Origin of the sequence: Kolteria novifilia (assembly GCA_007748055.1) — a bacterium.
Classification (GTDB): Bacteria; Planctomycetota; Planctomycetia; order Kolteriales; family Kolteriaceae; genus Kolteria; species Kolteria novifilia.
In genome coordinates this window covers 3921661-4844406 of sequence record CP036279.1, presented here as the reverse complement: position 1 = coordinate 4844406, position 922746 = coordinate 3921661, and the positions used below count along the sequence as shown (strand labels likewise).

General features: G+C 61.9%; 704 protein-coding genes, 2 tRNA genes, 1 rRNA gene, 4 pseudogenes and 1 CRISPR repeat array (2 of these 712 cut by a window edge). Of the genes and pseudogenes, 344 read left to right on the top strand and 367 right to left on the bottom strand.

The features are described 5' to 3' along the window. From Pan216_RS17785 to Pan216_RS17740, 10 genes are all read left to right on the top strand, one after another. Positions 1–385, top strand: the 3' portion of a protein-coding gene (locus Pan216_RS17785; protein WP_145259910.1) for a hypothetical protein. The gene continues 62 nt to the left of window position 1, outside the view; the window shows 385 of its 447 coding nt (coding positions 63–447); the start codon falls outside the window, past its left edge; the stop codon is at positions 383–385. 257 nt (positions 386–642) lie between these two features. After that, a complete protein-coding gene (speA, locus tag Pan216_RS17780; RefSeq protein ID WP_145259908.1) occupies positions 643–2562 on the top strand; it encodes a biosynthetic arginine decarboxylase in 1920 nt (639 codons plus the stop codon). Positions 2563–2692: 130 nt separating this feature from the next. Further along, complete coding sequence (locus Pan216_RS17775; protein WP_145259906.1) at positions 2693–4300, top strand: tetratricopeptide repeat protein; 1608 nt, start codon at positions 2693–2695, stop codon at positions 4298–4300. Between the two features lie 286 nt (positions 4301–4586). Then, positions 4587–5165 carry a sigma-70 family RNA polymerase sigma factor gene (locus tag Pan216_RS17770; protein WP_419192672.1) on the top strand — a complete coding sequence of 193 codons (579 nt, stop codon included), beginning with the start codon at positions 4587–4589 and terminating at the stop codon, positions 5163–5165. Next, the gene (locus Pan216_RS17765) at positions 5162–6994 is read left to right on the top strand and encodes a FecR family protein (RefSeq protein ID WP_145259903.1); all 1833 of its coding nucleotides are present in this window, start codon (positions 5162–5164) and stop codon (positions 6992–6994) included. Before Pan216_RS17770 ends, Pan216_RS17765 begins: the two co-directional genes overlap by 4 nt. Before the next feature lie 17 nt (positions 6995–7011). Further along, positions 7012–9669, top strand: coding sequence for a DUF1549 and DUF1553 domain-containing protein (locus Pan216_RS17760; protein ID WP_145259901.1), 2658 nt, complete (start codon positions 7012–7014; stop codon positions 9667–9669). Positions 9670–9723: 54 nt separating this feature from the next. Beyond that, the gene (locus Pan216_RS17755; protein WP_145259899.1) at positions 9724–11022 is read left to right on the top strand and encodes a DUF1501 domain-containing protein; all 1299 of its coding nucleotides are present in this window, start codon (positions 9724–9726) and stop codon (positions 11020–11022) included. A gap of 296 nt (positions 11023–11318) precedes the next feature. Further along, positions 11319–12302 (top strand): DUF1559 domain-containing protein, encoded by a 984-nt coding sequence (locus tag Pan216_RS17750; RefSeq protein ID WP_145259897.1) that lies wholly within the window; start codon positions 11319–11321, stop codon positions 12300–12302. Between the two features lie 211 nt (positions 12303–12513). After that, complete coding sequence (locus tag Pan216_RS17745) at positions 12514–13497, top strand: DUF1559 domain-containing protein (RefSeq protein ID WP_145259895.1); 984 nt, start codon at positions 12514–12516, stop codon at positions 13495–13497. A gap of 42 nt (positions 13498–13539) precedes the next feature. Continuing rightward, entirely contained in the window at positions 13540–14013 is a 474-nt protein-coding gene (locus Pan216_RS17740; protein WP_145259893.1) for a hypothetical protein, read from the top strand. Positions 14014–14155: 142 nt separating this feature from the next. Here Pan216_RS17740 and Pan216_RS28490 read toward each other — a convergent pair whose 3' ends face one another. Both Pan216_RS28490 and Pan216_RS17730 read right to left on the bottom strand, forming a co-directional pair. Further along, the gene (locus tag Pan216_RS28490) at positions 14156–15100 is read right to left on the bottom strand and encodes a peroxiredoxin-like family protein (protein ID WP_419192671.1); all 945 of its coding nucleotides are present in this window, start codon (positions 15098–15100) and stop codon (positions 14156–14158) included. Positions 15101–15445: 345 nt separating this feature from the next. Then, positions 15446–15772 (bottom strand): VOC family protein, encoded by a 327-nt coding sequence (locus tag Pan216_RS17730; RefSeq protein WP_145259891.1) that lies wholly within the window; start codon positions 15770–15772, stop codon positions 15446–15448. A 1160-nt stretch (positions 15773–16932) separates the two neighbouring features. Here Pan216_RS17730 and Pan216_RS17725 point away from each other — a divergent pair. Both Pan216_RS17725 and Pan216_RS17720 read left to right on the top strand, forming a co-directional pair. Beyond that, positions 16933–21477 (top strand): Lhr family ATP-dependent helicase, encoded by a 4545-nt coding sequence (locus Pan216_RS17725; RefSeq protein ID WP_145259889.1) that lies wholly within the window; start codon positions 16933–16935, stop codon positions 21475–21477. After that, the gene (locus tag Pan216_RS17720) at positions 21470–22273 is read left to right on the top strand and encodes an Fpg/Nei family DNA glycosylase (protein ID WP_145259887.1); all 804 of its coding nucleotides are present in this window, start codon (positions 21470–21472) and stop codon (positions 22271–22273) included. The genes Pan216_RS17725 and Pan216_RS17720 overlap by 8 nt, the downstream gene beginning before the upstream one ends. Before the next feature lie 374 nt (positions 22274–22647). On the opposite strand, the gene Pan216_RS17715 is transcribed toward Pan216_RS17720, so the two are convergent. Both Pan216_RS17715 and Pan216_RS17710 read right to left on the bottom strand, forming a co-directional pair. Continuing rightward, complete coding sequence (locus tag Pan216_RS17715) at positions 22648–24393, bottom strand: mechanosensitive ion channel family protein (RefSeq protein WP_419192670.1); 1746 nt, start codon at positions 24391–24393, stop codon at positions 22648–22650. A gap of 543 nt (positions 24394–24936) precedes the next feature. After that, positions 24937–25854: an alpha/beta hydrolase fold domain-containing protein gene (locus Pan216_RS17710; RefSeq protein WP_419192669.1), complete on the bottom strand. Its 918-nt coding sequence runs from the start codon at positions 25852–25854 to the stop codon at positions 24937–24939. A gap of 357 nt (positions 25855–26211) precedes the next feature. Here Pan216_RS17710 and Pan216_RS17705 point away from each other — a divergent pair, with 357 nt between their 5' ends. Beyond that, entirely contained in the window at positions 26212–28239 is a 2028-nt protein-coding gene (locus tag Pan216_RS17705) for a SpoIIE family protein phosphatase (RefSeq protein ID WP_419192668.1), read from the top strand. 16 nt (positions 28240–28255) lie between these two features. Here the strand turns inward: Pan216_RS17705 and Pan216_RS17700 are convergent, their stop codons facing one another. After that, on the bottom strand, positions 28256–28564 hold the full coding sequence (locus Pan216_RS17700; protein WP_145259882.1) for a hypothetical protein: 309 nt from the start codon (positions 28562–28564) through the stop codon (positions 28256–28258). A 646-nt stretch (positions 28565–29210) separates the two neighbouring features. Between Pan216_RS17700 and Pan216_RS17695 the strand changes: the two genes are divergently transcribed. The 15 genes and pseudogenes from Pan216_RS17695 to Pan216_RS17635 form a co-directional block, all read left to right on the top strand. Then, a complete protein-coding gene (locus Pan216_RS17695; protein ID WP_145259880.1) occupies positions 29211–29933 on the top strand; it encodes a hypothetical protein in 723 nt (240 codons plus the stop codon). A gap of 457 nt (positions 29934–30390) precedes the next feature. Beyond that, positions 30391–31233 (top strand): helix-turn-helix domain-containing protein, encoded by an 843-nt coding sequence (locus tag Pan216_RS28485; RefSeq protein WP_419192667.1) that lies wholly within the window; start codon positions 30391–30393, stop codon positions 31231–31233. After that, on the top strand, positions 31214–32578 hold the full coding sequence (dnaB, locus tag Pan216_RS17690) for a replicative DNA helicase (RefSeq protein WP_419192666.1): 1365 nt from the start codon (positions 31214–31216) through the stop codon (positions 32576–32578). The genes Pan216_RS28485 and dnaB overlap by 20 nt, the downstream gene beginning before the upstream one ends. A gap of 11 nt (positions 32579–32589) precedes the next feature. Beyond that, entirely contained in the window at positions 32590–32901 is a 312-nt protein-coding gene (locus Pan216_RS17685) for a hypothetical protein (RefSeq protein ID WP_145259876.1), read from the top strand. Positions 32902–33237: 336 nt separating this feature from the next. Continuing rightward, positions 33238–34080 carry a hypothetical protein gene (locus Pan216_RS17680; protein WP_145259874.1) on the top strand — a complete coding sequence of 281 codons (843 nt, stop codon included), beginning with the start codon at positions 33238–33240 and terminating at the stop codon, positions 34078–34080. A gap of 11 nt (positions 34081–34091) precedes the next feature. After that, entirely contained in the window at positions 34092–34454 is a 363-nt protein-coding gene (locus Pan216_RS17675) for a hypothetical protein (RefSeq protein ID WP_145259872.1), read from the top strand. Next, positions 34454–34732 carry a hypothetical protein gene (locus Pan216_RS17670; protein ID WP_145259870.1) on the top strand — a complete coding sequence of 93 codons (279 nt, stop codon included), beginning with the start codon at positions 34454–34456 and terminating at the stop codon, positions 34730–34732. The genes Pan216_RS17675 and Pan216_RS17670 overlap by 1 nt, the downstream gene beginning before the upstream one ends. Positions 34733–34781: 49 nt before the next feature. Then, the gene (locus Pan216_RS17665) at positions 34782–36212 is read left to right on the top strand and encodes a terminase large subunit domain-containing protein (protein ID WP_145259868.1); all 1431 of its coding nucleotides are present in this window, start codon (positions 34782–34784) and stop codon (positions 36210–36212) included. A 51-nt stretch (positions 36213–36263) separates the two neighbouring features. Further along, positions 36264–36959, top strand: a complete 696-nt coding sequence (locus Pan216_RS17660) for a hypothetical protein (protein WP_145259866.1) — start codon at positions 36264–36266, stop codon at positions 36957–36959. Positions 36960–37011: 52 nt separating this feature from the next. After that, a complete protein-coding gene (locus tag Pan216_RS17655; RefSeq protein WP_145259864.1) occupies positions 37012–37608 on the top strand; it encodes a hypothetical protein in 597 nt (198 codons plus the stop codon). A 2-nt stretch (positions 37609–37610) separates the two neighbouring features. Beyond that, positions 37611–37769: a hypothetical protein gene (locus tag Pan216_RS28480; protein ID WP_419192665.1), complete on the top strand. Its 159-nt coding sequence runs from the start codon at positions 37611–37613 to the stop codon at positions 37767–37769. Then, a complete protein-coding gene (locus Pan216_RS17650; protein ID WP_145259862.1) occupies positions 37754–40612 on the top strand; it encodes a hypothetical protein in 2859 nt (952 codons plus the stop codon). The genes Pan216_RS28480 and Pan216_RS17650 overlap by 16 nt, the downstream gene beginning before the upstream one ends. A gap of 114 nt (positions 40613–40726) precedes the next feature. Next, positions 40727–41896, top strand: a complete 1170-nt coding sequence (locus tag Pan216_RS17645; protein ID WP_145259860.1) for a hypothetical protein — start codon at positions 40727–40729, stop codon at positions 41894–41896. Positions 41897–42507: 611 nt separating this feature from the next. Continuing rightward, the gene (locus Pan216_RS17640; protein WP_145259858.1) at positions 42508–42891 is read left to right on the top strand and encodes a hypothetical protein; all 384 of its coding nucleotides are present in this window, start codon (positions 42508–42510) and stop codon (positions 42889–42891) included. 67 nt (positions 42892–42958) lie between these two features. Beyond that, a pseudogene (locus Pan216_RS17635) lies at positions 42959–43360 on the top strand (FRG domain-containing protein); the annotation flags it as partial. A gap of 162 nt (positions 43361–43522) precedes the next feature. Here the strand turns inward: Pan216_RS17635 and Pan216_RS17630 are convergent. Beyond that, complete coding sequence (locus Pan216_RS17630) at positions 43523–44767, bottom strand: ISL3 family transposase (protein WP_145254871.1); 1245 nt, start codon at positions 44765–44767, stop codon at positions 43523–43525. 601 nt (positions 44768–45368) lie between these two features. Between Pan216_RS17630 and Pan216_RS17625 the strand changes: the two genes are divergently transcribed. The 6 genes and pseudogenes from Pan216_RS17625 to Pan216_RS28475 all read left to right on the top strand — a co-directional run. Further along, the gene (locus Pan216_RS17625; RefSeq protein WP_145259856.1) at positions 45369–46307 is read left to right on the top strand and encodes a tyrosine-type recombinase/integrase; all 939 of its coding nucleotides are present in this window, start codon (positions 45369–45371) and stop codon (positions 46305–46307) included. 39 nt (positions 46308–46346) lie between these two features. Continuing rightward, a complete protein-coding gene (tnpA, locus tag Pan216_RS17620) occupies positions 46347–46700 on the top strand; it encodes an IS66 family insertion sequence element accessory protein TnpA (protein ID WP_145259854.1) in 354 nt (117 codons plus the stop codon). 2 nt (positions 46701–46702) lie between these two features. Further along, positions 46703–47095, top strand: a complete 393-nt coding sequence (gene tnpB / locus Pan216_RS17615; protein WP_145259852.1) for an IS66 family insertion sequence element accessory protein TnpB — start codon at positions 46703–46705, stop codon at positions 47093–47095. 315 nt (positions 47096–47410) lie between these two features. Further along, positions 47411–49096 (top strand): IS66 family transposase, encoded by a 1686-nt coding sequence (gene tnpC, locus Pan216_RS17610; protein ID WP_145259850.1) that lies wholly within the window; start codon positions 47411–47413, stop codon positions 49094–49096. Positions 49097–49186: 90 nt separating this feature from the next. Then, entirely contained in the window at positions 49187–50725 is a 1539-nt protein-coding gene (tnpC, locus tag Pan216_RS17605; RefSeq protein ID WP_419192664.1) for an IS66 family transposase, read from the top strand. A gap of 77 nt (positions 50726–50802) precedes the next feature. After that, positions 50803–50928 (top strand): annotated as a pseudogene (locus tag Pan216_RS28475) (tyrosine-type recombinase/integrase); the annotation flags it as partial. Here Pan216_RS28475 and Pan216_RS28470 read toward each other — a convergent pair. Both Pan216_RS28470 and Pan216_RS17595 read right to left on the bottom strand, forming a co-directional pair. Continuing rightward, a complete protein-coding gene (locus Pan216_RS28470; RefSeq protein ID WP_419192663.1) occupies positions 50902–51141 on the bottom strand; it encodes a hypothetical protein in 240 nt (79 codons plus the stop codon). The pseudogene Pan216_RS28475 and the gene Pan216_RS28470 sit on opposite strands and share 27 nt — an antisense overlap. A 125-nt stretch (positions 51142–51266) precedes the next feature. Then, positions 51267–51350 (bottom strand) — tRNA-Leu (locus Pan216_RS17595). Positions 51351–51743: 393 nt separating this feature from the next. Here Pan216_RS17595 and Pan216_RS17590 point away from each other — a divergent pair. The 4 genes from Pan216_RS17590 to Pan216_RS17575 all read left to right on the top strand — a co-directional run bounded on the left by Pan216_RS17590 (position 51744) and on the right by Pan216_RS17575 (position 56427). After that, the gene (locus tag Pan216_RS17590) at positions 51744–52967 is read left to right on the top strand and encodes a molybdopterin-dependent oxidoreductase (RefSeq protein ID WP_145259846.1); all 1224 of its coding nucleotides are present in this window, start codon (positions 51744–51746) and stop codon (positions 52965–52967) included. Between the two features lie 84 nt (positions 52968–53051). Next, positions 53052–53453, top strand: coding sequence for a hypothetical protein (locus tag Pan216_RS17585; RefSeq protein WP_145259844.1), 402 nt, complete (start codon positions 53052–53054; stop codon positions 53451–53453). Then, a complete protein-coding gene (locus Pan216_RS17580) occupies positions 53450–56074 on the top strand; it encodes a cbb3-type cytochrome c oxidase subunit I (protein WP_145259842.1) in 2625 nt (874 codons plus the stop codon). Before Pan216_RS17585 ends, Pan216_RS17580 begins: the two co-directional genes overlap by 4 nt. A gap of 152 nt (positions 56075–56226) precedes the next feature. After that, positions 56227–56427: a hypothetical protein gene (locus tag Pan216_RS17575; RefSeq protein ID WP_145259840.1), complete on the top strand. Its 201-nt coding sequence runs from the start codon at positions 56227–56229 to the stop codon at positions 56425–56427. 21 nt (positions 56428–56448) lie between these two features. Here Pan216_RS17575 and Pan216_RS17570 read toward each other — a convergent pair whose 3' ends face one another. The 3 genes from Pan216_RS17570 to Pan216_RS17560 all read right to left on the bottom strand — a co-directional run bounded on the left by Pan216_RS17570 (position 56449) and on the right by Pan216_RS17560 (position 61503). Continuing rightward, complete coding sequence (locus tag Pan216_RS17570) at positions 56449–58938, bottom strand: DUF1588 domain-containing protein (RefSeq protein WP_419193689.1); 2490 nt, start codon at positions 58936–58938, stop codon at positions 56449–56451. 203 nt (positions 58939–59141) lie between these two features. Further along, on the bottom strand, positions 59142–60461 hold the full coding sequence (locus Pan216_RS17565) for a DUF1552 domain-containing protein (RefSeq protein WP_145259836.1): 1320 nt from the start codon (positions 60459–60461) through the stop codon (positions 59142–59144). Between the two features lie 259 nt (positions 60462–60720). Further along, positions 60721–61503: a tetratricopeptide repeat protein gene (locus tag Pan216_RS17560; RefSeq protein ID WP_145259835.1), complete on the bottom strand. Its 783-nt coding sequence runs from the start codon at positions 61501–61503 to the stop codon at positions 60721–60723. Between the two features lie 227 nt (positions 61504–61730). Here Pan216_RS17560 and Pan216_RS17555 point away from each other — a divergent pair, with 227 nt between their 5' ends. From Pan216_RS17555 to Pan216_RS17545, 3 genes are all read left to right on the top strand, one after another. Then, positions 61731–63602, top strand: a complete 1872-nt coding sequence (locus Pan216_RS17555; RefSeq protein ID WP_145259833.1) for a gliding motility protein — start codon at positions 61731–61733, stop codon at positions 63600–63602. Beyond that, on the top strand, positions 63599–65230 hold the full coding sequence (locus Pan216_RS17550) for a hypothetical protein (RefSeq protein WP_145259831.1): 1632 nt from the start codon (positions 63599–63601) through the stop codon (positions 65228–65230). The genes Pan216_RS17555 and Pan216_RS17550 overlap by 4 nt, the downstream gene beginning before the upstream one ends. 184 nt (positions 65231–65414) lie before the next feature. Then, positions 65415–66674, top strand: a complete 1260-nt coding sequence (locus Pan216_RS17545; protein ID WP_145259829.1) for a reverse transcriptase family protein — start codon at positions 65415–65417, stop codon at positions 66672–66674. Positions 66675–66825: 151 nt separating this feature from the next. On the opposite strand, the gene csrA is transcribed toward Pan216_RS17545, so the two are convergent. The 7 genes from csrA to Pan216_RS17510 form a co-directional block, all read right to left on the bottom strand. Next, positions 66826–67017 carry a carbon storage regulator CsrA gene (gene csrA, locus Pan216_RS17540; RefSeq protein ID WP_145259827.1) on the bottom strand — a complete coding sequence of 64 codons (192 nt, stop codon included), beginning with the start codon at positions 67015–67017 and terminating at the stop codon, positions 66826–66828. A gap of 229 nt (positions 67018–67246) precedes the next feature. Continuing rightward, positions 67247–68089, bottom strand: coding sequence for a sigma-70 family RNA polymerase sigma factor (locus Pan216_RS17535; RefSeq protein WP_145259825.1), 843 nt, complete (start codon positions 68087–68089; stop codon positions 67247–67249). Positions 68090–68775: 686 nt separating this feature from the next. Then, entirely contained in the window at positions 68776–70077 is a 1302-nt protein-coding gene (eno, locus tag Pan216_RS17530; protein WP_145259823.1) for a phosphopyruvate hydratase, read from the bottom strand. A gap of 333 nt (positions 70078–70410) precedes the next feature. Then, complete coding sequence (gcvPA, locus tag Pan216_RS17525) at positions 70411–71754, bottom strand: aminomethyl-transferring glycine dehydrogenase subunit GcvPA (protein WP_419192662.1); 1344 nt, start codon at positions 71752–71754, stop codon at positions 70411–70413. Positions 71755–72362: 608 nt separating this feature from the next. Continuing rightward, positions 72363–72791, bottom strand: coding sequence for a carboxypeptidase regulatory-like domain-containing protein (locus tag Pan216_RS17520; RefSeq protein ID WP_145259821.1), 429 nt, complete (start codon positions 72789–72791; stop codon positions 72363–72365). Positions 72792–72865: 74 nt separating this feature from the next. Continuing rightward, positions 72866–73873, bottom strand: a complete 1008-nt coding sequence (locus tag Pan216_RS17515; protein WP_145259819.1) for a DUF1559 domain-containing protein — start codon at positions 73871–73873, stop codon at positions 72866–72868. Between the two features lie 233 nt (positions 73874–74106). Further along, positions 74107–75120 carry a DUF1559 domain-containing protein gene (locus Pan216_RS17510; protein ID WP_145259818.1) on the bottom strand — a complete coding sequence of 338 codons (1014 nt, stop codon included), beginning with the start codon at positions 75118–75120 and terminating at the stop codon, positions 74107–74109. Between the two features lie 270 nt (positions 75121–75390). Between Pan216_RS17510 and proB the strand changes: the two genes are divergently transcribed. Beyond that, positions 75391–76521, top strand: coding sequence for a glutamate 5-kinase (gene proB, locus Pan216_RS17505; RefSeq protein WP_145259816.1), 1131 nt, complete (start codon positions 75391–75393; stop codon positions 76519–76521). A 20-nt stretch (positions 76522–76541) separates the two neighbouring features. Beyond that, positions 76542–77132 carry a YoaK family protein gene (locus Pan216_RS17500; protein ID WP_145259813.1) on the top strand — a complete coding sequence of 197 codons (591 nt, stop codon included), beginning with the start codon at positions 76542–76544 and terminating at the stop codon, positions 77130–77132. Between the two features lie 1068 nt (positions 77133–78200). Here Pan216_RS17500 and Pan216_RS17495 read toward each other — a convergent pair. The 5 genes from Pan216_RS17495 to Pan216_RS17475 form a co-directional block, all read right to left on the bottom strand. After that, positions 78201–78632: a hypothetical protein gene (locus Pan216_RS17495; RefSeq protein WP_145259811.1), complete on the bottom strand. Its 432-nt coding sequence runs from the start codon at positions 78630–78632 to the stop codon at positions 78201–78203. Positions 78633–78647: 15 nt separating this feature from the next. Beyond that, on the bottom strand, positions 78648–79679 hold the full coding sequence (locus Pan216_RS17490) for a DUF1559 domain-containing protein (protein WP_145259809.1): 1032 nt from the start codon (positions 79677–79679) through the stop codon (positions 78648–78650). 148 nt (positions 79680–79827) lie between these two features. Next, a complete protein-coding gene (locus Pan216_RS17485; RefSeq protein ID WP_419192661.1) occupies positions 79828–80859 on the bottom strand; it encodes a DUF1559 domain-containing protein in 1032 nt (343 codons plus the stop codon). Between the two features lie 127 nt (positions 80860–80986). Continuing rightward, positions 80987–82012, bottom strand: coding sequence for a DUF1559 family PulG-like putative transporter (locus Pan216_RS17480; protein ID WP_145264081.1), 1026 nt, complete (start codon positions 82010–82012; stop codon positions 80987–80989). 399 nt (positions 82013–82411) lie between these two features. Further along, positions 82412–83437, bottom strand: coding sequence for a DUF1559 domain-containing protein (locus Pan216_RS17475; protein ID WP_145259807.1), 1026 nt, complete (start codon positions 83435–83437; stop codon positions 82412–82414). 379 nt (positions 83438–83816) lie between these two features. Between Pan216_RS17475 and Pan216_RS17470 the strand changes: the two genes are divergently transcribed. Further along, positions 83817–84917, top strand: coding sequence for a class I SAM-dependent methyltransferase (locus Pan216_RS17470; protein ID WP_419192660.1), 1101 nt, complete (start codon positions 83817–83819; stop codon positions 84915–84917). A gap of 143 nt (positions 84918–85060) precedes the next feature. Here Pan216_RS17470 and Pan216_RS17465 read toward each other — a convergent pair whose 3' ends face one another. Together Pan216_RS17465 and Pan216_RS17460 are read right to left on the bottom strand one after the other, a co-directional pair. Continuing rightward, the gene (locus Pan216_RS17465) at positions 85061–85552 is read right to left on the bottom strand and encodes a nucleoside deaminase (RefSeq protein ID WP_419192659.1); all 492 of its coding nucleotides are present in this window, start codon (positions 85550–85552) and stop codon (positions 85061–85063) included. Between the two features lie 158 nt (positions 85553–85710). Further along, positions 85711–87235 (bottom strand): 16S ribosomal RNA (locus Pan216_RS17460). Between the two features lie 513 nt (positions 87236–87748). On the opposite strand from Pan216_RS17460, the gene Pan216_RS17455 reads away from it, so the two are divergent. The 3 genes from Pan216_RS17455 (at position 87749) to Pan216_RS17445 (ending at position 93998) form a co-directional block, all read left to right on the top strand. Further along, positions 87749–88492 (top strand): hypothetical protein, encoded by a 744-nt coding sequence (locus Pan216_RS17455; RefSeq protein ID WP_145259804.1) that lies wholly within the window; start codon positions 87749–87751, stop codon positions 88490–88492. A gap of 110 nt (positions 88493–88602) precedes the next feature. Beyond that, positions 88603–91791: a M48 family metalloprotease gene (locus Pan216_RS17450; RefSeq protein WP_145259802.1), complete on the top strand. Its 3189-nt coding sequence runs from the start codon at positions 88603–88605 to the stop codon at positions 91789–91791. A gap of 161 nt (positions 91792–91952) precedes the next feature. Then, positions 91953–93998, top strand: a complete 2046-nt coding sequence (locus Pan216_RS17445) for a M48 family metalloprotease (protein ID WP_145259800.1) — start codon at positions 91953–91955, stop codon at positions 93996–93998. A 12-nt stretch (positions 93999–94010) separates the two neighbouring features. Here Pan216_RS17445 and Pan216_RS17440 read toward each other — a convergent pair whose 3' ends face one another. Then, entirely contained in the window at positions 94011–94469 is a 459-nt protein-coding gene (locus Pan216_RS17440) for a ComEA family DNA-binding protein (RefSeq protein ID WP_145259798.1), read from the bottom strand. A 67-nt stretch (positions 94470–94536) separates the two neighbouring features. Further along, positions 94537–94893, bottom strand: a complete 357-nt coding sequence (locus tag Pan216_RS17435) for a PilZ domain-containing protein (RefSeq protein WP_145259796.1) — start codon at positions 94891–94893, stop codon at positions 94537–94539. Positions 94894–95259: 366 nt separating this feature from the next. Between Pan216_RS17435 and Pan216_RS17430 the strand changes: the two genes are divergently transcribed. From Pan216_RS17430 to Pan216_RS17410, 5 genes are all read left to right on the top strand, one after another. Then, positions 95260–95997 carry an HAD family hydrolase gene (locus Pan216_RS17430; protein ID WP_419192658.1) on the top strand — a complete coding sequence of 246 codons (738 nt, stop codon included), beginning with the start codon at positions 95260–95262 and terminating at the stop codon, positions 95995–95997. A 205-nt stretch (positions 95998–96202) separates the two neighbouring features. Next, complete coding sequence (locus Pan216_RS17425) at positions 96203–96811, top strand: superoxide dismutase (RefSeq protein ID WP_145259792.1); 609 nt, start codon at positions 96203–96205, stop codon at positions 96809–96811. 343 nt (positions 96812–97154) lie between these two features. After that, entirely contained in the window at positions 97155–97532 is a 378-nt protein-coding gene (locus Pan216_RS17420) for a ribbon-helix-helix domain-containing protein (RefSeq protein WP_145259790.1), read from the top strand. Positions 97533–97837: 305 nt separating this feature from the next. Further along, a complete protein-coding gene (locus Pan216_RS17415; protein ID WP_145259788.1) occupies positions 97838–100225 on the top strand; it encodes a tetratricopeptide repeat protein in 2388 nt (795 codons plus the stop codon). Between the two features lie 354 nt (positions 100226–100579). Then, the gene (locus Pan216_RS17410; RefSeq protein WP_145259787.1) at positions 100580–100915 is read left to right on the top strand and encodes a hypothetical protein; all 336 of its coding nucleotides are present in this window, start codon (positions 100580–100582) and stop codon (positions 100913–100915) included. Between the two features lie 332 nt (positions 100916–101247). Here Pan216_RS17410 and Pan216_RS17405 read toward each other — a convergent pair whose 3' ends face one another. From Pan216_RS17405 to Pan216_RS17370, 8 genes are all read right to left on the bottom strand, one after another. After that, complete coding sequence (locus Pan216_RS17405) at positions 101248–102582, bottom strand: DNA-directed RNA polymerase subunit alpha C-terminal domain-containing protein (RefSeq protein WP_145259785.1); 1335 nt, start codon at positions 102580–102582, stop codon at positions 101248–101250. A 421-nt stretch (positions 102583–103003) separates the two neighbouring features. Next, a complete protein-coding gene (locus Pan216_RS17400) occupies positions 103004–105403 on the bottom strand; it encodes a serine/threonine-protein kinase (protein WP_145259783.1) in 2400 nt (799 codons plus the stop codon). Further along, complete coding sequence (locus tag Pan216_RS17395; RefSeq protein ID WP_145259781.1) at positions 105400–106119, bottom strand: hypothetical protein; 720 nt, start codon at positions 106117–106119, stop codon at positions 105400–105402. Before Pan216_RS17395 ends, Pan216_RS17400 begins: the two co-directional genes overlap by 4 nt. Positions 106120–106135: 16 nt before the next feature. Then, positions 106136–106627: a DUF6931 family protein gene (locus tag Pan216_RS17390; RefSeq protein WP_145259779.1), complete on the bottom strand. Its 492-nt coding sequence runs from the start codon at positions 106625–106627 to the stop codon at positions 106136–106138. A 74-nt stretch (positions 106628–106701) separates the two neighbouring features. Beyond that, complete coding sequence (locus Pan216_RS17385) at positions 106702–109842, bottom strand: type VI secretion system Vgr family protein (RefSeq protein WP_145259777.1); 3141 nt, start codon at positions 109840–109842, stop codon at positions 106702–106704. Positions 109843–110121: 279 nt separating this feature from the next. Continuing rightward, the gene (locus Pan216_RS17380) at positions 110122–110409 is read right to left on the bottom strand and encodes a co-chaperone GroES (protein WP_145259775.1); all 288 of its coding nucleotides are present in this window, start codon (positions 110407–110409) and stop codon (positions 110122–110124) included. A gap of 59 nt (positions 110410–110468) precedes the next feature. After that, positions 110469–110861 carry a response regulator gene (locus Pan216_RS28465; protein WP_419192657.1) on the bottom strand — a complete coding sequence of 131 codons (393 nt, stop codon included), beginning with the start codon at positions 110859–110861 and terminating at the stop codon, positions 110469–110471. Positions 110862–111614: 753 nt separating this feature from the next. Beyond that, on the bottom strand, positions 111615–112643 hold the full coding sequence (locus Pan216_RS17370; RefSeq protein WP_145259772.1) for a DUF1571 domain-containing protein: 1029 nt from the start codon (positions 112641–112643) through the stop codon (positions 111615–111617). A 176-nt stretch (positions 112644–112819) separates the two neighbouring features. Here Pan216_RS17370 and Pan216_RS17365 point away from each other — a divergent pair, with 176 nt between their 5' ends. Together Pan216_RS17365 and Pan216_RS17360 are read left to right on the top strand one after the other, a co-directional pair. Further along, complete coding sequence (locus tag Pan216_RS17365) at positions 112820–113746, top strand: dihydrodipicolinate synthase family protein (RefSeq protein WP_419192656.1); 927 nt, start codon at positions 112820–112822, stop codon at positions 113744–113746. Positions 113747–113850: 104 nt separating this feature from the next. Then, on the top strand, positions 113851–115029 hold the full coding sequence (locus tag Pan216_RS17360) for a 3-keto-disaccharide hydrolase (protein WP_145259768.1): 1179 nt from the start codon (positions 113851–113853) through the stop codon (positions 115027–115029). 987 nt (positions 115030–116016) lie between these two features. On the opposite strand, the gene Pan216_RS17355 is transcribed toward Pan216_RS17360, so the two are convergent. The 7 genes from Pan216_RS17355 to lnt form a co-directional block, all read right to left on the bottom strand. Then, positions 116017–117606 (bottom strand): hybrid sensor histidine kinase/response regulator, encoded by a 1590-nt coding sequence (locus Pan216_RS17355; RefSeq protein WP_145259766.1) that lies wholly within the window; start codon positions 117604–117606, stop codon positions 116017–116019. 36 nt (positions 117607–117642) lie between these two features. Continuing rightward, on the bottom strand, positions 117643–118032 hold the full coding sequence (locus Pan216_RS17350) for a response regulator (RefSeq protein ID WP_145259764.1): 390 nt from the start codon (positions 118030–118032) through the stop codon (positions 117643–117645). After that, on the bottom strand, positions 118032–120308 hold the full coding sequence (locus Pan216_RS17345; protein WP_145259762.1) for an ATP-binding protein: 2277 nt from the start codon (positions 120306–120308) through the stop codon (positions 118032–118034). Before Pan216_RS17345 ends, Pan216_RS17350 begins: the two co-directional genes overlap by 1 nt. A gap of 521 nt (positions 120309–120829) precedes the next feature. Further along, on the bottom strand, positions 120830–121747 hold the full coding sequence (locus Pan216_RS17340) for a diguanylate cyclase (protein ID WP_145259760.1): 918 nt from the start codon (positions 121745–121747) through the stop codon (positions 120830–120832). Next, on the bottom strand, positions 121725–124901 hold the full coding sequence (locus Pan216_RS17335; RefSeq protein WP_419192655.1) for a hybrid sensor histidine kinase/response regulator: 3177 nt from the start codon (positions 124899–124901) through the stop codon (positions 121725–121727). The genes Pan216_RS17340 and Pan216_RS17335 overlap by 23 nt, the downstream gene beginning before the upstream one ends. Positions 124902–125010: 109 nt before the next feature. Then, positions 125011–125994 carry a hypothetical protein gene (locus tag Pan216_RS17330; protein ID WP_145259756.1) on the bottom strand — a complete coding sequence of 328 codons (984 nt, stop codon included), beginning with the start codon at positions 125992–125994 and terminating at the stop codon, positions 125011–125013. A gap of 407 nt (positions 125995–126401) precedes the next feature. Next, the gene (gene lnt / locus Pan216_RS17325) at positions 126402–128210 is read right to left on the bottom strand and encodes an apolipoprotein N-acyltransferase (RefSeq protein ID WP_145259755.1); all 1809 of its coding nucleotides are present in this window, start codon (positions 128208–128210) and stop codon (positions 126402–126404) included. 281 nt (positions 128211–128491) lie between these two features. On the opposite strand from lnt, the gene Pan216_RS17320 reads away from it, so the two are divergent. Then, complete coding sequence (locus Pan216_RS17320) at positions 128492–129520, top strand: zinc-dependent alcohol dehydrogenase (RefSeq protein WP_145259753.1); 1029 nt, start codon at positions 128492–128494, stop codon at positions 129518–129520. Positions 129521–129734: 214 nt separating this feature from the next. On the opposite strand, the gene Pan216_RS17315 is transcribed toward Pan216_RS17320, so the two are convergent. The 5 genes from Pan216_RS17315 to coaD form a co-directional block, all read right to left on the bottom strand. Beyond that, a complete protein-coding gene (locus Pan216_RS17315; RefSeq protein ID WP_145259751.1) occupies positions 129735–131258 on the bottom strand; it encodes a pyridoxal phosphate-dependent decarboxylase family protein in 1524 nt (507 codons plus the stop codon). A gap of 423 nt (positions 131259–131681) precedes the next feature. Then, positions 131682–132461, bottom strand: a complete 780-nt coding sequence (locus tag Pan216_RS17310) for a glycosyltransferase family 2 protein (RefSeq protein ID WP_145264075.1) — start codon at positions 132459–132461, stop codon at positions 131682–131684. Between the two features lie 292 nt (positions 132462–132753). Further along, a complete protein-coding gene (locus Pan216_RS17305) occupies positions 132754–133878 on the bottom strand; it encodes an aminotransferase class V-fold PLP-dependent enzyme (RefSeq protein ID WP_145259748.1) in 1125 nt (374 codons plus the stop codon). A 63-nt stretch (positions 133879–133941) separates the two neighbouring features. Continuing rightward, complete coding sequence (nadD, locus tag Pan216_RS17300; protein WP_145259746.1) at positions 133942–134556, bottom strand: nicotinate-nucleotide adenylyltransferase; 615 nt, start codon at positions 134554–134556, stop codon at positions 133942–133944. Positions 134557–134851: 295 nt separating this feature from the next. Next, positions 134852–135358, bottom strand: a complete 507-nt coding sequence (coaD, locus tag Pan216_RS17295) for a pantetheine-phosphate adenylyltransferase (RefSeq protein WP_145259744.1) — start codon at positions 135356–135358, stop codon at positions 134852–134854. A 342-nt stretch (positions 135359–135700) separates the two neighbouring features. Between coaD and Pan216_RS17290 the strand changes: the two genes are divergently transcribed. Both Pan216_RS17290 and Pan216_RS17285 read left to right on the top strand, forming a co-directional pair. Continuing rightward, positions 135701–138481, top strand: a complete 2781-nt coding sequence (locus Pan216_RS17290) for a PSD1 and planctomycete cytochrome C domain-containing protein (protein ID WP_419192654.1) — start codon at positions 135701–135703, stop codon at positions 138479–138481. Positions 138482–138495: 14 nt separating this feature from the next. Continuing rightward, on the top strand, positions 138496–139902 hold the full coding sequence (locus Pan216_RS17285) for a DUF1501 domain-containing protein (RefSeq protein ID WP_145259741.1): 1407 nt from the start codon (positions 138496–138498) through the stop codon (positions 139900–139902). A gap of 24 nt (positions 139903–139926) precedes the next feature. Here Pan216_RS17285 and Pan216_RS17280 read toward each other — a convergent pair whose 3' ends face one another. The 5 genes from Pan216_RS17280 to Pan216_RS17260 all read right to left on the bottom strand — a co-directional run bounded on the left by Pan216_RS17280 (position 139927) and on the right by Pan216_RS17260 (position 147955). Next, positions 139927–140349 (bottom strand): dual specificity protein phosphatase family protein, encoded by a 423-nt coding sequence (locus Pan216_RS17280; RefSeq protein ID WP_145259739.1) that lies wholly within the window; start codon positions 140347–140349, stop codon positions 139927–139929. Positions 140350–140698: 349 nt separating this feature from the next. After that, complete coding sequence (locus Pan216_RS17275; protein WP_145259737.1) at positions 140699–142888, bottom strand: outer membrane protein assembly factor BamB family protein; 2190 nt, start codon at positions 142886–142888, stop codon at positions 140699–140701. A 258-nt stretch (positions 142889–143146) separates the two neighbouring features. Further along, positions 143147–143845 (bottom strand): hypothetical protein, encoded by a 699-nt coding sequence (locus Pan216_RS17270; RefSeq protein WP_145259735.1) that lies wholly within the window; start codon positions 143843–143845, stop codon positions 143147–143149. Positions 143846–143852: 7 nt separating this feature from the next. Continuing rightward, on the bottom strand, positions 143853–147230 hold the full coding sequence (locus Pan216_RS17265) for an ABC transporter permease (RefSeq protein ID WP_145259733.1): 3378 nt from the start codon (positions 147228–147230) through the stop codon (positions 143853–143855). Then, on the bottom strand, positions 147230–147955 hold the full coding sequence (locus Pan216_RS17260) for an ABC transporter ATP-binding protein (RefSeq protein WP_145259731.1): 726 nt from the start codon (positions 147953–147955) through the stop codon (positions 147230–147232). Before Pan216_RS17260 ends, Pan216_RS17265 begins: the two co-directional genes overlap by 1 nt. Positions 147956–148149: 194 nt before the next feature. Here Pan216_RS17260 and htpG point away from each other — a divergent pair, with 194 nt between their 5' ends. Both htpG and Pan216_RS17250 read left to right on the top strand, forming a co-directional pair. After that, on the top strand, positions 148150–150060 hold the full coding sequence (gene htpG, locus Pan216_RS17255; RefSeq protein ID WP_145259729.1) for a molecular chaperone HtpG: 1911 nt from the start codon (positions 148150–148152) through the stop codon (positions 150058–150060). A 252-nt stretch (positions 150061–150312) separates the two neighbouring features. Further along, positions 150313–150645: a hypothetical protein gene (locus Pan216_RS17250; RefSeq protein WP_145259727.1), complete on the top strand. Its 333-nt coding sequence runs from the start codon at positions 150313–150315 to the stop codon at positions 150643–150645. A 221-nt stretch (positions 150646–150866) separates the two neighbouring features. Here Pan216_RS17250 and Pan216_RS17245 read toward each other — a convergent pair whose 3' ends face one another. Beyond that, a complete protein-coding gene (locus Pan216_RS17245) occupies positions 150867–151202 on the bottom strand; it encodes a BTAD domain-containing putative transcriptional regulator (protein ID WP_145259725.1) in 336 nt (111 codons plus the stop codon). Positions 151203–151520: 318 nt separating this feature from the next. Here Pan216_RS17245 and ndk point away from each other — a divergent pair, with 318 nt between their 5' ends. The 3 genes from ndk (at position 151521) to ilvC (ending at position 153804) form a co-directional block, all read left to right on the top strand. Next, positions 151521–151979, top strand: a complete 459-nt coding sequence (gene ndk, locus Pan216_RS17240) for a nucleoside-diphosphate kinase (protein ID WP_145259724.1) — start codon at positions 151521–151523, stop codon at positions 151977–151979. 175 nt (positions 151980–152154) lie between these two features. Continuing rightward, the gene (gene ilvN, locus Pan216_RS17235) at positions 152155–152679 is read left to right on the top strand and encodes an acetolactate synthase small subunit (protein ID WP_145259722.1); all 525 of its coding nucleotides are present in this window, start codon (positions 152155–152157) and stop codon (positions 152677–152679) included. A 120-nt stretch (positions 152680–152799) separates the two neighbouring features. Beyond that, entirely contained in the window at positions 152800–153804 is a 1005-nt protein-coding gene (ilvC, locus tag Pan216_RS17230) for a ketol-acid reductoisomerase (RefSeq protein WP_145259720.1), read from the top strand. Positions 153805–154214: 410 nt separating this feature from the next. On the opposite strand, the gene Pan216_RS17225 is transcribed toward ilvC, so the two are convergent. From Pan216_RS17225 to hisG, 5 genes are all read right to left on the bottom strand, one after another. Then, positions 154215–156254, bottom strand: coding sequence for a carboxy terminal-processing peptidase (locus Pan216_RS17225; RefSeq protein ID WP_145259718.1), 2040 nt, complete (start codon positions 156252–156254; stop codon positions 154215–154217). 595 nt (positions 156255–156849) lie between these two features. Beyond that, positions 156850–158466: a hypothetical protein gene (locus Pan216_RS17220; RefSeq protein WP_145259716.1), complete on the bottom strand. Its 1617-nt coding sequence runs from the start codon at positions 158464–158466 to the stop codon at positions 156850–156852. Between the two features lie 327 nt (positions 158467–158793). After that, positions 158794–159684, bottom strand: a complete 891-nt coding sequence (speE, locus tag Pan216_RS17215) for a polyamine aminopropyltransferase (protein WP_419192653.1) — start codon at positions 159682–159684, stop codon at positions 158794–158796. Positions 159685–159746: 62 nt separating this feature from the next. Next, the gene (gene speD, locus Pan216_RS28460) at positions 159747–160145 is read right to left on the bottom strand and encodes an adenosylmethionine decarboxylase (RefSeq protein WP_419193688.1); all 399 of its coding nucleotides are present in this window, start codon (positions 160143–160145) and stop codon (positions 159747–159749) included. A gap of 494 nt (positions 160146–160639) precedes the next feature. Continuing rightward, the gene (gene hisG, locus Pan216_RS17205; RefSeq protein WP_145259711.1) at positions 160640–161521 is read right to left on the bottom strand and encodes an ATP phosphoribosyltransferase; all 882 of its coding nucleotides are present in this window, start codon (positions 161519–161521) and stop codon (positions 160640–160642) included. A 259-nt stretch (positions 161522–161780) separates the two neighbouring features. On the opposite strand from hisG, the gene Pan216_RS17200 reads away from it, so the two are divergent. Continuing rightward, on the top strand, positions 161781–162332 hold the full coding sequence (locus Pan216_RS17200; protein ID WP_145259709.1) for a hypothetical protein: 552 nt from the start codon (positions 161781–161783) through the stop codon (positions 162330–162332). A gap of 318 nt (positions 162333–162650) precedes the next feature. Here Pan216_RS17200 and Pan216_RS17195 read toward each other — a convergent pair whose 3' ends face one another. From Pan216_RS17195 to Pan216_RS17185, 3 genes are all read right to left on the bottom strand, one after another. Beyond that, positions 162651–163826 (bottom strand): ACP S-malonyltransferase, encoded by a 1176-nt coding sequence (locus Pan216_RS17195; protein WP_145259707.1) that lies wholly within the window; start codon positions 163824–163826, stop codon positions 162651–162653. A gap of 199 nt (positions 163827–164025) precedes the next feature. Next, complete coding sequence (locus Pan216_RS17190; protein WP_145259705.1) at positions 164026–165990, bottom strand: acyl-CoA dehydrogenase family protein; 1965 nt, start codon at positions 165988–165990, stop codon at positions 164026–164028. 524 nt (positions 165991–166514) lie between these two features. Further along, the gene (locus tag Pan216_RS17185; RefSeq protein ID WP_145259703.1) at positions 166515–167771 is read right to left on the bottom strand and encodes a sulfate adenylyltransferase; all 1257 of its coding nucleotides are present in this window, start codon (positions 167769–167771) and stop codon (positions 166515–166517) included. 250 nt (positions 167772–168021) lie between these two features. On the opposite strand from Pan216_RS17185, the gene Pan216_RS17180 reads away from it, so the two are divergent. Then, positions 168022–168792: a PIG-L family deacetylase gene (locus Pan216_RS17180; protein ID WP_145259701.1), complete on the top strand. Its 771-nt coding sequence runs from the start codon at positions 168022–168024 to the stop codon at positions 168790–168792. A 165-nt stretch (positions 168793–168957) separates the two neighbouring features. On the opposite strand, the gene Pan216_RS17175 is transcribed toward Pan216_RS17180, so the two are convergent. Continuing rightward, positions 168958–169314 (bottom strand): Hsp20/alpha crystallin family protein, encoded by a 357-nt coding sequence (locus Pan216_RS17175; protein WP_145259699.1) that lies wholly within the window; start codon positions 169312–169314, stop codon positions 168958–168960. Beyond that, positions 169295–169780 carry an Hsp20/alpha crystallin family protein gene (locus Pan216_RS17170; protein WP_145259698.1) on the bottom strand — a complete coding sequence of 162 codons (486 nt, stop codon included), beginning with the start codon at positions 169778–169780 and terminating at the stop codon, positions 169295–169297. The genes Pan216_RS17175 and Pan216_RS17170 overlap by 20 nt, the downstream gene beginning before the upstream one ends. 473 nt (positions 169781–170253) lie before the next feature. Here Pan216_RS17170 and Pan216_RS17165 point away from each other — a divergent pair, with 473 nt between their 5' ends. The 10 genes from Pan216_RS17165 to Pan216_RS17120 all read left to right on the top strand — a co-directional run bounded on the left by Pan216_RS17165 (position 170254) and on the right by Pan216_RS17120 (position 187067). Continuing rightward, positions 170254–171660: a class II fumarate hydratase gene (locus Pan216_RS17165; RefSeq protein ID WP_145259696.1), complete on the top strand. Its 1407-nt coding sequence runs from the start codon at positions 170254–170256 to the stop codon at positions 171658–171660. A gap of 303 nt (positions 171661–171963) precedes the next feature. Then, positions 171964–172992: a twin-arginine translocase subunit TatC gene (gene tatC, locus Pan216_RS17160; protein ID WP_145259694.1), complete on the top strand. Its 1029-nt coding sequence runs from the start codon at positions 171964–171966 to the stop codon at positions 172990–172992. 419 nt (positions 172993–173411) lie between these two features. Continuing rightward, positions 173412–176258 (top strand): cytochrome P460 family protein, encoded by a 2847-nt coding sequence (locus Pan216_RS17155; protein ID WP_145259692.1) that lies wholly within the window; start codon positions 173412–173414, stop codon positions 176256–176258. 211 nt (positions 176259–176469) lie between these two features. After that, entirely contained in the window at positions 176470–177309 is an 840-nt protein-coding gene (locus tag Pan216_RS17150; protein WP_145259690.1) for a hypothetical protein, read from the top strand. Between the two features lie 418 nt (positions 177310–177727). Continuing rightward, positions 177728–178222, top strand: a complete 495-nt coding sequence (locus Pan216_RS17145; protein ID WP_145259688.1) for a 3-hydroxyacyl-ACP dehydratase FabZ family protein — start codon at positions 177728–177730, stop codon at positions 178220–178222. 17 nt (positions 178223–178239) lie between these two features. Beyond that, complete coding sequence (trmB, locus tag Pan216_RS17140; RefSeq protein WP_419192652.1) at positions 178240–178869, top strand: tRNA (guanosine(46)-N7)-methyltransferase TrmB; 630 nt, start codon at positions 178240–178242, stop codon at positions 178867–178869. 471 nt (positions 178870–179340) lie between these two features. Further along, on the top strand, positions 179341–180309 hold the full coding sequence (locus tag Pan216_RS17135; protein ID WP_145259684.1) for a DUF1573 domain-containing protein: 969 nt from the start codon (positions 179341–179343) through the stop codon (positions 180307–180309). A 101-nt stretch (positions 180310–180410) separates the two neighbouring features. Beyond that, positions 180411–181046 carry an SMC-Scp complex subunit ScpB gene (gene scpB / locus Pan216_RS17130; protein ID WP_145259682.1) on the top strand — a complete coding sequence of 212 codons (636 nt, stop codon included), beginning with the start codon at positions 180411–180413 and terminating at the stop codon, positions 181044–181046. 575 nt (positions 181047–181621) lie between these two features. Further along, positions 181622–184801 (top strand): hypothetical protein, encoded by a 3180-nt coding sequence (locus Pan216_RS17125; RefSeq protein ID WP_145259679.1) that lies wholly within the window; start codon positions 181622–181624, stop codon positions 184799–184801. Positions 184802–184997: 196 nt separating this feature from the next. Beyond that, the gene (locus Pan216_RS17120; protein ID WP_419192651.1) at positions 184998–187067 is read left to right on the top strand and encodes a 3-hydroxyacyl-CoA dehydrogenase NAD-binding domain-containing protein; all 2070 of its coding nucleotides are present in this window, start codon (positions 184998–185000) and stop codon (positions 187065–187067) included. Positions 187068–187153: 86 nt separating this feature from the next. Here Pan216_RS17120 and Pan216_RS17115 read toward each other — a convergent pair whose 3' ends face one another. Further along, on the bottom strand, positions 187154–188137 hold the full coding sequence (locus Pan216_RS17115; RefSeq protein WP_419192650.1) for a hypothetical protein: 984 nt from the start codon (positions 188135–188137) through the stop codon (positions 187154–187156). 278 nt (positions 188138–188415) lie between these two features. Continuing rightward, positions 188416–189585, bottom strand: coding sequence for an 8-amino-7-oxononanoate synthase (gene bioF / locus Pan216_RS17110; protein WP_419192649.1), 1170 nt, complete (start codon positions 189583–189585; stop codon positions 188416–188418). A gap of 819 nt (positions 189586–190404) precedes the next feature. Between bioF and Pan216_RS17105 the strand changes: the two genes are divergently transcribed. The 7 genes from Pan216_RS17105 (at position 190405) to Pan216_RS17080 (ending at position 197694) form a co-directional block, all read left to right on the top strand. Then, on the top strand, positions 190405–191187 hold the full coding sequence (locus tag Pan216_RS17105) for an N-formylglutamate amidohydrolase (RefSeq protein WP_145259671.1): 783 nt from the start codon (positions 190405–190407) through the stop codon (positions 191185–191187). Beyond that, on the top strand, positions 191184–193115 hold the full coding sequence (locus Pan216_RS17100; RefSeq protein WP_145259668.1) for a flavohemoglobin expression-modulating QEGLA motif protein: 1932 nt from the start codon (positions 191184–191186) through the stop codon (positions 193113–193115). The genes Pan216_RS17105 and Pan216_RS17100 overlap by 4 nt, the downstream gene beginning before the upstream one ends. Next, positions 193112–193507 carry a hypothetical protein gene (locus tag Pan216_RS28455; protein WP_419192648.1) on the top strand — a complete coding sequence of 132 codons (396 nt, stop codon included), beginning with the start codon at positions 193112–193114 and terminating at the stop codon, positions 193505–193507. The genes Pan216_RS17100 and Pan216_RS28455 overlap by 4 nt, the downstream gene beginning before the upstream one ends. 12 nt (positions 193508–193519) lie before the next feature. Further along, entirely contained in the window at positions 193520–194158 is a 639-nt protein-coding gene (locus tag Pan216_RS28450; RefSeq protein WP_419192647.1) for an ATP-grasp domain-containing protein, read from the top strand. A gap of 81 nt (positions 194159–194239) precedes the next feature. Beyond that, positions 194240–194689, top strand: coding sequence for an MgtC/SapB family protein (locus tag Pan216_RS17090; protein ID WP_419192646.1), 450 nt, complete (start codon positions 194240–194242; stop codon positions 194687–194689). Between the two features lie 239 nt (positions 194690–194928). Beyond that, on the top strand, positions 194929–195894 hold the full coding sequence (locus Pan216_RS17085) for a hypothetical protein (protein WP_145259664.1): 966 nt from the start codon (positions 194929–194931) through the stop codon (positions 195892–195894). Between the two features lie 372 nt (positions 195895–196266). Then, the gene (locus Pan216_RS17080; protein WP_145259662.1) at positions 196267–197694 is read left to right on the top strand and encodes a mechanosensitive ion channel family protein; all 1428 of its coding nucleotides are present in this window, start codon (positions 196267–196269) and stop codon (positions 197692–197694) included. Positions 197695–197963: 269 nt separating this feature from the next. Here Pan216_RS17080 and Pan216_RS17075 read toward each other — a convergent pair whose 3' ends face one another. From Pan216_RS17075 to Pan216_RS17005, 16 genes and pseudogenes are all read right to left on the bottom strand, one after another. Further along, complete coding sequence (locus Pan216_RS17075; RefSeq protein ID WP_419192645.1) at positions 197964–198884, bottom strand: formate/nitrite transporter family protein; 921 nt, start codon at positions 198882–198884, stop codon at positions 197964–197966. A gap of 354 nt (positions 198885–199238) precedes the next feature. Beyond that, a complete protein-coding gene (locus tag Pan216_RS17070; protein WP_419192644.1) occupies positions 199239–199814 on the bottom strand; it encodes a DUF2179 domain-containing protein in 576 nt (191 codons plus the stop codon). A gap of 127 nt (positions 199815–199941) precedes the next feature. Then, a complete protein-coding gene (locus Pan216_RS17065; protein WP_145264072.1) occupies positions 199942–201591 on the bottom strand; it encodes an ammonia-forming cytochrome c nitrite reductase subunit c552 in 1650 nt (549 codons plus the stop codon). A gap of 85 nt (positions 201592–201676) precedes the next feature. Continuing rightward, a complete protein-coding gene (gene nrfH, locus Pan216_RS17060; RefSeq protein WP_145259656.1) occupies positions 201677–202207 on the bottom strand; it encodes a cytochrome c nitrite reductase small subunit in 531 nt (176 codons plus the stop codon). A 128-nt stretch (positions 202208–202335) separates the two neighbouring features. Beyond that, the gene (locus Pan216_RS17055; protein WP_145259654.1) at positions 202336–203067 is read right to left on the bottom strand and encodes a dioxygenase family protein; all 732 of its coding nucleotides are present in this window, start codon (positions 203065–203067) and stop codon (positions 202336–202338) included. Positions 203068–203287: 220 nt separating this feature from the next. After that, a complete protein-coding gene (locus Pan216_RS17050) occupies positions 203288–203470 on the bottom strand; it encodes a hypothetical protein (RefSeq protein ID WP_145259652.1) in 183 nt (60 codons plus the stop codon). A gap of 893 nt (positions 203471–204363) precedes the next feature. Beyond that, on the bottom strand, positions 204364–205716 hold the full coding sequence (gene tnpC / locus Pan216_RS17045; RefSeq protein WP_145259650.1) for an IS66 family transposase: 1353 nt from the start codon (positions 205714–205716) through the stop codon (positions 204364–204366). Positions 205717–205747: 31 nt separating this feature from the next. Beyond that, positions 205748–205981 carry a transposase domain-containing protein gene (locus tag Pan216_RS28445; protein WP_419193687.1) on the bottom strand — a complete coding sequence of 78 codons (234 nt, stop codon included), beginning with the start codon at positions 205979–205981 and terminating at the stop codon, positions 205748–205750. Positions 205982–206014: 33 nt separating this feature from the next. Continuing rightward, positions 206015–206380: pseudogene (locus Pan216_RS28440) on the bottom strand (IS66 family transposase); the annotation flags it as partial. Positions 206381–206392: 12 nt separating this feature from the next. Continuing rightward, the gene (locus tag Pan216_RS17035) at positions 206393–206698 is read right to left on the bottom strand and encodes an IS66 family transposase (RefSeq protein ID WP_419192643.1); all 306 of its coding nucleotides are present in this window, start codon (positions 206696–206698) and stop codon (positions 206393–206395) included. Beyond that, the gene (locus Pan216_RS17030) at positions 206671–207351 is read right to left on the bottom strand and encodes an IS66 family transposase (protein WP_145259645.1); all 681 of its coding nucleotides are present in this window, start codon (positions 207349–207351) and stop codon (positions 206671–206673) included. Before Pan216_RS17030 ends, Pan216_RS17035 begins: the two co-directional genes overlap by 28 nt. A gap of 359 nt (positions 207352–207710) precedes the next feature. Further along, entirely contained in the window at positions 207711–208103 is a 393-nt protein-coding gene (tnpB, locus tag Pan216_RS17025; RefSeq protein ID WP_145259643.1) for an IS66 family insertion sequence element accessory protein TnpB, read from the bottom strand. A 2-nt stretch (positions 208104–208105) separates the two neighbouring features. After that, the gene (gene tnpA, locus Pan216_RS17020) at positions 208106–208459 is read right to left on the bottom strand and encodes an IS66 family insertion sequence element accessory protein TnpA (RefSeq protein ID WP_145259641.1); all 354 of its coding nucleotides are present in this window, start codon (positions 208457–208459) and stop codon (positions 208106–208108) included. 423 nt (positions 208460–208882) lie between these two features. Continuing rightward, a complete protein-coding gene (gene tnpB / locus Pan216_RS17015) occupies positions 208883–209275 on the bottom strand; it encodes an IS66 family insertion sequence element accessory protein TnpB (protein ID WP_145259639.1) in 393 nt (130 codons plus the stop codon). 2 nt (positions 209276–209277) lie between these two features. After that, positions 209278–209631, bottom strand: a complete 354-nt coding sequence (gene tnpA / locus Pan216_RS17010) for an IS66 family insertion sequence element accessory protein TnpA (RefSeq protein ID WP_145259637.1) — start codon at positions 209629–209631, stop codon at positions 209278–209280. 267 nt (positions 209632–209898) lie between these two features. Further along, positions 209899–210051 carry a DUF3732 domain-containing protein gene (locus Pan216_RS17005; RefSeq protein WP_145259635.1) on the bottom strand — a complete coding sequence of 51 codons (153 nt, stop codon included), beginning with the start codon at positions 210049–210051 and terminating at the stop codon, positions 209899–209901. 323 nt (positions 210052–210374) lie between these two features. On the opposite strand from Pan216_RS17005, the gene Pan216_RS17000 reads away from it, so the two are divergent. From Pan216_RS17000 to tnpC (Pan216_RS16975), 6 genes are all read left to right on the top strand, one after another. Continuing rightward, complete coding sequence (locus tag Pan216_RS17000) at positions 210375–211619, top strand: ISL3 family transposase (RefSeq protein ID WP_145259633.1); 1245 nt, start codon at positions 210375–210377, stop codon at positions 211617–211619. Between the two features lie 11 nt (positions 211620–211630). After that, positions 211631–212734 (top strand): carbohydrate kinase family protein, encoded by a 1104-nt coding sequence (locus tag Pan216_RS16995; RefSeq protein ID WP_145259630.1) that lies wholly within the window; start codon positions 211631–211633, stop codon positions 212732–212734. A gap of 714 nt (positions 212735–213448) precedes the next feature. After that, positions 213449–220051 carry an Ig-like domain-containing protein gene (locus tag Pan216_RS16990; RefSeq protein WP_419192642.1) on the top strand — a complete coding sequence of 2201 codons (6603 nt, stop codon included), beginning with the start codon at positions 213449–213451 and terminating at the stop codon, positions 220049–220051. A 74-nt stretch (positions 220052–220125) separates the two neighbouring features. Further along, complete coding sequence (tnpA, locus tag Pan216_RS16985; protein WP_145259626.1) at positions 220126–220479, top strand: IS66 family insertion sequence element accessory protein TnpA; 354 nt, start codon at positions 220126–220128, stop codon at positions 220477–220479. A gap of 2 nt (positions 220480–220481) precedes the next feature. Then, positions 220482–220874 (top strand): IS66 family insertion sequence element accessory protein TnpB, encoded by a 393-nt coding sequence (tnpB, locus tag Pan216_RS16980; RefSeq protein WP_145255890.1) that lies wholly within the window; start codon positions 220482–220484, stop codon positions 220872–220874. A 358-nt stretch (positions 220875–221232) separates the two neighbouring features. After that, positions 221233–222900 carry an IS66 family transposase gene (gene tnpC / locus Pan216_RS16975; protein ID WP_145259624.1) on the top strand — a complete coding sequence of 556 codons (1668 nt, stop codon included), beginning with the start codon at positions 221233–221235 and terminating at the stop codon, positions 222898–222900. Between the two features lie 223 nt (positions 222901–223123). On the opposite strand, the gene Pan216_RS16970 is transcribed toward tnpC (Pan216_RS16975), so the two are convergent. Both Pan216_RS16970 and Pan216_RS16965 read right to left on the bottom strand, forming a co-directional pair. Further along, positions 223124–224368 carry an ISL3 family transposase gene (locus Pan216_RS16970; RefSeq protein WP_145254871.1) on the bottom strand — a complete coding sequence of 415 codons (1245 nt, stop codon included), beginning with the start codon at positions 224366–224368 and terminating at the stop codon, positions 223124–223126. Between the two features lie 409 nt (positions 224369–224777). Then, entirely contained in the window at positions 224778–225062 is a 285-nt protein-coding gene (locus Pan216_RS16965; RefSeq protein WP_145259622.1) for a hypothetical protein, read from the bottom strand. Positions 225063–225206: 144 nt separating this feature from the next. Here Pan216_RS16965 and tnpA (Pan216_RS16960) point away from each other — a divergent pair, with 144 nt between their 5' ends. From tnpA (Pan216_RS16960) to tnpC (Pan216_RS16950), 3 genes are all read left to right on the top strand, one after another. After that, complete coding sequence (tnpA, locus tag Pan216_RS16960) at positions 225207–225560, top strand: IS66 family insertion sequence element accessory protein TnpA (RefSeq protein WP_145259620.1); 354 nt, start codon at positions 225207–225209, stop codon at positions 225558–225560. A 2-nt stretch (positions 225561–225562) separates the two neighbouring features. Next, positions 225563–225955 (top strand): IS66 family insertion sequence element accessory protein TnpB, encoded by a 393-nt coding sequence (gene tnpB / locus Pan216_RS16955; protein WP_145259618.1) that lies wholly within the window; start codon positions 225563–225565, stop codon positions 225953–225955. Between the two features lie 358 nt (positions 225956–226313). After that, positions 226314–228041, top strand: a complete 1728-nt coding sequence (tnpC, locus tag Pan216_RS16950) for an IS66 family transposase (RefSeq protein WP_145259615.1) — start codon at positions 226314–226316, stop codon at positions 228039–228041. Between the two features lie 65 nt (positions 228042–228106). Here tnpC (Pan216_RS16950) and tnpA (Pan216_RS16945) read toward each other — a convergent pair whose 3' ends face one another. Together tnpA (Pan216_RS16945) and Pan216_RS16940 are read right to left on the bottom strand one after the other, a co-directional pair. Continuing rightward, the gene (tnpA, locus tag Pan216_RS16945) at positions 228107–228298 is read right to left on the bottom strand and encodes an IS66 family insertion sequence element accessory protein TnpA (RefSeq protein WP_145259614.1); all 192 of its coding nucleotides are present in this window, start codon (positions 228296–228298) and stop codon (positions 228107–228109) included. A gap of 305 nt (positions 228299–228603) precedes the next feature. Next, positions 228604–228678 (bottom strand) — tRNA-Pro (locus tag Pan216_RS16940). A gap of 285 nt (positions 228679–228963) precedes the next feature. Here Pan216_RS16940 and prpC point away from each other — a divergent pair. From prpC to Pan216_RS16915, 5 genes are all read left to right on the top strand, one after another. Further along, entirely contained in the window at positions 228964–230100 is a 1137-nt protein-coding gene (prpC, locus tag Pan216_RS16935) for a bifunctional 2-methylcitrate synthase/citrate synthase (protein ID WP_145259612.1), read from the top strand. Continuing rightward, positions 230097–231545: a bifunctional 2-methylcitrate dehydratase/aconitate hydratase gene (locus Pan216_RS16930; RefSeq protein ID WP_145259610.1), complete on the top strand. Its 1449-nt coding sequence runs from the start codon at positions 230097–230099 to the stop codon at positions 231543–231545. Before prpC ends, Pan216_RS16930 begins: the two co-directional genes overlap by 4 nt. 51 nt (positions 231546–231596) lie before the next feature. Next, positions 231597–233105 (top strand): mercuric reductase, encoded by a 1509-nt coding sequence (locus Pan216_RS16925; protein ID WP_145259608.1) that lies wholly within the window; start codon positions 231597–231599, stop codon positions 233103–233105. Between the two features lie 209 nt (positions 233106–233314). Continuing rightward, a complete protein-coding gene (locus Pan216_RS16920) occupies positions 233315–234100 on the top strand; it encodes a TVP38/TMEM64 family protein (RefSeq protein ID WP_145259606.1) in 786 nt (261 codons plus the stop codon). Between the two features lie 9 nt (positions 234101–234109). Then, positions 234110–235051 carry a hypothetical protein gene (locus Pan216_RS16915; protein ID WP_145259604.1) on the top strand — a complete coding sequence of 314 codons (942 nt, stop codon included), beginning with the start codon at positions 234110–234112 and terminating at the stop codon, positions 235049–235051. A gap of 328 nt (positions 235052–235379) precedes the next feature. On the opposite strand, the gene Pan216_RS16910 is transcribed toward Pan216_RS16915, so the two are convergent. The 3 genes from Pan216_RS16910 to Pan216_RS16900 form a co-directional block, all read right to left on the bottom strand. Next, complete coding sequence (locus Pan216_RS16910) at positions 235380–236018, bottom strand: IS66 family transposase (RefSeq protein ID WP_419192641.1); 639 nt, start codon at positions 236016–236018, stop codon at positions 235380–235382. Further along, positions 235949–236254, bottom strand: a complete 306-nt coding sequence (locus Pan216_RS28435; protein ID WP_419192640.1) for a hypothetical protein — start codon at positions 236252–236254, stop codon at positions 235949–235951. The genes Pan216_RS16910 and Pan216_RS28435 overlap by 70 nt, the downstream gene beginning before the upstream one ends. A 1020-nt stretch (positions 236255–237274) precedes the next feature. After that, entirely contained in the window at positions 237275–238519 is a 1245-nt protein-coding gene (locus Pan216_RS16900) for an ISL3 family transposase (RefSeq protein WP_145259599.1), read from the bottom strand. An 884-nt stretch (positions 238520–239403) separates the two neighbouring features. Between Pan216_RS16900 and Pan216_RS16890 the strand changes: the two genes are divergently transcribed. Continuing rightward, positions 239404–240006: a hypothetical protein gene (locus Pan216_RS16890; RefSeq protein ID WP_145259595.1), complete on the top strand. Its 603-nt coding sequence runs from the start codon at positions 239404–239406 to the stop codon at positions 240004–240006. 201 nt (positions 240007–240207) lie between these two features. Here the strand turns inward: Pan216_RS16890 and Pan216_RS16885 are convergent, their stop codons facing one another. Next, complete coding sequence (locus Pan216_RS16885) at positions 240208–241473, bottom strand: competence/damage-inducible protein A (protein WP_145259594.1); 1266 nt, start codon at positions 241471–241473, stop codon at positions 240208–240210. Positions 241474–241886: 413 nt separating this feature from the next. On the opposite strand from Pan216_RS16885, the gene typA reads away from it, so the two are divergent. Continuing rightward, complete coding sequence (gene typA / locus Pan216_RS16880) at positions 241887–243710, top strand: translational GTPase TypA (protein ID WP_145259592.1); 1824 nt, start codon at positions 241887–241889, stop codon at positions 243708–243710. A gap of 87 nt (positions 243711–243797) precedes the next feature. Beyond that, positions 243798–244040 carry a hypothetical protein gene (locus tag Pan216_RS16875; RefSeq protein WP_145259590.1) on the top strand — a complete coding sequence of 81 codons (243 nt, stop codon included), beginning with the start codon at positions 243798–243800 and terminating at the stop codon, positions 244038–244040. 6 nt (positions 244041–244046) lie between these two features. Here Pan216_RS16875 and Pan216_RS16870 read toward each other — a convergent pair. After that, positions 244047–244634: pseudogene (locus Pan216_RS16870) on the bottom strand (IS256 family transposase); the annotation flags it as partial. 507 nt (positions 244635–245141) lie between these two features. On the opposite strand from Pan216_RS16870, the gene tnpA (Pan216_RS16865) reads away from it, so the two are divergent. The 6 genes from tnpA (Pan216_RS16865) to Pan216_RS16840 all read left to right on the top strand — a co-directional run bounded on the left by tnpA (Pan216_RS16865) (position 245142) and on the right by Pan216_RS16840 (position 252090). Continuing rightward, a complete protein-coding gene (tnpA, locus tag Pan216_RS16865) occupies positions 245142–245495 on the top strand; it encodes an IS66 family insertion sequence element accessory protein TnpA (RefSeq protein WP_145259588.1) in 354 nt (117 codons plus the stop codon). 2 nt (positions 245496–245497) lie between these two features. Further along, positions 245498–245890: an IS66 family insertion sequence element accessory protein TnpB gene (gene tnpB / locus Pan216_RS16860; protein ID WP_145259586.1), complete on the top strand. Its 393-nt coding sequence runs from the start codon at positions 245498–245500 to the stop codon at positions 245888–245890. A 358-nt stretch (positions 245891–246248) separates the two neighbouring features. After that, positions 246249–246755 (top strand): IS66 family transposase, encoded by a 507-nt coding sequence (locus Pan216_RS16855; protein WP_145259584.1) that lies wholly within the window; start codon positions 246249–246251, stop codon positions 246753–246755. 721 nt (positions 246756–247476) lie between these two features. Further along, entirely contained in the window at positions 247477–248079 is a 603-nt protein-coding gene (locus Pan216_RS16850; protein WP_145259582.1) for a LemA family protein, read from the top strand. A 217-nt stretch (positions 248080–248296) separates the two neighbouring features. Beyond that, positions 248297–250270 carry a M48 family metallopeptidase gene (locus tag Pan216_RS16845; protein WP_145259580.1) on the top strand — a complete coding sequence of 658 codons (1974 nt, stop codon included), beginning with the start codon at positions 248297–248299 and terminating at the stop codon, positions 250268–250270. Between the two features lie 173 nt (positions 250271–250443). Continuing rightward, positions 250444–252090: a cation:proton antiporter gene (locus Pan216_RS16840; protein ID WP_419192639.1), complete on the top strand. Its 1647-nt coding sequence runs from the start codon at positions 250444–250446 to the stop codon at positions 252088–252090. Positions 252091–252157: 67 nt separating this feature from the next. On the opposite strand, the gene Pan216_RS16835 is transcribed toward Pan216_RS16840, so the two are convergent. The 9 genes from Pan216_RS16835 to Pan216_RS16800 all read right to left on the bottom strand — a co-directional run bounded on the left by Pan216_RS16835 (position 252158) and on the right by Pan216_RS16800 (position 265829). Beyond that, the gene (locus tag Pan216_RS16835) at positions 252158–255508 is read right to left on the bottom strand and encodes a PVC-type heme-binding CxxCH protein (protein WP_145259576.1); all 3351 of its coding nucleotides are present in this window, start codon (positions 255506–255508) and stop codon (positions 252158–252160) included. 864 nt (positions 255509–256372) lie between these two features. After that, positions 256373–256747, bottom strand: coding sequence for a hypothetical protein (locus Pan216_RS16830; RefSeq protein ID WP_145259575.1), 375 nt, complete (start codon positions 256745–256747; stop codon positions 256373–256375). An 874-nt stretch (positions 256748–257621) separates the two neighbouring features. Continuing rightward, a complete protein-coding gene (locus Pan216_RS16825) occupies positions 257622–258182 on the bottom strand; it encodes a DUF309 domain-containing protein (RefSeq protein ID WP_145259573.1) in 561 nt (186 codons plus the stop codon). Between the two features lie 297 nt (positions 258183–258479). Next, the gene (locus tag Pan216_RS16820) at positions 258480–259064 is read right to left on the bottom strand and encodes a phosphatase domain-containing protein (protein WP_419192638.1); all 585 of its coding nucleotides are present in this window, start codon (positions 259062–259064) and stop codon (positions 258480–258482) included. A 77-nt stretch (positions 259065–259141) separates the two neighbouring features. Beyond that, entirely contained in the window at positions 259142–259300 is a 159-nt protein-coding gene (locus Pan216_RS28430; protein WP_419192637.1) for a hypothetical protein, read from the bottom strand. A gap of 44 nt (positions 259301–259344) precedes the next feature. After that, positions 259345–260295 (bottom strand): DUF1573 domain-containing protein, encoded by a 951-nt coding sequence (locus Pan216_RS16815; RefSeq protein ID WP_419192636.1) that lies wholly within the window; start codon positions 260293–260295, stop codon positions 259345–259347. A 104-nt stretch (positions 260296–260399) separates the two neighbouring features. Continuing rightward, positions 260400–263603: a hypothetical protein gene (locus tag Pan216_RS16810; RefSeq protein WP_145259567.1), complete on the bottom strand. Its 3204-nt coding sequence runs from the start codon at positions 263601–263603 to the stop codon at positions 260400–260402. A 615-nt stretch (positions 263604–264218) separates the two neighbouring features. Beyond that, positions 264219–264785, bottom strand: a complete 567-nt coding sequence (locus Pan216_RS16805) for a KdsC family phosphatase (RefSeq protein WP_145259565.1) — start codon at positions 264783–264785, stop codon at positions 264219–264221. Positions 264786–264818: 33 nt separating this feature from the next. Next, the gene (locus tag Pan216_RS16800; RefSeq protein WP_145259563.1) at positions 264819–265829 is read right to left on the bottom strand and encodes a KpsF/GutQ family sugar-phosphate isomerase; all 1011 of its coding nucleotides are present in this window, start codon (positions 265827–265829) and stop codon (positions 264819–264821) included. A gap of 521 nt (positions 265830–266350) precedes the next feature. On the opposite strand from Pan216_RS16800, the gene Pan216_RS16795 reads away from it, so the two are divergent. The 5 genes from Pan216_RS16795 to Pan216_RS16775 all read left to right on the top strand — a co-directional run bounded on the left by Pan216_RS16795 (position 266351) and on the right by Pan216_RS16775 (position 271050). After that, positions 266351–267562, top strand: a complete 1212-nt coding sequence (locus tag Pan216_RS16795; protein ID WP_145259562.1) for an ATP-binding protein — start codon at positions 266351–266353, stop codon at positions 267560–267562. A gap of 160 nt (positions 267563–267722) precedes the next feature. Next, on the top strand, positions 267723–268397 hold the full coding sequence (mtnB, locus tag Pan216_RS16790; RefSeq protein ID WP_419192635.1) for a methylthioribulose 1-phosphate dehydratase: 675 nt from the start codon (positions 267723–267725) through the stop codon (positions 268395–268397). A 13-nt stretch (positions 268398–268410) separates the two neighbouring features. Next, a complete protein-coding gene (locus Pan216_RS16785) occupies positions 268411–268995 on the top strand; it encodes a 1,2-dihydroxy-3-keto-5-methylthiopentene dioxygenase (RefSeq protein WP_145259560.1) in 585 nt (194 codons plus the stop codon). After that, positions 268992–269732, top strand: a complete 741-nt coding sequence (gene mtnC, locus Pan216_RS16780) for an acireductone synthase (protein ID WP_145259558.1) — start codon at positions 268992–268994, stop codon at positions 269730–269732. The genes Pan216_RS16785 and mtnC overlap by 4 nt, the downstream gene beginning before the upstream one ends. Positions 269733–270027: 295 nt before the next feature. After that, on the top strand, positions 270028–271050 hold the full coding sequence (locus Pan216_RS16775) for a DUF1559 domain-containing protein (protein ID WP_145259556.1): 1023 nt from the start codon (positions 270028–270030) through the stop codon (positions 271048–271050). Positions 271051–271203: 153 nt separating this feature from the next. Here the strand turns inward: Pan216_RS16775 and Pan216_RS16770 are convergent, their stop codons facing one another. Continuing rightward, positions 271204–271983: a DUF5610 domain-containing protein gene (locus Pan216_RS16770; RefSeq protein ID WP_145259555.1), complete on the bottom strand. Its 780-nt coding sequence runs from the start codon at positions 271981–271983 to the stop codon at positions 271204–271206. Between the two features lie 262 nt (positions 271984–272245). On the opposite strand from Pan216_RS16770, the gene Pan216_RS16765 reads away from it, so the two are divergent. After that, a complete protein-coding gene (locus tag Pan216_RS16765; RefSeq protein ID WP_145259553.1) occupies positions 272246–273010 on the top strand; it encodes a glycosyltransferase in 765 nt (254 codons plus the stop codon). Between the two features lie 565 nt (positions 273011–273575). On the opposite strand, the gene Pan216_RS16760 is transcribed toward Pan216_RS16765, so the two are convergent. The 3 genes from Pan216_RS16760 to Pan216_RS16750 all read right to left on the bottom strand — a co-directional run bounded on the left by Pan216_RS16760 (position 273576) and on the right by Pan216_RS16750 (position 278053). Further along, positions 273576–274616, bottom strand: a complete 1041-nt coding sequence (locus tag Pan216_RS16760) for a hypothetical protein (RefSeq protein WP_419192634.1) — start codon at positions 274614–274616, stop codon at positions 273576–273578. A gap of 1359 nt (positions 274617–275975) precedes the next feature. After that, positions 275976–277157 (bottom strand): hypothetical protein, encoded by a 1182-nt coding sequence (locus Pan216_RS16755; protein WP_145259549.1) that lies wholly within the window; start codon positions 277155–277157, stop codon positions 275976–275978. 38 nt (positions 277158–277195) lie between these two features. Beyond that, entirely contained in the window at positions 277196–278053 is an 858-nt protein-coding gene (locus Pan216_RS16750) for a DUF1559 family PulG-like putative transporter (RefSeq protein ID WP_419193686.1), read from the bottom strand. 423 nt (positions 278054–278476) lie between these two features. Between Pan216_RS16750 and Pan216_RS16745 the strand changes: the two genes are divergently transcribed. From Pan216_RS16745 to Pan216_RS16725, 5 genes are all read left to right on the top strand, one after another. Beyond that, positions 278477–278707, top strand: coding sequence for a hypothetical protein (locus Pan216_RS16745; RefSeq protein WP_145259545.1), 231 nt, complete (start codon positions 278477–278479; stop codon positions 278705–278707). 380 nt (positions 278708–279087) lie between these two features. After that, positions 279088–280575: a carbohydrate porin gene (locus Pan216_RS16740; protein WP_145259543.1), complete on the top strand. Its 1488-nt coding sequence runs from the start codon at positions 279088–279090 to the stop codon at positions 280573–280575. 594 nt (positions 280576–281169) lie between these two features. Then, the gene (locus Pan216_RS16735; protein WP_145259541.1) at positions 281170–281838 is read left to right on the top strand and encodes a cysteine hydrolase family protein; all 669 of its coding nucleotides are present in this window, start codon (positions 281170–281172) and stop codon (positions 281836–281838) included. A gap of 14 nt (positions 281839–281852) precedes the next feature. After that, positions 281853–282800 carry an urea transporter gene (locus Pan216_RS16730; RefSeq protein WP_145259540.1) on the top strand — a complete coding sequence of 316 codons (948 nt, stop codon included), beginning with the start codon at positions 281853–281855 and terminating at the stop codon, positions 282798–282800. A gap of 49 nt (positions 282801–282849) precedes the next feature. Beyond that, entirely contained in the window at positions 282850–283206 is a 357-nt protein-coding gene (locus Pan216_RS16725) for a cupin domain-containing protein (RefSeq protein WP_145259538.1), read from the top strand. A 7-nt stretch (positions 283207–283213) separates the two neighbouring features. Here Pan216_RS16725 and Pan216_RS16720 read toward each other — a convergent pair whose 3' ends face one another. The 3 genes from Pan216_RS16720 to Pan216_RS16710 all read right to left on the bottom strand — a co-directional run bounded on the left by Pan216_RS16720 (position 283214) and on the right by Pan216_RS16710 (position 289852). Continuing rightward, positions 283214–283450, bottom strand: a complete 237-nt coding sequence (locus Pan216_RS16720) for a hypothetical protein (RefSeq protein ID WP_145259536.1) — start codon at positions 283448–283450, stop codon at positions 283214–283216. Between the two features lie 1735 nt (positions 283451–285185). Then, a complete protein-coding gene (locus Pan216_RS16715) occupies positions 285186–285983 on the bottom strand; it encodes a M90 family metallopeptidase (RefSeq protein ID WP_145259534.1) in 798 nt (265 codons plus the stop codon). 191 nt (positions 285984–286174) lie between these two features. Beyond that, a complete protein-coding gene (locus Pan216_RS16710; protein ID WP_145259532.1) occupies positions 286175–289852 on the bottom strand; it encodes a PVC-type heme-binding CxxCH protein in 3678 nt (1225 codons plus the stop codon). A 735-nt stretch (positions 289853–290587) separates the two neighbouring features. On the opposite strand from Pan216_RS16710, the gene Pan216_RS16705 reads away from it, so the two are divergent. Next, on the top strand, positions 290588–290947 hold the full coding sequence (locus Pan216_RS16705) for a hypothetical protein (RefSeq protein ID WP_145259530.1): 360 nt from the start codon (positions 290588–290590) through the stop codon (positions 290945–290947). Between the two features lie 195 nt (positions 290948–291142). Here the strand turns inward: Pan216_RS16705 and Pan216_RS16700 are convergent, their stop codons facing one another. Beyond that, a complete protein-coding gene (locus tag Pan216_RS16700) occupies positions 291143–292819 on the bottom strand; it encodes an arylsulfatase (RefSeq protein WP_419192633.1) in 1677 nt (558 codons plus the stop codon). 278 nt (positions 292820–293097) lie between these two features. Next, the gene (locus Pan216_RS16695) at positions 293098–296541 is read right to left on the bottom strand and encodes a pyruvate carboxylase (RefSeq protein ID WP_145259528.1); all 3444 of its coding nucleotides are present in this window, start codon (positions 296539–296541) and stop codon (positions 293098–293100) included. Between the two features lie 352 nt (positions 296542–296893). Between Pan216_RS16695 and Pan216_RS16690 the strand changes: the two genes are divergently transcribed. From Pan216_RS16690 to Pan216_RS16675, 4 genes are all read left to right on the top strand, one after another. After that, a complete protein-coding gene (locus Pan216_RS16690; RefSeq protein ID WP_145259526.1) occupies positions 296894–297256 on the top strand; it encodes a hypothetical protein in 363 nt (120 codons plus the stop codon). A gap of 79 nt (positions 297257–297335) precedes the next feature. Continuing rightward, positions 297336–297956 carry a hypothetical protein gene (locus tag Pan216_RS16685; RefSeq protein WP_145259524.1) on the top strand — a complete coding sequence of 207 codons (621 nt, stop codon included), beginning with the start codon at positions 297336–297338 and terminating at the stop codon, positions 297954–297956. 283 nt (positions 297957–298239) lie between these two features. Then, positions 298240–298464, top strand: coding sequence for a hypothetical protein (locus tag Pan216_RS16680; RefSeq protein ID WP_419192632.1), 225 nt, complete (start codon positions 298240–298242; stop codon positions 298462–298464). Positions 298465–298867: 403 nt separating this feature from the next. After that, positions 298868–299296 carry a hypothetical protein gene (locus Pan216_RS16675; protein ID WP_419192631.1) on the top strand — a complete coding sequence of 143 codons (429 nt, stop codon included), beginning with the start codon at positions 298868–298870 and terminating at the stop codon, positions 299294–299296. A gap of 96 nt (positions 299297–299392) precedes the next feature. Here Pan216_RS16675 and Pan216_RS16670 read toward each other — a convergent pair whose 3' ends face one another. From Pan216_RS16670 to Pan216_RS16660, 3 genes are all read right to left on the bottom strand, one after another. Further along, on the bottom strand, positions 299393–299629 hold the full coding sequence (locus tag Pan216_RS16670; RefSeq protein WP_145259522.1) for a hypothetical protein: 237 nt from the start codon (positions 299627–299629) through the stop codon (positions 299393–299395). Between the two features lie 508 nt (positions 299630–300137). After that, positions 300138–300887 carry an MBL fold metallo-hydrolase gene (locus tag Pan216_RS16665; RefSeq protein ID WP_145259520.1) on the bottom strand — a complete coding sequence of 250 codons (750 nt, stop codon included), beginning with the start codon at positions 300885–300887 and terminating at the stop codon, positions 300138–300140. Beyond that, on the bottom strand, positions 300887–302017 hold the full coding sequence (locus tag Pan216_RS16660; RefSeq protein ID WP_145259518.1) for an alpha/beta hydrolase family protein: 1131 nt from the start codon (positions 302015–302017) through the stop codon (positions 300887–300889). The genes Pan216_RS16665 and Pan216_RS16660 overlap by 1 nt, the downstream gene beginning before the upstream one ends. A gap of 538 nt (positions 302018–302555) precedes the next feature. Between Pan216_RS16660 and Pan216_RS16655 the strand changes: the two genes are divergently transcribed. Both Pan216_RS16655 and Pan216_RS16650 read left to right on the top strand, forming a co-directional pair. Next, on the top strand, positions 302556–302963 hold the full coding sequence (locus Pan216_RS16655; protein WP_145259516.1) for a thioesterase family protein: 408 nt from the start codon (positions 302556–302558) through the stop codon (positions 302961–302963). 315 nt (positions 302964–303278) lie between these two features. Then, positions 303279–303587, top strand: coding sequence for a Nif11-like leader peptide family natural product precursor (locus tag Pan216_RS16650; RefSeq protein ID WP_145259515.1), 309 nt, complete (start codon positions 303279–303281; stop codon positions 303585–303587). Between the two features lie 165 nt (positions 303588–303752). On the opposite strand, the gene Pan216_RS16645 is transcribed toward Pan216_RS16650, so the two are convergent. From Pan216_RS16645 to Pan216_RS16630, 4 genes are all read right to left on the bottom strand, one after another. Next, positions 303753–305456, bottom strand: a complete 1704-nt coding sequence (locus Pan216_RS16645) for a lipopolysaccharide kinase InaA family protein (protein ID WP_145259513.1) — start codon at positions 305454–305456, stop codon at positions 303753–303755. Next, a complete protein-coding gene (locus tag Pan216_RS16640) occupies positions 305453–306415 on the bottom strand; it encodes a glycosyltransferase family 4 protein (protein WP_419192630.1) in 963 nt (320 codons plus the stop codon). Before Pan216_RS16640 ends, Pan216_RS16645 begins: the two co-directional genes overlap by 4 nt. Positions 306416–306734: 319 nt before the next feature. Beyond that, the gene (locus Pan216_RS16635) at positions 306735–307946 is read right to left on the bottom strand and encodes an EF-hand domain-containing protein (protein WP_419192629.1); all 1212 of its coding nucleotides are present in this window, start codon (positions 307944–307946) and stop codon (positions 306735–306737) included. A 157-nt stretch (positions 307947–308103) separates the two neighbouring features. Further along, complete coding sequence (locus Pan216_RS16630) at positions 308104–308529, bottom strand: outer membrane protein assembly factor BamE (protein WP_145259507.1); 426 nt, start codon at positions 308527–308529, stop codon at positions 308104–308106. Positions 308530–308731: 202 nt separating this feature from the next. Between Pan216_RS16630 and Pan216_RS16625 the strand changes: the two genes are divergently transcribed. Both Pan216_RS16625 and Pan216_RS16620 read left to right on the top strand, forming a co-directional pair. Beyond that, positions 308732–309853 carry an HD domain-containing protein gene (locus Pan216_RS16625; protein ID WP_145259505.1) on the top strand — a complete coding sequence of 374 codons (1122 nt, stop codon included), beginning with the start codon at positions 308732–308734 and terminating at the stop codon, positions 309851–309853. Positions 309854–310111: 258 nt separating this feature from the next. Next, positions 310112–310690: a glutathione peroxidase gene (locus tag Pan216_RS16620; protein ID WP_419192628.1), complete on the top strand. Its 579-nt coding sequence runs from the start codon at positions 310112–310114 to the stop codon at positions 310688–310690. A gap of 185 nt (positions 310691–310875) precedes the next feature. Here Pan216_RS16620 and Pan216_RS16615 read toward each other — a convergent pair whose 3' ends face one another. After that, positions 310876–311370 carry an FKBP-type peptidyl-prolyl cis-trans isomerase gene (locus Pan216_RS16615; RefSeq protein ID WP_419192627.1) on the bottom strand — a complete coding sequence of 165 codons (495 nt, stop codon included), beginning with the start codon at positions 311368–311370 and terminating at the stop codon, positions 310876–310878. Between the two features lie 306 nt (positions 311371–311676). Between Pan216_RS16615 and Pan216_RS16610 the strand changes: the two genes are divergently transcribed. Beyond that, positions 311677–312945, top strand: a complete 1269-nt coding sequence (locus Pan216_RS16610; protein ID WP_419192626.1) for an aspartate aminotransferase family protein — start codon at positions 311677–311679, stop codon at positions 312943–312945. Between the two features lie 187 nt (positions 312946–313132). On the opposite strand, the gene Pan216_RS16605 is transcribed toward Pan216_RS16610, so the two are convergent. The 3 genes from Pan216_RS16605 to Pan216_RS16595 form a co-directional block, all read right to left on the bottom strand. Continuing rightward, positions 313133–313954, bottom strand: a complete 822-nt coding sequence (locus Pan216_RS16605) for a class I SAM-dependent methyltransferase (RefSeq protein WP_419192625.1) — start codon at positions 313952–313954, stop codon at positions 313133–313135. Positions 313955–314071: 117 nt separating this feature from the next. Next, positions 314072–314797, bottom strand: coding sequence for a LamG domain-containing protein (locus tag Pan216_RS16600; protein ID WP_419192624.1), 726 nt, complete (start codon positions 314795–314797; stop codon positions 314072–314074). Between the two features lie 328 nt (positions 314798–315125). Next, the gene (locus Pan216_RS16595; protein ID WP_145259501.1) at positions 315126–316832 is read right to left on the bottom strand and encodes an ABC1 kinase family protein; all 1707 of its coding nucleotides are present in this window, start codon (positions 316830–316832) and stop codon (positions 315126–315128) included. 378 nt (positions 316833–317210) lie between these two features. Between Pan216_RS16595 and Pan216_RS16590 the strand changes: the two genes are divergently transcribed. The 7 genes from Pan216_RS16590 to Pan216_RS16560 all read left to right on the top strand — a co-directional run bounded on the left by Pan216_RS16590 (position 317211) and on the right by Pan216_RS16560 (position 326110). Further along, positions 317211–318863, top strand: coding sequence for an efflux RND transporter periplasmic adaptor subunit (locus Pan216_RS16590; protein ID WP_145259499.1), 1653 nt, complete (start codon positions 317211–317213; stop codon positions 318861–318863). Positions 318864–318938: 75 nt separating this feature from the next. After that, positions 318939–320147 carry a prenyltransferase/squalene oxidase repeat-containing protein gene (locus Pan216_RS16585; protein WP_145259497.1) on the top strand — a complete coding sequence of 403 codons (1209 nt, stop codon included), beginning with the start codon at positions 318939–318941 and terminating at the stop codon, positions 320145–320147. Positions 320148–321192: 1045 nt separating this feature from the next. Beyond that, a complete protein-coding gene (locus Pan216_RS16580) occupies positions 321193–322134 on the top strand; it encodes a DUF1559 domain-containing protein (RefSeq protein ID WP_145259495.1) in 942 nt (313 codons plus the stop codon). Positions 322135–322216: 82 nt separating this feature from the next. Then, positions 322217–323155 carry a DUF1559 domain-containing protein gene (locus Pan216_RS16575; protein WP_145259493.1) on the top strand — a complete coding sequence of 313 codons (939 nt, stop codon included), beginning with the start codon at positions 322217–322219 and terminating at the stop codon, positions 323153–323155. Positions 323156–323248: 93 nt separating this feature from the next. Beyond that, positions 323249–324196: a DUF1559 domain-containing protein gene (locus Pan216_RS16570; RefSeq protein WP_145259491.1), complete on the top strand. Its 948-nt coding sequence runs from the start codon at positions 323249–323251 to the stop codon at positions 324194–324196. Between the two features lie 80 nt (positions 324197–324276). After that, positions 324277–325224, top strand: a complete 948-nt coding sequence (locus tag Pan216_RS16565; RefSeq protein WP_145259489.1) for a DUF1559 domain-containing protein — start codon at positions 324277–324279, stop codon at positions 325222–325224. 487 nt (positions 325225–325711) lie between these two features. Further along, on the top strand, positions 325712–326110 hold the full coding sequence (locus Pan216_RS16560) for a carboxypeptidase-like regulatory domain-containing protein (RefSeq protein ID WP_419192623.1): 399 nt from the start codon (positions 325712–325714) through the stop codon (positions 326108–326110). A 14-nt stretch (positions 326111–326124) separates the two neighbouring features. Here Pan216_RS16560 and Pan216_RS16555 read toward each other — a convergent pair whose 3' ends face one another. After that, positions 326125–326502: a hypothetical protein gene (locus Pan216_RS16555; protein WP_419192622.1), complete on the bottom strand. Its 378-nt coding sequence runs from the start codon at positions 326500–326502 to the stop codon at positions 326125–326127. A gap of 202 nt (positions 326503–326704) precedes the next feature. On the opposite strand from Pan216_RS16555, the gene Pan216_RS28425 reads away from it, so the two are divergent. Further along, on the top strand, positions 326705–327028 hold the full coding sequence (locus Pan216_RS28425) for a Nif11-like leader peptide family natural product precursor (protein WP_419192621.1): 324 nt from the start codon (positions 326705–326707) through the stop codon (positions 327026–327028). A gap of 19 nt (positions 327029–327047) precedes the next feature. Here the strand turns inward: Pan216_RS28425 and Pan216_RS16545 are convergent, their stop codons facing one another. The 6 genes from Pan216_RS16545 to Pan216_RS16520 all read right to left on the bottom strand — a co-directional run bounded on the left by Pan216_RS16545 (position 327048) and on the right by Pan216_RS16520 (position 333018). After that, entirely contained in the window at positions 327048–328469 is a 1422-nt protein-coding gene (locus tag Pan216_RS16545) for a polysaccharide biosynthesis/export family protein (protein ID WP_145259481.1), read from the bottom strand. After that, positions 328466–329224 (bottom strand): hypothetical protein, encoded by a 759-nt coding sequence (locus tag Pan216_RS16540; protein WP_145259479.1) that lies wholly within the window; start codon positions 329222–329224, stop codon positions 328466–328468. Before Pan216_RS16540 ends, Pan216_RS16545 begins: the two co-directional genes overlap by 4 nt. Before the next feature lie 194 nt (positions 329225–329418). Further along, a complete protein-coding gene (locus tag Pan216_RS16535) occupies positions 329419–329907 on the bottom strand; it encodes a cyclic nucleotide-binding domain-containing protein (protein WP_419192620.1) in 489 nt (162 codons plus the stop codon). A 121-nt stretch (positions 329908–330028) separates the two neighbouring features. Continuing rightward, entirely contained in the window at positions 330029–330307 is a 279-nt protein-coding gene (locus Pan216_RS16530; protein ID WP_145259476.1) for a MoaD/ThiS family protein, read from the bottom strand. 5 nt (positions 330308–330312) lie between these two features. Next, positions 330313–331368, bottom strand: a complete 1056-nt coding sequence (locus Pan216_RS16525) for a WD40/YVTN/BNR-like repeat-containing protein (RefSeq protein ID WP_145259474.1) — start codon at positions 331366–331368, stop codon at positions 330313–330315. Between the two features lie 591 nt (positions 331369–331959). Then, positions 331960–333018 (bottom strand): acyl-CoA dehydrogenase family protein, encoded by a 1059-nt coding sequence (locus Pan216_RS16520; protein WP_419192619.1) that lies wholly within the window; start codon positions 333016–333018, stop codon positions 331960–331962. A gap of 180 nt (positions 333019–333198) precedes the next feature. Between Pan216_RS16520 and Pan216_RS16515 the strand changes: the two genes are divergently transcribed. The 4 genes from Pan216_RS16515 (at position 333199) to queC (ending at position 337583) form a co-directional block, all read left to right on the top strand. Then, on the top strand, positions 333199–334251 hold the full coding sequence (locus Pan216_RS16515; RefSeq protein ID WP_419192618.1) for an SDR family oxidoreductase: 1053 nt from the start codon (positions 333199–333201) through the stop codon (positions 334249–334251). Positions 334252–334816: 565 nt separating this feature from the next. Beyond that, the gene (locus tag Pan216_RS16510) at positions 334817–336001 is read left to right on the top strand and encodes an aminotransferase class V-fold PLP-dependent enzyme (protein ID WP_145259472.1); all 1185 of its coding nucleotides are present in this window, start codon (positions 334817–334819) and stop codon (positions 335999–336001) included. Between the two features lie 13 nt (positions 336002–336014). Beyond that, complete coding sequence (locus Pan216_RS16505) at positions 336015–336755, top strand: sulfite exporter TauE/SafE family protein (protein ID WP_145259470.1); 741 nt, start codon at positions 336015–336017, stop codon at positions 336753–336755. Positions 336756–336890: 135 nt separating this feature from the next. Further along, positions 336891–337583, top strand: coding sequence for a 7-cyano-7-deazaguanine synthase QueC (gene queC / locus Pan216_RS16500; RefSeq protein WP_145259469.1), 693 nt, complete (start codon positions 336891–336893; stop codon positions 337581–337583). 35 nt (positions 337584–337618) lie between these two features. Here the strand turns inward: queC and Pan216_RS16495 are convergent, their stop codons facing one another. The 6 genes from Pan216_RS16495 to Pan216_RS16470 form a co-directional block, all read right to left on the bottom strand. Continuing rightward, positions 337619–338875, bottom strand: coding sequence for a sialidase family protein (locus tag Pan216_RS16495; protein ID WP_419192617.1), 1257 nt, complete (start codon positions 338873–338875; stop codon positions 337619–337621). 66 nt (positions 338876–338941) lie between these two features. Next, positions 338942–339679 carry a 3-keto-disaccharide hydrolase gene (locus Pan216_RS16490; RefSeq protein ID WP_145259465.1) on the bottom strand — a complete coding sequence of 246 codons (738 nt, stop codon included), beginning with the start codon at positions 339677–339679 and terminating at the stop codon, positions 338942–338944. 351 nt (positions 339680–340030) lie between these two features. Beyond that, positions 340031–340729 carry an IS630 family transposase gene (locus Pan216_RS16485; RefSeq protein ID WP_145254028.1) on the bottom strand — a complete coding sequence of 233 codons (699 nt, stop codon included), beginning with the start codon at positions 340727–340729 and terminating at the stop codon, positions 340031–340033. Continuing rightward, positions 340726–341169 (bottom strand): helix-turn-helix domain-containing protein, encoded by a 444-nt coding sequence (locus Pan216_RS16480; protein WP_145254025.1) that lies wholly within the window; start codon positions 341167–341169, stop codon positions 340726–340728. Before Pan216_RS16480 ends, Pan216_RS16485 begins: the two co-directional genes overlap by 4 nt. 249 nt (positions 341170–341418) lie before the next feature. After that, on the bottom strand, positions 341419–342378 hold the full coding sequence (locus Pan216_RS16475; protein WP_145259463.1) for a hypothetical protein: 960 nt from the start codon (positions 342376–342378) through the stop codon (positions 341419–341421). Next, a complete protein-coding gene (locus Pan216_RS16470) occupies positions 342368–342940 on the bottom strand; it encodes an RNA polymerase sigma factor (RefSeq protein ID WP_419192616.1) in 573 nt (190 codons plus the stop codon). The genes Pan216_RS16475 and Pan216_RS16470 overlap by 11 nt, the downstream gene beginning before the upstream one ends. A gap of 174 nt (positions 342941–343114) precedes the next feature. Between Pan216_RS16470 and Pan216_RS16465 the strand changes: the two genes are divergently transcribed. Then, positions 343115–343627: a hypothetical protein gene (locus tag Pan216_RS16465; RefSeq protein ID WP_145259459.1), complete on the top strand. Its 513-nt coding sequence runs from the start codon at positions 343115–343117 to the stop codon at positions 343625–343627. A gap of 17 nt (positions 343628–343644) precedes the next feature. Here the strand turns inward: Pan216_RS16465 and Pan216_RS16460 are convergent, their stop codons facing one another. Next, the gene (locus Pan216_RS16460; RefSeq protein WP_145259457.1) at positions 343645–344868 is read right to left on the bottom strand and encodes a lactate racemase domain-containing protein; all 1224 of its coding nucleotides are present in this window, start codon (positions 344866–344868) and stop codon (positions 343645–343647) included. 280 nt (positions 344869–345148) lie between these two features. Here Pan216_RS16460 and Pan216_RS16455 point away from each other — a divergent pair, with 280 nt between their 5' ends. Then, positions 345149–346069 carry a DMT family transporter gene (locus Pan216_RS16455; RefSeq protein ID WP_145259455.1) on the top strand — a complete coding sequence of 307 codons (921 nt, stop codon included), beginning with the start codon at positions 345149–345151 and terminating at the stop codon, positions 346067–346069. A gap of 1008 nt (positions 346070–347077) precedes the next feature. After that, entirely contained in the window at positions 347078–348454 is a 1377-nt protein-coding gene (gene dnaA / locus Pan216_RS16450; RefSeq protein ID WP_419192615.1) for a chromosomal replication initiator protein DnaA, read from the top strand. Positions 348455–348623: 169 nt separating this feature from the next. Here dnaA and Pan216_RS16445 read toward each other — a convergent pair whose 3' ends face one another. Next, positions 348624–349367: a phosphoadenylyl-sulfate reductase gene (locus Pan216_RS16445; RefSeq protein WP_419192614.1), complete on the bottom strand. Its 744-nt coding sequence runs from the start codon at positions 349365–349367 to the stop codon at positions 348624–348626. Positions 349368–349887: 520 nt separating this feature from the next. On the opposite strand from Pan216_RS16445, the gene Pan216_RS16440 reads away from it, so the two are divergent. The 6 genes from Pan216_RS16440 (at position 349888) to Pan216_RS16415 (ending at position 355857) form a co-directional block, all read left to right on the top strand. Then, positions 349888–350106: a hypothetical protein gene (locus tag Pan216_RS16440; protein ID WP_145259449.1), complete on the top strand. Its 219-nt coding sequence runs from the start codon at positions 349888–349890 to the stop codon at positions 350104–350106. Positions 350107–350287: 181 nt separating this feature from the next. Next, positions 350288–350746 carry a flagellar export protein FliJ gene (gene fliJ / locus Pan216_RS16435; RefSeq protein WP_145259447.1) on the top strand — a complete coding sequence of 153 codons (459 nt, stop codon included), beginning with the start codon at positions 350288–350290 and terminating at the stop codon, positions 350744–350746. 149 nt (positions 350747–350895) lie between these two features. After that, entirely contained in the window at positions 350896–351561 is a 666-nt protein-coding gene (locus Pan216_RS16430; RefSeq protein WP_145259445.1) for a hypothetical protein, read from the top strand. 72 nt (positions 351562–351633) lie between these two features. Continuing rightward, on the top strand, positions 351634–353310 hold the full coding sequence (locus Pan216_RS16425) for a flagellar hook-length control protein FliK (RefSeq protein ID WP_145259443.1): 1677 nt from the start codon (positions 351634–351636) through the stop codon (positions 353308–353310). Positions 353311–353480: 170 nt separating this feature from the next. After that, a complete protein-coding gene (locus tag Pan216_RS16420; RefSeq protein WP_145259441.1) occupies positions 353481–353954 on the top strand; it encodes a flagellar hook assembly protein FlgD in 474 nt (157 codons plus the stop codon). A gap of 76 nt (positions 353955–354030) precedes the next feature. Further along, positions 354031–355857, top strand: a complete 1827-nt coding sequence (locus Pan216_RS16415; RefSeq protein ID WP_145259438.1) for a flagellar hook-basal body complex protein — start codon at positions 354031–354033, stop codon at positions 355855–355857. Between the two features lie 88 nt (positions 355858–355945). Here the strand turns inward: Pan216_RS16415 and Pan216_RS16410 are convergent, their stop codons facing one another. After that, positions 355946–356563: a M67 family metallopeptidase gene (locus tag Pan216_RS16410; RefSeq protein ID WP_419192613.1), complete on the bottom strand. Its 618-nt coding sequence runs from the start codon at positions 356561–356563 to the stop codon at positions 355946–355948. A gap of 197 nt (positions 356564–356760) precedes the next feature. On the opposite strand from Pan216_RS16410, the gene Pan216_RS16405 reads away from it, so the two are divergent. Then, positions 356761–357561, top strand: a complete 801-nt coding sequence (locus tag Pan216_RS16405; RefSeq protein WP_419192612.1) for a putative hydro-lyase — start codon at positions 356761–356763, stop codon at positions 357559–357561. A 241-nt stretch (positions 357562–357802) separates the two neighbouring features. On the opposite strand, the gene Pan216_RS16400 is transcribed toward Pan216_RS16405, so the two are convergent. Beyond that, positions 357803–359314, bottom strand: a complete 1512-nt coding sequence (locus Pan216_RS16400) for a sulfatase family protein (RefSeq protein ID WP_145259432.1) — start codon at positions 359312–359314, stop codon at positions 357803–357805. Between the two features lie 231 nt (positions 359315–359545). Between Pan216_RS16400 and Pan216_RS16395 the strand changes: the two genes are divergently transcribed. Next, the gene (locus Pan216_RS16395; protein ID WP_145259429.1) at positions 359546–360091 is read left to right on the top strand and encodes an RNA polymerase sigma factor; all 546 of its coding nucleotides are present in this window, start codon (positions 359546–359548) and stop codon (positions 360089–360091) included. After that, positions 360088–360474, top strand: a complete 387-nt coding sequence (locus Pan216_RS16390) for a DUF6768 family protein (RefSeq protein WP_145259427.1) — start codon at positions 360088–360090, stop codon at positions 360472–360474. Before Pan216_RS16395 ends, Pan216_RS16390 begins: the two co-directional genes overlap by 4 nt. Positions 360475–360638: 164 nt before the next feature. Here the strand turns inward: Pan216_RS16390 and Pan216_RS16385 are convergent, their stop codons facing one another. From Pan216_RS16385 to Pan216_RS16370, 4 genes are all read right to left on the bottom strand, one after another. Next, positions 360639–362195: a class I adenylate-forming enzyme family protein gene (locus Pan216_RS16385; protein ID WP_145259425.1), complete on the bottom strand. Its 1557-nt coding sequence runs from the start codon at positions 362193–362195 to the stop codon at positions 360639–360641. 311 nt (positions 362196–362506) lie between these two features. Then, positions 362507–364222 (bottom strand): hypothetical protein, encoded by a 1716-nt coding sequence (locus tag Pan216_RS16380; protein WP_145259423.1) that lies wholly within the window; start codon positions 364220–364222, stop codon positions 362507–362509. 44 nt (positions 364223–364266) lie between these two features. Then, positions 364267–365574, bottom strand: a complete 1308-nt coding sequence (locus Pan216_RS16375; protein ID WP_145259421.1) for a hypothetical protein — start codon at positions 365572–365574, stop codon at positions 364267–364269. Continuing rightward, entirely contained in the window at positions 365571–366227 is a 657-nt protein-coding gene (locus tag Pan216_RS16370; RefSeq protein WP_145259419.1) for a hypothetical protein, read from the bottom strand. Before Pan216_RS16370 ends, Pan216_RS16375 begins: the two co-directional genes overlap by 4 nt. Before the next feature lie 413 nt (positions 366228–366640). Here Pan216_RS16370 and Pan216_RS16365 point away from each other — a divergent pair, with 413 nt between their 5' ends. Further along, positions 366641–367345 carry an ImmA/IrrE family metallo-endopeptidase gene (locus tag Pan216_RS16365; RefSeq protein WP_145259417.1) on the top strand — a complete coding sequence of 235 codons (705 nt, stop codon included), beginning with the start codon at positions 366641–366643 and terminating at the stop codon, positions 367343–367345. Positions 367346–367382: 37 nt separating this feature from the next. Here the strand turns inward: Pan216_RS16365 and Pan216_RS16360 are convergent, their stop codons facing one another. The 6 genes from Pan216_RS16360 to Pan216_RS16335 form a co-directional block, all read right to left on the bottom strand. Next, the gene (locus tag Pan216_RS16360; RefSeq protein ID WP_145259415.1) at positions 367383–368075 is read right to left on the bottom strand and encodes a potassium channel family protein; all 693 of its coding nucleotides are present in this window, start codon (positions 368073–368075) and stop codon (positions 367383–367385) included. A 133-nt stretch (positions 368076–368208) separates the two neighbouring features. Beyond that, entirely contained in the window at positions 368209–369591 is a 1383-nt protein-coding gene (locus tag Pan216_RS16355; RefSeq protein WP_145259413.1) for a TrkH family potassium uptake protein, read from the bottom strand. A gap of 198 nt (positions 369592–369789) precedes the next feature. Beyond that, positions 369790–370428: a glycerol-3-phosphate 1-O-acyltransferase PlsY gene (gene plsY / locus Pan216_RS16350; protein WP_145259411.1), complete on the bottom strand. Its 639-nt coding sequence runs from the start codon at positions 370426–370428 to the stop codon at positions 369790–369792. A gap of 162 nt (positions 370429–370590) precedes the next feature. Beyond that, complete coding sequence (locus tag Pan216_RS16345; RefSeq protein ID WP_145259409.1) at positions 370591–370872, bottom strand: 4Fe-4S dicluster domain-containing protein; 282 nt, start codon at positions 370870–370872, stop codon at positions 370591–370593. Between the two features lie 490 nt (positions 370873–371362). Then, on the bottom strand, positions 371363–372298 hold the full coding sequence (locus Pan216_RS16340; protein ID WP_145259407.1) for a lysophospholipid acyltransferase family protein: 936 nt from the start codon (positions 372296–372298) through the stop codon (positions 371363–371365). 194 nt (positions 372299–372492) lie between these two features. Further along, positions 372493–373584 carry a Gfo/Idh/MocA family protein gene (locus tag Pan216_RS16335; RefSeq protein WP_145259405.1) on the bottom strand — a complete coding sequence of 364 codons (1092 nt, stop codon included), beginning with the start codon at positions 373582–373584 and terminating at the stop codon, positions 372493–372495. A gap of 276 nt (positions 373585–373860) precedes the next feature. Between Pan216_RS16335 and Pan216_RS16330 the strand changes: the two genes are divergently transcribed. Further along, positions 373861–374829 (top strand): ribose-phosphate diphosphokinase, encoded by a 969-nt coding sequence (locus tag Pan216_RS16330; protein WP_145259403.1) that lies wholly within the window; start codon positions 373861–373863, stop codon positions 374827–374829. Positions 374830–374904: 75 nt separating this feature from the next. Here the strand turns inward: Pan216_RS16330 and Pan216_RS16325 are convergent, their stop codons facing one another. The 5 genes from Pan216_RS16325 to Pan216_RS16305 form a co-directional block, all read right to left on the bottom strand. Next, on the bottom strand, positions 374905–375936 hold the full coding sequence (locus tag Pan216_RS16325; RefSeq protein ID WP_145259401.1) for a diguanylate cyclase: 1032 nt from the start codon (positions 375934–375936) through the stop codon (positions 374905–374907). Between the two features lie 578 nt (positions 375937–376514). After that, positions 376515–377549: a diguanylate cyclase gene (locus Pan216_RS16320; protein WP_419192611.1), complete on the bottom strand. Its 1035-nt coding sequence runs from the start codon at positions 377547–377549 to the stop codon at positions 376515–376517. Then, the gene (locus tag Pan216_RS16315; protein ID WP_419192610.1) at positions 377542–378774 is read right to left on the bottom strand and encodes an amidohydrolase family protein; all 1233 of its coding nucleotides are present in this window, start codon (positions 378772–378774) and stop codon (positions 377542–377544) included. The genes Pan216_RS16320 and Pan216_RS16315 overlap by 8 nt, the downstream gene beginning before the upstream one ends. Before the next feature lie 155 nt (positions 378775–378929). Beyond that, the gene (locus tag Pan216_RS16310; RefSeq protein WP_145259395.1) at positions 378930–382025 is read right to left on the bottom strand and encodes a M1 family aminopeptidase; all 3096 of its coding nucleotides are present in this window, start codon (positions 382023–382025) and stop codon (positions 378930–378932) included. Between the two features lie 478 nt (positions 382026–382503). After that, positions 382504–383379 (bottom strand): purine-nucleoside phosphorylase, encoded by an 876-nt coding sequence (locus Pan216_RS16305; RefSeq protein ID WP_145259393.1) that lies wholly within the window; start codon positions 383377–383379, stop codon positions 382504–382506. On the opposite strand from Pan216_RS16305, the gene Pan216_RS16300 reads away from it, so the two are divergent. Beyond that, positions 383378–384379, top strand: coding sequence for a 3-keto-disaccharide hydrolase (locus Pan216_RS16300; RefSeq protein ID WP_419192609.1), 1002 nt, complete (start codon positions 383378–383380; stop codon positions 384377–384379). The genes Pan216_RS16305 and Pan216_RS16300 overlap by 2 nt on opposite strands. Positions 384380–384480: 101 nt before the next feature. On the opposite strand, the gene rho is transcribed toward Pan216_RS16300, so the two are convergent. The 7 genes from rho to Pan216_RS16265 all read right to left on the bottom strand — a co-directional run bounded on the left by rho (position 384481) and on the right by Pan216_RS16265 (position 392203). Then, complete coding sequence (gene rho, locus Pan216_RS16295) at positions 384481–385710, bottom strand: transcription termination factor Rho (protein WP_145259389.1); 1230 nt, start codon at positions 385708–385710, stop codon at positions 384481–384483. Positions 385711–386180: 470 nt separating this feature from the next. Beyond that, a complete protein-coding gene (gene thyX, locus Pan216_RS16290; protein ID WP_419193685.1) occupies positions 386181–386906 on the bottom strand; it encodes an FAD-dependent thymidylate synthase in 726 nt (241 codons plus the stop codon). 190 nt (positions 386907–387096) lie between these two features. Beyond that, on the bottom strand, positions 387097–388464 hold the full coding sequence (locus Pan216_RS16285; RefSeq protein WP_145259387.1) for a serine/threonine protein kinase: 1368 nt from the start codon (positions 388462–388464) through the stop codon (positions 387097–387099). Between the two features lie 245 nt (positions 388465–388709). Further along, the gene (locus tag Pan216_RS16280) at positions 388710–389618 is read right to left on the bottom strand and encodes a dihydroorotate dehydrogenase (RefSeq protein ID WP_145259385.1); all 909 of its coding nucleotides are present in this window, start codon (positions 389616–389618) and stop codon (positions 388710–388712) included. A 260-nt stretch (positions 389619–389878) separates the two neighbouring features. Continuing rightward, positions 389879–390124 carry a hypothetical protein gene (locus tag Pan216_RS16275; RefSeq protein WP_145259383.1) on the bottom strand — a complete coding sequence of 82 codons (246 nt, stop codon included), beginning with the start codon at positions 390122–390124 and terminating at the stop codon, positions 389879–389881. Positions 390125–390595: 471 nt separating this feature from the next. Next, positions 390596–391033: an HU family DNA-binding protein gene (locus Pan216_RS16270; protein ID WP_145259381.1), complete on the bottom strand. Its 438-nt coding sequence runs from the start codon at positions 391031–391033 to the stop codon at positions 390596–390598. Positions 391034–391780: 747 nt separating this feature from the next. Beyond that, entirely contained in the window at positions 391781–392203 is a 423-nt protein-coding gene (locus Pan216_RS16265; protein ID WP_145259379.1) for a YkgJ family cysteine cluster protein, read from the bottom strand. Positions 392204–392425: 222 nt separating this feature from the next. On the opposite strand from Pan216_RS16265, the gene Pan216_RS16260 reads away from it, so the two are divergent. The 7 genes from Pan216_RS16260 to Pan216_RS16235 all read left to right on the top strand — a co-directional run bounded on the left by Pan216_RS16260 (position 392426) and on the right by Pan216_RS16235 (position 398835). Next, on the top strand, positions 392426–393061 hold the full coding sequence (locus tag Pan216_RS16260) for a phosphatase PAP2 family protein (RefSeq protein ID WP_419192608.1): 636 nt from the start codon (positions 392426–392428) through the stop codon (positions 393059–393061). A gap of 373 nt (positions 393062–393434) precedes the next feature. Further along, the gene (guaA, locus tag Pan216_RS16255; RefSeq protein WP_145259375.1) at positions 393435–394985 is read left to right on the top strand and encodes a glutamine-hydrolyzing GMP synthase; all 1551 of its coding nucleotides are present in this window, start codon (positions 393435–393437) and stop codon (positions 394983–394985) included. An 81-nt stretch (positions 394986–395066) separates the two neighbouring features. Continuing rightward, on the top strand, positions 395067–396092 hold the full coding sequence (locus tag Pan216_RS28420; RefSeq protein WP_419192607.1) for a M50 family metallopeptidase: 1026 nt from the start codon (positions 395067–395069) through the stop codon (positions 396090–396092). Between the two features lie 27 nt (positions 396093–396119). Further along, positions 396120–396896: a 5'/3'-nucleotidase SurE gene (surE, locus tag Pan216_RS16250; RefSeq protein WP_419192606.1), complete on the top strand. Its 777-nt coding sequence runs from the start codon at positions 396120–396122 to the stop codon at positions 396894–396896. A 118-nt stretch (positions 396897–397014) separates the two neighbouring features. Beyond that, positions 397015–397458, top strand: coding sequence for a helix-turn-helix domain-containing protein (locus tag Pan216_RS16245; RefSeq protein ID WP_145254025.1), 444 nt, complete (start codon positions 397015–397017; stop codon positions 397456–397458). Further along, entirely contained in the window at positions 397455–398153 is a 699-nt protein-coding gene (locus tag Pan216_RS16240) for an IS630 family transposase (RefSeq protein ID WP_145254028.1), read from the top strand. Before Pan216_RS16245 ends, Pan216_RS16240 begins: the two co-directional genes overlap by 4 nt. Positions 398154–398226: 73 nt before the next feature. Beyond that, the gene (locus tag Pan216_RS16235) at positions 398227–398835 is read left to right on the top strand and encodes a hypothetical protein (RefSeq protein ID WP_145259373.1); all 609 of its coding nucleotides are present in this window, start codon (positions 398227–398229) and stop codon (positions 398833–398835) included. A 115-nt stretch (positions 398836–398950) separates the two neighbouring features. Here Pan216_RS16235 and Pan216_RS16230 read toward each other — a convergent pair whose 3' ends face one another. From Pan216_RS16230 to rpsO, 3 genes are all read right to left on the bottom strand, one after another. Continuing rightward, a complete protein-coding gene (locus Pan216_RS16230; RefSeq protein WP_145259371.1) occupies positions 398951–399679 on the bottom strand; it encodes a sensor histidine kinase in 729 nt (242 codons plus the stop codon). A gap of 143 nt (positions 399680–399822) precedes the next feature. Then, entirely contained in the window at positions 399823–401910 is a 2088-nt protein-coding gene (locus tag Pan216_RS16225; RefSeq protein ID WP_419192605.1) for a polyribonucleotide nucleotidyltransferase, read from the bottom strand. A gap of 200 nt (positions 401911–402110) precedes the next feature. Continuing rightward, positions 402111–402380, bottom strand: coding sequence for a 30S ribosomal protein S15 (gene rpsO, locus Pan216_RS16220; protein WP_145259368.1), 270 nt, complete (start codon positions 402378–402380; stop codon positions 402111–402113). A 517-nt stretch (positions 402381–402897) separates the two neighbouring features. Here rpsO and Pan216_RS16215 point away from each other — a divergent pair. The 5 genes from Pan216_RS16215 (at position 402898) to Pan216_RS16195 (ending at position 407497) form a co-directional block, all read left to right on the top strand. Further along, entirely contained in the window at positions 402898–403572 is a 675-nt protein-coding gene (locus Pan216_RS16215; protein WP_419192604.1) for a DUF4214 domain-containing protein, read from the top strand. Positions 403573–403739: 167 nt separating this feature from the next. Beyond that, on the top strand, positions 403740–404324 hold the full coding sequence (locus Pan216_RS16210; RefSeq protein ID WP_145259364.1) for a hypothetical protein: 585 nt from the start codon (positions 403740–403742) through the stop codon (positions 404322–404324). Between the two features lie 396 nt (positions 404325–404720). Continuing rightward, entirely contained in the window at positions 404721–405299 is a 579-nt protein-coding gene (locus Pan216_RS16205; protein ID WP_145259363.1) for a hypothetical protein, read from the top strand. A 386-nt stretch (positions 405300–405685) separates the two neighbouring features. Then, positions 405686–406258, top strand: coding sequence for a hypothetical protein (locus Pan216_RS16200; protein WP_145259361.1), 573 nt, complete (start codon positions 405686–405688; stop codon positions 406256–406258). 636 nt (positions 406259–406894) lie between these two features. Then, entirely contained in the window at positions 406895–407497 is a 603-nt protein-coding gene (locus Pan216_RS16195) for a hypothetical protein (protein WP_145259359.1), read from the top strand. A gap of 109 nt (positions 407498–407606) precedes the next feature. On the opposite strand, the gene Pan216_RS16190 is transcribed toward Pan216_RS16195, so the two are convergent. After that, entirely contained in the window at positions 407607–408503 is an 897-nt protein-coding gene (locus tag Pan216_RS16190; RefSeq protein WP_145259357.1) for a glycosyltransferase family 2 protein, read from the bottom strand. Positions 408504–408722: 219 nt separating this feature from the next. On the opposite strand from Pan216_RS16190, the gene Pan216_RS16185 reads away from it, so the two are divergent. Together Pan216_RS16185 and Pan216_RS16180 are read left to right on the top strand one after the other, a co-directional pair. Then, positions 408723–410102 (top strand): glycosyltransferase family 4 protein, encoded by a 1380-nt coding sequence (locus tag Pan216_RS16185; RefSeq protein ID WP_145259355.1) that lies wholly within the window; start codon positions 408723–408725, stop codon positions 410100–410102. Positions 410103–410251: 149 nt separating this feature from the next. Next, positions 410252–412777 carry an O-antigen ligase family protein gene (locus Pan216_RS16180; protein ID WP_145259353.1) on the top strand — a complete coding sequence of 842 codons (2526 nt, stop codon included), beginning with the start codon at positions 410252–410254 and terminating at the stop codon, positions 412775–412777. A 23-nt stretch (positions 412778–412800) separates the two neighbouring features. Here the strand turns inward: Pan216_RS16180 and Pan216_RS16175 are convergent, their stop codons facing one another. Next, complete coding sequence (locus tag Pan216_RS16175; RefSeq protein WP_145259351.1) at positions 412801–414252, bottom strand: BBP7 family outer membrane beta-barrel protein; 1452 nt, start codon at positions 414250–414252, stop codon at positions 412801–412803. Between the two features lie 1279 nt (positions 414253–415531). Here Pan216_RS16175 and Pan216_RS16170 point away from each other — a divergent pair. From Pan216_RS16170 to Pan216_RS16160, 3 genes are all read left to right on the top strand, one after another. Beyond that, positions 415532–415975: a helix-turn-helix domain-containing protein gene (locus tag Pan216_RS16170; RefSeq protein WP_145254025.1), complete on the top strand. Its 444-nt coding sequence runs from the start codon at positions 415532–415534 to the stop codon at positions 415973–415975. Then, positions 415972–416670, top strand: a complete 699-nt coding sequence (locus Pan216_RS16165; protein ID WP_145254028.1) for an IS630 family transposase — start codon at positions 415972–415974, stop codon at positions 416668–416670. Before Pan216_RS16170 ends, Pan216_RS16165 begins: the two co-directional genes overlap by 4 nt. Before the next feature lie 751 nt (positions 416671–417421). After that, positions 417422–418480, top strand: a complete 1059-nt coding sequence (locus Pan216_RS16160; protein ID WP_419192603.1) for a glycosyltransferase family 2 protein — start codon at positions 417422–417424, stop codon at positions 418478–418480. A gap of 141 nt (positions 418481–418621) precedes the next feature. Here Pan216_RS16160 and Pan216_RS16155 read toward each other — a convergent pair whose 3' ends face one another. Together Pan216_RS16155 and Pan216_RS16150 are read right to left on the bottom strand one after the other, a co-directional pair. After that, positions 418622–419584, bottom strand: coding sequence for a hypothetical protein (locus tag Pan216_RS16155; RefSeq protein WP_145259349.1), 963 nt, complete (start codon positions 419582–419584; stop codon positions 418622–418624). Between the two features lie 10 nt (positions 419585–419594). Further along, positions 419595–420098, bottom strand: a complete 504-nt coding sequence (locus Pan216_RS16150; protein WP_145259347.1) for a hypothetical protein — start codon at positions 420096–420098, stop codon at positions 419595–419597. 615 nt (positions 420099–420713) lie between these two features. Here Pan216_RS16150 and Pan216_RS16145 point away from each other — a divergent pair. Together Pan216_RS16145 and Pan216_RS16140 are read left to right on the top strand one after the other, a co-directional pair. Further along, on the top strand, positions 420714–421661 hold the full coding sequence (locus tag Pan216_RS16145) for a serine O-acetyltransferase (RefSeq protein WP_145259345.1): 948 nt from the start codon (positions 420714–420716) through the stop codon (positions 421659–421661). Positions 421662–422224: 563 nt separating this feature from the next. Then, the gene (locus tag Pan216_RS16140; RefSeq protein ID WP_145259343.1) at positions 422225–425212 is read left to right on the top strand and encodes a beta strand repeat-containing protein; all 2988 of its coding nucleotides are present in this window, start codon (positions 422225–422227) and stop codon (positions 425210–425212) included. A gap of 170 nt (positions 425213–425382) precedes the next feature. Here the strand turns inward: Pan216_RS16140 and Pan216_RS16135 are convergent, their stop codons facing one another. Further along, the gene (locus Pan216_RS16135; protein ID WP_419192602.1) at positions 425383–427098 is read right to left on the bottom strand and encodes an alanine/glycine:cation symporter family protein; all 1716 of its coding nucleotides are present in this window, start codon (positions 427096–427098) and stop codon (positions 425383–425385) included. A gap of 260 nt (positions 427099–427358) precedes the next feature. On the opposite strand from Pan216_RS16135, the gene Pan216_RS16130 reads away from it, so the two are divergent. Next, positions 427359–429059: a hypothetical protein gene (locus Pan216_RS16130; RefSeq protein WP_419192601.1), complete on the top strand. Its 1701-nt coding sequence runs from the start codon at positions 427359–427361 to the stop codon at positions 429057–429059. Here Pan216_RS16130 and Pan216_RS16125 read toward each other — a convergent pair. Beyond that, a complete protein-coding gene (locus Pan216_RS16125; protein WP_145259337.1) occupies positions 429056–430516 on the bottom strand; it encodes an STN domain-containing protein in 1461 nt (486 codons plus the stop codon). The genes Pan216_RS16130 and Pan216_RS16125 overlap by 4 nt on opposite strands. Positions 430517–430756: 240 nt before the next feature. Between Pan216_RS16125 and Pan216_RS16120 the strand changes: the two genes are divergently transcribed. Both Pan216_RS16120 and Pan216_RS16115 read left to right on the top strand, forming a co-directional pair. Next, positions 430757–431239 (top strand): sll1863 family stress response protein, encoded by a 483-nt coding sequence (locus Pan216_RS16120; RefSeq protein ID WP_145259335.1) that lies wholly within the window; start codon positions 430757–430759, stop codon positions 431237–431239. A 175-nt stretch (positions 431240–431414) separates the two neighbouring features. Continuing rightward, positions 431415–432374 carry a phosphatase domain-containing putative toxin gene (locus tag Pan216_RS16115; protein ID WP_145259333.1) on the top strand — a complete coding sequence of 320 codons (960 nt, stop codon included), beginning with the start codon at positions 431415–431417 and terminating at the stop codon, positions 432372–432374. A 426-nt stretch (positions 432375–432800) separates the two neighbouring features. On the opposite strand, the gene Pan216_RS16110 is transcribed toward Pan216_RS16115, so the two are convergent. Further along, positions 432801–434126, bottom strand: a complete 1326-nt coding sequence (locus tag Pan216_RS16110) for a hypothetical protein (protein WP_145259331.1) — start codon at positions 434124–434126, stop codon at positions 432801–432803. 335 nt (positions 434127–434461) lie between these two features. Here Pan216_RS16110 and Pan216_RS16105 point away from each other — a divergent pair, with 335 nt between their 5' ends. After that, the gene (locus Pan216_RS16105; protein ID WP_145259329.1) at positions 434462–435208 is read left to right on the top strand and encodes a DUF429 domain-containing protein; all 747 of its coding nucleotides are present in this window, start codon (positions 434462–434464) and stop codon (positions 435206–435208) included. A 56-nt stretch (positions 435209–435264) separates the two neighbouring features. On the opposite strand, the gene nagB is transcribed toward Pan216_RS16105, so the two are convergent. Together nagB and uvrA (Pan216_RS16095) are read right to left on the bottom strand one after the other, a co-directional pair. Next, positions 435265–436077 (bottom strand): glucosamine-6-phosphate deaminase, encoded by an 813-nt coding sequence (nagB, locus tag Pan216_RS16100; protein ID WP_419192600.1) that lies wholly within the window; start codon positions 436075–436077, stop codon positions 435265–435267. 340 nt (positions 436078–436417) lie between these two features. Next, the gene (gene uvrA / locus Pan216_RS16095; protein ID WP_145259325.1) at positions 436418–439315 is read right to left on the bottom strand and encodes an excinuclease ABC subunit UvrA; all 2898 of its coding nucleotides are present in this window, start codon (positions 439313–439315) and stop codon (positions 436418–436420) included. 43 nt (positions 439316–439358) lie between these two features. Between uvrA (Pan216_RS16095) and Pan216_RS16090 the strand changes: the two genes are divergently transcribed. Beyond that, positions 439359–440948: a TlpA family protein disulfide reductase gene (locus Pan216_RS16090; protein WP_145259323.1), complete on the top strand. Its 1590-nt coding sequence runs from the start codon at positions 439359–439361 to the stop codon at positions 440946–440948. Between the two features lie 9 nt (positions 440949–440957). Here the strand turns inward: Pan216_RS16090 and Pan216_RS16085 are convergent, their stop codons facing one another. Beyond that, positions 440958–441698: a class I SAM-dependent methyltransferase gene (locus Pan216_RS16085; protein ID WP_145259322.1), complete on the bottom strand. Its 741-nt coding sequence runs from the start codon at positions 441696–441698 to the stop codon at positions 440958–440960. 93 nt (positions 441699–441791) lie between these two features. Further along, on the bottom strand, positions 441792–442316 hold the full coding sequence (locus Pan216_RS16080) for a hypothetical protein (RefSeq protein WP_145259320.1): 525 nt from the start codon (positions 442314–442316) through the stop codon (positions 441792–441794). Between the two features lie 616 nt (positions 442317–442932). Here Pan216_RS16080 and Pan216_RS16075 point away from each other — a divergent pair. The 6 genes from Pan216_RS16075 to Pan216_RS16050 all read left to right on the top strand — a co-directional run bounded on the left by Pan216_RS16075 (position 442933) and on the right by Pan216_RS16050 (position 449120). After that, the gene (locus Pan216_RS16075; protein ID WP_145259318.1) at positions 442933–444120 is read left to right on the top strand and encodes a DUF6807 family protein; all 1188 of its coding nucleotides are present in this window, start codon (positions 442933–442935) and stop codon (positions 444118–444120) included. A gap of 2 nt (positions 444121–444122) precedes the next feature. Beyond that, positions 444123–444485 carry a hypothetical protein gene (locus Pan216_RS16070; RefSeq protein WP_145259316.1) on the top strand — a complete coding sequence of 121 codons (363 nt, stop codon included), beginning with the start codon at positions 444123–444125 and terminating at the stop codon, positions 444483–444485. Then, on the top strand, positions 444482–444832 hold the full coding sequence (locus Pan216_RS16065) for a cupin domain-containing protein (protein WP_145259314.1): 351 nt from the start codon (positions 444482–444484) through the stop codon (positions 444830–444832). The genes Pan216_RS16070 and Pan216_RS16065 overlap by 4 nt, the downstream gene beginning before the upstream one ends. A gap of 221 nt (positions 444833–445053) precedes the next feature. Then, entirely contained in the window at positions 445054–445881 is an 828-nt protein-coding gene (locus Pan216_RS16060; RefSeq protein ID WP_145259312.1) for an alpha/beta hydrolase, read from the top strand. Positions 445882–445898: 17 nt separating this feature from the next. Further along, complete coding sequence (locus Pan216_RS16055; protein WP_145259310.1) at positions 445899–446726, top strand: alpha/beta hydrolase; 828 nt, start codon at positions 445899–445901, stop codon at positions 446724–446726. 201 nt (positions 446727–446927) lie between these two features. Beyond that, positions 446928–449120 carry an ATP-dependent helicase gene (locus Pan216_RS16050; protein WP_145259308.1) on the top strand — a complete coding sequence of 731 codons (2193 nt, stop codon included), beginning with the start codon at positions 446928–446930 and terminating at the stop codon, positions 449118–449120. 61 nt (positions 449121–449181) lie between these two features. On the opposite strand, the gene Pan216_RS16045 is transcribed toward Pan216_RS16050, so the two are convergent. Continuing rightward, positions 449182–450240 (bottom strand): 3-oxoacyl-ACP synthase III, encoded by a 1059-nt coding sequence (locus tag Pan216_RS16045; protein WP_145259307.1) that lies wholly within the window; start codon positions 450238–450240, stop codon positions 449182–449184. Positions 450241–450439: 199 nt separating this feature from the next. Between Pan216_RS16045 and Pan216_RS16040 the strand changes: the two genes are divergently transcribed. Beyond that, positions 450440–451087, top strand: coding sequence for an MBL fold metallo-hydrolase (locus tag Pan216_RS16040; RefSeq protein ID WP_145259305.1), 648 nt, complete (start codon positions 450440–450442; stop codon positions 451085–451087). A gap of 233 nt (positions 451088–451320) precedes the next feature. Here the strand turns inward: Pan216_RS16040 and Pan216_RS16035 are convergent, their stop codons facing one another. Continuing rightward, the gene (locus tag Pan216_RS16035; RefSeq protein WP_145259303.1) at positions 451321–452910 is read right to left on the bottom strand and encodes a sialate O-acetylesterase; all 1590 of its coding nucleotides are present in this window, start codon (positions 452908–452910) and stop codon (positions 451321–451323) included. A gap of 555 nt (positions 452911–453465) precedes the next feature. On the opposite strand from Pan216_RS16035, the gene Pan216_RS16030 reads away from it, so the two are divergent. Next, positions 453466–454539, top strand: a complete 1074-nt coding sequence (locus Pan216_RS16030; protein ID WP_145259301.1) for an SMI1/KNR4 family protein — start codon at positions 453466–453468, stop codon at positions 454537–454539. 160 nt (positions 454540–454699) lie between these two features. After that, entirely contained in the window at positions 454700–455872 is a 1173-nt protein-coding gene (locus Pan216_RS16025; RefSeq protein WP_145259299.1) for a glycosyltransferase, read from the top strand. Between the two features lie 144 nt (positions 455873–456016). On the opposite strand, the gene Pan216_RS16020 is transcribed toward Pan216_RS16025, so the two are convergent. From Pan216_RS16020 to Pan216_RS16010, 3 genes are all read right to left on the bottom strand, one after another. Then, complete coding sequence (locus tag Pan216_RS16020) at positions 456017–456622, bottom strand: hypothetical protein (protein WP_145259297.1); 606 nt, start codon at positions 456620–456622, stop codon at positions 456017–456019. A gap of 171 nt (positions 456623–456793) precedes the next feature. Next, positions 456794–460201: a tubulin-like doman-containing protein gene (locus Pan216_RS16015; RefSeq protein WP_419192599.1), complete on the bottom strand. Its 3408-nt coding sequence runs from the start codon at positions 460199–460201 to the stop codon at positions 456794–456796. A 617-nt stretch (positions 460202–460818) separates the two neighbouring features. Continuing rightward, complete coding sequence (locus tag Pan216_RS16010; protein WP_145259293.1) at positions 460819–461670, bottom strand: ParA family protein; 852 nt, start codon at positions 461668–461670, stop codon at positions 460819–460821. Positions 461671–462382: 712 nt separating this feature from the next. On the opposite strand from Pan216_RS16010, the gene Pan216_RS16005 reads away from it, so the two are divergent. The 7 genes from Pan216_RS16005 (at position 462383) to Pan216_RS15975 (ending at position 472944) form a co-directional block, all read left to right on the top strand. After that, on the top strand, positions 462383–462961 hold the full coding sequence (locus tag Pan216_RS16005; RefSeq protein ID WP_145259291.1) for a hypothetical protein: 579 nt from the start codon (positions 462383–462385) through the stop codon (positions 462959–462961). A gap of 174 nt (positions 462962–463135) precedes the next feature. Beyond that, a complete protein-coding gene (locus Pan216_RS16000) occupies positions 463136–465064 on the top strand; it encodes an AI-2E family transporter (RefSeq protein ID WP_419192598.1) in 1929 nt (642 codons plus the stop codon). Positions 465065–465169: 105 nt separating this feature from the next. Further along, a complete protein-coding gene (locus tag Pan216_RS15995; RefSeq protein WP_145259287.1) occupies positions 465170–465745 on the top strand; it encodes a cyclic nucleotide-binding domain-containing protein in 576 nt (191 codons plus the stop codon). 455 nt (positions 465746–466200) lie between these two features. Beyond that, the gene (locus Pan216_RS15990; protein WP_145259285.1) at positions 466201–467289 is read left to right on the top strand and encodes a DUF6268 family outer membrane beta-barrel protein; all 1089 of its coding nucleotides are present in this window, start codon (positions 466201–466203) and stop codon (positions 467287–467289) included. A 124-nt stretch (positions 467290–467413) separates the two neighbouring features. Beyond that, entirely contained in the window at positions 467414–469774 is a 2361-nt protein-coding gene (locus Pan216_RS15985) for a DUF1592 domain-containing protein (protein ID WP_145259283.1), read from the top strand. Between the two features lie 90 nt (positions 469775–469864). Continuing rightward, positions 469865–471181, top strand: a complete 1317-nt coding sequence (locus Pan216_RS15980; RefSeq protein WP_145259281.1) for a DUF1552 domain-containing protein — start codon at positions 469865–469867, stop codon at positions 471179–471181. Between the two features lie 557 nt (positions 471182–471738). Continuing rightward, positions 471739–472944, top strand: coding sequence for a DUF6268 family outer membrane beta-barrel protein (locus Pan216_RS15975; RefSeq protein ID WP_145259279.1), 1206 nt, complete (start codon positions 471739–471741; stop codon positions 472942–472944). A gap of 186 nt (positions 472945–473130) precedes the next feature. Here Pan216_RS15975 and Pan216_RS15970 read toward each other — a convergent pair whose 3' ends face one another. The 3 genes from Pan216_RS15970 to Pan216_RS15960 all read right to left on the bottom strand — a co-directional run bounded on the left by Pan216_RS15970 (position 473131) and on the right by Pan216_RS15960 (position 477118). Beyond that, the gene (locus Pan216_RS15970) at positions 473131–474522 is read right to left on the bottom strand and encodes a proton-conducting transporter transmembrane domain-containing protein (protein WP_145259277.1); all 1392 of its coding nucleotides are present in this window, start codon (positions 474520–474522) and stop codon (positions 473131–473133) included. Beyond that, a complete protein-coding gene (locus tag Pan216_RS15965; RefSeq protein WP_145259275.1) occupies positions 474519–476099 on the bottom strand; it encodes a hypothetical protein in 1581 nt (526 codons plus the stop codon). Before Pan216_RS15965 ends, Pan216_RS15970 begins: the two co-directional genes overlap by 4 nt. 242 nt (positions 476100–476341) lie before the next feature. Continuing rightward, positions 476342–477118, bottom strand: coding sequence for a sensor histidine kinase (locus tag Pan216_RS15960; protein ID WP_145259273.1), 777 nt, complete (start codon positions 477116–477118; stop codon positions 476342–476344). A 586-nt stretch (positions 477119–477704) separates the two neighbouring features. Between Pan216_RS15960 and Pan216_RS15955 the strand changes: the two genes are divergently transcribed. After that, on the top strand, positions 477705–478172 hold the full coding sequence (locus Pan216_RS15955; protein ID WP_145259271.1) for an acyl-CoA hydrolase: 468 nt from the start codon (positions 477705–477707) through the stop codon (positions 478170–478172). A 360-nt stretch (positions 478173–478532) separates the two neighbouring features. Here the strand turns inward: Pan216_RS15955 and obgE are convergent, their stop codons facing one another. From obgE to Pan216_RS15935, 4 genes are all read right to left on the bottom strand, one after another. Then, positions 478533–479567 (bottom strand): GTPase ObgE, encoded by a 1035-nt coding sequence (obgE, locus tag Pan216_RS15950; protein ID WP_145259269.1) that lies wholly within the window; start codon positions 479565–479567, stop codon positions 478533–478535. Between the two features lie 151 nt (positions 479568–479718). Further along, the gene (rpmA, locus tag Pan216_RS15945; RefSeq protein ID WP_145259267.1) at positions 479719–479982 is read right to left on the bottom strand and encodes a 50S ribosomal protein L27; all 264 of its coding nucleotides are present in this window, start codon (positions 479980–479982) and stop codon (positions 479719–479721) included. A 133-nt stretch (positions 479983–480115) separates the two neighbouring features. Further along, complete coding sequence (locus Pan216_RS15940; RefSeq protein WP_145259264.1) at positions 480116–480796, bottom strand: hypothetical protein; 681 nt, start codon at positions 480794–480796, stop codon at positions 480116–480118. 110 nt (positions 480797–480906) lie between these two features. Next, the gene (locus tag Pan216_RS15935; RefSeq protein ID WP_145259262.1) at positions 480907–482148 is read right to left on the bottom strand and encodes an aldose 1-epimerase family protein; all 1242 of its coding nucleotides are present in this window, start codon (positions 482146–482148) and stop codon (positions 480907–480909) included. Between the two features lie 291 nt (positions 482149–482439). Between Pan216_RS15935 and Pan216_RS15930 the strand changes: the two genes are divergently transcribed. Beyond that, positions 482440–483666, top strand: coding sequence for a mechanosensitive ion channel family protein (locus Pan216_RS15930; RefSeq protein ID WP_419192597.1), 1227 nt, complete (start codon positions 482440–482442; stop codon positions 483664–483666). A 40-nt stretch (positions 483667–483706) separates the two neighbouring features. On the opposite strand, the gene Pan216_RS15925 is transcribed toward Pan216_RS15930, so the two are convergent. Both Pan216_RS15925 and Pan216_RS15920 read right to left on the bottom strand, forming a co-directional pair. Beyond that, positions 483707–484915: a class I SAM-dependent rRNA methyltransferase gene (locus Pan216_RS15925; protein WP_145259258.1), complete on the bottom strand. Its 1209-nt coding sequence runs from the start codon at positions 484913–484915 to the stop codon at positions 483707–483709. A 49-nt stretch (positions 484916–484964) separates the two neighbouring features. Beyond that, the gene (locus Pan216_RS15920; protein ID WP_419192596.1) at positions 484965–485780 is read right to left on the bottom strand and encodes a SirB1 family protein; all 816 of its coding nucleotides are present in this window, start codon (positions 485778–485780) and stop codon (positions 484965–484967) included. Positions 485781–485904: 124 nt separating this feature from the next. On the opposite strand from Pan216_RS15920, the gene Pan216_RS15915 reads away from it, so the two are divergent. Then, the gene (locus tag Pan216_RS15915; RefSeq protein WP_145259255.1) at positions 485905–488658 is read left to right on the top strand and encodes an alpha-amylase family protein; all 2754 of its coding nucleotides are present in this window, start codon (positions 485905–485907) and stop codon (positions 488656–488658) included. A gap of 74 nt (positions 488659–488732) precedes the next feature. Here Pan216_RS15915 and Pan216_RS15910 read toward each other — a convergent pair whose 3' ends face one another. Continuing rightward, positions 488733–490766 carry a serine/threonine-protein kinase gene (locus Pan216_RS15910; RefSeq protein WP_145259253.1) on the bottom strand — a complete coding sequence of 678 codons (2034 nt, stop codon included), beginning with the start codon at positions 490764–490766 and terminating at the stop codon, positions 488733–488735. A 671-nt stretch (positions 490767–491437) separates the two neighbouring features. Here Pan216_RS15910 and Pan216_RS15905 point away from each other — a divergent pair. The 11 genes from Pan216_RS15905 (at position 491438) to Pan216_RS15855 (ending at position 513805) form a co-directional block, all read left to right on the top strand. Continuing rightward, positions 491438–493339, top strand: a complete 1902-nt coding sequence (locus Pan216_RS15905; protein WP_419192595.1) for a potassium transporter Kup — start codon at positions 491438–491440, stop codon at positions 493337–493339. Positions 493340–493767: 428 nt separating this feature from the next. Beyond that, complete coding sequence (locus Pan216_RS15900; RefSeq protein WP_145259249.1) at positions 493768–496449, top strand: DUF1592 domain-containing protein; 2682 nt, start codon at positions 493768–493770, stop codon at positions 496447–496449. Continuing rightward, on the top strand, positions 496446–497780 hold the full coding sequence (locus Pan216_RS15895) for a DUF1552 domain-containing protein (RefSeq protein ID WP_145259247.1): 1335 nt from the start codon (positions 496446–496448) through the stop codon (positions 497778–497780). Before Pan216_RS15900 ends, Pan216_RS15895 begins: the two co-directional genes overlap by 4 nt. Before the next feature lie 432 nt (positions 497781–498212). Next, on the top strand, positions 498213–500507 hold the full coding sequence (locus Pan216_RS15890; RefSeq protein ID WP_145259246.1) for a HEAT repeat domain-containing protein: 2295 nt from the start codon (positions 498213–498215) through the stop codon (positions 500505–500507). Positions 500508–500810: 303 nt separating this feature from the next. After that, positions 500811–502247 (top strand): APC family permease, encoded by a 1437-nt coding sequence (locus tag Pan216_RS15885; protein ID WP_419192594.1) that lies wholly within the window; start codon positions 500811–500813, stop codon positions 502245–502247. 25 nt (positions 502248–502272) lie between these two features. Further along, entirely contained in the window at positions 502273–502815 is a 543-nt protein-coding gene (locus Pan216_RS15880; protein WP_419192593.1) for an RNA polymerase sigma factor, read from the top strand. A 580-nt stretch (positions 502816–503395) separates the two neighbouring features. Continuing rightward, positions 503396–506239, top strand: coding sequence for a calcium-binding protein (locus Pan216_RS15875; protein WP_419192592.1), 2844 nt, complete (start codon positions 503396–503398; stop codon positions 506237–506239). Beyond that, complete coding sequence (locus tag Pan216_RS15870; RefSeq protein ID WP_145259238.1) at positions 506239–508200, top strand: serine/threonine protein kinase; 1962 nt, start codon at positions 506239–506241, stop codon at positions 508198–508200. The genes Pan216_RS15875 and Pan216_RS15870 overlap by 1 nt, the downstream gene beginning before the upstream one ends. Positions 508201–508208: 8 nt before the next feature. Beyond that, positions 508209–512147, top strand: a complete 3939-nt coding sequence (locus tag Pan216_RS15865) for a CHAT domain-containing protein (RefSeq protein ID WP_419193684.1) — start codon at positions 508209–508211, stop codon at positions 512145–512147. Between the two features lie 327 nt (positions 512148–512474). Continuing rightward, positions 512475–513473 (top strand): DUF1559 domain-containing protein, encoded by a 999-nt coding sequence (locus tag Pan216_RS15860; RefSeq protein ID WP_145259234.1) that lies wholly within the window; start codon positions 512475–512477, stop codon positions 513471–513473. Positions 513474–513496: 23 nt separating this feature from the next. Next, complete coding sequence (locus tag Pan216_RS15855; RefSeq protein ID WP_145259232.1) at positions 513497–513805, top strand: BAR domain-containing protein; 309 nt, start codon at positions 513497–513499, stop codon at positions 513803–513805. A gap of 151 nt (positions 513806–513956) precedes the next feature. Here the strand turns inward: Pan216_RS15855 and Pan216_RS15850 are convergent, their stop codons facing one another. Next, positions 513957–515336, bottom strand: coding sequence for an L-serine ammonia-lyase (locus Pan216_RS15850; RefSeq protein ID WP_145259230.1), 1380 nt, complete (start codon positions 515334–515336; stop codon positions 513957–513959). Positions 515337–515499: 163 nt separating this feature from the next. Continuing rightward, entirely contained in the window at positions 515500–520335 is a 4836-nt protein-coding gene (locus Pan216_RS28415; protein ID WP_419192591.1) for a glycosyl hydrolase, read from the bottom strand. Positions 520336–520841: 506 nt separating this feature from the next. On the opposite strand from Pan216_RS28415, the gene Pan216_RS28410 reads away from it, so the two are divergent. From Pan216_RS28410 to Pan216_RS15825, 3 genes are all read left to right on the top strand, one after another. Then, entirely contained in the window at positions 520842–520964 is a 123-nt protein-coding gene (locus tag Pan216_RS28410; protein WP_419192590.1) for a hypothetical protein, read from the top strand. A 255-nt stretch (positions 520965–521219) separates the two neighbouring features. Then, positions 521220–522170, top strand: a complete 951-nt coding sequence (locus tag Pan216_RS15830) for an alpha/beta hydrolase (protein ID WP_145259228.1) — start codon at positions 521220–521222, stop codon at positions 522168–522170. Positions 522171–522441: 271 nt separating this feature from the next. Further along, positions 522442–524811 (top strand): heavy metal translocating P-type ATPase, encoded by a 2370-nt coding sequence (locus Pan216_RS15825; RefSeq protein ID WP_145259226.1) that lies wholly within the window; start codon positions 522442–522444, stop codon positions 524809–524811. A 167-nt stretch (positions 524812–524978) separates the two neighbouring features. Here Pan216_RS15825 and Pan216_RS15820 read toward each other — a convergent pair whose 3' ends face one another. Continuing rightward, entirely contained in the window at positions 524979–525716 is a 738-nt protein-coding gene (locus Pan216_RS15820) for a ZIP family metal transporter (RefSeq protein WP_145259224.1), read from the bottom strand. A gap of 174 nt (positions 525717–525890) precedes the next feature. On the opposite strand from Pan216_RS15820, the gene Pan216_RS15815 reads away from it, so the two are divergent. The 8 genes from Pan216_RS15815 (at position 525891) to Pan216_RS15780 (ending at position 534927) form a co-directional block, all read left to right on the top strand. Further along, entirely contained in the window at positions 525891–527135 is a 1245-nt protein-coding gene (locus Pan216_RS15815; protein ID WP_145259222.1) for a hypothetical protein, read from the top strand. Between the two features lie 177 nt (positions 527136–527312). Beyond that, a complete protein-coding gene (locus Pan216_RS15810; protein ID WP_145259220.1) occupies positions 527313–528269 on the top strand; it encodes a DUF1559 domain-containing protein in 957 nt (318 codons plus the stop codon). 203 nt (positions 528270–528472) lie between these two features. Continuing rightward, positions 528473–529429: a DUF1559 domain-containing protein gene (locus Pan216_RS15805; protein WP_145259218.1), complete on the top strand. Its 957-nt coding sequence runs from the start codon at positions 528473–528475 to the stop codon at positions 529427–529429. Positions 529430–529530: 101 nt separating this feature from the next. Further along, entirely contained in the window at positions 529531–529971 is a 441-nt protein-coding gene (locus Pan216_RS15800) for a carboxypeptidase-like regulatory domain-containing protein (protein ID WP_145259216.1), read from the top strand. Positions 529972–530073: 102 nt separating this feature from the next. Then, a complete protein-coding gene (locus Pan216_RS15795) occupies positions 530074–530934 on the top strand; it encodes a phosphatase PAP2 family protein (protein WP_145259214.1) in 861 nt (286 codons plus the stop codon). A gap of 128 nt (positions 530935–531062) precedes the next feature. Then, positions 531063–532487 (top strand): sigma-54-dependent transcriptional regulator, encoded by a 1425-nt coding sequence (locus tag Pan216_RS15790; protein ID WP_145259212.1) that lies wholly within the window; start codon positions 531063–531065, stop codon positions 532485–532487. 238 nt (positions 532488–532725) lie between these two features. Next, positions 532726–533481 (top strand): Bax inhibitor-1/YccA family protein, encoded by a 756-nt coding sequence (locus tag Pan216_RS15785; RefSeq protein WP_419192589.1) that lies wholly within the window; start codon positions 532726–532728, stop codon positions 533479–533481. A gap of 255 nt (positions 533482–533736) precedes the next feature. After that, positions 533737–534927 (top strand): hypothetical protein, encoded by a 1191-nt coding sequence (locus Pan216_RS15780; protein ID WP_145259210.1) that lies wholly within the window; start codon positions 533737–533739, stop codon positions 534925–534927. A gap of 248 nt (positions 534928–535175) precedes the next feature. Here Pan216_RS15780 and Pan216_RS15775 read toward each other — a convergent pair whose 3' ends face one another. The 4 genes from Pan216_RS15775 to Pan216_RS15760 form a co-directional block, all read right to left on the bottom strand. After that, the gene (locus Pan216_RS15775; RefSeq protein ID WP_419192588.1) at positions 535176–536093 is read right to left on the bottom strand and encodes a DUF1559 family PulG-like putative transporter; all 918 of its coding nucleotides are present in this window, start codon (positions 536091–536093) and stop codon (positions 535176–535178) included. A gap of 254 nt (positions 536094–536347) precedes the next feature. Then, entirely contained in the window at positions 536348–536983 is a 636-nt protein-coding gene (locus tag Pan216_RS15770) for a 3-keto-disaccharide hydrolase (RefSeq protein ID WP_419192587.1), read from the bottom strand. Between the two features lie 137 nt (positions 536984–537120). Further along, positions 537121–537981, bottom strand: a complete 861-nt coding sequence (locus Pan216_RS15765) for a TatD family hydrolase (RefSeq protein WP_145259208.1) — start codon at positions 537979–537981, stop codon at positions 537121–537123. Positions 537982–538047: 66 nt separating this feature from the next. After that, on the bottom strand, positions 538048–538287 hold the full coding sequence (locus Pan216_RS15760) for a hypothetical protein (protein WP_145259205.1): 240 nt from the start codon (positions 538285–538287) through the stop codon (positions 538048–538050). Positions 538288–538704: 417 nt separating this feature from the next. On the opposite strand from Pan216_RS15760, the gene Pan216_RS15755 reads away from it, so the two are divergent. Beyond that, entirely contained in the window at positions 538705–540957 is a 2253-nt protein-coding gene (locus tag Pan216_RS15755) for a matrixin family metalloprotease (protein ID WP_145259204.1), read from the top strand. Between the two features lie 812 nt (positions 540958–541769). On the opposite strand, the gene Pan216_RS15750 is transcribed toward Pan216_RS15755, so the two are convergent. Further along, a complete protein-coding gene (locus Pan216_RS15750; protein WP_145259201.1) occupies positions 541770–543806 on the bottom strand; it encodes a hypothetical protein in 2037 nt (678 codons plus the stop codon). Between the two features lie 477 nt (positions 543807–544283). Here Pan216_RS15750 and Pan216_RS15745 point away from each other — a divergent pair, with 477 nt between their 5' ends. After that, complete coding sequence (locus Pan216_RS15745; protein WP_145259200.1) at positions 544284–546278, top strand: ArnT family glycosyltransferase; 1995 nt, start codon at positions 544284–544286, stop codon at positions 546276–546278. A gap of 96 nt (positions 546279–546374) precedes the next feature. Here the strand turns inward: Pan216_RS15745 and Pan216_RS15740 are convergent, their stop codons facing one another. Further along, positions 546375–547685, bottom strand: coding sequence for a hypothetical protein (locus Pan216_RS15740; protein WP_145259198.1), 1311 nt, complete (start codon positions 547683–547685; stop codon positions 546375–546377). Positions 547686–548202: 517 nt separating this feature from the next. Here Pan216_RS15740 and Pan216_RS15735 point away from each other — a divergent pair. Next, positions 548203–549645, top strand: coding sequence for a hypothetical protein (locus tag Pan216_RS15735; RefSeq protein ID WP_145259196.1), 1443 nt, complete (start codon positions 548203–548205; stop codon positions 549643–549645). A gap of 13 nt (positions 549646–549658) precedes the next feature. Here Pan216_RS15735 and Pan216_RS15730 read toward each other — a convergent pair whose 3' ends face one another. The 4 genes from Pan216_RS15730 to Pan216_RS15715 all read right to left on the bottom strand — a co-directional run bounded on the left by Pan216_RS15730 (position 549659) and on the right by Pan216_RS15715 (position 556087). Continuing rightward, positions 549659–550828 (bottom strand): glycosyltransferase family 4 protein, encoded by a 1170-nt coding sequence (locus Pan216_RS15730; RefSeq protein WP_419192586.1) that lies wholly within the window; start codon positions 550826–550828, stop codon positions 549659–549661. A gap of 408 nt (positions 550829–551236) precedes the next feature. Beyond that, positions 551237–554431, bottom strand: coding sequence for an efflux RND transporter permease subunit (locus Pan216_RS15725; RefSeq protein WP_419192585.1), 3195 nt, complete (start codon positions 554429–554431; stop codon positions 551237–551239). Between the two features lie 257 nt (positions 554432–554688). Next, on the bottom strand, positions 554689–555672 hold the full coding sequence (locus Pan216_RS15720; protein WP_145259190.1) for a DUF1559 domain-containing protein: 984 nt from the start codon (positions 555670–555672) through the stop codon (positions 554689–554691). Between the two features lie 112 nt (positions 555673–555784). Continuing rightward, on the bottom strand, positions 555785–556087 hold the full coding sequence (locus tag Pan216_RS15715; RefSeq protein WP_145259187.1) for a hypothetical protein: 303 nt from the start codon (positions 556085–556087) through the stop codon (positions 555785–555787). A gap of 473 nt (positions 556088–556560) precedes the next feature. Here Pan216_RS15715 and Pan216_RS15710 point away from each other — a divergent pair, with 473 nt between their 5' ends. After that, the gene (locus Pan216_RS15710; RefSeq protein ID WP_419192584.1) at positions 556561–557358 is read left to right on the top strand and encodes an AraC family transcriptional regulator; all 798 of its coding nucleotides are present in this window, start codon (positions 556561–556563) and stop codon (positions 557356–557358) included. 186 nt (positions 557359–557544) lie between these two features. On the opposite strand, the gene Pan216_RS15705 is transcribed toward Pan216_RS15710, so the two are convergent. Then, positions 557545–558915 (bottom strand): efflux RND transporter periplasmic adaptor subunit, encoded by a 1371-nt coding sequence (locus Pan216_RS15705; protein WP_145259186.1) that lies wholly within the window; start codon positions 558913–558915, stop codon positions 557545–557547. 121 nt (positions 558916–559036) lie between these two features. Next, positions 559037–561214 carry a glycogen debranching protein GlgX gene (gene glgX / locus Pan216_RS15700; protein WP_145259184.1) on the bottom strand — a complete coding sequence of 726 codons (2178 nt, stop codon included), beginning with the start codon at positions 561212–561214 and terminating at the stop codon, positions 559037–559039. Between the two features lie 380 nt (positions 561215–561594). Here glgX and Pan216_RS15695 point away from each other — a divergent pair, with 380 nt between their 5' ends. Further along, entirely contained in the window at positions 561595–562857 is a 1263-nt protein-coding gene (locus Pan216_RS15695; protein WP_419192583.1) for a GNAT family N-acetyltransferase, read from the top strand. A gap of 35 nt (positions 562858–562892) precedes the next feature. On the opposite strand, the gene Pan216_RS15690 is transcribed toward Pan216_RS15695, so the two are convergent. From Pan216_RS15690 to tssK, 5 genes are all read right to left on the bottom strand, one after another. Continuing rightward, positions 562893–568208 carry a carboxypeptidase-like regulatory domain-containing protein gene (locus Pan216_RS15690; RefSeq protein WP_145259180.1) on the bottom strand — a complete coding sequence of 1772 codons (5316 nt, stop codon included), beginning with the start codon at positions 568206–568208 and terminating at the stop codon, positions 562893–562895. Between the two features lie 50 nt (positions 568209–568258). Next, positions 568259–573340, bottom strand: coding sequence for a hypothetical protein (locus Pan216_RS15685; protein ID WP_145259178.1), 5082 nt, complete (start codon positions 573338–573340; stop codon positions 568259–568261). Positions 573341–573592: 252 nt separating this feature from the next. Next, on the bottom strand, positions 573593–575176 hold the full coding sequence (locus Pan216_RS15680; protein ID WP_145259176.1) for a type VI secretion protein IcmF/TssM N-terminal domain-containing protein: 1584 nt from the start codon (positions 575174–575176) through the stop codon (positions 573593–573595). Positions 575177–575189: 13 nt separating this feature from the next. Further along, positions 575190–575882: a DotU family type IV/VI secretion system protein gene (locus Pan216_RS15675; protein ID WP_145259174.1), complete on the bottom strand. Its 693-nt coding sequence runs from the start codon at positions 575880–575882 to the stop codon at positions 575190–575192. A gap of 78 nt (positions 575883–575960) precedes the next feature. Further along, complete coding sequence (tssK, locus tag Pan216_RS15670; protein WP_145259172.1) at positions 575961–577388, bottom strand: type VI secretion system baseplate subunit TssK; 1428 nt, start codon at positions 577386–577388, stop codon at positions 575961–575963. A 627-nt stretch (positions 577389–578015) separates the two neighbouring features. Here tssK and Pan216_RS15665 point away from each other — a divergent pair. After that, a complete protein-coding gene (locus Pan216_RS15665; RefSeq protein WP_419192582.1) occupies positions 578016–579443 on the top strand; it encodes a type VI secretion system contractile sheath domain-containing protein in 1428 nt (475 codons plus the stop codon). Positions 579444–579546: 103 nt separating this feature from the next. Here the strand turns inward: Pan216_RS15665 and Pan216_RS15660 are convergent, their stop codons facing one another. The 6 genes from Pan216_RS15660 to tssA form a co-directional block, all read right to left on the bottom strand. Continuing rightward, entirely contained in the window at positions 579547–580107 is a 561-nt protein-coding gene (locus Pan216_RS15660) for a type VI secretion system tube protein Hcp (protein ID WP_145259169.1), read from the bottom strand. Positions 580108–580384: 277 nt separating this feature from the next. Further along, on the bottom strand, positions 580385–581188 hold the full coding sequence (locus Pan216_RS15655; RefSeq protein WP_145259166.1) for a type VI secretion system accessory protein TagJ: 804 nt from the start codon (positions 581186–581188) through the stop codon (positions 580385–580387). 191 nt (positions 581189–581379) lie between these two features. Beyond that, positions 581380–582951 carry a type VI secretion system contractile sheath large subunit gene (tssC, locus tag Pan216_RS15650; protein WP_145259164.1) on the bottom strand — a complete coding sequence of 524 codons (1572 nt, stop codon included), beginning with the start codon at positions 582949–582951 and terminating at the stop codon, positions 581380–581382. A gap of 176 nt (positions 582952–583127) precedes the next feature. After that, on the bottom strand, positions 583128–584618 hold the full coding sequence (tssC, locus tag Pan216_RS15645; protein WP_145259162.1) for a type VI secretion system contractile sheath large subunit: 1491 nt from the start codon (positions 584616–584618) through the stop codon (positions 583128–583130). Beyond that, positions 584618–585142, bottom strand: coding sequence for a type VI secretion system contractile sheath small subunit (gene tssB / locus Pan216_RS15640; RefSeq protein WP_145259160.1), 525 nt, complete (start codon positions 585140–585142; stop codon positions 584618–584620). The genes tssC (Pan216_RS15645) and tssB overlap by 1 nt, the downstream gene beginning before the upstream one ends. Before the next feature lie 71 nt (positions 585143–585213). Beyond that, on the bottom strand, positions 585214–586362 hold the full coding sequence (tssA, locus tag Pan216_RS15635; protein ID WP_145259158.1) for a type VI secretion system protein TssA: 1149 nt from the start codon (positions 586360–586362) through the stop codon (positions 585214–585216). Positions 586363–586922: 560 nt separating this feature from the next. Here tssA and Pan216_RS15630 point away from each other — a divergent pair. The 3 genes from Pan216_RS15630 to Pan216_RS15620 all read left to right on the top strand — a co-directional run bounded on the left by Pan216_RS15630 (position 586923) and on the right by Pan216_RS15620 (position 588582). Continuing rightward, complete coding sequence (locus Pan216_RS15630) at positions 586923–587117, top strand: carbon storage regulator (RefSeq protein WP_145259156.1); 195 nt, start codon at positions 586923–586925, stop codon at positions 587115–587117. Positions 587118–587443: 326 nt separating this feature from the next. Beyond that, complete coding sequence (locus Pan216_RS15625; protein ID WP_145259154.1) at positions 587444–587908, top strand: Hsp20/alpha crystallin family protein; 465 nt, start codon at positions 587444–587446, stop codon at positions 587906–587908. A gap of 95 nt (positions 587909–588003) precedes the next feature. Beyond that, on the top strand, positions 588004–588582 hold the full coding sequence (locus Pan216_RS15620; RefSeq protein ID WP_145264026.1) for a DNA-3-methyladenine glycosylase I: 579 nt from the start codon (positions 588004–588006) through the stop codon (positions 588580–588582). On the opposite strand, the gene Pan216_RS15615 is transcribed toward Pan216_RS15620, so the two are convergent. The 3 genes from Pan216_RS15615 to Pan216_RS15605 all read right to left on the bottom strand — a co-directional run bounded on the left by Pan216_RS15615 (position 588574) and on the right by Pan216_RS15605 (position 590536). After that, positions 588574–588999 carry a secondary thiamine-phosphate synthase enzyme YjbQ gene (locus tag Pan216_RS15615; protein WP_145259152.1) on the bottom strand — a complete coding sequence of 142 codons (426 nt, stop codon included), beginning with the start codon at positions 588997–588999 and terminating at the stop codon, positions 588574–588576. The genes Pan216_RS15620 and Pan216_RS15615 overlap by 9 nt on opposite strands. Before the next feature lie 617 nt (positions 589000–589616). Continuing rightward, positions 589617–590177 carry a Crp/Fnr family transcriptional regulator gene (locus Pan216_RS15610; RefSeq protein WP_145259150.1) on the bottom strand — a complete coding sequence of 187 codons (561 nt, stop codon included), beginning with the start codon at positions 590175–590177 and terminating at the stop codon, positions 589617–589619. Next, positions 590174–590536: a DUF4280 domain-containing protein gene (locus tag Pan216_RS15605; RefSeq protein WP_419192581.1), complete on the bottom strand. Its 363-nt coding sequence runs from the start codon at positions 590534–590536 to the stop codon at positions 590174–590176. Before Pan216_RS15605 ends, Pan216_RS15610 begins: the two co-directional genes overlap by 4 nt. A gap of 213 nt (positions 590537–590749) precedes the next feature. Here Pan216_RS15605 and tssI point away from each other — a divergent pair, with 213 nt between their 5' ends. The 5 genes from tssI (at position 590750) to Pan216_RS28405 (ending at position 597653) form a co-directional block, all read left to right on the top strand. Continuing rightward, the gene (tssI, locus tag Pan216_RS15600) at positions 590750–593932 is read left to right on the top strand and encodes a type VI secretion system tip protein TssI/VgrG (protein ID WP_419192580.1); all 3183 of its coding nucleotides are present in this window, start codon (positions 590750–590752) and stop codon (positions 593930–593932) included. A 16-nt stretch (positions 593933–593948) separates the two neighbouring features. After that, positions 593949–594536: a DUF6931 family protein gene (locus Pan216_RS15595; protein ID WP_145259144.1), complete on the top strand. Its 588-nt coding sequence runs from the start codon at positions 593949–593951 to the stop codon at positions 594534–594536. Between the two features lie 84 nt (positions 594537–594620). Further along, positions 594621–595112, top strand: coding sequence for a hypothetical protein (locus Pan216_RS15590; protein WP_145259142.1), 492 nt, complete (start codon positions 594621–594623; stop codon positions 595110–595112). 392 nt (positions 595113–595504) lie between these two features. Then, positions 595505–597391: a recombinase family protein gene (locus Pan216_RS15585; RefSeq protein ID WP_419192579.1), complete on the top strand. Its 1887-nt coding sequence runs from the start codon at positions 595505–595507 to the stop codon at positions 597389–597391. 103 nt (positions 597392–597494) lie between these two features. Beyond that, the gene (locus tag Pan216_RS28405) at positions 597495–597653 is read left to right on the top strand and encodes a hypothetical protein (RefSeq protein WP_419192578.1); all 159 of its coding nucleotides are present in this window, start codon (positions 597495–597497) and stop codon (positions 597651–597653) included. 68 nt (positions 597654–597721) lie between these two features. Next, a CRISPR array of direct repeats spans positions 597722–598616; the repeat unit is 37 nt; unit sequence GTTTCAATCCGCTCCCCGCGATCAACGCGGGGAGAAG. 182 nt (positions 598617–598798) lie between these two features. Here Pan216_RS28405 and cas2 read toward each other — a convergent pair. The 7 genes from cas2 to cas3 all read right to left on the bottom strand — a co-directional run bounded on the left by cas2 (position 598799) and on the right by cas3 (position 607182). Next, the gene (gene cas2 / locus Pan216_RS15580; RefSeq protein WP_145259138.1) at positions 598799–599089 is read right to left on the bottom strand and encodes a CRISPR-associated endonuclease Cas2; all 291 of its coding nucleotides are present in this window, start codon (positions 599087–599089) and stop codon (positions 598799–598801) included. A gap of 34 nt (positions 599090–599123) precedes the next feature. Further along, entirely contained in the window at positions 599124–600155 is a 1032-nt protein-coding gene (gene cas1c, locus Pan216_RS15575; RefSeq protein ID WP_145259136.1) for a type I-C CRISPR-associated endonuclease Cas1c, read from the bottom strand. 59 nt (positions 600156–600214) lie between these two features. Continuing rightward, positions 600215–600883 carry a CRISPR-associated protein Cas4 gene (cas4, locus tag Pan216_RS15570; protein ID WP_145259133.1) on the bottom strand — a complete coding sequence of 223 codons (669 nt, stop codon included), beginning with the start codon at positions 600881–600883 and terminating at the stop codon, positions 600215–600217. Between the two features lie 19 nt (positions 600884–600902). Then, positions 600903–601877: a type I-C CRISPR-associated protein Cas7/Csd2 gene (gene cas7c / locus Pan216_RS15565; RefSeq protein ID WP_145259131.1), complete on the bottom strand. Its 975-nt coding sequence runs from the start codon at positions 601875–601877 to the stop codon at positions 600903–600905. 41 nt (positions 601878–601918) lie between these two features. Beyond that, positions 601919–603721 carry a type I-C CRISPR-associated protein Cas8c/Csd1 gene (cas8c, locus tag Pan216_RS15560; protein WP_145259129.1) on the bottom strand — a complete coding sequence of 601 codons (1803 nt, stop codon included), beginning with the start codon at positions 603719–603721 and terminating at the stop codon, positions 601919–601921. Continuing rightward, the gene (cas5c, locus tag Pan216_RS15555; protein ID WP_145259127.1) at positions 603718–604521 is read right to left on the bottom strand and encodes a type I-C CRISPR-associated protein Cas5c; all 804 of its coding nucleotides are present in this window, start codon (positions 604519–604521) and stop codon (positions 603718–603720) included. The genes cas8c and cas5c overlap by 4 nt, the downstream gene beginning before the upstream one ends. A 432-nt stretch (positions 604522–604953) precedes the next feature. Further along, positions 604954–607182, bottom strand: a complete 2229-nt coding sequence (cas3, locus tag Pan216_RS15550; RefSeq protein WP_419192577.1) for a CRISPR-associated helicase Cas3' — start codon at positions 607180–607182, stop codon at positions 604954–604956. 371 nt (positions 607183–607553) lie between these two features. On the opposite strand from cas3, the gene Pan216_RS15545 reads away from it, so the two are divergent. After that, positions 607554–608180, top strand: coding sequence for an ATP-dependent endonuclease (locus Pan216_RS15545; RefSeq protein WP_419192576.1), 627 nt, complete (start codon positions 607554–607556; stop codon positions 608178–608180). A gap of 298 nt (positions 608181–608478) precedes the next feature. On the opposite strand, the gene tnpC (Pan216_RS15540) is transcribed toward Pan216_RS15545, so the two are convergent. Continuing rightward, positions 608479–609912, bottom strand: a complete 1434-nt coding sequence (gene tnpC / locus Pan216_RS15540; protein ID WP_419192575.1) for an IS66 family transposase — start codon at positions 609910–609912, stop codon at positions 608479–608481. 84 nt (positions 609913–609996) lie between these two features. Here tnpC (Pan216_RS15540) and Pan216_RS15535 point away from each other — a divergent pair, with 84 nt between their 5' ends. The 3 genes from Pan216_RS15535 to istB all read left to right on the top strand — a co-directional run bounded on the left by Pan216_RS15535 (position 609997) and on the right by istB (position 613074). Beyond that, positions 609997–610212 (top strand): hypothetical protein, encoded by a 216-nt coding sequence (locus tag Pan216_RS15535; protein WP_145259122.1) that lies wholly within the window; start codon positions 609997–609999, stop codon positions 610210–610212. Positions 610213–610816: 604 nt separating this feature from the next. Beyond that, on the top strand, positions 610817–612307 hold the full coding sequence (gene istA / locus Pan216_RS15530; RefSeq protein WP_145259120.1) for an IS21 family transposase: 1491 nt from the start codon (positions 610817–610819) through the stop codon (positions 612305–612307). Beyond that, complete coding sequence (gene istB, locus Pan216_RS15525; RefSeq protein ID WP_145259118.1) at positions 612304–613074, top strand: IS21-like element helper ATPase IstB; 771 nt, start codon at positions 612304–612306, stop codon at positions 613072–613074. Before istA ends, istB begins: the two co-directional genes overlap by 4 nt. On the opposite strand, the gene Pan216_RS15520 is transcribed toward istB, so the two are convergent. Next, positions 613029–613523 carry a DUF6444 domain-containing protein gene (locus Pan216_RS15520; RefSeq protein ID WP_145259116.1) on the bottom strand — a complete coding sequence of 165 codons (495 nt, stop codon included), beginning with the start codon at positions 613521–613523 and terminating at the stop codon, positions 613029–613031. The two genes, istB and Pan216_RS15520, sit on opposite strands and share 46 nt — an antisense overlap. Positions 613524–613621: 98 nt before the next feature. Here Pan216_RS15520 and Pan216_RS15515 point away from each other — a divergent pair, with 98 nt between their 5' ends. The 3 genes from Pan216_RS15515 to Pan216_RS15505 all read left to right on the top strand — a co-directional run bounded on the left by Pan216_RS15515 (position 613622) and on the right by Pan216_RS15505 (position 623036). Continuing rightward, the gene (locus tag Pan216_RS15515; RefSeq protein ID WP_419193683.1) at positions 613622–621493 is read left to right on the top strand and encodes an RHS repeat-associated core domain-containing protein; all 7872 of its coding nucleotides are present in this window, start codon (positions 613622–613624) and stop codon (positions 621491–621493) included. Positions 621494–622312: 819 nt separating this feature from the next. Further along, positions 622313–622645 carry a hypothetical protein gene (locus Pan216_RS15510; protein WP_145259112.1) on the top strand — a complete coding sequence of 111 codons (333 nt, stop codon included), beginning with the start codon at positions 622313–622315 and terminating at the stop codon, positions 622643–622645. Further along, on the top strand, positions 622590–623036 hold the full coding sequence (locus Pan216_RS15505) for an RHS repeat-associated core domain-containing protein (RefSeq protein ID WP_145259110.1): 447 nt from the start codon (positions 622590–622592) through the stop codon (positions 623034–623036). Before Pan216_RS15510 ends, Pan216_RS15505 begins: the two co-directional genes overlap by 56 nt. Positions 623037–623098: 62 nt before the next feature. Here the strand turns inward: Pan216_RS15505 and tnpC (Pan216_RS15500) are convergent, their stop codons facing one another. The 4 genes from tnpC (Pan216_RS15500) to Pan216_RS15485 form a co-directional block, all read right to left on the bottom strand. Continuing rightward, positions 623099–624823 carry an IS66 family transposase gene (tnpC, locus tag Pan216_RS15500; protein WP_145259108.1) on the bottom strand — a complete coding sequence of 575 codons (1725 nt, stop codon included), beginning with the start codon at positions 624821–624823 and terminating at the stop codon, positions 623099–623101. A 358-nt stretch (positions 624824–625181) separates the two neighbouring features. Further along, positions 625182–625577, bottom strand: coding sequence for an IS66 family insertion sequence element accessory protein TnpB (gene tnpB / locus Pan216_RS15495; protein ID WP_145259106.1), 396 nt, complete (start codon positions 625575–625577; stop codon positions 625182–625184). A gap of 2 nt (positions 625578–625579) precedes the next feature. Beyond that, positions 625580–625933, bottom strand: a complete 354-nt coding sequence (gene tnpA, locus Pan216_RS15490) for an IS66 family insertion sequence element accessory protein TnpA (RefSeq protein WP_145259104.1) — start codon at positions 625931–625933, stop codon at positions 625580–625582. 393 nt (positions 625934–626326) lie between these two features. Next, positions 626327–627571 carry an ISL3 family transposase gene (locus tag Pan216_RS15485; protein WP_145254871.1) on the bottom strand — a complete coding sequence of 415 codons (1245 nt, stop codon included), beginning with the start codon at positions 627569–627571 and terminating at the stop codon, positions 626327–626329. Between the two features lie 852 nt (positions 627572–628423). Here Pan216_RS15485 and Pan216_RS15480 point away from each other — a divergent pair. After that, positions 628424–629005: a HEAT repeat domain-containing protein gene (locus Pan216_RS15480; protein ID WP_419193682.1), complete on the top strand. Its 582-nt coding sequence runs from the start codon at positions 628424–628426 to the stop codon at positions 629003–629005. A gap of 523 nt (positions 629006–629528) precedes the next feature. Here the strand turns inward: Pan216_RS15480 and Pan216_RS15475 are convergent. After that, positions 629529–629912 (bottom strand): hypothetical protein, encoded by a 384-nt coding sequence (locus Pan216_RS15475; protein ID WP_145259100.1) that lies wholly within the window; start codon positions 629910–629912, stop codon positions 629529–629531. Between the two features lie 65 nt (positions 629913–629977). Between Pan216_RS15475 and tnpA (Pan216_RS15470) the strand changes: the two genes are divergently transcribed. From tnpA (Pan216_RS15470) to tnpC (Pan216_RS15460), 3 genes are all read left to right on the top strand, one after another. After that, entirely contained in the window at positions 629978–630331 is a 354-nt protein-coding gene (gene tnpA / locus Pan216_RS15470) for an IS66 family insertion sequence element accessory protein TnpA (RefSeq protein ID WP_145259098.1), read from the top strand. Between the two features lie 2 nt (positions 630332–630333). Next, positions 630334–630726: an IS66 family insertion sequence element accessory protein TnpB gene (gene tnpB, locus Pan216_RS15465; protein ID WP_145259096.1), complete on the top strand. Its 393-nt coding sequence runs from the start codon at positions 630334–630336 to the stop codon at positions 630724–630726. A gap of 361 nt (positions 630727–631087) precedes the next feature. After that, positions 631088–632773 (top strand): IS66 family transposase, encoded by a 1686-nt coding sequence (gene tnpC / locus Pan216_RS15460; protein ID WP_145259094.1) that lies wholly within the window; start codon positions 631088–631090, stop codon positions 632771–632773. Between the two features lie 1152 nt (positions 632774–633925). On the opposite strand, the gene Pan216_RS15455 is transcribed toward tnpC (Pan216_RS15460), so the two are convergent. The 3 genes from Pan216_RS15455 to Pan216_RS15445 form a co-directional block, all read right to left on the bottom strand. Beyond that, the gene (locus tag Pan216_RS15455; RefSeq protein ID WP_145259092.1) at positions 633926–636112 is read right to left on the bottom strand and encodes a TolC family protein; all 2187 of its coding nucleotides are present in this window, start codon (positions 636110–636112) and stop codon (positions 633926–633928) included. 233 nt (positions 636113–636345) lie between these two features. Beyond that, entirely contained in the window at positions 636346–639447 is a 3102-nt protein-coding gene (locus Pan216_RS15450) for an efflux RND transporter permease subunit (protein WP_145259090.1), read from the bottom strand. Further along, a complete protein-coding gene (locus Pan216_RS15445) occupies positions 639444–640616 on the bottom strand; it encodes an efflux RND transporter periplasmic adaptor subunit (RefSeq protein WP_419192574.1) in 1173 nt (390 codons plus the stop codon). Before Pan216_RS15445 ends, Pan216_RS15450 begins: the two co-directional genes overlap by 4 nt. 308 nt (positions 640617–640924) lie before the next feature. On the opposite strand from Pan216_RS15445, the gene Pan216_RS15440 reads away from it, so the two are divergent. Then, positions 640925–641458, top strand: a complete 534-nt coding sequence (locus Pan216_RS15440; RefSeq protein ID WP_145259086.1) for a hypothetical protein — start codon at positions 640925–640927, stop codon at positions 641456–641458. A gap of 181 nt (positions 641459–641639) precedes the next feature. Here the strand turns inward: Pan216_RS15440 and rlmN are convergent, their stop codons facing one another. After that, positions 641640–642737 (bottom strand): 23S rRNA (adenine(2503)-C(2))-methyltransferase RlmN, encoded by a 1098-nt coding sequence (gene rlmN / locus Pan216_RS15435; RefSeq protein ID WP_419192573.1) that lies wholly within the window; start codon positions 642735–642737, stop codon positions 641640–641642. A gap of 562 nt (positions 642738–643299) precedes the next feature. Between rlmN and Pan216_RS15430 the strand changes: the two genes are divergently transcribed. Then, on the top strand, positions 643300–646521 hold the full coding sequence (locus Pan216_RS15430) for a PVC-type heme-binding CxxCH protein (RefSeq protein ID WP_419192572.1): 3222 nt from the start codon (positions 643300–643302) through the stop codon (positions 646519–646521). Positions 646522–647149: 628 nt separating this feature from the next. Further along, positions 647150–648043, top strand: a complete 894-nt coding sequence (locus Pan216_RS15425) for an inositol oxygenase family protein (protein ID WP_145259083.1) — start codon at positions 647150–647152, stop codon at positions 648041–648043. Between the two features lie 775 nt (positions 648044–648818). Here the strand turns inward: Pan216_RS15425 and Pan216_RS15420 are convergent. After that, positions 648819–650264 (bottom strand): sulfatase-like hydrolase/transferase, encoded by a 1446-nt coding sequence (locus Pan216_RS15420; protein ID WP_145259080.1) that lies wholly within the window; start codon positions 650262–650264, stop codon positions 648819–648821. Positions 650265–650518: 254 nt separating this feature from the next. Here Pan216_RS15420 and Pan216_RS15415 point away from each other — a divergent pair, with 254 nt between their 5' ends. Beyond that, complete coding sequence (locus tag Pan216_RS15415) at positions 650519–651331, top strand: DUF547 domain-containing protein (protein WP_419192571.1); 813 nt, start codon at positions 650519–650521, stop codon at positions 651329–651331. A gap of 403 nt (positions 651332–651734) precedes the next feature. Continuing rightward, positions 651735–653753, top strand: a complete 2019-nt coding sequence (locus Pan216_RS15410) for a 30S ribosomal protein S1 (RefSeq protein WP_145259076.1) — start codon at positions 651735–651737, stop codon at positions 653751–653753. A gap of 174 nt (positions 653754–653927) precedes the next feature. Here the strand turns inward: Pan216_RS15410 and Pan216_RS15405 are convergent, their stop codons facing one another. From Pan216_RS15405 to Pan216_RS15385, 5 genes are all read right to left on the bottom strand, one after another. Next, complete coding sequence (locus tag Pan216_RS15405; protein WP_145259074.1) at positions 653928–654593, bottom strand: hypothetical protein; 666 nt, start codon at positions 654591–654593, stop codon at positions 653928–653930. Between the two features lie 179 nt (positions 654594–654772). After that, entirely contained in the window at positions 654773–655474 is a 702-nt protein-coding gene (locus Pan216_RS15400; protein ID WP_145259072.1) for a hypothetical protein, read from the bottom strand. 56 nt (positions 655475–655530) lie between these two features. Further along, complete coding sequence (locus Pan216_RS15395; protein ID WP_145259070.1) at positions 655531–656043, bottom strand: YciE/YciF ferroxidase family protein; 513 nt, start codon at positions 656041–656043, stop codon at positions 655531–655533. Positions 656044–656531: 488 nt separating this feature from the next. Continuing rightward, positions 656532–657299, bottom strand: a complete 768-nt coding sequence (locus Pan216_RS15390; RefSeq protein WP_145259068.1) for an exopolysaccharide biosynthesis protein — start codon at positions 657297–657299, stop codon at positions 656532–656534. Between the two features lie 110 nt (positions 657300–657409). Continuing rightward, positions 657410–657601 carry a YqaE/Pmp3 family membrane protein gene (locus tag Pan216_RS15385; RefSeq protein ID WP_145259066.1) on the bottom strand — a complete coding sequence of 64 codons (192 nt, stop codon included), beginning with the start codon at positions 657599–657601 and terminating at the stop codon, positions 657410–657412. Between the two features lie 829 nt (positions 657602–658430). On the opposite strand from Pan216_RS15385, the gene Pan216_RS15380 reads away from it, so the two are divergent. Next, on the top strand, positions 658431–659309 hold the full coding sequence (locus Pan216_RS15380) for a diacylglycerol/lipid kinase family protein (protein WP_419192570.1): 879 nt from the start codon (positions 658431–658433) through the stop codon (positions 659307–659309). A gap of 74 nt (positions 659310–659383) precedes the next feature. Then, complete coding sequence (locus Pan216_RS15375) at positions 659384–660067, top strand: metallophosphoesterase family protein (RefSeq protein ID WP_145259063.1); 684 nt, start codon at positions 659384–659386, stop codon at positions 660065–660067. Positions 660068–660112: 45 nt separating this feature from the next. On the opposite strand, the gene Pan216_RS15370 is transcribed toward Pan216_RS15375, so the two are convergent. Beyond that, positions 660113–660985: a formyltetrahydrofolate deformylase gene (locus tag Pan216_RS15370; RefSeq protein WP_145259061.1), complete on the bottom strand. Its 873-nt coding sequence runs from the start codon at positions 660983–660985 to the stop codon at positions 660113–660115. A 37-nt stretch (positions 660986–661022) separates the two neighbouring features. Beyond that, positions 661023–662027, bottom strand: coding sequence for a D-2-hydroxyacid dehydrogenase (locus Pan216_RS15365; RefSeq protein WP_145259060.1), 1005 nt, complete (start codon positions 662025–662027; stop codon positions 661023–661025). Positions 662028–662240: 213 nt separating this feature from the next. Between Pan216_RS15365 and Pan216_RS15360 the strand changes: the two genes are divergently transcribed. After that, positions 662241–662819, top strand: a complete 579-nt coding sequence (locus tag Pan216_RS15360) for a class IV adenylate cyclase (protein WP_145259058.1) — start codon at positions 662241–662243, stop codon at positions 662817–662819. Between the two features lie 110 nt (positions 662820–662929). Here the strand turns inward: Pan216_RS15360 and Pan216_RS15355 are convergent, their stop codons facing one another. Beyond that, entirely contained in the window at positions 662930–663490 is a 561-nt protein-coding gene (locus Pan216_RS15355; RefSeq protein ID WP_145259057.1) for an MFS transporter, read from the bottom strand. 413 nt (positions 663491–663903) lie between these two features. Between Pan216_RS15355 and Pan216_RS15350 the strand changes: the two genes are divergently transcribed. Then, positions 663904–664923, top strand: a complete 1020-nt coding sequence (locus tag Pan216_RS15350) for an AAA family ATPase (RefSeq protein WP_145259055.1) — start codon at positions 663904–663906, stop codon at positions 664921–664923. A 2-nt stretch (positions 664924–664925) separates the two neighbouring features. Here Pan216_RS15350 and hisD read toward each other — a convergent pair whose 3' ends face one another. The 6 genes from hisD to cyaB form a co-directional block, all read right to left on the bottom strand. After that, positions 664926–666365, bottom strand: a complete 1440-nt coding sequence (hisD, locus tag Pan216_RS15345; RefSeq protein WP_145259053.1) for a histidinol dehydrogenase — start codon at positions 666363–666365, stop codon at positions 664926–664928. A gap of 296 nt (positions 666366–666661) precedes the next feature. Next, entirely contained in the window at positions 666662–667726 is a 1065-nt protein-coding gene (locus tag Pan216_RS15340; RefSeq protein ID WP_419192569.1) for a prolipoprotein diacylglyceryl transferase family protein, read from the bottom strand. A gap of 27 nt (positions 667727–667753) precedes the next feature. Next, positions 667754–668128 carry an aspartate 1-decarboxylase gene (gene panD, locus Pan216_RS15335; protein ID WP_145259049.1) on the bottom strand — a complete coding sequence of 125 codons (375 nt, stop codon included), beginning with the start codon at positions 668126–668128 and terminating at the stop codon, positions 667754–667756. 17 nt (positions 668129–668145) lie between these two features. Then, positions 668146–669006, bottom strand: a complete 861-nt coding sequence (gene panC / locus Pan216_RS15330) for a pantoate--beta-alanine ligase (protein ID WP_145259047.1) — start codon at positions 669004–669006, stop codon at positions 668146–668148. 58 nt (positions 669007–669064) lie between these two features. Further along, the gene (gene folK / locus Pan216_RS15325; RefSeq protein ID WP_145259044.1) at positions 669065–669874 is read right to left on the bottom strand and encodes a 2-amino-4-hydroxy-6-hydroxymethyldihydropteridine diphosphokinase; all 810 of its coding nucleotides are present in this window, start codon (positions 669872–669874) and stop codon (positions 669065–669067) included. Further along, a complete protein-coding gene (cyaB, locus tag Pan216_RS15320) occupies positions 669871–670425 on the bottom strand; it encodes a class IV adenylate cyclase (protein ID WP_419192568.1) in 555 nt (184 codons plus the stop codon). Before cyaB ends, folK begins: the two co-directional genes overlap by 4 nt. Positions 670426–670713: 288 nt before the next feature. Between cyaB and Pan216_RS15315 the strand changes: the two genes are divergently transcribed. Together Pan216_RS15315 and Pan216_RS15310 are read left to right on the top strand one after the other, a co-directional pair. After that, entirely contained in the window at positions 670714–671595 is an 882-nt protein-coding gene (locus Pan216_RS15315) for an HDOD domain-containing protein (RefSeq protein WP_145259039.1), read from the top strand. Positions 671596–671621: 26 nt separating this feature from the next. Next, positions 671622–673049 carry a PP2C family protein-serine/threonine phosphatase gene (locus tag Pan216_RS15310; protein ID WP_145259038.1) on the top strand — a complete coding sequence of 476 codons (1428 nt, stop codon included), beginning with the start codon at positions 671622–671624 and terminating at the stop codon, positions 673047–673049. A 248-nt stretch (positions 673050–673297) separates the two neighbouring features. Here the strand turns inward: Pan216_RS15310 and Pan216_RS15305 are convergent, their stop codons facing one another. The 3 genes from Pan216_RS15305 to Pan216_RS15295 all read right to left on the bottom strand — a co-directional run bounded on the left by Pan216_RS15305 (position 673298) and on the right by Pan216_RS15295 (position 676886). After that, a complete protein-coding gene (locus Pan216_RS15305; protein ID WP_145259036.1) occupies positions 673298–673759 on the bottom strand; it encodes a hypothetical protein in 462 nt (153 codons plus the stop codon). A gap of 488 nt (positions 673760–674247) precedes the next feature. After that, entirely contained in the window at positions 674248–674604 is a 357-nt protein-coding gene (locus Pan216_RS15300) for a hypothetical protein (protein WP_145259034.1), read from the bottom strand. A gap of 101 nt (positions 674605–674705) precedes the next feature. After that, positions 674706–676886: a glutamine amidotransferase gene (locus tag Pan216_RS15295; protein WP_145259032.1), complete on the bottom strand. Its 2181-nt coding sequence runs from the start codon at positions 676884–676886 to the stop codon at positions 674706–674708. A 291-nt stretch (positions 676887–677177) separates the two neighbouring features. Here Pan216_RS15295 and Pan216_RS28400 point away from each other — a divergent pair, with 291 nt between their 5' ends. Further along, the gene (locus Pan216_RS28400; RefSeq protein WP_419192567.1) at positions 677178–678527 is read left to right on the top strand and encodes an alpha/beta hydrolase; all 1350 of its coding nucleotides are present in this window, start codon (positions 677178–677180) and stop codon (positions 678525–678527) included. 78 nt (positions 678528–678605) lie between these two features. Next, on the top strand, positions 678606–678989 hold the full coding sequence (locus tag Pan216_RS15285) for a YbjQ family protein (RefSeq protein WP_145259030.1): 384 nt from the start codon (positions 678606–678608) through the stop codon (positions 678987–678989). A 234-nt stretch (positions 678990–679223) separates the two neighbouring features. Here the strand turns inward: Pan216_RS15285 and Pan216_RS15280 are convergent, their stop codons facing one another. Then, entirely contained in the window at positions 679224–679409 is a 186-nt protein-coding gene (locus Pan216_RS15280; protein WP_145259028.1) for a hypothetical protein, read from the bottom strand. 123 nt (positions 679410–679532) lie between these two features. Then, on the bottom strand, positions 679533–681272 hold the full coding sequence (locus tag Pan216_RS15275) for a HEAT repeat domain-containing protein (RefSeq protein WP_145259026.1): 1740 nt from the start codon (positions 681270–681272) through the stop codon (positions 679533–679535). A gap of 194 nt (positions 681273–681466) precedes the next feature. Between Pan216_RS15275 and Pan216_RS15270 the strand changes: the two genes are divergently transcribed. The 11 genes from Pan216_RS15270 (at position 681467) to Pan216_RS15220 (ending at position 695645) form a co-directional block, all read left to right on the top strand. After that, the gene (locus tag Pan216_RS15270; protein WP_145259024.1) at positions 681467–683212 is read left to right on the top strand and encodes a sulfatase family protein; all 1746 of its coding nucleotides are present in this window, start codon (positions 681467–681469) and stop codon (positions 683210–683212) included. 153 nt (positions 683213–683365) lie between these two features. Beyond that, on the top strand, positions 683366–684082 hold the full coding sequence (locus Pan216_RS15265) for a polyprenol monophosphomannose synthase (RefSeq protein WP_145259022.1): 717 nt from the start codon (positions 683366–683368) through the stop codon (positions 684080–684082). 159 nt (positions 684083–684241) lie between these two features. Then, entirely contained in the window at positions 684242–685411 is a 1170-nt protein-coding gene (locus Pan216_RS15260) for an MraY family glycosyltransferase (RefSeq protein WP_419192566.1), read from the top strand. 44 nt (positions 685412–685455) lie between these two features. Next, the gene (locus Pan216_RS15255) at positions 685456–687591 is read left to right on the top strand and encodes an O-antigen ligase family protein (protein WP_419192565.1); all 2136 of its coding nucleotides are present in this window, start codon (positions 685456–685458) and stop codon (positions 687589–687591) included. 122 nt (positions 687592–687713) lie between these two features. Further along, positions 687714–688808 (top strand): DUF1573 domain-containing protein, encoded by a 1095-nt coding sequence (locus tag Pan216_RS15250; RefSeq protein ID WP_145259016.1) that lies wholly within the window; start codon positions 687714–687716, stop codon positions 688806–688808. A gap of 445 nt (positions 688809–689253) precedes the next feature. After that, a complete protein-coding gene (locus tag Pan216_RS15245) occupies positions 689254–690801 on the top strand; it encodes a multiheme c-type cytochrome (RefSeq protein ID WP_145259014.1) in 1548 nt (515 codons plus the stop codon). 255 nt (positions 690802–691056) lie between these two features. Continuing rightward, complete coding sequence (locus Pan216_RS15240; protein WP_419192564.1) at positions 691057–691581, top strand: cupin domain-containing protein; 525 nt, start codon at positions 691057–691059, stop codon at positions 691579–691581. 332 nt (positions 691582–691913) lie between these two features. Continuing rightward, positions 691914–692381: a hypothetical protein gene (locus Pan216_RS15235; protein WP_145259012.1), complete on the top strand. Its 468-nt coding sequence runs from the start codon at positions 691914–691916 to the stop codon at positions 692379–692381. Between the two features lie 216 nt (positions 692382–692597). Then, the gene (locus Pan216_RS15230) at positions 692598–693197 is read left to right on the top strand and encodes a class I SAM-dependent methyltransferase (protein WP_145259010.1); all 600 of its coding nucleotides are present in this window, start codon (positions 692598–692600) and stop codon (positions 693195–693197) included. Between the two features lie 71 nt (positions 693198–693268). Further along, positions 693269–693862 carry an SGNH/GDSL hydrolase family protein gene (locus tag Pan216_RS15225; RefSeq protein WP_145259008.1) on the top strand — a complete coding sequence of 198 codons (594 nt, stop codon included), beginning with the start codon at positions 693269–693271 and terminating at the stop codon, positions 693860–693862. A gap of 568 nt (positions 693863–694430) precedes the next feature. Continuing rightward, positions 694431–695645, top strand: a complete 1215-nt coding sequence (locus Pan216_RS15220; RefSeq protein WP_145259005.1) for an acyltransferase family protein — start codon at positions 694431–694433, stop codon at positions 695643–695645. Between the two features lie 34 nt (positions 695646–695679). On the opposite strand, the gene Pan216_RS15215 is transcribed toward Pan216_RS15220, so the two are convergent. Next, the gene (locus Pan216_RS15215; protein ID WP_145259003.1) at positions 695680–696576 is read right to left on the bottom strand and encodes a LysR family transcriptional regulator; all 897 of its coding nucleotides are present in this window, start codon (positions 696574–696576) and stop codon (positions 695680–695682) included. A gap of 317 nt (positions 696577–696893) precedes the next feature. Then, positions 696894–698408, bottom strand: coding sequence for an anthranilate synthase component I (gene trpE, locus Pan216_RS15210; protein ID WP_145259001.1), 1515 nt, complete (start codon positions 698406–698408; stop codon positions 696894–696896). Between the two features lie 541 nt (positions 698409–698949). Between trpE and Pan216_RS15205 the strand changes: the two genes are divergently transcribed. Continuing rightward, positions 698950–699864, top strand: coding sequence for a thiamine-phosphate kinase (locus Pan216_RS15205; protein WP_145258999.1), 915 nt, complete (start codon positions 698950–698952; stop codon positions 699862–699864). Between the two features lie 286 nt (positions 699865–700150). Next, on the top strand, positions 700151–700645 hold the full coding sequence (locus Pan216_RS15200) for a hypothetical protein (RefSeq protein ID WP_145258997.1): 495 nt from the start codon (positions 700151–700153) through the stop codon (positions 700643–700645). Between the two features lie 63 nt (positions 700646–700708). Here Pan216_RS15200 and priA read toward each other — a convergent pair whose 3' ends face one another. Both priA and Pan216_RS15190 read right to left on the bottom strand, forming a co-directional pair. Further along, positions 700709–702982, bottom strand: a complete 2274-nt coding sequence (gene priA, locus Pan216_RS15195) for a replication restart helicase PriA (RefSeq protein ID WP_419192563.1) — start codon at positions 702980–702982, stop codon at positions 700709–700711. A gap of 11 nt (positions 702983–702993) precedes the next feature. Beyond that, on the bottom strand, positions 702994–703806 hold the full coding sequence (locus tag Pan216_RS15190) for a rhomboid family intramembrane serine protease (RefSeq protein ID WP_145258993.1): 813 nt from the start codon (positions 703804–703806) through the stop codon (positions 702994–702996). 206 nt (positions 703807–704012) lie between these two features. On the opposite strand from Pan216_RS15190, the gene lexA reads away from it, so the two are divergent. The 5 genes from lexA to Pan216_RS15165 all read left to right on the top strand — a co-directional run bounded on the left by lexA (position 704013) and on the right by Pan216_RS15165 (position 711254). Continuing rightward, complete coding sequence (gene lexA, locus Pan216_RS15185; protein WP_145258992.1) at positions 704013–704624, top strand: transcriptional repressor LexA; 612 nt, start codon at positions 704013–704015, stop codon at positions 704622–704624. Positions 704625–704925: 301 nt separating this feature from the next. Next, positions 704926–706443: a glycine--tRNA ligase gene (locus Pan216_RS15180; RefSeq protein WP_145258990.1), complete on the top strand. Its 1518-nt coding sequence runs from the start codon at positions 704926–704928 to the stop codon at positions 706441–706443. A gap of 413 nt (positions 706444–706856) precedes the next feature. Then, positions 706857–707654 carry a 3-methyl-2-oxobutanoate hydroxymethyltransferase gene (panB, locus tag Pan216_RS15175; RefSeq protein WP_145258988.1) on the top strand — a complete coding sequence of 266 codons (798 nt, stop codon included), beginning with the start codon at positions 706857–706859 and terminating at the stop codon, positions 707652–707654. A 362-nt stretch (positions 707655–708016) separates the two neighbouring features. Continuing rightward, the gene (gene thrC / locus Pan216_RS15170) at positions 708017–709426 is read left to right on the top strand and encodes a threonine synthase (RefSeq protein WP_145258986.1); all 1410 of its coding nucleotides are present in this window, start codon (positions 708017–708019) and stop codon (positions 709424–709426) included. 112 nt (positions 709427–709538) lie between these two features. After that, complete coding sequence (locus Pan216_RS15165) at positions 709539–711254, top strand: Hsp70 family protein (RefSeq protein WP_419192562.1); 1716 nt, start codon at positions 709539–709541, stop codon at positions 711252–711254. Positions 711255–711287: 33 nt separating this feature from the next. Here the strand turns inward: Pan216_RS15165 and Pan216_RS15160 are convergent, their stop codons facing one another. From Pan216_RS15160 to Pan216_RS15150, 3 genes are all read right to left on the bottom strand, one after another. Further along, positions 711288–712994, bottom strand: coding sequence for a hypothetical protein (locus Pan216_RS15160; RefSeq protein ID WP_145258983.1), 1707 nt, complete (start codon positions 712992–712994; stop codon positions 711288–711290). Then, a complete protein-coding gene (locus tag Pan216_RS15155; protein ID WP_145258981.1) occupies positions 712981–714651 on the bottom strand; it encodes a hypothetical protein in 1671 nt (556 codons plus the stop codon). The genes Pan216_RS15160 and Pan216_RS15155 overlap by 14 nt, the downstream gene beginning before the upstream one ends. Positions 714652–714993: 342 nt before the next feature. Continuing rightward, positions 714994–716571, bottom strand: a complete 1578-nt coding sequence (locus tag Pan216_RS15150) for a hypothetical protein (protein ID WP_145258980.1) — start codon at positions 716569–716571, stop codon at positions 714994–714996. A 380-nt stretch (positions 716572–716951) separates the two neighbouring features. Between Pan216_RS15150 and Pan216_RS15145 the strand changes: the two genes are divergently transcribed. Both Pan216_RS15145 and Pan216_RS15140 read left to right on the top strand, forming a co-directional pair. Then, complete coding sequence (locus Pan216_RS15145; protein ID WP_419192561.1) at positions 716952–718238, top strand: DUF4026 domain-containing protein; 1287 nt, start codon at positions 716952–716954, stop codon at positions 718236–718238. A 190-nt stretch (positions 718239–718428) separates the two neighbouring features. After that, complete coding sequence (locus Pan216_RS15140; protein WP_145258977.1) at positions 718429–719364, top strand: PfkB family carbohydrate kinase; 936 nt, start codon at positions 718429–718431, stop codon at positions 719362–719364. A 109-nt stretch (positions 719365–719473) separates the two neighbouring features. On the opposite strand, the gene Pan216_RS15135 is transcribed toward Pan216_RS15140, so the two are convergent. Next, the gene (locus tag Pan216_RS15135) at positions 719474–721225 is read right to left on the bottom strand and encodes a SulP family inorganic anion transporter (RefSeq protein ID WP_419192560.1); all 1752 of its coding nucleotides are present in this window, start codon (positions 721223–721225) and stop codon (positions 719474–719476) included. 189 nt (positions 721226–721414) lie between these two features. After that, a complete protein-coding gene (locus Pan216_RS15130) occupies positions 721415–721732 on the bottom strand; it encodes a hypothetical protein (RefSeq protein WP_145258973.1) in 318 nt (105 codons plus the stop codon). Between the two features lie 240 nt (positions 721733–721972). Here Pan216_RS15130 and Pan216_RS15125 point away from each other — a divergent pair, with 240 nt between their 5' ends. Next, a complete protein-coding gene (locus Pan216_RS15125; RefSeq protein ID WP_145258971.1) occupies positions 721973–723214 on the top strand; it encodes an MFS transporter in 1242 nt (413 codons plus the stop codon). 258 nt (positions 723215–723472) lie between these two features. On the opposite strand, the gene uvrA (Pan216_RS15120) is transcribed toward Pan216_RS15125, so the two are convergent. The 4 genes from uvrA (Pan216_RS15120) to Pan216_RS15105 form a co-directional block, all read right to left on the bottom strand. After that, the gene (gene uvrA / locus Pan216_RS15120; RefSeq protein ID WP_473092135.1) at positions 723473–725371 is read right to left on the bottom strand and encodes an excinuclease ABC subunit UvrA; all 1899 of its coding nucleotides are present in this window, start codon (positions 725369–725371) and stop codon (positions 723473–723475) included. A gap of 410 nt (positions 725372–725781) precedes the next feature. Next, complete coding sequence (locus tag Pan216_RS15115; protein ID WP_419192559.1) at positions 725782–726933, bottom strand: hybrid sensor histidine kinase/response regulator; 1152 nt, start codon at positions 726931–726933, stop codon at positions 725782–725784. A gap of 221 nt (positions 726934–727154) precedes the next feature. Further along, positions 727155–728312 (bottom strand): glycosyltransferase family 4 protein, encoded by a 1158-nt coding sequence (locus tag Pan216_RS15110; protein WP_145258965.1) that lies wholly within the window; start codon positions 728310–728312, stop codon positions 727155–727157. Between the two features lie 150 nt (positions 728313–728462). Then, on the bottom strand, positions 728463–729320 hold the full coding sequence (locus Pan216_RS15105) for a menaquinone biosynthesis family protein (RefSeq protein WP_145258963.1): 858 nt from the start codon (positions 729318–729320) through the stop codon (positions 728463–728465). Positions 729321–729802: 482 nt separating this feature from the next. Between Pan216_RS15105 and Pan216_RS15100 the strand changes: the two genes are divergently transcribed. The 4 genes from Pan216_RS15100 to Pan216_RS15085 all read left to right on the top strand — a co-directional run bounded on the left by Pan216_RS15100 (position 729803) and on the right by Pan216_RS15085 (position 741894). Further along, a complete protein-coding gene (locus tag Pan216_RS15100) occupies positions 729803–730579 on the top strand; it encodes an inositol monophosphatase family protein (RefSeq protein WP_419192558.1) in 777 nt (258 codons plus the stop codon). A 65-nt stretch (positions 730580–730644) separates the two neighbouring features. After that, positions 730645–733992 carry a hypothetical protein gene (locus Pan216_RS15095; RefSeq protein WP_145258959.1) on the top strand — a complete coding sequence of 1116 codons (3348 nt, stop codon included), beginning with the start codon at positions 730645–730647 and terminating at the stop codon, positions 733990–733992. Between the two features lie 118 nt (positions 733993–734110). Continuing rightward, positions 734111–741001: a hypothetical protein gene (locus tag Pan216_RS15090; RefSeq protein ID WP_145258957.1), complete on the top strand. Its 6891-nt coding sequence runs from the start codon at positions 734111–734113 to the stop codon at positions 740999–741001. Then, positions 740998–741894, top strand: coding sequence for a dihydroorotate dehydrogenase electron transfer subunit (locus Pan216_RS15085; RefSeq protein ID WP_145258955.1), 897 nt, complete (start codon positions 740998–741000; stop codon positions 741892–741894). The genes Pan216_RS15090 and Pan216_RS15085 overlap by 4 nt, the downstream gene beginning before the upstream one ends. A 58-nt stretch (positions 741895–741952) precedes the next feature. On the opposite strand, the gene purL is transcribed toward Pan216_RS15085, so the two are convergent. The 7 genes from purL to Pan216_RS15050 form a co-directional block, all read right to left on the bottom strand. Then, positions 741953–744859 carry a phosphoribosylformylglycinamidine synthase subunit PurL gene (gene purL, locus Pan216_RS15080; RefSeq protein ID WP_419192557.1) on the bottom strand — a complete coding sequence of 969 codons (2907 nt, stop codon included), beginning with the start codon at positions 744857–744859 and terminating at the stop codon, positions 741953–741955. Then, positions 744825–745664 (bottom strand): prephenate dehydrogenase, encoded by an 840-nt coding sequence (locus tag Pan216_RS15075; RefSeq protein WP_419192556.1) that lies wholly within the window; start codon positions 745662–745664, stop codon positions 744825–744827. The genes purL and Pan216_RS15075 overlap by 35 nt, the downstream gene beginning before the upstream one ends. Positions 745665–745891: 227 nt before the next feature. Continuing rightward, the gene (locus Pan216_RS15070) at positions 745892–746452 is read right to left on the bottom strand and encodes a DUF2617 family protein (protein ID WP_419192555.1); all 561 of its coding nucleotides are present in this window, start codon (positions 746450–746452) and stop codon (positions 745892–745894) included. A 261-nt stretch (positions 746453–746713) separates the two neighbouring features. Next, positions 746714–746932 (bottom strand): translation initiation factor IF-1, encoded by a 219-nt coding sequence (gene infA, locus Pan216_RS15065; RefSeq protein WP_145258947.1) that lies wholly within the window; start codon positions 746930–746932, stop codon positions 746714–746716. 97 nt (positions 746933–747029) lie between these two features. Next, a complete protein-coding gene (locus Pan216_RS15060) occupies positions 747030–748340 on the bottom strand; it encodes a 3-deoxy-D-manno-octulosonic acid transferase (protein WP_419192554.1) in 1311 nt (436 codons plus the stop codon). A gap of 232 nt (positions 748341–748572) precedes the next feature. Continuing rightward, on the bottom strand, positions 748573–752289 hold the full coding sequence (secA, locus tag Pan216_RS28385) for a preprotein translocase subunit SecA (protein ID WP_473092134.1): 3717 nt from the start codon (positions 752287–752289) through the stop codon (positions 748573–748575). Between the two features lie 174 nt (positions 752290–752463). After that, positions 752464–754080, bottom strand: coding sequence for a hypothetical protein (locus tag Pan216_RS15050; protein WP_145258941.1), 1617 nt, complete (start codon positions 754078–754080; stop codon positions 752464–752466). Positions 754081–754376: 296 nt separating this feature from the next. Here Pan216_RS15050 and Pan216_RS15045 point away from each other — a divergent pair, with 296 nt between their 5' ends. Then, positions 754377–755159 carry a sugar phosphate isomerase/epimerase family protein gene (locus tag Pan216_RS15045; protein ID WP_419192553.1) on the top strand — a complete coding sequence of 261 codons (783 nt, stop codon included), beginning with the start codon at positions 754377–754379 and terminating at the stop codon, positions 755157–755159. Positions 755160–755291: 132 nt separating this feature from the next. Here Pan216_RS15045 and Pan216_RS15040 read toward each other — a convergent pair whose 3' ends face one another. Then, complete coding sequence (locus Pan216_RS15040) at positions 755292–755507, bottom strand: hypothetical protein (protein WP_145258937.1); 216 nt, start codon at positions 755505–755507, stop codon at positions 755292–755294. Between the two features lie 115 nt (positions 755508–755622). Further along, positions 755623–756687: a transporter gene (locus Pan216_RS15035; RefSeq protein WP_145258935.1), complete on the bottom strand. Its 1065-nt coding sequence runs from the start codon at positions 756685–756687 to the stop codon at positions 755623–755625. 318 nt (positions 756688–757005) lie between these two features. Here Pan216_RS15035 and Pan216_RS15030 point away from each other — a divergent pair, with 318 nt between their 5' ends. After that, positions 757006–757668, top strand: coding sequence for a metal-dependent transcriptional regulator (locus Pan216_RS15030; protein WP_145258933.1), 663 nt, complete (start codon positions 757006–757008; stop codon positions 757666–757668). Positions 757669–757883: 215 nt separating this feature from the next. Further along, the gene (locus Pan216_RS15025) at positions 757884–759308 is read left to right on the top strand and encodes a porin (RefSeq protein ID WP_419192552.1); all 1425 of its coding nucleotides are present in this window, start codon (positions 757884–757886) and stop codon (positions 759306–759308) included. 499 nt (positions 759309–759807) lie between these two features. Here Pan216_RS15025 and Pan216_RS15020 read toward each other — a convergent pair whose 3' ends face one another. Further along, complete coding sequence (locus Pan216_RS15020) at positions 759808–761004, bottom strand: DUF1444 domain-containing protein (RefSeq protein ID WP_145258929.1); 1197 nt, start codon at positions 761002–761004, stop codon at positions 759808–759810. A 277-nt stretch (positions 761005–761281) separates the two neighbouring features. On the opposite strand from Pan216_RS15020, the gene Pan216_RS15015 reads away from it, so the two are divergent. After that, the gene (locus Pan216_RS15015; RefSeq protein WP_145258927.1) at positions 761282–761722 is read left to right on the top strand and encodes a hypothetical protein; all 441 of its coding nucleotides are present in this window, start codon (positions 761282–761284) and stop codon (positions 761720–761722) included. Between the two features lie 17 nt (positions 761723–761739). Here Pan216_RS15015 and Pan216_RS15010 read toward each other — a convergent pair whose 3' ends face one another. Next, the gene (locus Pan216_RS15010) at positions 761740–762294 is read right to left on the bottom strand and encodes a DinB family protein (RefSeq protein WP_419192551.1); all 555 of its coding nucleotides are present in this window, start codon (positions 762292–762294) and stop codon (positions 761740–761742) included. Positions 762295–762661: 367 nt separating this feature from the next. Between Pan216_RS15010 and Pan216_RS15005 the strand changes: the two genes are divergently transcribed. The 3 genes from Pan216_RS15005 to Pan216_RS14995 all read left to right on the top strand — a co-directional run bounded on the left by Pan216_RS15005 (position 762662) and on the right by Pan216_RS14995 (position 767554). Continuing rightward, on the top strand, positions 762662–764365 hold the full coding sequence (locus tag Pan216_RS15005) for a TolC family protein (protein ID WP_145258923.1): 1704 nt from the start codon (positions 762662–762664) through the stop codon (positions 764363–764365). Further along, positions 764349–765713, top strand: a complete 1365-nt coding sequence (locus Pan216_RS15000) for an HlyD family secretion protein (RefSeq protein ID WP_145258921.1) — start codon at positions 764349–764351, stop codon at positions 765711–765713. The genes Pan216_RS15005 and Pan216_RS15000 overlap by 17 nt, the downstream gene beginning before the upstream one ends. A gap of 233 nt (positions 765714–765946) precedes the next feature. Then, complete coding sequence (locus Pan216_RS14995; RefSeq protein WP_145258919.1) at positions 765947–767554, top strand: MFS transporter; 1608 nt, start codon at positions 765947–765949, stop codon at positions 767552–767554. Between the two features lie 545 nt (positions 767555–768099). On the opposite strand, the gene hslU is transcribed toward Pan216_RS14995, so the two are convergent. The 3 genes from hslU to Pan216_RS14980 form a co-directional block, all read right to left on the bottom strand. Continuing rightward, positions 768100–769539 (bottom strand): ATP-dependent protease ATPase subunit HslU, encoded by a 1440-nt coding sequence (gene hslU / locus Pan216_RS14990; RefSeq protein ID WP_145258918.1) that lies wholly within the window; start codon positions 769537–769539, stop codon positions 768100–768102. Then, the gene (gene hslV / locus Pan216_RS14985; RefSeq protein ID WP_145258915.1) at positions 769527–770078 is read right to left on the bottom strand and encodes an ATP-dependent protease subunit HslV; all 552 of its coding nucleotides are present in this window, start codon (positions 770076–770078) and stop codon (positions 769527–769529) included. Before hslV ends, hslU begins: the two co-directional genes overlap by 13 nt. Positions 770079–770650: 572 nt before the next feature. Then, a complete protein-coding gene (locus tag Pan216_RS14980; RefSeq protein ID WP_145258913.1) occupies positions 770651–770851 on the bottom strand; it encodes a cold-shock protein in 201 nt (66 codons plus the stop codon). Positions 770852–771291: 440 nt separating this feature from the next. Here Pan216_RS14980 and Pan216_RS14975 point away from each other — a divergent pair, with 440 nt between their 5' ends. The 8 genes from Pan216_RS14975 to Pan216_RS14940 all read left to right on the top strand — a co-directional run bounded on the left by Pan216_RS14975 (position 771292) and on the right by Pan216_RS14940 (position 780125). Beyond that, positions 771292–772290 (top strand): DnaB-like helicase C-terminal domain-containing protein, encoded by a 999-nt coding sequence (locus Pan216_RS14975; RefSeq protein ID WP_145258911.1) that lies wholly within the window; start codon positions 771292–771294, stop codon positions 772288–772290. 213 nt (positions 772291–772503) lie between these two features. Beyond that, the gene (locus Pan216_RS14970) at positions 772504–772971 is read left to right on the top strand and encodes a hypothetical protein (protein ID WP_145258909.1); all 468 of its coding nucleotides are present in this window, start codon (positions 772504–772506) and stop codon (positions 772969–772971) included. A gap of 305 nt (positions 772972–773276) precedes the next feature. Further along, entirely contained in the window at positions 773277–773834 is a 558-nt protein-coding gene (locus Pan216_RS14965; RefSeq protein WP_145258908.1) for a glycine zipper domain-containing protein, read from the top strand. Between the two features lie 127 nt (positions 773835–773961). Continuing rightward, on the top strand, positions 773962–775344 hold the full coding sequence (locus Pan216_RS14960) for an MFS transporter (RefSeq protein ID WP_145258906.1): 1383 nt from the start codon (positions 773962–773964) through the stop codon (positions 775342–775344). A 165-nt stretch (positions 775345–775509) separates the two neighbouring features. Further along, a complete protein-coding gene (locus Pan216_RS14955; protein ID WP_145258904.1) occupies positions 775510–776067 on the top strand; it encodes a transposase in 558 nt (185 codons plus the stop codon). A gap of 173 nt (positions 776068–776240) precedes the next feature. After that, a complete protein-coding gene (locus tag Pan216_RS14950; RefSeq protein ID WP_145258902.1) occupies positions 776241–776807 on the top strand; it encodes a hypothetical protein in 567 nt (188 codons plus the stop codon). Then, a complete protein-coding gene (locus Pan216_RS14945; protein ID WP_145258901.1) occupies positions 776807–777370 on the top strand; it encodes a DUF4416 family protein in 564 nt (187 codons plus the stop codon). The genes Pan216_RS14950 and Pan216_RS14945 overlap by 1 nt, the downstream gene beginning before the upstream one ends. A gap of 325 nt (positions 777371–777695) precedes the next feature. Continuing rightward, positions 777696–780125: a DUF255 domain-containing protein gene (locus tag Pan216_RS14940; RefSeq protein WP_419192550.1), complete on the top strand. Its 2430-nt coding sequence runs from the start codon at positions 777696–777698 to the stop codon at positions 780123–780125. On the opposite strand, the gene Pan216_RS14935 is transcribed toward Pan216_RS14940, so the two are convergent. The 4 genes from Pan216_RS14935 to Pan216_RS14920 all read right to left on the bottom strand — a co-directional run bounded on the left by Pan216_RS14935 (position 780049) and on the right by Pan216_RS14920 (position 783990). Continuing rightward, a complete protein-coding gene (locus Pan216_RS14935) occupies positions 780049–781248 on the bottom strand; it encodes an MlaD family protein (protein ID WP_145258897.1) in 1200 nt (399 codons plus the stop codon). The genes Pan216_RS14940 and Pan216_RS14935 overlap by 77 nt on opposite strands. Then, entirely contained in the window at positions 781245–782132 is an 888-nt protein-coding gene (locus Pan216_RS14930) for an ABC transporter ATP-binding protein (protein ID WP_419192549.1), read from the bottom strand. Before Pan216_RS14930 ends, Pan216_RS14935 begins: the two co-directional genes overlap by 4 nt. 45 nt (positions 782133–782177) lie before the next feature. Next, on the bottom strand, positions 782178–783014 hold the full coding sequence (locus Pan216_RS14925; RefSeq protein WP_145258893.1) for an MlaE family ABC transporter permease: 837 nt from the start codon (positions 783012–783014) through the stop codon (positions 782178–782180). Positions 783015–783204: 190 nt separating this feature from the next. Further along, complete coding sequence (locus Pan216_RS14920; protein WP_145258891.1) at positions 783205–783990, bottom strand: class I SAM-dependent methyltransferase; 786 nt, start codon at positions 783988–783990, stop codon at positions 783205–783207. Positions 783991–784403: 413 nt separating this feature from the next. Here Pan216_RS14920 and trkA point away from each other — a divergent pair, with 413 nt between their 5' ends. Together trkA and Pan216_RS14910 are read left to right on the top strand one after the other, a co-directional pair. Beyond that, positions 784404–785762 carry a Trk system potassium transporter TrkA gene (gene trkA / locus Pan216_RS14915; RefSeq protein WP_419193680.1) on the top strand — a complete coding sequence of 453 codons (1359 nt, stop codon included), beginning with the start codon at positions 784404–784406 and terminating at the stop codon, positions 785760–785762. A gap of 6 nt (positions 785763–785768) precedes the next feature. Continuing rightward, entirely contained in the window at positions 785769–787208 is a 1440-nt protein-coding gene (locus tag Pan216_RS14910; RefSeq protein WP_145258887.1) for a TrkH family potassium uptake protein, read from the top strand. Positions 787209–787276: 68 nt separating this feature from the next. Here the strand turns inward: Pan216_RS14910 and Pan216_RS14905 are convergent, their stop codons facing one another. The 4 genes from Pan216_RS14905 to Pan216_RS14890 form a co-directional block, all read right to left on the bottom strand. Beyond that, positions 787277–788674, bottom strand: coding sequence for an MATE family efflux transporter (locus Pan216_RS14905; RefSeq protein ID WP_419192548.1), 1398 nt, complete (start codon positions 788672–788674; stop codon positions 787277–787279). Between the two features lie 525 nt (positions 788675–789199). Then, positions 789200–790588 carry an NAD(P)(+) transhydrogenase (Re/Si-specific) subunit beta gene (locus Pan216_RS14900; protein ID WP_419192547.1) on the bottom strand — a complete coding sequence of 463 codons (1389 nt, stop codon included), beginning with the start codon at positions 790586–790588 and terminating at the stop codon, positions 789200–789202. 73 nt (positions 790589–790661) lie between these two features. Further along, positions 790662–790940, bottom strand: coding sequence for an NAD(P) transhydrogenase subunit alpha part 2 (locus tag Pan216_RS14895; protein ID WP_145258881.1), 279 nt, complete (start codon positions 790938–790940; stop codon positions 790662–790664). Then, positions 790940–792181, bottom strand: a complete 1242-nt coding sequence (locus Pan216_RS14890) for a Re/Si-specific NAD(P)(+) transhydrogenase subunit alpha (RefSeq protein ID WP_419192546.1) — start codon at positions 792179–792181, stop codon at positions 790940–790942. The genes Pan216_RS14895 and Pan216_RS14890 overlap by 1 nt, the downstream gene beginning before the upstream one ends. Before the next feature lie 592 nt (positions 792182–792773). On the opposite strand from Pan216_RS14890, the gene gltB reads away from it, so the two are divergent. After that, complete coding sequence (gene gltB / locus Pan216_RS14885) at positions 792774–797381, top strand: glutamate synthase large subunit (protein WP_145258879.1); 4608 nt, start codon at positions 792774–792776, stop codon at positions 797379–797381. Positions 797382–797527: 146 nt separating this feature from the next. On the opposite strand, the gene Pan216_RS14880 is transcribed toward gltB, so the two are convergent. From Pan216_RS14880 to Pan216_RS14870, 3 genes are all read right to left on the bottom strand, one after another. Then, complete coding sequence (locus tag Pan216_RS14880) at positions 797528–797860, bottom strand: hypothetical protein (protein WP_145258878.1); 333 nt, start codon at positions 797858–797860, stop codon at positions 797528–797530. 334 nt (positions 797861–798194) lie between these two features. Further along, positions 798195–799055: a tetratricopeptide repeat protein gene (locus tag Pan216_RS14875; RefSeq protein WP_145258876.1), complete on the bottom strand. Its 861-nt coding sequence runs from the start codon at positions 799053–799055 to the stop codon at positions 798195–798197. Between the two features lie 103 nt (positions 799056–799158). Further along, complete coding sequence (locus tag Pan216_RS14870; protein ID WP_145258874.1) at positions 799159–800559, bottom strand: hypothetical protein; 1401 nt, start codon at positions 800557–800559, stop codon at positions 799159–799161. Between the two features lie 182 nt (positions 800560–800741). On the opposite strand from Pan216_RS14870, the gene Pan216_RS14865 reads away from it, so the two are divergent. Together Pan216_RS14865 and Pan216_RS14860 are read left to right on the top strand one after the other, a co-directional pair. Then, the gene (locus Pan216_RS14865; RefSeq protein WP_145258872.1) at positions 800742–801968 is read left to right on the top strand and encodes an FHA domain-containing protein; all 1227 of its coding nucleotides are present in this window, start codon (positions 800742–800744) and stop codon (positions 801966–801968) included. 117 nt (positions 801969–802085) lie between these two features. Beyond that, on the top strand, positions 802086–803924 hold the full coding sequence (locus tag Pan216_RS14860; RefSeq protein WP_145258870.1) for a serine/threonine-protein kinase: 1839 nt from the start codon (positions 802086–802088) through the stop codon (positions 803922–803924). Between the two features lie 449 nt (positions 803925–804373). Here the strand turns inward: Pan216_RS14860 and Pan216_RS14855 are convergent, their stop codons facing one another. Beyond that, positions 804374–805003: an adenylate kinase family protein gene (locus Pan216_RS14855; protein WP_145258868.1), complete on the bottom strand. Its 630-nt coding sequence runs from the start codon at positions 805001–805003 to the stop codon at positions 804374–804376. Positions 805004–805202: 199 nt separating this feature from the next. Next, the gene (locus tag Pan216_RS14850; RefSeq protein WP_145258866.1) at positions 805203–805841 is read right to left on the bottom strand and encodes a hypothetical protein; all 639 of its coding nucleotides are present in this window, start codon (positions 805839–805841) and stop codon (positions 805203–805205) included. A gap of 297 nt (positions 805842–806138) precedes the next feature. Between Pan216_RS14850 and Pan216_RS14845 the strand changes: the two genes are divergently transcribed. Genes Pan216_RS14845 through Pan216_RS14820 form a run of 7 tightly spaced genes read left to right on the top strand, consistent with a single transcriptional unit; the run spans position 806139 to position 812925 of the window. Next, positions 806139–806873: an RDD family protein gene (locus Pan216_RS14845; RefSeq protein ID WP_145258865.1), complete on the top strand. Its 735-nt coding sequence runs from the start codon at positions 806139–806141 to the stop codon at positions 806871–806873. Positions 806874–806901: 28 nt separating this feature from the next. Beyond that, positions 806902–807933 (top strand): stage II sporulation protein M, encoded by a 1032-nt coding sequence (locus tag Pan216_RS14840; protein WP_145258863.1) that lies wholly within the window; start codon positions 806902–806904, stop codon positions 807931–807933. Beyond that, positions 807923–808723: a hypothetical protein gene (locus tag Pan216_RS28380; protein WP_419192545.1), complete on the top strand. Its 801-nt coding sequence runs from the start codon at positions 807923–807925 to the stop codon at positions 808721–808723. Before Pan216_RS14840 ends, Pan216_RS28380 begins: the two co-directional genes overlap by 11 nt. Further along, positions 808711–809403, top strand: a complete 693-nt coding sequence (locus tag Pan216_RS14835) for a DUF4129 domain-containing protein (protein ID WP_419192544.1) — start codon at positions 808711–808713, stop codon at positions 809401–809403. Before Pan216_RS28380 ends, Pan216_RS14835 begins: the two co-directional genes overlap by 13 nt. Then, positions 809382–810509, top strand: a complete 1128-nt coding sequence (locus tag Pan216_RS14830) for a DUF4350 domain-containing protein (protein WP_145258859.1) — start codon at positions 809382–809384, stop codon at positions 810507–810509. The genes Pan216_RS14835 and Pan216_RS14830 overlap by 22 nt, the downstream gene beginning before the upstream one ends. Continuing rightward, entirely contained in the window at positions 810506–811597 is a 1092-nt protein-coding gene (locus Pan216_RS14825) for an AAA family ATPase (protein WP_145258857.1), read from the top strand. The genes Pan216_RS14830 and Pan216_RS14825 overlap by 4 nt, the downstream gene beginning before the upstream one ends. Continuing rightward, entirely contained in the window at positions 811594–812925 is a 1332-nt protein-coding gene (locus Pan216_RS14820; protein WP_145258855.1) for a DUF58 domain-containing protein, read from the top strand. The genes Pan216_RS14825 and Pan216_RS14820 overlap by 4 nt, the downstream gene beginning before the upstream one ends. 8 nt (positions 812926–812933) lie before the next feature. Here the strand turns inward: Pan216_RS14820 and Pan216_RS14815 are convergent, their stop codons facing one another. From Pan216_RS14815 to Pan216_RS14795, 5 genes are all read right to left on the bottom strand, one after another. Further along, positions 812934–813980, bottom strand: coding sequence for a bile acid:sodium symporter family protein (locus Pan216_RS14815; RefSeq protein ID WP_419192543.1), 1047 nt, complete (start codon positions 813978–813980; stop codon positions 812934–812936). A 188-nt stretch (positions 813981–814168) separates the two neighbouring features. Further along, a complete protein-coding gene (locus Pan216_RS14810; RefSeq protein WP_145258851.1) occupies positions 814169–814324 on the bottom strand; it encodes a carbon storage regulator in 156 nt (51 codons plus the stop codon). A gap of 406 nt (positions 814325–814730) precedes the next feature. Beyond that, on the bottom strand, positions 814731–815657 hold the full coding sequence (locus Pan216_RS14805; RefSeq protein ID WP_145258849.1) for a 1-phosphofructokinase family hexose kinase: 927 nt from the start codon (positions 815655–815657) through the stop codon (positions 814731–814733). Then, positions 815654–816823 (bottom strand): iron-containing alcohol dehydrogenase, encoded by a 1170-nt coding sequence (locus tag Pan216_RS14800; RefSeq protein ID WP_419192542.1) that lies wholly within the window; start codon positions 816821–816823, stop codon positions 815654–815656. The genes Pan216_RS14805 and Pan216_RS14800 overlap by 4 nt, the downstream gene beginning before the upstream one ends. 241 nt (positions 816824–817064) lie before the next feature. Continuing rightward, complete coding sequence (locus Pan216_RS14795) at positions 817065–817757, bottom strand: 3-keto-disaccharide hydrolase (RefSeq protein WP_145258847.1); 693 nt, start codon at positions 817755–817757, stop codon at positions 817065–817067. Between the two features lie 142 nt (positions 817758–817899). Here Pan216_RS14795 and Pan216_RS14790 point away from each other — a divergent pair, with 142 nt between their 5' ends. The 3 genes from Pan216_RS14790 to Pan216_RS14780 all read left to right on the top strand — a co-directional run bounded on the left by Pan216_RS14790 (position 817900) and on the right by Pan216_RS14780 (position 821766). Beyond that, positions 817900–818286 carry a carboxymuconolactone decarboxylase family protein gene (locus Pan216_RS14790; RefSeq protein ID WP_419192541.1) on the top strand — a complete coding sequence of 129 codons (387 nt, stop codon included), beginning with the start codon at positions 817900–817902 and terminating at the stop codon, positions 818284–818286. 21 nt (positions 818287–818307) lie between these two features. Continuing rightward, positions 818308–819210 (top strand): histone deacetylase family protein, encoded by a 903-nt coding sequence (locus Pan216_RS14785; RefSeq protein ID WP_145258843.1) that lies wholly within the window; start codon positions 818308–818310, stop codon positions 819208–819210. A 399-nt stretch (positions 819211–819609) separates the two neighbouring features. Next, complete coding sequence (locus Pan216_RS14780; RefSeq protein ID WP_145258841.1) at positions 819610–821766, top strand: bifunctional serine/threonine-protein kinase/formylglycine-generating enzyme family protein; 2157 nt, start codon at positions 819610–819612, stop codon at positions 821764–821766. Between the two features lie 52 nt (positions 821767–821818). Here Pan216_RS14780 and Pan216_RS14775 read toward each other — a convergent pair whose 3' ends face one another. Together Pan216_RS14775 and Pan216_RS14770 are read right to left on the bottom strand one after the other, a co-directional pair. Further along, positions 821819–823279, bottom strand: coding sequence for a serine/threonine-protein kinase (locus Pan216_RS14775; RefSeq protein WP_419192540.1), 1461 nt, complete (start codon positions 823277–823279; stop codon positions 821819–821821). Between the two features lie 187 nt (positions 823280–823466). Next, positions 823467–824279, bottom strand: coding sequence for a carbon-nitrogen hydrolase family protein (locus Pan216_RS14770; RefSeq protein ID WP_145258838.1), 813 nt, complete (start codon positions 824277–824279; stop codon positions 823467–823469). A gap of 226 nt (positions 824280–824505) precedes the next feature. Here Pan216_RS14770 and Pan216_RS14765 point away from each other — a divergent pair, with 226 nt between their 5' ends. Then, positions 824506–824919 carry an SET domain-containing protein gene (locus Pan216_RS14765; protein ID WP_145258836.1) on the top strand — a complete coding sequence of 138 codons (414 nt, stop codon included), beginning with the start codon at positions 824506–824508 and terminating at the stop codon, positions 824917–824919. Between the two features lie 16 nt (positions 824920–824935). Here Pan216_RS14765 and Pan216_RS14760 read toward each other — a convergent pair whose 3' ends face one another. From Pan216_RS14760 to Pan216_RS14745, 4 genes are all read right to left on the bottom strand, one after another. Continuing rightward, positions 824936–827752 carry an Hsp70 family protein gene (locus tag Pan216_RS14760; protein WP_145258834.1) on the bottom strand — a complete coding sequence of 939 codons (2817 nt, stop codon included), beginning with the start codon at positions 827750–827752 and terminating at the stop codon, positions 824936–824938. Positions 827753–828128: 376 nt separating this feature from the next. Continuing rightward, positions 828129–829952 carry an Hsp70 family protein gene (locus Pan216_RS14755; protein WP_145258832.1) on the bottom strand — a complete coding sequence of 608 codons (1824 nt, stop codon included), beginning with the start codon at positions 829950–829952 and terminating at the stop codon, positions 828129–828131. Between the two features lie 78 nt (positions 829953–830030). Further along, positions 830031–830534, bottom strand: a complete 504-nt coding sequence (locus Pan216_RS14750; RefSeq protein ID WP_419192539.1) for a DUF2760 domain-containing protein — start codon at positions 830532–830534, stop codon at positions 830031–830033. Positions 830535–830940: 406 nt separating this feature from the next. Continuing rightward, positions 830941–832131 (bottom strand): hypothetical protein, encoded by a 1191-nt coding sequence (locus tag Pan216_RS14745; RefSeq protein WP_145258828.1) that lies wholly within the window; start codon positions 832129–832131, stop codon positions 830941–830943. 255 nt (positions 832132–832386) lie between these two features. On the opposite strand from Pan216_RS14745, the gene Pan216_RS14740 reads away from it, so the two are divergent. From Pan216_RS14740 to Pan216_RS14730, 3 genes are all read left to right on the top strand, one after another. Beyond that, positions 832387–833961 carry a DUF1549 domain-containing protein gene (locus Pan216_RS14740; RefSeq protein ID WP_419192538.1) on the top strand — a complete coding sequence of 525 codons (1575 nt, stop codon included), beginning with the start codon at positions 832387–832389 and terminating at the stop codon, positions 833959–833961. Further along, the gene (locus tag Pan216_RS14735; RefSeq protein ID WP_145258824.1) at positions 833949–835202 is read left to right on the top strand and encodes a DUF1501 domain-containing protein; all 1254 of its coding nucleotides are present in this window, start codon (positions 833949–833951) and stop codon (positions 835200–835202) included. The genes Pan216_RS14740 and Pan216_RS14735 overlap by 13 nt, the downstream gene beginning before the upstream one ends. 201 nt (positions 835203–835403) lie before the next feature. Next, positions 835404–836603, top strand: a complete 1200-nt coding sequence (locus tag Pan216_RS14730) for an ATP-grasp domain-containing protein (RefSeq protein ID WP_145258822.1) — start codon at positions 835404–835406, stop codon at positions 836601–836603. On the opposite strand, the gene Pan216_RS14725 is transcribed toward Pan216_RS14730, so the two are convergent. Beyond that, positions 836569–838059 carry a GntP family permease gene (locus tag Pan216_RS14725; protein WP_145258820.1) on the bottom strand — a complete coding sequence of 497 codons (1491 nt, stop codon included), beginning with the start codon at positions 838057–838059 and terminating at the stop codon, positions 836569–836571. The two genes, Pan216_RS14730 and Pan216_RS14725, sit on opposite strands and share 35 nt — an antisense overlap. A gap of 414 nt (positions 838060–838473) precedes the next feature. Between Pan216_RS14725 and Pan216_RS14720 the strand changes: the two genes are divergently transcribed. Next, positions 838474–839508 carry a glycosyltransferase family 4 protein gene (locus Pan216_RS14720; protein ID WP_419192537.1) on the top strand — a complete coding sequence of 345 codons (1035 nt, stop codon included), beginning with the start codon at positions 838474–838476 and terminating at the stop codon, positions 839506–839508. 325 nt (positions 839509–839833) lie between these two features. Here the strand turns inward: Pan216_RS14720 and Pan216_RS14715 are convergent, their stop codons facing one another. The 3 genes from Pan216_RS14715 to Pan216_RS14705 all read right to left on the bottom strand — a co-directional run bounded on the left by Pan216_RS14715 (position 839834) and on the right by Pan216_RS14705 (position 843210). Beyond that, the gene (locus Pan216_RS14715) at positions 839834–841351 is read right to left on the bottom strand and encodes a glycine betaine ABC transporter substrate-binding protein (protein WP_145258816.1); all 1518 of its coding nucleotides are present in this window, start codon (positions 841349–841351) and stop codon (positions 839834–839836) included. Beyond that, entirely contained in the window at positions 841348–842100 is a 753-nt protein-coding gene (locus tag Pan216_RS14710) for an ATP-binding cassette domain-containing protein (RefSeq protein ID WP_145258814.1), read from the bottom strand. Before Pan216_RS14710 ends, Pan216_RS14715 begins: the two co-directional genes overlap by 4 nt. Before the next feature lie 153 nt (positions 842101–842253). Beyond that, positions 842254–843210, bottom strand: a complete 957-nt coding sequence (locus tag Pan216_RS14705) for a vWA domain-containing protein (protein ID WP_145258812.1) — start codon at positions 843208–843210, stop codon at positions 842254–842256. 206 nt (positions 843211–843416) lie between these two features. Between Pan216_RS14705 and Pan216_RS28375 the strand changes: the two genes are divergently transcribed. After that, the gene (locus tag Pan216_RS28375) at positions 843417–843587 is read left to right on the top strand and encodes a hypothetical protein (RefSeq protein ID WP_419192536.1); all 171 of its coding nucleotides are present in this window, start codon (positions 843417–843419) and stop codon (positions 843585–843587) included. Between the two features lie 23 nt (positions 843588–843610). Here Pan216_RS28375 and Pan216_RS14700 read toward each other — a convergent pair whose 3' ends face one another. The 5 genes from Pan216_RS14700 to Pan216_RS14680 all read right to left on the bottom strand — a co-directional run bounded on the left by Pan216_RS14700 (position 843611) and on the right by Pan216_RS14680 (position 850570). Further along, complete coding sequence (locus Pan216_RS14700; RefSeq protein ID WP_145258810.1) at positions 843611–844630, bottom strand: N-acetylglucosamine-6-phosphate deacetylase; 1020 nt, start codon at positions 844628–844630, stop codon at positions 843611–843613. Next, positions 844627–845385 (bottom strand): glucosamine-6-phosphate deaminase, encoded by a 759-nt coding sequence (locus Pan216_RS14695; RefSeq protein WP_145258808.1) that lies wholly within the window; start codon positions 845383–845385, stop codon positions 844627–844629. The genes Pan216_RS14700 and Pan216_RS14695 overlap by 4 nt, the downstream gene beginning before the upstream one ends. Before the next feature lie 64 nt (positions 845386–845449). Beyond that, positions 845450–846769: an Nramp family divalent metal transporter gene (locus Pan216_RS14690; protein ID WP_419192535.1), complete on the bottom strand. Its 1320-nt coding sequence runs from the start codon at positions 846767–846769 to the stop codon at positions 845450–845452. Next, on the bottom strand, positions 846762–849005 hold the full coding sequence (locus Pan216_RS14685) for a dienelactone hydrolase family protein (RefSeq protein WP_145258804.1): 2244 nt from the start codon (positions 849003–849005) through the stop codon (positions 846762–846764). The genes Pan216_RS14690 and Pan216_RS14685 overlap by 8 nt, the downstream gene beginning before the upstream one ends. A 98-nt stretch (positions 849006–849103) precedes the next feature. After that, positions 849104–850570, bottom strand: a complete 1467-nt coding sequence (locus Pan216_RS14680; protein WP_145264004.1) for an arylsulfatase — start codon at positions 850568–850570, stop codon at positions 849104–849106. 456 nt (positions 850571–851026) lie between these two features. On the opposite strand from Pan216_RS14680, the gene Pan216_RS14675 reads away from it, so the two are divergent. From Pan216_RS14675 to Pan216_RS14625, 11 genes are all read left to right on the top strand, one after another. Beyond that, on the top strand, positions 851027–853822 hold the full coding sequence (locus tag Pan216_RS14675; RefSeq protein ID WP_419192534.1) for a c-type cytochrome: 2796 nt from the start codon (positions 851027–851029) through the stop codon (positions 853820–853822). Between the two features lie 54 nt (positions 853823–853876). Continuing rightward, positions 853877–856003: a 3-keto-alpha-glucoside-1,2-lyase-like domain-containing protein gene (locus Pan216_RS14670; RefSeq protein WP_145258800.1), complete on the top strand. Its 2127-nt coding sequence runs from the start codon at positions 853877–853879 to the stop codon at positions 856001–856003. Positions 856004–856232: 229 nt separating this feature from the next. Continuing rightward, the gene (locus tag Pan216_RS14665; RefSeq protein WP_419192533.1) at positions 856233–857351 is read left to right on the top strand and encodes a nucleoside hydrolase; all 1119 of its coding nucleotides are present in this window, start codon (positions 856233–856235) and stop codon (positions 857349–857351) included. Between the two features lie 348 nt (positions 857352–857699). Further along, entirely contained in the window at positions 857700–858656 is a 957-nt protein-coding gene (gene rbsK, locus Pan216_RS14660) for a ribokinase (protein WP_145258798.1), read from the top strand. Positions 858657–858672: 16 nt separating this feature from the next. Beyond that, positions 858673–859665 (top strand): sugar ABC transporter substrate-binding protein, encoded by a 993-nt coding sequence (locus Pan216_RS14655; RefSeq protein ID WP_419192532.1) that lies wholly within the window; start codon positions 858673–858675, stop codon positions 859663–859665. Then, positions 859662–861191: a sugar ABC transporter ATP-binding protein gene (locus Pan216_RS14650; protein ID WP_145258797.1), complete on the top strand. Its 1530-nt coding sequence runs from the start codon at positions 859662–859664 to the stop codon at positions 861189–861191. The genes Pan216_RS14655 and Pan216_RS14650 overlap by 4 nt, the downstream gene beginning before the upstream one ends. Before the next feature lie 89 nt (positions 861192–861280). After that, on the top strand, positions 861281–862195 hold the full coding sequence (locus tag Pan216_RS14645) for an ABC transporter permease (RefSeq protein WP_145263994.1): 915 nt from the start codon (positions 861281–861283) through the stop codon (positions 862193–862195). A gap of 1 nt (position 862196) precedes the next feature. Continuing rightward, positions 862197–863237, top strand: coding sequence for a nucleoside hydrolase (locus Pan216_RS14640; RefSeq protein WP_419193679.1), 1041 nt, complete (start codon positions 862197–862199; stop codon positions 863235–863237). 52 nt (positions 863238–863289) lie between these two features. Beyond that, positions 863290–865131 carry an arylsulfatase gene (locus tag Pan216_RS14635; protein ID WP_419192531.1) on the top strand — a complete coding sequence of 614 codons (1842 nt, stop codon included), beginning with the start codon at positions 863290–863292 and terminating at the stop codon, positions 865129–865131. A gap of 160 nt (positions 865132–865291) precedes the next feature. Then, positions 865292–865882 carry a DUF6940 family protein gene (locus Pan216_RS14630; protein WP_145258791.1) on the top strand — a complete coding sequence of 197 codons (591 nt, stop codon included), beginning with the start codon at positions 865292–865294 and terminating at the stop codon, positions 865880–865882. Positions 865883–865945: 63 nt separating this feature from the next. Beyond that, positions 865946–867304, top strand: a complete 1359-nt coding sequence (locus Pan216_RS14625) for a sulfatase-like hydrolase/transferase (RefSeq protein ID WP_145263992.1) — start codon at positions 865946–865948, stop codon at positions 867302–867304. A gap of 35 nt (positions 867305–867339) precedes the next feature. Here Pan216_RS14625 and Pan216_RS14620 read toward each other — a convergent pair whose 3' ends face one another. Continuing rightward, positions 867340–868854: a sulfatase family protein gene (locus Pan216_RS14620; RefSeq protein WP_419192530.1), complete on the bottom strand. Its 1515-nt coding sequence runs from the start codon at positions 868852–868854 to the stop codon at positions 867340–867342. Between the two features lie 652 nt (positions 868855–869506). Between Pan216_RS14620 and Pan216_RS14615 the strand changes: the two genes are divergently transcribed. Then, positions 869507–870268 (top strand): chalcone isomerase family protein, encoded by a 762-nt coding sequence (locus Pan216_RS14615; protein WP_145258789.1) that lies wholly within the window; start codon positions 869507–869509, stop codon positions 870266–870268. Between the two features lie 61 nt (positions 870269–870329). Here Pan216_RS14615 and Pan216_RS14610 read toward each other — a convergent pair whose 3' ends face one another. The 3 genes from Pan216_RS14610 to Pan216_RS14600 form a co-directional block, all read right to left on the bottom strand. Further along, a complete protein-coding gene (locus Pan216_RS14610; protein ID WP_145258787.1) occupies positions 870330–870866 on the bottom strand; it encodes a GNAT family N-acetyltransferase in 537 nt (178 codons plus the stop codon). 471 nt (positions 870867–871337) lie between these two features. Further along, positions 871338–871751: a DNA-binding transcriptional response regulator gene (locus Pan216_RS14605; protein ID WP_419192529.1), complete on the bottom strand. Its 414-nt coding sequence runs from the start codon at positions 871749–871751 to the stop codon at positions 871338–871340. Between the two features lie 141 nt (positions 871752–871892). Then, positions 871893–872201 (bottom strand): cyclic-phosphate processing receiver domain-containing protein, encoded by a 309-nt coding sequence (locus Pan216_RS14600; RefSeq protein WP_145258783.1) that lies wholly within the window; start codon positions 872199–872201, stop codon positions 871893–871895. 323 nt (positions 872202–872524) lie between these two features. Here Pan216_RS14600 and Pan216_RS14595 point away from each other — a divergent pair, with 323 nt between their 5' ends. The 4 genes from Pan216_RS14595 (at position 872525) to Pan216_RS28370 (ending at position 877565) form a co-directional block, all read left to right on the top strand. Beyond that, entirely contained in the window at positions 872525–873793 is a 1269-nt protein-coding gene (locus Pan216_RS14595; RefSeq protein ID WP_145258781.1) for an outer membrane protein assembly factor BamB family protein, read from the top strand. 749 nt (positions 873794–874542) lie between these two features. Then, on the top strand, positions 874543–875505 hold the full coding sequence (locus Pan216_RS14590) for a DUF1559 domain-containing protein (protein WP_145258780.1): 963 nt from the start codon (positions 874543–874545) through the stop codon (positions 875503–875505). Positions 875506–875721: 216 nt separating this feature from the next. Next, complete coding sequence (locus tag Pan216_RS14585) at positions 875722–877305, top strand: NHL repeat-containing protein (protein ID WP_145258778.1); 1584 nt, start codon at positions 875722–875724, stop codon at positions 877303–877305. A gap of 107 nt (positions 877306–877412) precedes the next feature. Continuing rightward, positions 877413–877565 carry a hypothetical protein gene (locus tag Pan216_RS28370; protein ID WP_419192528.1) on the top strand — a complete coding sequence of 51 codons (153 nt, stop codon included), beginning with the start codon at positions 877413–877415 and terminating at the stop codon, positions 877563–877565. Between the two features lie 12 nt (positions 877566–877577). Here the strand turns inward: Pan216_RS28370 and Pan216_RS14580 are convergent, their stop codons facing one another. The 3 genes from Pan216_RS14580 to Pan216_RS14570 all read right to left on the bottom strand — a co-directional run bounded on the left by Pan216_RS14580 (position 877578) and on the right by Pan216_RS14570 (position 881418). After that, entirely contained in the window at positions 877578–879554 is a 1977-nt protein-coding gene (locus Pan216_RS14580; RefSeq protein WP_419192527.1) for a sodium:solute symporter family transporter, read from the bottom strand. A 10-nt stretch (positions 879555–879564) separates the two neighbouring features. Beyond that, positions 879565–879873 (bottom strand): DUF997 family protein, encoded by a 309-nt coding sequence (locus Pan216_RS14575; protein WP_145258774.1) that lies wholly within the window; start codon positions 879871–879873, stop codon positions 879565–879567. 357 nt (positions 879874–880230) lie between these two features. Then, entirely contained in the window at positions 880231–881418 is a 1188-nt protein-coding gene (locus Pan216_RS14570) for a hypothetical protein (RefSeq protein ID WP_145258772.1), read from the bottom strand. Positions 881419–881943: 525 nt separating this feature from the next. On the opposite strand from Pan216_RS14570, the gene Pan216_RS14565 reads away from it, so the two are divergent. From Pan216_RS14565 to Pan216_RS14510, 12 genes are all read left to right on the top strand, one after another. Further along, a complete protein-coding gene (locus Pan216_RS14565; RefSeq protein ID WP_419192526.1) occupies positions 881944–882252 on the top strand; it encodes an SMI1/KNR4 family protein in 309 nt (102 codons plus the stop codon). 345 nt (positions 882253–882597) lie between these two features. After that, positions 882598–883512: a DUF1559 family PulG-like putative transporter gene (locus Pan216_RS14560; RefSeq protein WP_419192525.1), complete on the top strand. Its 915-nt coding sequence runs from the start codon at positions 882598–882600 to the stop codon at positions 883510–883512. Between the two features lie 104 nt (positions 883513–883616). Continuing rightward, positions 883617–884024: a hypothetical protein gene (locus Pan216_RS14555; protein WP_145258766.1), complete on the top strand. Its 408-nt coding sequence runs from the start codon at positions 883617–883619 to the stop codon at positions 884022–884024. A 235-nt stretch (positions 884025–884259) separates the two neighbouring features. After that, positions 884260–884670, top strand: a complete 411-nt coding sequence (locus Pan216_RS14550; protein ID WP_419192524.1) for an ion channel — start codon at positions 884260–884262, stop codon at positions 884668–884670. A 79-nt stretch (positions 884671–884749) separates the two neighbouring features. After that, a complete protein-coding gene (locus Pan216_RS14545; RefSeq protein ID WP_145258762.1) occupies positions 884750–885850 on the top strand; it encodes an alanine racemase in 1101 nt (366 codons plus the stop codon). A gap of 42 nt (positions 885851–885892) precedes the next feature. Then, positions 885893–886978: a dipeptidase gene (locus Pan216_RS14540; protein ID WP_145258760.1), complete on the top strand. Its 1086-nt coding sequence runs from the start codon at positions 885893–885895 to the stop codon at positions 886976–886978. 508 nt (positions 886979–887486) lie between these two features. Further along, positions 887487–888455 (top strand): DUF1559 domain-containing protein, encoded by a 969-nt coding sequence (locus tag Pan216_RS14535; protein WP_145258758.1) that lies wholly within the window; start codon positions 887487–887489, stop codon positions 888453–888455. Between the two features lie 330 nt (positions 888456–888785). Continuing rightward, entirely contained in the window at positions 888786–889748 is a 963-nt protein-coding gene (locus tag Pan216_RS14530; RefSeq protein ID WP_419192523.1) for a DUF1559 domain-containing protein, read from the top strand. 163 nt (positions 889749–889911) lie between these two features. Continuing rightward, positions 889912–890349: a hypothetical protein gene (locus Pan216_RS14525; RefSeq protein ID WP_145258754.1), complete on the top strand. Its 438-nt coding sequence runs from the start codon at positions 889912–889914 to the stop codon at positions 890347–890349. A 557-nt stretch (positions 890350–890906) separates the two neighbouring features. Continuing rightward, positions 890907–891167, top strand: coding sequence for a LexA family protein (locus tag Pan216_RS14520; protein ID WP_145258752.1), 261 nt, complete (start codon positions 890907–890909; stop codon positions 891165–891167). Between the two features lie 283 nt (positions 891168–891450). Then, positions 891451–891768 (top strand): hypothetical protein, encoded by a 318-nt coding sequence (locus Pan216_RS14515; protein WP_145258751.1) that lies wholly within the window; start codon positions 891451–891453, stop codon positions 891766–891768. Positions 891769–891861: 93 nt separating this feature from the next. After that, positions 891862–892698, top strand: a complete 837-nt coding sequence (locus tag Pan216_RS14510; RefSeq protein ID WP_145258749.1) for a DUF2971 domain-containing protein — start codon at positions 891862–891864, stop codon at positions 892696–892698. 63 nt (positions 892699–892761) lie between these two features. Here Pan216_RS14510 and Pan216_RS14505 read toward each other — a convergent pair whose 3' ends face one another. The 46 genes from Pan216_RS14505 to Pan216_RS14280 all read right to left on the bottom strand — a co-directional run. After that, positions 892762–893124, bottom strand: a complete 363-nt coding sequence (locus tag Pan216_RS14505; RefSeq protein WP_145258747.1) for a hypothetical protein — start codon at positions 893122–893124, stop codon at positions 892762–892764. A gap of 73 nt (positions 893125–893197) precedes the next feature. Beyond that, the gene (locus Pan216_RS14500; protein WP_145258745.1) at positions 893198–893749 is read right to left on the bottom strand and encodes a hypothetical protein; all 552 of its coding nucleotides are present in this window, start codon (positions 893747–893749) and stop codon (positions 893198–893200) included. A gap of 95 nt (positions 893750–893844) precedes the next feature. Then, positions 893845–894405 (bottom strand): hypothetical protein, encoded by a 561-nt coding sequence (locus Pan216_RS14495; RefSeq protein ID WP_145258743.1) that lies wholly within the window; start codon positions 894403–894405, stop codon positions 893845–893847. Continuing rightward, positions 894402–894914 (bottom strand): hypothetical protein, encoded by a 513-nt coding sequence (locus Pan216_RS14490; RefSeq protein ID WP_145258742.1) that lies wholly within the window; start codon positions 894912–894914, stop codon positions 894402–894404. The genes Pan216_RS14495 and Pan216_RS14490 overlap by 4 nt, the downstream gene beginning before the upstream one ends. Before the next feature lie 14 nt (positions 894915–894928). Further along, on the bottom strand, positions 894929–895768 hold the full coding sequence (locus tag Pan216_RS14485) for a hypothetical protein (RefSeq protein WP_145258740.1): 840 nt from the start codon (positions 895766–895768) through the stop codon (positions 894929–894931). Next, positions 895768–898041, bottom strand: coding sequence for a tape measure protein (locus tag Pan216_RS14480; protein ID WP_145258738.1), 2274 nt, complete (start codon positions 898039–898041; stop codon positions 895768–895770). Before Pan216_RS14480 ends, Pan216_RS14485 begins: the two co-directional genes overlap by 1 nt. A gap of 3 nt (positions 898042–898044) precedes the next feature. After that, complete coding sequence (locus tag Pan216_RS14475; RefSeq protein ID WP_145258736.1) at positions 898045–898323, bottom strand: phage tail assembly protein T; 279 nt, start codon at positions 898321–898323, stop codon at positions 898045–898047. A 50-nt stretch (positions 898324–898373) separates the two neighbouring features. Beyond that, positions 898374–898745: a phage tail assembly chaperone gene (locus Pan216_RS14470; RefSeq protein ID WP_145258734.1), complete on the bottom strand. Its 372-nt coding sequence runs from the start codon at positions 898743–898745 to the stop codon at positions 898374–898376. A 62-nt stretch (positions 898746–898807) separates the two neighbouring features. Further along, on the bottom strand, positions 898808–899227 hold the full coding sequence (locus Pan216_RS14465) for a phage tail tube protein (protein ID WP_145258732.1): 420 nt from the start codon (positions 899225–899227) through the stop codon (positions 898808–898810). Positions 899228–899251: 24 nt separating this feature from the next. Continuing rightward, a complete protein-coding gene (locus tag Pan216_RS14460) occupies positions 899252–899653 on the bottom strand; it encodes a DUF3168 domain-containing protein (RefSeq protein WP_145258730.1) in 402 nt (133 codons plus the stop codon). After that, positions 899650–900066 (bottom strand): HK97 gp10 family phage protein, encoded by a 417-nt coding sequence (locus Pan216_RS14455; RefSeq protein ID WP_145258728.1) that lies wholly within the window; start codon positions 900064–900066, stop codon positions 899650–899652. The genes Pan216_RS14460 and Pan216_RS14455 overlap by 4 nt, the downstream gene beginning before the upstream one ends. Then, entirely contained in the window at positions 900066–900395 is a 330-nt protein-coding gene (locus Pan216_RS14450; RefSeq protein WP_145258726.1) for a phage head closure protein, read from the bottom strand. The genes Pan216_RS14455 and Pan216_RS14450 overlap by 1 nt, the downstream gene beginning before the upstream one ends. 28 nt (positions 900396–900423) lie before the next feature. Beyond that, entirely contained in the window at positions 900424–901023 is a 600-nt protein-coding gene (locus Pan216_RS14445) for a head-tail connector protein (protein WP_145258724.1), read from the bottom strand. 117 nt (positions 901024–901140) lie between these two features. Further along, positions 901141–901476, bottom strand: a complete 336-nt coding sequence (locus tag Pan216_RS14440; protein WP_145258722.1) for a hypothetical protein — start codon at positions 901474–901476, stop codon at positions 901141–901143. A 78-nt stretch (positions 901477–901554) separates the two neighbouring features. Continuing rightward, positions 901555–902010 (bottom strand): hypothetical protein, encoded by a 456-nt coding sequence (locus Pan216_RS14435; RefSeq protein ID WP_145258720.1) that lies wholly within the window; start codon positions 902008–902010, stop codon positions 901555–901557. A gap of 151 nt (positions 902011–902161) precedes the next feature. After that, complete coding sequence (locus Pan216_RS14430) at positions 902162–903493, bottom strand: phage major capsid protein (protein ID WP_419192522.1); 1332 nt, start codon at positions 903491–903493, stop codon at positions 902162–902164. Between the two features lie 545 nt (positions 903494–904038). Beyond that, positions 904039–904329: a hypothetical protein gene (locus tag Pan216_RS14425; protein WP_145258716.1), complete on the bottom strand. Its 291-nt coding sequence runs from the start codon at positions 904327–904329 to the stop codon at positions 904039–904041. Continuing rightward, a complete protein-coding gene (locus Pan216_RS14420; RefSeq protein WP_145258714.1) occupies positions 904326–904556 on the bottom strand; it encodes a hypothetical protein in 231 nt (76 codons plus the stop codon). Before Pan216_RS14420 ends, Pan216_RS14425 begins: the two co-directional genes overlap by 4 nt. 12 nt (positions 904557–904568) lie before the next feature. Further along, positions 904569–905462, bottom strand: coding sequence for a S49 family peptidase (locus Pan216_RS14415; protein ID WP_145258712.1), 894 nt, complete (start codon positions 905460–905462; stop codon positions 904569–904571). Positions 905463–905513: 51 nt separating this feature from the next. Next, positions 905514–907235, bottom strand: a complete 1722-nt coding sequence (locus tag Pan216_RS14410) for a phage portal protein (RefSeq protein ID WP_145258710.1) — start codon at positions 907233–907235, stop codon at positions 905514–905516. Next, positions 907232–908875: a terminase large subunit gene (locus Pan216_RS14405; RefSeq protein WP_145258708.1), complete on the bottom strand. Its 1644-nt coding sequence runs from the start codon at positions 908873–908875 to the stop codon at positions 907232–907234. The genes Pan216_RS14410 and Pan216_RS14405 overlap by 4 nt, the downstream gene beginning before the upstream one ends. Positions 908876–908890: 15 nt before the next feature. Further along, positions 908891–909355, bottom strand: a complete 465-nt coding sequence (locus Pan216_RS14400; protein ID WP_419192521.1) for a phage terminase small subunit P27 family — start codon at positions 909353–909355, stop codon at positions 908891–908893. After that, positions 909355–910104, bottom strand: coding sequence for a DNA-methyltransferase (locus tag Pan216_RS14395; protein ID WP_419192520.1), 750 nt, complete (start codon positions 910102–910104; stop codon positions 909355–909357). The genes Pan216_RS14400 and Pan216_RS14395 overlap by 1 nt, the downstream gene beginning before the upstream one ends. Further along, positions 910104–910526, bottom strand: coding sequence for a hypothetical protein (locus tag Pan216_RS14390; RefSeq protein WP_145258702.1), 423 nt, complete (start codon positions 910524–910526; stop codon positions 910104–910106). The genes Pan216_RS14395 and Pan216_RS14390 overlap by 1 nt, the downstream gene beginning before the upstream one ends. Positions 910527–910530: 4 nt before the next feature. Continuing rightward, positions 910531–910863 carry an HNH endonuclease signature motif containing protein gene (locus Pan216_RS14385; RefSeq protein ID WP_145258700.1) on the bottom strand — a complete coding sequence of 111 codons (333 nt, stop codon included), beginning with the start codon at positions 910861–910863 and terminating at the stop codon, positions 910531–910533. A gap of 59 nt (positions 910864–910922) precedes the next feature. After that, positions 910923–911153, bottom strand: a complete 231-nt coding sequence (locus Pan216_RS14380) for a hypothetical protein (RefSeq protein ID WP_145258698.1) — start codon at positions 911151–911153, stop codon at positions 910923–910925. Positions 911154–911251: 98 nt separating this feature from the next. Continuing rightward, positions 911252–912652, bottom strand: a complete 1401-nt coding sequence (locus Pan216_RS14375) for a hypothetical protein (RefSeq protein WP_145258697.1) — start codon at positions 912650–912652, stop codon at positions 911252–911254. Then, positions 912653–912916 carry a hypothetical protein gene (locus Pan216_RS14370; RefSeq protein ID WP_145258695.1) on the bottom strand — a complete coding sequence of 88 codons (264 nt, stop codon included), beginning with the start codon at positions 912914–912916 and terminating at the stop codon, positions 912653–912655. Between the two features lie 15 nt (positions 912917–912931). Further along, the gene (locus Pan216_RS14365; protein ID WP_145258693.1) at positions 912932–913672 is read right to left on the bottom strand and encodes a hypothetical protein; all 741 of its coding nucleotides are present in this window, start codon (positions 913670–913672) and stop codon (positions 912932–912934) included. Beyond that, entirely contained in the window at positions 913669–914001 is a 333-nt protein-coding gene (locus tag Pan216_RS14360; protein WP_145258691.1) for a hypothetical protein, read from the bottom strand. The genes Pan216_RS14365 and Pan216_RS14360 overlap by 4 nt, the downstream gene beginning before the upstream one ends. 10 nt (positions 914002–914011) lie before the next feature. After that, on the bottom strand, positions 914012–914413 hold the full coding sequence (locus Pan216_RS14355) for a hypothetical protein (protein WP_145258689.1): 402 nt from the start codon (positions 914411–914413) through the stop codon (positions 914012–914014). A 53-nt stretch (positions 914414–914466) separates the two neighbouring features. Further along, positions 914467–915537, bottom strand: coding sequence for a C1 family peptidase (locus Pan216_RS14350; RefSeq protein ID WP_145258687.1), 1071 nt, complete (start codon positions 915535–915537; stop codon positions 914467–914469). 83 nt (positions 915538–915620) lie between these two features. Further along, positions 915621–915989 (bottom strand): hypothetical protein, encoded by a 369-nt coding sequence (locus Pan216_RS14345; protein ID WP_145258685.1) that lies wholly within the window; start codon positions 915987–915989, stop codon positions 915621–915623. 58 nt (positions 915990–916047) lie between these two features. Next, on the bottom strand, positions 916048–916839 hold the full coding sequence (locus Pan216_RS14340) for a hypothetical protein (protein WP_145258683.1): 792 nt from the start codon (positions 916837–916839) through the stop codon (positions 916048–916050). Between the two features lie 10 nt (positions 916840–916849). Next, positions 916850–917224 carry a hypothetical protein gene (locus Pan216_RS14335; protein ID WP_145258681.1) on the bottom strand — a complete coding sequence of 125 codons (375 nt, stop codon included), beginning with the start codon at positions 917222–917224 and terminating at the stop codon, positions 916850–916852. A gap of 122 nt (positions 917225–917346) precedes the next feature. Then, a complete protein-coding gene (locus Pan216_RS14330; RefSeq protein WP_419192519.1) occupies positions 917347–917832 on the bottom strand; it encodes a DUF488 domain-containing protein in 486 nt (161 codons plus the stop codon). A gap of 37 nt (positions 917833–917869) precedes the next feature. After that, on the bottom strand, positions 917870–918220 hold the full coding sequence (locus tag Pan216_RS14325) for a hypothetical protein (protein ID WP_145258677.1): 351 nt from the start codon (positions 918218–918220) through the stop codon (positions 917870–917872). Beyond that, positions 918213–918683, bottom strand: coding sequence for a hypothetical protein (locus Pan216_RS14320; protein WP_145258675.1), 471 nt, complete (start codon positions 918681–918683; stop codon positions 918213–918215). Before Pan216_RS14320 ends, Pan216_RS14325 begins: the two co-directional genes overlap by 8 nt. Before the next feature lie 3 nt (positions 918684–918686). Further along, positions 918687–918944, bottom strand: coding sequence for a hypothetical protein (locus Pan216_RS14315; protein ID WP_145258673.1), 258 nt, complete (start codon positions 918942–918944; stop codon positions 918687–918689). 248 nt (positions 918945–919192) lie between these two features. Continuing rightward, positions 919193–920230: a hypothetical protein gene (locus tag Pan216_RS14310; RefSeq protein ID WP_145258670.1), complete on the bottom strand. Its 1038-nt coding sequence runs from the start codon at positions 920228–920230 to the stop codon at positions 919193–919195. A gap of 1 nt (position 920231) precedes the next feature. Next, positions 920232–920558 (bottom strand): hypothetical protein, encoded by a 327-nt coding sequence (locus tag Pan216_RS14305; RefSeq protein ID WP_145258668.1) that lies wholly within the window; start codon positions 920556–920558, stop codon positions 920232–920234. Between the two features lie 3 nt (positions 920559–920561). Continuing rightward, positions 920562–920807, bottom strand: coding sequence for a hypothetical protein (locus Pan216_RS14300; RefSeq protein WP_145258666.1), 246 nt, complete (start codon positions 920805–920807; stop codon positions 920562–920564). Continuing rightward, positions 920804–921142 carry a hypothetical protein gene (locus Pan216_RS14295; RefSeq protein WP_145258664.1) on the bottom strand — a complete coding sequence of 113 codons (339 nt, stop codon included), beginning with the start codon at positions 921140–921142 and terminating at the stop codon, positions 920804–920806. The genes Pan216_RS14300 and Pan216_RS14295 overlap by 4 nt, the downstream gene beginning before the upstream one ends. Before the next feature lie 36 nt (positions 921143–921178). Further along, on the bottom strand, positions 921179–921820 hold the full coding sequence (locus tag Pan216_RS14290; RefSeq protein ID WP_145258662.1) for a hypothetical protein: 642 nt from the start codon (positions 921818–921820) through the stop codon (positions 921179–921181). A 9-nt stretch (positions 921821–921829) separates the two neighbouring features. Next, entirely contained in the window at positions 921830–922288 is a 459-nt protein-coding gene (locus tag Pan216_RS28365; protein WP_419192518.1) for a hypothetical protein, read from the bottom strand. Then, positions 922285–922746, bottom strand: partial view of a hypothetical protein gene (locus Pan216_RS14280; RefSeq protein WP_145258660.1) — the 3' portion only. It continues 60 nt past the right edge of the window; only the last 462 of its 522 coding nucleotides appear in the window; the start codon falls outside the window, past its right edge; its stop codon occupies positions 922285–922287. Before Pan216_RS14280 ends, Pan216_RS28365 begins: the two co-directional genes overlap by 4 nt.

Sequence of the window (922746 nt, the reverse complement as noted above, 5' to 3'; positions counted from 1 at the left end):
TTGTGGGGCGATGGTCGGGTGCGGTGACCTGAGTGCCAAGCCGAAGAAGTCGCCCAACAGCATTATCGGCAAGACGACGCAGAAGATCGGCGAGTTCGACGAGAAGGCCGACAAGGAAAAGGTCAGCGACTCCAAGGTGAGGATCACCTCGCCGGTCCTTCCCGCGATGCAGGCCTACGGGCCGGCTCTCGAGCAAATCAGCAAGACCGTCATCAAGCAAGCCATCGACCTCTTTCACGCGACCAACGGTCGCTACCCGAAGGATTACGATGAGTTCATGAGCGAGATCATCAAGAAGAACAACATCAAGCTTCCCGTGTTGCCGGCCGGCGCCGAGTACAAGTACAACGTCGAGGAGCACAAGCTCGAGGTTGTGACCAAGTAACGTCTCCCTTCCGCATGCTGGAGAGCGGTAGAGCGCCCTCCAGGCCCATTCTCAACTTAACCCGATAGAAGGTCGGGCCCTCGTCGGTGTCTCTGGGGAGTCTCCTGTCAACGGTCGAGGTCTCGACCGAACCAGGGCGTCCCCGCGGACCGCGAACAGACGGGGTCCCTCGGAGATGAACCGTGAGTGGAACGACGTCGCGTAGTGCCGGCGGACCCGCTTCGTGGAAGCATTCCCTGAGAAGTCGCCGTCAGCCAATGGATCGTTGGGACATCGGCCAAGCCGAGGATCTCTACGCGGTCCGCCAGTGGGGCCGAAACTACTTCTCCATCAACGATGATGGCAATGTCGCCGTCCACCCGACCGGCCAGTTCGACCAGTCGCTCGACCTGCGCGCGCTGATCGACCGCCTCGCGCTCGACGGGATCCATCCGCCCCTATTATTGCGATTTAGCGACATCCTGCGGCACCGGATCGGCGAGTTGCACCAGGCCTTCGCCGGCGCGATCGACGCCTTCGGCTATCGAAGTGACTACCGCAGCGTCTACCCCATCAAGGTCAATCAGCAGCGCCACGTCGTCGAGGAAATCTACGACCACGGCAAGGCCTTCGGCTGTGGGCTCGAGGCAGGGTCGAAACCGGAACTACTCGCCATCTTGGCGCTCGTCGATCGTCAGGATACGCCCATCATCTGCAACGGCTTCAAGGACGCCGAGTACATCGAGGCCGTGGTGCTCGCTCAGAAGATGGGCCGGACCGTCTTGCCGGTCATCGAGAAGGTCCGCGAGTTGCACCTCCTAGTGGAGCACGCCGCCCGCCACTCGATTCGTCCCGCGATGGGCGTTCGCGTCAAGCTCGCCACCCGGGGGGCCGGACGCTGGGAGTCTTCGAGCGGGCAAATGGCCAAGTTCGGGCTGACGATCAGCGAGCTGGTCGACGCGGTCGAGTTCCTCAAGAGCCGCGACCTGGCCGACCAACTCCGCATGCTCCACTTCCATGTCGGCAGCCAGATCACCAACATCCGCAACATCAAGGAAGCCGTCAACGAGGCGGCGCGAATCTATGTCGAACTCTCGCGTGCCGGCGCGGGGCTCGGCTATCTCGATGTCGGCGGAGGCCTGGGGGTCGACTACGACGGTTCCCAAACCCAGTTCGGATCGTCGATCAACTACACACTCCAGGAGTACGCCAACGACGTCGTCTACGGCATTCAGTCGATCTGCGACGAGGCGAAAGTCGAACACCCGACGATCATCACCGAATCGGGACGCGCGATCACCGCCTACTACAGCGTCTTGGTCTTCAATGTCCTCGGGGTCGAGTCAATGGCTGGGCAGCCGATGGATTGCGCGTCGGTGTCCGATTCCTTGGGGGAGCGGCCCAGTGGGGAGCAGCCCGCCCCGATCGCGACGCTCTACGACACGCTCGCCGATTTGTCGGCCAAGAACGTTCACGAGATGTATCACGACGCGATCAAGTCGCGCGATGATGCGATGAACCTCTTTAGTCTCGGGTACCTGACGCTCAACCAACGCGGGTTGGCCGATCGAATCTTCTGGGAGGTCTGCCGTCGGATCCAGAAGATCATTCAGCGAATGGACCACATCCCCGAGGACTTGGAAGTGCTCGAGTCGATGCTTGCGGACACGTACTTTTGCAATTTCTCGGTCTTTCAATCGATGCCGGACGCTTGGGCGGTGCAGCAACTCTTCCCGGTGGTGCCCTTGCAGCGGCATCGCGAGGAGCCGACTCGGCGGGGACGACTGGCGGACATCACCTGTGATTCCGACGGCAAGCTCGATCGCTTCATCGACCTTCGTGATGTCAAGCAGTGTCTCGAACTCCACGCGCCCAATGGCGAAGAGTACTACCTGGGAGCCTTCCTGGTCGGAGCGTACCAGGAGATACTCGGCGACATGCATAACCTCTTTGGCGACACGCATGCCGTTCAGGTCCGCCTGGGGGAAGACAACGAGGCGGTTATCGAGAACGTCGTCAAGGGAAACACCGTGCGGGACATGCTCGCGTACGTTCAGTTCTCCTGCGACGAACTGCTCGAATCGTTCCGCGTCGAGGTGGAGAAAGGACGTGCGAGTGGCCAATTGACCGATGTCGAGGCGGACCGGTTGATCGAGTTCTACGCCAGCGGTCTGGATGGCTACACCTACCTGGAATAGCCGACCGCTTCGTTTTCCCTAGCGATTCTCCCGGCGTTGAACGTACTACTCCCTAGACACTGCCGCGTGCGCTGGAGCGTTCGTGCTCCGGCGTTCACGCCGGAATCATTGCTGTCTGGGAGATTCAGGGGTGCTCACGTCGGCGACGCTCGCTGTTTGCCTCATTGCTTGGGCGGACGACAAGCCGGTCCTGATTCACGGCCAACTCGATCAAGTCGATGCGGCCGACGGCTGGATCGAGGTTTCCGACGACGCGGGCAAGCGGCACGAGGTCCGTGTCGACGGCGACTCTCGCGTCACCCTCAACGGTCGCCGAACCAGTCTCGACAACCTCCAACACAAACTGCGCGTCAGCGTCACTTTCAACCCCGGCACGCGTCTGGCGACTGTCGTAAGGGCGAAGGGAACCACGACCGACGCCCGCTTCGCCTCGATCCCCAAACGGTTGCGGATCGCTCTCGATCTCATCGAATCGTACCGCTATCGCGAGTCCTACGCTCGGCTGGAAACGATTGACTCGTGGGAATCGCACGCGCTGCGGCGCCTGCTGGAGAGCGGCGATGCGCGAAGCATGCGAGCGCTCGGACAACAACAACTCCAACGCGAGGAAGCCGCCGCGTCCGCGAAGAGGCTGCTTCCCGACATCGAAGCCGCCGCCGCTAGGGGCAATCCGTTGGCTCAGTGGATCCTCGCACGCTTTCTTCAATCGGGCCTCGCGGGCGAGCGCGAGAAGGGCAGGGCGTTCTCCTTGCTTGAGGCCGCCGACCGATCCGGTTTCCCGCTGGCCACGTCCGACCTCGCTTGGTGCTATCTCCACGGCAAGGGGACCGACCGGTCCGTGACGAAGGGACTTCGTCTCTTGCGACACTCCGCCGCGAAGGGCAATCAACGCTCGATGATCATGCTGGCTCAGCTCTATCAGGCGGGGGAAGGCGTTCCCGAGAACAAACTGACGGCGCGTCGGTTCCTCGAACGGGCCGCCAACGCCGGCAACGTCCGCGCGAAACTCCTTCTGGCGAGGATGCTCGCGGACGAGATCGGCCCCGAAGAGCGCCCCGAGGCATGGATGGCGACCCGGCAGTTGCTCGAACAAGCCTTCGAGGCGGGGAGTCCGCTGGCCGGCTGTTGGCTCGGACTGCTCGTCAAGCGCGGTCGCGGCGAACGCCGAGACCTCGCCAAGGCGCGACGGCTACTCGAGGCGGCGGCCTCGGAAGGCTCCGCTCGGGCAGCCCTGGAGTTGGGCAAGTTCGCCCTCGACGGTTCGATCGACGCCAGAGATTTGGAGTCCGCACGCCACTACTTCGAACTGTCGCGACGTGCCGCCCGGCGCGATGGGGATGAGGGGACGCTACGGCAGGCCAAGACCTTGCTCAACGCGGAGATCGTCGTGCTAAACCGCCGTGCGACGCGGACCGAGGATCGTCGCTACGCGGTGACCGGCCAAGTCGTCAATCAGTCGACGCGGCCCCTTTCAGGTGTGTTGGCGGTGGGGCAGTTCCTCCGCGGCGAGGATGCTCCGGTGACGTTTCTCTCCGCCTCACTCGATTTCGACCCGCTGCATGTCGGCCAGGTCAGCCCGTTCGAGATTGTCAGTGAGGACGACTTTGCCGTCGACTCCTTCGAGCTGTCGTTTCGGACGCACGAAGGCGCGACCATTCCCTCCGCTTCGCTGGCGGACACCTCTCCATGGCCCACGCTCGGCTACCTCGTCGCCGCTGACGATTCCTCCATCCTCTGAATTCGCACGCCATTCGCCTGCGTTCACCTCGCGATTTCTGACTTGGGTCACTTCGCGTAACCTGTTGCTGTGAAATCTCTTGTGCTACCCTTGAAGGGGTGCGTATCTCAAGGATGCGACGATCGCTTGAGCGGAATTGGATGTTTTTGTGATTTTATCGATGTATCGATCTCCCAACGCGACGTTAGCTGGGTACTGGGGAACCGTTTCTTAGCAGTCCATTGATTCACGCGGGCGCAGCCGGCGGGGAATCGATCAACGGGCTATTAGGGCTTGGATGACACCATTGTCGACGCACCAAGAGTTGATGCGCGATGCGAACGTGACGGCCGACTTCGGCCCGAGCGATCGCTTCATGGACTTGGTGACCCGCCATCAGCACCAGCTCTACGGCTTCATCTTCGCCCTCGTCCACAACTCGGCCGACGCGGACGATCTCTATCAGCAAGTCCTGATCGTGCTTTGGAAGAAGTTCGACTCGCTCCCGCCAGAAGGGGACTTTCTTCGTTGGGCTTGGCAAGCCGCCCGCTACGAAGTGCTCAATTTCTGGCGTCGTAAGGAGCGGCGGCCGAGTCACGTCGGCCTGTCCGAGGATTTGGTCGAAGACATCGTCGAGCGAGAGTCGCGCCAGGCGGAGGCCGATCGCGGTCTCGAACGCCGACGTGCCCTCAACGAGTGCGTGAAACGGCTTCCCGAAAAGGACCGCGAGTTGTTAGAGACTTGTTACACCACGGATCTTCAGATCAAGCAAATCGCCGAGAAGATCGGACGGTCTTCTCAGAGCATCTGTAACTCCCTGCGCCGGATCCGCTCCGCCCTCTTCGAGTGCATTCATCGTCGACTCTCGACGGAGGGTCTGTCATGACGACGCCCATCGATCCCGACTTTCTCGCCCTGATCGAATCGGTCCTGAGCGGTGACGCTGGGGCGAGCGAGATGGATCAACTCGAGCGGATTCTTCGCGAGGATGCTTCGGCGTGGCAAACGTATCGCGACTATTGCGAGATGCACGCGGAGCTGCGATTCCTCTCGCACGGCAAACGTGGTCTCGAGAAGTTCGTGCGCGGCGTCCTAAGAGAACAGGAAGCGGCGCCAGCACCTTCTGCCCCCGCGCCGACCGCCCGGGCCGAGTCAACACGCGGACAGAGGACGAAGATCGGTTGGCTCACGCCGGCCCTCTTGATCGCGGCCGCGGCCTGTTTGGTCTTGCTAGTCGCGATCGGCAATCGCATGCCGAGGGACGGTGTCACCGGGACCGGTGGAGCACTCGCGGTACGGGAGGACAATCGACCGGTCGCGACGATCACGGGTCTCTTTGGCGTCTTTTCGGAACAAGAACAAACTGAAAAGCTCCACGTTGGACAAGCCTTGCACGTCGGCGAACGGGTGTTGCTCGCCGGGGGCGTCGCGGAGATTGCTTTCGCGACCGGACCGGTGGCGGTCCTACAGGGGCCGGCCGAGTTGTCGATCGACGGCATGCTCGGAGCGACCCTCCGGCGAGGAAGAATTGTCGTTCGCGTCACCGAGGACATCGACGGGTTCGTGATTCGCTCCCCCGAGGTCGATGTCGTCGATCACGGCACGGAGTTCGGCGTGCAGGTCGAACCCTCCGGGGTGACCACCGTCCAAGTCTATGACGGCGAAGTCGATGTCGTGCCCGCGAGCAAGGAGAGGTTGCCCGCCTCCAAACGACTTCGGGCCGGCGATGCCGTGCGGGCCAAGCGCCCCGGTCACCGAGACCCGCTGTCGCTCGAGCCGCAGATGCCCGAGGATGCTCTCTTTCTTCGCAGTCTTCCCGATGTCTCCGCCACCGATGGGGCGTCGTCGCGCGAAGGACGCCACTGGCTACGCGATCTTCGGCCGGTCGAGGGGTTCTCGTTCACTCCCGTCGAGGGAAAGAACTTGGTTCTTCCAGGCTGGGACGTTCCGCCGAACATGGCCGAGTCGCACCGTGGGCTGACACCGGTCGGGCTCGCCCAAGAGGATCGCCCGGGCGTCATGATTCGCGGCGGTGACGACGGTTCTCTCGGCACCATCGTTCACGGGGTGACGACCGGTCCGCGTTGGGTGCTCGAGTTTCAGTTCGCAACCATGCCGCCCGAAGAGGCGGGAACGCGTGGGCTCAACGTCTTGCTCCACCATGCGAAGGGCGATTTCGTCAATCTCCGCGTCGGTCACGGAGGGGCCATCTACGTCTACGAGGGAGACGGCACGCAAAGCCTGCTCGTCGGTGAGTGGCGCGTCGTCTCTCCCTGGGGAGCGGTGAGCTTCTCCGAGGATCGCAACGGCGACGGCAGCCTTTCCGACCCGGAGGATGTGGTCAACGTGCATACGTTGCGCCTCGTCGGCGACTACGGGGAAGACCCCTCGTTCGACATTTATCTCTCCGAAGCGAACAACCCGGAGCCGCGACTGGTCGCCTCGGAGCTCAAGATCTTCCAGAACGGCCCGCCGAAACCGGGGGCTGGGCTGAGAACGGTCCGTTTTCAGTCCTATCGAGGTCCCAACGGCGACTATGTGATCGATCGTGTTCGTCTTCTTTCGCCCCACCAGGATGTCTCTTCCACGACATCGCCGAGGGGCGTTCCCACCGAGGCGTCTTCCAATGACGTCTCCGACGTCGCGTCGCCTGACGACGTGACTCCCTTGACGTCCGACAAGGACGTCCCCGCTGTCTCGTCTCCCGCCCGGTAACTTTAGAAAAGGTTTCGATGATGATGCAAAGTGTTCTCTTCGTTCTCCTCTTAGCCCTGGGCGCCGCTTCCGCGGAGAAAGCCGACGCGAAGCCAAAAGCGGACGCGAAGCCAAAAGCGGACGCGAAGCCAAAAGCGGAACCCGAGAAACCCGGCCGTCCGCTGCCGCTCACCGCTCCCTCGGACCGGATTCACGTCGAGATCTTCGACAAGATCCCCGAGAAGAAGAAGTGGGACTTCAAGCTCGACGAGCCGACCGAGACCTTCAGCGAACAGTCCTTCGGCATCGTCGAGATTCCCCACCGCTACCGCGACGGCCTTCGTGTCGACCGTTCGAATCCGATCCTGTACCGGGCCTCGTGTCAACTGACGATTCCCGAGGGAAAGAAGCGGCTGCTGCTCCGTGGCCGCTGGGCGACCCGGCTCTTCATCGACGGGAAGAAAGTCGGCGAGCTTCCTTTTCCTCACCCCGGCAGCGGGGCACACGGCGAACTCGAGGATCTTTCGAGTGATCTCACGCCGAACATCCGTCAGCTCTTTCCCGGCGATCGGGAGAAAGCAGTGGCATGGACCAGCGACGGCAAGCGCCACACCTTTGTCATGGACGTGATCGTTGGGGGCCGACGCCGCCGACTCGAACTCGGCGAGATGTCGCTGAGTGTCGCGGAGCCGGGAAGCGAGTTCGTGGTCCTGAGTCCGACCAGCCAGGATGTCGAACTGACCGACGCGAGCTGGTTGCCCTATGAGAAACGGTTCCGCGAAGAGATGCTCCGCCGGAATCAACGGCGCCGAGAAGAGTCGGACGTCAAGGAACGCGACTACTGGAAGAAACGGCACGACGCCATCGCCCAAGAGATCGGCAAGAAGCCCGCGATCGTGGTGCCGACCGTCTCCGAGGAGATGCCGGTTCACAACGAAATTGATCGCTTCCTCGGCGCGCGGCTCCAGGAGAAGGGGCTTCAGCCGGCGGGCTTGGCCGATGACGACGTCTTTCTTCGCCGACTGACGCTCGATTTGCGCGGCAACCTTCCGACCGCCGAGGAGATTGCAGCGTTTCGCGAGCACCGGGGCGAGGGGCGTCGCGAGCGGGCGATCGACCGGTTGCTCGACGATCCGGGCTGGGCCGATCACTGGGTCGGCTATTGGCAGGATGTTCTCGCCGAGAATCCCAACCTACTCAACCCGACGCTCAACAACACCGGCCCGTTCCGCTACTGGATTCACGAGTCGTTCCTCGACAACAAACCGATGGATCGCTTCGTTACCGAACTGGTCATGATGCGGGGGAGCGAGCGTTTCGGCGGTCCGGCCGGTTTCGGGGTCGCGACGCAGAACGATGTGCCGATGGCGGCCAAAGCCAACGTCTTGGGCCAAGCGTTCTTGGGAGCCAAGATGCAGTGCGCCCGCTGCCACGATGCTCCGTCGCATCCCTTCGAACAACGGGATCTCTTCAGTCTCGCGGCGATGCTCAAACGCAAACCGCAGAGCGTTCCGAAGTCAAGTTCGGTTCCGGGGACGAAGGAAGAGCTGGCGGAGATGATGGTGACGGTCTCGCTCAAGCCGGGCGAGAAGCTTCCGCCGGTGTGGCCGTTTGAAAACCTTCACGGCGAGAAGTTGCGTGAGGACTGGTTGCGCAATCCCAAGGATTCGCGCGAACGGCTCGCGTTGCACATCACCTCGCCGGAGAACGAGCGCTTCGCCGGTGTGCTCGTCAACCGTCTTTGGCACCGCTACATGGGCCGTGGCATCGTCGATCCGGTCGACGATTGGGAAAGCGTCGACCCGACCCATCCCGAGCTTCTCGGCTATCTTCGTCGGGAGCTGATCGGAAACGGCTACGACTTCAAGCATGTCGCCCGTCTCATTCTCTCGTCCCACGCCTACCAGCGGGCGGTCGATCCGAGTCTCCAAGAGGAAGAGGACGCGATCGAGCTCTACGCGACCCGCCAGCGGCGACGGATGAGCGCCGAGCAAGTCGTCGACTCTCTCTTCCAGGTGGCCGGCAAGGGTTTTGGCTGCGAGGAGTTGAATCTCGACATCAACGGACGCCGGGACCTAAAGAACTCGCTGAACTTCGGCTACCCGACGCGAGCGTGGCAGTTCTCGACGTTGGCCAACGAGCGCGACCGACCGAGTCTCAATCTGCCCTACGCTCGGACGATGACGAGTCTGCTGGAGACCTTCGGATGGCGAAACACCCGCCAGAATCCGGTGACCTATCGGAACACGGAGCCGACGGTGCTTCAACCGGCGTCGATGACTAATGGACTCGCGGTTCACCGGGTGGCGCAGCTATCCGATGACAGCGGCCTGACGGTCTTGTCAATGAAGGACCAGCCTGTCGAGAAGCTCGTCGAGGAACTCTTCCGACGAACGCTCTCGCGCGATCCGAGCGCCAGTGAGAAGGACCTCTTCGTCGAGTATCTGCGAGAAGGCTACGGGGATCGCGTCGTGCCTGGCGCGTCGCTCGAGCGCTACGCCCCCAAGCGGACCCGCGAAGGGATCTCGTGGACCAACCATCTCTCCAACAAGTCCAACGAACTGGCCAACCGGTTGGAGCAGCAAGCCCAGCTCGGCGACGAGCCGACCGAGGTGCTCACGCCTGCGTGGCGCGAGCGGATGGAGGACACGGTCTGGACGCTCGTCAACACCCCCGAGTTCGTCTTCATCCCCTAGCGGAGACCCGGGACGCTTCCAACAACCAACGACCGATACGAGGATGACCCATTCATGAAACGACGCGAATTTGTTCAATCGACGATGCAAGCGGGCTTGGCGGCTTCTCTTCTCGGAGCTTCTCCCGCGTTGGCGTCGCATCCGGCCTCGCACGGAGCGATGCCCCAGGGCAAGGCCGAGCATGTGATCTTCATTTGGCTCGGCGGCGGCGCCAGTCAAATCGACACCTTCGATCCGAAGGCCAAGGGCGATGCGAAGGCCAAGAAGCCCGGCTCCTACTACGATGCGATCCCGACCGCGGTCAAGGGCGTCCAGGTCTGTGAGCACCTTGGCAAGACCGCGAAGGTCCTCGATCGCTGCACTCTCGTGCGGACGGTTCACCACGAGGTGATCGACGAACATGCCGCCGCGACCAACCGCATGCACACCGGTCGCCCGACGACCGGCACGATCGTTTACCCGTCGATCGGCTCGATCGCCGCTCACCAGCGTGGCCCGGCCAACGACAAGGTGCCGGCCTACGTCCTGATCGGCTATCCCAACATCACTCGCGGTCCTGGCTTCCTCGGCCCCCGCGCCGGCTACGTCTACTTGACCGACACGGAGGTTGGCCCCAGTGGGTTCTCGCCCCCGCCGCGCATCACCAACCAGCGCCGCAAGCAGCGGGAGCGGCTCCTGTCCCGGCTTCGCTCGATGCACCGGGGCGACATCAGGGCCGAGAAAGCCCTCGCCGACTACGACGCCACCATTGACGAGGCGCTGCGGCTCTCCGGCCCCGACTTCCAACAGATCTTCAACCTCGGCTCCGAGCCCGACTCGATCCGCAACTCCTACGGCGGTGAGTTCGGTCAGCGTTGTCTGCTCGCCAGACGCTTGGTCGAGAGTGGCGTTCGCTTCGTCGAGGTCTCGCACAACCTCAATTTCGTCAACGGGACCGGATGGGACACCCACAACGAGGGCCAACTCAACCAGCACCTGCTGATTCAGGAACTCGACACCGCCCTCGCGGGCCTTGTGCTCGATCTCGAACGACGCAACTATCTCGACAAGACCCTGATCGTCGTCGGCACCGAGTTCGGTCGTCCCGCCAAGTTCGATGGTCGCGGGGGACGCGGGCACCATTCGAAGTCCTTCTCCGTCTTCCTCGGTGGCGGTGGGTTGCGGCACTGCGGGGCCTATGGCACCACCGACGCGATGGGAACGAAGATCGAGGAGAAGCCGGTCTCGGTTGCCGATCTACACGCCACGATTCACGCGTCGATCGGCATCGATCCGAGCGAAGTGCTCTACGCCGGCGAACGCCCGGTGCCGATCACCGACGGCGGCAAGCCGATTGCCGAACTCTTCGGTTGATCGTCGCCCAGGAACCGATCCTGGGACGACAAATTGTCACTGACCGCGCCGTCGCGATCTGGGGAGACGTGGCGGCCGCGTTTGATTCACCGTGTTGGTTTCCAGCACGGCGTTTGCTTGGCGTCGGCGACACTCGTCCGCCAACTCAATGGGCGTCGGCGGCGTTCGTCGACCAACTCAAGGGGCGTTGGCGGCGTTCGTCCGCCAACTTGGAGACGTGGCACTCGCACTTCTTCGCCACGGCTCGCACAAGGGGAAGAGTGCCGTCATCTCGGCATCTCGTGGGGAGCAACCGTATGTCTTGGATCCGAGAATCCCGGCGCGCGTTCACGCTCGTCGAACTACTGGTCGTGATCGCGATCATCGGGGTGCTGGTCTCTCTCTTGCTTCCGGCCGTGCAGCAAGCACGGGAAGCGGCTTCACGCGCCCAGTGCGCCAACAACCTCAAGCAACTGGGGGTGGCGCTGCACAACTACCACGAGAGCCATCGGGTCATGCCCCCCGGCGTGCTCGGAATCGTCAACGCCAGCAGTGGATCCAACACGCTTGTCTACCCGATTACTTGGATGCCGATGGTGCTGCCTTACATGGATCAGCACCAACTCTACGATCGGATCGTGCCCGACATCGAGGCGGGCCGAAGCGCCCACAGCTTCGCCGAGAGGAAGCAAGTCGTCAGCGCGCTGGTCTGTCCCAGCGATCCCAACGGTGGCAAGGTCGCGGTCAACGGTAGCATCGCCACGCGCGATCACGGCTTCTGCGGCAACTATGTCCTCTGCTACGGCTCGAAGACCTTCACGCCCGACGCGGATATCGACGACGCCGACGACACGCTCGACGACAGTCGCGACGACAACGCCCTGCGCCGGGACGGCATGTTCTTTGCGTTGTCGAGCATCGGATTGGACGATGTGAGCGACGGAACGACGAAGACCGTCATGGCCAGCGAGCTGTTGGTCGTCCCGAGCGAGGGGAACAACGTCGACTTGCGCGGCAGCTACTACTTCGGACGGCGCGGCGCCGCGGTCTTCACGACGATGAACCCGCCGAACTCACCGATCTCCGACCGGCTCTCCTCGTGCCTGAGCGTTCGCGGGGCGCCTTGCACGACCGGCACCGACAGCATGATCTACCACCCGCGCAGCGCCCACGAAGGGGGCGTCAACGCGATGATGGCCGATGGGTCGATCACCTTCATCTCCAACTCGATCGACACCCACATCTTCCGCGGGCTTGGCACCAGAAACGCGTCGCCCGGTGAGCCCCTTCAAGGGCTCTAACCGCGATTTCTTCGTGTCGTTTCGCCGGCGCCGTGACGTTTTGTCGTGGCATTGAGCTGTGCGCCCATCGAGAATAGGCTTGAGAATTGCCCGTCGCTTCCATGGGGGCAGGGGAGCGAGCGGCGGTTCTTGGGGAAAAGGGATCCACGCGGCACTGGGGCGTGCCGTGAACAGATCACCTCGACGATGCTGACTCTGGGGAGAAACCGATATGTCTTGGAAGGGAAAGTCCCGGCGGGCGTTTACGCTCGTCGAGTTACTGGTGGTGATCGCGATCATCGGCGTCCTCGTCGCGTTACTCCTTCCGGCGGTCCAACAAGCGCGCGAAGCCGCGGCGCGGTCGCAGTGCGCCAACAACCTCAAGCAACTCGGCGTCGCCCTCCACAACTACCACGACAGTCATCGGGTCATGCCGCCGGGAACGACCGGTCTCGTCAACGCCGGCAGTGGCCCCGACACGACGCGCTTTCCGATCACCTGGATGCCGATGGTGCTGCCCTTCATGGATCAGCAGCCGATCTGGGATCGGATCGTCCCGGATATCCAATCGGGAAGACGATCCCATCGCTTCGACCAACGCAAGCAAGTCATCAGTGGACTGGTCTGTCCCAGCGACCCCAACGGGGGCAAGGTGTCGGCGCACCCGAGCGACGAGTACTACGACCACGGCTTCTGCGGCAACTATACGCTCAGCTACGGATCCAAGACCTTGACGCCCGATGCGGTGATCAACGATCCCGACGACACGCTCGACGACCAGACCGACCATAACGCGGTCAACCGCGACGGGATGTTCTACTCCCGGTCGAGCATCGGACTGGATGACTTGGAAGATGGCACGACCAAGACGATCATGGGCAGCGAATTGCTTGTCGTCCCCAATCAAACGTCGTCGGTCGATCTGCGGGGCGCCTACTACTTCGGACGGCGCGGCAGCGCGATCTTCTCGACGATGAACCCGCCGAACAGTCCCGTCGCCGACCGCATGTCCTCCTGTCTCAGCATGCCCGGCGCCCCGTGTACCATCGGCACCGACAGCATGATCTTTCACGCTCGCAGCGCCCATCCCGGCGGGGTGAACGCGATGATGGCCGACGGATCGACCACCTTCATTTCCAACTCGGTCGACACCCACATCTATCGCGGGCTTGGGACTCGCAGCGCTTCTCCCGGCGAGCCGCTTCAGGGCCTGTAATCTCCACGAAACGGAAGTTCACTATCAGCGAGGTCGACCTCGATGCCATACCGTTTGTTCGTTCGTTGGGCCATGCTCGCGAGTTTCCCCGTCGCCTGCCTGACGTTGGGTTGCTCGCAGGCCAATCCCGAGGCGCCGGTCGTTCCCGTCGCCGGCAAGGTTCTCTTCGAGGGCAAACCGCTCGGGCGAGGCGTGATCACCTTCATGCCCCGCGCGGGGGGGCCATCCGCTCAGGGAACGATCCAACAGGGGGCGATCACCGATGTCGTGACGGTGTCCGACATTTCCAGGCGATCGGGCCTCGTCGCGGGCGAACACCAAGTCACGATCCGGGCGGGGGCGGGGAGTCTCGATGGTGACATCGGCATGCGGGAGCACATTCCCGACGTCTACAACAGCATTCAGAAGTCGCCCCTGAGCGTGGTGATCGGCCCCGAAAGCGACAACGCGTTCGAATTCCAACTGACGATGGATCCCGCATCGGCCAACGTCGTCGCCCTCGGCCAAGATCCCTAGTGTCCTGATTGGTTGATTCGTTGGGTGAACTCTTCAGGGAGACTTCCGGGTGCCATGCTCACGCTTGTCGTGGGCATGCTGGAGAGGCTCACGCTTGTCGTAACGCGTAGGGTGGGGGTGGGTCTGGACCCACCATCCTTGTTCAACCGACCGGCGCCGACACCGCGCACTGGGCCAGCTCGGCGTAATCGGGCCGATCGCTCGCGTCGCCGTGGTGATAGGACCGGACGACATCTCCGCGGTGAATCAAGAAGACGCCAGGCATTTGAAGCCCGTCGCCGACGAGCCGGCCGATGCCGTGGCCGTGGAAGATGGCCGCTTGGAATCCTCGCCACAAAACACGCGGGCCGAGAAGTTGCCCGGGACGACCACGCTCAAGGCCGAGTTCCCGGTAGAGTACGCACTGCGGATCGCTCACGTGAGCGACATCGCCGAGGCCGTAGCGACGCAGGAGCATGTCACCCTGGTCGAACGATCCCATGTGAACCACTGCGATTCGGACACCGTTGCCTTCGATCGCCGCGCGCTTCTCGGCCAGATCCGCGAGAGCCTCGCGGCAGAAGGTGCACCCGAAGTGACGCAGAAAGACGACCAGGATCGGTGACTCGTCCGAAAGATCGGCCAACGTTGTTCCCGTGCTGCTCTCCAGTCGAGTGAGTCCGCGCTCATCGGCTTGTTCGGGACGCATCGCCTCCCCGAAGGCTTCCCAAACGATCACCGCGAAGGGCACCCACCAAATCAGGTCGTTGGTGAGAACCGTCGCTCCCATCGCGATGGGTAGCGTTCCCTTAACCGCCGCGATGATGAAGCCGATCGTGCCGAAAATCTTGCCGAGCAAGCCGACGAGCACGATGGGCCAGTGGCGAAATGGATCGTACGCGGCGACCGCGTAGCCGATGCCGTAGACGCCGACGACCATGCCGAGGCACTGCCACAATTCGAGATACCTCGGCGGTTGCATCCCGAAGAGGGTGAAGGTTTGGCTCGGGAGCATCACCACCCAGATTCCCCACGTGAGATTGTACACCGCCGCCGCGAGCAGGACGGTCTTCATCCACGCGGGTGAACGGGTGGGGGATGCTGGCATGGTCCTGTCCCTTATGGAAGAAAAGTCGACGCTGGGCCGACTCGAGAAGGCGAACTTTCGACCGACATGGCCCCTGGTCGCGACGTTGCCACTGGGGAGATGAAGTTATTCAGCCTCTTACCGGGTTGATGGGAATGTAGGCATCGATCATCGACCAGACCAGCACGCTACGCAAGCTTCAAGCGACGGTGCGGACCCAATTCGTTCCGACGAGTCATCGTGCGCCGTGGCGTCGGCCCCATGGGAAAGCTCCGCATGCCGAGGAATCTGGAGTCGTGCCGTCGATGCCCGGATCACTCCGACGAGCGCGAGCTCTGTCCAGATCATCCAACTCGCGATCGACGGTCAGTCTTCCTTCGCGAGCAATTCGATCGCGTTGCCCGACGGGTCGGCGATGTAGGTCGAACGCGTGCCGTCTCGGTGGGTCTCGAGCGTGCCGAACTCCTCCGCGTCCTCCCGGACGAATCCGAGATGAGGGGGATGTTGCCCCGACGAGACGAACGCGAGTCGGATGTTGCCGAACTCGAGCATCGCCCACGTGTTGTCCCGGTAGACGACCTCGCATTGGAAACGATCGGTGTACCAGGACACCGTCTCGGCGATGTCCTTCACCTCGATCGCCACGTGGTCGATTTCGTCCAGCGCAGTGCCGGTCCGTTTGTTACTTCGCATGCGAGCCCTCCTTCCTCCTGACTATTCTAGAGTGGTCTGTCCGATGACGAGCCGCACGCGACCTTACAACGTATGTCGATCCTTCGGGGACCTGTTGGGAGCCTACGAAGATCGCTCCCCGTCGGTTCCAGCATTCAGTTGGACATCGCCATCGATTCGCGTGGTTCGGTGCGAGCCAAGGAAGCCGAGAACCGAGAACCGAGAACCGAGAACCGAGAACCGAGAACCGAGAGACGTGTGACGAGAGACGTGTGACGAGAGACGTGTGACGAGAGACGAGAGACGAGAGACGAGAGACGAGAGACGAGAGACGAGAGACGAGAGACGAGAGACGAGAGACGAGAGACGAGAGACGAGAGACGAGAGACGAGAGACGAGAGACGAGAGACGAGAGACGAGAGACGTGTGACGAGAGACGAGAGACGAGAGACGAGAGACGAGAGACGAGAGACGAGAGACGAGAGACGAGAGACGAGAGACGAGAGACGAGAGACGAGAGACGAGAGACGAGAGACGAGAGACGAGAGACGAGGGACGTGTGACGTGTGACGTGTGACGTGTGACGTGTGACGTGTGACGAGAGACGAGAGACGAGAGACGAGAGACGAGAGACGAGAGACGAGAGACGAGAGACGAGAGACGAGAGACGAGAGACGAGAGACGAGAGACGAGGGACGTGTGACGTGTGACGTGTGACGTGTGACGTGTGACGTGTGACGTGTGACGAGAGACGAGAGACGAGAGACGAGAGACGAGAGACGAGAGACGAGAGACGAGAGACGAGAGACGAGAGACGAGAGACGAGAGACGAGAGACGAGAGACGAGAGACGTGTGACGTGTGACGTGTGACGTGTGACGTGTGACGTGTGACGTGTGACGTGTGACGTGTGACGTGTGACGTGTGACGTGTCGCTACGGTCGATCTGACTTCAGCCGCGAAGCGGCGTCGGTCAGTAGCCAGGGGTGTCAACCCCTGGAAAGGGAAGGATTTAGATCAAGCCCCGGAGGGGCGGCGGAAAGGGGGACTCCGAACATAGCCGCGTGTCCGGATCGGCGATGGAGAACATCTGGACATTTGTTCATTTTGTTGCGAAAATGGAGAATGCTGTCCGTAGGTGACGTGCGGACGGGTCAAGCGAAACGGGGCGGGAGGAGCTAGATGCTGGGAGTTCAGGGAGGACCGACGGAAGAAGCGACCATCGACGAGTCCTTCCACCCCGTCTCTCGGCGCTGGTTCCGCGAGGCGTTTAAGGAGCCGACGCGGGCACAGCAATTGGCCTGGCCGGTGATCGCCAAGGGGGAACACACGCTGCTGCTCGCTCCCACTGGCTCGGGAAAGACGCTCGCGGCCTTCTTCGTCGCGATCGACCGATTGATGTTCGGACCGGCGGCTCCCGAAGAGGAGAAGGGCGTCCGGGTTCTCTACGTCTCTCCCTTGAAAGCCCTCGGCGTCGATGTCGAGCGGAACCTGCGTTCGCCGCTCGCGGGAGTTCGCGCGTTGGCCCAACGGGAGGGAGCCGACCATCAGGTGCCCCGCGTCGGCGTACGTTCCGGCGACACCCCCTCCGCGGAGCGGGAGCGTCTCGCACGCGACCCCCCGGAAATCCTCATCACGACCCCCGAGTCGCTGTACCTCATCCTGACCTCGCGAAAAGCGTCGATGCTCCGCACTGTCGAGACGGTGATTATCGACGAGATCCACACGATGGTGAGCACTAAACGCGGGGCTCATCTCTTTCTCTCGCTGGAACGGCTCGATCGCTTGCGCCGGGAGGGTGAGGAAGGGGGGCGTTTTCTCCAACGTATCGGCCTCTCGGCGACGCAGCGGCCTCTCGACGAGGTGGCACGACTTCTCGGCGGATCAGAAGCGACCAGCAACCCCGACGAGACACCCCATCCGCGTCCGGTGACCATCGTCGATGCGGGCCGCCGGCGCCGCTTCGATCTGCGCATCGAGGTTCCCGTCGAGGACATGGCGGAGCTTGGGGAGGTCGACCCGATCCCGTCGGGACCGGCGGCGGGCCCTCCGGCGCTCGCGTCGATTTGGCCCGCGATTCACCCACGCCTCGTCGAGTTGATCGAATCGCATCGCACGACGATGATCTTCGTCAACAGCCGGCGACTGGCCGAGCGCTTGGCCAACGCGATCAATGAACTGGCCGAAAAGGAATTGGCGCTGGCTCACCATGGCTCGATCGCCAAGGAGACGCGGCTTCACATCGAGGATCGCCTCAAGCGGGGAACGCTTCCCGCGATCGTCGCGACCTCATCGCTCGAGCTCGGCATCGACATGGGGGCCGTCGATCTGGTGATCCAAATTGAGGCTCCGCCGTCGATTGCCTCGGGGATTCAGCGGATTGGCCGATCGGGGCACCACGTCGACGCGACATCGGTCGGCGTTGTTTTTCCGAAGTATCGCGGCGACTTGCTCGCGTGCGCCGCGGCGGCCGAGAAGATGCTCGAAGGGGAAGTGGAGGAGACCTACTTTCCCCGCAATCCGCTCGACGTCCTAGCCCAGCAGATTGTCGCGATGGTGGCACTCGGGGCTCGGAGCGTGGGCGAGCTATACGCGACCGCACGGCAAGCCGCTCCGTTTCACGAACTCTCGATGTCGATCTTCGAAGGGGTGCTCGATCTGCTGTCGGGCCGCTACCCTTCGGATGAATTCGCCGGGCTACGACCACGTGTCACGTGGGATCGTCTTGCCGGCATGGTCGCGCCTCGCAAGGGAACCCAGCGGACCGCGATCCTCAATGCCGGGACGATACCCGATCGCGGACTCTATGGCGTCTACCTGATCGACGACGGTGGCGGGAGCAACCGCGTCGGCGAACTCGACGAGGAGATGGTCTTCGAGACCCGTCCGGGGGAGATCTTTCTCCTCGGCGCCTCGTCGTGGCGGGTCCTGGAGATCACCCACGATCGGGTCCTCGTCGCTCCGGCTCCCGGCGAACCAGGCAAGATGCCCTTTTGGAGAGGCGATGGCCTTGGGCGGACGCGCGAGCTTGGGGTCGCGATGGGCGTATTGGCTCGAGAGCTCCTGAAACTCCCTCGCGAGAAGGCGCTAGATCTTCTCGTCGAGGAACACGCTCTGGACCGGCGGGCGGCGACCAACCTCGTGCAGTACCTCCGCGATCAGGTCGACGCGACCGAGGAGGTGCCAAGCGACCGCACGATCGTGATCGAGTCCTTTCTCGATGAAATCGGCGACTGGCGGGTCGCGATCCTGAGCCCCTTCGGGTCGCGAGTGCATACCCCTTGGGCGATGGCGGTGCGCGGGCGTCTGACGGAAAAGGTCATCGGCGAGGTCGACGTGGTGTGGTCGGATGACGGTATCGTGTTTCGGCTTCCGGAGTCCGATTCGGCGCCCGTTTTGGATGACTTTTGGCCCAATTCGGACGAAATCGAGGACTTAATTGTCAACGAAGTGGGCGGAACGGCGCTTTTTGCGGCCCGTTTTCGCGAAAACGCGGCCCGTTCGTTGCTCCTGCCGCGCCGACGACCCGATCGGCGGACGCCCCTTTGGATCCAGCGGCGCCGCTCGGCCGATCTGCTCGCGGTCGCGTCCCGCTACGAGAGCTTTCCGATCCTGCTCGAGACCTACCGCGAGTGCCTGCGCGACGTCTTCGACCTTTCGGGACTGCGGCGGATTCTCCGTTCGATCGAACGACGCGACATCCGCGTTCACGCGGTCGAGACCAGAAGTCCTTCCCCATTCGCGGCGTCGCTGCTGTTCAACTACGTCGGCAACTTTCTCTATGAGGGCGACGCTCCGCTCAACGAGCGTCGGGCCCAGTCGCTAGCCCTCGACCACGCCCAGTTGCGAGAACTGCTCGGCGAGTCGGTCCTGCGGGAGTTGCTCGATGGGGAGGTCGTCGACACGTTGGCCCTCGAACTGCAACGTCTCGAAGGTGCCTACGAAGTGACGGGGGTCGATGCGCTTCGCGACTTGGTTTATGCCCTCGGCGACTTGAGCCGTGAGGAGATCTTCGCCCGCCTCGGCAAGGGGGACGAAGCGGCGTCTCAGCTCGACGGGTGGCTGGTGCAACTGGTGCGGCAGCGGCGCCTCCTTCTCGTGAAGATCGCCGGCGAGCCACGCTACGTCGCGGCGGAGGACGCGGCGCGATTGCGGGACGCCCTTGGGGTCGTCACCCCGCCGGGGCTGCCGGAAGCCTTTCTCGAGGAGGTCGTCGATCCGCTCGGGGACCTCGTCTCCCGCTATGCCCGAACGCATGTTCCCTTCACGACGGGGGACGTCGCCCGCAGGTTCGGGGTCGGTCCAGCGACCATCGAGATGACGCTGCGTCGTCTCGCGGGCCACGGGAGAGTCTTCGAGGGAGAGTTCCTTCCAGGGGGCACCGGCCGCGAGTGGTGCGACGCGGAAGTCCTGCGCGTCCTCAAACGCCGCTCGCTCGCCCGGCTGCGCAAAGAGGTCGAACCGGTCGATGCCCGGGCGTTCGCTCGTTTCCTACCGCGCTGGCATGGGCTCGAACGACGTCGCCACGGGTTGGACGGATTGCTCGATGTCGTGGAAATGTTGCAAGGGATGCCGCTGCCCGCGAGCACGCTCGAGGAGGAAATTCTTCCGGCTCGCGTGGAAGACTATCGCCCCGGGCAGCTTGACGAACTGTGCAACGCGGGCGAAGTCGTCTGGCGCGGCTTTGGAAGCGGGACGTCGGGTGATGGCCGGATCGCCCTCTATTTGACGGATCATCTTCGGACGTTGGCGCCGACGGCCGATCGGGTCGACCACGCGATGGCGGAACAACTGCGGGACTACCTCGCCCAACGCGGAGCGGTCTTCTTCGACGACCTCCTTCGCGTGACTGGCGGCTTTCCCAACGATGTGCTCGCGACGCTTTGGGAGCTCGTTTGGGCGGGCGAAGTGACCAACGATACGCTCGCGCCGCTGCGTTCGCTCCAGCGCGACCACGCGATGAAGAAACGACGGGCGTCACGCCGCGGATCGGGCTTCCGCTCGCGCCGACAAGTCGGGCCCCCAGGCTCGGAGGGTCGCTGGTCTCTTCTGGGCAGTTCCGAGGAGGCGGCTCCCACCCCGACCGAACGGCAAGCGGCAATCGCGCTGCAACTCTTACAACGCCATGGCATCCTCGTTCGCGAGGCGATCCATGCCGAGGGCATCGTGGGCGGGTTCGCGGGGCTCTATCCGGTCCTTAAGGGAATGGAAGAAGCCGGGCGCATTCGTCGGGGGTACTTCGTGGCGGGGCTGGGCGCCGCGCAGTTCGCGGCGTCGGGGGCGGAACAGCGACTCCGGGATTGTCAGCACAAGCAACGGGAGCGATCCAAGGAAGTTCACGTCCTCGCGGCAACCGATCCGGCCAACCCCTACGGCGCGGTGATCGCGTGGCCGTCCCAGGGTGACGGCAGCGGACGTCCCCAGCGGGCGGCAGGCGCCCGTGTGGTCATACGCGACGGAACCCTGCTGGCGTTTCTCAGCCGATCGGCCGAGCAGATGCTCACGTTCCCCGCCGAGGACGAGGAGGAGTCCGCAGCGGGGAACGACGCGATCGCCCAGGCGTTGGCCGAGATCGCCGAGCGGCAGCCGATCCTTCTTCGCCGGATCGATGGGGAGGAGCCGAGCAAGTCTCCGGTCGCCCCACGGATGCTCGATCGAGGGTTTCGAGCGACGAGTCGAGGACTCGTCTATCGACCGACGCGCAAGGATGTGACTGGGAATGCCTGAAGGGGACACGATCTTCCGGACGGCGGTACGCTTGCGATCGGTCCTGGTCGGCAAGCGGATCGAGGCGGCTTCGAGTCAGGGGCGTCGGCAAGTCGACGCCGCGCCGCTTCTCGGGGGCGAGATCCGCGACGTCGAGGCTCGCGGCAAGCACCTACTCTTCGCTGTTTGCGACGAGCGAACGATCCACTCCCACATGGGGATGACAGGATCGTGGCATCTCTACCGTCCCGGTGAGCGTTGGTCGAAGCCGGTTCCGCGAGCCGCCTTGGTGCTCGAAGTCGGTGGGATTGTCGCGGTCTGCTTCAGCCCCAAGACACTCGAGATTCTCAGTCGTGACGGCTTGCGGCGCCACCGGCACCTGTGGAAGCTCGGCCCCGATCTCCTGGCGACGCGTTTCGACGAACGGGAAGCTCTCCTTCGCTTCCGTCTGCACGAGAGGAGACCGATCGGCGAGATCCTGCTCGATCAGCGCGTCGTCTGCGGGATCGGCAACGTCTATAAGTCCGAAGCACTCTTCCTCATGCGGCGAAGTCCGTTCGATCCGACGGGGAGTCTGTCCGATGAGGAACTCGGTCAGCTCCTCGCGCGGACGCGCGATCTGATGCGACGCAACCTCGTCGGCTTCAAACGACAAACTCGCTTCGGACGCGACGGGGATCGGGTCTGGGTGTACGGTCGAGTCGGCAAGCCCTGCCTGGAGTGTGGGACCATGATCCAGATGCGCCGTCAAGGAGAGCTGGGACGATCGACCTACTGGTGTCCCGCGTGCCAGCCGGCGACCGACGTGTCGACGTGATCCGAGCGTGTCGGCTCGAACGGCGATGGCACAGGTATCCATCCTGAGATGGTTCTTCACCCTCAGTTGGGTCAGCTTCCTGAGATGGTTCAGCTTCCTGAGTAGCCGCGAAGCGGCGGCCGAGTAAAGCCTGGCACGTAAGTGCCAGGAAGGTATCAGCGGAACGTCGAGCCCCAGCGGGGCGACACTTCTCTTGCGTTACCGTTTGCTCGCGGACGCGAGGCATGCGGTCCTTGAGATCGCACGCCCTGGTTGACGAGCCGACTGGGCCACCCGGCGGCGTCCGAATGAGAGGCGTCTTCCGCATACCCACGGGGTGTGGGCATGGCACCCAGGCACCCAGGAGAATGAGGGGGGGCGACCCGTGAGGGTTGCTATTCGTTGGTCGGGACTCGGGAATCGTCGGGGGCGACGCGAACGGTGAAGGGATCGGGCGCGCCGTCGTCGTTGGAGAGAATCTGCCGCTGGACGGGAGCGAGTTGCAGCCCGTTGCTCTCGAAGTCCTGGAGGATCAGCAGGTTCAAGCGATCGCCGAAGGCCTTGAAGTCCCAGTACTCCGCAGGCGTGTACCAGTAGAGAAACAGCAGCCGAATCGTCCCGCGATCGAACTCGTCAACGTAGACGCGCGGCGGTAGGTTCGGGTCCATGCCCTCGTGGTTTTCGAGATGTTGCCGGACGATCGACCGGGCCAATTCGATCTTATCCGCCGAGAGGGTCGCGGGGAGGTGAATCTCGGCCTTCCGCCGGATGTAGGGGCGATGACTGACGTTCTCGACGTCGTTGTGAGCGAGTTGGTCGTTGGGCAGAGTCACGAGATGTCCGGTGAGAAGGCGAATTCGCGTCGCCCGCAGGCCGATATCCTCGACGACGCCGTCGAAATTGTTCACGATGATGCGATCGCCGACGCGAAAGGGCTTGTCGGCCATAAGCGACAAGGTGCCGAAGAGATCCTTGAGCGTGTCCTGGGATCCCAGGGCGATGGCGACACCGCCGATGCCGGCGCTGGCCAGGAGCGTCGCGACGGGAATCCCGAGGTATTGCCCGCCGTAGAGAATGAGGGCCACCGCTCCGGTCGCGGCGCTGATCTTGGCGAGGATCCGCACGAGCTGGGCGTCGATGCCGCGAAGCTCCCGTGTCGGGGCTCGGATGATCGTTTCCGCGACGCGGGTCGAGAGGGCGAAAATGACGACCGCGCCCGCCAGAAGCGACACGAGGATGCTCGTGAAGTTGACGACATAGAGGACGAAGCCGCGCAGCGCCAAGTCAAACTCGACGAAGTGCGAGAGCCCCAGCGGCGTCAAGGCGACGGCGACCGGGAACGCCAAAGTGAGCCAGTAAAGCAAGAGGCCACGCTCGCGTGCCCGGCTCGACGTTCGCGCGAAAAGCCAGAACGACGCGATGAGAATCAGCGCCGCGACGATCGTGCCCACGAGGAGCCCGAGCCACTTCCAGTTGGTCATCCCGAAGGTCTGTTGATCCCTGAGCCAACTCGGTAGCCGCGTCACCACCGCGGCGATGAAGGGATCACGCGGTGAGTTCATGTACCACGCGAAGAGCCCCGGTGAGGTGGGAGGACCATCGGCCCGGTAGGGTTGGGCCGCGATGTTGTGGTGGTAGTCGACGGCGCGGGCGACGGTTCCCCGACTGAAGAGGTATTCGTGTTTGCGAGGTCCTTCCTCGATGCGGGCGATGGTGAGGCGGGTGCCGGGGATCCGCCAGTGGGCGAGCGCTTCGACTCCTGGGCGTGCCTCGACCTGGGCGACATCGGGAACTTGATCCCACGGCGGCAGTTGCTCTCGGTCGAGAATCTCTTTGATACATACCGCCACTTCTCCGGCCCGTTCCTCGCGAGCGAAGGCAGGGAGTTCGGTCAAGTCGAGACAATCGAGGATTCGCATCGCCAGGATGTTGGCGTCGGGATCCGAGCGATCGAGGTACTGGTTCTTTTCGAGAATCGTCGCGAGGGCGTTGCAGCTATCGATAAAGCTTCGCAGGGTATCGCGAGGGCTCGACGTGTCGGCCGCGATCGGTTCCGACGGTTCTTGCGCGACGAGGACGGACAAGGGTAGCGTCAAGCCGAGAATCGCGAGGATGCAACGAAGCAACGAGGGAATCGACATGATCAATGGACTCGGTCGCCTGCGCGTCATGTGGCGAATCTAGCAGCCCCGCTCGAATCAACGGACTGCTTAAGCGTGGCGCGGTTCGATCACCACGCATGGACATGGACGGACACGTCACTTGTCCAGGATAACCGAGCCGTTGTGGGACCGGGACGCTCTCCCGGTGAAAAAGGTCACGGCGATGGAGAGGTTTGTGGGTCGTGACGAAAGGACGGCCGCTCTTGAGAGAAGCAAGGGGCTCAAAGAGACTGAGCATGACTCGCCGTGCTCCGGGTGAGGGGATTCGATGCTTGGTGAAACGAAGCGTTATGTTGGAAGAAAGCCCCCTCACCCCTAACCCCTCTCCCACAGGGAGAGGGGAACAAGAGGTTCTCCCATGGGGAGAGGTCGGCGCGCGCCGGGTGAGGGGATTCGATGCTTGGTGAAACGAAGCGGTATGTTGGAAGAAAGCCCCCTCACCCCTAACCCCTCTCCCACAGGGAGAGGGGAACAAGAGGATCTCTCCCATGGGGAGTGGGGGAACAAGAGGCACTACGCGGCTCACTTCGACAGGTGCGTTTGAAGGAAGCGATCGGCGGCGTCGACGGTCGGGTCGAACCACTCGCGCATCACCCAAAAGGGATGGGGAGCGTCGGGCATGAGGACGAACTCGTGGGGGATGTGAAGCTCGTCCATCTTCTCCCAAAACTCGGTGTAGCGAAGACGCGGCCGATCGCGCTCCCCGTCGATGAAGAGCATCGGCGGCGTCCGCCGACTGACGTGTGTCAGGGGCGAGGCCTCGCGATAGATCGTTTCGCTCTCACTCGGAAGGGCCCCGCCCATGAAGTCGGCGACGGGACTCCCCGCGGCGGACTTCGCGGCTGTCTCGGTCTGCTCGATCCGTTCCTTGGTGAGGAGGTTCATCGGCCCGCACATGACGATCGCCGCCTGCACGTCGGACGACTTCGAGCGATGATCGCCTTTTCCCTCGAAGCGTTGGATGCCGTTGCTCGCGGCCATGAATCCCGCGAGGTGGCCGCCCGCCGATCCCCCCATGCTCGCGATACGTTCGGGGTCGATCTTGAACCGTTTGGCGTTCTGACGAGCCCAGCGAATCGCCGCCTTGCCGTCGTGGACCGCGGCCGGGAAGGGTGCCTCGCCGGAGAGGCGATACTCGGGAACGATGCAAACGTAGCCGCGTTGGGCCAACGCTTGAGCGAGGGGAGCGAAGAGAGCGGGGCGACCGTTCTGCCATCCGCCTCCGAAGAACATCACGATCGCGGGAAAGGGACCTTCTCCCTCCGCGGGGCGGTAGACGTCGAGCGTTAGACGACGGCGGCGTTTCTCGTCGACGTAGGTGAAGATGAACGAGCCCTCTTGACGGACGCCCTCGGTCATCTCCGGACGGACCTTGGTTCGGTCGGGCTTGTCGGCATGAACGGATTGGAAGACGAGAAGAAGCAGGAGGAAGGGGATCATGGAATGGGATCGCGGCATGATGTCGTGGTTCTCCGAGCGACGGTGGGTGAGGGTTTCATGGGACCAGTCGCAGGATACCCAAGATGTCGTTCGGGGCGCCGAGAAATCCATTCCTCTTCGATGATCCACCCACTTGGTGTCGCGCCGGCCTGGAAAGTAATAGGATTGCCTTCCCGTCGTCGGAGATCGCCCTCTGGTCGCATGCTCCGGTCGACTTGCTCCGTGGCGCTGGGCTGCGTGGGTGATCGAGCGTATGATCAGGCGGACGCTACCAATGTCAGCGGTGGACAGGAGGCCGCCGAGGTATCGCGATCGGCGCGATTCACCCGGGGTCGAGAGAGAGGTTCTGAGGAAGACATGCACGGCCATTCCGACCATCCCGAGAAGTCCGATCCTTCGGCGCCGCTGATGGGCATCCTCAACTCGGTTTCCGTGAAGTACTCCGGCCCGGCGTTGCTGCTTCTCCCGGTCCTATTCGTGGTGCTGGCGTTCGCGGTCCTGACTCAATGGCACGGTCGACGGATGGCGCAGAACCTGGCGGGTCAGATCGTCGATCAGGCGGCGCACCGCATCGAAGCGGTGATCAACCACTATCTCCAGCATGCCGTGTTCGTGACCGATCAAGTCGCCGAACAGATCGCGGCGGGCGAGCTCGATCCCTCGGCTCTGCGGGACTGGCGACCGGCTCTCTACCGGCAGCTCCGCATCGATGGCGAAGTCAACTCGGTGACCTACGGCAATCCGCGGGGGGACGCGACGTGGATGATTCGCTACCCGGGGGAGGAGGGGTTGGAGTACGCGATTTCCGACGCGAAGACCAACGGCAAGATTGTGGAGCACCGCGTCGGTCCTCGCGGCGAGCTTGCCGAGGAGTTGGATGCCTACGACTACGACCCTCGGGTTCGGCCCTGGTACGTCGCGGCGGTCGAGTCGAACCGGCCGACCTGGAGTCCTCCCTATGCCTGGGTTCGGGGCGACGGTCGGCAAGCGACGCTGGGAATCGCCTTTGCCCGTCCGATCGTCGGTGCCGACGGGGAACTCGTCGGGGTGCTCGACTCGGATATTAGCCTGAAGGATGTCTCGCGGTTTCTCAACGACGCCCGGGTGTTCGACTCGGGAGAGGCGTTTCTTGTCGACCGCGACGGCCAGCTAATTGGGACTTCGTCGACGTCGCCGGTGATCGACGAGGACGGCAGTCGAGTCATGGCGACCAGTTCGCCGAGCGAGTTGATCCGCGAGGTCGCGGAGGGAATAACGGCGGACTTGCGGCCTCAGCGAACGCAGCTCTCAGTTGACGGCGAGCCCTTTGTCGTCGATGTTCGCCCGTTGCGCAACCCTTGGGACCTGCCATGGACGCTCGCGGTGGTGGTGCCCGATTCGGAGATCATGGCGGGAGTCAACTCGCTGCAGACGCAGGGCTGGATCGTCGGGGGCGTGGTGTCGTGGTTGACGTTGTGCTTGGGCGTCTTCGCCGCGTGGAGCATCGTCGGTCCCGTCACCCAGTTGGCCGCCGCGGTGAAGACGATGGGGAAGGGCAACCTGGACGACCCGGTCCGAGTCGGGGGGCATTTGGAGTTCGTTCAACTTTCCGACGAGCTCAACCAGATGTGCGCCGCCCTCAAGGACCGCATGAGGCTTCGCAACTCGCTGGCGCTCGCGATGGAGATTCAACAGAAGCTTCTGCCGCAGGACGAGCCGTCGGTCAACGGGTTGGAGATCGCCGGGCACAGCACCTACTGCGACGAAACGGGCGGAGACTACTACGACTTTCTGGAGCTTTCGCCGACGAGCCCCGACGAGCTGGTGGTCGCAGTCGGTGACGTCATGGGGCATGGGATCGCCGCGGCGCTGGTCATGGCGACGGCTCGGGGCATCTTGCGCAGCCACGCGCGTGAGGACGACTCCCTGGGCGAATGGCTGACCGCCGTCAACGACCTGCTTGTCGAGGACACGGCGGGCGAGCGCTTCATGACGATGGTGCTGCTGTTCATCGACGCCCAGAAGCGACGAGTGCGAATGGCCAGTGCCGGGCACGACTCGCCGATCATCTTCGATCCCCGGACCGAGTCCTTCCTCGAGATGGAGGATGTCTCGGGCGTGCCGCTGGGGCTCTTCGAGGAGCAGGAGTTCGCCGAGGCGAACCAGGAGGACTTGCCACCGGGAACGATCATTCTCGTCGGCACCGACGGGCTCTGGGAGAGCCACAACGAGGCGGACGAGCAGTATGGCAAGGAGCGGCTCTTTTCGATCATCCGCACCCATGCCGACCGGCCGGTGAAGGAGATCTCCCAGGCGATCCGGGACGATCTGTATCAGTTTCGTGGCGATGCCAAGCAGGCCGACGACATCACCTTGGTCATGGTCAAACTCGTCGACCGGAGTTGAGGTTGAGCGACGCGGATCAATCGTCCCACTTCACTTGGACCTCGTTGCTGAACAGCCCGGACCAGTAGCCGCCGCAACGAGCCCAACCCTGCCAGTGTTGCCCATCGCCATCGGCGACGACGATGCGGTAGACGACCTGGTTCTTCGACGTCGTCCAGAAGAAGGGTCCCTTCCACACCCACTTCATCTTCGCGGAGACGATCTCCAAGCCATGCCTCGAGGCCCACTCGTGCAGCACTTGGCGGGCGCGAATGATGATCAGTTGGGAAACGACCACGACGAAGAGGACCGCGAAGACGATGATTAGGATCTCTTGTTGACTCACGAACGGGGACTCCTCGACTTGTCACATCAACGGGTTGCTAGGAGCCTAGCACCCATTTTCCCTGCTGTTCGCTCGTTTTCGTCTCGTCTTGGAGTTTGTTTTCGTTTCTGTCGCGATCGATCGGGAGGTGACGGCTTGGCGCCGTGCTGGCTCTCATGGAGAGATGCCCGCTCGCTGGTTTGCCTAGGCCAATCCTAGGTGACGACGGGCAGCATGGATCAAGAGAGGGAAGTGGTCGCGAGAAGGGGACCGAGCAAGTGATATGGCTCGTGCGCCTGTCGATGTCGATCGGGAAGGGGATCCCAAAGCCAGTGCCCAAGAGAGGACTCGAACCTCCACCCGGTTGCCCGGACTAGAACCTGAAGACGACGCGGGTTTTCCTAACGTACTGAGCATCAAAGGGTTTAGGGAGAGGGGTGAGTCTGTGGGTCCCGAATTGGGACGGTGCCCCGACGAAGACCTCGAGCGGGTCATCGAAACTTGGCCGAATCTGCCGTCCGGCATCCGCAAAGCGATCTTGTCGCTCATTGATTCGACCAGGTAACCTTTGGTATGCGGTCGGCTGATCCCCGATCGCGGGCACGCCGACGATCGTTCTCCTACCGTGGCGGTCGTCGGCGCGTCCACCCAACAAACGGTAGGACCCATGTCAGCACCCACTCTCGATGACCTTCGGCGCGCGTACCAACTCTCCGTCGCGATTGTCCACGATGTCTCCGAAATGCATTCGGCGTGCGATCGAGTGGCGAAACGGAAGTCCCGTGGTCATCTCGACGGCGCGTACCTGAAGTCCTCGGCGTTGCTGTTCGGGCGTGCGGCCGATCGGCTCGACCACAACGCTGAAGCGTTTTCCGAATTGATCGAGAATCTGGAGAATCACTACGCCACCGTTTCCGGGGGAGCCGTTCGAATTGGCGGCATTGTCGGCCCCTCGGCTCACACGGCCGTTCGAATGCTTGCGGACCGGTGGCTGTATCACGACGAGGTCTTGGCGCGGCGGGAGCTAATGTTTCCGAATGCGCCGCACGGCTTCTGGTTCACGCATCTAAGCCGGCTGTACGCCGGGGACGACCTGTCGAACAAGGACGACGTGTTGGCCGCCCTCTATCAGGAAGTCAGCTTGGTCATCGAGAAACCTGGGCTGGACACGGAAGAGCCACCACCTATCCATCGGGAGATCCCACGCGACGACGCACGGCTATCGGCCGCCGCAATATCGCGAGTCGTAGTCCACCTAAAGGCCAACACCGTGAGGAAGAAACTCAGCGACTACCGTAAGAAGAACCCTGGTTGCTGCCGAGACGCCGACGGAAGGACGCAGTACGAGTACCAGTGGGGTGAGGTAAAGCACCTTTTCTCGACCTCATAGACTGCGTCCCACAATCCCATCATCCATCCCATCAAAAAAAATCTTCGGGCCACCTCTTGGCATTTTTCCCGAGGATTTAGCTGATCCCATCATCCCACCAAGCATCCCATCAACGTGACAAGCCGCGAATCCGTGGTCTCATAGCTCACGTGGCACGAGTAATTGCATCGCGTAGCAAAGGAGATCCCATGTCTGTTTCGGTTGTAGAAGCAGAAGCAACGTTGTCGCCGACGATCATCATGGTCCGGGCCCCCGAGGCAGCGCGCCTTGTCGGCGTGTCCTTGCGCAAGTGGTGGGTGATGGACTCTTCGGGGGCGTGCCCGGCGCCTGTACGACTCGGCCGAAGCAAGCATTGGCTCGTCGAGGACCTCAAATCGTGGGCGTCATTGGGATGCCCGCCAAGAGAAGAATTCCAGGCCAGAAAGCAGGCCAACCAAGCCGGCTAAGAGGGGCCACGGTGGACGTATTTCAGAAGCAGCGGCGGGTCTGGCGATCGGACCTGCCGACGACAGAAAAAGTGGTCGTGCAAGTGCTGCTCCACGTGATGGGCGCGGACCCATCGTGCTATCCGAGCCAGCAGACGATCGCCAGGCTATCCGGCCTAACTCGTCAGCACGCGAACAAGGTCCTCGGAGCCCTCAGGGATCGTGGCGTGATCATCGTCGGAGACTCACCGAAGGACGGTCGGTACCCCACCCGGAGCTACTCCATCAACTGGGAGAGCCCGATTCTAGGTGTCGGCGACGATGACACCTCAGCGGGTCTAGGCGTCATCGTCGATGACGACCAGATGTCATCCTCGACGACACAACAAGAACAAGGAGACAAGATCAAGAAAAACACACAAGAAGCGTGCGTGGGTGGTGACAGTCCGGAGGCAGCGCCCCAGCCGAGGACTCCCGCACATTTCCTCAATCACCCGACGTGGGACGAAATCAACCGCATCCATCGCGAAACCAAGCCGGCGGCGCCGACGCTGCGTCTGACCGAGGACCGGCGGGACATGCTCGACGACCTAGTGGCTGCCCACGGCGAGGAAGACGTGCTGACTGGCTGGCGATGGATGCTCACCAGCCCGCATGCTCGCGCCGCATATCTCCGCGAGAAAGGCCACAGCGTCGACACGTTCCTGCGGTACGGCACGGGGTACATCGAGGCGGCAGCAGACCCCACGATGTGGGTCGCGGTGGTCGACGGTGGCCATGAGCCGACACCGACGATGGACGTACCGGACATCGAAAAAACTCGACAGCTACTCGAAAAACGCAGGAGGCAGGGCATTGGCGGAGCAGTCAATTGAGGAGCAGGTCTCCCTGGAGCTACCCCCGCAGGACCTACGGGCCGAGCGGATGACCATTGGGGCAATGCTACGGGACGAGCGGTGCATCGCCGACGTGATGACGGCGCTGCGGGCCGAGGATTTCTACGGCGCGCATCACCGCGTCATCTTCGCGGCCATCAAGCGGCTATTCCTCGCCGGGACGCCAGTCGACGCCTACCTCGTCGGCCAGGACCTCGCCAAGCGAGAGGAGTTGCTTGAGGTTGGCGGCGCGCCCGCCATCGTCGAGATGTACGACGAAACGCTGACGGCCGCCAACGTTATGCAGTACGCGGCCGTCATTCGCGAGCGGGCCCGTTGTCGACGATTCCGCCAGATGCTCATCGAGTTGTTGCGGTCGACGGCCGAGGGTGGGACCGCCGACGACCTCGTCGGGAGCGCAGAGCGTCGGCTGGCGGACATGCAGCTCGAGCACGAGCCAGCCACGGCGAGACCGATATCAGAGGGCGTGGCCAAGGTCTTCGACGCGATTTCTGCGAGGGCAGAGGGTGTAGAAAAACACGTCGTCCCCACGGGGCTCCGCGACCTCGACGCACTGACAGGCGGGCTGCACCCCGGGGAACTCACGATCCTCGCGGCGCGGCCCTCCGTTGGAAAAACAGCGCTGGCTCTCAACATCGCGGAACACGTGGCCGCGACCTCGCCAGTCCTCTTCGTGTCGATCGAGATGAACACGCCGCAGTTGGCGACGAGGATACTCGCCGGCCGATCGGCGGTGGACGGATCGCAGATCCGGGACGGCCGGATCCGCCAATCCGAGATGCAGGACTTGCTCAGCGCTGCGGAAGAAATCGGGCGACTCGCCCTCCATGTACTCGACGCCCCCGAAGCAACGGTCGCGGCAATCACGTCGGCCGCCCGTCGACTGTCAATCCGTGGAGAGCTAGGGCTTATCGTGGTCGACTACCTCCAGCTCATCGTGCCAGACGATAGGAGGCTCCCTCGCGAGCAGCAGGTGGCGACGATCACCCGGCAGCTCCGGGGACTCGCCCGGCAACTCGACGTGCCCTTGCTGTTGCTCTGCCAGCTTAACCGGGAGGTCGAAAAGCGACCGTCGAAGCGTCCCCTGTTGTCCGACCTCCGCGAGAGCGGATCGATCGAGCAAGACGCCGATGTCGTGCTCTTCCTCTCCGCGAAGTACGACGGGAACGGCAGAGAGATGTCAGACCTTCGAGAAGCCATCTGCGCGAAACAGCGGAACGGGCCACGCGGGGTAATCACCCTCGCCTGGCGGGACTCGACAACCCGATTCGGGGATGACGCGGACGAGGTCCTCGACGGGAAAGTGGCAGCAGCCGGAAAGTAAGGGAGAGCGAGATGTCGATCGACACATTGCGAGACGAGAAATTGCTGTTCGAGAAGATCGAGGGCCTCAAGCCACCGCTCGGGCCACACAAGGAAAAGTTGATCTCGGACATGGACTTGAGGGACATCCAGACGTTCCTCGACACCTACGGCGAATCGCTTGAGGGTTACGACAAACTCGCGGAGGTTCTGCCCGAGTGGCGGGACTATTTGATCCAACGAAAGGCCGCCGGGTACGACCCGCCCAAGCTCTACAACGGCGGCGAGTCGCGACGACAGTGGGAACTTCAAACGCTGATCCACGCCGAGGAATGGGTGCAGTAGGAGAGGACGGCGCGGCCATCGGCCGGCCATCCGTCAACCTGTCGTCGGCCCGTGCTCTTCTTGCAATCTAGTTTGGCCGAGACGCAACCAACGACGGGCACTGATGTTACGCAGACGCTCGGCCCCTTGGGTCCACCCCAGGTGCCGACATCAGACGGTTCATCGTGGCGCGTCACGTGTCGGCGCGTCCAGGCGCGGGCGCAGTTTTGAGGTGAGGAGACGACACGTGGACGACACCATGGCCGTCGTGGTCGATGGGGCAAACATCGCCATAGAGGGGGCGATCGTCGTCCTCAGGCGGTGCATTTCCCGGCAAGAGAATTGAGGAGACCGATCATGCAACCAGCAGCAACGCCCCGCCCGACGGGGCGGCGATTCAGGCAGGAGGTCTTGCGGGTCGGTGAGTACCGCCAGCCGTCTTTCGGTGGTCCGCTGAAGATTGACCAGGCGTACCTTCAGTCGATCGTGGATTCATTCCAGCGGGCCAAACGAAACGGCAACATGGTGCCATTGACCAAGGACCACGACCTGTCGATTGGCAGCCGAGTTGGCCACATCGTCGACCTCGAACTCGTGGGCACCAAGCTTTTCGCGGTGTACGAGGCCACTGACTTGGTGGCCGCCGGGAAGGTCGCGTCCCGCACCTGGCCGGAAGTCTCGGTTGGCATCAAGGGCGAATGGATGGACGGATCAGGCCAGCGGTACCGGCCCTACCTCTCCCACGTCGCCTTCGTCAACCACCCGGTGATGAGCCGCCAACAAGCAGCCGTCGCCCTGTCAGCGGATCGTCAGGGTGCCGATTGTTGGCACCTGTCGACGATCGGAACCAAGCCCAAGCCAGTTTCACCACCACCTGCAAAGAGGAGTTTCACCATGGCCACCGTCAATGCCAGTGAAGTCGTTCAGCTTTTCAATTTGCTCTGCTCAAAGAGCCCGGAATTCGAGCACCTCTCGATCGAGGCCAGCAGCGATTCTGAGGTCGCGGTCTTGGTCCGCGACCGACTCCGGAAGCTCCAGGGGCCCTCGATGGGAGGCGAGCAAACCGAGGATAGCCCAGCGGTGATCAATCCACTGACGGAGATGGCCGCCGGAGAGTTCTCCACGCTCTCGGGCCAAATCCAGCCGATGACCAAGGAGAGGTCCCGGCAGGTCCGGGAAGAGTGCTGGCCCCAGATCTGACGGAGGTTCCCATGGGGCGTCGCGCCCGAACGATGACACTGGACACGCTCCCGAGGGACTACCGAGGCATCGAGTCTTCGGGCAAGTCGTTTCGGCGTGAGTTGGAGCGTGCCGTGGAGGCGAAGCACGAGGAGATCTCGATCTTCGCCGAGTCGTTGATCGACGCGGCATCGCGACACCAGGTCGCCCTGAAAGTCTTGGCCCGGAAGTTCCGGGAGTCCGGCGAGAAGATGTCGGCCGAGGCAGCCGCCGAACTCCAGCGTCAGATGGCTGTGGCCGCCGGCAAGCGGACGAAGATCATCGAGCGTCTGGGACTCGACGATCTCTCGGGCAAGAAGAACGGTCTCGCACAGATGTTTGGGAGCCGCGATTGATGAAACCTCAGTGCGCGAATCTCATCTCGGCGATCGAGGCGGCGCTGCTCGACCAGAGCATGACCCGGCAGGTCCTCGAGGGCGTCGATGATGCTCCGGTCATCGCCGATAGCCACCGTCTGGAAATCATCGATTTGCTGGCTGACGCTACGGACGACGGGCTCCGGATGCTCACCCTCGCCAAGCAGTTGGCGGAGATCGAGGTGCGGCTTCTCGAGAGATACGAGCGATTCTTCGCGATGAGTCGTCAGTTCGGGGAGGCCTATCGTGACCCCTGAGCTCTTCGCCAAGTGCCAGCGATCGCCCGCGTTATTCCGGGGGAATCTGATGATTCCGACGGATGACGGTCCGCGTCCATTCCGCGAGGTGGCGGAGGATCGGCAGGTACGTGACTTCGCCGCGCTCGACGGGGCGTTGCTGAGGGCTGCGGGTTTCACTTCAGATTCGGGCCTCTCCCGAGCGTGGCTGGAGCGGCCGCGCGGCGGCAGCAAAACCATGGACATCGCGGTGATGTCGCTGTGGCTGGTGGGTCTCAGTCGTCGGAGAGTCAAGGGTATCGTCGGAGCCACCGACAAGGACCAGGGGAGACTCCTCATCGAGGCCATCGACGCGTTGCTCGATGCCAACCCATATCTCCGGGAGATCGTCGAGGTCCAGCGATCGCGAATCCTCCATCTGCACACGTCGTCGGAGATGGCGGTGATTTCATCGGATTCGTGGAGCAGTTACGGACCGACGCCCGACATCATCATCGCCGAGGAATTCGCACACTGGGCATCCGCAGCTGGCGAGAAGTTCTGGCACTCGCTCTTTTCGTCGTCCGCCAAGCGGTCGCATGCGACTCTCATCGTGATCACCAACGCGGGCTTTGTGTCGTCATGGCAGCATTCGCTGCGCGAGAAGATCATGGTCGATCCCGCGTGGTACTTCTCGTCCTGGGACTCGCCTGCCGGGTGGATGTCACCCGAGGCCATCGACGAACAACGGCGATTTCTTCCCCCCTCGGTTTTCGGCAGGCTCTTCGAGAACCGTTGGGTGACTGACAGAGGAGATGGGCTCCCGGAGTACGCGATCGACGCGGCATTCGACTACGGGGTGACCTCGGCGGACAAACCGCTACCGGGCTACGACTTCGTGCTCGGCGTCGACCTCTCGGTGAGCCGAGACGCCACGGCCATCGCCGTTGTCGGTAAGCAGCGGGCGACCGGACGACTTCGACTGTTTCAACTGAAGATGTGGCAGCCGAACAAACGGTGGAAGGTGCCGCTCGACGAGGTACAGGCCGCGATCATCCGGGCCTACGACATCTTCTCGCCGATGGTCGTGGCCTTCGATGCCAAGGAAGCGGCGTTGATGACCCAGCAGATTTCGAAGGCCCGGCCGTCGATGTCGATCCTGACGGTCCACTACGACGCCAAAACATACAACCGACTGACTCAGTCGTTCATCGAGGCCTTCTTAGACCAACGGATCGAACTCTACCCCCATGAGATCCTGGAGTCCGAGCTGCGTATCACCTCGATCGTCGAGCAGCGTGGGGGATTCGGCCACGCCGGCACATGGCTGAGACTCGACTTCCCGCGCAACGCCAACGGCCACTGCGACTGCGCGAGCGCCTTGTCCCTCGCGATCCTCGCGGCCCAGGACGCCAAACCGAAGGTAGCGCCCCGGCCGCCCGTGGTCTTTCATCGGACCGATTCGGGGCGGAGTATCACCCCCAAGCAACGTCGTCATCTGATAAACAGGTTTCTCAAATAGGAGATCTCAATGAGCTTCGACAGAATTCACAATGTGCGCGTGTCCGGACCCATGCCAATCTCGAAAACCCCTTCGCACGGGCAATCATCAGGCCTCACCAAACTCTTCGGAAAGCTCTCCGAGCGTGAGGCCCAGCGAGAGCTGGATTACCGAAAGCTGGTCGTTCGATTGGCCAACGACGATGCGGTCGGCACTGAGACGATCATGGCCATCATGGAGGCCGCCGGCCGAAGTGCCGAGATGCTCGACGAGGATGTCGCGCGGATGGCCCGAAGGCTCAAGGCCGCCAAAGACCTTGAGGAAGCCGAGGGAATGGCCGATGCCGTCCACGAGGCCGGCCAACGCCGCGTGCAGTTGTTCGAAAACTACGAACTCCGACGACAAGAACTCGAACAGCAACTCGAGGACCTCCGAGCCCAGTACATCGACGACAAGGCCGCCGCCGAGAGCGTCGAGAACCGCCAGTCGATCCTTCGGTCGATGGCGAGGTCAACTCTCCAGGAGACGGCCTCGCGCGAAATCAATGCTTTGCCAAACGAACTCGAGCTGAAGCGGCCATCGCTGCTCAATGAGCGCAACCTCTACGGTCACCCGTCGCGAGACCCCGGCGAGCTTCCCGAGGACCGGCGCCGAAACGCGGTCGAGTCCGTTGACCGCGAGTTGGCTGAACTCGACGCAGAGATTAAGCGGGCGAAGAACGCCCACCTCGACCCCGTCGAGGGAATGAAATGGTCGACGCCACAGTAGGCCCGGCCACCTAAGTAACGTCTAAGACTTTTCTAACTAGGGAGATAAGAGAATGATTCGAGTTGACCTCAAACGAAAAAAGACGCCGGTGACCTACCGGCACACCTTCAAGCACGACGAAGCGGGCTTGGAGTACACGCTTGTCTATCGGCTGGCGACGATGGATGAACGCCTGACCAATCAGGCGGCGATGGTCGAACGAGACCGATCTTTCGGGCCCGCGGCGCGCGACATCGAGGTGCAACGAGTTCGCCAACAGATCAAGAGTGTCATCGTCGGTTGGGATGGGTTCGCCACCGAGGATGAGGACGGGGGAGAGAAACCCGTTCCCTACACGTTCGACAACTTCCAGCGAGCGGCCGACAATCCTCACCTCGCTCCCTACTTGTTCGACGATGCCTACCGCGTCACCATCGCCAGCTACCAGGGCAAGACCGTCGACCAGTTCCTCGCGGACATCACGCGACTGGCCGCGATGGAGGCCGGCGTCCCTTTGGACGAAGCGGGCGAGGAGACGGAGAGCGACACCAGCGACTCCGAGCCTACGCCCGCGCCGTCTTCCGAGGCGGCCGACCGAGAGACGACGACGATTCCGATGCCTTCCTCCAGGCCATCCGGCAATTCGACTACCTCCGACGACTCGGCATAGTCATGCGGACGACGGGCGTCGGAGATTACTCGGTCTACTCCGGCATGGCCGCCCCACTAATCGAGGACCTTTCCGACATCGCCGACGAATGGTCGGCGATGGAACGCGACATCGAAGCCAAGCAGCGTGAAGCGGAGCTCAAGAGATGGCGGTCAAAATAACCCTCAGTCTCGAGGATCGGACGAGCAGGCAGCTCGATGAACTCATCGACCGCGTCGAGCGGGCGTCGGAGTCCGTCGAGGGTCTCGGCGACTCCGGGAAACGGCTCGGCAAAGACTTCGACGGAGTTACTCAGGCGACCGCCCAGTATCAGCGGGAGATGAGCAACGCGACGAAGTCCACCGAGCAGCTCCAGCAGCAGACGACGGCCGGCAGTCGGGCCACCCGCGATCTCAATTCAGCGATTCGCGAGGTCGAGACCCAGGCAGTCACGGCGTCGAAAGCTCATTCGAGCGCAGCCCATTCCTTAGTGGCGTACACGGCCGGCGCGACTGGCGGCGGCATCGCCACCAAGGCACTCTCGGCCGCCGTCAAAGCGACAACCACCGTGCTCAAGCCCCTCGCCAGTACGGTGGTGGCCGCCGGCGTGGCTTGGGACGCCCACAAGCTTAGGTTGGAAGCCTCCAACCTTCGCCTCTCGGCGGCCACCAAGGCGGTCAGTCAGTTCTTGCGTGGAGGCCGCGATCTCCAAAGCGTCCTGGGGATTCTCCAGAAGGTTTGGAAGAACAACGGCAACTCTATTGCCGCCTACCAGGTCGCCCTTCGTGGCCAGCTAGTCGTCGAGGGCATCGCCCGGGCTCATGCCCTAGGGTTCGGCATCGTGATGAAAGGCGTTGGCCACACGATCGGCGTCGTCGGTAGGATCATCCAGGGCATCGAGGCGCCATTCAAGTCATTCGGGTTGATCACCCGAGGAGTGTCCGACTCCGTCCGGGGCTTGAGTTCCCGGATCCTCCTCCTCGAAAAGCTGTTCCAAGCCGTAGGCAAAAAAGCGAAGAGCCTGACCGCCGACCAGCAGGACGTTGCCGACGCCACGGACCAGGCATCGGATGCCACGCGTCGCGCGACCGATGCCGCCGGCGGAAGCTCCGCAGCCTTCGGGGCCTTGGGCGTGGCTGTCCTCGGCGCCGTGGCCGGCGTCAAGGCTCTGCAATCGGCGGCGAAAACCATGGAGGACTTCGCGTCCGCCGTGGAGTTCGCGAGGGTCCATACGGGAGAGAGTACAGAGGAGGTGCTGAAGCAAGCGAAGTCTCTGCGGGTCGCGACTGGCAACGCCCTGTCGCTCGCGGAATCCTTGCGGTTGGTCGCCAAGGCATCCCAGGACGGTTCACTCTCCGCGACCCAACAGTTGCAGCTCATCCAGGTGGCGACCATCGAGGCCAAGCGCCGGGGGGAGGAAGTCGGCTCATTCTCCCAACGAGTGTTTGACGCGATCCGCACGGGCGGCGCCGACTCCCTCGCCCAGATGGGGCTTCTCTCCGGTGGCATCGAAGTCGTCAAGGCTCGCTTCGATGAGTTGCGGGGAGCGCCCGGGGCCTTCGACGAACTCACCGATGCCCAGAAGCGAGCGGTGGTCCAAGCCGAACTCCTGGCGGAGACGGCCGCGAAGTCGAAGAACATCCAGACGATCGGCGAGGCCAACGTTTCGGCGGTCGACAAGTTGAAGGGGGCATTCGCCGACGCCTATCTCGCGTTCTCCCGCGGGCTCGGGTCTGGCGGCCCGTCGGTGATTCTCGCGAACGTCGCGGCGACAATCCGATCGCACGTCATTCCGTTTGTCGAGGGGATGTCACAGGGCTTCGATCACTTCCGCGTCGTTGCCGCCCGGGCGATCGGCGAGACCCTCGAAAAGGCGAGCTTGCTTGCCAGGTTCATCCTGATCCCCATCCGCCACGTCACCCAGTTCGCCCATACTATCACCAGCGTCTTCGGGCTGGCCAACAACGGATTGAGCGACCTCATTGGCGGACTCGATAGCGTCGTCGACTCCAGCGAGAAGTATTTGCGTCAGTTCGACAGCGGGTTTGCCGAGCGACAGGTGGCCGGACTCAAGCAGGAGATCGCCCTCCGCGCCCAACAGGCCAAGCAACGGGCGGCCGACACCAAGGCGCTCGACGAGCGGATCGCCGGGGAGAAGCTTCAAAACGACCAACTGCGGAAGGCCAACGAAGAGTTGCTCCGAAGAAAGAAGATTCAGGAGCAGGTCGCGAAGATCGGCAGCGAACTGGGACTCGGGGGTTCTCGCGGTGGTGGAGGCGGAGGATTCGCCGCCGGGGGCTTTGGCGGCGGCGGGTCATCCCGGCAGTCGTCCGCCCTCGACGATGTCCGGTCAAAAGTCGCGGGGTTCGACCAACAACGCCAGGCGGCATTCGGGTTGTTACCGAAGGACAACGCGACCCCCGCGCAGATCGAGGCCGATGCCATCCAGGCACTCTTGCCCCTCGAGCAGCGGCGGCAATCGCTCGTCGAGCAAGGCAAACAGGCGGAGATCAAGCTTCGGCAACGCATCGAGGACATCGAAAAGCGAGAGCAGCAGCGCGCCGAGCAGCGAGTCAAAGCCGGCGAGAGCTACACCGAGGTCTTGGCCGAAACGCGAAACCGGATCAAAGAGCAGGTCGAACTCCAGGTGAAGCTCGAGAAGAAACAGTCAGATGAGCGGAAACGCCAACTCGATGACCTGCTTGATCGCGAGAAGCAAATCACGCGGGAGGTTGACGAACGGCTGAAACGCCGGATCGAGGAGGAGCGCAAGCAATTCGAGCGACAAAAGCAGCAGGTCGACAAACTCGCGGAATCCCTGCGAGGCCTGTTCTCCGGTCAGCCCCAGGGGACACCTGGAATTGGTCAGGGGCCCGCCCAACAGCGATTCACTCAACCGCCACCGACGCCAGGGCAGATCCAACAGGGCCAAGGAGGGGTCGGCCAACCGCTGCTCGTTCGCGTCGTCAATAGCGGCGGAGGTGGGGGCGGTTCCCAACGCGGACGCGGGGCCGCTCCTCCGTAATTCGGTTTCGGTAATCTCCGAGGTTCCGGGGCCCTCGGCGGCATCGGCAACCAGATCGCCGGAGGCCGTTTCAACGTCGGCCTCGGGGCGCCCCCGGGCCTGGGATTCAGCCCGTTGGGCGGCGTCGGCTCGTTCGAAGAGGCTGGGGCGCAGATCCGGGCGAGAAACGCCCAGCGGGACTTCGACAAACAACGTCGATCCTTCCTCACGCCGTCGGCGAGAAAGCTGGGCATCGACCAGGGGGATGTCATTCGAAGGCTCCAAGAGCAAGCGATCCAGAAGGCCCAACAAGAAGCTAAGCAGCCGCTCAGTGAGCGACAAAAGCGAGACACCCGCCGGCAGGTTTCCATCGACTTCCGCCGGGAAGCGATTCCCCGGGAACAGGTCGCCGGCGCCGTCAACCAACTCTCCGACGAGCGTATCGACCGGCTCAACATCAGCGATCAAGAGAAAGCGGCCGGGAAGAAGGCGTTCCGGGAATCCAACCAACAGATTCTCGAACGCGAGCAACAGGCAACGAGTCGACAGCGGATCGAAGACGCCATCGAAGGTCGCGGGGGAAACCCTCAGGCAGAGGAACGCCGCCAACGAAAGCTCGACGAAATAGATCGGCGCGGTCGGTTTTCCCGGTATCGGGCGCAAGAAGGCAAGCCGGCGTTCGTCGGGGGACTGCGCGACAAGGACGCCCCAAAAGAGGCGCCGAACCGGGACCAGCCACCACCAGAACCCCAGCACCGGCCGATCGACCGCGAAGGACTCATCCGCGATTTCGAGACCGGGGGACAACGCCAGGGACGAGGGCTGGGAGTGGGAGGCAGGTTTCAGGATCGAAGTGACTTTGGCGTACGTGACGCAACCCAGCCTCGTCAAGTGTCGGACGTGAACGCGTTGCGTCAGACGCCTCTTGCGAACATCCAGGAGACACCGGACGAGGCGATCGCGGAAGTGCGCCGCAGCCTAGGGGTCGGCATCGGCGACCCTTCATCGCCGATCAGTGTCATCGACGGCGGCGAAGTCGGAGGCGGGGCCCAGGGACAAGGCGAAGGTGGCGACCAAGAGGGCCTCCAGCTCCAAGAGGAGCAAAAGCAACTGCTCGAAGACGTGTCGGGCAAAACCCAGGAAGGGAACAAACAATCCATCGAGAACCAGAAGTCGATCGTTGAGACGCTACAGACCATGAACGGAACCATGGAGCAGTTCGGGCAGGAATTGGCGGCCCTCAAGAGCCAGTTCGGCGCCGCTGGCGAGCGGGCGAAGAACGTGAATCGCCGGCGGCGCGGGTGAGCCAACGTTGAAGGACAAACGCCAGGGGGCGGAACAACGCACGTCGGCAACGCGGGTGAGCCGAGGTGTGGAGTTCCGAGCCGATTCGACACGGAACCGAGTACCGTCGAGTTTCACGACGGAATCACCCTCGCGATTCGCGAGGCTATTCGCCCAGGGACGGACGTTGGAGGGCGCTCCGATTCAGGGCGCCCCGGAGGTTCGGGGCCTCGATTTCCGTGCGGAATCCACCCGCCGCGATTCACGGCCGGTCAATACGGAATCCAGGTTTTCCCTGCGCGATTCGCGCAGGGTCGTTACGGAACTCCGGGAACGACTTCGCGAAACACGAGGTTGGTCGAGGCAACTCACTCTTTGACGGTTGGGGGGAGATTTTCGTTGACGCAACTGTGCCCGGTGCATACCGTTTTAGACGCGGGCTCGCCGGGTGCTGGAAACACCCGGCGAGCCCTAACCACGAGCCGACCTATGCGAGAGGTCAAACCCATGGCTGCATTCCATCCTATCGATTGCCATCGGTCTGTCTTCCGGGCGTGATGCCCTTCTTGGTCGATCGTGCGCGCGTCCCGCATGTCGCGGGGCGGCGATCATGTGCCTTGGAGGAGACCACCATGGCAACCACCAGTCCCGCACCATCGCCGAAGCTGTCCCCGGTCATCAGACTCGAGGAGTTCGCGGAACGCGCCTTCGCCGACAAGCTTCCCGAGGATGCCAAGAACGTCGAGTGGGGATGTTGGACCGAGGACGATGGTTCGGTAGCAGTTTCCGTGTCCTACCACATGAACGGGAGGGACATCGATGATCGCGTCATCGGATCGCTTCCCGGCGATTTCGACTGGTACTACATCGACGGCATCCCCGATTTTGGGCGCGCACTGAACAAAGCATCATTCGTGGGCCCCAGGGAAGCGATCCGAGAGATCCGAGAGAAGTTCGAGAAATTCGAAGCCGCTTGGGCTGACCTCCGAGCACTACTTCGGCCGATTCGAGACTAAAAACTCGCCGGCACGAGTGCCCGAGTGCGGTTCTGTCCTTTGCTCGGGCGCTCGCTCACCTTAGCAAATGCATTTCGAAACACGGGAGGCAAGACTATTGGCTACACAGGATGAACTTGAGGTAGATTCGCTCTCTGCCTATGTCCAAGCAGTAGAAGCGCACATGGAAAGCGTCTTCTCCTATCCGTGGTTTCGAGGGCAATCGAACTCAGACTGGCAACTTCAACCACGAGTTCTAAGGAGTGACTTCATCTCACGTCGAAGAAAACGTGGTGTGGGAGATGTTTCAAATTCTCCGTTCGCCTTTGAGTCGATCCTTTGCCGAGAGTTTCTCTATGCTGGTGCGAGCCTGATTCCCGAAGGGGAATCACAAACAGAGTCATACTTGCGAATGCAACACCATGGAATGCCCACACGACTGCTGGACTGGACCAAGTCTCCTCTCGTGGCTCTCTATTTCGCAGTGATGGAACAGCCACACAGTTCAGGAGCCGTCTACCTTTACACTCCGCAAATGGATGAAATGCTGGGAGTAAGCTTCAACACAGACAGTGCGCTTCTTCATGAAGCGATTGATTCGGTCTGGAAAGGAAGCAAATGCTCTTGCCCAGCAATAATTCCGGCCTCGTCTTCAGAATTTGTGGGTCGATGGTGGCTCGGGGAGGTTGCCGAGATTGTGATAGAGAGCGTATTTGAGGGTGCTGGGGTCGCGAAAGCCGTAGGAGCGGCGGGTCGTCAATTTGACCTTCAGATTCATTCCCTCGACGGCGCCCGCGGAAATCTCTCCTTTTGCCTCGAACCAATTGAAGATCTGCTCGGCGTGACGCTCGAGGGTTCGTGCCAGGTTGCGCATCGGTTCGATCCGTGTGCTCAAGGCCCGATCGAGCCACTCCTGGAAGAAGGATCCGATCCGCCAGGGAGCCTTGTAGTCCCAAAGCCGCTGGAAGTCTTCCTTCATCAGGTAGCACTTGACCGTCCTGAGGTTGTGCGTCAACAACTCGTTGAGACGAAGGACCTCCTTGCGTTTGAGGTTGCCGCGACGCTTGAGCAGCAGCCAACGCGTCCGCTTGAGCACCTCGAAGCCCTTGCGTTTGAGTTCGCGTGCCTCCTGGGCCCGCACCTTGTCGATCGCCTTGTTGAACAACTGCATGATGTGGAAGCGGTCGAGAATGTGCAGGGCCCCATTGGCCTCGCGAGCGATGACCGACAGGTAGGCTTTCCACATGTCGCTGCAGATGTACTTCAGCCGCTCGGTTCGCCGCCTGCCGAAGAAGCGAAAGAAACGACCGAGCGTCTCCTTGGTCCGGTCTTGCCCGACCCAAAGCAGACGACGCGATCCGCGGTCGATCTGATAGACCAGGGTGAAGTACTGATGCCCCTTGCGGTAGGCGACCTCGTCGATGCCGATCGCCTCGATCCCTTCCAGCTCGCGATGGCGGATTCCCCAGCAAACCGCCATTTTCACCGCACGAAAGACGGTGTGCCAACTCGTGCCGAAGATCTCGGCGGTCTCACGCCAGCTCAAGCGTTTGGCCCAACGGGCCAGGAACCATTGGAAGCTCGACGTCGTTCGCTCCTTGCCCGACGCCCAGGGAATGCGTTCCACCTTCACCCCGCAAGCAGGGCATGCGACCCGCCGCGCCGCGTAGACGAACCAGACCGCCAGGCCCCACAACGGCACGTGCTGAAAACGGCGTTCCGGCAAGTGGTCGTACGTGCCGCCACGATTCCCGCAACCCGAACAGATCGGCCGGCTGCGACGCCGTGGGCGAACCCGAACCAGCAGTCCCTCTTTCGACGAATCGGCCCAAGCCGCCGATTCGTAGACGAAACTCCCGTGACGCTCCAAGGCGTTGAGGATAACCTGAAGTCGCATCCCGTCTCTCGCGGCTGGCGTTTGAAGAAGTCCTTGCAAACTCCATCATGCGCCCCTCGAGAGCGGGATGCTCTTTTTTGGCCTCCTGCCGACTTCTCTCCTTTCCGCTTGACCAGTGGAACATCCTCCCCGCCAACGGCCAAGGAGGAGTCTTTGCCGGGCGACCGAAGCCGAGCCACGATGGCGAGGATGCAGGGCGAGCGAAGCGAGAAGACCAGGCAAAGCAGCAGCCGGACGCGGCCCTTGGCATACGGCGGTAACCTCCACTACCAAGCGGAACGGAGAAGACACTCACCACCCACAGATTTGGCAATAGAGCCTAATTCCGGTTACCCCTCGAAAGAAAATAGACCGAGTGATTAGACAGCAAGGCGTCTTCACGTTCCATCCACCTCAAGAGATCGAGCTTCGCGAGAACTACGAATACCCTTCAATGGATGGCCAGAAAGTGACAAAGGTGATCATTCCATCAGATAGCAAACCTAGGATGGCGCGAATGCTTAGGATGACGAACGTCACTGAATCAACCATCTTCGGTGGATTGGATGCGATCACAAGGGATATCCAGAGACAGTATGGAGTCATCTAGAAAGGCACTCCGATGGCGAATCTCTTCAAGAAGACGGTCAAGGACCCGAAGACCGGGAAATCCCGGGACTCAAAGAAATGGTACATCCGCTACGTCGACGCCCAGGGGCGGGAGCGACGGAAAGTTGCCTTCACCGACAAGCAGGCTTCGCAGCAGTTGCTTGCCAGCATCTTGCGCCGAGTTGAGCGAGAGAAGGCGGGGATTGTCGACCCGATCGAGGATCACCTCAAGCGTCCGCTCAAAGAGCACCTTGAGGACTACCGGAAGCACTTGGCCGCCAACGGCTCGGTCGCCGACTACGTCAACTCGGCCTACCAGCGGGTCCGCGACACCCTCCAAGGGGCACGGGCGGTCTTCATCTCCGACATCACGCCCACGGCGGTCAACGGCTTTCTCGCCAAGCTCCGCGCTGGCGACAAAGACACCAGGGGCCGAAGCGTCTCGACTTCGAACGGCTACCTCTCGGCGACGAAGGCCTTTTGCCGCTGGATGGTGCTCAACAAGAGGATGCGGGACAACCCGTTGGCCGCGATGGCCACGAAGCGAGCAGACGCCGATCGTCGGTTGGTCCGCCGGCCCCTGGAGCCGGACGAACTCCAGAAGCTCCTCACAGCCGCCAGGACGGGTCCCAAGCTCTTGGAGATCAGTGGGCCGGACCGAGAGGTGATCTACTTGGTGGCGACGAATACCGGCTTCAGGCGGAACGAGATCGCGAGTCTGACGGCGCGTTCGTTCGCCTTCGCTGCCGATCCGCCGACCGTGACGGTCAAAGCGAGCTACTCGAAAAGACGCCGGGAGGACACCATTCCCGTTCGCCGTGACTTTGCCGAGCGGGTTCGGAACTGGATCGCGTCGAAGGGGCTCGAGGGCACCGACGAACCGCTCTTCCCGATCATGGATGGCCGAACGTGGGTGAGCGTTGCAACGGTGGCGTCTTTTTGTTTGCGGTAGGCTTGGGTTGGTTGGCCCTGGTTTGTCGCGAGGCGGAAGATGCGAGTTCGTTGTGCGGAGAAGGAAGCGTATTGGCGGAAGGTCGTTCGTCGGCAAGAGGAGAGCGGGCGGGGCGTTCGACGATTCTGCCGGGAAGAGGGGATTTCGGAGGCGTCATTCTACGGTTGGCGGCGTGAGCTACAGCGACGCGATCGAAAAGAGGAACGGTCGACTGCGGTCGATGGCGGTGGAACGTGTCCGTCGCCGTTCGTGGCGTTGCGATTGGCGCCGACGTCAACGAGCGTGATCGAGATCGTTCATCCCCGAGGCTACATCGTGCGGGCGCCGGCCCAAGTCGACAGCGACGCCTTGCGTCAAGTGCTTGCCGCCCTCGAGAGCGTCGAGGAGGAGTGAGCATGTGGTCGGTCCCTCATCAGGTGCGGATCTTCCTGGCTCGGGAACCGGTCGACATGCGTAAGAGCTTTCATGGGCTCATCGCCTTGGCGGAGTCGGTGCTCGTGCAAGATCCGCTTTCGGGCCACCTGTTCGTCTTCATCAATCGCCGCCGGGATCGCCTCAAGGTGCTCTATTGGGGCGGCGTCGGCTACTGCATTTGGTATCAGCAGCTGGAAGAAGGGAGCTATCAGCTTCCCGACGCCCAGGCGGCCGACGACGAGGCCGGCCTCGAGATCACTGCCGGACAATTGTCACTCATTCTCGAGGGCATCGACCTCTCCTCGGTCCGGCATCGCAAACGCTTTCAAGTCTCCGATCAGCACCGTGACACGCCGTCGTCCCGTCGTTCGTGACTTCCCTTCACTCTTTCCCGAATGATGCTCGCCGCTCCCCGTCGCGGCGGCGAGAGCCTGGAAGCCATGGGACGGCACGCGACCAAAACCGAGTTTTGTCTTCGGTTGTCCTCGGGCCCAGGGTTCTTCGCTTGCCAATCTCGTTGGACGATCGACCCTGGCGTTCTCTTCGCGAGCGACAACGATGTCATGGTGATGGCAGCGATGAGGCGGACTCGCAGGCTTTCTCGTCATTCCGTCGAAATTGCTGAAACTGCTCTGGCGCCTTCGGCGTCGAGGTGCTAGGGTGTCCCCGCGACAACTGAGATCGGTTTGATGGACGCCTTCGACGTGAACCTCCCTCGCGACATCGACGCCTGCCACGAGTTGATCCTCGAACTCGATCGGGAGCGCCGACGGCAAGCCGCCGTCATCGCCCAGCAGCAAGAGACCATCGCTCAGCAGCAGGAGACGATCGATCGCTTGCAGAGCGACGTCGACTTGCTCAAACGGACCTTGTACGGCCGGCGTCGGGAACGCTTCGTCGACGATTCCCAGCAGGGGCTTTTGTTCGACTCGACAATCGTCGGGGCGGACGACGATTCAGGCTCCGGCGACGACGACGAGAGCGATGACGACGAACCGTCACCAGAACGCCGCTCGAGCAAGGGACGCGGCCGGCGTCTCTTCCCCGAGTTGCTGCCGCGCAAGACGGTCCGTCACGAACTCGACGAGCAAGAGATTCCCGAGGAGCTGAGGAACGACCCGACCGCCCGGCGGTTCTTCAAGAAGACCAGCGAGCAACTGGAGTTCACGCCCGCTTCGATCCATGTGATCGAACATTACCAAGAGGTGATCGTTCGCGACGAAGCATCGGGCGAGACGACGATCGCCACGGCGAAGAAACCGCCGCAGTTGATCGACGCTTACACCGGCCCCGGCTTCTGGGCTCATCTGACCGCCAGTCGCTTCGCCGACCATCTGCCCTACTACCGACAAGAGGACATCCTCGCTCGCCACGGCTGCCGCATCGGCCGCGGCACGCAGCAGCGTTGGCTCTTCGCCTTGGCCTTGGCGGTCGCGCCGTTGGTCGAACTGATGCGTCGGCTGGCGTTGCAATCCGAGGTGCTGGGCTGCGATGAAACGCCGGTCAAGATGTTGGCGGGCGAGCCGCCTGGCTGCACCAAGACCTATCTCTGGAGCACCGTCGGCGACAATGCCCATCCCTACGACTGCTTCCACTTCACGCCCGACCGCAGCCGCGATGGTCCCGACGAGTTCCTCGCCGGCTTCCAGGGTTACTTGCAGTCGGACGCCTACACCTGCTACGAGCGAATCGCCGCGGCGGACGACCGGATCGTCCCCGTCGGTTGCTGGGCTCATGCACGCCGTAAGTTCGAGGAAATCCACTTCAGCGCGCCGAGCGTGCGGACGCACACCGCCCTCGGCTACTTCCAGCGGCTCTACGACATCGAAGATCGCGCCCGTGACAGTAGTGTGTCACAACGCGGCGCCCTGCGGCAACGCGAAGCCAAGCTGATCGTGACCGAGTTCCATCAGTGGCTGCTCGAGCAAAGCGAACGGGAACTTCCCAAGTCGAAGCTGCGCGCCGCCATCGCTTACATGACCAACCGGTGGCAGTCCTTCGCGTGCTATCTCGACCATGGGGCGATTCCCATCGACAACAACCGCACCGAAGCGGCGCTGAAGTACGCCGTCCTCGGCCGCAAGGCGTGGCTCTTCTTCGGCAACAGCCAAGGAGGAGAGACCGCCGCCACCTTCTTCACGCTGACCAAGAGTTGCAACCGCCATCACGTCGATCCCTTCGCCTACCTCCGCGATGTCTACACCCGGCTGCCGACCACCCCGGCTTCGGATCTCCCTTCGTTGCTACCGGACCGTTGGATCGACGAGCATCCCCAGCATCGTCTCCAAGAGCGCGCCGACGAAGCCCGTCAACGAGCCGACCGCAAACGCGCCCGCCGAGAACAACGCCGCGCCCATGCAGCCACCCCCAGTTGATCGGTGACCGGTCCCCCATCGTCATCGGCTCCTGCTTCCCCCACACGCCACCGTTGCGACGCTCACCAGCAGCAGGAGACGATCGATCGCTTGCAGAGCGACGTCGACTTGCTCAAGCGGACCTTGTACGGCCGGCGGCGGGAACGCTTCGTCGACGATTCCCAGCAGGGGCTTTTGTTCGACTCGACAATCGTCGGGGCGGACGACGATTCAGGCTCCGGCGACGACGACGAGAGCGATGACGACGAACCGTCACCGGAACGCCGCACCAGCAAGGGACGCGGCCGGCGTCTCTTCCCCGAGTTGCTGCCGCGCAAGACGGTCCGCCACGAACTCGACGAGCACGAGGTTCCCGAGGAGCTGAGGAGCGATCCGGCCGCCCGGCGGTTCTTCAAGAAGACCAGCGAGCAACTGGAGTTCACGCCCGCTTCGATCCATGTGATCGAACATTACCAAGAGGTGATCGTTCGCGACGAAGCATCGGGCGAGACGACGATCGTCTCGGCAACGAAGCCGCCGCAGTTGATCGACGCTTACGCCGGCCCCGGCTTCTGGGCTCATCTGACCGCCAGTCGCTTCGCCGACCATCTGCCCTACTACCGACAAGAGGACATCCTCGCTCGCCACGGCTGCCGCATCGGCCGCGGCACCCAACAGCGTTGGCTCTTCGCCCTGGCCTTGGCGGTCGCGCCGTTGGTCGAACTGATGCGTCGGCTGGCGTTGCAGTCCGAGGTGCTGGGCTGCGATGAAACGCCGGTCAAGATGTTGGCGGGCGAGCCGCCTGGCTGCACCAAGACCTATCTCTGGAGCACCGTCGGCGACAATGCCCATCCCTACGACTGCTTCCACTTCACGCCCGACCGCAGCCGCGATGGTCCCGACGAGTTCCTCGCCGGCTTCCAGGGTTACTTGCAGTCGGACGCCTACACCTGCTACGAGCGAATCGCCGCGGCGGACGACCGGATCGTCCCCGTCGGCTGCTGGGCTCATGCGCGCCGTAAGTTCGAGGAAATCCACTTCAGCGCGCCGAGCGTGCGGACGCACACCGCCCTCGGCTACTTCCAGCGGCTCTACGACATCGAAGATCGCGCCCGTGACAGTAGTGTGTCACAACGCGGCGCCCTGCGGCAACGCGACGCCAAGCCGATCGTGACCGAGCTCCATCAGTGGCTGCTCGAGCAGCACGAGCGGGAGCTTCCGAAATCGAAGCTGCGCGCCGCCATCGCTTACATGACCAACCGGTGGCAGTCCTTCGCGTGCTATCTCGACCATGGGGCGATTCCCATCGACAACAACCGCACCGAAGCGGCGCTGAAGTACGCCGTCCTCGGCCGCAAGGCGTGGCTCTTCTTCGGCAACAGCCAAGGAGGCGAGACCCCCGCCACCTTCTTCACGCTGACCAAGAGTTGCAACCGCCATCACGTCGATCCATTCGCCTACCTCCGCGATGTCTACACCCGCCTGCCGACCACTCCGGCTTCGGATCTCCCTTCGTTGCTACCCGACCGTTGGATCGACGAGCACCCCCAGCATCGTCTCCAAGAGCGCGCCGACGAAGCTCGCCAACGAGCCGACCGCAAACGCGCCCGCCGAGCCCAACGCCGCGCCCCTGCCGCCACTCCTCGTTGATCGGTGACCGGTTCCCCGTCGTCATCGGCTCCTGCTTCTCCCACACGCCACCGTTGCAACGCTCACGAACGTGGGAGATGATCCGCTCGGACCTCAAGCGGGCGGGCATCCCCTCGAAGGATGATGATGGGCGTTCGGTCGACTTCCATTCGCTCCGCGCGACGTTCATCACGAACCTATCGCGAGGGAACGTGCCGCCGAGGATGGCCCAGCAGCTTGCCCGCCATTCCGACATCAATCTGACGATGGGGACGTACACTCACTTCGGTCTCTACGACCAGGGGGCCGCCGTGGAGACGGCTCTCCCTCCCGTCGGCGAACCGAGCCGGCTCGAGGTCCAGGAACTCCGCGCGATCGGAACCGATGGTGCCGAAAAAGGGGCCGAAATCTCGGCACCACAGTGCAACGGTATGCAAACTAGGGCTCCCCTCGGGGAGTCTCGCGAGTCACCTAGCGACACCGGTCAATGCGACCCGTCGGAAGCGATTCACAAGGAAAACAAAGGGGTTTGTTGCGATCAGGAAGGGTCTCAACAAGTCAGTGCCCAAGAGAGGACTCGAACCTCCACCCGGTTGCCCGGACTAGAACCTGAATCTAGCGCGTCTGCCAATTCCGCCACTTGGGCAAGTGGTTAACAGCCCGTTGATCTACTCGGTGCCGGCTGCGAACGGCCCTGTTGAGCAAACGCCGCGTCGTAGAAACGCGATCTGGCTCAACCGTGCTCGTACTCGCCTTGGCCCGCTCAAATCAACGGGCTGTTAAGCGACCTATTCTATGACGAGGGCCGCCCATCGCCAATGGCGCGTTTCGCTTGGAGCTCGAGGATGACTTCCGGCGGGTGATCGTGAACGCTCGGCGATCGGAGAACGGAAGGTCGTGGCTTGGTACAGGGCTGTGCGCGTTCGCGGGTTGGGATCGAGACTTGTCCCTCGGGGGCGTTTGCTTGACGATGGGGAGGGATCGAGTAAGGAACTCTCGGGACGGCGCGACCAGTCGCGAGCGTTCGGAAAGGGACGCGATGGCGGAGTACTCGAAGGTGACCGAAGCGTTGCTCGGCCGTAGGCGGTGGCTCCGGCAGGTATCGATGGCGAGCCTGGGGAGCTTGGTGCCGCTGGGTTGTCAGCGAGAAGCCCCCGCCCCGACCGCCGAGTCGCTCGAACTCAACGAGATGCGTTTTCCCGGCAAGATCCCGATGCGGGTCATCAACAGCCGGCCTCCCTGTCTGGAAACACCCTGGCGTTACTTCCGTAGCGACTTCACGCCGAACGAGGCGTTCTACGTTCGGTGGCACCTGCAGATGTTGCCGACCGAAGTCGACCCACGTCGTTGGCGATTGACGGTTGGCGGCGAGGTGAAGCAACCCTTACGACTCTCGTTGCGGGAACTGCGCGAGTTCGAGCCGGTCACCATCGCGGCGGTGAACCAGTGTTCGGGCAACTCGCGAGCACTCGCCGATCCGCGGGTCCCGGGCGCGCAGTGGGAGAACGGAGCGATGGGCAACGCCCGTTGGACCGGCGTTCCGCTAGAGACGCTGCTCGAGCGGGCGGGGATCAAGGCCGGCGCGGTGGAAGTGACCTTTCGCGGGCTCGATCGAGGCGGCATTCAGAGCGTTCCCGACTTCGTGAGGTCCTTGAAGGTCGAACTCGCCCTCGATTCCGATATCCTCGTCGCCTACGCGATGAATGGGGAGCCATTGCCGATGCTGAATGGCTTTCCCGCCCGCTTGGTCGTTCCCGGTTGGTACGCGACGTGGTGGATCAAGTCGCTCAGCGAGATCACGGTGGTCGACAAGCCGTTTACGGGCTTTTGGATGGACAAGGCCTACCGCATTCCGACGACGCCGAACGCGGTGGAGACGCCCGACAACCTCGCGACCGAGACGGTGCCCATCAGTCGAATGAACGTCCGCTCTTTCTTTACCTTCCCCGATCAAGGGACGGTCGTCACCCGGCATCAACCCTGCTCGCTGGAAGGATTCGCGTTCGATGGGGGCAGCGGCATCCGCCTGGTCGAGCTTTCGGCCGATTCCGGGAAGACATGGCAAGCCGCCAAGTTGGGGACGGATCACGGGAACTATTCCTTCCGTCGCTGGCACCACGACTGGACGCCCACCCCCGGTCGGCACGTTCTCCTGGTCCGCGCCACCAGCAACAAGGGGGAGCAACAGCCGCTGGAGCCGGGATGGAATCATGCCGGCTACATGCGAAACGTGGTGGAACAACTAGCGCTCACGGTGTCCTGAACCCGCATTTGACGAAGCCCATTCGGAAGAAACATGGTCGCGCCCGGACGTTGGAAACGAGCAGTTGGCCAAACGGTGGTATTGGTGGGACTTGGAGTCGGCGCGGGCGTGATCTCCTACTGGGGGATTCGTGAGGCTCCACCGACGGCCCCTCCCGCGGAGCGGGAACCGTCGACGCCGGCGGCCAGGACCGTCTCGATCACCATGCCGCACGAGGAGCCTGTCCCACCGCTGGGCCCGAACCGTTCGACGTTCCAAACGTCGTGTACCATTTGCCACTCGACGCGTTTGGTCCTCAACCAGCCCCCGTTCGCGGAAGAGCGCTGGCGGAAGATTGTCGAGAAGATGATCAACGTCTACGGGGCTCCCGTCGGCGCGACGCGGAAGGAAGAGATTGTCGGCTATCTCACCGCGATCTCCGCGAGGAAACAACTCGCGGGAATGCCCGAGGGTGGTGAGCAAGCGGCGATTGGGAGACCTCGATGAGTGACCGGAAGGAATCGCCCCATGCCTTCGACGGGTTGATTTGGGCGCACGGCGTCGCGGCGCTGGTGATGGTCGGCTACGTCCTGCTTCTGGGATTGACGGTCGCGCTGAAGTTCCACTGGCCCGACCTCATGAGCGACAGCGCTTGGCTGACATGGGGGAGGCTCCGCTATGCCCACACCCAGGGCGTCTTCTTCGGGTGGCTTGGCAACGCCTTTCTCACCTTCCTCTACTACGCGACCCCACGGCTCGCCGGCCGACCGCCCACGGGTGTCGGGCTAGGCTGGATCCTCTTCGTCGTCTGGAACCTCCTCCTCGTGATCCCCGGTTGGCTCCTGGTGCAACTGGGCATCAGTCAGCCCTTGGAATGGGGCGAGTTCCCCATCGCGATCGATGTCGTCGTGATCGTCGCGATGGTGTTGGCGGCCATCCAGTTCGTCCTACCGTTCTTGCATCGACGCATCGCCGACTTGTACGTTTCGGGATGGTACATTATCGGCGGCTTGGTCTTCACGTTGCTGGCGTATCCGATCGGCAACTTCGTGCCGGAGTTCGTGCCCGGCGCCCGAGGGGCCACCTATAGCGGGCTCTGGATCCACGATGCCGTCGGTCTCTTCGTCACTCCCCTCGCGCTCGCGATCGCCTACTTGGTGATCCCCGCGACGACGGGTAAACCGATCTTCAGCCACTTCCTGTCGATGGTCGGTTTCTGGATGCTCTTCATGGTCTACCCGCTGAACGGGACCCATCACTACGTCTTTTCCTCGATCCCGATGGAGGCCCAAGTCGGCGCGATCGTCGCGTCGGTCTACCTCGGCGCCAACGTCATTCTGGTGGTCGGCAACCTTCTGGTGTCGCTGCGCGGCTGCTCGCGGACGGTTGTCTCCAGCGTCCCGCTTCGCTTTGTTTGGCTTGGCGTGATCAGCTATCTGCTCGTCAGTTTGCAGGGAGCGATGCAGGCGTTGATGCCGGTCAATCGGTTCGTCCACTTCACCGATTGGGTCATCGGCCACGCCCATCTGGCGATGATCGGTTTCGCCTCGTTCACCGCGATCGGCGGCTTGCTGCACGTTTGGGAGCGCATCCCGAGCTTTCGCTATCAAGCGAGTCTCGCGAACGCGGCCTTCTGGGTTCTGGTCAGCGGTCTGGGGCTGATGACGCTCGATCTGACGATCGCCGGACTGGTGCAGGGGCAGCTTTGGGAGTCGTCGGCCCCGTTCATGGACTCGGTAACCGCCTCGGGACCCTATTGGTTCATCCGCTCGCTATCGGGCATGGTGTTGATCGCTGGGTTTGCCCTGGTGGCGCTGAGCATGGTGATCGGTCCGCGTGGAGAGCCGTCCGAAGTCGTCACCAGAGACTCGGAGGATTCTGAGGAGGAAGAGTTTCACGCGTTGGCCTGGTTGCGGGGAGCGTACGTCATCACCGCCGGAGCCGGTGTCGGGATGTTCGCCGTGTCGTTCGTGGTGCTTGGGGTGCTGCCCAATGTCGTCCTCAAGGAGGAGATCCAGCGAACCAAGCCCGAGCACTTGCCCGACTTGACCGCCAGCGAAAGACGTGGCCGCGAAATCTACGCCCGAGAGGGGTGCGTCAACTGCCACTCGCAGTTGATCAGGTTCACGGTGGCCGACGTCGATCGTTTTGGCCCGCCCAGCGAAGCGTGGGAGGAGGATAACGCCGTTCCTCAGATGTGGGGCACGCGGCGCGTGGGGCCGGACTTGGCCCGCGAATCGGGACGGCGCACGCCCGACTGGCAACTGGCGCATCTTTGGAACCCTCGCTTCGTCGTGCCCCAGTCGATGATGCCTGGCTATCCGTGGTTGTTCGACGGTTCCATCGAGAACCCCAATCAGGATGCCGTCGATTTGGTCGCGTACCTCGAATCGCTCGGACGCAACGCGCGCTTGGCGGGACGGGTCGGCCCGCGCCCCTTGTCGGGAATGGATCCCGAGGAGGAGAAGGCGATGGGAATGTTCTGCGACTGCGCTATCCCGCGCGAGCTCGGCCCGGCGCCGCTCTTCACCGTCTCGCATCTGTCGGCGAGCGAGCGGGAACGCTTCGCGCGCAAGGGGCGGGAGGTCTATCTCGAGCATTGCGGTGGTTGCCACGGTTCCCAGGGACGCGGGGATGGTCCCGCGGCGACGGCGCTGTTGCCTCCGCCGCGAAACCTCACGAGTGCTCACTTCTCCACCGCGTCGTTGAGTGACTCGCTGTGGCGGGGTCGCCCAGGCAGCTCGATGCCCGGCTGGCACAAGTTGCCGAGTGTCGAGCTACAGGCGCTCATCATCTACGTGCAGTCGTTGGAGGTCGCGGGTGACGCGTCGCCCGAACTCAAGGGAGAAGATCTGGAGCGGGCCAAGTCGCTCTATCTCAGGCATTGCCAGCAGTGCCACGGGGCCCGTGGGGAAGGGCCAGCCGGTTTTGCGACGAACCTAGCGCCGGCCCCGACACGATTTCAGTGGATTCGCCCCAACCGCGAGTCGGCCGAGACGACGATTGCCAACGGTGTGCCGGGGAGTGCGATGCCGGCATGGAACGAGAAGCTCGATGCCAGCGAGCGGAGTCTATTGGCTCGATATCTCCGAGCCTTCTTCCAGCCGGGACGATCGAGTGGTCGATGAAGTCTCGTTGCCTAAGCGGGCAGGAGATCGGCGAATCAAGACATTTCTCGAATGCCCATGCGAGCGTGGGGCATTTGAGCACGCTGACGGCGAACGTGAGCATGGCACACTAGACTTGACGGATAACGACTAACCCAATGAGAACCTAAGCGATGGGCATCAATCTAATTGTCGTCGCGGTCACGCTGATGTTGGTGGGATTCAGCCTGGTGTGGCTCTTGTCGCCTCGGCTGCGTCGTTGGATGGAATCGCCCAAGTATCAAGTCCTATCGTGGGATCGTCCCGCGCGTCGTGAACGTACCCGCCAATCGGAGGACGACGAACAGCCGTCGACCACGGACCGTTCGTCGTGAGTGATTCTCGTGCAGGCGCCGTCAGTTCTTCGCCGCGTTCGACTCGGCCAATGCCTGCTCGGTTCTGGTGCGGTAGAGAAACGCGTCAGAGGTCAGTAGCGAGAGGAGCATGGCGTTCATGCTGCCGCCGTTCTCCTTGTACGCGCGGTAGGCGTCTTGCAGCACGGGGGCGTCGTTGAGGGTCTCGTTGCGGCCGATCCAGAAGCGGAAGGCGTGACGGACGAAGACCTGCTCGACGCGCTCGCTTTCGGCGAGTTTCTCGATCATCTCCAGGGCGTTGGCGACCTTGCCGTCCAGCGATGGATCGCCGGAGTCGATGATCTTCCCGGTGGTGTCGACCGGTTTCTCGAGTTCGAGTTCCCGGTAGATGCCCGAGTGGTTGTACATCTCGAAGGGAAGTCCGAGCGGGTCCATCTTCTTGTGACAGGACCAACAGTAAGTCTCCCGAGTCACCCGCATCCGTTCGCGGAGCGTGTGCTCAGGCTCGTCGGGCAACATCGCGTCGACGGTGATCGGAACGTCGGGAATGCCGCCACCTAAGAGTCGCTCGCGAATCCACCGGCCCCGGCGGATGGCGTGATTGTCCATCGCGTCGGAGTGGGAGACCAGCCAACTGGGGTGGGTGAGGATCCCCAACCGCTGCCCTTCGGGAGCTTTTGCCAGAACGCGCTCCGGCTGCATGGAGCCTCGGCCGAAACTGCGACGACTGACCCGGGCGTAAATCGGCGGTCCCGTTAGATCGACCGGAGTTACCTTGTGGTTGATGTCGACGCGTGGCTTCTTCTTGGGTTTGGGCGGCTTCTTGCCCGGATTGGCCTTCTTCCACGCCTCCAGTTCGGCCGCTTCCTTCGCCTTGCGTTCCTCCTCGGCCTTCTTCGCGGCGGCCATGGAGGCTCGCACCTCTTCCCGGGTTCGCCGCGTGCCGAAGTAGATGTTGTCCCGCTCGGTGGCGACGACCTGGTCGGTGGTCAGCAACCGTTTGAGGACGTCCTTGTCTTCGGCCAAGATCAGCTCGACGAGCCGATCGGTGCTCGCCGTCCCATCGAACATGGCGCGGTAGTGGGCCTGACCACGGTTGCTGACGCCGGTGTCGGCGAGCGCCTTGCCATCCTTGCAAATGTAGCCGCCAAGATCGTAGTCGAAGTAGTCTCGGAAGAACCGCAGGATGCGCGGCTTGCGGATGCTGTCGTCGGCGAGCATGCGCTCGACTTCGCGTTTGACGTCCTCTCGGGTCCGCATTCGCCCCTCGACGATCGCCTTGCGCAGGGTCTCATCCGGCTTGATGTAGCGGAGGGCGTGATTGACCGCCAAGCCGAGCTCCCAGTCCTGGAGCACGACGCGGCCGTACTGGTCCGGTTCACCCTTCTGGGCGAGTTCGGGGCGAAAGAGGGCGTCGCGATCGAGAAAGATCGACGAGAGGCCGAGAACGGCGCCGTCCTCTTTGCCGAGCTTGTCGATCGACTGCTTGACGATGCCGAGATACTGGTCCGATTCCCATTGCTGCGGCGGTCGGAAGGTGAGGGCCTCGAAGAGATAGTCGACCGCGGCCCGCAGTCGCTCGTCGGTGACCTCTTCCTCCTTCATCAGGTCGTAGACGGGCGTCAGCGGACGCATCACCTGCGTGCTGTAGACGAGACTGGTCGGCAGTCCGCGAATGTCGCCGTCCCACCGATCCATGACGGAGCGGATGTCGTCGGAGATCTGATAGGGCTCGGCGATGCTGAGCGGACCTTCCGCCATGTAGCGAATGATGTCGTTGGCGATGCCCATGATCTGGGTCGCCTCGGCGCTGTTGACGGTGTAAAAATCGGGATAGTTCTCCAGCCCGTGGTCGCGATGCGAGGAGAGGACGGCGGGGACGCTCTTGACCGCCGTGGCGTAGGCGACCGTTCCCCCTTGCCATTTGATGATGCGATCGGTGCCGAAGTAGAGCTTCAGTTCGCCGCCGTGGTTGGTGGGGACGACATCGCCGTGGGTGCGAAGTCCGGGCTTTTCGGGATCGAACTCCTTCTCTCGATTGATCAGCTCGTTTAGCCGCGTGATGTGTTCCTGCGGCGTGACGCGCCAGATGCGTGCCGGCGAGGAGGTCGGGACGAGCTGGATGCCTTCGGGGAGCTTGCCGAAGAGGAGTTCGTGGTCGACGAAGTTGCCCTTGTTCGGGTCGAGATGGGCGTGAAACCCGCCTTTGTCGTGCATGACCCGCTTGAGCTCGCCGACGATCCAGTCGGAGAATTGTAGCCGTTGCACGACCTCCGGTTGGTCCATATCCTTGGGCGGCATTTCCTTGAGCGTGACCTGGGCCCAGACCGACTTCCAAGTCCCGGAGTTGACTTCATCCACCGGGCCGAGGTCGTGCAACGAGAGGTTGCCCTCGGGGTCGGTGTCGCCGTGGCAGTCGACGCAGTGTTGGACCAGGAAGGGGCGGGCGAAGCCGTCGAAGTCCTTGTTGAGCTTTTGCCCAGGCGTGTAGACCTCGCCACCAGCCTCGGCTAGCAGGCTACCAGATAGCACGATCGCGACGACAAGCGGCACTTGGGAAGTCACTCTTGGTCTCCGGCATTGTCCATGGGGCTCGGCGAGGAGTCGCATGCCTGCGACCGCGGAAGGAGTTCATGCTCGGTTTCAACCTGATGTTCGTGTTGGTGGCGCGCGAACTTGTTGGCACTGGCTGACAAGCAGCCAGCGGCACCCGAACATCAGGTCTTGACGGCGTGCTACGCCAACACTTCCTTGAGGGGGCCGTTGCCGTCGTCGAACTTTTTCGCAAGTTGTTCGCTCATGTTGAAGCGATCGCAGTCGACGCCAGAGGCCCGAAGGAGCGAGGTATAAAGCGAGTTGATCGGTCGCTTGCCCTGAAGTTGGGTGAAGCAACCGGTCTTGAAGGCGCCGTCGAAGTTGCCCAACAACATCACCGGCCAGTTGGCACCGCTGGTGTGCTGCTTGTCGGCGTTGTTGCTCGTGTAGACGATCAGCGTGTGATCCATCATGGTGCCGCTGCCCTCGGGGACGCTCTCGAGCGTTTCCATGATCTTCACCAGCATGCGGCTGTTGTACTGGCGGATCTTGACCCAGATCGGGTTGTCGGGCTGATCCATGTGACCAAGGTTGTGTCCCTGCTGTTGGATGCCGAGACCCTTCCATGCCCCGAAGATCTCGCCGCGACCGGAGGCGATCGTCAGCGTGTTCGTGATCCCCGACGTGAGGGCCGAGATGCCGAGGTCAAGCAGCACATCGTGCCAGTCCGTTTCGAACTGTGGTTTGGTGTAGCGTTCGTCCACCTTGGGCGCGAACTTGCGTAGATGATCGGCGACGGTATCGAGTCGATCGCGCAGACCGTTGACGTCCTTGAATCCCTGAACGTATTGACCATAGCGCTGCTTGTCGGCGGCGGGGAGCGCCCGACCTTTGTTGAAGGCGAACTGCTCGACCTGATTGAGGACGTTTGAACGGGCTTCGTGTTGCCGACGAATATCGCCGCTGGAGATGCCGCCGTAGAGCATCTGATAGAGGTGGTTGGGGTTCGAGTACATGAAGATCGGTTGACCGGCGCCGCTGGCCGACAGCGTCGCGAGCGTGGGCTTGGTCGTCATGTTCTCGATCGAGTCCATGCCGATGCACAGATGAGGCAAGAGGGTCTCGGGTAGGACTTTGCTCAGCTCGTAGTCGATCGTGGAGGCACTCGGGGGCACGCCGTCACCACCACGGTAGCCGCCCAGGGCGCCGAAGAACGCACTGTGCGAGGGGCTGGTATGCACACCGTGCAGACCGTTGATGATGTGTAACCGTTCCTTGTAGGGTTCCAGGGCGCTGATCGGCTCGGGCAAATTGGCCTTGGCGAGCGAGCCGCTTGTGGTCATTCCGTCCGGGATACAGGTCAGCGGATCAAAGCCCTGATTCTGCAAAAAGAAGATGATTCGCTTGGGCGTCGAGTTGCTGGTGGGGGACGCCATCAGTTGGTTGGGGAGCAGCGGGAGGCTAAAGGCGGCGCCGGCACCGGCCGCCATGTGTCGCAGCATCGTTCTACGGTTGAGCATGTCGAAACTTTCGGCAAGGTTTACGGTAGGTGGTCTGCTATCGGGTTGGCGGGCGAGACTTCTTGAACCCACACGGCGACCGGTTTGGGGAACCGGATGGCCGCTACATTTAAGATGCCTGAGGCAAGGCCTTTATTTTAACCGTTCGAGAAATTGTTGCAAATAGCTTTGTGGCCATTTGTTGCGAACACAACTGGTTGCCGGGTGGGAAGTTCCGCCTCGACGTCTCTTGAGATGAATCGGCTCCAGTTTTGCCGAATCAGTCCTTCGTGGTCGGGTTGTCCGGCTTCTTCGGGAGTGATTTTCCCCCGCTTTTCAGCACATCGTGGTGGATCCGGGCGACGTGCCACATGTAAGTCGGCCCGCCACCGGCCTTCTGCCCCCAGGGATTTCGGACCGCTTCGCGGAGATGCGCGAGCGCCTTGGCGCGATTTCCTTGCAAGTCGTGATGGATGCCGACGTAGAGGTGGCCGAAAAAGAGGCGTTTGTCGCGCTCGTTGGTCGTCATTTCCTCCTTCTGGATGCGATCGAGCACCTCCTCGGGCGTCTTTTTCCCCGCGAACATGTCGTAGAGATCGGGAAAGGGCTCCCGGTCGAACTGGGTGTATTCGATCATCTCGCGCCGGGCTTTGTCGGTCCCCTCGTCGCGGCTCTGAGCCATGAACTTCCAGATGCCATTCTCGCGGTCGGTGCTGTTGGCTTCGTGGTGGACGACGAACTGTTCGGCCGACTCGGGAAAGCGATCGAGATAGTAGAGCGAAATCCCCCGTTGCCACAGGCGTGGACGGTAACTCGGTAGGACGTCGAGCATGCTGTCGAAGTCGTCGACCGATTCCTTGAAATGACCGAGCTTGAAGTGGACCGATCCGCGACCAAGCAGCAACTCGGGGTCGTTCGGCTTCTCGGCGAGGAGCTTGTCGTAGGCGTCGAGCTGGTTTTCGAGGAGTTCGTCGAGCGCCGTCCGCACCTCCGAGGGCAGGGGGGAGGAATCGCTCTCTTCGTTGGCGACCAGCAGCAGGGAAAGAAGGCAATACGCGAGCATGTCGTTGGCGTTCCTTCGACCATGGAGGGAGTTCCGAAGGGAGTTGCCGGCCGTCGTCGCTCCTGACAAGCCGCGATCGGTCGGCACCATCTCTTCGTTGGCTTTGACGATACTCGCTTGAGGAGCGAGACTCCACCGCGGAATACCGCCATCGCGGTGGCAATTGTCGGCGAACTGAGAAATACTACCCCGAGGCGAAACGAACGGGCAGCGATGGTTGGGAAGAGATGGCCGATCCAAAGCGACCGAGAAAACCGAGGGAGGTCGAACGCGATGTTCGCAACTTGCTCGCGGCGCCGCTCGATGTCGACGAACTCAAGGAGAAGCTCGACTCTCTCGTGGAGGAGCCGGCGTTCAACGGGCTGACCTGGATTTGGGGGCCGAACCTCTATGAACGCGATCGGGTCCGTTTCCGGCCGTTCATCCTGCGGCATTTCGCGACGTTTCTCATTGATCATCGTTGGAACTGGCGCCGCGTTCGTTGGAAGGGGAGCGTGGCCGAGTCGCTCGATGCGTGGCTCGGGCGGGTCGACGACGAGGATGACGTTGAGCTCTTCCGGCGTCTGATCGCGTGGAAGCTCGAACGCCGTGTCGGCTGGGGAATCGATCACGGTCAGATTCAAACGGAGCTACTTCGCCGCTATGGTCGGGCCAGGACGAGAGCGGAGCGAGCGGTGGTGCTGGCGAAGTTCGACATCTGGTTCGGGCTGGATGAGTCCGCGGCGATGGAACTCTACGAGATCGATTCGGAAGCCTCGCGCGCTTTCATCTCGCGGCATCTCGCCTCGACGTGGGCTTGGGGGAGCGAGCGCCGAGTCCTATGGGAGCAGTTCGCCGAGCTGGCCAAATCGAGGGGCGACGACGATCTCGCCTTCCAACTCTATCGGCGTCAGGTCAGTGCGAAGCGGTGGACGGAGGATGTGCTCCGCCTCTGCGACACCGTTCATGTCCCCGAGGATTTGGTCGAGGAACTGAGCAAACGCCATCCCGAAGGCTGGGGACTCGATCTCGGCAAGACGGTTCATCAGATCGTCCTGAAGCGGGGGCGGGAATCCTTTCCCTACGTCATTCCGCGACTGAAGACCATTTGGTCGCCCTGGGTGTGGGGACGACCGGGCTATGCCGAACTGCTCAAACTCGCCAAGGCCCGCGATTGGATCGATCTCTGGGCCGCTCTGATTCGGGTTTGTGCCAAACCTGACGAGTTCAACAAGGAGGTGCGGCGGCTACTCCAGGATCACGTCATGGCCGAGGCCGAAATCCAACAGCGGCTCCTCGCGTTGGTCGGCGTTGCCAGGGAGTGGAATTTTCCCGGACTTGGGCTGGCGCAGGTCCATCAACTCGACGACACGACGGCTTGCGCGATCTACGACCGCTTTCCCGAACTGTTGCGTGGTCCCTTTCGACTTCACTTGCAGGTTGGTTGGAACGCCGCCTTCGATGGCTTGCTCGAACGGCTGCTCGATCACGAGGAGGAGGAACTCATCGATTTCCTCGCCAGTCGCTACGTGACCCGAGCGTGGTTTGGCAAGGGAGTCGACCGGGCGCTCGAGCGACTTTCCGATTACTACGAGCGACTTCGCGAGGAGAAGAAGGACTTCGCTCGGCGGGCTGCGGCGGTCTTGAACCATCTGCCCTCGTATTCAATCTGGTCCTATGACGCCCTGATCGAGAAGAGTCGGCTCGCGCGGCTGCTCTTCGAACGCGCCGCCGGCGACTACCTAGACGATGCCCGAGCGATGAGCGACCTGGTCGAGGCGGCCGACATCCACGTGCAAGCCTTCGCCTACCGGGCGCTCGGACGGGATGATCCTCGGGCCAAGGCGATCGCGGGCGAGAACCTCGAACTCCTGCTGGGCACGCTGTTGCGGACCCTGCGTCGGCGGACGCGATTGCCGGCATTCGCGGCGCTGCGCAACGCGGCGAACTCGCCGGAGAACGCTCGGCGGGTGCTCCAGCGGGCACGCGAAGCCCTCGATCTTCCCGACAAGCACTATCCGAAGGAACGCCTCGTCGGCTTGATCGGACAGATCCTCCACGACTGGCCCGAATTGCGTGGGGCCGGAGAGCGGCCGGTTATCTTTGGAGCGGCGTCATGATTCCCGTCTTGTTCGACTACGCCTCTCCCAGCGTCTTCGAGTCGACGCGCGACCAAGCCACGCTCGGCATGTCGACCAACGCGCGACGTCCGGTTCGCTTTCACGGTCGCGTGACCAAGCATGTCTCGCTACTTAGGTTCTCGCTCCGGGCCCTTGGAGCGCTGGTCTGGTCAGACGACACCTGGCTCGGTGATGGCGACTACTCGTCGATGGTTCTCGATCCGGTCATCACCGTCCATCCCGACCGGATCTTCTTCGAGGCCTTCAGCAACGACAAGAGTGTTTACGGGATGCTCATCGTCGATCGGTCGCTCTTCGAAACCGAGGGAGAGGTTCAGACCGGGACGACGAACATCGACTTCACCGCCTGGCTTTGGGGCGCCCTCGGCGAGATGCGCTCCAGTCGGGAGACCTGGTTTCGCGTCGGGGCGGAAGGTTTCGAACTTCAGACGGTGCGAGCGGGAGGTCGTTTCGAACACAAGGTCGACCTACCGGAAGACTGGGTCCGAGGCTTCTTGCAGCTTCAGGGGGCGATGGCGTTGCCGGGCACGAGGGTCCGGGGTCGGCCGGTCGATCTTTTGGCCGCGATCCGCTTCCTGCAACACACCAAGGCGAAGGTCGCGCCGCGGGCGCTGCGCTACGAGTTCGAGCCGGACCAAGAGGCTTGCATCGTGCTGGAGCCCTGGGAAGAGGTCATTCCACTGAAGGGGGCGGAACATCACTACACCGAGTCGCGGGTCATCCGGACTTGGGGGCGCCGGCGACTACGGCTCCTCGAGCCCCTTTTGCCCTTCGCGGATGAAGTGGAGATCTACCTCAAGGGCCGAGCGCTGCCGAGCTTCTATGCGGTGAAGATGCCGGGGATGACCTTCCTGCTTGGGCTCTCCGGGTGGACCGACCAGACTTGGACGGGGGCAAGCACTTTCGACCTGACCGGGGACGCGACGACGGCCGACGAGGCGCTGAGTACGCGAGTGAACGACCTTCTCCGGCAGGAGTTCGTCCTTTCGGTGGAGGAGGTGGCCGCGCGAACCGATCAGTCGAACGAGGTCGCATCAGCGTGCTTGCAACGCCTCTGTCGGCTCGGACGAACGATCTACGACGTCCAAACGCGAACCTACCGCCATCGGGAACTCTTTGAACATCCGATCGACGAGGAGAAGCTCTTCCCTCCCGATCCGCGCATCGAACGAGCGCGGAAGTTCATCCTCGAAAGCCAAGTCGACGTCGCGAGCGTCGAGGCCAACGAGACGCGGAAGGTGAAACGGTTCCACGATCCCCGCCGCGGCAATGTCAACAAGGAGGTAATCCACCGCGACTGGGAAGCCAAGGGGAAAGTCGGCGACGTCCATTCGGTGAGCATCGTGCTCAACGATCACGGCCGGATCATCTTTGGACAGTGCCTCTGTCCCTTTTTTCGAGAGAACCTGCTCAACAAGGGACCATGCGAGCACATGGTCGCGCTCGACGTGGCGACGCGCGACTCGCGCAAGGACGACAAGACCTCTCGTCCCATCTCCGACGCCGAGGCAAAAGGTTCGCGTCTGACCTCCTCGCGTAGAGGGCAGGACGAAGAGGAAGACGAGTCGCTTGACGACGAGGAGGAAATCGAGGACAACGATGAGTGATCCGGCCCTTGGGCAGCGCAATTAGCCGTGATCCTACGGTGTTTCGCCGTGGGGGAGTATTGGGTCTCTTCACAACGCCGCGGATCCCACGTACGTAACGTGGGAAGCCACGAGTCCAGAGCCTCGCAAGTGATTGGTTCGAGGGCCGGATCTTCCTTTCTCACTTCTCGATCAATGGCAGACGATGGGTTTCTTTAGCTGGATTTGGCGACTCCTCGGGTTCGCTCCGCGTCGCAACGTCTCCCGGCTCGATACCGGCGATGAGGATGTTGTTCAGGAGGTGGTCGATCTTAGTGGTGACCCGTTCAAGGAGCACCATCGCCGACGAGCCCTACGCGATGGCCGCCTGTTGCCCAAGCGGCGTCAGCACACCTTCTGGGGAAGCCGGAAGCGCTATTTGAGCAAGGAGGAAGCCGATCGGCTCTTTTCCGACACGATGCGCACGTGCGATCGGAAGATTCGCGACTTGCTTCCCGACGAGGAGCAACTCGCTCGCTACGGACTTCCTCCCTGGCGCACCGAGGAGGATCTCGCCCGAGCACTGGGGCTGACGCTCAAACAACTTACCTTCTACGCGTTGCACCGCGAGCGCGAGCGGTTTTGCCACTACGTCTCCTACGCGCGTCCGAAGCGAAACGGCGGCGAGCGGATCATCATGGCGCCCAAACGCCGACTGAAAGAGCTTCAGCGAAAGCTCGTCGACGACTTGGTCCGCCACCTTCCCGTCAGCGAGCATGCCCACGGCTTTCGGGAAGGGCGATCGGTCAAGACCAACGCCGAGCCCCACGTCCGAAAGACGGTGGTGGTCAAGTTCGATCTCAAGGACTTCTTCCCATCGGTCCACGTTGGCCGGGTGCGCGGCTATTTGATCTCACTGGGCTACGGCTATCCGGTGGCGACCTCGATGGCGGTCCTAATGACGGAAGCGGAACGCCAACCGGTCGAGATTGACGGGGAACGCTACTTCGTTCCGGTGACGTCGCGGTATTGCGTTCAGGGAGCTCCGACGAGTCCAGGGATTTGCAACGCGATCCTGCTGAAGCTCGATCGACGACTCGCGGGACTGGCGCGGTCGCTCGAGTTCGCCTATACGCGCTACGCGGATGATTTGACGTTCTCGGGAAATGACGTCGGCGCGGTCGAACGGCTTCGCAAGTCGGTTCAGCGGATCGTTCACGACGAGGGATTCCGCGTGAACTCGGAGAAGACGCGAGTGATGAAGCGAGGGGCGTGTCAGCGGGTGACGGGAGTGGTCGTCAACGACGGGGTGGGGTTATCGCGCAAGGAGCGTCGTCGGCTTCGAGCGATGGCGCATCAGTTGCGCCAGTCCGCCAATGGCGAAGAATCGAAGGCGGCGCGATTGCGGGGAAAGATCGCTTACTTGCGGATGCTCAATCCCACGCAAGCAGGGGCGATCGAACGCCATTGGTCGAATCGGGGTTAGACAGAGCGCGGCCTTGCGGTGCCAAGATCCCGATGATGGCAGGAACGATCGCCCCGACGCCCTTGGTTTGATCACGGGGTCCCGTTCGAGTTTGCTCGGACTCTCGCGGTGTTGAAGGCCAAGTCTCCGCGAGAGCCGATCGAACGTGCCTTCAGCAGGAAGCGACTTCCTTATCGGGCGGAACCGCATGGGCGCGTGCTTCGATCTCTTCGCGATGGATCGGCACGTCGGTGGGCGCGTCGATTCCGATGCGGACCCGCTTGCCATCCATCTTCAGCACGGTCACGACGATATCCTCGCCGATGATGATCTTCTGATTGACCTTCCGAGTCAGTACGAGCATTGGTCCATCCTCCTGTTCGCGGTGAGGCACGCCATGGCCGCACGCGCGACGCGGTGTCGTCAACGATGGAAGCGCGCACCGAGAGCCGAGGCGGCTCAACAATGGACGTTGCCACCGGTTCGTCATGGTGATCCGAGGACACTTCCCCGTCGTTGTGGGAGCTATTGCACTTGAAGTGAGGTCGGAGGAACCCGCTTCCCTACGGTGCCTACGACCTTGGACGCGCTGGCTACTCGACGCCCATGCCGACGGCCAGCTTTTCCAGAGCTTCACTCTCGATTTGCCGGACGCGTTCGCGAGTCAGGCCGAGGGTTTCGCCGATTTCCTTCAGGGTCCGAGGTTCCTGGTCGTCGAGACCGAACCGCATCCGCAACACCTTGGCCTCCCGCTCGTCCATTTTGTCGAGCAGGTGGTAGACGTGGTTGAGGTTGTCGGACTCGATCATCTCGACATCGGGCGACTTGGTGCGGTCGTCCATCAGCATCTCGCCGAGCGTCCAGCCCTGTTCGGACTGATCGGTCTGGGGCGCCGCCGAGCAGACGAAGATCGCCTTCTTGATGATGCCGAGCTTCTTGGGAGGCAGCTCCAACGCCCGCGCGACCTCTTCATGAGTCGCCGGTCGACCAAGTCGATCCTGTAGCCGGGCCGCGGTGCGCCGCCACTTCGCGAGCAACTCCACCATGTAGGCGGGGATGCGAATCGTCTTGGCGGTGTTGACCAGGGCCCGCTTGATCGATTGCTTGATCCAGTAGCTGGCGTAGGTGCTAAAACGGGTGTTCATCGTGGGGTCGAACCCCTCGACGGCCCGCAGTAGACCGAGATTCCCTTCTTCGATCAGGTCCTGAAGGGCCAAGCCTTTGCCGGTGTATTCCCGGGCAATGTTGACCACAAGGCGCAGATTGGCTCGGATCATCTGATCGCGGGCGGCATTGTCGCCTTTGGCGATCCGATAGGCGAGGTCCTTCTCTTCCTGCGCCGTCAGGAGAGGAGTGGCATTGATTTCGCGAAGGTACGTCTCCAAGGGAGACTGCACACTATCGCTGCTGCTTGTTCGTCGTCGCGGTCGTTCCATGGTGCTTCCAGCAGTCGCAAGGGGAGCCGTCATCAGTTACGCGAAGCGATGCCAAGGCGATCCTTCACCAGGCAGCACCACGAACCCGCGACTCTCGAGACCTTGCGGTTGAACGACTCCAATGAGCCACGTCACACCGTCGTTCCGCGCCCATTATACGGGGAACGATGACCGTGCGTGTGATTCATTGGGATACCGTTCGATTTCCCCCGCTCGAAAGCCATTGATTCGTTCGGTCGCTGTCGGTCCTTGACTCGCCGCTCGCGCCGGGGCTGAGCGACTCGACCGAGGGGATCGAGGAACGTTCGCAACGCGACGCCCCTCGCGGGAGTCTCCGATCATCTCAGGATCGAAGAGTTTCCCACCCACAATGAGAGGTATCGGAGCACCGGAAGGGAAACTTGACGGTCCGAGGGCAACCGTCGCGACGTGCTTGCTGACGGGCAACGCAAGAACCGAATGACCGAACTACCGCGCACACCAGCGCGAATCAGATTCACCCGACTAACAACACTGGGCCGCAGATTGGGAATGACCCCTCTCTCCGGCGCCGGCAGCGCGATCGCGTCGAAGGTGGCGATCGCCGGTCGCTCAACGGCCATCCCATTGCCGGAGAGGCGACTCTCTCCGGCGCGATGGATTTGGCCGAGCGGGAACACCACGACCCGAGGGGTCGGGGAGGGGAACTACTTGTTCCAGAACTGGCCGCCGTAGACCGCCGCGTCACCGAGCTCTTCCTCGATCCGCAGCAACTGGTTGTACTTGGCGATCCGGTCGGAACGGCTCAACGAGCCGGTCTTGATTTGACCAGCGTTGGTCGCGACCGCGATATCGGCGATCGTGGCGTCCTCGGTCTCGCCACTGCGGTGGGAGATGACCGCGGTGTAGCGGTTCCGCATCGCCAAGCCGACGGCGTCGAAGGTCTCGGTCAGGGTGCCGATCTGGTTGACTTTGACGAGGATCGAGTTGGCGACGTCCTGGTCGAGTCCCTTTTGAAGGCGTTCGACATTGGTGACGAAAAGATCGTCGCCGACGAGTTGGACATTTTCCCCGAGCTTCTTGGTGAGGCTGGCCCAACCTTCCCAGTCGTCCTCGGCAAGTCCGTCCTCGATGCTGCGGATCGGCCACTTGGCGCACATCGACGCCCAGTAGTCGATCATTTCCTCGTTGGACGCAATCCGGTCGGGATCGCTGCTGAAGAAGCAGTATCCTTCCTTGCCCTTTTCCTTGGCTTCGTTGTAAAGCTCGCTGGTGGCCGGATCGAGGGCGAAGAAGACCTGATCGCCGAGCTTGTAGCCGGCCTTCTCGACGGCGGTGGCGATCACCTCGAAGGCCTCGTCGTTGGACTTCAAGTCGGGAGCGAATCCGCCCTCGTCACCGACGGCGGTGTTGTAGCCCTTGCCCTTGAGGACTCTCTTGAGCGAATGGAAGATTTCCGTGCCCCAACGAAGGGCTTCGCGGAAGGTGGGGGCGCCCCAGGGCTGGATCATGAACTCCTGGAAGTCGACGGTGTTGTCGGCGTGCTTGCCACCGTTGAGGATGTTCATCATCGGCACGGGCAGGACGCATGCGTTCGTTCCGCCCAGGTAGCGGTAGAGCGGGAGTTCGGAGCTCTCGGCCGCGGCACGAGCGACGGCCATCGAGACGGCGAGCATCGCGTTGGCACCGAGCTTGGCCTTGTTGGGGGTGTCGTCCAACTCGATCATGCGTTGATCGAGCGCGCGCTGGTCGCGCGGGTCGAGCCCCTGAAGTTCGGGATCGAGCACGTCGTTGATGTTCTCGACCGCCTTGAGAACGCCCTTGCCGAGATAGACGCTCTTATCGCCGTCGCGCAGTTCGACCGCTTCGTGCTCACCGGTGCTCGCGCCGCTGGGGACAGGGGCTCGACCGGTACTTCCGTCGCTGAGGAGAACTTCCGCTTCCACGGTCGGATTGCCGCGTGAATCAAGGATCTGTCGGCCGGTGACCGACTCGATTCCGAGGTACATTGCCAACTCCTGCGATCTGAGGTTCCAGGTGCGAGTCGCCCGGCAGCATCGCTGACCGCGATGAATCCGTCGTGCTCTCGCGAGAATGTTAATGAACAAGACAGGCAACGACAACGTAGGCGTCTTTCGGCGTCGCCGGACCTGGGGCTTCCGAAGCCGGCAAATCGCTCACGCAACCGCTGTCTTCTACGGGTTTCCTATTCGTAGCGGCACGTTCGCGGGTCGTCGGGGTTCCGCATGCCCACGCTCGCGTGGGCATGCGGAAAATGCCGCTCGTTCGGAGTCCTGCCCGAGTGGGCACGTTGTATCACCTCCGAGAAATCGTTGGCGATGTTAGCTGAGAACGCGGCGCCAGGCGGCCGCGAACTCGTCGATCTCCTGCTTCGTCCGCTTCTCGGTGACCGCCACGAGCAGGTGGTTGGTCCACTTCGCATCGAATTGCCCAAGGGGAACGCCGGCCCAGAAACCCTCCGCGTCCATTCGTTCCAGATAGGAGTCGGCCGTGTCGGGTAACTGAAGGACGAACTCCTTGAAGAAGGGGCCCGGATAGGCAAGTTCGATGCCGGGGACCTCGGTCAAGCACTTCGCGGCGTAGTGGGCCTTCTGGAAGCACGACTCGGCGACTTCGCGAAGCCCTTGCGGTCCTAGCAGCGAGAGGTGAGTCGCGGCGCGAAGGGCGAGCAGGCCCTGGTTCGTGCAGATGTTGCTCGTCGCTTTCTCTCGGCGTATGTGTTGCTCGCGGGTTTGGAGCGTCAACACGAAGGCCCGTTTGCCCTCGCGATCGACGGTTTCTCCGACGACGCGGCCGGGAATTCGCCGCAGGAAGGGCTCCTGACACGTGAAGATACCCAAGTACGGGCCTCCGTAGCTCATCGGAGTCCCCAATCCTTGCCCTTCGGCGATCGCGATATCGACGCCGGCATCGCCTGGCCGCTTCAGCATGCCCAGCGAGATCGGGTCAAACGACTGAATCGCCACCGCGCCGGCATCGTGGGCCGCTTGGCAGAACTTCTCGATCGGTTCGACGATCCCAAAGACGTTGGGGCTCTGGACCACCAAGCAAGCCGTCGTGTCATCGAGTTGATCCTTCATCTCCTCGACGTTGGTCGATCCGTTGAGGGCCGGGACTGTGACGATCTCGACGTCGAGATTCGCGACGTACGTCGCCAAAGTTCGGCGGTACTCAGGATGAACCGTCTCGGAGATGACGACCTTGCTCCGGTTCCTGGAACCGGCGAGGGCGACAAAGACGGCTTCGACGACCGAGGTCGCTCCCTCGTAGAGGCTCGCGTTCGCGACCGCCATCCCGGTCAGTTGGCACATCAGCGTTTGGAACTCGAAGCCGACTTGAAGCGTGCCCTGGCTGGCTTCGGCCTGATAGGGAGTGTACGCGGTGTAGTACTCCGACCGCGAGGCAACCGTGTCGACCACCGCGGGCACGAAGTGGTCGTAGCATCCAGCCCCCAGGAAGCAGGTCTTGTCGCTGGCCGACTCGTTCGCCTTGCCAAGCTCCGTCATGTGACTGGTCAGCTCGATTTCCGTCAGGGAAGGGGGGAGATCGAGTGGACGTCGCAGCCGGATATCGTCTGGAATCGAGTCGAAGAGTTGGTCAACCGAATCGAGGCCGATGCGATCGAGCATGGCGCGTTGGTCTTGTTCGGTGTTTGGCGTGTACAAGTCGTTTCGTCCTTCCCTGGAAGTCGGCTCCAAGCGTCGGCAAGGCGGTCAATACTCGAGAAAGTGCCGAGACGAACATTCGGCACGCGGAGCGTGCATGCGCGGGAGTCGGTTGGTCGGCTTCACTTACCCAGCGGATTATAGGTAACGATTGTGAAGATGGCGCGGGTTGAAACGAGGTTGTCGTGGCGCGGGAGTTCTGGGGGGACTGCCTCGCTTTGGGGGTTTCCCGTGAATTCGGTGGAGTGGGGTGGGCGTACAAGACGATGAGAGTGGTGTTCGGGACGGCAGAAGGATCGACGTCGTGGCCGAGCCGGTTTCCCAACTGACCTTAGCGGTGGGCGGGCGATCTCCAAGGACGGAAGCGCCATTACCACATTTGACCGAAATGTCGTTCGCGGCATTTCGTTCTATCTTGGCCACGGGCAGGTAGGCGAGCCTCCCGTGACGTGACACCCCGACGACCTCGGTCGTCATTCGCCACTCGCTTCCTCGGAAGCGAGAATGAGCGCTTCTCGGCCACATGGGCGACGAGCGAATCGCACGGCCCGTCCAGCTCCCCCTGGGCGGGCCGTTGCACGTTCTTGATGATCAATTCACCTCAAGACCTACGACTTCATCTCGAAGGCGAAGTCATTGCTTCCCGCCGCGACGTTTGCCTTGAAGCCACTGGTCTGCTTGTCGCGGTACTTCTGCGGGATGTTCTTGACCTCCTTAAAGCCTTCCCCTCCCGGAGAGTCGGGTGTATCGGGGAAGGTCACGGTCGGAGGCTGAACCAGCACGCCATAGGAGCCTACCGGGACGCCCCCAAGGTAGGTCTTAAGGTGGAAGCTTCCCCCATCTTCCAGTTCGGCTTGGGCCGCGAACCGGCCATCGTCGGATTGAAAGACGACCAGTCCCTCGTTAACCGGCTCACCGTTGTAGGAGACCTTTCCGGTCACTTGGCCCATCGGCGGGCCGTTCTCTCCGCCACAGCCTTGGGAAAGGATGAGCGTTCCAAGCAATACCGCCCAGCAATTCTTGGAAGTGAACTTCATCGAACAGTCGGCCCCTGATCTGAATGGCGAACGGCGAGTTTCACAACCTTCCTCGGGCGGAGAATCTCGCGTCCCTAAAACCCCTCGATAATGCTCCCATCATCGCGGTTGGCAAGGCTCTTTAACATCTCCAAGTCGAAACTCTCGGAGACGAACTTGACCGACCCGTCGACAAAGAGGAGGTTCGCCCCGCCGGGATGCACGGACTGAATGGGGGTGTTGCAGTCACCCGCTCCGCGCGATCCCGGCAATCCGTTGCCGTTGGGGGTGAGTGATTGTTTCAGTCCGATGGGACTGGCAATGGTCGTCAAGTTGTAGCAACGCGCATCGAGAGAGGAAGCTCTCGGATAGGTACTGTCGCCATTTGAATTTCCAGCCGGGGAGGTGCCCATCCAGGAACCGTTGAGTCCGCTGGCACGGAGGTCGACCCGCGTACCGTACAGGTATCCCCAATCGCTTTGCTCACCAATCATGAATGTTTTTGAAGTGCCGTCGGTCACTTTATTCATGGAGACCACTTCATCTTTCAGAAAGATGCCGCCGGAGGAGACGGGGCCTCGCAAGGCGACGTTGTCCGTGGTCGAATGGCCGATGCCGCCACTGACCAGCACATAGTCGCCAAGCTGAACCTCGGTTTCTGATGCAGGCGAGCAGCTCGCGCACGCGACCCTGTTGGATCGATCGAGCGGGCTTGATGGACAATGCATGACCCCCACCTTCAACTCTCCCATCACGGGCTGATTGATCTGGCTGTTGGGGCCCCCGAACCAGAAGCCACTCACCTTGTCGAAGTTGAGCTTGCCATACGATGCCGTCTGATCGACGTACGGCAGGAGAAAGACCCATGCGGTGGGACCATGTCCTTGGACGACGTTTCCGGGCGGAAAACATCGATGACTTTCGTGGTAGTTGTGAGTCGCCACGCCGATTTGCCGGAGATGGCTCGTACACTGCGCACGTCGCGCGGCTTCTCGTGCCTGTTGAACCGCGGGGAGAAGAAGAGAAACGAGGATCCCGATGATGGCAATCACCACGAGCAGTTCGACCAAGGTGAAGCCACGGATGCGAAGGGTACTGGACATAGTCGTCTCCTCGGAACACATCGCCGCTAGGATGCTGGCAGTGTCGTCCGTAGTCCCCAGGCCCCTGGGTCCAAACTCTACGTGATCTCCAGTGAGATGACAAGCAATTCGCCGAAGGGGGACGCTCCTCGCAGAGCGTCCCCCGGCGTGTCGTTGAAGAATTGATGAACGAGGCGGGAGAGATGATGTCGTGAGCAGCGACCACTTTCGGGGCGCCAGAGCGACGTATCGGGTCAGTCAAGACTACCGATGATGTTACCGTCGTCGCGATTGGCCAGGTTCTTCAGTGCGTTCAAGTCGAGGCTGTCGGAGAGGAACCTCACCGCGCCATCGGCCAAGAGAACGTTCGCGCCACCCGCATGGATCGATTGAATCGGGGTGTTGCAGTCGCCGGGGCGAGTGCCGGCGGTCGTCGTCGATCCGTTGATCCGTTGTTTGAAGCCGATCGGATAGGAAACCGTCGTCAAATTAAAGCACCGGGCACTGTTGTTGTTGGTGCCGCCGGTCGGATAGGTGCCGTCTCCATTGGCATTCCCCACGACACTCTGACCCATCCAACTCCCCGAGCCGCCCAACGGCCGGATTTCAACTTGGTTGGAGGAGTTGGATCTACCCCAGTCGCTCTGCTCGGCGACCATGATGGTCTTGGAGGTGCCGTCGGTGATCTTGCTGATTGGGATGATCGAATCCTTCAGGAAGACACCGCCCGAGGAGACGGGGCCTCGCTGGGCGTCGTTATCGGTTGTGCGGTGCGTGTCGGCTCCGCTCAGCAGGACGTACGTTCCTCGCAGTAGACTCGACGTTGGATAGGTAGTGCACGAGGAGCAGCTCTGGGTTCCGAACCGAGGCAACGGGCTCGAAGGGCAAATGAGCGTGCTAATGTCGAGATCGTGCATCGCCGGTCGGTTGACTTCGCTGAATGGGTGTCCGAAATAGAACCCGATTCGCTGGTCGAGATTCAACCGTTCGTAGGCCGCGAGTTGATCGAGGTAGGGGAGCAGGAAGACCCATGCGGTGGGGCCGTGGCTGTTCACGATGTTGCCGGGAGGAAATCCTCCGTGAGCATCGTGGTAGTTGTGCATTGCCGAGCCAATCTGCTTGAGATTGTTGGTGCATTGTGCCCGGCGAGCGGCTTCGCGGGCTTGCTGGACCGCTGGCAGGAGCAGGCCGACGAGCACACCAATGATCGCGATGACAACGAGTAACTCGACGAGCGTAAAGCCTCGACGACGGAGTGCTTGAGACATGCTGCCCTCCCTAGAACTGGCGGTGGCGCCGGATGTGGATGCGATGTGGCGGAATTGACCCCGATTCCGCATCTGTTCACCTTAGCGTCGAGATTCTGGGTTCGCAAGTGCGTTCGCGTGAAGCTGATGTGTCGGATGATGGTCGACCATCCGAAACCCCCATTTTCCTCGACCGTGTCCCGCCGATCTCCCATAACGTTCTCCTTGGAGTCGTGGTTTCGTCTCCCGAGGACGTGGCCTTGGTTGCCGCTTGCGGGAAAGTGGATCGGGATGGATCTAGTTCGACAGGAAATCGTCAAGTCGGCGAAGAGCATCGTCGTGAAGGTCGGAAGCAACGTCCTGACGGCCGAGGATGGGACGCTCGACCGGGCTCATCTCGCGCATCTGACCGAACAGATCGCCGAGATCAAAGCCTCCGGGCGAGAAGTGGCCCTCGTGAGTTCCGGCTCGATCGCCGCGGGGATTGGACGGCTGGGATTGCCGAAACGTCCCACATCGCTCCCCGAACTCCAAGCGGCCGCGGCCGTCGGACAAGCCGAACTCATCGACGCCTACGAAGCGACCCTGCGCCCGCGAGGCTTTCACGCGGCTCAGGTCCTTTTGACCGCCGACGACTTCGACGATCGGGGCCGCTACCTCAACACGCGAAATACGCTCCTGCAGCTCTTTCGCTGGAACGCCATTCCCATCATCAACGAGAACGACACCGTCAGCGTCGAAGAGATCCGCTTCGGCGACAACGACCGACTCGCGGCGATGGTGACCAACTTATTGCGGGCGCCGCTGCTGATTATCCTTTCGGTCGTCGATGGACTCTACCCGACCGCCGAGGCGGCCGAGCAGGGGGGGGCGCCGATCGACAAGATCATGCAACTCGACGAGAGCATCTTCGCGATGGCGGGAACCAGTACCAGCGGGCTCGGGACTGGGGGAATGACGACCAAACTCGAGGCGGCACGTTTGGCCACATCGTCGGGAGAGTCGGTCTGGATCGCCGGAGGTCGTCGTCCCAACGTCCTTCGGGACATGCTCAACGCCGAACCGATCGGCACTGTGATCCCCGCACGGGGCGGAACGCTCGCCGCGAGGAAACGCTGGATCGGGCACACCGTCCGCCCGCGCGGGACGTTCATCGTCGACGAAGGAGCCGAGATGGCGGTCGCCCAGCGCGGCGCGAGTCTCCTGTCGGTCGGAGTCGTCGAGATTCGAGGTCGCTTCGAGAAGGGGGACGTGGTCGCGATCGAGGGACCATCGGGCCGTTCCTTCGCCCGCGGTCTGACAAACTACAGTTCCGAGGAAGCCCGAAAGATCGTTCGCATGCCGAGTGATCGTTTGGCGGAGCCCCTTTCCACCGCACGCTACGATGCCGTCATTCACCGCGACAATCTCGTGATCCTCTAGTTCGTCCAGGGCGTTCTTCGATGACCGATCGCACCACCTCCTTGAGAGATTCGCTCGTCGCGCTGTCCCTGGCGTGGGTCGGAGGGTTCGTTGACGGGGTTAGTTTCCTGACCTTCTACGGCATGTTTGTCACGTTCATGAGTGGCAACACCACGATCATGGGCGTTCATCTCCCGGAACTCTTCGCGACCCACAGTTGGTTCGCCCCGTTGCCGATCGCGGCCTTTCCCATCGTGACGTACGTAATTGGAGGAATCGGAGCGGGCCTCATCTGGGAGATCGCCGCGAGTTGGCCTTCCTCGAGGGTGATGGGCATCGTCCTCACCGCGGAGTCGTTGCTTCTGGTCCTGTTCGCGTTCGTCGGCCAGACATTTCTCGTGGAGGGGAAGATCTCCGAGCAGAGCGTCATGGTTTTCTTTGGCATCGCCGTCTTCCCCACACTCGCCATGGGGATGCAGAACGTCACGGCACGCAAGTTCAAATCGGTGCGCGATGGATTGACCTTCGTGACGGGAACGCTGACCGGGTTCGCCGAATCGTTCTCCGAAGGGCTTGTGGCCGCGATCCGCCAGCCGTCCTCAAACCCGCGATGCTCTCCCGCGTTCCGCTGAGCCTCCTGGCTTTCGCTGATCTGGTGCTGCTTCTTCTTTGGCGTCTTCGCGGGCGCATTCCTGAAGGGCATCATCGAGCTATGGTCGATTCTGATCCCCGCGAGCGTCTTGCTCTTGGCCGCCGTGGCACTTCTGGGCACATCGACGACAACATCTCACCAAACGGCCCCGTGATCGCTCGCTCCCGCCGACATGATGCACAGCCGCACAAACCCAGAACCGCTGAGTCGGCATGGGTGTTTGCGTGCATGGTTTTGATGACGTATGATCTTGGACCGGGGACCACGTTGTCATGCGATGAACCAAGTTGCCGGAAGCGCCTCAAGCGGATGGGGCCGTTCCCGAACGGGAGATTTCTACCGTTGAACGAGATCAACCCTTACGCTCCACCCACAAGTGATTCGCCCGCTCTCAAGCTTCACGCTGATGGCCCCGGCAGCTTAAGCGGACCTTGGCGAGACGGAGAATACCTCGTCGTCGATACGGAGTCGGGTCTACCCGACTACTGCGTCGTGACCGGCGAACCGTGCGGCGATCGTCGATGGAAGTACAACGCGACTCATCTCACTCAGGGGCTCGTGATCCTGGTGACTGTTTGTGTTTTTCTGGTGGGACCATTCGCGGCACTCGTCCCCACGTTCTTCCAGCGCAAAGCGACGCTCCATCTGGGGCTCTCCGAGGAGAGATACCAGCGTCGCAAGAAGGCGATGCTCATCAACTGGACACTCCTGTTGACCGCCTTCATGATCATCGTGGGGATCTTCGTGTTCGACTTTCAAAAGGAGGGGTGGTTGATCGGCATTGTGGCGGGGGCTGGTGCCGCAATCCTCTGTATCGGCGTTTCCATGTGGGGTTTCCCCCGGATCGCGACCCACGACATCACCAAAGGGAACCGGTATGTTTCTGAAGAATGTCAACGGGGCCTACCTGGCTCGACTACCCCGCTGGGGGCAGGGGCAGAAGGCGGAAGAGATCGAGCTGCCGTTCGCGACGTGAATGGCGTTGGTGGGGGAGACTCGACTCGCTTTGGTCCGCCACGAACGGAAAGTCGTCGACGAGCGGCTGTCGCTACTCGAGCTCGAACGTCACCTGCGTCGTATCCCCCTCGATCACTTTCGTCTTGAGGGGACTGGTCTGAGGGCTGCGGTACTTCTTTGGAAAGCTCTTGTCGAAGGCGAGTCGACCCGGGACGGGGTTCTCTTCGACGGGCTCGCCCATCAGGTCTGGTGGCAGGACGACGACGGTGTACTCACCCTCCAGAATGTCTGACATCGTGACCGTCCCATCGGCCCCCACCGAGCCACCCCCGCCGCCGGCAATCGTGGGGTTGACGAGGTTGACTTGGCCCGACGTCATCGGGGAACCCGCTTGCATCAGTGTGATCACGACATTGCCGACGGGCCGATCGGAATGGGGACGATGGCTACACCCGACGCCCGCAAGCAAGAGGACCCCAAGGCCGACTCGGTTGACGAACGTTCTTGTTCGACGTTGACTCATGAATTCCTCACTCTGTCAAAGGCTCTCGACGATCAATCCGTCATCCCGAACGCACCCGCGACGCAGGCTCTCGATGTCGACCGCTTCGGAAACGAAGTGAACCGATCCATCGGTCATGAGGCCGTGGGTTCCCCCTGGATGAAACGAGTTGATGATCGTGTTGACTTCGATTCCCGTCGTTTCACTGGCGCCCGAGTGGGCTCCGGAGAGCCAAAAGGAGTTGGGTGGATCGGCGACAGTGGTCAGACCACAAGTGTAACCATTGCTGGAGGTGATGGTCGAAATATCGGTGGCGGGGTTCCAAGAGACGTTCGTGGTGTTGATCGCCAACCCGTGCCACGGGCCCAATGGATTGTTGCTGATCTCACGGCCGTTGACCTGGCCCGACTGCTCCGCGACGATCATCGTCTTGGAAGCGCCGTCGGTGCAATCACGCATCCGCTTGGCGTGGTAGACGACAAGCATACCGTTCTCGCAATAGGTCCCTCCGCGAACAGCTCCCGAAGGGGTACAGGCCGACGTCCTGCCGAGGGGATCGGGCGTCGCCCCCGAGATGCCCACATAGTCAACGAGCATCGGGCTCCCTTCCGCCCACGGGAGGTGCGCCACGTTCGCCACCGGTAGCGGGCTACTCGGGCAGAGAAACGTGGGTACGATCAGGTCTTGCAGCACTTCATTGCCCGCGTAGGGGCCGCCGTAGGCGCGAAAACTTGCGACGCTCGTGCCGACGAAATTGAGTCGATCGTAGGCTTGGGCCTGATCGAGGAAGGGCAAGAGGAAGATGCGCCAATTCGGCTTCTGGGTGCTGCCGGTATTGCCGAGAGGAAAACAGCCGTGACCCTCGTGATAGTTGTTGAGAGCGACTCCAATCTGTCGAAGGTTGCTGGCGCACTGGGCTCGACGCGCCGCGTCTCTGGCTTGCTGCACCGCCGGCAAGAGTAGCGAAACAAGAATCCCAATGATGGCGATCACCACCAACAGCTCCACCAAGGTGAAGGCGGCTCGCGATCGGGTGGAACGCCTAGAGATGCTAGAGATGTTGGACATGGGAGTTCCCTGTTCAATCGGAAGAAAGAGATTCTACGCTCCGCCAGCGATGCGACGAGGTCGTCGCGTTTGGTCCAAGCATTTGCGAACCGTTTTCAATGGCCGACAAGCAGCCAGTGGCTCTCAGCAACGTCGTTGAACCCGTGCACTACAGGCTCTCGACGATCAACCCGTCATCCCGGACGCACCCGCGACGCAGGTTCTCGATGTCGACCGACTCCGAAACGAAGCCGACGGCGCCATCGGTCATGAGGGCATGGGTTCCCCCAGGATGGAAGGAATTGATGATCGTGTTCACTTCGTTGCCTATCGAACTGCTAGCTCCTGAATGAGCCCCTGAGGCCCAGAATGAGTTGGGAGTATCGGCGACCGTGGTCAGACCACCTGTGTAGCCGTTGCTCGACGTGATTGACGAGACCGCCGTGGCGGGGCTCCAAGAGACGTTCGTGGTGTTGATCGCCAGGCCGTGCCATGTCCCCAACGGATTGTTGCTGATCTCACGTCCATTAACCTGCCCCGATTGCTCCGCCACGATGATCGTCTTGGAGGCTCCATCGCTGCAATCGCGCAAACGTTTGGCATGAAAAATGACGAGCATGCCGTTCTCGCAGTAGGTTCCCCCGCTAACCGCTCCCGAGGCCGTGCAGGCGGAGGTTCTGCCCTGCGGGTCAGGCGTTGCACCGGAGATGCCCACATAGTCGACGAGCATTGGGCTTCCGTCAGACAGCGACAGGTGGGACGCGTTCGCCATCGGAAGAGCACTGCTGGGGCAGAGAAGAGTGGGGACGATCAGATCCTGTAGAACCTCGTTCCCGGTGTAAGGTCCCGTGTAGGCGCGAAAACTAGAGGTGCTCGTTCCCGCGAAGTTGAGTCGATCGTAGGCCTGTGCCTGATCGAGAAACGGCAAGAGGGGAATGCGCCAGTTGGGACGATGCGTGCTGCCGGCATTGCCGATGGGAAAGCTGCCATTGCTCTCATGGTAGGCGTGTAGCGCCACGCCGATCTGCCGAAGATTGTTCGCGCACTGGGCTCGCCGAGCGGCTTCTCTCGCCTGCTGCACGGCAGGCAACAAGAGCGAGACGAGAACCCCGATGATCGCGATCACGACGAGCAGTTCCACAAGCGTGAAGGCGGCGCGGGGGCTCGAACGAAACGAAGGTGGGGCCAAGGTGTTGTTCAAGGACAGTACTACCTTTTCTGAAGAATTGTTCCAGGCACTCGTCCATCATGGTGCCCGGTCTCTAACAGCCCGTAGATCGATTCACTACCCGCTTAATTCAACGGAAGGCTAAGATCCATATAGGCTCTCAAAAGTTCTCGACAATCAGCCCGTCATCACGAACGCAGAGCCGGCGCAAGCTCTCGATATCGACCGCTTCGGAAACGAAGTGAACCGATCCGTCGCTCATCAGGCCGTGCGTTCCCCCGGGGTGGAACGAGTTGATGATCGTGTTGACCTCGACGCCGCCGGAGTTGCTCGCGCCCGAATGGGCACCGGCGAGCCAGTAGGAATTCGGAGAATCGGCGACGGTCGTCAAGCCGCCGGTGTAGCCGCTGCTGCTGGCGATCGCCGAAAGAGGGGTGCTTGGCGTCCAGGACGTATAGCCACCGGAATAGCTTGTCGTGTTCAGCGCTCGGCCGTGCCACGGGCCCAAGGCGTTGGCGCTGATCTCACGACCGTTCACCTGTCCCGATTGCTCGGCGATGATCATCGTCTTCGACGATCCGTCGGTACAGTCGCGAAGCCGCTTCGCGTGAAAGAGGACGAGCATTCCGTTATCGCAGAGCGTTCCTCCTTGAACCACGTTCGGCGGCGTGCATACCGAGGACCTGCCAAGCGGATCCGGAGTCGCCCCGGAGATGCCGACATAGTCCGAGAACATCGCGCTGTTATCGGCATACTGCATCGCCGGAAAGTTCGCGACCGGGAAGATGCTACTCGGGCAGATGAACGTCTTGACGACCAACTCACGAAGGACCTCGTTGCCCGTGTAGTTGCCATAGCGTCCGGCGAAACAAAGCGTCCGGTCAAAGTTGAGCTGATCGTAGGCTTGGGCCTGCTCCAGAAAGGGCAAGAGGTAGATGCGCCAGTTCGGGAAACAAGAACTCCCGGAGTCACCCAGTGGGAAACAGGTATGCGCCTCGTGATAGGAGTTCAGCGCGACGCCGAACTGCCGAAGATTGTTGGCACACTGGGCTCGGCGGGCAGCGTCCCTGGCCTGTTGCACGGCGGGAAGAAGAAGAGAAACCAACACGCCGATGATGGCGATCACGACCAAGAGCTCGACCAACGTGAAGGCACGAGACCGTCGTGAGATTGCCGAGCCACGCATTGAATCCATTGAGAGCTATCCGATCGTTTCTTGGAGAAGTTGTCGATCATTGGGTGAAAGGGGAGCGGGTGATGGTCCCGAGGCCACGGAACCGGGGACTCGTGGTCGCGCGAGTCTCCCTTGTCCACGCTCGTCGTGCGCCTGTGGGAAACGCCTCTGATTCAGCGCACTCCCGCGCGAGCGGGGAGCGAGTGTTGATGGAACGAACCTACCCATCAGTACTAGGCTCCGTCTCAAAACTCGCCTCTGCCTTCGACTCGCTGCATCGGCACGGGACGTTGTCGGGCTGCATCGACGAATCCAGCGGATTCGCCTGCTTCGCCCTCCTCGACCCGCACCGATTGGCTGAGCCTCGGGCCGACGACCTACTTTTGAAACGAAGCCTAGCACCGCACTGATCTAATACGCTTCAACAATCAGTCCATCGTCGCGAACGCAAAGCCGACGCAAGCTCTCGAGGTCGATCGCTTCGGAAACGAAGTGGACCGACCCATCGCTCATCAAGCCGTGTGTTCCGCCGGGGTGGAAGGAGTTAATGATTGAATTGACTTCGAAGCCGCCGGTGCTGCTGGCTCCGGAGTGAGCGCCGGCCAGCCAGAACGAGTTCGGTGGATCGGCGACCGTCGTCAAGCCACCGGTGTAGCCGCTACTGTAGGTGATCGCGGAGAGCGGGGTGCCGGGATTCCAGGAGGTATAGCCCCCGCTGTAGTTGGTCGTATTGACGGCGAGGCCATGCCAAGGACCCAACGGGTTGGCGGTGATCTCGCGACCGTTCACTTGCCCGGACTGTTCCGCGACGATCATTGTCTTCGACGCTCCGTCGGTGCAATCTCTTAGTCGCTGATTGTGAAACAGCGTGAGCATCCCGTTCTCGCAGAGCGTTCCTCCCTGAACCACGTTCGCGGGGGTACAGGCCGACGTTCTTCCGAGAGGATCGGGTGTCGCTCCCGAGATGCCCACGTAGTCGGCGAACATGGGGCTGTCCCCCGTATTCACGATGTGAGCGGTGTTCGCTTTGGGGAAGGCGCTGCTCGGACAGAGGTATGCGGGAACGACGAGATCCAACAGGACGGTGTTACCGGCGTAGTTGTAGATGTAGCCGCGAAAACCGGAGTTGGTGCGGCCATCGAAGTTCAACTGATCGTATGCTTGAGCCTGATCGAGGTGGGGGAGCAGAGGGATGCGCCAGTTGGGCCGCAGGGTGCTGCCCGGATCCCCGATTGGAAAACTGCCATGACTCTCGTGATAGTTGTTGAGAGCGAGGCCGACTTGCCGAAGGTTGTTCGCACATTGGGCTCGACGAGCGGCATCGCGCGCTTGCTGGACCGCGGGCAAGAGGAGCGACACGAGAACACCGATGATGGCGATGACCACCAGAAGTTCGACGAGGGTGAACCCGCGGGGCCGATATGACGACGTCAGCATTCTCTGCCTCCTTACATGGGACACGAACATGCCCTGGCCAACGGAGTGCGAAAGGTGTGCCGGTCGAACTTGATCTGCGATTTCGCGCCTAAACCGTGAAATGGCCACGCGCGACTCCGTTAATGATGTCTCGTGACATCTCTTGGTGCAACAAGAATCGCCACATTTTTGAGCACGTCTGCACAGTTCCAGGACCGTCCGTCGAGTTTGTGTCTCGCTGATTTGGGCCGCCGCGACCCGTTCCGCGACGCCTAAGAAGACCTGCGGAGCTCACGCTTGACGAGCGACAATCGTAGCAAAGGTGAGGCATAAAAATTCAGGGCATGGGTGAGTCGGCTCCTTGCCGTCATCTCCCATGGCCACCGACAGGGGGGGCGCCATGAAGACGCTGAAGGAGCGAGGCCTGACCTCGCGCACCGTGGCGGGAATGAAGAAGGACTTCTACGACCAGCACTCCCTGGTTCAGCGGACGTTGGTTCAAGAGCTCACGCCCATCCTGGATGCGGCGATGGAGGAAGTGCGCCTCCCGCCCGAGGGACGCCCTCTGGTGATGTGCGACTACGGATGTTCGGAGGGTAAGAACGCGACGTCTGTGACCGAGCGTTGCATCGCCGCCTTGCATCGGCGGGACTCGGATCAAACCGTCAGCGTCTGCTACAACGACCTCTTCACCAACAACTTCAACAAGCTCTTTCAGAACCTATCGGAGTTGCACGCGAAGCGCGACCACGAGTTCTCGCGGCGCAAGGCACGCCGCAACGGTCCAGTGTTCGAGTTCGCGACAGGCGGTTCCTTCTATGAACCGGTCATGCCGCAAGCGACCGTGAACATTGGTATCTCCACCGCGGCTGTTCATTGGTTGAGCAGGTTGCCTGAAGATGCGCGGGGTCTCGGCCAGGAGGCGCGAACGTGGCGCAAGTCCCTCGCCGAACAAGCGAGTTGGGATTGGCTGACGTTCCTCAGTCATCGCGCGACCGAGATGCTTCCGGGGGGAAAGCTCGTCCTTTCGATTCTGCGTGAGCCGAATGAGGACTCCGCCCACATGCCATTTGAACTTATGGCCGAGGCGACTCGGCAACTGGTCGGCGAAGGGGTCATCCCGGCGGAGAGGATGGAGAACGTTGTCCTGCCCTACTACCGTCGTTCCCAAGAGGAATTGCTTGCTCCCCTCGGTTCGAGAGGGGATCTGGCCGATTGTTTCGAAGTCGACCGAATGATCGCCGCGACGCCGCCGGTTCCGTTCCAAACGCAGTTCGATCGCGATGGAGACACCATCGCGTATGCGGAGAGTTACACGGGCTTTCTGCGAGCCATCTTCGAGGGCATCGTCGCGGAGCAACTCTGCGGTCCGACGCCGACATACTCAACCGGGGAACTGGTCGATCGATTCTTCGCGAAGGTCGAAGAGATGATCCATGGCGAGCCGGAGCGATGGAAGCTCGACAACCACTGGTGCTTTCTATCGCTGACCGCGAGATGAGGCACCGAAAGCCGCCTACCCATCGCTCTATTTGTTGCGCTCGATCGGGCGCCGCTGGCGACTCGTCATCGAGTGTCGAGGGGGTCGGGCTCCACCAACACACGCACCAGCTTCGGACGAATCGTTGGCGGGCCGCGACGAGATCAAGTCGCCTTGCAGACACCCTCCGGGTGTAGTTCCCGCCAGCGCCGATAGGGGCTTCTTCCCCGCTCATCGACGACATGCTCCATCGGCAGCGATCGCTCGGGCCACGGCTTGGCGATCTCGTCATAGAAGTTGCCGAGCGTGAAGTAGCGTCGATCGTCCACGTAGAGGGAGGCGTACTCCTCCCGAGCCAGCAAGAACAGGCAGCTTTCGGGGCTGCAATAGTAGACGGCGGCGAGACACATGGGGCAGGGGTGGGCCATGTTCCAGATGCGGCAGCCGGTGAACGTTTCCGAGTTGAGGACTTGGCTGGCCACTCGAATGGCGAGGAGTTCCGCGTGGGCGGTGGGATCGCGGGTTTGGGCGACTTGATTGGCGGCTTCGGCGATGATCTCTCCATCGCGCTCGATGATGGAGGCGAAGGGACGGCCACCGGCTTCGACGTTCTGAAGGGCGAGTTGGACGACACGTTCGACGAAATCGATAGGCATGGCGCAGCTCCAGGAGGTGAAGGGAGCAAGGAAAGCTGAGCGCATAAAAGAACCCCGGTGGCCTGGCAAAACCACCGGGGTTGCTCAATGACTTGGATAGCTAACTAGCGTTTGTGTCCGATGTCGTAAACCGTCTTGCGACGATTGATCATCCTTAGAAAGGAGGTGATCCAACCGCAGGTTCCCCTACGGTTACCTTGTTACGACTTAGTCCCAATCACGGGTTTCGTCTTCGGCGCCTGCCCCCTTACGGTTAGCTCAGCGACTTCGGACGCCCCCCGCTTTCGTGGCTTGACGGGCGGTGTGTACAAGGCTCAGGAACACATTCACCGCAGTATGGCTGACCTGCGATTACTAGCGATTCCAGCTTCATGCAGGCGAGTTGCAGCCTGCAATCCGAACTGAGGAATGGTTTTTGGGATTTGCTTCTTCTCACGAAGTTGCGTCCCTTTGTCCGCTCCATTGTAGCACGTGTGCAGCCCTGGACATAAAGGCCATGAGGACTTGACGTCATCCCCACCTTCCTCCGGCTTAACACCGGCAGTCTCCCTAGAGTCCCCGGCCGAACCGCTGGTAACTAGGGACAAGGGTTTCGCTCGTTAAGGGACTTAACCCGACATCTCACGACACGAGCTGACGACAGCCATGCAGCACCTGTGCACGTTCCACCCGAAGGCGTGGCTCCCCTTTCAGGGAGTTAATCCGTGCATGTCAAATCCAGGATAAGGTTCTTCGCGTAGCCTCGAATTAAGCCACATGCTCCACCGCTGGTGTGAGCCCCCGTCAATTCCTTTGAGTTTCAGTCTTGCGACCATACTCCCCAGGCGGGGTACTTAACGCTTTCGCTCCGGCAGAAGGCGCCATCGGAACGCTTTCTACCCAGTACCCATCGTTTACGGCTAGGACTACCGGGGTATCTAATCCCGTTCGCTCCCCTAGCTTTCGCACCTCAGCGTCAGATGAGACCCAGCACCTCGCTTTCGCCACCGGCGTTCCTTCCGATATCAACACATTTCACCGCTCCACCGGAAGTTCCAGATGCCCCTATCTCCCTCAAGCCTCGCAGTATTGGAAGCAGTTCCACGGTTGAGCCGATGGGATTTCACTTCCAACTTACGAAGCCGCCTACGTGCGCTTTAAGCCCAGTGATTCCGAATAACGTTTGCACGGTTCGTCTTACCGCGGCTGCTGGCACGAACTTAGCCCGTGCTTCCTCAGGGGTTCACTCAAATTTGTTCCCCCCCAACAGGAGTTTACAACCCGAAAGCCTTCTTCCTCCACGCGGCGTCGCTCGGTCAGGCTTTCGCCCATTGCCGAAGATTCTCGACTGCAGCCTCCCGTAGGAGTCTGGACAGTATCTCAGTTCCAGTGACGGGGGCCATGCTCTCACACCCCCTACCCGTCGCAGCCTTGGTGAGCCGTTACCTCACCAACAAGCTGGTAGGACATAAGCCCCTCCTCAGGCGGTAACCCATTTCATTGCAAAAAGATGCCTTTTCGCAACAACGTCCAGTATTGCCCGGCGTTTCCGCCGTATATCCCGGTCCTGAGGGTAGGTTGCCTATGCATTACTGCCCCTTTCGCCACGCTACTTGTTCCCCGAAGGGAACGTTCGCGTTCGACTTGCATGCCTAATCCACGCCGCCAACGTTCATTCTGAGCCAGGATCAAACCCTTCATTGGTGTACGTTCCTCGGCATCTCCGTGAGATGGGTCCGCCGAGATTGAATTCCTTCATGACCCGTACAGATCAAGAAGGCTCAAAAATCGCCAATGAAAAGAAATTGAAAATTTGTCGCTTAGCTGAATCAGCCCAATAAGTGCTGCTCAGCCTCGCGGACTCACACAAGCGCTAGCTTGAATTAGCTATCCAAATTGTCAAAGAGCTTCTCGGCGTCAAAGACGCCCACTCGGCGGCGGCGGTGAAAACCGCGATTGCCGTCGGGTGATGAGCATAACTTAGGGCTGAAGTCGGGATGGTCAACTAGGTCTGAGCAAAATCTTCAAATTCGGTGTCTCAACCTCCGCGATCGAGCCGATCTCCTTCCAAGAATCGCTTGTTTTTCGCGGAAAAGGGTCACTCCCGCAGACGCAACGCCCGGTGTGCCCCGGAGGCACTTTTCGCCGGTTTTTGTGGCCGGTCCGCTCTGGTCACGTCCGCTTTTGGTCAGAAAATTGTTCGGGGAGCCCCCGAAAATGTTCGATCCGGTCCGTTTTCTTGTCCAGATCGCTCGAAAGAGCGCCCAATTGATGGCTGGATGGGGGGTATGCGTCTTCTGTGCAGGCTGTGCGTCAGCTCCGACGTTACATGGAGACGAACGGATCGTTCCCGGGGCGGCGTTCGAGAAGGTCGGGGTCCTCGACTTTCGCCGCGATGGCATCGCTGAGTACCGCGAGATGGTCCAACCGGGTGACCTCATCGTCAACTACATGAGACTGGGTAGGGCGGCGAAGAAGCGTCAGTGGCTCCACGCGATTCTTCCCCATGGCCATTCGATGATTGTGCTCGATCCCGACGACCCGGAGGGACTGCTCGAGTGTCGATTCCGGGGAATGAGAAGAATCAGTCCCGAGGAACTGGGTGAGTACTCCTTCAACACCGTCTACCGGTTGCGGGACGCTCGGCATCTTGACCTGGAGCGACTCGAGCAATTCGCGCGGGTCGGTTGCGGCCGGTGCGGGGACTATTCCTTCCGCTCCTGGCTAGGCTTCAACGGTGACCTTTCCCCCTCGCAGCCGAAGGAAATCCTTCCGAGCTACACCTGTAGTACCATGGTGGCGGCCGCCTATCACTACGCGGGGGTAACGCTCGACGTCGCTCATCGTAACCGGGTGGTCACGCCGCTCGATCTTGTTCGATCGTCGTCTCATCCCAACGAGGTCGCGATCGAAACCGAAGCCTCTTCCCTCGCCGGCGCTCCCGATCGTCTCGCCCGCTAGTTCTCCAAACGTCCCAAGTTGGCTTCTGCGTCTGCTGTCGTTCCGCGCCATGACGAGCTACACTCGCCTACGCACCGTTCTCGCTAGTTACTTCTGGGGGCTGAATCGAAGTGGATGTGTTTGTTCGCGAGGCTCTCTGGCCGTTCGCCTTCGTATCGATCAGTGGGCTGTTGACGCTCGTCACGACTTGGGTCGCTGGTCGCCTGGTCCGGGCGGAACCCGATCATCCCGCCATCGCCGAGCGACTTCAGCAGTATCGGATGAGGAGTTGGGCGGTTCAGGTACTCCTCGCGTTCGTCGGCTACGTCGTCTTCAGTCCCGAGGGCCTGGCCCCCTGGGCGCCCTTGGTTTTGTTTGGGATCTTCCTGGCCAATGCCATTGCCTTTGCGGTGGGCGATCATCCGACTCGGCGGAAGGTCTTTCAGGATGACTACTCTTTGGGCGAGGTCGTCGGCCGGAGCCTGACCTGGTACTTGGCGATGTCGGGCCACTGGATGGCGATCACGCTGGTTCCGTTCGTCGTCTATCTGGCGGGGCCGGCAGGCTGGTTGGTTGGAATCGCCTTAATTGGTAGTGTCACCCTGTGGCTTTCCCGGTTGCCGCAAGTCGCCTGTTGGTTCCTCAATGCGTCCGAGCTGGCGAAGGCCGACCTTCTCGCCAGATTCGCGGGAGTCAGTGAGCGATCCTCGGCTCCACGGCCGGAGGTGAAGGTGTACGGGTCGTCGCGTGGCACCGTGATCAATGCCTTCGCCTTTCCATCCCTTCGGCAGCCCGTGGTCCTGCTGACTCACCATTTCGTGGAGTCGTTGTCCCTAGACGAGGCGGGGGCGATCTTCGCCCATGAGACCGCTCATATGGAGCAGTTCGACAAGAGGCTGCTCCAGCGACAACGGTGCATCGACCTCGGCTTGCTGCTGCTGGGGGGCTTGGGGCCTGCCTTGTTGCTCACCTTCGCCCCTTATGGGATGGGCTGGTTCCTTTGGGGATGGATGCCGTTCGTCCTGGTGGCGATCATGATTCGATCCCAAGGAGTCCAGCAACGCGAGACCGAAGCCGATCTGAGGGCGGTGGAACTCTGCGGCGACGGGGAGGCGCTCATTCGTGGGTTGGTCAAGGTCCACGAATCGCTGCTGATTCCACGCCGCGTCGATCCCGATGTCGAGCAGAGCGACTCCCATCCCAGTCTTTCGCATCGGGTGCAGGCGATTCGGGCCGCCATCGGTCCTTCTTTCCAAGAGGATGACGGCGGGGAGAACGTGCCCCCTGAGAAGTCGCCTCTCGCCGAGACCGCGGCCGTTGCGGAGAAGGGAGATCGGCCGCCAATCGATTCGTGGGAGGCCTTCGCTTCCGCGGAGTCGCTTCACCGAGTGGTGGTCTTGGAGAACCGGCGTTTGACATGGATGGACTTCCCCAAGACGGAGCCGCCACCGGATCTGACGTCAGATTCACTGGAGTCGCTGCGGAAGCGAGCCGAGTCCCTGGCATCGGTCGTCTATTCGGGGCTGGGTGAAGTGCGCGTGGTCGCCAAGAAGAGCGACTTGATCCTGAGGGTCGTCAACGTCGACGGAGGGGCGACCGAGTTGGGCGTTCGGCGTGAGGATGCCCAGCGACTGCAAGCGGCCCTCGACCGGATCGACGGTCAGTTGTCGTCGGTACGTTCCAGGTCGGAGACTCCACTTCCGCGACTCGTCGCCGCCGTCGCTTCGGTGGTGGGGATCTTGGCACTCGATGACTTCAGTGGGGCGGTCGCTCCCGGTCTCTTTTGGCTCTTCATCATCGGCATGGCGGCTCTTGGATGGGCATGTCGCAGTTGGCTTGCGGCTCTGGGCGGCGTAAGCCTCGCGGTCGGAATTTCGTTGCTGGTCACCGGCGAGTTCGGTGGCGATTCCGGCGGGCAAGGGATGTGGGTCGTGGCCGCCTTGCTGCTTTGTGGCGTCTACTCCCTCTATAAGGTACTGGCGGAAGAAGCTTCCACGACGCCCCCTGAAGCCCCGTTCTGGGGCCGTCCGACGGTCGTCGCCACCATCCTCTTTGTCGTCGGAGTGCCGGGACTCCTGCTCGCTCCGGCGGGGCTGTTCGGCGCGTTAAGCGGGGAACCGAGCGCGTCGACGTCGTTCACCAGTCTCTTTTTTCTCTTCCCTGTCGTCGGAGCGACCGCGGCGTTCGCGACCAAGGAACGGCGATGGCAAAAGAGGGGCGGCGTCATTGGCGGACTGGTGGCGCTCTTGCTCGTGGTGGCGCTGGCGAGTTCGGCCGAGTTGTCGCAAGTCCCCGATCCACTCGCGGGACCGATGCCGACCCTTGCGATCGAGGAGCGATTGTTCGCCCCGGAGCGAGAGACCACGCTCGGCGGTTACTTTTGGGGGCTCTCGCTCGCACCGAGCCTCGATCGATTCATCGCGCGTCCGGTCGGAGGAGGGCGGACGGTGGCGGGATCGGTCTACCGCGTGGCCGACTTCGAGGGCAACGACTCGGATGTCGCCGCGCGCGATCTCGCGTTCATCGACGGCGGTCGGCTTCTCGCGCTCCGGTATGGGGACGCCGGGATCGAGTTGCAGGCCCTTTCCGCGAGCGACCCGCGACAAGTACTCTGGCGACTCTCCTTGGAGGAGGTCGACCCAATGCAGCCCACGACATTTCAAGCCGCAGGGGAGTCGTGGTCAGTGGTCCAGGGGCTCCACCAGGGAGTGACGACGCGTTGGAGCGGTCGCGTCGGATCTCCGGAGATCGAATCGCGGACCTGGCCGGCGAGTCCTCCGCTCGCGCAGTGGCGTCTTGTCGGCAACGGTGATCGAATGCTCGAGGTGCAGATGGACATGCCTTGGGCCGAGGGGAACCAGATCGACTTGCTGGAGTTCTTCGTTCAGCTTCCCTGGATGGGGACTCCCGAATGGCTCTGGAAGTTTGTCGGCCCCGAGGGAAAGGCCGAGCCTCTCTTCGCCTCGCGGCTCGCGCCCGACTGTCGACCCGCGCCCGCTGCCGATCAAGTCCTTTGCGGCTGCCAGAATACCCGAGGGCGAACGTTCTGGCTCTTCAATCTCGCCAACGCCACCTACGAGCCCGTCGCGGGTTTCGACATCTCTCCCAACTGGGCGTGGGACGGCAAGAGGCTCGTCGTCGCTCGACAACACGATCTCGTGGTCGTCGACCTGGCGAGCCGCGAAGGTCTCCGCATCCCGCTTCCAATCGACGCTCAGCAATGGCAGGCTCAAGTCAGCATCGCCGAAAGCGGCATCTTGCTCGCCTGGCCCATCCACCAGGGCCGTGACTTCCGGGTCGTGCTGCTGTCGGTGGAGTAGTCAATGTTGTCCCGCGACTGCTCATCGCGGGTCCTTCCGACGCGAAGCTCTTCTGTGCGACCTGGTTCGTTCACTACTCGGACGCCAAACGTAAGGTACGTTTGGTGGGTGTTGGATGATTCATCTGGTGTGGATGGTGGGTGACCGGGAGGCGGGTGGCGTTGTCGGAGACTCTTGCCCGAGCGTTTGCAATGGGCGCCGTGGTGGTCGGCGGGGCGGTGGCGCTTGGGGCGGGAACGCGAGCGTTGGGACGGACGCTGCGTCTCGGTGCGGAGCCCTCGCGACGCGAGCTCCTGATCAGGGACTATGAACGCCGCCGCGAGTGGCTCTTCTGGGGTGTCACGGCGTTGGCGTTCCTGGGCTGTTGGGCGATCTACCTTCCCTGGGATGGGATTGGCCTGCCTTACCTGCTGATTGGGATGCTCGCGCTCAACTCGATCGCGCTGCGAATGGGCGATCGACCGACCCACGAATCCCTTTGGGGAAGGGAGCGTTCCAGTCTCCAAAGGCTTCAGTTTCTTTCCTACTGGCGCAACGCGTGGTTCTTCCTTCTCGTCGCCCCAGTGTCGGGCTACCTGCTTCAGGATTGGGTCTCCTACGTCTACATCGTCGTTTGCCCCATCCCCTCGGCCTTGTATGTCCCGGAGGGGCTTGGCGATCGGTTGCGGAAGCGGTTGAAGGTGGGGCCGCTGGAACTCGGCGATCTGGAGACGGCGTTCGATACCCCTCGGGCGCGTTCGTTCGCTCCCGAGCCGTCGACGGAAGTCTTCGGAGACGAAACCGAACTCCAGGCCTTTCAGGTGCCCGCCAAGGAAGGGAATGAAGTCTACCTCTCGCGGGGACTGCTTGGCATGCTCACGCCCGATGAGCTCGCGTGCGTTTTCGCTCACGAGCTGGCTCATGGCGAATGTTCCCATTGGCGCAGCTTGGGAAGTTTCTCGTGGCTGCTTTGGATCGTCACGTTCGTCGGCATCCTTTGGGGACTTCCGCTGCTCGTGTTCTCTCCCGGCTTGCAAACCCTCTACGTCGGGCTCTGGCTTCTCATGGTTCTCATCCTCCGGCTTCTCTGGACGAGACGGTTACGCGCATTGGAGTTGGAAGCCGATCGGCGCGCGGTGGAACTCGTGGACGAGGGCGAACTCTACGGCCAGACGATCACGAAGCTCATCCAGCGGCGACGCCGATTCGCGGCCCCACTGGACCTTTCACTTCTGAGTTCGCACCCCGAACTTCCCGTTCGCCAGAAGGCGATCGACGATCACATTCGGAAGCTTGCGGCGGAGGGACGAGTCGAAGACGCCCTGGCCGCGACAATCGCCGTCGAACCTCAAGACGGCATTCGGGCGTTGTTCTGGTCCCCTGACCAAACGCCGACGCTCGTCCTGTTCGAGAGAACCGAGTTTCGCGTCTATCGCTTCCGTGAAGAGGAAAGGGCGATCAGGGCTCGGAGGGTTCCGCTCGATGTCGTTCGGCGCCGCGCGGTCGCGGAGGAGTCGGTGCCGTATGCGTTGATGGTCGAGCTCTCCACCTCGCCGAACGGTGATCGAATCGGAGTCCGCACCCGTGATCGCCTCGACGAGACGATCGAAACGAGCGTTCGACCGGAGGACCTTGACCGTTTGCGCGAGGTGCAGGCCGAGGTCGCGGATCTCGTCGGGCGCGACGCGGCGCCGATCTCCCAGGTGCATCTTCGGTTTGTGGCCGCGATCGCGCCCATCACCGGCTACCTGAGCACGGTGCCCTTCGGCGTCGACTTTCCGGCGGCACCGCTCTGGTTGATTCCCGTCGGGCTGATGGCCGTATTGACAGGGCTGCGATCCTGGTTCGCGGCCCTCGGGGCCATCACGCTGTCGGTCGGGTTGACGTCCGCGTTGGGCATCGGCTCTTCGGTCGGAGGAGCGGGAGGATTCTGGGCCGTGATTGCCGCCCAAGTCTTCTGCGGTGGCTACTGCCTCGCGGCCACCTTGCTAGACCAGAAGAGATCGGAGGACCACCGCGAGTCGCGTTTTGGGCATCCCTTGTTGGTCACCGTGGCGCTGCTGATCGTTGCTTTCCCCGGACTTTTGATCGCGCAAGTGGCTCAAGGAGGCACACCAGCCGTGTCCGAGATCCTCGACTGGGTGAGCTCCCACGGAGGCAGCTTCCTCTTGTTGCCGTTCGCGGGTGCGATGGCGGGGCTCGCGGCGTGGGCGCGTTCGTACCGATGAGCGCGGCGAACGTTACCGGGGCATCGGGGCCGACGGCTTTGTGACGGGCTCCTCGGCGGGGGATTCCGACTGTATCGTCTTGCTAATGACGATGTGTGGTGTGATGCGGGCGATGGTGGCGGGGCCGATGCCGTGGACGCGGGCGAGATCGCCGGGAGATAAGAAGGGGCTTCTGGCGCGTTCGTCGAGGATGCGTTGCGCCAGGGCGGGGCCGATACCGGGCAGTTGGAGGAGTTCGAACTTGTTGGCGGTGTTGATGTCGACCTTGTAGTCGAAGCGATGGGCATCGTCGCGCTGGAGCCGCAAGTCGCCGTCGGTCCGCGTCGTTAGGAAGGTTTGATAAAGAAGGAAGAGAAGCGTCAGCCCAAGAAGGGCAGTGATCACCAGCCGTTCCGAGAAACGGTGCGGCCCGTCAGGGGTGCCGGGCTCGTTCGGTTCGTCCGTCGGGTTGGAGGATCGTGATGACGACATCGGCAGTCACTCGCCAAGTCGCCGACGATCGTCCCGATTCACCGGCACCGGGCCGGTGGCTTCGCAGTCAACGACTCAATTGGCTTAGCGTATCGTAGCCGAGCCGCTTCTCAAACTGGCAACCGATGAACCATTCCTTGGTTTCTTCCTCGCGGACATTGCGAACCACAGCCCGCGTGCGGACTCCCTTGCGGGAGAACTGCCCGCAGAGTTCCATCTCGAACTCCTCGCCGATCGTCATCGGTTTGCTGACGATGACCGCCGCTCCGTCCTGGGAAACATCGACGATCTTCGCCTTGATTTCGGGCCCTGTTCCCCAACGTCCCATGCGGCAAAGGGCGATCCCTTTGGCCGTGCGCCGTTTGTAGGCGCGACGAACTTCGCCGTCGGTCTTCTTCTTTTCGCCGCCACTTGTTTCATCCATCGCAGGCACCTCCCGACGCCGACATGCTTGGCAACTGCCGGGTTCCCACACGGCAGATCGGCGCCTAATTCCGGCACAGTGAACGTCCGCGGATGAATCGTCTCATCCATCTTGTAGAGCTGAGAGTGAGTCCCAACGTAGGCTGGGCTCAGTGACTTGAGCGGCCGCGAAGCGCGATTTTCTTCCACCGCAAAGTCTAAGGGTTTCAGTAAGAGTGGATCAATAGGTTCAATCGTCCATTTCCCGAGAAGTCGATCGAGTTGGTATGAATTGGACGGAACGATTCCTCCAGGCCGAACCATTGAAGCGGGGCCCGACCGCTCTATGCCATCCGGAGAGATCGAAACGATTCTGACGAGGGCTGCGATGATCGAGTGGGTCTTTCTTGATGTCGGCAGCGTCATCTACAACGACGCGCCCCAAACGTACGCGGTCTTTCGGCACTACTTCGACGCGATTCGGCGGGTTCAGCCTGACTACAGTTTCAACCAACTGCTCGCCGATCGGGAGCAACTCGTCCGCCAGCAGCAGATCTGGGTGCTGCACAAGATCGCTTCGCGTTGGCTGCCGAAGGAGGAGGTCGATCGGCTCTACTGGGACCTTCGCGAAGAACTCCTCCCCAAGTTCGACAATGTCCACCTTCCGATGGTGGGGCTGGCCGAGACACTTGGTGACTTGCGGCGGGAGTACCGTTTGGGGGTCATCGCGAATCAGCCCGCGGAGTGCCGGGCGAGTCTGGATCGTCGGGGGATGCTCGAGCTGTTCGAGATCGTGGGCATCAGCGAGGAGCTTAATCTCTTCAAGCCTGATCCCGAGCTTTACCGGTGGGCGATCGAGCGATCGGGCGTCGACCCGGCGCGGGCGGTGATGATCGGCGACCGGATCGACAACGACGTGCTGCCGGCGCGGTCGCTGGGCATGCGGACGATCCTGTACCGATCCGATCCTCGTCGCGAGTGGAATCCGGCCGACGCGGAAGCGCAGGCGTTCCTTCAATCTTGGGAGCGAACGCCTATTTTTCCGGTAGGGGACGAGACGAACGCTCCCGATGAGGTCGCCGGAGCGATGGCGGCGTTGCCGGAACTGATTTGCTCGATGACGTGAGACGCCAGCCCGCCGACAATTGGTCCTCCGTCGGTTGTTCGCTAGCCAATTGCAACCGCCTCCACTGGCCCTATAACGCCCGGACGAGACGGATTTTGCTGTACGTCGGTTCGAAGTCGGAACGATGGGGATCAGTTCCGGGACGGACCCGTCGGCGCACGGAGCCGAGCAGTTTCGACTTTCACCTTCTTTTGAAAGGATGGTCATGGCATTCGAACAGGCACCTTTGCCCTACGACTACAACGCACTCGAGCCGAACATCGATGCGCGCACGATGGAGATCCACTACTCCAAGCACCACGCCGGCTACGTGGCGAAGCTCAACGGCGCGCTGGAGAAGGCTCCCGAGTTGGCGAGCAAGTCGATCGAGAACCTTCTTGGATCGCTCGACAGCGTTCCCGAAGGAATTCGCACCGCGGTTCGCAACAACGGTGGCGGTCACGCCAACCACACGCTCTTCTGGCAGATCATGGGCCCCGGCAAGGGCGGCACTCCCAGCGGCGAACTGGGTGACGCGATCACCAGCACCTTCGGCGGGTTCGACAAGTTCAAGGAAGAGTTCGCCAACGCCGCGGCGACCCGTTTCGGCAGCGGCTGGGCGTGGCTCATCGTCGATGGGGGCAAGTTGGCGATCACCAGCACGCCCAACCAGGACACGCCGTTGATGGAAGGCAAGACTCCCATCCTCGGACTCGACGTCTGGGAGCACGCTTACTACTTGCTCTACCAGAACAAGCGTCCCGACTACATCGCGGCGTTCTGGAACGTCGTCAACTGGGACAAAGTCAGCGAACTCTTCGCCGCCGCGAAGTAGTTCGTTCGAATCAGTCAAATGGTGAAGGGCGATCCGGATGGGTCGCCCGGTCAAATGGTGAAGGGCGATCCGGATGGGTCGCCCGGTCAAATGGTGAAGGGCGATCCGGATGGGTCGCCCGGTCAAATGGTGAAGGGCGATCCGGATGGGTCGCCCTTTGTCGTTGGCAGCGAGAACCCACGACGCACGAAGTCTCGGTTGTCGCCGGGCCGCTGGGCCGAGTATAGTTCAGGAAGAGCTTGTTGACGGCGTTGGGGCCATCTCCGCATGTGGGGTCGGAATCGGACGCTCGGATCCTGGCTCGATGAGTTCTAGACCGATTCCACTCGAGATAGGCGAACCGATGACCCGAAAAGCCGCCAAATCGACCGTCGTGGCCTTCAAGGTGGAGGACGAACTGGCCGATTTCCTCGATCGCTTGCCCAACAAGAGCGAATTCATCCGCCGGGCGATCTACTCCCAACTCGGCGTCGCGTGCCCCCTGTGTCTTGGCACGGGAAGCGTTGCGAAGGAGACCCACGACCGATTCGAGAAGTTCCTCGAGCACTGGACCGTCGAGGAGTGCAAGGACTGCGGCGATCAGTTCCCTATTCCCAAAAACCTCAACGAAGCCTCCGCGAGCCTGACACGGCAACACCTTGAGGCCTTCTTCGACAGCGACGAGCACAACCATTCGCTCGCTTGCGATCACGGTCATGAGAGCGACACGGCGTCCAACTAGGCTCCGGCCCGACACCTCCGGTGTTTGGCGAGGTCCTGGCTTGAGTTTGCGCTCGCGGGTCGACCTCATGCTGCCCGAATGGGGCTCTCGCGCCTGTTTTGCGTTGGAGCCCCCCTGGTTCTTCCGCGTATCATGGGTGGTTCGGGCCAACCGTTTGACGCCTTCTCCTCGACGGCCGGCATCACACCCGTGATCCCGGACAGCTCAGCGGCCGTGCTCCCCAGATGGAGTTCCCCGACGAAAGATTGGAACAGTGTGCGGGCCCAGGTTCAATTCCCAGGTCCGTTTAGAGAGGAATCGTGTCGGTGAATCAGTTGCGACGCCAGGCCTATGTCTTCCTGGCCGTGATCCTCACGCTGGTCGGTGGCTTCCTGGGATGGCTGGGGTGGCAGTGGTTCGACTCGCTACCCGCCGGTCTCGATGCGACTTACGCCGGGACCGATTCGTGCATCAAGTGCCATCAAACCCAATACGACAAGTGGCGCGGCTCGCATCACGACTTGGCGATGCAAGAGGCGACCGAAGAGACGGTGCTCGGCAATTTCACCGATCAAACCGTGGAGATCGCGGGCTCCAAGGCTCGTTTCTTCATGAAGGATGGTCGGCATGTCGTCGAAACCGAAGGCCCCGGCGGCGCCACCGATGTCTTCTCGATTCCCTTCACGTTCGGCGTCGAGCCGCTTCAGCAGTATCTTGTGGAATTCCCCGAGGGCCGGCTACAGGTGCTTCCGTTTGCCTGGGACACCGGCGAGGAGAAGTGGATCCACCTGACGAGCGATCAAGGGCTCGACGAGAAGGACTGGCTCTACTGGTGCAACGGCGGCATGGCGTGGAATCATCAGTGCGCCGATTGCCATTCGACCGATCTTCAGAAGAACTTCGATCCCGCCAGCGGCAGCTATCATACCACCTTCAACGAGGTCAACGTCGGCTGTGAAGCCTGCCACGGCCCGGGGAGTCTCCATCTCGAGATCGTCGATCGCGGCCGGGTCTTTTGGGATCGCCGCTACGGGACAGGACTGGCGAACCTCAAGAGTAAGAACACCCAGGTCCAGATCGACACCTGCGGCAAGTGCCACGCGCGCCGCCAAGTCCTCCGCCCCGGATTCACGCCCGGCGATTCCTTCCTCGACTACTACATGCCCGAACTGTTCGACACCGAGTCCTACTATCCCGACGGCCAGATTCTCGAGGAAGACTACGTCTACGGGTCGTTCCATCTCAGCTTGATGTACCACAAGGGCGTCAAGTGCACCGACTGCCACGATCCGCATAGCACCAAACTGCTCGCCCAGGGCAACGCGCTGTGCATCCGGTGCCATCAAGCGGGCAAGTACGATACTCCCGCTCACACGCACCACCTCGCTGGCAGCAAAGGAGCTCTTTGCGTCGAGTGCCACATGCCGGAGACGACCTACATGATGGTCGATCCGCGGCGCGACCACGCGTTTCGCATTCCGCGCCCAGACCTGACGATGAAACTCGGCATTCCCAACGCCTGCAATCGCTGTCACGACGACAAGGATGCCGAGTGGTCCCAGAAGTACGTGACCGAGTGGTACGGGACCAAACCGAAGCCGCTGCGCATCGACTTCGCCGAGACGATCGCCGCCGGCCGTCAGGGGTTGCCCGAGGGTCGCGCTTCGCTGCTGAAGATCGTTCGCGATCAGCATTTGCCAAGCTACCTGCGGGCGAGCGCCCTGTCCCTCTTGCAGCGGTATCCGCCCGATGAGGAGATCTACCGGGTCGCGACGTGGGCGCTCGACGACGAGCATCCACTCGTGCGGGCCTTGGGAGTGCGTTTGCTTACCGATGAGTCGATGCCGCTACCGAGCGTCCGGCTTTCGCCGTCCGAACGCATCGAACGGGTCAATCACGAGCGCGTCGCGGCAATGGCGGCTTTGCTCAGCGACGAGAGCTTTGTCGTGCGGTGTGAAGCGGCACGGGCGCTCGCGCGGATTCCGCGGCAATCGATCCCCGAGGACAAGCTCGAGGCGTTCGACGAAGCGCTCGCCGCCCTTGAGGAGGGCCTTCAGGAATCACGCGATATCCCGTTGGGCAACGTCTCGATCGGGAGCATCGCGTTTGCCCAAGGCGATTTGGAGAAGGCGGAGACCTACTACAAGAAGGCCTTGGAACAAGATCCCGGATTGGTCGTGGCGTACGAATTGCTGGGACGGCTCCACATCAACGCCGATCGCGCCGACGCGGCGATCGAGACCTATCGGGATCAGGTCGCTCGGATCGACGCCGATCTCGCTCGCGAGGACAAACGCCCGACGCCCAACACACACATCAAGGACGCGTACCGAAACTCCTTGCTCGACGCTCACTACCGCTTGGGGATGTTGTTGGCCGACGATCCAAAGCATCTCGAGGAGTCGTTGGGACACTTCGAGAAAGCCCTCGAGATTGAGCCAGCGGCCGCGTCGATCCGGATCGAGTTGGGGATGATGCTCCTCGGCATGCAGCGGCTCCCAGAAGCGGAGCGTCACTTGCGAGCTGCCTACGAAGTCGACCCGAACCGTCCGGATCTACTTTGGGCGCTCGCGAACATCTATCTCCGCAAGGGCGATTTAGAGACCTCCCGCTCGCTTTTGCGGCGACTTCTCGAACTCCAGCCGGGCCACCAAGGGGCGATGCAACTGCTCGGCCAACTCCGTCAAGCCGCCCTGCAGCAGGACTCGCGCTAGTGCACTGCTCCAGCGAGACTCTTGGGTGCCATGCCCACGACGAGCGTGGACATGGCACCCGGAATTGTGGAACAGGGCGACCGGAAGGGCGAAACGTGACACTCGGAAGCGATGGGACCCATCCGAAGCTCGCGTTTGAGCGTTTCGAAGTACGTGCCGGAAGTCTTGATCCACGAAGAGGTAAGGGGCAGGACCGCTCTAGACCTTCCGACCCGCGAAACCGGAAGATTTTCGTTTTCTTCTCCAGTTTGCGCTCTTTCGCACTCTTGATTTAACGGAGCAACTTCTCAACGATGGGAAGGAGACGACGGCAGTCCTTTAAACGGTTCCTCAAAAATCAAAAGGAGAAAGAACATGCGAAATTGGTTGTTTGCCCTGGTGGGTAGCGTGGCGTTGGGAACGTGCACGGCTCAGGCTGGCGAGATGCCCTGCTTGGAGTGTGCCGCTCCGATCACCATGGAACAGGCTTGCTGCGACTTTAAGTGCCTTGAGCCCGGCAAGTACGAAGTCACCATGATTCACCCGCACACCTGCTGCCCGGTGAAGGTTTGCTTCTGTCTGCCTTGCGGCTGCTACGAGCTCAAGTGCAGCGATTGCCTCGGCACGAAGATGACCTTCAAGTACCCGGGTCTCTTCAATGATGTCGTGGTGAAATTCAAGAAGGATGGATCGGTCGTCGTGAAGGGCTAAGCACTAGCTCCTCGATCAACCGACCGAGTGACGACCCCCTCTCCAGCGCGGGGGTCGTCTCTTTTTCTTGCGGTGATCCCCATCTATTCTCTCGTTGCCGAAGGAATCCCGGGTTGTCGTCGATCCACGCTTGCCGTGGGCAAGCGGCATAGGCCCTTGATCAACGGACTACTGGAGAGTGGAACGTTCGTTCCATGAATTCGCCCATTGTTGCGGGATCTGACCGAGTCACAGGTGTTTCGCGCATGCCCACGGCGAGCGTGGGCATTGCACCCAAGAGTCTCTGGAGGAATGACCGAGAGTCATTTGGGATGAGTTAACCGACCAGGACATCAGTCGCCACGGAGCCGAAGTCCCAGCTCGGTGAGCTTCTCGCGCACTTCGGTCAACGAGGTGACGCCGAAGTTCTTGCACTCGAGCAATTCGTCTCCCGTGTGACTCATCAAGTCACCAATCGTTCCTATTCCCAGACGATTCATGCACTTGCGAGCACGGACCGAGAGGTTGAGGTCGGAAATCGGCCGTTCGAAGTGAGCCTGCTGCTGCGGACCGTAGTCGTCCGGATTGAACGAGGGATGCGTCCGCTTGGGCGTTTGCTCGGCGGCTTGTCCCAGACGTAGGCCCTTCACGGTCAGCATCTGCTTTATCTCGGTCAGCGAGGTCTCGCCGAAGTTCTTACTGGCGAGAAGCTGCTGCTCGGTGCAGCGGATGAGATCCCCGAGGCGACGAATGTTCATCTTCTCGAGGCAGTTGCGGCTGCGAACGGAGAGTTCGAAGTCGGTCACCGGAATGTCGAGCACCGCGTTGTAGCGATCGCTGCGACGCTCGGCGTCCTCGTCGAAGCCCTCCATCCGGGACGCCATCGAGTCGCGAAGAAAGAGCCGCGCCCGCGAGTGATCGGGATAGACCCGCAACACCTGCTCGTAGCAGAAGGTCGCGTTTTCGAAGTCGCCGACGTCCTCGTAGAGGATCCCAAGGTTGACCAGCGTGCCGACGCGGGCGGGAGGGACCTGCAAGCAGCGCTCGTAAAGGCTGATCGCCTCCTCGTCGTTGCCGTTTCGGTCGTTGGCGAAGGCGAGTTGAAAGAGGGCTCCGCCGTGCATCGCGTCCGATTCGACCGCCTTCTCGAAGTAGGGGATTGACTCTTGGTCGCGGCCGAGCGCCTGCAGGAGCGAGCCGTACTGGAATAGGTACTCCGCGGTTCCCTTGACGTAGTCCTCGAGGGACTCGAGTAGCGCAAGGGCTTCTTCGTACTTGCCCGTTCCGCGTAGGGCGGCCGCCTTGTGGAGCTGCACCTCGGTCTGGGCGTAGCCCGCCTTACCGGCGGAGTCGAGCGCCTTGATCGCGTCGGCGTAGCGAGCCAGTTCGTTGAGCGCCAGACCGAAGTAGTACTGGCCGAGCGGGCCCTTCACCTCCGAGAGGTGGGTCGCGGCGCGTTCCATGCGTCCGAGGAAGTACTGGCAAACGCCGGCTTTGAGCAACTGCCGTTCGCGGTCTCCCTTGCCGTCGGCGAGGTTCCGTTCGATGGCCGCCACCGCGTCCTTGAGGGACTGGTACTGCTTTGGCGACTCCGCGAGGGCCGTTCGCAGTTGCTGAACGACACCGGCGTCCATGTCTTCACGCTCAAGCAACAAGGCCGTCAGGTTAATCAACGGTAGCTCTGACATCGCGGTCGTTTCGCTCCCTTCAGCGACAAACGTTCAGTCCGACATGCTCCGGTTCGCCAAGAGGTGCCGTCGTCGACTGACGGCGGCGAAAACGCTTCGTTGCTCGAACGACGCGCGTCCGCGATTTTCCCCTTCGCGAGCATCTATGGTCGATGGTGGCTAGCTGGCCTGCTTCTCTTGACAGTCTGCTAGGTGATGTCGGTTTGGATGACTCCGCCTCGCGAAAGTCATGTCGTCGCGGGTGGCTCCGTGGGACTGGTGTTCGCCCAACTCCGCCCGGCGCGTCGACGAGATTCCCTGCGCGAGAAACTGCAAACCAAGAGGATATCAATATGGCGCGGTGCCCGGCAAGTCTCGTTCCAACGCGAGAGATTCGCCGATCCGTTTTCCCTGTTCGGCGACCGCTCCAACCTCCCGACTTCTACTGGGTTGGCTGCCGGACCCGAGCCGTGAGTCGGCGGATCGCCACCATGACCGCAAGCACCAGCACCGAAATGAGCCCGATCGTCATCGCTCGGTAGTCCCGCAACGTCTTCACAAGCCCCGCCACCACCGTCTCGGCGGGACGGGCCAGCGCCAGCACGACATACTCGTTGGGGCGTTGCTCGTTGAGGGTGACTTTCACGCCATAGACGATGCTCTCCAATCGCGGAGAGTAGGGGACCGCGACGCTCGTCAGTTTCGGGTTCGCGCTAGGCCCGATGAGTTGGGCCAGCTCGGGATAGAACCGCGAGATCGGCTGCGACACCAAACTCTTCTCCTGCGACGTCGTCATGCTGGTCATCGCGTCGAGGATCTTCCCGTCCGCGTTGACCAAGTAGAGGTTCCCAATTCGTTCGGTCGGATCGGTCGGATCGTGCAGCAGCACCGCCGAGAGCGTCGTCACCGCTAGCACGCCGAGATGGCGGCGATTGTCCATCACCGGGCTGACGTAGAGCACATTCTCCTTCCCCAATTCGTCCGAAGGGATAATCGACCCGTCGACCTCGGCCGCGTGCAGGGATTGCGCCATCTCGAGCAGCGTCTGGTCGGAGGGAAGTTGCGCGAGTGCTTGCTTCCTCTTGCCATCCAGTTCGGACCGAGCGAGCCGAATCGAGCCCGCGCTCGGTTGGTCCTGCGAGGGAACCAACGCGATGACTCGGGAAGCCTGAATTCGTTGCAGCGAGCGTTGCAGCAGTGCCGTGACTTCGCCGCGAGAGGCTTCCTGGTCGCTGGAGCCCGACAAGTAGCCGGTCACTTCTTTGCGCTCGGAGAGTTCCCGGAGACTTTTTCGCACCTCACCGGCCGCTTCGACGAGGGAGTCACCCAATTCGCGACAGACCCAACTCATGTTCTGGAGCTGCAAGTCGGTCAACTGACTGCGAGCGACCCAGCCGTACGCCGCGAAGAGGTTGACGGTCACGAACGCGACCAACAGGACCACGATGATCGCCTGCGAGATCCCTTGATGGCGCGACGCCCAGCGAACCAGCCGTTTGCCCCACCCATCGCGAATGACGGAGACCTCTTCGCCGGCCATCCAACGACGAATGTCCTCGGCGAGATCCCTGACGCGCGGGTAGCGATCTTCCGGATTCAGCGCGAGGGCCTTGGCGCAAATCGCGTCGAGGGCCTTGGGGACGCGGGCATTGACTTGGCGAGCTCGCTTGGGCGCCTCGTTGGCGATTCGGTTGAGAAACCGAGATACCCGCTCCGATTGGGTACGCTGCCAAGGGGGACGTCCCGTGAGCAATTCGAAGAGGATGGCGCCCAAACCGAAGACGTCGGTCGTCGTCTCGACGAGGTTTGAGCGCCCGGCGGCCTGTTCGGGAGCCATATACAACGGGCTGCCGATGATCGCACCATCATGGGTGAACTTCGGGTCGCCGATCGGCTCGGAGCCCTCCGCCGACGAAGGGCTTGAGGGATCGGGCGTCGCGGTGATCTTCGCGAGCCCCCAGTCCAAGACGTAGACTTCGCCGTAGCTCCCGGTCATCACGTTGTCGGGCTTGAGGTCGCGATGGATCACGCCGCGCGCGTGGGCGTAGTCAATGGTGTCGCAGATCGAAAGAAAATCGTTCAGCAGACGAGCTCGAGCGATTGACTTCTCGTTGGATTCATCCTTTTCGTGATGTTCCTTGATGAGCTGGCCGAAGGTCATGCCGGAGATCCGTTGCATGACGTAGAAGGGCATGAACGTCGTCGGTTCGATCCCCATCTGGTGAACCGACGCGATCCCAGGGTGTTCGAGCTGGGCGACGACCATCGCTTCGCGGAGAAATCGCTCGCGGGCACCGGGATGATTGCCGACGTTCGCCTTCAGTTCCTTGATCGCGACTTTGCGCAGGAACTGCTCGTCGCGCGCCAGCCAGACCCGTCCCAGTCCTCCCTCGCCAATCGTGCGTTCGCAGCGATAGCGGGAACCGGTGTGGGCCCAGCGACTGGGAATGTCGGTCGCTTCGGAGGCTTTCCGTTGCAGCAACTCGCGAAGCGCCTCGTTCTCGAGCTTCTCGAGCGCCTTGGCGACGGTCCGTTCGACCCGCTTGCCGAGCGAGTCGTCATGGCTCGGCGGCAATTGGGTGGTCTCGGCGACGACGTGGCGAAAGGCTTCCCACTCATGCTCGTCGATCACTCCTTGCCAGACGAGGATCTGGGGTAGGAGCGTCGCGGGATTGATCTGGGCGAGCGTCAGCGCTTCGTGAACTTGGGCTTCGGTGAGGATCCCACGGCAGAGAGCCGCCGCGAGGAAGAGCCGTTCCTCGTCGCGGAGTGTCTGATGCTGTCCCCCCACCACGACGGGATGGACGGAGGACTCCCATGCCGCGGAGTGCTCCGAACTCATTCAAGCACGTCCTTCCACCGCTGCACCGACTCATCCGAGGCCGGCGGCGTTGGGTCGTTCTCGGCGAGGGGCTTGTGGAGATCGCCGCCGACGCTGCCCGGTTCGAGCCAGCCGCTCCACGACGAAGCGAGCAACGACTGCGTCGACGACGCCGAGAGCGTTCTGGGGTCGACGCCGGTGGCGCTGAAGGAATCACGAACCCAGCGGCTCCATTGCTCGGCTTGCTGGGCGAAGGCCGCTTCCGTCTGCCCGGCGGCGGGTTGATCCGGTCGCGACGCGAGTCCGGACGACATCGTGCTCATCACCGAATAGGCCCAATCGCTGAACTCCGGCGCGACCTCGGGGCCAGGGCGATCCGCGTAGCGTGCTTGCAATCGCTCGCGCATCGTCTCGCCGAACTTCTCGTCGATGAGGGGAGGCTCCGCCTCGGCGGGCTTGGGAGGGTTCGCCGCGAGTCGATCGGCCTCTTCCTTGATGCGATTGGCCTCCGCGAGATTGTTCCTCGCCTCGTCGATCATTCCTTGGAGTTGGCCCTGAGCCTCCTCTCGCATCCCTTCGAACTCGGCGGTCTGTTCGAAGACCTTCCGGGTCAGGGCTTGAGCCAAGTCGCGGAGGTCGCCCTTCGGCAACTTCTCGATCGCCGACTCGATGTCGCCACGATGGGAGTTCAACTGGGCAAGCGCTTCGCGGAGTTCTTCGAGCTTGGGTACTTCCATTGCTGTCACGTTCCCGCTATTCGTGGTGATTCGGTTGATGGTCGTCGGCCGCCCAAGGGACCATGTTGTCGGCAATCCGCTTGCCGAGGTCCAAGAGCTGGGCATAGCCGAACTCGAGGCCTTCATCCATCGCTTCGGTGACGGACAAGAAGACCGCGGCGCACGAGAGCGATCGTGCCTGCCGATCGGCAACGGTGTTGGCTCCGGGAGGTGCCGGCTCCAGGATTCCGGCCGCGGCGGCGGCGTGCAACGCGCAACCGGCCGCCGTTTCGGTCGTGTACTCTTGGGCGACGGTGTGAGCGACCATGTGATGTTTGGCCGTCGGATGGCGGACCCAGCTCCAGGTAACCTGAAGCGCTTTGTCCTCCTCCGCGGTCGGCTTGTTGTCGCAGGCCGCCTCCGCCGCCAACAGTCCCCACCAGACGGCGGTCCGCGAAGGGAGCGTCTTGATGAACGCCTCGATCTCGTCGGCGACTTTCATCGGGTCATCTAGCGCGACGGTGTCCAAGTGGTTGTCCTTTGCAGCCGAGGGACTGGTAAGTGTACCGAAGTAGCGGCGTACCTTCGTGTTGCCCTTGATCGTTACATCGTGACGTTGGTTTGTGGGGACTTCAAATTGATGGCCGCGAGAGCCTCGAGGTTGATGTTGACGGCCTTCATCGTGATATTTTGCTTGGAAATAGAGATTGTCGAAGTTCCCACCTGGATCTTGATCGACGGACCCGTCAAGGTGATTGTGCTTCGATTGCTTGATACTCCCGTGTCGATGATCACTTCTTTGCCGTGATGCAGGCTGGCGCGGAATTGGTCAATCTTCAAGCTTGCCGGTCTCTCTGGGTTCAGCCCCTTTCTTGCTCCGAATGTCAACGCCCCTGTTGACGATGTCGTGATTTCCACCTTGTCGTCGCCGTTGACGATGAGATTTCCGTCCTCGACGATCGTGGGCGCTGTCACGAAGGCGGTCTTGGTCGCGTGGAGAAGGATGTCGCCCATTTTCGCGTTTCGGCCGTCATGTGCAGAGAGAACGACACGTTCCGCCGCCGTTTCGAAGGTGCCATCCAAGTACTTGTGAAGTCCGGATCCCAAGTCTGTGCTCTTCTCCATTTCTTTCTCGTCTTCGACAAGTTGCTCGAGGACTTCCTTCGCCGACTTCGCGGCATTTTGCAACTCGGCGTTCCACGGGGAAGCAACGGCCAAAGACTGGGCTCGCTTCAGATAGGCCTTCGCGATCGCGATGGACCTCTTGGTCGCCGACAGCGCCACGTTCGCCTTCGCCCATTTTGTCTCAAAGATGCCAGCGACGATGTCAAGCGGGATGGCGGCATACTTGACCACGTCGGCGATGGGGTTCACCCCGATGTCATAGCCCATCGGAATCCATGGCATCAGCAACGACAGCGAGCGCGTCATCGCGTAGATATTCGACCACACCGTCGGTACCGCGCGGCGGTGACTGTGGTATTCGAACGTACTGCCATTGTGACGGACAATGGTGTCGGTCGGGCCAAAGTGGAAGGTGCTTCGTGATCCCATGGTGAACTGTGACGTTCCAAAGGGATTGACTCCTCGACTGACGTTCAGCACCTTTGCCGACCGAACTCCCAACAGCTCACCGAGATACAGAGGTTCAATCACGAATAGTTCGTGGCCTCCCATGTTGGCGGACGTGTACCAACCCATGGTGGAATCGGTATTGAACCCACCCGTCATGTTGGTTCGACTACCAAATGGCAGCCCTAGAGAGTCTTGCACCTTCATCTCTACCTCGCCCCAACGGTTGGAAAGAGGAGCGGAGGAGTTCGACGACGGTGTCGATCGTGTCACCTCCCGAGACTGGGGGGACGCCGCGGAGCTTGATCCATTGGCTTGCTGATCACTCCGCCCGTTCGTTCCGGAACTCGACGAGCCGGTCTCCGTTCCGGTCGCGTTGTCCTTGATGGTGTACGTCTGCATGGGGAAACCACCGACGACGTTGACCGAGCTGGCGCCCGCATACGAGCGGACCGTCGAAGTTGCCGCGATGGTGCATTCGTTCTTCGACGCTAAAAAGAGCTCGTTCTGGGCGCGGAGGCTGGCGCTTTCCTTGCCCTTGTCATCGTTGAGCAACAACCCGTTGAAGTTGTCGTGCTCGTCGCCCTGGACCGTCTTGCTCTTCAGGACGAATTTGTTGCGGTTGGCGGGCACCGAGAGATCCAGCGGCGGCTCTTGCCGGGTGTCCCAGAGACTGCCGACGACGACGGGACGTTCCATCTCGCCGTTGATGAAGTCGACCATCACCCGCTGACCGATGCGGGGAAGAGTGAAGAGACCGTAGTGGTGTCCCGACCACTCGTGGCGGACGGGAACCCACGTCGAGGTCGGCTCGTCCCCCGGATACTCGGCGCCGAGGAATGCGACCTTCACTTCGCCCAAGATGTTGGTGTCGATCTCCGCTCCCTGGGTTCCGATCACCGTCGCGGTCAAGGGGCCACGAGGGCGCCGCCGATGCTGCCGTCGGGTGGGGCGAAAGGCCTGTTCGGTCGATTGGCAGGTGAAACGATTCGAGTAACCCGTCTTCTCCTGCCCTTTGCCGAGGGAGATCCCGTGATACTCGCCCTGACGAACCTGGTGTTCGACGCGGGTGACGAAATAGCTCCCATCAGCGTGCGGATGGCCGTTCATCGTCACGTGCGATCCGGCCGCGACGAGGGCGAGATCCGACGTGGCGCTGGCGAGGCTCGCGTCGCGCCGAGCTTCCTCGAGTCGGCGGACCGAGAGCGATTCCCCGATCTGCACCGCGGACGCCACGGCGCCATTACCCCCAAGCAGCGCCTCGCTGCCCACGCGCGACCCGATGCTCGCGGGATACTCCCGATACTCGCCGATACCGAGCCGATCCTCCGGCGCGAAGGAGAGCGCTCGCGTCGCCTCGTGGGCCTGTTCGGGTTCGTGGGCGGTACAGTGATCGCCGAGCCGGACCTTCGTGGGCCGGAGACGCCGCGACCGGCGCCACGAGGAGATCGCGCCGTGGGTTTGGAGGGCGTAGGGGGCGTCGATCGGTTCCCGAGCGAGTCGGGAGTCGTCCGCGAAGACGATCGTGTGACGTCCCTTGGTGTGGCGGAAGCTGAAGTAGATTCCCTCTTCGTCGAGAATCCGACGGAGGAAGTCGCAGTCGGACTCGTCGAATTGCACCCGCAACGCGTGCTTCGGATAGGTGTCACCCAGTTGGCTCAAGTCGAAGTCGAGATCGGTGTAGAGCTTGCGATAGTGCTCGATCACTTCTTTGATCGTCTTGTCGACGAAGACCATGAAGCGGCGGTTGAGGGTCGCGGTCCAGAGCGCGGGGACGACGCGGAGCTTGAAGCGGTCGAACCGTTCGTCTTGGCCCACATCCTCGATCTCGCTGACGACACCGTGGATCAATCGCGGGGCGTCGGGAGTGTTGGATTTGAGCGTGATCGTCAGAGGCCGGCCGATGACGTCTTCGAAGTCCAATCCCCGCTTGGTGGCGTGTTGTCCGTCCTGGTCCTCGACGTCGTATTCGAACTGGTCGCGGTCGCGGCCTCGGTCGATCACCGCCTCGACGTCGAAGCGGTAGAGTTCGCTGAGCGCCTCGTCTCCATCCAGTGCCACCGCACACAGAACGTCCTGGTCGAGCGGCGGAATACCACGCCCGGCGTGATCAAAGTCCAGGCGAACAAACTGACCTTGCTGAGAGGTGGAGGTATCCGACGCGCTGGCCATGGCTCATCCTTGTCTAGGTGGAACACTAGCATTGTGATCATCGTGAGCTGACCGCCTCCCGACAACACCTCTTCTGTTCAGAGTGGAAAAAGTTTTCCGACGCCAAAGGGAGGCGTGACGCACGGCCACGCGATTTGTCGCTCGGGGAGGAGCAGGTCGAAACTTGACTCTTGGGAGAAAGTGGATGGCGGTGGTGGGGAGAGAATGGTCAAGAAAACAACGAGGGGTGTCCCAAGCCGGGCACCCCTTCGTTTGGTTCGCTCATGGACGAGTGGTTCGTCAGCCGACGATCGCGAGGATGTCGTCCTCGGTCATGATCAACAGATCGTCTCCACCGACGTTGATCTCGGTTCCCGCGTAGCTGGAAAAGATGACGCGATCACCCTTCTTGATTTGGAAGGCCAGTCGTTCGCCGTTCTCGAGTCGCTTCCCATCGCCCACGGAGAGGACCTCGCCTTCGCGGGGCTTCTCTTTCGCGGCTTCGGGAAGGACGATGCCTCCGGCGGTCGTCGACTCGGCTTCAAGACGCTTAACGACGACCTTCTCGTTCAAAGGCACGATCTTCAACGTTGTATCTCCTCTATGACGAAGTTCCCCGTGGATGTTTACGACACATCGGTTGCTGATCAAGCAGTGTGGTAGGTCGTTTCCAAGGCATTTCGCACCGCTCCGGTCACCTGCTCGCGCGTGACCGGCTTGGTCAGGAGCGAGTAGACGGACAGGGATCGAGCGCGCTCGCGCAGTTCGCTGGTGTCGTCGGCCGTCAACATGATGGCGGGCAAGGTCGTTCGCGTCCGGCGTACGATCTCGAGCATTTCGATACCCGTCAGTTCGGGCATGTGCATGTCGAGCAATAGGCAGTGGACGATGCGAACTTGGACGATCTCAAGCGCTTCGCGCCCATCGGACGCCAAAATCGTCCGGTAACCCTTGGGCTCGAGGATCGCTTGGAGAGTACTCCGGTGGGCGTCGTCATCGTCGGCGATGAGTAGGGAGTAAGGCTCAACGTTGCTCTTCACCGCGCCTTCCTCGTTTGGCACGCACCGACCACTAGAAGTCAACCAACCACCTCGGCCGGCTCTGGGGCGAGGCATCGCCTCGCGGATGGAGGCTCCTCGCACTGCGCGGACGACCACCATGCTCCAACTCGGCAATAATCGTGCCGAAACCGGACACAGTGCCTCATGTCGTCCGATTGACTTAAGTGTCTCCGATAGAATGGAATGCGTCAATTGAGATAGCCGGGACACCAATCGAGCTGCGGAAAAACCTGCCAGTTCTTCACGATTGTTTTTCATCCAGTGCCATTTTGGCGGTTTCACGGCGAATTGGGGAGAAGGGGAGGCTGTCGCGACAACTCCGGTTTCCCCTCGGCTCCGGGGGGGGCCATGTCCCACGCTCGCGTGGGCATGCAAAGTGGATCCCACGCTCGCGTGGGCATGCAAAGTGGATCCCACGCTCGCGTGGGCATGCAAAGAGGATCCCACGCTCGCGTGGGCATGCAAAGAGGATCCCACGTTTTTGGGGGTATTCAGAAGGCATGTCGTGGTCCGTCAAGACCTGAGTGTCAGGCTTGAGGGTTCCCCCTCTCCCCGGGGGAGAGGGGTTAGGGGTGAGGGGGGCCCATTTGCGAATCACCCTTGATTCACCGAGCCCGAATCTCCCTCACCCGGCTCACTGCGTTCGCCGACCTCTCCCCAAGGAAAGGGAGGAATTCCTGACGCTCGGTGCTAGACCGACCAGTAGGTCAGGCCATTGCCTGACAGGTGCGACTAGCTCGTCTCGGGCCAGATCTGGTCGGGGTTGAAGTCCTCGTCGCTGAGGGTGGGGTTTTCGACGAAACGGTCGATGCGGAAGTACTCGACCAACTTGCCGCCGGAGTCGACGGCCTCGACCAGGACGACTTGGCCCGTCTCCAGATCGCAATAGTATTTGCGGACGCCACCATGATCGAATCCGGGTTCGACGCCCGGAGGAATGAGGTGGTTGACTTGCTGAAGGGGATTGGGCCACTCCTTGATCGACGCGGGACCGACGTACTCGACGCGTCCCAAGGTTTCGTTCCCTTGGTCGAGGGCGTCAATCTTCTCCTGGAGTCGGCCGATCATGATGTCCATCCCGCTCTCGGTGATGGAGTAGCGACTGCGGCCTCGCGCCATGATCCCGTTGGGATCGAGCGTCATGCGTCGGCCTCGGAAGATGAAGTCACCCCGTCCCCCGAGGACGATGAGCTGGCCTTCGCGCTGGCCATCGACCCAAACGCACTGCCGTCCTTCATTTTCGTCGTTAAGCCAACGAAAGTGGACGCTGCGCGGCTCCTGACGAAGGTTCATGACCATGACTTCGCGCGGTTGCAAACGACCGCGAACCCGTTCCTGTCGTGTCACGCGGCAGGTGTACTTCGGATGTTTTTGGGCGAACTCAACCGCTCGAGCGGTGACGCGTTTGGCTTGCGCCAGGTTCCACTCGGGGCCCGTCGGTTCCGTCGACTTGACGGGCGTAACGACGGATGGTTGGTTAACTTCGCTTGTTGTAATGGTTTGCGGTGATTTCTTCTCTTGGGCGACCGCGGCTTTCGCGGACGGCATCGTCAGCGGGGTGACCTCGGTGGCGACCAGTGCGGGGCGCTCCTCGCCGACCTTGATGGGGGGTGTTTGAGGAGGCTGCGGGTTTTGGGGGGGTCGCGTGGCGACCGCTGGACGATGTCTCGACGCGCTGCGACGCGACTGCTTTGTTTGGGAGCAGCCCGGCAGCGCGATCGACGCCAGGAGAATGCCAGTAAAGATCGCCGACGATCGCAACGACACAACTCTCTCGACTGGAAGGCTTTGTGGGGAAAGTCGCTCACGGCCTTTTCGATGGACCTCGGTCCGTGCATAACAGGATCTCAAGTGGTTGCCTAGCGAAGTTTTCACAAATGGCCTTCGTGGTCTGGTGCCGACTTCCCCCACCGTTACGTGTTTCAAGGAGATTGAGGATGGAATCGAAGGCGAAAATTGCGGGTATTTACGTTCCTTTGGCGATTCCGCTCCTCGATGACGGCTCGGTCAACGAGCCCGAACTGCGACGATACGTTAACTGGCTGATCGAGCAGGGGATCGACGGACTCTTTCTGAATGGTTCGACGGGAGAGTACATCCGTTTCACCGGCGAGGAACGTCGTCAGGTGGCGCGCCTGATTACGTCGGAAGTTGATGGAAAAGTGCAGGTAATTGCGGGATTGGGGGACGAAAACGCTCAGAATTGTGTCGAATCGTGCAAGTTTTACGCTGATTTGGGCGTTCGAGCGGCGGCCTTGATCGCGCCGACCTATTTCATTCATCGGCAGGAGACGATCTTCGCTTATCTCGCCGAGGTTGCCAAAAGCAGTCCCGTCGACGTCACCGTCTACAACATTCCTTTCTTTGCCAACCGCATCGGGGTCGAGACGGTCAAAAAACTGGTCGAGGAGTTCCCCAACGTCGTCGGAATCAAGGACTCCAGCGGCGACATCGCCCACATGCAGCGGATGATGGACGCGGTTTTGCCGATCCGGCCCGACTTCGCCTTTATTACCGGGATGGAGACGACCCTCTTTCCGATGATCGTCGCGGGTTGCAATGGCGGGATCCACGCGACCGCGGGAGTGGTGCCCAAGCTCGTCAAGACCGTCTACGAGAAGGCCAACGCCGGCGATTTCGATGCTGCCCGCAAGGCCCAGTACCGCATCTTGCGGATCTTCGACCCGATGATGAACTCCCTCGATTTCCCCGAAGGCTTCCGGCGCGGCATCGCCCTCCGGGGCTTCGACATGCGGCGTGGGCGAATTCCTGCCGGGGTCGACGAGGCGGAGAAGGCCGGCAAGCTCGAAGCGGTGCTCAACCGCGAGTTCAAGGAACTCGAGGAACTCGGGTTGCTTGGCTAGTTTGGGGAGGGAAAAGTCGCGAGTAGCCGTTGATTCCCGGAAACGATTCGCGACGATGAAGTCGGCAAATTGTCACGACGTTGGAAGACCTTGGAGAGAGAACGATGGTTCACGTCCCGTCGGCTGTCTTGATCGCGGCCCTTTCCCTACTCGCGGCCGAGAAGACCGAAGCCGAACCGGCATCCGAGAAGGGCTTCGTCCCCCTCTTCGACGGCAAGTCGCTTGACGGCTGGAGGAACCCCTACAAGTGGGGCGAAGCCTGGGCCGAGGACGGCGAGATTCGCCTCAAAGCCAACAAGAAGTTCTTCCTGCTTACGAAGAAGCCCTATGGCGATTTTATCTTCGAAGCCGAAGTGATGGTTCCCGAGGGCAAGGCGAACTCCGGCTTCATGGTGCGAGCCAATCACGCTCCCAACAAGGTTTGGGGCTACCAGGCCGAAGTCGACCCGTCAGAACGACGCTGGGCCGGTGGGCTCTACGATGAGGGCCGCCGCCAGTGGCTCAACCCCCTCAAAAATAACCCCGAAGCCCAAGCCGCCTTCAACCGGACGCAGTGGAACAAGTACCGCATCGAGGCGATCGGCGACAGCCTGAAGTTCTACGTCAACGGCGTGCTGACGACCGACTACGTCGACGCGATGGACATCGAGGGTCCGGTCGGCATCCAGCACCACGGCGAGAAGGGGCAGGTCTACCGCTTCCGCAACCTCAAGATCAAGGATCTCGGCAAACGCAAGTGGATCCCGATCTTCAACGGCGAGAACCTCGACGGCTGGCACGCGACGCCGGGCGGGGAGTGGACCGTCAAGGATGGCATCCTCGTCGGCACCCACGAGGAGTCCGACAAGCGCTATGGACTCCTATACAGTGACGCGACGTTTAAGGACTTCACGGTCCGTTTCAAGTTCCGCGCGCTTCAAGGAGACAGCGGCTTCTACTTTCGCGCGCTGCCGGCGAAGGATGACGCTGGAATCAAAGGCTACCAGGTCGAGATTGATCCCCGTAAGGCGGTGGGGGGACTTTGGGAATCGGGTGGGCGCAAGTGGGTCTACGAGCCGACGCCCGAGTTGGTCGCTCAGTGGAACAAACCGGGCAACTGGAACGAGTTGGTCGTCAGCGCCCACGGCCGTCGTATCGCGGTGACGGTCAATGGTCATCAGACGGTCGATCTCAAGGACGACCCCGGCCGCCTCGACGGCCACTTCGGCCTCCAACTCCACGGCGGTCAAGATGTCCGCGTCGAGTTCAAGGACTTCGAGATCCTCTCCGACGCGACAAAGTAGCCGCCCCTCCCCAACACCTCTCGTCGATCTTCTCGAGTGCCGACACTCTTGGGTGCCCCGATAGGTTCACGCAAGCGTGGGGATGCAACGAGGCCCACTGTCTCACCTCGGCCTTCGATTTCACCTTCTGTTGACGACTCTTGGGTAGCCCCGGTTGCTGTGCTACCGGGGCGGCGCAGCCGCTGGAGGTCTCGGGCGAAGGTCCACATTGGGACGAACGGTTTCTTTCGGGTGGAGGTTTCTTTCGCGACCTCCTGCCGACTTCGTCGGCCCAGGTTGAATCAACCTGGGCTACCCGGTCACCTCGGCCTTCGATTTCACCTTCTGTTGACGACTCTTGGGTAGCCCCGGTTGCTGTGCTACCGGGGCGGCGCAGCCGCTGGAGGTCTCGGGCGAAGGTCCACATTGGGACGAACGGTCTCTTTCGGGTGGAGGTTTCTTTCGCGACCTCCTGCGTCGCCATCCAACGGTGTTTCAACGGAGGACGGGTTGGCACGTTTTCGAGGTGGATGTTGTCTCGAAACCGCTAGAGCAACTCTCTTTCCGGATCGATGTCTCCGAGAGCGATTTCCTCAAGGGGGATCCCGAAGGCATGGGCTTGGGATTGCATGAGGGACACGATCTCGTGGTAGGCCATGAGGTAGCTGATGTCGTGCGAGCTTTCTTGAGCCGCGAAGCGGCTGTGGTCAGTAGCCAGGGGTGGCAACCCCTGGAAAGGATGGCGGTCCATTGACGAAGCCCCGAAGGGGCGCCGGTCGTTCTTCGCGACTGCTGCGTTGATGACCTCCTTCGCTGATTCTCCGGAAATGGCATTCCCTTCGGTCGTGGTATTGAAAGGGTTTGCAGGACTGCGAATAGTCCGTTCAACATCCGGTGGGAAACACTCGAGGTTGGATAGCCCCTTCCGGGGTTTGCGTTGGGCGCGCCGGTCAACCGGGGACGCGTTTCGTGCACGGTGGGATAGACATCGATTGCGGTACGGCGGTGTCACTCATTCGATGATTGCAGGGCGCGGTGGAGGGTGGAGAAGAGCGTGCGGACGTCGATCGGCTTGGTGACGACGGTATCGCAGCCCGCTTCGAGACAAGTGTCGTGATCGGTCGTGCTCGCGGCGGCCGTCAGTGCGATGATCGGGAAAGTGAAGCCCCGGCGGCGTAGCTCGCGCGTCGTCTCGTAGCCGTCGAGCACCGGCATCAACATGTCCAGGATGACCAAATCGGCTCGCGGCTGCTCGGGTGTTCCGATCACCTCGAGGACCGCGGCTCCGTCGTCCACCATCGTGATCTCGGCCGCGGTTGGGGAGAGGAGACGTTCGAGCAGGAAGCGATTGGCGCGAATGTCATCCGCGGCGACGATGCGCTTGCCCGCCAGATCGACCGGTTGGGAGACGTCGCTGTCGCTAGTGGCCTCTTGCGGCCCGGAACGAACGACTCGCGGGGCCTCGAGGCTGGCGGTGAACGCCGTTCCGCGCTCGCTGGTCGATTCGAGCCGCAGATCGCCACCCATCATGCGCGCCAGTTGATGCGAGATGGCGAGCCCCAGTCCCGCGCCGGACCGTTTGCGTTCGGAGTTCAAGCCGCCCTGTTTGAACGGCGTGAAGAGGTTGGGGATCATCTCCTCGGGGATGCCGGGCCCGGTGTCGGTGACGCCGAGTTCCAGCATTTCGGTCCCCGCGTCCCACGTGACTTTCGCTAGGACCGAACCGCTGTCGGTGAACTTGATCGCGTTGCCGATGAGATTGACGAGGATCTGCCGAAAACGCATCGCGTCCGCCCGAACCGCGGGGGGCGTCGAGAGGTCCAAGTCGACGTCGACGCGAATGCCTTTGTCGGTCGCGCGTTTGCTCAGCAGCGAGATCGTCGTTCGCACCAGTTTGCGCGGATCGAACTCGGTGGGGTCGAGTTCGAGCGTCCCCGCTTCAACCTTCGCGATGTCGATCAAGTCGTTGAGAAGCTCCTCGAGATGTTCGCCGCTACCGATGACGGTTCGCAGCATCTCTTCCCGCTGCGGACAGTCGAGATCCTGTTCGAGCAGCCGACAGAACCCCAAGATCGCCGTCAGTGGCGTCCGAAGTTCGTGGCTGATCAAGGCGAGGAACTGCGACTTGGCGCGGTCGGCGCGTGCCGCTTTGTCGGACGCTTCCGAGGCTCGACGTTCGCTCTCGACCACTTGCTGCAGCAACTTGTGACGTTCGATGGCGTTCTGAGCAATCCGAGAGACGATCGAACTGCTCGCTTCCAGCTTGGTGAAGAAGTCCTGGACACCCCGGCGAAGCGATTCGAGGCCTTGGAACATCGTGGGAAGACTTCCGGTTAGCACGATGATCGGCACCGGCGGCACGTCGCGACCCCGCAAGAGTTTGTCGACGAAGTCATTCGCGTTCATGTCGGGCAAGCGAAAGTCGAGGAACACCAGATCGATCGAACTGGATTGCTCCTCGAGGATGCGCAGTCCCTGGTCGCCGGTCGCCGCTTCGAGGATTCGGTAGCGCACCTGAGGATCTTGGCGCAGAGCGATCGCCACCGACTCGCGGTCTTCGGCGAAGTCGTCGACAATGAGTATGGTTCGATCCTTCATGAGCGATCCTCGAAGACTCCCCGTTCTCACTCTCGTTCAAGCCCAGCGTTCGACGAAGGTGCCGACGGCCTCCAGAAAGACTTCCGTTCGAGAAGGTTTCTGTACGTACTCGTTCGCACCGGCCTGTAGCGCCCCTTCGCGATCGTTCGGATTGGCCGATGTGGAAAAGACGACCACCGAGACCTCCTCGCGCATGCCCAGGTTCCGCAAGTGCCTCAATACTTCGAGGCCGTTGCCATCGGGCAGGTTCATGTCGAGCACGATCAGCGACAAGTCGGCGTCGCCTAGCGTTCGGACGGCGTCGTGAAAGGTGACACAGCGCCGAACCTCGGCGTCAGGTCGCACGCGACGCGTCGCCAACAAGGCCATCTCGAAGTCGATGTCGGAGTCCTCGACAAAGCAAATCATCGGTTTCGCGTGAGCCATCAGTCGCTCGCTTCCAGCGTGAACCGAAAGGTCGACCCGATCCCGGGGGTCGAATCGACCCAGATCTCGCCACCATGACGATGCACGATTTTCTTGACGATCGCCAGGCCAGCACCGGTGCCGTCGCCGTATGATTCCGATTGGAGCAGCCGCCGAAAGATCTCGAACGCGCGCGGGATCTGATCCGCGGTCATCCCGACGCCGTTGTCCTCCACGTCGACGACGATGGGTGGATCGCCCATCCTTGTTCGGCGTCCCGCGTCGCGACGTGTGCGGACGACGATCGACTTCACCGGACGCTGATTGTATTTCGCCGCGTTGCTCAGCAAGTTGGCGAGCAACTCACGTAAGCAAGCATAGTCGGCTTTCAGGGGACCGGCGTCGTCCTCGACAGTGATGGAGACGTCCTCCGGCGCGCCGTCGTTCCAGGCCATCGCAATGGCATCCCGCACGACCGCTCGCAGCTCCAACTCCTCGCGTTCGAGTTCACCCCGACCGGCTCGCGAGAGGCGTAGCAGTCCCTGAACGAGATCGTCCATGCGGTCGCATAGAACGCCGATCGCCTCGCGGCGTTTGGCGATGCCCGGCGGTTGCTCGGGCAAGCCCTTCAGCTCTTCCGCGAGCATGTAAAGATTGTGATTCAGCCCCCGCAACGGTTCGCGCAAATCGTGCGAGGCGGCGTAGGCGAACGAGTCGAGGTCGTCGTTTAAACGCCGTAGTTCGGCATTCATCGCGGCCAACTGCGCGGCTCGGCGTCCGAGCAGCTCGATCATGCCGCCCCGAATGTCGTCCGCGATGTCCAAGTCGGCCGCCGACCATTCGCGCGCCCGATCCTTGACGGTCTCGCTCCACTCGTCGAAGGACCGCCTGGGCGAGAGTCGAACGCCGTTGCCTTGCACTTCCGCCGGCTTGTTCGGGTTTCCCGCCCAATGGACTTCGTGAATATACTCGTTGCGGAAAAAGAGCAGGCCATACAGGTCGGGCGTCGCCAGCGGAACGGCCAACACGCCGCGCGACGGACCGAGCCGACTCTGTTCGTAGCCACATTCGTTGACCAGGGACTGGCACGTCCAGATCGCATCTCGACCGAGCAGTTGCGTGGTTGCAAGTTCGGCGACCAACGAGGAGTCAGGCGTGTCGCCCGAAGACGTGGGACCACCGCGCCAACAGACGGCGACTCCGTCCGCGTCGACGAGTTCGCGAAGGGAGTCACTCGATTCGGCGAGCGACTCGGCGAAGTGATCCGCGGCGGCAAGACGTCGCATCAGCAGCGCGTGACGGGCCCTGCGTTCGGAAACGATCTCGTTGTGGCGATCGCGTTCGCGGGCGGTCAGGTAGGTGCCGACGGTGATCCCAAGGATCTCGCACGCGGCGCGGTCCTCGAAGGAGAGGCTCCTCGGTTCGTAGTGGTGACACGCGATCAGCCCCCACAGCTTGCCATTGTCGATGATGCTGATCGACATCGAGGCGCGGACGCCCATGTTTCGCAAGTATTCGATGTGAATGGGGGAGACCGCGCGAAAGCAACTGTAACTGAGGTCGAGCGGTCGATGATCGACCGACGCGTCGCGAACGATGTCCGCGGGCGTGGCCTCGATATCCGCGATGGAACGCACGGTGTTGAGCAGATAGAGACGCCGCGCGGGTTGTGGGATGTCGGTCGCCGGGTAGTGCAATCCCAGGAAACGGCCGAAGCGCTCGTCCACCGCCTCGCCGACGACCGCCCCATGCCCATCTTCCAGAAAGCGATAGACCATCACGCGATCGTAACCACTCAGCTCGCGGACTTCGCGGGCAATCGTCTGATACAACTCGTCGGGCGTTCGGCAGGCTTGCAGTCGCTGGTTGGCGAGGTTGAGTCGCAACGGCAAACTTCTCAATAGGCGGGCGTTCGCCCCCTCCTGGCTCGGTCGCTCGAGTTCGATCAGGATTTGACCATCGTGATGGTGCGCCGCGGCGGAGGTGAAGGTCGCCGCATTTGAAGCGGCGGTTGGCGGAGGATACGCGATGTGGTGGACGATGCCACCGGAGAACTTGAGGAGGTCGCGCAGCTCGTCAACGAACTCGTTGGAGAAGCTGGCTTCCGGAGGCTCGCCGAATTTCGGTACGCGACCGATCCATTGGGGAGCGTTCTTACTATAGCCCGTTAGGTACTGTTCCTCGGACGAATAAACCAGCAGGCAGCCGTGTGGCTGAATCGCGCCGGGAATGTGAATGGGCTCTCGATCACAGTTGTTCAGATCGACGTGATACGAAGTGTCGTCCGGTTGACTCATGTGCTAGCTCCCACCATGGCCGCATCGACCGGCATGTTCGACCGGCGGATCGAACGCAAAGTTCGCCTGGCGGATCGAACGCAAAGTTCGCCTGGCGGATCGAACGCAAAAGTTCGCCTGGCGGATCGAACGCAAAGTTCGCCGGGCGGATCGAACGCAAAAGTTCGCCGGGCGGATCGAATGGCGACGGCGGCATCTCCAATCGCCGCCAAAGAGCGTGTTTCGAGGATCGTCGCTGGAAGAAGGTCATCGCACTTGTGGCGTGAGCAACTGGCCGCTCGACGATCGTGGCGTTCTTGAGAGCGATTGCGGCAACTTGCTATTCTCCCTCTTGCGATCCTTTTTGTATCCGGCAAGAAGAAAAAGTAGAGAAGCGACCTCACGAATTCCCTTCGCCCATGGGGAAGAGAGGAGTGTGGTTGACGCCGTCAGGTCGCGAGGCAGTCTGACGAGCAACATGTTCCAGCTTGATGGTTGCGTCGGTGCGGGCCCAACCCCTTGGCGCCAAATGGACCAGGGCACTAGTGCAGGGAGCCTTCCACGGAATTGCGGCCGGACATCTTCGCGCGGTAGAGGGCACTGTCGGCGGTGCGCAGAAAGTCCTTGGCGTCCCCCTCGGGGGAGATGGCGGGGGCCGCGACGCCGATGCTGACGGAGACGTGGGGGCCAACGGGCGAGTCGGGATGGGGAATCCTTCGGTCAAGGACCCGCTGGCGGAACGTCTCGGCGAGTTGAACGCCTTGCTCGTAGGGCGTGTTGGGCAGGAGAAGGGCGAACTCCTCGCCACCGTAGCGGGCGGCCAGGTCGGTTGTCCGTTTTGCCGTCGCCCGTAGTTCCTCCGCCACGGCCTGGAGGCATTGATCCCCCGCCAAGTGCCCGGCGGAGTCGTTCAAACGCTTGAAGTAGTCGATATCGCACATGACGACCGAGATCGGCATCAGTGTACGGCCCGCCAACCTCCAATCGTGGTCAAGCCGTTGGTCCAGGAGGCGGCGATTGGCCAGCCCGGTCAAGCCATCGGTCTGAGCGAGGTTCTCGAGGCGAAGATTGAGGGCTCGCATATCTTCGTGCAAGTCGACGAGCCGCTCGGCAACCCGGATCCGGGCGACTAGCTCCGGGTGATTGATCGGTTTGGAGATGAAGTCGTCCGCCCCCGCGTCCATGCCATGGAGGAACGATTCGGCCCCCTCGTTTGCGGTGATCATGATGATGTAGATATGTCGGAACTCCTCGGAGGACCGAATCCGCCGACAGAGCTCCAGTCCGTCCAGTCCCGGCATCATCCAGTCGGTCAACACGATCCCGCACTTCTCGCGCTCGATCAACTCGAGCGCGTCGTCCCCGTTGTCCGTCTCGAAGACTTCGTGACCACGCTGCTTGAGCACGACCCCTATGAGGACGCGAAACAGCGCGTCGTCATCGGCAATAAGTGCTTTCATGGTCTTCCTGGTAGCAAGAGAGTTCCTTTTCAAACTGACGATAAGCCACGTTCAGTGACTCGTAGGCGGTTTGTAGCTCGTCGAGTTCTCCCGCTTTCGCCGACCGTTCGATCTGACGGGCGAGGTTGGAGAGAGATGTCGCGCCAAGGTTGGAGCTCGACCCTTTCAGTCGGTGGGCCAACTTGCCGACCTCGTCGACGTTGCCCGCGTCGGCCGCCGTCTTCAGTTCGTCGATCGTCGCCGAGCCACTTTCGCGAAAGACGCTGAGAATCTTGGTGAAGGCCGCGTCGGCTTGAACCATGTTTCGCAGCGAGTCGAGCGTGGTGCGATCGAGAACGGGAATCTCCGGGTCGTTGTCGGAGCCGTTCTCGGGAGGGGCGCCAATATCGGTTGGCGAAGGGGGGCCCGTCGGGGGCTCGTCGGAGTCGATCGAAATCGGCAGCGACGCGACACACCACTTCGACAGCATACGGTGAAAGGACTCGAGTTTGACCGGTTTGGAGAGGTAGTCGTCCATTCCGGCCTCGAGGCAGTGTTCTCGCTCGCCTTTGAGGGCGCGGGCGGTCATCGCGATGATCGTCGGACGTTCATCGGGACGATCATCGTAGAGTTGGCGAATCGCTCGCGTCGCGTCAAACCCGTCCATCACGGGCATTTCGCAATCCATGAAGACGACGTCGAAGTGACCGTCGCGCACTGCGTCGACAGCCTCCTGACCATTGGAGGCCAATGCGACCTCACATCCCAGACTCTCGAGGGCGTACTGGGCGATCGTTTGATTCACGGTCACATCATCAGTGACCAGGGCGCGAGCGTTGAATTGATCCTTGAAGAAGGCTTCCGACTCTTCCTCTCTTGCTGGCGAGGTGGCGGGAGCAAGGGGCGATGGACTTCCGAACGCCCTGACACGAGTGACGGCTTCGAAGAGCTTGGAGATCGTGACCGGCTTGACCAGCCAGGCCGAGAAGCCGAGCTCCTGATACTCGACATTGCCGCCGTGGGTGCCGATCGAGGTGAGCATGATCAGCGTGAGCCCTTGAAGACTCGGCGAGGTACGGATCAACTGGGCAAGCATGATCCCGTCGACGTCCGGCATGTCGTGGTCGAGAATCGCCAGGGAGAAGGGCTTGTCCTGGTTGGCGGCGGTCGTCAATGCCTCCATCGCCTCGGCGGCCGACGTCACGGCCGTGACCGCGCATCCCCAACTCCCGAGTTGTTCGGTCAGGACGCGACGATTGACCAGATTGTCGTCGACCACGAGGATCGGCACTCCCGTGATGTCGACTTTCCGCGGTTTCTCCGCGATCGGATTGCCGTGGGGGAGTTCGACCTCGAACCAGAACCGCGATCCCCGATCGACACAACTCGCCACTTCGATCGTACCGCCCATCATCTCGACCAGTCGGCGGCTGATGGCCAGCCCCAACCCCGTGCCGCCGTAGCGGCGCGTCGTGGACGTGTTGCCTTGCTCGAAGCGCTGAAAGAGTCGCGACATCGTGGCGTCCGTCATGCCGATGCCGGTGTCCTCGACCGAAAAGCGAAGCTTGGATCGGTCTGCGCCGTTTTCGAACGACTCGACGTGGAAGTAGACATGTCCCCGCTCGGTGAACTTGACCGCATTGCCGACCAGGTTGATCAGGACCTGCCTCAGCCGCATCGAGTCGCCGATGAGAAAGCGTGGGCAGTTGGGCGCGATGCCAAACACCAACTCCAAACCTTTCGAAGCTGCGCGTTGCCGCACGACGTCGGCGACCGAATCGGACAGACGCCACAAGTCGAAGGGCCCGGTGTCGAGGTTCAGTTGTCCCGCTTCGATCTTGGAGAAGTCGAGGATGTCGTTAACGAGTTCGAGCAGCGAGGTGGAACACTCCTCGACGACGCGCAAGCGATCCTTTTGCTCGGGGGTTGCCGGGTTGTCGAGCAGAATCTGAGTCATCCCGATGATGCCATTGAGGGGGGTGCGGATCTCATGGCTCATGTTGGAGAGGAAGTCACTCTTGGCGACGTTGGCGGACTCGGCGACCTCCTTGGCGGACGCCAACTCCTGGTAGGCCTCCCGCAGGTTCTTGCCCATGCGGTTGAAGGTCTCCGTCAGGAATCCCAACTCGTCGTCGGTAACGACCGGAATCCTCTCGAGCCAGCGACCCTCGGCCAACTCGGCGGATGCCGCGGCGAGCGTCGTGATCGGCTCGGACAGTTCGCGGGCACGCCAGATTGAGATCGTCAGCGCGGCCACCGCGACGAGCGCGATGGAGGCCAACGCCAGGACGAACGCGATGCGGCTGACCGCGACGATCGCATCAGTGTCCTTGATCATTAGATACTCTTGGTTGGTCGACATCTGTTGGAGCAACCCAGTGATCGCCCGCGCCGTCGGAACAGCCTGTTCCTTGAAAATGGACGCCGCCACGTTGCCACCGTCTCGTTCACGTTCGGCAATCGCGACCTTGGCATAGTGCCAGTAGGAGTCCATCGCCGTCGGAGTGAACGCGACCAGTTCAGCGAGGTCGCCCTCGGAGGTCGCTTGGGGGGAGAAAACCCGTGAGGCCTGCTCTCGCGCGAGGGAGAACATGCGGACGGCTTCCTGTCGATCGGACGGCAGTCCTCGTTCGATGTACGAGAGCAGTTCTTGGTGAGCGGCCGCGAACTGAGACTGCAAGCTTGCCAGGTCCGTCAGCCGCCGTTGCCGCTTGCGGCTCGGGGGAAGCTGGCTTTCCAGTTCCACGGTGGAGGAGATTGCCGCCGTGATCGCGTTGCAGATCGGTAGCAAATCGACATCGAAGATCAGGCGCGCCGGCTCGTTTCCCGGTTCGTGCACCATATCCTCGATCCACCACTGCAGCTCTTGCAGATCCTCCATCCGGGATTGAATCTGGGCGAGTCGCTCGCGATTGAGGGGGTTGGTCCAAGTCGGGCTCAACGTTTCCATCCGCCGTATCGCGGGGAGAATCTCGGTGTTCCACGCCTCATGTCGTTCGAACCGATGAGTCGGGTCGGCGACAATCATCCAAGCTCGTAGCGCCGCCAGGGAGCGGTTGAGTCCCGCCAGCGCCCGTGTCGAAAGCTGGGCGGTCGGGGCGCGGTTCGTCGCGACCACCACCGCGTAGTCCCGAAGCCCGTTCATCACCGGCAGCAGCACCACCAGTGACGCCAACCCGATCGACGCCACGAGCAGATGCGAGCGTATCAGCCGGCCTCGAATTGTGGTCCGAGTTCGGGTCCCGTCGCCGGTTCGACGAGCGGATTCCGACGCGAGCAGGGTCCTACTGGGAGTTGTCATGGTGGAGCCATTGGGGGTGTTGTTGAACGAGTTTCTCGAGCTCGACCAGTTGTTTTTCCAGCAGTCCCACCCGCTGGAAGACATGCGAGGGAAGTTTCTGACCCGGATAGACGACGCGCCTCGGCGGATGTGAATCAGGCAACCGTCGATGGAGATCAGCCAATTCCGCCACCAGAATCGAAGCGATGTCGTAGACGTCACTCGGCGTCGCCCGGTCGATCGCCTCCTCGTCGACGTCGAGCGTCATCGTTTGCACCCCGGAGGCCTCGGAAATGATTCGGATTCGACCAAAGCACTCGATCAACCGTCGATAGACATTGGCCGGTCGCTTTCTGCTCTCGAATTCGGGGGGAGCGAGAACACGCTGGGCACCGGGGAACTCCGCCAACAAGCGGGCGGCGTAGCTGATGCCTGTCGTCACGTTCTCGTAGACGTCGTTCGGTGAGAACCGCCGGTCCAAGAGCAAATTGAGCTGTCGGTTCGCCTGGACGATTTCCTGGCTAAGTTGGTCGTAGTCCGCGGCGGTCCTGGGCGCGGATGGGGGAAGGGTCGCGTCGGGATCGATTCGCTGGAGGACCCGGTCGACTCGCCGCTGGGCTTGGTCAATTACCTCGAGGACATCGGCCGCGGTGATCTCCCCTTCGGGAGTGTCGAGTTCGGCGCCGTGTTCATGGGTTCGTTCGGCGCTTAGGCGATCGGCCTTACGGAAGAGCGTTCGGGCGAGGAAGTAGACCTCGCGCGGAGCCGCTCCCCTCAAACGCAGCTTGCCCTGCGTGTTCACGGGGCGGCCCATGAGCTCTCGAAGTAGCTCGAGCGATTGGTTCAAGTGACTGACAGCGACCGCGAGATCGGCGGGAGTTGTCGCATCGACTCTCTTCCGGGCGTCGTCGGGAGCGGAGCGAGTCGCCGCCGTTTCGGCGACTGGCCCGTCCTGAGCGACCGCGAATGTGGTGAAGGAGCCCACCAAGAAAGTCAGCCCGCTCCACCAACAGCAGATTGACCGGTGATGTGATGATCCCATTGATGCCCATCGCGTAAGGTGTTTCCCGAGTCAATGATCCTCAAATCTACTGGACGAGCATGTTGTAGTGACAAGCATAGGTGGTTCAGTCGTAGTACGACGTACCTCTCTGGCGACGTCGGTTGCACAACCATAGTACTCCTACTGGAATGGGCAAGAGAACGTGTTCAATTTCGTCCATCTTTTCCGAAAGATGGAGGGCTGGAGAAGGCTGGATGCAGCATGGGGGGCGCCGAGTGACCTAATCCATTAAGGGTGGAATGGTGTCTGGCTGGGTAGGACAGGCGGCGACACCGGACCGATGCCTGGAGTCGCGACGATCTGCCGAGCGCTTGAGTCTGATTTCGCGAAGGTCACTCTTTGCGCTTGCGAAGGCTCGGGGGCGTGAGACGGATCCCGTGGACTTGGGACATGAACAGGCCGATGCCGATCAGCACGAAGCAGACGATCGGCAGCCAGTCGCCGAGCGAAACATAGAGAGACGACCGGTTATCGAGCGGAACCGTGGTCACCAGCGTTCCTTGCACGCCCTTGTTCAGCTTGGTGCCATCGGCGGCGTCGGTGCCTTCGAGGAGCTGGACAATCTGACCGTTGCCGTCGACGAGGCCCGAATAGCCAGTGTTGGAGGCCCGGACCATGGGCGTTCGGCATTCGACGCAGCGGAAGAGCCCCGCGGCGAGGTGCTGATCGGCCTCCTCCGAGGCGTGGAACCAGCCGTCGTTGGATTGGTTGACGAAGAAGTCGATCGGTTTCTCGGAGGTCTGTCGAGCGGCGAAATTGCGGGCGATGTCGGGGATCGTGTCCTCGAAACAGATGAGCGACGCGATGTTCAGGCCATCGTCGTGGATGGTCTGATAGTCCTTGGCCGGGTCGAGTCCGAACTCGAGCGTCGGCTCGTAAGGCATCAGGATCGCGAGGAAGGGAAGGGTCTCCTCGAGCGGCAGGTACTCGCCGAAGGGGACGAGGTGGAGCTTGTCGTAGTGGCCGACTTCCCCCTTCTTGGGTGCGAAGAGGACCGAAGAATTGTAGCGATACGAGGTCTTCGGCTCGTAGACGTGGCGAATGCCGCCGATGAGCAAGGGACGTCCAAGTTCGTCGGTCATCCGATCGAGTTCGCGGCGGTTGTTCATCATGCTGTAGCGAACGAGTTCGCCGTAGCTGGCTTGGGCTTGGACTTGCTTGTCGTCCGGGGGAAAGAGGTGGCCGCGACGGGCAATCCTCGACTGGTCGAGTTGGAGGTCGTCGAGGCTTTCGTCGATATCGCCGAAGGAATAGGGGTAGCTCGTCTCCGGCCAGATCACGACGTCGGCGTCGCTTTGCGATAGCGGCCGAGTCACCTCGATCGCGTGCATCAACGTCCGCTCCCAGTCAGTATCCTTGAGGCTTTGCGGGAGGTTGGTTTGAACCAGCCCGACGCGAGGGCCTTCGCGAAAGTTCGCCCGTGCGAGGCGATCGGACCCGTAAATCAGTGTCGCCACCAGGAGCAGGATGGCGTAGCTGACCTCCCAGCCGTAGCTTTGCCAACGCCTGGTCGAGGGACGAAGATAGGCCATCACCGAGGCGATGATCGCGGCATTGACCGTCGCGACGACGAAGCTGACGGCATAGACGCCACCGAGATCGGCGATCTGAATCACCGGGAGCCAGGTGTGCACCGAGTGAGCCAAGAGGAGCCATCCGAAACCGGTGAAGGCGTGCATCCGGACGTACTCCAACGCCACCCACGCGATCGGCAGTGCCAGCACGAGGGAGAATTTCGCCCCGCGATAGAGGAGCCGAGCGACGAAAAGCGAGACGGGGACATATAACGAGAGAGCGGTCGCGAGGAGCAACCATCCGAGCCACGCGGAATCGTCACAGTAGCGAAGCCACTGGACGCCGGGTAGGAAGAAGACCAGCCCGCAAAACCAGGCTCCGAGATAGACCAGCCGGCGATCGGCGTTGGCGACGATCAGCCAGCCGAAGGGAACCAGGGCGATCCAGGTCAGCACCGGCCACCAAAAGCTTCCCCAAAGAAGCACGCCCCCGAGACTGGGGATTCCCAGCAGCCAAGGCCACGACGGCGACAGGACCCGGTCGACCAAGGGCGTCGCGGTCGACGAACTCTCCGTGGATGGCCGTGGTCGACTTGGGGGAGTCGCCACCGTGCCCGATTCGCTCATCTGGTTCCTCGTCGTGTGACTTCCGTCCGCCAACGTGGGGTAGATGAGCTCCACACGGGGCGTCACGTTCCTGGTACGGTTCGATTCGAGCGTCTACGACGCGATGGGCGGGCGATTGGGGAGTCTAGGTAGACCCGCGCGAGCCCGTCGGCGACGATTGCGACGCGACCGACAAACCGAGCCGAGACGTTGGGCTAGATACTTGCCCTTTCAGCACTGTAACCACCTGCGCGAGATGCGCAAAGACCGACCTACTCTCGATCGAGTGAAAGGAAGAACCGATGAAGGCGATAGTCTACGATGGCCCGAACCAAATGCACTTGGAGGACCTTCCCGAGTCGAGCCCCCAGACGGGTGAAGTGAAGCTGCGCGTCGCCGCTTGTGGAATCTGTGGCAGCGATGTCCATGGCTACACCGGCGAGTCGGGACGACGTACGCCCGGGCAAGTCATGGGGCACGAGTTCGCGGGTGAAGTCGTTGACTGTGGCGAGGGCGTCAGCGACTGGAAGCCCGGCGATCGCGTCGCGGCCTTCAACATCATCGGGTGCGGAGCCTGTCCCTTTTGCGCGGCGGGCCAGGTCCAGTGCTGCCCCGACCGCAAAGTGCTCGGCGTCAATACGGGCAAGGTGGGGGCTTTCGCGGAATACATCTCGGTGCCTGCGGAGAACCTCGCGGTCCTCAACGACGAGATTCCCTACGCCGAGGCGCTGCTCAACGAGCCGCTCGCGGTCTCCTATCACGCCCTCGCGAACGTGCCCGAGTCGGCCAAGACCCTCGCGATCGTCGGTGGAGGGACGATTGGCCAGTCGCTCGCGATGGTCGCCAAGGTCATGGGCAAGTGGGATGTCTACCTGATGGAACCGCTCGAGGAGAAGCGAGCCCTCGCCGAGCGCCAGGGTGCGAAGGCGATTCCGTCGAACGTGGAGACGCTCCGGGCCCATCTCAAGGAGGACCATGGCTCCGACGCGGCGCTCGGGGCCGACGCGGTGATCGAGGCGGTCGGGATCGAGAAGACGGTGCTGACGGCGCTCGACGCGGCACGGCCGGGCGGAACCGTCGTGTTGCTCGGCAACCTCGCGAAGGAAGTGACGCTGCCGCTGCAACACATCTCCAGCAACGAGAAGCACTTGGTCGGAACCTACGGCTTCAACGCCCAGGACTTCCGACAAATCGTCACCTGGATCAACGAGGGGCGATTCGATCTGACGCCCATGATCACCGGGACATGCACGCTGGAAGAGACGCCGCGAGTCTTCGAGGATCTCGCCGCCGGCCGTCGCCAAGCCGTCAAGATCGTCGTCGAGCCATAGGGGGAGTGGGAGTGGCAAGAGACGGGTGAGGGAGATTTTGGCCCGGGAAGCTGGGGGTGATTCGCGAAGAGGAACCCCCTCACCCCAAACCCCTCTCCCACGGGGAGAGGGGAACAAGCGGCTGCCTCTCCCACGGGGAGAGGGGAACAAGCGGCTGCCTCTCCCACAGGGAGAGGGGAGCGCTAGAGCCTGATACTTTCGCCTCGACGTCGTCCTACTCAACTCCTTCCGTGAGCAGCGCACCTCCCTCTTCGCGAAGGGCGTCGAGCAGACCTTCGAGGTGGTCACGCTCGGTGAGGGGATTGATGAGAGTGACGCGAAGAACGGCATTCCCCTCAAGCCGCGTCGCGGTGATGTAGAAACGCGACGATTCGAGCAGCCGTCGCCGTAGGCCTTGCTGGAACCGTGAGAGCTCCTCGTCGCTCGCCGCCGCGAGTTGCTCGGGCACGTGGCGAAAGCAAACGATGTTGCCGTCGGGCTTGTGCATCAGTTGAAAGTCGGGTTTCTCCTCGAGCAATTTCGCGAGGGTCGCCCCCAACGCGAACGTCACGTCGACCAGGTCTTCGAAGAGTTCCGGCCCGTAGATCGACCAAAGCCCCCACAGAGGAAGGGCCATCGCGGATTTCGTGCACTCGAGCGTTCGGACCGCCCCGTCGTACTCCGCCATCCCGGGATTGTCGGCATCGAAGAGGTAGGGGGCGTCCTGCTGAAAGGTCTCGTAGCTGACGGCGGCGTCGCGATAGAGGACGAAGGTACACAGAGCCGGGACGAAGAGCATCTTGTGGGCATCCCACACGACCGAGTCGGCCCGATCGATGCCCTCGACGAGATGCCGGTGCCGTTGGGAGAAGAGGACACTCGCCCCGTGACAGGCGTCGACGTGAAACCAGATGCCGCGCTCCTGGGCGACGTCGGCGAGTTCCTTGAGCGGATCGAAAGCGCCAATCGGGGTCGCACATGCCGAGGCAACCAGCGCGAAGACCTCGAGTCCCGAATTGTCCGCTTCGTCGAGCACCCGGCGGACGCTATCGGCCCGGAGCCGTCGCTCGGCATCGACCGGGGCCTTGAGGACCTGGGAGGTTCCGATCCCCATCACGCCGGCGGCGCGAGCGACGGAGTAGTGGCTGTCGCCACTGGTGATGATCGCCGGGCGTGTCGGTCCCGCCGAGTCGACGCCGTTGGTCCAAGACTCCTTGTCGTGGCGATGGCGCGCGGTGAGGAGGGCGCTTAAGTTGGCGAGTGAGCCGCCGTGCGTGCAGATGCCCGCGAAGCCACCCCGGTTCCATCCGACCAATTCGCCGAGCTTCTCGATCATCACCCGTTCGACCGCGGTGGTGAAGGGGCCCATCTCGTAGACCGCCATCGCTTGATTGGTCAGCGATCCGATCGCGGCGAAGAGCCCCGTGACCGGAACGGGGGGTGGAACCTGATGACCCATGTAGTGAGGGGAGTGGATCCGGTGCCCGTGATCCAGGATCGTCTCGGCGAGGCGGTGGAAGGAGGTCGCGGTATCGTCGGGTTCGACGATGGGGGGCGGCTCGCGATCGATCCAGGAGCGCGCGACGTCGATAAGTGCCTCCGGTTCCGCCCAGGGCAGGGCGGGTGCGGGCCGGGGCCGCATGAGACGAAGATAGCGCGCCGATCGCTGGGCGAAGACGGTCGCGGCCTGTTCGAAAGCGTCGGGATCGTAGGCCCGCTCAAGGCGTTTCTTCGCTTCGGTGAGGCTGTCCGTTGCCATCGCGATCGACTCCTTGAGGTTCCGTCGGGCCCCCGCGCCAAGGAAGTTTTCCTCGGCGCCGTTTCATGAAGTACACTAGAGCAACCGTATGACGTATAAGGACTTGCGTAGACCGGTACGTTCCCCTCGGTGCTTTTCAGTCAGGGTGTATTGGGTCAATCGGTGAAAGCCGCGCAAGCCATGCGGACGAGGTCATCATGGATCAATTTGTCAGGACAGTTTTCGGCTATTTGAACGGCCCGATGGGGATCGTTTTTCTGGGAGTGATGCTCGTCGTTTCCGTGATTCTGGTACGGGGCGACAAGGTCTACCGTTGATCTCGATGCCACTTCCCAAGCGGTGATCGACCGCGACTCGGCTCGGTGAGTCGAGCGAGCCCGCTAACTTCCCCACTTCGGATCGGATTCCCGACGCCGATTCTCCTCAATCCGCGATGGAATAGCGAACGATGCAGTAGAGAGCGTCGAACGCGTCGCGAAGTCCGATCTTCTTGCCCTCGGAGTAGTCGCGTCCGTGGTAGGAGATCGGCATTTCGTAGACCCGGCAGCGGCGCCGGGCGATCTTCGCGGTCAGTTCCGGTTCGACGCCGAAACGGTTCTGGCGGATCTTGATGTCGTCGAGCACGCCCCGGCGGAAGACCTTGTAGCAGGTCTCCATGTCGGTCAGGTTCAAGTTGGTGAAGATGTTCGACAACAGCGTCAGGATGCCGTTGGCGACCCGGTGCCAGAAGAGATGGATGCGCGTGACGTCGCCGATGAACCGCGATCCGTAGACTACGTCGGCCCGACCATCGACGATCGGCTGAATCAGTCGCGGATACTCGTTGGGATCGTACTCCAGATCGGCGTCCTGAACGATCACCACGTCGCCGCTGGCCATGCCGAACGCCGTTCGCAAGCCCGCTCCCTTACCCTGGTTCTTGGAGTGGAAAGCGAGCTTGATGTCGGGTTGTCCTTCCATCTCCTTGAGAATGTCGGTCGTCCCGTCGGTGCTGCAATCATCGACGAGGATGATTTCCTTGGGAATCGGTACCGCGCGGACCCGGCGGATGATCTCGTGAATCGTGTGCCGCTCGTTGAAGACCGGCATCGCGACCGAGAGCAGAAAGTCGGCCGGCAGGGGGTAGACGCCGAGTTGTCGCAGCGCCGCTTCCCCGAGAACCCTCTTGAGTTGGTGGTAGTGAGGTTCATCCTCCACCGACATCCCGGTCGCCCATCGGTGCGTCACGGACTCGGAGGGTTTCTGGGGTTGGTCGTCGGTTGGGGCTTCCGTTGCCTGTTCGTCGCTCACCGTATCCCTTTGGCCATGGGTGAAGAGGACGGCTCGCTCGTCCGCCCGTGATGTTCCGTTGGAATCACTCGCCGAGACTTGTCTTGTGTACGCCTCGCGTCCCGGCACGACACGGGTCGCTCGCGGGGACGGTTTTCGGCCCCGTGGAGTGTAAGCGAACGCCGAGAATACCGCCAGCGCGGCTTGGACGCGAGACGAACTTGGCTCACCGGTTCACCAGCGCCGAGCGGAGCCGCTGGAGGTCCTCGGCGTTGGTGTAGAAGTGGGGGCTCGCGCGAAGCCGCCCCGCCCGCGTCGAGATGATCACGTCCTGGCGGCGACAGCGTTTGACCACCGCACGCGCATCCTCGTCCGGCCACTGAAAGCAGACGATTCCCGACCATTCCCCCTCGCGGCGCGAGCTGACGATGGTCGCCCCCTCGGCTTCCAGCATCGTCACGAGATCATCGGTGTTGCGTTTGACGAGACTGTTGATCGTCTCGATGCCGACCTCTTCAAAGAGCGTCAAACTCGCTCCCAGCGCGACGGTTCCGCCGACGTTCAACGTTCCGTTCTCGAACCGAGCGGCGTCGTCGCGTAGCCGGAAGTCGATCGTCGAGTAGTTCAGGAAGTCGACGACGCTCTTCCAGCCGATGCTCACGGGGCGGATCTTGGGGATGTTGTCCTTGGCGATCGCGAAGATCGCGGCCCCCTCGGGCGAGACCAGCCACTTGTGACCGTCGGCGGTCAGGTAGTCGATCCCCAACTCGCGCATATCGATGTCGAAGACGCCGAGCCCCTGGATCGCGTCGACACAGAAATCGATCCCCCGATCGCGGCAAAGACGGCCCAGGGCCGCCAAATCGCTGCGAAAACCGGTCGCGAATTGGATGAAACTGATCGAAAGGAGCCGGGTTCGCTCGTCGATCGCCGCCTCGATCTCTTCGAAGGGGATTCGTGCATCGCGCTCGGGAACGGTCTTCACCGCGACGCCTCGGGATTGCAAGTGCATCCACGGATAGACGTTGGCAGGGTATTCGCCCTGGGCGATGACGACGTTGTCGCCTTTCTTCCACGGGAAGCCCTCGGCGACGAAGCCGATGCCCTCGGACGTGTTCTTGAGGATCGCGATCTCTTCTTTCTCGGCGTGGAGCAATCGGGCGGCGCGGGCCCGCATCTCTTCAATCTCGACCCACCAGTCGCCCTCGTGAAGATCGCCATGCTCGGCCATGTCGTTGGCCCAAGCGTGGACCCGCTCAAGAGCACGCTTGGACAGCGGAGCGACGGCGGCGTGGTTGAAATAAGCCATTTTCTTCGTCACGGGGAACTCGTCGCGGTAGTGGTCGCTCATCGGTTGCTCTCCGAAGGTGGTGATGTTACCGGTTCCCTCACGCACGATGTTGAGGAACGCGAGCTAGCCCCGATAGAGTTCGTGGGCCCGGATGTAGGAGTCGACCGGGGCGGGGACGAGGTAGCGAATCGAGCGGCCGGCGGCGCAGCGCTCGCGAATCTCCGTCGAGGAGATCCCGATCGCTGGCATTTCGATGAGGTTGCTCGCTGTCCAATCGAGCTGATCGGGGCTGAAGAGGCCCTCGAGCGAGCTGAAATCGATCCGCGTCGTGTCGGGACGCCGAGCCGCGGCAATTCGGGCAAGCCGAACGATCTGCTCGGGACGATGCCACGTCGGGAGGTTCATCACCATGTCGGCTCCCAGAATCAGCACCAACTCGTGCTTGGGAAAATCCTCAGTGAGCGCTTCGAGCGTGTCGGCGGTGTAGCTCGGACCGCCTCGTTTCATCTCTATGTCCGAGACTTCGAAGTTCGGATTGCCAGCCACGGCGAGTTGCACCAGTTCGAGCCGCTGATCGGCCGCTGAGAGATGCTCATCCTGCTTGTGAGGCGGAATCGACGCGGGCACGAAGAGAAGCCGATCGAGGGACAACGACTCGACGGCGCGTTCGCCCAGAATCAAATGCCCGAGGTGGATGGGATCGAAAGAACCGCCGAGTATCCCCAAACGCTGCCGCAATGCTCGAACTCCCTCGAAGAGGCTTCATCTCAACCGTCAATCGCCGGCTCGTTCCCAGTGGTCGCCGCTGGGGAGCCGAATGTTTGGCTCATTATCGTCGCTCGAGGCGGAATGTCCGCGAGAGCTTGCTTTTGTAGAGCGAGAAGGGGAGTCAACGGTTCGGAACCGTCGGCGAGGGGGGAATGATCAACGAACCACCACTTCCGCGTCAAGACCTGATGTTCGGGTGCCACTGGCTGCTTTACAGCCAGTGAGAACGAGTTACGTCACTGGCAACCCGACGTTTGACAGTGCCCTACGCTTGGCCAACCTTCTGACGAAAGCGGGCTTCGAGTCGTCCGATGACCGGCTCGGGAACGAATCCGCGAAGATCGCCGCCGAGAGCCGCGATTTGGCGAATGAGCGTGCTGGAGAGGTGGCCGTATTCCTTGTCGGCCATGAGGAAGACGGTCTCGATTTCCTCGTCGAGGGTGCTGTTGGTGAGGGTCATGGTGAACTCGTACTCGATGTCCGAAAGGGCGCGGATGCCTCTTAGGAGGACGCGAGCACCTTCCTCGCGGACGAAGCGGACGGCCAAGCCGCTGAAGCCGCGCACGTCGACATTGGGAAGCTCCTCGACGAGCTCCTCGATCATCGTGACGCGTTCCTCTTGGGAGAAGACGCTCCGTTTCTCGGGATTTTCGCCAACGCCGATGACCAAACGGTCGAAAAGACGGGAAGCCCGCCGAACAATGTTCTGGTGGCCCAAGTGGTATGGGTCGAACGATCCAGTATAGACGGCAATCCGTGCCCCACGATTCATCGGATCATCCCTCCCAAGGCCCCCCGAACTCCCCGCTCGACGCAGTCGCGATTGTAACGCTGTCGGGTCGGCATGGCAACGAAGGATCATTGTCGGGAGGAAACCCCAATTCCCTGTCGTTCAGGGATTTGCGCCGGAAACGACTTTGGCGGAGATAGAGGCGGTTTCACCGCGGGTGAGCGGGGCGCTTTGCGTTGACGAACGGGCTTTGATCGGATACGCTTTTGATAGCGGAACAGCTCCCACCGATTGAACGATCGACCGCCAACCCGATGTGCTATCGTGAGGCCGGGGATGACATCCTTCGGCTCCCTCCGAAAGACGATCCAGGATTCATCGACCATGTTCCGAACGATCCCGCACCATCCTACCCTTTTGCTCGCCTTTGGCGTGGCGCTGCTCGCCATGGCCGCTGGCGCTGCCGCCGCCAAGGATTCCCGCGAAGACTTCTTCGAGAAGCACGTTCGACCGGTGCTGCTCAATCACTGCATCGACTGCCACGGACCCGATACCCAAGAGTCCGACATCCGCCTCGATGCGCGGAAGTTCCTCATCCAGGACTCCGAGGCGAAGTCGCTCGTGGTCCCGGGCAAGCCCGAGAAGAGCAAGCTGATGGACGTCGTGGCCCATACGGGCAATATCACGATGCCTCCGGAGGAAAAACTCGGCGAGACCGAGATCGCCGCGATTTCGACCTGGATCAAGGACGGCGCGGTTTGGCCCGCGAGGGAGGAAGTCGCGGGCGCCAAGACCATGGGCGAGCGTCTGGGCGATGCTCGCTCGGATCATTGGGCCTTTCAGCCCGTTGTCCGCCCGAAACTACCCAAGGTCAGTAACCCTTCGTGGATCAAGACGCCGGTCGACGCTTTCATCTTGAGCAAGCTCGACGAGCAAAAGATCACCCCCTCGGCGCCGGCCGATCGGCGAACCCTGCTGCGGCGGGTGACCCTCGGATTGACTGGGCTGCCCCCGACGAAGGAGCAATCCGACGCGTTCGTCGCGGACGCCTCGCCGGATGCCTACGAAAAGGTGATTGAGCGGCTGCTCGCGTCGCCCCACTACGGCGAGCGTTGGGGACGCTACTGGCTCGACGTTGCCCGCTACGCCGACACGATGGGCTACCAGGCCGGCGGGAAGAACACGACCTTTCCCCACGCCTACACCTATCGCGACTACGTCATCGACTCGCTCAACAACGATCTGCCCTACGATCAGTTCCTCATCGAACAGCTGGCGGCCGACATGTTGCCCGAGCGCGAGGACAAGAGCCATCTGGCCGCGCTTGGATTCTTGACCGTCGGCAATCGCTTCCTCAACAACCAACGCGAGATCGTCAACGATCAGATCGACTTGGTCGGTCGGGGGATGCTTGGGCTGACGGTGGCGTGTGCCCGATGCCACGACCACAAGTACGACGCGATTCCGACCGAGGACTACTACTCGCTTTACGGCGTCTTCGCGAGCGTGACCGAACCAAAGGAATTGCCCGTCATCGGCCAACCGAAGCGGGAAGAGGATTATCAGGAATACCTCAAGGAGCGGGCGAAGCGGCAACAGGTCGTGACCGACTACGTCGACAAGAACTTCGCCGAGATCGCCGAGGATCTGCGCAATCAAGTCGGCGACTACTTGCTCATTGAGCGGACGAGCCGCCGCAACGGGCCCTACGCGGGCAAAAAGCTTCTGCTGACGCTCAAGAAGGAACAGGTTCGCCGCACCGCGGAGCGGCTCTGGAAGAGCTACCTCGATCGAAGGGAGGTTCGCGACAACTCGCTCTTCGGTATCTGGCGCGAATTGTCGGCGGTGCCGCCGGAAGAGTTCGAGCAGAAGGCGCAGCAAATCATCCAGCGCCGTGTCAAGCAGAAGAAACCGATCAATCCTCTTCTGAGGGAATGGCTCGTCGAGGCGAAGCCAGCGTCGATCGTCGATGTGGCTCGCATCTACCACAACCTCTTCGCGATGGTTCGCAAGGAGGCGCTGAGCCAGTCCGATGCGAACAAGCCCCTCGCCAACGCCGACGCGGAAGAATTCCGGCGTGTCCTGTACGGCGCCGCCTCCCTGTTGACCCTTTCGCCGGAAGATCGACGAAACAACTTGGATCGCAAACACCGCACGCGGCTACTGCAACTCGAGGGGAAAGTGAAAGCCCTCGACAACGAGTCCGAAGGCGCTCCGCCGCGAGCGATGGTCGTGTTGGAGAAGACCAATCCCGTCAATCCCTACGTCTTCGTGCGAGGCAATCCGGGCCGGCGTGGGCCAGCGGTCCCGCGGCGCTTTCTCCAGGTGCTCGAACCGTCGGAACGCTCCTTCCAGAACGGAAGTGGTCGGCTCGAACTCGCCGAGGCGATCGCGAGTTCCGAGAATCCGCTGACGGCGCGGGTACTGGTCAATCGGATCTGGATGCAGCACTTCGGCAAAGCGATCGTGCGGACCCCCGACGATTTCGGGATTCGCGGCGACGAGCCGACGCACCCGGAACTACTCGACTACCTCGCATCGAGTTTCATGGACCAGGGCTGGTCGCTCAAGAACCTCCACCGGACGATCGTGCTCTCAAACGCCTACCGTCAGAGCAGCGACGTCCGTCCTGATGTCGCGAAGCGCGATCCCCAGAACGTCTACTGCTGGCGGATGAACCCCCAACGGCTCGACTTCGAGCCCCTGCGCGATTCGATGCTCGCGGTTAGTGGTGGCTTGGAGCGGGAAGTGGGAGGGCGCTCGGTCGGTTCGGTGCAGAGTCCGCAAGAGCGGCGCCGCACGATGTACAGCTTCGTCGACCGCCTCTTCTACCCGACGATCCTGCGGACCTTCGACGTCTCGGCTCCCGATCAGTCGATCGTGAAACGTCACCAAACGACGGTGCCGCAACAGGCGCTCTTTCTCATGAACTCGCCTTTCGTCATCGAGCAGGCCTCGCGAATGACGCGTCACCCGAGGATGCGAAGCGCCGAGGGCGACCAGGCAAAGGTGCAAGTTCTCTTCGGCCTCGCGTATGCTCGCGACGCCAGCCCCGAGGAAATCGCGTCGGCACTCTCCTATTTGAAGACCGTCAAGCACGGAGACCCGTGGAATCAGCTCGCTCAAGCCCTGCTGATCTCCAACGAGTTCTCCTTCGTCGATTAAGAGGGAACGATCCCATGGCACACACGACTCGTCGTCAAATGCTCGCTCAGTCCGGGATGGGACTCGCTTCGCTGGCGTTCGCCTCGATGTTCTCCGAGGACGAGGCGCGGGCGGCGGCGTTGTCGGTCACCGCTCCCAAGGAGCCGCAATTCCCGGCCAAGGCCAAGCACGTCATTCACCTCTTCATGAATGGCGGACCGTCGCACCTCGATACCTTCGATCGCAAAGTGGCCCTTGAGAAGTACGCGGGCAAGGAGCTTCCCGTCCATCTTCGGACCGAGCGGAAGACCGGCGGAGCCTTTCCCTCGCCCTTCAAGTTCACGCGTCACGGCGAGAGCGGCTTGGAGATCAGCGAACTATTCCCCAACGTCGCGAAGTCGGCCGACGAACTCTGCGTCATCCGCTCGATGCGGGCCGACGTGCCGAACCACGAACCGTCGTTGATGCTGATGAACTGCGGCGACGCCCGCTTGGCTCGTCCGAGCGTCGGGTCGTGGATCAACTACGGTCTTGGGACCGAGAACCAGAATCTCCCGGGATTCATCGTCCTTTGCCCGAACGGCTACCCGATCAAGGGCCCGTCGAACTGGCAGTCGGCGTTTCTGCCGGGGACGTATCAGGGCACACACATCGACTGCAAGCACAGCAAGGTCGATAAGCTGGTCGAGAACATTCGCAATCCGGGCCTCGGCCTCGAGGATCAGCGGCACCAACTCGATTTCCTCTCGAACCTCAACCAGCGCCATCGCGAGCAGCGTCCCGGCGAGGAGATGCTCGACGCGCGGATTCAGTCGTTCGAACTCGCCTACCGCATGCAGACCGAGGCCAGCGACGCGTTCGACGTCAACCTCGAGTCCGACAAGGTCCGGGCGATGTACGGTGACACCCTTCACGGTCGCCAAATGCTGATGGCCCGCCGGCTCGTCGAACGGGGTGTGCGCTACGTTCAGTGCTGGCACGGGGCGGGGCAACCATGGGACAGTCACGACGAGATCGAGAAGAACCATCGTCGACTGGCGGGGCAATGCGATCAAGCGATCGGCGCGTTGCTCACCGACCTCAAGCAGCGTGGCTTGCTTGACGAAACGCTCGTCGTCTGGGGAGGGGAGTTTGGCCGGACGCCGACCGTCGAGCTACCGATGCCGGGCGCCAACGCAGGCAAGATCAACGGACGCGACCACAACCATCACGGCTTCACGATGTGGATGGCCGGCGGTGGCGTGAAGGGGGGCCACGTTCACGGCGCGACCGACGAGTTCGGCTTCCAGGCCGTCGAGAAGCCGGTCCACATTCACGACTTGCACGCGACGATTCTTCATCTGCTCGGCTTCGATCACGAGAAGCTGACCTACCGCTTCGCGGGCCGCGATTTCCGCCTCACCGACGTCCACGGCCACGTCGTGCACGACGTCATCGCGTGAGTTGGTTGGCGAATACGCGTGTGCTCACGCTCTCCGGTTCGCCAGAGCGCTGACGTCCAACCAGAGGGCGGTCGAGACATCGATCGGTCCCGTTCGGGTGACGGTTTCCAGGGCCGCGTCGAACGTCATGCCGGGCAGTCGTGCCATGGCCGCCGCGGCGATCGCCGGGGAACGGCTCATCCCACCGCTACACGCCACGAGTGTCGGAACGTTCGCGTCGACAAAGGACGCGGCCGAGTCGATCGCGGCTTTGAGCAAGTAGGCCGGATTCCCGGTCCCATCGACGATCGGGAATCGGCAATAGACCATGTCGCGCGGGTAGGCGATCGGAAGTTCTTCGCACGCCAAGTCGATGACGACCGCGATCCCTTCTGACAGCACCACGCGAATATCCTGCGCGTCCTCGGTGTTGGCGATCCAGAGTAGGCCGGACAAGACTTCTTTCATGGGGCGACTCAGTGTCTCTCGTGCGTGATCGTCCGATCCACGATTCACCGTGCATCGCTGTTGGGAACATCGCGGTTCCATTCGAGACGGGGGTACCGAGGGGGCTACGATCCTACCATCGATGGGGCTACGGAACCAACTCATCCTGTGGAGCGACCACCGATGGTTCTCGTTCGGCGGAGGCGCCGGGTTGGGTCACCTCAAGCGAGCCCCGTGGACATTCGAGTCCCGCCGGGGCCCGGTCGCGCACGTCGGCATCGGCAAAAAGTGAAGAAAGCCCCGGAGAGCGAATCGGAACGAGACGCTTGCCGGGGCTCCTGTCGTTTGTTGTCGTTCGCCGATGGGGCGTTTATAGCCCGAGGGCGACGATCTTACCGGGTAGGTCGAGTTCACCTCCGGTGAAGAACCAGGTCAACGAATCGCCAGCGCCCACGAAGACGCGACCGTTGGCGATGGCCGGACCGCTCTGGGAGGGAATTCCCAGAGCGACTTGGCTGACAATCGAGCCGGTGGCTCCATCAACGACGAGCAGCGTGCCGTCCTGAGATTGGAGGTAGACAAGACCGTTGGCGACTGTCGTGCCGGCGTAGTTTTGCGCCTCGGTGTCGAGTCTCCAGCGAACCGCCGAGCCGTCTCCTTCGATCGCCACCAGGTAACCTTGCGTCCCATCGTGGACAATGGGATCGGTGACGGACGTACGAGCGACATCCAATCCATTGGCGAAATAGAGGTCGAGTTGTTCGTCGTAGGACGAATCGCTGAAGAGAGAGCCGTCGGCCGATTCGGCCGGCTCGATCAAGAGTCCCGGTTCGGTGTTGACGGGGCTCGTGGGTAGGGGCTCGATAGGATTGAGGATCTCTCCCGTCTCGGCATCGAGCACGTAGAAGATGCCGCTCTTCTCGCCGGCGGCCACGACCTTTCGTGGGACGCCGTTGATCGTGGTGGTGACGACCGCCGGTGAGTCGCCGTAGCCGAAGTCGGGATGGTCGACCGGATGGAAGGGATCGGTGATGACCCAGGCGTCGTTTCGCGTCGTTTGTGTTCGCCAACGAACCTCGGTCGTCGTCAAATCGACGGCGATGAAGGCATCGCTCCACGCTCGGATTTCGTTCCCGTCGCCGTCGGTCGTCTCGAAGGGGCCGGTGTAGTTGTTGGCCGAGGTCGCGAAGACGGTGTTCGTGCTCGAGTCGTACGCCGGGGAACTCCAGATACTCGCTCCGCTCGACCCCAGGGCCTTCAGTTCCGGCGCGATCGTATCCAGGAGCACCGTGAACTCACCGGTTCTCGGATCGATCCGAAGAAGTCGCCCGCTGTGATTGAGCTCGCCGCCTGGATTGCCCGATTGATTCGACGAGACGGGAACGACGACGTAGTCCGCCGCCTGAATGGGGGAGCCCCAGATCGCGGAGGCGAATTCGCCGAATTCGGTCGCGGTGTCGATGGCCCAGAGCCGATCTCCGGTTTCCCCATCGAGTCCGTAGATGAAGCCCGCTTGATCGCCGAGGACGAGGACCCCTTCTCGCGTCATCAACATGCTCGCGGTGACCGGGCCGTTGGCGGTAGCATGCCAAATGGCCTGTCCGGTGCTCTGCGACAGGGCGTGGACTTCGCCCCCCATGTCGCCCGCGTAGACGACGCCGCCCACGACGATTGGCGTCGCGGCAACCGGAGCGTTGGTGTCGAATTCCCAATGGATCTTGAGCCCGTCGATCGACTCGCGACCGAGCGTCGTCTCTTCGATGGCGCGGTCGCCGTTGGATGACTGGAGATACTGCGTCCATTCGCCCGGTTCGATCACGGACGCTTCACCAAGAAGGGCGCGGGGAATCGGAATGGGTGCCGTCTCTTCCCAAGTCTTATCCGCCTCGTCCGAGGCAACGATGGCGCCGATCACTCCCTCGTAGCTGATGTTGCCGGCGGTCAGTTGCGCGAGCCAACCCCCTTCGGTCTGAGGATCAATCCGCCGGTTGAGCAACGCCTCGTACGCGGCCGAGAGACGCTTGGCGAAGGATTCCTCCGCGCCGTGGATGCCACGCGCGACTTGCTCCGTGGTCATCTCACCGCTGGCCAGTGCGTTGGCCCAACCGTCGACCTCACCCGATCCAGGTTCGCGGAACAGCACCTTTTGATAGGCTTTGGCGACAAAGCGTTCGGGATCGCGGTCGACACCGTCGAGGAACTCGTTGGAGGACAAAATGGCGACATTGACGTCTTCGGTGTCCATCTCGCGATTCAACAGGGACTGAACCCAGGGAGTCAACTCGTCGCTCGACGACGGAAGTCGACCGAGTAAGTGCTCGTAGCGACCCGCCATGTAGGTTCTTGCACTCGCATCGGAATAGAGAACTTGGCTGGCAAGCGCCTCACGACTCATGGCGCCCGACTCGACTTGGGCGATGAGAGGGGCGGTCTCGGAACTCGACGGGGGAGAGGGCAGTTCCTGGAGCGCCAGGTAGAGGCCGTTGACGAATGCTCCCGCGTCCGGAACGGCGCGTTCTTCGAGGGGCTCGATGCTGATGGATCGGTTCTCTCGACACATGGTTCCGCCTTTCGTTTGCGATCGGAGAATGACGAAGATCGGCGGTAGATTAAGCGGTGAAGAGAGGGAGTCAACGAATGTGGAGCCAACTACCCACAAGCTTCACGAGGACTTCCATTCGCATGGAGATTCTTAACGAAGTATTCATCTCGGCGCGTATGGGAAGACGATGTTCGCGAGGTGTGGAAGCTGACACAGAGATTGAGGTGCGTCGCACGTGCGCCGGGTTCGTCGCTCAGTAAGAAGTCGAAATCGAGCCTATGGAATAAGCTCGTCCTGAGGGGCCACACTACCTTCCGACGGCTCCTGCCGCTTCCCCTTGAGGACTTCGAGCGAGAGGATCTCGAGCTTGGTGTTGTGCAGCCGGAGCCGCACCTGTCCACGGCGGTAGGCGCCGTCCTCCCACGAGACGATCGTCTTGCCATCGACGATGACGGCCAACGCGTCGCCGCGGCGACGGAAGGTGATCGTGTACTCCTGGCCCGGGTTGATTTCGAGCGGTCCGCGCTCCTGGACGGGGAACTCGCGAGGGCCGAAGAACTTCTTGATGTAGGCTTTGTTCGGGTTCTTCCCCACGGCATGCCCCGTGGAGAGCCAATAGCCGGTGCTCGTTTCCGGATCGAAGCAGAGATAGCACCCTAGGTACCGCCCCCGCTCGAAGACCACCCGCATCGTCACGTCGACATCGCCGTTGACCTCCTCGTCGTAGACGAGATAGCTGTTGGCTCGCGGGTGCTTGTGGGGCCAGCCCTCGGTCTCGCCGATGATGAGATCGCCATCGGGTCGCCAGCTCTTGTAGGTGCCGCTGGGGAACTTGGGCTCGGTCCAGCGGCCCTTCCACTCGGCGATCTCGTAGCGTGGCGGCTGAACGAAGAAGCCCCAGCCGAGGACGATGAGGCAAAGCAGAAGTCCCGGCACCAGGAAGATCAGGAGCCGACGAAATCCTTTTCCCTGCATGAAGCGATCACTCCGAACGAAGGGCGGGAAGGATGGGCGTCCGCACTGCCACCGCGACCGCCGCGATCCCACTGACCAGGCCGACCGCGAAGACGGCCAGGAGGGTCAACGCGAGACTCGGGATGGGCGAATGGCCGCGCACTTGCAGCACTGTCGGTGCGACCGCGACTCCCGCCGAGATCGCCCCGCTGAGCAGTCCCGCTCCCAAGAGGTAGACGTTCTCGGCCATCACCATCCAGCCGATCGCCGACGGTTGAAAGCCGACCGCCCGCAAAAGCGCCAATTCGCGTTGCCGCTCGATGACGTTACGCACCAACACGACCCCAAGCCCAATCGTTCCGAGTAGCAGTCCGAAACCTCCGAGCGTCTGGAACGCGGCCATGTAAGTGTGTTCGACCGCCGCGAAGTCAGCGAGCCGCTGGGCGCTGGTTTGGGCGACGAAGCCGTAGTCACTCAGGTCCTTCTCGAGCAGTTCGCCGAGCTTCTCGACCACACCGGGAGGCGTCTCGAAGAGGAAGAAGGACTTGCCCCCGACCGAGGGGAAATGGCTACGCATGTCGGCCATGCCGATGACCAGTTCGCCCTGGAAGATGCTCTTGGAGAGCGAACCGACGATGCGGAGCTTGACGGGCTCGCCCGAGGCGTTTTGGACGGTCAGGGTGTCGTTGAGGCCGAGTTTGAGGATCCACTGAAGTGTGTTGGCGTCCCCGATCGCCGGGACCGACCCGTCGTCGAACCGGCGCATCAGGAGAAGCCAGGGGCTCTCTTTCTCTTCGGGAGTCTCGGCGATGCTGCCCGCGAAGACGAAACCGCCCCGCCCGAGAAAGGTCGCGTCGGCGCCCAAGAGCGTCGGGTTTCGCGGCTGGTAGACGTTGAGGCAGCTGGCGTCCTCGCCCGAGCGAACCGCGAACGAGGCGAGCTTTGACTCTTCGAGGATCGTCTCGGCGTCGTCGGAGATGTTCAGGTCGAAGCGGCTGTCGGGATCGGCGAGCGATCGGTAGAGCGGCACCGATGTCTGGCCGACGAGCTGGAAGCCACCGCTGCCGCTCGACTTTTGGCTGGTGTCGACCGAGCCACCCACCCGCATCGCTCCCACGGCGACGATGGTGAAAGTCGCCAATGCGATCAGCGTCGCGGTGAGGATGGAGCGGAAGGGATGCCGACCGGTATTTCGGATGCCGAGTCGCATGTAGGCGAGGGGGCCATGGCCCCGGAAGCCGCGAGCGCTTCCCTCGCCGAGAGTGGCCGAGAAGAGTCCCAGCAACCCAACGAGGAGTAGCCCGCCCGCCCCGAAGAAGGCTCCGACGTTTTCCGACGGCGAGAGAAACGCGACCGCGACCCCGCCGAGGAGTCCCACGATCGCGAGTCCCCAACTGATCAGGGAGCGTCGTTGACGGACCTTGCTTGGCAGGAGGATGCCGCGTTGCAGCAGTTGCGGAATCTCTTGCCGGGTCGCTTTGCGGACGCCGCCCCACATCGCGAAGAGGGCGATCAGCACCGAGACCACGGCGCCGATCACGAAACTGAGCGGCGACGCGTGAAATTCGATGAAACGCGTACTGACGGCGTCCTGCCACCAGCTTCCCAGCGCGGCGATCATTCCTTGGGCGTACAGGACCGCGCCGTAGAGCCCAAGGGCGGTGCCGACCAGAGCGACGATCAGGCCCTCGGCCAGGAGGAGTCGCGAAACCGACTTGGGCGGAAGCCCGACCGCCAGGAGCAGTCCGATCTGTTTCGTGCGCGTTTCGAGCCCCAAACGGAACAATAATCCGACCAAAAGGGCCGCGGATATGATCAAAAAGAAGCTAAACGCGAGGAAAAGTTGCCCGAAATCGGTGCTTCCGGAGCTTGCCGCGAGGTCGAGCGACTTGACCGGGATGAAGGCCATCCCCGCATCGGCCGGCTTGAGCGAACGGAGAAGCTCCTCCCCCAGCCGGGGGGCGAACTCCTCGAGACTCGCTCCTGATGGAGGCGCGACGCGGATGGTGGTGAGGTCGCCGAAGCGACTCCCCCAAAGCTTCTGGCCCTCCGCGAGCGATACAAAGGCCTTCGGGCTGGTGCGATAGTCGTCCCAGTACGCCTCATCCGCTTTGGTGACTCGGCCGAGGTCGATCGGGATGGGCGGATCCCAGTCGCCGAAGGTGTCGGCGTTGGTGATGCCGGGGTACTCGGGCGTAAAATCGCGATCGAGAGCCAGCCCCTTCATCGCGACGATGCCCGCTAGCTCGAACTCGTGAGCGGCGGGTTGAAGCGAGCCGTCGGTCGCGACGACGTCGTACTCGAGTCGAACGATATCGCCGAGCTTCGCCTTAAGGCGGTCGACGGTCCACTGATTGAGCAGGATCTTGCCCTCGGGAATGGAGGCGACGGCAGGATCGGTCAAAAGCGGCCCGAGCGGCGGGCTGGACTCGAGATCGAGGGCGACGGCGATCGAGTAGGGGACCGTCTCCTTGTCGACGGCGATCGTGGTGGCGAGATAGCTCAGCACTTCCTGGCGGGTGACCCCGAGCTTGTCGCACGCTTGACCGATCGCTTTGACGATGGGGGGACTGAGCAGGAGGCGGCGATCCTCGATCGAGAGGAGCCGAAAATCCTTCTCCTGGCGGATCCGGAGCCCGTAGTCCTCCAGAGTCAGCGATTGCCCGAGGATTGTGTCGGCGGCGGTGGCGGATTTGCGTCCGGCGGACGAGTCGGCCTTCAAGAAGAGTCCGTTGGCGCGGCCTTTCTGCCCGATGCTTCCCGCGAGCATCTCGATCGGCACGAAGAGATTGAGTGGTCGGCGTTGCGTTGCCTCAAGGGAGAAACTGCCGACCCCCTCATTCGGGATGATGCGGCCGACCAGGACCGGCATCGCTTTGACGACTTGATCGCGGTTGCCCATGTAGCCCTCCTTGGGGATGGGCGAGGCGGACTCGAGCCGGGCGATTAAGCGGTCCTCTTGCTTGGCCGACAACGCGTCGATCAGTTCGCGGTTGGCGACGACCTCCTGGGCGAGTTTCTCGGGATCGCCGCTATCGGGGAAGAGTTCCCAGAAGGCGGCGGTCGTGCCGATCAAGTTGACGCCCGCGGCGAGCTTGCCGTCGGGGGCCGTGACCGAGCCACGCACGAAGATAATCGCGGCCGAGGAGGCGAAGTCCTTGGAAAAGCCCGGGTTTTCAGCGAGTCGTTGGGGCAAGTCTCGCGGGAAGAAGCGATCGGTGACGAGGGCTTGGTCGATGCCGCCAAGACGTTCGAGCGTCATGGCCCGGAGGCTGCCACGCATCGAATCGCCGACGAGCATCGCCCCGACCAAGACGGCCGAACCGACGGCGCACCCCAACAAGATCGTGAGGTTCATCGCCCCGTGGAAGACGAGACTCTTGAGAACCAATCGAACCCAGGACATTAGGCTGGCGACCCCGCTTGGACTTCGTCAAGACGTCCCGCGTTTAGCATGAAGCGTCGCGGAAGACGCTCGGCAAGCTCGGAACTGTGCGTGACCACGATGAGGATGGCTTGATGCTGCTCGGCCAACTCCAGGAGCAAATCGGCGATCTCGCTGGCCGTCTGGGCATCGAGATTGCCGGTCGGTTCATCTCCCAGCAGCAGAGCGGGACGGTTGATCAGGGCTCGGGCGATCGCGACGCGTTGCCGTTCCCCGCCGGAAAGCTGCGATGGTCGATGCCCGAGACGATTGGCGAGCCCCACTCGGGAGAGCAAGTCCCGCGCGACCGATTCGGTCTGGGCGGACGAACCCTCGCCGGCGAGCGTGGGGATGAGGACGTTCTCCAGGACCGAGCACTGCGGCAGCAGATGATGGTCTTGGAAGACGAAGCCGACGGTCCGGTTGCGATAGCGCGCAAGTTCGGCGGCCCCCATCGAGGCCGGTTCGACGTCGTTGACCCGGATCACGCCACTAGTGGGGGTGTCGAGTCCGCCCAGCATGTTGAGCAGGGTGCTCTTTCCCGAGCCGGAGGGGCCCATGATCGCGACCGCGTCGCCTCCGCTTAGGGAGAGATCGACCTCCTCGAGAATCGAAAGCGTTCCCGTCGCCGACTGGTAGGTCTTCGAGACACGCTCGACGAGAAGTCGGGTCGTCTCCGATGGATCACCGGTGGGTTCTGCTGACACGATCGTCTCCTGCTCGCAACGGACCGTCCCGGATTGTTGGCGGGTTCGAGGGTTGGCGAATGCTTGGCGTGCCCCTAGATCCTACTCTAGAGATTCCGGGCGCCAAGTCGTTAGCGACGTCTGGCTCGGAACTTACCCGTCGTCGAACAAGGGTCGGATGAACAAACGCATCGAGGAGAAGATCGAGGGTGACGATGTCTGCAGCAGCCGGGAAAGAAGTCTACAACTTTCAAGCGGAGATCACGCGACTACTCCACTTGCTGGCCCACTCGCTCTACGAGAGCAAGGAGGTCGCGCTTCGTGAGCTGGTGTCCAATGCCTCTGACGCCTTGGACAAGATGCGTTTTGTTGCGCTCACCGACGCCAGCCAGCGCGACGGGGCGACGCTCGAAATCGAGATTCGCCGCAATGAGGAGGGGGGCGAACTGATCATCGCCGACAACGGCGTCGGCATGACCCACGACGAGATGATCGCCAATCTCGGCACGATCGCGAAGAGTGGATCGCTCGAATTCCTGAAAGGGCTTACCGGCGACGAGAAGAAGGATGTCTCGCTCATCGGTCAGTTCGGCGTCGGCTTTTACGCCTCGTTCATGATCGCCGACAAGGTCCGTGTCCGCTCGCGAAGCTATCGCGAAAAGGCGGGGCACGAGTGGGTCTCCGATGGCAGCGGTTCGTTCTCGATCGAACCGGTGGAGGCGATGGAGCGGGGCACTCAGGTCATTCTCCATCTCAAGGAGAGCGCCAAGGAACTGCTCGACGAGCACCGGCTCAAGCGGATCCTGAAGGACTACTCCGGGTTCGTCTCGCATCCGATCAAGATGGCCGATGCGCAGATCAACGACGTCAAGCCGATCTGGGTCGAGCCGCGCAGCCAGTTGACCGCCGAGCAGTACACCGGCTTCTATCAGCACCTGACGCATCGGACCAACGAAGAGCCGATGTGGCACCTTCACGTCTCCGCCGACACGCCGATCCAGTTCCACGCGCTGCTTTACTGCCCGCCGTCGTCGATCGAGCGCATGGGGCTCGGCCGCAGCGAGCACGGACTGCAACTTTGCACCAAGCGCGTCTTGGTCCAACGCGAGTGCCGCCAGCTCTTGCCCGACTATTTGCGATTCCTGCACGGGATCGTCGATTCGGAAGATCTGCCGCTGAACATCTCGCGGGAATCGCTTCAGGACAACACGGTCTTTCGCAAGATCGGCCAAGTCCTGCTGCGGAAGATCTTCGACAAGCTCGAGACGATCGCCGAGGAGCAACCGGAGGAGTTCCTCAAGTTCTGGCAGCAATTCGGCCCGCTGATGAAGGAAGGGATCGCCAGCGACTTCGAGCATCGCGACCGGATCATCAAGCTGATGCGGTTCGCCTCGTCGCGCAACGACGACCCGCGGCAGCCGACGACACTGGCCGACTACGTCGAGCGGATGCCCGAGGACCAGAAGCAGATCTACTACGCGAGTGGCTTCACGCTCGACGTCGTTCGCAACAACCCGAATCTCGAGGTCTTCAAGCAGCGCGGCCTGGAAGTGCTGTATCTGCTCGATCCGATCGACGAGTTCCTCGTCGCGACGATGATGAACTACAACGACAAGCCGTTCGTCTCGATCGATGCCGCGAACGTCGAGTTGCCCGGCGACGAGCCCAAGCCGGCCGACGAGCCGAAGGCCGACGGGGAGGAACCATCCAAGCCGGCAAAGCCCGAAGGGAACTTCGGCAAGGTGCTGACCCTCTTCGAGGAGATCCTCGGCGAGCGGGTGAAGGAAGTCCGTGAGTCGAAGCGGTTGACCGACAGCCCTTGCTGCCTGGTCAATCCCGAGGGCGGGGTGAGCTCCCATCTCGAGAAGCTGATGAAGATGGCCAATCAGGAATTCCCCTCGATGCCGCGCATCTTCGAGGTCAATCCGAAGGCGAAGCTCATCGAGCGGCTCACCTCCCTCGTCGGCAATCCGGAGAACGAGACGTTCATCAAGGAGTGCGGACGGCAGCTCTTTGACAACTGCCTGATCCTCGACGGGACGCCTCCCGATCCCCACGCGATGGTCGATCGAGTTCGGACTCTCATGGAAGAGGCGGCCGCGGGACGTTCCTCGATTATTCAGTAAGGGCGAGGACGCTCGGTTTGCTCCCCCGTTGTCCAAGGGAATTCCAATCGCTCCCCCCTTGGACAAGGGGGGACGGAAGAGGTGACCCCTTGGACAACGCTCGACTACCATGGCAACAATGAACGGTCGTGACGATTAAAGAGGTGACGAGTGGCCGCGAAACGGACGACCCGACGACCGCGAGGCGCCGGTCCCAAGATTAACTCGGTGAATGCCGATCAATGTTGGGAATCGACCTCCGGGAGGAAGAGAGTGCGTAGCGCCCTGACATTGCTTCGAGATGATCTCGATTTGCGTCAGTTACTCGCCGAGTACAAGGCACGCAAGGACCGCGACAAGAATGCCGAGTGGTTCGACCGGGTGATGGCCCTGGGCGATCTCGACCAAAGGGCCTTGAGCAAGCTGCACGGGCTGCTCCTCGCCCAAGGTTGGATCGACACCCGCATCGCCTCGGACGTCTTCGACGAGCCGGGCCGACTCGCCAACTGCTACCGGATCACTTCCGACGGCAATCGGGCCCTGACATGGGTGACCGATATCGCCGAGGACGAGCCGGAGATGGCCGAGGCGTCGGCCTGGGATTGAGGGGATCGTCCCGGAGCATTGGCTGACGGCGGCCCGCGTTGTTCATCTCAAGGGCTCATTCGGCATATTCATACACTCAAACCTCGATCCCTGAGCGAATGGGGACTTGCCGAATCAAGGGCGTCCCCCGCATGCCCACGGCGAGCGTGGGGCATGGCACCCACGAGTTCTCTTGGGCGCCCATAGAGAGTTCCTTGGCGCCAAATCGACCGACAAGGACGTTAGCTGGTCTTCTGCGCTTGGGCACGCATCTGAGCCTGCTGACCCTGCATCATCGCGTATTCGGCCTCGGGGATCATTTCCGCTCGGACGTAGGCCCGCGAGAGCGCGATGTAGGAGAACTGGTCGTCCGGCTCCAGGTCGACGATCTTCTTGGCCATCGCGATCGACTCTTCGTGTCTCCCAAGTTCGGTGAGCGCTTGGACTTGGGCGTGAAGAGGAAGCGTGTCCTTTTCGTTGAGGGCGTAGGCCTCCTGAAGCTTGGCGACCGCCTCCTCGTACTTCTTTTCGTCCTTGAGCGCGACGCCTTCCTTGTAGAGTTCATCGGCTGTCGGCATACCACGATCCTCCTGTGTCTGTTTCTTGCCCTGTCTCTTGGTGTGGGAATCCCACGTGACTTCGGCAACCTTTCTCGATTCTAGCGAGCCAGGCCGCCGGTTTCGTCGCGAAGTGGCGAACCCCTTGGCGTGAGGCCCTCTCTTAGCTGGGAAGGGGTGGTCGCGAGGAGATCCGAGATCGCCGCGCCCAGGCGACTGGAGGTGCTCGTGGCGCCATGGTACGTTGACCGACCCCGATCTGAACCCTAAGACGACTCTTCCCGCGAGCTTGTGAATCGTTGTCGAGAAGCCCGCGAAGGATCGAGGAAGGGGAAAGACATGCAACGGACGTTGGTACTCATCAAGCCCGATGGGGTCGCTCGGCGACTGGTCGGCAAGATCATCGCGCGTTTCGAGGAGAAGGGACTCTGGATCCTGGGCATGAAGCACATGGCCATGAGCCAGGAGATCGCGGATCGTCACTACGCCGAGCACAAGGAAAAGCCGTTTTTCGGTGATCTGTGCTCGTTCATGACCTCTTCGCCGCTAGTGGCGTTGGTGCTCGAGGGGCCCGAGTCGATCGCGCTGGTGCGCAAGCTCGTCGGGGCGACTAAAGTGGCCGAGGCGGCGCCGGGCACGATTCGGGGCGATTTCGCCCTGAGCACCCAGCAGAACCTGATTCACGCGTCGGACAGCCCCGAGTCGGCCGAGCGCGAAATCGCGATCTGGTTCGGCGATTCGGAACTGGCGGACTACAAGCCTTGCGACGGAGCTTGGGTCAACGAAGCGTTGGCGTGAGGGATCGAGCCACCGACATCGGCATGGGCCGATCCGGAGTTCGAAGACCTCTCGTGAGGCCCCGTCGTTGCTTCAACGGGTCGGGCACGTAGGATAGCTGTTTGGCTCCGGCCCCTCGGACCCCGCTCGATGGGGAGAACGGCTCGGTGCCTCGCTTTACGAAAGAGTGTTTTCGATGAGACATGTTCTCTCCGCATTGGTCCAGAACCAGCCGGGTGTGCTGGCTCACGTTTCCGGCATGCTGGCGTCGCGCGGCTTCAATATCGACAGCCTCGCGGTCGGCCCGACCGAGGTCGACGAATTCTCGCGCATGACCGTCGTCGTTCACGGCGACGAGTCGACGATGGTTCAAGTCCGTCGTCAGCTCGAGAAGATCGTCACCGTCGTCGAGGTCAAGGACATCAGCTCCGAGGCCTTTGTCGAGCGTGATCTGACCCTCATTCGCGTCTCCGCGTGTGCGGAGAAGCGGGGAGAGCTTCGGCAGCTCGTCGAGGTCTTTCGAGCCAAGATCGTCGATGTCGGACCGAGCTCGCTGATGATCGAGATCTCGGGTACCGAAGAGAAGATTCGGTCCTTCATCGACCTCATGAAGCCTTACGGCATCCTCGAGCTCGCGCGGACCGGCCGGATCGCGATGGTTCGTGCCGTTGAAGGCGACTGCGATTCGCCCGAACTCGAGCGGGATCGACCCGGGCACTAGTCGCGACCGCTTGGCATCGACGGGACCGGTGGTCGACGCGACGACCGTCCCGCGATCCCCAAATCAAGCACCTACAAGTCCATTACCATCAAGAGAGACAGCAACACGAGGAACCAAACGATGGCGCTGGTTATCTATTACGACAACGATGCCGACCTGGCGGATCTCAAGGGCAAGAAGGTCGCGATCATCGGCTATGGAAGCCAAGGACACGCTCAAGCGCAGAACCTGCGTGACAGCGGTGTCGATGTCGTCGTCGGACAGCGCCCCGGCTCGGCGAACTACGATCTCGCGAAGGAGCACGGTTTCTCACCCGTCTCCGCCGCCGAGGCGGCCGAAGCGGCCGATGTCGTCAACATTCTGCTTCCCGATGAAGTCCAGGGCGATGTCTACGCCGCCCACATCAAGCCGAACCTCAAGCCGGGCAACGTGCTAATGTGCTCGCACGGCTTCAACATCCACTTCGGCCAAGTCGTTCCCCCAGAGGGAGTCGACGCCTTGCTCGTCGCCCCGAAGGGTCCCGGCCATCTTGTCCGTAGCGAGTACGTCGCCGGTGGCGGCGTCCCGGCGCTGATCGCGCTGAGCGACGGAGCGAGCGAATCGTCCAAGAAGATCGGACTCGCTTACGCCAAGGGCATCGGCGGCACCCGTGGCGGCGTCATCGAAACCACCTTCCGCGAGGAGACCGAAACCGACCTCTTCGGCGAGCAAGCCGTCCTCTGCGGTGGCGTCAGCGCTCTGGTCAAGGCCGGTTTCGATACCCTCGTCGAAGCGGGCTACCAGCCGGAGATGGCGTACTTCGAGTGCATGCACGAGCTCAAGTTGATCGTCGACCTGTTCTATCAGGGCGGTCTGAACTACATGCGCTACAGCGTCTCCAACACCGCAGAGTTCGGCGACTACACCCGTGGTCCTCGGATCATCACCGAGGAGACCCGCAAGGAGATGAAGAAGATTCTTCACGAGATCCAAGCCGGCGAGTTCGCCCGCGAGTGGATCCTCGAGAACAAAGCCAACCGTCCCGTCTTCCACCAGATGCGCAAAGCCGATCGCGACAGCAAGCTTGAGGAAGTCGGCAAGTCCCTTCGTCGCATGATGAGCTGGATCGACTCCAAGGAAGTCTAACAGCCCGTTGATCTATTCGCTGCCGGCTGCGAACGGTTCTTTTGACCAATTTCGGCGTTGAAAAACCGCGACGAATCTACGGATTCGCCTGCGTTTTTCCTCCTTGTTCTTGGCCAACATAGCTCGTTCTCGCCTTGGCCCGCTTAAATCAACGGACTGCCAACGTGAGTCGACGAGACCTCCCTCATCAAGCCGGGCCGACATGTCGGTTCCCGCTCTTCTTGAATCACCGAGGACCGCTTGCGCCATGGGGGAGAGCGGTTCTTCTCTTTGATGGGCGAGTGATCCGGTCGCTCGACGGCGTCTCAACCAGTCCGATCGCGCGTTCGTCCGGCGCCATCAAGAAATGGAAAGGGCCCCCGGCGCGATCGCGGAGGCCCTTGGTTGTTTGCGATCTCGGAAGAACGTTCTTAGCGAGCGGTCAACGCGCCGTTTTGCAGGCGAATGAGATCGGACGTGATCGAGAGGACTTCCTTCGTGTAGGTATCCTCGCCGAAGGGCTTATCCTTCTTCTCGCCATCCTCGTTCTGAAGCTCCTCGAGTTCCTTCTTCTCCTCGTCGCTGAGTTGGTCACGCTCGGCGCGAAGCTTTGCCTCGGAGAAGAGGAGCACCTTGCGGCCACGGCGATCGTGAACCCGCTTCTTGCGATCGTGAAGCTGAGCCAGTTTCACTTCCGAGTCCTGACGCTGCTTCGACATCTTCTGCAGCTGAGCGATCATCGCGCCGTTGATCGTCCCCATCTGGTTGAACCGCGCGGGACGGATCCGGTCGAACTCGAGAGCGTGATCGAGCTTCGACTCGCTGAAGTCCTCATGGTCGGTGATCGACGGGAGGACGACATCGGCGACGACCCCGCGGTTTTGGGTGCTGTCGCCGTTGACGCGGTAGAACTTCTGCATCGTCAGCTTGACCGCCCCCATGTCGGGGAAGAAGCCGCGGAACTGGCGAGCGACGTCGATAACGCGCTGAACGGTGCCCTTACCGTGCGTCTGCGAGTCGCCGACCACGATACCGCGGCCGTAGTCCTGGATCGCACCGGCGAAAATTTCCGACGCACTGGCGCTGAATCGGCTCGTCAGGACCACCAGCGGCCCGGAGTAAGCGACGCCGGGGGACTCGTCGAAGTAGCTCTGAACCTCGTTGTTGAGTCCCTTGACTTGGACGACGGGGCCTTCGTCGATGAAGAGACCGGTCAGTCCGATCGCTTCACTCAGGAGTCCACCACCATTGGCCCGCAGATCGAGCACGACGGCGTCGACACCTTCCTGGTTAAATTCACCGAGGATGCGTTGGACGTCGATCGTGGCCGACTTCGGAGCGTCGGGATCGGCGTTGCCCGGATTGCTGGCGGCGTAGAAGGAGGGCAGATTGATGACGCCGACCTTGTACTGCATGTCGTTGGTGCCGGGGAGGGTGATCACCTCTCCCTTGGCGGCCCGGTCCTTCAGCTCGATGCGCTGACGAGTCAGGTCGTAGTTCTGGGCCTTGTCGGAACTCGCGGGCGTGACCTCGAGCCGGACGATGGTGCCGGCCTTGCCACGAATGAGCTTCACGACGTCGCGGAGTTTCATGTCGCGGATGTCGACCAGTTCGCCGTCGCCACCCTGGCCGACGCCGATGATCTTGTCGCCGGGCTTCAAGCGGCCGTCAGCGTCGGCGGCGCCGCCGGGAACGATCTCCTTGACGATCGTGTAACCGTCCTCCGACTGGAGCAGGGCCCCGATTCCCTCGAGCGACAACTCCATGGAGATCTTGAAGTCCTCCAGGGTCGTCGGCGACATGTACGCGGAGTGGGGATCGAAGCTGTTGGCGACCGACGTGAGGAACATTTCGGCCAGTTCCTCGTTATTGATCTGGTGCCAGCGACGCTTGTGATTGCGGTAGCGGCGATCGATGCGTTCGCGAGCTTCCTCTTCGGTCTTGCCGTCGATCATCAACTGGAGCAGTTCGTATTTGACGCGTCGACGCCAACGGTCCTTGGATTCCTCCTCGGTCTTGGCGTACGTAGCGGTGTCGGGATCGAGAACGATCTCTTCTTCCTTGTCGAAGTCGAAGTCGTTCTTGGCGAACTCACGCGCCCAGCCGACGCGCTGATCGAGTCGTTTGAGGAATCGTTGATAGACCGCGAAGGGGAAGGTGAGATCACCCTGGATAGTGTCTTCGTCGTGGTTGAGGACGCCGTTCTCGAAGCCGTCGATGTCCTCTTGCATGAAGTAGAGCTTGAGGGGGTCGAACATCTCGAGGAAGTGTCCGTGGACCCTTCTGGAAATCGTGTCGTCGATCGCAAGCCCGCTGATATGCCCCTGCTGCATGATCAAGCAAACCCGTCTGGCAATATCGGAGAGCTTGGCATCTCCGCGTTCCACGTCCGCGCGGGCGGACATCGCCAATGCCAAACCGATCAGCAATGCCGCGGACGAGGCGACAGCTTGATTGCGACGTCTATTCATACTTGCTTATCCTTGCACCCAAGGGTTGATGGACCTAGCTCGATCGCTCCCGAGAGTCAAATGGCGCTCTCGGATCCATACCGAGAGTCAAGAGGCACTCTCGGGTCATCATGACCGAAAGCTTGGGGGAGCTTTCGGCGGAACATGACACTTGCCACGACGCTCACACGGGCGGGAAAGTGGCGGCAGCTAAGAGGTAATACGCTCCAACTCCGCGCTTCCGTTGAATCGTAATCCGAATCACCACACAAGGGAAGACCCGCTTTTTGACCTTCCCGATCCACTCCATTGAGCGAACCATCTCAGGTTCAACGGGAGAGACGGCGAGGGTGTGTTGTTGTAAATGTTTTCCGTGAAATGCTTTGTGTCGAATGTTCGGTCGGCGTGCCCAGTGTGGACACTCTCTCCAATGGACTTGGACGGGCAACGGCGTGGTCTCGTTGGACTGGGTGTTTTGCGGGAGCGTGGTCAGATAGGTGTTCGGCGAGCCACTTCCCGTACACTTGGCGGGCGACGATCTCCGTGGGGATCGGCCCGCCTCAATCTAAGTTCAAGCCGAGAGGCGACCGCGACGCGGCGCCCCGCCGGGGAACGACTATCGGTCTTCCCAGCCACGGAAGCCGGTCGACCACGCGTCTTTGCTCGAACCCGCGGGAGTGCTCGGAACGGCCTCCAATTCGGGGGCACGCGAGGTGGTCGGTTTCATCGAGACCGGTTTGGACGGCGCTCCGTTGGTGACCCAGAAGCTTGGTTCCGGCTTCTTCTCGGTTTCCTTCGCCACCGCCGGTTGGGGCTGGGAGTACGCAGTCTTCATGACGTCGCTCGTCGTCGTCGTCGGCTTGGCCTCGCTTTCGTAGACCGCCGGCTTCTCCTCCGACTTGAAGAGACGACTGAGCGTCCGACGGAATCCACTCTTTCGCGGCTTGCGGAACGCGTCCTGCTTAGTTTCCTTTTCGAGCGTCGCGGAGAAGGTCGGTTCGGATTTCACGACCGCCGCGGGTTCGCTGGTGCCCGACTGCGTGAACTTGCGACGCACCTTCTCGAACGATCCCATCGGGCTGGTGGTCGCGGCAGGGGTCGTCGCGTCGGCTTTCTTCTCGACGAGTTGTTCCTCGACCGTCACCATTTCGATGCTACGAACGACCTCCTGGGGCTTCGTTTTGGTTGTCTTCGAGGAGGTACGCGACCAACTGAAGCTCGGGCCGCTGGTCTCTCGCTTCTTCTTCGGAGTCGACGAGGTTTTGGGAAGCTCCAGGCTTTTCGGCGAAACCGTCGCCTTGCTCGGGCTGGGCAACGCGCTGTTGATCGGGGCGGGCTTGTTGATGCTCGGTAGCGCGGGGGGACTGTTGGACTCGCGACCCGATCCGAAAGTTGGTCGCGACTCGACCGTTTTCGGGAGCGTCGTCAACTTGGGAGGTTCGGGCGAGGAGAACTCGATCGGAACGTACTTCCCTTTCGAACCGGCCTCGTTCGCTTGGTCGACCATCTTCTTCGCGGTCGGCGTGGTGGCACCGAAGCTTCGCGTCCCGATCGTTTTCGGCTGGGTCGAGGGTGGGACGCTGTTGGCGAGCATCGACATCTCCTCGGGAGCGCTCATGCCCTCGGCGGCGGGCAGCGGCGCGGTCGAGCGCGGGTAGAGATTGCCGCGGACCGTCCAGTCGACATAGACGTCGCTGTTCGGCATTCCGGGTTGGAAATCGCTCTCCGTCTTCCAGTTGCACATGCTGCCGATCGCGGTTTGTCCGCCGGAGACGATCACGTATTGAACGCGGCGCTGTCCACAGCAGAGCTTCTTCTTTTTACAGCGGCGCGAGAAGAGCCAGTTGTCCTGGTAGGGGCAGCACTTACGGCATCCGTTGCCGCAACACTTCTTCTGGCCGCAGCCACCCGTGCAGCAAGATCCGCCGCACTCGGACTCGCATCCGGTCGCGCAGGTCTTCGAGCAGCAGCCCTCCTCGCACGTGGAACAGGAGCCCTTCGAGCAGCCCTTGTCACAGTCGCCGGAGCTGCAGCAGGAGGCGAACTTCATCGCCGGGGCGCTCTCGGCGGAGACGTCTCCCGTGGCGTCGACGGTGGTCGTGCCGCCGGCGTTGGTGGTTGTCGAACCCGAACTCGTGACTACCGATTCGGCTCGGGCGGCATCGGGACAAAGTGTCAGTCCCGGTAGTGCCAGCATCATCAAGATCGACGCCGTGCATCGAGGTGTCAGCATGGCGGAGTTTCTCCTTCGCCTTCTCGGACGAACCAAGGGTTCCCACAAAACCTTCTGGAAACGCCCACCATCTCCCCGCAATCGAGAGAAAGGGCGCTCCGCCACATGTATCGGTCATCCGGCTTGGTCGGATCACAACGGTTTGGGGGGAATTCGGAGTTTTGTGACAGATTGGTCCCAGCCGAAGACTGGGTACTGGCTGGATCGGTAGGGGAGGTGGATTGGGAAGAACGTCGCCGACGGGGAGATCATCGCCGTGCCGAGTTGGTGGGCCTCGACCGGGATTGACTCGCCGCCAGGTGGAAGAGTGATCTAAAGCCTGTCGCGTCAGACGGGCACGAACTTGATCGTTTGCGCCTCGATGCTGCGCTGTAGCCGAGCCGGGAGCACGAAGCACGAGCGGTGCATCGCGTCGCTGAAGTACTGAAACTCCGAGGACTCGGCGAGTTGCTCGTAGTCCTCCTGGCGGAAGTCGTGCCGAGGATTGACCTCGTCGGAGGCGCAGTAGAAGCACCAAAGTCCGCCGACGTAGGTCGGGACCGTCGCGGTGTAGGGGTGGACAACGTCGAAGAGCTCGCGCAAGAGCCGAGTGTTCCGCGCGATGAAGTCGACGTTGTGGAACGCCGACTCGAACTGGCTGACGACGATGCCTCCCGGGGCGAGGGCTTTGCGCACCTTGCCGAAGTAGCTCTCGGTGAAGAGACGGGAGGCCTGCTCTTGAGCCTGCATTCCCACCGCGTCGGTCGAGTCGGTGATGATCACGTCGAAACGTCCGGCTTGATCATCGGACTCGAGAAAGGCGAATCCGTCCCCGACATTCAGGGTAGTTCGAGGATCGATCGCGACCGCTTCGGCCCAAGGCAGAAACTGACGCGACAAGTCGATAACCCGGCCATCGATCTCGCAGAGATGAACCTCCTCGACACTGGGATGTCTCAGCACCTCGCGGAGAACACCCAGATCACCTCCGCCGATCACCAGGACGCGTTTCGGATTCGGATGGGCGAAGAGCGGAACGTGCGCGATCATCTCGTGATAGACGTACTCGTCGGACGTCGTGAGCATCACGGTGTTGTCGAGCATCATGAGTACGCCCTGGGACTGGGTCTGGTAGAACCCGATCTTCTGGAACGGAGTCGTCTCCTCGGCGAGGACACTCTCGACATGAAAGACCAGGTCGCAACCAGGAACCAGGATTTCGCGGACGGACGTACTCACGGATCTTCCCCTTCCGAATCCCACGGGATTACATGAGGTGTGAACGGCGTTGGCGACGAGGATCAGCAGGTCACGGCGGTGATCAGCTCGGGCCGAACCGCCAACCCTCCCCTGGGCAACACGACGATGTTGAATCGCGACGCTTGAAAGACTTCGCGGAGATAGTCGAACCCCGCGCGGGGATCGATTTCGGTGCTGCACGTGAAGAGATCGACCGAAGCGCAGCGGTGCTCCGGCCAGGTGTGAATCGCCAGATGAGATTCCGCGATCACCACCACGCCGGAAAGGCCGTGGGGATTGAAGCGGTGAAAGACCGATTCGACGATCGTGGCGCCAATCGCGCGAGCGGCCGATTCCATTTGTTCGCGGAGAAGTTCGGTATCGTCAGGAAGGGATTCGCAATGAAAATACTCACCGAGGACGTGACGCCCGAGGTGATTGGGAAGTGGTTGGACGTCCATCCTGGGCGATCCGATTCCAGGATCGGGGTGGCGTTCCTTCATCGTCAAGCCGGTATCGGTCATCATCGGTGGTGCCCCGTTTCGCAATGCCGCGTTGATTCCAGAGGACCGAACGAAGAACAACGCCATTCTCGTTCGTGATTCGACCAGCGCCGCCTCGGGACTCGACGATCGGGTTTCCGAGTCGGCGTCTCCGAGTGGGCAACTCACCCCTAGGCCATGGAATCGTCGTTCGAGGGAGTCATGCTCGATCGACATGGGCGACCGATTTCCGGCGCCGATGGACGATACTTATTCAAAGCGGACATTGTTGTCCGCTCGACTGTTGCACGCATCGATGGCGGAGGCGGCTGGATGCCTCGCGAGATTGGTTGGATGCAAGACTCGGCATTATAAGAGCGCGTCGGTTCCGCGGCAAACTCCTCGTAAGGGTGCCCTCACACGCTCGTCTTTCATGCCGGCCTGGCGACTACGGGTGGTACGCGTGCCGGCGGCTAGGTGATGATCTTTGAGAGCGGAAATTCGACAATGTCGCGCGCGCCGCTCAGACGGAGTTTCGGAATCAAGTCGCGCACCTGGCTCTCCTCGAGCACCGTCATCAGCGCAACCCATTCGTCGTCCGCCAGTTGCGAGATGGTCGGCCTTCCCATGGCGGGGAGGATCTCCAAGACTTCGTCGAGATCCTTACGGTGGACGTTCATCATCAGCCCCGCACGCCCTTCGGCGTCCAAGACGCCCTGAAGCATCAGCACGAGGTTCTCGACCTTTGTCCGCTTCCAACTGTCTCCCCAGGCCTTCTTATTGACGATGAAGCGTGTCGTGCTCTGGAGGATCTCGTCGATGATGCGCAGGTTGTTGGCCCGCAGCGACGATCCGGTTTCGGTCACTTCGACGATGGCGTCGGCGAGCTTGGGAGGCTTGACCTCAGTCGCTCCCCAGGAGAACTCGACGTCCGCGGTGACGCCGTGCTTGGCGAGATAGTCGGTCGTCAGATTGACGACTTCAGTGGCGATCCGTTTACCTTCAAGGTCCTTGATCGTCTTGATCGGGGAGTCGTTGGGGACCGCCAAGACCCAGCGAACCGGTCGGCGACTCACCTTGGAGAAGACGAGCTCGGTCACTTCGTGGACGTCGGCCCGGTTCTCGAGGATCCAGTCGTAGCCGGTCAGGCCCGCGTCGATGACCCCTTTCTCGACGTAGCGAGCCATTTCCTGGGCTCGAATGAGCAGGCACTCGATCTCGGGATCGTCGATGTTCGGGTAGTAGGAGCGGGAGGAGAATCGGATATCGTAGCCGGCTCGTCGAAAGAGTTCGCCTGTCGCCTCTTGGAGACTTCCGGCCGGGATACCAAGCTTTAACACGGATGAATCGCTCATGGTCGCGGGTGATACCAACTTGATCTTGGGTTTGTAGTCCGTTGATGTAATCGGGTCGTTCGCGGCCGGCGGCGAATAGATCAACGGGCCGTTGGGCTGTCGCAGAACGTCCGCCGGCTAGCCGAAGCTCCTGCGGGCGTTTATTATAAATCGCTCGGCCAACTGGAAAGGTCGAGGAGACTCGCCGGGGGCGTGCGTGCGATCGACGAACGCTCCGACGGGGATCGACGAAGCACTTCTTTTCGGGGGAGAATGAGGTTTGGAAAGCGCCGCCTGGCAAAAAGTCTTCCACTCGATCCGTCCGGAGGACATTCGCGATCTGATGATCATCTTGAACGGAGGCATCGAGGTCGTCGTCCAGGAGATCTGCCACGTTGAGGACGAACTCGTCATGCTCCGGGGCAGACCGGGAGGGCAAGACGCCGCCGGGCGACTCTTCCTGATTCCCTTCACGAGCATCAACAACATTTACGTCAATCGCGAGGTCAAGGAGATCGAGATCGACCTCTACTCGCCTTCGGTTCCCGAAGAGGAGAAGATCCGGATCTCGAAACGAATCGAAGAGTTGGAACGGGAGGCTCTCGAGGAGGCCAAGAACGCCGAGAAAGAGGCGGCGAACTCCAAGGTCGATCCCGACGACATCCGCCGTCAACTCGAGGAGCTTCGCAAAGCGTCCGGCTTCAAGAGCGACGCGAAGAACGATCCTCCGCCGATGCCGCAGCCCCTCTCGTCCGGGGACGAGGAGGCCACCAAGGACGACCCGAAGTCGAAGTTCTCCAAGTTCAAGCTACCCGAACGACCCAAACGCTGAGCGGGACCTGTTGGATCTCGACGACATCCTCTCATGGGTGCCCATGCCCACTATTCGGAGTGGGCATGCGGAGAGGATCACTATTCGGAGTGGGCATGCGGAGAGGATCACTATTCGGAGTGGGCATGCGGAGAGGATCACTATTCGGAGTGGGCATGCGGAGAGGATCACTATTCGGAGTGGGCATGCGGAGAGGATCACTATTCGGAGAGGATGTCACTTCGCGGAAAGGCGCGCGTACCGGCCAACCTTGAGAGAACAGACGCCCCTTCTTTGACAAACGGCAGCATCGCCCCGATTGTCCGATCGTCCAGAACGCTACTCGACCTTCTGCTCCAAGAGCCAGTCCTCGAGAATGATCTGATCGACGAATGGCGCGTGAAGCAGCGCTGCGTTCGAGGACATCATCGCCCCCACCCACGGATTTCGACGAACAATCCCCGAGGCGACCCAGCCGCCCCACCGCGTCAGGAGTCGCTTGTCGAGCTGAGCGGCGACCGTGGTGCGCAGTCGCTGAAACGTTCCCGGGATCAGGTTCGGTTCCGGCCCGACGTGGATGACCAGATGCACCCCCTCGGAGAGGGTCTTGTAGACGACATCCCACAAGAGTTGCGGATGGTCGACCCACTTCGTCAACGTCTCGCGGGAGTTGAAATCGTTGTAGGTCGCCCCTCCGGTCACGCAGGAGATCACCTTGGGAATCGGAGCCGTGAAGCCGCCGGCGACCTTGTGCAGCATCGTCGCGGTCCGGTTGCCGATGTGGCGTTCCCAAAGCAGGGGAGTGTGCATCGGCGGCCAGCGATTCTTGTTGCGTTTGAGGTAGACCTTTTCGGAAAAACGCTCGTGCATCAAGTCGACGAATCGCGAGATCGTCGAGCCCTGGCCGAGGAGCAGGACCGTGTTCGGGGCCAAGTAGGCCGAGGGGAAGATGAGCCCTTCGCCCTCGCTACTGACTTGCACGCAGAGCCGCTTGACCTCCTCCATGCGCAGCACTGGACCGCGGGTGAAGAGAATTCCCATGGTGACGTCGCGGGCAAGCTCGGCACAGTCGGGCGCCAGGACGACCGGAATCGGGAGGATCTGGTCGACTTCGAAGACCTTGCCGGCCACGAGGGCGGAGAGTTCGCCAATCGAGTAGCCGAACATCAGCTTCGCGTCGCCGACCCCGAGTCCGAAGAACTCCTTGAGCAGGTCGATTTGGGCGATTTCCATGCCGACGATCAGCGCCACGTCGCGGGCGAAGGTCTTGAGCGTCGTTCCCCGGCGTTCGCGAACGTCGCGGACGAGATCGAACTCCATCCCCGCCTTGTCGGCGCAGATCTCCGAGACGTCGTCGAGGACACGTCTGACCGTTGGGCCATAGGCCGGGTGAGCGAGCAGTTCGGGACTCTTGCCGAGATTTGTGACGTTGTAGCCTCGAAATGCGAAGGCGGAGCCGGCGATCCGTGCCTTGAGCCCGTTGTTGACGAATCCGTTGCTCAACTGATTCTCCATGCGCTCGTCCCTCCTGCCGGGGACCGTCTCTTGACGTCAAGCCATACCGGTTACGCCCAACCGAGGCGAACTTTCCTTTGGCGGGAAGATGCCTCGGTCAACTTAGTGCGTCGCCAGTCTCGTCTTTGTTTCGAAGGCCCATCCACCGGCTGGCGAGCAGCCAGTGGCACCGACTTTACGCGGATGGGCGACCAGGCCGTCAGTCGTCCTGCTCGTAGGGCATCAGGATCGCGTCCGGTTCGATGCCCGCGATGGAGGCGAAGCCCCCCTCGGCGACCATTTCGCCCAATCGTGTCGCCGATCTCAGCTCGCGATCACTCGGACGCCTGCCCAGCAGCTTGTTCCGCAAGTCGCTGCAAAGGACGTCGGCGGCGAGCTGGACCGTCACGCTATCGGACCGCCCCGCATGCAAGGCGGTGACGAGGATCGTGACCGTGTCCTGGATTCGCTGCGAGAGGTCGGCCATGCGGCACTGACGATCGGCCAGCTTGAGCTGGTGCTTTCGCATCGTGCCGCTGATCTCTCCCGCCGCCTTGCGAAGACGCTTCACCGCGAAATCGGCATGGGCGGTGAGTGGTCCGGGCAGTCGCGGCAGCTCGACCGAACGACTCGGCGAGAACTGATACTTCGCGAACCACTTCGCGTAGGGCACCATCGCGTGCCGCAGTGCCCAAGCGTGAGCGGGGTTCATCGGATTGGGGTTCTTGATCCCCGCTTCCTGAAGGGCCTTGCCGATCGGTTCAAAGAACCTTTTGCCGTGATCCTTGACCAGTGACTTGAAGAAGGCCATCCCAAGCATTTCGCCTTCCCCCTCGTAAATGCAGGGAGCGAGGAACTCGTGGACGTTGTCGCCGAAGAGATGGCCATGAATGAAGGATCGGCCGCCGTGGGTCTTCATGAAGAGCTCGATGGCGGCGTCCTTCTGGGCCTCGCTGCCAAAGATCTTCGCGATGATGCACTCCATTTCGCCACGGTAGCCTTGATCGAGGAGCCACGAGCACCACGCCACCAGGGCGTCGCTCCCGACGATCATCGAGGCGAGTCTGCCGAGGCGGCGCCGGACCAGTTCACGCCGTTCGATCGCTTCGCCGTAGGTGTGTCGGAAGCGAGCCCATGGGAGCATGTTGGCGAGCATCAGTCGCATGTTGCCCGACGCGGTCGCACAGAGCGCGACGCGACCGAGGTTGAGGCCATGGTACGCCACCGTCAGCCCATCGCCCCGTTCGGGCTTGAGGAGGTTCTCCTTCGGAACGCGGAAGTCGCGAAATCGCAGCCCATTGTTGTTCGTATGCTTGAGGGCGTAGAGCCCGTAGGTGACGAGTTGGAAGTGCTCGTTCTCCTCCTCGGGCAAGTCGGCGATCAGGACCGCGGGCTTGTCGTCGATCAGGCAGACCAGGCCGATGGTGCGACCGCAGATCGCATTGGTGATGAAGAGTTTCTCGCCGTTGACGACATAGTGATCGCCGTCGAGCACCGCTCGAGTTCGTAGCGCGGTCAGGTCGGAGCCGGCACCCGGCTCGGTCAGGGCGAACGCCGAGAGACGTTCCCCTGACGCGAGCAGAGGCAGGTACTTCGCCTTTTGCTCGGGCGTGCCAAAGGTCCGGATCGGGTCGACGGCGCCGATACAGCCGTGAACCGAGGCGAGTCCGGCGATGGTCGGGTCGATGGTCGCCATGCGTGTCAGGAAGGGGGCGAACATCCCAAAAGGAACCCCCTGGCCGCCGTATTCGCGGTCGACCAGGAGGCCCCAATACCCCGCGCATCCCAACTCCCCGAGAACCGCTTCCGACACCTTGCCGCGCTCATCGTAGAGCGTTCCGGCACGACGATGACGGCGCGCGATCTCGAGGGAGGATTCCATCACGATGTTTGATTCGGGGGCCGGCTGTATGCCCGACGGTTGAAACAAGTCGATCGGGAACTCGTCGTTCCAAATTGCCCGGTGAACGGGGCTATGGACGGTCTGGTACTGCGGCGCGAAGAGACCTTCGACTTCGTCGTCGGCGCGGTCGATGGCGCCGGTCTTTCGGACTTCGGTTTCGCTCTTGCCGCCCAGGCGCAGAGCTTCCTCGGCGAAGGTGGTTTTCGACTCTGCCGGGCTCTCGTGGGCGGAGGTGTCGATGACATCTTGTCGGGCATCGGCATCGCGCATGTCGAGACTCATGGTCTGGTCCTCCTTGGGCTAGGGTGACGCCCCAAGCGCGGACCATGGTCGGTGACAAGCATGAGACACTACCGCGAGCGCGGCTAGGCTCGAATGGCAACGAACGTCACCGAACGGATCGTGCGCAAGAGCGGCACGTCAGTGATGGGGGTGCTACTCGCCGAGGGGGCCCGGCAAAAGAAATGACAAATGAGAACGAGGCGCCGAGCCCCAAAACAAGGTCGCTGGCGAGTCGGCGGCTGCCGGATCCCAGGCTCCCTCATCGACTCTATTATACGTCCGAGATCGTGGATTCGTTGGCAAATGACGCGATTGGAGGTGTTAACACGTTACGGATAGATGGGTTGTGACGACCCGGATTTGAGGGTTGGACCGGCGCGACGTGGGACAACGGGGCGTCAGTCGCCCGACCGCGGGGGCGCTCGGCGCCGGCTGCGTCGATGCGGCCCGTTGGCGGGCTCCACGGAACAACCAACGGGTCACTCCATGGAGCCTGCGTTGTGGTTCAATCCGCCTGAGGCGGTTTAGCCGTGCATCGCCGCGATGAGGATCTCGGCGGTTTCGCGACGCATGATGCGGGGATCGGGCAACTCGCCGGCCTTGAGCTGGGTGCGGAGTTCGCGACCACTGATCGAAACGGGATGATAGCCCTTGGGCTTGCACTCGTCGACAAGACCGACCTTGCCGATCTCCTCGAAGAAGGCCGCGAAGCCAACCTTGACCGGGTCGATGAGAAGCTCACCGTTGAGGTTGTCGAACTTGCGCTGCGCGTCGAGCGGATCCCAGATGTCGCCGCCGTCATCGTACGGGGCGTCGGCGTGCTTTCGGCCGATGATCAGGTGAGTGAAGCCGAAGTTCTGACGATAGATACCGTGCATGACGGCTTCCTTCGGGCCGCCGTAGAACATCTTGATGTCGAGGCCGAGCAGGATGACGTGATCGCTGAACTTCTGGCCCTTTTCCTTCCAGAGTTCGTCGTCGATGTCGCCTTCGCCGAAGGCTCCACCGTCGATGAGGGCCTCGTAGGTCTTCATCCGGACATCGGCGGGGACGTCGTCGCTCTTGGTTTCGCCGATCAGCGGGTTGAGGACCGCGCCGGTGAAGTGCCCCTCACGAGTCAGCCGCTCGAGGCCGACGATAAGGGCGTATTCGTGGGCACGGTGCAGGGGATTCCGGGTCTGGAAGGCGACCGTCTTGTCCCACTTCTTCTCGGCGAAGAGCTTGCGTGTCTCACGCGGGGTGAGGACGTACTTGCCGAAGCTCGGGTTCTTCGGCTGCGGCAGGACGCGGACTTCACCGCCCAAGAGGAACTCGCGCGGATCTTCCAGCGCGATGCGGGCGCCGGGATGATCGCTCCGCTCGGTCAGGTAGACCGAGGTGTTGTATTTGGCTTTGTCCCAGGGGAAGATGTCGCCGATCTTCAGCGTCGCGACCACCTCGTCGTTCTGGTTGACGAGGGCGACTTCCTGGCCTTCCTTGAGGGAGCCGGCCAGATCCTTGTCGACGGGCAAGGAGATCGGAATCGTCCAGGCGTAGTTCTTGCCGTCTTGGACGATGATCTCTTCCTCGAGGACCTTATCGTAGACGTCCTTGGTCATCGGTCCGGTGAGGGGGCTCAGGCCGCCGTCGCCAAAACGATAGAGGCTCGAAAGATCGGCCCCGGAGACCGGGACTTTCGTCAAGCCGGCGGCGTGCGCTCCGAAGTCGGCGACTTCGGCTTCCGGAACCGTCCGGCAGATCGGCTCGGAGAGTCCACCGTGAGGGGCAATCAGATCGGCCATAAAATTGTCGTACCTCCAGGGTCTTTGGCGATGGGGCGAGAAGTGCCCGAAAACTCGAGAAACTTCCGTGCGTTGTACGTGGCTGGTGAGAAACTGTCCATCGGCCCATTGTCGGGGGCGTCGTTGGCGCTTTGTTGAATGAGCACTACGATAATCCTGGGCGATGGGCTTCCCGATTCACCCCTCGCGATACGACTACCTCAGGAATGCGGAATTCACCGACCGAAACCGACCACGCTAGGAGACTCGAATGACCGAACGGCTCGACGTGGTGGCGATCGCGCCCCACCCAGATGACTTGGAGATTACCTGTGGGGGGACGCTCGCGAAACTCGTCAACCAAGGTTATCGCGTCGGGATGTTCGATCTCACCACCGGCGAGCCCACGCCGCGAGGGACCTTGGAGACCCGCGCCGCCGAAGCCGAGACGGCTCGCGAAATCCTTGGCGTCCAAGTGCGGCTCAATCTCGGGCTGCCCAACCGTGTCTTGATGGACAGTCCGGAAAACCGTTACATCGTCGCCACGGCCCTGCGCAAGTATCGCCCCGATATCATTCTCACGATGGCGGGACGAACGCCCGCCGCCTCTCCCGACCATCACCAGGGGCATCTGCTCGTCGAAGCGAGCCGTTTCTATTCCCAACTGACCAAGTGGGACGAACGCTTCGAAGGGACGACTCCCTACCGCGTGCCGCATCTCGTCTACGCTCCGGTGATTTTCGACGCCGAGAACCGCGATTGGCACAGTAGCTTCGTCGTCGACATCAGCGACACGTTCGAGCAGAAACTAGCCGCGATCGAGTGCTACAAGTCACAATTCGACGAGAAACGCTTCGCGAAAGTCAAGCATTGGGTCAGTGGCAACGCCGCCGCGACCGGCGGGCGCAGCGGATTTCTCTTCGGCGAACTCTTCACGCTGCCGCATCCCGCGGGGACGGAGGATCTGATTCGGTTTGTTCGCGGTGGCAAGGGGAGCCCCGCGCCGGTCAAGCTCCCCGGCGAGGACATGCCCCACGGCTGAAACCGGCCAGGCGAGGCCAGGGCCGTACACCCCTCACTGGCTGACAAGCATTCAGTGGCACACGAACGATTGTCGAAACCGTCGTCGCGTCACTCACCTTGTTGCGGTGCTGGCTGACAAGCAGTCGGGGGCCCCCAAGTGATCGTCGGGGCAATCACGGCACGGTCAGTTCTCGACAACCTCGATGCGACGCGGGCCGGGGCGATCGGCTTTCGGAAGGATGATGGTCAAGACGCCGTCCTCGAGCCCCGCTTGGATCCGGTCGGCGTCGACCTCGTCGGTCAGGATGAAGGAGCGATGGTAGACCCCGTCGTGGTATTCGCGGTAGACCGGCGAGCCGAGAGGCCGTTCGTCTTCGACCAAGCGCCCCGTGATGGTGAGGACGTTGTCCTGGATCAAGACGTCGAGGTTCTCCTTGGTCACTCCAGGGAGGTCGGCCGTCAGGACCAATCCCGAGGGCGTTTCGTGGATGTCGACCCGAGGAGGAAAGACCGGGGCGTGCTCAGTCGTCAGCGCGTACATCGGTGTCGCTCCTTTCCGTCTCGTCGGCTTGCGGCTCGATCGGGACTCGTCGTGGTTGGCTCACACGCACCTTGGGCAGATGAATCGTGAGCGTTCCCGAGGCCATCTGAGCGGTCACGTCGTCGGTGTCGATCAGGTGGGGGAAGCTCAATTCGCGTTCCCACTGGCCGAACCACCGCTCCTGTCGTCGGCAACTGGCTTCGTCGATGGCAAGGCGTCGTCGGCGTTCGCCCGCCAGCCGCAGGGAGTCGCCGGTGACGTCGAGCGTCACTTCGTCCGCCTTCATGCCGGGTAGTTCGACCCGCACGACGAACGCGTCGGCTGCCTCATAAATGTTCACCAGCGGAAAGAGATAGCGCGGGCGGCCCGCCTCATGCCGCTCGATGGTGGAATCCTCGAGTCGGTGACGGGGAACGCGTAGGCCTGGGGTGGTACGCCATAGTCGGCGAACGTTAATGAAGTTCATGGAAGAAACCTCCCCTCAGAGGCTGATGGCGACCAGGATAGGTGCAGATTTCGTGCCGTCGGGTTGGTACTTGGTCATTTGTTGTTCTGTTTTCGTAACATGTTTCGCTGTAGTTGGTTATGTTCGTGGCGTGGCTGAGGTCATTGTCCCAGTATCCCGAAGCGGTGCATGCCGAAATGGCAGTCGAGGGCTGCGTTGATCGCTAGGGGCTTCACGAGCGCCAATTTGACCTGGTTGCCCTGGGGCGTGATATGGTCCCAAGTGACGAATGAATCTTCCCAAGATCGAGGGCGCCAACTGTTTGGCGACAATCCTCCGTTGCCCTACCAATGACAAAATGGAAGAGCGCGAGCCGGTGGACGACGACGGCGGAGCCGTTTGATTTCTAGCTTCGGCAAGACCCCGCGAGGCTCCTCCCAGCGCAGCGACGCAACACATGCCACACCAGCCCACGCTCACAGCGGAGAGGGATCATGAACGAGACTCGGACTGAACGCGATTCCATGGGGGAGATGACGATCCCCGCCGATGCCTATTACGGCGCTCAAACAGGTCGGGCCGTCGAGAACTTTCCGATCAGTGGCAAAACGATGCCGCCTCGCTTCATTCGTGGTGTCGCGCTGATCAAGCTGTGTGCCGCTCGCGTCAACGCCGATCTTGGCTACCTGGAAGACATGGAAAACCAGCTCATCCAGAAGGCGGCCGCGGAGGTGATCGAGGGGAAGCTCGATGACCAGTTCGTCGTCGACGTCTTCCAGACGGGGTCGGGCACCTCGACGAACATGAACGTCAACGAAGTGATCGCCAGCCGCGCCAACGAGATGGCGACGGGCGAACGCGGAGGTCGTTCGCCGGTTCACCCCAACGATCACGTCAATCGTGGTCAGTCTTCGAACGACGTCATTCCGACGGCGCTGCATCTCTCCACCCTCGAGGCGATCGAGCGGACGACGGTGCCTGGGCTCGAGCATCTACTCGAGGCGCTCGAGGCGAAGGCGACGGAACTCGACGACGTCATCAAGATTGGTCGCACCCATCTGCAGGACGCGGTGCCGATTCGGCTCGGCCAGGAGTTCAGCGGCTACGCGACGCAGGTGCGTCATGGGATCGAGCGGCTGAAGGCGACCCTACCACGACTTTCACAGCTCGCGATCGGCGGGACCGCGGTCGGCACGGGGCTCAACACTCATCCGGAGTTCCCCGAGCGGATGGTCTCGGCCCTCAGTGGCGAAACGGGACTCAAGTTCAAGGTCGCCGACAATCACTTCGAGGCGCTTGCGTCACGCGACGCCATCGTCGAGGCGAGTGCCGCACTGAAGACCGTCGCGATCAGTTTGGCGAAGATCGCCAACGATGTTCGCTGGCTCGCCAGTGGGCCCCGTTGCGGCATCGGCGAAATCTCCATCCCCGCGACCCAACCGGGTAGCTCCATCATGCCGGGGAAAGTCAACCCGGTCATGTCCGAGTCGGTGCTCCAAGTCGCGGCCAAGGTGATCGGCAACGACGCGACGATCACCACCGGCGGACTCATCGGCGGGGTCTTCGAACTCAACGTGATGAAGCCGGTGCTGGCGTACACCGTCTTGGAGTCGTGCGAGATCATCGCCAGTGTCGCCCGAGCCTTCGCCGACAAATGTGTCGCCGGCATTGAGGCCAATCGCGAGCGCTGTCAAGAGTTGATCGAGTACAGCTTGGCGATGTGCACCGCGTTGGCGCCCAAGATCGGCTACGACGAAGCGGCGTCGATCGCGAAAAAGGCCTTCGCGGAAGGGCGCACGGTTCGCGAAGTGGCTCTCGAGACGACCAAGTTGACCAAGGAGGAACTCGACCACCTCCTCGACCCGAAGAGTCAGACCGAGCGCGGTATTCCGTCGACGTGACGGTGCGTTCTCGACGATCGGGTTGCACGGGCTGACGGTCGCTCGGAGCGGGAAGTCGGCCTATTTCCATTGGGTCACGGGGTCGAAGGTTCGTTACACTGTGGTTCGATCGCGACGGTGTTGACGCGCCGACGCACCTGCCTGTTCGGAGCCCGTCTGTCGAGGATCATCGCCACCGAGTTGGGATCGTGGCGGATGCTTCCCAATCGAGACGTCGAACATTCGCGAGCAAACCAAACGGATCGGCCAAGGCCGCGATCACGTCGCGGATCCTTCGTCGTGGGTTAGTTCGGAGAGGAGAGCATGGCCGATCACGCCGATGACGGCTCGATGACCTTCGGGGAGCACATCGAGGAACTGCGGACGCATATCCTTCGGGCGCTCGCGGGGATCATCCTGGCGATGATCGCGACGCTGCCGATGGGCCACTACATCGTCGTTCTTCTGGCCGAACCGGTCGTCGAAGGGCAGAAGGAGTGGACCGAACGCGTCGTCCCAGCCCGTATCGCGAAGTACGTCGAGGAGCAGCAATCGCTGCCGACCGACAAGCAGGACCGAGTCAGCTTCGCCGCCACCATCAGCCCCGAATCGCTCTCGGAAGTCACCGGCACGCTCGATCCCGAGGCGGACGTCAAGATTCCCGAAGGGGGGATGACGCTCAACGTCACCGCGCCGGCACGGGAGCTCGTCGTCGGGTTGGTGATGCCGCTCTACGAGGTGCAGGAGCCGTGGAATCTCAAGACGCTCTCGGCGCAAGAGGGTGTTTTCATCTACTTCAAGGCGTCGATCGGTGGCGCGATCGTCCTCGCGAGTCCCTGGGTTTTCTTCCAGTTCTACAGCTTCATTGCGGTCGGGCTCTACGCCCACGAGCGGCGGCTGGTGCACATGTCGCTTCCCTTCACGATCGGACTCTTTCTGGTCGGCGTGCTCTTTTGCTACTTCGCGATGTTCCCGATCATGCTGACCTTCTTCCTCGGGGCCAATAGCTGGATGGATCTCCAGCCCGACATCCGCCTGAGCGAGTGGGTCGGGTTCTGCGTTTGGTCGATGATCCTCTTCGGCATCGCGTTCCAGCTTCCGCTAGCGATGCTGATTCTCGAACGGGTCGGGATCTTCACCTACGACCAGATGAAGGAGAAGCGAAAGTTCGCGATCCTCGGCATCTTCATCGTCTCGGCGCTGGTGACCCCGATGGATCCGGTCTCGCAGATTCTGCTCGCGATCCCGCTCTGTCTGCTCTATGAAGCGGGGCTGATCCTCATCCGGTACCTGCAGAGCACCAATCCCTTCCGCTCGACCGACGACGATCGGTTCGACGACGAGTTCTTCTGATTCCCTGGTGGCTGAGGGGGGAAGTGAAGAAGAGGGAGTTGAACCACAGAGGTCGCGGAGGAGCACAGAGGGGAAGAACAACGCTCAAATGACTGGTTGACCCTCAAGCGAAGATCTCTCGATGTTCGAAAGACGGGGTTGGAGTGTTGGCCGTCTCCGGATCGGGTCTCACGACCGCTCCTCTCCTACTCCTACCAATGCCTTCTTGGCCTCTTCCTCTGTGTCCCTCCGCGGCCTCCGTGGTAGATCCTTCTTTCTCTTCTCCCGCTCCCGCTCGCACTCCCTTTTCATCCCCGTATTCAAGCTGCCCTTGCCGAACCTGCCCCCGAAACGCGATAGTGGGTAGGCCCATCGGGAGCGACGATGACGGTTCGCTCCGCCAACATGTCACGATTTAGGGATGAAGGATCCAGACTCGCATGGAACTACGAAGAGCGTCTCGGGCCATTCGTTTGCGGTTGTTGCTCCTCCTCTTGATCCTCGGGCTTCCGACCTTCGTCCTGCTTGACGCGGTGCGCGGCAAGGAGCGCGACGTCGCCGAGAAGCCCATTCCACCCGAGCCCGAGAACGAGCTGCCGGCGTGCTGTCACGATGCCAAGAAGAACCCGCTGCCGCTGCCGACCTCCATGCCGAAGGCCGAGTTCGAGAAGAAACTCTACAAGTTCCTCGACTCTCGCGAGTACGACAAGCTCGGCTGGTGTGCCGACAAGGGCGTTCGCGACACTGGGCCCTACATCAACCATCGCTATTACGGGACTCACCCCGCCGTCCGCATCTATTACTCGCCGGAGGTGATGGAGTGGCTGACGACCGGCCGCAAGGGGGAGCTTCCCGATGGTGCGATGATGGTCAAGGAGATGTTCCCGCCGCCCGCGGCCCGCTACGTTGGCATGAGCGACGAGGAGTTGGACAAGACGATCGAGCAGCTCACCGAGAACGATCGCTGGTCCTGGACCGTGATGATCAAGGATTCGAAGGGCTCCTACGACGGTTGGTTCTGGGCGGGCCCGGAGTACAGCCAGACGGTCGACGCCCACACGTATCCGTTTGACTACCCAGTATCGGGGTTCGGGCTCTACTGCGTCCGCTGCCACGCCGTCGCGAAGTCCGACTTCACCTTCGCCGCCCTTCGCAACATCGAGGGCTTTCCGGGCGAGCCGGTCACCTTCGTCGATGACAACTCTTGGCGACATCCTCCAAAGGACGCCAAGCCCTCCTCCCACGTTCAGGGACGCTGCAACGCTAGCAACCCGGAGGACTGCGTGACGACGCCCGCCCGCGTCAATCCGGCCTTTATCGAAGCCTACGGCAAGAGCAACTTCGAGCCCAAGCGAGGCAATGTCCCGTGCATGCCCGCGGAGACCTACGATCACCTGGTTCCGCCCGCCGGGAAAGCGAACACCTTCCTGACGTCGACGCAGTGCATGCACTGTCACGGGGGGCTCAGTGGGGCTTTCGGGCCGGTCATGTTCATTCGCACCGGGGAAGGGCCGGGCGAAGGCTACAACATCTCGCCCTACGGTGAGTGGCGCTGGTCGCCGATGGGGCTCGCGGGTCGCGACCCGGTCTTTCACGCTCAATTCGCCATTGAACTGGCCTACTTGAAGACCCGTCCCGACGGCCCCGAGTTGACCAAGGCGGTCTCGAACGTCTGCTTCCGTTGCCACGGTGCGATGGGCAAGCATCAACTCGACCGCGACCAGATGGCCAAGGATGGCAAGCCGGGCGACTTTCGCCGTGAGTTCCTCGAGATCACCGATCACAAGGACCCGCACTATAAGTATGGGGCGCTGGCTCGGGATGGCATCAGTTGCATGATCTGCCACCAGCTCAACGTCGAGCCCGAGCTGTCGGTGGAGCAGTATCTCAATCAGCACTCGACCGGACGGATCTCCTTCGTGAAGTCCGACACGCTCAACGGTCCCTACAAGGACAACGAGATCGCCCATAAGGCGATGCAGAATGCTCTCGGCATCAAGCCGCAATACAATCAGCACCTCGATTCGTCGCGGCTGTGCGCCGCTTGCCACACCGTCGATATCCCAATCGTCGACGGCGCCGCTCCCGACAAGTCTCACCCAGCGTCGCCCGAGTTCCCGCAATTCCGGCATGGCATCGAGCAAGCCACCTATCTCGAGTGGCTCAACAGCGACTTCGACGACGAGATCAGGACGGGCAACAAGCAGGCCAAGTCGTGCCAGAACTGCCACATGCCGACGACTCACCACGCCCTCGACGGGCCCGTGGAGACCAAAGTCGCGATCATCCAGGACCAGTCCTATCCCGAAGCGGAGTACACGATCCCCCAGGACGAACTGCTCGTCCGCACGCGAAATGACTTCGGTCGGCACGAGTTGTTGGGGCTCAACGTCTTCCTGCTCGAGATGTTCAACCAGTTCGACGACATCCTCGGGGTGCGCAAGCTCGAGTACATGTGCGAATCCCGTCGTGGGCTCACCGACGCGATCGGCAACGCGGTGCGCATGGCCCGGGAACAGACCGCGACCGTCGCGATTGCTCCCCTCGAGGTGAAGGACGACGAATTGCTGGCCACGGTGACGGTGCGCAATCTTTCCGGTCATCGCTTCCCGAGCGGGGTCGGGTTCCGCCGGGCATTTCTCGAAGTCGTCGTCAGCGCGAGGCAGGGGGGACGGCTCAACGAGATTTGGAGTTCCGGGCGGACCAACTCGCTCGGCATGATCGTCGATGACACGGGGAAAGTCTTGCAGACGGAGTTCTTCGAAAAGGACAAGGCGGGCCGGCCACAGTATCAGCCCCACTACCAAGAGATCACCGCTCCCTATCAAGTCCAGATCTACGAGGAGCTGACGCTCGACGCGAACGAGTCCTTCACAACGAGCTTTCTTAAACGCGACGAGGAACTCAAGGACAACCGTCTCCTGCCGAAAGGTTGGTCGAAGGAGGGGCCCGATCCGAAGCAGCTCCACGGCGAGTACCTCGAGGCGACCTGGCCGAAGGGAAGGGCGCTCGACGATCCCGATTTCACCGACGGCAAGGGAGGGGACGTCGTTCGCTACCGGGTGAAGCTTCCCGGGAACATCGATCCCTCGACGGTTCAAGTGACGGCGACGCTCTACTATCAGTCATTGCCACCCTATTTTCTTCGCAATCTCTTCGAGGGGGCGCCCGACGATCCCGCGGTCCAGCGGCTTCACTACCTGTGCAGCCACCTCGATTTGAGTGGCACGCCGATCGAGAACTGGAAGCTCTTCATCACCTCCGCGACCGCGGAAGTCTCCAAATAGGCCGCGGCTTTCGCCACCACGTCGTTTGTGTCAAGCAATAGCCTGACGTACGAATTGCTTCTGAGTGTGAAGGTGGGGTCGTCCCGCGGTCCCCCCGTAGAGACTGCCAATTCGCGCATTCCCATTCCCCTGTTCGAACAGACTTGCTATTCGGCGGCTCAGCACGCGTTTGACCTGGCAGACTGGGAAAACAAGGCAGGAGTCGGAAGTGATGAATCGAAATTGGAGCGTGGCGGTCTCGGCCGCTCTATTGCTGACGGCGGGAACCGTTGGTTCCGTTCAGGCCCAGCCGAAGTTCACCTTCCGGCTGCCCGAGGGAACCACGCTCGCCTACGATGTCGTCCATCGGACGAAGATCGAGGCCAAAGAGGATGGCGCGAAAATGGAAGCTTCGGGCGTTCTGCGTCAACGTCAACAATGGCGGGTGGTCAGCCGAGACTCGCTCGGCGTGGCGACGATGGAACTCTCGCTAACGCAGCTTCACTTCGAGCAAACCGATCCGACCGGATCCGTGCTCAAATACGACTCGGCCGATCCCAAAGGCTCGGATCCGAACCTCGCTCGTCACTTGGGGCCGCTGGTGGGCCAGCCGGTCAAGCGAGTCGATTTGGGCCCCGATGGCGTCGTCCGCCAGACCAAACACCTCGCCGACCAGGAGAGCAACGTCGAAGAGCTCCCCTTCATGATCACCGTTCCCGACGCGTTGCCGACCAAGGGCTTGCGTTGGCAGCGCAAGTTCGCGGTGAAAGTTCCGAAGGACATCAATCGCGGGGAGCCGGTCGCCCTGCGGCAAGTCTGTGAATTCAAAGAGGCGACGCCGAGGAAGCTGGTCGTGGCGGTCGAGACGGAACTGATTGACCATCCCGACGATGGGAATCTCGAGGTCTTCCTCGCCCAGTTCCTTCGCCGCGGAACGGTCACGCTCGATCCGATGACGGGAACGATGACGGGGTTCCATCTCACGGTCGACGAACAGATCAAGGACGTCGCGGGGCCGGACTCGTTCTACTCGTTCAAGAGCGACTACAAGGGCACGCTCGCGAAGGACTAGTGCACTGGTCCAGCGACGTTTTCGGGTGCCACTGGCTGCTTGTCGGCCAGTGCCAAAGGGTTAGGGTTGCACCAACACCAACGTCGAGCTGGAACAGAGCACTAGCAGGCCGTTGATTTAGCCGGCAGCGAATAGATCAACGGGCTGCTAGGCTCCGCAGGTGCCCGCGGGCAGACCCTGAGACACGAGAAAGGGCTCGCTTCTCGCTTCGCGCGGGAAGGGCGAGCCCTTTATCCGTTGCCATCCCCTCGAACTGTTTTCCTTGCGACTTGAGGCGGATAGTGCTAGCGTCGTGAGCGATTGGGCCACTTCGCTCCCAGTCTTTTGCCTATATGATAGACCCACGCGAGTCAGCACGTTGGTGCGGGCTGCTGCCGCTCGCGTTGCGTCCTTCATCCGCTGACCACGAGAGACCCCAATGCCGCCGAAAGCGTTTGTCGAACCAAGCGAGTTCCCCGAAGAGGTGATTGCCGACCAGGCGCAGATTCGAGAACTCAATCCCCATCGTTTCGAGATGGAGATGCTCACCGCGATCACGCTCCTGGAACAGGAGCGACAACTTACCATCGGCTACAAGGACGTGACCGACGAGGAGTTCTGGGTCCGCGGTCACATGCCGGAGTTCCCGCTCATGCCGGGGGTGCTCATGATCGAGGCCTCGGCGCAACTGAGTTCCTTCTACTCGCACTATTTCAACATCGTCCCCAAGGACAGTGTGATCGGGTTCGGGGGAATCAACGAAGCTCGCTTCCGCGGCATGGTCCGGCCCGGAGACCGTCTCTGGATCGTCTGCAAAGCCGACAAAGTGACACCGCGACGTTTTACGTTCGATGCTCAAGGGTTCGTCGATGGCTCGATGGTCTTCAATGGCCAGTTCATCGGCGTCTCGCTTCCCGCCGTGACCCGTTCCTAAGCCACATGCAGGGTGCAATGCCCCGTCCGCGTCTCGACACGTCCGGCACGCTCCTTCTCGTCGAGGATTGGCCCGAGAGCACCGATTTGACGGCGCTTTTTGGAAACGACCACCCCGTCGAGCTCGATATCGGCTGCGGAAAGGGGCTCTTTCTGCTCCAGGAAGGTCGGCGGCGCCCGGAGGCCAACTTCCTTGGGGTCGACTGGGCGCTCAAGTACGCTCGTCGGGCGGCGGAACGTCTGGTCAAGTACGAGGTGTCCAACGCGCGCGTCGTCGCGGGAGACATCTGGAAGATGTTGCCGACCATGGCGGATGCCTCCATCGCGGCGATCCACGTCTACTTTCCCGATCCCTGGTGGAAGCGTCGCCATCGCAAGCGTCGGCTCTTTTCGAGTACCTTTCTCGACACCGCCGCGCGGCTACTAAGAGATGACTCGCGGCTGCACGTCGCCACCGACGTCGAGGAGTACTTTGGCGTCATGATGAAGGAACTCGAACGCCACGAGCTCTTTGTTCCCGCCGAGTCTCCCGTCACCCCCGCGCCCGAGGAGGACGGCGATGCCGACTACCTCACCCACTTCGAGCGGAAGTACCGCTTGGAGGGCCGCGCGATCCACCGCACGATCTACAAACGCCTCGGTCGCTGACGCCGGAAGACTCTCGGCTTCGCGAACGGGACTTCTCCGGCGCCCCTTCCGGGTAGGGCGGATCTTTCCGGGAACATTGGCGTGTTAGGAATGTCCCGCATCGGTTGTAGCGACAGGAGAAGGTATAGTGGATGTAGTGATTGGCCGTTGGCGAGCGTGGTGAGACCTCGGTAAATGAGGGGAAGGTCGAGCATCCTCTCCCATGGAGGCTGGGGGAGAAGCCAAAAGAGATTGTGAATCGTCCCGTCCGGTTTCGCGAGGTGACGCTTATCTACCGGAGCATGCCGCTGGCTTTCGATCCACATGGAAAGGACTGACTCGTCTCATCGTGACGGTCGGAAGGTTCTTCGGTGTGGTGACGGCGGCGACCGGGCTTCGTTGCTTCGAGAAGAGTCAGTTGACATGGAAGTGGCGACCGCGAAACGTTACAGATAGACGAGCAACGTTTTCCTTGACCAAGCGGGGATTCCAATGATGTTTTCCGTACCGATTTTGACAGCGGCTCTGCTGTTGCCCCCCGTGGCCGCCGGGATGGAGCGACAGTTCGAAACGACGGAGAAGGACTTTGGGAGCGTGCCCCACGGCTCGATCTCGTCCTTCGATTTCGTCATGAAGAACAACAGCGACTCGCGAGTGCGCGTCAGCGGCGTTCGCTCGTCCTGCAAATGCGCCGAGCCCGAAGCTCTCACCTCGACGGCCGACCCGGGCGACGACCTCGTCGTTCGCGTGAAGTACAACGCGACCACCTTCACCGGCCCCCGAAGCATGTCGATCTATGTCACCTTCTCCGAGCCGGTCCACGAGACCGTGACGCTGCGGGTGAAGGGCTACAGTCGGTCCGACGTGACCATCACGCCGGGCTCGATCGACTTCGGCGTCGTCTCGCAGGGCAATGGAGCCACCAAGAAGGCGACCATCGACTACACCGGAGGCGATAGCAACTGGCAGATCGAAGAGATTCTTCCTGCTTCCCATGTCACCGTGACCAGTCGCGAACTCGATCGCCAGCTCGGGCGTATCCGCTACGAAGTCACCGCGACGCTCGGGAAGAACGCTCCGGCCGGGACGCTTTCGGAGATCGTCCAGATCAGGACCAACGATCCCAAGTCATCGCTTGTCCAACTGCACGTCGATGGGATCGTCAAGGCTCCCTTGATGGCCTCGCCGAGCGAACTCGACATTCCCAAGATCGTCGTGGGCCAGAAGGTGAAGCGGAAGGTCCTCCTCCGGGGCGACAAACCCTTCACCATCAAATGGGTCGATGGCGACATCGAGGGCATGAACGTCATGTGCACCGAAGGGCAGCGGAAGGTTCACATCCTTCAGGTCGAGTTCGAGCCGAAAGCCGAGGGCAAGTTCGATCGCACGCTCGAGGTGATGACCGACTTGAATAGCGAGAACGCGCTTCCCTACCGAATCGTGGCCAACGTCGAGAAGTAAGGTTCGCCAACCTGACGACACTGAAGTTGCCGCGCTCTTCCTTATGGGGAAGGGCGGGGCAACTTCGCTTTTTAGGGGTGGATCGCCGGACGATCACCATCATGGCCGATGACGTAACTCCTCCTCCCGCCGAGAACGACACCCCGAGTCCGTTGGACAAGGCTCCGTCGGACAAGGCTCGCCCGCCCGATGGGGATCGCCAGATCCTACCCAAGCGAGGGCGGTTGCTCGATCAAGTGATCGAGGCGATCCTCTTTGTGGGCGATCATGCCCTCGATCCCGACGAGTTTGTCACTCACTATCCTGAAATTGACGCCAGCGACGTGCGCAAAGCCGCGCGTCGACTGGGGGCTCGCTACCGGCGTGAACATCGGCCGTATCACATCTCCTTGACCGACAAGGGGTTCCAGCTAGGACTCTTGCCCGAACGACGCCGCCAAATCCTCGAACAGACCCGCCCGGACAAGGGGATTAAGCTCTCGCGCGAGGCGATCGAAGTCCTGTCGGTCGTGGCGTACAAACAGCCCGTCACCCGAGAGGAAGTGAGCCGCTTCCTCGGGGTCGAGTCGGGCAGCGCCCTGCGCCAGTTGGTCAAGCGGCGTCTGCTGGAGATCAATCCGTCGGAGTCCGGGAAGAAGGGAACCGAGCGTTACACCACCTCGTCGCGGTTTCTCGAGCTCTTTGGACTGAAGGATCTTGACGACCTGCCCGTGACCGAAGACCTCGCGAACATCTGACTCATCGCTTCCAGGCGCGGACTTGCCGCTCCACGGATGCTGTATCCGACGCTGCGCGTGTGCTGGTGCAATCCGGTTGCCAGTTCGTTTGGGCGAAGGCTTCCCATCCTGTGTGATCGTTACAGAAGTTGGGTTGATGAGTGTATCAATTGGGTGTTGATGGGTCGGATTTTTAGGCTAATTAACCGTTTCTTTATCAATTCTTCTTGACGATCGAGAATTCATGTTTAGGTTGAATCTCAGCTGCGCGCCTCCACCAGCATTCCGCCAACATTGGAAGCGCCGCAGTCGTGGCACGTGAGCGAACGTAGTCGTCGCTCCCGTGCTCGAACCCCCCGCCATCACAGCGTGTCGATGGCCGGCAGCTTTTTTTCGACTGGATGCTCCTTCCCAAGAGCCGACCCGAAGGATCGATGCGATTCTAAGCCCTTCGTGCGCGCTCACTTCGTCGTCAACTGCGACTGGATTGTCAATCTTCTCAGAATGATTGAGCGATCCGGGCGTTTCATGACGATGGTCTTTCGGAAGGACCATTCCGTCCCGTTGGTACGACCGCCCCTAAGGAGAACTCGTAGATGCCCTTGAGTCAGCTTGCCAGCCGTGCGGCTGGTCCCCTTTCGACTCTTCGCCGCTTTATTGTCAAGTCTCTCGACAGCAACGTCAGTGAGAACGATCACGCGGGTCGGATGGCCGCCTTTGAAAGTCTCAACGATCGTATCGTCCCCGCGAACTTCACGCTCAATGGAGAGACCCTTCTGATTCAGCTCCTCGAGGGTGAGAGTGTCACGCTCGACACCACGGGCGAAGGGAGCGCCGAGGATGGCGGTACCCTCACGTTGGACGGAACCCTCTGGTCGGGTACCGACGTCAACTATGACGACGAAGGTAACATCATTCCGATCGTGGTGGGCAAGGGACAGCAGATCCTGAACTTCGCCAACTTCTCCGATCCGGACGAAGGGGTGCCGGAGGTCACCAAGGTCGTGGTCAACGGCCTGAACGGCAATAGCTTCACGTTCGGCGAAACGATCGAGTCGGACCTCAATGCGAGCGTGTCGGTCGCCTTGACCAACGGTTTGGCGGTGACCAACACCGGCATCTTCTCGATCGACTCTCCCTTCTTCAATGACGCCCTGTCCATCACCGCCGACGGTGTCGACGTCACGCAGTCGGGAACGGACGCCGGCTTCTTGGTCGAGGGTAACTCCACCTTCGATCTGGGCCTGACGGGCAACCTGTTGCTCGACTCGTCCAACAACGCGTTCTGCGGCAGTACCACCACGGGCGAAATCGAGGTCATCAACGCCAACGACGTGACCATCGTCGAAGGCGACACCTTGGGTTGCTGTGACTATGACACCTACTTGGGCGGCATCAAGGCCAGTGGCGATCTCGACGTCACCAACGAGAGCGCCTACGGCGGCATCATCACCAACGACTCCGGCTATGGCTATGGCTATGGCTATGGACGGATTCTCGACATCGCCGGTTCCTCGACCTTCCGCGTGACCAGCGAGAACGGTGGTGACATTGAAATTGATGGCTACACTGAAGGCGGAGATTTCTTCGCCCACAAGTTCGGCGGTCCCGTCAGCATCTTCAGTGAGGCGATGTATTGCGTCGAGAACTACGTCGAAGCCGAGGGTGACCTGGTGATCGGCGATGTCGTCACCAACGGCACCGACGTTGGGTTCTTCGCGCGGATGAGCATCACGCAAACCGAGGATGGAGCCATCATCACCAAGGGTGGCGACGTTGAGGTTGGGCTCGATGTGATCGGCAACATCATCCTGGCGAACGCGGCCAACGACCTCTCCGATCCGGAAGCCGAAGAAGAAGAAGAGGGTTGCTGCGAGGGAGCCTTCTACGTCTACAGCGACACGATGAACTTGTCGCTCCAGACCAAGGGCGATCTGTGCGTCTTCTCCGAGGGCGGCACCGTCATCCAGGACGCGACCTTCGTCAGCGGCAAGAGCGTTGAGATCGACGGCCTGCGGGTCTTCGGCACGACGACGATCGAAGCCGCCGAGGATGTGCTGCTCGGCTACGTCGACGGCGAGGAGATCGATGGCGGCAACGACTTCTCCAAGCTCGGCATCACCCAGACCGGTTCCGAGTCGGAAGTCCTTGTTGTCGATCCCGGCGTGCTGACGCTCTTCGGTTCGATCGCCGGTAACCTCAAGGTCTACACCGAGGCGATCCTGACGCTCGGTGGCGGAATCGGCGACCTCTCGCTGGTCGGTGACGGTGAAGAGCCGCAAGAGTCCTTCTTCTTCTCCGAGGTTCGGACCGAGGTTCTTGGATCGACCGTCAATCTCGGAACGGGCGAGTCGAGCTTCGAGGCCGAGTCCAACGCCCCGCTGCTCGTCAGCGATAGTGGCGAGTTCGACGGACTGCTGACCTTCGGTGACGACGCCATCGTCAACGCCGAGGGTGGCATCAAGGTCGCGCCTGGCGCCGAGCTGATCGGTGGCGGAACGATCGTCGTTGGCGCCGCGGGTGTCGACGTCGCCGAAGGCGGATTGATCGCCCCGACCTCCACCGAGGAGCCGTTCACCGGTCTGCTCAACGTGGTCGGATCCCTGACGGTTGGCCCGCTTGGCCTCTTCGGGGCGGAAATCGCCAGTACCGAGGAAGGTGGCAACGATCTGACGACCGTCGAAGGGGTCGCCACGATCACCGACGCGGAACTGGCCCTCCAGATCAACCCGGGCTACGTCCCGGCCGTTGGGGACACCTTCACGATCCTCACCGCCGAATTGATCGAAGGTGAGTTCGGCAACCTCGACGAGAACGGTCAACTGGTCGTCGATGGCATCACCTTCCAGGTGACCACCACCGAGACTTCGGTCGACCTGGAAGTCGTCAGCGTCGTTCCGGTCGTGACCGGGGACGGCATCGGCCTCTATCGTCCGGGCACCGCCGAATTCGTCTTCAACACCAGCGACGTCTTCGACTTCAATGGCGATCAGTTCTTCACGCTCGTCTTCGGCGATGTCGGGGACCAGGGCTTCGTCGGGGACTTCACCGGCGACGGCCAGATGAACATCGCGGTCTACCGCGATCCGAGCGAGACCGATCCTGGCTTCTTCATCATCAATACCAGCTCGATCTTCTCCTTTGATCCGGATGCCTTCGTCATCACCGATGCGATCGGCAACGGCGACGAGATCGCATTCGCTGGCGACTGGGACGGTGACGGCGATGACGACCTCGGTCTCTATCGCAACGCCGACGCGACCTACGTGACGATCAATCTGCCGACGCTCGCTCCGGGTCAGACCGGCGCCGTCGGCATCGATCCGGCCACGCAGGTCCGCAACATCGTCTTCGGCAACCCGTCGTCGACCGAGAATCCGACCGATCCGCCGGCCGTCGGCAACTTCCGGAGCGACTTTGTCGCCGACCAGATCGGATTCGGTGCCCAGGGTACGCTCGACCTGGCCGCGGTCGACATCGCGTCGCTCGGCTTCGGTGACTTCTCGGTGACCGACTTCTTCAATCCCGATCCGGAAGTCTTCGGCACCACCGGCGACCAGCAGCTCAACGGCATGTACGAAGTCGATGAGGATGGCCTCGATCAACGCGGCGTCTTCCGCTCGTCGTCGGCCACCTTCTCGATCTCTTCGGGAAGCCAGCCCTCGTTCGTCTTCGGTGCCGTCGGTGACGTCGGCCTCGTCGGCAACTGGGTCGGTGGTCCGCTTCCCGTGACCGAGAGCCAGCTCGACTCGTTCTTCGAAGACGACGACGCGTAAGCGACTCTCGCCCTTCGAAGAAGACGAGAACAATTGGGCTCGTCGATCGGAACAGGGCTGAGCAAGCATGTCGGGGGCTTCGGCCCCTGACCGACTATCCGTCAACCATCCCAGCGGCCGGTTTGATTCCCATCAAGCCGGCCGTTTTCGTATTAGGGGGAAGAGACACCTATCCATCTTCCAAGGGAGGAAGCCGATGGTCTCTTCCTGGACGCTTCGCCGCGATACCGATGGCGTTCGTCATCTCGTCCTCGATGTTCCGGGTCGATCGGCCAACGCTCTTTCCCGCACGATCCTCGACGAACTCGACGCGGTCCTTGGCGAACTCGAGGAGGATCGCGACGCCGCGGGACTCGTGATCTCCAGTGGCAAGCCCAACTCGTTCATCGTCGGCGCCGATGTCGACGAGATCCGCTCGCTCGCCGGTCCGGAGGACGCGCGTGAGATGTCACGCCATGGACAGCGTGTCTTCGCTCGACTCGAATCCCTCCAGTTCCCGACCGTCGCCACGGTCTCCGGCCCGTGCCTGGGTGGAGGGCTCGAACTCGCCCTCGCATGCGATTACCTCCTCACCGACGAGCACCCCAAGACCCTGCTGGGACTTCCCGAGGTCAAGCTCGGCCTCGTTCCCGGCTGGGGCGGCACCGTTCGGCTACCCAAGCGGGTCGGACTGCTCAAGGCCATCGAGATGATCCCCGCCGGTCGCCGGCTGAACCCCGCTCAAGCGAAGAAGGCGGGTCTCGCCGACGCGGTGGTTTCCTCGGGGGATGACCTACTTGACCGAGCGAAGACCCTCCTTCGCGAACCACCTCCGCGATCGCCGAAGCCCTGGTCGCGGCGGTTGCTCGAGAGTCGCCTCGTGACGCCGTTGATCTTCTTTCGCGCCCAGTTCGTGGCGCACGCCGGTGGAGGAAGGCACTATCGGGCTCCGCACTGGGCCGTGGTGACGATCCAGAGGGGCTTTCACGCCAGTAGCGATGCCGGCTTCGAGGCCGAGAACGACGCCTGCGCGCACCTCGCGGAGGAGCCGACGACGCGCGAGTTGATTCGGCTCTTTGTCGTGACCGAGGAACTCAAGCGGGACCATCGCCGGAGGATCGCCGCCGCCGGGGCCAAGGTGCTCGAGCGCATCGGCATCGTCGGAGCCGGGACGATGGGGGCGAAGCTGGCGATCGTCGCCGTCAAGGCGGGCTATGACGTCACCCTTCAGGACGTCTCCCAGCCGCAACTCGAACGTGCCCGAGAGGCGTTCGATCGTTGGGTCGCAAGCGAGCGGAATCGGGGGCGGCTTGCCGGCGATGTTGCTCCTCGGCTCACCATCAGCGACTCGATCGAGCGTCTCGTGGATGCCGACCTGGTTATCGAGGCGATCGTCGAGGATCTGGCGATCAAGCAAGCGTTGCTCGGCAAGCTTTCGTCCCTCGTCGCGCCGGAGACCATTCTCGCCACCAACACCAGTTCGTTTCGCGTCGCCGAGGTCATGGGAGGCGTGGAGCATCCCGAACGGACGGTGGGCTTGCACTTCTTCAATCCACCCGACAAGACCCGTCTCGTGGAGGTCGTCCCGGCGGAAGCGACCAGTGACACGACGCTGGCGACGGGATTGGCGCTCGCCGAGAAGGTGGGCAAGACGGCCGTGGTGACGACCGACACGTCGGGCTTCCTGGCGAATCGGCTCTTCGTGCCGTACCTCAACGAGACGGGATATCTCCTCACGGAGCTGAAGGACCCTTTGATGCTCGATCGGACGATGAAGCGCTTCGGCTTTCCGATGGGGCCGCTGCGCTTGACGCAACTCGTCGGGCTGGGCGTCGCCGAGAAGGTGCTCGCGTCGTTCCACGAGGCCTACGGCGAGCGGTTCGCGATGGCGCCGGCCTGGAAGTCGCTGCTTGACACCGGCGCGGGCAAGCCGGTCGCGTCGCTCCTCGATTCCAGGGAGCGTTCGCTCAGCGACGAGGCCAAGCAGGTGCTGGAGGGGCTGCCGGGGACGCGGTCGACCTTGTCCAAGCAGGAGATCATTGATCGGCTCACCCTAGCGATCATCAACGAGGCCGGGCGCTGCCTGGAGGAGGGAGTGGTCGAGCGAAGTGATCACGTTGATCTGACGATGATTCTCGCGGCCGGTTTTCCACCCTTTCGTGGCGGGCCACTCCAGTATGGCTGGAGTTTGGGATGGTCGAGCGTGGTCGAGACGCTGGACCGTCTCGCCGAGAGCCGACCCCGCTATGAGCCATGCGACTGGCTCCGGGAGCAGGTCAAGAAATAGAAACGGCCGACCTCGAAAGGCCGGCCATCTCGCGTTGTTGCTTGGTATGTAGCTGTTTCAGTCAACCCTCGTGAGGGAAGACGGTCTTAGCCACAGGTCTGGCAGCTGCTGCAGCCGTCGCAGGTGGGCTCGCAGACCGGAACGGCCACTTTGCACTTGATCTTCTTCTCGACCATGATGCACTTCTTGACCTGGATTTCCTTCTCGACGGTCACCGGCACGCAGACCTTGTAGTTGACCTGCTTCTTGTACGGAACCTGCTTGCAGACCGTCACGTAGTACTTGCGGGTCTTCTTGACCGGCACGCAGACGGTGTAGTGGCAATCCTTGGTCTTCTCTTCGCTGACCATCTTGCAGCACTTGACGGTACGGGTCCGCTTCTCGGGCTTGCAGACGGTGCAGGTGTACTCGTAAGGCTCGTCGACCATGATCTGCTTGCAGACGGTGCAGGGAACCTGCTTCTTGACGACCTTGGGGCACCAAACCTTCTTGGTGCAGCACTTGGTCTTGGGGCAGCAGGGGTTGCAAGGATCGCAGACCTGGGTGCATTCGCACTTCTCTTCCCAGTGACCTTGATCTTCGCAGACGGTCTTCATGACCGTTTCCTTGACGGTCTTGCAGACCTTACGCGTTCCCGTGCGCTTCTCCTTGTGGGGAACCATCACGGTGTAGGTCTCTTTCTTCTCTTCCCAAACCGGCTTGCAGACGGTGTACTTCACCTTCTTGACACGCTTCTCGGGAACCATGACCGTGTAGTCGCAGGAACGCTCCTGCTTCTCGGAAACGGTCTTGTAGCAGGTCACCTCTTTGGTGCGGGTTTCCCACTTGTTCTCGGTGCACTTGATCTTCTTCGTCTCGGTGACCCACTTGGGCACCATGACCGTCTTCTCGACCTCCTGGTAGCAGGTCTGCGGCTGGCAGCAAGTCGTCTCGCAGCAGCTCGTCTCGCAACAAGTCGTGGGCTGGCAGCAACACGACTTCTTCTTCTTGAACCCGAAGGCGCTCGCCGTGTCGGCAACCGCCATGACCAACGCTAGCGTCGCCAGCCCGGTCACCATCTTTCTCATCATGATAGATGATCCTTCCAATTGGGGAGTTGTGACGTACCCGGTAAACCGCTCACTGTGTCGTGGCATCAGTGCGGAGTATAAACATTCGCGTAAATTGGGCAAGAAGAATTTGTTGGGCAAAATAAAGCCTCTTTTGGGCTTTGGGAAGCCTGTGGGAGGTGTGGAAGCTTTGCGGGACGACTGGATCCAATGGACCCTCCGCGAACCTTCTCCCTGGAAGCCTTCCCAGTCCCCCTGACCGTTACAACGAGTCCTGCGCATTGCTAAGGAAACAAGATCTAGCGACAATGGATCTTGCCAAATGCCGCAAAAAGTCTCTCGATTGCTATCTGATCGTGCGCGGCGCTGATACTGAGCCTTATGCGGGCTGTGCCATTCGGAACGGTTGGGGGGCGAATCGCCGCCGCCCAGCACCCATCTTCCCTTAGCCATTCGGCCCAAAGAAGCACCCTCTCGGAGCTCTCCGCGAGGACCGGAACGATCGGCGTTCGCGACTTCTCCACATCGAAGCCGAGTTGCGCGAGTCGTTCGCGGATCTCCTTGGCCCGGGTAAGAACCGCGCGGCGGCGCTGCGGCTCCCGGTCGAGAAGATCGAGCGCTTCCAGCACGCCGGCCACGTTCGGAGGAGCCAACGCTGTCGAGTAGATGTAGCTGCGGCAGTGGTTGACGAGCCAATCGCGCCAGCGCCGGGTCGTCATCAGGAAGCCTCCGACGCCACCCAATGCCTTGCCGAAGGTGCCGAACCGTAGCGGGACGCGACCGCGGAGGTCGAGTTCCTCGGCCAGGCCGCCTCCGGTCGTCCCCAACACCCCGATGGCGTGGGCCTCGTCAAGGTAGAGCAGGGCGTCGTGGCGCTCGGCGATCGCGGTGAGTCGCTCGAGAGGAGCGACATCGCCGTCCATGCTGAAGACGCTGTCGGTGACGATCCAACGTTGCCGGGCTTGCTCCTTGCCCAGCCGTTGTTCGAGTATGTCGAGCTCTCCAGTCCGATAGACCCGTAGTCGAGCCCCGGAGAGTCGGCAACCGTCGACGAGGCTCGCGTGGTTTCTCTTATCGCAGAAGATGACATCCTCGGCACCGGCGATCGCGGAGAGGATGCCGACGTTGCCCCCGAAACCGCTCGGGAAGAGGAGGACCGCTTCGGCGCCGGTCCATGCGGCGAGGCGTTCCTCCAGTTCGAGATGGGGTTGGTGATACCCGGTGAGGAGTGGGGAAGCGGTCGCCCCCCAGCCGATCCGCTCGAGTCGCTTCGCCGCTCCTTCCGCGACACGGGGATCGGCCGCGAGTCCGAGATAGTCGTTGGATGCGAAGTCGACGTACTCCCGGCCGTCGATGGTGACGAATCCGGGGCGCCGAGCGGTGACGACGTGCCGGGAACGGTTGAGGGATTGCTCCGCGAGTCGCTCGAGGTCACCCTCCAGCCAATCGGGTTCGTGGGGTGTCATCATGATTTCTTCGTAGCCCGCCGTCACCGGGTTTGCAACCGGGAGCGGAGTCCCACGGGGCGCGTCCGTCGCTTCCCGGCACGCCATCGCCAACCGCAACTCCCGTCGGGCAGGCCATTGCCTGCCATCCGCGAGACTGTGCGATTGAGAGGGCTACGAAGAGTACCGACCGTCGTTCGTGTCGAGCTCTTGAATTCCCCTCTCCCTGTGGGAGAGTGAGCCTCTTGTTCCCCTCTCCCTGTGGGAGAGTGAGCCTCTTGTTCCCCTCTCCCTGTGGGAGAGCGAGCCTCTTGTTCCCCTCTCCCCGTGGGAGAGTGAGCCTCTTGTTCCCCTCTCCCCGTGGGAGAGTGAGCCTCTTGTTCCCCTCTCCCCGTGGGAGAGTGAGCCTCTTGTTCCCCTCTCCCCGTGGGAGAGTGAGCCTCTTGTTCCCCTCTCCCTGTGGGAGAGGGGTTAGGGGTGAGGGGGCTCTTTCCCCGACGAGCCTTCTGCTTATTCTGAGCGTATCGTCCCCTCACCCGTCTCGCTTCGCTCGCCGACCTCTCCCCGTGGGAGAGGTGAGGAGAACCAGATTTCGAGAGATCGACCAACCACTACGAGGAGCGCCGACCGTCGTTCGAGTCAGGCCATTGCCTGACCTACGAGGAGAGGGCGGGGCCTCGAAATCTCTTTCAAAAATAGGGGCGGAATTCGCGCGGTGAGGACTCCGTCGCGACGTAGAATACGCCGCACTCTAGAGGGCGTGGAGCCCGCCCGTGGGCGGCGATTCGTGGACCTCGCCGGTGGCGGCGGTCGGTTCGCTCCACCTTGTTGGAAGGAGGTTCGATGGAACAAGCTTCGTGGGCGATCGTTTCCAGCGACGGCCCCTTGGTGGCGGCATCCATCCACTCAGGTCACTCGGTTCGCCGAGATGTGGTTGCCTACCTGGCGGTGAGCGAAGACGATCGTTTGCGTGAAGAAGATCCCTTCACCGATCAGTGGACACTGATTGCCCCTTCGCGGATCAACGTGTTCAAATCGCGTTTCGAGTTCGACCTGAACCGACCGCGCGAACGCTGCATCTACCTCACCCCGGACGACGCCTGGGGGCTTCGCGTCTGGAACCGACGTCCCTCCGCCGAGGTGATCGAGGGGACGTTGGCCCTCTACGACGCCTTTTACGTCGACCTTGAGCAACTCCTCGGCACGCTGCTCTCGAAGCATCGTCGCGTCGTCGTCTACGATCTACATACCTACAACCACCGACGACTCGGCCCCGGCCGTGCCGTCGCCGATCCTAGGCAGAACCCCGACGTCAACCTCGGGACGGGAACCATGGATCGCGGACGATGGTCGCGCGTGGTCGACCGTTTCCTCTCTCGGATGAGCGATGTTGGGATTGAGGGACGACGCCTCGACGTCCGCGAGAACGTGAAGTTTCGGGGAGGGCATTTCCCCCGTTGGATTCACGATACTTTCCCCGACTCGGTCTGCGTGCTTTCGATCGAGTTCAAGAAGTTCTTCATGGACGAGTGGACCGGACAACCGGACAACGAGGCGCTCGACGCGATCACGCAAGCGCTCGGGGCGACGACCGAAGCGGTTCTCGAGGAACTGGCCCGATCATGATGAGTCGCGTCGCGCCCAGTTTGGCGATCACCGACGAGTTGCTGGAGGACGTGCGGCAGCGTCTGCTCGCGGGAAAGCGGGTTCGCTGCGCGCTCGGCGATGGCGGACGGCTGCACATCGATCGCCAACTCCCGTTTCTTTGTCTCTACCGCGTTCCGCCGGGGGGCGGGGATGAGGGGACCGACCAACTCGTCTGTGGCGAGGCTTCCTTTCTGATCGCGATGGGCCCTAAACGTGCCGATCCCCAGATCGCGCGCTTGATCGCCGTCGTGGTCGAGACGCTATCAGAGCGTTTCGGCGACTTCCTGCTCCTGGAGATCTGGTCGGCGCCCGATCGGGATGTCGCGGTGGCGGCCGATCGCGATGACGTGGTGCCGACGGAACTTCAGCCGGACTTCGTCATCTCCGCGCGTGGGCCCAATATCCCGCGGCGGACCGTCGACACGCTGCGGCGTCATCTGCTTCGGGTGAGCATGCTCAAACAGCAAGCCACGGTCCATTTCGACCCGGTGCTCCGGGCGCATCCTTCCGACCGGACGTACCTTCTCAAGGCCGATCCGGGACGCTCGCGACGCTGTCACCAACTCGGGCTTTGCGTGCGCCCCATCTATCGGGATCACGAGTCGGGCGAACTCTTTCCCCAAGTACTGCGGGAGCTAACTCGGGGCATGGGGCGGGCGCTCAAGCAGAGCTTCTTCACGTTCGCCAAGACACACACCACGGCGACGCCCAGGCACTTCTATTCGCTCGGCCGCAACGCGATGGTCAAAGCGGTCTGGGATGTCGATCGGCGTCTCGCCGAAATCAGCGGGGCGTTCGACTTCATCTTGCAGGTGACGCCGGTCAACGCGGAGGGGGCGTGGCGCGAGTTCCGCCGCGGACGATTCGAGCACGCTCCGAGCTTCTACTACCGCCCCCTGGTCGTCGAGCCGACGATGCTCAAGCGGCAGATCTTCGACGTTCCCATTGAGAAGATCGAGGATCCGACCCTCTCGGAGCTCTTCCGTCAGCGCCAGGACGAGCTTGATCGCAAGATCACGATGCTCTCGGATATCGGCACGCCGCGTTTTCTTCTCGGGAGCCGGCAAGTCTACGGCGATGTCGAGTCCGATCTCCTGGAGGTCGCCGCCTCGCTGCTCGAGCATGTTCCCACCCGTCAGGACTTGCGCGGGGGGAAGCTCAACGCGAAGGAGTTCGCCGAGCGAGCGGAGAAGGAGGTCGCCTTCTACCGTGCGCGAATGCCGTCGTTTGTCGCCGAGGTCCAAGTTCGCGAGGATCTCTTCTCGGGCCTCCTCTGCTCGGGCGGCGATCTGCTCATCGGTCATCAAGTGACGGTCCCCGCCGGCCGGGTCGAGGCCCTGCTACAGCACGAAGTCGGCACGCATTTGTTGACGCACTACAACGGCCTGATGGAACCGTTTCGGCAACTCCACTCCGGCTTCGCGGGCTACGACGCGTTGCAGGAAGGGTTGGCGGTGCTGACGGAGTATCTCGTCGGGGGCCTTAGCCGGGCGCGGATGCGCATCCTCGCCGCCCGGGTGCTCGCGGCTCGCATGATGATCGACGGCGCCAGCTTCATCGAAACCTTTCGCTGCCTTGACCGGGAACACGCCTTCTCGCAGCGCAGCGCCTACACGATCACGATGCGCACGTACCGCGGCGGAGGCTTGACCAAGGATGCGGTCTACTTGCGGGGACTGATGGAGATCCTCGAGTACCTCCGCAACGGGGGGGAGTTCGAGCCCCTCTTCGTCGGAAAGATCGCCGCCGATCATATTCCACTGATCAAGGAGCTGCTTCACCGAAACGTCCTCGATCCGCCCGTGTTGCGGCCTCGCTACTTCGAGATGAAGGGAGTGGGGGAACGGATCGAACGGACGCGCCACGGCTTGAGCGCGCTCGACTTAGTGATGGGGCCCTCAGCATGAAAATCGGTTTCGTCGTCAACGACATCGCCACCGAGGACGCCAACTACACGACCACCAGGCTCGCGATGGCGGCGGCCAATCGTGGGCATGAGCCTTGGCTGATCGGGTCGGGCGATCTTGCCTTCGATCCCGACGATACGGTGCGCGCCCGCGCTCGCACGGTCCGCAAGGCGAACTTCAAGTCGACCAAGATCTTCCTCGAGGAGTTGCGAAGCTCCAAGGGGGTCGCCGAACGGATCTCGGTCGATGACCTCGACGTCCTGCTCCTGCGCAGCGATCCCGCCGAGGACAAGGGGAAGCGGACGTGGGCCCAGATGGCGGGGATCAACTTTGGACGGGCCGCGATGCGTCGTGGTGTCATCGTCCTCAACGACCCCGATCGACTCGCCTAAGCGATCAACAAGATGTACTTTCAGCTCTTCCCCGAGGAGGTTCGCCCCGCGACCTTGATCACCCGCGATCGGTCCGAGATTAGGGATTTCGCGAAGGAGCAGGGGGGAAGGATCGTCATCAAACCGTTGCAAGGGTCGGGCGGCCAGGGGGTCTTCCTCGTCGACGCGGAGAATCTCGGCAACCTCAATCAGATGATCGAGGCAGTCAGCCGTGACGGCTACGTCGTCGCCCAGGAGTACCTGGAGGCGGCCGCCGAGGGGGACATGCGCCTCTTCATGATGAACGGCCAGCCGCTGCGCTTTAAGGGTCGCTACGCCGCGTTCCGCCGACTTCGTTCGGGCGATGACATCCGCAGCAACATTCACGCCGGGGGCGAAAAGGCCAAGGCGGTCGTCGACGATGTCGCGCTGCACATCGCCGAGATCGTCCGCCCGAAGCTCGTCGAGGATGGGATGTTCTTCGTCGGTCTCGACATTGTCGGGAGCAAACTGATGGAGATCAACGTCTTCAGCCCCGGCGGCCTTGGCAGCGCCCGCCAGTTCGAGGGAGTCAACTTCGCCGAGGCGGTCATCGTCGCCCTCGAACGCAAAGTCGAGTACATGGGCTACTACAAGCGAAACTTCAACAACATCGACATGGCGACGCTGTAGCCAGTAGAGTGGGGAACGAGTCGACGCGATCCCGTGCGGCGGTCGACGCTGGTTCCTTCGACGATGTTTTGGAGAGGCGCCATGGAGTGGAGCGAATTCGGACGAGTGGCGTTGGCGGCGGGTCTCGGGGCGATCGTCGGACTTGAACGAGAAATCCGCGACAAACCGGCCGGGTTGCGAACCCACATCCTGGTCGGTGCCGGCTCGGCACTGTTGTTGGTCCTCGGAAGTCCCGTCATCGCGGAGTTCAAGGAACAGGGGGAGGACTTCGTCAACTCCGATCCCATTCGCGTCATGCAAGCGATCATCGTCGGGATCAGCGTGCTCGGCGCGGGCACGATCTTCCATGAGGGGGCTCACCGGGTCGAGGGCCTCACCACCGCGGCGTCGATTTTTCTCACCGCCGGAATTGGCATCGCCGTCGGAGTCGGCAAGTGGCCCCTCGCCCTCGGGACCACCATGGGGGCGTTCGTCGTCCTCTTCGTCGTCGGCTGGATCGAACGACTCTGCGGCCGCAATCGGGATGTGTAGCAGCGTGATCCAATGACATCGGGTGCCACTGGCTGCTCGTCAGCCAGTGACGATGAGCCAGAGGATTCGGTCGAAGGATTGCTCGCTCGCGATCCGGTATTCCCGCTCGTGACGATTGCGCCTGGACCTCCCCCCGCCGTGCGGTTCCCAGCACTCAATCGCGATGGATTCCCTTCGATCGACGAACCGATTCGGCGAAGAGAGAGCGTTGCAGAGATCGCGATGAGGATGAACCAGGCATGCACGAACGACGCGTCGACCTTCGCAATTGGTGGCTTTGGGCCTTGCTCGCGTTGTTCGTTCTCGCCCCTTCGGCCCAAGCGGGGGATCGCTACTACCTGATCCTCTTCGGTTCCGAGTCCGATCCCAAACGGGCGAAGCACACCCATACCTACGGGACGGTCTTTCGGGCCTCGGGGGACTTGGCCGATCCGTCGCAGTGTCGTCTCGAGGCTTACACGATCAGTTGGATGCCGGCGGACCTGAAGATCAAGGTGTTGCGGATGTGGCCGGAGCCGGGTGCCAACTTGGGGCTCTTCGAGACCTTCGCGTGGGCCGAGTCGAATTGCATGAGCACCGACTTTTGGGGGCCCTATGAGATCCGCCACCGGCAGTTCTGCCGAGTTATCCGCCGCCTCACCATCCTCGAGGGCGGCACGATCAAGTATCAGTGCATCGATCCTCTCTTGGGAATTCGCAACAACGTCAGCGACTGCATTCATGCCCTCTCGGACATCGACGCCACCACCGGCAGGCTGCGCTACCCGCTGATCCTCTTTGGCAAGGCCGCGACCAATCACATCGCCAAACGCGTCGTCCGAAATCGCGCCCAGATCCATCGCTGCGAGAACAAGGAATGGCTCGTTCGCCGTCTGGGGCTCGAGGCGATGGGATTCCGGCACCGCCATGAGTGCGTCACTCCGAAGAAGTCCCTCTCGCGTCGTCAGATGCGCGAGATCGAGCGGGCTCCCTACGGCGTTCGTTGCTGGCCTCGGCCTGACTTCATCATTCCCGCGGGAGCCTGCCACGACCAACGCATCTCCCTGTCGCTCGAGTCGTCCGATCCCGGTGAACTCTCCATCACGTCCGACCTGGCGGCCAAAGCGGGCGTTTCCAGTACCGCGACCTACGAACCTCACGTGATCGTCGACCTCAAGGTGGACGAAGCCCCCGCCCTCGAGGCGTCGCTCCCAACGACGAACTAGGCTTCGTCGAAACCAAATGTTCGGGTGCCAAGTCGAGACCTGGCGTTCGGGTGCCACTGGCTGCTTGTCAGCCAGTGCGAACGCGTTGCGTCGTCGGCAACCCGAGACTGGACGTTTGACGGTGCACTCGTGTCCTGTTTGGCAAGTTCGCAACGTGAAACTTCATCCCTGATCGGGCGGATGCTTGCCGAATCAAAGGCGTTGCCCGCATGTCCACGACGAGCGTGGGTCTCCTACGCCTAACACGACTCACGTTTGCGTGCGCGGAAGCCCAATCCTCGTACCGAGTCTCCGTTGCGTCCTCACCCCACGACGCTAAGGTGACGGGGAGATCGTGGCGGGCTGCTGGGAACAAGGGCGAGGGCGGAAATCGTGTCGAACGTGTGGACGTGGATCGCGTTGGGGCTGATCGTTCTAGGGGGCGGTTTGCTCACGCCCGCTCTCGTCATGGCCCAAGAGAATCCGACCGAGACGCCGACTTCGGAGAAAACGCCGGGCAAGGAGGCGGTCGACGGCGAAGGTGTCGCGCTGGGTCGCGTCGACGTCGAGGCGTCGGCGGAGGATCCCGACATCTCCGCGCGGTTGCTTCGCATCCTCGATGCGACCGGTTGGTTCAATCGGCCGGAGGTGAATGTCGACAGCGGGGTGGTCTTCCTTCAAGGATCGACGAGCCGGGACCAGTACAAGCAGTGGGCGACGTCGCTGGCACAGAAAACCGAAGGAGTGACCGCGGTGGTCAATCGGGTCGAGGTCGTTCCTCGGCCGATCTGGGACTTCACCCCCGCGTTCGATCAGCTCCGCAGCTTGTGGCGCGGCGCCGTGCAGTCGATTCCGCTCGTCATCGCCGGAGTGTTGATCCTCGTGCTGTCGGTCGTCGCCACCCGAGCGACCACGACCCTGGCCCGCGTTGTTTTGCGACGCCGGATGTCCAACCGCTTGCTCAGCGATGTGCTGGCGCGAGCGATCGGCATCCCCGTTTTCCTGATTGGTCTTTACGTCGTTCTGCACGTGGCGGGCCTGACCCGGCTGGCGCTGACGGTCCTCGGGGGCACGGGAGTCGCGGGCTTGGTGATTGGCATCGCGTTTCGGGACATCGCGGAGAACTTCCTCGCGAGTCTCTTGATCAGCGTCCAGAACCCCTTCCGTGTCGGCGACCTCATCAAGATCAACGACCACCTCGGCATCGTCGAGAAGGTGACCGTTCGCGGAACCCTGCTGATGGCTTTCGACGGGACCTACATTCAGATCCCCAACGCGACGATTTACAAGAACGTCATTCTCAACCTGTCGGCCAACTCGCGTTCCCGGCTCGATTTCACGCTCGCGCTTGGCTACGACGTGCCGATCAACCGGGCCCAGGAGGTGGCGATCGAGGCTCTCCGGGGTCACGAGGCGGTCGTCGACGAGCCGGCGCCGATGATCCTGGCGGAGAGTCTTGGCAGTGCCGCGGTGGGGCTGCGCGTCTACTTTTGGATCGATTCGACGACCTACGCTCCCCCCAAGGTTCTCTCCTCGGTCATCCGCCGCGTGAAGAACGCCTTTGTTCGACAGGGGATCGCCCTGGCCGACGAGGAGCGCGAGATCGTCTTCCCCGACGGCGTGCCGGTACGGATGGTTTCCGAGAGGCATGCCGAGGAGGTGGTTCACGATGGGCACGGCGAGAAAAACGAACCGGTCGCGGAGTCGGACGAGATCGCGACCACCGGTGAGGGCGACCTCGGCAGCGAGCAGACGCAGATGCGCACCCAGGTCGAGCACTCACGGCAGCCCGAGGAAGGGACCAACCTCCTCGATAGCTAGCAGTCCGTCGAATGAAGGCCTCGATAGGGCAGCCTCGTAGGGCAGTCCATTGCCTGCCATTGGCGAACGACGACGATGGCGGGTCGAGACCCACCCGACGATACTTGGTGACGGAGAGGGCAACGGTGGCTTTCGGATGAAGATGGTGTCATGCGATCTCCGAAGCCGCAACGCGGCGGCCGAATATAGCCTGGCGGCGCAAGCCCCAGGTCTCGGGCGGGAACCGATTAGAGTCCCGAAGGGACGACAGAGGGTGAGTCAACGGACTGCTAGCGCCCGGTCGATTCCCTGGTCGTGCGGATGTGGCCGTAGTTGAGCAGCGCGACGAACAGACTCCCGCCGATCGTGTTGCCGATCACGGCCATGACGATGAAGTGAACGACTTGCTCCCAACCGATCGGAGCCCGACCGAGCACGGCGGCGAAGACCTCGGCAGACCCCGCGATGCTGTGGTGAAGATGCCCCAATCCGATGACGAAGGTGACGATGTAGATCGCCAGAAGCTGGCCGGTGCCGCTCCCGACGGCGGCGATGAGCCAGGCTCCTTGGGCCATGAGCCAACCGCCCAATACCGCGCTGAAGATCATGGTCGTCGTGTCGATCGAGACGAGCTGTTGGGCGAGGATGGCGTAGCCCTCATTCGCGTGAATGGTGCCCTCGGCGGCTTGAAGCAAGCACGCGCTGGCAAAGGCTCCGAGGAGATTGCCGACAAAGACGACGACCCAGAGACGGGCCAATTGTTGGAGAGACGCTCGTCGATCGAGGACCGGATAGACCGCCGTCGCGGTGTGTTCGGTGAAGAGTTCCGTACCGCTGACGATGCAGATGATGAAGCCGAGCGGATAGGCGGCGGCCGTCGCGATCCGCCGGACGAAGTCGTTCTCGACGCCCGCGACCGCCAAGGTGACGACCGCGACCGCCATGACGGTGAACCCCAGGATCAACCCCGCCGCGACGGAGGAGAGCACCAGCGAGAGCAGGGGGCGGCCGAGTTGTTCGACTCCCTCGTGAATCGTTCGTTCGAGGACGTCATCGGGATGTCGGCGGATCTCGTCGATCCGTTTGACGATGACCGGGGTAAAGGAGCGATCCTCGGCCTTGCGTTCCTTGGATCGCTCCGTCGAGGGTTTGCTGTCCTCGGCGGGCTGGCCGTCGGGAAGGAGGATCTCGTGGTCTGCTTCGCCGCTCACTTGGTCGGTGCTCCTGGTGGGGAGAAACGGCTCCCCGTGGACCCGCGCCCTCCTGATCGGATCCATGCCGATGCGTCGAGAGGGATCGGGGCACCCCATTCTAGCAAGCGGTCGAACGATACGATGCAGGCGGTGACGAACGACGCGAAAGGGAGGTGAGTTGAGAGTCGATGACGTGGTGTCGGCGCCCCACATCCTCCGTGGGCGTCTCGTCTCTTCCGTCCCTCTTTGTCCAAGGGAAAGCCTCTTTTATCCCCCCTTGGACAAGGGGAAGCGATGGGAACGACGAACCACCGTTCGTTTGGTAGGTGCAAAGACTCCGGCTCAGGCCCAGCAATCCGCCCATATCGCTCGTCACTTCTTCTTGAACAGGGCGGCCCATCCGGTCGGGTAGGGGAGTGTCTGGGTCAGCGGCTCGTTGTGCTGGTGCACCGGTTCGACCGAGAAGAAGACGTTCGGCTCGACCTGATCGACGATCGCCAAGAGCTTCGAGAGTCGTCGCCGTTGACAGGTCGAGTAGATGAGCATCACCGGTCCGACGCGATCGTGCCCTTCGACCATGGTGGCGCGAAAACCCGAACGGCGCAGCGTCTCGGCGATCTCGGGGCCGGCCTTCTCGGAGATGATGCGAACAACGACAAAGCCGAGCGCCAGGAGTCGCTCCATACCGATCCCGGCCGCGTTGCCTGCCGCGAACCCGCCCGCGTAGGCCAGGACCAGAAGGGGGCTATCCGAGACGCCGATGATCACTTGCGACAACGCAACGATCCAAACCAGCACCTCAAAGAACCCCAAGACGACTGAAATGGCGAGCCGTCCTTGTACCACGAAGATCGTTCGCAGTGTTCCCAGCGAGACATCAATGATTCGAATGCCGAAGATGAGCAGTCCGATTTGCCATGGCGGAAGGGTAGCGAGAAACTCCATCATCAAGTCCAGACGCGCAATCCATTGATTGATTCACATGGGGAGGGAGAACGGGCACGACGCCTCCCCCTGTTCCCTTCGGGCGTGATAGAAGAACCAGGGGGAGGCGTCTCGCGGTCGACCCGCGCGACTACTTCGAGGAGGCGGCCTTGGCGGCGCGATCGGAGACCCCTTCGATCGGCTTGGTGGGCAAGTCCTTCGTCGACGGAGCCTTCGGACCCCGCAAGCGCAGGGCGAGCGCCTCGGCTTGCCGGCTGTAGTCAATCGATTCGCCCAAGATCCGCGCGGCCTCCTGAGCGGCGTGAAATCCCTTCGAATTCTCACTGCTGACGTAGTCGAGTCGCCACATCGCTTTACGCTGGAGCTCAAACACGTTCGCCAACTGCTCGTCGGTCACCCCGGCCGCCTTCGCCTCCATAATGGCGTCGAGCATGCTCGTCATCGCCCCCGCCGCCCGCTCGAGCAGCGACCGCGTCCGGTCCTGGATCGTCGCGACTCGGTCGCGAAGCTCCTGCTCGGGAACGTGATGGCAGGTCTGACACGCGTTGTTGATGTTGAGCATCGGACTTTGGACGTTGTGGTTGCTCAGCTTCATCGCCCCGACGCGCTCGTAGGGCATGTGGCAATCGGCGCAGCTCACGCCCGCCCGAGCGTGAACGCCCTGGCTCCAGAGTTCAAACTCGGGATGTTGGACCTTGTAGACCGGCGCCCCGGTCTCCCCATGGATGTAGTCGAAGAACTCAGTTCCATCGGGGAAGGTCGTCTCGTCCCAAAACGACTCGAGATCCTCCATCTTCAAGCCGTTGCCCCAGGGGAAGGTGAGGGTCATCTTGTTGGCGCAGTAGTACTCGACGTGGCACTGGGCACAGACGAAGGTTCTCATCTCCTGCCGCGACGCGTCGACGTTCGGGTCGTATTTCGTCTTGCGACCACTCTTGCGCCAGCGGGTGATGCTGGGCAGATGCGGCACCGGGTCGTCGCTCTCCGCGAGCGCCGCGATCCCTTGCATGAACCCCGGCCGAGTGACGCGAATCGCCATCGTCTGGGGGTCGTGACAGTCGATACACGTCACCGGGTGGGCCTCGCCCATCGAGGGGTGGTTCTCGGGAACCGGTTTGCCGGCGAACTCCCCGTTGAAGCCACCCGCGGGCGCTTCCGGGAAGACCGTCTCCGGATCGTCGGGCGTTCCGTCAGGCACCGACTTGAGCAGCGCGAGAACCTCTTGGTAGGGCTTCTGGCTTAGCTCTTCGAAGCCGCGCTGGACAGCGGGCATGTTGAAATCCGCCGCGAGCGCCTCGGGATCGCTCGGCTCGTCCATCGCCTCGAGCCCGACCTTGCGGTAGAGCACCGTGGTCGATCCGTGGCAGTGCAGACACGCCCCGGCTTGCGCCTTCTTGGTCACCCGTTCGGTCACGCCCTGGTCGTAGAGCATGTACGCGTGCCCGCGGGCCTCGCGGTAGTCGATGCTGAAGGCGTAACCCGCGTAGAGTCGTTTGAGCCAGGGATCGGTTTCGAGCTTGCTTTGCGGCATCGCGCTGGAGCCGCCGTAGAATTTGTCGCCTGCGGTCGCTTTCCAGCCGTCGTACTGATGGGGCCAGTTCTTACCCCACGGCACCGGGTCGGTCGAGATCTCGTCGACCTCCGCCACGCGCACGAAGGGAGTTCGGGCCTCCTGTTTGTGGCCGAAGATGGTTACCAGCACCCAAGTGACTAGGACCGTCGCGCCCGCCGACGCGAGGAACGCCAGGACCAACAGTCGGGTGTTGCCGCGCCGCTTCATGCGGACCCATCTCGTGCGAAATCGAGCCTGGTACTCGTGGTCGCTCATCGCAAGCCTTCCTCAACTGTGCGCGTCGCCGCGCTCGCTACCGCTGCGCGTGCCCGACCGACTGGTGACAGTGGACGCAGCGCGCGGTCTGGTCCCCGTCCTTGGTCGGCAACATGTGGTTAACCAATTTCGAATGGCAGTACAGACACGCCTGCTGCGTCACTTCGGCGTTGCGCGGCTTGATCTGGATCGGCTCATGGAAGTCGCCGGTGGTGAAGGCCAGCGAATGGAAAAAGCCGTTGTCCATCTTCGTGATCCACTTCCCGATCGGGTCGTGGGGCAGATGGCAATCGTTGCACGTCGCGACGTGGTGGTGACTCGACTTGACCCAGGTGTTGAGCTGGTCTTGCATGATGTGGCAGTTGGCGCACGCGTTGGGGTCGTTGCTGAGGTACGAAGCCCCTTCGCCGTAGCCGAACGTGAACGCCCCGAGACCGCCGAGCACCCCAAACATCACCGCGACCACCAGGGAGAGCGTCCCTCTCGTCGCCGAGACCTTGACCGGTTGCTCGTCCGTCGCCGGGTGCGTGCGTTCCCCGCTCTCTTGCTCGTCGCCTTCCCCTGGCATCGAGCACTCCCTTGAGATAGTCCGTCAACGCCTACCGCCGAGGGGAGTATATCTCTTCGTCGACAAGATCCAAAGGGCACCTCGACGGGGACCTCATGAGGAGGGTTGGCCCGAGCGAGCCCGTCTCCTCAGCGGTTGCGGGCTCGACGTCCGCGGCGGGCTTGATACTCCGGCATGCCGATACCGAGCGACGGGCCCTCATCGGGCGCGGTCCGCCCCATCACGACATCGAAGTTGACCGCCAGTTCCCCAAGAGAGGAATCGGGGATTGGTTGGAAGTCGCCGAGCACCGTCGCCCGCGACTCGGCCGGGACCGAGAGGAAGAGTCGATCGCGAGCGTTCTGCGGATGCCCCTTCACGTAGAGCTGCGTCGTCAGGACTCGCTTGCCCCCCTTGCTGACCGCGACGTGGATGTGCGGCGTGCGGCCGGGATAGGGGACCGGCTTGATCGTGCGGAAGTAATAGTGACCCTTCGAGTCGGTCAAGAACCGCCCGTAGCCCTGAAAGTTCACGTCCCGCTGGTCGCGGCGGCGGTTGTCGCCCGAGTGCAGATAGACCGCGTTGTTGTCGACCTGCCAGATTTCCACAAACGCGTTGCGCACCGGATCGCCCTTGCGGTCGAGCACCCGGCCCGAGAGGTGCGTGATCTCGCCGACCGCGGGGGTGAGCGAATCGTTGATGACCAAGAGATCGTTGTCGGTATCGAGCGGCATCTTGTCGGGATAGAAGGGCCCCTCGGTTTGACGCGCCGTCGCGACGAGTTCGGCGAAGACCCCCGGCGTCCACAGCGCCGTCGCCCCCAGGGCCAATCCCCCGCGAAACAACTCCCGCCGCCCGAGCAACGACTGCGTTCCCCTCATGGCTTCTCCTCGGCAAGTGGTTGGTCGATGACCGTCATTGAGAAGTGGCTCCCGACCGAGGTCCAACGTTTCCCCGCGACCTCGGCCGAGCGTGTCTCTTCGATGATAACTGCGATCGCCCACCCAGTGCCCACTCCAAACCGCCCGTCGCCCGCTCTCTTTCCGTAGGTCGGGCCAATGCCTGGCGCGCGTTCGGCATGCGAATCTCCCGCCGGGAGGCTTATTTCTCCGGCTGGCGGTTTTCGAGAGCGGCTTCGTAAACGGTGACCGCCGCCTTGGCCATCAAGTGCATCGTCGGTTTGCCCGGCATCAACGGCAATTGTCTGCGGCCGACATTCTTGATCGCCTCGACGATCGCATCCCGGATCTCTTCTTCGAGCACTTCGACGATGTCCTGGTCCATGATTCCTCCTCGCCTCCCCATTCGGTCACGTTTCCAACAGCCGTGTTGTAGGCCCACCTCCTCCGCCAGGCCAACGAGATGTTCCTCCCGGCGTCGCCGCCATGTCCGCCCATCTTCCGACAACGGCATCGCCGTGATCCCATTTTCCGACAACGGCAACGCCGTGATCCCATTCTCCAACAACGGCACCGCCGTGATCCCATTCTCCAACAACGGCACCGCCGTGATCCCATTCTCCAACAACGACAACGCCGTGATCCCAGTTTCCGACAACGGCATCGCCTTGATCGCGTGTTCCGGCAACGGCAACGCCGTTGAACAACACAGCCCAGGGTCGCGCAGCGCACCCTGGGTAGGCGTAGTCCCCCAATCCAAACCCCGAAGCGGGTTTGACACGCGTTGCGTCACGTTTCCGACGAATGGAATCGCCGCCCGTGCCCGGGTCGAACGCTTTCAGCGTTCCGAATGTTCGTTGCCCCGTCACCCAGGGTGCGCGAAGCGCGACCCTGGGCTGTGATGTCGCATCCCTTCAGGATGCTTGGGACAAGGTAGGCAACAAGTTCTGCCCCGCCTCCCGGCAAGCAATCCCCATGCGTCGCCGTCCGCACCACCGCCACCGTTCCCCGCTCCCCAAGCACCACCGCATCCACTCCCGGCCGCCGCCGGTACTCCTTCCCCGCGTCGCGGGTTCTGAATTCGATGGGATGGTTGGGCACTTCTGAATTGTCGTAGATAAACGCTTCCATTCGCGATGTTGACTATCACGCTCTCACAACAGGAGTCCCGCTCACGAGGAAATTCCGGGCCCGCCAATACGTCGGAGAGCGGTGAGCGTTGCAACGGTGGCGTGTGGGGGAAGCAGGAGCCGATGACGATGGGGGACCGGTCACCGATCAACGGGGAGTGGCGGCAGGGGCGCGGCGTTGGGCTCGGCGGGCGCGTTTGCGGTCGGCTCGTTGGCGGGCTTCGTCGGCGCGCTCTTGGAGTCGATGCTGGGGGTGCTCGTCGATCCAACGGTCGGGTAGCAACGAAGGGAGATCCGAAGCCGGGGTGGTCGGCAGGCGGGTGTAGACGTCGCGGAGATACGCGAAGGGATCGACGTGATGGCGGTTGCAACTCTTGGTCAGGGTGAAGAAGGTGGCGGCGGTCTCGCCTCCTTGGCTGTTGCCGAAGAAGAGCCACGCCTTGCGGCCGAGGACGGCGTACTTCAGCGCCGCTTCGGTGCGGTTGTTGTCGATGGGAATCGCCCCATGGTCGAGATAGCGTGTGAAGGACTGCCACCGGTTGGTCATGTAAGCGATGGCGGCGCGCCACTTCGATTTCGGAAGCTCCCGCTCGTACTGCTCGAGCAGCCACTGGTGGAACTCGGTCACGATCGGCTTGGCGTCGCGTTGCCGCAGGGCGCCGCGTTGTGACACACTACTGTCACGGGCGCGATCTTCGATGTCGTAGAGCCGCTGGAAGTAGCCGAGGGCGGTGTGCGTCCGCACGCTCGGCGCGCTGAAGTGGATTTCCTCGAACTTACGGCGCGCATGAGCCCAGCAGCCGACGGGGACGATCCGGTCGTCCGCCGCGGCGATTCGCTCGTAGCAGGTGTAGGCGTCCGACTGCAAGTAACCCTGGAAGCCGGCGAGGAACTCGTCGGGACCATCGCGGCTGCGGTCGGGCGTGAAGTGGAAGCAGTCGTAGGGATGGGCATTGTCGCCGACGGTGCTCCAGAGATAGGTCTTGGTGCAGCCAGGCGGCTCGCCCGCCAACATCTTGACCGGCGTTTCATCGCAGCCCAGCACCTCGGACTGCAACGCCAGCCGACGCATCAGTTCGACCAACGGCGCGACCGCCAAGGCCAGGGCGAAGAGCCAACGCTGTTGGGTGCCGCGGCCGATGCGGCAGCCGTGGCGAGCGAGGATGTCCTCTTGTCGGTAGTAGGGCAGATGGTCGGCGAAGCGACTGGCGGTCAGATGAGCCCAGAAGCCGGGGCCGGCGTAAGCGTCGATCAACTGCGGCGGTTTCTTCGCCGTGGCGATCGTCGTCTCGCCCGATGCTTCGTCGCGAACGATCACCTCTTGGTAATGTTCGATCACATGGATCGAAGCGGGCGTGAACTCCAGTTGCTCGCTGGTCTTCTTGAAGAACCGCCGGGCGGTCGGGTCGTTCCTCAGCTCCTCGGGAATCTCTTGCTCGTCGAGTTCGTGACGGACCGTCTTGCGCGTGAGCGTTGCAACGGTGGCGTGTGGGAGAAGCAGGAGCCGATGACGATGGGGGACCGGTCACCGATCAACGAGGAGTGGCTGCATGGGCGCGGCGTTGGGCTCGGCGGGCGCGTTTGCGGTCGGCTCGTTGACGAGCTTCGTCGGCGCGCTCTTGGAGTCGATGCTGAGGGTGCTCGTCGATCCAACGGTCCGGTAGCAACGAAGGGAGATCCGAAGCCGGGGTGGTCGGCAGGCGGGTGTAGACATCGCGGAGGTAGGCGAAGGGATCGACGTGATGGCGGTTGCAACTCTTGGTCAGCGTGAAGAAGGTGGCGGCGGTCTCGCCTCCTTGGCTGTTGCCGAAGAAGAGCCACGCCTTGCGGCCGAGGACGGCGTACTTCAGCGCCGCTTCGGTGCGGTTGTTGTCGATGGGAATCGCCCCATGGTCGAGATAGCACGCGAAGGACTGCCACCGGTTGGTCATGTAAGCGATGGCGGCGCGCAGCTTCGATTTCGGAAGCTCCCGCTCGTACTGCTCGAGCAGCCACTGGTGGAACTCGGTCACGATCGGCTTGGCTTCGCGTTGCCGCAGGGCGCCGCGTTGTGACACACTACTGTCACGGGCGCGATCTTCGATGTCGTAGAGCCGCTGGAAGTAGCCGAGGGCGGTGTGCGTCCGCACGCTCGGCGCGCTGAAGTGGATTTCCTCGAACTTACGGCGCGCATGAGCTCAGCAGCCGACGGGGACGATCCGGTCGTCCGCCGCGGCGATTCGCTCGTAGCAGGTGTAGGCGTCCGACTGCAAGTAACCCTGGAAGCCGGCGAGGAACTCGTCGGGACCATCGCGGCTGCGGTCGGGCGTGAAGTGGAAGCAGTCGTAGGGATGGGCATTGTCGCCGACGGTGCTCCAGAGATAGGTCTTGGTGCAGCCAGGCGGCTCGCCCGCCAACATCTTGACCGGCGTTTCATCGCAGCCCAGCACCTCGGACTGCAACGCCAGCCGACGCATCAGTTCGACCAACGGCGCGACCGCCAAGGCCAGGGCGAAGAGCCAACGCTGTTGGGTGCCGCGGCCGATGCGGCAGCCGTGGCGATCGTCGTCTCGCCCGATGCTTCGTCGCGAACGATCACCTCTTGGTAATGTTCGATCACATGGATCGAAGCGGGCGTGAACTCCAGTTGCTCGCTGGTCTTCTTGAAGAACCGCCGGGCGGTCGGGTCGTTCCTCAGCTCCTCGGGAATCTCTTGCTCGTCGAGTTCGTGACGGACCGTCTTGCGCGGCAGCAACTCGGGGAAGAGACGCCGGCCGCGTCCCTTGCTCGTGCGGCGTTCTGGTGACGGTTCGTCGTCATCGCTCTCGTCGTCGTCGCCGGAACCTGAATCGTCGTCCGCCCCGACGATCGTCGAGTCGAACAAGAGCCCCTGCTGGGAATCGTCGACGAAGCGTTCCCGCCGCCGGCCGTACAAGGTCCGCTTGAGCAAGTCGACGTCGCTCTGCAAGCGATCGATCGTCTCCTGCTGCTGAGCGATGATTGCTTGTTGTTGGGCGATGGTCTCCTGCTGCTGAGCGATGGTCTCTTGTTGCTGGGCGATGACGGCGGCTTGCCGTCGGCGCTCCCGATCGAGTTCGATGATCAACTCGTGGCAGGCGTCGATATCGTGGGGGAGGTTCACGTCGAAGGCGTCCATCAAACCGATCTCAGTTGTCGCGGGGACACCCTAGCACGTCGACATCGGAGGCGCCAGAGCAGTTTCAGCGATTTCGACGGAATGACGAGAAAGCCTGCGAGTCCGCCTCGTCGCTGCCATCACCATGACATCGTTGTCGCTCGCGAAGAGAACGCCAGGGTCGATCGTCCAACGAGATTGGCAAGCGAAGAACCCTGGGTCCGAGGACAACCGAAGACAAAACTCGGTTTTGGTCGCGTGCCGTCCCATGGCTTCCAGGCTCTCGCCGCCGTGACGGGGAACTGGCGTCTCGAAGGAGCAGCGGCGCGTCCTGGCTCCGCGGAGCGGCACGCATCATTTCGGGAAAGAGCGAGGGGAAGTCACGAACGACGGGACGACGGCGTGTCACGGTGCTGATCGGAGACTTGAAAGCGTTTGCGATGCCGGACCGAGGAGAAGTCGATGCCCTCGAGAATGAGTGACAATTGTCCGGCAGTGATCTCGAGGCCGGCCTCATCGTCGGCCGCCTGGGCGTCGGGAAGCTGATAGCTTCCTTCCTCCAACTGCTGATACCAAATGCAATAGCCGACGCCGCCCCAATAGAGCACCTTGAGGCGATCCCGGCGGCGATTGATGAAGACGAACAGGTGGCCCGAGAGAGGATCTTGCTCGAGCACCGACTCCGCCAAGGCGATGAGCCCGTGAAAGCTCTTACGCATATCGACCGGTTCCCGGGCCAGGAAGATCCGCACCTGGTGAGGGACCGACCACATGCTCACTCCTCCTCGACGCTCTCGAGGGCCGCAAGCACTTGACGCAAGGCGTCGCTGTCGACTTGGGCCGGCGCCCGCACGATGTAGCCTCGGGGATGAACGATCTCGATCACGCTAGTCGATTCGGGGACCACCCGCAACGCGACGAACGGCGACGGACACGCCCCACCGCCACCGACCGCAGGCGAACGTTTCTCTTGTCGATCGCGTCGCTGTAGCTCACGCCGCCAGCCGTAGAACGACGCCTCCGAAATCCCTTCCTCCCGGCAGAACCTCCGAACGCCCCGTCCGCTCTCCTCTTGCCGACGAACGACCTGCCGCCAATAGGCTTCCTTCTCCGGGCTGCGATCTCGCATCTTCCGCCTCGCGACAAACCAGGGCCAACCAACCCAAGCCTACCGCAACCGACAAGACGCCACCGTTGCAACGCTCACGTTGTCGCGGGGACACCCTAGCACGTCGGCGTCGGAGGCGCCAGAGCAGTTTCAGCAATTTCGTCGGAATGACGAGAAAACCTGCGAGTCCTCCTCATCGCTGCCATCACCATGACATCGTTGTCGCTCGCGAAGAGAACGCCAGGGTCGATCGTCCAACGAGATTGGCAAGCGAAGAACCCTGGGTCCGAGGACAACCGAAGACAAGACTCGGTTTTGGTCGCGTGCCGTCCCATGGCTTCCAGGCTCTCGCCGCCGTGACGGGGAACTGGCGTCTCGAAGGAGCAGCGGCGCGTCCTGGCTCCGCGGAGCGGCACGCATCATTCGGGAAAGAGCGAGGGGAAGTCACGAACGACGGGACGACGGCGTGTCACGGTGCTGATCGGAGACTTGAAAGCGTTTGCGATGCCGGACCGAGGAGAGGTCGATGCCCTCGAGAATGAGTGACAATTGTCCGGCAGTGATCTCGAGGCCAGCCTCATCGTCGGCCGCCTGGGCGTCGGGAAGCTGATAGCTCCCTTCCTCCAACTGCTGATACCAAATGCAATAGCCGACGCCGCCCCAATAGAGCACCTTGAGGCGATCCCGGCGGCGATTGATGAAGACGAACAAATGGCCCGAGAGAGGATCTTGCTCGAGCACCGATTCCGCCAAGGCGATGAGCCCGTGAAAGCTCTTACGCATATCGACCGGTTCCCGGGCCAGGAAGATCCGCACCTGGTGAGGGATCGACCACATGCTCAGCCCTCCTCCACGCTCTCGAGGGCGGCAAGCACTTTGCGCAACGCGTCGCTGTCGACGTGGGCCGGCGCCCGCACGATGTAGCCTCGGGGATGAACGATCTCGATCACGCTCGTCGGTTCGGGGACCACCCGCAACGCCACGAACGGCGACGGACACGTTCCACCGCCATCGACCGCAGTCGACCGTTTCTCTTTTCGATCGCGTCGCTGTAGCTCACGCCGCCAACCGTAGAATGACGCCTCCGAAATCCCCTCTTCCCGGCAGAATCGTCGAACGCCCCGCCCGCTCTCCTCTTGCCGACGAACGACCTTCCGCCAATACGCTTCCTTCTCCGCACAACGAACTCGCATCTTCCGCCTCGCGACAAACCAGGGCCAACCAACCCAAGCCTACCGCAAACAAAAAGACGCCACCGTTGCAACGCTCACCCAGCAGCGGGAAACGAAAGAACCTCCGATTCCCGACTCTCCGCTGGATTCCCGAGTTCTTCGCACGTACTCTTGCTCATGGCGTATCCTCCGTTGCCCTCGTCGGGCCGCTGATGAAATCTCAACTACCTCACCAGCAGGATACGCCGCTTTTTTCCTTCAACCACCACACAACATTCGGGTATATCTCTACCAGGACTCAGGAATGAGCTTGTTTCCTCCTCGCCAGCGCTCAACAACGGTTTCCTGGAACCAATCATCCTGAAGATCAGCGTGGTCGGTAATAATCACTTGAAAGTTCGGACCGAGCGATTTCGTCACATCGACAATGAACTTGAACATTCTGGCTCTATTGCCAAATCTGTGGGTGGTGAGTGTCTTCTCCGTTCCGCTTGGTAGTGGAGGTTACCGCCGTATGCCAAGGGCCGCGTCCGGCTGCTGCTTTGCCTGGTCTTCTCGCTTCGCTCGCCCTGCATCCTCGCCATCGTGGCTCGGCTTCGGTCGCCCGGCAAAGACTCCTCCTTGGCCGTTGGCGGGGAGGATGTTCCACTGGTCAAGCGGAAAGGAGAGAAGTCGGCAGCAGGGAGTAAAAGAGCATCCCGCTCTCGAGTGGCGCATGATGGAGTTTGCGAGGACTTCTTCAAACGCCAGCCGCGAGAGACGGGATGCGACTTCAGGTTATCCTCAACGCCTTGGAGCGTCACGGGAGTTTCGTCTACGAATCGGCGGCTTGGGCCGATTCGTCGAAAGAGGGACTGCTGGTTCGGGTTCGCCCACGGCGTCGCAGCCGGCCGATCTGTTCGGGTTGCGGGAATCGTGGCGGCACGTACGACCACTTGCCGGAACGCCGTTTTCAGCACGTGCCGTTGTGGGGCCTGGCGGTTTGGCTGGTCTACGCGGCGCGGCGGGTCGCATGCCCTGCTTGCGGGGTGAAGGTGGAACGCCTTCCCTGGGCGTCGGGCAAGGAGCGAACGACGTCGAGCTTCCAATGGTTCCTGGCCCGTTGGGCCAAACGCTTGAGCTGGCGCGAGACCGCCGAGATTTTCGGCACGAGTTGGCACACCGTCTTTCGTGCGGTGAAAATGGCGGTTTGCTGGGGAATCCGCCATCGCGACCTGGAAAGGATCGAGGCGATCGGCATCGACGAGGTCGCCTACCGCAAGGGCCACCAATACTTCACCTTGGTCTATCAGATCGACCGCGGATCGCGTCGTCTGCTTTGGGTCGGGCAAGACCGGACCAAGGAGACGCTCGGTCGTTTCTTTCGCTTCTTCGGCAGGCGGCGAACCGAGCGGCTGAAGTACATCTGCAGCGACATGTGGAAGGCCTACCTGTCGGTCATCGCTCGCGAGGCCAATGGGGCCCTGCACATCCTCGACCGCTTCCACATCATGCAGTTGTTCAACAAGGCGATCGACAAGGTGCGGGCCCAGGAGGCACGCGAACTCAAACGCAAGGGCTTCGAGGTGCTCAAGCGGACGCGTTGGCTGCTGCTCAAGCGTCGCGGCAACCTCAAACGCAAGGAGGTCCTTCGTCTCAACGAGTTGTTGACGCACAACCTCAGGACGGTCAAGTGCTACCTGATGAAGGAAGATTTCCAGCGGCTTTGGGACTACAAGGCTCCCTGGCGGATCGGATCCTTCTTCCAGGAGTGGCTCGATCGGGCCTTGAGCACACGGATCGAACCGATGCGCAACCTGGCACGAACCCTCGAGCGTCACGCCGAGCAGATCTTCAATTGGTTCGAGGCAAAAGGAGAGATTTCCGCGGGCGCCGTCGAGGGAATGAATCTGAAGGTCAAATTGACGACCCGCCGATCCTACGGCTTTCGCGACCCCAACACCCTCAAATACGCTCTCTATCACAATCTCGGCAACCTCCCCGAGCCACCATCGACCCACAAATTCTGAAGACGAGGCAAATGACCAAGAAATTGCCGACGATTCAAAAATCACGCCGTCCAATCGCCGTTGGAGCTGGTTTAGTTGCGCTGGATGCTGTCGTCAGTGCCGATGTGAACATTCCCGTTCGATATTGGGCAGGGGGGACATGCGGCAATGTCTTAACCTCGCTCGCATTCCTCGGATGGAATTCGCAGCCAGTCGCGCGACTGGGGACTGGCGCTGCAAGTGACCTCCTCTTAGACGATCTCCGTCGTTGGAAATTGTCGCTTCGGTTCATCCGTGTTGAACCCGACGGAAGCACGCCGATCATTGTCGAGCGGATACGTCGCGATGCCAATGGTCATCCAAGGCATTCGTTTTCTTGGCGTTGTCTCGGATGTGGAGCGCCATTTCCAGGTTACAAGCCAGAACTGTTGAGCGTAGCCGAGACAATCTCGCCGAAGATCAAGGGAGCAAAGGCGTTCTTCTTTGATCGACTTTCTGCCGGTACGGTGTTACTTGCAAAGGCCGCTGCCGAAAGCGGTGCATTGGTTGTCTTCGAGCCATGCAGCATTGGCAATCCAGTCTTGTTCCGTCAGGCGTGGGAAGTTGCTCACATTGTGAAGTATTCCCACGAACGTCTAAGTGAATTTCCGGAGATGGCCGTTGAAAGTAGTCCGCTATTGGTGATTGAGACACTTGGCGACGCAGGTCTGCGGTACCGTCGCCGAACAAAGGGAATGGCAGCGTCAACATGGGTCGAATTAAAATCATTTGCGGCCGGCACGTTGAAAGACACCGCCGGAGCAGGAGACTGGTGTACGGCTGGGCTCATTTCGAAAGTGGGGATTGATGGGTTTGCCGGATTCGCAAAGGCATCTGACAGGCAACTTGACGAGGGCATTCGATTTGGGCAGGCACTTGCCGCATGGAATTGTGGCTTTGAAGGAGCACGCGGTGGAATGTACGCCGTTTCAAAGACATTGTTCAAGAAGCAAGTCGATCAACTTCTCTCTGGTTCGTCTGCTTTAATTCCTATGCCTGACCCAGCCGTTCCAGACAAAGTGGAATCAAGTAGCTTCTGTAGAAGTTGCGATGTTTCGGTCTTGGATACCCGCAAGCGGAAGACCAAACGGGGGTGATGTTCGCGCTGAATTACGCACCTCGTCGACGCGCAGAGTATTTCAAGTTGCTGGAAGGACATTGATCTGAACCGTTTACCGCCAGTCGGAACGGTCTATCTGGCGTTCAGTGTACGCCGCAGCCCGGCTTCCCATCCCCGGATGCCGGCCAGGAAAAGTTCAATAGCCGTCTTGTCGTCCCGATTCACATTTCCTAGCGACCTATCCCCCTTTCCGGTTTGGCCCCCGAGTGGGGCCTTCACGGCGCCCGGCCCTGTGCCGGACGTGTGTTCCTTGGGGTCAACCTTGTCTCGCGCGGTTGGCCCGGCGTAAAGATCGCGCGGCGGCGGGGTATCACCAAAAGTAACGACGCCGCTAATCACCTTGTAGAAGACTCGCATCTTCCGCCTCGCGACAAACCAGGGCCAACCAACCCAAGCCTACCGCAAACAAAAAGACGCCACCGTTGCAACGCTCACCCTTTCGTGACAAAAGGGGCCGATGATGCTTCTCCAAAAGTTTCGAGACATGATGAGGGCTGAATCGACTCTACGGAAGTCGACTCGATCCCTAGAAGGACGTTTCTCGCCCCGCCTGGAAGGACTTGAAGATCGTAGCGTCCCAACTGCGAGTCCCTTGGGAACATTGGATCCTCCGCTCGAAGGGGGCATGGTGGAGTGTGCTCCCGACGCCGCGTGTAGTGATCCAGCCGTTTTACTCCAAGCTGGACCTCGTTTGGCCAGCGTTGACACGAGTCAGAGTACACTGCTGAACGCGGTGCTGGGAAACATGCTTGGCACTAGCGTCAACTTGACCGTTCTCGATTGGAATGCCGTCGCGCAGTCCGATATCAGTCTCGCGGAGTTTCTAGACGTGCTGGCAGCGGACGTGGGCGTTGCGGGACCCGACGAAGCGGTGAACGCCGACGTCTCTCTGCTGCAAGTCCTTGATGCGATGACCAGCGTCGCACAGGCCGATGGAAACACCGCCCTGGTCGATGCACTCTCGGTGCTTCAGGTCCCCTTTGGTGAGCTTCAAGGAACGATCCGGCTGATCGATCTCCTCAATGTCGACCTTCCCGACGGTTCGTTGGCCAATATCGATCTCGACGCCTTGGACCTCGTATCCGGCACCGTTCAACTGTTCAATTATGACAACGTTCTGACAACGCCCCAGCCGGTGACGGTGTCGGGGGCGGATCTCGGGCTCGGCGGAGTCGTCAACTCGATTGAACTTTATGCCCAAGTTGTCGAATCACCGGTCTTCACCATCGCCAAGGAAGGAACGACCTTTCACACCGCCGCGATGAGGTTGAAGCTCAATGTCGATCTGGTCGACGCCAACGTCGACACAACGACTCTCGAAGATGCTCTGCAAGCTGCCCTTGGCGCCGGCGTGAGTGTGCAAGCCGACTTGACGCTTGGTCAGGTTGAATTCTACGCAAATGTCGCGCGTGCGGAGGGAATTGTCACCCAGATCGATGCGATCGCCGAGACGGTAACTGTCGACGCGACACCTGGCATCGCCGATGTCTACTTGGGAACGATCAGCGACTCGCTCTTCTACAACCGGACGCACCTCATCGATCCGGTGACCGATCTGACCTACGCCAATGTCGGCACCTTAAGCATTCAGGCCACCGATTCGCTGGGGGCCCCGTTGGCGGACGAGACGACTGGTATCTCGGCGAAGGCGTTCGGGGAAGGTCAGGCTCCCCTTGTGGATTCTCTTCTCTTCTCCGGTCCCTACCCGGAGACTCTCACGACCGGTTCAAGCTCGACCGCAATCACCAATCTTATTGCCGATCTGGCAACAACTCTCGATGTCCAACTTGATGGTAGCTTGGGTTCCGTTCTCGATCCGCTTGTCGATACCATCGTGCTCCCAACTACGGACACGTTGGTCACCGATGCGATTCAGCCAACTCTCGACACGCTGTTGACGGGAGTGGTCGACCCTCAACTCCGGTTGTTGGGAATTGGAATCGGTGAAATGGATGTCACGATCAGCGGGTTCTACGGACTTCCTCCTTCGGCGCTGGACGATAGTAGCTCGACAAATGAAGACGTCGCGGTCGTCATCTCCGTGCTCGACAACGATGTTGATCCGGATGGTGGCGAATTGACCGTGGTCGATGTCGTTCAGCCCGCAAATGGCGCGGTGACGATCAACCCTGATGGGACGCTCACCTACACGCCCAATGCTGATTTCTTTGGCGGCGATTCGTTCACCTACGTCATCAAGGATTCGGACTGCTGTACTTCGACTGCGGCGGTCAACATTGCCGTCGATCCCGTCAACGATGCTCCCGTCGCCGGAGATGACACGGCAACAACATCCCCCAATACCCCACAAACGATCACCGTCCTGACCAACGACACCGATGTTGATGGCGATCCGCTGAGCGTCGACAGCTTCACCCAGCCGGCCAGCGGCAGCGTGGTCCTGAACCCCGACGGGACCTTCAGCTACACCCCCGATCCCGAATTCCACGGGACCGACAGCTTCACCTACACCGTCACCGATGGCAACGGCGGCACTTCCACCGCCACGGTGGGCCTCACCGTCGATCCCGTCAACGACGCTCCCGTGGTCAATGGAGAGAACGTCACGACCGATGAGGACACACCGACGACGATCACCGTCCTGACCAACGACACCGATGTTGATGGCGATACGCTCAGCATCGACGGCTTCACCCAGCCGGCCAACGGCAGCGTGGTCCTGAACCCCGACGGGACCTTCAGCTACACGCCCGATCCCGACTTCCACGGAACCGACAGCTTCACCTACACCGTCACCGACGGTAACGGCGGCACTTCCACCGCCACGGTGAGCCTCACCGTCGATCCCGTCAACGACACTCCCGTCGCGAACGACGATGCCGCGACGACGAACGAGGACACGCCGACGACGATCGACGTCTTGGCCAACGACACCGATGTCGATGGCGATCCGCTCAGCGTCGACAGCTTCACCCAGCCAGCCAGCGGTTCGGTGGTCCTGAACCCCGACGGGACCTTCAGCTACACCCCCGATTCCGACTTCCACGGAACCGACAGCTTCACCTACACCGTCACCGACGGTAACGGCGGCACTTCCACCGCCACGGTGGGCCTCACCGTCGATCCCGTCAACGACCAGCCCGTGGTTAGTGGAGAGAACGTCACGACGAATGAGGACGCACCGACGACGATCGACGTTCTGGCCAACGACACCGATGTCGACGGCGATACGCTCAGCGTCGACAGTTTCACCCAACCGGCTAGCGGCAGCGTGGTCCTGAACCCCGACGGGACCTTCAGCTACACGCCCGATCCCGACTTCCACGGAACCGACAGCTTCACCTACACCGTCACCGACGGTAACGGCGGCACTTCCACCGCCACGGTGAGCCTCACCGTCGATCCCATCAACGACACTCCCGTCGCGAACGACGATGCCGCGACGACGAACGAGGACGCACCGACGACGATCGACGTCTTGGCCAACGACACCGATGTCGATGGCGATCCGCTGAGCGTCGACAGCTTCACCCAGCCGGCCAGCGGTTCGGTGGTCCTGAACCCCGACGGGACCTTCAGCTACACCCCCGATTCCGACTTCCACGGGACCGACAGCTTCACCTACACCGTCACCGACAGCAACGGCGGCACTTCCACCGCCACGGTGAACCTCACCGTCGATCCCGTCAACGACGCTCCCGTGGTCAATGGAGAGAACGTCACGACCGATGAGGACACACCGACGACGATCACCGTCCTGACCAACGACACCGATGTCGATGGCGATCCGCTGAGCGTCGACGGCTTCACCCAACCAGTCAACGGTTCGGTGGTCCTGAACCCCGACGGGACCTTCAGCTACACCCCCGATCCCGACTTCCACGGCGCCGACAGCTTCACCTACACCGTCACCGACGGTAACGGCGGCACTTCCACCGCCACGGTGAACCTCACCGTCGATCCCGTCAACGACACTCCCGTCGCGAACGACGATGCCGCGACGACGGCCGAGGACGCACCGACGACGATCGTCGTCCTGACCAACGACACCGATGTTGATGGCGATACGCTCAGCATCGACGGCTTCACCCAGCCGGCCAACGGCAGCGTGGTCCTGAACCCCGACGGGACCTTCAGCTACACGCCCGATCCCGACTTCCACGGAACCGACAGCTTCACCTACACCGTCACCGATGGCAACGGCGGCACTTCCACCGCGACGGTGAGCCTCACCGTCGATCCCATCAACGACACTCCCGTCGCGAACGACGATGCCGCGACGACGAACGAGGACACACCGACGACGATCGCCGTTCTGGCGAACGACACCGATGTCGATGGCGATCCGCTGAGCGTCGACAGCTTCACCCAGCCGGCCAGCGGCAGCGTGGTCCTGAACCCCGACGGCACCTTCAGCTACACGCCCGATCCCGACTTCCACGGGACCGACAGCTTCACCTACACCGTCACCGACGGTAACGGCGGCACTTCCACCGCCACGGTGAGCCTCACCGTCGATCCCATCAACGACGCTCCCGTGGTCAATGGAGAGAACGTCACGACCGATGAGGACACACCGACGACGATCGCCGTTCTGGCGAACGACACCGATGCCGACGGCGATCCGCTCAGCGTCGACAGTTTCACCCAACCAGCCAGCGGCAGCGTGGTCCTGAACCCCGATGGCACCTTCAGCTACACGCCCGATCCCGACTTCCACGGAACCGACAGCTTTACCTACACCGTCACCGACGGCAACGGCGGGACTTCCGCCGCCACGGTGAGCCTCACCGTCGATCCCATCAACGACGCTCCCGTGGTCAATGGAGAGAACGTCACGACCGATGAGGACACACCGACGACGATCGCCGTTCTGGCGAACGACACCGATGCCGACGGCGATCCGCTCAGCGTCGACAGTTTCACCCAACCAGCCAGCGGCAGCGTGGTCCTGAACCCCGATGGCACCTTCAGCTACACCCCCGATCCCGAATTCCACGGCGCCGACAGCTTCACCTACACCGTCACCGACGGTAACGGCGGCACTTCCACCGCCACGGTGAGCCTCACCGTCGATCCCATCAACGACGCTCCCGTGGTCAATGGAGAGAACGTCACGACCGATGAGGACGCACCGACGACGATCGACGTTCTGGCGAACGACACCGATGTCGATGGCGATACGCTCAGCGTCGACAGCTTCACCCAGCCGGCAAGCGGCAGCGTGGTCCTGAACCCCGACGGGACCTTCAGCTACACGCCCGATCCCGACTTCCACGGAACCGACAGCTTCACCTACACCGTCACCGACGGTAACGGCGGCACTTCCACCGCCACGGTGAGCCTCACCGTCGATCCCATCAACGACGCTCCCGTGGTCAATGGAGAGAACGTCACGACCGATGAGGACGCACCGACGACGATCGACGTTCTGGCGAACGACACCGATGTCGATGGCGATACGCTCAGCGTCGACAGCTTCACCCAGCCGGCAAGCGGCAGCGTGGTCCTGAACCCCGACGGGACCTTCAGCTACACGCCCGATCCCGACTTCCACGGAACCGACAGCTTCACCTACACCGTCACCGACGGCAACGGCGGGACTTCCGCCGCCACGGTGAGCCTCGCCGTTGATCCCGTGAACGACGCTCCCGTCGCGAACGACGATGCCGCGACGACGAACGAGGACACGCCGACGACGATCGCCGTCCTGGCCAACGACACCGATGCCGACGGCGATACGCTCAGCGTCGACAGTTTCACCCAACCGGCTAGCGGCAGCGTGGTCCTGAACCCCGACGGGACCTTCAGCTACACGCCCGATCCCGACTTCCACGGAACCGACAGCTTCACCTACACCGTCACCGACGGTAACGGCGGCACTTCCACCGCCACGGTGAGCCTCACCGTCGATCCCATCAACGACACTCCCGTCGCGAACGACGATGCCGCGACGACGAACGAGGACGCACCGACGACGATCGACGTCTTGGCCAACGACACCGATGTCGATGGCGATCCGCTGAGCGTCGACAGCTTCACCCAGCCGGCCAGCGGTTCGGTGGTCCTGAACCCCGACGGGACCTTCAGCTACACCCCCGATTCCGACTTCCACGGGACCGACAGCTTCACCTACACCGTCACCGACGGTAACGGCGGCACTTCCACCGCCACGGTGAGCCTCACCGTCGATCCCATCAACGACACTCCCGTCGCGAACGACGATGCCGCGACGACGAACGAGGACGCACCGACGACGATCACCGTCCTGACCAACGACACCGATGTTGATGGCGATCCGCTCAGCGTCGACAGCTTCACCCAGCCAGCCAGCGGTTCGGTGGTCCTGAACCCCGACGGGACCTTCAGCTACACCCCCGATTCCGACTTCCACGGGACCGACAGCTTCACCTACACCGTCACCGACAGCAACGGCGGCACTTCCACCGCCACGGTGAACCTCACCGTCGATCCCGTCAACGACCAGCCCGTGGCAGAGAGTAGATTCGCTAGCATCTCAGAGGACAGCACTTTGATTGGCAAGCTCTCGGCAAAGGATCGTGACTCTGAGTCGCTCACCTTCTCCATCCTTGTGTGGCCGACGTTTGGGACACTACGCCTTGACGCATCAACTGCAACCTACGAATACCTTCCCAATGTCGATTTCAACGGAGAAGACAGCTTCCAGTTCCTAGCGACCGATGGAATCCGATTCGATACTGGCATCATTTCGATCCAGGTCGCACCGGTCAATGATGCTCCCGTCGCAACCGATGTGGCCCAGACCGCAACTGAGGACGAACCGATTAGTGGGACGCTCTTGGGAAGCGACCCCGATGGGGATTCCATGACCTACTCGGTCCTTGCCGAGCCCGAGTTCGGAACGCTTTCTCTCAATCCCATCACCGGTGAGTACACGTATATCCCTGATCCTCACTACCACGGACTCGATCAGTTCCAGTATGAGATCAGCGACGGACTCACCACGCGAGTCGCATCGGTCTCGCTGGTTGTGGAACAAGTCAACGACGTGCCTGTACCCGGCCCGTTCATTGCGAGGGTCAGCGAGGCCGGACTCATCTCCGGAACGATTGTCACGAACGATGTCGATGGCGATCAGATCCGCTACTTCATTGTTTCTGGTCCGACCTTGGGAATTGTTACTACATTTAGCTTCACTACAGGACAGTTCCAATACATGAACACTTCGGCCACCGGAGGGACGGACAGTTTCATCGTCCGCATCACTGACGGTACTGTCGAAGTAGACACGGTCGTTGTCTTGGAGTCGTCCATCATCTCGGAAGCAACCGGACTCGCGACAGGCTCGTGAGCGTTGCAACGGTGGCGTCTTGTGGATTGCGGTAGGCTTGGGTTGGTTGGCCCTGGTTTGTCGCGAGGCGGAAGATGCGAGTTCGTTGTGCGGAGAAGGAAGCGTATTGGCGGAAGGTCGTTCGTCGGCAAGAGGAGAGCGGGCGGGGCGTTCGACGATTCTGCCGGGAAGAGGGGATTTCGGAGGCGTCATTCTACGGTTGGCGGCGTGAGCTACAGCGACGCGATCGAAAAGAGGAACGGTCGACTGCGGTCGATGGCGGTGGAACGTGTCCGTCGCCGTTCGTGGCGTTGCGATTGGCCCCGACGTCAACGAGCGTGATTGAGATCGTTCATCCCCGAGGCTACATCGTGCGAGCGCCGGCCCAAGTCGACAGCGACGCGTTGCGCAAAGTGCTTGCGGCCCTCGATAGCGTCGAGGAGGAGTGAGCATGTGGTCGGTCCCTCATCAGGTGCGGATATTCCTGGCTCGGGAACCGGTCGATATGCGAAAGAGCTTTCACGGGCTCATCGCCTTGACGGAGTCGGTGCTCGTGCAAGATCCGCTTTCGGGCCACCTGTTCGTCTTCATCAATCGCCGCAGAGATCGGATCAAGGTTCTCTATTGGGGCGGCGTCGGCTATTGCATTTGGTATCAGCAGTTGGAGGAAGGGAGCTATCAGCTTCCCGACGCCCAGGCGGCCGACGATGAGGCCGGCCTCGAGATCACTGCCGGACAATTGTCACTCATTCTCGAGGGCATCGACCTCTCCTCGGTCCGGCATCGCAAGCGCTTTCAAGTCTCCGATCAGCACCGTGACGCGACGTCGTCCCGTCGTTCGTGACTTCCCCTCGCTCTTTCCCGAATGATGCGTGCCGCTCCGCGGAGCCAGGACGCGCCGCTGCTCCTTCGTGACGCCAGTTCCCCGTCACGGCGGCGAGAGCCTGGAAGCCATGGGACGGCACGCGACCAAAACCGAGTTTTGTCTTCGGTTGTCCTCGGACCCAGGGTTCTTCGCTTGCCAATCTCGTTGGACGATCGACCCTGGCGTTCTCTTCGCGAGCGACAACGATGTCATGGTGATGGCAGCGACGAGGCGGACTCGCAGGTTTTCTCGTCATTCCGTCGAAATCGCTGAAACTGCTCTGGCGCCTCCGATGTCGACGTGCTAGGGTGTCCCCGCGACAACTGAGATCGGTTTGATGGACGCCTTCGACGTGAACCTCCCTCGCGACATCGACGCCTGCCACGAGTTGATCCTCGAACTCGATCGGGAGCGCCGACGGCAAGCCGCCGTCATCGCCCAGCAGCAAGAGACCATCGCCCAGCAGCAGGAGACGATCGATCGCTTGCAGAGCGACGTCGACTTGCTCAAGCGGACCTTGTACGGCCGGCGGCGGGAACGCTTCGTCGACGATTCCCAGCAGGGGCTTTTGTTCGACTCGACAATCGTCGGGGCGGACGACGATTCAGGCTCCGGCGACGACGACGAGAGCGATGACGACGAACCGTCACCAGAACGCCGCTCGAGCAAGGGACGCGGCCGGCGTCTCTTCCCCGACCTGCTGCCGCGCAAGACGGTCCGTCACGAACTCGACGAGCAAGAGATTCCCGAGGAACTGAGGAGCGACCCGACCGCCCGGCGGTTCTTCAAGAAGACCAGCGAGCAACTGGAGTTCACGCCCGCTTCGATCCATGTGATCGAACATTACCAAGAGGTGATCGTTCGCGACGAAGCATCGGGCGAGACGACGATCGCCACGGCGAAGAAACCGCCGCAGTTGATCGACGCTTACGCCGGCCCCGGCTTCTGGGCTCATCTGACCGCCAGTCGCTTCGCCGACCATCTGCCCTACTACCGACAAGAGGACATCCTCGCTCGCCACGGCTGCCGCATCGGCCGCGGCACCCAACAGCGTTGGCTCTTCGCCCTGGCCTTGGCGGTCGCGCCGTTGGTCGAACTGATGCGTCGGCTGGCGTTGCAGTCCGAGGTGCTGGGCTGCGATGAAACGCCGGTCAAGATGTTGGCGGGCGAGCCGCCTGGCTGCACCAAGACCTATCTCTGGAGCACCGTCGGCGACAATGCCCATCCCTACGACTGCTTCCACTTCACGCCCGACCGCAGCCGCGATGGACCGGAACAGTTCCTCGCCGGCTTCCAGGGTTACTTGCAGTCGGACGCCTACACCTGCTACGAGCGAATCGCCGCGGCGGACGACCGGATCGTCCCCGTCGGCTGCTGGGCTCATGCGCGCCGTAAGTTCGAGGAAATCCACTTCAGCGCGCCGAGCGTGCGGACGCACACCGCCCTCGGCTACTTCCAGCGGCTCTACGACATCGAAGATCGCGCCCGTGACAGTAGTGTGTCACAACGCGGCGCCAAGCCGATCGTGACCGAGTTCCATCAGTGGCTGCTCGAGCAGCACGAGCGGGAGCTTCCGAAATCGAAGCTGCGCGCCGCCATCGCTTACATGACCAACCGGTGGCAGTCCTTCGCGTGCTATCTCGACCATGGGGCGATTCCCATCGACAACAACCGCACCGAAGCGGCGCTGAAGTACGCCGTCCTCGGCCGCAAGGCGTGGCTCTTCTTCGGCAACAGCCAAGGAGGCGAGACCGCCGCCACCTTCTTCACGCTGACCAAGAGTTGCAACCGCCATCACGTCGATCCCTTCGCCTACCTCCGCGATGTCTACACTCGCCTGCCGAGCACTCCGGCTTCGGATCTCCCTTCGTTGCTACCCGACCGTTGGATCGACGAGCACCCCCAGCATCGTCTCCAAGAGCGCGCCGACGAAGCCCGTCAACGAGCCGACCGCAAACGCGCCCGCCGAGCCCAACGCCGCGTCCCTGCTGCCACTCCCCGTTGATCGGTGACCGGTCCCCCATCGTCATCGGCTCCTGCTTCTCCCACACGCCACCGTTGCAACGCTCACACAGGCTCCACGGTTCCGATCCGTCGCTCATCCTCGACACCGCGATCGGATTCAGTTCGCGCCAATATCACTACGCAAGGCCAAATTGCCTTAGTCTCGTCTGGGGCGTCCCTGGTCCTTGAAGAAAGGACAGAAAGAACCTCCCTCCGCCTCGTCTTCAGAATTTGTGGGTCGATGGTGGCTCGGGGAGGTTGCCGAGATTGTGATAGAGAGCGTATTTGAGGGTGCTGGGGTCGCGAAAGCCGTAGGATCGGCGGGTCGTCAATTTGACCTTCAGATTCATTCCCTCGACGGCGCCCGCGGAAATCTCTCCTTTTGCCTCGAACCAATTGAAGATCTGCTCGGCGTGACGCTCGAGGGTTCGTGCCAGGTTGCGCATCGGTTCGATCCGTGTGCTCAAGGCCCGATCGAGCCACTCCTGGAAGAAGGATCCGATCCGCCAGGGAGCCTTGTAGTCCCAAAGCCGCTGGAAGTCTTCCTTCATCAGGTAGCACTTGACCGTCCTGAGGTTGTGCGTCAACAACTCGTTGAGACGAAGGACCTCCTTGCGTTTGAGGTTGCCGCGACGCTTGAGCAGCAGCCAACGCGTCCGCTTGAGCACCTCGAAGCCCTTGCGTTTGAGTTCGCGTGCCTCCTGGGCCCGCACCTTGTCGATCGCCTTGTTGAACAACTGCATGATGTGGAAGCGGTCGAGAATGTGCAGGGCCCCATTGGCCTCGCGAGCGATGACCGACAGGTAGGCTTTCCACATGTCGCTGCAGATGTACTTCAGCCGCTCGGTTCGCCGCCTGCCGAAGAAGCGAAAGAAACGACCGAGCGTCTCCTTGGTCCGGTCTTGCCCGACCCAAAGCAGACGACGCGATCCGCGGTCGATCTGATAGACCAGGGTGAAGTACTGATGCCCCTTGCGGTAGGCGACCTCGTCGATGCCGATCGCCTCGATCCCTTCCAGCTCGCGATGGCGGATTCCCCAGCAAACCGCCATTTTCACCGCACGAAAGACGGTGTGCCAACTCGTGCCGAAGATCTCGGCGGTCTCACGCCAGCTCAAGCGTTTGGCCCAACGGGCCAGGAACCATTGGAAGCTCGACGTCGTTCGCTCCTTGCCCGACGCCCAGGGAATGCGTTCCACCTTCACCCCGCAAGCAGGGCATGCGACCCGCCGCGCCGCGTAGACGAACCAGACCGCCAGGCCCCACAACGGCACGTGCTGAAAACGGCGTTCCGGCAAGTGGTCGTACGTGCCGCCACGATTCCCGCAACCCGAACAGATCGGCCGGCTGCGACGCCGTGGGCGAACCCGAACCAGCAGTCCCTCTTTCGACGAATCGGCCCAAGCCGCCGATTCGTAGACGAAACTCCCGTGACGCTCCAAGGCGTTGAGGATAACCTGAAGTCGCATCCCGTCTCTCGCGGCTGGCGTTTGAAGAAGTCCTTGCAAACTCCATCATGCGCCCCTCGAGAGCGGGATGCTCTTTTTTGGCCTCCTGCCGACTTCTCTCCTTTCCGCTTGACCAGTGGAACATCCTCCCCGCCAACGGCCAAGGAGGAGTCTTTGCCGGGCGACCGAAGCCGAGCCACGATGGCGAGGATGCAGGGCGAGCGAAGCGAGAAGACCAGGCAAAGCAGCAGCCGGACGCGGCCCTTGGCATACGGCGGTAACCTCCACTACCAAGCGGAACGGAGAATACACTCACCACCCACAGATTTGGCAATAGAGCCGAGTTTTTATTTCCCGCCAGCTTGTAGTGTCGTGAAGGCTCCGACGTTCAGGCTTTCTCACGTTCATTCCAGTCGTCTCACAGCAAAGATCAGTTGATGAACTTGTACGTTCCTTGTTCCAATAGCCAGGCTTCCAGTTCTCCTTGTAGCGCTCTCGCAGCCCTGTGATACTCGCCTCCTCCATCAAGCTTACTTGACGTCTTCACAAACTCTCTGAGCTGCCGTATGGCCATCGGACCATTCTCCTCGAAGAGTCTCTTTACTTTGTAGATCTCGAACATTTCATGGAAAATCGAACCAACGGCCAGGAAATCATTATTCAAGACATCAGGATTGACGCGAATAGCGATTGTCCCTATCGGAGCGCGAAACATATCATAGTCCCAAATCTCATCCAGCCGATAGTTCGGTATAAGGGAGCCATTGAATGGCGACCAGATGTGAGCGTAGCAACGGTGGCGTCTTGTCGGTTGCGGTAGGCTTGGGTTGGTTGGCCCTGGTTTGTCGCGAGGCGGAAGATGCGAGTTCGTTGTGCGGAGAAGGAAGCGTATTGGCGGGAGGTCGTTCGTCGGCAAGAGGAGAGCGGGCGGGGCGTTCGACGATTCTGCCGGGAAGAGGGGATTTCGGAGGCGTCGTTCTACGGCTGGCGGCGTGAGCTACAGCGACGCGATCGAAAAGAGAAACGGTCGACTGCGGTCGATGGCGGTGGAACGTGTCCGTCGCCGTTCGTCGCGTTGCGGGTGGTCCCCGAATCGACGAGCGTGATTGAGATCGTTCATCCCCGAGGCTACATCGTGCGGGCGCCGGCGCCCGTCGACAGCGACGCCTTGCGTCAAGTGCTTGCCGCCCTCGATGGGGCCCGGGAGGGCTGAGCATGTGGTCGGTCCCTCATCAGGTGCGGATATTCCTGGCTCGGGAACCGGTCGACATGCGAAAGAGCTTTCACGGGCTCGTCGCCTTGGCGGAGTCGGTGCTCGAGCAAGATCCGCTTTCGGGCCACCTGTTCGTCTTCATCAATCGCCGCAGGGATCGGATCAAGGTTCTCTATTGGGCCGGCGTCGGCTATTGCATTTGGTATCAGCAGCTGGAAGAAGGGAGCTATCAGCTTCCCGACGCCCAGGCGGCTGACGACGAAGCCGGCCTCGAGATCACTGCCGGACAATTGTCACTCATCCTCGAGGGCATCGACCTCTCCTCGGTCCGGCATCGCAAGCGCTTTCAAGTCTCCGATCAGCACCGTGACACGCCGTCGTCCCGTCGTTCGTGACTTCCCTTCACTCTTTCCCGAATGATGCGTGCCGCTCCGCAGAGCCAGGACGTGCCGCTGCTCCTTCGTGACGCCAGTTCCCCGTCACGGCGGCGAGAGCCTGGAAGCCATGGGACGGCACGCGACCAAAACCGAGTCTTGTCTTCGGTTGTCCTCGGACCCAGGGTTCTTCGCTTGCCAATCTCGTTGGACGATCGACCCTGGCGTTCTCTTCGCGAGCGACAACGATGTCATGGTGATGGCAGCGACGAGGAGGACTCGCAGGTTTTCTCGTCATTCCGTCGAAATCGCTGAAACTGCTCTGGCGCCTCCGACGCCGACGTGCTAGGGTGTCCCCGCGACAACTGAGATCGGTTTGATGGACGCCTTCGACGTGAACCTCCCTCGCGACATCGACGCCTGCCACGAGTTGATCCTCGAACTCGATCGGGAGCGCCGACGGCAAGCCGCCGTCATCGCCCAGCAACAAGAGACCATCGCTCAGCAGCAGGAGACCATCGCCCAACAACAAGCAATCATCGCTCAGCAGCAGGAGACGATCGATCGCTTGCAGAGCGACGTCGACTTGCTCAAGCGGACCTTGTACGGCCGGCGGCGGGAACGCTTCGTCGACGATGCCCAGCAGGGGCTTTTGTTCGACTCGACAATCGTCGGGGCGGACGACGATTCAGGCTCCGGCGACGACGACGAGAGCGATGACGACGAACCGTCACCAGAACGCCGCACGAGCAAGGGACGCGGCCGGCGTCTCTTCCCCGAGTTGCTGCCGCGCAAGACGGTCCGTCACGAACTCGACGAGCAAGAGATTCCCGAGGAGCTGAGAAGCGACCCGACCGCCCGGCGGTTCTTCAAGAAGACCAGCGAGCAGTTGGAGTTCACGCCCGCTTCGATCCATGTGATCGAACATTACCAAGAGGTGATCGTTCGCGACGAAGCATCGGGCGAGACGACGATCGTCTCGGCGAAGAAACCGCCGCAGTTGATCGACGCTTACACCGGTCCCGGCTTCTGGGCTCATCTGACCGCCAGTCGCTTCGCCGACCATCTGCCCTACTACCGACAAGAGGACATCCTCGCTCGCCACGGCTGCCGCATCGGCCGCGGCACGCAGCAGCGTTGGCTCTTCGCCCTGGCCTTGGCGGTCGCGCCGTTGGTCGAACTCATGCGTCGGCTGGCGTTGCAGTCCGAGGTGCTGGGCTGCGATGAAACGCCGGTCAAGATGTTGGCGGGCGAGCCGCCTGGCTGCACCAAGACCTATCTCTGGAGCACCGTCGGCGACAATGCCCATCCCTACGACTGCTTCCACTTCACGCCCGACCGCAGCCGCGATGGTCCCGACGAGTTCCTCGCCGGTTTCCAGGGTTACTTGCAGTCGGACGCCTACACCTGCTACGAGCGAATCGCCGCGGCGGAGGACCGGATCGTCCCCGTCGGTTGCTGGGCTCATGCGCGCCGCAAGTTCGAGGAAATCCACTTCAGCGCGCCGAGCGTGCGGACGCACACCGCCCTCGGCTACTTCCAGCGGCTCTACGACATCGAAGATCGCGCCCGTGACAGTAGTGTGTCACAACGCGGCGCCCTGCGGCAACGCGACGCCAAGCCGATCGTGACCGAGTTCCATCAGTGGCTGCTCGAGCAGCACGAGCGGGAGCTTCCGAAATCGAAGCTGCGCGCCGCCATCGCTTACATGACCAACCGGTGGCAGTCCTTCGCGTGCTATCTCGACCATGGGGCGATTCCCATCGACAACAACCGCACCGAAGCGGCGCTGAAGTACGCCGTCCTCGGCCGCAAGGCGTGGCTCTTCTTCGGCAACAGCCAAGGAGGAGAGACCGCCGCCACCTTCTTCACGCTGACCAAGAGTTGCAACCGCCATCACGTCGACCCCTTCGCGTACCTCCGCGATGTCTACACTCGCCTGCCGACCACTCCGGCTTCGGATCTCCCTTCGTTGCTACCGGACCGTTGGATCGACGAGCATCCCCAGCATCGTCTCCAAGAGCGCGCCGACGAAGCCCGTCAACGAGCCGACCGCAAACGCGCCCGCCGAGCCCAACGCCGCGCCCATGCCGCCACTCCTCGTTGATCGGTGCCCGGTTCCCCGTCGTCATCGGCTCCTGCTTCCCGCACCACACGCCACCGTTGCAACGCTCACGCCGGTTCCGGCTTCTCCCACACGCCACCGTTGCAACGCTTACGCTCACGCCGCCAACCGTAGAACGACGCCTCCGAAATCCCTTCTTCCCGGCAGAATCTCCGAACGCTCTGCCCGCTCTCCTCTTGCCGATGAACGACCTTCCGCCAATAGGCTTCCTTCTCCGGGCTGCGATGGACGTTCTCCATCGGCTCCCTCGCTTGGCGTCCGACCCGACGAACGTCGCTGCGATAGGCGAAGCACTCAAGCAGGTCAACTTTCAGCTCTTTTGTCGGTTCGGTAGCTTCCTGCCGAAGGGACGAGTCCACTGCAAGGTGATCAGCGGCGTCGTTACTTCTGGTGATACCCCGCCGCCGCGCGATCTTTACGCCGGGCCAACCGCGCGAGACAAGGTTGACCCCAAGGAACACACGTCCGGCACAGGGCCGGGCGCCGGGAAGGCCCCACTCGGGGGCCAAACCGGAAAGGGGGATAGGTCGCTAGGAAATGTGAATCGGGGTGACAGGATTCGAACCTGCGACCTCTGGTACCCAAAACCAGCGCTCTAGCCAAGCTGAGCTACACCCCGCGAAGATCCGCTATTCTAGCGACGCGGCTCGACGCCGCAAGGTTCAGTTCCCACGACCTTTCTCCTCGTACTTGTGTCCGAAGCGATCGGAGACGCCATTCCGGCTCGATTGTCATGGATTGAGTCACTGCAAGATACTGGTCGGTCACTAGATCCAATCCCAGTGGCGCCGGGCTGATGTGAGATCGGATGGCCGAAGACGATCGGTGGCGTCGGGATGCCGGGCTGCTATGCTGGCCAGTGGGAAATCCGCGAAGCGGTAAAGGGGATGCAGGGGGAGAGCGTATGTCGGCGGAAAAGTCCACGGCGGGGCTGGCGGGAGTGGTGGCCGGGCGAACGGAGCTTTCCTCGGTTGGCCAGGAGGGCAGGGGGCTTACCTATCGCGGGTACGCGATCGAGGACCTCGCGGCCAACGCCTCCCTTGAGGAGGTCGCGTATCTGCTTATCCATGGCCACTTGCCGGCGGCGCGGGAACTCGATGGGTACCGAGCGAAGCTAAAGTCGCTGCGAAGCTTGCCGAGCGAGATCTGCTCGACGCTCGAATTGATCCCCGGCACGGCCCATCCGATGGACGTCCTTCGCACCGGTTGTTCGCTACTGGGGTGTCTGGAGACCGAGACCGATCCGAACTCGGCGGCGGACCAGGCCGATCGGCTCTTGGCAACGCTGCCATCGATGCTCTTCTACTGGTACCACTACCATCGTGACGGCTCGCGGATCGGCTTCGAGGCCCCCGAGCCGACCCTCGCGGGCTACATCCTCCACTTGCTGCACGGCTCGGCTCCCTCGGAGATGGCTCGGCGAGCGATGGACATGTCCCTGATCCTCTATGCCGAACACGAGTTCAACGCCTCGACCTTCGCCGCGCGGATCACGACCTCGACACTCTCCGACTACCACTCGGCGATCACCTCCGCGATCGGAACGCTGCGAGGGAATCTGCACGGCGGGGCCAACGAAGCGGCGATGGAACTGATCGAACGCTTCGCCGATCCCGACGAGGCCGAGCGGGAACTACTCGGTATGCTCACGCGCAAGGAGAAGATCATGGGCTTCGGGCACCGGGTCTACCGCGAGGAGGATCCACGCTCGACCATCGTCAAGGAGGTTGCCCGGGCGCTGGCCGTCTCGCCGGAGAACAAGCGGCTCTTCGCGGTCTCCGAACGCATCGAACAAGTGATGTGGCGCGAGAAGCGAATCATCACCAACCTCGACTTCTACAGCGCCAACGCCTACCACAGTCTCGGAATCCCGACACCGATGTTCACGCCGCTGTTCGTTTTCGCCCGGACCACCGGTTGGTCCGCGCACATTATCGAGCAGCGAAAGGACAATCGGCTCATCCGTCCGGGGGCGGACTACGTCGGGTCCGATCCCAGGCCCTATGTGCCCATCGACGAACGAACGGAGCCCGGTCGATGACCGACGAGAACGATGCGATCCCAAGCGACACCATCCTGGACGAGATCGCGACCTATGTCCGCGGCGGTCGGATCACGAGCGACGAGGCGTTCGAAACCGCGCGGCTCTCGTTAGCCGACAGTCTCGGCTGCGCGATGCTCGCTCTGGAGTTTCCCGCCTGCACCCGGCACTTGGGGCCGATCGTCCCGGGAGCCCAAATCGCCGACGGGGCACGAGTCCCTGGAACGAGTTGGTCACTCGATCCGGTCCATGCCGCGTTCAATATCGGCGCGATGATCCGCTGGCTCGATTTCAATGACACCTGGCTGGCCGCCGAGTGGGGGCATCCCTCGGACAATCTCGGAGGCATCCTCGCGGTGGCGGACTATCGGTCACGGTCCGAGGGCGACGGCGAGACTCCCGTGACGATGGAGGAGGTCTTGATCGCGATGATCAAGGCCTACGAGATCCAGGGCGTCCTCGCGCTGGCCAACTCGTTCAATCGCGTCGGTCTCGATCATGTCCTGCTCGTGCGGATCGCCACCAGCGCCGTCGTTTGCGCGATGCTGGGAGGCGACGAGGGCCAGATCCGCGCCACGCTTTCGCAGGCCTTTCTCGATGGGGGAGCTCTCCGGACCTATCGGCACGCTCCCAACACCGGCTCGCGCAAGAGTTGGGCCGCCGGCGACGCGACCAGCCGCGGGGTGCGATTGGCGCTGATGTCCCTCAGGGGCGAGCCGGGCTACGTGTCGCCACTGGGCGCTCCACGATGGGGGTTTCAGGATGTCCTTTTCGGGGGCAAGACGATCGAACTGGCGCGGCCGCTCGGCAGTTACGTGATGGAGAACGTGCTATGGAAGAACTCCTTCCCCGCGGAGTTCCACGCCCAGACCGCCGTCGAAGCCGCAATCGCCCTTCATCCCGAGGTCGCCGATCGGCTCGACGACATCGAGCGCATCGACGTTGAAACGCAGGAGTCGGCGGTTCGGATCATCGACAAGTCGGGGCCGCTGTACAATCCGGCCGACCGCGACCACTGCCTCCAGTACATGATCGCGGTCCCGCTGCTCTCGGGCTCGCTTAGGGCCGAGGACTACGAGGACTCGGTGGCCGCCGATCCACGCATCGATCGGTTGCGGGGACGGATGCGAGTCGTCGAGAACTCCGAGTTCTCGCGCGACTATCTCGACCCCGACAAGCGGTCGATCGCCAACGCCATCGAGGTCCATTTTCGCGATGGGACCAAGACGAAGCGCGTTCAGGTCGACTACCCGTTGGGGCACCGCCGCCGGCGCGAGGAGGGAATCCCCGCCGTCTGGTCGAAGTTCGCCGCCAACATGAGCAAGCGATTCTCCCCTGACGTTGTCGAGAGGATCACCCAACTCTTGCGGATGCCGATGGAAGGCTTTCGAGGGATTGCCGTTGATGAGTTGGTGACGCACCTTGTTCCTAGGCGCGATGCGTGATCGTCAAGAGATAGGCAGAAGCGACAAAAAGTCGTCTCACGAGGTTTCTCGATGGTCGAAGTCCTCCCCAACGACGAACACAACCAGCGGCTGGTCGCGAATGCCCATCCGCCGGACTGGGTGAATCCGACCGCAGCGGGACGCTACCATCTCGTCGTCATAGGCGCGGGGACCGCGGGGCTGGTGGCCGCGGCCGGCTCGGCGGGTCTCGGGGCGAAGGTCGCCCTGATTGAGCGACATCTCATGGGGGGCGACTGCCTCAACGTGGGCTGCGTCCCTTCGAAGGCTCTCATCAGCGCGGCGCGACTCGCGGCTCACGTGCGCGATGGCCGCGAGTTCGGTGTCGAGGTGCCGCACGAATTCACCGTTCATTTCTCGGAAGTGATGCGGCGGATGCGGCGGCTGCGGGCGAAGATCAGTCCGGCCGACTCGGTGCGGCGATTTCAGGGGCTCGGGGTCGACGTCTATCTCGGTGACGCGTCCTTCGTCGGTGATCACACGATCGCGGTGGCCGGACAGGAACTCGAGTTCCGCCGCGCGGTGATCGCCACCGGTGGACGGGCGGCCGAGACCGACGTCGAGGGACTCGCCGAGATCGGCTACCTGACCAATGAGACGGTCTTCTCCCTGACGGAACTACCGAGTCGCTTGGCGGTGATCGGCGCCGGTCCGATCGGCTGCGAGTTGGCCCAGTCCTTCGCTCGCTTCAATTCGCGCGTTACCCTGCTGTCGAAATACGAACACATTATGCCGCGCGAGGACCCCGACGCGGCGGCGATCGTCGAAGCGTCGCTTGGTCGCGATGGCGTCGCGATCGTCCCTTCGTGCCGAGTCATGAAGGCCTGGCGCGACGGCAACGACAGTGTGTTGCTGGTGCGTGAACCTGGTGGCGAGCGCGAGGTCCGGGTCGACGCCGTGCTAGTCGCGGCCGGTCGTGTCGCCAATGTCGAGGGCCTCAATCTCGACCAAGTCGGTGTCCGCCATTGCGGCAAGGGGGTCGAGGTCGACGATCGGCTCCGCACGACCAACCCGCACATCTATGCATCGGGCGATGTCTGTTCGCGGTTCAAGTTCACCCACGCCGCCGACGCGCTCTCGCGGATCGTCATCAAGAATGCCCTCTTCCACGGAAGGGCGAAGGCGAGCGACTTGCTCATTCCCTGGTGTACCTACACCGATCCGGAGATCGCCCATGTCGGCCTGTACGAGCACCAGGCGAAAGAGAAGGGGATCGAGCTGACGACCTTCACGCAGAAACTCGAGGAGGTTGATCGGTCAATCCTCGAAGGGGCGGACGAGGGATTCGTGCGGGTTCACTGCCGCAAGGGGACCGACAAGATCCTTGGGGCGACGATCGTCGCCGATCATGCCGGCGATTTGATCTCGGAACTGACGCTCGCCATGATGGCGGGCCGTGGGTTGGGGACGATCGCCCAGACGATTCACCCCTATCCGACCCAAGCCGAGGCGATCAAGAAGTTGGGCGATGCCTACAACCGGACGAAGCTGACGCCGCTGGCGAAGAAGCTCTTCGGTCTTTGGTTCAAGTGGACGGCGTAGGGACTCCTGGTAGGTTGTCTCCTAACTGGCAAGGTCGTTGCACGAGGTCTCGTTCCTCTTTCGTGCGGGTGGTTCCCGAATCACTGGAACTTCCCGCGTGGCGGAGGCGAGTGTGGGTCTCTTGAGCATGCCCACGACGAGCGTGGGCAGGGCACCCAAGACCGTTGAGCCAAGTAGCAGCGAGCTGACCGTCATCGGAGGGAGACGACGTGGAACGAGGCAAACTCTTCGCGCTGCTGAAACTGTTGGCGTTTCTCTTTCTCATCGTGACGGCGGTCTATTTCTTCCGCTTCACCGAGACGGGACGGTCGATCACCCCCGAGGCCGTGCTCAACCGCATTCGCTCTTACAAGCCCTACGACGTGCTGATCTACATCGGCATCTACATCGTCGGCACCGTCGTCATGATTCCGGGGACCGCGCTCAGTTTCGCCGGCGCCGTGCTGTACGGGACGCTGCTCGGGACGCTCTATACCTGGATCGGCGCGGTGATCGGTTCGTCGCTCGCGTACTTCGTCGCCCGATTGCTTGGTCGCGACTTCGTCGATCGCCTGCTTCAAGGAAGACTCGCCGAGTTCGATCGCCAGGTGAGCGAGAAGGGGTTCGACGGGTTGCTGATCATCCGTTTGCTGCCCATCTTTCCGTTCAATGGGGTCAACTTCGCCTCGGGCCTGACGAGCATCAAGTTCAAGGACTATGTCCTGGCCACCGCGATCGGCATCCTGCCCGGAACGTTCATGTTTCAGTACCTCTTCGCCACCGTCGGCCAGCGCCTTCTCACCGATGGCTGGAAGTGGAGCTACCTGGGCGATCCCTATCTGTGGGCGCCGATCTTCAGTTTCATCGTCTTTATCCTCGTGGTCCGATTCGCGACGCGGAAGTTCGCGAAGAAGCCGAGCCAGGACGATGCCGAGGTCCGCGAGCGGGAGAAGCTCGATTCGCCGGGCGAACTTCCTAGGACGACCGACGACAGTGCCAATCCCGATCAAGGCTAAGGAGTAGCCATGCCGCCTCACGCTTCGCTCTGGAAGTCTGTACTTCTGTCGCTTCTCCTCTCACCTTTCGCGTGGGGAGCCGATCCCGATCGCGATTGGCAAGCCAACGCGGTGCTCGATGACGTGACGACCTGGACCATCGCCGATGTCGGGGCGGTGCAGGGGGCCCACGTCCACGACGGCAAGCTCTATCTCTACGGCGACCTCTTTTCGGCCAAGCCGCGCGTCGGAGTCATACGCGAGTACAATTTCGACCTTGAGCCGACGGGGCGACAGCTCTGGCTGCGCAAGGGTGACGACCCGCTCATCACGCACCCGACCGGACTGGCGATTCATCCCAAGTACGGGGCGTTCCTCGGCGACACCGTCGACGGCGAGGGTATCATCCACCGTTTCGATTGGGAACAAGCTTGGGAGGATGGCGATCTCTCGCAAGCGGCCAAGCAACGCATTGAGGACGATGCGTCGGTCAATGGCACCAGGCCGCTGCTCGTCACCCTCGACGCCAAGCAATACCTCGCGACCGCCGACTATGGCGACCAGAACAATCAGGTTCGGCTCTACGACATCGAACGACTCGTCAGAGAGGGACGTTCGTCCGCGCCTGGTGTCGTCGCCCATCGTTTCGCGTGTGGCCCCTTCAATCAGAACCTCGCGTGGGACGAAGAGCGTGGCGAACTGACCTGTGTGCAGAACGTCGTCGGCGGACGGGGATGGCGGCTCGACGTGATCGACTTGGCTCGAGCGGTCGACGAAGAGAGCGCCAACGTGACGGGAGTCCGGGTCCGTCGCTGGATCTTTCCCCCGCACACGGAACTGGAAGGCTACCAACGCTTGCCCGACGGGCGTCATCTCTTCGCGGTGGTCTATGGCAAGGACAACATCCTCGCCGGTACCGCGCGTCCGATCGACCCGCGCCGCACTCCCAAGGGAACCAGGAGTCCCAAGTGAATTCCTCACTGGTGCTCCCATTTGACCAAGAGAGTTCCTTTCCGGTGCTCCCGCTTGTCCAAGGGCATCCCGACCGCTGTCCCTTGTCCAAGGGAAGTTCCTTTCCCATCGCTCCCCCCTTGTCCAAGGGTGTACAAAGGGGGAGAAGGAGGGGGTCTCTTCTTCTTACTTTTCAAGGGGTAGCACCGGTTGCTGTGCTACCGGTGAGGCGAAGCCGCCGGAAGCCGCAGTCCGAGGTTCGATCGCTGGTGAAACGGAGCTTATTGGCAACGATTGTCGTTCATGGCGGTTATCGCTCGTTGACCGACGTTCCCACGAGACGTAACTGTTAACCCGCTTCGCTGATCGGAAGGGGGAGCGGTTGGTTTGGCACGTGGGAGGTGACGGCGTCGAGGGCGTAACGGAAGAAGTTCAGGCCATTCTTTTGGCAGGTGCGGACGATCGTCTTGGCCACGGCGAAGGCGTCGGCGCTCCACGCGGCGCGGTTGACGCCACCGTCGGAGCGCGCGGCGGCGACACTGCGGATGTCGCGTTCGGCCAAGTTGTTCTCGGCGGGAACGGCGGGATCGTCGAGGAAGGTCAGCAGTTCCTCCTTGTGGCGGCGCAGCCGATCGTAGATGCGTTGGCAATCGGGATCGCTCGAGGAATGCCACCAACGCTCGTCGAAGCGTTTGCGGATCTGGTCGGCTTCGGACGCGAATTCATCGGGCGATAACTCCTCGCGTCGGCGTGCCAGGGTGATGGCATCTTGGAAGAGGTCGATCAGCGGCTGAATGTTCTTGGCGACCAGCCGGGCGGGGAGTTCCTCGCGAAGCTTCGCCAAGTCTCGCAGAAGATGAGTCAGGCAGCGTTGTTTCTTCGCCTCGAGCCTGTGGTAGGCGGCGTAGAAGTCGGTGATCAGGACGCCCGGTAGCGACGAGTCTCGGGTTTCGGTTCGGGGATTTCGGTCACGAACTTTTCGTCGCACGTGCCAGTCGCTTCGAGTTCGCCGCCGCAAAGAGGGCACGAGTCGAACTCGACTTCGTGAACGATGGCGTTCTCGGTGTCGGGAGGATCGGGACGGGTCGTTCCGCCATGACGGCGAAACTCCTTGCGGCGCCGGTCCGGCTTGTTTTGGGTGCGTTTGGGAGTATTCGCTTTGGGACGATACCGCTTGCCGCGACGAGCCAGCTCGGCCTCAAGTTCCCGATTGCGTTCGGTCAACTCGCGATTACGTTCGGTCAGTTCACGGTTGCGCTCAGTCAGCTCGCGATTACGTTAGGTCAGTTCACGGTTGCGCTCAGACAGCTCGCGGTTGCGAGTCATCCACTCGGCAACGAGCTTTTCCAGCGTTTCGATTCGTCGGCGCAGTTCCTCGCGGTCGTCCATCATGCCCAAAGACTGCCACGTTTCCCAAAACGCGCCAACCCGGGCTTAACAGTTACCGTGAAAAGACCAACTCGCAGGGTGTGAACGGTTACCAAGCCGACCGTCGGCAGGCAATGGCCTGCCCTACGGGATCAGGTTCCATCGCCGGACTCGTATCAGTACCGGAAGAAATCGTTGTAGAGAACATCTCTGAGCCGCGAATGCGGCGAGATCACGTAGCCTGGTACGTCAGTGCCAGGAAGACGTCACCATCACGCTCTCGAGCCCCGAAGGGGCGACACTTCTTCGGCGTTCCCTGCCGATGTCGTCCCTTCAGGACTCTGAATGGGTTGTTGTCTGTTTCCTACGGCTTACGCCGCAGGCTACGTGCTGCCGTCGCTTCGCGACTGTCACCCGGCGACAATCGTGACGGATAGAGCGGGACCACGAGAACCGGCAAGCCGGTCTCGACCCTACGACAAGGCGGACTTCTCAACCTCACCCCAGCCCGCATTCCTTCCCACAAGATCCAATGCTCAAGGCACGTCCGGCGACTCCTGGCAAAACCGCATCCCGTGGCTTACTGGATCAAATCCCTTGGGAAATACCGTGCTTGCATCGTACCGGCATCCTTCGAGATTCGCTTCGTCGGCGCAGTTCCTCGCGGTCGTCCATCATGCCCAAAGACTGCCACGTTTCCCAAAACGCGCCAACCCGGGCTTAACAGTTACGCGCAATCCGCACTGCGGTCAGTGCAGCATCTCGCACCTATGTAAGACCGGTCAGTCAGAAAAGGCTACCAAGTACCGACAGGCGTGAACGAGGGGTAGCGCCGATAGTGTCGGATATAGTGTTTCAACAACTTTAGCCTCGTCTTCAGAATTTGTGGGTCGATGGTGGCTCGGGGAGGTTGCCGAGATTGTGATAGAGAGCGTATTTGAGGGTGTTGGGGTCGCGAAAGCCGTAGGATCGGCGGGTCGTCAATTTGACCTTCAGATTCATTCCCTCGACGGCGCCCGCGGAAATCTCTCCTTTTGCCTCGAACCAATTGAAGATCTGCTCGGCGTGACGCTCGAGGGTTCGTGCCAGGTTGCGCATCGGTTCGATCCGTGTGCTCAAGGCCCGATCGAGCCACTCCTGGAAGAAGGATCCGATCCGCCAGGGAGCCTTGTAGTCCCAAAGCCGCTGGAAGTCTTCCTTCATCAGGTAGCACTTGACCGTCCTGAGGTTGTGCGTCAACAACTCGTTGAGACGAAGGACCTCCTTGCGTTTGAGGTTGCCGCGACGCTTGAGCAGCAGCCAACGCGTCCGCTTGAGCACCTCGAAGCCCTTGCGTTTGAGTTCGCGTGCCTCCTGGGCCCGCACCTTGTCGATCGCCTTGTTGAACAACTGCATGATGTGGAAGCGGTCGAGGATGTGCAGGGCCCCATTGGCCTCGCGAGCGATGACCGACAGGTAGGCCTTCCACATGTCGCTGCAGATGTACTTCAGCCGCTCGGTTCGCCGCCTGCCGAAGAAACGAAAGAAACGACCGAGCGTCTCCTTGGTCCGGTCTTGCCCGACCCAAAGCAGACGACGCGATCCGCGGTCGATCTGATAGACCAGGGTGAAGTACTGATGGCCCTTGCGGTAGGCGACCTCGTCGATGCCGATCGCCTCGATCCCTTCCAGGTCGCGATGGCGGATTCCCCAGCAAACCGCCATTTTCACCGCACGAAAGACGGTGTGCCAACTCGTGCCGAAAATCTCGGCGGTCTCGCGCCAGCTCAAGCGTTTGGCCCAACGGGCAAGGAACCATTGGAAGCTCGACGTCGTCCGCTCCTTGCCCGACGCCCAGGGAATGCGTTCCACCTTCACCCCGCAAGCAGGGCATGCGACCCGCCGCGCCGCGTAGACGAACCAGACCGCCAGGCCCCACAACGGCACGTGCTGAAAACGGCGTTCCGGCAAGTGGTCGTACGTGCCGCCACGATTCCCGCAACCCGAACAGATCGGCCGGCTGCGACGCCGTGGGCGAACCCGAACCAGCAGTCCCTCTTTCGACGAATCGGCCCAAGCCGCCGATTCGTAGACGAAACTCCCGTGACGCTCCAAGGCGTTGAGGATAACCTGAAGTCGCATCCCGTCTCTCGCGGCTGGCGTTTGAAGAAGTCCTTGCAAACTCCATCATGCGCCACTCGAGAGCGGGATGCTCTTTTTGGCCTCCTGCCGACTCCTCTCCTTTCCGCTTGACCAGTGGAACATCCTCCCCGCCAACGGCCAAGGAGGAGTCTTTGCCGGGCGACCGAAGCCGAGCCACGATGGCGAGGATGCAGGGCGAGCGAAGCGAGAAGACCAGGCAAAGCAGCAGCCGGACGCGGCCCTTGGCATACGGCGGTAACCTCCACTACCAAGCGGAACGGAGAAGACACTCACCACCCACAGATTTGGCAATAGAGCCCACATTTTCTTTGACTGGACACCGCTATTTCACCATGATCAAGATCTGAACAGTGCGGTACCTCATGCACTTGACTACTGATATTTTCATGAGACGAACACGATTCTTGGGTTCTGGAATCTGGAGAATCGGATTGTCAATGTGTGCATACTTGGCATTCGGTTGTTCGGTGTCGTGGCTTCTCCTATTGGTCGTCTATCTCCGATCCGAGCTGATTATTTCGTTTGGATTTGGCGCCGCAATCATCCTGGTCGTGCCCTCAGTGGTTGTCATCCATGGGGGCAATAGATTCGATATCCCATGGGAGTACATTGTTGCAGGAGTGGTCGTAGGAGAAGTCGCAGGAGTATTTTTGCCACCGGGGATGTCTGCCAACTATGAACAGAGATGTGAATTGTTCTTCCTCAATCCGCTCGTGTACTTCTGGCCTTCACTCGTCACAATTTGCTCGTTTGCTGGTGGAGTCGCTGGAACTGTTTACGCACTGATGAAGAAAAGGAGTTGCGCATCACCAGCCTGATCATCGATAGCTGTTCGCATGATAGGTGTCGAGGCATGCGTTGAGATGGGGAGTGGCGACCGTGAACGGCCGGCAGTCACTAGTGGCAATGGCGTCGCTGAGAAGCGCGTCGACTTCGCCTACAACGCGATCGATCAGATCACACAGATCGACCGCTACGCCGACCTTGGTGGAACGCAGCTCGTTGCGACGACGACCGCTCAGTTCGACACCTTGGGTCGCATCACCGATCTGACGCACACCAACAGCACCCAGACGGTCGATGATCTCGATTTCACCTTCGACAACCTCCACCGCATCACGCAGATCATCTCGGACGACGGCACCGCCGACTACACCTATGATGATTACGGCCAACTCCTCACCGCGACCTACACCTACCAATCGAACGAGACCTACACCTACGATCTCTCCGGCAACGTGAGCGTTGCAACGGTGGGGTGGGTTGCGGTAGGCTTGGGTTGGTTGGCCCTGGTTTGTCGCGAGGCGGAAGATGCGAGATCGCAGCGCGGAGAAGGAAGCGTATTGGCGGCAGGTCGTTCGTCGGCAAGAGGAGAGCGGGCAGAGCGTTCGGAGATTCTGCCGGGAGGAAGCTCTCCTTCGGTACTCAGAGCGCCGCGGGAAGTCGCTTCGTCGAAACCACACTGACCGTCATCGAGACCTGCCGACAACAATCCCGCGACCTCTTCACCTACCTCACCGACGCCGTCGACCCTCATTTCCGATCGCGACCCTGCCCATCCCTTGTCACCAATCCGTGAACGGTTACCCCGGGTTGCTGCCTATTCGTCGTGTCGTGCATGCCATGGTCTTCGACCCCGAGGGTGCGCGAGCAGGCAATGGCCTGACCTACGGCTTCAGCAAACACAATCTCACGAGGTTCAGGGCGGTTTTGGCGCTGCGGAGCTTGACGGAGGAACGCTCGGCGGCCCAATTGTACTCGGCGATGTCGATGCCCCCTTCGTGAGCCAGACCGACATAGACGAGGCCGACCGGCTTGGTCTCGGTGCCGCCGCCGGGGCCGGCGATCCCCGTGATCCCGACCGACAAGTCGCTGCCGAACCGCGCGCGACAGCCGGTCGCCATCGCCTGAGCGACCTCGGGACTGACCGCCCCATGACGCTCGATCAGCTCCGCCGGCACGCCGAGAAGTTCGGTCTTCGCCGCGTTGGAGTAAGACACCACGCCCCCCAAGTAATGGGCACTGATCCCGGAAACCTCCGTCAGCAGGTGCCCGACCAGGCCGCCGGTGCAGGACTCAGCCGTCGCGAGGGTCTTATTGCGCTGCGAAAGAAGCCGCGCGACGGTTGTTTGCAGCTCATCCTCCTCCGCGCCGAAGACGATGTCGCCGAGCTGCTGATGAATGAAGTGAATGTCCTTGAGCGCGAGCGCGTCGGCTTCCTCCCGGCTACGCCCCTTCGCGGTCACCCGCAAGGAAATCGTCGCTTCCGAGGCGGTGATACCGACCTCCGGCGCGCGGCCCCGGCGAGTCAGGTCGCCGAGTTGCTCCTCGATCCTCGACTCCCCCGCGCCATAGCAGCGCAGTGTCTTATGGATGACATAGAGACCGGTGCCGAAGCGTTCGGCCAGCCGCGGGCGGATCGCCTCGTCGAAGAGGGGTTTCATCTCGCGCGGGACGCCGGGAAGAGCGATGTAGAGGGTCGCCCCTCGCTCCGGGCTCGCCGGTCGCTCGAGCCAGATGCCCGGGGCGGTGCCGTGCGGATTGGGGATCGGGCTCGAGCCTTGGGGGAAGAGGGCTTGGACGCGGTTGCGTTCGGGCATGGTGCGGCCGCGACGCTGGAACATTCCCTCGATGTGTGTCAATGAGCTGTCATCGACGACGAGTTCGACCCCGGCCATCGTCGCCATCGCCTCGCGGGTGAGGTCGTCGGCCGTCGGCCCGAGCCCCCCCGTGACGATCACCAAGTCGGCCCGTGTGGCGGCATGATCGAGGGCATCGACAATTCCCGGCAAGGTGTCGGCGACGGTCGTGTGGTAGGCGACCTCGATGCCCATCTCGGCGAGTCGCAAACTCAGCCAATGGGAGTTGGTGTCGAGGCTCATGCCCCAGGTCAGTTCGCTGCCGATGGCGATGATTTCGGCGGTCGCGGTCATGGTCGGTTTCCGAAGAGATCGTGATCGTGGGAGGTCGCCGGGCGGCTCCGAGGGCCCCGGATTCGAGCATAAAAGCCCTCAAGGAGCACCGATTTGGCCCCGTTTTCGACAAAAGTGGCCCGATTTTGAACTAATTTGATCCAAAACGGCGCCGTTTCGACTCCAATCGGACCCGTTCTATCGATTCGGGCGGAGGTCGAGCACCGGAGCTGGGAACCCCGCTTGCCCCAAGACGGACAAAACACTACTCTTCACGCATTGCCTGCCGTTCCTCGGCGCCGTGCCGACGAGGGGCCGTTCACGGTCGACGCCCCTGGCTAATCAACCCAATTGCGAGATGCCCAAACCGCTCAAGCGGCCCAAGTTCCGCCCGCGTGAGTCGACCAGATCGCTAGAACTTTCGAGCTAACACCATGATCCGCAATGACATACGCAACGTCGCCATCATCGCCCACGTCGACCACGGCAAGACCACCCTCGTCGACGCGATGTTACGACAATCGGGGCATTTTCGCGAGAGCCAGCTCCAGGGATCGTGCATCCTCGACTCGAATGACCTCGAACGCGAGCGAGGAATCACGATTCTCGCTAAAAACATCGCCATCGATTATCGCGAGGTGAAGATCAATCTCATCGACACGCCCGGCCACGCCGATTTTGGCGGTGAAGTCGAACGCACCATCAAGATGGCGAGCGGATGTCTTTTGCTGGTCGACGCTTACGACGGGCCGATGCCCCAGACCCGCTTCGTCCTGCGGAAAGCATTCGAGGCCGGCCTGCACCCGATCGTCGTCATCAATAAGGTCGACCGACCCGATGGCCGCCCCGCGAAAGTGCTTGAATTGGTGTACGACCTCTTCATCGACCTCGGAGCCGACGACGAGCAGATCGACTTCCCGGTCCTCTATGCCAGCGGCAAAGAGGGCTGGGCGAGCCACTCCCTCGAGGAGAAAGGCACTACGATCGAGCCGGTCTTCGAGATGATCGTCAATCGCATCCCCGGGCCCAACGTTCGGCCGGAAGATCCTCTCCAGATGCAAGTTACGTCGCTCGAATGGTCCGAATACATCGGCAAGATCGCCGTCGGTCGCTTGGAAGCCGGGTCGGTCAAGGTCGGGGAAAAAGTTACCGTCATCAAGGATGGCAAAAGCCTCAACAAGACCGTCGAGAAGATCTTCCTCTTCGACAAACTCGGCAAGGTGGAAGCCGAGTCGGCGTCCGCCGGCGACATCGCCGCCCTGACCGGCATCGCCGAAGCCGATATCGGCGATACCATCGCGTGTGCCGAAAAGCCGGAAGCCCTTGGCCGCATTCAGGTTGAGGAGCCGACGCTGACGATGCTCTTCACCATCAACCACTCCCCCCTCGCGGGTAAGGACGGCCAATTCGTCACCAGCCGCAACCTCCGCGAACGGCTCTACCGCGAGCTCGACTGCAACGTCGCCCTCCGCGTCGAGGAGGGAGCGAGCAAGGAAGAATTCCTCGTCTCCGGCCGCGGGCTGCTGCACTTGGGAATCCTCATCGAGAACATGCGCCGCGAGGGCTATGAACTCTCGGTCGGCAAACCGCACGTCATCGTCAAGGAGATTGACGGCAAAAAGTACGAGCCGATCGAGTCGCTCAATGTCGACGTCCCCTCCGACAAGGTCGGTCCAGTGATGGAACTCGTCGGCGGCCGTCGTGGCGAACTGGTCGAGATGGATACCGTCGGCGAGCGGACGCAGATCGACTTCACGATCCCCTCGCGGGGCCTGATCGGCCTACGGACACGCCTGCTCAATGCGACCGCCGGCGAAGCGATCGTCCATCACGTCGTGGCCGATTTCGAGCCGATGCGCGGCGAGGTCCCGCGTCGCCCCAACGGCGTCATGATCAGTAACATCAGCGGCCGGGCGGTCGCGTTCGCCCTCGATGGGTTGCAGGAGCGGGGCACGATGTTCGTCAAGCCCGGCGACGACGTCTACCCGGGGATGATCGTCGCGGAGAACTGCCGCGACAACGACCTGGTGGTCAATCCCTGCAAGGAAAAGAAGCTGACCAACATGCGGGCCGCCGGCTCCGACAAGAACATCCTCCTCGCCCCGCCGCGCGACATGCCGCTGGAGTTGGCCCTCGAGTACATCGAAGAGGACGAACTCGTCGAAGTGACGCCGAAGGTGATTCGTCTTCGCAAGAAGCTTCTCACCGAAGAAGACCGCCGCCGCGCCGGCCGGGCCTCCAAGCGCGAAGCGGGCTAAGAGAGAATTCTCTCCGCATCCATTTGCAGTACATGTAACTGTTAAGCCCGGGTTGGCGCGTTTTGGGAAACGTGGCAGCCTTTGGGCATGATGGACGACCGCGAGGAACTGCGCCGACGAATCGAAACGCTGGAAAAGCTCGTTGCCGAGTGGATGGCTCGCAACCGCGAGCTGACCGAGCGCAATCGGGAACTTGAGGCCGAGCTGGCGCGTCGGGGCAAGCGGTATCGTCCCAAAGCGAATACACCCAAACGACCCCAAAACAAGCCGGACCGGCGCCGCAAGGAGTTTCGGTTCAAATTCGAGCTACTGTCAACAGTTGTGTTCTGAGGAAGTTCAAGCGGCGTCCTGCAGGTCTCCGTCAACGAACGTCTTTCCTTCGAGCAGGGGGATGATCTTCTCGTAGCCGTTGAGTCGTCGCCACCCCTTCTGAGCGGCGTGTGCGAGCTTGAACATCATGGTCAAGCTTGCTCGTCTGCTGCCGCATCCCTTGGTCTTTCTCTGGCGAAGTCGAATCGTGGCGAAGGTCGATTCGATCGGGTTGGTGGTCCGCAAGTGCTTCCAATGCTCGGCGGGAAAGTCGTAGAAGGTCAACAGCACGTCGCGATCCTTTTCCAGACACTGCGAAGCTCCCGGATACTTCGCCCCGTACTTCTCCACGAAATGGTCGAACGCCTTGCGTGCCTCTTCCCGGGTGGCGGCCATCCAGATCTCGTGCAGATCGGCCTTGGCTTTTGGCTGGACGCTCTTGGGCATCTTGTTGAGGACGTTGGCGGTCTTGTGAAGCCAACAGCGTTGCTCGCGGGTCTCGCCGTAGACCTTGCGAAGCGCGGCCCAGAAGCCAAGGGCTCCGTCCCCGATGGCCGCCCGTAGCATCCGCTGGGCCCCCTCGCGGACGATCTGATCCAGCGGGCTCTTTGTCTCACCAGCAGCGGGAAGCGAAAGAGCTTCCGATTCCCGACTCTCCGCTGGATTCCCGAGTTCTTCGCACGTGCTCTTGCTCATGGCGTATCCTCCGTTGCCCTCGTCGGGCCGCTGATGAAATCTCAACTACTTCACCAGCAGGATACGCCGCTTTTTTCCTTCAACCACCACACAACATTCGGGTATATCTCGGAGGGGCACCCCCGGAGAATTAGAGAAGTAGATCGGCAATGCATCCGCTGCGGAGCAGCGCAGGTTAGTAGCCAGGGGTGACAACCCCTGGTGAACGAAGGATTTGGATCGAGCCCCGAAGGTGGCGACGGTAACCTTCGAACGACCTGCGCCCCTTCGGGGCTTCGTGGATCGACCTGCTTCCTTACCAGGGGTTGCCACCCCTGGCTACTGACCGCCGCCGCTTCGCGGCATAAGCGTGAGCGTTGCAACGGTGGCGTCTTTTGTTTGCGGTAGGCTTGGGTTGGTTGGCCCTGGTTTGTCGCGAGGCGGAAGATGCGAGTTCGTTGTGCGGAGAAGGAAGCGTATTGGCGGAAGGTCGTTCGTCGGCAAGAGGAGAGCGGGCGGGGCGTTCGGGTGTTCTGCCGGGAAGAAGGGATTTCGGAGGCGTCGTTCTACGGCTGGCGGCGTGAGCTACAGCGACGCGATCGAAAAGAGAAACGTTCGCCTGCGGTCGATGGCGGTGGGACGTGTCCGTCGCCGTTCGTGGCGTTGCGATTGGCCCCGACGTCAACGAGCGTGATCGAGATCGTTCATCCCCGAGGCTACATCGTGCGGGCGCCGGCCCAAGTCGACTGCGACGCCTTGCGTCAAGTGCTTGCCGCCCTCGAGAGCGTCGAGGAGGAGTGAGCATGTGGTCGGTCCCTCACCAGGTGCGGATCTTCCTGGCCCGGGAACCGGTCGATATGCGTAAGAGCTTTCACGGGCTCATCGCCTTGGCGGAGTCGGTGCTCGAGCAAGATCCTCTCTCGGGCCATTTGTTCGTCTTCATCAATCGCCGCCGGGATCGCCTCAAGGTGCTCTATTGGGGCGGCGTCGGCTATTGCATTTGGTATCAGCAGTTGGAGGAAGGGAGCTATCAGCTTCCCGACGCCCAGGCGGCCGACGATGAGGCCGGCCTCGAGATCACTGCCGGACAATTGTCACTCATTCTCGAGGGCATCGACCTCTCCTCGGTCCGGCATCGCAAGCGCTTTCAAGTCTCCGATCAGCACCGTGACGCGACGTCGTCCCGTCGTTCGTGACTTCCCCTCGCTCTTTCCCGAATGATGCGTGCCGCTCCGCGGAGCCAGGACGCGCCGCTGCTCCTTCGTGACGCCAGTTCCCCGTCGCGGCGGCGAGAGCCTGGAAGCCATGGGACGGCACGCGACCAAAACCGAGTTTTGTCTTCGGTTGTCCTCGGACCCAGGGTTCTTCGCTTGCCAATCTCGTTGGACGATCGACCCTGGCGTTCTCTTCGCGAGCGACAACGATGTCATGGTGATGGCAGCGACGAGGCGGACTCGCAGGTTTTCTCGTCATTCCGTCGAAATTGCTGAAACTGCTCTGGCGCCTCCGATGTCGACGTGCTAGGGTGTCCCCGCGACAACTGAGATCGGTTTGATGGACGCCTTCGACGTGAACCTCCCTCGCGATATCGACGCCTGCCACGAGTTGATCCTCGAACTCGATCGGGAGCGCCGACGGCAAGCCGCCGTCATCGCCCTCGGCTACTTCCAGCGGCTCTACGACATCGAAGATCGCGCCCGTGACAGTAGTGTGTCACAACGCGGCGCCCTGCGGCAACGCGGCGCCAAGCCGATCGTGACCGAGTTCCATCAGTGGCTGCTCGAGCAAAGCGAGCGGGAGCTTCCGAAATCGAAGCTGCGCGCTGCCATCGCTTACATGACCAACCGCCATCACGTCGATCCCTTCGCGTACCTCCGCGATGTCTACACCCGGCTGCCGACCACCCCGGCTTCGGATCTCCCTTCGTTGCTACCCGACCGTTGGATCGACGAGCACCCCCAGCATCGTCTCCAAGAGCGCGCCGACGAAGCCCGTCAACGAGCCGACCGCAAACGCGCCCGCCGAGCCCAACGCCGCGCCCCTGCCGCCACCCCCAGCTAATCGGTGACCCGCTCACCACCTCAACGGCTCCTGTGCTCCGACCGCACGCCACCGTTGCAACGCTCGCACCGGTGCGGCGAAGCCGCCGGTACTCGCGGTCCGAGGTTCGATCGCTGGTGAAACGGAGTTTATTGGCAACGATTGTCGTTCGTGGCGGTGATCGCTCGTTGACCGACGTTCCCACGAGACTTCTAGCCGACTGCGTCGGCCCCGGTAGCGAAGCAACCGGGGGTACCCAGGAAATCAGAAGCGGAGCAACCGGGGGTACCCAGGAAATCAGTAGCGGAGCAACCGGGGGTTCCCCTGCCTGATTGCTCCCCCTTGGGCAAGGGGGGACGGAAGAGAGTTTCCCTTGTTCAAGGGGGGAGGACGGAAGAGAGTTCTCCTCGTTCACAAAGGGGGGCGACTTGTGTTCAGATGGGACCATCGGCGATGGTGGTCGCCGGCGATCCAAGATCTCCGCTCGGGGAGCGAACGAGTTGGAGTGGAACTCGTGGGCTTGTTCGATTGCGTTGGCGCGAAAGCTTTCCTACAACGGGGACGGAGGGGGAACATCCCCTTGGAAGAGAAGGGTCGCCGTCGCAAGGGCAGGGAGCCAAAGGTTCCAAAGACCGTCTTCCCGGTCGTGGGCCGGACGAAACGTTGTCGGCCGTGAACCTCTCTTCGCGAGGAGACGCTGGCCGTTCCTGGACAAATCGCGATCGTCACAGGGGGATCTTGAATGAACGTCGCTCTTTGGGTGATTTTGGGCTTCTTTGCCCTCGTCGTAGTCGTTCTCCTCTACATCATGGGGATATACAACGGACTGGTTCAGCTCAAGAACCGCTTCCAGAACGCCTTTGCTCAAATCGACGTGCAGTTGAAGCGTCGCTACGACCTGATTCCGAATCTTGTCGAGACCGCCAAGGGCTACATCAAGCACGAACGCGAAACGCTCGAAGCGGTGACCCAGGCCCGTAACTTGGCGGCAAACGCCAGCGCGGCCGCGGCCGCCAATCCCGGCGATCCGCAAGCGATGCAAGGGTTGATGGGAGCGGAAGGGGCCCTCACCGGCGCGCTCGGCCGACTCTTCGCCGTTGCCGAGGCCTATCCCGACCTCAAGGCCAACCAGAACATGATGGCGCTCCAAGAGGAACTGACCTCGACGGAGAACAAGGTGGCGTTCGCCCGGCAGGCCTACAACGACGCGGTCATGAATTACAACACTCGCTGCCAAATGTTCCCGCACGTGATCGTCGCCTCGATCGCGAACTTCCAGAAGGCCGAACTCTTCGAGATCGAGCAGAAGGAACAGCGCGAGGCTCCCAAGGTCTCCTTTTCCTAACGACGATCATTTCCTCGAGGTGGGCTCCCGCGAGCCCCCTCGGGCCGACGCGTCGCTTTCCGTTCGTCGACTTCCCATGGGGAGTACTCCCTCCGCAACCGGGGCGGGTGGCGTCCCAAAACGCATCATGAGTCCGTGATCGAAAGGCCGACCGAGGTTGAGGCTGGAGTGCCGTCAGCCGGCGTTGGTCCCCAGAAGCCAAGGTGGATTCCCGACGATGGATTTCTTCGAGCATCAGGATGCCGCACGACGGAAGACAGGGTGGCTGGTCTTCTACTTCATTCTCGCGGTCATCGCGATTGTGGTGCTGGTCAACGTGATCTTCCTGGTGGGACTCGGTTTCGCGACCACGGGCGGGGAGCAACGGGGAGGAGCCTCGGGGCCGCCGAGCCCGATCGCGATTCTCGAGTTGTGTGCGGCCGTCTCCATCGGCACGATCCTGGTGATTTTCTTTGGCAGCCTCTACCAAACGATGCAGCTCTCCTCGGGAGGCTCGGCGGTGGCGACCATGCTTGGCGGAACGCCCATCTCCGCCGACACCCGCGACCCCGAAGAACGAAAGGTGCTCAACGTCGTCGAAGAGATGGCGATCGCCTCGGGACTCCCGGTGCCACCGGTCTACATTCTCGACAGCGAGGAAGGAATCAACGCCTTCGCGGCCGGTTTCACGCCGAGCGACGCGGTCATCGGTGTGACGCGTGGGTGCGTGCGCTTTCTTTCGCGTGATGAACTGCAAGGAGTGATGGCCCACGAATTCAGCCACATCCTCAACGGCGACATGCGGATCAACATTCGGCTGATCGGCATCCTTTTCGGCATCGTCATGATCAGCACCATTGGTTGGTGGTTGATGCGTGGCGGGGCGTACGCTTCGATCGGAAGTTCGCGACGCGACGACCGCAAGGACGGCGGCGCGGTGATCTTCATCGGGATCGGGCTGTTGATCGTCGGCTGGATCGGCGTCTTCTTCGGCAATCTCATCAAGGCGGCGGTCTCCCGGCAGCGAGAGTTCCTCGCCGATGCCTCCGCGGTGCAGTTCACGCGGAATCCAGATGGCATCGCCGGGGCGCTCAAGAAGATTGGCGGATTGTCGGCAGGTTCGAGCCTCGAGACCCCCAACGCCAATCAAGCGAGCCATCTCTTCTTTTCGAAGGGCCTGCCGTCGCTATCGGGGCTCTTCGCGACCCATCCGCCGTTGCCCGAACGCATCAAGCGGATCGACCCAAGTTGGGATGGAGAATTTCCGCGCCCCAGCATCGCTTCCTCCGACGACAGCGGGCAGTACCAACGGCCCCAGCGGCAACCTCGTCGTTCCGGGGCCGCGGCGGCCGCGGGGATGGTGTCCGGCCTCAACGATTTCGCGATCAGGTCCGACCACGCGGTCTCCCGCGTCGGCACCGTTTCCGAGGACCATCTCGATCACGCCTCGGGCGTTATTTCCGGGATGCCCGATGGGCTCTGGGAGATGGCTCACGAGACCTACGGCGCACGGGCGGTCGTCTATGCCCTCTTGCTCATGGATGGCGAGGAGTCGCAGAAGAAGCAGGTTGAGTATCTACGCCAGAACTCCGATCCCGCCGTCTTCGAAGAGATGAAGAAGGTCTGGCCGATGGTGAAAAAGGTGCCGGCCGACTCGCGGTTTCCCTTGATCGATCTGTGTCTTCCCGCGCTGCGGCAACTCTCGCAAAGCCAGTGGGCGACCTTCAAACGCAATGTTTACGAGATGGTCAACGCCGACGAGCAGATCAGTCTCTTCGAGTACACCCTGCATCGGGTGATCTCGCGTCATCTGGCTCCGCATTTCCAGGGGGCTCGCAAGCCGAAGGTCAAGTACACGCTGCCGAAGCAAGTGCTCCCCGAGTGCACCGTCCTATTGTCGACGCTCGCGTACTTCGGCAGTCCCGAGGACGATGGGGAAGCTCAGAAAGCATTCTCGGCGGGCGTGTCCAAACTTGGGACCGGTTCGCTGTCGATCCTACCTAAAGAGCAATGCCGCATTCGCGACGTCGACGCGTCGCTGGGTAAGCTCGAAGTCGCTTCGCCCGGGCTCAAGCGAAAGCTGCTCGCGGCGCTGACCGAGTGTGTCGGCAGCGATGGCCGTATCACGCTCGCCGAGGCCGAACTTCTCCGAGCGATCGCCGATGGGCTCGACTGCCCCATGCCGCCGCTTCACGTCAGTTCCGAGGCGTGACGCTCGTCATTCCTTCCCTTGCCACGCATGATACATTGAGTCCCGTGACCGAGACTCTCCATGGCCAACGGCCTCTCCCGCCCCACGAGAGGTACGCCCGTGGCTCGTTCGATGTTGGTTGAACAGTGATATCAACGTCGTGCCCGACGTTTCCTCCCTCACAGGACCTCACGTTGATCGCAACTTCGGTGGATTTCTCGTTCGAACTCGCGCTGCTGGTCATCTTGACCGGCGGGCTCGTCTCCGCGCTCGTCTCGAAACGTTTCGGAGCGTCGCTGCTTGTCGGCTATCTTCTGGCTGGCGTCGCGATTCGCCAGTTCGTCTTCCCGGAACTCGAGAAGAGGCCGCACGAGTTGCAACTCATCGCCGAGGGTGGCGTTTTACTGCTGCTCTTTTCGATCGGTCTGGAACTGTCGATCGTCGAACTCGCCCAGTTCGGCCGTCATCTCCTGATCGGTGGGAGCGTTCAGATGTCGCTGGTCGCGCTGCCGACCTTTTTGGTCCTCTACCTGCTCGTCGGCTGGAGTTGGCAGGCCTCGCTGATCGTCGGCCTGGCGGTGGCCCTCAGTTCCACGGTCATCGTCTTCAAGAGTCTCGCCGAGACGGGACACGGCGTCAGCGCCCAGGGGCGGCGGGCGATCAGCATCCTCCTCTTTCAGGATGTCGCGCTGGTGCCCTTGTTGCTGGTGGTTCCCTTGATCGCGGGGGGCAAGGGGCAAGAGAACCCGCTGCTGCGCGGGCTGGGCCTCATCCTGATGGCGGGACTTCTGGTCGGAGCGGTCTGGCTGCTGCGCTACATCTTGCGCCGCTGGGTCGCGGGTCGACTGGCGAACCTGCGCAGTCCCGAACTGGTGGTGCTCTTCGCGCTGGTCCTCTTCGGAAGCCTCACCATGGCGACCCACGCGGTAGGGCTATCGGTCGTGATGGGAGCGTTCGCCGCGGGGCTGGCCCTCAGTGACGGTCGCTTGACCAAACAGGTCGACGCGCTAATCTTGCCGTTTCGCGAGACCTTCTCCGCCGTCTTTTTCGTCAGTTTGGGGCTCTTGCTCGAACCGAAGCTAATCTGGGAGATGCCCCTCCTGGTCGTGGGGCTGCTCGCGGCGGTGATCGTCGGGAAGATGATCGCGGCGGGCCTGGCTCTTCGGCTCACCGGGCTCGGCTGGCGGATGGCGTTCGGAACCGGGCTCGGGCTCGCGCACTTGGGGGAGTTCTCCTTCGTTCTCGCGTCGACCGCCAACGAGGATGGGATCATCAGCGATTTCCAGTACGACCTCGTCCTGCTGATTGCGCTGCTGTCGCTTATCCTGACGCCGCAACTCTTGCGCTGGGGAATGCGCTGGGGAAAGGGGGCCGGCGAGGTCGAGGCGGTGACGGGCAAGCCGCTGATCACCTTCGAACAAGGCAGTCCCGAGGCGCTGGTGATCGGCATCGGGCCGGCGGGGCGTCAGGTTGTCTCTCGGCTCGAGATGGAGGGCTACGACGTGTGCGGGGTCGACATGAGTCCCGTCAACCTTCACGAGCTTTCGATGCAGGGGTTTCGCACGGTGGGCGGAGACGCGACCGACGAGGTGGTCCTTCGGGATGCCGGGGCGCAGAACGCGAAGATCGTCGTCGTGTGCGTCCCGGACGATCAAGTCGCGGTCCGGGTCGTTCGCTTGGTGCGACAGATGAATCGCAAGTGTCGCCTCTTGGTCCGCTGTCGCTACGTCACCAACACGTCGGTGCTTCGCTCGTCGGGGGCGAATGCCGTACTGAGCGAGGAGAGCGTCATCTCGCTCGCACTCCTCGATGCCCTCGCGCTGCTCAAGCCGGCGGAGTGATCGTCCGTCGACAGGCCTTGGAACAACACCGGACTCGAAGCGCTCCACTGCCCGCGAGCGATCCCGCTCACATGCCGTGACCCGAGGGGCCGACCGGCTTGGACTTCTGGCGGGCGAGGTACTCGACGAGGTCGCGAAGATCCGACTTCGAGAGCCGCTTGATGAGGTCGTCGGGCATCGCGGACTTCCCGGGGGCCCGTTCGTCGATGTCTTCCTTGCGGATCGTCTTGCGTTCGACCTTCGGCGTGACGATGGTCACTTGGTGGTCGTTCTCCTCCTTGAGCACGCCGGTGAGGATATCGCCGTCGACGGTGACGATGGTGATTCCCTCAAAGCCCTTGGCGACCTTCGCGTTGGGGGCGACGATCGACTCGAGGATGTGTTGGCGCTTCTCGCGTTTGCCGAGATCGGTCAATTCAGGGCCGACGTCGCTTCCGAACTTGCCGATGCGGTGGCAGCGTGCACACGCGGTCTCGGTGCGGCGAAAGACGTCCGCTCCCTTGGTGGCGTCGCCCCCGGCGAGGGCTTCGGCGAAGGGGGCGACGGGATCGCCGGGCGCGAGCGAAGCTTCGTAGCGCTCGAGCCGTTCCTTCAGGGCGGGGGACTTGCCCGAACGAGCCGCCTCGAGCAGTTCGAGGTGGATCTCCGGGGGCGCCTTGCCGGCGAGGAGCTGATCCATCGCGGTGGCGAGCGCCTCGGTCGCGCCCGGTTGTTCGAGCCCCGCCAGGAGCTGGGCGGCGTTTTGCTTCTCCGCCACCGTTCCCTCGGAAAGTGCCTTCTCCAGCGGCGGCACCGCTTGCTCTGGTTGATGTTCCGCCATCAGCTTCATGCCGACGATGCGAAGCTCGGGCACGTTGCTGGCGATGGTAACGTTGGCGGCTTGCTTGAGGCCATCCTCGTCGATGTTCGCCAACGCGTGGGTCGCCTCGGCCCGCAGCTTGCCGCTACGTTTCTCGTCTCCGGCGAGCTTGACGAGATGGGGTTTGGCGGCCTTGATACGATGCAATCCCGACTGTCGCGCCGTCTCGAGTTGAACCTGCTCGGGAGCCTCAATGAGTAGGGCCTCGATGTGCGTCGCCAGCGCGTCGTTGGCGGCGAGTTGCGAACGACTGCTCGCGTCGACGGGCCGGTAGAGCCCGACGATCGGATCGAGAGACGGTGGGTCCGACCACTTGTCCAACCACGTCACCACTTCGGCCCGTAGCGGCGTGGGCACATTGGGATTCGCGGCCAGTTTGGCCAACCGCGCGGCTTCTTCGGTGCCCCCGAGGCGGTAATTCGCGTTGGCGACCCGACGCAAAATGTGCGGCGGCGAGTCGGTCCGTGACGCCAACGCGGCAAGTGCCGGCAGCGCCTCCTTGATTGGAACGTCGTGGATCGCCAGCGCCGCCTCGTTGACGAGACTCGGATCGCTGTCTTGAAGGAAACGAGCGATCTCCGGATCCTTCATCCGGCGCAGGGCGAGCAAGACCCCGAGCCGAGCGGCGGGGGAGGAGTCGTGGGCCGCATCGAGGAGTCGTTCGCGGTCCCCGATTCCGAGCAGCGCCATCGCTCCCGCATGCCGCAAATAGAGATCCTTGTTGTCGTTCTCGCGAAGCATCGCCAATAGCGGCTCGATCGCTGCGGAGCGACCGAGCTTGCCCAGTCCCTTGGCGGCGAAGAACCGGACACGAGGGCTTGCGTCTTGGAGGGCCTTCACAAGGGCGTCGTAAGCCTCGGCATCGCGCAGATCGCCGAGCACGCGCGCCGCCTGGGCACGGACCTCGGCGTCGTCATCGGCGAGTAGGGCGATGATGGGCGCGGTGTCGGTTTGTTCCTGTCGAGCGACCTGCCCGAATCCCCAGAGGCCGTGCAAACGCCGTAACAGGGGTTGGCCCGCTTGGGTCGCTTTTAGGAGCGTGGGAATCGCCCTCTCGCGCCGTTTGGCGAGTTCGAATTGAGCACGCTGGCGAACGCGTTGGTCTTGGTGCCCGAGCAGTTCGAGGAGGCGTTCGCTCGAGGCGTCCTGGACTCCCTCGGCGAGGATCTTCTTGATCGCGGCGAGTTCCTCGCTTCCCTCTTGCTTCGGATCGACGACCTTGATGATGCGTCCCTTGCCGGTCATGCCCCAGCCGGTCACCCAGTCGCTGACATAGAGGCCGCCGTCATTGGCGAACTCGACGTCGGTGGCGAGGACCGACCAGAGCAGCTTGTCGTCGTTGGCGACTTTGTAGCCCGCGCCATCGGGGGCGACGCTAAAGGTCCGGATCCCGCTTCGCGTCGGTGTGCCGCGGAAGTCGGCGAGAAAGAAGGTGTCTTGATAGCGCTCGGGCAGCCCCGTGCCGGGGTAATACGCCAGTCCGGACGGACCATCGCTCAAGTTCATCAGCGGCGGAAGGAGGTAGGCCGGGTGGCTGTCGTTTCGCGGCTCCCAAAGCTTCTCGTCGCGCCACGGTCCGCGAAGCATCGGTTTCTGGAGGAACTGGTAGCCGATGCGCCAGCCGCTGTCACCGCCCTCGACAACGTAGACGACGCGAGCCTTGTCGCCGCCGTCGGAGTTGTTGTCGACGGTGAAGAGATTGCCGTACTGATCGAAGGCGAGTTCTTGAGGGTTGCGAAGGCCCTGGGCGAAGACTTCCAGGTCCGAGCCGTCGGGGTTGCAGCGAAGCACCGTTCCCATGTCGGGGTACTCGAGGTGAGCCTTGTCGGTTTTGACGTTGATGCCTCGATCACCGATGGAGAAGTAGATCTTGCCGTCGGGTCCGTAGGTGAGCCCGTGCAAGTCATGTCCGAGAAAGCCAGTGTGAACGCCGTAGCCGTGATGGAGCGACTTGCGCAGATCAGCCTTGCCGTCGCCGTTGGTGTCTCGCAGCAGCCAGAGGTCGGGGATGCACGTGAGCCAGACGTTGCCGTCGCGGGCGAGAACGCCGGCGGCGATCCCCGTGGCGGCGTCGTCGAAGCCCTCGGCGAAGACGGTCGCTTTGTCGGCCTTGCCGTCGCCGTCGGTGTCCTCGATGAGCCGGACGCGATCGGGGTGCTTTTCGTAGTCGGAAAACTTGTCGCCGAGGTACTTGCGATACTTGGCGACGCGGTCGGCGACAGTGCGGCAGGCGAGGTCGTCCTTGAGCCAATCCATGTGGCCGCGGATATCGGTCACGCCGGCGTGGAGCCGGAAGGTCTCCACGACATAGAGCCGTCCCTGGTCATCGGTCGCGAAAGCGACGATGTTCGCCACGTGGGGCTCGGCGGCGAAGAGTTCCAACTTCAGATCGTCGGGAACCTGAATCGACCGCAGGGAGAGTTCGGCCTCGTCGGAAGCCGGTTTGACGTCGGCTTGATAGCTTTCCTGCGCCTGACCGGTGGTCGGGAGCAGGGCGAACCAACAGAACAGAGCGGAAACGATTGAGCACATCGAAGAGCGGGGGCACAACAGCGACATCTGGAGATCCGGTCTACTTGTCTTTGGGTCGTTAAAACACGTGGAGGGTCAACTGCCCAATGATTGACTCGCTGCCGGCGACGATCAAGGGGCCGTCAGCTCATCCGGGCACGCTACGTCATCTCACGAAGTGGAGTCTCGTCCCGGTGAATCCTCGAGCCAAGCGTTCGCTCTCGCTCGCGACGTCGCGGTGACGCACCGACGTTCGTGAAGTGGTGTCGATCTTGGCATGCCCCAAGAGAAAAAGGAAGGCGATTTTGCCTCGCTCGGCCTTCCCGGGAAAGGAGAATACCGAGCGTTGCGGGTCGTTGGGATCAAGGACGCGATCGCCAACCTCCTGGAGCCCGCGGATGCCGGCTCGGATGGTGGACCGATGCTCTCGTGTCCTGATTGGTTAATTCATTGACTAAAAGACTCTTGGGTGCCATGCCCACGCTGGCCGTGGGCATGCGGAAAACGCCCATGATTGGGCAATCCTCCGCACGATCTCAGGGCCGAGATTTCATGAACGAATTTGCAAATCGGGACACTAGGCTCCGTCTCAAGAGTCGGCTTCGGCTGGCTAAGTTGCCGCGGGAGTTTGTCGGTCTGCATCGACGAATCCAACGGATTCGCCTGTTTCGACCTCCTCGTCCCCCACCAACTCGCTGTGCCTCGGGCCGACGATCAACTCTTGAGACGAAGCCTAGCAGTCCGTTGATCTAGCAGTCTGTTGATTTGAGCGGGCCAAGGCGAGAACGAACCATGTTGGCCGAGATCAAGGAGAAGAGTCCCGAGCGAATCTGTCGATTCGTCGCGTTTCTTGGACGCCGAGATTGGTCAAGAGGGCCGTTCGTAGCTGGCATCGAATAGATCAACGGGTTGTTAGATCAGCCGTGCGGAAGCGTGGCGACGGGCTTGCTTGAGATGGGTCGCGAGTCGGTCGTCCTTCAGCTCCAGAGCTTGGCTGATCAGGAGATCGAGTTGGGCCTCGATCTTGGCGTAGTCGCCACCACCGCTTGCCGCGGCCACCTTGCGTGGGAGACGCGCCGACGCCTTCTTGCCCTTGCGGCGACCGCGTCGACCGGAACTCAAGCCCATGCCCGACTTCACTTGGTAGAAGAGGGTCGCGTTGATAGTCCCGCGATGCTGCTTGGCCCAGTTCTGGCTAACATCCTTGGCGGATGCTTCAGGGTTTGCACCTAATTGCTCACGAATAAAGGCGCTCTTATTCGGTCCCGCGGCTTTCTTTCTCGCCATTCGTCGTGCAACCTCCGTACCAAGATGAACGTCGAGGGTGATGCGGCATCACCCGCTATTCTCTTGGTTGGTGTGTAACGTTCGTCCATGAGAACAAAGGGAATGATGATAAGCGCTACCCGGAAACGCCATCAGAACCCAAGAAGTCCAGCTGCCCGTTGATCGATTCGCTGTCGGCTCCGAACGGCCCTCTTGACCAATCTCGGCGTCGAAACCACTCGACGAATCGACAGATTCGCTCGGGTTTCTTCTCCTTGATCTCGGCCAACATTGCTCGTTCTCGCCTTAGCCCGCTTAAATCAATGGACTGTTAAACCAACGGTCTGCTTGGCTTGAGCGTTCCTTCTCCAGCAGACCGTTGAACGATGCGTCGACGGCTGCGAGGGCTGCCCATCCCGTTGTTCCACGCGATGCGTGCGACAGATGGAGAGAATCAACACTTCTTCTCTATCCGCGCATTGACCATCCGCTTAACTGTATGACTGCCGTCTTCAAGTTCCAGCAACGCGCAACTTTTGTAAGTGACCAAACGGTCAATGGTTCGGGGCCAAGGGAGGTTGGAGAAGTAGAGGTCGCTCGCTCGAGGGTAAGCCCTTCGATGTCCCGTCCGCGCATGTTCGGAGCCCATGGCTAGCGGCCGTTGACTTCTTAAATGCCAACTGGGAACGGTCTTCTCGCCTCATTCCCGCGCCTGACGAATCTCGACAAGTCCACGGATTCGCCTGCGTTTCTTCTCCTTGATCTTGGCCAACAAGGCTCGTCCTCGCCGTGGCCCGCTTGAATCAACGGACTGCTGGGGCACGGTGGGCGAGGAACGAACGCAAGGGCGCGTTTCACGACGGGGAGCATTGGTACAAGAGTGAGTCTCGGGACTTTACTGGTAGTCGTGAAGAACCAGCGGGGAGGGGAAGACGATCTCAACCGATTCTGATGGACGGGAACCACACTCGGGAGGACTCGAGGCGATGTGGGACGCGACGATCGCGAGGCCTTCCATGTTTAGGCCTAGATAGTACGCCGAATCACCCGGTAACATTTTGGACATCCGCTCAAAGAGTTCACGAGAGCGCCGGGCGTGGCGTCGAACTCCTTCAGGTCGGCCCTCGCGTACTTTGACGCCCGCGGCGCTTAGCTTGATCAGCCCTTTGAAGAATGTGTGGGCGGGTCGTTCGTTTGGCAACTGCCGCCAGATTCCCTCCCACTCTTCATGCGACTCCCAGTAGAAACCGTGGTTGAAGAGATCAATCCCATAGAGGTATTCGGCGGATGTTTGCCATCGCTCTTCGTCGAAGAGAACGGGCGACTCGGGCCGACCGAAGAGATGCCCACGCGGATCCCGAATCGGATGCGGCGTATAGCCGGAGACGTAGGTGTAGGGGGGCAGCTCTCTTTCCGGGAAGTAGCGAGGCGGGGGCGTCGTCGTATCTCTACTCATCACTGGTCTCGACGTCGTGCCGTTGTCTGGGTGACGCTCTTCGCGAATTCGTTCTTGGCTTTGTCTTAAAACGTCACGCCATCTTCAACCGCTTCCGTTGGCGGCCAGGACCACGCTCGTCGTGGGCCGGTGAAGAGGACCACGCTCGTCGTGGGCCGGTGAAGAGGGAACCACGCGGCTCGGTGTCAAGATGGCGGAACGGCTCGTTGTGATCGCCAAGTCGACATTCGGCAGGGAACGGAATGATGAGTCGCCAAACGCGACGACTGAATCCCTCGGAAGCCCACCTCTTCTCGATCAGCGAAGGTTGCCGTCGGGGAACGTGGCGACTTGGCGCTCGGCGAGATGGTCGCTGTAGACGGTGCGGATGTGGTTTTGCAGGTGTTGCTCGCAGCGTCCCTTGCGTTCGTAGGTACGCAGCTCGCTGATCGCTCTGTCGGCGGTCCAGCCATGGGCGACCATGCGGTAGAGCGCGATGCAGGCTCCCGTCCGGGCGACACCCGCGCGGCAATGAACCAGGACCGGGGCTTCCTCGGCCTCGGTGAGCAACTCGAGGACCGACACGAACGACGCCGGTTCCCCCACACCGTCCGAGGGCATCGGGAAGTAGTGGAACTCGATGCCGCGCTCCTGGCAGAGCTGACGTTCCTCTTCCGCGTGATCGGGATTCAAGCAGATCACCCGCTTGAGGTCGTATTTGTCGATCGCCCGGCGAAGCTTCCACTGCTCGAGTTGGCCGCTGCGATAGATCTTCCCGGGCATCACGACGTCGAAACGCTTCCAGCGATAGTGCTTGTAAAGGCGCTGGCCGACGAGTCCCGATCCCACGCTGAGCGCGACGACACTGACGGCGAGAAGGGCGTAGCGAACGGGACGTGACATGGACTTCCTTTTTCGTTCGAGAAGACGTGGTTGGTGGCCAGTGGTGTCGACTCCCGTCGTGCGGGAGCTTGCCGAGTCTAACGCATGCTCCCGCATGCCCAAGACGGCGTGAGTCGTTCCTGCATGCCCACGGCAAGCGTGAGTCGTTCCTGCATGCTCACGGCAAGCGTGAGTCGTTCCTGCATGCTCACGGCAAGCGTGAGTCGTTCCTGCATGCTCACGGCAAGCGTGAGCATGGCACCCAAGACTTCCCTTGTTGCCGAAGGAATCAATCGCGGCGCTAGCGAAAACCGACGGGAACCACGATCGTCGCTTCGATCGGCTCGGCGACGGTGATGCTTACCTGGGGTTCCGCATCGACGTTGATCATGTTCGGATCGAGGCCCACCATCACCGAGGGCAGGGGGGCCTTCTCCTTCGACCAGTCGAGTTGGGCTCCCGGGATGGAGCTCTCGACGTGGACGATGCGAACGGGCTCGCCCCGTTCATCACGCAAGAGCACCTGCCGCTTGGCATGGTCCTTCGAGTGGGCATAGAGCCAGATCTTGTCGGGAAAGGCCGAGACGCGCGGCATGCGGACGACGGTGACCGGGACGTCGATCAGCGGGTAGTCGGGATCGTCGGTTCGGATCTCGATGCGCTCTTCATGCCGGCCGATCGCGAACGCGGCGGCGTCGATCGTGACGTTGACCTGACGGACGTTGGTGCCGCTGGAGCCACGGTCCTTCTTCGTCGTGATTCGCGGCGAGCTCGAAACGACGTCGGTGACGCGGAGCACCTCGGGGCGGTGATCGCGAATACGGATCGCTTGCCGCAAGGGCTGCTTGCCCCTCAAGTAGATCAGGAGGTTCGACGGTTCGATGGTGATCTCGGAGAAGAGCTCGACGCTGACCGTCAGGACATGGGTTCGGGGAGCCGGATCGCGGACCGCGATGCCGAGCTTGTAGTCCTTGGGGCCCGACTTCTGACTCGTCGTGTGAATGCCGAACCGGATCTCGCCTGTCTCGCCCGGTTGGTAGGTCCGCCGTTCGAGCGTCGGGACGACGCAGCCGCAGCTTGGCACGAGATCGACGATTTGGACGGGCTGGTTGCCGGTGATACGGAACGCGAAGGTCTCCTCGATCGTTCCCGAGGCACGCCGTTTCCCCAGGTCGGACGCGGTTCGTTCAAAGACGATCCCCCCGGCATAGGCCAGGCTCGGGACCATCGCGATAAGCAAGCTCAGCGTCACGAGTCGCAGGGTGGGTCTTGACCCACCAAGTTCCCGGTCACTGGCTAACGAGCAGCCAGTGGCCCCCCCAAGTCGGAAACGGCAGGCTGTCACGAGTCGATGGATCATCGGGGGGCCTTCTCCCGGGCGCGTGCCTCGGTGCTATTGCGACCGCCGGTGCTGTTCGGTGAAATGTCGAACCCGTGGAATCCGTCGCTGCCGGTGGTGCTGATCTTGCCGCTGGTACGCCAGAACTTGATCTCGCGGGCGCGGAACTCGACCGGTTTCTCGCCGACGCGCATCTGGCGGTAGAACTGGGCCTTGTGCCGTTGAACGCTGGCGAAGACGAGTCGATCGAGCTGTTCGCTATAGCTGAGCCGATCGCACTGTCCCCAGTACTCGCCGCGGGCCTCGACGCGAACGTTGCCCTCGGCGCGGAAGTCGCGGAACTTCTTGCCGTCGTCATCCTCCCACTGTCCCATCTCGGCCGAGTCGGCAGCCTCGACCATCATGCTTCCCGGAGGAAGTTCATTCGGATTGATGCGCTCGTCGAGCTGGCCGATCGGCGCGTGGACGATGTGGATGTCGTCGAAGAACTTTGAGGTCTTGTTCTCGTTGTTGGCCCGCATTTCGCCGGTGAAGCTCACCCAGGTCATCAGGAAGGGCGACTGGGGCTTGCCCGCCTTGTCCCGCGGGGGACGGCGTTCGACGACTTGGACGTCGCCCGGTCCGGTGGCGATCGCTTGATGGAAGAGGTTGTCGTAGTGCAGCTCCCGCGAGCGAAGCGTCACGTAGCGGGTGACGAGGTTGCCCTGGCGTTGGCCGTCGTAGACGATCACGTCCTTGTCGCAATCGATCGTCTCGATGCGATACTTCGTCTTCTTGCGGTTCTTGTTCTCGCGCAGTGCCCGGAAGTTGAGCCGTTGGTCGAACGCGACGTCCATGATGGCACAGTGGATCTCGGCGGTGTCCTGATGAGCGACCACGCTTCCCTCGAAGGTGGCGAGCTTGCCGTCGAAGTCCATCGAGCGGTCCCAGTCGACGCGGACGACGCCGGGCCGATCGCGCTTCTTTCCGGTCAGGTCGTTGTCGTTGACGATCGTCAGGTAGCCTCGGCCGGTGACTTGCACGCGGTTTCTGGTCTCGTCGAGATTGATCTTCTGGTTGGCCGCGAGGGTCAGCTCGGTCGACTTGATGAACGCAAGTCGCTTGTTCGAACCGCCGACCTCGACGATGTCCCCCTCGGCCTTGCGCTCGAACTGGAGGACTTGGCCCCGGATCTCGAACGCGTCCTTGTCGGCGTCGGTGGGCGTTTGGGTGACGAGCACGTCCCCTTCGGCCCAGGCGCTGATCGGCGTGGTGCGATTGCCGGCCTGTTCGACGATCAGCACGACACGCTTGGCGCGAACGTCGAGCGGTTCTTGCTTGCGCTTGGGTTCCTCGCGAGGAATCGGCTTGGATTCCTCGTTCGCTTTCGGCTTCGAGGCCGGCCCGCGGGCGACCTTCTTCGCGGGAGCTTCGGTCGGCTCCTTGGGAGCCTGCGACTTCTTCTCAGTCCTTGCCGGGGCGCGGTGAACGATATCCATCCCGAGACTCTCGGTGAGCACCGTCATGTCGTCGGAGTGCGAAGAGACATTGCCGGTCGCTTCCAGCTTCACCGGTTGCAGCCGACGACGCGGTCGCTTCTTCTTCGGCTCCTCCCCCTGGGCGAGGAGCTTGCCGTCCGGCTTGGAGTCCTCCTCCTCGTCCTCATCGTGAACGGGGACCGGCACGAGCCAGATCTTCAGCTTGTCGGAGGTCAGCGCGTTGCGTTCATCCTCGAGTTCGACCGAGTCGGTGATCGTGACGAGCCGCCGTTCGGTCCCCGGCTTGGAGACGAGGTTGAGCCGTCCCTTCCAACGGACGCGCAGTTGCGACTTGCCGGCCTGGCGGTCCTTGGGGTCGGCGATCTCGAGCCAGCCGTTGGGACCGTCGGCGATCAGGTTGCGGATCCCCTTGGTCTCGCCCCCGGAGTCCTCGCCCTGTTCGATGATGAGCGAGCGAGCGTGAATCTCCGCGTTCTCGTGGATCGCGATCATCTCCTTGGCGCCGCGGAGGACCGCCTGCTTGCTCTCGGCGTCGTAGTAGAGATAGTTTCCGGTCGCTTGCAGATTCTGCGAGTCGGAGAGCAGGATGACGTGCTCGCCGGTGGCGACGGTCGTCTTCAACTCGAGCTGACGCTTGCCGCGATCCTTGTTGGCGACGTTCTCCTCCTCCACCTCGGGAGTCGGCTCCTCGTCGCCCTCGTTGACCTTCTTCTTGAACTGCAACGCTAGCTCATCGCATTCGAGCTGGTCGAAGTACTCGCCTTCGCGTCCCTCCTTCGCCGGGGAGCGCCGCAAGACTTGCACCGACTTCTGGAAGCGAGCGAGATTCGTTTCGAGATCGAACGTGAAGGGACCGCGGGCGGTGACGGTGACCGGTGTCGGCGGTTTCTCTTCCTTCTCCTCGCCGGGCTCGCTCTTCGCGACCGGCCCCGGAGCGAGGAAGCCCGAGTCCTGATCGACGAGCAAGTCGAAACGCACGTTGCGGAAGATGCTGATCTTCTTGGCTTCGGACTTGCGCTTGCCCTCTACCTCGGGGCCCTTCGGGTAGAGTTCGACCTCCATCCCGACGCCGGTGACGGTCGCTTCCTTGTCAATGAGGCGGATGGCATCGTCGGCCCAGATCTTGTTGCGTTCCTCGCTGTAGAGTAGCTTCTCGGTCAAGAGGATGATGTCGTCGCGCGGGTCCTTGGTGCGGCGGTTGGACTTGAGGTTGACCTTGCCGCGAACCCAGCCGGCGATCGGTTTGACGCCCGAGAGCTTGGTCATCTCGATCGGTCGATCGAACTCGAGGATCGCCTCCTCGCCACGAACGGTGCTGATCTCGTCGGTCTCTTGGGTCCCCTCGCCGGTGCGCGTGATATAGACCAAGCTGAAGGGGTGTAGGCGGATCCGTTTCGGCGTGCCGTCGACTTTGAGGATCTCGTAGTCGGTGGCGTAGACAAACAGGCCGACGCCCCGTCCTGGGACGACATCGGGGCCGGTCCGTTTGCGTGATTCGAGAATCAGCGGCGCCTTGAGTTCGTCACAGTTGGGGCCGAAACCGCGCAGCGCCGCGATCTCCGACTCGCGAACCACCGGCGAGACCGATTGAGTAAACTCCAGCGGGACTTGCTCGTCCGGTTCCAACTGAGGGAAGTCGGTCAATCCGCCAAAGGTGTGCGCATACAAACCGTATGCGAGCATCAGGACCATCATGGTCAGGAAGCCCGTAAAGGTCTGCTTGCTATTGAGCAGCCGCTCCATCCTTGGCGCTCCGCTCGGCTATTCCATGATCATCGCCGTGTGAAGACCGCTTCCGTACGGCTCCAGACGGCTAGTGCCGGTTCGACCTTCCGCCGATCCGGCCCATCCACCGGTGGGCCAAGGCCCACCCTAGGTCTCTTGTAGGTCAGGCCATTGCCTGACACGAACCCTCTTGTTCCCCTCTCCCCGTGGGAGAGTGAGCCTCTTGTTCCCCTCTCCCTGTGGGAGAGTGAGCCTCTTGTTCCCCTCTCCCTGTGGGAGAGTGAGCCTCTTGTTCCCCTCTCCCTGTGGGAGAGTGAGCCTCTTGTTCCCCTCTCCCTGTGGGAGAGTGAGCCTCTTGTTCCCCTCTCCCTGTGGGAGAGTGAGCCTCTTGTTCCCCTCTCCCTGTGGGAGAGTGAGCCTCTTGTTCCCCTCTCCCTGTGGGAGAGGGGTGGGGTGAGGGGGCTATTCTTCGACGATCCGCCTCTTCATTCAGGGCGTTTCGTCCCCTCACCCGTCTCGCTTCGCTCGCCGACCTCTCCCCGTGGGAGAGGTGAGGAGTGCCGACCAACCAGTAGGTCAGGCTATTGCCTGACACGAACGCCGGACGTTCGCGATGGTAGGTCAAGACCCACCCTACGGGACGGGGATCTCGCGACGGTAGTGCGCGATCACCTCTTCCCAATGTCCCTGGCATGCCAGGATCGCCTCAATGAGCTCGCGGACGGCTCCCTTGCCGCCGGGGCTCTCGAGGACCACGTCGGCATCCTCGCGGACGACCGGATGCCCGTCGGCGACTGTCGCGCCAATCCCGCACGCCCGAATCAACGGCAGATCGGGGAGATCGTCCCCGAGGTAGCAGACCGAGGCTGGCTCGAGTCCTTTTTCCGCGAGCAACTCCCGAAAGGCCGGAATCTTGTCCCGTGCCCCCTGGATGATCCGCTCCACGCCCAAATCGCGACAGCGGTGGGCGACCGCTTGGCAAACCCGACCGGTGATGATCGCCACGTCGCCGCCGGCGCGAAGCCAGCAGCGGATACCGAATCCGTCGCGAACCGAGAAGGTCTTCAGTTCCTTCCCATGATCATCAATGACAATACTTCCATCGGTCATCACCCCGTCGATATCGAGGATGAGTAGCTTGATGCCGTTGGCTCGGCTCCGGAATTCGTCGTCGCCGAGACTACTGGTCACCCTCGCCATCCTTTGACTTTCCTCGTGTTCTTCCCCCATCGCTCACGCCGCCATGGGCGTCGGCAACAGGTCCATCACGTCGGTGATGTCGATCATGCCGATGGGTCGACCCTCGTCGTCGACGACCGGAATCTCGCTGAAATGCCGGTCCTTGAGGATCGCGATCGCGTCGCGGACGCGTTGTTCGCGCCGCAGCATGGTCGGTTGCTTGGTCATGATCTCGCTGATGGGGCGATCGAGCGAGTTTCGTTGCTCGATCTGCCTGACCAAATCACTGTCGGTGCAGAGGCCGACGAGTTTGCCGCCGGGATCGGTGAGCATGACCGCGCCGGTGCGCCGTCCGGGTCGGCAGGTCTCGACGAAGACCTCGCGGATGGTCCGATCGGCGGGGGCGACGCGAAGTTGCTCGCCGTCGCGCATCATTTCTCCGACCGAGCGAAGTTGTCGTCCAAGGCTTCCGCCCGGATGAAACCGCCCAAAATCCTCGTCGCCGAAGGCTCGGTCGCTCATCAGCACGATCGAGAGCGCATCGCCGACCGCCATCATCACGGTGGAACTGGTCGTTGGAGCCAGGCCAAGAGAGCAAGCTTCGCTGACTGGGCCGTAGCAGAGCGTGATGTCCGACATCCGGGCGAGGGTCGAGCCGGAGCGCCCGGTGATACCGATGAGCACCGCTCCCGATTCGCGTAGGGGCGTGAGGATCTGTTTGACTTCATCGGTCTCTCCGCTGTCGGAGAGGGCCAGCACTGTGTCGTTTTGTGTGACTCGTCCCAAGTCGCCGTGAATGGCTTCGGCGGGGTGCAGGAAAAAGGCGACGGTTCCGGTGGAGCAGAGAGTGGCCGCGATCTTTTGGGCGACGTGGCCCGACTTTCCCATCCCGGTGACGATGACGTTTCCCGGACAGGCTAGGAGGGCGTCGGCCGCCTTGAGGAAGGACCCACCAATTTTCTCGGAGACGGCGAGCAGGGCTTTCGCCTCGGTGCGCAGCACTTGCCGCGCCCGCTCGAGCCGGAGTTGATCGTTGGAGAGTGTCGCCGCCGCGTCTATTTCCACTTAGTTTCCTCGTGTTCGATCCGCGACGGGCGTGAAGGTGACCTATCCCGACGCGGCGCGGCATTATGCGCGGTCGACGAGTCTTGTCAATCCGGGCGTTTTTCGGGTGGCGAGCTGGCCGGGCGTCGGGGTAACCTCTTGATTATTGGCGTGTTGCGTTCTGGCGACGCTCGGAAAGCCGTCGGGGAGCGATTCTTTTCGTACTGTTGTTGACGGATCGTTCACGATATTTTCGACGTGCCGGACAGGTCCGGTTTCTTCCTGTCTTGAAGTTACGTGTTACAATGGGAATGAGTGATAGGTTCGGAGATGCTCTCGGGGTTCCTTCTTGGGGGAGGAGCGCAAAGGGTTTCGGGAGCGGCGGATCGACCGTGCGAGGAGAGGAAACTAGTCCAATCCCATCCTCTTTCGCTTCGCTGGCTTTCCAGCTAGCATGAATCGCGAACACCCGACCGCGCTTGATCTGGACGCATGCAATAGGCGGGGGGCCCCTCTTGCAATCCACCAGCGAGGAAGCGATCTTGGCGACGAGTAAGGATACCTTCGACCTAGCTTCCACGGTTGAGGCAAGTTTTGTCCGACTTCGGATGCCTAGTCGTGTCGATTTGATCGAACCCATGGGACGGTTCCTGTCCGAGACGGCCGTCAACAATGGGTTTTGCGACGAGAAGGGCGTCTACAAGGTGTCGCTCGCCCTCCACGAGGCGCTAACCAACGCCGTCATCCACGGTAATCTCGAGATCACCTCCGACCTCAAGGAACTCGGCGGCACCGTCTTCGCCGAGACGCTCGCCCAACGCTCCAACGATCCGGAATACTGCGATCGCGAGGTCGAGATCGTCGTGGACTACGATGGTCAGCGGGCCCGTTGGTCGATCACCGATCACGGCAACGGTTTCGATGCCCACGCGGTTATCGCGCGCGAGACGCAAGAGGGTCTTGCCGAGGATCCCGAAGAGGCTATCTGCTGTAGCGGCCGCGGAATCCTGATGATGCGTTCGTTCATGGATGATGTCGACTACGAACTCGGCGGTCGACGCTGCATCCTGACGCTCAATAGCGACTCCCAACGCGATCAACGCTCGATCGAACGCTTGCCCGCCGAACGGCAAGTCCGGGTCATTCCCGTCTCCGACGACGGTTCGCCCGATTGGGAGTCGGCCTTCACGGCGATGGCGCATCACCTCTCGAAGGATCTCGTCTCGATCGTCCAGCCGCAGCTCGTTCCACCGGGGCGAATCCTGATCGAGGTGGCCGACCAAGGCGAACTGATCTACCTCCCCGCCGAAATCAACGATCACGAACCCAGCGAAGAGGGAATGATCCACTTCGGGTGCTGCGAGGCGACCTTCAGCTTCACGAATGCCGAACAGCCCCACGGGGCCAACGAGCCTCTTCAAGACGTGGTTGGCGCGATCGACCGCGTCATCACCGGCGGGCAAACGCATCCCATGCCCTCCGATCCTCGACGCGATGATCAACGCTTCGTCTACACCGACCGCGTCGGCATCGTCGAGGAGAAGCTGGGGACGATGAACTACTACTTCGCCCGCGATCTCTCTCACAGCGGGATCGCGTTTATCAGTACCAAACCCTTCTGTGCCGACGACATCACGGTTCAGTTGACTCGCGACCGCGGTCGCCAGATCTCTCTGCGCGCTCGCATCGTCCGCTGCCGCCGTATTTTGGGCGGCTTTTATGACATCGGAGCGAGGTTCACCGGTCTCGGCTGACGCTTTGAGCTCCTTTGTTTTGGCGTGATGTCCCTGTCCTGATAAACTCTTCAAGTGATTATTGGACGACTTGAGTCGCGGATGCCCAGCCGGTCTCGCCGGGGGCAATTCTTCGAGCGTCCGTGACACGATTGACTAAGTGACAGGGGAGAAAGCACGCGTGAGTCAGACCACCACCGTCATGGCGTCCGAGTTGGACGGAGAGGCGCAGCGACTGGCGCTGGCCGAGATCGGACAGCAGTTTCACGCCCGGACGTGGTCGGTCGGCACCAGCAGCAACTACAGCGTGGTTCTCGATCGCGATCCTCTCCGACTCTTGATCACCGCCAGTGGCAAGGACAAAGGCAATCTCGGGATCGACGACTTTGTCATCGTTGACGAGTCGGGGCAGGCGACGACCCCGACGCAGCCCAAGCCCTCGGCCGAGACCTTGCTGCACACGATGATCGCCTCCCAATTGGGGGCGGGGGCGGTCCTGCACACGCATTCGGTATGGGCGACGCTCCTCTCGGATCTCTTCGCGGAAGAAGGAGCCGTCATGATCGAGGGCTACGAGATGCTCAAAGGGCTCGAGGGAATCAAGACCCACGAGCACCGCGAGCGGATCGCCATCGTGGAAAACTCCCAAGACATGCGCACGCTCTCCGAAGAACTTAGCCAGCGGCTTCGCGAGGGTGACGAGACCCTTCGCTACGGGTTCATCCTTCGCCGACACGGTCTATACACGTGGGGGAAGGATCTCTTCGCCGCCCGTCGGCATGTGGAAATCCTAGAGTTCTTGTTCGAGGCGGTGGGACGACGGCTGAGCTTGTCCTTGCCGTCGACTGTTTCCTGAGGAGTCCTACGTCATGGCGAAAATTACGATTCCCGATGAGAATCGGGTGCTGATCGATGATGAGGAGATCAGCAAGTTCCTCAGTCCGTTGGGGCTCTGGCACGAGCGTTGGCCGCTCGCCGAACGCGTCGATCCCGACGCGAGTTCAGAGGAGATCCTCAAGGCGTACGAGCCGGAGATCGAGACCCTCAAGCGGAAGGGGGGCTTCGTCACCGCCGACGTGATCAACGTCACCCCCGAGACGCCTGGCCTCGACGCGATGCTGACCAAGTTCGCCAAGGAACACACCCATTCCGAGGACGAAGTCCGCTTCATCCTCAAGGGCAAGGGGGTCTTCCACCTCAACCTCGACGACGCGCCGGTCTTTGAAATCGAAGTCACCGCCGGCGACATGATCAACGTCCCAACCGGCACTCGGCACTGGTTCAACCTCTGTCGCGAAAAGACGATTCGGGCCATTCGCCTCTTCGAGGATCCGTCCGGATGGACGCCGCAATACATCGAAGAGGGGGTCGACCACAAGTACCCGCCCCTGTGTTGGGGGCCGTCCTACCTTCCGCCCGGAGAAGAGGCGATCGACCTCGCGGTCAAGCCATGATCGAGTGTTCCGTCAACGGGATCTTGCTCGACGTCGAGGGGACGACTTCCTCGATCGGCTATGTCTACGACGTCATGTTCCCCTTCGTTCGCGAGCATCTGGCCGAGTTCCTCAAGCAGGAGTGGGACCGGCCCGCGCTGATGGGGGCCTGCCAGCAGATCGCTCATGATGCCGGTGCCGGGTCGTTGGCACAGTGGTGCGGCGGCAATCTCGAGCCTTCGCACGTCCAGCAACTCGTCCACGACGAAGTGATCCGGCTCATGGATGGGGATGTCAAGGCGACCGGGCTGAAGCAGCTTCAGGGATTGGTCTGGCGACTCGGCTACGACCGCGGGCAACTAAAGTCGCATGTCTTCGAGGATGTTCCCGTCGCGCTCAAACGATGGGCGAAGGATGGGCTCAATGTCCGGATCTATTCCTCGGGGAGCGTGACCGCTCAGCGGCTCTTCTTCGGTCACACCGACGCGGGCGATTTGTTGGTCTACCTGCGGGGTCACTACGACACCACGACCGGCCCCAAGAAAGAGGCGACTAGCTATGCGAAAATCGCTCAGGAAATGCGATACTCGCCGGAGGAGATTCTCTTTCTCAGCGATGTCGTGGCGGAACTCGACGCGGCCCGCGCCGCGGGCATGAAGACCGCGCTGGTCGTCCGCTTGGGCAACAAGCCAATCGAGCCGGGGCATGAGCATCCGACGATTGAATCGTTCGATGATCTCGTGGTCACGCGCGGCTAAAATCTCCCCATTGCCTTTCCTTCGGAGTCGCGTCCGGCAAGTTTTTTGACGGCGCGATCGCCGAGCACCTTCTCCTGTCTCTTTGCGCTCTAGTTCCGTAACTGCTTGGTGGGACGTCGGTTACAATTCGTCCAGTCGCTTGGGTCTCCAGTGAGATTGAGACGGCGTCGCGAATTGTTGTGGGTGCGGCTTTGCCACCGGGATTCAATCTCACTACGTATCTGTAGCGGTGACTTTTTGTTCGCCGGTCCCTGCCACTGACTTTGTTCCTAGCGATGTCGTCTTGAGGCTAGCCATGGTTTCGTCTCCCTCCCGTCGTGCATTCACTCTCGTCGAATTGCTCGTGGTCATCGCCATCATTGGTGTCCTGGTGGGGCTCTTGCTCCCGGCCATTCAGCAGGCTCGCGAGGCTGCCCGAAGAAGCCAGTGTGCCAGCAACATGCGGCAGCTCGGGTTCGCCCTGCACAACTACATTGAGGCGTTCAATGTGCTGCCTCCCTCAAGCGTCGTGACCTATCAGGGTGGGGCACCCGTCTTTGGAGGATGGAGCATTCACGCGCGGTTGATGCCCTATCTCGACGGTGTTCAGCACTACGACCGAATCAACTTCGATCACTCCTACGATCACGCGAGCAACACGACCGCTTCCGCGGTGCTCATTGGTTTGTTTGGCTGTCCCAGTGATCCCAAGTCGTCGCAGAAGACGACCCACTTTGGCGTCGAGCTTGGCGGGGTCAACTACGGATGGACGATGGGCGACTGGTACGTCTTTGGCGGCGTGAATCCAAGCACGATGCTGAGCCAAAAGCCGCGATCGGCCTTCTTTCCCAACAGTAGCGTGCGCCTCGCCGGAATGATCGACGGCAGCAGCAAGACGATGGTAGCCGGTGAAGTTCTGATGCAGCAAAAGTACAATCGCGATTGCGGAGGACTCAGTTCCGTGACCGATCCGGCGTCGATTCCCACGACGAACGCCGATCCTTCGACAATCGGCGAGTATTCCTCGGGATGCACGCTCAAGACCAGTGGGCACACCGAATGGGTGGATGGCCACGTCCACCAGACGGGGATGACGACAGCGTGGCCTCCAAACTTCGTCACCGTTGACGGCAGCGACAACGATGTCGACTTGTCGGGGAGTCGCGAGAAGGACGGCGAACCAACCTTCGCCGGGGTGAACGCTCGAAGCTATCACCCTGGTGGTGTTCACGTCCTCCTTGGGGACGGGGCCGTCAAGTTCGTCGGCGACTCGATCGACGGAACGGTGTGGCGCGGGATCGGGACCATCGCGGGCAACGAGATCACCAACGGCTTCTAGTCGCGCTCCGTGGGAGGCGCTTTCGGGGCCGGGCGTCGATGCCCTTGTTCGTCGACCAAATCGGTTCGTTTTCGGTCCAGATTTGTCGAAAATGCGCTCGATCTTGACAAAAAACGGTTCGTTTTTGTCCGAAATTGGGCCAAATCGGACCGATCAGGCGGCGGAATCGAGCCCGGTGACGAAATCGGCGAAACGTTCGTCGATCAGGCTGCGGGTTTGACCCAACTCGTTGGTGGTCTCCTCGGGAAGCTCGCCGAGGATCCCCAGGGCGCTCTGAAAGCCCTCCTCGATCGCGGGCAGGATGTAGTCCGCGAAACGCTGACGTGACTCCTCGGAATTCTCCGACGCCGCGGTCCCTCCTTCGAAGAACCCGAATCCACCCAGAGCGAAATCGGTGATCCGGTTCGCGGTGTTTTCCGGCGAGAAGAACTCGCTGAGCAAGTCGGACGGTTCGCCATCGCCGAGGAACTGCTCGAACTGCCCCCGAACGTCCTCCGGAAGTCCCGCGAGCAGTTCGTCGAGCAGCCCGCCCCCACTTTCCTGGTTGGCTCCGCTGCCGTAAGCGACGCCGAGCACCGAACGCTGAATCTCCACGTTGAGCTGGACGAGGAAATCGCCCTGTTGGAAGGTCGCGTTGAGGCTCAGTTGTTCGGAAAAGCCCTCGGCGCGAAACCCAGGTCCACTCGCTTGAAACGAGGTCCGGCTCGCCTCGACCGAGAATTCGAGCGATCGTAGTTCACTCTGGCTCGGGACGGAAGCGGGCGACGCGGCCAGCGGGTTCTCCGATAGCTCGATCACGTCACGAATCGAATTCGAGGTCGGATCCTCTTTCTCGGGAGTCTCTTGGGTAGGGGCGGAGCCCCTCGCGTTGCGGAGATCGCGCACCGAGGTCAAAAGATCGCTCAAGCCGCCCAGGGACGAGATGTCGGTCATGGGAGGAGTCTCTCCGTGGTCGCACGCCGGCGCCAGGTCCATTGGTTGTTTCGTGCCACGCGGCCGGTGAACAGAATCCGTCCGTGTTGGAATCTTAGCTCACGAATCGACGAGCAACCCGGGAACTTGTCCGACGATGGTCTGGCTCCAGTTTCTCTAGAGTCGATCCACTTCGTCGATCGAGCTCTTGCGAGGGGACTCCGATCGCGATAAACCCTTTTGAGGAAAGAGGAAAGCGTGTTCACGCGGGGCAGGGGCTCGAATGTCAACGCTACCGTCGCTCAACGATGATTTCGAGGATGGGGCCGGCGAAAAGCGGCTTGCCTCGCCCACGCTCGCGGTCATCCTGCCTGTCTTGAACGAGGAAGTGGCCCTGCGCGGCGTGCTCGAATCCCTCCTGAGGCAGTCCCAACCCGCCGATCGGATCGTCGTTGTCGACGGCGGTTCAAGCGATGCGACCCTCGACGTTGCTCGGGCCATGGGAGCAACCCTTCTCGAAGCTCCCCGGCGGGGACGCGGTTGTCAGATCGCCCATGCCGTTGGCCAGGTCCGCGAAGAGATCGTCCTCATCGCCCATGCCGACATGATCTTCCCCGAGCGAGCCATCGCGACCATTGTTCGGACCATGGCTCAATCGCCCGATGTCCCCGGCGGCTGTCTGGGCCACCGCTTCGACGATCGGCATCCGTTTCTGCGCGGCGTCGAGTGGTGGGACCATTGCCGAGCCAAGTACGCTCACATGAGCTACGGCGACCAGGCCCAGTTCTTTCGTCGCGAATCGATCGCCACCAGCGGTGGGTTTCCCGATCAGCCCTTGATGGAGGATGTCGAACTCTCCCGCCGACTGCGGCGTCTTGGCCGTCCGATCGTTCTTTCCATCCCGGTGACGGTCTCGGCGCGTCGACTTCGAGAGGTCGGTTTTCTCCGCGCCGTCTGGGGCAACGTTCAACTGCGTCGTCGCTATCGCGCCCAGGGGCTCGCCGCCTGTCAAGAGCTCTACGAACGCTACTATCACGCTGCCGAGTGACACAACATAGGCTTTGTTCGCGTCGCGGTTGGCAGTCCGTTGATTTGAGCGGGGCCAAGGCGAGAACGAGCCATGTTGGCCAAGATCAAGGAGAAGAAGTGCACGCGAATCCGTCGATTCGTCGAGGTTTTTCCAAGCCGAGATTGGTCAAAAGAGCCGTTCGCAGCCCGCAGCGAATAGATCCACGGGTTGCTAGGCTTTGTTGTTGCAGCCCTTCAGCCAGCAGGGAGGACCTTGACCCACCATCTCACTTAGTCGGCGAGTTCAAGGACGCTCCACGAATCATCGACACGAGCCACGTTGCCGCCTACTTCGCGTCGACACCATTAAAGGTCGCGGAAGGTGACAACCGGTCGACGAAATGGCCGCTCTCACCAATCGACTACAGGGAACGAAAGCATGGTGGGTCAAGACCCTCCCTACTTGGCTGCGGCGCATGCGGCAGGCATTGAGATAGATAGAATAGCTACCGTTTCCCTTGTCACGAAAGGTTTATATCAAACGAAGCGAACGCTTTGGGACACCGCACCCGACGCGGTACGAGACGTGGCCGCTTGCGATGTGATTATTTTGCGCGTCCGACGGCAAACACTTCGAGCTCGGCCATCCTCCCGTCCGAGTCTACAAGGGGAAGGATTGTCTCGGCGAAAGGCGACGACAATTCCGATTCGACGAGCGACACTTTGAGCTGTTGTTCCCGTTCCTCACCCATCCAGTCGAGTTGGAGCCAGGCCGGCGGGCCTGCGTCTGCCACGATCCTCCAGCCACAAGGAGGATCCCTAAACACCACGATGTCTTGCAGTCGATTCGGAGCTGTCAATTGAACTGTAGACGGAGACAGCCTGGCTGGTCTCGGTAGAATATGCACGGCACCAACATTCAGTTCCGAATCATCGTTGAAGCGGGCGTAGAGACGGCCGATCCCAAGTTGAGGAGCAACACCAGACGCCCAGTCAAATCCGATGACATACACACGCACATCGCCTTGCTCGCTACTCCCGGTCCTCTTAACTTCGGTAATATGGGGCGCCACATAGTCAGTATCGCATCGAATGCCAACGCACCACTCTTCGGACCCTGGAGGCTCAACGGTATGCATGAGCATCTTCGACTCCGCCTTGAGGTCATTGCCTATTCGAACGACTATCTCTTCGTTTCGGCGCGAGAGGACCGATGGAATCTTTGTTCGTGACCTGAGCTCGACCGGAATAACGAGTGGAGAGCCCTTTCCAGTGTGATGGACTTCCATCCTCTGGCGCGATACGCCAAACTCTGGCATGTTCGCCGATACGGCAAACTCAATGGTTTCCTTGCTACGTACAATTGCTCCTTCAATGTCGGTTTCACTGACGCAACTACATGTAGTGGTCACTCCAGTAATGCGAACACTCCTTTTTGAGTGGTTTCTGAGTGAGAAATGGAGCCTGTTTTCCCCCACACTGGAGTGGCTTCCGTCCATTCTACCGACAGCTGGAGTAGATGACAGGCTCCCAATATCCGTCGGAACAGGCTCACTCACTTTTGCCCACAGCACAACACCGACAGGTACCCCAAGAACGGGGATCAGTGCAACACAGTACAACGTGATTGGTGTACGTGACCTCATCGGACTCTTCTCCCGTCTAAAACGGTAGTCAATTTCCTTGCGACCAACAACGCTGTCCAAGCGAACGACGCAATCGCCACCACTGCGAGTCCCAGGCGCCATCGGCTCTGGTGCCTCAGGATCGCGATGCTCCTCGCAGGAGGATTCTCTACTAGCAACGCCGTGCCATCCCAGATTGCTTCCCTCTTTTCTCGAGAGATCGTGAATGGAGGATCCGGGAAATCGACGACCAGCCACCGCTCCTGGACGCGACCCAAGTACACGATGAAGTGATCTGGGTGAACTAGGTCGAGATCCGTCCGGATATGGAGAATCGCCGTACAGGGAAGTGCGTCCACGTCCTTCGGAAATGACCATAGGGTTGTGACGCACCCGGCCGCTTCTGCTGCGCGACTTAGATCCGTGAACGACAATGGCGGTGAAGAGTCAATAAGTTCGAGCGCGCCCTCCTCCGGTCGATTGAGCCAGTTGAGGGCGATGCCCAACGAGTGAACCCCACACCATGGTCCTTCTGTTGAAATGCTGGTCCTCGTGTCGATCAAAGGATCAATTCCTACGAGTGTACATCCCAGGAGTATCACTACCATTCAACCATCCGATTCGAAAGTACTGGTGCTGTAAGGACAAGACACTCCGGCCGCCAACCAACACATCGTTCTAAGGGTGAAGGGAAACCGAGACTCAGGACAACTCGGAATCCTTGGGGGTTGTGATCAAGCCTGCTGAGCGAACAGAAAAAGCTTCGACGCAATCGATCGTTGGAGACGTCATCGCTCTGTGTTTAGGTACCCCCTCAAAGGGACCTTCGCGATCCGAAATGCCGGTCGATCCTGATCACGTATCACCAGAAGTTGGTACATGAGCCGCTAACTGGCGCGGATTCCGTCACTGAATTGTACAGGTTGAACGTGCAGCCTCCGGACACCAAACCAGACCCGAGGCACAGGTAGTTCAGTATCCAGTTGGGGTCGCTGCAAATTGGATCGGTCCCCGGTTCGGGGCAGTTGTGAAAGGGATGGAACTTCATTTCGCCGGTACAGGTAATTACTGCCCCGTCTTCCGCGCAAGTCATGTAGAAAGTGCCATGAAACTTGGCACAGGTCTTTCCCGTGATGCTGTCTTCGCACCATGCATTCATGCCGTACTCGTAAACTCCTTCGACTTCTCTGTATACATTCCGGCAACGCCGACAGTTATCATCAGCGGCCTCCATGCACGCCATTGGAGCCGATCCGTTGAACGCAGACCATGAATGTCTGTCGATCTCACTGGGATGGTTCACTAATGAAATCACGCCAATGGACGACCAGACGAACAATCCCAGTGAGAGAACTGGAGGGCTAGCGACCCTTCTAAGCATTACAGAATCTCCTTGCGTCGTGTCCTCAGAGCTACAACGACAACGCCAATCAAGGCTGCCACTACCACAAGTACATAGGTGATCGACCAATAGCTGGTTGGAGTCGGTGCGGGGGTTACCTCCGCTCCTCGCGACTGGAGGAGTTCCCGTGCTTCACTAGTCGATTCGGCGATTCGGTTGCGCCAGTCGGCACTTGATCCTTTGAGGCCTTTGCTGGCACGTACGACTCCTTCTCGTACTACATTCCAGCCGTTTGGGATACTTGGGCGGAAATCGGAATCGGGAAGGTGCAGGTTCAGCTCAATGTCTTCAACAGCTACAACCGTGGCGATACTGGGATCGTGTCCACGCTGATACCGGAACGGAAGTACTAATGAACTTCCACGTTTCTGGTCTCGAACGGTGCGGAAGTCGACGTTACGATGAAAGTGCAGGAGTTTGGACGTCTTTGAGTTCCAAATCTGCCATTGAACAGGTATGTGATAGTGATCAACCGCGAGCCAGAGCTTGAGGTACGTCGAAGAACCACCTTGGTAGGCATTCTGAGCAGGTGATGGCATCGGTGCGTTTACGGTGACCTCAAGTGTTCTAATTCCGTCGAGCACATCTGTGTTCCCAATTGTCAACCGAGCGTCTGAGTGGCCAAGAAGTTCCGCCAGTGAGTACGATACCGATCTAGGTAGTAGGACGCCGATGGCGTGGAGATAGTTGCCACTTCCTTGCCCAATTGACACGTTGGTTGAAATGTTGGCGGATTTGATCTGATGGTGGAGATGCGTCGTTCCAGACGCCGAGAAATAGTCCTGCCGTGGCCCACTGATTGTAGTTGTGCCATCTGCCGCATGACGCTCTCTTGACGTCTTCAGATACATTGCATTAGGGCGCCATTTCATTTCGTAGCAATCGACGATGGTGTTGCCAGCAGCCTCGTGTCGAATCGCCAGTGTTCGTTCAAATCGTTGCGTAAACTTCTCCAAAGGTGTGCTGGGTGGGCGTTTCGAATAGCCGACAATGTGCTCGGGCCCGACAGGCTGCCTGTAGTGTTTCTTGAAGACTACGTGTATTGTCTCGACTCTTTGTGCGAGGGAGGCTAGGTCGTTCGCAATGATGGATTGCGGGGAGGGAGGGCGGTCATTGACAAGGCATGGTAGAGCCGAGATTGCGATGAAGATGTGAGTCATGTTGGGTTCTCCAGCTTTGGGAGGACGGTTGCTGACCGCTAGAGGTCGTCGCTTCCCGCCGCGGATCCAATTGCATGCCAAACTGATTGAGCAATAGCATTTCCGATAAACTTAGAGTGGCCGTCCCCAAATGCCACGTGAACACCGTTGGCAGCATGGTTGCTCCTCGCGGAGATGATTCCCGCATCGACAACCGGTAGTGTACAGTCCTGCATACGCGAATTCGGGGGAAGAAGGTGGACATATGTTAGAGCTATTGCACGGGCGTCGGCCCAGGAATGGCCTAGGTCTGTGCGTTCGCTTGGGTGCGCTGATAGAGGTCGTTGTAGGCAAATGACTACCCAGTTCTCATTGGAGGTATCACGGAGTACTTCGGCATTTCGTCGCCGATCCGGTCCGTAGTGAGTCCCTACTAGGCGTTCGGAAAGAAACGCGGTATTGGTCAGACCGTCGAGCACATCCGCCGACCGTAGACAGCGATACCCTGAGAACGGACCCAATAGCTCGTCTGGAGAAGGGCGAGCCGGCCAGATCCCTGCGTTGAATCGATAGCTAGCAGCCGCGGAACGTGCTAACGCGTCGGAGGGACAATGGAGGAGGGGAATGTTTCCATATGCCAGGCGCGGGAGGCCAAAGGCTGTCGGCTGACTCGCCATCATTTGAGGCTGACGAACGCCGAGACCCAAGTGAGGGAGCAGTTGCTCGTAGGGGGAGATGCATTCCCATCGGCCGTTGCCGATCGATGGTGCGACAATCCCACACCAGGCGTTGGGGAAGGTACCGTTCGTCTGTTCGAAATTGTGAAGTGCAACGCCAATCTGGCGAAGACTGTTGCAACACTGGATGCGGCGACCTGCTTCTCGCGCTACCTGAACGGCCGGCAGCAAGAGCGCCATCAATATGGAGATTCCCGCAATGACAACGAGCAATTCAACGATCGTCGTTCCCCGTCGGGCAATCGACTTCATACCACCCCCTGTTGTGCCTTCACGGGTGTAGGCACGGTTTCACAGTATTCGTTAGGAACTCTATTGGGGGGCTGGCTGGCGAGAATGTTGCGAGCTGGCGGATGTTCGGCGTCGAGTGTTCACGTTGCCGTGCGAAATAGTATATCGGATGCAGCAAATGGTGTCGAGCGGAACGATTGCATTTCGTCTGTGTGCCTCACGAACGGGGCGAGAGCTTGGTTGGCGATTGAGTGGCTTGCTAGGTGGGCGTTTGCGTCTGCACTTTAGGCGAACGGATCACAACGGCGGGTTGATGTAGGCACCAAAAAGGCCCTCGTGGAGAATGGAGGTTCCAATAACGGTCCAAGATGTGTGCGTCGGCTTTCGCCTGCCCATCTGTACGACCGCGAGATCGACGTCGAAGCGCTCAAGTCCCGCTACGCGTGTAAATTTCGCACCACGCACGAACTCGCCCTGGATCTTTGCCGGCAATTCATGAGCAGGTTTCGGGTACTCGGTTCGCTCACCCGCATCGTGGTTGTCTTCGACGGCGCTTACGCGGCCAAGGCGCTGGTTCGTCCGTCGTTTTCGTCGGGCCGCTGATGAAATCTCAACGATTTCACCAGCAGGATACGCCGCTTTATTCCTTCAACCACCCCACAACATTCGGGTATATCTCGCCGGGGGGCGGAGAGATCCTTTGGGCATATTCCATGGAAAAGACGGGCACATTCGGCAAAGTCGACGAGGTTTACCGGTTCGACCTGGCGATTTGGAATGAAGCGCTGAATCGTGCGTCGCTGGAGAACCGACGAATAGGAGGGCGGCGGACTCCACCCACACCTTGTTCCTCACCCCGATCGTACCGCCTCCAAACGACCCAGTGCCCTATTGGCGACAACCCGGTGAGTCGCACCTTGTCGTTCGCGGTGCGGATATTTTTCTCGTCACTGGACGATCTCTCTTGAGAAGCAAGCGTGGCCATGAACGACAGCGAACACCACTATCGAGATCGAGCCGCCATCGCGCTGCTGTTGCTCGGCGTCCTCTCCACGACCCCGCTTGCGCATGGCCAATCGTCCGCGCCCGCCACGCTTGGTGACGACGACGCTTGGATGGAAGTCGATGCGAGTGACGGGACAGGCTCGCTGTCGGCGAGGGTTCCGCCGACGATGCTCGACCCGGGTAACGATTCGTTCGCCGATCAGGGGATGTCGTCGAGTCTCGCCCCCTACACCAACGGGATGCCCGATCGCAGCGACGCCGCGCCGAGCAGTAGCATCCCCAGTGGCAATCCCGCGGCGACCGATCTCTTGGTCGGGACCGGGTGGCTTGGCGAAACCCTAGGCGTCAACCGCAACGGCTTTCGTCTGGCTGGTCTCAACATCACCGACGTCAACGCGCAGTTCACCGGCGGCAACCAACCAGGGGAGTGGACCGGAGACAACCTCTTGCTGCTCGGGGCCTCGTTGCATCTCGAGGAGGCCATTGGTTGGAAGGGGGGACGGGTCGGGATGGAGTTCCTCTACTACAGCGGAGGAGACATCAACGACAACGCCGGAACGATCATGGGGTACAACTCCCTCGATGCCGCTCCGCCACGGACCCGAACCGAGATCTATACGCTCTGGTTTCGGCAGAAGCTCTTGCGCGACAAGTTCGTGGTCCATCTCGGCAAGTTGGTGCCGAGCTACGACTTCAACAACGTCAGCCGCGCCATTCCGAATCTACCCGAGGCGTACAGTGTCCCGTCAATCACCAGTTCGATCATCACGCCCCTGTACCTCAACCCGACGATGCTCGGCGTGATGCCTGGCTACTACAACTCCGCGAGCGGCGTCATGGCGGCCTTCAAACCGCGCCCGGATCTCTACGCCCAATACGGTTTCTACGACGGCAACCTGGCGGCGGGACGCCAGACGGGACTCGAGGGGCCGCACTTCAACGGCTACTACTTCCACATCGCCGAAGTGGGCGGCAATTGGAATGTCGGCCGAAAGCGATTCCCGGGACAGGCAGGCGCCGGTTACTGGCGACAGACGGGTGTCCTCGCGGCCGCTTCCGGAGATGTCCAGGGAGCCGAAGGCGCTTACCTCTTCGCTTCGCAGCGTATCTCCTACGAGGATGAGGGAGTGATCCACGATGGGGCGATCGTTTGGCTCCAGCTCGCGGCGACCAACTCCGAGTTCATCGACACCCACCGGATGGCGGGCGCGGGGATTAGCTACTACGGGCCCTTCGGCAAGCGGCACAACGACTCGATCGGCTTCGCGTTCGCCTACGGACGGATGAACAACAACCCCGCCGCGAATCTCGGCCGCCAAGAGACGATCTACTCTTGGTACTACCAATACCAAGTTCGCAAGGGGATCTATCTCCAGCCGAACTGGACGTACATCTCCACGCCCGCCCAAAGTCGTGGACTCGACGACGTCTTCGCGCTCACCATGCGGGCAATCCTTCTCTTTTAGCGATCGCGCGAGTATCGTTCGCTTCTCTCTGGCCGGACGACGGGTGCCGTGCCCACTCGTCAGAGTGGGCATGCGGAGAAGAACTCGATTCCTACCCTCCTCCCGCAAGGCTGACCGTCGCCACGAGTTGGTGTCAATGAAACGACATCATCTGAACCACGGTTGGGCCGCTGGGGTTGGAACAACGTCAAGCGGCTGGTGGCACGACGAAACCCTTTGCGAGAAAATTTCGCTCGGAATGGATTTTCCCAGTGGAGGTCGCCCGGCGATTGACGTATCGCTTGGAGGGACGCGCGGTGCGGGTTCGCGTCGATGAAGGGAGACGCGGGCATCGCCCCCCGGCCAAGGAGCACGTTGCTCCGACCGATCGCCTCCGGGTCTTGATTTTCATCGCGGAGGATTGACCACGTCCCAGGTTCCGCTAACACGCCTAGCGGGTTCGCGTCGCGCCCCAACGTGAACGCCGCTCAGCTCTTAGCAGGCCATTGAACGACGCGTTCGCGGACGACATCGAATCGTTCGACGGTCCGTTCGACCGACCCTGAGGGCGAGGCGCCCGACGACTCATCTCTCTTCCCAGGAGGGCTCGAAGCCATGCCGACCATCCAAGCAACACCTTTCGCGTACGAGTTCGACATCGATCACATCGCGCTACTGTGCATCGACATGCAGCGCGACTTTTGCCTCAAGGGAGGATTCGCGGAGTCGCTCGGCAACGACATCAGTCTGCTCGAACCCTGCATTTCGGTCATCGCGAAGCTCCAAGCGGCTTTTCGCAAGGTCGGCATCCCCGTCATCCACACGAAGGAATGCCACAAGCCGGACCTCTCCGACTTGCCGGTGGCGAAACGCAACCGCGGCAACCCGAAGATCAAGATCGGCGACATGGGGCCGATGGGGCGCATCCTGATCGACGGCGAGGAGGGATCGGACTTCGTTCCGGAGAATGCTCCGCTCGAAGGGGAACTCGTCATCTCCAAGCCGGGCAAGGACTCGTTCTACGGCACGGATCTGCTGGACTACCTTCATCGTCGCAATATCTCCAATCTCGTCATCACCGGCGTCACGACCGACGTCTGCGTCCAGACGACGATGCGTTGTGCCAACGATCGCGGTTTTGACTGTTTGCTCATCGAGGATGGCACCGAGAGCTTCTTCCCCGAGTTCAAGGAGATGACCCTCAAGGCACTGGTCGCCCAGGGGGGAATCGTCGGTTGGACCTGCAAGTCCAACGTCGTGCTTGAACTCCTCGAGTCGCTCTAGCAGGTGTTCGGTCCATGAGAGCCCCCGTCGACGTCATCTTTCCACCCGTGGCTCCCGGCCAAGTTCCGTATTGGCGACTGGCGCTTCGGGGGTGCTCGCAGCTCTGTTTTCAGTGCAACGAGCTCACCGGACTCTTCTTCCTGGCGGCCGCGGCGGTGGCGTCGCCGTTGGCGGCGGCTTACCTGTTGGTGGCGGCGGCGATCGCGCCCGGCGCCCGATGGCTGATGGGGGATCGGGCCGAAGTTCTGGAAACGGGACTCCCCGGACTCAATCCCTGTTTGATCGCTCTTTCGCTCCCCGCGTTCTTCGTCACCTCGTGGACCGACGTCGGGATGTGGGGCGTGCTCGTCGTGTCGGTGGTCTTCGCGGTCGTGACGACGCGGGTGTCGCTGAATTTGGTTCCGTTTCCGATTCTCGCGGCGCCGTTCTTGATCGTCTTTTGGATTTTGGACGCGGTCGAGCCCGCGTTCGCGGTGCTCCAACCCGTTGTCTTCGCGTCGCAGCCGGCGGTCGACATCCATCCCGGCGTCGCGATCCTCTACAGCTTGGGGCAGGCGCTCTTCAGTCCCAACGTCATCTCGGGCATCTTGTTCTTTGTCGGGCTTTCGCTGAGCAACTGGCGCCACGGGTTGTTGGCCCTCTTCGGGGCCGCGATCGGCACCGTCGTTTCGGCCTACAATCGCAGCGTGGTCGATCTCGCGAGTATCAATCACGGTCTCTACGGCTTCAACGGCGTGCTGGCCGCGGTGTCGACCTACGTCGTTTGCGGATCGCAACTTCGCCTTGCCATCCTCGGGGCCATGCTCGCGACGATGTTGATGCCCGCGATCCCCGAACTTGGGGTCAAGACGCTCTCATCGCCCTTCGTCTTCACCACTTGGTTGATGCTGGCGCTGGGATGGATCGACGACAAGTGGTTCGCGCCCCGACCACCCGACTTGCCCGATTCGCCCGCGTCTTGAATTGCCACGGCGTCGCGTCACGCTCAACGCCGCAACGGAGGGTTTACCCATGGCGAACTCGACCATTATTCCCAACCTCTTGGAACACGTCCGCCAAGCGCAAACGGCGGGGGACTGGGAGCCGTTTCGTCCCGGCGTGACGGCGCACTGGTTCTATCGTGATCCCGATGGCGGGCCGGCGGCGGTTCTCTTGAAGTACGAGCCCGGCGCCCGGGTTGCGCTTCACGAACACGTCGGCTACGAACACATGCTGGTCTTGGAGGGGGATCAGTACGACGAACACGGGGCCTATCCGTCGGGAAGCTTCATCGTCCATCCCCGCGGCACGCGGCATTCGCCCGGAAGCAAGGAAGGCTGCGTCGCGCTCTTGATCTACGAGAAGGCGGTTCGCTTCGTCGAGGAGTAGCGGGCGCTCACGAAACTCTCGAAAGGGCTTCGGCGAGCCAAGCGTCCCAAGCGGCGTGGTGGGTGGTGTCGACGCCGTCGGCGACCGCCTTGCGGTGCAGGAAGTCCTGCAGTTCGCTGAGGAACGCGGTCTCCATCAGTTCCGGGTGCTTGCGAAGACCATTGTGCAGGGCGCGGTAGACGAGCTTCAAATCGTTTAGCTCGTGAGCCGCCGTGACCGTTTCGCCTTGCTCCTCGAATCCCATCTCCGCCACCTCGTTCCAATAAAGAGCACTGATGTAGTTTCAATTCTAGGGGCCGGGAGTCCGGATCGACAAGGGGAGCCCGGATGTTGTCCGACATGGTTCTTCGGCCATCCCCGGATGCCGTGCTCCTGAACCTCTTGTCCATCCCCGGTTGCTTCGCGACTCAGTCACTTTGGCCATCCCCGGTTGCCGTTACGTGACCTCTTGGCTAGCCCCGGATGCTGTGTTACGTGACCTCTTGGCTAGCCCCGGTTGCTTCGCTACCGGGGCGGCGGCGGCGCAAGAAGTCTCGGTTGCGTGGTCGCATGCCTGAGAACCGCTTCGGAAACCCTTTTCCGCCGACGGACGTTTGTCTCGAGACTTCCAGCCGACTGCGTCGGCCCAGGTTGAATCAACCTGGGGTAGCCAAGAATGGGGAACGCTTGGTCATCCCCGGATGCTTCGCGACTCAGTCACTTTGGCCATTCCCGGATGCTGTGTTACGTGACCTCTTGGCCATCCCCGGATGCCGTTACGTGACCTCTTGGCTAGCCCCGGTTGCTTCGCTACCGGGGCGGCGGCGCAAGAAGTCTCGGTTGCGTGGTCGCATGCCTGAGAACCGCTCCGGAAACCCTTTTCCGCCGACGGACGTTTGTCTCGGGACTTCCAGCCGACTGCGTCGGCCCAGGTTGAATCAACCTGGGGTAGCCAAGAATGGGGAACGCTTGGCCATCCCCGGTTGCTTCGCGACTCAGTCACTTTGGCCATCCCCGGTTGCCGTTACGTGACCTCTTGGCTAGCCCCGGATGCTGTGTTACGTGACCTCTTGGCTAGCCCCGGTTGCTTCGCTACCGGGGCGGCGGCGGCGCAAGAAGTCTCGGTTGCGTGGTCGCATGCCTGAGAACCGCTTCGGAAACCCTTTTCCGCCGACGGACGTTTGTCTCGAGACTTCCAGCCGACTGCGTCGGCCCAGGTTGAATCAACCTGGGGTAGCCAAGAATGGGGAACGCTTGGTCATCCCCGGATGCTTCGCGACTCAGTCACTTTGGCCATTCCCGGATGCTGTGTTACGTGACCTCTTGGCCATCCCCGGATGCCGTTACGTGACCTCTTGGCTAGCCCCGGTTGCTTCGCTACCGGGGCGGCGGCGCAAGAAGTCTCGGTTGCGTGGTCGCATGCCTGAGAACCGCTCCGGAAACCCTTTTCCGCCGACGGACGTTTGTCTCGGGACTTCCAGCCGACTGCGTCGGCCCAGGTTGAATCAACCTGGGGTAGCCAAGAATTGGGAACGCTTGTCCATCCTCGGATGCTTCGCGACTCAGTCACTTTGGCCATCCCCGGATGCTGTGTTACGTGACCTCTTGGCTAGCCCCGGTTGCTGTGCTACCGGGGCGGCGGCGGCGCAAGAAGTCTCGGTTGCGTGGTCGCATGCCTGAGAACCGCTTCGGAAACCCTTTTCCGCCGACGGACGTTTGTCCCGAGACTTCCAGCCGACTGCGTCGGCCCAGTTGCCGTTACGTGACCTCTTGGCCATCCCCGGATGCCGCTACGTGACCTCTTGGCTAGCCCCGGTTGCTGTGCTACCGGGGCGGCGGCGCAAGAAGTCTCGGTTGCGTGGTCGCATGCCTGAGAACCGCTTCGGAAACCCTTTTCCGCCGACGGACGTTTGTCCCGAGACTTCCAGCCGACTGCGTCGGCCCAGGTTGAATCAACCGGGGGGAGCCAAGAATGGGGAACGCTTGGAGTAGGGTGAAATTCACGGGCAGCGGGAGCGGAGGGAGGCCCAGTCCCAGCCGGCGGGATCTTGCTGGTAGAACTCCTGGAGTAACCCATACAACTCCGGATGACGGCCGCGAAGCCGTCGCGGGAGCTCGAAGAAACACTCGGTGCTTACGGCAAAGAACTCGGCGGGGTTGGTCGCGCCGTAGGGATCGAGGACCGTCGGACGACCGAGTTCGGCTTCGCGCTGTAGCCGTTCGAACTCGTAGCCCATCACTTCCTTCCAACGACGATAGGTGTCGTAGTCCCCCAGGGGTGGGGTGCCATCGGCCGTCCCGATCAACATGTCGAGCTTGTGGGCGAATTCGTGAAGGACGAGGTTGTGGCCGTCGCGTGGGCAGCGTCCTCCCTGGTAGGCGTCGGCCCAGGAAAGGATCACCGGCCCCCGTTGCCACGACTCGCCGAGCCGGCCCGAATCGCCCTCCCAAACCATGCCCCCGGAAAGGACTCGCGTCGATTTGGCGACGTAGCCGTAGGGGTAGACCAGGATCGACTGCGTCCCTGGGTAGTAGTCGTGGGGAATCGCCAACGTAAGCAGGCAGGCCTGAGCGGCGATCGTGACCTGGATCTCCTCGTTGATTTCCAGGCCGTTGCAGCCTTCCCAGTTCTTCTCGGCGATGAGGATCTGGAGATCGTTTCGCAGCCGACGCCGCTCTTCGTCGGTGAGTAGAAGGTAGTGATGGACGTTCCGCTCGAGGTAGGCGTGCCACTCCTCGGGAAAGGGATTGGCGAGAATCTGCCGTCGCCGCCGCTGCCGAAGCCACGAAAGGAGCATGCGCTGGTTCCACCAAGTGAGTCGATGCTCGCGAACGACACTCCGCCATTGTCGGCATCGATTGCCGGCCAGTCGTCTAGCGCTCGCGAGAGAGGAGTCGGTCCCATCCCCCTCAACTCCTATTCGTCACCCGAGGAGCCGAGGTTCATTCCTTTTGCACTTGGAGAGGGGAGCATCTTCGTCGAGAGACCCTACTTCGCCGACAGCGCCGCGGCTCCGAAACCGAACCGCAGGCCGCGCTGGCTGACGATCGTCGCGACCAGGCCGGTGTTGACCGATCCGCTCGGGACGCGAATGACCAAATCGTTGGGCCCGCCGCGAAGGTCAAGGTTGGCCTCGAAGGGACCGGGTTTGTCCTTCCCGGTCTCGCGCGAGAGCTCCAGTGGCTTGCCGTTGACCCAAGCGGAAATCGCCGCGTCGGTCGTGAGGACCAAGCGGGCCGTCTCCGCGCGGGAGGCGATGACCGGGACGTGCAGGTAGACCTCCTTGCCCGGCGCCGAACCGAGAAGCGTCGAGAGGTCGAGGAACTTGTCGCGACTTGAGGTGACCTCGCGCCATCCCGTTTCGCGGCCCGTGCCATCCTTGACTCTCGCTTCGAGATCGACCGGCGCGGTCGCGTCGTATGACCCGGCGCTGAGCGGACCGAGCAGATGGTACTGGCCGACCTCGCTGACCGGCACCTTGAGCGTCGAGAGGTACGCGAGTAAGTCGGCGATGTCCTGCTCGGTCATCGACTCGACCAAGTTCTCGGGCATCAGCGATTTGGTCTGCACGACCTTCTCGTCGATGTCGTCATTTGGAATCGCCATCCGCTCGCCGAGCGCGGTCTTCAGGACGATTCCGTCGGCGGTCTCGTCGGTGATGAGGCCCGTCAGGACACGGCCGTCGGCAAGGGCGAGCGTCCAGGCGACGTCGTCGTAGCCGATGGCGCCACTCGGGTTGAGGATGTGGTAGAGGAGTTCCTTCTTGCCGTACTTGGTGCCGATCGACGAGAGGTCGGGGCCGACCCAATTGCCGACGCCCTGAACGCGGTGACAGCGAATGCAGGCATCGCTCCGCTCGCGCGCGAAGACCGCTCGGCCACGAGTCGCGTCGGAAGCCCCTTGCAGCACACGGCGCATGTCGACGAGTTGCTTGCCGCCCGCGGTCTTGGCTCCGGCGGCGCCACCGAGTTCACTACGAGCTTGGCGACTGATGCCGCGATCGGGATGATTGAGCAACGTGTAGGAGACCTCGGGACCGAGTTCCTCGGGAAGCTTCTTCTCCTTATAGAGCGTCATGAGGCGGCGAGCGTTCTTGCGGTCGCTGGCCAAGAGCGGGATCGCCCGACGCTTCAGGTCGAGAGGATAGTCGTCGCTGACGATGATCTCTTGAAGGGTCTTGGCTCCCTCGGACCCCTTGAGGGAAGTGAGCGCCGACAGCGCCGCGAACGCGAGTGGGCTGGAGCGACGTTCGCCTTCCGCTTCGGCGAGGAACTGCTCGGCCATCGCGCCGGCGGGTTGATGCTTCAGTCGTCCCAAAGCCTCGATCGCGGCGGCGCGGGTCGAAAGCTCTTGCTTGTCATCCTTGGCGAGGGCTAAGAGCTGGGGAGCGTAGGCACCCATCCCGGCGCGGGCCAACGCCCGAATCGCCTCGACGCGCAGTTCCGGGCTGTCGAGCGCCGCGGAAAACGCCTTCCTAGACTTCTCGCTATCCCGCATCGCTTTCCAAGGACCGGCGAGACGCGAGCCGAGCAAGCGAAGGATCTCCCGTTGGCGGTTGGGATCATCGATGGCGAGGAAGCGATCGAGGAGGAGCTCCGCCGCCCGCGGATCGTCGATCTGTTCGAAGGCGATGTCGGCGCCGCCGACGATGCGCGGGGCGTCGTTCTTCTCGAGGATCGTGCCCATCGGGTCGATCGCCTCGGGGCGTCCCAGCGACCACGCCAAGCCGATCAGCTTGCTCGCCCCATTCGCGGGGAGCGGGCTCTCGCCGATCGCGGGAAAGGACTCGTTCGTCGTCACCGGGTAGTAGGGGGGGAGGGCGACCGGGCCCGATTCCCAGCCCTGCTTGGTCGCCTCGTCGGCGAGCGATTGCAGGAGGGACGTCAGGTACGCCGAGTCACGTTCGCGGAGGGCCAACCGAAGAGCCTCGAGCGTGTAGCGGTCACGACCGTCCCAGGCATGAGTCAGCTTGCGAAGGGCCTCGCCGGCTTGCTCGGTCGGAACGCGACGCAGCGCGAGGATCAACTCGCGGCGGACGCCGGGATCAGGATCATCCGCCAACGGCAAGATCTCGTCGAGGACCTCCAGCGCGGGGGGAGGGGGAACCTTGCCGTCGGCGGTCTTCAAGAGCTTGTACGCCGACACGTCGCGCGCCAGGATCCTCAGTGCCGCCTCGCGGATCTGGGGATCGTCGTCCTTGAGGGCGGCGATGACATCGCCGCGGCCGGTCTCGGGGAGGTCCGCCAGGGCGAAGAGGGCTCGTGCTCGAAGCGGCGGTGTGCCTTCCTTGAAGAGCTCTTGGAGTGCGGGGCGGGCTTTGGCCCCACGTTCAATGAGCAGCGTGCGGCCGGCGAGCCGCGTGGCGGGATTGGGCGAGGCGAGGGCTTCGAGCTGACCCTTGATCGACGCGAAGTCGGGTTTGGGCTCGGAGGTTTGATGGCCCTTGGGGGCCAGGTGATAGATCCGCCCCGTCTTTTGGTCGGTGAAGCGGTGCCCGCCCACGCCGGCGTCGAACCAGTCGGCGATGAAGAGCGACCCGTCGGGCGCGGTCACGACATCGACGGGACGCTGTAGCGCGTCGGTTCCCTCGATCAGGTGATCGATACCGGTGCGAAAGGTCCCGGACTGGCGAACCAGCGGGTGTGTGTTGATCGTTCGGGTGCCGGCGTCGACCTGCATCGCGGCGCCGTGGAGTTCTTTCGGAAGGAGGTCCCCCTCGTAGATCATGATGCCGCAGGGGGAGCCGTTGCCGGTGCCGACGAGTTTGGGAACGATGCCGGGAATCTCCTCGCCCCAGTGAAGTCGACTCCCCGGGGTGCGGTAGCCGTGGTTGCCGCCGTCCATGTTCCAGACCATGCGAACGCCGCGATTGCCGTCGTCGTCATTATCGGAGACGAAGACGTTGCCGAAGGAATCGACGGCGGTCTCGTAGTTGTTGCGATAGCGGGTGCCGAGGATCTCGAGGTTCGTCCCGTCGGGGTTGACCCGCAGCAGGGTCCCGAGATCGTTGGCTCGCAGGTGCCGACCGGAGGCATCGACGACGTCGACGACCTCGCCTTGTTTGAAGCCCTTCTTCTCGGCGGTCTCCTTACTGATCTGGGAGTCCCCCTTGGTGAAATAGAGCTTGCCGTCGGGGCCGAAGGCCATGCCGTGAACGCCGTGATCGTGGTCGTGGCCACCGAAGCCGCTCAAGAGGGCCCGGCGCTTGTCGGCCTTGTCGTCGCCGTCGGTGTCTTCCAGCAGGAGAACATCCGGGGAATTGCCGGTGTAGACGCGAGCGCCGGCGTACTTGCCGTCCTTCCAAATCTCTTCGATCGCCAAGCCCATCGGCACGGGGAAGATGTCCTCGGCGAAGACCGTCACTTTGTCGGCTTTGCCATCGCCGTCGGTATCCTCGAGAATCTTGATGCGATCGGCACCGGGTACCTTCTGGTACTCCTTGTTGCGGAAGAAGCGATAGTTGAGGCCCTCGGTGACCCACACACGACCGCGCGAGTCGACGTCGATCGTCGTCGGGTTGACCACCATCGGCTCTTCCGCCCAGACATTGATGTCAAACGGATCGTTCGTGGCAGGCGGTTTGGTCTTCGAGACGGTCTCGGTGTGAGCGCTGGTCGCGCAGAGCCCCAGCATCGTCGCGGCGAGCAAAGTCGGGATGGATCGCATCGGCGGTCGGTCCTTCCGGGTGCGGGTGGTACTTGGTCCGTACTGCAACAAGGGGTGAACGCAGGTCGTTCGTGCGTCATGTCATTGGGTAAGTGGGACGTCCGGCCGTCGGAGAACACGCAACCTCCCAGGCCTCGTCGTGCTCCGTCGATCAATCGGTCGCCTCAGGATGGTCCCCACTTTAGCTCAGAAGAGAAGGGGGCGGCAAGTGGTCGAAACGACAATGTGGAGAATTTGACGACAGTGAGCGAAACCCGCGAATTGGGCGAACGGAACGGTGACGGGGCGGGCGAACGGCGAGGGAAATGATCCGTTCGAACCATCCTCGTGGAGCGTAGTCGTGTCAGGGGCACAAGTTAGGGAGTGATGTCCGGACGTTTCCTTCAACGTTTCGCTCATGGGCCAGGAGTGCCAATTTGCGCGAATCCGAGGGAATCTGGAGCCGGTTTCGCCCGAACCTGGCGCGACCGGGGCGCCTCGTATCTTGTTGGTAAGCAGTCATTTTCGTCGAACTGGCCTCCGCCGACGTATCAAAAGGTGGAGACGATGGATATCTTGTCGACATTGATGCCCGATGCTTGCCTGGCTAGGATGGCCCCCGTAGCGGAAACTTCCCTACAGACGGGTAGCCAACGATCATGTCGCACACGTCACCCATCGTATTGCCGACCAGGCTGCCCAAGGCCCACCTACTAGGTTCGTCGGATCGACGCCGCCAGGGAGAAGGAGGAACTCGTGTCCAACAAGCGAACCCACGATGTCGTCGAGTCGATCGAACCAGGCCCCACCGAGCCGAGTCCTCACGCCGATCCGAATGGTGCGGGCGTTTCTCCGGAAGCCGATGGCTTCGCGGAGGCGTTCGAGGATCTCGATAGCGAGACCAAGCACCACGTCTTGCGAGAGCTGATCGACGATCTGGGCAACTACGATCATCCGCAGCTCGCGATCGTCGCCGCCGAGATGCTCGGCGACTTGGGGGGCTGTGCGAAGTTCGCGGTCCCGAGTCTGATTTGGGCGATGCGACGCCAAGTCGACGAAGTCTCCCAAGCCGCCCGCGACGCCCTCGCGAAGATTCGCCGCCGTACGGCGAACTGAGTTCGTGGCAGAGTAGGGTGGGTGTTGACTCACGATGAGGGCTTACGCGTGTCCTACCTGGGGCTGACGCCGCCAGGCTACGTGAAGCCACCTGCGGCCGCAGCTCGTGAAGCCACATGCGGTCGCAGCTCGTGAAGCCACATGCGGTCGCAGCTCGTGAAGCCACCTGCGGTCGGGAGCGAACTCCTCCCTCCCTCAATCCACCTTCAAGTAATCCACCCCTAGATCGTTCGGGAGCGGCGTGACGTTGTTGGCGGCGGCCCAGGTGTCCCAGTCGGAGGCGAGTTCCTTCACTTTGTCGGGGTACTGGTTGGCCAGATCGTTGACCTCCGTGCGGTCGGAGGTGAAGTCGTAGAGCTCCCAGGGCTCATCGTCGAGGGCGACGAGCTTCCACTTGCCGGCGCGGACGGCGCGGTTGCCCTGGTGCTCGAAGAAGAGCATGCGCTCGGGACCGCCCTCGTGGAGCTGCGCGATCAGGTCGGTGCCGGGCAGGGGAAGCGAACCCGCGTCGGTCGCGCCGGAGACCGCCATCGCGGTGGGGAGCAAGTCGATGATGTGGGCGGGGTCGCGATGCAACGATCCGGGCTTGGCCTTGAGTCCCGCCGGCCAGTGGACGATGCCGGGCGAGTTGATGCCCCCTTCGTGGTTGAAGTGCTTGTAGAGCCGCCACGGCGTGTTGGAAGCGTTCGCCCAGCCCGAACCGACGCTGTGGTGCGTGCCAGGACCTCCCATCTCGTCGAGCTTGTCGCCGGTGTGCAGGATGTTGTTGTTGCTCGACTTGACGTCGAAGCCGAAGGGATCCCATTCGAAGCACGCCCCGTTGTCGGACGTGAAGACGATGAGCGTGTCGTCGAACTGGTCGGTCTGCTTGAGATAGTCGAGGACGCGGCCGAGTTGCTGATCCATGCGATCGACCATCGCGGCGAAGATCGCCATCCGGCGAGCCAGATCCGTCCGGCGTTCCTCGGAGAGGCTTTCCCAGGGCGGATTGGTGCCGGTCTTGGTTTCGCCGTAGTTTTTCCACATCGAACGGGGCGAGAGTTCGGTCGACTCGGGGACGATACCGAACTGCTTCATCCGAGTGAGCCGCTGTTCGCGGAGTTTGTCCCAGCCGCCCTGATAGCGATCGGCGTACTTGGCAATCTCCTCCTTCGGGGCATGTAGGGGGAAGTGGGGAGCGTTGTACGCGAGGTAGAGGAACCAGGGCCGCTCGGGCGTCTGGTGAGCGAGTTTCAGGAAGTCGATCGCATGATCGGTGACGGCGTCGGTCGCGTAGAACTCGCCCTCGGGGTAGGTGCGGGCCTTGCGACCGTCGGGTTTTCGCACGAGATGCGTCGGGTCGAAGAACCGCTTGGCGCTGACGGTGGTGCCGTACCACTCCTCGAAGCCGTGCTTGGTCGGGTCGGGGGTACCGAGGTGCCACTTGCCGGCGATGAACGATCGGTAGCCGGCGGGCTTGAGGACTTCGGCGATGAGCGGGGCTTCGTCGGAGACGACACCGCGATAGCCGGGTTGGCCAAGGTCAGTCACCGTCATGTGGCCCAGGCCGACGCGGTGAGGATATTGGCCGGTAAGGATCGCGGCGCGCGAGGGGCAGCAGCGGCCGGTGTTGTAGAACTGCGTCATGCGAACGCCGTCGCGAGCGAGAGCATCGAGGTTGGGCGTGTTGATCTCGCCGCCATAGCACCCCAGGTCGCTGTAGCCGAGGTCGTCGGCGACGATGTAGAGGATGTTCGGATGCTCGGCGGCCTCCCCCTTGGCGGGAGCGGCGACGCACAGCATGGTGATTCCCAGAAGAAGTTGATGGACGACGGTTCCCAAGACGAGATCCCCCTTGTCGAATTGCCCCACGATCCGAAGTGAACGCCCCAATGGATGGCATTCTATCTCGACGCGGGCGCGGGGATGACAAGAGAATCGGGGAGCGGACGGGATTCGGGCTGCCGGAAAATCGAGTCTCTTCGCACTGGTTGGCAAGCAGCCTGTGGCACCCGGCGCGAGACGGCCCAACCACAGGCGTTTCCCGCATGCCCTCGGCGAGCGTGCGACTTGCTGCACGCTCACTCAAGCGTGAGCACGGAACCCAAGAGTCTTTTGGGACAACGAATGAACCAATCAGGAGCCAAGCGTAGGGCTTGCCCGTCGAACCCCTACTCGAAGACGAACATCAAGTCGCCGCCTTGCAATTGGTCGGCGGGGCGGACGGTGACGCGAGCGATGGTGCCGTCGCGTTCGGCGTAGAGCGTCGTCTCCATCTTCATCGCTTCGATGGTGCCGAGTTTTTGCCCCTTCTTGACCTCATCGCCCACCGCGACCGCGACGGTGGAGACAATGCCGGGCATCGGCGAGGCGACGTGGTCGGGGTTGTCGGGCTCGGCCTTCTCGCGCGTCTTGACCTCGACCCCGAGATCCCGGTCGACGATCGAAACTTCCCGCGGTTGGCCGTTGAGTTCGAAGAAGACCGTTCGCAAGCCCTCATGGTTCGGTTCGGAGACCGCCGTGAGCTTGACGATCAGCGTCTTGCCCGGTTCAAGCTCGACGCCGACTTCCTCCCCTTGGATCAAGCCGTCGAAAAAGTGCGAGGTCGGTAGGACGCTTGGGTCGGAGTACTGAAGCTGGAAGTCGACGTAGTCGCTGAAGACTTGCGGGTAAAGGAGCGAGGAGAGGATCTCCCGCTGGGTCGGTTCGCGGCCGATCTTGGCTTCGAGTTCCTTCGCCTTGGCGTCGAAATCGGCGTCGGGAAGGGTGGCGCCGGGACGGCCGGTGATCGGTTCCTTGCCCCGGAGAACCTTCTGCTGAAACGCCTTGGGCCAGCCTCCGGGAGGTTGACCGAGCTTGCCCTCGAGCATCCCGACGACCGACTCGGGGAACGCGATCTCCTTGTCGGGGTCGAGGATCTCCTCGGCGGTGTAGCCGTTGGTCACCATGAAGATGGCGAGGTCGCCGACTACCTTGCTCGAGGGGGTCACCTTGACGATGTCGCCGAACATCTCGTTGACGCGAGCATAGGTCTCGCAGACCTCGTGGAAGCGATCGCCGAGGCCAAGGCTGGAGGCCTGCTGAAGCAGGTTCGTGTATTGCCCGCCTGGGATTTCGTACTGGTAGACGTCGGCGGTCGAGGCCTTCATGTTGGTCTCGAACGGCTTGTAATACTGGCGAACCTTTTGCCAGTAGTCGCTGGTCCCATTGAGACTCGCCGGTTCGATGCCGGTATCGCGGTCGGTGAAGCGGAGCATCTCGACGACCGAGTTGATGTTCGGTTGCGAGGTGAGGCCCGAGAGAGGGGCCCAGGCGGCGTCGGCGATGTCGAGCCCGACTTCGGAGGCTTCGAGGATGGCCGCTCCTTGCACGCCAGCGGTGTCGTGAGTGTGGAAGTGGACGGGGATGCCGATCTCTTCCTTGAGCGCCTTGACGAGCTTGCCTGCCGCGACCGGCTTGCACAGCCCCGACATGTCCTTGATCGCGAGGATGTGGGCGCCGCGTTTCTCGAGCTCCTTCGCGAGCTCGACGTAGTACTTGAGCGTATACTTGGTTCGCTTGGGATCGAGAATGTCGCCGGTGTAGCAAATCGCCGCTTCACAGACCTTGCCGGTCGCGAGCACATCCTCCATCGCGACGGTCATGTTCTCGATCCAGTTGAGCGAATCGAAGACGCGGAAGATATCGATGCCGGCGCTGGCGGCTTCCTTGATAAACTCGCGCACGACGTTGTCGGGGTAGGTTGTGTAGCCGACGGCGTTGGAGGCTCGCAGGAGCATCTGGAAGAGGATGTTCGGGATCCGCTCGCGAAGTTGCGTCAGGCGTTTCCAGGGCGATTCGCACAGAAAGCGCATCGCGGTGTCGAAGGTCGCTCCGCCCCACATTTCCAGCGAGAAGAGATCCGAGTGCCGCCGCGCGTAGACGTCGGCGATCTGCATCATGTCGTAGGTGCGCATCCGCGTCGCGAAGAGCGACTGGTGAGCGTCGCGCATCGTCGTGTCGGTGAGCAGGAGTTTCTTTTGCTCGGTGATCCACTTCGCGAGTCCGCTAGGCCCTTCACGATCGAGGATTTGCTTGGTGCCGTCGGGAATCGGCGTCGAGCGCTCGACGACCGGAACCGGCGCGGGACCGACGTGAATCCCCGCGGGACGGCTCTTCACGAGCGGATGACCGTTGACGGTGACGTCGGCGAGGTACGACAAGAGCTTGGTGGCCCGGTCGCGACGATGGCTGAACTGAAAGAGTTCGGGCGTCTTGTCGAGGAACTGGGTCGTGAACTTCCCGTCGATAAAGTTCTGGTGCGTGACGAGATTGAGCAGGAAGGGGATGTTGGTCTTCACGCCCCGGATGCGGAATTCCTGAAGCGCCCGTTCCATGCGGTTGGCGGCCGTGGGGAAGTGGTGGCCCCAAGCGGTCACTTTGACGAGCATGGAATCGAAGAACGGGGTGACGATCGCCCCGGAGAAGGCGTTGCCGACGTCCAGGCGGATGCCCATGCCGCCGGCCGAGCGATAATGGATGATGCGGCCGTGATCGGGAACGAAGCCGTTGGAGGGATCCTCGGTGGTGACGCGACACTGTAGCGCGAAGCCGACGGTCTTGACGCGCGAGGGGTCGCCGAGGCCGATCGAGGGATCGTCGAGAGGCACGCCGGCGGCGATGCGCATCTGGCGTTTGACGATGTCGACGCCGGTGACGACCTCGGTGACGGTATGTTCGACTTGGATCCGGGGATTGACTTCGATGAAGTAGAACTTGCCGGTGTCCTCGTCGTAGAGGAACTCGACGGTGCCGGCGTTGTCGTAGCGGACCTGCTTACCGATGGCGATGGCGGCGGCGCAAATCGCGTCGCGCTTCTCGGGAGCGAGATTGGGCGCGGGGGCGATCTCGGCGACCTTCTGGTGGCGGCGCTGGATGGAGCACTCGCGTTCGAAGAGATGGACGAGGTTGCCGTGCTGATCGCCGAGCAACTGGACTTCGATGTGCCGGGCGTTCTGGATGAACTTCTCGACGAAGACTTCGTCGCGTCCGAAGGCTTGGGCGGCTTCGCGCTGGCAGGACTCGAGGCTCGGGGCGAGTTCCTCGGCCTTGCGGACGACGCGCATGCCCCGTCCGCCGCCGCCGTGGGCCGCTTTGAGCATGACGGGATAGCCGAGTTTCTCGGCCAGGGCGGTCGCTTCCTCGGGGGTACGGATCGGTTCGTTGCTGCCGGCGAGGACCGGGACGCCGGCCTCGGTGGCGATCTTGCGGGCGCTCATTTTGTCGCCGAGATTGCGGAGGATCTCGACGCTTGGCCCGACGAAGGTGATGCCCGCATCCGCGCATGCGGCCGCGAAATCGGCGTTCTCGGAAAGAAAACCGTATCCTGGGTGGACAGCGTCGATCCGCTTTTCGATCATCAAATCGATGAGCTTCGGGATGTCGAGGTAGGAGCGGATCGGCTCGCCGGGGACGCCTACTTGGTAGGCTTCCTCCGCCTTGAAGCGGTGAAGCGCGAAGCGGTCTTCCTGCGAGTAGACCGCGACGGTGCGAATGCTGAGTTCGTGAGCGGCGCGAAAAATACGGATGGCGATCTCGCCCCGGTTGGCGGCGAGCAAGCGGCCAAACGTTTTCATGCGACCTCCCGTAGGGAAGAGGGGATGACTGATTGGACCGACGGCACGCGCGGAGGGCAAGGATCGGGTTCCCGAGGAGTGGAACTCCAGGATCGTCGGCTCGCCGACGTCGATCGTCGACCGAGTTCTCGCATCCGCGCAGCGAACCTTCCTTCCTATAGGAGGGGTAATCTACGAAAGCCGGTCCTTCCCGACATACTTTGTCGGGTCCTTTTGTGAGGGGCGCGTCCGCGTCGAGCGCCCACGAGGGATCGATCTCTTTATCGTCGACGCGACGCGATGACGCCAGTGTGATTCGAGCAGGGAACGAAGTGGCTCGGCGACGAGCACCGCGAGCGAGAGCGTTCAGCCCATGAAGAAGTTTCGCAAGAGAATCAAGCAGCCCCAGCGCGATCGCTACGTCCTTATCGATGGCAAGCCCGTCAAGGAAGTCGATGAGGGCCGCTGGGACGCATGGATGGACGAGCATCCCGAATCGGAACGAACCATCGCCGCGACCCAGGTGGAGGACATGTCCGTCACCACGCTCTTTGTCGGCATCGATGTGATCGGCAAGAAGGGCAAACCGGCGAAGCCCTTCCAATCCATGGTCAAAGGGGGAAAAGGCAATGGCTGCATTCGGGCGTACTCGAGCGCATCGGCCGCCGAGGCGGGCCATCAGGAAATGGTTCGCTGTTGCGAGAAGTATTTCGTCGAGGATTCCGAAGATCGTTGAGCCCGTCGAGCGGAGCCTCCTGCCCGAACACCAGGTGGTTGCCTTGGTTCGCGTGCCCACTACGAGAAAGTGAAGATCCATGAGTGCCACCGGAAAGAAAAAGACGGACGTCACCCTCGAAGTCGAACGGGAGCAGGGCACCGCCAGCGAGGCGACTTCCGCGCTGCAAGCGGCGTTGGAGCATTCCAACATGCCCGGCGTCTCGCGCCCGCTGCCGTCGGGACGTACGCTGGCGGTTCGGCTGAACGACTCGCAGGAGCAGATTGAAGTCGTCTCTCCCCAGGGCGAGGTCGAAGTGCGGATCGTCATGACCGACGAGGGCCCGGTCGTCAAACTGTGTGGCGTTCGGCTCGAGATCGAGGCCGAGGAGACCGTCGCGGTCAACTGCCGCAATTTCGAAGTCAACGCCGAGGAACGAGCGGCGATCGTCAGCGGTGGGCCCGTCCGCGTCACCGGCGACGAAATGCGGGTGCGCACGCGTCAGGACGTCCACATGAACGGGGCGTTCATCCGGCTCAACTGCCCCGACAGTCTCGAGAACGATCCGGAACCGGTGGTCTTCGAGGAGAAGCCCAAGGAACCGGAAGCGGAATTGCCGATCAACCCGGCGATTCAGGCCTCCGGTTATTCGGAGTTCGTCGGCTACATGCCGTCGCCATCGACGACGGACGAGGAGTCGACCAAGCGTGAGTCGGAGTAAATTCGGGGTCGCGACGCCGGTCCAGATCGAGAAAACCGAGAGGAATTCTTCGCGAGGGGAGCGGGCCCTGGCACCGAGGTGACAGAGCCATTCCTCTCGTAGTTCTCCCTGTCTTCCCGCCTTTTCGGAGTTCGCGTTGTCTCCCCTGAAGCCCACTTCCTCGGGACGATCCGACGCCACCGCGTTGACATGGCCCTATCACTCCAGTAGCTTTTTGACTCAAGAAGGCCGTCGAGGAGGCGGCTACACATACATGCCTAGCGCTAGAAGGGATGTGACTTTCATGACCGCCCGTCTGTTCCGTATGCTGTTGGCGTTGATCATGGTTGGACCGTTGGTTGCTGCGGGATGCGGTGGACCCGCTCCGGCGCCCGAGAAGGAAGAGCCCGCCGCTGAGAAGCCGGCCGACGATAAAGCCGCGGACGCCCCGGCTGATGAGAAGGCCGCCGACGCGCCGGCCGACGAGAAGCCCGCCGCCGACGCGAAGGAAGTCGAGAAGAAGTCCTAACTCGGCTCTCTCGTTCATCCCCGCGGCGTCACGATCCAGTCACTTCGGTCACTGGACAAACGCCAACTAGGGCTACATGACGTCAGGAGGGCGGGATCACGCTCGGGTGCCACGACTAGGTCGTGTGTCACCACTGGTGGTTCTCGCCCGTCCTTGGCGTTGGGGCGAAAGCCCACCCCCACTTCGTCTTGACCGTCGGCGTCAATTGTCGGCGATTCCGCCCTTCTCCTCGCGAACCGCGTTCTCCTGCGGCCGTCCACTCGCGATGGGCCGCCATCGGCGCATGCTGCGCCGAGCTCCCTTGCCGTTTGGCCGCCTTCTTCGATCTCGGCGCGTGCCGGCCTCACCGGCGCGGGATCGCGCTTACAATGGTGGTAGGCTCCGAAACAACCGGGAGAGGGACATGCCGATGGCGATCACCAGCCAGGAACTGATCGCGGCACTCCGCGCGACCGCCGAGCGTCTCGAGCGCGGGGCTCGCTACGAATGGGGGCACATGGGCCGCTGCAACTGCGGTCACCTGGTGCAGACGATCACGAAGATGACCGATCGGGAGATCGTCGCGTCGATCGACTACGAGATGGACGAGTGGACCGAGCACGCGAAGTGCTACTGCGAAGGAACGGGTGGGAAGGTCGACGACCTGTTCGCGCTCCTAGCCGATCTCGGCTTCACGCACCAAGACGTCATCCACTTGGAAAATCTTTCTGACCAGTCGATCGTCGCCCGTATTGACAAACGTCGCCGCCCGCTTCGGCGCAACGACGTCTCCGACGTGACGCTCTACTTGCGGACAATGGCCGATGTTCTCGACCACCGAACCGCCCTGTAGCCCGCAGATTGGCTCCTTCATCGCCCAAGAGACTCTTGAGTGCCATGCCTTGGGCATGCCATGAGACATGGTCTTGAGGAGAACTTGCCGGGCTGACTACTTGGTCTTCGTCGACGTCTCGGCGGCGGAAACCGTCGTCAGTCCATGAGCTGGTTGGTCGTTCGCGTGGCCGCAACTGGAGCATCCGCCCTCGTACTGGCCGCGATACTGGACGTCATAGGCTTGATGTTGGTAGCAGTCGCCGCCGCAATCGTCGCAAACGTCGCACGTGTGGCATCCGACGGCACCGAGCATCCCTGCCATCAACACCAACGATCCCAGGATCGTTCGCATGGTCTTATCCTCGCCCATCGATCGTCGTGATCGACCCTCCCCCGCGAGTCCGTCCCCGGGGCGGTGCCGATCCATTGTTCATGGGCCAACGCGGCGCTTGCGCCCTGCGTCGGCAGCGCTGCTGTACTCTTCGGTAAGCAACGCGGCCGATCATCAGGAATTCCGCGAAACGAGCGAGAGTGGGGGAGCCGCGAAAGTTAGTGGCCTGGCGGGGCTATTCATCTCCAACACATTCTTGGGTGCCATGCTCACGCTCGCGTGGGCATGCAATAAGGCTCACGCTCGCGTGGGCATGCAATAAGGCTCACGCTCGCGTGGGCATGCGGGATCCGCCTTTCACTCGGCCAGATCACGCACGAAAGTTGGGCGGGATTTCACGCACCGAGCTTGCCCGGCAGGACGCTGGTGTTCCATCCAGATTTGAGTTTCGGGTGACACTGACCGCGTATCAGCCAGTGCGAACGAATGACAAGACCGGCCAGCTCGACGCTACACGTTTGACCATGCACTAGAGACTGAGCACTTCCTGGTCTTCCAGAAAACGGCTTTCGGGGAACTCGGCATTCACCTCGTTCTCGATCGTCCTTAGTTCCTCGGGAGTGAGGATCGGGTTGGCGTGCGTGAGCGCGAGTCGGCCCACCTCCGCCTTGGTCGCGAATTGCCCAACGGCGCCCGCGCAGGAATGCCCCGTCCTTGCGGCGAGTTCGGTGAACGCATTGGCGAAGTAGCACTCATGAATGAGCAAGTCGACCCCGCGAATGAAGGCCGCTTTCTCCTCGTCGCGCGGATCGGCGATTGTGTCGGTCAGGTAGGCGAACGAGACCTCGGGACTGTCCAAGCGGTACCCGAGCGACATCCCGGGATGCTCCGGTTGGATCAGCCAGCGGACCGTCCAAGCGTCGACTTGGGTCTCGGTGGCGATCGGCTTGAGTTCGTGCCCGAACGGGACGGGGAAGAGCCGGGTGCGAAACAGGTCGCCGCCGACCGCCTCGAGATGATCGCCGAGCCCGTGGACCGTCACCCGGCCGACATGCTTGTCGAGCAGCACGTCGAGCAAATACGTCAGCCCCTGGCAGTGATCCAAGTGGGCGTGCGTGAGGAAGATGTCGAGCGTGGTCGTGGTGATCAGCTCGCGGGTGCGGAAGAAGGACGTTCCCGCGTCGAGAATGATCCCCGCTTCGGGAAGCATCAGGCACGCGGTGTGACGCAGATCGTTGGGATGGTAGCCGCCCGTTCCAAGTACGTGGAGTTTCGGCATCACTCGTCCTCGCTCTGGCTGGTCGTGGAGACGCTCTGGGCGGCCGATGAGGGGAGCGCCTCGCAGGCCATGTCCGGGTCATCCATCCCGCGACATTGTACCTCGACGACTCCAGGTTCGGAGACGAGGTAGCGTCCATAGGATTCGTCGCCGATCAAGTATTGCTCCAGGAACGCCAGGACAAGGCGTTTGACCACCCGTTCGACCTCCTCGGGGGAGAGCGTCGGGCGATGCAGGGTTCGCAGCAGCAGCGGCATGCCGGCGACCATCTCGGCGTTGTTGAAGCTGAAGTGGCTCGCCCCCTCGATGATGGCCAGACAGCAGGGGCCCTGGGCCTGCCGAAAGACGGGGAACTGGTGGTCCTCGGGCATCGTGAACGGATCCTTGGAGCCGCCGATGACGAGCGTGGGGACGCGGAGTTTGGCCAGTTCCTCGGGGCCGACGGCGGGCGTCAAGTAGGGGGCGAGCGCCACGACCGCCTTGATCCGCCGGTCGCGGAAGTTGGCATACTCCTCTCCCTTGGCCAAGCCGTTCACCTTGATCGGGTACTTGGTCGTATCGGCGGGGATGCCTCCAATCGCGAGCGCCGAGTAACCGCCGAGGGAGTGCCCGATCGCCACGCCGCCACCTTTCCAGAAGAGCCCGTGCAGTGGACTCTTCGGATGGCGCGAGGCGTCGAGTGCCTGATCCATCACCACCTTGAGGTCTTGGGGGCGATCGACCGCCGACTGGTAGACCTCCAGCGGGCGAAAGTCCCAACCGGTGTTGTGCAGATGGTCGGGCGAGACGACGACAAAGCCGTGACTTGCGAGGAACTCGGTCAAGAAGGTCGACTGTTCGCGAACCGCCGAGAGACTGTGCGAAAAGACGATCCAAGGCCAGGGGCCGGGGGCGGCGGGAACGTCGCGCTCGGCTCGGGTCAGCAGGCCGGAGGGGTACTCGGAGACGTGATCGTTGAGCGGCCGTTCGGTCGGATACCAGATCTCCGTGATCAGTTCGCGGTTGTCGCGGTCCTCGTCGACGATCCGGTAGGTGCGCGCACCGACCCCGTAAGGGCCCCACTTTGTCAAAGAGGCCTCCGAATCACTCGCGGCCATCGGCCCGAGCAGCAGCGACAACGATAAAAGCATCGACCCGACCACTCGCGAGGACTCCCCATGCGCATTGACGGTTCCGGCGCCAGGCACCGTTGCTATGATGAGATCCGATCGGAGATGGAACAAGAGAGGATTCCCCGTCGAGGGGGCTTGGAGAAGCAATGGGCACGCCGGTCGCGTCAGGCAAGTAGCCTGGCCTACTGGTCCGTCTAGCTCCAAGTGTCAGGAGTTCCTCACCTCTCCTTGGGGAGAGGTCGGCGAGCGAAGCGAGACGGGTGAGGGAGATTCCGGCTCGGAAATTCAAGGCTCGTTCGCGAATGGGAACCCCCTCACCCCTAGCCCCTCTCCCGCGGGGAGAGGGGAACCCAAAAACCTGATCCTTGGGCCTCGATGGGCCACGACGGCGTGTTTCGTTCGCGGCGTCTAGATGACGAAAGCTTCACGTTGAATTCAGCACCGAAGGTGTAGGTCAGGCCATTGCCTGACGAAGTCTCCGTGATCGTGGTGTCAGGCAAGTAGCCTGACCTACGAAGAACGCCGGCTCCGGGTATTAAACGACGAAAGCATCACGTTGAAGTCAGCACCTAAGATCGGTCTGGAGCACCGTCGCACGTTCACCGTCGAGCAGCGGCATCTGATTGTCTTTTCCGACGATCAGATGCCGGCGGTCCTGTCGACGCCGAATCTCATCCTGGAGATGGAGATTACCGCCCGCGAAGCCCTCGAGCCGTTCCTCGACGACCACGAGCGCTCGGTCGGTGTCTCGCTCGACATTGCTCATTCGGCCCCCTCGCTGTTGGGCTTCGCCGTCACCTGCCGGGCTCGCGTCTTGGGCGTGGAAGGGGATGTCGTCAACTTTCAGATCGAGGCCTCCGACGAGATCGAACTCCTCAGCCGGGGGCATCATCGCCGCCGTGTCGTCGACACCGCGCGCCTCCGCCGCCGGATCGAGAAGAAGCAGGCGAAAAGGGGCGGATGAGGGGCCATCGACGCGGCGCGAGTCACGCCAAACGTCGCGGCTGATTCCTTGGGCAACACTCCCTTTTGGCCAAGTGTCATGGGGAGAAACATCGCTGCACGGTCGGCGATGCTGGTTTCCGCCGATGGCACGAGGAACCTGCCGGGAATACTTCCGCCCTCACGCGATCTGCATAATTTGCTTCATCAAATCTTGATTTGAGTTTTCCTCACGAGGCATTAGAGTTCTTTCACATGACGCCCCACCAGGGATGACTGGGGCGACGGATAAGTTGAACGGCCGCGGCAACGTGGTCGACGCTGGAAAGGAAACAGCATGTCAGTGGAAGCAATCGTGGCTTTTCTCGACGCCGTCCAAGAGGACGATGCGTTGAGGAGTCTTCTGTCGAGCCAAGTGACGACCACCCAAGCCGACAGGATTGCCCAAATCGCTCATATCGCCAAAGAGTCCGGGTTTGATTTCTGTGGTGCGGAGTACGAACGGTACGTTCGCAGCCTAATTCAGCCGAGCTTCGATGTTGGACTCTCGGGGTATTCCGAGTTCGGCTCGGATCGTGACTCCGAGTTCGACACCGATCGGGACATCTTTGACGATTTCACCCCCGCGCCCGTCTTCGACGCGTAGTTCTTTCCCACGATGAACGTCGGCGTCCGCTCGAGTTGCTTGAGAGCGTGAACCGTCGCGCATGCCCACGCAAGAGCGTGAACCGTCGCGCATGCCCACGCGAGAGCGTGGGCAAGGCACCCGAGGCACTTTTGGTCGCCTAATGCATCTTTTAGGCCATGGAGTCTAGACGACCGAACGGCCGCGGCGGAGATTGCGGGCGATCTTGCGCTCGGCGTGGCTGCGGACCTGTTCCCAAAGCGATCGCCAACGCTCGCGCTTGAAGTGACGCCCGAGGTAGAGCTTGAGAAAGCGCAGGCAGTCGGTCCGCGTCAGCCAGGGCCGATGGTGGAAGCTGACGTAGAAACGCGCCAAGTTCTGGACCCGGTGCCGTTCGGGCACTTCGAGCCACGTCTGCACCCCGTCGAGATCGATCAGCCACAAGTCGGGATCGGCCAGATCTTCTCCCGTCGAGGCGAGGACATTCGACGCCTTAAGATCGCGGTGCGAGACCCCTCGTTCGTGGAGCTTGCGCAGGAGCTTCGCGGCCTTCTCCAGCACTCCGAGCAGGATGTGGCGACTCTCGGGCGGTTCCAGGTCTCGAAGGTGCCGTTCGAGATACTGCGTGATCGTTTGCGAGTTGGGAACGCGTTCGGTCAGCAGGTAGGACGTGTGGGGCAACCCGCAGCGCATGCGGTGGATGAGCACCAGCGGCCTGGGGGTGGGCAACTCCCGAAGCAGCAGGGAGCCGCCGTACTTCCACGAGCGAGTGGCTTGGTTCTCGCGCGCGACCGCCGCCGCCGACTCGTGCCAGCCCTTGAAGAGGTACTGTTTGTAGATCAGCGTTTGTCCCCGGCGAATCGTCGGGAGTTCGACTTCCGCGACGCGGGTTCCACGTCCGATCTTCCACCAGTGAACGACCGAGTCACGAAACGGACCCTCGGAATCGGACATTAACTTGCGAACGGTCTCCTCGGGGATGTCTTGGAGGGCGTACGCTTTCGCGCCCGGAGCTTGATACTCGGTGACGCGCGGGTTCTTTCGCTGGGGGCGGATATCGCGGCGACGCCAAAAGTCAGCCCGCGAGGCCATCGTCTGATCCTCGACATCGCGCGAGAGGGCGCGAAGCTGGGACATCGGGATCCCGCGAGCCAGCGCGTAGCTACGGAAGAAGCGATAGCGATCGATCGTCGAGGTCCGCAGGGTGAAGTAACGGCCCATTCGGGCGAGATCCTTGATCGCCTTTTCCCAGTTCAGCGGGCGGTGAATCTTCAGCTCGTGGAGATCGAGGATGAAGAAGCGGTACTGCTCGCTCGACTGCTTTTGCACGATGATGTTCTTCTCGTGCAAGTCGCGATGCTCGATGCCCGACTCGTGAATCGTGGCGGCAAGCCGTCCGATCTGCTCGGCGAACTGGATCCGCAGTTCCGGCGGAAAGTCCAAGCGTCCCGGGCGGATGAAACACTCGATCAACTCGTAGAGCGTCAGCCCGTTGGGAATCGCTTCGCTGAGCAGGTAGGACTCGAAGAGGACGCCATTGCGCCAGCGTTCGCCGAGGGCGACCGGCTCGATCGTCGAGATGCCCGATTCCTTGAGCAGCCTGGCGAGATGGAATTCCTTCTCGGCGCGACCTTGGCGGAAGACCTGGTGGACGAGATTGAACGCGGTCGTGACGCGGAAGTGTTTGACGTACAGATCGAGTTCCGGCAGTCGCACGCGGTAGATCGTGCGTCCGGCACCACTCTTGACGAGGGTGGCTCGCTCTTGGCGTTTCCACTCGTCGAGACGCAGGCCATGCCCGTCGAAGAGCTGCGATTTGAAGTCGCCGTAGAGATTCCAGAGAGTGTCTCTCAGCCAAAAGATCTGAGGACGTTCGATTGCGGTGCTCATTGGTGAGAGGCCGCCTCCTTGACCCGTTCGACGATGACCGGTCCCCAGGCATCGACGTTGAAGGACTGCTCGATTCGTTGACGACCTTCCCGACCCATCGCGCCCCGCAGGTCGCGGTTGTCGATGAGTTCGCTGAGATGGTCGACCCACTCTTGTTCACACGTGGGGAGAAAGCCGGTGCCTTGTCCGATGATCTCCCGATGGACGCCGACGGGGCTCGCGATGACCGGCAAACCAGCGGCCATGTATTGCAGCACTTTCAGGCCACACTTTCCCCGGCTCCAAAGATCGTCCGGGAGCATGCTGATCCCAATGTCGGCGGAACGTAGCTGAGCCGTTTCCGTTGCGGACGACCAGGGCTGCTGCTCGACGCGAAGATGCTCGAACTCGGGAAAGGTGTCGCAGATCACGCGCAAGATGGTGCCGGGAAACGAGGCGCCGATCCGCTCCAGGATCGGTTTGGAGCGATTCAGCGCCTTGAGTGTACTGGCGGACCCGATCCAAACGAGGCACGCGGGGCCACGGTGCTCGTGGCTCGCCATGCCGTAACGCGATGGATCAACACAGGTTGGGACGACGGTTACCTTCTCGGGCGAGGAGAGCCGACCGGCGGTCGCGGCCAGGTAGCTGTTGCCGGCGAGAATCTGGTCGGCGACGTTCACGGTCGCTCGAAACCGGATAGCCCGTGTGAGGCTGTGGGGGCCACGGCGGTGGTAGGAGTCGCGGAAAAAGACGGCGTCGTCGAAGTCGTAGATGAGGGCTCGTGTCGACTTGCGGAGCAGCAATAACTGCCAGAGAGGAAGCAGTTTACGTTGAAGGAGGACGATTTGGTCGTGGCGGGGACGACAAAATTGTCGCCATCGAGCGACCGCACCTTCGGCCAAGGGCTCCATGCGGAGCCGAAACCCACTCGCTTCCAGATGACGGGCATATTGGGCGACCCGATAGCGGGCGCTCACATGCTCTCGATCTGGTACGAGAGCGACCACCTCCATGCGGTCCAGTCCCCGAATTTGCAACGTGGTCCTATCCCATGGGCGGCATCTGCTCCAAGCTGTCTTCCCGAAGACTCGCTGGAACGCCCCCGACGTCGGCCGGGCGGGATGCTAGCAGGGCTGGGGTGTCGTGGCAACCCGACTTGTCGGACGGGGCCTCCAGCGACCCAGGAACTGGGCGGGTGGGAAAGAGAGACGGGGATCGTCCCGGCCAAGTCACGACCGAAACAATCCCCGTCGAGCGGGTACGGGTTGTCTTCGCGAATGGGGAGAAGTCGGCTACCTAGCTCGAAGGACCGCCTAGTCCGCTTTCCACCTCGCGAACGTCAAGTTTGCCACTGGAATCCTTGTCGAGTTGGTCGAACTTCTCCTTGAGTCGTCCGGTCGCCTCTTCGCGAGTGACCCGGCCGTCGGCATCCTTGTCGGCGTCGAAGAAGGTGCTCTTGGGGTTGGTGGCGCCTCGGCCCGCGCCCCGTCGGCCGCGGAATTTCTGGAAGACCTGCATGAGTTCTTCACGGCTCAAGGCCCCATCGTCGTCGGCGTCGGCCCGGTTGAGCATGCCGCGAGCCCGTTCGGGGATCTCGTCGCCGGAGAGCTTGCCGTCGCCGTCCTTGTCTAGCTCCGCAAAACGCCCGAAGCTCCCACGTCTTCCTGGTTTGTTGTCGGCCTGGGCACTCTCGCCCTTCGCGGCACCTTCTGGCTTCTTCCGAATCGGAGTGTCGCCACCGCGACGACGAAAGGCTCCGACGCGTTCGCGCATCGTCGCCACTTCCTCCTCGGTGACCATCCCATCAGCGTTGGTGTCGAGCCGATCGAAGAGGTTGATCAGTTGGTCGGGCACTTCCTGTTCGACGAGTTTGCCGTCCTTGTTGCCATCGAAACGCTTGAACATGTCGTCCAACGGGCGGCGGTCGCGTCGCCGATTGGGCTGAGCGGAACCGTCCTTGGCATCCTTTCGCATCTCTCCGTCGCGGGCCGGAGACGCAAGCCCACGTTGGGGCCTGGCGGCGACACCTCGATTGGGACGGGCGAGCCCGTTGCGTTCGCTCTCGGTAAGTAGTCCGTCGCCATCCTTATCGGCCTCGGCGAACCGCTTTTGGGCCTCGCTGAGGAACTCTTCCTTGCTGATCTTGCCGTCACCATCGGCGTCGACCGCCTTGAGTCGCTCGGCTTGGCGATCGCCGGTTCTCGCCGGCCGTTCCCGACGGCCCTGTCCGTCACGGGCTCGGGACATGACGGCGGTCAATTCCTCTTTGCTGATCGCTCCATCGCCGTCCTTATCGGTTTGATCGAAGCGTTCGAGCATTCGCTCGGGTGCTTCCTCCTTGGAGATCTTTCCGTCCTTATTCGCGTCGACGCGCTCGAGGACCGCGGCGGGATTGGGACGTCGGGAACGATCGGCGCGATTGCCTTCGTCCGGTCCAGCCAGCGCGAGGGCGGGAGTCAGGACGAGCAGGCCGGCACCGAAATGCGAAAGACGGGGTCGAATGGACACGGTTCTTACCTCCAAGCCACGTCGCGGCGGCTCCGCGCGGGCGTCCTAGGTTCGTCGAGTTCGCGAAGTGTGCTGATCGCGGGGTCGCGTCAATGGAGTCTTCAGGTGATTCAACACCCAGGAGGGGGGAAGGTTTCGCGGAATTGAATGCGAGACGTCACGGATCGGTCTCCAAATCGGCTTGATCGATGGATAGTTTGTTCAAAACGTTCCCATTTCGGTCGAAAATGACCATGAACTGGGCCGGTTCGCTGTCGATTCGGGGGCGTCGGCGGTAGAGCCAACGCTCGAATCCGACGCTGGTCAATTCCTGAAGGGATCGCTTCCAACCTTCGTGGGCTTGGAACTTGTCGAAGGACTCGTCAGGGGAGCCAAGGAGTTGGCGAACCTCGCTCTGGGGTTGGCCTCTCGTTACTTGTTGCCAGTGAAGGCGAAAGGCCTGCTCGTCGACCCTCTGCGAGAACGGACTTACCAACAGTACGATCAGATAACCGAAGAGGATCGCTGCCAGGAGGGTGAAGGCTCCCGAGAGTCGGACGCGCCAACGGAGTTGGGAGTTGGCGGGTTGGGAGAGTTGGGACAACGGTTTCGGATCCTCTCGCTCGGGAGCGTCGGTTGACGAGAAACTTGGGCTCATTGAATAATATCGCGGTCTCGATTTCCCGGCAGTTCCTTGTTGGGCTCGAGGCGACGAGAACCAAGCGGCGCCGCTTGCCGTAGAAGCCAATGGCAGACGACCGCCCGCCGGTTTCGCGACACCATAGACGCACTTGGAGCGACCGATCATGCCGCAACGGAAGCTCAGGGAACAGATCGCTCACGAAGCTGCCCGGCTCCTTTTTGAGCATCAGGAACAAGAGTACGACCGGGCCAAGCGCAAAGCCGCACGCCTGATTGGCATGCGCTTCCGTCACCGCGATATGCCGACCAATCGCGAGATTCGCGGGCAACTCGACCGCTTGGAGTTCGTCTTCGCCTCCAACGGCGTCGAGCGGGATCCGCGCAAACGCAAGCTCGCCGCGGTGCGTGTCATGCGAAGTCTTATCCCCTTTTCACCCCGCTTCATCGCGGACGAAGACGAGCCGTCGATCTCCCCCCGCGTTGTCGCGTCGCACGACAACTTGCCCGACGTCCTCGCCTTTCTCGAGAACAATGGGCTCACGGTATGGCTGTCGCCATCGAGCACCGAAGAGGAGTTCGCCTCACGCGGGCAGGTTGCGATCGATGTCGATGGGACTGTCCCCGTGGAGGTCACCCTCGTGCCGTCGTCGCGCACCGCGGAGGACGTTGCTCCTTACGGAGCCGAGACGAAAAGTCTCTGGGAAGTCGAGTCGGCTCTCGAGGAGGAGTTTCCCGAGAGCGATCTCGATCAGGAACTCGCGGGGATTGAGCCGCACCCCGACCGCTTCGAGGCGATGGCGCAGTTGCTTGAACCGCTTGAGGATGTTCGTCAGGAACCCGTGACGCATCCAGAAGGGGATGCCCTCTACCACTCTCTCCAGGTTTTCACGTTAGGGCTGGCGGAACGTCCCGACGACGAGGAGTTGCTCACCGCGGCGCTGATGCACGATGTCGGCAAGGCGATCGATCTCAAGGAGCACGTCGAACAGACGTTGGCCTTGCTCGAGGGATTGGTGACCCACCGAACACTCTGGCTGATCGAGCATCTCCCCGACGCCCGACTCTATGGATCGCGCGAACTCCCGACGAGTCGTCGCCGGTTGCTGGAGCGGTCGGAGGAATTCGAGGACGTTCTCCTGCTCGCCCACTGGGACAAAGATGGGCGACGGCGCGGCGCCGAGGTGAAGACCCCCAACGCGGCGCTGGACCACCTGCGATCCCTCGACGACGCGACCTACTGGGAGTACGCGGAGCGAGACGAGTGCACTGGTCCAACTAGTCTCTAGGGCGCCACTGGCTGCTTGTCAGCCAGTGAGAACGAGTGACGTCATTGGCAACCCGAACTTAGACGTTTGACAGTGCACGAGGCTTCGTCTCAAGGGTTGATCGTCGGCCCCGAGTCTCCCGCGTTGGCTGGGAAAGACTGCATCCCTGGACCGATCCTCCTATACTTTCCGGGAACCCCGCGCGGCAGGATGGGTCGGCAAGACCCGGCCCATCGGACGACGTGACGAATGAGTTCGAATCCTGAAGGGAGCGAAACGTTGAATCAGTACTGTTTGTTGGCCGCCTTGGCGGTGGTGTTCGGCTTGGTGGTCTCGCCGCTCTCGTTCGCGGCCGAGGCGAAGACGCCCAAGGGGCCGCTTAACGGCAGCATGAAGGCGATCGACGGCAAGGAGGTCGATCTCTCCAAGTACGACGGCAAGGTCGTGCTCGTGGTCAACACGGCGAGCAAGTGCGGGTACACGCCGCAGTATTCCGGGCTGGAGAAGCTCTATCAGGACAAGAAAGGCGACGGTTTGGTCGTTCTTGGCTTTCCTTGCAATCAATTTGGGTCGCAAGAGCCCGGATCCGAGGCCGAAATCGCCCAATTCTGCACCAAAAACTACGGCGTGACCTTCCCGATGTTCGCCAAGTCGGACGTCAACGGTCCCGACCAGAACGACGTCTACAAGTACCTCACCTCCGAGACGACCGACCCGAAGTTCGCCGGGAAGATCCGCTGGAACTTCGAGAAGTTTCTCATCGGCCGCGACGGCAAGGTGGTGGCTCGCTTCCCCTCGCGGGTCGCGCCCGATTCGACCGAGCTGACCAAAGCGATCGACGAGCAACTCGCCAAATAGTTTCGATCGAGGATCCCTCAACGACGCGGCCTCCGGGAGGATTGCCCTCGCGGAGGCCGTTTGCATGCGCCGAAGGTCGCGAGTCCCCGCGGGCGACGCGGCGAGCTGGATCTGAGAAGCCTCTTTCATCCCCCCTTGGACAAGGGGGAGCGATCGGCGGAGGCTCGGATCGCCTCACGTGGTCGCTACTGAACCTTGATCAACTCGACTTCGAAGTGAAGGGTCGCGTTGGGAGGAATGGCTCCGGGGGCGCCGCGAGCGCCGTATCCGAGATCGGGGGGAATCTCGAGCTCGATCTTGCCCCCTTCGCCGACAAGCTGAAGACCCTCGGTCCAGCCCTTGATCACGCGATTGAGAGGAAACGACGTCGGCTCGTTTCGCTTATAGGAACTGTCAAACTCGGTCCCGTCATCGAGCCAGCCGCGATAATGCACCGTCACGCTGTCCTCGGCGGTCGGCTTCTTCCCGTCAGACTCCTTGAGCAGTCGATACTTGAGGCCCGACTCGGTCTCTTTGAACGGCATCTTCTCGTTGTCCCCTTCCTCTTCTAGCGGTTCTCTGGTGCTTTCCGGTACCGGCTTTTTGGCAACCGTTGGTGACACGTTCGTGCACCCCCCGACCAGCAACGCGGCCAGCGTCCCGCTGAGGTACGACCAAAAGGGTCTTCGCTGAAATGGCATTCGCCTCTCCTTTGCCGTGCGGCGACGGCGCGCTTGGTTGACCATTCTCGACATCTTAACGATCGCGTCCGGGCCTGCCCATGGGAGAATGCTCCCGGGAGACGACCGACCGGTGACCCCTCTGGTCCAAGTTTCCGCGATCGACGAACTTTCTCCAGCGTGAGCGGATTGGGGCTCGTATCAGTTGTCGGGAGATCGTCGACCGAGCATCTTCCACGATGTCGTCAGTCACGCTGGTACGCAACTGCCCGTCGCGTCGCGGTCTCCATCACGACACATGGATCGCGCACGATGGGGAGTCACGTCATGATCACCACAATGAACGACAATCACCTTTCCTCCACGTGGGCTCGCTTGTGCAACGAGACGATCGTTCGCGGAAGCGGCCCCTACGTCTACGGCGAGACCGGCTCGCGCTACCTCGACTTCACCAGTGGCATCGGCGTCACCAACACCGGGCACTGTCATCCCGTCGTCGTCAAGGCGATCCAGGAGCAAGCCGAACGGATGCTCTTTGGGCAGCTCAACTGCATGATCACCGAGCAAGCCCTTCGCTACTCGGAGGAGTTGAGCGAGGTCACGCCCGGCAAGCTCGACACCTTCTTCTTCTCCAACAGCGGTTCTGAAGCCGTCGAGGGAGCGGTCAAGCTGGCCCGGATGGCGACACACCGACCGAACATCATCGCCTTTCAAGGAGGATTCCACGGCCGTACCGCGATGACGATGGCGCTGACCAGCAGCAAGATCATCTATCGGGCGGGGTACCAACCGCTACCCGCCGGCGTCTTTTTCGCGCCCTTTCCCAACGCCTACCAATGGGGCTGGGACGAGGAGAGGAGCGTTTCGTTCTGTCTGGATGAGTTCGACAGAATGCTCAAGACGCAGACCGCGCCTTCGGAGACCGCCGCGGTCCTGATCGAGCCCGTCTTGGGAGAAGGGGGGTATGTGCCGACGCCGCTGGCCTTTCTCGAAGGCCTTCGGCAGCGGTGCGACGATCACGGCATCCTGCTGATCACCGATGAGGTCCAAAGTGGTTTCGGCCGGACGGGGAGTTTCTGGGCACACTCCCGCGCGGAAGTAACGCCCGACATCCTCGTGATGGCGAAAGGGATCGCCTCGGGGATGCCGATGTCGGCGATCGCGGCTTCGCGGGACCTGATGAACTTCTGGCCGAAGGGGGCTCACGGGGGGACTTACGGTGGGGGCAATCCAGTCGTGCTCGCCGCCGCTCGCGCGACCCTCACGGCGATTCAGGAAGAGAAGCTGGTCGAGAACGCTCGCGTGATGGGCGACTATCTCCTCTCGAAGCTTCGCGGCCTGCAGCACGAGTTCCCGATCATCGGCGACGTTCGCGGTTGGGGCCTGATGGTTGCGACCGAGTTCACCCATGCCGGGCGTCCCGCGGCGGACGTCACCAAGAGGATCCAGCAGTACTGTCTCGATCACAAGCTGTTGCTGCTCACCTCGAGTGCCGACGGCAACGTCATCCGCTGGATCCCGCCGCTAATCGTGACCCACGATCATCTCGACGAGGCCCTGGCGATCTTCGCCGACGCCCTCGGGGAAGTATCCTAACGGCCCGATTGGCAAGTTCGTTCCAGGAAACCTCGTTCTCCAATCGTGCGTGAGGCGGTCCCGCATGCCCACGACGAGCGTGGGTCTTTCGAGCATGCCCACGACGAGCGTGGGACTTTCGAGCATGCCCACGACGAGCGTGAGCATGGCACCCAAGAGGCACCCGAAACTCAGGTCTTGACGAAGTCTATCCCTTCTTTCCCATCCCCACTAGCGCCTGCGAGGTGAGTTCGAAGGAACTTTCGCCATGGCGCTCTTCGAGCTGGGCGAAGAGTCTCTCTCTGGTGCGGTCGCGGGCGTCGGGGCCGAGGGCTTCGAAGTAGGAATCGTAGAGGGGGCACGACCCGATGTTCTGGGAGAACCACGTCGGGCTGGGGACGGTCCACGTCAGGCTTAGGGGGCGAATCGAGATGCTTGTGAGGCCGGCGGTCTGGAGCTCTCGCTCAAGTCCGTCCGCATCGTGCATCGCTTTCCACCCGTCCGGTTTGGGTAGGTCCGGGGCGTCGGGATAGAGGTCGAGAATCGCCTCCTTCCAGAGCCGCATGTGGCCGATCTGTTCGAAGTCGCCCCAGACCGTCACGCCGACACGGCCTCCCGGCTTCACGACCCGAACCATCTCCGCCAGGCCCTTGCGAAAGTCGGGAAAGAGAAAGACGCCGAAGACCGAACAGGCGACATCGAAGGACTCGTCGGGGAGTTCGAGGGCTTGCCCGTCCATGACCTTCGCCGAGATGTTGTCGAGTCCGTTCGTCTCGGCTTGGTTGACGAGGTAGGCGATCATATCGGCCGACCAATCGACCGCCATGACGTCGGCGCCTTGCTTGGCCGCCGCGAAGGAGAGGGGGCCCGTTCCGCAAGCGAGATCCAACAGGCGTTCGCCCGATGTCACCTTGAGGGCGTCGAGTGTCTCCACCGCATAGGGAGCGGTGAGTACGTCGGCGACCTTCGCGAACTTCTGAGCGATCGCGTCCCATCCTTCCGACGTCGATTCGAACTTCTCCGTACTCACGGACTCCTCCTTGACTGAGCGAGTGCCATTGGTGGCATCTTGCGGTTTGTCTGCTCCTACGGCAAGGAGGGTGGCGAGGTTCGGAGGGTGATGACATTCGGCGCGAACGAATGACGATCACGACCCCCGGTACATCTTCACGTCGTCGACAGTGGCGTTGCGCGGGACGGAGAGACGCAAGAGCTTCTTCGTCGGGTGGGCGATCCCTTCGGAGGAGAAACTTCCGATCTTCTTGCCGTCGATCGAGGCGGTGAGTTGGTCTCCCTTGACGGTGACGAGCAAGTCGTGCCACTTGCCCGTTTCGAGCGTGTTGGGAATCCGTCGTTCCTTGGTCTTGAGCATGCTTTGCAGTTCCGGCGGGAGGGTCTTCGCTCGGCGCATGTCTCGGATCTTGGGGATCATCTTGCCGGTCTTCAGATCGGAGAGGAGGACGTAGCGGGGCGTGATGCGGACATCGAAAAGATGGCCGGCGTGGACGTCCTTGAAGGTCGGGTCGGCGAAGTTGAGGCCGAGACTGTCCTTCTTGTCGTCGAGCTTGAAACGCAGCTCGATGGCTCCGTCGGTGAACTCGAAGGGGTGATTCACCGAGACGGCATGGTCGGCGACCTTGTGGATGTAGACGAACATCGTCCCGTCGCGCAGATCGACCTGCTTGTTGCCCGCCGCCCGGCTCTTGCTGTTGGTCTTCCAGCCTTTGCCGACCTCGTCCTTTTCTTCCTGGGACTCGTTACGTTCGAAGTCGTCCTGAAAGATCAGTTGACCGCGGTCATCGTCGGCAAGACCGATGGAACCGATGGAAAGCGTGATCGCTAGAGTGCCTACGGAAGAGAGCATCGATCTCATGGTGGCGAACATCCTGTTGATTGGTTGGTGGGAAACGGCCCTTGAGCGCCGGAGATTAGGCTTCGTCTCAAAAGTCGGCTCTGGCTTCGGATGGCTACGTCGGCGCGGGACTTTGTCGGGCCGCATCGACGAATCCAGCGGAGTCGCCTGCTTCGCCCTTCTCGTTCCGCACCAACTCGCTGAGCCTCGAGCCAACGATCTACTTTTGAGACGAAGCCTAGCAGTCGGTCTCCAGGGATGCAAGGGGGGAACGATGGTAGGGGCTAACGCGGACGGCTTTCCCGGTGGACGAGTGTCCGTGTCGACTCTCGCCGTATGGGAAGGCCGTTCACAACTGATGGTGCTTGATGATCGAGATGAGTAGCCAGAAGCCCATGATGCCGGCGAAGAGGAAGCCGCCGAGGCCGATGAGGGGGATCTCATTCCAAAGGGGAGGGACTTTGGCGAGGACCATCAGCGACGAGCCGATCACCAGCGCCGATAGGACGATCGAGAAGGCGAGGCGGTTGCTGATCTGGTCGTTTTTCTCGAGCATCGGTTCCAGGCCGCGGTGCTCGAACTCGATCTTGATGCGCCCACGCTTGGCTTGTTGCATGATCTCGCGCAGTTGCCCGGGGATCTCCTTGAGCAGGACCGCCATCTCGAAGCCGGACTCAACGAGCTGGTTGGTGATGCGTGCCGGGCGGAGCCGATCCCACTGCAATTTCTCGACGAAGGGACGCGTCTCCTGGGCGATGTCGAAGTCGGGGTCGAGCTGGCGGGCGAGACTTTCCCAGGTGGCGAGGGCCTTGAGCATCATGTAGATGTTGGCCGGCACGCGCAAGCGGTAGCGGGTCGCCATGAGAAAGAGTTCGCGCATCATCGCTCCGAAGCGGACCTCGCGGATGGGGCGGTAAAAGTGCCGATCGAGGAACTCGGCGACATCGCGCTCGAGGCCTTCCATGTCGAGATCGAGCGCGTCGTCCTCGTCGGGCGGGGCCAACGTCACCAGGGCCGAGGCGGTTTTCTCCGGATCGCGGCGGCCGACGGCGACCACGAGGTCGGCAAAGCGTTCCTTCATCATGCGGTTGAGCCTGCCGGTCATCCCGAGATCGAGATAGCACAGGACGTGTCCGGGCATGACGAAGAGATTGCCCGGATGCGGGTCGCCGTGGAAGAAGCCGAACTCGAAGATCTGTCGCATCAGGAGATCGGCCCCCTGATGGGCGATTCGCTTGAGGTCGTAACCCTGGGTTCGCAGAGCCTCGAGGTTTGAGGGACGAACGCCCTCGATGTACTCCATCGTCAAGACTCGCTGGGTGGAGTGGTTGCGGCAGACCTTCGGCACGTGGATCGTCGGGTCGTCCTCGAACTGGGCCGTGAACCGCTCCATGTGGGCCGATTCGACCTCGAAGTCGAGTTCTTGCTCGATGCCGGCGGCGAGTTCCTGAATGATCTTGGTCGGGCGCTGCGCGTCGAGGCCCTCGACGTACTTCTCCATCAACGCCGCCAGGTGGGCGAGGATCTCGAGGTCGACTTCGATCATCTCGTCGACGTTGGGGCGTTGGATCTTCACGACGACGTCATCGTGCGACCCGGCGAGTCGGGCGCGGTGGACTTGAGCGATCGAGGCGGCGGCGAGGGGTGTTTCGTCGAAGCGGTCAAAGATCGTATCGAGAGGGGCGTCGAGTTCCTCCTCGACGATGGCGCGGACGTCTTCCATGGGAAAGGCGGGGACGTCGCTTTGAAGCTTCTCCATCTGCTCGAGCAACTCAACGGGCAAGAGGTCGGGGCGGGTGGAGAGGATTTGACCCATTTTGATGAAGGTCGGACCCAGTTCCTCGATCGCCATGCGGATTCGTTCGGCACGGGAGTGAAGTTCGTAGGCCCCCTCCTGCTGCGGCAAGAGCTTACGGCCGAGATCCTTGATCGGATTGAGGTGGAGGCGTTCCAGCAAGTCGCCGAAGCCGTACTTAAAGAAGACGGTGAGTATCTGGCGATACCGCCTGACGTGGCGGTAGGTGCGGCCGATGATGCCGAGTTTCCCGAAGGCCATGCGCGTTCTGTTTCCTCCCCAAGGAAGCCGGGGCCGCGAGGGTTCGTCGCGGCGCCCGTCTTTGTATGGAACCTCGCGACCAGTTGGTTGCCCTTGCGAGGTGGGGATGTTGGGCGACGTGATTCGGAGGAATTCCCCTGAACCTCCCTTGAGCGGGGATGTATCATCAACTGCGAGAGGTTGGCGGTCCTCCCCGCCGGTAACCGCGTCCCGCGAGAGGGAGCGGAGAGACCCACGTCATCGCGTCAGTCGCCCCGGCGTTGGTTGCGTGGACCGATAGCGTCGAGCCGTTGAGACGTGATCCGACCCAATGGACTCGGGCGATCCGACCCACGGGACTCGGCGCGGAACAATCAGACATTCAGCGAGGAAGAACGGATGGGACGGTCCTGGGCTTATGCATCTTGTCTATTCGTCATGATGGCCTTCACGGTCGCGCTCTACGCCGATGCGAAGTCGTCGGCCCCGAAGGAGACCGGCGAGAAGGAGAAAGCGGTCTCCAACGCTCCCGCGCAGGTTCCCGACAAGGAGAACTCGAAGGGGAAGGGCGACCAAAAGGCCACCGACAATGCCGACGAGGAAACGAACTCGAGCGACGCGGAGAAGAAGGAAGAGGCGAAGTCGTCCGATAAGAAAGAGGAGAAGAAGGAACCGAAGACGCTGACGATCAAGGAGAGTCCGCTACGCATCGAAATGAAAATCTCCGGAATGTTCGAGGCCGAGAAGGCGACCGAGGTGAGCTACGACCCGAAAGCGTGGAAGACGCTCAAGGTCGCCGAGGCGGTCGAACCCGGCACCGAGGTGAAGAAGGGAGATCGGCTGATCAAGTTCGACCTTGAGGATCTCGAGAAGGCGATCGCCAATCTCCAGCTCGACGTGAAGCTCTCGGACATCAGCATCGAGACGGCCGAGGCCGAGTTGGAGTACATCGAGAAGGCGACGCCGCTGGATCTGGAATACGCCGAGCGCCGTCGCCGCGAAGGGGACGAGGACCTCGAACGCTTCTTGAGCGTCGATCGGCCCTATTCCCAGGAGCAGGCCCATATGAACGTCCGCCGTTGGCGCGACTCGCTGGAGTACGAGAAGGAGGAACTCGGCCAGCTCGAAAAGATGTACAACGCCGATGATTTGACCGAGGAGACCGAGGAGATCGTCTTGCGTCGGCAGCGCGACCGGGTCGCGACGGCGGAGTTCGGTCTTCGCGGTGCCGAGCTCAACCGGGACCAGTTCCTCGACGTCAGTCTGCCCCGGCGCAGCCAGATGCTTCGTGACTCGGTGACGCGGACTCGGTTGGAGCTCCAGTCGATCAAGGATCGGCTTCCCCTCATGGTCGCCCAACGGCGATTGGCGCTGCAAAAACTAAAGGACGAACACAAGAAGAGTTCCGAGCACCTGAGCGAGCTTCAGGGCGACCTCGAGATCCTCTCGGCGACCGCCCCGGCTTCGGGCATCGTCTACTATGGCCGTTGCGTGCGGGGCAAATGGACGACCGGTAGCACGCTGGAGTCACAGCTTCGCCCCGGTGGCATGGTCAAGGCGAATCAGGTGCTGATGACGATTGTCGAACGCCGTCCGATGAACGTCCGCGCAAGCATCGACGAGAAGGATCTTTGGGGGATCAAGGAGGGCGTCGACGGCATCGCGGTCCCAACCGCCTTTCCCGACGAAAAGCTCGAGGCGAGCATCGCTTCGGTTACGCCGTTGCCGTTGCCCAATGGCAAGTACGATGCCACGATCGACGTCTCGTTCCGGGCCAACCACGGCATGATCGTGCCGGGGATGACGTGCGAGCTGGAGTTCGTCACCTTTTACAACCCCGAGTCGATCCTCGTGCCCGAGACCGCCGTTTTTCAGGACGACGAGTCCGAGGAATCGCGGGAGATCGTCTACGTCGTGGACGAGGAGGGAGAGGCGACGAAGCGCGACGTAGTGCTCGGAAAGAAGTCGAAGGGCAAGGTCGCGATTCTCGAGGGCATTAAGAAGGGAGAGAAGATCCTCCTCGAAAAGCCGAAGGACGACGAGAAGGATTGACGCGATCGTCGGAACGTGTCAGCACCGTGGTCGGGAGACCATCGGAGAGGTCGAGCAAGAGTAGGGGAGAGAAGGATGCGTCCTGCGATCTGGTCGTCTGTTGCCGCGTTGTCGCTCGGACTGGCGGCGACCTCGCTCGCCGAGGAGAAGACTCAGCCAACGGCCAAGGCGCGGACCGGGACAAAGACGCCGGCCATCTCGACCAGCAAGCTCGCGACGACCGCCGAGATCGAGAAGGGGATCGAGCGCGGCATCAAGTATCTCCTGGAGTCGCAAAACAAGGACGGCTCTTGGGGGGGAATGCGGCGCACTAAAGGGCTCAACATCTACGCGCCCGTCCCCGGGGCGCATCACGCCTTCACGGCGGCGGTGACGGCGATGGCGATCACGGCGCTGATCGAGAGTGACGATGGCTCACGGCGGGTCTCCGACGCGATCGACCGAGCGGAAGCGTGGCTCCTGGAGTACCTGCCGCGCGTGCGTCGAGCGACCCCCGACGCCATCTACAACAACTGGACGCACGGCTACTCGATCCAGGCCCTGGTGCGACTTCACCACCGCCATCGGGGCGACGAGCAGCGTCAGGAGCTGATCGAGGACCGGATCAAGCAGCAGATCGCCTACCTGGGGCGTTACGAGTCGGTCGATGGTGGTTGGGGCTACTACGACTTCAACGTCGGCTCGCAACGGCCCACCAGCAGCTCGACCTCCTTCATGACCGCCACGATCCTGGTGGCGCTCGACGAGGCGAAGGAACTCGAGATCGAAGCTCCCAAGCCGGTCGTGCAACGCGCCATCGCATCGATCAAACGGCAGCAGAAACCCGACTTTTCCTATCTCTATGGCGAGTACATGAAGTGGTCGCCGATGTACGACATCAACCGACCCGCCGGCAGTCTCGGTCGTTCGCAGGCCTGTAACCTCGCGCTGCGACTCTGGGGCGATCAACGCATCACCAACGAGGTGCTCGACACCTGGTTGCAGCGGCTCTTCGACCGCAATCTCTGGCTCGACATGGGGCGCAAACGCCCGGTGCCGCACGAGTCCTGGTTCGCGGTCGCGGGCTACTTCTACTACTACGGGCACTACTACGGAGCGCTCTGCATCGAGCAGTTGCCGGTCGATCAGCGGCCGACTCACCAGGGGCGCATGGCTCGGATCCTTCTCGACAAGCAAGAGAAGGATGGCTCGTGGTGGGACTTTCCCTTCTACGACTATCATCAACCCTACGGGACGGCGTTCGCGCTGATGACGCTGGTTCGCTGTTTGCCCGCGGAGCGATAGAGAAACGCTAGGGTACGGTTAGCACCTGATGTTCGGATGCCACTGGCTGCTTGTCAGCCAGCGAAAATGAGTGACACCACCGGCAACCCGAAGTTAGTCGCTCGACAGTGCTCGAGTGTCCCGATTGGTGAGTTCCTTACGTAAGATCTCGTTCCCCAATCGTGCGGGTGCGTGCTGAATCAGAGGTGTTTCCCTCATCCCACGACGGGCGTGGGTCTCTTGAGCATGCCCACGACGGGCGTGGGTCTCGGCACCCAAGAGGTCTCTTGGCATTGAGCGAACCAACTAGGACTGCTGGGCCGTGGGGAAATCGCTCCGCAGCCTCCGCGCGGACCGCCGACGAGCCGGGGCAATCAGGCTTCACCGGTGCTGATTTTGTAAGAAATCGTCGCTGTCGGATGCGCAGTTGTTGACAGCGACGAATGGCGCGGCTGTAATAAGACTTGGGTCGAGTGTTCCTGTTGCAGTGTTCTCGCTCGACCTATTTCCGTGGGTGACCGCGGGCCGCACTTTCTCGACGACCTGCTCGATTCGCGGGGGTCGGTAAGATGGAAGCGGACGAAGCGTTGGCCGCGCGTTCTGCTTGCAACTCAAGAGGAGATGATCGCGAACAACTCGTGAGACCGCCGTAGGGCGTAGGGCCCTTTTATTTGTTTTCGTGATGCCACGAGACATCATAAGGGATCCTAAATAAGTCCATGGCCGGAGGGTGCGCGCGCGCCTGCGACTCGCGCGGATTGGCTCTCCGAGCAAGTCACGACCTGACGTGGAAGAGAGCGAACGCTGGATCGTCGACCACCACACGAGGCGAGTGAGGGGACCGCGATCGCTCTTCGGTGTCGTTGGGTTGTGCGGGACACGGTGGCAGCGATGCCGAGCAAGCGGGCACTGGGGTCGCTCGCTCGGTGATGACACGAGAAATCTCGTTGACGTGAGTGAGGCCACCGCAAGGGGTTGCGTCGAACATCGCTTCCGGGAAGCGATTCTGGCACGAACCTAGCTGTCGTCATCCAGTACACATTTCTACTGGAAGGGACCTCAGGGAATGATCGAACGGTATCGTCGGCGACTTGCATTTACACTCGTTGAGTTGCTCGTGGTCATCGCGATCATCGGTGTCCTGGTCGGACTCCTGCTTCCGGCGATCCAGCAAGCCCGCGAAGCGGCCCGCCGAGCGCAGTGCGCCAGCAACCTCAAACAGATCGGGACCGCTCTTCACAACTACCTCGACGCGACCAACGGAGTCATCCCTCGCGCGGTCAATCATTCGACTGGGCCCTCCTGTTGTTGCGTGACCGATAACAACGAGTACGCGCACACCATCCACACGATGTTGCTTCCCTTTCTCGATCAGCAGAATCTCTACGACCAGATCAACTTCGCCTACGAGCCGCGGCACGCGAGCAACACCACCGTTCGCGTCACGCCCATCAACGCGCTGATGTGTCCCAGCGCCCTGGTCATCGAGGATGGCACCTACGCGCAGCACAACTACCCCGCCGCGACCTCCAGTCACGGCTACGGCGTCTGCGGCAAGCACGGATCCGGGTCGACCAACGGCGTCTTTGCTTCGCGGTGGGGACTCATCGAGGCGTCGACGCCGCCGGTGACGTTGGATTCTCAGATGCGTTTGCGAAACATCGCCGACGGTTTGAGCAAGACGATGGCCTTCTCGGAGTTCGCCAAGGGACTCGAGTACATCATTCGAACGTCCGATCGACCGAACATGGGACGAAGCTGGTTCGATCCGAGGGGGACCTTCGGCAATACCGGGTTCTCCACCCACTTGAAGGCGACGCCGTTGAACCCGGAGACGGCCTATCACGCGGCCGATCTCAACATGGCGACCGTGGGAAGCTACCACGGTGGCGGCGTCAACTGCGTCTTCATGGACGGAACGGTGCGATTCGTTAGCAGCGGGATTGACGGGGAGAATTGGCAAGCTCTTAGCACACCCCAGGGCGGGGAGATTGTTGAGGGATACTGACTCTTCCGGTGTTTCTCGAAATCCCGCCGCCTCCGATCTTAGGGCTTGGGGTACCGGCAGGTTTAGCGTTTGGGAGGCGGGAATGGCATTTCGGAAGAAGCGTTCGCTTGGTTTTACATTGGTAGAGTTGTTGGTCGTCATCGCGATCATCGGCGTGCTTGTCGGGCTCCTCTTGCCCGCGATTCAGCAAGCCCGGGAAGCGGCTCGGCGTGCCCAATGCGCCAACAATCTCAAGCAGATTGGAACGGCGTTGCACAACTACTTGGACACCACCGCCGGCGTCATTCCCCGTGCCGTCAACCACTCAACCGGTCCCAATTGTTGCTGTGTCACCGACAACGGCGAAGTCGGACACACGATTCACTCGATGCTCTTGCCCTTCGTTGATCGACAGAATCTCTACGACCAGATCAACTTCGATGTCCGCACCAACCACGCGAACAACACGACGGTCAGAAGGAGCGTCGTCACCGCATACATGTGTCCCAGCGCCCTAGTTATTAGGGAAACCAATTACGCGCAGCACAACTATCCCGCCGCGACCTCCAGCCACGGCTACGGCGTCTGCGGTATCCACGGCTCGCGAACCGGCAGTGGCGCCTTCGCCTCGCGCTGGGGGCTGATCAAGGAGGGCCCGCCACCGACGGTGGTCGATTCCCAAATGCGGCTGCGGAACGTCACCGACGGGCTGAGCAAGACGATCGCCTTCTCCGAAGTCGCCAAGGGACTGGACTACATCGTCGAGGCGGGTCAAATCAACAGAATGGGCCGCAGTTGGTTTGACGGCAACGCGGCCTACGGCAACACCGGGTTCACGACCCACCCCATTAGTACGCCGAACAACCCGGAGCCGAACTGGGGGGGAGTTCGCAATCACGGCGCGGTGGGAAGTTACCACACCGGGGGCGTCAACGCCGTCCTCTTGGATGGAACGGTTCGTTTCGTTGGCAACGGTATCGAGGGCAACACGTGGCAGGCGCTCGGCTCCGTTCAGGGAAGCGAGATCGTCGAAGGCTACTAAACGTGGGATGATTCGCCACGAGGTTCGTTCGCGCCCGAGTTCAACTCATTCGATGGTCTGTTTGGACCGTCAACTGTTGTCGAGGAGGTGGAGATGACGCTTCGCAAGAGGCGGCCAAGTGCGTTTACGCTCATCGAGTTGCTTGTGGTGATCGCGATCATCGGGGTTTTAGTCGGACTACTTCTTCCCGCGATCCAGCAAGCGCGAGAGGCGGCACGCCGCGCCCAGTGCGCCAGTCATCTCAAGCAGCTCGGGACGGCGTTGCATAACTACCTCGACTCGACCAATGGTGTTATTCCTCGCGCGGTGAATCACTCGACGGGGCCTTCCTGTTGCTGCGTCACTGACAACGGCGAAGTTGGCCACACGATTCACTCGATGTTGCTTCCCTACATGGATCAGCAGAATCTCTACGATCAGATCAACTTCAACGTTCGCGCCTCGAGCGCGGAGAACACGACGGCGCGGGCGACGAACGTCGACGTCTTCATGTGTCCCAGCGCCATGGTGATCGATGTCAACGGCTACGCTCCACATAACTATCCGGCCGCCGGATCGAGTCACACCTACGGGTTGTGTGGTATCCACGGTTCGCGAACCGGCAGCGGCGTCTTCGCGTCGCGTTGGGGACTTGTCAACGCCGGCGCGTCACCACCAAGCGTGGTCGATGGCCAGATGCGGCTCCGGAATGTCGTCGATGGCTTGAGCAAGACGATCGGGTTCTCGGAGTACGCCAAGGGACTGGAGTACATTCTGCCGAAATACAGCTCGACGCGATCCCGCATGGGTGGGAGTTGGTTCGACCCAACCCTCGCCTATGGCAACATCAGCTTCTCCTCGTCCAACAGATCGACTCCCAACAACCCAGAGGCGACTTACAGCACGGATATCAACTGGGGAACCGTTGGCAGTGCCCACCCAGGGGGAGTGAACGCTCTGCTTCTGGACGGAACCGTAACGTTCATCGGAAATGGGATCGACGGGTCGAGTTGGCAGGCCCTCTGCACGCCTCAAGGCAATGAAATCGTCGAGGGGTATTGATCATCTCAATGGGTTGCAAATTACGACATCGTCATATCGCATGTCGTTGAATCATGTCATTGCGTGACTTGGAGGTGAAGATGACGCTTGGTACGAGACGATCGCGTGCGTTTACGCTCATCGAACTACTCGTGGTGATCGCAATCATCGGGGTCTTGGTTGGGTTGCTTCTTCCCGCGATCCAGCAAGCTCGCGAAGCCGCCCGGCGGGCCCAATGCACGAGCAACCTCAAGCAGATCGGCGTCGCGTTGGCCAACTATCTCGACGCGACCAACGGCGTGATTCCCCGCGGCGTCAATCACGTGTCCGGCGATGACTGCTGCTGCGAAACCGACAATGGAGAATACGCGCACACCGTTCACACGATGTTGCTGCCCTATATTGATCAGACCATTCTCTACGATCAGATCAATTTCACCCACGGTCCGCAGCACGCGAGCAACACGACCGTTCGCAAGGCGACCTTCGCGGCCTTCACCTGTCCCAGTGCCCTGCAGATCGCGGATGGTACCTACGGAGCTCACAACTATCCGGCTTCGTCCTCGAGTCATAGCTACGGCCTCTGTGGGCGACACGGCAACAGTTCGAGCAATGGTCCGTTCGCGTCGCGCTGGGGGCTCCAGTCGGCGACGACGGCGGGAACGACGTGGGACTCGCAGATGAAACTCCGCAACGTCGTCGACGGCATCAGCAAGACGATGGCCTTCTCGGAATTCGCCAAGGGACTGGACTACGTCGTCCCGGTAGCCCACAGGAACACCCGCGGTCGCAGTTGGTTCGATCCCCGGCCCAACTACGGGAACGTCGGCTACTCCACGCACAAGCGAGCGACGCCCAACAGCCCGTACATCACGTACAACACCGCGTCGAGTCAGTCGAACTATGGCACGGTGGGGAGCTATCACCCCGGCGGCGTCAACGGTGTCTTTCTTGACGGCTCGGTGCGATTCATCAGCGACAGTATCGATGGCGATGGCTGGCAAGGGATCAACACGCCTCAAGGCAATGAAATCGTCGAGGGGTACTAGTGGGCTGATCGGTTCACTTCTTGACCAATCGAATCTTGGGTGCCATACCCACGCTCGTCGTGGGCATGCGGGTAACGCCTCTGACTCAGCACCTTCCCGCACGAGTGGGGAACGGGTTTTCGTGAAACGAACTTGCCAATCAGGACACTACGGCTCTATTCCAACTTGAAGTTGGTGTTCGTGCAACCCTAACCCCTTGGCAGCCAGTGAGAACAAGCAACGTCACCGGCAACCCGAAGTTGGACGTTTGACGATACACTAGTCGTTTTTAGCGGGTTCATCCTCTGCTCAAGAACTCTTGGGGGCCATGTCCCCGCCGCGGCGTGAGTCACACTCTACCTGCCCAAGTGAGCGTGAGCAGGGCATGGTAGCCAGAACGGTTTGGCAGGCGCTCGTTGGCCTTCGAAGGGTCGCGAACGCATCTTCGAAGTTTCCTGATCACTTGCGGCATCAGATTCCAACGACGGTCGTCCATGAGGAGGTTCAATTGGAAACGATGAGAGTCGGTCGACGTGTTTCGCTGGCGTTGGTGTGCCTTGCCACCAGCCAATTGATCGGTTGCGGTTCGGAGGTGGCTTCCGCCGCCAAGCCGTACCCCGTTGCCGGATTGGTCACGGTGCAGGGAAAGCCACTCGACAACGCCCACGTCATGTTCGTGAGTCTCGAGGGGACCGAGGCAGGACACATGGGGCAGACGGATCGCGAGGGCAAGTTCGAAATGTCGGCCGTTCCCGAGGGCGAGTATCGCGTCCAGATCGAACGCCAGGCGAACAATGCGATGCCCGATCCGCGCTACGCCCCCTATGGTGCCAAGAGCCCGTTGCGGGCCAAGGTCGGCGAGGGGACGACCAACTTCACGTTCGATCTGGACATCGCCAAGAAATGACGGTCGATTCGTCGTCAATTGGCCGAGTTGGTGCCGTCGGAGAGAGAAGGGCTAGCCGGTGAAGGCTTCGCGGCGAGCCGCTTCTCGTCGCGAGCGGTCGCACCCAAGGCGCCGGCGAGGACCGCTCCCAGCACCAAAAAGAGCATCGCCCAGAACCCCATCTGCCCCATCAGGAAGGCGATGAAGAGGACGAAGGCCCCCAAGCTGTAGTTGAGAATCACTTCTTCCAGTTGATCGAACCGTCGCGGCGACAATTCCACCTCTCCCAGCCAAGCCCGGCAAAGGGGGCCGACCGCCAACGCCACCCCGATCGCGGGGAGGGCCGCGATGCCAAGAATGACCAGGGCGACGGCAAACGCCAACAGCGAAAAGACTATCGTGATCAGGCTCACTCGATCGGCCCTTGCATGGGGTGGGTGTGGTGGCGGCCGTCGACAAATGCCTCGTTGTCGACCAGGACGTTCGCCCACTTCGTCCTTAATCTATCCATTGAAACAGCGTGTTGGCAACGAACCATCGCGATTTCGTATGAGGAGTTGTTGTCGATACTCGACCAGGATGACCAATGGATACGTAGTTGGAAGGAGGAGGCACATGTCGATCGATCAGGTCGCGGCGTTCTTGCGAAGGGTTCGGGAAGAGGACGGACTGCGTTCGCGATATGACTCGATCCCCCCTGATGCCGAGGACTTGCCGAATCAAATCGCTCGTCTCGCCGCCGAGGAGGGCTATTCCTTTACCCCCGACGCTTACGTTTCGTTCCTTCGAACGCAGGCCACGGCCCAACGCGACCACGCGCTACCTTCGAGCAACGAGATTGATGCCATGCTCACCGCGGACTACATCGACGAGGTCAAGGCGGAGATCGAGGCTCAGCGACAGGCCGGCAACCTCGAGGACGACGGCGCCGCCACCTGAGCGAGCGGCGTCCTGTTGATTACGGGGTCGAGACGTTGACCGTGCCCTGGGCGTCCTGGCGATTGACGAAGAAGCCGAGGAAGTCGAGGAAGACGGTCTGGGTCACGTAGCGGGCGACCGCTTCTCCGATCGTTTCCTGCAAGATCAGCACGTCATCGGGCTGGATCAGGATTCGCTCGCGTGGATCGCGCATCGCTCGGTTGAGGTCGACGCGAATCGGGATGTGTGCTCCTCCCTCGGTCTTGCGGAGAATCACCAAGAGACTCGGCGAGGGGCCGCCGATGCGCGGCGCGATCAAGGCTCCATTGAGATTGTCGACATTGAAGCCGCCGTTGACGAGTGGTCCGTTGACGAACGAGACGGCCTGGATGACGTCGAGGTCGAAGTCACGCGGCAACGAGTATTGCCCCGGCGGCAAGAGTCCGCCGGTGTAGAAGACTCCCTCCTCGTTGCGAGCCTCGATGAAGACGACGTCCCCGGTTTCGAGAATCACGTCCTCCGGCGAGAAGGGGGGCGGCGTCCCCGGCACCATCCGCAGTGGAATGCGAATGATGCGAACGCCCATCTGCTCGGCCCAGTAGTCGCAACCCCCAGGCGGAAGTTGCTCCAGTTCGTGCATGATCGCCTTGCCGTTGCCGCCTTTGTTCAAGACACCCTTGAAGACGACGATCTCGTTGAACGCGTCGAGACCCGGCAGACCGCCCGATTGGCCGACGGCGGTCAGGACGTCGTTGTCGTAGGCGGGCAAGTCGATCACGTGGCCCGAGGCGAACTTATTGGAGACCGCGACGGTGCCTTCGGTGCCGACGGTGAAGCCACCGGTCTCCTGCCGAATGACCCAAACGCGGTGAGTTCGGGGCAGCATGAGCGAGACGATGATCCGCTCACGCCCGGGCAACAAGATCTTGTTGTCGACGGTGTAGGCGTTGCGAATCGCGTCCTCGGCCTGGCGAAGGGTCATCCCGCGAACGTCGATCGGATCGATCAGCGGCAAGGAGATGGTCCCATCCTCGCGGACGAGGAAGGGGAATCCCACCGCCGGCGGCTCGTTGCGTCCCGTGAAGGAGAACCGTCCCGGGATGTAGATCGGTGGGTTGGCGTTTCGGTCGCCGAGCACGCCCTCGACCCAGACGCCGATCGTGTCGCCCGGAGCGAGGAGGAACTTGTCGGTCGGTTCTCGACGAAGCCACGTGAGCGGGATTGTTTCGCGGTCGTTCTTCGATTCGCCCAGAAGCTCGTCGGGGACGCGATGGACGGGAACGCCATCGGCGACGGGGTTGGTCAGCGCGGCACAGCCGGCGACCATCAATTGCATGGTTCCCAGCACGAGACCGACGGTCCAACGAAGCAAGTGCTGGCGAGCGCGACGACGGGTGTTGGTCGGCGTGGTGAGCGCGGACGGCGCGGTCGCGACAGGGTGATCGTGGTGGCGAGGACTCACGGGGCCCCTTCCTCGTTCTTCGGCTCGACGGAATTCCGAATCGACATCGAGGGCAACACTTTCGCGTTGTCCAGGAAGCCACTCGCGCTATCCGTTGGTGGCGTCGGTTTGGCAAGTTCGCTGATGGCCGGTGCCGACTCGGACCTGTTGGGGAGAACGAACGTCGCGCCGCTTGGTCCGGGTGTCGATTCCTCGAGGAGTTCGTCGACCCCTTCCAGCGGCAACACTTGCTCCTCCGGCAAGTCGTCCGGGGGCACGGGGTTGTCGGCCGATCCCGGCGCGGGCGGAACGCTGACGCGGTACTGATCGGCGACCCGTCCAAGTTCGGGCACCTGGGTGGGGATCACGACGAAGGAGCGATAGCCGCCGTCGTGCGCCGCTGCCATGCCGTGGTCAAAGCCGGCGAACCAGTCCTCCATCGCTTGGAGGCCCTGCGGCGTTTGGTAGCGATTTCGCCAGTACTTTCGTGGTGGCAACGGACGAGGAACGTCCGGAGATCCGTAGCGTACGAAATCGACGAAGCCTTCCTTGAACCCGTCGGCGTAGTCCACCGAGTAGGTGCAGTCAGGTGACGAGTCGCGAATCTCCGCCCAGACCTTCTTCGCCACCGCGCGATCGCGGCGTTTGGCGAAGTACTCATCGGACTTGCGCTTGTGTTCGTGACAAATATTGCGAAAAGCCGATTTGTAAAGGGCGCAGCCTGTCCCCTGGAGGCATACTCCAGCGATGATGCAAGCCGCCAACATTCGCGCCATGGAGCGCTCCCCAATCGACGTCCGCTCCGATTAGGGGCGGACATCCCCCGACGATTGGTCAATTCAAAGAAGTATGATTTCGAGGCGGCTCATAGAGCAATCGGCGGGATCGTACAAGATCAATTTCAAGCGAGCCTCGATCGGAGGCCGTCGAGGGCCCGACCGCGACCTCCGCGTGGCGTGCGGGGACATCGTCAGCCTGGCCAGTAGGCTCGGGCGATCGCGTACTTCACTTTGCGCATCTCGCCTTCGACGAACTCGCGCATCTCACGCACCGCTTGGCTGTAGCGATCGCAGCCGATCCGGCCGAGGTTGTAGCCAATGCGCAGGGCGACGATGTTGTCCTCGGCGATCTTCCGCTCGTAGGTCTCCCGCGCGAGGAATCCGCTGAGCGTCTCCTCGATCGCCATCACCGTCGCGGAACGGGGATGATGCGTGATGAGCCCGATCTCCCCGACCACGGCGGGGGGCTCGAGCACCGCGACGCGTCGGCCGCTCTCCATGATCGTCTGCAGTACTTCGACGCGCCCCTCCAGGAGGATGTGGAATCCGTCGGGCGCTCCTCCTTCGACGATCAGTGTCTCGCCGGGCTTGTAGCGTTGCCGCGTCAGCCACGACGTCATCTCCGCGATCTGGTCGCGTGAGAGATTCTCGAAGACGGGAACTTCGTGGAACTCGCTCATCGATCGAAACCTTCTTCCGACCCCATTGTTTGGCGCCTCGAGGGTCGGGGGGCGCGTGGGCATCCGCTCGTTTCGCTCGTCGGGTCGATGTTGCTCGAGACGCGAGTCGCGCCCGGAACGCTCATCCGCCCGAGACGGCCTGGTGAATCGTGATGACGTCGCCCGGTGCCACCGGCACGTCAAGACCGGTGAGCCACCGAACGTTTTGATCATTGTGCAGGCAGAGAATGTGCGGACGCAAGTCCCCCGACTCGTCGAAGAGATGGATTTGCAGAGTCGGGCGCCGCGTGACCAGCACCTCGAAGGCCTCCGCGAGCGTCTCCGCTTCGACGGGAACCTCCGACTCCTCGCCGATGGCGATGCTCAAGAGACTAGGCAGTTCAAAGGTGACCGTGGGCATGTTCGTCAGTCCGCGAACGCTTCGACGCAAAGAATACGGGGAAGAGTGCAGGGGAGTGTCCGCCAGGAGTCACCGCCATCGCCGCTGAGGTGAACCGAACCGGACGTGGTTCCGACATAGACGCCGCATGGATCCAGATGGTCGACCGCCAGAGCGCCACGCAGGACACCCGCGTAGCAATGCTCCGACGGCAACCCGTTGGCCAGCGGTTCCCAGGTATCGCCACGGTCGCGGCTTCGGTAAACCCGAAAGTGGCCGTCGGCCGGAAAGCGGTACTCGTCACTCTTGAGCGGAACCGCGAAGAGATGCCGCGTCGTCCGATCCAACGCGATGGGGAAGCCGAATCCGGAGGGAAGCCCCTCCTCGTTGCGTTCCCAGGTATCGCCCGCGTCGCGGGAACGGAACATGCCCAGGTGGTCTTGACGATAGAGCATGTTGCCGTCGTCGGGATCGATCGCGAGCCCGTGAACGCAGAAGCCGACCTCCTTGTGGACTTTGTCCTCGAGGATCACCGGGATTCCGACGTTCTTGGGTCGCCAGGACTCGCCGCCGTCATCGGACCGAAAGACGCCGACCGCGGAGATGCCACACCAGAGGCGTTCGGTGTTGTTGGGGTCTCTAACAATGCTGTGAGCGCATAGGCCGCCGAATCCTGGTTGCCACGCTTCGCGCGTCGGATGGTCGTTGAGGCCGCCGAGCGGTTTCCACGACTTGGCTTCGGCGTCGCCCAAAAAAAGACCGGCCTCGTCGACACCGACGAGTGTGCGCTCTTCCGTCGCATCGATGGTCCAAATCTCCTTGATCGCGCGGCCGGACTCCTTCGAGTAGGACGGACCTCCTTCGATCTGCTTCCAGTTCTTCAGGTCGTCACTCTGGTGAAGGGTCGCGCCATAGACGAAGCTCCCCGTCCCCGCGAGGAACGTTCCTCTCGGCGTGCGCGTGGCCGAAGTCACCTTCCAACCGGGAAAGAGGGGGCCTTCGATCGTCCAATCCTGCCGGGAGTGATCCGAAGTGAGCAGGAATGCGCCCTTGGCGGTCCCGACGAAGACTCGTGCGCTCATGCCGATCCCCATGAATGAATTGCCGCGGCTCTCGATGGGCGGCGTTCATTCTAAGAGAGCGTTCCGACGATGTCGATGATGGGAGTCAGGAGGAACCGAACGCGTCGCCGAAGCCTAGGCTCCGTCTCAAGAGTCGGCTCTGGCTTCGGCTGGCTACGTTGCCGCGGGGCTTTGTCGGTCTGCATCGACGAATCCAACGGATTCGCCTGTTTCGACCTCCTCGTCCCCCACCAACTCGCTGTGCCTCGGGCCGACGATCAACTCTTGAGACGAAGCCTAGTGTCCTGATTGTTTCATTCATTGACTAAGAGACTCTTGGGTGCCATGCCCACGCTCGCCGTGGGCAGTCGGGAAACGCCTGTGATTCGGCAATCCTCCCCACGATCTCAGGGCCGAGATTCCATGAACGAACTTGCCCATCCGGACACTAGCGGTCTGTTGATTTGAGCGGGCCAAGGGGAGAACGAACCATGTTGGCCAAGATCAAGGAGAAGAAACGGAGGCGAGTCTGTCGATTCGTCGAGTTTCCTTGACGCCGAGATTGGTCAAGAGGGGCCGTTCGTCACCGGCATCGAATAGATCAACGGGCTACTAGCGGTCGCCCAACCGGGCGAGCTCGCAGAGATTGGCCTCGGCGACCGGTTTGGGGCAACTCCACACCAGAAAGAACAGGGCTTCGCGGCACCAACGCCCCGTGGCGTGACCGGCGACGAACCCCGTTCCCTTCGCCGCCGAGAGCGAGGCGTGCGCGGCGTTGAGCGCCAGGGTGTTGGAACGAGCCCGTAGCGATTCGGCGTTGTTGGCCCTTCCTTGGGCGATGTCGAGAAGTTCCGACCGCAGGTCTTCGACGTCGGTGGCGAATGCTCGGGCCGCCGCCTCGAGTTCCGCACGATGGCTCGATTCGGCGCGAAGGAAGTTCGTCGCCGCCCGCGCCAGACCAATGGCGAGCGCCGAGGTGAAGAGTCCGCCGGTGCCTCCCTTCTTGCGATGGGTCATCACCTGCTCGATGGGCCCGGCGACGATCTGATCGGCAGTGACGTCAACGTCGTGGTAGTCGACGCGGCCGGTCTTGCTTGCGGAAAGGGCCACGAGTTTCTCGAAGGTCGCCGCTTCCACCCCAGGGGCGTTTCCTGGAATTGCCGCGAGGAACTGTTCGCCGTTGGGCAGGGTCGCCCCGGTGACGATGACATCAGCGTTTGATGCTCCGGTAACCCAGGGGGCGTAGCCGTTGATGCGGTAGCCTCCGGAAGTCGCTTCGGCGCGAAGGACCGGTTCGCGAACATGTTGCCGACTGGTCGTCAGGTGAGAGAAACCGACGGTCGCGAAGAGGCTTCCGTCGGCCAAACCGGGAAGGAGCTCACGCCGAAGGCTCTCATTCTCCGAGTTGGCGATCAGCCCGCAGGCGGTGGAACGCTGCGTCAGAACAAACGCCGTCGTCAGACACGCCGACGCCAGCCGAACGTAGCCATCCAGAATGGAAGCGTCATCCGATCCGACCCCGCCGTCCTCGCTGGACACGAACCAACGGTAGACACCATGCTCGCCCAAAAGCGCGAGCTGCTCGCTCGGCCAATGCCCCGAGAGATCGAGTTCGTTCGCTCGCCGGGCGAGTTGATCGCAAAGGTCATCGAGGGAGGTCGTGGTCGTCAAACGGGGGTACCTTCGAATGCGACGAGGGGCGGTCCGAACGCCTTCTCCAAACTTCCGGGAAGACTCGGCAAGTAGCTTCGGCACGATTCGCCCTATTATAGCGAGATGCTTGGTCGACTCGGAAAGTTCCAGCGAGGCGGGCACCGAGGCCAGCCCGATGTCGGGGGGATGATGATTCGGATGGATTCCGAGGAGAATCGGCGGGATTCCAATGGTGGCGTGGCGATGGCCGGTTCGAGGAGGCTCCTTTCCGATCGTCACCTTCCATTGCTGGTCACGGGAGTGGCCGGAGTTCCGGGGTTCAACGCGCTGCCCTATTTTCGCGACCGTCATCCCGGCCAGGTGGTGGGCATTCGCCGGGCGGCGAACTGGCGGTTGACGGGCACGGGTATCGAGGCGATCGACATTGAGGATCGCGCGGGACTGACCCAACTCTTCGAACGCTATCGTTTTCGCTCAGTTCTCCATTTTGCCGGGAGCTGTGCGCTGAAGGCCTGCGAACTCGACCCCGCGATGGCTCAACGCGTCAACGTCGACGGCACGCGGCATCTCCTCGAGCTTGCCCGGCGATTCGAGAGTCGAGTGGTACAGCTCTCGTGCGATTTGGTCTATTCGGGGACAGGGAAGGGGAGCCACGCCGAGGAGGATCCCCCCGACCCGGTGACCGTCTATGGAAAGACGATGGTCGCCGCGGAGGAATTGGCGCGAACGATCTGCCCGGGTTCGCTCGTGCTCCGCATTTCCCTTCCGATGGGGCCGAGCTTCAACGGGCACGCCGGAGCGATCGACTGGATCGCCTCTCGCTTTCGCAAGTCGCGTCCGGCGACCCTCTACTTCGACGAAGTCCGAACGCCGACGTACACCGATGACATGAACCTCGCCTTTGAGCGTCTTCTGGTTCGAGACGACGCGGGGCTCCTTCACTTCGGAGGCCCCCGGAAACTATCGCTCTACCAGATTGGTCAAATTGTAAACCGAGTGGGTAATTTTGAACCAAATCTTCTCAAGGGATGCCCACGGGCCGACGCGGGGCCGATCCCACCGCGCGCCGGCGACGTCACGCTCGACAGCTCCAAGATCGCTCGCCTTCTCGGTGGCAGCCCCTTTCGTCCGTGGCCCGCGTGCGAGTCGCTGGTTCCCCGCCAACGGGACTGGCATGCGGTCCGTGGAGAGCGGGAGAACAACGAGATCGAACGGCTGCTCTACCGAGCGGGCAGTGCTCTGCGGTCGTGAGATAGCGACTGGAGAAAGGGGCTCCACCTCTTCCTCAACCTGCTGATTTTCATCGAATCCTCATCCACGGTCTGACTCAAAAGATTCAAATGAAGGAAGTCTCGGCGCGCCGATTGCGTCCTCAGTTCTCTGCAAGTGTCAACTTGGGCCGAGGATGACGGTGTTATGGCGACGAGGTTGAGGAGACGGCGTGGATTCCAAACTCCGAACGAAGGCGAGCGCAGTCACGACGTTACAATGCGGTCGCGGCAATCAATCGACGGTCGTGACGAGATGACCCGTCCGGTTGATTCGCGAAAACCACATCTCTTTTTGATCGAATGACGCGATTGAGGAGAGGAGCGATGGGATCGACCGTGGTATCTCGAAACGATCGCGACCGAGTGACGCCGACGAATCACGGCCATCGCCACGCGGAACCTGCTCTGAGTAAGTTCCGCCTCCACCACGCAACATGCGACAACGGATCGGCGTCATCCGCTGATCCAGCAAGCTATTCTTCTAGGGCGATCCCCACGCCCGTAGTTCGACCGTTCACTGACTGGCCGGCCCTCGGGAGCCCTTCATGATCTACTTCAACAACGCGGCCACGACTTGGCCCAAACCTGAATCGGTCTACGACGTCGTCTCCAAGGTCATGCGATCGGTCGAGAGCCCGGGGAGATCGACCTCCCGGGAGAGTCGTCGAGGCGCCTTCGACGTCGAGATCGCCCGGCAACGCGTCGCCTCGTTCCTCGGGATTCCCGATGCGAGTCGACTCGTCCTGACGCCTGGTTGCACCTACTCACTCAATCTCGCCATCCAGGGGCTCCCCTGGAAACGGGGTGATGTGGCTCTTTTGACCGGACTCGAGCATCATGCGGTCTCTCGGCCGATCCGAAAGATGGCTGAGGAACGTGGGATTCGCTTCGTCGTCGTTCCCTACGCTCCCGGAAAGCCGGTCGACCTCGACTTCATTGAAGAGACACTCCGCCATCATCGCTGCCGCTTGGTCGCGTGCACCTGTGCGAGCAACGTCACTGGCGAGCTTCTCCCCTACGGCGCGGTGGCGCAGATCGCGAGAGAGCACGGCGTCACTTCGTTGATCGATGCTTCGCAAGTCGCGGGTGTCCTTCCCGTCGACGTGGCCAAACTCGGGGCGGACATGGTCGCGTTCGCGGGCCACAAGTCCCTCATGGGGCCGATGGGAGTGGGGGGGCTCTATGTCCGGCCGGAACTCCAGCTTCGCACCTTGGTCGAAGGGGGCACGGGCAAGGACTCGGGCAAGCACGCGATGTCGGGTCGCTATCCGGCCAACTTTGAGGTCGGCACCCTCAACTTCCCCTCCATCGCCGGGCTCGCCGAAGGAGTTAAGTGGATCCAGGAAACGGGAATCGACCGCATTCGCCAGCACGAGACCGGACTGACGGGACGATTGCTCGACGGACTCCGCGACATGCCGGGGGTCACGATTCACGGTCCCCAAGAGGCGGAGGCCCGAACCTCGGTGGTGTCAATCACCGTCGAGGGGCACGCCCCGCGCGAGCTCGCCGACTGGCTCGCCTCGGAGCACGATATTGCGACGCGGGCCGGCTATCACTGCGCCCCGCTCGCCCACGAGTCGATTGGGACGCTACCCGGCGAGGGAACTCTCCGGTTCAGCATTGGCTACTTCAACACCGCGGAGGAGGTCGATGATGTGATCGAGTGCCTCGCCGCGGCGACCGGTGTTTCGAGCGTCGTTTCGGAACCTGTCGTCGAGCTCGCGTGATTCGGCGGAGTTGATGATGCTCACCGGCGGTCTCTTGGCCATCCTTCTCGCGAGTCTCATCGGTCTCCTCTTGGGGATCATGGGCAGCGGCGGCGGCGTCCTGACGCTGCCTCTGCTCGTGCATGTCGCGGGGGTCACTCCTCACTCGGCCGTCGCGATGTCGTTGGTCGTCGTCGGCACCGCGGCCCTGGTCGGACTGATCAACGCCGTTTGCCAACGTCGCGTGCGCGGCGAGACCGTCCTGTGGGTCGCCGCCGCGGGAATGGTCGGCACCTACCTCGGCGCTCAACTGACCCAACTCGTCCCTCCGCGCATCATCATGATGGTCTTCGGCATCCTCATGCTCTGTGTCGGGCTTCGCATGATCGGCTCGCGCAAGGCAGTTCCCCAAGCCCAAACTATCTCTCCCTTGGCGTATTTGCTTATCGGGGGAGGCGTCGGACTGCTGACCGGCTTCCTCGGAGTGGGAGGAGGGTTTCTGCTCGTCCCGGCCTTGGTCCTGATTGGTGGACTACGAATGGAGCAAGCCGTCGGGACGTCGCTGGCGGTGATCTGCCTCAACTGCCTGGTTGGTGTCATCGCGCACTCGCGGATCGAAGCGATCGACTGGTCGCTGACTTGGCCGTTCGCAGTCGCCGCCGTGCTCGGTGTGTTGGGCGCCACGCTCATCAACAAGCGCTTCTCCGAACAACTGCTGCGCACCTTTTTCGGCTGGGCGGTCGTCGCGATGGGTCTCTTCGTTCTCGTCGCGTGAACTCTCCCCCATCGACAACTCGTACAATATTGGCCGTTGTCCCTTGCGACGCCCACGCGACGCGAACTGTTCGTTTGGTCGCACGGCGGAGCGTAAGGGAGTCGCGCTACGCGCCGTTGACCCGAGGTTCTCCCGATGAGCGAACAGCAAAAGAAGGCGGTCGTCCTGCTCAGTGGCGGATTGGATTCGGCAACGGCGCTCGCGATTGCCCAAGAACAAGGCTTTCGTCCCTTCGCGCTCAGCTTTCGCTACGGTCAACGCCACGCGATCGAGATCGCCTCGGCCCAGCGGGTCGCCAGGAACGCGGGAGTTGAGGAGCACCGAGTCGTGGACATCGACTTGGGGGCGTTTGGCGGTTCCTCGCTGACGGACGACTTAGCCGTTCCAAAGGGGCGCAGCGACGAGGAGATGTCGGGCGGCATCCCGCTGACGTACGTCCCCGCGCGGAACACGATCTTTCTCTCCTACGCGCTAGCGTGGTCCGAGGTACTGGGGACCGGCGACATCTTCATCGGCGTCAACGCGGTCGACTACAGCGGCTATCCCGACTGTCGACCCGAGTACGTCGAGGCGTTCGAGCGGATGGCCAATCTCGCGACCAAGGCTGCCGTCGAGGGCACCTGTCCGGTCACGATCCACACGCCGCTGGTCAGGTTGACCAAAGCGGAGATCATCCGCCGCGGTCACTCGTTGGGGGTCGACTACGGAGCGACGCTCAGTTGCTACGATCCGGGAAGCGACCACATGCCGTGCGGCGCTTGCGACTCCTGCCAACTGCGCGCCAAGGGTTTCGCGGAAGCGGGACTCAAGGATCCCGCCCTCGTCTAGCGTGTCGTTGAAACAATCGCCGCTTGTTCGCGTGGCTACTTCGATCGTTTGGCGAGGGGGCGACTGATGAGCAGCTTCCGTTTCGAGTTGGGAGCGACGAGTTTGCCCGCGAGGACATCATCCTCGGTGAAGCGAGCGAGTAGGATCTCGCCATCGGTGGCGCGATTGCGGTCATAGGAGATGTAAATCGTCCCATCTTCCGCCTGAAAACCATCGGGATAGCTGATCCCTTTTCGCTCGTCGAGCACGAGTCCACCCTTCCACGATTTGCCGTCGTCGTCGGACAACCACGCGCTGAGCTTGACGCGGCCCTGGTGCGAGTCGATCTTGTCGCCGTGCTTGATGAGTAGCAGACGTCCCGACCGCAGCCGTCGGATGTGAAAGCGGGCGTTGGGATGCTTGATCCTCGACGCGACGGGCGTCGTCCACGATTGACCTCCATCGGTCGAGGTGCTTTCCATGATCCCCTTTCGAGTTCGGGCGAGCATCCAGAGCGATCCATCGTTTCGCTCAACGACCATGTGCTCGTGCCAGTCGGGGTTGGGAAAGGTCGCCTTGCCCCGGCGCTGCCAGGTATCGCCCTTGTCACCGGAGACGAAGACATTCGCTCCACGGTGCGGATCGAGTTTCGAGAAGCAACCTTTGAAGGGGCCGAAGCCGCCGCGCTGGTCGAGCGAGATCGGCAACATCCACTCGCCCGAGGACAAGATGGTTGGCTTGTTGAGGGTCACGCCATGCCAAAGACGCCGTGGTCGGGACCATGTCGGCGTGTCGCTGTCGGGATTGGAGCAGACGGTGGCCCAGACGCCCGCGCGGCCATCAAACATGTCCATCGACTGATCGAAGAAGAGCCACAGCCGACCTTCGGGGTCGGTCCAGAGGTTCCCCACGAGAATGCTTCGTGGACGCGGCAGTTTCTTCGAGTGGGAGTCGAGCACGAGTCGGGGTTTTGACCAGGTCTCGCCGTTGTCGTCGCTCGTGGCGAGGACAAAGTACGCGGCCGGGCTATCGCCGCCGGCGACCCAACAGGCCCAGAGTCGGCCGCCGGGCGTTCGCGCGATCCCGATCGTCATGCCGTAGTCGAGCTGGTCGTAGTCGTACTTCGGCAGCGGGGAGGTGTTGGGCTCTGGCGGGATGAGGGCGAGGTCGGCGATCTTCTCCATCACCTCGATCTCGAAGTCACGGATCTCTTTCGGGGGCATCGTCGTGAAACGGTTTGTCTCGGAGTCGTCCGCTATCAGTGGGAAGGTTCCCAACATCGTGATCAATAGCGCCAGCGCCGATCTCGCCACGTTCTTCATCGTCAAAATAACCTCCGTGCTCGCTGTTGGTCAGTCGGGGACGCGTGGCCTGAATGCTTACTTCAGTCGCTTGGCACCTTCGGGAACAGGAGTTTCGTCAGGGGAGACCAGTCCGCCGTCGGGTAGCTCCTTGAGCTCGACGTCCTTGATCTCGATCGTCATCACCGGGCCGCGGTGGACTTGAAAGGCGATCACCCCCTCGAGTTCGCGTTCGGCCTCCTGGTGATCGATGATCTCGGCGGATGTCTTCCCGTTGATCTTGTGAATGAGTCGATTCCCATTCGCGATGATCGTGTACTCGTTCCACTCGCTCGGATCGACCTCTTGCACGGGGCCCGTCGAACCAGCGAGCCAGCGCTTGCCGTCCTTGGCGATGACGACCTTTTGGCCGTGTTGGGCGACGATGCCCCGGCCTCGCTCGTCGTAGAGCATGCCGAGGTAGTTCGGGTTGGGGTGCATGTCCATCTGGTAGCCCTTGACGACATCGTCCCCGACGTCGGTCAACGGCGTCGCGCGGTACTGAATCCCGGAGTTGTTCTTCCCCGTGAGTTTGGCTTTCAGCCGCAACTCGAAGTTTTTCGGACGCGATCCCTCATAGATGAGGAACTTGTTGTAGGGAAGCGGTTGAACGTCCTTGGTCTCGCCGACGATGACACCGTCATCGACGCGCCAGATCTTCGGATCCCCCTTCCAACCCTCCAGCGACTTGCCGTTGAAGATCGGCGTGAAGTCGTCGGCGAGAGCGACTCCCGTTCCAAGGAGCCCAACAACCAGGGAAGCGACAAACCATCTCATGGTGTCCTCAATCTTTCGTGTGGAAGAGCGCGGCACTCGCGAAACGTGATCGGTTCTCGATCAGTTCGGCACCGATGGTAACGCTTTGGGAGGCCATCTTCCACGAGTAGTCGCGAATTGCGCGCCCGTGCCGACTTGGCGAGCCGGGTGTTCGCTCTGGACGTTGAAGACGCCGAGGGACTCGCTGTCCGTTGATTGAAGCGGGCCAAGGCGAGAATGAGCGATGTTGACCAAGATCAAGGAGAAGAAACGCAGGCGAATCCGTAGATTCGTCGAGTTTCGTCGACGCGGAGATTGTTCAAAAGGGCCGTTCACAGCCCGCGGCGAATAGATCAACGGGCTGCTAGTGCATCATCCATTCTTAATTTTTGGGTAGAGTCGGGCCAGTTTGGTGCGTGCTTCGTCGATTTGTAGTTGCCAGTCGACGCCGCGCTGCTTCTGGTTGGTCTGATCGGACCAAGCCCCGATTTCGTCTCGTAATTCGTCGAGTTCGCCGACGCGTCGACCGGTCAGACACTGTCGTGTCATCGCGCTCAGTTCGCATTCGGCGACGTTTAGCCAGCTCCCATGCTTCGGAGTGTAGACGAACGTGATTCGCTTGACATAGGCACGTGCCACGGCAGGCTCAAACAACTCGTAGAACGCTCCCTTGGTGTGGGTGTTTAGGTTGTCGAGAACCAGCGTCACTTGCTGGCAATCGGCGTAGCGAGTGTCGAGCAGTTGCGCGACCTCTTGCGCCCAATCAACCTTGGTGCGTTGCGACCTGGCCGTCGCTTGGCGAAAACCTGAAAGCGGCTCGCTGAACATGAAGATGCTCGCCGTTCCGTTTCGTTCATACTCGTAATCGACTCGCTTGGGATGGTCCTTGGCAGCTTCAATCGGCTGCCTTGTTTCTTTGATCAGCTGGACCGGTTGCTCGTCCATGCAAATGACCGGATGGTCTGCATCGTAGGGTCTTTCATAGGTTTCGAGGACTTCCTCCATGCAAGCGACGAACTCAGCGTCGTTCTCGGGGGGGATCACCCAATAGTCGATCATACGCTTGGTCATGCGATTTTTTTTAGCGTCTTGCGAACGGTCTCGGGACAAATGGATTCCACTACCTCTAGTTTAACCAATTGATCGGCAAGCAGTTGCAGCGTCCACTTGCCGTATCCCTTGGGCGGCTCTCCCAGACGCATGGCGATTAGTCTTGCTTCGGCCTGCCCGTCGAGCTTCGGCGGAGTCGGTGGCTTCTCGCGTCTCATTCCATCCAATGCCAACGCAAAACTCTCGGTGACTAGGCGTTTGCGTAGATTCTCAACGGTCTGGACACGACAACCAAAAGCCTCGGCAATTCTCTCATCCGTCCACGCCGGACCGTTGGCGTCTGTCTTCAAGAGCATTTGTGCCCGTCGAACCTTCTGGGAGGAGCCTTTGAGCTTCTTGATGACCGCGTGACAAGTTGCGCGTTCCTCTTCCGTGAGGCGAACGATGTACTTCTTGTTCATTGGGAAACCTCCGTGCTTTCCAGGAAGCAGCAAGTTTCCTCGAACAGAAGCAATCAACCAACCCGAAATCCTAGGATAGATGAACCACTAGGCTCCGTCTCAAGACTCGGCTCTGGCTTCGACTCGCTGCATCGGCACGGGACTTTGTCGGACTGCATTGAGGAATCCAGCCGATTCGCCTGCTTCGCCCTCCTCGACCCGCACCGATTGGCTGTGTCTCGGGCCGACGACCTACTTTTGAGATGAAGCCTAGAAGTCGTCGGGGGGGAAGGGGGTCGACTCACTGGTGCCGATGACGGTGTCGTCGGAGTTGACGCCCGAGGCGATTAGATCGGTATCGTTGACGAAGAGATCCTCGTCACAGCCGTAGGTTCGGCTCGGCAACCAGCGAACGCAGCCGTTAGCGAAGAGGACGTTCTGGCCGGCGTCTTCGTGATTGGGACTGTTGACGAAGAGCGGATCGCCGGTTCGCGGCGGCCGATCGCTAAGGACGGGACGGGCACTCTGACGCAGCGGTGCCCCGGCGTGATGGCCGCGATTCATGTGGCCGAGCGAGTAGCCGTAGGACCCTCCCATCTGTCGCCGCAGATGATCGACGTAGGCGAGCCGATCGGTCGCTTCGAGAAACTCGTTGAACGTCGGAACGTGAACGACGCCGTTGTTGGCCGAGGGGCACAGGAGGACGGCATCGCTCGAAAGTAGGTGACGCTCCTTGAGTTGGACCGCGAAACATCCCGCGTTGTTGAACGGGCCGCCGGTCGCGATGAAGGGAAGCCGTTCGGATTCCTGGTCGGCGTAGACACCAAAGGCGGTGCCGAGTTGACGCAGCTTGTTGGCGCAAAAAAGTCGCGCGTGTTCCCGGCGAAGTTCCCCGATCGCGGGGAGGGCGAGGGTCGAGAGACAAGCGAGGACGCTGGCGGCGATCAGGACGTCGAGGAAACGGGGACCGGAACTGGCGTCGGATGCCTCCGTCATTGTGCCCAGTCGGTGATCGCCGATCCGTTCGAGCGTACGCTCTCCCAGGCCGGAGGGGACGTCGACGCCGAGATCATCCTCGGAAAGGGGAGCGATGAGGGCACGAACTTCCTCGAGACGCTCGCGAAGGGCGGGGTCGCGCTCGAGTTGTTCTTCGATCGCTTGCTCTTCGTCGGGTTCGAGGCTGTTGAGTAGGTAGCCGATTAGATCAAGGTCGTCGGACTCACGTGTCACGATCCAGTCCCATGTTGGTCCATTCCGTGCCGAGTCGCGAGATCGCGGTATGAAGTCGCGATTTCACGGTCCCAACCGGAATGCCGAGAATGTCCGAGACTTCCTTGTACTTCAAGCCTTGATAGTAAGCCAGCACGACCACCTGCCGCAGGTGCGAGGAGAGTCGGTCGACCGCTTTCCTGACCAAGTGGCGCCGTTCGCGACGCAACGCTCGAGCTTCCGGCTCCGGCGCTTCGTCGGGCAACCCCTGGAGCATCGAATTCTCCGCGTCACGACCCTGTCGCTCGAATTCCTGATCCAGACTTGGGCGCCGGTGGCGTTTGTTGCGACGAATCAAGTCGATGGCTTGGTGCGTCGCGATGGTGTAGAGCCATGGGCGAAAGGGCCGTCCCGGTTCATAAAGATGCCGCTTCAGATGGACCTGCAAGAAGGTATTCTGAAAGACATCCTCGGCGAGATTCGGCTCTCCCAACATCCGGTGCAGATAGCGAAACAGCTCGCTCTCGTAGCGTTGAATGAGCTCCGTTAAACAGGACTCGTCGCCACCGACATAGGACTCCATGAGCCCTTCATCGGTCGCGGCTTGTCGCGGAGTTGTCCCGTCATCTGCTTTTACGCATCTGATCGACTTGCTGTTCACCATGATGATCGTCCGGCTCGTGAGGTTTTGCCGCGTGCCCCATTATCACGCAATGTCATTCGGCTTCAAAGGTCAAAGATTGGAAAGGAGCGTCCCGTGGCGCGTCAGCAAGCGGACCGCGACGATCTTTTTCGCGAGGCTCGGGGCCTTTCCCAACGTGTCGAATTCCGGATCCCAGCCCCCCCAACCAACCAAGGCAGTCTCCCTGCCGACCCGGTTTGTCTCGCCGGAATCACCGGTCGAGGTGGGGTTTCGATCTACCTCGGCCAGGACTATATGCTGGGATTCAACGCTCGGGGAGAGCTGCGCCGGGTTCATCGCCATGGGCTCTCCTACCGCGCCGAGAAAGGGAGACAGCTTACCGAGTTACGCCGAGAGAGAATTGATGACCGTCCCGTCAATATCTCTCGTGGACTCTTGGCTTCCGAGATGGAGTCGTTACGGATCGAATTCGGCCGTGTCGTCGATCGCGTACGCCAAACGCTCGCCGCGAACAAGGTCGCGATCAGCCGAGCCGCTCCCGAGGGAAGGGAAGCCGAGGTTGTTTCCAACCTCTTGGCAGTACTGAAGCTTGTCGCCGAACCCCCGGTGATCGCCGATGGCATGTGAGTCGACAGTTGGGAGAATCAATTTCCCAGCGTAACCCGGGCTCGGTCGGCGTTCTCAATGACGTAGCAGCTCCGGGAACGCTCGATCAAGCGATTGACCTCTCGTTCGTTGCTCACGTGAACCATGCCGAGCGATTCGACCAGATCCTCGTCGAGCGAGGACATCAAGTAGAGCCGCGCCGAGGTGAGAGCGGTGGCGGTTTGGACGGTCGAAAGAGAATCGGCGCTGACCTGGCCGAGGTCTTGTTGGCGGACACGGCCAATGGCGTCCATGGGGTTCTCGTTGTCGAGCAACCATGCCCCCGTTTGCCCGATGGGCTGATCGAGATCGGTGATCAAGAGGACGATCGCATCCCGCGAGGCGACATGACTTGCCGTCTCCAGCGCGGTGCTGGCCGCCAGCCAGTCGGCGCCGGGCGTCGAGGTGGTCGCGATGACAAGGTCGGACGTCGCCTCGGGCGGATCGATCATCCAATGGTCGAAGGTCGCTTGGTCGGCACACTTCTGGACCTCATGATACTCGCCAAACCAAACGTGGGAGATTTTCCCCGAGGAGTCGGTGTCGACCTGGAGGGCGTAGAGCAGACCCGCGAGCCAAGCGACTTCCTCCGATTCCTGCCGTTTGCGAAGGCGCATCTCCGATCGCCTCATCTGTGCGGCGAGCATCCGCGCTCGGGCGATCGTCTCGGCGTTGGAAAGTCTCGGAAAGAGTTGCGACGATGTCCCCATCGTGCCCGTGAGTGGATCGAAACCGGTTCGTGAGATGACGAGCATGAAGTCGGCTTCGGCGACGGTTCGGTTGAGATAGATCCGTCGGCCTTCCTCGGTGCTGGCCACGTACGCGTGGGCGTCATCATCTGTCGGGTCGTGTTCGATGAAGCTCAGTTCGGCAAAAGCGCCACGTAGCTCCTCGACGAGGCGCGTGGACGTCGCCTTCTCCGGGGGTTCGTGGACGATGGCGATTTTCGGCCGCTCGATCCCCGCGGCGACCAACGAGTCGATGATCGGGCCGACCAGCTCGCGGGGCTGGGGCAGGTCACTCGCGACGATCAACGCGACGTGATCGCTCGGTGTCACGGCTCGGTTGACCGGCGGAAGGCTGATTGGTTCCTCGAGCGCCTTACGGACCTTCTCCGAGAGGTCGCCGTTGGTTTGCGATGGACCTTGAAAGTGGCCGAAGAGTTTCTCTTCCGGCACGCTGATGCGAAGCGGCTGCTCTCCCTGCCGCAAATCGATGATCATAGAGTTTCCGCTAGTTCCTGGATGATTTGGAGAACGCGTCTCTCGCGCCCCATCCTATCTATGCTTGGTAAGCACGAGTCCCGATGACAAGTTGCGGTCGGGAGAGGGCCCGATCGTGAGGTCACGGATGTGGAAAACTCGCTGACAGCGTCAGCGAATGAAAAGATTGCAAACGCTGTTACCGTGTGCCTGGATTACCTAGTCGGGCTTTCTTTTCTATGGTGCCTGTGCTCTGAGTTCCGCGGGACTTGAGTCGAAGTTTCGTGAAAGGTTTCCTCTGTTGCCCATTTCTCCTAGTGCTCGTGGTCGACTTCTTGTGTTGACGGCGGCGATCCTCTGGTCGACCAGTGGGTCATTCGTGAAGAACATCGACGTGCCCGATGTCGCGATGGCCGCGATCCGCGCTCTGGTCGCGGGTAGCTTCATGGCCGCGTGGGTGGCGATGGCGCGGGTCCGGCTGACGTGGAGTTGGCTGATGCTGCCGATGATGCTGTGTTATATGATCATGAATTACCTCTTTATTGGGGCCGTTCAGCGAACGACGGCCGCGAACGTGATTTTTCTGCAATACACCGCCCCCCTTTGGATGTTTCTAGGGAGCGTTCTGCTTCTCGGAGAACGCGCCGATCGTCGCAGTCTCTGGTGTCTCACGGCGGGCATGATCGGGATTCTGGTGATTCTGATCGGGCATGCGTCGGAGCTGGCGTCGCATGGTGTTGGTTTGATGATGGGGCTGACCAGTGGCTTCTTCTACGGTTCGGTCGCGCTTTTCCTTCGCGGATTGAGCTCTCACGACACCGCTTGGCTGGTGGCGATGAACAACCTCGCGGCGGGGATGGTGTTGGTGGTGGTCTTTTGGGTCGTGGGCGGCGACTTTGCCGGTTGGGGGATAGGGGGGGCTGAGTTCGGGTTTCTATGTCTCTTCGGAATCGCGCAACTCGGTATCCCGTACCTCGTCTTCGGGATGGGGCTACGAACCATTTCGCCTCAAGAAGCGGGACTGATCACCCTCATCGAGCCGGTCCTGAACACCTGGCTGACGTACGTGACGGCCGGCGAGGCACCCAGTCGATCGACGATTGTCGGCGGAGCGATCTTGCTGTTGTCGATTTCGCTGCGATATCTTCCGTTCAAGCGAATCGCATCTCCCCTGTGGTTTGGGAAAGAGAGGGAGAGAACGATCGCCGACTCGGATCAGTAACGAGCTGGTCGCGGTTTTGGGGTTTTGGCATCGCGGATTGGCGAAAGTGGAGAAGGTCCACCCGTTGCGGAGAAACAGTGCGCAGGGTCAACCAGGCTCACGGGACCGACCAAACAAACAGGTCGAGAGCGTGGGAAAGACTACCGGCTATGCTGAGGATGAGGGAAGCTGTCCCACCGATTGACGGGAGTTCGTTCGCTTCGCGAACTCCCTTTAGAGACTCGGGTCGATGATTGCCGAATCGATCAAATCGAAGGTGTGGGACAACGACAACGGAAGGGCTCACCAGAAAGAGCTAGCGATCCTTGCGGTGCCGAATTTGGCTACGCATCCGCCGCTTCTTGCGACCGATTTTGCGACGACCATTTCCTCGACGACGACTACCCATGCGCTTGGCTCTCCCGCGCGATTGAGATTCAACGTGAACAGGTCCGAAGATGGGGGACACCCCAGCGGATTATGCTACGACGGAGGCTCGCGCTCGGCCAGGGCCAAATGGCGTTTTGGACGCAGGAGGCGAGAGGACCCGTGAAAACTCGATCGAAAAGATGCGCGTGCCCCGATGTGACATTGGGGTGTCAGCGATGGGCAGCTTGGTGGAGGTCGTTCGCGCAATTTCGAAGCGACGGCGAGTTCTTCCTAACCTCGGGGATGTGAAAGGTTAATGGAGGGGACGTGATCTCCGTCCGCCACGGCGTCTGGAGCGTTTCGACAGTTTATACACGATTGGAGAAGGCCCTTTTGGGTTCACCGGATTTGAAGCGACTATTCATAATGACTTCACATTCAGGGACTTCGAGAGACTGCGCCGGGTCGGCTCCGAGGCTCTCACGTCGAGTTTGGGTTTTCTGTTTTGACAACGCTCCCGGTGGCACTAGGATTGGACCCACCTAGCAAATGACCCAGCGCCTCAATGCTCGCATGGCCGAGCCAATTTGTGTTGCTTAACGATCGAAAATTTGGTTCGTTTCCTTCGAAGGACCGCCTAGGAAGGAACGGGGGGGTTCCGTGACCGCTGTTTCGTCTGTAGACCTGACGAACGTCGAGCTGGAGATCAAGGAGGCGATCGGCTCGCAGCGCTTCGATTTGTGGTTTTCCGGGAATACCAACCTGGTGATCGACCGGGACGCTTTGGAGATAGGCGTTCCGAATCGTTTCTTTCGCGAGTGGCTCGAGAGCCACTTTCAGGACGAGATTCGTGAGGCCGCGCGCCGCGTTGTCGGTTCGCCGCTGCCGATTCGGTTCCGTATTGATCCGACCCTCTTTCAGCGCAGTCGCAAAGAGCAGCCGGTCGCCCCCAAGGCGAAACGACCGGCCAAGGCCCTTCCGGCCAAGCGACCGGGACGACCCTCCCGCTACGCGCTGTCTCGGTTCGTTGTCGGTACGCCCAACCGGGTCGCCCACGCGGCGAGTTCGGCGCTCATTGAGAATCCGCGAGAGAGCTATAGTCCACTCCTGATCCATGGCGGGATCGGATTGGGAAAGACGCATTTGCTCCGAGCCGTCGAGGAAGCTCTACGGGGGCAACATGCGAACCTTAAGGTACTCGCCCTTTCGTGCGAGGAGTTTACCAATCAGTTCGTCGAGGCGATGCGCTCCAACAAGCTCGCCGTCTTCCGACGGAAGGTGCGCCAGCTCGATGTGCTCATCGTCGACGATGTGCAGTTCCTGGTGGGCAAGCGAGGAATCCAAGAGGAGTTCCTCCACACGCTCAACTCCTTGGAGGCACGGGGTGGCAAGGTCGTCCTCGGTTGCGACGTCCATCCCCGGCGATTGGGAAAGATCGCCGAGGAGTTGCGGTCTCGGTTTGTCGCCGGGATGGTGGCGCGGCTCGACCCGCCCAACCAGGAGATGCGGCGCCAGATCCTAAGGGAGAAGGCGGCGCAGCGCCTCATGGACTTGCGAGAGGATGTCATTGGTTTCCTCGCGGAGAACATTCGCTCGAATGTCTGCGAACTCGAGGGAGCCCTGAACTATCTCGAGCACTACTGCGAGACGATGGAAGCATCGCTCGATCTCGAAACCGCGCGTGGTGCCCTGGTCGAGATTCTTCGGCACCAAGTTCCGGTCCTTCGGGTCGGGGACATTCGCGGCAAGGCCTGCGATATGTTCTCGTTGAATCCCAAGTTGATTTCCCAGCGGTCGCGAAGCCGGGCGGTCTCCCATCCGCGGATGCTGCTCTTGTACCTCGCACGAAAGTACACGCAAGCGACCTACAGCGAGATCGGCAAGGCGATCGGCGGCCTGAATCATTCGAGTGTCATCGCGGCGGAACGCAAAGTCACCAAGATGATCGCTCAGGATGAGGAGATCGTGCTGGGGGAACGGACGTGGAAAGTTCGTGACGCCATCGAAACGTTCGAGCGGGAGCTCGGGCGAGCCTAATCGAACCGGCCCTCTACGTCGCCACGGGCGGCGAGGGCGGCCGGCTCACTTCAGTCATTGATGAGACTCAGGGACGAGGAGCCGAAAGGCACTCCATGGGGACGAGGGACCGTCCCCACCCATCTTTTCCTTCCGCATGACGCTTCGCGCAACACGTTATTTTCGCGGATCAAATCCCCGAACCGTCGACGAAGTTAATCCCGCAGTACTTGGGACCCTCGCCCTCGGCTTCGCGGAGATGGCGCCAACGGCCCGCGCGCGGGTCTTCGCCCGGTGCGACCGGCGTCGTGCATGGCGCGCAGCCGATGCTCGGATAGTTCTCCGCGTGGAGCGGGTGGATCGGAACGTCGTGCTCGGCCAAATAGGACTCGAGGCGTTCGGTCGTCCAATCGAGGATCGGATACATCACGTAGCCGTCGAATCGCGGGTCGACCGAGATCGGTTGGACGTTCTTTCGCTTGCCCCCTTCGCCTTGACGCAAGCCGAGCATCACCAAGCGATGCCCCTTTTGCTTGACGTGGTCGATGAAAGGGACCTCCTTTCGCAGGCGGCAGCATTCGGGCTGGCCGTCGACGAATAGGTAAAGTTTGCGGCCGTAGAGTCGCTCTTGGTCTTCCGGCGTCTTCTTCGGATAGAGGGTCATCACGTTCAGGTGGTAGCGGCGCATGAACTCGTCGCGGACCTGAAGCGTTTCGTGAAAGTGAAAGCCGGTATCGACAAAGAGGATCTCGTTCTCGAGGTTGAGCCGATGGAAGAGATGCATCATCGCCGAGGCGGTCTTCTGCATGCTCGAGAGCAGCACGGCCTGGAGGCCGAACTGGTCGATCGCCCAGCGAATCCGGTCTTCGGACGAGAGCGAAAGTAGTTCTTCGTTGGCTTGCTCGAGATCAATCGATTCTTCGGTCGTGCTCACGCTACCATCTTTCCGCTGATCCCAAAGTGACCCTCGCTTGCTCCCTTCTCGAGGGAGCGACGTTGCCATCCCTGGGGCACGTCCATCGTCATCGTCAGTGACGGTCGGAGACGAGTGCCCCCGCTCGCGAGGCGTGTGATCATCTAGACATCATAGGGCGTTGTCCTCGGCAGGGGAATGTCGATCGAGCTTCCTCCCCGGCGGAGCGAGCCACGTCCGCTCGGAGGAGGTTCGTCAGTGGGCGACGCGGTCGCGCTCGGCCGAGACCGGCGACCTCGCTCGGAAAAGTCGTGTTGAAGGCCCCGTTTGGCCGATGACAAAGGTGAGTCGTTCTTTGGGGTTAAAAGTGATTTCGTCGGTCGGGGCGAAAGCGTGGTTTCTCGGGGTTTTGGCGCTTTCGGCTTTAGGAGCGACGCTCTCACGGACGATGTCATCAAGGAACGCCGACAACCGCATCGGTCTTGAACCGAGGGTGTTGGACCCACTGGAGATCCTGACCCGGAGATCGAAGGAAGAGGAAATGAAGAAGTTGATCCGGAACACGATCCTTGGGCTGGTACTGGCGACTCCTCTCGTGTCGACGGTGGGATGCCAAACATACCAAGTCGGCCAAGTTCTCCCATCTCCGTTCATGCTTTGGGACGACGTGCAGTACTTCCCCAAGGGCCCGAGCTTTCCGCTGTTGAACGAGCTCAACGCCCAGCGTGCCGCCGAGAACGAGCGTCTCAATCAGAAGTGATGAAGGCGAGTCCTTCCGCGATGGTCTCTGTGGACCACTTCTCCCTGAGTGGTTTGCGTCGATCCGTTCGCCATCTTTCGACCGGAACATGCCTTCATGTTCCGAAACTCGGCTTGCCCTCTTGCGAATGCCATTGTCCTATACTTGGCTACATGGTCGCTTCGGTTGAGGGGCTCCACTCGTGAAACGGTTTCAGTTCCGCCTAGCTCGCGTCCAACGACTCCGGGAGCGGACGCTCCAAGAGCGTCAGGTGGAATTGGCCGAAGTGATTGAGCATCAACAGAAGATCGAAGCCGAGATCAGCCGTCTCGATTCCGACCGGACCGGCGAGAAAGACTCGCTGCGGGACTACCTTGGTCAGGGGACCATCTCCATTGATCATGTGATTCAGTCACACCTCTACGACGGTTCCCTCCGCAACGCGAAACGGCAACTCGAAAGCCACCTCGAGCAGGTCCGACGTCTCGTCGACTTCCGACGCGCCCGCGTGCTCGACGCCGAGAAGGACGTCAAAGTGCTCGAGAAACTTGGCGAGAAGGCCCGGCAGCGATATGACGCCGACGTCAGTCGCGAGGATCAACAGCTCCTCGACGAGCTCGCCCTTCAGTCCGAGCAACGCCGACACTACTCGGAGGGGTAGGGGCGACTTCTCACCACCGGCCCACGTGTCGATCGCGACAGACGGCTTCTACTCGCATCCGAATACCACTTGGCATCGCGTATTCCGCGGTGCGCCGTCGAATCATCATCAAATCTTCAACGGTTTGCTAGAGCCTCGAGGGACGGGTCATGATGCGTTGGATTGGGAACATTTCGACCTTCATTCTGTTGCAACTCGCGTTTCTCGTGATTTTTCTGTTAGCCATCGGCAGACTCCCGAAACACGAGCTAGGGTTACTGTGGCAAGCGATTAGGACTGGGAAATCTTCGCAGGCTGCTCCGGTTGACTCCGTTGATGCTGAAAGTGAGCCGAAGGAGGAGGAGCCCGATGCACCACCCGATTTCGAGTCGGAGCTTCAAGAGCTAACGCTGGCCCGTCGGCAGCGGCAGCGACAGGAGCAAGAGCTACAAACGCTCGCCAAGACGCTCGACATCAGACAGTCCGAACTCGATCAGAAGATTCAACTGCTCGGGAAACTGAGGAAGGATCTCGAGGCGAACGTCGAGACGAAGAAAGAGGAGCTTGTCGAGAAGGGGCAGACGGAGTTGATCGCTCGTTTGGAGGTGATGCGACCCAACCAAGTGAGGGACTTCCTTGTCGACTTGCAGGATCCTCAGCAGCCCATTGAGTACATCAAGCTTCTCGATCCCGCGATCGCCGCGAAGGCGTTTCGGGAGTTCAAGACCGAGGATGACATCGGGAAACTCAATCGCTGGCTCACTGAAATCGGAGAAGGACAGCCGGAGGTCTCCGAACTTAATAACCTCCAAGACAAAGCAAGGGCGACGCCGTAAGGCTGACGCTCACGGGATACGCGGGACCAGTCGAATTCACTCACCCCTTGGGCGCGGTGGTACGTTGACCGGATGAAACAGCTTCCTCTTCTAACCGCGATTCCCTTCCTGAAGAAGTCGCTCGAGACGATCGATGCTCCTCAGGCGGGGGACAACGCGCTCGGCGAGGCTTTCCTCGCGGCGTTCCGGGCCGCGGCCGAGGCGGGGATGCCCCAGCATGCGGCCCTCGCGACCACGATGTCCCAATCGCTGATGACGGTCCCTTCCGAAGTCCAGGAAATCGAGGGCCTCCTCGAAATGCTCGGCGTTGATCCCTCGAAGGCCGAAAGCATGCTGGGCGACTTGGCGCTTCTTGATGCCCAGCCCGAAACCCTCTCCGCGTCCCTGAAAGTCTCTCCCGACGAGTTACTGGCTTCGCTTTCCCTGCTGAGCGACGACGTGGAGTTTCCGGAAGCGGTCGACGAGTTTGACGATCCTCTGCCATCGCTCGAGGAAGATCTTCCCACCGTGAAGGAAGATTCCGTGAGCGGCCAGGAGCCGACGGAATCGAGTCCGAAGCCGTCAGCGTCGTCGGATCTCGCGCGGCTGGTTCATGAACAAACGGTGAAGAACGATCCCGAGACGATCGGAGAGAGGGCCCTCGAGAGCGACCAACCGAGCGCTGTCGTGGAGAGGTCTCCCACGCAAGAGCCGATCGGAACGGCCAGCGCGATCGCGGCCCATCCGGATATGGAGCTTCTTAGGCGGGTCGCTCCCAAGCAAGTGGTCGACAAGGTCTTGGCCTCGGTTCGTCGCGACTCGGCGCGTCCATTGACGCGCCCCACGAAGTTCGAGGAACCGGTCGTCGATCTTCCCGAAGATGTCGCGGGCAAGTTGCTCGCACGCAGCGATCAAGTCGCTCCGTTGATCCCGGAAGTGGCGGCCAACGTCGAGCAGGCTTCACCGGCGACCAAGCCGACCACCGACCTGTCGAGCACTGTGGTCCTCGCGTCAGCGGAGGATTTGGTGGACGAGGGATCAGAAGGACTCGCTCTCAAGGCCGAGGCGCGACCGTCCGTGGTCGAGATCCCGCAACCGCTCGCGCCGGGATCGGCTCCGGGCGTCGACCTCGGGGGGGCGATTCGGCCGATCGCGGTTCCGCTCAAGGACATCGAACGACTCCTCGCCAAGCAGACGCCGCCAGTCGCGTTGGAGGAACTGATCCGGTCGGAAACGGCAGCCCAAGCCGAAGGATCGACAGTCGAGGACCGAAACGCGTCGGCGCTCGCCAAGACCGACCGCGCCGAGTTCGTTCAACGAATCAGCGAGGCGCTTCAGCGAGCCAACTTGCAGTCGCCCAAGAAGATCGAGGTCGATCTGCATCCTCCGGCTCTAGGAAAACTGCGGCTGCAAGTGATCAATGAGGGTGGCCAGTTGCACGCTCGGATCGAAACGCACTCGGCCGCCATCCGTACGCTGTTGACCGAACACCTGGCGACGTTGGATCGCCACATGACCGATCAAGGGTTGACGCTCCAGAAAGTGAACGTGGAGCACGTCCCCCCGCCGCCGGAGAGCGCGGCCGACGAGCACCCGCTTCACGACGGTCGGGAAAATCACGATCAACCCCCACAGCAGGGGGAGCAGGGAAAGAGAGACCACGAGGAGGTCGCGGAAGAAGCGATCGAAGAGTCGTCCCCGAACCGATCCCGCGCGGTCAGTATCGGCGACTTGCTTTCGCTCGCGACCGGCATGGATCGAACGATCTAGTGCCATCCCAGACCCAAGCGACCGGGTGCCACTGGCTGCTTGCCGGCCAGTGAGAAAGGGTAGGGAGACTGCAAAGCGATCTCCCGCGTTCGACGGAACACGAGTCATCGGCGTCAACGCCGACAGGGTGAGAAGACAATCGACGGTTCGCAAAACGGAAGAGAGTCGTCATGAACGTGAACGATATTTTGAACACGCCCTCCGCCTCCACTTCCTCGACGGAAGTAAGCCGGGGGAACGATTTCGGTTCGCTCAAGACCGAGGATTTCATGCAGATCCTCATCGCGGAACTGTCCAATCAAGATCCGCTCGAGCCGATGGACAATGAGCAAATCCTCAATCAGGTGCAAGCGATCAACGAGGTCAACGCCACGCAATCGCTGGTCGAGACGCTCGGGAACTTGAGCCTTTCCCAGGGACTTGGGTCCGCGAGCAACCTGATCGGCAAGGAAATCACCGCGGAGGTCGGAGGCGTCGAGGTCTCCGGCATCGTCGATCGCGCTGAAGTTGAGGACGGCGAAGTCTTCGTCAGTTTCGGCGACCAGCGCGTGCCACTCTCGTCCGTCACCGGCGTCAGTGATCCGGTCGCGGAATCGGACGATGCGGAAGCGGGGGACGACTTGGAAACGGATCTTTTGGTCTGAACACACTCAAGCGAGCGGGCGGTGAAGCAACCGGTCGCGACAACACCTTGATCGGTATCTTCAGGAGTTTCACACCATGGGCATCGGACCGGCACTAAGCACAGCCATCTCCGGCTTGAGTGTCAACGAATCGGCCATCGACGTTATCGGCAACAACCTCGCGAACACGACGACGACCGCGTACAAGCGGTTCCGCGTACAGTTCGTCAACAACTTCCTGAGCACATCCAACTTCGGGTCCTCCCCGGTTAACGGCCTCGGAAGCAACCCGACCCAGTTTGGGCAAGGGGCCCGTCTGGGAGGGGTCAACGTCGACACCCAACCGGGCGCTCCGACGCAAACGGGGCTTCCCAGCGATCTCTACATTCAGGGCATCGGCTACTTCGTCGTCTCCGGCAACGACCAAGAACAGCTCTTCACCCGAGATGGCGGTTTCGCGGTCAACGCCAACTCGGAACTGGTGACGAGCGAAGGACTCAAGGTCCAAGGCTTCGGCATCGACGAAGAGTTCGAGATCCAGCAGACGGTCCTGACCGACATCGAGATTCCGCTCGGTTCGCTGCAAGTCGCCGAAGCGACGACCGAAGCGTTCATGGACGGAACGCTCAATCCCGATGGCGATCTTTCGACCAACGGCACCCGGCTGCAAAGTGTGGCCCTCAGCGCCGCGACCGCGGCGACACAACTCGATTCGATCACGCTCGCCGGCGGCGGACCATCGCTGATTGACGACGGACTCGGTGGTGGAAACTTCAGTGGTCCGGTCGAGCTGACCTACACGCCGCGACGAGGGGCAAGCTTTCTCGAACCGGCGACGATCACACTCAACCCGACCGACTCCCTGAGCACGCTGACCGACTTCCTCGCCGATTCGCTCGGCATCGACACCTCGCTCGATTCGACCGCGCTCTACGACAGCACGACGACGGTGTCGGCGGGCGGTCCGGTCCCGGACGACTTCCGCGACCCGGGCGTCTATTTCGAAGGCGACACCATTCCTCCTTCGGGAGATGTCGTGCCGGCGGGAACGATCCAAGTGATCGGCAACCTGGGTACCGTCAACGACTTCACGATCTCGGCGACCGACTTCGAAGTGCGGCCGGTCAGCGACCCAACCGTGACCGGACGACTCGATTTGAGCTTCCCAACTACCGTCGCCCAAGCGACCGGCGAGAGTTCCCAGACGACGTTCGCCGTCTTCGACTCGCTCGGCAATCCGGTCGAAGTGACCGCGGCGGTTTACTTGCAGAGCTTGGGGACCGAGTTCAGCGAGTTCCGCATCGTCTTCTCGTCGCCCGATCAAAGCCTCGACCCCAACAACCTCCCCGCGGGGGTCGCGTCGCCGTTCGATCGGGGGCTTGGTTCGGCGGTGCTCCGTTTCGACTCGCGCGGTCAACTCGACAGTGTCACGGGCACCGACCTGACGGTCTACCGACAGTTGACGGGGGCGGCCAATCCCCTCCAATTCAACGTCAATGTCGATCAGATCGCCGCGTTGGCGGTGGATCAGAGTCGGCTCGCGGTGGTGAGCCAAGACGGATCGCCGACGGGCGTGCTCATCGACTTCGGCATCCAGGCCGACGGCACGATCGTCGGGGCGTTTGACAATGGCGTCAGTCGCCCGCTTGGCCAAGTCGCCCTAGCTCGCTTCGCCAATCCGGCCGGCCTGGTGCAGATCGAGGGCAATCTCCTGCGATCGGGCCCCAACAGTGGGCTGCCCTTTATCACGACGCCGGGGGAGAGCGTCGGGTCGATCCTCAGCGGCTTCCTGGAACTGTCGAATGTGGAAATTTCCGAGAGCTTTGTCGATCTGATCACCGCGTCCACCGGTTTCGCCGCCAACGGTCGGGTCATCGCAACGTCGCAGGACTTGATCGACACGCTCTTACAGTTGCCGCGCTAACGCGTGCTCTTGGAGCGAACCTCCATCCCTTCCCTTGGTGCTCCGCGGACGGACTTGGTCCTTCGCGGGGCACTTTGCTTTTCATCCGTTAGTCGCCTGACAGACGCTCGCCGGTCACGATGCGAACGATCTCCTCTTGGGTACCGCGGGATAGCTCGGGCCAACGACTGACGACATACGCCAACCCCGCATCGATCGGCTTGCCGGCCCCGTTCCTCTCCCCGATTCCATCTTCTCCCGAGGCGACTTCCGCCGTCGCGGCTGTCTCGCCCTCGACGTGAATGATCTCCCAAGCGACCTCCGCGAATTTTTCCTCGCCAACCAGATACGCGCGGACGACCGGTTCGGGCGAGGCCAACGAGACGATGAACTGCGGCACGCGGCGATAGTTGTTCCGGGCCATGTCGACTCGGCTCGGAATCGCCTCGGTGGAGGGATGCGAGTGATAAATCCCCAGGAGCTGTTCGCCTTTCTCGCGGATCTGTTTCATCGGGGCAAACAAGCCGTGGGCCGCGAGATAGCGTCGGTCGTCCTCCGCTTCGTTGACGAGCGGATAGATCGAGCACACTAGTCGCCTGGTCCCGCCCAGGAGGCCGCAACATTCCCGAGGAACCTCTCGCTTGGCATGCTCGATCATCGATCGAACGATCCAGCGTGGCACGCGCAGGGGGGAGTCGTCGACATGGCTATTGGTGTTGCTGTTCACGAGTGCCATTTTATGCGGCGACCGGCGGCCGAGCAGGTGGGTGGACGATCAATCTCCACGGCGACGATCGAGTACCCCCCTCTTGAACGAGTCCGCGAACACTCGGAGAATGACCGGAACACTTCACGTGGAGCATGCTTTGCCCCTTCATCGAAGATCGGTCGAACGCCACGTCGCGACCTCAGGAGAACTCGTCCTTGACCATCGAGCTTCCCGAAACGATTCGGCGGCGTTGCCGTGCCGGAACCCTTGCCGGACCCACGGCGGGGTTGGCACCCGGCTATGCCCAGGCGAATCTCGTCATCGTCGGAAAGGAGGACGCGTACGACTTCCTCCTCTTTTGTCAACGAAACCCCAAGCCGTGTCCGCTCCTGGAGGTGACCGAACCGGGCGATCCGCGAGTCGATCGCCTCGCGTTCGGGGCCGACTTGCGAACCGACTTGCCGCGCTACCGCGTCTATGAACGCGGCGAACTGATGACCGAGCTGATGGAGATTCGGACGCAATGGACGGAGGACTCGGTCGCGTTCCTGCTCGGGTGCTCCTTTACCTTCGAGTCGGCGCTGCTTGAGGCGGGCGTCGGGGTAAGGCACTTGGAAGAGACCGGTGCGGATGGTTGTTCGAAGAACGTTCCCATGTATCGGACGACGCGACCCTGCCGACCGGCCGGTCGATTCGCGGGGCCGCTCGTCGTCTCCATGCGACCGATTCCAGCCAGCTTGGTGGCGAGGGCGGTGGAGGTGACGAGCCGTTTTCCCGCAGTGCACGGAAGTCCCGTTCACGTCGGCGATCCGTCCACACTCGGCATCGCTTCGCTCGAACGACCCGACTGGGGGGACGCAGTGACGATCAAGGATGGTGAAGTGCCGGTCTTCTGGGCATGCGGAGTCACGCCCCAAGCGGTCGTTCTCGAGTCGCGGCTCGAGCGATGTATCACGCACGCACCTGGTCATATGTTTGTCACCGACGTACGCGACAACGACCTGGCGTATTGCTAGGGGCTTGGGCGGCGTGCTCGGTTCATGACGTCAGAGCGATGCTCGTCCATAGTCATTGCGGTGTCATTGGGAATGACGGGAGCATTCCGCACCGTCGCGGCGAGCGTGAGTCTTTCTTAGCATGCCCACGGCGAGCGTGAGTCTTTCTTAGCATGCCCACGGCGAGCGTGAGCATGACACCCAGAAGACCGTTGGCGCCCAAGGGTCGCTTGGCAGTCAACTCACCAATCAGGACGGGAAACTAGCTCTTCTTGTCTGGTCGTCCCAGCGAGGGCTGAGTGCTGCGTCCGGGCGGACGGGCGCCCGCTCCCTTCTGTTTGGTTGCCGAGTCACCGAGTTCCGCCCGCATCTGGTCGCCCAGCGTCTTGAGACGAGCGACGACGTCGGGGTACTTGTTGGCGACGTCTTCCCGTTCGCCGATGTCGGCATCGAGATCGTACAGTTCGACGCCCGTCTTCTTCTGCACGTAGGGCGATGGAGTTCCATCCTTGCCTGGTTCTCCCTTGAGAGAGCGGTAGGGATGCGGGAAGTGGAGCTTCCATTTGCCCTGGCGGATCCCTTGAAGCTGCTTGCCGTAGTAGAAGTAGTAGGCCTCCTGCGGCGACTTGGCGTTGGGCTCGCCCGCCATCAGCGGCCAGATGTTCTTGCCGTCGATCGTGTGATCGGGGAGCTTCGCCCCGGTCAGGTACGCGATCGTCGGGAGAAGATCGATCGTCATCGCCGGTTCGCGGCAGACCGAGTCAGCGGGGATCTTGCCGGTCCAGCGCATGAGGCAGGGAACTCGGGCGCCGCCGTCAAAACTCGTCCCTTTCCCTTCGCGAAGGGGCAGGGCGGAGCCCGCGTGATTGCCGTAGGAGAGCCAGGGGCCGTTATCGGAAATGAAGACGATTAGCGTCTTTTTCGAAAGACCGTTTTTGTCGATGGTGTCCATGACCTGCCCGACGGACCAATCGATTTCCTGGATGACATCGCCGTAGAGGCCTTGCTCGGACGAGCCCTTGAACTTGTCCGAGACGAAGAGAGGCACGTGGGGCATGCTGTGAGCCAGGTAGAGAAAGAAGGGGCGATGTTCATTCTTCTCGATGAACGCGACCGCCCGCTCGGTGTACCGAGTCGTCAACTGACTTTGGTCGGGGTTCAGCTCGAGGACCTTGTCCTTCTCGATGAGGGGAAGGTCGGGAAACTTCTTGTTCGTCGGATGGCTCGGCCACATGTCGTTCGAGTAGGGAAGACCGAAGTAGTCATCGAAGCCGTGCTCGGTCGGGAGAAAGTCGAGCCGGTCTCCCAGGTGCCACTTGCCGTACGCCGCCGTCGCGTAGTCCTTCTGTTTGAGCAGTTCCGCGATCGTTGTCTCCTCAGCGTTGATGCCGGTTGCCGATCCTGGACCCAGGGCGCCGAGGATGCCGACGCGGTTGGAGTAGCACCCGGTCAGGAGGGCCGCGCGCGACGCGGAGCAGACCGCTTGGGAGACGTAGAAGTCGGTGAACCGCATCCCCTGGTTGGCGAGCCGATCGAGGTTGGGGGTCTTGAAGCCCTTGGCCCCGAAGGTGCCGACGTCGGCATAGCCCAGGTCGTCGGTGAAGATGATGACGATGTTGGGCGACGCGCTCGAGGTGGCCGCTCGGGCGGTCGTGGCGACGGCACCAAGGAGCACGAAGGCGACGAATCCGAGATGGGGGGGCAACGCGCGGCGGCATCGACGAGGGGTGTCGCCGACCGGGGAAAAGGAGCAAGGACGACCGAACTCTCGCATTAGGCTACTCCGAGGGCAGAACGTGGCATGCCGTATCCATGAGGTTGGCCCCAGTATCGGTGGCGATGGTGCGAGAGTCAACGGCTACTGGCACTCGGGCTCTTTTGGCAGTTTCGATGACAATTTCGGATGCGTTTGTTGAACCGATGGGTGCCGGCGCTCGACCTGGAAGGTGTATCGCGTCAGAAGCGATGAAGCGACCTGGAAAAAGGAAACCGGGGCACTTTGGCGATGGAACGATCCCCCGAACAGATCGTCGACGAACTGCTCGTCTTGCGCTGGCAAGAGGGTAACGCGGCGGCGGTCGAAGCGATGGTCGAGCGCTGGCAGCCACGACTTTGGCGACATGCCTGTCGTCTGCTCGGTCGACGCGACGTCGCTTCGGACATCACCCAGGAGGCGTGGATCGCCATTGTCAAAGGAATCGGTCGGCTGCGCGATCCCGCGTGCTTTCGCCGTTGGGCCTTTCTCATCGTGACACGCAAGTGCGCCGATTGGATTCGAGTTCAACAGCGACAGCGCGACGTCCTCCGGCAGGTCCCGGTCCCCCCCGAAGAGGCCGACGACGCCAGCGCCGACGGGGACGAGATCGAACGATTGCGGTGGGCGATGAAACGACTCCCCGAGGAGCGGCGCGTTTTGCTGGCGATGTTCTATCGCGAGCAGATGTCGCTTCACGAGATCGCCGACATCCTGGAGATCCCGGTCGGGACGGTGAAGTCGCGCCTCTACCACGCTCGCGAGGAATTACGAGAAGTCATCGAAAGGAGCCAATGATGAGTCATCTTGATGACAAGATTCGCCAAGCTTTGGCCATGGATGATACCGATTTGTTGCAGCGGATGGATGAACAGTCGCTGCAGGAGAAGATCGTCGACTCGTTTCGCGGCCGATCGCGCTGGTTGGTCGTGTTGACGTTCGTGGGGACCTTCGTCTTCACGGTGTTGATGTTCCTATGTGCCGCCGCCTTCTTTCAGGCGGAATCGGTCCGGGCGCTCGTGGGCTGGAGCGTCGGCTTTCTCTTTTGTTCGCTCACGGTCAGTCTCTTCAAGATTTTCTACTGGATGGAGCTTCACAAAAACACCGTGACCCGCGAGCTCAAGCGACTGGAACTGCAAGTCGCCCGACTCGCCCAACGCCTGGAAGAGGCTTCCTCGTGAGCTGATGGGTTAAGTCCCTGCCCAAGGGATTCTCAGGTGCCGCTGCCCACGCTTGCCGTGGGCAGATGGGAAACACTTGCCGTGGGCAGATGGGAAACGCTTGCCGTGGCGAGGTGTTACTGGCTCTCAAGCGGCCGGCGGCACCCGTGGAACAGGTCCCGATGCTACACGCCGATGATGATGTCCGGGACGGAGACGCGAGAGTCCGAACCATCACCGAGGACTTGAGCGATGTGCCGCGTGAGGAGCCGACGATCGTGTTTGCCGGTGCCCGACTTCGGCAAGTCGGTCAAGAGGAAGATCAACACCGGAACCTTGTACGCCGCCAGCCGTTCGCCGACAAAGTCACGAAGTTCGTCCTCGGTCGGGGGATCGAGCGGATCATGCGGAGCGACGTACGCGACTGGACACTGTCCTTCCGAAGGATGGGGAGCCCCGACAACCACGCTGTCGTAGACCTTCGGATGGGCGTTGAGGACTTGCTCGACCTCGATGGGAGCGATGTTGGATCCGCGCCGGACGATGATCAACTTCTTCCTCCCCACGAACCAGAGGTATCCCTCCTCATCCTCCCGTGCCAAATCGCCCATGTGGAGCCAGCCGTGGCTGAAGAGTTCGTCGGTCGCATCCGGGTTTCGCCAGTAGCCGACGCACATCGCGGGATGGCGAAGGACGATCTCTCCCACGGAGCCCGGAGCGATGTCCTGGTCGTGATCGTCCACCAAGCGGACCTCCGCACCGGGCAGCGGCAGTCCCAGCGAACCGATCTTCTGCGGGCCGTTGACCGGATTGCAGACGCATGGCACGGGAAGCTCGGTCATCGCGATGCCCTGCGTGGGGAGAAAGCCAAAATGCTCCTCGAAATGACGAAGGGTCTCGATCGAATGGGTATCGCCCCCCGCCATGCAGACGCGAAGATAGGGCAGTCGGACGGCGTGTTCCGTCGCGTAGCGGACGAAATCGGTCAAGTCGGCCGCCGCCATGCGTGTCCGAGTGACTCGATGGCGCCTCATTAGTTCGACGGTCTCCTGAGGAGGCGAACGCATCGCGAGAACGGACGTCGCTCCGACCGAGAGTTCGGTCGTCAGTTGCGTCAAGAGCCCGGCCGCGTGGCAGCAGGGGGATCGAACGAGACTGACATCGTCCGGTTTGACGTCCTCGAGCTGGACCGTCGCCTCAATGACGGCGGAGAGACTGCCTCGAGAGTGCAACACTCCTTTTGGGCTTCCGGTCGATCCCGAAGTGTAGAGGATGATCGCCGGTTCCGAGGCCTCGAAGGCCGTCCTTTCAAAGGGGCGCGCGGCGAGGAGTTCCAGGAACGACGGGTAGCTCGTATCTCCGGTGACGTAGTATCCCTTCGGCGCGATACCGGGAAGACGCGGGGGCAGACGGTCCACCAAGTCCTCGTGGGCGACCACCAGGGACGCTTGGCTGTGCTCCAAGGCAAAGCGGACCCCGGGCAACTGATAGCGGTAGTTGAGCGGGACCGCGATCGCGCCGAGTTTGAGACACGCGAGATAGGTGAAGAGCAGCTCGGGGCAGTTTGGCGTGAAGATGGCGATGCGGTCGCCAGGCCGAATCCCGAGGTTCACCAAGCCCCCGGCCAGGCGGCGGCTAATATCGTCCAGCGAGCTGAAGGACCAGCTTCGGTCCCGATAGATCAGGGCGGGTTTCTCGGGAAATTGTCCCAGAGCGTCATCAAGTAGGCGGTCGATCTTCATCGTGAAGGCCTTCGTTCAAGAAGCCTCTTTCCACCTACTAGTACGTTTACCGTTCCTTCATCCGACGGTCTTTTCTTTCGGGGTACGGGGATTGAATTGCCCCTTGTGGCCGAACCAACAGCCGTGGGCTCCCATCGCCGCGTCGCGGCTTGGGAGAATCCATGATGCCGGGCTGGCTCTCTCGGGATGCTCACGCGCGAAGTCACCTCTCCTGAAATGTCCGCGCGTGCGTGATTCCTTTGGACGTCCGCGTGTGCTTGATCCGCGCGGGCTTGGATTTTGACTCCCACCCCTGGCGGAGATCGGAGACGCTATGCCGCACGGCTCTCCGTGGGACGGATGAGGTCGGCGGTGGGACTCAATCGCAAGGTCGCGTCATCGCCGGAGAAATGAACGAAGAGTTCCCCCGACTCCTCGACACTGGTGATCGTCCCTGAAAGCCACTGACCATCCAGATGGACCTCGACGTCTTGGCCGGCCTGGAACTCGTAGGTCGCGAATTCCGGGTCGGAATAGTCGGCCATCACCAGCGAGAGGTCGTCGGTCGTCAGTTCCAGCGACCGCGCCAAATCGACGAGCAGGTTGTTTTGGGTCGGCGTGAGACTCCCCGTCGTCATCGCGATATGGACGATGTCCTCGAGCATGGCTCGGCGCGCGATCGGGTCGCTCTCCTTGAGGACCTGGGCGCTCTCCCGACAAATTCGGGAGAGATAGTCGGCGCCTTCCTTGTCGTAGTGGGGACCGATCTCCTCCAGGGCACGACTTCCGAATGTGTCGAGGACCACTCGGCGTTCCGGTTGGCTCATGTTCCCTCGGCAATGGGCGAGCCAGAGGACCGCTCCGAGGGTGAAAGACTCACGCGCGGCCTCGACGTCGGGCACGGAGTCGCTCTCGGTGCTCTCCGGTTCCGAGGCGGTCTCCGTCTCCTGGCCGGATTCCGCCAAACACGGTTCCGGGGAGCTGTCGTTCTCGGCGTCTTCGGATCGACGCTTGTTCGTGGCGCTCACTGTTTCCAAGGAGTCGACATCCGCGGTCGAGAGGGGCTCCGGGTGACTCTCCTCGGGGACACTGGGTGACTTGGGGAGGACATCGTCGGTGGTGGACGTTTGCTCGAGTCGATCGAGGCGACGCTGGACCGACGCCACGTCCAGGTCGGCCGAGGAGGTCGCGACCTGGGGAGCGACGTGGTGCGATTCGAGAGAGGTCGCCGTCGGCTCGTCGTTGGTACGTTCCGAATTGGGCGTCGCCCATCCAAAGAGGGAGCCGAAGAGGGGGCTTTCGTGAAACCGCTTCAGGGCAGCGAGTCGCAGAAGCATGAAGGTATGCGGATCGTTTCGCAGGACCGACTCCTCCTCGGAGTCGACGCCCCGAAAGAGTCCATCCATCTCCGCCGGGAGCAGTCCCTCGTCCAAACCGGTCGCCGATTTCAGCAGAGCGCGGGCGGCGGCCTCCAGGTCTTGGCAGCAGATCAGGCCGAGACGGTCGGCGGTGAGCTCTTGAAACTTCCACAGGCCACGGGCCAGGAGGTAGTGACGCTCGGGCGCGTCGGTCGAGGGAGCGCCCTGGCTCGGGTCGTCGATCATCGGGGTCACGTCATAGACCACGGAAGCGAGTCGTCGCCCCAAATGGAACAGGGCTTCCTTCGCGCGCAGCCTGTTGAAGACGTGGCCCGAGGCGATCAGCTTGACCGGTTCCTCGGGACTCCGTTTGGGGGCGATCACGCGCCAATCGTGGCCGGACGCGACCTCGATGGACACGTCGACCGGCAACCGCAGGCATCGCTTCAGTGCGAGCGTCAGCCGATAAATGGCGGGGCTCAGGTCGGGCGTCGCTCGCAGGCCGTGATGCGGCAGCGGTGTCTTCAAGACCGACGCGACTTGCTCGGGGCAGGTCCACGTATCCACGAGACTCGTCGCCTGGGCATCCTCGGCGACCGCGTGGGCGAGCTTGTCTTCACCGGGAAACCGGACGGACGTCCAGTCGACGTCGGCGTGAACGGGGACGATGAGTGTCGCTGCATTCGCCATGACTGCCTCCTTGCAGGATGTTCGTCGCTCTTGACGAGGTGATGTCAGTTGGCTCTTGGCCATGTTTCCGCGGCGGTCGTCGCCTCGACCGTCGACCAGCGCGGTCGCGCCACGTGGATCAAGTAGCCAAGCATCGCGTCGATCGCGTGTTGCGTGAAATCAATGCGCACCGTCCCGTCGACCACGCTCGCGGGAAAGGCGCCGTTGAGCTTCCTCGCGTAGCCCGGCTGAAAGTGCCGGCAGCGGGACGGCGTGTACTGCTGTCCGACGAGAAACGTCAGCGCCGCTTCGAGCGACGACTGGTAGCGCAGGAGCCGTTGGTCGTCGCCTTGTTCACGCGCGACCCGGCATGCCGCCACGAGGGCCTCGGCGCAGCTAGCGGTCGTGATGTCCGGCGCCGACCAGACGACATGTCCATGCACGTCCTGCGCGAAACCACCGAGCCAATCGGGACTGTCCGGCGGAGCTTGTTTGAACTGACGGTCGATGAGCCAGTCGGCCATCGTGTAGACGAATGTCGCGAATGACTCGTCGTTGGAGAGCATGTAGGCTTCCGCATAGGCGCGACATTGCCACGCCGCGAGGGCCTTGGAGGGACGTTCCCGCCAGTACTGCTCCATCACCGGAAGGGCCCGACCCATCGCGTCGAGCTTCCACTCCTCGGGAGCGTGGCGGTAGCTGCGCATCAACGCGTGGAGGGCTTCTCCGGGAAAGAAGTCGCGCCCAGCGAAGTACTCGCTGCCGTCATCTTCGTGAAGAGAAGGGCGGATGTCGATGGAGCCATCCTCGCGAAGCCGTCCGCGCAGAAACACATCGAGTCCGCGCGACGCCTCCAGCAGTTCTCCGTCGAGATCCGGAAGTTCTGACAGTCCCCACAAGAGCAGGGCGGCATAGCCGGCGGGGTTGGCCTCCGCGGGCCGCAACGTCGGGAGGCGGACCTCGGGATGCTTCGGGTCGGTCTTCGTGGTCGTGGTGACCAGATGCGCCAGCGAGGCTTGAGCGACCCTTAGCAACTCATCGTCGTCAAGGGCGACGGCGGCGTGCGTCAGGGCCGCGAGGGTACCAGCCGAACGTAGCGGATCGTTTCCTCCAAGGGGGCGATTTAGCGCGGGGATCCAGCCGTAGACGAACTCGCCCTCGGGCGTGCGCATCGAAACGATCCAGCGCGCCCCGCGTTGAGCGGCAAGGAAGACCGAATGGCGAAAGACACGATGGGGATCGCGGATCTTGCGCTCGAGTTCAACCCGTCGGCGCTCTTTGGGAGGAGACGCTTCGCGCGCCCTGGTGGCGAGCAGGAGAAGAAGCGCCGAACCCACGAGCAAGCCGGTCTTCCGTGACCAGCGTTGGTTCATTCATGCCCCTCGGTGTTGTCGCGGAAGTGTTGGGTCAACGCCTCGTGAAAGCTTCGGCAAGTGGAGAGCCACTCGTCGGCGAGTGGGGCAAATTCGAAGTCCATCAAGTCGGCAAGCAGGATCAAGTCGCGATCGCCCGCGGCCATGCGGAACTCGGAAAGCGGCTCGGTCATCTTGGGGCCAAGGGCGGCGAGGGACTCGATCTTCTCTCGCCAAGCCCCGTCGTCTTGGTTCACGGGCAAGATTTGCAGCACGCCATTGACGCCGGCCATCAACTGCTCCCATTGCGGCATCAATTGGGACGCGGTGGCGAGACCTTGGCGGGTGTCGCCGTTGCGGATGGCTTTGGCCACGTCGCGATGAACCTGAGCGAGATTCTCGAGCAGTTGGGACATCGCGGAAAGCGTTCGCGAGCACATCGAGAGCGTGTCATCGGTACGCAACTCGAGCGTACCATGGATGTCTTGGAAGGTGTCCGACCAGACCGATGTCCCGTCTCCCCAATTCAACGGTTGACCATTTAGGGACATGTGAGTGATGACGCGTCGTTCGTTGCAAACCTGGTCGCGAACGTTCGCGAACGCATTCTCGAGCGTCGCGTCCGGCGGCAAGTGGAGGGCCACCTCGGCCCCATCGACAATCACCCTACCCATGGTGCAATCTCGAATCAGGAGAAGAACGTCGCATCGGCGAAAGGGGCTTGAGCCGCAACCTCAGGTCCTGGTACCTGTTACAGCTATCGGGTATAGGCTTCGGCACTGAACCGGTCAAGCCAACTCCCCCGACGTCCGAGCTAGGAACGTCGCCGCTGGTCCATGTCTATCCGACGAACCGCAAGCCGTGACAAGATCGGAAACGAGTTGCCGGAAGGTGACCCCGAGAAAGGGTACTGCGCAAGTCGTGACTGCGATTCCGGTTTGGCAAAACAGGCAACGAGCGATGGACACGCAGGCCGTTATAGTGTACATATGATCATGTCTTCGTGGTGTTCCCAAATGCCGTCTTGCTCCGGTGACGGAATCCCAGCGCCCGTTGCCGGGGCGGCGACTTCTCAAGGAGACTCTCCGTGATTCGCCCGATTACCGGTGTGGAGGTGCGCCTTCAGGAGCAAGTGGCGCACATGCTGGATGGCGCGGGGATCGAACGGCCTCCCGTCGACGCCTCGCTCGTGGCCAAAGGGCTGGGGATGGACATCTGCCTGGATCGGCGACAACGAACTCGTGGCCGACTGGTGGAGGTGAAAGGCAAGCCGACGGTCTTCGTGCGACCTGAACCGCGTGCCGAGCGGACCCAGTGGACCGTCGCCCACGAGATCGGCGAGTGGATGATCCCAAAGTGCTTTGACGACGAGCTGGATGAAACGTGGCTTTGGGACGAGCGCGAGGAGCTAGCCAACCGCTTCGCGACGCTGCTTTTGGTCCCGACGGGTTGGTGGAACTTCGACACGCGGATGGTCGGATGTGACTTGCTGGAGCTCAAGCGAATGTACGAGACCGCCAGCTACGAACTGCTCGCCGGACGCTTGCTCGATCTCGATCCGCCGACGGTCATTTCGATTTTCGATCATGGGACCCTCCGGCGTCGACTCAGCAACTTGGAGTCGGCGTCGACCGCGTCTTTTCCGCTCGAACGAGAACTCCAACGGCAGGTGCATGACTCGGGAGTTCCGGCTGCCCGTGAAGGGGAGGGGATCCGCGTGCAAGCTTGGCCGATTCACGAGCCGGGTTGGAAACGGGAGATTCTGAGAACCGTGCTTGAAGAGGCGTGGTGAGCTTGGTCGATGTTCGGCGACGGGAGGGAGAGGCGACCTAGAAACTGACGCTGTCGAAGAAGGCGCTGCGAACGCGAATCATGTCCTTGTGCGTGCCGATCACCAAGAGAACGTGGTGCTCCAGGATGATGAAGTCGCTCGGCGGGAGGACCTTGACTTCGTCGCGCGCGGGGTCTTTCACGGCGAGGATGGAAATACCGAAGGTCCAGCGCAGCTTCGCGGTGAAGGACTCGAGATTCTGTCCAACGAAGGAGGGGCCGACTGGTAGCTCAAAGACGCCGTAGTTCGGGTCGAAGTTGAGCGTGTCGAGGAGGTTGGGAAAGACCGCCTGGTCGGCGACTTCCATGCCGTACTCTTGGTCGGGAAAGACGACGCGTTCGACGCCGATCTTGTGGAGGATCTTCGCGTGGTCCTCGGTGATTCCCTTGGCGATGACGCGCTTGGCACCGTGTTCGATTGAATGCAGCGCGGTGAGGATGCTGCTTTCGATGTTGTTGCCAGTGGCGATGAAGACCGAATCGACGGCGGGCGTTAGGAGTTGTTCGAGTGTTTCGGCGGAGGTGGCGTCGCCCTCGACGGGAGCATAGATGAGGTCACGATGGCTTTCGACCTTCCGGGAGTCGAAATCGACACCGATGACGCGGCAGCCGTGCCAGGTGAGGCGCTTGGCGAGCGAACTCCCGAAGGAGCCCAGTCCGAGAACTACGTACTGTTGTTTTCCGGCGGCCATGGCTCTCTCCCCGTCGCTCGCGGCGACCTAAATTCGGTCAATAAGAGATCTTATGCGGTGTGCCGTCGTTCGGCTCTCGCGTCATTTCAACCGGTTGGGGGCCTCGAGAACAAGGTCCTTCGCTCATTTTCGGTCAACCGATGAGGACTTGTCCACGCGGATACTCGAATGGTTCCGGCCGACGTCCGCGGGTGAGGGCGAGAACGATCGAAAAAGGGCCCAAACGCCCAATGAACATGAGGATTACGATCAAGACTTTGCCGGGATCGGTCAAACTTGGCGTGAAATTGGCCGTCAATCCGACCGTTCCGAGCGCGGAGACCGACTCGAAGAGGGCCTTGAGAAAGAGCCCGTGGGTCTCGCCGAAGGGTTGGTGTTCTTCCTCGAGCACAAGAAGAATCGAGAGTCCGATGGCGACGATCATGACGTAGAGGATGACCGCCGAGGTCGAGCGATCGAGGTCGCTGCGGTCGATCGTTCTGCCGAAGATGTTGATCTTGGTGTAGCCCCGCAGCCGTTGCCAGGAGTGGATGAGCAGCACCATGAGCGTGGTGACCTTGAAGCCGCCTCCCGTCGAGCACGGGGCCGCGCCGACGAGCATCAACAGCGACATGACGAAGAGAGTCGACGCTTCCGCCATTCCCAAATCGACCGAGTAGAAGCCCGAGGTCCGCGTGTTGACGGACTGAAAGAGCGAAACCAGCAGTGAACGGCCGATCGTCATGTCCTTGAGGAGGTTCTGCCGCTCGAGCAGGTAGAAGGCGATCATGCCGAGCAACGTCAACGAGACCGTCCCGATCAAGACGAGCCGGGTGTGCAGATTCAGCCGGCGCTGGATGCCCAACCGCTGGTCCTTGCGTTTTCGTCGGAGGTCGCGGTAGACGGGGAAGCCGATGCCGCCGAAAGTGATGAGGGCGCAAATGGTTAGGTTGAAGACCCACTCCCCTTGGTAGCGGATCCCGTTGTCGTCGTTGATGGAGAAGCCCGCGTTGCAGAATGCCGAGATCGCGTAAAAGAATGCGTTCCAAATGGCGTCAAGTGCGGGCTGTTCGAACAGAAAACGACTCAAAAGGATCAAAAAACCGACGAATTCGATGAAAAAAGTCATCACGAGGACGTCGCGAAGCACAAAGTGCAAGTCGTCTTCGGGTGTCGCTCCCAACTGCTCGGTGACCGCCGCGCGATGGTGAAGGAGCGAATGCCCGCTCAACGAGACCGCGACCAGTGTCGTGACCGTCATGATGCCGATCCCGCCAAGCTGAATAAGGACCAGAATGATGAATTGGCCGAGGAAGTTGAATTCCTTGCCGATCGAAATGGTCGACAAGCCGGTGACGCAGGAAGCACTGGTTGCGGTGAAAAGGGCGTCGATCGGATCGATCGTCGTCTTGACGTCTTCGTTGTGACAGATCGGGAGCATCAGGAGAGCAGTCCCGAAGAGAATCAGCGCCAGGTACCAGATAAAGAGCGCACGGGCAGGGTATTGGGTGAGGGAGCCGGCGATCTTCGCGCGCATCGTCAACCTCTCTCGTGGCGTCGCCGGGCATGGCGAATTCGCGCCCAGCGGCGTTGGTTCACGCCGACCACTGGGGAGGAACTCGCCAAGCGACTCGTCGATCGGGAACCGCGCGTCGGCGGATTCCGGGTCGGCGACGACTCGACTGCCTCGGCGGGAGCAGCATCGGCCGGCTCCCTATTAGTCGTTCGTAGTAGTCTATGAACGGAACCAGGGAAGACCGATTCTCGGTTCGGTTCCCGCGAGCACTCGTTTCAGGTTCTGCCGGTGGCGAACCAGGACGAGGACCGTCACGATCAGCACGAAGAGTGTCATCGCCGCTTGGTCGATGGAGAAAGGGTTGCCCAGAAGCAGGTACGCCAGGGCGAAGGCGAGGGCGAAACCGACCGATCCGACCGAGACCATTCCTGTCGCCAGGACGAGGATGACCCACATCGCCAACCCGATGATCGCGGGAATGGGCGCGAGCACCAGGATGACGCCAATCGAGGTCGCGACCCCTTTGCCGCCCCGTAGCCCGAGATAGATCGGGAAGATGTGGCCGAGAATGGTCGCAAGACCGACCAGTGGAGGAAGGTAGATCAGCTCGGGAGTCTCGGCTCCGAATCGACTCCGAACCCAGTACGCGATCGCGACCGGGACGGCGCCTTTGGCGAAGTCGAGCAGAAAGACCAGGATGAAGAAAGGGAAGCCGAGGACGCGTCCGACGTTGGTGGCGCCGATGTTTTGGCTGCCGTGTTCGCGGATGTCGATGTTGGCCCACAACTTGGCGGTGAGGTAGCCGAACGGTATCGAGCCGACCAGATAGGCGAGTATCTGCCCGATAAAGAGATACATAACGCGAATCCGCCTAGCGCGGAAACCAATCGCGCGCGTGGTGAGTCGAGAAGTGAATGTCTCAACCCTGGGAACGTGCGAACGCCCGTTCCCAAGGGTTCAAGACCATGTAGCTGCGAAGAGGATCTCTCGGCGCATGTCCGAGGGATCGTTCTCGAGAGCTTACTCGCCGAGCGGCTCTTTCTTCTCGGTCAGCGAGGGCAGATCGCCGGCCGCCGTCTTCTCGGCGTTGATGTCCGTGTAGGACTGCCACTCATCCGGAACGTTGTCCTCGTGGAAGATGGCTTCGACCGGACACTCCGGAACGCACGCTTCGCAGTCGATGCACTCTTCCGGATTGATGTACAGCATCGTGTCGGCTTCGTAGAAGCACTCGACAGGGCAGACGACGACGCAGTCGGTGTACTTGCAGTTGTCACATGGCTCGCAGACGACGTGAGTCATATTACCGTGGCTCCTTCTCGATCGCGGTTGGCCCGCCGCATCCCCAAATCACACTCGCCAAAGAGGTGGACATCGCTTGTGGCGACATTACTGACGAGAATTCTCGATCCAGCAAACGTCAAGCGTTCCGTCCGTCGGGCGACTCGCGTCAGTGGCGAAGCCAACCCGTTCCGGGAAAACCCTCTAGTTTACAACCTAGTGGATGGACCTATTCCCGCAATACCTATTTCTCGGCCAAGCGAGGCCTCTTCCGCCAAGAGTCGATCGAAAAATCGCCGTTTGAACCCGAGAAACGTTCCGGTTCTGGCGGTGATCCTCGAGCGTGCTCGGTGACGTTTCCTGCTGGGAATTTAGGCCTTGCGCCATGGGAGTCAAGACAGGGGATTCAGGGAATTCCGACATCGATCCCGGAAACGGAAGTGGTAGGCTTGCCTTCGAGTTACCGACGATTGAGTTCACCCGTCGTCGCGTCCCGGCAGGGGGACGATTTCTACGCGGCTTTCGCCTTGGCGACCGGGGTCGGCGGCTTGTGTTTCCACCGATTGTGCAGCCAAAGGTACTGGCTCGGTGCCAAGCGAATGACACGCTCGAGTTGCCGGTTGAATTCGCGGGTCATCTCGAAGGCAGCGTCTTCACAATTGGCGTAATCCCGCGGGTCGATGATCCCCGCGACGCCGACATGATAGTGGAAACTGTCGCGATCGCGGTACGAGTAGCCGATGGTGATGGCGGCATCGTAGCGAAGGGCCAACACCGCGACCGACTTGTGCGTCGACGCCGGTCGGCCGAAGAAGTCGATGAAGTACCCGCGCGGCCCGGCCGCTTGGTCACCGACCGAAATCAGGAACTGGCGATCGCTGAGGACCTGAAGGATCCGGTCCATGTCGCCGTTTTTGGAGAGGATCGTTTGGCCGCTCCACTGACGAAAGCGAAGGACAAAGTCGTGCAGGTAGGGATTGTCGAGCGTTCGGGCGATCGCGAAGCTTTCGATGCCGAGGACCGCGATCAGGTAGCCGGCCATCTCCCAATTGCCGAAATGGCCGGTGACGAGAATGGTCGCCCGCTCGCGGAGGAGTAGTCCGATCGTGTCGCCGACCTCATGGGTATTGACGTACCGCTTCCAGTTGTTGCTGTGCAGCTTTCGCGGGATATGCGCGATCTCGACGATGACTTTCGCGAAGTGGACGTAGACGCCGCGGACGAGTCGATCTTGCTGTTTGGCGGAGAGGTCATCGCCGAAAGCGTGGCGGACGTTCTCCAGAGCGATCCGGCGATGTCGCTTGTCGATCGTGTATCCGAGCCAACCAATCATCCGAGCGAGGGAGTACCCCGCCGAAACTGGTAGCGCCTGGATGACCGCTACGACGATCCTGATGACGAGGTAGACGAGGTAGTCAACGGTGTTATTTCGCTTCTTTCTTGCCATGGCGACGGAGTCCCTTCCGTTGACCGGCACGCATTGGATTCCTGGAATCGACGGAGGTTTCGAAGTCGCGAGCGTCGTGCCATGGTGCCTGGCTTGCTTGGCACGCCCGGTTTGCCGAACTCGCGACCATTCTCCGAAACCGTCTCAATTCCCTAGGATCGGCCCACGCTGGCGAAGAACGATTGCGTCGCCAGCTAGCTTGCTAGCATTGGCGGTTTCGGATCTCTTGCCAAGGGGAGTTTGACAATCTTTCCGGTCGCTTGTGACTGGTAGATCGCCAGGATGATTTCGACTGCCTTGCGACCCTCTTCGCCATCGACGAGCGGGGTGGTTCCCTTGGTGATCGCCTTGACGAAATCGGCGAGTTGGCGGGCGTGTCCGGTATGGGAGATGGCGCCGGGGTCGCTCGCTCCTCCCGTCGCCCCGCTCTTCTTGCCGAAGTTCTCGCGAATGGTGGCGTCGCGTTTCTGTTCCTTGGCGAAGGTCCACGTCAGCAAGTCGTCTTGTTCGACGACCGCCGAGCCCTTGTCACCATGGATGCCGATCGTCTTGAGCAGGCCGGGATAGACGCTCGTCGTGGCCAAGATCGACCCGAGAGCCCCATTCTGGAATCGGAGCGAGGCGACGGCGGTGTCTTCGACCTCGATGCGTTCGTGGGCGAGCAGGCTGGTGAAGGCGCCGACCTGGGCGACGTCCCCCATCATCGAGTAGAGGAGGTCGACGTTGTGGATCGCTTGGTTCATCAAGGCGCCGCCGCCGTCGAGTTGCCACGTGCCACGCCATCCGCCGGAATCGTAGTAACTCTGCGGGCGCCACCACTTCACCGTTGTTTCGCCGAGGGTCAGGTTGCCGAAGCGTCCCTTGTCGATCGCCTTTCGCAGTTCCTGGTTCACGTCGCTAAAACGCGAGGGAAAGATGGTGCAAAGAAGCACGCCGGCGTCGCGGCAGGCGTTGATGATTTTGTCGCACCGCTTCAGGGTGATCTCGAGCGGCTTCTCGACGACGACGTGCTTGCCGGCTTTGGCGGCTTTGACCGCCGGATCGAGATGGGCACCGCTGGGGGTGCAAATATTGATGACGTCGATGTCGTCGCGGGCGAGCATCTCGTCGAGGTCGGTGTGAATGTCGACGGCATGAGGATAGGACTCCTCGAGCATCGCGGTGGCTTTGTCGGGGTTGCTGGTGACGACGCCCCGCAACTGCGCCCCGCGCAGGTCGTCGATCGCCCGCGCGTGAAATTTCGCGATCATGCCGCAACCGACGATTCCGAACCCAACCTTGGCCATGCGCATCTCTCCCAAATGATCGTAAACGCAAGCGTTTCAAAGAGGATCAGCCTAGGGAGCCGGCGGCCCATTCGGCAAGATTTTTCCAGTTTTCACGGCGATTGGGAGCCGTTTGGGGGCGAATCTTCGCTTCGGTTGCTTTCCTTCCCTGGGGTTGGCCGGTAAAAAGAACGGCTTGGCTGAGTAACGCAAGGGCAGCGAAGGTTTCCGGTCGTCGGACGACGGGGAACCAACGATGTCGTCGAGCTTCGCGATGAAGTGGCTGGGAGAGCGTGAATGCACGATCGACTGAAGGTGTTCTGCGGCTCCGCCAATCGTCCGTTGGCCCGAAGGATTTGCGACTACCTCGGCATCGAACTCGGAAAGATCAACATCGGTCGGTTTCCCGACAACGAGATCTCGCTGAAGATCGAGGAAGATGTCCGCGGCCGGGACGTGTTCCTCGTGCAACCGACGTGCCCGCCGGTCAACGAACACATCATGGAACTGTTGATCATGATCGACAGCTTCCGCCGGGCCAGTGCCCAGCGGATCACCGCGGTGGTTCCCTACTACGGCTACGCTCGACAAGACCGCAAGGACGAAGGTCGCGTGCCGATCACCGCCAAGCTGGTGGCCAATCTCATCACCGAGGCGGGTTGCGACCGCGTTCTTTGCCTCGACCTGCACGCGGCCCAGATCCAAGGGTTCTTCGATGTCCCGGTCGACCACCTCTACGCGGTCCCGGTGCTCCATCACTACATCGAGAAACTCGAACTCGATCCGGACGAGTTGGCGATCGTGAGCCCCGACGAGGGACGGATCAAGCTGGCCCTGAAACTTCAACGTCGCTTGGGCGGCACCCTGGCGGTGATCGACAAGAGACGTTCCAGCGCTACCGAGACGGATCAAGTCAGCATCATCGGCGGGCCGGTCGATGGGAAAATCGCGATCATGTTCGACGACATGATCAGCACCGGTGGATCGGTGGTCGGTGCGGCGCGCGTGCTGCACGCCTCGGGTGCCCGCGACATCCGCGTTTGTGTCACCCACGGGCTCTTTTGCAACAACGCCCTGGAGCGGATGCGGCAATCGCCGCTGGTTCAGATCGTGGCGACCGACTCGGTCCCGCTTCCCAACGCGGAGAACCACGAGGGTTTTCTGACGCAGTTGAGCGTCGCGCCGCTGCTTGGCGAAGCGATCAAGCGGATCCACCGCAACGAGTCGGTGAGCTTCCTCTTTAACACGAAGATCTCCGAACGATGAATCGCCCATTGTCCTTCGTGTTCGGTCGACCCGCGCTCACTCGCTGAGCCTCGGGCCGATGTACTCAACGGACTGCTACTCGGCCCCGCTGGCGACGATCGCGTCCTCGCCGTTCCACAGACTGACGCGATTGCGCCCAGTGCTCTTGGCGTGATAGAGAGCCCTGTCGGCCGCGTAGACGAGTTCTTTCATACTGGCGGCGCTCTCTTCGTGCGTCGTCGCCACCCCGATGCTGATCGTCACCCGTTGGATGCCGTGGTCATGTTCGATGGCCGTTTCCGCCACCGCGGTTCGAAGGCGTTCGGCAAGTCTCTTCGCGTCGGTGAGTGTCTGCTCGGGAAGAATGACCGCGAATTCCTCGCCTCCGAAGCGCGCGACGGTATCGGACTGGCGCACCGTATCGCGAATAGTGGCGGCCACGCGCTGCAGGACTTCGTCGCCGAAGAGGTGACCGCGGGTGTCGTTGAGTTGCTTGAACTTGTCGACGTCGGCCATCAGCAGCGCCAGGTGTGTTCCGTAGCGGGTGTGGTGATCGATGAACTCGGTCAATCGCACGTTCAGGTAGGACCTGTTGTAGAGCCCGGTCAAGCCATCGATCATCGCCTGGTCGGCGAGCAAATCCATCAAGTACTTGACGTGAGCGGCAACGCCAACGCGGGCGCAGAGCTCGATCGAGTTGAACGGCTTCCTCACGTAGTCGAACGCCCCCATCTCCAGGCCGCGCACCACGTCGCGGGTGTCGTCGAACCCGGTGAGAAAGATGACGGGGATGTGGACCAAGTGAGGGCACTGCTTCAACTGACGATAAAAGTCGAAACCGGTTATCTTCGGCATGTCGATGTCGAGCAAGATGACGTCCGGCGCGAGATCGTCGACTTTCTCGAGAGCGTCGACCGGATCGCTGAAGGCGATGATTTCAAAGCCCTTGCCCTGGAGACTGGCTTCGATCAAACGCAGAATGAGTTGGCTATCGTCAACGACGAGCACGCGGCCGCGACATATCTTGGGAAAGAGGTCGTTTTGTTCCGTTCCCTGGAAGAGATAGGAAGGGGTCGCGATCGGTCGTCGTTCCCTGGGCGCGGGGTCGGTCGGCTCTCGCTTGTGCATCGTCGGCTTTCCTGCTGCCCGGCCATCAGTCGTTGACCGTTCCTTCGGGTCCAAGTTCGGGAGCGAACCGATGCTGCTCCGCTGAAACTCTATGGCGTAGGTTGGGAATGGTGGCCAGCATCTTGGAGTTTGAGGCAAGAATGCATGGTGTTTTGCCCGATCTGCACTCAACGACCAGGTCGTTCAGAGTTATGTTCTTACCGTTGTGGCGAGATGGTGGGTTGCATCCCAGGAGTTGGCGGGCTTGCTTGGCAAGTGCGTTGGATGAGATGTCGGCCCCGGATCGAGTGGTGGTTTGCCGACTGGCGCGCTGTCAAACGGCTAGCTTCGGGTTGCCGCTGACGTCACTGGTTCTCACTGGCTGACAAGCAACTAGTGACACCCGAGCATCAGGCTTCAACAGGGCACTCGGTTTCTAGTAGCCCGTTGATCTATTCGCTGCCGGCTGTGAACGGCCCTTTTGACCAATCTCGGCGTTGAAAAACCTCGACGAATCGACGGATTCGCCTGCGCTTTTCCTCCTTGATCTTGGCCAACATGGCTCGTTCTCGCGTTGGCCCGCTAAAATTAACGGACTGCTAGCCGGTCGCCTCGGCTTGCACGGCCTCGTGGCCGTTCCAGAGACAGACGCGGTTTCGTCCGTTCTTCTTGGCGTGGTAGAGGGCTTCGTCGGCGCATGCGAGGAGGTCGTCGATCCCTTTCGGATCGGTCTCCTGGGTGGTGACGACCCCCAGGCTGACGGTCACGCTGAAGGTCGTGCCGCGATGGGTGATCGTCATTTGCTCGATCTCTTGCCTGAGTCGTTCGGCGAAGAGGTAGCCGCTCGAGAGCGTCTGTTCGGGAAGCAGGATCGCGAACTCCTCGCCACCGTAGCGAGCCACGGTGTCCGATTCGCGCGCCGTGCGCCGGAGCGTGCTGGCGATGCGGCGCAGGACTTCGTCGCCGATGACGTGTCCGCGGGTGTCGTTGACTTGCTTGAAGTGATCGACATCGGCTAAAACGAGCGCCGCGTGGCTGTCGTAGCGGCGCTGGCGGTCGAGCGACTCCCGAAGTCGCCTATCGAGGTAGGTCCGGTTGTGAATCCCCGTGAGTCCGTCGAGCATCGCCCGTTCGGAGAGGAGATCGACCAGATACTTCAGGCGGCGGGCGACGCCGACACGGGCGCACAATTCGAGGGAGTTGAAGGGCTTGCGGACATAGTCGAATGCACCCAACTCGAGCCCGCGGACGACGTTTTCGGTGTCGTCACGTGCCGTCAGGAAGATGATCGGGATGAGGCTGGTGTCGGGACTTCCCTTGAGTTGGCGGCAGACTTCAAATCCACTCATGGAGGGCATGTCGATGTCGAGCAGGATGACGTCGGGTTGAACGTCGGAGGCCTTTTGGAGGGCCTCCGTTCCATTCTCGGCGGAAACGGTATCGAAACCATTCGCTCGGAGGCAGGTGTCGACGAGTTTGCGAATCACGCGGCTGTCGTCGACGACGAGGATGCGCCCCCGCGACTCGCCTGGGGGGATCGCCCACAGGACGTCACTGCCGGGAAGCGCATCGAAACGGGGTGCCGCGGAGCGGTCGTTGGGGGAGCCCGGCTTGTTGGAGTCGTTCTCAGGCATGCTCGGCGAACCCATTCCGCTTCCACCGCCAATTTCCACCCACCATCGTGCCGACCACTTGGGCGTCGGGATGGAGCACGCTCGCGGCCGGATCGTCACGCGAGTCCACTGGGAGTTTCACGATCGTCAAGTCGGCGCTTTTTCCGGTCTCCAGCGCGCCGCATGTCGCTTCTCGGCCCAGGACGCGGGCGCCGTGGAGCGTCATCATCGCCAATATCTTACGAGGATCGAGATCCCGAGCGATTTCCGCGAGAAATCGACCCTCATCGAACAATGAGAGGTTCGGACTGCTGGCTCGACTGTCCGTTCCCAGCGCCACTGGGATTCCTGCCTCCATCAATTGCTCGAATGGATGGGGGGCGTGACGAAAGCGCGCGTGCGTCCTCGGGCAGTATACCACTCCTGCGACGCGCTCGCGGAAAGGCGGCGACGCGAGACGAGTTATTTCCGCATGACTGATGTAGTTCCCGTGGACGAGAATCCAGCGGACGTTGCCCGGGCCGTCTAGGTAGTCAGACCAATCCTCGCAAGGAAGCTCCGCTGGGGAAAGTCCATGAATTGCGCCGACAGAATCAAGGAAATCGTGAATCGGACCACGCCCTGAACGTAGGAACTCGCGTTCCTCCCGTGTCTCCATCCAGTGGGTGGCGATCGGGTGAGAGAACGAGTCGGCGTTCACGCGGCGATAGAGCTCCCGCGATGTGGAGAAGGGGGCATGCAAACTCAGCGACGTGTCGGGCCCTCCGAGGGTTTCACCCGCGGTGTTCCAGAGGGGTTCGTACCGCGCGGGCGAGAGTCCGAGCACTTCGCGGAACCGCAAACTTCCGATCCCCGAGGCGGCGAGGAGTTCGTCGGCGCTCGAACTGGTCGTAATGTCGCCCACGAGGGTCGTGCCACTTTGAACGACCTCGGCGAGACCGGTTTCGATCGTCGACCGGACCAGGGAGTTCGAAGCCGACCGCCGCCAGGCGACGACGTGGGAGAGCCACCGCGTGAAGCTCGCGTCGGCCTCGATCTGGGGCAGGGTGGGAAGATCGAGATGCGCATGGGCATTGACTAGACCCGGGAGGATCGCGACGTCTCCAAGGTCGATGGCGTCCGGTTGTTGACGGGATTCCCCGAGTTCCTGGATCCGCCCATTGGCGATCGCGATCGATCCGCCGGCAATGGGAGGCTGGCTGATAGGAATCGTCCAGCGTGCTCGGTAGTGTTGGACGCCGCTCATGGTGATCGCTGAACTCGACTGGAGAGACCGGGAATGACCGACAACCACCGTGCTCCCTCGGGGACATGCTCGCGGCATTGTAGAGGGTTGTGTAGGGGCTGGCATCTCGCGCGAGCGCCACGGTCACGACTGGTGCACGAGAGGAATGAAGTTTCCTAGAAGGCGTAAAAGAGTCCGACCCACATCAGACCACGCTCCGCTTGGAGGCTGTAGGCGTAGTCGACGCGAAGCGTCATCTCCTCGACGAAGCTCAGCAGGGCGAAGTCGAAGTAGGTGCTCCAGCCGATCGCTTGGTCGAAGCCCTGGTTCGTTTGGAGGATAAACGAATCGCCCATGTCGATGAAGACACCGCCCCAGAGTTCCTGAAGATTAATCATGTTGTCGCAGACGCCGACGTTGATGCGCTTCAGGAGGGGAAGACGCCACTCGAGGCTGGTGAGCCAGAAGGCGTTGCCCTCGACGTCCTCCGACCGGTAGCCCCGGAACCGCAGCGGTCCGCCGAAGCGGAAGTGCTGCCCATTGTCAGGTGATCCCACCCCGCCAGCGAGACGACCGACGACGCGCGTGTCGGAGAACCATCCCAAGCCCTCGGGGAGTTTGTGGACCGCCGAGAGTTGGGCCCATCCGCGCTGAAAGCTCTCGCCGGCGCCGAAGGCATGAAACCCGAACTCCACGCCGGCGTCGAGCTGATATCCCTTCTCCGGGTTCCAATAGGGCATGCGCGTGTCGAGATGGTAGCGCAGGCCGATCGCGCGGATGTCAGTGTAGTTCTCGATCCCCGGTGGAGCCTCACGTCGAATGTTCACGCCGGGAAAGAAGTTCTGCCCGAAGAGAAAGTAGGTCTCCGCGTAGGCGTTGTAGTCGTAGACGTAGCTCGACGTGTAAGCCTGGTACCAGCGAAGGAAGAACTTCCCTTGATTGGCGGGCGCGAGGGAGATGCCGTCGGCGACCGTACGTTCATAGCGTCCCCCGACCGAGAAGTTCGGCAGTGGCAGATTGAAGAACTCCGAGTCGACGCCGACTCCCTGTTGGGCGTCGGCCCAACTATAGGCGTAGTAGGGGGAGACGCGATACTTCGTGGGTGAGATCAACGAGCCACGAATTCCGATCCGCCCATCAAGGTCGATGCCGGGACCGGCCGCGATCGAGGGCCGATTGAGTGGGTAGACGATCGGTGTCTCGTCGAGCGGGTTGTAGATTGGGGTGAGCCGAATCTCCGGATCCCACTTCCAACGGTTGTTGGCCGGGTTGACGTCGAGCACGCGCTCGTCGGGATCGAGGATGATCTGCTTGGGCCGCTCGGGGGTTACGAGCGTCACTTCCCACTCGTGGGGACCGACCTGTTGCAGGCTGGTGTTGCCTTCCACCGGAAGGTGCGGGTCGACACGAACCGTCCCGACGATCGGTCCTTTCTTCTCGTAGGCGAACCCGAGGTCGATCGGCTCGTCGATCTCCTTGCGTTGCTTGATCAGGACATTCGTCTTGAAGCCGCCGTCGAACTCCTCGACGCGGACCTTCTTGATCTTCCAATCGGTGACACCCGGCGAGCGTAGCCACGCGTCGAAGAAGGGTTTCCACGAGTGTCCGGTGTACTCGTCGAGTTCCCGCTCGAAGTCGGAGACGAAGAGGATGCGGAATCGGTACTTGGCGTAGACCGTCGCGAGGAAGTTGAAGAAGCACTCGTTGCCGAGACGTTGATGCAGCATGCTGAAGATGAGGCTGCCGCGGTCGTACGCCAGGAAGAAGACGTTGTGGAGGTGCCCCATCGTCGGCAGCGACGACTGGCTGATGCCGCGCCCACCCCGGTTGTAGTAGAGCTGGTAGCCGTAGTGCTGGAGCGTGCGGTAGCTGATGTTGGGCAGCCACTGGGCGTAGCGTGGCCAATTGAGGATTTGGACGTCCCGACCATACTTCTCCTGCATCCGCAGTTGGCTGAGGTAGGAGACGAGCCCTTCGTCCATCCAGGTTTCGTGAAAACCATCGGTCCCGACAGCCGCGTACCACCACTGATGGCAGATCTCGTGTCCCACCAAACTGTCGATGTAGACCCGACCCAGCCGGGGAGCCTCGAAGACGCGGGCGTCGAGGCACACCATCCCGGAGGTCTCGTTCCCGTTCCAGCCGAAGTAGCTTTCGCTGATTTTGAACTCGGGATAGGCGTAGGGACCGAACCACTTGGTGTAGAGCGGGAGACATTCGACGGCGGTCTCGAGCGCCATCCGGGCATAGTAACGATGTTCCGGAACGGCGGCGACGGTGACCTTGATCCCATCGACCTCGGCCTGGTGGAGCTCGAAACGGGGGCTCATCGTGACCGCGAAATCGCGCAGCCCACGCCCCTCGTAGCTGAGGTGACGCATCCCCCGGTCGTCATTCGCGGCCGCGACCATCTGACCGCTAGCGACCACGATTTCCCCTTGGGGCACCGTGAGCTCGACGTGGTAGTGGCCCGCCTCGTTGAACCACGGTTGATGCCAGCCGACGAAGGGGACGGGCGCCCAGCCCTCACCGCCGTAGTAAGCGAGGACGGGATACCAATTCAGCAAGCTGGTGATGCCGTTGTACTGCCCGAAGCGTCCTTGGACGGGCGGGATCTCGAGGTCGTAGTCGAGCGTCACCTCGACCGACTCTCCCGGGCCGACGGTGATCGGCAGCGGTACCGTCATGACGGTGTCGTGCTCGGCGTCGATCGAGTAGGAGAGTTCGGCATCCCCCATCTGGATCTTGCGAATGTGAATCCGCTCGCCGTCGCGATCGATGCCGATGCGCGGGTCAAGACGTAGCGACTCCAGCGTCCGCTCGTAGACTTCCAATTGCTTCTTCGTCGGACGATGATTCGGGTAGATGTGGAAGACCAAGCGATCGGTCGGGACCGCGGTCGGGTTCGTCCAGACGACGTTCTGGTGCACGCGGACGGTGCGACAGTTCGGGTCGACCTCCGCCTTGATGGAGTAGTCGGGAAGCCAGGGGGGAGGCTCGGCCCAACTCGTCGGTCGTAGGCAACAGGCCGGGCAGTCGGGAGCGACCAAGACGTCGTGTTGGTGGAGCGTCGCGTTTTGAACGTTCGCCGCTTGCGGAAACGAGGTCGATCCCGTGGGAGGAAGCAGGCCCGGACCGCTGGCGGCGCCGGAATGATCCTCCGCGAGGGTCACGGTCCGCACGTCAAGCGCAGCGGGAGCCTCGTCGACCGTCGCTTGCGCCACCGTCGACCAAGAGAGAAACAAGAGCAGCGTCACTGCTGGCCAGGTCATCTAGCTGCGACGAATCCCTTCTAGTCGGACGGTTCGAGGGGCTTTCCCCCTGATCCGAGAACCCTGCCGTTCCATCGCGCTGCTCACGGGAGCAAGCGAGCGGTCGCTCGGCGATGACGGTTCGTCACAGTGCGACTGCCTAGTAAAAATCTCGGCGGCCATAGCACGAACTGGCACTCGAGAGAATCCCGATACCGACGATTCGGTTATCGGTCAGTGGTGGGTGACGAACGCTCCCTCTCGGGTTGAAATCGCGATGGAGGTGGCCGTCGAACCATACCTGAGCAGTCCAGTTTCGCTGAACCTCCAGGTCAGCGTGATCTGCCGAATCGTTACAGCCGGTCGTGCGCGAACCTTGGGCCGACTTCCAACGTGCCAGGGATTCGGCCTCATGATCCATTGGTTTGGGCGAAAGGGGCGGTAGGCGGCCACCGAGGGGGCTGGCGGGAACCTGAGAAGGGGGAAGCGATTGCGTTATTCAGAGGAGACGCAGCGTCGTGTCGAGGATGCTGCCCAGGCGAAGACTGACAGAATGGGCGATGTCGACGACCTCGTCGTGCGTGATCGCGCCGGACGTCATTCCCGCGGCCATGTTGGTGACGCAGGAGATGGCACTGCACTCGAGGCCGCATTGCCGAGCGACGATGACCTCACCGACGGTCGACATGCCGACGACGTCGGCCCCTAGCATACGAAGGGCGCGAACCTCGGCGGGCGTCTCGTAGTTGGGGCCGCTGACCGCCGCGTAGACGCCATGGTGCAGTGACTGCCCGAGCATCATCGCGGCGTCGTCGAGCAGATCGCGGAGCCTGCGCGAATAGGCTTCGCCCAAGTCGGGAAACAAGGTCGACGGGTCGTTGGACGTGACCCCGACGCGGGGGTTGGCACCCATGAAGTTGAGATGATCGTCAATGCAGACCAAACTTCCCGGCGGAAGCTTCGGAGAGAGCGATCCGCTGGCATTGGTGAGCATCACCGTCCCGACCCCCAAATGAGCGGCGATCTGAATGGGGAGGGTGACCCGGGTCCAGGGATGCCCTTCGTACCAATGATTGCGTCCTTGGAACAGGACCACCGTTCGATTGGCCCAGGAGCCGAAAAGCAGCTTGCCCGGATGGCCGACGACGCGCGCCGGCGCCATTCCTGGAATTCGGTCGTAGGGCATCGTGTAGTAGATGTCCGCTCCGGTCGACGCCCCGCTCAAGCCCGAACCCAAGAGGATCATCACTTCCGGCGCAAAATCCCCGACTTCGTCACGGATCGCTTGGACGGCATCGTCCACCGACCAGAGTTCGCCGGAAATCGGCGGACGCGTTTGGGAGGAATCGCAGGGACCTTGGGTACGTGACGTCATGAAATCGATCTCGGTACGTTGTGTCGGAGTCGTTCGTATTTTACGCTTGGGACCGGTCGTTCATCCAGATCGGATCGCCGAGTCGGGCTCCATTGGTGGAAACCCGGGCGCCGAATCGACCTCGGTGGCGATGTTCGTCGAGTCTCCGCGAGACGAGCCCAATGCCTGGGAAGGCAAGGGCGAGGTCCGCGACGTCGGACGAACGACCGAAGGGAAGAAGGGTTGGGCCGAAAGGATTTTGTTGATGCATCATCGACTCGCTGTGGCAACGTGGTTGGTCGCCGTCCTTTGTTGGACGACGGTTGGTCGGGCCGAAGAACCGGCGTGGACCGAACTCTTCGACGGCAAGAGCCTCGATGCTTGGAAGAATCCCAGTTCCAGTTGGCAAGTGGTCGGGGACGTCGCGGTCGATCTCGAGAATCCGCGCCTGCTGGAGGCGAAGCCGGGAAAGGGCATCCTCTACAACGGCCCGACCGGCAAAGCGCCGAACCTCCTCAGCAAGAAATCGTTCGGCGACATCGAAATCTCGCTCGAGTTCATGATTCCCAACGGGTCAAACTCCGGCATCAAATTCGAGAAGGTCTACGAGATCCAAATTCACGATAGTTGGGGAGTCAAGGAAATCACCGGCAAGCACATGGGAGGGATCTACCCCCGGTCGGAGCTGCTGCCGAAGTATCACCACATCGACAAGGGAATTGCTCCCCTAAAGAACGCGTGTAAACGTCCCGGCGAGTGGCAGACGCTCCAGGCGACGTTCCTTACGCCCCGGAAGGACAAGGAGGGCAAGTTGATCCGTCCAGCCCACTTGGTCAACGTCACCCTCAACGGGGAGGTGATTCATGACGACCTCGTGCTGAAGACGCCCACCGGAAGCAATTGGCGTCGTCAGCCGGGCCCGCGTGGTCAGCTCTTGGTCCAAGGCGATCACGGTCCAATCGCTTTCCGGTCGATTCGCGTCCGTGAGCTGACCCAAGAGGTGGCGAATAACGAGCGCTGATCCGCGCACGCGGTCGATCGCCGACCTGTGCGCTTCTCATTTCGGCGAATGCCCAGCGATCTGAACTATCGAAGCACCCAACGTTCCGGTGGACCAGTGTGCTACGAGGCGGCGCGGATCTGATCGAGGAACGCTTCGTTCGAGGGGCTCTTCGCCAGCCGGCTGATGAGGGTCTGCATCGCCTCGACCGGGTGCATGCCCGCGAGCGTGCGCCGGATGAGCGTGATTTTCTCGAGATCGTCGGGGGGAAGAAGTCGCTCTTCCTTTCGAGTGCCCGATTGGAACATGTCGATGGCCGGGTAGACGCGGCGATCGGCGAGCCGGTGATCGAGCACGAGTTCCATGTTGCCCGTCCCCTTGAACTCTTGGAAGATCACATCGTCCATGCGCGATCCGGTATCGATGAGTGCCGAGGCGAGGACGGTGAGCGAACCGCCTTCCTCGAAGACGCGCGCGGTGCCGAAGAGCCGCTTGGGAATCTCCAACGCGCGGATGTCGAGCCCGCCACTCATGGTCCGTCCGGTGGTGCCGACGTGCTTGTTGTAGGCGCGAGCGAGCCTGGTGATGCTGTCCATCAGGACGACGACGTCCTTGCCCATCTCCGTGAGCCGCTTAGAGCGTTCGATGACCAACTCCGCCAAACGGACGTGGCTGCTGGTTTCGCGGTCGTTGGAGGAGGCGAAGACGGTCCCGTTGATCGACCGCTGCATGTCGGTCACTTCCTCGGGACGTTCGTCGATCAACAGCACGATGAGTTCGATGTCGGGGTGGTTGGCCGTGATCCCCTCGGCGATGTGCTTGATGAGGAAGGTCTTGCCGCTACGAGGCGGCGCGACGATGAGTCCCCGTTGGCCCTTGCCGATCGGCGTGAACATATCGACCACGCGCGTCGTGAGTTGTTCGGCGGTCGTTTCGAGTCGAAGCCACTGGTGCGGATCGATCGGGGTGAGGGTGTCGAAGACCGGGATCTGGCGGTACTTGTCGGCTTCCTCTCCTTCGATGAGATTGACCGAGCGAAGCCGAGGCCCTTGCTTTTGATCGTTGCGACGCTGCTGGGGACCCTTGCCGCGTCGTTGATTTCGTGACCCGTCATTGCGCCGTTGCCGGTCGTTGCGGCCTCGGTCGTTGGCCCGACCCGCCTCGACGCCACCCTCGAGAAGAAGCCCCTCTCGCAGGTCGAGGCGGCGGATCATGTCGGCGGAGACGAAGGCGTCGTCTGGGCGCGACCCGCAATGCATGGAGACATTGCGGACAAATCCATAGCCGGACGGATGTAGTTCCAAGATGCCGTCAACGTCACGCGCCTGTTCATTGGGCTCGGGCAACGTCATGTCCTTTCAAGTGCAAGCTGGTGCGGCCGAATGTCTGCACAGCCCGGTTGGGGCTCTCCGTTCGACAAGAGGTCGCGGAGATCGGCCACGCCGACGGTACGCGTCGGCGAAATCGTCATTGTCCAATTCGTTCTCAAGATGGCGTCGGCCCACCTGGCCGAGGCACTCGGGATGAATCCAAGCTCGCCCGCTTCTTCTTGGCCTCGACGCCGGCCCGAAGGGGTCGTCATCCGCTTCGCAAGACGGGGATTTCCTGCGTGTCTTGCTCGTTTCCCAACGCCCGCGTCCGTCGTGGGGCGAATGGGAACCATTGCCCATGGGGCCCGGAGTGTCGGCGACTCGCCATCGACCGCGCGACGGGCGAACACCGCGAGAAGAAACACGGGATCCGTTCCCGGAATCGTCGTTTCAAGCTGCCTGGCGATCTCGGTTCCCGAGGGACGGTGACAAGTGTGCGTCAGTCAAGCCAGTCACACTTTTCGGTTCGGTGTCTCGGCGATCTCCGTCCCATCGTCGTGGTTGCGGATGACGTAGTCGCCGAACATACTCGGCGCCGCCTCTTGCATGAGCTTGAGCACCTTGATCGCGACGGCGCGAATCTCGGTGTCGGCGTGCTCGTTGCCGCGAAGCTCGATGAAATGCCGCAGCGCCCGCGCGTTGGCGGAGACGAAGATTTTCGTCTCGCACGCGTTGGGCAGAACGCTCCGCGCGGCCTGCCGAGCGATCTTCCGCCGAAGGGTCCGGTCGGGATGCTCCTCAAGTTTCGCCGCGAGCCCGTCGACGAGCCTGCGATAGACGTCCTGGCACTTGGTGACCGCCTCGAGCCAGAGAGCGTGGAGTTCCGGATCCTCGGCGATGATGTCCGGCTCGACATAGTCGGCGGTCGACTCATCGACGTAGCGCTGGCTGAGCTGCGAGTACGCGAAACCCGCCCGGTGCCGAATCAGTTCGTGGGTGAAGCTTCGGCTGACGCCGGTGATGATGAAGTTCCAGACGGCGTGCTCGAGCACGCTGCCGTGGCCGACGCCGATAATGTGGCCGAGGTACTCCTCGTTGGTCTTGCGCCCCTTGCCGAAGGACATGTAGCAGACGCGGCCGGCGGCCTCACTGAGTCGTTCGCCCCCCACCTGCGTGTCGGTCGACCAAGTGATCCCATGGTCCTCGAGGAACTGGTCGATCGACGACTCGTGAACCATCTGGCTGCCAACAAGGTAGACGCTGGGCTCACGGACGACACTAACGTCCGGCGACGCGGTGGGCGAGGGCGTCATGCCCATGCGAAACTCCTGTTGAGCAGGGGAGTGCGTTGACAAAGAGGCGGAGTCGAAACGTTCATCATAAGCGAAACGGGGTGAACGACAATCATCGGCAATGGGTCAACCTTGATCAGCCCCCCGTCACCGCGGGAGGAAAGAAGACGTTGATCAGGTAGTACGATGCCGCGGCGACGCCCACAAGAATGACGATCACCCAAATGATCGGGACGTCGTTGCTCTTTCCGGTGGTCGCCTCGAGCTGCTTGCGGAACGCTTTGGCTTTCTCCGCGGCCACCGCTTTGTTTCCCGAGGACCGATTGCCCCGCAACGAGGCGACGACCGCCTCGGCACTGACTGGACGCGAGGCCGCCGGACGGTCCTCCGGTGCCTCGAAATCGCTCTCGCGCGGCGCGGGTGTGCGGGTCCGAACGGGGGGCAACGTCCCCGAATCGCGACTGATGGGACTCGACGGCGTCAGCGGAGAGGTGCGTTCCGATGACCGGGGGGCTGGTGGCGCTGGCGTGGGTCGCGGGGAAGGCGCGATCGGCTCGCTGGGCCGGGATACTTCGGGCGGCGGTTCCGCCACCGGGGGATGCTCATCAAGGACCGACGCCGGAGTGGGCACCTGCTGCATGGACGGTGCGGCCGCATCCTGTATCTGTCCGGTCCGAAGCCCCTTGGCGAACGCGGTGCAGTTCTCCCACCGTTTGCTCGGTTCGCGCGAGAGCGCTTTTCGTAGCGCCACCCGCTCGGTTTCGGTGATCTCGTCGAGTTTCGGCGTGTCGGAAAGCCTCGCTTGAAGCTGCTCGAGCATCGTCCCCGAGAAGGGAAGTCGTCCGGTCCGGAGCTCGTAATAGACGATGGCGAGGGAATATTGATCACTCGTCGGCGCGGTTTGACCCTCGAAGAACTCGGGCGGGTCGTAGTCGTAGTGGGCCAGACCCTGCGAATGCTGAGCGTTTTGCTCGGCGACCGGCTTGGCCAACCCGAAGTCGGAAACTTTGCAGGTCTTCTGGGCGCTGCCGTTGAAGAGCAGCAGGCAATCGGGTCGCAGTGCCCGGTGGTAGATCGCGACTTGCTGCCCCTGGAACTGGTGGACGGGGCTATTGAGGAAGTCGAGCCCGGCGGCCGCTTGTTCGAGATAGTCCGCCGCCTCGTCCAGCGAGATGCCCGGATTGCCTTCCTTTTGGCAGAGTTGCAGACGATCACGAAGCGTCATGACAGGTACGTCGGTCTCGACCACCAGGAGCCGACCGTCGTCGAGTTGCCAGAAATTGGTGAGTGTATTGAGGTTATCGTGACGTAGCTGGACCAGAAGCCCGAGGGAACGCGTTTCGATGGCCGCGTTGCCCACGACCATGTCGATGACTTTCCAGAGCTTGGTCGAACCGTCGGGCGTTTTGACCTTCCACAGTCGATAGAAGGCCGAAGCCTCCATCTCCTCGGTCAATCGGTAGCCGGGAATCGGCTCTTGGCCGACGGCGAAAACGACATGCATCTACCGTGAACCTCACGACGGACGGGCGACTCACATCGTCGAAATGGAAACGCATCTCCCCGCTCGGGGAACTGCTAGGCGATAGTGACCTGGCAATGGCCCGGAGGCAGGTTCGACAGAAGCGCAAGCGGCGATTTCTTCACCGAACGCCCCAACAATCACAACTAGAGACAACTCTAGCGGATATCTCGACCGAAGGCAACGTGCCAGCGCGATAGGTCCCATTCTCTTGAGGGAGCGACCCGTCAATTTCGCTCCAGCGTCCCGATGATCCGACGAACAGAATTCTCTTCAATCGCGGCCAACGCCCCAGGCAATTCATCCACCAAGCGGGTCGCCAAGCCTGGATCGTAGAAGTTGGCGGTTCCAATTTGGACGGCCGTCGCACCCGCGACGAGAAATTCCATCACGTCGTCAATGGAACCAATTCCCCCAACGCCAATGATGGGCAGGTCGACCTTCGCGGCGGTCTCCATCACGATCCGAAGGGCAATCGGCTTGATCGCCGGGCCACTGAGCCCACCGATGCGGTTGGCGAGAATCGGACGCCGACGACGCCAGTCGATTGCCGTACCCACCACTGTATTGATCAGCGTCAAACCGTCTGCGCCGCCCGCCGCCGCGGCTTGAGCGATCGGCGCCACGCTGGTCACATTGGGCGTCAGTTTGGCCAACAACGGCTTGTCCGTTTCTCTCCGGGCCAACGAGATCACTCGCTCGGTGCTCTCGGGGTTGATGGCGAAGTCGATGCCGCACGAAACATTTGGACAGGAGAGATTTAATTCGATCGCGTCGACGCCTTCCGCCCCGTTCAACCGGGTGACCAGGGCCGCGTATTCCTCCACCGTCCTTCCCGCGACATTGGCGATGATCGAGGTCGGGAGTTTTCGAAGATAGGGGAGATGGACGCGGAGGAAGTGGTCGATCCCATCGTTGTCCAACCCAATCGCGTTGAGCATGCCGGAGGCAGTTTCCACGATGCGGGGCGTGCGGTTGCCGATTCGCGGCTCCCAGGTGACCGTCTTGGGAACAATGCCGCCGAGCTTGGAAAAATCGACGAAACCGGCCGATTCCTTGGCATAACCGAACGTGCCCGAAGCGACCAGGATGGGATTGGGGAGCGTCAAACGCCCGATAGAGACCTCCAAGTCCATGATCGAAATCGACCCTCCTCGCCTCGCGGCCGGAGTCCACGGCACGGGATCTCCACGGGGGCGTTATATGGCTTGGGAGCTAGGTCGACTTGGGAACGAACTCGCGATCGTTGTCGGACGCGAGCGCCGATTCCCCGAACGGATACCCAACGGGCCGCAAAGACGGCACGATGCGATCGGGCCGGGAGGTCGGCCCTGGAAAGGGCATGCGTGCTCCCGGCGACGAGGGTATCGTCGCCCGGGAGGCGGCTCACGCCCAACTATTCGGGGCGAATGCGGGCGGCAGGATCGCCGAGCCCATTGTACATGCGGGCGGAGAGTTGCGAGGGCTGGTTGATCATCCAGAATCGTTCCCAGTCATCCTCGAGCAACATCAGATCCTGCGATTGGAAAAAGAGTTGCCGATAGCGCCGAATCGGATCGGCCGAATACATGTTGACGAAGCAGCCACTAGAGCTGCTCATCAAGCAGAGGGCGAACAGAGTGGACAGGATGACTCGACGCATCGGAACCTCCGTCTTGCCCTGGGTGATCGACGCCCGTTCGACAACGGTGCTTCGGGAAGTCAGGAATCGCCGCGGAGACCGCGAGCGACTCGTTGCCCTCCCGGAGGGCGGTCCATTCACCTGGCCAAGATGCTCTCCCAAACGAAAGCGAACTGACCTCGGCAGCTAGCGAAGGTATCGGTCGGTCAGGATAGGCGTCTTGAACGGATTCTGGGGAAAAGTCCGATGCTTACGACAGAATCGAGATGATTCCTGTTCGAATCGGGGGCCGTGAGGCGGCTTTCGGGGAAAAGTGCCATCCCGAAGGGACTCCGAATCACTTCCTAGAACGGAGAGGGGAGCGGCTGGCAGTTCAGCGATCGCGACACCTTGGCGTCGCGGCCCAGGTTGTCGACGGGAGCCCACGTGAGGCAGGCGCCGTCGTTCACGGAGCCGACTACTGGGGAGTCGACTCCGTTTCCCAGGGAAGTGTTAGCGATGGTTATCGTTGTCGTTGGGGGGCATTCCGGAACTTCCGACCCCAACGGCCGCCGGAAAGGCTTCCTGCGACTCGACATGTGGCGAATCGTCGTCCGAGTCGAACTCATCGTCCGTGGGAAGATTGGCCATGGCGGTGCCGTCTTGGCTTTCGAGCATCCGCCTGACACGCTCCTCCATCTCTTTTCCAGGCTTGAAGGTGACGACAAACTTCTGCGGAACAAAGACCGTGGCACCCGTTCGCGGGTTCCTCGCTTTGCGAGGCGCTCGCTGCTTGACTTCGAACACGCCGAAGTTGCGAAGCTCGATCCGTTTCTCTTCGACCAGGGTGTCCACAATGGCGTCAAACGTCTTCTGAACGATCTCTTTCGTTTTGAGTTGTGTCAGGCCAAGTTCTTCAGAGATGGTTTTCACGATCTCTTTCTTGGTCACGAGCTTGCTCTCCTTGGTTGCAGGGCAAACTACCGGCTTGCCCAGAGTTGGAAAACGCTTCAAATGTAGAAATGACAAGGGCTAATGTCAAGTCAATTCATGAAGCACAGGTAGGCTCGACCGCTCCTGAGGAGCCCGTTGATCCCCTAAAAAGTAGGCGAGCGGGCGGTAGGTCCAAGCCCGACCTGACTCACGATGCCAGGCCTTCAAACGACCGATACTGTCTTCGGTCATCGTCACCATCTTCTCTTCGAAGGATGGATCACAGAAGAACGTCCGGCATGCGACCGGTCGCCTCTCACGAGCCGTGCAAAGCCCGCCCACTTGGTAGGGACAGCCGATGGTTCCGTCGTGCGGACCAGGGGGCAATCCCGGCTCCAGGAGCAACTCCGCCTCCGGCTCGGTTAGAAACAGTGTGTGGTCAAACTCCTTGAAGCGGCAACACTTTCCGCTGGCTTCGCAGCGAGGACCGGCTTCGGAAATCTGCTCATCGATCGATTCGTAGAGGGAGATGAGCTTCTCCCGCCACCATGAGTCCGTGCCTGTTCTGGAAACGCGATTTTCCACTGTTTTCCACCTGAGCCGCTTGCAAGTGGTTGGGGGTTGGCCGACCGGTGAACGATTTCAACACCGGCGTCGAATGGTTCTCTCGTAACGCCTCTGGGTCGGCAAACCGACCGGCTTGCCCGCGTTCCATCCCCTTGATCTTGGCCGAGGTGCTCCGCATTCATCTCGGGCCGCCAAGATCTAAAGCTGAATCAGTCGCGCTTGTGCTTCGATTTCTTCCAGGGTGAATAAAGGCCCGTGTCCTGATCCGGGGCACTCTTTCTTGGTGACTTGCCAAGTGCCTCGCGTTTCGATGTTGCTCCGCCAGAACGGCCAGGTGCGGCACTGGATCGGCCTGTCCGCGTAGACGACGCATCCCTTCCGGCGATCAAAAAAGACACAGTCCCCGTTGTCGCGCTCACGAAGGCTCTTGCGGCGTCCCACAGGACGAACATACGCCTTTTCGAATTCGTCGACTTCCTGGTTGAGCTGACGGGCCAAGGCGGCAATCTCCGCCTCGTCCACCCAGACGTAACCTGGTTCTCCAGTACAACATGCACCACATTGGGTGCACTCAAACCGGAGGCCGTCACGATACCAGGGAGTTTCGTCCCGATCGTTCATCGATTCTCGACTTCATTTGCTCTCTTGGCACTGAGGCGAGTGTAGCCGCGCCTTGATCGGTCGACAACGTTCGTTTTCTCGGGCTCTCGAAAAAAGGAGGAAGTCGCCCATCACGAGACGATCCGCATTGACGCGTCAACCGATCCGCTTATAGACGCCAGCCGGACGCGATATACCAAGCTGGAGAGCGGGTTTCGGTTTATGCAAACGATCGTTTCTTTCTTGAAGTCACAGCGGCGGCGTCTCGTCATCATGGCCTCCGGCATCGTCTTGATCCTCTTGGCTTCCCTGGCGGATCGCTTGCTCTTCGATTGGGTGACCCAGCCCATCGAATCAGGCCAGACCAAAGCGGTGATTCGAGCGATGCGCTGCTGGGGGGAAGGGGCGACCATCGTATTTTTGAGCATCGCCATCATTTGGGTTCGGCCCGGGCTGGCTCCACGCATGGGAGCCGTCTTGCTGCTCACGCTGCTCTCCGCGGGAGTGGTCGACCTCGTCAAACCCGTTTTTGGACGGATGAGGCCGAGCGAAGCTCCCACCACCGCCACCACAAGCTGGGTCAGGGGATCGTCTTGGAACTCCTCGTTCCCGTCCGGACACACCGCGACCGCTTTCGCGTACGCACGAGGACTGACGTTTGTCTTTCCCACGGTCAAGCCGATCGTGTTGATCGCCGCGTCGGGTACCGCGCTCAGCCGGATGTATGATCAGCGGCACTACTTCTCCGACTGTGTTGCGGGCGCCTTGCTCGGATGGTTCTTCACCGAGTGGGGTTGGCTGGCACTCGCGAAACTGCGCCGAATGGCGACCCGATTCATTGTGCCGCCGGCGCCGCAACCCGCCGTCGCGACGACGTGACGGGTGGTCATTGAGGTCCATTGGGGCTTCGTTCGGAAGTCGTTGAACCTGGAATGCCGGTCGTACGTCCCCGATCGGGCGTCCCTTTCGGACCGTTTTGCCTCGGCCAGCGACTCTCTCCGCTACCAAGTCCGCTGCGCGCCTCTTTTACCTGATCGCTAGTTTCGCCCCCCATCCCTTTTCGCTCGGCTGCCCGATTTCCGCTCTCGGGTTTGGCCAGATCGAGCGGGACCCGTATACTAACTATTTGGTCCAATGTTCATCCGCCTCGGTTGAACGTGCTTGCCGGCGCCATTTCGGCACTTGACGGAATGGAGCGGGGACTATCATTTGGACAACTTGCTTTCTTCAGTGACTGTGAAGACTCCATCGCATGGTTGAACCGCGTCGCGAAAAAGTACTCGTCCTCGATTTTGGATCCCAGTACGCGCAGTTGATCGCCCGACGCGTTCGCGAGCAGCATGTCTTTTGCGAGATCGTCCGGCACGACCTTCCCGCCAGCCGTGTCCGCGAGCTGGCTCCGATGGGAATCATCCTTTCGGGAGGACCGTCCAGTGTCTACGACAGCGATGCCCCTCGGTGCGATCCCGGATTGTTCGATTTGGGAATCCCCGTGCTGGGCATCTGTTACGGCATGCAATTGACGTGCTCCACCTTGGGGGCGGACGTCAAACCGGTCGAGGAGCGGGAGTTCGGGCGAGCCGAGTTGCACGTCGTCGATCAGGACAGCCTCTTTGGCGGCGTCCCCGAGGACATGACCGTTTGGATGAGCCACGGAGACCAGGTCCAGGGGATCAACGGTGACTTCATCGCGCTGGCGCGGACGGCAACCTGTCCGAATGCCGCCGTTCGTCACCGTACCCGACCGATCTTCGGTCTACAGTTCCACCCGGAAGTCCATCACACTCCCTACGGAGCCAAGCTCCTCCACAACTTCCTCCACGAGTGCTGCGGCTGTTCGGGCGCCTGGAAGATCGACTCGTTCCTCGAAGAAGAGACGAGCCGACTCCGGAAGCAGGTCGGGACCGGTCGAGTCATTTGCGGCCTGTCGGGGGGCGTCGACTCCTCGGTGACCGCGGCGCTCTTGACCCGAGCGATTTCCGATCAGTTGACGTGCATCTTTGTCGACAACGGCCTCCTTCGACGCGGCGAGCGAGACCAGGTCGACCAGATGTTCCGCGGTCACTTCAAGACCGACTTGCGCGTCGTCGACGCGAGCGAGATCTTTCTCCAGCGCCTCGCCGGGGTCGATGATCCGCAAAAAAAGCGGGAAATCATCGGTCATACCTTCATCGATGTCTTCCGCAAGGAAGCCGAAACGATCGAGGACGCACGCTTTCTCGCGCAGGGGACGCTCTATCCCGACGTGATCGAGAGCGGCACGAAAGGGGATGGTCCGGCGGCGACGATCAAGGCGCACCACAATGTTGGCGGACTTCCCGCCGAGCTCGGATTCGACTTGGTGGAGCCTCTCCGCGATCTCTTCAAGGACGAGGTGCGGCGCTTGGGCGAAGCGCTCGGGTTGCCCGAGCAACTCGTCTGGAGGCACCCGTTCCCCGGTCCGGGACTCGCGGTTCGTTGCCTCGGTTCCGTGAGTGACGATCGTTTGGAGACCCTCCGGCACGCGGACGCGATTTTCATGGAGGAGCTTCACCAACACGACCTCTACCGAGAGATGGGGCAGGCGTTCGCCGTGCTGCTTCCCGTTCGGTCGGTGGGCGTGATGGGCGATGGCCGGACGTACGAGCACGTGATCGCGCTGCGGGCGGTGACGACCACCGACTTCATGACGGCGGATTGGGCCGTGATCGACCCCGCGGTTGTTGGAAAGATTTCCACTCGGATCATCAACGAGGTTCGCGGCGTCAATCGCGTCGTGTATGATGTAAGCACGAAGCCGCCGGCGACGATCGAATGGGAATGACGCCACTGCTTCGGCGCGTAGGCTAGATTGGACTTCGTCGTCGTTTGTGGCGAGAATCCGTGGTCGGTAGGGTAACCGCCCATGACGGGATTTGGTGCAGGTCATTCCGGAGCAGGTCGCTGGGACCGACAGTCCTGGTCCCTCGTCCTTGGATCGATCGCCGGAATTCGTGTCCGCGTTCAGATCGTCTTCATCCTCTTTGCCCTCTTCTGGGTGCTTAGCGGCTACCAGGAGGGGATGCTTGTCACCTCGCTCCTGCAAGTCGGGTTTCTCTTCGGCGTCGTCTTGCTCCACGAATTCGGGCACTGTTTCGCGTGCCGGTCGGTGGGCGGTCGGGCCGACGACATCCTGATGTGGCCACTTGGTGGGTTGGCGTACTGCGAGCCCCCGCACCGGCCGGGCGAGAACCTGATCACGACGCTCGGCGGACCCGCCGTGAACGTGGTGATCTTCATCCTCGTTCTTCCCATTCTCTTTGTCGCCGGTGAAGTCAACGGATCACTCTTCAACCCGTTTGTCATGTATGTCGGCGACGACTTGGCCATCTGGTCGTTCGCGCTGCGGGTGCTTTTCAAGGTCAACTACGTCTTGCTCCTGTTCAACCTGCTCCCCATCTATCCGTTCGACGGTGGGCGCGTGCTGCAGGAACTGATCTGGTTTCGCACGAACTACCACACCGCGACGGTTTGGGCGACCAACATCGGCATGGGAGGAGCCGTCCTCTTGGCGGGCATTTCGCTCTGGAATCAGGAGCTCCAGCTTGCCGCGATCGCCGTCTTTGCGTTCATCGTCAGCTATCAGACCCGACGCGAAGCCGAGATCATGGGACAGATGCCCGAGAACGAGTTCGGCTACGACTTTTCCGAAGGCTACACGAGTCTCGAACGGAGCATGGGCAGTAGCAGTCATCGTCCCAACGTTCTCAAGACGCTTCACGGCCGTTGGAAGGCATGGAGCAGCCGACGCCAGGAAGAGCACCACCAAAAGCTACGCGCGGAACTCGATCGGCTCCTCGAAAAAATCCATCAACACGGGATGGAGAGCCTTTCTCGCCAGGAGCGGCGAATCCTCGAGCAAGCCAGCAAGCAACTGCGCTCTCGCAAGTAATCCAGTCTGTTCGGGGAACCCTTTCTCGTGCGCATTTTGCTCACCAACGATGACGGTATCTACGCGCCGGGGGTCCGAGCCCTTCGCCACGCGCTGACGGAACTCGGCGAAGTCACGATTGTGGCGCCGGCTTCGGAAGAGAGCGCGGTCGGCCATTCGATCACGCTCCAGAACCCGCTCATGGTTCGTGAGGTAAGAGAGCAGGGGGAGGCCGTCGGTTTCGCGGTCGAGGGAAAGCCCGCCGACTGCGTCAAACTCGGGATGGTCGAGATTCTCGATCACGTCCCCGACCTCATCGTCAGCGGGATCAATGCCGGATCCAACGCGGGAATCAACGTTCACTACAGCGGAACGGTCGCCGCCGCCATCGAGGGAGCCTTCCTTGATGTGACGTCGATCGCCGTCTCCCTGGAATTGCCCGAGGAGTCCCACTACGGGCGAGCGGCTCAAATCGCGGTCGGCATCATTCGCGATATCCTGGCGAATCGACCCGCCAAGGGTGAGCTCTTTAACGTCAACATCCCCAACCTCGCGGCGGGAGATCCACTCGGCGTTCGCATCGCGGAACTAGGGTTGGTCTGCTACCGCGAAAGTTACGAAGCACGAACCGATCCGCGTGGACGGCGGTACTATTGGTTGCTTCCCGATCAGCTCCATCCCGGCGACGCCCACGACTCGGACCTGGCGGGCCTGGCCGAACGGTACGTGACATTGACGCCGCTTCATTTCGATCTGACCAAACGCGAACGAATGGCCTCAATGAACGAATGGTCCTGGTCGCCGTGGGCTGGAGAGAATTCCTAGAGACTTCAGGGGAATGAACGAACCAATCTAGTGGTTCATCTATCCTAGGATTTCGGGTTGGTTGATTGCTTCTGTTCGAGGAAACTTGCTGCTTCCTGGAAAGCACGGAGGTTTCCCAATGAACAAGAAGTACATCGTTCGCCTCACGGAAGAGGAACGCGCAACTTGTCACGCGGTCATCAAGAAGCTCAAAGGCTCCTCCCAGAAGGTTCGACGGGCACAAATGCTCTTGAAGACAGACGCCAACGGTCCGGCGTGGACGGATGAGAGAATTGCCGAGGCTTTTGGTTGTCGTGTCCAGACCGTTGAGAATCTACGCAAACGCCTAGTCACCGAGAGTTTTGCGTTGGCATTGGATGGAATGAGACGCGAGAAGCCACCGACTCCGCCGAAGCTCGACGGGCAGGCCGAAGCAAGACTAATCGCCATGCGTCTGGGAGAGCCGCCCAAGGGATACGGCAAGTGGACGCTGCAACTGCTTGCCGATCAATTGGTTAAACTAGAGGTAGTGGAATCCATTTGTCCCGAGACCGTTCGCAAGACGCTAAAAAAAATCGCATGACCAAGCGTATGATCGACTATTGGGTGATCCCCCCCGAGAACGACGCTGAGTTCGTCGCTTGCATGGAGGAAGTCCTCGAAACCTATGAAAGACCCTACGATGCAGACCATCCGGTCATTTGCATGGACGAGCAACCGGTCCAGCTGATCAAAGAAACAAGGCAGCCGATTGAAGCTGCCAAGGACCATCCCAAGCGAGTCGATTACGAGTATGAACGAAACGGAACGGCGAGCATCTTCATGTTCAGCGAGCCGCTTTCAGGTTTTCGCCAAGCGACGGCCAGGTCGCAACGCACCAAGGTTGATTGGGCGCAAGAGGTCGCGCAACTGCTCGACACTCGCTACGCCGATTGCCAGCAAGTGACGCTGGTTCTCGACAACCTAAACACCCACACCAAGGGAGCGTTCTACGAGTTGTTTGAGCCTGCCGTGGCACGTGCCTATGTCAAGCGAATCACGTTCGTCTACACTCCGAAGCATGGGAGCTGGCTAAACGTCGCCGAATGCGAACTGAGCGCGATGACACGACAGTGTCTGACCGGTCGACGCGTCGGCGAACTCGACGAATTACGAGACGAAATCGGGGCTTGGTCCGATCAGACCAACCAGAAGCAGCGCGGCGTCGACTGGCAACTACAAATCGACGAAGCACGCACCAAACTGGCCCGACTCTACCCAAAAATTAAGAATGGATGATGCACTAGGACGGAGTTTGACGATGTGTCCCGGCGAGGAGAAACAAGGCGATCCGGCTCTCAGGACGAAGCCGATGTCTCGCTACGTTCTTCCTCTGGTCGCGGCGATCGTCGGTGTTGGGCTGGTCACTCTCTTCTGGTGGCGATTGGGCTCACGGCTCGAGATCCCGGCTTGGGTCTTCGCGATTCTTTCGGGAGCGCTGGTCGGAGCAGTGATCGCCGCGGCCGCGAAAGACTGGGGATGGGGGCTGCGGCTGATTATCGCGCTGGCAGCGTCGGCGGTCGCCTTCATCGGGGAGATGAGCCAGTTCACCGCCTACATCGAGAAGATCAACGACGCCAGGCAGGAAGCTCACGACCAGTTGGAGCTCAACCAGGCGGTCGCTCAGTGGCAGCTGCGAAACCCGGCGCCGAAGGAAGCCGAGCGCGAAAATGAGGAGCCGCCGGAAGTCGGCCAACTCGGACCACCGGTGGTCGGTCCCTGGGAAGGGCAGCCCGATCAGCCCGCCGCCGAGCGTGCTCCCGCCAGCGTTCACAACTGGCTCTTTGCCGTTAGGCTCTATCTCGCGGCGCTACGAAATCACCTGTTCGGCCTCTTTCTCTCGCTCGCGCTGGCGATGTATGGCGCATTCCAAGCCGCGACGATCATCCTGCCCGGATCCAAGACAAAACAAGGCCCGTAGTTCTCACCCAATGGAGAAGTCTGCCAGGTCCCATGACCAGACTCGCGTGGGCACGCGGGGTTGGCTTGTCACTCGGACCCAAGCCCGCGCAAGCCGCCCGGCGACGTCTTGATCTTTAGCTGGTGGGGATTGGAAGCTCGATGGTGAACGCGGTCCCTTTTCCCGGCTCGCTTTCGACCAGAAGCCTTCCGTGATGGCCCTCGACAATCTTCTTCGTCGTCGGCAGGCCGAGGCCGTTGCCACCGCGGCGGGTGGAGTAGAAGGGCTTGAAAATCCGGCTGATCACCTCCTGGCTCATCCCTGGGCCGGTGTCGATCACGTCCAAGTAGACGAAGCGATCGTCGAAGCGAGTCTTGAGGATCAATTCTCCTCCCTCGCTCATCACGTGCAGCGCGTTGAGCACGAGGTTGAGAACCGCTTGTTTGATCAAGTCGGCGTCGAGCCGAACGTCGGGAAGCGACGCGTGCAGGTCATCGCGTAGCACGATTCCGCAAGCATCGGCGTGGGCGGACTGGAACTCGATCACTTCGCGAACGATCTTGTTGAGGTCCGCGGGGGCCGGGTTCAATTCGCTGATGCGAGCGAAGCGCAGAAACGCGTCGAGAATCTCTTCGAGGCGATGACATTCCTTTTGCAGCGTCTCGATCTTCTGAAGGGCTCGGCGTTCCCGCTGGTTCTCGGGATCGGCGAAGTCCTCGGTGAGGAGTTGCAGGTTGAGCGTGAGGGTGCTCAGTGGGTTCTTGATCTCGTGAGCGAGACCGCCGGCGAGGCTGGCGACCTCGGTGTACTGCTCCAGGAGCCAGCGATGTTTCTCGTCCGCAACGTCGAGCTGCGATCCGCTCATCGCATCGGGTCCTTCTCTCGAGCAGTGTCATTCAAAAATGGAGACGGCGGGACTTGTCACGAGTGTCCGAGGGTAGAGACGCCGCTCTCCGTCGATCCGCGGCCGGAGTCCGTGCGACTCCGGCCACGAGTGTCGACGAGTTGTCAGTCCTCTTTCTTGAGGAGGACCTTGCGCGACAGCTTCACGCGATCGTGATCGTCGATGCCGATCACCTTGACCTCGAGCGTGTCGCCGATCTTGCAGATGTCGGTCACCGAGCTGACGAAGCCGTGATCCAACTCGCTGATGTGGCAGAGCCCATCGCGACCGGGAACGAGTTCGATGAAGGCGCCGAAATCGGTGATCGAGCTGACCCGGCCCTTGTAGACCTTGCCGACCTTGACGTCCTCGGTGATGGCCTCGATCCGGTCACGGGCCGCGTCGCAACCCGCGGCGTCCAAGCCGGTGATCGTCACGGTACCGTCATCCTCGAGGGAGATATCGGTCTTGGTCTCTTCCTGGAGGGCGCGGATGTGCTTGCCGCCCGGGCCGATGACCATGCCGATCTTCTCGGAGTTGATCTTCATCCGGTAGAGGCGCGGTGCGTTCGGGCTAATCTCCTTGTTGGGGCGCTTGAGCGTCCGCAACATGTGGCGGAGGATCTCGATCCGAGCCGAGCGAGCCATCGCGAGCGTGTCGCGGATGATCTGCTCGTCGATCCCGGTGATCTTCAGGTCGAGTTGGATGCCGGTGATGCCGCGCTGCGTGCCGGCCACCTTGAAGTCCATGTCGCCAAAGTGATCCTCGTCGCCCATGATGTCGGTGAGAATGGCGAAGCCGCTCTCTTCCTTCACCAAGCCGATCGAGATCCCCGCGACCGGATCCTTAATGGGAACACCCGAATCCATCAGGCAGAGAGTTCCGGCACAGACCGACGCCATCGAGGAGGAGCCGTTCGACTCGAGGATCTCCGAGACAAGTCGAATGGTGTAGGGAAACTTGTCGGCCGGGGGGATGACCGGAACCAAGCTCCGCTCGGCCAACGCTCCGTGCCCGATCTCGCGACGTCCCGGACCGCGGATCATCCGGCACTCGCCGACGGAGAAGGGCGGGAAGTTGTAATCGAGCATGAACTTCTTGGTGTACTCTTCCTGAAGTCCATCGACCCGCTGCTCGTCGCTGACGCTTCCCAGGGTCGAGACCGTGAGCGATTGGGTCTCGCCGCGCTGAAAGAGCGACGACCCGTGCACGTTCGGAAGCAGGCCGACTTCCGAGTAGAGCGGACGAATCTCCTCGGCGGTCCGTCCATCGGGACGCACCCCTTCGAGGATGCGGTCGCGAACCACACGACGCTCGACCTGGTGAAACGCGTTGTAGACGTCGTCCTCGGTCGGGCTGTCGTCCGATTCCGGATCGATCAGCTCTTCCTTGACCTTGGCGAGAACCTCGTCGATCACCGCCGCGCGGGCGAGCTTGCCCTCGGTCGCTTTGGCGTCGCGGATCGCGTCCTTGTGGGAGGCGAGGATCTTGTCGTAGAGGCTGGTATCGACCGACTCGTCATACTCGACGGGTTTCCAACCGGTCTTCTCCCGGAGTTCCTCGATCAGGCCGACAATCTCGCGAATCTGCTCGTGAGCGGCGAGGATGGCCTCGACCATCTCGTCCTCGGGGATCTCCTTTCCGAAGCCCTCGATCATGCAGACGGCGTCGGCGCTACCCGCGACGACGAGATCCAGCGAGCTCTCGGCCAACTCGGAGACTGTCGGGAGGATCACGAGACCCTCTTCGGTCTTGCCGATCCGAACCGCGCCGATGGGGCCGTGGAACGGAAGCTGGGCGATGGAGAGGGCGGCACTGGCGCCAATCATGGAGAGGACGTCGGCGTCATTCTCGCGGTCCGAGGAGAGGACCGTCGACATGATCTGCACTTCGTTGAGATACGACTTGGGGAAGAGGGGACGGATCGGGCGATCAGTGAGCCGCATCGTCAAGATTTCCTTGACGGAGGGAGCACCTTCGCGTTTTTTGAAGCCACCGGGGAACTTACCGGCGGCGTAGGTCCGCTCGCGGTAGTCGACGGTCAACGGAAAGAAGTCGCCACCACCCCGGGGAGGGCCTTCCGTCACGGCCGTGAGGACAGCCGTTCCTTCGTAGGTGACCAGAACGGCCCCGGAAGCTTGTTTGGCTAGTTTTCCAGTTTCGACGCGGAGCGTCGCTCCGCCGATTTCGCGTTCAACAACAACAGCTTGCACGGAATGTTCACCTGCGCTGACTTGGGCAGGAACCATTCAGAGGTGGAGAATCATCACCCCGTCGGATGGACGGCGCAGCAATCTGGAGGAGAGAAGGGCCTAGAAGTTGCTCGATGGGCGATCGGCCCGAACCCTTCTGTCCGTTCCACGAAGACCGATCACGATGACCGATCACGATGTCCGAATGGGACGGAACCGGCTTACTTGCGGAGTCCCAGTCGGCTGACGACGGACTGATACCGCGAACGCGACTTGGCCTTGAGATACTTCAGAAGGCTATTTCGCTTGCTCACCATCATCAGGAGCCCGCGACGGCTCGCATGGTCCTTCGAGTGAACCTTCAGGTGTTCCGTCAAGTCTTTGACTCGTGCCGTGAGAATGGCAATCTGGACCTCGGGGCTACCCGTGTCCTCGTTCCCGACTCGGAAGGTTTCGATGATTTCCGTCTTTTGATCGCGTGTGATTGCCATTTGCGCCCAGCCAACGAGGCATCAGGTTTCCACCACCCTGAAGCCCTAACCCTTACTTCACTGATCAATGTTCTACACGTTCAAATCAAGCAACTAATCTATCGACGCTCACGCCACTTTCAAGTCAATCCACGATCTGTCCGTTTGGGATTCCTGGTGGGGTTGGACCGGATTTTTCGACCGCGGATCCACTCTTGTCGGAATTGCTTTCCCAGCATTCCTGTTTTGTGAGCTAGTTTGATAGAGGTCAACTAGAACAACCGGGGTTGGGCGTGGTACTGATGGCCCTCAAACTTCGCCCGTAGCACGCGTTTCCATCATCGTTTGTTTGGGGGGAATAGGTAGAGCTGGAGGACAAAGGCGCTTCACGAGAACTTCTTTTGACATCGCGCCTGAATTCCCCAGCATGGCATCGAGAACGAGTCTCTTCATTGAAGACTCGTGGTTCGTTCCGAGTAGTTCAGAAAAGCATGGGATAGGGGCGACGACTCGTCATGCCCTCACATGGAGACCAAGCATGAGTGGCATTCGATTTGAACAGTTGGAAAACCGCATCGTGCCGACCAACACCCAGTTCGTCGAGGCGCAGTACGTGCTGTTCCTGGGACGCGAGGGGTCCTCGACGGAAGTGGCCACCTACGTCGCCGCCCTCGATGCCGGTCAAGTATCGCGCAGCGATGTCTCGGGCACCTTCGCGACGTCCGCCGAGTTCTTCACGCGGTACCTCGAAGACGCCTACGTCGATCTTCTCCTTCGCGAAGCGAGCCAGGGCGACATCAACGCCTGGTTGGGCGGACTCGTCGAGGGTACCTCGAGCATGCAGGACGTGACCGCCGCAATCTGTGCCTCGCAGGAGTACTTCCAGACGCGCGGCAACAACGACGCCGAACTCTACCTCGATTCCGTCGCGACCGATCTCCTCGGTCGTCCCGCCGACGCGACGCTCGAAGCCGCCTTCCTGCCTCTCGCCGACGCTGGCAATTTGACGGCGGTCGCCGACGGCATCGAGTTCTCGCTCGAGCGCGCTTACGACATCGTCGACGGCATCTTCGTCGAGTTCCTCGGTCGCGAAGCCGACGACACCGCCAAGGACTCGTGGACGCCGGTCGTCCAGAACAACGGCACCAACATCGCCGCCGCGCTCGTCGCCGCTTCCGAGGAAGCTTTCCTCCGCGACAGCCTGTTGTTCTAAGCCGCGGCAAGTCTCACTCGGGCCATCCCGGTACGATCCACTTAACCGGGTCAACTGGGAGGCCTGGGTAAGATTTGGCGGTTCCTCGGGGGAGAGAGTCTTGCGATCTCTCACGCTGAGAGCTACATTCGAGAAGGTCATGAAGAACCGACTGAAGGGACCTTCTCGTGCGACAACTCTCCGCCATGCTCGCTCCAGCGCTTCTCGTCGCGTTCGGAGCCATCGCGCTCCCGAACCAGGCCAACGCCCAAACGAGTGCGGATCGGGCCATTGAGGCCAATAACACCACCACGCTCACCTTTCAGCAATTCGTCAAGCAGTTGCAGTTGATCGGTGGTCAACCGGCGCGGGGAATTGATCAGCTCGATCTGATCACCTACATCGATGCCACGAAAGATGGATTCGCGGACGCTCGACGAGGATCGACGGGACAAGCCGTCGTCAACGGGACCCTCGATCCGAACATCATGCAGTATTCGCCTCCCGACCCCGCGGCGCTCGGGCTTTCGGACGCGGACTCAATTCGGGAGTTGATCGTCGAGGTCGTCAACGACTACATCAGCCAGTTGACACCGCCGAACATCACGACCTACGCTCCCGCGACCACCGACGGCAACGGAGTCGTCGGCAACACCATCTCCGGGATCGCGTTCAGCACGAACACCGGTAATGGGGTCGGCATCTCGCCGAACAAGAACATTCCGGTATCCGAAGGCGGATCGAATCTCACCTTCTCGGCCTCTCGCTTCTGAGGAAGCACGTTTTAGGTCGCTGAGACAAATCGAATCGCGAAACCGCCGGTCGTGCGAGAGCAGGGTCGGCGGTTGTTTCCTTTCTTGGGTGAGAGCCCCCGTCGCGCCACCGGGGCGACCGGCATCGTCGGTGGCGGTGGCGGTGCAGCGTTCGTCGCGCTACCAACAGATCACTCGCGTCGTCCCGCTCTCTCAATCCTCTCCAACATCGTTCGTTTTCGCCTTGGCCAGCTTCCCTCAACGGGCTCTTGGCGTGGCACGTCTCGCGAATGATCCATGAAGATTAGGTCAAGAAACCCGACCAATTGTGAACGTTTCGTGAGGGAACTGTTTGCCGAAGTTCGCTCCACGGGCTAGGTTTCCCCGATGGTGAAGATTGTCCTAAAGGAGCGAGTGATGACCGTGAGACGAACTCTTCCTTGTGCACTGATGGTCGCGGCTGGAGTCCTTGTTACCCTCAACACGGCTTCCGCGCAAACGAGCACGGACCTCGCGATCGAGTCCAACAACGACACCACGTTGGTCTACCAGGACTTCATCCGCGAACTTTTGCTCGTCGGCGGTCAACCCAATTCGGGCATCGACCCCTTGGCCCTTCGCGAATACATCTCGGCGGCAAGTGTCGGCTTCGCGTCGGCCCGCCGGAGTTCGACAAGTGAGGCGACAATCAACGGAACGCTCAACCCCAACATCATGCAGTTCTCGCCGCCGGACCCCGCGGCCCTAGGGATTGGATCGGCGACGTTGCTTCAGGAGTTGATCACGAACGTGATCGACACACTCACTCAACCGACGCCGCCGTTCGTGACGGATTTCGTCCCCGACTCGACGACGGGCAACGGGGTCATTGGAAACACGGTGACTGGGGCCGCCTACAGCACGAACACGGGGAACAGTACCGGCATCTCTCCGAACAAGGACGTACCCGTCTCGGAGGGAGGGTCGGCTCTCACATTCTCCGCGTCCCGATTTTGAGAGAGGTATCCCCGTCGAGAGAACAACTCGACGCATATTTCTCATCGATCAATCCGATCCCTCGAGCCGTTGGTGACTCATGTGTTGCCGACGGCTCGTTTGTTTGGTGGTGATTTCCTCGCGAGCGATGTACGGAGATGGTTGAAGAGAGGCATCGCTGGTCGACCTGGGCATGGGCTGGTTCGCGATGTTGTCATTGGGTCTTGAGGACCACGATGACGGCAAGGTGGCAGTTCAAAGGGAGCAGGTTTTTGGCTATCTCGCCAAGGTAGTGTGAAGCTAATCGGAAGATTGTGTGAATTCGTTACGATCCGATTGTCCCGCCCAGATTGCCTGGTAAAAGTTGAGGGAGAACGCGGAGAAACCAAGCACAAGGGGACTCATTGATGATGCTGAAGAAGAGACTTCCGCTTTGGGCATTCTGTCTCAGTGGACTGGTCGCTCTTTCCGCGACCGAAGTTCATGCCGCGCAATCGGCGATCAACGCCTCGAAATTGCAACAAGACCAGTTCGAGAAACAACTCCTGCTCGCGGCGGACGAAAATGGCTTGACGGGTGCCGACCTTGTCGACTTGCAGGAATACATTGACGACAACAAGGTCGCCTTCGCCAAGTTCTCAACGGATACGATCGATTACGCGGATGAAACGGGCGCTGACGTGACGGTGTTGCAGTTTGTCTTCGCCAATCCGACAAGTCCGTCCTTCCTACCAGATCTGGTCACGACCGCGATGGGCAAGGTCACCACGGATGCAGAAATCCCGTCCGTCGCTCTCGCGGCCCCTGGAGCCACTGCCGGCGCGGTCTCGGTGAGTAACGTCGGTGGTGTCCAGGTGTCCGTCAACGTGGAGACGGGCGAGGCGGCGCAGCCGTCAACGAGTCCTACGCAGCCCCCGACGGGCGGCGGGTTCGTCTCGGATGCCGGGACGGGCGCGACCTTCCGCACGGCTCGCTTCTAAGCCGGTGAGGGAGTCCTTCCGCAAACGTTGAACCACGCGATCGTCGAAGCCGCTAGATCTCCTCGTCGAGGTCTGGCGGCTTTCTGATGCGCGGGCAGTCGCTGAGGCTGCCGACGGCTCCTCTTTGGTCCGGGCTCTTCCGCACCTACTCCGTTCGTCCTCTTCCCACGGGACATGCGGATGCTGCTCCAAACGAGCTTTTCACCGTAGCTGGTGCTTTGTCAGATCCAAAAGTTCGGGTGGTGCTTGCTGCTGGTCAGCCAGTGAGAAGTGATCGTGGGGCCACAACCCGAAATCTAGCGTTTGACGCAGCACGAGTCTCTTGATTGGTAAGTTCGTTTCGTGAAGACTCGTTCCTCACCCGTGCGGGAGCGTACTGGATCAGGGGCGTTTCCAGCATGCCCACGGCGAGCGTGGGCATGGCAACGAAGAGTCTCTTAGGCGATGACCGAACTCTTAGGCAATAAACGAACGAATCGACAAGTCGACAGCCCGTCTCTTTGTGAAACTGGCTGATACCTCCCAGCGATCCCAATCCGAAGATTGTGTGAATTCCCTACCATCCGATGGTCGTCCCTTCCAGTGCGACTAAAAGTAGTTTGACGACGCAGAAAACCAAGCACGAGGGACTTGTTGATGTTGTTGAAGAACACGCTTCCGTTCTGGGCTTGCTGCCTCGGTGGACTGATCTTTCTGTCCGCGACCGAAGCTCAGGCTCAAGACGCCGATTTCAATCCGACCACCGAGGCGCTGCGCCAGGTGAACCGAACCAAATTGGGAGTGCAGGAGTTTGGTCGACAACTGCTCCTGATCGACTCCGATCCAAGCGACTTCTCTCCGTTAGAGAAGTCGGCCTACCTGGAGACGGTCGCCAAGCAGTACGCGGGGGCGGCGCGGGCGTCGGTCCAAGCGGCGGAAGAGCAACAGTTCGAACCCGACTCGATCGTCTTCGCTCCGCCCGCACCAACGGCGGTCTTGGCACAACTCGGCTTCCCCGTGACGGGCCTTCAGCAACGATTTTCTGGGAATGCAAATGCCGAGGCTTCGGCAGCCGCGGGAACTGGAGCCAGGCTCTCTACGGTCGGAATTGTCGCACGTGCCCTCGTAGCGGTCGCTGCCGTGGCCGGTTCAAGTAGCGATGGTGAACCGGTTTCGACGGAATTCTCTGTCGACTCCGACGGAAACAGCGTCGTATCTCCTAATGGCTCCGGATTGAACTTCGCGCGGTCTCGCTTTTGAGCCGACGTCTTCCTGAAAAAGACCAAGCCGCCGGGTCTCCGTGTCGAGATCGGGCGGCTTTTTGCGTTTTTCGGTTCGAATCGGCGCGTTTTCGGTCTGATTTGGTCGACTACGCGGCGTTTTCCGTCGCGTTTGGGGCCGTTTTCTTCTGAAGGGGCTCCATCTTCTCGCACATCGGGCCGACGAGCCGGTTGCGGAGCTGTTGCCGCCAATGGGTGGGGACGAACTTGAGCCGCTTCTCGATCAGTTGCTCGGTCCGGTAGATCTGATACCCCACACTCCAGTTCGGATGTGTCTTCCCGAAGTGCTCCCGCGTCACCTCGATCAGCTCGCGAAAGACGCCGTCGCGTTGGCCGAGCGTCTTGTTGTCGGCGTACATGCGGGACAGGGCCAAGGGCTGCGAGAGATACCCGACCGGGAAGTGCTCGGAGATGCGGATCCACAGATCGTAGTCCATGCAGTATCGCAGTTCCTTGCGAACCGGCTTGATCGTGTCGAAGACCTCGCGGCGCACAAAGGCCGCGGGCTGGCAGATGAAGCAGTGCGCTTCGAGGACGTCGCGGCAAAACGGCGCGTAGGTGTCATAGAGCTCCGTCTTCTGGCCAATCTCGTCCATGTACCACGCTTCGCCGTAGACCATCCCCTCGCCGGGATGCTCCTTCAGGTGGTTGACGGCCGCGGTGACGGCGCCGGGCATGTAGCAGTCGTCACTGTTGAGCCAAGCGACGATTGGAGCTTGAGTCTGCGCCCACGCCCGGGCGATCGACGCCGCTTGCCCACCATCGGGCCCAGAGTACCACCGAACCCCGTGGCGAGCATAGCGCTCGAGAATGTCGAGACTCTCGTCGCTGGAGCCCCCATCGGCGACAAAATAGTCGATGTTCGGATAGTCCTGCGACAGGACCGACTCGATCGTCGCTTCCAGGAACCGCCCCTGGTTCATCGACGGAGTGACGATGAAGACCTGGGGCTCGCTATCTAGTTGCCGCAGCGATACTTCCGTCATCCGGTCTGAACCCTCTTTTTTGCGGTCGATTGCCCACCGAGCGTTTCGCACAGCTCGCCGTTTTGGTCAAGGGCACCATCGCCGTCGGGTTGACACATCGCGGGGGCTCGATTAGAGCGTCAATCGCGGAACTTGGGAGTGGTTCCGCGCGTTGCCAACGGTGAACGGGGCGCCCGTTCACGGCGGAATCGGCGAACCAAGCGGAAGAGACTTCAACGCATGAACATCGTGATCGACCTGATGCACCTGGTACCGGGTCGTGGGGGCGGGATCGTTCAACTGGTCGATGGATTGATCCAGGCGATCGCTCGAAGTGGTTCCGAGCACCAATACTTCCTTTCGTGCGTCAAGGGACGTTACACGCCTGGGAAACTTCCCTCGAATTTCCGGGTCTGGCACTTCGAGCTCCGCAACTACGCGCGGCAGCTCAGCCACGCGCTGGCTCGGCAGTCGATGGATGTGGTCTTTCGGTGCTTCCCCGGCGTCGAGGAACTCTCCTTTCCGCTCGACCGCCAGATCGTCCTGATCGTCGATCTGCAGCACGAGGCTTTTCCCGAGTTCTTCGACCCGGCCGAGTTGGCGCAGCGACGCGAGACCTTCGCCACGGTGATGGGGGGGGCGGGAGCGATCGCGACGATCAGCGACTTCGCCCGCCAGACGATTCTCGACCATCCCGCCACCGGCTGCCGCGACGTCTTTTTGACCTGTCCGGCCCTTCGCTTTGATCACGAGGCGTCATCGACGGGCGACCGCGAGTCGTTTCCCCAGGGGATGCCCGAAGGGAACTTCTTCTACTTTCCCGCCAATCCTTGGCCGCACAAGAATCACGAGCGCTTGCTCAAAGCGTTCGCCCGCTACAAGGAACTGGAGCCGTCCAGCGACGTCGAGTTGGTGCTCACCGGATCGGACAGCGGCTGGGAGCGTTGGGCTCCTCTTTGCCGTGGCTTGCCGGTCCGGCACATGGGCTACGTCTCCGCCGCGACGCTTCGCGAACTCTATCGCCGCGGCATGGCGCTGACCTTCTTTTCGCTCTACGAAGGTTTTGGGATGCCGCTGTTGGAGGCCTTTTCGCTCGATACCCCTGTCGTTTGCAGTTCCGCGGGGAGTCTGCCGGAGGTTGGCGGCGACGCGGTCTTGACGTGTGATCCGTTGGACATCGAATCGATGGCGCGGGGGATGCAACGTATTGCCGCCGATGCCGGCTTGAGACAGAACCTGGTCGAGCGGGGGCGAGAGCGACTCGAAGCGTACACTTGGGAGGAGTCGGCGCGGAACTTCATCGCCGCGTGCGAACGGGTGACAAGTGGCTCGGGTTCTTCCATGCTGAGCGAGATGATTGGGGAGGCGCTACCTCAAGAGCCTCGCGACATCTCCGAGCGAATGCTGCTGCGTCGGGTTCAAGCCAAGCTCGAGGACCTCGACCGGCAACAGCGACTCCACGTCGAGGAGTACAACCGCGCTCATCTCTTCGGGGCACTTTGGTGGGCCAAGCATCTGCTCGCTCGGGTTCGCAAGAAGCTCGGGTTGAAGAAGCCGGCCAAGGTGACGACCGATTGTCAAAACGATGACGCGGAAGCGACCACCCGCAAAGCGGCGTAGCTCGTCCAATATGCCTCCCAAACGCCGGTGAGTCTTCGTCGGTTCCTGTCCGATCGGCCCATCGCGCGGTCGCCGCCTGTCGCCAAAAATGATAACTCAACAGCAGCGGTAGGGCGGGGCACTCGTTCAGAGGTGTTGGGGCAAAACCGGTGCGCGATCGAATTCTTTCCTGGACCGCCGCGGGATCGGAAGTGGTGGTCTTGGCGATGGTCTTTCTGTCGCCGTGGCCGCTCGGCGCGATCTTTCCACGCGACATGTTTCTGATCTATGTCGGCGTCTCGCTTCTCTTGCTCTCTTGGGCGGTCCGGATCGTTGCCGAAGGGGAACTTCGCCTCGCACGATGTCCCGTCGTCCCTTGTTTGCTCCTGCTCGCGCTACTGGCTTGGTTTCAAACCATCTCCTTTTCGCCCGAGACCCTTGGGCTCCTCTCGGGCAATACGGCGAGAGTCTACGACGAGTTCCTACCCTCCCGTCCTGAAGTTCTTCCCTTCGACGTCGAACGCATGCCGCCGGCGTACCCCGCCGGCTCGACGATCAGTTTCTACCCTGGGGCGACCCAGCGCGAAGCAGTCGGTTGGCTCGCGGTCTTCTTGCTCTTTCTCGGTGTTCGGCACGTTCTAAACTCGCCCGACCATCTGCGGCGGTTGAGTTTGGCCGCGACCATCAACGCCTCGCTGTTGGCGTTCTTCGGGTTGGTCCACTACTTCAGCGCCGAGACGAGCTACGCCTATTGGTCGATCGAGACCGACAGCAACATCGTGTTTGGCCCGTTTGTCAACCGAAGCCACTACGCCTTCTACCAGAACCTTTGCACCGGCCTGGCCCTCGGGTGGACGTTGCAGCGGCTCGCACGCGGCGAAGCGAAGGAGGGCGGCGAGGGATCGCCCCGGCGCGAGTCGGGCCGCCGGCATCGACGCAAGAGTTCGTTCTTCAGCCTCGTCCTTCAGGACCCCGCGTTCGTCTGGATGGGACTGGCGCTGGTGCTGATCTTCGCCGCGACGATCTTCTGCCAATCGCGCGGTGGAACGATCGCGTTCCTCTCGGGCTTCGGCATGGTGGTGCTTCTCAGTCGAACCGGATCGTTCGACTGGAAGGCACTGGCTCTATTCGCCGGGATCGTCGTTGCCTCGACCTTGATGCTTCTATGGTTTGGTTTCGAACCGGTGCTCAATCGTCTCAACACGCTCTGGGAAGGGGACGCGCTCAATCCCAGAACGGAGATTTGGGGAGTGTCGCTCCCCGCGTTCTGGTCGCATCCGGTCTGGGGCACGGGGTACGGGACGTTCTACTTCATCGAACGAATGAACCGGGTTCTCGGTACCTATCGGGGCCGAGTCGCGGAACACGCGCACAACGAGTACATCGAGGCGATGGTCGAGGGAGGACTGATCCGATTGGTCCTGACCCTATTGCTGATCGGCTTCCTGTTCTGGCTCGGCGTCAAAGCCCTTCGCCGCCAACGCGGAAGCGTTCATCAGGGACTCGTGCTCGGCGCGATCTTCGCGGTGACCACTGCCGCCGTTCACAGCATCGGCGAATTCGGCATCCACATGCCATCGATCGCCGTCTTACTGACCGTCATTGGGGCGATGCTCGCCGGCACCGTGGGATGGCCGATGGTCGCGAAGACGAAGAGGCAAGAGATCGTCACGCCGCGCAACGACTTCACGCTTCGTTGGGGGGGGATCGCGCCGACTCTGGCCGCGGTCGTGCTCGTCGCTCTCGGTCTCTTTCTGTCGTACGAGGGCTGGCGGTTGGCACGTTACGACGCGCTGCGACGGCGCGCCGAGGTCCTTGAGGGGGGCGAGCACCTCCGCGAACGACTCGACCTCATGACCGAAGCGGCGAGGTTGGTCCCGGAGTCGTCGAAGATCCACCTCCAGCTCGGGCGAGAGCTGATCGGGGCCGGGGCCGCGCTCGCCCGTCAGAAGGACGTCGACCAGCAACTCTACATCAACCTCAGCCTCGAGGGCCTTCGTCGAATCCTGCTCGCGCGCGACTTGTGTCCGCTACTGGTCGACTCCCAAGTCTCGATCGCCGAGTACCGCGGGCTGCTGCAGGAGGGCGATCCGGCGTCCGACTACGTCGAGCGGGCCAAACGTCTGCTGCCGGCCGATTCGCGAACGTGGTTCACCTTCGGCTTCCAAGCGTTGCAGGCCGGCGACGAGGAGGAGACGTGGCGCTGTTTCCGGCGCTCGCTCGAGATCTCCGGTGACAGCCAGAAACGAATTCTCGAACTGAGCAAGGGCCGGCTCTCGTCCGAAGCGATTCTCGAGAAGGTCCTCCCCGAAAATCCTCAGTTGATCTTCAGTGCCGGGCGATCAATTCATCCGGGCCCCAAGGGAAGAGATGCTCGCGGTCCCTACGTCGAGAGAGCGCTGGAGTTGCTTGAGGAACGTGACGGCGAATTGACCGAAGCGGAGCTCTTCCTGAAAGGGAACTTGCTCGAAGAGAGGGAGCGGTACGAGGAGGCGCGTGTCGTCTACCAACGGGCCGTGATCAAGCGACCGACGAAGCACGACTGGCGTTACCGCTACGCGGAGGTCCTCTTCGAACTGGGAGACTACCGCAAGGCGGTTCGCGAGGCGGAGATCATCCTTGTCGCGCGCCCGCGCGACAAGCGGGTGAAGAGCTTCCTCGAGAAAGCGAGTCGTCGCCTCGCGGAAACGAAGTAGCTTTCGTCGGTGTCAACGGTCGCTCAGAACAGCAACTCGAACCCGAACGTCATTCCCTGCGCCCAAAAGTCACTTGAGACAAAGCGAAACTGTGGGTCGGCGGGGCCGACGAGGGTTCCCGGTCCGTTGATCGTCGGAAGCTGCGACGGGTTGACGACGTCGTCAATCTGTTGGCCCGGCCGGGCGACATCACTCCAGTAGAGGAAGCGGTAGCCGAAGAAGCCACGCAGATGATCGGTGAAGTCGTACTTCACGTTGAGACCTACCTCGGGCATCACACCAAAGACCTTGCGACTCCGGCGCCCGGAGTTGGTCGGTTGGGCGAGCACGCCGTTGGCGTAGGTGTTGCTGGCCCCCGAGCCGTCGCTGATCGTCGTTTCGCCGCTGATGTTGACCACCTGAAGCGTCGAGCCGAGGGCGACCTTGCCGAGGAAGGTGAAGAGGAATCGGCCACGCCGGACCTCGGACATGAAGCCGAGCTGACCACCGTGGAAGTAGTTGCGGGTGTCGAAATCATCCTCGATGATCGCGCGGATGCCGCGATTGTCGAGGATCGCGAGATTCTCGTTCACCGTCAGTCGTTCGTCGATCTCCGTGAAGCGATAGCCGACGAGCATGTCCGTGCGTCCCCAGCGTCCCGCGAGGAGTTTGCCGGTCGCGTTGAGTTCCATGCCGACGAGCGTGTTGGTCAGGTCGGTCGAGACGGTCCCCGACTGGACGCCGGGAAAGGCGACTGAAACGGAAAACGGCTGGTCGATCAACGAGTTGAAGAACGGGCGGGTCAGGACTTGGGAGCCGGGTGTCCCGTTACTACTCGCCGAGAAGTCGGTCCCGCGATCGCCGAGAAAGAGAAAGCTCGTCTGTAGCCCGAAGTCACCCGAGTCGCCGAAGAGGTACCACGCCCCGAAGCGCCCACCGGTGCGGACGCCGTTGCCGATCGACCCTCCATCAAGGACCTGGGTGCCCGGCTGCCCGATCGCCCCGGGAGTCGGATCGTTGGGCGAGCCGGTGGTGACCAGTGGGGGAGTGCGGCTCCGGGAGATCCAGAAGAGGAGAAACTCGGCGTCGAGCCTCAGCTTGTGGTCGGGCCAGACGCCACACGGGACACCCCCGTCGAAGCACGCATCAACGTCGCGACACGAGCAACCATGATTGCCGTCGCAATTGAGCAGAGGAGGGTAGGTCGTGGAGGTGATCCAACCGGTGGCTTTCATCCAGCGTGAGGTGGCGGCGGCGTCGGGAAGCGGCTCCAAATCGATGGGGGAGCCGGGGGCAATGTGGAACGTGGGGACCGGTTGTATCGCGGGGACGGCTTCCTCGAGAGCATCCTCCCGCGGGAGGACTTCCTCGGCGGTCGGCGCGACCTCGGCGGGTTGGGCGTCCGCTTCGGGGGGCTCGGTGCGCGTCTGGGCGCGAGCGGCCGTCGTCCCCATGGTGAGGAGAAGCGCCCAGGCAGCAATCAATCGCACAACCATCCTAGGTTCCCTCTTCGGTGGACGAGAAGGGGCGTTGGCCGGCCCAACACTTCTCTATCTGAATTGTCGTAATCGGAAGAATCGCAACTTTACGTAACTTCGGCAAAATGCCGGCGATCGCTGAAAACGGACGTGCTTGAGGAGAAGTTGGGCAAGGAGTGCTCGTTGATCGTCGTCGAGGAGGGTGTGTGGGCTCAACGACCCAGTCTTGAGAAAAATGACGGAGTCGGTTGGAAGTCTCGGGCGAGACTCACTTTGGGCGGGAACCATCCACTCCCGGAGCGCGACCCCCGCCCGCGATTCCTCTTTGGGCGGGAACCATCCACTCCCGGAGCGCAACCCCCACCCGCGACTTCTTGCGGCTTCGCCGCCCCGGTAGCGGAGCAACCGGGGCTAGCCCATTTGAGTGAGAACAACTCCCGCAAGGGCTACCCCCGGTTGATTCAACCGGGGCCGACGGAGTCGGTGGGAAGTCTCGGGCACGACTCACTTTGGGCGGGAACCATCCACTCCCGGAGCGCAACCCCCACCCGCGATTCCTCTTTGGGCGGGAACCATCCACTCCCGGAGCGCAACCCCCACCCGCGATTCCTCTTTGGGCGGGAACCATCCACTCCCGGAGTGCAACCCCCGCCCACGACTTCTTGCGGCTTCGCCGCCCCGGTAGCGGAGCAACCGGGGCTAGCCCATTTGAGTGAGAACAACTCCCGCAAGGGCTAGCCCATTTGAGTGAGAACAACTCCCGCAAGGGCTACCCCCGGTTGATTCAACCGGGGCCGACGGAGTCGGTGGGAAGTCTCGGGCACGACTCTCTTTGGGCGGGAACCATTCACTCCCGGAGCGCAACCCCCACCCGCGATTCCTCTTTGGGCGTCAACCATCGATTCCCGGAGCGCGACCCCCACCCGCGACTTCTTGCGGCTTCGCCGCCCCGGTAGCGGAGCAACCGGGGCTAGCCCATTTGAGTGAGAACAACTCCCGCAAGGGCTACCCCCGGTTGATTCAACCGGGGACGACGGAGTCGGTGGGAAGTCTCGGGCACGACTCACTTTGGGCGGGAACCATCCACTCCCGGAGCGCAACCCCCACCCGCGATTCCTCTTTGGGCGGGAACCATCGATTCCCGGAGCGCGACCCCCGCCCGCGACTTCTTGCGGCTTCGCCGCCCCGGTAGCGGAGCAACCGGGGCTAGTGGTTCATCTATCCTAGGATTTCGGGTTGGTTGATTGCTTCTGTTCGAGGAAACTTGCTGCTTCCTGGAAAGCACGGAGGTTTCCCAATGAACAAGAAGTACATCGTTCGCCTCACGGAAGAGGAACGCGCAACTTGTCACGCGGTCATCAAGAAGCTCAAAGGCTCCTCCCAGAAGGTTCGACGGGCACAAATGCTCTTGAAGACAGACGCCAACGGTCCGGCGTGGACGGATGAGAGAATTGCCGAGGCTTTTGGTTGTCGTGTCCAGACCGTTGAGAATCTACGCAAACGCCTAGTCACCGAGAGTTTTGCGTTGGCATTGGATGGAATGAGACGCGAGAAGCCACCGACTCCGCCGAAGCTCGACGGGCAGGCCGAAGCAAGACTAATCGCCATGCGTCTGGGAGAGCCGCCCAAGGGATACGGCAAGTGGACGCTGCAACTGCTTGCCGATCAATTGGTTAAACTAGAGGTAGTGGAATCCATTTGTCCCGAGACCGTTCGCAAGACGCTAAAAAAAATCGCATGACCAAGCGTATGATCGACTATTGGGTGATCCCCCCCGAGAACGACGCTGAGTTCGTCGCTTGCATGGAGGAAGTCCTCGAAACCTATGAAAGACCCTACGATGCAGACCATCCGGTCATTTGCATGGACGAGCAACCGGTCCAGCTGATCAAAGAAACAAGGCAGCCGATTGAAGCTGCCAAGGACCATCCCAAGCGAGTCGATTACGAGTATGAACGAAACGGAACGGCGAGCATCTTCATGTTCAGCGAGCCGCTTTCAGGTTTTCGCCAAGCGACGGCCAGGTCGCAACGCACCAAGGTTGATTGGGCGCAAGAGGTCGCGCAACTGCTCGACACTCGCTACGCCGATTGCCAGCAAGTGACGCTGGTTCTCGACAACCTAAACACCCACACCAAGGGAGCGTTCTACGAGTTGTTTGAGCCTGCCGTGGCACGTGCCTATGTCAAGCGAATCACGTTCGTCTACACTCCGAAGCATGGGAGCTGGCTAAACGTCGCCGAATGCGAACTGAGCGCGATGACACGACAGTGTCTGACCGGTCGACGCGTCGGCGAACTCGACGAATTACGAGACGAAATCGGGGCTTGGTCCGATCAGACCAACCAGAAGCAGCGCGGCGTCGACTGGCAACTACAAATCGACGAAGCACGCACCAAACTGGCCCGACTCTACCCAAAAATTAAGAATGGATGATGCACTAGCCCATTTGTGAGAACAACTCCCGCAAGGGCTACCCCCGGTTGATTCAACCGGGGCCGACGGAGTCGGTGGGAAGTCTCGGGCGAGACTCACTTTGTGCGGGAACCATCGATTCCCGGAGCGCGACCTCCACCCGCGATTCCTCTTTGTGCGGGAACCATCGATTCCCGGAGCGCGACCCCTGCCCGCGACTTCTTGCGGCTTCGCCGCCCCGGTAGCGGAGCAACCGGGGCTAGCCCATTTGAGTGAGAACAACTCCCGCAAGGGCTACCCCCGGTTGATTCAACCGGGGCCGACGGAGTCGGTGGGAAGTCTCGGGCACGACTCACTTTGGGCGGGAACCATTCACTCCCGGAGCGCAACCCCCACCCGCGATTCCTCTTTGGGCGTCAACCATCGATTCCCGGAGCGCGACCCCCGCCCGCGACTTCTTGCGGCTTCGCCGCCCCGGTAGCGGAGCAACCGGGGCTAGCCCAGAATGCGGAGCAACCGGGGCTAGCCCAGAATGCAGAGCAACCGGGGCTAGCCCAGAATGCAGAGCAACCGGGGTTGGCCCAGAATGCGGAGCAACGGGGGTTGGCCCAGAATGCGTCGCACCGCCTAACCGGATTGCGCTTGTCACATTTTGAGTTTTGCTGAAGATGGCCCCGCGTCGAGACGCGCGCGGACTGCCCGCGTTCGTATTCCGACCCGAAGTCATGGAAGATGACGGCCGGACCGTGGTCCCGCCTGACGAGGTGCGAAGGTGACCTACAAGCTGACGCACGTCCCCGGGTCCAACCGGGAGACGTCGACCCCTCTCGTTTCGGTCGTCGTTCCCTGCTACAACGAGTTCGCCGTTCTCGACCGACTCCACGAACGCCTCACGGCCGCGGCGCGGAAGTGGGAAGAAGCCTACGAAATCATCCTCGTCGACGACGGGTCGCGTCACGAGACCTGGGAGAAGGTCGAGGAGATCGCGTCGCGCGATCCCCACTGGCGCGTTATCCGGTTCGCCCGCAATTTCGGTCACCAAGCGGCGGTCTCCGCCGGGATCGCACACGCGTCCGGCGACGCGGTCATCGTTATCGACGCCGACTTGCAGGATCCCCCCGAGGAACTCCACCGATTCATCGCGAAGTGGCGCGAGGGCTACGAGGTGGTCTACGCCGTGCGTCGCAAGCGGAAGGAAAACGCCCTCAAGCGCTTCTGCTACTTCGCCTTCTACCGCGTGCTCGCGCGGATGTCGGAGACGCCGATCGCGATCGACTCGGGCGACTTTTGCCTGATGGATCGCAAGGTAGTCGACGTGCTCAACAGCATGCCCGAGCAGCACCGATTCGTTCGCGGCATGCGTGCCTGGATCGGCTTCCGCCAGGTCGGCCTCGAGTACGAACGTCACGGCCGCGCGGCGGGCGAACCGCAATACACCTTCCGCAAGCTCGTCAACCTCGCGGTCGACGGCATCTTTTCCTTCTCCAGCGAGCCGCTGCGGCTCGCGACTCGGCTCGGCTTTCTGGTCTCGTCGGTTGCATTCTGCGGAGCGGTCTTCACGCTGGTTCAGCGGGTCTTTCGGGAGTCGTTCGCGAAGATCGGCATGGAACCGGTCCCTGGCTTCGCGACGATCGTCATCGCGATCCTTTTTCTCGGCGGGATTCAGCTCCTGTGTCTTGGGATCGTGGGGGAGTACATCGGCCGCATCTATGATCAAGTCAAAGGCCGTCCCCTCTGGATCGTCCGGGAGACGATGGGCTTCGAGGAATCATCCAGCAATGCCCAGGATCGCTCCAGCGTCCCACCCAATCGCTACGGCCGTAGCGCGTAGTTCCCTTTGAACAGCAATTCGCCGAGTGCCTCGCCCCACGTTTGCGTGGGCATGTGGGGAACACACGTGTCCGGTGAACGTGCTGCGCGGGATCGCGTCGCCTCGTCGACTCTCCAAGAAACCGGAGATGAGACAACCTCGCTAGCGGACGACGGGATCGGTCGGAGCTGGTTCGATGGCGCCACGTAGCTGGACCGGCGTGCGGGCGGTGAGGTTCTCCGCGCTGGCGGGGCCCCGATAGCCGCTCATGCCGATTCCTCGACCAGAGGCAGTCGGGTTGGCGAGGTCGACGACCTTGGTGTTGTCGTACTCGCTGCGGCGAAAGACGTTGGCGGCGAAGTCGGAAGTGATCTTGTTGATCTCGATTTGACGACTACGCAGGCTGACGGTCAGCTTGGTGTCGACTTCCGGCCATTCGAGCTTCACCTTGCGGGGGACGTAGATGCCCAGACTCGTGTCGTCGTGGTATTCGACGACATGCGCCCGGACGATGCGGTTGTAGTTGTCGTCGAAGAGTTCGTAGCCGCTGATGCGGCCGCTGTCGCGGTCAATGTAGGTGCGGCGGATGACGGTGGAGCCACCGGGCGTCGATTCCTCGGCCAAGAGGGTGAACTGCGACGCTTGGCTCTGCTCGAGCGTATTTTCTTCCCGGTCGATCGGACTGACGCCCAAGATGTCCATGATCCAGTCGGGTTGGAAAGGAATTGCAAGCTTTACACGAGAGAGATCCTCTCGGTTACAAACGAAGACGGTCGGCGGCTTCATCCGAGCGACCCAAAACCAGATCTCGTTCTCGTTGGAACCGAGGTCGAGTTCGGAGTGGCCCGCGAAGCGTCCCAGGAGCCGAAAACGGTGATCGTCCTGGTAGGCCATCTTCGCGTTGAGTGTGTAGACCTGCCCCTCGGAAGAGCCGTTGATGTCGACGTGATTGCACTGAAGTGACTTGATTTTGGTCGCGTTCTCGTTGATTTTGGCGACGATTTGCGCCACTTCCGGATCACTTGGGGGCTTGTTTTGCTTGATGGTCGTCGCGCGAGGACGCACGGAACTACAGCCGGCGATGACGGCGAGGAGCATCAAGAGAGCGGCGGACGTCTTTCGCATGGAGATCTCTTCATTCGCTCGGGGAGGGTGCTGTTCCAAGCAACTCCGCCAGCTCTTCCTCGAGCCGGTCGACTTCAGTCTCTTTGAGGCCCGGATCCATGACCGGCAAGTTTTCCTTTGAACGCGGACGGCGGAAGATGAGAACCTCATGCTCGCCGTCCTGCTGAACATCATGCAATTTCAATGCCTTTCGCCGCATCAACAATAGAGCCAGGACGTAGTGGAGCTGCCGCCTCTTCGGATCTTCCGTTTCCTCGGCAAATTGCTCAAAGAGCGCCAGCATTGCCTCGACCGTCACCGGCTTCGGCTTGCCCGCGTCCTTGTCCTCAGGCAGCCGGCTTCGCCAAAAGCCCAGCGCCTCCTCCGGCGGTCCCGTCCAGTGCTCGACGCGATAGTCGCGCCGTTCCAGACCGGTGACCGTCTCGATGACAGCGGTGTAGTAACTGTCGCCGGGCGAGATCTCCTTGCCGGAGACGAAACACTTCTTCGTGTGCGGACCAATCTGGTAGTCCATCGCTGCTCAGCCCAGCCTGCCTGTCCTCTCCAAGTTCGTCCGACTCCGCCATCGGGCGCCCGGTGATCGACGCGATGCCCTTCATGATGGACCGAGTCGATCGAGCCCGAAAGTCCCAAACCGTCACTTTCCGGTCGGTCAGGGCACGATTCGGCCACCCGAGACAACCGCGCGTGAAGCGCGGTGCCAGAAACACTTGTCGGGATGCGGATCGGTAAGTGGCCGGCGCGTATCAGAATTCGGCGTTCGCCACAAGGGCTGGTCCATCGTAACGCCGGGCTAGGGGTGGGGGAATCCCCTCGGCAAGGAGCGAACGCGGCCTTCTTCCCACCGGGGCCCGCACAATGCGCAAGGTCCCCCGGAAGCTCCTATCCGTTGGCTGGGGACCGCCGAGTTGGTCACTTGAACTGTTTCGCCTCCGTGGCACCCGGTTTGCGGAGAATAGGAGAGACGGACGTGGGAGAACCGGGAGAACCGGACAAATCCCTCTTCCAGGACGAACAACTTGCGTATTCTAACTGAAGTGAACCTCTTTGCTTCGCCGAGCCACTCAAGGGGCGTCGAACAATCCATTTTGCGACGAGGTTCTTTCGGCACCAAGGAGCACGGGTCGTCATGGCTACAGATCTTCAGCTCAAAGAGACCATTCCTTCTCTCACCGATCGACTCGTGGCGACCTACGTGGAAGACTGCACCATTCACCATCTAGACCATGAGCCGTTGCCGAGTCGTCTGAAGGTGATCCGAGTCCTTGACCACCTCTTCGAGGTCATTTTTCCGGGCTTCGGCCGTCGCGAGAACTTGCACATGAGCAACGTGCAGTACTACGTGGGTGGTCTGCTCGTCGAGTTGCACGACGACCTCACGCGGCAGATCGCGTTGGCCCTCCGCCTCGATCCCAAGTTCGCCAATTGCTCGACCCAGGACTTGGAACGGAAGGGGCAGCAGGTCGCGGTCGACTTTCTCAACACGATTCCCGATCTGCGCTGCATGCTCGCCCTCGATGTCCATGCCGCCTACGACGGCGATCCGGCCTCCACCGGGACGACCGAGACGATCCTTTGCTACCCAAGCGTCGAAGCGGTCTGCATCTATCGGCTCGCTCATGAGCTCTTCCGGCGTGGGGTGCCGCTCATTCCACGCATCATGACCGAGTACGCCCATTCGAAAACGGGAATCGACATTCACCCGGGGGCGACGATCGGCCGTAGCTTCTTCATCGACCACGGGACCGGCGTCGTCATCGGCGCGACCTGTGAGATTGGCGACTACGTCAAGCTCTACCAGGGCGTGACGCTTGGCGCCTTGAGCTTCCCGAAGGACGATGAGGGCAAGCTGATCCGCGATGAGAAACGGCATCCCACCCTTGAGGACCATGTCGTCGTCTACGCCAACGCGACCGTGTTGGGCGGAGAGACGGTGGTCGGTCATCACTCGGTGGTCGGTTCCAGTGTTTGGCTCATGGATAGCGTCGATCCCTACACGCTGGTGACGCTCGAGAAACCGAAGCTCCGCATTCGCGAGGGCTATCAAAGCAGCGCGACCAAGGGGGCAGGGGTCTAGCAGTCCGCTCATTCTGCGCCCCGCTACGGTGGGGCGATCCACTGCACAAGATTCTCTTGGGTGCCATGCCCACGCGTCGTGGGCATGCGGTGAGGACGCCGTTGGCTCGGCGAGATCCCCCACCACCGGAGGGCGGAGTTTCACGCAACGAACTTGCCGACAGCGGATCTCGCGACCCGCTCCTGTCAACAGCGTGCTTGCGGGCCGTCGCTCGCCCATGGGTCGTTGAGCCCTTCACGCGTCCTTCTCGCACCCGCGGCAGACGTCGAAAACCCGCATATCCGAGCGCAACCGGAACGTTCCTCTTATTCTCAACGGCGAACCTACACTCCTGGCGCCATATCTCCGCTTCGACGGACCACTCCCCACCAAACTCGGTGTAAGATGGATCGGGGACGTCGTCGATGTGCCGTTGGGAATCCTAAGCAGTGCCCCTTCCTAGGCCATTCAGATGACTCGTCGCTGGACCATTCGAGACCTCTTCGGCGCCAGCGGACGACCATGACCCCCATCACGTTCGATTGACGTGCTGACCGTAGAGCCAACGGAGGGAGACCCAAGACATGCCGTTGCGTTGCGTTCCCAAGAAGACTGGAAGTCCTCGACGCCGACTGCGGCGATTCCTCGGCGAGAGCGCCAAACTCCGCCGCCTCGACGTGGCTCGATGCCCTCTCGGGTTTGAATCGCTCAGTGAGCGGATCACCCCGGCCACCTTCACCATTGCCAACTCCACGCAGTTGCAGATCACCCTCGACAGCTCCGAAGAGGTGACGCTGACCACGATTGGAAGTGGTGACTCGACCGACGGATCGGTGCTGACCCTCTCGAGCACCACGTTTTCCGGGACCGACGACAGCGGCACCGTGACGGGCGATGGAACCGACACGCTCAGTTTCGCCAACGACGGTTCGACAATCACGAGCGTCTCCATCACGGGCGGGGGAAGCAATACCTTCGACCTCTCGACGACCGTCGGCGACTTCGACGCGGCCCTAACAATCAACCTCACCTCGGGCACCGCGATCACCAACTCCGGCGACTTCGCCTTCGCGGAAACCAACACGCTGTCCGTTACCGCCGACGGGACGTCGGTCACCCAAAGCGGAAGCCTGTCGCTCAACGGGACGGCGTTTTTCAATCTCGGTTCGACCGGCGACCTGACCCTCGCCACCTCGCTCGACACCAACGGAAGCACGATCTCAATCACCAATGCCGACGATGTCACGATCATCGACACCGACTCGACGGGTTCGGGAACGACGGTCAGCGGCGTCCTCGTCAATGGCGACTTGAGCGTGACCAATGCCGGGTCGGCCGCGGGCGATCTCTCGGTGACGGTCAACGAAGTGGTCGGGACCCTCGACGCGAACATCAGCGACGCCGCCGGCGGCAACGTCAGCGTCAGCGTTCAAGAGGCCGGGTCGATCACCGCCGTCAATTCCTCCGACGGCAGCGGGGCGGGAATCACGGTCGCGACGACTTCCGGTGACTTGACGATCTCGGGGATCACCCAAACCGACTCGACCGGAACGGTGACGCTGACGTCCAATGCCAACATCTACCAGAGCGGAACGATCGACACCAACGGGGCGGGAGTCACCGCCACGTCGTCGACCGGGGTCGACATCGACCTGAGCAACGACTTCAACGATTTCGGCGGCGGGACCTTCACCTTGGGAGGCGATGTCGCCGACCTTCTCCTCACCACCGAAACGGCCCTCGTTCTCGATGGTGGCGGCAACACCATCAGCGGCGATCTCGCCCTCATCGCCGGCACGTCGATCACCGCGGACAGCTCCGGGTTCTCCGTCAGCGGCGCGGCCCTCGTGCGAGCAACCGACGACATCGCGTTGACCGACTCGTCGATCGACTTGACGACGCTGAACCTGCAACAGGCCGACTCGAGCTCGAGTGTCAGCGTGAGCGACGCCAGCGGCTTGACGGTTTGGGGCGATATCGCCGGAAGTCTCACGCTCGACGTGACCGACGACTTGATCCTCGGCTCCGGAGGCTCGTTTACCCTCGGTTCGGAGGGAGGGACGATCACCGGCTCGACCATCAGCGTCGTCAACACGACCGTCGATCTCGGTTCCGGTTCGACGACGCTCGACGTGACGATCTCGAGCACGCCGGTCGAAGTGACTTCCGAACTCGGAGCCGAAGCGGTTCTCACGGTCGACAGCGACGGAACCGTGACGATCGCCAACGGCATCGACCTCGACGCCGGGTCGGTACTCGGCGGGCTCGGAACGTTTGACGTCAGCAGCAGCGACACCGGCATCGTCGTGGGAAGTTCCGCCCTCGTGGCGCCCGTCACCGGGAGCACGGTGGGGACGTTGTCGATCACCGGCGATCTCTCGTTCGACTCCGATGGACTCTTCGGCGTCGAGTTGCAAGGTTCGTCGAGCTTCACGTCCGTCGACGCGTCGGGAACGGTCGACATCACCGACGCCGACCTCTTGATCGAGTTCGACACCTCCTCGTACATTCCGGGAGTCGGCGACAGCTTCACGATCCTGACGGCCGGTTCGGTGACGGGGCTCTTCGCCAACCTCGACTCGAGTGACCGCATCGTCGCCAACGGCGTCACCTTCCAGGTCGCCACCAACAGCTCCTCGACATCCGTGACCCTCACGGTGGTCGCGAACGCCGCCGATGTCGACGGCATCGGGCTCTACCGCCCCGACACCGCCGAGTTCATCTTCAACACCAGCGACCCGATCAACAGCTTCGACGCGAGTGAGTACTTCACGATCACCTTCGGGAACGCGGACGAGAACGGCTTTGTCGGTGACTTCACCGGCGACGGCAGCGTCAACATCGGGATTCGCCGCGGTGAGCAGTTCATCATCAACACGAGTCCCATCTTCAACTTTGACGCTTCCTCGTTCGTCACCGTGACCGTGGGGCTCTCGACGGACATTCCCCTCATCGGCGACTGGGACGGAGACGGCGACGACGACTTGGGGCTCTATCGCGCCGATCTCGCGACCTACGTCACCATCAACATGCCGACGATCACCACCGGCGAGACGGGCGACTTGACCGATTCGCTTGGAACGGTGCGAAACATCACCTTCGGCAATCCGCCGGACAGTGGCACGGATCCCTATACCGTCGCCGCGGTCGGCTACTTCGACGACGAGTTCACGGCCGATCAAATCGGCATCATGTCCGACGGCACGCTCGACATGGCCGACGTCGACATCGCCTCACTCTCGGCGGGGAACTCGTCGATCACGGCCTTTTTTCAGCCCGATCCGACCGTCTTCGGAACGACCGACGATCAACCCCTCAACGGCTACTGGATCAGCAACAGCACCGGCATCGACCAGCGGGGGATCTTCCGCGGCTCCTCGGCAACCTTCTCGCTGTCGACGTCCACTTCCAGCACGAGCAGCGTCGACCTTGTCTTCGGACTCGATGGGGACATCGGGATTCATGGTCGATGGATCTCGCTCAGTTCCTCGACGTCATCGGTCGAGTCGGCGACGCTGGCGACCAGTGAGGGATTGCTCGACGCCTTCTTCGCCGACGACGAAGAGCTGTAATCGCTCGTTCGGCAACACGACTCTCCTCCGGGTACCGGACTTCGGGTTCTCGGTTCCGGGTGCCATGCCCACGCCCCGTGGGCATGCGGAGAGGACAACGATATACGATAAGATCCTCACACCCCAGTGACCCAAGTGGCCCCTGGGACACACCCTTTCCAACCAAGTCTCTACACGATTCCCATGCGTCGACGATAGTCGTTGAGTTCCCGAACCGCTCGGTAACCGAGGATGAGAACGATCGGCATGTTCGACCAGAGCATCCACCCGGTGCCGATGTCGACGAGTGTTTCGAGTTGATCGGAGGTCGTCACGTAGGCCGCCGCCAAGACCGTCAGGAGGAGCGTCGCGACCTTGTAGGCGAACAACCCGCGCGAGCCGGTCAGGTAGGCGACCGCCTGCTCGCCGTAGTAGGTCCAGGTGATCATCGTCGACAGGGCGAAGAGCCACGAGACGATCGGCAGTAGCCACGTTCCCAGTCCGGGAAACTCTCGATCGAATGCTTCCGCGGTTTGCGGGGCGGCGAGTAGATCCCGGTAGACCATCGAGTCCTTCAGACGAACGCTCCTGGGAATCTCTTCCCACTCGGTCTCGTCGAGTTCCACGGGACTCCATCGCAGAATATTCGCGAACTCGCCCGACGGAGAGTTGGTCAAGCGCCCCTCGATCTTGACCAGGTTCGATCCGCTCTCCCGTCTCGTGGTGTCTTCAACTTCGGCGACGAGAAAGAAGCGATCGCCGACCGACCACGACTTCCCCTCCCGTTGTGGCAAGCTGCTAGGGCTCTTCGGTCCGCGGACAATCCAGGTCGGTCCCTGGATCTGGGGATCGCGCATCACCCGAACCTCGCCCTGGATCTCTCCGTACGGCTCCCTGTTCCAGGTATCGGTCACGATGATCACTAGGGCGGTCACGGTGCAGACGCAGATGGTATCGAGAAAGGGCCCCAGCCCGCCGAGGATGCCCTCCCGCGCCGGCTCGCGCGTCTTGGCCGCGGCGTGGGCGATCGGCGCCGATCCCTGGCCGGCCTCGTTCGAGTAGAGGGCCCGCCGCATGCCGACGGAGAATGCCCAACCCGCCGTGCCGCCAAGAAATGCTCCCTGCGCCTGCGTCCCGTTGAGGGCATCGTGAACGACCAGGGAGAGGGCCGAGGGCAACTCGGAGAGATGACGGAAGAGGATCGCGAACGCGGCGAGGAGGTAGAGGACGCACATCAGGGGGACCAGTTTGGCCGCGACCCGGCCGATCCGCTTGATCCCGCCGAGGACGACCAGCCCCAAGAGCGTCGCCAACACGAGTCCACTGAAGATTCGGGGGATGCGGAAGGACGAGTGCGACAGCGCCGCGACGTTCCACGCTTGGAACATGATGCCGCCGGTGAGGGCCGAGACCAGGAGCGTTAGGCAGAAGAATCCCCCGATCAGACGGGCGAATACCCGGCCCGATTCACCCCGTTTGCCTAGCGTTTGATCGACGACCCACATCGCCCCTCCGTGGGGATTCTCGGGGTCGGAGGTGTTGCGGTACATCATCGCGAGCGTGATCTCGATGGTCTTCAGCGCCATCCCGAGAGCGGCCGTGACCCACATCCAGAGAAGGGCGCCTGGGCCACCAACGCCGATCGCCAGCGCGACGCCGCCGATGTTTCCCAGTCCCACCGTGCCGGAGAGGGCGGCCGAGAGTGCTTGGAAGTGGCTGATGGCGCCCGGCGCGTCGGGGGAGTCGTATTTGCCTTTCAGGACTGGGATCGCGTGGGTCAGACTGGTGATCTGGGTGAATCGAGTCCAAAGCGTGAAGAGGATGCCCGACCCGAGGAGAAAGAGGAACGTCCAAGGGCCCCAGAGCAGATCGTTGGTCGCGCTCATCCAGTCAAAGATGGTATCCACGGGGCTGTTCTTCCTCGGGCTGCGGCTCGTGACGAACGAAACTTTAGGAATTTCGGCAAAAGCGACCTTGTTCGTCGCTAGATCGCACGGTATAGCCTCGCGACGATTCACGCAACTACCGCATCGCTGTCCGGCTCCAGACGTCTCCTTTCTTTGGACGACTCGAGCCATTGCTCTCCAACGTCCTTCCTTCGGAGCGTGTCGACGTATCGGCACGAAGGAGGCCTAGGGAGAGTATGGGCGCGAAGAGGGGATTTAGGATGAGTCCTTGTATTCGTGGGCTTGGCATTTTGGCCGTCGTGGTCGCGGGGAGCGTCTCCACGGCTCGTGCTCAGTGGGCACCTCAGTGGGAACCGGTCCATGGGGCCGCGACGCCTTCAACCGTCCAGCATGTTCCCTCGATGACGATGACCCACTCCACGTCGAGCCAGGTCGTTCAGAAGCACTCCGGCGAAGCGGCATGGCCTTACTATTCCGACTCGCCCCTCTATTCGACGCAGCAGGTGCCGGTCCGCGCCCATGCTCCGCAGATCGTGACGTCAACGCCCGCGGCGCCGGTCTATCCCGTGGTGACTCAGCAAGCACCGGCGATCACTCATCAGCAGGTGATCCAGCAGCAACACCAGCCGTTCGTGCGGCCAACGACTCCGGCACGCAACCCCGCGGCGCCGATCGTGACCCAGCAAGCGTCGGCGACGACTTTCGAGCGCGCGGTGCAAACCCAGCCGCAACGGCTCGTTCAGCCGACACCACCGTCGGCGCATCGACAAGCTGTCGCGACGGTGACGCCTCCTCCCAACATCGAGCAGGTTCAGCCGAAGAGCCCGTTCCCCGAGCCGAAGCCGGCCACCCCACCCAGGGCGCCGCAGGACATGCAGACCCAGTTGGCGAGCTTCAATCAGGGAAGTGCCCCGATCGCGACCAACCAGTTCTGGCGCGACTACCCGATCACGCAGTACACCGCCAAGTTTCCTTCCGGGGTCGCCCCCGAGGAGGGAGTTCGTCGCTGGATTCTGACCGAGACGGGGGAGGAGTCTTGGTACGGCGCCAGCCCGACCTCGCTGTCGGTGACGCCCGAACGCGTGCGCGTCTTCCACGACGACAAGGTCCAGCAGAAGGTCAACGACCTACTCGGACGCTTCCTGCACTACGAACCGGGGCAGTTTCAGTGCAAGGTTCGCATCTGGAACGTGACCGAGATGAAGTGGCGCGAGCAGGGACGCGAGTCGTGGCGCATGGTCAACAATGGTGCCGATGGGCGTCAAGCGTGGTACTTGACCGACGCGGAGTCGCGCGAACTGATCGAGTCGCTGGCGGGGCATAACTTGCTCGGCAAGCCGAACGCGACGCTCCTCGCGGAGCCCAACTTCCTGGTTGCCAACGGCCAGACCGCGGACGTCAACTGGACGCGGGAGGACACTTACGTTCGCGACGTGTCGCTCCAGACCGATCCGACCGCCGACGTCGGCTACGAGAACCAACTCGCTCCCGCCAATGACGACATCGAGTTGGCCATCAGTCCCTTGATCGCGCCCGATGCGGCGTCGATCGATCTCGACGTCGACCTAAAGGTTCACCGATTGGTGGAAAAGCACAAGTTCCGGCTCGGCCTCCCGGGGCACCCGCGAGCGGAAGTGCCCGAGACCGCCTCGGCGGGAGTCAAGGAACGGCTGCGGCTGGAGCCTGGCCAGAACCTGCTGCTTAGCGTCGGAGCGGTGCCGAGTTTCACCAAGCCGAGCCTGGGACGACGCTTGAACCTGTTCGCGAAGAATCAGCCGAACGCCGAGGTGATCGTCCTGATCTCGATCGTTCCCGCGGGGCCGCACAGCGTCGACGGTCATCGGATCATCAGCGCCAAGCCGAAACCGATTGCGACCAACCCGACGGTGACCAAGTCGGTCACGAAGAAGAAGAAACGGGCCGTGTTTCATCCGCAGGGACTGACGCCACCGGTCTTCTAGTCGTCGCCGTGGCCACGAGCGGAGCGGAGGTCGTCGAAGAGTCTTTCGACCTTCTCGTGGACGCGTCGCGTTTGCCGGACGACCAGACTCTTCGTTTGGTGGTGGTAGGCGATCGTTCCCTTGCCGCCGTTGCTCTGTGTCGAAGACGGTCCATGGAGACCGTCGCCACCTCCGAGTCCACCTCCAGCACTCGCCATTCTCAACGGAACGTTTCTCCAAGAGTCGGGGGAGACCGTCGACTCCACGATGACCATGAACAGACTCCCCTCGTTGTTGCCGGGAACTGGTTCGCCCACCAAGTCCGCCACGGGATAGACCCGCGTCTCGAGCATGTCGTCCGTTTCCGCGTCAGTGATGACTAAGACGTTGTTGCGGATGACGTGCGTGAGCCCCAATGGTTCGAGCATCAAATCGAGCGCGTCTCCGAGGGGGATGCCTTGGACGCTTAGCGTCACCAGCGCATCGGCGTCGGTATCCGCGTACTCAAGTCCCTCCTTGTCGAGGACGATATTGATGTTCACCGAATCCCTGAGGAACTCCATGGCATCGCTGAGCGTTGTCTCCTCAAACTCGATGTCGACCGCCCCGAGGTAGGCTTGTTCGATCTTCTTTCGCAGGGAGATCTCCTCCTTCGCGTCCTTGTGGGTTGCGTTTCGCATTTCGGTGAGTCGATTCTTCGCTGACCGCTCGTCGTCACGGTGGGATGCCGCTCGTTCACGAGTTGCGTTCCCGCCAAGACGCTTGAGTTCCGGAAGACGGGCATCGCGGTGCTCGTGGTCATGCTCCGTGTTTCGCGAGACGCGTAGCTCGTGCAAGAGCCGATCGAGCTTGCGGTGGATGATCGGCGTCTGGCTCACGACGAAAGACTGCGTCGGTTCGTGCAACGCAATCGTTCCGAGCCCGCCCTCTTTTTTCCACGTATCCCAGCGAACCGTCGATTGGAGCAGTTCCATCAATTCTTCGGAGACATCGACGGTCTCTCCTTCTCGCTCGACGCGAACAAGATCCACAACGGGATAGACGCGCGTTTCCAGGAGCCCGCCCGTTTCATGCGCATCGGTGATGACCAGGACATCGTCGCGGACCAGGTAAGTCAAAACCAACGGCTCGAGCATCAACTCAAGCACTTGGCGAAGCGGGACATTGGAGAGTTCCAAGGAGACCGGAACATCCGGATCGAGCCCGAGGAGGTCGAGTCCATTCTGGTCGAGGACGATGTTGATCTTCGCCGTCTTCGCGAGGTGCTTGACGACGTCGCGAAGGGTCGTGTCGTCAAACGCGATCGACATCCTCTTGCCCAACTGCGATTCGATCGGCAGTGGTTTCTGGCCGTGCGTGTGATGAATGGATTGACGTGGCGCCGAGCGATGTTCGGAAGACTCGGCGTTCGTTCCCTCTCTCGTCACATCGGCACCGAGAAGGGAGGAGATCAGGGCGACGCACAGAAATGACGTCATGACATGTACCTCGACAAGAAGTGATTGCGAACGAGATGCTCCCCATCAAAGAGTGTAGGCCCGCATCGTCGCTCGACGCAAGGGAAAGCGCGAACGCCAAGATCGCCGGCCGCTCGGCGAATGGGACGACGAACCGCGATTCATGGTCGCTCTGACTGCTTGTCTTCACCGGCGGGCTTTCTATCTTGTCGGCGACTACGGACCGCTAGGGGTTGCATCACACAAGGGGAGGATCACGCGATGACATCTTCGTCGCTCAAGGGAATCTTGGCGTTTGGCTTGGTTGGTTGCCTGTTGGTCGGGTGCGCGGAGCAGGGCGCACCGACCGCGGAGCCGAAGGAGACGGCCGACCCGACGGACACGACCGCCACCGACGTCAAGGAACAGGTCAACAAGACGATGCAGACGGCCGTCGACTACATGAAGGCCAAGAAGGAAGATTACGTCAGCTACGTCAACGAGCAACTTCCCAAGTGGAACGCCAAGCTTGAGGATCTCAAGAAGCAGGCTGCCGAAGCGACCGGCGACGCCAAGAAGGAACTCGACAAGCAGATCGCCAGCCTTCAACAGCAGATCCAGGACTTCAAGGAGAACCAGCTTCCGAAGCTGAAGGATGCCGCTTCCGACGCGTGGCGTGACGTGGCCAGTGGAGTTCACAACGCCACTCAGCAGATCGACCAGGCTTTCCATCAGATGAGTGACACCTCTGAGACGAAGAACTAGAGCGGTCTGGCCGACGCCAACCTTTCTTCGACCCGAGCGTCGAACTCTGTTATCGTGTCGTCACTGCCGACTCGTCGGGAGTCGGCGGTGCTCCCGCAAGGTACTGGTGTCATCGCGGGGCGACTTCACGATAGGTTGCCGACGACGTTGAATTTCATCATCCCACCAATCACCAATGCGCCGGCTCACTTGGAATTGGCAGGTCCCCGCGGTGATGTTGGCGTGTCTCTTGGCATGTCACCGATCCCATGCTCCCGGTGCCGACTCTTCCACGGAGACCCAGGCGGAAGGAGAGAGTTCCCTCCCCATCACCGCGCTGCAACGAGATGGGCTCCACAACCTTCTCCAACTGAACGACCGTCTCTACAGTGGCGGGCAACCCGAGGGAAACGAGGGCTTCGCGAGCCTCGCCGATCTTGGCATCAAGACGGTCGTGAGTGTCGATGGCGCCAAGCCCGACCTCGAACTGGCTCGCCGCCACGGCTTGCGCTACGTTCACATTCCGGTCGGCTACGACACGGTGTCGTCCCATGCCTCCAAGTCGCTGACGCGACTGATGAGGGACGTCGATGGATCCATCTACATTCACTGTCATCATGGGAAGCATCGGGGGCCGACGGCGGCGGCGCTCGCGTGTCTGGCCAGCGGGGAAGCGAGCCGAACCGAGGCCGTGGCGATTCTCAAACGCGCGGGAACGAGTCCGAAGTATCCGGGGTTGTGGAAAGCGGTGAACGAGTTCGTGCGGCCGGCGCCCGAATCGATCTTGCCCGACTTGGTCAGCGTCGCGGCCGTCAACTCCTTCACGCAGTCGATGGCCAACATCGACCGAGCGTACGATGATCTGAGCCTGTGCCACGACACTGGCTGGAAGCCTCCGGACAGCGACCCCGACCTTTCGCCGACGGCCCAAGCGGTGTTGCTTGCCGAAGCGTTCCGCGAATCGGCTCGTCGGGGGGAGGAAGAGAGACTCCCCTCCGAGGTGATCGAGGGGCTGAGAGTCGCCGAGAGAATGGCCCTCTCTTTAGAAGAGGCGCTCCATGCCGGAAACCTCAAGGACGCCAACGCCCACTTCAATGACATCAAGCAGTCGTGCTCTCGCTGTCACGCCCAACACCGGGATGGTGTTCCAGACTAGGCTCCGTCTCAAAAGTCGGCTCTGGCTTCGGCTGGCTACGTTGCCGCGGGACTTTGTCGGTCTGCATCGACGAATCCAACGGATTCGCCTGTTTCGACCTCCTCGTCCCCCACCAACTCGCTGTGCCTCGGGCCGACGATCAACTTTTGAGACGAAGCCTAGTGCTCCGTCTCGAAACTCGGCTCTGGCTTCGACTCGCTGCATCGGCACGGGACTTTGTCGGGTTGCATCGATTGGCTGAGCCTCGGGCCGACGATCAACTTTTGAAACGAAGCCTAGTGTCCTGAATGCTTCGTTCATTGCCCAAAAGCCTCTTGGGTGCCATGCCCATGCTCGCCGTGGACATGCGGGAGACGCGGACGATTGAGCACACTCCCGCACGAGCGCGGAACGAGTGTTTGTGAAACGGATTTACCGGTGGAGACACTAAAGTGGTGTGGGGGCGATGCAGAGCCCTTCGTTCCAACTGACGAGGTGCCATTCCCCCGCGGTGGTCTCCCCGTCGCCCTTGAGTACGGGCACGCACGAGGGAATCGACAGGCGACGAAATCCCGCTTGGACGACCAGGCCGGTATTCGCCTCGCCGATCACGTTGGGGTTCGAGTTGGGAACATCTAGCCGAGCCATCACCCGCGCCGTTCCTTGGGGAAGGTTGAGGGCGACCTCGGCCGTTTCGAGGGTTCGACCGTAGACCTGCGTATGACTCGGAGTGATGCCGAGGAACTCGAGAATCCTCTCCTTGCCGCGGATCCACGAATGGGCGCCGGGCCCGACGAGGGTCACGTCGTCATCGTCGGCCCAGATTGACGCGATGACGGCGTCGCGTTGATGTTCCAACGCGGCGAGATAGCGTCGAAAAACCGACTGCACGACCGCGATGCTCTTCTTCTCGAGCTCGACGTAGCGCCTCAGCGCGTCGAGGACATCATCGATGAGCCGTTCGGTCGGCTGGCTGACGACCGACTTGAGTTCCTCAAGCCTAGCGACGATCGCTTTATCGATCTGCCACGGGTATTGCGTCAGCAAGAGCAGCGCCGGCATCATCCTCCCTTCCTTCGCCGCGTCCGCGAACCAGTCGATCGGCGGAAAGAGGGAGAAGTACATCCCGACGCTCATCATCGTCGTGATGAACTGTTGATCGTTGACGGTGTGGCGAAGGTCCGCCGCGGCGGTCTCGTCGGGAAGCTTGTGACGAAGCTCGTCGTAGCGGCGAACGTTCTCGTAGGTCGCGATCGTCGTTCCCTTGCGGTAGAAGACGCCGCTGTGGTCGATTCGCCCCTGGACGCCGTCGGGGAGTAGCGCTTCCGGGCGGTGGACCAGTTGCGTTGGCGCGGCGGTCTCCGTGTCCTGGGGAAACGCAGGCTGGGGCGGCGTCTCGCACAGCGCGTCGATCGCGGGTAGGAGGTAACGTGGCGAGACCCGATCACGCAGAACACCGAGATGCCCGCGGATCTCGTGATCGATGAGGTCACGGTGTTGGTCGAGGTAGAGCAGGGCGATCAAGTGGCGACCTTGATGTGTCGTGTCGAGCCACTCGGGGATCGAGAAGAACCCGATGATGCCCAAGGCGTCGAGCGTCGGAATCAGTTCGCGTTCAATCTCGATGATCGCGGCGACGTCGGCGTCGAAGTCGGGATTGTTCGCGGTCGCCAATTGGTCGAAGTAGTAGGCGTTGACCATCGCCGAGGCGTAGGAGCCCTTGCGAGTAAAGAGACCATCCGGCTGGAATTCGCCCTCCGTGTCGTCGCTCATCCAGCGGATCGTCATCGAAACCCGTCTCCCCAGCCAGGTTACGAAGCTGTCCTATCCAGTTGCGGTCGCGATGTCCAACGGCGAGGCCACGAACGACTTCTTTCGCGTCGGAACCGCGGGCCCGTCCGTCAACCCGCCACGAAGGAGAAGGACTCGCGAGGTGGTTGGTAGGTCGCTTCAGCAAGAACGCTCGCGTCGTGTAGCGGCCCGCATTTCGCACGCGGCGCCATAGGCGGAGCGTCGGTATCCAGGGTAGCTATCATAGCCGTGAGACGCGGCGCGAAGGCAAGCAAGAAATCGGCGTCTCGGGGAAAGGATCGAGGAGAACTTCCTTCGTGTGTCTTTCAAAGGAACGAAACGCGAAGATCGACCTGGGTGCCATGGTGGCGGGCGTCGATGGCTGTCGCTCGGGGTGGTTTTGCGTGACGAGAGAGCCGGGCAGCTTGGAGATCGGTTCGCGGCTCTTTCCCGACGCGGCGTCACTGCTACGACAGTTGCCGCTTCCGACGGTGATCGGGATCGACATGCCGATCGGACTGACGGAGGCCGGACGACGTGCCTGTGACGTCGACGCCCGCAAGGTCCTCGGCTGGCCGCGTTCGAGTAGCGTCTTCTCGGCTCCCATCCGCCCCGCGCTTCGGGCGACCTCGCATGCCGAAGCGACCCGGATCACGCGCCGGCGCGACGGTCGTGGCGTCGCGGCGCAAGCTTGGGGGATCTATCGCAAGGTCCGCGAACTCGACATGGCGCTGACCAGGGATGCGTCGATTTGCGCCCGCGTCTTCGAAGTCCATCCGGAACTGAGTTTCCACGAACTCAACGGCGGCCAGTCCATTGTTGCCGGTAAACGGACGCCGGAGGGACATCGCGCACGCCGGCGACTCCTCGGTCGTCAGTTTGGGAGGGGAGTATTCTCGTCCATTCGGAAGAGCTATGCGGTGAACGACGTGGCCGACGACGACATCCTTGACGCTTTCGCGGTCCTCTGGAGTGCCGAGCGCATTGCCCGTGGGATCGCGAACGTCTTGCCCGTTCCCCCGCCGGGCGATCGGAAGGGAATTCCGATGGGGATTTGGTACTGAGGGGGGGAACGATTGCTGGAGAATGGCGATGGAACCGTTGGAGTGGCTTTGACGATCTAGCCGCTCATGCGCGACAGCCCGCTCGCGGCCGCTTCGTCGAGGACGAACGCGACTGACTCGTGACGTTGCAACAAACTCGCGGGGCAGTCGGAGGAAGGGGGCTCTTCGAGGGCCTTTCGCACCGCCTCGGCTTTGTGCTCCCCGAACGCGAGCAGCACGATACGCTCCGCCTGGAACATCGTCTGAAGGCCCATCGTGATCGCGTGGGTCGGGACGTTGTCGAGACCACCAAAGGCTTTCGCGGCGTCGTGGCGCGTCTCCGCGCTCAACTCGACCCGTCGGGTGCGGCTGTCGGGAGCCGATCCGGGTTCGTTGAAGCCGATGTGCCCCGTCCGGCCAATACCGAGAAGCATCAGGTCGAACCCGCCGGCCTCGGCGATCGCCGCTTCGTACTCCTCGGCATGGCGGTCCACTTCCGCGATGGGCGTGGTTCCATCGGGGATATGGAGGTTGTTCTCTTTCACGTCAACGTGATTGAAGAACTGATCCCGCATGAACTGCTGGAAGGAGTTGGGATCGTCATTGGGGATGGGGAGGTACTCGTCGAGATTGAACGTGATCGCGTGGTTGAAGCTAAGTCCCTCGTCGCGGTGCATGCGGACGAGTTCGCGATAGACGCCGACCGGCGTCGATCCCGTCGGTAGGCCCAGGACGCACGGCGTTCCCTCTTGCCGACGAGCCTCGACGAGGCCGGCCGCGTTGCGGGCGACATCCTTGACCGCTTCCTCGGAACTCTTGTAGACGCGGGCGGGAATCGCGACCCCTTCGAGGGCGGGGCGATCAACGTTGACGAAGGTGACTTTGGCCATGGGACTGCGCGGCGCTCCAGAATGTTCGGTAGGTCTCCGGGATTCTATACGGACCGACGGAGCCGGTGTCTGGCGGCGACCCGAGGCAGAGCCCGCCACGAGGGAACCTCTCATTCCCCTCTCCCTGTCGGAGAGTCAGCCTCTTGTTCCCCTCTCCCTGTGGGAGAGTTAGCCTCTTGTTCCCCTCTCCCTGTGGGAGAGGGGTTAGGGGTGAGGGGGCTATTCTTCGACGAATCGCCTTGTCATTCAGGGCGTCTTGTCCCCTCACCCGTCTCGCTTCGCTCGCCGACCTCTCCCCGTGGGAGAGGTGATAAGAGAAAACCCCATCGACGCGGATGGGCTACGCGAACTCGCCACGGAGCGCGGCTCCCGTGATGCTTTCCGTCGATTGGGCAACGATGTCGGGAGGGCCTTGGGCGACGATGCGGCCGCCGTGCGAACCACCTTCGGGGCCAAGGTCGAGGATCCAGTCGGAAGCGCGGATCAGGTCGAGATCGTGTTCGATCAGGACGACACTGTGGCCGCGATCGACCAGCCCTCGCAACACTGCGTACAAGCGAGCGACGTCGTGGAAGTGCAGGCCGGTGGTCGGCTCGTCGAGCATGTAGAGCGTCGTGGCCTCGCGTTCGCGACCCAGGTCACGGGCGAGCTTGAGTCGTTGCGACTCGCCGCCGGAGAGAGTCGTTCCCCATTGGCCGAGCTTGAGGTATCCCAGGCCGACGTCGACGAGCGTCTTCAGAATCGGGGCGACGCGGGGGTGATCGACGAAGAACTCGGCCGCCGCTTCGATCGACAGCTCCAGGACATCGGCGATCGAACATCCGCGATAGCGGACCTGGAGCGTCGCGCGGTTATAGCGCTGACCGCGACAGGCGGGGCAGGGATGAAACTCGTCGCCGAGCGAGGGAATCGAGACCCTAAGGGCTCCCATTCCCTTGCACTCGGGGCACTGGCCCGACTTGTGGTTGTAGCTGAAACGCGTGGCGGGGAACCCGCGCAGTTTCGCTTGCCGGGAGCGAGCGAAGAGGGCCCGGATCTCGTCGAAAACCCCGACGTGGGTCGCGGGCGTCGAGCGGGGCGTCCGGCCGATGGGACGTTGGTCGACCACCACCAGTCGACCAATTTGGTCGACCCCTTCGAGAACGTCAAACGCTCCAGGGGGAGGACCACCCAAGTCGAGGGCACGACGGATCGCGGGAGCGAGGCAATCGACCACGAGCGAGCTCTTGCCGGAACCGCTGACTCCGGTGATCGCGACGAGTCGCTGGAGTGGAATCGCCGCCGTCACGTCGTCGAGGTTGTGATGGCGAACGCCGCGAATCGTTAGCCAAGACGTCGGATCCTCGCTGGGCGTTCGCGGTTCCGAAACGACTTGGCGACGCCCGCTCAGATAGTCCGCGGTCAGCCCCTCCTCGTCGAGAAACGCTTCCAGCGGCGCCGACCGGAGGATCGTACCTCCTTCGCTGCCCGCGCCCGGGCCAATCTCGACCACCACGTCGGCTCGTCGAATCGTGTTGGCGTCGTGCTCGACCACGAGGACGGTGCTCTCCCCGTGACGCAAATCCTCCATGACGCCGAGAAGCCGCGAAGTGTCACGCGCATGAAGTCCGGCCGTTGGCTCATCGACGATGTAGCACGCTCCGTTGAGGCCGGCGCCGAGACAGCTCGCCAGACGAATGCGTTGCGATTCACCACCCGAGAGCGTGGCCACTGGACGATCGAGCGCGATGTAACCAACGCCGACCCGTTTGAGGAAGCCGAGTCGACTGTCGAGATCGCGAAGGATCGGGCCGGCGATCGCTCGCTTCTCGGGTTTGAGGTCCATGGAGGCGAGGACGCCGCGAATCTCTTCAACCGATTGTCCCAAGAGCGTCGTGATCGCGACGCCGCCGATCGTCACGCTACGTCCGATGGGCCCGAGTCGGGTTCCGTCGCAGTCGGGGCAGGGGAGCGTTCGCCGAAAGGCCGCGAAGGGATCATCGTCGTCCTCGTCCTGCTTGAGGTCGGCTTGTTGCAGGAGCTTTCGGAGCCCTGGATACTTGTCGCTGCCGTTCCAAAGCTCGTGACGGACTTCTTCGGGCATCTCGGCGACGGGACGTTCGAGCCAACTCGGGCCGTTTGCCCAGGTCTTCAGGGACTTGAGGAGTGCCGCGGTCGCCTTGCCGCCCTTCGTGCGAAAGGGAACGACCGCTCCGCCCGTGAGGGAGCGGGTCGGATCGGGGATGACCGCCTCTTCCACGAAGTCAAGCCGGGTGCCGAGTCCCTGACAGGTGGGGCAGGCGCCGTGCGGGCTGTTGAAGCTGAACGTGCGAGGCTCGATCTCCGCGTAGCTGACTTCGCATGCACCGCATGAATATCGCGAATTGAAGAGGTGGTCGACCCATTCGCCTTCGCGATCGACCGCGATAATGACGGTTCCGCCCCCGTGCTTGAGCGCCGTTTGGAGCGACTCGGTCATGCGTTCGCGCATCTCGGGGCGGACGATTTGTCGATCGACCACCATCTCGAGGTCGTGAGGCTTGGTGGGATCGAGTTCGATCGGCCCATCGACCATGCTGATGCTGCCGTTGAGACGGGCTCGGACGAACCCTTCGCGACGAATCTTGAGGAACTCCTCACGATGACTGCCCTTGCGACCGCGAACGAGGGGGGCCAAGACGTGCAGGCGTTCGCCATCGGGGAGTGCCTCGATGCGGTCAAGCATCTCGTCGATGCTGAGGGCCTGCATGGGGGTTCCGCAGCGGTGGCAGAAGACGTCACCGACCCGGGCGTAGAGAAGTCGCAAGTAGTGGTGAATGTCCGTGAGGGTCGCGACGGTGCTGCGCGGATTGTTGCTCGACGAGGCGGTTTGGGAAACGCTGATACTCGGAGGCAGACCACGGATGTCATCGACGTCGGGACGTTCGAGGCGGCGTAGGACATGCCGGGAGAATGGGGCGAGGCATTCGATGTAGCGGCGCTGACTTTCGGCGAAAATTGTATCGAATGCGAGGGAACTTTTGCCGGATCCGCTGACTCCGGTAATGACGGTGAGTTTGCCGTGTGGGAGATCCAAGTCAACATTGCGCAGGTTGTGGGTTCTGGCGCCCCGGATCGAGATGGAACGAGTGTACTCTTGCACCAGCATTCCCTTGACTTCGGCCTGCCGTCGGGAAGACTTGCTCGGAGCCTGACGGCCGACCTTGGACAGGCTCCACGCACGGCGACGCTTCGAGGAACTTCCCAAGCCACTCGTCATTCGCCGTTCGGTTCGTCTTGTTTTATGAGAGAGGGATCACCGTATGCGAACGGACGCGTTCGCCTCGACGTCGATGCTCCCCAACCGATGGTATTGGGCTATTGGATTGGCGGCGATCGTGGTGCTGCTGAGCGGTTGTGCCAGCAATCGCTTCCAGCTCGCCAACGAGCCGGTCGAGGATACGACCCTTCCGGTCGTGATGTCGGAGTTGCCGAGCCCGCGAGCGGGGGGAGGTCTCAACCCGCCGGCGGTGCGCGTACCGGCCTCGCCCAGCGCTCCCGCGATTGTTCCGGGCGTCTCCGCGGGGGCTGCGGCGCAACCGGTGGCGCCGCCGGTCGGCTCTCAACCCGTCGTCTCCACGCCCGCCGTGGTTCCGGGCATTGGCATCGCGGCGACCGGCGCGGCGATGCGCGAACCGAAGCTGACCGACAATCCGCGTCCCAACGACACCGGCGTGCTCAATCGTCGGGTGGTGGGGGAGACTCCTCGTCCGGGGGCCCCGGGCTCGAAGCTTGAACCGGCCACCGACGGCCCAGAACTCTCCGGTATCGTCGTCGATGAGTACGGTCGACCCGCGCCCCTCTCGAGTATTCAAGTCGTCGACCTCAGCAAAAGGGCCATTACCGCGGAACTCGCCTCGGGCTCCGACGGACGCTTCAAGGTTCGTAATCTCTGCTACGGCACGAGCTACGAACTGATCGCGATGACGTCGTCGTACGGGCGTCGCTTGCGGGGCTCGGTCATCGCCAAGCCCCCCGATGCGGCGGTCTACATCCAGGTGACGACCAATGGCACGGGCGTCGAAGCCCCGAGCACCGGCAATCAGGTGCATCGCCAGCCGGTCCGACCAGCCCCTCGGCGGTCGGCGTTTCTCGCGGCCGCTCCCTCGGCGGGGCGGCTCTCGGTCCAGACGCCGGTGATGCTCCGTTCGATCGAGCCGCTCGACTCGTCGAACGCACCTCGTCAGTTCGCCGCGAAGCAGCGGCCGCGCCCCGCGACGAATCCTTGGACGCCGATACGTGACGACTCCGCCCCGAAGGAGTTGGCGGCGAGTGTTTCCAAACCGCAACCGCCGGCCGCGATCGAGGAACCGGTCACGCAGTCGGTTCGACACGTTGAGCCGGTCGTCGAGGAACCGGCTCCGCGGCAGAAGGCCGAAGAGACGCTCGATGCCGATCTCGTGTTGATCGACTTCTTCGGAAGCTGGTGTATTCCCTGTCGCCAGAGCGTGCCGAAGCTCAATTCGCTGCATCGGCGTTACTCGCCGACGGGGCTGAAAGTCGTCGGCATCGCGTGTGAATGGCAGGAGGTCGACGAGGCCGGCGAAGTGGCTGCCGCGGTTAGGCGTGACATGGGGATCGAGTATTCCGTGGTCGCGACCTCGATGGAGGATGCGGGTACCCCTCGCCAGCGGTTCCAAGTCACACACTACCCGACGCTCGTGCTGCTCGATCGCGAGGGAACCGTGCTCTTCCGAAGCAACGGCTGCGATGCGAAGAGCCTCGCGAAGCTCGATCGGATCATCGCCCGCAATCTCAGCGGCGTCGCCAAACCGCGTCGCGTCGCGTCGCAAACGAGCCCGCTTTCCAAGCAGCCCGCGAAAGCGGCGACTCGCTCCTACCTCGGCTCGTGAGTTCGCCCCTCACGAGCGGTGGGCGACGAGATGACACATCCCTCGCGTGACCGATGTCTCCTCGATCGTGAACCCCGCCTCGGTCAGCATTTCCTTCACTCCCACTTCCGAGAGCCGCAGCTTGGGATAGGCATTCTTCTGTAGTTGCCACTCGCCCTTGCGCCGATCGAGCACCATGTCGTGGACCATCACGCGTTCGGGAAGATACTCGAGGAAGGTCAGCATGACGCGGTCGTCGTCGAGTCGGACGGGAATCGCTCGATCACTTCCGGTGAGTTCCTGGGAGAGATCCCGAAAGCCGACGATGAAGCGGCCTTCCGGCTTGAGCCGAGACTTGGCGGTGCTGGAGATGAGTTGCCGAACCGCGTCGGCATCGGGAAGGTGCGGGAGCGTATCGCCCATGCAGACGGCGAGGTCGAACGGGCCGCCGAGGTCGCTGGAGGGATCGAGAGCCGTCAAATTGGACTCGATCGTCTTGATGGAGAGCCCCGAGGCCAACTCGCGAAGCTCCTCCAGGAGGCTGGCCTGAAAGTCGACGGCAGTGACTTCGTAGCCGAGCTGCGCCAGGGCGATCGACTGAATCCCCGACCCGCAGCCGAGGTCGAGAGCCCGCTCGGGACTGGTCTCGAGTGTCAAGCGGCGAAAGAACGCGATCGTTTCCTCGACACGCCGGTCGAAGTCGCCGCACATCCAGGTATAGTGCTCGGCCAGCAGCGTTTCGTAGTGTTCCTTGACGTCTTCGGTGCTCATCGCGAATGTCCTCCGAGCGATCGCTCACCGATCGAGCAGCGCCGGCGGGCGAAGGCGATGAGGGCATCGTATCGGGGTGAGCCTCCGCGGTCCCTAGGAGGCCTCGCCCTTGTGTTCCCAGCAACTGCGAACGCGACGTAGTCCCTGGGCGCAGATCTCGAAGTCATCGCTGAGTCGGCGCAGGACCGGGGCCTCGTCGGCTTGCTTGGGAGTATCGGAGTAGGTGCTCGCGATGTAGTAGGAGCGTTTGCCCTGAGCGAAGACCTCCTCGAGCCGCACGCTGATCTTGCCCGATCCCTTGGAACGCTGGAGGGCTTCCGGATAGACCCCCGACCAGAAGAGAGCGACGTCGCCGGCGTGGCGGAAGATCTCGCGCCGGGTCTTTGCGTCGTGCTCGGGGCGGTCGGCGTCGAGCAACATTTCGGCGATCTCGACCAGGCGGCGCCCTTGGGAGCCCTTGAGCATGTAGATCGAGTCTCGGTGGATGAAGCGAACGAGTAGTTGAGAGAGATAATCGGTCAAACGTGTGTCGGCGACGCCCATCTCGCAGAAGAAAGTCTGCTCGGTCAGCCCGGAAAAGAGGGCACGAAGGGGATGCGACTCGGGCACTTGCTTCATGTTGGTCTCCTTCCTTCGCAGTCTAAACTTAAGTCTAGACCACGACTGATGATACAGTCAAGTTCCGTGGCCGCGGCGCGGGCACGGATGAAGGTCGGTTCCCCAGGTTCGGTCCGTCCCCGATCGAGCGGGTGAGGGCTCGCGGCCACCAGGACGGTCGGCGCGCATTGCCGAGGGCGATGGACGGACACCACCTCCCAATGGTGGCCGGTGACCGCGTGCCTCGTCAATGCGGAAAGGGGAGAGGTGTGCCAAGAAGGGACGACTCTTCTCCTCCCAACCGGCCGCCAGGTCGCTCGGAAAGCGGCTCGAAGGGTCCTTTCCACCACACGTCCCCATACGATGACGTTTGGTTTCTCGCAAGACCGGATCGGCGGGAGACGGGTAGGATCCGGTTTTGGGCACCTTGAGTAGACTTGATGCTTATCCGTACACGCTCCCCTTGCTCCAAAAGGGCAGTCCAATTGCTCCCTCTTGGCCAAGGGAAGTCTAATTGCTCCCTCTTGGACAGGGGGGGACGAAAGAGGCTTTCCCCTTGGACAAGGGAGATCAAAGAGCATCCTCGTGCAGTCGAACGTTGCTGATCACGTAGTGCGACACCATTGAGGGAGAAGAAATGATCAAACCATTTGGGGCTCTGGTGGCGTTGGCGATTGTTCCCTGTCTGGCGATGGGCCAACAGTGGAAAGTGAACGTCGAAGCCGGGAAGGTCGACCGGGAGGGAGTTCCGGTTCACGTCGACCTCGAGCTTCCCGCGGACGCTCACACCAAGCCGGCGTGCGTCGAGCAGGGCACGTCGCGCTATCCCGCTCAACTCGAGAAGCAACCGGGGGGCAAGACCCGCGTTTGGTGGGTGGTCGATCAGCTCGCCAAGGGCAAGTCCGAGCCAGCCACGATCAAGCTCGGGGTCGACTGCGCCGACGGCAAGTTCGAGTGGAAAGAGGAGCCGGGCAAGTGGACGCAACTACGCTTCGACGGCTCCCCGCTCGCTTCCTACATGCACGAGAGCTTCGACCCCGAGCGCATCGAGGAGACCAAGAAGGTCTACCACCACGTCTTCCGGCCCGATGGCAAGCGGTTGATCACGAAGGGCCTCGGAGGCAAGTTCCCGCATCATCGCGGCATCTTCTTCGGCTACAATAGGATCACCGCGGGAGACCGCAAACTCGACATTTGGCATGCGAGAAAGGGAGAACACCAGGCCCATCGGGAGATCGTCAACGAGTTCCTCGGACCGGTTTTCGGCGGGCATGAACTGCGGATCGACTGGAACGATCGCGAGGGCAAGACTTTCCTCGAGGAGACACGAATGCTTCGCGTCTTTCCGATCGACAAGGAGACGATGCTCATTGACTTCCGTTCGGAGCTGGCGGCGGTCGACGGTCCCGTCCGGCTCGAAGGAGACCGGCAGCACGCGGGCGTTCAGTTCCGGGCGGCGCAGGCGCTGGCCGAATCGAACGACGGTCGCTATCTTCGACCGGAGAAGTGGAGCGACATGCCGGCGAACAAGCAGTTCAATGGGCCCGATCACAAGGATCTGCCCTGGAACGCGCTGCAGTACAAGCTCGACGGCGAACCGATCACCGTCGCCTATCTCTCCGACCCGAAGAACCCCGACAACGCCGAGTTTTCCGAGCGCGGCTACGGCCGGTTCGGTGAGTACTTCCCCTATGAGGTCACCGCGAAGAAGCCACTTCGGGTCCACTATCGCTTTTGGGTCTCGACGAACGAGAAGGTGACGAGGGAACAGATCGAGCGGCAGTACCAGGATATGGTTTCGCCCCCGAGCGTGGTGGTGGAGTGACGATGGCGGCAGCGCCCATACGAAATCCGTTCTACTTCCTTTTGCTGATTGCGTGCGGTGGTTTGCTCATCACGATCTTCACGTATCTCGTCGGGTGGTTCTACGTCCCGACGCCGACGTACGCGATCGGTGAGCAAGCGGCCCCGATGGCGCCGATGCCCCCGTGGATGGAGTGGATTGACGACCACGCCCTGTGGTTGATTGTGGGGGAGGTCTCGGTCATCTTGGTCCTCGTCGTCTTGACGATCGGTCTGGACCGATTCTTCGACGAAGGGCCCTCCGCGACGTCCGGGGACCAGAACGACACCAGGGACGCGACGCTCGTGGAGAGCGAGGTCGCCGAGGATGGAGAGAAGAGGTCATGAAAGTTTGCCCGTCAGAGTCGATTCCGGCCGAACCGGTCGCGATGGAGGGGGCCAAGCAGGTATCGATGCGCGTCCTGATTGGTGAAGGGGACGGTGCACCGAACTTCGTGATGAGGCAGTTCGAGGTCGCACCGGGAGGCGAGACTCCCCATCACTCCCATCCCTACGAGCATGAAGTCTTCGTTCTCTCCGGGGAGGGCGTGGTGCTCGAGGGAAACGAGGAACGACCCCTGCGCGGCGGCGACTGCGTCTACGTTGCCAGCGGCGAGGTCCATCAGTTCCGAAACACCGGCGGTGAGGCGATGAAGTTCCTCTGCCTGGTTCCGCGGATGGACAAGAGTTGCTAGCATTCGCCCCGAGGTGCCACGATCCGGGTGCTGGGTCCCATGCTCACGCTTGCGTGGGCATGCGGAAAGGACTCACATGTTCCGTGAATACGTGTCGTGAACTGTCGACGGCTTCGTCGCCGCAACGCCATCGCAAGGATTGATCTCGGATCGGGAATCGTCCCCAACTCATTAGAACCATCCACCATCATGCCTCAGACGTTCGTACTCGGGATCTCTTCATGCCCTTGGTGAAGCAAGCCGCATTCCTCGCCGCTTGGGGACTTGGCGCCTATTGTCTGCTCGTCCTGTTGATGATGAGTTTGGAGACCTTCCTCCTCTACCCACGAGGGGGGATTCGCCAAGTCCCTCGCGATTTCACACATGAACCCTACTGGCTGACGACCGATGACGGACTGCTCATCGAGGCTTGGTACTGTCCGTGCCCGACAGCGCTGTCGACGGAGAAGGAAGACGAACGGCCGGTCGTGCTCTTCTGTCACGGCAACGGCGGCGAGATCAGCAGTCGAGCGGCACTTGCCCGGCGCTGGCAGGAGACGCTCGGGGCCGATGTGCTTCTGTTCGACTACCGCGGCTTCGGACGCAGCGAGGGAACGCCTTACGAGCAAGGCCTCTACCGTGATAGCCGAGCGGCGTACCGTTGGCTGACCGATGAGTTCGGGATCGATCCCGATCGCATCATGCTTTGCGGAGCCTCCCTCGGCGCCGCGGTCGCGTTGGAGCTGGCGCTCGAAGTTCCCCATCGGGCGCTGATCCTCTTGTGCCCATTCGCGGGAGCTCCGGAGGTGGCGGCGGAACTCTATCCCTGGTTGCCGGTCCGCATGGTGATGCGCAATCGCTTTCCGTCGTACCAACGGATCGCCCAATATCGAGGTAAGCTGTTCCTGACGCACGGCGAACGTGACGCGATCATCCCGGTCTCGCACGGCAAGCGGCTCTTCGAGGCCGCCGGGGAGCCCAAAGGGGTGTTGATTCGGCCCGATCGCGGTCACAACGACATCGCCGACGGAGTCTTCTTCGACGAGGTGAGGCGGTTCCTTCAGCAGTAGTGGGATTCGAGGACTCGATGGTCACGAACATCGAACGAAATCTGATCTTCAAGCCCGAGCAGCATCCCGCGGGTGACTGGCTGCCCCAAGGATTGGTCTACGAGGATATCCTCTTTTCGACCGAGGACGGGGTCTCGCTTCACGGTTGGTACTGCACCGACGCCGACCGTCGCGAACAGCCGCGAATCGTCGTCGACGAAGGGACGCCCAAGCCGGTGGTGCTCTTCTTCCACGGCAATGCCGGTAGTCTCGCGTGGCGCGCCGAGCTGATTCGCGAATGGCTCGGATCGTTCGATGTCGACTTCTTCGCGATCGACTACCGTGGCTACGGCAAGAGCGACGGCCGACCGTCGGAGGAGGGCTTCTATCGCGACAGCCGAGCGGCGTACCGCTGGCTCGTCGAGGAGAAGGGGATTTCGCCCGAGCGCGTGGTGATCTTCGGTCGCTCCCTGGGAGGCGCGGTCGCCCTCGAACTGGCACTCGCGGTCGAGCATCGCTGCTTGGTGATCGAGAGCACGTTCACCTCGCTGCCGGACGTCGCCCGCTTGGTCTACCCGTGGTTACCCTTTCCTTGGCTGATGGTGACCCGGTTCGACAACCGCGACCGCATCAGTTCCTATCATCGCCCTCTCTTCATCGGACACGGCAAACGCGACAACCTCGTCCCGATCCAGATGGCTCAGGAACTCTTCGAGCTGGCGGGCGGTCCAAAGGAGCTCTTCGAGGTCGCCGATGCCCAGCACATCGGCCTGATGGCTTACGGTGGCGAGATCTACCGGCGGCGACTTGCGGCGTTCCTCACGGGAGCCTTTGCCGAGCAGGCGACGAGCGACGTTTCTCCATGAAGTCGCGACGCGACCGCGCCGAGCCCGTACAATACTCCATTCGATTTGGATAGCTGAACGACGCTTTTCTCTTGGTTGAACTCCGTCAGGTTCCCTAGTCGCTCGCGCGGGCACGCGGAAGGGGGCAGGCCGTTGCCCGCCACGAACACCCGACGGTTTGAGCCGTTTCAACCTCGAGGCACATTGGCGAAGGGATTCCCGATGTCCCGACTCTTCGATGGACTCAACGACGCGCAGCGTGCCGCGGTCGCGCACACGGAAGGGCCGATGTTGGTCCTCGCCGGCCCCGGCAGCGGGAAGACCCGCGTGATCACGCACCGCATCGCCCACATGGTCAACGAGGTGGGGATTCCCTCCTCGTCGGTGCTCGCGGTCACCTTCACGAACAAGGCCGCCGACGAGATGCGCCATCGTTTGGCGTCGCTGATCGTCGGGCGACCGCCGCTGACGTGCACCTTTCACGGCTTCTGCGCCCGCATGTTGCGTCGCTATGGCGAGCGAGCGGGTTTCGAGCCGAACTTCTCGATCCTGGACGAGTCCGACCGAAGCCGGGCCCTGACGAGCATCATCAAGGAGATGGGGCTCGACACCGGCCACTTCCCGCCGGGAAAGTTTCAGCATCGCATCAGCAATCTCAAGAACGAGTTGACCTCGCCGGCGGAGTTCCAGTCTCAAGCGGCCGACTACTTCGATCGTCTCGTCGCCGACGTCTATCCGCGCTACCAGGAGCGGCTCAAGGAGCAGAATGCGTTCGACTTCGACGACTTGCTCTTCGTCTTCGCCGATCTGTTGCGCCGCGACGAGGAAGTGAGAACGCAGCTCGACGAACGGTTCCGCTACATCCTCGTCGACGAGTACCAGGACACCAACCTCGCCCAGTACGCGATCGCGCGAGGCATGTCGCTGAAGGTCCAAAACCTGTGCGTGACCGGCGATCCCGACCAGTCGATCTACGGCTGGCGGGGGGCGAACCTGAACAACATCCTACACTTCGAGGACGACTTTCCCGGCGCGTCGGTCTTTCGCCTCGAGCAGAACTATCGCAGCACCGCGAATATTCTCTCGATCGCCGATCAGCTCATTCGGCAGAACAGCCGTCGCAAACACAAGGAGTTGATCACCGACAATCCCCCCGGCAGCCGGGTTCGCGTCATCTGCTATCAGAGCGATGACGTCGAGGCCAACGCGATCGCGAACGATATTTGCGAGGGGGTCGAGGTGGGGGGGCGGCGTTTCGGGGACGTCGCGATCTTCGTGCGTGTCAGCAGTTTGACGCGGCCGTTCGAAGCCGCTTTTCGCGCCCGCCATATTCCCTACCAGGTCATTGGGGGCTACTCCTTCTTCGAACGCAAGGAGATCCGGGATGTCGTCGCGTACTTGCGGCTGACGCTCAACCCGAAGGACGACGCGGCCTACCTTCGCGCCGTCGGGTCGCCCCCGCGCGGGATCGGACAGCGGACGCTCGAACGTCTCGCGACCCACGCCCGCGCTCATGGGATCTCCCTCGCCGAGGCGACCGCGAACGTTTCCGACGTCAAGTCGATCAAGGGCAAGCCGGCGGCGTCGCTGCGATCGTTCGGCAAGCTGCTCCGGGAACTCGAGGAGATCAAAACGCTCGCCCCCGCGGTCGCCATCGACACCATCCTCAGTCTGACCGCGTATCGCGATCAATTGGACGATCTTCCCGAGGAGGAACGCCAGACGCGGCTCGGCCTTCTCGAGGAAATGATCGGTGCGGCGCGTTCCTGGTCGGTGGAGAACCCCGAGGAGGATCTGCTCGCCTACATGGAGCAGGCCGCCCTGACCAGCGACGCGGACCGGCGCGACGCGAGCGCCGATGTGGTGACGTTGATGACGTTGCACGCGGCCAAGGGGCTCGAGTTCCCGATCGTCTACCTCGTCGCGTTCGAACACGACATCCTGCCCCACCAACGCGGTGTCGAGGAGGGCAACGAGGAAGAGGAACGGCGGCTCGCGTTCGTCGGCATCACCCGGGCGCGGGAAGAGTTGACGATTAGCTACACGCAACGGCGACTCTATCAGGGGCGCACCAACTACATGTCGCCGAGCCCGTTTTTGGCGGAATTGCCCGACGATTTCCTCGATCGCGAGGACCGGGCCGACGATTGGCGCGAGGGGGCGGACTCGTTCGCGGACGACTACAGCCAGGAGCCTTCTTGGGAGGAACCGAGCATCCCGCTCGTCCATGGCGCTAGCGGACCGTCGCCGGCCGATCGTTTCTATCGCGGCATGGCGGTCCGGCATCCGGTCTACGGGCAGGGGCTCATCTTGCAGCTTGAGGGGGCTGGGGAGGATCGCAAAGCGACTATTGAATTCCCCTCGGTCGGCCCCAAACGCTTTGTGCTATGTCGCGCTCCCGTCGAACCGGCGTAACCCTCTTCCCGTAGGTCAGGCCATTGACTGACGCGAACGTCGCTCGGTCTTCGTGGTGGGCCTACGCGTGGGAAGGGGACATCTCGCCGGCGAGCATCATGCACGTGAGGCCACTCCCGATCCCGAGCATCGCGAAACGATCGCCGGGACGAAGGAACCCCTGTTCGATCGCCAGCGCGGTCGTCGTGGGTAGGGCCGCCGATCCCGTGTTGCCGAGCCATTCGAGCGTCGTCAGATCCTTGTCGGGATCGAGCTTGAGCAACTCGCAGAGCCGGCGCCGATGGGCGCTGCCGACCTGATGGGCGAAGAATCGCTCGGGAACATCGTCGGCCCAATGCATCTCGCGACGAAATTTCTCCCAGGTCTCTCGCGCGAGATCGCATCCGGCGACTAACATTGTTTCGGAGTCGGTCTTCATCAAGGGACGCGACTCGCCGAGGCTGGCATCGGGGCCCCCACGGCAGAGGGCGTGATGCGCCGTCGCCGACCGGTAAGCCCCTCCGAGCAAACGAGGACCGGTCGGAGAGAGCCGCTGATGGGTCAGCACCGCCGCGACCGAAGCCGAGCCGATCGTCAAGCTGGCGAAGGCGTCCTTGATGTCGTTTCGCTTCAGCGACTCGTCGCGATTGAGGAGGTCGATCGTGGCTTCCACCAGGTCCCGCGAGGATTCGGTCGAGACGACCAACCCCGCCTCGATTTGCCCCAGCTCGATCATGTTCGCGATTTGGGTCATCGCATTCATGAAGCCGAGACATGCATTGGATAGATCAAAAAGAGTTGCGTCCTCGGGCAAACCGAGTTCGTGATGAACGCGGCACGCGGTCGCGGGCTCCATGTAGTCGCGGCAGACCGACGCGTGAATGAGGCAGCCTACCTGCTCGGCGGAGATGCTTGAGGCCTCGAGCGCTTGGCGGGCCGTCTCGCAGCTAGTTGGGCCAGGGAGGGTACCGGCGGGAAAGAAACGCCGTTCCTTGATCCCGCTCATCAGCTCGAGGCGACCTTCTCGCAGTCCGAGTCGCCCATACAACGGAGCAAGGCGCCGCTCGATCTCCTCCGACGAAACGATCTCGTCGGGAAGGTTGTAGGCGAAGGAATCGATGCGAACGTTTTGATAGCGCATGTTCGAATGTCAGTACAAAGAACCGTGAATTGCCCCACCGACAGGCGACCGACCTCGAGCCATCGTTTCGAGGCGTCGAAGTTCGTCACAGCTCGGCATTCTAGCGGCCACGCCCCTGTTTGAAAGGTGTGCGACCGCGGACCTCCAGGAAGTGTCCCGCCCTCGACCGAATGGAATCCTCAACCGGAAAGCCAGTCAGATGCCCGAATCGCTTCAGATCGAATGTTTCGTTTCGCCCCCCTTCGGCGAGAACGCTTATGTCCTGACCGGACGGACCGAAGGCAAGTGCGTCGTCGTCGACCCATCGTTCGAAACCCGAGCGCTACTGCAATGGATCGACGAGCACCAGTTGACCGTTGAAGCGATCTGGAACACCCACGGTCACGTCGACCACATCGCCGGCAACGCGTCGCTCAAGGAGGCCTTTCCCTCCGCTCCCCTGATCATCGGGGAGGGAGATGCGGTGATGTTGACCGATGCGATGGCGAACCTCAGTGGGCTGGCGGGGGCCGAGATCACTAGTCCGCCGCAGAACAAGACGGTCGCGCACGGCGAGAAGCTCACGGCGCTCGGCTACGAGTGGGAAGTGCGGGAGATTCCTGGGCATTCGCCGGGGCACGTCGTGTTCGTTTGCGTCGAGACGACACCCCCGATCGTCATCGGCGGGGATGTTCTCTTCCAGAACGGGATCGGACGCTACGACTTTCCCGGCGGGGACGGCTTGCTGCTTCGCAAGGGAATTCGCGAAAAGCTCTACTCGCTCGCCGACGCCACCATCGTCTATCCCGGTCACGGACCCACGACCACGATCGGCCACGAGAAGCGATCCAATCCCTTTACCTTCTGAGGCCGTCCGGCTCGTCTCGAGCCTTCAACGTCGGTCGGCGAGGACACGGATCGACTCCCTCGCCGGCTCGAGTTCCGTCAAGACTTGCCTTTCGGGTGCCACTGGCTGCTGGTCAGCCAGTGACAACGAGGCATGGAACCGTCAACTCGAGCTTGAACGTTTGACCGTGGCCGAGCGGCCAGAGGCATCCGAAGAGTCCAACGCTCGCGGCATCATCCTCGACCGGCGACGGCCTACTTCGACTTCGCGGGCGTCTTCGAAGGCGGAGGCGGGGTGTGCTTGCCGTTGGGTTGCGTGATCCAAGGGAAGTCGTCGGTGCGGAAGGGCGAGGCCGGAAGTCCCGCTTTGTTCCAAAGGTTCACGTCCGGATAGCTCGCCCAGCCGTAGCGGACCGCGGTCGGGTGAGGAACTTCCTTGCTCGAAACTTCCACGGAGTCCCCGACGATTTTGGCGTCGGCATTGTGGAAGACCCGGTCGGCCCCCGCGACGGAGAAGCCCTTGAGGGGACCATCCTTGGCGACGAGCCCGCCGGCGGTGTTCTCGAAGGTGATCGTGGCGGTGTCGCCGCGAATCTCCACACTCTTGAACGTCGGTCCGGTGTGAGGAATCTTCTCGCCGTAAGCGAGCTTCCGCGCCGCCAGAGCGAGTCGGCTTCCGACCGGCTGCTTCATCCGGGGATGAACATCGTTCTCATCACCAACGTCGGTGGTGACCGCCATCGCGGTATTGGGCACCTTGATCGAGGTCAGCCGCTGCGCTTCGCGCAGTTCGGCCCATCCGCTCTCGGTCGGCTTGCTGGACTTCTTCTGAAACGGGGCCAATTGCACGAAGAGGAAGGGAAAGTCTCCCTGCTTCCACTGAGTGCGCCAATCGTTGATCAAGTTCGGAAAGAGCTTTTTGTACTCGAAGGCCCGTCCCGCGTTGCTCTCCCCCTGGTACCAGATAACGCCTTGAATCGTGTAGGGAATCAGCGGGGCGATCATGCCGTTGTAAAGCGCGGAAGGACGCCGGGGGTTCTCGGGGCCCATCGGCAGGTAAGGCTTGCGGGGCATCGGCAGCTTTGGGTCTTTCTCGCGCGCCGCGACGTCCTTCTTCCACTGTTCGTACGCTTTATCGTAACGTGCTTTGGCCTTCGGGTAGGCCTCCAGGGCTTTGGCATACGCCGAGGCGATATCGCGATGGCGCGCGTCGATCGCTTCCTTGGACACCCACGCTTCCGCGGGAGTGCCACCCCAACTCGCTTCGATCAATCCGACCGGAATGCCGAGCGCACGCTGCAAGTCGTGTCCGAAGTAGTAGCCCACCGCGGAGAACCCGGGAGCGTTCTCCGGCGTCGCGTTGACCCATTCGCCTTCGACGTCATCGGCGGGAGCGTCGAGCGCCGTTCGCTTGACCTTGAAGTAGCGAAGGTTCGGGTTGTTGGCTTTGCTAATGGCGGTTTCGGCGCCCTCGGTGCTCCGCAGGGGCCATTCCATGTTGGACTGTCCGCTGCAAACCCAGACGGTGCCGACGAGGACGTCGCGGATGACGAGCTTGTTTTTTCCTTTGATCGTCATCGTTTCGGGGCCGCCGGCGACGAGCGGGTCGAGCGTGACGGTCCAACGTCCGCCGGTCGCTTTGGCGGCTTTCTCTTGCCCCTGGAAGGAGACGGTGACCGTTTCTCCTTCGTCGGCCGTGCCCCAGATGGTGACGGGACGACCTTGTTCGAGCACCATACGGTCCGAGATGATGGCTGGAGTCTTGATGTCGGCTAGGGCCGCCGATTGCGACAGGAGGGCAACCGCGACGAGCGCCAACGCCGGGAGCTTCGACTTACGAATCATTCAATTCCTTCCTTCACCGCCGATCCGGTCCAAGCTTGGAGGTGGACGAACCCGTATGCTCATCCGGACTTGCGAAACTCAACCGTCAGGCGTCATGGGTGGAGGCGACCACCATGTCACGATCCTGTCGTGCTGATTGGGGCCGCGACGCCCTTGGGCGATCCACGATGACCGGAGGCCTTCGGCCGAGGCCGACGTCAGAGGAGTCGGCCCATCCAGACGTGATAAATCTAGGTTCCCAGGGTACTCGGGTCGACCCTTCGTCGGCTACCAACGTTGAGGAATGCCCGATCCGAGGAACATTGACCCCTAGGGCCCAACTCCGAAAATTCGACCCACCCTCAGCCCTCTTTACTAGGTAGCATAGGGGGGCTCGTCCGCAAAAGTCATCATTCCCTGATGAGAAAGAGGATACCAGCAGTCCGCGACGGCTGTCGTGCCCTCCGCGGTGGTGGGACACCACGAATTCGGACGACGGGTAGGTGTCCAGAAGATAGATTTTCCATCGGGCGGAGTCCCGCTCCGTTCCCGCAGCCAGTTTGAAGGAGACTCCACATGGATCCGAGTGCGGTCCAGAGTCAGGCGGTCCAATGGGGAGTTTCCCTCCCGGACACTTACATCACGACGCTTCGCAAGATCGAGCCGGAGGACGAAATCGGCTTCTGGCGGCTCGACGACCCGGTTCTCGATCCGTCGGTCCTCGCTCCCGGCGGCCCCGTTGGGCTCTTTCCGATCGGCAACAACGGCATGGGGGACTACCTCTGCTTCTATGCCGGGGCGGGCAACGCCAAGGAGCTGCCGTTGGTCATGTGGGAAGGGGAGACCAATCGCATCTCCTGGTTGGGCAACAGGTTCGACGATTTCCTCCGCCGCGAGTTCGAGCAGCGGATCGAGTTTCTCGTGGAACGGGGCCAACCGCTGACCGAGGAGCAAGTCACCAAGGCGAAGCAAGGAGAGTCCTTCGAGGTCGACGGCGTCGACGAGGAGACCCGGGCGGTCGTCGAGATGCTGGGAGATGCCTGCCGCGTCGCGGCGCTACTTGAGATGCCCGAGCAACTCTTCAAACTTGCCCAGGGCGACCCGTCGGTCGAAACCGAGTCGAAAGAGATCGATGCCAGCAACGAGAACGCCCTTGACGCGGCGATCGACCGGCTCTCGGAACAGGCGACCGCCGGTGACGGTGCCGCGGCGTTCGAGGCGGCCGGGTTCTTTCAGATCCAGCAGCTTAAGCCGAAAATGGCCGAATGGCTCTTCAAGGCCTGTTCGACCCTGATGGCGAGTTGGCCCGACTTCAGTCCCGAGCGGTTCACGAAGGTCGTTCAACTCGTGAAGGAGGAGGCGGCGAGTCTTCCCCCCGCCACGCGCATCGATCCACTCTTCGCGTTTCTCTCGGGAAAGGCGAGCGCCAAGTCGGCCGCGTTCCTCGGTCTCGCGAAGGACTATGCCCGCAAGAAAAAGTCGCCCCAGGCGATCCGCGCCGCCGAGAATGCCCTCTTTCTCGCCTCAACGCCCGAGGAACAGAAAGCGGCGTACGACTTCCTAATCAGCCACGCTCGATCAAACGACAACGCCACCTGTCTCGCCTATGGAGAAGCGATGGCGGGACGGTTGGCCGGAGCTGCTTCCTGAAGTCGTTCCAGCCAAACGCTTTAGCTTTCTTGGAGTCGGGCCGCGGTTCGGGCTTGGAGTGATCGGCTTCCTCTGGTAGGGTCCCGCCGCGTTTTTCGGCCCGAATCGATGGACCGAATTCTCCGCGTCGAAGGCGGAACGGCCAAGGAAGGTGGATTCGATGAGCGGCGGCTCTCCTCGCGTGGCATTGGTGCATGACTGGCTCGTCGGCATGCGCGGCGGCGAAAAGGTGCTGGAGGTCTTTGCCAACCTCTTTCCTCAAGCAACCATCTACACGCTTCTTCACAAGCCTGGTTCGGTGAGCCAGACGATCGAGTCGCATCCGATTCGAACGTCGCTGTTGCAACAAATGCCGCTAGCGCGCGATCGCTACCGGTACTACTTGCCGCTCTTGCCCACGTTCGCGGAAACGATGACGATCGAGCCCGTCGACCTCGTCATCAGCATCAGTCACTGCGTCGCCAAGGGGATTGTTCCGCCCGAGGGGGCCCGGCATGTCAGCTACGTCCTCTCGCCGATGCGCTACATCTACGATCGCTACGACGACTACTTTTCGCAATCGCGTTCGGGGCTGCTGACGCGCACCGCGATGAGCTGGTGCCGCGGTCCTCTTCAGCGCTGGGATAAGCGAAGCACGAAACGCGTCGACGAGATGGTCGGCATCTCGGAGTTCATCTCCGAACGCATCGAACGGATCTACGGCCGCCAAGCGGGGGTGATTCATCCCCCCGTGGAGGTCGAACGCTTCGCGCAGGCCCGTCGTGCTTCGGAGGACTACTACCTGATCGTTTCCGCGCTCGTGCCCTACAAGAACGTCGACGTGGCGGTGGAGGCGTTCCGAGGCCTCGATCGTCGGCTCGTCGTGGTGGGAGACGGCCCGGTGAAGGAGCAACTCGAAGCCGACTGTCCGCCGAATGTCACGCTCAAGGGGTGGGTCGACGACGAGGAGCTTCCGTCGCTCGTGGCCGGTTGTCGCGCCTTCATTTTTCCGAACGTCGAGGACTTCGGGATCGCCCCCTTGGAAGCGATGGCCGCCGGCCGGCCCGTGATCGCGCTGGGGCAGGGTGGGGCGCGAGACACCGTTCGCGATCTGGACCGCTTCGCGGAAGGGAGGCTCGACGGCGGCGATGGGCCAACGGGGCTCTTTTTCGACGAACCGACTCCCGAGGCGATCGCTCGAGCGGTCGTTCGCTTCGAAGCCGAGGAAGACGCGTTTCATCCCTCCGAGCTGACGGCATGGACCAGACGGTTTGACACTGACTGCTTCACGCAGAAGATCCGCGACTGGGTTGGTGGTGAATCGACCGTTCAGCCACGGCGGATGGCGGCGTAAGTTATTGGTTGGTAGTTGGTTGCGGAATGGCCGCTCAGAGACCGTGCCGCCGCGACTGCTGAATGGGAATCTTGGCGGAGTCGAGCCACTCGTCACTGGCCGGCAAGCAGCCAGTGGCATCTTAAGTGCTGGGGGTCCAAGTCCTTAGGAGCGCCCGTCAAGGAACTCCCCAGGTCGGCGGCGCTGTTCTTCCAGGGCGGCCGGGGTGTCGATGCCGGCTCGATCGGCCAGGACAAAGACGCTGTTGCGGGGATTGGTCGTTGAATCGACCGCTTGCTCGATCTGCGCCCGCTGCTCTTCTTGCTGAGCCAACTGCTCTTCGATCTGAAGACGAGCCTCTTCAATGGCCTGGGAGGAGGCTTGTGGTTGGACCTCTCGCGCCTCTTCCTGAAAAGGTGTCTCCGGCAACTCGTTGGGCAAGTTGCGAAAGCCTGGAACGAAGCGATCGTTGATGAAGAAGCCGTTGTGGATCAGGCCGCTGAAATACCGGCCGTCGTTGCTAGCCCCGTTGCTTAGTTCGCCGACCGGACCGAAGGGATTGTCGTGGAGAAACTGCTCCTCGATGCTCAGCTCGGCTTCGGGATTGGGCGAAAAGCGGATGTCGTCCTCCGCTTGGGCGGCGGCGAGGCTCGTGGTCGTCTGAGCCGCGATGAGGTTGTCGTCCTGAACGGCGGTGGTCGAGATGTTGTTTCGCACGGAGATCTCGTCGAATCCCGTGGGGGCGACTTGAATACTCGTGATCTGGGTCACGTTCGTTCCTCCTCGCAATCGAGGCGATGACTCCTGACGAAAAAGCTCTGACCGGTTCCCTGCCGCGGACGGGGAGCGAAGAAAGCTCCCCTCAACACCCAATATTACCCCGTTTTGGCGTCAAATTTGTAGAGAATCGAACCGATTTGGTTCAGATTTGGTCGAAAATGATCACGTATTGGCGAATTGCGGAAAGACTTCGGGTGAAAATCGCGTCTGACACGCGCTTTCGTAGAGTCCCTTGCTCCGCAGCAGCCAAAGCGGTAGCAGCTTACCGAGTTTATCGTGCGAGGTCATCCGAATCAGCACGATTCGGTCTGGGGGAGCCCCGGTCTGGAGCGACGTGTCCCCCATCAACTGCGTCATCGACTGGCGAAACGTTTGGCCGGAGAGGGTTTCCGGACAACTGATCACGAAGTCCTCCCGCACGGGATCGGTGACGGTGATACTCGATCCTTGCGGCCCGTAGACGGTTGGCTTGGCCCACTCGTAGAAGCAGCGAAGCTCGTGCAGCAGGCTTTCCTTGTCTTCGTTGGGATGCCGGTCGAGAAAGCCGTGTGCCACATCACTCAAGGGGATGCTCAGGGCGGCCCACTTTTCGGCCTGTTCGAGCATGGACGTCGCGAGGTCCTTGGAGCGGCCGCGCTCGGTGAGGCAATGCCACAAGCCTCCACGCTGAGCGAAGACGCTCTGGTCGAGGAATGCCTCGAGTTCCTCGATCCGCTCCCCACTCAGACGGACGAGATTGGCCTCGACCGCGTCGGCGATCATGGTCAATCCTCCGGGGAAGAGGGTCTGTTCGGAGAAGCCGCACTCGACGCCGTCTGGCGAGTCGAGCACCGCTTTGCACATCTCGCCGAGGCGTTCGAAGGACTGGCGGATCGTCACCAGATCGCGGGCTTTGTCGGAGAGGCGGCTGCGGAGCAGGCGGTAGGCCTGGATCACTTGGTCGGCGAGCCGAAACGCGATCTTGTCGGTAACGTAGCGCCGCATCGAGGAGACGAACGACGACGAGAGGACGATGCCGCCCTTGAGCGACGCCTCGATCTTTCCGGAGATCGAGCGAAGGGTCTCGACGACATCGGCTTGTTTCTGCGTCGCCAGATCTTGATAGGCATCGATGATCGTCAAGAGCGCGTCGAGCATCGCATCCCAGGTGATACGTCCGCGATCGAGTCTGGGCCCGGCCTCGGAGAATGCCGTCGCCATCGCGGTGATCATCGGCTCGACCAGCTCTTGCACGACTTGAGTGGTCGCGGGCCGAATCGCGACGTCCAAGAGGGGAATATCCTCGAAGTCGGACTCGTCTTCCTCGGGATCGAGACCGACCAGCTTCTTCAGTTCCCGGATCGTATCGGCGGCGATCGAGGGGTAGTCTTCCGGCGGCGCTTTGTCGAAAAGCTCGACGAGCTCGGCCAGATGCTCGTCGACTCGTTCGGAGAGCGGGATCTCGAGCTTGTCGTTCATGATCGTCTCGATCCGTGACGCGATCGAGGCGGGGTCGAAGTCCTGGCTCGAAATGACTCTCTTGGCGTTCAACGCGGTTTGACGGGCATCCTTGGCGGGCATCGACGCCTGCCAGTCGCGAACGAGCTGATAGCAGATCCGCGCTGCCGTTTTCCGCAGCAAGGCCTCTTCGGGATAGCGGAGCGAGAACCAACCGATGCTCCGGAACGGAGGCCACTTGTCCTTTTCCGCCTGCTCGGAGAAGTACTTGCCCAGCGGCGTGGCCGTCATGTTGACCACCAGCTCCGAGATCTGGTCGAGGACCACGTGATCGGCGGAGTCGGGAAGATGCTCGGCGCTGGTGTCGAAGAAGTACGCGGTCCTGATGGGAGGGCCCTTGAACCGGAACTCCTCGCCGTCGGCCTCGTACTGGGCGAGGAACTCGGCATTGGGGCGGCACAGGTCCAACAGGTTCTGGGCCAGGGCGTAGTGGTTGACGCGGCGCAGGTCCTTCTTCGGATCGTTGCGTTGCACGCCGGCGAAGAGAAGGGCTTGAATATCGGGGTCGCTGCTGCCGCCACGGTGGAGCAGTTTTCGAAGCAGGTAACACAGATCAATGAACATGCCCGATCCGGTGCCACCCCCCATCGGCGCACAGACGAAGACGCGTGGCTGGTGTCTGGCGAGCCCGCGTCCGGTCGCTTCCTGCGCGGCGAGGATCGCTTGCGGCGAGGTCAGCTCGCTCAATTCCATCTGCAACCGGGCGGCGATTTGGCGGTGATTGTCGACAAACGCCAGTCGTCCCACGCCCCGATTGGCGTTGGTGGTCCCGGAGGAGGAGATCTGGAACAGCGCGTTGGGATTGAGCCAAGAGCGCAGGTGCTTGAGCTCCTCCCAGCGTTCGAGATACTTGGTCGGCTTTCTCAGCTTGCAGATCATGGTCTGATCGTACGTATCGGCGGTGATCCGCTCCTCCTTGCGAATCTGCCGGAGGACGTAGGGGTCGCTGTCGATACCGATTAGTCGGATGGCGGGCCATAGTTCGGGCTCGCCGAAACGTCGCTGTAGGGCGGTGCGAATCTTCTCCATGCAGCGGATGCCGATCCCACCAAGTCCGACGAAGAGGGTCGGGTAGAGAATCCCCTGGTCGGAAACGCACGGGGCGATCCGGTCGAAGCCGAGTGTGATGTCGGGCGCGATGATGTTGCCGGCGGTGTCGACATCGCGTCCATGGGCCGACTGCGTCGAGAGTCCCGCGTCGAGGCCCGGACGCTCGACGAGATCTAGGGGAGGCCGAGGACGCGGCATCACCGTCGGAGTGCCCTCGTCGACGGCATTATCGATGAGAGCTTCGATGAACTCCGAACAAGTCGGGTAGCGTTCGCCGGCATCCTTCGAAAGAGCGCGACCGACAATCGACTGATCGGCGGGAGGCAGCGTCGACAGATTCGGCGCGTTCATCAGGTGCTGCATCATCAGTTGGCGAACCGAGCGCCCGTCAAAGGGGCGTTCGCCACAGAGCATTTCCTGATAGACGATCGCGAGGCTGTACTGATCGCTCGTGCGCGAGAGCCATCCGTCGAAGGTCTCGGGAGCGGCATAGACCGGCGTCACTCCTCCGGTCACTTTGGTTTGGAACCCTTCGAGGTCTTTCACCAGGCCGAAGTCGGCGACTTTGACATGCTGGCCGACGAGGAAGAGGTTTTGCGGCTTGATGTCGAGATGCTGCAGGTCGTGCTCGACGCTCATCAGGTCGAGCGCCTCGGCCGCTTCCCGCAAGTATTTCAGCAATTCCCGTCTCGGTATTCCCTGAAGTCCTTGCCGTTGGCACTCGCGCATGCGATCTTCTAGGTTGCGGTCGGCAAGTTCGGTGACGATAACGAGTTGGTTTTCGATGACGTCGAAGCGTTCCATCGAAAGAATGAAGGGGTGGCGCACCTCGCGAACGCGAGCGAGAGCCTTCAGCTCTTGGGCCGCTTGGTTATCGCGCCCGCCGCCGACGGTTCCGTAGCAGAATTTGACAGCTTTGTAGAGGCCGCCGGGCGCTTCCGCCTTCCAGACCTCTCCAAACCCACCTCGGCCAAGTCGTTCAATCAATCGATAGCCGGGGATGGGCTCGGAATGCTGTTCCATCTCGAGTGGCATTCCGCGACCCGTCGTCTACGAGCGTCTTGGTTCGACGCCTCTTCTGTTGCTTCGGTCATCCAAGGCAGACATGAGACATCCTGTCCCGTCTTGCGTCAACGATACGTACATCAGCGTTCGAGACCGATCTCAACGGTCCCCATCTCTCCCAAGGAGGATGCTGACGGGTCGCATCAGAGCACTGGAGGGTATCTCGAATGCTACCAAAGTATAGGGCGTATCGGAAGGGGAGGATAGGGACCGAGCCGTCAATTCACCCGACAAGGCTCTCAAAACGGGTTTGATCCGGTGTTCAGCGGCCCAATGGGTCACTAGAGAGAGGGGGAATTGGTCCGAAGATGCCACTACGTGAAGAGTCCGAGCATGCGTCGGACGCGTCACGGGTTCCCGTCGTTGGGGGGGCCAAGATGTCATCGGACGCGCCTGGGCCCCGACGGGAACGACGGTTCTCCTACATGTCGAGGGCCACGCTCCAGGGACCATGTCCTCATCCGGGTGATAGGCGGCCAGGACATCGTCTCATGACAGGTGCCATGCCCCACACGTGCGTGGGCATGCGGCGAGGACGCCTGCAGGAGAACGCCATCAACGTCGAATGATCCGACCTAGGCGGCTTTCGCTTGCGGTTGGTCGCCGGCGTTGTCGCCACCGAGCCCGAGTTCCTCTTCTTGCTGCAGGACGTCGCGGACCAGCGAGTCGTAGTCGCGGGCCCCGTTGGAAGAGGGGTCGTAGTCGAAGATCGGCCGGCCGAAACTCGCGCTCTCGGCCAGCTTGATGTTGCGGCGGACGCGGGAGGGGAAGACGCGAGCGCCACTCCACGGAGTCTGCCTTCCCAGGGCCCGTGCTTGACTGAGGAAGGCTTCCAAGTCGTTGAGGACTTCCGCGGAAAGTCGCGTCCCTGACTCGTACAAGCATAGGACGATGCCGGAGATGACCAGCGATGGGTTGAGTCGTCGGGCGACTAGTTGGACCGTCTCGAAGAGCTTGCTCATGCCGTGCAGCGCCAGGAAGTGGGGTTGGAGCGGCACGAAGACCTCCGTGGCGGCGGTCAATGCGTTGAGCGTGAGCACGCCGAGCGAGGGAGGGCAGTCCATCAGGATGTAGTCGCAGTGCTGATCGTCTTCCTCGAACCGATCGCGGAGAATCAATTCGCGTCCGACGACGCCCGCCAATTCGACCTCGGCGGCGGCGAGGTTGATGTCGCTCGGCATGATCTCCAGGTTCTCGGAGACTTCATGCCGGACCTTCGCAAGGGGTTCGTTGCGGGTCAGGACGTCGTAGACGGTCAGCATGTTGGGATCGGGCTCGATCCCAAGATGGGTCGTGGAATGGGCTTGGGGATCGAGATCGACCACCCGGACCCGTTTGCCCGCCCGCGCCAGCCCGGCGGCGAGATTGACGGTCGTCGTGGTCTTGCCGACGCCTCCCTTTTGATTCATCAGCACAATTCGGCGCATACGGGCTTTCCTTCTCCCTGCGGAGTTGGTCCTTTGAGTCGACGTCCCCTATACGGCCTCTCGATTTCGCAAGAAGGTCAATTCCGAAACTTCGGCGGTCGGTTTGTCGGCTCGGAGGAAGCGAGACGAGGAACTGGGGCGGTTCGCCGAAGCGAGGTAGCATCGGGGGACCTGCCTCGTTGGGGGAGCTTCCCCCGAAAGATGGGCGGCGGCGCGACGAGTGACCGCGTGGAGGGAGCGGACTGGCTCCGTTCGCGACGATCGTCTTTGGGGCCCTTTCCCATGCATCGCCTTCCCGGATTGACGCCCACTCCGAGCGACTCCATGGCTCGCGGTGAGTGTTCGATACGAGGAGGAACGATTCGAAGTCGTGTCGCGGCGGGAAACGGGCGATCTCAATCTCGGTTGAATCGTCCGGCGCGTCCGCTAAGCATCAATCGCTGAACGGGTTGGTGATCGATCAGGTGTCCCGAAGTGTCTCGTGGAAATCGGGATGGGTCTGCCTTAAATTACAGAGAGACGAGGGACTGAGCCGACTTCGGAGCCTCGTTCGGGGCGATCAATCCGAGCCTCGTTCGGGGCGATCAATCCGAGCCTCGTTCGGGGCGATCAATCCGAGCCTCGTTTGGGGCGATCAATCCGAGCCTCGTTCGGGGCGATCAATAGACTCGAACTTCTCGTCGACGTGACCGAGCACAAGGATTCTTGAGCGATGCATGCCTCCGCCGATACCTCTCTCTCACGCGACGAAGTGATCATTCATCACGTCAGTGATCGCCGCAAGTGGTACACCCGCGTCGGGCTCTGCATCACGATGCTCGTGCTGTGTCTCATCGGGCTCGCGCTGACCGACTACGATCGCGATCAGTCCGACACCTACTGGATGGTGATGGTTCCGATCTTCGGCGTGATCAGCATCGTCATGGCGATCGTTAGCTTTCGGGGCACGCATCGGAACATCTGGCCGATGATCGCTCGGCAGGCCCTCCACTGGCTTGGCCTTCTGATCGCGGTTCGCCTGATGCTCATGCTCGAAGCCCAGGGAAACATGAACCGGAATGAAGCCGGCTTCTCGATCCTGACGGTGATTTCGCTCGCCGCCTTCCTCGCGGGAGTCCACTTCGACTGGATGTTCATCATTGTCGGGGCCTTCATTGGAATCGCGACCATCTTGATCTCGTCCATCCAGGAGTACATGTGGACGATCTTGATCGCGATCGCTCTCTTGGGAGCGGTGATGATTTGGGGCCGCAAGCTCTTCCGCACGAAGAAACCGAGCAAGGCCGCGTAGAACTCGTTGGTCTCAGCGACGCGATTTCAGTCCCGCTCGAAGTGACTCCTCGCGCGGCGTGTCGGGCGATCTCGGGGAGCTTCCGCCACCGGTCCCTGGTCCGATCCCGTTCGTTCCCTATGACCCAACATGGGGAGTCGCGAACAATCCATCTCGAAGATCGGTCAGAGGGTTATGGCGGAACCAAACCAATCGACGGACGCGGCGGTCAATCAACAAGCGTCACCGGAACCGGTCGTGTACCAAGACCTCTCGCCGACTTGGCGGAGCGTTCCTTGGGGAAAGGTGCTCATTTGGGGCACCTTCCTGCTGGCCGTCTACATCTTGCGAAACTTCTTCTTCCTCATCTTCATGACGTTCATGCTCTCGTACGTCATTCGGTCGGTGGTCAACGCCGCGATCAAGCGGCTCTCGCCGGAGGAGGAGAATCCCTGGCTCGAGCGAGGGCTGACGCTCGCGTGTTTCTTCGGGTTTTTCCTGCTCATCTTCATCCTCGGCGCCTTCATGGCCCCGACGCTGGTCGACCAGACCCAAGCCCTGATGGGGCGGATTAGCCGGGTCAATCCGCAACTCGAGTTCACGCGGATGCTCAATCGCACCGTGGGCGTCTACCTTTTCCATCGCAAGTACGGCCGCGAGGGGAGTGACGAGTTCGACGCGGGACTCCAGGAGTTCAAGGAATCGGGCAAGTACGGCAAGGGACTCTACCAGCACTTTCCCTCGCTCGAAGCGACCCTCGAGTCGGAGTTCGAGGCCCAATACGACAGCTCGGAGATGCGTCGGCTCAACGTCGCGATCACTCAGGGCGGGAAAGTCGCTCGGGAGTTCGACGAGTGGTTTCTCGAGGAGAAGGCTCCCGAGATCTTCAGCAAGCATCGCAATGTCTATCTCAATGAGTGGATGGCCCAGTTCGAGGGGGCCGAGGCGGCGCGGCGTTTGTCGAATCTGCGGCTCAAGTCGGACTTCGTGCAGCGTCGCGACGAGGAGATCCGCCGCCGGATTCTCGAGGATATTAAGCGCGACGAGGTGACGTACAACGAGCTGGTCAAGGAGTGGGAACTCGACACGGTCCACCGCCGGCTCAAGGCGCTGCGGGCATCCAAAGGCTACAAAGAGGCCTTACGAAACTTCTACGAGGCCCAGCGCGAGCAGCAGCCGAACGTCTACTCGTACACCTTCGACACGTTCGAATCGCTCAAGGAGGCCTATCCGAAGGGCCAAGCCGAGTTCCGCAAGGTGCTTCAAGCACAGAAGGATCTCGACTCCAAGGAGAGCGCCGAAGCGATCCAGCAGGACTTCGAACGCACCGCGCAAGCGGAGCTCGCCAACGACTGGTGGACGAGCGATCCGACAGCCCTTTCGCTGCAACAGCACTTGCGGACCGACGTCAACTATGTCTTCGAGTGGATGCTCGAATGGGTTCGACAGGCCGCCCGCTACATCATCACCGTCCCGATCGAACTGGGCATGGCGCTACTGCTGAGCTTTTTCATCACCTTCGACATGCCGAACCTCCGCAAGGGTGCCCATCGGCTGCGATCTTCGCGAATTCGGCATATCTACGCGGAAATCACGCCCGGATTGGTCGCGTTCGCGCGGCTGATCGGTCGTTCCTTCCAGGCGCAGGGGATGATCTCCTCGTGCAACGCGGTGTTGACGTTCATCGGGCTGTGGATTCTGGGGATCGACAACGCGTTCTTTCTCTCGACGATCGTTTTTCTCTTCAGCTTCGTTCCGGTGATTGGGATCATTCTCTCGAGCGTCCCGATCGCGTTGATGGCGGTGGCGCAACCGGACGGATCGATCTGGTTGGCCCTCGCCGCAATCGTTTGGATCTGCGTGATCCATTTCATCGAAACGAGCATGCTCAATCCGAAGATCGTTGGGAACATGCTGCACTTGCATCCGGTATTCGTGATTGCGATCCTGGCAATAGGCGAACGCTTCTTCGGAATTTGGGGACTGCTGCTCGGCGTCCCCGTGGCGGTCTACATCTTGCGGATCGTCATCCTCGACGAGCCGATACCGGGAATCTGGGAACCAGCCCGCGGTGCGCACGCGCCGGAAACCGAGGCGGAATCCTCCCAGCTTGAACCGGCGTAGCGAAGAGCGGTCGATTCCACGCCCGGCGAGCATCGCCCCGACGACCCGTCGGGCGAGGCGCCGACGTCATGGCACAGCTTTGAGCATCGCGTTGGAGTGTGACGGATGAGTGAGCCAGAAAAGATCGAGAACGAAGAACGCGGTGCGGCTCTGATGAGGTTCCTCCCGGGAACGCCCGCATTCGAAGGGCTCACCGAGGAGCAAGTCGTCGAAGCGGCCGACTGGTTCCAGTTCGTCGAGTTGCCCCCCGAACGCGATCTCTTGGTCCAGGGGTCTCAAGCGTGCGGCTGTTTCGTCCTGATCGACGGTGCCGTCGAGATCATCGTCAAGACCGGGGCGGGGGAGCATGAGGTTCGCGGCTTGGAGGCCCCGTCGGTAATCGGCGAGATGGGTCTACTGACCGCCGGGGTGCGAAGCGCCACGGTCCGCTCGCTGACCGACATCACCGCGGCTCATCTTCCGCTCGACATCTTCGAACGCAAGCAGAGCGAGAACAACCTGACCGCGCTTCGCATCGGCGTCAATCTGGGACGCATCGTCTCGCAGCGTCTCGCGTGGGTGCAGCAGCGGTTGCTCGAGACCCAGGACGAGATCAAGGAACTGCACGACATCGCCGGGCAAGAGCAGCGGGTCAACCGTGTCCGCCAGTTCTTCCGAAGCCTCGGTGAGCATCTGTTCTAGTGTCCCTGGTTAGTTCTTCGCCCAGCAACTCTTGGGTGCCGTGTCCACGCTCGCGTGGGCATGCGAAGAGAGTTGATGACTCGGCAAACCTTCTCACGGTCAGGGAACGAGACGGAACGAACTTGCCGACCAGCGCACGACCGAGGATTTTGCCCTCGATACCTTTTCTTCTTCCTTGTCCCCTCTGGTGGCAGTCGTGGCAATGTTCCCTCGACCGGGCCGCAACTCCACGATCGGGGTTGAAGGAATGCGTCTTGTCCGCTATCCGCGTCACCCAAAGACTCCTCTTGAATCCGCTTCCTTGAGCATCGGTGTCGTGAAACGAGTCGACGGGCATTCCTCCCCGGCCTCGCTCGTCAACAGAGCCGCCACGCGCGGGCTGTGCGAACCCGCGAGCTTTCACCCTCGTCGGGTGACGCTCACCCACTGCGCGGTCCAGGGGAGACATTGTCTCGATGAGAAGCCTACTCCTACCACCTCCCCGCCGATCCCGTGTCGCGGGGTTTGTGGCGTTACTCCTTGTTGCTATTGGAGTTCGTTCCGCGATTGCCGAGGGGGTCGACAAGGACTCTTCCGATCGAGCGATGGGAAATCCCGATGCGGTGTCGGCCTACAAGACCGCCGACCGCGCCGCCCCGGTCATGGACGGTGCGGGCGATGGGCTTCGAAACGCCACCCTTCAGAACCCGGAGGAGTTCGGTCCGCTCGACGAGACTCCACCGATGACCGTCGCTCCAGGGGGACGACGTAAGTTCAGACCCTCAGCCACCTTCGATGTCGAGGGCGAGCCCACGGTCAACGGCTTCTCCTACGGCACGATGAGGACCTCCACCCGGTTACCGCTGCCGATCAAGGTTCCGGGGAAGGGCCCGCCCATCATGCTGAGCCCGAAGTTCTCCGTCGCGACATTCGATGCTCCGACCGGGGTCGATTTGCCTTCGGACGTCTACGACATCTCGCTTGGCATCTCGCTAATGAGGCCGATTGGTCAGCGTTGGATGCTGATGCTCGCGGTGCAGCCCAACCTGGTGACCGACTTCCACAACACCAGCGGGGACGCTTGGCGCGTGGGCGGGATGGCGATCGGAACGCTCAACCATAGCGAGCAGTGGAAGTTCTCCGTCGGGGCGATCATCACCGGTCGCGAGGACATCCCGGCGTTGCCCGCCGTGGGAGCGATCTGGACGCCCAGTCCCCGTTTTCGTGCCGATCTGATCTTTCCCAGGCCCCGTCTCTCCTACCGCATCCTCGAGAATGGCGAGCGCGCCCAGTGGCTCTTTCTGTCGGGAGGCCTCGGCGGCGGGACTTGGGCGTTTCGCGAGTCCGATGGGGATAACAACGTCTTTTCCTACCGCGAGCTTCGCTTCACCGCCGGGTGGGAATCGGCTCCCGGAGGGCAGAATCCGTCCCCCTTCGCGAGCGGTGGACTCCGCTACTTCTTTGAGGCCGGCTACGTCTTCGATCGCCGCATCGAGTACGATCACACGCTTCCCGATTTCAACGCCGATGGCGGCGCCGTACTCTCGGCGGGGCTGCGGTTCTGACGAGTTGCCATCGATTGGACCGTCGGGGGAGTGGACCTTTCCAATTGCGGAAAAAGAGGATATACTTTAGTCAGCCTAACCTACCTCCCTAGGCCTCTGGATATTCCCGCCTTGGAATGCCGACATGGTTGACGACGCCCAACATCAATGGAGCCCCGTGCTTACGTCGAAGGATCTTTCTCGCTTCGTGTTCGCGGTGCTCGCCCTCTCGACACTGACGCTCAGCACTCGCACGACGGTCGATGCCGCCGACGGAGCGAAAATCTACAAGCAGCACTGCGCGTCCTGTCACGGCGGCAACGGGGAGGGGTCTTCCGACTACGATTCGCCCCTGACGGGCGATCTGGCAATCTCGGAACTAGCGAAGATCATCACCGAGACGATGCCGGAAGAGGATCCCGACCAGTGCGTCGGGGAGAACGCTCGCGCCGTCGCCGAGTACATCCACAAGACCTTCTATTCGCCGGTCGCCCGCGAACGCAGCAAGCTGGCTAGGCTCTCGCTTTCGCGGTTGACGGTGCGACAACATCGCCAGATCGTTGCCGATCTGTTGGGAAGCTTTAGCGGCATTCCCGTCGTCAGCGACGATCGTGGCTTGAAGGCTCACTACTACGGCGACCACCGTCACAACCACAAGAAGAAGGCTTTCGAACGTCGCGACGCGGCGATCGACTTCGACTTCGGCGAATTCAACCCGACCTTGCCGCTCGTCGTCCAGCCCGCCGACGCGGAGAAGAAAAAGAAGCCGAAGGACAAGGAAGTTCAAGGATTCGCCATTCGCTGGGAAGGCTCGCTTATCGCCCCCGAGAGCGGCACCTACCGCATTGTGCTCGAGTCCAAGAATTCCGTCGTCTTGTGGATCAACGACCGCAAAGCGAAGTTCATCGACGGTCAAGTCCACAAGACCGGCGACAACGTCTATGAGAAGACCATCGACCTGATCGGCGGGCGAGCCTACCCGCTGCGGCTCGACATGAGCGCCCACCGCGAGTGGGACTACTCGGTCAAGCTCTCCTGGGTGCCGCCCCATGGGGTGAAGACGGTCATCCCGAAACATTGCTTGATGCCGACGACCGTTTCCGAGACGTTTGTTCTCGAAACCCCGTTTCCTCCCGACGATCGGAGCATGGGATACGAGCGTGGCAACGCGGTTTCTCCCGAGTGGGATCGCGCGACCACCGCCGCGGCCCTCGAAGTGGCGGACCACGTTGCGTCGAACCTGAAGAAGTATGCCAAGGGCACCGACAAGAAGAAGGTGAAGGCATTCAGCGAGCAGTTCGCCGAGCGGGCTTTCCGCCGACCGTTGCCCAAGGAGTATCGCGACCTCTTCGCGATGACGGTCGACAAGGCTCCCAGCATGCAAGAGGCGGTCAAACGCATCGTGCTGCTGACCCTCAAGTCGCCCCGTTTCCTCTACGTCGAGACCGGTCGTGGCCCCCTGGATCAATACGGGGTCGCCACGTCGCTCTCCCTTGGGCTCTGGGATTCGCTGCCCGACGAACCGCTTCGCAAGGCGGCGGCGGAGGGCAACCTAAAGACGCGGCAGCAGATCGAGCAGCAAGCCAAGCGGATGGTCAAGGATTCCCGCGCTCAGACCAAGGTTTGCGAGTTTCTCCACGAGTGGTTGGCGCTCAATCAGATGCATGGGTTGGCCAAGGATCCCCAAGCTTTCCCCGGCTTCGATGAGCAGGTGGCGGCCGACTTGCGTACCTCCCTGGATCTCTTCATCGGCGACGTGGTCGCCAGCGACAACGCGGACTTCCGCGAGTTGTTGCTGTCCGATTCGGTCTTTCTCAACGGTCGGCTCGCCAAGTATTACGGTGTGAAGATGCGCGAGGAAGCCGACTTCAGCAAAGTTCAAAAGTGGGAACCGGAGAATCGATCCGGTGTGCTGACGCACCCCTACATGCTCGCGGGGTTGGCTTACCGCAACGGAACCTCGCCCATTCATCGCGGTGTCTTCCTGACGCGGTTCATGCTTGGCCGGGTGCTCAAGCCGCCGCCAGTCGCGATCGCGCCGACGCCGGTCGACCTCCATCCGAGTATGACGACTCGCGAGCGGGTGGCGCTACAGACCAACTCCGCCGAGTGCATGCGGTGCCACCGCACCATTAACCAGTTGGGCTTCGCACTCGAGCAATTTGATGGTGTCGGCGTTCATCGCACCAAGGAGTCGGGCAAGAGCGTCGATGCCAGCGGAACTTACCTGACGCAAGACGATCAACGGGTGTCGTTCAACGGCGCGGAGGAACTGGCGCGTTACCTCGCGAAGAGCCCCGAAGTGCACGCGAACTTCGTGCAGCGGCTCTTCCAGTACATGACCAAGCAACCGATTCGGGCCATTGACGACGATTTCCACGCTCAAGCGACCAAGAGCTTCGCCGAGCGAAAGTTCAATATTCGTGATTTGGCGGTCTATCTTGTCACGGAGGGGACGTTCCGAGCGTTTGAACAGAGTGAACGATCCTTGGCCGATTCCCGATAAATTGCCGATAGAATACTGAGAGACCTGGGGTAACCAACGTCCGCCGATCATTGCCGAGGGCGAGACAAGAGAAGGGGCGGGAGCCACTTGATGACACGCGAACAGACACGACGCGATTTCATGGCGAAGGCCGGTATCGGAGCCGCGGCGCTTCCGTTCCTGACCAACCTGACCAGCTTTGGGGCCACGGCCGCTCGCAAGCGTCGACTCGTTGTCGTCTTCAGTCCCAATGGCGTCGTTCCGAAGGATTTCTGGCCTGACAAGGAAGGCCCTCACGAAGGGTTCAAGGAAATCCTCAAGCCGCTGGAGCCGTTCAAAGACCAAGTCCTGACCCTCAAGGGGATCAGTGATCGCGTCAAGGGCGACGGCGACAGCCACATGCGCGGCATCGGCTGTCTCCTCACCGGCATCGAACTCTTCCCAGGCAATATTCAGGGTGGTTCCGACACCCCCGCCGGCTGGTCCACTGGGCACTCGATTGATCAGGAGATCAAGCGGCACTTGCAGTCCAACGCGGAGACCGAGACTCGTTTTGGTTCGCTCGAGTTCGGTGTGTCGGTTCCCGACCGGGCCGACACTTGGACGCGCATGGTCTATGCCGGCCCCAACCGGCCGATCGCGCCGGTGTCGGATCCGTACCAGATGTTCAAGCGTCTCTACGGTCAGGTGAAGGATCGCAAGGCGATCTCCAGCGTCCTCGATCACGTATTGGCCGATCTGAAGAAGATCGAGTCGCAAGTCGGCTCCGAGGATCGGCGGCTGCTCGACCAGCACGCGTCGTTCGTTCGCGAGATGGAACGCGAACTCAAGGCCGCCGCCGCGAGCGAGGACAACGGCCATTCGATTCCCAAGCTCGATCCGAACGTCGAGCTCAAGAACGACAACATGCCGAAGATCAGCAAGATGCAGATCGACCTGATGGTCAACTCCTTCACTGCCGACTTCTCCCGCATTGCCACGTATCAGATCACCAACTCCGTCGGCCAAGCCCGCATGAAGTGGATCGGGATCGACGAGGGGCACCACTCGCTCTCTCACAAGCCCGACAAGGACGAAGCGTCGCAGGAGAAGCTTCGCAAGATCAACCGCTGGTACTGCGAGCAAGTCGCGTATCTCGTCGACCGCTTGGCGAAGACGCCCGAGCCCGGCGGTGAGGGAAGCCTCCTCGACAATACCCTCGTGGTCTGGACGAACGAGTTGGGCAAGGGGAACTCGCACACGCTTCACAACATCCCCTTTGTCCTTGTCGGCGGCGGGATGGACTTCAAGATGGGCCGCGCGGTCGACTTCAAGAATGTCGCTCACAACCGCCTGTTGATCTCGCTCGCCCACGGCATGGGGCACCACATCGAGCGATTCGGCAACCCCGACCATTGCGGCGACGGCCCGCTAACCGGCTTGGCCTAGTTCGCAAGAGTTGGCGACACCGGACAGATGGTAGGGTGGGCCTTGGCCCACCTTTTTCTTTTGTCCACTCCTTTGGATAGCACGAGGTCACCTTTGTTTAGGTAGCCCCGGTTGCTTCGCTACCTGGCCCGACTCGGTATGGGTAGCCCCAGTTGCTTCGCTACCGGGGCCGACGCAGTCGGCAAGAGGTCTCGAGACGACCTCCATTGCAAAGCGTAGTGTCCTTCCTCGTGCACAACGTCGGCTCATGACCTCCATCGCGGGCTCGGGGCAGGCGGTCGACGCGATAGCCGCCCCGGTAGCCAAGCGGGCCTACCCCAGAACGTTGCGCTCGAAAGGTCTCTCCCGGCCGCGATTACCGGCGAACTTGGCAACATGCCCCATCTGGGCAATTCTTCCGCCGCCCACTCCCGGTCGATTCATCTTGACGCGGATGCCACCTGGCGGCATGAGACGCCCAATCCTGAGATGCACCGTGTTATTCTTGCGCTCCTTTCGCCTCGGCGGCGCCTTCGTCGCGTGGGAGCGTGCGTTCCATCAGGTTGGGGAGTTTCGGTATGCGACTGTCGCCGCGGAAAGCGATCTACGCATTTGGGCTGTTGGTCCTCGGTGCCCTTTGGGGAAGCGCCCAACCTCGCGCGCTGGCTCAAGGGGTGACCTTGGGACGTCCCGCCCTTGGATCAGTTTCCGTCGACACGCCGCCACACTTGCATCAAGTCACCAACTCGACCGCTTACAAACAGCAAGGACTGATCGACAACTCGGTCGTCCCCGCTCTCGGCATCGACTCGGGAACTGGAAATCAAGCGACCTTGCTCGGCGATCGTCCGACGCTTGGCGGCGCCCGCCCCGTTGGCTACTTCGAGTCCCTCGGCGTCCGCACGCCGACGCAGCACTACGCAATGCAACCGCCCCCGGCATTTGACAGCCCCAAGCCTCTGCAACAACTTCCCGCGCCGAACGACTACTTGCCGTTCATCGCCTACGACGAGTTGCCTGACGGATGTCATCTCCCCTTCGTGGTCAACTACACCTTCATGGGGCGGGCCGGCGTCGATGATCCCTCGACGAACGTGAAGATGAGCGAGCTGGAACTCGCGTACATCTTGCCGCTCCACTTCGGGGAGAAGATGCGGCTGACGCTGACGCCGTTCTTCGACGTCTGGTTCCTCTCGGGACCGGGTGGGCCGGTGATCGAACTGCCGCCGCAGCTCTACACCGTCGCGACCGACATGCAGCTCGATTACAACATTAACGAGAAGTGGGGGCTCACGCTGGGCATCACGCCCGGCCTGTGGACCGACTTCTACAGCATCTCCGGAGCGGATTTTCGCATCCCGGCGCGGGCGCTGATCACGCACCGTTTCAGCGAGCGGCTCATGATCTCGGCCGGGCTCATCTACACCGACAACTTTCGCAACAACCTGTTGCCGGGCTTCGGGTTCATTTGGACGCCGAACGACAAGTGGCAGGTCGAAGCGATCTATCCCCGCGGCCGTGTTCTCTACCACTACACCGAGGCGATCGACTTCTACACCTACATCGAGCGCGGTGGCGATACGTGGAATATCCGCTCGTTCGGCGTGAATGAGGACTTCGAGTATCGTGACTTGCGGTGGTTGTTGGGCTCGGAGTTCTCGATCTCGAAGTTTCGGTTCTTCGGTGAGGCGGGGGTGACGTTCTCTCGGCTCTTCCGTTTCGACAACCAGCCGCAGACCGACATCAAACCCGCCTTCATCTTCCAGGTCGGTAGCCGGTTTTAGTCCACTGGTCCGTCTGAACGTCGGATGCCACCGAGTTCTTGTAGGCCAGTGCTAAGGTTAGGCTCACCCCTACGCAAACGTCGCGTTGGAACCGGACACTCGCCTTCGCATTGCGGAACGAGCGTCATCCAAGCATGCCCACACGAGCGTGAGCATGGCACCCAGAGGAGTGTTCGCGGGGGCGAGTCAGAGCCCGCGGTACCAGCCGATGAGCGCTTGGGGAGCGAGGGAGGTGAGCACGCATAGGACCGCGGCGATTCGGGCCGCTAGGAACGATCCCTCCACTTCGGTTGTCGTCGCGTCCTCGCTGTAGCCCGCGTGCAGGAGCGAACGGGCGGGGAGCATCCACGCGATCAAGACCATCACGAAACAGAAGAGGTTGGTTTGCCAAACCGCTGGCAGAACCGCGACGCGAGCGGCGAAGTTGCCGGTCGGTGGCAGACCGATGATCGCCGCGCAAAGCACCAGTAGCGCGGCGCTGTGTCGCGCGATCGGGGGATGAACGAGCAAGCCGATGACCGCCAAGGAGGTCATCTGGGCGAGAAAGAGGCCCGCGACATCGCCGGCCGATTCGATATCTCCCGCGAACCGCGACGCGATACCAAGCGCCGCCACCGCAAGGGCGGACGTCGCCGCGTAGCCGACGGCGCGTCGTCGGTCGTGCTCCCCGATGCAAGCGATTCCCGCCAGCACCGCTCCCACCGCTAGTAGCGTTCCCAACCACGGACCGGCCTGACCCACGACGGCGTCGGAAGGGACCATCGCCGCCATCCGCGCGAGCAGCGTCAGCCCGACCAGCGGCAAGAGCGCCATCGCCAGCGTATGGTTGGCTCCCGACCGCCGCGCGAGGGCGACGATCCAGGCTTGGAAGGGAAAGAGCCCAGTCCGAATGAATCCCGCGAGGACGATGGCTCCAAAGACCGACCACGCGAGCGTCGGCGGTTCGAGCGAGGCTTTTTCCAGACCTCCCGGCGAGACGAAGGCCCAAGTCCCCGTCTCCAGCGCGACATCACTGGCGAGCAGCAGCATTGCCAGCAGGATGGTGACATCGGCCGCCGCGAAGAGTCCGGGCAGTCGCTTGCCGAGCGCATCGGACTCGTCCCTCTCCCCGCGCAGGAGCGCCGACGTGGCCCAGCGCGCGAGGGTGAGAAACAGAAAGACAACGAGGACGTGATCGGCGGTCGCCACCCCCAACGCGGCGCTCGACAGCGCGAGGGAGGCTCGCCACTTCGGGTTGGGCCGCTCGGGAATCGGTCGGGCGGCGATCATCGCGACCAGGGTGATCGCGGCGATGAAGGGGACCAACCAAACCCGCTGCTCATCGACCGAGAGGGAGATTTCCAGCGCCGGCAGGCGCGACTCCTGCCAGGGGGTGAAACTCGTGGTGTAGCGGTGCTGCATGCCGGAGGCTTCCCAATCGAACTGCACGACGACCGCGATCGCCAGCCCGAAGGTGAGCAGGGCGGTCAACCACGCCGATTGGTGAAGAGCGACCGCGTCGGTACTCAACCGAATGCTGAGCAAGAGCGCGCCGCACAGGGGCAGAAAGACCGCGAGAAAGAGGATCGTGCCGGTCATGGTGTCTCCGGCGACGAGGGTTCGACCAGTCGTTCGTCGAGCGACCGAAGGAGGCCGCCCAGACGAGCTAGCCGGGAGGAGGGGGAGGGAGAGGGCCCCTTCCAAACGGCGAAGGGAAGCCAGTCGCGAAAGCCGAGGAAGAAGGCGACACAGCACAACCCACCTGAGAGGGCGTACCAACTCGTCGCTCCGAGAAGCTGGTCGCCGCCGGCCGCCTCTCTGTAGAGGGTCGCGGGAATCGCGGAGGAGAGATACCCCGCGAAGAGATTTGTCAGGGTCAGCAACGGTCCGAGGACGATGACCAAGCCGCTCACGATCGCGAGAATCAGCGACTGATCGCTGTTGGGACCGCGCTCGACGAAGAAGTCGTGCACGAGACGGCCGCTGCCGGCGGCGACGAAGGTCGTGCCAATCACCGCGAGTGCCAGGACGGACCAGCCGAGTTCGGGACGAACCGTGCTCGACCAGCGGTCAAGGGTTGCGAGGAGTGGCCCGGTCGACCAGAAGCATCCCACCGGGGGCAACGCGCCGAGCGCCATCCCTCCCAAGAGGATTCGAGCGTACGTGGTGCGATTGCGACCCTGATCGGCAGTGAAGAGAAAGATTCCCAGTCCCGTCATCATCGGGGAGAGGAGCCCGAACAGGATCGCCGCGGGCCGTTGGATCGCCATCGCGATCAGGACGAGCAGGAGCTGGGTGATCGCCACGTAGCCGATTCGTCTCCAGCGGTCGGCGCTGCGGAAGCTGCTCACGCCGGCGATGACGAGAAAGCACGCCAGCAGGGCGACCAGGGCGGTACGGCCTTGCGGCGTCAACGCATGCGCGAGCAGCGTGTGCCCCAGGAAGGTGGTGATGGTCAGCCACGAGCCGACGAGCCAGATGCGCGCCGAGGGTCGTACCTGGCCGAGCGGCACGACGCGCAGGGTGCGTAGGAGCAGGCCGCCGATCCAGAGGACCGACGCGGGTACCGGCGGATGGATCCACTGCCGAAGCCACGCCGGGGCCCGTTCGAGTTGGCCGTGGCTGGAGAGCACGCTCACGATCGCGGCGGCGACGAGCATGATGTTGGCGACGTGAACGAGGCCCAGCCATCGTTCCGCGAGTTGGTCCTTCGCGGCGAGTCGCGATTCGACGAGGGTCACGAACGAGAGCAACCCGGCGATCATCACCCAGGACCCGACGGAGAACTGTTCGGGATCGATGAGCAGCGCCAACGTCGCGGCGCCCGCGGCGGCGAGGACGAGCCGGGTCTGGCCCGCGTCCTCGGGGGAACATTGGGAACGTTGCACGAGCAGTGCGACGAGAACGGTCACCTGCAGGCTCAACACGAAGAGCAGCGCGATCGCGTCGGCGTGAAACTGAAACGCGACGATGACCGGGCCGACGGAGAGCCAACTGACGCTCTGAGGTTCCAGCGGCAACGGGGCCGATCGGACGGCGATCGACACGACCAGTCCGGCGCTCAAGAGCGTCGCCGTCCCCGAGGCGACGAGCGAACTCCAGCCCGCCTCACGGCGTTCGACGAGTGCCCCGAGGAGCAACAGCGAGGGAATGACGAGGAGAAGCCAACTGATCATGAAACTTTCAGGAGCAAGCAAGTGGAGGATAATTTGTTGGCCGACGCGTGCCTAGTGTAGCATCCCTCGAACGGGCTGCCAGCGAGAGTCGGTGAGTATTCGCAAGCGTGCGTCTTGATTGGGAGGGGAAAGAGACGCGATGGCTCCGAAGTGCCGACGCCTCGCACCGGAGCGGTCATCGGGGCGCGGAGTGGCCCCGATTGGTATTCATCGTCGAACCGATCGTACCGCTTCCCGCCCCTCTACGCCGCTTGGGCGCCGTTGTCGACCGCGACGCGGGGGAGCTTCAGCGTGAAGGTCGTCCCTCGACCGACGCGGCTCTCGACGCGGATGCGGCCGTGGTGACGCTCGATGATCTCGCGACAGATCGACAGACCGAGTCCCGAACCCCCGCGACCGGTCTCGTCGGGGCCGTCCTTGGTGCTGAAGAAGGGTTCGAAGATCTTCTGCAGTTGGTCGGGCGGGATGCCGACGCCGGAATCCTTGATCGCGATCTCGACCATGTCGCTGCGTTGGTTGTGGCGGAGGCTGATCGTCATGTCGCCTCCGCGGTCCATCGCTTGGCGGGCGTTGATGATGAGATTGAGCAACACTTGCTCGATCTGGGAGGGGACGACCTCGGCTGTCGGACGGCTGCCGAACTCGCACTTGAGATGGACGCGGTGCTTGACCAGATCCTTCTCGACGACCGACAGAACCTCCTCGATGAGCGAGGCGACGTCGGACGTCTCCTTGAGGGCGCTGCGGTTCTTGGCGAGCGCGAGCACCCCCGTGGTGATCTTGGCCGCGCGGCGCGACGCGGAGAGGATCTTGTCGAAGGAGCGATTGACGACTTCGGGATCCTTGCTGCGGGCCCCGATCTTCGCGAAGTTCAATATCGTCATCAGGATATTGTTGAACTCGTGAGCGACGCTGCTTGCGACGGCACCGATGTTGGCTTGGCGTTGGAGCTGCTCAAGCTGCTCCTTGGGAATGAGTGCGCCCAATTGTTCATGGCCATCCTCGGTCTTTCGTGCCATCGCGTCGTCTCCGGCGTCCCGCCGTGTCGCCCGGTCCTTTGAAGGCTCGGTGACCGGTGGTCGGCTGCTCCCTTTGGCCGCGTCGACAACTCCCACCCCGAACGGCGTTGCGACAACCGGAATATCGTCACAACCGTCAAAGCTTCTTCATTCGAATTGCACGAGAACGAGTACCCACGCCAGGAAAGGTCAAGACCGATTCCCCAGGAATCGGGTCGGTTTTCACCAGTTTCCCTACACCGACATGGCAACGTGGCGACGGGAGAAGAAAGGAGCCTTTGGGGACGCCGGCGTGGTGTCCCCATGAGCCTTGACGCGACGAAGGTATTTTTTCAGGTTCGTCTCGCTGGAACGGTTCCATCGTGGCACCTCGGTCGTCTGGAGGATGGAGCGTGGGTGAACCTGGCGTTCCCGCATAGTTTTCGGGAGACGAGAAGGGGGATCGACTAAGATGGAAATCGGATTCGGACGCCCCGAGCGGGCGGAAGGATCTCGCGGCGGGGCCGACAATCCAACGGGACAACGAACGAGACAAGCTGCGCCAACCTGGCTGGGCGAACATCTGGCGATTGGGTGGGATTTTCCGATGATGGGAAGCGAGAACGGTTACGACATCGACGTGATGACAACGCTCAGTCATCGGCTCATCCTACCGGGCGACGCGAATCACTACGGGACGCTCTACGCCGGTTCGCTTTTACGGATCGCCCTCGAATCCGCCTACGCCGCGGCTTATCGCTACGTTGGCCGCGAAGCGAACATCGTCCTGCGGCGAGTGCTAAATCTCGAGTGCTACTATCCCGTGCCGACCGGCAACGTGGTCGAGATCCTTGGGACGCCCCTTCATCTGACCCGCGCGTACATGGTCATCGGGCTCATCGGGTCGCCCTTGGAGGATCGCGACGGGCCGTGGATGGATGGGTTGATGGGGTTCGCCCAAGTCGGCGCCGACGGCAAACCGGCTCCCTTTCCCGATGGGCTGGAAGTCTGTTCGAAGGGACAGCGTTGGGATGCGCTACTTGACCGACTCGAGAAACTGATTCACCTGCGCTGAGTGATGTCTGGAGTCCCTCGGTGAAAGCGCTGCCCACTCGTGCTGGAGAACGTTGCCGAAGCAGGGGCGTTGCCGAAGGTCCACGAGAAGCGTGGGACTTTTGACGCCCACGGTGAGCGTGGGACTTTTGACGCCCACGGTGAGCGTGGGCATGGCACCGAAGAGTCTCTTAAGCAACGAATTAGTCAATCAAAGCGCTAGCAGCCCGTTGATCTATTCGCTGCCGGCTACGAACGGCCCTTTTGACCAATGTCCGCGTCAAAGAAACTCGACGAATCGACGGACTCGCCTGCGTTTCTTCTCCTTGATCTTGGCCAACATGGCTCGCTCTCGCCTTGGCCCGCTTAAATCAACGGACTACTAGCCGGACGAGGGCTCGGTCGTCGACGGAGGATCTTCCTCCTCCATCGCGACGAGTTCGGCGGCGGCCTTTTCGACGAGCTGCTTGAGTCCTTCCCCCGTCACGGCCGAGATGCGCACCACGGGCCGACCGAGCTGGTCGGTGAACTCACGCTCGATCTCGTCGGCGTTTCCTAGGTCGGTCTTCGTCAGGATGACGATCTCGCGCCGCGCCGCCAGCTTGGGGCTGTACTCGGAGAGTTCGTGCCGGATGGTTTGGAAGTTCTCAAAGGGGGTCGCGTCGCCGGTCGGCTGACACTCGACCAGGTGCAGTAGGAGTCTGGTCCGTTCGACGTGGCGGAGGAACTCGTGGCCCAGGCCGACTCCCTCATGGGCGCCTTCGATCAGTCCCGGAATGTCGGCGATGACGAACTCGCGGTCGATGTCGACGCGGCAGAGTCCGAGGTTGGGGTACTTCGTGGTGAAGGGGTAGTCGGCGATCTCCGGATGCGCCTTGCTCAGTCGACTCAAGAGTGTCGACTTGCCGGCGTTGGGAAGCCCGATCAAGCCGACGTCGGCGATGAGCTTTAGCTCAAGCACGATCGAGCGTTCCTCGCCGGGCTGTCCTTTCTCGAATTGACGAGGCGTCTGGTTGGTCGCGGTGGCGAAGGCGGTGTTTCCCTTGCCCCCCTTGCCGCCGCGGGCGACGATGACTTCGGAGTGCGGGTCGGTAAGGTCCTTTAGGACGAAGCCGTGCTCGCGGTCGCGAATCTGGGTGCCGGGAGGAACCTCGATGACGAGATCCTCGCCCTTGCGACCGGTCTTCTTTTTCCCTTGGCCGGCCCGGCCATTTTCGGCGAGCCAGTGGCGTTTCTTGGAAAGGCCGGCGAGACTGTTGGTGCCGGGGATGGCGCGAACGATGATATGGCCGCCGTGTCCCCCATCGCCCCCGTCGGGGCCACCGCGTGGGACGAATTTCTCCCGTCGGAAGCTCAAGCAGCCGTTGCCGCCGTCTCCCCCTTTGACGTAGATTTCCACACGATCGACAAACTGCATGGGATGCCCTTTCGCCGAGAGGAAAGGGTTCGGTTCGCGCGCCGGCGACTCAACTCACGGTCGGAAGTGGAGTAGATTCAATTCAAAAGCCCTCGTCTCATCTGTGGGAGGCGAGGGCGCGGAATGAGAAACTGCGGTCGTCGCCGGCGAGTTAGCTGGCGACGGCAGTGGCCTCTTCGGCAATGTTGACCCGGCGACCACCCTTGTCAAAGAAGACTTTGCCGTCCTTCAACGCGAAAAGGGTATAGTCCTTGCCAATCCCGACATTCTTGCCGGCGTGCCAACGGGTGCCGCACTGGCGAATGATGATCGAACCCGCCGTGGCGGACTGTCCGCCGTAGAGCTTGACGCCCCGACGTTTCGCATTCGAGTCGCGACCGTTCCGTGAAGAGCCTTGGCCTTTTTTATGCGCCATTGTCGTCTACCTAGCTTGCCGAACGTTCCAGATATCCACAAAGAGCGGAGCAACCGCGTCCAAAAACAGCGAAGGGGCCGGCTTGGTCGAGCCGACCCTCAACGTGTAGTGTATGAATTACCACCCCTAGGAATCAACGGTAAACCCACTTTGGATCGCCGACGAACTTGATCTCTTTGTGGTTGGGATGATAGATGTCCCCGGGTTTGGTGAAGTTCAGCTCGAGCGTCTTGCGCCGAACCTCCGTCTTGCCCGTTTTCGGATCCTCCACCTTGACGTAGCCGTTGGAAAGACCGGTGACGAAGACCGTGAAGGACTTCGCCTTCATGTCGACGCCTTCCCAGAAGACAACGCCGCGGCGAACCAGGGGAGCGCTCTCGGCGGGGGTCGGCGGAATGGGTGCGGCCGAGATCGTCACCGAGTTGTGGATCTTGTTGCGTCCGTTGTCCTCTTGCAGCCGCAGCGTCGGAAACTCCCGCTTGACGACGAGTTCCTCGGCGACGGGCATGATCACGTCATGGAAGGACTTGCCGTCGTTGGTCACCAGTTCGAACTGGGGAATCAACTGGATCGGCTTCTTCTCGCGATTGACGATCTTGTAGGTCATGTACCAGACGAGTTTCCGTCCCTTGCCGGGAACATCGACCATGATGTAGCGGGGATTGCGGAACGTGAACTCGAGGACCCAGATATCCGGGACCTTCTTTTTCTCGCTGTCGAAGACCTGGGGAGGGACTTTCTGGAAGCCGAAGTCGCCACTGGGGACGGCGGACAGTCCAAGTAGGATCGTCAACGTTGAAAGAGCGCCAGACATGCGGATGGTTCCTCCCGACCGATTGTGCCTCGCCGTTCCTTTTTGAGCAACGAGGAGCCGCGCCGATAGCACGAGCGCCAGGACAGGTCAAGACTCCCTGTCTTGCCCGGTCATTCGTCCGCGCCGGAGAGTCCATCGTTGGACAAGGTCTCGATCCGTTCCTGGCGTCCCGCCTGGATTTTCGTGACATCGTCGGTCGCCGCGGCGACTTCCTTCCCATTGGCGAGGATGTCGATCTTGATGGACGTCTGGTACTTCTCGTCCGGCTTGAGCTTCGGAACGCGACCGGCCTTTCGCTCGTGCGAGCGGTTGTTGGGATAGTTGGTGCCCGGCTCGATCCCGGTCACATACCCATCCTTCAGTGTCGACGTATTCTTCCAAATCGTCAAGTAGGGCAACGTCTTGAGCGAGAAGGACATCGCCGCTCCCTTGTCGCGATCGGCATTGTGTAGCACGACCTTGGTGTTGTCGTCCTCATCACCGAAGAGACGCACGCAGTAGACCTGCTCCACGAACCCGGCCTCCGGGGGACCATACTCGGAGAACTGAAGGATGCTCGCCTCCGCGTGGGCGTTGAAAGGCCTGACCAACTGGAAGGGGGCGGCCAACTGCGAACCCGCCCCGAGAATGGGGGGGCCGAAGTTGACGTGGTAGAGGAGTTGGAACTCCGAGGGCAGGCCGCCGCGATTGGTCACGGTGTCGTCGACTTGCAGCGACGCCGACCCGGCTTCGGTCGAGATCTCGGTCATCAGTTGCAGATTCGGCCCGAACATCATCCGCTCGTTGACCGTTCCTCGGACGGTGATCCGATAGGGGGGCTTGCGTTCGACGACGAGTTCGACCTCTTGAGCCGGTTCGTAGGCGATGCGGCCGTGCAAGTTCAGTTGCACCTGCGACTCGGCCCCGGTGTTGTCGATGATCGTGTCGATGCCGGGGGCGCCGTTACTTTCCAGGCCGCAGCGGCAGAGCCACTCGCCGAATCCCTCGAGCCAGCCGATACCGCCGCGAGCCGAAAGATTGACGTGCCCGGGGTGGACAATCTCGTTGACCGGCGATTGCCAGCCGAGGCGGACGTCGCCGTGGACGACCTCCCAGATGCCCATGCCCCGCGTCGGAACGACCACGATGGTCGTCGCGCCGTTGTTGACGAGGATGACGTCGACGCCGTCCTGTTTGCCTCCCTTGAGTCGACGCGTCTTGACCGACCAATTGAAGGGGCAGTCGGGGGTCACCGTTCGCCCATCGACATCCCAGTCGGTGACGTGAACGTTGCGTTCGACGCTGACGAGGGTCTGGCGGTAGGGCTCCTCGGTCGACGCCGGCAGGGCGGCCAGAAAGGAGGCGAGCAACATTCGTGGACCTTTCTCTGTCGGAGCGAGTTCTAGGCGGTGGCTTTTGGCCGCCTTCGAAGGGGCTTGTTCCGAGGAATCAATGAATCGTAAGCCCAGTGTATTGGGCGACCCGCCTTGGCAAAAGACCTAGTCCGTGAATCCGCGTGCCAGGAGACCGTTGGCGCTCCCGTCCCAGGGGCCAGCAGACCGTTGGCGCTCCCGTCACGCCCCGAATCGCTAGATATGGGACTTCCGGGAAGTGAGAGACTGGCTTCCCGACTGGCTTGGCACCGTACGCGGCCTCGAGAGGAGATGATGACAGAGTCCACGATCCATTCGCAGCTCGAGAAGTTCCTGCACGATCAGGGAACCGGTCAGTACTCGCACCTGCTCGCTCATCTCGTCGTCGCGCTGGTGATCTTGCTCATCGGCACCTTCTCGGGTGGGGTTTCACGGCTGATCCTGCGACGACTGGTGCGTCCCTTATTGGGAAGGCGGACCTCGTGGATCGAACCGCTGACGCGTCGTCACGTCCTGTTTCGTCTCTCGCGGTTCGCGCTGCCGCTCGTGGTCTATTGCAGCATTCCGCTGCTCTTCGCGGATCGTCCGGACGTGGCGACGATGATGTACCGGGCCGTGGCGATCTGGTCGCTCTTTGTCGGTGCCCTGGTGGTCGAAGCCCTGGTCAATGTGGCCGCCGATCTCTGCGTTCAGTTCCCGTCGCTGCGCCATTCGCCGATTCGCAGCTATGCCCAAGTCGTCAAGCTGGTGGTCTGGGTGACCTTCGCGCTCCTCGCCCTGACGAAGCTGATCGACCAGTCGGTCACGGCGGTCCTCGCCGGCCTCGGAGCGGCGACCGCGGTTCTGCTGTTGATCTTCAAGGATTCGATTCTTGGGTTGGTCGCCAGCATTCAGATTGCCGCGCTCGACATGGTGCGCGTCGGCGACTGGATTCAGATGGACAAGTACGGGGCCAACGGCGACGTGGTCGACATCTCCCTGACCACGGTGAAGGTGCGAAACTTCGACAAGACGATCGTCACCATCCCAGCGTATTGCCTCGTTTCCGAACCGGTCGTCAATTGGCGCGGGATGACCGAAGCGGGAGGACGGCGGATCAAGCGTTCCCTCCGCATCGACCAAGACGCGATCCACTTCGCCGACGAGGCGCTGCTTGAGCGTTGCCGGCGGATGGAGCTGCTTGATGAGTACTTGTCCGCGAAGGAAGAAGAACTCGAGTTGTGGAATCAGACGCGTCGGAAGGAGGACCATCCGGTCAATGCCCGGCGACTGACCAACATCGGGCTTTACCGGGCCTACGTCAGCGCCTACTTGCGCTCCCACGAGCACATCCACGCCTCGGGGCTGACGTTTCTGGTGCGGCTCCTGGAGCCGACCGAAGTCGGGCTCCCGCTACAAATCTACGTCTTCACCAAGACGACGGTCTGGGCCGAGTACGAGGCGATCCAGTCCGACATCTTCGACCATCTGCTGGCGGTGTTGCCCGAATTCGACCTGAAGATCTACCAGTGCACGTGACGCGGGGGCGAACGCCTCCAACGGCCGTTTGTCGCGCGCGTCAGTCGACGAGCAGAAAGTAGCACTTCAGCGTCCGTCCCTCGGGGTGGATCATCTGCGTGGGGAAGTCGGGGGGGAGGCCCGGCGTCGCGACCAAGCGGAGGCGACGACCTTGCTCGCGTGCGGCGGCGCGGAGTTGCTGCTCGACCTTTTCGGGGCGACTTTGCAGACTGCTGACCGCCGCGATGAGAAGTCCCCCTGGGGCGAGGAGTGGCAGCGCGTGGCCGACCAGGCGATCGTAATCGCTCTTGAGGTACCAGCGCCGACCGGGGACGGTCGTTTTCGTCGGCGGATCGAGAATGACGACGTCGAACCGCTGATCGCGCCGGCGACTGGTCTTGAGATGATCGAAGACGTCGGCGCGAACGTATTTCAGTCGGCGGTCGTCGTCGGCGATCCCGTTGAGCCGAGCGTTGGTCTTGGTCCACTGCAGCACGCCCGAGGCGAAATCGACCGAGGTGACGTGCGCTGCCCCAGCGAGGATCGCCGTCACCGAGAGGCTGCCGGTGTAGCAGAAGGTATTGAGGATCCGCTTGCCGGCACACCAGCGCCGAAGCTCCCGGCGGGTCTCGCGCATGTCGAGAAAGAGTCCCGTATTGAGCCCACCGGTTAGGTGAACTTCGTAGCGAACGCCATCCTCGGTCACTTCGATTCTCTTGGGGGGCGGCTCGTCGGAAAGGACGTCAAACGGGATACTGCCGGTCGAGATGTCTCCCTTGGGGCGGACCTTCGCGATGATGCTCTTCGGTCCCAGGACTTCGCGAATCGCGTCGGCGAGCAGCGTGACGATCTCGCGATGATCGGGCGCGAGGGTGTGAATGAGCACATGGCCCGCGTAGACGTCGACCAGAAATCCGGAGAGTTCGTCCCCCTCGGAATTGACGAGGCGAAAGGCTCCCTCCTCGTCGACGAGTCCGAGCCGGCGGCGAAGCTCGAGCGCACGCTCGAGGCGCGCGACGAAGAACGAGCGATCGAGCGGCGTGTCGACATCGTGGCAGGGAAGGACGCGAAAGAGGCCGTTGTTGGGCTCGGGGAGTCCGATACCAATCGTTTCTCCCGCGTCGTCGACGAGGCGGACGGGTTCATCGAAGGGGGCGATCGTTTCCGCGTCGGGTAGCTCGGAAATGGGGAGCGTCGGCAGACCTCCGTTGATGCGGGAGACCCATGGGTCTCCCAGAGCGATGAGACGTTCCTTGTTCACTTCTTCCATGGAGGAGATTCTTCCGATTGAGGTCGCGTGGCGACGCCGTTCCGGTTCCCTAGTTGATCAGGGTGGCGTCGTGTCGGGCTAGTGAGAGGTACTCAAGCACGAGCTCGTCGTTCTTGGAGTCGGGATGCTCTTGGACGAGTCGTTCGAGGAGTCGGAGCGACTCCATGAGTTGTCCCTGCCGATAGAGCACGATGCCGAGATCGCGGCGCTCGATCGGGTCATTGGGGCGAAGCATCAACAATCGCCGCTGCACGTAGAGCAACGACGAGGTGCTCGATCGCGAATAGATCCCTTTGAGATTCCGAAGCATGCGCACCAGAATCTCGCCGTTGGTCATCGGCTGCAGGTCGCTCTCCTCGATCCGAATGGGGCAGGCCATCATCTGACCGACCCGCTCGAGGCAGTCGGGCCAAGTCAGCAATTCGCCGCCGTTGAAGACGTCGATGTAGAGCAAGCCTTCGACGGGACACGACATGCCCAGCATGAAATGGCCCGGGAGATTAACGCCGTAGAGGTTCAGGCCGACCGCCCGCGCCAGATCCTGGTAGATCACCGAGAGCGAGATGGGAATGCCCTGGCGGCGATCGAGGACTTCGTTGAGGTAGGAGTTTCGCGCGTCGTAGTAGTCGGTGCGATTGCCGACGAAGCCGAGCGTGCCGTAAAAGAACTCGTTGAGAGCCTCCAGCCGATCGGGCGGGGAGGGCTTTCCTTCGCACGTTTCGCAGAGCCGTTGAGCCAACTGGTTGAGACAGTGCAGATAGCAGTCGGTGTCGAGGTTGGGGTAGGCGTCGGCGGCGAATTCGAGCGCGGCCTCGACAAGTCGGGCGGACTTACCGCTCACAATGGTGTCGAACGCGCTATTCATCCCGCTTTGCCTAGTCTCTCGGGAAATGGTCGTCAGAGGGGCCACCTCGGCGTTGCCGCGTCGGTTGCCCTTGACCCGTCGCCTTTCCTGACTTAGCGTCCCGCCCGAGAGTGAAGGAGCACCCATGGGCGACGACAGTCAGATGACGATCTTCTCTCCGCGAATGTTAACTTGCCAACCGGCCCGCCGACTCGTCCGCGGACTCGTTGGTCTACTGCTGATGGTCACTAGTCCCGTCGCTTTCGCCGCGGAGCCCGTGCCCGAGGCGAACATCGTACTCGACGGCGGCGTGATCGCTCGGGAGCTCTCCACCGAAGGGGAGACGTTGCGGACCCTCGCCTTGGTGAACAAGGTTACAGGTCAGCGGCTCGCGACTCCGAATGCCCGGGAGTTCGTTCTTACCTTACTCGACGGGACAACCCTTTGCACTCATGATTACCGCGTCGTCGACCATCGTTCAACGCAAAGCGCCGATCGGACGCGAGAGGAGTTCGACCTCTCCCCGCGCACGTCGGGTCATCCGGAGCTGACCGTCGTCTACATCGCCAAGCGTGGCGCACACGTTCTTCGCAAGCGGCTCAAGGTACGCGGTTCCCAGCGGATTGACACCGTTACCGTGGAAGCTCTCCCCATCGACGTCCCGGCTTCGATTCTCGGATTTGGGCAGCCCCTGTTTATCGACGAGCACTGGTTCGCGGGACTCGAGTACCCCGCCGGAGAAAACTTGGTGGCCGAGGGCGAAATGCTCTGTCGACACCACCCAGGAAAAGAAAGCTTCACCAGTCGCGACGCCGTCTTGGGAACACGCGGCTTCGCCGAATCGACCATCGACGATGAGTTCGATCGCTATCTCGCGACGATTCGCCGTCCGGTCCGGGCGTCGCTGCAGTACAATTCGTGGTACGACCGGCGCGGTTGGGAGCTGAATCCCAAGCAGTTGCGGGCGACGTACGAGCTCTTCCAGGAGAAATTGCTCGATCCCTACTCGCTGCGATTCGACGCCTTCATGGTCGACGACGGCTGGCAGGATCGCGATTCGCTCTGGCAACCGAACAATGGATGGCCAAAGGGTTTTCCACCATTTGCCCAGTGGCTCGAGAGCCGCGGTTCGCATTTGGGGCTCTGGTTGCCGCTGACCGGCTATCAGCTCAACACCGACTGGGGCGAACAGCGGGGCTACGAAGTCGCGAATCACCGCAAGCGCTACTACTGCGTCTGCGGTCCCAAGTACCAGCAGGCGCTCGGCGAGGTGCTCAAGTCGCATCTGCGATCGGCCAAGATCAACGCCCTCAAACACGACTTCAATTTTCTCGACAGCGGCCGCGCCGATCTCGGGCATCCGCTGACCAAACGGCACGAACGCGAAGCGGGAACCGACGCGCTGCTCGATCTTATGACGCTCGAGCGGGCCGAGCATCCCGATGTCTTCATCGCCCTCACGTCCCAGATCTGGCCGAGTCCTTGGTGGTTGAGCACCGTCGACTCGCTCTGGATGGGGGGAAGTGATCACGCCGTCGATTGGCGCGTCGCCCAGTTTGGCGCCCGGGCGGCGGAGATGACCTACCGCGACGGACGGCTTTTTCGGCTCCTTCGCGTCGATCGGGCCGCGGTGCCCGCGTCGGCCTTGATGACTCACGGGCTGATCCTCGGTCGCTACGACGGGACGCGGCCGCGCGAGACCATCGAGGAATGGTCCGACTATGTGGCGATGTACTTTGGCCGGGGAACGCTGCTCCAGGAGCTATACCTCTCGCCCGATCTGGTGCCGGAGGAGTTTTGGCCGATGCTCGGGAGCACGATCCGTTGGGCTCAAGCCAATACCTCGACCCTCGCCCACACCCGGATGATCGGCGGACGACCCGAGTCGGGCGAGCCCTACGGCTACATTCACTGGTCGAAAGACAAGGGAATCGCTTGCCTGCGGAACCCTTCCCATCGGCCAAGTACCATGACGCTCACGACCAAGCAGCGCCCCGCCGAATTGCGCAGTGACGACGGCGATGAGACCGTCTGGCATCCCCTGGTGATCTATCCCGAGCGTCGCCGCATGGAGACCCTCGATGCCGAGGGTGAACTGACGATCGAACTGCCTGCCGACTCGGTGACGCTGGTCGAGATGTACCGTGAGTTGCCCGAGTTCCTCCGCGAGCTTCCCCTCGGTCGATTCGCGGTCCAGGGAGAGGGCGATGCCCGGCGTTTGGTAACGTTCGGACGTCCCGTTCCTGTCAGTGTCCACCCGGCGAGTTGGAACGAGGAAGGTCCGAAGCGAATCAAGAAGGAGTTTTCTCTCGACGGCGGGGGCGAGCGGATTTCCGCCGAACTCGTGGTGAAGCGACAGCCCGCCCATGGAGTGTCGACCCAAATCGCCACGATGGGACCGATGGTCCCGGTCGAACGCCGCGCCGATCCTGGGGGGGCCGATTGGGACTTGAGTCGCTACCGGATGTCCTTCGCGCGGCGAGGGGCCCTGAACATCAACTTGTCGTTGCCGCCAAGTCCCTTCTGGCCGGAGGAGGCGACCGTCGACGCGGTGCTCAAGACCTCGATGACCCTGCCGGAGACTTGGTCAAAGGAACTCTCGGAGAAGACGAAGACTCCCGACTGGCCGACGACGATCCGCGACAACGTTGTCGTTGAGGAACGCATCATCGTCGATGGTCAGACGATGCGTCGAAGCCGATCGTGGATCGAGTCGGTCGCATGGTTTGTTGTCTTGGGGATCGTCCCCATCGCCGCCTTTGTCGGGCTCTCCTGGCAGACCGCGATGCTTCTTCGACCGCTTGGTTTTCTCGCCTTCCTCTCCGGTTCCATTTTCCTCCTCGCGGCGATCTATCTCCTCTCGCCGATGGGCAGCGCGTTGGCTCGTTGCGTCTACTGACTCTGTCCATCGTTCGAGACGGTGGTTGGGAACGGCCTCTCAGGGTGTGATTCCTCAGTCGATTGACGTCGATGTCAACTGGTGGGCATGAGCCGATCCCGCAAGAGGGCTCGCATCAGCACGAGGATGACCGCCAGCGACGTGATGATCATCACGATCGTGACGAGCACGACCCAGTTGTTCGACCAGACCGACCGGTTCCAAGCATCCCGCAAGGACCTGGTGACGACGAGGACGAGATTCTCCTGCGTGTCGCCCAGGGGAAAGGGAATCCGTCGGCATACGAAGACCCGAGGATTGTCCCCTTCGTCGACAAACAGTTCCTGCGGTGACTTCTGATTGGAACTGAAGAAGCCGGCGATCTTGGGGTATTCGTTTTGGATGCTCAACGGCGCCATCGGGTGGTCGATCTCGCCGGTGATCGAGCGCGCTTGAATCAAGTACTGGCCCCAGCGATTGCTCAGGCAGATCACCTCGTCGGTGTTCGGCGTGTCGGATTGGAATCGGAAGAGGTAGCGATAGTCGGTTCGCAGGAGCAGGGCCCCGAAGGGTTCGCCCGTTTCGTTGTCGCGGACGGCGACGCCCAACATCAGCGACACGGCGCGTTTGCCGTCGTCGACGATACCGACTTCGAAGAAGCGAAACTCCTCGGGGTCGAAAAAGCTGGCGTCACGGATCGCCGAACGAATGTTGATGTTGTCGATCGTTCCGTTGGTCGAACTCTCGACGCGCCAACTGTCACTCTCATTTTGTGACGCGTTGACGATGTATTCGCCTTGGCTGTCAGGTGTCGCCAGGACGATTTGCCCGTAGGCGGTATTGGCGCGCAGAAACGTCGTGAAGAGCGACGCGAGCGATTGGGTGAGTTTCTTCTCGTCGGCGTCGTTGTTCGCCTTCCGCGCGGCGATCAGCTTTTGAATCGTCGGCAATTGCGCCAGGTAGGAGGCGTCCGCCTCCCGGCGCAAGACGCGATCTTGGATCGTATTGGCCTGTAGCGCGGCTTGACGCTGCACTTGGGCGACGATCTCGTGCTCGACCATCTTCGAGACCGACCACGAGTACGTCATTAAGACCCCGGCGGCCAACGCGAAGAGGACCGCCGCGCCGGCGATCGACGAGGTGAGCAGTCGATGGCGCAGGAGCCAACGCTTCAAGCGCAGACGCCACGGTTCCTTGTAGACTTCGACCGGTTCGCCAGCCATCCAGCGCGAGATGTCCTGGATGAGCAAATTGCAGTCTTCGTAGCGTTCGTCGATGTCGTGGGCCGTCGCCTTGGCGCTAATCGCCGCCAGGGCGGGAGGAGCCTTCGGGTTGACCTCGCTCACCTTGGGAATCGGATGGTTTCGCACGCGCTCGTAGAGTTGGCGAGCCATTTCCATCTGTCGCGGCACGCGCGGCTGTTCCCCCGTGAGGATCGTGTAGAGGATCGCGCCCAACCCGAAGACGTCGCTTCGTTCGTCGATCAAGTCGGTTTGCCCCGCTTGCTCGGGGGCCATGTAGCTCGGGCTGCCGATGACGGAGGTTTCGCGAGAGACGACCACGTTGCTGGCGGTGCTGATCCACGAGGAGGCGTCGTCGTCCTCGTCGAGGAGTTTGGCCAATCCCCAGTCGAGGACCATGACCTCGCCGAATTCACCCACCATGATGTTGTCGGGCTTGAGGTCGCGATGCAGGATGCGCCGCGAATGGGCGTAGCCGACGGCGTCGCAGACGTCGACGAAGATGTTGACCAGGTGGAGGAACTCCGTCGGGGTCGGTTGCTTGCCGTCCGCGTAGCACTCGGAGATCACTTGGGCCAAGCTTCGGCCCGCGACGAACGGCATCGCATAGAAGACGTCGCCGCTGTTCTCGTCCTTGCCCGCGTGGTAGATCGGAATGATGTTCGGATGTTGTAGTAGGCCGGTGATGCGCACCTCGCGGAGGAAACGCTCGTTGTTCTCGGGAAAGTGGCGACCCTCGGGACGGATCACCTTGATCGCGACATCCCGGCGCAACTCGTCGTCTTGCGCCAGCCAGACTTGCCCCAGTCCACCCTCACCCTGAATACGCCTCAGCCGATAGGAAATTCGACCGACCGCGGAGACGTCCTGATGGTACCCCGTCGACATAGGTTCTTCCCGACGCCTTGCTTGCGAACTAACGATCCAAACGGACAAGCGCGCCACGAGATGAGGGGGCCTCGTAGCAGTGCGAATGGGCAGATGAATAAGAGTGCTCGCCGCCGAGGATCATCGTCGATCGTTCAGCGACCACCAAAGCGCTATCGCCAACTGGCCCAGTATACACGGGACATTCTCGCAAACTTGCTCCCATTTCACGCGAGGATTTCGTGAAGTTTCGCCGATCATTGACTTCTCTCAACGCTCGCGGTGGCCCAGGATCCGCGAACGGGGCCTCCCCGACTCACCATGCGCGCGGGCTCGCCACGCGGTCGTCCTCTCTTTCGTCCTCACGCAGCTTACCCGAGGATACCTCAGAGCACTTCATTTGTCATCACTTCGACGCGCCGCGGGCACCAGGGGGGCGTCCCGATGACGGTCTCGATCGACCGACTTCTCTTTGACCAACGAACTTCGCTATAACGCGCAGGCCGATGCGAGTGGGGGCGATCCCAACCCGCGCCCGTCGTCTTGTCGAGTGAGTCGACGCGATCGGTCGAGGCCACGGTTCTCGCGACGGCGCCGACTTTTCGATGGCGGCGCACCGGTTGTCGTGGGGATGGAACCGCGAGCGATCGACGTCCTTGCTTCACGCGTCTTCCTTGAGGGTGAGCCATAACGTGTCCGATGCAGAGAGCGAACGCTCCCGTCATTCCGTGACCACCGCCGGCGCCGTCGCGTTGGCCGTGGGAGCGCTAGGAGTCGTCTACGGGGACATCGGTACGAGCCCCCTCTACGCGCTGAAGTCTTGCTTCGGTCGCGGCACCGGCATCGAGCCCAACTCCGCCAACGTCCTCGGGATTCTCTCGCTCATCGTTTGGTCGCTCATTCTCGAGATCTCCGTCAAATACATCCTGTTGGTGATGCGCGCCGACCTCAGCGGAGAGGGAGGCATCCTGGCGCTGATGAATCTCGTCACCTCGCGACGCGAAACGGGGACGTGGCTTCACTGGCTGCTTTTCACACTCGGGTTGTTCGGCGCCGCGTTGCTCTACGGCGACGGCATGATCACGCCGGCGATGTCGGTCCTCTCGGCGATCGAGGGACTCAAGGAGACCACCGACAAGCTCGATGCCTACGTCGTGCCCATCACCATCGCCATCCTTGTTGTCCTGTTCGCGTTTCAGAGCCGGGGAACCGGCGTGGTGGGACGCCTCTTCGGGCCGGTGATGTTTCTCTGGTTTCTGGTCATTTCCGTCATGGGGATTTGCTGGATCGTGCGGGAACCCTCCGTGCTGGCCGCGTTCGACCCGCGCTATGGCTACACGTTCCTCACGACCCATCGCGCGGCGGGTTTTCTGATTCTCGGCTCGGTCTTTCTGGTGATGACCGGTGGGGAGGCCCTCTACGCCGACCTAGGCCACTTTGGCGTTCGGCCGATCCGCCGGGCCTGGTTCGCCGTTGTGTTCCCTTCGCTGCTGCTGAACTACTTCGGGCAAGGGGCACTGTTGATCAACCACCCGGAAGCCGCGAGTCATCCGTTCTTCGCGATGGCTCCCGGTTGGGCGATCTACCCGCTGGTGGTCCTCGCGACAATGGCGGCGGTCATCGCGTCGCAGGCGATCATCTCGGGGGCCTTTTCGCTGACCTATCAAGCGGTGGCGCTGGGGTATTTGCCCTTCGTCTCCGTCAAGCACTATGCCGAGGATGCCGAGGGAAAGGTCTATGTGCCCTTCATCAACTCGCTGCTGATGGTCGCGACGATCGCTCTGGTGTTGGCGTTTCAGTCCTCCGACGCGATGGCGGCGGCGTACGGCGTCGCCGTTTCGACGACGATGATCATCACGACGATGCTCTTCTACTTCTTCATGGTTCGTCGTTGGCGGATGCACTGGCTGCTGGCGGCTCCGATCGCACTCTTCTTTTTCGTCCTCGACGCCTCCTTTCTGACCGCGAATCTCATCAAGGTCGAAGAAGGGGGTTGGTTTCCGCTCGTGGTGGGGGCGGCCGGGTTTACCCTCTCGATGATCTGGATGAACGGCATCACCGCGGTGCGCAAGGCGCTCGGCGAACGGTCGATGACCGAGGCCGCGTTCATGACGTTTGTCGACAACTACGACCTGCCGCGGCCCCCCGGGACGGCGGTCTACATGGCGAGTCGGTCGGCGAGCCTACCTCGGGCGCTCTCTCAGAACCTCCAGTTCAACAACGCGCTTCACGAGCAGATCATCCTCTTAACCGTCGACTTCGAGGAGGTCCCGCGCATTCCGGCTCGGGAGCGCGTCAGCGTCCGTTTCCTGCGCCCCGATGTCATCCGCGTGGTCGCACGCTACGGCTACATGCAGAACCCCAACCTTCCCGCGGCACTGAAGCTCGCCGAGGAACTGGGAGTGAGCGTCGATCCCGAAACGACCAACTACTACTTCGCCAGCACCACGGTGGTCGTCTTCGGGCACGAGTACTGGGGGAAGTGGCGTCGGTCGATTTTCGCATTCCTGTTGCGAAACAGTCCCCGTCGCTATGGCGACTTTCGGGTCCCTCTCGAGCGTGTGTTCACGATCGTGTTGCGCGTCAGGATCTAGGCTCCGCTGGCTCAATTCCCCGCAGTTTCCCTTTCTTAAGTTCGCCAGAGCCTTTATGATTGAGCTGCCGACGGGGTCGGTTTCCCAGACCGACGTGGCGTTCCTTTCCCTCCACGAGGTAGTAACCCCACCTGGAGGCCATCCGTGAGACCCGGCAGAGGGCGAGGGGCGTCATCGCTCGTCGTTACTGGTTGATCGAGACGAAACGCGTCACATTCGGCGTCGATCTTCGTTCTGTTGGGGAGTCGAGGAAGCGTCCCGTCGCCACAAGCCGACTTGACGTATCGTGCGATTCCGGCCAACGATTGGTGACCAACCGCCGGTACTTGTTGTCGGTGACAACTGCGAACGAACGGGGCTGACGTGGACAGTCCTCGGTGCTGAACCCTCCGTTTTGCTGCCTTCCTCGGGTCGATGGAGTCTTGCTGGTGATCGAACGTCGCGGCCGATCCCTCTTGTTGACTGCTCTCGTCATGCTCGGCGCGACCGCGCCGGGGCGATCGGACGATGTCATGGCGTCGTACAAGAAGGACGTCGAACCGTTTCTCGCGAAGTACTGCCTCGACTGTCACCTGGCCGACGATCCGACCGGAGGGGTCGCGCTCGATACCTTCACCAACTCGCTCAGCTTTTCCAAGAAGGGACGCTTGCTCGAGAGCGTCGCCGACGTTCTGGGAACGGGGCTCATGCCGCCGGAGGACATGCCGCAACCCTCCGCGCAGGAGTCGGCCGCGATCATCGCTTGGATCGAGCGACAACTCTCTCGCTGCGACGGGACATCGCGTCCCGGCCGCGTCACGATTCGCCGACTCAACCGCTACGAGTACGACAACACTGTCCGCGACCTTCTCGGGGTCGACCTCAACGTCTCCAAGGACTTTCCCAGCGATGACGTCGGGCATGGGTTTGACAACATCGCCGACGTTCTGTCGATCTCTCCGATTCACACCGAACGCTACTTGGACGCCGCTCAACGCATCGCCGAAGCCGCGATCGCCGTTCCCGACGAGACGAGCGCTCCGCGACGGGTCTACTCCGCCGAAAAGCTTCAGCACGGCCAAATGAACAGTGGCGTCCGCTTGCTCGCGAGCAATGGCGCAATTCACGTCGACCACGAGTTTCCCGAGGAAGGGGAGTACCTCCTCGAAGCGACCGCCTATGGAGACCAGGCCGGAACCGAACCGGTGCGAGCGTCGCTGAAGCTCGACGGCGCCGAATTGGTGGTTCACGATGTCACCGCCACTCGTGGCACGCCGGATATCTACCGCACGCGACAGTTCGTCTCGAAGGGACGCCACCGGATCGCGGTAACATTTCTCAACGACTACTGGGACGCGAAGGCTCCCGACGGCGAGAAGGACCGCAACTTGTGGGTCGAGTCGCTCCGGATCGTCGGCCCGCTTCTTCCCCATCCCGTGGTGCGCAAGGAAGCGACCGACCTCGAGGGGGGGCACCTTCACGACAACCGAGCTCGGCGGCTGCCGTCGACCGGGACGGTCACCGCGACCTTCAACATCCCCGCCGACGGACTTTACGCGATCCGCGTTCGGGCTCACGCCGATCAGGCCGGGAAGGACCTGGCCCGGTTGGCGATTCAGGTCAACGAGAAGACGATCGCCGAGCCGGAGGTGCCCGCCGAGAAGGAAAATCCCGACTACTACGTGACCAAACGCAAGCTGAAGGCCGGCAAGACCAAGATCGGCGCGGCCTTTCTCAACGACTTTTACGACCCCAAGGCCAGCGACCCGACCCGGCGCGACCGCAATCTCATCATTCACTCGATCGAACTTCAAGGGCCACTTGGGACGCCGACGTCTTCCGAGCAACCGTTGATCGTCCGCCGGCCCGAACTTCAGGAATCGTCCTGGGAGGAATGCGCACGCGAGTCCCTGAAGCCGCTTCTTTCCCGCGCCTTCCGGCGACCGGTTCGCGAGGACGAATTGCGAGCCTTCACCGGCTTGGTCGAACAAGCTCGGGTTCACGGCGAAAGCTTCGACGGCGCCATGCAGCTTGCCCTCCAGGCGACGCTGGTCTCGCCCAACTTCCTCTTCCGTATCGAGAAGGATCCCCCGGAGGGCAAGGTCCGGCTTCTCGACGAGTACGAGCTGGCGACCCGGCTCTCGTACTTCCTTTGGAGCAGCATGCCCGATGAAGAACTCTTCGAGCAAGCTCGGAATAGCACGCTGCGAAAGAACCTGCCGAGCCAGATCAAGCGGATGCTTGCCGATCCCAAGGCCGACGCGTTGGTCGAGAATTTCGCGGGGCAGTGGCTCCACACGCGGCTCCTCGCGAACGTCACGCCCGATACCAAGGTCTTTCCCAAGTTCAACGAGAAGCTTCGGGAAGCGATGCGTCAGGAAACCGAACTCTTCTTCGCCAGCGTGATGCGTGAGGACCGGAGCATCCTCGACCTCTTGGACGCCGACTACACCTTCCTCAACGAACGCTTGGCCAAGCACTACGGCATCGACGGCGTCAAGGGCGATCAGTTCCGCCGGGTTTCCATGAACGGCGATCGACGGGGAGGGGTTTTGACGCATGCGAGTATTTTGACGGTGACGTCGAACCCGAATCGCACCTCGCCGGTGAAACGAGGCAAGTGGATCCTCGAGCAGTTGCTCGGAACGCCACCCCCGGAGCCGCCGCCGCAAGTGCCGGAGCTTGACGAGAGCACCGACGTCGTACTTTCGGCTCCGCTACGCGTCCGCTTGGAGCAGCATCGTGCCAAGGCGGAGTGCGCGGCTTGTCATCGCCGCATGGATCCACTCGGTTTCGCGCTCGAGAATTACGACGCAATCGGCGGATGGCGCGAGCGCGATGGCAAGTTTCCCATCGATCCATCGGGTACATTACCTGGAGGCAAGTTGTTCGAAGGTCCGAAGGATCTTCGGGCACTGCTTCGCTCTTCGCCCGAAAAGTTCACGCGAAACCTGATTCGTCAGATGCTCGCCTACGGCTTGGGGAGGGGCGTCGAATACTACGATCGCTGTGCGATCAATCGGATCGAAGACCGGTTGCAATCCGGCGACTACGCGTTTTCCCGACTCGTCTTGGGCATCGTCGAAAGCGACCCGTTTCAGATGAGATCGGCCGAAGGAGGGGAAGAATGAGCAGTCCACGCGGAATCTCTCGACGCAACGTTCTCAAGGGGCTCGGCACGGCGATCGCTCTCCCGTGGCTCGAGTCGGTCGCTCCTCGCGCCGCGCTGGCGGCCGCTCCCACGCCGCCGACCCGCTTGGCGTTCTTCTTCGTTCCCAACGGCGTCAATCAGGAGACTTGGACGCCCAAACGGGAAGGTTTTCGCTACGACCTCACGCCGGCGCTCGAACCGCTGGCGCGGTTGCAGGACCATGTCAGCGTCTTAACCGGACTGACCCACGACAAGGGCCGTTCCAATGGCGATGGGGCGGGTGACCACGCTCGCGCCGCGTCGGTCTTTCTCACCGGAACCCAACCGGTGAAGGACTCCGGTCGCGTCATGGTCGGTAGGTCGATCGACCAGGTCGCGGCGGAACATCTCGGGGGCTCGACGCGGTTCGCCTCCCTCGAACTCGGATGCGACCGGGGTCGTGATTCGGGCCAGTGCGACAGCGGCTACAGTTGTGCCTATTCGAGCAACATCTCGTGGCGTTCTCCATCGACTCCGATGGCCAAGGAAGTCGATCCCAAGCTCGTCTTCGATCGACTCTTCGGTTCCAGCGACAAGCAGGAGAATCGCTACGCCCGGGCTCGGCGCGACTACTTCCGAAAGAGCGTGCTGGACTTCGTGCGCGACGACACGGCGCGGTTGGAGAAGCGGCTCGGCCAGACCGATCGCCGGAAGTTGGACGAGTACTTTACCAGCCTGCGCGAAATCGAGCGCCGCCTCGAGCACAAGGGGACGATCGAGAGCGATGACGCCGGCGGATTTCCGCGACCCCATGGCGTCCCGCGCGAGTTCGCCGACCACGCCCACCTCCTCTCGGATCTGTTGGCGGTCGCCTTTCAAACCGACAGCACTCGGGTGGCGACCTGCATGCTCGCCAGCGCCGGCAGCAACCGTAGCTACCCGACCGTCGGCGTCCCCGAGGGGCATCACGAACTCTCGCATCACCAGAGCGACCCGCACAAGCTCGACAAGCTTTACCGCATCGACCGCTTCCACGTCGAGCTATTCACGTACTTCCTCGATCGACTCGCGACGATTCCCGAAGGGGAGGGGACGCTGCTCGATCACTCCCTGATCGTCTATGGCAGCGGTATCAGCGACGGCAATCGTCACAACAACGAGAACTTGCCGGTCCTGCTCGCGGGCAAAGGCGGTGGCACCGTGACACCCGGTCGTCACTTACGCTACGCGCGGGAGACGCCGATGTGCAACTTGTTCGTTTCGCTGATGGACCGCATGGGCGTTTCCCTCGACCGCTTCGGCGACAGCACTGGCTCACTGGCTTATCTGTAGTCGGGCGTGGTTCGTTTCCATGGGAGCGTCTACGTCTATTGGTCAGGCACTCCTCACCTCTCCCTTGGGAGAGGTCGTCGGGCGAAGCGAGTTGGGCGAGGGGATTGAACGCCTGGCAAGGCAAGGCGATTTGTTAAGAGGAAGCCCCCTCACCCCTAACCCCTCTCCCACGGGGAGAGGGGAACCCAAGACCAAGTAGGATGGATCTTGGCCCACCATTAGAGCCGATCGCGATGGTCGATGGTGGTTCGTGTCAGGCAATGGCCTGAACTACGGGAGTTTGACTCCCCTCTCCTCGTGGGAGAGGCGCGACTATTGACTCTCCTCTCCTCGTGGGAGAGGCGCGACTATTGACTCTCCTCTCCCGCTTGGAGAGGCACGACTATTGACTCCCCTCTCCCGCTGGGAGAGGGGCTGGGGGTGAGGGGGTTCATGCTTTCACGATTTCGTGCCGATACCAACACGCCTTGCACCCTCGTCTCCCCGCGATCGACCCGCTTGCTTGCATCGAAGGGCCGCTCCGCGCGACTCCTGGTCGCGGGATGCCTGTTCTTCTGCCTCGCCGGGGCATCTTCCGCTGACGACCATCCCGTCGCCGCGTCCGACCTACCGCGCTTGAAGACCTCGCTGAAGGACTCCGACGCCGTCAAACGCCGGGAGGCCGCCGAGGCGCTCGCGACCCTCGCTCCTTCTGAAACCGACGCCGTCAAACTCCTCATCGGCGCGCTCGACGATCGCGATCAGCAGGTTCGCGACGCGGCGCTGCGCGGCTTGGCCACCGCCGGCCCCAAGGCGAAAGAAGCGATCGAGCGTCTCTCGAACATCCTCCCGTCTCGTAGTCAACAAGTGAGCTATCGTGCCGCCTACGCCCTTGGCAAGATCGGCCTCGCGGCACTTCCCGAGATGGTGAAACGTCTTGATGACAAGCGGTCGACCGTTCGGGAACGCGCCGCGCAAGCGATCGGCTGGATGGGCCCGTCGGCCGCCAGCGCCGCGCCCAAGTTGATCGAGAAGTTGGGCGATGCGGAGATGGCGTCCGCGTGTGCCGAAGCTCTAAGCCAGTTCGGCCCAAAGGTCGTTGGCGAACTTCGCAAGGGCCTTGGAGATTCCTCTCCCGCCCGGCGGGCCGGGGCAGCGCTCGCACTGGGTCGGATGGGACCTGAGGCCGCCAGCGCCGCGGAGGACTTGCGCAAGGCTCTTGGCGATGCCGATCCCGCGGTTCGGGCGGCGGTGCTGAACGCGCTGGCCGCCATCGGCGATCAACCGGAGAAGACGGCGCCGCGGGTTGCCGCGATGCTCGACGACAAGAGTGCCGAGGTTGGTGATGCCGCGATGGAGGCCCTGGTCTTGATGGGGCCGAACGCGAAGGGGAGCGTCGACGAACTTCGCAAGTTGCTTCGAAGCGATGCCGACGTCGCGGCGAAGATGCGGGCCGCGTACTGTCTCGGACGACTCGGGCCGCTCGCGGTCGCGTCGATCCCCGAGTTGATGGACCAGGTCGCCAAGGCGCCCGATGACCAGACGCGCGACGCGTACGCTCACGCCCTGGGCAAGCTTGGCCCCGAGGCGATCACCGCGATCCTCACCGGCTACAAGGACAACGCGATCGGCGGCGAAGTCCTCTCGGCGACGTTAGAACGCATGGGTCCGAGCTCCGCGTCGCGGCTTCTCAAGGCGCTCGAGGACGGCGATCCGCGAATTCGCTCGGCGGCGGCGGGCGCTCTCGGCGAGTTCGGTCCCGTCAACGCCACGATCGTTCCCGCGCTCGCGCGCAGCTTGGATGACAAGGATGTAGGCGTTCGGGTCGCCGCGGCCGGCGCGCTTGGGAAGATCGGTCCTCGGGCTCGTGGCGCGGCGGGTCGTCTCCACGATCACCTCGACGATCCCTCGGCCCCGGTCCGGGCGGCGGTTGTTGGTTCGCTCGCCCAACTCGGCATCGAACAATCCGAACTGGTCGCCATCGCGGTGACCGCGCTGAGCGATGCGGATGGCACCACCCGCGAAACGGCCCTTGAAGCTCTCACCCGACTCGGGCCCGCGGCTCGGCCCGCGCTCGACGATGTCCGCAAGCTCTTGCGCGAAGGCAACGACTCGACGCGTATCAAGGCGGCCGAGGTCCTAGTCGCGATGGGAGGGATTGCCTCGCCGGCGCTGCCTGAGGTTCGGCAGGCGCTCAAGGACAAGTCGCCGGACGTTCGTGCCCGCTCGGTGCAGGCGCTCGCGAAGTTCGGTGGGTCGGCCAAGCCCGCGTACGACGACTTGCTGCCGCTACAGCGCGACGACGACTCGGCCGTTCGTGCGGCTCTCGCGACGACGATCGTCCGCATCGGCGCCCCGCGCGACCGATCGGCCGCGGTCCTGATCCGGATGCTCGACGACGACGACCAGACGGTGCGAGTCGAGGCGATTCGGTCACTCCAGCGAGTGCTCGATCACTCGGGCAAGGCGGTTCCCAAGCTCGTGCGATTGATGGAGGGTGGCTACGAGCGTAGCCAGGCCCAACGGCTGCTGGGACGACTCAAGCGGGTCGACGAGGAGCACGTTCCCGAGCTGATGCGGCTATTGGATTCCGATTCGAAGAGAGTCCGCGAGGCGGCGGCCGACGCGTTGGGAAAAGTCGGTCCCAAGGCGAAGAAAGCGGTCCCCAAGCTCGAAAAGCTTCGCAAGGAGCGAGACAGAAAGGTCCGCGAAGCGGCCTCCGAGGCGATCAAGCGGATCAACAAGTAGCGTCAGTCTCCTCGGATTCACGCCATCTTCCCCAGGTGATCGCCCGCGGCGTTTTCTCGGCCACCTCGCTTCCCTATTCGCACCATTCCTCGCTGTGCGCCTTGTCCATCCTTGGTACGATGTCGGTTCGCTCGCATCGCCTCGCGAGTCCGCTCGACGCGTCGACCACTCTGTTGACCAACGAGATTTCTCGAGAACGATAGATGCTTCCGCTCTCCCGTGTCGTTTCGGCCGAGGGCGGGGCGGATGCGCTGGGCCGTTTTCTGGCCGAGCGCGACCGATGGAAAGGATGGACCCGCGAACGTGGAAGCCAATTCGGAGCCCTCGGAACACCGTCCCCATCTGGGGGTCGCCAGTCTGGTCCTCATCACCGTGGCGGCGATCGACAGCATTCGCAACCTCCCGGCGATCGCGGAGTATGGTCTCGCCGCCGTTACGTTCATCCTGGCGGGCGCCTTGTTCTTTTTGATTCCGACGGCGCTGGTGAGCGCGGAGTTGGCGTCGGGGTGGCCCCAACGTGGTGGCATCTACGTCTGGGTCCGCGAAGCGTTCGGGGAGCGGATGGGGTTCGTCGCCGCATGGCTACAGTGGGTCCACAACGTCCCCTGGTATCCCTCGGTGCTGACCTTCATGGCGGCCACGTTCGGTTACGTCGTCGGTCTCGATTTCGCGACGCGTCCGGGACTGACGGTGGCGTTCATCCTCGCGGTCTTGTGGAGCACGACGATCGCGAACCTCTTCGGCATGCGGATCAGTGGGCTGATCAGCAGTGTCGGCGCGATGGTGGGGACGATTCTACCCAGTCTCGTGATCGTCGGGCTCGGGGCCTACTGGGTCTTGCGGGGCGAGCCGCTCCAGATGAAACTCGGATTCGACGAACTGATTCCCGAGACGAACTTGGGCAATCTCGTCTTCTTCTCGACGGTGGCCCTCGGGATGGCGGGGATCGAACTCTCCGCCAACCACGCGCGCGAAGTGAAGCAGCCGCGGACGAGCTACCCGCGCGCGATCCTGGTGGCGACGCTGATCATCGGGCTCACGTACATCCTGATCGCGCTGGCGATCGCCTCGGTGGTGCCGAAGCAGAAACTGAGCATCGTTACCGGGTTGATGCAGGCGATCGAGTCGCTCTTGGGATCGGTCGAGGCGACGGCGTATGTCCCTTGGATCGCGGCGATGATCGTGGCGGGAACATTTGCTCTCTTTAGCACGCAGCTGTTTGGCCCGCTCAAGGCGATGATGGTCGTTTCCCACGATGGGAGCCTGCCCGCGTTCTTCGGCCGGGTGAACCGCCACGGGGCGCCGCGGAACCTGTTGTTGACCCAAGCGGTGCTCGCGTCGTTGATTTGTCTCGTGTTCGCCGTTCTACCCAATGAGAGTACCGTCTTTTTCGTGATGGGTGACTTGGCGGCGATGTTGTACTTGGTGATGTATCTGCTGATGTTCGCGTCGGTGGTTCGTCTGCGATGGAGCCGTCCCGACGTCGAGCGTCCGTACAAGATTCCGGGTGGGAGCGTGGGGCTCATCGCGATCACCGGGGCGGGGATGCTCTGTAGTTTCTTCGTGCTCGGGATCAGTCTCGTGCCCCCCGAGCAAATCGACGTCGGCAGCCACGCGATCTACGTCGGCATTCTGGTGGGGGGGCTGGTGGCGTTTCTGTTGCCGCCCTTCGTGATTTACGCGTTCACTGCCCGAAGTGGAGTTGGCCCCATCACGTCCATGGTCGAGACTAGTGACTGAAATTCGCCCGGATCAAGATCTCGTTGTGGCTTACCGGTCGGGCAGCGAGGAGGCGGCCGAGGCCCTCTTCGCACGCTACTACTGGCGGCTGCGCACCTTGGTTGGGCGTGAATTCGGCGCCAATCCGCACCGAATTGGGGGCGTTTCGGACGTGGTTCAGTCCGCATTGGGCGGTTTTTTCTCCAAAGCGCGCAAAAACGAGCTCGAAATCGACCCGGAACGGGGGCTGTGGCCCTACTTGGTGACGCTGACGCTGAACAAGGTTCGCGATCGGCTCCGCTACGCCCATCGCGATCGCCGCGATATTGACCGAGTGATCCCGATCGAACGCTGTCCAGACCCACTGGAATCGGACCCGGCCCCTGAGGACATCGCGGTCGCCTCGGAGATGGTCGAGCGTCTGCTCGAACCCTTCACGCCCCGTCGACGGGCGATCGTGCGCCATCTTCTGCTGGGGTATGGCGTCAAGGAGACCGCCCAAGCCGTAGGTGCTTCGGAGCGAACGGTTTACGCGACTCGACAGGCCGCGTGTCTCGTCTTGCGCGACCTGCTGCGCGATAAGTCTTGAGCACCGAGTTCGGCGACGGAAAGGTCCGTCGGGTCGGTCCGCTCGCCCTCGGTCAAGGCGGCGCGTTGACGGAAGGCAATTCTTCAATTTTGGGACAAATTTCGGTTCCGATTTAGCGGATCGATGTCGTTCTGCCGTATGGATGGACACGAAGTGACCCCTCGGTGGCTGCTGCGCCTCCACTGATTCAGTTCTCTTCTGCGATTCGGGGATGTTCCGGTCCCTGTTGGAGCGACGGTCTCGATTCCAACTGTCTTGGATGCTCCAAGTTTCTTTGGTGCGATCGTTCTGGTCGAAGCGCCTGGCGCCAAACGCGACGTATGCTTTGACTACCGCAGGAGGGAAGGGATTCATGGCGTTGGACACGTGCGCTCGTCTTGGGCGCTGACGTGAGACGTGCAGCGTTTCACGGCCAGTCGCGAGACGTGTGAAGGAAGATGACACGGTAGAAGGGGCCAATAGCTTGCGGACACAATTCGATCTACTTGCCGGGGACGGTGATTCGATTCCCAGGGGACGGGCTGCGTCCCCACTCCGGCAGCACCATTCCGCCTGTGTGGAACATCTCGAAAGCCGTACGGTGCCCGCCATCTGGGCGAGCGTCGCCGACGGCGTGTTGACCATCGACGCGACCGGTGATTCGACCGTCAGCGTCGAATCGGAGGAAGGGCAACTCCTCGTCAACGGCGCCGCCATTTCGCAAGAGCCGATCGAAACCAGCTCGATTACCCAAATCATCGTTCGTGGCAGCGGCGGTAGCGATCGCTTCGACCTCAGCGGCGTCACCACCGACGAATTCGCGAACGTCTCGGACGTCGTGATCCGCACCGGCGGCGGCAGTAACACCGTCATCGGCAGCGCCTTCGACGATCACATCTTCGGCGGCTCGGGGGACGACGTACTCCTGGGAGGGGATGGCGACGACACCCTCCTCGGTGACGGCGGCCAAGACGTCCTCGAGGGAGGAGCCGGGGCGGACGTTCTCGACGGCGGCGATGGAGACGACCAACTTCACGGCCAGGACGACGACGACTATCTCAGCGGCGGCAACGCCCAGGACTTTCTGGACGGGGGCCGCGGTCACGACACCTTGATCGCCGGCGATGGCGATGATGTCGCTCATGGCCGCGAGGGTCACGACGTCATCGACGGTGGCGATGGACAAGACACGATCGAGGGAGGCTCCGGTCGAGACACGATCGAGGGCGGCTCGGGAGACGACCGACTTCTCGGTCAGGACGACGACGACCACCTCGACGGCGGCGTCAACAACGACTTCCTCGACGGCGGCGAAGGGGGCGACACGCTCGTCGCCGGGGATGGGGACGATGTGGTCCTCGGCATGGCCGGAAGCGATTCGATCGTCGGTGGCAACGGTCACGACGTCCTCGAAGGGGGCGACGACGACGACGTCATCGAAGGAGGGACGGGCGATGACCGCATGTTGGGTGACGGCGGTGACGACTTCATCCAAGGCGATCAAGGCAACGACTTCGCCGACGGGGGCGAGGGGCACGACACCCTTCTCGGAGGCGAGGGACGCGACACCCTACTAGGTCGGGAGGGGAACGACTCCATCGATGGTGGGGCGGGTGACGACAACCTCGAGGGGGGAGAAGGCGACGACACCGTCGACGGCGGCACGGGCAATGACGTCGTCGTCGGGCAGGGGGGCAACGACCAACTCTTCGGCAACGATGGCAGCGATGTGGTCACCGGAGACGATGGTGATGACTTTGTCAACGGCGGCGAAGGCAACGATGTCGTTTCGGGAGGCTTTGGAGACGACACGCTCGTGGGCGGCGGCGGTGACGACGTGATCGCCGACCTCGATGGCGACGTCGAGCCGGATGCCCCGGTGGACACAATTCCGGAGCCCGACCCTGATCCGGAACCCGACCCTGATCCCGATCCGGTCGACGATCCGACCGATCCCGCCGACGAGACCGATCCGGAGGAGGTCGCCGACCCGATCGAGGATGTCATCGATCCGGTCGACGATCCCGACCAAGAGACTCCCACCGACGACGCGCCGGTTGCGGAAGATCCCACCGATCCGGCCGACGAACCGGCGACCGACGGCGACGCCGGGGGCGGTGCGGGCGACGATGCCGATCGCGGCGACGCGCCATCCAACGGCGACGCGACTCCCGACGTCGCCCTGGACGTTGACCCGACGCCGCCGGTCCAGGATTCGACCGACGACCTTGGGGCGCCCATCGTCGTTTCCCCTCCGCCGATATCAGCCGACCCGACGACTCCTTCCACCTCCGATGGTTCCTCCGCGGCGGATGCGCCGGGCAACGGGGCGTCGAGTTCCCCAGCCGCGATCAACGAGGGCGTGAGCACCTCGGGAGCGACCAACGACGGTGGCCTCGGATTCTTCGACACCTCCACGCGCGACCGCTCCTTCTCGTTCGGCAACGAACTCGAGACGCTCGCGATCGGCGCCTCGGAGGCTGGTGAGTTGACCGTCACATTCGCTTCCTCGATCGACCTCTCGGATGCCGAGTCCGGCGGCGAGCGTCACCTGACCGAGGACGAGATCGTCGACGCGGTGGAGGAGACGCTCGAAGACTTTCTCGACGACGCCCCCGGCTCGGTCGACCTCGACTTGTACACCGAGGGGGAAGGGGATGAGGACGTTTCGGCGTACCTCTCCGAGGAGACGGTCGACTTCGAGTTGCCCGACGACCCGACGTTCGGAGAGTTGGACTTGCCGGCGCTCGGCGAATCGGATGCTGATGACCCGCTCGGCGAGACCTCGTTCGACGAGGGAGTCGAGCCGCTGCGCGATGCCATGGTGGAGCTACTCTCGTTCCTGGCCCAGCCCACGTCGAGCGTGACGATCGCCACCAGCCTCCTTTCGGAGGCGGAAGAGCTCGCGGACCTTCTCGAGGGATTCCCCGAAGCGCTCGCCGATCTCTCCAGCGACGCCGCCCAGAACCTGTTGAAGGCGATCGCATTCCTTGGCGGCGAGGAGTCGCCGGGCGACGCGGCCAACCTCGACGACGCCACCGAACCGATCGCCCATCAACAGGCTTCCGCAACCTTGCTGCTAGCGGCAATCCAGGAGCAGCGAGTCTCCAGCGATCCGGCCGTAACGCTTCGTTCCTCGGACGTCGATCTCCTTCTCGACGACTGGTTTCACGCGGAACATGAAGGTTCGCAGCGACTTATTCCCATGGAACTAGATGTGTTGGCGGAACTCGCCGGCGAGTCCAGGACCTTGGGAAGTCGCCACGATTCGGACCGTCAGGAGGACCGCGACATCTTCGGATACGCCGAGGGAGTGACCGCCAGCATCGGCGCCGGACTCGCGTTCGCGTCGCTGAGCTACGGTCGACGTCACTCCCAGGAAGAGCGATCTCGTCGCTCGTCGAGATCCGATGAGGTGAAGCGACCCGATGGAGAGTCAGTCTGATGCGCGACAACGAAGGTCATCCCAAATCGGCGCGGTGGCAAGCGATAGCCGCTTGCGTCGACGACTACGAGCAACATCGCGGCGCTTCGCCGAGAGACCTTCGTCCGATCGCGGAACAGGCGGGCGTCGACCATCGGCTGGCCGCTCTGGAGGAGTTGATCCGCGTCGATCTCGAGTTTCGCGTCAACCAAAGCGAGGAGGTCCGGCTCGAGGACTATTTCGAGACCTACCCCGAACTGGCTAAGGGGAGCCTGACGCTCGAGGACTTGCGCAAGGTCGTCCAAACGACGTTGGAACGTCGTGACGGTTTGGCCCATCGGGCGTTGGAGGCGTCGAACGCTTCCGGAACCGACGGGGAGAGTGCCGAGATCGCCAACGGTGATCGCTATCGGATTCTGCGGGAGCTTGGGGCCGGTGGCATGGGAACGGTCTACCTCGCGGAGGACCGGCGCCTGGGCCGCAAGGTGGCGCTGAAGATCCCGAACATTCCCGACCACGACGGCGAGGAGATGGAGGAGCGGTTCCACCGCGAAGCGCGTGCGGCCGCCCTGTTGCGGCACCCCAACATCTGCCCCGTGCACGATGTCGGTGTCCTCAACGAGATTCCCTATCTCACGATGGCCTACATCGAAGGGCGACCCCTTTCGGAGATCTGTGCCCAAGGGGAGCGGATGCCCGCCGAGTTGGCGGCACGACTGGTGCGTTCGGTGGCGTTGGCGCTCCACGATGCTCACGAGCAGGGCATCATTCATCGCGACCTCAAGCCGGCCAATATCATGGTCGACTCGCGAGGAGAGCCGATCGTCACCGACTTCGGCTTGGCGAGTCTCGTCGATCAGGACGACCAACGTCTCACCCGATTCGGCGCCGCGGTGGGGACTCCCGCCTACATGCCGCCGGAGCATTGGGACGGCAGCCTCCGTTCAAGTGACCGCCGTAGCGACATCTTCAGCCTCGGCGTCATCATGTACGAGCTGCTCTCCGGGCACTTGCCCTTCCAAGGGACAGTTCCTGACGTCATCGACCAGCTACGAATCAAGGAGCCATCCTTTTCTCGCTCGGCCAAAAGGTCGATCGATCCACGCTTGGCGACGATCGCGCTGCGAGCGATGGCGCGGCGACCCGAGGACCGTTACGAGACGGCGGCCGATCTCGCGCTTGCGCTGAAACGCTACCTCGATTCGAAGGAACGTTCGCGCTGGATGAGGCTTCCGAGTCGTCCGGTCGGCATCGCGGTGACCGGAGTCGCGGCCCTCTTGCTCGTGGCGTTGACGTTCGCGGCGAGCAACGGCTTTGGAGCCCGCGCGACGCGTCTCCCGACGTCACCGGGCTTGGCGCCGGTGGAGATGCTGGGCAGCGCCGAGGAGATCGATCTGACGGTCGATGTGCAGCGGGCCGACTGGAAGCAGGACTTCTTCAGGCTCCATTCTCGTTCGGAGAGCGTGCGGATCGGTGACCTGGTTCGCATCACGGTCGACCTCGACGAAGCCTCGTACCTGTACCTCTATTGGTACGACGCCGACGCTCGTCCCCACCGGCTCTGGCCCCCCTCGGACAACATCACGCACCAGTCACCCGTCCGCCATCACACCAGTCCGCCGACGTTGCCCGAGTCGGAGCTTCAGCCTTGGCACGAAGTGGGTTCGAGCCCCGGAACCGAGATGATTCTCGCTTTGGCGAGTGATCGACCGCTTGACGAGGGGGCGTTGGCCCTCTTCGAGGAGCGCCGACCGAAGTTGCTGAGGGACGCCGACAAACGGGCCGGGACGCCCGAACATCCCGTCGCCGTCAGTTCTCAGCGCGTCGTGCGGGAGACCGAGCGAGCGCCGGTCGGCGTGGTCGCTTCCCGTTTGGGTGGTCGCCGGGTGCTCGATGAAGACTTCGAGTCCGTCCTACGCAAGCAATTCTCTTCCTATTCCGGAATCGTGTTCCCCTTCCAAGATGTTGTTTCGGGGGACTGAATCTCGTGATGTCGCACAGCGGTGGGTCGAAGACTGCCAGCCGTCGGGGGATCGGAGCGTGCCTTGTCGGCCTGATCCTGCTTGTCTCCGGCAGCGCCGAGGCGGGACCGGGAACGTCGTGGCGCGACGTGATGGCCCGATCGGTCGCCTTCGAGGAGTCTGGTCATCACCGCGAGGCGATCGAGTCGTTCGAGGAACTTCTGCGCCTGATCGACGAAGGTCGCGCGCCCGCGGGACGAAATCTTCCCTACTCGCTGCGGGCGCTGGCGCGTCTGCACCGGCGGCTTGGCCGGACTTCCGAGGAAATCGCCGTCCGCGAACGCTACGATCGCTACCTGAGCGCGGCGGGCGATGTCGTCGAGCGACGTGTCAATCAGGTGGCACTTGGCAAGGCCTTCATGGCTCGCGCGGAGTTCGCGAAGGCACGCGCGATCCTCAGGGGAGTGCTCGAATCCAAGGATTCGCCAAGGTGGAACCCGCTCCGGCGCATTGAGGGACTGCTCGCGGTCGCCGAGTGCGAGTCACATCGTGCGAACGGGGATGGTGCCGACACCGACGCCGCGAGCGCCGCGTATCGCGAGGCCCATTCCCTCGCGGAACAGTTGTTCGCCAAGGCGGGTGGTTCGCTGTCACTGCGTGAACGCCAGGAGTGCCGGACGGGTCAGGCCCGGGCACTGATCGGTTTGGGTAGAGAGGACGAGGCGGCCGATCTCTACCGAACGATCGCGGCTGACTACCGCGACGCGAAACTGTCAGGGCGGGCTCGCGCGACGCTGGTGGCGCTCTTCGAACTCCAGATGGAAAGGCAACGTCACGAGGAGGCGGAGAAGACGCTGCGCGAGGCGATGACGACCGGCGCTTATCGCGGTGCCAGGGGACAGCTCGCGGCGGCCCATCTGGAACTCAAGCTCGCCTCGCTCTATCGTGAGACGTCGCGACTCGATCAAGCTGGCCAAGCCCGAGAACGCGCCGCCAAGCGATTGCGACATGTCGTGGACCATCCCGAGAATGCCTCGGGGGGGGAACGCGACCGAGCCTTTCAAGCACTCCGCCAACTCTATCTCCAGGAACGCCAGTATTCCGAGGCCGCTCAACTGCTCGAAGCTCGACTCGACGAGGGGATGGCCGACGAGTCCGAACGGCTCGCGCTTCACCGTTCGCTCGCGGCTCTTTGCGGGCGTCTCCAACGCTACGAGGATGCCGCATCGCATCTGCGGAAGGCTCTTTCGCTCGTGCCCAACGGGGCGACGACCGAGCGACTCGGCATCCTTGGCCGTTTGGCGGTCATCGAACAGTCACGAGGTGATGTCGAGGAAGCCGAACGACTGGTGTCGAAGGTCGTCGAGCTTGCCGAAGAGGGCATGGGCGTCTCGGATCTCGATCGGGCTGAGACGTTTCATGGGCTCGCGAACCTCGCGGCCGGACGTGGAGCCTACCTCGAGGCGATTCCGCTCTACCGACGCGCGATCGCTTCGAGCATCGCCGCGGGCGAGGCCGGACTCGATCAACAGGCGGCGTCGCAGCGCGATGTTGGCCGGGCCTTTCGGGCCCAAGGTCGGTACGAGAAGGCTCACCAGCACCTTTCGAAGTCTTTCGCGCTGACCAAGGAACGATATGGGGCCGATTCGCCGAAACTCATCCCCAGCCTCACCGCGCTGGCGTCTCTGCACGTCTCGCGAGGGGAACTCTCGGAAGCTTGGACGACGGCCCGCGCCGCGGCGGCATTGCTGGAACGAGCCGGTGCCGACGATGCGTCGGAAGTTGCCGCGCTCAACGACTTGTCGGCGACTATTTGCCGACGCTGCGGCGATACCGATCGCGCCGAGGAACACTGGGAGGCTGCTCGAACGGCCCTGGCCGACGATCGGCCTTCGGCACTCTATCGTCGAACGCTCAACAACCTCGCCCGCTTGGCCGCCGACCGCGGCGACGTGGAGCGTTCCGAGAGCCTTTATCGCGAGGCGCTCGATCTGCACACGGCGATGGCGGGCGCCTATCCGGCGCTCGGGTTCATCAGCGGTTCGGGGCTTGCCGAATCCCTCCGGCGTCAGGGGCGTCGCGACGAGGCCCGGCGGATGCTCGAAGAGGCGGTCTCGCTCTTGGAGCAGCCTCGCGCTCACGTGACGGGAGGTCGCATCGGGCAAGTCAACTTCCTCGCCCCGTGCGCCTCGGCCTTCGATATGTTGGTCGATCTGCATCTGGAGGAAGGGAACATCGCCTCGGCGTTTCACTACGCCGAACGGGCACGCAACCGAACGTACCTCGATCAGCTCGACTTGGCAGGAGTGGACGCGGACGGTTCGTCGGATGCCGCGCTCGAACGACTTCTCGAGCGAGAGGAGATGCTTCGTCAGCGCGTTCATCGCATTCGTGGCGAGGTAGGCGACTTGGTCTCCCTGGAGGCGCTGGATGAGGAGGTCGAACGGGCTCGCGAGGATCTCGCGGCCGCCGAACGGGCCTTCGCGGATGCTCGCAAGGACGTGGTCGACGCCCGCCGACGCGAGAAGGCCGAACAGTCCTCTCTCCCGGGAAGTGCGCCGACCGAAGAGCTGCCGCGATTGCGAAGTATCGACAACGGCTCGGTCGTGCTCTTTTATCACTTGGGTGGCGAACGCAGTCATCTGCTCGTCTGGGGGGCAGGACTGGCGAGCCCCAAGTCCTACGACCTTTCGCTCTCCCACGAGCAGGCCGAACGGCTCAACGAGTTGCTCTCGCACTCGCGGCGACCGCGAACGAAGAACCCAAACCAGACCCGGGCGCCGGTGGGGACGGTCCTTTCCAAGCCGGGCGACTTGATCACGGCGGTGCCGGGACATCCCCTGGTCACCGAGGGCCCGCTCACGCGTCAAGAGGCGGCGGTGCTCGTGACCGGCTACCTGGCGGCACTCCTGGAGCATCGACAAGGGACCCGAGCTCCTGTCGATGTCGCTTGGGCGCCGATGGGGGTGCCCAGAAAGGAGCGGCTCGCGGTTGTCACCGAGATCCTCTTGCCGGAGGAGGCTCGACGTGAAGTCGAACGTCTCTCCCCCAAACGATTGACAGTCGTTCCCGATGGGGCGCTACACCAACTCCCATTTGAAGCATTGATGATCAAGGAGGGCGATTCGCCGGAGTATCTACTCCATCGGTGGCCTCCGATCCACTACGCTCCCTCGGCGGCGATCCTGGCGAAGCTCGAAGAACGAGCGACGACGATCGTTCGCAACCCGTCGGTTCTTTCGGTGGGGAACCCAACCTACACGAGCAAGCCCGTCGACTTGGCGGACGCAACGACCACGGTGCCGCTGATTCGCGATGCCTACCTGGAGCTAGGCGGAGTGCTGCCGGCCCTTCCCGCGAGTGCCGAGGAGTGCCGCCGGGTTGCCCGGGCTTTTCCCGCCGATTCGGTCCGAAGACTCGAGGGGGATCAAGCGACCGAAGGCAATGTCGTCGCCGCGCTCGAGGGGAAACACTACGTCCATGTCGCCGCCCACGGTCTCGTCGACGAACGGCACGAGAACCTCTTTGGGGCCCTGGCGCTAACGCCTCCGAGCGAGGGGCAGCGGTCGCCGGATGACGACGGTTTTCTCTCGCTGCACGAGATTCACCAACTCCCGCTGAGCGCGTGCGAGCTGGCGGTGCTGTCGGCTTGCCGCACCAACGCGGGGCCCGAACGACCTCTGGAGGCGGGATCGAGTTTGGCGAGAGCCTTCCTCGCCGCGGGAGCCCGACGCGTCATCGCCAGTCACTGGAACGTCGCGGACGAGTCGTCGGCGGCGCTGGTAGGCGCCTTCTTCGAAGAACTGGCGCGAGCTCACGCCGAAGGCGGCACCGTCGACTATGCCGAGGCATTGCATCAAGCCCGCCGGAAGATCAGCCGCGACCCGAGGTGGTCCGATCCCTTCCATTGGGCTCCCTTTGTCCTGGTCGGGCCCGCGACGGCTCGCCCCGAGCCCGCATCGCGCTAAGGTCCTTCGCCACGACCTGCACACCGTCTGAACTCCCCCGCACCACTGTTCAGACCGTCGCCACGGGAGCACGCACATTCCGCGGACGCCGTTTTTCAAGACACCAACGCTGGCAGTGGAATGCCGCAAGAATGGTGGGCCTTATGTTGTTTGTGATGGGTCTTGTGGCTATTCTTGGTTAGCCATGTGGATAGATTTGTGGCTCTGGGGCAGTGCTTTGGGGACAATCGGGGATTGCGAACAATCGTTTGAGGCTCTAGCATAAGGTGTTCCAGGGGGCTTTGTACAAGGGGGCCTTGTACACATCTTTACAATTGGGGGGGAATCATGAAAGCACGTCGTGCGGGCTTCACGCTCGTGGAATTGTTGGTTGTCATTGCCATCATCGGAGTCTTGGTCGGCCTCTTGTTGCCGGCCGTCCAGCAGGCGCGTGAAGCGGCTCGACGTTCGCAGTGCACCAACAACCTCAAGCAGTTGGGCGAAGCCTTTCACAACTACAACGACGCCTACGGCATGCTCCCCCGCTTCCACTATCACGCCCAGGGGACTGGGGGAAGTAGCTGGCACGGCCATAGCGCGTTCGTCGTGATCCTGTCCTACTTGGATCAGCAGCAGATTTACGACGATTGGAACTTCAACATCGACTACCTCGACACAACCGCTCCGGGCGTGCAAGAGCATCTGGAGAAGCGAATCGCGTCGTTTCTCTGTCCTTCTGATCGTCGCTATCAGGGGGGATCGCCGGGAAACAACTACGCCGTCGCGGGTGGTTCCGCCGAAGACTTCTACTTCAACAACGCCAATGCCAACGGCATGTTCCAACGCAACAGCGAGACGCGCTTCGCCGACGTGACCGACGGGTTGAGCAAGACCATCATGGCCTCGGAGTTCCTCGTCGGTGACAACAACACGTCAGGGCAGAGTGACTCGGACATTCGCCGAGTGCAGTCCTCCTGGACCGGAGCGAGAAACTTCCCCTCGGAGAGCTCCCTCGACACCTTCGGGGCCGCGTGTGCCGCGGCGTCCGCGACCGCGGAGGCTTCGCTCAGCCAATGCGGACGCTACTGGTCCGCTCCGTACCCCTATCAGACCGTGATCAACACCGTCGCGTCGCCGAACTGGCCCTATCCCTCGTGCGCCGATGGTAGTGGCTTCGGGCGTTGCTCCGATCGCAACGGCGTTTTCTCCGCACGGAGTCGTCACCCGGGAGGCGTCAACGCGGTGCTCGGTGACGGTGCGGTCAAGTTCATCAACGACAGCATCGATACCGCCACCTACCAACTCCTGGGTTCGCGTAACGATGGCAAGATCGCGGACGGCCAGTAACACGAGGTAGGAGAGAGCATCAGATGCGACGCGGATGTGCCATTCTCATGGCAGGAGTGTTTCTCGTGATTGGCTGCGGTGGCGGCGAGCAAGCGGCGCCGGTCGCGGAGTCCTCGACGACCAAAGAGAATATCAAGGCGTACCTCGAGGATCTTTCGACCCACGGCCAGCTCAATAGCGGCATGGAGTTGGTCAAAGCCGACCTGGAGAAGCTGAAAGAAACCGAGCCGGAGAAGGCGGACGAATTGCTCGCCGACTATCAGCGGCTCAGCAAGCTGAAGAGTCCCTCGGCCATTAAGAAGACCGCGAAAGAGATGGCCGACAAGCTCTAGTGCCCTGATCGGTCAATTGATTGCTCAATAGACTCTTGGGTGCCATGCCCACGCTCGCCGTGGGCATGCGAGCAACGCCCTTGATTCGGCGCTCTCTTGTACGATTGGGGATTGAGGCTTCGTGTAACGAACTTGCCAGTCAAAACACTCGTCAACAGTTGATGATATTGACGGCCAGACCTCCGAGAGAGGTCTCTTTGTAGATGGACTGCATGTCCGCTCCGGTCTGACGCATCGTTGCGATCACTTTGTCCAACGAGATGCGATGGGTGCCGTCGCCGTGTAGCGCCAAGCGCGCGGCGGTGATCGCTTTGGTCGCTCCCATCGTGTTTCGTTCGATGCAGGGGATTTGCACCAACCCCATCACCGGATCGCATGTGAGACCGAGATTGTGCTCCATGCCGATCTCCGCGGCATTTTCGATTTGCTCGTTGGTGGCGCCGCCCACGGCCGCCAGTCCCGCCGCCGCCATGGAGCATGCGACTCCCACCTCACCCTGACAACCGACCTCCGCCGCCGAGATCGACGCGTTCTGCTTGTACAACATGCCGATTGCCGCGGCGGTGGCGAGAAAGGTCAACACGTCCGCTGGCGTCGAGCCGGGGACGAATCGTTGTTGATAGGCGAGCACCGCGGGGATCACGCCGGCCGCTCCGTTCGTTGGAGCTGTCACGACACGCCCACCCGAAGCGTTCTCTTCGTTCGTGGCCAAGGCGAACAAACTGACCCAGTCCATGATGGACATCGGATCGGCACTGCCTCCGTTCGCGTCCGCGAGTAGCTCCTTGTAGAGCCGGTGAGCTCGTCGGGGCACGTCGAGGCCGCCAGGCAGCGTTCCCTCTTGTCGGCAACCTCGCTCGATGCAGGCCTCCATCACCTTCCAGATCTCACCGAGTCGCGACTCAGTCTGCTCGTGCGGGCGAAAGGCCAGTTCGTTCTCAAAGACGATCTCCGCGATGCTCAATCCCGTCTCGCGGCCGATGCTCAAGAGTTCATCGGCGGAGCCGAAAGGATGAGGAAGACAGATCGTTTCGCTTGATTGGGCCGATGCCGACGCTTCCGATTCGCTGAGGATGAAGCCACCGCCCAGGGAGTAGTAGGTCTCGCTGATCGATGCGCCATTTCTTTCGCAGCGGGCGGTAAGTCGCATGGCATTCGGATGACGGGGCAGAAACTCCTCCATGTGGAAACGAAGATCGCGGTCGATGGCGAATGGTATGTCTCTCGTGTTCCCCAGACGGAGATGGCCCCGAGTCGCCACTCGCCCCACGAGTTCCTCGACCCGGTCGGGATCGACGCTCTCGGGTTCTTCTCCAAGGAGGCCGAGGAGGACTGCTTTGTCGGTCGCGTGCCCGCGACCGGTGAGCGCCAACGAGCCGAACAGATCAATCACCACGGAGGCGACTTGATCGATTCGCTCATGCGAACGCAGCAAGATGACAAACTGGTGCGCGGCTTTCATCGGCCCCACGGTATGGGAACTTGAGGGGCCGATTCCGACCTTGAACAAATCGAAGACGCTCAGGGGCATGACAGGTTCTCCCTGTTCGCGAGCGGGAGCAATCCCATTCGAGCGTCGACCGTTGTCCACACCTGCTCGAGTGGTTTGCGGAATGTCCCTTTCTATCTCTTGATACGTCACCCGGCGACCGATCGCGCGCCGAGTTCCGTGGAGAAGCCTGCACCACCAACGATCAACGAACCCGTACGAGGTTCTCAAACGGCACCGCGAGGGACGAAACGAGCCCCTCAAGATTGGTGCCGCCGGTGAGGACGTCGACGTCGGAGGTGCCGATCGCGTTCCAAAGCTCGAGTGTCACTCGCCCCCCATCCATGTCCGCGAACGAGCCGCTGGCTTCCAACAGTCCCCGGTCCTGGCGATAGGCTTCCAGGTCCGAAACGTTGTTCGTCGCGAGGTAGTGATAGGTCTCCGCGCGGTCGATGGTTCCATCGCCGTCGAAGTCGTACGTGATGCGGGCATGGGTGCCATTGGCCAGTCCGTTGCCGGCATCGAGGTAGAGTTCAAAGAGAGACGCTCCACCTGTGTAGTCCCCGGTTAAGCCCTCGATCGAATACCGGATCGGATTGGTCACCGTGCCGACGTGCTGTCCACCAGCCGCCGACGCGATCGAGGTCCGCGTCGCGGGTCCGTCGGGGATTTGACCGAGACTTCCCTCCACGCTTGCCGAGGCCGCGCCGGTCAGCGCGAATCGGTTCCCGATCGACTCGGCGTCAGGGACCGGCGTCGGCTCAGGCTCCGGGTCGGGAGTCGGATCCGGCGTGGGCTCGTCGATCGGTGTCGAGGTGCCGTGAGTTGACAGGTTCATGAAGGGAATCGACAGCTTCGATTGATCTCCCTGCGCGTTGCTTGCCCCGGTGCGAACCGCGACGTCCGCGGAGCCGAACGCGTTCCAGAGCTGAAGTTCGACGGTGCCGCCGATCATGTCGGCGAAGGTTCCCGACTGTTCCATGAGACCCCGACCGGTCGTATAGCGTTCCCAGCCGGGAACGGCGTCGATCTCAAAGTAGAGGTACGTTTCGACCCGATCGAAGGTCCCATCGCCGTCGAAGTCGTACGAGACCCGGGCGTGCGTCGTGTTGGCGACGTTGAACTCGGCGTCGAGGAAGAGTTCGAATTCCGTTTGCCGCGACGGATCATAGGTGCCGGTGATGTCATCGACGCGATAAACCAGTGGGGCGTTCGGCGTCAGGATGTACCGGCCGCCATCGGCCGAGGCGATCGCGTCGGCCGTCGCATCATGGCCCGATGCGTTCGCGAGTTGCCCCGACACGCCGGTGCTGGCCCCACCCAGGAGATAGAAGACTTCGTCGATGAGCACTTCTCCCGGATCGGGATCAGGCGTTGGATCGGGATCGGGATCGGGATCGGGATCGGGATCGGGATCGGGATCGGGATCGGGATCGGGATCGGGATCGGGATCGGGATCGGGATCGGGATCGGGATCGGGATCGGGATCGGGATCGGGATCGGGATCGGGATCGGGATCGGGATCGGGATTCGGGTCCGGATCGGGCGTTGGATCGGGATCGGGATTGACCGTCCCGCCGACGCTCAGGTTGGAGAAGGGGAGCGAGAGCGTCGATTGATCACCCTCGTCACCGGTGGCGCCGGTTCGTACTTGGACATTGGCCGAACCAAAGGCATTCCACAACTCCACCTCGACCGTCCCGCCGTTCATATCGGCGAAGGAACCCGACTGCTCCATCAGTCCGCGCTGGGTCGTGTAGTGCTCCCAACCGGGGACTGCGTCAAGTTCGAAGTAGAGATAGGTCTCTTCGCGATCGAACGTGCCGTCACCGTCGAAGTCGTAGGAGACGCGAGCGTGCGTGGTGTTGGCGATGTTGAATCCCGCATCGAGAAAGAGGTCAAACTCGGTCGCTCGCGTGGGATCATAGCTTCCGTGGACGTTCTCCAGCCGATACCGCAGCGAGTCGTTCGGCGTGAGGATGTAGCGCCCGCCGTCCGCCGAGAGGATCGTGTCCTGGGCCGCCCCCGTTCCCGATGTGGGACCGAGGGAACCGGCATTACTGACGTTGGCCCCGTCCAAGAGATAGAGCGTCGAGTCGATGGGATCGCCGATCGGGTCAGGATCTGGATCGGGCGTCGGGTCCGGATCAGGAGTGGGATCGGGGTCGGGTGTCGGGTGGTCGCTCGACTCGATGGTGAAGGGAAGGGTGATCAGCGATTGCTTGCTGCCTGGGGAGTTGGTGCGGACGGCCGCGGGGCCGGTTCCAAAGACACTCCAGAGCTCGAGTCTCACCGTTCCACCGGTGAAGTCGGCGAACGCGCCGCTGGAGGAGATGATCCCACCCTGTTCGGAGTAGACCTCGAAGCCGTCGACATCGTTGGTCGCGAAAACGTCGAAGAACTCGACCCGATCGACGTTGCCATCGCCGTCGAAGTCGTAGGCGAGCTTCGCTTGAACGGCGTTTCCGGCCACATCGAAGTGATCGACGAAGAAGCGGAAGGAGGTCGACTCCCCGACACGATAGGTTCCCGTGATCGGTCCCGAGACGTACGTGGTGGCGTTCGTGGGATTGTTGACGAAGTGTCCTCCCGCCGCCGAGGCGAGTGAGTCGGAGAGAGCTTGCGTACCTGGAGCCGTTGAGAGGGTTCCATTCGATCCCGCCTGATTCCCTTGATCGATCAAAAACAGCACGTTGGCGTCTTGTTGTTGGGCCTCGACCGGCTGCGGCGTCCAGGTGGAGGTTTGGCCGCCGGCGCTGACCATCGTTCTCGCGGCGACGTTCAAGAGCGTTCCGTCGGAGAAGGTCACGTCGAGAGCGTCGTCGGTTGGGTTGTAGGCGATGTAGGTCAGGACTCCGCCGTTGTTGAAGACGGCGTAGCTGGTTGTGTCGGCGGTGATGCTCGTCTCGACGCTGCCGAGCGCCGCGAGGTTGGAGAGCCACGCGTAGGTCTGCGGGCGGCTTTCCCCGTCGGAGACCTGGTAGTTGGGGTTGGCTTGGAACTTCGCCAACGCCGCCGCCGGGTCCGCGAAGGCCTGGAAGGCCCAGATCCGGTCGACCCATTCGGTCTCCTGGCCCCCGTTGACCGAGACGAAGTGGTCGTAGTTGGCTTGGACGTAGTCTTGGTGGTGGCCGAGGTAGAGCGACCCTCCCGTGAAGGGAAGGAAGTTGATGCCGTGAATTTCCTCGGGGTTGGCGGTCCACCAAGTGCCGTAGACGCCCCCGTCGCTCCAGACCATGCCGACGGTGTTGTGGTCGAATTCCTCAGGGAAGACCTCGTTGTCGACGTCGAACCAGTATTGTTCGATCGCCGCGACCTCCGTCGTGTAGAGGTAAATGCCGAGGTCGCGGATCTCCTGGTCGCCAGTCGCGTTGCCCCAGCCGATGAGGGCGTTGGCGAAGTTGATCGCCTCGGAGGAGGATTCCTGGTTGTTGCCGGCGAAGAAGTTCGACGCTCCCGAGGCCCAGGAGTGACCGGCATAGATGTCGAAGTTCCGCAAGAACGGAAAGGTCTCGTCGGCGCGGTCAGTGCTGGCGACATCGCGGATGAGGACGTCGACCATCGCGCCCCAGCGATCGTCTTGCGCCCACTCGGCGTCGTATTGGGCGACAATGCCAGCGGCGGTGATGAAGTAGCCGTAGTGGAAGTGGTGATCGTTGAGTTCGCTGGCCGAGCCAAAGCTGTCGGGGAAGCCGAGCAAGGTTCGCCAGGTCTCGTCGTAGTAGAACTGACCGCCCCCGTCGCTCGCATCGAACCAGTCCTCGAGTTGGATCTTGAGTTCCTCGATGAACCGGTCGCGGGCCGCGGTGTGGCCGACTTGCTCCGCGAGCGGAATGAGGTTGGCGATCTCCTGCAGGCTCTTGCCCGTGTTGTAGGTGTCGCGCGTGACCGGCGGGAAGATATCGTTGCGCTGATAGACTTCGTCGATCATTGAGTAGAGCGCCGCGTCGTCGGTCCCGACGTTGGGCAGGGTGGGGAGGACGCCGTGATGAGTCATCTCCGTGCTGAAGACCGATCCGGCGCGTAGCTTCATCTCGCCGCGAACGGTGTCGTACGCGTAGCCCGTGAAGTCGTCGTCGCTGTTGAGCCACTGATGGCGGTAGAGCGCGGTGAGGGGTTGGTCGACCAATCCCGGGCCGCTCTCCTTCAGCTCGGTCGTCGTGATGTAGTCGGTCCGCAGTGTCGAAGCCGACTCGTCGAACGACCACTCGACCCGGGTGTCGGTGACGAAAGCGTACGCGTGCGAGCGAAAGAACTCGAGCGTCTCGGGCTGGTTGTCGGGCAGCAGGGCGACCGAAAAATAGTCCTTGCCGCCGAGATTCGACCTTAGCTTGTTGGGCTCGATGGTCCAGTCGCTGCCGGTCGGGGCGAAGAGAGCGTAGTGGCTATCGCCAATTGTCAGGCCGATGACCCCGTCGCTGTTGTGCCAGATGTTGGCTCCCGCGGCGAGATCGACCACGACGTCGTTGGAACCGGTCCGCGTGAGATAGACGTAGGGCAGACCGTGGCCGAAGGTGGCGTCCAACCGGTTGCCGCCGTTGCTCCACGATGCGGTCGCGGTCCAGTCGGAGTAGTCCGAGGCCTTCGCGCCGGGCGCTCCGAGCCCCTCGAGGCCGATGTGCAGGTCCTCTTGGTAGAATCGCTTGTATTCCCGTTCGATTCCCTCCCCATCGGCGAAGAGTTGGGTGGCGCTCGGTTCTCCCAGCCCCAGGCCGTCGTCGTTGGCCTGAAGGGAGAAGGGGTGAGGATGGATGGAGAGGTTGTCGCCGGGAATGATGCGGAAGTTCAGCGATGACCAGTAGTCGTTGGTGACCGGGGGGCCCTGAAAATCATCGGTAACGTTGGGGGTAACCTCGGGTCCGTCGAAGCCGAGCGTCGCCGGGTTCCAGAACCTCGGCGCCGATTCGCCCTCGGGCAGAATAGTGGTGAGCGAGCCGCTGCCGACACCGACATCATTGGGCAAGTCGACGCCCGGAACGAATTCGAACCCGTCCGCCGCGAGTAAGGTTCTCTCTTCGAGTGCTTCGACAATGAAATCCAAGGTCGAGGTCGATCTTTTCTCCCGTCGTTGACGCTCGCGCCAACTGGCACCAAATCCGCGAAACATGGTGAAGTCCTCTGTGTATGCTGCGCTACGAAGCCGGGAGCATCCGAGCCGATTTCATCTTCAGTGGAATCAGGCGAGGTGCTGCTCCATGACTCGTCGATGGGCAACGGGATGATTTGCCCGTCAGATTTGGTGAGTTGCAATCATGAAGATTTGAGTCCGAGGAGAATTGCCCGGAAATTGACTAAAGAAAGTCGCGTCGGGGAAGCTTGACACGTTTTCCCCAGTGGCCTAGGAGAAGGTCCCAATCCGAACGTCACGTCTCTCGGATCGGTGGCCGCGTTGTTGGCTTTCCAGTCTTTGTTCCCGGCTCGGGAATGTCGTCACCACGATGGCGAGGTCTGGGCGAAAGCCAAGGGCCACTCGCGACGGTACCACGCTCGCGGGATCGTAGGTGGAACATCGCCCTTTGCGGCGCAGAGTTATCACAGGGGTCAGGGATGAACCCTCTCGCACTTCTCTTGATCATCATGGCGAACGCCGGTTTGGCGGCGATGGTGGGACTCGCTTCCCGCCGCAAACGTGAGCTCCCGGCTTGGCGCCAACGGTTGCCGTTGCCGTAGCAACCCGTTGATCTATTCGTAGCCGGCTGCGAACGGCTCTTTTGACCAATCTCGGCGTTGAAAAATCTCGACGAATCTACGGATTCGCCTGCGTTTTTCCTCCTTGATCTTGGCCAACATGGCTCGTTCTCGCTTTGGCCCGCTTAAATCAACGGACTGCTAGCAGGCCGTTCTCGGCCTGAAGTTTCTTTCGCCCCCGCTCCCCGAAGGCTATCCTGCGAGTTTCCGTAGGAGAGGACTCGGAGGGCGTAGGCCATGAAACACATCGTTACTTGGGCGGTCGTTGTCGGCTTGAGTTTTGGGCTGGGCGTCGGACACGCCGCGGCGCCGAAGGCGAAGGCACCACAGCGACAAGCGAAATCCCTCGCGGACTTCGAGGCGCGAACTTACAAGACCGTCGATGGCGTTCCATTGACGATGTACATCAAGTACCCGAAGGGCCATCAGAAGGGAGACAAGCGACCAGCGATTGTCTTCTTCTTCGGTGGAGGTTGGGCCGCCGGGTCGCCGTCGCAGTTCGCTCAGCAGTGCCGGTACCTGGCGTCGCGCGGCATGGTCGCGATGGCGGCGGACTACCGCGTGAAGAGCCGGCATCAGTCCCAAGCCAAGGATAGTGTCGCGGATGCCAAGTCCGCGATCCGATGGGTTCGGGCCAACGCCGACTCCCTTGGGATCGACCCCGACCGGATCGTCTCCTCGGGAGGCTCCGCCGGCGGCCACCTCGCGGCCGCGGTCGCGACCCTCGACGGCTTCAACAACAAGGGCGACGACACCAGCATCAGCGAACGTCCGAATGCCGCGGTCCTCTTCAATCCGGCCGTCGACGTGACGCTCAAGGGGATGCGCCGCTCGCCCGAGGACCCCCGCGCCGCCAAGCTCGGCGAACGTCTCGGTGTCTCGGCCGAGGAGATCTCTCCCGCGAAACACATCTCCGGAGGGTTGCCCCCGATGATTATCTTTCACGGCAAGGAGGACAAGTCGGTCCCGTACGCTCAAGTCGTCGACTTCACCAAAGCGATGAAAGAGGCGGGCAACCGCTGTGAACTCGTCGGCTTCGACGGCATGCCTCACGGGTTCTTCAACTACGGCCGTAACAAGAACCAGCCCTTCGCCGCCACCGTCCGTTCAATGGACGAGTTTCTCACCTCGCTCGGCTACCTTGAGGGCGAACCGACCGTCGAGGTCTTCCTCGAGAAGGCGAACTAGCCGGCTTCGATCCTTGGACACTGGTTTCCACTGGCAGACTTCCGGCCGGTGAGCCGATCGCGACTCGAGGGGCCGTCGCGGCCGCCCGCCTGGAAGTATGACGACGCAAGATTGCCAGTCCGATCCCACGCCCATAGGCTTTGCCTACTGGACTTCGTTGTCCCCACTGCTTCACCGTGCCACGAGAGTGGCATCGGTCCGAGATGTCCGCGGAACCGAGCGGCAACGAACGCCAAGTGCCGACCCCCGAACGCATTGAGGAGCCGCGCGAGTGAGCCAAGCCACTGATACCGAGAGCTCATCGACGGAGAAGACCCGTCTGGAATTGCCACTGCTTCTCCCGCACGTCGACGGGGAAGGGGATCAGTGCGTCGATCGCTTGATCGAACGCTTGACGGCTCGGCGCGGCGTCGAGTCGGCCCACGTGACCAGCGAGGATGGCAAGTCGCTTCTCTGTATCCACTACGACCCCAACCAGGATTCCCTGCGGAGCATCGAGCGGATCGCGCGCCGCGAAGGGGCCAAGGTCTCGAGCCAGTTTCATCACGAACAGTGGCAGTTGGCGGGCATGGACTGCGCTGACTGTGCCACGAGCATCGAGCATATCATCGGCCGCAAGAAGGGGGTGATCCAGTGCCGGGTCAACTACGCCTCCGAACGGATGCTGATCGAGTTCGACTCGAAAGTGATCAGCAAGAAACGGCTCGTCCAGACGCTTGAACGGCTAGGCTACGATGTCGTCGAAGAGAAACGCCGCAGTTGGATTGAAGAGAACTCCGAACTCTTCATGTCGCTGATGTGCGGGCTCTTTCTGGCACTGGCCTACTTCGGCCCCTATCTCGGGTTCCCCTGGCAAGTCCAAGTCGTGCTCTACACGATCGCGTATGCGTCCGGCGGCTACGACGCGACCCATCATGGACTGGGCGCCCTCTCGCGTCTCCGCTTCGATATCGACATCCTGATGGTGATCGCGGCTATCGGAGCGGCCATGCTCGGTGAACTGGTGGAAGGCGGTATTCTGCTCTTCCTCTTCAGTTTCGGCCACGCGATGGAGCACTACGCGATGGGACGGGCCCGCCGGGCCATCAAGGCTCTCGGCGAGATCACCCCGAAGACCGCTGTCATCCGCGTCGACGGGCGCGAACTGACGGTCAAAGTCGAGGAGGTGCAAAAGAGCGACATCGTCATTGTCCGCAATGGGGAACGCATCCCGGTCGACGGAGTCGTCCACGCGGGTGTCTCGGCCGTCGATCAAGCGGCGATCACCGGGGAGAGCATGCCCGTCGGCAAGGAACCGGGTGACAGCGTCTTCGCGGGAACGGTCAACGGCGACGGTGCCCTTGAGATCGAGGTGACCAAGCTCGCCCAGGACACGACGCTCGCGCGCGTCATCCAGATGGTCGAGGAGGCACAGACGCAAAAGTCCTCCAGCCAGCGATTCACCGAGACCTTCGAACGCTTCTACGTGCCGATCGTCTTGATCGGCGTGCTGGGAGTTTGGATCATTCCGCCTTACCTGGGTTGGCTCGGCTGGGGAGCGTCCTTCATGAAGGCGATGACGGTCCTGGTCTCCGCGTCGCCCTGTGCGCTTGCGATCGCGACGCCCGCCGCGATTTTGGCTGGCGTTGGACAAGCCGCGCGGAATGGCATCCTCATCAAAGGAGGGGTTCATCTCGAGAACCTCGGCAGCTTGCGCGCGATCGGGTTCGACAAGACCGGCACCCTGACCCAGGGCAAACCGGCGGTCACCGAGGTGATCACCACCGCGGACGTCGACGAACGAGAAGTCCTCCGCGTCGCGGCGGCGGTGGAGAGCCGATCGAGCCATCCGCTCGCGGCCGCGGTGATCGAAAAGGCGAAACAGAGTGACGTCGACTACCCGGAGTCGCGGGACTTGAAGGCGATGACCGGTCATGGCGTGGAGGCCTTCGTCGACGACCAGCGCGTCCTGATCGGCAACGCGAAGCTCTTCGAACGCGAAGGGACGCCGGTACCTCCGGAGGTTGAGCAAGCGGTCGCCCAACTCTCGGACGCCGGTCGGACCATCGTGATCATCCAGCGTTCGGGGACATTCCTCGGCGTGATCGGACTCGCGGATCAGCCCAGACCCGAGGCCCGTTCGATGCTCGAGCGTCTCAAGATGGTTGGCGTCAAATCGTTGATCATGATCACCGGCGACAACAAACGGGCGGCGGCCGCCATCGCCCAGTCCGTCGGCGTCACCGACTTTCGGGCCGAACTGTTGCCGGAAGACAAAGTCACGGCGATCAAGGAACTCCTTGGTGAGTACAAGTTAGTCGGCATGGTGGGCGACGGCGTCAACGACGCGCCCGCGATGAAGACCGCGACGGTCGGGATCGCGATGGGAGCCGGAGGAAGCGACGTTGCGCTCGAGACGGCCGACGTGGCGTTGATGGCGGACGACTTGTCGAAGCTCCCGCTCGCGGTGGCGCTCAGTCGCAAGGCCCGCATGGTGATCTTCGAGAACGTCCTCTTCTCGCTCGGTGTGATCATCTTGCTAGTGATCGCGACCTTCACCAACCTGATTGGGATTACGATCGCCATCGTCGTTCACGAAGGTAGTACGCTTCTGGTCGTGGCCAACGCGCTGACGCTTCTGCGGTTCCGGCGTTCGGGTTAGTTCGCGATTCCTTGACTACGGCACGGTGATTCCTCGGATCACCCGTCCCCATTGGCGCGACGTCTCCTTTGGAGGCTTCTCTTCGATCTCCTCTTGGGCGCATGCCCGCGCTGGCGTGGGCATGCGCCCAAGAGTCCGTTGACGGAAGACGGGACCGGTCTGGGCTGCTAGCCTGCCGCATGTCCCGAACGCAGCATCAGGATAAGAAGGAACCCGAGGAAAAACATCCCGGTCGCCCAGGTCGAATCGGCCACCACGTGGGCCTCGACCAAGAGTTCCTCGGTGACGAGATAGAGTAGGGCAGCACACGCGAAGGCCATGACGATGACAAGCGGTCCCCCGGTGAGGCCCGCGAAGATGCCTCCTCCGATCGCCGCACTGATGGCGACGATGCCGGCGAGGAGAAATGTCGTCGCGATCACCTTCGTTCGCGGGATCTTTGCCGAGAGCAGGATCGTCGACGTCGAAAGCGAGAGGAAGATCAGTTCGATACCCAGCGCGATCGAGATGAGAACCCCCTGACTCTCGCCGGCGGCGAAACTGATTCCGACGAGAAACCCGTCGACGAAGACGTCGATCGCGACCGCGATGAGCATGCTTCTCGGGTCGCGTTCCTTCTCCTCTTCGTCACCCTCTCCCTCGAGTCGTTCGAGCAAGGATCGCATCGCCAGCATCGCGCCGACCCCGAGAGCGAACCCGATGACAACGGGAAAATTGTGTGCCGAGTCGGTGATCTCTGGGATGAGGTCGACCGCCACCGCGGCGAAGACGACGCCGGCGGTGAAGTGATTGATCTTGCTTTCCAGTTGGGGGCCGATCGTGCGGTAGAGGGCGAACGCTCCGCCGATCACGATCGCGGAGATCGGGATCAACGAGAAGAGCATGATCTGACCGAAGGATGCCATTGGGGACTCCTGAAGAGGGACTTCCCTGTCGTGATAGCACCGTCGCGATCCATGGCCACCGCTACCTCGGTTGATCGGCATCGAGTTTTGGATGACCGCTCTCCTTTCACGCGCGGCCGCGTTACAATGTTGCGTCGATGAAGGACGGACTCACTCCGAGAAGGAAGAAGAGAGATGCGACGCGCGAAGATTCTCGTCACCGCGATGGTGGCGGCATGGCTGCTGATCCCGAGTCTGCTGTTGGCGGCCGATCCCCCAAAGGCTCGGACCGTGACCCATGGCCCCAAGCACCACTGGTTCGGCTACTACGACAAGCTCCAGTTCGACCCGAGCAGCCGCTACCTCCTGGGGATGGAGGTCGACTTCGAAGGCCGTTCCCCGAAGGCGGATGATGTCATCAAGATTGGGATGGTCGATCTAGAGGATGGCGACCGCTGGATCGAACTCGGCGAGAGCAACGCTTGGGGCTGGCAGCAGGGGTGCATGCTGCAATGGATTCCCGGCAGCGAGAACGAAATCCTATGGAACGATCGGGAAGGGGACGGCTACGTCTGTCGAATTCTCAACGTCGACACGAAGAAGATGCGAACGATTCCCTCGCCGATCTACACGCTCAGCCCCGATGGCAAGAGCGCGATCACGTCCGACTTCCGTCGCATCAACGACATGCGTCCCGGCTACGGCTACGCCGGTCTGGCCGATCCCTACGCCGATCAGTTGGCTCCGAGCGAGTCGGGAATCTGGCGGGTCGACCTCGAGACAGGCGACCGCGAACTCATCGTCCCCCTCTCGGAGATCGTGAAGCTCGGGCCGATCACCGAGGAGATGAAAGACGCCAAGCACTACTTCAATCATCTGCTCTACAACACCGACGGATCGCGCATCGTCTTTCTCCACCGCTGGCGGCCCGATGGCGGGAAAGGGAACTTCAGAACCCGAATGGTGACGGCGAACCCCGACGGCAGCGATCTGTACGTCCTGGATCCATCGGGAAACACCTCGCACTTCATCTGGAAGGATCCCGATCACATCTTGGCGTGGACGAAACCGGCGGGGAGGGCGGCCGGCTTCTGGCGGTTCCGCGACAAGACGAAGGAGATCAAGCTCGTCGGTGAAGGGGCGATGCCTAAGAACGGTCACAACACCTACCTCGCGGATACCGATTGGATTCTCAACGACACCTATCCGCAAGGCAAGGACCGCGAGCAAGAGGTCTATCTCTATCACGTGCCGACCTTCCAAAAGGTCTCGCTCGGGCGTTTTCACTCGCCGAAATCGTATTCAGGCGAGTGGCGCTGCGACACGCATCCGCGTTCCAACCCCGACGGCACGCTGATCTGCATCGACTCTCCCCACACGGGCGAGGGGCGTCAGATGCACATCATCGACATCAGCGAGATCGTCAAGAAGAAGCCGTAGAGAGCTTCTCGAAGAAGGCCACGAGGGGCTTCGTCGCCGGATGAAGCTCCTTGGACGCGAAGTTAGTTTCGATTTCCGTGGACGAGGAATTGCAAACGCTGTTGGGGAGGAGTACCCTCGCATTTGGGGGGTGACGATTACGTTCGTAGGCACTTCAAGTGATACGCGGAGGTCGTCATGCGCCGTCATGGATTCACGCTGGTCGAATTGTTGGTTGTGATCGCCATTATCGGCGTTCTCGTCGGGCTATTATTGCCGGCGATACAGCAAGCCCGCGAAGCGGCACGTCGAAGTCAGTGTCTCAACAACCTGAAGCAGATCGGGCTGGCGATTCAGAACTACAGCGAAGCCCAAGGTTGCTTTCCACCAGCGACGCTCGGAACTCGGGCCAACAATTATCAATTCTCCTGGTGGATCTACTCGCTGCCGTTCACCGAACAAGTCAGCACCTACGAGAAGCTTGAGTTCACGCGTAACTCGGGATGGGCCGGGTCGATGGGGACCAACAATCTCGCGGCCCTCGACAACTTCGGTCCCGAGTACATGTACTGCCCTTCAAGTCCGTTGCCTCACTTCAAGAATTTCCCCGCCCAAGACGTGAACCTCTCTCTACCGATGTACGTGGCGACGGTTGGTTCGATCAACCATCGGACGGTCGACAGTACGAGAACGCGTGGACCGATCGGGGCGGGAGGAGTGATGAATTCCAACGTCGCGACGCGGGTTGCCGAGATCTCCGACGGCTTGAGCAAGACGATCGTGGTGGGAGAGCAGTCGGGCCTCCCGAGCAGTGGAACGACCGACCTCCGAGCCGCGTCCAACTATGGCGGGCAGATGGGCAGTGAGTTCACGCGCTCGCCAAGCGGCGACGGCACGGTGCCCGAGAGAAACTGGAATACGACCACCGTCGCCTTCCCCATTGGGCACAACACGCCCAGTTCGCCCGCCGCCGGCACGCCGGGCTACTTCCTTGGCGACGATACCTCCAATACGCCGATCCAGTCGATCCATCCCGGAGGAGCTCTCGTTCTATTCGCCGATGGGCATTCCCAGTTCCTCTCGACGTCGTTGGACATTTCGACACTCTTCGACTTGTGCGATCGCGATGACGGCAACCTCCTTGGCGACTACTGACGTTCCGAGTCAAGCCCGAGCGGTTGACCAACGATCGCGGTTCAAGACTGCCATCACGATGTCACCATGTCGATCCCGTGGGTGGGCGTGTCCGTCCGAGTCATAGGGGTCGAGATTTGCGAAACGGCGAGGGAGGGTGTCGTCTCTCGCTTGGAGCGGGGGGCTTGTTGGCTAACCAATGTTCTGACACGCGGAGACCGTTTATGCGCCGTCGAGGATTCACTCTGGTCGAACTACTAGTCGTCATCGCCATCATCGGCGTGCTTGTTGGGCTCTTGTTGCCCGCCATCCAGCAAGCCCGCGAAGCGGCGCGTCGAAGCCAGTGCAACAACAACCTCAAACAGATGGGGTTGGCGATTCACAACTACCAAGAGACGCACGGTTGTTTTCCACCGGCGACGCTGGGGTCCGAGTTCAACTACTTTCAGTTCACTTGGTGGATCTATACCCTTCCATTCACCGAGCACGCCAACACCTACGACAAGCTCGAGTTCACTCGTCGTTGTGGTTGGGTCGGTTCGATGGGGGCCAAGAACCAGGCGACGTTCAACAACTTCGCTCCCGAGTACATGTTCTGCCCTTCCAGCCCGTTGCCCCACCTGAGGAACTTCTCGCCGCAAGACGTGAACCTCTCCTTGCCGATGTACGTCGCGGTGGTGGGCTCCATCAATCACAGCACGGTCGACAACACCAGAACCAGGGGGCCCGTCGGCGCCGGAGGGGTGATGAACTCCAACGCCGCGACGCGACCGGCCAACGTCACCGACGGTCTGAGCCGAACGATCATGGTGGCGGAGCAGTCGGGCCTTGCGAGCAACGGGACCAACGACATTCGAGCCTCGTACAACTACGGCGGGCAGATGGGCAGTGAGTTCACGCGCTCTCCGAGTGGCGATGGCTCGGTGCCCGAGAGAAACTGGAATACGACCACCGTCGCCTTCCCCATTGGGCACAACACGCCCAGTGCGCCCGCCGCCGGCACGCCGGGCTATTACTCCGGCGACAACACGGCCAATACGCCGATTCAGTCGATCCATCCCGGAGGAGCTCTCGTTCTATTCGCCGATGGACATTCCCAGTTCCTCTCGACATCATTGGACGTCTCGACGCTGTTCGATTTGTGTGATCGCGATGACGGACACGTTCTCGGCGACTACTGACGATCGGCGGTCATGATGGCGAACTCACTCTTGGGAGGAGAAGGTAGGTGGCGACCAACGGCCATGGCTTTGGGACCGAAAAGACTTCCCATGGATCCTCTTTGGCGAACCGACGGAAGGGAACGCTCCGGCGATGGGCTGGCGCTCGCGTCACCTGGACCGCGCTCGCGATGCTGCTGGTCGGTTGCGGTGGTTCGGAGGTGGACGTTGGTCCGACGGGGGATGTCAAAGGGACGGTCGTTCACGCCGGCAAGCCCGTGAACCAGGGGCTTGTCACGTTTCAGGACACCGCGCGTGGGCAAGTCCACCAGGCGAAGCTCGACATGGATGGGGCCTACGCGCTTCCCAAGGTGCCGGTCGGTCACTACACCGTCGTCATCATGCCGCTGCCGCCGATTGGGGAGATGAGGGAAGACGGGCGGCCTCCGGCTCTCCCCGATCCCGTCAACATCCCTCCCGTCTATCGCAGTGGGGTCACGACTCCGCTCACGACCGAGGTAACCGAGGGCGAGGTCAGCTACGACATCGTCCTTGAGAACTGATCCGCGCTGGGGCGTCCGGGCAATTCCTCCAGTGCGGACCACGCGCTGGCCGATGATGGGGAAACGGGGCGATGGACCCGTTTCCTCACTTCGGGAGATTCGATGACCCCACCGGTTGGCCGGGAACTGCCGACGCGCGACTCACGAATCGTGCTGCTGCTCGTCTGCCTGGCGGTGCTGATCGCACCCTGGTCCACGAGCGTCGCCGAGGAGATCGTCGACTGGGAGGAGGTTCCCGTGGTCGATGAGCCCTCCGCCGAGTGGTTGCCGACCTGTCCTTCGCCCCGGCTGCGCGATGACCTCCGCGCCTATCCCCACTCGCTGTGGGAAGACACCAAGTCAATCGTGACACTCAAAAACGGTCTCCTCCTTGGGGCGGGTGGAGGACTCGCGGCTTACTCGGCCAACAACTGGGACGCGGAGGTTCGCCAAAACACCGCCGACCACGCCCGGCGCTGGGGAGGCTTCAACAACGTCTTCGACGTCATCGGCCATCCCGGCACGCAAGCCGGCATCGGAGCGACCCTCTACGGCACGAGCCTCATTACCGACAACGTTCCCCAGCACGAGTTCAGTTGCGCTTGGCTCAGCTCGCTGATCATCACCGACGCCTCGGTGGCGGTGCTCAAATCCGCGTGGAACACGCGACGGCCCGACGGCGGCAGCGGCGGCTTTCCCTCGGGCCATACCGCTTCGAGCTTTGCCTCGGCCGCGGTGATCGAAGAGTATCACGGCCCCTGGATCGGGCTAGGGGCGTACACGGTGGCTGGTCTGGTCAGCTGGCAACGTATCGATGGCCGCAAGCACGATCTTAGCGACGTGATCTTTGGGGCGGTCCTGGGCTATGTCGTCGGCAAGTCGGTCGCGAAGGGCCACCTCCAACGGCACGAGTCCCTCTGTCTCCAACCCTACGTCGACCACGAGCAGGGTGTCAGCGGCTTGGCGATCGAAGGCCGTTTCTGATCGTAAATCCTTGATTATCAATATGTTGTGAGGGATGGTGTTTTGGCATCCCTGTTCGGGCTTGTCATTTTGGCAGGTTTATGTACATTGAATTCGGGTCAACCGAAACATGCCAAAGTGACACCAGGATGGCTGAAGACCAGATCCGCGTCCTCGTCGTCGACGATGAGGAACCTCACGCCCAAGCCGTGGCCGAGAGTCTCGAACGCACCGGCTACGAGTGCAGCGTCGCCGCCACCGGGGCCGAGGGCATTCGGCTCATCGAGACCGAAGAGTTCGAGATCGTCATCACCGATCTTGTCATGGGCGAGGTCGATGGGCTCGACGTCCTCCGCAAGGCTCGCCAGGAATTGCCCGACGCGGAAGTGATCGTCATCACCGGCCATGGCACGATCCAGACCGCGGTCAGCGCCATGCAGCAGGGGGCGACCACCTATCTTACCAAGCCGCTCGACATCAACGAGCTGCGCACCGTGGTCGATAAAGCAACCGAACGGCAGCGATTGCACCGGACCAACGTCGAACTGCGCCGGCAACTCGACGAGAAATTCGGGTTTGAAGGGGTCATCGGCAACTCAATCAAGATGAACGAGGTGCTCGCCCGACTTCGATTGGTCTCTCCGTCGCCCGCGACCGTCTTGATCACCGGCGAGAACGGCACCGGCAAGGAACTCGTTGCCCAAGCGATTCACAACAACAGCCCGCGGCGGCACAAGGCCTTCGTCGCCCTCAACTGCGCGGCTCTCTCCGAGGGGATTCTCGAAAGCGAACTCTTCGGGCACGAACGCGGCGCGTTCACCGGGGCCGACAAGCTGCGCAAGGGCCGTTTCGAGTATGCTCACGGCGGGACCCTCTTTCTCGACGAGGTCGGTGACTTGCCGATGTCGACGCAGATCAAGCTCCTGCGGGTGATCGAGAGCCGCGAAATCATGCGCGTCGGGGCCAACGAGCCGATTCCGGTCAACGTTCGGCTTGTCTCGGCGACCAACCGTGATCTTGAGGAGATGGTCGCCGACGGCCTGTTCCGCCAAGACCTCTACTACCGGCTCAAGGTGGTCAAGATCCAGTTGCCGCCGCTGCGCGAGCGCCGCGAGGACATCCCGCTCTTGTGCGATCATTTCCTCCGGGACATGTCGACGATCTACGATCGTCCAGTGCCGACCATCTCGACCGCAGTGATGCGGGTGCTCCGCTCGGCCGACTGGCCGGGCAACGTTCGCGAACTCCGCAATACGATCGAGAGCATGTTCGTCATCGACGAGGACGGGCGGCTCGATTTGGACGACCTCCCCGACGAGCTACAGGGAGCTCAGGAGAACGTATCGGGTGGAGGGCAGGAGTCGCTGGTCGGTAAGCCGCTCGACGTCGTCGAAGCCTACTACATCGAGCAAGCCCTCAAGCTGACCGAAGGCAATCGCGAGGAGGCCGCGAAGATGCTCGGCATCGGCGAACGGACCCTCTACCGCAAGATCAAGCAATTCGACATTCCCAATCCCAAGTCAGACCGACGCCGCAAGACCGCCGCAGTCGGGGCCGATTCGGAAGACGAGTGAGTTTGTTGGAAGGCTTTCTCGGTGGCGGTGACTCTGCCGGTCCGTGAAGCCTTGCGCGGAAGATTCGCTTGGAAGTTGTCACGGCTCTACCGGGGCTGCGGCGCGACGGGGTCATTCGGTGCAGTGAAGGGGAAAGCACAATCTTTACTTCCCTCCGCCCGTTCCGTATTTTTGAGGAAGACAAACGTCCCGTAAATCGGATCCCCGTGGGAACGAAGGCAATAACAGGAGCCTCTTGATGAGCTATTCGGGAAACAATCCGTTCGAAGCCCCCGGCTCGATGTATAGCGATCGGTTCTCGATCGCGGCCGACGCCCCCGCCGATCTGCGTGGGGAGTTCATTTCCAAGACCTATTTCCATCTCTCGGGTGCGGTCATCGCGTTCGTCGGACTGGAAGCTGTCTTCGTGTCGAGTGGTATTGCCGAAACGCTGCTGCGCATGCTCGCCACCTACGGCCAGGGCTGGGGATGGCTTCTCGTGCTCGGCGCCTTTGTCCTCGTCGCGACGGTCGCGCGAAACATGTCGCTCTCCGGATCGCGACAGACGCAGTACGCGGGACTCGGTCTCTACGTGATCGCCGAATCGCTGATCTTCGCGCCGATCATCTACCTCGCAAACAGCATGGGGGCGACGGAGTCGGTTCCGTACGGAATCCTACCGACCGCCGGAGTGGTGACGATCGCGATCTTCGCGGCCTTGTCGATGGTTGTTTTCGTCACGAAGAAGGACTTCTCCTTCCTCGCTCCCGCCCTGACCATCGCGACCTTCGGGGTCTTCGGCTTGATCATCGCCTCGGCGATCTTCGGGTTCAGCCTCGGTATCCTGTTCACCGTCGGGATGATCGTCCTGGCCTCCGGCTACATCCTCTACGATACCTCGCGGGTGTTGCATCATTACCGGACCGATCAGTATGTCGGTGCGGCGACGGCGCTCTTCGCCTCGGTCGCGCTGCTCTTCTGGTACGTGCTCCAGCTCTTCATGAGCCGCGACTAAGCAGACGTCGCGCATTCAACGATCAACCTTCGGGGCCGCCACGTGCGGCCCTGTTGTTTTTCTTGGTTCCAACCATTCTGGGTAGCCCCGGCCGCCGCGTCGCGGCTACGTCGGCGACCGGCATGCGGGCATTTCCCATTGATTGGACTCCGCTAGACATTGACGGACGGGCGATTGACGGATGAGCGAGTATGCCATCGGCTCCAGGCAATCTGGGGTTGACCCGTTTTGAATGCGACGCTATCGGCCGGCACCATGAATACTCTCATCCAACACTCTCGTGGCGTTGTCGCGCTGCTGGCGCTCGTGGCGTGTCCCTGGGCGCTCCACGCGAAAGAGGCGACGACGCGGTTCGTCCTTCTCACCAACGATCGGGTGATGGAGGGAGACGTCTTCCGCGAAGGAGATGGCGTCGCGGTCCACAAGTCCGGCGGGACGATCGTCTTCCCGCGCGACCAAGTCGCCCTCGTGGCCGACACGATGGTCGAACTCTACGAGTTCAAGAAGACGCGGATTCCCCTCAACGACTCCGAGGCACACTTCCGCTTGGCGATGTGGTGCGGGAAGAACAAGCTCACCGATCAAAAGGAATCGGAGCTACGCCACGTCCTCTCGCTCGATCCCGCTCACGAGGATGCGGCCCTCTGGCTTCGCCGGATGACCAAGAAGACGCGCCGCAGCGTCCGCCCCGACCATCAGATTCGCCCGCGACGCCGGCACGTGGTGATGGCCGATCCCGCCGCGGTGATCGAATCGTTTCAGTTGGCCCACGGGAACGAGGCCTTTGAGAACTACGTCCAGCTCGAGAAGTTTCTCGTCAATCGGTGTGCCGACGCCGGTTGCCACGGAAGTTCGCTCTATCGCGGCGAGTTCCGGCTCTATCGCCGGCCACTGGGACGACACGGGCTTGAGCAGCGTCTCACGGCCCGCAATCTGGAAGCGGTCAAGCAGGCGATCGACTTCGAGCGGCCGGAACAGAGCCCGATTCTCTACTTCGCGCTCGAAGCTCACGGCGGACGCCGGGTTCCGCCGATGGCGGGCGTCAACGATCCCAACTATCGTGAACTCAGAGATTGGGTCGCGCATGTCGTGACGACCCATGACTACGACACGTCACTACCGATCGCGGCGCCCAGCGAGCAAGAGGCGAGCGAGCCCCTCGTGCGGAGCGGTTCGCAGTCGATGCCGATCCCACGCCAGCGGTTCATCGGTCGTCCCACGCGTCCGGGGGGAACGAGAGTGATCACCTCGAAGCCACGCGGGGATGGCTTCGCCGTCGACCGTCAGCCGGTGGTGCCGTCCGCTCCCGAGCCCGATCCCTTCGATCCGGCGCTCTTCAATCGTCAGATGGTGGGACGCCCGTCCGAGCCCAAGGCGAAGGAGGGGACCGCCAACTCGACCGAGCCCGCGCCGAGCAAAGCCGTCACCTCGCAGAACGCGAACTAAGCCGCTCGCGAAGAGGGAGCACTGGGATGCTTGGTTGGGCCCAGATTGTTTGTCCATCTGGGGAAGCGTAGCGGCCAAGAGAAGTGTTCGTTGTCGTGCATGAATGACCGTGTCATCCGGAGCCTCTTGTGGCTTCGCCACCTCGGCTGGCAAGCAACCGAGGCCGCCCGGTCACTGGGAAGGAAGAGATCCTCTCTATTTCCCAAGCCAGGTCCGCTGACGCCCTTGGATCGACAAGGGGCGAACGGTCAGTCCAACTGCACCGGTTCGCCGCCGTTGCGGCTGCTGAGACCGAGAAACGTCTCGAAGTCGACATTCTCACTCAAAAACACGAGCGATCCATCGGCGTTGAGGAAGTGGACACCTCCAGGGTGATTGCTTCCGAAGGCCCCTTCATTGAAGGCGCCGATGTTCGAGAACCCGCTCGGTTGGTAGCGGGCGTTCTTCGCCGCCGCCATCGCGAGCCCATTCGAATAGGGGTCGCAGCCCCGGACCCACGACCGGTAGCGGTCGTAACCGGTCCACGATGTCTCCCCGATCAAGAACGTCTTCGATAGCCCGTCGGTGACCTGAGCGAACCGCACCGAGCTGTCGTTATAGAGCATCCCTTGCTGAGCAATGCTGGCGTACGCCGAGCCGCGCGAGTCGCTGGTGTACGCGCTGCCGGTGACGGGATTGGTGCCAATCGGCCCCATGACGCCGTAGTAGTGGGTCGTGTAGGGGAACGTTCCCGTGTTCGGGGGAATCCGCTCCGGGTTGTAGTTCGCCAGATCGCTCGACGCGGTGGGGCAGAGAAAAGTCGGAATGCGGTTGAGCGCGTGTTCGTTCTTGCCTGGACCGGTACCACCACTCCCTTCGTACGGACCGGCGACGAGACTGAATTGATCGTAGAGCGATTGGCGTTCGGTCATCGGGAGAATCATGACGAGCCAAGAGAGTTCGTTGTCGCACATGCCTCCCGGCGGCAGAACGCCATGGGCTTCCGCGTAGGTGTGCAACGCGACCCCAAGCTGCTTGAGGTTGTTTCCGCACTGCATGCGCCGACCCGCTTCGCGGGCCTGTTGGACGGCGGGCAACAGCAGAGACACCAGAACCCCGATGATCGCGATGACCACCAGGAGTTCCACAAGAGTGAACGCGGCGCGGAACGATCGATTTCGGTACATGCGCATTGGGCCCCGTATGCGTATCCAGGAAGAAGTGGAAGAGAAGCCTATTTTGCATGTTTCCCGCCGCCGAGCAACGATTTCCGGGGCGAATTGATGCGAGGGAAGGGGAGCGAGGCGAGAAGAAAATCGCTTTCGCGGACCCGAAAGGCTCACTCGAGCAACGACGCGGGAGAGGTGGAAAGGTGGCGCTATTCGGAGCGGGGGACAGTGCCCCCGCTCGTCGTTTGATCAGCAGTGACGGCAGACTCCGCTCAGTTCTTGTCCTTCGCCAGATCCTTGACCATCACGTTCTTGTACTGAACGACGCTGCCGGGATGGTGCTGCTGTAGGGCGAAGTGTCCCTTCGAGTGTCGCTTCTCGGGGTCGACATGGTCGACGACCGTCTTGCCATTGACCTTGATGATGATGCGATTGCCCTTGGCGATCACTTCCTGAACCCACCACGTGTCGTCCGGAATCTGCTGTTCGGTGACGTTCTTGATGTTGTAGAGGCTGCCGGTTTTCTTGGGATCTTTGTGGGTGTTGTTGACCTGGGCCTCGTAGCCGGTCGGCCAGCCGCCTTCCTTCTTGGTGCGAAAGTACATGCCGCTATTGCCGCCATGGTTGATCTTCACATCGGCGCGATAGTGGAAATCGGTGTACTCCTTCGGGCTGAAGAGATGGCTGCGTGGGCCGTCCCCCTTGATCGCGCCCTCAGGGGTGACGGACCAGACGTTGGGATTCTCGACCGAGTCCCAACCGGAGAGGGACTTGCCATCGAAGAGTTCGACGAATCCATCCTTCTTTAGCTTGGCTTTCGTCGCCTCGCTTGTCTCACCACCCCGCGTGAGGGGAGCGGAAACCAGCACCACGGCGGTCGTGAGGATCGGGAAGAGCATTCGGATCATTCCGTTCGGGCCCCTTGGGTTGCGCTTGAAGAAACACTCAATACATCGGTTCGTTCGAAGGCCCGCCGGGGTAGGGCGGGCCGGTTGTTGATCGTGGGCTGGAGGAGCTGATTGATCGCCCGTTGGGCTGGAGGCGACTAGGTACTGGAGGCGACGGCCGCCTTGGCGGGAAGCTCGTCGAACGACTCGAAGCGGATCGGCTTGATGTCGAACTTCGGGTTCTGGCCGAGGAAACGAGCGGGGTTGTTGTGGAAGACCTCGAGGCATTCCTGCTCGCTGTGTCCGCGGCGCTTGTACTCCAGGATGCAGGCCTGAAGCGTGAAGGGATCGCTCGGGCCCCAGTCGGCCGAAGAGTTGACCAGGAGTCGCTCGTGGCCGTAAATCTCGAGGATGTCGGCGGTTCGCTCGGGCGTCATCTTGGTCAGCGGGTAGATCGTCATCCCTGCCCAGTAGCCTTCGTCGAGGACCGCCTTGACGGTGTGTTCCTCGACGTGGTCGATCCAGATGCGGTCGCGATCGACGTCCATTTCGCGGAGAACGTCGAGGACTTTGAGGGTTCCCTTGAGTTTGTCGTCGAGGTGGGGCGTATGGATGAGGACGAGTTGACCGTGCTTCATCGCCAAGTCGACGTGCTCTTGAAGGATCGCGATCTCGTTGGACGTGCTCTTGTGCAGCCCGGTTTCGCCGACGCCGAGGACGCCGGGATTGTCGAAGAACTCGGCCATCTGGGAGAGAACCTCGCGAGCGAGGGTAAGGTTCTCCGCCTCTTTCGGATTAACCGCCACCCAAGAGAAATGTCTTATGCCGTAATCGGCTGCTCGGGTCGGCTCGAACTCACTGATTTGTCGAAAGTAATCAAGGAAGGTCTCGGGATACTTTCGGTCGAAGCCCGCCCAGAAGGCGGGCTCGGCGACCGCGACGACGCCGGACATCGCCATGCGTTCGTAATCTTGGGCCGTTCGAGCAATCGCGTGATAGTGCGGTTGAATGATGTACATGCGGCACCTTGTGTCTTGTGGTCTTGATGACGGGCTACGTGATCGAAACGATTCGCGTGGCGCTGACTAGTCCACGGGACCGGAGAAGATGCGAGCCAACTTTTCGGCGCGCGAGGCGTTTTCCTTGTCGCTGGCGAGGACTTCCAGGGATGCCCGGACGCGCTCGTGGCGAAAATCGTCGTCGGCTCGCTCGTCAGGGAAGGCCGCACCGGCTCGGTCGTAGCGATCGAAGATCGCGGCGATTTCCAAGAGCTTGCAGCGGACCTCGAGGTGATATTCGTCGAGCACTTGGGCAGGAGTGAGCATCGTGTTGTCCTTCGCGAACCATGTTGGGGCGGGGCAAGGCGACGGCTCGGGAGTCGGTCCCGGCATCGTGGGGTCGTTTTTCCCTGACTTGTCCCGATGAAGTAGTCGGTTGGTTTTCTCTAGCGTAAGGGGCTCCGGCGCCCCGGTCAATATTCTCGCTCGGGCAAAGCCGACGTGATTTTGGAGCATCGTTGAGGTTTTTCGAGTGATTTTTCCAACGCTGCGTGGTCTGCTACGTATTAGGGCGTAGCGCAGACTGAGGGGTCACCGCGTGGCGTTCGGTGAATCATTCCGAAAGTAATGGTTCCAGCAAATGGCTAACCCCGGATGTCTGGGGGGAGTTCATTTGACGCGCAGACTTCGCGGCTTTAGTGTCGAATGATCCGCGTTTGATAACACCACAGGACGTTACACCCTATGAGCAACCATCTTTTCAAGGGACAGTGTCCCGAGCGTCGACCGTCTTTTCTGACCAAATCGCGCCGAGCGCACTTCCTAGGTGGCTTGCGGACCGGTCTTGAGCTACTTGAGGATCGTTGCGTTCCCGCGATCGACATCGTCTTCGACTATGAGTTCGACAACGGCTTCTTCACCAATGAGGTGCGTCAGACGATGGACGCCGCCGCGGCGGTGTTCGAAGAGCGTTTCCAGGATCAACTCGCCGCGATTCTCCCCACCGACACCAACGAGTGGACCGCCGTCTTCCAGGATCCCAGTTCCGCCAACCTCACCCAAGGCGTCGAACGCGAGAACCTGACGATCACCGCGGATACCATTCGGATCTTCGTCGGAGCCGCGGATCACCAGGACGGCGTCCTCGGTATCGGCGGACCGGGCCGCTTCACGATTGATGGAGGCACCGCCGAGTTCGCCGACACCGTCCGTGCCCGTGGGCAAGCCGGCGCGCTGCTGCCCGTCAACCAACAGACCGACTTCGGCAATTGGGGCGGCCAGCTCACCTTCAACACCGACGTCTCGTGGCACTTCGGCACCACGACCGACGGATTGGACTCCGGGGAGTTCGACTTCTTCACCGTCGCGGTGCATGAGATCGGCCATACCCTCGGGTTCGGGCTCGCCAACTCATTCGACAACTTGATCAACAACCAGCAGTTCTTCGGCGCTTCCTCGACCGCCGTCTTCGGCGGGCCGGTGCCCACCGATGCCGGGGGAGGCCACTGGGCCCTGGGCACGACGAGCGTCACGGCCAGCGGAACCGCTCAAGAGGCGGTGATGACGCCGGCGATCAGCGACGGCGAACGTCGCGAGTTCACCCAGCTCGACTTTGCCGGCATGATCGACCTCGGTTGGGAAATCACCGATGTTCCGGTCTCGCCGCCCTCGCCCCCGTCGCCGCCGGCTCCGACGGGCAACCCGCCGATTCTCTCGAATGTCGCCGAGGATGTGCTCGAGTACAACTTCGATGGCCCGGTGGTCGTCGATAGCTCGATTCTCGTCGCCGACCTCGATGGCGACGCGATCACCTCGGCCCAAGTCACCTTCAAGCAGTTCGATCTGCTCGATGGCGGCTACCAGCAGGGGGTCGACTTCCTGGAGTTCACCGCGCCCGAAGGTTCCGGCATCACCGGCTTCTTCGACACCGCCTCCGGCGTGCTCAGTTTGAGCGGAACAGCGACCGTCGGACAGTACCGCGAAGCCCTCCGGTCGGTGACCTACAGCAACTTCACCGGTGTCTCCGCGTGGCGCATCCTCGAGTTTGTCGTCAGCGACGCCACCGCGGTCAGCAATACCATCTCCCAACTCATCCAGGTCGGCACCGGCGGACCTTCGTTCGACCTTCCGGGAGTCGATCTGCCCGCGACGATCAACGGTCACGTGGCGGTCAGACGGGGAGCGACCTTCTTCGTCGACGTTTCCGGTGATGGGCTGTTCACGCAGTCGGACATGGCTCGTGAGTTCGGACTCGCGACCGACGTCGCCATCATGGGCGACTGGAACGGCGACGGTCGTGAAGAGGTCGCGGTCGGCCGGGACGGAACGTACTACATCGACTTCGACGGCGACTACAACTGGAACCCGGACGTCGACATCGTTTTCAGTCTGGGAAGTCCGCTCGCGACGCCGGTCGTGGGTGACTTCGACGGCAACGGTTTGGACGAGATCGCCATCTATCGCCCCGATGGCGTCTGGCAGATTCCCAACAGCATCCTCTCGGACGCGGTCAGCGTTCGCGTGGGACGTTTCGGGGGTGCCCCGGGAACGACGCCGGTGCCCGGCGACTTCGACGGTGATGGCAAGGACGACCTGGCCGTGTTCAATGGCGGCATGTGGATGATCGACACCAACCTCAACTTCAATCTCGACGAGGGAGTCGATCTGCTCTTCGCGTTCGGGCTTGGCAACGACACGCCGTTGACCGCCGACTGGGATGGCGACGGGACGACGGAAGTCGGCGTTCATCGCGGGTCGCATTTCTACGCCGACTTCAACAATGACTTCGTCTTTAGCATCAACAACGACGTCTTCCTCGAGTTCGGCATCGGTGGGGATCAACCCTTCGCCGGCACGTTCTTCGTCACACGCACGACGACCGATTTCTTCCCGCAGACGAGTGTTCAATCCGTCGACACCGCGTCCGACGACGTTGATAGCGAAGAGGACGAATCCGAGGAGGATGAACTCTTTGTCACCTCCGATCGGAGCCGCTAACGGCAGGCACGAGCCCGTTCGCCGAGCGGACGGCTCAACGACAACATGACAACCCAACGCCCATTCGCCTCCCTGGTGGATGGGCGTTGTTCGTTGGCACGGTGCGACGTGACCCACCACGAAAGCGTGGTGCCGTAGTGGTTCACCCATCAGTGTGTGTCATGCTCCTATCAGCTCTCCTGGGGGAGAGGTCGGCGAGCGGAGCGAAGCCGCGTGAGGGGACGAACGACTCGGGAGAATAACGCAATTCTTCGAGATAAAGCCCCCTCACCCCTAGCAGTCCGTTGATCTAAGCGGGCCAAGGCGAGAACGAGCCATGTTGGCCAAGATCAAGGAGGAAATGCGCGGGCGAATCCGTAGATTCGTCGAGGTTTTCCAACGCCGAGATTGGTCAAGAGAGCCGTTCGTAGCCGGCAGCGAATAGATCAACGGGCTGCTAGCCCCTCTCCCACGGGGAGAGGGGAACCCCGTAGCCTGACATTTAGGCGTAGACCGACCAGTGGGTCAGGCTGTTGCCCGACGCGAGACGTTGGTGTCCTGATTGGTTGGTGCGTTGACGAAGAGACTCTTGGGGGCCATGCCCACGGCAAGTCGTGGGCATCAGGAAAACGCCTGTGATTGGGCAATCTTCCGCACGATCTGAGGGGCAAGACTCCAACTGACGAACTTGCCAATCAGGACACTGGCGGGAGGAACACTTCCCTTGGGATAGGTCGACGAACTCGCCGAACGAAACCCGACCTCAAGAAACGCCAAACGCCCGTCCAGCAATCGGTGGACGGGCGTTCTTCTTCGATAATGTCAAACCCGGCTTAGTAGATGTTGTTCGTCAGCGGGTTGGGCTGACTCATCTGGCCGAAGTACTTGTTCAGCCGCAGGCCGAACTCGTAGTCGAACTCCCGATCGGCGAGCGAGTCGCTCTTGACCGGGAAGGTGAACCCGAAGGACAGGTTCGAGTTGACCGGCAGCTCGGCGCTCATACCCGCCGTCAGCGTCAGGATGTCGAAGCGGCCCGGGGAGCTGTTGACGACGAAGGGACCATTGCTGATCCGGTCGGCGTCGCCCATCGTCGCGGTGTAGTGCATTTCGAACAGCGGCGCGATGCCACGAATCCAGCCGGTCCGGCTGCGACAGAGCCACATCCCCATCTGGGCGTCGAGGAAGAGCAGGTTCTGGTCGTAAAGCTCGCCGATGTTGGTCAGCCCCGTCCCGTTGGTGTTGGCGTAGACGGTGTTGCTGTTCGCGTTGAAGTCGAACCCGGCGAACGCTTGGAAGAAGAACCCGTCCTCGGTCGACTCGAGCATGGCGAGGAACGGCTGCAAGTGGAACGCGTTGTTGTCGACGCGAACTAGGTTCGTGCCGTCGGCCATGTTGAGACGAACTCCGTCGGCCGTCGGATTGCCGATGCCGAGTCCGCCGGTGAAGGCCAGCGTCGGGGTCTCGTAGATAAGGGCCTTGAGAATTACCCCGATGTTGCCGAAGGCACCCTCACCGTCGTTGGTGATCCCGTCGAGGATCATGTCACGACTGAGCGTCGAGGAAATCGGGAACCGCATTTCCAGCGAGGTGAGTCCCTCGAAGAAGGTCTTCTCGAAGCCGGGGGTGAACTGCTGCACCGACGTCCCGTCGAGCGTGTACCGCATGTTGTCGATGTTGTTGTAGCTGAAGTAGACGCGGTTCTGCGGAACCGGGCTGTTGTTCTCGGAGACCTTCATCGCCGAGGCCGCCGCTCCGGGAAGGTTGATCAGCACCCGGCTGGTGAGGACCAAGCCATACGACGTCCGGTAGAGAAAGAAGGGAGGACCGAAGGGATCCTCTTGGACCGCCAACCCCGTGCCGGTGGGCGTCAAGGTCGACTCGACGGCCTGGGCATTGGGGGCGACGGCTCGTTCGGCCGTGATCAACAGTCCGTTGATCGCCTCGTTGTTCGCGGCGAGGCGCGCGTTGAGCTCCGCCAGCGTCGTCGCATTGGCGGTCACGACGAACGCGGGATCGAAATCGGTCGATCCGGGAGGGCCCGACTGGACGATCGGCTGTGTCCACTGGCCCTGCACCTGTCCGACTCCGGGAACCGAGATCGTGTAGGTCTGCCCGAGGACCGCGTCCTCCGCGAGGACCGGTGGCGGATTGATCGAGGAGTTGAACATCTGGCTCGTGGTCAGCGTCGCGGGATCACCGTTGGTCGCTCCGGGGAGGCTCACCTGGCGGATCGGCTGGAACGTGTCGCCGATCATGTTGGGAGCCGTGCGGTAGCGAGCCGGCACGCAGCCGCCGTTGATGGCGTTGGCGATCTTGCTGGCGAGACGTTTGGCCCCTCCCGCGGTTTCGCAATCACTGTCCATGGGGAGGATGATGATCTCTTGATCGTCGCTCGTCGCGATGTCGACAGGCGTCTCCTGGGAGTCGGTCGATTCGACAAGTTGCTCGTCGGCGATCGGCTGGTTCGCGGCGTTGGCGGGGCCCGCTTGCCTCTTGGGAAGCTCGGCGATCATCGCCGGGGGCAGGAACGGTGCCGGAGCGCCAGGATAGGCTCCCGGAACTCCCGGTTGTCCAGGAGCGATCGGGGAGGGCATTGGCGGCGTGGCCATCCGTCCCTGACTGGCGAGGTGAATAGGCATCGGCTCGCCAGGGTAGCGCCGACGGGACGTCGGAGCAACGGTTCCCCAGAACTGGGGCATGCCGTCCTGACGTCCCCCTTGTCGCTGGGCGCTGGGACCGGCTTGACCCGGTAGACGCTGCCAGCCCTTGGGAGCGGGAAGTCGGTGGCTTGAGCCGTAGAGAGCCCACGGGGCCTGTTTGGTTTGCCGCGGCGGCGCGTAGGCGCCTCTGGCTTGACCGGTGACACCCATGGGTTCCGCACAGCGAGGGGCGGGGGATTGGGCGTGGACTTCGGTCGCCGCGACCAAACAGGTCGTCAACAATCCAACGACGAAACGAGCAATAGGTTTTCGGTTCCGAGATGCGACCACCTTAGCCAGCCCTCCTAGCTGCGCTAACACTGTAGACCTGACGGCATCGGAGATAGGTTCCCCGGATCCCGTCAGTGGGGTCTATCGGCGTTCCTCGCCTAGATTCGACAGCTTTCCCTGTCCTCTTCCGCCGGTCTTCGTGGTTGATTGGGAAGATTGGGACGGCGCAATCGGAACTGTTTTACGGATCGGTGCGGTCGACGAAGGGCTTCCTGTCGTGGAGCGTCTTCTGACTGGAGAAGTGGGAGACCTGGGGACGAAGTGAGGAGTTCTCCGCCTAACTAATGACCAGGCTTTCACTTCCCTCGCTTGACAAAACGTCGTTGTTGATTATTTCCGCAGCGACTGGATATCGCGATGATCGCCAATCCCCAACTCACGTCACAGGGTGGCACCACCATGAGCTGCCAGCTTCCATCACCCGCCATTGAGACCGCGGAGACCTCCTCGGCCGATGAGCAACCTGCTCGCAAGAGGCTCTTCGATCGAATCCTGCTCGGAGTGGTGGCTGTCACAGCCGCGTGCCTGGCGGTTTGGCTACTCGCTCAGTTCGCCGAGTCGCCCCGGCAGCGTTGGCACGGGGTCGATTGTGACCGAAACTTTCACTATTTAACCGCACTTCGGCTCGGAATTGACCTTCGTTCGGGCGATTTGGTCGCGTTCGGGCGTCATTTGAGCAAAATCCGGACGTGGCCGCCGCTGCATCCGCTGGTGATCGGAACTGCGGTCGCGATCTCGGGACCGGACTTTCGCTGGGCGGTGATTCCCAATTTGATCGCCTGGGCGGGAACGGTGGTGCTCACGTTCCTCGTTGCGCGGCGCTGCGTGACGAAGTTCCCCAATCTCGCGGGGCTAGCCGCCGTCACATTCGTGCTGAGTAGCCCGGCCCATCGCGTCTTCGCGACGGACTTCATGTTCGAGGCGATGGGAGCCTTCTTCTCGATGCTCGCCCTTTACTGCTACTTGCGAGCCAAGCAGCAGTGGACGTCGGCCAACGTCCGTTGGTTGGGGCTCTCGCTGACGCTGCTGTTCTTCCTCAAGTACAACTACTGGTTCCTGATCTCGATCGCGCTGATCGGAGCCGAACTCTGGTCGTCACGCATCGCGATTGCGGCCTATCTTCGCACGGTGACAGGAGATGGGACGCTGTCTGGTTGGTGGAAGCGTCAAACGCGTCGGCCAGCCAACTACATCTTTCTCGGGCTCTTCGCCGTCAGCGTCGCGGTGTTGTTGCACGGCAACGTCCGGTTCACGATTCTCGGCCAGGACATGGACATCAGCGGCAAGGCCTATCGGCTTTGGTTCGCGACCTACGTCGCGTTTCTCGCTCGCACCTACTTCGCGTGGCGCGAGGAGGGCGAATGGATCTGGGACCGCATCGGCAGTGAAGGGCGGCGATTCGTCTGGTGGCACCTCGTGCCGATCGGGATTTGGTTCCTCGTTCCCAAGCGACTGGGATACTTCATTTGGTACATCAGTCCGGTCAACGGCGTCAACAGCGAAGGGGGGATCCTGGCGGGCGCGAAGTTCTACGCTCACCACCTCAGCACCGACTACCACGTCAGCGCGGGGTTGGCCCTGGCGGCGCTCGTGTTGGCGGTGATCGGAATGCTCTTCTCGGGGCGACTGCGCTCGGGGGGCATCGCGGTCGTGCTCTTTCTTTGCCTGTCGGCGTTAGCGACGTTTGAGCACGGCAACCGAAAGAGCCGGATGGCCCATTCCTGGGTCGCCGCCGGTTGGGTGCTCGCGGGAGTCGGTGTTGCCGGCGTCGTGGCGTTCGTGCCTCGCAAGCGGCTTCGAGCGGCTCCGGTCCTCGTCGGAGGGACGGCGGTCGCGGGGTTGGCGATCCTCCAGGCTCCAGCGTGGCTGGATCACGGGCACTCGCCGGAGAGTGGGCACTTTGCCGCCGGGACGTGTCTAGAAGTGGCGGACGTGTACCTTCCTTGGGTCAAGAATGACGAAAACGTGGCCATTTTGGGCACACTTCCGTTCCAAAGCTTCTCGGAATGGACGTTTTTGGAGCGCTTTCCGGACAAAAACGCGCCGGAATGCCGCGTTAGGAAGTTCTCCGCATCGTACGCCTCGAACCTCGAACGCTTCCAACAGTGGCTTGAGAAAACCGATGCCGACTCGGTCGTGCTCGTCGATATCGAGGACGATTCGGAGTTCTACTTCGGAGGCTTCGACCACTACCGGCAACTCTTGGACCTGCTCGAGCGGCAGAATGTCTTTCGCCCCGTCCAGCAGAAGATTCTTTCGGAGAAGGGCTGCGTGGTGACGCGTTGGGTCAGGAACGAAGCTCCGGAGATCAACGCTCAACTGGCCACGGGTGAGACATCAACCAGGCGCTGACCTGCCGCGGAGAGCTTGCCGAGAAGATGTCGCCCCTTGGCATGCCCACGACGAACGTGAGTCCGCTGGCACCCGAGATCGTTTGCCAATCAGTGGTCAATGGAGCTTCGGCGATTCGAGCGGCATTTGCGTGAGCGGCGGGACCGGGACGATGTTCGTCGAGCCGCTGGGTATCATGTCGACGTTCGGCGCCAGGGCGGCGGCGGCCGGGTTCTTCAGCACCGTGTATTGCTGAACCGCTCGCGTCAAAGCCAGGATCGTCGCCTCGTGATCGGGATCGCGGAAGAAGTGATCGAGGCCGATACCGACGAGAATCGCGGCGCCTGGGACGAACTCGCTGTTGCACATGATGATTCCGTCGTTGGGGCCGAATTTCCGCATGTACTTGTAGCCACCTTGGGCCTGCTTGCTCACCTGGCCGGAAAGCGGAATGCTGATCCAGTTGACAAGCACGATGTGCTCGGGAATCCGGACGTGGCTAAAGCGTTTGATGCTGCGTTTGGTCGTTAGGCTCCGCATGCCCGCCATGCCGCCCCATCCCTTGTAGCGAAAGTATCCCGCTACCAGAAACCGGGTCGGAATCCGCATCGCGCGGTCCGCCAGTGGGCTGCCTCGCATGGCGCCGTTGATGCTAATCCAGCAGAGAATGTTCGATGTTTCCTCGGGGCAGAGGAGCGTTCCCAACGCCATCGCGGTCTCGGGACCGCCCATGCTCGTGCTGATCAGGATGATGTTGACGCCCCGGCGGTGGTAGCAACGTAGAGCTTGGGCGAGCATGTGGGCGTTCTTCTCCACCGACGTGTTGTCGCCGATGTGGACCAGTTCGGTCGACCAACCTTGTTCCTCAAGGAACGCTCGTTCCTCGGAGAAGTCGGCGTCATTCTTAGGCATGCTCTCGTAGAACCAGCCGGGGACGAAGACGAAGAGGACCTTGGAGCGGTCGATCGCCGGCGGTTCGAGATCGCGAAGTCCTTCCACCTTGATCTCGTCGCGTTCCTGCAGGTAGAGCCGCTGAAGCTCCGCGCTGTGCGGATCGTGGGCCAGATCGTTGGCGAAGACCAGGGCGGCGAAGTCGGTCGAGTAGCAGTTCGTCAACCACTGGAGGGTCTGGGAACAGCGGATACTCGTTCGCGAGCGCTCGACGGCGCTGTCGATGCGGGCGTCCATGCATGGGTCGACCCGGTGACCGTTGAGGGTGTTCTCAAGATAATACTTGGCCCAATAGGAGTCGACGGTGGTGTCGATGAAGCGTCCCGCGACATGACCCTGAGCGGGGATCGTATTCCAGTTGGGGGAGGTGCATCCGCCGCTGGGCAGCAGGACCGCCAAGCCGAGCAACCACAGCGATATCCGTCCTCGGCCAAACGCGCCGTTCGCCCGCCGTCGCGGGGCCGCATCCATGAGCATGTTGACATCCTTGTGTTGGGAGAGCACCAACCGATCTATCGGCAAGGCTCGATCGGCGGCTGCTGCTCGATTGCCGCGACTGCCCGTCGTCCGCGATACCGCCGTTGGGAACCGGGTGGTTATCCCCGTTCCAAGGAGTCTGCCCGCGATGGGGGTTGCGCCGGCATCTCGGCGTCGAACCATCGTTTTGGGATGATTCGGACTCAAGTTCACGCTCCCCAGGTGCCACGCGGACGGCGACGCTCACCGAGGATCGGCGAGTTGACTGGACAGCGACAAGGAGAAGAGCGACGCTAGGGCACTGATTGGCAAGTTCGTTGCATGAAACTTCGATCCCCAATCGTGCGGGAGTCTGCACCATCAGAGACGTTTCCCGCATGCCTCCTGCGAGCGTGGGCAAGGCACCCAAGCATCTCTTGGGCAATGAATTAGCCAATCCGGAACCCAGTAGGCCATACCAAACGAGGAGACCGCGCAGCTCTCCATGCCGTGCGTTGACCAGGGAACGGGATTCACGTTGAAGTTGCTACGTTGGTGTTGTGCCTTGCTGACGCTCCTTGCGGGCGGGTTCGTCGTCGCGATCGCGATTCGGGGCAGCGCACGGCCGATCGTCCTCAATCAATCACTCGCCAGTGGGGCCATGCTGCTGGTCGCCCTGGCGGTGACCGGGCTGTTTCTGCTCGGGGCCTTTCTCCCCGATCCCTCGTGGCGATCGCTGATGGGAGTGGCCGCTCAATGGCGTTCGTTCCAACTCGAGCGCGACCGGACGCGTTGGTTCGTTCCCGTTCTCGTGGTGCTTCTGCTCTGCCAGGGAGCGATCCTTTGGCGGCTCGTCGGAGCCAACGTTCAAGCGGTTGACGACCAAGCCGACTATCTTCGGGTCGCGCGCGAGATTCGCGAGCTCGGTGGGAGCGGTTACGTTGTCGATCTCTTCTCGGGGCGATTCCTCGAGGACAACCGCCATCCGATCTATTGTGTGTTGCTCGCGTGCCATCCGTCCTTCACGCTCGGAAAATACCTCTCCGCTTTCTTCGGGATGTTGGTAACGCTTGTCGCGGCCCTCTTCGCGGAGAGCCGTTTCGGGGCCACGGCGGGAGTCCTGACCGCGGCGCTCTTAGCGGTCAACGGAGCCTTGGCGGCATCGTCTTCGCTCGTGGCGTGCGAGTCGCTGCTTACCCTCCTGGTGACGTTCGCTTGGATGCAGCTCTGTTGGGGAGGGATGCGCACCCCGCACGGCGCAATGGGGATCGGAGCGACCTTCGGCTTGGGATACCTGACCAAGGCGTCGGCATTCTTTCCGCTGGTCATCACGTTCCTGCACGCGTTGGTTGTCGGCGATCGTGGGCTCGCTCGACGCTTGGTGCCGGCCTCGTTGTTGGTCGTCGGATTCGTCGTCATCTCGCTGCCACTGCTGGTGCGCAACATTCGCGCGTACGGCTCGCCGCTGCACTCATTCAACACGAAGCTGCTCTTTGCCGACTCGTTTGATGAGGGAAGGGCCGAGCCCGATCTGGGCACGATCAACAACGCGCGTCACTATTGGTCGCGCCACGGCGCGGGGGGAACGCTCCGGCGGTTGGGCGAGGGATTGGTGGTCGAGGGCTTTGTTCTGGTCAGGTCGCTCGGCCCGGTACCCCTCGAATCCGCCCGAGCGATTCCCGGGAGCTTCCTGTTCGCGATCGCGATCGTGACGATGCTCGTTGACCGCGAGGGGGGCCTGCGGGGCCGGCTTCTCTTTTGGTGGCTGCTCTTCTTCTGGGGATTCTTCGGTTGGTATCTGCCGATCGCGACCTCCGACCGCTTCACCGTTCCCCTCGTGCCCGCGCTTCTCGTCGCGGCATCGTGGGGAGTGGTGCGAGGGGTACGCGTTTTCCTTGAGGAGCGAATGACGCAGCGAATCGCGCTCGTGGGGGCCGTTGCATACGGCTTGCTCTTCGCGATGTGGACGATTGTCGGTTGATGGGGGGAACGAGCTACTCTTGCTCGACGTGCAATTCTCGAAAGAGCTCGGCGTACTCATTGGCGACGATCTTGATGTCGCGGTGAGCCGAGACCCAGTCGCGGGCGGCAGTGCCAAGGCGGCGACGTTCCTCGGGGTTGCCAACGAGTTCCCCGAGGACGCTGGCGAGGTGCTCGGCATCATTGGGCCGGACAAGGCGCCCCGTATCGCCGTCGCGTACGACATCGCGATTGCCGCCAATGTCGGTGACGACGGGGCAGAGACCGCAGGCCATCGCTTCCAGGAGCGCGTTCGAACAACCCTCCGAGAGACTGGGCAGGACAAACAGACTCGCCCGGCGGTAGAGGCTCGGCATGTCGGCGACCTGCCCGAGAAACGCCACCGACTCGAGCTTCTGATCGCGAACGATGTCGCGAAGCGTGCCCTCCAGTGGTCCGGCGCCGGCGAGCAGGAGACGCGCGCCGTGGTGTTGGCCAAGCCGTCGCCATGCCTCCAGCAGGCAAGTTGGATTCTTTTGGTCGGCGAGTCGGCCGACGAAAAGGACGCTCCGGTCGCGTTCGGGATCACTCCGCGTCGGGGGCGCGAACGCCTCGACGTCGACCGAACTGCTGAGGAACGCGATCTTCGAGCGAGGCACCCCGATCCGTCGCAGCTCTTCCGCCGCGTGCTCGGAGATGGCGAGCAAGCGATCGTTTCGCCGAAAGAACCGCTGAAGCATCGATCCAAGCTTCGCACGCTCCAACTGCGCCACGTCGCCGAAGGAACCCGTGTTCATGATCTGCACCGCGCTGGGTTTTCGGAGCAGGGGGCCGACGAGGCCGGTGGCGATCGCTTCCCAGGGAGCTTGTCCCGCGAGGATGACATCGTAGCGGTGTCGAAAGCGGATCAGGCTTCGCGCCAGGCTCGCGACGAACGAGAGGCCAAAGAGCGGGCCCTTGTCGATGACCCCAATCGACCGCTCAATGGCAATCCCGTCAATGATCTCGGAGTCGGGTAGTTTCGGTTGCTGACGCGTGATGACGATCGGTTCGTGACCGGCCTGGGCCCAGCGACGCGCGAGGCGAAGTAGATATTGCTCGGCTCCGCCGACGACCGGATGGAAGTGGCTGATGCAGATGGCGATGCGCGGCTTGGCGGCGCTTGTCACGTCAAGGTTGACGTCGGCTGGTTGTGCTAGGGTCATGGCCGCATCGAATGGTGTCGACTGATGCGAAGGGGGCATGACCTCGATGGTCGTTGGCTCGCCCTTCACCCCCCGCGCCCAAATCTCGGCGTTTCGGGAGCGACTCCTCGGCTCTGGGTTAGACCGTTAGTCAGTCGTCGACGGACCCCGGTTGATCGCTCGTCGCGTTCGAGTCGCAGGGATGAATCCAATGGGCTCGTTCGCTTCGAGAGGACGACACCAATGAGAAGAAGAATGCTCCCGATGTGTCAAAGGTTAGGCCTCGATCGGCGCGTTGGCAAATCGTTCTTACACGCCAACACGAGGCCGATGACATTCCACGTCAAGAGATTGAAGTGACATATATGGCGTGTTAGCTGTAGTCAGTGAATCGTAGAGATTATTCTGTGTGGCCATCAAAGGCTGATATCATGGGTTGTTTGAAGTGTCTATGGGCGGGGATTCGTTGGACGGCGCGTCCGAAGGGGGCTCAGGACGATCGACAAAAAATTGGACGACGGTGTAGAAGACGGGGGTGAGAAAGAGACCGAAGATCGTGACGCCGAGCATTCCCGAGAAGACCGCGATTCCGAGAGCCTTGCGCATTTCCGCCCCGGCGCCTTCGGCGACGATCAAGGGAAGCACGCCGAGGATGAAGGTAAACGCGGTCATCAGGATCGGACGAAGGCGAAGCATCGAGGCTTCGAGCGCCGCCACGTCGCGCGGCTTGCCCTCTTCACGAAGGACCTTGGCGAACTCGACGATGAGGATCGCGTTCTTACTCGCCAGCCCGACCAGAACGATGAATCCGATTTGCGTGAAGATGTTGTTGTCGCCGCCCCACAGTCCGACACCGACGATCGAACTTAGAAGACACATCGGCACGATCAGGATGATCGCCAGCGGCAGCGACCAACTCTCGTACTGCGCGGCCAGCGTCAGAAAGACGAAGACGACCGAGAGGGGGAAGACGAGCAGGGCGACGTTGCCGGCGAGAATCTGCTGGTAGACGATCCCGGTCCACTCGGTCGACATCGACTGCGGCAACTGCTGGGTGGAGAGCTGCTCCATGATCGCGATCGCCTGCCCGGTGCTGGTTCCCGGCGCGGTGTTGAAGTTGATCTCGGCGGCAGGATAGAGGTTGTAGTGGTTGACAATCGACGGGCCGGTCACCTCGTCAACGCTGACGAGCGTTCCGAGCGGGACGGTGTCTCCCTTGGTGTTTCGCACCTTGAGGTTGCCGATGTCTTTCGGTTCGAGCCGGAAACGCGATTCGGCTTGGGCGTTGACCTGCCAGTTGCGACCGAAGCGGGTGAAGTCGTTGACGTAGAGAGAGCCCAAATAGATCTGGAGGGTGTCGAAGACCTCGCTGAGCGGGACGCCCATCGACTTGGCCTTGGTGCGATCGATGTCGAGAAAGAGCTGCGGTTCGTTGGCCCGGAATGTCGTGAAGAGACCGACCAGTCCCGGCTGGGCGTTGCCGGCGTCGACGAGATTCTGGGTCACCGCCTGGAGTTGCTCGGCGCCGAGATCGCCGCGGTCCTCGACCTCGAGTGTCAGCCCGCCGACACTGCCGAGACCGTCGATCGGCGGCGCCCCGAAGACGGCGACCTGGGCCTCTTGGATGCCGGCGTACTTCTTGCGAAGCCGGTCGGCGATGCTGTCGGCCGTCAGCGCCGCGTCGCCCTCGCGGTCCTTGAATTCATCGAGAACGATGATGAGCGACCCGAGATTCGAGGTATTGGTGCTGGAGAGCATCGAGTAGCCGGGAACGCCGATCGTGTTGCCGACCCCATCCTCGTCGAGCGTCATCTTGGTCATCTTGGCGATGACCTCCTCGGACCGTTGCAGCGTGGCGGCATCGGGGAGCTGGGCGATCGCGATCAGGTATCCCTTGTCCTGCTGCGGAATGAAGCCGGTCGGCACCGCCTTGAAGCCGAAGTAGGTCGAGACGAGCAGTCCCGCGTAGACGATCAGCATGATGGTCGAGGCGCGCAGCACCCGCGCGATCATCGCGCCGTAGATGTCCTTCGACTTGTCGAAGACGGTGTTGAAGCCGCGGAAGAACCAACCGAAGAGCGTGTCGATGACGCGGGTCAGCGGATCGGGCTTGCTCCCTTTGGGCCGCAGAAAGACCGGGCAGAGCGCGGGAGTGAGCGTCAGGGCGTTGATCGAGGAGATGACGGTCGAGACGGCGATGGTCAGTGCGAACTGCCGGTAGAACTCGCCGGAGATGCCGGTGATGAAGGCGGTCGGCACGAAGACGGCGCAGAGGACGAGCGTCGTCGCGATGACCGGGCCGATGATCTCCTTCATGGTCTCCCGGGTCGCGTCCCGCGGGGAGAGCCCCTTGGAGTTCATGACCCGCTCGACGTTCTCGACGACGACGATCGCGTCATCGACGACGACCCCGATTGCGAGGACCAGGCCGAAGAGCGAGAGGTTGTTGAGGGAGAAGCCGAGCCCGGCCATGAAGGCGAAGGTACCGATGAGCGAGACGGGCACGGCCAGGAGCGGAATGACGGTCGTTCGCCAATCCTGCAGGAAGATCAGCACGACGAGAAAGACCAGGGCGATCGCCTCGAAGAGGGTCTCGATGACGCTTTCGATCGACTTTTCGACGAACTGGGTCGTGTCGTAGACGATGCGGTATTCGAGTCCTTCGGGAAACTTCGTTTCGAGCTTCTTCATCTCCGCGCGGACGGCCTCGGCGGTCTCCAAGGCGTTCGATCCGGGCAGTTGGAACACGGCGAGGGTCACGGAGGGATCGCCGTTCAAGTCGCTGTTGACTTCGTAGTTCTTGGCGCCGAGTTCGATGCGGGCGACATCGCGCAGCCGGGTGACTTGGCCGTCCGCGCCGGTCTTGATGATGATGTCGCCGAACTCGTCCTCTTCGATGAGGCGTCCCTGGGTGTTGATCGTGTATTGGAAGTCCTGGCGCGAGGGGGTCGGGGGAGCGCCGACGCGTCCGGCGGCGACTTGTTTGTTCTGCTCGCGGACGGCGTTGATGACGTCGCTGGCGGTCATGTCGCGAGAAGCGAGCTTCTCGGGATCGAGCCAGATCCGCATGCTGTAGTCGCGGGCGCCGAGGAAGGAGACGTCGCCGACCCCGTCAAGACGGGCCAGGGCGTCCTTGATGTTGATGACGGCGTAGTTACTGAGAAAGAGTTGATCGTAGCGGGCGTCGGGCGAGATCAGGTTGACGCACAGGGTGATGCTGGGCGACTTCTTCTTCGTCGTGACACCCTGTTGGCGAACCTCCTCGGGGAGCTTCGGGGTCGCGATCGCGACGCGGTTCTGCACCAGGACCTGAGCCATGTCGAGATCGGTGCCGACCGCGAAGGTGACCGTCAGGTTCATCTGACCATCGTTGGACGATTGCGACGACATGTAGAGCATGTCCTCGACGCCGTTGACCTCCTGTTCGATGGGGGTGGCGACGGTCTCGGCGACGACCTTCGCGTTGGCGCCGGGGTAGTTGGTGGAGACCTGGACCGTCGGCGGGGTGATCTCCGGATACTGCGCGACGGGAAGGGTCATCAGCGCGACCGATCCGATGATCACGATGACGATCGAAAGGACCGACGCGAAGATCGGCCGGTCAATGAAGAAGAATGAAAACATCCGACGATCCATCTGGGGATGGGAATGGAAGCCCCATGGGCGGCATCTCTAGCTTTACGAGGCTCGCGGCCACCCTTCAAGCGAGACGGGAGTCAGAAGTCGCGCTCAAACTGGATCGTTGATCCCGGCGTCGCGGGTGAGTGCTACCGTCGAGGCGGGCGGCGAAGGCGACAGGGGACGTCCTCAATGAACGAAAGCCCGCCCCTTGGAAAAGGGACAGGCTCTCATCGGGTCGCGTTGGTCGATAAGGTGAATGGTTAGGTGCCGTCGGCCTTCTCTCCGAGCGACTGCCACACGGGCAACGAGATGCTGTCGCCGATGAAGTCGACCGACCCGTCGACCTTGAGCACGTGAACGCCGCCAGGGTGATAGCTGCGGGCGGCGAAGTTGCCGAGCGAGTCGTAACGCATGCAGTCGTCGACCTTCGCGTTGGGCGTCCGCAGCGTACTGTAGGTCCAGTTCTTGAACTCGCGACCAAACCAGCCGTAGGCCCGATCGTTGAGCGTGGTGGGGCTGCTGCCGACGCAGGTCCGGGTCTCGGCGTCGCTGAACTCGCCGCCGCTGCCCCTGAGGTGGGGGAAGCCGGCGATTGCCTCGGAGACCATCATCGTCTTGCTCAGTCCGTCCGAGACTTCGCGAAAACGGGTGTGGCTGTTGGCGGAGAAGACGCCCCGCTGCTGACCGTTGTTGAACGCGACTTGGCACCAGTAGCCCGCGGGGCAGAGTTTTCCTGTGTTGGAGGGATCGCCGCCCTCCCCATTGACGCCGATCGCGTTGCCGATGCACGCGACGTAGTTGGTGGGGGCGTAGTCGGTCCTGGTCGAGACGACGCGGGTCGGATCGCTCGGGCAGCGAAAGGCGTTGATCTGGGTGGCTTGGGCCGTGCTGTTGTCGCCGCCGTAGCCGGGATGGCGATTGAAGTTGATTTGATCGAAGAGCGACGTTCGGTCGAGCATGGGAAGAATGCGGGTCAGCCATGACGTGCGGTTCGAGCCCCAAGGGGAGGCGTGATCCTGAAAGAGGGAGCCGATTGGGAGCGTTCCTTGTTCGTCGTGGTAATTATGAAGGGCCACACCGATCTGCTTGAGGTTGTTCGAGCATTGCATGCGTCGCGCCGCTTCCCGAGCCTGCTGAACGGCCGGGAGGAGCAGTCCGACGAGGACGCCGATGATCGCGATGACGACCAAAAGTTCGACGAGCGTGAATCCCATTCTCGAGCGCACTGGTGCTGAAATGAACATCGTGGTTTCCCCTGGGTAGACGTTGGCCCCAACGTCTGGTTTTGTTCGGAGTGATCGGTGGCGCCGAATCACTTTCGGTGGTGCTGTCGCGTCATTCGACGCCGCTGCCGCGTCACTTGCCCGCTTCGTCGCCGGTGAGTTCGAAATTGAAGGTGTTTGAACCCGACTGAACGTCGGCGCTGAGTTCGGTCGATTCGTTGAACTGGGGAGGGATGAATTGGATGGTCTCTTCCTCCATCTCGCCCATCTCGTTCTTGAAACGCTTCCCCGATTTCTTGGTCGCGGTGATGATCACCTTGTGTTGGCCGATGACCGGACCGCGGGAGGAGTCGAGACGATACTCGCCATCGCGAATCGTGGCTTGCGCGGGCGGACCCTCGACACCAGGAGCGGGAACGAACTGAACCGCCCCCAAGATGATGGGTTCTCCATTGAACGAAACCGACCCCGAGACGGATCCATGTCCCGCATCACCGCCGCAAGCAAGTGAAGTGAACGCGACACTCGAGACGAGTAGACAGACCCGCAGCACACGAAGGCACTTCATTGACGTCGGCCCCGACGCGAAGAGAGATTGGTTGGTTGGCCCCCAAGCCAGGAAAAGACGCTACCATGGCGAGACCGCGTTCGCAAGTCGAAAGCCGGCGACGGTTTGCTTGCCTCTAGTGCATTGTCAGATCCAAAAGCTCGGGTGGCACTGGCGGCTGGTCGGCCAGGGAGATGTGATCGTGGGTTCGCAACCCGAAATCCAGCGTTTGACGCAGCACCAGGAGGTTTCGACCGACCAATCTCCCGCAGGCCAGGGGAGTCGCCGGAGTCTTGGGGGGAGACGGCCAATCGCGGAGAAAGGTGCTTGAGCGACAGGCCTCGTTCTGTTGAAAATCGGACATGGCGGATAAAGCGCGAACGAAGAAACCACGGGCTCGACGCATCGTCAAGGCGACTGGCCTCGACGTTCAGACGGCGTTCTTTGAGCGGATGGGACAGCGGCAGCAGTTCCAGGAACTCTTCGAGTACCTTCCGGGAACGTATTTCTTCGTCAAGGATCGCGAGAGCCGCATGATCTACGCCAGTCGCTCGATTCTCGATCGCTTTGGCCTATCCGAGCAGTCGGAGATCGTCGGGACCAAGGACAGCGACTACTTTCCAACCGAAATCGCCGACGCGTTCGTTCGGGACGATCAACGCGTCATGAGTACCGGCGAACCCCTCATCAATCACGTCGAGATCTGGTACAACGATCAGCGAGTTTTCGACTGGTTTGTCAAGAACAAGCTTCCCGTCAGAGACACCGCTGGCTGCATCATCGGGGTAATGGGAACAGTGCAGAGCTACGAGGGGCGCCAAAAGTCCCTCTCGATGTTCTCCATGGTCAGCCAAGCCGTCGATCACATCCGAGAGAACCTCGAGTCACCCATCAGCGTGCCGGAACTGGCTCAAGTGGTCGGGGTGTCGCAGCGGCAGCTTCACCGCAAGTTCCGCGAGGCCTTTGGAATGAGCGTCCAGGAGTTTCTGGCGAAGACACGCATCCAGGCGGCCAGCGCGGCCCTCGTGCATACGTCCGACTCGATCGTCACGATCGCCCATCGCTTTGGGTTCTGCGACCAGAGCGCCTTCACCCACCAGTTTCGCAAGTACACTGGCGAAACGCCGCTCCGCTACCGCCGCCGTCACCATCGAGGCTAGCCCCGTTCCATGAAGCCTCGTTCACGTTTGGTGTGAGAGCTTGTTGAGTCACCGAAGAGTCGCGCAAGCCCAACGGCAAGCATAGGCAAGGCGTCCAAGAGAACTGCTAGCGACCAATGATCCAATCAAGACGCTCGATTTCGCGTCCCTGTGATGATCGAGGTTCGGTAAGAACCCGCTTGACTGCTACTGCTGCGCGGGGGCTTTCGTTGTCTTCTCGGTAGCGCCAGCATCGGCGGAAGACGAAGACTTCGGCTCCTTGGCATCAGGGTCGCTGGGCGTCGACGCGGAAGTCGCCTTTGAAGCCGTCGATGCCTCGTCCGACGGCTTGGCGTCGTCGCTCGGTGGTGAGTTCGCGGGCTGGCTCTGGTTCTCCGAGAAGGAGACCACGTCGGGGACCTCTTCGGTGATCTCCTCCTTTTTGGCGTCGACCTTGACACCGGGGCGGACCCGCAACAGGCCGTTGACGATCACCCATTCGCCGGCCTTGAGGCCTTTCTCGATGACCCGCAATGTTCCGACATGTTGTCCGATTTGCACCGGACGGAAGACGACCTCATTCTTGTCGTCGACCACGTAGACGTAACGTTGACCCTGCTGGGACCCGAGAGCTCGTTCGGGAACAAGCAACGACTCGTGGGGGCGACCGACGGGAAGTTGGATCCGGACAAAGAGGCCCGGCTTGAGGAACCCATTCTTGTTGGGGAAAACTCCGCGAACTCGGATCGTCCCGGTGCTCGGATTGACCCGGTTGTCGATGAAATCGATGTAGCCTCGGTGGGGGAAGTTCTCCTCGTCGGCGAGGGCGAGAAAGACGGGATAGTTGTCGTCCTCGCCGCGCCGTTCGCGCGCCCCGTCCTCCTCCATCATGCGTAGGTACGCCAGCAGCGAGCGTTCATCGACATCGAAGTAGGCGTACATCGGATCGACCGAGACGATCGTCGTCAACAGCGTCGATTCCTTGCCGGCGGCGTTGATGAGATTTCCCTGAGTGACGTACTCGCGACTGATGATCCCCGCGACCGGAGCCGTGACCCCGGTGAATTCCAGATCGAGTTTCGCTTGCGAGACCTCCGCCTTGGCGGCGCGGAGGGCTGCGTCGGCTTCGGTCTTCGCCACAAGGGAAACGTCGTAGTCCTCCTTGCTGGCGGCGCGTTTTTCGAGCAGCTTTTCGTAGCGTTTGAATTCGATGTCAGCGAGGGCGAGCTTCGCGGACCAACGCTCGACTTCCGCCTCGGCGGCTTCGAGCGTCGCCTTGTAGGGTCTCGGGTCGATCTGAAAGAGGAGTTGTCCCTTCTTGACTTCATCGCCCGCTTTGAAGGCGACCTTGTCGAGCCATCCGCTCACCCGCGCCCGGATATCGACTTGGTCGACCGCCTCGGTCCGGCCGGTGTAGACGTCGTGGTCGACGACGCGACGTTCGATGGGCTTGCTGATCGTGACGACCGGCGGCGGGGCTTCGACCGTCGTGGGGGTACTGTCGCAACCGACCAGAAAGAGCAGGGGCGAGGTGAGGGCGAGAAGGCATCGTCGCATGGAGCCCGTGACCAACATCATGGTGCAGTTCCCTTGTCGCGTCAGGCCATCGAGAGGAGAACGTTCGCGGCAACGCTCAAGCCCTGTTGTAGCACGACGCGCGCTTGGTGCCAGGAAAAGATTGCCGGGCGCGGAGCTCCGATCACGACTCCGCGTCGGCCTTGGGACGATAGAAGCAGGCCATGGAACGGGCGATGACCGGATAGCGACGCCCGGGGGCGATCAGAGGGCCTTGGTCTTCCGGAAAGAGGTCGCGGGGATAGGTATTGCCGGTATCGAAGAGGAGACGCCAGGGGCGACTCTTGTCCCCGCCCGCGGTCAGGGTAAATAGACACGCCACGATGCTCGAATTGAAGAGCATGAGGATGTCGTCGTCGGGGGGCTCTTGTTCTCCGTGGGAGGGTTGGCCGTCGATGAGGCACATCAGGGTGTGGTGATCGCGGTCCCAGTTTCGATGCTTGGCGTCGGCGTCATACCAGTTGATGTCGGCGACTTCGCGTCCGGGGAACTTCTTGCCGGTGAAGAACTCGCGTCGGCGTAGGACCGGATGGCGACGGCGGAACCAAATCAGGGCTCGCACGAACCGGTGAACATCTTCATGCTTTTCGAGCAACGACCAGTCGAGCCAACTGATTTCGTTGTCTTGGCAGTAGGCGTTGTTGTTGCCTCCCTGGGTGCGGCGGAACTCGTCGCCGCCGAGCATCATCGGCGTTCCCTGGGAGAGCAGGAGCGTCGCGAGGAAGTTCTTGATCTGGCGGATGCGCAACTTTTCGACTCGGCGCGACTTGGTCGATCCTTCGTCGCCGTGATTGTAGCTGGAGTTGTGGTTGTCGCCGTCGCGGCCATCCTCGCCGTTGGCCAGGTTGTGTTTGTGGTTGTAGCTGACCAGGTCGTTCATCGTGAAGCCGTCGTGCGACGTGATGAAGTTGACGCTGTGAAACGGCTTGCGTCCGGAGGCCTGGTAGAGATCGCTCGACCCGGTCAAGCGAGTCGCCAAGCCGCCCGTCTTGCCGGGATCGCCGCGCCAGTATTGGCGAATGTCGTCGCGGTAGCGACCATTCCACTCGGCCCAACGCTTGCCGGGAAAGTGACCGACTTGATAGGCGCCGGCCGCGTCCCAGGCTTCCGCGATGATCTTGGTATCGCGGAGGATCGGGTCGTGTTCGATATCCTCGAGTAGGGGAGGATTCGAGACCAGGGCTCCGGAACGATCGCGGCTGAGCACCGAGGCCAGGTCGAAGCGGAAGCCATCGACATGACAGTGCGTCACCCAGTAGCGGAGCGACTCGACGATCATCCGCCGCACCACCGGGTGGTTGGCATTGAGCGAGTTGCCGCAGCCGGAGTAGTCCTTGTAGTAGCGGCGATCGTCGGCGAGATGGTAATAGATCGCGTTGTCGATGCCCTTGAAGTTGATCGTCGGGCCGAGGTGGTTCCCCTCGGCCGTGTGGTTGTAGACGACATCAAGGATGATCTCGAGACCGGCCCGGTGCATCTCCCTGACCATCGTCTTGAATTCGTCGACCTGGGCGCCGGGAAGACGGCTCTTCGCGTAGCGGCCGTTGGGGGCGAAAAATCCGACGGTGCTGTAGCCCCAGTAGTTGGTCAGCCAGCTTCCGTCGACGGGATTCTTACGCGCGTGCTCGAGGTGATCGAACTCGTGAATCGGCAGGAGCTCGACGGCGGTGATACCGAGATCGAGAAAGTAGGGGATCTTGTCGATCAGGCCGAGGTACGTTCCGGCGGCCTGGGAATTCGAACTGTCGTGCTTGGTCAAACCGCGGACGTGGACTTCGTAGATGATCGAGTCGGCCAGCGGAATGTTGGGCGGTTCGGTTCCCTGCCAGTCGAAGTGGTCGCCGACGACGACGCACTTGGGACGTTCGGCGCTACTGCCACTGATCGCCGATCGTCGGCGGCTCTTGTGAATCGCGTTGCTGGTGAGCGCCTTGGCCCACGGATCGAGCAAGACGCGTTGTTTGTGGAAGCGATGGCCGTGTTCGGGTTCGTTCGGACCGGCGACGCGGTAGGCGTAGAGCTGGCCGACGCCGACGCCTGGGACGAAGATCGACCAAAGGTCGCCGCGCTTGTTTCGTTGGGTATTGAGACGTAGCTCGCGCGTGGGACCGGCGTCCGGTTTGTCGAACAGCAGCAGTGTCACCGCGTCGGCATGGCGACTGAACAGGGTGAACTGCGTGCCGCCGCCATGCGGAATAGCGCCACCGATGACCGATGGGGGAGGGCCGAAGGAGAGGGGCTCCGTCTCGTCACTCGTTTCGGAGATGGCGTTTTCCCCTTCCGAGGACGATCGTCTCTTCATGCCTGACTCGGAATGGTCCACTGCGAACGTGCGGGAACCGTGCCCCGAAGTGGTCTCGAGGACGTTCCCTCCTTGGGCCCCATTTCTATGGACGTCCCGAGGACGAGCAAGCAGGCGCCGTTCCCGTCAAGGACATCGTAATCGGTGAATCGGCTTCCTCTTTTCGCCGGGCCGAAGGGGAGAATGGGGTTCGTCTGGCGCGCCGGGGGTGTAAGAATCGAGAGAGGCGCCTACAAGTCAAGAGGACGACGTCCTCTCCGCTTGCGCGAGGGAGGGCGCCGGCGGTGGACGATTCGGATCGGATCGCGACCTGTCCACCGTGCCGAGTCGACGATCCTACGTTCCTTGGGGACGGCAGCGGAATCGTGAGGTGATCGATCGTGGTGGATGTCGAGTTTCGTTGGGCCAGGGCGACCGATGGGCCCGCTGTGCTTGAGGTGCTGACATCCGCCTTTCACCTGCTGCGCGAGTCGGCGAAGTGGCAACAGGCCAGGGAACTGGTCTCGCGGGAACTCTTTCGCTTTCGGCTGATGATTCGCGATGGCCGCGTGATCGGCTCGGCATGCGTAAGCCGGCACGGACTGCGGATCGGTCGCTCGCGCATCGAACTCGCCTACCTGGGGCAGGTCTCGGTTCTTCCCGAGCACCAACGTCAGGGCTTGGGCAGCAAGCTCATGATCGATTTGGTCGACTCCCTGCGCGAGGAGGGCTACGACCTCGCTCGCCTGAGTGGGCTGGTCCGCTTTTACCGCCGCTTTGGATGGGTTCCCTTTCCCAGACGATTCGTCGAGTTTCCGCTGCGCCACCTTCAGGCCGGGACGGTCGAGATGACCCTCGCCGATGTGCTCCAGCCGAACGACCCGGCATTTCAGCGCGTTCGGCAGTACAACCCCGCCGCGGACGGGGAGGCGTGCAAGGCGCTGATGCGGTCGTTCAACGAAGGGCGAACCGGGTCGCTGGCCGAGTGGTCGCAAGCGCCGATGAGCCCGTTCACTCCCGAATTGGGCGAACCCTGGCCGTTGGTCTATGAGGACGATGAGGCGATTCGGGGCTACCTCGCGAGCCACATGTTTGGGGCGGACATCAATGACTTCGTGGCGTCGGTCAACTTGCAGGAGGTCGCGCTGGACCTCGAGACGCCCGAGGCGGTCGGCACGCTCTTTCGGTACGTACTCTGGCACGCCCACCTTCGCGGGGCGCGGCGGGTCACGGCCAGACTGCCATGGGACGAACGTCTCTTTCGGATTCTCGCCGACAACGGCCTGCTGTTCGAGAAGGTCGAACTCTTCAACGCCGCGACCGGCAACATGCTTCATCTCTTCGACCCGCGCCGTTTGCTCGAGAAGATCTCGGCAGAGTTGGCCGATCGTTGGAACGCGAGCCATGGAGGGCAAACGTCGGCGTTCACCCTTCGCATCGACGGGACGAATCTGGGGATCGAATTGGGAGAGACCGTTCGCGTGACGCCCGACGACGTCGAGGGGCCGACGCTCTCTCTCGGCCATCAGCAATTCTTGACGCTGGTGCTCGGTTTGGCCCCGGCCGCCTCGGTGCTCACCGGGCTGGAGATCGCACCGGACCTACGCCGAGTGATGGAGGTGCTCTTTCCGGTGCAGCCGACCGCGACCGGGACGTGGGGCTGAGGACTCCGGCGTTGGCGAACCGTTCGACTAGCTCGTCAGGGTGACGCCGACGAACTCGGCAGCGTTGGTGGATTCAACAAGAGGCTGAGCACCACGTTGACCGTCTTGCCGGGAGGGAGATCGACCAGCGCTTCGGCCTTGCGGCCGCTCGCGGGTTTCGACGTCGTGAGCTTGTACTTGCCCGGCTTGAGTTTCTCGAAGGAGAAGGTCCCGTCCGGCTTCGTCTTGGTGGTCGCGGTCGGTTTGGGAGGCTCCTTGGAGGCGTCCTTACCCTTCGCGGTGCTTGAGGCCGACTTGGCCGCGGCGGCGGCGGCCGCCGCTCCCGTCTTCGGGTTGAGATCGAACAGATCGACGGTGAGTCCCGGTTGTCCCAAGGCGCCTTCGACGACTTTGCCCGTAATGTTGCTGGGGTCGACTTGCCCCTTCGGGATGACCTTGAGTGTGGTCGAGGCGAACGTGCTCAACCCCACCGCGTTGACCAACTCGACGCTCACATCGATTGCCCCCTTGGCTTGATCGCTGATCTGTAGATCCGCCGCCCAGAGGGTGTATGAGGCGTTGAGGGGCGCTCCGGGGATGGTCGCGACCTTGGGCGGCAAGGCTCCCTTGACCGGCTTGCCGAAGAAGAAGTTCGCTTTGATGATGCCCGAGACATTGTCGGTGCCGATCGCGTTGAACCGCAGGACCTGACCAGGGTTGGCGATCAACGGCGGGTTGAGAAACGCGACTTGCTCGGGGGGAACGTTGTCGAGGATCACGTCCCAGAAGTCGCGCGCGACCACTTGCTGGTCCTTGTCGATCAGCTCGGCGACAAGGGTTCGTCGCCCGAGGATGTTCGACGTGTTGAGGACCGGTTTCCAGTCGTTGATCGAGGCCTCGAACTCGAGGGCTCCTTTCTTGCCGTAGGGGGAAAAGCCGACCACCTCGTTCTTGGCGGTCATGAAGTTCTGAAGCAAATCGGTGACGTACGTCGCTCCGACGCGCCGGCCGAGTCGCACGCTGACGGTCGCGTTCGGGGGAGCGTTGTCGACTTCCAGTCGCATCGCGAAGGTCGCGCCCGCCCGCGAAATCCGAGGCGCGTCGATGCGGATGGCGGGGGTGAGATCGAGTTGCGGCGTCGTCGGGGGACCGAAACGATCGAACGTCGTCGTGAAAATGTAGGCTCGCTGTTGGCCGTCGACATTGAGGTAGACCGGTCCCGACACCGGAGCGGCCGTCGAGAACTCGATGTCCGAAGCGAAGAGTTGCAGCGCCGTTCCGTCGATGGGCAAGTCGCCGCGCATCGTCCCGCGCAGCGCGGCCCGGAATCCCGGAATCTGTTTCGCGGGGAAGACCATCTCGACCGAAGCGGGAGGGTTGGTCAGGGACCGATTGGCGGCGATGCCGACGCTGAGCCGATTCGACTGCTGACGCGGGGGCGAGATTGGCGAGTAAAGGATGCTGGTGACGGTCGTGTAGTCGCTCGGTTTCGCGATCGAGGACTGGAACGTTCGGGTCGCAATCTCCTTGGGCGGCTTGGTGCCGTCGTCGAGGACGGTCACGACGATGGGGCCCGAGAGCGACGGAAGCGATGGTTCCCTCTTGGCTCCCGCGTCGGCTTTGGGAGCGGCTCCGGAGGGGGCCGCGGGAGCCGGAGACGCCGCGGGGGGCGGGAAGGTCACTTTCCCGGTTTGGTTCCCTTTCACCGCCAACTTGGCGCTCGCGACAACGTCGCCGGCGGTCAGTTGGACCGTCAGGTTGCGGTCCTGGCTGCTCGGGTTGGCGATGTACAGGTAGAGCGGTACCGGCTTTCCGATCGGACGCAGTCGGAGATCGTTCATCAAGCCCGTGGGTTCGGTCGCCCCTTGCGCCAGGAGGATCTCGACCTGATCGATCCGAAAGGGCGACGGGTCGGGGAAGCTGACCAACTGATGGTAGGTGCGGCTTCCCACGGTCAAGACTCCCATGAAGCCGACGGGAGAGGTCGTGGGCAATCCGGAACTGCCGGGACTGAGGGTCGCGGTGACGGGGATCGTCGCTTGGCGCAGGGCGGATGTCTGGGCGGCGAGCGCTTCGACCGCCTTCTCGGGAACGCTCAAGTCGAGACCGGTGCCGCTGGCGCTCGTGGGAGCGAAGGAGATCTTCGGCTTCTCTTTGGGAGGCAACCGAAGGGTGACATTGAAGTCGTACGTCACCGACTGCTGATCGGGCGATGTCTTCACGAGAACCGGTTGGATCGAGACCTGGGTGCTGTTGGGAAGAATGCCCCCGAGGAGGAAGTCCTGAGAGGCGGAAGAGAAAAAGATCCTCGCGACGTTCGTGTAGGCGTCGGTACTGAAGTACTGGCTGGTCCTGGCGAGCCACTCCCATAGTTTTCGCGCGGCGCTGGCTCGCATTTGGTAGAGCGGGTCGGTCGTGGGACTCTCGAGTTCGGGAATCCGTTGGAGAGGATTGAGGATCGCGGTCAGACGCACCTTCTCGTTGGGTGACTTGGAGCTGTCGAACTGATCGAGAAGCTTCTCGGTCCAGACTTCGTTCAGGTACGAACTGACGGCTCCCCAGAGAGCGGGGGAAGCGCCCCGGCGACCGGCGAGCTTGATCAGCGCGTTGACTTCATTGATGACCTGGGGCGTGGCGTTGCCCACCTGAAGCAGGGTCACCGCCTTGTTCGCCTTCTGCTTGGCGGCCTCCTTGAAGGACTGGACCGCTTGCTGCGTTTGATCGCTCGAGACCGACTGCGGGTTGGTGATGAGCATATCCTGGTTCTCACGTTCATCCTGGCGGAGAACCGTCAAGACGGCGCGCTGTTCGTCGATAAGCAACGAGTTCCAGAGGTCGACGCGCTGAGCGGAGGCGATAAAGGGCGTTTCGAGGCGAAGCAGGACCATGCCGATCGAATCGCCCGTGCCACGGCCGGTGCGCATTTGGTTCGCGAACCGTTCGACGACGTCGGAGTCCGAATTGGCCTGGAGCGAAGTGAGGGCTTGCCCCAGATCTCCGGAAAGGGGGATCACCTCGTCGAGTTCCTGACGAAGCAGTTCGTCGGCCGAGAGGGCCGCGGCGCTTGGGCGACTGGCCATCATGCCGAAGAGCTTCTCGGCGGTCGTCGCGGCGGTCTGCCAATCTCCCTTCCGCGCCGTCAGCTGTCCCGGGGGAATGGCATACGCCGAGATCGACACCATCGCGTCGTCGAGGTTCTGCCAGCAGGATTGCACGACCTGGCTGCGGTAGAGGATGACTTGGTACGACTCGTCGACGCTCTTGAGGATCGGCTCCGCCTGGGGCGCCGGCGCATAGAGAGGCGCGAAGAAGAGGGCCAAGCCGTCGTGCTCTTTCTGTACCGTCACCGACAACATCGGCTCGATCCATTGGAAGGAGCGCGGATAGGCGGTGGCGGAGGTGTGGTAGTCCGAGAGCTGCAGGATGTTGTGTGCGACCCCCGTCGGCCAAGTGTTGGGAGCGTACGCCGCGGAGGCATGAGCGAGCTGGACAAGGCGAAGCGTCTCGACGTACTGAGGCGGTGCTCCCTGAAGGTTGAGCAGGCTAACGTAGAGGTTCAGGCGATCGGGGGTGGGAGACGTGTCCGCGAGGGCGGCTTGAAAGATGGCCCACGAAAGCGCGAAGGTGTCGGCGTTGCCGTACTTCTTCACGAAATCGCTGACGAGTTTGTCGGCGGCTTGGGTGAAGGCGTCCGGTTTCAGGCTTTGCTTGTCGGAGTTCCATTGGTCGATCAGTTTCGTGACCGCGTCATCGATCGTGGGGTCTGGCGTCGCGCCGACGTTCTTGGCTTGGGTCAGGGAGCGGGGCGTTGGTCGCGGAATGTTGGCGAGGGCGTTCATCTGCGAGTGTAGACGAGTCGTCGCTTCGATGACCCGCTTCTGAAGTTGGGTGACGTCGGAACCGTTTCGCCAGTTGCGCTCGGCCTGAAGAAGGGTGGCGGAGAGTTGGCGGAAGGTCCAGGGGGAAGCCTTGATCACCGACTCGCGTTGCCATTGGTCGAGCAGCGTCCAGCCGCCGCTGAGCCAAGTCGGGTAGGGAACTGGAGGAAAGACGCGATCGACGAGCGCCTTCTCTTCGGCCTCGGCTTTCTGTTTGGCCTCTTGTTGCTTCTGTTCCTCGGGAGTGAGCTTGGGTTTGGCGGGTGTCTTGCCCTTGGCGTCCTTCTGGGAGGCGGAGCTCTTGGGGGACGTGGCGCCACTCTTGGAATCGGACTTCGACGAGGCGCTCTTGGAGGACGAGCCATTCTTCGAGTCCGAGGCGCTCGAGGAGCCGTTCTTGGAATCCGCGGAACTCTTGGCCGACTGAGGGTCCGGGTAGCGTTTGGCTTGGACGGCCGCCAATTGAGTCGCGTTGGGCAGCGGAGCCATCGCCGGAGGTTCGCCATAGGGGACGGCGACAAGCATGAAGTCGTCCCCGGAGCCGATCATCTGTGGCGTTTGACGCTTGCCGCGCACGGAACTAGCCCAGCGATCGACGCGCGCCTGAACGAAGGCGCCGATTTCCTTGACCGAGACCAAACCGTCGGCGGATTGCGACTCGTTGTAGAGGTCGGCCCAACCGCGAAGCCCTTCCTCGAAGTAGTAGGAGAAGACGCTTCGACGTTGCGATTGGGACACGAGCGCGGTTTGTCCCGGTGAACAGGACAGGAGTACCAGCCGGGTCGGGTCGGGAACCTTCTTTAGTTCGTCTTGGACGAGCAATCCCGCGTCCTCCACCAGGTCGCCGACGCGAAAGTCGCCGATCGGCTTCATGATGTCCAGGACGAGCAGCTTCCCTTGGGCCGGACACTTCTTGAGGGCGTCGAGGATCTCCTTGAGAGCGACGCGCGAACTGATGTCGGCATGCCGGAAGTCGCGCGGCATGATGTAGAGGTCCCCCTTGGGACCGGTGATCGTAAAGGCCGACACGTAGACGACGACGCCGGCCATCGCGTCGATCTGGCTAAGATCGGTGAGCTTGCGGCGAAAGGCGAAGGCGCTCTCCGATTCGAACTCGACGTCGCTCGTTTCGGGAAAGAACATGCCCTGTTGAATCGCGTCGCGGTCGAGCTGTCCGAAGGGGTTGTCGGGGAGCAGAGGGCTATCGTAGTGAGTGACCCACAGCGGAATGAAGTGAGGCCTGGGTACTGGCCGCAGCCAGTAGAGCATCCCGGCCATCATGCCGATGAGGACGGCGCTGGTCGCCAACAGACCGAAGATGCGGCGCTTGCGAGCGGTCTTCGGATCGACGTGCAGTTGCGCGATCGCGCGCTCGCGCCAGATCGAGCGAACCGGAGCGACCGCCGGTGTCGAGGCGGAGGTTTCCTCGCTCGACTTCTCTTCCGGGTTTTGATCGCCTTCCGAGGCGGGTGGAGACGGGGGCTGCTCCGCCATCGTTCGGGCCTCCTAGGAGTTTGGCGGTGGGCCAATGGCCAGCACGTGCGTTAATCGAGTTTGACCGGCGGCACCGGCCGCACACTGTTCGGATCGGGGGCCTGAAGCTTGTCGAGCGAGAGTGTGAAGCCGCGTAGCTTCGCCTCGCGTTTGAACTCGTCGAGGGAGACGAGGCTCAAGGCCCGGAGTTGTTCCTCGACCTGGTCCGCGGTCGTCGGCCAGAAGAGACCCGTGTATTGGTTGACGGTGGTGTAGTAGCGGTGTTCGAAGCCGGTGGTTCCCAGCCCGCTGAGTCGCGCCCAGACGGGGCGGTTGGCGGCGTAGGAGACGCGGACGACCAAGCAGGTCGTCTTCTGGAACTTGCCTGGAGTCGTCTCGACGAAGTGGTCCTCGACGTTGACGCTCTCGATCTCGATGAGATCGTTGTCGACCTCGACGCGTCGGGCCACGATCCCACGGTAGTTGTCGAAGTCGCTGCCGCGAATCAGCGTCACCGACGGCGGCGTCGCTTGATTGGGAGTCCACCACGCGCTTAAGAGAGGCTGAACCGGCGCCGTGGTCCCCGGAAGCGTTGGCCAATGCGGCACGCTCAGGGTAAAGGCCGGAGCGGGGTAGCCGGTCTGCATGCGCCACGCGAGCGAGAAGGGATTGCTGCTCTCGGGCTTTGTTTGAACGTCGAACCAGACGCGTTGGGGACGGACCTGCTCGAGGACGAGTTGCCGGGCGCGGTCCTTGGTGTCCTCGAGTGTCAGGAGCATCTCCGCTTGGCCTTGGTCGAGGAGTTGATTCTGCAGCACCGCCATGCGCCAGCCGGCCGCCTCGGCGTTTGGCTTCCAAGGAAACTCCTCTTGCGAGTAGACCGCGCGTTCGAACTCGATGCCGTTGGGGGATGGGACCAAGTCGATGAGCAGCAGGTCGCCGCGATTGAGGGCGATTTCCTTCTGGAGAAGCTGGTCGGTCTTGACCCGAACTTGGTAGACACCCGGAGCGAGTCCTTGGGGATACCAGGAGATCGGTTGGCCGAGGGAACTGGCCCGCAATCCCTCCTCGGGACATCCCGGCGCCAGGGCGCCATCGGGCGTGAGCACCCAGTACCGCAGCTCCTGCCGCATCGCTTGGTCGAGCGCTCCGACGAGGTCGGCGGCTTGGCTGACCGAATACCACCGCCCAGGAAGGGGGAAGTCCTGGATCACGTCGAACTGTCGTTTTGCCTGGGATTCCTCGGTGTTGACGACCTTGAAGCCGATCATGTTGACTTCGATGCCGGTGTTCTGAAAGGATTCGTAGAGAAACGCGGAGATGTCCAACCCGCCGGGATTGAGGGTCGTGTCGTTGGCGAAGCGATTGTCCATGCCGTCGGTGATCACGATCATCGTCTTGAAGCCGGGGATTCGGACCAAGTCGTTCTTCGCGGCGACCATGCTGGCGACGATGGGAGATTCATTCCACGGCTGCAATTTGGGGTAGGAGACCTCGGCCATCACCTTCGAGAGGTTGGCGGGATCCCATTTCGCCGGCCCGTAAATTCGCTGAATCGTCTGTTCCGGCGGGACGGTCTTCTCGGGGCCGACCGCTTGGCCGAAGACCCAAAGACTTACCTGGGTTCCCTTCGCCAGGTTCGAGAGGACTTGGCCGAGCGCGGTGGTCGCCTCGACGTACTTGGTGCTCGAGTCGTAGACGCCGCTCGAGGGGGCCATGCTCCCCGAGCAATCGACGATGATCGAGACCGCGGCGTTGCTCGCGCCGAACTGTTCGTAGATCGGTCCGGCGGCGCGGACCGCGAGGGTCGCGTTTTGTGGAGCATTGATGCGACGCTGGTAGATATCCGCCAGGGGAAAGATGTCGACACTGGTCGATTGCTTGATCTGTTGGCCGCGGTAGAGCCCCTCGATGGTGATGGAAGTGTTCGTCGACATCGCCGTCTTCGGGCCGGGGGCCTTCTCGGCGTCGACCACGAGCGGCGATTGAGCGGTGCAGCTCAGGATCGCCGGCTTCTTATTCGGGATGTGTTGCCGGATCAGCCGCTGCAGCGATTGCGGCAGCGTCAAGTCGATGTTCTCCCCCGATACGGGCCAGAGGGTGACGTAGCCCTCGGGCACACTCGCGCTGCGCGAGGGGGCGATCGAGTAGTCGAGCATGAAACTGAGTTGGCTCGTTAGGTTGAAGACGGCGGGGCCTTCGATGGTGAGCGTCCCGGGAGCGTTGAGGCGACTCTGTTGCTTCTGGATCTCGTCGCGCTGCGATTGGCTGATCGCCAGTCGCCAAGCGTCGTCGAGATAGATCAATCCCGCGAAGCGGTAGTAGGGTTCCGCGGTGGGGTCGTACGCGAACCAGTGGTCCAAGTAGGTGCGTTCCGAGAGCCACAGCATCAGCTCGGTGATCAGATCGCGCCGAATGATCTCCCCGGGACTCTCGGTCAACGCGAACGAACCGACCCCATCGAGCTGCCGCGCCAACGAGTCGGCCTGCTGGAGATCTTCCGTCACTTGGACCGACTTCTCGGTCTTGGACGTCCGGCAGAGGTTGTTGATGGTCGTAGGCAGTTGCAGCCAGCGCAGGGCCTCCTGGTCGCCAACCGCCATGATCGAGTCCCACCACTCCCGATCGACTTCGAACGTCGCGAGCCGATGCTGGACTTGGTCGTAGGTCTCGACGCCTTGAGCGGTCGTCGAGTCGAAGAGTTCCTGGCCAATGACCTCGAGCGCCATTTTCCCCTGCCGGTAGGCGTACTGGGTCGCGAGGGAGCGTTTCTCCGAGGCGGTCGGCATCGCCGGTAGGGTCTCGGTGGCGGTCTCGGCCAGCAGGAAGTTGCGCGAAACCTGTTGTTGTTGTTGGATGATTTTGAGACGCAATGAGGCATCGGGATAGGGAACCCGCAGCGCGTTCTCGAGATCCCGCCAGACGGTGGGGGATTGTGAGTCGGAGACGCTTTGCAGAAAGGTCGCGTAGTCGTTCGCCACGCTCTGGTAGCCCGAGGAGACGCGCGCCGTCTGTTCGGCGAGTTTTGAAAGGAGCGTCGTTTCGTTGCTGGCCGACGACTCCGACGCGTCGGGGAAGATGCGCGTCGCTTGGTTCACCAGGGACATCAGCTCGTGCGTGTCATGCCAGAGGGAGGTCATCTTCACCAGCTTCTCGTTCTGAGGCCGGGCTTGGGTGACGTTGGGGATCTGGCGGCCCGCGACCCATTGGGAGAAGTAGGGAAGGATCGGCATCACTTGATCGCGCAATTGGATCGCCGCTTGAATCGTCTCCGCTCGCTTGAGGGCGCCTTCATATCCCTGCTGCGCCACGGTCATCAACTTGCTCGCCGAGGCGTAGTTGTCCTCGGTCGGCGTGAAGAGCAAGTCCTGGGCGAGACGCCGTTTCGAGTCGGCGGCGTCGATCAAGGGACGAATCGCTCCCTGAATTCGACCACTGTAGGGGAAGGGGGAGGAGCCGACGCCCAGGGCGGCCTGTTCGCCCAGTTGCCCGATTTCGATCGACTTCTCCGGCAAGGAGGCGTACTGGGCCGGAATCTTGTCGAACGGTAGGTCGCTGCCGCGACTGAGCATGAGCAGGTAGTTGACTTCCGCGGGGAGAGGGAACCGCGGATCCCTCATCAATTGGGCCAGTCCCGCCGCCTTCTTGATGTTCGAGGAGGGAAGCTGCTCGGCCTGTTTGACCAGGTACTGGAAGAAGACCAAACGCCGTAGCCGCTGTTCTTCATCACTTAAGTTCTGCCAGGGCTTCTGAATCGACGCCCAAACCTTCGACACGTCTTTGGGCGCGGCGCTCCAGAGTTTGTTCCACGAGTTCAAGTCGTCGCTGGAACCGGCCACCGATTGTCCGGCGATCACGGGCATCTGAAGGCTGTTCTGGAGCGAGCTGAGTTGGATCTGGCGAGCCTGCGACAGGTCTTGCTCGAGGTCGTCGAGTTCGACCGACAGATTTGCTGCCTGTTCGGTCGCTCCTTGGCGCATGAGTTCGTCGAAGCGCAGCAGTACGAAGAGGTACTGTTCCCACAGTTCGGGCGAGTGGGTCGATGGAGGTGGGATGCTCTTTGCGAGTTGCTCGTACTTCTGCCAGGCGGTGTTCAGTTCCGGCGGGATCGTCGTTCGTGGAGGATCCTTTGCCGTCTCGCTCTCGAACTTCTCGGGCACCTCCGCGAGTTGAATCGACTCGGCGCGGAATGTTCCCTCGCGTCCGAGGGGCAGAAGCATGGGAGTCTGAGTCGCGCCCCGATTGGTTCTCACCCAGGACGAGACCTCTTGTTGGAGAAACGTGTGCAGTTCGGCGACGGAAACGCGACCATTTCTGTCCTTGTCGCCAGCCCCCCGCAGCCCGTCGAGAAAGAAGTGGCCGTAGACCGTCTGGCGCCATTCGGGGCTCGCCCAGGAGCGTTCATCGATGCCACTAGCGCAAAGGACGACGAGATTGGGAACGTCGACGATCTCTTGATTGATCGCTTCCAACTCGCGGGCGAACTGGTTGGTGAGCATGCCCAGGGGCCAGTAGACCTCCAAGTCGGTCACGTCGAGCACGAGAATTTTATTGAGACTCTTCGGAAGTTTTCCAAGACGTTGGATGACACTCCGCATGCGAACGCGGTCTTCACTCGTGTTGGCGATACGCGCGTCCTGCGGAAGGAGGTAGGCTCCCTCCTGGTCCGCCCCGCCGTGAGCGGAAAAGTAGACGATCAGCGTCGGCGTCTTGACCACCTCGATCCCGTCGGCCCAGTCGACATCGACGCGGAAGGGGCGAACCTCGTTGCCAAGTTTCTCGACGCCGACATTCTTGAAGAGAAAACGTTGTTCGAGGAGAGGTTGGCCCAGGATGTCGACGAGCGTTTGCATCCCGTAGGTGTTGGGAGGCAGTTCAAGGTTCTTCTCGTAGGCGGTTCCGACCAGAACGATCGAAGAGGACTGTAGGGGGACGTACCAGAGGAGTACCCAGATCCAAACGCCGAGCGTCACCCCGAAGAAGAGGCAAAAGGCACCCACCTTGAGCAGTCGCGTCCGACGCCGACGTGCCCGGATGGGCATTTCCGGCTCCCGACGCCACTCCGGTGACCACGTCGACTCCTCTTCGACCGGCGTTTCTTGAGGTTCGGGACGCCATGAAGGTGTCGCCTTGCCCGGGTTGGTGTTATCCATGACTTCCTCGTCTCGAAGCGGCATTCACTAGCCGACTCATGATGCGTCGCCGGAACTGACGGGTCGAATCGCTGGCGGGTCGATGACGCGAGCCCATCGGGAGCCGAAAGCCGCCAATCGTGTCTCGGTAACTACCGGCCACGTCTTCCGTTCTGTCGTTGGCCGCGGCCGACGCGCCTCAACACTACATGAATCCGGAAGATGGGCAATGCGAGTTGCCGGCGAGCGATCGTCAAGGGCTCGGCATCGGGGTCAATACAGACGCTGCCAATAGCTCGTGCAGATGATGATCATGATGGCGATCAGGACCGTCATGCCGATGTAACCCATCCGTGTGTAGCGGTTTAGAGTTTTTTCCAGGTCGTTGGCTTCCGCGGTCCAAGAGACATAGTTCTGGTTTTCGACCAACAGGCGGAAGACGCCGGGAATGAACGCCCGCTCGTGGGGATCGCGCCCCGTGCCGGCTAGGTAGATGCCTCCAAAAAGGATCGGACCGCGCGATTCCGAGGCGGTGGCTCGCGTCAGCACGCGGGAGAGACGGGCTTGGCGCTCGACCAGAGCGTACATCAGCACGAACAGACGCGTGTTGTGCAGCATGATCCGCATCGGATCCTCGCGTCCGGAGCCCTCGACGCGGAAGAGCTTGTAGACGGCCGTTCGCATCAAGTCTTGGCAGAGCCACTCGACCCCGCTGTTGATCATGCGCGGAATCGCCTCACGCTCGATGTCGGGCAGGAGGGGAAAGTCGCGGCCCATTGGCCGTTGCCGCAACTCCGTCGGGATGCTGGAGATAAAGTCGGCGAAACCTGGCGCCGTTTCCAGATCGCATAGCAGCGCGAAGAGGGGACAGTGAATCTGTAAGACGCTTCGCACCGATGAGAGGTCCCGACGAATGATCGCCCCGGTCTGCTGGGCGCTTTCGTCCGAGTCGATCGCCGCGAATGGGATCAGCAGCAGAATACCGTTGAGCGGGCAAAACGGATCGCGGGCACGCTGGATCACGCGAAGCGTGTGCCGGAGACGAGCGGTGAGCAGTTCGACTTCCTCGGTCATGTTCAATAGCCGAGGGGTTCGCCCGGCTCGCAAACGGGCCGCGGCCATCGAGGAAGTGCTGGCGGAAGCGGTGGTCGAATCGCTGGAGCGGCCCGACGAGGAGCGTTGGGAACGCTGGTCCATGTCGGTTGCTTCCTCGGCCGAGATGGGAACCGCTTCCATTGCTCGCTTCGAACGCAGTCGTCTCTCGGTCTCTTCCAGCAGGCTTGCCTGTCGCCCGAGCAGGGAGTTGTCCGCGCAGGTGACGAAGATCGCTTCGGGGCTGCCGTAGACATAAATGGGCGAGTCGGGTCGGCGCGGCACCTGGTTGACGGTCCAGTCGATATCCGCGCTGGAGAAGAGGGCTTCCTCGGAACCGCGGGGCTTGCCGATCACCAGGAAAATGGGCACCGTCGACAGATCGATGCCTGCGTCGTTGAGCGAGATTTCCGCCTCTTCCCAGGCGCGATCGATGTCGGGGTATTGGGAGACCTCTTCCTCCTGTTGACTCAACATCTTCCAGATCCACCAACCCGACCAACAGAGGAGGTAGAAGAGGAGGAACAGAAGGGGGAGCCAGAAGATCCTGACCCAGGGTGTCGGAGCGCGCAAGACCCGCCCGAGGTCGAACTGGTAGTTGGCGAGGGTCAGGAGGCCAAGCACCAGCAATAGTGTCAAGGCGTGAAGCAACCAGCGGACAACGGGATGCAAGCGGCCCCCGGGAGCCACCTTCTTGAAGGGGACGAGGATCATCCCGAAGAATGACGCGATTCCCTTCCCGATACTTTTTAGGAACGCGAACATACCCCTCCCGGCGCTACCGACCCAGTTGGTCGACGATCATGAACGTGACGATTGGAATGACGAGTAGGAGCGTGGCGCCCGCGATCACGACCATGCGCTGCAAACGATCCCGTGCGCGAAGGGGCGGCACGTTCGTCGGCGGATCGATTTCCGGGGGCGCGGCCCAGGTGCGTCGCTGACTCTTGGCGATGCGGGCCCGTCCGGCGCTGATCCAACTTCGCAGTCGATCGGGGTGTTCGCGCAGTTCGCCACGAAATCCGAGGACGACGCAAAGGAAGTAGCACTCCAAGGCGTCGGTGCCGGGGCGAGACTCAGCGAGGCGCGCCTGCTCCCAGAATCGCCAAGCCCGGTCGTTGGTGCCGTAGAGCGATGCCTCGAGCTTGCGTTCGTTCCAGGACGAGCCCCAGGGGCTGTCGAGAATGAACATTTCGTCGAGCCAGCAGACCAGGGCGTAGCGAACCCCGAGAAACTGTTCGGGGCCAGGTCGAGAGACTTCGGCGATTGACTCGCCGGAGGAGAAGGTCGTCGCGGAGGCATCCCCTCCGAAGTCGATCCAGCGTTTGGATTCGATCTCCGAGAGGAGCAGACCCTTGAGAACGGCGTGCTCCGTTTCCAGGTCGGGACTCTCGCCTCGATCGAGGCGCCGCTTAAGCGAGAGGCCTCGATTGATGATGGGGTTGACCAAGTCCCCGAGTTCCGTGCGCATGGCGTCGGTCTTCCTTCATGGTCGGCTCGGCATGTCCTCTGCCGCTTGAACGCCCGGCGCTATCCGACCGGGATTGGGCTACTTCGCGTCTTTGGGGACCACGTAGAGCGTGAACTGCAGCGTGGTGTTCTGGCCGCCGGTGTTGATCGTCAGCACCTTTTGGCCTTGGATGTTCCCCGCAATCAGGTTTTCGTTCAATCGAATCGCCAACGTGAGCGATTTCTGCACGTTTTGCCACTCGGCTTCCTGCGACTCCTGATTGATCTGAAAGTAAATCAATCCGGGAATCGTGGGAAGGGCACGTGGCGGACGTGGCGTGTGCGTGAAGCGTAGGCCGGCTTGCCCGAACCGGAAAATGTTGTCGACGCGATCGGAACTTCCGATCTTCATGTCGAGTTGGCCACCCTTGGTGAGCAGCCGGATGCACTCCTCGGTGTCGAGTTCGCTTTGCACGCCGATATACATCTGCCAAATCGACTCGAGCCACACCGGTTCGAGCGATACCTGCATCCGAAGGCCGGCCCCGATGAACTGACGTTCCTTGTAGATCGGCTCGACGAAGATGTTCAGCATGGCGTCGATCTGCTTTTTCACTTGGTAGAAGCAGTAGCCCAAGTCGTCGTGGTCGTAGCGGGGCAGTTCGGGGGTCCGCCGCGAGCCGCCGAAGATCGCCAACTGGCCGACGATGCGGCAAAGTTGGACGTACATCTCGAGCGGGTGGACTCCCTTGGTGAACCCGAGCACCCCAAGGACGGCGCTGGCTTCGTTGAGCTCGCGCAACTGAGCGAAGATGAGCGAATCGCCCTGGGCGTGGCTGTCGAACGAGATCCCGCGCGAGACGACCTGGGAGGCGAGCAACTCGATCTTCTTGCCGATGCGATCGTAGATCGGATGAACGATCTCCGTGACCAGCGTGTGCCAAGCGTCGCAGGCGAGAACGGGGGGGATGTACGTTTGGTCGAGTTCCGGCGTCGCTTCCGCCTTGGGGGCACGCTCGATGCGCGCGATCGGCAGGACGTCGTAGCCGGTGTGATCTTGGGTTGAGAGCAAGAGCTTGAGGTTGAGCAGGCGGACCGTCACTTGCTGCGGGTTGACGCCCGTGTTCTCGTCTTCCAGCGGCTGGGTGTCGAGCAGATAGCGGGCGCCGTCGGCGGCGACGTTGCTCGCGACGTTGGCCCGGCCGAGGTTCACCACGGGGATTCCGAGAAAGACCGTGATGCTGTTGTTCGATTCGAAGACCGGCTTGAGGTCGAGCTGCGGAAGGACCCCGTCCTCGGGGACCGAGATGAGCGTTCCGTCATTCAGTCGCGCTTGGAGCCCCCGCACCACGAGGCGGAAGTTGGCCAGGGAATCGACATCGATGTCGATCTCGCGGAGTCCCCAGTTGTAGTGCACACTCCACTTGTTGTTGCGATGGCCCATCGCGACGGCGTGTCGTTCCTGCAACTGGAAATGGTGGGGACGAAGAAACATCCCTTCGTGCCAGTGAACGCTCCGAGCCGTCATGGGGAATAGGACCTCCGCGCGACGTGGGGTGGCACGTCGCCAAGTAGCGTTACTCGGCAAGGTTCGCCTGGCGCCAGAGAGCGTCGCCAGCCTCGGACGCTCCCGCGAGAGAATGGCGAATCCAGCATGACGTTTGAAATCCGCACCGCGCTCGAGCGATCACGAGCCCCGTCGTCAGTCCGCCCGTCACGCTTCGTTCGCGACGTCAACCAAGGAGAAGAAGCTCTGGATTCCCGTAGTCCCTGAAGATCTTAGCAGTCGCGACCGAGACTCACAACCCCCGCGACAACCCGACCGGAAGCGAAGAATCTCCCCGAGACGACTTTGGTCCCTACACCTGGCGTAACCCGAAAACCCCGCGCCGAATCACCTCTCACTTCGTGGACCGACTCCTCGATTTCCGGTGCGGTCGAAACCCGGACAGGGGAATGCGCGAGCCGGGCGCCGCCCGTGCCGAGTGCCTGCCGCGTCGCCGCGATCCCCTTCGCGTGTCGTGTTACCAAACTAAGGGCGGGATGGCCGTTTTCCCTGACAGGAAGTCGCCGAAGGCATACGCTTGCAAGCAGGAGGCCGGACGCGGAAGGCTCGGTCTCGTCTCGTCCCAACCAACCTCGCGGAGGCCGAACCGTGGCATCGCAGCCTTTTCACGTACTCCTCGTCGGCGACTTCAGCGGTAGAGATCGCAAGCCAGCGGCGTCCAAGAGACCCCTTCGTCCGGTCATCGTCGATCGCGACAACCTCGACGAGGTAATGGCGTCGCTGGAGGTCGAGATCCCAATCCAGCTCGGCCGCGAGGGCGCCCAGGAGGCCTTCCGCCCGACCGAACTCGACCATTTTCATCCCGATCGGCTCTTCGACCGGCTCGAAGTTTTCGCGAAGCTCCGCCAGCTCCGCCGACGTCTCAAGAACAACGACACCTTCGCGGCGGCCGCCGACGAGGTCCGCTCCTGGGCGACTCCCGCCGAGAAGACATCGGCACCCAAGCCGCAAGAGCCCACGCCGGCGCCGACGGGGAACGTCCTGGAGTCCATCCTCGGGGAGGCCCCGACTCCGAGTTCGGCGCCCGCCAAGACCGACTGGGCCCGCGTCATCGGCGAGATCGTCGGGCCTTACGTCCAGCATGTCGAGCCCGATCAGGAGAAGTTCCTCGCGACGGTCGACGACGCGGTCGCCGGCCAGATGCGCACGCTCCTGCACGATCCGGCCTTTCGGGAGCTGGAAGCGCGCTGGTACGGACTCGATCTCCTGGTCAGGCGGGTCGCCACCGACGCGTCGCTCAAGCTCTTTCTCCTTGATGTCGGCCCCGAGGAGCTACGCGCCGATCTCTCGGGCCGCGACGACCCGCGCGACGCGGAAGTCTACAAGCCGATGGTCGAGTCGACCGTTGAGATCCCCGGCGGGCACCCTTGGGCGCTGATCGTCGGTCTCCACGAGTTTCAGCCGAGCGTGGCCGACGCACTGTTGCTGTCGGACCTGGGGACCTTCGCGGCGCGCAACGAGGCGAGCTTCGTCGCGGCGGGGAGCGGGGCGTTCGTCGGTTGCCCCTCGCCGGGAAACACGCCCGACGCCAGCGACTGGAAGGAAGAACTCTCCGCCGATGCACGGGAGGCTTGGACGCTCCTGCGGCAGGGGGGCGTCGCCGAGCACTTGGCGTTGACCTGGCCGCGATACTTGGTCCGCCTTCCCTACGGGAAGAAGACGAATCCGACCGAGAGCTTCACGTTTGAAGAATTCGTGAAGGAGCCGGGGCACGAGGAATTGTTGTGGGGGAATGGGGCGTACTTGGTGGCGACGCTCTTGGCTCGCGGCTTCGCCGAGCACGGCTGGCGCTTCTCGGGCGGGATCGGTTCGGAGATCGACGGGTTGCCCTACTACGTTCGCGACGACGAGGCGACGCCCATCGCCGAGCTCTATCTACCCGAACGCGCCACCGAGCGGGTGATCGGCGCCGGGCTTCTTCCGATTCACTCGATGCGAAACCAGGACAAGGTGCTCATCCAGCGTTTTGTCTCGCTGGCCTCGTCGGGAGGTCTAATCAAGGGAAGATGGTCGTAGGGCGAAGCATTGGGGGACACCGGCATCGGGCGAGCGCATAGAAAAAGACCGGAGGAAGTTTCCTCCGGTCCAAAGTTCCACGAATCGTTCCGATCGAGGCTACTTAGCTGCTGCTGCCATCCTGCGGGCTGAAGGACGAGGTGACATTGCCCTGCGAGGCTCCGGTGTTGTCGAGCTTGGCCGCCTTGACTTCCATCTTGCTAAAGGCGATGCCGAAGATGTGCTTGGGGCGGCTGCTGCCACTGGTGTCGCTTTCGGAGCCAAGCGTCCAATTCTCCCCGTCAGACTCCATGTTGTCGACGACATGGGAATAGGCGATGTAGGGGTCGCTGAGCGTGTAGGTGACCAGCGGCGTGGTTTCACCATTGATGACGCTCGTCGTGGTCAACTCGGTGTCGCCGATCGACTTGCCATTGAAGGCGTAACCCATGACCAGCGGCGAGTGGACCCCGGCGTTGGTGCCGACCTTGAGCGTCGAGACTTGGGCACGACTTCCGGAGAAGGAGCCGGCTTGGCTCGCGGTGCCGCCTTGGGGCTGCGAGATCGAGAACTGGTGGCCATGAACTTCGATCTGATCGGTGTATCCCGATCGCTGGCTGTCGCCGGCGACGCTCGAGATCTTCAGGAACGCGGTGGCCGTCTTGCTTTGTTGTGAATCTGCCATTGTTCTGCTCCTCTGTTCTAACTGTTACCCTGGTTTTCTCTTGCCTGCCTCTTCGAAACGTGGCCCACGTTTGTTGATTGCTTGCACTCTTCACACCCCTTAATACGCCCCTACACAAGAGAAATCGAGTTGCCAAAAGAAAGTTTTGAAAAATTCACATTGATGGGTAGTGGCGGAGAGAAACGCCTCGTTCCTGGTGGCTCTCGGACCTCTCTTGGCGAGCGGTCAAGTCGTCAAGTGATCGTCGGCGAAACTGAGTGACAATACAATGGCACCGCTATGATGATGACGGCTCGCCGATCGTCAGTTCTTTCAGTTCGAGAATGGGAACGTCTTTGTCGCCGACGAGAAACGATCGCTGGCCGACGCCTTGGACCAGGCCTCCTTCCCGGTTCGTCCAATCGGTGGCCCGGCCGAGTTTGAGTCGGTCGTCCTCGTTGTTCCGGGTGCCGGGATAGATCGCGGGAATGTAGACCACTCCGTCGGGACCGTGGGCGACGTTGAGCCGGGCCGGCCGCCAGAGCAAGTCGCGTAGGGTCTCGGGGGGATCGAAACTCAACTCCTCGATCTGTTCGAGCGGCACCCAGTAGTACTTGCCGGTGCTCGTGAGCACTTCGAGAATCGGGGCGCAGAGATCGTCCAAGTCTCGCAGGCCCTCAAAGGGCTCGCCGTCACAGGTACCCCTGATAACCGGAAAGGACTCGCTCTGCTCCTCGAGCAATTCGCCGGCTTGGGTGAATTCCCCCTCGCGGACCAGGATCGAAGCGCGCAGGTAGGCCTGCACGAGTGGTCCGGGTTCGGTCAGGAACTCCGGAAGCCGACCCTCGGTATGGAATTGCTCGCGCGATTGGGCGGCCCGAATGAGATGGCGAAAGAGCATGACCGCCACCATCGTCTCGGGATCGACGTTGGCGAGCGCCTCAAGGTTCTTATCCGCTCGTTCTAAGTTGCCGGCGAAGGCGAGCAGTTCGCAAAGGAAGGCCCGCTTGCCCGAGTCGGTCGGATTCGCCTTGACCTCTTGGCCACACGCGTCGATCGCCCCGGTAAGATTGCCTGCCTCGAACGCTTCTTTCGCGGTCATCCTCGTCTCTCCCTTCGTTTCCGCGGACGAGCCGATCCGCTCGACTCCGCTGGTGCCGAGAGGAGGCACGTGCAATCAAAGAATTGTCGATTTCGGGGCGTTCGCCTCGCTCACCGCCTATCGACTCGGCGAGATCGGTACGTCTTCCCACGGTGGAAACCGGGCGGTGGAGGGACTCCGTCGGGCTCCTCTCAGACGATCGTTCCGCCCAGCTCCGTTTGGAGTTTTACGGTCGCGACGAGTTGCTCCAACTGGAAATGGGGACGAAAGTGGCTGACGCACAAAAAAGATCCAGGCTTCGCCGGGTGCTGCCGCACGCTCACGCGCGCTTCCCTCAAGGGGAAGCGCGCGCGAACCGACTCGTTGGCATGATCGTCCGGGGTCACGTACTTGTTCACCCAGTCGTTGAGGAAACGCTCGAGCCCCTGGGCGTCGGTGAACTGGCCGATCCGGTCGCGGGCCATCACCTTGATGTAGTGCCCGAAACGGGAGACGCAGAGCATGTACTGAATCATCGCCGAGATACGCGCGTTGACGGTCGCTTCGCGCCGGTCGTAGACTTTGGGTTCCTGAATCGAATGGCACGCGAAGAAGGCGGCGTTGTCGGACCCTGGCAGGTGACACAAGGGGGTGAACCCGAGATCGCTGTACTCCTTCTCGCGTTCGTCGGTGATCACGACGTCAGTGGTACTCTTGTTGACGAGCCCGCTGAAGTCGGTGCCGAAGTCGTGGGCGGGGAGATTGACGACCAATCCCCCGTCGATCTGACTCTGGCGAATCCCGCGAATGTTTGCCAGCCAACCCGATTCTCCGAAACAGCGAATGACGACCGCTCCGAACGCGTAGACCGCCGTCGACCAACAGTAGTGTTCGAGCCCTTCACCGCTGAGGTCTTCCTCGAAATGAAATCCATCGGCGCGCGAACCGTCGGCGCGATAGGGAAGACGCGCCAGGACTCGCGGAATCGTAAGCGCCATGAAACGGGAATCCTCGCCGTCGCGTAGCGACCGCCATTTGAGGTATTCGGGTTGGGAGAAGGCGCGCCGAAGATTCATGGGGCGTTGCAGCCCGGTGAACGAGGTGAAGCCGAAGAACTCCGGTCCCGCCCCAATGACGAAAGGGGAGAAGGAGGCCGCCGCGACTTGGGAGATGTCGCGAAGCGCCGCGATGTCGTTGGTGGGATGCCCTGGCGCCAAGCGATGGCGAACCTCGAAGTCGCAAAGGACCAGACCGTAGGGCTCTCCACCCGCGGTCCCAAATTCCTCGCTGTAGACCTTTCGAAATAGGACGCTCTGATCGAACTCGATCGACTTTTCCAAGTCGCGGACGATCTCTTTCCAACTCGCCGTCAGGAAGCGAATCTTGACGTTCTCGTTCTCGTCGTGCTGTGCCAAGAAGTGCAGGCCACGCCAAGAGGCTTCGAGCCGTTGGAACTTTGGGTGATGGATGATGGCGTTGACTTGGTCGGTCAGGACGCGATCGATGTGGGCGATGTCCCGGGAGAGAATCCCGATCACCTCGTCCTTGGTCGTCAAGGTATCGGCCGACGGTTGCGACGCGAGCCAGAGACGAAGCGTCTCCTCAAGCGTTCGGGCGCCCAGGAAGCGGTCGAGGATGCTGCGCGAGGCGTCGACGTGTTGAACCGTTTCCTGGAGGACACCGTCGAGCGAGGATCCCACCCGTTCCACTTTGGGAGAAGGAGTGCCTGGCGAAGTGTCCGGAGCGATCGAGGTGGGACGATCGTTGCCCTCGTCGTCCTTCATCCGTCGTCCCTGTTCGAGAAACAGTCCAGCAACTCAAGGGAAGCGCGAGCAGACTCGTGGAGAGCGACGATCCCCATCGGCTGGACCAGGTCCCGACTTGCCAGCGAGTGACACGCCCGCGCGGAAGGCGGACGTGTCACCGGTCTTGGAAAGGTAACCCCTGTTCAGCCGATCGCTCAACCCATCGACGGGATGTTCGCCACCATCCGAAGGGAGGTCGTCAGTTCTTCCAACTGTAGCCAGGGGCGAAGCCACGCGACCGCATGGTAGGAACCGGGCTTGCCGGGAACCTCCTTGACCTCGATCTTCGCCTCGGCGAGCGGGTAGCGCGCCTTGGTTTCCTGGCTCGGATTGGGGTCGGCGGTGACGTAGTTGGAGATCCAACGCTGCATCCACGCCTGGCAATCGGAGACTTCCATGAAGGAACCGATCTTGTCGCGGGCGATGACCTTCAGGAAGTGCGCGACCCGCGACGTCGCCATCATGTAGGGCAACCGCGCCGAGATCTCGGCGTTGGCGGTCGCGTTGGGATTGTCGTATTGCTTCGGCTTCTGCGCCGTCTGGGCACCGAAGAAGACCGCGTAGTCGGTGTTCTTGTAGTGGACCAGCGGCAGGAATCCGAGCTTGCTCAGTTCGGCCTCGCGACGATCGGTGATGCCAATCTCGGTCGGGCACTGCGAGTCGGGATCGCCGTCGTCGCTGGTGAAGGTATAGAGCGGTAGGTTCTCGACCTTTCCGCCACCCTCGGCACCGCGAATCGCCGTGCACCAGCCATACTGGGCGAAGGCGTCGGTCAGTCGGGCTCCCATGACGTACGCGGCATTCATCCACGTGAAGTTGTCGTGGTGCATTGGCATCGGGTTACCCTTCTCGTCGAGTTGGGCTTCCTCGTAGTTGAATTCCTCGACCGGTTTGGTGGCCGGACCGTAGGGAAGTCGAGCCAAGGCACGGGGCATGGTCAGGGTAACGAAGCGAGAGTCCTCCGAGTCGCGGAAGGATTTCCACTTCGCGTACTCGACCGACTCGAAGATCTTCTCGAGATCGCGAGGCTTGGAGAGTTCGGTCCAGTCATCGAAGCCGAAGAGCTTGTTGCTCGGGGCGGTGATGAAGGGACAGAATGACGCGGCCGCGACATTGGACATCTGCGTGAGGAGCTGAAGATCCTCGGGATGGTTGGTGATCTCGTAGTCGCCGATCAAGGCTCCATAGGGCTCACCGCCGGGCGTGCCGAACTCGTTCTCGTAGAGTTTCTTGAACATCTGGCTCTGATCGAACTCGACCGCCTTGTCAAGATCCTTGAAGAGATCGCGTTTGCTGACGTTCATGACCTTGAGCTTGAGTTGGCTCGAGGTCTCGGAGTTCATGACGGTGTAGTGGAGGCCGCGCCAGCTTCCCTCGAGTTTCTGGAACTCGTCCTTGTGCATGATCGCCGCGAGCTGCTTGGAGATCACGCGGTCGATCGCGGCGATGCCTTCGTTGATGGTCTTGGAGACATTCTTGTCCCAAGTGACGGTCCCCTTAAGGGCTTCGGCCGTCAAGTTCTTGAGGAGATCCTCGGCCGTCGAACGCTCGGTCTGTTTCGTGGCGCCGATGGCTTGATCGAGGAAGGAGACCTCTTGGGTTTCGGTCGTTTGGGCCTGGCCCTTCTGCTGCTCACCCGCACTCATTACTCACTCTCCTTGCCTTCGTCGCTCGCTTCGACGCCAAGTTCCTGACTGAACTTTTGAACCGCTTCGGGATCTTGGAGGATGTTCTCGAGGATGTTCTCCAATTCGTCGGAACGATCCACTTTCGTGAGAAGATCACGAAGCTTGTTTCGGGTTTCGAGTAGCTTGTTGAGGGGGTCGACCTGCTTGGCGACATTGCCCGGCTCGAAGTCCTCGATCGAGTTGAACTGAAGGTTGACCGACATCTCGCTGCCGTCACCCTTGAGGGTGTTCTCGACCTTCATGTTCAGACCAGGCGTCATCCGCTTCATGACGTCGTTGAAATTGTCGCGGTCGATCTGAACGAACTTGCGATCCTTGAGCGGCTTGAGCGGCTCGGTCGGATTGCCCGAGAAGTCGCCGATCACGCCCATGACGAAGGGGAGTTCGCGCTGGACGACCGCTCCCTCCGTTTCGACGTCGTAGGTGATGTGGACTCTCGGCTTGCGGACTCGATTCAGCTTGTCGTGGATACTCGCGCCCATGGAACCTCAACCTCCGAAACCAGAATTGCTGCTTGATATTCTCCGCGACACTTCCGCCCCTTGCGAGGGCGTTAATTCGGACTCTCCTCGTTGTCGTCGTCGGGGCGAATGCCAACCATCTTGAAGATCGAGCCGCGGCTTCCCGCGTCGGGGATCAGCTCCGCCCAAAGATCGGGCAAGGACATGCGACCCCAGCGCACGGTCTGCTCCAGTGCGTAGGATAGCGGAGAGTGCGGCTCGGTACGACGAAAAAACTCGGCCACCCGCAGAAGCGTCTTGAGCGCGTCGTCCCGGGTGACAATGGCTCCGGGCGGCGCCGCGGCCGCGGGCTTGGCGGTTGTCGCCGGCGCGGCGTCCCCCTCGGATATGGGCGCTTCCGCAGGCGTCTCGGGCTCGGCGGGCTGCGCGGCTTCGAGGATTTCCTTGGAGATGGTGACGACCGTCGCGTGGACCGACGCGAGGGCGTTACGGATGTTTGACGAGGGCAGGGACGTGGGAGCACACTTCTGATCGAGAACCTCGCTGTAGCCCTTATACTCCGCCGAACAGCCCTCCAAGTCATCAATCAGCGTTTGATAAAACGTTGCGGAGGAGGTGTTGGCGACCTTGTCGAACATCTCCATGGAGACGGCGCCTTGGGCGACGCGCTTGTCCTTGACCTTCTGATCCTGGATTCGTGACACTTCGACCGCCATCGCGTAGTGCCAATGCGAATACGGACCCAAGTCGGAAGCTTCCGTGATCGGGATTTCTTCGATCGGCTGGATCAAGGTTCCCGGCCCCTCTTCGCCGTTGAGGCCGACCAGCGGGCCGACGCGGGTTTCGATGCCGTCCTCGTCGGGCATCGGATAGAGCTTGTCCCAATAGCGTTCGACGAGTTCGCGAGCGAGACGGAAACCGTCACGCAATCCCGCGAAACCGTAACGCCGGGCTAACGCCTCGATGTAGTAGGCGACGACTTCGAGGTCCTTGGTTCGTTCGGTCAACGCGATGGGGGCATGCTGCAGGATCGGGGACCAGTCCGCGCGAATCTGCGGTAGATCCTCGTCCATCCCCATCATGATCTGTCGTTCCGCGGCGCGGGCGCTGGCGCGGGCATCCTTGATGGTGTAGTAGATCGAAGTTGGCGAGGGATCCTCACGAAGATCCTCACCCGTCGGTTCCTCTTCGGAGACGGGGGCCAAGAGCTTCTCGAAGTCGATGACTTCCGGGGTGGGCATGCGTCGTCCGCGCCGTGTCTTACCGAACCGTGTCAACCGGTCATGTCGAGTCGGGGTAGCGCCTCATCGACCACCGAATCGGAGAGATGCCCTCATGGGGAAACCTCCACTCTTCTGACTGAACCTACGGGTCTGGGGTGCGAAGTGGCAAGTCGTAATGCATCATTCTCACGGAATTTGGGTTCAATTCGGCACGGTAATCGGTCCAATTCGATCCGATTTCATCCATTCTTCACCCGTTTTCATCACATTTGGTCCCGATTCCGTGCCGCCCCAACGGTCGGCTCGACGACGGCAAGACCCCGGAGTGTGAGCGTGCTCACCGACCCCGATCGGCTTCTCGGGCAGACTGGGACGTCGAACCGCACTCGCACGCGTCGGGTTCGATTCCACGTGCGCCGGCGGGCGACTGGCCAGCGGTCCGAAGAGGCTCGCGTGGCCGGATTGTTCGCCATGCGCTCGCGGTTCGTGAGTTTCCTCCTGGTCAGCTCTCTTGGGATGCGACTCTTCGTCGAGGAGTTGTCCTAGGACGGGCCTCCACCTATCTGGGAGTTCGCAACATGCTCGTTCTTCGACGAAAAGAGGGTCAGTGGATCCGGGTTGGGGACTCCATCGACGTCCGCGTTCTCGGGCTTCAGGGTGGCCGGGTTCGGATTGGGATCTCCGCGCCCGATGACGTGCTCATCCTTCGGGGCGAAGCGATCGAGAAGTCCGACGCGATCGCCGAGCTGGAACTCGATCTCAAGACTCCATAATCGCGAGAATCGGCTTCGATGTAGGTCAGGCTTCCATTGGCCACGCTGGCAACGGCGCCGAGCGGAACGTGGTCCGCTGCCGTCCTCCCGGATGGAGCTGCCAATTTGGCGGTCTTGTCATCGGGAGTAGGGTTCTCGCGAGTGCTGGTGCTTGGTATGTGCGCGTAAGTTCTTTCTCAGGAATTGGTTATGTCTTAGTTGGTCGTAGCGGTGGCCCTCGGTGCGGATTCTCTGTTCGGCGCGCCAGTTGCACTCTTCCCTGGTGGGAGGTGCTTGGGCAGTGCGGTCGCCCGAGCAGTATTTCGGTTCGCGAAAGGAGGCTGACGATGGTCGAACGACATGCCGTGGGCCCTCATCACGAGCGGGCGTTGGCTCCGAATTCCTGGAATCGGCTCGAGTCGGAGATGCGCGATCTGATGGGCCGCTTCTTCGCCCCGATCGAGACGGGGCTCGGCTTCGGGGAACGGTTCAGCCCAAGCGTCAATCTGGTCGAGACCGACGATTCGCTCGAGGTCAGCGTCGAACTTCCTGGGATCAAGCCCGATGATGTCGACGTCGAGATCAAAAACAACGCCCTCTGGATCTCGGGCGTGAAGAAATCCGAGTCGGAAGAGAAGGGAAAAGCGTATCATCGCATCGAACGTCATCACGGTGAGTTCCAGCGGGTGATTCCTCTGCCGACGGAGATCGACGAGGAGAAAGTCGACGCGACCTATCGCGATGGCGTGCTTCGGATCGAGATTGGCAAGTCCGATCAAGTCAAACCGCGACGGATCCATGTCAAAACGTGACGAGCCCGACGACGCGGGGCAGGGGCCGGGGGCTTCTCCTCGGCCCTCGTTTTCGTCCGCGATCGGCGCCCGGCATCTCTCAAGGAGTTCCCATTATTCCGGCCACGCGTTGTCCCTGGGCGACGAGAGAACTCGATGTCGTTTACCACGATGTCGAGTGGGGAGTCCCCGTTCACGACGATCGAGTCCTCTTTGAATTCATCACGCTCGAGGGAGCTCAGGCGGGGTTGAGTTGGTCGACCATTCTCGCCAAACGAGAACACTATCGGCGCTGTTTCGCGGACTTCGATGCCGAGCGGGTGGCTCGCTTCACGAAGAAGAAAGTCGAGCGACTTCTCACCGATCCGGGCATCGTTCGCCACCGGTTGAAGGTCGAATCGACCGTCAGCAACGCCAAAGCCTTCCTCACGCTACTTGAATCGGGCGAAAGTTTCGACGGCTACCTCTGGCAATTTGTCGATGGGGCGCCAATCACCAATCGGTGGCGACGCCTTGAGCAGATTCCCACCTCGACTCCCATCAGCGACGCGCTGAGCAAGGACCTCAAACGACGCGGCTTTCGCTTTGTCGGATCGACGATCTGCTACGCCTTCATGCAGGCCGTCGGCATGGTCAACGACCACTTGGTCTCCTGTCCACGGCATGCGGAAATCGCCGCTCTCCGGTCAAGCTGACTCGCCCATGAGGGTTAGGATCAGATTCCGCGAACCCGCGCGATCGCGATGCTCGCAAAGATAGATTCCCTGCCACGTACCGAGGAGAAGCCGACCGTTGCCGATCGGGATCGAGAGCGAGTTTCCCATGAGCGACGCCTTCACGTGCGCGGGCATGTCGTCGGGGCCCTCGCAAGTGTGCACGTACGGAAAGTCCTCCGGAGCGATGGCGTTGAGGCTCGCCTCCATGTCGACGCGAACGTCGGGATCGGCATTCTCGTTGATGGTCAACGAGGCGGAGGTGTGCTGGATAAAGACGTGGAGCAAGCCGGTGCGCAGATCCCCGATCTCGGGAAGCTCATCTCGGACATGTCGGGTGACGAGATGACATCCTCGTGGCATCGGGGGAAGTCGGAGGTGTCGCTGGTGCCAGGTCATGTCGGAAAGTGTCCTCCTGCCGGTTCCTCGCCGAATGTCACCGTGTGGAGCGTGTTGACGACCGTGGTCCTCACGGATCGTTGATAGTCCGTGAAGCGATGGGCGAGTTCGTCAAAGGACTCCTTGTTCGCCTTTTTGGCGCGGAAGCATGCCGAACGCCTGGCGTTTCGCGCATGCCCACGGCGAGCGTGGGCGTGGCACCCAAGGTCCCTTTGGCATCCAAGGGTCATGGAACGCCCAAGAGTCAAAGGGAACCCAAGTGGACTTCCGGCAATGTATCAATCAGCCCGTATACGAGGCTTCGTCTCAAACGTTGATCGTCGGCCCGAGGCACAGCGAGTTGGTGGGGGCGAGGAGGTCGAAACAGGCGAATCCGTTGGATTCGTCGATGCAGACCGACAAAGTCCCGCGGCAACTTAGCCAGCCGAAGCCAGGGCCGACTTTTAAGACGGAGCCTAGCAGCCCGTTGATCTATTCGATGCCGGCTGCGAACGGCTCTTTTGACCAATCTCGTCGTTGAAAAACCTCGACGAATTGACGGACTCGCCTGCATTTTTCTTCTTGATCTTGGCCAACAAGGCTCGTTCTCGCCTTGGCCTGCTTAAATCAACGGAATGCTAGCCGAGAAACCCCTTGCAGTAGACGTCGAGACGCCGCTTGACGTCGAGGCTCATGGGGGAGTCGTCGAGCTCTTCCGCGACATCCACCGGCAAGTCCTGGATGCGCTCGCGCATCCAGTGGAGCCTTTCGGACGCCACGCGACCGAGGTTCAAGCCGAGGCGAAGGGCGACGGGATCTCCCTGCTCGACGTGTTCGTCGAAGACGACGGCGGGGAGGTGGGCGGTCAGGGTCTCGGTCACGCAGTAGACGTTCGCCATGCGTTCCTGGCCGGTCAAGAGGGAGACCTCGCCGATGACGGTGGGAGCCTCCAGCGTTCGAATCGAGATCGCGTCCTGATGGTCGCCGATGACGATCTCGACGGTGCCCTCGAGGACGAAGTCGCATCCGCCTGGCCCGGCCCCCTCGGCGACCAGCGCGTCACCTGGGCCGAGTTGCCGCACGGCAAGCCAACTGATCACCCGTTGGGCGTCTTCCCCTTCAATGCCGTCAAAGAGTCGGGTCGACTGGCGCAGCGGTTCGAGCATCTGGTCGAGATCGGCGTTCATGGGCTTGGTCAATCGCTCACTTCGATGGTGTTGACGGGTTCGACGATCATGATCATTCCGCCGATATCGCACTCCAGGGTCGCGGGAATCGTCAAGACAGGCAAGTCGTTGACGGTCTGAACAATCGACCCTGGCATCCAGGGTGACGATGTCGCGGGGACGCATGGGGTGGGCACTCCGAGGGCCGCGGCCGTCAACGTCGCGCAGGTGCCGAAGGGCGTGATATTGGCGATGGGATCGAAGTCCATGATCGTGGCGACGGGGGTGCCGTTGATGGTGACCACCTCCTGGCTGGTCACGGAGAGAATACCGGGGGCATCACCTAGGGCGCACATGCAAGTGGCGCCGTCGCATACCGTGAGTCCGGGCATTGACATTTCCTCCTTTCTGGCATGCTATCGGGGAGGAGAAGAGGCAACAATGCGCAAATGCTGTTTTCGGGTCCAAGCGGGGCTCCGGCGCACCCGGACAGACGGTTGTCACGGGGATTGATCGCCACTGTCAAATTTCAGTCACGCTTGCCACGAGCGCTCAGTAAAGTATGTCAGCACAAACGGGTCCCATCACCGCGGAGGCATGGTTGGATGTCAAGCGTCGAGACGACCAAGCGTTGGTTGAGCATCAAGACGAGCCTGTCGCAGCAGCCGCTCCTGCACTACGTGGAGGGGTCCGAAGGGCTCTCGGAGCTGTTCCACTTCCGCCTGGGGCTCGCGGTTCCGGAGAAAGGAACGATCGAATATCGCAAGCTCTTGGGACGTCCCGCGACGGTCACCATCGAGTACGAGCGAGCGCCTCGACGGCTCATCAACGGCATGATCAAGAGCCTGACGCAGAAGGTTCAGGACAACGAGTACACTTACTACGAAGCGGAATTAGTGCCTTTCATTTGGAAGGCGACCAAGAACGTCCAATCGCGGATCTTTCAGCAACAAAAGGCCCAGCAGATTCTCGAGGACGTTTTCGCGGGAGTTTCCACGCGTTTTGAACTCTACGACTCCTACCACATCCACAACTACTGCGTGCAATACCAAGAGTCGGACTTCGATTTCGCCAGCCGACTGATGGAAGAGGAGGGCATCTACTACTTCTTTGAGCATTCCGACGCCGGCCATGTCATGGTCATCACCGACACCTCCAACCTCACCGATCGGCAGCTCAAGGAGATGGCCAGCATCCCCTATCGGGCCTCGAGGGGGGAAGGGGTTTCCCGAGATCACGCGTGGGTGGAGAATTGGGAAAAACGCCAGGAACTCTGCCCCGATCACTTCCAGGTCTGGGACTACAACTTCGAGCTTCCCGAGCAGGATGTGGGCGCTCGGGAACTCCTCTTCGCCAACGTTCAAGCCGGCACCATTGAACACGACCTCTCGATCGAGGGCGAATTCAAGGCCGAGGTCCACGAGCTTGGGGGCTACGCCCACCGCTTTGACGGCGTCTCACCGACCGGCGCCTCGCAAGCGAGCGAATTGGAGGAGATCTTTCAGCAGAATCGGCGGACCGCGAGACTCCACATGGAAGAGGCCGCCGCCGAAAGCTTGCGGATCCAGGGCGGCAGCGACGCGGCGCACTTCTATGCCGGGGCGTTGTTCGAGTTCACGAAGCACTTCGACGGCGATGGACGCTACTTGCTGGCTCGTGTCGAGCACGAGGCGCACATGCCCGTTCCACTGAAGTCGAGTCCCGCGTTGTCCGAGACAAAGTGCCCGTATCGCAACAAGTTCACCGCGCTTCCTTCGGACTTGACCTATCGTTCTCCTCGGAAGACGCCGAAACCGAAGATCGCCGGGACCCAAAGCGCCATCGTGGTTGGCCCGACGGGGGAGGAGATTTTCACGGACAAGTATGGTCGCGTGAAGGTCCGTTTTCAGTGGGACCGCTTCGGGCTCTCCGACGGCCACGACAGTTGTTGGGTTCGCGTCGTGAACGCGTGGTCGGGGCAACAGTGGGGGATGATCACGATCCCGCGCGTCGGTCAGGAGGTGCTCATCGCGTTCGCGGAGGGCGACCCCGATGCTCCGATGGTGGTGGGAAGTGCCTACAACGCGTCGCAGATGCCACCTTTTCCGCTTCCGGAACATCGAACGCGTTCGTGCATCAAGTCGCACACGCACAACGGCTCGGCACACGAATTCCACGGTCTGGGCTTCGAGGACGCGGCGGGCGAGGAGTGGCTCCAACTCCACTCCCAGAAGGACATGATGGTCAACGCGAAGAACAACCACTTCACGAACGTGGCCAACGTCAAGCACACCTACACGGGACACACGCACATCCATCAAGTCGGCAATCTCGCCCCGATGTCCGGGTCGGGCAGCGGTGGCGACGCGTTTCCCACGCCATCGTCCGCGGGCACGGGATCGTCGGTCGTCGACGTGGGCAGCGGCATGGGCGGCGACAGCGCCACCCAGTTCTACAAGAGTGAGATTGATTGGGGGCCCGACTCGGTCGAGCCGACGATCGGGTTGGACATCGAAACGGTCTTTGGCTTCTGCCTGACCGGATATCTCGGGCTTTTTGGCGAGTACATCGTCGGCGAGCACGTGGAAACGGTTCTCAACCCGCTCGGCTTTCTCGGGACTTTTGGGTCGTCTGGAGCGAGCGCGGAGGACATCGCATCGGGAGCGGCAGAGGTCAACACCCCTTGGATGAAGGGCCTTGGCGCTGGCGTGGGGGGCAACCTCGAGGTCGTCTTTGGGCAAGACACGGGAATGATCTACGGACCGAAAGTCGATATACACCGGGGCCCGACGGTCGAATTGACCGAGACGTGGGCATCAGCACCTCCCTTGACCAAAGCGCTGGCGGGGCTCTACGGGGGAACCGTGCTGATGACGGCAATCTTGCCAGGGGTGATTCCCGACAAGACCGCCAGTTGGATCTCCACGCTATCGGCGTCCGGAGTCGGGGGGGTGCTGGCGTCGCTCCTGGCCGCGTACGAGTCGAAGGCGGGGATCGTGAATTCCGCCAAGGAGACTGTCGAGCAAGGCGAAGAACTTACCAAGCAGATTGAGTCCGTTTCGACCCCAATCGCTTCGGGACTGGCCACCGCGGCCTTGGACAGTGCGAAGCTTTCGGTCCAGCTTGTTGGCCAGGCCCTCGACGAAACGACCGCGATCGCCAAAGAAGCCGTCAACGCCACCCGCAACTTCAATGGAAACTACACCGTCACGGCCAACGGCGGGAACATCGCCATGGTTTCCAAGTCGAACGACGACCTCGGGACCGCGAGTAACATCAATCTCGACGCTCAAGGCGCTGGGGCGAATGCGTGCAATGGCATGGTCCGCCTCAACGGAACTGGATTCGTTCTTGCGACCGCGGGTCCGGCAATCATGTCGTTGGCAAACGAGGAACATGTTGGGGAAGCTATTCTCGACTGCGGGGCGGCCGGGACGATAAAGCTCCAATCGGGAACGACGATGGAGCCGAATCTGATCATGATGGACCCCGAGGCGGGAATCACCTCGAAGTCCGTCTTGAAAATCCTCCAACAAACCGCGGAAAACTCGATGACGATCGACCCGGAAGCGGGGATCACCCTTTCGGTGAGCGAGGCGACGACGCTGACGATGACCCCCGCATCGATGACGCTCAAGTGCGGGGCGAGCAGAATCGAACTCTCCGACGACGGCATCACGCTTCTCGCGGGATCGGCGGTCGTTGCCCTCGGATCGGACGCGGTTTCGGTCGTCGGGCCCACACTCAGTCTTGTTGGCGATGGCGAGGTAACGCTGTCGACCGCGTCGTTTGCCATCTCGGAGGGTTGACCGAAGGAGTCACTTCGTGAGCACGCCTAGTCATGGTCCGCGGGCGGCCGATTCGCTCGAGGCGATCCAAAAGTCCGTCAGGCTGAGTCCGCCCGCCCTCGAACGGCTCAAGGGCGAGGGGAAGGGGGAACCCCTGGAGTACATCGGCGCGTTGCACGCCGCCGGGTACGATGTCGATGCGATTCGGGTGTTGTCCTATTGGTTGCCCAGTCGCGCCGCGGTGTGGTGGACGATCCTCTGCGCCTGGCACGGCAGTGGAGGCAATCCGCCCTATGCCGAGGACGTCGCCCTTCGCGAAGCGGTCCACTGGACGCTTGAGCCGACTGAGGAACACTGTCACAAAGCTCGCGACGCGGCCACACTGGCGCGATTGAGGACATCGGCTGGCTGCGCCGCCAAATCGGCTTGTATGGCCGGATTCTGCGGAGCCCACGGTGATCCTCTCGTGGGCGGCAAACCCCTGCAAGTCGCCAGCGTCGCCTCGGCGGGAGTCCTCTTGGCGTGCGGCGCCGCCAAGAGAGCCGGCCGAGGCTCATCCTACGCCGAACTTCTCGAGATCGGACTCGACGTCGATCGCGGCAAGCTTCCCTGGGGGCCGCAGTGACCCCTCGGCAGTGCCGGGCGCTTTTGAACGTCGCGAAACAGCAAGAGACTCGGGACGTCGCTTCCCGAACTGGAGGACTATTCGATGAGTAGCATGGATGACCAACTCAGTCAGTTGCAGCGATTCCTCGACATCATGCACAACGAACTCCCGCAGGCCGCGCAATCGGTGAGCGACCCGGAAATTCGCGGTCACATCGAGGATCTCGCCAGTCGAGTTTCCGATGCGAAGTCGTCGCTGGTCTCTCAGTACAAGCAGACGATGTCGGATCTCGATTCAACGCTGAATCAGACGAAGCAATCGGCGGAGGAGACAATCAAGCGGGCTCAAGCCGCTCGCAAGAAGGCGGCGGAAGAGTCCAAAAAGGCGTCGAAGGAGGAGGCGGCTGCCTCGAAAAAGGTGGCCAGCGTCAAAGGGACGCCCGAAAAGGACGCCAAACTCGGGTCCCGGTTGCGCAAGGATGTCTTGCATCGCTATGCCCTCCAACCCGCCGCGGAAGGCACTCTCAAGCCCCATGTGCCTGTCGCCACGACGTCCGACTGGGAGGATTGGTTCCAGTCGAGCTGGGATGGTTGAGGACCGTTTGTCCCTTCACGGGGGCGACTCGGAGAACCGCTGACGCCAAACGCCGGACCTCGCGCCGACTTGTCGACAGGCGTATACTTCCTCGCCACAACAATGCGGGGAGGACACGATGGCAAAGCAACATCCACTTCTGGAATGGATCAGCGCCGAGAATACGGGATTCTTGGCCCACATCTCTCTAATATGTTACGGCATAACGTCTTGCGCTCGCAACCTCAGTTCTTCCAATCGGTTAGGTCTGGTCGTCTGTTGTCCGCCATGATCGTGCCTTCTCGGATGTGATCACTTCTTTTGTCCCCCTGGGACAATCAGCTTTCCGCTGTGGACGCCTCCAATTGGAGGAGCGTCTCATGTATTCCCAACATTGCGGTGGGAATGGTGGCTTGCTTCGAATTCTGGTCGTGGCGCGGGTCAGCGATCCGCGGCCGGGCAAGCAAGACGAACGGTCCGTCGAGGACCAGGAGCATCGGATCCGAGTATGGATCGCAGACAACATCAAGGGACCATGCGAGATCGAGGTCTTCGCAAGTTCCGGGGGCGGTGAATGGATCGATCGGACCGCTCATCGTGAACTCTGCGAGAAGGTCGCGTCGGGCAAGTATGGGCTGCTCGTCACGGAGGATCTCGGACGCATTCTTAGGCGGATCCATGCTCATGTGTTTGCCGAGGAGTGCGTCGATTACGGTGTCCGACTCGTCGCGCTCAACGACCATGTCGACACCGACGAGCCAGGTTGGCAAGATCATTCGATCTTCTCCGCCTGGCATCACGAGCGAAGCAATCGGGATACCAGCGATCGAATCAAACGCGCTCACCGGTCGCGCTTCAAGAACGGGGGCTGCGCCGCGATCCCGATCTTCGGCTACATCAAGCCGCCCGGCGCCAAGTCCGATTCCGAATGGAAGAAGGATCCCGAAGCCGAGCCGATCTATCGCGAATGGTTCGAGCGTCTCGATCGGGGGCAGTCGTTCGCGGAGGTAGCCGATTGGCTCAACGCGCGGGAGATCCCCACGGGGCCCTATGCCCAGAGCGAGCGCTGGGATTCTCGTATGGTCGGTCGTGTGACTCGAAACGCTCTCCTCAAGGGCGTTCGCCTTCGGAATGTTCGGGAGAGTTGGCGCGATAGCCGGGGCAAGTACCGAACGCGACCCGCGGATCCATCGATGTTGCTGGAGCGGGAGGTTCCCGAGCTTGCGTTCGTCGAGCCGGAGTACTACGACCGCGTCATCAAGAAGATCGACGACCGCAACGCCAAGTACCGAAACGGGAGGGCAGGCAGGAAGGCGGGACCTCGCAAGCGTACCCGGTTTCCGGGGCGGATGATTCGCTGCGGGATTTGCGGACGTGGATACGTCTTCGGCGGGCATGGTCAGAAGGAGCACCTGATCTGTGACGGGGCTCGCCAATACGCTTGCTGGAATGGCGCGACGGTCGATGGTCCACTGAGCGGTAAGCGGATCATCGAAGCCGTCTTGGAGGCGATCGAGTCATTGCCGGAATTCGACAGTGCTCTCTTGGAGGAGGTTCGTGCCGAAGCCGATCGGCTCGACGACGAGCGAGCAGGCAAGATCGAGCTGCTGGACCGGCGAGCGGAGGATCTCAACCGCAAGCTCGACCGTCTCGTCGCGTTCATCGTGGACGGCAAGACGAGCGATCGCATCGCCGACGAGATCGAACGCCATGAGCAGCAGCTCAAGGAGATCGAGGCCGAGAAGCAACGACTCCGTGACGAGCCGCGAGGCCGGATCGAGATCCCCTCGATCGACGAGCTCAAGAGACTTGCCCGGTCTTCCATCGAGTCCTTGATGACGGATGACCCGGATTTCTGCCGCTTCATGCAGAAGCTCATCCCCAGCATCGTCGTGTTTCCGCATCGACTGTGCGACGGGAAGCGGATCGTCCTGCGGGCGAAGATTCGTCTACGGCTGGCATCGCTGATCGAAGACGCTCGTGGCCGGGCCGTGCTGGAACGCCCGCTCGAACGTATCCTGACCGTGGATCTCTTCAAACCGCCGCAACGGGAAGCCTTTCGGGAGAAAGTGATGGCATTGCGACGCTCGGGCATGACCGAGCGCGAAGCCGCCAAGGCGTGCGGCATCACCGTGACGGCCGCCCAGTATGCCGCGAAGCTTCAGCGGATGATGGATGAACTGGGGCTCGACGATGCGCACGTCCCGCTGACGGAACCGCCCGATGACTGCGACAAGCATTGTCGCCATCGCCATCCTCGTTATCGGTTCGATCCCCTACCCGGCGCCGGCGAGGTCTAGCCTCGAGCGTTCGATCATCATTCCGTTCTGATTTTCACCGAGCCCCATGACTTCTCGTCGTGGGGCTCAAGCTTGCGCCAACGACTTATCCAAGGAAAACCACATGAGAGAGAAACAACATCACGACCGCAACGACAACGACTCGACCCTTCCGGCGCGGAGTCCAACGCGGGAGTTGATCCGCCGCCTCGCCACCGAAATCGTCCGCCGCCTCCGAGAGGAGCAACATGGCGAATCGAGTCATGAACATACCCAGGCCTAGTCGTTTCCCTTTTCGCGTTCAACGCAGGGAAGATCCGACTACGACGGATACTTCCTCTTTGACCACAAGTTTCAACCCGCTCCCCGCGATCAACGCGGGGAGAAGTCCATCCGTTCTCGTCGTTTGCTTCTAGCGCAAAGTTTCAATCCGCTCCCCGCGATCAACGCGGGGAGAAGCTATGATCGGCTCGGCCTTATCCAGCCCCGCTTTGTTTCAATCCGCTCCCCGCGATCAACGCGGGGAGAAGAGGTCATCCCTTCATCGTTGTGGTCCACTAACGAGTTTCAATCCGCTCCCCGCGATCAACGCGGGGAGAAGCTCGGTCAATGCGGTCGGATTCCAAGTTCCCGATGTTTCAATCCGCTCCCCGCGACCAACGCGGGGAGAAGTCAGGCCTTGACGCTTAATGTCATCAAGCAAGGTGTTTCAATCCGCTCCCCGCGATCAACGCGGGGAGAAGATCTCGAGTGCCGGCCAGTTGTCGATGGAATCCCAGTTTCAATCCGCTCCCCGCGATCAACGCGGGGAGAAGCTGACCGATCAGCTCGACCGCAACGCCCCGCAGCGTGTTTCAATCCGCTCCCCGCGATCAACGCGGGGAGAAGTGCCCGACTACGGCAAGCTCACGCCCGTCCCTCAGTTTCAATCCGCTCCCCGCGATCAACGCGGGGAGAAGCATGTTCGGCCAAGGCGTTCGTTATCGGAAGCAAAGTTTCAATCCGCTCCCCGCGATCAACGCGGGGAGAAGCAGATCCTTGAATGAATCCTTGATCAGTCGATCGAGGTTTCAATCCGCTCCCCGCGATCAACGCGGGGAGAAGTCGCGGTCTTCGGCGAGGGGAACACCTATCTACTGTTTCAATCCGCTCCCCGCGATCAACGCGGGGAGAAGACCAATTGAGGAGAGCATTCACAGTGAAGGTCCAGTTTCAATCCGCTCCCCGCGATCAACGCGGGGAGAAGGCCTTCGTCGTAACTCGTTGCCTCCTTTCTGGTTGCCAAGGGGATCGCGCCGACCTGGGTATTGTCGCAGGGTCGACGCTGGGTTCCACGATTGTCTGGGAATGCATCTTATTATGTCCGAACGTGTTAGGGCGAGCGCCGATCTCCCGGCGTTTTGGGCGCCGATCGGGGTTCGCGATGGACTACACAATGAGTGGCCCTTCGAAGTCAATACGTCGATCGCGGCCGTGGGTTTCGGTCGAATCGGCGAATCGGCCGGGAATCATGTAGAAGCGAAGGCTGTCTTCGTCGGCCTTCATTTCCGATAGGAGGCGGTGACGAAAGGTCACCCACTGCGTCTCGCCGAGGACACACTCGAACACCGAATACTGAACGCGTTGGCCGAAGTCTTCGCAGATCTTGGCGATGTGGCGCAGCCGACGCTCCCCCTCGGGTGTGGACGTGGCCACGTCGTAGGCAACCAGCACATTCATCGTTCCTTCCTCTTTCTACTCGTCGGGAGTGATGTCAGCGGAGAACCAACGCGGGGTAGGCATCGATGTCACTTCGCAACGTTCGAGCAAGGAGTCGAGCCTGGATGTGGGGGAGCAGCCCGAACGGAACCGTTTCCTTGAGGAGCGGGTGAGCTACCTCGAGGCGTTTCCGAGCTTGATAGGCAGCCAGGAGCGTACGTCGGGCCGACTCGTCCATGGAGACCGAACCCGAGGGATCGGTCGTGAATTCCTTCGCGTTGACTTGCTTGCGGTTGACCAGCGAAAGGATGATTCGGTCGGCGAGCAACGGGCGAAACTCCTCCATCAGGTCGAGCGCCAACGAAAGCCGGCCGGGGCGATCGGCATGAAGGAAACCGACCGCGGGATCGAGTCCCACCGCTTGGAGTGCCGCATCGCAATCGTGCCGAAGCAGTGCATAGGCGAAAGAGAGCATCGCGTTGATCGGGTCCTTCGGGGGGCGGCGGGTCCGACCGCCAAAGGTAAATGGCGATGACGCGTCGCGAACGGCATCGCCGAACGCTTTGAAGTAGGCGGCCGCCGCGGCGCCTTCAATCCCTCGGGCCGCGTCCAACGACTTCTGCGAGGGAAGTTCGACGAGCAGCGCCGCCATGCGTTTGGCGGCATGCTGGAGCGCCGATTGCTTCTCGGTGTCCTGCGCCGAGCGAGCGGCCCGTAGGAGCAAGGCACGGGAGTTCTGAATCTTCGCGGCGATCATCGGTCGAGCAAGCAAGAGGGCGGACTCTTTCGAGTCGGATTGCCGGTACTGTTCCCGGCGGAGGAGAACGTTGCCGTGACAAGGACGCTCGAGCCGTGCTTGAAATCGTCCTTGGGGAGTGAGGTAGGTCAGTCCCACTCCACGTTCGCCGCATAGGCCGATGACCGCCGGCGTGAGAAAGATCCGGCCAAAGCAAACGACCGATTCGAGATGATGAAGGGGAACACGAAGGCGGGTTTTCCCCTCGATCCGAACGCGCAAGGTCTCTCGCTCCCGTCCGATCGACGCGCCTTGCGACATGACGTAGAGCGTATTGGCATGCACACGCATCGGTGTCTCCCGGCGAAAGGTCACTGTTCCCAAGAAGCGAGTTGCGATTGCCCTTCTGACTAGTCGCTGACTTCCTTGTCAAGAAGCGGCCGGTAGAGGTCGTCTTGGTAGTTTCCCAACCGCTGCGGCGCTTCGATGGTTGTCGGCAAGCAGAGGTCTTGGAGCGAGCAGCCCTTGCAGCGCGGCTTCCACTTGGGTGGAGGAGTCTCACCGGACGCGAGGAGTTCGTGGAGCCTTGCGACCGCCTCCTCAGTCTTGCCGCGAAGGCTTGCTGTCAGGGGGACGTCGCGTCGTCGATGGCTCTTGAGATGAAAGATCGCGCCCATGGGGATCTCGACGTCCAACATCTCCTCCAGGCACAGCGCTTGGGCGCACAACTGGACGTCATCGTTGTCCCATCGTCGCCGGCGCCCACTCTTGTACTCGATCGGCAACGGATAGTCGCCGAACTCGACGGCGTCGCTCTTTCCCGAGAGTCGAAGCCGATGACTCACCAGCGAGATGTTGCGGACGACCCGTTTCCCGCGGTGGAGACTGCTCGACTCCTGGTGGACCCGGCGATGATCGTGCTGCCCCGAAAGGGTGTAGCGGTTCTCGACCCACACCTGTTCGATTCGGAGCAGCGCGCAGCGACGTTCGCAGAACAGAAGGTGATTGAGGGACGAAAGGGGCGGATAGTCGCCCTCGTCCCTCGCGACAGTTTGTTCACGTTCCGACGACTCGCTCATGGAGGTCACGCTCCGACGGTCAACTACCAGGCTGGAAGTCGTCGAATTCCTCGGGCAATTCGTGGAGCGTCACGCCTTTGGGCAGCTTCTCGCGGAGATCGCCGAGTTTGTCGCCCAATTCGTACGCATCGAACGACCGAGGAGGCTTTTCCAAACCAAGTGGTTCGATCTTCACATGATCGAAGAGCGTGTGAGCGGGAGCATTGCCCAGGCGACTGGCGTGCTCAAAGACGTAGATCTTCCGCACCGCCATCAGTCCACGCGACGCCGAGCGGTCGAAGTCGAACATGCGGATCATCGCGTCGAAGAAGAGACGCAGGTCGGCATAGGTGAAGCCCGTGTCCGCCGCCAACAGGGGGTTGATGAACCCGTGGCCGACATAGAGCGCGTAGGGAACGGTGCTCTTGCGTCCCATCGTGCCGGTGATGGAGCCGTCCTTCTTCGATTGTTTCTCCGCCTCCTCCTCGGTCGTGACGGACTTTCGCGTGATGGCGACTTCCATCGGAACGATGGGATCGACGGAGCGGGCGAAGGTGATCTGGGCGGGGCCTCGCACTTGGCCGCAGTTGACGCCCGTGGACATGACAGCCCCGAAGGCACGGACGTCGTAGAAGTTGCGACACATCCATTCGCGAGCCTGGCGCGTTTTGTCCGCCTTGGCTTTCGCGGAGTCGTCCTTGGACTTGGCCCCATCGCCAATCGCATCGTGGGCTCGCTGGTGTTGGCGGTTGAGGATGCGTTTCTCGTAGACGGCGTCTTGGGTCTGAAAGTAGATCTCGTGTCCGGGTTCGTCGTTGGTGAGAGCGGCGACGGCGTTGCGAATCTTTCGCTTGATGCAGACGTCCGTGACGAATCCTTGAAGAGTCTGCGGGTCGAGCCGAGGGAGGTTGCCGGCGTCGGGGTCCCCGTTGGGATTCCCGTCGGCAACATCGAAGAGATAGACGAAGTCATAGCGACGATCGACGATGGTGTTGCTGTCCGTGGTGGTAGCCATTTCGGAAAAGTCCTTTCGTTGAGAGATCGATTTGGGGTTCGTCACACGTTGGGCGTTTCAGCGGCCAATTCGGCCTCTTTCTGAATCTTGCGATCTTGATTACGCCGCCGATACTCGGCGCGGCGATGGTAAAAGCCGAGCGCGAATCGGCCTTGTTCGACAAGATTGAGAACCGCGGGAAAGTCGGGCGGCAGGCCAGGCGATGGCAGGAAAGGTTCGAGGCGCTCTTCGAGTTCCTTCTCGAGATCGAAGGCGAATCCCGGCATTTCGTCGCGGATCTTGGCGAGGTGATGGCGATTGAGCTTGATGAGGACCGGAAAGACGTACTGCGGAGACATGGATGCGGCCCCGAAGTAGCGTTCCACGATCTGGGCGTTTGCCCCGAAGCTCTTGGGATCCTGGCATCGGGCGAGGAAGGCGAGAAGTTCGCCGCAGGCATAGCCAAGCGATTGCTTGCTGGCCTCCGGATCAATCGAGGGTGTCATGGTCAGGGTTCCTTTCTGAGGATGACGGTTGAGCGCGAGCTTGATGAGTCCCATGCGGGCGGGAGAGAAACGGCTCGGTGCGTTCTCGACACGCAGCCGACGCAAGACATCGGCGAGAATGCTGTCCGGCAGTGGCTTGCCGTCGATCGCCGCTTTCAAAAGCCACGGAGTCACGTTGGGAGAGATGTCGTCACCCTTGCGCACGGTCCCAGCGGCGAGTAACCAGATCGAAAAGGCCGCACCCTCGACGAGGGTGAAGGCATCGACGATCTCCAAGTCCCGGAACCAATCGGCGATGTTTTCCTTCGCCTTGGCGAGCGGCAGCTCAAGATAGTCGCGGACCACCATGCGGGCCGCGTTGGGGGAGACGCTCAGGCAGTAGAAGTCGGCGGTCTCCACGGGTCGGCTGTGTGACTTGCCACGACGCACATCGTCAAAGAGTTTCGTGATGTCGTCAGGCGTCGGTTGCGAGAAGAGATTCGCGATCGAGTCATCCCCTTCGGACGTCGTCCAGAAGAGGAAGCGAACGTTGCCCGCCGACACACTACTCCGCTCATCGGCGATCAGCGCATTGAGTGCCCGAGCGTACGCTTCGGACGCCCGATAGCTGACGCTCGCGTTGACGGCTTTGGGGAGTTCGTAGCTCTCAAAGGCGGCCTTGTCGTTGGAGACGAGCGCGACCCCGGCCCCTTGTCCGCCGGGGAGCTTGATCTTGGTCGCATGCGTCGTCGCCAAGGGCCCGTGCTCGCCGGTGACCTGGCAAACGCCGACAGGGCCCTCATCGAGTTTCTCCGCCTGGTGCTTCTCGAAGAAGTTGCGATACCAATCGCGGACAGAAGATCGCACCGAAATTGGCTTGTTGTCGTCGGACGGAACAAGCGTGAAGGTCGCGCGTGCCCCCGCGGCGAGCTTTAGTTCGTCGACATCGTGTCGAAGCCGTTCCCGCAGTCCCTCGTCGACTTCGAGCAGATCGCCAAAAGCCGCGACGGCGAGAAGAGCCTCGTCCTGAGTCTCCTGGGCCGCTTGGCGAATCTGGTTCCAGAAGGTCTCTCGGCTGAGTCGACTCTTCTTGTCATCCGTGATCGGCAGGACGCGCGGCAAGGTGTCCGCGAAGTAGCACGCGAACCCCGACACGTTGGGCGAACCATGGGGCTGGGGAACGCGAAGTAGCTTCCCTTTGCTCTTTTTTGGCTTCCCTTTGCCGCTTTTTGAGGGGATTTCGGACCGTAAATCGACGATTCCGGTGTATTTTCCATCACTTTTCACACCAATTTGGACCGCGATCGACTCTTCTTTGAAGGCAAGATCGTCGAGAAGAGCCTCCCGCTCGGCCAGTTCGTAGAGACGTTTGAGGATCATGACGCAGCTCCTTCGATCTCTTCGTCACTCCAACCCATGACCCGAACAGGCGGTTCGCCGTTGGGGCCCTTGGCACGGGTGTCGCAGTGAAGAACGCCGTCATTCACCCTCGCGAGAAAGAAGCCGGGAACGCGTCGGCCGTCGTCCAGATGGCGGACGTCGTAGAGCTTGGGCCCAAGATCCTCCGTCCACTCGACAGGCTGTTCTTCGTCACTGGGCGGAGCAAAGTCGGCCGCGAACTCCCGGCAGCCAAGGTAGGGCCGATGAAAGCACTGTCCCTTCGAGACGCGGCGATTGAACATCGAGACGTACTTCGCGACGGAATCGGCTCCGGGCTCCTCGTCTTCATTGGGCGGTCGCTGACGAGGCTTGTTGGCAAGCCCAGTGAGTATTGGAGTTGCGTCGATCCGGTAGCGAACGTCACGGAGAAGAAGCGTATTGCGTTGCGTGCGGTTCTCGCCCTGGACTCCCGCTCGGCCGGCGGAATCGACGAAATAGGGAGTGACCGAGTCCGAGTCCTTCATCCACGCGGAGACGGAGCGAGCCGGAACCTTGTCCTGGATCTCGTTGCGGCGGATGTTGGCAAGCTGATAGGGCGGACCGCCGTAGTCCGCGAACGGTTTCAAGATGGCGATTCGCCGAACGTGCCAGCGCATCTGTGGACGCCAAAGGATGGCATCCAAAACACCTCGCGCCGCCGATGGCGTCATCACCGGATAGCTCATTCGTTCGACCTTGAGTTCGGGACGAGTGAAGCAGGCGTACTCGCCCCAAACGGACACGGAGACGAAATCGGGCATGGGAGAGGTCCTTTGGTAGTTGCGTGACTAGTTCCGCCCAAGTGCGGGCAGCTTCCCCCGTTTGCGCAGACGACAGAGGTGTAATCGGAGGTCGTCACGATTGACGCTTCGGTATTCAGGCGGTAACCTGCTGCAGAGATCCTCGGTGAGCTGATGGACACAGATGATTTGATCACTTGGCACACCGAAAGACTGATATGCAGCGAGGAGTACTCTCTCGGGTGGCAGACCGTCGCAACGCTTCCTAGATCGCATGGCTGTTGGCTCCGAGGAAATGTTTCCTGATAGCTTTACGTAAATGACATGGTGACTCCTCGGTGCCGCACGTCAAGACACCAGGAGGTTCCGGCGTGCGCGCCGGCGGGTTGAAACATTTAAGTAATCGCTATAAGGTTCTATAGGAGCTCCACTTGCATCTAGTGAGTGGGGCTCCTAAATTATCAAACTTTCCCTCATCAAGTCAGCCGAAAGGCCCAATTCGCTGTCGTAGCTACCCAGCCAAAGCCCCAATCCATCCCGTCGCTTGTCGATCATCGATTGATCCAGATTTTGGGTTCGGACGTTGACCTGGTAACGGGAGAACTTGCGGCGAAGCTGACGTGTTGGTCGTCGCTCCCACTCCTCCATGAGTGACGCGACCAACTCTTGAATCGGTGGCCAGTCGACGATGAGCACGGGCTCTGTGTCCTCGTCGATGATGCGATAACCACGTCGATCACCTCTTCCCTCGCGGATCGTTCGGAAGTTGAGCGATTCCCTCTCCTTGATGATCTCCCGCTCATCACAACGGCCTAGCGGATAGAGCGACGCGAAGTACTCATTGATCCCCTCGGGACGCGTCCAACGATCCTGTCGTTCCGGTCCATGGGCGTCGAGACGGCCGCGAAGGTTCTGGATCCCCTTGCGATACCAGCCCGGCGGGCTCTTTTCCTCTTCGCTGTTGAAGACAATCACCTCACCACCAGGGCTACCATCGGGTGCAACCAACTTCCCCTCGCGGTTGCAGCGTCCCGCGGCTTGAATGATGCCATCGAGGGGGCCGAACTCACGAAGAACGAACGGAAAATCGAGGTCGACACCACATTCGATCAGTTGCGTCGAGACAACGAAGCAGGAGCGTTCGACCTCCCGTCGCTTCTTGATCTCCTCGATGCGGCGCAGGCGGTGGAATGGGCACATCGCGGAAGAGAGATGGAACACCGACTTCGAATCATCGACCCGCTCGCGGAGTTCCCGGAATAGTTGCCGGGCCGCTTCGACGGTGTTGACAACCACCAGCGCGGATGACTTCTTGACCATTTGCCGTGCGACCTCGCTCCACGACCAGCGGGTCTCGCGTTCCGGCCATGTGATCGTCACGCGCTGAAGGCGTTCAAAGAGATCCATGCTGGGTGGTGCTAGCTCGCGAACTCGGGTAAGCCCGTGCGGGAACTCGTCACGCTGCTTGAGAGCCGGTTGGGTCGCCGTGCTGAGCACAATACTACAGCCGGCTTGATCGACGAGTGCCTTGAGCATGGCACACGTCGGATCGAGAAGTCCCGGCGGCAGTGCTTGGCACTCGTCGAGGATAATGACGCTTCGAGCAATGTTGTGGATCTTGCGGCAATCGCCAGGACGGTTGGAGAAAAGGCTCTCAAAGAACTGAACGTTCGTGGTGACGATGACTGGGGCATCCCAATTTTCGGCACGGCGAGCGAACTCCTCAGCTCGTCTGTCATCTTGGGCATCCGACGTGCCGGGCTCCGCCAGGCTGTGATGCTCGAAGACCGTCCGCTGTTCGTCGTCCACGCCCAACGCCTCACGAATGACCTTCGCGTTCTGCTCGATGATCGTGATGTAGGGGGCGACACAAATGATGCGTCGCAGATCGTGGATTGCCGCATGACGAAGAGCGAAGGCCAGACCCGAGAGCGTCTTCCCACCTCCCGTGGGAACGGTCATGGAAAAGAACCCCGGCGTCTCTTCCGCACGCAAGAGACAGGACTTCAGGATCTCGCCCCGAATCGACTTCATCGGTTCGGCTGCCCGCCGTGCACGTTCCCCGATGTAGCCCAACACTCTTGGGAGAAGTACTGCGGGTTCGAGCGCTGGCGGGACCGATTCCGGTGAGCATCCGTTTATCGAGTCCTGATACGCAGCCGTGTCCGCCCAGTCAGCGTCGACCAAACAGCTAAAGAGCATCCGAATGACAAGGTCGAGCTCGTCCCTGGAACCTGTCGGAGGTGGCGGTGTCTCCTTCACGACGTCGGGAATCTCCCGGCGAATCGTCTCCATGATTCGTTCGAGAAGAGGTGTTCCCGAGTCGCTCATGATCGCGGTCTTGGCGTCGGCAAAGTCGGGTAGGCCGCCATGGTGGCCCTGAATGGCAAACGTCGTTTCTGGTCGTTGATGAAGATGGGCAAGTGCCGCACCGGCTTGTTTGTGGTGGGTGAGATCGGACTTGTGCTGGAGCCCTTTTAGATACTGTTGAAACTCTCGGCGATACTTGCCGATGTCGTGCCAAAGCCCTGCGAACCAAGCGACGCGAGGGAAATCGGAAAACCGCAGTCCCGTGGCCTCCGCCCGCCGTTGCGCCCCGTTTCCAACCCCATACAGATGGTCACGAAGCTCCTGCCAGTCGGATTGATCACTTTTTAGTCCCGTGTGGGCGTAGTAAGGCACAGCCAACCTCCTCGGATGAGCCTCATCATGGCAGGACATCACACGAGTCGCATTAGGGAAAACCCTAATGCCGTTTGATCACGATTTGAGTAGGCTGCGGTTTGGAATGATCGCTTGCCGCTCGTCGTCGCCGCCCACAAGATCGTAGCCACTTGCATCGGCGATGCTCTCATCAAACTTGCCGATACGGCCAACGTGTTACCTCGCGTCTGCATCCGAAACATCTTCGCTTGGTTCGCCAGCGATACGGGTCAAATCTACTTGTTCCTCACGCAAACGTTTGCTTCGGTCAGTCACGGGCTAGCAACAACAATCACCCGAACACCGCGTTCGACATTGGAAAGGAGGACATCACGACAGACACGACTCTATTGAACGACAACAACCACGTTCGGATCTTCATTGTCGTCGAGGGCACCAACGATACCGAGTTCCTTCGGCGAATCTCCCTGATGCTTCATCGGCACGACGAATCACTTCCCAACCTTCACGATATGGAGAAGAAAGGGGAAGCGATCTTCGTCCCGTTCGGTGGCGGCAACGTGGAAGCCTGGACGAATCGATTGGCACCTCTTGGGAAGCCCGAGTTTCATCTCTTCGATCATGAGCTGCCGCCGGAGACCGACTATCGGCGTGAGGCTGCCGAGCTCATCAAGCGACGAGAACGCTGTCGGGCCGTGCTGACGAGAAAGCGGAGCCTCGAGAACTACCTTCACCCGAGTGCGATTCAGGGCGCCGGGGACGTCGAGGTGATGTTCGACGATTTTGATCCCGTCGCGGAGATTGTCGGCCGGCGACTTCTCGAACGAACGCCGACCGAGGAACCTTGGGAGCAGCGTACCCGACGTGCTCGTAACCGCGTTGTTCATCGGGCCAAACGCTGGCTCAACACCACCGTAGTCGAACACATGACTGTCGAGCTTCTCCAGGAGCGCGATCCCGACCGCGAGATCGTCTCTTGGATGCGCGTCATCAGCAATCTGACTGAAGCTGGCTAGCAGCCGGGCGATCGCCAGTGCGTCTCCCTTCATCAGGCCATGAGGCGATCCTCAATCCACTTGCCTCTTCATGATTGGGCTCCAGGCCCAGTTGCGCCCACGACAGGATCCATCGCCTCCAGCAATCCTCGCCGTGAACCATCCGATGGCTGCCTAGTTGAGCGGCCAACAAGTTGAAGTCAGACCTGTTCGGCCTCAGTCGCGGAGACACCCGTCTACGCGGTCGGGGCTCTTCTCGTTTTTCGTGCGCGTTCACGGGGTTTGATCGGCGGGCGTGTTGGTTTGGTTGGGTAGGATGTTAGTGCTCGCGTGATGGTACCAGCGAAGGCGGTTCGAGTTGATGCAGTTTGGCCTCCAGGCATTCCGTGAGATATTCCAGGACGTCGCGGCCTTGTTGTCGGCAAGTGGCGACGACCGAGAGGACGCGCTCGACAAATCGACTTCCCGCTTCGCTGTCGGTTCCCCCGCTCATTTTGCGGTAACGCACCGCGACATTGATCGCTCGCTCGCCGGTGTTGTTGGTCGGTTCGATCCCTTCGAGGCGTGCGAACGTCCAAAGATGCGCTTCTTCTTTGAGCAATCGTTTACAGATCCGCGCGGTCTTCGCGCAGCCGCATTGCATTCCCGCTTCGAGAGCGTCGGTTAGTTCGCCACGGAGGATGCTGACATAGGTGCGAAAGCTGCTGCGGGCCAGATCGCCGTCACGAACCCGATGCCACCAGATAAAGAGGGCATCGGACATCGATAGCAAACGCTCGCCAATGGGCTGACCGGCTCCGCCGCGATCGACCATGGCTTGAAAGTCGCGCCGCAGATGCGACCAGCAAAGTTGGCGATGCTTGATCCAGTTGTAGGCGCCGTGACGATCCGAAGTGGCTACTTGATCATACGCTTCGCCGAGCAGCGACTTGGCCACTTGGCCGGTTCGACGGTCAGCGATGTGAAAGAAGGTGGCCAAGGGAGCGACCACCACCCACAACCAACTCTTGCTCTTATGCTCACGCCAGGAGGTTTCGTCGATGTTGACCGGCTGGGTTCGCACGTACTCGCCAAGATGGGCGATCGGCTGCTCCAACGCCTCGGCCACGCGGCGTTCCAACTTGCAGATCATGCCCAGCGAGATGGTCAGGCCGAAGAGTTGGCCGGCCAATTGTTGGACGGTCCGCTTCCCCAACCGGCAGCCGCCCGAGAGCAAGGCCAAGATCGCGGTCAACCGGGGACCGAAGCTGCCCGTGGGTACCCCCTTGGGCAAGCCGCCGCGCGTCCGAGCCCCACACCGGTCGCAGACGCACTCATGAAGTCGATACTCGGTGACCACCGGCTCGATGGGAGGGATTTCCGCGACCTGATGCCGGACGGGCGTCGCGTCGTCCCCATGCAGTGGCGCCCCACAATCACCGCACGACCGCGGTTTGCAATCGACCACCGCGGCCACCTTTTCCGGAGGCGTCAACGGCCGAGAGTGCTTTGGATGACCTTGCTGACCGCCTCGCTTACGACCCGTTGGCGCGGAGGGTGGCTTGCGCTTCGCCTTCCCCTTGGACTGGCCACGAGGACCATCGCTCGAAGGAGGACGAGAAGAGTTCGTCGAATCCTGACCCGCCTTCGCCCGAAGATCCTCTACCTCTTCTTCAAGCTTACTCAGGCGAATCAGGATCTCCTCGATGGCGACCACTCGCTCTTCGAGTGGCGCCGTCGCAATCCTCCATGCTTGCTCCCGATGACCTTCCATGAACGAAGACTGAACAATCCACCGTTTTCGTCAAGGTCAACCCGTGAACGCGCACCGTTTTTTACCCCACTAGGAGGAACGTCCGTGGAGCAATCCGCACTTGATCGCGCCGTCGCTCGAGCGACAGGCGAGAGCGTGTCGACCATCAAGCGATTGGGTTTCTTCCTGATCGACTCGGGCGATGGTCTCACCCCCGAAGCCGAGGAACCTGGCCCTCAAGTCATCGACTGGGACGAGTTGAACGCCCTGCGTCACGCGAACAATGAAAGGAGGCCACTCGATGCTCGGATCGCTGGCTAGAAAAGGAGTTGTTGATCGCTGGCTGCTAACCTCGAAGCAGGCCCTCCATGCGTTGAACCGTGACCACTTCCTGAAGTGGCAGTGTCGCGGGTGCCAGCGCATGGGACGACGACGGCACCGGTCCGGATCATGGAGTCGACGGCAACAACGCCGCCGCCGACTCAACAGGCAGCAGCGGTAAACGATTCGCCTTTCGTTGATCGCGAGGATGTCAAGGATTGAGTAAAACCGGCGTGACTCGGTTACGAGTCCCCAGGCGCCCGGTCGTCCTCCTGGGACGGCCGGGCGACCCTTTTCTTTTAGCAATCCCGACATTCACTCGTTGCCCCACCGTTTCGAGGCTAAGCGACTCCGTACCAACTCCTGACACCCTTCGCGGGGATCAACCAAGGCTCAACTTGAGGGAGCGCGCATGTCTCCCGCGTTGCCAGCTGATCCGTCGTGGCAAATGTGTTGACGGCGGTTGAAAATGGCGGCGCTGGGGGTGTGTCGCGGCGGTTGAAAATAGCGGCGCTCATTCACGTCTTGTTGCGATTTGGGAAGATGGGGGCTTTGGTCCCGATCGTTCCGAAGTTCGCAAGGAGGCGGAGGAGTTCGAACCGACATGGAGTGGTGGACGGAAGTGCGCCGGCGGGTCCTGACCGGCGAGTTGAGCAAGCGAGGAGCGTGCCGCGAGTATGACCTCGGCTGGCACACGTTGACGAAGATCCTGACTCACGCCGAGCCGCCGGGCTATCGGTTGTCCCGGCCTCGCAGGAGGCCCAAGCTCGAACCCTTCTTGCCGATCATTCATCGGATCTTGGAGGAAGACGGCAAGCAGCCGCCCAAGCAACGTCACACCGCCAAGCGAATCGTCGAGCGGCTACGCGACGAGCACGGCTACGACGGTGGGGAGACGATCGTCAAGGACGCCGTGCGTGCCTGGAGGCAATCGCGGCGGGAAGTCTTCGTGCCGCTTTCGCATCCGCCGGGCGAGGCCCAAGTCGACTTCGGCGAAGCGACGGTCCGTGTGGCGGGCGAGCCGACGAAGGTCGCGCTCTTTGTCATGACGCTGCCTTACTCGGGGGCGATCTTCATCCAGGCGTTCCCACGCGAATGCACCGAGACCTTCCACGAAGGCCATGTCCGCGCGTTCTCCTTCCTCGGCGGCGTGCCCAAACGGATCAGCTACGACAACTCGGCGATCGCGGTGACGAAGGTCTTTCCCGGCCGTGAGCGGATGCTGACCAAGGAGTTTCTTCGGTTTCGTAGTCACTATCTCTTCCAAGAGCATTTTTGCCTGGTCAGACGCGCGAACGAGAAAGGACACGTCGAACGATTGCTCGGCTTCGCGCGGCGGAACTTCCTGGTCCCGGTTCCCGATGTCACCTCGCTGGCAGTACTCAACGAACGGCTCGTGGTCTCTTGCGAGAAAGACCTGGAGCGCCGCACGCGCGGCAAGTCCTCCTGCAAGCGCGACCTGCTCCTCGATGATCGTGCCGCTTTCCTGCCTCTGCCGAAGCAACGCTTCGAGGCGAGGCGACTGGTCCAGGCCAGTGCCAACAGTGAGTCACTCGTCCGTTTCGATCGCAACGACTACTCGGTGCCGGTGGCCTACGCCCATCGCCGCTTGACGATCGTCGCCACCGTCCTGGAGGTACGACTGATCTTCGAGGACCGCTTGGTGGCCCGGCACGCGCGCTGCTGGGAGCGGGAAAAGACTTGCTATGACCCGGTCCACTACCTCGCCTTGCTCGAAAGCAAGCCGGGCGGGTTCGATGTCGCCCGCCCCTTGGAGGAGTGGTCGTTGCCCGACTGCTTTGGCTTGTTGCGACGCCGTTTGGAGGCCGAGGACGACCGACATGGAACCAGGTCCTACATCCGTGTGCTTCGCTTGCTGGAGAAGTTCCCGCTCAAGGAACTGACGGCCGCGGTCGAGCAGGCGCTCGCGATTGACGTCACCGATGCCGAGAGCATCCGCACGATCCTCGAACATCGCGCCGACGAGCCGGTCACCGTCTTCTCGTTGGATGGCCGACCGCACCTCGCGCGAGTGCATGTCCCGACGACCGACGTCGCTTCCTACGGCGTCTTACTGGGAGGGCAGGCCTCGTGAACAAGACGACGACCAAAAGCACCGTGCTGCTCAAGCATCATCTCAAGGCGCTCAAGCTGCCGACCGTTCACGACGAGTGCGAGCGGATCGCCCGGCGCTGCGCCTCCGACAACGCCGACCACTTGGCGTTCCTCTTGCAGCTTTGCGAACTGGAGCTGATCGAACGCGAACGTCGGGCCGCCGCGAGGCGCCTCAAGGCCGCTCGCTTCCCCACCACCAAGACGCTCGAGGAGTTCGACTTCGCCGCCCGCGCGAGCCTCAACAAGCCATTGGTCCTGGAACTGCTCAAGGGGGACTATCTCGAGCGCCGAGAGAACATCCTGTTGGTCGGACCCTCGGGGACGGGCAAAACGCATCTGGCCACCGCGCTGGGCATGGCCGCCTGCGCCCAGGGGCGCAAGGTGCGGTTCGTCCGCGTGACCGAGCTGCTCACCCTCTTGCTCGAAGCCCGCGACGAACGTCAACTCTTGCGGTTACGGCAACAACTTGCCAAGCTGGACCTACTGATCCTGGACGAGTTGGGCTACGTGCCAGCGAGCAAGGCCGGGGCGGAACTCCTCTTCGACGTCATCGCCACCGCCTACGAGAGGTACAGTCTTCTTGTGACCACCAATCTGCCCTTCGAGCACTGGACCGAGGTCCTCGGCAGCGAACGGCTCACCGGAGCCGCTCTCGATCGGCTGACCCATCGCTGCCACATCCTCGAAACCACCGGCGAAAGCTATCGGCTAAAGGACGCCAAACGCCGCCGACAGCGAACCGGCTGAACCAAGGAATCACCCGCGACACGATCTCGGCATACGGAGACCTTTTCCCAACCAGGCGCCACCATTTTCGACCGCCCAGCGCCACCATTTTCAACCGCCGTCAACAACGGATCGGAGTCCTCTCCCGTCAGCGGTGTGTCGCAACGCCGGCAGGTCTTCGGCAGCAGAGTCACGACTTCCTGGCATTCCTCGGTGGGAACCAAAGAACGTTCGTGTTTCTTATGACCTGGTTGGCCACCGCGTTTGCGCTTCGATCGCGGCGCCTTGCGTGGTGTCTTGGCATGAGGGTGCTGACAGCCGGGAGGCAGCGACGAGTTCCGCGGGTTCTTGGGAGGGCCAAGTGCCTCTTCCAATTCCGCGATTCGCAGCAACAACGACTCGACGAAGGCACGCACCTCCGGCGTCATCTGGGCCGCGAGTTCAGGAGGTATCTTCGACTTCCCTGTCATGAACGAATTCTCTCACGACTTCCCTTTCGTGAAAAGACCAACTCACAGGGTGTGAACGGTTACCCTTCTCGCTTTCGCCAGAGTCCGTGCAACCTGGAATGGTCATCGATGCCGACACTGGACTCTTCACCTGGACTCCCGAACAAGGCGGACTCTTCACGATTGTTGTTCAGGCGGACGACGGTCGCGGGGCTATCGGTACACAGGAAATCATCCTTGCCGTTCTGGACAATGCCCCGCCAAAGATCACCTCGACACCAGATCCGTCAGTCGACCTCGGCAACATCTTCCCGTATCAGATCACTACGGAGGACCCGAACGTAGGCGACACGATCACCCTCAGTCTCCTGGATGCTCTCAACGGTGTGTCCATCGACGGATCGGGTCTACTCACGTGGACACCGACCGAAGCAGGCGTCTTTACCTTTACCCTCGTTGCGACCGACTCTGTTGGCGATACAGCGAGACAGGATGTCCGACTACAGGTCATTGATCCTGCCAATAATCGCTTACCCGAACTCGCATCGCCACGTGACAAGGCTCAAGTTGAGCGGGAATTCGCCCATCAGTTCCCACGATATGACATCGATGGCGATACCCTTACCTACACGCTCATAAGCGGCCCCGATGGCATGGCACTCAGCAGTTCCGGCCTTCTGAGTTGGACGCCCGATGTCACGATGATCCCGGCGTCCCCGCACTCTTACACTGTGCGCGCTGACGATGGACGTGGCGGTGTGAAGGACGGGCAGTTTACTGTTTCGGTCGTCCATCAACTCGAGAACAAATCGCCTGTATTCCTGTCCGACGCCAACACGGAAGCGCGGCTCAACGGCACCTACCGCTACGAACCACAGGTCGTCGATCCCGATGGAGACTCTCTTTCCTTCCGTTTCGACCAGGCCCCTCTCGGGATGTACTTCGCCAACGAAGCGGAAGGCATCATCCAGTGGTCGCCGTGGAGCAGCAATCAAATCGGCGATCACCAAGTCATCCTCGTTGCCACCGATGCGTACGGGGCCGAGACAAGGCAAGAGTTCACCGTCTCGGTGGTCGGTACGAATCGGCCGCCGCTCGTGGACGAGGATGCGCAAACCTACGCGATCCTCAACGAACTCTACGAATACCAGATCAAGGCCTCCGACCCCGATGGGGACTCCCTCACTCTTACCCTCGATCAGGCTTCCATCGATCGTGGGATGAGCATTGATGTCGCCGGCCTCGTGACTTGGACGCCCACGCAAGCGGGAATCTTCGACGTCAGTATCTCGATCGTCGATGCCTTCGGGACGGGCTACGTCTACGACTACGAGATCGAGGTCTCCGACAATGTACTCGGTCCCGAATTCACCTCGTTGCCAAACCTCTATGCCGTCACTGGAGAACACTACGTCTACGACGTCAGCGTGTTCGACATCGAGGACGATCGCGAGAACATTGTCCTTTCTCTCGAAGTATCACCATCGGGCGCGACCTTTGACCCCGAGACTGGTCATTTGGAGTGGTTCGCGCCCAGCACTGTTCCCGAGCAGGGGCAACTCTTTGGTTTCGCGATCAGCGCGATCGACGAGGACGGCACCGGCCTAACTGCGACGCAATCTTTCACGGTGTTGGTCGAACGCGGCAGCGATCCCCCCATTGTCACGCCCGAATCGATGGCCGAGGCGGAAGCCGAGATCGGCGCAGGAGCCCGCTACACCTACGACATCGAGGCCTATGACCCCGACAACACGAAGCTCACCTATGAGTTACTCTCCGGTCCCGATGGGCTCACCGTCGACAGCAAGGGGCGAGTCCGCTGGCAGACCGGAGTGGGCGACATCGGCACGCATGATGTCAGCATCCTCATCACCGATGGATCCCGGACCTCCTACAAGCATGATTTCACCATCACCGTCACCGCAGACGTCGTTCCGCCCGAAGTGACCCTCGAATTCAGCGGCGATCCGGCCGTCGTTGGTTCCGAACTCGCTATCCGCGTCTTTGCCAACGACACCGTCGGCTATGGAACGGTGACGTTGACGGTTAACGGTGTGCCAATCGCACTCGACGGCTACGCCATCGGTCGAATCACCTTCGATCAGCCTGGCGATGTTGTCGTGACAGCCACCGCCACCGACCCGGCCGGCAACACCGGCATGGCAAACGTCACCCTCAGCGTGATCGACACCGCCGTTGACGGGGCTCCCGAAGTCGCGATCGCTCTCCCTGAAGACGTTGAGGTCATTGGCGAAGCGACCGATATCCTCGGCCGCGTCATTGACACCGACCTTGTCTCCTACACCTTCGAGATTGCTCGCCTGGGTTCGGACAACTTCGTCGAACTCGCCTCCGGCACCGACCCGATCTCCTTCGGGGTCCTTGGCCGAATCGACCCGACCACGCTCCCCAACGGACCGCACGTCATCCGCTTGACGGCCGAGGACGCCGAAGGCAACGTCTCCTCGACTGAACGCCTAGTCAGCATCGATACCGACCTCAAGTTCGGCAATTTCGGTCTCACCTTCGTCGATCTCGAGATCCCCAATGGCGACATGCCGATCGTTATCACTCGCTCCTACGACACCCTCGATGCCGACGAACTAGGCGACTTCGGCTACGGCTGGACCGTCGACATCGCCAACACGGACGTCGAGATCGGCCTTGTCAGCAATGGTCTTGGACTGAACAGCAACTTCCCCGCGTTCCACGAAGGTAGTCGCGTCACTATCACGCTCCCTGACGGCTCGACCGAGAGCTTCACCTTCCGGCCGCAGACCCGTGGCGAGATCTCCGGCGTCTCACCGACCTACGACCCCTACTTCCGGCCCGACGCTGGCGTGACCAGTCAGCTCATCGTGCCGAAGGTTCCCCTCCGCCGAATCACGGGCACCGATGAATATGTCTCACTGGGTACCGGCGTCTCCTACAACCCGCAAGACCCCGGCATCTCCAGCCCCACCCAGGAAGGTGGCACCTTCATCCTGCGGACGAAAACTGGCCTCGAGTACCTCATCGATGCCAAGACCGGCGAACTGACAAGCATGACCAACCTCCAGGGCGACACGCTCACCTTTGGTCACGACTATATCGCCACTGACTCGGGCCGAAGGGTGTCCTATGTGCGTGACGCCCAGGGTCGCATCACCGAGATCACCGATCCGCGTGGCAACAAGATTCGCTACACCTATGACCCTGACACTGGTGATCTGCTCACCGTCACCGACCGCGTCGGTAATAAGACGACGTTTGTCTACGACGAGGAACGCCCACACTACCTGACGAAGATCATCGACCCTCGTGGCGTCGAATCGATTGCCGTCGACTACTCCACCGATACCGGCGACGGTCCCGACATCACCGATGCCGAAGGCAACAACGTCGAGACCTACTACGACAGCGACAATCGCCAGGAGTTCATCGTCGATGCCTTGGGCAACACCACGACCATCACCTACGACGAGCGTGGCAACCCCATTCGCGAAGTCGACCCCACCGGCGTCATCACGCTCCGCACCTACGACGAGGACGACAACCTCCTCACCGAAACCCTTGTCGTCGGTCTGGTTGACTCCGCGGCGAACGGCGAGAACGACGACATCACGACCGAATACAGCTACGACGCCAACGGGAACCGCAGAACGACGGAGGATGCCCGCGGCAACGTCACGCGAACGAACTACAATCAGTTCAGCCAACCGACGACCACGATCGATCCCTTCGGCAACGTCACCAAAGTCACCTACGACGGCAAGGGCCTTCCCACCGAGGTCGACAATCCGCTCGGCGCAAACACCACCTACGGCTACGATGACGACGGCAACCTCGAGACGGTGACGAGTGAAGACGGAGTGCTGCTTGTCAGGAACACCTACAACGACTTTGACGAGCTAACGGAAGCGGTTCCCGCCAACGGCCCGACGAACTACTTCGACTACGATGCAAACGGCAACCAAGTCGCCCGCTGGCACTTCATCGGTGAGGGTGCCGACCGAGTCCAGGTCCTCGACGTCACTCGCTATGATGCCAATGACCGCGTCGAGAGCACCTTCCGCGCGATCTTGCCATTGGGCAGCTACATCGAGCAGGGCATCGCCAACACTGAGGTCCCCGGAGACTTCATCCTCTCGTCGCAGTCGGTCACCTACACCTTCACCGGCCAGGTCGACACCACGACCGACGAGAACGGACTCGAAACCAAAACGATCTACGACCTGCGTGGCCAAGCGATCGAAGTCCGCCGTGAGTCCCTCGACGAGAACGGCAACACGGTCTGGCTCGTCACCCAAACCGTCTACGATGAGGCGGGTCGCGTCATCATGACCACCGATCCCTTCGTCGAAGGGGCGGGAGAAACCATCTGGGCGACCGAGACCACCTACGATGCCGCCGGCCGGCGACGGGAATCGATCAGGCGTAAGGACGTCGACATTGTCCTCGTCGGTACCGAACCCGATCTCTCGACGGAAGTTGTCAGCAATGGGACCGAAGTCTGGCGTACCCGCACCGACTACGATGACAGCGGCCGTACCACGGTCTCCGTCGACCAGTACGACCTCGAAACCCACTACACCTACAACCAGTTCGGCGAGACCGTCGAGACCCGAACCCAGTCCCTCGATGAGACGGGCACCGTCGTCTGGCTCGTCAGCCGGACCGTCTACGACAGCTACGGTCGCGCCTCTTTCCGCACCGACCAGTACAAAGAGGACGACGGGCAGCCGATCTACGGCACCGAAACTCTCTTCGACGACTTCGGTCGGCCTTACCGCACGATCCGCCGCGAGGGCGTCGTTGTCGATCTCGCGGACGGCGAGACGACGCTCACCGACGCCGGCACCGAACTTTGGAAGACCCGAACGACCTACAATGACATCGGGCAGGTCGCCAAGTCCCAATCCGGCGATGGCCAGATCACCGACTACGAGTACGACGACATTGGTCGCCGGGTCGCAACGAACCATCCGGCCACGATCGTCGACGGCGAACTCGTCCGTCACCGCACCGAAACGGTCTACAACACCATCGGCCAGGTCGAGCAGGAGATCACCGGCATCCGTCTCGTCTACGATGCAGACACCGGGGAGTACGTCGAAGACCGCGCCGATGCTCGCACGACCACCTTCGTCTACGATGAACGCGGCAACGTGATCGAGACGATCTTCACCGACGGCACCTCCACCAAGTCGACCTTCGATGACCTCGGCCGAAAGCTCACCGAAACCAATCAGGAAGACCAGACGCGCAGCTTCGTCTACGATGCTCTCGGTCGCCTCGGCTCGGTCGTTTTGCCGGCGATCTATGACCCCGGCGCCGACGTCAACACGACGGCCGACGATGTCCTCGTCAATCCGCGGTACGACTACGGCTACGATGAGCGCGGCAACCAAACCAGCATCCGCGATGCCGAGGACCGCGAAACGACCTTCACCTACGATGAGCGGGGCAATCAGCTCACCCGCACGCTCCCCGACGGCCTGACCGAATCCTTCGAGTACGACGACCGCGGCCGCATGACCCTGCACGTTTCCTTCGAGGGCGTCGTCAAGACGTACGGCTACGATGCCCAAGGCATGCTCGAGCAAGAGAGCTACTACGACGACCTCGCCCAGTACGCCGATGGGACGGGAACGCCGACGGAGACAGTGACCCACCAATACGATGCCTTCGGCCGTGAGATCGACGTGACGCGCAGGGCGGCCGATGATTCCATCCTGCGAAGCGAAACCTGGGACTACGATGCCCAAGGGCGCCTCGTCCAGCATGCCAGCCCCGAAGGGATCATCGGCTACGGCTACGATGATCTCGGTCGCAAGACGAGCACCTACACTGTCGATCCCGCGGACACCACGAATACGACCTACGAGGTCCGCTACAGCTACGATGAGCTGGGCCGCCTTAAGACCGTCGAAACCATCGAACGCAACGACACGGTCCTGGCGACGCCCGAGGTGACCGAGTACGACTACGACCTCCTCGGCAATCTCGATGAGATGACAGGTCCCAACGGCGTGATCGAGGACTACGAGTACGACCAACTCAATCGACTCGAGGCCCTCACGCACTACGCCCCCGACGCAACGCCGGACGACCTCTCCGACAACGAGAAGCTCGCCGAGTTCACCTACGTCTTGCGGAACGATGGCCGGCGCGAAGGATCTTCGGAGACCTTCTATCACGAGGATGGGACCCAGACGACCGTCCAGTATGTCTGGACCTTCGACGAGCTCAACCGCCTCACCCAAGAGCGCATCGATAGCTCCGACGATTCGCTCGACCGGACCGTCGATTACGTCTTCGACCTTGTCGGCAACCGTCTTCGCAAGGCGGTCGATCTCGGCAACGACGGGACCATTGAGGAGCTGATCTGGTCGACCTACGATGAGAACGATCGGCTGCTGACGGAGATCGCCGATCTCGATGGCGACGGCCTCCCCGATCCCGCCGTCGATCGCGAGACGACCTACGGCTACACCGGCACCCAGCAGACCGGCAAGACCGTCGCGGAAGCGGGCGTCACCACTTCGTCGGTGACCTTCACCTACGACCTCATGGGCCGAATGAGCAAGGTCGAGACGACCTCGTACACCGATGGGTCGGCCTCGACGATCGAGACCGTCGACTACGAGTACGATGCGATGGGAATCCGCGTCGCGGCCGTGACGCGGACCGACGATGGGGCCGACGGCAGCATCGAGACCACGGTGCGGACCGAGTATCTCACCGATCACCGCGACATGTCAGGCTACGCCCAGACCCTTCGCGAGACGACCTCCGACGTCGATTCGGGCGAAACGCTCAAAGTCGTCGAGTACACGCGCGGTCACGACGAGATCACGCAGACGACCTTCACCTACACAGGCGGCGTCCCCGATGCGGGTGAAACCCTCGTCTTCGGCCACGACGGCAAGGGGAGCGTCCGCGTCCTCACCGATCTCGCCGGGGCAATCGCGTCGGTCGCGGGCATCGAGCAGGTATTCGTCTATGATGCATACGGAAACCTCTTGAACCTCGCCGCCTCCCAGGCCGCCACCAGTCTCCTCTACAATGGCGAGTACTTCGACGGCCAGATTGGCCAACAATACCTCCGCGCCCGCTGGTATGATCCCAATACCGGGCGATTCAACCGCCTCGACCCGTTCTTTGGCAACCTGCAAGATCCCCAGAGCCTTCACAAGTACCTCTACACCCACGCGGATCCAGTGAATGTCTTCGATCCGACGGGACGGTTTGGGCTAGGTGGCTTCGTAGCCACGGTCGCGATCGGTGGCGCGATCGGCGCGTCGCTACGAGCAGGATTTGCTTGGTATTCTGGTGCCGACTCCTCCACGATTTGGAATGAAGCGCAGATAGGGTTTGCACTCGGAGGCCTCTCGGCGGCGGCAGGTTTTGGAGCTGGTTTGATAGGAACTAGCTATTGGTGGACGCTCGCGTCAAATGCCTTCCTCGGTGGAATTGAAGGAGCTTTCGAGGAATGGCTAGTTTTGGGCGATATCGAAGATATTGCGTTCGGAGCAGCAAAAGGAGCTTTGTTCGCTGGCATTCTTTCATCGATCGGTTTTTGGGTAGGTAGCTACTTTGGCATACCGCAGGGATTGAGTAGGGCGAAGTTTGACGAAGCGTCCTCACTCATACGATCAAGGGTCGGTGAAGCAAGCGGCGATATTGTCGTCCAAGGCAGTCGCGTTACCCGAAAGGCTACTCCAAAGTCTGATATTGACTTTGGAATCAGGGTGTCAAAGGATAAATTCGATGAGCTTCTCGAGGCTAGCTTCGGCACACCAACTCCTGGTTCCGCGGCTGAGCGGACCATGAGCCATGCAATTCGCACAGGGAAGATCCAGTCTGGAGAAGCTCGTCTCATTCCAGGCGGTCCTCGTCTCCGTCAGCTGAGAAAGGAACTAGAGCAATTGCTGGACATCGATGTCGACATCTCAGTAGTTTTGCGCCGAGGGCCATTCGATGGAGGGCCAACTATTCGAGTCAGGTAAGGAGAAATAGCAGGTGAGTGAGAATGACACATGCTACTGCAAGATATTTGTTGATACCGTCCTCAGCAAAGATGAGTTGGCGCGGACAATCGCTCGTGTGACAAACGGACACTGTATCCGGCGGACAGTCTACACATCTTGGGGAGAGATCGACGTCGTACTCAACGAAGATTTCGACGATCACGATCGTTTCAATAGTTCCGATGGATTTCTCCACTATCAATTCTATCTCGAGATTGAGGCAGATGTTCGAGTGAGTCGTTTCATATTCGTCTCGTCGATTGCCAACTTGTTGACAGAATTCTGGAGGATGGAATTTAAAGCTGTTGCAGCATGTGACTTCGAACATGAACTACCCAGAAAGGGCGGACTCACAAGCTAACGGCCCAACAGCCAAGCATGGTGGGTGTTGACCCAGGGCAATCGCATCAAATGGTGTCAAACTGGCGAGGTCTTGCCGTTTTTACGACGACAGGTCTCCGCGTATTCGGCTCAACTCCCTTTACTGTCCCGGTTCAAATTCTGGTCGCATTCGTTGCCGAATTAGGGCGGTAGGGATTTTGGGTCTGTGGAGGTGGTGTTGCCGAATTGTTGGGAATTCTGGAGGAGGATGAGCGCGATGAGATTGGCTGGCTGGGCGCGAGCGCATGGTCGGTCCTTTGGGAGACTTGGCCCGGTGGACTGCCGTCCTACTTGGATGGGAATGGCGGGGTACGATTTTTGTTTCGGGATTTCTGGAGCTGGTAGCGGCGGAACCGTTGGTCGAGGAGAGTGACGGCAGCGCGGAAGTCCTCGCCCAATCCGATAGGTAGGCTCACAATGTCACGCATTCTCTTCACCTGGGAACTCGGACGGGGATTGGGGCACTTGTTGCCGCATCGGCGGACGGTGGAAGTGCTGCGCGAGCGGGGATGGGAGGTCTTCTTCGCCTCGCGGAACCTGCAGGCGATGGAGAAGGTCTTCGGCGGCCTCGGGGTTCGCTATCTGCAGGCTCCCTTCAAATGCAGTCCGCCCACGTACCCCATCGAGAAGACCGTCACCTTCGCCCATATCCTGAACAACGTCGGTTTCGACCACCTCGGCGAGTTGACTTCGCTTGCCCACACTTGGCGAAACGCTCAAAGTCGTCAAGTACACCCGCGGCCACGATGAGATCACGCAGACGACCTTCACCTTACAGAACGGTCTTCTAGTCGACGAGGAAACCCTCGTCTTCGGGCATGACGGCAAAGGCAGCGTCCGCGTCCTGACCGATCTCGCCGGGGCGATCGCGTCGGTCGCGGGCATCGAGCAAGTCTTCGTCTACGATGCCTACGGCAACCTCCTGAACCTAGCCGCCTCCCAGGCCGCCACCAGCGTCCTCTACAACGGCGAGTTCTTCGATGGCCAGATTGGCCAACAATACCTCCGCGCCCGCTGGTATGATCCCAATACCGGGCGGTTCAACCGCCTCGATCCGTTCTTTGGCAACCTGCAAGATCCCCAAAGCCTCCACAAGTATCTGTACACACACGCCGATCCCATCACTGGCGTTGATCCGTGAGCGTTGCAACGGTGGCGTGTGGGGGAAGCAGGAGCCGATGACGATGGGGGACCGGTCACCGATCAACGGGGAGTGGCGGCAGGGGCGCGGCGTTGGGCTCGGCGGGCGCGTTTGCGGTCGGCTCGTTGGCGAGCTTCGTCGGCGCGCTCTTGGAGACGATGCTGGGGGTGCTCGTCGATCCAACGGTCGGGTAGCAACGAAGGGAGATCCGAAGCCGGAGTGGTCGGCAGGCAGGTGTAGACATCGCGGAGGTACGCGAAGGGGTCGACGTGATGGCGGTTGCAACTCTTGGTCAGGGTGAAGAAGGTGGCGGCGGTCTCGCCTCCTTGGCTGTTGCCGAAGAAGAGCCACGCCTTGCGGCCGAGGACGGCGTACTTCAGCGCCGCTTCGGTGCGGTTGTTGTCGATGGGAATCGCCCCATGGTCGAGATAGCGTGTGAAGGACTGCCACCGGTTGGTCATGTAAGCGATGGCGGCGCGCAGCTTCGATTTCGGAAGCTCCCGCTCGTGCTGCTCGAGCAGCCACTGGTGGAACTCGGTCACGATCGGCTTGGCGTCGCGTTGCCGCAGGGCGCCGCGTTGTGACACACTACTGTCACGGGCGCGATCTTCGATGTCGTAGAGCCGCTGGAAGTAGCCGAGGGCGGTGTGCGTCCGCACGCTCGGCGCGCTGAAGTGGATTTCCTCGAACTTGCGGCGTGCATGAGCCCAGCAACCGACGGGGACGATCTGGTCGTCCGCCGCGGCGATTCGCTCGTAGCAGGTGTAGGCGTCCGACTGCAAGTAACCCTGGAAGCCGGCGAGGAACTCGTCGGGACCATCGCGGCTGCGGTCGGGCGTGAAGTGGAAGCAGTCGTAGGGATGGGCATTGTCGCCGACGGTGCTCCAGAGATAGGTCTTGGTGCAGCCAGGCGGCTCGCCCGCCAACATCTTGACCGGCGTTTCATCGCAGCCCAGCACCTCGGATTGCAACGCCAGCCGACGCATGAGTTCGACCAACGGCGCGACCGCCAAGGCCAAGGCGAAGAGCCAACGCTGCTGCGTGCCGCGGCCGATGCGGCAGCCGTGGCGAGCGAGGATGTCCTCTTGTCGGTAGTAGGGCAGATGGTCGGCGAAGCGACTGGCGGTCAGATGAGCCCAGAAGCCGGGGCCGGTGTAAGCGTCGATCAACTGCGGCGGTTTCTTCGCCGTGGCGATCGTCGTCTCGCCCGATGCTTCGTCGCGAACGATCACCTCTTGGTAATGTTCGATCACATGGATCGAAGCGGGCGTGAACTCCAGTTGCTCGCTGGTCTTCTTGAAGAACCGCCGGGCGGTCGGGTCGTTCCTCAGCTCCTCGGGAATCTCTTGCTCGTCGAGTTCGTGACGGACCGTCTTGCGCGGCAGCAACTCGGGGAAGAGACGCCGGCCGCGTCCCTTGCTCGTGCGGCGTTCTGGTGACGGTTCGTCGTCATCGCTCTCGTCGTCGCCGGAGCCTGAATCGTCGTCCGCCCCGACGATTGTCGAGTCGAACAAGAGCCCCTGCTGGGAATCGTCGACGAAGCGTTCCCGCCGCCGGCCGTACAAGGTCCGCTTGAGCAAGTCGACGTCGCTCTGCAAGCGATCGATCGTCTCCTGCTGCTGAGCGATGATTGCTTGTTGTTGGGCGATGGTCTCCTGCTGCTGAGCGATGGTCTCTTGTTGCTGGGCGATGACGGCGGCTTGCCGTCGGCGCTCCCGATCGAGTTCGATGATCAACTCGTGGCAGGCGTCGATATCGTGGGGGAGGTTCACGTCGAAGGCGTCCATCAAACCGATCTCAGTTGTCGCGGGGACACCCTAGCACGTCGACATCGGAGGCGCCAGAGCAGTTTCAGCGATTTCGACGGAATGACGAGAAAACCTGCGAGTCCGCCTCGTCGCTGCCATCACCATGACATCGTTGTCGCTCGCGAAGAGAACGCCAGGGTCGATCGTCCAACGAGATTGGCAAGCGAAGAACCCAGGGCCCGAGGACAACCGAAGACAAAACTCGGTTTTGGTCGCGTGCCGTCCCATGGCTTCCAGGCTCTCGCCGCCGTGACGGGGAACTGGCGTCTCGAAGGAGCAGCGGCGCGTCCTGGCTCCGCGGAGCGGCACGCATCATTCGGGAAAGAGCGAGGGGAAGTCACGAACGACGGGACGATGACGGCGTGTCACGGTGCTGATCGGAGACTTGAAAGCGCTTGCGATGCCGGACCGAGGAAAGGTCGATGCCCTCGAGAATGAGTGACAATTGTCCGGCAGTGATCTCGAGGCCGGCCTCGTCGTCGGCCGCCTGGGCGTCGGGAAGCTGATAGCTTCCTTCCTCCAGCTGCTGATACCAAATGCAATAGCCGACGCCGCCCCAATAGAGCACCTTGAGGCGATCCCGGCGGCGATTGATGAAGACGAACAAATGGCCCGAAAGCGGATCTTGCTCGAGCACCGATTCCGCCAAGGCGATGAGCCCGTGAAAGCTCTTACGCATATCGACCGGTTCCCGGGCCAGAAAGATCCGCACCTGATGAGGGACCGACCACATGCTCACTCCTCCTCGACGCTATCGAGGGCGGCAAGCACTTGACGCAAGGCGTCGCTGTCGACTTGGGCCGGCGCCCGCACGATGTAGCCTCGGGGATGAACGATCTCGATCACGCTAGTCGATTCGGGGACCACCCGCAACGCCACGAACGGCGACGGACACGCCCCACCGCCACCGACCGCAGTCGACCGTTCCTCTTTTCGATCGCGTCGCTGTAGCTCACGCCGCCAACCGTAGAATGACGCCTCCGAAATCCCCTCTTCCCGGCAGAACACCCGAACGCCCCGCCCGCTCTCCTCTTGCCGACGAACGACCTTCCGCCAATACGCTTCCTTCTCCGCACAACGAACTCGCATCTTCCGCCTCGCGACAAACCAGGGCCAACCAACCCAAGCCTACCGCAACCCACAAGACGCCACCGTTGCAACGCTCACGTTGATCCAACAGGTCAGTTCTTCGGCGTAGCATCTCTTGTGGGCTTTATCGGTGGTTTCGCGGTTGGTGCAGGCTTTCGCAGCGCGAGAGCTGGGGCAGCAGTTGCCGCCGGAGGGGTTATCCTGGACGCCATTTACTACTTCACTTGGCGATCTGGAGTCGTTGACCCGAATGATCTTTCACTAAATTGGGGTAGGCAAGCCGGCACATTAAATCACAGCAGACACTCGGTCGAACTGCGGTTTCCTGCTGGAACCAACATGTCAGCAAAGCTCGCGGAGATCTACGACGATCTAAAGGAATTCGCCTCGTCTTCAGAATTTGTGGGTCGATGGTGGCTCGGGGAGGTTGCCGAGATTGTGATAGAGAGCGTATTTGAGGGTGCTGGGGTCGCGAAAGCCGTAGGAGCGGCGGGTCGTCAATTTGACCTTCAGATTCATTCCCTCGACGGCGCCCGCGGAAATCTCTCCTTTTGCCTCGAACCAATTGAAGATCTGCTCGGCGTGACGCTCGAGGGTTCGTGCCAGGTTGCGCATCGGTTCGATCCGTGTGCTCAAGGCCCGATCGAGCCACTCCTGGAAGAAGGATCCGATCCGCCAGGGAGCCTTGTAGTCCCAAAGCCGCTGGAAGTCTTCCTTCATCAGGTAGCACTTGACCGTCCTGAGGTTGTGCGTCAACAACTCGTTGAGACGAAGGACCTCCTTGCGTTTGAGGTTGCCGCGACGCTTGAGCAGCAGCCAACGCGTCCGCTTGAGCACCTCGAAGCCCTTGCGTTTGAGTTCGCGTGCCTCCTGGGCCCGCACCTTGTCGATCGCCTTGTTGAACAACTGCATGATGTGGAAGCGGTCGAGAATGTGCAGGGCCCCATTGGCCTCGCGAGCGATGACCGACAGGTAGGCTTTCCACATGTCGCTGCAGATGTACTTCAGCCGCTCGGTTCGCCGCCTGCCGAAGAAGCGAAAGAAACGACCGAGCGTCTCCTTGGTCCGGTCTTGCCCGACCCAAAGCAGACGACGCGATCCGCGGTCGATCTGATAGACCAGGGTGAAGTACTGATGCCCCTTGCGGTAGGCGACCTCGTCGATGCCGATCGCCTCGATCCCTTCCAGCTCGCGATGGCGGATTCCCCAGCAAACCGCCATTTTCACCGCACGAAAGACGGTGTGCCAACTCGTGCCGAAGATCTCGGCGGTCTCACGCCAGCTCAAGCGTTTGGCCCAACGGGCCAGGAACCATTGGAAGCTCGACGTCGTTCGCTCCTTGCCCGACGCCCAGGGAATGCGTTCCACCTTCACCCCGCAAGCAGGGCATGCGACCCGCCGCGCCGCGTAGACGAACCAGACCGCCAGGCCCCACAACGGCACGTGCTGAAAACGGCGTTCCGGCAAGTGGTCGTACGTGCCGCCACGATTCCCGCAACCCGAACAGATCGGCCGGCTGCGACGCCGTGGGCGAACCCGAACCAGCAGTCCCTCTTTCGACGAATCGGCCCAAGCCGCCGATTCGTAGACGAAACTCCCGTGACGCTCCAAGGCGTTGAGGATAACCTGAAGTCGCATCCCGTCTCTCGCGGCTGGCGTTTGAAGAAGTCCTTGCAAACTCCATCATGCGCCCCTCGAGAGCGGGATGCTCTTTTTTGGCCTCCTGCCGACTTCTCTCCTTTCCGCTTGACCAGTGGAACATCCTCCCCGCCAACGGCCAAGGAGGAGTCTTTGCCGGGCGACCGAAGCCGAGCCACGATGGCGAGGATGCAGGGCGAGCGAAGCGAGAAGACCAGGCAAAGCAGCAGCCGGACGCGGCCCTTGGCATACGGCGGTAACCTCCACTACCAAGCGGAACGGAGAATACACTCACCACCCACAGATTTGGCAATAGAGCCAGGAATTCAAGCACTTCAACGGTGGCCATAATAGCGTGGCGAGGGTGGAGACGCAGGAGATCAATGGTGAGATGTACGCGTTCTTCGACAGTATCGGCTTCTTTGGCTTCGCGTCCGATTTACTGAATCCGCAAAAAGTTCCCGTTCGGCTCTCGAGCGATGTTTCGGATCGCACTGTCTTCGGTGACACTGCTGGTTGGCACATGCTCGTAGGGCAGCGGCGATGGGGTGTGACCCAGATTAATGACTCTACAGTCGAAATCTGGACGGAATCACATGAGTATCCTCGGGATCAGGTCAACAGAGTCGGCATATGGGCTATGGGTGAAGAAAATCAAGTTATGGTCTGGACGCAGTACTACTCAAACATTCGAGATCACTATGTGGATGGCCAAGGCGCAACAATAGTGCGGGATGTGAATGATTTTCACGAGAACTTGGGCGGCGCGCCGAGCCCTTGGGAGCCTCGGGACCCATACCCCGGAATCGAAACTCCTTGATAGAATCTGAACGGAGCAGGACATTGCAGGCGATGCTCGCACTTGTGAAATACCTTCTGGTGCCGCTCATTGTCTCAATCGTCGCACTCTTCTTGATTGCATGGTTCGGTGGACCAATGGACATTCTTGGCATCGACACTGTCGCCAGGAGGAAACAAGCGTCATCACGTCTCAAGGCGCTTAAAGACGAATTCCTCGCCAATCCTAACAAAGTGAGTTTGCGAACTGAGATCGAAGAGTCGACAAGAAGTCGCTACCGTTTTGAGCGATTGCAGGCATTGTCGACTCTCGGATTGTTGGGAGAACATGCGTCTCCTTCGATTCCGATCCTTGTGGAAGCACTCAAGAGTCGAGACTCCTTTGTCACGGACGCGGCGGCTAGAGCATTCCTAGATCTCGGTCCGAACGCTGCGCCCGCCAAGTTGGAGTTGGCAACGGCCCTTAGAGTGAACGTCCGCAATAGCACCGGATTGTGGGCTGCGGAAGCTCTTGGCAACATTGGTGATTCATCTCCCGAGATTCTTGACGCTCTCAAGTACGCCGTAGATGCGGATTCGATGACCAAAGACAAGGCTCGAAAGGCATATCGGCGAATCACTGGGGAGAGCCTCTAAATGGGCGCCGGGGTCGGTTCGTTCGGCGGGTACGTGGGTGAGCTCAGGTGTCCCCGTTTTAATTCTGGTCGCATTCGTTGCCGAACTAGGGCTGTAGAGATTTGGGGCTTCCGAGGGCGGTTTTGCCGAATTGCTGGAAGTTTTGGAGGAGCGTGGACGCGATCGGGTTGGTTGGTTTGGCGACTTCATGCGTGGCTGTTGGGACCGTGGTGGCTGGTTGACGGAAGCTCGAACGAGATTCAGGGGAAGCGCGGGGTACGATTTTTGTTTTGCGCTTGCTGATGTTGGTAGCGGTGGAGCCATTGTTCGAGCAGCGCGACGGCGGCGCGGAGGTCGTAACCGATTTCGATGAGTAGGTCGATGTTGTTGAGGTTTTGCTGACAGCAGAAGCAGTGGGCGAGGTTGTCGCGCGGGTTGACGGTGTCGCGGAGTTCGACGTCACAGGGGCAGAGAAAGCGGATCGAGCCCCCGAAGGACGTCGAGGGCCGTTATCGCTCGCGAACATGCCAAGAGCCTCCCCAAACTACGGCTGGTCGATTCCAAGCCGCTCGCCGAGCCAGGCAATCGCCTCGTCGAACTTTTCCTGTGACGGCTGGACGTAGTGCCGTTCTTTGATCGAGCGTGGCGAGTGACCCAGGAAGACATCCCCGAGTCCCGGGAACTCGTTGTCGATGAGCGTCGCGCTCGTCTTTCGGAGAAGCTTGGGCTGCATCTTGATGCCTGTCTTGCCCGACGGTGATCGGAAGGCGAGACGAATGGCGTCGGTCTTGCGGAGCCGACCATCATCACCGACGGTCTCGGCCTTCAGAGGACCGCAGCTTCGGTTGACCAGAACGCGTTCGACATCGGTAGACCGCTCTTGCTCCAGTAGTCGCCTTGTCGGGCACCATAGACGTGAGCGTTGCAACGGTGGCGTCTTGTGGGTTGCGGTAGGCTTGGGTTGGTTGGCCCTGGTTTGTCGCGAGGCGAAAGATGCGGGTTCGTTGTGCGGAGAAGGAAGCGTATTGGCGGAAGGTCGTTCGTCGGCAAGAGGAGAGCGGGCGGGGCGTTCGACGATTCTGCCGGGAAGAGGGGATTTCGGAGGCGTCGTTCTACGGTTGGCGGCGTGAGCTACAGCGACGCGATCGAAAAGAGGAACGGTCGACTGCGGTCGATGGCGGTGGAACGTGTCCGTCGCCGTTCGTGGCGTTGCGATTGGTGCCGACGTCGATGAGCGTGATCGAGATCGTTCACCCCCGAGGCTACATCGTGCGGGCGCCGGCCCAAGTCGACTGCGACGCGTTGCGTCAAGTGCTTGCCGCCCTCGAGAGCGTCGAGGAGGAGTGAGCATGTGGTCGGTCCCTCACCAGGTGCGGATCTTCCTGGCCCGGGAACCGGTCGATATGCGTAAGAGCTTTCACGGGCTCATCGCCTTGGCGGAATCGGTGCTCGAGCAAGATCCGCTTTCGGGCCACCTGTTCGTCTTCATCAATCGCCGCAGGGATCGGATCAAGGTTCTCTATTGGGGCGGCGTCGGCTATTGCATTTGGTATCAGCAGTTGGAGGAAGGGAGCTATCAGCTTCCCGACGCCCAGGCGGCCGACGACGAGGCTGGCCTCGAGATCACTGCCGGACAATTGTCACTCATTCTCGAGGGCATCGACCTTTCCTCGGTCCGGCATCGCAAGCGCTTTCAAGTCTCCGATCGGCACCGTGACGCGACGTCATCGTCCCGTCGTTAGTGACTTCCCCTCGCTCTTTCCCGAATGATGCGTGCCGCTCCGCGGAGCCAGGACGCGCCGCTGCTCCTTCGAGACGCCAGTTCCCCGTCACGGCGGCGAGAGACTGGAAGCCATGGGACGGCACGCGACCAAAACCGAGTCTTGTCTTCGGTTGTCCTCGGACCCAGGGTTCTTCGCTTGCCAATCTCGTTGGACGATCGACCCTGGCGTTCTCTTCGCGAGCGACAACGATGTCATGGTGATGGCAGCGACGAGGCGGACTCGCAGGTTTTCTCGTCATTCCGTCGAAATCGCTGAAACTGCTCTGGCGCCTCCGATGTCGACGTGCTAGGGTGTCCCCGCGACAACTGAGATCGGTTTGATGGACGCCTTCGACGTGAACCTCCCTCGCGACATCGACGCCTGCCACGAGTTGATCCTCGAACTCGATCGGGAGCGCCGACGGCAAGCCGCCGTCATCGCCCAGCAGCAAGAGACCATCGCCCAGCAGCAGGAGACGATCGATCGCTTGCAGAGCGACGTCGACTTGCTCAAGCGGACCTTGTACGGCCGGCGGCGGGAACGCTTCGTCGACGATTCCCAGCAGGGGCTTTTGTTCGACTCGACAATCGTCGGGGCGGACGACGATTCAGGCTCCGGCGACGACGACGAGAGCGATGACGACGAACCGTCACCAGAACGCCGCTCGAGCAAGGGACGCGGCCGGCGTCTCTTCCCCGACCTGCTGCCGCGCAAGACGGTCCGTCACGAACTCGACGAGCAAGAGATTCCCGAGGAGCTGAGAAGCGACCCGACCGCCCGGCGGTTCTTCAAGAAGACCAGCGAGCAACTGGAGTTCACGCCCGCTTCGATCCATGTGATCGAACATTACCAAGAGGTGATCGTTCGCGACGAAGCATCGGGCGAGACGACGATCGTCTCGGCAACGAAGCCGCCGCAGTTGATCGACGCTTACGCCGGCCCCGGCTTCTGGGCTCATCTGACCGCCAGTCGCTTCGCCGACCATCTGCCCTACTACCGACATGAGGACATCCTCGCTCGCCACGGCTGCCGCATCGGCCGCGGCACCCAACAGCGTTGGCTCTTCGCCCTGGCCTTGGCGGTCGCGCCGTTAGTCGAACTGATGCGTCGGCTGGCGTTGCAGTCCGAGGTGCTGGGCTGCGATGAAACGCCGGTCAAGATGTTGGCGGGCGAGCCGCCTGGCTGCACCAAGACCTATCTCTGGAGCACCGTCGGCGACAATGCCCATCCCTACGACTGCTTCCACTTCACGCCCGACCGCAGCCGCGATGGTCCCGACGAGTTCCTCGCCGGCTTCCAGGGTTACTTGCAGTCGGACGCCTACACCTGCTACGAGCGAATCGCCGCGGCGGACGACCGGATCGTCCCCGTCGGCTGCTGGGCTCATGCGCGCCGTAAGTTCGAGGAAATCCACTTCAGCGCGCCGAGCGTGCGGACGCACACCGCCCTCGGCTACTTCCAGCGGCTCTACGACATCGAAGATCGCGCCCGTGACAGTAGTGTGTCACAACGCGGCGCCCTGCGGCAACGCGAAGCCAAGCCGATCGTGACCGAGTTCCACCAGTGGCTGCTCGAGCAGCACGAGCGGGAGCTTCCGAAATCGAAGCTGCGCGCCGCCATCGCTTACATGACCAACCGGTGGCAGTCCTTCACACGCTATCTCGACCATGGGGCGATTCCCATCGACAACAACCGCACCGAAGCGGCGCTGAAGTACGCCGTCCTCGGCCGCAAGGCGTGGCTCTTCTTCGGCAACAGCCAAGGAGGCGAGACCGCCGCCACCTTCTTCACCCTGACCAAGAGTTGCAACCGCCATCACGTCGAACCCTTCGCCTACCTCCGCGATGTCTACACTCGCCTGCCGACCACCCCGGCCTCGGAACTCCCTTCGTTGCTACCCGACCGTTGGATCGACGAGCACCCTCAGCATCGTCTCCAAGAGCGCGCCAACGAAGCTCGCCAACGAGCCGACCGCAAACGCACCCGCCGTGCCCAACGACGCGCCCATGCCGCCACCCCCAGTTGATCGGCGACCGATTCGCCATCGTCATCGGCTCCTGCTTCTCCCACACGCCACCGTTGCAACGCTCACGCCGCATCGGCGGACGGTGGAATCGCTTCGCGAGCGGGGAAATGAAGTCTTCTTCGCCTCACGGAACCTGCAGGCGATGGAGAAGGTCTTTGGCGGCCTCGGCGTTCGGTACCTGCAGGCTCCCTTCAAGTGCAGTCCGCCCACGTACCCCATTGAGAAGACCGTCACCTTCGCCCATATCCTAAAGCAACGTCGGCTTCGACCACCCCGGCGAACTCTTCTCCCTCGTCGCCGCCTGGCGCAACCTCGTCGAGCTCGTGCAGCCCGACCTCGTCATCTGCGATCACAGGCCTACAGCACTCCTCGCTCTTCGCGGCCTCCCCGCCAAGCGAGCCACCATCGGCGCGGGCTCCTCAACGTCAAACGATGACCACGAAACAACGAGGTCATCAATACACGATGGTCGGTAACAGGCTTGGTAACCGACCTTGTCATTGGCCGTTCATTGGATGTTGGGCGACAACTATTGCTTCCTTTGGCGACAGTCGGAATCTCGTCTGGAGGAGGTAAGGGCAAGTCATCGGAGTTTTCTGGCAGAATAGAGCCTTCGATGGCCACGGTTGGTCGGTTGCGCCAGATATCTCGTGAGTTGAATTTCGGCCAGCGATTGGACGAGGTGGCGCAGAAGTCAGCGACGAGCGTCAAGAGGGCGTGAATGCGGCGGGAAGCAGGGTGCTACCAAGCGAGGCGATCGTTTCTCGAGATGCTTCGAGAAGAACGTCGGGTGTCACGTCAACTGTCACGTCTGGAGCAGCCTCGAAACCGAAATGAAACGACCCCGAAACGAGGAAGGTCAAAAAACACCTCGTTTCAGGGCCATGTCGGGGATCGAAGTAGGCGAGAGTCGTTTCCTAAACCGTAGGTCGTGCGTTCGAATCTCGCCGGGGGTACTTTTGCCTGGGTCACCGTGTGGGTGTCGGGCGCGTGGCGTTGGTCGTTGACCGTGCCGATGCGTGTTGCCACGACGACGCTAGGATAATCGTCGCGACGACGAACCCCTATCTGTTGGCTGGCTGTCGGCCTTTCCGCGTCTTGATGTTGCCTAAACGTGTCGTCTTCGCCGGAGTGCCGGGGTGAGATGGACGCTCATCGCCGCATGGGAGCGAGAGGCTCGGCGCTCGCTTCGATGGGGATGGGCCAATCGCGCGATTCGAGAGGCTCGGTGCCGCTGGGCAGCCGGCCGCGAATGGGACCGGACTCGGCGCTGATGAAAGGGCGAGCGGGGATGGGTTCCAGGAGAGCGTCGGTTGGATGATAGGGCCGTGGAGCGAAACGGCTGGGCGGTGTCGCCGAGGAGAAACGCGGTTCCCTCCCGGGAATGTCCGGGGAATTGGGTTCGTCACCAAGCGGGGACGTGGGTTCAGCATTGACCGGAGACTGGGTCTCGGTGGTGAGGGGGGCTTCGGTCTCGCTTAAGACCGAGGTCCTGGCCTTTTTCGTCGACCACTTCCGCATCCGCTTCTTGGAGAAGAGCCGAGCTCGTGGTGGGGCGATCGTCGTTTCTTCGAGGACGGCGACCTCGTCGTTGGCGATGATCGTCCCTTTCGTGTACTCCCAGTTCGCCAGGCTTTGGTTGTAGTTGACGATGGCGACCCCCTCGTCGCGAACGGCATCGGCGTAGCTCGCCTGGGCTTGGAGAAGGACGTCGATGGTGATCGTCCCATGGCGATAGAACTGCTCCTGCAGCGTCACGAACTTGGAGGCGAAGAGCCGACGGCTCTGCTGGACGTGCATCAGTTCGTAGTTGCCGATCACGTCTTGGTAAGCGGTCGCGAGATCTTGGCGAATGTCGAATTCCCGCTGCCGAAGAGCCATTCGCTGCTGACTTAGTGCCAGTCGAGCGACGCGCACCGACGCGTAGGCGGCGCGTTCCCCGATTTGTCGCTTGATGCGAAGGCCGAGGCTCCAGTCGGTGAAGCGAGCATCGACCATGTCGGCGACCGACTCCGAGAAGGTCTGGTTCAGTCCGGTGATCTCGTAGGAGGCGGAGAAGGTCAGGTCGGGTAAGAGGCCGTTGCGTTGCCGCAGCAGTTCGAGCTCGGCAGCCCGGATCGCGTAGTGCTGCGAGGTGATCTCTGGACGCAGCGACATCGCTTCCTCGAGTCCCACATTCCAATCCGGTTTGAACTCGGCCTGGGTCGGTTCGTCCGCGGGAATGATTTGACGGCCATCCTCGGCGGGCAATCCCACGAGTCGACGCAAGGACCGTTCGGCCTCAAGGACCGACATCAAGGCTTCGAGCCGTTCGGCCCGGAAGACGTCGTATTGGTTGCGTGCCTGGAGCTCATCCGACGGGGGGGAGGTTCCGGCGACGAGGGCGAGCTTGGTTAGTTGCCACGTCGAGAGCGCTTGTTCGAGTCCGAGGTCGCGTGAATAGAGGTCTTGATAGGCGGAGTAGAGTTCCCAGTAGGCGTTCTCGACATCGCGAAGCAAATTCGAGACGGAACCGACGAAGTTGTAGGTCGCTTGTCCATAGTTAGCTCGGGCGATCATCACCGGGGCGCGATTGAACGCGATGCCCGCTCCCTGCATGAGCGGCTGCTGGACGACCGCCTGGAGGGCGGAGTAGTAGCCTGGGTTGACCGCGGTAAAGGCGCTCGAGATCGGCTCCTGGAAGAAGTAGCTTAGGTCGAAGTCGAGTTCCGAATAGCCACCGGTCGCGTTGCGTTTGGAAAGCACGAACATGTGGTCGGCTTCCTCGGGATCGAAGGTGCTCTGGGTCGCGCCTCCATCGGTGGAGCTGACGCCATAGGAGTCATAGCCGGAGACCTCGCCGAAGGTGTCGAACTTGAGTTGGTTGACGAGGCTCTGGTTCGAATCGGCGTCGAAGATACTGAGGAAGTTGTATGTTTGCGCGAAGTCCCGGTTGACGGTGCCGCCGAAGGAGTAGTAGGTGTCGAACGCGGCAAGTTCGAAGTCGATCTGGGCCCCCGATTGGCCTGGCACGTTCCGTAGGACGGCGATGCGCGGGCTGCTCTCCAGCGCCATCTGAATGACCTGGTTGAGGGTCACGTCCCATTTCTCCAAGTTCGAGAGATCGACGACGGTCCGAGGGGCTCGGGAGGAGTCTTGGGGACGATCGAAGCATTCCGGCTCGTCGGGCGCGGGAGCGATCGCCACCTCGCGCAAGGCCGTTTGCCACTCGCATCGACGGGTCTGCTGACATCCGCCCACGGTGACAAGCAAGGGAATGATGGCAAGGAGGAGGAACTCGCCAAGCGGGTTGCTTCCTGGGAGCGCGGCATCATGGCTTGGCGTCAACAATCGCACCACGCGACCACCCTCTAAGGGGAAGAGAACGAGGGAGGCGATCGCTCATCGCCGCAGGTTCCTCAAGCTCTACATCGGAGCGGGGAGTTTCAAAGTTTGCGGATTGTGTCTCGAAATGACCAAAGAGTGGCCCCGGGGTCGAACTTCGATCGCGCGAGGGCGTCCGCGGAGTTCTCCAAGCTGTGGTGGCGACCTAGGGTCCGTCGTTGGACGCGTCGTTGCAACTTGTGGAGATTCTATAGTTCGTCGAGAGCGTGTTGGCTCTTTCCCTTGAACCATCTTTCCAGTCTCTCCATCGCGATGAAGAAGACCGGAGTAAAAAAGAGTGTGAAGACCTGGGAGACGGCGAGCCCGCCGACGACCACGAGTCCCAAGGGACGCCGCGCTTCGGCACCGGCTCCGAATCCCAAGGCGATGGGGAGGGCTCCGGCGATCGCGCAGCCGGTCGTCATGATGATGGGGCGGAAGCGTTCGACGGAGCCCTGGAAGGCGGCTCGGGTCGGAGAGTGCTCGGGGTTGGAGCGAATTGCCTCGAGGGCGAAGTCGACGACCATGATGGCGTTCTTCTTGACGATGCCAATCAGGATCACGATCCCGAGGAAGCCATAGAAGTCGAGTTCGTAGCCGAAGAGAAAGAGGGTCAATAGGCCGCCGATCGCCGCCGAGGGGAGCCCGAAGAGGATCGTCAGCGGGTGGAAGAAACTCTCGTAGAGCGTGCCCAGCAAGATATAGACGAGGACCAGCGACAGGACGATGAGGATTTGAAAACTGGTCAGCGAGTCGCGAAATGCCTGGGCGGTCCCTTGGAACCTGCCGGTCACGCCGTCGCCGAGATGCTCGTCGGCCACCATCTCGACTTTGTCGATCGCGTCGGAGAGCGCCACGTCCTCGGGAACCTCGAACGAGATGGTCACCGAGGGAACGCCTCCCGACTGATCGACGATGAGGGGGCCTCTTGACTTCTCGACGTGGACGACCGCGTCGAGCGGAACGAGGCGACCGTCGTCGGACTCGACATAGAGGAGCTCGAGGGAGGCGGGATCCTCCTGGAACTCGGGCATTACTTCGATGAGCAACTGGTAGACGAGACTTGGCCCATAGATTCGATTGACCAGTCGGCTCGAGAAGGCGCTATCGAGCGTGCTTTGGATGTCGGCGGCGGAGACGCCGAGTCGTTCGGCGCGTTCGCGGTCGATGGTGATCTTCAGGGTCGGGTTGTCGAGATAGAGTTCGCTCGAGACCGCTTGAATCTCGGGGATCTGTTTCATGGCGTCCAGCAACTTCGTCGCGGTCGGGTAGAGTCGGTCGGTGCTGTTGGCCGTGAGTTCATACTGATAGGAGGCCTTTGAGATCGTGGTGTTGATCGGAATGGTCGGAGGAATGCGAAGGAAGACCTCGATGCCGGGAACCGTGTTGCCCTTTTCTCGAAGGGACTCGGCGACTTCTTGGATCGTCATCGAACGCTGCGAGCGCGGGATGAGATTCATGTAGAGCGTCCCCATGCAGGTGATTCCATCGTTGCCGACGTAGTTGGCGATCGTCGACACGTTGGGGTCGTCGAGAAGAACGGAGATGACTTGTTGCTGAAGCCGAGTCATCTCCTCGAACGACGTTCCGGTACGACTGACGGTGAAGCCGTGGAGTTTCGCCAGATCCTCATCGGGGACGAAGCCCTTCGGGATGATGATGAAGAGGTGAATCGTCCACGCGAGGGTCAGGGCCGCGATGATCATTGTCACGACCGGATGATGAATCGTTCGCCGTAGGAGCCACTCGTAGATGTTGAGGAAGACGCGAAACTTCCCGCGGGCATTCGGCTGGTGGCGATGGTCGCGGATGGGGAGGCGGTTCTCCCTGGTCGTCGTTCGCAGAAAGCGGCTGCAAAGCATCGGCGTCAGGCTGATCGAGACGAAGCCGGAGATGAGAATCGTGATCACGATCGTCCACGCGAACTCGTTGAGCAGCCGCCCCAATAGCCCCGAGAGAAAGAGAATCGGCACGAAGACGATACACAGCGACAGGGTCATCGACACGAGGGTCAGCGTGATTTGATTCGAGCCGGAGACCGCTGCCTCAAGTCGCCCCTTTCCCATCTCGATGTGGCGAACGATGTTTTCGAGCATGACGATCGCGTCGTCGACCACGAATCCGATCGAGAGGGTCAACGCCATCATCGAGAGATTGTCGAGGCTGAAGCCGAGCAGTTCCATGAATGCGAAGGTGCACACCAACGAGAAGGGAATCGCGGTCGCGCTGATGAAGGTCGCCGCCGGGCGCTGAAGAAATAGCGCGATGAAGAGAACGACCATGATGATCGCCACGATGACGGTGAGCTTCAGGTCGACCATCGACTGCCGGATGGAGACCGACTCGTCGCCGCTGATGATGATGTTGACCCCGGCGGGAAGCTCCTCTTCGATCTCGGGAAGCATCGTCTTGATGCCCTCGATGATGCTGAGGGTGTTGGCTCCCGCCTCGCGTTGCACGCCGAGGGTGACGCAAGGTTGGTGATTGAACCAGCACTCGGTTTGGTCGTTGATGACGCTGTCGATGACGCGTCCGAGATCCCCAACCCGTATGGGCGCTTCGTCCTGGTAGGCGACAATTGTGCGGGCGAAACGCTCGGCGGTGTCGAGTTCGCCGTCACTACTGAGGATCGGGGAAGTGATCTTTCCTTTCAACTGGCCGGTCGGCAACATTGTGTTCGCCTCGGCGAGGCTCTCCATGATCTCGTTGATGCCGAGTTGCCGAACGGCCAACTTCCGCGGGTCGAGCTGAACGCGCACCGCGTGGCGGCGCTCGCCGTAGAACTGGACTTGGGCCACCCCTGGCTGTCGCTCGAAGCGATTGGCGACGACCAGTCGGGCGAGGTCGCACACTTTGGTCAGTGGCAACGTCTCCGACGTGAGGGTGATGTAGAGAATCGGATACTCGGTCGGATTGACGTTGTAGTATTGCGGCGGCGCCGGCAAGTCGGCGGGAAGATCGTTCAACGACCGCTGCACGGCGGCTTGCACGTCGACCGAAGCCTGCTCCATCTTCTTATTGAGGCCGAACTGGAGGTTGATCTCCGTTTGTCCTTGCGTGCTGCGCGACGTCATCGACTGCAAGTCGGGGATCATCGTCAATTGCTGTTCGAGGGGAGCCGCGCACAGCGACGCCATTCGGTCGGGACTGGCGCCCGGATACGCGACGAGAACCTCGATGGTCGGATAGTCGATAACGGGAAGGTCGGCGATCGGCAGACGCAGATAGGAGAAGATGCCAAAGAAGACCATCCCGGCCATGATCAGGCACGTCATTACCGGTCGACGAATGAAGAGTTCCGAAACGCTCACCGAGGGGGATCCTTGGCGGGCGTTGGCGCGGTCCCTGTCGAGGCGATCGCATCGGTGACTTCGGTCCGTTCGACGACGGCGACCTCAGTGTTCTTGCTGAGGGAGAGCTGGCCACGGACGACGACCGTTTCCCCGGGCTTGAGCCCCGAGGAAACGACCACGTTCTCCCCCTCGTCGAGGCGCTCGCCGGTTTGAATCGTCCGAATCGCGACGCGTTTACCATCCACGACGAAGACATAGGGGCCCTTGGGACCCTCCATCACGGCGCGGAAAGGAATCGTGTGGGCGTCGGGAAGCTCCTCGAGGGTGAGATAGACGTCGACGAACTGGCCCGGCCAAAGGTGGCGATCGGCGTTGGCGAAGGTCGCTTGGAGCATCAATGTACCGGTCGCGGGATCGACGGTGTTGTCGCGGAAGGTCAGCACTCCGCGCTCGCGAAGCGTGTTGTTGATGACGGCGGTGACCGGCAGGGTTCCGCGGGACATCGCCTCGAAGACCGACGGGAGACGCCGTTCCGGGATCGCGAAGTTGACGTAGATTGGTTCGATTTGGCGAACGACCGCGAGCGGTTGCGGCTGGTAGGCGTCGACCAAGTTGCCTTCGTCGACGAGATATTCACCGACAACGCCAGTGACGGGAGCGTGGAGGAAGCAGTAGTCGAGATTCAATTGCGCGAGTTCGACTTCCGCTCGTTCGGCTTGGATCGTCGATTCCAGGGCGTTGGCTTCCTTGACTTTCTCGTCGAAGAGCTGGGGACTGATGGAGCGATGGTTGAAGAGCTGGGTGTAGCGCTTGAGTTCCCGGTTGGCCGTTCCCGCTTTGACGAGGTCGGTCTCGAGGTCGGCTTTGGCCTGGGCGAGTTTCGCCCGATACTGGGAGGGATCGATCGTGATCAGCAGGTCACCCTTGGAGACGAGTTGGCCTTGTTGAAAGTGGACGCGAGTCAGCTCGCCGGCGACGCGCGCTCGCAGTTCGACCGAGCGATAGGCATCGACTTGACCGACATAGCGCTGGACGAGCGGGACGTGACGGACGCTCACGCTGGCGACGGCAACAGGAACGGGTTTGGATACCTTGGTGGGTGCCTTCGACACGGCGCATGCCGAAAGGGAGAGGCAGCACGCGACGAGCGACAGGTGGGGTCGATAGGCTCTGGGTTTCGGACGCATCCGCTTTCTCCCTGGATACCTCGCGACCATTCGTTGTAGCAAGGGTGGAGGAGATCGCAGCGTCTAGTTCGTGGTAAGGTTGGCATCTTCACTGAAACTTCGCGCCTACGTTAACGCGTTTGCCCAGGGGCAATGTTCGTCCACCTCCTCCCGCCGGTTCTCATTCATCAAATTCACACACGCCGCCTGGTCGATATGGCTAAACTCCTCGTAGGAAGCATCCCCTTGGTTCAGGGCGAGTCGTCGCGGATGGTGAAGCCAGGACACGTTGCCGTGGGCGGTCTGCGAGCAGGATCGGTGGAGGGATCATGAGCGACATTCCTGTGATCCACCTCGAGTTCGAAGGGGTGGGGGAAGGGGATCCTTCACCGGACGCCGTTAAGCCCGCTCGCGAGAGCCACGTGTCGCATTACGTGGAGTTGCCGACGGAGAACACTCCAGCACCTGCCGATACGACCGAGAACCGGATGAGTGGGATTCGTCGGGTGCGAGAGGAGCCGGACTGGCACGGCGACTCCCTAAGCGACGCCGACGAGGACTCGGAGTGGTCGACGTGGTTGAGCGATGTCGGCATGATGAAACCGGCCGACCGTCACATCGCCCTGCGTCCCGACACGAACGCGGGAGATTCCGCTTTGGCGCAAGACCCTCACCGCGAGGAACAAGTCATTCAGGATCTCGAGGGGACGCGTGATACCACGGGGTCGGAACTCGGCGACTGGACGAGTTGGCTCCACGGTCACGGCGACCACCATTCCGAACCCGAAACGATCTCCCAAACCAACGAATCGAACGAGGACACGACGTCCGACTCGCCTCACTGGGACGACTTCCTCCGCTAGTGCCCAGATCGGCCGATTCTTTGCCCAAGAGACTCCTGGGTGCCCTCTTGGGTGCCCTCTTGGGTGCCCTCTTGGGTGCCCTCTTGGGTGCCCTCTTGGGTGCCCTCTTGGGTGCCATGCTCACGCTTGCATGGGCATGCGGGAAAGACTCACGCTTGCGTGGGCATGCGGAGCACGCCGATCAATCGTCCGCATCCCCGCACGAATTCGCCCGTGTCCGAAGGCGAATCACATCGGCCATCCCCTCTTGGATGAGTTGGCCGCACGCAGCGTCGATGTCCCCACCGAGCGATCGGCGAACCGTGACCCGAAACCCTTTCTCCTTGAGTTCGTTCGCGAAGTCGGTGGTGCGCTCCTCGGAGGAGCCCGCCAGGCCAGGGGCTTGCGCGATCGGATTGTAGGGAATGAGATTGACGTGAACGTCGAGCCCCTTGAGGTAGTTGATGAGGGCGTCGAGATCCTCCGGACCATCGTTGACGTTCTCGAGCATGAGATACTCGATCAACATCCGACTGACGTTCCGATCGTTGAGCTGCTTGATGACGTCGCGCAGTTCGTCGAGCGGGTGTCGCTTTGCCAAGGGGATAATCGACTCGCGAACCGGTTGCCGGGCGCTGTGCAAGCTTAAGGCGAGTTGGACGTCGGGCATCGTCTCCGCGAAACGAAGCATCGCGTCGGGGATGCCCACGGTGGAGACGACGACATGCTTTGGGGAGAGCGCGAACGCCTCCGGCGCGACGAGCGCCTCAACCGCCGCGTGGACGTTGGCTTCGTTGTGAAAGGGCTCGCCCATCCCCATGAAAACGACGTTGCGCACTTGCCGCTTCTCTTGGCTTAGAATTAGGTTCGCCTGCACCACCTGGTCGAGAACCTCGTCGAAGGGAAGGTCGCGGGCGATCCCCATGTTCCCGGTCGCGCAGAACGAGCAGGCCGCGGCACAGCCGACTTGCGAGGAGACACAGACCGACGTCCGGCCCGACGCGATGCGCAGCAGAACGGTCTCGACGAGTAGCCCGGCGCGTGTGCGGAAGACGAGCTTGCTGCCGCCGTCGACTTCCGAATCGAGTCGACGCACGAGTTCGAGTGGGTGAATGTCGACGCTGCCGCGGAAGGCGTCGCGAGCCCTCTCGGGCAAGAATGCGAGGGCGGCGTCGGCATCGCGCTGGTGCTTGAGCAGTGCGTTGCGGAATCGCCGAAGATCCTGGGGATCGAGCCGGAGATGTCGGCGCACCCGCTCAAGGGCCGATTTGTCGTGAATGCTCGTCGTTGGCAAGGTCAAGGAGCCCGGCTCCTCAGGACGGATGGAGTTCACGGGCCGACTATCCCAGAGCCGCGAAGAGCAGGAGAAACAATGCGGCGAGAAAGAGCAGCGGCCACCAGTGTTCCAGCAGTCTCGTCCAGCGATGTTGATGCATGGTTCAGACGACACCCAATTCAGGCCAGTCGGCGAAGATCCTGATTCCGTCGCGGGGAATCTTTCGCTATGATGTCACGAGACATTAGGCGGTCTCCGGCGGAGTTCACGCCAACCGGCCGGCGCCCCCCTTCGATGGGCGACCTCGGGAACGTCCCTCTCGAGGCCCGAACACAAAGGGCGGCGAATCGCGCCTCCCGGCATGCCCACCGAATCGTTCTATGGAAGTGGCCGGCGGGGTAGCGACGGTTCGCGGCGGAGTAGGTCTTGAATCCGAGCCCTGGCTCGGTTCTTCTGGAGACCGCACGCTTGGTGCCGCTGGAGTACCCGACGACCGCCGATGGACCAACGAGAAGCCCACGCGCCAAAGGTTCCTCGACCGAAATTTGCTGCGATTGTCCCACCTTCCTTGATGACGGAGAGTCCCTTGTCGACGCCACGAAGCCTTTCCCTCGGAAGTCATTCCGCATGGTTGTTGCTCGTTTCGCTCACGCTCCCGCTGGGGATCGCCGGCTGCGGTGGCCGACCGGCGCCGACACCGCCGTCGGCGGAAGCTCCGAAGAACGCTCCGGAAGCGACGGGGGAGTCGGATGTCGTCGAGGTCGTCGCTCAGGAGACGATGCCCGAGGAGACCGATTCGAAGGAGCCCGCCAAACCGGACGAACGTTTCGCCAACGATGTCGTTCGCGACTACGCCGACGCGTTCAAGGGGAGGGGAGCCGTCTCCGACATGACCATCGAGCCGAAGTCGCCGGAGGAGACCCACGAATCCTTCACGTTGATGGACGGACTCGCTGTCGACGTCGCGGCCCATGAGCCGGATGTTCGCCAGCCGGTCTTCTTGAACTTCGATGAACGGGGCCGGATGTGGGTCATGCAGTACTTGCAGTATCCGTTCCCCGAGGGACTGAAGATCACCAGCTACGACAAGCACTTGCGAGCCCAATTCGATCGCGTCCCTTCGCCGCCGCCCAACCACACCCCCGGAGCCGACAAGATCACGATCCACGAGGACACGGATGGCGACGGAATCTACGACGACCACAAGACCTTCGTCGACGGACTGAACATCGCCACCAGCATGGCTCGCGGACGTGGTGGGGTCTGGGTGCTCAATCCTCCCTATCTGCTGTTCTACCCCGATAAGAACAACGACGACGTGCCCGATGGAGACCCCGAAGTCCATCTAGCGGGCTTTGGGTTGGAGGACACCCACGCCGTCGCCAACAGTCTGCGATGGGGCCCGGACGGCTGGCTCTACGGAGCGCAGGGGAGTACGGTTTGGGCCACGGTCAAGCGACCGGGCATCGATGACGAGGGCGTTCACTTCAAAGGCCAGGCGATCTGGCGCTACGATCCCGCGACCAAACGGTTCGAGGTCTTCGCCGAAGGGGGCGGTAACACCTTTTGTGTCGAGTTCGACGCCAAGGGACGCTGTTTCTCGGGACATAACGGCGGCAACACCCGCGGCTTCCACTACGTCCAGGGGGGCTACTACCGCAAGAGCTGGGGAAAGCATGGCCCGCTGACCAACCCCAACGCCTTCGGGTTTTTCGAGGCGATGAAGCACGCGCCCGCCGAACGCTTCAGTCACACCATCGTGGTCTACGAGGGGGACTCGTTGCCGGAAGCCTATCGCAATACGATCATCGCTCCCGTCCCGCTTCACCACTATGTCGCCGTCAGCAATCGGGATGGCTTGGGCTCGACCTTCCAAACAAAGGACTTCGGTCACCTGGTCGAGAGCAAGGATCAGTGGTTTCGTCCCGTCGACATCAAGGCGGGGCCCGACGGGGCGGTCTACCTTGCCGATTGGTACGACACCCGGCTGACACACGTCGATCCGCGCGACACCTGGGACCGGGCACGTGGGCGGATCTATCGGATTCGTGACGCCAAGAAGAAGGCGTATCCCAAGGTCGATCTCGGGTCGAAGTCGAGCGAGGAACTCGTTCGAACCCTTTCGCATCCCAACAAGTGGCATCGTCAGACGGCGCTGCGACTCCTCGGCGATCGCAAAGACCAGTCGGTGATTCCGTCGCTGAAAAAGCTCATGGCCGGCGACGACGACCAAGCTGCCCTTGAAGCCCTCTGGGCCCTCTACCAGATCGGGGCCTTTGACGAGGCCCTCGCCCTTGAGGGTCTCAAGCACCGCGATCCGCACGTGCGACGCTGGACGATTCGCTTGTTGGGCGACGACAACACGACGACCTCTTCGCATGAGAAACGCTTGGTGACGATCGCCGAAACGGAGAAAGATCCGGAAGTCTTGTCGCAGTTGGCCAGCACCGCCAAGCGCCTGCCGTCGTCGATCGCGCTGCCGATTATCGAGACGATGCTTTCCCGTGATGAACTCGCGAAAGATCCCCACTTGCCACTCCTGCTTTGGTGGGCGCTCGAGGAGAAGGCTTCGACCGACCGTGAAGGGGTGATCGCTCTGTTGCAGGATCCGGCTCGTTGGCAACAGCCGCTCATTCGGGAGCAAGTGATCGGTCGCTTGGGACAGCGCTATGCCGCGGAACGCTCGATGTCTGGTTTGGAAACGTGTGCTCGCCTGTTGGCCTTGGCACCCGACAACAAGTCCTCGGAACGAATTATCAACGGGATGGAGGAGGGACTCGCTGGCAACCGGATCACCGAAACGCCGTCGTCGCTCGACGAGGCACTTGCGAAGCGGTGGCAACAGGGAACGCCCAGTCTCAACCTGATTCGGCTGCGTTGCCGGTTGGGGAGCGAGGATGCGATCGACGCGGCGGTCAAGATTCTCAAGGATGGCAAGGCGCCGCTCGCCAATCGTCTTTCCCTGCTCGATCTCTTCGCGGAGCAGCGCGAGCCCAAAGTCGTGCCCATTCTTCTGGAACTGCTCGAGTCCGAGAAGTCTTCCAAGCTCAGGCAAAGCGTCCTGACGTCCTTGCGGCGTTACCAGGATCCGCGGATTCCCGGCCGGCTCGTCGAACTGGTCGCGACCAAGGAGGGGGCTCCGCGCGACGAAGCGCTCAGCATTCTCGTCAGTCGACCCGAGTGGGGCAAGGAACTGATTGCCGCCGTCGAGACCGGAAGCGTGAAGCCGAGTTCGGTCGCGGTCTCCCATCTGCTTCAGTTGAAAGGTTTTGGCGATTCCTCGATCGACGAGGCGGTGACCAAGCACTGGGGCAAGCTCACGCCGAGTTCCGAAGAGAAGAACGCTCGCGTCAAGGAGGTGAGAACCCTATTGGCGAAAGCGATCGACAAGGGCGATCGAACGTCGGGCCGACATCTCTTCAAGGAGAACTGCGCCAAGTGCCACACGCTCTTTCAGGACCGGGGACAAGTCGGGCCAAACCTCACCGGTTATGAACGAGGGAACTTCGACTTCATGATCCCCGCGGTGATCGACCCGAGTTTGGCGATTCGCGAGGAGTTCACGAGCTACAAAGTCGTCACGAGCGACGGCCAAGTTCTCGCGGGCGTGGTCGTGGAAGACACGCCGGCATCGATCACGCTGAGTACTCCCGAAGGGACCCGCGTCGTTCTGCCTCGCGAAGATATCGACGAAATCGCCGCCTCCTCGGTTTCGATCATGCCCGAGGGACTGCTCGACAAGATGTCCGACCAGCAGATCCTCGACTTGTTCGCCTACCTGCAAGGCACCGAGCCGGTCCGGAACTAGTGCTGTGTCAAACGCTCGATTTCGGGTGATGAACCACGATCACTTCTCCCTGGCTGACCAGCAGCCAGTGCCACCCGAAATTTCGGATCTGACAAAGCACGAGTACTTCTGTTCCGTTGATTCATTTCCCGCAAGACTCATGGGCGCTTCCCATGCACACGCTCGCGTGGGCATGCCAATGGATCACGCTCGCGTGGGCATGCCAATGGATCACGCTCGCGGGAACGACCTCAACTTCGGCAAACTCCTGCGCGAATTTGGACCAGTTCTTAGGCAACCGGTTTGCTGATCCGGGAACGACCAAACCCCGCCGATCGGAAATTCGCGCCAACGTTGTGCGGGCGCGCGCTCGTAACAGCTAACGAAGAAATCCTTTTCCACTGGGCAAGCCATCGCAGGCCGGGAGACACGTGTTGACGAACGTCACCCCGAGCGTTTGCGGTGAGTGATTGTCTGGACACAGGGAAACGATGCCACTCCGCGAATCCAACGTCGCGTTGACGGCTTCTCGAGCATCGCAAGCCAAGTCCGCCGGAGAGTCTTCCGCCCCCGACCCACGTGGCCCATGACCGCACGATGATCGCGGTGCTCTGAGCGCAGGAGTGGTCAGACCAGAAAGGGGAACACCATGGTCGTCCAATCCGATGGGGCCGCATGGAGGAAGCATCACGAGTCACTCGAGCAGTTAAGGTCGCTCTCAACGCAAGGCCTTCACGATCGTCCCGGTTCGTCCGGGGCACCTCCGGGAAATTCGTCGCGCCGTTTCCGGGACTACGGCGTCGCCGCCTCTCCCTCGGTCAGGGACTTTTACCGAGTTCATCACCAACGGCAGACGCTCGACTTCGTCCTCTGCAAGAAACGCCAGTACGCGACGCTCGACCGTCGGCGTTTGGGAATCTGGGAGTCGATGGTCTATCTCAATCAACTGGTCGACACCAGCGATCCCGACATCAACTTGCCGCAGATCCAGCACCTCTTGCAGACCGCCGAGGCGATCCGCCGTGACGGACACCCGCGCTGGTTCATCCTGACCGGGCTGATTCACGATCTTGGCAAGATCCTCTGCCTCTTCGGTGAGCCGCAATGGGCGGTCGTCGGCGATACCTACCCGGTGGGTTGCGCGTTTTCCGACAAGATCGTCTTTCACGAGTTCCTCAAGGCGAACGAGGATTGGGGGGACGAACGCTACCGGACGCGCTTGGGGATCTATACCGAGGGCTGCGGGCTCGACCACGTCCATCTCACGTGGGGACATGACGAGTATCTTTACCAGGTGACCAAGGCGTTCCTTCCCGAGCCGGCTCTGTTCATCATTCGGTACCATTCGTTCCAATCGCTTCATCGGGAAGGTGCCTACGAGTACCTCCTGAGCGATCGCGATAAGGAGTTGTTGGAGTACCTTCACCTCTTCGCGAGCTACGATCTCTACACGAAGTCCCCCGATCGTGTGGAGGTCGACGAGGTGCGTCCCTACTACGAGGAGCTGATCGCGGAGTATTTCCCGCCGATCGTGAAGTGGTGATCGCATCCTGAGCGATCATGATCCCCGTTCCGGGTGCCATGTTCACGCTCACGTGGGCATGCGAAAGGTTCATGTCGGCATGCGAAAGGTTCACGTGGGCATGCGAAAGGTTCACGTGGGCATGCGAAAGGTTCACGTGGGCATGCGAAAGGTTCACGTGGGCATGCGAAAGGTTCACGTGGGCATGCGAGAGGTTCATGTGGGCATGCGAAAGGTTCACGCTCACTTGGGCATGCCGGTCGATGTTGCAAGGTGCCAGGTCGTATGCCGAAGGCATTCAATAGCGAAGCCCAGGGTCGCGTTTCGCGCACCCTGGGTACCGAAACACGGGAGCCCCCAACCCCGCAGGGGTTGTCTAGCTAGAAAACCCCTCCAGGGTTTCGGATGTTTAGTTTTCGTAGACCCAGGGTGCGCGAAGCGCGACCCTGGGCTTCATTAGAGAACGGCGTTGCCGTTCGGAGAGTGTGCGTTGCCGTTCGGAGAGTGAGCGTTGCCGTTCGGAGGGTGAGCGTTGTCATTCGGAGAGAGAACCGTGTCATTCAAAAAGAGAACGTAAACATTCGGAAAGAGAAGGGTCTTGACCGTCGCTCTTGGGCGTTGGTCGATCGTGTTCGGCGCATGATTCGGAGCAACGTGTGGACCGTCAGTGTCGGGCGAATCGGTCGGTGAATCCGTTTGGTCTGTCGGGTAGATCGCCTCTTGTGGCTTCGCCACCCAGATGAGCCAAAGGTGCTCCCACGCGAGCGTGGGAACGGCAATCTGGGCCACCCATGCATCACTTCTCCAACGAGGAACCGGTCGGCGATCGACGACTCTTCTCCTCGGCGACGCTCTGTTGGATGGCGTCGATTTGTGCCTTGAGTCGCTCGACGATATCGGGATGCTGACCGGCGACGTTCTTCTGTTCGCCCGGATCATTTCGCAGATCGAACAGCGCGATGCCCTTGAACGTGTCGCCTGAGGTAAGGCCCGGGTACTCACTGGGCTGTGCCTGTTCGTAGGGAGCGATGATACGCACGCCGTCGGGTCGACGCGGGTCGAGCCATCGTTCGACCGGTTTCAAGTTCGCCTCTCGACGTTGGCCGGGCCAGCGGACGAACAGCTTCCAGCGTCCTTGGCGAACCGAGTAGATATGGCCGTTCTTCTCGCCGAAGATCGGTCGTTCCTCCGGCGCGACATCCGAGGTGAGCAAGGGAAGAAGGCTCGTCCCATCGAGAGGTACTCCCTTTGGGAGCGGGATGTCCGCGGCTTGCAGGCACGTCGGAAAGATGTCGACGCTCACCGTGGGAACACTGCTGACCCGTCCCGCGGGGATCTTGCCGGTCCAGCGAGCGATGAAGGGAACACGGATCCCTCCCTCCCAGTTGATGCCCTTCATTCCGCGGAGACCGCCGGTACTGCCGCCATACCACGGGCCATTGTCGCTGGTGAAGATGATGAGTGTCTTTTCACTGAGGCCCAGTTTGTCGACGGTATCGAGGACTTGGCCGACGCTCCAATCGACTTCCGCGATGACATCGCCGTAGAGCCCCGTGCCCGTTTTTTTGTAGAAGTCCTCTGAGGCGGCCAAGGGCTTGTGGGGCATCGCGTGGGCGAAGTAGAGGAAGAAGGGCTGTTCACGATGGCGTTTGATGAAGTCGACCGCTCGCTGGGTGTATCGCTTCGTCAGCGTTGGTTGGTAGACGGGATACTCGATTCGCTTGTCCCCTTCGAAGAGTTCCACCGGGTGCATGTCGTTGCTGTAAAGGATGCCGAAGTACTCGTCGAAACCCTGCTTGCTCGGGAAGAACCGCGGCTTGTGGCCGAGATGCCATTTCCCCACACACGTGGTGCTGTAGCCCGACTGCTTGAAGACTTCGGCGAGGGTCAGCTCGTTCGGCGAGAGTCCGAATTCATCGGCCTGGCTCCTGCCCAGGTCTCCCAAGGGATGCGGGTTCCGCGTCATGCCGTTGCGAAAGGGATAGCGTCCGGTCAGCAGGGCGGCCCGTGATGGAGCGCAAAACGGGGTCGTCACGTAGAAGTCGGTCAGGCGAATCCCGTCGGCCGCCATCCGGTCGAGGTTGGGTGTCTTAAACCTTTCATGTCCTTGAACCCCCAGATCGCCATCGCCGAGGTCGTCGGCGAAGATGATGATGACGTTGGGCTTAGGCGCTGTCTCGGCTTCGTTCGCCGTCAGCGTGTTGGCGAGAAGTAGTCCCGCCAGCGCGAGGAGATGTCCCATGGCGACTCCCTGTCTTTCGCTTGTCGCGGACGTTGCTATTCGTGGCCCCGACTGTTTCCCAACGGCGAGGATAACCGCCCAGTGGCGGATCGCAAGGACTCTATTTCTCTTGTCTATCCTCCTCCCCGAGTGTGAGGCTCTTCACGGTCCCAATCGCGGAACTCTGGAATAGTGACGGGCTGTCTGGGCATTGAACCGAGTCGTGTGCCAAGGAGGAAACCGCGATGAAAGGCCCAAGGAGACGCTCGCTAGTGATGGCTATGGTGTTGCTCGCGGTGGTCGGATGGCTTGATGGCGTCCGTATTGTCTTTGCCGGTGGCAAGATCCACGTTGGTGGAAGCTGTCCGGGCGAGGAGCGTCCTTCTCTCGATGAGGTCGACTACAGCATCTACGACAAGCTGCTTCATCGCTATGTCGAGCATGGGCTCGTCGACTACGCGGCGTGGAAGGCCCATCCGTCCGATCGTGCCTCACTGACGGAGTTCCTAGAACATGCCGGTTGCGTCGATCTGTCGAAGTCGGCATCACGGGAAGCGAAGCTCGCGTACTGGATCAACCTCTACAACGCGCTGACGCTCGAGGGGATCTTGCGGGAGTACCCGACGACCTCGATCCGCAATCACACGAGTTTCGTCTTCGGCTACAACATCTGGAAGGACCTGCTGCTGACCGTCGACGACGAGGAGTTCAGCCTGAGTGATATTGAGCACAAAGTCCTGAGGAAGATGGGCGAACCCCGAATCCACTTCGCGATCGTGTGCGCCTCGCTCGGCTGCCCCAAACTTCGCTCTGAGGCCTACGTCCCGGGGGCGCTCGACGAGCAACTTTCGGACAGTTCTCGCGACTTTTTTGCGCAAACGAGCAAGTTTCGGTATGAATCGAGGACAAAAACGTTCCGAACGTCGAGGATTTTGAGCTGGTTCGCGAAGGATTTCGGCTCTTCGACCGCCGAGCGACTCCGGACGATCGCCCCGTACCTGCCCGACGAGCCAGCGCGACAGGCCGCCCGACGCGGGGAGGGATCGTTCGCCTTTCTCTCCTACGACTGGGACCTCAACGGCCGCTGACCCCCCTCGACCGGATAGATGGCGAAGATGCGCGGTTCGCGGGGGCTATGGCCGGGATGGAGGATGAAGCCACTCGGCCGTCTGCAGGGGTCGATTGACCCTTTGGTTTGGTTGGAGGAGCAACTCCCGAAGAGCTGGTGATCGGCCAGCAGGTGGTCAATGGGCGCATCCGTGGAGAGCCGACTTGGTTCGTCATCTCCCCGTGAGGAAGCAATCGAATCGACCTATCCCTTTAGTGCAAGATTCCCTATAACGAGCGATTCGGACCAGTTCGTGAGCGAACCGAGCTGGTGGTATCGTTTGACGACAAGACGGAATGGACGTTTCAGGCCAAATCACCGGCCGACGTTCTTCGCCATCCGTCGCCGTGACGCACAGTGCGCGGGAATTCTTCTCCAGGACCATGGTCAACCGTTCTCTCCTCCGTGAAATCGCCGTTTCCGATGACGAACTGCAAATGGAGCTGCAGGAAGCGTTCGGCACCGAAGACACCAGCGATCTGACTGAACTCTACAACGAATCGAGCCAAAACTACGACGTCGGGCAGATCGTGTCCGGCAAAGTCAGCCGCATCGTCGGCAATGACGTCTACGTCGACATCGGCTTTAAGAGCGAGGGCATGCTCTCCGACCGCGAGTGGGAAGGGGAAGACTCTCCCACCCCCGGCGACGATGTCGAAGTCCTCCTCGAAGCCGTCGAGGAAGAGCGAGGCGTCATCACCGTCTCCCGCCGCAAGGCGACCCGGATCCGCGCCTGGCAGCGCATCATCCGCGATTACAAGGAAGGCGATACCGTCACCGGTCTCGTCACCCGCAAGGTCAAGGGCGGCTTGCTGGTCGACATCGGCTGCAACGTCTTCCTGCCCGCCAGCCAAGTCGACGTCCGTCGTCCGGAAAACATCGACGACTACATCGGCAAGAGCATCGAGTGCTTGGTCCTCAAGATCGACGAAGCCCAGCGCAACATCGTCGTCAGTCGCCGTCAGCTCATCGAGCGGATCCGCGAGGAGATGAAGCGCAAGCTCATGCTCGAGATCGAGGTCGGCCAACTCCGCAAGGGGACGGTCAAGAACATCGCCAGCTTCGGCGCGTTCGTCGACCTCGGCGGCATCGACGGTCTGCTTCACGTCTCCGACATGAGCTGGTCGCGCATCAGCCATCCGAGCGAGATGGTCCGCGTCGACGAGGAACTCGAAGTCGTGATCCTCTCGATCGACCGCGAACGCGACCGGATCGCCGTCGGGCTCAAGCAGAAAGAGCCGAGCCCGTGGGAGAGCATCGAGACCAAGTTCCCCGTTGGCAGCAAGGTCAGCGGCGAGGTGGTCAACGTCACCAACTACGGGGCGTTCGTCAAGCTCGAGGAGGGAATCGAGGGCCTGGTCCACATCTCCGAGATGTCCTGGACCAAGCGCATCGACCACCCGTCGGAGATCCTCAACGTCGGCGACCAGATCGAAGTCGTCGTTCTCGGGATCAAGAAGGAAAAACAAGAGATCTCGCTCGGTCTCAAGCAGACGATGCCGAATCCGTGGGAGGAAGTGGCCAAGCGCTACCCGCCGAGCACGGTCATCGAAGGCGTGGTGCAGAACCTCACCAACTACGGTGCCTTCATCGAGATCGAAGAGGGGATCGACGGGCTGTTGCACGTCAACGACATGTCGTGGGTCCGCAAGATCAACCACCCCAGCGAGGTGTTGCAGAAGGGTCAGAAGGTCGAGTGCCAGATCCTGTCGATCGATCAAGATCGCAAGCGGATCGCTCTCGGCATGAAGCAGCTTCAGCAGGATCCGTGGGAGCACGATATCCCGAGTCGGTTCCAGGCCAACCAAGTGGTCACCGGCAAGGTCACCAAAATTACGAACTTTGGTGTCTTCGTCGAACTGGAGCCAGGACTCGAGGGGCTCTTGCACGTGTCGGAACTCTCCGAGCACGAGGTCAAGAATCCCGAGGAAGTCGTCAAGGTGGGCGAGGAGATCGAGTGCAAGGTGCTTCGGGTCGACCTCGAAGAGCGCAAGATCGGCCTGAGCCTCAAGCAGGTTGGACGCGAGATTCCCACCGATGGCGGTGGCGATGATGGCGGCACCGCCCGTTCCGGCTCGCAAGAGCTCAAGGGTGGTATCGGTGGTTCCGGCGGTCTCCTGATCGATCCGAGCAAGCTCGGTGGAGGCTCCAAGGCCGAACCTGAGCCCGAACCCGAGCCCAAGGCCGAACCTGAGCCCGAAGCCAAAGCCGAAGCCGAGCCCGAAGCCGAGCTCGAAGCCGAGCCCGAAGCCGAGCCCGAAGCCGAGCCCGAAGCCGAGCCCGAAGCCGAGCCCGAAGCCGAGCCCGAAGCCGAGCCCGAAGCCGAGCCCGAAGCCGAGCCCGAAGCGGCCGCCGAAGCCGAAGGGGAGGCCACGGCCGAAGGCAAAGCCGTGAGCGAATAGGCTTTTCCTCTCCAGTCTGAAGTGAACAGCGGGGTAGGTTTCCTTTGGGGGCCTACCCCGTTTTCTTTTCTTGAGCGCCATTGGCGATGCGCAAGAGAAAACGCCCGTGGATATCTCACCACGAGCGTTCCCTTCGTCTATCCTTGGTCGCCTGTGCCAGCCACCACGTCCCGACTATGAACTCGAGCGGCTCACTTCCTCCTCGCTCTGAAGCTGGACCTGATAGGCGCGGAGAATCTCGATCATCCGGCGTTCGAGCATCTCTTCCGGCTCCAAGGGAGCGTCCGACTGGAGACGTTCGAGATGATCGTTCAGCATCCGTTGGGTGCTGGTGATCTGCTTGGCCTGTTTCTCGAGGTCGATGTTGAGCCGCTTCTCGACATCCGCTTCGAGCTTCAGCACGTACTCCTTGGTGTCGTCGGGGAGATTGCGAACGGTTTCGATCTGCTCCTTGAACCACGCTTTATTGTTGCGAACGAGTTCGCGGAACTGCTCGGCGCTGTAGGCCCGGACCTGCTCCATCCCACGTTCCGATTGCCTGGCGATCACGCGTTCGAGTTGTTGTCGAAGAGCCGGGATCTCTTCCTTGATCTGTTCGCTGACGACTTGCGCGACTTTGGGAGCCGCGTTCTCGACCCCTTCCTTGATCTCTTCCTTGAGGTCCTCGTTTTCGGTCGTCAGGGCTTCGTCGAGAGCCCGGTAGGCGTCCTTTTCCGCCAACGCCGTCAGGGTGGAAACACGCCAGTAGGCGGCGCCACCGATGACGACCGACTCGACGGCCAAGAGAATCGCCATGACGAAAATTCCGATGGTCGCGACACGTGTGGTTTGTGGTGACATCTTCTGGGTTCCTTCAAGTGAGTGAATGATCGACTGTCCTGATTGGTTAGTTCATTGCCAAGAGGCTCTTGGGTGCCATGCCCACGCTTGCCGTGGGCATGCGGGAAGAGCTTCGATTCGGCAAGTATCCGCCCGATCGAGGGGCGAGCTGTCATGGAACGAACCCGCCAACCAACGCACTAGCGACCCATCGAGAGACGAGTGCCGGCCTGATCCTTGGTCTTCAGCAGGATCCAATCGAGTCCGTACTCGGTCAGCTTCTCGTGAAGCGGCGCGTCGAGTTGGCTCGGATCGATCGGCTTGAACGCGTACCACAAGTCGACCGTTCGCAGGGCCTGGGTCCGAAATTCGTCGAGGTAGTAACGCGTCATCAGCTCCTTGGCGGTCTCGCGATAGCGTTCGGTCAAGCGAGCGAGTTCCTCATCCGAGGCGAGTTCGGGGAACTCATCCTCGAGCACTTCCTGGTGCTGGTCGAGCAAGAGTTCGAGTTGCTCATCAAGCTCTTCGCCCAGTCGGTCCTCCATGGCCGCGATCAGCTTGGACGACTCACTCTTGGTGAGAGCCCAGAGTTCTTCCCGCTCGGCCATCAATCGCTTGGCGACTTCGGTGGTGACGACCGGAGCCGTCTCCGCGGCGATCTCGACGCCGACCGCGATGACTTCCTTGCTCGCCTCGTCGTTGTCCTCGATCGATTCGACTCCGCCCTCGATCGACGATTCGACGATCGCGGAGACATCGGGTCGCCAGAGGAAGAGGTAATAGCCCGCCATCGAGGAACTGGCGAAGAAGAGAAACGCGAGAATCAGCGCCGCGCTGGGCAGCAGCCAAGCCGGTACTTCGGATTGTTGAACGGAATCGGGATGATGGTCGCTCGTCGACATCGGTCTATCCTTTGCGTTGCGGGTTGTTGCTGTTCACATTTCCCAGGAGTTCGAGTTCAACCACAGTAGGCCGCGACGTTGACCGCGGATTCGGCGATCTCGGAGAGGTTCGCGTTCATCTTCTTCTCGGCGGCGAGAATCTTCTCGAAGATGTCGGCAGCTTCGTGGTGACCAAGCTGGCGAGCGAAGGTTCGCAGCGTCCCATAGCCCGCCATCTCGTAGTGCTCGATCCGCTGAGCGGCGGCGATGAGGGCGGCGTCTCTAACGTTGTCGTCGCCCTTCGCGTCGAGGATCTCATCCATTTCGGTGAGAAGACCCTTCATCGCATCACACGTCTCACGCTTCGGCTTGCGATCAAGCGAGGCGAAGATCACTTCCAGTTGGGAGATGTGGTTCTCTGTTTCCACGAGATGGTGGCCGAAGATCTCTCGGAGAGAACGGGTCGACACGGCCGAGACCAAGATCGGAAGGATTGCGGCGAGGCGTTTCTTCGCATCGTAGAGATCCTCCAACTGGTGGTGGAAAAGGTCTTCGAGTGTGTGAAAGGAAACGCTACTGAAGAAGGCCATCGAGTCTCTCCTTGGAATACAGTTCCTGCCTGGCCGATTGTCACGGGTGATGTTCCGTTGGCGATCCGTCGCGATCGCTTTCTCTTCTTGTGTTGCAAGCGGCGTGCCAGAACTGTCGTCGTTGGACGTCATGGGGTTAGAGGGGGGCGGAACCTTCTTAGGATTGGGATCTCTTGTGGGGAAAGCCTTTGTTGGTGGATGCGGTGATCACCTCGTTCGTCTTAATCCCTTTTGTCGAGGAGATGTTCTCACGAGGAACGGGCTGGTTCGGATTCGATCGCATTGGTTCAAGACGAATCGCTGTTCGTGGTCACTGCGCGACGCGAGGTTCTCGACCGCAGCGTACTTGTCAAACGAAGATGGTGGCTTCGTGATCGTGGTCCGATGGGAAGACGTTGGGGAAAGGAGAATCCACGAGATAGAGAAGGGCGGAGAGGTCTGAGGCACGTGTCGATCGGTCCAACAGTCTTTGATCGTACGAGGGGTTCTTAGAAGGGAAAGAACGCCCAGGCAAGCCAGAGGCAGCCGATCGAGCCGGCCCAGCCGAGTAGGATCATCACACCATCCTCGCCGACGAGGCCCAACGAGAGGAGAAGGATCGCCGCCGCGGGGGCCGAGACTCCAGCTGGAACGAGCGCCAAGGGGAACATCGTCAGGGCAAGCGCGATGCAGATGATCGGCGTCACGTAGGAGAAGGGAGATTTGGTTAGGAATCCCAATCGGTGATGGATCAGCTTGTCGAGCCACCCGAGATATCTCTTCGACTTGTCACATGCCTTGATAAGTTTCTCGGTGGAGATCGAGGCCTCGGCCACTCGCTTCGGCAGCCAGATCCCCTGTTGACCGATGAACATTTGGACGGCGACGCAGATGATGAGCGTTGCCGTCAGGATGGATGCTCCGGGAATGCCGCCGATGATGGGAATCAGTGCCAGGAGAGCGGGGATGAAAAGGAGCGGTCCGTGAGCCCGACCGCCGAACGCATCGCGCACGTCGCCGGCATCGATACTCTCGTCGTCGGACGATTCGGCGCTCTGCTTGAGTTGATCGAGGACGCCCTTGATCGTGGTCGGTTTCTCGTCGGAGCCGCTCCGCTCCTGGTCGTCGGTCTGGTCCGAACTCTCCTCGGCATCGCGATCGGTATTGTCGGGATCATGTGGGTTGGTCGTCGCATCCGGTTCGTCAACCTCGCAAGTGGCGTCGGGTTCGACAGTCTCGGATTGTTGCTGGTTCATCGCCACGGCGTTGCTGGTCATCCCACATACTCCCGACACTTCGTTCCGGGCGACACTCGCCCTCTCTCGCGTGGCGGACCTCGGAGTCCTCAGGGTCTGCCCGAGTCGTCCAAGGCCCGCACTACATCGCACTAGGCCGTTTGAGCGGAAAGGTTACCGCGTGTCGCGATGATCCAGATCGCGTGGACCAGTCCTGGCAGGTAGCCAAGGAGGGTCAGGAGAATGTTGAGCCAGAAGTGGATTCCGAAGCCGACCTGGAAGAAGACTCCAACCGGGGGAAGCAACACGGCCAGAAGGATTCGGAAAAAGTCTCCAACAGTCATCACATCGTCCTTTCGCGGAATATGAGTCTCTTGTGCCGGCGGCGTCAGGCGCCAGCGTTATTTCCTGCCTGTGAACGCCGAGACCATCATGCAACTCCCTTGCCAAACGAGAGATCTTTCCGCGGTCCGTTGATCGGTTCGTGGCTTGCCGTGAACGTCCCACTTGACCAATCTCGGCGTCGAAGATCGCGACGAAATGATGGATTCGCCCGCGTACTTCCCTCCTTGAGCTTGGCGAACGCCGATCGTTCTCGTCTTGGCAGCGAATCACCGCTCCGCGAGGTCCTGATTGGCAAGTTCGTTGTCCGGAACCTCATCTCCTCTATCGTGCGGGAGTGTGCTGCATCAAAGGCGGCTTCCCCATGCCCACGGCACCCGTCCGTTTTGGCGGCAATGAGCAATCCGAACGGTCCTGCTGAGGGGCCACGGTTGAGGGAGGCTGAAATTGGTCTAGGCCAGACCAAGATGATCTATTGCCGACCAGGCACACTTCGGCCGAGAATCGTTTGCGGGGAGAGGGAACTCCTTCGACGTGGGCCAAAGGAGTGGATCGCGACCGCGGGAGTTAGCTGCGCCTGCCCGGGGGATCGACGTACAGGGTTTGTGAGCGAATGGCGCGGAATTCGAATGCGGAATCCTGTCAGCCGATGGGAGAATTCCCGGCGCGATCGCCGTCGCGCGAGTCCCAGGATTTGGGGAGAGCCGTCTCCTGGGAGAGCGGCCCCGTGCGACAGTGCCTAAACAGGATCTTTTCACAACCTTTCATGAGCGAGTCGGACGAACTTTGTAGAACGTTCTCGCGAGTGACCGATGGATGTCGGACCGAGTCATGAAGACAGTTGTCATCGTCAATTCCAACGCGGGTGGAGGGACTTCGCGAGAAGAAGTCGAGGCGGCGTGCGCGTGCATGGGTGACCTCTCGGTCGTGATGAGCGAAGCTCCCGGAGATGCCGAGCGACTGGCTCGCGAAGCGGTTGAGGAGGGAGCGGACCGCGTCTTCGCCGCCGGCGGCGACGGAACGGTAAATGAAGTCCTCAATGGGCTTGCGGACGGGTTCGACCGCGTCGAGATGGGGATTCTCCCCATGGGGACGGGGAACGATCTGGCGCGGTGTCTCGGGCTGCCGCCGCAACTGCTTGATGCGGTGACGTTTGCGTGCGACCAACCATCATTGCCGACGGATGTGGTGCATGTGCATGGAGAAACGTCGCGTTTTGTGCTAAACGTTTCGGCGGGAGGTTTTGGACCGATGGTCGGCGAGAAGCTGACCAGCGAGTCGAAGACCTTTTGGGGACCGCTGGCCTACATGAAGTCGGCGGTCGAATCGTTGGCGGAGATCGAAGCGTTCCGGTGCCGCGTCGTTGCGGACGAGGAACCGATGGAAGCGTCTCTGCTGAACGTGGTGGTGGCCAACGGAACGCACGTGGCGGGAGGCATCCCGATCGCGCCGTCGGCCAAGCTCGACGATGGATATTTTGACGTGTTGCTATTTCCCGACGTCGCACTTCCGGACTTGGCGGTACTGGTTCCTATGGTGCTGGCCGGAGTTCATGAAGAGAGCGAACGGCTCATTCGCCGCCGCTGCCGTTCCCTTCGGATCGAATCGGATCCACAAATGATGTTTAACGTCGATGGTGAGATCTTCGGTGGGACGCCGCTCGCCTTCGACATCCTTCCCCGCGTTCTGCGATTGGTACGCCGCCCCTAGATAACACGAGTTCGCGACGACTGGTCATCGAAGAAGGTCTAGCTGTAGGTTTAACGAGAATCCGAGGACGTCCCTTGCCCCGTCACCTTGCCATCGGCGATATACACGGATGTTATCGAGCGCTGCGGACGCTGTGCGACTTCGTTGAGCTGCGCGACGATGATGTGATCATCACTCTTGGAGATTATGGCAATCGCGGCCCCGATACCCGGGCCGTGCTCGAATGGCTGCTCCAACTCGAGGAGAAGTATGACCTCAAGCCGCTGCGCGGAAACCACGACGTCCGCATGCTTAGGGCGCGCAAGGGGAAGTCGGGGCTTCGCGAGTTGATGACCGTCGGCGGCGGCGCCACCCTCAAGTCCTACTCGTCGTCGAAAGGGAACTCGGCCCGACTGGCCGACATTCCCAAGGAGCACTGGGAGTTTCTCAAGAGACGCCTATTGCCCTATTTCGAAACCGAGACGCATTTCTTCGTCCACGCCAATGCCGACCCCAAGCTCCCCCTCGCCGAGCAGTCCGAGGAGACGCTTTACTGGGAGTCGTTCAACGATCCGCCGCTGCATCAGTCGGGTAAGATCATGGTCTGCGGGCACACTTCGCAGAAGTCGGGACGCCCTCGTTTCAACGGAAACGCTATCTGCATCGACACTTGGGCATGTGGAAACGGCTGGTTGTCCTGCTTGGACGTCGACTCGGGAACAATTTGGCAAGCCAGCCAGAAGGGGAAGACTCGGCATTTGTCCATGGAGGACCTGTGACCAACGCTGGCTTCACTCACTAAAAGGGCGAGCAAGCGATAGGCTCTACCTTCTTCCGTTTCTCACCGCGACAATTCGATGGAAGTGGAGCTCGACCTCTCGATCGAGCACGCGCGCGAGGCCTGAAACGAGGCAATTCGGCTCGTTGACGGTCTGCCCGATGCGAAGGATCTCCGCGAGGGAAGTTCCCGGCGAGACCGTGAAAGTCTCCTGCTGAATGATCTGGTTGCCGGCGTCGAGTTCGGGAACCACGAAGTGGACGGTGGCGCCGTAAGTCAGCATGCGGTGGGTGTGCGCGTCGTGGTAGGGACGGGCGCCGGGGAAAGCTGGGAGAAGGCCGTGGTGGAGATTGATGATCCGGCCGCCGCCGAATTGCCAGCAGATGTCTGGGGGCAGGACGCGCATGTACCTCGCGAGGACGATGTAGTCGGCTTGGTAGGAGTCGATGAGCTCGGCGAGGCGTTGGTTGTTGGGGACGCCTTCCTCATCTCCGATCATCTCCCAAGGGAGGTCGAACTCGGTGGCCAGGGGGCGGCAACTCTCGCGGTTGCCAATCATCACGACCGCTTCGGCCGCAAGTCGTCCGGTGCGAATCGTCTCGAGTATCGCGCGAGCCGGTTCGGGGCGATGGGTGGTGCAGATCGCCACGCGCGCGGTCCGCTGTGGAAAATCCCGGCACCACGTCCGAATCGTGAGGCCTTTCTCCTTGCCGATGTCGTCCATGCGTTGCCGCAATTCGTCCACGGATCCCGCGGATGACGGCCAGTCGAACCGGGTGAGCATCGCGAAGACGCGGGCTCGGTCGTGGTCGTACATCTGGATTTCGGCGATGTTGGCGCCGTGCGAGGTGACTTCGTGCACGATGGGATCCGCGAGGCCTCTGTTGTCGGGCCCCAGCGCGGTGATAATGACCTGCATGGAATCTCGTTCACTCCGCGAATGAATCAACGGGCTGCTAGCACCAGGTCTTCTTATCGACGAGGTTGATCAGCGGCTCGTCGCGTCCAAACCGACTGATGTTCTCGATCAGCACCGCGAGATGTCGCTCGGCGATTCTCGGTGAGTAGCCCGCGACGTGGGGTGTGATGATGGCGTTGGGCAATCGCCAAAGCGGATGATCGCTGGGAAGGGGCTCCACCTCGAAGACGTCGAGGCCCGCGCCGGCGATGAGTTCCTCCTCCAAGGCATCGGTGAGGTCGTTCAGGTCGACGATCGCTCCTCGGCCGATGTTGATGAGGTACGCGGAACGCTTCATACGTTCGAACTGGGGACGACGAAACAATCCCTCGGTCTCGGGGGTGTGCGGCGCGGCGATCACGACGACGTCACTTTCGGCGAGGAGCAACTCGAGCTTGTCGGGCGCGACGACCCACGCGACATCCTCGCTCGGCACCATCGGTCGCGGATCGGCCGCGACGACGCGCATCTGAAAGCTGGTCGCGCGTCGCGCGATCTCCAACCCGATCGCTCCCATCCCGACGATTCCCATCGTCAGATCGCTGAGACAGCGATGCGCTCGCTCGATCGGACCGACGTACGCGGGCCCCGTGGCGAAGGAGACGCGGGCGTCCTCCCCGCCGATGGGAGCCCACCGGGCGGAGAGTTGTTGACGGATGTACTGATGAAGGTTTCGCGTGAAGCAGAGAAGGTAGCCGAAGACCTGATCGGCGATGACATCGGAGAAGAGCCCACGCATGTTCGTGACCAAGCAGGGGTGGTCGATCAGCTCCGGAAAAAGGTAGTGTTCGAGACTCGCCGTCGGAGCTTGGACCCAGCGGAGCCGGCCAGCGGCCCTGAGCATTCTCGGCGTGATCCGTCCAATCAACGCGTCGGCATCGACGATCTCCTCGCACGCGCGGTCCTCGTCGGCGACGTTGACGAGGCGATCGCCGGGCCCCACGTGGGACTTGAGCTGGGCGAGTCGTTCCGAATCGACCTCGGGAAAGAGCATAACCTTCATGAAGACGCGTTTCCTCGGCTGCGCGCGACAGACTTGGCGTTGACCAGGAGATTGTACAACGCGATCGCGCCGAAGGGGGGCGACTCGGTTCTCCGCGGCGGGGGCCGAGGATGAACGAGAGCGTGCCTTGGCGCTTGAGCGCGTTCCGCGCGATCGGCGAACCGATCGCGCGAGAGTAGACGGGAAATACACCGACACTGGGAGCGGTCGTCAATGATCCAGATGCCGCGAGACCACGCCTTTTCCAGCGAGACAGGAGCTGGTCCAAACCGCAACGTGGAACTCAAGGCCTCGCTCGACGACTTGGGGGAGGCGCGCGAGTTGGCGCGGAAACTCGACGCCAACTTGGCCTCCGTCGAGCGTCAGCGCGATCGCTACTTTCGGTCGCCGGTCGGACGATTGAAAGTCCGAGACATCGACGAACGCGAGACGTGGCTGATCTGGTACGTCCGTCCCGATGAGGCTGGCGAGAAGACGAGTCGCTACTGGCTCCGTCCCATCGCCGATCCTGAGCGGGGCTTGCGCATCCTCGAACATGGGCTGGGGCTCGAGATCGTCGTGAGCAAATGCCGAGAGGTATGGCTCTGGCGCAACGTTCGCATTCATCTCGATCAAGTCGAGGGGCTCGGAGATTTCATCGAGTTCGAGGCGGTTTTGAGTCCGGATCAAACGGAGGCCGAGGGAAAAGAGCTTCTCGTCAAGCTGCGCGATTGGTTCGGCATCACCGAGGCGTCGCTTCTCAAGAGCTCCTACCGCGAACTTCTCTCGCAACGCACCGGCGTTCACCTGTAGCTATTGGACGCCACCACCTCCGGTCCGCGCCGGGGCCGCGACGACGCCCGGCTTGCATCGCTTGAGGTGCTGACTCTCAAGGTTTTCGTGGAGCCAGGTGAGCGTTCGGATCACTTCCGTGGCGATTTCGGGGTTGGACTCGAGCAGTTCCTTGAAGGCTTGCCGGTCGAGTCCGAGTCAGAGGGTATCCTCCGTCGCGATCGCCGTGGTGGTGGCGACCTTGGTATCGGGAAACGCGTAGCCGAAGGACGCGGACTCGGATCGCTCCTCAGCGACCAGAACTGGAGCGTGCCGAGGTTCAGCGCCACGTCGACCAGGAGCACGAGAGTCATGAGCAGGTAGAAGTCGTTCGCGTCGGCGCGCTGTGCGAACCAGATCGACAGAAAAGCGATGCCCAGCAGGAAGTAGGTGCAACTGATGAGGCGATCGAGGCGCAGGCGTGAGAGGAAGCGCGCGTAGAGCAGGGTGGTAACCACGCCGATGCCCGCCGAGAGAATGAACAGGATTGGGAAGAGTCGCGGGCTGAGCTTACTGAGAAATATCGTGTACGCGACGGTGCGTCCCACCGCGACACTGGCCCCGATCAAACAGAAAAACAGCAGAAAGGAGCGGACGAACGTCACCCGCTCGTCGGATCGAACTTGAAACAGCGAGTCAAGGGTGAAGATCACGTCCGGTTCTCGAATGGTCCGCTTGCGTCAATTGCCTGTTGAGGGCGAAGCGCGGGCGATGGCAAGCTCCGTTGGGGTTCCCGCTCTCTCTTCACCAGACTTTCAGACGGGGAGCGGATGGCATCCCACAAGAGACATGGGAGTGGCGCGTAGAAGAGACCGAGCCGGCGCCGGTCATCCCCAACTCTCATCCGAACGAGGTGGCCGGTGGAACGTGGCGAACGCTTCACGAGGGCCTCGAGGGGCGTGTCGTCTCCGTTGCACTCCCTGCGGTCCCGTTCTACAATGCGTGCCGGTTCGCCTCCGATGTCGCTTCGTTCGTCGAAGGGGCGTCGGCGCGGGGAGAGCCGTGGGCATCTTCCTCGATCTCCCTTCGATCGAGACGTCGAACATTCGCAAGAGCTGGAGGCCGCGTGGCGGACCCGATTCGCAAGGCGTTGGACGAGTTCGCCGAAAGTCGCAAGAACCTTCTCGAGCAACTCGGCAAAGTCATCGTTGGTCAGAATGAAGTCGTCGATCAAATCCTCGCGGCGATCTTCACGCGGGGACATTGCCTCTTGGTCGGCGTGCCGGGACTCGCGAAGACCCTAATCGTCAGCTCGATCAGCCGCATTCTCGACTTGGCGTTCAAACGGGTCCAGTTCACCCCCGACTTGATGCCGAGCGACATCATCGGCACCAACGTGCTCGAGGAGAACGAGCAGGGCCAGCGCGAGTTTCGTTTCGTGCAGGGGCCGATCTTCGCGAACCTGGTCCTCGCCGATGAAATCAACCGTACGCCTCCGAAGACTCAAGCGGCTCTGCTGCAAGCGATGCAGGAACGGGAAGTGACGGTCGGGCAGACGACCTACAAGCTCCCCGAGCCGTTTTTTGTCATCGCGACGCAGAACCCGATCGAGCAGGAAGGAACCTACCCGCTTCCCGAAGCTCAACTCGACCGCTTCATGTTCAACGTGAAGATCGACTACCCGACGCTCGCGGAAGAGGAGAAGATTCTCTCGGCCACGACCAAGGGGGAGACGGCCAGCGTCGAGAAAGTTCTCAGCAGCCGGGCGATCCTCAATCTGCAAAAGCTCGTCCAGAGCGTGCCGACCAGCGACCAGGTGATCAAGTATGTCGCCCGCTTGGTGCGATCGACCCGACCCAACAGTGCCGAGGCCTCGGAGATCGTCAAGGAAATGGTTGATTGGGGAGCCGGCCCGCGTGCGGGTCAGAACTTGATCATGGGAGGCAAGGCGATCGCCGCGATGGATGGCCGCTTCACGGTGGCGATCGACGACATTCGCAAGGTGGCCATTCCGGTCCTACGGCATCGCATCAGCACCAACTTCCAAGCGTCGGCGGAAGGAATCTCGCCCGACGACGTCATCCGTCGGTTGCTCGAAACCGTTCCCGAGCCGGAAATCGCGAAGTACCAAAAGCGACGGGGATAGGATCACTTCGTGGGTGGTCTGGTCGGTGACTTCGTCGACTCCGTTGATTCGGCGACCAAATCTTCCTCCCGGAGATCGAGTGTCTCGGCGGGCCTCAGTCGAATCTCAACGCTTTGCTGAGCCGCGGGACGGCTGTCGCGACTGGTCATCACTTGCAGGTCGTCGGCCGTCGAACGCAGTCGGTCGAGCGAGTAGCGCACCACACTAATCTGCTTGAGAAAGTCGTTGGCCGAGAGCCCGCTGGCATGACGCGCCAATCCGGCGGTCGGCAGAAAGCTCGACGGTCCCGCGGCGTAGTCGCCCACCGCGGTCGGCGTGTACTGACCCAAGAGGACCGAGCCCGCCGATTCGATCTTGGGAAGCAACGCCTCCGGATCGGCGGTGGCGATCAGGAGCCTCTCGGGCGCCACGCCATTGGTGAGCTTGCACGCATCCTCCAATTTGGGAACGACGACGATCGCGACGCGTTGCTCGATGAGGGCTTCCTCGGTAGTCGATGCTTCCCATTTCTCGCACTGCCGCGCCAGGTACTCCTCGACGGACTCCGCGAATCCCTCGTTGGGAGTGACGAGCAGGGCGATGCCTTGGTTCTGTTCCACCTGGCAAAGCAGATCGGCGGCGACGTAGTGCGGATTGGCCGAGTCGTCCGCGATGATCGCGATTTCCGAGGGAGCGTTTGGAAGATCGGTCCCGATCCTCTTGGAGAGGCGGTTCTTCGCCGCTTCAACGAGCGTGGTCCCCGCGCCGACGATCATGTCGACCGCGGGCATGTCCTCGACGCCTCGGGCAAGCGCGGCCACGCCTTGAATCCCGCCAACACGGTAGACCTCGGTAAGGCCCAACTCTCGACAGACGCCGAGTAGCTCGTCGGCATCGATGCCGGAAGCGGCTTGAGGAGCGAGCACGGCGATCTGGCGAACGCCGGCCGCTTGAGCCGGTACCACGCTCATCAGGAGCGACGTGATCGCCCTGGGGCCTGAAGGGATGCAGACACCGATGCGGCCGATTGGCCGGTAGAGCAGTTGAAGTTCGTGATCTCCCATCGGCAATGTCGCCGACCGGTGGAGGATGCCCGCTTGAAAGGTGCGCAATTGACGGCGATGGCGACGTAGGACGTGGAGCAGGATCGGATCGGTCTTCCCGTGAGCGTCAGCCAATTCCTCGGCCGTGACGCGCATCCGTTCGGGAGTGACGTCGTAGCCCTTCAGGCGACGCGTCAGTTCGAGCACGGCATCGCGCCCGCGTTGCTGGACTTGCTCGCAGACGCGATCGACCAACGATGTCACGTCGAGGGGCGCGCCGAAGACCGACTCGATTCGCGCGCTGACCTCGGGGTCGAGGGCGGCATGACACGTGGCCGCCTCCCGACGGAGGGTGGCGATCTCGTCCAATACACAATCGCTGTCGTGGTCGATCCGTCGAACTCGTAGCGATTTGCTCATGCGGTCTCCGTTCGCGTCCTTGATCCGTTCCCAGGGGCTGCGGTACTCCCTCCGCTTCACACGGTTTGTACGAAGGGACGGAATCGAGACTAGCAGGCTCTAGGGAGATGCTCGCGCCCCGTCGCGTCATGGCCGGCAACTCATTCGGACAGAATGCTTTCGGTGGCATGGCCGACGTGGGAACACCAACATCGGAACTGCTGGAGGGTCGCGTGGCAAATGAAAAATAGGACGTCGTCGCGAAAGGTCCGCTCTCGCGGATGCCGAGAGTCGCGTTCAACCATGAAAGGGGCACGTCAACCTGGTGCGGTTCGCGTGGGCGCTTTGCCAGAGAAACGTAGCCAAAGCCAGAAGGCCAAGCCACAAACGAAGAAGATGATGCTGATGTTCTGCGAGATGGTTAAGCCGTCAAAGAGTGGTCGCTCGTCGAAACGAAGAAACTCGACCAGGAATCGCCCGATCGCGTAGAGCATTGCGAAGAGGGCCGTCACTTCGCCGATCCGCCGCCTCAGCGGGTAGTACGCCGAGAGAAAGAAGAAGAGAAGGAACCCGGAGATGCTGCTGTAGATCTGCGTCGGCTGGACGGGAAGACTCCATGGAGCGTGGACATTCAGGGTGATCGACTTGCCGTCGCGAGCCACCTCGAGAGTGTACGGCGCGGATTCGATCTGGAAGTCCTCCTTCATCTTCAAAATGTCGGCGATTCGGCCGTTGAGTAGCGGCTGTGGCTCGATCGCTTCTCCTTGGATCTTCAGAACGCGATCCCCCGTTCGCAAGCCGGCAAGAGCGGCGGAGGAACCAGGTTCGAGGAAAAGGACGCGGGCGTCGTTTGGGTTGACGACGAAGCCGAGAGGGCTTTGGTGGCCGAAACTGGTCATGCGGTATGCCGGTGGACTGCCGGCGGGAAAACGAAGCGCCCACGACTGCTCGCAGTAATCGCCGTAGCAACAGCCATTCATCAGGCAGCCGAGCCGTCCGATTCCCATGCCGAGCGCAAGCGAGGGAGTGATGATGTCGAGCAATTGCAGGCCGCGCAGACTCTTGAGCCGGGCGAAGAGAAGGAACGCCGCCAGCCCGCCGATGGCCGCGCCGTAGACGACCAGCCCGCCACGCCAGAGCGCGAAGAACTCGGCGATTGGATTGAGGAACTGGTCCCATTTTTGAATGACGAAGAAGAGTCGCGCCCCGAAGATGCCGCCGACGAAGAGCCAGAAGGCGAGATCCCAGATGAGATTGGGATCAATGTTCTCGCGTTGGGCGCGGCGAGCGGCAAGGCGCGTTCCCGAGTAGAACGCGATGACCACGAGTAGGCCGTAACCGTAGATCGGCCATCCGAAGATCTCGAAGAGGACTTGTCGCAACGGCAGCTTCCTTGCCCGTGGACGGTGTCAGGAGACCGAGGGTTCTTCCCACCGTTCGACAACGGCGTTGTGTTCGTCGAGGATCGCGACGCGTGGTTGGTGGCTCGCTACTTCGTCGGGAGTCAGGAACGCGTACGAAAAGACGATGATACGGTCGCCCGGTTCGGCCAACCGCGCCACGGCTCCGTTGAGCCCAATGATCCCCGAGCCGCGCTGGCCTCGGATCACGTAGGTTTCGGCGCGCTGTCCCGTCGAGAGATTGGCGATGGTCACCACCTCGCTGGCCAGGAGTCCGACCGCTTCCATCAAGTCTTCATCGATGGTCACCGAGCCGTGGTAATCAAGCACGGTTTCGGTCACCGTCGCCTTGTGGAGTTTCGACTTGAGCAAGCGGAGGTGCATGGTGCCTACAGAATCCCTCAGGGGCTTAATAGGGCGTTGTCGATCAGCCGCGTCTTTCCGAAGCGAACCGCTAGCGCCGCCAACGCGGGGCCGTCAATCCGTTCGATCGGTTGCAGCGTGGCCGCGTCGACAATTTCCGCGTAGTCGACCACCGCCCGGTCCGTTGATTTTAGCAGATTGACCATTTCAAGTCGAACGCGATGCGGGTCGCGCTCCCCCTTGGCCACCAGTCCCTCCGCCCGCGCCAACGCTTGGGAGAGGACCACGGCATCGCGCCGTTCCTCCTCGGAGAGGTAGCTGTTTCGGGAACTCATCGCAAGACCATCCGCTTCGCGGACGATCGGGCAGACGCGAACCTCGACCGGGAAATTGAGGTCCGCCGCCATCCGCTGGATCAGCAGAGCCTGCTGGTAGTCCTTCCGGCCGAAGTAGGCGCGGGTGGCGGGGAGGATGTTGAAGAGTTTGGCGACTATCGTCGCGACCCCGACAAAGTGTCCAGGTCGGCTGCCGCCGCAAAGCGGTTCCTCCAGGTCGGAAACTTGGACATTCGTCAGGCTCCCCGGAGGATACATCGTCTCCTCGGCTGGGGCGAAAATGAGATCGATGCCGACTTGCTCGCAGAGTTCTCGGTCGCGCTGCGGCGTGCGGGGATAGGCCTGAAAGTCTTCGGTTGGACCGAACTGGGTCGGATTGACGAAGATCGTCGCGGCCACCAAATCGTTCTCGGCCTTCGCAGCCTCCATCAGGCTGAGGTGCCCCTGGTGGAGGTTCCCCATCGTCGGAACCAGGCCAGTCGTTCTCCCCGCGCAGCGAGCCTCCATCACCCAAGCGAACGCTTCCCCCGGATCGGTGATCCATCGTAAGGTTCGGTTGCTCATGGGGTTAACTCCGGAAATGTCGTCATGGTGGAAACCGAGTCGTGGTATCGACGATCAACTAATCGACCGGCCGTGGTGGCTGTAGGGACGCGAAGAAAGCCTCGAGCATGCCGAGCGGGTTCTGGCGGCCGTCAATGGTCGGAAGCGAGATCCCCGAACCCTCTTCGCACCGGGGGACGTCCTCTTCCGCCCACAGCACCCATGTTCTATGTGGCTCGGCACCCCATTCGGCAAGTGTCGTTTCTTGCCAGGTCGTCGATGACAAGGAGTCGGGGTAGGGTGTGCCCGTTTTCCTTCCCGGAGCGATGTCGAACACGCGCCAGCCCGGACGGGAGGATGCCGCGAGGTTCTCCGCGACCTCAAGTGTCCGTTCATCGTGGCTGACGAGGACGAGCGTTGCCTCGGGGGCGATCGCCCGCTCGAGGAGTTCTCCGGCCGTTTGGCGAAGGGTCGGGATGACTACGTCGGGGTTTAGATCCGCCAGCGGATCGAGGGCGAAGCGGCGAAAGTGCATCCTCGGATGGGGAACGATGAGGGCGGGGGTCGCGATGAGCTGATCGCCGACAAGCAACAGATCGAGATCGATGGTCCGCGCCGCCCAGTGCTCGCCGCGAACCCGCCCCAGGGTCGCTTCGACTTCCTGGAGTCCCGTTAGGATCTCTTCCGCCGAATGGATGGTCTCGAACGAAAAGCACCCGTTGATGTAGGGAGGCTGATCGGCGGGGCCTCCCGCGGGAACAGTCTCGAAGAGACGGCTCGGACGTAACGAGGGCAGATCGAGCCGGCGAGCGATTTCCCTCGCGGCTCGATCGTAGGTTCGTTTCGGATCGCCGAGATTGGCTCCGAAGGCGACGTAAACCGTGGTCATGACTGCGCCAGCAACAACATTTGTAGGTAGGAACGGCGCTCGACGTCGGTGTATCCGAGCGTCTCGGCCAGTTCGAGCACCTTTCGCCGGGCGTCATCAAGGGACTGGTCGTCCGCTTGCGCCTCGATCTCGAGGAAGGATCCAAGGCCGTCGACGTCGTCGAGGGCGATCTCGAGCGTCAACTCCTTCCAAACCATGTCGAGAACGACACGGGTCTTCGCCACGGAGATGACATCGCGAAACCCGACCTCGAGCAGAAGGGCGGCGAAATCATCGCGACTGGATTCTCCTGGTGCCAGCGTGACCTCGATTTCACGTCGGGTTTTGGTGGCCGAGTCGATCTTGGGGCCCTTATAGGTGACTCGATTGTGTTCGCCGTCGACGCGAACGCGCACCGCTTCGTCGGTTTCGGCGAAGTCGCGGCAAGGGTGATTGAAATAGCGGTCGATCTGCCGCTTTGATTTAATCTCCTTGGCTCCCAGCTTTTCCAGCTTTGCCCGGAGTCCGGCGACATCCGTCACGTGGAATTTGAGTTCGACTTCGTAATTCATGGTTGGTCCTTTGAATCCATTCATCGCCATGGCGCACGTTTGTCAACTTGTCCGGTATTCTTACGATGATGGGCGTTGTGGTGTCGGCGCTTTCCGCGAAGCGACCGGCAGAGTTCTTTTCACTCCGCCATGAATGAGTTACCCTAGGATCGATTGGTGGAACGTGGTGTAATCCCTTCGGCGGCGCTCGCAGGTTACCGCGTCCCACGCTCTCGACGACGAAGAGCCCCTCCGGCCGCGTTGGAGGGGACGATTCGCCGGCGCCTCTATCTAACGGAATACGGTCCTATGGCGCAGCAGTCGCTTGATGCGACCAACCGGCCCCTGTCGCTCGATCAGGTCGCCGACCGAATCAACGATGTCTCCACACTACCCGAGGTGGCCCTCCGCGTCGTGCAGGTGGCCAATGATGCGCGCTCGTCGGCCAGCGACCTCAAACGGGTTCTAGAGAACGATCCTGCCCTGACCGCCCGGGTGCTGCGAACCGTCAACTCGAGCTATTACTCGCTTCGCTACAACGTCCATTCCGTTCAGCAGGCCATCGCTCTGCTCGGGTTTAACCAGATTCGCAATCTTGCCGTCACCGCCTCGGTCGCCGATGTTTTCACGAAGGACATCGGCATTAGGCGCTACTCGAGACGGGAGCTCTGGCGTCACTTGGTAAGCGTCGCCGTCGCCTCGCGGATGATCGCGTCTCGCTGCGGATTGGCCGGCTTCGAGGAGGCTTACCTCGCTGGGCTGTTGCACGATTGGGGAATTATCCTCGAGGATCAATATCTCCACGAGGAGTTCGTGTCGCTCGTGGCCCAGCTTCCCGAAGATGTCCGATTTGCCGACGCGGAGCAAGCTGTCTTTGGCTTCGACCACGCGGAGTTGGGAGGACGAATCGCCGAACGTTGGAAGTTCCCGCCGGCGACCCTCGCGGCGATCCGCTACCACCACTCCTCCGATCAGTGTTCCGACCGGGATGAGTTGCCGATCGTTCAAGCGGTCGAATTGGCGAACTACTTGTGCACGTCCAAAGGCATTTCCGCGATTCGGTCCGCGCCCGTGGGAAAGCCGAGTCTCCAAGCTCTTGAGTCTCTCGGGGTCACTCGAGAAGATTATCGCGTGTTGTGGGAAGACATCGATGCCGAGCTACGCGACGCGCGATCGCTCCTGACCATCTAATTTCATCGAGTGGCGACCATAGGCCCATGAGCGATCTTGACCGAGACCTGCTCGAACTCTTCGGCAACGATGCCCCGTTGGCGTCGCCCGATGCGCACTTCCTGGAACCGATGGTGCGAGCGCTCGAGGAGGTGCCGACTCGTCGGCTGGTGCTCGTCGGTCGTCAGGGGGAAACGCTCGCGGCGTGGACGGCGCCCGAGTCCGATCCCGACTTCCCCGACACGTTTGACTGGGCGACGCTAGCAGCGCCACCCGATGGACTTGCGGTCCATCATCGCGGCGACGATCGAGGTCCGTGCGTCGCGATCGCCCTCGAGGATCCCTATGTGGGTCCGACGACGCTCGTCATCCAACTCGTCTCGGAACACGACTTGCCCCAAGTCGAGTCACTGGCGCGGTGGATAACTTCGCTCGGGGAGATGATTCTTCACCAATTTCGTCGCGACGAGGAAGTCCCGACGTTGAAGGCTCGACTCGATCAGATGGCTCGCCAGCAAGAGACGTTTCGGCAGGAGCACGCGCGGATTGTCGCGATGAACCTCGAGGAACACGACGCGAGGATCAACGAGAAGCGTTTTCGCGAACGATTGCAGCGGGAGGTCTCGCAGCGCACCCGCGAACTTCGAGCGCACGCCGATGAGTTGCTCCGGGCCAATCGCCGCATGGAGCGGGACTTGGCGGCGGCGGCACGCATCCAACGTTCGCTGCTTCCTCGGGAGATCCCGCGGGTGAAGGGAGCGGAGATCGCGTGGTTCTACCAGCCGTGCGAGGAACTCGCTGGGGACTCGCTGAACGTCTTCCGGTTGGACGAGAAGACGCTGGCGATGTACGTCCTCGATGTCAGTGGCCACGGCGTTCCCGCGGCGCTTCTGTCGGTGACCCTCAGCCGGGTGCTTTCGCCCTTTCTCGATCAGTCCTCCATTCTCAAACGCCGGATTGATCGGCCTCCCTGGTACCAACTCGTCGCGCCGGCGGATGTCGCCGAGAGTCTCAACAGTCAGTTCCAAAGCGAGCGCGCTCTCGATCAGTATTTCACGATCGTCTACGGGCTCTTCGAGGAGGAGACGTGTCGGTTCCGTTTCGTCGCGGCCGGGCACGGCGGGCCGGTCTATTTACCGGCAAGCGGGACGCCGAAGATCCTAAGCGTTCCCAGCTTTCCCATCGGTTGGTTCGACGCGCCGACTTACACCGAGCAAGTGATCGAGCTCTCGCCCGGGGATCGGCTCTTGCTCTACTCCGACGGCGTGACCGATGCGAACGATTCTTCGAAGCAGGGCTTCGGGAGCGAGGGGATCATCCGAGGATTGACGGAGCAACGCGACAAGCCGCTCGCGTCGGCCCTCGACGGGTTGGCGCAGCGGGTGCTCGATTGGGGAGAAGGGTCGCCGGTTCATGACGACGTCTCGATGATCGCCTTGGAGATCCGAACCGAGGAGTCATCGACGTCTTCTTAGGATGCGTATCTTCGTGGGGCGAAGTTCTTCGCGTGAGGATGGTTCTTGACCGATCGCTTGGGGGGCGATTTGTCGTCGGGTGGGTCTTGATCCACCATCAAGGTCGACGCACGGGGCTGGCGAGCAGCCAGCGGCATCCTGGTAGAACCTAAACCATCACCGGGGTGACGCGACTGGGTGGTTGGCATCCAGTGTCACCCCGATGTCAAGTCGATCGAAGGGCGTGAATTCGCGGCTTGCGAACTCGGCTAGTGCGGGTAGTTGGGAAGCAGGAAGTAGCCACACCACCGCGGCGGCATGACCCAAAGAAAGTCGTTGCGACCGGGAAGGGTTTGGAAACCGGTCGGCGGATAGTCGACTTCACGCCACTTCGGCTCAAAGCGAGTGTCGCCGCAAACAAACGCCTTCTTCTTGCACTGGTGCGTCCACGCCGGGCAGGGGCATCCCTTTTCGTGGTAGCGCGAGAGCCAGCGCAGGATCTTGCGGCACTTCTCGCGCTTGCGCCGCTTCTTGTCGAGATGGGTGATCACCTCCTGGCAAGGGATCTCCTCGTCGACAATGACTTCAACGGTTCGGTCGTGATCGATCTGGATGATCGCCGGGTCGGCTGGTTTCGGGCCGGCCTCCGGTTTGGTCTCCCCTCCGTACAGAGAGGGAGTCCCGAGCATCGCTCCGAGAAGGAGCAGCGGGACGCAATATCCCCGACGCATAGGTACCTCCGTGTTGGCGCATTGATTCCAACTCGCGAATGGGCGGGGGCAGGGGGCTCTCGCGGGTAGTCGTTCACCAGCCCGGTCGGCACACTACCGATCTCCCTTTCGAGAGGATGTGGGTGTCCAAGGACGCGCAGTCGTCCCTTGGGTCACGCAAGTATGGACGTTGGGCGCGGCGTCGCAACGAAGTGTGGCCCCAGTTAAGGCAACTTTTCGGGATGCCTGTCAATCGAATCGCTAGGGAACTTGAGGTTGTCGCGACCGACCCAGACGCCGAGAAATGTGGCCGATTGTCGGGTTTCGACTAAAGTCGCGAGCGGGCTCTCTCGGAACACGTCATGTCGGGTGGGTCTTGACCCACCATCAAGGTTCACGAGGTCCACGCACCGGCTGACGAGCTGCCAGGGGCACCCGACGCCGAGGGGCAAGCCAGTCCCTTCTGGTCGAATCACAACGGCTTGGTTTGGAGTGAGCGGAAAGCCGGCTCAGTTGATCGGCAATGCCTGGATGATGCCGCCCTTGCCCGAGAAGAGGGTGAAGGTTGTTCTCAGCCCGTTCCAGCTCAATCGAGCGCGAACCTTGCCGTCGGCGTCCGAGAAGTTGAGCCCGTCGCCGACGCCGGGACCTTCGCCCTTGTCGATCGACTGCGTCCAGATGCTCGCGGCGACGTTGCCCTCGCCGTTCTTGAGGACCATGACGGTTCCGTCGGACTTGTTGTCGGAGTCCCCGACGCTTGAACCGGCGACCAGGAGCAAGCCGATCACGAGAAAGGAACCGATTTGGGCCCACTTTAGGCGGCGATTCTGCGTCTCCAAGCGGGCGAGCCGAGCGGAAATGTCCATCGTGCTGGTCTCCGATAGGGTGTCATCTCATGGTCGCCGATCCATCGTTGGATCGCGACGCCTTCCAGCATAGCGAATTTCGCGTCGAGTTCACCGAAACGTCATGCCAAGCCGCGACGCTTGCGGATCCACCATTCGAGGGAAAGAAAGAGGAAGAAGAGAAGGAGCGTTTCCCAGCGATCCCAGAGGTTGATCTGGGTGATCTGAGCTACCTCCTGGTTGAGGTCGCGATCGGCCAGCGATTTGAGGAAACGAGGTAGCTCCTCGGGATTGCGAAACTCGCCGTCGGTCATCTCGGCCATGCTGCGCAGCAAGTCGTGATCGGCGGCCAACTGCTGCATCTCGGCGTTGGCGTCGTAGACGAGGAACTTGACGGTCGTCTCGCCAAGATCCTCCTTGCCGTCGACCGCCCGCACTTTCACCTCGTAGTCGCCCGGTTGGTCCGACTTCCAGAAGGTCGCTTGGTAGGCATCCCCCTTCTTAAAGAGCTCCAGGGGAACCTCGCTCCCATCGGGAATGGAGACAACCGCCTGGGCGACCGCGCTGGGCAGAGGCGTCCCGTCGGCCTTTTCGATGCTGACGTCGACGCTGAGCTTTTGACCCGTCGCCAAACGGCGCCGGTCGAGCTTGACCCGGATGAAACTCCCGGTGGCGTCGTCCTTGTGAGCGAGCCAAAGGATCAGCTGCCGCCAGAACTTCCTGTGGGCGGCGATGCCCTCGGCGCCGCGGCGCCAGCGCCACGTCGTGTCGCCAGCGAAGGCGAGGACGCGGCCGGCGCCGTAGTCCTGGGCGACGAGCAGGGGCTTGCCGTCCGACGAGGTGGCGAGGAGTTGAGCGAGCGGTTTCTCCCCCGACCAGGTGCTTGAACCGTCGAGTGGTCGCAACTTCGCCCAGATCTCCCGGTTCGATTCCTCGTTGGACGTGAGCCGGAGAATGAAGTGTCGCAGGCCGGCGGCGGTGGGTTCCATCTTGACCGCGCCCTTGCGTTGGACGTCGGCCGGGTTGATCTGGACGGGGAGGGCCTCGGAGACGGGCGTGGCTCCCCAACCGCCGGGACCGAAGCTCTCGTAGCCTCCCATCATCAGCAACCCGGCTCCCTCTTCGACCGCCTTTCGCAAGGTGCGAAGTTGGTCGTCGGAGAATTGGTTGGCGCTGACGTCGCCGAGAACGTAGACATCGTAGTCGCCCGAGGAAAGGAGCCGGTCGAGTTCCCCCTTGGCGCCGGCATCGCGGCCCGCCTCGTCGAGAAGGAAGAGCTGCGAAAGCTCGATGTCGGGCGAGCGATCGAGCGCCCAACGGAGAAACTTCGGCTCCCAGAAGCGGTACTTGCCTTCGATCGCGAGGACGCCGATACCCCCGGAGCGAACCGTCACGTAGGTGCTGATCGTGTTGTCGGTCGTCAGCAGCTCCCCGTCTTGGGGGTCGACTTGCATCGTGACTTTGACGTCGCCGGCGTCGGTCGACTTGGGAATCGCGGTCAGGTCGACGAGGACCGTTTCGTTGTTTCGCTGGTAGGTGATGAAGCTGTTGTCGACTTCCTGGCCGTCGAGCAAGAGTTTGACGGGGACCGGCTTGCCGACGAAGCCGCTTCCCTGGAACTCGCCCCGAACGGTCATCTTGTTTTTGGCGAAGACGGTGGGACTGGCGAGGATCTTGGTGGCGGCGATGTTGTTCATGTTCTCGCCGACGGTCTCCTGGCCGAATCCGAAGGCGTAGACCGGGATCTTTTGAGCCTTGAGTTGTCTGGCGACGGTGGTGGGGGAGAGCCCTCCGGTGTTGGCCCCGTCGGTCATCACGATCACCCCGGCGATCCGTTCGCCCGCGGAGCGTTGTAGCGCCTCGACGATGGCGTCGCCGATCGTGGTCTGGGTGCCATCGGGTTTTTCGCCCGCCAGGATCGACTCGACGAGTCGGCCGTCAAACTGGAACTGACGGATGTTGACCTTTTCCAGCAGGGCGGTGAAGGCCTCGCCGGACTCTTGCGTCATCCGCTGCATCATGTCCCAACGGGACTGGCTGTTGACCATGTCGCGGAGCTTCATGCTCTCGGACTTGTCCGCGAGGATCAGCAGTGTCGACATCTCCTCGCTGGTGGTCTGGAAGACGAGACTCGGACGGAGCAGGACGAACCCGACCAGCGCGATCGTCAACCAACGCAACGTCAGCAGGAGACGGCGCGCGGGGGTCCCCCGCCGGTAGGTCCAGTGGGAAAAGGCGAGCAGGCCCGCGATCGCAAGTAGCACCAGCGGCCAGGGCCACACTGGGTTCAGGTAAACACTCATCGTTCTCAATGGTACGGGGAGCGCTGGCTAGCTGCCAAGACTTTGGTCCCTCCGGGGCGATCTGGCCCTGGGAGCAAAGGGTCGAACTCCCGAATTTCTCCGAGGGACGACTTGGGCAATGTCTCATCAACCGTCTCGGGCCGCAACGGGAGAAAATGGTGTATCGCGGCCGTTTCGCGCTGGACTCACGGGTGTGCCCTCGTCAGTCTTGTGGGACGATCGCGGCGCGGCGGGAACCGTCTGGTCGTGCCGTTGCGAGAAGCCATGAATTTTCGAGGGGGGAGTCCACACGTGAAGCCAAGTCTGTTGTCGCTCTTGTTGGCGGCAATCTTGTTGGGAGTGACCGAGGATCATTCGATGGGAGAAGCGCCGAAGTCGCTCGACGAGGTCCACGAGGCTCTCAAAGAGAAGCTCTCCGACGACGACGCGAGTCAGATCGCCACGTACATGAAGAAGCGGATGGGCAAGTCCGCCAAACTCAAGCAAGGCGCCCACTCGCTGCATCTCAAGGAAAAGGGACGCGACGGCGCCGCCATCGGCTGGTGTTTCGAAGCCGATCCCTCTTCCAAGATCGAAGTCGTCGCCAACAACGGGCAGCGATGGGTCCTCTCGCCCCTCGGCAAGACCGGACTGCACGCGGCGGTCGCCCAAGTCCCCAACTACACCGCTTTCGACTACTACTACCTGGTTGACGGCAAGGAGAACCGCGACGCCAAGCGACGCGTGGTGATCGACTACTATGAGCTCGGCCCCGACAGTCAGGAACAGTCCGGCGTCCCCAAGGGCGAGGTGATCGCGATGACGCCGCACACCAGCAAGGAGGTCTATCCGGGGGCCGAACGGGATTGGTGGATCTACGTTCCCGCTCAGTACGATCCCGAGGGTCCACCCGCGGCGCTGATGGTCTTTCAAGATGGCGGTTGGTATTGCCACGGCGAGGGCAACGCGGCGATTGCCTTCGACAACCTCATCCATCAGAAGCGGATGCCGGTCACGATCGGCGTATTCGTCAATCCCGGGATCTTCCCGCCCAAGGAGAAGGGTGGGCGGACAATCCGTAACCGGGGCAACGAATACGACACCTGCACGAGTCAGTACGCGGAGTTCCTTGAGAAGGAGATCCTCCCGCTGGTGACCGCCAAGTACAAGATCACGGACGACCCGAAACGACGGGCGATTTGCGGGGCCTCCTCGGGGGGCAGTTGCGCGTTCACCGCGGCGTGGCATCGTCCCGACATGTTCGGCTTGGTCCTCTCCCAGATCGGCAGTTTCTGCGATTTCCGACCGATTGACGACTATCCCCATCACCGCGAGGGAGAAAACGTCATTCCACTCGACGAATTCGGGCCGTGGAAGACCGCCCACGACTACCCGGCGATCATTCGCAAGACCCACCCGCGCAAGCCGCTGCGAGTCTTCCTGCAGGAGGGACGCAACGACCTCGACAACCAGCTCGGCAATTGGTTCCTCGCCAACCAGCAGATGGCCGAGGCGCTCAAATTCGGCGGGTACGACTACAAGCTCGTCCTGGGTGATGGCGGTCACAGCCGCCGACACGGTAACGCGATCTTTCCGGAGTCGCTCGACTGGATCTGGGCCGACTGGAAGGCTTCGTCCACGGAGAGTGGATCGTCGAACTGACGATTTCCTTGGACGCGGGGCGAAGGGCTTCTAAAGTGGCGATCAGAGGTAGATTCAATCCTGTCCAAGGAGATCGCTGTGGAGAACAAGCCGTTTACATCCGACCTGTCGGCCAAGGACTTCTGGTTGGTCCTGGACCGCGGCTACGAACCGTTGGGACTCGTGCTGGGCAACTGCATCTTCTCGATGGGCGCCGTGAAGGGCTTCATGTCCAACCTGAAGGGCATGGCCCAGGGCGAGCTCAAGGACTACTCCAAGTTGATGTATGATGCCCGTGAGTTGGCGATGAAACGCATGGAAGCCGAAGCCGAACGCCTAGGGGCCGACGGCGTCGTGGCCGTCAAACTCAATATCGAGTACATGCACAACGGCGAGTGGATGGAAGTGACCGCGGTCGGCACGGCCATCAAGAAGATCCCTGGGCACGACGGCACGCCCAGCGGCAAGGTCTTCATTTCCTAAAGTCCTGACGGGTTAACTCATCGCCAAGAGACTCTCGAGTGCTGCCCACGCTTGCGTGGGCAAGCAATGAGACTCACTCGCTCGGCGTGGGCATGCGGAGAGACTCACTCGCTCGGCGTGGGCATGCGGAGAGACTCACACGCTCGCGTGGGCATGCGAACAACGCCCTTGCTTTAGCACACTCCCGCACGAGCGGGAACGCGTTCTTGTGAAACGAACGTACCTTTCGGAGCACTACTCCTCCGGCGAGGACGAGAGCATCCCGAGTCCCACGCACGCCAAGACGACAATGCCGTCCGCGATCGCGAAGGTCGCGAGATCATCCATGTCCCGCCCGAGGAGGACGACGCCAAGTCCCACCATGCAGAGTGCCGCGATCACGAGCACACCGGCTCCCCAGATTCCCACACGTGCCGCCACGAGTCACCTCGCCCTTTCGGAATGCTTGACTCGGCACTTCCACGACGTGCCCCATTGCTGGCTGATATAGGGCGCACGCGATGAAATGACCGAGCAAATCGCTCGATGGGGCAACCCGTCCGATCAGCTCAATTCGAGTTCCCTCACCACCCGCTGGGCGGCGTCGCGGACGTCGGGGTGATCGCTTTCGCGTGCCAGTCGCAGCAGCACGTCTTTGGCGGCGATCTGGGCCACCTCCGTCCCCTCATCGAAGATGGTCGTCATTCGCTCGACCATCTTCGGGTCATCGGATTCGGCGAGGAGGTTCTTGGCTTCTCGCTGGGTCACGAGTTCGCCGTCGTTGAGCATCTCGAAGATGATGTCGTAGGTTTCGTCGTAGAGCCCCAGTTGGCCGACTACCTTCAGGGCTCGCTTGCGATGTTGGCCGTAGGGCGAGCGCAACTCGCCGCGCAAGCTCTCGAGGGCCTCTTGGTCCGACCCCAGCATCATCCGTCCCGCGGCGAGCCGTGTCTTGTCGTCGAGACGCTCAAAGGCGTTGAGGTAGTGCTCGATGCGAAAATCGGCGAGACAGTTCCGCGCGGCCTCTCGGATCCGCTCGTCGGCATGTTCGAGCCGCGCGAACAAGTATTCCAGCGCGTTGGGTGCGCCTCGGTCCCGAAGCTGCACCACCGCCGCGAGCTGGATGTCGATCGCATCATCCTCCAGGCAGCCGATGACGAGGCTATCGGCCTTGGGGCCGGCGAGTTGAGCCAACGATTCGATCGACGCGAGTCGTGCTTCCGACGTCCCTTCTTCGAGGAAGTGGGCACACAAGTCGAGCTTCTTCTCCTGGTCGATCCCCGTGGTCATCGCGAAGCGGACCAGCGGCGTTTGGTGCTCGTCCTCCACTTCCCCGATGATGGGATGGTTGACCGAGAGCCAGGGGATGTGCCCGAGTTCCCGCATCGAAGGCATCGCGGGGCTACCGCCGAGGTCGCGAAACTGCTTGAGAATCTCTCGAACGAACGGGAGATCGTCGCGCTTGCTGAAGACGGTCTTGAGGGCGGCGTGTGGGTTGGGGTATCGGAAGAGCATGATCCCGACCCAACGCATGATTCCCTGCACACTTGCGTGACAGAGCGTGTCGATCATGTCGCGATGAGCCGGGTGCGAGTGGTCGTCGATGATCGTGGGGACCTGCTCGTCATCGTCCTCCGCGAGCAGCAGGTAGGCCCTGAGAATCTCGGCCCGCGAGAAATTCGCGTAGCGGGGCAACCCTTGACGGAGGGCTTCGAGAAAGTGGAGCCTCACTCGCTCGATGTCCTGATGGGTTTGCTCGGCAGGTTCGAGGGACAGTTCCCTGGCGATCCGCTGGGCATGCTCGGAGAGAATCTCGACCGCGTCACTCTGACGTTTTGAGTGAGCCAGCAGCGAGCTGACCAGTAAGGGGGCTAGGTCGTACGCCGGAACCCGTCGGATCAAGTCGATCGCGATTGCGTACGTCTCGTCTTGGTTGCTGAGGAAGGCTTCGCGCAGCGCCCGGGAAAGGGCTTCCCCCTCGTTGAGCAGACGCTGTTGCTGCATCGGGGTCAGGTGGGGCCATCGCTTGACGAGCGGGAGATAGAGTTCGCGGCGCCGCTGGCGAAGCAGTCGGTCGAAGGCGGCTTCCCGGATCATGGGCGGTCCGGAAAGGGAGGCTTCGAGGAGGACTTCTCCCGCGGCGAGGTTTTCGCTCTTCGAGAGGATATCGAGTGTTTTTTCGATCCCGATCGTCACGGTGATTCCAGTATTCTTGACATGGACGGCCAGAGTGGCGGGGCGCGAAACCTTCACCGTCTCCACCGACCGGAACGCACCGACCGGGACGCGTTGATCGTCACTCATTATAAAGGGATCGAGAAGGAATTGAGAAGCCCCCGCTTGCTCATCCTTTCCTGCGCTCGCGGCGGCTGGCCAACGATGTTCCTGCCAATCGGTCGCCGCTCGTTGATTCCATCCTTTTAGTGGGAAATCCCACGAGTTCGAGGTTTCCGGCTCGACCTGGTCCCTTTGAGTGAACTACCGAGACGAGGGTCGCGATGAGAACAGTGCTCCACAGTCCGCGAACACACCGATGCTATGGGCTTTCAGGGATTCATCACTCCGATCGTTCCCCCTTGCCCAAGGGACTTTCCGATTGCTCCCCCTTGTCCAAGGGACTTTCTGATTGCTCCCCCTTGTCCAAGGGGGAGAAGGAGGGGGGCTCTTCCAAGCCACGAAAGTCCAACTCCTCCGCACCCTCACGGGGGGACGACGGTGACAAGTCGGCCCTCTTTCGGAGTCCGCGAACGACCCGCTACCTCCTTGCTGCCTTCCTCACGCTCTTGGTCTTCAGCTCGGCCGATCAACTGCGGGCCGACGACCCGCCCACGCGGACTAGTTTCCTGCTGATCACCGTCGATGACATGAATTGGGACTCGCTCGGGGTTCACGGTTGTGCCGTCCCCGACATCACGCCGAACATCGATCGGCTCGCACGGGAGGGGCTAAGGTTCGATCAGGGCTACGTCAACATCGCCGTTTGTCAGCCCTGTCGCGCCGTGTGGATGACCGGCCGCTATCCCCATCGCAACGGCGCCGAGGGATTCGAGCCGATCGACCGGGGCGTCCCGACCCTGCTCGAATCGCTCCACGACGCTGGTTACTTGACGGGGATCCTCGCAAAAGTTCCACACGTCTTGCCGAGCCGGTCGGAGGCATGGGATGTCGTCGTCGACGCGGGATCGCTCCGAGTCGGCCGGGATCCCAAGCTCTATCGAGAGGCTTCGGAGCGCTTCTTCGAGAAAGCCAAGCGAGAGGGCAAGCCGTTCTTCTTGATGGCGAACTCCCAGGATCCCCACCGTCCCTTCGCGGGCAGCGCCCAGGAGCGGGCCAAGGCTTCCGGCGGCAAGAAAAACAAGAATCGCAAGAACAAGAGGCCGCGCTCTCTCTTTCCCGAGGTCGCCGACGCGTACGAACCTGACGAGGTTACCGTGCCGGGGTTTCTCCCCGATCTCCCTGAGGTACGGCAGGAAATCGCCGAGTACTACACCTCCGTCCATCGCGCCGACCAGATCGTTGGCGCCGTCCTCGAGGCCCTCGACGACGCCGGCCTGCGGGAGCGGACGCTGGTGATGTTCCTCTCCGATCACGGGATGCCGCTCCCCTTCGCGAAGACGAACTGTTACCAGCATTCGCTGCGCACGCCGTGGATCGTTCGTTGGCCGGGGAAGACGAAGGCCGGCGCGGTCGATCGCGGTCATGTGATCAGCGGCATCGATTTGACACCAACCGTCTTGGACGCCCTCGGGATGCCTCCACTGGAGGGTGTCGATGGTCGATCCTTCGCGCCGCTCCTTGAGGGAACCGACGACGGCAAGTCCAGGAAGGACATGTTCGCCCAGTTCCACCGAACCGCCGGCAAGCGCGACTACCCCATGCGGGCGGTGCAGGGGGCTCGTTTCGGCTACATCTTCAACCCCTGGTCGGATGGGAAACTCGTCTTTAAGAACGAATCCCAAAGTGGACGGACCATGAAGGCGATGCATTCCGCCGCCAGCGATGATCCGAAGATCGCCGAGCGCGTCGACCTCTTTCTGCACCGCGTACCCGAGGAGTTCTACGACTACCAAAACGATCCCGATGCGCGGAAGAATTTGATCGAGGATCCCGCGTACGCGAAGCAACTCGCCGCCTATCGGGAGCGGATGCGCGAGTACCTCGCCGAGACCGACGACCCGGTGCTGGCGGACTTTCGTCAGTACCGATCCGCCGAGGAGAGCGGAAAAAAGAGTTCCCTGCCGTAGACTAACCCCTGTCGCGACCACGATCTCCTCTCCGCGAGGGGGGATTCGAGGGCGACTGGAGGTGGTGTCGCGACGAGCTCACCATCCGAAGTGACGACCATTCTTCCGCGCGGCGCTGAGGTCTTTCGCGGGAGCGACGCACGCCGAGGACGAATGCAAGACCCTACTTCTCCCCGCACTCTCGTTTCGATTCCCACGTACAACGAGAAGGACAACATCGAGAGCCTCATCGAGGCGATTCTGCGCACCGATGACGGGTTGGACGTCTTGGTGGTGGACGACAACTCGCCCGATGGCACGGGCCAGATCGCCGACGAGGTCGCACGCCGCGAGCCCCGCGTGCGCGTCCATCACCGGGCGGGCAAGCTCGGACTGGGAACGGCGATCATGGAGGCGTTTTCCATCGCCTTCGAAGGGAACTACGACTACCTGCTGAACATGGATGGCGACTTCAGTCATCATCCGCAGTACTTGCCGACGATCCTCGAGACGATGAACGAAGCCGACGTGGTGATCGGCAGTCGCTACGTCGAGGGAGGCGGATTCGTCGGTTGGGGGATGATGCGCTTGATGATGAGTCGGTGCATCAACCTCTACACACGCTGCCTCTTGCGGGTTCCGGCTCGCGATTGCAGTGGAGCGTACCGGTGCTACCGACTTTCGAAGATCAAGGAGATCGATTTCGGTCGGATTCGTTCGCGGGGCTACGCCTTTCAAGAGGAATTCCTTTATCATTGCCACCGCGTCGGCTGTCGGATTCGCGAGATCCCGATCATGTTCGTCAATCGAAAGCAGGGCAAATCGAAGATCAACCTGCGCGAGGCGATCGCGGCCGTATGGACGCTCTTTATCACGGCCATTTGGGGCTAAGTTTCTCGCCGTCGCCGATGCCACCCGACCAAGTGGATGGGCCAAAGCGCTAACGTACTGGTTCATGTGAATGCTCGAGTGCCACTGGCTGCTTGCCAGCCAGTGCCAAAGCGTTCGGGCGACGCCGACACAAACTTCAAGTTGGACCAAAGCACTAGCATGCTCCTTGCGTTATCCGCGGCGTTTCTGCTCTCCTTCGGCTGCTCGTGGGGCCTGAGCCGATGGTTGATCTCCGCGGCTCCTCGCTGGGGGCTCGTCGATCGGCCCGGCGGAACGCACAAGGGCCACGCCAAAGCGACCCCCCTCGGCGGCGGTGTGGCGATCTATCTCAGCGTCGTCCTCTGTTTCTTGGTCGTCGTCCTTGGTTGCGGGTTGGTCCATTTGGTGCCGTCCGTGGGCACGATTCTCCCCGAAGCGGTCAGCGTTCATGCCGCCGGGGTGTTGGCAAGGACGCCGATACTCCTTTTCCTGTTGACACTTGCGACGATTCAGATGGCGGCCGGGTTGACCGACGACTGGCGCCGCGACGGGCTCGGCTGGCGGGTTCGCCTGGGGCTGGAAGTCGTGCTGACGCTTGTTCTCATCTGGTTTGGCGTGCGGCTAACGATCCATGTCGACGCGTGGTGGCTGACCATCCCGCTGACGATTCTGTGGATTGTGGGACTGACCAACGCGTTCAACTTTCTCGACAACATGGACGGACTTTCGGGCGGCGTGGCGGCGTGCGCGTCGGGATTGCTCGCGGCGATCGCCTTTTTTGTTCAGTCTTGGTTCATTTTGGGTGGTTTTTTGATCCTTTTGGGGGCTCTTCTGGGCTTTCTTTGCTTTAATTGGACGCCGGCGCGCATTTTCATGGGTGATGCCGGCAGCAATTTCGTCGGCTTCTGGATCGCGACCCTCACCATCGTGGCGACCTACCACGTCGAAGGATTCAACCACGTCACGGTCCTCGCTCCCCTCTGCGTCCTCGCGGTTCCCATCTATGACGTGACGGTGGTGGTCTGTTTGCGGTTGCTTCAGGGAAAGAGCCCGTTTCAGCCCGATCGTCAGCACCTATCGCATCGGCTTGTCGCCCTTGGCTTCAAGCGGCCCGAGGCGGTCTTGCTCATCTATCTGGTGACGGTGACGACCGGACTTGGGGGCGTGTTGCTCTATTTCCTCCGGCCGGGGGCGGGGTGGTTGGTCGTGATGCAAGTCGTCGGCATCTTGGGAGTCCTGGCGATTCTCGAAGTCGTCTCCTACCACCGTCAGTTGGCCGAGATTCAGCGAAACGAGGCGCCGAAGGAGCAACTCGCGAAGGACATCCCGAGCGATGAGGTGACGCCGTGAAGCGGGGAGCGGAGCGGCCGGCTTCCCCCGATCCCATGGAGCGGATGGGCGGGCGGCTTGCGGCGATTGGCCTGGCGCTCGCAGTCGCCATCGTGGCTGGTCGGACTTTTTATCCCTCCGAGGATGCCGCCGACGGCAGCGGGGTGATCTTCATCCTGCTCGAGATGTCGCTCGGGCTGATCGCGCTCGCGTGTTGGATCGCCGGGGCGAAGGGCCCGAAACCGGGAGCCGTCACGTGGAGTTGGGGCGTCCTCCTGGGGGCGATCGCGGTCAGCACGCTCTCGGCGGCGTACCAGTTTCCCGCCAAAATCCTCCTGTGGGAATGGGTTGGCGCCGGGATGCTGCTGCTCTTTCTGCGGCAACAAACGGGGCGAACCTCACCCATGCCGATGGCGGGGCTGGTCGTCTCGCTCGCGTTGACGCAGTCGCTGATCGCCTGCTGGCAAGTCGGGGTCGAACACCCGCGCCTTCGCAAGATGTACGAAGAGCGCCACCCCGACGTCCTCGCCGAGATCGAGATGATGGGCATCGCCCCGGGCAGCGGCGAGGAACGACTCTTTCGCGACCGCCTCTACGCCCCCGAAGCCTACGGGACGTTCGGGCATCCGAATTCGTTGGCGGGGCTCCTGGTTCTTGGTCTCCCGCTACTCGTCGCGGCCGCGGAACTCGCATGGCGCTGGCCGACTCGACCCTGGCGTCTCGCCGGCGTCGGGATCGCTGTTGCCATCGTGCTGATGGGGCTATTACTGACCAGAAGTCGCTCAGCGTGGCTGGCGGCGCTCTGCGGGCTGGGGGTGATGGCGGTCTTTCATCCACGGGGCGTGCGCGTCCTGTGGCCTTGGCGTCGCTGGCTCCTGCTCGCGGGATTGGGACTCGGCCTCGCGGTCGCGATGCTCTCCCTTGTTGGGGTTTTCGATTGGCTGGTCATCGTCGAATCGTCAAAGTCGCTTCGCTACCGTGCCGAGTGGTGGTGGGGAACGCTCGGCGTCATCGAAGATCATCCTCTCTTTGGCACCGGATTCGGCAATTTCGGCAGTGCCTACTTGGAGCACAAGCTTCCCTTTTCCAGCGAGGAAATCCGCGATCCGCACAATTTCGTCCTGGAGTTGCTCGCAGGCGCGGGGCCGGTCGCCCTAGTCGCGTACCTGGCGGCGTTGGGCTTCGCGCTGCGAGAACTGTGGGAGCGAAACGACCAATCTCCGGACACGGACGCATCGACGTTGCCGGGAGGGACGCCCCTCTGGTGGTGGGCGGGCGTGGTGCTCGCCGCTGTCATGCTCATTTGGTTCGCGTTTCCCGGCTGGGCGGGGTGGCTCGGGATGGGCTTCTGGGCGTTCGCGCTCGTGGCCGTCTCCGGGTTCCGCGCTCGCGCCGCCGCGAAGACCGCTTCCCTCGAGCACGCAGGTGTGGAACCGATCGCTCGGGCCGTCTTCGCGGGAACGCTTGCTCTGCACGTGCACTGGTTGGCGGCGGGAGGGATCAACTATCCGGGGCTCTTGCTTCCCTGTTGGGCTCTTTTGGCAGCCAGTTCGGGCCGAATTTCGGACTGGTCACCGAACTTCTCGAACCAAGTGACGACGGCGGTCGGATTGCTCATCCTTGCGGGCATGTTTCTGCAAACGCTCTATTTTCCGCTCGTCGAGCGCGATCGAATTCTCGCGGAGGTCCGTAGCATCAGTATGGAGGGCGGTTCGCGAGCTCTCGAGCGGCGGACGTCCGCCCAGCGATACTTGGCGAAGTCGCAGCCGGGCGATGCCTCCCACTGGGCCCACTTGGGGCAACTCGAGACGGCCCGGATGGAGCGTTCGGCCCGGGATCGCGGCGTGGCCCAGGAAGCCTATCGGCAGGCCGAGCTAGCTTGGAAACGGGCGATCCAACTCGATCCGCGTCGCGCCGCCCACCACAGAGGGCTCGCGCAAACCTACCAGGCGGCGGGTAAAATGGGGTTGGATCGGCAGGGCTATGCGAAGTCGGTCGCGTCGTGGGACGAGGTCATCGCCCGCTACCCGAATCTCGCGGCCAATCGTTTCGGATACGCGGAAGCGCTGATGCTGTTGGGGAAGAAGAACAAGGCGAAGGACGAGTTCGAGCGGGCGCTGGAGTTGGACCGGACGCCCCACCCGGATAAAAAGCTCTCGGAGGCGCAGCGGCGAATGGCTGAACAATTCGTCGAACCATGAGAGTAGCTCTTCCAATTTCCAATTGACACATGAGACAATATCGCTGGCGCGTCGTTGTTCCTAGGCCCGCTTGGTCGGGCAAGTCGTTTCGATCGTGGACGCGTCGACCTGAGGAGTAGACCATGAAGTTTTGGGTCACGGTGATCAGTGCGACCGTGGTGCTCACTGGACTCGCGACGGCGCTTTCGGTTTGGAATCCCGACTTGAGAGAAGCACCGCAGACGACAGCGGCGACTCCCGGCGAGGCGACCGGGCCGCAGCCGCGACTGGTGCCGGAGACGACCTTCGAGAACCTGACCAACGTCCCGCAGATGAAAAAGGGCGAATCGGTCTTCAAGGTCACCAACGAAGGAGAGGCTACCCTGGAACTGACCAAGGGGCCGAAGAAGTGCACTTGCTCGGAGTCGTTTGTCGAAACCACGACGCTTCAACCGGGCGAGAGCACCAACTTCACCTTGAAATGGGATACCCAGGACCGCATCGGGAGCCACTCGCTCTGGGCCGACCTCATGAGCAACGATCCGGAGATGCCGAAGCTGCGGTTCTCCGTCAATCTCGACATCAGGCCGGAGGTTCTGGTCGAGCCCTCCTCGATCAACTTCGGGACCGTCACCGAGGGACGCAACGTCGAGCAAGCGGTCGACATCTACTCGACCCTCAAGGAGGACCTGGAAGTGACCAAGCCGGTCATTTCCTCGAAGGGGTTTGCCGTCAAACTCGTGCCGATTCCCAAGGAGAAAATGGAGTCGCTCGGCGCCAAGTCGGGCAAGCGGGCGATCGTCTCGGTCGCCGACAAGCTCCCCGTCGGCTTCTTCGAGGAGACCCTCGGCGTCGACACCAACGCCGAGGGCGAACCGCATCGGTCCGTCACCATCAACGGTCGTTGCGAGGGAGCGATCACGCTTCTGCCGACGCAGATCAACTTCAAGATGGTTCCCCAGGAGACGGGAACCGAGAAGCGGGTCGACATCTTCGCTCGCGACTTGGGCGACGACGGACCGCTGAAGGTCACCAATGTTGAGCCGAAGTTCCTCAAGTACAAGCTGGAGCAGGACGGCGACTTCAAGAGCCGCTGGAAACTGCTGGTGTCGGTTCCCACCGAGGCGCCGAGTGGACCTTTCACCGGCCGGGTCGTGATCTCCGACGACAAGGGAAAGGAACTGATCATCATTCGTGTCGCCGGCGCGGTGTCCGACGCGAAGGTTGCCGGCACGTAAGCCTTGGACCGCTGGCCGAAGGTGCTTCGCGTGGGGATGGAACCTTGTTCGCGGCAACCGAACTCCTCCGCTGCCCCGACATGGGGTGAATCGTGGGGGCACGTTGAGGTCGCCCGCTGCTTGTCCTTGCCAAGCAATAGGTTAGGGGGGCGGCCATCACGGCCCGGATCACCCCGGGATCGGCCAACGGCCTGCCTCCAACGTCCACTCTCGGGTGAAGCGACCGGAACCTCTCTTGCAGCGGAAGGGCGTTTGGACGACCCTATTTGCCTCTGATGGGAGAGAGTGACGGGCGAAACAGGACTGTCGCGGGGCTCCTCGCGACGCGATCCCCGTCAACTCCGACGCGGTCGAGCGTCTCTCTCCTCCCAACACGGATTTACTCGAGGCGCGAAATCGAAAGTCAGTTCCCTGGCACGCCCAAGCTATAGGAAGGCGATGGTCGATGGAGCGAGATACCGCTGTCAGTGATGATGAGAAAGTGGCCAAGTCGGCCAGCCCGTTCGTTTGCGGCTTGCTCTTGGGAGGCGCGGTTGGAGCGACGTTCGCCGGATTCGCCGCGGCGTTGGTCATCGCGGCCACGATTGAGTTTGCCCGCCGGCCCGCGGTCGTGGCGGACGTCGCCGAGCATGATGCCGAGAAGGAGGCCTTCGCGCCGGCACCCCTCTTTCTCGAATGGCCCGAGCAGAAACCCGACGCCGCCTTCCTGCTGACCGGCGAGCTTCATGGCTACCTGCGGCCTTGCGGATGCAGTCCCGGTCAGCAAGGGGGTTTGCCTCGGCTTGGCGGCGTGCTCGAATTCCTCGCCAACGAAAAGGGCTGGGATGTCCTTCCCGTCGATCTTGGCGATCTCATCGGCAAGTCCGGACGGCTCGAGCCGCTTCGCTACGTCTACGCCCTCGAGTCCCTTCAGCGGCTCGGCTACCCCGCGATCGGTGTCGGTACCAAGGACCTTGGTCAGTCGGTCGATGAAGTCCTCGGACAGGCGCTCAACCTCGATCAAACGAAGCTGCTCCAGGGGAACCTCGTCCATAAGGACGCCGACTTCAACATGATCCTGGAGGAGACGATCCCCTCGGTCAAAGTCGAACAAGTCGGCGAGACCAAGGTTGCGGTCGCCTCGCTCATGGGTGATTCCCAAGTCGGCAAACTGCCCGATCCGAGCGTCTCGGTCCGACCGACCAAGGAAGCGGTCAACAAGCTCGCCGAGTCGGTCAAGGCGGAGATGGCCGACGTCAACATTCTCCTCGGCTACATGACCGAGAAAGAGGCCGAAACGCTCGCCAAGGACCATCCCGGACTCTTCAGTCTCATTCTCTGTAAGAGCGAGAGCGAGGATTCCGCAACCCAGGAAGCGACGTGGGTCGGCGATACGCTGATCACGTGGGTTGGCCAGAAGGGTAAGAGTGTCGGCGTCGTCGGCTACTGGAAAGACCTCGATCCCAAACTTCACTTTGAGCTCGTCCCCCTCGACCAGCGGTTCGCCGAAATCGACTCGATGAACGAAATCTATGCTCGTTTCGTCGAAGCGATCAAGGACGGCGGCTACGTCGAGCAAGTCGCCCGCGTCCCGCTTCCCGACGGCAACGAGTTTGTCGGCGCCGAGCGCTGCGGCAAGTGTCACACCAAGGCGTACGATCACTGGAAGAAGATGGGCCATGCCCACGCCCTGGAGACATTGACCAAGGCGGTCCCCGCGGGGCAGGACTACAATCCCGAGTGCGTCTCGTGCCACACCACCGGCTACGGCTACGAGTCCGGTTTCGTCTCGATCGACATCACTCCCAAGCTCGGGGGCAACCAATGCGAGAACTGCCACGGCGCGGGGAAGTTGCACTCCGATCACCCGAAGGATCCGAAGTACCACGCCGACATGCGGCTCAGTCGCTTCACCGTCGAGGCCAAGTGCATCAAGTGCCACGACACGGAGAACAGTATTCACTTCAACTTCGAGAAATACTGGCCCAAAGTCGCCCATCCATGGCGCGACTAAGAGATGGTAGAGTTACGTTGAGAGTCAGCGGCAATCCCGCCGCGTAGGGTGCCATGGCCACACTTGCGTGGGCATGCGGGTAAGACGTTGTGCTCTGATCCAACTTGAAGTTAGAGTTGGTGTAGCCCCAACCGGTTGGCACTGGCTGACAAGCGGCCAGCGGCACCCAGCGTCTGAGAGCCGTAGTAGTTCCATCGACCAACACTGGCTCACCATCGACGTCGAGGTCGACACATCGCCAAGCGAGAGATTGTCATGGGAACTTCGGACCGGATCACGGCGGATCAAGTCATCGAGCGACTCGGCCTCTCCCCCTTGCCCGGGGAAGGGGGATATTATCGCGAGACGTACCGCTCAAAGGACAGCCTGTCGACCGAGCTCTTCGGGGGAGTCTACTCGGGACCCGCCGAGCGTTCGGCCGGGACGGCAATATTCTACATGCACACGCCCGAGACCTACTCGGCGCTGCACGTCCTGCCGACCGACGAGGTCTACCACTTCTACGCCGGCGATCCGGTCGAACTGACGTTGCTCGACGAGTCGGGGGTTTTCAAGGACGTTGTTCTCGGCACTGATTTTATCCATCACCAGGTGCCCCAGTTCGCCGTACCGGCCGCGACGTGGCAGGGAAGTCGGCTCATCGAGGGTGGTTCGTGGGCGCTGATGGGGACGACGATGGCTCCCGGCTTCGACTTCGCCGACTTGATTCTCGCCGAACCCAAGCTCCTCGCGCAGTTCCCCGATCACGCCGAACGGCTCAAGCCGCTGATGCCGGCGTAAGACGGCGCGTACCACCTTGGGGCGATGCCAGGAAATGACGCTAGGTCTTGATCCGCGGTTGTTATGGTGTGTGGATGAGGCTCCTTCTCGAGAGTCACCACTGGTCGCGATGACGAGAGGTTTTTCGGGGCTGCGACAACTTGCATCCCGTTGGGCTGGTGCTCGGGTCCAAGTGGAAGATTATGTTGGTATGGGGCAAATCTCTTCGCACCGGCTGACAAGCAGTCCGTGGCACCCGAGACTCTAAGTAGTGGCGCCCAAGACTCTAAACGGAGTAGCGCATGAGCGATCAATATTGAAGACGGCGCCTATTCGATGAAGGGGGGCTGATCATGACCAACGCGGGGGACCAACCTGAAGTCGACAAGTATCACCGCACCTTTGCCGCCACGTGCAACAACCTCGCGTGGACGCTCTCGAGCAAGAAGCGTACCCGGGCCGAGGATGCGGAGATGCTCAACGCCGCCCATGCCTCGGCGTATCACTGGCATCTGATCGGTGACGACATCAACCGGATGCGGGCGACGATGTTGCTGGCCGAGGTCCACGCGGCGCTTGGCATGGGACCGACCGCGCTCGCGTACGCCAACGAGATGCGCGACTACTTCCTCGGGCACGAGACGCCCGATTGGGAACTCGCGTTCACGCACGCGGTCCACGCTCACGCCGCCCACGCGGCGGGAGAGAAGCAGGCGTATGCCGAATCTTACCAGAAGGCCAAAAAGGCGATCGACGCGATCAGCGATCCCAACGATCGGGAGATCGTCGAGGAGACGTTCCGGCAGATCCCCTCTTCCTAGCAGCCCGTTGGTCGATTCGCTGCGGCCACGAACGGCCCTTTTGACCAATGTCCGCGTCAAGGAAACTCGACGAATCGACGGATTCACCCGCGCTTTTCCTCTTTGATCTTTGCCAACATGGCTCGTTCTCGACTTGGCCCGCTTAAATCAACGGACTGCTAGGGAGCGACAGGAACAACCAACCAACGCCCCGGTCAATCGGGAAAGGGGACACCGATGCAGCCGAAGGAGACCGGAGCCGCTTACGACAAGATCGCCTCTCACTGGGTGGGGGATGACTTCAACCAGCAGAACGGCCTACCGCAGCACCATCGGGCGCTGCAGTTCGCCGTCGCCGCCGGCCGTGCCCTCGACATCGGGTGTGGAAGCAGCGGACGAATCATCGAACTCTTGGTCGAGGTCGGTTTTGAGGTCGAAGGAATCGACGTCTCGGCGGAGATGATCCGACTGGCCAAGGAGCGGCATCCCGACGTGACGTTCCATCATGTCGACATCTGTCAGTGGCCGTTGACCGAGAGCTACGACTTCATCACCGCTTGGGATAGCCTGTGGCACGTGCCGGTCGCCGACCAGCCGGCGGTCATCGAGAAGGTGTGCGGCGCCCTGGCGCCGAGCGGGGTCTTCATCATGACCGCGGGGGGACTCGACGGCCCCGGCGAAGTGACGAACCCCTGTCATGGCGAGCCCCTCTATCACGCGACGCTGGGCTTGCCGAAACTCCTTCGACTCCTCGACGCGAACGGCTGTGTCTGCCGTCACCTCGAATATGACCAGTTTCCCGAACCTCACGTCTACGCGATCGCTCAGAAGTTGTAGGCTGAACCTCGACCCGTCCAAGCAACCGATGGGACGACGTCGTCACCAAGGGATCGGAGGGGAGTTGGGCCATGTACCACCTTGTCTTGTTAGGCGACTCGATTTTCGACAACGCCGCGTACGTCGAAGGGGCTCCCGCGGTCGAGGAACAGTTGCGCGAAGTCCTTCCCGACGAATGGGAGGTGACGCTTCTGGCGCGCGACGGCGACGTGATCCTCGGCGTCGTCGACCAACTCGAGGATCTACCCGAGACGGCGACCCATCTGGTGATCAGCGCCGGCGGCAACAACGCCCTCGGGTACGCGCCGATCGTGAGCCGACCGGTCGGCGATTCGCGCCGAACCCTCTCGGAACTGGTCGCGGCGCAGCGCGAGTTTCGCGACCACTACCGCTCGATGCTCGACGCCGTCCACGGTCGACGGCTCCCGACGATCGGCTGCACGATCTACGACGCGGTGCCGGGGCTCTCGGCGGTCGAGTCGATGGCCCTTTCGCTCTTCAACGACGTGATCACCAAGGAACTTGGCGCCGCGGGCATCCCGCTGCTCGACCTTCGCCTGGTATGCGCCGAGCCGAGCGACTACGCCGCCATTTCTCCCATCGAGCCCTCCGAACAAGGCGGCATGAAGATCGCGCGGGCGATTGGGGCGATGGTGGTGAGGTAGTTGGCGGCGGCGCCGGACAAACCTCTTTCCTCGATTTATCGCTTCGGCGATGTTGCCGTCGGGACGTTTCTCTCAATATTTTCTGTCCATGATTTGTTGTGTTCCAAATCGTGTAGTATGGTTGGTTCGTTGTGGGAACAAACGTGCATCGTGCGAGGCGTGCCAGGGTGACGGCTATCGTCGTTGACCCGAGAAGCGTTGCTGGACCGCTCTGGAGCCGGCCGCGTTGATGCGGTGTCCGCATGAGCGACATCGACCCAGTCGTAGCGATGGGATCGAACCGATGAGCCAATAACTATCGTCAAGACGCCTGTGTCATGCGCGTGAAGTTGCGCCGCGGAGTCCGCTCCGTCGGCGACTTGCTTCCCGCGAGGGCGTGGGGCTTTTCTCGTCTCCTGAGAACTCCCTCTTCGTGTGATCGTTCGCGAGGAATTCGCCAACGCGGTCGGCTGTCATCAGCCGCCGGCGATGGCGTCGCGTGGTGCGACCGCGCTACCGGTATGCGCGGGCGGCTTCCTCGTGAGGGGAAGTGATCGTTGCCGGAGACATTCCGAGGTAAATCGCCCCGATGAACGAGCGATCTTCGCAGCGACGAATCTTGGAACTCGACGTGCTTCGCTGCCTGGCCATCCTCTTGGTACTGGGCAGTCACCGAGCGATTCAGTTCGAATCGAAGGAGTCCGAACCGTTCGTCTCCCATGCGTGGATGATGGTCGGATGGACGGGCGTCGATCTCTTCTTCGTACTTAGCGGCTTCCTGGTCGGCGGGCTCATCTTCGTCGAGATCAACCAGACCGGTCGGCTCGACATCCCCCGGTTCCTCTTGAGACGCGGGCTACGGATCTGGCCGGCGTATTACTTCTTCCTCCTCGTTGTCTCGCTCATGTTCGTCGTCGGTGGAACATCGCTCGCCGGGCTGGTTCCCAGCTATTTCCAGGTGCAGAACTACTTCGAACAGCAGCGGTACGCGGCGCACACTTGGTCGTTGGCCGTGGAAGAACACTTCTACCTCCTCTTGCCGATCGTCCTCTCGGCGGGGTTGGCGAAGGCGACTCCTCGGACCTTCGCGGTGGTGAGCTTGGCGATCTTCGGCGCCGCCGCGATGGGACGTTGGTTCTCGACGCCGGGGATCCCGGAGATTCGAACTCATCTCCGCGTTGACTCGTTGTGGGCCGGCGTCTGGTGCGCGTACCTCTACTATCGGCAAAGCCCGTTCTTCGATCGGATAATGGGGGCGTGGCGATGGCTGCTCATCCTGTCGGCGTCGATGGTTTGTCTGGCGATGCTGCTCCCTTGGCGAACGATGGGAGCGAGTTTGAATCTGCTTGGGACCCTCTTTCCTCTCGTCTTGTCGATCGCCTATGCGTGTATGCTGACGGGGGCCCTGGGACTGGCGAAGGATGGAGGCGTACGGTTCGCGCCCCTTGCGAGGCTCACGAAGCTTGCCGCTCGGATGGGCGTGTACAGCTACAGTATCTACCTCTGGCACATCATCGGTGCTCGCGACACCGTGAAGGTCCTGCTGGATGAGACGATCCTCTACGCGTTGCCTCCGCTGGTTCGGTGGGGAATAGGAATGGCCGCGTACATCGCGCTGGCCTACTTGGTTGGGGAAGTGACCTACCGCTGTATCGAGCGGCCCATGCTTCGCGTCCGGGACAAGTTTGTGCCTCGGGTGCCGTCGTCGCCCACCGAAGTGACACTCCCTCCGGTCGAGATTCAGGTCGCCAGCCCACGACGATCGCGGGCGTTGCCGGTCCTGGTCGAGTTGGGCCGCGAGTGAACTTGGGGAATGTCGCGAGCCGAAACGCTTCGAGTTATCCCGTCCCGTTCTCCCCCACCTTGCCGGTGAGCAGATCGCGGAATTTGTGGGCGGCGAGCGTGAGCGGCTTGCCTTTGCGGTGAATGATGCCGAGGGGACGGACCATGTCCCTGCTGTCGAGGGCGACGGCGACGAGGCCTCCCTTGCCGAGCGAGTCGCGAACCGTTTGCTCGGGGAGGATCGCGATGCCCGCTCCGACCTCGACCGCCTGCTTGATCGTCTCGATGTTGTCGAACTCCATCGCGATCCGCAAATCGACCTTCTCGCGATCGAGGATCGTGTCGAGGTGCTTGCGGATCGTCAAGTCCCGGTCGAAGGCGATCATCGGCTCGGCGTCGAGTTCCTTGAGCTTCACCTTCTTCTTCTTGGCGAGCCGGTGCGATGCGGGGCAGAGGAGGACCATCCGCTCCTCTTTCCAGGGAATCACCGCCAGCTCGCGCGTCTCCTTCGGGTAGGAAACAAGGCCGAAGGTCGCGTCATCCTGGGCGACCGCGGAGACGACCAAATTGGGCCGTAGGTACTGTAAGCGGATCGTCGCCTTGGGATAGGTCTCCATGAAGCGGCGGATCACGTCGGTGTGGTAGAGCCCGACCGAATAGATCGATGCGACGCTCACCGCGCCGGCGACCTCGTGATCGAGTTCCTTCAGGCCGTTGACGGCCCGGTCGAGTGAATCGAGCACCTCGCGACAGCCGTCGTAGAAGCGTTCCCCGGCGGGGGTGAGATGGGGCGGACGGCGGCTGCGGTCGATCAGTTGCCTGCCGAGGTCTCGCTCGAGGTTTTGGACGGCTTGACTGGCGGCGGACTGGGTGATGTGCAGTTTCTTGCCCGCGCCGCTGAAGCTCTGCTGCCGGGCGACTTCACAGAAGATCCGCAGGGCCTCGGTGTTCATGGAGCTGGATCGGACCTCGACTGACTGCCTTGAGCCACCTTCGTCGGGAGGGGCATCGCCCACGCCGAATCGTGCGAACCGTCGAGCGGGGTGATTCCTTCGACCCCCTCTTTCTCCCCCTTGGACAAGGGGGAGCAATCTGTTCTGACCCCTTGGATAAGGGGGAGCGTTTCCCAATGTCCCCCCTTGGACAAGGGGGGATTAAGGGGGGGCTCTTCTCGCCCCTCACTCCCTCCAACAGAGGGGATGCCCCTCAGCGATGGTGGGTCAAGACCCACCCTACAAACACCTGATGGACCGAGACCCACCGGACAACCCTACGAGGAACTGTTCCGGTCGCGATCGCGGAGCCGTTGCTCGGTGATCTCGATCGCGGTGAAAAGTCCCTTCGCCTTGTTCAGTGTTTCGTTATATTCACTAGCCGGATCGCTGTCGTAGACCAGCCCGGCTCCCGCTTGAACGTAGGCGGTCTTGCCGGTCATGACCAGGGTTCGCAGCGCGATGCACGTGTCCATGTTGCCCGTGAAGTCGACGTAGCCGATCGCCCCGGCGTAGGGGCCACGACGATGCGGTTCCATCTCGTCGATCACCTCCATCGCCCGGACTTTCGGGGCGCCGCTGACCGTGCCCGCGGGCAAACAGGCCCACAGTGCATCGAGCGGCGAGAGATCCTTCCGCAGTTTCCCGGTCACGTTGCTGGTGATGTGCATGACGTGACTGTAGCGTTCGACGGTCATCACGTCGGCGAGCTTGACGGTGTCGAACTCCGAGACCCGGCCGACGTCATTGCGTCCCAAGTCGACCAGCATGATGTGCTCGGCACGCTCCTTGGGATCGGCGAGCAATTCCTCGGCCAGCGCCCGGTCCTCCTCGTCGCTGGCTCCGCGCTGACGCGTCCCGGCGAGGGGGCGGGTGGTGATCCAGCCGTTCTCGACGCGGACCATGATTTCGGGGGAACTGGCGACGAGCGTCACTTGTGGCGTCGTCAGGTAGACCATGAAGGGGCTCGGGTTGACGACCCGAAGCGTGCGGTAGATCTCGAAGGCGTCCGCCTCGGTCTCGGACTGAAACCGCTGGCTGAGGACGATCTGAAAAAAGTCCCCGGCGCGGATGTATTCCTTGCACTTTTCCACCGCCGCCATGAAGCCTTCACGCGTGAAATTCGAAGCGAACTCCCTGGTCGGTTCGATCTTCTTGGGCACATCGACCAAGTCGAGCGCGTGATCGCCGCGGTTGTCCAGCGTCGCGACAAGCTCGTCGACGCGGACGCCGGCCTTGCGGTAGCTACCCTCGACGTCATCGGGGTCGATGTGGGCAAGGACGATGACCAGGACCACCTTGGTGATGTGGTCGAAGACGATCATCTGGTCGTAGAAGCCGAACGAGAGATCGGCTAGGTCGCGATCGTCCGTGGGGGCGTTGGGGAGCGACTCGATGTAGCGGATCGCGTCGTAGCCGGCATAGCCGACGGCGCCGCCGGTGAAGCGGGGAAGTCCCGGCAAGTGCGGGGCACGATACTTCGCGATTAACGCGTTGAGTTCTTCGAGCGGAGCCTCGCTGGTGTGGGTTCGGGGGCCGTCGGCGTCCTCGAGCGTCACCTCGTTGCCCTTGGCTTCGAACCGCAAGAAAGGCCAACCGCCGATGAAGCTGTAGCGTCCGACTTTCTCGCCGCCGACGACGCTTTCGAAGAGGAAGGACCAATCCCCGGCGTCGAGCCGCGCGAAGGCGGAGACGGGAGTGAGGGTATCGCTAAAGAGTTGACGATAGACCGGCACCACGCTGTGGTCCGCGGCCAGTTCGCCAAAGGTCGTCAAATCAGGGTAATGCGCCATCGTTCTCGTCAAGACTTTGTGCCAATCGGACCGTTATATGCGATTTTTCGATCTTTCTCCGCGCCACTTCGTCGAAATGTTCCCCTCTCCGCGGGTCAGTTTCCGAACGCCACGTTGCAAGATTCCCCTCTCCCCGTGGGAGAGGGGCTAGGGGTGAGGGGGCTCTTCTTCGGCGAACCGCCATCTGTTTCAGAGCGTTTCATCCCCTCACCCGTCTCGCTTCGCTCACCGACCTCTCCCCGTGGGAGAGGTGAGGAATGCCCCTGTAGGTCAAGCCATTACCGGACGCGAGTTGCAAGGAGCACTGAAGTCACCAGTCCCAGTAGGCTCTGGTCGCGGTTCACGCATCGCTCTCTGGTAACTCGTTGTCAGGCAATGGCTTGACCTACGGAAAGTGGTGTCCCTCGATCATCACCTGGGAGGAGGTGGCCGGATTGACGGATTCCCTCCGCTTGGTCGCCAGGGCCTACTCGTGGGCTGTCTCCTGACCACAATACTCGGGACACGCACGATCACTTCGACCACCGACGAGGAGCCACCCTTGGCACGAGGAGAATGGGATTTCATCGCCTGGCTGCGGGAAAAGGTCGCTTCCGATCCGCGCCTGCGGGTCGGCATCGGTGATGACACCGCCGTCGTCACGAAAGGTTCGTCCGATCTGGTCGTGACCTGCGACATGTTGGTCGAGGGCGTTCACTTCGACCTGTCCCAGTGCACGCCCGCCGATGTCGGGCGCAAGGCGATGAACGTCAACCTGAGCGACATCGCGGCGATGGCGGCTCATCCTCGTTGGGCGGTCGTCGCGGTGGCGTTGCCTCGGGACCGGGGGCGAGGGCTCGCCGAAGGGGTGTACGAGGGGCTCTCCGCCGCGGCCGAACGATTCGGCGTGACGCTGATCGGCGGAGACACCAACTCCACGCCAAACGGTCTCGTCGTCAGCGTGACCTTGATCGGCGAGGTGACGGAGAAGGGGGCGGTGCTTCGCTCGGGGGCCAAGCCGGGTGACGTCCTCTGCGTGACGGGGCCATTGGGGTACAGCCTCGACGGCAAGCATCTCGCATTCACGCCGCGAGTGAGGGAGGCGCTCCTGTTGCACGAGCGGTACGAGCTTCACGCGATGATCGACTTGAGCGACGGCCTCGCCAGCGACCTCTTTCACCTCACCGACGAGAGCGGCTGCGGCGCGATCCTTGAGGCCGACGCGATTCCGATCAGGTCCGGTCCGGCCGACGATCGCTCGCCGCTAGAGCATGCCCTCGGGGACGGCGAGGATTTCGAGCTCCTTTTCGCGCTTGCGGAGGAGGAGGCGAAGAAGTTGCTGGAGGAGCAGCCGCTTGATTCCAGTGGGACACATATCTCAGAAGTTGGCAAGGCAACGCGAACTTCAGAGGTACTTCTCAGGTCAGGTCTAAGAGTGGAGCCGCTGAGGCGTGAGGGGTTTGTTCATAGGTGGTAGTGCGCTATGTTGGTAGACCGCATGGTGGTGGGTCAAATATTGTGATTGGTGATTATTTGGGATCGATGAACAAGTTTTCAGGTATAAAGTCCTTGGCGCCACAAGATGATGTCGTTAGTTTTGTCTTTAGCACAAGATGTGGTGCTCCTGGAGTCGAAGGATGTGCTCCAAGCTGGCGTCCCATGAGTTTCATGGTGCAGGAGTAATTGGTCAGTGCCGCAGGAAGAGAGCGGGGCTTGTGCTGAGAGATCCCCTCGCTTAGCGCTGGGAACAAGGAGGAGAATTAATGCGTCGCGTTTCATCGACTTTCTTGGTCGTAGGGGCTCTCATCTGCCTAACAACGGCACTCGCTGCAATTGCAGCGGAAGATGTTACCCCAAGTAAGGTTGAGCTCTCGGTTAAAGCTGCACGGCGGGTGACCGCGCTGCCTGGCCAAAAGACAGCGGGCACCACGTTCGCAGAGATCCCAATCGAGATCGTTGTCGAGAACGGCGATGAGATGAATGGGTTCTCTCAATCGGCCTTCAATCTCATCGTGCTTGGTCCCGATGGAAAACAAGTGGCGAAACAGTTCGTTCGCTGGGATGGGCCGCCGAAAAACATCAGAGACTTGCGACCTCTTAATCCAGGGGAACTCGTCAAGACTGACAGGACGATCCAATTTCACACCAAACCGGTTGAGATCGGAAAAGATTACGTGATTCTCGTCTCGGCATTTGGGCGCCTTGCGGGACAGGTTGTTACTTTCGAGTCGCCTGACGTTCAACTCCAGGCGAACTGACAATCCTTAACTCTTGGTGGCCGACATTGACGCCATGTCGGCCACCATTCTTCTGCATATTCCTCACATCATGCTGATCGGGTCGACGTCGGCGGTGAATTCCGTGTCGCCGGGGAGCTGAAGGTCTTTGATCGCCATTTCGAGAAGCTTCTGCCGTAGTGCTGGCTGGCGACTGTGGACCTGAAAGTGCATCCGGTAGTGATCCCGAAGCTTCGCCACGGGTGCGGGAGCCGGACCGAGCACGCGCACCGCGCCGGGTGGGAACTCCGAAAGACACGCCCGAAACCGTGCCGCGAGGATCTTGCTCGCGTGGCGGGCCACCTCTTCGTCCTTCGCCCGCACGATGACCCTCATCAGCGAATCGAAAGGCGGATAGCCGAACTCCTTGCGCGTCGGCATCTCCTCGTTCACGAAGCGATGATAGTCGTGCTTGGTCGCCGCGAGGATGGCCGGGTCGTCGGGGTTGAAGGTTTGCACCAGAACTCGTCCCGGCGTCTGCCCGCGCCCGGTACGACCGGCGACCTGGGCGATGAGTTGGAACGTCCGCTCCGAAGCCCGGAAGTCGGGAATGTTGCGTCCCGTGTCGGCGGTGACGACTCCGACGAGATGGACGTTGGGGAAGTCGAGACCCTTCGCGATCATCTGCGTTCCGAGCAGGATGTCGATCTCTCCCCGGCGGAAGGCGGTCAGCACTTTGTCATAGTGCGGCGCCGAACGCATCGTGTCGCTGTCCATGCGGGCGCAGCGGTAGTTTGGGAAGAGCGCCGTCACTTCCTCCTCGAGCCGTTCGGTGCCGATACCCGCATAGCGGATCGACGGCAAGCCGCAGCTCGAGCAGCGCGACGGGACGGGGAACTCGGCGTCGCAGAAATGGCACAGCAGCCGATCGAGCTTCTTGTGAAAGGTCAGCGAAATCTCGCAGTGCTCGCAGCTCTCGACGTGCCCGCATGAAGGGCACAGGATCGTCGTGGAGAAACCGCGGCGATTGAGAAAGAGGATCACTTGCCCCTTGGCGTCGACGGTTTCGATGACCGCTCGGCGGAGCACCCCGCTGAGAGCCCTGGCACCCGAACGGTACTCGTGCCTCATGTCGACGGTCGTGACGCGCGGCATCGGCAGGTTTTCGACCCGTTCGGGAAGTGAGAGAAGCTCGATCCGCCTCTGTCGCGCGGCGAGCCAACTTTCCAACGAAGGCGTCGCCGAGCCGAGAATGAGCGGGACGTTTTCGAGGCGACTGCGCTGGGCGGCGACGTCGCGGGCTTGATAGCGAGGCGTCGTCTCCTGCTTGAAGGTCGTCTCGTGCTCCTCGTCGATGACGATCAAGCCAAGATTGGGACAGGGGGCGAACAGGGCGCTGCGGGCGCCGATGACGACTTGGACCTCGCCGCGCGCGATTCGCTGCCAGTGCCAATGACGGTCGACGTCCGAAAGATGGCTGTGTAGGACGGCCACTTCGTCGAAACGCTGCCGGAAACGTTCGATCGTTTGCGGCGTGAGGCTGATCTCCGGGACGAGGACGATCGTCTCGCGCCCGAGCTTGACGACCTCGGCAATCGATTGAAGGTAGACCTCGGTCTTGCCGCTACCGGTAACGCCGTGCAGGAGGAAGGTTTTGGCGATCCCGTCACGAATGGCTCCGCCGATCGCGTCGACGGCGGCCTTTTGATGCGGATTGAGTGCTCGGGGGCGATCCCAGACGATCGGCGCCAGGACCGGCGGCCGCGAGTGGACGCGACGGCGCTCGCTGGTGGCCCATCCCTTGGTGACCAGGGCCTTGATGCAGTCGGCGCCGCAGCGGGCCGATTGAGCGAGTTCCTTGATGGTCGCCGGCCGCTTGAGGTCGATCAGGGATTCGAAGGCACGCTGCTGCTTGGCGGTAAGCTTGGCCTCGGGTCGTTTTTCTTCGGGAACTGGTTGAAGGAAGACCGTCCAGCGGGTGCCGCTTCGCTGCTTGACCGCGTGGGGCAGGACGGCGTCGAGGACCTGGCCCCAGCCGCAAGCGTAATAGTCCGCGATCCACTTGGTGAGCCGAAGCATCGAGGGGGTGAGCAAGGGGGCTTCGTCGAGGACCGCGGCGATCGACTTGAGCTTCTGGGTCGTGGGAGGCTCCTCGCTGACGCCGACACAGAACCCGGTGGTGCGGTTGTTTCCCCGGCCAAAGGGAGCGAGGACCCGTTTGCCGGCGAGGATCTTGCCGACCATGTCGACCGGAATGGCGTAGGTGAAGCTCTCGCGCAGCGGACGATTGAAGACGACCTGGGCGTAGAGCCCCGCGTCCTCGTCTTCGGGAGGCAGCTTGGCCTCGTCAAAGAGCTTGCGTTGCTGAGAGCGGGCCACGTCTTGTCGCCTCAGTCGATGGGAGGTTTCTTGATGGCCGGATGGTTGTTGAACAGATCGATGATGCGCTGGGTCTGTCGCCATGCCCGATAAGTGTCATTCCACGGCATGTACGTCGAGGCCCCGACCATGGCGGCAACAACGAGCACAAGACCCGCGATCGGGATCCAGGCCTTCCTCAACTGCGTCGCCCGGCCAAGGAGCCAGCCGAGCCCGAAGCCACCAAAATGCGCCGCATTGGCCACGCCGGGCATCAGCAGGCATAGCCCCAACCAAATGAACATGATCCAAACGACATTGGGGGCCAGCAGGGCAATCGCGAAGTCCTTGCGCCGCTTCAGTGCGAAGAGCAGTCCGAATAGGGCGTAGACGACTCCCGAGAGTCCGACGGCAGGGCCGACCGAGAGGAGGAACTCGGCCGCCATCGAGCCAACTCCCGTCAGCAGGACGAAGCCGAGAAAGAAAAAGTGTCCCATCCAGCTCTCGACATCGCGTCCGAAGTACCAGAACGCGAGAAGGTTGAACACGAGATGCATCGGGCTGGCGTGGAGAAAGACCGTCGTCGCGAACCGCCAGATCTCGCCCTTCCAGATGTCGATCGGCTGGTCGACGAGCCAATCGTGAAGCTGGGGGATCAGATAGAGTGCGATAGAGACGACGCAGATGCCGACGACGACCGCGGGAGGGAGGGTTCGCGAATGCTGTCGCAAAGGCCGATAGACATCGCGGTGGCGCTGGACACATTTCTGGCAGCGCAGCTCTTCCTTGAGCCCAAACATCTCCTCGCGAGGAGCTTCAACACCACATTCGACGCAGACCGGCATACCTTTCACGTTACACAAGGGGCCGTCGGATGTCTCCGTTGCTCAAAGGTCAGTTTCATGAACATTTTGTCCACTTTGGCGTTGATCGTGAACAGCCGTCCAATATACTGACGTACAGCAGGGAGGCCCGGGCTCGCATCGATTGTCGAGCCGATCCATGAAGGGAAGTGGAGGCCGTTCCTGCGCGGTTCAGGGAGGATACGGGCATGGCAGCGCGACCGAAACTCACCCAGCGTCAGCAAGAGGTCTACGACTTGATCGCGGAGAAGATCAGGTCACGCGGCTATGGTCCGACGGTGCGAGAGATCGCGACCGTCTTTTCGATCAAGTCTCCCAACGGCGTGATGTGCCATCTTCAGGCGCTCGAGAAGAAGGGGCTCATCAAGCGAGAGCCAAACATGTCGCGGGCGATCTCGTTGGTCGAGGACGAGGCGATGGCTCCCGGCATCCCCTTGGCGGGGGTGATCGCCGCCGGCTCGCCGATCGAGACCTACGAGCAGACCGAGCGGATCGACTTCGGCGACCTTTTTTCCTCGGAATCGCACTACGCCCTCCAGGTCCGGGGGCAGTCGATGATCGAGGATCACATCGACGAAGGCGACTACGTGATCGTTCACAAGCAGGAGACGGCACGCAACGGTCAGATCGTCGTCGCCCTGGTCGACGGAGAGGAAACGACGCTCAAACGCTTCTACAAGGAGCAGGGGCGTTTCCGTCTCGAGCCCGCCAACAGCGAGATGGAGTCGATTTACGCCGACCAAGTCGACATCCTGGGCATTGTCGTCGGGGTCATTCGGACGTTTGACCACGTCCGCTGAACTGCGTGGCGACGTCTCCGTCCTCTCGAGCATTTCTCCTGTCCGAACATCGGTGCGGGTTAGCTCTCTTTTGCCTTCCTTGGGAACCTCTTCAAGCTTCCACGTGTCCGCATTCCTAGAACGTTGACCAGAGGGAGCGATTCGACGTCCCTCCTTCGAGAATGAGATCAAGGAGCGTTTCCCTTGTCCAAGGGGAGCAGCTTGACGTCCCCCCTTGGCCAAGGGGGAGCAACTAGAGTGTTCCCTTTGAAGTTCGGGGAGCCAAGAGACGGTCTTCGGTCATTCGGGAGTGGTGTGAAGCATGGACCTCATGGAGAAGCTTGTCTCACTGTGCAAGCGACGGGGCTTTATTTTCCCTTCGAGCGAGATCTACGGCGGTCTCAACGGCTGTTGGGACTACGGTCCTCTCGGCGTGGAGCTCAAACGGAACATCAAGAATGTCTGGTGGCACGACATGGTCGTCGGCCATGACGATCTCGCGGTCCTTCCCGGCGCTCCGTCTCCCTACTCGATGGTCGGACTCGACTGTTCGATCCTGATGAATCCCCGCGTTTGGGAAGCTAGCGGCCACGTGGGTGGCTTCTCCGATCCGATGATCGACTGCACCGAGAGCAAGAAACGCTACCGGGCCGATCAACTCGTCGTTCTCGCGCTCGACGTGAAGGAGGGTCCGATGGTCGCCTTCGCCGAAGGTGACGACGAGGCCCAGAAGGGCGCCGAGAAGCGACTCGCGAAACTCCTCAAGACCAAGGCCCCGCTCGAAGGCTTGCAAATCGTTCCCTTGCTCGATGTCGGCAAGGAGAATTTCGAGAAGGTCGTCGGTCCCGACGTCGCGAAGCCCGGCACGCTCACCGAGCCGCGCGCCTTCAACCTCATGTTTAAGACGCACGTCGGCGCCCTCGAGGACAGTTCGAGCGTCGCGTACCTGCGTCCGGAGACCGCCCAGGGCATCTTCGTCAACTTCAAGAACGTCTGCGACACCGCGCGGGTCCGGATTCCCTTCGGCATCGCCCAGATCGGCAAGTCGTTTCGCAACGAGATCAACCCGAGAAACTTCACCTTCCGCAGCCGTGAATTCGAGCAGATGGAGATCGAGTTCTTCTGCACCGCCGAGAATGCCGACCAGTGGTACGAGCACTGGCGCGAGCGGCGCTACAAGTGGTATGTGGATCTCGGACTGAAGAGCGAACGGCTGATCCTCCGAGAGCACTGCGCCGACGAACTGGCTCACTACGCCAGTGGTTGTGCCGACGTCGAGTACGAGTTCCCCTTCGGTGTGAGCGAGCTCGAGGGCATCGCCAACCGAACCGACTTCGACCTCAAGCAGCACATGGAGTACAGCGGCCGAGACCTGCAGTTCTTCGACGACCAAATCGCCGACAAGGAGAAGCGGCGCTTCGTGCCGTACGTGATCGAGCCCTCCGCCGGCGCCGATCGGGCGACGCTCGCCTTTTTGTGCGAGGCCTACACCGAAGACGAGATTGGTGGCGAGAAGCGGACGGTGATGAAGTTTCATCCGAAGCTGGCACCGATCAAGGTGGCCGTTCTTCCCTTGGTCAAGAAGGACGGCATGCCGGAGAAAGCGGCCGAGATCTATCGTCGGCTCCGCAAGCGTTGGAGCGTCTTCTTCGACGACAAGGGAGCGATCGGTCGACGCTATCGCCGACAGGACGAAGCGGGCACGCCGTTTTGCGTGACGATCGACGGCCAAACGCTCGACGATGGGACCGTGACGCTTCGCGATCGGGACTCCACCGAGCAGACCCGCGTCGCGGTCGACGAACTCGAAGCCCAAGTCGCCGAACGGATCAACGCGTAGGCGATGCGTTGTTGTTCATAGGGTGGGTCTCGACCCACCATTTGGCCTTGGGCTCCGTCTCAAAAGTCGGCTCTGGCTTCGACTGGTTGCATTGGCACGGGGTTTAGTCAGGCTGCATCGACGAATCCAGTGGATTCGCCTGCTTCGCCGTCCTCGCCCCGCGCCGATTCGCCCAGTCTCGGGCCGACGACCGACTATTGAGACGAAGCCTGGTGCTCTGGTCCGACTTAACGATTGCGGTGGCGTAGAGCTAACCTCTTGGCACTGGCCGACAAGCAGTCAGTGGCACTTGAAAATCGGAATGGACCGGCGCGCTCGTGTGCTTCGCATGCCCAGGTTGACGCGCGATCTGGGATACCCAAGAGAGGAGTTGCTGGGCGTTGTTCCAGCCAACGATAGGCACGAATAGCAGCATGGCGTCCACGAAGAAAGTCACGGTCCCGGTCTTCGTCTCCCGCAAGGAATCGGGGGAGAAGATCACTGTCCTGACCGCCTACGACCATCCGACCGCCCAGCTCTTCGACGAGAGGGGCGTCGACTGTCTCCTGGTCGGGGACACGCTCGGAATGGTTGTGCAGGGTCACGACTCGACGCTTCCGGTGACGATGGACGAGATGGTCTATCACACCAGTCTCGTCTCCCGAGGGGCGAAACGCTCTCTCGTCGTCGGGGACATGCCCTTTTTGAGCTACCACACCGGCGTCGACGAAGCGGTTCGCAACGCCGGCCGGCTGATCAAGGAGGGCGGGGCGGACGCGGTCAAGCTCGAAGGGGGCGTGGTTCGCGCCGAGACAATCCGGGCGATCGTCGATGCCGAGATTCCCTTGATGGGGCATATCGGACTGACGCCGCAGTCGATCCGGCGGCTCGGACGTTACCACGTCCAGCGCGACGCCGAAGCTATCTTGGCGGACGCGAAGGCGATCGAACACGCTGGGGCCTTCGCGGTCGTGCTCGAGTCGGTCCCCCTCGAATTGGGACGAGCGGTGACCGAGGCGCTGAACATTCCCACCATCGGTATCGGCGCCGGGCCTCATTGCGACGGCCAAGTCTTGGTCTGGCAGGACGCGTTCGGGCTGAACGACGACTTCACCGCTCGCTTTGTGAAACGCTTCGCCGATCTGCGCACGGAGTTCTCCAAGGGAGTCGATGCGTACATCCGGGAAGTGAAGGAGGGAACCTTCCCCTCCTCCGACAACAGCTACCGCTAGCCGACAACCCTCTCCTGACCGTGTCCCCCGGATTCCGTACTACGTGCGTGATCCGGTTCGTAGGCGCTTTCGGCAACCACGATTTGGGGATAGCCGCTCCGGTCGATCGCTCGGAGTGTGGAAAAGGGGAGCGTAGCCGTCGGCCTCGCGAGGAACCTCCCTAGGAGAAACGTCGCTCCGACTGGCCCTCCCCGCCGATCTGATACAATGACGACATCGAGCGGTGGCGGACGGCGATTCGCCTCCAACGCCTCTGCTCGATAGCAACCCGATGGCAGAACGCGAGTTGCAATGGATCCCGGACCAATCTAGAGTGTCGCCATGGCTTGTCGGGGACACTACCAGGAGTCGATGACCGTCTCATGGGCATTTCACTGAAGACCGATGTTTCCTTCCAACGCTGTATCAACCCGCGCTGCGGGAAGGAATTCGGCATTACCGATGGTCATGTCCGCTGTCCGGAGTGCTCCTCGCTGCTCGATGTGGTCTACGATTGGGACCGCTTGCCCGTCCCCGGCTCGCTCAAGGATTTCGAAGCGAAGTGGAGTCGGCGCAACGACCCGCTCGCCTTTAGCGGTGTTTGGCGTTTCCACGAACTGCTTCCGTTTGCCGCCCCCGAGTACGTCGTCACGATCGGCGAAGGCCAGACGCTGATGCGCAACTCCGCTCGGGCGTCGAAGTACGTCGGCATCGACGAGGGGAATCTCTACCTGCAGTACGAGGGGATGAACCCGTCGGGGAGCTTCAAAGACAACGGCATGACCGCCGCGTTCACGCACGCCAACATCGTCGGCGCGCGCCGGGCGGCCTGTGCGAGTACCGGCAACACGAGCGCCTCGTTGGCGGTTTTCTGTTCCGCGCACGGATCGATGAAGGCGATTATCTTCGTCGGCAGCGGCAAGATCGCCTACGGGAAGCTCGCCCAGGCGCTCGATCACGGCGCCCTGACGGTTCAGATCGCCGGCGACTTCGACGACGCGATGACCGCGGTTCAGGAGGTCTCGCGCCGACTGGGCATTTATCTGGTCAACAGCGTCAACGGCTTCCGCCTGGAAGGCCAGAAGACGATCATGTACCGGGTCCTCGAGGGGCTCAATTGGGAGGTTCCCGACTGGATCGTCGTACCGGGAGGCAATCTCGGCAACTCCAGCGCCTTCGGCAAGGCCTTCATCGAACTGAAGGAACTTGGGCTGATCGACCGCATGCCGCGGCTGGCGGTCATCAACGCGGCCGGGGCCAACACGCTGTATCAACTCTATGAGGAGCGTCAGCTCCGTTGGCACGACGGCTACGGCGATGACGAACTGGTCGATCAGTTCTTCGACGACATGACCGAGCGAAACGCCCGGGCCTCGACGATTGCCAGCGCCATCGAGATCAATCGGCCCGTCAACTTGCCCAAGTGCCTCCGGGCGCTCGATGCCTGTTCGGGCGTCGTGCGGGAAGCGACCGATCAACAGATCCTCGACGCGAAGGCGATGGTCGGAGCAGGGGGGCTCGGTTGCGAACCGGCCAGCGGCGCGAGCGTCGCGGGCGCGAAGATTCTGCGCGATCAGGGGATCATCGCTCCCAGCGATCGCGTGGTCTGTGTTCTGACCGGCCACCAGCTCAAGGATCCGACCGTGACCGTCGCCTACCACAGTGGCGATCGCGACTTGTTCAACGAGGTCCTCGTCCAGCGGGGCGTCAAACGGGCCCAACACGCCAATCGCCCGGTTCAGGCCGCCAACGATCTCAACGAGATCATCAAAGCGATCGAACTGAACGTCTAGCCCCTTTGGCTCCCTGGGGGACCGGACGGGTTGCATTGACGCGAATCCCTTCGGCGGTAAGCTGCTTGCTGGTACTTTTCCGACGATTCCATCTCTCATGGGAGACCGCTGCATGCCCGATCAGGATGGCCCACTGATTGGCATCGACTTGGGAACCACCTACTGTGCGGTGGCGACGATCGACCCCCACGGTCGGCCTTCCTGTCTCCAGAACGGCGACGGCGATCTCACCACCCCGAGCGTGGTCTACTTTGAGGAAAAGGGACCGGCGATCGTCGGTAAGGAAGCCCTCAAGGCGGGTCTTTCCGATCCCGAGCACATGGTCGATCTCGTCAAACGCGAGATGGGCAAGGAGTTCTACCACAAGCCGATTCGCGACAAGAAGCTTCCTCCCTCGGCGATCTCCGGCGTCATTCTCCACCGGCTCATCGAGGATGCCCAAGCCAGCGTCGGACCGTTCAAACGGGCGGTCGTCACGGTGCCGGCCTACTTCAACGAGCCGAGGCGTAAAGCGACGATCGACGCCGCCCACATGGCGGGTCTTGAGCAAGTCGAACTCCTCAACGAGCCAACCGCCGCGGCGCTGGCGTTCGGGTTCGAAATGGGCGCTTTCACCGAGAAGGCGGAGATCTCCCAAGTTCAGACCAAGATCCCCGGACAGTTTCACCTCCTCGTCTACGACTTGGGCGGCGGCACCTTCGACGTCACCCTGATGCGGATCAAGGACCGCCATTTCCAGGCCCTCGTCTGCGACGGCGACGTCCAGCTCGGCGGCAAGGACTGGGACATGCGGCTGGTCAAGGACGCGATCCAGGCATTTCATGCGGAGTTCGAGTTGAACCTCGCGGAGGATGCCGAGGTGATGGCGGACCTGACGCAGCAAGTCGAGGATTTGAAGAGGACCCTCAGTCAGCGCGAACGCTCGACGCTACGGCTCAACTACCAGGGGAAGAAGCTCAACGGGGACATCACCCGCGATCACTTTCGTTCCATCACCGCCGATCTACTTGGACGGACCCGGCTGACGTGCGAGCTGGTAATGATGGAAGCGAAGATGGATTGGGACAAGATGGACGCGATCCTGCTGGTGGGGGGCTCTTCGCGGATGCCGATGGTGCACGACATGCTCGTGGACCTGACCGGGATCGAACCGAGCCGAACGGTCTCGCCCGATCTCGCGGTGGCCCAGGGAGCGGCCCTCTACGCTCAGATGCTCTGGGGGTCGGAGGAGTCGACCGAGATCACCGAGAAGGTTCGCCAGAAGAAGCTGCTCGCGAAGATCACCGATGTCAACTCGCACTCGATGGGAGTCGTGGGCTGGGATCGGAAGACGAATCGGCGCAAAGTGTCGGTCATTATTCCCAAAAACACGCCCATTCCGCACTCAAACAGTAAGGTATTCCGCACGAAATCGACCGGACAGTCGAAGATTTTCTTCCAGATCGTCGAAGGGGAGTCGCACTCGCCGGAGGACTGCGCGCTGATCGGCGAGTGCCGTTTGGTGGGGTTGCCGAAGAACTTGCCCGCCGACTGGCCGGTGACGATTACCTTCGCGTACCGGCGGGATGGTCGGATCTTCGTCGAGGCCGCGGTGAAGGGTTCCGAGCCGTTCCAGCTCGAGATCGACCGCAACCAGAAGATCAGCGACGCGGAGCTCGAGGACTGGGCCAGCGAGTTGATCGGCGATTTCAACGCCGACAACGGCTTCAAGGATCGCGGCGCCAGCGGCGCCGAGGATCCCGACGTCTCCAAATCCCGCGCCGCTCTCCCCCCGAGTAAAATCACCACCGCCAACGTCTCGAAGAAGACACCCCCGAAGAAAGGGTGAGTAGGACGTCGCTCCACATGTTGCACGGGATGGTTATCGGCCAGCTTCGCCAAGTTGGATGGTCAATGCTCTGCCGATCAACGCCAAGACGCCCTTGTTTGCATCAATCACCAGGCGAAGGCCCCCTTCGTGGCCGCGAATCGAGGCATCGAGCTTGAAGTCGAGGTCCCGTCGCGCCATGACGGTCCTAATCCTATTGTCCATGTCTTTGAGGCGCCAAATGGTCTCGGGATTCATGAACCCCAGCGCGTAGCATAGCGCCGAGACATCAACGTGGAGACGAACGATGGCGTCGGACTTTCGTGGCGAGACTTCATGAAGAAAGTTGATCTGTTCCTGGATGGCTAGCGCTCCATCATCGCAGACGTGAACGTGGATGAGCTTCGTTTCCGATCCCGCCGTGGCGAAATCGTCGACGTAATATTCATCGATCTCGCGCTCGATTGGCCGGTGTTGTCGAACGAAGAATTCGCGATGTTCGGTCGCTTTCCTTGGAGCATACTCGTCGATTCGGCTGCGGAAGTAGGCATCGTAGGTTTCGCTGAATTGGGTTGCGAACTCTCGGCCACGTGAGGTTTCAAGAACGGAACTGTACTCCAATTTTCCGTTCTCGCCATCGACGAGGAACGCGAAGTCCACAGTTCCCGCCTTCATGCGATCCTGCACGAGATCGGAGTAGATCTGGACAATCTGCGCCCATGTGGTGAGAGTCGACTGGCGTCGGGCGTCCTTTCTCTCCTCCGCCAACTGGCGAGAGTGCTTGGCGTCACTTTGGAGGAAGGCGTCGAGGTTGATCAATCCCTCCTTGATCGGTCCCTTCACGGGGACGCCAACCACTAGGGCGAAGGGTGTCGCTTCATCCAAAAGGTGCGTCAAACGCCCTTGCGTGTTGTCGAGTGTCTTGATGAACTCGGCGTATCGAAATTCGTCCAATGCCGTCGCGTCGATCGTGAGGGCAATGTTCCCATTCTCCTGGTCGAAGCGGTACGCGAGACGAATCTCGTCTCCCGCGCGCAGAAAGTCGACTCCGTAGTTCATTTGCGCCGTTAGCAGCGCCATTCCCAGAAGCTCAAGCGGTGACGGCGGACGACCAAAGCTATTGATGGCTTTGGCAAATACCTGCTCCGCGCGATGGACGATGTCCTCTCTGGCCCACTCCGGGGCGGCTTGAATGTCGAGCGTTGCCACCAAGTCCGCATCACCGACGCGAGTGAGCAAGTCCTCGTTGGGATCCTCGGAAGGCAACTTCGAAGCCTTCACTGTCGTGGCCGCGACCAGCCAGCCCTTCCCCAGACGAAAGTAGATCTCTGGCAAGGGACGCGGTGGCGAGAGGCTGAAGATTCCCTTTCCGATCTCTCTTGGCTTGGAGGGAAGACTCTCAAGCAGTCGTAGCGCCTGGCCTTCGTCGGCAACCGGAACGAGGAGCCGCGCGACGGACGTCTTGTCCTCAAAACGAAATGTCGCGCCGAGCGGCCGCTTGGTATCGACACCGAACGCACGTTCGGCCACGCCAAGGGACATGATCGCGTCAAGCTGCTGGGCCAAATCGGGACGATCGCCGAGCTTGAGCAGATAGCTGGCTTGATCCTTGAAGGTTTGCAGGCTCTTGGCGGTCACCGTCAGGATCGGCGCGTCGGGACCGGGGGGATTGTCGTCGCCGATGCTGGTGCCACCGGCAACGAGGATTGTGAAAACAGCAATGACGCGACGATAGCGTCCTAGCGGTCTACTGCCCAGCATTGCCCATTCCTTCTCGGAAGCCGATGGCGAAGTTCTTGGCGAGGAAGGCGAGGGCGACGCCGCCGCCGTGAAGCCGGAGTTGCAAGCCGGTGGGGGTCGCGTGGAGGGCGAGCGAGACGATCGGGTCGAGGTCCTTTCGGTTGACCGCGTCGGTCATGATCTGCTGCATCTGCGGGTCCATCTCGGCTCGATCCCAACCGACTTGCTTGGTGAAGCTACGCAAGTCCATCTGAAACTCGACCAACGGGGTCGAGGAGGGCTTCTGCTGGGCTTGGAACTCGGCGATCATCTGCTTGATCTGGGTCAGCGCGTCGGCCTGTCCGGTGAAGAAGAGGAGCGTCTTTTCGTTCCCGGCCAGCCCGACTTGGAACTTCTCCAGGCCCTTGCCCTCGGGGGCGGCTTGGAACTCCGTGGAGACGAAGACCTCGAAGCCGTCCTGCTGTTGGTTGATCGTCTTGGTTTGGGGCGAATTCTCCTGCTTGATGATGTCGGCAAAGACCTTCACGAAGGTCCGACTCTCCGCAACACCGACAAAGACCCCGATGTTCGGCTTGTCTTGCTTGCCGCCGACGGTGAGCCGCAGATCGAAGCGTCCTTCATCGACGGTCTTTTGCAGCGGGCCCAGGAGGGTGCGGACTTGCTGCGCCATCGTGGCGCCGTTGGGTTTCGCCGCTTCCTCGTCCGCTTTTCTCTTCGCCTCGTCGATCAACAGCAGCGAGAGTTCGCGAAGGGGGCCCTGGATCGGCACGCCGACCATGAACGCCATCGGGGCCGCTTCGTTCTTGACGCCCGAGAAGCGGCCGTGAAAGGCGTGCAGCAACTCGAAACCGGTCGCCAGCGGAGTTCCCGGCTTGGCGGAAAGGTCCACGCCGAAGTCGAGCGACTGCGTCGCCGGCGCGAGACGATAGAAGAGACGAAGCTTCTGGCCTTGGGAGACGAGCATCTTCATCGTGGTGATGAAGGTTTGCAAACCGAGCTGCCGTGCCCGGAAAGAGATCTCGCTCTCGCCCGGCCTCTTGGGCTCGAACTCCTCGACTTTCTCCTTGAGCCCCATTTCAAAGCCCTGCTGAAACTGCTCCATCAACGGGGCGGGAACGGCGCTTAGGTCGAAGCTCACTTCGATGTCGTCCTTGCCGAGACGCTCCTTGAGCATCGGCAGCGGATTGATGCCGTCCATGGGGATCAACGTCTTTGGGGAGAGAGCTCCGTAGGCCCACTGCTCGCCAAACTTGACAAAGAGCGGCGGGAAGGGGGGAGGCAGCAGCAGTTGGTAGATGCCGGTCGCTCCCTTCTGTGGACGCATCGGGAGGCTCTTGAACATGTTCTCCGCTTGACCACCCGCCTTGATCGGCACCCAGATGCGACCATCGGGGCGATCCTTGTCCATCCAGACGGAAATGCCGAAGGGACGTTTGGTATCGAGACCGATTCCCCGCTCGATGACCCCGAAGGACATGAAGCTCTCGACCTGTTCGGCCAAGTCGGGAGCATCGCCGAGATTGAGCAGGAACTTGAACTGCTCCTTGAAGGTCACGAGGCTCTGCACCGACGCGGTGGCGAGCGGCTTTGGTTGGTCCTGGGCTTGAGCAATCGGTGCGAAGAGGCCCTGCGCGGCCAGCATGGTGACGAGGCAGAGCGTTCGGAAACTCGGACGCATGGATCATATCCCTCGAGGTGTTTTCCCGGGAATCCCTCCCGGTCGGTCCTCAAAGGCTACCGAGCCCAGCGCTCAAAGACAAGACAGGGTCGCGATTGCGTCGAGGAGGAGTCTGTTCGAGGAAAGCCAACGAGTGAACGAAAACCAACGGTCGCGTCAACGTTTGCGGGGGCGCGTTTTCGTTTGAATCAATGCGTTGGCACAACGAATGTCTCTTTGGTCATGCCCACGCAAGCATGTGTCCCCGTCGCATGCCCACGCAAGCGTGTGTCCTCGTCGCATGCCCACGCAAGCGTGAGCATGGCACCCAGAACTGTCCTTGGGAACAAGGAAGGAGACTTGCTACGTCGTTGGTTTGGCCGACGGGGGGTAGGTCGGGGCCAAGATGTTTGAAAGGTTGGGACGAAAAATCATCAAGAGCAGCAGCGGAAGGTACCAGTGGATGTAGGTCCCACCGCGATCGGCGTACCAAAACTGAAGCGCCAGGATCAACGCGGTCGACAGAGCGATCAGGTCGGCGAGATTCTTCTCCTTCGGCCAGAAGCCGAGGGCGATGAACATGAAGACGAACAGGACGAAGATCGGTAGCCGATACCAGTGCGTCGACGAACTCCAGAAGGAGTTCGGGGACGGTTGGAAGTACCACGCTTTCCACACCACCGACGAGATCCAAACTTCGAGGAACGAGCGAACCGGGTCGAGAAACCAGATCGCGATCCACAAGGCGGCGCTGGCGATGAGGAAAGCGATGAGGAAACGCTTGCCGCCCGCCCGGCCGTAGAAGCCGATCCACAGCGGGACCAGAAAGAGGGGATAGAAGAAGACGCCCGCGAGTCCGAAGAGGGATCCACTGATAATCGGGTAGCGAAACCAGTAGACCGCCCAGACGATGAAGACCGCCGGCAGGAGGTGGTCGAGTTTCTCGATGTTAATCGCCGTGAGCGGAAGCATCAGGTAGAGCGTCGCCATCCCCATGCCGGTGGAGACGCTGTTGAAGTGTTGGCTGCCGATCAGGACGAGGGCCAACAAGACGAGCACGTGGCAGGAGAGGACCGTTCCCCGCGCGACGGCGACCTCGAGCTGAAAACGGGTCACCGCTTCTTCACTGGGAATTTGGTCGGCCACCGATTTGACGCCGGCGACGACCGGCCGCATCAGGATCGACACCGCCGGGTGGGACGATTCTCCATTGCTGATCGGAACTTCGACCTTTTGGGCGAGGTCGTTGGATTCCTCGACCTTTTGGGCAAGGTCGTTGGATTCCTCGACCTCCTTGGCGACGTCGTCCGGCTCTTCGGCCTTGTCCTTTTCGGGGGGCGTGGAATCGTCGGCGGAAGTCGCTTTTGGGGCGATCGGCTTCTCGGAAGGGGAATCCTTCGTGGACACGCCGGGCTCGTCCGGCTTCTTCGCCGCCTTGGTCTCGTCCTCACTCTCTTCGTCGGAGACCCCAAGCAGTCGCGCCGCCTCCAGGGCGCTGGCTCGGCCGGAGGGATCGGGGGCCTTCACCATGATCTCGTAGGTCATGAAGCCAAAAAGGGCGACGGCCAAACAGGCGAGTCCCGAGAGGTTGAGGTTTGGCTCGATTCGGGGACGCCGCACGAGCAAGAGGTCGAAGAGCGAGCGGGCGAGGAAGTAGCCGGTCACCGCGAAGAGCCAGAGATAGCCCTGGTGGACGACGCGCATCACCGATTCGATGGTGGAGGGGGAGATCGCCCCCTCGTCGGGAGGCCGCAGGAAGAAATTCGCTCCCGTCGTCGTTGCCAAGAGCCCCGGCACGAAGAGGAAGAGAGTGACGAGATCCCAGTTGCGGAGGCTGAAGAACCTGGGGAATCTGAAGTAGACGGTGACCATCAAGATGAACGACAGGTAGAGCCACGTCGTTCCGTTGAGCCGTTCGAACTCGGTGAAGACGGAGGTCATGCGAGCCTCCCCCCACGATTCGGAAGATGCAGGGCGCGTCGGGCTGGTCGGGGAGCGACTGACAGCGTCATGTCGGCAGGTTGGGGCGAAACGCCTCGACCGGGAAGGGGCCGAGAGCGCGTCGATGGCGTGAGCGGTCGAACACCTTTCATCCTCATATTCCCAAACCCTTCCACGGTTTGGCAAGCCGCCAGCGACATTGTCGACATGTGGTTGCCGGCCCGACGCCCCGCTCGTCAGCTTGGGGCATTTGAAGCGGCTGTAAGGAGGAGCGTCATGCTCGTCCATCAAAAACCGACCCCGTTGTCCTATAGATCCGAGGCATGCGTGGTAGTCTTGCGTGCCACCTGGGACACGAAGCACCACCGACCGATCGCCACATGACTGAGACGACAACACGCCTCTGTGATCCGGTCATTCCTCCCTCCAGCCTACTTATTTTGTGGCCGGGAGAGGAACCACCGATGGCCGAGGAAATACGAGTACGCTTGGGAGAAGCCGGCCGAGCCGTCTCCGACAGCGAGCCTAGTGCCGCCGAAGAGACGCTTTGGAGCTTCTGGTATCAGCCCGCGGAGCGTCCGACCGACTATTTGATTTGGTGCGAGCCAGCGATTGACGCGCACTGGAACTTTGTTGGCGACGTTCGTTGGCGATCCCCCGAACAGCAGACCCTGGCGCGATCGACGCGCTGGTTGGTCGGGTTGGAGGGCCCACTGTCACCCAAACAGCCGACCATCGACTACCAACTGCAACTGCGGTTGTGCGATGAGATCTCGCGCGGTTGGGCCCCCGTCGTGGGGGACGCCAACTCGCTGGTCTATCGAGCGATCGAGGATGTGCGGTCGCTGGCGTCGGCGAACGTTCCCCCGCGAACGTCGAGCCTCTACAGCATCCACAAGCTCGTCGATCGCGAGGTCGATGGAGAACTTCGCTACTGGGTTCACACTCATGGCCTGGAACGAGCCGGCATTCCCGATTTGGAGATGTTCGACGTTCCCAAGAGCCGGTTGGGGGCCGCGAAGGAACTGATCGAGTCGGTCGCCGATCTTTGGATCGAGTTCGGAACGCCCGAACCGGAGGAAGAGTTCCTCATTGGGCGTGCGATGAACTTGCGTTGGCGTCCTTGGCACGACGTGGCGGCGTCAATGGCTCCCCGGGCGACCGGGGGTTGGCGTCTTCGCCAGGATGATCCCTCCCACGCCGGAAACCGAGCGGTGCTGGTCGACGCCACGGGCGAGGCGGGGGGAATTCGCGCCGCCGGGGCTCCGCTCGAAGTGCTCACCAAATTGGTCTCGACGGGAGCGATTCTCTTCAAATCGACCCAGGAGACCGACCGGACCGCGCGGCTCGCGTATGAGCAGTGGGGCACCTTCGGGCTCCTCTTCGCGAGCAAGCATCCCGAGGACTGGCGATTCGCGGTCAAGCTCTCCTACGACCAAGTCGAAGAGGGGGGCGGGACCGAGCACCTCTGGTTCGAGGTGAAGCAGCTTCGTCCGGGAGGAATCCGCGCGGAGTTGGTGAGCACCCCCAAGTCTGTCGAGGGAATGGCTCGCGGCGATGTCGACTGGCACAGCCTCGATCGGCTGAGCGACTGGCGGATCGTCACGCCGAGCCGCGTCTACGATCCCGAGACCGCCTCGATCCTCCTCGAATCCTCTTCGGTCTAGTTTCGACGATGTCCTACCCTCGGCGATGAGGTGCCTCGGGCCCTTGTCGCCGCCCCCTTCCACTCCATCTCTGGCGTCATTGCCTACCCGTTGACATATACCAATCACTAGGCGGGAGTCGTTCGCGACGACCTTCGCCTCCTCTTGGGCTGGTATTGCAATCGTTGCGCCTTGTGGAGAATGGGGATCCATGGTGAATCGAGCGGCGGACGTGGTGGGGATCGGAGCGGTGACGTGGGATCGATTTCTCGTAGTGCCGCGCTATCCCAATCCCGACGACAAGGTGCGAGCGATTCAGACCGAGGAATGCGGCGGCGGCCAAGCGGCGACGGCGCTGGTCGCTCTGAGCCGTTGGGGGCTCCAGACGCGACTGGTCGCGATGCTCGGTTACGACGACTACTCCGAACGCATTATTCAGGATCTCGACAGCGAGAATGTCGGTACCGAACGGTTGATCCGCCGCGAGGATGCGGATGGCCGTCGGACGACGGTTCTCGTCGACAATCGCTCGGGCAAGCGGGCGATTGTCAGCGGTCCTCACTGGGTGCCCCCGATGCGAGTCGACGAAGTGACACCCGATCTCTTCGACGGCGCCCGTGTCTTGCACCTCGACACGACGGTCGACGAGTGCGCGCTCGAAGCGGCGGTGCTCGCGAAAGAGAAGGGGCTCCTTGTCACCCTCGACGCCGAAGTGATGAACGACCGCACCGAGGAGCTTCTGCGGCACTGCGACTATGTGATCGCATCCAGGGAATTCGCCCAGCGTCTCACGGGGGAGGAGAAGCTTGGGCTTGCGACGTATGGCCTCTCGCTCCGGTCGGGCAAGCCGGCGATCGTCACCGATGGCGAGCATGGTTGCGACTACGCCAACGGGGAGAAGGAGGCGTTCCATCAGCCTGCCTACCGGGTTCCGGTTGTCGACGGGACCGGGGCCGGGGATGTCTTCCACGCGGCGATCATCTACGGAGTTTTGTCGGCCTTCGACATACGCAAGACGGTCCGGTTCGCCGCATGGGCGGCCGCGAACGTTTGTCGCGAAGTCGGAGGGCGCAAGGGAATTCCCTCGCGCGACGACGTCCACCGCTATCTCTATCACGACAAGGGCGACGCCAAGTCGACGGATTAGCGGACTTGGCTCCGTCGCTTCCGAGCCCCCGAAGGCCGCTAGCCACTTGTGGGCTGGTGCCAAAGGGTTCGGGGGACGCCAATTCAACCGAGCGCGCGATCGTGACGCGCTAGCTCGCGCCCGACTCGACGACGTCGGTCACCGCGCCTCCGTTCACTTCCCCGTCCGTGACCGGGATCCCCTCGCACTGCTCGATCCAGACCATGGCGTCGTTGAACTTCTCGAAGCACCGGTCGTGGCCGATCTTGTCGAGAATCTTCAGCTTGTCGAGTACCCTTCGCGTAGAGGGACGAAGGCCGGTGATGACGACAATCGCGCCGTTGGCGTGCGCCTTATCGATGATGTCATCGAGAAGGAACGCGCCGGACATGTCGATCATCGGCACTTGGTGTAGGCGAATCATCAGGTAGTCGTAGTCGTTCATGCTGCTGGCCACGCGATAGAGCGTGTCGGAGACACCGAAAAAGAGGGGGCCCTCCAACCTCAGTTTGAGAATCCGCTCCTTGAGTTCATCGGGCATGACCTTGTCGCCGGGGAACTGCCGTTTGGCTTGCTTGACGCTGACGACGTCCTGCTCGTAGAGACTTCCGAGTTCGTGAATGACGCGGACAAAGGCGATCGCCACACCGACGCCCATCGCGACAAGTAGATCGACCGAAACGGTCAGGAGCAGGACGGCCCAGAAGCAAAGCGCGTCGGTAAACGGCATCCGATGCAGCACGGGCAGGACGCGATAGTCGATGATGTCGATGCCGATCTTCAGCAGAATGCCCGCCAGGCAGGCGATCGGAATGTAGCTCGCGAAAGGAGCCAGCCCGAGCATCAGCGCGAGTAGCACGACACCGTGAACGAGGCCGGCCAGTCCGGACCGGCCGCCGCACTTGATGTTCGCGACGGTGCGCATCGTCGCGGTCGCGGTGGTGACCCCCCCGACGAGGCCGCACATCATGTTGGCAATCCCTTGGCCGAAAATCTCCCGATCGCTGTTGTGGCGATCGTCGGTCATGTTGTCGGCGACCAAACAGGTCAAAAGCGAGTCAAAGATCGCGAGCCCCGCGAGGGCGGTGGCGGGGCCGATCATTTCGTCGAATCGAGAGAAGCTGGGCCAGTAAATCTTCGGTAGCCCAGTCGGCATTTCGCCGATGTAGGCGATATCGAATTGAAAGATGGCCGCGATTCCGGTCCCGACCAGGAGCCCAATCAACGGCCCTGGCAGCCAGCGAACCGGGCTAATGCGCGGCCAGAGGACGATGGTGGCGAACGTCGCCCCCGAGACGATCACCGCCCGTGGGTCCTCGTGGAGGATGTCGTAGGGGATCTGGCGAATCGCCTCCCAGACGGAGCTTGGGGTCTGGAATCCGAGCATCGCGGGAATCTCCAGCACGACGATGATCACGCCGATGCCGCACATGAAGCCGGAGACGACCGAGTAGGGGGTGTAGTAGATGAACCGCCCCACCTTGAGCAACGCCAACCCGACGCAGACCAGCCCACTGAGGAAAACGAGGGAGAAGATGAAGCCGAGATCTGCCTGACCATTGGCGAGTCTGGTGAGCTCGACGATGGCCGCCAATTGGACCACCTTCGGTCCGGTCGGGCCGCTGACGCCGGTCTTGGAACCGCCGAAGAGGCCGACGAAGATGCCACCGCAGATCGCCGCCCACATCCCTGTCTCCGGGCCGAGTCCCGAGGCGACACCAAAAGCGAGGGCCAGGGGAAGGGCGATGACGGCGACCGTCAGTCCGGAGAGGATGTCATTGCCTACGTTCTGGGCAAAGTGCCGGACGTTGTGCCATGGATTGAAGTCGTCGAGATAGCGGACGACGGTTTCGCTTAGCTTGGTTGGAGAGATACCGGCCACATGAGACCTCCCGCTGGCGAGCCGGAGCATCCTTCCCTTGATCCATGGGAAAGCTCTCGCTCGAGCGAATCAGGAACGATCGAGTACGAATGGGACGAACAACGCATCAATGGATTGACTGACCTGCTTCACGGGAGACCAACAACGGGGTGCGTTGCGAGCCTGGTCGACGTGAAGAATGATCAGTGGTTAGAGCGTGTGCAAAGGTGGTGCCCGGCTCGAATGATCGTGCGGGAGATGGGAGGTCGGGTAGGACGCCAGCTCGAAGATCAAGCCGCGATTGGCTTGGCTGTCGGGGCAAATGGCATCGGGGAGGGCCGCCGATTCGACCAGCTTCTCCGCTTCCTCGGCGTCCTCTTCTTCCTCCAACTCGATCGCGACCCAGTCGCTTGGATGCTCGAGACCGAGAAAGTCACCCTGGGTCAGCGCGCTGATGGGCAAGACCACCGGGACAGCGACCAGGAGAAGAGCAAGGCGCAGAAGTTTCGTCACAACATCGGTGAACATAGGCCTCGATCATAACGTCGATCCTCGATTCGTCCATGACAATTTTCAGGGAGGGACGCAAGCGCTCGTTCGGCGATGGGCGAGTTGGTCCGCGTGAGCCAACGACTTGCTGACGCCGAACTACCAACGCGGCGCCGAATCATGTGGGGGACGCCGTGACGCGTATGGGTTAATACAACTCGCTCTGGGACGGGCTGTCGGTTTGTTGGCGTCGTCCATCGAAAAGAGGGCGTTCTGCCAATGCTGCCTCCTTCCTCACGCTCCGGTCTTGAACGCAACGCCAGTCTCTACCCGCTCTACGCGTCCCTGTTCGCCGCCGACTTCTGGCTTCCGGTCTTCTTCCTCTATTTCAGCGAGTCCCTCTCCTTGGAAGCCGCGATTCTCTTGGAGTCGATCTACTTTGCCGCGGTCTTTCTCCTAGAGATCCCGTCGGGCTACTTCTCCGACGTCATCGGGCGGCGAATCACCTTGGTGATCGCGGCGGCGACGACGGCTCTCGCGTACGGTCTCTTTTTCTTCGCGACGACCTTCTGGCAATTCGCCCTGGCGCAGATCCTTCTGGCCGGGGGGATCGCGTTCAACCGCGGGACCGATGTCTCCTTCCATTTCGACACGCTAGCCTCCCTTGAACGGGAGGAGGAGTTCGCGCCCCGCGAAGCCCTGGTGGCTCGAAACACCTTCGCCGCGTCGGCAATCGCCTCGCTCGGCGGCGGAGTGATCGGGTGGTTCTCGCTCTCTTGGGCATACGCCGCCTCGCTCCTCGCGGCGCTGGGGGCTCTTCTCATCGCGCTGCGATTCACGGAGCCCGCCGCGCACGAGCGTCCCGCTAGTTACTCGCGTGATTTCGCCAAGCAGATCGGCCGATCGCTCGCCCACTTGCGCGATCCGGCGCTGGCGTGGATCTTTCTCTTTTCAATCTTTTGGGTCGTGCTTAACCACATCCCGTACGAGTTCTACCAGCCCTATATTCGGCTAGTGGAGGCGAAGGAGGGATGGAGCGGGCGATCGACGCCGCTGGTGGCGGGATTGAGTTCCGCGGGGGCGATGCTCGTCGGAGCATTTGTCGCCGCCCGAAGCACCAAGCTTTGCCAGCGGATTGGGACGGCTCCCACGATGTTGATCTCCCTCGTCATCCAAGGGGCGATCATCGGCGTGATGAGCCTGATGCTCGATGCGTGGGTGGTGGTGATGCTCTTTTTCCGCGTGGTTCCCCGAGCGCTGGCGACCGCGCCGATCAACGTGGCGGTCGCTCCCCGAGTGGAGCAGTCGCTGCGGGCGACATACTTGTCGCTTCAGAGCCTTGTCGGCCGGCTCGCTGTTTCCGGTGTCCTCGCAGGACTCTGGCTTTTGCCGAAAGATCACTCGGCATCGACGTGGGACTCGCTCTCGGTCATGCTCCGGGCCGCTTCGGTGATCGCGGTCGTCGGGTTGGGGCTCTTGTTGCCGACCGCGGGACTGGCGCGGATCGACCGAGCGGAGTAAGCCGAAGTCAGAGCCGGCACTTGAGATGAAGCTTCGTGACCTGACGGGCAAGTCCGTTCCATCGGATTTCGTCCATCGATCGTGCGGGAGTCTCCTGAATGACAGGCGTTTCCCGCAAGCCCACGGCGAGCGTGGGTCTTTCCCGGATGTCCACGGCGAGCGTGGGTCTTTCCCGGATGTCCACGGCGAGCGTGGGTCTTTCCCGGATGTCCACGGCGAGCGTGGACAGGCACCTTAGAACTTAGATGGACCAGTTTCCTAGCCCTTGGAGGACTTCGCGCGAGTCTTCTTTCGAGGTGACTTCTTTGGGTTGGGCCTTGTCGACAGATCGACGGGGCGGCGGGAGGTCGGGATGGGAATCTTCTCCTTGCCGGAGAGATAGCGTCCCGTCAAGCTTCGCTCTTGCTTGAGGACGTCGCGCAGGGTTCCCTCGGCGACGACCTCACCGCCGCGCACGCCCGGTCCGGGGCCGAAGTCGACCACGTGGTCGGCGGCGCGAATCGTGTCCTCGTCGTGCTCGACCACCACCACCGTGTTGCCTTGATCGCGGAGGCGTTTGAGCGTTTCGAGCAGTCGAGCGTTGTCCCTCGGATGTAGCCCGATCGATGGTTCATCGAGGACATAGAGGACGCCGACCAAGCCGCTTCCGATTTGACTGGCGAGCCTGATCCGTTGGGCCTCGCCACCCGAGAGGGTCGGGGCGGGGCGATCGAGGGCGAGGTAGCCGAGCCCGACGTTTTCCAGAAAGCCGAGCCGACCGCGAATCTCTTTGATCAGCTCCGAAGCGATGGTCTGTTCCACTTCGCCCAGTGATTTCGGCACGTCGCTGGCGAAGAAGGCTTGGGCGTCGCTGACGGGCATTCGTTCCACATCGATCAGCGATCGGCCAGCGACGCGCACGCTGCGAGCCTGTTCGTTGAGCCGGTCGCCTCCGCAACGCTCGCAGTCGAGCACGCGCATGTACTTCTCGAACATCGCGCGATGCATCGGGCTATTCGTCTTGCGGTACTTGGAGAGGTACTGGGGAACGAGGCCTTCCCAGGAGCCGCCGTGAAGGTGAGTCTTGCCGCGGGTTCGCCAGGCGTAGGTGATGTGCCGATCTCCCGCGCCGTGCAGGACCGCGTACTGGATCGACTCGGGAAGCTCTTCCCAAGGCGTGGCAAGCGAGAACTCCATCGTCTCGGCGAGTCCCTCCCAGAGGTGTCGACGCCAACGCCCCATGCCGCGAAAAGTGCCTACCAGTGCGATCGCCCCCTGTTGGATCGACTTCGAGGGATCGGGAATTAGGAGTTCGGGATCAAAAGTATGAATGCGTCCCAGTCCATCGCATCCTGGGCACATTCCCTGGGGACTGTTGAAGCTGAAGAGTTGCGGACTTGGCGGAGCGAAACTGAGTCCACAGCGCGCACAAGCGTAATTGGCGCTTAGTCGGGTCTCCTCGTCGCCGGTGACGACGACGACCATTCCCTCGGAGAGTTCCAAGGCGGACTCGATCGCCTCGGCGATGCGCCCGCGATTCTTTGGGACGATGGAGACCCGGTCGATGACGATGTCGATTCGGTGCTTCATCTGGCGGTCGAGGTGAAGCTCCTCGGTGAGCCGGTGGAGTTCCCCGTCGACGCGGGCTCGAACGTAGCCGCGTCGGGCCATCTCCGCGAAGAAGTCCTTGAACTCTCCCTTTTGATCCTGGACCACCGGCGAGAGGATGAGCGAGGGAGATTCGCTCGACTCGGCCAATACCCGCCCGAGGATCTGTTCGCGCGACTGCGCTTCGATCGGATCACCACACTGGGGGCAGAAGCCGGAGCCGACCCGAGCGTAGAGGACGCGCAGGTAGTCGTGAATCTCGGTGATGGTGCCGACGGTGCTGCGTGGGTTGGAACCGCCGGTCTTTTGTTCGATGCTGATCGAAGGGGAAAGGCCCGCGAGGTAGTCGACGTCGGGTTTCCTCATCTGGCCCATGAATTGACGGGCGTAGGAGGAGAGCGATTCGATGTAGCGACGCTGCCCCTCGGCGTAGAGCGTGTCGAACGCGAGGGAACTCTTGCCCGATCCCGAGACTCCCGTGAGGACGACGAGTTGGTTCTTCGGCAGTTTGAGCTGGATATCGCGGAGGTTGTGCTCGCGCGCCCCGCGAATCTCGATGAAGTCGTTCATGGTCAAGCCATCCATGTGCTAGAGCGGACGTCGCCGATTTTCCGATGGCGAGTATTCTACGATTGTTTCGCCGGAGCCTAGCAGTCCGTTGAATTAAGCGGGCCAAGGCGAGAACGAGCAATTTTGGCCAAGATCAAGGAGGAGAAACGCAGTCGAATCCGTAGATCCGACGAGGTTTTTCGACGCCGCGTTTCGTCAAAAGGGCCGTTCGTAGCCGGCAGCGAATAGATCAACGGGCTGCTGGTGTCCTGATTGGCAAGTTCGTTCATGAAGTCTCGGCGATTTGATCGCGCGGGAGTTTGCCCCATCACAGGCATTTCCCCCATGCTCGCGGCGAGCGTGGGCATGGCATCCAAAAGTCATTTAGACAATGAATTAACCAATCAGGAGCCTAGAAGAGCGGTGAACCGTTAATAGGCGGGCGAGCCCTTGGCTTGAGCTGTCGCTTTGGGAAGCATGACGCGAAAGACCGTGCCCTCGCCGGGCGTCGAGTCGAAGTCGATCTCCCCGCCGTGCATCAGGGCGAAACGATTCGCGATCGTGAGGCCCAATCCCATGCCCCGCTTGCAGAAACCATAGTCGCCCGAGGAGTGGTGCGTCACATCCCAGGTGCCGAAGAGCGGTTCGAAGACGTGTGGTTGATCGGCCCAATCGATGCCGACGCCGTGGTCGTTCACCGAGAGGACAAACTCGTCGTCGGTCTCCTCCCCGGTGAGCTCGATCGTTGCCTCGTCTTGGGAGAACTTGATCGCGTTGGTGATCAGGTTCACCAGCAGATCTCGAAAGTGGAGGGGGCTGACGTTGATGGTGAGATCGTCGGGAGTGACCCGTTCGACGAGCGTCTGCCGCCTCTTGTTGAGGTAGGGGCAAACCTGCGTCTTCGCCTCCGAGAAGAGGTCGCGAACGAGGACGTCCTCCCGAAAGAGAGGCCGGTCGAACTGTTGCTCTTGCAGTACCTTGAAGATATCCGCCAGCAGTTCGTGCATCTGGGTACCCGCGCTGCGGGCGCGGTCGAGGAACTCGCGCACGTCGTCTTGTTCGCACTTGATCAGCGCGAGTTCGAGCATGCCCAGGACGATTGTCAGCGGCGTGTTGAGTTCGTGGCTGGCGACGGTGATGAAGGCCGTCTTGTGTTGGTTGGCGACTTCGAGTTGTTCGCGAAGCCGACGCCTCTCGGCGCGAAGCTCGAATTGAGCGAACGCCTGGCGAACGGTCGCTTCCAGGTCGGCGGGATCCCACGGCTTGCAGATATAGCGAAAGATGTTGCCGCGGTTGACCGCTTCGATCACCGACTCGAGATCGGTGTATCCCGACATCATCAGGAAGATCGCCTCGGGATGGTCTCGGCAGACGATATCGAGAACTTCCGGGCCGCTCATGCCCGGCATCCGCTGGTCACAGAGGATCACGTGGATATCTCGCTTGCCCAGAATCTCGAGGGCACCGGCGCCGCCGTCGGCGGTATGGACGTCGTAGTCACGACGAAACATGGCTCGCAACGACGCGAGAACGTCGCGCTCGTCATCGACAATCAGAAGTGACTGCTGATCGATTTCACTCATCAATGAAGTGCGTTGTCTGCCGCCCTTGTCCATCCACGCTAAGAATCAATTCCGACCCTCCCGTTACCTCCGAGTCACGAATGGGGACCGGAACATGAAACTCACCATCAATGGTATCAGTTTCCCCGGTCCGGGCGCGGTCGAATCTTAAGAGGAAGCCGACGCTCGGCTCTCGCCGTCCAATCGCGTTTCAGCGCAATCGAGCGATTGAGAAACACGAATCACCGAGAGGCCGTCGTCTGGAGCGAGGGCTCGCCGAGGACCGCCCGATACAGAGACGCCGTCTGTCGAGTCATTTCATCGGCCGAGAAGTGCTGGCGAACGAACTCCTGACCCGCGATGGCGAGTTGTCGCGAACGCGTCGGGTTGTCTAGCAGGTAGCGGATCTTTTCCGCCAGGGCGATATGGTTGGCCCGCGGAACGAGCAAGGCGTGGACGTTGTCGACGAAGAAGTCCTTGATGCCTCCGACCCGGGTCGCGACGACCGGCTTGCCGAGAGCCATGGCCTCGATCATGACGGTCCCCAGTCCCTGCTCGAGGCTCGGCACCACGAAGACGTCGACCGTCTCGAGCAACGCGACGTGGTCGGGGACATGGTCGATGAACGTGACGCGATTGGCGATGTCCAGATGGCGGGCCGAACGCCGGAGGATTTCCTCATCGGGCCCGCTGCCGGCGACCAGAAACTCCACGTCGTGGCCGGCCGAGAGAATTAGCTCGGCGGCCATCAGGAAGTAGGTCACTCCCTTGACCGGTTCGAGCGCGCACGCCGTTCCGACAATGGGAATTCGATTCTCGCTGCGCGCGGTGGGGAGCCGGGGCATGGGAGGCAGTTCGACGCCCGTCGGGATCATTTTGACTAGCTCTTGGGGAACGCCGGCTCCCAACACCAAATCACGCTCGATTGTCGGACTGACGGCGATGATCGCTCGCAACCGGTCGGGTTGAATGCGCAGGGACTCTTGGACCGGAATGATGTCGTCGACCGTCACGACGTAGGGGCAGTCGAGCCGATCGGCGAGCTCCACCGCGACGTCGTCGATGTGGCGGCGTTGAGCATGGATCAACGCGGGAGGTTTCTTCTTGAGGTCATCCTTCAGATGTCGAAACATCGCCCAGGTCGAAAGCGACCGAAGATAGGGGCGCGTCAGATGCGGAATCTCGTGGATGTCGAGCTCATCGTGGGCTCTGGAGGGAAGCGATGCCGCGGACTCGCAGATGATGGTCGGGTGAAAGCCGTACTCGTGGAGATGACGGGCAAGCCGGAGGGTGTAGAGCGAACTACCCCGCAACCCGAAACTCGACCCCAAGAGCCAAACCGGGATCAGATCGTCGGTCTGCGTCGATGTCGCGGCCATACTCTTCCCACTTGCGAGCATCCTCTCGTCGGGACGCTGCCGTGATCGTAACCGAGCCACCGCACGCTTGGAAGTCTAGGCTCCGTCTTCTCGTTCGGAGGCTGGCTGCTCGCCAGCCAGTGACGCAGACGTCGACGCACGCACCGTCGCGATCAGAGCATGAACAACTCGCTAGGTCGCCGCCTCGCCGTCCTCGACGAACTCGACGTCGACCGGTCCCTTGACGATGCCGGCCTCGACGCCACGTTCGAGGAGGGTGCGAATCGCCTTGCGGCCAACGGGGCCGTAGTCGAGCGTCCAGTCGTTGACGTACATCCCCACAAACTTATCGGCCAAATCGCGATCCATGTCACGGGCGTAGCCAAGAGCGTACTCGAGGGCCTCCTCGCGATGCTCCAAGCCGTAGCGAATGCTCTGACGCAATAGCCGACTGATGTCCTTCATCGCCTCGTCGCCGAGATCCTTGCGGATGACGTTTCCGCCGAGGGGAAGGGGGAGATCGGTCGTTTCGTACCACCACTTGCCCAAATCGACGACCAAGTCGAGCTCGTTGTTCTGGTAGGTGAGCTGTCCCTCGTGGATGATGAGCCCGGCATCATAGTCGCCACGCTGAACGGCCTCGAGAATCTGATCGAACGGGATCACTTCGTAGGTGGGCTTGGCACCGTTGTAGAGGCTCAGCGCGAGAAAGGCGGTCGTCATCGTTCCGGGAACGGCGACTCTCTTGGTCTTGAGTTCCTCGCGGGCGAAAGGTGTCTTCGACACCAGCATCGGGCCGTACTGATCGCCCATGCTCGACCCCGTCGGGAGAAGGGCGTAGGTCGACGTCAGCCGCGAATAGGCGTGGATGCTCACCGCGGAGACTTCCAGTTCGCCCTCGAGCGCTCGGCGATTGAGGGTCTCGATGTCCTCGAGTTGGTGAACGAACCGGTAGGGCCCCGTCGGTATCTTGTCGTTGGCCAACGCATGAAACATGAACGCGTCGTCTGGATCGGGACTGTGCCCCACACGAATGATCTGATCCGTCATCCTCGCGCTTTCGCTCCCTTGCTCGAGTCCTGGCGTCATCAAGGGGCCGGATGGACCCGATGAGTCTTGGTCGCTTGCCGCGACCGCACTTTTCCTCATTCCCGCTCCCGCGTTGGCTCTCGTTTCCGAGAGGTAGCGACCGCATCGGCATCGTCACGGGCGACCGGTAGGACACCACGAATGGCTTGCTCGATGCTGGCTCGGGACCGCCGCTGCAACATTGTAGGAAGCTGAGCGACGCTTTCAGCGTACGTTGTTCGCTGGGACCTCGCCCCCTCAACAACCGCCACGCGCCGCACTCGTGAACCAATCGGTGGGAAGATGGATCGCATGAAGAAGTCCGCGGCACGAAGCCATAAGCTGAGCCGAGGAGTCGTTCCGCTCTGGCGGATCGGGACGACGAACGCGTGTGCGCCGGCGATCCTCGGATGGAGTGAGTGCTGGCCGGTGAGTTTCATGAGGTCATGGCAACGGGACGGGCGATGTTGAACTGGCAAACGGAACGGGATGTCGCGATTCAAGCGGCCAAGCGGGCGGGCGACCGAGTCTTCGAGTCGGCGGGCCGCATTGTCACCGAGCACAAGGGAATCAACGACCTCGTCACGCAAGCCGATCGCGATGCCCAGGAGATCATTCAAGAAACGATCGGTCGACGTTTTCCCCAGGATGCCTTCCAAGCGGAGGAGAACGGCTTGGAAGAACGGCCCTCGGGAAACCGGCGCTGGATTGTCGATCCGATCGACGGGACGACCAACTTCGTTCACGGCTTTCCCTTCTTTTGCGTCTCGATCGGATTTGAAGCGGAGGGAGAACTGGTGGCCGGCGTCATCTACGACCCTTCCCGGCGCGAGTGCTACTCGGCCGCGAAGGGGCAGGGGGCGGTTTGCAACGGCATGCCGCTTCACGTCAGCGCGACGCAGAATCTCTCCGAAGCGCTGGTCGCGTTCGGATTCCCGACCGACACGTCGTCGAAACCCGATTTCATGACTCGCTTTGGCCGGGCGGTTCCCCGGATTCGGTCGATGCGGCGTCTTGGGTCCGCCGCGATGGCGCTTGCGTATGTCGCCGCGGGAAAACTCGACGCCTTTTGGGCGGAGAACCTCAAGGCTTGGGACGCGGCCGCGGGGGTCGTGCTCGTTCGCGAGGCGGGCGGTCTCGTGACCAAGAGTGATGGGGCCACGTACGATGTCGATTCACCACTGCTCTTGGCCAGCAACGGCCTCACCCACGCCCCCTTGGCAAGCGCGATTGCGTCTTGATCGAGGCGCTCGGTACAATACGGACGGATGCGTACTGGCAAGGGATCTGCTGAAGCAAGGACGTCATGCGTAGCTTCGTTCCTGAGAATCGACTCCGAAGGGCCGTCGTGCTCGTGCTTTCGGCCTTGTTCTTGGCGATCTGCGCGGCTGGCGTCGAGGCGCAGTCTTCGCGCGCGAAGGAAGGCGATCGCCCGAAGTTGGGGCCGCCGCGAGCCCCTTCTTCGGAGAAGTCGGACTCCAAGGAGCCGGCGACCGACTCCACCGAGTCCGAAGAAGGCCGCGAGGAACTTCTGGACCTTTTTCGGAGGTTCAAAAACGTTGTCTTCATTCACTACAGTGACTTTTCCAAGGTCAAGGACCCTTCGCTCGTCACCGTGCCCCAGGCGATCTACGAGAGTCGAGAACAGGAACTCGAGCGACTCAAGGGCGGCAATCGCGACGTCGCCAAGATCACCAGCTTCGAACTGACCGGGAAACTCGAGGAACGCCGAGCGGTTCTCAAGGCCGTGATCACCGTTCAAGTCGATCCTCGCTCGAAGGGCGATGTCACCGTCGATCTCGACTTGCGCGAGGCGGACTGCGTTCGGGCGACCGATCAGAAGGGACGCATTCCTTGGCTCACCAAGACGCCCGGCGGCCCCTTCGAGGTCACGATCAGCGAACCAGGGCAGTCGACATTCACGCTCGATTTGCTCGTTCCCATCGATCGGCTACCGACCGAGCGACGATTGATGCTCTCCATTCCCGACGCGACGATTAAGAAGGTTGAGCTGACCAGTCCGACGCCTGTCGCCTACGCGCGGGACGACGCTCGCAAGGGGGTGCTCGAACTGACCGACAACCAGCGACGGCTCGAACCGCTCCTGCGAGCCAACGATCCGCTCGACATCGCTTGGCGCGTGTCGGGCGATCGCATCGCCGACGAGTTCAGCGCCTCGACCGTGGACGGGGTCATCACCTACCACATCGACGATAGTGAGGTGGAAACCGACGCCCGGTTGACGATCGACGCCCGCACGCCGACGAAGGAATGGACCTTCGTGGTCCCGCCGGGGGAACGGATTCGTCAGGTGTCGGTGTCCGTCGACGGGACACCCGTCGAGGTCGAAACCGAGATGGTCACTGACGACGATTCGGGCCGGTTCCGGATCCGACTGCCCAATGAGGTGACCGGCGCCGCCAAGCTGTCGGCGGTGCTCGAGCGGTGGCGCTACGACGATGACAAGCCGCTGGAACTCGGAGCGTTTCATCTCGAGAATGCCGGCAGCGAGAATGGCACGATCCTCGTCCACACCAGCCAAGAGTTGCGGGCGACCGTCGGTTCCCTCCGCGGCGTTCGCAAGATTCCCATCAGCCAGCTCGAACCGGCGCTGCAAGTCAAGCAACCGCGTCACGCGTTTCGTTTCGACACTCAACCGGCGTCGGTGCAGCTCAAGGTCGAGAAGGCGATGCCGACGATCCGGGCCTCGGTCGCCTCGGTCCTCTCTCTAACGATGAGTCGAGCGGTTTTGAAGAGTTACTTCCGCGTGGCGATTCGACGGGCGCCCGCCAAGCGAATGACGGTACGTGTGCCCGAGGCGATGGCCGATCCGAAGATCACTCCCGAGAGCCGGGTCGAAGTTGAGTACGTGCAGCTCAACCCCAAGAAGGGGGACGCGGAGGTGACGCTGCTCTTCGGAGAGCCGGTGGAAGGGATCGTCGAGTTCACGTTGGAGAGTGAGATTCCCGCCTCTCCCGGGAAGCCGGTCGCGTTGCCGATCCCCTCGGGACTTCCGTTCGAGACGTCGACGGGAACGTTGACGGTCAAGGCGGCTTCCAATGTCAACGTCACCTTCGACGACAAAAAGTTCGTCAACGTCGATCCCGAGACGAAAGAGCCCTTGCTGGAACCCGATGGTGAACAAGTATGGGTCTTCCGGCCACAAACGGGACCAGCCAGCGTCGCCCTGAAGTACGCTCGGCTGCCCAGGGAACTCTCCGCTCGACTGAACGCCAACGTTCAGCAGGTGGGCAGGTCGTTTCGCGTCAAAGCGGTCTTCGATCTCCGCTCGCGGCACGAACCGATTTCGTCGCTGAAGGTGGTGGTGCCCGGTGGGGCGAGAGGGGTGGCGATTTCCGGCGTCGCTCGCACGAACGAGACGGCGACGGCGAACGAACACATGATTCATTTCTCCGGTCCCGTCGAGCGAGCACCGTTTCAGATCGACTATGAGATCACTCCCAAGACCACCGAGAAGGGGACGGCGATCAAGCTTCCCGTGCTCCAGGAGGTCGCGGTGTCGACGGAACGGGCGACGATGGAGATCGAGCCGACTTGGAAAGTCACGCCGTTGGGAGCGTGGCGCGGTGCCTCGCCCGAGGCGCCGGACATCTCAAGTGGCGGCGTGATCAGGGAGGAGTTCGTCGCGACTGAACCGACTTCCGAACTCCTCGTTCGCCTTGACCGGACGGCTGCGCTGGCGTCGGTCATCGTCCCGCGGGCGTCGATCGAGGAGTTCCTCGTCAACGATGGTCGTCGCGGAGGGACCGCTCGCTTCGCCATCACGATTCACCGACTCCCGTACGTTCGCTTTCGGTTGCCCGATGGCTACGAGTTTGTCTCCGCCGAGTTGGACGGCGAACTGGTGGAAGCGACCTTCTCGAGCCTCGACGAGGGTCGGGTCGCGTTGCCGCTCGATGGGGCTCCGCACGCACTGGAGCTAACGTACCTCTCGACGCTCGAGAACACGCTGGGGACCTGGAGTCCAATCACGTTGCGGGCCCCGCGACTGTTGGGGCGAAGCGTCGTCGAGGAAGTGCGTTGGTCGGTGACGACGGCGCCCGATCGGTTTCTTCTGACCCCGTGGGGGCAGGATGTCTCGTCCTCGAGCGCGGTGGCGGGAGACATCGCGTGGTCGTCGGCGGGTCAAGATCGAGAAAGGACCTCCAACACTCGTTGGTTGCAGGAGGCGGCTCCTCTACTGGTCTGGTCCGAGACCGACGCGCCGGAAGGGGGGCTCACCACGATCTACCAGACTTGGTCCGGTGCCGATCAGTTGCAAGTCATCGCGGTGTTGCGGCCCTTCTGGGTATTGGTCTGTTCCGGGACGGCGCTCCTGGTGGGATTGATGATTTCGCGACTTTCTCGTTCGGCCCAGTGTTTCGCGGCACTGGTCCTCGTCATCGCCGGGGTTGGCTTCTGGGCCGCGACGCCTCGCATGGCGGCATGCGTATGGGTCGGGGCGCAGTGGGGAGTGTTACTTGGGCTCCTGGTCGTGGTGGGGCGGCCGTTGTTCTCGCGTCGCCGGCAACGCTTTCTCGGATCGCCGCTGAACGAGACGGGGCAGGGCCCCGAGTCCTGGGTTCTTCCCCCGGATTCCACTCCGATGTCGGCCACCCAATCTTCAACGGGGAGCTTCTCCAATCCACGCTAGTCCAAGGCTCCGGAAAACAACTCGATCGTTGGTCCGAGCCGCAGCGAGTCGGTGCGGGGTGAGAAGGGCCAAGCCGTCGAATCGACTCGATGGGTCGTCACCGTGGCTAGGGTCACGCTTGGTAGCGCTGGTCGCGGCGGCACTTGTCCTGCTCGTGAGTTCGGCCGGCGCGCAAGAGCAAGAGACTGAGGAGGCCGCGCGGCTTCCACTCCAGTGGATCTACCTTCCCATCAATCAGTTGGGAGACTTCCTGCCCGACGATCAAGTGACGCGAACCTTGACCAAGCAGGAGTTCGACCGACTCGTCAAGACCTTCCTAGAGCGCCTCGCCAAGTCCGACTCCGCGGTCCCGGTGAGCGCGGATCTGCGCGCGAGCTTCGACCCCAAGACCGGGCGCCTAGTCGGCGAGGGAATGTGGACCGTTCCTCGAACCAAGGCGGAGCAGTTCATCTTCGGCCCTTGGAATCTTCTCGTCCGATCGATCTCCGCGCGGGGGGAGAGTTTGACGTGGGGAATGAAGACCGACGGCGAACTCCTGATTCGTTCGAACGCTCCGCTGAAGGAACCCATCAAGATCGCGTGGGAGGTGGGGCCGCGTCTACGCCGCGACGACTCGTGGCTCTTCGACCTACGAATCCCCTCCTGCGCCATGTCGAGTTTGACGCTCCGTTTGCCCAAGGGGTGGCGGTTGCGAGCCAACGACGAACGGATGATGGTCGACCGGGTCGATGGCGACTGGAGGCTCTACTGTGGCGGCGAGTCCTGGATCCGCATCGAACTCCTCCCCCCCCGGAAGAAGGGGGAGCGAGTCGTGTCGTCGGCGCTGACGTGGACCAGTGACGCGGTCTATACGATCAATCCGACCGGCACGCGCGTCTCGATGGAGATCCTGTTCGAGTCGCTCTATCAACCCGTGGAGCAAGTCACCCTTCTCGCCGACCAGGACTTGCGCATCAGAGACTTGCGGGCGAGTATTCCCGCGCAGTGGAAACGACAGAAGAGCGCCGACGGCTCGGTACGCTGGGTCGCGTCGTTTCGCCGGCCCCCCTTCGGGGCGTTTCGGGTCGCGTTGGACGCCGACTTGCCGACGGTGACCCATGCCCGCTGGAGCACTCCCGTCGTCGGCGTCGCCAACGCCCTTCCGAGAGGATCGCGGCTCACCTACCGCGTCGCCCCCTCGCTTCGGATGGCGACGGTACGAACCGGAACCTTTCGGCAACAGTTCGCCCGACTGAATCAAGACAACTACTACGTTCTTTCGTTGCTGGGACCGGGTGGCGTCATGCCGATCGCCTCGGCCGTCGAGCTTTCGGATTCCGATGTGGTCGACGGGTCGCGGTTGGCGGAACTGCTTTCCAATCCCAACGCGAAGGGGAACTCCAGGGCGCTCGATCGTATTCGTTCACTGTTGCCCGCGTCACTGCGCGCTCGGTTGTCCAAGGAATCGAAAGAGCCGAGCCTCGGTGCCGCCTTGCTCGCCGCGATCAACCAGATGATCCGGCGCCGGGACCTCGACGATGGCAAGGCGTTCGTCAACCTCCGGAGCGAGAGCGGGGTCGCGTCGACCCAGGAAGCTCCATCGGCGGGAATGGTGGCGTGGCATGGACGGCAGCTTCTCGACGCCGCTTTTTCCGGGATCATCCGCCCGTTTCATTCGTCGGTGCCGGTTCTCGAACTGGTTCCGACGTCCGCCGACGTCGACGCCCAGGTTCGCTCGTTGCTGGAGGTGGGTGACCAGCAGGAGACCCTGACCGCGGAAGTGACGTGGCGTTGTCTCTCGGGCGTGCTCCACCAACCGAGCGTGTCGATCCCCAACGGGTGGGAAGTGACCAGGATCACGTCCGAGACTCCGCAAGACCTCCTTTCGCACCGGATGGAGACGACCCCCGAGGGAAGCGTCGTCACGTTGGTGCTCACGCGAGGGATCCCGGCGGGGGGAAGCATCCGCGCGTGGATCGAGATGGCGCCGGTCGTTCCGACGCCCGTCTCGAGCGAACACGAACGCGAGATCGCCTTGCCCGTGGCGCGTCCCCAATATGTCAATCCCGCTCACGGCAATCTCTACACGATCTGGTTCTCGCCCAATCTCCGGTTCACGACCGAAGGGCTGCCTCCCGACGAAAGCTCGATGGTCGAGTCGGCGTCGGCCAAACCGCTGCCCGAGGGGAGCGTCTACACTTTCCGCTACTTCACGCAATTGGGCGAGGGACGCGTTCGTGTCGAGCGGGCGACGACGAGATTGGTCGCTACGCTGACCGAAACGGTCACCTACCGTTCGGACGCCTACGATTTTGTCCTCGAAATCGACGTCGAGTCGGATGGTGAGGATCTTCGAGTTGTTACCCTGGAGAGCAACGAAGCTCTGCCGGAGGACGTTCGTTGGGAGGTCGATGGCGAACCGGTCGCGGTCGAGCCGAGGGCGCCCCCCCGCCAGTCCGATCCCCACGTGTACGTCTTGACGCTGACTCCGTCGCCGCGTGGCCGGGTCGCCATCACCGCGCGCTGGGAGAAGAGCGATTCCCAGGCGAGCGTGCCCCTGATCGCGGTGCGCGACGCCGGCTCGTTCACCGGCCGGGTCGATGTCGCGAGCGCCCTCAATCGTCCGATCGATGTCGTCGCGAAGGGGGTGTCCGCCAAGGGACAAAGAAAAAACACGACCTCGTCCCATTCCATGCGCGGTGCTCAGCCATTCTGGTCGACGACCTACTCCAGGCTACCGGTCGATGCTCGCGTCGAGCTTCGTCCGCCCGGCGATCCCCCAGCCGTCGACCCGACGACTCCCGCGGGGACCGTCGAGATGGATTGCCGCAGCCTGCTCGCGAGCGACCGCGCTTATCACCGCGTCAATCTTCGGCTCGATGTCGTGAGGCTTGGCGATCTGACGCTGAGACTCGGGCGGGAGGTCACCCTTTGGGATATTCGTCTGGATGGCCATTCCCTGGTTCCCGATACGTCCGACGAGGAACGGCTGGTCGTCGCCGACCTTTCGCCTGGGGTCTACCAGTTGGAGCTGTTTGTCGGGGGACCGCTCGCGAGCAGATGGGGTGTTTGGATGCCGACGCTTCCCTTGAGTGTCGAAGGTTGGACGACGACGACGGCGCGTTGGGAGGTCGCCACCGAGGAGATCGCGCGTGTCTGGGAGAGTCGGGGACTGGCGGCCTACACCGAAGCCCCTCTCGACTCCGTCTCGCTTCTCGGTTGGCGCTCGCATGACACGGACCTCGCGCTTCCGACCGCCCAGAAGGTGCATCGTTTCGCGCTATTGGACCCGGAGTCGGTGAGCGCGGTTCGCTTGGCGCTCCTTCCGGAATCGTTGACCAAGCGCCTGGGGCGTCTGGCCGCGCTCGTGTGTGGGCTCGTTGTGCTCTTCGTGGCCCGCTTGTGGTCCTCTTCCGTTTGCCGGGTCGGACTGGGCATGGCGCTTACTGGGACACTCGTTCTCTCGCTCTTGGGCAGCGAGTTGGGGGAACTCGCGGCGTCGCTCGGCTGGGCCTCCTCACTCGCGTTCGCGGCCCTGATCATGCTCAAGCACCCAGTGGCCAAACGTTGGCTCGTCGTCGGAATGGTCCTCGTCTGTTTCGCGATCCCGCGTTCGCCCGCCAGGGCGGCGGAGCCCGGGACCGCATCGACGAGCGAGCCGCCCGGCAAAGTTCTCGTACCATTCGACCCGACCGATCTGCAAAAGGACTTGGACCAGGTCGTCGTCTCCGAGAAGCTCCTGCGGCGACTGGGTGAGGAGGGGAAGAATCCCAAGGGATCGATCGTCATCACCAAGGCGAGCTACGAGGGAACTCGCGAGATGACCGATCGAATCAAATGGACCGCCCGGCTCGAAGTCACCTCCTATGGCGAAGACGATCAAGACTCGGTCGCGATCTCGCTCCCGTTTCAGGAAGTCCAACCGCTCAGCGTCGAGGTGTCGCCCGAGTCGCCGCCCGCTCCCATGGGACTCAATGCCGGACTCGACGTCTCGGTCGCGAGCCAAGGACGCTCGACGATCGTCATCCGCTTCCTGACCCCGGTCGGTCGCTCGGGCATCACGCGTTCGGTCGACTTCGACATCCCGCCGGCTCCCGCGAATGAACTGAAACTGACAATTGATGGGGAAGCGATCGAGTTGCTTCCCGAGACCCTTCCCACCGACTTGCGCGTGAAGCCGGCAAACAAGGCCGCGACGATCGTGGGCCGGTTCGGACCCGATCGACGAATCCGACTGAGATGGCGGAGCGTCGATCCCGATTCCGCGGGACCGGCGAAAGTCGACGCGACCGCTCTGGTGCTTCAGGACGTCGCCGCCCACACCCGCGACTTGGTGGCGTACTACGAGTACTTGGTGACCGAGGGATCGGTCGATCACTTGAGTATTTCACTTCCCGACGATGTCGTTATTCGTCGCGTCGACGCCGACGGCCTGCGCGATTGGCGCGTCGTCACCGACCCCGACAAGACGACGCAGCCGGGCAAGTTGAGTTCGCCTGGCACACGTCACTTGATGATTGATCTCGATGCGCCGACGTCCGGAATCATCCACGTTCGCTTGCATGGACTCGTGGCGGCTCTTCGATCGACCGTCGTCGATTTGAGCGTTCCCTCTCCCGAAGGCGTCAATGACTTCGATGGGATGTTGGCGGTTCGCGTTCCACCGGGGTGGTCGGTTGGGGACGCGCAGTGGAACGGGACCCGCAGAGCGCTGGTTCGGGAGTTCGAGGAAGCTTGGTTGCTTCAGGAGTCGCTCGCGCGCGAACGAAGCGACAATCAATCCGAACTCGGCCTGGGCATCGACAAAGCCGTCTCGTTCCAGGGAGTCCCGGGAAGGGGGATTCTCCGGATCCGGACGCCGAGGGCGAGCTGGTCAGTCGAGCAGACCGTCACTCTCGAGCCGGAGCCACGTCTCGGGATCATGCGAGTCGGGGCACTGCTTCGGCTCAAGGTCACGTCCGGCAAGATGTTCCAGGCGAAGATGCGGCTTCCCAAAGGGTTCACCGTCTCGCGAGTGGTTGGCAAGGGCCTGCATCACTGGAGCGTCAAGGACCGCGTGCTGACGGTGCGTTCCGAGGATGGACTCGACTCGTCCGAAGACGGCTCATCGGCCGATTGGGACCTTCGCGTCGAGGGAAGGCGACGACTGGTCGCGTCGGGTGAGGATGGCGAGAGACGCTTCTCCTCGCTGGTTTCCGACTTCGACTGGATCGGCGCCGATCAGGTGAGTTCGACGTGGCGCCTCGCTCCTCCGTCGGGATGGGTCATGACGGTGGCCACGCCGGTCGATGCCGTGATTGAGGAGGGCCCCGACGACTTGCCGATGGTCAAGAGCGATGGCCCCAACCCCTCGTTCACGGTGATGCTGGTGGCGACGCCGCCTCGGCTGACCGTCGAGAATACCACGGTCGTCGCGCTCACCGACGAGTCGTTGTCGATCAGGGGGAGCATCAATCTCGATATCCTCCAGGGAGCGCTACGCGAGATCGGGTTCAGCGTTCCCGAGTCGATCGCGCGTCTGATTCGTTGGGACGCCAGTTCGTTGAAACTGGTGAAGAGTCCTCGCTCGGGTGATGGGGGGATCGCGCTCTTCCGCGCGTCGCCTCCCATACAATCGCCGGTCACCCTCCATTGGCAAGCGACCGTCGAGTTTCAGCCACCCTTTCGCTTCAAGATTCCACGCGTGACCCCGGTCGGTCGATTGGCGGAGAAGGACCGCTTGATCATCGCCAACGATTCGGCCCTTCGGCTGAGTCTCGAGGAAACGGAAGGGCTGACACCCGTACCCAGCACCGATCGCAAGTTCCTCGCCGACGCTCAGCTCTCGGACAAGGCCGAGTTGCTCTCCTATCGCGCCTCCGACGACGATTGGAAGCTGGAGTTGTCGCTCGCTCCTCCCGATCAAGCTCTCTCGTATCGGGCTTGGCAAACCGACGTCGATCTTGTCGACGACCCGCTCGGTCGGGCCAGGGGTGGGAGCCGTTGGCAGCTCTTGGGACAATCTCACGGCCACGTCGATATCGAACTCGACAAGCCCCTGCAAGCGGAGCGACTTCTTCTCGATGGCCAGTCGATTCCCTACGAGCGAACGGAGAAGGGGATACGGTTTCCCGTCTTTCCCGACAGCCGATGGCGAGAGGTGGTGCTGACCTGGACCATGCCGTCGTTGACCGATCGAGCACGATTGCCGTGGTTGGTCGGTGCCCAGGAACACGACGTCCTGGTTCGGATCGATCGGCGCAGTGCGACCCCCGAGAAGTCGAGTGACATGTCGCTCGCTCGTTTGAGTTGGCTGAGCAAGAAGGCCGAACGGGGACTCGAACAAGCTCGCGATCGTCTCGACGCGGTGAGCGCCAATCCCACCTCGGAGAACTGGCGCGCCTTCGAACGGGAGATGATGCTCTCCGCCCGCGCCGAGGTCGAGTTGCGGGAGACGCTGACCGATTGGGATACGGACCATTCGGGCGCGGCCGATGGCAAGCTGCCGGTCGCCTTTCGCGACACCCGCAAGACGATGCGCTCGCTCCAGCGTCGATTTTCTCAACTCCAGCGTGAGGCGGAAACTCTTCCGGGGTATCGGACTGTCGCTCCCAGGGCTGGCGCCAACGCGCTGTTGCGGGGGGCTCCCGAACTCGACTCGCGAAGCAACGATACGCTGCTGGAACTTCCAGGCCCACTCGCGGAGATCCCGATCGCGTCGTCGCGCTCCGTCTTGACGAGCGTTGGACGCGCGGACAAACGCATGCTCCACGCGGGGACGGCATTGGTTGGCCTGTTGCTCGTGCTGGCCTCGGGACTCAAGTGGCGAGTTCGGCTCTATTGGCCCGCGCTAACGGCCGGCCTCGGGGTCGCTTGGCTCGTCGTGGGCCGGGTCGAACTCGTCGGCGTTCTTCTCCTGGCGCTCTCGTTGATCGCGGCCTGGCTGACGGTTCGCGGTTGGTTCCGGCCGGCGATCATTGGTGAGGACTTGTGCGACTCCACGATCGCACAGCTCTCGCGTTCTCGTTTCATGGAGATAGCCGCCGAATGATTTCTCAAGCTGGGGACGTCGCGATCCAAGAGTCGGGCGTCGTGATGGAGAACGTGCGAATCGCGCGGGGCACGTATCGACTTCGGATCGATCTGCCCAACATCGCCGCTAGAATCTTGCCGGGACAGTTCGTCATGGTCCGGATCGCGGGCCGAACGGATCCACTCTTGGCTCGGCCATTCGCCCTCTACGACACCGTCGACGAGGCTGGAACACCCCGCGCCGTCGACATCGTCTACCTGGTGATGGGGAGGGGTACCCAAGCGTTATCCGCTCTCTCTGGGGGCGAAACGCTGGAACTGTGGGGGCCGCTGGGCAACACCTTTCCCCCCGAGCTTACCGAGGACCAGGGGCGTCACTTGCTCATCCTCGCCGGCGGCATCGGGCAGACTCCCTTCGTCGCGCTGATCAAGGAACTCCTCGGACTTCGCCGCTACGGAATCCACCAGGAGACGGGCGCGGGACGAGTCGTGAACCGTCCCAGAAAGATCACGGTCGGCTACGGCGTGAGGTCCGCGGAATTCCTGGCGGGAGTGGATGATTTCCGAGCGACGGGCATCGATCTTCACATCACCACCGAGGATGGATCGGCCGGTCAACGCGGTTTTGTGACGCGGGTGCTGGACGAAGCATCAACGACGTCCGACCCGCCGACCGCCGTCTTCGCGTGCGGGCCCGAGCCAATGCTCGGGGCGGTCTCGACCCTGGCAAGTGAGAAGGGGATACCCTGTTGGGTTTCCCTCGAGACCAAGATGGCATGTGGCTACGGGGTCTGCTTCAGTTGCGTTTGTCCCGTGAACGACGTCGCGAGCGAGCAAGGATGGGACTTTCGCCGCGTTTGCATCGAGGGACCGGTCTTTCCCGCCGAGACGATCTCTTGGCCGAACATGTGATCCTCTCTCGCATGCCGCGCAAGCGGGAGCAAGGCGGCACCCAGTGCAACGCGGTGGATCACTTCAACGGCTGCTGCCAAGACTGTTTCAGTTGCGCGATTGACTCTCGCAGTACCTCGCCGCCGGCGCCGCGTACCGAGAGCTCCTTCGCCTCGGTCACTTGACCTATGACCGCGATGGGCAGGTCGCCGAAGAGCTTGAGGAGCCGGTCGGTCTTTTCCTGGGGCACCTCGAGAAGGAACCGGGTGTTGGACTCGGAGAAAAGAATCGTCATCGCGTCCATCTTTTCGCTGGTCGGCACGTCGGCAAGGTCGATCGCCGCTCCGAGTTCGCCCGCGAACGCCATTTCGGCGACCGCGACCGCCAAGCCACCTTCGCTCAGATCGTGACAGCTTCTGACCATTCCCTCGCCAATGGCCCGATGAACGGCCTCGAAGATCGATCGTCCCACCGTCGTGTCGACCGTGGGGGCCGTCCCACCCGTGGCGCCCGTGACGAGATTGAAGTGCGAGCCACCAAGCTCATCGCGGGTCAAGCCGACGAGTATCAAGTTATTGCCGTTCTTCTTGAGGTCCATCGTGACGGCATGCCTGACATCGTGAACGATCGCCATCGCGCTGATCAATAGGGTCGGCGGAATGACGATCGGGCCGTCAGGCGTTTGGAACTCGTTGTGGAGGCTGTCCTTCCCCGAGATGAACGGGGTTCCGTATCCCTTGGCGATGTCGCGGCATGCGAAGGCCGCCTCGCAGATCGTCCCGAAGACCTCCGGACGTTCGGTGTTGCCCCAGCAGAAATTGTCGAGCAGGGCACAGCGATCGGGATCGCCGCCGACGGCGACGATATTGCGAATCGCTTCGTCGATCACCGAGGCCGCCATCGCGTAGCAGTCGGCGTCCGCCAGGCGCGGGTTGATGCCGCAGCCGACCGCGACTCCCTTGGTCGATCCGGGGACTGGAGCGATGACCGCGGCGTCGGATGGCCCGTCTTCGCTCTCGCCGACCAGCGGCTTGACGACGCTACTTCCCTGCACCTCGAAGTCGTACTGGCGGATGATCCATTCTTTGCTGCGAACGTTGAGCGAACCCAGGATACCGTGCAGCGCCTTACCGGGTTTGACATCGCTCGGCACCTCGAGGGGGGCCGGGGGGGTTCGCGAGGACTTGCCGTGATGGACGATGTTGGGGCGCCCGTCGTGGAGGAACTTCATCGAGAGTTCGCCGACCGTCTCTCCCTGGTAGGTCAGCAGGAGTTGCCCGCCTTCCTCAAAGGTTCCGAGCACAAGGGCCTCAACGTCCTCGCTTTCGCAAAGCTCGCGCAGTTCGCCCCAATTGTCGCTGGGAACCGCCAGCACCATGCGTTCTTGGGCTTCGCTGATCCAGATCTCGGTGTAGGAGAGACCCTCGTATTTGAGGCTCGCTGAATCGAGGGTGACGTGGGCTCCGATCGTCTCGCCCATTTCGCCGACCGCGGAGCTGAATCCTCCGGCGCCACAGTCGGTGACCGCGTGGAAGAGGTCGCGATCGCGAGCGACCAGAAGAACATCCATCAGCTTCTTCTGAGTGATCGCATTGCCGATCTGTACCGCGCCGCCCGAGACCGACTCCGATTCGGTGTGCAGTTCTCCCGAGGAGAAGGTCGCTCCATGAATGCCGTCGCGACCGGTCCGACCTCCGAGGGCGACGATCAGATCGCCTGGCTTCGGGCTCTTGAAGGAACGCTCCTTGGGAAGAAGGCCGACGGTACCGCAGAAGACCAGCGGGTTGCCCAGATAGCGTTCGTCGAAGCAGACGGCGCCATTGACGGTTGGGATTCCCATCCGATTGCCGTAGTCGCGTACCCCGGAGACCACGCCTCGCATGACCCGCGCGGGATGAATCACCCCGTCGGGCAAGTCCTCGTAGGCATAGTCGGGCGACGCGAAACAGAAGACATCGGTGTTGCAGATCGGCTTGGCGCCCTGGCCGGTCCCGAGGATATCGCGAATCACGCCGCCGAGGCCGGTGTTGGCGCCGCCGTAGGGCTCGATCGCGGAGGGATGGTTGTGGGTCTCTACCTTGAAACAGATGTTCCAGTCATCGTCGAAACGGATGATGCCGGCATTGTCCTCGAAGACCGAGACGCACCAATCGAGGTCGAGATCCTTGGTGACCTTGAAGACCGTATCCTTGAGGAGGCCACCCTCTCCCGGTTCGCCTTCGTAGGTGTAGGGACCGCGGAGTGTCTTGTGTGAGCAGTGCTCCGACCAGGTCTGGGCGATCGTCTCGAGTTCGATGTCGGTCGGTTCGCGGTTTTGCTCGACGAAGTGGTCGCGAATCGCTCGCATCTCGGTCAGGTTGAGAAAGAGTTGGCCTTCACGACTGAGCCGTTCGAGAGCCGCGTCATCCATCGTGCTGATCGGAACCACGACTCGCTCGAACGTGTACGATGACCCGAGCGCGAGGTGTTCGGCGGAGAGCTCCCCGAAGACGACCTGTTCGATCGCCTCGTTGGCGAGCACGCGCGGAGCGACGAACTCCAGCAGCTTCGCCGACGCGTTGGCGGGGAATAGGTAGCGGCGATAGGTCCGGACCGACTCGACGGCGATTCCGAGCGTGGCGATCGCTTGGCGAGCGCTTTGGGCGACGGGATCCATGACCCCCGGCTTGGGAAGGACGGTGATCGTGTTCGCCGGCACCTCGCGGCGATCGATTTGCGTGACGTCGACCGTCTCGATGACCGTGTCGGCCAGCAGGCGATGGGCGATCCGTTCGATTTCCTCGGCGGCCAACTCGGCTTCGAGGAGAAAACCGCGCGAGGTCTCGCAGCCCGGTACGTCTTCCCCAAAACGCTCCGAGGCGATCGCGCCGAGTTCGCGCAGATCGGCGTTGGTCTGCTGGGAATGATTGTCGATTGTTCTGCGCTCGGGACTCTCGGGCAAATGCCGGATGTTAATGTCCCAAAGTGTCACGACGTCGCTTGCCATCGCGGTAGAGCCTCTCCAGGGTCGCTGCATCTCCGCGCGACAACGCCACGCGGAACTCGTTGAGTCGTCCGACATAGTCCGCCAACACCGAATCGACCGCGTCGGCATTCTCCATGAGAATCGCGCGCCACAGCTCCGGGGCGGAGGCCGCGATTCGCGTTGTATCTCGCAAGCCGCCCGCGGCAAACGGAAGGTCGCCGTCCTCGACGACGCCCATCAGCGCCGCCGCGGCCACATGCGGCAGGTGGCTGGTACGAGCCAGGATCTCGTCGTGGCGCTGGGGCGACATCGCGTGCAACCGCATGCCCACCGCTTCCCAAAGCGTGCGAACCGTCGCGAGAACATCGTCTGGTGTCCGGTCCGTTGGCGTCATCACGCAAACGCGCTCGTCGAAGAGATCGGCCTGCGCGGCGCCGGGGCCGGACTTCTCCGATCCCGCCAGCGGATGGCTCCCGACAAACCGGGTCTCGGCGCCAAGCTCCTTCTCGATGCGCGCCAGCAGGGCGGACTTGGTGCTCCCGACGTCGGTGACGACGGCTCCCGGAGGGAGCAGGGGCGTTGCCGCGACCACGGTGGAGGCGATCTTGTCGACCGGCACACAAACGACGAGGAGATCGACCGAGCCGAGGACGTCCTTCCACTCGAGATGAGCTTCGTCGATCGCGCCCATGGACTGGGCGATGTCGAGACTCTCCTTCCGCCGACCGAACCCGATCACGCGTTCGCAAAGAGCCCGTTGCTTGAGCGAGAGCCCCAGCGACGCTCCGAGCAACCCCACGCCGACGATGCCGACGGAATCGAACAAGAGCCAAGATCCTTTCACTCGCTCGCGGGAGATGGTCTTTCGGTCGCCCGGTCGTCCCAGGGAGTCTCTTTGGGCCGGCACCAAGCGGGCGCGGGCAGGGCACCCGGCGGGTACCGAGAGCACTCGACACGAGTGACGACGTCTGTTTCGTTGGGGGATGTTGTACGAGATGACCCGAGGACTGACAGGCGAGGTCCGCATCTCGGGGAACGGCGTCGGCCAACCGGCTACGCGGCCTGTTCGCCGCTCACTTCGATCAGCGTCTGTGTCTTCACGACGGCGAACTCGTCGGGAAAGGTGTGGTAGATATGGGCGAGCAGGCTGCCCGGACGCGATTGCAGGTCGACGAAACTGATGGGGCTCAGTCCGAGTCGGTCGTGACAGGGAAGCAGGTGCAGAATTCCTTGCTTTTCACCGTCCGCCATCAGCTCGTCGTGAAGGTGCAGAAAGAGCTCGGGGGCGAGTCGCTCGACCTGAAAACAGGTTTGGTAGCTGACCGATTCGGCGGGTTGGAATTGCTCGGAGCGCTCGTTGCCGACGCGATGGCCGAAGAGTTGGCGATGTTCGGGTAGGGGATGGGCTTGGTCCGCCAGCATTTCGACGAGAACCACCTCGCCCCAGTGCCATTCCATGAGGTGGCCCGCCGGCGTCAGGTGAAAGACCAGCCGATACCCTTCCCGGGCGAGCTCCTCGCGCGCGAGGCTCTCGACGAGTTCAGGATGGACCGGCCAATCGAAGACCTGGTAGGTCAACTCCGTCGTGTACGGTCGCAGGACTCCCGAATTCACCGACCATCTCCTACTCGGCCACGAACTCCCTGTCGCGTCCTCACCGAACTCAATCCTAACCAACGGCCCGAAACGGAACAATAACACGATGGCCGTGGAACTGATGCCGCGAGGCACCAATTTCCAACGAAACTCCGAAATTGGAGCGTCATCGAGGATCGGCCGCGATGGAGAGAGCACTTGGACAGTGACAACGGCGCAGAAGCTTACCGCTCGTGCCAACGACGAGATTCGGTTTGTGCGCGTGAATGGCCGCTCGCGTCAGCGGGCGCGATAGACGATCCGACCGCGGGTCAAATCGTAAGGCGAGATCTCAACGGTCACTTTATCGCCAGGGACGATACGAATGAAATTCTTGCGCATTTTGCCACCCACGTGCGCTAGCACAAGATGGCCGTTTTCCAATTTGACCCGGAACGACGTATTGGCGAGCGCCTGGGTCACGACGCCTTCGACTTCGATGGACTCTTCCTTGGGCAAAGCCGCTCCTTTCCAAACTCATGGGCTGGGGTTATTGGCGAAATCCTCAAAAGGATTCCGTCATCTTACATAAATTGTCCGCGAACGCCCGCTCGAATCAGGCGCTGATCTGGCGCTGCGCCTCCGGACCGGTGCCGAGACGCGACTCGATCTCGCGGGCCGTGGCGTCGAGTGCACCTTGCTGGCTACGGATGAACGCGCGGGCTCGCTGTCCCATCGCTTCGGCTTCCTCGGGAGCGCGGATCCAGTGCTCAAGCGTTGCTGCCAGATCGCGGGCATCGTCCACGGCCACCGCGCCCCGGACCTCCAGCAGGTGGGCGACCGTATGGCGGAAGTTCCACGTCTCCGGGCCGAAGCAGCAAGGGACCCCGACCGCCGCGGGCTCGATCATGCTTTGGCCCCCGCGGCCGCAATTCATGCTGCCTCCGACATACGCGATGTCCGCGAGTCCCCACAAGTGGCCGAGTTCGCCGATGGTGTCGACCAGCGTTACGGGAGCGGGAGCATCGAGCGGGGCATCGAGCTGACTACGTCGAACCACGCAAATCCCGCGTTGCTCGAGTAGCCGCGCGACCGCTCCAAACCTCTCTTGGTGGCGGGGAACGAGGACGAGACGAAGCTCGGGGAATTGCTGGCGTAGCGACTCCCAAACGTCCAGGATCATGCTCTCCTCGTCCGCCATCGTGCTTCCGGCGATGAGGATTTTCTCCTCCCGGAAACCGAGTAGTCGGCGTAGCCGATTCGTGTCGGGGCTCCAGCGTTCGGTGGCGACGCCGTCGTACTTGATCGAACCAGTGACGGTCATCGCGGTGGATGGCCCGACCAGGGCTTTGATTCGCCCGGCGTAGGACTGGTCTTGAACACCCCACCAGTCGATGGCCTCCAGGGAGGGGCGCAAGAGCGAGGCGATCTTCTGATAGCCACCAAAACTCCGCTCGCTCATGCGGGCGTTGATGACGACCACGGGGATATTGTGCCGCTTGGCCTCCGACAGCAGGTTGGGCCAAAGTTCCAATTCGACGAGCATCAGGAGGCTCGGTTGCAAGTCGCCCAGGACACGGCGAATCGCCCACGTGAAGTCGAACGGAGCGTAGAAGACGGGCGTCCCGCGAAACTTCTCCTTCGCGACCGCGTAACCGGTGTTGGTCGTGGTCGACAAGACGAATTGGTAGTCGGGACAGCTCGCTTCGAGTCGCCCCAAGAGCGGACGCAGCAGGAGCACTTCGCCGACACTGACGGCGTGGATCCACACGGTCGGCCGACCATCGAGCCCTTCTGGTGCCTTGCCGAGCAGTTTCGAGGCGATGCCCTCGCGATACTTCCCGGTCGTGGCGGCCTTGAAGAGCCAGTAGGGGAGGCTGAGCGTCAGGAGTGCCAGATAGAGAGCGTCGAGAATCCTTGGTGGCACGAGGAATCCTTTCCCTGCGCGTTGGTGCAAGTCAGTTTGGTAAGCGTTCGAAGAAGGACCGCCGCCGACGTCTTCGTTGGACTTCGTCGGATGTCATGCTCACGCCAAGGTGGCCATGTTGTTGAACGAGTGCTCGGTCCCAACTCGAAAGTTGCGTTGGCGTAGCCCCAACCCCTTGGCGCTGGCTGACAAGAAGCCAGAGGCACCCGACGATTCCGTTGGACCGGAGCGACTACGCGACCTGGCCCTGCCGGCCGCCGCCCATGCAGCAGTTCTTGTACTTCTTGCCGCTGCCACAGGGACAGGGATCGTTGCGGCCGACTCGCTTGCCGCGATTGCGGATCGGCTCCGGCTTGCCCTGATCTTGGCTCGACTCGATCGCGGCGTTCTGTTGTTTCTGGATGTCGGTCTCGGGAGCCTGTTCGGGCAACCCACCTGTCGAGGCGTGCTGGGCGTTGGTGATGTTCCAAACGTTGGCGACGAACCCGCTGTCGGCCTCCTCGAGGCGGAAGACCAAGTCGGTGACTTTATCCTCGTAGGTGTTCCACATCTCCTCGAAGAGCATTCGGCCACGCCGCTTGTACTCGACCTTGGGGTCGACTTGAGCGTAGCCGACCAACCCGATGCCCGCCTTGAGGTGGTCCATCGCGTAGAGGTGGTCTTTCCATCCGGTGTCCAGGAACTGCAAGAGCAGGACCCGTTCCATCTCCCGGATCTCGGGGCGGTACCGGTTCTCGGCGGCGTCGAGTAGTTGAGCCCGAACGTCGTCGGCTTTGACGAGCGTCGTGTGCAGTTCCAGTGGCTTTCCGAACTGACTCTCGGACCACGTGGAAAGGTGGCCGAGACTCCCGGCGGGGACTTCGACGTCGAGTCCGTCCGAATACGCTTCGGCGAGTCGTCGCTCGATCTCCTCGTGGAAGGCGCCGTCGCGGAAGAAGGCCCGGCTCGCCTCAATGAGTCTCTCTTGGATCTTCTGACGCGGCAGGTTCCGAAATTCCTCGGCATCCAGCTCGGCGCGGAATCGGCTCTTCGCCCAGTTGATCAAGCCTTCCCGATCGTAGCGAGACTCGGCGTTGGTCGCTTTGTCGGCCATGAAACGGGCCATACCGCAATGGACCGGGAAGACGATCTCCTTGTCCGCGTAAACCTCTCCGGCACGCAGCTTCAACAGCGACGCGACCCGTTCGGGTTCGGGGAGATCGTCGGAAGAGGTCAATTCCTCGACGGTGACGTCGATCCCAAACTTCTGCTTGGTCCAGACGCACAAATTGGTGATGCCGAAGTCTTCCTCGAAGAACTGCCGGCCCGCTTCCAAGTTGACCGAATCGATCGACTTCTCGGCGTGATCGAAGATAATCTGACTGGCATCGTCACGACCGGCACGGCGAAGGTCGTATGGTTTGAGCTTCAAGTTCCAGACGCTGTTGGCCCAGTTGGCGAGCGCTTCCCAGTTCCATTCCTTCTCTTCGACGTCGAGATCGAGGTTCTCGTCAACCTTGTCGATGATCGTCGATTCGGCTTGATGTCGCGAGAGATCCTTGGCGGTCCGTTCGGCGTCTTCGAACTCGGTGCGTTCGAACTCGCGGGCATCGAACTCCGTCCCCAAGCGAGCTCCCGCCCAAGCCGCGAAGCCCTCGGCTCCGAGTTTCGGATCGAGGTAGCGCTCCACCGCCTCGTCGATGCGATGGTTGATCATCTCAAGGGCCAACTCCTTGCAGTTGGCCCCGTCGAGGATGTCCTGACGGAACGTGTAGACCCGCTTGCGCTGATGGTCCATGATCTCGTCGTATTCGAGCAGGTTCTTTCGAGCCTCGAAGTTGCGCTCTTCGACTTTGCGCTGAGCGCCGGCGATACGGCGGCTGACCATCGCGCTTTCGATCGCCTCGCCTTCCTGCATGCCCATCCGCTGCAGGATCGCGCGAACCCAGTCGCCCGCGAAGATCCGCATCAAGTCGTCTTCCAGGGAGAGGAAGAATCGGCTCGAGCCCGGATCGCCTTGGCGACCGGAACGACCGCGAAGCTGGTTGTCGATGCGGCGTGACTCGTGTCGCTCGGTGCCGATGATGTGCAAGCCGCCCGGCGTGGCGGCCTCCTTGGCTTCGATCACCTTCTGTAGCGATTCGATGTCCTTGATGTGGTGCTTGCTGGCCAGACGCGACGGGTCCTCGCGTTCGCGATCGCTCGCCTCGTCGACGATCGTGGCCAGCTTCTCCGGCTCGGGAACCTTCGCGGCCTTGGCGAGTTCGAGCGTCGGAATCGTTTGCTTGAGCTCCTCGCCCTCTTTCTTCATGGGGCCGGCCATCGGCGCGACCGCCGCTTCCCAGACGTCTGGAGGGACTTCCAGCCGCGTCGGGTACTCGCTTTTGAGCTCCGACCACGCCATCGCCTCGGCATTGCCGCCGAGGATGATGTCGGTACCACGACCAGCCATGTTGGTGGCGATCGTGACGGCACCGCGCCGACCGGCTTGGGCGACGATGTCGGCTTCCCGTTCGACATACTTGGCGTTGAGAACCTCGTGCTTGATGCCGTTCCGGCGGAACAACTCGCTGAGGAACTCGGACTTTTCGACGCTGGTGGTACCGATGAGGATGGGACGCCCGGTCCCGTGAACGTGGCGGGTCTCCTCGACGACCGCTTTCCACTTCTCCTTCTGTGTGCAGTAGATGACGTCGGGATGATTGAGGCGACACAGCTCGCGATTGGTCGGGATCGCGACGACGTCGAGCTTGTAGATCTTGTAGAACTCGTTGGCCTCGGTCATCGCCGTCCCGGTCATGCCGGCGATCTTGTTGTAGAGCTTGAAGAAGTTCTGGAAGGTGATCGTGGCGAGCGTCTGGGTCTCTTCCTTGATCTTGACGCCTTCCTTGGCTTCGACCGCTTGATGCAGGCCGTCGCTCCACTGCCTGCCTTCCATCTTGCGGCCGGTGTGTTCGTCGACGATGACGATGGCGCCGTTTTGGACCACGTACTCTTTGTCGCGGCGGTAGAGGTTGTGGGCCTTGAGGGCGTTGTCGATCAGGTGCGGCCATTCCATGTTGCCGGCGGTGTAGAAGCTCTCGACTCCGACTTGGCGTTCCGCCTCCAGGATGCCCTGATCGGTGAGATGGCAGGTATGCTCCTTCTCGTTGACCTCGAAGTGGGAGTCCCGCTTGAGCGAGAGGGCGACGCGGTTGGCCTTGGCGTACTTCTGCGGGTCGTCGATGGCCGGGCCGGAGATGATCAGCGGCGTCCGCGCCTCGTCGATCAAGATACTGTCGACTTCGTCGATGATCGCGAAGTTGAGCGTTCCCTGGGCCTGCATCTCCCTGGTCGGCTTCATGTTGTCGCGAAGGTAGTCGAAACCGAACTCGTTGTTGGTGCCGTAGGTAATGTCCGCGGCGTACTGGGCGCGGCGTTCGTGGGGCGCCATGTCGGACTGGATCGCTCCGACCTCGAGTCCCAACCCGTTGTAGAGGGGCGACATCCACTCGGCGTCGCGGCGGGCGAGGTAGTCGTTGACGGTGACGCAGTGGACGCCCATGCCCGAGATGGAGTTCAGGTACGCGGGGAGGGTGGCGACGAGCGTCTTGCCTTCACCGGTGACCATTTCCGCGATGCGGCCCGAGTGCAGAACCATACCGCCGACCAACTGGACGTCGTAGTGGCGCATACCCATGAAGCGGCGACCGGATTCCCGGCAGGCGGCGAAGGCTTCCACCAGCAGCTCGTCGAGCGACTCCCCCTCCGCGAACCGACGGCGGAACTTCTGGGTCTGCTCCTTGAGTTCGGAGTCGCTCAGCTCCGTCATCTGGGATTCGAGAGCGTTGATCGCCTCGATGCGTGTCTGGAGCTTGCGGATTTCGCGCTCATTGCTGTTGCCGAAGAGGGCAATCAATCCGCGATTGACGCCCTCCATCGCAGCGCCACATCCATCCACGACGCGATCCAAAAGCGCCTGCCAATCCATCGCAACGAGAGTCCTTAGTCTGGTGCGGGAACGGCGAGCGTCGAGCCTCTTCCTTGCCGCGGAAGAGGGAAGAACTCGACGGTATTGGTCGACCGACCCACGACATAACTGATTCTCGGCCATCAAAACCGGGAAATCCGCTAAATCTTACTGGGGGCCAAGATAGGGGTCAATTCAGGTTATCGGGGGCTCGGAGGCGTTCGTGTCGGCTCGTGAGGGGCTGCGACCGTTGCTCGCGGGGAGTTGCGGGTTGCGGAAATTCGCCAGAATCTCCCAATTCTGGACCGCTTTCTCAACTTCTTTCTCCCCAAAGGGCTCGTTTGGGGGGCTATAGCGCGCTTTTTCGTACAAACTCGCCAAATTTGACGCGGGACTGGTCGCCGGCACCGGTGGCTCCACGGAGCCGCTCGCGTCCTCCCTAAGATCTGTCTCGTTGTAAAGCCTCTTGTTGAAGGAGGTTGTGATCTGGTGGTGGTGCTGGGAGCGGACGTCGTCGCCAAGTTGGTCGATCGCTGCCGATTCAAAGATCGCCCGAACCTTCTCACGTGGCGATTTCGCGTTCCTGCGGGAGAAAAGCTTGGTTCCATGCAGGCCGCCGGGACGCCAACCCACTGGGTGGCGAAAGAGCCAAACGGCGCCGGCGAGGACGCCGAGAGCGATGATGACGTATGCGATTCCGTGAAAAATCGCTCCTCCTGAAGGGGCGCTTGGAAGTGAAGGTAGCCCGAACTCGAGACTGGGTGGTTCCGGCAGGCTGATTTTGGGGATCGAGAAGCGCGGAAAGAGCCCCTTTGGCGTCTTGGGGAGCCTAACTCGTGGCATCCACGAGAGATCGGGCATGGACGAAGCTGCGACCTTGCCCGCCTTGGGGAGCCAATCGCTCGAGCCGACCATCGCGTCACCCAGCCAATCGGCGTTGTTCGCAAAGGCGCGAAGGGCCGAATCTTGGACCGAGTCGGGGATGAGATGGTCGACCGACAATCCCTGCTGGCCCGATTGGATCATTTCTAGGTCCTCGATCGCTCGCTCGAGGGCCGATGACTGGGCGATCGTCGTTCCCGATCGTTTCAGGTCGCGGGCGAAATCGAGCATCCATTCGGACGCCGAGGCATCGAGTCCCTTGGGAAGCCTCCTTGGCCGTTGCGGCCGCGAAGTCTCTCGCGTCGCTGAGCGAGCGTCAGTGCCCCGGTTTCCCGTCTTCTCGCTGGGAGCGATGCTCTCGAGCAATTGGGAGAGTCGGTTCGACTCGTTGGCTCTTGGCACTTCGTCTTGGCCCAGCGATTTTTTCAGCAGGTTGCGAAGGTTGGCGCCGGCATCTGGATTTTGCCCGAGTTTTTGACCGAGACCGCCGAAAGGGTTTTCCCCATTGAGCGAACCGAATCCCTGCCGCTTCGCCATTTCAAGCAAGGTCGACTGCATGCTCGGGTTGTTGCGGAGTTGGTCGAGAATCCCCGATTCCCTCGCAATTGATTCGATGCGCTGCCGGGTGTTGGCGTCGAGCCCGGACATGCCGTTGGTCGCCAGCTTGTCGGCGAGTCCTGGGAACTTGTCGGCGAGCTTGCGGAGCATCCTGCTCAAGCCCTCGATGCGTTGCTGATCGGACGCCAGCGATCGCATCATGATCGCGGAGCGGATGTCCTTCAGACTAAAGACGCGGTCCTTGGGGTAAATCGGCTCGTGAGAACCGCGGTCTTGTCCACTCGCGGCTGTTGGTGGGATGAGAAACAGCAGGCTCGCGAAGGTGAAGACGGTCACGGCGCTCGAGTTCGGCAAGATTCGAGGTTTCCACATGTCCCTATCGTAGCCCACGTGTTGCCGCTCCGAAATGCAATTTCGCCGACGAGTCGGCGTGCAAAGGTCCCCGTCAAAGCCTGAGGGCTTGCGGCATCACCTCGCGTTTTCATTGTCCAGTACGGACATTTGGGGTGTTTGGATCACGGGCGGATGAGAAGCTGCTGAGATCCGTCGACCGAAACGGGCACTCGTCTTGATCCGCATTTACCGATCGACTATGGCCTTGCGGCGTCGGTCCGGGGTGAATGCGCGCGTCGCGGTGATCGCCTTGGCCGAGACGGAGGATGGGCCGAATGCAAGTTGGAATTGTCGACTACCTGCTGCGTCTGAAGGAAGAGGCCTGTTTCTACATGGCGCAAGGACTGGGATTCCGGTGCATCGACCTCGCGGTGGATGTCGTGGGAGATCCCCAGCGGATTCTCTTCGACCTGGATCGGCCCAACGAACTGCGCGAACTCTCGACGTCGACCGACATGGCGGTTTCCGGGATTTATGCCACCCACTTCCTGAGGGAGAACCTCGTTCATCTCGACACGCACCATCGTCAACCGGCGGTCGTGGCCCTCAAGACCCTTGTCGAGCGAGCCAAGTCGCACGCGATTCCGACCGTCATCGTTCCGTTGTTCGGCGCCAGTGAAGTCGTCGGGGATAAGGAACACGGGGTCTTGCAAGAGGTGCTCGAGAATTTGCTAGCGACGACGGCCCTGGATGGCGTCACCGTCGCCCTAAAGACGACCATGCCGACCTCCCGGCTCGTCGCACTCATCGATCGCTATCAATCGGAACATCTTGGCATTTGCCACGATCCTGGAAATGGGGGCCCGCTCGGGCGCGATCCTCGCGAGGAACTGCGAGAGTTGGGACACCGTGTCGCCCACGTTCACTTGAAGGACCGCCTTCACAGCGGCGAATCGGTCGCTCTCGGCGAGGGGGACGTCAATCTCGAGGCGGTGATTAACGGGCTCATCGAGATCAAGTACGATGGTCCGATCGTCCTTGAGACGCCCGCCTCGGCCTCTCCCATCGAAGCCGCGAAGCGAAATCTCGCCGCGTTCCGTGATCGCTTGGCGGCGTAATACCTCGGGGCGGCTGCTAGTGCGTTGGCCCAACTTGAGGTTACTGTTGGTGTGGCCCCAACCCGTTGGCACTGGCTGACCAGCGGCCAGTGGCCCCCGAGGGTTCAGATGGACCAGCGTCATCGAGCGTTGCTACGGAAGCGTGGGACGTTCGGTCGTCAAGATCCCATTCTCGATCGCACAATTGACGCAGAAGTCCTGGTTGTCCTTGTGGACGTGAACTTCCCCAGGGAGGATTCGTCCGTAGTAGTCGCCATCACACGTGTGAAAACAGTTGATCGACGAAGGTCCGGGATTGACGCTTACTTCCCATCCCGCGCGATCGAGGTATAGGCGTTGGTCCTTCATGGCGCCGGTTCCTTGATGCTTGCCGGTTCACTGGTTGCGACGCGGGCGGCGCGTCCGCGACTTGATCAACTCGCCGCCAACCCCACCCGATCCCGTCGCCTTGTCTTTAGGACTTCTAGAAGCGGGCAATCGCACCCGTTCCCGTGAAGAAGTCGTCCGAGGCTTCATTGAGCCCGACTCCCACCCGAATGTCAAACTGAAGATTGTTGTTCACCAGGTAGGTGAAGCCGCCGTCGAAGTAGTGCTGGGTTCGTTCGCCACCGTTGGCGGCAACGGGAACCAGGGCGAACCACTCGGTGAACGCTCCCAGTTTGTCCTCGATCAGCGAGAAGCCCGCGGTTGCCGATTGGGCGAACTCGGTGTGGTACTCGGGATCGACGTTGATCGGACCGAGACCGCCGCTACCGGGATCGAAGAACGTGAACGCGTCCTGGAACGATCGGTTGATCTGCGTGCTCCCCGCGACCGCGACAAGGTCGTTGACCGCCCAACTGTAGAGCCAGTTGACGCCGGGAAGGACCTGCTTGTTGGTCAGACTCGGGCTACCGGTCGGAATGGTCATCTGGGGAAGGATCGTCATCTCGGGGAGAAGTCCACGTTGCTCGGTCAGCATCAATTTCGCGCCGAGATAGATATCCTCCGATCCGTTGAGCGACGTGAAGGCTCCCGGCTCATCCTCGGTGATGTTGGTGTAGGTGTAGCCGAAGCGGAACTCGAACCAGTTGGCGATCATGCCGAGTCGGACGAGGATCTCCGGGTAGACGTGACTTTGACTCACGACTCCTGCCTCGCTGTCGTAGACGTAGGTGTAGCCTGACTCGATCTGGAGGACACCTTTGCCGACGGTCGAACTGGCTTCGGTGAAGTCCGGGCGATCTCCGACGAGCGGCTCATTGAAGGGGCAGAAGGGCTCCGTCTCCTCGTCACCTTCGACGTTCCAACGGAAGAGGGTTCTCGCTCCATGGGGTTCGGGAGCGAAGAGGCCTCTGCCGAGAGGCTTGCACGTCGAGCAGCACCCCGCCGCGGTTTCCTCGAGGCACGGCGACGCGCCGAGGGACTCCCCCGAGGAAGAGAACGCGACGTCGGAGATAGAGGTTATTCGAGGAGATTCCGCCTTGAGGGACGAGGTCAACGCGCTCAAGAGCGTCAGGGCGAACAAGCTGCGACGATAGGCTGGCATTGTTTCTCAATCCTCGACCATTCGGAACCGAGGAAAGGTTGCCCACGGTGCTTGTCGCGACGGTCGGCCTTCAACGAGGGCTTCCAGGTCGCCGCCGTGGGCAACGTTTCCTGTTTGGTGAATGCTATCGACGTTTTGGTTGCTCAAAACGTCGCTTTCTTGGGAAAATTTGTCGATTCGTGGGACTCCCCACGGCTTGGATAAAGGAGCGAACGGGAAGGGGGGATGGTGGATCGGACGTGCTTCCTTGGCGCTTCCCCTTAAGATACTTCCTGTGCCAACGCGTCCGAACGGATTTGGGGGGAACGAGAGTAGGGCATGCCGACACTCACGGTCGAGAATTACGTCAAGGCGATCTATCAGATCTGTGCCTCGGAGAGAGGGAAGCCGGCCACCACGGGGGAGTTGGCCAAGCGCCTCGGGATCTCCCCAGGCAGCGTCACGAGCATGCTGCGCACGCTCGCGGACACCGAGTTGGCGGAATACCAAGCTTACGAGGGCGTTCGCTTGACCGAGAAGGGGGATCTGCTGGCGCTGCGGATTCTTCGTCGCCACCGACTCGTCGAATCATTTCTCGTCAACGTGCTCGATCTGAGCTGGGACGAGGTCCACGAGGAGGCCGAACATCTCGAACATGCCGTGTCCGATCGACTGGTCGACCGGATCGACGAGTATCTCGGTTTTCCCGAGCGCGATCCGCACGGCGACCCCATCCCAACGGCCGATGGACGACTCAAGAAGCCCGAGAGCACGCCGATGGCGGAACTTTCCGCGGGCAACGGATTCATCCTCGACCGCGTGCTCGATCAGTCGCCCGACTTTCTCCGCTACTTGAGTGAGTCGGGGCTCGAGATTGGTGTGGAAGCGGAGATCGTCGAGAACCACCCCTCGGCTGGAGCGCTGATCGTTCGGACAGGCGATCGCCACGTCTCCCTCGGTCGTCTCGCCGCCGACAAGCTGCTCGTCCGGAAAGTAAGCTAGTCGGAACGTCCGACAACCCTTTCCCTCCACCCCGTCAGATCCGAAACAATCGGAGCGTCCGCTAAAGTCTTCCCAGCTTATCCGCCGATGGAGAGACCAACGGAGGGTCCAGAATATCCCTCCGGCCTGCCTTCGCGATGGGGAGTGGGCGCACTCTTTGGACCGAGCCCATGCGACGCCCAGCACGCTCGACGAATTGTATTGCGAAGCGGACGGTGTGGTTCGCCTTGCGCGTCCCACTGCTGGCTGTTCTGGGGATCCTCTCCCTTTCGTCGTTCGGGTTGGCTCAGCAGCCGGCCGTCGTCGCGCCCTCCAAGAAGACGTCTGCCTCACCGCAAGCCATCGTAGTCATCGCCGATGAGTCCGTCGTGGAGCATCTTCCCGGCGAAGAGCCGCCAACGCAGTGGGTCGAGAGTGGCGAGGTCGTCGTTCCCTCGGCGAGTTGCTATCCGATCTCCTCCAAGCTCACGGTCGACTACGACGACGGGTTCCTTCTACGGCCGATCGACAAGTCGCGCACGCCCTTCGAACTGAAGCTCAACTTTCACAACCAATTCCGCTACACCGGCTTCGCCCGCGATCAACCAGGCTACATCAACGCCGCCGGCGATCCCATTCCGATCGAAAACCGCAACGACTTCGGCGTCAATCGCGGCCGAATCGTCTTCTCGGGGTTCGCGATCGACCCCGATCTCAGCTACTACATCAACATCGACTACAACACCGTCACCGGCGAGAATATCTCGATCCTCACTGCCTGGTTTGGCTACCGCTTCAGCGACGCACTTCGACTGAGCTTCGGATTGGGCAAGGTGCCCGGTACCTGGGAGTGGCTGGAGTCGTCACGCTACACGCTCGGGGCGGAGCGGTCGATGGCGACGACCTTCTTTCGGCCCTCCTTCACGGCCGGAGTTTGGGCCGATGGTCGACTTCCCGGAAACGTGCGCTACCGGGCGATGGTCGGCGATGGATTCAACACCCGATCGCTCTCCGAAACGGAAATCGACACCAGCCTGCTCTTCTCGGAGATGGTCTGGTGGGAGCCTCTCGGCGACTTCGGAATTGGGTTTTCGGACCTCGAGCGACACCAGCGGCCGGTGATCCGAGTCGGTGAGGCGTTCACCTACGCCCCCAATGACGCCGGTCCTTTTGGCGAGCCCGGCCCGGAGCAGACGGTCATCCGACTCTCCGACGGCACGCCGATCGTGGCCGAGGGCGCCCTCGCGCCAGGGGTGACGGTCAACAGCTTCAACATCGCGCTGTGCTCGCTTCACGCCGGACTCAAGTACCGGGGCTTCAGCCTCGATGGCGAGTATTTTTTACGCTGGCTCACGCAGATCGATGGCAACGGCGCTCTTCCGGTCTCATCCCTCTTCGACCAGGGTTTCATGGCCCAGACCGGACTCTTTGTGCTTCCGAAGGTCGAGCTCTACGCGATTGGTTCCTTCGTGACCGGCGACTTCGGAAGCGGTTCGCAGGTGACCGGCGGGGCGAACTGGTACGTTCGCGGAACGAGGAACTGGCGCGTGACCTTCGACGCGACCGCCCTCGACACCTCCCCGGCGCAGCAAGCCCGCACCGGTTACCAAGCCGGAGCGACCGGTCCCCTCATTCGCGCCCAGGTCTGGATTCTCTTCTAATATCCCGATTGGAGAGTTCGTGCCATGAAATCTCGGCCCTCAGATCGTGCGGAGGATTACCCAATGATAGGCGGTTCCCGCATGCAAGCGCCAGCGTGAGTCTCTTCAACATGCCCACGCAAGCGTGAGCATGGCACCCGGCTTTAGGGTTCCCCTCTCCCTGTGGGAGAGGGGTTAGGGGTGAGGGGGTTTCCATTCGCGAACAAGCCATGATTTCCCGAGGCGGAATCTCCCTCACCCGTCTCGCTTCGCTCGCCGACCTCTCCCCAAGGAGAGGTCATGAAGTCCTGACACTTAGACCAACCAATAGGTCAGGCCATTGCCCGACACTCACGTCTGTCGACCTTCCTCGTGTGCCCCCAAGGCCAGACTGTTCTGAGATTGAGGTCTTCTCAACATGCCCACACAAGCGTGAGTCTTCTCAGCATGCCCACGCAAGCGTGAGTCTTCTCAACATGCCCACGCAAGCGTGAGCATGGGCACCCGGCGAGTGTCCCTGTCATTCCGAGCGATGGTAGCTGAGCGCCGCGAGCACTTGATCGATCTGTGCTTGCGAGGGAAACGCCGAGACTTCGTACCGGCGCGGGTAGACATCGACAGGTTTGATCATCTCGCCAAGATGTTCGCGAAGTGTCGCGAAGGGGACGTCGAGGACGACTCCCTCGTCGTGAGTGACCAGGGCGATCTCGTCCGTTTCGGGCAGGAGGGTGCGGAGCCCTTTTCCCCAAGTCGACACCGTGCGTCGTTCCCCCGTCTCCTTGTCCTCAATGAGCATCACCGAGGCGACATAGGCCTGCTCGCCCCAAAGCTCTTGCAGGGGTTCGCGAAGCTCGCCGTAGAGCGAGGCGACGAACTCCTTCCTTTTCCGCGAGAAGCGTTCGCGCAGGGGATGCCCCTCCGGCGGCAACCAGTCCTCCCAGACATCGTCGTCGGCAAGACGGAGCGGCACGTCGCTCAGCGGCCAACCATCCTCCTCCTCGATGTCCAACAGCTCGAGCATCAATTCCAGGCCTTCCTCGTCTTCCGAGCCGGTGACGAGGAGTTTCCTGCGATCGGGCACGAGGGCGATCGGATCTCCCTTCACGTCGAAGTCACGCAACACGTGCGGCAGCAAGAGTCGACAAGCGTCGTAGTCGTCACCGGCAAGCGAGAGATAGAGCGAGTCGCCCGCCTTCGCGAAGGCGTGGGTGGCGCTGCCGAGGTTCTCCCTCGCGATCTCGAGGGCCTCGTAGATGGTGAGATTCCAAGCTTCGAGATCCTCCATGTTTAGCGATCGAATCGCATGTGGCAGATCGTACGCGATCGACGCGTAGAGATGATCGCCCACGGGGATCAATGGGGAGTCGAGTTCGGTCTCTCCCTTGGCGCGGCGTTCGAGGGAGAGTCGTTCCATCATCCCGCGCGACCAAAGCTTCGGGACGATCGAGGGGCGTGCTTCCTCGAGCGTGGCGGGGAGTTCCTGTCTCTTCCCGGGGACGGCGACCTTGACGATGTTTTCGAGCAATGTCGTGCGGCCGTCGCTGTCCAAGTCCTCGAACTGGCTGTAGATGTTGGTCAGGCCGATTCGGGTCCCGTCGGAGAAGTCGATGCGGAAACCGTCCGGGTCGTAGGTCGGGGTTCGCGTGTCTCCGGCGACTTTGAGCGCTTCCATGATCGCCTCGGCGAACTTGTCGGGAGTCGGGTTTCCAAGCATCAAGTACAACCATCCCCTCTGTGTTCTTTCCCGAAGACGAGTCGTCCAGCGACTCGCGCGGCATGTCGGTCATCGTATCGCGAACGATCCGTTTTCGAAACCGCGCTTGCCGGCGCCACGATCCCATGGAACGTCGACGAACGTTCGGGGAGTCTTTGATTGGGGAGAAGTTCTCGGATAGTTTTTGACCTTCGCGACTTGGCCGACTGCAATGGTTACGCAAGTCTTGCTGGTGATTCATGTCCGGGGGGATGCGGAGGTAGAAGACGTGATGGGGAGAGTGCCGAGTTCCAAGTGTGCCTGCTGTGTCGCCGTCGCCCTGATGGCGTTGTCGGCATGCGGCCAGGGCAGGGAGACGCCGAAGACCGTTCCCGTCGCCGGGACGGTGACCTACCAGGGGAAACCGGTGATGATGGGATCGATTGTGTTCCAACCGGTCACTCCGAGTCCGGGGTCGCCCTTTCGGCCGGCCCAGGGCGTTTTGGAGATGGACGGTTCCTACGAAGTTCAGAGCTTCGCCGCCGGCGACGGCGCCGTTCCGGGCGAATACCGCGTCGTCATCACCAGCACCGATGGTGGACCGACGCCGGAAGAGCCCGAGCGGATGATCACCTGGTTGATCCCCAGGAAGTACGGCGATGCGGAGAAGACCCCGCTCACCGTGACGGTTTCCGAGCATGGCGCCAATGCCGACGCGTACAACTTCGTGCTTGAGGATTGAATCCGGTCGCGAGACATTCAGCCACTCGCCCCTTGTTGCCGGGCGAGGGAGATCAGCATCACGTCGGGAAGCTCGTGAACGCCGAGTTGCCTCATCATGTTGATGGCTTGAGCCGTGGTGTACTGCGCGTGGGTGCAGACGTGGAGGAGCACGTCGGCTCGACGGGTCACGTGCGTCTTTCCCTTCCCCGAACTGGTGCTCACCTTGAGGACGTCGCGTTCCAAGTCCTCGACGCTCAACCGCTCGAGATAGGCCCGCCAGCGATCCTCCAACGCGAGCCAGGAACGCCGAAGTTCATCGACGTCGCCGAGGGCTCCTTCTCCCTCCTGATTGCCCGGGAGCTTGCCACGCACATCCCCAGGGAGCAAGGGATCGGGGTTCCCCTCTAGTGCTTCGAGCCAGACGAACTCGGCGGCGAAGAGATGCACGAGCGTCTTCCAGAGGGATCCTTGGCCGATCGCCAAGGGCTGGGTGAGCCGGCTCATCGGGAGGGTGTCGGCCGCCGTGAGAAGCTTCCCATTCACCCAGGCCCGATGCTCGTGCAGTCGTCTCACGATCGCGAGAGCGTTCACTCGTTTCCTCCTCCGTCGTTCGATGGATCCATTCTTCGGTGACATACCCGCTGAGACAGCCTGTCGCCCTCAAAGGTTCTCTCCGTGGGAACCGGGGCGCTGCTTTCCCGGCTTTCCCGGACTCGCGCCGATTGCGGGACAGCGTTCGTCGCCGCCGTTTCCTGCCCCGAATTCGTGAACGGGAAGGACATGTTGGTTCGATGAAAGAGAGGACCGATTGTAGGGACAACTCCGACTGGGTGGCATGGGCAATCCGCGTGGGTAGCAGCTTGCGATGGAGGTTGCCCTTCTTGCCTGAGTTGTCGGGGCCGCGGAATGGACGCCGTTGACTGTGTGGAGTGAACCGGAGCGAACGAAACGAGCTGACATGAACGCTCCCTTCGTCCTTCGGTTCGGAGCGGTCTTGCTGGCGACGGTCTGCGCAGGTGGATGCCTCTCCCCCCCCCAGACCTTCGTTGGCGGCTTGCCGTCGAGGATCTTGTCGCCCGAAGGAATCGGTGAGACGATCGAGGAGCCGACGCCAGTCGAGATGCCGACGGAGGGAGCGACTCCCGACACGGCGCCCGTCGAGACCGTCGACGAGTTCCCCACCGGAGAGCCGCTGACCCTTGATGAGGCCATCGCGACGGGGCTGAGGCTCAACCCGCTGCTTCAAGTCGCCCGCGCCGACATCGAGCGTACTCTCGCGGGGGAGAAGATCACCTTTTCCTCCTTCTTGCCGTTGGCGGGAGGGACGGTGCGGGAGATCGTCTCGGCGACCGAACTCCAGGGCGTCAGCGGATCGTCGCTGCCGACGGTGGTCGACTTTGGTGGTGCGGGATCCGCGTCGTTCTTGCTCGCCGAGGCCCGGGCTGAGTGGACCGTCTTTCGGTTCGGGGAAGCGATCAACCGCTACCGCGAATCGCTGACGCAAACCGACATCGCCCGCCTCCGGTACAAGCGCGCCCAGCAGACGGTCATCTTTGATGTCTCGCTGGCGTATTTCCGCTTCGTGCAGTCCGAGGCGCTGTTCATCGTCGCGGAGAACACCGTGCGACGGGCGCGGGCCCAGCTTCAGCTCGCGAGCAACCTGCTCGGGCAAGGGGTCGTCGATCGCGAGAGCGTCCTTCGCGCGGAACTTTCGCTCGCGGAATCGCTCCAGCAGCGGGTTCGGGCCGAAACGGAAAAGGAGATCGCTCTGGCCGGCCTCAACCGGTCGATGGGAGTCAATGCCAGCACGTCGATCGCGATCGTGCCGGCGGCGTCGCTGGTCGATCTGCCGTGGACGCTCAAGGAGTCGCTCGAGCTGGCGGTCGCCAATCGACCCGAACTCGGGGTCGCGATCGAAGGGATTCGCGCCGCGGGCTACACGGAAGCGGCGATTCGGGCACGCTTTCTGCCGAAGATCGTCGTCGCCGGGGAAGGCTTTCTCATCTCGGGGGAGAACGTTCAAAGTGAGGAGATTCTCGTCGGTGGCATCAACCTCGACTGGAAATTCTACGAGGGAGGCCGACGCACTGGCCGTCTGAGACAGCAGCGCGCGGAGATCGAACGGGTCGCGGCCCTGGCTCGGCAGATGGCCGACGCGATCGGGTTCGAGGTGAACGAAAGCTATCACCGGATCGACGATGCTCGTCAGCGGCTCGTCCTCGCGTCGAGCGCCGTCCGTCTTGCCACGGAGAACCTTCGCGTCGTCGACAACAAGTTCGCCCAGGGGGACGCGACTCCCACCGACATCGTCGACGCCGAGACGGCGTTGACGCGTTCGCAGCAGCAGGAGGTCGTCGCCCGGTTCGACCACTATGCCGCGATCGCCCACCTGGTCTTCGCGACGGGGATCGACCCGAGCATGCTGGCGGCCAACGGTATGTTCTGTGAGAACGGCGAGCCGACCTCCGGCGCTCAGGGGCGGATTCTCTTGGTCGAAGCCGGGACCGAACCCACATCCGGTTCGGTCGGCGCGGGGAGCGATCGTCCGTGGGATCCCTGGGTCGAGGAGGAGCCGAGCATCCTCCCCGTGGGACAGCGCCCGATCGAGCAAGTGACGAGGAACGAATCGGGACAGGAGACAGGCGATGACAGACTCCGCTGAGCCCAAGGGCGACGACCACCACGACGTCGATCCGAAGAAATGGACGCGCCACGGCATCGTCATTGTCATCGTCTGTTCGGTGATCCTGATCGCGTCGCTGCCGGTCCTTGGGTGGTTCATCTACTACCGGTCGACTCACTCGATCACGTACGACGCGTACGTGCGCACTTATCTCGTGAATGTCTCCTCCATGGAGGTCTCGGGGCATCTGGATGTGATGAACGTGCAGGAGGAGGATGTCGTCACGTCGGGCCAATGGCTCGCCCGCATCGATCCGCGTCCCTACGAGCGGAAGGTCGAGGTAGCGCGGGCGGAACTCGAGGTCGCGATCGCGTCGCTCGCGGAGGCGAAGACCGCTCTCGAACTGGTGGAGAAGCAAGTCCCGCGAGAGATCGCCATCGCCGAAAACGACCTGGGCGTCGCCCAGGTCACCCTGACCGAAGCGCGGGAGCGGCTTGAGCTGACGACGCGCGACGTCACCGAGCAGATCAGCGCGGCGCGTTCGGCGATCGAGTCGGCCTCAGCGCGACACGTGATGGCGGAAGAGGACTACGTGCGGTTCTCCAACCTCTACCAGCAGGAGTCGGTCGCGCTGCGCCGCTTGGAAGAGGCGACGAGCACGTTCAAGACGACCAGGGCCTCGCTTCAGATCGCCGAGGCCAACTTCGCTCAAGCCGAAGCCGCCCGCAAACGGGTCGCCATCGACGAAGGTCGCAAGAGTGCCGCCGCGGATCGGGTGTCGGCCGCGAAAGAGACCGTCGAGCTCGCTCGGCTCGGAACGCTTCGCATCGAGGAGGCGTCGCGCAATGTCGAAGTCCTTTCGCGCGAGGTCGACGCCGCGCGCCGACGGCTTGAACTGGCCCAGACCAACCTCGGCTACACTCGTATCGTCGCCCCCTTCGACGGGATGATCGCCAAGCAGTACCGATTCCTTGGGAACTATGCGGAGAAGGGGGCGCCGATCTTCACGATGTTCGTCCCCGACTTGCTGTTCGTCGTGGCCAACCTGGAAGAGACGCGACTCGAGGGGGTCCATCCGGGCAACCACGTGCGATTGGACGTCGAAGCCTTTTGGGAGCCCTTCAAGGGACGAGTGGTGACGGTCGGGTCGGCGACGGCCGCCAACTTTTCGCTTGTTCCACGCGACATCTCCTCGGGCGAGTTTACCTGGGTCGTTCAGCGGGTTCCCATTCGCATTTGGATCGAGCGGGATGAGCGATGGAACCAACTTAAGCCGGGCCTCTCGGTGACGGTGTCGATCGAGCATGGGCCCGGCGATCCCGAGTGGGCCCGGAAGGTCTTCGAGGAAGAGCTGCGACTGGAGACCCGGACAGGGATCGTCGACTAGTGCCCCGTCAGGACCCGATGTTCGGGTGCCACTGGCTGCTTGTCAGCCAGTGAGAACGAGTTGTGTCACCGGCAACCCGAAGTTGGACGTTTGACCGTGCACTAGTGTCGTGACCAATCAAATCATTGCCAAAAAACGACTCGGTGCCATGCCCACGCTTGCATGGGCATGGCACCCAAGAGTCACCAAGAGTCATTTAGACAATGAATTGACCGATCAGGACAGGATGTCGGATGGCGGGACAAGGAAGGGATATCGAGACGATCTTCGGGCTTCGTCGTCCCTGGTGGGCGGCGATCGCCGCGACGCCCGTCATTTTTACAGTCTTTCAGACAAGTACCGTCTTCGACGTGACCCTCAACGTCGCCGAGGATGCACTGATCGCCGGCAAATATACCGGTCAGTGGATCACGGGAGCCTTCGTCGTCGGGATGATGGCGGGCATCTTCCTCACCGCGACCCTGCGCGGCCTTGTCGGCATGCGCAATGTCTATGCCATCGGCCTGACTTTCTTCATCCTGGGGTCGGCGCTCGACAGCGTCGCCCCAGGCGTCACGTGGATGACCTGCTCGAAGTTCATCTCCGGGTTTGGCCGCGGACTGGTCATCTCCAACCTGCGCGCGACGATCTACAACCACTTTCCCGACGAACTGCTCTACGCCTTCGCCTTCTACGGCATCGTTGGCTATTCCAGCCGCTTGCTCTCGCCACTCTACGCGGCCTACGTCGTCGATTGGGCCAACTGGCGCTGGATCCACATCAACGATGTCTGGCTGGGCATTCTGGGCCTGATCATGACCTTCTACTTCCTGAGGAACGATCGTCCAAAAGTCATCTCGAAGATTCACTTCGATGGGGTGGGCTACGTCCTCTGGATCGCCACGGTGGTCGCGATCCTGGTCCTCTTCGACCGGAGCCAACTCTGGGGCTATATGTCCTCAAACAACTTCGCGATCGCGATGGCGTCGTTCCTGGTGCTGGCGATCGCGACCGTGGTCTGGTGCACGATTCACCCCGACCCGATTTTCGATTTTCGCGCGATTCCACCGATTCGCTCCTTCGCGCTGGCGATGGTCACGAAGTCCTGTTTCATCGCGTCGCTCTACGCGGTCGCGGGAGGGATCTCGACCTACATGGTCGACCTTCGCGGCTATCCCCGCACGACATCGGGTTGGATCCTATGGCCGGGCGGCTTGGGGATGATCGTCGCGATGGGCCTTAGCGCCACGGTCCTTCCCGAACTACTTTCGCGTCGTCGTCGACTCATGCTCGGAATGTTCGCGACGGCGCTGGTGACGTGGCAGTTCTCGACCGTCGATCTCTACACCGACAAGTTTTGGATCGCGGCGATGATGGGGCTATGGGGACTTGCGCTCGGCTCGACGGTCTTGCCGATCCTCGCCTATGCCCAAGAGGGTCTCAATCCCAAGGTCGGGCTCAAGGCGGTCGCCATCGGGATGACGATCTACGTCCTTCCGATCGACTTGGTCAGTGGAACGAATCGCATTCTTCACGAGCGGGCGACCGACTACTACCAGCAACGGCTATCCCTCGACGATATCCCGAACCGTCCCATCGTCGAGATCACCGAGGAACGCGTCGCGGACCATGTGGCGACACGTGGCGCGACGACATCGAACGTCAACGAGACGAGTGTCGCCATTCTCAAAACGTGGTTGAAGATGAATGCCGCGGCGCTGGGCTATCAGTGGCTCTTCTGGGTGGTCGGCTTCGTGCCGCTCGTCGGGGTGTTCTTCGCGGCGCTCTTGCCCGAGCAGAAGGTCAAGTATCTCGAGCTTCTTCGCAAGGCACGCCTGGACAAGCCGATGCCCGCCCATTGATCGGTCCATCTCCGATCGGTCTCCCGCCTGACACGCTCGTTACAAGAGATTTCGTTCTCTGTTCGTTCGGGAGTTTTCCAAGTCGCCAGCGTCCTGATTGGTTCACTCATTGCCCAAGAGACTCTTGGATGCCATGCCCATGCTCGCCGTGGGCATGTGGGAAAAGCCTGTGATTCGGCGCGTTTCCGCGCGATTGTGGGAAGAGGTTTCATGTAGTGAACTTGGCAATCAGGACACTAGGCACTGTTGAATGCCCAAGATCGGGTTGCCAGCGACGCCACTCGTTCTCCCAGGCTGACGAGCAGCCCGTGGCACCCGAAACTCAGGTCTGGACAGAACACAAGCGTGTCCAGTCCGCCCACGACAAGCGTGTCCAGTCCGCCCACGACAAGCGTGTCCAGTCCGCCCACGACAAGCGTGTCCAGTCCGCCCACGACAAGCGTGTCCAGTCCGCCCACGACAAGCGTGTCCAGTCTGCCCACGACAAGCGTGGGCATGGCACCCGAGATCATTTGGTTGCCGGAGGCGAAGAGACCGGCGGGCTCTCAGAGGATGAACTTGCTCAGGTCCTCGTCTTGGCTGATCGCGTCGAGCTTCTCGCGAACATAGTCCGCGTCGACGACGACCTTCTCTTCCTTCATCTCCGGGGCGTCGAAGCTCAGATCCTCGAGCAGGCGTTCCATGATGGTGTGCAACCGTCGGGCGCCGATGTTTTGCGTCTGTTTGTTGACCTGATGAGCGATCTCCGCCAGGGCATCGATTGCATTCTCTTGGATTTCGACGTCGATTCCCTCGGTCGCCAACAACTCGCGGTACTGTCTGGTGATGGAGTTCTTCGGTTCGCGCAGGATGCGGGCGAAGTCGTCTTGGCCGAGATCCTTGAGTTCCACGCGGATCGGGAATCGTCCCTGTAGTTCCGGCATGAGATCGGACGGCTTGCTGACGTGAAAGGCGCCGGCGGCGATGAAGAGAATGTGTTCGGTGTGGACGTTGCCGTAGCGGGTTTGGACGGTGGTCCCTTCCACGATCGGCAAGAGGTCGCGCTGGACGCCTTGACGAGAGACGTCGGGGTTGCCGGACGAGGAGGAGGGACCGCAAACCTTGTCGATCTCGTCGATGAAGACGACGCCCGATTCCTCGGCCAGCGCGATCGCCTTTTCCCCGACCGCTTCCCGGTCGATGAGGTTTTCGATCTCCTGCTCGACGAGAACCTTGCGCGCTTCCTTGACCGATAGCTCGCGACTCTTGCCTTCCCGGGGCATGATGCGGTCGAACATGTGCTGGAGGTCGACGTCCATCTGCTCCATGCCCATGGCGGAGAAGATTTGCACCGGGACCTGCTTCTGGTCGACCTTCAAGGTGACACGCCTGTCCTCGAGGTCGCCGGCTTCGAGCTTCGCGCGGAGTCGGTCTCGGGTTCGCAGATGCTTTTCCGCGAGTTGACGCCGTTCCTCGGAGCGCGCCTGACGAACCTTCGAGTAGGCGTCGAACGTCTCCGGATCGGACTCATCGGCGAGGGTCACCTCGAGATCGCTTTCCTCTTGGCCCACTGAGTCGAACTCGTCGGCGGTGTTGGGCAACAGAAGATCGAGCAACCGGTCGTTGGCGCGCTGGTTGGCCTCCTCTTCGACGCGAACACGTTCCTGTTCGCGCACCAGACGCCAGGCCGCCTCGACGAGATCGCGGATGACGCTCTCGACGTCACGGCCGTGGTAGCCGACCTCGGTGTACTTCGTCGCTTCGACCTTGCAGAACGGCGCATCGCAGAGCGACGCGAGGCGGCGGGCGATCTCGGTCTTTCCCACGCCGGTGGGGCCGATCATGATGATGTTCTTGGGGGTGACCTCTTTGCGCATCTCTTCGGAGAGTCGCTGACGGCGCCAGCGATTGCGCACCGCGATCGCGACCGCGCGCTTGGCTTCGGCTTGACCGACGATGTAACGATCGAGGGAGGCGACAATCTCCCGGGGCGTCAACTCTTGCAATCGAGTTCCTCCACGGCGATGTTCGAGTTAGTGTACACGCAAATGTCCGCGGCGATTCCCAGCGACTCTCGGACGATCTCGCCGGCCGAGAGCGTGGTGTGTTTCGCGAGGGCACGGGCGGAGGCGAGGGCGTAGGAACCGCCGCTGCCGATTCCCATGATGCCGTCGGTGGGGCTGATGACGTCGCCGGTGCCGGAGAGAAGTAGGACGTTCTGGGCATCGACGGTCAACATCATGGCCTCGAGCCGGCGCAGCGCCCGGTCGAGGCGCCATTCCTTGGCCAACTCGGTCGCCGCGCGGGGGACGTTGCCCTGGAAGTCGCCGAGCTTCGCTTCGTAGCGTTCCAGAAGAGCGAACGCGTCGGCGGTCGCGCCCGCGAACCCGACGAGCACTCGATCGTCGAAGAGCTTGCGAATCTTGCTGGCGTTGGCTTTGACGACGGTCTGGCCCAAGGAGACTTGGCCGTCCCCGCCGAGGGCGACCTTGTCCCCGTGGCGAACCGCGAGGATGGTCGTGCTGCGCCACTGTTCCGACTTCATCTCGCTCCCTTGTGCAGCGTTCCCACCGGTAGTGGCGCGACGTGCGGACATGAATCGTAAATGATTGTCATATCGGCTCCCCGTGGACCGTCAATTCGTGCCACGGCGGGGATGGTCGGCAACGTCCAGCGAGATCCCGCCAAACTCCGGTCGATGCGGAGACGCTCGCCACGAACTTGGTCGAGCCATCACGGACGACGAGAGATGATTGGTTGTTGGGCAAGCGGAAGGGAGAGAGCGGGGGAATTGTCGAACCCGCCAACGGGGCGCGAACGGGGAATCGATCAGGTGAAGGGGATGAGGAAGGGATGTCAGCATGCCCCTCGCGACCGTGGTCTTGAGGGGCAACCGGCATCAGCAGGCCGCAACGCAAACAATCCGTCCGCGTCGCGTCCCGCCTGCAACTCGATTGGCAGCCCGTTGATCGACTCGCTGCCGACGACGAACGGCCCTCTTGCCCAATCTCGGCGTCGAACAAACTCGACGAATCGACGGATTCGCCTGCGTTTGTTCTCCTTGATCTTGGCCAACATGGCTCGTTCTCGCCTTGGTCCGCTTAAATCATCGGACTGTTAGGCGCGGCGAACGGCCTCGGCGCGGGCTCCCTTGGGGCCGCGGCCGATTTCGAAATCGACGAGGGTGCCTTCGGTCAGCTCTTCAATCGTGACCTCTTGCAAGGCCGAGTGATGGAAGAAGAGATCGTTCTCAGAATCCGTGGCGATGAATCCGAAACCACGCTCGGAGACGATTCGCTTGATCTTTCCCTGTGGCATTTCTGCTCTCCAGTAAAAAAACGCATTCCACGCACCCAACAACTATTGGGTGCGGGACAACAACGACAAAGCAGATAAAGCCGACGGAGAAGTGGAGCGAATAGCTAAAAACAGCTCTCTGTATCGAAAACGGGCTAGATGGAGTGGACAACGCGATGTGTTGATGACTGCATCCTGTCTCTGCTTGTCACAACATTTGTGACAGCTATTACCATATCAGTAAACGTGCGTTCAGGAAAGAGCAAAGGTGACTAAATTCCACGATCATCGTTCGGCGTATGGAAAGATCACTCCCAAATTCACGAGTTTGGAGCGTCGCATCGCGGAGTGTCGTAGATTTGACAGCACAACCGCGGGCGACCGTGGACCGTTCACCTTGATCTGATGTCCTTCGAACGCACCGGTCGGATGTGTTCGAGGTCCGAGGAAGGACTGCCGCCATGGCGGAATCGTTCGGTGACCAGCAACACGACGCCATGGGACTGCCGTCCCCCGAAGCCGATGCGATCGATGCTCAGATCACGTCGCTTTCGCAGCGGCAGACCAATCGCGGGCTGCGGGGGCTCGACTCGGGATTTCGCTTGTTCAACAAGGTGACCGGAGGACTGCCGACGGGATTGACCGTCATCGCCGGTCCGCCGGGTTGCGGCAAAACGACGTTTGCCAAGCAGCTCTCCGATCAAGTCGCGGAGATCGCCGGCGTCCCCGTCCTCTACTTCAGCTTCGAGCAGTCGGCCGACGAACTCCGCGTCATGTCGCTGGCCCGACTGTCCAGGGTCAACAATCGCGAGGTCGTTCGCGGGCCCTCCAACGACATCCACGCACCCTATCCGGGTGCGCCGATCGTCAAAGCGTGGGACGAGGTCCAGAAAGCGGTTCCCAAGTACAAGCTCTTCGCACGCCGCATGCGGATCGTCGAAGCGGGTCGGCACGAGACCATCGACAAGGTTCGCGAGGTGGCCGAGAAGGTCCGGCAAATCGATGATGCCGAACGGATGTTGATCGTCGTCGATCACCTACAGGCGATTCCCTGTGACCTTCCGTTGGCTCCCGAGGATCGCGAGGCCCAGCACTGTTCCGAGCTTCGGCGGCTGGGGCGCGATCTGAAGAGTCCCGTCGTCGCCCTCTCCTCGGAGCGGCTGGAGGGGTACTTCCAAAACCGCCGGCCCAACTTCGAGGCGTTCGGCGATCGGGACGGGCTGCCCTATTCCGCCGACATCGCGGCCTACTTTTGGACCAATCCCACGACCACGACCCAGTTCCGCAATCAGGGAACGATCGAAGTTCCCGACTTTCGCCGGGGAATGAGTCTCTACATCCTGAAGAACCGCCTTGCCGATCCGGTTCATGTGAAGATGATCTACCGGCCTGACCTCTGTTCGTTCACCGAGGCCGATCGCACGGTTCTCTCCTACACGGACGGTTTCGTCTCGGAGTAGGGGAGTTTCTCTCAACTCGTGACTGCCGCCTCTTCCTGGCTTTCCTAGCCTTCTTGGTCGTGAGACTTTCGCCCGTTTACCTCGCACTTCGGGATTCGGACTCCCGCGGACGCCAGGCGAGCTGTCCATTCGCCCGACAACACTACTGACGCCGGACCATCGCGGTCGGTGATGGAGCCCCTTGTACGGGAAAACCGTTGAGGCGAGAGAACGATGCGCCAGAACCTTTACGTTGTCGCGGTCTTCACAACGTTGCTGCTCGGCGGAGCGGCGATTGCCTCGGATCAGCTCGAACCGACGTGCGCGACGTGCCAACAGGATGGGCCCGCGTTGACCTCTTGCGAGGCCCCAACCTGCGAGACGGGTTGCGAGACGCAAGTTTGTGAGACGCAAGTTTGTGAGACGCAAGTTTGTGAGACGGCTTGTCGCTGCGAACTGAAGAAGGTCTGCGTCGCTCACCGCGCGAAGGTCAAGGCCGAGAAGGACTGCTTCGACTGCAAGTGCAAGGAGATTTGCGTGCCCGGAATCAAGTGGCCCTGGAGTTGCCATCCCACCAAAGGGAAGGTGAAGACGGTCCGCTACTTGACCAAACGCACCGCCGAGTACGAAAAGTGCGGCTATGAGCACGAGATTCAGACGGAATGTCAGCCGAAAAAGGGCCATTTCTGTCAGAAACGCTAACGTTTTGGGCGTGAAGAGGGCCGAAACGTGGTCTCCGGCGATCGTCGTTGCCGGGGGACTGATGGCGGAACACTTTGCGCAGCCTGCCTAGTCGTCTCATTTGCTCGTTGGCCAATGATCCCTCCTGGCCGACTTCGAACCCGAGCAATCTTGACTTTCCCCTTCATGCTGGCCATAGGTGCGGCTTCCCTGAGATGAGATGACATCTATCGCGTGGCAGCGCCGTGGTTCCGACGCTCGTTGGGGGGAGCGGGTTGACCAGTTTGCTCGGGGCAACCGTTCTCTGGTGGCAAGGAAACAGCCTGATGGCGAAAGTGCGTGGCGTTTTGGGTGCGATCGTCTTGGCAAGTTTGGTCGGTTGCGCCAACTTCACGGAGAAGGGGCTAGCGGCGGGAGGTCTCCTCGGCGCCGGCACCGGAGCCCTGATCGGCAGCCAAACCGGCGATGCGGGCGCGGGCGCCTTGATCGGCGGTACGGTCGGAGCCCTGACGGGAACGCTCGTCGGCGCGGGGTTGGACGAGGTCGACGAGAAGAACAAAGCCCGGGTGGCCGCCGCGACGGCCGCGCCGCCTCCACCGCCGATGAGTGTCGCCGACGTCGTCTCCATGAGTCAGAACGGCGTGGGCGAAGACGTGATCATTTCGACGATTCGCTCATCGGGAACGATCTTTCATTTGTCGACCGATCAGATCATCGCGCTGCATCATGATGGGGTGAGCAACCGCGTCCTGGACGCGATGGTCGCAACAAAGAATCGCGTCGCCAAGCCGGTCCCGGTCGTCTACGAGCGATCCCCGGTTTACATCGTCGAGCCCCCGGTGCGCTACCGCTGGGGATATCGCCATCACCATTGCTGGCACTAAATCGCCGAATTCGTGTATCCTGGCCTCGGAAATCCCGCTAGTCTCCCCGCCAAGGGGGGGAGTGCAGGGCGGTCCCTCCGTATAGGGTCGGCTCTCTCAGGATGCACGGAAAGGCAGGAAAGCAGCCATGCTTGATGATGGACAGCGGGAACCCGACGAGCCTGTCGGCGTTTCCAGCGAGCCTGGCAATCCGTTCACGCCGCCTCGGGCCGAGAGCACACCTTCGCCCGTCGCGGTCGACACGGTCGACGACGACGGCAGGCCGACGCTCTTTCGGGATCCTTCCTTTTGGGGAATGAACATCACCCAATTCCTGGGTGCTTTCAACGACAACCTCTTCAAGCAACTGATCCTGATCCTGGCAGTGGTCGCCGCGGCGCAAGCCAAGGAAGCGGCCGGCGAACAGGGGATCGCGATGATCATCTTCTCCGCGCCCTTTTTGCTTCTTTCGGGGTTCGCGGGCTTCCTGTCGGATCGCTATTCCAAGCGAACGATCGTCGTGCTCAGCAAGGTGGCGGAAATCGTTGTCGTCGCCTTGGGGATGGTCGCGTTCTGGTACGGCTCCTACAACGCCGCCCTCGTCGTCCTCTGCCTCTTGGGCATTCAGAGTTCGTTCTTCGGTCCGCCGAAGTACGGGATCTTGCCCGAGATGCTTCGCCCCTCCGACTTGCCGCAAGCCAACGGCATCATGCAGATGTCGACTTTCCTCGCGATCATCTTCGGAACCGCGATCGCGGGCTTCGTCACCCAAGCTTGGGGAGACAAGCTCTGGGTCGCCAGCGGCTTTTGCCTGGTGATCGCGGTCGTGGGAACGCTGACCTCGCTCTTAATCCGGCCGACCCCCGTCGCCCACCCCGGGCTGCGATTCCAAGTCTCGACGCTCTTCATGAACGCCGAGACCAGAAGGATGCTGTGGAACGATCGCTCGCTCCTGAAGGTGCTTCTTTTCTCCACGCTATTCTGGTTCCTCGGGGGCGTGGTTCAGCAGACGGTCAACGACTACGGCATCCGCCAGCTTCAAATCGGCAAGGCGGAGACGAGCCTCTTGGTGGCGACCATCGCCATCGGCATCGCGATCGGCTGCGTCACCGCGGGCAAGCTTTCGGCGGGAAAGATCGAGTTCCGTTTCGTTCCCTCCGGCGCCTTGGGCATGTGCGTCTGCATGGCGCTATTGGCTTTGCCCGGGTTTCACGGCCAAGCGGCACTCGTCGATAAATGGGGGGCCGGCTTGGCCCTGGTCGGGCTGGGATTCTTCGCGGGCATATTCGCGGTTCCGCTACAGGTCTACATCCAGGAGAAGCCGCCGGCCAATCAGAAGGGACGCGTGATCGGGGCGATGAATCTCATCAACTGGATCGGGATCATCTTCTCGGGTGTCTTCTACCTGGCGATCTGCTCGGTGCTCGAAGTCGCCGGATTGGCGAACGATCGCGCTCCGGGCGTCGTCTTCGCGATCGCGTCGGTCTTCATGCTGGGGGTGTCGTTGCTGGGGCGTCCCGTGACCGATTGATCGACGAGGGGTGCGGAGCAACCTGGGGAACGCGCGACTTCCTTCCTTTGGCTTGCTGCGCCCGGCTCGAGTAATCACAATAGCGTCGGCGAGGGCCAATCCCGTTTCATTGGGTTGGTTCCCGGGACAGGATTTGGGCCGACGACGGAGGAGGCAAGACGTCGCGTGTTGAGTTTCACGTCGCGAACGCCGCTCGCCGCCGACGAGAGCTTCGTCCCCAACTCCTATCTTCTGATCACCGCCGGCACCTTCCAGAAGCGTCCGTTCATGCGGTTGGAACATCGCAAGCAGATGCTGCTGGAGAGCCTCGACTTCAATTGCTACAAGTGGAAATGGCGGTTGCTTGCGTACGTGATTCTCGACAATCACTACCACTTGGTCGTTCACGCGCCCGATGATGATCGCTCGGTGGTTCAACATTCGCTAGCGCACATCATTCAGTCGGCCCACAGCTACAGCGCTTACCACTGGCGTCGGGACGACCCGTCGATCCGATCGCGCATCTGGTGGAATTTCTGGGATGCTCCCATCGGCGATTTGGCGTCGCTGCGTTGCCACATCAACTACCTCAACGCCAACCCCGCCTTTCATGGCAAGGTGCGCGACCCCTCAACCTACCCGTACAGCAGCTATCACCTCTACGTGAAGCAAGATCGCGAGACCCTGGCGCAGTGGGAGAAGGACTACCCAGCCGACAAGGTTGACCTGATCGACAATTTCTGAATGCGCTGAGCGGGTTGGGGCTTCACCGACCGCTCCGGTGGTCCTACGATGAGATGCTTTCTGGTCGCGACGCGGGTTGCCGGTTGTCAATTGGCCGGGCCGGTCGGTATAACGGCGCAGAAGGCATCCCTTGAGATACATGCTCCCACCTCCTACTTGGGAAAGGAATTCACATGCGACGCACGCTCACGAGTGCCGCGACGTTGTTGATGACGCTGACGGTCGGATTGGCTACGGCGCAAGCCGCGGACGAGAAGTACGAACAAGTTCGCATCGGCCCGGCCACCTACGACATCTCGTCGACCTGGACGCGTCAGAACCCGAAGTCGCGCATGAGGCTCGTTCAGTACGGTCTGCCCGCCGCGAAGGGAGATGAGGGGAAGAAGGCCGAACTCGTCGTCTTCTACTTCGGTCCGGGTGGTGGAGGAAGCGTCGCCGACAACCTCGAACGCTGGAAGGGGCAGTTCTCGAGCACCGAGGGCCAGCCCAAGGAAGAGACCTTCAAGGTCGGGGACTTCAAGGTCACCACCCTCGATATCACGGGTACCTTCAAGGACAAGCCGGCGCCGTTCCTGCCCGATTTCGTCGAACGCAAGGGCTATCGCATGCTCGTCGCGATCGTCGACACGCCCGAGGAGGGAGCCTACTACTTCAAGATTACCGGCCCCAAGGCCACGGTCGGCGCCCAGTACGACAACTGGATGAAGATGCTCAAGTCGGTCAAGCCCGCCGGGAGCTAATGGGATCCATTCGCCAACAGCCGCCGCGGGCCATGCTCGTCGCCGCGCTCTTTAGCCGGCACGAGGAACTACTCGTTCGGGCCCGCACGCGGCTGGCCGACCAGTTTGGTCCCATCGTTCTCGAAGGGACCGCGTTCTCCTTCCAGCAGACCGATTACTACGCGCGCTCGATGGGGACCGACCTCAGAAAGCAGCTCGTGGCCTTTGGCTCCCCTCGTCCGGTCGATGCGCTTCCGAAGATCAAAGTGGCCACCAATCTCCTGGAACGGGAGATCCTCCAACCAGGCGAATTTCCGGAAGAACGTCCCCTCAATATCGATCCCGGGATGGCCGACATGGCCAAGCTCCTCCTCGCGTCGACCAAGGACCACGTCCATCGCCTCTACTTGGGCGAGGGTATCTTTGGCGAGGTGACGCTCCATTTTCGACACGGGGCCTGGCGGGCGTTTCCCTGGACCTACCCCGACTATCTCTTACCCGAGGTTCACGACTTTCTGAACGAGCTTCGCGAGTATCTTCGGCGCTTTCCGCGCGAGTACGGCGCGTCGGCGACCGTAGAATGACGGCGGCACGCGAGTGTCCTGTCAGATCCAAACGTTCGGGTAGCACTGGCTGCTGGTGAGCCAGTGAGGAGTGATCGTGGGTTCACAACCCGTATTCTAGCGTTTGACTCAGCACTAGTGTTCTGATTGGCAAGCTCGTTACATTGAATCTCGGCCCTCTGATCGTGCGGAGGATTGCGCAATCATGGGCGCTTCACGCAAGCCCACGGCGAGCGTGGGTATGGCACCCAAGAGTCTCTTCGGCAACGAATAGATCAACGGGCTGCTAGGGCGGAAGCCGATGACGGTCCGTCGCCGGGGATTGGCAAGCAAGAAAGGTTCGTGCATGAGTGGGCGAGTTCGTTGGGCACTTGGTGCGATCGTGGTGATTCTCGTCGGGAGCGGGCAGGCGATGACGCGGGCTCGCGCCGAGGAGCTACCGCCGACGAAGGATCAACCGCGCAACCGCCTGGGCGAGTCGACAAGCGCCTACCTCCGCTCCCACGCCGACAACCCGGTTCACTGGTATCCGTGGGGCGAGGATGCCTTCGACGAAGCGAGGAAGCAAAAGAAACCCATCTTCCTTTCGATCGGCTACAACGCGTGCCACTGGTGTCACGTGATGAACCGAGAGAGTTTCGCGAACCCCGAGATCGCCAAGATTCTCAACGACCACTTCATCGCCATCAAGGTCGATCGGGAGGAACTCCCTGAAGTCGATAAGACCTACCTGCGCGCGGTCGAGGCGATGCGAGGGACGGGGGGATGGCCGTTGACGGTCTTCTTGATGCCCGATCGCCGCCCCTTCTTCGGAGGAACGTACTTCCCGCCGGGAGACAGGATCGTTCCCGAAAGCGGCCGCGTCATGGCGGGGCTTCCGACCGTGCTGCGTCAGGTGTCCAAGCTCTATCGAGAGCAACCGGCTCAAGTCAACAAGATGGCGAATGCGGTGGCGGACTTCCTACGCAATTCGATCAAGCCGGGGGCGATGGAGAGCTCCAAGTTGACGCCGGAGCTACTCGCCTCCGCGGCGACGTCGATCACCTCCCAGTTCGATCCCGAGTACGCCGGCATCGGTCGGCCGCCTCGGTACGCGCCGAAGTTTCCGCAGCCGTCGGTCCCACTCTTTCTGTTGGCGTACGACGACAAGCCGCTCACGGCCGACTCTCCCGTGGTGAAACAAGCCGACATCATGATCCGCAACGGCTTGTTCGATCACCTCGGCGGAGGCTTTCACCGCTATTGCGTCGATCGCGAGTGGATCGTCCCGCACTTCGAGAAGATGCTCTACGACCAGGGCCAACTTCTCTCCCTCTACAGCAAGCTTCAGCCGCGTCACGACCGACCGGGCTATGCGCGGGCCGTCGCCGAGACCGTCGCGTTCCTCGAGCGAGACATGCTGCTGGAGAACGGGCTCTATGCGTCGTCGCTCGATGCCGAGAGCGAGCACGAGGAAGGCAAGTACTACGTCTGGACCGAGGAGGAATTGCGGACGTCGCTCGGCGACGAGGCCGACTGGGTCATCAGATTCCTGGGAGCCGAGCAACCGAACTTCGAGGAGAAGTCGATCCTCGTCGAGGCCGTGCCGCCCGAGAAGATGGCCGAGTCGTTGGGGGAGAGCGAAGCCGACTTTCTCACGCGATGGGACAAGGCGCGCCGGAAGCTGCTCGCGGTCCGCGAAGAGCGGGCGTCCCCCCGACGTGACGACAAGGCGATCACCGCGTGGAACGCGCTGGTCGCGATTGGTCTCGCCGATGCCGCCGAGGCGTTCAACGATCAGGGCTATCGCGAAAAGGCGGTCCGGACGGTCGAAGCGATCCTGCAACATCTCCGGAGGAAGGAGGGAACGCTCGCACGGTTCTCCGTCGGGGGAGAGGCCAAGGGAACGGGCTACGCCGACGACTACGCCGCGACGATCCTCGCGCTGCTCGCTGTCGATCGCGTGACCGAGGACTCGCGCTATCTCGAGACGGCGACACAGCTCGCCGAGTCGCTGATCAAGCAGTTCTGGGACCAAGCGGGCTCGGGCGTCTTCTACGCGGCCTCGACCAAGGAGCCGGTCATCATTCGGATCAAGGAGAACTACGACGGAGCCTATCCCTCGTCGAACAGCCTCACGGCGCTGGCGCTGGTCACGCTGGCCAAGCGACTCGATGACTCGGGGGAGGAGAAGTCGGCGGTCCTCGCGGGGCTCTTTCGAGAACGGGCGGTCAAAACGATGGGCATCCACGTCGCGACGATGGAGGAGACTCCGGTCTCGTCGACGACGATGCTGCGGGCGGTCGATCGCTACTTGAAAGAGAAGGGGGCCTCCCCCGTGTCGAAGGATGGCCCGATCGAATCGCTGACGATCCTACCCGCTGAACCGGAACTGGTCGCGGGCAAGGAAGTGCGATTGACGCTGCGTGTCGAGATGGCCGAGGGGTGGCACGTCAATGCCAACCCGTCGACCGCCCCGTTCCTCAAGCCGACGGTGGTCACCCTGGCGAAGGATTCGCCGGCGGTTCTCAAGGACGTCAGCTATCCGAAGGGAGAAGCGGTCAGCGTCGGGACCGAGGCGAACGAGCGGATCGACGTCTTCTCCGGCACGTTCGACGTGACGGTGGCCGTGGTGCTCGCCAAGGAGTACCAGGCGGGACAACCGCTCGAATTTCACCTCGCCTATCAGGCCTGCGACGATCGCCGCTGCCTGGCTCCCGCTACTGCGACAGTGGCGGTGCCGTCGTCGGCGGACAGTCCGGACAAGCGGCCGGAACCACCCCGCGATCCCTCTTGAAGAAGCCGTGCTTTCTGGGAACGGCTCCCGGCGGCACTTCCTTGAGCCCCTTGTCTCGGGTGAAGACACCTTGGACGCCAAGCTCGCCGGGATGGCGGGCGATCTTGTCGGCGAAGACTTGGGCGTCGTCGAGGATGCACCGCAGCTTGGCCAAGTTCTGCACCAGCAGGACCGAGGCGGCATCGAGGTTCATGTACAACTCGTCACTGCGGTAGAGTCGCTGTAGGGAACCGTTGCCGTTGCGGATCTCGTTGACCACGGCGCGGACGTCGATGAGCGTCGGGTTCAAGTTGGCGAGACTGACGTCGACATTGTTGGCGATCGACTCGCTTCGGGTCTTGAAGGGCTCGACCACGGTCTTGAGATCCTGGGCCAACTGATCGATGTTGTCGAGCGTTCGGTTGGCCGACTCGATCGTCGGTCGGAGATCCTTGCTGGCGTCGCGAACGTTGCGGATCGTGATCCGAAGGTTCTCGCGGGTTTCCGGGTTGAGCACTTCGTCGATGCTATCGAGCGTCCGATTCATCTTCTCGAGCGTTATCTGAGCATCGCGGACGATCTGGTCGATCTGCTCCTGATTGCGGGCGATCAGCGAGTTGGTCCGATCGCCGACTTGCGCCCATGCCTTGGCGGTCGTCTCGATCTGGGTTAGCGTCTTGTTGGCGTTGGGGACCATGTCGCTGGCCTCGTCGATCGTCTTGGTCAGGTTCGGCGGCGAAACGCCCTCGAGGGTCGATCCCGCGGGAACGATCGGGCGATCCTTGACGCCCTGCATGTCGGGACGGGTGTCGATGTCGACGTAGGTGTCCCCGAGAAGCGAGCGATCGATGGTCGGCTCGTCCCCTTCGCGGAGGATGTTGTCGCCATCGAGCGTGATGGTCGCCACGACGAGGCTGTACTCGGAGCTGTACTCGACTTTCTGGACCTCGCCGATGCGAATGCCGGCCCGACGGACAGGGACCTTCGGTTGCAGGCCCGGCGCGCTGCGGAAGGTGGCGTAGTAGGTCTTGTGCGATTGCAGCACGTACTGGAATTCACCGAACCAGATGATGATCGCGGCAAGAGCGAATCCCGCGATCAGCGTCACGAGTCCGATCGCGAATTGCATCCGTTGTTCACTCACGAGGCATCCCTTTCCTCGACGGTCGAATCGACCGCACCACTCTCACTCGAACTCGTCGCCCGTTTCCGCGTTGTCGCTGTCTCGTTGTTGGTCATCTCTTGGATGCGGTCGCGGGCTTCCCCTCGCACGAACTGGACGACGCGTTGGTCGTCGAAGCTTTCGATGGCCTCGGGTGGCCCCTTGAAGAGGATCTGGGAGTCCTCCTCGCCCAAGCGGGCGATCGGATAGAGCATGACGATCTTGTTGGCGATCTTCAGGGCGGACTTCATGTCGTGGGTCACGACGATACTGGTGACGCCGTGACGTTCCCGGGTGCCGATAATCAGTTCGTTGATCACGTCGCTCATGATCGGGTCCAGACCGGTCGTCGGTTCGTCATAGAGGACGACCTCCGGTTCCATCATCAGGGCCCGGGCGAGCCCGACCCGTTTGCGCATGCCGCCGGAGAGTTCCGCGGGCTTCTTGGTCACAATCTGCGTCGAGAGCCCGACCTCGTTGAGCCGATCCCGGACGCGATCGCGGATCTCCGACTCGGGCAGGTTCGTGTGCTCGCGGAGGGCGAACGCGACGTTCTCGTAGATGGTCAAGCTGTCAAAGAGCGCGGCTTGCTGAAAGACGAAGCCGAAGCGGAGACGCTGCTTGGCCAGTTCCCGCTCTCTCAATTTGACGAACTCCAGATCGTCGAAGACGACCCGTCCCTTCGTGGGACTGACCAGACTCATGATCGTCTTGAGCAGGACGGTCTTGCCGCAGCCACTCTCGCCGATGATCGCGAGGGTGTCGCCGCGATTGACGCTGATGTCGATGTCGCGCAGGACGGTCTGGCTGCCGAAGCGGACCCCCAACTGCTCGATGCGGATGAGCGGTTGTTTCGGCGTTTCCATTCCCGATTCCCCTACGGCTACCTGATCGCTCACCATGCCCGCCCACTAATTGCCGATTGACGCGGATTGGCCCGGCCAGATCAGGTTGTAGATGCCATTGAGCAAGATCCCGAGCATGAAGTCGCTCGCGAGAATGGCGATGAAGGAGTAGACGAACGCCTCGGTCGCCGAGCGTCCCACCCCCTCGGCGCCCGCGCCGGAGCGAAACCCTCGATGGCAACTGATGATCGCGATCTCGGCTCCGAAAAAGAGCGACTTGAAGAGCCCGGTGAAGACTTCCCAAAGTCCCACGAAGCCGCGCGAGTGCATCCAATAGTAGAACGCGTCGATTTTCATGATCTTGATGCTGACCAACGCTCCCCCGATCACCCCCATGAAGTCGGCCATCACCGTCAGCAGGGGAATCAGCACCACGCACGCGAGAAAGCGCGGAACGACCAGGTAGCGAATCGGATTGACGCCCAGACAGCGCAGCGCGTCGACTTGTTCGGTGACTTTCATCGTGCCGATTTCGGCCGCCATCGCGCCGCCGATCCGGCCGGCGAGCATCGTCGCGGCGAGGACCGGACCCAACTCGGTGACAAGCGAGACGTTGATCACCGAGCCGAGTCGGGTTTGGAGCCCCATCTGGGCGAACTGGTTGTAGGCTTGGACGGCCAACACCATCCCGATGAAGGTTCCGGTGATCGCGACGACCGGGACGCTGCGCACCCCGATTTGATAGAAGGTCGGCACCAGCAGGCGTTTGCGCGGATAGGTGGTGGTCATCCACAGGGCGAGCTGGCCACAAAAGGAGATCAGATCGCCCAGCGTGGAGATCATCCCGATCGTTCGCGACCCCAACTGCTCTAGAGGGGTCGGCTGTGAGGAAACCGTCGCCATCGAGACCTCTTCCGCCAGCGCGTACCTGTTCCGGAACCACTGCTATTATCGTCAACATCGTCAAGCCTTCCCCAGTCGCTTGAGAAGATTGACCGAGTGGTCCTATTTCTCTCAAGATTGCTGCAAGAGGCGAAGCCTGAGGGGATTGAGGCGGCGGTTGGGAGAGGGCGATATTGGAAGGCGGGGTCGACTAGCGCCGGCGAAGCACAAGGACGGTGTCGCCGCCGTCCTCGTCGAGTTCGACGGTCTCGCCGATGTCGTAACCAAAGTCGTGGACCGCGACCAGTTCCAGTTCGGGGACCGACGCCAAGAGCGCCCGCAGCTGTCGATCGTCATAGGTCCGAAACGCGAAGCTCGAACGAACCCGATACGAGCGACTGGGGGCGCGGACCGTCATCAGCAGTTCGAGTTGCTCGCGGCGCAAGTCTTCGTCGACCGAGAGACAACGCAGCGTGCACGTCACCTTGGTCCCGCGATAGCTCTCGGTCCAGCGCTCGACGCTGTCGTAGTCGGCGTCGGCGGGGTAAAGATGGAGCCCGATCAGGTAGAGGCCACCGCGCACCAGATGCTTGGCGACCAGTTCGAGATGGCGCCGGGCGTCGGCTTCGGTGAGCAAGTGGCGGAAGGTGTTGCAGAAGTTGAACGCCGCGTGGGCCTTCGGCTTGATCGCGAAATCGGTCAGGTCGCCCTCGACCAACGTGCCGTCGAGTTGTCGACGACGAAAGCGGGCACGAGCGTAGTCCAGGGCGGTGCCGTTGAGATCGAAGCCAGTCACGTCGAAGCCGACCGCGGCCAACTCGACGATGATCCGACCGCTACCGCAAGCCGGTTCGAGGATGCGCCGGACGTCGACCTTGGCGTAGCGTTCGCAGGCGCTCTGGACGAACCGCGCTTCGAGCCTTGTCTCGGGCCGAAAGGCGATGTCGTATTCTCGAGGGAAGTCGTACCAGCTTCCGGGAAGGGTGGTGATGCTCACGTCGTTGGTTCAGCGAAGGGTTGAGTGCTTCATTGGGGAGTCGCGATTCGGCGCGAGTGCTGCGTCAAACGCTAAGTGTCGGGTTGTGGACTCACGATTACTTCTCACTGGCTGACCAGCAGCCATTGCCACCCGAACATCAGTTCTAGACGCTGCGCACGCCATGTTCGCAGCGCGGTCGGTCGATCCTCAAGGATCCGGGACGCCCGCTCAAGCGATCGCCGTCACGAAAGGGAAATGGCGGATTCCCTCCCGATGGCCAACTTTCGCGGGACTGGATCACATCCTCAGGCGGAACGACTATATTGCCGTGGATGACTGACACCATGACAGCATCAGCTTATTCGGATTGCCGCTTCTCCCTTGCAGGCCGCGGTTCATAAACTAGGGATCTCGAAACTGTCCACAAGGGGATTCGTGTCGCGCCCATGAAAGTCGTCGTTGTTGGAGCTGGTGAGGTCGGGTTTCACCTGGCGGATCGTCTGTCAAAGGAACGTCACGAAGTCACGATCATCGAGAACGATCCCCAGAAGCATTCGATGCTGCGCAGCAAGCTCAACGCGCTGGTCGTCGAGGGAAGTGGGGCCAGCGCCCAGGCCTTGGAGGAGGCGGATGTCGCGCACGCGGACCTCTTCATCGCGGTGACCCGGCACGACGAGGTCAATCTCGTCGCGTGCCTGCTGGCCGCCGAACTGGGCGCCAAGGAAGTCGTCGCCGGCAGCAAGAGCCTCGACTTCTCCCGCGCCGAATGGGCCCCCAACGCCAGTCGCCTCGGCATCTCGCGGATCATCAATCCTCAGATGGTCGTCGCCGACGAAATCATGTCGATGATCGGCTACGCGGGAGCGGCGGAGGTCGCCGAGTTCGCCCACGGCCGCGTCGTCTTCCTCGGGTTTCCGATCAACGCCCAGAGCCCGATCAACGGCGTGTCGATGCGCACCCTGGGCAATATCCGTGGGATCTATCGTCTGATCGTCACGGCGATCTCCCGCGGAGACGAAACCATCATTCCACGCGGCGACGATATGGTGGAAGTGGGCGACATCCTCTACTTCGTCTGCAAGCGAGAGGACTTGCCCGCGATCACGGACCTGTTCGGGTTCGAGCCGCAGAAGACCCGGCGCATCTTCATCCTCGGTGGCGGTCGAGTCGGCTCGGAGATCGCTCGTCGGTTGGCCCATCGGCACTACCGGATCACGATCATCGATCACAACCTCGAGCGCTGCGAGAAGCTTGCTGGCAGTCTGCGCAACGTCCAGGTGCTGCACACCGACGGGACCGATGTCTCAACCCTCCGCAACGAGGGGCTCGAGGATGCGGACGTCTTCATCGCGGTGACTCAAGACGAGCAGTCGAACATGCTTTGCTCCCTCTTGGCGAAGCGCTACGGCGTTCCGCGCGTGATCGCCCTCGTCGACCGGCCCGAGTATTTGCAACTGGCTCCCTCCCTCGGCATCGATGCTTGCGTGAGCCCCCGGACCGCGACCGTCAGCGCGATGCTCAAGTACGTCCGCCGCGGCGAGGTGGTCGATATCGAGGTGCTCGAGCAGAGCGAGGCGGAAGTGATTGAACTGGAGTTGCCCAAGGAGAGCCCCATCCTTGGGAAACCGCTCAAGGCGTTGGGCGTTCCCAAGAGCTCGATCGTGGGAGCCGTCGTTCGCAAGGATGGAGTCTTGATTCCGAGTGGTGACGATCACTTCGAGCCGGAGGATCACGTGATCGTCTTCACGTTGCCGGACGGGGTTGCCCAAGTCGAAAAGTTCTTCGCGTAACGACTCATGAACCTCTCCCTGACCCTCAAATTGCTCGGCGGCCTGACCATCTTCGAAGCGGTCGTCTTGATCATCCCGATGATCTTTTCCCTGGTAACCGGGGATCGGGCCTTCTTTCCGTTTCTCTGTTCCATCCTGTTGGCCGGAGCTTGTGGCCTCTTCGTCTTTCGCCGCTACCGGGTGGACGGGTATCTCACGCACCGGGAAGGATTCGCGGTCGTCACCTTCGGCTGGATCGTCTTCGCGCTTTTCGGGTCGCTTCCCTATGTCTTCAGCGGGTCGGTCGATGGCCCCGTCGATGGTTTTTTCGAGGCGATGTCGGGCTTCACGACAACTGGGTCGACCGTCATCACCGACCTCGATCAGATCCCCCGAAGCATCCTTCTCTGGCGTTCGATGACCCAGTGGCTCGGCGGGATGGGCATCATCGTGCTCAGCTTGGCGATCCTTCCCTTCCTTGGCGTGGGAGGGATGCAGCTCTTCGAAGCCGAAGTTCCCGGTCCCACCGCCGATCGACTCAGTCCGCGAATTCAGGACACCGCCAAAGTCCTCTGGGCGGTCTACGTCATCATCACCGCGGCGGAGGTGCTCTTACTTTGGTTGGGGCCGATGGATCTCTTCGAAGCGATCTGTCACTCGCTGACGACGATGGCCACGGGAGGTTTCGGAACGCTCAACAACAGTATCACCGGGTTCCAGAACTCCTACGTTGACGTGGTGGTCACCTTCTTCATGTTCCTGGCGGGGGTGAACTTCGCGCTTCACTATCAACTGCTGCGGGGACGCCCGCTCTCGCTGTGGCGCAATGAGGAATTTTGGACCTACACCGCCATCACGCTCGGCTCGGTCATGGTCCTGGTCGTCCTCAACCGCACGCTCTATTCCTCGGTCCTGATCAACCTTCGCGACGCGGCCTTCACCACCACGTCGCTGCTCACGACGACCGGGTTCGCGACCGCCGACTACGAGAACTGGCCGGTGACGTCGCAGTATCTACTGGTGACGCTGATGTTCCTGGGAGGATGTGCCGGCTCGACGGCGGGCGGCATGAAGATCGTTCGCGTCCTGCTCGTCACGAAGCACGCTTATCTTCAGATTGCTCGGCTCATCCATCCGCGCCAGGTCAAACTTCTCAAGCTCGACGGCAAGCCGGTCTCCCAGGAGGTCATCCAAGCGATTCTCGGTTTCGTCGCCCTGTGGATGTTCCTCTTTCTCATCGGTTCGCTGCTGATGGCGGGCTTCGGGCTCGACTTGGTCAGCGCCGGGGCGGCGGTCATCGCCTGTTTGGGCAACATCGGACCGGGTCTCGGCGAGGTCGGCCCCACGGACAACTTCGCGTTCGTCCCCCAGCATGGCAAGCTTCTGCTTTGCCTGCTCATGCTGGTTGGACGATTGGAGGTCTTTACCGTCCTGGTCCTCTTCTTCCCGAGTTTCTGGAAGAAGTAGCGAGTGTTCCGTGGAGAGCACCCGAAATACTCGTTGGAGCCAGGCTCTCGGCGTTTTCCGCCGTTCGCTCAGACCACCGCGACGCCCTTCGAGGTCGGTTCGATGACGTTGATGTTTCGCCAGTGGCCGCTCACGAAGCGAAGCAGAAATCCGCTTCCCAACACCACGACGTAAGCCGTGATCGCGAACCAGCCGGCGATGAGCCCGTTGCCGAGATAGGTGACGCCCACGTAGGTCGGCAGCACCATCACCAAGAGGCCAGCCAAGAAGGTGAACCCCATCGCGAACCGGGTGTCGCCCGCGCCGCGGATGGCGCCACCGAAGACGACCGCGAGCGCGTCGAAGAAGGTGTACGCCGCCACGAAGCGAAGAAGCATCGCGGTCGTCGCCCTGATCTCCGCCGATTCCACCGGATCGGAGAACCAGAAGTAAGGCTCGCTCAGAACGTCTGGTATCGCAACCAGAAAGACGACGGGGATGGCCATGTAGACCGTCGCCAGTCCCGCGGCGTTCCAAGTCGTTTGTGCCGCGGTGTCGTGGTTGTTCTCGCCGATCCGTTGGCCGACGAGGATGATGACCGCCGTTTCGATGCCCAACAGGGGCAGGAACGCGAGCGTGCTCAGGTTGAAGGCGAGGTTGGTCGCCGCCAACGAAGCGGTTCCCAGCGTGCTCATCAAGAAGATGAACGTCGAGAAGCAGACCAACTCGAGGAAGCTCGCCATCCCATCGGGCAAGCCGAAGCGGACCATTCGCCGGAAGAGCTCGATGTCGATGGCCCGGTTGGCGGCGAAGATGCCACGATAGTCCTCGACTTGCCCCACCAGGTAGAGGTAAAGCCCGAGTTTGATGACGTAGGTCAGGGCGGTCGCGGCGGCGGCTCCTTGAATGCCCATCTCCGGGATCGGCCCGACTCCGAAAATCAGCACGTAGTCGAGGAGGATGTTGGCGACGACGCCGATCAGATCGACGCAGAAGACGGTCCGCGTCTGTCCTCGGCCGGAGAAGAAGGCCGAAAGGGTCAGGTCGACGAGGAACGGAGCACCCGCCAAGCAGAGGATCGCGAAGTAGTCCGCCGTCATCGTCGCCACTTCGGTATCGCGCATCAAGCTCCCGAAGATCGTTCCCGCGAAGGGAGCGATCACTGGGACGACCAGGCCGACGCACAGGGAGAAGTAGACTCCTTGCCACACGGCTGAGGCGACTCGGTCCTTACGTTGGGCGCCGGTGTACTGCGAGACGAAGGTCTTGACGTAGTTCGAGATCCCGTAGGGGATGCTCACGACCAGCCAGAAGCAGACGCCGGCCGGAAGGGCCGCGGCCAGGGCAGCGGTCGAGTACCACGTTAGGAACATCCGGTCGATGACGTAGAGCACCGACTGGGAACTGGCGCTAAGCATGAGCGGGAACGCGATGCGCAGCAGTTCGCGGACTCCACCTATCGCCGCTACTTCCTTGCCGGTATTCATCGCGATCCTTCCCCATGGTCGCCCACGTGCAGCGATCCGGCGGTTGACGTTCATCCCCAACATCGTCTCGGACGAGAACGACGGACCCCAGGGATCGGCATGCCGGCGCATCTCGGGGCTATTGAACGACGGACGGGGCGAGAGAACATGCTGGCCGCGGGATTTGAGCCAACGGAGACTCAAGTTCCGCCTAGTGCCCTGACGGGTTCATCCATCGCTCAAAAGACTCTTGGGTGCCATGCCCGCGCTCGCCGTGGGCATGCGGAGAACACCGATGATTGGGCAATCCTCCGCACGATCACAGGGCCGAGACTTCACGAACGAACTTGCCCATCAGGACACCAGTGCTTTGTCCGATCCAAGAGTTCGGGTTCCACTGGCTGCTGGTCAGCCAGTGAGAAGTGATCTTAAACTCACAACCAGAAATCGAGCATTTGACGCAGCACTAGGCTTCGAGAATAGGAAGAGAAGAGACACCCCGGCCCTGTGCAAGGGACGCGCGAGAGCGGCGAGAGGTTCACCAAATCATTTGGTGTCGAGCGCGGCGATCAGGTCGATCAGCGCCTTCTGGGCGTCTGCGAAGAGCATCATCGTGTTATCGGCGACGAAGAGCGGGTTGGCGATGCCCGCGAAACCGGGGCTGAGGCTTCGCTTGATGACCACGACGGTCCGAGCCTTGTCCACGTCGAGAATCGGCATGCCGGCGATCGCACTGGCGGGATCGCGGGCCAGGGGATTGACGACGTCGTTGGCCCCGATGATCAGAACGACGTCGGTTTGCGCGAAGAGTGGGTTGGCTTGATCCATGTCCTTGAGCTGTTCGTAGTCGATCTTCGCCTCGGCGAGCAGGACGTTCATGTGCCCCGGCATGCGACCGGCGACCGGATGGATCGCGAAGTAGACCTCGAGCCCCGCCTCCTCGAGCATTTCCGTCAAGTCGCGGACCGCGTGTTGCGCCTGGGCGACGGCGAGTCCGTAGCCGGGGACGATGCAGACCCGCTGGGAGGACTCCAGGAGCATCGCGACTTCATCGGCCGAGGTCGACGTGATCTTTCCTTGATAAATCTCCTCGCCGCTATCCTGCTCCGCGGAGCCCAGCGAACCGAGCATCACATCCAGCAGCGAGCGATTCATCGCTTTGCACATGATGACCGTCAGGATGAATCCCGCCGAGCCGACGAGGGAACCGGAAATGATTAGGACGGAATTGGAAAGGACGAATCCGACGGCCGACGCCGCCAATCCCGAGAGCGAGTTGAGTAGCGCGATCACCACCGGCATGTCCGCTCCACCCACGGGCAGGACGAGCATGACGCCAAAGGCGGACGCGGCGACCACACCGAGCCAGAACGCGATCGGCGCCCGTCCTGGATCGGCGAGCGTCCAGAGGAGTAGGATGATCATCACGACCAGCAGGGCGATGTTCAAGGGTTGTTGGCCGGGGAAGCGGTAGGGCTTGCCGCTGATGAGTTCCTGAAGTTTCGCGAACGCGATCAAGCTGCCCCAGAACGTGACGGCGCCGATGATGCCCGAGGCGACCGACGCGACGAGTTCGGAGACCGCGCCGCTGGTGAAAAAGAGTTCCGGGTCGGCGAGCGTCGCGCCCGCGACCAGCGCCGAGGCGGCTCCTCCGAAGCCGTTGAACAACGCCACGAGTTGCGGCATCGCGGTCATTTGAATGCGAACGGCCAGCAGAATGCCGATCCCCGCTCCCACGAGTAGGCCGAGAGCGATGGTCCAGAACCCAATGATTTGCCGATCCAGGAGCGTGACAACGACAGCCAAGAGCATTCCCAACGCGCCGAGGGCGTTGCCGCGGACGGCGGTTCGGGGATGCGTCAATCCCTTCAGGCCAAAGATGAACAGCACGGCCGCGGCGAGGTAGGCGAGGTTGATGAGGTCGGAACTGGGCACGCTCAACATTCTCCGGTAGGCGATCGGACAAATAGCGAAGGGACGGCGCTCGAATGGGATCCTAACCGGAACGCTAGCGTCGCTGGAACATCCGGAGCATTCGGTGGGTGACCAGGAAACCGCCGACGAGATTGACACTGGCGAAGACCACCGCGCAGAACGCCAACAGTTGGGCCCAGAGCGTGCTCTCGACCCCCGCGGCCAGCAACGCGCCAATCAGGGTGATGCCGGAGATGGCATTCGAGCCCGACATCAAGGGCGTATGTAGGGTAGGGGGGACCTTGTTGATGATCTCGAGGCCGACAAAGACCGCGAGGACGAAGATGGTCAGACCCGCGACGAACGTTCCCATTAGCTTTCACCTCCCGAGGTGGCCGCGAGTTCCCCCATTCCCAAGAGCGATCGGACGACGGGGTGGACGACGTCGCCCTGGTGAGTCACGAGCGACTCGGCGATCACCTCGTCGCTGAAGTCGAATCCTTCGACGTCCTTCTTGACCGCCAAGCCGACGAGATTGGTCAGGTTGCGGGCGTACATCTCGCTGGCGTGTTGCGGAACCGTCGCGGGCAGATTGGTCGGCCCCATCACAGTCACCTCGTCGACCACGACGGTTTCGTCGGCGACGCTCGCTTCGCAGTTTCCACCCCTGGCGGCAGCGAGATCGATGATCACCGAGCCGGCGGGCATGGTTTCGAGCATCTCGGTGGTGACGAGCAGGGGGGCTTGCTTGCCCGGAATCGCGGCGGTGGTGATGACGATGTTTGAACGAGCGACGACTTCGGCCATCAATTCGCGTTGTCTACGGTAGAACTCCTCGCCGAGTTGTTTCGCGTAGCCTTGGGCGTCTTCGGTCCCGTCCGCGTCGAGATCGAGTTGGACGAACTTGCCGCCGACCGACTCGACTTGCTCCCGCGCGGTGGGCCGGACGTCGTAGGCCTCGACGATGGCGCCGAGCCGTTTGGCGGTCGCGATCGCTTGCAGACCGGCGACGCCCGCTCCGATGACGAAGACGCGCGCGGGGGCGATGGTGCCAGCGGCGGTCATGAGCATCGGGAAGAGCCTCGGGGACTGCACGGCGGCAATCAGCACCGCCTTGTAGCCGGCGATGGTCGCCATTGAGGAGAGGGCATCCATCCCTTGGGCCCGCGTGATTCGCGGAATCAGCTCCATCCCAATCAGGGAGAGGCCGCTCTCGGCCAATTGAGCGCACTCTTTCGGTTCGTTGAGAGGATCGAGAAACCCGATCGCGACTTGGCCGGCTCGCAGCGAACGGGAATGTTCGAGGAGCATCGGGATGGGCCAGACGCCCAAGATGAGTTGGGACCGTTCGAGGAAATCGCCGGTCTCGCTGACGATGTCGGCGCCCGCCGCCCGGTAGTCGTCGTCGGAAAACCCGGCCAAAAGACCGGCGTTCTCCTCGACGAGGACCTCCAGACCCAACTTTTGGAGAACGAGGACGCTCTTGGGATCGATCGCGACCCGCAGCTCGTGCGCCCCTCTTTCTCTCGGAACTCCTACAATCATTTGGGTGTGATGAACCTCGTCGTCCCAACTATCCTCATTCGCCACGAGGAGCGTGGGAAGGGTTCCCACGTCCAGCGTTCCTGGATCGAGCCATGTTCGGCGATCGAGGAAGCTTCTCGCTCGGTCGACCGGTCGGCAACGCATCTGGGCGAAGGCACCGCGGTCCGGGCGACGAGCGGTATTTTAGGCAATTTCGCGTACATTTGACACCGCTAGTCCGAGTCGGGTTGGAGCAAACAATCGCGTTGCATCAACGGAATCGAGGACGGCGGAGATTCAGTAAATGAAATAAAAGAAATCAGTTGCCATTAGGGTTGTTGATGCTAGCCTAAACGGGGATTCTCCGCTACACGCCAGAACTTAGGGAGATCGTCCTTTCGCCGAGAGAGGATCGTTCGCCATATCCTGTTGGCGAATCGGGTGAGAAGTTCGCTCGCGGACACATCGCAATCCGTGGCGAGGACTTCCGTCTGGCACACGAGATGCCCGCTCGAATCATATTGGTAGGTTAGCGGCGCCGTCAGGACTGCCGTTTCCTTTGACTTGCCGTCCACCCGCCTCGCGGCTGGCAAGGCATTTAACGTTGATTGGGTCCGGCCTCTCACCCCCCGCGTGGGGTGACGGGACCGTTGACTACTGGACTCGCTGTCAGGAGTGGAATATGAGGGATCACTTCCCGCCTCGCCACGGACTCTACGATCCCAGTTACGAACGCGATGCATGCGGCATGGGTTTCGTGGCGGATATTCATGGTCGTAAGTCGCATTCGGTTCTCCGCGATGCCCTCATCGCGCTGACGAACCTCGAACATCGCGGCGCGCGCCATGCCGACGGGCTCAGCGGCGACGGCGCCGGCATCCTGACGCAGATCCCCCACGCCTTCTTCAGCAAGGAACTCGACGCGTGCAAGACGCGCATCGATCGCATCGAGGATCTTGCCGTCGGTGTCTTTTTCCTTCCGGGCAACCCCAAGGTCGCCTCGAAGTGCATGGACATCGTCGAGGACGTGGTCCTTTCGGGCGGGCTGCGCTGGTTGGCATGGCGCGCGGTTCCCGTCGGCGACGAGGCGCTCGGCAGCGAAGCGCGCCGGACGTGTCCCGACATTCGCCAGGCGCTGATCGCTCGGCCCGAGGGCCTCGACAACGATGCCTACGAACGCTTGCTGTACGTCGTTCGTCGCCGGATCGAGCGTCGGATGCGCAATGCCGGCTTGGGTCCGTTCTACATTCCCTCCTTTTCGCATCGGACAATCAGTTACAAGGGCCTGATGGTCGCCCCGCAGCTCGATAAGTTCTTCAAGGACTTGGCCGACCCCGATTTCGACACCGCGATCGCCCTCTTTCATCAACGCTACAGCACCAATACGTTCCCGACGTGGCAGTTGGCCCAGCCCTTCCGTTTTCTCGCCCACAATGGGGAGATCAACACGTTGCAGGGGAACATCAACCGCATGCGCGCGCGGGAACCGGTGATGTTCTGCCATGTCTGGAACGGCGAGTTGGAGGACCTGATCCCCGTCATCCAAGAGGGGGGCAGCGACTCCTCGTCGTTCGACAACGTCTTTGAGCTCTTGGTCCTCTCCGGCCGCAACCCGCTGCACGCGATGATGATGCTCTTGCCGGAGGCTCCCCACGATCTCGACGATCCCGAGGTCTCGGCGTTCTTCCAGTATCATTCGATCATGGTGGAACCGTGGGACGGTCCCGCCGGCGTCGTCTTCAGCGACGGTCGCTACGCGTGTGCCGGACTCGATCGCAACGGCCTGCGCCCCTCGCGCTACTGGGTCACCGAGGAAGGTCGCGTCATCTGCGGGTCGGAAGCGGGGATCGTGCCGACCAATTCGCCGGTGATCGAGAAGGGGCGACTCGGCCCCGGGATGATGCTGGCCGTCGATACCCAAGAGGGCCGGGTGATCAAGGATGGCGAACTGAAACGCCAGATCGCCCACCGCTATCCCTACTCGCAGTGGATCAATCATCACACGCGCTTCGCCGAGCGGGCCAAGGACGAGTGTGCCCGCGTCGCCGGCCCCACTTGGCAGCCCGAGTCGGACGAACTCGTGCGGTTCCAGAAGGCGTTCGGCTACGGCAAGGAGGACATGGATCGGTTGATCATCCCGATGGTCTACGACCGCAAACCGCCGGTCGGATCGATGGGAGACGATACGCCGATCGCGTGCTTGTCGGAGCAGCCGCAACTGCTCTACCGCTACTTCAAGCAGCGGTTCGCTCAAGTGACCAACCCGCCGATCGACCCGCTGCGCGAACGGTTGGTCATGTCGCTGCGGATCCTGGTCGGAGGCCGGGGCTCGGTCCTGGAGGAGGAGGAATCCTCCGCTCGCGTTATTTCGTTCCCCTCGCCGATCATCACCCAGGCCGAGCTCGATTGGATTCGCTCGCAGAAGCCGAGACAGTTCCGCTCTCGGACCCTCAAGTGCCGGTTCCTCGTCTCCGATGGTAGTGGCGGCTTGGAGAAGGCGATCGGCTGGCTCTGCGACGAAGCCGAGCGGCAGATCGAGAAGGGTTGCAGCATCATCGTCCTCTCGGACCGCGATGTGGGACCCGGTTGGGCGCCGATTCCGATGCTTTTGGCGATCGGGGCGGTTCATCATCGGCTCATTCGCGCCGGTCTGCGGATGAAGACGTCGATCATTTGCGACACGGGCGAACCGCGCGAGGATCATCACTTCGCCTGCCTGCTGGGTTACGGGGCGGCGCTGATTCATCCCTATCTCGCCCTCGCCAGCGTTGACCAGGTCGTCGAGAAGGACCCGCGCAAGACGGGAATCACCCGCGAACGCGCGATTCACAACTTCAAGGACTCGATCGAGCAGGGCATCCTCAAGATCATGTCGAAGATGGGGATCTCGACGGTCAACAGCTATCGCTACGCGCAGGTCTTCGAGATTCTCGGTATCGCGCGGTCGGTCGTCGATCAGTACTTCACCGGAACGCCCAGCCGCATCGAGGGCGTCACCCTCAACGACATTGGACGCGACGTCCTTCGCTTTCACCACGAGGCCTACGGCGATAAGGCGGGGCTTCAGGAGCAGGGGCACTACCGTTTCCTCGGCAGCAAGGGCGGGGAGTACCACTCCTTCAATCCCGCCGTCTTCAAGCTGCTGCACAAGTCGGTCCGGAACCAGGACTTCGGCGCCTACGAGGAGTACACTCGGCTGGTCGACGAGGATCGCAAGCCGTGCAATCTTCGTGACCTGATGCAATGGGAGGAGGCCGCGCAGCCGGTGCCGCTCGACGAAGTCGAGCCCGCCGAGGAGATCGTCAAACGCTTCTGCACCCAGGCGATGAGCCATGGGGCTCTGTCACGCGAATGTCACGAAACGCTGGCGATCGCGATGAACCGTCTGGGCGGCAAGAGCAACTCCGGCGAAGGAGGTGAGGCGGTCGAACGGCTTCGTCCCTACGAGGAGGATCAGCCCGACTTGTTTCTCTCGCCTTGGAGCCCGCGCAAGGGGGACTGGGGCAACAGCGCGATCAAGCAAGTCGCGTCGGGGCGCTTCGGCGTCACTCCCGAGTACTTGGTCTCCGCCAAGGAACTCGAGATCAAGATGGCGCAAGGCGCCAAGCCGGGCGAGGGTGGTCAGATTCCCGGCCACAAGGTCTCCGAGGAGATCGCCAAGATTCGGCGATCGGTCCCCGGCGTGACCCTGATCTCGCCGCCGCCTCACCACGATATCTACTCGATCGAGGACCTCGCCCAGTTAATCCACGACCTCAAGCAGGTCAATCGCCAGGCGAAGGTTTGCGTCAAGCTGGTCTCCGTCGTCGGTGTCGGGACCGTCGCCGCCGGTGTCGCCAAGGGCTACGCCGACTGCATCCAGATCTCCGGGCACGACGGTGGCACGGGCGCCGCGCCGCTCGGTTCGCTCAAGCACGCGGGGTTGCCGTGGGAGCTCGGGCTCGCCGAAGCGCAGCAAGTGCTCGTCAAAAACGACCTTCGCGGTCGCGTCACGCTCCGCGTCGACGGTGGACTCAAGACCGGTCGCGACGTCGTCATCGCCGCGATGTTGGGAGCGGAGGAGTTCGGCTTCGGGACGGCGGCGATGATCGCCACCGGGTGCGTGATGGCGCGTCGTTGTCACCTCAATAACTGCCCCGTCGGGGTTGCGACCCAGCGGGAGGATCTACGCAAGAAGTACCCGGGAACGCCCGAGCACGTGGTCGCGTTCATGCTCTACACCGCCGAGCAGGTTCGGATGATCCTCTCGCGACTGGGCGTCCGGAGCCTCGACGAGATTGTCGGTCAGGTCCATCTCCTCAAGCAGTGCAAGCGGCCGCTGCCGAAGACGACGAACATTTCGCTTGCGGCGATCCTCACCGATCCGGATCCCGCGCGGACCAAGCCGCGTTGCTGCAATCAGGATCGTAACGATTCGCCGACCCTCAATTCGGGACTTGCCCAAGACCTCTGGCGCGCCTGCGAGTCGACGATCGAATCGGGCGAACCGATCGAAGTGCAGTTCGACATCCAGAACCGCGATCGCTCGGTCGGTGCCCGGCTTTCCGGAGAGATCGCTCGACGCCATCGCGGCGAAGGGCTGCCTGCCGGAACCATCACGGCGCGGTTCAAAGGCACGGCGGGCCAGAGCTTCGGGGTCTTCAACCATCGCGGGGTGAATTTCTACCTCGAAGGGGAGGCGCAAGACTATGTCGGCAAGTGCATGCACTCCGGCATGATCGTCATCGCTCCGCCCAGCGATGCCAAGTTCGCCAGCCACGAGAACACCATCATGGGCAACACGGTCCTCTACGGAGCTACCGGCGGGAGCCTCTACGCGGCGGGCATGGCCGGCGAGCGACTCTGCGTTCGCAACTCGGGCGCCAAGGCGGTGGTCGAGGGCTGTGGCGACCACGGCTGCGAGTACATGACTAACGGTGTCGTCGTCGTTTTGGGTGAGGCGGGTCGTAATTTCGGCGCCGGCATGAGTGGCGGTATCGCATACGTATTGGACCTCAGCGGCGATTTCGAGCGACTCTACAACCCGTCGATGGTCCGCATCGGCCGAGTCGAGCACGACGTCGATGAACTGCTTCTCAGGGCCATGGTCGAGCGCCACGCGACGCTGACGTCGAGTCTGCGTGCCAAGTGGGTACTCGAGCACTGGCAGGAGACGCTGCCGAAGTTCTGGAAGGTCGATCCGCATCCCACCGCGGAAGACGAGGATGCCTGCGAGCAGGATATCAAGGCCGTCGAGCAGGCCGCTCTCGAGGAATTGAAGCTGGAAGCCGAGTCGCTTCAGCTCGCGTGATCAAGTCTTGAGGATGCCTCCACCAGGTTCACCTCCTCGGAGGTACCTGGTGGTATGGTTCGCATCGACAACCGTGTGGTTGGGGGCTTCTCCGCTCGAAGAAACGCCAGGGCTTTCCCCTTGTGATGTTGGGGGAGAGCCTTTCTTTACGTCTCTTGGGGTGGGCTAGCCGGCGCGGCGGGTTTGCTGTCGAATCGCCCCCTCTTCGCCGCTTCGCGCTTGGCTTGATCCATGGCGTTGATTTCGGTCGACGTCAATTCCTTGGTGATCGTCTCGAGGCGGTTGTTGACCACGCTATTCTTGCGGCGCCGCGCGAGCTGTCCCGTGACTAGGACCGCTATCGCCGCTCCCACTACGGCCGCCAAGGGAATGAGTCGTTGGCCGATGGGCAGGAATTCGCCGACGGCGACCCCCACGAGAAAACCGAGGGCCGTCCACGTCGTGCTGTTCATGAACAGCGTGCTTCGACTGTGCAGCAACTGATTTACCTCTTCTGCGAGTGACGCCGGGTCACTTCCCGTGGAAGCAGTCGATCCCCTGGAGGGGGCCTTGACTCCACGTGCATGCTCTTCCAGTATTCTTCTGTTTTAGCATGAATAGAACCAGAATGGGCCCCAGAATTACGCTAGAATCAGACTCCGCCACTCCAGTGGGGGCCAAGGAGAGGGCGCAGCCCATTAGAGCTCGAGCCGACTCTGGAGACGGAGACTAGCGCACTGGTCCAACGAAGTCTTGAGGTGCCACTGGCTGCTTGTCCGCCAGTGCCAAAGGGTTAGGGTTGCCCCAACACTGAGTTGAAGTTGGAACAGAGCACTAGCGAAACGCCTCGGAGAGCCTGTTGCGGTAGTCGTTGGCCGTCGTGATCGTCGATCCCACGATGCTCAGGATGCGGTAGGCGGGTTCCTTCACCCGCGCTTTGCCGAACTCGCGATCCGTCTCGGCGATGCTGATGAAAGTCTCGAGCGCCTTTTCCCACTCTTCCTTTCCCGCTTGAACGAAGCCGAGATCACGGCGTGCCTCGAGGTCGTCGGGGTTCGCCTCGCAGCGCTTGCGACATTCATGCTCGGAGCCAATCGCCGTCGCCTCGCGACGAAACTCGATCCGGGTCTGCACGTTCTGGGCGCGATGGTATCCCTTGTTGCCGAAGGGGATCGCGGCGGCATGCTCCTCGGCCCTCTCCAGTTCGCCCCAAGTCACGTAGCACTCCGCGAGGGCCGCGCGGGCCGCGGTCAGGGTCGGATCGAGCGCGACCACTTTCTCGTAAAGCTCAGCCGCTTGTCGCGGGTCCTCGGGTTCCAACGCCACCGCTTGGCTTAGCAGGGTCTCGGCTTCGGTCGGAATGAGACGGCCGATGAACCGCCGCATCTGGTCCTCGGGTGGAAGTCCCATGAATTGGTCGACGGCCAGGCCGTTCACGAAGGCGATCACCGCGGGAACGCCCTTCACGTTAAACTTCTGCGCGACTTTCGAGTTTGCTTGGAGGTCGAGCTTGCGGAGGAGAAACGCGCCCTTGCCCTCGTTGGCGAACTCTTCGAGCCGCGGGGAGAGGACTTTGCAGGGGGCGCACCACGCGGCCCAAAGTTCGAGCACCACCGGAACGTCGCGCGAGCGGGCGAGCACCTCCTCCACGAAGGTCTCTTCCGTGACGTCATCGATCCAAGGCGAAAAGGGCATCCCCTGTCTCCATCAAGGCTCTCCAAGGGCCCGCATGAAGTCTTGGCCCAGTCCGTCGTCGTTTATGGGCAATGCGCGAAGAGTCGTCCACCTCGTGGGAACGTCAATTGTCCCGAGAGGGGAACGACCGCGCGAGTTCCTTGTCGTTCGTGTAGACGTGCACCGCTAATGGTTGGAACGTTTCCTTGAGCCGGCCGGACTCGAGGGTGAGTTCGCGATCCTCTCCGAAGACGTAGAGGTGACTTCCTCCCGGAGGAATCGGAAGGGAGACCTGGCGTTCGTCGTTGGCCTGGTTGATCGCCACGAGCAGGAACGCATTCTTGTCGCGACGTTGCCAGAGGCTGATCCGCTGGCCGTCCAGTTCCTTCTTCGCTTCGTCACTCGCGGGCCAAGCGATCGTCCGGCCATGCAGGAGCAAGGGGGTGATCGCCTCGAGTTCGCGAAGGAGGCTCGCCATCGACTTGTCGTCTGGGGAGAGGGAGGAGCTGGACAGCAACACGCCGGAGGAGCCGGCGGTGAGTTGGCGGTAGAATTGTTCTCGTGGGGTCAGCGTCTCCGACGGTTCGGGCCCCTTGGCCGCGGGCGTCTCGGGGGCCCCATGGACCCTGATCTCGCCGAAGGTCACCAGACCGTTGTCGGCGGCGTTTTCAAAGCTAGCAGACGTCTCCGAGGGGTTGACGGGCAGGGCGACGACGTCCTGAAAGCCGGGCGTCGAGTCGTTTGGGCCGAATTGCGAACGCGGCAGCAGGCAAAAGCGTTTGGAGTCGGTCGAACGCACCGTCCGGTAGAGTTCGGCGATGGCCGGTTCGTCGACGTCGTCAAAACCGAACCAGTAGCCGCCAATGCCCCTGGAAGAGCGCAGGGCTCGGGTACGCTCGGCCGTCTGGTCGAGCGTCCGCTCGGAGTCGTACTTGCCCGACGGAAACGGGGAAACGATCACGTCGAGCATCGCGTCACTCGCCGCCCCGGCCACCTCGAGGAGTTCCCTGAGATCGAGCCCCCGCTGATCGAGGAGAACTCCCGTGAATCCAGCCTTCGCGATTTCGGCGAGCTTTGGCACAATGGCGGACGTCTGGAGCTTCGGATCGGTCGGTCGCCAGATCTTGGGGTAAGTGAGCTTGTTGTTGATCACCGCGACGTTTCGCGGCGTGAAGTGAGCCATTGACGCCAAACCGCCGGACTCCTTCACGATCAGACGCCACGACGCGTTGGCGAACTCGCGCCCGGTCCTGCGTTCGACAAGCGAGCAGCGTATCTGGCCGTTGCGATGGAAATTGGGAATGGGAAGTCGGGCTTCGGCCCGCAATGGATCAACGCGATGGGGCCGACGGTCGGTGAACCCCGTATCAAGATCCTGTTCGGTCACGATGAGTCCGGCGATCTCAAGATCGTCCCGAGTCAGGCCCGCGATGCGGATCCGTAGTTCCGTCATGCCGGGAGTGACCCAGCGGCGGTAGCTCGGGATGAGCAGGTAGAGACGCGCGGACGGTGGTTTCGAAAGCATGCGGTTGCTCGGAATAGAGGATTGCCGTGATTGACCGATCCGGGCTATTCTGACGTCTCTATTCGAGCGAGACAAGAAGTAGGCTCGGCGTCTTCGCGGTCGATGGAAAAGAGCGTGAGGGGAGCTGGCGTTCGCCGGATCTTCTCGCCGCTCAGGTCGAGGAAGGTGCGGACTCCACGAGCGTGCGAGCCACGACGAAGCGGCAAGAGGGTAGGGAAGTACCGTTCACGATGGACGACGCGAGCTGGGAACGACTTCAGGACCAACTGGATCGCTTCGAGCGCGAATGCGCGATGTCCTTTCCGAGACCACTCGCCGACTTCTTGCCCCCGAAGGACGATCCGATCTACCAGCCGCTTTTAATCGAGTTGGTTCGCACCGATTTGGAACTGCGCTGGCGACGCAAAAAGGGAGTGCAAGTCGAACACTACTTGAGCGAGTTCCCCGAACTGCTCGAGAGTGGCGAGATGACGAGTCTGCTCGAAGATGAATTTCAGTGGCGCGTCCGGTTTGATCGCGAACCGAGTCTCGAGGAATACGACAAGCGATTCCCGAAGCTCTCGGAGGTGTTGCGTAAGCGACTCGCGTCGCGGGTGCCGGTTCCGGAGGGTTCCGAGAGTGGCATTCGGCTCGTCGCTTCGCGCGAGCGATTGGAATCGGACTCGTCGAGTGCGGACGACACGCTGGTCGCCGAGGAGCCGATCGCTCCCTCGTTGTCGTCCGGTTCGTGGTTGAAGCCGAGTGACTCGAGCGACGGCACGAAGCTCTTTCGTCCCCGCAAGCGGCATCCTCAGCCCCGAATCGTCCTGTTCGACGAGAATGGGCTCCCTGGGGAGCATATCACGATTCGCCGGGCGGAATTCCGAATCGGACGCGAGCACGGGGACTTGCTGATCCCGCACGATTTGCTTGTCTCGGGGCGTCACGTCGTCCTGAAATGGCAGGAATCGCGGCTGACGCTGATCGATGAGGGAAGTCGGAACGGGACCTTTCTGCGACTCCGCCCCGGGTTTCCGTGGCCGCTGCCTCCGGGTTGCCGACTCTTGTGTGGCAGCCAACTTTTCCAAATGAGCGAGAACACCGACCAGGGACGGGATCCAGTCGACGCGCGGCTGACCAAGATCAGCGATCAATCGTCGATGGAGCGTCATTTCCCGCTCGATCTGGAACAGCCGATCTCGATCGGCCGCGACAGTTCGACCGACATCTCGGTGCGGGCGGACGATTTTCTTTCCCCACGACACTCCCTAATTCGATACGACAGGCAACGAAAGACCTTCACCATCGAGGACTTGATGAGCTTGAATGGGACCTTCATGAAGATCAACGGTCCCGCCCCTCTCGTGGACGGCGACATGTTCCGCATTGGGGAACAGTTGGTCGGGGTGCTCTTTCCTGGGGTAAAATAAAGCTAGACTTGGCGGGGGTCGAGCGTGGAGGATGGGGAAATCCCATTGGAAGCGATCCGTCAACAAACCCAAAGTGGTGACTGAAGCCACCCCGACGACGCTGAGCCTCGGCGAACCATGACCGCGCCAAGTGACATCAATCAACTCCGAAGCGACGACTGGAATCGCCTCCAGGAAGTGCTTGCGCGCTTCGAGCAAGAGTATCGGGGTGGCAACTCGCATGACCTCGAGGCGTACTTGCCCGAAGCCTCCGACTCGCTGCGCCTGCCTCTTCTCTTTGAACTGGTGCAGACCGATTTGGAGCTGCATTGGAAGGATGGCAAGCGAGTCTACGTCGAACGCTACCTCGAGCGTTTTCCCGAACTCCTCCACGCCAAAGGCTTTCCATCACTGCTGTGCAACGAGTACCGCGTTCGCCACCGCCATGGGGAAAGCGTCAGCCTGACCGACTACGAGCAGCGCTTTCCGCGTGTCGCCGATTCGTTGAAGGATCTGTTCGACCAATCGGACCCGACGCTCGTCGATTTGCCCCAAGACACCGATGACACGTTGACGGGCGATCCGCCCTCCATCGCGACCGATGTCCTCTCGGTCCCGGCGGACGCGGGGATTCCTCCAAAGATCAAGCTCATCCGCAAGATCGGGGAAGGGGGGTTTGGCGAGGTGTGGCGTGCCGAGGCTCCCGGCGGCGTGCCCATCGCCATCAAACGCATCTTCGGATCGGTTTCCCCGAGGGCGATCGAGCGCGAACGCGAGTCGCTCGACTTGTTCTGTTCCGGAAAGCTGCGGCACCCGTTTCTGCTACAGATCTTTGGGTGGTGGATCGAGGAGGACCAACTCCACATCGCGATGGAGTTGGCCGACACGACGCTCGAAGAGCAACTTCGCATCTCGCAGCGGGAAGGTCTTCCGGGAATTCCGTGCGATCGCCTGCATCCGATCATGATCGATGCCGCCGACGCGCTCGACTTTCTGAACCTGCGCGAGAGCATTCTTCACCGGGACGTGAAGCCGGCGAACATGCTGCTCATGGCCGATCGCATCAAGCTCGGGGACTTCGGCTTGTCGCGGATGACCGAGAGCCTCGCCCTGGCGATGGGAAAGACGATGGGAGCCGGAACGCCGGTCTTCATGGCGCCGGAGATCGTCGAAGGCTACCAGTCGATTCACAGCGACCAGTATTCCCTGGCGATCAGCTACTACATGTTGCGGACGGGCAAGTCGGTCTTTCGTGGCCGCGCCGCGGAGATTCGCAAGCAGCATCTCTTTGCCAATCCCAAACTCGGCAGCGATTTGCTGAGCGACGACGAGCGCGATGTGCTGCTCAAGGCCTTGAGCAAGAAGCCCGACGAACGTTTCCCGAGCTGCGAAGCGTTCATCAGGACGTTGATCGATGTTCAGTCGGGGAAGACCTCCGATGGGATCTCCCATCACGTCTCGACGCTCGATCAGGGAGAGATTCTCAGCTCGATTGCTCGCGCGGTCGAACAAGAGATGTTCGATCAGGAGATCGAGCCCGAAGAGGGGGCAAAACGGCCCCAAAAGGCGCCGATTTCGACCAAAGACGTCACGAATCCGCCCCAAAGTGCGCCGATTTCGTCCCAAAACGAACAAAAAAGCGTCGAATCGGCACACCGCACGCCCCTCGAGTCCCGGTCGGGGCGCGATGCCGCGGCCAGCGTCAATGAACGCGTGGCGGAACCACCAGCGCGGGAGGATGCTCCTCCACCCGAGGAGGAGATCAATCTCGACGGGTCGAATCGCAAGTGGAATCGGCTCTATCGGCCCGGTTCGGGTTCCTACCAGAGCGTTCCCAAGCAAGAGACGCCGCGTAGTGGGGTCGTTTCCACCGATTCGGAGAGGTCGCGAGGCATGGGGATGCTGGCCATCATCGTTCTTGCCGTCTTATGCCTGGTCGTGCTCGTCGCCGGACTCTTTCTGCTGTTCGGTTCTTAGGTACCTGATCGGCAATGCTGCCGCATCCATTGGACTTCTCCCGAAACGTGTGTGGTTGTCTCGGCGACTAGCAGCCCTTTTGACCAATGTCCGCGTCAAAGAAACTCGACGAATCTACGGATTCGCCTGCGTTTCTTCTTGTTGATCTTGGCCAGCATGGCTCGTTCTCGCCCTGGCCCGCTCAAATCAACGGACTGTTAGGCTCCGTCTCAAAAGTCGGCTCTGGCTTCGGCTGGCTACGTTGCCACGGGACTTTGTCGGTCTGCATCGACGAATCCAACGGATTCGCCTGTTTCGACCTCCTCGTCCCCCACCAACTCGCTGTGCCTCGCGCCGACGATCAACTCTTGAGACGATGCCTAGTGTCCTGATGGGTCATTTCGTTGACGAAAAGATCTTTGGGTGCCATGCCCACGCTTGGTCAAGGGCACCCGGCCGCTCCACCTTCGTCAGTCGACGGCTCGCTCGAACGACAGGCGCGCGAAGTGCGAATTCTGGACCGGGATCAGGATCTCGAGGCTTTGCTGGAGAACTTCGCCGGGAGAGCGCTGGGCGTCGATGTCGGCGATGTGGCCGGCGCCGTAGTAGTCCAAAAGCGGGGCGGTTTCCTGTTGATAGATTTCCCAACGATGGCGAATGACCGACTCCTTCGCATCGTCCATCCGGTTCTCGCGTAGGGCCCGGCGGCGAAGTCGCTCGATCATCTGCTCCTCGTCGGGACAGACGAGATGGAGAACCTTGAGCACGTGGATGTGCTTGGTCAAGAGATCGGCTTGCTCGACGGTTCGCGGAATCCCGTCGAGAACGAGCACGTCGAACTCCGGCTTAAAGGCCCGCAACACGACCTGATTGTCGATGTGCCTGGCCCAGATCTCGATCGTGATCTCGTCGGGAACGAGTTCACCCTTGGACGAGTAGTCCAGGAACAAGCGTCCGATGTCCGACTGAATGTCCAACTGGCGAAAAACGTCGCCACAGGCGCAGTGGAAGAACCCGGGAATCGTCCCAAGAATGCGACCTTGTGTTCCTTTGCCCGCTCCCGGCGGGCCAAAAAGGAGCACGGTTTGATATTGGCTCATCGATCTCTTCCTCTGCTGGCTTTGGGCGATGGTTGGTGCTCCCCCCAGGGGGCGGAGAGAGACGCTGGACGCGGCGTGCCGTCGGTAGGCCTGCTGGCGTTGGTGATTCCCGAATGTAGGTTTCTTCTCCGATTGGCCACAATATGCCGATGATAGTGTCGAAACTTCGGCGTCTCAAGTCGACAGAGGCCATCGGGCGTCAACTAAGCTTCGCCACCAGCCGTCCGCCGATGTCGTAGAAGCGCCCCACGAGTTGGCACCGCAGCACCTCAAGCAGCAATTGCACCGACTCTCCGCCCGGCGAGTCGACTTCGACGACATAGTATTTCCCGCGTGAAATCCGCGAATGTAGCAGGCTCGCCCCCGCCGTCGAGATGTCGCGAAGGATCGCGATGGTCGGCACGTCGAGCGCCACGTGGCGATCGCTCAAGGGGATCACGGGAACGGGAACCGCGATCGTCGACCTCATTTCGTGGCGTTTCTCGGGATCGGCCGACCCCCGCGGAGAGGCGAGCGACGCCCGGGCCAAGTCGATCATCGCCTGGGGAGGTGGCTGCAAACGCGAGCGCCTCATGTCGAAGCGGCGCGGCAGATTCTCCGATCCGCGAAGGTTCTTCGCACGATCCGCCGCCGAGGCGTAGCCCCACGATTCCCGATCGATGCGATGGACGTACACCCGTTCGATTCGCGACGCGACGAGTCCATTGACGAAGTCGCTGGTGATCTCGCTTCCCGCGACCAACATCGCTTGCCCCGCCTCATCCACAATCGGTTGATGGGTTCGGTGACCGATGGGGAGTCGGCTCACCGACACGCTGAAATAGTCGGTGAGAATCAACGGACGTTCTCCCTCCAACGAAGATGTTGGCTCACGGCGGCGACGGTGAACGAGGGGAGTTGCCCGGCGTCGAGATTGTTCACCATTCCCCCTATACTCGCCCGGTCACGTGGGTGCAAGTCGGGACGAGGCATTGTCGAGGCTTCCATTGCCGGCTAGGCTGTTAGCGGGTTCCGGTTTGGTCTATTCTCTCCATGCCGCCGGAGCGCCCACGCGAGGCGACGCGGCGAGGCCATCCGCGCGACCCGCCCGCGAGCAGTGTCGATCGACAGCCCGATGTAGGGAGTCTACTACAGAGTGACGCCGGAACCGCTCGATACCACCATTCGCATCGTCACCCCGGAGAACATCGCGTTTCGCTACCGGTTGGCCGGCCCCTGCCGGCGTGGGCCCGCCTGGATGATCGATCTCGTGATTCAGTTCCTTCTCATCGTCGGGTTGAACATGGCGATCGGATGGCTGTTTCAGACCCGCGCGAGCGGCGGGATCATTCTGGTGCTCGTTTTTGTCGTCATCTGGAGCTACGGAGCCCTCTTCGAGATCATCATGAACGGCCAGACGCCAGGCAAACGACTCCTTCGCTTACGCGTCGTGTCGACGGCGGGACTTCCAATCAACGGGCAGCAAGCCGTCTTGAGGAATCTGCTGCGCTACGCCGACTTCTTTCCGTGGCTCTTCTTTTTCCCGGCCCTCGTCTGCTTTCTCGTCACGCGCCGGTTTCAGCGTTTGGGCGATCTCGCCGCCGACACCATGGTCATCGTCGACGAACGTCATCAGCTCTCGCAGGTTCGTCAGGTCGATCACCCTGGACTGCCGGCGGTGATGGACCTGATCCCGACCTCCTACCAAGCCGAACCGAGATTCTCCAAGGCGGTGGCGGGATACATCGGTCGTCGATCGGTCCTCGCTCCCGCGCGACGTCGCGAACTGGCGAGCCTCGTCGTCGAGCCGTTGTGGGACCGTTGGCAGATCGCGGAGTCGGCCGATCCCGACTTGGTGTTGTGCGCCCTCTACAAACGGAGCTACACGTGATCATCGATCACCGCCGGGAGGGCCGTGCGTGAAGGTCACCGATCTGCTCGAGAGTCGACGACCCCAGTGGAAGGAACTCGAGGAACTCTCGCGCCGACTCGGCCGATGGACCGGTCGCTCCAAGCCGGAGGAAATCGCTCGCTTCGCCGCTCTCTATCGGGCGACGTGCGCCGATCTCGCGTTGGCCCAGTCCTACCGATTGCCCGACGAGACAGTTCAGTATCTCCACCAACTCGTCGGCGGCGCTCACAACATCCTCTACCGCAGTCAGCGCTTCCGAATCTCCCGTTGGGGGCGAGTCCTCTTTGTCGATGTTCCGCGCCGCCTCGTTCGCGATCGCGCCGTCTGGATCTGCTTCGCCCTCTTCTGGGGGGCGTTCCTTTTCTCGGGCGTCGCGGCCTTCGTCCTCCAAGGCTTCGCGGAGGATGTGCTCGGCCAGCAAGCTCTTGAGCGGATGCGGGAAATGTACGCTGAGCCGATCGAGGGGCGGGAGAATGATCTGAACACGACGATGGCGGGTTTCTACATCTTCAACAACACCGGCATTGGCCTACAGTGCTTCGCGTTGGGGGCCTTTGTCGGGATCGGCAGTCTCGTGATGCTGACGTTCAATGCCGTCGTCCTGGGGACGGTCTTCGGCTACATGGCGGGGGCTCCCGAGGCGCCGAACTTCTTCGAGTTCGTGACCTCTCACGGGCCCTACGAGTTGACCGCGATCGTTCTTTCCGCCGGTGCGGGGCTGCGGCTCGGCTTCTCGCTCATCGCGACCCAGGGCTATACGCGGATGGAGTCACTTCGCCGACAATCGCGCCCGGCACTCGAGATCGTGGCCCTCTCGGCGCTCCTCTTTGTCCTGGCGGCGTTTCTCGAAGGCTACATTTCGCCGTCGGCGTTGCCCTATCGGGTCAAGGCGGCGGTCGCCCTCGCGAGCGCGGGGACGTTGATCGCGTATCTTCTGGTGCCGTCTCTTCCAACAGGACGCTCGGATCGCGCTGGAGAAAAGACGAAGGCAATGCACGAAGCCTCCGAGCCGAAGGGGGCGAGCCTCCATGCGTCTTGACCAAGCCCGAATCGAGGTTCGACAACGAAGTCATGCCGATGTGCTCGACCTCGCCCTGGTCGTGATTCGCCGTTGGTGGTTGGGGCTTTCGCTCACCGCGGCGGCGGGGATTCTTCCCTGCTACGTCCTGAACTCCTATCTGCTGGAACGGGCGGAGTACCACGGGTTTCTTTACTTCCTCCTGATCGTGATCGAGATCCCGTGGGCGACCGCGTTGATGACCCTCTACCTCGGTCAAGTCACTTTTCTCTCCCGCGTTTCCGTGCTTCGTCTGCTTCGCGACTTCGTCGGTTCGCTCTGGCAGCTCATCATCTACCAGACGATCCTCCGCGGAGTGCTCTCCGCTGTCGTCGTCACCTTTCCCTTCGTCGCCATCGGGATGAAGTACCTCAACGAGATTATTCTCCTCGAACGCGCCCGTTGGTTGGGGACGAGTCGGCGCATGTCGTTTCATTCGCCCATCGTCGGGGAGATCTTTCTGTCGAGCCTGGCCGACATGATGCTCGGATGCTTCGCGTTCTTTGTTCTTCTGCTCGGACTCAACACCATTTCCGAGGTCTGGAACGATCAGTGGAGTCAGGATTGGTTCGACTTCGAAGAGATGTTTTCCGTGCTGCCCTACTTCGGCTGGCAAGGTCGGGTATCGCTCTGGCTGGTCATCAGCTACTTTGCGGTGGTCCGCTATCTCGCCTACCTGAACGTTCGGATTCGGCGCGAGGGTTGGGATGTCGAATTGAAACTCCGTGCCGAACGGGCTCGGCTTCTCGAGGAGCCGTCGTGGAAGCGTTGATTCTCTCCGCCCTCATCATCGGAGGCGCCCTGTCCGCCGAGGAGTCGGGAGCGGCGGCGGTCGATCACGGCAAGTCGGCCCTCCGCAAGGGGAGCTTTCCCTGGTACGACGCCGAGAAGGACGCCGCGAAGCCCCTCTTTCCACCGAAGCGACGGCCGCCTTCGAATCTGCCGGCCGCGAATCCCGGTGCCGGCTCGATCCTGAATATCCTTATGTACGTGATCCTGGGGATCGTCGCCGGATTGCTCATCTATCTCGTGATCGCGGCGCTGCGCTCGCACTCTTTCGAGAGGGAGGAGCCACGGGCCAAGCAGGCCTCCAGCCAGTCCGATCGCATCGAGGCACTCCCGACGCAAGTTCGCAAAGTCGACGACTATATCGCCGAGGCGGAGCGTCAGTTCGCCGCGGGCAACCTCGGCTTGGCGATCGCGTACCTCTTCAGCCACCAGTTGATCATCCTCGATCGGGCGTCGATCATTCGACTGGCGAAGGGAAAGACCAACCGGCAGTATCTCCACGAAGTCGCTCGCCATGCCCCGTCGCTCGGGCCGACGATGGAGTTGTCGGTCGGCATCTTCGAGGAGAGTTTCTTCGGCCATCACCCCATCGACCGCGACCGCTTCGATCGCTTCTGGGAGACCCGCAAGGAGACCGATCAATGGCTCACCCTATCAAGTTGACGGGGTTGACGTTCCTCGCCGGGCTCCTGCTTCTGGGGAGCGCTGGATGCGAGTCCCATCTCGACACGAGCTACGGGTCGGTTCACGGCGCGAGTATCAACGGGATTCGAGGCTTCGCCGAGCTACTTCGGCAACAGGGACATCGTGTCGGCTTCTCCTATCGGCTCACCCCGCGATTGATGGAACGGGAGGACGTCCTGGTTTATTTCGATCCGTCGGGCGGGCGGTTGGATGGGGCGACTCGCCTCTGGTTCGAGGAGTGGCTCGAGGTCAGAGACGATCGGCATCTGATCATCGTCCCGAGAGATAGCGACACCGAGATTGCCTACTGGGACGCGCTGCTGGCGTTGCCTCCCGGCTCTCTCGACGAAGACCAGATCGACGAAGCGACCCAGCGCCGTCGATCCGCCGAGGACCGGCAGCGCTCGTTGTTTTCGGAAGCGGTGGAGCTGGAGTCGGCCGATTGGTACGGCTGGCGCTTGGCGCCGACCGCCGAGGAACGCATCGTTCGCACCGTGACGGGAGAACCCTCGTGGACCGACGATCTCGGGCTCGAGCAGGGAGAGCTCGATTTGCGCTTTCGGCGCCGACTGGAGGTCTCGCCGTGGAGCATTCCCTTGGTCACCTCGGGAGATGACACCGTCATCTCCGAACTGCCCTTGGCCGGTGGCAGCGTCTGGATCGTCGGGAACGGATCGTTCCTCCTCAACTTCGGCTTGGTGAATCGAGAACATCGCAAACTGGCCGGCGCGCTGGGGGAGGCAATCGGCTCGGGCAAGCGGGTCACCTTCGTGCTGGGGACGCGACAGGGGGAAGCCGAGGAGCAATCGCCCGGATTGCTCTCGTTTCTGCGCGTCTTTCCATTAAGTTGGGTCGGCATGCACTTGATCGCTCTTGGATTGATCTACGGGCTCTACCAGCTTCCGATCTTCGGACGCCCCAAGGTCGTCGAGCAACGCGAGGTCTATCGGTTCGGTCGACACGTCGCGGCCCTCGGAGCCCTCTTGGAGTCGACCGGCAAAGGCGAGTTCGCACGAAAGCGCGTGGCCGAGTACCGCCAGAAACATCAAGGGGACTCGGTCGCCGAAGCGCAGGAGAAAGAATGATTAACGAAGAATCCCCGCCCGAGCGGGAAGCCCTCGCCGAGGACCGGACTCCCTCGAATGGAGACTCGGCAAACCCCGCTTCGGGCACCGACAGCACCACCGAATCAGACCACGCAAGTGCGACTCCGCCGGACGAATCCTCGCCGATCGCCGGTCTCTTCGACCGCGTCACCCGGGAGATCGCGAAGATCTACGTGGGGCAAGAGGACTTCGTGCGCGGCACGCTCGTGGCCCTATTCGCCGGCGGCCACGTCTTGATCGAGTCGGTTCCGGGACTGGGAAAAACCTTGCTCGTCCGCGTGCTGGGCCGGGTGCTCGGCTGTCAGTTCAATCGGATCCAGTTCACGCCCGACCTGATGCCGACCGATGTGACCGGGGCGCCGATCTACGACATGCACGAACAGCAGTTCCGGTTTCGGCCGGGGCCGGTCTTCACGCAGCTTCTCCTCGCCGACGAGATCAATCGCGCTCCGGCCAAGACGCACTCGGCGCTCCTGGAGATCATGCAGGAACGTCATGTCACCATCGACGGAACGCGCTATCCGATCGAGGCGCCCTTTCTCGTCCTCGCGACCCAGAACCCCATCGAGTCGGAAGGGACCTACAACCTTCCCGAGGCACAGCTCGATCGCTTCATGTTCAAAGTGGTCGTCGACTACCCCAGTGACGTCGAGGAGTCGGACATTCTTCGGCTCCACTGTCGGCCGGTGTCGGTCGAGCAGGGCATCGAGCAGATCGAGACCGTCACCGGTCCCGAGGAGATTCAAGAGGCCCAGTGGCATTGCAACAGCGTCAGCGTCGACGACAAGGTGATCGACTACATCAGCGCGATCGTCCGACGGACGCGCGAGTGGCCGCAACTCTATCTCGGGGCCAGCCCCCGCGCGGGGATCTCCCTGTTGGCCGGAGCGCGGGTGCTGGCGACCTTTCGGGGTCGTGACTTCGTGGTTCCCGACGACGTGGTCGATCTCGCGCTCGCGGCCCTTCGCCATCGCGTGATCCTCTCCCCCGAGGCGGAAGTCGAGGGACGTCGCACCGACGACGTGATCATGGAGATCGTCCGTTCGATCGAGGTGCCGCGCCTGTGATCACGCCGGGGCGATCGCTGGTGGTGCTCTGCCTCTTGCCCTGCGTCTTGTCGCTGGGCTTGTTGGTCGCGCCCGGCATGTGGCCGGCGATCGTGTTGATCGATGCGCTGATCGTCGGCCTTTCGCTCGCCGACTCGTTGACGCTGGCGGGCCCCCACCGATTCCTGGCGTCGCGCGAGTGTGACACGATCCTTTCGCTTGGCGAACAGCATCGAGTCGTCCTCTCGATCGACAACCGGACACGGCGCCGCCACCGAATCCAAGTGCGGGACGACCATCTCGCGGGCTTCGCTTGCGATCCCGAGGAACACGAGCTGTTGATCCCCGGGAAGTCGCGGGCGGTGACGCACTACACGCTGACGCCCGGGCGACGCGGCTCGTTCACCATGGAGTTCGTCTACGTTCGGTCGGCGAGTCGGATGGGACTGTGGTGCCGCATCCATCAGATTCCCGTCGCGACCCAGCTACGGGTCTATCCCGATCTCAAGCAGATCACGCGCTACGCGCTCTATGCCCGACTCGATCGGCTCAGTCTTCTCGGGGTTCGCCAGTCGCGCCGTTTCGGCTCGGCCAACGAGTTCGAGCGACTGCGCGATTACACCACCGACGACAACTACCGTCATCTCGACTGGCGCGCGACCGCCCGGCGCCGCAAACTGATCGTGCGCGACTACCAAGCCAACCACAATCAGCGGGTCGTCTTCATGATCGACGGCGGCCGGATGATGATGAATGAGGCCGCGGGCCACTCGTTGCTCGATCACGCACTCGACGCGATGCTAATGTTGGCCCACGTGGCCCTCACGCAGGGGGATGAAGTCGGGCTGCTGACCTTCTCCGACCAGGTCCACCGCTGGGTTCCGCTCGGTTCGGGCGCGCGGCATCAGAACCGCCTGGTTCACGCCGTGCACGACCTGTTCCCGAACCTGGTCGAGTCACGCTATGACGAGGCTTTTCTGTACCTCAATCATCGCTGCCGCAAGCGGTCGCTGGTGATCCTGATCACCAACCTCATCGATGACGTCAACGCGAACCAAGTGACCGCCCAGCTCTCCAATGTCACGGGTCGACATCTGCCGATGGGAGTGTTGCTGCGCGATCACGAACTCTTCGACGCGGTCCCCTCGACCGAGGGGCAGCGCCACGACGAGCTGGTTGGCGGGGAACTCTATCGAGCGGCGGCCGCCGCCGACATTCTCTCGTGGCGCGATCAAGTCCTGAGCAACTTGCGGCATCAGGGCGTGCTGACGCTTGACGTCTTCCCGGAGGACCTGACCGCTCCGCTGATCAACGAATACCTGCGGATCAAGGCTCGCCATCTTCTCTAGAAGCGGCCTCAACGCTCATTTTCAGAGGGGATTTTATCGCGCGGTTCGTCGCTGGCGCTTGCCGGGGAAGCGCCGGTGGAAGGGGTGGGCTCCGGCTCCTTGGGAGCGAGGTAGTAGAACCGCTCGGCGATGTACGTGTCGACGACGAGTTGGCCGATGTGCCAAACCAGCAGTGGAACGATGCCGAAGTGGGCCGAGGCGGCGTAGTACTCGTTAAGAAGGTAAACGCCGACGGGGAGCGTCTTCTGGCTCCCCGCGATCGCGACCGCGATGGCGTCTGGACGAGAGAACAATCGTCGGCCGATCTGAAAGCCGGTGGCGAGCAACAGCAAGTGAAGCCCGATGCACACCACGCCGACACTCAGAAACGCCCAGCTGAAGACGCTTTGACCTTCGACTTCGGTCAGGCCCTCGTGAGCGATGGTGCCCGACTTGAAGATAAGGATAAGAATGAAGCACTGGCTGATGATGCCGAGTCGCTTGCGCTGCATGTCGACCAAGTCGGCCACGCCCTTGGAGAGACGGACGATCTGTCCCAGGATGATCGGGATAACGACGACAAGTACCAATTGCCGGGCCATCCCGAAGGTGTCGATCTCGACCTCGGTACCGGTCAGGATCGAGAGCCAACCGGCGGTGAAGAGGAAGACGAGACTGTTGGTGAAGACGGTCACCGTCAGCGCGACGGCGTCGTTTCCGCCCGCCATACGTGTCCAAATGGACGCCGAGGCCATCGTGCAGGGCAGGGTGCAAACCAGGATCAGCCCGACGCGGTAGTTATCGGAAACCAAGGTCTCCGCGGTGAGCCAGCCCAACAGCGGCGCGATCAGATAGGTGATCCCGAAGGCCACGAAAGCGGGGCCGGGGTGCCGCACCGCGTTCCAAAGTCGATCGGTCCGCAGCGTCAGCGACATCACAAAGAGGGTCGCCGCCGCGAGGTAGCGGGTCGAAAAGGGAGAGAGAAGAGTCGTCGCGGTGTCGGGAAACTGGCTAACCAGGATGAGTCCGAACAGAACGAACAGGAGAAACCAGCGGCGTGCGAGAAACTTCAGCATCGATGGACGTATCCCCTCCGGAATGACGTCCTTATCCATATGAGTCGCGATTCAGCGGTAAAGCTCGATCGCGATGCCGATCGACCTTGTCAGGATCGCCGTCGCCGCGGAGAGGGCGAACGCGCGGGTGACTCCGCTCGTCGAACGGAGCGATGTCGACAACTCGATTAGTTGGAAGTAGGCACTCGCTAGGCCTTGGCGACCACTTCGTCGCGGAAGATCGGAACGTCGGGCGGCGCCTCGATACCCAAGCGGACCTTGTTGCCGTCGACGCGAACGACGGTCACGGTGATCTTATCTCCGATAACGATCTTCTCGGAGGGTTTCCGAGTTAGAACGAGCATGGCGACCTCCTTGCCACAAACGATGTGCGTTCCCAGTTGAGGATGCGTCGGCTCGGGACTACATCACGCGCTGAACGAGGGATCGTAGCGCTCGGGTTGGTTCCGTCAAGTGATGCCCAACAAGCTGTGCTTCCCACAGCTAATACGGATTACGCCTCAACAGGGGACAGTAAATCCTCTCCGTTTTTCAACATCTTTTGCCTGGGTCTCGGTGCGTGGTCGAAGACCCAACGCGATTGCGGCCGATCGGAGACGACCTCGCCACCGTTGGGCGAGTCTCGGGCATGTGCTGTAAACTGCTTGCTGGTTAGTGGTTGTGGTGATGATTGGCCTCACGCGGCGCGACCGAACTCGGACAGGATTTACTTTGGCGGGGCGGTCCTTCGGGGGGCCGGAGAGACTCCGGTCAGGGGGAAAAGGGAGAGATCGCGATCGTTTCCGCGAGAATGTCGACTCGCCGCCGTTCCAGTCGGCCTGGAAGCAGCATGCGGGCATTCTCGGCCGCGGCCGCGACGGCGAACGGGATGGACTGTTCCATCGTGCGTCCACGCCCGATGGCGCACGCCAGCCCCGCCGCGAAACAGTCGCCACACGCGATCGCGTTGACGACCGCGACTTTCGGAGGCGTGCAAGTGAAGACCCGATCGCGGCTGGCGGCATAGACCGACTTGCCTCCCTGGGTGATCACAACCCACTCCGGACCCTGCTCGACGAGTTCGCGCATCGCCGCCACGAGTTCGTTCTCGGTCTCGAGCGGCCGGCCGACAGTCGCCTCCAGCTCCTGCTTGTTCGGCTTCACGACGAAAGGACGAGTGGAGAGAGCTTCCTTGAGCTCCGGCCCGCGGGCATCGAGGACGACCGGCGCCGACGTCTTCGCGATGAGGTCGCGGTAGATTGTCTTGGGGGCTCCCGGAGGCAGCGACCCGGAGAGGACGACCGCCTTGGCTCCCTCTTGTTCCTTCGCGTAGGCCTCGACGAACTGCGTGATCGCCTCGTTCTCGATCGGCCGGGCGTTCTCGACCAGTTCGGTGATCCGGGGGCCGCTCTGTTCAATCAAGGTGGTGCAGACACGCGTCGGGACATCGGTCCAGATCAGATGGGTGGGGATCCCCAGCGCCGTCAGTTCCTCGGCCAGCGCGTCGCCCGACCAACTGCCGACCAGGGCGAGGACCTTGACGTTGCCATCGAGGTGATGGGCGCCGATGCCGACGTTGATGACTTTGCCCGAAGCGCACCAGGTCGCTTTCGACGCTCGGTTGACTTCGCCCAACTCCAGGTCGTCCAAGCAGAGGATCTGCTGCCAGGCTGGGGTTAGGCCCGCGGCGAGAATCACAGCATCTCCTCCAGGATCTTGGTCAACTCGTCATCCGGCAGCTCGCGGGGATTGCCGTTCATGCTGTTGCCCCGGGAGCTCGTCACGATTCGGGGGATCTGGTCGGCGGAGACTCCGATCTCCGAGAGACGCTTGGGGATCGCGACCGCGTCGCAGAGTTCGGCGATGGTCCGCACCAAGGCGTCGGCCGGCGGTTCGTTGGGTCCGGGCTTCGCCAACAGCGGCGCCAAGGTCGCCAAATCCTCCTCCGCGGCCTCTCGGTTGACGCGCAGCGCCACCGGCAACATCACCGCGCACGCCAGCCCATGGGGGACCTTGGCGTGAACGCCGAGCGCCGCGGCGACGCCGTGAGCCATCCCGAGGCCGGAGTTGGCCAGAGCGATGCCGGAGAGCAGCGCGGCGTGGGCCATGTTCTCCCTCGCCCAGCGGCAGGTTCCGTCGCGGCAGACTTCCTTGATCGCGGGAAGGGCGCGTTGCAGACCGTGCAGCGCCAGGGCCTTGGGGATCGGCTTGGCGCGGCACGAAATGTAGCTTTCGAGCAACTGCGTGATCGCGTCCATCCCGCTGTAGGCGGTCACCGTCGGCGGCGCGGAGACCGTCAGCTCGGGATCGGCGAGGACGATCTTCGGCACCATCTGCTCGGAGCGAAGGCTCTTCTTAAAGGGCGGGTCGTAGGACGAAATCACGGCGTTCTTGGTCGCCTCGCTCCCGGTTCCCGAGGTCGTGGGCATCGCCAGCATCGGGAGAGGCGGGACGTTGAGCGAAAGACCCTTGCCGACCCCTTCGAGGTAGTCCTTGACGGTCGGACTCTCAGCGTTGGTCGCCATCGCGGTCAACGCCTTGGCGAGATCGAGCGCCGCGCCACCGCCGATGCCGATCACGAGATCGCCGGGTCCAGGATCGTGCGATCGCAGTCGTGCGGTCGCTTCGTCGACGTCGGTCACTTCCGGCTCATGGGAGATCGACGCGAGGGGAATAACGTCGACCTCGGCCTCGCGCAAGTGGTTGGTCAACTCCTCGAGCACGCCTTGCTTCTCGAGCGTACGCGAGCCACTCACGAGGAAGGCTCGCCGCCCGAGGCTCTTGGCGAGCCGACCCACTTCGTTTCGTCTTCCCCAGCCAAAGACGATCTTCGACGGGGTGAGCAGGTCGTAGCTCAGCGACATGATGGCTCCTCTTCACGGGAGTCATCTCCCCGACAACTCCCGCTCATTGATTGGTCCGTCTTCCTCTTCAAGACTCTTCCGAGTGCAAAGCCCATGAGTGAAGTATCTGTTCCCGGGTGCCATGCCCTACGCCGGGTGCCATGCCCTACGCCGGGTGCCATGCCCCACGCTTGCGTGGGTATGCGCGAGTGCGCTGTCGCTACCCCCACTCGACTCCACCGCCGACCCCACCGCCCGTCCCCTAGGACGTCGACCCGGTCAACGGCTTGATCTTGATGTTACGAAATTGAATGGGAGCTCCCTCGGACTGGAAGAGGATCTTCCCCTTGGGGATGTCGCAATCGGTCCCCTCGTTGACGAGCTCGCCGTTGATGAAGAGTTTGATCGTGCCGCCGTCGCAGACGATCTTGTAGTCGTTCCATTGGCCGAGGGGCTTTTCGACGCCGTCCTTCGTGCGGAAGTAGTGACGAGCGACGCGCTTGTCCTGCCGGCTCTTGTCGATGGTCAACTTGGCTCCGCCGACGAGCCAAAAGTCGCCGGCATGCCCCGCCATGAGCTGCGCCTCGACCCCTTTGGGCCAGATCCGATCGGGACCGATCACCCGAACGAACGCGCCGCTGTTGCGGCCCCGTTTCTTCTCGAGATCCCCCGACCAGCGCCACTGGAAGTTCAGGACGAAATTGCCGTACTCCTTGTCGGAGATGAGATAGCCGCGCACGTCTCCGCGGACATCGATCACGCCATCCTTGACGCTGATCTCCTCCTCGGGCGGCGTGTCGGACTTGCTTAGCCAGACCTTCCATCCATCGAGGTTCTTGCCATTGAAGAGTTCGGTCCAGCCGGACTCGTCCGCGAGCGTTCGTGAGGTGATGGTTTCCGAAGTGACCCAGACGCAGAGTCCGAGCATCGCGGCCCAACCGATGAAACGTAGCATGGACAGTTCCCCCTGGTGCGTTGATCATTGGAATGAATTGCCGGCATCCGGTGGGCACCGTAACGATGGGCATGGGGGCCTTCAAGGGAAAAAGAATGGCGGCTCACCGGTTGAGGTGGCGCACGAACCTGGAGACGAACGGATGAATCCGACTGATCGCAAGGAACGGGGCTGGAAACTGATCGAGCAGATGATGGGAGTCGAGCATGCTCGCGAGGTCCGCGAGGAGTGGATCAAGGCCTGTCCCGACTTCGCCGAATACGTCGTCGAATTCGTGTCGGGAGAGATCTGGAGTCGCTCGGGCCTCGATCGGCGGACGAAGAGTCTCATCACGGTCGCCACGATGGCGGCGTTGGGCCGCGAGCGGGCGTTGAAGCTCAATGTGAAGATGGCGCTGCACAACGGGGCGACGCATCAAGATATCATGGAGGCGTTGCTTCATATCGCCCCCTACGCCGGTTTCCCCGCCGCGTGGGAAGGTCTCGCGACCGCGGCCGAAGTGGTCGCCGAGGAGAAGAAGGGGGACTGACAGACCTCAGAGGAATCCCGTTTGCGCATCCTGACCACGCACCAGTTCATGTTGCCGTTGCCGGATCGTCATCGCTTCCCGATGAGCAAATACGGGATGCTGGCCGAGCGCGTCCGGCAAGCGGGGCTCATTCCCGAGGGCGTCGATCCGACGCCGCCGGCGGCGAGCGATGAGCAGCTCGCTCTCGCGCACTCGTGCGACTATCTGGAGCGCGTTCAGAAGGGACTTCTCAAACCGGACGAAGTGCGTCGCATCGGCTTTCCCTGGTCCTTGGAATTGGTAGAGCGATCGCGGCGCTCGACGGGAGCGACGATCGAGGCGGCTCGGGCGGCACTTCGCGATGGCTTTGGGGTGAATCTCGCCGGCGGAACGCACCACGCGTTCCACGAGCGCGGAGAAGGGTATTGCGTCTTCAATGACAGCGTGGTCGCGGCGAGGGTGCTCCAGCGAGAGGGCGTGGTTGGGCGGGTGCTAATCGTCGATGCGGACGTTCATCAGGGCAACGGCACCGCCGCTCTTTGCCGTGACGATCCGGCGATCTTCACCTTCTCGATCCATGGGGCTCGCAACTATCCCTACCGCAAGGAGTCGAGTGATCTCGACATCGCTCTCGAGGACGGCACCAGCGACGGGGGCTATCTCGCGGCTCTCGAGCGAGGACTCGATCAAGCGATCGAGCGGGCCAAGGCCGAGATCGTCATCTATTTGGCAGGGGCCGATCCCTTCGTCGACGATCGCTTCGGAAGGCTCTCGCTTACCAAGGAGGGTCTGCACGAACGCGATCGCATGGTCTTTGACCGTTGCCAAGACACTGGGCTTCCTGTCGCGATGACGATGGCCGGCGGCTACGCGCCGAACGTCGAGGACATCGTCGACATTCATTGGGAGAGCGTTCGCGAAGCGGCCCGACGCTGTGACGCGTGATCGGTCAACTTGGGAGTTCTGCGATGGCGATCGGCGATTGGTTCAGCCAACTCATTCAACGTTTCCAGAACGGGAAACGCTCTCTTCCCAGTGTTCAACCTTCGCTCACGACTTCTTGCGGCTACGCCACCCAAGTAGCGGAGCAACCGGGGCTACCCGTTGACGAGAGGGGGGAATCGGTATTTGCGCGGGGGAACCCTTGAGTGATGAGTCTTTTCCAGCATGCCCACGGGGCGTGGGCATGGCACCCAAGGCAGAGAGAGGCCGACATTGAGAGTCCGTGGGGCTGCCCGTGAAAGCTCTGGCGTCCGCGATCCATTGACACACCACTGAACATCCTCTAAAGCTCGGCATGATACATCCCCTTGCGGGATTGGGTGGGTGCTTTGGAGGACGCGCATGGCCCTTCTCATCGATGTTGGAACGGAGCCCCTCCCAGGCTACAAACTCCTTAAGTTGTTGGGCGAAGGTGGGTTTGGACAAGTTTGGAAGGCCAGCGCCCCCGGTGGCGTCGAGGTCGCCCTCAAGTTCATCCGCATGGAGGACCAGAAGGCCGATCCCGAACTCCGCGCCCTGCACGCGATTCGCAACATCCGCCATCCGCATCTGCTGGACATTCATTTCGCCGTGCAGATCGACGATCGCTTGGTCATCGCGACATCGCTTTGCGATCGCAGCCTGTGGGAGCGGTTCAAGGAGTGCCGTGAGTCGGGCCTGACCGGCATTCCGAAGGGCGAGCTGCTCGGCTACATGCGCGAATCGGCGTCGGCGCTCGACTTTCTCAACGAACCGCGTCACGTCGGCCCCGATGGAGCACTCGTCGGGATCCAGCATCGCGATATCAAACCGCAGAACATTTTCTTGGTCGGCGATTCGGCGAAGGTCGCCGATTTCGGGCTGGCGAAGGTCTTGAAGACCAGCCAAGCAAGCCACACCGGATCGATGACGCCTTGGTACACGGCTCCTGAGACTTTCAAGTCGAACGTCGCGTTTAGCAGCGACCAATACTCGCTCGTCGTCACCTACTTCCAGTTGCGCTGCGGCAAACTCCCGTACCAAGCGGGGGAAATCTATCAGTACATTCGCTCGACGATGGAGGAAGAGCCCAACCTGTCGCCCTTGCCCGAGGAGGAACGGGGCGTGGTCGCCCGGGCGCTCGCCAAGGAACCCGACCAGCGCTGGCCCAATTGCCTCGCGTTCGTCGAGGAACTGATCCAGCGGTCGGAGACCGAGATCGCGTCACGCTGGAGAACGCGGCAGGGTGCTCCCATGCGCTCGGTCGTCGGGCGCGACGATGCGACGTTGAGCGATAGCCGCCTTTCGGGCGTCGGTCCTAAGACGCCCATGGGAGCGTCGAAGGAGGATGCCGCGACGCTCTTGACCGCCGGTCAGTTCGAGACCGCGGGGCATGCCTCGCGCGACACGGTTCCGGAATCGAGAGCGGACTTCGCGAGCGCTCGAAGTCAGATCGTCAAGAAGTGGTGGGCGCCGACGCTGGTCTTCAGCACCGTGGCCGCTGTCACTTTGCCGATGACGATGGAGTTCAAGCTTCCCTGGCAATCCGAGGAGCACGACCCGCCACCTGTGGTGGTGATTCCCCACGGCGAGGAGGACAAGGAGACTCCTTCCACGGGGAAGCACGCCGGCCACCATTCGGAAACGCCGACGACCAACCCATCGACGGCTGACGCGATGAAGCCGACCAGCGGAGCCGGGACGAGTTCCCTGTCGGCAAAAACGGATCATGCCGACGATCACGCGCAATTGAAGAACCCGTCACTGGTCTTCGCGAGCGCGACGACCACTCTACCCGCAGACCGGGCGACCCACCTGGACCGCACGATCACGAACTCGGTCGGGATGACGCTGAAACTCGTCCTTCCGGGAACGTTCGAGATGGGCTCGAGGGAAGCGATCAACGGGGAGAGCCCGGCGAAGCGGATCACGCTGAACAAGGCCTACTACGTCGGAGCGACGGAAGTCACGCAGGGGCAGTGGAAAGAGGTGATGGGGACGGAGCCCTGGGCGGGCCAGGAGTTCGTCAACGTCGGCGACGATTATCCGGCCGTCTTCGTCAATTGGCGCGACGCGAACGAATTCTGTCGACGCTTGAGTGAGAAGGATGGGCGCTTCTACCGTCTTCCCACCGAGGCGGAATGGGAGTACGCATCTCGCTCGGGGACGTCGACGAGCTACTCGTTCGGTGACTCGGAACGGGAGTTGGAAAAGCACGGTTGGTTCAACGGCAACGCGGGAGGCAACGGGGAAGCGCACGCGCACCTGGTCGGGCGGAAACTCGCCAACGGCTTCGGGCTCCACGACATGCACGGGAACGTCTGGGAGTGGTGTTTCGACCCGTTCACGCTGGAGCACTACGATTGGTCGCCGGCGCTGAACCTTCGTGGCTCGTTCCTCCTGTCGGATCGAGCGTGCCGTGGGGGAAGTTGGGGCAACGGCCCGGCGGACTGCCGATCGACGAGCCGGCTCAAGTCGCCGCAAGCCAGACGGAAGAGCTACCTCGGTTTTCGCGTCGTGTCCCTGGCCGACGACAAGTAGAGCCGAACAGAGGCTTCCGCGTTGGTGACGGGTGACGCGAAGATGGGGGACGCTACTTCCACAACTCGTTGCGGACGTCGCGGGACTCGAAGTTGAAGCTCACCTTCTCGTCGGTCGCCATGAAGAAAGACTTGAGGGCGCGGATGAGGTAAGCCCCTCGCGTCATCAACTCCTCGTCGCGCAACTTCTTGGCGGCGCTCCAAATACAGATGTCGACGACGCTGAATCGCTTTGAATCCTGCTTGTGCAGGGTTTCGATCCGTGCGTAGAGAGCCTTCGGAGAGCGGAGTCCGAGAAAGCTCTTCGGACGCAGTTGCAGCACCGATCGCTCCGGGGTCGCTTCGACCACTTCCGCGCCGAAGAGGTCGATGAAGGCCCGGAGTTTCAGGGCGTACATCTCCATGGGCAGGGCCGCGGTGAAAGTCGCTCGAACCTCGTGGCGGTTCTCCTCGTCCTCTTCGTGCTCGGGCTTCGGCGTGGGTTCCTCATGGGCCGGCCGCGTATGGGGCCCCGGCGAAGGGGTCATGTTGGCGTTGCTGCCCAAATGGAGAATGAGGCCCGATTTGCCGGGGTTGCGTCCCGTGTGCTCGCCGGGAGCGACTCCCGATCCGGGGGGCGGGGCGATATGCCGGTGTAGTTTCGATTCGGTCAGATCGTTGACGTACTCGTCGGAAGCACGAAGCGCTTGAACGAACTCGCTGCAACTTCCAAATCGCTGCGTCGGATCGGCATGCAGCGCTCGCCCGAGGATGATTTGGTCATTGCTTGGTAGCAAGGCGACGTGCGGCGACTCGTAGCGTTGTTGATCGGCGAGTTCGAGAATGCTCGTTGCTCGAAAGGGACGCTGGCCGGTGAGCATCTCTTGGTACGTCACCGCGAGGGCGTACTGGTCGGCGGTCGCGTCAATCGCTCCCTCGAGGAACTCCGGAGGAGCGTAGCCGGGGCTGAAGGTCTGGAGTCCCTCGTCCTCGCCGCTCGTACGGACCTGAACGAGTCCGAAGTCGCTTACCTTGATCTGGCCATGAGAGAGCAACAAGTTGGATGGCTTGATGTCGAAATGGTGCAGATCGTGGCGATTACTCAGCAGATCGAGAACTTCGGCGGTCTGGGAGAGATAGTCGAGCAGTTCGTCACGTGAGATCCCTCGTTTGCCGAGATTGACCCGCTCGGCAAAGCGGTCGACCAGGCTCCTCTCGGCCAACTCCATCACCATGACCAACGACTCGTCCACGACCTCCACGTGATCGATTTGGACGAGGAAAGGGTGCTTGATGGAGCGAATCGTCTTCAGGTGGGAGAGTTCTTGCTCGATCGCGGCCGCGGCGCGGTGGCGAATGGAGGTAAATTTGACCGCTTTGGGGACGCCATCGGAGGAGAGGGCTTCCCAAACCTCTCCCGATCCCCCTTTGCCCAGACGCCGTTTGAGGCGAATGCCCGGCAAGGGTTCCACATCGGCTTTGAGGGAGCGTGAGAGTGAGACAATACCCATCGACTCAATCTCTTCGACCGGCATCCCGACCTCCTCGTTGAGATCGGACATGAAGAGTAGAACCAGACACCACGATCCTTCTGGTCTAGCTCACCCGAGTCCTTGAAGTCACGTTGATCCACGTGTCGTTGGCGGCTTCCGGGTATCACTCGACGACATGAATACCCTAGCTCGCCAATCCGATCTTGTCGAACTAAATGGGCAAAGCTGGTCAAGCCGCTTTGAGGATTTGGTGTTCGCCGCTGCCGGGAAGGGAAACGGGCGCGGTGGCGATCGCCTCTTCGCGTCCGAGTCGATCGAGAACGGTCCCGCCAGCATCGATGACCGAGGAGGCTCCGACGAAAGGGCTGCTGAATTCGAGCCCCAAATCGGGGAGAAATGAACAGAACTGGCCCGTCATGTTGCAGAAAACGACCGGAACGTCGAGTTTTTGGGCCAAATCGCCGGGGCGTTGGAGACACTTTTGTCGAATCCGGGGGCCCATGATCGGAAAGGGGAGATTCCCTCCCGCGTGATCCGGCCACGCCGCGGAGATGAGCAGCAAGTCGATCCGGCCGCGCATCTCCCTCATCAGTGGACGCTGGATCATGTCCCAACAAATCATGACGCCGATGCGCCCAAGTTGCGTATGGAAGATACCTTCCGACTTGCCGGCCCGGAAGTACGAGTGTTCGAACGGGGCGGGATAGCGCTTGCGATACGTCATCACGTCCCCCGAAGGAGTGCAGAGGACGAAGGTATCAAAGTGCCCGTCGTAAGACTTTTCCGCCAAACAGGTTCCGAGATAGATCCCGTGTCGCATGCTTCGCGATTTTATCCATTTCGTGTACTTGCCGCCAATCGGTTCGGCGTGATCGAGGCAGTACGAACTCAGGATGTAGCCGGTGTGAAAGAATTCGGGCAACACCACGATCTCGGCACCATCGTGGCAGGCTTGACGAATCAACTGGTCGGCGCGATCCAGGTTATCGTCAATCGCGAGAGGAATGGTTTCCAACTGAATCGAAGCGACGACTGGCGACATGACTGCTCCCACAAACCCCCGGCGAAAGGGATCGGCTCCTCACGGTTCCGTTTCTGGCCAGGAGGTCGCAGCGATAGTCGACCATTGGACTTAGGGGAAGACCAGTCCACGCCAATGGCGGCAAATCTTCACAGGATCACGACCGCGGGCTCAGCGATGATGGTCGAGCCCTCGTTCGATCCTATAACGACTAGATCGATACCCATTAGCCGCATGAGGATGAGCCATGGCGTTCTGCCAGTCGGAGTTGATCGAGGTGAGGAAGATTCCCGGCAAGGGACGCGGGGTGGTCGCGCGCCGCACCATCCCCAAAGGGGTCATTTTCGAGCGCTGTCCCGTCCTCGTTCTGCCCAACGATGAGATCTTCCCCGAGAACGGCGAATCCAAGCTCTCCTACTATGTCTTCGAGTGGGGCAAGGACACGGTCGCCCTAGCTCTCGGCTATGGCTCGCTTTACAATCACTCCTACAGCCCCAATGCCCGTTACGACGACGCAGGGGTACAGACCAAGATCTTCAGCGCCCTGCGCGAGATCCAGGCCGGCGAGGAGATCACCATCAACTACAACGGGGAACCCTCCAAGCAGATTCCCGTCGGATTCGACGTGATCGAGAACAAGGCCAGCGCCAACGGCCGCTAACTGGCCGCCGGTGCTCTCAATCGACCAGACGTAGTCCCGCGGGTAGCGATTCCCCGAAGATCATCGACTCTTCCTTCGCTTCCAACGTGACGACTTCTTCCACGATGCGGACCAATCGCTCCGCCGCGTTCGCCTTCTGCAGATGCCCCATGACGCGGTCACGGAGATCCTCCTTGAGGTCCCGCGCGCGATCGCCGCAGCGCCGAGCCATCTCGACGAGGGCGAAGAGAGCCTCCGACGACGTCTCTCCTTGATCGATCAGTTGGTTGATCCACGGTTCGACGTCGGTGGGCGCGATTACCGTGTCGGCGGGACCGTGGAAGGGGACCCGGGCTCCAAGACGACCTAGACACCAGAACTCGAACGGACGACCGTTCCCCTTACGCAGCCCTTTCAGGATTCGTTCTCCGAGGGCGAGCTTGTCGGATGCGTTGATCCGCTCGAGGCTCGCCGCCAGTCGCCACATCTCGGTCTCTTCCTGCTCGGAGCGACCCCCGCGCCGTTTGCTCTTCGGCTTCGCCGTCGTCGCGGGAAGATTCTGGACGACCCGACGGAAGAGCTCTTGCTGTTGGGCCGGTGTCAAGCCCCCCGCGACGCGACGCCAGAGAACCCACCATTCCGAACGACTTTGCACGTCCTTGCGATGCCGGACTCCCTCCTGAAAGAGCCTCCAGAGTTGTTTCACTTGCCATTCATCCAGCGGATAGCCGAAACCGGGGCGAAGCAGAAAGCCCGCGAGGTTGAGCCAGCGGACCTCGATCGCGGGGGAGGCCTGGCGACGTTCCTCCAATTCGAGCACCGCGGGCCAGAGACCACGCAGCGCGTTGGGTGGCCAGGAGTTCTTTCCTCGTTCGAGGACAACCTCGAGGTTCTTCGCAAGCCGTTCCGGTTTGGCGTCAAGACCATCGGGGCCTTTGCCGGAGCCGAAGCTCGCTCGAATCAGCTCTTGACCTTTGTCGATGAGCGCCTGGTCGAGCACATCCTCGGCAACAACCGCCGATAGGTCATCCTCGGCGTCCTGGGCGGCTTCGTTACGCATCTGCTGCCGGACGTCGAACTGGAGCCGCCAACGCCGATCGCCATCGGTGGTGACGCACCAGATCTCGAGCGTCCCCACCTCGGTCAAGATCGCGTCCAAATGAACGCGGACCGTGGCCGCTTGCGATTTCTTGCCCGAAGGGAGCACGGCTCGAATCGGCGGCAGCGCCGTCAGCGCGGGCGAGTTGCTCGCGACCATCGTGCCGACGGCGTCGGTCGGCCGCGTTCGCGACGAGTAGAACGGGAAGCTGACCGGCTGGCGGATGAGCAGTTCGAACTCCCGGTCGGGGATCTCGACTTGATCTCCCTCCTCGAGGCCTTGGGGAGCGATGCAGATCGTGTCGGCGACATCGCCTTCCGCGGCACTTCCCGCACCACCGAGCCCCACGTAAAAACTGCGCGGAGTCCCTCCCGCGATGCGAACGCCGCGCCCGCGTCGAACGAGGCCGTAGTATGCCGCTCCCCGCGCGACCGCTCGGTCGAGGTCGGTCTCTTGGCGGTTCAAGATCACAGGCGGCGGCTCGTCGGGAAACCAGCTTCCCACCAGATCGACGAAACGTTCCCGGAGAACGTCCGGTTTGAAGACACCTCCATTGAAGAGGACGAAGTTCGGGCGACGCGGCCCTTGGTCCGACGTGGGGCTTGCATCGCGAAGAAACGCGGCGATATGTCGCGAGATCGCCGGGTCGGAGGTGTAGGGCAGACCGAACTCCTGAAGACCCGCGCGGGCCGAACGCGACGGCATCTCCTCGCGCCCTGTCAACGGAAAGAACCCATTGAGGATTCGATCGATCGTCGTCGTTCGCGATAGCGACGCGCGCAGCGTTCCGCCGATTAGGGAACTCCCTCGCCCCGCGACGGTCACCGGCACTTCCTTCGGTCCCTCGGGAGAGAGAAGATCCTCTTTCGCGGCGCGGCAGGCGTGTTGAAGCGTCGCCCACTGGATCGCGTCGAGGCGCTTCTCGCCGGCGACGAGTTGCTCTTCGAGCGACGCCGCCAACGCGAGGTCCATGTTGTCCCCGCCGAGAAGCAGGTGTTCGCCCACCGCGATGCGTCGAAACCCGACCTCTTCTCCCTTGGCTTCGACCTCGATCAAGCTGAAGTCGGACGTGCCACCGCCGACGTCCGCCACGAGGATCAACTGTCCCGGTTCGACCGACTCGGCCCAATCGTCACGGTGATCGAAGAGCCAGTTGTAAAAGACGGACTGTGGTTCCTCGATCAACAACAGGTGCTCGATCCCCGCGTCGCGCGCCGCCTCGACCGTCAACTCCCGGGCGACCTCGTCGAATGAAGCCGGGACGGTGAGGATCACTTCCTGTTCCTCGAAGGGAGCGGCTTTCCCCATGAGGTAGTTCCATGCGTGACGCAAGTGGGCGAGGTAGCGCGTCGATGCCTCCACCGGCGAGACGCGCGCGACCTCCTCGGGGGCTCCCCACGGCAGAATGTTCGCGGTCCGATCGACCGCGGCGTGACAGAGCCACGACTTGGCCGAGGTGACGACGCGCCCAGGCGTCATCGCGGCACGTTGCCGCGCCATCTCGCCGACCGCGCTCCGCGCCTCTTCGTCCCAGGGAAGGGCGAGCGATCCTTCGGGAACTTCATGCTCGCTGGGAAGGTAGAGGAAGGAAGGTAGCCGCGGTCGCGGGCCGACTTGTCGTTCGCCGAGGAGTTGGTGGACGTCGAGAATCGGGATCTCGGCGAGTTGCTCATCGCCCGTATCCGTGTCGAGGTAGGAGACGACGCTGTTGGTCGTTCCCAGGTCGATGCCGATGATGTAGCGAGAGGTACTCATGCGCGATGGCTCTATGTCGCAATTCAGTTGGTTGTCGGTTCGTCGCGTTTGGTCGACCCGATGGTTCGTCGTGCGAACCGTTGGCGGCCGAGGGTCGATCGGTTTGCGGCCGAGAAAACCCCTCCGCGAACGTTCCCTAGGAAGACCCCCTCCTTCTCCCCCTTGGACAAGGGGGAGCGTTTGGACTCCCCTTGGACAAGGGAGAGCGTTCGGACTCCCCTTGGACAAGGGAGAGCGTTCGGACTCCCCTTGGACAAGGGGGAGCGTTTGGACTCCCCTTGGACAAGGGAGAGCGCTTGGACTTGCTCTTGGGGTGCCACTGGCAACTTGTCAGCCAGTGCCCATGGGGTGGCACTCCACGAACCCGACCATCCGACTAGCGTTGCTCCCGGACGTTGAACTCCAGCTTCCATTCTCCCTTGCCGTCGCGTGCGATGCACCACAACTCGAGCATCCCCAGTTCGGTGACTCGGCTGCGGAGCCGGACGGGCACGACGCTCGAGTCGCTCTCCTCGGCGCTGAGGGTCGTTTCGAGCGGAGCGAGTTCCTCGATGCCGGCACTCTCCCAATCCTCGATCATCGTCCCGACGGAGTCCTCCTTGCGATGCGTCGAGCTGAGGAAGCGAAACTCGCTCGCCTCGCCGACGTAGAGTCCGAACTCCTCCTCGGGTACGTCGACTTCGGTCCCTTCTTCCATGCCGAAAGGGACCACGCAAAGCGCCTTGATCGGTGGGACCATGCCGGGGACGGCGGGCATCGCCGACTCGACGCCGACATAGTAGCTCCGCGCGGTGCCGCCGCGAATGCGAACGCCGCTGCCACGCCGCACCCGCCCGTAGTAAGCCGCTCCTCGGGAGACCGCCAAGTCGAGGTCGGCCCCGATGAGAACCTGGGCGGGGGGGACCTTGTCGGACTTGCTCCACTTGCTCAGGATCGTCTGGATCCGCTCTTGAACCGGACCGGCCTTGAGCACGCCGCCGTTGAAGAGGATGCGGCTCGGATGGACGATGTTCCCCTTGCCGTCGGGCAGGGCACTCTTGTTGTCGGTGAGGAACTGAGCGATGTGTTTGGGAACGGCCGGGTCGGAGGCGTAGTTCAGTCCCAGTTCCTGAAGGCCGGCTCGGCGGGCCGGCTTCGGAAGGTCATCCTTCTTCGTCTCCGGGAAGAACCCGTCGAGGATCACCTGAAAGACTTCGTCACGCGTCAGGTCGGCTTGGAGTGTTCCTCCGATCAGCCGACTTCCGCGGCCGACGATCGTCACCGGGCAGGAGTCAACCGCCGGGTCGGCCAGGATCTTCTCCTTCGCGGCGCGACTCGCGTGCCAAAGGGCGATCAGTTGGGCGGAGCTGAGTTTCGTTCCGTCGGCTTCGATCTTCGCCTTGATCGTGTGGGCGAGCGCCAAGTCCATGTTGTCGCCGCCAACGAGGATGTGGTCGCCGACCGCCAAGCGTTCGAGGGTGAGGTTGCCCGCCTCCTCGCCGACGGCGATCAGCGTGAAGTCGGTCGTCCCGCCGCCGACGTCGCAGACCAGTACCACGTCGCCGACGCCGACGTGCTCGCGCCACTCGTCGCCACGGTTGTGGAGCCAGGCGTAAAAGGCGGCTTGCGGCTCCTCTAGAAGCGTCACTTGTTGCAGACCCGCTTGAGTGGCGGCTTGCATCGTCAAGTCCCGCGCGACCGCATCGAACGAGGCCGGGACGGTGAGCAAGACCTCCTGCTGTTCGAGGCGATGATCGACGTGCTCGGTCGCCATCAGATGGTTCCACGCCTCGCGAAGGTGGATCAAGTAGCCGGCGGTCGCGTCCAGGGGAGAGATCTTCTCGACGTCGTCCTCGCTTCCCCAAGGAAGGATCGCAGCGGTGCGATCGACGCCGCCGTGACAGAGCCAGGACTTCGCCGAGGCGACCATGCGTCTGGGGATCTTCTCGCCGAGACTGCGAGCGATGAGCCCGACGCCCGCCGCGGGATTCTCGTTCCAGGGAAGCGATAGACTGCCGGCGGGGAGTTCGTGTGGTCCGGGAATGTACGTGAACGAGGGGAGCAGAGGTCGCTCGGTCACCTCGCCAGGGTGAGCCAGTTGCGGAACCGCGAGCACGTGAATCGCGTTGTCGTCCTCGGACCCGTGATCGACATAGGCGAGGGCGCAGTTGGTGGTTCCCAAATCGATGCCGACGGAATAGCGGCTGGTGCCGTTGCTCATGGTCGTCCTTCTCCAACCGTCGCCCGGACGGGTTGGCCACGAGCGAGGAGGTTCGGTTGCTGGTGCGGAGTGCCGACGCTAGGGGATCTCGACTTCGGCGGGCGCGACGACGAGTTGGTCGGTCTTGGGAAGACTCACCGGTCCGGAGCCTTCGGCGATCTTCCATCCGTGATGTTGCAGGGTTCCTTGGAAGGGGGGATCGCCGGCGACTTGACCCACGACGCGAATCGTCGCGGGATCGAACCCTGCCGGGACGCTCACGCTGGCCCCTTCCGACTCGGAAAGAATTGGCTCGAGGGAGATATGTTCCTCAAGGGCCTTGCGGCAACCCTCGTGAACGCTGCGCGCCGCGGCCCCGATCTGGGCATCGCCGAACCCGCCGAGGTCCTCCTTGAGAAAGTCGATCAGCCGTCCCTCGCGTTGAAAGAGAGCCAGGAGGCCGACAAGTTCCGGTTGAATGGTCGGCTTCTCCTCCTTCGGCTCCGCGGGAGCGGGAAGTGCCAGCGTCTCGACCTTGTCCGCAAAGTCGGCGTTGGTGAGCGTTTGAAAGAACGCTTTGAACGCCAGTCCCAATCGACCCACGCAAGGACCTCCTCTCAACAACGACGCGAGGGGGGGACTCCATGGTCCACGAGTCTCACGCGTTGGCGCCGTGACCGAGTTGCGTCGGCGCGGCGTTTCGTCTTCATTTTCCAACGAATTGGTAAGGAGATAGGGATAGCGAAGGAGAAGAGGTGGACAAGGTCGACGCTTCACCAGAGGGCCCAGGACAAGGGATTCCGTCGGTACTTTCGTTCCCTCTCGGAGTCCCGGTTTGCCGAGCGTCGGTCCGTGTCACCAACAGAGGAGGATCGATGTCGCCGCAACGCGGAGGCCGAATAAAGCCTGGCTCGTCAGCGCCAATTGGATGGGACGATCGAGACGAGCCCCACCGGGGCGACATCGTTTGTTCTTCGTCGGATTTGTTCCGCCTCGCTCTCCCGAGAGGTCAGAACGGGGCCGGCACGAGAAAGGCGTGATGTTCGAAAAGTCCCATCGCTCCCCGCCAGCTCGTGTACTGGCTGAGGAAGACGACGTACGCGTACATCGTCGCGACCGGGAGCATTAGCAGCCGACAGGGCCAACGGAGCATCCACGTCACGGGACGCTCGCGGCGAATTCCTCGGGAGTAGGCCCATGAGGTGATGAGGTGAAGTGGTAGAATCGTGACCACAAAGATCAACGTGGGCAGCCACAGGATGTCGCGAGGCAGCATCTCGACCTTCATCAGGTAGAGCGGAATCGTCATCAAGAGCGTCAGTACCAGAGCCAACAAAAAGGCCATCGGCGCCCTCGCGAACCGATACCGGACCGTCCGGAGATCGACTATCGCCCGCCAGCGTTGCTCCGCCGCGAAATGGGCCTGGGCGAACGGCACGTAGAGCACGACGATCATCATCGCCAGTCCACCGAGAAGGCTGACAATGGGGCGATTGCCGCCAGCGGCGAGCATCGCCGAGGGAATGACGAGCCAAACGAGGGTGAGCACGAATCCCTTGAGTCCCAGCCACGCGAGCTTAGGCAAGTGCAGTTGCCGAACGAACGACGTGGCATTTTCCCAAACGCTTCGGAAGAACCGTCGCTCCCGAAGTCGGCGATAGGCTTCGCGGAGGTTGGCGATCGGCCGCACAAAGCGATGCCACTCGGCACCGAGCAGTAGCGCGAGACAGAGATGCCCCAACGTGGCGAGCCCGACCAAACCGCTGACGATGCCAAGGACCTCGGTTCGCGTCGCGTTCGGAGCGATGAGAAGGGCGTCGTCGTGCAGCGAGCCCAAGATCGTCGCGGGTAGCAAGAGCAGGGCGATGCAAAGTGTCGCGAGTCCGAAGCGACGGGCGAGCGGAAGGCCCGGCAGACCGTGACGGAACTTTCCCGTGCGAGCGACGCGGCCCGAGGCCTCCAGAAAGTAGCCCAGAACCAGGATCTGGACGAGCGGGATCGCGGCGACGACCGCGAGCATGCCGACCAGCGCGAGGACCGCGAAGAGGTTCGAGATCAGCCGCCCCATCGACCGGAACGGTGCGAGCACTCGGCGACGCCAAAGAGATGTCTCGCCCAATCCCGCGCCGGGTTGTTCCGCGCCGGGGAAGGTCGGCGACTCGGCGAGCGCGGAGCGAGCTGGCAGCATGGCGGAGCTCACGGTCGAGTTCCTCGCGACAAGAGAACGACGCAGAGTGGTCCAATCGCGGTAGGCCGTTGGAGGCGGCCCCGGCGGCAACGCGGTCGAATCCCCCACGATGGATCTTCACGCAGCATACTACCAGAGAAGCCCCCTCCAGGTTTCGCGGCAACGGAGATGAAACTTTCAGGGGCCACCGCTGGTAAGCTTTCATGTGGTGGCAATCGCTCGCCGCTGCCGGGGACGATCGGTAGGCCCCTCTTCGAGAGAGACGCGATGACGAGACAACGCCAACTGTACCTCTCGATTCTGCTAGCCGTCGCGCTGGTGGCTGGATGGATTGTCCTGGACGCGACCGCGAAGCATCCCGCCGACACTTGGAGCCACGAGCGGACAGCCGCCGCCGAAATCGCCGGCCTGCTTCACGTAGAGTGGGAGGACCGATCGCTCAACCCGGCGAGGCGGGTCGACGACCTGCTGCTCGCTCGGCGCGTTTCGCTGGCCCTCGTCGGCACCGTTCCGTCCCTCGAAGACATTCGGCTGATCCAGTCTTGGCCAGAAGAGACGCGACTTCGGCAGTGGACCGACCGACTGCTGGCCGATCGCCGGTTCGCGGACTACTTCGCGGAACGGCTCGCCAGGGCGATGGTGCAATCGCGCGAGGGAAAGCCCTTCTTTGTCTTCCGCCGACGTCGCTTCGTGGCGTGGCTTGCCGATCAGCTCTCGCAGCGGCGCCCATACGATGAGCTTGTCCGCGACGTCATCGCGTCGGAGGGCCTTTGGACCGACCGGCCGGCGGTCAACTACGTCACCGGCAACGAGCAGTCTCCCAACCGCTTGGCGAGCCGCACGGTGCGGGCCTTTCTCGGCCTCCGCATTGACTGCGCCGAGTGCCACGATCATCCCTTCGCCGACTGGAAACAGGACGACTTTCGCGGGCTCGCGGGCTTCTTCGGGAACACGAAGGTCGGGTTTTTCGGCGTTCGCGAGTCGGGGACCGAGTACCGCATCGAGGACCCCGACGAGAAGGAGGGACTGCTGGTCACGCCAAGCGTTCCCTATGCTCCGGAGTTGTTGCCGAGCCAGGGGCGGACGCGCGAACGGCTCGCCGCATGGACCACGCACCCCGACAACCCGTACTTCGTGAAGGCGTTCGTCAATCGGGTCTGGGCACTGCTCATGGGGAAGGCGCTCGTGGAGCCGGTCGACGATCTCGAGTCGGCGCTGGGCAACGAGGACGTCCTCTCCGCGTTGGCCGATGAATTCCGCGCATCGGGTCACGATCTTCACGAGCTGATCCATGTGATCGTGAGCCTGCCGACGTTCGCCGCGAGTTCGGCCCTTTCCGAGGACGTGACGCTCGACCAGGAAGAGGCGTGGGCGGCATTTCCCATGACGCGCCTTCGTCCCGAGCAGATCGCCCAATCGCTTCAGCAGATCCGCTCCCTGCACACCGTCGATGAGGAGTCGGCCTTCGTCACCAAGTTCGTCTTCTGGGACGAGACGCGAAAGTTTGTCCATCGCTACGGCGACGTTCTCGACGAGGAGGAGCTAACGCCTCGCGGCACGAACCTCCCCCAACGGCTCTTTCTGATGAACGGGCGGGAGACCGACAAAGCGACCGAGGGAGGACTCTTCAATGGCCCGGGACGCGTGGCGATCCTGGCTCCCGACGACGAGACGGCCGTTGACATTGCGTACCTCTGCTGCCTGACGCGTGAGCCGACCGAGGCCGAACGGGAGCACTTCGTCGAGATTCTTTCCGACACCCACGACAAGAGTCGCCAGCGGGCGATTGAGGATCTCTATTGGGCACTGGTCAATTCGATGGAGTTCTCATGGAATCACTAAGCCGGCGTCACTTCTTGGGTACGCTCTCCTTGGCGAGTTTCGGTTGGTGGACCTCGCGAGCCCTAGCCGGAGCCGAACGGCTGAGTGCGGGGCCGTCGCGTCCCAAGTCCCTCATCATCCTTTGGCTCGACGGAGGGCCCAGTCAGCTCGAGACCTTCGATCCTCACCCCGGGACAACGATCGGCGGGCCAGGGAAGGCGGTTGCGACCTCGCTCGCGGGCGCTCAGTTCAGCGAACTCTTACCGCGACTGGCGGAGGAGGCCTCCTCCCTTTCGGTCATTCGCTCGATGGTCAGTGCGGAGGGGGATCATGCTCGGGGTCGCTACTTCCTGAAGACCGGCTATCGCCCCAACCCTTCGGTCGCGTATCCCTCGCTCGGTTCGATCTGTGCCTCGGAGTTGCCGGAAGCGGAAGGGGCGTTGCCGCCCTACATCACGTTCATGTCTGGTCGGGAGGCCCTTGGCGGCGGCGATCTCGGTGAAACCTACGATCCTTTCCGCGTTTGGGATCCGATCCACCCGCCTCAAGATGTCGTTCGGCGGGTCGCCCCCGGCCGGATGAACCGCCGGCTTCGTTCCCTGGAACTGATCGACGGGAACGTTCGTCGCGGTCGTCGTTCGCGGGAAGCTCTCGCGCTGCGTCGGGAGCAGTTCGACAACGCCCTGGCGCTGATGGATTCTCCCCAACTCGACGCCTTCAAGATCGAGGAGGAACCCGCGCGAACGCGGGAGGCCTACGGAGAGACTCCGTTCGGTCGTAGCTGTTTGGCGGCGCGGCGGTTGGTCGAATCGGGGGCCCGGGCGGTGGAGGTCAAGCTCGGCGGTTGGGACACGCATGCGAACAACTTTGATTTGCACAAGCCCCTGTGCGAGTCGCTCGACGCGGGGTTTTCGTCGCTGCTCCGCGATCTTCGAGAACGAGACATGTTGGATTCCACGCTCGTGCTCTGTGCCGGCGAGTTTGGCCGAACGCCGAAGATCAACGGGCTCGATGGTCGCGATCATTGGCCCAAGGGGTTCTCGGTGGCGATGGCCGGCGGAGGCATTCGTCCCGGCCAGGTCATTGGCGCGACCGACCCCGAGGGGACGAAGTCGCCGACCGATCCCGTCCAGGTCTCCGATCTCTTCGCCACCGTCTTGACGGCATTGGCGATCGATCCGGCCGTCGAGTTCGTGACTCGCGACGGTCGGCCGATTCGTCTGAGCGAGGGGACGCCACTCGAGAGACTCCTCGCGACGTGAGGATGTTGTCCGCGGTAAAAGCAGGGTAATTCTGACCCCATCACGAACACCAACCGGTATTCATGTCAGGCCATAGCCTGACCTACGGGTCACTTGCTGACGGAGTCCTGCGGCTTGCGCGATAGTGGTTGATAGAACATCCCTCCCGGCTCATGCCACGGACCTGATGACCGACGAACCCGCTCGGGAGGGGCGACGAACTTGCCTGCACCGTTGCTGCTTCCCAACTTCGGGGCCGAAGAGGGAACGGAAGGACTCGCACGTGTGGCGCCTCTCTCCCTCGCCATGGCTCGTCTTTGGCGCGCGCTCTTCCAGGAGGACGCGACGTTCGTCGACGGGACCGCGCCCGATGAGGCGCTGGCGTTGCCAAGTCCTCTTGCGGCACGTCGCGGCCAACCCCTGATGGATCATGATGGCGTGGGACTGGTTGCTTGGCTCAACACCAAACATGCCGCACGGTTGGCCGCCGAGAGGAGACTGCCGCTCCATGGAGCTTCTCCGGAGATCGTTCGGCTGGTGCACGACAAAGCCTTCGCTCTCGAAGCGATCCGAGAGGCCGGACTCGAGGGATGTCCCGAAGCGACGATCCTCGAACCCGAAGAACTTCGCGATCCGGAAGACGCGCTTCGTTCGGTTCGACGAATGGTCGATCGATGGCCGACAGCCTGCCAGGAGCGCTTCACTCTCAAGCCGAGGTTGGGATGTAGCGGCCGGGGCCGTGTTCCGTGTTCGCTTGAGCATCTCGACAACGAGGAGTTGCGTGGGGCGCTGCCGAGGCTCGTCAAGCGGGGTGGAGCGATCGTCGAACCGATTCGGTCGCGGACAAAGGACCTCTCGGCGGTACTTTGGGTCTCCGCTCCCGACGACGTTCGTCTTCTGGGCACGCTCGAGCAGCACGTTTCCGTTTCCGGTTCGTACTTCGGGCATCGGGGTATCCTTTCCGCGGGTGGTGAGATTCATGCCGCGTCTCCCTTTCGCGAAGAACTGATGGATTCGTCGCGGCGAATGGGAAGGTCCGCGGCGGAGCGCGGCTACCGGGGAGCTTGCGGCGTCGATGCCTTCACCTATCGCGAGGGGGATCGCGAGCGCTTTCGCGCTGGGGTCGAGTTCAACGCCCGCTACACCCTCGGAGCGATCGTGCTCGACGTCGTGAGGCGTTGTCGGGAGCATCTTCGCAAGGCGGGTGTTTGGAGTGATTCGGAGGAGATCGCGTTCGCATTCTTCCTTCAGGAGCCGCCGAGCGGTTGGCCCACCTCCACGGAAATCGCGAACGCCGAGGCCCACTTCGTCCCTCTCTGGCTACCGGGGGATACGATCAATCCCGGCGTCCTGATGGCACGCTCTGACAAGATCTTGGACGACCTCGCTAACGGGAACTCCCAACGGGCGGAGCCATCGTGATGCTCTCGACCATGGGAAAGCAACTCGCCGCGAGAAGCAGCACGAGTAATCCTGCGAATCCCATGATCGTCAGGGTCGCGGAGAAGGTTCGCAGCGTCTGCCACTCGGAAAACCCGCTCATCTTGCCGACGATCCAGAACCCACTGTCGTTCATCCAGGAGATTGGTTTGGACCCGCAACCGATCGCCAGGGCCAAGTAGATGGGAGCGATCCCGAGTTGGCTCGACTCGGCGGCAAGATCCCCGAGAATGCCCGCGGCGGTGACCATCGCGACGGTGGCCGATCCTTGGGCGGTGCGGACCAGCGCCGTGACCCCGAATGCGAGCAGCAGGAGCCAGACCCCGCGAAACTCGTAGTGAAGAACCCACTGCTTGATCTCCTGGCCGACTCCCGTCAGTTGAAGCGCGTTTCCGAAGGCCCCTCCGGCCGAGGTGATCAAGATGATCACGCCACCGCTGGCGAGGGCATGTTGAATCGCTTTGCGGCGGTCGTCGCGATGCTCGGTTCCGTGGAGGACGAGCATGCCGAGCGAGACGGCGGCGGCGAGTGCCATCGCAACGTTGCGGTCGGCGACGAGAGCCAACACTTGAGCCCATGCCGGGTCCATCTTGCGCAGGGGCGTGCCGGTGATCGCCTCGACGATGGTGCCTCCCGCAATCAAGAGGACGGGAAGCACAATCGGCGTCACGGCAAGCGCCAGCGACGGTGGGCGCGAGGGGAGTTGTTCCTCGTCCGGACCTTCGGATTCAAGACGCTGGTGGCTCTCGGGGACGGGGATCGGTCCGGCGCGATCACACCACACGGCGTAGAGATAGCCCACGGTGCTGGTGACGAGACCGACCAGTAGACCTCCGACCATCATGGTGCCCACCGGGATCCCGAGATCAGTCGCCACGAAGAGAGGGCCGGGCGTTGGCGGCACTAGGGAGTGGGCCATGCTGGCACCGGCCGAGATCGTCAAGATGTAGAGTACGTAGTGGGAACGCGTGCGAAGGGCCATCGCTGTTCCCAGCGGAAGCATCAGGTAGAAGATGGTGTCGAAGAAGACGGGGATTCCCAGGAAGAACCCGCTGAGCAGGAAGGCGAGCGCGGCGCGGGTCTCGCCGAAGAGGGCCAGGGTCGCGCGGACGATTCGGTCCGCGGCGCCGCTGTCGAGCAGACACCTGCCGATGACGGCGGCGAGCGCGATGATCAGCCCGATCCGTCCGCAAGCGCTTCCGAAGGCTTTCGCGACGCGGATGCCCGCGGTTTCGTCGACGAAGGACTGAGCGGCCGATTCGGTCCATTCGCCCTTGGCCACCTTCCGCGCCGCGAAGGTCTCCATCGCGCTGCCGGGTGTCATCAAGGTGACCGTGAGCGCCGCGAGGATTAGCGCCAAGAAAGCATGTAGCCGCAGAGCGAGCACGCCGGCAATGACGACGATCACCCCGACGAGCACGATGACAAAGCCAGGCATCGCGAGACGGTTCCCGTGTTCAGACGTAGTAAATAGGCTCCGCCTCAAGAGTGGGCACTGGCTTTGGCTGGCTGCGTTGTCGCGAGACGTTGTCAGTCCGTATCGACGATTCCAGCGGATTCGTCTGTTTCGACTTCCTCGTCCCGCACCAACTCGCTGCCCTCGGGCCGACGACCAACTCTTGAGGCGAATCCTAGCCCCAAGCGGTTGCCATCATAGTCGGAGTTCGGCGTGGCTCGTTAGTCTTACCACGAAGAAAGTATCGCTCTTGGGAAAAGTATTCGCCGCCACGGGACCGCAACTTCCGTGGTTGTTCGGCAGGTTGTCATTCATCGGATGAGGTTTGAGAGTCTCGTGAAATGCCGGGTCGCGTACGTCTGCGAGTTCCCCACGCTACTTGGCGGGGAACATTCGATGCTCGCCTTCCTCAAGGGATCACGCGAATGGCTCGAACCGACGGTGATCGCGCCCGCGACAGGGCGACTTGCCGAAGCTCTCGCCGCACGAGGGATCGATCATCTTCCGTGGTGGGGGGGCGAGGAAGGGCAAGCCACTCTCGCCTCGGGGCTGCGAGAGCGGCGCGTCGAATTGGTTCACGCCAATTCCCTCATGACCGCCGATCGGGCACGTCGGTTGGGCAAGCGTCTAGGACTCCCGGCGATTGCTCATGTCCGCGACATCATGCGACTCTCCGATGGACGCAAGGGGCGCCTCGCGAAGCTCGACGCGATCATCGCGGTCTCGAAAGCCGTCGCGTCGGACCTGATCGCGCAAGGCCTTCCCGGCGATCTTGTCAAGACGATCCACAACGGCGTCGATGGGGCGAGTCTTCGCTCGCAGGTGGTGCCGGGGCGCTTTCGTGCTGAGTTGGGACTCCCTCCCGAAAGCAGGCTTCTCGGTTGCATCGGCCAGGTCGCGCTGCGCAAAGGTCAGGATCTCTTCCTCGAAATGGCCGAGAGTCTGGCCGATCGCGACGGGACGATTCACTTCGTCCTCGCGGGAGCGCGGTACTCCTCCAAGGAAGAGAGCCGGCAATTCGAAGAAGGGCTCCACGAGAAAGCGACGGGAAGTCGACTTCGTGGGCGAGTCCACTTCGTCGGCTACCGAACCGATGTTCCCTCCATCCTGAACGATCTGGATCTCTTGGTGATTCCCTCGCGCCAGGAGCCGCTTTCGCGCGTCCTCCTGGAAGGACTCGCTCTTGGCGTTCCCGTGGTTGCCACCAACGTCGGCGGCATGGAGGAACTTCTCGACCACGGCCGGACGGGGCTTCTCGTCGCCCCTGACGATGCGGCGACACTGGCGGAGGCGGCTTGGGAGCTACTCCGCGACGAACCGCGGCGTCGGGAGCTGCGCCCAATGGGGCCGCGTTGGGTGAGCGAGCGTTTCTCGGTCGAGCGGCAAACCCAGGCGATCCGTTCGCTCTACGAGGACGTGCTTGGACGCTGACTCCCGCTGACGGCGGCTAGCGTTTTGTCAGATCCAAGAGTTCCGGTGGCACTGGCTTCTAGTCGGCCAGTGAGAAGTGTTCGTGCGTTCCCAACCCGAGATCTAGGCTTCGTTACAAGAGTAGGTCGTCGGCCCGAGGGCAGCGAGTTGGTGCGGGACGAGGAAGTCGAAACAGGCGAATCCGCTGGATTCGTCGATGCAGCCCGACAAAGTCCCGTGCCGATGCAGCGAGTCGAAGCCAGAGCCGAGTTTCGAGACGGAGCACTAGTGGTCGACACAGCACTCGCCACTGAGACGCTCGCCGGGTAGGACGCCGCTGAACAAGTCACGTTCGCTTGAGGCGAAGCCCGAGCGGAACCAGGCGTCGTTCGGCGATTTCAAAGAGCCACTGGATTGCCAACGCCATGAGGGCGGCGGGGACGGCTCCCTCCAGAATGAGGCCTTCGTTGTCGAGCCGGATGCCGGTCAGGATCGGTTGACCGTAGCCCCCGGCGCCGATGAGAGCTCCCAGCGTCGCGGTGCCGACGTTGATGACCGCGGCGGTCTTGATACCCGCGAGGATCATCGGCAGCGCCATCGGCAACTCGATCCACCAGAGTCGCCGCCCTGGGGGAAGGCCGAGCGCTTCGGCCGACTCGATCAGGGCGGGGGGAATGCCCTTGAGCCCGGCGTAGGTGTTGCGCACGATCGGGAGCAAGCTGTAGAGGAAGAGGGCGGCGATCGCGGCCTCATACCCGATGCCCAGGAGCGGAATCATGAAGACCAGCAGCGCGAGCGAGGGGATGGTCTGCAGGACGCCGACCGCCGCGAGGATCGGCTGCGCCAGGCGTTCCTTTCGCGAACAGACAATGCCGAGCGGAATCGCGACCGCGAGGGCTCCCGAGAGGGAAGTCACGACCATGAAGAGATGTTCGAGCGTGAACCGTCCGAGCTTCTTGAGCCACTGGGCCCAGGTCCCGCCATCGACGTAGGTCGACTTGATGCCGAAGGTTCGCTCAAGGAACTGGGCGGCGACGAACTTGCCGGGAACATGATCGACGAGGACTTCGCCGTTCATCCGTCGCATCTCGGTATCGGAGATGGCTCCTTGCAATCGCAACATCGACGCGAGGGCCTGGGGCGCGGTCGCTTTGAGTTTGGTGCGGTAGAGCAACACCGCATCGTAGCTGGTGAAGGCGTGCCGGTTGTCCTCGAGGACGACGAGATCGAGATGCTCGATCTGCGGATCGGTCAAGTAGAGGACGGTGACGTCGATCGAGCCGCTCTCGAGCGCCCGGTAGGCCAAGTCGTGCTCGAGGCCGACGACGCTCCGCTGCGGCAGCTTGTAAACCTGTTTCAGGTAGGGCCAACCATCCTCGCGATCAAGAAACTCGCTGCTGAAGCCGAACTTCAACTTCGGGTACTTGGCGAGATCGGAGATGGTCTTGAGATTCAGACGTTTGGCGGTTTCGGGCATCACGCCGATGCCGTAGGGATTGCCGAAGCCGAGCGACTGGCTCATGCTGATGCCGTGTTCGGCCAGGACGCTACGAAGTTGTTTCTCGCTGATGATGTGCTTGTCGGCGAGGATTTCCTCGGTGATGGTGCCGGTGTAGTCGGGGTAGATGTCAATCTCGCCATCGAGCAGCGCGGACCAGAGAATGCGCGTCCCCCCCAGTTGAGGATACTCCTGGACATCGGCGCCGGCAGCGCGCGCGAGATCGGCGAGCATGTTTCCCAGCACGACCGATTCGGTGAACGCCTTGGTGCCGACGGTGACGTGTTCCTGATCGGCGGCGCCGGCGGCGGGCGAAAGCGACGACGCGGCGACTAGCGCGAGCGTCAGGAGGGATGAAGGTTTCACTCGGCGGCCTCCTCGATATCGTCGATCGGCGTGCGGTGGGCGTTGACGAACTGGGTGACGAACTCTTCCGCGGGATGCTGGATCAAGTCGCGGATGCTTCCCCGTTGGACGATGCGCCCATCTCTCATCAGGAGGATCGAGTCACCGAAGAAGGCCGCCTCGCCGAGATCGTGGGTCACGAGCACGACGGTCTTCTCGAGTCGCAGGAAGATCTCTCGTAGATCTTCCTGCAAGTCGTAGCGGACGAGAGGATCGAGAGCCCCCAGGGGTTCGTCCATGAGCAGGACGTCGGGGTCGAGCATGAGCGCTCTCATCAAGCCGACGCGTTGTCGTTGGCCGCCGGAGAGTTGAGCGGGAAAGCGATCGAGACCGTCGACGGGAAAGCGGGTCAGCTCGGCGAGTTCCTCGGTACGTTGTCGTTGTCGCAGGCGGGGCCAGTGTTGGTAGCGGGCCATCAGCGCGATGTTCTGCCGTGCCGTCATATGAGGGAAGAGCCCACCCTCCTGAATGACGTAGCCCATGCGTGGCCGAATCTGCGCGAGGTTCTTGGCCTGGACTGGAAGCGACTCGAACTCGATCTCGCCCCGGTCGGGTTCGATCAAGCCGATCATCATGCGGATCAGGGTCGACTTGCCACAGCCGCTCGGGCCGATCAAGACGGTGGTCTTGCCCGGTTCGACGTCGAAACTGACGTCACGCAGCACCTCGAGCTTCTCGTAGGTCTTGACGATGTTACGTAGTGAAAGCATGCCCCATCCGGGTCGTGAAGAAGATCGCACGTCGATACCGTTGCCGGTCCGCCCTAGGGTGACGCGGCTGACGAAGTCCACAGCCCGCGGCCGGCCGATCTGTCCTGCCGATCATACGGCGATGGGAAGCGGGATTCTTCTGTCAATAGGATGTCACCAATCGGATGGCGAGGGGCGCAGCCAGTATCGCGTCAACGATCGTTCGCCAATCCAGAGCACCAGCGCCGCGGCGATGACAAGGGGATACAAGCTCTTCCAGCGGCGATAGCCCTCCACCCGCGCGGTCCGTCTCATGGCGGTTCCAAGGTCATCGACGAGTGCCGGCAGGTTCCGAAGATCCTCGGCGTGAGCGAACTCACCTCCCGTGATTCGCGCGATCGCCCTCAGGCTTTCGAGGTCTTCGGGCGCGGTGGAATCGTCGCCGACGCCGACGACGTTGATGGCGACGCCGAGCGCTTCGGCGATCCGGGCGGCGCGGCCGGCGGAGAGGGCCTCCTTGACATTGTGGGCGCCGTCGCTGAAGAGGAGGATCTTGCGGGGAAGGAGTTCGGTCGCGTCGAGTCCTGCGAGCGCCACCGCCAGCGCGTCACCGATGTTGGTCTCGTTGTCTTGGGTCGCCACCTTCATCGCGCCAATCAATTCGGAGATCGCGCCGATGTCCATGGTCGGCGGGGCGACGAGCGTCGGCCGGCTCGCGAAGCCGACGACGCCGACCAGGGTCGACTCGGGAGCGAGGTCGTCCAGGAGCACGCGAGCACTTCGCTTGACGCGGTCGAGTCGAGTAACGGGCCCTTCCGGCGATGGAATCTCGACGCCCATACTGCCGCTGGTGTCGATCGCGAGCATAAGCGACTGGGTGGGACTCGTTTGCGCCGAGGTCGGTTCGGCCCGTTCGGGACCGGCGATCGCGAGCACCAGCAGCGACAACCAGGCGGCGCGAAAGAGCAGGGGAAGCCAGAATAGTCGCTGGCGCAACGTCGGGCGCGTCGAGCACGCCAGGAGCGAAAGCGAGGAGTAGACGAGCGCCGGACGCCGGCGCGTGGCCGACCAGGCGGCTAGCGGCACCAAGACGAGAAGGAGCAGGCTTTCCGGGTGACTCAGTCGCAACATTCAGACGCTGGGGGCTCTTTCGTCGAATTCGTTTTCCCCGCCCGCCGTAGGGGCGGGGGATCATGCCATTGTGGACCACGCACGAGCTGGGACGCATCGCTTTTCAGGTCTTGCCACGATTGCGTCCGTTGGACAGGATAGGAGGTGCGCGGAGAAGGATCCAAAGGCGACTTGACCATTTCGGGCTCGCAGCCAAGGAGTCGATCGTGGCGGAATCGGAAGGAGAGGGCGGTGGTGGAGGCGACGGGGAAAGCCTCGGGCTGCTTTGGCTCTACCTGGTTCTCTTCGGTTTTTGCCTCTTGATGCTCATCGTTTGGGCCGCGCTGAAGACGACCTACTTCCAGTCGTGGGGGGAGTGGTTCCAAAAGACCGTGTAGATCTCCCCCCCTCGATAGGTTTCCTAACGCAACCCGTCGGCTTCCGCTTGTTCGAGCAGGTGGAACTGGCAGGTCTCTTCCTCGTAGAAGAGTTGTTCGTCGGTCGGCAAACTTTCCGGATCGATCGACAAGAGCCGCAAGGGGTTCTCGAAGCCGATCAACCGCAGTTGTTGTTCGGAAAGCAATTCGAGCGACGCCATGACGTTCATGCAGTCGAGCATCGTCGCGGAGGACCCGACTAGACACCCCTTCGACGGATTGTGCAAGCGCCCCGACGGCTCGAGGATGACCTCGTTGCTGAGCGTGCGGTAGCGTCCTGGCGGGCACCCGGCGATGGGGGCCGCGTCGGAGACGACGACGAAGTTGTCAATCCCTTTGACTCTCAGGAAGATCTTCAGCAGTTCCTTCGGCAGATGGTGCCCGTCGGCGATCACCATCGCGGTCAGCGCGTCGTTGGCGAGGCCGGCCCAGATCGGGTTGCGGTGCCGATCGAGAAGGTTGGGGACCCCGTTGCCCAGATGCGTCAGCGCCGAGGCACCCGCGAATGCCAAGCGGTCGAGGTCCTCGTTGGTCGCCATGTGGTGGCCAAGAGAAACCGCGATCCCCGCGTCGACGGCGAATCGGGTCAGCCCCTCGGCTCCCGGCGCATCGGCCGCGATCGTCAGGAAGTTGACCTTGCCCTGGGCGAGTTCCAAGAGGCGTTCGAGTCGCTTGGTGCTTGGCCGTTGGACCAAGTCTTGATCGTGAGCACCGACCGCTCCCGGCTCCGGCGAGAGGAAGGGCCCCTCGAGGTGAATCCCGAGTAGTCGTCCGACGAACTCGGGCCGCTCCATTACTTGCGCGATGAGGGGGAGGTTGCGTTCGTAGACGGCCCAGGGGCTGGTGATCATCGTCGGGAGAAAGGCGGAGGTGCCGTGGGCCAACACCTCCCGGCAAGCGTGCTCGCAATCCTCCTCGGTCAAGTCGGGACTTGAGAAATCGATCCCCAAGTAGCCGTTGACTTGGAGATCGACGAAACCGGGAAACGACGTGGCAGTAGTCAAACCTGAATCCCCCCTTGAGCGCTGAGCGAAGAAGCCGACGCGCGATCGAGAAACAATCGACAATCGGCGTGTTTTTGCAAGATCGATGCCGGCACCTCGGGGGTGACGGGGCCTTCCAAGGAACCTCGGACCGCTTCGGCCTTGCGTTCGTCGGGGACCGAGCAGATGATCGTCTCGCTCGCCATGATGCGATGGACGCTCATCGAGATCGCTTGGGACGGAACGTCGTCGAGCGTGGCGAACCAGCCCTCGCCGACTTGTTGCTTCCGGCAGTCCTCGTCGAGGTCGACCACGAGGTAGGGATCGGTGGTCTCGAAATCGGCCGGCGGATCGTTGAAGGCGAGATGGCCGTTCTCCCCGATGCCGACGAGGGCGACGGCGATGGTCCGATCGGAGATCAGCTTGCCGAGTCGTTCGCACTCCGCTTGGGGATCGGCCGCTTCGCCATCGAGGAAGTGGACCGCGGCGAGCTCGGGGACCTTCTTCACGAATCGATCGCGGAGGTAGCCTCGAAAGCTGGCCGGATGGTCGATCGAAAGTCCGAGGTATTCATCGAGGTGGAACATCGTCACCTTCGACCAGTCGATGTCGGGGGCGGCGATGAGATTGGCGAGCGTGTCGAACTGGCTGGCGCCGGTCGCCAGGATGATGGCCGCCGAGCCATCCTTCGCCAGTTTCTCCCGGATGATTCCCGCGGCTTGTTCGCCGGCCGCTTGGCCCATCTCGGCACTCGATTCGTGAACCACGACTTCCATCAACACAGACTCCGTTTCATGTACCAATTTTCGAAAGCCAACGCATCCACTCGGACGCAGTCGACTAGAAGAGCTTCAACATCAGTGTCGCGGCTCCACGGATCGCGACGATCGTCACCACGACCAGCCCGATCCAGCCCAGAACCTTCATCCATTTCGGCGCGGGCTCGGCTCCTTCCTCCGAAGGAGCGTAGGAGAGCCAAAGCAAGATCGCCCCGAGAACGGGGAAACCGAAGACCGTCAGTGCCTGGGCGAAGATGATCATGGGGACGGGCTTGAAGCCGACCAACTCGATGCCGAGCGCGACGCCGAACCCGACCAGCAGCGTGACGGTGGTGAAGGTTCGTGGCCAGCGCTGGTCCATGTTGCCGCCCAGGCCCAGACCGTCCGAGAGAAGGGTGCCACCGATCATCGAGTTCCCGAGGAAGGAACTAAAGGCGCCCGCGAAGAGCCCAATGGAAAAGAGGAGGACCGCGCTGTCTCCGAAAAGCGGCTCCAGCGCCGTGGCGACATCGGTCGCACTTTTGATTTCCACGTCTTGAAGGACCGCGGCGGCGGTGGTCATGATCATGAGCGAGATGCCGCCGAGGACGCTGATCCCGACGGCGGTGTCGATGAGGCCCTGCTTGAGGTTCGCCTTGGTCCAGCCCTTTTGCCTGACCAGATACGCTTGATAGAAGGCGCCGGCGACGGAAAAGGTGGTGCCGATCAAGGCTTGGACCGGCCAAAGATGGTCGATCATTTCGCCGTCGACACGCTTGGGCAGCAGGGAGGAAGCAGCTTGTTCCGGCAGCTTCGGGATCAACCCGTCGAGGAAACCCAAGATGCTCGGTTTCGCCATGATCATGTTTCCCGCGAAACCGACGATCATCAGGCCGACGAGAATCATCATCAGCTTCTCGAGGTACCAATAGAGATGCCGGAAGCCGAAGAGACTCGCCACGACCACGACGTTCAGCCCCGCCAGAGCGAGTACGCGAACGATCGTGCTGGCTCCGAAAGGCTCGAGGGCGGCGAAGATCGCCACGTTGTTGCTGAACTGGAACGAGGCGCAAACGAGGAACATGCAAAGCCCGGTGAGGAAGGCGGCCGGACGCCCGAGCCGTCGAGCAAGTTCTTCGCAAGGCGAGTGGGCGTGGGAGAGACCGACGCGCGCGGCCAACGCGGTCATGCCGATCATCAAGATCACCGCGAGCACCAAGACCCAGGAGAGCGAGTAGCCGAACGTCGAGCCGACTTTGGAACTCGTCAGGATGCTGCCCGGTCCGAGCACGATCGACGCCGTGATGATCGCGGGACCGATCGCGGTGACGATGCGCCAGGATCCCGTGGGACTCGGCGGAGAGCCGGTGCTGGCTGGCTGCTGGGTGGTCGTCTCACTCACTACGAGCATCTCCGTCGCGGCTGGGGCGCTGGGCTTGGTTGACGATCTCATCGACGAGGGCGGTCGTCGCGTGGGCCTGCTTGCCGACGAGGCGCAGACGATCGGGTTTTCCCGAGGCGCGGTAAGCCGCCTTGGCGAGCTGCGTGCTGTCGGGCGTTTCACCCGCGAGCAACAACTTGCCGGGCGCGATCAACGCCAAGAGTCCGGGAAGATCTCGGTACTTGACGGCGCCCGGAAGAAACATCGGGTCGTCCAGGCGATTGACCTCGGAAAACCGAAAGCCGCCGGTGTCGATCGCGGTCACATCGACCGCATCGCCCGCCTGCGCCTTCGCCGCGGCGACGAGGGGACCGGCGGTCTTGCCGACGCCGAGAAGGTGAATTCGCTCGGCGCCGTGCTGATCGGTTTGGATGAACTTGATGATGCTCAAGAGGTCGTGGACCCGTTTGGCGAAGAGCGAGTAGTTGTACCCGAAGGTGTACGCCGCCGCCTTCTGCCAATCGCCGCGACCATTGCCCTGATGGCCGAGCCGAGTCCGCTCTAGCGGCTTGCCGTCCTCAAGGAACTCGCCCTGGAAGAGCAGGTCGGCGCTGATGACCGCGAAGCCCGCATCGAGTAGCTTCTTCGCCTCAGACGTGGGATCGCCCTTCTTGTCGAGAAGTTCGGACTTGCCCTGCTCTTGGACCCAGACGACGACCTCCTTGTTCCAATTCTCCCGCGGATAGAGAAACAGCAGGGGAAGTTGCTCCTTCTCGGCGGGCATCGAGATCAAGCCGGTCATTAGGAGGTAGTCGCCGCGATCCTCCTTGGCGACGAGTTCGTAGTCGGTCTGGCCAACGTCGCCGAGCCGACGACCGAGAAGGACGTCGAAGGCGCCGCCGACGGTTTGCCGAAAGGCATCGAGCGACCCCGGACCGTTCGGGGCAACTTGATCGAGCGCCCGGTCGGACTCCTTCGTGAACCAACCGGTGATCGCCGTTTCGTGAGCGGTTCCGACCTGACTTCCCGACGGTTTGGGGTGCTTGTCGTTCCAAACGGTCATTTCGTCGATCGAAAGGGGAATAAAGTCTCGTTCGAGGACCGGTTCGACGTACCCGAGTCCGAGGTGTTTGTTGAGCCAGTTGTAAAGGAAGGTCCTGCTGATGGCGTTGTAGTTGTGGTTGAAGTGGGTCGCGATGCGGGCGTCGACTCGTTTGGGGTGCCCGAGCATCTCGTAGAGAGCCTTTAGCTGGGGTAATCCCTTCGTCTCGAGTTCGACAGTCCAGTCATTCGCGGCCGTCAGGCCGAGTGGACGCGGCGCCGCGAGGGCGGCGAGGTCGATGTTGCCGGCTCCCACGCGCAGGAAGCAGGCATTCTCGCAGGTGCAGCCTCCTTGCATCGCCGTCGATACCATCACCGCAGGCAGGAGGACGGCGGGGCGATCGTCGAGCGCGCCGAGCATGAACGTCTGCGTTCCTCCGCCGCTAGCGCCCGTCACCGCGATCTTCTCGGGATCGACATCGGGCAGGGCGGAGACGAAATCCAACGCGCGGATCGAGTTCCACGACTGCAACCCCATCATGTTCTGGAGTCGGAGTTCCGCTTGCGCGGTGTGGAAACTCCATGCCTCCGGAGTGTCGACGCGGTCGGACTCGTCGAAACCTCGGTGTGGGAGTTGAACGCTGTCGGCGTAACCGACCATGTCGTAGTTGAAGACGACACAGCCCATTCGCGCGAGCTGGACGCAGCGGGCTTGGATCGGAAACCGTCCCCCCAATTCGAAGCGTTCGTCGCCGGCGGCAATGAGTCTTCGGACATTCGCGGAGCCTGCATCGTAGAAACGGCCCTGGGGCCAGTGTCCATGGGGAGTCAACACGGCCGGTCGTCGGCCCGTTCTGCCCAATGGTCGGTAGAGGCTCCCCGTGACGAAGTGCCCCGGCAGTGACTCGAGGATGACACGTTCGACGGTGTACTCGTCGCGAACGACCTTGCCGTGAACCTTGGCGTTGAGAGGAGTACGAAAGGGCATCGGCCAAAGCCCGGTGGCGACCTTGGTCTGTCGGCGAAGTTGGCGCCGCCGCGCCTCCCACTGCTCGGGCGACTCGACTTCCTTGAACGGAAAGTAGCTATCGAGACTCCGGAGCGGACCAAGCCGTTGGTCCGCCGGTCGATCTCCAGACGAGACCGCCTTGGGGGCGCTCGCCGGAGCGGCGACGAGTAGACTCGCGATCGCGGCGACTAGCGGAATGATCGGCATGGTCCATACCCTCTTCTTTATTGGGACGCCCGCGGGCGGAGACACGATGTCTCGTCACCTGTTTCGAACGAGAATGTTTCGCTTTTGTACGTCTCCATCTACTGCTGGGTTCCATCGATCGGCTTGATGGGGAAGAGTTCGCTGGGGTCGTGGGCCTCCTTCATCGCGGTTCGAATGCGCTCGACGACGTCGGGATTGGCTTGAGCGACGTCGTTGGTTTCTCCGATGTCGGCGTCCAAGTCATAGAGTTCGATGCGGAGCGGATCGGGGTTGTTCTTTTTCAGCATGTTCTGCCGGATTCCCTTCCATTTGCCCATTCGGACCGCCTGCTGACCGCCGTAGGAGGGGAACTCCCAGTAGAGGTAGTCGTGTTCCTTCTGCTTTCCGGGTTCGCCGAGGAGCGTCGGGGCGAAGGAGATGCCGTCAATGCCCTTGGGCGTCTTGGTCCCAGCGAGCTGAGCGATGGTCGGCATCAGATCCCAGAACGCACAAAGGTGGTCGGAGGTGGAGTCCGGCTTGATATGCCCGGGCCACTTCGCCACCAGAGGGACACGAATGCCTCCCTCGTAGAGACTTCCCTTGAGCCCCCGCATCGGCCCGGCGGACTCGAAGAACTCGGAATCGGATCCTCCGAGCCGCTCGTAGGTTGGGCCATTGTCCGAGGTGAAGATGACCAGCGTTTCGTCATTCAATCCCAACTTGCCGACCAGGGAGAGGATCTTGCCGATGTCGCGGTCCATGTGGGTGATCATCGCGGCGTATCCCGCTCGCGGCGTCGGGTGCTGCAAGTAGCCTTTGTGCTTGTAGTCCTCTTCGGGGATCTTGCCGCGATACTCGGCGACCGACTTCTCGGGAGCTTGGATCGAAAGATGGGGGATCGCGAAGGGCAAGTAGAGGAAGAAGGGGCGATCCTTGTTCTCGCGAATGAATTCGAGGGCGACCTCGGTGAACTTGTCCTGGGAGTAGGTTTCCCCGTTGAGCGTTCGATCGTTGCCTGGCAGGACCTCCTTCTTGTGGTTGCGCCAGAGGAAACGCGGGTAGTGATTGTGGGCGTGGCGCTGGCAATTGAAGCCGTAGAAGAGATCGAAGCCCTGTTTGTTGGGATCGCCGCTGGTCCCGAAGTGGCCGAGCCCCCACTTGCCGATGGCGGCGGTGGCGTAGCCCTTCTGCTTGAGGACTTCCGCGAGGGTCACCTCGTCGTCGGGAATCGGTCGCTGGCCGTCGAACTCCCAGCCGAACTTGCTGGCTAAATGATGCAGGTGTTTCGCGGCGTTGTTGGTGCGGATGAACGCGTGCCCCGGATGCTTGCCGGTCATGAGGCAGCAGCGGGCCGGAGCGCAGACGGCGTTTCCGGAGTAGAACTGGGTGAAGCGGATGCCTTGGGCGGCGATGCGATCGATGTTCGGGGTCTTGATCCACTTTTGACCGTAGCAGCCAAGCTCGTGATAGCCGAGATCGTCGGCCATGATGAGCACGACGTTGGGTGGGCGGCTGTTTTTCTCGTTCGCCGCGACCACGCTGGGGAGGAGAAGGAGCAGAGCGAGGAGCGAGAGGGAGCGTTTCATGTCATCTCGTTCTTGGTGGGCGCGCGCCGGTTGGTCCTGGCGGTGGGAGAACAGGGCGGTGAATCGTTTGGTCATGATGATTTCTCGTGACATCGAGTCTAATCGCTCATTTCGCCAGGTCAAGTCAACTGTTCGATCTGACGGGCGCATTTCTCCTCCGCCCAGCTCAAGAATGGTCGGCGGGAGGGACAAACAGCCAGAATTGCATTTGAAGTATCTCCTTCGCCTGCCGGACGTTCAACAGGTTTGGCTTGCAATCTCGCCGTCGGCAACAGAGGATGGGCCTCGACCGATAAACGCGAGCCACTGAATACGTGCCCCCTCGGACACGAGCCAGCTATTTTCCCGCTTGGGCAAATGCCAAGGTCACGACACTCAGTCGCTCCGGATGAGACTCTCCTGGCTCCGGCCACAAGACGATTTTCCTCGCTAAACCTGCCTAGTTGGGAAGCTTTGATGAAGTTGTTCCGCATGCTGAGTGGCCGTCGCCCCTCGTTCTTGCTCGCTGTTTTGCTTTGGTTGGGATCGCTTTGCGGACCACCCGTCGCGTTTGCCGCGGAGACCCAAGCCCCGGTTGTGCCTGGGTTTGAGCGTTTTTACGGACCCAACGCCAGTGCCCCGCGGGACCTTGTCGCTGGCGGCAAGCTCCTGATGAGCGAGCTGAACTGCTCGTCGTGTCATCAGCTCGACGCCGCCTGGCTCGGTCCGATTCCGCCCAAGAAGGCTCCGATTCTCGATGCTGTCGGCAGCCGGGTGAAGCCCGAGTACCTCCGGAACTTCCTTTCCAATCCGCACGAGACCAAGCCCGGGACGACGATGCCCGACATGCTCTCCGACGAGCAGGACGAGGCTCGGGCGGAGAAAGTCGAGGCCCTGGTCCACTTTCTCGCGTCGACGGGCGCCACCAAAGAAGGCTCGATCGATCCCCAGTCGATCAAGCGTGGTAGCGGTGTGTTTCATCGGGTCGGGTGTGTCGCTTGTCATGGCTCACGCCGCACGGGAGCGGAGAAGCTCGCCAACGCGGTGCCGCTCGGCGACCTCGACGCGAAGTACACCCGCGATAGCCTCGCGACCTTCTTGGATGATCCGCTGAAGGTCCGCCCCTCGGGCCGAATGCCGGCGCTGGGGCTCAACCAGCGGGAACGGAACGACTTGGCCTCCTACCTGGTGGGCGAGTCACGGGTGGCTCCCAACACTCGCTACCGACTCTATGAAGGCAATTGGCCGGGGCTGCCCGATTTCACCGCGATCGAGCCCGCGAAGAAAGGCGAGTCGCGCGGATTCGACTTGGAAGTCTCTTCCAAACCCGATCATTTCGCGATTCAGTTCGAGGGATTTCTTCCCATTCGCGAGAAGGGAAGCTACCGCTTTCACCTCGGTTCCGACGACGGCAGTCGACTCTTCATCGATGGCCAGATCGTGATCGACAACGACGGGGTCCATGGCTTCGAAAGCAAATCGAAAGAGATCGAACTCGACGCCGGCATGCACGCAATCGCCGTCGATTACTTCGAACGTGACGGTGGGGCCCAGCTTTCGGTGGAGTACGAGGGGCCAGGGATTTCGCGTCGGCCTGTCGATAGCGCCTTGCTGATGACCCGCGATTCGGTTCCGCCGGAGCAAGCGATCGCCGAAGCATTCAAGGTCGATGACACCCTCGTCGCGAAGGGTCGCGAGCTCTTCGTCTCCGAAGGTTGTGCCTCGTGCCACCAGATGACGATCAACGGGGAGCGGTTCAAGCCCAAGGATGGTTGGACGGCGATCGTCGACCTGTCGATGCGGGACGCTTGCTTTATCCCCTCTCGCGACGAAGTGCCGTATTTCCCGCTCAGCGAGGCTCAACAAGAGGCGATCGGCGCCGCCATGGCGGATCTCAAACAGAACGCCGAACCCCAAGCCAGCCCCGCTGGCGAGAAGGAGACCATCGCCCAGACGATGTTGGTACTCAACTGCTACGCCTGCCACGCGCGCGACGGCAAAGGTGGGGTGCAAGAGCCCGTCAACAAGTTCTTCGCCACCACTCAAAAGGAGATGGGGGACGAGGGACGGATCCCACCGCCGCTCGACGGAGTCGGGGACAAGCTCCGTCCGCAATGGCTACAGCACGTCTTTGCCCATGGAGCGAAGGATCGGCCCTACATGCGAACGATGATGCCGAAGTTCGGCCAAGAGAACGTCGCCAAGCTGACCGAAGCCTTTGCCAAGGCCGACTACGTCGAACCGAGCGCCGAACCGGAGATCGATGTCCCCGATCATCGGCTCAAGTCGGTCGGACGTCACATGGTCGGAGCCAAGGCTTTTTCCTGCATGAAGTGCCATAACTTCGATCCCTACAAGGCGACCGGTGTCCAAGCCCTTGACTTGACGACGATGACCAAGCGGCTTCGCAAGGACTGGTTCCGTCGTTACTTGCGTGAGCCGAACACCTTCCGCCCCGGGACCCGCATGCCGACGTCGTGGCCGAAGAATGGTCAGAGTCCCCTCTACCTGCCGGACCTCGAGACCGATTGCGACAAGCAGATCTTGGCGGTTTGGAGCTATCTCGAGGATGGCAAGAAAGCCGGCGTTCCCTACGGCTTGATTCCCGATCCCATCGTTCTCAAGGCGGACAAGGCTCCAATCATCTACCGCAACTTCATCGACGGAGCGGGGGCCCGCGCGATTGGGGTCGGCTACCCGGAGGGGGCCAACCTCGCGTTCGATGCCGAGCAGATGCGGCTCGCCCTGATCTGGCATGAGGACTTCATCGATGCCTCGCGTCATTGGTCGGGTCGTGGTCAAGGCTACCAACGTCCCGAAGGGGTCCATCTGCTGTCGTTCCCCGGAAGCGCCTCCTTCGCGACGCTCGCCGACGAGAAGGCTCCGTGGCCGAACGCCCCCGCCCGCGAACTCGGGATTCGCTTCAAGGGCTACAAGCTTGATGAAGCCGGTCGACCGACGTTCCTCTATCGCGTCGATGGGGTGAAGGTCGAAGACACGCCGACGCCGGTCGCCGGAGACGCCGAACCGAGCCTCAGACGCGAATTCTTGCTCGAGTCGTCCGAGCCGCAAAATGGGCTGACCTTCCTGGCCGCATCGGGCAAGACGATCACGAAGGCCGACGATGGAACCTACCTCGTCGACAACGCCTATCGGATCAAGATCGAGGACGCCTCGACTCGTATGCGCGAGTCGGATGGCAGGAAGCAATTGCTCGTTCCCATCACGTGGAATGGCGACAAGGCTCGGTTCGCGATCGAGTACATCTGGTAGCCCGACTCACTCGAACGCGGTCAAAACTTTCAAACGATACCAAGGAATCGGACGATGATTTTCGACTTCGCGCGTCAGTTGACGATGGTGGCATCGCTTCTTCTTGGGGCGGATGCCGACGCTCAAGCGAACGCTCCGACCGAAGCCGACTACTATCCCTTGATGACGTTCGACATTCCAAAGGATCTCATGCTTGAGGCGGGGGATATTGAGCTCTTATCGGATGGTCGGCTCGCGATTTCCTCTCGGCGCGGCGACATCTACCTCCTGGAGAACCCGTTCACCGACGATCCCAAGGACGTCAAACTGACCCGCTACGCTCAGGGGCTTCACGAGGTACTCGGGCTCGCGGAACGCGACGGGGCCCTCTACGCCACCCAGCGCGGCGAACTTACGCGGATTCGCGATCTCGATGGCGACGATCGAGCCGACCTGTTCGAGACCGTTTGCGACGAATGGGGCATCAACGGCGACTATCACGAGTATGCCTTCGGCTCGAAGTTCGATCCGGAGGGGAATCTCTGGGTCACGCTTTGCCTGACCGGCTCCTTTAGCAGCCAGAACAAGTATCGCGGATGGTGTCTGCGCATCGCCCCGGATGGGACGGTCTTGCCGACGTGCAGCGGTATCCGTTCTCCCGGCGGCATGGGCATCAACCATAAGGGAGAGGTCTTCTACACCGACAACCAAGGGCCCTGGAACGGAACCTGCTCGCTTCGCCATCTCGAGCCCGGTTCGTTCCAAGGTCACCCAGCGGGCTTTCGCTGGTATGAGTCGACCGACGCGATCGGCAAGAAACCCCCGGAGCCGAAGAGCGGCAGCCGACTCTGGGTCGAGGCCGACAAGATCCCCGAGTTGGTCCCGCCGGCGGTTCTCTTCCCCTACAAGAAGATGGGGCAGTCCGCCAGCGGCATCGCGTGTGACACGACGGGCGGGAAGTTCGGGCCTTTCACAAACCAGTTCTTCGTCGCCGATCAACGGGCGAGTACCGTGATGCGCGTCTTTCTCGAGAAGGTCGACGGTCGCTACCAAGGCGTCTGTTTTCCCTTTCGCGAAGGATTCGGATCGGGAACGCTCTGCCTGCTCATGTCGCCGGAGGGTCATCTCTTCACGAATGGGACCAACCGCGGTTGGGGCTCGATCGGGAGCAAACCCTTCGCACTCGAACGGATGGATTGGACCGGCAAGGTACCCTTCGAGGTGCTAAAGATGCGGGCGCGACCCGATGGCTTCCAACTCGTCTTCACTGAACCGGTGGACCCCGACACCGCGGGAGATCCCAAAAGCTACGAATTGCAGGCCTATGCCTACATCTACCAAAGCAGTTACGGCAGTCCGGAGGTCGACCACTCCAAGCCGACGATCAAGGAAGCGGTCGTGAGCGACGATCACCGCGAGGTCCGTCTCGTCATCGACGGGCTGAAGCGCGGCCACGTTCACGAACTGCACATGGACGGTGTTCGGTCGGCGAAGGCGTTGCCGCTGCTTCACCCCGTTGGTTATTACACGCTCAACAATATCCCGAAGGACTCCCAGGAGTCTGGCGAGGAGCCGGTAACGACCGCGATGTCCGCGACGGAGAAGGTCGACGAGTCGCATCGTCCTCTCTTCAACGGCAAGGATCTCTCGGGCTGGAAGGAAGTTCAGGGCAAGCCGGGCTCCTTCCGCGTCGAGGATGGGGCGATCGTCGGCCGCCGTGATCGAACGAAGAAGACGGCGTATTGGTTGAGTACCGAGGACAAGTACGGCGACTTCAACCTGCGGCTGGAGTACATGCTCGAGAAGGGGGGCAACAGCGGGGTTTTCATTCGCGCTCCCCATACCGGCCGGACCTCCAGGGAAGGGATGGAGATTCAGCTTCGCGACGACGGAGCGACGAAGGGGAAGCCGTCGTCGGGGCACACGGGCTCGATCTACCAGGCCGTCGCCTCCAACGAGTTCGTCTCACGACCGGCGGGAGAATGGAACGAACTTGAGATCGACTGTCGCGGGGACCGCGTTCGGGTCACCCTCAATGGCAAGACGATCAATGATGCCGATGTTTCGCAAGTGGAGAAGTTGAAGGATCGGCCGCGCGAGGGCTACATCGGTCTCTCGGCGCACACCAACAACGTTCGTTTTCGAAACATTCGCCTAAGACCCTACTCCCGCTCCGAAGACAAGGCGAAGACCTCGCGCTGAGGTCGGCGCCCGTACATTCCAGACGAGGCCGTCGACGTTGCCGCTCCCCTGGACGGCGCGGCAGCGCGACACGGGCCCTCAAGGTGTCGATTTCACGGGAAAGCTCCGCTCGAGTCTTGCAATCCCCACCGCCTTTGTTACCTTGTGCTCAAACGTTTGAGCATAAGGGGTTCGTTGTCCATCGCGTACGATGCGACAATCACTTCAGGCGAGTCGGGGGACCGTGGGCGTGAACGAAAGTCGTTGCTGGATGACGGGGCGTTGGCAGCTTTCGGGTCGCTCTCTGGCGGCGTTTCTTCTTTGGGGGCCACTGCTCCTGGGAGCGCCCACCGGTGCCGGGGCCGAGGAGGTCTCTCGGCCGGTTCCCATCATCTTCGACACCGATATTGGCAACGATGTCGACGATGTCCTCGCCCTCGGCATGATCCACGCCCTCGAGTCGCGCGGGGAGTGCGAACTCCTCGCCGTGACGATCACGAAGGACCATCCGCTCGCGGCTCCCTTCACCGACGCGGTCAACACCTTCTACGGGCAGGGTGACATTCCCATCGGCGTGACGCGAAGCGGCGTCACCGCGCAGAAGGGGAAGTTTGTCGGTTTGGCCGAGCAGAAGGACGGCGGACGGCCTCGCTATGCTCACGATCTCGCGTCTGGCAAGAGTGCTCCGGACGCGGTCAAGGTGCTGCGCGAATCGCTCGGGGGGGCTGACGATCATTCGGTGGTCATCATTCAAGTCGGATTTTCCACCAACCTCGCCGAACTCTTGGAGTCGAAGCCTGACGACGCTAGCCCGTTGGGTGGCGCCGAACTCGTCAAGAAGAAGGTGCGACTGCTCTCGATCATGGCCGGCGCCTTTGGAGAGATCCCAGGGATGGAAGGGAAGTTCGCCACCTACAAGGAGTACAACGTCTTCAAGGATGTTCCTTCCGCGCGGAAGCTCGCCAGGGACTGGCCCACGCCGATCGTTTGGAGCGGCTTTGAGATTGGCCGAGCCTTACCGTATCCGCACGAGAGCATCGCGAAGGACTACGACTACGTCGAGCACCATCCGTTGGCCGAGTCCTACGTGCTCTACACGAAACCTGGCCACGATCGGCCGACCTGGGATCTGACGAGCGTCCTTTACGCGGTGCGTCCCGGCGACGGCTACTTCGATCTCTCGGCACCGGGTATCGTTCGGGTAACCGAGGAAGGGATCACCCAGTTCGAGGAGTCGAGCGGTGGGAAGCATCGCTACCTCGTCGTCAAGGACCAGCAACGACCTCGCACGCTCGAGGCGCTCATCCAGCTCTCGAGCCAGCCGCCCGTTCGTCAAGCGTCCCCGAAGGGTTCGAAACAATCCAACTGAAGTTGCGTCGCACGTCTAGCTGTCCTGATTGGCTAATTCATTGCCAAGAGATCTCCTGGGTGCCATGCCCACGCTCGCCGTGGGCATGCGGGAAACGCCTGAGATTGGGCAAACTCCCGCACGATCACAGGGGCGAGAATTCATGAACGAACTTGCCAATCAGGACACGAACAATCCGTTGATCTAAGCCGGCAGCGAATAGATCAACGGGCTGTCGGCTCAAGGCCATTGGGATCGACGGCGCGCGCTGGGCGCGGCGGCGATTCTGGGGGAGAATGCTGCCTGGGGAAGGGATCATCTCGGCGTTGAGCGCGGAAGCGTTCGGCCGACAAGTCAATGGATCGTGGGATGAATGGGGAATCGCCTCGAGTCGTCGTCGTCGGCTCGATCAACATGGATCTGGTGATCGACTGCGATCGCTTGCCCTCGCCGGGGGAGACGACGATCGCGCGCCGCGCGACCGAATCACCTGGCGGGAAAGGGGCAAACCAAGCGGTCGCCGCCGCTCGGCTTGGCGGACGTGTGGCGATGGTGGGGAGGGTCGGCGACGATGCCTTCGCCGATCGCCTGGTGGAGAACCTCACTCGGGAAGGGGTCGATGGCACCTTCATCAAGCGGCACCCCGATGTCGCTAGCGGGCTGGCGATCGTGTCGGTGGAGAAGGGGGGCGAGAATGCCATCACGCTGGTGCCGGGAGCCAATGCTCTTCTCTCCGTTGACGACATCCGGGCCGCGGCCGAGTTGATTCGGTCGAGCGATGTCCTCTTGGTTCAACTCGAGATCCCGATCGAATGCGTTGTCGCGGCGAGCACGATCGCTCGGGAGGCCGGGGTTCGCATCATCCTCGACCCGGCGCCGGCACCATCCAGCTTTCCGAAGGAACTACTCGACGTCGATGTGATCTGCCCCAACCAAACCGAGGCGGCCGCGCTTCTTCAAGGGGACACTGGCACCGTCGGCTCCGGGGAGGAGGGCGAACGAGCCGCTCGTTTGCTCCTTGAACGGGGGCCGACGAACGTGATCGTCACGCTCGGCGGCGACGGTTCGATCGTTGTCCACGAGGAGGACGTTTGTCGGATAGCGCCCTTCGCGGTGGAGGTCGTCGATACGACCGCCGCGGGAGACGCCTTCGCCGCGGCCCTCGCGGTCTCTTGGGACGGGGAGTGTTCCTTGACCGAGGCCGCCCGTTTCGCCAGCGCCGCCGGCGCGATCGCGGCGTCGCGCCCGGGGGCCCAACCGGCGATGCCACGCCGATCGGACGTCGAACGGCTGATGGGCAAGACCGATGCGCTGCCGTTCTCATGAAGGGGAAACCGGACCAATGACTTCGATCCACGCCCGCTCTTGGTCTTCGTCGATGCTCGCTTCGCTCGCGGTGATGGCCAGTTCGATCGCGGCCGGGTGCGGCGGACCAGATGTCGACAGCCAACCGACCGATGGCGCCGCGAGTGACCATCCGCGCGTCGCGCTGATCATGAAATCGCTCGCCAACGAGTTCTTCTCGACAATGGCGGACGGTGCTCAGCAGCATCAGCGGGAGCACGCCGAACGGTACGAACTCGTCGTCAACGGCATTAAGGACGAGCGCGATCTCAGTCGCCAGGTCGCCCTGGTCGAGGAGATGGTGGCGGCGGGCGTCGACGCGATCGTCATCGCTCCGGCCGACTCCAAGGCCCTCGTGCCCGCTCTACGCCGGGCGCGCGATGCCGGGATCGTCGTGGTGAACATCGACAATCGCCTTGACAAGGAGGTGCTCGAGCAAGAGGGAATCGCTATTCCTTTCGTCGGTCCCGACAATCGGAACGGAGCCCTCGCGGTCGCGAAGTCGCTCGAGGGGAAGCTCGCTACTGGCGACGCGATCGCGGTTCTGGAGGGGATTCGCACCTCCTTCAATGGAACGCAGCGGCGCCTCGGGTTCGAGGAGGCGGCGAGCGGCGCCGGTTGGGAGATCGTCGACAGCCAGTCCGCTCAATGGGAGATGTCAAAGGCCAACACGATCGCCTCGTCGATGCTGCGGGAACATCCCGAGATCAAGGCGATCTTGGCGGCCAACGACAGCATGGCTCTTGGCGCCGTCGCCGCGGCGAAGGCGACCGGACGTGGGGGCGATTTGCTCATTGTCGGTTTCGACAACATCTCCGCCGTTCAGGATGCGATCAAGGAGGGGCGAGTCCTCGCCACCGCCGATCAACACGGGGACCAGCTCGCCGTCTTTGGCATCGAGCACGCGTTGACGCTGCTGGACGATCCCGAAGCCAAGGTCGAGGATCGCGAAACCCCCGTCGACGTCGTCACCGCGGAGACCCTTCGTTGACCCGGTCCCTCCTCGAGACGCGAGGTGTCATCAAGGACTACGCGGTCCGCGTCCTTCATGGAGTTGACCTCGACGTTCGCGCGGGGGAAATTCACGCGCTGCTGGGGGCCAATGGCGCGGGCAAGAGCACGCTCTGCCGAATCATCGCGGGGTTGACTCGCTCCAGTGGCGGCACGATGACCCTCGGTGGTGAGACGTACTCGCCTCGCGATAAGCAGCAGGCGGAGTCGTGCGGCATCCAGATTGTGCAGCAAGAACTCAACCTTCTTTCGACACTCTCGGTCGCGGAGAATCTCTTCTTCAATCGACTGCCTCGGCGTTTGGGAGTGATCGACCGCGGGGCTCTTCGCCGACGAGCGAGAGTCGCTCTTGACCGGATTGGTCTCAACGAGATCGATGCCGATACCGCGACCGGTACGCTGGGCGTGGGGCAACAACAACTCGTCGAGATCGCCTCGGCACTCGATCGTGACTGTCGCGTCTTGATCCTCGATGAGCCGACCGCCGCGTTGACCGGCGATGAGTCGAGACGGCTCTTTCGATGGCTCGACGAGCTTCGATCCCAGGGCGTCGGGATGATCTACATCAGTCACCGTCTCGAGGAAGTGACGCGGTTGGCCGACCGGCTCACGGTGCTGCGCGACGGTCGAACGGCGGCCACCGTCGCCGCCCATGAGGTCTCGCCGGACGGGATGGTCCAGCTCATGACAGGGGAGACCTCGGACGAGTCGTCTCACGCGGGTCAGTGGCGCAGCCACGCCGGCTCGCACTCGCTACTTCGGGTGGTGGGTCTGTCACGCTTGCCCATGGTCGACAACGTCAGCTTGGAAGTCCGCGCGGGAGAGCGCCTGGGAATCGCGGGTCTGGTCGGTTCGGGTCGAACGGAACTGCTGCGGGCGATCTTCGGGGCCGATCGGGCCGAGGCGGGGGAACTCTACCTTGGTGAGGATCCGACGCCGCGACGATTCGACCACCCGAGCGCCGCGGTCGCTCACGGCATGGCGATGGTGACAGAAGACCGAAAGCAGAACGGATTGCTGCTGTCCCTGTCGCTGCTGATCAACACGACGCTTTGCAGCCTCGATCGCTTTTCGAGCAAGTTGGGCTATCTCCATCGGAGAGCGGAGGCGTCGGAAACGGCTCGGCTGCTTGAGTCGCTCGAAACGCGTTGCACGAGCATTGAACAGGCCGTGGGAACGCTCAGCGGCGGGAACCAACAGAAGGTCGCGGTGGCGAAGTGGCTGCTTCGCGATGCCGACGTATTTCTGTTCGACGAGCCGACGCGAGGGATCGATGTCGCGGCACGGCGTCGACTCTATCGGCTATTCGACTCGCTTGCCCGTCACGGAAAGGGGCTAGTCATCGTGAGCAGCGACCTCGACGAACTCTTGGAGACCTGCGATCGCATCACCGTCATGTCGGCGGGCCGAGTGACCGGCACCTTCGATCGGTCAAGCTGGTCGCGCGACGCGATCATGCGAGCCTCGTTCGCGGGCTACCGACGGAGCGGGGAGGAGGTCGCGTGAAGCACCAAGACGTGGGAGAGACTTCCCCCAAGCGGAGTGTGCGGCAAACCACCTCGAGTCTGCTGGCCTCGTCGATCCCTTATGTCGGGATGGTGGCAGTGCTCGGCGTGTTGGTGCTGATCTTCGGCCTGATGAGTCGCAACTTCCTGAGCCTGACGACACTCGCCTCACTGGCCAACCAGATTCCCGATCTGACCGTCATCTCCGTGGGCATGACGCTTGTCCTCATCGTGGCGGGGATCGACCTTTCGGTCGGTTCGGTCCTGGCTCTTTCCTCGGCGGTGGTCGGCGCTCTCATGGTCGATGGCGGCTGGCCGCTCTGGGCGGCGGTGCCGGCCTGCCTCCTGGCCGGAGCGGGATGCGGGTGCTTCAACGGCGTCGTAAGCGTTTACGCGCGGATTCCCTCCTTCATCGTCACCCTCGGGATGCTCGAGATCGCGCGGGGAGGGGCCTACCTCATCACCGACTCGCGAACGAAGTACATCGGCTCCTCAGTCGAATGGATCGGGACGCCGATGCCGGGGCTCTTCGTGTCGCCGGCATTCCTGCTCGCCGTCGCGATCGTGGTGTGCGGACAGCTCCTCCTGACGAGGACGGTTTTCGGTCGCTACTTGGTGGCGATTGGGACCAATGCCGAAGCGGTGCGCATGGCGGGAATTCGCTCCGAGCCCTACGCGATCAGCGTCTTCGCGATCAGTGGGCTACTCGCGGGACTTGGCGGCGTGATCCAAACATCGCGTCTCTCGTCGGCCGATCCCAACGCGGCGGTCGGGTTGGAACTCGCGGCGATCGCGGCCTGCGTCATCGGGGGAACCAGTCTTGCCGGTGGTCGCGGCTCGATCATCAGTACCTTCTTCGGGGTCTTGATGATCACCGTCTTGCAAACCGGGCTGGCTCAAGTGGGAGCGTCCGATCCGACCAAACGGATCATCACCGGAAGTGTCATTGTCGTCGCCGTCTTGCTCGACGCGCTGCGAAGGAACTGGGGGAAAGCTCATGACTAACATGGCCAGCTTGCTGCTTGGGCTCGCCTTGCTGGGAGGGGCGACAAGCGAACCCGATGCCCGGACGGACGGGCCGGTACGAGTCATTTTCGACACCGACATTACCGGCGACGTGGACGATGTCTTGGCATTGGCGATGCTTCACACGCTCGCGGATCGGCGGGAGTGCGACCTCCTCGCGGTGACGATCTCGAAGATCAATCCGCTCACCGGCCCCTTCGTCGACGCCGTCAACACCTTCTATGGTCGCGGCGACATCCCGATCGGGGTAACGCAAGACGCCCAGCGACGCCAAAGCAAATACTTGCAGCTCGTCAACCGTCGCGATGGGGATGCGTTTCGCTACCCTCACGATGTTCTCTCCAACGAGTCACTTCCCGATGCGGTGACGGTGTTGCGAAAGACGCTCGTCGCTCAGCCGGACCGATCGGTCGTCATCGTCCAAGTGGGGCTCGCGGCCAATCTCGCCGACCTCGTCGAGTCGCCGGCCGACGCGAGCAGCTCCCTGACCGGACGTGAGTTGGTCGAGAAGAAAGTCCGATTGGTCTCCGTCATGGCGGGTGCCTTCGAGCCCATCATCGGAAACGACCACTTCCTGGAAGCGAATGTCATCAACGGCATTGGTTCGATGGAACGGTTCGCCCGCCTGTGGCCGACGAGCGTGCCGGTGATCTGGAGTGGCTTCGAGATCGGCATCGCGGTCCGTTACCCGAGAGAGAGCATCGCTCGCGACTTCGACTACGCCGACCCTCACATCGTGCCGGAGAGCTATCTCTTGCATAGCGGGCCGAACCACGATCGTCCGAGCTGGGATTTGACGAGTGTCCTATACGCCGTCAGATCCGATCACGACTACTTCGGGCTATCCGATCCGGGGCTCGTCACGGTCGAGAAGGACGGGTTCACGCGGTTTGATCCGAGCGGCGATGGGCGCGATCGCTACTTGCTCATGAACTCGAGCCAGGCAGCTCGTGTCCGGGAAGCGCTTCGTCATTTGGTCAGTCAGCCGCCGGCTGTGTCGTCGAACGAAGAGAGACCGTGAAACGCTTCGGTGACGAGTTGACTCGCGGTGAAGTCCCTAACGGGGGATGTTCATGATGTTGAGAGATCGTGCGATCCGTCCTCTCCTGATCGCGGCGATGATGCTCGGAAGTCTCGATGCCACCGGCGCCGGAGCCGACGAGCGGCCACCGAACGTCATCATCGTGATGAGCGACGATCAGGGGTACGGCGAACTTTCCTGTCACGGGAATCCGATCCTCCAGACGCCGCACTTGGATCGGTTGGCCTCGCAGTCGATTCGGCTGAACGACTTTCACGTCGCGCCGATGTGCACGCCGACGCGGGGCCAACTCCTGACCGGGCTCGACGCGTTTCGAAACGGAGCGATGAACGTCAGCAGTGGCCGAACGCTGTTGCGGCCGGAACTGCGGACGATGGCGGACTACTTCCGAGCGGGCGGGTATCGGACGGGGATCTTCGGCAAGTGGCATCTCGGGGACAACTTTCCCTATCGGCCCGAGGATCGTGGATTCGACGAGACGCTCTGGTTTCCTTCCTCGCACATCAACTCCGTGCCCGACTACTGGGACAACGACTATTTCGACGATACCTACGTTCGCAATGGCGCCCGCGTCCGGGAAAAGGGTTACTGCACCGACGTCTTCTTTCGCGAAGCGATGGAGTGGATCGCGAGTCAAAAGGACGGCCAACCCTTTTTCGTCTACCTACCGCTCAACGCCGCTCACTGGCCCCATTTTGTTCCCGAACGCTACCGGGAACCGATCCGCGAAGCGATGAAGCGGAACGCCGACATCGTTGACCATTTGCCGAAACAGTTGCGAGTGGCACTCGTCAGTTTCCTGGCGATGTGCGCCAACATTGACGAGAACATGGGGCGGCTTGACGATTTCCTCGAGCGCGAGGGATTAGCCGATGACACAATCGTCATCTTCCTGACCGACAACGGAAGCACGATGGGGGAGAAGTACTTCAACGCCGGGATGCGCGGCAAGAAGGTAACGCTCTGGGAAGGGGGACACCGCGTTCCCTGTTTTGTCCGCTGGCCTGCTGGCGATCTTGGCGCCGCCCGCGAGGTCGACGAGCTGACGCAGGTTCAGGATCTCTTGCCCACGCTTGCCGAGTGTTGCGGTCTCTCGGGATTGCCGACGTCACTCGATGGGACGAGTCTGGCTCCGCTCCTCCGCGGTGAGGTCGATCAACTGGATGATCGGATGCTGGTGATCAACTACAGCCGCATGCCGGGACGTCGCTCGCACGATGGCCCCAACAATCGGGCGGTGCCGAGGAAGAACGGGGCGGCGGTCCTCTGGAAGAACTGGCGGTTGCTCGAGGGCGAGCGACTCTACGACTTGCGTGACGATCCGCACCAAGATCGAGACGTCGCGTCGCAGCATCCGGATATCGTCCAAAAAATGCGGGCTCACTTGGATGACTGGTGGGCGGGTGTCGAGGAGACGGCCAAGCAACCCCAACGGGTCGTCATCGGTCACGAGGCCGACAACCCGACGCTGCTGACGGCGTGCGAATGGCTCGATGTCTTCGTCGACCAGCAGGCGCAGATCCGTCGGGGCGTTCGCAAGAATGGCGTCTGGCATCTGATCGTCGATCATCCCGGTCACTACGAATTCGAGCTGCGCCGCTGGCCCCGCGAAAGCCGGTTGAAGCTGGCCGAAGCTGCCCCCGAAGTGCGGGTCACCGACGGCACCTACGTGAAGGGATCCCCGCTGCCGATTCGCGAAGGCGCGATCCGCATTGGTAGCCACGAGGCCCGTGCCGAGCCAGGGGCCGACGGGGAGTCGGTCACTTTTACCGTTCCCTTGGCGAAAGGTCCGACCGAGCTTCAGACCTCGTTTCTCGACGAGTCGGGCAATGAGGTGACCGGAGCCTACTTTGTCTACGTGAATCGCAAGTAGGGGCTCGGGGGGCGAGCTTCGCGATCTTTTCCGACATCTGACCTCCCGCTCGGTCCGGCCGTTGCTAAAACAAACGACTGGTCGCGATCGGACTAGCGTGAACCGTCGACTTGCGACCACAGGCACAGGGATGGGCCCGCGAGACGACCCGGAACGATGTATGTGGAACGCTGATAGCGAACAGCTCCGCGGAGGGCGAGTTACTCGCGTCGCGATGATGCGAGAGAAGAGTCCGCTGCGCTTTTCCGAGGTTCTTGACCTGTGGCGTGAGGACCACACCTTCCGGGAGTTTTTCAGCGACTACCTGTCGAAGCTGCCCTACGGGAGCTTTCGTTGGGAAACGCCCCCGATCACGAACCGGACCGTCGATCGCCCGTTCGAGTTCGTCGCGATCGATGCGCCGAACCTCGAGCGTGCCGTCGACGCGAACGCGTTCGCCAACCAGTTTCGTGCCGCCGGCGCCTTGCACTCGGTACTGACGTTCCCGAACTTGCGCGGTGACGCCATCATGATTGTCCCGGCTCCCCGAGCTCAGGTCTCCGCGTATGGGCACCTGGGGGCGTTTCTTCGTCTCGCGCCGCCGGAGCAGTGCGACCAACTTTGGCAAGCGATCGCCAACGCGATCGAGCTCCGGCTCGGTACCGCGCCGCTGTGGCTGAGCACGGCTGGGATGGGCGTCGCGTGGTTGCACGTTCGAATCGATTCCCGTCCGAAGTACTACGCGCACCAACCCTACTGTACGATGAAGTGACGTCGCCGTTCGCATCGTCACCAATCAGGAGAGCAAGCGTTGAGTCACCTGCTCATCACGTGGATGGTCTTTGGAGTTCTCGCCGCCGAATCCGCCCCCGAGCCGGACGATCGCCCCAACATCCTCTTCATCTTCGCCGACGACATTGGCTACGAGGCGTTGGGGAGCTACGGCGGGCTCGACTTCGACACGCCGCATCTGGACAAGATGGCGCGGGAGGGGCTTCTCTTTCGACGGGCCTACACCAGTCCGGTCTGTACACCCTCGCGCGTGAGCATGCACACGGGGCTCTACACGACGCGGCATCGTCACTACGGCGTGCTTCCAGTTCATCGGGGCACGCGGCAGAAGGTTGATTTCCAAGCGATGCCAACCTTCGCCCAGTTGATGCGAGCCAACGGCTACGCCACCAGCGTGACCGGCAAGTGGCAGTTGGCGACGCTCGAGGTCTGGCCCGATCACATCCGCGATGCCGGGTTCGACTCTTGGTGTGTCTGGCAGATCTGGCGGGACGGTAAGAAGACATTGCGTCACTGGACGCCGACGTTCAGCGAAGACGGTCAAATCCGCGACGACATCGCCAAGCGGTTCGGTCCCGACGTCCTCGCCGACTACGTGATCGAACAGATGGCCGAAGCGAAAGAGGCCGGCAAGCCCTTCCTGATCGTTCACAACGAACTCTTACCACACGATCCGATCATTCAAACGCCCGAGGACAAGGAACTTGGTCGTCAGGCCAGTCTCGGGAACATGATCCACTACATGGATCGCCTGGTCGGACGCATCCTCGAGGCGACCGAATCGCTCGGGATTCGCGAGAAGACTTATGTCATCTTCATGGGGGACAACGGCACCCACGAGGAGGACTTTAAGAACCCCAACGCGGGCGATCCGAATGAGCGCAACCACACGCGGCACACCGCGGCGGGACTCGTCAATGGGGGCAAATTCAAGCTTGGCGATGCGGGAACGCACGTGCCGATGATCGTGTGGGGGCCCGACTCCGTTCCCAGGGGGCAGGTCTGCAATGACTTGGTCGACATCGTCGATCTCTTTCCGACCTATTGCGAACTCTCGGGGACAAGAGTTCCCGAGTCGATCGCGATCGATGGGCGCAGCATCGTACCGCAGCTCAAGGGCGAGCCGGGCACGCGCCGCGATTGGGTTCATCACGGCATCGTGAAGACCAAGAGGTATGGTGGGGGCGAGAACCTTTTTGATGGTTCCTGGCGACTCTTCCGCGAAAACGGCCGACTTCTCGATGCCCGCTCGTTGCCAAGCGAGACGAAGGCGAAACCGGAGGACGTGGAAGCGAAGGGGGCTCGCGAACGGCTCGAGGCGGTTTTCGAGAAGATCTCTCCGAAGGGAGAGCGACCGCCCGAGCCATTCGATTTGAGTCAGAACGGGACGACCTCGCCGTAGGGGAACGACGAGTCGTCGCCGTCAGGTTGCAACCGCTACTTGGTCGACTTGGTGTCGGTCGATCCTTGGTCCCAAAAGCGATAGGGATCGTCGAGTCGCTCCATCTCCGCGAGCAGAAGCGCCTCCATCTCCGCCCGCTTTTCCTTGTACTTGGGATCTTCCGCGAGATCGGTCTCGAGAGGATTGTCCCGCTGATGCTCGGGGAGGTACTCGTGCGGGTTCTTCGCGAGATTGAACATCTGCGTCTCGCGGACCTTTCCATCGAGCACGTCGTACTTGATCAGCTTCCAGTCGCCCTTCTTGACGCTTCGCATCCCGGGCTTGGTCCCGCCGCAGTAGACGCCGTAGAGGACATCGCGGATGGCCGACTCCTTGCCGTCGAGGACGGGCTTGAAGCTCTCGCCCTCAACTGTCTTGGGAGTCTTGATCCCGGCTAGATCGCACAGCGTCGGGAGGACGTCGAGAAGGTAGATGTTCCCTTGCACTCGCGAGCCCGCCTTGATGCCCGGTCCCTTGGCGATGAAGGGGACGCGCCAGGTGTGCTCGTAGAGATTTTGTTTTCCCTGCAAGCCGTGCCGACCGATCGCGATGCCGTGATCGGACGTGTAGAAGATGTAGGTGTTGTCTAGTTCGCCCATCGCGTCGAGCTTTTGCAGCACGCGGCCGATTTGCTTGTCGATGTTCTCGCTGCAGGCGAACTCACGACCGAGTTCGTTGCGAATGGTGCGCTCGTCACGTTTCTCCCAGACGCCGCTGACGGCGACTTCGTCGCGGAGGTTCGGATGGCCGTGATGAAACGGATGCTTCTCCAGGTAATTCGGGGGAAGCTTCGGTTGCTTGGGGTCGGCCGGGGGAAGGGAGTTCTTGTCGGTGTGGTTGACGGCCCCGTACTTCTTGAGCAGTTCGGGCGTCCCATCGCGTGTGTCGTGGGGATGCGAGAAGCCGAAGTAAATCAGGAAGGGATCATCGTCCTTGGCTTGCTCACGCTCGTTGAGGTAGTCGAGGACTTGATCGCCGTGCCAGACGCTTCCGGATTGGTCGGTTCCGCCCCGCTTGGTCGCATCGTGTCTCACGGTGAAGAGCTTATTGGCGGCTTCGTAGCTGTTGCCGTTCTTGCAGGTGCGCATCGTGTCGTAGCCGGCGCGGTTGAAGATCGCCGGCATCGTGTACTGAGCCAGGTCCGGCGGGACGAGCTTAGGATCATCGGCGTTGGGATTGAGGAGCTTGCCGCGGCGCTTGCCGGGAAGGTGCCAAACGGTGCGACCGCACATCACCATATGACGCGAGGGCGTACACACGGCGCCGACGAAGGCACCCATGTGATACGCCCCGTCAAAGACCATTCCCTGGGCCGCGAGGCGATCAATGTTCGGCGTGTCGAGCGTCGACTTGGGATCGTAGACCTTCAAGTCGAAGGGTGATTGATCGTCGACAATGATGAAAAGAAAGTTCGGTCGTTTCTTGGTCGACGCCTCATCCGCCGCCCGAAGCGGCGATGATTGCAGCAGGGCGGCAACGGCGATTCCCCAAAGTAGCATGGTCCTGCTCATCGTTTCGCACACACTCCTGATTGAAAATCGGTAGTTCGGTCCCCATCGACGGTTGGATGTTCCCTCGCTCCGCGGGAGTGGGGTGGGCGTTTCCAGTGACCTCGGTCGATGTCAACAGCCTGCTGGCGGTGAGTTGACGGACCTTGGTATGGAGTCTCACCGGTTGGAGCGGAAGAACTCGGTTCAGCATACCAGGTGACCAAACCGAGCGGTTCCTTCTTTCGTCGGAGTGGGAAACAATTTTGCTCGGATGGAGCGTCGCTGGACGCGAGGGGAGGAGACTCGCGGACTGCTTGGAGTTGGGTGCCTGGGGATGAAGTCACGAGTTCGCAAACCGCGAGCGGGGTGCTCGACCGGGAGATGTGTGAAGTTGATGAATTCGGGGCAAAAAGTTCCGAATGTGCCGGGAAATGATCCCAAACGGTAGCAAATCTTGCTCGAAAGGATCATGAAACGGACGAAAGTGGACGTATAGAATCTCGGATGTAGCTGGCGACGGGACCATGCGCCAACGTCACTCCTTCTCACCGAAGCGAGTTCGTCATCACACCCGCCGAGCAGGGGCCGAAGATCCTGGCGACGTCGAGAGAACTCGCGGGCTTCGCGATGACCCTGCGTGGCGAAGTCACGTGATTTCAGGGTAGGTCGAGTGATGCTAGAGCATATCGTCAAACTCCGGGTTGCCGCGCCACTAGGGCTGTTGTTCGTGGCCACGGCTTGCGGCAGTTCCTCCTCCGGACCCGAGCCCTGGAAGGCCGCGTTGGCGGAGGGGCGCGTCGTCAAGCTTGGCCAAGGGATTCCCCCTCAAGTGTCGAAGAAAGCCTCGCCAACGGCCCCCGACCCCGCGCGAAAAGTCGTCGCTCTTTCGGTTCCCGCCGCCGAGGAGGCTCATCAAGAGGTGCCCGGGTGCCAGATCCGATTTCCCCAGGCCATCGAGTCCGGCTCGGGGGAGGTCGCGACCATCTTCGACCTCACGGGCGCGGCTCTTCGCAAGCGGCTGTGGTTCAACGTCTATGCCATGGGCAGCTACGTGGCGCGAGGAACCGATGTCCACAACGCCCAGGATCTGGTCGACGCGGACATCCCCAAGAGACTGCTTCTCGTGATGGACCGGAAGGTCTCGTCGAGTCAGATGGCCTCGTCGGTTCGCGGTTCCTTGGAACGCCAACCAGGGGCCCGCAAGCTCCAGAAGGACATCGACAAGCTGATCGAGTTCCTCCGAACGCGCTCGATCGACCGCGGCGACGAGATCTGGCTGATCCATACGCCGGGCGTCGGTTTCACCTGCCGATTCAACGACGAGGCGAGCATGGAGATTCCGGATCCGGAGTTTTCGCAGTTGGTCTGGAACAGCTACTTCGGCCCCGCGAAGGTGAGCGACGACCTCTGCAGCGGATTGACCTCACGCCTCTAGCAGCCCTGATAGGCAAGTTCGCTACATTGAATCTCGGTCCTCAGATCGAGCGGAAGATTGCCTAATCAGAGGCGTTTTCCGCTTGCTCGTTCTCCTCGGGCACGAGCCGTTTTCGCATGAAGTGACGCTGGTGTCCCTCCGGGAAATCGTCGAGTGACCCGAAGACCTCGTAGCCCGCTTTGCGGTAGAACCCGAGAGCTTGGAAGCTGAAGGTGTCGAGGAAGGCGTGTCGGCAGTCGTGTCGGCGAGCTTGGTCCTCGGCTTCCCGCAAGAGCGCCCGCCCGATGCCGAGATGACGGAGCCGCTCCTCGACCCAAAGGGCGTCGACATGAAGCCAGCCCCAGTATATTTCCGCGAAGAGACCGCCGACGAGTCGTTGCCGCTCATCGCGAGCGAGTACCGCGACGTGCTGTTGATCGTAAGGACGCGATTGGCCGCTGGCGTGGGCCAGGAGTTGATCGCGAAGATGACGTAGATCACTGACGGGTGGATTGAGTTCGCGAGCGATGGAAAAGGTGCCGTGGTCGCTCTGAAGGAGAGTCGGCGCCGACGGAGCGGATTCGGGACTCGATGGGGCACCGGGCGGTTGATCGGGCATCTCGGGTCGCTTTGAGAGAAGGGAGCCATCCGGCTGCCAGTATACCGCGGCGCTGGCGGAGATCAGCCCGAAGATTGGAGCGGAAAACTTCGTTCACCGACCACATCGGTAGGTTCAACGATCTGCTAGGCTCCGTCTCAAAAGTCGGCTCTGGCTTCGGCTGGCTGCGTCGGCGCGGGACTTTGTCGGGCTGCATCGACGAATCCAGTGGATTCGCCTGCTTCGCCCTCCTCGTCCCGCACCAACTCGCTGAGCCTCGGACCAACGATCAACTTTTGAGACGAAGCCTAGTGTCCTCTTTGGTTAGTTCATTGACTAAAAGACTCTTGGGTGCCCCACGCTCCGGCTCGCCGTGGGCATGCGGAAAAACTCACGCTTGCCGTGGGCATGCGGGGAAACGCCAATGATTTGGCTATCTTCCGCATGATCTGAGGGCCGAGATTTCATGGAACGAACTTACCAATCAGGACACTACACGCAGGCCGCGTGTTTCTGAACGAACCGCATCGGCACTTTTCGGCAAGCCTGGCGGTCGGCGAAGCAGTCCGACTCGAAATAAGCGCGGACCGAGTCGAGGATGTAGTGGGCGGGAACGTTCTTCTCGAAGACGCGCTCGGCGCCGTAGTGAAGGGCGTCGAGCAAGATGTGACTCGCGCTGACCAATTCCCCCTCGTCCGCGAGCGCGAAGAAGGCGGTGTGATCGCCGATGTCGTCCAACCATTCGGGAACGTTCACGTCGGGAAGACGCATGTCGATGATCGCGAGATCGAAGATCATGTCCTCGAGGAGACGCCTGGCCGCTCGTCCCGATTCCGGGGCGACGACATGAAAATCACGCTCCAACTCCTCGCGGAGAAGGTGGCGAGAACGAGGCTGGTGATCCACGACGAGTATCCAATGCGACATCATGACGTCTCCGACTGGCGGCTCCCTCCACAACACCCTTCTCATTACTAGCCGACGCTGATGATCGATAGATGAGGAGCAGATGAAGATCGGATGAGCTTCCCACGTCGTCCGTTTGGATCACTCTTGGGTTTTCTCTCGCATATCCCAATACCGGTCGGCATTGGTCATCGAATGGTTCATCCGACGTCGGCCGAGCGGGCTGGAGGTGTGTAGTCGCCAGATCAGCCGAGCGAGCGTCCCCTGTTGAGCGGCCTGTTCGATCCACGCGGCCACGGTGCCGCCGGTTTCGGTGGTCCCAAGCTCATAGTCGAGCGAGATTTCGGTCACCTCGCCCGTCTCCAGGGCGGTGATGGCTTCCTGGGCCGTTCGCGCGTGCAGATCGTAACTCGATGGCATGGTGCGCAGGTCGTCGAGCCATACTTTCATGGGAACTCCGTACATTCTCGCGTGGCGACGAACAAGTCTCAAGGTGCCGCCGCGACAAGTAAGAGTTTCGCGACGCGGCCACGTTGTACGATTCTCGGCGGATCGACGCTCTAGCACAAGCTCATCGGGCCCATCGCTAGCCGGCAACGACTGGGGCACAAACCTCGCCAGGGACCGCTTCAGACTCGATAATACTTTATCGAGATAGGGTAATTCCTAGTGACAAATGGACCTAGGGAGGGAAAACTGGGCGTTTGTTCAAACGGTCACGTTTGCCCACCGAGGAATGACGGTGTTCCCACCGTGTTGAAGGAGTTCGACAGATGCGGAGAGTGTTGGCTGCCCTGGCCCTCGTGTTGACGCTGGTCGGCACAAGTCTCGCGGACAACTGGCCCGCGTGGCGTGGTCCCCAGCGTGACGGCATCAGCAAGGAAAGCAACCCGCCCACGACATGGAGCAAGACCGACAACGTTCGTTGGCGTTTGCCGCTGCCCGGTCCCGCGGGCTCGACACCCATCGTCTGGGGCGAGCGCATCTTCCTGACCTCGGCCGAAGGCAACGCGACGGTCCTGCTTTGCGTCGACACCGACGGCAAGATTCTGTGGAAGCGCCCCCTCGGCGAAGGCAATAAGGTCGTTCGCAAAGGAGAGGGGAACTCGGCGTCGCCTTCCCCCTCGACCGATGGCCAAAAAGTCTGGGCGAATGCGTCGACCGGCGAACTGGCCTGCTTCGATTTCGACGGCAACGAGATCTGGCGCGTCGACCTACAGGATCGCTATGGGAAGTTCGATATCGCGTTCGGCATGACCGCGACCCCCGTCCTCGACGGTGACCGACTCTATCTCCAGCTTCTCCACACCGGGGGAGCGATCGTCGCGTGCCTCGACAAGGAGACGGGCAAGGAGATCTGGCGCCAGAATCGCGAAAGCGACGCCTACGCCGAGTGCGAACACTCCTACGCATCGCCGATCATCTATCGCGACAAGGATCGAGAGTTTCTCATCACGCACGGCGCCGACTACGTCGTCGCCCACCGCTTGGACAATGGCGAGGAGATTTGGCGCTGCGGCGGTTTGAATCCTCGTGGCAACTATAACCCGACGCTGCGTTTTGTCGCTACTCCCGCCGCGGCTCCCGGGCTGATCGTCGTTCCCTCGGCCAAGAATGGCCCGGTACTCGGCTTGCGACCCGACATCAAGGGCGATGTGACCAAGGACGAATCGGCCTATCTCTGGACCCGTCCGAACAATACGCCCGACGTGCCCTCGCCGCTGATTCACGATGGATTGGTCTATCTCTGCCGCGAGAACGGGGTGCTCCTCTGTCTGGACGCCAAGACGGGCAAGGAACTCTACCAGAACCGCACCCATGCCCAGCGTCACCGCGCCTCGCCCGTCTTCGCCGACGGCAAGATCTACATCACCGCGGCCGATGGCACCGTGACCGTCGTCAAGGCCGGACCGGAATTCGAGGTGATCTCGTCGAACGACATTGAGGAACCACTCGCCGCGTCGCCGGTGATCGCCGACGGCACGCTCTACCTTCGCAGCTACGACGCCCTCTACGCGATCGAGCCGGAAGAGAAGAAGTAGCGTCCGACGCTCAATACGTGAAGGTGGCGGCTGCTCACCCGTCCTAGCAGCCCATCCGGTACGTTCGTTTCATGAAGACTCGCGCGGGAGATTGCCCAATCAGAGGCGTTTCCCCTCTTCCACTGGTGAGCGTGGATCACTTGAGCATGCCCACGGCGAGCGTGGGCATCGGGCACCCAAGAGTCTTTTGGTCAATGAAGATGCCAACCAGGATCCTAGCAGACGGTTGGTAATGGGCTCCTTCCCGCCCTTGTTCGCGTCTCCCCGGTTAGTGATATCGCACGACGACCCGATGACCGGTGGATACCCCGATCATCGTTCCTCGATCGGCTCCTTCACCAATAGCTCCGATTGACTGCGGGGCTTCGCGCTCATTCCCCCTTTCTGGCCCCATCGCATCCCCGACAAACCGCTTGGGCTTCCCAGGCGCGTCAGGCCCATTCATAGGGGCGGATCGTCGCCGCGGTGAGGATCGTAACTCGCGTTGTGTAAAAGAGTTGTGTCGTCATATCGGGCAACTGGGGGTGGCCTTAATGAGTCACAGGTGTTGAAATTGGATCTCAGTTGCTCTAGGATTTCCACCGAATGAAGTGTCGTATGCACCCCACGAAACGATCTCTCTCGCCCGAAACAGCTTGTCAGTCAGAACTGGTATGGTACCCACGGCAATCGGCCCCTAGGGAAGTGCCTTTCGATCAATTCACCCGACCCGCCTTCGAAGGCGCAGGGGAAATGGAAAGGTCTTACCCGTGAGTCGCGCATTCTCTCGTCGAACGGCGTTTACCCTCGTCGAACTACTGGTTGTGATCGCCATTATCGGCGTCTTGGTCGGTTTGCTTCTTCCCGCCGTGCAGCAGGCTCGCGAAGCCGCCCGTCGCATGCAGTGCATGAGCAACTTGCGCCAAGTCGGGATTGCATGCCACGCCTACCACGCCAGCCACGAGATCTTTCCGCCTGGCCGGCTTGTTTATGCCGGAACCGACTCGTCCGGCGGCGCCACGTCCGTCGTCACCGGATTCCTGGCGATGATTCTTCCCAATGTCGATGGCGTCAATCTGAGCGACCGCTACGACCAGACATACGGGTTTGACGATCCCATCAACCAGCCCGCCGTCAACACGCCCGTTTCGATCTTCATGTGTCCTTCGGCTGGGGGGAGTCGGATCACGCCGATCTACGCGGGTTGGAATCTCGGTTGGACGACCGATGTCTCGTCACTCCCCGCGGAGACCGCTGCCGCGGCCGACTACTACGGCGTTCGTGGACTGCATGGCGTCGATGACACTGGAGTCCATGTCTGGGACTCGACCGTCGGTATCTTGGGCGAACAGGGAACCAGGTTGGGCGAGATCATCGACGGCACCAGCAAGACGATGCTTCTCTTCGAGATGGCCGGCAAGCCAGAGCACTGGAAGTTGAGCAAACGGCAGCCTGAACCGACCAACGCTCAGTTCTACCAACATGGCCCCTGGGCGGGGAACAACGGAGTGGGCGTCTACAACTGGTCACGCGACGGTTCGACGAGTGGGTGTGACGAGTGCACGAGCTATATCAATATCGACAACACCTATTCTCCCTATAGCTTTCACACGGGCGTGGTGAACATCATGATGACCGATGGATCAGTGAAGAACCTGTCGGATAGCATCGATCATGTTCTCTTCGCCAACATCGCTAAAAAGGCCGACGGCAACATCGTCGAAAACTTCTAGGCGTCTGATTGGCGCGTTCTTCGCATGAACTCTCCGGTTTCCCTATCGTGTGGAAGCGTGTCGAATCGACGGCTTGCCTCGCATGCCCACGGCGAGCGTGGGGGCACCAAAGCGTTACTTGGCGACGGATGAACAATTCGTGATGTTGGCGCTGTCGTTTTTCCGCGATTTTCCGGTGGCCCACGACGGACTGCCGGCCCTTGCACGGAGTCGTTCATGATCGGTCGAACAAGTGCCTCGACACGGATCGCTCTCCTGGTCGTGGCGACCCTGGGCGGCATCTTCCTCGGTCCCGCCGATCGGCTCGTTGCCGACGACTACGAGTTGGGCTTCTCCACCTACCTTGGTGGATCCGACTGGGAACACGCCCGAGACTGCTTCGTCGATGACCAAGGTTACGTTTACATTGTCGGCGGAACGCAGTCGGAGGACTTTCCGACCACCGAGGGGGCGTTTCAACGACAACAAGACATGACGGGCGATCGCATCGGCTCAGGCGGCTATTGCGACGCCTTTGTCTGCAAGTTCGCCCCGAATGGCCGACTGGTTTGGTCGACGTTGCTCGGCGGTCCCAACTACGACCGGGCCTACGCCGTCGAAGTCGACAAGACGGGCCATGTCTACGTGAGCGGACGCGGCGGCCCCGGATTTCCGGTCACCGACGACGCGATCCAGACCGAATTCCGTGGGAGCGACGCCGGCGTCTACGGCATGCAGAACGGATTCCTGGTAAAGCTCAAGCCCGATGGATCGGGGTTGGTTTGGTCGACCTACGTCGGCGTGGGATTGCTCAACCGAGATCTCGCGATCGACGACCAAGGTGATGTCTACGTCGCGTTGCACTACACGGGGAAGGGTCCATTGCCGCCCGCCTCGTGGTTCGAGGGAGCCCTTCAGCCCGAACCTGCGGGTGATGCCGAGATCGGCGCCATGAAGCTCTCCACCGATGGCAAGGCCATCGAGTGGGCGACTTGGTTCGGCGGTTCGGCCAAGGAGGGAGCCGAGTCGGGAATCCGCCTCGACAACGACAAGAACGTCTACCTCAACTTCACCACCTGGTCGCCCGACGTTCCGACGACCGAGGGAGCGCACGACCGAAGCCACAACGGCGAGTCCGACGCCTTCATCGCCAAACTGAGTCCCGACGGCAAGAAGCTGCTCTTCGGAACCTACTTCGGAACCAGCGGCATCGACTACGGCAACGGCACTCACAACATGGCGCTCGACAAGGAGGGCAACGCCTTCTTGGTGACGACGACCGACAGTGCCGAGATGCCCGTGACCGAAGGGGCGCTGCAACGCCAGCTCTCCAAAGGGAAGCGTGACATCGTCGCCTCCAAGTTCTCGTCCAGGGACGGGCGGCTGCTGAACTGTACCTATCTTGGCGGAACAGGCAACGAGGAGCCCGATGGCGTCTGCATCAGTCCCGGCGGCGATCTCTACTTCGCCGGTTCGACGTCATCTCCCGACTTCCCGCTCACGGACAACGCGCTTAAGCGGACGCGTTCCGAGCAGAATGACGCGATCTTCGTCGTCATGGCGCCGGATCTCGGGTCGCTCAAGTTCAGTACCTATCTTGGTGGCGAGAGTCACGACTACGGGCGAGCGGGCTTTATGGATGCTGAGGGCAATCTCTATCTCACCGGCTCGATCAATGGATCGGGTTGGCCGACGAAGAACCCGCATCAACCGAAATTCGCCGGCGGCGGAGGGGGGAAAGAACTCTGCTACGAAGGCGGTTGCTACGCCGGTGATGTGATCCTCACCAAACTCGCCGTCGTGAAGCCGGATCAACCGTAGGCGCTTTGGAGCGGCAACGGCGAGGAACTGTTTTCCGCTCCCATTCGTCCGCGATGGCTCGCGTCCAAACTGGTCAATTCATTGCTCAAAGGACGCTTGGGTGCCCCATGCTCACGCTCGCCGTGGGCATGCGCGAGGAACTCACGCTCGCCGTGGGCATGCGCGAGGAACTCACGTTCGCCGTGGGCATGCGGGAACACGCCTCTGATTCGGCACACTCCCGCACGATCGGGGGACGAGCGTTCAAGCCAGCGAGGTAGTCGAACAGGACGCTAACCAGATGTCGCCTCGGCATCGCCAAAGTAGCGACTCACTAACTCCGCCGGTGGTGGTGGCGTCAGCAGCGAAACGACCACTCCAAAGACTAGTGACGCCGCCAGCCCCCAGAAGAGAGGGTCGAGTCCTCCCGGACGCCACGCCTTGGCTTGCTCGTACATCGCGAATCCGACCAGATAGAACATCAAGTAGACCGCCACACCTCCCAACATCGCCGCCAACGCGCCCTGACGATTGGCTCTTCGCCAAAAGAGAGCAAACGTCATCGGCACCAAGAATGTCACACCGAGCGCCCCGCCCGCGAAGACGATCAAGTACTGCAAAAACTGCGGCGGTTTGATCGACGCGACCATCACCGCGGAACCAATGAGCAGGGTGCACGCGTAGCTCAACCGCTTCACCCTCTTGTCGGAGGCGTCCGGGTCGAAGTTCCGCTGATAGATGTCTCGCACGAACGATGAGGAAATCATCAACAGGAAGCTGTCGACCGACGACATCACGGCGGCGAAGGGGGCCGCGACCAGTAGGCCCGCGAGCCAAGGGAGCCCGGCCGCGTGTGACAGATGAAAGGTCATCTCCGTCATGATTCGGTCCGGATCCTGATCGAGGCCTGGTACGAGGACGCGGGCGTAGCAGAAGATCACCACAAGCGGTGGATAGATCAACAGGAAGTAGACCGCGACCACCGCCATGCTGCGCCGGATGGTCTTGGATCCACCCGCGGCGATCAAGCGAACCATATTGGCGGGCTGAGCCGTTCCCGAAATCGCCCAGATCAAGAAGAAAGAGATGGCCAAACCGATCGTGAGAAAGCCTTCCTCGCTGCTGGGGCTCGGCCCGGGACCGCTCACGTAGACGCCGCGTTTGCCCGCTCCGTAGCGGTACTCGCGTAGGTCCTCGTCGTCGATGTCGAGGGAAAGCCCGACGGGAAGTGTCGGGGGGGCGGTCTCTGGGAAACTTGCGAGGACGCGTTCGATCTCCTCGGGCGTGGTGATCTCGACAATCTTGATCAGATTGGAGGTCTCTTTTTCGGGCAGGATGATCGCCAACTGGTTTGTTCGAAAGAGCCGCGTCAACTTGTCGTCGGATTCGAGCGTCACCCAGGTATCGGAAGGGACGCGGATACCCGTTTCCGGCGCGGGGGGAATGCTTCGAATCACCGCCTCGCCCAGCTTGGGAGGTGTCATCACGGCCATCTTGGTGGTGCCAGCCGTCAACCCGCCGACTTGCCAGATCGTCAGGCCGAGCATCAAGAGGACGCCTCCGACCATGACGAAGCCTTGGAGGACATCGGTCCAGACGACGGCGCGAAATCCGCCGAAAGCGGTGTAAAGAATGACCAAAACGGAGAAAAACAGGAGCGAAAGGAGGTATTCCGGGTTCACATCGGACAGAAACGTGACGGAATTGGTCAGGTTTTCGACCAATGTGGCGCTGTAGCGAAAGCCGGGGACGTCGCCGATGAGCTTCTGCAGAATGATCGCCGAGACCTTGAATTGCGGCACCATGTAGAAGATCAGCAGCGTCGCCATCAACCCGGTCGACATCACGGCGAGCATCGGGCTGTTGAAGCGTTCGCGGAGGACCTCGGGAACGGTGATCGAGCCGGTTCGCCGGGCGACGGCGTTGAGTCGTTTGCCGAGAAGCCCTAACCCGCAAATCGCGAAGGCCATGTAACTTGCGATCCACAGGGCGAGGATCCAGCCGTGAGTGTAGATCAGGGCGGGAAAGCCCGCGAAGGTGCCGGCCGATGCCGCGGTCGCCGCGAAGGAGAACGAGATCGCGACGGTTCCCAGACCTCGGCTCCCGAGGAAATACTCCTTCAGGAAGCTCCGGCTCTGCTGCATGCGATTGGCGAGGATCGCCAGCAGAAAGACGATGACCGAGTAGATCAGGAACGTGACTAGGGCGGCTTTTGACTCGAGGACGCTGCCGTTGGCTAGTCCCTGGGCCGCGAGAACGCGATGAAACATGTAGCGGTGCTCATGGGTGGTCGTGACGGTCGGTGGGGGAGGAGGCGTCGGGTTCGGGGGCATCGTCGACGTCGCACATGCCGAAGAGGCCGAAGCCGATCGAGAAGAGCGTTGCCGCGATCCAGGGCATCAGCACGCCCCAGAAGACCCACGCGGGGATGCCGATCACCAGCGAGATCTCCTCGGCGGGCCGATGGTAGCCAAGCGTGACACAGACCCCGACACACCAAATCAGACACACGCCCCAGACGACCAGGGCGACGATCGCTTCCCGGCGGGAACTGTGGTACTCCGAGGATGTCGCGGCCAACTCGCTCATGGTCGTCACCTCAACGGTTTCGTGCGACCCCCATCCTAGTCAAGTACGCCCCCGGTTGCATGGAGAAACCTCTCCGCGCGTCCTCGTTTGTCCCTTCATGTCACGTGACATCGGCCGAAAAGCATCGAGCGTCATCTGGTTGAGAACGCCATTGGAGTCGTCGTGGCTGGTGAGTTTGGGTAGGTTCTGAAGGCTGGCACAGGTTGCTCGTCAACCTGAGTGGCGAAGCCACAAGAGTCCCGAGGTCCGGTTGGTCCAATTGGCGCGCTGACAGGGTTGTCCAAGTCCTCGTCGCGAGCGATCCTCAGGATCACTCGCCTGGATTGGAGAAGGATCTGGTCATCTCGGCGAACGAAGTCATTCGACAGACGGACTACTATTCGTTGGGACAATCATTCGTCCCAAACAGTTTCGAATGGCAGTGTTCACGATTCGCTCAAACCAAACAATTGGTGGGAACACCTTCTCTCCCCGGGTAACCGTTTCAATGACTTCGTTGGGTATTGCTGGGCATATGCCTATTGTTGCACTGGGAGGAAGAGGAACTCCCGAATGACTGGCACCGCTCCGCTTGGAGTAGATGTCGTTGATAGCACCTTTGAAGTCAGCCTTCTTGGGAAGGTACTTCAGAGGTGCAGTGAACAAGTCATCGTTGGCTTCAATTTCATCCTCCGCTACGAAGGTGGCAAGGAACTTTCTGAACTTCCATCGGGACCATGAATTGCTTTTGTCTTGGAGGACAATCCGTTGAGCGTCTTCTTCGCAAACCCCAGTATCCTCGATCGCCTTGAGCAGATTGTTCTTGCTTTTAAGCTGCTCTTCGGTGCTCGGTGAACAATCCTTGAGTACGGAACCAGCGATTGTCTCAACCGCCGACACAAGGAGTTGGTAAGCAATCTCGGGTTCTCGCTCAATCAATTCCATTGCTAGAGAATACCTATGAGCTGCACGTAGGACATCTTTTCCTGAAGGGAGTTCTGGAAGGTGTCTCAGAATGCTTCTGATTGAGTGTCGGCTAAACCCTACGGGTTGAGAGTCATGGGCGCTGACCCAGTGTCCATTTTGCGAAGTGTGTATTTCAATAGGGCGTGGTGTCCATTGAGCCGGTCGTTCGGCGTTGACTAGCGGGAATGGGAAGTCATGTAAGGGGTTTTCCTGCTCTAAGCCATAATAGCGTCTCCGAACCTCGCTGCCCACTGTGACCAGTCGCCTACATAGAAGCGTCATAAGAGCAGCGATGTCTCCCGCAATATCTTTCGTTTGCAACGAATCCGAACACGTACTGCCTGCAATTGTTGTTTCTAGACACCATTTAAAACGTAGAGCAATCTCTTGGGGGAACGAATTCAGTGGTTGGCTTGCGATGATCAGCTGGAATGGGTCGACGAGCAAGAGACGCGCGCCGTCGCTCTTGGTCCAATCTCCGTCAATCCCATCTGGGTAGAGCGTGCCGCTGCAAAGCAAACGAAACTCTGCTTCAAAGTACTCGCTCTCCGCTTTGCATTCCGCACGCGCTGCCGCTCGAATGTATTCTAGTAGACTCATTGGGTGTGCGAACCTTCGGCAAGTGTCCTTGATTGTTTTCACGGCCAGAGCCGATGCTTGAGACGGAACACTGGAGTGCTCTCGCCGATTTTCGGCGAAGCGAGCCAGCGCTTACCCGTGTGTTTGTGTTGTCGTCCCCAAGATTATTGATGCCGAGGAAAAAAGTGAACTTGCGCATTTCGGGATAACACCATCATATGTCTTGACGAGTATCTGGCGATTGGTTGGAGGGAACGACGGAAGATCCCATTCGGCGAAACTGCGGGAACTGTGAATGCATGGCCACATGCACGTGGTACGACCAAGAAAGGCGGGGCCGTCGTCTCCGCTTGAAATCGGGAGAATTGTTCCGATGAAACTGCAGGTCAAACTCAAAGAGACGGGCCCGTTGCCGACACAAGCAGCCGTGGACGACTTCAAACGGAGGAGGATTCTCCACTTTCCTGCGACTACGAGGAATTCCTTCTCAATGTCAATTGAGGCAGCCCCGATGATGAAGGGGAAGGGGAATCGGTCGAACTCTCGGTGAACGGAGACGTGGACGGATGGGAAGTGCGCAAGTTCTTTGGGATTGATAAGCCTCCTGCCCCTTCTTCGCCCTACGACCTCGACTGGAACCTCGAGGCGACCAAATGGTACGCCCCTCCTCAAATGGTTGCTTTTGCGATGACCTGGCTCGGTGACAAGTTCTGTCTCTCGTGCGCGGACGAGGACTACGGCAACATCTACGTCATCCTGCACGACAGCCCGCTCGAGTGGCAGGAGAAGTGCTATTGGGTGGCGAACTCTTTCACGGAGTTCATGGAGTCGCTGCAATGGGTACCGGATGAGTAGCAGTCCGTTGATTCAAGCGGGCCAATGCGAGAACGAGTCGGCAGCGAACAGATCAACGGGCTGCTAGCCATAGAAGGAACGGCAGCGACCCGTTCAACTCTCTGGTCGTGTCCTTCGCCTACCTGGATTGACGAGCCATCTGGGCCGCCTGATCGCGTGGCGCACTTCCCCTCCAACGATCATGGGGGGCCAACCAAGCACGTCGCGATCTCGACGCGCCACCAACCTCTCTCTCCATCACTCCCTGAAAACCATTGCGATCGGCCGCACCTCGCGTTAGAGTTCGCAACCGGGGGTGACGAGCAGATCCGGAACCGTTTTTCCAACTTCTGGGAGGGGCCCCCCATGCATCGTCGTCGCGCTTTTACCTTGGTCGAACTTCTCGTCGTGATCGCCATTATCGGTGTCTTGGTCGCGCTGTTGCTTCCCGCGGTGCAACAGGCGCGCGAGTCCGCGCGTCGTTCCCTTTGTGTCAACAAGATGAAACAGTGGGGCGTCGCGCTCGCCAACTACGCGGACACCAACGGCATCCTCCCGGTGCAGTCGACCTTCATGGATTCGGGGCAGGGAGTGACCAACCGAAGCTGGATGGTTCATCTCCTTCCCTACATCGATCAACAAGCCATCTACGATCGGATGAACATGGAACGCAGCGGCGTCGTGGCCCCGAACCTGGCCGCGATCCAGCGGCCGCTCGGGGCGGCGATCTGTCCCTCCGATCCGCTGGGTGGGGTCGTCGGGTTTGGAGCCGAAGTGACGGCCGACCTAAAGATTGCGCAAACCAACTACGCCGGCAGCGTCGGCGATCACCTCAACGGAGCGCCTCAAGGGGAGGGGGAACAGCCCCCTTATGGGCAGCGAAACGCCAGCTATCCTTCCGCGACCGCCGCCTCCTGGACGCGCGGCGTGATGGGACGATGTGGATTCAGCGCTCGGCCCCGTGAAGTCACCGATGGACTCTCCAAGACGATCTTCGTGGGTGAAGTCGTCGGGTTTTGGTGCGGCTGGCACAACTGGGGACATCAAAGTTGGGCAACGACGGCCCACCCGGTCAACACCTTCAACGCCATTGCCCAGTCGGCGAGCAATCAAGAGAACGTCCTCACTCCCGGGCAGTGCATCATCTTCCGGAGCCATCATTTGGGAGGGGCCAACTTTCTCTTCGGCGATGGAGCGGTGCGGTTCCTCAATGAGGCGATGGACGGCGCGGCCTATCGGGCACTCTCTTCGCGGTCGGAGGGAGAGATCGTCGAACTGTGACCGCGAGTTCGGTCATCGTTCCACAGAGGTTTGGCTTCTGGCATGTCCGACGACGAAGGCTCGACGGGGAACGAGCTTTCCCATGACCCTAACAAGGAATTGACGTGAACACTTCTGCCCGTCGACCGCTCTTGTTCGTCTCGCTCGTGCTCTTGGTTCCCGCGTGTGGCGGGACCGCTCACCCGACAACCTATCCCGTCAGTGGCAGCGTCCACTACAAGGGAGAACCGTTGGCGGTGGGCGTGATCACCTTTCATCCCGACAAGGGGCGAGCCGCCTACGGCACGATCAAGGGTGGCGAAATTCTCGGCGTCACGACGTTTCGCCAAGGAGATGGTGCCCTTCCGGGCCATCATCGGGTCGTTGTGGAGTCGACGAAGGAAGACCCGAACGACCCCTTCAGCAGCACCTCGCTCATTCCGGAGAAGTACGGCAATCCCGACACCTCGGGGCTCGAAGCGGACCTCTCCTCTTCAAGGGGCAACACGCTCACCTATGAGTTGAAGGACTGAGCCGCGCGTCGGAGGACGGGAGCCATCCTTGTGTTTGGCGCTCCCTACGCCCATCGTTGATCCCGCGAGGTTTGGTTCTGGGGGCAGGGTTCGCTATCCCTATCCTCTCACCGCCCACCTCTTCGACTCTTCGCCGCCTTCACCGTCGATGGCTGGCGGAGATGGAGTTCGATCGAGCGGGCCGGTCGAGATGGCGGGGGGCATGCTTCAGGAAATCGTGGCGTCAACAACGTTGATGAGTGCGAGTGTGGCCGTGCATGCGGGCGGGTCGATGGTGATCTTCACCTGGCTCGAACGCGTGGTGCCCGAACGGCTCGAGCGGATGAGCAAGCTGCACAACCTGGCGCTGCTGATTTCGCTCTTCCTCGTCATCCTGGCACTGCACGTCATCGAGATCACCCTCTGGGCGTTCTTCTACGACTACGTCGACTGTTTCGACGACTTCAAGACCTCACTCTACTATTCGTTCACCGCGTACACGACCACCGGTTTCGGCGACGTGGTTCTCCCTCGTCAATGGCAGCTCGTCGGCGCGATCGAGGGATGCGTCGGCATTCTCCTCTTTGGATGGTCGACCGCGTTCACCTGGGCATTCATCCATCAGTTCCTGACCGAACGGCATCGGCGTTCCCGGCAAGGCGAGTAGGGAACGTTCCCGCGAAAGTCTCTCGGGAAATGGCGACGCCCCCGTTGCGGTGGAAGCGGTAGCCGCTATCATCATCAGCATGATGACACCCTCCATCCCCACTCCCTCCCTCGTCCTCGACGCGGTGATCGTCCGACGAAACATCGACGCCATGGCCCGTTACACCGCCGAGCACCAACTAGGGCTGCGACCTCATTCAAAGACACACAAGTCGACGAAACTCGGCCAGATGCAACGCGATGCGGGGGCGATCGGACTGACGGTCGCGAAAGCGGGCGAAGCGGCGATCATGGCGGAGGTCGCCGACGACCTCCTGCTGGCGTATCCGATTGTCGACGAACATCGCGCCCAGCGGATCGCCGAATTGGCCGGGAAGGTGACCGTTCGCGTCGCGCTCGATTCAACGTTGGCGGCCGAGGTCATGGCTCACGCGGCCCAGGCGGTCGGCGGCGAGATCGGGATTCTCGTCGATCGCGATGTCGGCTTCCATCGCACCGGGGTACAGAGTGCCGAGGAGGCGTTGGCGATCGCCCAACTCGTCGAGCGGACCAAGGGCGTTCGGCTCGACGGGATCATGTTTTATCCGGGGCATCTCGCTCGCAAGGAGATGGCCGAGGAGGCCTATGTCGGGGCTCTGCGCGGTGTCGACGCGATTCTAGAAGAGACCGTCGAGGGCTGGAGAAAGAACGGGCTGGAGGCGCGAATCATCTCCGGCGGGACCTCGCCGACCGCCCTCGACTCGCACCTAATTAAGCACCAAACCGAGATCCGCCCGGGGACGTACATCTTCCAAGACATGAACGGCGTGCACGGCGGCTACGCCTCGATCGACGACTGTGCCGCCCGAGTCCACGCGACGGTCGTCAGCACCGCCGTGCCGGGACAGGTCGTGATCGATGCCGGCAGCAAGGTCCTCACCAGTGACCGCTGCGGTCCGGCGCCCGAGAGTGGCCACGGGCTGATCGTCGAGTATCCCGACGCGAAGATCGCCAAACTCAGTGAGGAGCACGGCCAAGTCGACGTTGGCAAGTCTTCCGATGTGCCCAAGGTGGGTGAGCGAGTGACGATCATCCCCAACCACATCTGCCCATGTGTCAACCTCCAGGATGCCATCTGGTGGTGCGACGAGGGGCATCCCCCCGAGCGAGTCCCCGTCGAGGCGCGAGGCATGGTCGTTTGAGCGACCGCCTTCCCACGAATCCTTTCTTTTCGAGGCCCACCCATGGTTCCCATGATCGATGCTCACTTGGACTTGGCTTGGAATTCGATCTACTTCGATCGCGACTTGACGCTCGAGGTCGAGGAGATTCGCCAACGCGAACAGGGGATGGCCGACCATCCGAGTCGCGGGCGAGTCACGACGAGTCTCGCGGCACTTCGACGGGCTGGGATCGGCGTCGCGATCGTGACGTTGCTTGCCCGGGGTGGGCCGAGCTTTCGCCGTGCTTCGGAGGGTTTTCGACGCACCGATCTCGACTACGCGAGCCCCACGAGCGCGTATGCGGTCGCCAAGGGGCAGCTCGCGTACTATCGGTTGCTCGAAGAGCAGGGGCACTTGAGGATCCTTCTCACCGCGAGCGATCTCGAGGAGCATTGGCGGCGGTGGAACGAGAATCCCTCGACGCCGTTGGGCGCGATCATCAGCACCGAGGGAACCGACCCGATCGTGACTCCCGATCAAGCGCAAGCATGGTGGGAGGACGGTCTGCGGGCCGCGGGGCTCGCCCACTATGGGCCGAGCCAACACGCCTTCGGCACCGGCTGTTCGGGGCCACTCACCGAGGCGGGTAGGGCATTGCTCAAGGAGATGGACCTGCTCGGGATGTTGTTCGACGTGACGCATCTTTGCGACGAGAGTTTCTGGGAGGCGCTCGATCTCTTTGGAGGCTCGGTGCTGGCGAGTCATCACAACTGCCGAGCCCTGGTGCCAGGGGACCGTCAGTTGGCGGACGATCAGATCAAGGCGATCGTCCAGCGCGACGGCGTGATCGGGGCACCCTTCGACGCCTGGATGATGTCCCCGGGATGGATCATCGGCGAGACATCACCCGAAGCCGTTTCGATCGAGGCCGCGGTCGATCACCTCGACCACATCTGCCAACTCGCCGGGTCGGCGCGTCACGTGGCGATCGGCAGCGACCTCGACGGCGGGTTCGGAACTGAGCAGACACCTCACGAATTGGACACCATCGCCGATTTGCAACAGCTCGAAGGGATTCTCTCTCGGCGAGGCTACTCGGCCGAGGACATCGCGGCGATCTTTCACGGCAACTGGCTCCGGTTGCTCGGTCGTTCCCTGCCCGCGTGATGGGCCGTCGTCGCGCGGCTTCGATCACGCGCCAAGTGAGTTCGATGGTATTCGTGCTTGACTCCCGGATGGGAGAGATGGATAGTGGGCCATTGAGCTACCCGTCTTATCAAGAGGGACTGTGCTCGGCCTGGTTCCTTCTCGATCGAGAAGAGACGACTTACTAGAACTCAGGAACGCGTGTGATGGTCGGCGGCTTGTCGTCCCACCCTTCTCCCTGACCTTTCCAAGTGGTCTGCCAGCTAGCACTGCTCTTTCGGCTGCCTCGGGATCTTCGAGGACTGTAAGCGAGGCCATCAACAGCACTGACATCGCGCGGGATCTCATCGTTCATCGTCGATGAGGCGGATGTCGCGTTGGCGCATGCTTGATGCGTGGTACTTGAGCCGCCACCTCGAGGACGCGGCGTTATGTCGTGATCCCTGAATAGCCAGCATCTCTCGTCCAGCGAAGCGCGGGGCTGCGCTTCGACGAATTGTTGGGCGTCTTGAAGGGGGAACTCGTCATCATGTTCGTTTGTTTTTCGCGTCGTCGACCGTCGGCGTTCACGCTCGTCGAGTTGTTGGTCGTCATCGCCATCATCGGCGTGCTGGTGGCTCTGCTGTTGCCCGCTGTTCAGCAAGCCCGCGAAGCCGCTCGGCGGATGACGTGCGTGAACAAACTCAAGCAACTCGGCGTCGCGATGCACAACTATCACGACAGCCACAACACGTTTCCCATGGGGCACTCCTACAACACGGGCAGTTCACGTCATTGTTGGACGGAACTGCTCATGCCATTTTTGGACATGCAGTCGGTCCACGATCGGATCAACTTCAGCATTCAGTACAACTCGGGCACCAACCGAACGGTCTTTCTCAATCAAGCCTTTCCCGCGTTCGCCTGTCCGAGCAATCCCTATTCCTCCTCGCTGCGACCGCTCAGTGGCGACTGGGATCGGTGGAACGCGGGGGAATCGATCCAAGGGCTTGGCTATCCGCTTTGCGCGGGAAGCATTCGGCCCGATGGGTCGGGCACACCCGATTGCACTGTCGGCGGGAGCGCGACACGACACTGTATCACGGAAGTCTCATCACACATGTCGTGGCAGAACGCCGCTTCGTATCAGCCCTATTGGAGACAAACGCCAGGGATCGCCAATCGCACTCCGTACGGCGCTCGCTTAGTCGACATCACCGATGGGACCAAGTCCACGTTCATGGCGGGTGAACGCAACGCGGAGAATCTCCGATGGGGCGCCGCGTTCACGGAGAACTTTCCAATCGCGTTCACCGGCCAACGGCTCAACAGTCCGAGTCGGATCGCCAACTCGCCCAGCTCTTATAAAGCCAATGGAGGTTTCTCCAGTCACCATCCCGGTGGCGGCAACTTCGTCATGTGCGACGGGTCGGTCGTCTTCGTCAGCGACTCGATCGACTTCCCGGTTTACACGGCCCTTGGCGACAAGGGCGACGGTCGCTTGACGCCGGGGTTCTGAGCGTCCTGTCAGACGTCCAAGTTCGGGTCGACGGTTATGCAACTCCTTCTCGCTGGCCGGCAATCAGCCAGTGGCACTCGAAAGCCAGGTCTTGACAGTGCGCTAGTTGCCTGATTACCCCAATACCTCTTGGGTGCCATGCCCACGCTGGCCGTGGGCTTGCTGGAAACGCCTCCAATTCAGCACACTCCCGCACGATTGGAGAACGAAGTTTCATGGAACGGACTTGCCAATCGAGACTAACTCGCAAGCAGCCACTTGCTGCCTAGACTCTCGATGGAGCGGGGCGGCCAGGTTCAACCCAAGCAACGATCGCGAGGGAGGATGGAAATGAGTGAGTTCAGGTCGATACGTCGCGCGTTCACCCTGGTGGAACTTCTGGTGGTTATCGCCATCATCGGCATTCTGGTGGCGCTGCTCTTGCCCGCCATTCAGCAAGCGCGGGAAGCCGCCAGGCGGTTGGACTGTTCCAACAGGCTCAAGCAACTTGGAATTGCGCTATTAAACTATGAAGAGGGCCACGGTGTCTTTCCCTACGGAAGCCACACCACTTCCAGACGGGTGCATCCATGGACCGAACTGATCTTGCCGAACCTCGATCAGCAGTCGGTCTACGATCGGATCAACTTCGACCGAGCCTACAATCACGCCTCGAACAAAGCGGTCCTGCTTGATCGACATTTTTCTGCCTATGCGTGTCCCACCAATCCGTTCAGCGACAGCTTGCGACCGATCTCCGGAGATTGGTACTCGGCATCCTGGGCGGCGGGCGATCGAATCCAAGGGCTCTACTACCCGCTTAGCGCCGGCAGCATTCGCCCCGATTTCGCCACGATCGATTGTCCAATCGCCGCCGATGCGACCAATCATTGCATCAGCGAACGGCTGTCACCCGACGAGCGTTCGTGGCGACCGGAACTCCCCGAGTTCTGGCATCGCACACCAGGTATTGCCAATCGCGTCCCTTACAGCGTTTCGGTCAACGCTATCACCGACGGACTGTCGAAAACGTTTCTCGCGGGAGAGCGAAACGCCGAAGAGACATTCCTGGGAGCCGCGTTTGAGCGGAATTTTCCCGTCGCGTACACCGGTCAACGGCTCAACAGTCCCAGTCGCCGCCCGACCGTCCCGACGCAGTGGAACCCCAACGGCGGGTTTTCGAGCAAGCATCCGGGGGGAGCCAACTTTCTCTTTTGCGATGGATCGGTGATCTTTATCAGCGACGCCGTCGCATTTACCGTCTATACCGCGTTTGGAGACAAGGCGGATGGTCGGGTGGTCGCCGGACGCTGATCGTCGAAGGTCGGCCTCGTCAGGACTGGCTCCACGCAGGAGGCTCCGCGAGAAACTCGCTTGGCTCCTTGAACTCGAGGTACCCGTCCATGCCTATGGCGATGCGGAACGACGGAACGTTGGGCCTCCTCGGAGATCAAGCTTCCGAGAAAGGAGTTAGAACATGATCGGACGAATTCGTTGGCGAGTAGCGCTGACATGCTTCGTGGGGCTGTGCGTGGTGCTGGGCTCGGGATGTGGCAGCGGAGGCGACTTGCCCAAGACCGTGAAGGTCACCGGAATGATCACGATCGACGGCAAACCGGTCCCCGTCGGGGTGATCACCTTCTTTCCAGAGCCGGATGTCGAGCCAAATCTCAACGCGGTTGGACACATCCAGCCCGACGGTTCCTACAGCTTGATGACGTTTCAAAACGCCCACGGCGTCGTGCCAGGGCGGTTCAAGGTCTCGATTCAAGCCTGGCAGCGGGAACCCACGATGGAGCAGGAGGGAGTTCCGCTCATTCCCGAGAAGTACTTCACCATCGATTCTTCCGGCCTGAATGCCGAAGTCTCTCCCGACCAATCAAGTCAGACGTTCGACTTCAAGCTCTCCTCGTAGTGGCCTCACGGGTTCCCTCGTTGTCCCAAATGAATCAGTTCGGACGCTAGGTGACGGCCTGGCGTCAGCGGATGCTGGCCACGGGTCATTGGATCCCGAGAATGTCACCAATTGACCTGGTCGCGATTGAGTGGCGAGGTTGGGTGACCACTCGCGTTGGCGATCGACGTCCGGGAGGGGCCATCATCAGCGAGGAGATGACGTGGGGGCTTCTGAAAAGAGGTAACTGGCCCCGACTTGGCCATCATGAACGACAGAAGTGAAGTTGGTAAGCAAGTGCCCGGCGGGTCACAGCGTTTGGGCAGAAAACTTGCAAAAGCGAGGATGACGGGACTCGAACCCGCAACCTCTGGATCGACAGTCCAGTCAGAGGGGGAGGGGGGATCAAATCCCTGGGAGGGTTGGCCGGTCAATCGCGATGCAGCTACGCGTGCGCGCCGTCAGGTTTTTGATAGGGGGGGTATTGTGACGACGGCGGTCGATCTTGGTTTCGAGTGCCAAGCCTGCGACAATGATTCCGTGTTGTTTTTTCACTTCCCGCACACGGAGACGGGCCGATGTCCCGCCCCCGCGAGCAACCTTCGCCTCCCCGAATTGTCCGCCGGACTCTAACGGCGCGACAGCGTCAGATCGTGGAATTCATCCAACGCCACTACCGCGACCAAGGCGTCGCGCCGACCCAACGGGAGATCGCCGACGGCGTGATGCTTCAGCAATCGACCGTTGCCGGCCATCTCGATCGCATCGAAAAGAAGGGCTGGATCTTGCGAGTGCCTGGGTTGGCGCGGATGCTGTTCGTGGCGGAGGATGCAGCCTAGTTCAATAGCAGAGCCGAGCCGCCGCCAGGACCGCGGGAATGGCCACCGAGCAACGACTCGGCTCTGCTTCCCATCTTGCCGCCCATCGGGCTGGTGTCATTGGGGAAATCCCTAACCAACCCCGCCCTTATCCCCGCAAATGACCGAACGACTTCGGCTTGCGCTAGGGTTTTCCCTAGTCGAGATCACGACTCGCTTCGATTAGAATTCGTTTCACCACGGGGCGTTCCGCCCGCCCGATTGGGACTGGCTTTGGCATGACATGAAGTGAGACCCTTCCGACGTGACTGATCGAATTCCCATCACCTGTCCGGAATGTGGCCATCAGGGAAGGGCGATTCCGGGCAAACGAGTCCGGTGTCCATCGTGCCGACTTCTCTTCGATGCTCCTGCGGACTTCGAAACTGTGGAAGAGGAGAGCGATCAGGAACCAATCGATGTCGACAAGATGCTGATGTTTGTCGCGGCCGTCTCCGATGCAATGGGTGGTCGACCAAAACGTCCTGAGATGGAGAGCTGTCTCGGCGGCGTGGTCTTGCTGGTTGTCTTCACGCTTCTCCTGGCTCTCCTGGGCGTCATCACGTACTGGATCGAGTCATAGTCATGTTCGAGAGTCGCGCGATTGAGAGTCAAACGCGACCGGCTTCGATTCAGATCAAACGCGGACTGTCCTGGCTTGCGTGGAGGGAAACTCATGCCTTGGGAAGTTGTCGAGGGACTTGGACAGGTTGATACGGAGTCCCCGCTGTGGCGATACATGGACTTCGCGAAGTTCGTCGATCTGGTTCTCAATCAACACCTATTCTTTCCGACGCTGAAGACTCTTGCCAAAGTCGATCCGTACGAAGGGGCTTTCACGAAAGAAGAGGTCAAAATCGCCCTCGCGATGGAGCTATCTCCCGACGACCTCAAGCAGACAAGCGACTCTGCGAAGACGGCTGCCGGTGTGAGTTGCTGGTATCTCGGCAGTGATGAGTCAGAGGCGATGTGGAGACGCTACTCGGGATCGGTGGGGGTTGCGATCGAGACGACTGTGGGCCGCTTGATCACTTCGCTCGAGGATTCAAAGTATCGCTTGAATGGAGGACGCGTCAACTACTGTGACTTTGCCACCCACAACAAACCGTTTTTCGACCGAGGGGAGCTCGATTGGATTCTCCGCAAACGAAAGAGTTACGAGCACGAGAAAGAGTATCGCGTGATCGCCTGGCCGGATTGTCATTCGGACGATACCTGTCGCAAAGATGTCGATTCGTCGGCGAGTGACTTCAGCACTCAGATCCATGGAGAAGAAAGTTCCCAAATCAACGGCGAGGGACTGTCGGTCGAGTGCGATGTATCAAAGCTGATTAGGCGAGTCGTTGTTGGCCCGAGAACGTTTGATCCTCTCAAGAGCTTGTGTGAGTCAATCATGAAAAGCAAGGGGCTTGTCGTGTCCGTTAAACGCTCGAAGATGGTCGAACCTCCACATGAGTTGTCGCCGGAGGACTACAAATGGGTCGAAGACATGAAAAAGAGTCGTGCCGACTAGCGGCTCATGGGCGCGGGGACACGAGTCCGAATGCTTCGCATTGCCCCGACGAAGTAGGTGGCGTCACTCGTCCGCTTCCCACTGCTCACACCGATCGCAGCCGATGGGCTGGACTGCCCATAGCTGCTTGCCTTCGATGGTTCTCACCGTGGCTTGTGTCGTCGCCGGCTCGGCGTAGGTGCACTGGTGCCAGTGCTTTCGCGGGCAGTTGCAGGTCGGTTCCTCAACGCGTCTTCCGAGATGGAAGCATTTTCCCTTGGCGGGTGCGTCGCTGAGCCCCTGGAGGTCGCCGTAGTGATGGTCGGTGCCTTCCAGGGATCCAGTCGCGAGCAGCGCGAGGATGGGGGTATCACGGTTCGAGGTCGGCGGCTTGCCATCCTTCCAGTGCTCAACGCACTGGTTGCAGGTGGCGTTGGTTCGCGACATCGGGAGAAGTTCGAGCCCCGGTAGTAGGTCGCACGCGAGAAGGTTCTTGGGTCGCGGCGATCGCCGCGGGCACTTACGGGAACGTGAATTCGACATCAAAGCTTGCGCCCCCTGTCCCGCCGCCGCATTCCGTTTCGGGCGGAAACCCACAATGTTCTACACACTCGACCTGGTAGGGATCCCCGTCCGGCGGGCTGATCGTGATCCTACGTCCAATGGTTACGGCGAACTGGAACCGCTCTCCCCGGAAGGTTCCCGAGGGCATAATGAGGTCCGGGCATTCGCCAGACGTCTCGGCGATGGTTTCGCCGTTGTTGGTGTAGGTGAAGAAGATCTTCCCTTGAACCGCATTACACAGGGGCTTCACCCCTGGAATAAGGAGCTTCCTCTCCTCGGCGGGAACACCGAAGTTCGGGTAGGACCCGCCACCACACTTGGGGTTATCGAGCGCGTACCAGCCCCCGGAGAACTTCACCATGTTCGCGTTGGCCCCGTAGATCGGGGTGCCGGATTCATAGAGTTGGACGCGGAGGGGCCAGGTGTAGGGGCCATCTTCCGGGAAGCACAGTCGCTCCTCGGTGGGGATACCTCCGCAGTCGACGAAGCCGTCTCCCCAGGTCGTCATGACTATCGTGCCGGGCAACTCGATGTCGACACCGCAACAACTGTACGTTGGCGGTTCGAAGTCGCAACAACAGGGTCCAGGTCCAACGCCAGCCATTAGCCCGTCACGTCCTCGCAGCGAACGACAAGTAGATGCCACTGGTTCACCGCATCGATCCAGTCGGCGGTGATCGTCTTTCCGGAAGCGATCGACTGTCCCGCGCTGAGCGCCTTATCGACGACGGTGATTTCCGGATCACCGGCGATGCCGACGACGGTTGCCGCAGCGGTCGAGTTGTAGGTGAGCGTCTCGGTGAGCGTGGCGCGAACCGAGTGGTGACCGGGTCCGCTCGCTTGCCACTTGTCGGCGGCACCGTCGTGCCAGGCGAGGATGTGTTCGCCGGGAAAGAAGTAGCCCTTGAGGTAGTCGACGTGGATCTCTTTCTCTTCGACGGGGTCACGGTCGACATAGTTGGCGCCGTCGAACTCGAGCCAGGAAGCTTGTCCCGATTGATCACCGAGCGGATCGATGAGTTCGAAGTGGTTGTATTGCCAGGGGACGTTTTTTCGCCGGCGACCGGACTTGCGGTCGAGGTCCTGATAGAGGGCCTCGAGGCGGCGGACGGCGGCAACGATCCGCTGGACTCCTTCTTCATCGAACCCGTAGACGTCGTTCATGTCGCGTTCTCGCGAAGCTTGACGCGGACGAGGAGCCCCTGGGCCTGGGTGCCGGAACTTCCGGCGGCGGTGACGGCGATCCGGAGCGAGTCATTGTCGGCGAGGGACGCGGACGAGATCGTTCCGCCGACGACCTCACGGGCGGCGACGGCGCTGTCGATCGCGAGGGGTGCCGAAAGAACGGTGGCGAACGGGGTCGATTGGTTGCCGGCCTCGACGTCGATCGACAGGTTGTAGTCGTCGGTCGGCGCGGTGGTGACGACGGCTTCGACGGCGACGATCGTGGCGTCCGCCGAGCAGAGATGAACGAGGCGGGTTTCGCTGGCGACGTCGCTTCCGTCGGCTTGGGTGAGCTGAAGGTTCAGTTCGTGGACCAGCTTGGTGGCGTCGATTTTGGTCGTATCGCTGACGTCGTCATTCGTGATCGAGTTGGTGGGCGCGTCGAACGTCGTGCAGGAGAGTTTTCCGACGACGTGCAGGTCGCCTTGGTGGGTGGATGCGACAGCCATGGCGGAAGTCTCCGTTAGAGGTTGTTGAGGTTAAGGACGGCGAAGGCGCGGCTCCGATAGATGCGGAACTCGCCAACGACTGGTGGGTCTTCGGCGGGCAGTTTGTTGCCGTTGCCGTCTAGGAACTCCGGTTCGGTGATCGGGATGCCGTCGGTGTCCTTGATTTGCTTGGGTTTGCCGTCCTTGAGTTCGTAGGTCCCCTGGTCTTCAAGTCGCAGAGGCCAGCCGTCGTGTTTGAAGTGGAACTCGTAGGTCACGACCCAATAGGTCAGCTCTCCTTCGGTCGCACGGCGGCCGGCGATCTTGGCGCACTTGGCCACACCAGGGGCGGCTCCAAAGAAGTAGTCGCTGTTGACGCTGTCGGAGAACTCGACGGGGAGCGACGCGGAGTAGGAGGCCTCGTTGCGGACGATGCGAAGCGTCGGTCGCGATTGGTCCCGTTGGGGAGCGGGGTCGTAGGGTTGACCAGCGGACGATCGGATCGGGATCCCATCCTCGTCGACCCGAACGTCCTCGCGGAATTGAGCCATGTCCCACGAGATGTCGGCGGGTCGCTCGAGGGGATTGTCTTGCTCGTCGCCTGTCGCGGTTGCGAACTGAATGGTGACGCGCCAAAGTTCGGTGGTCGCCTCGTCTCCATGAGGCTGGGCGAGCCGCGTTTTGCAGATCGCGGCGGGGTCGGGGGCGAAGAGGTCGCCGCGTTTGGGGAGCGCTTCCGCAGATAGGATGACTGGTTCTTGGTCGTCGGGATTGTCGGACTCGACGAGATAGACGCGCGTGTACTCGCGTTCGCCCTGCTCGCCTTCGCGGCCGCGTCGTTCGGCTCGTTGTTCATTGACCGCGATCACTGCCATCAGAACTTCGCCACCTTCATCCGTTGCTGACGTTGACTCTCCTCGTCGAGCTTCCTGTTGGTCTGCTCGATCTGCTCAGCGGTTTTGCGGGTGTTCTTCTCGGTCCGCTCCTCGACGGTGTTCCTTCCAAACTGTCGTTGGAACTGCATGGTCAGCGAACGAGCGCTTCCGGACTCGAGGTAGGAGAGTGGTCCCGCCGGGCGATCGGTATTGGAGCGGGCCTTCGCGGCCGCCTTGGCGGCTTCCTCCTGGGTGAGCATCCCTTGTTGGCGAAGCTTGTCGATGCGCTGGAGCTCTTCGGCGAGCCGATCGGCGGGCGTCTGCAGGGACCTCTTGATTTGCTCGGCCTGCTTCTCGAGATCCTTCATCGTTTCGAGTCCGAGTTGTCCCTTCATGGCCTCTTCTGCGTCGTTCATCGCCTTGGTGAACTGGTCGAGCGTGATCAGGCCGGCGGTGAGGGCCTGCTCGAGCATGGCGCTTTGCTGGGCGAACTCCTCTTGCGGCGTCGTGAGGGCGTCCTGGATCCCCTCGGCGAAGCGTTGGAGCTCGGCCTGTTGATCCGCGGCTTCCTTGAGTCGGTCGAGTTCGGCGCCGAGCTGGCGGACGCGGGCGATGTCCTCGGGATCCGCGCCGAGGGCCTTGGCGTCGAAAATGCGGCGATCGAGGTCGGATTGGCCGAAGGTTGCGAGGTCTCGCTCGAGCTGCTTGGTAAAGGCCTTGAGGGATCCGCGCGAGCTGTCGAGCTGGTCCTGCATCTGGGCGAGGCGTCGGTTGTAGGTCTCTTGGGAGACGCGCCCGCTGATGAGGAGGAAGTCGAGGACATCGAGCTCTTGGTTGAATTTCTCGAGGGGCGTGCGGGTGGAGTCGTAGAGCTGACGGGCTCGGTCGATCGCCTCGAGCTGGTCCTCGCGGAGTGGTTGCTTGACCTCGAGCGGAGCGGCGACGGCGTTTTTGGCGAGGTCCGCCGCTTCCTTGTTGGCCTCCTTGGCGGAGTCGGTGACGGCGCCGTAGGCCTTGCTGACGCCCCAGACGGCCGCGACGGCGACGCCGGCGGCGGCGGCGAGGACGGCCCAACCGGCGGGTCCGGAGAGAGCCCAAAAGATGGCCTGGGTGATCGCGGCCTTTTTGAAGCCGAGGGCGAGGAAGAGAAGAGCCTTGTGCAAGAGCCAGGCGCCGGCGGCCGATTGGCTGAGGACGCTGGCGATCTTGAGCGCGACGAAGGCGACGACCGCCCGGGTCACGAGAAAGAGGACGACGGTCTTGAGGGCGACGAGCGCGGCGACGAAGGCGGTCACCGCGACGATGGCGACGGTGACGGCGATGTGGTTTTTGAGGACCCACTTGGTCAGGTTCGCCATGGCGACGACGAGGGGAGTGAGCACGGAGAGGAGTTGCGCGGCGACTCGGGCGAGGGTCTGGACGACGATGAGGAAGTCGCCCTTGGTGTCCTTGATGAAGGCGATGATCGCCTCTTGGACGCCCTTCAAGTTGAACTCGGTGACGAGGGCCGTGCCTATGTCGCGCAGGACCCCCTTGACCTTGTCGCGTAGTGTCGAGTAGAGCCCCGCGAGGGTCTTCGATTGAGCGGCGGTCATACCGGCGAACATGCCGCCCTCAGCCGTGAGGGAGCGGAATGCCTCCTCTAGGTTGGCGAAGCTTACCTGTCCCCGTTCGACAAACTTGCGAACCTCCGATTCCGCGATGCCGAACTGTTTCGCGACCTCCGCAATGATCGGGACGCCCCGTGCGGAGAGTTCATTCACATCATCCATCATCAAGCGACCGGCGTTCTTTGCCTTTGCGTACACCAAGGCAAGTTCTCCGATCGGTTGGTTCGTCCCCGCAGCGATGTCGCCGATTCTTCGCAGCGTGTCGGGGATTCTCTCCGCTTCCATTCGGAAACCTAACAGCGTGTTGGCCGCGCCGCGGATGTCGCCGAACTCGAAGGGTGTACTCTCGCTGAAGGTCTGCAAGTCCCTGATCAGCTTGCGAGCTCGTTCCCCTGACTGGGTCATCGTCGTGAACGCGACTTCGGCGGTCTCGGCGTCGGCGGCGAGCTTGAGTCCGAAGCCGAGTGAGCCGGCGCCCCCAATTCCGAGGATTGCGGCGGAGAACTGGGCGACGCGAGTTGTCAGGGTGGCGATCTTGTCGCGCGTGCTGACGACGGCGTCGCCGAAACCGAGGACCTGGTCGCGCGCACCGGTGACTTGTCGCTGGAACTTTTGAGCTCGAGCGATGAAGCCGAGGGCGAGCGTGGCGAAGTCGTCGGCCATTGCCTAGTCCTTCTTGTCCGGCTTGCCGAGAGCCGAACACAGGTAGGCCCAAATTTGCTTGGGGTTGGTCATCCAGTTGCGGCGCCGCTTCGTCTTGGGCATGAAGTCTTCGGGCTTGTAGGTTTTGCCCTTCTTGGACTTCCAGAGGTTGCACATGACCGAGGCGAGCAGCCCGGTTCGGTAGTCGGCTTTCTCCTCGCCCCAAGGTTCCAGGTTCCAGTAGGCGGTCCACTCGGTGAGCTCGGCCGAATCGAGGGAACGCAAGAGCTGGCGGCGCGTCATCCCGAGGTGGGCCGCCAGCCGGAACTGGAAGAGACGCTCGGGGCGGTCGGTTAGTTTTTTTCCAGTGACTTGACGGCGTCGCCGTTGATCTTGTTGAGTTTCTGGGCGGCGTCGAAGACACGCTGGAGGGCCGCTCCGGACTTCTTGCCGAGAGCGGCGACGTCGGCGCGGCTGAAGAGTAGCTGCCCTTTCTCATCGCAGATGGTCAGGGAGCAGAGGCGGGCGCGCATCTCGCGCACGTCGACCTTGAGGTTGTTGGCGTTGGTGCCGCTCGCTTTGGCGACAAGTGCCTGGTCGAACTCGTCGCGTTCCTCGCCGCTCATCATGCGGACGAAGACCTGTCCGCCCCATTCGGGGACGTCGACCGACTCGCGTGCGAGGTCTTCGGCGCCTAGGATCTGGTCGCGAGTGAGCGTTGGCATTGTGAGTTTCCTTGAGCTTGGGTTTTGGGATGAACGAGGGGCACTTCGTTGCCGGGACGGGGTCAGGCTTCCGGCGTGCCGGCGTTGATGGTCGGTTCGCCGGAACATTTCCAGGTGATGGTCGCCGTCATGCGGTCGTCGATCGGTTCCTCGGGAGAGAAGCCGGTGACGTGGGCATCGGTCGAGATGGAGCCGCCGGCCGACTCGCCTTCGAAGGCGGGGAAGTTGACGGTGAGCGTCTTGTTGGCGTCACCAACGGAGGGCTGCTCGCCGAGTTTGAGGTTGACCTCGCAGGTGATCTCACCGCCGTCCTTGAGTCCCGGCTTGAAGGTTCGCCAGCGGTTGGCCGACGTCGAGTGCGTCGTCTCGACGGAGTCGGCCTGCTGGTCGGGTCCGGAGACGCTCAGGACGTTGTAGGTGTTCTCGTCGTACGTGATGGTGATGCCGTGGCCGATCTCGGCCTCTAGTCCAATGTCAGCCATGTGGCGAACCTTTCCGGTGAAGGGTCATGAGTCCTGATACCAGACATCCCAATCGGAATGCCGTTCGTGGGTGCCGCGTCCTTGCGAGCGTTCCGGTGGCGTGTGCTCGTCGCGGTTGGAGCGACGGAAGACACCACCGAAGAAGACGTCGGCGACCGTTCCTCGGAAGCCGTGAAGGGCGTCCTTGAGGGCCTTGGCGAGTTCTTCGGCCTCGCCATAGCTGCCTGCGACGCATCGCGTCTCGAGCGACATCCGCGTCAGCTTGTCGTTCGGCTGCGCCCCCAGGTCCTCGTCCTCGACTTCGTAGACGACGTAGGGCCGGGGCGCGCCTTCGGGGGCCTCGCTCGGGTAGATCCGCGTGCCGACCAAGCCGCTCACCGTGGCGTCGGCGATGAGTTTCGCTCGCAGAGCCTTGGTCGCGCTCATCGGCGGGCGAGCCTCACGACTTCGCGGGCGAGCAGGTCGACCAACGTCTTGAGGAACAAGTCGCCGGCAACGCGAACGGCCGCTTGAAAGAAGGGGTTGGCCTCGATCCGTCCCGTCGAGGCGCCGCTTCGTTTGGTCCTTTCCTTCGTTCCGCCGGCGACGGCGTTGGCGTAGGCAGTGCCCGCGCGGATCGCGATCGCGGCGAGCTCGCCGCTCTTCTTCTTGAGTCGCCGCCGTTTGATCGACCGGGCGAGGTCGCCGTCGTCCTCGGGGGCTTGGCGTCGGGCCTCGTCGCGGATGACGATCGCGCTTTGCCAGATCGCCTCAATGACGATCTGTTCGAAGGGGCGGCCGGCGATTCGATCGAACGTCCGCTTGGCCTGGCGCAAGCCGGACAGCGTCAGGTCGAACACTACAGCTCCTCCGTGGCCAGGATGAGCGAGCGTCTCCCGATGTTGGTGGGGTCGAACGCCGACTCGATCTCGAAGGTCCTCGAGCCGATGCGGACGCGATCGGCGGTCTTGAGTCCGGGGAGGTGGCGGCATTCGATCCGGTGCGTCGCCTTCGACTTGGTTTGGCTGGCGAGCCAATACTCGTTGCCCGCGATCGCGGTGAGCTTGGCGCGCCGATCGGCGAGGAACTCCCATGTGGTGACCGGCTCGCCGTAGTCGTCCAGCGTCTCCGTCTTGCGTTCGAAGGTCGCCTTGTGGCGTAGCTCGCCGGCCTTGACGTTCTTGCTCAATGCACGTTTCCCTCATTGCGGTGGCGTCCTAGGGCAGAACGAAACGGTGACGCCAGAGGAGACGGGCGGCGCCGTAGGGGACTTCGGTCTGTTTGGCGTCGCTGGTCGCTTCGCGCTGTTCGTAGTTTGACGCGGCGACCAAGAGCAACGCGTTCTTGATGCCGTCGGGGACGGCCGCGGCCGAGGCGTAGCCGGCGTCCCACGTGAGGGTGACCGCGTCGGGCCTTGGTTGGGCAACCGGCCAGCAGACTCCCGGCACCGGGACGACGATCGCCGGCTCGCGATCGGTGAGGACGATCAAGTCGTCCACGTCGAACGACTGCAACGTGCCCGACTGGTCGAACCAGTCGAGCGACAGGAGCTCCCGCGCGGGGGGCCGGGGGAGTTCGATCGGGGCGGTCGCCGAATACCAGCCTTCTTCCACGGGGAAACTCTTTAGCGTCAGCTTGAGCGTTTGGGGCATGACCGCGCGTCGGGTGAACCCCTCGACCCAATCGCGGGCGGCGCCGAGATAGATCGCGAGTAGATCGTCCTCGTCGGTGTCGTCAATCGGGATCCGACAATGCTTGCGCAAGTCGTCGATCCAGACCGGCTCGTCTGTCGGCGGTGTCACGACGCTGACGCTCATGGTTCCTCACTGTTTGGAAGCGGAAGAAATTCACCACAGAGGTCGCGGAGAGCACGGAGGAGGAAATCGTGCTCTGTGTCCTCTGCGTCCTCTGTGGTTCGCTTCTTCTTCCCGGGCCTAGGTGGCTTTCGCGGCCGCCTTCTTCGTTCGCTTGGTTCGGGTGCGCTTCGCGCGTGCCTTCTGGACTAGGTGAACGTGGGGATGGTTGAGTCGTGGATCGTCGGGATCGACGGGAGTCTCCGCTTGGGGCTCGGAGTCCTCGTCGGAGACCGGCGGGGAATCCGCGGGCTTTTGTTTGGACGGGAAGGGCTCGGGTTCGACCTCGGCGACGCCGCGCGCAAGCCAGTGGCGGGCGGCGCCGGGGGTGAGGTCGTAGAGGCAGCCCGCCTTGAAGGTCCGGCCCTTGCCGGCGGCGGTCTGGACCGTGCGGGTTGCGGTGAATCGAATCTTCATGAGCCCTCCGGGCTAGAGAGTTGCGGGTGGAGAGGAGAGAGGAGAACTCGTTCGGGTCGACTCTCTCCTTTCTCGGCGCTAGCCGCCGACGACTTCGACGACGGAGGTCAGGTGGTCGGCGAATCCGTAGCGCGGGTAGAAGGCCTGGAGCAAGCCGGCGACGACGGTGTCATCGCCGGCGACGCTGATCTTGAGCCGCGCGTGGGTGAAGCCGTCGTTGAAGGAGAGGTCCTCGGGGCGGACGTTGATCATCGCCTGGCCGGTGAGGCTGTCCTCGGTGAGCTGGGTGATCGCGAGGGTCGTGATCTCCTCGGCGTCGGTCCCCTGATCGTCCTTGGCTTGCTCGATGACGGCGTCGAGCGTCGCGGACGCGGGCAGGACGGAGACGAAGACGGTGGCGAGGGCGCCGAAGAATTGGCCCATGTCGAGCCACGCGGTGGTGACGTCGTCGGGGGCGGTGACGGTCTGGGGCGTGATCACGCCGACGAGGGCGGTTTGATTCGACGGCTTGATGTTCGGGTTCGCGATGGTCATCGTGTTGTCCTTGGTGGCTGCGGGGGAGATTAACCACAGAGGTCGCAGAGAGCACGGAGGGAAATCGAATGTCCGGTCTTCGCTCTGAGTTCTCCGTGTCCTCTGTGGTTCCTTTTCCTTTGGTCTCTCGATCGTTGGCCTCGGCTAGCTGCTAGCCGCCGCCGGCGCGTTCCTCGAGGACGACGAAGTGGCTCTTGGTGGCGGTGCCGTGGGCGGGCGCGACGGGAGCCGAGAGGAAGGGCTGGCCGCCCATGCGGAAGGTCCAGCGGAAGGCGGTCACGCCGCGATCGAAGTAGAGGTGGATGGAACTAGCGGCCTGGACGGTGCGCTTCGTGGCTGCGTAGTAGCCCATCGGGTCGATGAGTTGCAGGTCGCCCTTGTCGCCGAGCGTCTTGGCATGCTGGGAGAACTGAATCGGGATGCCGAGGAGGAAGCCACCCGGGGCGCCGGCGAAACCGTTGGGGGGCGTCCAGATCGGCGTGTCGCCGACGGTCATGACCATGAGTTGGGGAAGGATGTCCGAGTTGGCGAGCCAGACGGGCTTTGAACCGTCGGTCACGAGAAGTCTCGAGAACATCTTGACGACGTTGGTCGCGTTGATCGTGTCGGCCTCTTGCTCGGCCTCCTGGGCGACGGTGACGAGGGCCGCGGAGTCGTAGTAGCCGAGGGGCTTGCCGACGCCGTCGCCGTAGGCAATCGCGTCGGAGCTCTTCCAACGAATCGCCCGTCCGGCGTGGTTGGTGAGACGGTTGGAAAGTCTCGGCGCGTCCTCGAGGAGTTCATCGGAGGCCTCGACGAAGACATACATCTCGTTGAGCTTGACGGTGCGGTTGTCGGCCGACGTCTTGGTCGCGGTCATTTGCTGGGCTTCGGATCGCCAGTACGCCTTGACTCCGGAGGCGCCCCAGGGGGTGGTCTCGTCGGCGAGCATCTCGACGGAGTTGGCCTGAGTCGGTTCGGGACTGACCATGTTGAGCAGGTCGTTGCCGCTGTAGACGATCTCCCAAATCTCTTGGCGCATCTGGGGAGGGATGAGGTAGCCGTCGCTCGACTCGGAATGAAAGTTGGTGGGATCGGCGGCGTAGGGCTGGGTGAGTCGCTGGTCGACGGTGGCGCCGGGTAGGCAGGACTGATAGACCGCCATGCCGAAGTCGCCGGCGTCGGCGAACGGTCCCCATCCCTCGCGTTCGTGATCGCGGGCGGTACCGGGGACGCGGCCGGTGGATCCGCGCGGGGGGTCGCTGGCGGGATTGGTGGGGTCGGTTTGGCGGCCGGGGGAGGAGTCGAGGTGTTGGCGCTGCTGGGCGATGCGTTCAAGGCGGTCGGCGTTGCCCTTGACCTTCGTGAACTCGTCGTCGAGCGCGTCGATTTGCTTGGTTTCGTCGTCGGAGAGGTCGCGGTTTTCGGCCTTGGCCTTGTCGACGATCGCCTGGGACTCGGTGTTGATCTCTTGGAGGCGGGCGAGCAGTTGTTCGAGTGTCACGGTCGGGCTCCGGTCTGGATCGCGGGGTGGCATCAGGAACCGGAGCCAAGTCTCATGGGCGACCGAGGGCGGGCCTCGGTCTTGTCCCGTGGTGGGGAAAGGAGAGGCCGAATCTCGGCGCAGGGCATCCGGCAACGCGGGCCGCGAAGGTTGTGCGGTCGTGAGTACCGATCACCGTGCCCAAGACTCGGCATGGGGTAGGCGTCGCTTATTCGCTCAAACGGATGACGGCTCGGCGTCAGCGCCTGGGCGAACGATGTGCATGAGGGGAGGCTAGCAAACGCTCACGGAATTTTGCAGCACTAGCGGGGGATGGATTTTGGGAACGAGTTCAGGAGAACGGGAGGAGATTTACCACAGAGGTCACGGAGAGCGCAGAGTAGGGACAAATGGGGAGATCCTGTCGCGGTCGCGGATCTCGACGACCTCGTCGCGATGCCAGTAGCGGCCGGGTCGGGACGGGATGCCGCTGATTCAAGTTGGCGTATTCACGATGCGTCTCTCTTTGCTCTGTGGTCTCTGCGTCCTCTGTGGTTCATTTCGTCTCAGGTGCGAGCGCGACGTTTTGGGGGCGTTCGGCGGGCGGAGACCTTGGCGAGCCAAGGCTTCATGAGGGCGGTGAGCTGGTTTTGGGCGGCTCGTTCGGCGTCGAGGGCGGGATGGGCGACGGGGTTGTGTTTGGCGTCGCGGACCATGAGGCCGTCGCGATCGAGAGCCTTGCGCGCCTCGCGAGCGGTGAGGATCTGGGTCGCGATCGCCTCGAGGATGACGTCGGGGGTCTCCGCCTTGAGGGTCGGCTTGACCTCGGCGACGATCTTTTTGAGCTCGGCGTTCATCCGATCTTCCCGGTGGTGGGTGGCTTGAGCCCCTCGATCTCGCGGGCGGTGATGCGTCCGGGGAGCTCGACGTTCTCCATGGCGAAGAGGGTCGGGACGTCGGTCCCGAAGTCGCCGGGCGCGTGCTCCTTGTAGATCGTATCGACAACGTCGACAAGAAACCCGCACAGGGCCGGGTCGTCGGAGATTTCGAGGTTCTCGAGCCGGGGGTTCTCGTTGAGGTTCATCGACGTACCAAGTCAACCGAGGCGTTGCTTCATGAGGGTGACTTGAGCGCGGGCGCGTCGACTTGGGGGTGAAGCCGAGCCCGCGGCGGGAGCTCGGCGCCCGGGGCTCTGGGGACGTAGGTCGGCGAGGACGTCGTCCATCGACTTGATGCCGTCGATGAGGCCGTTGGCGATCGCTTGGAGGGCGAAGAACTCGCGGCCGTCGGCGAGGGCGCGAACTTCTTTCTCGGTCATTCCACGCCCGCGCACGATCGCGGCGACGAAGTCGTCGAAGAACCCATCGACCAACGACTGGAAATGGGCGCGTTGCTCGTCGGTGACTTTCGTGCCCATCGCTCCGGCGGTCTTGAAGGGACCGGTGTTGGGGTGAATGACTTCGATCCCATCCGCCTCGAACATCTTCGAGAAGTCGTAGAGGGGCAGCCAGGTGCCGATCGAGCCGATCCAGTCCATGCGGCCGGAATAGATCTCGTGGGCTTGGGCGGCGACGTAATAAGCGGCCGAAGCGCAGACGCCGTCGACGTGGGCGATGACTCTCTTCGAGTCGCGGGCGGCGAAGAGGGTGTCGCCGAGCTCGGCGAGTCCAGCCACGGAACCGCCGGGGGAATCGACGTCGAGGAGGATCGACTCGATCGCGTCGTCGGCGACGGCGGCCTCGACGGCCAGGCGGGTCGCGACGTTCGACGAGACACCCCGGTAGCGGGCGTACTCGAGTCCCTTGAGCATGACGCCGCGAACCGGGAGGATCGCGACGGTCCCCGAGACGGTGAGGGGAAGGGCGTCGCGCTCGGCGTCGGCGGCGGGGCCGGCGGTTGGTTTCTCCTTTCTCATCTCCTGTCGGAGCGCTTCGAGGCAAGGCTGGAGGCGAAGGGGGTTGATGGCCCACAGGGGATCGAGGGGAAGCATGGCGGTGTCCTTTCGTTGGTGTCAGGCAATGGCCTGACCTACGGGGTCTTGTTAGGCGGCGATGGGGAGGTCCTCGTCGTCGGAGGGTGGGTCGAGGCCCGCCTTGCGGCCGGTGAGGAGGGCTTGTTGGCGGAGCTCGGCGGCGATCGCGGTCGGCCGCTGCGACCACTGCTCGAGGAGCGCGTCGACGGTCCCTTGGCCGAAGGCGTCGGCGACGTCCGATCGCAGATGATCGAGGTGACGATCGGTGAGGGTTTCGGCAATGAGGTTCCAACGGCGCTCGTCGTCGTCGCCGGCGACGAGGACGCCCATCGATTCGAGCGGCGCGGTGAAGGCGTCGACCACCGTCTCGCGATGGTCCTGGACGAACTTGTCGAGCCAGGCCGAAAAATCGTCCGGCTTGCCCGAGTACTTCGACGCGGCGCGGCGGACGGCGTTGGTCTCCTTGGCGGCGAGTCGTTCGCCGGCGGCTTGGAGGATGGGGCCGAGGGCCGCGGCGGCGCGCGTCGGGGTGAGCTTGCCCGACTGACGGGATCGCTCGTGGTCGGTCGCTCCGGAGTTTCCACCGAGCTCGCCACGCGCGGCTTGCTCGAGCGTGGTCATGTTGAGTGGGACGAGTCGCAGGTCGCCACCGGGAACGGGGTTCATGTCCTCGAGGCGTCGGACTTCGTTGACGCTGAGCACGCCGATCTGCATGAGGATCTGGTAGTAGGCGGCGCGGGCGGCCGAGTCGCCGCGCAAAAGCGAGCGCAGGTCGACCTTGGTGTAGTGGTCCCCTTGCTCGCGCTCGTTGAAGAGCTTCGCATCCGCCTCTTGTTCGAAGTTGATCGCAACCGGGAGCATGGCGTCGGTCACGAACTCGATCGCCTGTTGCTCGATGTTCGAGAAGGTGGCGCGTTCGAGGTCGCCGATCTTGTGGGCGGGGACACGGTAGAAGCCGGCGATCTCGGAGCGCTGAAACTTGCGGGTCTCGAGAAATTGCGCGTCCTTGGCGGGGATGGTCGTCGCCTGGTACTTCATCCCTTCTTCGGTGACGAGCGCCTTCCAAACCTTGCTGTGGCCGGAACGGTACTCGTCGAGACCTTTCTTAAATCGCTCCTGGGCTTCCTCGGACATTTCTCCGGGGTGTTCGAAGATCGCGCCCGGGTTGGCGCCGTTGCCGAAGAACTCGCTGGCGAACTGCTGGCAGGCGAGCCCGAGGGAGATGGACTCGCGGGCGACTTGGATCGGTGAGTAGCCGACGAGCCCATCCGGAGACATCCCCTTGACGTGAAAGACATCCTCGGGGTTGAGCTGGGCGGGGGGACGGTTGGGGTTGGCGACCTTGTAGATGATGCGGCCCTCGTTGTTGACCTCGACGGTGACGCGGTGGGGTTCGAGCGGCCAGAGGGCGATCGGGTCGCCGCGGCGGTTGCGGACGATCTCGGCGTAGGCGTTGCCCCAGGTGTTGAGGTGGAGCGCCATCGTCAGCTTGAAGGTGTAGGCGGTCATGCGCGGGTTCGGCCGTCGCAAGAGTTTGGCGACGGGGTGTCCCTTGCGGCGATTGCGGATGTCGTCGTCGGTTTCCTGGTAGACGTGCCAGGAGAGCGCGGCGAAGGTCTCGGCGAGGACTTTGACGCAGGTCCAGACGGTCATGTAGGTCAGCGCGATGTCTTCGTTGACGTAGACGCCGGCCTTGGGGCGTCCGGCGACGATCGGGGGGCGGGCGTCGTTGGCGGTCGAAGGCTCCGAGAGCCGCGCGAGGCCGAAGACTTTGAGTAGGGAGTCGATCATAGGACGAGGGGCCCTCGCTTGTCGTAGATGGACTTCTTGTCGACATCGAGCATCGCCATGGCGAGCGCCATGATCAGCGCTACGATGCCGTCGATCTTCTCCGTCGACTTGGCCTTGTCGGGCATCAGGTTCCCGGCGGGGTCGGTCTTGACCGCGACGTTGCTCGCCATCCAGCGAAGGATGGCGTTGTTTCCATGACGGAGCTTTTGGCGGCGAACGAGCGTGTCGAGCAGTTTCGTCGGTTCGTTGAAGGAGATCGTGCCTTGCCGGAATTCCTTGAGCTCGAGGCCATCCTCCTCGACGAGCTGTGTCGCGAGATGGGTGGCGTTGTGGCGGTCATAGGCGATCTTCTCGATCACGAACTCATCGGCGAGGGCGTTGATGTCGCGGCGGAGGGCGCGGTAGTCGATCGACTCTCCCTCGGTGAGGGTGAGCAGTCCTTGCCGTGCCCAGACGTCGTAGGGGACCTTGTCGCGGCGGACGCGTTCGCGCATGTTCTCGGCGGGGATCCAGAAGTGGGGGAGGATGTCGTAGCCGTGCTCCATGTCGCCGAAGACGAGGACGAAGGCCGCGACGTCGATCGTACTGGCGAGATCAAGACCGCCGTGGCAACGCTCGCCGCGTAGAAAGCGGCGTTCGACTGAATCGCCGCACGCGTCCCACTTGATCATTTGCAGAAAGCGGGTGACTTGCTCGACCCATTGATTTAGGCGGTAACGGCGGAACGCGTTCTCCTGAGTCGGCGAGTCTTGGGCCTCTTGGCACTCGGCCGCGAACGCGTCGACGTCGATCGTCAGTCCGAGGGAGGGATTCGCTTTGAACCAGGTCTGTCGCCTGGTCCAATCGTCCTTGCGATCAGCCGAGTAGACCTGGCCGAAGAAGGTAGTGTCGAGGACGGCGCCGTCGATGACTTTCCGGGCGTACTCATGCCGATCGTAGCAGATCGAGTGGCGGTCGACGCCAGCGGTCGTGATGGAAACGAGCAGCGGCTGCTTGCGGGCGGCGCCCGCGTAGCGAAGGGTGTCCCAGAGGTCGCGAGTCTGTTGCGCGTGGAGTTCGTCGAAGATGATGGCGTGGGCGTTGATGCCCTCCTTGGTCGGGACGTCGGCCGAGAGAGCGGCGTAGAAGGAGTCGGTCGCGTGGTGAATCATGCGAGCCTTCGACTGGATGAACTCGAGACGCTTGGCGATGAGTGGGGATTTCTTCGCCATGTTCATCGCTTCGCGGAAGACGATCATCGCCTGGTTCTTGTCGTTGGCGCAGGAGTAGACCTCGGCACCGGGCTCGCCGTCGGCGAGCAGTAGGTAGAGCGCGATTCCGGCGGCGAGCGTGCTTTTGCCGTTCTTCTTGGGGACTTCGAGGTAGACCTGGCGAAAGCGACGATAGCCGTTCGGTCGCTTCCAACCGAAGACGGGGATGAGCAAGTCGTCGCGTTGCCAGTCCAGCGGCTCGAACGGCTCGCCCGCGAAACTCCCCTTGGTGTGCCGGAGGAACTGAGAGAGAAACTCGCAGACGTGGCGTCCGGCGCCTTCGTCGACGTAGCATCCGTCCAGAAGCGCAGCCTCGTCGGCGGGCGTCCGGATCCACCGGTGCCAACCCTCACGCTGGGCTTTCTTCTTCAAACTGGCTAACTTTGACATCGCTCCACCGGCATGTCACTTGTTTCGAATGAACGCCGCGAAGCCATCCTCCTCGGCGTCGGGCTCGCGATCGACTCGCGAGCGGCTGGCGGGCGTGAGCCCGAGTTCCTTGGCTGCCTTGAGACAGCGTTCCCACGCCTTGTTGCAAGCCCCGACGGCGGGATGCTGGATCACGTTGCCCTTGTCGGTCTCGGTGGTGATCCCCTCGTCCTCAATGACCTCCTTGGCTTCGATCCAGTCGGCGTAGGCTTGGCAGTAGAGGGCGAGAATCCCTTGGTCGCCTAGCGTCAAGACGTTGTCGTTCGCGAGGATCTCGACGACGCGGTCCCATTCGATGACGGCGACCTCGTGAACGATCCACTTGGGACGGGTCGGGATCCCGCGTTTGAGTTTGAGGGACTGGTCGTCGCGGTCCTTGCGGTTGGTCCCTCGCAAGCGCTTGGTGGCGTCGGACGTTTTCTTCGGTCCGCGTGCTCCCATCAAGCCGCCTTTCGGGCGGCGGTGGCCGCTGCCAGACGGAGTCGATCGGCGGCGACTTGGTACCAATGCGGATCCATCTCGATTCCGACCCATTGCCGATCCTTCGCCTCGGCGGCGAGGGGGCCAGTCCCCGAGCCGACGAACGGATCGAGGAGCACACCTCCTTGGGGAACGATCGTGACGAGACGCTTGAGGAGCTCCGTCGGCTTGCCGGCGACATGACACTTCTCCCTCGTGTCGACGCGTTGACGAAGAACGCCGGGCCAGGGGCCTTCCCCTGGTCGACGTCGGCACGATCCTTTCGTTCCCCAAACGACGAACTCCGCTTGATGACGGAAGTAGCCGGTGTGCGGGCTACGGGCCGCTTCGGTCTTGTCCCAGGAGAGGATTCCTCTCCAAATCCAGCCGGCCGCTTGCATGGCGTTGGTGAGGGTAGGAAGTTGACGCCAGTCCACAAAGCAAAGGACATAGCCCATCGGACGAGTGATCCGCCAGCATTCGGAGAGCCACAGCGAACACCAGTATCCCCAGCTTCGTTGATCGCGGGTCTCGCCCATGAAGCTGGCGTAACGCCCGGTGGAGGAGTGGCAGTACTTCTTCGAGGGGTCCGCGAGTCGTTCGTTGTGTGTTCTTCCTCCAGAGCAATAGGGCGGGTCGGCGATCGTCGCGTCAAACGATTCATCATCGAATGTTGGGAGCACCTTGAGGACGTCTCCGTGGTGGAGCACGCCGTTTCCAACCTGAAACATCAAGCAACCTTTCGTCCGGGCGTTGCGTGGCGGGTGACGGTGAAGGATCCGGTGACCGAACCGCGCTTCGAGCTCGGTTCGGCGCGGGTCAGGAGTTCGACGACTTGGGCCGCTTCCTTCATGAACTCGGGATCGGTGTCGACCGTGGTCGCCTCGTGTTTGGCGTCGGCGAGCTCCTGGGCGAAGGCGTTGCGCTGCTTGCGGGACATCCGGGCGAGCAGGAGGGCGGCGACGGTCTTGGCGTCGGGGGCCTTGTTGGTGACTCCGGAGGTGTTGAAGCCGACGGTGAGCTCGCCGGTGATCCGCGCGCGAAAGTCGACGGGATAGACGCCCGGCTTGAGGTCGTCGCGTGTTTTCTTCGTGAGATGCTCGCCGGCGACCTTGGTCGCGAAGGCTTCGAAGATCTCGAGTGCTTCGGGCATGGGTCTATTCTCCTCTCGCGGTTCGTTTGGAGTGACAGCTTCGGCACAGTCCGACGACGTTCGTCGGATCCAATCGACGGCTCCAGTCGTCCTTGAGCTTGACGACGTGGTGGAGTTGGTCGGCTTCCTTCAATCGGCCGGCGGCCTCGCAGTCGATGCAGAGCGGCTGCCGGGCGAGGAACCACTTGCGGAAGCGTCGCCAGCGCTTCGACTGGTAGAAGCGTTGGAACGCTTGGTCGGTGCGTTCGCGCTGGTACCGGCGGCGACGTTCGGTCTCGGGGTCGCCCTGATCAGGGGCGAGACTTGGTGGACGATAGGTCGGAATTCGTCGGGGCATCGTCGGCCGTCTCGCTTGCAAAGAAGATTCACCACAGAGGTCGCGGAGGACGCGGAGGGTTAGCCCATGAGTTCCGCGCGCACGGCGCAGTCCTTGGCCTCGAGCAATTTGCGGAGGGCGACGGCGTGTTCCTCGTTCGGTGGCAACGTCAAGGCGAGGTGATCGACGAGTTCCTTGAACGGCCGACTGACCTCTTGAAGATGCGGCGGTAGGTGGTCGTAGGCGAAGAACTCCGTGATGGGGTCGACGGGCAACGGCGTCTTCGTGAGATCTCTGGATTTTCTGCTCATGGCATTCTCTCCGTGCTCTCTGTGCCCTCTGTGGTTCACTTCTTCTTGTCCTTGCGTGGCCGACCCCCCTTAATCCCCCCCTTGGACAAGGGGGGACATCATTCGGGAACCGTCATCTTGCCGTTGACCAGCGGGACGAGTTCGCCGTCGAAGTCGGCGTCGATCGTGAAGGGCCAAATGCCCTCGCGGAGCGTGGCGGTCTCTTCGGACGAGAGTTCGACGCGGACCTTCTTGTTCGCGCCGGTGGGGGTGACGACGGTCGCGGTCGCGGTGAGGGTTTTGGTCCCTTTCTCGGCGCGGAAGGTCGCGGTGGCGTCGGAAAGGTCGGGCCAGGTGGCGGCGTCGCTGGTCTGCCAATCGAAGGCCCTCCCCAGGGCGGCGTCATAGGAGGCGCCGATCTCGACGGTGATGTCGCCGCTCTCGGTTTGTGGGCTGATGACGTTGATGGTCGCGGTACCGATCTTGCCGAGGGCATGGCCGGCGGAGCCTTGCGGGTAGGAGCCGGGGACCGGGTTGGCGAAGGGATCGCCCAGGGAGCCGGCGTTGTAGATTCGTTCGCCGATGGTCTCTTCCTCGTTGTAGTCCTCGGCGGTCGCTCCTAGGACTGCGTCGACGACGTCTTCGGGGAGCGACGCGACAGCGCTGGCGAGAGCGTCGACGCCAGCGGCGATTCCGGAGACGTCGGCCGTGGTCCAGGAACCGGAGCCGTGGGCAGTGGTCAGGGCGGTGTTGACGGCGGCGGCGATGGTGTCGGCGGTGGGGGGAGCGGTCTGGAGCGAATAGCCCGTCTTGTCGTTGTTGCTCCCGACGGTGACGGTCTCGCCGTCGAGCGTCGCGTGGACGTCCCCCGAGCTGAAGGCGATCTGATCGGTTTTCGTCTTGATCGCGCCGACGTTGGTCCCGATCGCGGTGATCGCGGTGTCGATTCCGGAGAGGTCGGCCGTGGTCCAGGAGCCGCTGCCGTGGGAAGCCGTCAGCGTGGTGTTGACGGCGGTGGCGATGGCGTCGGTAGTGGGCGGTGGCGTTTCGAGGGAATAGCCCGCCTTGTCGTTGTTGGTGCCGACGGTGACGGTCTCGCCGTCGAGCGTCGCGTGGATGTCGCCGGCGGCGATGGTGAGCTGATCGGTTTTCGTCTTGATCGCGCCGACGTTGCCGGCGAGGTCCTCGATCGCGGCGCCGAGCGTGAGGGGGGAGAGGAGGGTCGTCCCGTCCCAGTGCTGGGGGGTCGCGATGGTCCAGGCGTCGGTCGAGGCGGGGTCTTCGCCTTCCTGTTCAAAGAGGACGGCGAGGTACGTGGCGTCGGCCGGGATCTCGGGAGGCCAGGTGAGCGCATAGACGCCGCTGCCCGCGACGGTCTCGGCGAGCTCGAGGACGTAGTCCTCCCAATCGCCGGCGTCGAAGTCGACGAGGGATGAGCCGTCCCACACTTGTCCCGCTTGGGTGAGGACGAAGACGTAGAGCGTTTGTCCGGTGGTCGTGTAGTGACTGAGCGTCGCCATTTACTCTTCGGCCTCGGCCTGCGGGTCTCTGGTTTCGGCGCGGTCGTCGAGATCGATTCCTTGTTTCGCGAGGCGGTGCAGCCAGCGCGCCTCGTCCTGATCGATGAGGAAGCGGACGCGGGCGTTGGCTCGTTGGAGGAGGGTCTCGCCCTCGGGGGGATCGTGGGTCGCGCGGCCCGCGAGGGCGGCGATCTTCTGGTTGATCTGCGCCTGCGTGCCCCGGAATTGAATCGCGTACTCGGCATCGATGATTTCTTCGGGCATGAGATCCTCACGGGGTCAGTCGGCGGGAATGGTGTGGGTGCGAATCGTTCCCGAGTTGTCGCGAGTTTTGAACACGAGGTCGCTGCCGGACATGTAGGGGGCGAGCATGTCGTCGAAGGTCATGTCGGTGCCATTGGACGGTTCCGCGTTGTGGAGTCGCTGCATCGCGACGCCGTTGGTCTTGGCGATGATGAGGTCGTAGCTGTTGACGTAGAGGTAGAGATTACCGCCGACTGACTGGAGTTGCGTGCCGCCATTGGGACGAACGGAGAGAATGCCAGTGTGGGGCGTCTGGGCGACGTTGCTAACGACGTACTGCGTGTCGGTGGTGATCGTGCCATCAACGGACAACTCGTCTTGGACGTTGACGTTGCCGAGGCGAAAGGTCACCCCGTCGTCGGCAATCTGCATTTGTCCTTTGGCGTTGCCACCTAGGACGCCGGTGATTCGGTATCGGTTGGGATTGGTCGCGTGGAGTCCGGAGAAAGCGATGATCGATAGGAAGTCGCCGAGACTGTCGCTGTTTGGGCGAAGGATGAGGTTGCAGGAGTTCGCCACACCCTGATCACCATCCAGGTAGAGATACGTGGCGGGGGCACGGAGAGTAACGATGCCGCTGACGGTGACGTCGTCGGTAGTGATGATGGAGGTGAACGAGGCCGCCGCCGGAACCTCCGCGCCGATCGCGGTGTTCTCGATCGTGCCGCCCCGGATGCGGACGTTCGCCCAGTTGATCAGTTGCCCGAACCAGCTCATGCGGAGCGCTTTCTGTTGGTCTCGATCGCGGCGGCGCGCCGGCGAATGGTGGAGAGGTTGAGGTCGCGGATCGGGACGTACTCGTCGCCGTTCCAAGCCTCGAGCCAAAACCAGGCGATGTTGGCGAGATCGGCTCGGGAGTACTCGGCCAGCGCTTCGGGTAGGTGGCGGCGGCACGCGGCTTCGGAGCGGCCGAAGCAGACGAGGAAGAGCTGACCGAGTTGTCCCGGGCAGTCTCGGGTCGGCCGTTCGGCGTACCATTGGCCCATCACGCGGAAACGCTGCGCGAGCGAGGAGTCCGGAGAGAGTGGAGAGGAGAGCTTGGTCACCAGGGAACCCTCACTCGATCGGGACGAGGACTCGTTGCATTTCGCAGCCGTGCGGCGTGCAGATCTTGCGGAGCTCGACGCGGTAACGCTGCGGACGGGGCGGAGAAGGTTGAACCACAGAGGCCCCAGAGGGCGCAGAGGGAAGATGGAGACGAGTCGGTTCGTCGGCTTTCCCCGTCGTTTCCAAGGCGGAGTTCTCCGGCTCCGCGGTCTCTGTGTCCTCTGTGGTTGGTTTCTTCGTCTTCGTCACCGTCGGCGTGCAGGCGTCGCCGGCGAGGACGTCGAAGCAGTGGGGGCGGCAGACGACGCGACGCGTGAGGACGGGACGCCGACAGCACGGACCGGCGAGGACGTCGAAGTCGAGGTCGGCGCCGAGGATGCCGGCGACCAGGACGATGAGGTGAGCGTTCATGGGGAGCCCTCCGGGCTAGAGAGTTGCGGGTGGAGAGGAGACGGATGACGCTCCTACTCGCTCGACAAAAGGACGTCGAAGTCGAGGTCCTGCGATTTGAAGCCCTCGAACTGGGAAAAGGCGAACGAGTCGCCTTGCCCGACCATGCGATCGACGACGTTGGCTCCGATCCAGAAGCCGCCGGGCGGAGCGCCGTCGGGTGACTCCCCGTGGGCATCGGGCCCCCACGAGTTGAGGCAGTAGACCGCCCCCTTGCCGCCGCCGGCGAAGCGGGGCACGTCGGCCGTGTCGTCGATGCCGACGAAGCACATTTGGTGGGCCCAGTTTCCCTTGGGAATGCCCCACAACTTGCCGTCTTCGACTTGCCCCTTCATGCGGAAGCCGACATCGCTGGCGACCGTCACGGGGTAGCCGTTGGCGAGGGCGTCGCGGACTTGGTCGTAGGTCGTGACGCGCGCGAAGGTCTTGACGATCTGCGCCCGGGCGAGCTGCTGGAACTGGTCGGGGGGTCCGTCGCAGCCCCACGCGCGGGCGATCTTGGCGGAGTACTCGGGGCATCCTTCCGCGTCGGCCGCGAGGACGCCGTACTGTTGGAGTGCCTTGGCGGCCCAGACGCCGACGGCGCCGTCCTGGTTGCAGGGGATGCGTCCGCCACCGACGTAGGCGCGGGCGGAGCCGTAGATGTAGGGAGCGAAGGCGAGGCGCAGTTCCTCGTGTTCCCCGAGTCGGACGATCTCCATGGCGGCGAGGTAGTTGACCGCGTTGGCCGCTCCCTGCGAGACGCAGTCGCCGACGAGCTGGGTGGCGGTCGGGATGTGCTCGCCGTTGAGCTGCTTGGCGAAGTCCCAGAGGTGGACGATCGCGCCGCGGCTGTCCTCGTGTCCCTCGATCGCGAATTTAGGGAGCGTCGGCGCGAGTTCGGCGTAGGCCTTCTCGGCCGCGTCGGGGCCGGCCCAACCCATGAGTTCGACCGGCGGTTCGTTGTTGTTCTCAAAGTCAGGGATGAGGTCGGGTTGATAGTACGCGACGGCCGAGAGGATCGCGGCGGCGATCGAGAGGACGAAGGCGGTTTTCGGGCGGGCCTTGATAGCGGCGATCCAGGCCTTGAAGGTCGAGAGGTCCATGAGGCGGTTCCGTTTCGAGAGGTCGAGGGTCGGTCACTGACGGACGGTTCTTCCGTAGGTCAGGCCATTGCCTGACATCCGGCTTAGGGGCAAGCGCCGCCGAGTTTGTTGCGCTGAGAGCGAGAGGTCGCTTCGTCGTTGGTCGCGGGCACTGGTCGAGGGGCCGGTTTGCGTGGTCGCAAGTCGGGCTTGGGTGCCCAGATCTCGTCGACGACGGGTTCGAAGGGAATCGGTTTGACGATCTCGTCGTCGCAGCCGCAATCCTCCTCTGTTTCCTCCGCGACCTCCGTGGTTTCGTTCCTCGTCTTGAGCTCGACGATCCTGGTCGCGAGGTCCAACTTGATCGGCACCTGAAGCTGGATTTGGAACATCGACGCGACGATCGAGCCGATCGCGACGCCGGCGGCGAGCCAGCCGCTCTTTTGCGTGTTGGTGAAATCGGGATTGCTCACGGTGTTGACTCCGATGGTTTGGTGGCGTGGCGCAAGCCACGATTCCGAGCGTGGCGCCCTATTGACGCCCCTTCATCAAGCCGCCGGCGATGGCGGTCCACGCGGTGCGAAAGTCCTCGAGGAGCTCGAGCCGACCATCGGCGTGCAGCTGCTTGAGGCGTGCCACGAAGCGGTTGGTCCAGGTCTCCCAATCGGTGCCGTAGCCGGCGGTGACGCCCCGTTTGTCGTTGCCGGTCTCGGTCATGAGCTGCTGGGCGTCGTCGATCGTGCAGCCGGTGCAGGCGGCTTTGACGAAAAAGACGTAGGCGAGCAGGGTGGCTCGATCGCGGGCGTCGGGCGGTAGCTCGGCGGTCCAGGCGGCGACGTCGCTGCGGAGCTCGTCCGCCCAAGCGGGGAGGTCTCGATCGGGGGCCGGGGCGTGGTCATCGGGGTCCGGCCCGGGAGCCGGGTTGTCGGGCTCCGGAGTGGGCGGCTTGTCGTCCGGGACGACGATCTCGATGCGCGAGACGTCAGTGGTGACGATCTTCCCTTCGCCCACGGTCCCGGCGGCGATGAGTAAGACGGTGAACTTGCCCGGATGGGGTGGCATGAAGAACACCATCTTTTGCCCTTGGTTTCCGAATTCGTGGACCTTGGCGTCGGGGATCACTTCCCAGCGGAAGCTATCGCCGGTCGAGCCGACGGCATCGAGGACCATCAAGGCGTCGACTTGGGGCTTTCCAAGCGTCTGAAAGGTCGCCTTGGGCTCATCGGCAATGGCGAGGCTCGCGATCGCGAGGAGTGAGAGGAGGACGCCGAGGGCGAGCATCAAGCGGGCGTCTTTCTGGAGTTGCGTTCGCTCCGTGGGCATCGTGGTCTCCTTAGGCGGCCTTGGTCTTGAGCGAGTTGACGGTCGCGGGGTCGTGGGGGTCGAGGAGGGCCGCGCGAGTGCGGGCGAGATAGGCGGCGAGGCAACGAGCCGGTCCTGGGGTGAGGAGGAGGGATTCGTAGCGGGTGCCGGAGGGACGAAGGATATCGTCGAGCATCCGGGCGGCGAACTGATCGTCTTTGCCGGGCCGGTAGTGGGGATCGGGGAGGCGGGAGCCGAAGACGTGGCGGAGCAGGAACCCCTCGACGACCCACGAGGCCCACGCGAATTTGGCCGGCTCGGCGTCGATGGCGCCGGCCTTGAAGAGCTTGGCGCACGTCTCGAGCTCGGTGTGGGGGAACTGCGGAAAGTCGTTCTGTTCGGGCATCGACCCCTCGACCGTCAGTGTCAATTAGCTGACGGGGAGGTTAGCAGGTCGGGGGCGAAAAACGGGGCGCGATCAAATGATCGCGGGCGATCAAACGGGGGTCGGTCGGAGGAAGGATTTCATCACGGAGATCGCGGAGGGGAAGCGGTCAAGAGTGGTTCCCCGGAAACGAGATGGTCGACCGACAACTCCGCGTGTCGCTCGATCGCCTCAAGGAGCTTGCGGCGGTGACAACGGGTCAAGTCGGGACAGTAGCAGAGGAGACAAGTCGACCGGGTCTCGGCCAGGGCGATCACCGTCGCGAGGTCGGTTTGCGGTTCGTCGCGGCGGAGATGCTGGGCGACGCCGTCGAAGAAGCGGTGATAGTCCTTGGTCTCGCGTAGGGCGTGACGCAGCTCGCGCGGCGATCCGAGACTGCGAAAATGTTCGTAGGCGATGCCGGCGGAACGAAGTTGGTCACGCAGCGCGTTCTTGGAGAAGCCGCGTTTGCGACTGATCGGAATTTCGCGGATGTCGACGACGGTCTCGATGCCGGCGACGGTCAGCGTCGTGAGGAGGTCCTCGACGGTCGAGCCGCCGTATCCGATGGTCGATAGCTGAATGGTCAACGTGATCTACCTCCGTGGTCTCTGTGACCTCTGTGGTTCATTTCTTCTTCAGGTCCGCCCAAAAGAGAAGTTGGATCCACTTACCGTCGTCGTGGGCCGGGGGACGTCGTCGGCGTCGTGTGGTCTTCGTCTCGACGGTGAGGCGAAGTGATTCGGGGACGGCGAACCAACAGCGTTCCTCGTAGACGCCGGCGTCGATCAAGGTGACGGTCGCGCCGAGTCGCGTGGCGATGGCCTCTGCGGTGGCGTAGCCGGCGAAGGTCCGCAGATCGTGGGGATCGGTCGACCACGCCCAATCGGCCTTGCGGCTCGTGTCGGGCGGAAGCGGGCCGTCGACGAGGTGGTCGAGGGCCTTGGGGCGCGTCACGAGGTAGAGGACGTTAGCCATCGGTCGACGTCCATCCCTTGGGTCCGCGTCTCATTCCCCAAGCGACGTACGCACCCTGGAACCAGGCGGTACGGAACTCGTCGGTTTCGTAGGGACAGTCGGCGGGTTGCGGCTTGGGACCGATCTCGCCGAAGGCCTTGCCGCGTGCTCGGGCTTGGTCGATGTCCTCCACGGACTGTTGGAACGGGGACAAGCCAACGAGAGTAATCGGAACGCACGGGCTGAGGCGACGGATTCGGTCGGCGAAGTGGTTCTTGGTCGCTTGGAGGGATGCTTCGAGGAATGCGTTGGAGAGCTCTTGGGCCTCGACGGGGGCGAGTTTCATGGAAAGACGAACACGACCGTGGCGTGGTATCAAGCGGATCCAGTCGTCGGAGAGCTCGATGCTGAAGACCACGTCGCGTTCGGCGGTTTGGATGCCGAGCAGGACTTCGCCGTCGTTGTTGATGTCGAACGTGGGCATGGGTTACTCCGTTGGGTCGGCGAGGAGTTCAAGGCCGCGATCGAGCATCGCGCCCATGGCGGCGTAGGCGTGATCGCAGATCACGTTGCTGAATCGCAACGACTCCTCGGGGGTGAGTTGGGAGAGGATGACAACGGGGCCGCGTTTGTCGACGATCCGGCGGACGAGCTCGTCGGGGAACTCGACCGTGAGCGTGACGCCGTATTTCTCGGTGGCGATCTCGATCTCGAGCTCCGAGTTGGGGAGCTTGATCGTCGTCATGGGGAAACCCCTTTCTTCGGTGGTTTGGCGTACCTCGCAACGAAGGCATGAACGGCGAGGTCGATCTCTTCTGTTGGTCTCGTCGTTATTGGTTAGCTCGAGGACGTGGGGCATGGGGTCTTCTCCATTTCGTTGGGACGATTTACCACAGAGGTCGCGGAGGTCACGGAGACCCCCTCTAACTCCCCCTTGGACAAGGGGGAGCAATTGGTTTGTCCCGTGGACAAGAGGGAGCAATTCTTGTCGGATCATCCGGCCGATCCTCCGCCGCGATCGGCGAGGGGCCGAGCTAGGAGTTCTTTCTCCAGCGTCTCGATCGCGACTTGGCTTGCCGGGCCGTCGAGGTTGAGGCCTGGGGGCGAGGGGCCGAGCTGCGCCCTCGCTTGGCGAAGCCGACGCTCTTGTTCCTCGGGGGGGAGACGTTGCCACGCTTGGCGGGCTTCGTGCCGCCGTCGATCGGCGGCGAGCGTCGCTTGGTCGCGCTGCTCGGCGTCGTGGCGTTTCCGCGCATCGGCCGCGGCGGCCGCCTTGGCGGCGACGAGGTCGGGGAGGAGGTCGGCAAACTGGTGATGGGCCGGCTTGGGGTTGTTGCGCCAATTCGGCGGGCGAACTCGCGGAAGGAAGGTCCGCAGGTCGTCGCAGGTGAGGCCGGCCTCCTGGGCCAGCTTGGCGTTCGCGACGTGGTGGGACGACTTGGTCGGCTGGCAAAGGTCGGCGACGGTGGCGACGAGCTCGCGGGGCGGATTCTCGGCGATCGACGAAGGCGCGTGTGTGTCGTCGTCCGCATGGACGACGCGCAGCCCCCTTTCACACACACTTTCTAAAAGAGCTTTCTCTTCTCTATAAGAGCGCGGTGCACGAGGGGAATCACCGTGATGCACGTCGTGCATCACCGTGGTGCACGAGGGGAAATGCTGTGGTGCACGAGGGGAATCACCGTGGTGCACGGCGTGCGCTGCGCCCGTTGGCTCAGTCTCTTGCTCCTCGGTGGCGAAGAGTGGTAGCTCGGCCGGCTCGAGGAGCTCGTATTGGTGGGGTTGGTTCGGAAGCTTGGGCTTGATGACGCGGATCAATCCTCGATCGACGAGCTCGGCCTTCGCCTTGAGGGCTCGGCGCGGCGAGCAGTTGGCCCCGCTGGCTAATTCCGTGGTGTTGAGTCGACATCGATTCCCGACGCGGAAGTTTGCCCGGTCGTGGATGCAGAGGTAGAGATAGAGCGCGTATTGATCGAGCCCCCACTGGTAGATTTCTCGCGTCGTGATGACGCGGCCGCGTTCCTTGGCCATGCTAGTTCCTTAGCGTGAGCTCTCGTTGAACGGTCTCTTCGGCGTCGTTGATGTCCTGGAGGACGCCGGCGAAGTAGAGGTCGCCGTCGGCGGCGAGGACGTAACACGAGAGCCGCTTCGTCTTGCCGGAGGCGTAGACGACGTAGGTCGCGCAGACTTGCATGCCGGCCGAGGGGAGCATCTTCGGGTCGAGGCGTTTCCCGTCCATCGGGCCGCCGCGCATCGTCGGGACATGGGGCAGCGGCGGCGTGTGGGACCAGCCGAGCAGGTGATAGACGCTCAGTTTGAGGGAGCGGGCCAGATCGAGAAGCCCTTTGCTTGGTGACATTGGCTAGGTCCTTTCCTTGGCGGCCTCGGCGATCGTCTCCCAATCCCCCTCGTTGCTCCCGGGTGGCGCCGAGCCGGCGTAGGTGAAGAGAGTGGGGCTGCTGCGGTAGTAGATCGCCCATGCGGCGAGGCGTTGTTCGCCTTCGTCGACGATGGGGTGGGCGAGGTAGATGACGTCGGGCCCGGCGTGGTAGTCCGACAGGCCGTCGAACGGACCGCCAAGGAGGGTGTTTGTGTTGGAGGTGGTCACGGCGTTTCTCCTTCAAGCCCCTCTCCTCGAGGAGAGGGGTTGGGGCGAGGTGGATCGGGTGGACCCTCTCCGTTGGGCGCGGGGTAGGGCGACAGATGCTTGCCCGTATCGGGCGGAAACCCGACAGCGTCAACGAGGCCCCAGATTTGCCCCTCAAGTCGGGCGATCGCGATCGCGAGCCGATGTTTTTTGTGCTTGTTCGTTTGGTCCGCGACGAACTCCCTTATGCAGTCGGTCACGACCGACGCTCGATGTTCGACTTCGTCGGCGGTGGCGATGAGCCGGATTCCTCTTGCTTGCGACTGGTAGTCGCGTAGCTTCGCTGTCTTGCTCACGGATCAACCCCTCTAAGAAAGCCTTTCGGATCCCCCTCACCCGGCTTGCTCACGCAAGCCACCCTCTCCCCAGTGGAGAGGGTTGTTCTCTGTGTCCTCTGTGTCCTCTGTGGTTCCTTCCTCCCCCTCAAACTGAGCCAGCAACGACTCGACGAAGGCGGCGACGCCATCGGGGTCGTCGGGATGCGTTTCGAGGTAGAGCCCAAGAACGAGCTCGCCGACGGCGCGTAGGCCTAGCTCGAGTTCGGCGTGCTGACGATGGGCGTCGCGGACGCGGGCGAGCGCCTTCGCCAAGCTAGCCCTGGTCCGGGTGTCGGCCGGGGGTGGCGATCGAGGTTCGGGGAGTTCGGCGAGCTTGGTTTCGAGGCGATCGATTCGCTCGATGATTCGCTCGAGGTTGGGACTCGGTCGCGGGGCCGGCGTCGGCCGAGGGGGGCGATCGAGACGATCGGGGAGAATGGCGAGCTGACGCTCGGCGGCGCCGAGACGGCAGTCGAGTTGTTGTTCGAGGCGTTGCAGCCTCTCGGAATGGCTGGCGACTGACTCGCCGAGAAGCTTGAGCGACCCGGTTTCGTTCCACAACTTCTTGCCACCCCGGAGGAGGTATTCGCGGAGATCGCGAAAGGTGATCTCGGCCAGGGGCGTGTTGTCGCGCCATCCCTTGGCGTGTTCGTGCATTGGGAAGTCCTAGTTGATGGTCGGAGCTGGATGATGGAATAGACGCTCGAGCCTCCCGACCAGCTGGTCGACGAAGTGAGGTAATCGCATTCTCGGATCGAGCCGCGTCCAACGCAGGGCGGCAACGAACGTGGCGTACTGGTCGGGGGAGAGAGGGACGCGGACGGTGCCCTGGCGATCGGCGTCTTCGGCGAGGGCGCGAATGGTCGGCCCGTCGGGTTGGGGCTGTTTATTGGCAAGGTCGATCGTCAGCCAACGGTCGATTTCGGCTTGGACGAGCTCCGATCGCAGGTGACGTCGCAAGTGGGCGATCAGGGCGTCGAGCTTGGCGAGGACGTCGGCGTTGCGGTGCCGGCGAGCCTGGAGATGGACGGAGAGGACGAGATTGATCGCGGTATAGAGGTGCGCCGCGTGGTCGTGCCAGACGGCGGTGGTCGCGGCCGAAGCGGTTCGTGTGGTCGGTGTCATGCTTGTGTCCTCCTTGTGTTTTCCCAACCGAGGGCGATCGCCTTCTTCATGGCGCTGCCCCCGATCGCGGCGGTGAGGGTATCGGCGACGTTGTCGAGTCGTTCGCGAGCGAAGTCTTCCATGTGCGGATGCCGATGAGCTACTTGGATCGCGGAAATGATGGTGTACGCGTGGATGTTCGAGATCGGAATCGTGGTGGGTCCGACGGCGTGGAGGGCCTCCGCGACCGCCTCTTGGTCCGCGTTGGAGGGGTCGCGCTGTTCCTGGATTGGCTTTTGCCCTTCGTCGATGAACGCTTGAATGGGGCCGTCGGGAAGGTGATGACGCAGCAGAAAAACGATTCCCGCGAATAGCTTCTTTTGAAAGAACGTGGCGTCCGGGTGATGCAGGACGGTCTGCAACGCGCCGATGATGAGGAAGACTTCGGCAGGGTGCACGGTCCATTCGATCGTTTGCCG

Bases quoted from the DNA above. Each gene is read 5' to 3' on its own strand.
- speA (WP_145259908.1), top strand. From the start codon at position 643: ATGGATCGTTGGGACATCGGCCAAGCCGAGGATCTCTACGCGGTCCGC.
- Pan216_RS17765 (WP_145259903.1), top strand. From the start codon at position 5,162: ATGACGACGCCCATCGATCCCGACTTTCTCGCCCTGATCGAATCGGTC.
- Pan216_RS17760 (WP_145259901.1), top strand. From the start codon at position 7,012: ATGATGATGCAAAGTGTTCTCTTCGTTCTCCTCTTAGCCCTGGGCGCC.
- Pan216_RS17755 (WP_145259899.1), top strand. From the start codon at position 9,724: ATGAAACGACGCGAATTTGTTCAATCGACGATGCAAGCGGGCTTGGCG.
- Pan216_RS17750 (WP_145259897.1), top strand. From the start codon at position 11,319: ATGTCTTGGATCCGAGAATCCCGGCGCGCGTTCACGCTCGTCGAACTA.
- Pan216_RS17745 (WP_145259895.1), top strand. From the start codon at position 12,514: ATGTCTTGGAAGGGAAAGTCCCGGCGGGCGTTTACGCTCGTCGAGTTA.
- Pan216_RS17740 (WP_145259893.1), top strand. From the start codon at position 13,540: ATGCCATACCGTTTGTTCGTTCGTTGGGCCATGCTCGCGAGTTTCCCC.
- Pan216_RS28490 (WP_419192671.1), bottom strand. From the start codon at position 15,100: ATGCCAGCATCCCCCACCCGTTCACCCGCGTGGATGAAGACCGTCCTG.
- Pan216_RS17730 (WP_145259891.1), bottom strand. From the start codon at position 15,772: ATGCGAAGTAACAAACGGACCGGCACTGCGCTGGACGAAATCGACCAC.
- Pan216_RS17725 (WP_145259889.1), top strand. From the start codon at position 16,933: ATGCTGGGAGTTCAGGGAGGACCGACGGAAGAAGCGACCATCGACGAG.
- Pan216_RS17720 (WP_145259887.1), top strand. From the start codon at position 21,470: ATGCCTGAAGGGGACACGATCTTCCGGACGGCGGTACGCTTGCGATCG.
- Pan216_RS17715 (WP_419192670.1), bottom strand. From the start codon at position 24,393: ATGTCGATTCCCTCGTTGCTTCGTTGCATCCTCGCGATTCTCGGCTTG.
- Pan216_RS17710 (WP_419192669.1), bottom strand. From the start codon at position 25,854: ATGATCCCCTTCCTCCTGCTTCTTCTCGTCTTCCAATCCGTTCATGCC.
- Pan216_RS17705 (WP_419192668.1), top strand. From the start codon at position 26,212: ATGCACGGCCATTCCGACCATCCCGAGAAGTCCGATCCTTCGGCGCCG.
- Pan216_RS17695 (WP_145259880.1), top strand. From the start codon at position 29,211: ATGTCAGCACCCACTCTCGATGACCTTCGGCGCGCGTACCAACTCTCC.
- Pan216_RS17685 (WP_145259876.1), top strand. From the start codon at position 32,590: ATGTCGATCGACACATTGCGAGACGAGAAATTGCTGTTCGAGAAGATC.
- Pan216_RS17680 (WP_145259874.1), top strand. From the start codon at position 33,238: ATGCAACCAGCAGCAACGCCCCGCCCGACGGGGCGGCGATTCAGGCAG.
- Pan216_RS17675 (WP_145259872.1), top strand. From the start codon at position 34,092: ATGGGGCGTCGCGCCCGAACGATGACACTGGACACGCTCCCGAGGGAC.
- Pan216_RS17670 (WP_145259870.1), top strand. From the start codon at position 34,454: ATGAAACCTCAGTGCGCGAATCTCATCTCGGCGATCGAGGCGGCGCTG.
- Pan216_RS17665 (WP_145259868.1), top strand. From the start codon at position 34,782: ATGATTCCGACGGATGACGGTCCGCGTCCATTCCGCGAGGTGGCGGAG.
- Pan216_RS17660 (WP_145259866.1), top strand. From the start codon at position 36,264: ATGCCAATCTCGAAAACCCCTTCGCACGGGCAATCATCAGGCCTCACC.
- Pan216_RS17655 (WP_145259864.1), top strand. From the start codon at position 37,012: ATGATTCGAGTTGACCTCAAACGAAAAAAGACGCCGGTGACCTACCGG.
- Pan216_RS28480 (WP_419192665.1), top strand. From the start codon at position 37,611: ATGCGGACGACGGGCGTCGGAGATTACTCGGTCTACTCCGGCATGGCC.
- Pan216_RS17650 (WP_145259862.1), top strand. From the start codon at position 37,754: ATGGCGGTCAAAATAACCCTCAGTCTCGAGGATCGGACGAGCAGGCAG.
- Pan216_RS17640 (WP_145259858.1), top strand. From the start codon at position 42,508: ATGGCAACCACCAGTCCCGCACCATCGCCGAAGCTGTCCCCGGTCATC.
- Pan216_RS17630 (WP_145254871.1), bottom strand. From the start codon at position 44,767: ATGCGACTTCAGGTTATCCTCAACGCCTTGGAGCGTCACGGGAGTTTC.
- Pan216_RS17625 (WP_145259856.1), top strand. From the start codon at position 45,369: ATGGCGAATCTCTTCAAGAAGACGGTCAAGGACCCGAAGACCGGGAAA.
- tnpA (WP_145259854.1), top strand. From the start codon at position 46,347: ATGCGAGTTCGTTGTGCGGAGAAGGAAGCGTATTGGCGGAAGGTCGTT.
- tnpB (WP_145259852.1), top strand. From the start codon at position 46,703: ATGTGGTCGGTCCCTCATCAGGTGCGGATCTTCCTGGCTCGGGAACCG.
- tnpC (WP_145259850.1), top strand. From the start codon at position 47,411: ATGGACGCCTTCGACGTGAACCTCCCTCGCGACATCGACGCCTGCCAC.
- Pan216_RS17590 (WP_145259846.1), top strand. From the start codon at position 51,744: ATGGCGGAGTACTCGAAGGTGACCGAAGCGTTGCTCGGCCGTAGGCGG.
- Pan216_RS17580 (WP_145259842.1), top strand. From the start codon at position 53,450: ATGAGTGACCGGAAGGAATCGCCCCATGCCTTCGACGGGTTGATTTGG.
- Pan216_RS17575 (WP_145259840.1), top strand. From the start codon at position 56,227: ATGGGCATCAATCTAATTGTCGTCGCGGTCACGCTGATGTTGGTGGGA.
- Pan216_RS17565 (WP_145259836.1), bottom strand. From the start codon at position 60,461: ATGCTCAACCGTAGAACGATGCTGCGACACATGGCGGCCGGTGCCGGC.
- Pan216_RS17560 (WP_145259835.1), bottom strand. From the start codon at position 61,503: ATGCTCGCGTATTGCCTTCTTTCCCTGCTGCTGGTCGCCAACGAAGAG.
- Pan216_RS17555 (WP_145259833.1), top strand. From the start codon at position 61,731: ATGGCCGATCCAAAGCGACCGAGAAAACCGAGGGAGGTCGAACGCGAT.
- Pan216_RS17550 (WP_145259831.1), top strand. From the start codon at position 63,599: ATGATTCCCGTCTTGTTCGACTACGCCTCTCCCAGCGTCTTCGAGTCG.
- Pan216_RS17545 (WP_145259829.1), top strand. From the start codon at position 65,415: ATGGGTTTCTTTAGCTGGATTTGGCGACTCCTCGGGTTCGCTCCGCGT.
- csrA (WP_145259827.1), bottom strand. From the start codon at position 67,017: ATGCTCGTACTGACTCGGAAGGTCAATCAGAAGATCATCATCGGCGAG.
- Pan216_RS17535 (WP_145259825.1), bottom strand. From the start codon at position 68,089: ATGGAACGACCGCGACGACGAACAAGCAGCAGCGATAGTGTGCAGTCT.
- eno (WP_145259823.1), bottom strand. From the start codon at position 70,077: ATGTACCTCGGAATCGAGTCGGTCACCGGCCGACAGATCCTTGATTCA.
- Pan216_RS17520 (WP_145259821.1), bottom strand. From the start codon at position 72,791: ATGAAGTTCACTTCCAAGAATTGCTGGGCGGTATTGCTTGGAACGCTC.
- Pan216_RS17515 (WP_145259819.1), bottom strand. From the start codon at position 73,873: ATGTCCAGTACCCTTCGCATCCGTGGCTTCACCTTGGTCGAACTGCTC.
- Pan216_RS17510 (WP_145259818.1), bottom strand. From the start codon at position 75,120: ATGTCTCAAGCACTCCGTCGTCGAGGCTTTACGCTCGTCGAGTTACTC.
- proB (WP_145259816.1), top strand. From the start codon at position 75,391: ATGGATCTAGTTCGACAGGAAATCGTCAAGTCGGCGAAGAGCATCGTC.
- Pan216_RS17500 (WP_145259813.1), top strand. From the start codon at position 76,542: ATGACCGATCGCACCACCTCCTTGAGAGATTCGCTCGTCGCGCTGTCC.
- Pan216_RS17495 (WP_145259811.1), bottom strand. From the start codon at position 78,632: ATGAGTCAACGTCGAACAAGAACGTTCGTCAACCGAGTCGGCCTTGGG.
- Pan216_RS17490 (WP_145259809.1), bottom strand. From the start codon at position 79,679: ATGTCCAACATCTCTAGCATCTCTAGGCGTTCCACCCGATCGCGAGCC.
- Pan216_RS17480 (WP_145264081.1), bottom strand. From the start codon at position 82,012: ATGCGTGGCTCGGCAATCTCACGACGGTCTCGTGCCTTCACGTTGGTC.
- Pan216_RS17475 (WP_145259807.1), bottom strand. From the start codon at position 83,437: ATGCTGACGTCGTCATATCGGCCCCGCGGGTTCACCCTCGTCGAACTT.
- Pan216_RS17470 (WP_419192660.1), top strand. From the start codon at position 83,817: ATGAAGACGCTGAAGGAGCGAGGCCTGACCTCGCGCACCGTGGCGGGA.
- Pan216_RS17465 (WP_419192659.1), bottom strand. From the start codon at position 85,552: ATGCCTATCGATTTCGTCGAACGTGTCGTCCAACTCGCCCTTCAGAAC.
- Pan216_RS17455 (WP_145259804.1), top strand. From the start codon at position 87,749: ATGTTCGATCCGGTCCGTTTTCTTGTCCAGATCGCTCGAAAGAGCGCC.
- Pan216_RS17440 (WP_145259798.1), bottom strand. From the start codon at position 94,469: ATGTCGTCATCACGATCCTCCAACCCGACGGACGAACCGAACGAGCCC.
- Pan216_RS17435 (WP_145259796.1), bottom strand. From the start codon at position 94,893: ATGGATGAAACAAGTGGCGGCGAAAAGAAGAAGACCGACGGCGAAGTT.
- Pan216_RS17430 (WP_419192658.1), top strand. From the start codon at position 95,260: ATGATCGAGTGGGTCTTTCTTGATGTCGGCAGCGTCATCTACAACGAC.
- Pan216_RS17425 (WP_145259792.1), top strand. From the start codon at position 96,203: ATGGCATTCGAACAGGCACCTTTGCCCTACGACTACAACGCACTCGAG.
- Pan216_RS17420 (WP_145259790.1), top strand. From the start codon at position 97,155: ATGACCCGAAAAGCCGCCAAATCGACCGTCGTGGCCTTCAAGGTGGAG.
- Pan216_RS17410 (WP_145259787.1), top strand. From the start codon at position 100,580: ATGCGAAATTGGTTGTTTGCCCTGGTGGGTAGCGTGGCGTTGGGAACG.
- Pan216_RS17405 (WP_145259785.1), bottom strand. From the start codon at position 102,582: ATGTCAGAGCTACCGTTGATTAACCTGACGGCCTTGTTGCTTGAGCGT.
- Pan216_RS17400 (WP_145259783.1), bottom strand. From the start codon at position 105,403: ATGAGTTCGGAGCACTCCGCGGCATGGGAGTCCTCCGTCCATCCCGTC.
- Pan216_RS17395 (WP_145259781.1), bottom strand. From the start codon at position 106,119: ATGGAAGTACCCAAGCTCGAAGAACTCCGCGAAGCGCTTGCCCAGTTG.
- Pan216_RS17385 (WP_145259777.1), bottom strand. From the start codon at position 109,842: ATGGCCAGCGCGTCGGATACCTCCACCTCTCAGCAAGGTCAGTTTGTT.
- Pan216_RS17365 (WP_419192656.1), top strand. From the start codon at position 112,820: ATGGAATCGAAGGCGAAAATTGCGGGTATTTACGTTCCTTTGGCGATT.
- Pan216_RS17360 (WP_145259768.1), top strand. From the start codon at position 113,851: ATGGTTCACGTCCCGTCGGCTGTCTTGATCGCGGCCCTTTCCCTACTC.
- Pan216_RS17355 (WP_145259766.1), bottom strand. From the start codon at position 117,606: ATGAAGGATCGAACCATACTCATTGTCGACGACTTCGCCGAAGACCGC.
- Pan216_RS17350 (WP_145259764.1), bottom strand. From the start codon at position 118,032: ATGGCTCACGCGAAACCGATGATTTGCTTTGTCGAGGACTCCGACATC.
- Pan216_RS17345 (WP_145259762.1), bottom strand. From the start codon at position 120,308: ATGAGTCAACCGGACGACACTTCGTATCACGTCGATCTGAACAACTGT.
- Pan216_RS17340 (WP_145259760.1), bottom strand. From the start codon at position 121,747: ATGAAAGCACTTATTGCCGATGACGACGCGCTGTTTCGCGTCCTCATA.
- lnt (WP_145259755.1), bottom strand. From the start codon at position 128,210: ATGAGCGAATCGGGCACGGTGGCGACTCCCCCAAGTCGACCACGGCCA.
- Pan216_RS17320 (WP_145259753.1), top strand. From the start codon at position 128,492: ATGAAGGCGATAGTCTACGATGGCCCGAACCAAATGCACTTGGAGGAC.
- Pan216_RS17315 (WP_145259751.1), bottom strand. From the start codon at position 131,258: ATGGCAACGGACAGCCTCACCGAAGCGAAGAAACGCCTTGAGCGGGCC.
- Pan216_RS17310 (WP_145264075.1), bottom strand. From the start codon at position 132,461: ATGTCGGTGGAGGATGAACCTCACTACCACCAACTCAAGAGGGTTCTC.
- Pan216_RS17305 (WP_145259748.1), bottom strand. From the start codon at position 133,878: ATGAGCGACCACTACCGCGACGAGTTCCCCGTGACGAAGAAAATGGCT.
- coaD (WP_145259744.1), bottom strand. From the start codon at position 135,358: ATGAATCGTGGGGCACGGATTGCCGTCTATACTGGATCGTTCGACCCA.
- Pan216_RS17290 (WP_419192654.1), top strand. From the start codon at position 135,701: ATGTTCCGAACGATCCCGCACCATCCTACCCTTTTGCTCGCCTTTGGC.
- Pan216_RS17285 (WP_145259741.1), top strand. From the start codon at position 138,496: ATGGCACACACGACTCGTCGTCAAATGCTCGCTCAGTCCGGGATGGGA.
- Pan216_RS17280 (WP_145259739.1), bottom strand. From the start codon at position 140,349: ATGAAAGAAGTCTTGTCCGGCCTACTCTGGATCGCCAACACCGAGGAC.
- Pan216_RS17275 (WP_145259737.1), bottom strand. From the start codon at position 142,888: ATGTGTCGAGAGAACCGATCCATCAGCATCGAGCCCCTCGAAGAACGC.
- Pan216_RS17270 (WP_145259735.1), bottom strand. From the start codon at position 143,845: ATGCAGGGAAAAGGATTTCGTCGGCTCCTGATCTTCCTGGTGCCGGGA.
- Pan216_RS17265 (WP_145259733.1), bottom strand. From the start codon at position 147,230: ATGTCCTGGGTTCGATTGGTTCTCAAGAGTCTCGTCTTCCACGGGGCG.
- htpG (WP_145259729.1), top strand. From the start codon at position 148,150: ATGTCTGCAGCAGCCGGGAAAGAAGTCTACAACTTTCAAGCGGAGATC.
- Pan216_RS17245 (WP_145259725.1), bottom strand. From the start codon at position 151,202: ATGCCGACAGCCGATGAACTCTACAAGGAAGGCGTCGCGCTCAAGGAC.
- ndk (WP_145259724.1), top strand. From the start codon at position 151,521: ATGCAACGGACGTTGGTACTCATCAAGCCCGATGGGGTCGCTCGGCGA.
- ilvN (WP_145259722.1), top strand. From the start codon at position 152,155: ATGAGACATGTTCTCTCCGCATTGGTCCAGAACCAGCCGGGTGTGCTG.
- ilvC (WP_145259720.1), top strand. From the start codon at position 152,800: ATGGCGCTGGTTATCTATTACGACAACGATGCCGACCTGGCGGATCTC.
- Pan216_RS17225 (WP_145259718.1), bottom strand. From the start codon at position 156,254: ATGAATAGACGTCGCAATCAAGCTGTCGCCTCGTCCGCGGCATTGCTG.
- Pan216_RS17220 (WP_145259716.1), bottom strand. From the start codon at position 158,466: ATGCTGACACCTCGATGCACGGCGTCGATCTTGATGATGCTGGCACTA.
- speD (WP_419193688.1), bottom strand. From the start codon at position 160,145: ATGGACGTCCAACCACTTCCCAATCACCTCGGGCGTCACGTCCTCGGT.
- hisG (WP_145259711.1), bottom strand. From the start codon at position 161,521: ATGAGCGATTCATCCGTGTTAAAGCTTGGTATCCCGGCCGGAAGTCTC.
- Pan216_RS17195 (WP_145259707.1), bottom strand. From the start codon at position 163,826: ATGGAGAATCAGTTGAGCAACGGATTCGTCAACAACGGGCTCAAGGCA.
- Pan216_RS17190 (WP_145259705.1), bottom strand. From the start codon at position 165,990: ATGAGTCTCGACATGCGCGATGCCGATGCCCGACAAGATGTCATCGAC.
- Pan216_RS17185 (WP_145259703.1), bottom strand. From the start codon at position 167,771: ATGGCCGATCTGATTGCCCCTCACGGTGGACTCTCCGAGCCGATCTGC.
- Pan216_RS17180 (WP_145259701.1), top strand. From the start codon at position 168,022: ATGACCGAACGGCTCGACGTGGTGGCGATCGCGCCCCACCCAGATGAC.
- Pan216_RS17175 (WP_145259699.1), bottom strand. From the start codon at position 169,314: ATGTACGCGCTGACGACTGAGCACGCCCCGGTCTTTCCTCCTCGGGTC.
- Pan216_RS17170 (WP_145259698.1), bottom strand. From the start codon at position 169,780: ATGAACTTCATTAACGTTCGCCGACTATGGCGTACCACCCCAGGCCTA.
- Pan216_RS17165 (WP_145259696.1), top strand. From the start codon at position 170,254: ATGAACGAGACTCGGACTGAACGCGATTCCATGGGGGAGATGACGATC.
- tatC (WP_145259694.1), top strand. From the start codon at position 171,964: ATGGCCGATCACGCCGATGACGGCTCGATGACCTTCGGGGAGCACATC.
- Pan216_RS17155 (WP_145259692.1), top strand. From the start codon at position 173,412: ATGGAACTACGAAGAGCGTCTCGGGCCATTCGTTTGCGGTTGTTGCTC.
- Pan216_RS17150 (WP_145259690.1), top strand. From the start codon at position 176,470: ATGAATCGAAATTGGAGCGTGGCGGTCTCGGCCGCTCTATTGCTGACG.
- Pan216_RS17145 (WP_145259688.1), top strand. From the start codon at position 177,728: ATGCCGCCGAAAGCGTTTGTCGAACCAAGCGAGTTCCCCGAAGAGGTG.
- trmB (WP_419192652.1), top strand. From the start codon at position 178,240: ATGCCCCGTCCGCGTCTCGACACGTCCGGCACGCTCCTTCTCGTCGAG.
- Pan216_RS17135 (WP_145259684.1), top strand. From the start codon at position 179,341: ATGATGTTTTCCGTACCGATTTTGACAGCGGCTCTGCTGTTGCCCCCC.
- scpB (WP_145259682.1), top strand. From the start codon at position 180,411: ATGGCCGATGACGTAACTCCTCCTCCCGCCGAGAACGACACCCCGAGT.
- Pan216_RS17125 (WP_145259679.1), top strand. From the start codon at position 181,622: ATGCCCTTGAGTCAGCTTGCCAGCCGTGCGGCTGGTCCCCTTTCGACT.
- Pan216_RS17120 (WP_419192651.1), top strand. From the start codon at position 184,998: ATGGTCTCTTCCTGGACGCTTCGCCGCGATACCGATGGCGTTCGTCAT.
- Pan216_RS17115 (WP_419192650.1), bottom strand. From the start codon at position 188,137: ATGATGAGAAAGATGGTGACCGGGCTGGCGACGCTAGCGTTGGTCATG.
- bioF (WP_419192649.1), bottom strand. From the start codon at position 189,585: ATGATGACACCCCACGAACCCGATTGGCTGGAGGGTGACCTCGAGCGA.
- Pan216_RS17105 (WP_145259671.1), top strand. From the start codon at position 190,405: ATGGAACAAGCTTCGTGGGCGATCGTTTCCAGCGACGGCCCCTTGGTG.
- Pan216_RS17100 (WP_145259668.1), top strand. From the start codon at position 191,184: ATGATGAGTCGCGTCGCGCCCAGTTTGGCGATCACCGACGAGTTGCTG.
- Pan216_RS28455 (WP_419192648.1), top strand. From the start codon at position 193,112: ATGAAAATCGGTTTCGTCGTCAACGACATCGCCACCGAGGACGCCAAC.
- Pan216_RS28450 (WP_419192647.1), top strand. From the start codon at position 193,520: ATGTACTTTCAGCTCTTCCCCGAGGAGGTTCGCCCCGCGACCTTGATC.
- Pan216_RS17090 (WP_419192646.1), top strand. From the start codon at position 194,240: ATGGAGTGGAGCGAATTCGGACGAGTGGCGTTGGCGGCGGGTCTCGGG.
- Pan216_RS17085 (WP_145259664.1), top strand. From the start codon at position 194,929: ATGCACGAACGACGCGTCGACCTTCGCAATTGGTGGCTTTGGGCCTTG.
- Pan216_RS17070 (WP_419192644.1), bottom strand. From the start codon at position 199,814: ATGATGGAGTTTCTCGCTACCCTTCCGCCATGGCAAATCGGACTGCTC.
- Pan216_RS17065 (WP_145264072.1), bottom strand. From the start codon at position 201,591: ATGAAGCGGCGCGGCAACACCCGACTGTTGGTCCTGGCGTTCCTCGCG.
- nrfH (WP_145259656.1), bottom strand. From the start codon at position 202,207: ATGCCAGGGGAAGGCGACGAGCAAGAGAGCGGGGAACGCACGCACCCG.
- Pan216_RS17055 (WP_145259654.1), bottom strand. From the start codon at position 203,067: ATGAGGGGAACGCAGTCGTTGCTCGGGCGGCGGGAGTTGTTTCGCGGG.
- Pan216_RS17050 (WP_145259652.1), bottom strand. From the start codon at position 203,470: ATGGACCAGGACATCGTCGAAGTGCTCGAAGAAGAGATCCGGGATGCG.
- Pan216_RS17030 (WP_145259645.1), bottom strand. From the start codon at position 207,351: ATGGACGCCTTCGACGTGAACCTCCCCCACGATATCGACGCCTGCCAC.
- tnpB (WP_145259643.1), bottom strand. From the start codon at position 208,103: ATGTGGTCGGTCCCTCACCAGGTGCGGATCTTCCTGGCCCGGGAACCG.
- tnpA (WP_145259641.1), bottom strand. From the start codon at position 208,459: ATGCGAGATCGCAGCCCGGAGAAGGAAGCCTATTGGCGGCAGGTCGTT.
- tnpB (WP_145259639.1), bottom strand. From the start codon at position 209,275: ATGTGGTCGATCCCTCACCAGGTGCGGATCTTCCTGGCCCGGGAACCG.
- tnpA (WP_145259637.1), bottom strand. From the start codon at position 209,631: ATGCGAGTTCGTTGTGCGGAGAAGGAAGCGTATTGGCGGAAGGTCGTT.
- Pan216_RS17005 (WP_145259635.1), bottom strand. From the start codon at position 210,051: ATGTTCAAGTTCATTGTCGATGTGACGAAATCGCTCGGTCCGAACTTT.
- Pan216_RS17000 (WP_145259633.1), top strand. From the start codon at position 210,375: ATGCGACTTCAGGTTATCCTCAACGCCTTGGAGCGTCACGGGAGTTTC.
- Pan216_RS16995 (WP_145259630.1), top strand. From the start codon at position 211,631: ATGACCAAGAAATTGCCGACGATTCAAAAATCACGCCGTCCAATCGCC.
- tnpA (WP_145259626.1), top strand. From the start codon at position 220,126: ATGCGAGTTCGTTGTGCGGAGAAGGAAGCGTATTGGCGGAAGGTCGTT.
- tnpB (WP_145255890.1), top strand. From the start codon at position 220,482: ATGTGGTCGGTCCCTCATCAGGTGCGGATATTCCTGGCTCGGGAACCG.
- tnpC (WP_145259624.1), top strand. From the start codon at position 221,233: ATGGACGCCTTCGACGTGAACCTCCCTCGCGACATCGACGCCTGCCAC.
- Pan216_RS16970 (WP_145254871.1), bottom strand. From the start codon at position 224,368: ATGCGACTTCAGGTTATCCTCAACGCCTTGGAGCGTCACGGGAGTTTC.
- Pan216_RS16965 (WP_145259622.1), bottom strand. From the start codon at position 225,062: ATGTTTCGCGCTCCGATAGGGACAATCGCTATTCGCGTCAATCCTGAT.
- tnpA (WP_145259620.1), top strand. From the start codon at position 225,207: ATGCGAGTTCGTTGTGCGGAGAAGGAAGCGTATTGGCGGGAGGTCGTT.
- tnpB (WP_145259618.1), top strand. From the start codon at position 225,563: ATGTGGTCGGTCCCTCATCAGGTGCGGATATTCCTGGCTCGGGAACCG.
- tnpC (WP_145259615.1), top strand. From the start codon at position 226,314: ATGGACGCCTTCGACGTGAACCTCCCTCGCGACATCGACGCCTGCCAC.
- tnpA (WP_145259614.1), bottom strand. From the start codon at position 228,298: ATGGAGAACGTCCATCGCAGCCCGGAGAAGGAAGCCTATTGGCGGAAG.
- prpC (WP_145259612.1), top strand. From the start codon at position 228,964: ATGTCGGCGGAAAAGTCCACGGCGGGGCTGGCGGGAGTGGTGGCCGGG.
- Pan216_RS16930 (WP_145259610.1), top strand. From the start codon at position 230,097: ATGACCGACGAGAACGATGCGATCCCAAGCGACACCATCCTGGACGAG.
- Pan216_RS16925 (WP_145259608.1), top strand. From the start codon at position 231,597: ATGGTCGAAGTCCTCCCCAACGACGAACACAACCAGCGGCTGGTCGCG.
- Pan216_RS16915 (WP_145259604.1), top strand. From the start codon at position 234,110: ATGCCGCCTCACGCTTCGCTCTGGAAGTCTGTACTTCTGTCGCTTCTC.
- Pan216_RS16900 (WP_145259599.1), bottom strand. From the start codon at position 238,519: ATGCGACTTCAGGTTATCCTCAACGCCTTGGAGCGTCACGGGAGTTTC.
- Pan216_RS16890 (WP_145259595.1), top strand. From the start codon at position 239,404: ATGGGGAGTGGCGACCGTGAACGGCCGGCAGTCACTAGTGGCAATGGC.
- Pan216_RS16885 (WP_145259594.1), bottom strand. From the start codon at position 241,473: ATGACCGCGACCGCCGAAATCATCGCCATCGGCAGCGAACTGACCTGG.
- typA (WP_145259592.1), top strand. From the start codon at position 241,887: ATGATCCGCAATGACATACGCAACGTCGCCATCATCGCCCACGTCGAC.
- Pan216_RS16875 (WP_145259590.1), top strand. From the start codon at position 243,798: ATGATGGACGACCGCGAGGAACTGCGCCGACGAATCGAAACGCTGGAA.
- tnpA (WP_145259588.1), top strand. From the start codon at position 245,142: ATGCGAGTTCGTTGTGCGGAGAAGGAAGCGTATTGGCGGAAGGTCGTT.
- tnpB (WP_145259586.1), top strand. From the start codon at position 245,498: ATGTGGTCGGTCCCTCACCAGGTGCGGATCTTCCTGGCCCGGGAACCG.
- Pan216_RS16855 (WP_145259584.1), top strand. From the start codon at position 246,249: ATGGACGCCTTCGACGTGAACCTCCCTCGCGATATCGACGCCTGCCAC.
- Pan216_RS16850 (WP_145259582.1), top strand. From the start codon at position 247,477: ATGAACGTCGCTCTTTGGGTGATTTTGGGCTTCTTTGCCCTCGTCGTA.
- Pan216_RS16845 (WP_145259580.1), top strand. From the start codon at position 248,297: ATGGATTTCTTCGAGCATCAGGATGCCGCACGACGGAAGACAGGGTGG.
- Pan216_RS16835 (WP_145259576.1), bottom strand. From the start codon at position 255,508: ATGTCGCTGTTGTGCCCCCGCTCTTCGATGTGCTCAATCGTTTCCGCT.
- Pan216_RS16830 (WP_145259575.1), bottom strand. From the start codon at position 256,747: ATGGCGAGAAAGAAAGCCGCGGGACCGAATAAGAGCGCCTTTATTCGT.
- Pan216_RS16825 (WP_145259573.1), bottom strand. From the start codon at position 258,182: ATGAGTAGAGATACGACGACGCCCCCGCCTCGCTACTTCCCGGAAAGA.
- Pan216_RS16820 (WP_419192638.1), bottom strand. From the start codon at position 259,064: ATGTCACGTCCCGTTCGCTACGCCCTTCTCGCCGTCAGTGTCGTCGCG.
- Pan216_RS28430 (WP_419192637.1), bottom strand. From the start codon at position 259,300: ATGCTCACGCTTGCCGTGAGCATGCAGGAACGACTCACGCTTGCCGTG.
- Pan216_RS16810 (WP_145259567.1), bottom strand. From the start codon at position 263,603: ATGGAGCGGCTGCTCAATAGCAAGCAGACCTTTACGGGCTTCCTGACC.
- Pan216_RS16805 (WP_145259565.1), bottom strand. From the start codon at position 264,785: ATGGCGAGGGTGACCAGTAGTCTCGGCGACGACGAATTCCGGAGCCGA.
- Pan216_RS16785 (WP_145259560.1), top strand. From the start codon at position 268,411: ATGGCGAAAATTACGATTCCCGATGAGAATCGGGTGCTGATCGATGAT.
- mtnC (WP_145259558.1), top strand. From the start codon at position 268,992: ATGATCGAGTGTTCCGTCAACGGGATCTTGCTCGACGTCGAGGGGACG.
- Pan216_RS16775 (WP_145259556.1), top strand. From the start codon at position 270,028: ATGGTTTCGTCTCCCTCCCGTCGTGCATTCACTCTCGTCGAATTGCTC.
- Pan216_RS16770 (WP_145259555.1), bottom strand. From the start codon at position 271,983: ATGACCGACATCTCGTCCCTGGGCGGCTTGAGCGATCTTTTGACCTCG.
- Pan216_RS16765 (WP_145259553.1), top strand. From the start codon at position 272,246: ATGTCAACGCTACCGTCGCTCAACGATGATTTCGAGGATGGGGCCGGC.
- Pan216_RS16760 (WP_419192634.1), bottom strand. From the start codon at position 274,616: ATGAGGTCACGTACACCAATCACGTTGTACTGTGTTGCACTGATCCCC.
- Pan216_RS16755 (WP_145259549.1), bottom strand. From the start codon at position 277,157: ATGACTCACATCTTCATCGCAATCTCGGCTCTACCATGCCTTGTCAAT.
- Pan216_RS16750 (WP_419193686.1), bottom strand. From the start codon at position 278,053: ATGGCGCTCTTGCTGCCGGCCGTTCAGGTAGCGCGAGAAGCAGGTCGC.
- Pan216_RS16740 (WP_145259543.1), top strand. From the start codon at position 279,088: ATGAACGACAGCGAACACCACTATCGAGATCGAGCCGCCATCGCGCTG.
- Pan216_RS16735 (WP_145259541.1), top strand. From the start codon at position 281,170: ATGCCGACCATCCAAGCAACACCTTTCGCGTACGAGTTCGACATCGAT.
- Pan216_RS16730 (WP_145259540.1), top strand. From the start codon at position 281,853: ATGAGAGCCCCCGTCGACGTCATCTTTCCACCCGTGGCTCCCGGCCAA.
- Pan216_RS16725 (WP_145259538.1), top strand. From the start codon at position 282,850: ATGGCGAACTCGACCATTATTCCCAACCTCTTGGAACACGTCCGCCAA.
- Pan216_RS16720 (WP_145259536.1), bottom strand. From the start codon at position 283,450: ATGGGATTCGAGGAGCAAGGCGAAACGGTCACGGCGGCTCACGAGCTA.
- Pan216_RS16715 (WP_145259534.1), bottom strand. From the start codon at position 285,983: ATGCTCCTTTCGTGGCTTCGGCAGCGGCGGCGACGGCAGATTCTCGCC.
- Pan216_RS16710 (WP_145259532.1), bottom strand. From the start codon at position 289,852: ATGCGATCCATCCCGACTTTGCTCGCCGCGACGATGCTGGGGCTCTGC.
- Pan216_RS16695 (WP_145259528.1), bottom strand. From the start codon at position 296,541: ATGAAAACGTTTGGCCGCTTGCTCGCCGCCAACCGGGGCGAGATCGCC.
- Pan216_RS16690 (WP_145259526.1), top strand. From the start codon at position 296,894: ATGAAGAAGTTTCGCAAGAGAATCAAGCAGCCCCAGCGCGATCGCTAC.
- Pan216_RS16685 (WP_145259524.1), top strand. From the start codon at position 297,336: ATGAGTGCCACCGGAAAGAAAAAGACGGACGTCACCCTCGAAGTCGAA.
- Pan216_RS16680 (WP_419192632.1), top strand. From the start codon at position 298,240: ATGACCGCCCGTCTGTTCCGTATGCTGTTGGCGTTGATCATGGTTGGA.
- Pan216_RS16675 (WP_419192631.1), top strand. From the start codon at position 298,868: ATGCCGATGGCGATCACCAGCCAGGAACTGATCGCGGCACTCCGCGCG.
- Pan216_RS16670 (WP_145259522.1), bottom strand. From the start codon at position 299,629: ATGCGAACGATCCTGGGATCGTTGGTGTTGATGGCAGGGATGCTCGGT.
- Pan216_RS16665 (WP_145259520.1), bottom strand. From the start codon at position 300,887: ATGCCGAAACTCCACGTACTTGGAACGGGCGGCTACCATCCCAACGAT.
- Pan216_RS16660 (WP_145259518.1), bottom strand. From the start codon at position 302,017: ATGCTTTTATCGTTGTCGCTGCTGCTCGGGCCGATGGCCGCGAGTGAT.
- Pan216_RS16650 (WP_145259515.1), top strand. From the start codon at position 303,279: ATGTCAGTGGAAGCAATCGTGGCTTTTCTCGACGCCGTCCAAGAGGAC.
- Pan216_RS16645 (WP_145259513.1), bottom strand. From the start codon at position 305,456: ATGAGCACCGCAATCGAACGTCCTCAGATCTTTTGGCTGAGAGACACT.
- Pan216_RS16625 (WP_145259505.1), top strand. From the start codon at position 308,732: ATGCCGCAACGGAAGCTCAGGGAACAGATCGCTCACGAAGCTGCCCGG.
- Pan216_RS16615 (WP_419192627.1), bottom strand. From the start codon at position 311,370: ATGCCATTTCAGCGAAGACCCTTTTGGTCGTACCTCAGCGGGACGCTG.
- Pan216_RS16610 (WP_419192626.1), top strand. From the start codon at position 311,677: ATGATCACCACAATGAACGACAATCACCTTTCCTCCACGTGGGCTCGC.
- Pan216_RS16600 (WP_419192624.1), bottom strand. From the start codon at position 314,797: ATGAGATCGATGCTCTCTTCCGTAGGCACTCTAGCGATCACGCTTTCC.
- Pan216_RS16595 (WP_145259501.1), bottom strand. From the start codon at position 316,832: ATGGCCTTCGGGAAACTCGGCATCATCGGCCGCACCTACCGCCACGTC.
- Pan216_RS16590 (WP_145259499.1), top strand. From the start codon at position 317,211: ATGGGACGGTCCTGGGCTTATGCATCTTGTCTATTCGTCATGATGGCC.
- Pan216_RS16585 (WP_145259497.1), top strand. From the start codon at position 318,939: ATGCGTCCTGCGATCTGGTCGTCTGTTGCCGCGTTGTCGCTCGGACTG.
- Pan216_RS16580 (WP_145259495.1), top strand. From the start codon at position 321,193: ATGATCGAACGGTATCGTCGGCGACTTGCATTTACACTCGTTGAGTTG.
- Pan216_RS16575 (WP_145259493.1), top strand. From the start codon at position 322,217: ATGGCATTTCGGAAGAAGCGTTCGCTTGGTTTTACATTGGTAGAGTTG.
- Pan216_RS16570 (WP_145259491.1), top strand. From the start codon at position 323,249: ATGACGCTTCGCAAGAGGCGGCCAAGTGCGTTTACGCTCATCGAGTTG.
- Pan216_RS16565 (WP_145259489.1), top strand. From the start codon at position 324,277: ATGACGCTTGGTACGAGACGATCGCGTGCGTTTACGCTCATCGAACTA.
- Pan216_RS28425 (WP_419192621.1), top strand. From the start codon at position 326,705: ATGTCGATCGATCAGGTCGCGGCGTTCTTGCGAAGGGTTCGGGAAGAG.
- Pan216_RS16540 (WP_145259479.1), bottom strand. From the start codon at position 329,224: ATGGCGCGAATGTTGGCGGCTTGCATCATCGCTGGAGTATGCCTCCAG.
- Pan216_RS16535 (WP_419192620.1), bottom strand. From the start codon at position 329,907: ATGAGCGAGTTCCACGAAGTTCCCGTCTTCGAGAATCTCTCACGCGAC.
- Pan216_RS16530 (WP_145259476.1), bottom strand. From the start codon at position 330,307: ATGCCCACGGTCACCTTTGAACTGCCTAGTCTCTTGAGCATCGCCATC.
- Pan216_RS16525 (WP_145259474.1), bottom strand. From the start codon at position 331,368: ATGAGCGCACGAGTCTTCGTCGGGACCGCCAAGGGCGCATTCCTGCTC.
- Pan216_RS16515 (WP_419192618.1), top strand. From the start codon at position 333,199: ATGGATTCCGAGGAGAATCGGCGGGATTCCAATGGTGGCGTGGCGATG.
- Pan216_RS16510 (WP_145259472.1), top strand. From the start codon at position 334,817: ATGATCTACTTCAACAACGCGGCCACGACTTGGCCCAAACCTGAATCG.
- Pan216_RS16505 (WP_145259470.1), top strand. From the start codon at position 336,015: ATGATGCTCACCGGCGGTCTCTTGGCCATCCTTCTCGCGAGTCTCATC.
- queC (WP_145259469.1), top strand. From the start codon at position 336,891: ATGAGCGAACAGCAAAAGAAGGCGGTCGTCCTGCTCAGTGGCGGATTG.
- Pan216_RS16490 (WP_145259465.1), bottom strand. From the start codon at position 339,679: ATGAGATGGTTTGTCGCTTCCCTGGTTGTTGGGCTCCTTGGAACGGGA.
- Pan216_RS16485 (WP_145254028.1), bottom strand. From the start codon at position 340,729: ATGACCAAGCGTATGATCGACTATTGGGTGATCCCCCCCGAGAACGAC.
- Pan216_RS16480 (WP_145254025.1), bottom strand. From the start codon at position 341,169: ATGAACAAGAAGTACATCGTTCGCCTCACGGAAGAGGAACGCGCAACT.
- Pan216_RS16470 (WP_419192616.1), bottom strand. From the start codon at position 342,940: ATGGAGTCCTATGTCGGTGGCGACGAGTCCTGTTTAACGGAGCTCATT.
- Pan216_RS16460 (WP_145259457.1), bottom strand. From the start codon at position 344,868: ATGATCATCGATTTGCGGCAGGGAGAGCAGCCGCTTCGCATCAGCGTG.
- Pan216_RS16440 (WP_145259449.1), top strand. From the start codon at position 349,888: ATGAAGAAGTTGATCCGGAACACGATCCTTGGGCTGGTACTGGCGACT.
- Pan216_RS16430 (WP_145259445.1), top strand. From the start codon at position 350,896: ATGATGCGTTGGATTGGGAACATTTCGACCTTCATTCTGTTGCAACTC.
- Pan216_RS16425 (WP_145259443.1), top strand. From the start codon at position 351,634: ATGAAACAGCTTCCTCTTCTAACCGCGATTCCCTTCCTGAAGAAGTCG.
- Pan216_RS16420 (WP_145259441.1), top strand. From the start codon at position 353,481: ATGAACGTGAACGATATTTTGAACACGCCCTCCGCCTCCACTTCCTCG.
- Pan216_RS16415 (WP_145259438.1), top strand. From the start codon at position 354,031: ATGGGCATCGGACCGGCACTAAGCACAGCCATCTCCGGCTTGAGTGTC.
- Pan216_RS16400 (WP_145259432.1), bottom strand. From the start codon at position 359,314: ATGCGAGAGTTCGGTCGTCCTTGCTCCTTTTCCCCGGTCGGCGACACC.
- Pan216_RS16395 (WP_145259429.1), top strand. From the start codon at position 359,546: ATGGAACGATCCCCCGAACAGATCGTCGACGAACTGCTCGTCTTGCGC.
- Pan216_RS16390 (WP_145259427.1), top strand. From the start codon at position 360,088: ATGATGAGTCATCTTGATGACAAGATTCGCCAAGCTTTGGCCATGGAT.
- Pan216_RS16385 (WP_145259425.1), bottom strand. From the start codon at position 362,195: ATGAAGATCGACCGCCTACTTGATGACGCTCTGGGACAATTTCCCGAG.
- Pan216_RS16380 (WP_145259423.1), bottom strand. From the start codon at position 364,222: ATGGCGAATGCAGCGACACTCATCGTCCCCGTTCACGCCGACGTCGAC.
- Pan216_RS16375 (WP_145259421.1), bottom strand. From the start codon at position 365,574: ATGAACCAACGCTGGTCACGGAAGACCGGCTTGCTCGTGGGTTCGGCG.
- Pan216_RS16370 (WP_145259419.1), bottom strand. From the start codon at position 366,227: ATGGGTAGGGTGATTGTCGATGGGGCCGAGGTGGCCCTCCACTTGCCG.
- Pan216_RS16360 (WP_145259415.1), bottom strand. From the start codon at position 368,075: ATGGCCGCCGGAAAACAACAGTACGTAGTTCTCGGACTGGGCTCCTTC.
- Pan216_RS16355 (WP_145259413.1), bottom strand. From the start codon at position 369,591: ATGCGCGCGAAGATCGCCGGCTCCCTCACCCAATACCCTGCCCGTGCG.
- plsY (WP_145259411.1), bottom strand. From the start codon at position 370,428: ATGTATCTCTTTATCGGGCAGATACTCGCCTATCTGGTCGGCTCGATA.
- Pan216_RS16345 (WP_145259409.1), bottom strand. From the start codon at position 370,872: ATGACTCACGTCGTCTGCGAGCCATGTGACAACTGCAAGTACACCGAC.
- Pan216_RS16340 (WP_145259407.1), bottom strand. From the start codon at position 372,298: ATGGCAAGAAAGAAGCGAAATAACACCGTTGACTACCTCGTCTACCTC.
- Pan216_RS16335 (WP_145259405.1), bottom strand. From the start codon at position 373,584: ATGGCCAAGGTTGGGTTCGGAATCGTCGGTTGCGGCATGATCGCGAAA.
- Pan216_RS16330 (WP_145259403.1), top strand. From the start codon at position 373,861: ATGCACGATCGACTGAAGGTGTTCTGCGGCTCCGCCAATCGTCCGTTG.
- Pan216_RS16325 (WP_145259401.1), bottom strand. From the start codon at position 375,936: ATGCACAAGCGAGAGCCGACCGACCCCGCGCCCAGGGAACGACGACCG.
- Pan216_RS16320 (WP_419192611.1), bottom strand. From the start codon at position 377,549: ATGCCTGAGAACGACTCCAACAAGCCGGGCTCCCCCAACGACCGCTCC.
- Pan216_RS16315 (WP_419192610.1), bottom strand. From the start codon at position 378,774: ATGAGCGGCGTCCAACACTACCGAGCACGCTGGACGATTCCTATCAGC.
- Pan216_RS16310 (WP_145259395.1), bottom strand. From the start codon at position 382,025: ATGACCTGGCCAGCAGTGACGCTGCTCTTGTTTCTCTCTTGGTCGACG.
- Pan216_RS16300 (WP_419192609.1), top strand. From the start codon at position 383,378: ATGAAATCGATCTCGGTACGTTGTGTCGGAGTCGTTCGTATTTTACGC.
- Pan216_RS16305 (WP_145259393.1), bottom strand. From the start codon at position 383,379: ATGACGTCACGTACCCAAGGTCCCTGCGATTCCTCCCAAACGCGTCCG.
- rho (WP_145259389.1), bottom strand. From the start codon at position 385,710: ATGACGTTGCCCGAGCCCAATGAACAGGCGCGTGACGTTGACGGCATC.
- thyX (WP_419193685.1), bottom strand. From the start codon at position 386,906: ATGGTTCACGAGTCGTCGATCGACCAGTTCCTCGAGGACCATGGGATC.
- Pan216_RS16285 (WP_145259387.1), bottom strand. From the start codon at position 388,464: ATGCATGTCGTTTTCGCCGTCGGCCAAGAGCCGATTCCCGGCTACCGA.
- Pan216_RS16280 (WP_145259385.1), bottom strand. From the start codon at position 389,618: ATGGACTTGGAGGTCTCTATCGGGCGTTTGACGCTCCCCAATCCCATC.
- Pan216_RS16275 (WP_145259383.1), bottom strand. From the start codon at position 390,124: ATGCGTCGAGTCATCCTGTCCACTCTGTTCGCCCTCTGCTTGATGAGC.
- Pan216_RS16265 (WP_145259379.1), bottom strand. From the start codon at position 392,203: ATGAACGATCGGGACGAAACTCCCTGGTATCGTGACGGCCTCCGGTTT.
- guaA (WP_145259375.1), top strand. From the start codon at position 393,435: ATGGTTGAACCGCGTCGCGAAAAAGTACTCGTCCTCGATTTTGGATCC.
- Pan216_RS28420 (WP_419192607.1), top strand. From the start codon at position 395,067: ATGACGGGATTTGGTGCAGGTCATTCCGGAGCAGGTCGCTGGGACCGA.
- Pan216_RS16245 (WP_145254025.1), top strand. From the start codon at position 397,015: ATGAACAAGAAGTACATCGTTCGCCTCACGGAAGAGGAACGCGCAACT.
- Pan216_RS16240 (WP_145254028.1), top strand. From the start codon at position 397,455: ATGACCAAGCGTATGATCGACTATTGGGTGATCCCCCCCGAGAACGAC.
- Pan216_RS16235 (WP_145259373.1), top strand. From the start codon at position 398,227: ATGTCTCGCTACGTTCTTCCTCTGGTCGCGGCGATCGTCGGTGTTGGG.
- Pan216_RS16230 (WP_145259371.1), bottom strand. From the start codon at position 399,679: ATGAGCGGATCGCAGCTCGACGTTGCGGACGAGAAACATCGCTGGCTC.
- rpsO (WP_145259368.1), bottom strand. From the start codon at position 402,380: ATGGCAATCACACGCGATCAAAAGACGGAAATCATCGAAACCTTCCGA.
- Pan216_RS16215 (WP_419192604.1), top strand. From the start codon at position 402,898: ATGAGTGGCATTCGATTTGAACAGTTGGAAAACCGCATCGTGCCGACC.
- Pan216_RS16205 (WP_145259363.1), top strand. From the start codon at position 404,721: ATGACCGTGAGACGAACTCTTCCTTGTGCACTGATGGTCGCGGCTGGA.
- Pan216_RS16200 (WP_145259361.1), top strand. From the start codon at position 405,686: ATGATGCTGAAGAAGAGACTTCCGCTTTGGGCATTCTGTCTCAGTGGA.
- Pan216_RS16195 (WP_145259359.1), top strand. From the start codon at position 406,895: ATGTTGTTGAAGAACACGCTTCCGTTCTGGGCTTGCTGCCTCGGTGGA.
- Pan216_RS16190 (WP_145259357.1), bottom strand. From the start codon at position 408,503: ATGACGGAAGTATCGCTGCGGCAACTAGATAGCGAGCCCCAGGTCTTC.
- Pan216_RS16185 (WP_145259355.1), top strand. From the start codon at position 408,723: ATGAACATCGTGATCGACCTGATGCACCTGGTACCGGGTCGTGGGGGC.
- Pan216_RS16175 (WP_145259351.1), bottom strand. From the start codon at position 414,252: ATGGTTGTGCGATTGATTGCTGCCTGGGCGCTTCTCCTCACCATGGGG.
- Pan216_RS16170 (WP_145254025.1), top strand. From the start codon at position 415,532: ATGAACAAGAAGTACATCGTTCGCCTCACGGAAGAGGAACGCGCAACT.
- Pan216_RS16165 (WP_145254028.1), top strand. From the start codon at position 415,972: ATGACCAAGCGTATGATCGACTATTGGGTGATCCCCCCCGAGAACGAC.
- Pan216_RS16155 (WP_145259349.1), bottom strand. From the start codon at position 419,584: ATGCGAAAGACGTCCGCCGCTCTCTTGATGCTCCTCGCCGTCATCGCC.
- Pan216_RS16150 (WP_145259347.1), bottom strand. From the start codon at position 420,098: ATGGACTACCAGATTGGTCCGCACACGAAGAAGTGTTTCGTCTCCGGC.
- Pan216_RS16145 (WP_145259345.1), top strand. From the start codon at position 420,714: ATGGCTACAGATCTTCAGCTCAAAGAGACCATTCCTTCTCTCACCGAT.
- Pan216_RS16140 (WP_145259343.1), top strand. From the start codon at position 422,225: ATGCCGTTGCGTTGCGTTCCCAAGAAGACTGGAAGTCCTCGACGCCGA.
- Pan216_RS16130 (WP_419192601.1), top strand. From the start codon at position 427,359: ATGAGTCCTTGTATTCGTGGGCTTGGCATTTTGGCCGTCGTGGTCGCG.
- Pan216_RS16125 (WP_145259337.1), bottom strand. From the start codon at position 430,516: ATGACGTCATTTCTGTGCGTCGCCCTGATCTCCTCCCTTCTCGGTGCC.
- Pan216_RS16120 (WP_145259335.1), top strand. From the start codon at position 430,757: ATGACATCTTCGTCGCTCAAGGGAATCTTGGCGTTTGGCTTGGTTGGT.
- Pan216_RS16115 (WP_145259333.1), top strand. From the start codon at position 431,415: ATGCGCCGGCTCACTTGGAATTGGCAGGTCCCCGCGGTGATGTTGGCG.
- Pan216_RS16110 (WP_145259331.1), bottom strand. From the start codon at position 434,126: ATGAGCGACGACACGGAGGGCGAATTCCAGCCGGATGGTCTCTTTACT.
- nagB (WP_419192600.1), bottom strand. From the start codon at position 436,077: ATGGCCAAAGTCACCTTCGTCAACGTTGATCGCCCCGCCCTCGAAGGG.
- uvrA (WP_145259325.1), bottom strand. From the start codon at position 439,315: ATGACGAGTGGCTTGGGAAGTTCCTCGAAGCGTCGCCGTGCGTGGAGC.
- Pan216_RS16090 (WP_145259323.1), top strand. From the start codon at position 439,359: ATGCGAACGGACGCGTTCGCCTCGACGTCGATGCTCCCCAACCGATGG.
- Pan216_RS16085 (WP_145259322.1), bottom strand. From the start codon at position 441,698: ATGAGCACCGAAGACGTCAAGGAACACTACGAAACGCTGCTGGCCGAG.
- Pan216_RS16080 (WP_145259320.1), bottom strand. From the start codon at position 442,316: ATGAAGCAAGTGCCCGAGTCGCATCCCCTTCGTGCCCTCTTTTCCGGG.
- Pan216_RS16075 (WP_145259318.1), top strand. From the start codon at position 442,933: ATGATCAAACCATTTGGGGCTCTGGTGGCGTTGGCGATTGTTCCCTGT.
- Pan216_RS16070 (WP_145259316.1), top strand. From the start codon at position 444,123: ATGGCGGCAGCGCCCATACGAAATCCGTTCTACTTCCTTTTGCTGATT.
- Pan216_RS16065 (WP_145259314.1), top strand. From the start codon at position 444,482: ATGAAAGTTTGCCCGTCAGAGTCGATTCCGGCCGAACCGGTCGCGATG.
- Pan216_RS16060 (WP_145259312.1), top strand. From the start codon at position 445,054: ATGCCCTTGGTGAAGCAAGCCGCATTCCTCGCCGCTTGGGGACTTGGC.
- Pan216_RS16055 (WP_145259310.1), top strand. From the start codon at position 445,899: ATGGTCACGAACATCGAACGAAATCTGATCTTCAAGCCCGAGCAGCAT.
- Pan216_RS16050 (WP_145259308.1), top strand. From the start codon at position 446,928: ATGTCCCGACTCTTCGATGGACTCAACGACGCGCAGCGTGCCGCGGTC.
- Pan216_RS16045 (WP_145259307.1), bottom strand. From the start codon at position 450,240: ATGCGCTATCAAAACGTTCGCATCGATTCCTTCGCCTACAACCTTCCC.
- Pan216_RS16040 (WP_145259305.1), top strand. From the start codon at position 450,440: ATGCCCGAATCGCTTCAGATCGAATGTTTCGTTTCGCCCCCCTTCGGC.
- Pan216_RS16035 (WP_145259303.1), bottom strand. From the start codon at position 452,910: ATGATTCGTAAGTCGAAGCTCCCGGCGTTGGCGCTCGTCGCGGTTGCC.
- Pan216_RS16030 (WP_145259301.1), top strand. From the start codon at position 453,466: ATGGATCCGAGTGCGGTCCAGAGTCAGGCGGTCCAATGGGGAGTTTCC.
- Pan216_RS16025 (WP_145259299.1), top strand. From the start codon at position 454,700: ATGAGCGGCGGCTCTCCTCGCGTGGCATTGGTGCATGACTGGCTCGTC.
- Pan216_RS16015 (WP_419192599.1), bottom strand. From the start codon at position 460,201: ATGGAACAGCATTCCGAGCCCATCCCCGGCTATCGATTGATTGAACGA.
- Pan216_RS16010 (WP_145259293.1), bottom strand. From the start codon at position 461,670: ATGCGCCGAATTGTGCTGATGAATCAAAAGGGAGGCGTCGGCAAGACC.
- Pan216_RS16005 (WP_145259291.1), top strand. From the start codon at position 462,383: ATGCATGCCTCCGCCGATACCTCTCTCTCACGCGACGAAGTGATCATT.
- Pan216_RS16000 (WP_419192598.1), top strand. From the start codon at position 463,136: ATGGCGGAACCAAACCAATCGACGGACGCGGCGGTCAATCAACAAGCG.
- Pan216_RS15995 (WP_145259287.1), top strand. From the start codon at position 465,170: ATGAGTGAGCCAGAAAAGATCGAGAACGAAGAACGCGGTGCGGCTCTG.
- Pan216_RS15990 (WP_145259285.1), top strand. From the start codon at position 466,201: ATGAGAAGCCTACTCCTACCACCTCCCCGCCGATCCCGTGTCGCGGGG.
- Pan216_RS15985 (WP_145259283.1), top strand. From the start codon at position 467,414: ATGGTTGACGACGCCCAACATCAATGGAGCCCCGTGCTTACGTCGAAG.
- Pan216_RS15980 (WP_145259281.1), top strand. From the start codon at position 469,865: ATGACACGCGAACAGACACGACGCGATTTCATGGCGAAGGCCGGTATC.
- Pan216_RS15975 (WP_145259279.1), top strand. From the start codon at position 471,739: ATGCGACTGTCGCCGCGGAAAGCGATCTACGCATTTGGGCTGTTGGTC.
- Pan216_RS15970 (WP_145259277.1), bottom strand. From the start codon at position 474,522: ATGACCGGCACGATCCTCTTTCTCGCGGTCTTTCTGCCCCTGTGCGGC.
- Pan216_RS15965 (WP_145259275.1), bottom strand. From the start codon at position 476,099: ATGATCAGTTGGCTTCTCCTCGTCATTCCCTCGCTGTTGCTCCTCGGG.
- Pan216_RS15960 (WP_145259273.1), bottom strand. From the start codon at position 477,118: ATGGCACGAAAGACCGAGGATGGCCATGAACAATTGGGCGCACTCATT.
- Pan216_RS15955 (WP_145259271.1), top strand. From the start codon at position 477,705: ATGATGGGAAGCGAGAACGGTTACGACATCGACGTGATGACAACGCTC.
- obgE (WP_145259269.1), bottom strand. From the start codon at position 479,567: ATGCAGTTTGTCGATCGTGTGGAAATCTACGTCAAAGGGGGAGACGGC.
- rpmA (WP_145259267.1), bottom strand. From the start codon at position 479,982: ATGGCGCATAAAAAAGGCCAAGGCTCTTCACGGAACGGTCGCGACTCG.
- Pan216_RS15940 (WP_145259264.1), bottom strand. From the start codon at position 480,796: ATGTCTGGCGCTCTTTCAACGTTGACGATCCTACTTGGACTGTCCGCC.
- Pan216_RS15935 (WP_145259262.1), bottom strand. From the start codon at position 482,148: ATGTTGCTCGCCTCCTTTCTGGCCGCCCTGCCGGCGTCGACCGAGGAG.
- Pan216_RS15930 (WP_419192597.1), top strand. From the start codon at position 482,440: ATGATGACAGAGTCCACGATCCATTCGCAGCTCGAGAAGTTCCTGCAC.
- Pan216_RS15925 (WP_145259258.1), bottom strand. From the start codon at position 484,915: ATGGAAGAAGTGAACAAGGAACGTCTCATCGCTCTGGGAGACCCATGG.
- Pan216_RS15920 (WP_419192596.1), bottom strand. From the start codon at position 485,780: ATGAATAGCGCGTTCGACACCATTGTGAGCGGTAAGTCCGCCCGACTT.
- Pan216_RS15915 (WP_145259255.1), top strand. From the start codon at position 485,905: ATGGGCGACGACAGTCAGATGACGATCTTCTCTCCGCGAATGTTAACT.
- Pan216_RS15910 (WP_145259253.1), bottom strand. From the start codon at position 490,766: ATGTCGACGGGGTACCATCAGGACGTCTCCGCGGTCGGTCGAATTTCC.
- Pan216_RS15895 (WP_145259247.1), top strand. From the start codon at position 496,446: ATGAGCAGTCCACGCGGAATCTCTCGACGCAACGTTCTCAAGGGGCTC.
- Pan216_RS15890 (WP_145259246.1), top strand. From the start codon at position 498,213: ATGCTTTCACGATTTCGTGCCGATACCAACACGCCTTGCACCCTCGTC.
- Pan216_RS15870 (WP_145259238.1), top strand. From the start codon at position 506,239: ATGCGCGACAACGAAGGTCATCCCAAATCGGCGCGGTGGCAAGCGATA.
- Pan216_RS15865 (WP_419193684.1), top strand. From the start codon at position 508,209: ATGTCGCACAGCGGTGGGTCGAAGACTGCCAGCCGTCGGGGGATCGGA.
- Pan216_RS15860 (WP_145259234.1), top strand. From the start codon at position 512,475: ATGAAAGCACGTCGTGCGGGCTTCACGCTCGTGGAATTGTTGGTTGTC.
- Pan216_RS15855 (WP_145259232.1), top strand. From the start codon at position 513,497: ATGCGACGCGGATGTGCCATTCTCATGGCAGGAGTGTTTCTCGTGATT.
- Pan216_RS15850 (WP_145259230.1), bottom strand. From the start codon at position 515,336: ATGCCCCTGAGCGTCTTCGATTTGTTCAAGGTCGGAATCGGCCCCTCA.
- Pan216_RS28410 (WP_419192590.1), top strand. From the start codon at position 520,842: ATGAACCCTCTCGCACTTCTCTTGATCATCATGGCGAACGCCGGTTTG.
- Pan216_RS15830 (WP_145259228.1), top strand. From the start codon at position 521,220: ATGAAACACATCGTTACTTGGGCGGTCGTTGTCGGCTTGAGTTTTGGG.
- Pan216_RS15820 (WP_145259224.1), bottom strand. From the start codon at position 525,716: ATGGCATCCTTCGGTCAGATCATGCTCTTCTCGTTGATCCCGATCTCC.
- Pan216_RS15815 (WP_145259222.1), top strand. From the start codon at position 525,891: ATGCGACGCGCGAAGATTCTCGTCACCGCGATGGTGGCGGCATGGCTG.
- Pan216_RS15810 (WP_145259220.1), top strand. From the start codon at position 527,313: ATGCGCCGTCATGGATTCACGCTGGTCGAATTGTTGGTTGTGATCGCC.
- Pan216_RS15805 (WP_145259218.1), top strand. From the start codon at position 528,473: ATGCGCCGTCGAGGATTCACTCTGGTCGAACTACTAGTCGTCATCGCC.
- Pan216_RS15795 (WP_145259214.1), top strand. From the start codon at position 530,074: ATGACCCCACCGGTTGGCCGGGAACTGCCGACGCGCGACTCACGAATC.
- Pan216_RS15790 (WP_145259212.1), top strand. From the start codon at position 531,063: ATGGCTGAAGACCAGATCCGCGTCCTCGTCGTCGACGATGAGGAACCT.
- Pan216_RS15785 (WP_419192589.1), top strand. From the start codon at position 532,726: ATGAGCTATTCGGGAAACAATCCGTTCGAAGCCCCCGGCTCGATGTAT.
- Pan216_RS15780 (WP_145259210.1), top strand. From the start codon at position 533,737: ATGAATACTCTCATCCAACACTCTCGTGGCGTTGTCGCGCTGCTGGCG.
- Pan216_RS15775 (WP_419192588.1), bottom strand. From the start codon at position 536,093: ATGTACCGAAATCGATCGTTCCGCGCCGCGTTCACTCTTGTGGAACTC.
- Pan216_RS15770 (WP_419192587.1), bottom strand. From the start codon at position 536,983: ATGATCCGAATGCTCTTCCCGATCCTCACGACCGCCGTGGTGCTGGTT.
- Pan216_RS15765 (WP_145259208.1), bottom strand. From the start codon at position 537,981: ATGTACATCATTCAACCGCACTATCACGCGATTGCTCGAACGGCCCAA.
- Pan216_RS15760 (WP_145259205.1), bottom strand. From the start codon at position 538,287: ATGCTCACTCCTGCCCAAGTGCTCGACGAATATCACCTCGAGGTCCGC.
- Pan216_RS15755 (WP_145259204.1), top strand. From the start codon at position 538,705: ATGAGCAACCATCTTTTCAAGGGACAGTGTCCCGAGCGTCGACCGTCT.
- Pan216_RS15750 (WP_145259201.1), bottom strand. From the start codon at position 543,806: ATGGGTGTCACCGGTCAAGCCAGAGGCGCCTACGCGCCGCCGCGGCAA.
- Pan216_RS15745 (WP_145259200.1), top strand. From the start codon at position 544,284: ATGATCGCCAATCCCCAACTCACGTCACAGGGTGGCACCACCATGAGC.
- Pan216_RS15740 (WP_145259198.1), bottom strand. From the start codon at position 547,685: ATGCTCATGGATGCGGCCCCGCGACGGCGGGCGAACGGCGCGTTTGGC.
- Pan216_RS15730 (WP_419192586.1), bottom strand. From the start codon at position 550,828: ATGACCCTAGCACAACCAGCCGACGTCAACCTTGACGTGACAAGCGCC.
- Pan216_RS15725 (WP_419192585.1), bottom strand. From the start codon at position 554,431: ATGTTTTCATTCTTCTTCATTGACCGGCCGATCTTCGCGTCGGTCCTT.
- Pan216_RS15720 (WP_145259190.1), bottom strand. From the start codon at position 555,672: ATGTTCATTTCAGCACCAGTGCGCTCGAGAATGGGATTCACGCTCGTC.
- Pan216_RS15710 (WP_419192584.1), top strand. From the start codon at position 556,561: ATGGCGGATAAAGCGCGAACGAAGAAACCACGGGCTCGACGCATCGTC.
- Pan216_RS15705 (WP_145259186.1), bottom strand. From the start codon at position 558,915: ATGATGTTGGTCACGGGCTCCATGCGACGATGCCTTCTCGCCCTCACC.
- glgX (WP_145259184.1), bottom strand. From the start codon at position 561,214: ATGAAGAGACGATCGTCCTCGGAAGGGGAAAACGCCATCTCCGAAACG.
- Pan216_RS15690 (WP_145259180.1), bottom strand. From the start codon at position 568,208: ATGGCGGAGCAGCCCCCGTCTCCACCCGCCTCGGAAGGCGATCAAAAC.
- Pan216_RS15685 (WP_145259178.1), bottom strand. From the start codon at position 573,340: ATGGATAACACCAACCCGGGCAAGGCGACACCTTCATGGCGTCCCGAA.
- Pan216_RS15680 (WP_145259176.1), bottom strand. From the start codon at position 575,176: ATGTTCGCGTTCCTAAAAAGTATCGGGAAGGGAATCGCGTCATTCTTC.
- Pan216_RS15675 (WP_145259174.1), bottom strand. From the start codon at position 575,882: ATGCGCACGGAACTCGGGGACTTGGTCAACCCCATCATCAATCGAGGC.
- tssK (WP_145259172.1), bottom strand. From the start codon at position 577,388: ATGACGGCTCGGAGCGTTCACTGGCACGAAGGGATGTTTCTTCGTCCC.
- Pan216_RS15660 (WP_145259169.1), bottom strand. From the start codon at position 580,107: ATGGCAGATTCACAACAAAGCAAGACGGCCACCGCGTTCCTGAAGATC.
- Pan216_RS15655 (WP_145259166.1), bottom strand. From the start codon at position 581,188: ATGACCGCGAAAGAAGCGTTCGAGGCAGGCAATCTTACCGGGGCGATC.
- tssC (WP_145259164.1), bottom strand. From the start codon at position 582,951: ATGAAGGACGACGAGGGCAACGATCGTCCCACCTCGATCGCTCCGGAC.
- tssC (WP_145259162.1), bottom strand. From the start codon at position 584,618: ATGAGTGCGGGTGAGCAGCAGAAGGGCCAGGCCCAAACGACCGAAACC.
- tssB (WP_145259160.1), bottom strand. From the start codon at position 585,142: ATGGGCGCGAGTATCCACGACAAGCTGAATCGAGTCCGCAAGCCGAGA.
- tssA (WP_145259158.1), bottom strand. From the start codon at position 586,362: ATGCCCACCCCGGAAGTCATCGACTTCGAGAAGCTCTTGGCCCCCGTC.
- Pan216_RS15630 (WP_145259156.1), top strand. From the start codon at position 586,923: ATGCTCGTTCTTCGACGAAAAGAGGGTCAGTGGATCCGGGTTGGGGAC.
- Pan216_RS15625 (WP_145259154.1), top strand. From the start codon at position 587,444: ATGGTCGAACGACATGCCGTGGGCCCTCATCACGAGCGGGCGTTGGCT.
- Pan216_RS15615 (WP_145259152.1), bottom strand. From the start codon at position 588,999: ATGACCTGGCACCAGCGACACCTCCGACTTCCCCCGATGCCACGAGGA.
- Pan216_RS15605 (WP_419192581.1), bottom strand. From the start codon at position 590,536: ATGCCCGGACTCACGGTATGCGACGGCGCCACTTGCATGTGCGCCCTA.
- tssI (WP_419192580.1), top strand. From the start codon at position 590,750: ATGTCAAGCGTCGAGACGACCAAGCGTTGGTTGAGCATCAAGACGAGC.
- Pan216_RS15590 (WP_145259142.1), top strand. From the start codon at position 594,621: ATGAGTAGCATGGATGACCAACTCAGTCAGTTGCAGCGATTCCTCGAC.
- Pan216_RS28405 (WP_419192578.1), top strand. From the start codon at position 597,495: ATGAGAGAGAAACAACATCACGACCGCAACGACAACGACTCGACCCTT.
- cas2 (WP_145259138.1), bottom strand. From the start codon at position 599,089: ATGAATGTGCTGGTTGCCTACGACGTGGCCACGTCCACACCCGAGGGG.
- cas1c (WP_145259136.1), bottom strand. From the start codon at position 600,155: ATGCGTGTGCATGCCAATACGCTCTACGTCATGTCGCAAGGCGCGTCG.
- cas4 (WP_145259133.1), bottom strand. From the start codon at position 600,883: ATGAGCGAGTCGTCGGAACGTGAACAAACTGTCGCGAGGGACGAGGGC.
- cas7c (WP_145259131.1), bottom strand. From the start codon at position 601,877: ATGGCTACCACCACGGACAGCAACACCATCGTCGATCGTCGCTATGAC.
- cas8c (WP_145259129.1), bottom strand. From the start codon at position 603,721: ATGATCCTCAAACGTCTCTACGAACTGGCCGAGCGGGAGGCTCTTCTC.
- cas5c (WP_145259127.1), bottom strand. From the start codon at position 604,521: ATGCCCGATTTCGTCTCCGTGTCCGTTTGGGGCGAGTACGCCTGCTTC.
- tnpC (WP_419192575.1), bottom strand. From the start codon at position 609,912: ATGGAAGGTCATCGGGAGCAAGCATGGAGGATTGCGACGGCGCCACTC.
- istA (WP_145259120.1), top strand. From the start codon at position 610,817: ATGGAGTGGTGGACGGAAGTGCGCCGGCGGGTCCTGACCGGCGAGTTG.
- Pan216_RS15520 (WP_145259116.1), bottom strand. From the start codon at position 613,523: ATGACAGGGAAGTCGAAGATACCTCCTGAACTCGCGGCCCAGATGACG.
- Pan216_RS15515 (WP_419193683.1), top strand. From the start codon at position 613,622: ATGGTCATCGATGCCGACACTGGACTCTTCACCTGGACTCCCGAACAA.
- Pan216_RS15510 (WP_145259112.1), top strand. From the start codon at position 622,313: ATGTCACGCATTCTCTTCACCTGGGAACTCGGACGGGGATTGGGGCAC.
- tnpC (WP_145259108.1), bottom strand. From the start codon at position 624,823: ATGGACGCCTTCGACGTGAACCTCCCCCACGATATCGACGCCTGCCAC.
- tnpB (WP_145259106.1), bottom strand. From the start codon at position 625,577: ATGTGGTCGGTCCCTCATCAGGTGCGGATCTTTCTGGCCCGGGAACCG.
- tnpA (WP_145259104.1), bottom strand. From the start codon at position 625,933: ATGCGAGTTCGTTGTGCGGAGAAGGAAGCGTATTGGCGGAAGGTCGTT.
- Pan216_RS15485 (WP_145254871.1), bottom strand. From the start codon at position 627,571: ATGCGACTTCAGGTTATCCTCAACGCCTTGGAGCGTCACGGGAGTTTC.
- Pan216_RS15480 (WP_419193682.1), top strand. From the start codon at position 628,424: ATGCTCGCACTTGTGAAATACCTTCTGGTGCCGCTCATTGTCTCAATC.
- tnpA (WP_145259098.1), top strand. From the start codon at position 629,978: ATGCGGGTTCGTTGTGCGGAGAAGGAAGCGTATTGGCGGAAGGTCGTT.
- tnpB (WP_145259096.1), top strand. From the start codon at position 630,334: ATGTGGTCGGTCCCTCACCAGGTGCGGATCTTCCTGGCCCGGGAACCG.
- tnpC (WP_145259094.1), top strand. From the start codon at position 631,088: ATGGACGCCTTCGACGTGAACCTCCCTCGCGACATCGACGCCTGCCAC.
- Pan216_RS15445 (WP_419192574.1), bottom strand. From the start codon at position 640,616: ATGCGTCCGAAACCCAGAGCCTATCGACCCCACCTGTCGCTCGTCGCG.
- Pan216_RS15440 (WP_145259086.1), top strand. From the start codon at position 640,925: ATGAGCGACATTCCTGTGATCCACCTCGAGTTCGAAGGGGTGGGGGAA.
- Pan216_RS15425 (WP_145259083.1), top strand. From the start codon at position 647,150: ATGGTCGTCCAATCCGATGGGGCCGCATGGAGGAAGCATCACGAGTCA.
- Pan216_RS15420 (WP_145259080.1), bottom strand. From the start codon at position 650,264: ATGGGACATCTCCTCGCGCTGGCGGGACTACTTCTCGCCAACACGCTG.
- Pan216_RS15415 (WP_419192571.1), top strand. From the start codon at position 650,519: ATGGCTATGGTGTTGCTCGCGGTGGTCGGATGGCTTGATGGCGTCCGT.
- Pan216_RS15410 (WP_145259076.1), top strand. From the start codon at position 651,735: ATGGTCAACCGTTCTCTCCTCCGTGAAATCGCCGTTTCCGATGACGAA.
- Pan216_RS15405 (WP_145259074.1), bottom strand. From the start codon at position 654,593: ATGTCACCACAAACCACACGTGTCGCGACCATCGGAATTTTCGTCATG.
- Pan216_RS15400 (WP_145259072.1), bottom strand. From the start codon at position 655,474: ATGTCGACGAGCGACCATCATCCCGATTCCGTTCAACAATCCGAAGTA.
- Pan216_RS15395 (WP_145259070.1), bottom strand. From the start codon at position 656,043: ATGGCCTTCTTCAGTAGCGTTTCCTTTCACACACTCGAAGACCTTTTC.
- Pan216_RS15390 (WP_145259068.1), bottom strand. From the start codon at position 657,299: ATGACCAGCAACGCCGTGGCGATGAACCAGCAACAATCCGAGACTGTC.
- Pan216_RS15385 (WP_145259066.1), bottom strand. From the start codon at position 657,601: ATGACTGTTGGAGACTTTTTCCGAATCCTTCTGGCCGTGTTGCTTCCC.
- Pan216_RS15380 (WP_419192570.1), top strand. From the start codon at position 658,431: ATGAAGACAGTTGTCATCGTCAATTCCAACGCGGGTGGAGGGACTTCG.
- Pan216_RS15370 (WP_145259061.1), bottom strand. From the start codon at position 660,985: ATGCAGGTCATTATCACCGCGCTGGGGCCCGACAACAGAGGCCTCGCG.
- Pan216_RS15365 (WP_145259060.1), bottom strand. From the start codon at position 662,027: ATGAAGGTTATGCTCTTTCCCGAGGTCGATTCGGAACGACTCGCCCAG.
- Pan216_RS15360 (WP_145259058.1), top strand. From the start codon at position 662,241: ATGATCCAGATGCCGCGAGACCACGCCTTTTCCAGCGAGACAGGAGCT.
- hisD (WP_145259053.1), bottom strand. From the start codon at position 666,365: ATGAGCAAATCGCTACGAGTTCGACGGATCGACCACGACAGCGATTGT.
- panD (WP_145259049.1), bottom strand. From the start codon at position 668,128: ATGCACCTCCGCTTGCTCAAGTCGAAACTCCACAAGGCGACGGTGACC.
- panC (WP_145259047.1), bottom strand. From the start codon at position 669,006: ATGAGCAACCGAACCTTACGATGGATCACCGATCCGGGGGAAGCGTTC.
- folK (WP_145259044.1), bottom strand. From the start codon at position 669,874: ATGACCACGGTTTACGTCGCCTTCGGAGCCAATCTCGGCGATCCGAAA.
- cyaB (WP_419192568.1), bottom strand. From the start codon at position 670,425: ATGAATTACGAAGTCGAACTCAAATTCCACGTGACGGATGTCGCCGGA.
- Pan216_RS15315 (WP_145259039.1), top strand. From the start codon at position 670,714: ATGGCGCAGCAGTCGCTTGATGCGACCAACCGGCCCCTGTCGCTCGAT.
- Pan216_RS15310 (WP_145259038.1), top strand. From the start codon at position 671,622: ATGAGCGATCTTGACCGAGACCTGCTCGAACTCTTCGGCAACGATGCC.
- Pan216_RS15305 (WP_145259036.1), bottom strand. From the start codon at position 673,759: ATGCGTCGGGGATATTGCGTCCCGCTGCTCCTTCTCGGAGCGATGCTC.
- Pan216_RS15300 (WP_145259034.1), bottom strand. From the start codon at position 674,604: ATGGACATTTCCGCTCGGCTCGCCCGCTTGGAGACGCAGAATCGCCGC.
- Pan216_RS15295 (WP_145259032.1), bottom strand. From the start codon at position 676,886: ATGAGTGTTTACCTGAACCCAGTGTGGCCCTGGCCGCTGGTGCTACTT.
- Pan216_RS15275 (WP_145259026.1), bottom strand. From the start codon at position 681,272: ATGAGTGACGATCAACGCGTCCCGGTCGGTGCGTTCCGGTCGGTGGAG.
- Pan216_RS15270 (WP_145259024.1), top strand. From the start codon at position 681,467: ATGAGAACAGTGCTCCACAGTCCGCGAACACACCGATGCTATGGGCTT.
- Pan216_RS15265 (WP_145259022.1), top strand. From the start codon at position 683,366: ATGCAAGACCCTACTTCTCCCCGCACTCTCGTTTCGATTCCCACGTAC.
- Pan216_RS15260 (WP_419192566.1), top strand. From the start codon at position 684,242: ATGCTCCTTGCGTTATCCGCGGCGTTTCTGCTCTCCTTCGGCTGCTCG.
- Pan216_RS15255 (WP_419192565.1), top strand. From the start codon at position 685,456: ATGGGCGGGCGGCTTGCGGCGATTGGCCTGGCGCTCGCAGTCGCCATC.
- Pan216_RS15250 (WP_145259016.1), top strand. From the start codon at position 687,714: ATGAAGTTTTGGGTCACGGTGATCAGTGCGACCGTGGTGCTCACTGGA.
- Pan216_RS15245 (WP_145259014.1), top strand. From the start codon at position 689,254: ATGGAGCGAGATACCGCTGTCAGTGATGATGAGAAAGTGGCCAAGTCG.
- Pan216_RS15240 (WP_419192564.1), top strand. From the start codon at position 691,057: ATGGGAACTTCGGACCGGATCACGGCGGATCAAGTCATCGAGCGACTC.
- Pan216_RS15235 (WP_145259012.1), top strand. From the start codon at position 691,914: ATGACCAACGCGGGGGACCAACCTGAAGTCGACAAGTATCACCGCACC.
- Pan216_RS15230 (WP_145259010.1), top strand. From the start codon at position 692,598: ATGCAGCCGAAGGAGACCGGAGCCGCTTACGACAAGATCGCCTCTCAC.
- Pan216_RS15225 (WP_145259008.1), top strand. From the start codon at position 693,269: ATGTACCACCTTGTCTTGTTAGGCGACTCGATTTTCGACAACGCCGCG.
- Pan216_RS15220 (WP_145259005.1), top strand. From the start codon at position 694,431: ATGAACGAGCGATCTTCGCAGCGACGAATCTTGGAACTCGACGTGCTT.
- Pan216_RS15215 (WP_145259003.1), bottom strand. From the start codon at position 696,576: ATGAACACCGAGGCCCTGCGGATCTTCTGTGAAGTCGCCCGGCAGCAG.
- trpE (WP_145259001.1), bottom strand. From the start codon at position 698,408: ATGGCGCATTACCCTGATTTGACGACCTTTGGCGAACTGGCCGCGGAC.
- Pan216_RS15200 (WP_145258997.1), top strand. From the start codon at position 700,151: ATGCGTCGCGTTTCATCGACTTTCTTGGTCGTAGGGGCTCTCATCTGC.
- Pan216_RS15190 (WP_145258993.1), bottom strand. From the start codon at position 703,806: ATGCCGGTCTGCGTCGAATGTGGTGTTGAAGCTCCTCGCGAGGAGATG.
- lexA (WP_145258992.1), top strand. From the start codon at position 704,013: ATGGCAGCGCGACCGAAACTCACCCAGCGTCAGCAAGAGGTCTACGAC.
- Pan216_RS15180 (WP_145258990.1), top strand. From the start codon at position 704,926: ATGGACCTCATGGAGAAGCTTGTCTCACTGTGCAAGCGACGGGGCTTT.
- panB (WP_145258988.1), top strand. From the start codon at position 706,857: ATGGCGTCCACGAAGAAAGTCACGGTCCCGGTCTTCGTCTCCCGCAAG.
- thrC (WP_145258986.1), top strand. From the start codon at position 708,017: ATGGGCATTTCACTGAAGACCGATGTTTCCTTCCAACGCTGTATCAAC.
- Pan216_RS15165 (WP_419192562.1), top strand. From the start codon at position 709,539: ATGCCCGATCAGGATGGCCCACTGATTGGCATCGACTTGGGAACCACC.
- Pan216_RS15160 (WP_145258983.1), bottom strand. From the start codon at position 712,994: ATGCTGGGCAGTAGACCGCTAGGACGCTATCGTCGCGTCATTGCTGTT.
- Pan216_RS15155 (WP_145258981.1), bottom strand. From the start codon at position 714,651: ATGCGTCCGAGTTTCCGAACGCTCTGCCTCGTCACCATGCTGGCCGCG.
- Pan216_RS15150 (WP_145258980.1), bottom strand. From the start codon at position 716,571: ATGACCTCCGTCTTCACCGAGTTCGAACGGCTCAACGGAACGACGTGG.
- Pan216_RS15145 (WP_419192561.1), top strand. From the start codon at position 716,952: ATGACTGAGACGACAACACGCCTCTGTGATCCGGTCATTCCTCCCTCC.
- Pan216_RS15140 (WP_145258977.1), top strand. From the start codon at position 718,429: ATGGTGAATCGAGCGGCGGACGTGGTGGGGATCGGAGCGGTGACGTGG.
- Pan216_RS15130 (WP_145258973.1), bottom strand. From the start codon at position 721,732: ATGTTCACCGATGTTGTGACGAAACTTCTGCGCCTTGCTCTTCTCCTG.
- Pan216_RS15125 (WP_145258971.1), top strand. From the start codon at position 721,973: ATGCTGCCTCCTTCCTCACGCTCCGGTCTTGAACGCAACGCCAGTCTC.
- uvrA (WP_473092135.1), bottom strand. From the start codon at position 725,371: ATGAACGACTTCATCGAGATTCGCGGGGCGCGCGAGCACAACCTCCGC.
- Pan216_RS15115 (WP_419192559.1), bottom strand. From the start codon at position 726,933: ATGAGTGAAATCGATCAGCAGTCACTTCTGATTGTCGATGACGAGCGC.
- Pan216_RS15110 (WP_145258965.1), bottom strand. From the start codon at position 728,312: ATGCTCGCAAGTGGGAAGAGTATGGCCGCGACATCGACGCAGACCGAC.
- Pan216_RS15105 (WP_145258963.1), bottom strand. From the start codon at position 729,320: ATGACGGATCAGATCATTCGTGTGGGGCACAGTCCCGATCCAGACGAC.
- Pan216_RS15100 (WP_419192558.1), top strand. From the start codon at position 729,803: ATGTTGAACTGGCAAACGGAACGGGATGTCGCGATTCAAGCGGCCAAG.
- Pan216_RS15095 (WP_145258959.1), top strand. From the start codon at position 730,645: ATGCGTAGCTTCGTTCCTGAGAATCGACTCCGAAGGGCCGTCGTGCTC.
- Pan216_RS15085 (WP_145258955.1), top strand. From the start codon at position 740,998: ATGATTTCTCAAGCTGGGGACGTCGCGATCCAAGAGTCGGGCGTCGTG.
- purL (WP_419192557.1), bottom strand. From the start codon at position 744,859: ATGGCAAGCGACGTCGTGACACTTTGGGACATTAACATCCGGCATTTG.
- secA (WP_473092134.1), bottom strand. From the start codon at position 752,289: ATGGATTGGCAGGCGCTTTTGGATCGCGTCGTGGATGGATGTGGCGCT.
- Pan216_RS15050 (WP_145258941.1), bottom strand. From the start codon at position 754,080: ATGTGGAAACCTCGAATCTTGCCGAACTCGAGCGCCGTGACCGTCTTC.
- Pan216_RS15045 (WP_419192553.1), top strand. From the start codon at position 754,377: ATGCAAGTTGGAATTGTCGACTACCTGCTGCGTCTGAAGGAAGAGGCC.
- Pan216_RS15040 (WP_145258937.1), bottom strand. From the start codon at position 755,507: ATGAAGGACCAACGCCTATACCTCGATCGCGCGGGATGGGAAGTAAGC.
- Pan216_RS15035 (WP_145258935.1), bottom strand. From the start codon at position 756,687: ATGCCAGCCTATCGTCGCAGCTTGTTCGCCCTGACGCTCTTGAGCGCG.
- Pan216_RS15030 (WP_145258933.1), top strand. From the start codon at position 757,006: ATGCCGACACTCACGGTCGAGAATTACGTCAAGGCGATCTATCAGATC.
- Pan216_RS15005 (WP_145258923.1), top strand. From the start codon at position 762,662: ATGAACGCTCCCTTCGTCCTTCGGTTCGGAGCGGTCTTGCTGGCGACG.
- Pan216_RS15000 (WP_145258921.1), top strand. From the start codon at position 764,349: ATGACAGACTCCGCTGAGCCCAAGGGCGACGACCACCACGACGTCGAT.
- Pan216_RS14995 (WP_145258919.1), top strand. From the start codon at position 765,947: ATGGCGGGACAAGGAAGGGATATCGAGACGATCTTCGGGCTTCGTCGT.
- hslV (WP_145258915.1), bottom strand. From the start codon at position 770,078: ATGAAGTCGGAACAGTGGCGCAGCACGACCATCCTCGCGGTTCGCCAC.
- Pan216_RS14980 (WP_145258913.1), bottom strand. From the start codon at position 770,851: ATGCCACAGGGAAAGATCAAGCGAATCGTCTCCGAGCGTGGTTTCGGA.
- Pan216_RS14975 (WP_145258911.1), top strand. From the start codon at position 771,292: ATGGCGGAATCGTTCGGTGACCAGCAACACGACGCCATGGGACTGCCG.
- Pan216_RS14970 (WP_145258909.1), top strand. From the start codon at position 772,504: ATGCGCCAGAACCTTTACGTTGTCGCGGTCTTCACAACGTTGCTGCTC.
- Pan216_RS14965 (WP_145258908.1), top strand. From the start codon at position 773,277: ATGGCGAAAGTGCGTGGCGTTTTGGGTGCGATCGTCTTGGCAAGTTTG.
- Pan216_RS14960 (WP_145258906.1), top strand. From the start codon at position 773,962: ATGCTTGATGATGGACAGCGGGAACCCGACGAGCCTGTCGGCGTTTCC.
- Pan216_RS14950 (WP_145258902.1), top strand. From the start codon at position 776,241: ATGCGACGCACGCTCACGAGTGCCGCGACGTTGTTGATGACGCTGACG.
- Pan216_RS14945 (WP_145258901.1), top strand. From the start codon at position 776,807: ATGGGATCCATTCGCCAACAGCCGCCGCGGGCCATGCTCGTCGCCGCG.
- Pan216_RS14940 (WP_419192550.1), top strand. From the start codon at position 777,696: ATGAGTGGGCGAGTTCGTTGGGCACTTGGTGCGATCGTGGTGATTCTC.
- Pan216_RS14930 (WP_419192549.1), bottom strand. From the start codon at position 782,132: ATGGAAACGCCGAAACAACCGCTCATCCGCATCGAGCAGTTGGGGGTC.
- Pan216_RS14925 (WP_145258893.1), bottom strand. From the start codon at position 783,014: ATGGCGACGGTTTCCTCACAGCCGACCCCTCTAGAGCAGTTGGGGTCG.
- Pan216_RS14910 (WP_145258887.1), top strand. From the start codon at position 785,769: ATGAACCTCTCCCTGACCCTCAAATTGCTCGGCGGCCTGACCATCTTC.
- Pan216_RS14905 (WP_419192548.1), bottom strand. From the start codon at position 788,674: ATGAATACCGGCAAGGAAGTAGCGGCGATAGGTGGAGTCCGCGAACTG.
- Pan216_RS14895 (WP_145258881.1), bottom strand. From the start codon at position 790,940: ATGGGAACGTTCGTCGCGGGTCTGACCATCTTCGTCCTCGCGGTCTTT.
- gltB (WP_145258879.1), top strand. From the start codon at position 792,774: ATGAGGGATCACTTCCCGCCTCGCCACGGACTCTACGATCCCAGTTAC.
- Pan216_RS14875 (WP_145258876.1), bottom strand. From the start codon at position 799,055: ATGCCCTTTTCGCCTTGGATCGATGACGTCACGGAAGAGACCTTCGTG.
- Pan216_RS14870 (WP_145258874.1), bottom strand. From the start codon at position 800,559: ATGCTTTCGAAACCACCGTCCGCGCGTCTCTACCTGCTCATCCCGAGC.
- Pan216_RS14860 (WP_145258870.1), top strand. From the start codon at position 802,086: ATGACCGCGCCAAGTGACATCAATCAACTCCGAAGCGACGACTGGAAT.
- Pan216_RS14855 (WP_145258868.1), bottom strand. From the start codon at position 805,003: ATGAGCCAATATCAAACCGTGCTCCTTTTTGGCCCGCCGGGAGCGGGC.
- Pan216_RS28380 (WP_419192545.1), top strand. From the start codon at position 807,923: ATGCGTCTTGACCAAGCCCGAATCGAGGTTCGACAACGAAGTCATGCC.
- Pan216_RS14830 (WP_145258859.1), top strand. From the start codon at position 809,382: ATGGCTCACCCTATCAAGTTGACGGGGTTGACGTTCCTCGCCGGGCTC.
- Pan216_RS14825 (WP_145258857.1), top strand. From the start codon at position 810,506: ATGATTAACGAAGAATCCCCGCCCGAGCGGGAAGCCCTCGCCGAGGAC.
- Pan216_RS14815 (WP_419192543.1), bottom strand. From the start codon at position 813,980: ATGCTGAAGTTTCTCGCACGCCGCTGGTTTCTCCTGTTCGTTCTGTTC.
- Pan216_RS14810 (WP_145258851.1), bottom strand. From the start codon at position 814,324: ATGCTCGTTCTAACTCGGAAACCCTCCGAGAAGATCGTTATCGGAGAT.
- Pan216_RS14800 (WP_419192542.1), bottom strand. From the start codon at position 816,823: ATGTCGCTGAGCTACGACCTGCTCACCCCGTCGAAGATCGTCTTTGGC.
- Pan216_RS14795 (WP_145258847.1), bottom strand. From the start codon at position 817,757: ATGCTACGTTTCATCGGTTGGGCCGCGATGCTCGGACTCTGCGTCTGG.
- Pan216_RS14790 (WP_419192541.1), top strand. From the start codon at position 817,900: ATGAATCCGACTGATCGCAAGGAACGGGGCTGGAAACTGATCGAGCAG.
- Pan216_RS14780 (WP_145258841.1), top strand. From the start codon at position 819,610: ATGGCCCTTCTCATCGATGTTGGAACGGAGCCCCTCCCAGGCTACAAA.
- Pan216_RS14775 (WP_419192540.1), bottom strand. From the start codon at position 823,279: ATGCCGGTCGAAGAGATTGAGTCGATGGGTATTGTCTCACTCTCACGC.
- Pan216_RS14770 (WP_145258838.1), bottom strand. From the start codon at position 824,279: ATGTCGCCAGTCGTCGCTTCGATTCAGTTGGAAACCATTCCTCTCGCG.
- Pan216_RS14765 (WP_145258836.1), top strand. From the start codon at position 824,506: ATGGCGTTCTGCCAGTCGGAGTTGATCGAGGTGAGGAAGATTCCCGGC.
- Pan216_RS14760 (WP_145258834.1), bottom strand. From the start codon at position 827,752: ATGAGTACCTCTCGCTACATCATCGGCATCGACCTGGGAACGACCAAC.
- Pan216_RS14755 (WP_145258832.1), bottom strand. From the start codon at position 829,952: ATGAGCAACGGCACCAGCCGCTATTCCGTCGGCATCGATTTGGGAACC.
- Pan216_RS14740 (WP_419192538.1), top strand. From the start codon at position 832,387: ATGACGAGACAACGCCAACTGTACCTCTCGATTCTGCTAGCCGTCGCG.
- Pan216_RS14735 (WP_145258824.1), top strand. From the start codon at position 833,949: ATGGAATCACTAAGCCGGCGTCACTTCTTGGGTACGCTCTCCTTGGCG.
- Pan216_RS14725 (WP_145258820.1), bottom strand. From the start codon at position 838,059: ATGCCTGGCTTTGTCATCGTGCTCGTCGGGGTGATCGTCGTCATTGCC.
- Pan216_RS14720 (WP_419192537.1), top strand. From the start codon at position 838,474: ATGCTCGCCTTCCTCAAGGGATCACGCGAATGGCTCGAACCGACGGTG.
- Pan216_RS14710 (WP_145258814.1), bottom strand. From the start codon at position 842,100: ATGCTTTCACTACGTAACATCGTCAAGACCTACGAGAAGCTCGAGGTG.
- Pan216_RS14705 (WP_145258812.1), bottom strand. From the start codon at position 843,210: ATGTTGCGACTGAGTCACCCGGAAAGCCTGCTCCTTCTCGTCTTGGTG.
- Pan216_RS14695 (WP_145258808.1), bottom strand. From the start codon at position 845,385: ATGGAAGTCGTGGTTCACGAATCGAGTGCCGAGATGGGCCAAGCGGCC.
- Pan216_RS14685 (WP_145258804.1), bottom strand. From the start codon at position 849,005: ATGCCGATCATTCCGCTAGTCGCCGCGATCGCGAGTCTACTCGTCGCC.
- Pan216_RS14680 (WP_145264004.1), bottom strand. From the start codon at position 850,570: ATGAAACGCTCCCTCTCGCTCCTCGCTCTGCTCCTTCTCCTCCCCAGC.
- Pan216_RS14675 (WP_419192534.1), top strand. From the start codon at position 851,027: ATGAAGTTGTTCCGCATGCTGAGTGGCCGTCGCCCCTCGTTCTTGCTC.
- Pan216_RS14670 (WP_145258800.1), top strand. From the start codon at position 853,877: ATGATTTTCGACTTCGCGCGTCAGTTGACGATGGTGGCATCGCTTCTT.
- rbsK (WP_145258798.1), top strand. From the start codon at position 857,700: ATGAATGGGGAATCGCCTCGAGTCGTCGTCGTCGGCTCGATCAACATG.
- Pan216_RS14655 (WP_419192532.1), top strand. From the start codon at position 858,673: ATGACTTCGATCCACGCCCGCTCTTGGTCTTCGTCGATGCTCGCTTCG.
- Pan216_RS14645 (WP_145263994.1), top strand. From the start codon at position 861,281: ATGGTGGCAGTGCTCGGCGTGTTGGTGCTGATCTTCGGCCTGATGAGT.
- Pan216_RS14640 (WP_419193679.1), top strand. From the start codon at position 862,197: ATGGCCAGCTTGCTGCTTGGGCTCGCCTTGCTGGGAGGGGCGACAAGC.
- Pan216_RS14635 (WP_419192531.1), top strand. From the start codon at position 863,290: ATGATGTTGAGAGATCGTGCGATCCGTCCTCTCCTGATCGCGGCGATG.
- Pan216_RS14630 (WP_145258791.1), top strand. From the start codon at position 865,292: ATGTGGAACGCTGATAGCGAACAGCTCCGCGGAGGGCGAGTTACTCGC.
- Pan216_RS14625 (WP_145263992.1), top strand. From the start codon at position 865,946: ATGGTCTTTGGAGTTCTCGCCGCCGAATCCGCCCCCGAGCCGGACGAT.
- Pan216_RS14620 (WP_419192530.1), bottom strand. From the start codon at position 868,854: ATGAGCAGGACCATGCTACTTTGGGGAATCGCCGTTGCCGCCCTGCTG.
- Pan216_RS14615 (WP_145258789.1), top strand. From the start codon at position 869,507: ATGCTAGAGCATATCGTCAAACTCCGGGTTGCCGCGCCACTAGGGCTG.
- Pan216_RS14610 (WP_145258787.1), bottom strand. From the start codon at position 870,866: ATGCCCGATCAACCGCCCGGTGCCCCATCGAGTCCCGAATCCGCTCCG.
- Pan216_RS14600 (WP_145258783.1), bottom strand. From the start codon at position 872,201: ATGAAAGTATGGCTCGACGACCTGCGCACCATGCCATCGAGTTACGAT.
- Pan216_RS14595 (WP_145258781.1), top strand. From the start codon at position 872,525: ATGCGGAGAGTGTTGGCTGCCCTGGCCCTCGTGTTGACGCTGGTCGGC.
- Pan216_RS14585 (WP_145258778.1), top strand. From the start codon at position 875,722: ATGATCGGTCGAACAAGTGCCTCGACACGGATCGCTCTCCTGGTCGTG.
- Pan216_RS28370 (WP_419192528.1), top strand. From the start codon at position 877,413: ATGCTCACGCTCGCCGTGGGCATGCGCGAGGAACTCACGCTCGCCGTG.
- Pan216_RS14580 (WP_419192527.1), bottom strand. From the start codon at position 879,554: ATGTTTCATCGCGTTCTCGCGGCCCAGGGACTAGCCAACGGCAGCGTC.
- Pan216_RS14575 (WP_145258774.1), bottom strand. From the start codon at position 879,873: ATGAGCGAGTTGGCCGCGACATCCTCGGAGTACCACAGTTCCCGCCGG.
- Pan216_RS14570 (WP_145258772.1), bottom strand. From the start codon at position 881,418: ATGAGTCTACTAGAATACATTCGAGCGGCAGCGCGTGCGGAATGCAAA.
- Pan216_RS14560 (WP_419192525.1), top strand. From the start codon at position 882,598: ATGCATCGTCGTCGCGCTTTTACCTTGGTCGAACTTCTCGTCGTGATC.
- Pan216_RS14550 (WP_419192524.1), top strand. From the start codon at position 884,260: ATGAGTGCGAGTGTGGCCGTGCATGCGGGCGGGTCGATGGTGATCTTC.
- Pan216_RS14545 (WP_145258762.1), top strand. From the start codon at position 884,750: ATGATGACACCCTCCATCCCCACTCCCTCCCTCGTCCTCGACGCGGTG.
- Pan216_RS14540 (WP_145258760.1), top strand. From the start codon at position 885,893: ATGGTTCCCATGATCGATGCTCACTTGGACTTGGCTTGGAATTCGATC.
- Pan216_RS14535 (WP_145258758.1), top strand. From the start codon at position 887,487: ATGTTCGTTTGTTTTTCGCGTCGTCGACCGTCGGCGTTCACGCTCGTC.
- Pan216_RS14530 (WP_419192523.1), top strand. From the start codon at position 888,786: ATGAGTGAGTTCAGGTCGATACGTCGCGCGTTCACCCTGGTGGAACTT.
- Pan216_RS14525 (WP_145258754.1), top strand. From the start codon at position 889,912: ATGATCGGACGAATTCGTTGGCGAGTAGCGCTGACATGCTTCGTGGGG.
- Pan216_RS14520 (WP_145258752.1), top strand. From the start codon at position 890,907: ATGTCCCGCCCCCGCGAGCAACCTTCGCCTCCCCGAATTGTCCGCCGG.
- Pan216_RS14510 (WP_145258749.1), top strand. From the start codon at position 891,862: ATGCCTTGGGAAGTTGTCGAGGGACTTGGACAGGTTGATACGGAGTCC.
- Pan216_RS14505 (WP_145258747.1), bottom strand. From the start codon at position 893,124: ATGTCGCGAACCAACGCCACCTGCAACCAGTGCGTTGAGCACTGGAAG.
- Pan216_RS14500 (WP_145258745.1), bottom strand. From the start codon at position 893,749: ATGACGACCTGGGGAGACGGCTTCGTCGACTGCGGAGGTATCCCCACC.
- Pan216_RS14495 (WP_145258743.1), bottom strand. From the start codon at position 894,405: ATGAACGACGTCTACGGGTTCGATGAAGAAGGAGTCCAGCGGATCGTT.
- Pan216_RS14490 (WP_145258742.1), bottom strand. From the start codon at position 894,914: ATGGCTGTCGCATCCACCCACCAAGGCGACCTGCACGTCGTCGGAAAA.
- Pan216_RS14485 (WP_145258740.1), bottom strand. From the start codon at position 895,768: ATGGCAGTGATCGCGGTCAATGAACAACGAGCCGAACGACGCGGCCGC.
- Pan216_RS14480 (WP_145258738.1), bottom strand. From the start codon at position 898,041: ATGGCCGACGACTTCGCCACGCTCGCCCTCGGCTTCATCGCTCGAGCT.
- Pan216_RS14475 (WP_145258736.1), bottom strand. From the start codon at position 898,323: ATGACGCGCCGCCAGCTCTTGCGTTCCCTCGATTCGGCCGAGCTCACC.
- Pan216_RS14470 (WP_145258734.1), bottom strand. From the start codon at position 898,745: ATGCCAACGCTCACTCGCGACCAGATCCTAGGCGCCGAAGACCTCGCA.
- Pan216_RS14465 (WP_145258732.1), bottom strand. From the start codon at position 899,227: ATGGCTGACATTGGACTAGAGGCCGAGATCGGCCACGGCATCACCATC.
- Pan216_RS14460 (WP_145258730.1), bottom strand. From the start codon at position 899,653: ATGAGCGCGACCAAGGCTCTGCGAGCGAAACTCATCGCCGACGCCACG.
- Pan216_RS14445 (WP_145258724.1), bottom strand. From the start codon at position 901,023: ATGAGCGTCAGCGTCGTGACACCGCCGACAGACGAGCCGGTCTGGATC.
- Pan216_RS14440 (WP_145258722.1), bottom strand. From the start codon at position 901,476: ATGAAGATTCGATTCACCGCAACCCGCACGGTCCAGACCGCCGCCGGC.
- Pan216_RS14435 (WP_145258720.1), bottom strand. From the start codon at position 902,010: ATGACCATCGCGAACCCGAACATCAAGCCGTCGAATCAAACCGCCCTC.
- Pan216_RS14425 (WP_145258716.1), bottom strand. From the start codon at position 904,329: ATGAACGCCGAGCTCAAAAAGATCGTCGCCGAGGTCAAGCCGACCCTC.
- Pan216_RS14420 (WP_145258714.1), bottom strand. From the start codon at position 904,556: ATGAACCTCAACGAGAACCCCCGGCTCGAGAACCTCGAAATCTCCGAC.
- Pan216_RS14415 (WP_145258712.1), bottom strand. From the start codon at position 905,462: ATGCTTCCCCTCGATCCCCTGTGGGCCATCAACCCCCTTCGCCTCCAG.
- Pan216_RS14410 (WP_145258710.1), bottom strand. From the start codon at position 907,235: ATGATCGACTCCCTACTCAAAGTCTTCGGCCTCGCGCGGCTCTCGGAG.
- Pan216_RS14405 (WP_145258708.1), bottom strand. From the start codon at position 908,875: ATGTCAAAGTTAGCCAGTTTGAAGAAGAAAGCCCAGCGTGAGGGTTGG.
- Pan216_RS14400 (WP_419192521.1), bottom strand. From the start codon at position 909,355: ATGGGAGCACGCGGACCGAAGAAAACGTCCGACGCCACCAAGCGCTTG.
- Pan216_RS14395 (WP_419192520.1), bottom strand. From the start codon at position 910,104: ATGTTTCAGGTTGGAAACGGCGTGCTCCACCACGGAGACGTCCTCAAG.
- Pan216_RS14390 (WP_145258702.1), bottom strand. From the start codon at position 910,526: ATGCCCGAAGCACTCGAGATCTTCGAAGCCTTCGCGACCAAGGTCGCC.
- Pan216_RS14385 (WP_145258700.1), bottom strand. From the start codon at position 910,863: ATGCCCCGACGAATTCCGACCTATCGTCCACCAAGTCTCGCCCCTGAT.
- Pan216_RS14380 (WP_145258698.1), bottom strand. From the start codon at position 911,153: ATGAGCAGAAAATCCAGAGATCTCACGAAGACGCCGTTGCCCGTCGAC.
- Pan216_RS14375 (WP_145258697.1), bottom strand. From the start codon at position 912,652: ATGGCGACGCTCAGTCACTACACGACCACCGGACAAACGCTCTACGTC.
- Pan216_RS14370 (WP_145258695.1), bottom strand. From the start codon at position 912,916: ATGCCCGAAGAAATCATCGATGCCGAGTACGCGATTCAATTCCGGGGC.
- Pan216_RS14365 (WP_145258693.1), bottom strand. From the start codon at position 913,672: ATGAGCTGGTTCGGGCAACTGATCAACTGGGCGAACGTCCGCATCCGG.
- Pan216_RS14355 (WP_145258689.1), bottom strand. From the start codon at position 914,413: ATGAACGCTCACCTCATCGTCCTGGTCGCCGGCATCCTCGGCGCCGAC.
- Pan216_RS14350 (WP_145258687.1), bottom strand. From the start codon at position 915,537: ATGGACCTCTCGACCTTCAAGGCCTGGATCGCCGCTATCAAGGCCCGC.
- Pan216_RS14340 (WP_145258683.1), bottom strand. From the start codon at position 916,839: ATGCCCACGGAGCGAACGCAACTCCAGAAAGACGCCCGCTTGATGCTC.
- Pan216_RS14335 (WP_145258681.1), bottom strand. From the start codon at position 917,224: ATGCCCGAACAGAACGACTTTCCGCAGTTCCCCCACACCGAGCTCGAG.
- Pan216_RS14325 (WP_145258677.1), bottom strand. From the start codon at position 918,220: ATGGCTAACGTCCTCTACCTCGTGACGCGCCCCAAGGCCCTCGACCAC.
- Pan216_RS14320 (WP_145258675.1), bottom strand. From the start codon at position 918,683: ATGCCCACGTTCGACATCAACAACGACGGCGAAGTCCTGCTCGGCATC.
- Pan216_RS14315 (WP_145258673.1), bottom strand. From the start codon at position 918,944: ATGACGACGATCAAGCTCCCCAACTCGGAGCTCGAGATCGAGATCGCC.
- Pan216_RS14310 (WP_145258670.1), bottom strand. From the start codon at position 920,230: ATGGCCAAGGAACGCGGCCGCGTCATCACGACGCGAGAAATCTACCAG.
- Pan216_RS14305 (WP_145258668.1), bottom strand. From the start codon at position 920,558: ATGTCACCAAGCAAAGGGCTTCTCGATCTGGCCCGCTCCCTCAAACTG.
- Pan216_RS14290 (WP_145258662.1), bottom strand. From the start codon at position 921,820: ATGCACGAACACGCCAAGGGATGGCGCGACAACACGCCCCTGGCCGAG.
- Pan216_RS28365 (WP_419192518.1), bottom strand. From the start codon at position 922,288: ATGACACCGACCACACGAACCGCTTCGGCCGCGACCACCGCCGTCTGG.